This is a genomic window from Jezberella montanilacus, assembly GCF_003003055.1.
Lineage (GTDB): Bacteria > Pseudomonadota > Gammaproteobacteria > Burkholderiales > Burkholderiaceae_B > Zwartia > Zwartia montanilacus.
Genome location: NZ_PVTV01000011.1, coordinates 229,233 through 897,972 on the forward strand (window position 1 = coordinate 229,233; position 668,740 = coordinate 897,972).

Annotated in this window: 602 protein-coding genes, 8 tRNA genes, 2 other RNA genes, 5 pseudogenes and 1 riboswitch (1 of these 618 running past the window's edge); of the genes and pseudogenes, 287 read left to right on the forward strand and 330 right to left on the reverse strand. The window is 51.3% G+C overall.

What is annotated here, in order from left to right; genetic code table 11:
- Positions 1-112: the 5' portion of a response regulator transcription factor gene (locus tag BCM14_RS02720; protein ID WP_106226461.1), read on the reverse strand. Its footprint begins 569 nt before the window's first position; only the first 112 of its 681 coding nucleotides appear in the window; its start codon is at positions 110-112; its stop codon lies off the left edge, out of view.
- A 174-nt stretch (positions 113-286) separates the two neighbouring features.
- Between BCM14_RS02720 and BCM14_RS02725 the strand changes: the two genes are divergently transcribed.
- The 4 genes from BCM14_RS02725 to BCM14_RS02740 are packed head-to-tail and all read left to right on the forward strand — an operon-like array spanning position 287 to position 5,043.
- The gene (locus BCM14_RS02725; protein WP_106226462.1) at positions 287-718 is read left to right on the forward strand and encodes a hypothetical protein; all 432 of its coding nucleotides are present in this window, start codon (positions 287-289) and stop codon (positions 716-718) included.
- Positions 715-1,497, forward strand: a complete 783-nt coding sequence (locus BCM14_RS02730) for a hypothetical protein (RefSeq protein ID WP_106226463.1) — start codon at positions 715-717, stop codon at positions 1,495-1,497. Before BCM14_RS02725 ends, BCM14_RS02730 begins: the two co-directional genes overlap by 4 nt.
- Positions 1,498-1,535: 38 nt before the next feature.
- Positions 1,536-3,326 (forward strand): caspase family protein, encoded by a 1,791-nt coding sequence (locus BCM14_RS02735; protein WP_106226464.1) that lies wholly within the window; start codon positions 1,536-1,538, stop codon positions 3,324-3,326.
- A gap of 16 nt (positions 3,327-3,342) precedes the next feature.
- The gene (locus BCM14_RS02740; RefSeq protein WP_146129714.1) at positions 3,343-5,043 is read left to right on the forward strand and encodes a caspase family protein; all 1,701 of its coding nucleotides are present in this window, start codon (positions 3,343-3,345) and stop codon (positions 5,041-5,043) included.
- Between the two features lie 49 nt (positions 5,044-5,092).
- On the opposite strand, the gene BCM14_RS02745 is transcribed toward BCM14_RS02740, so the two are convergent.
- The 5 genes from BCM14_RS02745 to rnr all read right to left on the reverse strand — a co-directional run bounded on the left by BCM14_RS02745 (position 5,093) and on the right by rnr (position 10,326).
- Positions 5,093-5,168 (reverse strand) — tRNA-Val (locus BCM14_RS02745).
- A gap of 60 nt (positions 5,169-5,228) precedes the next feature.
- Positions 5,229-5,501, reverse strand: a complete 273-nt coding sequence (locus BCM14_RS02750; protein WP_028816768.1) for an HU family DNA-binding protein — start codon at positions 5,499-5,501, stop codon at positions 5,229-5,231.
- 298 nt (positions 5,502-5,799) lie between these two features.
- Entirely contained in the window at positions 5,800-7,035 is a 1,236-nt protein-coding gene (locus BCM14_RS02755; protein ID WP_106226466.1) for a cystathionine gamma-synthase family protein, read from the reverse strand.
- A 26-nt stretch (positions 7,036-7,061) separates the two neighbouring features.
- Positions 7,062-7,796 carry a 23S rRNA (guanosine(2251)-2'-O)-methyltransferase RlmB gene (rlmB, locus tag BCM14_RS02760; RefSeq protein ID WP_106226467.1) on the reverse strand — a complete coding sequence of 245 codons (735 nt, stop codon included), beginning with the start codon at positions 7,794-7,796 and terminating at the stop codon, positions 7,062-7,064.
- 40 nt (positions 7,797-7,836) lie between these two features.
- Positions 7,837-10,326 carry a ribonuclease R gene (rnr, locus tag BCM14_RS02765; protein ID WP_259673385.1) on the reverse strand — a complete coding sequence of 830 codons (2,490 nt, stop codon included), beginning with the start codon at positions 10,324-10,326 and terminating at the stop codon, positions 7,837-7,839.
- Between the two features lie 179 nt (positions 10,327-10,505).
- Between rnr and BCM14_RS02770 the strand changes: the two genes are divergently transcribed.
- Positions 10,506-10,590 (forward strand) — tRNA-Leu (locus BCM14_RS02770).
- A 33-nt stretch (positions 10,591-10,623) separates the two neighbouring features.
- Here BCM14_RS02770 and BCM14_RS02775 read toward each other — a convergent pair.
- A complete protein-coding gene (locus BCM14_RS02775; protein WP_311042720.1) occupies positions 10,624-11,067 on the reverse strand; it encodes a GNAT family N-acetyltransferase in 444 nt (147 codons plus the stop codon).
- Between the two features lie 94 nt (positions 11,068-11,161).
- On the opposite strand from BCM14_RS02775, the gene BCM14_RS02780 reads away from it, so the two are divergent.
- The 4 genes from BCM14_RS02780 to BCM14_RS02795 all read left to right on the forward strand — a co-directional run bounded on the left by BCM14_RS02780 (position 11,162) and on the right by BCM14_RS02795 (position 16,671).
- Complete coding sequence (locus BCM14_RS02780) at positions 11,162-12,823, forward strand: FMN-binding glutamate synthase family protein (protein WP_106226468.1); 1,662 nt, start codon at positions 11,162-11,164, stop codon at positions 12,821-12,823.
- Positions 12,824-13,065: 242 nt separating this feature from the next.
- Entirely contained in the window at positions 13,066-14,541 is a 1,476-nt protein-coding gene (locus BCM14_RS02785) for an ammonium transporter (RefSeq protein ID WP_106226469.1), read from the forward strand.
- A gap of 240 nt (positions 14,542-14,781) precedes the next feature.
- Positions 14,782-15,588 (forward strand): TorF family putative porin, encoded by an 807-nt coding sequence (locus BCM14_RS02790; protein ID WP_106226470.1) that lies wholly within the window; start codon positions 14,782-14,784, stop codon positions 15,586-15,588.
- Positions 15,589-15,702: 114 nt separating this feature from the next.
- On the forward strand, positions 15,703-16,671 hold the full coding sequence (locus tag BCM14_RS02795) for a Bug family tripartite tricarboxylate transporter substrate binding protein (RefSeq protein ID WP_106226471.1): 969 nt from the start codon (positions 15,703-15,705) through the stop codon (positions 16,669-16,671).
- Between the two features lie 47 nt (positions 16,672-16,718).
- Here BCM14_RS02795 and BCM14_RS02800 read toward each other — a convergent pair whose 3' ends face one another.
- Genes BCM14_RS02800 through BCM14_RS02840 form a run of 9 tightly spaced genes read right to left on the reverse strand, consistent with a single transcriptional unit; the run spans position 16,719 to position 24,992 of the window.
- Complete coding sequence (locus BCM14_RS02800; RefSeq protein ID WP_106226472.1) at positions 16,719-18,209, reverse strand: M81 family metallopeptidase; 1,491 nt, start codon at positions 18,207-18,209, stop codon at positions 16,719-16,721.
- Positions 18,210-18,254: 45 nt separating this feature from the next.
- Entirely contained in the window at positions 18,255-19,385 is a 1,131-nt protein-coding gene (locus BCM14_RS02805; protein WP_106226473.1) for a DSD1 family PLP-dependent enzyme, read from the reverse strand.
- 54 nt (positions 19,386-19,439) lie between these two features.
- Positions 19,440-20,384, reverse strand: coding sequence for a PaaI family thioesterase (locus BCM14_RS02810; RefSeq protein ID WP_106226474.1), 945 nt, complete (start codon positions 20,382-20,384; stop codon positions 19,440-19,442).
- Positions 20,385-20,404: 20 nt separating this feature from the next.
- The gene (locus BCM14_RS02815; protein ID WP_106226475.1) at positions 20,405-20,869 is read right to left on the reverse strand and encodes a MaoC family dehydratase; all 465 of its coding nucleotides are present in this window, start codon (positions 20,867-20,869) and stop codon (positions 20,405-20,407) included.
- 17 nt (positions 20,870-20,886) lie between these two features.
- Positions 20,887-21,870, reverse strand: a complete 984-nt coding sequence (locus BCM14_RS02820) for an NAD(P)H-dependent flavin oxidoreductase (RefSeq protein ID WP_259673386.1) — start codon at positions 21,868-21,870, stop codon at positions 20,887-20,889.
- Between the two features lie 3 nt (positions 21,871-21,873).
- Entirely contained in the window at positions 21,874-22,590 is a 717-nt protein-coding gene (locus tag BCM14_RS02825) for a 3-oxoacid CoA-transferase subunit B (RefSeq protein ID WP_106226477.1), read from the reverse strand.
- Complete coding sequence (locus BCM14_RS02830; RefSeq protein ID WP_106226478.1) at positions 22,587-23,255, reverse strand: 3-oxoacid CoA-transferase subunit A; 669 nt, start codon at positions 23,253-23,255, stop codon at positions 22,587-22,589. The genes BCM14_RS02825 and BCM14_RS02830 overlap by 4 nt, the downstream gene beginning before the upstream one ends.
- Before the next feature lie 5 nt (positions 23,256-23,260).
- Positions 23,261-24,160, reverse strand: coding sequence for an SDR family oxidoreductase (locus BCM14_RS02835; RefSeq protein WP_106227007.1), 900 nt, complete (start codon positions 24,158-24,160; stop codon positions 23,261-23,263).
- 13 nt (positions 24,161-24,173) lie between these two features.
- Positions 24,174-24,992, reverse strand: coding sequence for an enoyl-CoA hydratase (locus BCM14_RS02840; RefSeq protein ID WP_259673387.1), 819 nt, complete (start codon positions 24,990-24,992; stop codon positions 24,174-24,176).
- A gap of 290 nt (positions 24,993-25,282) precedes the next feature.
- Between BCM14_RS02840 and soxC the strand changes: the two genes are divergently transcribed.
- A complete protein-coding gene (gene soxC, locus BCM14_RS02845) occupies positions 25,283-26,566 on the forward strand; it encodes a sulfite dehydrogenase (RefSeq protein WP_106227009.1) in 1,284 nt (427 codons plus the stop codon).
- Positions 26,556-27,107 (forward strand): c-type cytochrome, encoded by a 552-nt coding sequence (locus BCM14_RS02850; protein WP_375318455.1) that lies wholly within the window; start codon positions 26,556-26,558, stop codon positions 27,105-27,107. The genes soxC and BCM14_RS02850 overlap by 11 nt, the downstream gene beginning before the upstream one ends.
- Before the next feature lie 52 nt (positions 27,108-27,159).
- Here the strand turns inward: BCM14_RS02850 and BCM14_RS02855 are convergent, their stop codons facing one another.
- On the reverse strand, positions 27,160-27,453 hold the full coding sequence (locus tag BCM14_RS02855) for a DUF1330 domain-containing protein (protein ID WP_106226479.1): 294 nt from the start codon (positions 27,451-27,453) through the stop codon (positions 27,160-27,162).
- A gap of 32 nt (positions 27,454-27,485) precedes the next feature.
- The gene (locus tag BCM14_RS02860; RefSeq protein WP_106226480.1) at positions 27,486-28,685 is read right to left on the reverse strand and encodes a tetratricopeptide repeat protein; all 1,200 of its coding nucleotides are present in this window, start codon (positions 28,683-28,685) and stop codon (positions 27,486-27,488) included.
- Positions 28,686-28,872: 187 nt separating this feature from the next.
- Here BCM14_RS02860 and BCM14_RS02865 point away from each other — a divergent pair, with 187 nt between their 5' ends.
- Positions 28,873-29,859, forward strand: a complete 987-nt coding sequence (locus BCM14_RS02865; RefSeq protein WP_106226481.1) for a Bug family tripartite tricarboxylate transporter substrate binding protein — start codon at positions 28,873-28,875, stop codon at positions 29,857-29,859.
- On the opposite strand, the gene BCM14_RS02870 is transcribed toward BCM14_RS02865, so the two are convergent.
- Positions 29,860-30,735, reverse strand: a complete 876-nt coding sequence (locus tag BCM14_RS02870) for a PCC domain-containing protein (protein ID WP_106226482.1) — start codon at positions 30,733-30,735, stop codon at positions 29,860-29,862. It lies immediately after the preceding gene.
- A 142-nt stretch (positions 30,736-30,877) separates the two neighbouring features.
- Here BCM14_RS02870 and BCM14_RS02875 point away from each other — a divergent pair, with 142 nt between their 5' ends.
- Genes BCM14_RS02875 through BCM14_RS02890 form a run of 4 tightly spaced genes read left to right on the forward strand, consistent with a single transcriptional unit; the run spans position 30,878 to position 35,025 of the window.
- Positions 30,878-32,047 carry an acyl-CoA dehydrogenase family protein gene (locus BCM14_RS02875; RefSeq protein ID WP_106227011.1) on the forward strand — a complete coding sequence of 390 codons (1,170 nt, stop codon included), beginning with the start codon at positions 30,878-30,880 and terminating at the stop codon, positions 32,045-32,047.
- Positions 32,044-32,832, forward strand: coding sequence for an SDR family NAD(P)-dependent oxidoreductase (locus tag BCM14_RS02880; RefSeq protein ID WP_106226483.1), 789 nt, complete (start codon positions 32,044-32,046; stop codon positions 32,830-32,832). The genes BCM14_RS02875 and BCM14_RS02880 overlap by 4 nt, the downstream gene beginning before the upstream one ends.
- A gap of 11 nt (positions 32,833-32,843) precedes the next feature.
- Positions 32,844-33,878 carry a phosphotransferase gene (locus BCM14_RS02885; protein WP_106227012.1) on the forward strand — a complete coding sequence of 345 codons (1,035 nt, stop codon included), beginning with the start codon at positions 32,844-32,846 and terminating at the stop codon, positions 33,876-33,878.
- Between the two features lie 13 nt (positions 33,879-33,891).
- A complete protein-coding gene (locus BCM14_RS02890) occupies positions 33,892-35,025 on the forward strand; it encodes a DSD1 family PLP-dependent enzyme (protein WP_106226484.1) in 1,134 nt (377 codons plus the stop codon).
- 45 nt (positions 35,026-35,070) lie between these two features.
- Here the strand turns inward: BCM14_RS02890 and BCM14_RS02895 are convergent, their stop codons facing one another.
- From BCM14_RS02895 to BCM14_RS02905, 3 genes are all read right to left on the reverse strand, one after another.
- Complete coding sequence (locus BCM14_RS02895) at positions 35,071-35,766, reverse strand: SDR family oxidoreductase (protein ID WP_106226485.1); 696 nt, start codon at positions 35,764-35,766, stop codon at positions 35,071-35,073.
- A 23-nt stretch (positions 35,767-35,789) separates the two neighbouring features.
- Positions 35,790-36,107: a c-type cytochrome gene (locus BCM14_RS02900; protein ID WP_106226486.1), complete on the reverse strand. Its 318-nt coding sequence runs from the start codon at positions 36,105-36,107 to the stop codon at positions 35,790-35,792.
- 92 nt (positions 36,108-36,199) lie between these two features.
- Positions 36,200-37,489 (reverse strand): PQQ-dependent sugar dehydrogenase, encoded by a 1,290-nt coding sequence (locus tag BCM14_RS02905; RefSeq protein WP_106226487.1) that lies wholly within the window; start codon positions 37,487-37,489, stop codon positions 36,200-36,202.
- Positions 37,490-37,695: 206 nt separating this feature from the next.
- Between BCM14_RS02905 and BCM14_RS02910 the strand changes: the two genes are divergently transcribed.
- The 8 genes and pseudogenes from BCM14_RS02910 to BCM14_RS02945 all read left to right on the forward strand — a co-directional run bounded on the left by BCM14_RS02910 (position 37,696) and on the right by BCM14_RS02945 (position 44,007).
- Complete coding sequence (locus BCM14_RS02910; protein ID WP_259673388.1) at positions 37,696-38,631, forward strand: CorA family divalent cation transporter; 936 nt, start codon at positions 37,696-37,698, stop codon at positions 38,629-38,631.
- 175 nt (positions 38,632-38,806) lie between these two features.
- Positions 38,807-39,715 (forward strand): glutamate/aspartate ABC transporter substrate-binding protein, encoded by a 909-nt coding sequence (locus BCM14_RS02915; RefSeq protein WP_106226489.1) that lies wholly within the window; start codon positions 38,807-38,809, stop codon positions 39,713-39,715.
- A 4-nt stretch (positions 39,716-39,719) separates the two neighbouring features.
- Positions 39,720-40,454 (forward strand): amino acid ABC transporter permease, encoded by a 735-nt coding sequence (locus BCM14_RS02920; RefSeq protein WP_106226490.1) that lies wholly within the window; start codon positions 39,720-39,722, stop codon positions 40,452-40,454.
- Positions 40,451-41,131: an ABC transporter permease subunit gene (locus BCM14_RS02925; protein WP_106226491.1), complete on the forward strand. Its 681-nt coding sequence runs from the start codon at positions 40,451-40,453 to the stop codon at positions 41,129-41,131. The genes BCM14_RS02920 and BCM14_RS02925 overlap by 4 nt, the downstream gene beginning before the upstream one ends.
- Positions 41,132-41,148: 17 nt before the next feature.
- A complete protein-coding gene (locus BCM14_RS02930; RefSeq protein WP_106227013.1) occupies positions 41,149-42,540 on the forward strand; it encodes an ethanolamine ammonia-lyase subunit EutB in 1,392 nt (463 codons plus the stop codon).
- Positions 42,537-43,379 carry an ethanolamine ammonia-lyase subunit EutC gene (eutC, locus tag BCM14_RS02935; RefSeq protein WP_106226492.1) on the forward strand — a complete coding sequence of 281 codons (843 nt, stop codon included), beginning with the start codon at positions 42,537-42,539 and terminating at the stop codon, positions 43,377-43,379. Before BCM14_RS02930 ends, eutC begins: the two co-directional genes overlap by 4 nt.
- Positions 43,380-43,595: 216 nt before the next feature.
- Positions 43,596-43,730 (forward strand): annotated as a pseudogene (locus BCM14_RS02940) (BrnT family toxin); the annotation flags it as partial.
- On the forward strand, positions 43,717-44,007 hold the full coding sequence (locus BCM14_RS02945; protein ID WP_106226494.1) for a BrnA antitoxin family protein: 291 nt from the start codon (positions 43,717-43,719) through the stop codon (positions 44,005-44,007). The pseudogene BCM14_RS02940 and the gene BCM14_RS02945, both read left to right, overlap by 14 nt.
- A gap of 26 nt (positions 44,008-44,033) precedes the next feature.
- Here the strand turns inward: BCM14_RS02945 and BCM14_RS02950 are convergent, their stop codons facing one another.
- Entirely contained in the window at positions 44,034-44,903 is an 870-nt protein-coding gene (locus tag BCM14_RS02950) for a D-hexose-6-phosphate mutarotase (RefSeq protein WP_106226495.1), read from the reverse strand.
- A gap of 136 nt (positions 44,904-45,039) precedes the next feature.
- On the opposite strand from BCM14_RS02950, the gene BCM14_RS02955 reads away from it, so the two are divergent.
- Complete coding sequence (locus BCM14_RS02955) at positions 45,040-45,387, forward strand: ArsC family reductase (RefSeq protein WP_106226496.1); 348 nt, start codon at positions 45,040-45,042, stop codon at positions 45,385-45,387.
- A 227-nt stretch (positions 45,388-45,614) separates the two neighbouring features.
- Here the strand turns inward: BCM14_RS02955 and BCM14_RS02960 are convergent, their stop codons facing one another.
- Together BCM14_RS02960 and BCM14_RS02965 are read right to left on the reverse strand one after the other, a co-directional pair.
- Entirely contained in the window at positions 45,615-46,610 is a 996-nt protein-coding gene (locus BCM14_RS02960) for a Bug family tripartite tricarboxylate transporter substrate binding protein (protein ID WP_106226497.1), read from the reverse strand.
- A gap of 17 nt (positions 46,611-46,627) precedes the next feature.
- Positions 46,628-47,974 (reverse strand): MmgE/PrpD family protein, encoded by a 1,347-nt coding sequence (locus BCM14_RS02965; RefSeq protein ID WP_106226498.1) that lies wholly within the window; start codon positions 47,972-47,974, stop codon positions 46,628-46,630.
- A gap of 30 nt (positions 47,975-48,004) precedes the next feature.
- Between BCM14_RS02965 and BCM14_RS02970 the strand changes: the two genes are divergently transcribed.
- Entirely contained in the window at positions 48,005-48,775 is a 771-nt protein-coding gene (locus tag BCM14_RS02970) for an SDR family NAD(P)-dependent oxidoreductase (RefSeq protein ID WP_106226499.1), read from the forward strand.
- Positions 48,776-49,193: 418 nt separating this feature from the next.
- Positions 49,194-50,405, forward strand: a complete 1,212-nt coding sequence (locus BCM14_RS02975; RefSeq protein WP_106226500.1) for an acyltransferase family protein — start codon at positions 49,194-49,196, stop codon at positions 50,403-50,405.
- Positions 50,406-50,819: 414 nt separating this feature from the next.
- Here BCM14_RS02975 and guaA read toward each other — a convergent pair whose 3' ends face one another.
- The 6 genes from guaA to aceE form a co-directional block, all read right to left on the reverse strand.
- Positions 50,820-52,415, reverse strand: coding sequence for a glutamine-hydrolyzing GMP synthase (gene guaA / locus BCM14_RS02985; RefSeq protein WP_106226501.1), 1,596 nt, complete (start codon positions 52,413-52,415; stop codon positions 50,820-50,822).
- A 10-nt stretch (positions 52,416-52,425) separates the two neighbouring features.
- Complete coding sequence (gene guaB / locus BCM14_RS02990) at positions 52,426-53,886, reverse strand: IMP dehydrogenase (RefSeq protein WP_106226502.1); 1,461 nt, start codon at positions 53,884-53,886, stop codon at positions 52,426-52,428.
- 99 nt (positions 53,887-53,985) lie between these two features.
- The gene (gene purL, locus BCM14_RS02995) at positions 53,986-58,020 is read right to left on the reverse strand and encodes a phosphoribosylformylglycinamidine synthase (protein WP_106226503.1); all 4,035 of its coding nucleotides are present in this window, start codon (positions 58,018-58,020) and stop codon (positions 53,986-53,988) included.
- 98 nt (positions 58,021-58,118) lie between these two features.
- Positions 58,119-59,948, reverse strand: a complete 1,830-nt coding sequence (lpdA, locus tag BCM14_RS03000) for a dihydrolipoyl dehydrogenase (RefSeq protein WP_106226504.1) — start codon at positions 59,946-59,948, stop codon at positions 58,119-58,121.
- A gap of 9 nt (positions 59,949-59,957) precedes the next feature.
- Complete coding sequence (aceF, locus tag BCM14_RS03005) at positions 59,958-61,313, reverse strand: dihydrolipoyllysine-residue acetyltransferase (RefSeq protein WP_106226505.1); 1,356 nt, start codon at positions 61,311-61,313, stop codon at positions 59,958-59,960.
- A 35-nt stretch (positions 61,314-61,348) separates the two neighbouring features.
- Positions 61,349-64,048 (reverse strand): pyruvate dehydrogenase (acetyl-transferring), homodimeric type, encoded by a 2,700-nt coding sequence (aceE, locus tag BCM14_RS03010; RefSeq protein ID WP_106226506.1) that lies wholly within the window; start codon positions 64,046-64,048, stop codon positions 61,349-61,351.
- Positions 64,049-64,293: 245 nt separating this feature from the next.
- On the opposite strand from aceE, the gene BCM14_RS03015 reads away from it, so the two are divergent.
- From BCM14_RS03015 to BCM14_RS03035, 5 genes are read left to right on the forward strand one after another with little or no spacing between them, the layout of a single operon-like run.
- On the forward strand, positions 64,294-66,048 hold the full coding sequence (locus tag BCM14_RS03015; RefSeq protein WP_106226507.1) for a PAS domain-containing sensor histidine kinase: 1,755 nt from the start codon (positions 64,294-64,296) through the stop codon (positions 66,046-66,048).
- On the forward strand, positions 66,045-66,671 hold the full coding sequence (locus tag BCM14_RS03020) for a response regulator transcription factor (RefSeq protein WP_106226508.1): 627 nt from the start codon (positions 66,045-66,047) through the stop codon (positions 66,669-66,671). The genes BCM14_RS03015 and BCM14_RS03020 overlap by 4 nt, the downstream gene beginning before the upstream one ends.
- A complete protein-coding gene (folD, locus tag BCM14_RS03025; RefSeq protein WP_106226509.1) occupies positions 66,668-67,522 on the forward strand; it encodes a bifunctional methylenetetrahydrofolate dehydrogenase/methenyltetrahydrofolate cyclohydrolase FolD in 855 nt (284 codons plus the stop codon). Before BCM14_RS03020 ends, folD begins: the two co-directional genes overlap by 4 nt.
- 23 nt (positions 67,523-67,545) lie before the next feature.
- Positions 67,546-69,624 (forward strand): M3 family metallopeptidase, encoded by a 2,079-nt coding sequence (locus BCM14_RS03030; RefSeq protein WP_106226510.1) that lies wholly within the window; start codon positions 67,546-67,548, stop codon positions 69,622-69,624.
- Between the two features lie 41 nt (positions 69,625-69,665).
- Positions 69,666-70,256 carry an SCO family protein gene (locus BCM14_RS03035; RefSeq protein WP_375318464.1) on the forward strand — a complete coding sequence of 197 codons (591 nt, stop codon included), beginning with the start codon at positions 69,666-69,668 and terminating at the stop codon, positions 70,254-70,256.
- Between the two features lie 14 nt (positions 70,257-70,270).
- Here BCM14_RS03035 and BCM14_RS03040 read toward each other — a convergent pair whose 3' ends face one another.
- A complete protein-coding gene (locus tag BCM14_RS03040) occupies positions 70,271-70,471 on the reverse strand; it encodes a heavy-metal-associated domain-containing protein (RefSeq protein ID WP_106226512.1) in 201 nt (66 codons plus the stop codon).
- A gap of 81 nt (positions 70,472-70,552) precedes the next feature.
- Here BCM14_RS03040 and BCM14_RS03045 point away from each other — a divergent pair, with 81 nt between their 5' ends.
- Positions 70,553-72,871, forward strand: coding sequence for a heavy metal translocating P-type ATPase (locus tag BCM14_RS03045; RefSeq protein ID WP_259673389.1), 2,319 nt, complete (start codon positions 70,553-70,555; stop codon positions 72,869-72,871).
- On the opposite strand, the gene BCM14_RS03050 is transcribed toward BCM14_RS03045, so the two are convergent.
- Both BCM14_RS03050 and BCM14_RS03055 read right to left on the reverse strand, forming a co-directional pair.
- Positions 72,868-73,455 carry a nitroreductase family protein gene (locus BCM14_RS03050; RefSeq protein ID WP_106226514.1) on the reverse strand — a complete coding sequence of 196 codons (588 nt, stop codon included), beginning with the start codon at positions 73,453-73,455 and terminating at the stop codon, positions 72,868-72,870. The genes BCM14_RS03045 and BCM14_RS03050 overlap by 4 nt on opposite strands.
- Before the next feature lie 120 nt (positions 73,456-73,575).
- Positions 73,576-73,779: a cold-shock protein gene (locus BCM14_RS03055; protein WP_028816786.1), complete on the reverse strand. Its 204-nt coding sequence runs from the start codon at positions 73,777-73,779 to the stop codon at positions 73,576-73,578.
- Between the two features lie 363 nt (positions 73,780-74,142).
- Between BCM14_RS03055 and BCM14_RS03060 the strand changes: the two genes are divergently transcribed.
- The 3 genes from BCM14_RS03060 (at position 74,143) to BCM14_RS03070 (ending at position 78,046) form a co-directional block, all read left to right on the forward strand.
- Positions 74,143-75,438, forward strand: a complete 1,296-nt coding sequence (locus tag BCM14_RS03060) for a D-amino acid dehydrogenase (protein ID WP_106226515.1) — start codon at positions 74,143-74,145, stop codon at positions 75,436-75,438.
- Complete coding sequence (gene alr / locus BCM14_RS03065; RefSeq protein WP_106226516.1) at positions 75,435-76,499, forward strand: alanine racemase; 1,065 nt, start codon at positions 75,435-75,437, stop codon at positions 76,497-76,499. Before BCM14_RS03060 ends, alr begins: the two co-directional genes overlap by 4 nt.
- Positions 76,500-76,753: 254 nt before the next feature.
- Positions 76,754-78,046 (forward strand): tyrosine-type recombinase/integrase, encoded by a 1,293-nt coding sequence (locus BCM14_RS03070; RefSeq protein WP_106226517.1) that lies wholly within the window; start codon positions 76,754-76,756, stop codon positions 78,044-78,046.
- Here the strand turns inward: BCM14_RS03070 and BCM14_RS03075 are convergent.
- Positions 78,043-78,999 carry a ComEC/Rec2 family competence protein gene (locus tag BCM14_RS03075; RefSeq protein WP_106226518.1) on the reverse strand — a complete coding sequence of 319 codons (957 nt, stop codon included), beginning with the start codon at positions 78,997-78,999 and terminating at the stop codon, positions 78,043-78,045. The two genes, BCM14_RS03070 and BCM14_RS03075, sit on opposite strands and share 4 nt — an antisense overlap.
- Positions 78,996-79,661 (reverse strand): hypothetical protein, encoded by a 666-nt coding sequence (locus BCM14_RS03080; protein ID WP_106226519.1) that lies wholly within the window; start codon positions 79,659-79,661, stop codon positions 78,996-78,998. The genes BCM14_RS03075 and BCM14_RS03080 overlap by 4 nt, the downstream gene beginning before the upstream one ends.
- Before the next feature lie 252 nt (positions 79,662-79,913).
- On the opposite strand from BCM14_RS03080, the gene BCM14_RS03085 reads away from it, so the two are divergent.
- The 7 genes and pseudogenes from BCM14_RS03085 to xth all read left to right on the forward strand — a co-directional run bounded on the left by BCM14_RS03085 (position 79,914) and on the right by xth (position 85,168).
- On the forward strand, positions 79,914-80,732 hold the full coding sequence (locus BCM14_RS03085) for a type IV toxin-antitoxin system AbiEi family antitoxin domain-containing protein (RefSeq protein ID WP_259673390.1): 819 nt from the start codon (positions 79,914-79,916) through the stop codon (positions 80,730-80,732).
- Positions 80,732-81,574: a nucleotidyl transferase AbiEii/AbiGii toxin family protein gene (locus BCM14_RS03090; protein WP_106226521.1), complete on the forward strand. Its 843-nt coding sequence runs from the start codon at positions 80,732-80,734 to the stop codon at positions 81,572-81,574. Before BCM14_RS03085 ends, BCM14_RS03090 begins: the two co-directional genes overlap by 1 nt.
- A gap of 66 nt (positions 81,575-81,640) precedes the next feature.
- Entirely contained in the window at positions 81,641-82,498 is an 858-nt protein-coding gene (locus BCM14_RS03095) for a ComEC/Rec2 family competence protein (RefSeq protein WP_106226522.1), read from the forward strand.
- Between the two features lie 39 nt (positions 82,499-82,537).
- Positions 82,538-83,428 (forward strand): annotated as a pseudogene (locus BCM14_RS03100) (TraB/TrbI/VirB10 family type IV secretion system protein); the annotation flags it as partial.
- A complete protein-coding gene (locus tag BCM14_RS03105) occupies positions 83,425-83,736 on the forward strand; it encodes a DUF2274 domain-containing protein (RefSeq protein ID WP_106226523.1) in 312 nt (103 codons plus the stop codon). The pseudogene BCM14_RS03100 and the gene BCM14_RS03105, both read left to right, overlap by 4 nt.
- A gap of 169 nt (positions 83,737-83,905) precedes the next feature.
- Positions 83,906-84,100: a helix-turn-helix transcriptional regulator gene (locus BCM14_RS03110; protein ID WP_259673391.1), complete on the forward strand. Its 195-nt coding sequence runs from the start codon at positions 83,906-83,908 to the stop codon at positions 84,098-84,100.
- 291 nt (positions 84,101-84,391) lie between these two features.
- A complete protein-coding gene (xth, locus tag BCM14_RS03115) occupies positions 84,392-85,168 on the forward strand; it encodes an exodeoxyribonuclease III (RefSeq protein WP_106226524.1) in 777 nt (258 codons plus the stop codon).
- Between the two features lie 13 nt (positions 85,169-85,181).
- On the opposite strand, the gene BCM14_RS03120 is transcribed toward xth, so the two are convergent.
- The 9 genes from BCM14_RS03120 to BCM14_RS03160 all read right to left on the reverse strand — a co-directional run bounded on the left by BCM14_RS03120 (position 85,182) and on the right by BCM14_RS03160 (position 95,453).
- Positions 85,182-85,523 (reverse strand): NIPSNAP family protein, encoded by a 342-nt coding sequence (locus BCM14_RS03120; RefSeq protein ID WP_259673392.1) that lies wholly within the window; start codon positions 85,521-85,523, stop codon positions 85,182-85,184.
- 41 nt (positions 85,524-85,564) lie between these two features.
- On the reverse strand, positions 85,565-86,824 hold the full coding sequence (locus tag BCM14_RS03125) for a DNA recombination protein RmuC (RefSeq protein WP_106226525.1): 1,260 nt from the start codon (positions 86,822-86,824) through the stop codon (positions 85,565-85,567).
- A gap of 100 nt (positions 86,825-86,924) precedes the next feature.
- Positions 86,925-87,542, reverse strand: a complete 618-nt coding sequence (locus BCM14_RS03130; protein ID WP_106226526.1) for a LysE family translocator — start codon at positions 87,540-87,542, stop codon at positions 86,925-86,927.
- Positions 87,539-89,386, reverse strand: coding sequence for a M14 family metallopeptidase (locus BCM14_RS03135; protein WP_106226527.1), 1,848 nt, complete (start codon positions 89,384-89,386; stop codon positions 87,539-87,541). The genes BCM14_RS03130 and BCM14_RS03135 overlap by 4 nt, the downstream gene beginning before the upstream one ends.
- Before the next feature lie 9 nt (positions 89,387-89,395).
- The gene (locus BCM14_RS03140) at positions 89,396-90,241 is read right to left on the reverse strand and encodes an ABC transporter permease (RefSeq protein ID WP_106226528.1); all 846 of its coding nucleotides are present in this window, start codon (positions 90,239-90,241) and stop codon (positions 89,396-89,398) included.
- The gene (locus tag BCM14_RS03145; protein WP_106226529.1) at positions 90,238-91,161 is read right to left on the reverse strand and encodes an ABC transporter permease; all 924 of its coding nucleotides are present in this window, start codon (positions 91,159-91,161) and stop codon (positions 90,238-90,240) included. Before BCM14_RS03145 ends, BCM14_RS03140 begins: the two co-directional genes overlap by 4 nt.
- A 22-nt stretch (positions 91,162-91,183) precedes the next feature.
- The gene (locus BCM14_RS03150) at positions 91,184-92,704 is read right to left on the reverse strand and encodes an ABC transporter substrate-binding protein (protein ID WP_106226530.1); all 1,521 of its coding nucleotides are present in this window, start codon (positions 92,702-92,704) and stop codon (positions 91,184-91,186) included.
- A gap of 25 nt (positions 92,705-92,729) precedes the next feature.
- The gene (locus BCM14_RS03155; protein WP_106226531.1) at positions 92,730-93,797 is read right to left on the reverse strand and encodes an aldo/keto reductase; all 1,068 of its coding nucleotides are present in this window, start codon (positions 93,795-93,797) and stop codon (positions 92,730-92,732) included.
- A 72-nt stretch (positions 93,798-93,869) separates the two neighbouring features.
- Entirely contained in the window at positions 93,870-95,453 is a 1,584-nt protein-coding gene (locus BCM14_RS03160; protein ID WP_106227016.1) for an ABC transporter substrate-binding protein, read from the reverse strand.
- Positions 95,454-95,618: 165 nt separating this feature from the next.
- Here BCM14_RS03160 and BCM14_RS03165 point away from each other — a divergent pair, with 165 nt between their 5' ends.
- The 7 genes from BCM14_RS03165 to BCM14_RS03195 all read left to right on the forward strand — a co-directional run bounded on the left by BCM14_RS03165 (position 95,619) and on the right by BCM14_RS03195 (position 104,033).
- Positions 95,619-96,449, forward strand: coding sequence for an alpha/beta hydrolase (locus BCM14_RS03165; protein WP_106226532.1), 831 nt, complete (start codon positions 95,619-95,621; stop codon positions 96,447-96,449).
- Between the two features lies 1 nt (position 96,450).
- Positions 96,451-97,461, forward strand: coding sequence for a Bug family tripartite tricarboxylate transporter substrate binding protein (locus BCM14_RS03170; RefSeq protein WP_259673393.1), 1,011 nt, complete (start codon positions 96,451-96,453; stop codon positions 97,459-97,461).
- A gap of 36 nt (positions 97,462-97,497) precedes the next feature.
- The gene (locus BCM14_RS03175; RefSeq protein WP_106226533.1) at positions 97,498-98,286 is read left to right on the forward strand and encodes an SDR family NAD(P)-dependent oxidoreductase; all 789 of its coding nucleotides are present in this window, start codon (positions 97,498-97,500) and stop codon (positions 98,284-98,286) included.
- Positions 98,283-99,449: an acetyl-CoA acetyltransferase gene (locus BCM14_RS03180; protein WP_106226534.1), complete on the forward strand. Its 1,167-nt coding sequence runs from the start codon at positions 98,283-98,285 to the stop codon at positions 99,447-99,449. Before BCM14_RS03175 ends, BCM14_RS03180 begins: the two co-directional genes overlap by 4 nt.
- Positions 99,446-101,035, forward strand: a complete 1,590-nt coding sequence (locus tag BCM14_RS03185) for an acyl-CoA synthetase (RefSeq protein ID WP_259673394.1) — start codon at positions 99,446-99,448, stop codon at positions 101,033-101,035. The genes BCM14_RS03180 and BCM14_RS03185 overlap by 4 nt, the downstream gene beginning before the upstream one ends.
- Before the next feature lie 116 nt (positions 101,036-101,151).
- Positions 101,152-102,162, forward strand: coding sequence for a TRAP transporter substrate-binding protein (locus tag BCM14_RS03190; RefSeq protein WP_106226536.1), 1,011 nt, complete (start codon positions 101,152-101,154; stop codon positions 102,160-102,162).
- A complete protein-coding gene (locus BCM14_RS03195; protein WP_106226537.1) occupies positions 102,159-104,033 on the forward strand; it encodes a TRAP transporter large permease in 1,875 nt (624 codons plus the stop codon). The genes BCM14_RS03190 and BCM14_RS03195 overlap by 4 nt, the downstream gene beginning before the upstream one ends.
- Positions 104,034-104,068: 35 nt before the next feature.
- Here the strand turns inward: BCM14_RS03195 and BCM14_RS03200 are convergent, their stop codons facing one another.
- The 3 genes from BCM14_RS03200 to BCM14_RS03210 form a co-directional block, all read right to left on the reverse strand.
- Positions 104,069-104,593: a carboxymuconolactone decarboxylase family protein gene (locus BCM14_RS03200; RefSeq protein WP_106226538.1), complete on the reverse strand. Its 525-nt coding sequence runs from the start codon at positions 104,591-104,593 to the stop codon at positions 104,069-104,071.
- Positions 104,594-104,705: 112 nt separating this feature from the next.
- On the reverse strand, positions 104,706-106,055 hold the full coding sequence (locus tag BCM14_RS03205) for a hypothetical protein (protein WP_106226539.1): 1,350 nt from the start codon (positions 106,053-106,055) through the stop codon (positions 104,706-104,708).
- Between the two features lie 71 nt (positions 106,056-106,126).
- Complete coding sequence (locus BCM14_RS03210; protein WP_259673395.1) at positions 106,127-107,020, reverse strand: NAD(P)-dependent oxidoreductase; 894 nt, start codon at positions 107,018-107,020, stop codon at positions 106,127-106,129.
- 100 nt (positions 107,021-107,120) lie between these two features.
- Here BCM14_RS03210 and BCM14_RS03215 point away from each other — a divergent pair, with 100 nt between their 5' ends.
- A complete protein-coding gene (locus BCM14_RS03215) occupies positions 107,121-108,299 on the forward strand; it encodes an acyl-CoA dehydrogenase family protein (protein WP_106226541.1) in 1,179 nt (392 codons plus the stop codon).
- A 55-nt stretch (positions 108,300-108,354) separates the two neighbouring features.
- On the opposite strand, the gene BCM14_RS03220 is transcribed toward BCM14_RS03215, so the two are convergent.
- The 5 genes from BCM14_RS03220 to BCM14_RS03240 all read right to left on the reverse strand — a co-directional run bounded on the left by BCM14_RS03220 (position 108,355) and on the right by BCM14_RS03240 (position 117,286).
- Positions 108,355-112,470: an efflux RND transporter permease subunit gene (locus BCM14_RS03220; RefSeq protein WP_106226542.1), complete on the reverse strand. Its 4,116-nt coding sequence runs from the start codon at positions 112,468-112,470 to the stop codon at positions 108,355-108,357.
- 18 nt (positions 112,471-112,488) lie between these two features.
- Positions 112,489-113,619, reverse strand: coding sequence for an efflux RND transporter periplasmic adaptor subunit (locus BCM14_RS03225; RefSeq protein ID WP_106226543.1), 1,131 nt, complete (start codon positions 113,617-113,619; stop codon positions 112,489-112,491).
- Positions 113,616-115,187 (reverse strand): efflux transporter outer membrane subunit, encoded by a 1,572-nt coding sequence (locus tag BCM14_RS03230; protein ID WP_259673396.1) that lies wholly within the window; start codon positions 115,185-115,187, stop codon positions 113,616-113,618. Before BCM14_RS03230 ends, BCM14_RS03225 begins: the two co-directional genes overlap by 4 nt.
- A 157-nt stretch (positions 115,188-115,344) precedes the next feature.
- Positions 115,345-116,367: a cation diffusion facilitator family transporter gene (locus BCM14_RS03235; protein ID WP_106226545.1), complete on the reverse strand. Its 1,023-nt coding sequence runs from the start codon at positions 116,365-116,367 to the stop codon at positions 115,345-115,347.
- A gap of 4 nt (positions 116,368-116,371) precedes the next feature.
- Positions 116,372-117,286 (reverse strand): NAD(P)-dependent oxidoreductase, encoded by a 915-nt coding sequence (locus BCM14_RS03240; RefSeq protein ID WP_106226546.1) that lies wholly within the window; start codon positions 117,284-117,286, stop codon positions 116,372-116,374.
- 108 nt (positions 117,287-117,394) lie between these two features.
- On the opposite strand from BCM14_RS03240, the gene BCM14_RS03245 reads away from it, so the two are divergent.
- Positions 117,395-118,345, forward strand: a complete 951-nt coding sequence (locus tag BCM14_RS03245; protein WP_106226547.1) for a cation diffusion facilitator family transporter — start codon at positions 117,395-117,397, stop codon at positions 118,343-118,345.
- On the forward strand, positions 118,330-119,520 hold the full coding sequence (locus BCM14_RS03250) for a CaiB/BaiF CoA transferase family protein (protein WP_106226548.1): 1,191 nt from the start codon (positions 118,330-118,332) through the stop codon (positions 119,518-119,520). Before BCM14_RS03245 ends, BCM14_RS03250 begins: the two co-directional genes overlap by 16 nt.
- Before the next feature lie 27 nt (positions 119,521-119,547).
- Here the strand turns inward: BCM14_RS03250 and BCM14_RS03255 are convergent, their stop codons facing one another.
- From BCM14_RS03255 to recA, 11 genes are all read right to left on the reverse strand, one after another.
- Positions 119,548-120,603 carry a DNA-binding protein gene (locus tag BCM14_RS03255; protein WP_106226549.1) on the reverse strand — a complete coding sequence of 352 codons (1,056 nt, stop codon included), beginning with the start codon at positions 120,601-120,603 and terminating at the stop codon, positions 119,548-119,550.
- Between the two features lie 152 nt (positions 120,604-120,755).
- A complete protein-coding gene (locus BCM14_RS03260; protein ID WP_106226550.1) occupies positions 120,756-121,454 on the reverse strand; it encodes a fumarylacetoacetate hydrolase family protein in 699 nt (232 codons plus the stop codon).
- Between the two features lie 35 nt (positions 121,455-121,489).
- Complete coding sequence (locus BCM14_RS03265) at positions 121,490-123,010, reverse strand: heme biosynthesis HemY N-terminal domain-containing protein (protein ID WP_106226551.1); 1,521 nt, start codon at positions 123,008-123,010, stop codon at positions 121,490-121,492.
- A 4-nt stretch (positions 123,011-123,014) separates the two neighbouring features.
- Positions 123,015-124,214, reverse strand: coding sequence for a uroporphyrinogen-III C-methyltransferase (locus BCM14_RS03270; RefSeq protein ID WP_106226552.1), 1,200 nt, complete (start codon positions 124,212-124,214; stop codon positions 123,015-123,017).
- Positions 124,211-125,038, reverse strand: a complete 828-nt coding sequence (locus BCM14_RS03275) for a uroporphyrinogen-III synthase (protein WP_106226553.1) — start codon at positions 125,036-125,038, stop codon at positions 124,211-124,213. Before BCM14_RS03275 ends, BCM14_RS03270 begins: the two co-directional genes overlap by 4 nt.
- Positions 125,039-125,069: 31 nt before the next feature.
- The gene (hemC, locus tag BCM14_RS03280; protein ID WP_106226554.1) at positions 125,070-126,002 is read right to left on the reverse strand and encodes a hydroxymethylbilane synthase; all 933 of its coding nucleotides are present in this window, start codon (positions 126,000-126,002) and stop codon (positions 125,070-125,072) included.
- 255 nt (positions 126,003-126,257) lie between these two features.
- On the reverse strand, positions 126,258-127,139 hold the full coding sequence (gene sucD, locus BCM14_RS03285; RefSeq protein ID WP_106226555.1) for a succinate--CoA ligase subunit alpha: 882 nt from the start codon (positions 127,137-127,139) through the stop codon (positions 126,258-126,260).
- Between the two features lie 18 nt (positions 127,140-127,157).
- Entirely contained in the window at positions 127,158-128,318 is a 1,161-nt protein-coding gene (gene sucC / locus BCM14_RS03290) for an ADP-forming succinate--CoA ligase subunit beta (protein ID WP_106226556.1), read from the reverse strand.
- 47 nt (positions 128,319-128,365) lie between these two features.
- Positions 128,366-128,959, reverse strand: a complete 594-nt coding sequence (locus BCM14_RS03295; protein ID WP_106226557.1) for a DUF2889 domain-containing protein — start codon at positions 128,957-128,959, stop codon at positions 128,366-128,368.
- 81 nt (positions 128,960-129,040) lie between these two features.
- Entirely contained in the window at positions 129,041-129,544 is a 504-nt protein-coding gene (recX, locus tag BCM14_RS03300; protein ID WP_106226558.1) for a recombination regulator RecX, read from the reverse strand.
- An 8-nt stretch (positions 129,545-129,552) separates the two neighbouring features.
- Entirely contained in the window at positions 129,553-130,680 is a 1,128-nt protein-coding gene (recA, locus tag BCM14_RS03305; RefSeq protein WP_106226559.1) for a recombinase RecA, read from the reverse strand.
- 310 nt (positions 130,681-130,990) lie between these two features.
- On the opposite strand from recA, the gene BCM14_RS03310 reads away from it, so the two are divergent.
- Together BCM14_RS03310 and BCM14_RS03315 are read left to right on the forward strand one after the other, a co-directional pair.
- Positions 130,991-131,299 (forward strand): DUF485 domain-containing protein, encoded by a 309-nt coding sequence (locus BCM14_RS03310; RefSeq protein ID WP_106227018.1) that lies wholly within the window; start codon positions 130,991-130,993, stop codon positions 131,297-131,299.
- Positions 131,300-131,304: 5 nt separating this feature from the next.
- The gene (locus BCM14_RS03315; RefSeq protein ID WP_375318465.1) at positions 131,305-133,020 is read left to right on the forward strand and encodes a cation acetate symporter; all 1,716 of its coding nucleotides are present in this window, start codon (positions 131,305-131,307) and stop codon (positions 133,018-133,020) included.
- A 117-nt stretch (positions 133,021-133,137) separates the two neighbouring features.
- Here the strand turns inward: BCM14_RS03315 and BCM14_RS03320 are convergent, their stop codons facing one another.
- The 8 genes from BCM14_RS03320 to BCM14_RS03355 are packed head-to-tail and all read right to left on the reverse strand — an operon-like array spanning position 133,138 to position 140,093.
- Positions 133,138-133,572 (reverse strand): nuclear transport factor 2 family protein, encoded by a 435-nt coding sequence (locus BCM14_RS03320; protein ID WP_106226561.1) that lies wholly within the window; start codon positions 133,570-133,572, stop codon positions 133,138-133,140.
- 7 nt (positions 133,573-133,579) lie between these two features.
- A complete protein-coding gene (locus BCM14_RS03325; RefSeq protein ID WP_106226562.1) occupies positions 133,580-134,380 on the reverse strand; it encodes an SDR family NAD(P)-dependent oxidoreductase in 801 nt (266 codons plus the stop codon).
- The gene (locus tag BCM14_RS03330) at positions 134,377-134,958 is read right to left on the reverse strand and encodes a DUF3833 domain-containing protein (RefSeq protein ID WP_106226563.1); all 582 of its coding nucleotides are present in this window, start codon (positions 134,956-134,958) and stop codon (positions 134,377-134,379) included. Before BCM14_RS03330 ends, BCM14_RS03325 begins: the two co-directional genes overlap by 4 nt.
- Positions 134,948-136,336 carry an MFS transporter gene (locus BCM14_RS03335; RefSeq protein ID WP_106226564.1) on the reverse strand — a complete coding sequence of 463 codons (1,389 nt, stop codon included), beginning with the start codon at positions 136,334-136,336 and terminating at the stop codon, positions 134,948-134,950. The genes BCM14_RS03330 and BCM14_RS03335 overlap by 11 nt, the downstream gene beginning before the upstream one ends.
- Positions 136,312-137,529 carry an SAM-dependent methyltransferase gene (locus tag BCM14_RS03340; protein ID WP_106226565.1) on the reverse strand — a complete coding sequence of 406 codons (1,218 nt, stop codon included), beginning with the start codon at positions 137,527-137,529 and terminating at the stop codon, positions 136,312-136,314. Before BCM14_RS03340 ends, BCM14_RS03335 begins: the two co-directional genes overlap by 25 nt.
- Positions 137,526-138,329 (reverse strand): DUF1365 domain-containing protein, encoded by an 804-nt coding sequence (locus BCM14_RS03345; RefSeq protein WP_106226566.1) that lies wholly within the window; start codon positions 138,327-138,329, stop codon positions 137,526-137,528. The genes BCM14_RS03340 and BCM14_RS03345 overlap by 4 nt, the downstream gene beginning before the upstream one ends.
- A complete protein-coding gene (locus BCM14_RS03350) occupies positions 138,322-139,641 on the reverse strand; it encodes an NAD(P)/FAD-dependent oxidoreductase (RefSeq protein WP_106226567.1) in 1,320 nt (439 codons plus the stop codon). Before BCM14_RS03350 ends, BCM14_RS03345 begins: the two co-directional genes overlap by 8 nt.
- Entirely contained in the window at positions 139,638-140,093 is a 456-nt protein-coding gene (locus tag BCM14_RS03355) for a chalcone isomerase family protein (RefSeq protein ID WP_259673397.1), read from the reverse strand. Before BCM14_RS03355 ends, BCM14_RS03350 begins: the two co-directional genes overlap by 4 nt.
- A gap of 144 nt (positions 140,094-140,237) precedes the next feature.
- Here BCM14_RS03355 and BCM14_RS03360 point away from each other — a divergent pair, with 144 nt between their 5' ends.
- The 3 genes from BCM14_RS03360 (at position 140,238) to BCM14_RS03370 (ending at position 142,180) form a co-directional block, all read left to right on the forward strand.
- A complete protein-coding gene (locus BCM14_RS03360; protein ID WP_106226569.1) occupies positions 140,238-140,864 on the forward strand; it encodes a TetR/AcrR family transcriptional regulator in 627 nt (208 codons plus the stop codon).
- Positions 140,865-140,930: 66 nt separating this feature from the next.
- Positions 140,931-141,845, forward strand: a complete 915-nt coding sequence (locus BCM14_RS03365) for a recombination-associated protein RdgC (RefSeq protein WP_106226570.1) — start codon at positions 140,931-140,933, stop codon at positions 141,843-141,845.
- Positions 141,846-141,853: 8 nt separating this feature from the next.
- Positions 141,854-142,180, forward strand: coding sequence for a hypothetical protein (locus tag BCM14_RS03370; protein WP_106226571.1), 327 nt, complete (start codon positions 141,854-141,856; stop codon positions 142,178-142,180).
- Here BCM14_RS03370 and BCM14_RS03375 read toward each other — a convergent pair.
- From BCM14_RS03375 to pyk, 3 genes are read right to left on the reverse strand one after another with little or no spacing between them, the layout of a single operon-like run.
- Entirely contained in the window at positions 142,139-143,506 is a 1,368-nt protein-coding gene (locus tag BCM14_RS03375) for an APC family permease (RefSeq protein ID WP_259673398.1), read from the reverse strand. The genes BCM14_RS03370 and BCM14_RS03375 overlap by 42 nt on opposite strands.
- Positions 143,507-143,534: 28 nt before the next feature.
- Positions 143,535-144,554 (reverse strand): Bug family tripartite tricarboxylate transporter substrate binding protein, encoded by a 1,020-nt coding sequence (locus BCM14_RS03380; protein ID WP_106226572.1) that lies wholly within the window; start codon positions 144,552-144,554, stop codon positions 143,535-143,537.
- Positions 144,555-144,581: 27 nt separating this feature from the next.
- Entirely contained in the window at positions 144,582-146,015 is a 1,434-nt protein-coding gene (gene pyk, locus BCM14_RS03385) for a pyruvate kinase (protein WP_106227020.1), read from the reverse strand.
- Positions 146,016-146,165: 150 nt separating this feature from the next.
- On the opposite strand from pyk, the gene BCM14_RS03390 reads away from it, so the two are divergent.
- Positions 146,166-147,425, forward strand: coding sequence for a Zn-dependent hydrolase (locus tag BCM14_RS03390; RefSeq protein WP_106226573.1), 1,260 nt, complete (start codon positions 146,166-146,168; stop codon positions 147,423-147,425).
- A 16-nt stretch (positions 147,426-147,441) separates the two neighbouring features.
- Here the strand turns inward: BCM14_RS03390 and BCM14_RS03395 are convergent, their stop codons facing one another.
- A complete protein-coding gene (locus tag BCM14_RS03395; protein ID WP_106226574.1) occupies positions 147,442-149,298 on the reverse strand; it encodes a phosphoenolpyruvate carboxykinase (GTP) in 1,857 nt (618 codons plus the stop codon).
- Positions 149,299-149,471: 173 nt separating this feature from the next.
- Here BCM14_RS03395 and BCM14_RS03400 point away from each other — a divergent pair, with 173 nt between their 5' ends.
- Positions 149,472-150,356: a TauD/TfdA dioxygenase family protein gene (locus BCM14_RS03400; protein WP_106226575.1), complete on the forward strand. Its 885-nt coding sequence runs from the start codon at positions 149,472-149,474 to the stop codon at positions 150,354-150,356.
- Positions 150,357-150,428: 72 nt separating this feature from the next.
- Here BCM14_RS03400 and BCM14_RS03405 read toward each other — a convergent pair whose 3' ends face one another.
- Entirely contained in the window at positions 150,429-152,534 is a 2,106-nt protein-coding gene (locus BCM14_RS03405) for a xanthine dehydrogenase family protein molybdopterin-binding subunit (RefSeq protein WP_106226576.1), read from the reverse strand.
- Between the two features lie 22 nt (positions 152,535-152,556).
- Positions 152,557-153,009: a (2Fe-2S)-binding protein gene (locus BCM14_RS03410; RefSeq protein WP_106226577.1), complete on the reverse strand. Its 453-nt coding sequence runs from the start codon at positions 153,007-153,009 to the stop codon at positions 152,557-152,559.
- Positions 153,010-153,228: 219 nt separating this feature from the next.
- Here BCM14_RS03410 and BCM14_RS03415 point away from each other — a divergent pair, with 219 nt between their 5' ends.
- On the forward strand, positions 153,229-153,489 hold the full coding sequence (locus BCM14_RS03415; RefSeq protein WP_106226578.1) for a hypothetical protein: 261 nt from the start codon (positions 153,229-153,231) through the stop codon (positions 153,487-153,489).
- Here BCM14_RS03415 and BCM14_RS03420 read toward each other — a convergent pair.
- The 5 genes from BCM14_RS03420 to BCM14_RS03440 are packed head-to-tail and all read right to left on the reverse strand — an operon-like array spanning position 153,478 to position 157,982.
- The gene (locus tag BCM14_RS03420; RefSeq protein WP_106226579.1) at positions 153,478-154,197 is read right to left on the reverse strand and encodes a class I SAM-dependent methyltransferase; all 720 of its coding nucleotides are present in this window, start codon (positions 154,195-154,197) and stop codon (positions 153,478-153,480) included. The two genes, BCM14_RS03415 and BCM14_RS03420, sit on opposite strands and share 12 nt — an antisense overlap.
- Positions 154,194-154,685: a hypothetical protein gene (locus tag BCM14_RS03425; RefSeq protein WP_106226580.1), complete on the reverse strand. Its 492-nt coding sequence runs from the start codon at positions 154,683-154,685 to the stop codon at positions 154,194-154,196. The genes BCM14_RS03420 and BCM14_RS03425 overlap by 4 nt, the downstream gene beginning before the upstream one ends.
- A gap of 25 nt (positions 154,686-154,710) precedes the next feature.
- On the reverse strand, positions 154,711-155,766 hold the full coding sequence (locus tag BCM14_RS03430) for a TauD/TfdA family dioxygenase (RefSeq protein WP_106226581.1): 1,056 nt from the start codon (positions 155,764-155,766) through the stop codon (positions 154,711-154,713).
- 29 nt (positions 155,767-155,795) lie between these two features.
- Positions 155,796-156,809 (reverse strand): acyl-CoA dehydrogenase family protein, encoded by a 1,014-nt coding sequence (locus tag BCM14_RS03435; protein ID WP_106226582.1) that lies wholly within the window; start codon positions 156,807-156,809, stop codon positions 155,796-155,798.
- Positions 156,810-156,830: 21 nt separating this feature from the next.
- Entirely contained in the window at positions 156,831-157,982 is a 1,152-nt protein-coding gene (locus BCM14_RS03440) for an acyl-CoA dehydrogenase family protein (RefSeq protein WP_106226583.1), read from the reverse strand.
- Positions 157,983-158,099: 117 nt separating this feature from the next.
- On the opposite strand from BCM14_RS03440, the gene BCM14_RS03445 reads away from it, so the two are divergent.
- From BCM14_RS03445 to queF, 3 genes are read left to right on the forward strand one after another with little or no spacing between them, the layout of a single operon-like run.
- Positions 158,100-159,332, forward strand: coding sequence for a CaiB/BaiF CoA transferase family protein (locus BCM14_RS03445; protein WP_106227021.1), 1,233 nt, complete (start codon positions 158,100-158,102; stop codon positions 159,330-159,332).
- Positions 159,329-159,793: a MaoC family dehydratase gene (locus BCM14_RS03450; protein ID WP_106226584.1), complete on the forward strand. Its 465-nt coding sequence runs from the start codon at positions 159,329-159,331 to the stop codon at positions 159,791-159,793. The genes BCM14_RS03445 and BCM14_RS03450 overlap by 4 nt, the downstream gene beginning before the upstream one ends.
- Before the next feature lie 21 nt (positions 159,794-159,814).
- Complete coding sequence (gene queF, locus BCM14_RS03455) at positions 159,815-160,705, forward strand: NADPH-dependent 7-cyano-7-deazaguanine reductase QueF (protein ID WP_259673399.1); 891 nt, start codon at positions 159,815-159,817, stop codon at positions 160,703-160,705.
- Positions 160,706-160,749: 44 nt separating this feature from the next.
- Here queF and pgsA read toward each other — a convergent pair whose 3' ends face one another.
- The 10 genes and pseudogenes from pgsA to BCM14_RS03505 all read right to left on the reverse strand — a co-directional run bounded on the left by pgsA (position 160,750) and on the right by BCM14_RS03505 (position 173,136).
- Entirely contained in the window at positions 160,750-161,322 is a 573-nt protein-coding gene (pgsA, locus tag BCM14_RS03460) for a CDP-diacylglycerol--glycerol-3-phosphate 3-phosphatidyltransferase (protein ID WP_106226585.1), read from the reverse strand.
- A gap of 55 nt (positions 161,323-161,377) precedes the next feature.
- The gene (gene uvrC / locus BCM14_RS03465) at positions 161,378-163,237 is read right to left on the reverse strand and encodes an excinuclease ABC subunit UvrC (RefSeq protein ID WP_106226586.1); all 1,860 of its coding nucleotides are present in this window, start codon (positions 163,235-163,237) and stop codon (positions 161,378-161,380) included.
- Entirely contained in the window at positions 163,224-164,285 is a 1,062-nt protein-coding gene (gene nagZ, locus BCM14_RS03470; RefSeq protein WP_106226587.1) for a beta-N-acetylhexosaminidase, read from the reverse strand. The genes uvrC and nagZ overlap by 14 nt, the downstream gene beginning before the upstream one ends.
- Positions 164,286-164,296: 11 nt before the next feature.
- On the reverse strand, positions 164,297-164,734 hold the full coding sequence (gene acpS / locus BCM14_RS03475; protein ID WP_106226588.1) for a holo-ACP synthase: 438 nt from the start codon (positions 164,732-164,734) through the stop codon (positions 164,297-164,299).
- A gap of 28 nt (positions 164,735-164,762) precedes the next feature.
- Positions 164,763-165,512 carry a pyridoxine 5'-phosphate synthase gene (locus BCM14_RS03480; RefSeq protein WP_106226589.1) on the reverse strand — a complete coding sequence of 250 codons (750 nt, stop codon included), beginning with the start codon at positions 165,510-165,512 and terminating at the stop codon, positions 164,763-164,765.
- Positions 165,509-166,981 carry an efflux transporter outer membrane subunit gene (locus BCM14_RS03485; protein ID WP_106226590.1) on the reverse strand — a complete coding sequence of 491 codons (1,473 nt, stop codon included), beginning with the start codon at positions 166,979-166,981 and terminating at the stop codon, positions 165,509-165,511. Before BCM14_RS03485 ends, BCM14_RS03480 begins: the two co-directional genes overlap by 4 nt.
- A 17-nt stretch (positions 166,982-166,998) precedes the next feature.
- Positions 166,999-170,109, reverse strand: a pseudogene (locus BCM14_RS03490) (efflux RND transporter permease subunit); the annotation flags it as partial.
- A 12-nt stretch (positions 170,110-170,121) separates the two neighbouring features.
- Complete coding sequence (locus BCM14_RS03495) at positions 170,122-171,270, reverse strand: efflux RND transporter periplasmic adaptor subunit (protein ID WP_106227023.1); 1,149 nt, start codon at positions 171,268-171,270, stop codon at positions 170,122-170,124.
- A 101-nt stretch (positions 171,271-171,371) separates the two neighbouring features.
- Positions 171,372-172,379, reverse strand: coding sequence for an ABC transporter substrate-binding protein (locus BCM14_RS03500; RefSeq protein WP_106226592.1), 1,008 nt, complete (start codon positions 172,377-172,379; stop codon positions 171,372-171,374).
- Positions 172,372-173,136, reverse strand: coding sequence for a class I SAM-dependent methyltransferase (locus BCM14_RS03505; protein WP_106226593.1), 765 nt, complete (start codon positions 173,134-173,136; stop codon positions 172,372-172,374). The genes BCM14_RS03500 and BCM14_RS03505 overlap by 8 nt, the downstream gene beginning before the upstream one ends.
- Before the next feature lie 234 nt (positions 173,137-173,370).
- Between BCM14_RS03505 and BCM14_RS03510 the strand changes: the two genes are divergently transcribed.
- The 3 genes from BCM14_RS03510 to BCM14_RS03520 all read left to right on the forward strand — a co-directional run bounded on the left by BCM14_RS03510 (position 173,371) and on the right by BCM14_RS03520 (position 176,875).
- A complete protein-coding gene (locus BCM14_RS03510; RefSeq protein ID WP_106226594.1) occupies positions 173,371-173,646 on the forward strand; it encodes a type B 50S ribosomal protein L31 in 276 nt (91 codons plus the stop codon).
- Between the two features lie 86 nt (positions 173,647-173,732).
- A complete protein-coding gene (locus BCM14_RS03515; RefSeq protein ID WP_106226595.1) occupies positions 173,733-175,469 on the forward strand; it encodes an ArnT family glycosyltransferase in 1,737 nt (578 codons plus the stop codon).
- Positions 175,466-176,875, forward strand: a complete 1,410-nt coding sequence (locus BCM14_RS03520; RefSeq protein ID WP_106226596.1) for an MATE family efflux transporter — start codon at positions 175,466-175,468, stop codon at positions 176,873-176,875. Before BCM14_RS03515 ends, BCM14_RS03520 begins: the two co-directional genes overlap by 4 nt.
- Before the next feature lie 11 nt (positions 176,876-176,886).
- On the opposite strand, the gene orn is transcribed toward BCM14_RS03520, so the two are convergent.
- Positions 176,887-177,486, reverse strand: a complete 600-nt coding sequence (gene orn, locus BCM14_RS03525) for an oligoribonuclease (RefSeq protein ID WP_106226597.1) — start codon at positions 177,484-177,486, stop codon at positions 176,887-176,889.
- Positions 177,487-177,549: 63 nt separating this feature from the next.
- Here orn and BCM14_RS03530 point away from each other — a divergent pair, with 63 nt between their 5' ends.
- Complete coding sequence (locus tag BCM14_RS03530) at positions 177,550-178,797, forward strand: M48 family metallopeptidase (protein WP_106226598.1); 1,248 nt, start codon at positions 177,550-177,552, stop codon at positions 178,795-178,797.
- Positions 178,794-179,696 (forward strand): ribosome small subunit-dependent GTPase A, encoded by a 903-nt coding sequence (gene rsgA / locus BCM14_RS03535; protein WP_106226599.1) that lies wholly within the window; start codon positions 178,794-178,796, stop codon positions 179,694-179,696. The genes BCM14_RS03530 and rsgA overlap by 4 nt, the downstream gene beginning before the upstream one ends.
- Before the next feature lie 46 nt (positions 179,697-179,742).
- Here rsgA and BCM14_RS03540 read toward each other — a convergent pair whose 3' ends face one another.
- The 16 genes from BCM14_RS03540 to BCM14_RS03610 form a co-directional block, all read right to left on the reverse strand.
- Positions 179,743-180,462 (reverse strand): CoA pyrophosphatase, encoded by a 720-nt coding sequence (locus BCM14_RS03540; protein ID WP_106226600.1) that lies wholly within the window; start codon positions 180,460-180,462, stop codon positions 179,743-179,745.
- A gap of 27 nt (positions 180,463-180,489) precedes the next feature.
- A complete protein-coding gene (gene rplS, locus BCM14_RS03545) occupies positions 180,490-180,876 on the reverse strand; it encodes a 50S ribosomal protein L19 (protein ID WP_106226601.1) in 387 nt (128 codons plus the stop codon).
- Positions 180,877-181,095: 219 nt separating this feature from the next.
- Positions 181,096-181,308 (reverse strand): hypothetical protein, encoded by a 213-nt coding sequence (locus BCM14_RS15135; RefSeq protein ID WP_146129715.1) that lies wholly within the window; start codon positions 181,306-181,308, stop codon positions 181,096-181,098.
- A gap of 109 nt (positions 181,309-181,417) precedes the next feature.
- Complete coding sequence (locus BCM14_RS03550) at positions 181,418-182,056, reverse strand: peroxiredoxin (protein WP_375318456.1); 639 nt, start codon at positions 182,054-182,056, stop codon at positions 181,418-181,420.
- A gap of 37 nt (positions 182,057-182,093) precedes the next feature.
- Complete coding sequence (locus tag BCM14_RS03555) at positions 182,094-183,917, reverse strand: acyl-CoA dehydrogenase family protein (RefSeq protein ID WP_106226603.1); 1,824 nt, start codon at positions 183,915-183,917, stop codon at positions 182,094-182,096.
- A 23-nt stretch (positions 183,918-183,940) separates the two neighbouring features.
- Positions 183,941-184,867: an electron transfer flavoprotein subunit alpha/FixB family protein gene (locus BCM14_RS03560; RefSeq protein WP_106226604.1), complete on the reverse strand. Its 927-nt coding sequence runs from the start codon at positions 184,865-184,867 to the stop codon at positions 183,941-183,943.
- Between the two features lie 2 nt (positions 184,868-184,869).
- Entirely contained in the window at positions 184,870-185,619 is a 750-nt protein-coding gene (locus tag BCM14_RS03565) for an electron transfer flavoprotein subunit beta/FixA family protein (protein WP_106226605.1), read from the reverse strand.
- Positions 185,620-185,685: 66 nt separating this feature from the next.
- Positions 185,686-186,612, reverse strand: a complete 927-nt coding sequence (locus tag BCM14_RS03570; protein ID WP_106226606.1) for a histone deacetylase family protein — start codon at positions 186,610-186,612, stop codon at positions 185,686-185,688.
- 95 nt (positions 186,613-186,707) lie between these two features.
- Positions 186,708-188,300, reverse strand: a complete 1,593-nt coding sequence (locus BCM14_RS03575; protein WP_259673400.1) for an acyl-CoA synthetase — start codon at positions 188,298-188,300, stop codon at positions 186,708-186,710.
- Complete coding sequence (locus BCM14_RS03580; RefSeq protein WP_106226607.1) at positions 188,269-189,288, reverse strand: zinc-dependent alcohol dehydrogenase family protein; 1,020 nt, start codon at positions 189,286-189,288, stop codon at positions 188,269-188,271. Before BCM14_RS03580 ends, BCM14_RS03575 begins: the two co-directional genes overlap by 32 nt.
- Before the next feature lie 49 nt (positions 189,289-189,337).
- Positions 189,338-190,504, reverse strand: coding sequence for an acyl-CoA dehydrogenase family protein (locus BCM14_RS03585; RefSeq protein WP_106226608.1), 1,167 nt, complete (start codon positions 190,502-190,504; stop codon positions 189,338-189,340).
- A 2-nt stretch (positions 190,505-190,506) separates the two neighbouring features.
- Positions 190,507-191,484: a branched-chain amino acid ABC transporter permease gene (locus BCM14_RS03590; RefSeq protein ID WP_106227025.1), complete on the reverse strand. Its 978-nt coding sequence runs from the start codon at positions 191,482-191,484 to the stop codon at positions 190,507-190,509.
- 56 nt (positions 191,485-191,540) lie between these two features.
- Positions 191,541-192,398 carry a branched-chain amino acid ABC transporter permease gene (locus tag BCM14_RS03595; RefSeq protein ID WP_106226609.1) on the reverse strand — a complete coding sequence of 286 codons (858 nt, stop codon included), beginning with the start codon at positions 192,396-192,398 and terminating at the stop codon, positions 191,541-191,543.
- A gap of 58 nt (positions 192,399-192,456) precedes the next feature.
- Complete coding sequence (locus BCM14_RS03600; RefSeq protein ID WP_106226610.1) at positions 192,457-193,680, reverse strand: ABC transporter substrate-binding protein; 1,224 nt, start codon at positions 193,678-193,680, stop codon at positions 192,457-192,459.
- A 44-nt stretch (positions 193,681-193,724) separates the two neighbouring features.
- Positions 193,725-194,426 carry an ABC transporter ATP-binding protein gene (locus BCM14_RS03605; RefSeq protein WP_106226611.1) on the reverse strand — a complete coding sequence of 234 codons (702 nt, stop codon included), beginning with the start codon at positions 194,424-194,426 and terminating at the stop codon, positions 193,725-193,727.
- A 2-nt stretch (positions 194,427-194,428) separates the two neighbouring features.
- Positions 194,429-195,166: an ABC transporter ATP-binding protein gene (locus tag BCM14_RS03610; protein ID WP_259673401.1), complete on the reverse strand. Its 738-nt coding sequence runs from the start codon at positions 195,164-195,166 to the stop codon at positions 194,429-194,431.
- A gap of 246 nt (positions 195,167-195,412) precedes the next feature.
- Here BCM14_RS03610 and mltB point away from each other — a divergent pair, with 246 nt between their 5' ends.
- Positions 195,413-196,543 (forward strand): lytic murein transglycosylase B, encoded by a 1,131-nt coding sequence (gene mltB / locus BCM14_RS03615; protein WP_106227026.1) that lies wholly within the window; start codon positions 195,413-195,415, stop codon positions 196,541-196,543.
- 11 nt (positions 196,544-196,554) lie between these two features.
- Here the strand turns inward: mltB and cysM are convergent, their stop codons facing one another.
- The 15 genes from cysM to gyrA form a co-directional block, all read right to left on the reverse strand.
- Positions 196,555-197,481 carry a cysteine synthase CysM gene (cysM, locus tag BCM14_RS03620; protein ID WP_106226613.1) on the reverse strand — a complete coding sequence of 309 codons (927 nt, stop codon included), beginning with the start codon at positions 197,479-197,481 and terminating at the stop codon, positions 196,555-196,557.
- Between the two features lie 87 nt (positions 197,482-197,568).
- Complete coding sequence (locus BCM14_RS03625; protein WP_259673403.1) at positions 197,569-198,036, reverse strand: ComEA family DNA-binding protein; 468 nt, start codon at positions 198,034-198,036, stop codon at positions 197,569-197,571.
- Positions 198,037-198,165: 129 nt separating this feature from the next.
- A complete protein-coding gene (rfaD, locus tag BCM14_RS03630) occupies positions 198,166-199,173 on the reverse strand; it encodes an ADP-glyceromanno-heptose 6-epimerase (protein WP_106226615.1) in 1,008 nt (335 codons plus the stop codon).
- Positions 199,164-200,099, reverse strand: a complete 936-nt coding sequence (gene rfaE1 / locus BCM14_RS03635; RefSeq protein WP_106226616.1) for a D-glycero-beta-D-manno-heptose-7-phosphate kinase — start codon at positions 200,097-200,099, stop codon at positions 199,164-199,166. Before rfaE1 ends, rfaD begins: the two co-directional genes overlap by 10 nt.
- Complete coding sequence (gene lapB / locus BCM14_RS03640) at positions 200,096-201,370, reverse strand: lipopolysaccharide assembly protein LapB (protein ID WP_106226617.1); 1,275 nt, start codon at positions 201,368-201,370, stop codon at positions 200,096-200,098. Before lapB ends, rfaE1 begins: the two co-directional genes overlap by 4 nt.
- A gap of 25 nt (positions 201,371-201,395) precedes the next feature.
- Positions 201,396-201,713 carry a LapA family protein gene (locus BCM14_RS03645; RefSeq protein ID WP_106226618.1) on the reverse strand — a complete coding sequence of 106 codons (318 nt, stop codon included), beginning with the start codon at positions 201,711-201,713 and terminating at the stop codon, positions 201,396-201,398.
- 140 nt (positions 201,714-201,853) lie between these two features.
- Positions 201,854-202,237 (reverse strand): integration host factor subunit beta, encoded by a 384-nt coding sequence (locus BCM14_RS03650; protein ID WP_311042721.1) that lies wholly within the window; start codon positions 202,235-202,237, stop codon positions 201,854-201,856.
- 5 nt (positions 202,238-202,242) lie between these two features.
- A complete protein-coding gene (gene rpsA, locus BCM14_RS03655) occupies positions 202,243-203,955 on the reverse strand; it encodes a 30S ribosomal protein S1 (protein ID WP_106226619.1) in 1,713 nt (570 codons plus the stop codon).
- Between the two features lie 89 nt (positions 203,956-204,044).
- Positions 204,045-204,710, reverse strand: a complete 666-nt coding sequence (cmk, locus tag BCM14_RS03660) for a (d)CMP kinase (protein WP_106226620.1) — start codon at positions 204,708-204,710, stop codon at positions 204,045-204,047.
- Positions 204,707-206,041 (reverse strand): 3-phosphoshikimate 1-carboxyvinyltransferase, encoded by a 1,335-nt coding sequence (gene aroA, locus BCM14_RS03665; protein ID WP_106226621.1) that lies wholly within the window; start codon positions 206,039-206,041, stop codon positions 204,707-204,709. The genes cmk and aroA overlap by 4 nt, the downstream gene beginning before the upstream one ends.
- Positions 206,038-206,940, reverse strand: coding sequence for a prephenate dehydrogenase (locus tag BCM14_RS03670; protein ID WP_106226622.1), 903 nt, complete (start codon positions 206,938-206,940; stop codon positions 206,038-206,040). The genes aroA and BCM14_RS03670 overlap by 4 nt, the downstream gene beginning before the upstream one ends.
- A 2-nt stretch (positions 206,941-206,942) precedes the next feature.
- Positions 206,943-208,067 (reverse strand): histidinol-phosphate transaminase, encoded by a 1,125-nt coding sequence (gene hisC / locus BCM14_RS03675; RefSeq protein WP_106226623.1) that lies wholly within the window; start codon positions 208,065-208,067, stop codon positions 206,943-206,945.
- Between the two features lie 77 nt (positions 208,068-208,144).
- Positions 208,145-209,230 (reverse strand): prephenate dehydratase, encoded by a 1,086-nt coding sequence (pheA, locus tag BCM14_RS03680; protein ID WP_106226624.1) that lies wholly within the window; start codon positions 209,228-209,230, stop codon positions 208,145-208,147.
- Positions 209,223-210,353: a 3-phosphoserine/phosphohydroxythreonine transaminase gene (gene serC, locus BCM14_RS03685; protein WP_106226625.1), complete on the reverse strand. Its 1,131-nt coding sequence runs from the start codon at positions 210,351-210,353 to the stop codon at positions 209,223-209,225. The genes pheA and serC overlap by 8 nt, the downstream gene beginning before the upstream one ends.
- Before the next feature lie 6 nt (positions 210,354-210,359).
- Positions 210,360-213,050 (reverse strand): DNA gyrase subunit A, encoded by a 2,691-nt coding sequence (gene gyrA, locus BCM14_RS03690; protein WP_106226626.1) that lies wholly within the window; start codon positions 213,048-213,050, stop codon positions 210,360-210,362.
- Between the two features lie 527 nt (positions 213,051-213,577).
- On the opposite strand from gyrA, the gene ompA reads away from it, so the two are divergent.
- The 6 genes from ompA (at position 213,578) to BCM14_RS03720 (ending at position 218,966) form a co-directional block, all read left to right on the forward strand.
- A complete protein-coding gene (ompA, locus tag BCM14_RS03695) occupies positions 213,578-214,162 on the forward strand; it encodes an outer membrane protein OmpA (protein WP_106226627.1) in 585 nt (194 codons plus the stop codon).
- 183 nt (positions 214,163-214,345) lie between these two features.
- The gene (gene ubiG / locus BCM14_RS03700) at positions 214,346-215,092 is read left to right on the forward strand and encodes a bifunctional 2-polyprenyl-6-hydroxyphenol methylase/3-demethylubiquinol 3-O-methyltransferase UbiG (protein ID WP_106227027.1); all 747 of its coding nucleotides are present in this window, start codon (positions 214,346-214,348) and stop codon (positions 215,090-215,092) included.
- Positions 215,089-215,751 carry an HAD family hydrolase gene (locus BCM14_RS03705; RefSeq protein ID WP_106226628.1) on the forward strand — a complete coding sequence of 221 codons (663 nt, stop codon included), beginning with the start codon at positions 215,089-215,091 and terminating at the stop codon, positions 215,749-215,751. The genes ubiG and BCM14_RS03705 overlap by 4 nt, the downstream gene beginning before the upstream one ends.
- 64 nt (positions 215,752-215,815) lie before the next feature.
- Positions 215,816-216,178, forward strand: a transfer-messenger RNA (tmRNA) gene (ssrA, locus tag BCM14_RS03710).
- A 409-nt stretch (positions 216,179-216,587) separates the two neighbouring features.
- Positions 216,588-217,100 carry a hypothetical protein gene (locus BCM14_RS03715; RefSeq protein ID WP_106226629.1) on the forward strand — a complete coding sequence of 171 codons (513 nt, stop codon included), beginning with the start codon at positions 216,588-216,590 and terminating at the stop codon, positions 217,098-217,100.
- A gap of 471 nt (positions 217,101-217,571) precedes the next feature.
- Complete coding sequence (locus tag BCM14_RS03720; RefSeq protein ID WP_106226630.1) at positions 217,572-218,966, forward strand: carbohydrate porin; 1,395 nt, start codon at positions 217,572-217,574, stop codon at positions 218,964-218,966.
- Between the two features lie 30 nt (positions 218,967-218,996).
- Here the strand turns inward: BCM14_RS03720 and BCM14_RS03725 are convergent, their stop codons facing one another.
- Genes BCM14_RS03725 through BCM14_RS03735 form a run of 3 tightly spaced genes read right to left on the reverse strand, consistent with a single transcriptional unit; the run spans position 218,997 to position 225,832 of the window.
- Positions 218,997-220,010 (reverse strand): Bug family tripartite tricarboxylate transporter substrate binding protein, encoded by a 1,014-nt coding sequence (locus BCM14_RS03725; RefSeq protein WP_259673405.1) that lies wholly within the window; start codon positions 220,008-220,010, stop codon positions 218,997-218,999.
- A gap of 33 nt (positions 220,011-220,043) precedes the next feature.
- Positions 220,044-222,500, reverse strand: a complete 2,457-nt coding sequence (locus tag BCM14_RS03730) for a CaiB/BaiF CoA transferase family protein (protein ID WP_106226631.1) — start codon at positions 222,498-222,500, stop codon at positions 220,044-220,046.
- An 11-nt stretch (positions 222,501-222,511) separates the two neighbouring features.
- The gene (locus BCM14_RS03735; RefSeq protein WP_106226632.1) at positions 222,512-225,832 is read right to left on the reverse strand and encodes a carboxyl transferase domain-containing protein; all 3,321 of its coding nucleotides are present in this window, start codon (positions 225,830-225,832) and stop codon (positions 222,512-222,514) included.
- A gap of 232 nt (positions 225,833-226,064) precedes the next feature.
- Here BCM14_RS03735 and BCM14_RS03740 point away from each other — a divergent pair, with 232 nt between their 5' ends.
- The 4 genes from BCM14_RS03740 (at position 226,065) to arfB (ending at position 228,956) form a co-directional block, all read left to right on the forward strand.
- Positions 226,065-226,319: a hypothetical protein gene (locus BCM14_RS03740; protein WP_106226633.1), complete on the forward strand. Its 255-nt coding sequence runs from the start codon at positions 226,065-226,067 to the stop codon at positions 226,317-226,319.
- 197 nt (positions 226,320-226,516) lie between these two features.
- Complete coding sequence (locus tag BCM14_RS03745; protein WP_511019228.1) at positions 226,517-227,236, forward strand: Crp/Fnr family transcriptional regulator; 720 nt, start codon at positions 226,517-226,519, stop codon at positions 227,234-227,236.
- Positions 227,237-227,645: 409 nt separating this feature from the next.
- Positions 227,646-228,485, forward strand: coding sequence for a class II aldolase/adducin family protein (locus BCM14_RS03755; RefSeq protein WP_106226634.1), 840 nt, complete (start codon positions 227,646-227,648; stop codon positions 228,483-228,485).
- A gap of 72 nt (positions 228,486-228,557) precedes the next feature.
- Positions 228,558-228,956, forward strand: coding sequence for an alternative ribosome rescue aminoacyl-tRNA hydrolase ArfB (gene arfB, locus BCM14_RS03760; protein ID WP_259673406.1), 399 nt, complete (start codon positions 228,558-228,560; stop codon positions 228,954-228,956).
- A gap of 39 nt (positions 228,957-228,995) precedes the next feature.
- On the opposite strand, the gene BCM14_RS03765 is transcribed toward arfB, so the two are convergent.
- Positions 228,996-230,006, reverse strand: coding sequence for a catalase family peroxidase (locus BCM14_RS03765; protein WP_106227030.1), 1,011 nt, complete (start codon positions 230,004-230,006; stop codon positions 228,996-228,998).
- Positions 230,007-230,139: 133 nt separating this feature from the next.
- Between BCM14_RS03765 and BCM14_RS03770 the strand changes: the two genes are divergently transcribed.
- Entirely contained in the window at positions 230,140-230,814 is a 675-nt protein-coding gene (locus tag BCM14_RS03770; protein ID WP_146129716.1) for a carboxymuconolactone decarboxylase family protein, read from the forward strand.
- 26 nt (positions 230,815-230,840) lie between these two features.
- Here the strand turns inward: BCM14_RS03770 and BCM14_RS03775 are convergent, their stop codons facing one another.
- Together BCM14_RS03775 and BCM14_RS03780 are read right to left on the reverse strand one after the other, a co-directional pair.
- Positions 230,841-231,461: a 3-keto-disaccharide hydrolase gene (locus tag BCM14_RS03775; protein ID WP_106226637.1), complete on the reverse strand. Its 621-nt coding sequence runs from the start codon at positions 231,459-231,461 to the stop codon at positions 230,841-230,843.
- Positions 231,462-231,536: 75 nt separating this feature from the next.
- On the reverse strand, positions 231,537-232,340 hold the full coding sequence (locus BCM14_RS03780; protein WP_106226638.1) for an N-acyl homoserine lactonase family protein: 804 nt from the start codon (positions 232,338-232,340) through the stop codon (positions 231,537-231,539).
- A gap of 195 nt (positions 232,341-232,535) precedes the next feature.
- Between BCM14_RS03780 and BCM14_RS03785 the strand changes: the two genes are divergently transcribed.
- The 7 genes from BCM14_RS03785 (at position 232,536) to BCM14_RS03815 (ending at position 240,058) form a co-directional block, all read left to right on the forward strand.
- A complete protein-coding gene (locus tag BCM14_RS03785; RefSeq protein WP_106227031.1) occupies positions 232,536-233,396 on the forward strand; it encodes an isocitrate lyase/PEP mutase family protein in 861 nt (286 codons plus the stop codon).
- A 33-nt stretch (positions 233,397-233,429) separates the two neighbouring features.
- Positions 233,430-233,816, forward strand: a complete 387-nt coding sequence (locus BCM14_RS03790) for a DUF2946 domain-containing protein (RefSeq protein WP_106226639.1) — start codon at positions 233,430-233,432, stop codon at positions 233,814-233,816.
- Positions 233,817-233,941: 125 nt separating this feature from the next.
- Complete coding sequence (locus tag BCM14_RS03795) at positions 233,942-236,137, forward strand: TonB-dependent receptor plug domain-containing protein (RefSeq protein WP_259673407.1); 2,196 nt, start codon at positions 233,942-233,944, stop codon at positions 236,135-236,137.
- A 12-nt stretch (positions 236,138-236,149) separates the two neighbouring features.
- Positions 236,150-237,439, forward strand: a complete 1,290-nt coding sequence (locus BCM14_RS03800; protein ID WP_106226641.1) for a sialidase family protein — start codon at positions 236,150-236,152, stop codon at positions 237,437-237,439.
- 2 nt (positions 237,440-237,441) lie between these two features.
- A complete protein-coding gene (locus BCM14_RS03805) occupies positions 237,442-237,930 on the forward strand; it encodes a TlpA family protein disulfide reductase (protein WP_106226642.1) in 489 nt (162 codons plus the stop codon).
- A gap of 56 nt (positions 237,931-237,986) precedes the next feature.
- Positions 237,987-239,054 carry a tartrate dehydrogenase gene (locus BCM14_RS03810; protein WP_106226643.1) on the forward strand — a complete coding sequence of 356 codons (1,068 nt, stop codon included), beginning with the start codon at positions 237,987-237,989 and terminating at the stop codon, positions 239,052-239,054.
- Positions 239,055-239,092: 38 nt separating this feature from the next.
- Positions 239,093-240,058: a tripartite tricarboxylate transporter substrate binding protein gene (locus tag BCM14_RS03815; protein ID WP_106226644.1), complete on the forward strand. Its 966-nt coding sequence runs from the start codon at positions 239,093-239,095 to the stop codon at positions 240,056-240,058.
- 53 nt (positions 240,059-240,111) lie between these two features.
- Here BCM14_RS03815 and BCM14_RS03820 read toward each other — a convergent pair whose 3' ends face one another.
- From BCM14_RS03820 to BCM14_RS03830, 3 genes are read right to left on the reverse strand one after another with little or no spacing between them, the layout of a single operon-like run.
- Positions 240,112-241,422, reverse strand: a complete 1,311-nt coding sequence (locus BCM14_RS03820) for a TRAP transporter large permease (protein WP_106226645.1) — start codon at positions 241,420-241,422, stop codon at positions 240,112-240,114.
- A 20-nt stretch (positions 241,423-241,442) separates the two neighbouring features.
- Positions 241,443-241,976: a TRAP transporter small permease gene (locus BCM14_RS03825; protein WP_106226646.1), complete on the reverse strand. Its 534-nt coding sequence runs from the start codon at positions 241,974-241,976 to the stop codon at positions 241,443-241,445.
- 8 nt (positions 241,977-241,984) lie between these two features.
- Positions 241,985-242,962 carry a TRAP transporter substrate-binding protein gene (locus BCM14_RS03830; RefSeq protein WP_375318457.1) on the reverse strand — a complete coding sequence of 326 codons (978 nt, stop codon included), beginning with the start codon at positions 242,960-242,962 and terminating at the stop codon, positions 241,985-241,987.
- A gap of 144 nt (positions 242,963-243,106) precedes the next feature.
- On the opposite strand from BCM14_RS03830, the gene BCM14_RS03835 reads away from it, so the two are divergent.
- The 12 genes from BCM14_RS03835 to BCM14_RS03890 all read left to right on the forward strand — a co-directional run bounded on the left by BCM14_RS03835 (position 243,107) and on the right by BCM14_RS03890 (position 257,593).
- Positions 243,107-244,285, forward strand: a complete 1,179-nt coding sequence (locus BCM14_RS03835) for a CaiB/BaiF CoA transferase family protein (protein ID WP_106226648.1) — start codon at positions 243,107-243,109, stop codon at positions 244,283-244,285.
- Positions 244,282-245,082 (forward strand): enoyl-CoA hydratase/isomerase family protein, encoded by an 801-nt coding sequence (locus BCM14_RS03840; protein WP_106226649.1) that lies wholly within the window; start codon positions 244,282-244,284, stop codon positions 245,080-245,082. Before BCM14_RS03835 ends, BCM14_RS03840 begins: the two co-directional genes overlap by 4 nt.
- Positions 245,083-245,112: 30 nt before the next feature.
- Complete coding sequence (locus BCM14_RS03845) at positions 245,113-246,057, forward strand: hydroxymethylglutaryl-CoA lyase (protein WP_106227032.1); 945 nt, start codon at positions 245,113-245,115, stop codon at positions 246,055-246,057.
- Positions 246,058-246,115: 58 nt separating this feature from the next.
- Positions 246,116-247,291: an acyl-CoA dehydrogenase family protein gene (locus BCM14_RS03850; RefSeq protein WP_106226650.1), complete on the forward strand. Its 1,176-nt coding sequence runs from the start codon at positions 246,116-246,118 to the stop codon at positions 247,289-247,291.
- Between the two features lie 79 nt (positions 247,292-247,370).
- A complete protein-coding gene (locus tag BCM14_RS03855) occupies positions 247,371-248,768 on the forward strand; it encodes an MmgE/PrpD family protein (RefSeq protein ID WP_106226651.1) in 1,398 nt (465 codons plus the stop codon).
- Complete coding sequence (locus BCM14_RS03860; RefSeq protein ID WP_106226652.1) at positions 248,765-249,709, forward strand: LysR family transcriptional regulator; 945 nt, start codon at positions 248,765-248,767, stop codon at positions 249,707-249,709. The genes BCM14_RS03855 and BCM14_RS03860 overlap by 4 nt, the downstream gene beginning before the upstream one ends.
- A gap of 157 nt (positions 249,710-249,866) precedes the next feature.
- Positions 249,867-251,525, forward strand: coding sequence for an OFA family MFS transporter (locus BCM14_RS03865; protein ID WP_106226653.1), 1,659 nt, complete (start codon positions 249,867-249,869; stop codon positions 251,523-251,525).
- 23 nt (positions 251,526-251,548) lie between these two features.
- Entirely contained in the window at positions 251,549-252,040 is a 492-nt protein-coding gene (locus tag BCM14_RS03870) for a formate dehydrogenase subunit gamma (RefSeq protein ID WP_106226654.1), read from the forward strand.
- Positions 252,037-253,590: a formate dehydrogenase beta subunit gene (locus tag BCM14_RS03875; protein ID WP_106226655.1), complete on the forward strand. Its 1,554-nt coding sequence runs from the start codon at positions 252,037-252,039 to the stop codon at positions 253,588-253,590. Before BCM14_RS03870 ends, BCM14_RS03875 begins: the two co-directional genes overlap by 4 nt.
- 29 nt (positions 253,591-253,619) lie before the next feature.
- Entirely contained in the window at positions 253,620-256,520 is a 2,901-nt protein-coding gene (gene fdhF, locus BCM14_RS03880; RefSeq protein WP_106226656.1) for a formate dehydrogenase subunit alpha, read from the forward strand.
- A gap of 9 nt (positions 256,521-256,529) precedes the next feature.
- Positions 256,530-257,372 (forward strand): formate dehydrogenase accessory sulfurtransferase FdhD, encoded by an 843-nt coding sequence (gene fdhD, locus BCM14_RS03885; protein WP_106226657.1) that lies wholly within the window; start codon positions 256,530-256,532, stop codon positions 257,370-257,372.
- The gene (locus BCM14_RS03890) at positions 257,369-257,593 is read left to right on the forward strand and encodes a formate dehydrogenase subunit delta (protein ID WP_106226658.1); all 225 of its coding nucleotides are present in this window, start codon (positions 257,369-257,371) and stop codon (positions 257,591-257,593) included. Before fdhD ends, BCM14_RS03890 begins: the two co-directional genes overlap by 4 nt.
- A 1-nt stretch (position 257,594) precedes the next feature.
- Here BCM14_RS03890 and BCM14_RS03895 read toward each other — a convergent pair whose 3' ends face one another.
- Together BCM14_RS03895 and modB are read right to left on the reverse strand one after the other, a co-directional pair.
- A complete protein-coding gene (locus tag BCM14_RS03895) occupies positions 257,595-258,263 on the reverse strand; it encodes a sulfate/molybdate ABC transporter ATP-binding protein (RefSeq protein WP_106226659.1) in 669 nt (222 codons plus the stop codon).
- Positions 258,260-258,946, reverse strand: coding sequence for a molybdate ABC transporter permease subunit (gene modB / locus BCM14_RS03900; RefSeq protein WP_106226660.1), 687 nt, complete (start codon positions 258,944-258,946; stop codon positions 258,260-258,262). Before modB ends, BCM14_RS03895 begins: the two co-directional genes overlap by 4 nt.
- Before the next feature lie 200 nt (positions 258,947-259,146).
- Here modB and BCM14_RS03905 point away from each other — a divergent pair, with 200 nt between their 5' ends.
- Positions 259,147-260,697 (forward strand): FAD-binding domain-containing protein, encoded by a 1,551-nt coding sequence (locus BCM14_RS03905; RefSeq protein ID WP_106226661.1) that lies wholly within the window; start codon positions 259,147-259,149, stop codon positions 260,695-260,697.
- Here the strand turns inward: BCM14_RS03905 and BCM14_RS03910 are convergent.
- The 4 genes from BCM14_RS03910 to folE all read right to left on the reverse strand — a co-directional run bounded on the left by BCM14_RS03910 (position 260,694) and on the right by folE (position 263,385).
- Positions 260,694-260,996: a 4a-hydroxytetrahydrobiopterin dehydratase gene (locus BCM14_RS03910; RefSeq protein ID WP_106226662.1), complete on the reverse strand. Its 303-nt coding sequence runs from the start codon at positions 260,994-260,996 to the stop codon at positions 260,694-260,696. The genes BCM14_RS03905 and BCM14_RS03910 overlap by 4 nt on opposite strands.
- Positions 260,997-261,006: 10 nt before the next feature.
- Positions 261,007-262,185, reverse strand: a complete 1,179-nt coding sequence (locus BCM14_RS03915; protein ID WP_106226663.1) for an MFS transporter — start codon at positions 262,183-262,185, stop codon at positions 261,007-261,009.
- Positions 262,186-262,255: 70 nt separating this feature from the next.
- On the reverse strand, positions 262,256-262,681 hold the full coding sequence (locus BCM14_RS03920; RefSeq protein ID WP_106226664.1) for a BLUF domain-containing protein: 426 nt from the start codon (positions 262,679-262,681) through the stop codon (positions 262,256-262,258).
- 2 nt (positions 262,682-262,683) lie between these two features.
- On the reverse strand, positions 262,684-263,385 hold the full coding sequence (gene folE / locus BCM14_RS03925) for a GTP cyclohydrolase I (protein ID WP_106227033.1): 702 nt from the start codon (positions 263,383-263,385) through the stop codon (positions 262,684-262,686).
- 156 nt (positions 263,386-263,541) lie between these two features.
- Between folE and BCM14_RS03930 the strand changes: the two genes are divergently transcribed.
- Entirely contained in the window at positions 263,542-265,155 is a 1,614-nt protein-coding gene (locus tag BCM14_RS03930; protein WP_106226665.1) for a gamma-glutamyltransferase family protein, read from the forward strand.
- A gap of 22 nt (positions 265,156-265,177) precedes the next feature.
- Here BCM14_RS03930 and BCM14_RS03935 read toward each other — a convergent pair whose 3' ends face one another.
- Positions 265,178-265,666 (reverse strand): GNAT family N-acetyltransferase, encoded by a 489-nt coding sequence (locus BCM14_RS03935; RefSeq protein WP_106226666.1) that lies wholly within the window; start codon positions 265,664-265,666, stop codon positions 265,178-265,180.
- Between the two features lie 145 nt (positions 265,667-265,811).
- Here BCM14_RS03935 and BCM14_RS03940 point away from each other — a divergent pair, with 145 nt between their 5' ends.
- Positions 265,812-267,047 carry a CaiB/BaiF CoA transferase family protein gene (locus BCM14_RS03940; RefSeq protein WP_106226667.1) on the forward strand — a complete coding sequence of 412 codons (1,236 nt, stop codon included), beginning with the start codon at positions 265,812-265,814 and terminating at the stop codon, positions 267,045-267,047.
- A gap of 1 nt (position 267,048) precedes the next feature.
- Positions 267,049-267,849, forward strand: a complete 801-nt coding sequence (locus BCM14_RS03945; RefSeq protein ID WP_106226668.1) for an SDR family oxidoreductase — start codon at positions 267,049-267,051, stop codon at positions 267,847-267,849.
- Between the two features lie 11 nt (positions 267,850-267,860).
- Here the strand turns inward: BCM14_RS03945 and denD are convergent, their stop codons facing one another.
- From denD to BCM14_RS03975, 6 genes are read right to left on the reverse strand one after another with little or no spacing between them, the layout of a single operon-like run.
- On the reverse strand, positions 267,861-268,841 hold the full coding sequence (gene denD / locus BCM14_RS03950) for a D-erythronate dehydrogenase (RefSeq protein ID WP_106226669.1): 981 nt from the start codon (positions 268,839-268,841) through the stop codon (positions 267,861-267,863).
- Positions 268,842-268,878: 37 nt separating this feature from the next.
- Positions 268,879-269,271 (reverse strand): RidA family protein, encoded by a 393-nt coding sequence (locus BCM14_RS03955; RefSeq protein WP_106226670.1) that lies wholly within the window; start codon positions 269,269-269,271, stop codon positions 268,879-268,881.
- A gap of 54 nt (positions 269,272-269,325) precedes the next feature.
- Complete coding sequence (locus BCM14_RS03960) at positions 269,326-270,588, reverse strand: amino acid deaminase (RefSeq protein WP_106226671.1); 1,263 nt, start codon at positions 270,586-270,588, stop codon at positions 269,326-269,328.
- A 48-nt stretch (positions 270,589-270,636) separates the two neighbouring features.
- On the reverse strand, positions 270,637-271,332 hold the full coding sequence (locus BCM14_RS03965) for a class II aldolase/adducin family protein (protein WP_106226672.1): 696 nt from the start codon (positions 271,330-271,332) through the stop codon (positions 270,637-270,639).
- Positions 271,332-272,600 carry a 3-oxo-tetronate kinase gene (otnK, locus tag BCM14_RS03970; RefSeq protein WP_106226673.1) on the reverse strand — a complete coding sequence of 423 codons (1,269 nt, stop codon included), beginning with the start codon at positions 272,598-272,600 and terminating at the stop codon, positions 271,332-271,334. The genes BCM14_RS03965 and otnK overlap by 1 nt, the downstream gene beginning before the upstream one ends.
- Before the next feature lie 35 nt (positions 272,601-272,635).
- Positions 272,636-273,337 (reverse strand): pirin family protein, encoded by a 702-nt coding sequence (locus tag BCM14_RS03975; protein WP_106226674.1) that lies wholly within the window; start codon positions 273,335-273,337, stop codon positions 272,636-272,638.
- Between the two features lie 147 nt (positions 273,338-273,484).
- Here BCM14_RS03975 and BCM14_RS03980 point away from each other — a divergent pair, with 147 nt between their 5' ends.
- On the forward strand, positions 273,485-274,594 hold the full coding sequence (locus BCM14_RS03980) for an NADH:flavin oxidoreductase/NADH oxidase (RefSeq protein WP_106226675.1): 1,110 nt from the start codon (positions 273,485-273,487) through the stop codon (positions 274,592-274,594).
- Positions 274,595-274,610: 16 nt separating this feature from the next.
- Here BCM14_RS03980 and BCM14_RS03985 read toward each other — a convergent pair whose 3' ends face one another.
- A complete protein-coding gene (locus tag BCM14_RS03985) occupies positions 274,611-275,093 on the reverse strand; it encodes a YajQ family cyclic di-GMP-binding protein (RefSeq protein WP_106227034.1) in 483 nt (160 codons plus the stop codon).
- Positions 275,094-275,170: 77 nt separating this feature from the next.
- Between BCM14_RS03985 and BCM14_RS03990 the strand changes: the two genes are divergently transcribed.
- Positions 275,171-276,031, forward strand: a complete 861-nt coding sequence (locus BCM14_RS03990) for an MOSC domain-containing protein (protein ID WP_106226676.1) — start codon at positions 275,171-275,173, stop codon at positions 276,029-276,031.
- 9 nt (positions 276,032-276,040) lie between these two features.
- Here the strand turns inward: BCM14_RS03990 and BCM14_RS03995 are convergent, their stop codons facing one another.
- Together BCM14_RS03995 and BCM14_RS04000 are read right to left on the reverse strand one after the other, a co-directional pair.
- Positions 276,041-276,505 carry a cyanophycin metabolism-associated DUF1854 family protein gene (locus BCM14_RS03995; protein WP_106226677.1) on the reverse strand — a complete coding sequence of 155 codons (465 nt, stop codon included), beginning with the start codon at positions 276,503-276,505 and terminating at the stop codon, positions 276,041-276,043.
- Positions 276,498-278,798, reverse strand: a complete 2,301-nt coding sequence (locus BCM14_RS04000) for a cyanophycin metabolism-associated ABC transporter (RefSeq protein WP_106227035.1) — start codon at positions 278,796-278,798, stop codon at positions 276,498-276,500. Before BCM14_RS04000 ends, BCM14_RS03995 begins: the two co-directional genes overlap by 8 nt.
- 209 nt (positions 278,799-279,007) lie before the next feature.
- Here BCM14_RS04000 and BCM14_RS04005 point away from each other — a divergent pair.
- Positions 279,008-281,164 (forward strand): annotated as a pseudogene (locus BCM14_RS04005) (cyanophycin synthetase); the annotation flags it as partial.
- Positions 281,165-281,212: 48 nt separating this feature from the next.
- Entirely contained in the window at positions 281,213-283,783 is a 2,571-nt protein-coding gene (gene cphA / locus BCM14_RS04010) for a cyanophycin synthetase (RefSeq protein WP_106226679.1), read from the forward strand.
- Between the two features lie 5 nt (positions 283,784-283,788).
- Here cphA and phaR read toward each other — a convergent pair whose 3' ends face one another.
- The 5 genes from phaR to BCM14_RS04035 form a co-directional block, all read right to left on the reverse strand.
- The gene (phaR, locus tag BCM14_RS04015; RefSeq protein WP_106226680.1) at positions 283,789-284,358 is read right to left on the reverse strand and encodes a polyhydroxyalkanoate synthesis repressor PhaR; all 570 of its coding nucleotides are present in this window, start codon (positions 284,356-284,358) and stop codon (positions 283,789-283,791) included.
- Between the two features lie 79 nt (positions 284,359-284,437).
- Positions 284,438-285,175 carry an acetoacetyl-CoA reductase gene (phbB, locus tag BCM14_RS04020; protein WP_106226681.1) on the reverse strand — a complete coding sequence of 246 codons (738 nt, stop codon included), beginning with the start codon at positions 285,173-285,175 and terminating at the stop codon, positions 284,438-284,440.
- 17 nt (positions 285,176-285,192) lie between these two features.
- Entirely contained in the window at positions 285,193-286,815 is a 1,623-nt protein-coding gene (gene phaC / locus BCM14_RS04025; RefSeq protein WP_375318458.1) for a class I poly(R)-hydroxyalkanoic acid synthase, read from the reverse strand.
- A 109-nt stretch (positions 286,816-286,924) separates the two neighbouring features.
- Positions 286,925-287,707: a peptidoglycan editing factor PgeF gene (gene pgeF / locus BCM14_RS04030; protein WP_106226683.1), complete on the reverse strand. Its 783-nt coding sequence runs from the start codon at positions 287,705-287,707 to the stop codon at positions 286,925-286,927.
- Positions 287,704-288,663 carry an RluA family pseudouridine synthase gene (locus BCM14_RS04035; protein ID WP_106226684.1) on the reverse strand — a complete coding sequence of 320 codons (960 nt, stop codon included), beginning with the start codon at positions 288,661-288,663 and terminating at the stop codon, positions 287,704-287,706. The genes pgeF and BCM14_RS04035 overlap by 4 nt, the downstream gene beginning before the upstream one ends.
- A 106-nt stretch (positions 288,664-288,769) precedes the next feature.
- On the opposite strand from BCM14_RS04035, the gene BCM14_RS04040 reads away from it, so the two are divergent.
- Positions 288,770-289,561: an outer membrane protein assembly factor BamD gene (locus BCM14_RS04040; protein WP_106227036.1), complete on the forward strand. Its 792-nt coding sequence runs from the start codon at positions 288,770-288,772 to the stop codon at positions 289,559-289,561.
- Here the strand turns inward: BCM14_RS04040 and yoaA are convergent.
- Positions 289,553-291,559: a DNA repair helicase YoaA gene (gene yoaA / locus BCM14_RS04045; RefSeq protein ID WP_106226685.1), complete on the reverse strand. Its 2,007-nt coding sequence runs from the start codon at positions 291,557-291,559 to the stop codon at positions 289,553-289,555. The genes BCM14_RS04040 and yoaA overlap by 9 nt on opposite strands.
- A gap of 101 nt (positions 291,560-291,660) precedes the next feature.
- Between yoaA and BCM14_RS04050 the strand changes: the two genes are divergently transcribed.
- The 3 genes from BCM14_RS04050 (at position 291,661) to BCM14_RS04060 (ending at position 294,922) form a co-directional block, all read left to right on the forward strand.
- Positions 291,661-294,033 carry a Tex family protein gene (locus BCM14_RS04050; protein ID WP_106226686.1) on the forward strand — a complete coding sequence of 791 codons (2,373 nt, stop codon included), beginning with the start codon at positions 291,661-291,663 and terminating at the stop codon, positions 294,031-294,033.
- Between the two features lie 130 nt (positions 294,034-294,163).
- The gene (locus tag BCM14_RS04055) at positions 294,164-294,544 is read left to right on the forward strand and encodes a RidA family protein (protein ID WP_106226687.1); all 381 of its coding nucleotides are present in this window, start codon (positions 294,164-294,166) and stop codon (positions 294,542-294,544) included.
- A gap of 24 nt (positions 294,545-294,568) precedes the next feature.
- The gene (locus BCM14_RS04060) at positions 294,569-294,922 is read left to right on the forward strand and encodes a cupin domain-containing protein (protein ID WP_106226688.1); all 354 of its coding nucleotides are present in this window, start codon (positions 294,569-294,571) and stop codon (positions 294,920-294,922) included.
- On the opposite strand, the gene BCM14_RS04065 is transcribed toward BCM14_RS04060, so the two are convergent.
- The 12 genes from BCM14_RS04065 to BCM14_RS04120 form a co-directional block, all read right to left on the reverse strand.
- A complete protein-coding gene (locus tag BCM14_RS04065) occupies positions 294,919-296,289 on the reverse strand; it encodes a tryptophan--tRNA ligase (protein ID WP_106227037.1) in 1,371 nt (456 codons plus the stop codon). The two genes, BCM14_RS04060 and BCM14_RS04065, sit on opposite strands and share 4 nt — an antisense overlap.
- 20 nt (positions 296,290-296,309) lie before the next feature.
- Complete coding sequence (zapE, locus tag BCM14_RS04070) at positions 296,310-297,401, reverse strand: cell division protein ZapE (RefSeq protein WP_106226689.1); 1,092 nt, start codon at positions 297,399-297,401, stop codon at positions 296,310-296,312.
- Between the two features lie 124 nt (positions 297,402-297,525).
- Positions 297,526-298,953 (reverse strand): dihydrolipoyl dehydrogenase, encoded by a 1,428-nt coding sequence (gene lpdA / locus BCM14_RS04075; protein WP_106226690.1) that lies wholly within the window; start codon positions 298,951-298,953, stop codon positions 297,526-297,528.
- A gap of 12 nt (positions 298,954-298,965) precedes the next feature.
- Positions 298,966-300,192, reverse strand: coding sequence for a 2-oxoglutarate dehydrogenase complex dihydrolipoyllysine-residue succinyltransferase (gene odhB / locus BCM14_RS04080; RefSeq protein ID WP_106226691.1), 1,227 nt, complete (start codon positions 300,190-300,192; stop codon positions 298,966-298,968).
- Between the two features lie 43 nt (positions 300,193-300,235).
- Positions 300,236-303,103 (reverse strand): 2-oxoglutarate dehydrogenase E1 component, encoded by a 2,868-nt coding sequence (locus BCM14_RS04085; protein ID WP_106226692.1) that lies wholly within the window; start codon positions 303,101-303,103, stop codon positions 300,236-300,238.
- Between the two features lie 323 nt (positions 303,104-303,426).
- On the reverse strand, positions 303,427-304,725 hold the full coding sequence (locus tag BCM14_RS04090) for a citrate synthase (protein WP_106226693.1): 1,299 nt from the start codon (positions 304,723-304,725) through the stop codon (positions 303,427-303,429).
- Between the two features lie 21 nt (positions 304,726-304,746).
- On the reverse strand, positions 304,747-305,007 hold the full coding sequence (locus BCM14_RS04095) for a succinate dehydrogenase assembly factor 2 (protein WP_106226694.1): 261 nt from the start codon (positions 305,005-305,007) through the stop codon (positions 304,747-304,749).
- A 13-nt stretch (positions 305,008-305,020) separates the two neighbouring features.
- Positions 305,021-305,737: a succinate dehydrogenase iron-sulfur subunit gene (locus BCM14_RS04100; protein ID WP_106226695.1), complete on the reverse strand. Its 717-nt coding sequence runs from the start codon at positions 305,735-305,737 to the stop codon at positions 305,021-305,023.
- Between the two features lie 21 nt (positions 305,738-305,758).
- Complete coding sequence (gene sdhA / locus BCM14_RS04105; protein ID WP_106226696.1) at positions 305,759-307,537, reverse strand: succinate dehydrogenase flavoprotein subunit; 1,779 nt, start codon at positions 307,535-307,537, stop codon at positions 305,759-305,761.
- 3 nt (positions 307,538-307,540) lie between these two features.
- Positions 307,541-307,924, reverse strand: coding sequence for a succinate dehydrogenase, hydrophobic membrane anchor protein (gene sdhD / locus BCM14_RS04110; protein WP_106226697.1), 384 nt, complete (start codon positions 307,922-307,924; stop codon positions 307,541-307,543).
- Between the two features lie 3 nt (positions 307,925-307,927).
- Positions 307,928-308,341, reverse strand: a complete 414-nt coding sequence (gene sdhC, locus BCM14_RS04115; protein ID WP_106226698.1) for a succinate dehydrogenase, cytochrome b556 subunit — start codon at positions 308,339-308,341, stop codon at positions 307,928-307,930.
- 172 nt (positions 308,342-308,513) lie between these two features.
- Positions 308,514-309,275 (reverse strand): GntR family transcriptional regulator, encoded by a 762-nt coding sequence (locus BCM14_RS04120; RefSeq protein WP_259673409.1) that lies wholly within the window; start codon positions 309,273-309,275, stop codon positions 308,514-308,516.
- A 228-nt stretch (positions 309,276-309,503) separates the two neighbouring features.
- Between BCM14_RS04120 and BCM14_RS04125 the strand changes: the two genes are divergently transcribed.
- From BCM14_RS04125 to efp, 11 genes are all read left to right on the forward strand, one after another.
- Complete coding sequence (locus BCM14_RS04125) at positions 309,504-310,493, forward strand: malate dehydrogenase (RefSeq protein WP_106226700.1); 990 nt, start codon at positions 309,504-309,506, stop codon at positions 310,491-310,493.
- Positions 310,494-310,552: 59 nt separating this feature from the next.
- Positions 310,553-311,446, forward strand: a complete 894-nt coding sequence (prpB, locus tag BCM14_RS04130; protein ID WP_106226701.1) for a methylisocitrate lyase — start codon at positions 310,553-310,555, stop codon at positions 311,444-311,446.
- 33 nt (positions 311,447-311,479) lie between these two features.
- Positions 311,480-312,709, forward strand: a complete 1,230-nt coding sequence (gene prpC, locus BCM14_RS04135) for a bifunctional 2-methylcitrate synthase/citrate synthase (protein WP_106226702.1) — start codon at positions 311,480-311,482, stop codon at positions 312,707-312,709.
- Positions 312,710-312,746: 37 nt separating this feature from the next.
- Positions 312,747-315,341 carry a Fe/S-dependent 2-methylisocitrate dehydratase AcnD gene (acnD, locus tag BCM14_RS04140; RefSeq protein ID WP_106226703.1) on the forward strand — a complete coding sequence of 865 codons (2,595 nt, stop codon included), beginning with the start codon at positions 312,747-312,749 and terminating at the stop codon, positions 315,339-315,341.
- 53 nt (positions 315,342-315,394) lie between these two features.
- Positions 315,395-316,585, forward strand: coding sequence for a 2-methylaconitate cis-trans isomerase PrpF (gene prpF / locus BCM14_RS04145; RefSeq protein ID WP_106226704.1), 1,191 nt, complete (start codon positions 315,395-315,397; stop codon positions 316,583-316,585).
- A gap of 85 nt (positions 316,586-316,670) precedes the next feature.
- On the forward strand, positions 316,671-317,066 hold the full coding sequence (locus tag BCM14_RS04150) for a hypothetical protein (protein WP_106226705.1): 396 nt from the start codon (positions 316,671-316,673) through the stop codon (positions 317,064-317,066).
- Positions 317,063-317,347 (forward strand): GNAT family N-acetyltransferase, encoded by a 285-nt coding sequence (locus BCM14_RS04155; RefSeq protein ID WP_106226706.1) that lies wholly within the window; start codon positions 317,063-317,065, stop codon positions 317,345-317,347. Before BCM14_RS04150 ends, BCM14_RS04155 begins: the two co-directional genes overlap by 4 nt.
- A gap of 191 nt (positions 317,348-317,538) precedes the next feature.
- Positions 317,539-320,124, forward strand: a complete 2,586-nt coding sequence (gene acnB, locus BCM14_RS04160) for a bifunctional aconitate hydratase 2/2-methylisocitrate dehydratase (RefSeq protein WP_106226707.1) — start codon at positions 317,539-317,541, stop codon at positions 320,122-320,124.
- A 180-nt stretch (positions 320,125-320,304) separates the two neighbouring features.
- Positions 320,305-321,516: a DUF2863 family protein gene (locus BCM14_RS04165; RefSeq protein ID WP_106226708.1), complete on the forward strand. Its 1,212-nt coding sequence runs from the start codon at positions 320,305-320,307 to the stop codon at positions 321,514-321,516.
- Positions 321,516-322,646, forward strand: coding sequence for an elongation factor P maturation arginine rhamnosyltransferase EarP (gene earP, locus BCM14_RS04170; RefSeq protein ID WP_106226709.1), 1,131 nt, complete (start codon positions 321,516-321,518; stop codon positions 322,644-322,646). The genes BCM14_RS04165 and earP overlap by 1 nt, the downstream gene beginning before the upstream one ends.
- A gap of 71 nt (positions 322,647-322,717) precedes the next feature.
- Positions 322,718-323,275 (forward strand): elongation factor P, encoded by a 558-nt coding sequence (gene efp / locus BCM14_RS04175; protein WP_106226710.1) that lies wholly within the window; start codon positions 322,718-322,720, stop codon positions 323,273-323,275.
- Positions 323,276-323,365: 90 nt separating this feature from the next.
- On the opposite strand, the gene BCM14_RS04180 is transcribed toward efp, so the two are convergent.
- Together BCM14_RS04180 and BCM14_RS04185 are read right to left on the reverse strand one after the other, a co-directional pair.
- Positions 323,366-323,797, reverse strand: a complete 432-nt coding sequence (locus BCM14_RS04180; RefSeq protein ID WP_106226711.1) for a YeeE/YedE family protein — start codon at positions 323,795-323,797, stop codon at positions 323,366-323,368.
- Between the two features lie 4 nt (positions 323,798-323,801).
- On the reverse strand, positions 323,802-324,242 hold the full coding sequence (locus BCM14_RS04185; RefSeq protein ID WP_106226712.1) for a YeeE/YedE family protein: 441 nt from the start codon (positions 324,240-324,242) through the stop codon (positions 323,802-323,804).
- 107 nt (positions 324,243-324,349) lie between these two features.
- On the opposite strand from BCM14_RS04185, the gene BCM14_RS04190 reads away from it, so the two are divergent.
- Positions 324,350-325,210 carry an MBL fold metallo-hydrolase gene (locus BCM14_RS04190; RefSeq protein WP_106226713.1) on the forward strand — a complete coding sequence of 287 codons (861 nt, stop codon included), beginning with the start codon at positions 324,350-324,352 and terminating at the stop codon, positions 325,208-325,210.
- Positions 325,211-325,215: 5 nt separating this feature from the next.
- Positions 325,216-325,530, forward strand: coding sequence for an ArsR/SmtB family transcription factor (locus BCM14_RS04195; protein WP_106226714.1), 315 nt, complete (start codon positions 325,216-325,218; stop codon positions 325,528-325,530).
- 5 nt (positions 325,531-325,535) lie between these two features.
- Here the strand turns inward: BCM14_RS04195 and BCM14_RS04200 are convergent, their stop codons facing one another.
- Together BCM14_RS04200 and BCM14_RS04205 are read right to left on the reverse strand one after the other, a co-directional pair.
- Positions 325,536-326,558, reverse strand: coding sequence for a calcium:cation antiporter (locus BCM14_RS04200; protein ID WP_106226715.1), 1,023 nt, complete (start codon positions 326,556-326,558; stop codon positions 325,536-325,538).
- Positions 326,559-326,573: 15 nt separating this feature from the next.
- A complete protein-coding gene (locus tag BCM14_RS04205) occupies positions 326,574-327,551 on the reverse strand; it encodes a tripartite tricarboxylate transporter substrate-binding protein (protein WP_106227038.1) in 978 nt (325 codons plus the stop codon).
- Positions 327,552-327,654: 103 nt separating this feature from the next.
- On the opposite strand from BCM14_RS04205, the gene BCM14_RS04210 reads away from it, so the two are divergent.
- Positions 327,655-329,886, forward strand: a complete 2,232-nt coding sequence (locus BCM14_RS04210; RefSeq protein WP_106226716.1) for a malate synthase G — start codon at positions 327,655-327,657, stop codon at positions 329,884-329,886.
- Positions 329,887-329,908: 22 nt separating this feature from the next.
- Here BCM14_RS04210 and BCM14_RS15225 read toward each other — a convergent pair whose 3' ends face one another.
- From BCM14_RS15225 to BCM14_RS04240, 6 genes are all read right to left on the reverse strand, one after another.
- A complete protein-coding gene (locus BCM14_RS15225) occupies positions 329,909-330,160 on the reverse strand; it encodes a YkgJ family cysteine cluster protein (RefSeq protein WP_259673410.1) in 252 nt (83 codons plus the stop codon).
- A complete protein-coding gene (locus BCM14_RS04220; protein WP_106226718.1) occupies positions 330,157-330,666 on the reverse strand; it encodes a DUF1178 family protein in 510 nt (169 codons plus the stop codon). Before BCM14_RS04220 ends, BCM14_RS15225 begins: the two co-directional genes overlap by 4 nt.
- A 69-nt stretch (positions 330,667-330,735) precedes the next feature.
- Positions 330,736-333,876, reverse strand: a complete 3,141-nt coding sequence (locus BCM14_RS15405) for a dipeptide ABC transporter ATP-binding protein (protein ID WP_375318459.1) — start codon at positions 333,874-333,876, stop codon at positions 330,736-330,738.
- Between the two features lie 2 nt (positions 333,877-333,878).
- The gene (locus BCM14_RS04230; RefSeq protein ID WP_106226719.1) at positions 333,879-334,856 is read right to left on the reverse strand and encodes an ABC transporter permease; all 978 of its coding nucleotides are present in this window, start codon (positions 334,854-334,856) and stop codon (positions 333,879-333,881) included.
- The gene (locus BCM14_RS04235) at positions 334,853-337,105 is read right to left on the reverse strand and encodes an ABC transporter substrate-binding protein (protein ID WP_375318460.1); all 2,253 of its coding nucleotides are present in this window, start codon (positions 337,103-337,105) and stop codon (positions 334,853-334,855) included. The genes BCM14_RS04230 and BCM14_RS04235 overlap by 4 nt, the downstream gene beginning before the upstream one ends.
- Positions 337,081-337,638, reverse strand: a complete 558-nt coding sequence (locus BCM14_RS04240; protein ID WP_259673411.1) for a thermonuclease family protein — start codon at positions 337,636-337,638, stop codon at positions 337,081-337,083. The genes BCM14_RS04235 and BCM14_RS04240 overlap by 25 nt, the downstream gene beginning before the upstream one ends.
- A gap of 194 nt (positions 337,639-337,832) precedes the next feature.
- Between BCM14_RS04240 and BCM14_RS04245 the strand changes: the two genes are divergently transcribed.
- The 13 genes from BCM14_RS04245 (at position 337,833) to BCM14_RS04305 (ending at position 350,729) form a co-directional block, all read left to right on the forward strand.
- Positions 337,833-338,783, forward strand: a complete 951-nt coding sequence (locus BCM14_RS04245; protein WP_106226721.1) for a D-2-hydroxyacid dehydrogenase — start codon at positions 337,833-337,835, stop codon at positions 338,781-338,783.
- Between the two features lie 3 nt (positions 338,784-338,786).
- Complete coding sequence (locus BCM14_RS04250) at positions 338,787-340,145, forward strand: acyclic terpene utilization AtuA family protein (protein ID WP_106226722.1); 1,359 nt, start codon at positions 338,787-338,789, stop codon at positions 340,143-340,145.
- Positions 340,142-340,507, forward strand: a complete 366-nt coding sequence (locus BCM14_RS04255; protein WP_259673412.1) for an AtuA-related protein — start codon at positions 340,142-340,144, stop codon at positions 340,505-340,507. Before BCM14_RS04250 ends, BCM14_RS04255 begins: the two co-directional genes overlap by 4 nt.
- Before the next feature lie 18 nt (positions 340,508-340,525).
- Positions 340,526-341,494: a Bug family tripartite tricarboxylate transporter substrate binding protein gene (locus tag BCM14_RS04260; protein ID WP_106226723.1), complete on the forward strand. Its 969-nt coding sequence runs from the start codon at positions 340,526-340,528 to the stop codon at positions 341,492-341,494.
- A 101-nt stretch (positions 341,495-341,595) separates the two neighbouring features.
- The gene (locus tag BCM14_RS04265; protein WP_106226724.1) at positions 341,596-342,375 is read left to right on the forward strand and encodes an enoyl-CoA hydratase-related protein; all 780 of its coding nucleotides are present in this window, start codon (positions 341,596-341,598) and stop codon (positions 342,373-342,375) included.
- Positions 342,376-342,391: 16 nt separating this feature from the next.
- Complete coding sequence (locus BCM14_RS04270) at positions 342,392-344,071, forward strand: class I adenylate-forming enzyme family protein (protein WP_106226725.1); 1,680 nt, start codon at positions 342,392-342,394, stop codon at positions 344,069-344,071.
- A complete protein-coding gene (locus tag BCM14_RS04275) occupies positions 344,061-344,843 on the forward strand; it encodes an enoyl-CoA hydratase/isomerase family protein (protein WP_106226726.1) in 783 nt (260 codons plus the stop codon). The genes BCM14_RS04270 and BCM14_RS04275 overlap by 11 nt, the downstream gene beginning before the upstream one ends.
- Before the next feature lie 2 nt (positions 344,844-344,845).
- Positions 344,846-345,592 (forward strand): SDR family NAD(P)-dependent oxidoreductase, encoded by a 747-nt coding sequence (locus tag BCM14_RS04280; RefSeq protein WP_106226727.1) that lies wholly within the window; start codon positions 344,846-344,848, stop codon positions 345,590-345,592.
- Positions 345,593-345,636: 44 nt separating this feature from the next.
- Positions 345,637-346,806, forward strand: coding sequence for an acyl-CoA dehydrogenase family protein (locus BCM14_RS04285; protein ID WP_106226728.1), 1,170 nt, complete (start codon positions 345,637-345,639; stop codon positions 346,804-346,806).
- 6 nt (positions 346,807-346,812) lie between these two features.
- Entirely contained in the window at positions 346,813-347,688 is an 876-nt protein-coding gene (locus BCM14_RS04290; protein WP_106226729.1) for a 3-hydroxyacyl-CoA dehydrogenase family protein, read from the forward strand.
- Positions 347,689-347,690: 2 nt separating this feature from the next.
- Positions 347,691-348,344: a 3-hydroxyacyl-CoA dehydrogenase family protein gene (locus BCM14_RS04295; RefSeq protein ID WP_106226730.1), complete on the forward strand. Its 654-nt coding sequence runs from the start codon at positions 347,691-347,693 to the stop codon at positions 348,342-348,344.
- A complete protein-coding gene (locus tag BCM14_RS04300; RefSeq protein WP_106226731.1) occupies positions 348,341-349,462 on the forward strand; it encodes a CaiB/BaiF CoA transferase family protein in 1,122 nt (373 codons plus the stop codon). The genes BCM14_RS04295 and BCM14_RS04300 overlap by 4 nt, the downstream gene beginning before the upstream one ends.
- 40 nt (positions 349,463-349,502) lie before the next feature.
- Complete coding sequence (locus BCM14_RS04305; RefSeq protein WP_106226732.1) at positions 349,503-350,729, forward strand: ABC transporter substrate-binding protein; 1,227 nt, start codon at positions 349,503-349,505, stop codon at positions 350,727-350,729.
- A 1-nt stretch (position 350,730) separates the two neighbouring features.
- Here the strand turns inward: BCM14_RS04305 and BCM14_RS04310 are convergent, their stop codons facing one another.
- From BCM14_RS04310 to BCM14_RS04345, 8 genes are all read right to left on the reverse strand, one after another.
- Positions 350,731-352,683, reverse strand: coding sequence for a B12-binding domain-containing radical SAM protein (locus BCM14_RS04310; protein WP_106226733.1), 1,953 nt, complete (start codon positions 352,681-352,683; stop codon positions 350,731-350,733).
- Positions 352,684-352,702: 19 nt separating this feature from the next.
- Positions 352,703-354,250 carry a class I adenylate-forming enzyme family protein gene (locus tag BCM14_RS04315; RefSeq protein WP_106226734.1) on the reverse strand — a complete coding sequence of 516 codons (1,548 nt, stop codon included), beginning with the start codon at positions 354,248-354,250 and terminating at the stop codon, positions 352,703-352,705.
- Positions 354,251-354,274: 24 nt separating this feature from the next.
- Complete coding sequence (locus BCM14_RS04320; protein ID WP_106226735.1) at positions 354,275-355,543, reverse strand: DUF945 family protein; 1,269 nt, start codon at positions 355,541-355,543, stop codon at positions 354,275-354,277.
- Between the two features lie 155 nt (positions 355,544-355,698).
- Positions 355,699-355,775 (reverse strand) — tRNA-Arg (locus tag BCM14_RS04325).
- 50 nt (positions 355,776-355,825) lie between these two features.
- Positions 355,826-356,752, reverse strand: a complete 927-nt coding sequence (locus BCM14_RS04330; protein WP_106226736.1) for a glycosyltransferase family 9 protein — start codon at positions 356,750-356,752, stop codon at positions 355,826-355,828.
- 28 nt (positions 356,753-356,780) lie between these two features.
- Positions 356,781-358,673: a ferrous iron transporter B gene (feoB, locus tag BCM14_RS04335; protein ID WP_106226737.1), complete on the reverse strand. Its 1,893-nt coding sequence runs from the start codon at positions 358,671-358,673 to the stop codon at positions 356,781-356,783.
- 2 nt (positions 358,674-358,675) lie between these two features.
- Positions 358,676-358,936, reverse strand: coding sequence for a FeoA family protein (locus tag BCM14_RS04340; RefSeq protein WP_106226738.1), 261 nt, complete (start codon positions 358,934-358,936; stop codon positions 358,676-358,678).
- Between the two features lie 133 nt (positions 358,937-359,069).
- Positions 359,070-359,690, reverse strand: coding sequence for a glutathione S-transferase family protein (locus BCM14_RS04345; RefSeq protein ID WP_106226739.1), 621 nt, complete (start codon positions 359,688-359,690; stop codon positions 359,070-359,072).
- A 243-nt stretch (positions 359,691-359,933) separates the two neighbouring features.
- On the opposite strand from BCM14_RS04345, the gene BCM14_RS04350 reads away from it, so the two are divergent.
- Positions 359,934-360,722 carry a hypothetical protein gene (locus BCM14_RS04350; protein ID WP_106226740.1) on the forward strand — a complete coding sequence of 263 codons (789 nt, stop codon included), beginning with the start codon at positions 359,934-359,936 and terminating at the stop codon, positions 360,720-360,722.
- An 18-nt stretch (positions 360,723-360,740) separates the two neighbouring features.
- On the opposite strand, the gene BCM14_RS04355 is transcribed toward BCM14_RS04350, so the two are convergent.
- Positions 360,741-361,118, reverse strand: coding sequence for a RidA family protein (locus BCM14_RS04355; protein WP_106226741.1), 378 nt, complete (start codon positions 361,116-361,118; stop codon positions 360,741-360,743).
- Between the two features lie 109 nt (positions 361,119-361,227).
- Here BCM14_RS04355 and BCM14_RS04360 point away from each other — a divergent pair, with 109 nt between their 5' ends.
- Positions 361,228-362,205 (forward strand): tripartite tricarboxylate transporter substrate binding protein, encoded by a 978-nt coding sequence (locus tag BCM14_RS04360; protein ID WP_106226742.1) that lies wholly within the window; start codon positions 361,228-361,230, stop codon positions 362,203-362,205.
- A gap of 70 nt (positions 362,206-362,275) precedes the next feature.
- Here the strand turns inward: BCM14_RS04360 and BCM14_RS04365 are convergent, their stop codons facing one another.
- Positions 362,276-363,166 carry a DMT family transporter gene (locus BCM14_RS04365; protein ID WP_106227042.1) on the reverse strand — a complete coding sequence of 297 codons (891 nt, stop codon included), beginning with the start codon at positions 363,164-363,166 and terminating at the stop codon, positions 362,276-362,278.
- Positions 363,167-363,213: 47 nt separating this feature from the next.
- A riboswitch (glycine riboswitch) is annotated at positions 363,214-363,313 on the forward strand.
- Between the two features lie 173 nt (positions 363,314-363,486).
- On the opposite strand from BCM14_RS04365, the gene BCM14_RS04370 reads away from it, so the two are divergent.
- From BCM14_RS04370 to BCM14_RS04385, 4 genes are all read left to right on the forward strand, one after another.
- Positions 363,487-364,716 carry a D-amino acid dehydrogenase gene (locus BCM14_RS04370; RefSeq protein WP_106226743.1) on the forward strand — a complete coding sequence of 410 codons (1,230 nt, stop codon included), beginning with the start codon at positions 363,487-363,489 and terminating at the stop codon, positions 364,714-364,716.
- Between the two features lie 139 nt (positions 364,717-364,855).
- Positions 364,856-365,878, forward strand: coding sequence for a M14 family metallopeptidase (locus BCM14_RS04375; RefSeq protein WP_106226744.1), 1,023 nt, complete (start codon positions 364,856-364,858; stop codon positions 365,876-365,878).
- A 110-nt stretch (positions 365,879-365,988) separates the two neighbouring features.
- Positions 365,989-368,328, forward strand: a complete 2,340-nt coding sequence (locus tag BCM14_RS04380) for a cyclic nucleotide-binding domain-containing protein (protein ID WP_106226745.1) — start codon at positions 365,989-365,991, stop codon at positions 368,326-368,328.
- A complete protein-coding gene (locus tag BCM14_RS04385; RefSeq protein WP_106226746.1) occupies positions 368,318-368,746 on the forward strand; it encodes a response regulator in 429 nt (142 codons plus the stop codon). Before BCM14_RS04380 ends, BCM14_RS04385 begins: the two co-directional genes overlap by 11 nt.
- A gap of 36 nt (positions 368,747-368,782) precedes the next feature.
- Here the strand turns inward: BCM14_RS04385 and BCM14_RS04390 are convergent, their stop codons facing one another.
- Positions 368,783-369,559 (reverse strand): 3',5'-cyclic-nucleotide phosphodiesterase, encoded by a 777-nt coding sequence (locus BCM14_RS04390; protein WP_106226747.1) that lies wholly within the window; start codon positions 369,557-369,559, stop codon positions 368,783-368,785.
- Between the two features lie 23 nt (positions 369,560-369,582).
- On the opposite strand from BCM14_RS04390, the gene BCM14_RS04395 reads away from it, so the two are divergent.
- Positions 369,583-369,990 carry a hypothetical protein gene (locus tag BCM14_RS04395; protein ID WP_146129719.1) on the forward strand — a complete coding sequence of 136 codons (408 nt, stop codon included), beginning with the start codon at positions 369,583-369,585 and terminating at the stop codon, positions 369,988-369,990.
- A 46-nt stretch (positions 369,991-370,036) separates the two neighbouring features.
- Here BCM14_RS04395 and BCM14_RS04400 read toward each other — a convergent pair whose 3' ends face one another.
- On the reverse strand, positions 370,037-370,570 hold the full coding sequence (locus BCM14_RS04400) for an arsenate reductase/protein-tyrosine-phosphatase family protein (protein WP_106226749.1): 534 nt from the start codon (positions 370,568-370,570) through the stop codon (positions 370,037-370,039).
- A complete protein-coding gene (locus BCM14_RS04405) occupies positions 370,571-372,361 on the reverse strand; it encodes a sensor histidine kinase (RefSeq protein ID WP_106226750.1) in 1,791 nt (596 codons plus the stop codon).
- 114 nt (positions 372,362-372,475) lie between these two features.
- On the opposite strand from BCM14_RS04405, the gene BCM14_RS04410 reads away from it, so the two are divergent.
- The gene (locus BCM14_RS04410) at positions 372,476-373,450 is read left to right on the forward strand and encodes an ABC transporter substrate-binding protein (RefSeq protein WP_106226751.1); all 975 of its coding nucleotides are present in this window, start codon (positions 372,476-372,478) and stop codon (positions 373,448-373,450) included.
- A 12-nt stretch (positions 373,451-373,462) separates the two neighbouring features.
- Positions 373,463-374,590, forward strand: coding sequence for a response regulator (locus BCM14_RS04415; protein ID WP_106226752.1), 1,128 nt, complete (start codon positions 373,463-373,465; stop codon positions 374,588-374,590).
- Between the two features lies 1 nt (position 374,591).
- On the opposite strand, the gene BCM14_RS04420 is transcribed toward BCM14_RS04415, so the two are convergent.
- The 9 genes from BCM14_RS04420 to BCM14_RS04460 form a co-directional block, all read right to left on the reverse strand.
- A complete protein-coding gene (locus BCM14_RS04420; RefSeq protein WP_106226753.1) occupies positions 374,592-375,623 on the reverse strand; it encodes a methionine synthase in 1,032 nt (343 codons plus the stop codon).
- A gap of 25 nt (positions 375,624-375,648) precedes the next feature.
- The gene (locus BCM14_RS04425) at positions 375,649-376,125 is read right to left on the reverse strand and encodes a ribonuclease H-like YkuK family protein (protein WP_259673413.1); all 477 of its coding nucleotides are present in this window, start codon (positions 376,123-376,125) and stop codon (positions 375,649-375,651) included.
- A 100-nt stretch (positions 376,126-376,225) separates the two neighbouring features.
- Positions 376,226-376,918, reverse strand: a complete 693-nt coding sequence (locus BCM14_RS04430; protein ID WP_106226755.1) for a response regulator — start codon at positions 376,916-376,918, stop codon at positions 376,226-376,228.
- A gap of 26 nt (positions 376,919-376,944) precedes the next feature.
- Positions 376,945-379,644 carry a DUF4118 domain-containing protein gene (locus tag BCM14_RS04435; protein ID WP_106226756.1) on the reverse strand — a complete coding sequence of 900 codons (2,700 nt, stop codon included), beginning with the start codon at positions 379,642-379,644 and terminating at the stop codon, positions 376,945-376,947.
- The gene (kdpC, locus tag BCM14_RS04440; RefSeq protein ID WP_106227043.1) at positions 379,641-380,219 is read right to left on the reverse strand and encodes a potassium-transporting ATPase subunit KdpC; all 579 of its coding nucleotides are present in this window, start codon (positions 380,217-380,219) and stop codon (positions 379,641-379,643) included. Before kdpC ends, BCM14_RS04435 begins: the two co-directional genes overlap by 4 nt.
- Positions 380,220-380,248: 29 nt before the next feature.
- Entirely contained in the window at positions 380,249-382,324 is a 2,076-nt protein-coding gene (gene kdpB / locus BCM14_RS04445) for a potassium-transporting ATPase subunit KdpB (protein WP_106227044.1), read from the reverse strand.
- Positions 382,325-382,342: 18 nt separating this feature from the next.
- Entirely contained in the window at positions 382,343-384,130 is a 1,788-nt protein-coding gene (kdpA, locus tag BCM14_RS04450; protein WP_106226757.1) for a potassium-transporting ATPase subunit KdpA, read from the reverse strand.
- A complete protein-coding gene (kdpF, locus tag BCM14_RS04455; protein WP_106226758.1) occupies positions 384,127-384,219 on the reverse strand; it encodes a K(+)-transporting ATPase subunit F in 93 nt (30 codons plus the stop codon). The genes kdpA and kdpF overlap by 4 nt, the downstream gene beginning before the upstream one ends.
- Positions 384,220-384,428: 209 nt before the next feature.
- Entirely contained in the window at positions 384,429-385,208 is a 780-nt protein-coding gene (locus BCM14_RS04460; protein WP_106226759.1) for an enoyl-CoA hydratase, read from the reverse strand.
- A 13-nt stretch (positions 385,209-385,221) separates the two neighbouring features.
- Between BCM14_RS04460 and BCM14_RS04465 the strand changes: the two genes are divergently transcribed.
- The 5 genes from BCM14_RS04465 to hydA are packed head-to-tail and all read left to right on the forward strand — an operon-like array spanning position 385,222 to position 390,287.
- A complete protein-coding gene (locus BCM14_RS04465) occupies positions 385,222-386,427 on the forward strand; it encodes an ABC transporter substrate-binding protein (protein ID WP_259673414.1) in 1,206 nt (401 codons plus the stop codon).
- A gap of 26 nt (positions 386,428-386,453) precedes the next feature.
- Positions 386,454-387,257 carry an ABC transporter permease gene (locus BCM14_RS04470; RefSeq protein ID WP_106226760.1) on the forward strand — a complete coding sequence of 268 codons (804 nt, stop codon included), beginning with the start codon at positions 386,454-386,456 and terminating at the stop codon, positions 387,255-387,257.
- Between the two features lie 40 nt (positions 387,258-387,297).
- Positions 387,298-388,095 (forward strand): ABC transporter ATP-binding protein, encoded by a 798-nt coding sequence (locus tag BCM14_RS04475; protein ID WP_106226761.1) that lies wholly within the window; start codon positions 387,298-387,300, stop codon positions 388,093-388,095.
- Between the two features lie 10 nt (positions 388,096-388,105).
- Positions 388,106-388,846, forward strand: a complete 741-nt coding sequence (locus BCM14_RS04480) for a maleate cis-trans isomerase family protein (protein ID WP_106226762.1) — start codon at positions 388,106-388,108, stop codon at positions 388,844-388,846.
- Position 388,847: 1 nt separating this feature from the next.
- The gene (hydA, locus tag BCM14_RS04485; RefSeq protein WP_106226763.1) at positions 388,848-390,287 is read left to right on the forward strand and encodes a dihydropyrimidinase; all 1,440 of its coding nucleotides are present in this window, start codon (positions 388,848-388,850) and stop codon (positions 390,285-390,287) included.
- Positions 390,288-390,352: 65 nt separating this feature from the next.
- Here hydA and BCM14_RS04490 read toward each other — a convergent pair whose 3' ends face one another.
- Positions 390,353-391,339: a Bug family tripartite tricarboxylate transporter substrate binding protein gene (locus BCM14_RS04490; RefSeq protein WP_106226764.1), complete on the reverse strand. Its 987-nt coding sequence runs from the start codon at positions 391,337-391,339 to the stop codon at positions 390,353-390,355.
- Between the two features lie 248 nt (positions 391,340-391,587).
- On the opposite strand from BCM14_RS04490, the gene BCM14_RS04495 reads away from it, so the two are divergent.
- Positions 391,588-392,577, forward strand: a complete 990-nt coding sequence (locus tag BCM14_RS04495) for an ABC transporter substrate-binding protein (RefSeq protein ID WP_259673416.1) — start codon at positions 391,588-391,590, stop codon at positions 392,575-392,577.
- A gap of 297 nt (positions 392,578-392,874) precedes the next feature.
- Here the strand turns inward: BCM14_RS04495 and BCM14_RS04505 are convergent, their stop codons facing one another.
- Entirely contained in the window at positions 392,875-393,063 is a 189-nt protein-coding gene (locus BCM14_RS04505) for a hypothetical protein (protein ID WP_106226767.1), read from the reverse strand.
- Between the two features lie 81 nt (positions 393,064-393,144).
- Between BCM14_RS04505 and BCM14_RS04510 the strand changes: the two genes are divergently transcribed.
- Positions 393,145-394,905, forward strand: coding sequence for an adenylate/guanylate cyclase domain-containing protein (locus tag BCM14_RS04510; protein ID WP_106226768.1), 1,761 nt, complete (start codon positions 393,145-393,147; stop codon positions 394,903-394,905).
- A 3-nt stretch (positions 394,906-394,908) separates the two neighbouring features.
- Here BCM14_RS04510 and BCM14_RS04515 read toward each other — a convergent pair whose 3' ends face one another.
- The 7 genes from BCM14_RS04515 to cysS form a co-directional block, all read right to left on the reverse strand.
- Positions 394,909-395,892 carry an ABC transporter substrate-binding protein gene (locus tag BCM14_RS04515; protein WP_259673417.1) on the reverse strand — a complete coding sequence of 328 codons (984 nt, stop codon included), beginning with the start codon at positions 395,890-395,892 and terminating at the stop codon, positions 394,909-394,911.
- Between the two features lie 87 nt (positions 395,893-395,979).
- A tRNA-Ser gene (locus BCM14_RS04520) sits at positions 395,980-396,073 on the reverse strand.
- A 70-nt stretch (positions 396,074-396,143) separates the two neighbouring features.
- Entirely contained in the window at positions 396,144-397,406 is a 1,263-nt protein-coding gene (locus BCM14_RS04525) for an aspartate kinase (protein ID WP_106226770.1), read from the reverse strand.
- Positions 397,407-397,547: 141 nt separating this feature from the next.
- Positions 397,548-398,585 (reverse strand): tRNA lysidine(34) synthetase TilS, encoded by a 1,038-nt coding sequence (tilS, locus tag BCM14_RS04530; RefSeq protein ID WP_259673418.1) that lies wholly within the window; start codon positions 398,583-398,585, stop codon positions 397,548-397,550.
- Between the two features lie 20 nt (positions 398,586-398,605).
- Positions 398,606-399,586: an acetyl-CoA carboxylase carboxyltransferase subunit alpha gene (locus BCM14_RS04535; protein WP_106226771.1), complete on the reverse strand. Its 981-nt coding sequence runs from the start codon at positions 399,584-399,586 to the stop codon at positions 398,606-398,608.
- Positions 399,587-399,602: 16 nt separating this feature from the next.
- Positions 399,603-400,247: a DNA-3-methyladenine glycosylase family protein gene (locus tag BCM14_RS04540; protein WP_106226772.1), complete on the reverse strand. Its 645-nt coding sequence runs from the start codon at positions 400,245-400,247 to the stop codon at positions 399,603-399,605.
- Positions 400,248-400,271: 24 nt separating this feature from the next.
- Positions 400,272-401,762: a cysteine--tRNA ligase gene (cysS, locus tag BCM14_RS04545; protein ID WP_106226773.1), complete on the reverse strand. Its 1,491-nt coding sequence runs from the start codon at positions 401,760-401,762 to the stop codon at positions 400,272-400,274.
- A gap of 81 nt (positions 401,763-401,843) precedes the next feature.
- On the opposite strand from cysS, the gene BCM14_RS04550 reads away from it, so the two are divergent.
- Positions 401,844-402,800 carry a tetratricopeptide repeat protein gene (locus tag BCM14_RS04550; RefSeq protein WP_146129720.1) on the forward strand — a complete coding sequence of 319 codons (957 nt, stop codon included), beginning with the start codon at positions 401,844-401,846 and terminating at the stop codon, positions 402,798-402,800.
- Positions 402,801-402,832: 32 nt separating this feature from the next.
- On the opposite strand, the gene BCM14_RS15235 is transcribed toward BCM14_RS04550, so the two are convergent.
- The gene (locus tag BCM14_RS15235; RefSeq protein ID WP_259673454.1) at positions 402,833-402,955 is read right to left on the reverse strand and encodes a hypothetical protein; all 123 of its coding nucleotides are present in this window, start codon (positions 402,953-402,955) and stop codon (positions 402,833-402,835) included.
- On the opposite strand from BCM14_RS15235, the gene BCM14_RS04555 reads away from it, so the two are divergent.
- Both BCM14_RS04555 and BCM14_RS04560 read left to right on the forward strand, forming a co-directional pair.
- Positions 402,954-403,463 carry a peptidylprolyl isomerase gene (locus BCM14_RS04555; protein WP_106227047.1) on the forward strand — a complete coding sequence of 170 codons (510 nt, stop codon included), beginning with the start codon at positions 402,954-402,956 and terminating at the stop codon, positions 403,461-403,463. The two genes, BCM14_RS15235 and BCM14_RS04555, sit on opposite strands and share 2 nt — an antisense overlap.
- A complete protein-coding gene (locus tag BCM14_RS04560) occupies positions 403,456-404,256 on the forward strand; it encodes a UDP-2,3-diacylglucosamine diphosphatase (RefSeq protein ID WP_106226775.1) in 801 nt (266 codons plus the stop codon). Before BCM14_RS04555 ends, BCM14_RS04560 begins: the two co-directional genes overlap by 8 nt.
- Before the next feature lie 27 nt (positions 404,257-404,283).
- Here BCM14_RS04560 and BCM14_RS04565 read toward each other — a convergent pair whose 3' ends face one another.
- The 3 genes from BCM14_RS04565 to BCM14_RS04575 form a co-directional block, all read right to left on the reverse strand.
- Positions 404,284-405,120, reverse strand: coding sequence for an undecaprenyl-diphosphate phosphatase (locus BCM14_RS04565; RefSeq protein WP_106226776.1), 837 nt, complete (start codon positions 405,118-405,120; stop codon positions 404,284-404,286).
- On the reverse strand, positions 405,117-406,700 hold the full coding sequence (locus BCM14_RS04570; RefSeq protein ID WP_106226777.1) for a TerC family protein: 1,584 nt from the start codon (positions 406,698-406,700) through the stop codon (positions 405,117-405,119). Before BCM14_RS04570 ends, BCM14_RS04565 begins: the two co-directional genes overlap by 4 nt.
- 77 nt (positions 406,701-406,777) lie before the next feature.
- Entirely contained in the window at positions 406,778-407,584 is an 807-nt protein-coding gene (locus BCM14_RS04575; protein WP_106226778.1) for an inositol monophosphatase family protein, read from the reverse strand.
- Positions 407,585-407,623: 39 nt separating this feature from the next.
- Here BCM14_RS04575 and BCM14_RS04580 point away from each other — a divergent pair, with 39 nt between their 5' ends.
- Positions 407,624-408,418 carry an RNA methyltransferase gene (locus BCM14_RS04580; RefSeq protein WP_106226779.1) on the forward strand — a complete coding sequence of 265 codons (795 nt, stop codon included), beginning with the start codon at positions 407,624-407,626 and terminating at the stop codon, positions 408,416-408,418.
- Positions 408,419-408,497: 79 nt separating this feature from the next.
- Entirely contained in the window at positions 408,498-409,238 is a 741-nt protein-coding gene (gene cysE, locus BCM14_RS04585) for a serine O-acetyltransferase (RefSeq protein ID WP_106226780.1), read from the forward strand.
- A 26-nt stretch (positions 409,239-409,264) separates the two neighbouring features.
- Here cysE and BCM14_RS04590 read toward each other — a convergent pair whose 3' ends face one another.
- From BCM14_RS04590 to BCM14_RS04600, 3 genes are all read right to left on the reverse strand, one after another.
- Positions 409,265-409,903 (reverse strand): 3-oxoacid CoA-transferase subunit B, encoded by a 639-nt coding sequence (locus BCM14_RS04590; RefSeq protein WP_106226781.1) that lies wholly within the window; start codon positions 409,901-409,903, stop codon positions 409,265-409,267.
- 2 nt (positions 409,904-409,905) lie between these two features.
- A complete protein-coding gene (locus BCM14_RS04595) occupies positions 409,906-410,577 on the reverse strand; it encodes a 3-oxoacid CoA-transferase subunit A (RefSeq protein ID WP_106226782.1) in 672 nt (223 codons plus the stop codon).
- A 118-nt stretch (positions 410,578-410,695) separates the two neighbouring features.
- Positions 410,696-411,412, reverse strand: coding sequence for an MgtC/SapB family protein (locus tag BCM14_RS04600; protein ID WP_106226783.1), 717 nt, complete (start codon positions 411,410-411,412; stop codon positions 410,696-410,698).
- Between the two features lie 190 nt (positions 411,413-411,602).
- Between BCM14_RS04600 and BCM14_RS04605 the strand changes: the two genes are divergently transcribed.
- The 4 genes from BCM14_RS04605 (at position 411,603) to BCM14_RS04620 (ending at position 416,186) form a co-directional block, all read left to right on the forward strand.
- Entirely contained in the window at positions 411,603-411,992 is a 390-nt protein-coding gene (locus BCM14_RS04605; protein ID WP_106226784.1) for a thioredoxin family protein, read from the forward strand.
- Between the two features lies 1 nt (position 411,993).
- On the forward strand, positions 411,994-412,155 hold the full coding sequence (locus BCM14_RS04610; RefSeq protein ID WP_259673419.1) for a hypothetical protein: 162 nt from the start codon (positions 411,994-411,996) through the stop codon (positions 412,153-412,155).
- Between the two features lie 121 nt (positions 412,156-412,276).
- Entirely contained in the window at positions 412,277-414,964 is a 2,688-nt protein-coding gene (gene mutS, locus BCM14_RS04615; protein ID WP_445972070.1) for a DNA mismatch repair protein MutS, read from the forward strand.
- A 43-nt stretch (positions 414,965-415,007) separates the two neighbouring features.
- Positions 415,008-416,186: a cupin domain-containing protein gene (locus BCM14_RS04620; protein WP_106226785.1), complete on the forward strand. Its 1,179-nt coding sequence runs from the start codon at positions 415,008-415,010 to the stop codon at positions 416,184-416,186.
- Between the two features lie 32 nt (positions 416,187-416,218).
- On the opposite strand, the gene ureG is transcribed toward BCM14_RS04620, so the two are convergent.
- Genes ureG through BCM14_RS04655 form a run of 7 tightly spaced genes read right to left on the reverse strand, consistent with a single transcriptional unit; the run spans position 416,219 to position 421,396 of the window.
- The gene (gene ureG, locus BCM14_RS04625) at positions 416,219-416,833 is read right to left on the reverse strand and encodes an urease accessory protein UreG (protein WP_106226786.1); all 615 of its coding nucleotides are present in this window, start codon (positions 416,831-416,833) and stop codon (positions 416,219-416,221) included.
- A gap of 5 nt (positions 416,834-416,838) precedes the next feature.
- Positions 416,839-417,627, reverse strand: coding sequence for an urease accessory protein UreF (locus tag BCM14_RS04630; protein ID WP_259673420.1), 789 nt, complete (start codon positions 417,625-417,627; stop codon positions 416,839-416,841).
- Entirely contained in the window at positions 417,512-418,123 is a 612-nt protein-coding gene (locus tag BCM14_RS04635; protein ID WP_259673421.1) for an urease accessory protein UreE, read from the reverse strand. Before BCM14_RS04635 ends, BCM14_RS04630 begins: the two co-directional genes overlap by 116 nt.
- Positions 418,124-418,152: 29 nt before the next feature.
- On the reverse strand, positions 418,153-419,865 hold the full coding sequence (gene ureC / locus BCM14_RS04640) for an urease subunit alpha (RefSeq protein WP_106226789.1): 1,713 nt from the start codon (positions 419,863-419,865) through the stop codon (positions 418,153-418,155).
- The gene (locus BCM14_RS04645; RefSeq protein ID WP_106226790.1) at positions 419,862-420,173 is read right to left on the reverse strand and encodes an urease subunit beta; all 312 of its coding nucleotides are present in this window, start codon (positions 420,171-420,173) and stop codon (positions 419,862-419,864) included. Before BCM14_RS04645 ends, ureC begins: the two co-directional genes overlap by 4 nt.
- A 13-nt stretch (positions 420,174-420,186) precedes the next feature.
- Positions 420,187-420,489, reverse strand: a complete 303-nt coding sequence (locus tag BCM14_RS04650) for an urease subunit gamma (RefSeq protein ID WP_106226791.1) — start codon at positions 420,487-420,489, stop codon at positions 420,187-420,189.
- Between the two features lie 19 nt (positions 420,490-420,508).
- Complete coding sequence (locus BCM14_RS04655; RefSeq protein WP_106226792.1) at positions 420,509-421,396, reverse strand: urease accessory protein UreD; 888 nt, start codon at positions 421,394-421,396, stop codon at positions 420,509-420,511.
- Between the two features lie 167 nt (positions 421,397-421,563).
- Between BCM14_RS04655 and chrA the strand changes: the two genes are divergently transcribed.
- Positions 421,564-422,892, forward strand: coding sequence for a chromate efflux transporter (chrA, locus tag BCM14_RS04660; protein WP_106226793.1), 1,329 nt, complete (start codon positions 421,564-421,566; stop codon positions 422,890-422,892).
- A 31-nt stretch (positions 422,893-422,923) separates the two neighbouring features.
- Here chrA and bamC read toward each other — a convergent pair whose 3' ends face one another.
- From bamC to BCM14_RS04680, 4 genes are all read right to left on the reverse strand, one after another.
- On the reverse strand, positions 422,924-424,078 hold the full coding sequence (gene bamC / locus BCM14_RS04665; protein ID WP_106226794.1) for an NlpB/DapX family lipoprotein: 1,155 nt from the start codon (positions 424,076-424,078) through the stop codon (positions 422,924-422,926).
- A 1-nt stretch (position 424,079) separates the two neighbouring features.
- A complete protein-coding gene (dapA, locus tag BCM14_RS04670; RefSeq protein WP_106226795.1) occupies positions 424,080-424,988 on the reverse strand; it encodes a 4-hydroxy-tetrahydrodipicolinate synthase in 909 nt (302 codons plus the stop codon).
- Between the two features lie 107 nt (positions 424,989-425,095).
- Complete coding sequence (locus tag BCM14_RS04675; RefSeq protein WP_106226796.1) at positions 425,096-425,743, reverse strand: site-2 protease family protein; 648 nt, start codon at positions 425,741-425,743, stop codon at positions 425,096-425,098.
- A gap of 12 nt (positions 425,744-425,755) precedes the next feature.
- On the reverse strand, positions 425,756-426,382 hold the full coding sequence (locus tag BCM14_RS04680) for an L-threonylcarbamoyladenylate synthase (RefSeq protein WP_106226797.1): 627 nt from the start codon (positions 426,380-426,382) through the stop codon (positions 425,756-425,758).
- Positions 426,383-426,450: 68 nt separating this feature from the next.
- Between BCM14_RS04680 and BCM14_RS04685 the strand changes: the two genes are divergently transcribed.
- Positions 426,451-426,527, forward strand: a tRNA-Arg gene (locus tag BCM14_RS04685).
- 35 nt (positions 426,528-426,562) lie between these two features.
- On the opposite strand, the gene BCM14_RS04690 is transcribed toward BCM14_RS04685, so the two are convergent.
- Positions 426,563-427,330 carry a YoaK family protein gene (locus BCM14_RS04690; protein ID WP_106226798.1) on the reverse strand — a complete coding sequence of 256 codons (768 nt, stop codon included), beginning with the start codon at positions 427,328-427,330 and terminating at the stop codon, positions 426,563-426,565.
- A 112-nt stretch (positions 427,331-427,442) separates the two neighbouring features.
- Here BCM14_RS04690 and BCM14_RS04695 point away from each other — a divergent pair, with 112 nt between their 5' ends.
- Entirely contained in the window at positions 427,443-428,198 is a 756-nt protein-coding gene (locus tag BCM14_RS04695) for an ABC transporter substrate-binding protein (protein WP_106226799.1), read from the forward strand.
- Positions 428,199-428,217: 19 nt separating this feature from the next.
- On the opposite strand, the gene BCM14_RS04700 is transcribed toward BCM14_RS04695, so the two are convergent.
- The gene (locus BCM14_RS04700) at positions 428,218-429,657 is read right to left on the reverse strand and encodes a phospholipase D-like domain-containing protein (RefSeq protein ID WP_106226800.1); all 1,440 of its coding nucleotides are present in this window, start codon (positions 429,655-429,657) and stop codon (positions 428,218-428,220) included.
- A 72-nt stretch (positions 429,658-429,729) separates the two neighbouring features.
- Here BCM14_RS04700 and BCM14_RS04705 point away from each other — a divergent pair.
- Positions 429,730-429,805, forward strand: a tRNA-His gene (locus BCM14_RS04705).
- A gap of 7 nt (positions 429,806-429,812) precedes the next feature.
- Here the strand turns inward: BCM14_RS04705 and araD are convergent.
- On the reverse strand, positions 429,813-431,552 hold the full coding sequence (gene araD / locus BCM14_RS04710; RefSeq protein ID WP_106226801.1) for an L-arabinonate dehydratase: 1,740 nt from the start codon (positions 431,550-431,552) through the stop codon (positions 429,813-429,815).
- Positions 431,553-431,612: 60 nt separating this feature from the next.
- Positions 431,613-433,187, reverse strand: a complete 1,575-nt coding sequence (locus tag BCM14_RS04715; RefSeq protein ID WP_106226802.1) for an ArnT family glycosyltransferase — start codon at positions 433,185-433,187, stop codon at positions 431,613-431,615.
- 133 nt (positions 433,188-433,320) lie between these two features.
- Here BCM14_RS04715 and BCM14_RS04720 point away from each other — a divergent pair, with 133 nt between their 5' ends.
- From BCM14_RS04720 to BCM14_RS04735, 4 genes are read left to right on the forward strand one after another with little or no spacing between them, the layout of a single operon-like run.
- Positions 433,321-434,571, forward strand: coding sequence for an MFS transporter (locus BCM14_RS04720; protein WP_106226803.1), 1,251 nt, complete (start codon positions 433,321-433,323; stop codon positions 434,569-434,571).
- 7 nt (positions 434,572-434,578) lie between these two features.
- The gene (locus BCM14_RS04725; protein WP_106226804.1) at positions 434,579-436,015 is read left to right on the forward strand and encodes an amidase; all 1,437 of its coding nucleotides are present in this window, start codon (positions 434,579-434,581) and stop codon (positions 436,013-436,015) included.
- On the forward strand, positions 436,012-436,794 hold the full coding sequence (locus tag BCM14_RS04730) for an SDR family oxidoreductase (protein ID WP_106226805.1): 783 nt from the start codon (positions 436,012-436,014) through the stop codon (positions 436,792-436,794). The genes BCM14_RS04725 and BCM14_RS04730 overlap by 4 nt, the downstream gene beginning before the upstream one ends.
- Before the next feature lie 15 nt (positions 436,795-436,809).
- The gene (locus tag BCM14_RS04735; protein WP_106226806.1) at positions 436,810-437,211 is read left to right on the forward strand and encodes a dihydroneopterin aldolase; all 402 of its coding nucleotides are present in this window, start codon (positions 436,810-436,812) and stop codon (positions 437,209-437,211) included.
- On the opposite strand, the gene BCM14_RS04740 is transcribed toward BCM14_RS04735, so the two are convergent.
- The 14 genes from BCM14_RS04740 to ppk1 all read right to left on the reverse strand — a co-directional run bounded on the left by BCM14_RS04740 (position 437,195) and on the right by ppk1 (position 451,655).
- Positions 437,195-437,635, reverse strand: coding sequence for a diacylglycerol kinase (locus tag BCM14_RS04740; RefSeq protein WP_106226807.1), 441 nt, complete (start codon positions 437,633-437,635; stop codon positions 437,195-437,197). The genes BCM14_RS04735 and BCM14_RS04740 overlap by 17 nt on opposite strands.
- A gap of 10 nt (positions 437,636-437,645) precedes the next feature.
- Positions 437,646-438,701: a glycosyltransferase family 4 protein gene (locus tag BCM14_RS04745; RefSeq protein WP_106226808.1), complete on the reverse strand. Its 1,056-nt coding sequence runs from the start codon at positions 438,699-438,701 to the stop codon at positions 437,646-437,648.
- A 17-nt stretch (positions 438,702-438,718) separates the two neighbouring features.
- On the reverse strand, positions 438,719-439,588 hold the full coding sequence (locus BCM14_RS04750) for a UDP-2,3-diacylglucosamine diphosphatase (RefSeq protein ID WP_106226809.1): 870 nt from the start codon (positions 439,586-439,588) through the stop codon (positions 438,719-438,721).
- 75 nt (positions 439,589-439,663) lie between these two features.
- Entirely contained in the window at positions 439,664-440,527 is an 864-nt protein-coding gene (locus tag BCM14_RS04755; protein WP_106226810.1) for a hypothetical protein, read from the reverse strand.
- 29 nt (positions 440,528-440,556) lie between these two features.
- Positions 440,557-441,561 carry a glycosyltransferase family 4 protein gene (locus tag BCM14_RS04760; RefSeq protein ID WP_106226811.1) on the reverse strand — a complete coding sequence of 335 codons (1,005 nt, stop codon included), beginning with the start codon at positions 441,559-441,561 and terminating at the stop codon, positions 440,557-440,559.
- Positions 441,562-441,564: 3 nt separating this feature from the next.
- Complete coding sequence (gene ppk2, locus BCM14_RS04765) at positions 441,565-442,410, reverse strand: polyphosphate kinase 2 (RefSeq protein WP_375318466.1); 846 nt, start codon at positions 442,408-442,410, stop codon at positions 441,565-441,567.
- Between the two features lie 172 nt (positions 442,411-442,582).
- The gene (locus BCM14_RS04770; RefSeq protein WP_106226813.1) at positions 442,583-442,939 is read right to left on the reverse strand and encodes a hypothetical protein; all 357 of its coding nucleotides are present in this window, start codon (positions 442,937-442,939) and stop codon (positions 442,583-442,585) included.
- 17 nt (positions 442,940-442,956) lie between these two features.
- The gene (locus tag BCM14_RS04775; RefSeq protein WP_106226814.1) at positions 442,957-445,263 is read right to left on the reverse strand and encodes an alkaline phosphatase; all 2,307 of its coding nucleotides are present in this window, start codon (positions 445,261-445,263) and stop codon (positions 442,957-442,959) included.
- Positions 445,264-445,442: 179 nt separating this feature from the next.
- Positions 445,443-445,519, reverse strand: a tRNA-Pro gene (locus tag BCM14_RS04780).
- 66 nt (positions 445,520-445,585) lie between these two features.
- A complete protein-coding gene (pstB, locus tag BCM14_RS04785) occupies positions 445,586-446,380 on the reverse strand; it encodes a phosphate ABC transporter ATP-binding protein PstB (protein WP_106226815.1) in 795 nt (264 codons plus the stop codon).
- Between the two features lie 38 nt (positions 446,381-446,418).
- Positions 446,419-447,210, reverse strand: coding sequence for a phosphate ABC transporter permease PstA (gene pstA, locus BCM14_RS04790; protein ID WP_106227049.1), 792 nt, complete (start codon positions 447,208-447,210; stop codon positions 446,419-446,421).
- Positions 447,211-447,308: 98 nt separating this feature from the next.
- Positions 447,309-448,247: a phosphate ABC transporter permease subunit PstC gene (pstC, locus tag BCM14_RS04795; protein ID WP_106226816.1), complete on the reverse strand. Its 939-nt coding sequence runs from the start codon at positions 448,245-448,247 to the stop codon at positions 447,309-447,311.
- A 124-nt stretch (positions 448,248-448,371) separates the two neighbouring features.
- Positions 448,372-449,412 (reverse strand): phosphate ABC transporter substrate-binding protein PstS, encoded by a 1,041-nt coding sequence (gene pstS / locus BCM14_RS04800; protein WP_106227050.1) that lies wholly within the window; start codon positions 449,410-449,412, stop codon positions 448,372-448,374.
- A gap of 107 nt (positions 449,413-449,519) precedes the next feature.
- On the reverse strand, positions 449,520-451,655 hold the full coding sequence (gene ppk1 / locus BCM14_RS04805) for a polyphosphate kinase 1 (protein WP_106226817.1): 2,136 nt from the start codon (positions 451,653-451,655) through the stop codon (positions 449,520-449,522).
- Between the two features lie 128 nt (positions 451,656-451,783).
- Between ppk1 and ppx the strand changes: the two genes are divergently transcribed.
- Positions 451,784-453,271 (forward strand): exopolyphosphatase, encoded by a 1,488-nt coding sequence (ppx, locus tag BCM14_RS04810; protein ID WP_106226818.1) that lies wholly within the window; start codon positions 451,784-451,786, stop codon positions 453,269-453,271.
- A 24-nt stretch (positions 453,272-453,295) separates the two neighbouring features.
- On the opposite strand, the gene BCM14_RS04815 is transcribed toward ppx, so the two are convergent.
- From BCM14_RS04815 to BCM14_RS04835, 5 genes are all read right to left on the reverse strand, one after another.
- Entirely contained in the window at positions 453,296-454,075 is a 780-nt protein-coding gene (locus BCM14_RS04815; RefSeq protein ID WP_106226819.1) for a GNAT family N-acetyltransferase, read from the reverse strand.
- A gap of 103 nt (positions 454,076-454,178) precedes the next feature.
- Entirely contained in the window at positions 454,179-455,534 is a 1,356-nt protein-coding gene (glmM, locus tag BCM14_RS04820; protein WP_106226820.1) for a phosphoglucosamine mutase, read from the reverse strand.
- Positions 455,527-456,378, reverse strand: coding sequence for a dihydropteroate synthase (gene folP, locus BCM14_RS04825; RefSeq protein ID WP_106226821.1), 852 nt, complete (start codon positions 456,376-456,378; stop codon positions 455,527-455,529). Before folP ends, glmM begins: the two co-directional genes overlap by 8 nt.
- Positions 456,379-456,404: 26 nt before the next feature.
- Positions 456,405-458,297: an ATP-dependent zinc metalloprotease FtsH gene (gene ftsH / locus BCM14_RS04830; RefSeq protein WP_106226822.1), complete on the reverse strand. Its 1,893-nt coding sequence runs from the start codon at positions 458,295-458,297 to the stop codon at positions 456,405-456,407.
- Between the two features lie 109 nt (positions 458,298-458,406).
- The gene (locus BCM14_RS04835) at positions 458,407-459,039 is read right to left on the reverse strand and encodes an RlmE family RNA methyltransferase (RefSeq protein WP_106226823.1); all 633 of its coding nucleotides are present in this window, start codon (positions 459,037-459,039) and stop codon (positions 458,407-458,409) included.
- 18 nt (positions 459,040-459,057) lie between these two features.
- Here BCM14_RS04835 and BCM14_RS04840 point away from each other — a divergent pair, with 18 nt between their 5' ends.
- Positions 459,058-459,681 carry a YhbY family RNA-binding protein gene (locus BCM14_RS04840; RefSeq protein ID WP_106226824.1) on the forward strand — a complete coding sequence of 208 codons (624 nt, stop codon included), beginning with the start codon at positions 459,058-459,060 and terminating at the stop codon, positions 459,679-459,681.
- 53 nt (positions 459,682-459,734) lie between these two features.
- On the opposite strand, the gene greA is transcribed toward BCM14_RS04840, so the two are convergent.
- Positions 459,735-460,211, reverse strand: a complete 477-nt coding sequence (gene greA, locus BCM14_RS04845; RefSeq protein ID WP_106226825.1) for a transcription elongation factor GreA — start codon at positions 460,209-460,211, stop codon at positions 459,735-459,737.
- 397 nt (positions 460,212-460,608) lie between these two features.
- Here greA and BCM14_RS04850 point away from each other — a divergent pair, with 397 nt between their 5' ends.
- Together BCM14_RS04850 and BCM14_RS04855 are read left to right on the forward strand one after the other, a co-directional pair.
- A complete protein-coding gene (locus tag BCM14_RS04850; protein WP_106226826.1) occupies positions 460,609-461,382 on the forward strand; it encodes a ferredoxin--NADP reductase in 774 nt (257 codons plus the stop codon).
- A 21-nt stretch (positions 461,383-461,403) separates the two neighbouring features.
- A complete protein-coding gene (locus tag BCM14_RS04855) occupies positions 461,404-462,051 on the forward strand; it encodes a histidine phosphatase family protein (RefSeq protein WP_106226827.1) in 648 nt (215 codons plus the stop codon).
- 16 nt (positions 462,052-462,067) lie between these two features.
- Here BCM14_RS04855 and BCM14_RS04860 read toward each other — a convergent pair whose 3' ends face one another.
- The 5 genes from BCM14_RS04860 to carA are packed head-to-tail and all read right to left on the reverse strand — an operon-like array spanning position 462,068 to position 469,544.
- Positions 462,068-462,850 carry an SDR family oxidoreductase gene (locus BCM14_RS04860; RefSeq protein ID WP_106226828.1) on the reverse strand — a complete coding sequence of 261 codons (783 nt, stop codon included), beginning with the start codon at positions 462,848-462,850 and terminating at the stop codon, positions 462,068-462,070.
- Entirely contained in the window at positions 462,850-463,875 is a 1,026-nt protein-coding gene (locus BCM14_RS04865) for a Bug family tripartite tricarboxylate transporter substrate binding protein (protein WP_375318461.1), read from the reverse strand. The genes BCM14_RS04860 and BCM14_RS04865 overlap by 1 nt, the downstream gene beginning before the upstream one ends.
- A gap of 10 nt (positions 463,876-463,885) precedes the next feature.
- Complete coding sequence (locus BCM14_RS04870) at positions 463,886-465,064, reverse strand: CaiB/BaiF CoA transferase family protein (RefSeq protein WP_106226829.1); 1,179 nt, start codon at positions 465,062-465,064, stop codon at positions 463,886-463,888.
- A gap of 30 nt (positions 465,065-465,094) precedes the next feature.
- Positions 465,095-468,334 (reverse strand): carbamoyl-phosphate synthase large subunit, encoded by a 3,240-nt coding sequence (gene carB / locus BCM14_RS04875; protein WP_106226830.1) that lies wholly within the window; start codon positions 468,332-468,334, stop codon positions 465,095-465,097.
- A gap of 10 nt (positions 468,335-468,344) precedes the next feature.
- Positions 468,345-469,544, reverse strand: coding sequence for a glutamine-hydrolyzing carbamoyl-phosphate synthase small subunit (carA, locus tag BCM14_RS04880; RefSeq protein ID WP_375318467.1), 1,200 nt, complete (start codon positions 469,542-469,544; stop codon positions 468,345-468,347).
- Between the two features lie 49 nt (positions 469,545-469,593).
- On the opposite strand from carA, the gene tal reads away from it, so the two are divergent.
- Positions 469,594-470,559: a transaldolase gene (gene tal, locus BCM14_RS04885; protein WP_106226831.1), complete on the forward strand. Its 966-nt coding sequence runs from the start codon at positions 469,594-469,596 to the stop codon at positions 470,557-470,559.
- On the opposite strand, the gene BCM14_RS04890 is transcribed toward tal, so the two are convergent.
- The gene (locus BCM14_RS04890; protein ID WP_106227053.1) at positions 470,531-471,328 is read right to left on the reverse strand and encodes an ABC transporter permease; all 798 of its coding nucleotides are present in this window, start codon (positions 471,326-471,328) and stop codon (positions 470,531-470,533) included. The two genes, tal and BCM14_RS04890, sit on opposite strands and share 29 nt — an antisense overlap.
- Before the next feature lie 181 nt (positions 471,329-471,509).
- Here BCM14_RS04890 and BCM14_RS04895 point away from each other — a divergent pair, with 181 nt between their 5' ends.
- Positions 471,510-472,415: a DMT family transporter gene (locus BCM14_RS04895; protein WP_106226832.1), complete on the forward strand. Its 906-nt coding sequence runs from the start codon at positions 471,510-471,512 to the stop codon at positions 472,413-472,415.
- On the opposite strand, the gene BCM14_RS04900 is transcribed toward BCM14_RS04895, so the two are convergent.
- From BCM14_RS04900 to BCM14_RS04940, 10 genes are all read right to left on the reverse strand, one after another.
- A complete protein-coding gene (locus BCM14_RS04900; RefSeq protein WP_106226833.1) occupies positions 472,384-473,202 on the reverse strand; it encodes an ABC transporter ATP-binding protein in 819 nt (272 codons plus the stop codon). The two genes, BCM14_RS04895 and BCM14_RS04900, sit on opposite strands and share 32 nt — an antisense overlap.
- A 44-nt stretch (positions 473,203-473,246) precedes the next feature.
- On the reverse strand, positions 473,247-474,293 hold the full coding sequence (locus BCM14_RS04905) for an ABC transporter substrate-binding protein (RefSeq protein ID WP_106226834.1): 1,047 nt from the start codon (positions 474,291-474,293) through the stop codon (positions 473,247-473,249).
- Positions 474,294-474,368: 75 nt separating this feature from the next.
- Positions 474,369-474,977: a recombination mediator RecR gene (gene recR, locus BCM14_RS04910; protein ID WP_106226835.1), complete on the reverse strand. Its 609-nt coding sequence runs from the start codon at positions 474,975-474,977 to the stop codon at positions 474,369-474,371.
- The gene (locus tag BCM14_RS04915) at positions 474,977-475,303 is read right to left on the reverse strand and encodes a YbaB/EbfC family nucleoid-associated protein (protein WP_106226836.1); all 327 of its coding nucleotides are present in this window, start codon (positions 475,301-475,303) and stop codon (positions 474,977-474,979) included. The genes recR and BCM14_RS04915 overlap by 1 nt, the downstream gene beginning before the upstream one ends.
- A 26-nt stretch (positions 475,304-475,329) precedes the next feature.
- Positions 475,330-477,024, reverse strand: a complete 1,695-nt coding sequence (dnaX, locus tag BCM14_RS04920) for a DNA polymerase III subunit gamma/tau (RefSeq protein WP_106226837.1) — start codon at positions 477,022-477,024, stop codon at positions 475,330-475,332.
- A 28-nt stretch (positions 477,025-477,052) separates the two neighbouring features.
- Positions 477,053-477,150, reverse strand: an RNA gene (ffs, locus tag BCM14_RS04925) — signal recognition particle sRNA small type.
- Positions 477,151-477,160: 10 nt separating this feature from the next.
- A complete protein-coding gene (locus tag BCM14_RS04930) occupies positions 477,161-480,571 on the reverse strand; it encodes a UvrD-helicase domain-containing protein (RefSeq protein WP_106226838.1) in 3,411 nt (1,136 codons plus the stop codon).
- The gene (locus tag BCM14_RS04935) at positions 480,564-483,272 is read right to left on the reverse strand and encodes a PD-(D/E)XK nuclease family protein (protein WP_106226839.1); all 2,709 of its coding nucleotides are present in this window, start codon (positions 483,270-483,272) and stop codon (positions 480,564-480,566) included. Before BCM14_RS04935 ends, BCM14_RS04930 begins: the two co-directional genes overlap by 8 nt.
- 1 nt (position 483,273) lies before the next feature.
- Positions 483,274-483,429 (reverse strand): hypothetical protein, encoded by a 156-nt coding sequence (locus BCM14_RS15240; RefSeq protein ID WP_259673422.1) that lies wholly within the window; start codon positions 483,427-483,429, stop codon positions 483,274-483,276.
- Positions 483,430-483,448: 19 nt separating this feature from the next.
- Complete coding sequence (locus BCM14_RS04940) at positions 483,449-484,663, reverse strand: MFS transporter (RefSeq protein ID WP_106226840.1); 1,215 nt, start codon at positions 484,661-484,663, stop codon at positions 483,449-483,451.
- A gap of 297 nt (positions 484,664-484,960) precedes the next feature.
- Between BCM14_RS04940 and BCM14_RS04945 the strand changes: the two genes are divergently transcribed.
- From BCM14_RS04945 to BCM14_RS04960, 4 genes are read left to right on the forward strand one after another with little or no spacing between them, the layout of a single operon-like run.
- Entirely contained in the window at positions 484,961-485,926 is a 966-nt protein-coding gene (locus BCM14_RS04945) for a Bug family tripartite tricarboxylate transporter substrate binding protein (RefSeq protein WP_259673450.1), read from the forward strand.
- Between the two features lie 56 nt (positions 485,927-485,982).
- The gene (locus BCM14_RS04950; RefSeq protein ID WP_106226842.1) at positions 485,983-486,780 is read left to right on the forward strand and encodes an enoyl-CoA hydratase/isomerase family protein; all 798 of its coding nucleotides are present in this window, start codon (positions 485,983-485,985) and stop codon (positions 486,778-486,780) included.
- A gap of 9 nt (positions 486,781-486,789) precedes the next feature.
- Entirely contained in the window at positions 486,790-488,886 is a 2,097-nt protein-coding gene (locus BCM14_RS04955) for an acetate--CoA ligase family protein (protein ID WP_106226843.1), read from the forward strand.
- 54 nt (positions 488,887-488,940) lie between these two features.
- Positions 488,941-489,741 (forward strand): SDR family NAD(P)-dependent oxidoreductase, encoded by an 801-nt coding sequence (locus BCM14_RS04960; RefSeq protein WP_106226844.1) that lies wholly within the window; start codon positions 488,941-488,943, stop codon positions 489,739-489,741.
- Between the two features lie 5 nt (positions 489,742-489,746).
- On the opposite strand, the gene garD is transcribed toward BCM14_RS04960, so the two are convergent.
- From garD to BCM14_RS15250, 14 genes are all read right to left on the reverse strand, one after another.
- Positions 489,747-491,336: a galactarate dehydratase gene (garD, locus tag BCM14_RS04965; RefSeq protein WP_106226845.1), complete on the reverse strand. Its 1,590-nt coding sequence runs from the start codon at positions 491,334-491,336 to the stop codon at positions 489,747-489,749.
- A gap of 35 nt (positions 491,337-491,371) precedes the next feature.
- The gene (locus BCM14_RS04970; protein ID WP_106226846.1) at positions 491,372-492,724 is read right to left on the reverse strand and encodes a TRAP transporter large permease; all 1,353 of its coding nucleotides are present in this window, start codon (positions 492,722-492,724) and stop codon (positions 491,372-491,374) included.
- Entirely contained in the window at positions 492,715-493,209 is a 495-nt protein-coding gene (locus BCM14_RS04975; protein ID WP_106227054.1) for a TRAP transporter small permease, read from the reverse strand. The genes BCM14_RS04970 and BCM14_RS04975 overlap by 10 nt, the downstream gene beginning before the upstream one ends.
- 85 nt (positions 493,210-493,294) lie before the next feature.
- On the reverse strand, positions 493,295-494,281 hold the full coding sequence (locus BCM14_RS04980; protein WP_106226847.1) for a TRAP transporter substrate-binding protein: 987 nt from the start codon (positions 494,279-494,281) through the stop codon (positions 493,295-493,297).
- Positions 494,282-494,321: 40 nt separating this feature from the next.
- Entirely contained in the window at positions 494,322-495,134 is an 813-nt protein-coding gene (locus BCM14_RS04985; protein ID WP_106226848.1) for an NAD-dependent epimerase/dehydratase family protein, read from the reverse strand.
- Positions 495,135-495,157: 23 nt separating this feature from the next.
- The gene (locus tag BCM14_RS04990) at positions 495,158-496,141 is read right to left on the reverse strand and encodes a Bug family tripartite tricarboxylate transporter substrate binding protein (RefSeq protein ID WP_106227055.1); all 984 of its coding nucleotides are present in this window, start codon (positions 496,139-496,141) and stop codon (positions 495,158-495,160) included.
- 44 nt (positions 496,142-496,185) lie between these two features.
- Positions 496,186-497,139, reverse strand: a complete 954-nt coding sequence (locus BCM14_RS04995; protein WP_106226849.1) for a 2-hydroxyacid dehydrogenase — start codon at positions 497,137-497,139, stop codon at positions 496,186-496,188.
- A 10-nt stretch (positions 497,140-497,149) separates the two neighbouring features.
- Positions 497,150-497,914, reverse strand: coding sequence for an SDR family oxidoreductase (locus tag BCM14_RS05000; RefSeq protein ID WP_106226850.1), 765 nt, complete (start codon positions 497,912-497,914; stop codon positions 497,150-497,152).
- 30 nt (positions 497,915-497,944) lie between these two features.
- A complete protein-coding gene (locus BCM14_RS05005) occupies positions 497,945-498,904 on the reverse strand; it encodes a Bug family tripartite tricarboxylate transporter substrate binding protein (RefSeq protein ID WP_106226851.1) in 960 nt (319 codons plus the stop codon).
- Positions 498,901-499,812 (reverse strand): 5-dehydro-4-deoxyglucarate dehydratase, encoded by a 912-nt coding sequence (gene kdgD, locus BCM14_RS05010; protein WP_106226852.1) that lies wholly within the window; start codon positions 499,810-499,812, stop codon positions 498,901-498,903. The genes BCM14_RS05005 and kdgD overlap by 4 nt, the downstream gene beginning before the upstream one ends.
- A 123-nt stretch (positions 499,813-499,935) precedes the next feature.
- On the reverse strand, positions 499,936-500,964 hold the full coding sequence (locus tag BCM14_RS05015) for a LacI family DNA-binding transcriptional regulator (RefSeq protein ID WP_106226853.1): 1,029 nt from the start codon (positions 500,962-500,964) through the stop codon (positions 499,936-499,938).
- 65 nt (positions 500,965-501,029) lie between these two features.
- Positions 501,030-501,105, reverse strand: a tRNA-Arg gene (locus tag BCM14_RS05020).
- Between the two features lie 20 nt (positions 501,106-501,125).
- Positions 501,126-502,025 carry a site-specific tyrosine recombinase XerD gene (gene xerD, locus BCM14_RS15245; RefSeq protein ID WP_106226854.1) on the reverse strand — a complete coding sequence of 300 codons (900 nt, stop codon included), beginning with the start codon at positions 502,023-502,025 and terminating at the stop codon, positions 501,126-501,128.
- Positions 502,026-503,021, reverse strand: coding sequence for a tripartite tricarboxylate transporter substrate binding protein BugE (locus tag BCM14_RS15250; protein ID WP_106226855.1), 996 nt, complete (start codon positions 503,019-503,021; stop codon positions 502,026-502,028).
- A gap of 94 nt (positions 503,022-503,115) precedes the next feature.
- On the opposite strand from BCM14_RS15250, the gene BCM14_RS05035 reads away from it, so the two are divergent.
- Positions 503,116-504,009 carry an AEC family transporter gene (locus BCM14_RS05035; RefSeq protein WP_106226856.1) on the forward strand — a complete coding sequence of 298 codons (894 nt, stop codon included), beginning with the start codon at positions 503,116-503,118 and terminating at the stop codon, positions 504,007-504,009.
- Positions 504,010-504,040: 31 nt separating this feature from the next.
- Here BCM14_RS05035 and BCM14_RS15255 read toward each other — a convergent pair whose 3' ends face one another.
- On the reverse strand, positions 504,041-504,271 hold the full coding sequence (locus BCM14_RS15255) for a hypothetical protein (protein ID WP_259673423.1): 231 nt from the start codon (positions 504,269-504,271) through the stop codon (positions 504,041-504,043).
- Between the two features lie 194 nt (positions 504,272-504,465).
- Here BCM14_RS15255 and tsaE point away from each other — a divergent pair, with 194 nt between their 5' ends.
- From tsaE to miaA, 4 genes are read left to right on the forward strand one after another with little or no spacing between them, the layout of a single operon-like run.
- Complete coding sequence (gene tsaE, locus BCM14_RS05040; RefSeq protein WP_106227056.1) at positions 504,466-505,014, forward strand: tRNA (adenosine(37)-N6)-threonylcarbamoyltransferase complex ATPase subunit type 1 TsaE; 549 nt, start codon at positions 504,466-504,468, stop codon at positions 505,012-505,014.
- Positions 504,966-506,318, forward strand: coding sequence for an N-acetylmuramoyl-L-alanine amidase (locus BCM14_RS05045; protein ID WP_106226857.1), 1,353 nt, complete (start codon positions 504,966-504,968; stop codon positions 506,316-506,318). The genes tsaE and BCM14_RS05045 overlap by 49 nt, the downstream gene beginning before the upstream one ends.
- 3 nt (positions 506,319-506,321) lie before the next feature.
- On the forward strand, positions 506,322-508,076 hold the full coding sequence (mutL, locus tag BCM14_RS05050) for a DNA mismatch repair endonuclease MutL (RefSeq protein WP_106226858.1): 1,755 nt from the start codon (positions 506,322-506,324) through the stop codon (positions 508,074-508,076).
- On the forward strand, positions 508,073-509,032 hold the full coding sequence (miaA, locus tag BCM14_RS05055; protein ID WP_106226859.1) for a tRNA (adenosine(37)-N6)-dimethylallyltransferase MiaA: 960 nt from the start codon (positions 508,073-508,075) through the stop codon (positions 509,030-509,032). Before mutL ends, miaA begins: the two co-directional genes overlap by 4 nt.
- On the opposite strand, the gene BCM14_RS05060 is transcribed toward miaA, so the two are convergent.
- The 7 genes from BCM14_RS05060 to purM all read right to left on the reverse strand — a co-directional run bounded on the left by BCM14_RS05060 (position 509,022) and on the right by purM (position 515,913).
- Positions 509,022-509,450 carry a CBS domain-containing protein gene (locus BCM14_RS05060; RefSeq protein ID WP_106226860.1) on the reverse strand — a complete coding sequence of 143 codons (429 nt, stop codon included), beginning with the start codon at positions 509,448-509,450 and terminating at the stop codon, positions 509,022-509,024. The genes miaA and BCM14_RS05060 overlap by 11 nt on opposite strands.
- A 60-nt stretch (positions 509,451-509,510) precedes the next feature.
- Complete coding sequence (locus BCM14_RS05065) at positions 509,511-509,960, reverse strand: universal stress protein (RefSeq protein ID WP_106226861.1); 450 nt, start codon at positions 509,958-509,960, stop codon at positions 509,511-509,513.
- A 138-nt stretch (positions 509,961-510,098) separates the two neighbouring features.
- Positions 510,099-511,085 (reverse strand): Bug family tripartite tricarboxylate transporter substrate binding protein, encoded by a 987-nt coding sequence (locus BCM14_RS05070; RefSeq protein ID WP_106227057.1) that lies wholly within the window; start codon positions 511,083-511,085, stop codon positions 510,099-510,101.
- Between the two features lie 50 nt (positions 511,086-511,135).
- On the reverse strand, positions 511,136-513,160 hold the full coding sequence (locus tag BCM14_RS05075) for an NADPH-dependent 2,4-dienoyl-CoA reductase (RefSeq protein WP_106227058.1): 2,025 nt from the start codon (positions 513,158-513,160) through the stop codon (positions 511,136-511,138).
- A gap of 41 nt (positions 513,161-513,201) precedes the next feature.
- Positions 513,202-514,026, reverse strand: a complete 825-nt coding sequence (locus BCM14_RS05080; protein WP_106226862.1) for a crotonase/enoyl-CoA hydratase family protein — start codon at positions 514,024-514,026, stop codon at positions 513,202-513,204.
- A 75-nt stretch (positions 514,027-514,101) separates the two neighbouring features.
- Positions 514,102-514,779, reverse strand: coding sequence for a nitroreductase (locus BCM14_RS05085; protein WP_106226863.1), 678 nt, complete (start codon positions 514,777-514,779; stop codon positions 514,102-514,104).
- 87 nt (positions 514,780-514,866) lie between these two features.
- Entirely contained in the window at positions 514,867-515,913 is a 1,047-nt protein-coding gene (purM, locus tag BCM14_RS05090; RefSeq protein ID WP_106226864.1) for a phosphoribosylformylglycinamidine cyclo-ligase, read from the reverse strand.
- 68 nt (positions 515,914-515,981) lie between these two features.
- Here purM and hda point away from each other — a divergent pair, with 68 nt between their 5' ends.
- The 5 genes from hda to BCM14_RS05115 all read left to right on the forward strand — a co-directional run bounded on the left by hda (position 515,982) and on the right by BCM14_RS05115 (position 520,127).
- Positions 515,982-516,686 (forward strand): DnaA regulatory inactivator Hda, encoded by a 705-nt coding sequence (gene hda, locus BCM14_RS05095; protein ID WP_106226865.1) that lies wholly within the window; start codon positions 515,982-515,984, stop codon positions 516,684-516,686.
- The gene (locus tag BCM14_RS05100) at positions 516,683-517,381 is read left to right on the forward strand and encodes an HAD family hydrolase (protein ID WP_106226866.1); all 699 of its coding nucleotides are present in this window, start codon (positions 516,683-516,685) and stop codon (positions 517,379-517,381) included. Before hda ends, BCM14_RS05100 begins: the two co-directional genes overlap by 4 nt.
- Positions 517,381-518,781 carry a polynucleotide adenylyltransferase PcnB gene (pcnB, locus tag BCM14_RS05105; RefSeq protein ID WP_106226867.1) on the forward strand — a complete coding sequence of 467 codons (1,401 nt, stop codon included), beginning with the start codon at positions 517,381-517,383 and terminating at the stop codon, positions 518,779-518,781. Before BCM14_RS05100 ends, pcnB begins: the two co-directional genes overlap by 1 nt.
- The gene (folK, locus tag BCM14_RS05110) at positions 518,778-519,254 is read left to right on the forward strand and encodes a 2-amino-4-hydroxy-6-hydroxymethyldihydropteridine diphosphokinase (RefSeq protein WP_106226868.1); all 477 of its coding nucleotides are present in this window, start codon (positions 518,778-518,780) and stop codon (positions 519,252-519,254) included. The genes pcnB and folK overlap by 4 nt, the downstream gene beginning before the upstream one ends.
- Before the next feature lie 243 nt (positions 519,255-519,497).
- Complete coding sequence (locus BCM14_RS05115; protein WP_106226869.1) at positions 519,498-520,127, forward strand: GntR family transcriptional regulator; 630 nt, start codon at positions 519,498-519,500, stop codon at positions 520,125-520,127.
- On the opposite strand, the gene BCM14_RS05120 is transcribed toward BCM14_RS05115, so the two are convergent.
- Positions 520,124-520,420 (reverse strand): 2Fe-2S iron-sulfur cluster-binding protein, encoded by a 297-nt coding sequence (locus BCM14_RS05120; RefSeq protein WP_106226870.1) that lies wholly within the window; start codon positions 520,418-520,420, stop codon positions 520,124-520,126. The genes BCM14_RS05115 and BCM14_RS05120 overlap by 4 nt on opposite strands.
- A 39-nt stretch (positions 520,421-520,459) precedes the next feature.
- On the reverse strand, positions 520,460-520,759 hold the full coding sequence (locus tag BCM14_RS05125) for a 2Fe-2S iron-sulfur cluster-binding protein (protein ID WP_106226871.1): 300 nt from the start codon (positions 520,757-520,759) through the stop codon (positions 520,460-520,462).
- Between the two features lie 194 nt (positions 520,760-520,953).
- On the opposite strand from BCM14_RS05125, the gene BCM14_RS05135 reads away from it, so the two are divergent.
- Genes BCM14_RS05135 through BCM14_RS05150 form a run of 4 tightly spaced genes read left to right on the forward strand, consistent with a single transcriptional unit; the run spans position 520,954 to position 525,159 of the window.
- Positions 520,954-521,685, forward strand: a complete 732-nt coding sequence (locus tag BCM14_RS05135; RefSeq protein ID WP_106226873.1) for an iron-containing redox enzyme family protein — start codon at positions 520,954-520,956, stop codon at positions 521,683-521,685.
- Positions 521,685-522,164 carry a GlcG/HbpS family heme-binding protein gene (locus BCM14_RS05140; protein ID WP_106226874.1) on the forward strand — a complete coding sequence of 160 codons (480 nt, stop codon included), beginning with the start codon at positions 521,685-521,687 and terminating at the stop codon, positions 522,162-522,164. Before BCM14_RS05135 ends, BCM14_RS05140 begins: the two co-directional genes overlap by 1 nt.
- A gap of 5 nt (positions 522,165-522,169) precedes the next feature.
- The gene (locus BCM14_RS05145) at positions 522,170-523,714 is read left to right on the forward strand and encodes a hypothetical protein (protein WP_106226875.1); all 1,545 of its coding nucleotides are present in this window, start codon (positions 522,170-522,172) and stop codon (positions 523,712-523,714) included.
- A 23-nt stretch (positions 523,715-523,737) separates the two neighbouring features.
- Positions 523,738-525,159 (forward strand): gamma-glutamyltransferase family protein, encoded by a 1,422-nt coding sequence (locus BCM14_RS05150; protein WP_106226876.1) that lies wholly within the window; start codon positions 523,738-523,740, stop codon positions 525,157-525,159.
- 17 nt (positions 525,160-525,176) lie between these two features.
- Here BCM14_RS05150 and BCM14_RS05155 read toward each other — a convergent pair whose 3' ends face one another.
- From BCM14_RS05155 to BCM14_RS05175, 5 genes are read right to left on the reverse strand one after another with little or no spacing between them, the layout of a single operon-like run.
- Complete coding sequence (locus tag BCM14_RS05155; RefSeq protein ID WP_106226877.1) at positions 525,177-525,629, reverse strand: DMT family transporter; 453 nt, start codon at positions 525,627-525,629, stop codon at positions 525,177-525,179.
- A gap of 6 nt (positions 525,630-525,635) precedes the next feature.
- Positions 525,636-526,847 carry a CaiB/BaiF CoA transferase family protein gene (locus BCM14_RS05160; protein ID WP_106226878.1) on the reverse strand — a complete coding sequence of 404 codons (1,212 nt, stop codon included), beginning with the start codon at positions 526,845-526,847 and terminating at the stop codon, positions 525,636-525,638.
- A 3-nt stretch (positions 526,848-526,850) separates the two neighbouring features.
- Positions 526,851-527,681, reverse strand: a complete 831-nt coding sequence (locus BCM14_RS05165; RefSeq protein WP_106226879.1) for an HTD2 family dehydratase — start codon at positions 527,679-527,681, stop codon at positions 526,851-526,853.
- A 5-nt stretch (positions 527,682-527,686) separates the two neighbouring features.
- Positions 527,687-528,802 (reverse strand): acyl-CoA dehydrogenase family protein, encoded by a 1,116-nt coding sequence (locus tag BCM14_RS05170; RefSeq protein ID WP_106226880.1) that lies wholly within the window; start codon positions 528,800-528,802, stop codon positions 527,687-527,689.
- A gap of 12 nt (positions 528,803-528,814) precedes the next feature.
- On the reverse strand, positions 528,815-530,008 hold the full coding sequence (locus BCM14_RS05175; RefSeq protein ID WP_106226881.1) for an acyl-CoA dehydrogenase family protein: 1,194 nt from the start codon (positions 530,006-530,008) through the stop codon (positions 528,815-528,817).
- A gap of 152 nt (positions 530,009-530,160) precedes the next feature.
- Between BCM14_RS05175 and BCM14_RS05180 the strand changes: the two genes are divergently transcribed.
- Genes BCM14_RS05180 through BCM14_RS05200 form a run of 5 tightly spaced genes read left to right on the forward strand, consistent with a single transcriptional unit; the run spans position 530,161 to position 534,523 of the window.
- Entirely contained in the window at positions 530,161-531,132 is a 972-nt protein-coding gene (locus BCM14_RS05180) for a Bug family tripartite tricarboxylate transporter substrate binding protein (RefSeq protein WP_106226882.1), read from the forward strand.
- Positions 531,133-531,135: 3 nt separating this feature from the next.
- Positions 531,136-531,807: a 3-oxoacid CoA-transferase subunit A gene (locus BCM14_RS05185; protein WP_106226883.1), complete on the forward strand. Its 672-nt coding sequence runs from the start codon at positions 531,136-531,138 to the stop codon at positions 531,805-531,807.
- Complete coding sequence (locus BCM14_RS05190; RefSeq protein WP_106226884.1) at positions 531,804-532,499, forward strand: 3-oxoacid CoA-transferase subunit B; 696 nt, start codon at positions 531,804-531,806, stop codon at positions 532,497-532,499. The genes BCM14_RS05185 and BCM14_RS05190 overlap by 4 nt, the downstream gene beginning before the upstream one ends.
- A gap of 54 nt (positions 532,500-532,553) precedes the next feature.
- Positions 532,554-533,543, forward strand: a complete 990-nt coding sequence (locus BCM14_RS05195; protein WP_106226885.1) for a Bug family tripartite tricarboxylate transporter substrate binding protein — start codon at positions 532,554-532,556, stop codon at positions 533,541-533,543.
- 8 nt (positions 533,544-533,551) lie between these two features.
- Positions 533,552-534,523: a Bug family tripartite tricarboxylate transporter substrate binding protein gene (locus BCM14_RS05200; protein WP_259673424.1), complete on the forward strand. Its 972-nt coding sequence runs from the start codon at positions 533,552-533,554 to the stop codon at positions 534,521-534,523.
- Positions 534,524-534,571: 48 nt separating this feature from the next.
- On the opposite strand, the gene BCM14_RS05205 is transcribed toward BCM14_RS05200, so the two are convergent.
- Positions 534,572-535,540 (reverse strand): Bug family tripartite tricarboxylate transporter substrate binding protein, encoded by a 969-nt coding sequence (locus BCM14_RS05205; protein WP_106226887.1) that lies wholly within the window; start codon positions 535,538-535,540, stop codon positions 534,572-534,574.
- Positions 535,541-535,709: 169 nt separating this feature from the next.
- Between BCM14_RS05205 and BCM14_RS05210 the strand changes: the two genes are divergently transcribed.
- The 9 genes from BCM14_RS05210 to BCM14_RS05250 are packed head-to-tail and all read left to right on the forward strand — an operon-like array spanning position 535,710 to position 543,921.
- Complete coding sequence (locus BCM14_RS05210) at positions 535,710-536,624, forward strand: SDR family NAD(P)-dependent oxidoreductase (RefSeq protein WP_106226888.1); 915 nt, start codon at positions 535,710-535,712, stop codon at positions 536,622-536,624.
- Positions 536,625-536,626: 2 nt separating this feature from the next.
- Positions 536,627-537,478 carry a MaoC/PaaZ C-terminal domain-containing protein gene (locus BCM14_RS05215; RefSeq protein ID WP_106226889.1) on the forward strand — a complete coding sequence of 284 codons (852 nt, stop codon included), beginning with the start codon at positions 536,627-536,629 and terminating at the stop codon, positions 537,476-537,478.
- The gene (locus tag BCM14_RS05220) at positions 537,479-538,681 is read left to right on the forward strand and encodes a CaiB/BaiF CoA transferase family protein (RefSeq protein WP_106226890.1); all 1,203 of its coding nucleotides are present in this window, start codon (positions 537,479-537,481) and stop codon (positions 538,679-538,681) included.
- 60 nt (positions 538,682-538,741) lie between these two features.
- Positions 538,742-539,875, forward strand: a complete 1,134-nt coding sequence (locus BCM14_RS05225; protein ID WP_106226891.1) for an ABC transporter substrate-binding protein — start codon at positions 538,742-538,744, stop codon at positions 539,873-539,875.
- Between the two features lie 40 nt (positions 539,876-539,915).
- A complete protein-coding gene (locus BCM14_RS05230; protein ID WP_106226892.1) occupies positions 539,916-540,788 on the forward strand; it encodes a branched-chain amino acid ABC transporter permease in 873 nt (290 codons plus the stop codon).
- 13 nt (positions 540,789-540,801) lie between these two features.
- Positions 540,802-541,686 (forward strand): branched-chain amino acid ABC transporter permease, encoded by an 885-nt coding sequence (locus BCM14_RS05235; protein ID WP_106226893.1) that lies wholly within the window; start codon positions 540,802-540,804, stop codon positions 541,684-541,686.
- Positions 541,683-542,423, forward strand: coding sequence for an ABC transporter ATP-binding protein (locus BCM14_RS05240; protein WP_259673425.1), 741 nt, complete (start codon positions 541,683-541,685; stop codon positions 542,421-542,423). Before BCM14_RS05235 ends, BCM14_RS05240 begins: the two co-directional genes overlap by 4 nt.
- The gene (locus BCM14_RS05245) at positions 542,420-543,172 is read left to right on the forward strand and encodes an ABC transporter ATP-binding protein (RefSeq protein ID WP_259673426.1); all 753 of its coding nucleotides are present in this window, start codon (positions 542,420-542,422) and stop codon (positions 543,170-543,172) included. The genes BCM14_RS05240 and BCM14_RS05245 overlap by 4 nt, the downstream gene beginning before the upstream one ends.
- The gene (locus tag BCM14_RS05250) at positions 543,169-543,921 is read left to right on the forward strand and encodes a sulfite exporter TauE/SafE family protein (protein ID WP_146129722.1); all 753 of its coding nucleotides are present in this window, start codon (positions 543,169-543,171) and stop codon (positions 543,919-543,921) included. Before BCM14_RS05245 ends, BCM14_RS05250 begins: the two co-directional genes overlap by 4 nt.
- Positions 543,922-543,942: 21 nt before the next feature.
- Here the strand turns inward: BCM14_RS05250 and BCM14_RS05255 are convergent, their stop codons facing one another.
- Both BCM14_RS05255 and BCM14_RS05260 read right to left on the reverse strand, forming a co-directional pair.
- Entirely contained in the window at positions 543,943-545,466 is a 1,524-nt protein-coding gene (locus BCM14_RS05255; protein WP_106227060.1) for a fumarate hydratase, read from the reverse strand.
- 49 nt (positions 545,467-545,515) lie between these two features.
- Positions 545,516-546,283 carry a crotonase/enoyl-CoA hydratase family protein gene (locus tag BCM14_RS05260; protein WP_106226896.1) on the reverse strand — a complete coding sequence of 256 codons (768 nt, stop codon included), beginning with the start codon at positions 546,281-546,283 and terminating at the stop codon, positions 545,516-545,518.
- Positions 546,284-546,419: 136 nt separating this feature from the next.
- Here BCM14_RS05260 and glyQ point away from each other — a divergent pair, with 136 nt between their 5' ends.
- The 7 genes from glyQ (at position 546,420) to BCM14_RS05295 (ending at position 553,179) form a co-directional block, all read left to right on the forward strand.
- Positions 546,420-547,322 carry a glycine--tRNA ligase subunit alpha gene (glyQ, locus tag BCM14_RS05265; protein WP_106226897.1) on the forward strand — a complete coding sequence of 301 codons (903 nt, stop codon included), beginning with the start codon at positions 546,420-546,422 and terminating at the stop codon, positions 547,320-547,322.
- On the forward strand, positions 547,319-549,502 hold the full coding sequence (gene glyS, locus BCM14_RS05270) for a glycine--tRNA ligase subunit beta (RefSeq protein ID WP_106226898.1): 2,184 nt from the start codon (positions 547,319-547,321) through the stop codon (positions 549,500-549,502). Before glyQ ends, glyS begins: the two co-directional genes overlap by 4 nt.
- The gene (gmhB, locus tag BCM14_RS05275) at positions 549,499-550,044 is read left to right on the forward strand and encodes a D-glycero-beta-D-manno-heptose 1,7-bisphosphate 7-phosphatase (RefSeq protein ID WP_106226899.1); all 546 of its coding nucleotides are present in this window, start codon (positions 549,499-549,501) and stop codon (positions 550,042-550,044) included. The genes glyS and gmhB overlap by 4 nt, the downstream gene beginning before the upstream one ends.
- Entirely contained in the window at positions 550,044-550,769 is a 726-nt protein-coding gene (locus tag BCM14_RS05280) for a lysophospholipid acyltransferase family protein (RefSeq protein WP_106227061.1), read from the forward strand. The genes gmhB and BCM14_RS05280 overlap by 1 nt, the downstream gene beginning before the upstream one ends.
- A 74-nt stretch (positions 550,770-550,843) precedes the next feature.
- Entirely contained in the window at positions 550,844-551,611 is a 768-nt protein-coding gene (locus BCM14_RS05285; RefSeq protein ID WP_259673451.1) for a M48 family metallopeptidase, read from the forward strand.
- Positions 551,612-551,624: 13 nt separating this feature from the next.
- A complete protein-coding gene (gene gloA, locus BCM14_RS05290) occupies positions 551,625-552,008 on the forward strand; it encodes a lactoylglutathione lyase (protein WP_106226901.1) in 384 nt (127 codons plus the stop codon).
- Positions 552,009-552,033: 25 nt separating this feature from the next.
- A complete protein-coding gene (locus BCM14_RS05295; RefSeq protein WP_106226902.1) occupies positions 552,034-553,179 on the forward strand; it encodes a glycerate kinase in 1,146 nt (381 codons plus the stop codon).
- Here the strand turns inward: BCM14_RS05295 and rsmA are convergent.
- The 3 genes from rsmA to BCM14_RS05310 are packed head-to-tail and all read right to left on the reverse strand — an operon-like array spanning position 553,170 to position 558,137.
- Complete coding sequence (gene rsmA / locus BCM14_RS05300; RefSeq protein ID WP_106226903.1) at positions 553,170-553,967, reverse strand: 16S rRNA (adenine(1518)-N(6)/adenine(1519)-N(6))-dimethyltransferase RsmA; 798 nt, start codon at positions 553,965-553,967, stop codon at positions 553,170-553,172. The genes BCM14_RS05295 and rsmA overlap by 10 nt on opposite strands.
- Positions 553,968-553,971: 4 nt before the next feature.
- On the reverse strand, positions 553,972-555,666 hold the full coding sequence (locus tag BCM14_RS05305) for a peptidylprolyl isomerase (RefSeq protein WP_106226904.1): 1,695 nt from the start codon (positions 555,664-555,666) through the stop codon (positions 553,972-553,974).
- Positions 555,666-558,137 carry an LPS-assembly protein LptD gene (locus BCM14_RS05310; RefSeq protein WP_259673427.1) on the reverse strand — a complete coding sequence of 824 codons (2,472 nt, stop codon included), beginning with the start codon at positions 558,135-558,137 and terminating at the stop codon, positions 555,666-555,668. Before BCM14_RS05310 ends, BCM14_RS05305 begins: the two co-directional genes overlap by 1 nt.
- A 164-nt stretch (positions 558,138-558,301) precedes the next feature.
- On the opposite strand from BCM14_RS05310, the gene BCM14_RS05315 reads away from it, so the two are divergent.
- The 7 genes from BCM14_RS05315 to BCM14_RS05345 all read left to right on the forward strand — a co-directional run bounded on the left by BCM14_RS05315 (position 558,302) and on the right by BCM14_RS05345 (position 565,173).
- Positions 558,302-559,345, forward strand: a complete 1,044-nt coding sequence (locus tag BCM14_RS05315; RefSeq protein ID WP_106226905.1) for an aminoglycoside phosphotransferase family protein — start codon at positions 558,302-558,304, stop codon at positions 559,343-559,345.
- Positions 559,345-560,064: an N-acetylmuramate alpha-1-phosphate uridylyltransferase MurU gene (gene murU / locus BCM14_RS05320; RefSeq protein ID WP_106226906.1), complete on the forward strand. Its 720-nt coding sequence runs from the start codon at positions 559,345-559,347 to the stop codon at positions 560,062-560,064. The genes BCM14_RS05315 and murU overlap by 1 nt, the downstream gene beginning before the upstream one ends.
- Before the next feature lie 76 nt (positions 560,065-560,140).
- A complete protein-coding gene (locus tag BCM14_RS05325; RefSeq protein ID WP_106226907.1) occupies positions 560,141-560,467 on the forward strand; it encodes a Z-ring associated ZapG family protein in 327 nt (108 codons plus the stop codon).
- A 38-nt stretch (positions 560,468-560,505) separates the two neighbouring features.
- Positions 560,506-562,074, forward strand: a complete 1,569-nt coding sequence (locus tag BCM14_RS05330) for a glycosyltransferase family 39 protein (RefSeq protein WP_106226908.1) — start codon at positions 560,506-560,508, stop codon at positions 562,072-562,074.
- Positions 562,071-563,066, forward strand: a complete 996-nt coding sequence (locus tag BCM14_RS05335) for a lysylphosphatidylglycerol synthase transmembrane domain-containing protein (RefSeq protein WP_259673428.1) — start codon at positions 562,071-562,073, stop codon at positions 563,064-563,066. The genes BCM14_RS05330 and BCM14_RS05335 overlap by 4 nt, the downstream gene beginning before the upstream one ends.
- The gene (locus BCM14_RS05340; RefSeq protein WP_106226910.1) at positions 563,063-564,343 is read left to right on the forward strand and encodes a glycosyltransferase family 9 protein; all 1,281 of its coding nucleotides are present in this window, start codon (positions 563,063-563,065) and stop codon (positions 564,341-564,343) included. The genes BCM14_RS05335 and BCM14_RS05340 overlap by 4 nt, the downstream gene beginning before the upstream one ends.
- A gap of 170 nt (positions 564,344-564,513) precedes the next feature.
- On the forward strand, positions 564,514-565,173 hold the full coding sequence (locus BCM14_RS05345; protein ID WP_259673429.1) for a phosphatase PAP2 family protein: 660 nt from the start codon (positions 564,514-564,516) through the stop codon (positions 565,171-565,173).
- Between the two features lie 14 nt (positions 565,174-565,187).
- Here the strand turns inward: BCM14_RS05345 and BCM14_RS05350 are convergent, their stop codons facing one another.
- Complete coding sequence (locus BCM14_RS05350) at positions 565,188-566,132, reverse strand: dihydrodipicolinate synthase family protein (RefSeq protein ID WP_106227063.1); 945 nt, start codon at positions 566,130-566,132, stop codon at positions 565,188-565,190.
- 69 nt (positions 566,133-566,201) lie between these two features.
- Between BCM14_RS05350 and BCM14_RS05355 the strand changes: the two genes are divergently transcribed.
- From BCM14_RS05355 to BCM14_RS05360, 3 genes and pseudogenes are all read left to right on the forward strand, one after another.
- Positions 566,202-567,188: a Bug family tripartite tricarboxylate transporter substrate binding protein gene (locus BCM14_RS05355; protein WP_146129723.1), complete on the forward strand. Its 987-nt coding sequence runs from the start codon at positions 566,202-566,204 to the stop codon at positions 567,186-567,188.
- Positions 567,189-567,457: 269 nt separating this feature from the next.
- A pseudogene (locus BCM14_RS15450) lies at positions 567,458-567,520 on the forward strand (transposase-like zinc-binding domain-containing protein); the annotation flags it as partial.
- Between the two features lie 42 nt (positions 567,521-567,562).
- On the forward strand, positions 567,563-568,222 hold the full coding sequence (locus BCM14_RS05360) for an IS1595 family transposase (protein ID WP_106226913.1): 660 nt from the start codon (positions 567,563-567,565) through the stop codon (positions 568,220-568,222).
- Between the two features lie 87 nt (positions 568,223-568,309).
- Here BCM14_RS05360 and BCM14_RS05365 read toward each other — a convergent pair whose 3' ends face one another.
- Both BCM14_RS05365 and BCM14_RS05370 read right to left on the reverse strand, forming a co-directional pair.
- Positions 568,310-568,855: a DUF924 family protein gene (locus BCM14_RS05365; RefSeq protein WP_106226914.1), complete on the reverse strand. Its 546-nt coding sequence runs from the start codon at positions 568,853-568,855 to the stop codon at positions 568,310-568,312.
- Between the two features lie 9 nt (positions 568,856-568,864).
- Positions 568,865-569,386 (reverse strand): hypothetical protein, encoded by a 522-nt coding sequence (locus tag BCM14_RS05370; RefSeq protein WP_106226915.1) that lies wholly within the window; start codon positions 569,384-569,386, stop codon positions 568,865-568,867.
- 124 nt (positions 569,387-569,510) lie between these two features.
- Here BCM14_RS05370 and BCM14_RS05375 point away from each other — a divergent pair, with 124 nt between their 5' ends.
- From BCM14_RS05375 to BCM14_RS05415, 9 genes are all read left to right on the forward strand, one after another.
- Positions 569,511-570,392, forward strand: coding sequence for a LysR family transcriptional regulator (locus BCM14_RS05375; protein WP_106226916.1), 882 nt, complete (start codon positions 569,511-569,513; stop codon positions 570,390-570,392).
- Between the two features lie 363 nt (positions 570,393-570,755).
- Entirely contained in the window at positions 570,756-572,030 is a 1,275-nt protein-coding gene (locus tag BCM14_RS05380) for a CmpA/NrtA family ABC transporter substrate-binding protein (RefSeq protein WP_106226917.1), read from the forward strand.
- A 115-nt stretch (positions 572,031-572,145) separates the two neighbouring features.
- The gene (gene ntrB / locus BCM14_RS05385) at positions 572,146-572,916 is read left to right on the forward strand and encodes a nitrate ABC transporter permease (protein WP_259673452.1); all 771 of its coding nucleotides are present in this window, start codon (positions 572,146-572,148) and stop codon (positions 572,914-572,916) included.
- Positions 572,917-572,934: 18 nt separating this feature from the next.
- A complete protein-coding gene (locus BCM14_RS05390; RefSeq protein ID WP_106226919.1) occupies positions 572,935-573,750 on the forward strand; it encodes an ABC transporter ATP-binding protein in 816 nt (271 codons plus the stop codon).
- A 10-nt stretch (positions 573,751-573,760) separates the two neighbouring features.
- The gene (nirB, locus tag BCM14_RS05395; protein ID WP_106226920.1) at positions 573,761-576,202 is read left to right on the forward strand and encodes a nitrite reductase large subunit NirB; all 2,442 of its coding nucleotides are present in this window, start codon (positions 573,761-573,763) and stop codon (positions 576,200-576,202) included.
- A 15-nt stretch (positions 576,203-576,217) separates the two neighbouring features.
- A complete protein-coding gene (locus BCM14_RS05400) occupies positions 576,218-576,559 on the forward strand; it encodes a nitrite reductase (NAD(P)H) small subunit (RefSeq protein ID WP_106226921.1) in 342 nt (113 codons plus the stop codon).
- Positions 576,559-579,408, forward strand: coding sequence for a nitrate reductase (locus tag BCM14_RS05405; RefSeq protein ID WP_106226922.1), 2,850 nt, complete (start codon positions 576,559-576,561; stop codon positions 579,406-579,408). The genes BCM14_RS05400 and BCM14_RS05405 overlap by 1 nt, the downstream gene beginning before the upstream one ends.
- On the forward strand, positions 579,386-580,300 hold the full coding sequence (gene ybiB, locus BCM14_RS05410; protein ID WP_106226923.1) for a DNA-binding protein YbiB: 915 nt from the start codon (positions 579,386-579,388) through the stop codon (positions 580,298-580,300). The genes BCM14_RS05405 and ybiB overlap by 23 nt, the downstream gene beginning before the upstream one ends.
- Before the next feature lie 9 nt (positions 580,301-580,309).
- Complete coding sequence (locus BCM14_RS05415) at positions 580,310-580,696, forward strand: sirohydrochlorin chelatase (protein ID WP_106226924.1); 387 nt, start codon at positions 580,310-580,312, stop codon at positions 580,694-580,696.
- Here the strand turns inward: BCM14_RS05415 and BCM14_RS05420 are convergent.
- A complete protein-coding gene (locus BCM14_RS05420; RefSeq protein WP_106226925.1) occupies positions 580,693-581,601 on the reverse strand; it encodes a helix-turn-helix domain-containing protein in 909 nt (302 codons plus the stop codon). The two genes, BCM14_RS05415 and BCM14_RS05420, sit on opposite strands and share 4 nt — an antisense overlap.
- 160 nt (positions 581,602-581,761) lie before the next feature.
- Positions 581,762-582,823 carry an isocitrate/isopropylmalate dehydrogenase family protein gene (locus tag BCM14_RS05425; protein ID WP_106226926.1) on the reverse strand — a complete coding sequence of 354 codons (1,062 nt, stop codon included), beginning with the start codon at positions 582,821-582,823 and terminating at the stop codon, positions 581,762-581,764.
- Positions 582,824-582,989: 166 nt separating this feature from the next.
- On the opposite strand from BCM14_RS05425, the gene oxlT reads away from it, so the two are divergent.
- The 5 genes from oxlT to BCM14_RS05450 all read left to right on the forward strand — a co-directional run bounded on the left by oxlT (position 582,990) and on the right by BCM14_RS05450 (position 589,849).
- Complete coding sequence (gene oxlT, locus BCM14_RS05430) at positions 582,990-584,267, forward strand: oxalate/formate MFS antiporter (protein WP_106226927.1); 1,278 nt, start codon at positions 582,990-582,992, stop codon at positions 584,265-584,267.
- Between the two features lie 107 nt (positions 584,268-584,374).
- Positions 584,375-584,812, forward strand: coding sequence for a PaaI family thioesterase (locus tag BCM14_RS05435; protein ID WP_106226928.1), 438 nt, complete (start codon positions 584,375-584,377; stop codon positions 584,810-584,812).
- Between the two features lie 55 nt (positions 584,813-584,867).
- Positions 584,868-586,541, forward strand: coding sequence for a formate--tetrahydrofolate ligase (locus BCM14_RS05440; protein ID WP_106226929.1), 1,674 nt, complete (start codon positions 584,868-584,870; stop codon positions 586,539-586,541).
- A gap of 54 nt (positions 586,542-586,595) precedes the next feature.
- On the forward strand, positions 586,596-587,660 hold the full coding sequence (locus BCM14_RS05445; protein WP_375318462.1) for an alpha/beta fold hydrolase: 1,065 nt from the start codon (positions 586,596-586,598) through the stop codon (positions 587,658-587,660).
- 23 nt (positions 587,661-587,683) lie between these two features.
- The gene (locus BCM14_RS05450) at positions 587,684-589,849 is read left to right on the forward strand and encodes an alpha/beta hydrolase domain-containing protein (RefSeq protein WP_259673430.1); all 2,166 of its coding nucleotides are present in this window, start codon (positions 587,684-587,686) and stop codon (positions 589,847-589,849) included.
- A gap of 26 nt (positions 589,850-589,875) precedes the next feature.
- On the opposite strand, the gene BCM14_RS05455 is transcribed toward BCM14_RS05450, so the two are convergent.
- Together BCM14_RS05455 and BCM14_RS05460 are read right to left on the reverse strand one after the other, a co-directional pair.
- Complete coding sequence (locus BCM14_RS05455; RefSeq protein WP_259673431.1) at positions 589,876-591,495, reverse strand: rhodanese-like domain-containing protein; 1,620 nt, start codon at positions 591,493-591,495, stop codon at positions 589,876-589,878.
- 6 nt (positions 591,496-591,501) lie between these two features.
- Positions 591,502-592,074, reverse strand: coding sequence for a cysteine dioxygenase family protein (locus tag BCM14_RS05460; protein WP_106226932.1), 573 nt, complete (start codon positions 592,072-592,074; stop codon positions 591,502-591,504).
- Between the two features lie 136 nt (positions 592,075-592,210).
- Here BCM14_RS05460 and BCM14_RS05465 point away from each other — a divergent pair, with 136 nt between their 5' ends.
- From BCM14_RS05465 to BCM14_RS05500, 8 genes are all read left to right on the forward strand, one after another.
- Positions 592,211-593,197, forward strand: a complete 987-nt coding sequence (locus BCM14_RS05465; protein WP_106226933.1) for a Bug family tripartite tricarboxylate transporter substrate binding protein — start codon at positions 592,211-592,213, stop codon at positions 593,195-593,197.
- A 3-nt stretch (positions 593,198-593,200) separates the two neighbouring features.
- On the forward strand, positions 593,201-594,064 hold the full coding sequence (locus tag BCM14_RS05470) for an amidohydrolase family protein (RefSeq protein WP_106226934.1): 864 nt from the start codon (positions 593,201-593,203) through the stop codon (positions 594,062-594,064).
- Positions 594,064-594,849 carry an SDR family oxidoreductase gene (locus BCM14_RS05475; protein WP_106227065.1) on the forward strand — a complete coding sequence of 262 codons (786 nt, stop codon included), beginning with the start codon at positions 594,064-594,066 and terminating at the stop codon, positions 594,847-594,849. Before BCM14_RS05470 ends, BCM14_RS05475 begins: the two co-directional genes overlap by 1 nt.
- Positions 594,849-596,282 (forward strand): phenylacetate--CoA ligase family protein, encoded by a 1,434-nt coding sequence (locus tag BCM14_RS05480; RefSeq protein WP_259673432.1) that lies wholly within the window; start codon positions 594,849-594,851, stop codon positions 596,280-596,282. The genes BCM14_RS05475 and BCM14_RS05480 overlap by 1 nt, the downstream gene beginning before the upstream one ends.
- Before the next feature lie 17 nt (positions 596,283-596,299).
- Positions 596,300-597,613: a GDSL-type esterase/lipase family protein gene (locus BCM14_RS05485; protein WP_106226936.1), complete on the forward strand. Its 1,314-nt coding sequence runs from the start codon at positions 596,300-596,302 to the stop codon at positions 597,611-597,613.
- Positions 597,614-597,852: 239 nt separating this feature from the next.
- Complete coding sequence (locus tag BCM14_RS05490) at positions 597,853-601,050, forward strand: efflux RND transporter permease subunit (protein ID WP_106226937.1); 3,198 nt, start codon at positions 597,853-597,855, stop codon at positions 601,048-601,050.
- A complete protein-coding gene (locus BCM14_RS05495; protein WP_106226938.1) occupies positions 601,047-602,246 on the forward strand; it encodes an efflux RND transporter periplasmic adaptor subunit in 1,200 nt (399 codons plus the stop codon). Before BCM14_RS05490 ends, BCM14_RS05495 begins: the two co-directional genes overlap by 4 nt.
- Positions 602,243-603,742 (forward strand): efflux transporter outer membrane subunit, encoded by a 1,500-nt coding sequence (locus BCM14_RS05500; RefSeq protein ID WP_106226939.1) that lies wholly within the window; start codon positions 602,243-602,245, stop codon positions 603,740-603,742. The genes BCM14_RS05495 and BCM14_RS05500 overlap by 4 nt, the downstream gene beginning before the upstream one ends.
- Positions 603,743-603,744: 2 nt before the next feature.
- Here BCM14_RS05500 and BCM14_RS05505 read toward each other — a convergent pair whose 3' ends face one another.
- The gene (locus tag BCM14_RS05505) at positions 603,745-604,977 is read right to left on the reverse strand and encodes an MFS transporter (protein ID WP_259673433.1); all 1,233 of its coding nucleotides are present in this window, start codon (positions 604,975-604,977) and stop codon (positions 603,745-603,747) included.
- A gap of 150 nt (positions 604,978-605,127) precedes the next feature.
- Between BCM14_RS05505 and BCM14_RS05510 the strand changes: the two genes are divergently transcribed.
- From BCM14_RS05510 to BCM14_RS05520, 3 genes are read left to right on the forward strand one after another with little or no spacing between them, the layout of a single operon-like run.
- Positions 605,128-606,336: a pyridoxal-phosphate-dependent aminotransferase family protein gene (locus BCM14_RS05510; RefSeq protein ID WP_106227066.1), complete on the forward strand. Its 1,209-nt coding sequence runs from the start codon at positions 605,128-605,130 to the stop codon at positions 606,334-606,336.
- Positions 606,337-606,354: 18 nt separating this feature from the next.
- Positions 606,355-607,113 carry a fumarylacetoacetate hydrolase family protein gene (locus BCM14_RS05515; RefSeq protein WP_106226941.1) on the forward strand — a complete coding sequence of 253 codons (759 nt, stop codon included), beginning with the start codon at positions 606,355-606,357 and terminating at the stop codon, positions 607,111-607,113.
- Positions 607,114-607,129: 16 nt separating this feature from the next.
- Complete coding sequence (locus BCM14_RS05520) at positions 607,130-610,156, forward strand: FAD-binding and (Fe-S)-binding domain-containing protein (RefSeq protein WP_106226942.1); 3,027 nt, start codon at positions 607,130-607,132, stop codon at positions 610,154-610,156.
- A 61-nt stretch (positions 610,157-610,217) separates the two neighbouring features.
- Here BCM14_RS05520 and BCM14_RS05525 read toward each other — a convergent pair whose 3' ends face one another.
- Positions 610,218-611,123, reverse strand: a complete 906-nt coding sequence (locus BCM14_RS05525) for an alpha/beta fold hydrolase (RefSeq protein WP_106226943.1) — start codon at positions 611,121-611,123, stop codon at positions 610,218-610,220.
- Positions 611,120-612,589, reverse strand: a complete 1,470-nt coding sequence (locus BCM14_RS05530; protein WP_106227067.1) for an MmgE/PrpD family protein — start codon at positions 612,587-612,589, stop codon at positions 611,120-611,122. The genes BCM14_RS05525 and BCM14_RS05530 overlap by 4 nt, the downstream gene beginning before the upstream one ends.
- Positions 612,590-612,674: 85 nt before the next feature.
- Between BCM14_RS05530 and BCM14_RS05535 the strand changes: the two genes are divergently transcribed.
- Complete coding sequence (locus BCM14_RS05535) at positions 612,675-613,334, forward strand: DsbA family oxidoreductase (protein WP_106226944.1); 660 nt, start codon at positions 612,675-612,677, stop codon at positions 613,332-613,334.
- 29 nt (positions 613,335-613,363) lie between these two features.
- Here the strand turns inward: BCM14_RS05535 and can are convergent, their stop codons facing one another.
- The gene (gene can / locus BCM14_RS05540; protein WP_106226945.1) at positions 613,364-614,017 is read right to left on the reverse strand and encodes a carbonate dehydratase; all 654 of its coding nucleotides are present in this window, start codon (positions 614,015-614,017) and stop codon (positions 613,364-613,366) included.
- Positions 614,014-615,192, reverse strand: a complete 1,179-nt coding sequence (argE, locus tag BCM14_RS05545; protein ID WP_106226946.1) for an acetylornithine deacetylase — start codon at positions 615,190-615,192, stop codon at positions 614,014-614,016. Before argE ends, can begins: the two co-directional genes overlap by 4 nt.
- A 174-nt stretch (positions 615,193-615,366) precedes the next feature.
- On the opposite strand from argE, the gene BCM14_RS05550 reads away from it, so the two are divergent.
- Complete coding sequence (locus BCM14_RS05550) at positions 615,367-616,140, forward strand: SDR family NAD(P)-dependent oxidoreductase (RefSeq protein WP_106226947.1); 774 nt, start codon at positions 615,367-615,369, stop codon at positions 616,138-616,140.
- A gap of 68 nt (positions 616,141-616,208) precedes the next feature.
- Positions 616,209-617,024, forward strand: a complete 816-nt coding sequence (locus BCM14_RS05555; protein WP_106226948.1) for a peptidylprolyl isomerase — start codon at positions 616,209-616,211, stop codon at positions 617,022-617,024.
- A 24-nt stretch (positions 617,025-617,048) separates the two neighbouring features.
- Here BCM14_RS05555 and BCM14_RS05560 read toward each other — a convergent pair whose 3' ends face one another.
- The 3 genes from BCM14_RS05560 to BCM14_RS05570 all read right to left on the reverse strand — a co-directional run bounded on the left by BCM14_RS05560 (position 617,049) and on the right by BCM14_RS05570 (position 619,921).
- The gene (locus tag BCM14_RS05560) at positions 617,049-617,594 is read right to left on the reverse strand and encodes a YaeQ family protein (protein ID WP_106227068.1); all 546 of its coding nucleotides are present in this window, start codon (positions 617,592-617,594) and stop codon (positions 617,049-617,051) included.
- Between the two features lie 49 nt (positions 617,595-617,643).
- Positions 617,644-618,825: a pyridoxal-phosphate-dependent aminotransferase family protein gene (locus BCM14_RS05565; protein ID WP_259673434.1), complete on the reverse strand. Its 1,182-nt coding sequence runs from the start codon at positions 618,823-618,825 to the stop codon at positions 617,644-617,646.
- 85 nt (positions 618,826-618,910) lie between these two features.
- Positions 618,911-619,921 (reverse strand): PIG-L family deacetylase, encoded by a 1,011-nt coding sequence (locus tag BCM14_RS05570; RefSeq protein WP_106226950.1) that lies wholly within the window; start codon positions 619,919-619,921, stop codon positions 618,911-618,913.
- Between the two features lie 109 nt (positions 619,922-620,030).
- On the opposite strand from BCM14_RS05570, the gene BCM14_RS05575 reads away from it, so the two are divergent.
- From BCM14_RS05575 to BCM14_RS05590, 4 genes are read left to right on the forward strand one after another with little or no spacing between them, the layout of a single operon-like run.
- Positions 620,031-620,750 carry a haloacid dehalogenase type II gene (locus BCM14_RS05575; protein ID WP_106226951.1) on the forward strand — a complete coding sequence of 240 codons (720 nt, stop codon included), beginning with the start codon at positions 620,031-620,033 and terminating at the stop codon, positions 620,748-620,750.
- Positions 620,728-622,239: an efflux transporter outer membrane subunit gene (locus BCM14_RS05580; protein ID WP_259673435.1), complete on the forward strand. Its 1,512-nt coding sequence runs from the start codon at positions 620,728-620,730 to the stop codon at positions 622,237-622,239. The genes BCM14_RS05575 and BCM14_RS05580 overlap by 23 nt, the downstream gene beginning before the upstream one ends.
- Positions 622,239-623,375 (forward strand): efflux RND transporter periplasmic adaptor subunit, encoded by a 1,137-nt coding sequence (locus BCM14_RS05585; RefSeq protein ID WP_106226953.1) that lies wholly within the window; start codon positions 622,239-622,241, stop codon positions 623,373-623,375. The genes BCM14_RS05580 and BCM14_RS05585 overlap by 1 nt, the downstream gene beginning before the upstream one ends.
- Complete coding sequence (locus BCM14_RS05590; RefSeq protein WP_106226954.1) at positions 623,375-626,455, forward strand: efflux RND transporter permease subunit; 3,081 nt, start codon at positions 623,375-623,377, stop codon at positions 626,453-626,455. The genes BCM14_RS05585 and BCM14_RS05590 overlap by 1 nt, the downstream gene beginning before the upstream one ends.
- Positions 626,456-626,471: 16 nt before the next feature.
- Here BCM14_RS05590 and BCM14_RS05595 read toward each other — a convergent pair whose 3' ends face one another.
- Entirely contained in the window at positions 626,472-627,701 is a 1,230-nt protein-coding gene (locus tag BCM14_RS05595; RefSeq protein WP_106226955.1) for an ABC transporter substrate-binding protein, read from the reverse strand.
- 282 nt (positions 627,702-627,983) lie between these two features.
- Between BCM14_RS05595 and BCM14_RS05600 the strand changes: the two genes are divergently transcribed.
- From BCM14_RS05600 to BCM14_RS05615, 4 genes are all read left to right on the forward strand, one after another.
- A complete protein-coding gene (locus BCM14_RS05600; protein ID WP_106226956.1) occupies positions 627,984-629,627 on the forward strand; it encodes a flavin-containing monooxygenase in 1,644 nt (547 codons plus the stop codon).
- Positions 629,628-629,733: 106 nt separating this feature from the next.
- The gene (locus tag BCM14_RS05605) at positions 629,734-631,191 is read left to right on the forward strand and encodes a DUF1800 family protein (protein ID WP_106226957.1); all 1,458 of its coding nucleotides are present in this window, start codon (positions 629,734-629,736) and stop codon (positions 631,189-631,191) included.
- Between the two features lie 18 nt (positions 631,192-631,209).
- The gene (locus BCM14_RS05610) at positions 631,210-632,442 is read left to right on the forward strand and encodes a DUF1501 domain-containing protein (RefSeq protein ID WP_106226958.1); all 1,233 of its coding nucleotides are present in this window, start codon (positions 631,210-631,212) and stop codon (positions 632,440-632,442) included.
- A gap of 20 nt (positions 632,443-632,462) precedes the next feature.
- Complete coding sequence (locus tag BCM14_RS05615; RefSeq protein WP_106226959.1) at positions 632,463-633,245, forward strand: transporter substrate-binding domain-containing protein; 783 nt, start codon at positions 632,463-632,465, stop codon at positions 633,243-633,245.
- Positions 633,246-633,332: 87 nt separating this feature from the next.
- Here the strand turns inward: BCM14_RS05615 and BCM14_RS05620 are convergent, their stop codons facing one another.
- Positions 633,333-634,598 carry a serine hydrolase domain-containing protein gene (locus tag BCM14_RS05620; protein WP_106227069.1) on the reverse strand — a complete coding sequence of 422 codons (1,266 nt, stop codon included), beginning with the start codon at positions 634,596-634,598 and terminating at the stop codon, positions 633,333-633,335.
- A 155-nt stretch (positions 634,599-634,753) separates the two neighbouring features.
- Between BCM14_RS05620 and BCM14_RS05625 the strand changes: the two genes are divergently transcribed.
- From BCM14_RS05625 to BCM14_RS05635, 3 genes are all read left to right on the forward strand, one after another.
- Positions 634,754-635,692, forward strand: coding sequence for a ketopantoate reductase family protein (locus tag BCM14_RS05625; protein WP_106227070.1), 939 nt, complete (start codon positions 634,754-634,756; stop codon positions 635,690-635,692).
- A 68-nt stretch (positions 635,693-635,760) separates the two neighbouring features.
- On the forward strand, positions 635,761-636,945 hold the full coding sequence (locus BCM14_RS05630; RefSeq protein ID WP_106226960.1) for a M20 aminoacylase family protein: 1,185 nt from the start codon (positions 635,761-635,763) through the stop codon (positions 636,943-636,945).
- Positions 636,946-636,999: 54 nt separating this feature from the next.
- Positions 637,000-637,662, forward strand: coding sequence for a nitroreductase (locus tag BCM14_RS05635; protein WP_106226961.1), 663 nt, complete (start codon positions 637,000-637,002; stop codon positions 637,660-637,662).
- Positions 637,663-637,783: 121 nt separating this feature from the next.
- Here BCM14_RS05635 and BCM14_RS05640 read toward each other — a convergent pair whose 3' ends face one another.
- On the reverse strand, positions 637,784-639,001 hold the full coding sequence (locus BCM14_RS05640; RefSeq protein ID WP_106226962.1) for an LLM class flavin-dependent oxidoreductase: 1,218 nt from the start codon (positions 638,999-639,001) through the stop codon (positions 637,784-637,786).
- Positions 639,002-639,164: 163 nt separating this feature from the next.
- On the opposite strand from BCM14_RS05640, the gene BCM14_RS05645 reads away from it, so the two are divergent.
- The 3 genes from BCM14_RS05645 to BCM14_RS05655 are packed head-to-tail and all read left to right on the forward strand — an operon-like array spanning position 639,165 to position 642,347.
- A complete protein-coding gene (locus BCM14_RS05645; protein WP_106226963.1) occupies positions 639,165-640,142 on the forward strand; it encodes a tripartite tricarboxylate transporter substrate binding protein in 978 nt (325 codons plus the stop codon).
- A 10-nt stretch (positions 640,143-640,152) separates the two neighbouring features.
- Positions 640,153-640,941 (forward strand): enoyl-CoA hydratase/isomerase family protein, encoded by a 789-nt coding sequence (locus BCM14_RS05650; protein WP_106226964.1) that lies wholly within the window; start codon positions 640,153-640,155, stop codon positions 640,939-640,941.
- Positions 640,942-640,970: 29 nt separating this feature from the next.
- Positions 640,971-642,347, forward strand: a complete 1,377-nt coding sequence (locus BCM14_RS05655; protein ID WP_106226965.1) for an MmgE/PrpD family protein — start codon at positions 640,971-640,973, stop codon at positions 642,345-642,347.
- Positions 642,348-642,358: 11 nt separating this feature from the next.
- Here BCM14_RS05655 and BCM14_RS05660 read toward each other — a convergent pair whose 3' ends face one another.
- Complete coding sequence (locus BCM14_RS05660) at positions 642,359-643,162, reverse strand: energy transducer TonB (protein WP_106226966.1); 804 nt, start codon at positions 643,160-643,162, stop codon at positions 642,359-642,361.
- 372 nt (positions 643,163-643,534) lie between these two features.
- Between BCM14_RS05660 and flhD the strand changes: the two genes are divergently transcribed.
- The 15 genes from flhD to BCM14_RS15260 all read left to right on the forward strand — a co-directional run bounded on the left by flhD (position 643,535) and on the right by BCM14_RS15260 (position 658,465).
- A complete protein-coding gene (gene flhD / locus BCM14_RS05665) occupies positions 643,535-643,867 on the forward strand; it encodes a flagellar transcriptional regulator FlhD (RefSeq protein WP_259673436.1) in 333 nt (110 codons plus the stop codon).
- 32 nt (positions 643,868-643,899) lie between these two features.
- Positions 643,900-644,499: a flagellar transcriptional regulator FlhC gene (gene flhC, locus BCM14_RS05670; RefSeq protein WP_106226967.1), complete on the forward strand. Its 600-nt coding sequence runs from the start codon at positions 643,900-643,902 to the stop codon at positions 644,497-644,499.
- Between the two features lie 139 nt (positions 644,500-644,638).
- Entirely contained in the window at positions 644,639-645,268 is a 630-nt protein-coding gene (locus BCM14_RS05675) for an SAM-dependent methyltransferase (RefSeq protein ID WP_259673437.1), read from the forward strand.
- A 170-nt stretch (positions 645,269-645,438) separates the two neighbouring features.
- Positions 645,439-646,299, forward strand: coding sequence for a flagellar motor stator protein MotA (gene motA / locus BCM14_RS05680; protein WP_106226969.1), 861 nt, complete (start codon positions 645,439-645,441; stop codon positions 646,297-646,299).
- Between the two features lie 30 nt (positions 646,300-646,329).
- Positions 646,330-647,304 (forward strand): flagellar motor protein MotB, encoded by a 975-nt coding sequence (gene motB / locus BCM14_RS05685; RefSeq protein WP_106226970.1) that lies wholly within the window; start codon positions 646,330-646,332, stop codon positions 647,302-647,304.
- Positions 647,305-647,311: 7 nt separating this feature from the next.
- Positions 647,312-648,538: a chemotaxis protein CheA gene (locus BCM14_RS05690; RefSeq protein ID WP_106226971.1), complete on the forward strand. Its 1,227-nt coding sequence runs from the start codon at positions 647,312-647,314 to the stop codon at positions 648,536-648,538.
- Positions 648,539-648,571: 33 nt separating this feature from the next.
- Entirely contained in the window at positions 648,572-650,233 is a 1,662-nt protein-coding gene (locus BCM14_RS05695; protein ID WP_106226972.1) for a methyl-accepting chemotaxis protein, read from the forward strand.
- Positions 650,234-650,366: 133 nt separating this feature from the next.
- Positions 650,367-650,819: a response regulator gene (locus BCM14_RS05700; protein ID WP_106226973.1), complete on the forward strand. Its 453-nt coding sequence runs from the start codon at positions 650,367-650,369 to the stop codon at positions 650,817-650,819.
- A gap of 119 nt (positions 650,820-650,938) precedes the next feature.
- A complete protein-coding gene (gene flhB / locus BCM14_RS05705; RefSeq protein WP_106226974.1) occupies positions 650,939-652,099 on the forward strand; it encodes a flagellar biosynthesis protein FlhB in 1,161 nt (386 codons plus the stop codon).
- Positions 652,096-654,171 (forward strand): flagellar biosynthesis protein FlhA, encoded by a 2,076-nt coding sequence (gene flhA, locus BCM14_RS05710; RefSeq protein ID WP_106226975.1) that lies wholly within the window; start codon positions 652,096-652,098, stop codon positions 654,169-654,171. The genes flhB and flhA overlap by 4 nt, the downstream gene beginning before the upstream one ends.
- Positions 654,168-655,346, forward strand: coding sequence for a flagellar biosynthesis GTPase FlhF (gene flhF, locus BCM14_RS05715; protein ID WP_106226976.1), 1,179 nt, complete (start codon positions 654,168-654,170; stop codon positions 655,344-655,346). Before flhA ends, flhF begins: the two co-directional genes overlap by 4 nt.
- Positions 655,339-655,854 carry a P-loop NTPase family protein gene (locus BCM14_RS05720; RefSeq protein WP_106226977.1) on the forward strand — a complete coding sequence of 172 codons (516 nt, stop codon included), beginning with the start codon at positions 655,339-655,341 and terminating at the stop codon, positions 655,852-655,854. The genes flhF and BCM14_RS05720 overlap by 8 nt, the downstream gene beginning before the upstream one ends.
- Positions 655,855-655,869: 15 nt before the next feature.
- On the forward strand, positions 655,870-656,604 hold the full coding sequence (locus tag BCM14_RS05725; protein ID WP_106226978.1) for an RNA polymerase sigma factor FliA: 735 nt from the start codon (positions 655,870-655,872) through the stop codon (positions 656,602-656,604).
- The gene (locus tag BCM14_RS05730; protein WP_106226979.1) at positions 656,586-657,323 is read left to right on the forward strand and encodes a flagellar motor protein; all 738 of its coding nucleotides are present in this window, start codon (positions 656,586-656,588) and stop codon (positions 657,321-657,323) included. Before BCM14_RS05725 ends, BCM14_RS05730 begins: the two co-directional genes overlap by 19 nt.
- Entirely contained in the window at positions 657,323-658,465 is a 1,143-nt protein-coding gene (locus BCM14_RS15260) for a flagellar motor protein MotB (protein WP_259673438.1), read from the forward strand. Before BCM14_RS05730 ends, BCM14_RS15260 begins: the two co-directional genes overlap by 1 nt.
- 26 nt (positions 658,466-658,491) lie before the next feature.
- Here the strand turns inward: BCM14_RS15260 and flgJ are convergent, their stop codons facing one another.
- The 9 genes from flgJ to flgB all read right to left on the reverse strand — a co-directional run bounded on the left by flgJ (position 658,492) and on the right by flgB (position 665,976).
- Positions 658,492-659,544 carry a flagellar assembly peptidoglycan hydrolase FlgJ gene (gene flgJ, locus BCM14_RS05740; RefSeq protein ID WP_106226980.1) on the reverse strand — a complete coding sequence of 351 codons (1,053 nt, stop codon included), beginning with the start codon at positions 659,542-659,544 and terminating at the stop codon, positions 658,492-658,494.
- A gap of 15 nt (positions 659,545-659,559) precedes the next feature.
- On the reverse strand, positions 659,560-660,672 hold the full coding sequence (locus BCM14_RS05745; RefSeq protein ID WP_375318468.1) for a flagellar basal body P-ring protein FlgI: 1,113 nt from the start codon (positions 660,670-660,672) through the stop codon (positions 659,560-659,562).
- On the reverse strand, positions 660,673-661,341 hold the full coding sequence (locus BCM14_RS15265) for a flagellar basal body L-ring protein FlgH (protein ID WP_259673439.1): 669 nt from the start codon (positions 661,339-661,341) through the stop codon (positions 660,673-660,675).
- 1 nt (position 661,342) lies between these two features.
- Entirely contained in the window at positions 661,343-662,131 is a 789-nt protein-coding gene (gene flgG / locus BCM14_RS05750) for a flagellar basal-body rod protein FlgG (RefSeq protein ID WP_106226981.1), read from the reverse strand.
- Between the two features lie 61 nt (positions 662,132-662,192).
- On the reverse strand, positions 662,193-662,927 hold the full coding sequence (locus tag BCM14_RS05755; RefSeq protein ID WP_106226982.1) for a flagellar basal-body rod protein FlgF: 735 nt from the start codon (positions 662,925-662,927) through the stop codon (positions 662,193-662,195).
- Positions 662,928-662,965: 38 nt separating this feature from the next.
- Positions 662,966-664,231, reverse strand: coding sequence for a flagellar hook protein FlgE (locus BCM14_RS05760; protein WP_106226983.1), 1,266 nt, complete (start codon positions 664,229-664,231; stop codon positions 662,966-662,968).
- A 31-nt stretch (positions 664,232-664,262) separates the two neighbouring features.
- Positions 664,263-664,979, reverse strand: coding sequence for a flagellar hook assembly protein FlgD (locus BCM14_RS05765; RefSeq protein WP_106226984.1), 717 nt, complete (start codon positions 664,977-664,979; stop codon positions 664,263-664,265).
- A gap of 21 nt (positions 664,980-665,000) precedes the next feature.
- Positions 665,001-665,408 (reverse strand): flagellar basal body rod protein FlgC, encoded by a 408-nt coding sequence (gene flgC / locus BCM14_RS05770; RefSeq protein WP_106226985.1) that lies wholly within the window; start codon positions 665,406-665,408, stop codon positions 665,001-665,003.
- Positions 665,409-665,463: 55 nt separating this feature from the next.
- Positions 665,464-665,976, reverse strand: a complete 513-nt coding sequence (flgB, locus tag BCM14_RS05775) for a flagellar basal body rod protein FlgB (RefSeq protein ID WP_106227072.1) — start codon at positions 665,974-665,976, stop codon at positions 665,464-665,466.
- Between the two features lie 218 nt (positions 665,977-666,194).
- On the opposite strand from flgB, the gene flgA reads away from it, so the two are divergent.
- From flgA to BCM14_RS05790, 3 genes are all read left to right on the forward strand, one after another.
- Positions 666,195-666,953 carry a flagellar basal body P-ring formation chaperone FlgA gene (gene flgA, locus BCM14_RS05780; protein ID WP_106226986.1) on the forward strand — a complete coding sequence of 253 codons (759 nt, stop codon included), beginning with the start codon at positions 666,195-666,197 and terminating at the stop codon, positions 666,951-666,953.
- 172 nt (positions 666,954-667,125) lie between these two features.
- Positions 667,126-667,452, forward strand: coding sequence for a flagellar biosynthesis anti-sigma factor FlgM (gene flgM, locus BCM14_RS05785; protein ID WP_106226987.1), 327 nt, complete (start codon positions 667,126-667,128; stop codon positions 667,450-667,452).
- A 223-nt stretch (positions 667,453-667,675) separates the two neighbouring features.
- On the forward strand, positions 667,676-668,503 hold the full coding sequence (locus tag BCM14_RS05790; RefSeq protein WP_106226988.1) for a flagellin: 828 nt from the start codon (positions 667,676-667,678) through the stop codon (positions 668,501-668,503).
- The last annotated feature ends 237 nt before the right edge of the window (positions 668,504-668,740 follow it).

Sequence of the window (668,740 nt, forward strand, 5' to 3'; positions counted from 1 at the left end):
CCATGCCACGTTGTCCGTCGTCTACCCAGTCAACCACGTAACCTTGATCGGTTAAATATTCTTGTAACGCGCGCCCGAGGGTGGCGTCATCTTCAATGACAAGGATACGCATAGTAGTAGTTTACATCCTGGATTGAAAGGGTTTGGTGAACACGCTATATCCGACGATTGGCGGGGGGTAAGTGATCCGCGGAGTAGCTTATTTTTTGAGAAAAATCACAAATTTCGGGTATATTAAAGCGCGTTTATCTGCAGTATCCGGGCATCCCATTCTGGAGTTTCTAAGATGAAAGTTAAGCTGTTGCAGCTCTTAGGCATCATGGCAGTCGCAATTTCAACGCAGGCTTTGGGCCAGGTTGTATTGATCACAGCCAACGAAGCAGCCCTGCCCGATGCCAAGCCAATCAGCACTCGCGGGATTTCCAGAGGGCCAAGTATTAGTGTTGTTTCTCCTTTAGAGGTCAATGCGAGTTCTTTTCCCATCAAAATCGCAGTCACCGCTCGGGATGGCACAAAGATCGATCCGAAAAGTGTTCAAATTGAATATCTAAAAAATCCCTTGATTGACCTAACGCCCCGGGTCTTGCCCGGTGTCAGCGACCACGGCATAGCCTTTGATAATGTCTCTGTTCCTCAGGGGCAGCATCACCTACGTGTCGTTGCGTCTGATAGCGAAGGCAGACAGGCTGTGTACCAGTTTCAACTGACTGCCCGATGACCCCCTCGCCGTTGCATTGTCCGTATTGCCGCAGCGAGTTTCCCGAACAAGCGACTGTCTGTGCCGCATGCACGCGTGATATCGCGCCGTTTGTCTCGTTGATCAAACAAGTTCAGGCGCTCACCGATCGCGTACAAGAGATTGAAGAAGCTGGCGTTAGCTTACAAGGTGCCGGACAGGTGAGCGCAAACTCGCTAGAAAATACCGTGGCCGACTCGCTCGAGCACATCGAACTGCGCACAGGCTGGATTGATTTGATCAGGCATGCAGTGCCTGTATGGATCACTTTACAGTTTTTGCATTGGTTTCTGTTCTTTGTTCACGATACCTCTGCGGTCTGGCTAAGAGCGATCAGCATCGCCCTGCCAATCAGTGTTGCGTTGTGGACAAACCGCCATGGTGATCTGCATTTCTTATCAAATGCGCTGGTCGCGCTGGTTTTAGCCTCACTCTCGGTATTTGGCATGCTCGGTGTCACGGCATTGATTGATCACACCCCCTGGCTGCCCAACACGTTAGTTGACTGGCGTGAAACCAGCGACTACTTAATTTCGATCGCACTGGGCTGGGTCACAGGTTATTTGATATCAAAGATTATTGTGCACACTCATAACAAACTGAAAACGAGACAGGGCCACGGTCGAAGCAATAGTGTTAAACCAGCGTCACCGGCTGCGGCTGTACCTGATCGCCTGGTTCAGATTGTGACGTATCTTGCACCCATCGTCTCGGGTCTCGTGTCGGTCTACAGCGGTCTGAAGACCTTCATTGATAAATAATTTCTGAGTCAATTTTTCAAGGACTTCCGTTCTCAGGTATGCTGAAAAACACCACTCGCAGAGAATTGCTTAAAGGTGCCGGTGCCCTCGCAGCCACGATTGCCGCCCCATCCGTGTTGCATGCTGCAACAAAGGAGACCAAAGGCATTGATGCCTCTCGGGTCGGCTTAGTAATCGGTAACAGCAAATACACCGACAGCCCGCTCAGCAACCCTGTGAACGACGCCAATGCCATTGCTCAACTGTCAGAAGTCATGGGCTTCAAGACACAGTGCCTGCTCAATGCTTCGCTCAAGGATATCTCGGCTGCCGTTGAGACCTATGTAGATGAATTGCAGCGTCAAAAGGCGGTCGGCTTCTTTTATTACGCTGGCCATGGGGTTCAACTCGGCTGGCGCAATTACATCGTACCCATCGGGGCCAACATCGATCGGCTCGATGATGTCCCCAAACAAGCCTACGAGCTCAACATCATGCTTGCTGCGCTGACCAAAGCCAAGAACCCGATGAACATCATCATTCTGGATGCTTGCCGGGATAACCCCTTTGGTAAGCGGGTGCTGCCAGAGCAAAAGGGGCTAAGCCAGTTTGATGCCCCAATCGGGTCGCTGCTTAGCTATGCCACCTCACCGGGTAATACTGCCAGCGATGGCTCGGGTGCCAACGGTTTGTTCACCGAGAATCTGCTGCGTGAGATGAAAGTGCCGCTGACCAAAATTGAAGATGTATTCAAACGGGTCAGGCTGAATGTGCGACTGCAATCGAAAGGCGGTCAAATCCCTTGGGAGAGCACTTCACTGGAAGATGACTTTTACTTCATTGCGGATGAGGCGCAGTTCAAGCAAGCCGAACATGAGCTAATCTTGGCAAAAGAGAAAGCGGAGGCTGATGCCCTAGCTAAGTTGCAGGCGAAAGTAAAAGCAGATAGCAATTCTCAAGCACTAGCCAAAGCGCTTGCAGAAGCAGAAGCACAAGCAAGAATGCAAGCAGAAGCCGACGCAAAAGAACGAGCTCGCATTGAAGCTGAATTTAAATCGCGGCTAAGCTTCGAAAATGAATCAACAGAAAAGAAATTCAAAGAAGAACTCGCCCTATGGGAAAAAGCTGTCGCTAGCCCTAGTGTTGAGGCGACTGAGGCTTACCTCAAGCAATATCCTTCGGGGTTGTATGCAGAGCTTGCCTCGGTCAGGCTAGATATTCTTCTGGCCAAGGCGGGTGAAAAAAAACTTATTGTGCAATCAACAGACAATAATCCTTTCACAGAGGGAACCGTGTCTGGTGTTTCAAGATTTACTCTGGGTGATCAGTTTACTTATGTAGAGAAAGATGCATTGACCGGGGTCGCTAATCGGACTTTCACTGAAGTGGTAACAAGCCTCAGCGAAACCCAGATCGAAATCAATTCTGGAATGAAAGTGTTGGATATTCTCGGCAATGAGCTACGGACACCCAGGTTCGACTGGCGAACGCCTGCTCAAATATTTCCCAGTTCATATTCTGTCGGACAGAGTTGGAAAACAACTTTTAAATGGGCTCATTCTGTTTACAGCAAGGGGCAGCCTGTTGAGCAAAGCCAATCCCTGAAAGTAGTGGGGCGAGAGAGAATAGTTACACCTGCAGGTTCCTTCAATGCCTTCAAAATTGTCGGAGCTGGTTACCAAGTTAATAATGGCGGCAACGAGCGGATAGACGTTACCCTTTTGATTGATCCAGAAAAATGCTCGCGCCCAATCATGTTTGAATTGCGAATTAAACAAGCAGCCTATTCAAGAATGTTTGTGGCAACTCGCACGGAATTGACTGCGTTTAAGCAACGCGCGATGAACTAACCCGGGGGTTAACAGATTGAGCCACATCACGCGACGGGAGTTACTGAAAGGGGCGGGAGCAGTAGTCGCTACTGCTGCGGTTCATCCCATGCTGCACGCAGCCAGCGGTGATAGCAAGGGTATCGATGCTTCGCGTGTTGGGTTAGTGATCGGTAACAGCAAATACACCGACAGCCCGCTCAGCAACCCTGTGAACGACGCCAATGCCATTGCTCAACTGTCAGAAGTCATGGGCTTCAAGACACAGTGCCTGCTCAATGCTTCGCTCAAGGATATCTCGGCTGCCGTTGAGGCTTATGTAGACGAGTTGCAGCGTCAAAAAGCGGTCGGCTTCTTTTATTACGCTGGTCATGGGGTTCAACTCGGCTGGCGCAATTACATCGTGCCCATTGGGGCCAACATCGATCGGCTCGATGATGTCCCCAAACAAGCCTACGAGCTCAACATCATGCTCGCGGCGCTGACCAAAGCCAAGAACCCGATGAACATCATCATTCTGGATGCCTGCCGGGATAACCCCTTTGGTAAGCGGGTGCTGCCAGAGCAAAAGGGGCTAAGCCAGTTTGATGCCCCAATCGGGTCACTGCTTAGCTACGCCACCTCACCGGGTAATACTGCCAGCGATGGCTCGGGTGCCAACGGGTTGTTCACCGAGAATCTGCTGCGGGAGATGAAAGTCCCGCTGACCAAAATTGAAGATGTCTTCAAACGCGTCAGACTGAATGTGCGCTTGCAATCGAAAGGCGGTCAAATCCCTTGGGAGAGCACGTCACTGGAAGATGACTTTTACTTCATTGCGGACGAGGCGCAGTTCAAGCAAGCTGAGCGAGCGCTCGCACAGGCAAATGCGAACAAGGCAGCTGAAGCTGTTCCACAAGAGACAGGGACTCTCTTGGCACGTGCAGAAGCTGAGTTCAGCCTGGCAAAACAATCGGTAGAGCAACGAATTCAGACCGAACTCTCTGCCTGGGAACAAACACTTGCTAACCCATCAGTGGCCGCACTTGAAGGCTACCTCAAGCGCTATCCTTCAGGTGCTTACTCAGAGATTGCAGCTGCGCGCTTGGATGCTCTACTGGCCAAGGCCGGTGAAAAAAAACTCGCTGTGCAATCCACAGACAACAATCCGTACACCAAAGGCACTGCTTCAGGTGTGACAAGATATACCGTCGGTGACCAGTTCACCTATACAGATAACGATGGTTACACGAATATCGTCGAAGGGACTTATACAGAGGTCGTAACGAGTGTTAGTGATACTCAAACAGTATTTGATGATGGCGCCAGAATCGTCGATATGTTGGGCAATGAAGAGAAATCAAAAAGTAACAACTTTGTCTCTATCGCTCAGTTTTATCCTAACTCCTACGAACTTGGGAAAACATGGCGGACAAACTTTCGTTACTGGTCGCCCGGGGGTTGGACTGGGAGAAGCGGTTTCCAACCAGCTAGGACGATCAAAGTCGCCGTGGATTTAAAAGTTGTCGCTCGCGAGTCGATTACAACAAAAGCTGGCACATTTAACGCTTTTAAGATCGTTGGGTATGGCTTTCGGGGCAATAGCGGCACCACCGTTGAGGTCCGTTATTGGATTGATCCGGAAAGGTGCTCGTATCCGCTGCGTTATGAATGGAACGACGGCGGCAGCAATGTACCAGGAGGCAAAAATCTGAAGCGAAAAGAGCTGGTGGCCTTTCGGCAGCGGGCAACCGGTTAGCGGGATTAACAGCGAGAAAGCCGTGCGTTAGGAACGAACCAAAATGGGATGGTGGGTCGTGACGGACTCGAACCGCCGACAGCCTCGGTGTAAGCGAGGAACTCTACCAACTGAGTTAACGACCCAAAAAAACAAATGCGGTTCGCATTATAGCGAACCGCATTTTTTTCGCAACTGACCGTGGTTTAGTTAACCGCGTCTTTCAATGCTTTACCTGGGCGAAACTTTGGCACTTTTGCTTTTTTGATCTTGATGGCTTCACCGGTGCGTGGATTACGACCAGTGCGAGCGGCGCGAGCTGTCACAGCAAACGTACCGAAACCAACCAACGTCACCGTACCGCCTTTTTTAAGGGTGGTTTTAACGGCGGCAATCATCGCATCTAGCGAACGGCCTGCGGCAGCCTTCGAGATATCTGCCTTAGTGGCAATGTGGTCAATCAGTTCGGTTTTATTCATTTGAGGTTTACCCCTATGTGGTGTTGATGATAAATCTGGCAGAACAAACTACCAACTAAAAACAATCAGTTTCTGATTACACGACAATCAAAAATTCGATTCGATCTTTCTGAAATGAGATTAGGCCTTTTGTAAAGGCGGCTGTCAAGAAAAAAACAGCGTAAAAGCCGCATTTTTAGGCGTCATACAAAAAAAAATTTCACAGCACATTGATACACCCACAAAAAATGAGGGATAACGCTTACTCAGACTTGTCACTCTGCCACGTACAAACCATCGACCACGTCGTTAACGCGTGTCAGCATTTTGCCAAAGCCTGTGCGAAATCATCGATCAAATCTTGTTCGTCTTCGATGCCAACAGATACGCGAATCAAACTATCTGCAATACCCATCTGTGCTCTTAAGGCTGGACCCATCTCATAGTAGATCGTGTGCGCTGCGGGCAATGCGAGTGTGCGCGTGTCACCGACGTGCGTCGCGAGAATAACAATTTGCAAATGATTCAAAAATTCAAAACAATCAATTCCTTCAACCAGCTCAAGTGCAAACAACATGCTGTAACGATTGCCAAATAGCTCTTTAGCACGCTCATGCTGGGGATGGTTAGGTAGCCCCGGATAAGAAACTTTGGCGACACGAGGATGCTCAGCTAAGTAGCGCGTCAACGCGTCAGCATTGCGACAAATTTTGTCCATCCTCAGCGCAAGCGTTTCAGCGCCAACCGCGATGCGATGAGCTGCATCTGAGGATAAAGTACCACCCATATCGCGCAGCCCTTTTTTCTTGATCTGCGTCAGTCCCCACCCCGTCGCAGGACCTTTTTTGTATACGTCAAGAATGTTGGAAAATGTCGACCAATCGAACAAGCCCGTATCGGTCAACGATCCGCCTAACGCGTTGGCATGGCCACCAATGTGTTTGGACAATGAATTCATGACAATCGATGCACCGACGGTCTTTGCCTGAAACAAACACGGAGACGTCACCGTGTTATCAACAATCAGGCAAATATTTTTCGATTGACAGAGCTCGCCAATACCTTTCAGATCAGCCACCTGTGTGCCGGGGTTGGCGATCGTTTCAGTGAAAACCATTTTGGTGTTGGGCCGGATGGCTGCCGCGACGGCGTCAACATTCGTGGCATCGACCAAGGTGATTTCAATACCGAGCAATTGCAGGGTACCAAACAGACTGCTGGTATTGCCGAATATATATTGACTCGCCACCAGATGATCGCCACTTCGCAGGAGCGTTGTGAATAATGCTGATAAAGCTGCCATGCCTGTCGCAAAGCTTAAGCTGCTGACGCCCGATTCCATGATGGATATTTTTTTGTCCAACGCATCGGTGGTCGGAGTACCCTGACGCGAATAGGTGAACCCCGCCTTACCTTGGAATACCGCTGCCAACTCTCGCGAGTCCGCGTATGCGTATTGCGTCGATGGATGTATAGGCTTATGCACTGCGCCATGTTCAACATCGTTGCGCCGATCTGCGTGCAGAATACTTGTCGTGAACCCGTGTTTTGCCATGATATTTTGATAACCAACAATAAAAATTATTTTCTTTGCCTGACTGTCTCAAACAAGCAAACGCCAGTCGCCACACTCACGTTCAAACTCTCAACGCTACCCATCATGGGAATATGTGCCAGGATATCGCAGGTCTCGCGCGTGAGTCGTCGCATGCCTTCTCCCTCGGCGCCCATTACCCAAGCAATATCACCTTTGACGTCGACTTCGTGAATACTTTGAGTAGCCTGGTCATCTGTACCAACCAACCAGATGTTGCGCTCTTTAATGTCGCGCATGGTGCGGGCTAAATTGGTAACCATAATATACGGTACCGATTCTGCTGCGCCACAAGCAACGCGTTGAACGGTTGTGTTCAAGCCGACGGCCCGATCTTTAGGTGCAATCACGGCATGCACGCCCGCTGCGTCAGCTGTGCGAAGACATGCACCTAAATTATGCGGGTCAGTGACACCATCCAAAATCAATAACAGTGCGGGTGCGGCCAAGGTATCAAGCACCTCATCCAGATCGGCTGCCAGTTTTCTTGGATCTGCGATCGCAACGACCCCTTGATGACGCGACCCACCGGTTAGACCATCAAGTCTGTCCATACTGACGGGATGCACAGCACAACCGGCGGCATTGGCCTGTTCGATGAGACTCTGCATGCGTTTGTCTCGACGTGCCGCCTCGACATACAACTCTTTTACTGAAGCAGGTGCTTGCCTGAGGCGAGCGATCACTGCGTGAAAACCCGCCAGCACTTGTGTTGCAGCCATGATGAACCCTATGCGATCACTATCCGTCCAACCTCGTCAACTAACGAGGTTTACGGGTAGATTTTTTCACACTTGCGCTTTTTCCGCTTCGAGCGCTTCGCGCTGGCGGTCGTGAGTCCATCTTTGCTGTCTTTTTAGCTTCAGCCCGTCGAACCTTAGCGGTTGTTCCCTTTAACTCGGCTGGCTTGGAAGAGGCTGCTTTTTTTACTCGTCTAAACGGGACCTCTTCAGTACGGTTGGCCTGTTTTCGCAATGACACAAAACTGGTACCCGCAACGAGCCGGAACTCGATTCGCCGGGCTTCGAGGTCAACTCGAGCTACTTGTACTTGCACTGAGTCGGTCAAGCGATAGCGCATGCCCGTGCGCTCTCCGCGAAGTTCATGGAGAGATTCGTTGAATTGAAAATACTCAGTACCAAGCTCTGAGACATGCACCATACCTTCAACATGTAGCGTGTCTAAAGTCACAAAGATGCCAAAACTAGCAACACCAGTGACTTTGCCGCTGAACGTTTCACCGACGCGCTCTTTGACGAACCAGCACTTAAGCCAGGCTTCAACGTCACGCGAGGCTTCATCTGCGCGACGCTCATTTGCTGATAACAACAAGCCTAGTTTTTCCCAGACATCGTGCTCATGTTCGCTTCGCGTTGCGCCCGGTGCCGATACGTGGCCCGCAAATTCGGGCTGATATCTTGTCCCTTTCAACAGCGCCTTGATCACCCGATGCGTTAAAAGATCCGGATAGCGACGGATGGGCGACGTAAAGTGCGTATAAGCTGGGTAAGACAAACCGAAGTGGCCCATGTTGTCTGGGCCGTAAATGGCTTGTTGCATAGAACGTAAACACATCGTTTGCAGAAGCGAGTAATCGGGTCTTCCACGCGCCTTATCAAGTAGCTCGCCATAGTCCTTTGCACTGGGATCGGAGCCACCACCTAAGCTTAAACCCAATGTGCGCAAGAACTCGCGCAAGGAAGTAAGTTTGTCTGGTGTGGGCCCTTCGTGGATACGGTAGAGTCCAATATGCTTACTTCGGAACATAAAGTCGGCAGCGCACGTGTTAGCTGCGAGCATGCATTCTTCGATCAGACGATGGGCGTCGTTTCGGACCAAGCCGACAATCTGCTCGATTCTGCCCAACTCATTACACAAAATCTTGGTTTCGACGGTATCAAAGTCGATCGCGCCTCTATCTTTGCGACCTTGGTATAACAGCTGGTAAAGCTGATAGAGATCGTTGATCTGCGGCATGACTTTGGACAGGCTTTTGGCCATCGGGCCGCTTTGCTGTTGCAAGGACTCCCAGACTTGGTTGTAAGTCGTCCGAGCATGAGAGTAGATAACCGCGTTATAAAACTGATAGGCGCTGACGGTACCCGCTTTCGCGCCAGTGGCGTTGATGACCATATCGCATACAAGCACTAGACGATCAACGTTAGGGTTTAATGAGCACAACCCATTTGAGAGTTTCTCGGGCAGCATGGGAATCACGCGTCGAGGAAAGTAAACGCTGGTGCCTCTCTCACGAGCCGCTATATCCAGGGCATCGTCGGGCGTGACGTAATGACTAACGTCCGCAATTGCAACAAGCAGTCGCCAGGCTGGGCGCTTTCGACCTGCGGTACCCAGATCGATCTGCTCTGCGTACACCGCATCGTCAAAGTCGCGAGCGTCTTCGCCATCGATCGTTATAAACGGCACGTCGCGCAAGTCGACGCGATCCTTCAAATCAGTTCGCCTAACCGTGTCTGGTAGTTTTTCAGTCTGACGAAGTGCTGCCTCACTAAAATCAACTGGCACATCAAATTTGCGAACGGCAATTTCGATCTCCATGCCAGGATCATCGATTTCACCGAGAATCTCAGCCACTCGCCCCAAAGGCTGTGAGTGTCGAGTCGGCTGTTCGATAATGTCAACCGAGACCACTTGACCGTGCTGCGCCCCACCCGTATCACCCGGAGGAATCAAAACGTCATGCTTGATACGCTGATCTTCCGGCACCACAATGGTCAATCCGCGTTCGTTCAAGAAACGCCCGACCAAGCGATTCGTTCTGCGCTCAATCACCTCGACAATGGTGCCTTCTGGTTTACCGCGATATTCGCCACTGGGCTTAACCAAAACGCGATCGCCGTGCAGCACCTTTAACATTTCGCGTGGCGACAAAAAGATGTCAGGCCCACCGCCGTCTCTGACTAAAAAGCCAAAACCGTCACGGTGACCTTGTACCCGTCCCGCAACGAAATCAAGCTTGTTTGCCAAGAGCAGCAAGCCCTTACGGTTGGGCAGCAGTTGGCCATCGCGCTCCATTGCGGCGAGTCTGCGGTCAAAGCCAATGCGGGTCTCGTCCCGATCAGCACCCATGTGGATGGCTAGCTCATCTGCAGACAAGGGCGCAGCTGATTTGCGCAAGGTCTCGAGAATTTGCTCGCGACTGGGCACATCGGGATCGAAATCTGCCGGAAGCTCAGGGGTGCCGTTGGTTGCTCGGATTTTCTTTGCTGGGTGAGGTGGGCGATTTGCCAAAGTGTGAATCTCGTCTATAATTGAGGGCTTGCTTGCGGTGCACCAACTGGGGCGCTCGATTGACAGTATGCCGATCGCAATATTGTCAGTAAGCTTGAGTATACGAGTTTAAGTATTAAAGTTAAGTGCAAGGTCAGTACAAGATAAGTAGGCGCAACTAAAAGAGCGAATACTGCAAGGCCCAGGTGGCGGAATTGGTAGACGCGCACGGTTCAGGTCCGTGTGCCGCAAGGTGTGGAGGTTCGAGTCCTCTCCTGGGCACCACTAAAGTTTAAAGCATAAGGCATGGCACGCTGCTCATGCGACGGGATCAAGCCGCATTGTCATTTTTACATGCGGGATGTCAGCTTCCAAAAACTCACCCCCTTCTGCGATAAAACCGTGTCTGACATAAAAGTTGGTTGCATGAACTTGCGCATGCAAGATCGCCAACGGGTGACCTCGTTTGCGCGCTTCGCTGACCAGCGCAGAGAGAACGGCGCTGCCCACGTGCTGTTTGCGTGCGTGCAAATGAACAGCCATTCGACCGATATGACCGTCGGGCAATAATCTACCAGTCGCGACTGCGTTATTTTGGCCATCGTATGCAACCGCGTGCAAGCACAGCTCGTCCATCTCATCGACCTCTTCATCCAATGGCACGCCCTGCTCAACCACGAATACCGCCTCCCTAATTGGCATGGCATCGGCCTTGAATGCCTGCCAGTCACCCACTCTTACCGACACTTCTATGTTGTTCACGCTCGACCTCTTCTTCACCTGGCTGGCTTCGAGACATCAAAACCAACAATCATCTGTTAAATTTGCCTCAAATATAACTGCATAAGAGGCACTTATGGCGATGCTTGCATTACGAAACTTTGCACTCTGGATTGCCATGGCAGGCGCAGTGCTTGGCTCTGCACTAACCATCGTGGGATCAGCGTCTTGGGTGATTGTGGCCACTGCTTTTGGACTGCTGACCTTAGTCGGTTTTAGAGATCTTAATCAGCAGCGCCACGCCATCTTGCGCAACTACCCAATCATTGGTCACATCAGATTCTTTCTTGAATTTATCAGACCTGAAATCCGACAGTATTTGCTCGAGAACGACACAGAAGAGGCGCCCTTCGCGCGGGTGAAACGATCACTGGTTTATCAGCGTGCAAAAAAGCAAAGTGACAAGCGACCATTCGGCACCCAGATTGATGTCTACGGTGATCGCTATGAATGGATCAATCATTCGATGGCACCCAGCAAGATAAGTGACATGGACTTTCGGATCAAAGTCGGTGGCCCAGCTTGCCTGCAGCCTGTGTCGTTATCTGTTCTTAATATCTCTGCGATGAGCTTCGGCGCGCTATCAGCAAATGCCGTACTAGCGTTAAACGAAGGCGCCAAGATAGGCAATTTTGCTCACGATACGGGTGAAGGTGGCATCAGTTCTCATCACAAAAAGCCCGGCGGAGATCTGATCTGGAACATCGGCTCTGGCTATTTTGGCTGCCGTGACGAGCATGGCAGATTTTCTGAAACGAACTTTGTCGCCAATGCGAGTTTGCCTCAAGTTCGCATGATAGAAATCAAACTATCCCAAGGGGCGAAGCCTGGTCATGGGGGGATACTCCCCGGCGCAAAAGTCACGGCTGAAATCGCACAAGCTCGTGGCGTAAAAATTGGTGAAGATTGCAACTCTCCAGCGGCGCACACCGAGTTCGACAGTCCAAAGGGCCTTCTGCAATTTGTTCAGCGCTTGCGGACACTGAGTGGTGGTAAACCGGTTGGATTCAAGCTTTGCATCGGACACACTTGGGAATGGTTTGGCATCGCAAAAGCCATGGTCGAAACAGGCATCACACCAGATTTTATCGTCGTCGACGGGGCCGAGGGCGGCACAGGTGCTGCGCCAATTGAGTTTGTCGATCATGTCGGCACGCCACTTCGAGAAGGTTTGCGCCTGGTTCACAACACACTAATTGGTCTTAATTTAAGACATCTAATCAAAATTGGCGCATCGGGCAAGATTGTCTCTGCCTTCGACATGGCTTGCATCATGGCACTGGGCGCTGATTGGTGCAATAGCGCTCGTGCCTTTATGTTCTCGATTGGTTGTATCCAAGCGCAGGCCTGTCACACAGACAAATGCCCGACGGGCGTCACAACTCAAGACCCGCAAAGACAAAAAGCCCTGGTTGTCGCCGACAAAGCGCCGCGGGTGGCAAGTTTCCATCAAAATACTTTGCACGCGCTAGGTGAGTTGTTGGCAGCGGCTGGACTGCAGCACCCCGATGATCTACATACGCACCACATCGCGCGCAGAATGTCGTCGACACAGGTCACCCTGCTCTCGTCAATTTTCCCCTCAATGACGCCCGGATCACTACTTCGGGGCGAACTGCCCACACGAGTGTTTCAAGTGGGTTGGCCCATGGCTAGCCCAGATCGATTTTCACCGAACGAAGACTTGGGTGCTTCTTGGGCTAAAGTTAAACTAGGTGCAGAACCGATCACTCTCTGATCTATAGCTTGATCATCTATTTTTGCACCAATCTGGTGAATGTCGCACCACGATATCCCATAAGTGCGGGGGGGGGGGGGGGTAGGACCACCCATGAAGCTGGATTGGCAAACTCTTATATATGACAGTTGTGTTGCAGCACACAAAATATAATCTGGCACGTGTTTTGCTTCGTCCTAGGGCAGTAAATCAATAATTAGTTTTCTAACTAATGTAACTCGTTTCTTTTAGAGAGGATCTTCATGTTAACTTGGATAAAACGATCTTTGGCACTGGTGACCGTTGCACTAATGTTAAGCGCAGCTAGCCTAACCTTAGCGCCATCGGCTCACGCAGAAGACGCAAAGCCCGCGGTGACCGCCGCGGCAGCCGAAGCACCAGCCGCTGCAGCAGCTGCCACAGCGCCTGTGCCCAACAAAGGGGATACCGCTTGGATGCTGATTTCAACAGCGCTCGTACTGTTGATGACTTTGCCCGGCCTGGCGCTGTTTTACGGTGGTCTGACCCGAGCGAAAAATATCCTCTCTATCTGCGCACAATGCATGGTGATATTTTCATTGATCACTGTGCTCTGGTCGATATATGGATATAGCCTAGCGTTCACCGAAGGATCAGCCTTCATCGGTAAATTCGACCGGCTCTTTTTGGCCGGTCTGACACCAGAGACGAATGCGGCAACGTTCAGCAAAGGGATTGTGATTCCTGAGTTTGTGTTCATGGCGTTTCAGGCTGTGTTCGCAACGATTACTTGCTGCTTGATCATCGGCGCTTTCGCCGAGCGCGCAAAATTCTCTGCAATTCTTTGCTTCATGGTGCTCTGGTTCACTTTCAGCTATCTGCCAATTGCTCACATGGTGTGGTTCTGGCCTGGTCCAGACGATGTGAAAGACGCTGCCTCGCTTGAAGCAATGACTGCGAAAGCTGGCTGGTTATTTCAGAAAGGCGTTCTTGATTTCGCTGGCGGCACAGTCGTACACATCAATGCAGCAATCGCTGGTTTGGTTGGATCATTTGTCATCGGCAAGCGTCTGGGTTACGGCCGCGAAATCATGAAGCCACACAACATGGTGCACGTCATGACGGGTGCTTCACTGCTTTGGTTTGGCTGGTTCGGCTTCAACGCAGGCTCTGCTCTCGAGGCGAACGGCACTGCGGCACTCGCATTTGTAAACACCTTCTTGGCTACAGCCGCTGCTGTACTCGGCTGGACCTTTGCTGAGTGGATTTCTAAAGGTAAGCCATCCGTGTTGGGCGGTGCTTCGGGTTGCGTTGCAGGCTTGGTTGCGATTACCCCGGCTGCTGGCTTCGTTGGCCCAATGGGCGCCTTGGTTATCGGCGCGCTAGCCGGCATCATTTGCTTGTGGGGCGTGAATGGTCTGAAGAAGATTTTTGGTTCAGATGACTCGCTCGACGTGTTCGGTGTGCATGGCGTAGGTGGCATTTTGGGTGCCTTGTTGACGGGTGTGTTCGCTGCCCCATCGCTCGGTGGCACTGGCATCTACGATTACGTGACTGATGCAGTCGGCAAAGACTACGACATGATGGGTCAACTCTGGATTCAATGCCAGGGTGTTCTGACCACATTGATCTGGTCAGGTGTCGTGTCCTTCATCGCCTTCAAACTAGTCGATATCCTGATTGGGTTGCGAGTACCTGAAGACGAAGAGCGCGAAGGCCTCGACATCACCTCGCACGGTGAGTCTGCCTACGAGCATTAAGTAACACCTGCGTTTGCTCTAAACATCGACCAAAAAATAACTGTGAGGATGCCTGTTAAAACAGGCATCCCAGGAAGGTTTTAACTCGTAAAAAACGATAGCGATCAATAATCTTGCAGCTGATCGGGTGAGGACAAACGAAATTTTTACACCATTTTTATAGTACGAGCACTAGACTTTCCACCAATAAACCAATCGATTGTTACTCAATAAACTGTTCATTCGCATCAAGGATTAATCATGTGTTCTTTCTCTAAATCTGTACTTTTTGTTGCACTGGCAACAACCCTAAGCGCCACCGCATTCACGCAAGTAGCCCGCGCTGAAGACGCGGCTGCGCCAGGCCCACTTACCGCCAATATGTCTGTTGCAAGCGAATACCGCTACCGCGGCCTGTCGCAATCGAATTTTCAGCCAGCAATCCAGGGCGGGATTGATTACGCTCACGAAAGCGGCTTCTACATTGGCAACTGGAACTCAAGCATCAGCTGGATTTCTGACGCAAACAAAGGCACCTCAGCCCCGATCGAGATGGACATCTATGCGGGCTACAAGCATGACTGGTCGGAAGGCTTCATCGCCGACGTAGGCGTCTTGCAGTACTACTATCCAACATCGGGCTACCCAAGCAGCAGCGTTAATCCAAATACTACTGAGATTTATGCGGCACAGAACTTCACCTTCGGGCCTGTGACCGGTTTTGCTAAATTTTCTTACGCTGCAACCACATTGTTTGGCACAGCAAACAGCACGGGATCAACCTATAGCGACTTGACGGTTAACTATGACACAGGCGTTTGGGGCTTGGCGTTGAATGGCCACGTGGGCTATCAATACTTGGCGGGTAGCAACCCTGCTGGTGGATCAAACAACAGCCTCTACTCTTACACAGACTGGAAGCTCGGTGTGACGAAGGACTTTGGAGAGGGTTTTTCTGCTAGCGTTAGCTACATTGGTACCAATGCTAACGTCACAGCTTATACCAGTCCAAATGGCTCTAACCTCGGTAAAGGTGCAGGCGTATTTGCAGTCACGAAGACTTTTTAATTCTGAGTGCCCTCTAGACCAGAGAAAACTCTGATTTACATAGGTAGGTTAATGAAGATATAGTCCAGATCAGTTCAAACGAGCCCCTCCAGGGGCTCGGATCTGGAGATAAAAATGAGACAAAAGTATTTGCACCAAATTCTTTTGGTGTTTAGTTTAGTGTTCACTTCTTTTGCTACTTTCGCTCAAGACTGGCCAAGCAAACCCATCAAAATCGTTTTGCAATTTCCGCCTGGCGGCTCAACCGACGTCGTTGCCAGGATTCTGGCTCAGCACATGTCCAAAGCACTGGGACAAGCGGTCTTAGTCGAAAACAAACCAGGTGCTGACGGCGCGATTGCTGGTGAGTATGTGGTGCGCTCCGAGCCTGACGGATACACATTTTTTCTGGCATCCAATACACCGATGATGCAGGTGCCATTGTTAAAACTCAATGCGCCGTATGACCCGATTAAGTCCTTTACCCCTGTGGCTTTAATGGGATATTACGTTTATGTGCTGGTCGCGAGTCCCGCGATTGAGCCCAAGACCGCCGCGCAGCTCTTAGCCTATGGAAAGAAAAATCCCGATAAGCTGAACTACGGAAGCTATAGCGGGGTCACGCAGCTGATGCAAAGTCGTTTCAAGACTGCGGCAGGGGTAGATCTTAATATGATTAACTACAAGGGTGAAGCGCCAACAGTTAGCGATATCCTTGGTCAGCATATTCAATTTACGTTTGCAACGCCGACCAGTACCCTCTCTCACATCAAAGCGGGCAAGTTGAACCCGATGGCTGTTTTACTTAAAAAGCGGTCACCGTTATTGCCTGATGTGCCAACAGCTGAAGAAGCCGGCTTACCGGCCCTGGGCGCGGTGACGTTTGCAGCCTTCTATGGCCCTGCTAATCTGCCACCCGTCATCACACAGCGCATGAGCGCTGCTATTAATGCTGCGATCAAAGACCCTGAAGTAGCCGAGCAAGTAGCGAAGCAAGGTTTCGACCTTTCTGGTTCGACTGCTGCTGAGCTGGGTGCCTTTACTGCAGAGCAATTGGTCTCCTGGAAGCAGGCGTTTGATAGTGCCGGCTTGAAGCCTGACTAGGTGAGTGTAGCCCTGCGCTCTTGTGATCTCACGTGAGCGCAGATCGATCAAATGGCGTCTGTATTAAAAGGATAGATAGGGCGACGGACGTGCTTGAATTCAAACCACGTGTAGTTTGAACTAGTAGGCCCGCCTTCGTCTGAATCACATTCGACCAGACCTTTGCTAATTGGTACAAAGACAGGTCTGCAGTAGATTCGTGATTTCAGCAAGATAAAAGATTTATCCTCCAAAGTGATGCCGCAGCTTGTCAGCGCGCCAAGGTCATAGGGTTCCATTCGCTCTGTTGTTATTACAATTTGTGCTGATGCCGTATCCAGAACCACAGTCGGGCCCATTTTTGCGAGTGCACCCGTGAATATCGGGCCTGTCACGGTAAAGCTTCCGTCAGTGATAGCTTTGACTGTGCCGGTTAAGTTCAAGGGCGGATGTGATTTACCCAGACTCAGCCACCCAGCTTTGTTGCCCAAGTCGACGGTCACTTTCGATCCGACACCAGCGCTGATCATTTGTTGAACAACAGCAGGATCAGCAATGGGGCCGACGGCGATGTTGGTTAAGCCAAAATTCAGAGCACCCGACAATACATCCATGGTGTCACAGGTACCACCAGACATCACATTATCGCTGTGATCAAGTAAGAGAACAGGACCCTTACCCTCGCCTGCCGCAAGCGCTGCGGCCTGCGCAAGTGAGACAGCAAGCGGGTCGCTTTTGTAGGTAAAGCCTTCACGGTGATTCAAGATCAGCGATTCGATTTCATCGGCAACTTCATCTGCCAAGGCTTGATTGCCATCGGTGACAACAACAACCGACATACCTGCACCATGAAAGTCAGCGAGGGCAAAGCCAGCTAGCACTGAGACCCCCAGCACCCCAGGGCGGTGTTCAGCTTTGTTTGCTGCTTCGACCGCTACCTGCATGGCTCCCTTTGTCGTGTTGCTGCACAAAGTGTGAGACAAAATTGGAAGTTGTCGATACGCCATAACGGGCTTGGTACGCCCTGAAAACATATCGACGAATATGCGACCGGCATGCTCGCCTGTTTCGAACATATCAATATGAGGATAGGTCTTGTAACTAACCAGCACATCGCAGTTGGCCGCCATCAGTGGTGTCACGTTTGCGTGCAAATCCAAAGCAACAACTAAGGGAGTGGTGGGTGCAATCTGTCGAATTTTCTCAAGTAAGGCCCCTTCGCCATCAGGTGCGCCTTCTGCAACCATGGCACCGTGCAAATCCAGCAAAATCGCATCGCAGCCAGGTCGAATGGCATTCAGAATTTTGTCGCACACCGTGTCATAGGCGTGCTTGGAAACTGTTTTGCTCGGGTTGGCCATCGCTGATACGGGGGTGATCACCTCGGCCCCTAGCTTGAGTGCTGTCTGGATCAGTGCACCGACTGCTGTCCGAGCATGTTGCTCTTGTTGCAGTACGTCGTCATCCCACAGGGGGCTAAAGGCCTCAAGTGGTGTCGGGATTGGTGAAAACGTGTTGGTCTCGTGCTGAAACCTTGCTACAACAATGCGTTTGCTCATTTCTTAAGCCTCGATAAGTTACTTTGCAGTTAATTTTACGTGCTGTCACCAACCGTAGAATCTCGTCCACGTTGTCGTATCCCCCGAAGCATCAACCGCCTGATACGCTGGGAATTGCGCCCCAGTCGCACAGGCGTGATTCGGCAGAATGCGTAATTGACTGCCGACTGGGAAGCGATCCACTATATTGCTGATAGGCGACGCTGGGTTAGCAATAATGCCGTGTTCCTGGTTGGCGCCGTTCATCACCACGCCATCTAACGGTTCTCCATCGATCGTGCAGACCTGGCCGTAGCCAAAGTCCCGATTTTGCTTTTGCGTGCCTCGATCCCGACTCATGGCCATCCAACCGGCATCGACAATTGCCCAACCTTTTTCAGCTTGATGTCCGATGACAGTTGTCACAACACTCAAGGCAATCTCCTCAAGCCGACAAACACCAACGTTATGCATAACCAAGTCAAAGAAAACATACACCCCTGCCCTGACCTCGGTCACGCCATCCAGATTTTGAGCCATCAGTGCGGTTGGGGTTGAACCCACACTCACAGCTGGGCAATCAAAGCCTGCCGCACGCAAACGGTCAGCGGCCCTGACGCAAAGGCTGCGCTCTTGCTCTGCCATCTCTATCAGCGCCTCGGCGGTATTCAGGTCGTAGCTCGACCCAGCGTGGGTCATGACGCCTGCAATCGAGGCACCTGGTTGTTGCAGGGCATGCGCCACGTCCAGCAGCAAAGCTGATTCGGCTTTAACACCTGAACGATGATCGTCGGTATCAATCTCAATGAACACCTTGAAGGTCACGCCTTTTTCAACCCCGACTGTAGCAATCGCTCGGGCAGATGCAACGCTGTCTGTTAACAACTTCAGGTCGCACCCCTTTGCAATCAATGCGTACGCTTGCGCCAGCTTGCTCGGAACCATGCCGACCGCATACAAAATATCTTTGATGCCTGCGGCAAAGAACTGTTCGGCTTCCTTCAGTGTTGATACCGTGATGCCCGAAGCACCTGCCTCTATCTGAAGATTCGTGACGTCAGCACACTTGGATGTCTTGACGTGGGGTCTGAACTTAACGCCAAAGGCATCTATTCTGTTCTGCATTCGCTTGATATTGCGCTGCATGGCGGCGATATCAATCACTGCGGCTGGCGTGCTGATTTCGGTAAGTTTCATGGTTATGTCAAAGCGAACAGTTAACGATTAAAAAGGAACAATCGAGCATGCAGATCACGCGCGTCTGACATGATTACTCACCACGTCAAGGACTTGACGACCGTTGCTACTCATCAGTTTCGTTCGCACGACTGCGGTCATTCGTCCATGATGAATAACTTTAGAATCTGCTGTAATGGTGTCTCCCTGACCCGGACTGATGTAGCTCGCATGAACCGCAGTCATCAGCCAGCCGTCCCCAAGCGCGGCATTGGCGGTCACCATTGCATGGGTGAGTGTGATGCCGCCTTGGACATGGCCGACCCGATTACCCACGTGTGGGCCATTGGTGACGACGCAATGAGCAGCACCTTTTATTGCCTCAGGATAGAGCCCAAGGAAATGAGTGAGAAAATCACCCCCTTCGTGCAGTGATTTATTCAGCGCACGCTCGGCAAGTGTGACAATGCCAACTTCGGACTCGCTCATACTGCCGGGGTCCAATTCTGAAACCACCGGCGGGACTTGCTTGACCCAAGGGATAGGGTGAAGCTCAACGCCCGGGGGTGGAGGCAAAATCATGAAACTGCCCGACCCAAAGCAGACGAGTTCGCCATTCGCATGCACTTTCGTCGCACTCATGCCTTCTCTACCGGCAGCCCCGTGCACAAAACCTTCAGACACACTGGCAACCGCCAATTCGCCCAGCATCGGGGCAGAGGTCATTTGCAGACTCAGTGAGACTGTCGCCAGGCGAGTTGAGGGTTCGAGACCCGATCTAATGCCAGTCGCTAAGCCCATATCGGTGACAATCGCAAACGCGGCGATGTGGGTATCGCCCTGTTTATCGAGCAGATGCGGCCCGGACGGCAATTTCAAAAGCGACTTGGTCAAGTGGACATTTTCGAAAACCTGTCCGACGAAATTACCAATAAAGTGATAGCCCGGATTGCGATTAAGCACGATGGCGTGCCGCACCTGGGTCATGATGGGGTGCTGGTACAACGCTTGGTCAAACATGTTGGGTGATGCTTTAAGTTTTAACCACCCGAAGCGTAGACCATAGATATCGTTTCGGCAACCATGGCGGGGCGCTGCTGGCCTTCGATTTCCATTTCGTTACTGAAGGTCAGACGCGCACCGCCTTCCACCTTTTCAAACTTCAGCAAGCTACGGTGCAAGCGAATCCGCGAATCGACTGGAACCGGCGCGGTAAAACGAACTTTGTTGTGCCCGTAATTGATGCCTTTTGATCTCTCGATGACTCGGACAATCTTACCACCCAATTCTGTTACCAATGATAAGGTCAACATACCGTGGGCAATGGTTTTACCGTCTGGCAATTCTTTTTTTGCACGCTCTACGTCGAGATGGATCCAGTTTCTATCACCTGATACCTCAGCAAACGCGTCGATCATTTTTTGATCAATGGTGACCCATTCGCTGACACCCAGTTTTTTGCCAACATAAGCTTCGAAATCATAAGGGGTTTGTAGTTCAAGCATTTTTTTCTCCAGTTAAATCAAGCCGCAGCGGCCGTCTTGCAGAGCCTTGAAAGTCTGCCTTCGATGAGCGATTCAGCATCAGCCACAATGCGATGAACCAGCTCTGCACAAGAAGGGATATCGCCAATCAAACCCTGAACCATTCCAACAGACCAGATCCCGCCTTCGGTATCACCCACCTCGTAGACGCCACGACCTTTTAAACCAGAAACATGCGGGCCGATTTGCTCAATCCCCATGCCTTGTTTTTCCATGTCGATGATGCTTTCTGACAAGGCGGTCCTAGCGACACGACTGCTGTTGCGTAAACTGCGCAAAATCAAGGTCGTGCCAGTCTCGTTGCCGTCTACGATTGCTTGTTTGATCTTGTCGTGGATGGGTGCTTCTTTCGTACACATAAACCGTGTCCCCATGTTGATGCCTTCAGCACCTAGGGCAAGCGCGGCAACGAGTCCTCGGCCATCACCAAAGCCGCCCGAGGCAATCACTGGAATACTCAATTGCGCAACCGTTGCAGGGATCAGAATCAGGCCTGGGATATCGTCCTCGCCGACGTGACCGGCGCATTCGAAACCGTCAATACTGACGATATCTACACCGATCTGTTGAGCCTTCAAGGCATGACGTGCAGTCGTGCATTTATGGATCACGGTAATACCAGCAGCCTTGAAGGCTGGCATGTGAGCTGATGGGTTATTGCCCGCTGTCTCAACAATTTTTACGCCAGACTCGATGATAGCTGCGCGATACTCGTCATAAGGGATTGGTTTCAAAGAGGGTAAGAGCGTGAGATTCACAGCAAAGGGTCGATCGGTCATGCTTTTTACACGTTCGATTTCGCTACGCAAGGCCTCGGGGGTCGGCTGTGTTAGACCGGTCAAGGTACCGAGTGCGCCTGCGTTGGACACAGCAGCAACAAGCTCTGCACGGCCGACCCATTGCATGCCGCCCTGAACAATGGGGTGCTCGATGCCAAGCATTTTTGTAATAACTGTTTGCATAATTTAGGCGTCCGCCAGTAAGAGATTGGGTTGATGATTGGCAAGCTCCGCTTCGGTGAGCGGGCGATATTCAGAGCACGTATTACTCAGTGTTAATTTGGCTGCTGTCACGGACTGCAAACTATCGAAGTCAAGCCCCGCGGCTATCCGCTGAACAATTAAGCCATTAGCGGTGACCAGAATCAACGCAAGGTTGGTATAGATGCGCTTAACGCACTGCGCCGCGGTCAGCGGGTAGGTACAGCGCTCAAGAATCCTGGGGGCACCGTCTTTCTGACAATGTTCCATCAAGGCCCAGACATTCGCTGAGCCGGCAGCGAGATCCATCGCACCGCCAACTGCCGGCGTATGCGTTGGATCTCCTGTCGACCAGTTCGCCAGATCCCCGTTAGCGCCAACCTGAAAGGCGCCAAGGCAAGAGATATCAATGTGTCCGCCTCGAATCATCAGAAATGAATCACTATGGCTAAAAATCGAGGCACCTTTGACTAAGGTTAAGGGAGTCTTACCTGCGCTGACGACGTCCTCATCCTCAAAGCCGGGCTCAGGCTTGGGGCCGAGGCCTAAAATTCCCTGCTCGCTATGCAGCATGATTTCACGGCCTGCTGGCACATAATCCGCCATCATGGTCGGCAGACCTATCCCTAAATTGACACAGCTGCCGTCTGGCATATCTTGTGCAGCGATGTGTGCCAGCGTCTCTCTGCTCACCCCTTTCATGGTCTCACCTCCACCAATCGATCAATAAAGACACCCGGCGTGACGATTACTTCTGGATCCAAAGTGCCAAGCTCAACAATTTCTCGGACTTGCGCGATGGCTAACTTAGCTGCACCTGCCATCACCGGATTGTTCACACGTGCACCGCGGTGATAAACCAAATTGCCCCAACGATCGCCCTGTTTTGCATTGATCAAGGCAACATCACCCGTGATGGGTTCTTCAAGCACATACTCTTGCCCACGTATCATGCGAACTTCTTTACCTTTTGCCAGTTCTGTTCGTGCGGCGGTTTTGGTATAAAAGCCGCCAATCCCCGCTGCGCCTGCGCGTATACGTTCAGCCAAAGTACCCTGGGGCACAAGCTCGAGCTCGATGCGGCCCGCCACATACTCAGTATCAAATGATGTTTTTCCAAAAATACTGCGCGGATAGGAACAAACCACCTTCCGAATCCTGCCCGCTTTAATCAGATCTTCAATAACGTCTGCACCACCAGTGGAGTTATTCGCTACGATGGTCAAATCCTTGACGCCGAGTTCTAGCAAGCCTTGGCACAGTTGATTCGGACGGCCCGAGGTACCGAAGCCACCCACGAGTACGACCGCACCATCTTTGATCCCCTGCATGGCTTGCGCAATTGAATCAACACGTTTATCAATCATGGCCGTCAGTCCAGGTCGTTGCCGGCCATATCGGCATTGCGACGCGCGCGACGTGACAACTCTTCAATGATCGGACCGATTAGCGTCGCATCATCGCAAGGCCCAGCCTCTGGTCCACGATGCCACCCTTCGAGTACCGCCAAGTGACCACCTCCGACTTCGAAGACGCGTCCAGTCACGTCCTGGCTGTGCGCGCTGGCCAGCCAAACAACCACTGAAGCAATCCAACGAGGGTGACGTTTTTCGATTTCTTCGGCTGTGCGCTCTCGCAAACCTTCGGTCATCCGCGTTTGCGCGTGGGGTGAAATCGAATTCGCTGTGATGCCATAGCGCTTAAGCTCACGTGCTGCAATCACAGTGAAAGCAGCAATACCAGCCTTAGCTGCGCCGTAGTTCGTTTGCCCGATGTTGCCGAATAAACCAGAGCTTGACGAGGTAGTGATGATTCGGGCGTTCACCGGTTCACCCGTTTGTTTTTGCAGATTACGCCAATAAACAGCGGCGTGATGCGCAGGTGCAAAAGTACCTTTCAAGTGAACATTGATGACGGCATCCCATTCGTTTTCTTCCATATTGACCAACATACGGTCACGCAGAATCCCTGCGTTACTGACCACTGCATGTAATCCACCGTAGTGCTCAACGGTGCTTGCGATCAAACGCTCTGCGCCTTTCCAGTCGGCAATATCGTCCCCATTGGCAATGGCGTCACCACCCGCTGCACGGATTTCGGCGACCACCGCGTGGGCTGCAGACAAATCACGACCATGGCCATCGCGACCTGTGCCCAAATCATTGACGACGACTTTGGCACCGTGCGAGGCGAGTTGCAAGGCGTATTCACGACCGATACCACCGGCAGCACCTGTGACGATGACTACTCGATCTTGGCATAGTAGGCTCATTTTCTTCTCCGTATTATTGTTTGTTTTGACCAAACCGCGGCGCGCGCTTTTCAACATAAGCTTGTGTGGCTTCTTTATGATCTGTCGTTTCAGTACATCTCACATGTCGCACCGCCTCGTGATCCAGCATGTCTGACAATGACGCACCAAGCGCGTAATTCAAATTGGCTTTCATATGTCCGATCGCTGTCCTTGGGCCTTCAGCGAATTTTTTTGCTAAAGCAGTCACTGTCGGATATAGCTCATCAGGTTCGACCAGCTGGTTAATCAAACCAATGTCTAACGCTTGCTGCCCGGTCAAAATCGGTGATGTCAGATACAGCTCGCGAGCCTTGGCGGCACCAACCAGTCGCGGTAAAAAATAATGCCCACCAAAATCACCGGGCAAGCCGACTTTGATGAAAGCAGTTGTAAATTTTGACTGAGTATCCGCGATTCGCATGTCACAGGCCATGGCAAGCGACAAGCCAGCGCCTGCTGCTGCGCCACTGATCATGGCGATCGTGGGTTTAGGCATTTCATGAAGTAGTTCAGTCACTCGGTTTCTGCTGCGCAGATTTGCCGCTTTCTGCTCAAAAGTAAGTGGGTCTTGTCCTGAGCCTGCCATACGTGCCACGTCACCACCGGCACAAAATGCCCCGCCCGATCCGGTCAAGATCACGACGCCGACGTCGCTATCGTCAGCCGCCTCAGTCAGCGCTCGGATAAACAAGTCATGCATGCTGGGACTGAGCGCGTTGCGCCGCTCTGGACGATTCAGCGTAATGGTAAGTACCCCCTCTGAAAAAGATGTCAGAAGGTGTGCAGACTGATCCGTGCTGCTATGCATCATTTTTTGTCTCGTCCTTGTTTTATTTTTTGATTCGTGACGCTTTGTTCACGTAGGTATTTATATAGCATGACCGCACTCGTAATCGGAGTGGTCGCGGCAATTTTCAACAAAATTAATTGAGACTATCGGCAAGCTTGTTTGTTGAGTATCCTAGATACGACGAGTATCCCTTGCAAATCGCCTGAGCTCATGCGCACGATCGATGCATTGCAGGTAGACTTTCCATGTATGGGATCAACAAGGATCCGAGATCATCTGACCAGAGTGATGACAAGCATAACGAGATAGCTATGATCAAAGACGATAAAACCGCGCTCACTCGCCGTAAAACTGCCCTCACTCGCCGGCGCTTTATACAGACTGGGTTTGCGTTATCTGCAGGTACTGCTGGTTCTCTTGCTTTCAATAATGCGCAAGCTCAATTTGATAGTCAAGGCAATTTGCTTGTCGCGCCTTGGACGAAAAAAACTGGATCTGATTTTTTAACTCCCCCCTATGGCGTACCTTCAAAGTATGAGAAAGGTGTGGTCCGCATCTTGCCCACGCCAGCGGCCGCTTTTCCGACTGCCTCTCGAACACCCTTACAAAACCTCTACGGCATTATTACGCCCAATGGTTTGATATTTGAACGCCACCATGCGGGTGTGCCGGACATCGACCCGGATGCGCATCGCCTCGTAATTCATGGCTTAGTTGATCGTCCCTTAATGCTTACGATGAACGATTTGGTGCGCTTTCCTTCGGTATCAATGATTTATTTTTTAGAGTGTTCTGGCAATGGTTCCGCTGAATTAAAGAAGCGTACTGGCACCACTGTTCAAGAGACACACGGCTTACTGTCCTGCTGTGAGTGGACAGGGGTTCGTTTATCTACCGTGCTGGCAGAGACGGGGGTCAAATCCTCTGCAAAATGGCTGCTAGCTGAAGGCTCAGATGGGGCTGCCATGACCCGCAGTATTCCCATGCAAAAAGCCATGGATGACGCACTACTGGTGTATGCCCAGAATGGTGAAATGCTCAGACCAGAACAAGGCTATCCTTTGCGACTGTTTCTGCCAGGCTACGAAGGAAATACAAATATTAAATGGTTAAGACGTCTGAAGCTTGGTACTGAACCTTGGCAAACTCGTGAAGAGACCTCCACTTACACCGATTTAGGAGCAGGCGGTAAAGCTTTGCAATTCACTTTTGAAATGGGCGTGAAATCAGTCATCACACAGCCATCCGGTGGAATGAGATTAAAGCAAGCGGGGTTCTATGAGATCACTGGTTTTGCGTGGACTGGTGCAGGCAAAATTCGCAGTGTTGATGTCTCGATCGATGGAGGTAAGTCGTGGGATCAAGCTGCTTTGCAAGAACCAGTGCTCAACAAAAGTCTGACACGTTTTCGTTACCCATGGATGTGGAAGGGTGAGCCGACCGTGCTTTTAAGTCGAGCGAGCGACTCAAGTGGCGCAATTCAGCCCACTGTAGACGAGGTACTGAAACTTCGCAGCGCTAATTCGGTTTATCACAATAACGCTATCCAGCCATGGCTAGTTACTGCAAATGGTGAGGTGTCGAATGGGCGCTAAACAACTCGTTAAGACCACATATCTTTGTTCAGTTTTTGCCTTTGCCGCGCTAACTTCATCTAGCAGTATGGCCGCAGATAGTGGTCACGAAAAGATCTTGGGTCTGGGTCAGCCAGTGACCGGACAACAGCTTAGCGCCTGGGATATTGACATCGCCGCAAATGGCGTAGGTTTACCTGCTGGGAGTGGTAGCGTAGGCCAAGGAAAACTGATCTTTCAGGCTAAATGCGCGAGTTGTCATGGGGCTGAAGGTCAAGGCGGCCCTGCCAATAAGCTAACCGGCGGGGGGAACTTGAACACCGCTGGCGCAGTCAAAACGATCGGAAGCTATTGGCCTTTTGCTACAACCATTTTTGACTACGTTCGTCGTGCAATGCCTTATGGCGCCCCTCAGTCGCTTTCGAATGACGAGGTCTATGCCTTGACGGCATACCTTCTGAATGCCAATCAAATTGTTGATGCGGACACAGTCATGGATGCGAAGGCTTTACCTTTAGTCCAAATGCCTAACCGTGCTGGTTTTGTTCGCGTTGAACGATAAAAGACACCGCGCGAGCATCAATACAGACAGATTGTCTTATCTGACCATGGCACTACACACCCTCGATCACGCGTAAGACACCTTCCGAATTATCGAGGCGCCCGGCAATAATGGTTTGATAGTCAGGACTGTGATACCACTCAAGCGCACGAGCTTTATCAGGGAACTCAAGCACAACTGTTCGAGAAAAAGGTAATTCACCCTCCAGCGCTGTCATCTCACCACCTCGCACCAGATATTTACCACCAAATTTTTCTATTGTGGCTGGCACAGCACCCGCGTAGCTCGCCTGATAGGAATCGAGATTCGTGACATTGATGTGGCCGACAACGTAGGCTTTAGGCATTTAAATGCTCCTGTATGGGTGAAGAACTCAGCTTACTGTAACCAAGTTTGGGTACGACTAATAATCGTGCGCTGAGCGTGACTGCCACCCAAGCGCGCAGACTCTTGCAAGCAGTGCGCTAATTCAACGCGCGCAGCCATCAGTTCTTGACTTAACAAAGACAATAAGGCTTGCACCCAATGCAGCGCAACTGGTGCGGCTTGATGCCCTGCATCTAAGTGTTTTTGCACCCGCGTTTGACAGGCGAGCAAGCTTTGGATGTCGCCGGTCCCTGCTGCCAGCATTGCCAGATGCACCTCAGCGAAGAGATTGCCGCCATTGGGGAGTTTTGTCCTAGCAAAATTCTGGGCATTTGCCCATGAAAGCCCGCTGATCCCGAGCAACTGCAGACGCCATAACAAGGCTGACGTATCGGTCAAACCAACCAGCGGTGGCGCGTACGCCAAATGAGGCTCTATTACCGTTAAGAGTCGTTGCAATGCCTGCTCAGGACGACCAAGATCCAGCTCACAAAGTGCCGCGTGCCAGTGCACATGCCCATAAAGCATGGCGTTGTCTGGATATTGACCAAGCCAGCTTTGTGCAAACGTCAACCCTGCCTCAGGCGCGTTCAATTCAAACTGTGCATGCATCATCACGTGCGCCGCGTTGCCATTGGCAGGGCGAAGCTCCAGGCTGCGTAAAACCATCGGCAGACCTGCCTCTGGCTGATTGCATTCGACTAACGTCCAGCCTTGGTGACTTAACATCCACGGGAAGTCTTGCGGATAGTGGGGTGCTAACTGCCGCACAAACTCATGTCTTTCTTGATCATGATCAAGCCGACCGCTAAACGCAATCAGCCCAAAGGCACCCAGCGCCGTTGAGATAACCAAAGCATCAGTGGGCCAGCGTTCAGCATGGGCACGAACGGCCTTAAGCGCTAAGGCAGCTTCGCCCGCAATCAAGAGTCCGACAACATGAATATGTGAACGCTCGCGCTCGGTTACAGAGTGGACGAGTTGCTGTGCCTTGGCTGAAGCCTCGCGCGCTTCGACCGCACGCCCATAGGATTGCAAGACTAGGGCACGCGTGCTGTGCGCCAATGCAAAATCAGGCTCATGCTGCAAGGCTAAATCTAATGCTGCAAGCGCCCCCGGCCAGGCGTGTAATTGATGATCAACCGCTTGTTCATACGCATCAAATGCGGGCGTTGAATGACAGCTGACGTGTTGATCAAAAAAATCTTTCATGAATTACCTGCACAAGTAATAAGAAAAAATTTACGCTGATCGTACAAGCAGCAAAGTTAAACGTCAATGCAGGTAAAGGACCAGACGGCCCTTGCATCAGAAAGGCTTGATCTCTCGTTGGAAACAATGGGACACTACTAACAAAATACAAAAAATTCGGTTCATTCGAAGCCAAAGGAGACAATTAATGCAGAACCAATACAGTCGGTTTATTCATCGGGGTTTAACGCTCTTTGTTTCAAGTCTAGTTCTGTTCACTTCGGTGGTGCGGGCTGAATATCCGGACAAGCCCATCTTGTTTGTTGCCCCTTTCGCTGCTGGTGGCGCAAATGACTATCTAACCAGGCTCATGGCGCAACATATGGGGATGGTTTTAAAAACAAGTATTGTGGCTGATAACAAAACGGGTGCAAACGGGATCGTCGGTGCTAGTTATGTAGCCAAGTCCGCGGCTGATGGATACGTTTTGCTCATGGGCAATAGCGCGACACACGGCACCAACAGCAGTTTGTATCCCAACATGCCTTACGACCCGATCGCAGACTTTGCGCCAGTCAGCATGGTCGGAGCTGTCCCTTTAGTGATTGCTGTGGATCCACGTTTGAACATCAATTCGATCGCTGAACTCATCGCCTACGGCAAAACACATCCAGGCAAATTATCGTTCGGCAGCAGTGGCGTAGGCGGCACCGGTCACCTTGCTGGCGAAGCCTTTAATGCTTCCGCTCGACTCGATCTGGTACACGCACCGTACAAAGGAGACGCACCAGCAGTGGCTGACGTGGCAGCCGGTCAAGTTCCGCTTGCGGTCATTGGCGTCGCTTCAGCGTCGCCCCTTTATAGCGCTGGCAAAATCAAGGTTTTGGCCGTTGCAAGCAAAGTCAGAAACAAAGCAATGCCGGATGTGCCCACGCTGACTGAAGCCGGATTCAGCGGTTTAGAGTTTTCGCAATGGTATGCCCTGGTCGCGCGGGCTGGCACGCCAAAAGACGTTATTCAGAAGTTAAACGTCGCAGCGAAACAGGTTCTTAAAAATCAGGATGTCATACAAGCAATGTTGACGCAAGGCGCTGAGGCTCAGTACACCACACCCGAACAACTCGAGAATTTTTATCAAATAGAAATCAAGCGTTTTGCGAACATCATTCAAAAACTGAACATCAAGGCAGATTAACTATTGTTTGACCAGCACCAACTCACAGGTCACGAGGACTGGATTACTTTGGCGAGCAATGCGTCCTCTGTTGACCTTACCTTCAAAATCCACCAAGGTGATATCGATAGCGGCTCGACATTCGCCTGAGGGGTGCGGCGTGATTCGGCCACGTTCAATTAATAATTCGGTTGCTAGCTGTTTAACGTGTCGTCCATCAGCAAAATCTGCACAAATTAAGCTACCAACGCCGCCTTGCACCTGTGCTTTTTGCCAACCTTGGTCAACACACAAATGCTCGAGTGTCTGACACAAATCCTGGTTCGGGATGACCCGAATAACTAAGGCGTCATGAGTCTCTTCAGCAGGCCATGTGGTCGACTGTGGGGCGGGCACAGCGAGCGGTTTGAATATTGAGAAGTTTGTCTCCGGATCAAACAGAGCGTCAAAGCGGACAGACTCAATTAAACAGACTTCAGCTTCGATAGGACTCGACACGACAATTTCATCAGGGACGAGATGACCAGAAAGCGTTTTACCACCGGGTTCTAACCAAACTGCGTGACAGTGCAACCAAGGCTGGCCATCCTTATTACCAAAGGTGACTGTCGCCATTTCAAGCATGACCTGATCAGTTCCAGTCATTTTCTCGCTAAAGAAAACTGCATGCTCTGGATGATCGGATAGCGCTGGCAAGTAATAACAGAAGTTGCTAAATGCCCCTCCTGATAGTCTAAGCACTGCACTGTCGCTGTCCAGGGCGGCAAGCAGACGTGTCACCGCAGTTAGCAGGGTGTCGCCAACCGGCAACTCCGCATGCGTAATTCTGACTTTACTTGGCAAAGCCATTGAGCTGCTATCCAGCACTGGCCCGGGGTGTTTGATTTGTCTCATCATCTTATGCGGCCGATCTTATTGAGTCGATCTCGTTTTCATCATTGATCACGGATTATTAATCACTAATCACTAAGCTCGATACTAGAATACTATTTAGGATTGGACTACCCCCTAAACCTTCCATGTGCAGAAGAGTGCGTTGATGAACTTTACCCTGACAGAAGAACAAAAAGACCTTCAAGCGCGAACCCGCGCGTTTATCACAGAAAAAATCATCCCTTACGAGAATGACCCGCGGGTAACTGCCCATGGACCAACCAACGATTTGCGTCACGAACTTGTCGGCCTCGCTCGACTGGCCGGTTTGCTGACGCCGCATGCGTCTCGTGAACTGGGGGGATTAGCGTTAAGTCATATCGACAAAGCCATCGTCTTTGAAGAAGCGGGTTACTCGACGCTCGGGCCCACCGCCATGAATATTCATGCCCCTGACGAAGGCAATATCCATTTAATGGAAATCGTTGCGACCGAAGCGCAAAAAGAACGTTGGCTGCGGCCTCAAGTCGAGGGTCTGACTCGATCTTGTTTTGCCATGACAGAACCATCGCCGGGCGCCGGTGCGGATCCATCCATGATGAACACGATGGCGGTTAAGGATGGCGATGATTACGTGATCAATGGCATGAAGTGGTTTATCACCGGCGGCGACGGGGCTAACTACGTCATCATCATGGCTAAGCTCGAAGACGGTTCAGCCACGATGTTCTTAAGCGACATGGATCGCCCAGGAATCAAGGTCGTTCGCAGCATGGACTCAATGGACTCCTGTTTTGTTGGTGGCCATGTGGTGATGGAGTTTAAAGACGTCAGGATCCCGGCGACGGACGTGCTTGGAGAATTGGGTAAAGGCTTTAAGTATGCGCAGATCCGATTGGCCCCTGCTCGCTTGACCCATTGCATGCGCTGGCTAGGTCAAGCTAGACGAGCTCACGACATTGCTGTGGATTATGCAAGTAAGCGTGAGGCTTTTGGTCGTATTCTGGGCAAACATGAAGGTGTTGGTTTTATGCTGGCCGACAACGACATGGACATCATGACTGCACGTCTTCACATTTGGCACACCGCATGGTTGTTGGATCAGGGGCAGTCTTGCAACTTCGAATCCAGCCGAGCCAAAGTAGTCTGCTCGGAAGCCGAGTGGCGCGTGATTGATCGTTGCGTTCAAGTTCTGGGTGGCCAGGGTGTCACGGGAGAGAAAATTCTGTCGAGAATTTTCATGGATATGCGTGGCTTTCGAATTTATGACGGCCCAAGCGAGGTGCATCGCTGGAGCATGGCTCGCAAGATTATTGAAGCAGGCGTGCGTTCATGAATCAACACTCTTCAAATCCGCAAGCGCTCTTTAACTTGACCGGCAAAGTTGCGCTCATGACTGGTGCCTCAAGTGGTATCGGCCGCCATCTCGCCAAAACACTCGCTGCGGCGGGTGCCACAGTTATCGCGGCTGCGCGGCGCGTCGACAAATTAGAAGAACTTGTCACAGAAATTGAAGCAATGGGCGGGCAAGCGTATGCCGTCGCACTTGATGTCTCGAATGCAGAGAGCGTTCGTCAATGTTTTGATCAAATTGAAACACTTGTCGGTGCAGCCGATATTGTCGTGAGCAATGCCGGCACAACAGTTGCAAAGCCTTTACTGGATCAGACTGAAGAAGACTGGGATCAGGTCATCGATACCAATCTTAAAGGGGTCTGGCTGGTCGACACAGAGGCCGCACGCAGGATGATCAAACACGGCAAAGGCGGCAGCATTATTAACGTCGCATCCATTTTGGGCGAACGGGTAGCGGGTGCAGTCATCGCTTACACGACTTCTAAAGCAGGTGTCGTGCAGGCAACTAAAGCCATGGCACTTGAACTGGCGCGTCACAAAATTCGTGTTAATGCGCTGCTGCCAGGCTATGTCGCGACTGATTTAAACAGCGATTTTCTTGAAAGCGAGGCAGGTAAAAAGCTCATGTCTCGAATCCCCGGCAGACGTTTCTGCCAGATGTCTGATCTTGAGGGGCCCTTGATGCTGTTGGCGTCTGATGCCAGTTTGGCGATGACAGGCACCAGTCTTGCGGTCGATTGGGGCCATTTGGTGAGCAGCCTGTAATGAGTCAAATCATGACTGCAGACCATGCGCTCGATTTCGGCAAGCTGGCCTCGTGGATGCATAGCCAGGGCCTGATTGACCGGCCAGAGCTTGCTGCGTCACAGCTTACCGGCGGACAATCGAACCCAACGTTTCGACTCAAGTCGGGAACTAAGCAGTATGTCTTGCGTAAGAAACCACCCGGGACCTTAATGCCTTCAGCGCACGCAGTTGACCGGGAATACCGAGTGATCAAAGCCTTGCAAGGCAGTGATGTCCCTGTGCCCAAGGTCTATGCCTTTAGCGACGACGATTCGCTTATTGGCACTGCTTTCTATCTCATGGAATTCCTCGAAGGAAGGGTCCTGCTAGATCAATCCTTGCCTGGCATGAATGCGAAAGAGCGTGGCGAGATTTATGCTGAGATGAACCGAGTGATCGCGGCCTTGCACCAAATTGATCCTGACGCGGTTGGGCTAGAGACATTTGGTAAAGCAGGGAATTATTTTTTAAGACAAATTACCCGCTGGGGCCGAGCGTACAAAGAGGCGCCTGCTGAAGACATCCCCACCATGTATGCCTTAATTGATTTGTTGCCACTGCTCATCCCTGAGGGCGACATGACCCGTATTGTGCATGGCGACTTCCGTATGGACAACCTGGTGTTTCATCCCACCGAACCGCGGGCGATTGGGTTGCTTGATTGGGAGTTATCAACGCTCGGGCATCCGATGGCTGACTTTTCTTATCATTGCATGAGCTGGCATGTCACACCAAACTTGTGGCGAGGCATAGGCGGACTGAATCTTGAATCGCTTGGTATCCCGCAAGAGGACGACTACATAAAACGTTACATCGACGCGACTGGTTTCACTGGCCAAGAGCATTGGGATTTCTATATGGCCTACAACCTGTTCAGAATGGGTGCGATTTTGCAGGGAATTCTGCGCAGGGCGATGGATGGCACAGCAGCTGCCGCAGATGCAATCGAAACCGGCAAGAAAGGTCGGGCCTTGGCCGAACTTGCATTGCAATACGCGCAACGCTATCAACAAAGCCGTGGCTGATTAAGGATTACTGATGAACACTGAGTTACCAGATTGGCGCAAAGCACCGGGTGAAGTTGGCTCATCAATTAGCTCCGTCGACACGCCCGCGCTGATTATTGATCTTGATGCCTTCGAATTCAACCTGACAAGCGTCCACGACCGAGTCCAGACGACGGGCGCACGCGTGAGATCGCACGCTAAAGCGCACAAGTCTGTCGACATCGCTAAACGTCAAATCGCAGCGGGTGCGATCGGTGTTTGTTGTCAGAAAGCTAGTGAAGCGCAAGTTTTTGTCGAAGCAGGCATTCACGATGTCATGATTTCGAACGAAATCTTCGGCAAAAGTAAGGCTGATCGAGTTGCAAAGCTTGCTCGCTATGCCAAGATCAGCATTTGTGTTGATGCTGTTGAACAGATTGATCAAATAGCTGCTGCGGCACAAAGTAACCAAACGAGCATTGCCGTTTTGGTCGAACTTGATGTCGGTCAAGGTCGTTGCGGCGTCAAAACACCCGAAGAAGCATTGCGTCTGGCAAGGTCTGTTGCATCCTACTCGCCACATCTGAGCTTGGCTGGTATTCAAGCTTACGGCGGCTCTGCGCAGCACTTCAGACTGGCCGAACAACGTCGTGCCGCGGTCACCGCTTCGATCGAAAAAGTCAAAACAACGATTGCCTTACTTCAAGGGGATGGTCTCAAGGTCAGCACCGTAGCTGGAGGTGGCACAGGCACCTACGAGCTTGAGGCATCGTCTGGCATCTACACCGAGATACAGACTGGGTCCTATGTGTTAATGGACGCGGACTATGCCCGCAATACGCTAGCGAACGACTCACCCACGTTGCGACACGCGCTATTTGGTTTGTGTACCGTGATCAGTGTTTCTGAGAAGCAAGCTGTGCTTGACGGCGGGTTGAAGGCCTTCGCGACTGACAGTGGCCACCCGACGATGGTGCTACCTGGCTGGTCAGTTAAGTCCATTTCAGACGAACATACCGTCATTGTGGCCGAGGCAGACGTCGAACCCCTGCAAATAGGCGATAAGGTCAGGCTGATCCCCGGTCACTGCGATCCCACAGTCAACCTGCACAATTGGTTGATTGCCGTCCGTGGTCAGATTATTGAAGAGACCTGGCCAGTGAGTGCTCGCGGCGCGCTATTCTGAAATTCTGAGCAAAAACAGGCACAAGGCAGACTCCTCGACCAGAAATTACAAGGGCAGTTGACTACCATCGTAGTTAAAGAACTGCCCTGTTTTAGCTAGGTTCAATTCTCCAAATCGTTCAATCAAACCTTTGGCACTCACTGCTGAAGTGATGTCTGCGGCGCTGCCGCCCATATCGGTTTGCACCCAGCCAGGATGATAAGAGGCAACTGCAATACCTTGCGTTTTCAGTTCATTAGCCAAGGTCACCATGATGTTATTGACGCCCGCTTTAGATGCTCTGTAAAAATATGCCCCGGCGCCACTGTGCTGCTGACTGCCCATGTAAGACGAGATGATGGCTATTCTGGGTTGTTTGCTCAGTTTCAGGTTTTTAAGAAACGCACGGGCAGTGAAAAATGGCCCAGCAATATTTGTCAGTAAAACTGTTGACACGGATTCTGCCGTGTTGTGGGGATCCGCGAGACTGCCGCGGGCGCTCATCACACCAGCGTTGCAAACAAGCACGTCGATAGTTGAGTCGATTTGCTGAGCCAATTCGTCAAGCATTGTTTCGTCACTGACATCTGCCGCATAAATCTGCGCTCTGCCGTCCGACTCCTCAGCTAGCTTTTGTAATGCGTTGGCTGCTTCAGGTCGCCGGCAGAGCGCGATCAAACTATCGCCCGCTGACAGTACATTTTTGGATAGCTCAAGCCCAATCCCCCGATTCGCACCGGTTATGAGATAAGTGGTGGACATAGATTCGCCTTAACTTAAAACACTCAGTTGGCCATCTTAACCTCAACCTGCATAGAGGAATACCACAAAGCAAGATCATCAATATCCTGCTCGCTTAGGGGTTTAGCAATGACGCTCATGATTTCGTTCGTACGACGACCTGTCTTATAGTTTTTAAGTTGTTGCGTCACATAGATAATCGGTTGCCCTGCAAGGTTTGGAGCTTCCGGGTGCGAAGCCAGTCCGTTTTGACCATGGCAGACAGCACAGGCGTTAGCTTTGGCCCTGCCCTGCTGAAGATCCGCAGCACTCGCCCCCAACGACACGAACAGCGTCGTGACCAATAGCAATATTTGCTTCATTATCATCTGTCCACACGCTTTGGAATAAAAAGAAAGGCCAACCCGAAAAAAGTTGGCCTCTCTCTGCGAAAAAATATTCGCTCAGGTCAAGATTAGCTACCCGAGCCCGTGTAAGAAACACGATAGATAGCACCAGCGTAATCGTCCGAAATCAATAAGGAGCCATCTTTAGCGACGGCAACGTCCATAGGACGACCTGTATAGATGCCGGTTGCCGGATCTAACCACCCTTCTGCGAAGACCTGTGAGGCATCAGCTTTGCCGTCAGACTTCAACGGTACAAAATTGATCAGTGCTCCGCTTGCGGGCGACCGATTCCACGAGCCATGTGCAGCAACGAACATACCGTTCTGATATTTGGCTGGGAACATCTTGCCTGTGTAGAAAGTCATCCCCAACTGAGCTTGATGAGCGGGGAACTCAACCTCTGGATAGACCACGTCTTTAGGCTCTTTCATATCTTTCAAATCAGGCGCTGCAGGGCCACCTGCAATCTTGACGTGACCATTCCAATAGGGGAACCCAAAGTGCTGGCCCATCTTGGTAATGTGGTTCAACTCACCTGGGGGGATGTCGTTGCCTAAACCGTCAACTTGATTATCGGTAAACCACAGCGTGCCGTCCTTGGGATTAAAATCCTGACCCACCGAATTACGAATACCGCGTGCGAACACTTCGCGACCGGTGCCGTCCAAATTCATACGAACAATGCCGCCAATCCCGAGCTTGGAAAACTCTTCAAGCTTATCGGCTGGTGGAACATTAAATGGCTGACCTAACGTGATGTAGAGTTTTTTGTCCGCACCATAACGGCAAGTTCTGGCGCCGTGATTAAACGACTCGTGTTCGGTTGGCACTAACCCGCCTCGAGGCAAGATTTCAGCGACCGCAACATCTGGGCCCTCATAAAAGAACTCTGCTGCAGGGAACATCAACACCCGGTTGTGCTCCGCCACAACAAGCATACCGTCAGGGGTGAAGCAAACGCCATTGGGGTTCTTAAAGTCCAGTGAAGGCGCAAAGGCTTTAACTTCTGTCGCCATATCCCCATTATTGCGATTCGTAACCGCCCAAACTTTAGTCTTACGAGTGCCAACAAACATCATGTTGGTCGATGGGGCAACGGCGATTGAGCGAGCATCAGGCACGATTGCATAAAGGTCGATCTTGAAACCTTCGGGCAACTTGATTTTCTTTAAGTTCGCACGAATCGCATCGGCGTTTTTGCCAGATTGTTCGATTGTTGGCATGTTCAGATCGCCATTAGCGACTTTAAACTGCTTCATGTTCTCCATCGTTTGCTCGGCAGCAAAAGAGCTACCTAGAATTGCCATAGAGCACAATGCACCAGCAAGGACTACACTGATTTTTGACGGCTTCATTGAGATGTCTCCGGATGTACGCTTTTGAAGCGTTTTCTTTATTAAGAGTGTATTAGCACTGAGACGGCAGAGGTGATCACTTGGTTGATACACCTGACCTTAATATAACAAAGAAGCCGCCTACACAGACCTAGTAAATACCCTTATCCATCAAGACGAGGGGATGGCGCTGTTCTTAGCCAGATCACTTTAACTGGGGCATGCTGATGGATGACACTTCGGTAACAAAAAAACTACTTCATCTTCCGATCACCGTTTCCAATTCAGACGGTGTTCGTCAAATACTTGATTTCGCGGAGCTGCAGAAAGTCATCCAGTCAAACAAGCTCTCGTGGATCGATATCGCTGATGTCGAGGATGGCGAAATGACTGCCGTCCTCACTGCACTGGGAACAGACACCACTGACAGCTCATGGATTCAGCACTTCGGACAACCGGGACGAATGTCTGTCGGTCGCGAGAAGATACGCGCAGTAACATGGATTGCGGATCGACATGCCCAAGCTTTTGGCCCGTTAATCGAGTTGCATTTTTTGGCTTCTAAGAACCTCATCATCACTGCATGGAAAGGCGATCGGAGCTGTTTAAGTGAAATTCGACACCTCTATTTTGAACGTTCAGAGGTGCTAGAAAAGAACGCCCACCACGCAGCAAGCGTCGTACTACAACTCTTGTTCAGTACGCTTGATATTGCCATGGCAGAGCTTGATCGTAGAATCCAGACACTTCAATATCAAGTCAATCACGAGGCCGCCTCGCTTGATCTTGCGTTGATTACGCTACGGATGCAGACAATCCAGAGTGTTTGGTCAGATATTGATCGCTATAGCAGTTCGGTACGCGGCGCGATCGTTGGCATCGAAGCATTACCTAATATGCTTGATGTTGCGGCAGAAGAGATGAACAATTATGCAACACAGGTCGAGGACATCGAGCATCGACTGCAAGACCGCAGCAGATGGCTATCAAGCATTATGCAAGACTATGGGACGAGTCTTGTTGCTAAACAAGGTGAACAAATTAACCGCCTGACGATCGTGTCAACGATCTTCTTACCGCTAACTTGGTTGACAGGCTTCTTTGGCATGAACTTCGACTGGCTGGATCAACATTTAGCGGCACTTCGGCCTTCTTTGTTTTAGGTTTGGGGCTGCCCATCGCTAGCGTCTGTGCGACGATATTCTGGTTCCGTCGGCGCAGACTGCTGTAGATGCGTTAAAGGCGTTGACGAGACGGTCACCTTACCTGTAATTTGACCGGACTCACGTCAACTTATTCACTTTCTCTTAATCCATTGAAAATCTAGGTAGCCTGCCGATGAAATCCTTTAAAACTCTCGCCCTGTTAACCTCACTAGCAGCGTCACTTAGCTTGTTTGCAGGCTCAATCGCAGCACAAGAACTTACCGGCACATTAAAGAAAATCAAAGAAGCCGGTACCATCACACTGGGTGCACGTGAGTCGTCCGCGCCATTTAGCTACAGCTTAGGCAATGACAAATTCGTTGGATTTTCTGTTGATCTCATGATGAAGATCGTTGATCGCCTAAAAGTTGAACTGAAAATGCCTGATTTGAAGTATTCAATCATTCCTTTTACCGCGCAGAATCGGATCCCTTTAGTACAAAACGGCACGCTTGACCTTGAATGCTCATCAACGACCAACACTGTCGAAAGGCAACAACAAGTCACATTCTCAACAAGCTTCTTCGTTATCGGCACCCGATTGCTAACAGCTAAGGATTCAGGCGTTAAAGACTTCACTGATTTAAAAGGTAAAAATCTTTCAACGACGGCTGGAACAACGTCTGAACGTTTAATCAACAAGTACAACGATGACAAGGCCATGGGTATGAATATCATGGCTGCGCGCGAGAACACTCAGTCTTTCTTAACAGTCGATTCAGGTCGCGCGGTCGCTTTCATGATGGACGATGCCATCCTCTACGGCGAGCGGGCTAAATCTAAAAACCCCGAGAAGTGGGATATTGTCGGCACCCCAATGTCGCGTGAAGCCTATGGCTGCATGATGAAAAAAGACGATGCCGCTTTCAAAAAGATCGTGGATGAAACCTTGATTAGCCTGATGAAATCCGGCGAAATCAACACGTTTTACAAGAAATGGTTTGAGTCTCCTATTCCACCTCGTGATACCTCGCTGGCCTTCCCGCAATCTGCAGATCTGAAAGCTTTGTACGCCAACCCCAGCGATCAGGCGATTCAGTAATCCGATGGGCTATCACTGGACATGGTCGGTTTTTTTACAACCGGCCAATGCCCGCGAAACCTATTTAGACTGGCTGTTTGCTGGGATGTGGACGACCATTCAAATGGGTTGTCTCGGCTGGGTCATTGCTTTTGTTTTGGGCTCATTACTAGGCGTGATGCGAACTGTGCCTCACCGTTTTATTGCAGGCGTTGCGACCGCGTACGTCGAGATTATTCGCAACATTCCGCTGATTGTTCAATTATTTATCTGGTATTACCTGGTCCCAAAAATGCTACCAGACGCCTGGCGCGAGTGGTTGTTTGCTCAAAAGCCCGCCACGTCAGCATTTGTCACAGCAACGGTTGGGTTAGGCGTTTTTACGGCTGCGCGCGTCTGTGAACAGGTACGGGCTGGCATTCAGTCACTGCCGACGGGACTTCGAAACGCAGCGCTTTCAATGGGTTTTACACTGCCTCAGGCTTATCGGTTTGTGTTGTTGCCGGTATCCTACCGTCTAATCATTCCACCGATGACGTCTGAAATGCTGAGCATATTTAAAAACTCATCCATCGCGTCGACTGTCGGTGTGCTTGAACTCTTTGCGCGCGCGCGTCAGCTCAACGACTATACCGCCAGGGGTTACGAATCGTTTATAGCGGTGATCTCGTGCTATCTGATCATTAACGCTATGGTGATGTTGATCATGGGCTTGATCGAACGCTACGCTCGCCTGCCTGGCATGATTGGATCCAAATGATGCTCGGTCTTGATTTTGATTTTCTGACTAGAACATCAGGCGAAGCGATGTTGCACGGCATGCTCGTATCGCTCCAGGTGGCCGGTACTGCACTAGCCGTGGGGCTGGTATGGGGCACCTTATTAGCCATAGCCCGACTATCGCCAATAAAAGTTTTATCGTGGACATCTGCTTTGTATGTCAATTTTTTCAGATCAATCCCGCTGGCGATGGTGTTGCTTGGCTTCTATCTGGTTGTGCCGCAGATACTAAAGGATTTGCTGCCCAAGGGGACTCAGCTCGACACGAGATTAATGTCGGCTTTGGTGGGATTTTCTTTATTCGAATCTGCCTATTATGCTGAAATCATGCGCGCGGGTATCCAGAGCGTATCCAAAGGCCAGGTTGCTGCTGCGAAAGCGCTGGGACTCAAACCGTATCAAGCTATGCAATCGGTTATCTTGCCACAAGCAGTTCGCAACATGCTGCCGTTGTTGCTGACTCAACTCATCGTTCTGTTTCAAGATACGTCACTGGTCTATGTGATAGCCCTAGCGGATTTTTTTACCAGCGCCGAGGGTATTGGTGAGCGTGACGGCCGAATCGAAGAGATGATGGTTTTAGCTGGACTGGTTTATCTGATCGTCTGCTTTGGCGCATCGAAACTTGTCGATCGTCTACCTAAGACGGTTCATTAAGATCTGGGAACAACTTGATACAAGCTTATCAGCACATTATCGGCGCGCGAACCTATCTTTTTAACGACCTAAAAGATCTGCTGGCGAAAGCTTCGCCAGCTAGGTCCGGGGACAGTTTGGCAGGCGTCATAGCAGATAACGCTCAACAGCGAGTCGCCGCTCAAATGGCACTTGCTGACTTGCCGCTCGCAACCTTTTTAAATGATTGCGTCATCCCCTACGAAAACGACGAAATCACCCGACTTATCATTGACGAGCACGATACTGAGGCATTTAGCATCATCTCGCACCTGACTGTCGGTGACTTTCGAAACTGGTTGTTGAGTGATGCAGCAGACACCGCTACGCTACAAAAAATCGCAGCTGGGATCACACCGGAAATGGCAGCCGCCGTATCCAAGATCATGCGGATTCAGGATTTAGTCGCCGTCAGCCAGAAATGTCGCGTCATCAGTCAATTCAGAAACACTATTGGCTTGCAAGGTCGACTAGCTACCCGACTGCAGCCGAACCATCCAACCGACGATATGACAGGCATCGCAGCAAGCATTGTCGACGGCCTGCTGTACGGCGCGGGTGATGCAGTGATCGGTATTAACCCGGCAACAGACAACGTGCCGCAGGTGATCAAAATCGTCAATATGCTCAATGACATCATTGTTCAATATCAAATCCCGACGCAGTCGTGTGTGTTGACGCATGTCACCAACACCATCATGGCAATCGAAGCAGGCGCACCGGTGGATCTGGTGTTTCAGTCGATCGCTGGCACTGAGGCCGCAAATCGAAGTTTTGGGATCAACCTACAGTTACTGCACGAAGCACGTGAGGCGGCCCTATCCTTGGGTCGAGGTACGGTAGGTCAAAACGTCATGTATTTCGAGACTGGTCAAGGTAGTGCGCTATCTGCTCGAGCCAATCACGGTGTTGATCAACAAACCTGCGAGGCACGAGCGTATGCCGTGGCGCGCAAATTCAAACCTTTATTGATCAATACAGTTGTCGGCTTCATCGGCCCAGAGTATCTATTTGATGGCAAGCAAATAATCAGAGCAGGCCTCGAGGATCACTTCTGCGGCAAGTTAATGGGGTTGCCCATGGGCTGCGATGTTTGTTATACCAATCACGCAGAGGCTGACCAGGATGACATGGATGTCTTGCTGACGTTGCTGGGAACTGCCGGATGCAATTTCATTATGGGTGTACCGGGCTCTGACGACATCATGCTGAATTATCAGACTACGTCTTTTCACGACGCACTTTATGCACGAAGAGCCCTCGGGTTGAAGCCTGCACCAGAATTTGAAGCTTGGCTCAAAAATATTGGGATATTCACCGCAGGCGAAACAGTCAACCTTGGCCGAGAGCTACCCAGTAATTTTGCTCAGGCACTGCGCAGGTTGATGTGACAGCAGAAGACAAATCAAAAGATTTAGTGACCGGCAATCCGTGGAGCGGCTTGCGTCAATTCACCTCCGCTCGCATTGCACTGGGGCGATCAGGGCTGAGCATGCCGACCAGCCCTCAATTGGCGTTTCAGTTAGCTCATGCGCAAGCGCGAGATGCAGTGCATCATGAACTCAATGCGGCATCGTTAAAAGACACACTTATCGATACGTTTGATTTGCCTCAGGAGGAATGTATCCTCTTGCAAAGTTCCGCAGTAGATCGAACCACCTATTTAAAACGACCTGACTTTGGCCGAACACTATCTGACTCTTCCAGAAAATTGCTAGCTGGTTACTGCCCAGAGTCGGTGACTGCAGATCAGCATAGACAGTTTGATCTGGCGTTTGTTCTGGTCGACGGTCTGTCGGCGCTGGCTATCGAGCACAACGCCCTCGCCTTTTTGCAATTAGCCTATCCGCGATTTAAACAAGACGGCTTGAACATCGCCCCCTTCACTGTCGTTCAACAAGGGCGGGTTGCGATTGGTGACGAAATTGGCGAACGGCTGAGGGTAAAACTGGTTGTCGTGATGATTGGTGAGCGCCCGGGCTTAAGCTCGCCCGACAGCATGGGGCTCTACATCACGTGGCAACCCAAGGTGGGACTGACTGACGAGAGCCGCAACTGTATTTCAAATATTCATACCGCGGGTCTGTCATACAGCGAAGCGGTTCATAAGTTGCATTATCTCGCAACAGAAGCGCGTACAAGGCAGTTGACGGGTGTTCAGCTAAAAGACGAAACGGCTTCCCTCACGCAGCAAATCACGGCAACGACTGATAATTTTTTGCTGACTTAGATTTTTTCAATCGTAAATATTCGGATATTACGAATATGAATGATTGGCCTACGTCGCTAGACTAAAAGATCCTTTTTCATCTACTGCTCTGAAAATACGATCGTATGTCTTCTAAAACAAAGCTTGACTGCCAGTACTTATTGTACATACAATAAAGCAATTCTCTATCAATTACGATCCGATAAAAAGCGTTAGCAATATCGCGAATACGGGGAAGATCGTACCGCCGGCTTGGGCTATGTCGGCAATCGCTTATGTTTCGTGGCGTTCGTTGATCGGACTCACGAGCGCAGGATTATCAGCCTCAGAAAGGCCAACTCGCGAGAGGTTAAACGCTATGCCCAAACTTAAACCTGAACACGTACACGTTACTGAAGCAGAGGATGCAGCAATAACCGCTGCAGCAATGTCTGATCCGGACGCTTTGCCGCTTAGTGATCAAGAGTGGGAAACAGTTAAACCTTTGATACGTATTGGACGCCCCAAAGCTACGATCACTAAAGAGCGGATCACCATTCGTTTATCACGCGACATTCTGTCGCAGTTTCGTGCATCTGGCGATGGCTGGCAAACGCGAATCGATTGCGCTTTACGCCAATATATTAATGAGCATCCAATCCAAGGATAGTTTCTTCTGTACGTTTTTTTATTGACTTAGATAGTCTCAACGATATAGGTTACAGAAATCTCGTGTTGCTGACCGGGACTCAGTTGAACCGCATTATCCAGCGCGTTTGCGCTTTCAACACAGACCATCTCTCGCCAATGCTCGGCGCCAAGATCCTTAATTTTGGTAGCAGTTTCTAACCAGGGGTTCCAGACAACTGTACTCAGGCTACCTGTTTTAGTGATCTTGATGCGCCGCTCTAACCCTGGGTCTCGCACGATGCATTCGCTTGAGGTGTTTAAGTAGACCCGATCCAACCTATCAGAAAAAGTAATTTCACCTGACTGCTTGGCACGGCGCCGTCCTGCGGCGGTGTCGGAATAGTCACAGCCACTGAGTCCGGTGATGGATATCTGCTCAATGTCACTGATCTTAAAGTAGGCGTGCAACGCCTCGGTAAACATGATGTCTTGGTCACCCGTATTGGTCGTGGTGAGATCAATCGCCATTGAATCGCCGATGGTTATCCTTTGCTGCAGCGTTGCACGAACGCCTTTGCCGCTTTGGCGCGACGTATCGTCGCTCATCGTCAGAACCAACTCTGTCGCACCGTTATCAGTAGCGCTAACCGAGGTCAGAGTCCATTGACAGAGACGTGCGTACCCGTGGCTGTTTGCAGTTGGATCGGTCGCATGAGGGCCAAACCACGGCCAACAAATTGGTACACCCGCACGGATAGGCGTGCCTGATTCGAACACAGCCTTGGGATTAAACCAAAGCACGGGCGTGGCTTGTGCTTTGGGGTGCCACTCGATGATCTGACCACCGTAGAGACTGATGATTGCTGTTGCCAAGGCGTTATCGACTTTGACAAGCGTTATCCCATTAGCAAGGTGTTCGAGTGTGATTGGATTCATGGCGTTGCGAAATCTGACTGTCAATTGCTTGCAGCAAGTGTATCCCACAGTCGTTTTACCCGAGACAGGATGATCGAAGCCCTAGCGCAAGCCTGTTAAATTGCTGAGACTGGAATTATTCAAACGAGGGGCTTCGATGAGCGTCACCATCTTCGGTATTAAAAACTGCGACACCATGAAAAAAGCATTCACGTGGCTCGATGAGCACCAAGTTGAATACACTTTTGTCGACTACAAAAAGACCGGAGTCGTCAGCGCGAACATCTTGGCGTGGTGTAACGCTGTGGGTTGGGAAACGTTGTTAAACAAAAAGGGCCTGACCTGGAAGAAGCTGTCAGAGGAAGAGCGCGCGGATTTGGATGAAGCTAGAGCGAAAAAATTGATGGCGCAATATCCAAGCTTAATTAAACGACCGGTGTTGGTCGCTGAGAAGCAAATAATGGTTGGCTTCTCGCCTGAGCAATACGCCAAGTGGATCAACTAATTGGTGACGAGCGAGCGCTTCACGGCATATTGTCTCGCTTCTCGCGATCGGCTATCTCAGTTTGAAGGCCGACAAAAACGAATAACCGGTGAAGGTCAACTTGCAGAGTCAGATCAAACCTCGGAGCCGTTCAATCCAGGATCGAAGCGGCTCATGCAGTTGAAATGGCCAAGACAGTCCAAGGTGTAAGAGAAATCCGAAACGGCTTAGAGCTACAAATGCAATAGTCAATCAGCCGTGGCACCGGATACTTTGACTGCCTCAGCCCATTTGTCAATTTCGCTCGCCAGGAAGATTGCGAAATCCTCTGGCTGGCTGCCAACCAGTGGGGTGCCGAGATCATTCATTTTTTGAATGACATCGGGCATCCTCATCACCTCAATGATGTCAGTGGCGATTTTATTGATAATGGGCTTGGGCGTACCCTTTGGTGCGAAGAACCCGGACCAAGGCTGAGCTGAAAATCCTGCGAAACCCTGTTCGGCAATCGTAGGCAGTTCAGGCGCCGCGGTTGACCTGTTACCTGACGTCAGTGCCAAGATTTTTACTTTACCGGCTTTATACGCAGGAAGCACACTGGTGATGCCTGTAATACCGACACTGACCTGATTGCCCAAGACATCCGACACAATTTGAGATGAACCTTTGTAAGGGATTGCTTGCATTTTGGCGCCTGCCTTGTAAAGCAATAGCTCCATTGTCAGATGCGAAGCTGTGCCAGTGCCATCATGCCCGAACGGCATGTTGCCCCCCTCCTTTCTTGCCAGAGCAAGCAATTCTTGCAAATTATTGGCGGGCAAAGATGGATTGGCAAAAATCACATTTGGATACATCGTTGCTTGCGTGATTGGCTCAAAATCTCGAATGGGATGGTAAGGTAGGTTCTTATATAAGCTGACGTTGATTCCATGAGAGCCTGTTACGCCCAAAACCAGTGTGTAACCGTCAGGTGCTGACTTGGCGACGTAATCTGCGCCGATATTGCTCCCCGCGCCAGGCTTGTTTTCAACCAGAACCGGCTGCCCCCACTTATTCTGCAATTTTTCGGCGATGATCCGCGCGGTAATATCAGTTGCGCCACCAGGCGTGAAAGGGACGACAATCTTTACCGCCTTAGTTGGATAGTTTGGAGGGGCGCTGGTGGATTGAGCATTAGCGTGCAGGCCGTAGGAGCAAAAAATTGAAAGAAAGAATGCTGGTATAAATTTCAAATAATTAGACATCTGCGTTGCACCCGAAATTAAAATAATAGATTCCACAGATCAGCAAATTTCAGACCAGCCTTGTTTGCTAACAGTTCATCAATGAATTTTTGCGCCGATATTCTGGCAACCCTGTGTTGACTGTACCGAAAGAACTTATCAGCAAGTTCTTGTTGACTCAGTGGCGAAGCGGGATCCCCTTTCAAGTATTCAATTTTCTCAACATATTTTGCGCTCTTCGTATCAACCGACAGTTCGGCCCTTCTGACAGAACTATTGGTAAGTTGATTATCCACCACTATTTCAACGAGTTGCTCGAGTTTTCTTAATTCGTGATCAAAGAATAGTGAAGGCGTATAAATCTCAGGATTCATATGCCCAAAGCGAAGCGCGCTAGCAACGCCCAATGTCAAACTGAATTGACCTGTGATCATCGCTTGTGGATCACGATTGCCAGCATAGGTTGCTGCCTCTGGATAGATTTTCAGGACAATTTTGTTAATGTCCCCAATCGATTCATTTAATTTTTGTCTGACCTTAAGTGCTGCTTCAACCCCATAATGCACGTGCCGAGCAGAAGCGAACGGTTTGAAATATGCGTCTTCTATAAACGAGTGATCATAGGCGGGCACTGGTAAGCCGCTGTCGCAGGAATGAATTTGTGCATATTCAATCAGCGCTCGCCTCGGGGCAGTCAGGCCAGCTTGGGCGGAGAACGCAGACATGAGGCCGAGCAGCGCACTATGCGGAAGATAAGTATTTCTTGCGTTCGTTCCGGTTTTAATCGGTAAATAAAGACTCTCCGGTAGCTGACAGGCTGCAATATTGAGAGCAATGATGGTTTGTTCTGCTGTCAGATGTAACAAACTTGATACTGCGACTGCAACCCCGAGGCCAGGCCAGTTGCCATCAACATGCATACCTGGTCTGATGCGTAGCCATCCCCCACAGCGCGCACCCACCTCGTAGCCTACCGTTAAGCTGCGCAAAACATCGTCAAGTGTCGATTGGCGTTCCACTGCCAACGCCAGTAAGGCGCTCACGATCGCCAGACCAGGACGTCCATGCGCGTAAGGCAACCCTTCGCAAGCCTCGCTCCAGGTGGATGCCATGGCTGACACACTTGCACCAGACCAAGAAGAAAGCAAAGGACCACCAGGAAATCGAAAAGAACCAGCTTCATTTGAACCTAAAGAACGCTCAAACGCGCTAACTTCAGCAGCCCCTCGCCCCTCAAAAATGCAAGCAAGGGTGTCGATCAGCATCTCGCGCGCACGATCTCTCACCTGTGCCGGCAGACTTTCAGCGTTAGCATAATGCTCAATCAAGGTTTCAATTGATCTTAAGTGCTCTTCGTGTACTGCCTGGTTTAAGGTTTCTGACATTGCAATTTAATCGCTCTATTAGGTGAACTTATGAAAACATATCCCAACTGCCATATGCCAGATGATAACTATGTGCACCCTTATCATGATTTAAACGGTGCAGAAGTTTTAATCACAGGTGGACGAGGTACGCTTGGCGCTGCAACCGCAGAGGCATTTGCCAAGCTCGGGGCCAAAGTTTGGTGCCTTGATGTATCGCCTGTGCCTGCGTCTGATAGCCCTAATATCGTTCACCGACAAGCCGACGTAACTGACAGAGCGTCGCTGGAAAAAATCCAGAAAGAAATAGCGCAAGGGCCTGGCCTCAACGTATTAATCAACGCGCATGGTATTCAAATCAGGACCGACTTTGCTGGGTGTGATGAAGAAACCTGGATGAAACTGACCGATGTGAACCTAAATGGCGTCTACCGAAGCTGTCAGGTGTTCGGTAGCCCCATGAGACAAAAGGGCGGGTCAATCGTCAATATCGGCAGCGTCAACGGAGTGGTAGTTTCTGGCAAAGGCACACCCTACGGCATACAGAAAGCTGCAGTCTCCTTCATGACCAAAGTGCTCGCTGTCGAGTGGGCACCGGCCGTCAGGGTCAATGCAATTGCACCAACCGCGATACCGTCAAACATGACGTCGGATTTATTCGTTAACTCGGTCTATTTAGAGAAAAAATTACCGACTATCCCGCTTCAGCGTATCGGCAGTACTGAGGACATTGCCCATGCAATCGTCTTCCTTTCATCGGCTGCGTCTGGACTCATTACTGGGCACACGTTAGTAATGGATGGTGGCATATCCTTGATCTAGAAAACAAGCACTTATTTTGGGTTGTGGAACTTTTTTGTAAGTTAAATATCGTTATAAATCAATAACTTACTATCTAAATCTTACTCCCACTCAATAGTTACACGACTAAAATAGTCAACTAAATCAATCACTTAGCACAACCTAAAAAGTAGCGTGTAACTTTTGTGTAACTTTGAATAGAAAGTACTCTGTTTAGCAATTAGTGCTTTTCCAATTTGATATCAACGCTTAAGTGGCGCTTAACTTACACAGGTTGCGTCAGCCAAGTGCTAACCCCACTAAAAAACAGTGTGTTCTCAATTATTTGTCATCATACACGTGACACGGCATAGCTCACAGCATAAAATATCTATAAAATTTATCACTGTAGCAATTGACGTGCCTTAGTTGAACATTAAAAGCGAGTTGACAATGACTTATGACACACACACAGCAAGAATTAGTCCAACCTACAAGGCTACACAAATACTCTTACATTGATATATTAAGAGGAATAGCCATATTAGGCGTTGTTGCCGTTCATAGCAGTCAGCACGTAAAAGATTTGAATACAATTGTTGCTTGGATATTTAATTATGGACAGACAGGAGTACAGCTTTTCTTTGTTGCTTCAGCAATTACACTATGCCTATCAAGCACACAAAGAAATGAAAAATCATCTATAAATTTTTATATAAGAAGATTTTTTAGAATTGCGCCATTATTTTATTTGGCAATACCATTTTACTTTTTATGGAGAGTTTGTGTTGAATATTACAAGTTCGGAGTAGTAGGTATTCCCAACAATTACAGCATACACGGAGTCATTGAAACGTTATTCTTTGTACACGGATTTGACCCAAAAAACTTTAATTTTGTAGTCCCAGGTGGCTGGAGTATTGCCGCTGAAATGTCATTTTACGCTATCTTCCCAATTTTATTTTTTATACAATCAAAATATAAAAGTAAAAAATTTATAATATTTTCTGTATCAGTTTTATTGTTGTGTTTACTAATTAAGAACTTCTTTATATACGACGTACAACCAATATTTATTGAAAAAGGATACATCAAAAAATTCGCAGTTGAATACGATTTTCTCAATGCTTTCATATTAAATCAAATAAGTGTATTTCTGATAGGCATTATCTGCTACCAATACATTTACTGTAACAATAAGTTTTCAGCTTATAAAAAAAGAATCACGCCTTTAGCAATACCGTTAATCATAGTAAGTTGTTTCTTACTAAATTCTCAGTCATACACGAGAACTCCATTTACAGGGTTAATTTATCCAGCTCTTCTGGCAATGGCATTTGCTCTAATAACAATAAAATTGTCTACGGTTAATGAATTTACAGGGAGCATATCGAAGATTCTGATTGAAGTAGGTAAGGTATCGTTTTCAATGTACCTAATACATTTTTTCATATTGGATGTTGTTCATTTTTTCTTTTATAAAACCATTAATAACTTTGTTCAAACACCTGAAATACAGCTGTTTCTTATGTATCCAACGGTATTGGTATTGACATTTTTCATTTCAAAATTTACATATAAACATATTGAGAAAAAAGGCATTGATGTAGGCAACAATCTTATTGCTAGACTTAACAACAAAGGAGAATTAAATGGTAATCGTCCCCTGTAATTCTCAACTCCTATCTTTGTTGTTTGAGAAAAGTACTTTTTACCTGCCAATTCGCCAGCCTTAAGCTCGTGATAATGAAGCTTGGCTTTGTCAATTGCTGTGCTTTTATTTCTTGTCTTTAGACTAAAGCGAGCATACTTATGCTCCTTAACAAGCCACATACGCATCTGCCAATATTCGCCCCGCCTGTAGATTACAGCTTCGTCGAATATGGGCTCTTCGTCGTCGTTAAATGAGTGTTTTTTGAGTGGCATATGGGGCTGTGAGTTACTACGATTTTGAGTAGCTACAACTTTGTGTAGCATTACGTGTAACTATAACTTCGCCCCTCTTAAAAATCAACGACTTATAATTTTTGTGAAACTTTTGTGTAAGTAGAAAACCTATATAAATCAACGACTTAGGTTCAAAAAGTCACTCCCACTCTATCGTGGCCGGTGGCTTCGACGACACGTCATATACGACCCGATTGATCCCTCGCACCTCGTTAATAATCCGCGAGCTAACCTTCGCCAACAACGGATAAGGCAATGGAGCCCAGTCGGCTGTCATGAAGTCAGAGGTCTGCACTGCGCGCAAGGCCACAACGTAATCGTAAGTGCGCCCATCACCCATCACCCCTACCGACTTGACAGGCAAAAAGACCGCAAACGCCTGTGAGGTCAAGTCATACCAGCTCTTCTGCGTGTCTGGGTCAATCATGTTGCGCAGTTCTTGGATAAAAACATCATCCGCACGACGCAATAGATCAGCAAACTCTTTATTAACAGCCCCCAAAATGCGCACACCAAGACCAGGGCCGGGGAAAGGATGGCGATACACCATACCCGGGGGCAAGCCCAAGGCGACACCTAATTTACGAACCTCGTCTTTGAATAATTCGCGCAACGGTTCAAGCAGTTTCAAGTTCAAGGTATCTGGCAAACCACCCACATTGTGATGAGATTTGATCGCCACGGCCTTGCCGGTCTTAGCGCCGGCAGACTCAATCACATCCGGATAAATCGTGCCTTGTGCGAGCCATTTAGCTTTACTGAGTTTGGCGGCTTCAACTTGAAACACTTCTACAAACTCTTTGCCTATGATCTTGCGCTTGGCTTCTGGGTCGGCCACCCCTGCTAACTTGCCCATGAACTGCTCAGTGGCATCGACATGAATGATCTTGACACCCATATTTTGAGCGAAGGTCTCCATCACTTGTGCGCCTTCGTTTAAGCGTAACAAACCATGATCGACAAACACACAGGTCAAACGATCGCCAATTGCACGATGGATCAAGGCTGCAGCAACGGATGAATCAACGCCCCCGGACAAGCCTAGGATCACTTCATCATCGCCGACTTGTTGACGGATTTTTTCGATAGCCTCGTCAACGTAACTAGGCATCGTCCAGTCACCGACGCATCCGCAGATGTCATGAACAAAACGATTCAAGATCGCTTGACCTTGAACCGTGTGCGTGACCTCGGGATGAAACTGCACTGCGTAGAAACCGCGATCTTCATCGGCCATCCCTGCAATGGGACATGACTCGGTCGACGCCATCAGTTTGAAACCGGGTGGCAACTGACTAACGCTGTCACCGTGACTCATCCATACCTTGAGGATGCCATGGCCTTCGGGCGTCGTGAAATCGAAAATATCCTTCAATAAGCGAGTATGACCGCGCGCCCTGACCTCTGCATAGCCAAACTCACGATGATCAGAGTAACTAACCTCGCCGCCGAGCTGCTGCGCCATCGACTGCATGCCATAGCAAATACCCAGTACAGGCACACCCAACTCAAACACCAGACCTGGAACTTTCAATGAATCAGCATCGTAAGCAGATGCATGACTACCTGAAAGGATGATACCTTTGAGGCCGAGTGACAGCTGTTGCTTGAGAAACTCGTCAGTGACGTCGCCTGGGTGAAGTTCGCAATAAACGCCAGCCTCGCGCACACGACGTGCGATCAACTGGGTAACTTGTGAACCATAATCAAGAATGAGGATGCGTTGATGAGACATTGGCGATGAATTAGTCAGCACGATAGTTAGGGGCTTCTTTAGTAATCTGCACATCATGGACATGCGATTCGCGGAAACCCGCCGAAGTGATCTGAACGAACTCTGGTTTCGTACGCATCTGCTCGATCGTCGCGCAGCCGCAGTAGCCCATCGATGAGCGAATACCGCCTACCAATTGATAAATGATGGCTAGCACGCTGCCTTTGTAAGGCACGCGACCTTCAATACCCTCAGGCACCATTTTGTCAGCATTATTGGCTGGGTCTTGAAAGTAACGATCAGCCGAGCCTTCTGCCATCGCAGCCAAGCTGCCCATGCCACGATATGATTTGTATGAGCGACCTTGATAAAGCTCGACTTCGCCTGGCGCCTCGTCAGTACCTGCGAACATTCCGCCCATCATGACTGTTGAAGCACCTGCAACCAGTGCCTTGGAAATATCACCGGAGAAGCGCACGCCACCATCAGCAATCAGCGGAATGCCTGTGCCTTCAAGGGCACGGGCCACATCAGAAATGGCAGTAATCTGCGGCACACCCACACCAGCGACCACACGCGTGGTGCAAATTGAGCCTGGGCCGATACCGACCTTGACCGCATCAGCGCCGACCTCAGCAAGGGCACGAGCTGCAGCGGCGGTAGCGATGTTGCCGCCAATCACCTCGATTTTGGGGAAGGTCTGCTTAACCCATTTGACCCGATCCAGGACACCTTGCGAGTGACCGTGAGCGGTATCAACGACAATGACATCAACGCCAGCCGCAACCAGTTTTTCGACACGATCTTCTGTACCCTCACCCACCCCGACCGCCGCGCCAACGCGCAACTGGCCGTGGCTATCTTTACACGCCATGGGGTGTTCAGTATTTTTAACAATATCCTTCACAGTTGCCAAACCGCACAACTGGAACGCATCATTCACAATCAACACTCGCTCAAGCCTGTGCTTGTGCATCAGTGTTTGAGCTTCGTTGAGCGTTGCACCTTCTTTCATGGTGATCAAACGCTCTTGCGGGGTCATAATGTTGCGCAGCGGCTCATCAAGTCTGTCTTCAAACCGCAAGTCGCGGTTGGTGACGATGCCAACCAGTTTGCCGCCTTCAACGACCGGCAAACCTGAAATCCCATGCTGCCGTTGCAAGGCAATGGCATCACGCACTTTCATAAAAGGAGTGACGGTAATTGGGTCAGTCACGATACCAAACTCATGGCGCTTGACTCGGGCGACCTCGCGGGCCTGCTCAACAGCGCTTAAGTTCTTGTGGATGATGCCAATACCGCCCTCCTGGGCCATCGCGATGGCAAGACGAGCTTCCGTCACGGTATCCATGGCGGCAGACACTAGGGGAATATTGAGGGAGATATTTCGAGTCAAACGCGTGACCAAAGATGTATCTCGGGGGAGTACAGAAGAGTGGGCGGGCACCAACAACACGTCGTCGAACGTGAGCGCGGTTTGGATAAGACGCATAGAAAGCTCCTGGCGCAAAGCAAGATTATACGATGGTCTAAAAGTGCCGTCCGGGGCAACCCGGACGACTTATTACGCTGTGCACCGACCCCTTGGGTTTTAGCCTAAGGATTTTCTGGCATTTTGAAAGAATCTCATCCAAGGCGTATAGGCACCGACTGAATCCTTATCACCCCATTTTGCTGGATGCCAAGACATCATCACGTTGCGGGTGACCCGCTCTGGATGTGGCATCAACGCAGTGAAACGTCCGTCTTCAGTGGTCACCGAGGTCAAACCGCCGGGACTGCCGTTGGGATTAAACGGATATCGTTCAGTGGCCACGCCTTGATTATCAACAAACCGTGCAGCCACCACTACTTTAGCTGCATCGCCTTGTTGACTGAAGTTAGCAAAACCTTCACCGTGAGCCACTGCAACCGGGATATGCGAGCCTTGCATCCCGTCAAAGAATAACGACGGCGATTGCAACACTTCAACCATGGAGAAACGCGCTTCGTACTTTTCGGACTGATTGCGGGTAAATCGTGGCCAATAATCGGCACCAGGAATCATTTTGGCCAGAGCCGCCAGCATCTGGCAGCCATTGCACACCCCTAAACCAAAAGTATCCGGTCTGGCAAAATAGTCGGCGAACTGATCTGACAATTGAGTATTGAACAAAATACTTCGCGCCCAGCCCTCGCCCGCCCCCAGAACATCGCCATAGCTGAAACCACCCACCGCGACCAGACCTTGAAACAGCGAAAGATCCGTATAGCCATTTTGCAAGTCAGTCATGTGAACGTCCCATGCTTCAAACCCGGCTTTATCAAACGCCCAAGCCATTTCAACCTGGCTATTGCACCCTTGCTCTCGCAAAATAGCGACGCGAGGCCTTGCACCCTGATTGATAAATGGTGCAGCAACATCTTGTTGGGGATCAAATGTCACCAGGGGTGTCATGCCTGGGTCTTGCATATCAGCCCAAATATCCCACTCTGCTTGCGCGCAATCCGGGTTTTCTCTTTGACGGGCAATCTGGTAACTGACCTCGCCCCAGATTTTTCCTAGTGCAGCGCGCGGACGGCCCCAGACTTTTTTTCCATCGCGATAAAACTCGATTTCGTCTTGCTGATTCAAACCACCAATAACGTGTGATGTAGCGGATAACCCGGCCGCTCGCAGCACCTGCAGCACGGCGTCGCGCTCGGCTACGGGCACTTGAATCAAGGCACCAGCCTCTTCAGTGAATAAAGCCTTAAGGGTTAGTTCATCACGCTGCACGGCGACCTGCTCGGGTCGAATTTTGTAATCACCCCAATCTGCTGCATAAGGGTCTATCGTCAACATATCCAGGTTGACCGACACCCCAACGTGGCCGGCAAAAGCCATTTCGCATACCGCAGCAAACAGGCCGCCGTCGGATCGATCGTGATAGGCCAAGACCACACCTGATTGTGCCAGCGCGCGGATCGTGACAAAAAACACTCTCAACAGCTCAGCATCGTCGATATCAGGAGTTTGTTCACCGACCTGATTGCAGACCTGAGCGAGGATAGAGCCGCCCATGCGATGCTTACCAAGGCCAAGATCGATAAGGATTAAGCTGGTTGGCCCCAAATCAGTTCTTAATTGCGGTGTCAACGTCTGGCGCACATCACTAACAGGTGCAAAGGCCGTCACAATCAAGGACACGGGCGCAATGACCCGTTTGGATTCATCGCCTTCAGTCCAGGCAGTCTGCATAGACAAAGAGTCTTTGCCAACTGGGATAGATAAGCCGACTTTTTGGCATAGCTCGCTGACAGCAGACACAGTGTCATACAAAGCCGCGTCCTGTCCTGGCGCACCGCAGGCGGCCATCCAGTTGGCGGACAGCTTAATGTCTTCGAGTTTTGCGACATCCGCAGCCGCCAGATTTGTTAAGGCCTCGGCAACAGCCATCCGACCTGAGGCAGGCGCATTGATCACGGCCAGCGGCGTGCGTTCACCCATCGCCATGGCTTCGCCGCGAGTGCCGTCGTGATCAGCCAGCGTCACCGCACAATCGGCCACCGGAATCTGCCAGGGGCCAACCATCTGGTCACGACTAGACAGCCCGCCTACGGTACGGTCACCAATGGTAATCAAAAACGCTTTGCTTGCAACGGTTGGGTGCTGAAGCACGCGCGTCGCCGCCTCGTCCAAGGTGATCAGCGTTAAATCTAATGCTTCAGATGCGCCAGGTAAGCGTTTGACATCACGTGTCATGCGGGGAGCTTTGCCGAGGATGACGTCAATTGGCACATCAACGGGTCGCACACTTTGTTGCGGCTGAAGCTGATCCAGACCTGTTACGCCTTCACCGTTGACCACTTGCAACTGCCGCTCTTCTGTGGCGACACCAATGATGGAGAACGGACAACGCTCGCGTGTCGCAATATCTCTAAAACGCTCAAGATCTTCTGGTGATATCGCAAGTACATATCGCTCTTGAGACTCGTTACTCCAGATTTCAGCAGGCGACATACCGGACTCTTCAAGCGGTACGCGGCGCAAATCGAACCGAGCGCCCCGGCCCGCATCATTCACGAGTTCGGGGAAAGCATTGGACAAGCCACCTGCCCCAACATCATGAATGGCAATAATCGGATTTTGATCACCTTGCTGCCAACAACGATCTATGACTTCTTGGGCACGACGTTCGATCTCTGGGTTGCCACGTTGTACCGAATCAAAATCCAACTTGGCGCTGTTGGTACCGACAGCCATACTTGATGCCGCACCGCCACCCATGCCAATCCGCAAACCGGGTCCACCCAATTGAATTAACAAAGCACCCGGCGGGATGATGTTTTTCTTGGTCAAACCGCCGTCGATACTACCGAGACCACCCGCGATCATGATGGGCTTGTGATAACCCCATTTCGTGTCGCCAGCTGTTTGCTCGTATGAGCGAAAGTAGCCCAGCAAGTTCGGACGACCAAACTCGTTATTGAAGGCTGCAGCACCCAGGGGGCCCTCAGTCATGATGGACAGGGGTGAGGCGATACGGTCAGGGCTACCGTGGTGATCAGACTCCCAGGGGCGTGGCGCGCCGGGCAATCTGAGATGCGAAACGGTAAACCCGGCTAAACCAGCTTTGGGCTTAGAACCTCTGCCAGTGGCACCCTCATCGCGGATCTCACCGCCTGAACCGGTTGCAGCGCCTTCAAACGGCGCAATGGCTGTGGGATGATTGTGGGTCTCAACTTTCATCAGCGTGTGAACGAGCTGCTGATGGGCAGCATAAATCGGTGCAGTCTGCTCTGTCGCAATGGCGGCTTGAAAGCGCAAGGCTGGGCCGCCTTCCATGACAGCAGCGTTGTCAGAGTAGGCAATCACGGTACCGTGAGGCTGAGCTGCGTGAGTCGCGCGAATCATGCCAAACAGGGTGTTTGGTTGTGGCTCACCGTCGATAACCCACTGAGCATTAAAAATCTTATGACGGCAATGCTCACTGTTTGCTTGTGCAAACATCATCAACTCGACATCGGTCGGATCACGATTTAGCTCAGTGAAAGCTGTTGCCAGATAATCGACTTCGTCGTCAGACAGCGCGAGTCCGAGATCGCTATTCGCTTTAATCAAGGCAGCTCGACCTTCAGCTACCACGGGCACAGTCAGCATAGGCTTGCCGGGAAGAGACACAAATAATTGACCAAAGTCAAAGCGTTCATCGACCACGGTTTCTGTCATCCGATCGTGCAAACACGATGCAGCCAGCGCGAGCATATCGGCACTCAGTGCCTTGGCTTTTAACCAGCTCCGCTCTGGGATCAAGGTGTATTTGACCCCTCGTTCAATGCGGCGAACGGTGAAAAAGCCACAATTATGAGCGATATCAGTCGCTTTACTGGCCCACGCAGAAATCGTGCCCAAACGCGGAATCACCGTTAGTGAGACACCTTGCTCTACTAGGTCGTCCTGAGCAGACGGAGCGCCATAATTGAGGAGAGCAACGAGACGCTCGTGGGTCGGTCGGGCGGGCGCTTCATCTAAAGAGACAAAATGTTGGAAACTTGCGTGGATTGCTGCAATCGGCAAACCAAGAGACTGAAGTTGTTTAACAAGTTTCTCTCGACGAAAAGTTGAGAGGACGCTGGAGCCGGAGAGTTGCAGAATATGGGACACAGGTCGTTTAGCCGCTAATTGGGTGAGAGTGGATTTTACCCTCACCCGCCAAACTACGCCTGCGATCTTGCGCCAGCCACTCGGTGGCCGGAATTAGACTATTTCTTTCGAACTGGAGGCAAATCGGTGCAGTGGCCTTCCGCCGCCTCAGCAGCAAGACCAACCGACTCGCCTAAGGTTGGATGAGGATGGATAGTCTTGCCAATATCGACAGCATCCGCGCCCATTTCGATGGCGAGTGCGACTTCACTGATGAGATCACCTGCGTGTGTACCGACGATGCCACCTCCGAGAATTTTGTGGGTGGCTGCATCAAACAACAATTTAGTGAATCCTTCGTCGCGGCCATTAGCTATGGCGCGGCCTGAGGCGGCCCAAGGGAACAGGCCTTTTGTCACAGCAATGCCCTGTTTTTTTGCGTCGTCTTCGGTTAAACCGACCCAAGCCACTTCGGGGTCCGTATACGCTACCGATGGGATTACCCGAGCATCAAAGAAGCTTTTCTGACCTGCTGCGACCTCTGCGGCTACGTGACCCTCGTGAACCGCTTTGTGTGCAAGCATCGGTTGGCCAATGATGTCCCCGATCGCAAAGATATGAGGGACGTTGGTGCGCATTTGGCGATCGACTTCGATAAAACCTCGATCGGTAACCGTTACCCCCGCCTTGTCAGCAGCAATTTTTTTGCCGTTAGGCGTGCGACCCACTGCTTGCAATACCAAGTCGTAACGCTGTGCCTCTTTCGGTGCACCTTCGCCCTCAAAGCTGACATAAATGCCATCCTTTTTAGCGACCGCGGCGACAGTTTTCGTCTTGAGCATCAAGTTATCGAATCTCGACCCATTCATTTTTTGCCAAACCTTGACCAGGTCACGGTCAGCACCCTGCATGAGACCGTCTTGCATTTCCACCACGTCAAGCCGAGCACCCAGGGCCGAGTAGACCGTACCCATTTCTAAACCAATGATGCCACCGCCCACGATCAGCATCTTCTTAGGGATGCTGCGCAACAACAACGCGCCGGTCGAATCAACGATGCGATCATCTTCTGGCATGAACGGTAATTTGACCGATTGGCTACCTGCCGCAATGACTGCCTGGCTAAATTCGATCGTCTGACTACCCGTTTCGTTTTTCACCGTCATGTGATGCGGGCTGACAAATTCACCTAAGCCATGCACAACCGTCACTTTGCGCGCCTTGGCCATACCAGCCAGACCACCAGTTAATTTGCCAATGACGCCATCTTTGAACGCCCGCAACTTATCAAGATCAATCTTGGGTTTACCAAAGGTAATACCGTGATCGGCTAAGGCCTGAGCCTCTTCCATCACCGCCGCTGTATGCAGAAGCGCTTTGGAGGGGATGCAACCAACATTCAGGCAAACACCACCAAGGGTCGAATAACGCTCAACCAAGACGACGTTCAGGCCAAGGTCGGCTGCACGGAAAGCGGCTGAATAACCACCTGGGCCAGCGCCCAAGACAATCAGGTCACACTTGCTGTCGACCTGACCTGTATAGCTGGATACAGCGGGGGCTGAGGCGACAACGATCGGGGGTGCAGCTACTGATGGCGCTGGCGCTGGCGATGCCGCCGCCGGTGCTGGCGCGTTTGCAGATGCGGGCACGGGTGCAGGTGCAGGTGCAGGTGCAGGTGCGGCAGAGGTTGCAGCGGACGAAGCTGCAGTCTCTTCAAGCTCCAACACCACCGTACCCTCTTTGATTTTGTCGCCGACTTTCACCAACAGGGTTTTGACCACCCCTGTATGGGAACTTGGAATCTCCATTGAGGCTTTGTCAGATTCAACCGTGATCAAACTCTGCTCGAGCTTAACGGTGTCACCGACAGCCACCAACACCTCAATCACTTCAACTGAATCGAAATCGCCGATATCAGGGACTTTGACTGCTATGAGATTGCTCATGGTGACCCCTTACAGCGCGATACGGCGAAAATCTGTCAGCAAGCTGCCCAGATAAGCATTGAAACGAGCCGCAGCCGCGCCATCGATGACGCGATGATCGTAGGACAAGGACATAGGCAGCGTTAACTGCGGTACGAAGGCCTTACCATCCCAGACTGGCTTCATATAGGATCTCGATACACCCAAAATTGCAAGCTCAGGCGCATTGATGATGGGGGTAAAGTTCGTGCCACCAATCCCGCCTAAGGACGAGATTGAGAAACACCCTCCCTGCATTTCTGCGGGACTCAACTTTCCGTCACGCGCTTTCTTGGCGAGCTCACCCGATTCGCGAGCCAAATCCAGGACGCCTTTTTTATCAGCATCTCGAATAACTGGCACCACCAAACCATTCGGTGTGTCGGCGGCAAAACCAATGTGGTAGTACTGCTTCAGAATGAGATTATCGCCATCGAGTGAGGCATTGAACTCGGGGAATTTTTTCAGGGCAGCGACAACCGCCTTAATCAAGAAAGCGAGCATGGTCAATTTAATGCCCGTTTTCTCATTCTCTTTGTTTAAGGTTACACGCAGGGCTTCGAGCTGGGTGATATCCGCTTCGTCGTTATTGGTCACGTGCGGGATCATGACCCAGTTACGGTGCAAGTTGGCGCCCGAGATCTTCTTGATTCGCGAAAGCGGCTGAGGGGTAATTGCACCAAATTTGGTGAAATCAACTTTAGGCCAGGGCAGCAGATCAAGCCCACCACCTAAGGAGGTACCTGCAGAAGCAGTAGCTGCGCCTGTTAAACCACCAGCCAGCGCTTGTTTAACAAAAGACTGCACATCCTCTTGCGTAATGCGTTGCTTGGGGCCGGAGCCCAACACGCGGGTCAAATCAACGCCAAGCTCCCGGGCAAACTTGCGAACCGACGGGGAAGCATGAGGCAAGCCTGCAGTCGATGCAGGCATCTCAAGCTTGCCGGCAGCCGGGGCTGAAGCCAGTGCAGCCGCCGGCGCTGGTGCAGCAACCGGTGCAGCCGCTGCAGCGACGGGTTCAGATGTGGTTGCAACCGCGGGGGCAACCGCGGGTGCAACTGCTGGCGCAGCAGGTGCGGCCGCGGCCGCAGGCGCAGCAGTCTGCGTCGATGCCTCGACATGCAACACAATACTGCCCTGTGTCACTTTATCTCCGACTTTAACCTCGATCGACTTGACCACTCCGCCTTGCGAGGCGGGGATCTCCATTGAGGCTTTATCGGACTCAACGGTAATCAGGCTTTGCTCGGCCTTGATGGTGTCACCCACCTTAACCAATAATTCAATCACTTCAACAGCGTCAAAGTCCCCAATATCCGGAACCGTAATAGCAGTCACGTTGCTCATGGTTTGTCTCTTCGTCTTTACGTAATCAGGCGCAATTAAGCGTATTGAGGGTTGGCTTTGTCAGGATTGATGCCGTATTTTTTGATCGCTTCAGCGACTTTTGCAACAGGTACTTTGCCCTCATCGGCCAGAGCACGCAAAGCGGCCAGCACGACAAAATGCCTATCCACTTCAAAATGCTCACGCAATTTTGCTCGGAAATCAGAACGACCAAACCCATCAGTGCCCAAGACCTTGTAATCACGCCCTCTAGGGATGAAGGGACGGATCTGGTCAGCGAACAGTTTCATGTAATCCGTTGATGCAATGATCGGTCCGGCAGTCTTTTCGAGCAATTGCGCGACATAGGGGATTTGAGGCGAGTCTTCTGGGTGCAACAGGTTATGCCGTTCACAATCCAAACCGTCTCGACGCAGTTCAGTGAAGCTCGTCACAGACCAAATGTCTGCAGCGATTGACCAATCTTTCTCCAGTAACTCAGCCGCCGCCATGACTTCCCGAAGAATGGTCCCCGAACCCATCAACTGCACGCGTAGCTTGGCTTTGCCGCCTGCTTTGAGTTTGTACATACCCTTGATGATGCCTGCTTCGTCGCCAGCCTTGAGGCCGGGTTGGGCGTAGTTCTCGTTCATCACGGTCAGATAGTAATAAACGTTTTCCTGATCTTCAACCATTCGCTTCAAGCCATGCTGGATGATTACCGCAAGCTCATGCGCAAAGGTTGGATCGTAGGATACGCAATTTGGAATTGTCGACGACATGATGTGGCTGTGACCATCTTCATGTTGCAGGCCTTCACCATTAAGTGTCGTGCGCCCTGCTGTGCCACCCAGCAAGAAACCACGCGCTTGCATATCACCTGCGGCCCAAGCCAGATCGCCAATACGCTGGAACCCGAACATCGAGTAATAAATGAAGAACGGGATCATGATGCGGTTATTAGTCGAGTAGGACGTTGCCGCAGCAATCCATGAACTGAATGCGCCCGCTTCGTTAATACCTTCCTGCAACAACTGGCCATCCGCGGCTTCGCGGTAGTACATCACTTGGTCTCGATCGACCGGCACGTACTTCTGACCTTCAGGGGCATAAATACCAATCTGTCTGAAAAGGCCTTCCATACCAAAAGTGCGTGATTCGTCAGCCAAAACAGGCACAACACGGGGGCCAAGATCTTTATCGCGCAGCACTTGGTTCAGAATGCGAACGAAAGCTTGCGTAGTCGAGATTTCACGCCCTTCTACGGTCGGATCCAGCACGGGTCGAAATACCTCAAGCGCTGGGGCTTTGAGTTGCTCGTCAGCTTTAGTTCTGCGCTTGGGCAAATAACCACCCAAGGCTTTGCGACGCTCGTGCATGTAGAGCATTTCAGGGGAATCTTCTGCCGGCTTGTAATACGGCAGATCATCTAGCTGATCGTCTGGAACGGGGATGTTGTAGCGATCGCGAAACTCTTTAACGCTGTCATGATCGAGTTTCTTTTGTTGATGGGCTGGATTTTTAGCCTGTGCGACGTTGCCCATGCCAAAGCCTTTGATTGTTTTGGCCAGAATCACGGTTGGCTGGGCAACAGTTTTAGTTGCCGCATCGAAAGCAGCAAAAACCTTGTAAGGATCGTGACCACCGCGATTCAAGCGCCAGATATCCTCGTCACTCAGACGCGAGACCATCTCGAGCAACTTAGGATGCTTACCAAAAAAGTGTTCACGGACAAACTTACCGTCATTGGCTTTGTAAGCTTGATACTCACCATCGACGGTGTCTTCCATGACCTTGCGCAAAATCCCTTCTTTGTCGCTGGCGAGCAGAGGATCCCAGTAGCCACCCCAAATCAATTTGATGACGTTCCAGCCACTGCCGCGAAATTCGCCCTCAAACTCTTGGATAATTTTGGCATTGCCGCGGACAGGCCCGTCAAGTCGTTGCAAATTGCAATTGATCACAAAGATCAAATTATCAAGCTTCTCGCGAGCGGCAAGGCTGATGGCGCCCAAGGATTCGGGTTCGTCCATTTCTCCGTCTCCGCAAAATACCCAAACTTTGCGTTGACTGGTATCGGCAATCCCACGGGCATGAAGGTATTTCAAAAATCGCGCCTGATAGATTGCCATGAGAGGGCCAAGACCCATTGACACGGTCGGAAACTGCCAGAACTCAGGCATCAGTTTAGGATGTGGATAAGACGACAGACCTTTGCCATCAACTTCTTGGCGGAAGTTATTCAACTGATCCTCAGTCAGACGCCCTTCAAGGTAGGCCCGACCATAAACACCAGGGGACGAGTGACCTTGAAAATAGACCAGATCACCACCACGCTCGGGCGTGTCAGCATGCCAAAAGTGATTTTGCCCGCAACCGATCATGGTCGCTACCGAAGCAAACGAAGCAATGTGACCGCCTAAATCGCCACCATCCGGCGGGTTGTGCTTGTTTGCCTTGACCACCATCGCCATCGCGTTCCAGCGGATATAGGCGCGAATGCGCTCTTCAATATCCGGGTTACCGGGCAGTGGCGGTTGTTGGCCAACTGGGATCGTGTTCAGATAAGCTGTATTTGCTGAATAGGGAATATCTGCGCCCGAGCGTCTTGCCAAATCCGTTAAGCGCTCTAACAGGTAATGAGCGCGCTCTGGGCCTTCTTTATCCAGAACGGCAGCCAACGCGTCAAGCCACTCTTGTGTCTCGAGCAGGTCTACATCATTGGCAGCGTTGTACGCGGCAGCTTGTGGTGCCATGGCGATCTCCTGTGGCGCAGAGGCCGATTTATCCGTTGTTGTGACCTTACCAATTTTTCGAATGGGCTTGTGGACACATTATCAAAAACATTTTTGCATCAAGGCAAAAAAGCACTTTTGCGCATTCTAGGTACAAGATTGATAATCAGCAAGTAAAATTTCATGTTACGGAATGTAATTTCATATTGTGAAATTTAAGAATTTTTACTAACCCGTCTAAAATGACGCAGTGACGGAAACTGAGTATGGCTCAAGAGCAGAAAACCATTATCGCAACTCCCTTTAATGACCCACCCCGGTTAAAGCCCCGTCGGTGGTACTGGATCACGCCCGTGCTGGTGCTGGGTCTATACGCCTGTGTCATGGCCGCCTTCTTTTGGTTGCAACGACTGCACGAAGGTAGTGTGATGTTTGTCACCATTGACCAAGAGGCGCGACAAAACCGTTTGCTACTGGTGGTTGTTGCATTGTCAGTGGTGATCGTGATTGCTTTACTGATGCTTTGGCGCTACACGCGCTACCGCTCGCAGGCCGAAGCCGCCTTGATTGCAGAGACAGGGTTTCGCCGTGCAATGGAGGACTCAATGTCGACCGGCATGCGAGTACTCGATATGCAAGGTCGCATCGCTTATGTGAATCCAGCGTTCTGCCGCATGGTGGGATGGAACGAATCCGACCTAATCGGGCGGCTACCGCCTTATCCTTATTGGGTGCCAGGAAAACATGAGTTACATCAACAGACTCTCAACAATATGTTGACCGGTCGCACGCCGAGCAGTGGCATCGAAGTTGAAACACAGCGGCGAGACGGATCAAGATTTACAGCAAGGATGTACGTATCACCGCTTCGTGATCCAAAAAATATCCAGATTGGCTGGATGACATCCATGACCGACATCACGGAACCGAAACGGATACGAGAAGCGCTAACCGCAGCGCATGAGCGCTTCATGACAGTGCTCGAAGGCCTCGACGATGCGATTTCAGTTTCTGCAGACACGACCGATGGGATGGAGCTGTTATTCGCTAATCGCACGTATCGGCGATTATTTGGTTCTCAAACCAGTGGTCATGAAGAGCTGCTCGCGGGTCGTAGAGGTCGCTACACAGACGAGTCAGTTGAGGTCTACTCGGCGTCAGTGCAGCGATGGTTTGAGGTTCAGCACCGGATGTTGGCATGGACTGACGGGCGGCGAGTGCGACTGCAAGTGTCTCGCGACATTACTGAGCGTCGTCGTCATGAGGAAGAGTCCCGCATACAACAAGAGAAGATACAGATCACCAGCCGCCTAACAACGATGGGCGAGATGGCGTCGTCGCTTGCGCACGAACTCAATCAGCCGTTAACCGCTATCAGCAACTACAGCATGGGTGCAGTTGCCATGATTAAGTCAGGAAACGCTGACATGACAAAGCTTTTGCCGGCGCTCGAAAAAGCTGCGGCCCAGGCAGAGCGCGCAGGCAAAATCATTAGCCGCATCCGGGACTTCGTCAAACGCAGCGAACCTCACAGGCAGTGCGTGCAAATTCAAGAAGTCGTCGATAACGCAATCAGCCTTGCCGAAATACATGCACGAAAACGCCATGTGCGAATTGAATGCCAAATTCCTACCGCGGTCCCTGATGTTTTGGCTGATCCAATTTTGATCGAACAAGTATTGCTGAACTTGATCAAGAATGGGCTTGAGGCGACCGACGAGTCGTCGCTTGAAACCTTGATCGTCAAATTGATCATAGCGGACGAGCATATCCGCATTTCAGTGATAGACCGCGGGCATGGTTTGGCAGATCCTGATCGCTTATTCGAACCGTTTTTCAGTACAAAAAGTGAAGGCTTGGGGATGGGGTTAAATATCTGCCGCACCATTATCGAATCACATCACGGCCGCCTGTGGGCAGAAAACAATCCCCAAGGCGGTACTATCTTCTGCTTTACACTGCCGTGTGCTGAACCTGACAGCGAAAACCAGCCCCACCCGTCCGAGGAGTTATCTGCATGAATATCGCCCAAGTTGCCAGCACGGTCTATATCGTTGACGACGATGAAGCTGTCCGCGACTCGCTTCGCTGGCTGTTGGAAGCCAACAATTATCGGGTGCGCGCTTATCCAAGCGCCGAATCGTTTCTAACTGAATATGACGAACAACAGGCAGGCGTGCTCATCGCTGATGTTCGTATGCCCGGCATGAGTGGTCTTGAATTGCAAGAGCAATTAATTGCTCGGAAATCAACCATGCCCATCGTCTTCATTACTGGTCACGGCGATGTCCCCATGGCCGTCTCGACCATGAAAAAAGGAGCAGTGGACTTTCTTGAGAAGCCATTTAGTGAAACTGATTTGCGCGAGATCGTTAGCCGCATGTTCGAGCAGGCCAATCAGAGATTATCGGTCGCCCATGCAAAACGAAGTCACGATGCCATGTTGGGTCGTTTGACGGCACGCGAACAGCAGGTGCTAGAGCGTATTGTCGCCGGCCGTCTGAATAAACAAATTGCTGATGACTTAGGCATCAGTATCAAAACCGTTGAAGCACATCGTGCCAACATCATGGAAAAACTTCAAGTTACAACCGTGGCAGATCTCATGAAGGTCGCCTTGGCAAAACCAGAAGGCGTTGCATGACGGCAAGAATCATTGATGGTGTAGCGCTTGCAGAAAAGATCAAAGAAGAAGTTTCCGTTCGCACTGCAAAGCTGATCCAGCAAGGCATCAAACCGGGCTTGGCGGTCATTCTGGTTGGTGCAGATCCAGCATCCCAGGTCTATGTTCGCAACAAGGCGGCGGCTTGCCAAAAGGCGGGCTTACACTCGATCGTTGAGCAATATGGTGAGGGCCTCAGCGAAGCCGATTTACTTGCCCGGATCGACGCGTTAAATAATGATCCTGCCATTCACGGCATATTGGTTCAAATGCCCTTACCCAAGCATATCAATGCTCATCGAGTGATCGAGGCGATCGCCGCTCGTAAAGATGTGGACGGGTTTCATGTCAGTAACGCAGGACTGCTGATGACAGGCGCGCCACTTTTTATTCCCTGCACACCATACGGCGTGATGAAAATGCTCGAGTCAGAGCAGGTCGTGATACGAGGCGCCGTGGCTGTCGTGGTCGGGGCAAGCAATACAGTCGGTAAACCGATGGCCCTGCTATTGCAAGCAGCAGGAGCCACCGTCACCATTTGTAACTCCAAGACTCGCGATCTTGGTTGGCATACTCGTCATGCGGATATCGTCGTGATCGCAACGGGTCGTCCCAGCATGATCACGGGTGACATGATCAAGTCTGGCGCTGTCGTCATCGACGTCGGTATCAATCGGGGTGCAGATGGCAAATTATGCGGCGATGCAGACTTTCAAAGCGTTCAACAAGTCGCAGGTGCTCTCAGCCCGGTGCCAGGTGGCGTTGGACCGATGACAATCGCCATGCTCTTAGTCAACACGATTGAAGCTGCAGAGCGAACCTTAGCAAAATAGTTTTGAATCAACAAAGGATCAACATGTCACTCAGACCCAATCCACTGGCATCGTTTGGACGGGATCTGATCGATTATGCGTCGATTACGCCTGAAGACATCAAAGAAGCAGTTGCTGCGTATTTAGTCCAAGCCCGCGAAGCTGTGACTGCAGCAGCTGACCCTAGCGTCGCAGCGACTTGGGCGACGATCGTTGAACCACTAGATAGAGCCTGCGGGCCTCTCTGGCGTGCTTGGTCGATCGCAGGCCACCTCAACGCGGTGGTCAACACCCCAGCGCTTCGCGATGCCTACAATGCAATGCTGGCACCGGTGACTGAGTATTCAACCTGGGTTGGATTGCATGAGGGTCTTTATCACCAGTACCAGCGCATGAAAACAAGCTCAGGCTTTGCGTCTCTGAGCGCTGCGCGCCAGCGGGTGATTGAGTTAGCGCTGAGAAACTTCAAACTAAGTGGCGTCGAGCTCAAAGGCGATGCTCGACAGCGCTATGCTGAAAACTCAGAGAAGCAATCACAGGTGTCGCAAAAATTCTCAGAAAATGTCCTGGATGCAAAGGACAAATGGTCACTGCTGTTAACCGAGGCGTCAAGACTTGAGGGTGTTCCGCAGGATGTGTTGGATTCACTCTACGACGAAGAAAAGCAAGCCTGGGTGGTCACGCTGAAAATGCCTTGTTATCTGCCGGTGATGCAATACGCCAAAGATCGTGATTTGCGACACACTTTGTACAAGGCCTATGCAACGGTTGCTTCGGAATTTGGTGAGGCAGCTTGGGATAATTCTGCCTTAATCGAAGAGTCTTTGCATTTGCGTGCAGCCGAAGCTGAGTTGTTGGGCTTCAAACACTTTGCCGAACTGCGTTTGCAAACGCGCATGGCAAAGAATGACGATGAAGTGATCAAATTCTTGCGTGAGCTCGCCGCACGAGCCAAGCCGTTTGCTGAGCGTGATCTTGCTGAGTTGCGCGCATATGCTGCCAAAGAACTCGCGCTGACAGATCTGCAACCATGGGATGTGCCCTTTGCCTCAGAGCATTTGCGCGAAACGCGCTACGCCTATTCAGAAGATGAGGTCAAACAGTATTTTACCGAGCCTCGCGTCTTATCCGGTCTGTTTGAAGTGGTCGAAAACCTGTTCGAAGTCAAACTGCATCCGATTGAATTCAGCCCCTGGCATGAGGATGCTCGTGCCGTTGAGGTGCTTAACAAACAAGGCGTGAAGGTTGGTTATTTGCTACTCGACTTGTACGCGCGCACCGGTAAACAAGGCGGGGCCTGGGTCGATAGCGAAAGGGCAAGGCACAAGCTGTCAGATCACATCGAATTGCCCATCATCAACCTCACTTGCAACTTTGCTAAGCCACAAGGGGATCGCCCTGCCCTCTGGACCCATGACGACGTGATCACGCTCTTTCACGAGAGTGGTCATGCACTGCATGCTTTGTTATCCGAAGTGGATGAGCCTGGGGCATCGGCTTTCGCGGCTGTTGAATGGGATGCGATCGAATTGCCATCCCAGTTTATGGAGAATTTCTGCTGGGAATGGTCGGTGCTTGAGCAATTGACCGCGCACATCGAAACAGGCGAGCCCTTGCCACGAGCGCTTTTCGACAAAATGACCGCTGCCCGTAATTTTCAGAGCGGGATGCAAGCAGTGCGTCAAATCGAATTTTCGCTCTTTGACATGCTGATGCACAACAAGCCAACCGGGCTTCCAATAAAGGCTGTGCTTGAGTTGCTCGAAGCGGTTCGCGCAGAAGTTGCCGTCCTGCGCCCACCGCCATGGCATCGATTTCCGCACAGTTTTTCGCATCTTTTTGCGGGTGGTTATGGTGCTGGGTACTACAGTTACAAGTGGGCAGAAGTTTTATCGGCTGATGCGTATGCTGCTTTTGAAGAAGCAGCCCTCGCTTCAAAGCATTCGGTGCCCACAACGACTTTGGATGCTGTCACTGGCGCAAGATTTAAAAAAGAAATTCTCGCCGTGGGTGGCCTCAGATCCGCGTCAGAATCGTTTAGAGCGTTCCGCGGCCGAGATGCCACGATCGACGCCCTCCTTCGTCACAGCGGGATGACCGAGGAAGTCGCAAGCCTGCCATGACAAGGTTGACCAAACTCGTCATGGGCATCAGGTTTTTGGTGATGATCTGGGTTTGCCTGACTCTGCTCGCTTGCTCAGAAAAACCCCCGGAATGGTCACTCTATGATGTGTCGGGTCACCTTCCAGATCTCTCTTTCAGTTTGCAAGCAGCAGGCAACCAAACACTGACACAAGAGGATCTAAATGGGAAAACAGTTTTGCTGTTTTTCGGATACGCCAGTTGTCCGGATATTTGCCCAACCACCATGGCGCAGTTGAGTCAGGTCGTTCAGGACTTGGGCGATGAGGCACGAGACGTGCGTATCCTTTTCATTAGCGTGGATCCTCATCGAGATAAACCTGACATGCTTCAGGCTTACGTTGACGCCTTTAATAAAAATGCAATTGGTCTGACGGGCGATGAGCAACAAGTTTCAGATTTGGCCAGACGCTATCGCGTGGCTTATCAAATTGAAAAACCAAAACCCGGTGACGATCCGAACAACTATGAGGTGACGCACAGTCGCGGTGTGTTTATATTTGATAATCTGGGCCATGCGAGACTGCTCGCATCTGACACTGAACAGACCGATGCCTTGACCAAGGATATTCGTCAGCTGCTTAAATTGACGCAATCCTCAAGCAAACACTAGACAGGCTCAAACACTCAAGACGCCTGACTGTGGAACCCCGCATCTTTGATCGCGTTTTCGATGTCTTGCGGGAGGTATTCACCGTCTACCTGAACCAGTTTCGTGGACAGATCGCATAAAACCAATGCGTCTGGTGCGACCGCATGGATCGCTTCAGTAATGCTCTTCACGCAATGCCCGCAAGTCATATCAGTTACGTTAAATTTCATCATCATGCCACCCCGTCTATTGCTTGTTTACAGGCGCCTGAAGAGAGCGCATCATAGGAGCTATTCAGACACTTATCGGACACCATCGTGACGTCACCACTTGCCCCACCCGTGGTCACTCAGGAGTTTGATTTAGCAATTAGCGGTATGACCTGCGCCTCGTGTGTCCTGCGTGTCGAGAAAGCACTAAGGGCCAACCCTGCTATTAAATCAGCCACAGTTAATCTGGCCACCGAGCGGGCACATATCGTACTAAACAGTGCTGATAACGCACGTCCTGAATCAGATGATAGCAGTAACGCTCAAGCTGTTATCTCGGCAATCGAAACAGTCACTCGTGCTGGTTATAGCGCCAAAAAGATTCTTCCAAATAGTCAAACCGCTAAAAATTTGAACGCGACCAGACTAGCCGAAGCGCAATCTTTGCAACGTTCATTTTTTCTGGCCGCCCTACTGACCTTACCTGTATTCGTTCTTGCCATGGGGGCTCACCTAGTCCCAGCAATGCACAGGTGGCTTCATCATAGCGTTGGCGATCAAATCAACTGGCTCATACAAGGCATCTTGACGACAGGGGTGCTAATCGGCCCTGGTCGAGTGTTTTTTATCAAAGGCATCCCTGCCTTGGTGCGCCTGGCGCCCGAAATGAACGCACTGGTCGCACTCGGCGCAGCGAGCGCTTGGGCGTATTCAGTCGTGGTGACGGTATTCCCGGCCTGGTTACCCGAAGAGGCTCGCTTTGTTTACTTCGAAGCGGCTGCAGTCATTGTGACGCTGATTCTTCTGGGGCGATTGCTTGAAATACGAGCCAAAGGTAAAACCGGGGCAGCAATCGAGCACCTCATTGGTCTGCAACCACGCAGCGCGATGGTTTTAAAAGAAGGCCAACCCACCAGCGTTTCAATTGAGCAGATTCAGGTCGGCGACACCATCATCATCAAACCAGGCGAAAAAATCCCGGTAGACGGAAAAATCAGCGAAGGCCAAGCCTATGTAAACGAATCGATGTTGACGGGCGAGCCACTACCCGTGTTCAAACAAGTGCATGACAAGGTGATTGGGGGATCGATCAATACCAACACAAGCTTCAATTTTATTGCCACGCACACGGGTAACGATACAGTGCTCGCTGGCATCGTCAATCTGGTCGAAAAAGCACAAGAAGCCAAATTGCCGATTCAAGCCCTGGTGGACCGCATCACCCTATGGTTTGTACCAGCGGTCATTGCTATTGCCCTGGCAACGCTAATCCTCTGGCTTACTTTTGATCCCCAACATCAGTTTGGTAACGCCCTCATACATGCCGTTGCCGTGCTCATCATTGCCTGCCCTTGCGCCATGGGTTTGGCAACGCCGACGTCCATCATGGTGGGGTCTGGCCGAGCCGCGGAGCTCGGCGTGTTGTTTCGACAGGGTGACGCACTACAAAGTCTCTGCAAAGCCGAGGTCGTTGCTTTCGATAAAACAGGCACGCTCACTATGGGCAAGCCAGTTTTGACGGACTTTGTTGTAGTTTCAGCGGATTACGACAGGCGAGCGCTACTCGCCTGGGCGGCCGCGATGCAGACTTACTCTGAGCATCCCATTGCCTTTGCCATCACGCAAGCTGCGAGCGTTGAGAAGTTGCTCTTACCTGCAGCGCAAGATGTTCAAGCAATTAGTGGGTCAGGGATACAAGCCAAAGTAGCTAAGCATGCCTTATTATGCGGTGCTGCTGCCTTGATGCAAGCCCGGGGAGTTGATATATCCCAGGTTTCGGTGCGAGCATCGGACTTCGCACAGGCCGGTAAAACACCCCTTTATCTTGCTGTAGATCAACAAATTGCTGCAGTGCTGGCTGTGGCTGATGAGATCAAGCCAGACGCGAAACGAGCAATTGATCAACTCATCTCAATGGGCCTGACCCCCGTCATGATCACAGGTGATAACGCACTGACGGCAAAAGCGGTGGCGGCGACCCTCGGTATCAAAGATAGTCGAGCTGAAATCCTACCAGAGGGTAAGGCAGCAGCGCTTAACGACCTGAGGCGCTCAGGTAGATCGCTCGCCTTTGTTGGTGATGGTATTAACGACGCACCTGCTCTTGCCACCGCAGACGTCGGCATTGCGATTGGCACGGGAACCGACGTTGCAATTGAATCAGCGGCTGTCGTCTTGATGTCAGGTCACCTGTCAGGTGTTGTGACTGCGATCGCTATATCAAGAGCGACCATGCGCAATATCAAACAAAACCTGTTTTGGGCCTTTGGCTACAACGTCGCCTTAATACCCATCGCAGCTGGCGTGCTCTACCCTCACTTTGGCATAGCGCTATCACCAATGTTTGCGGCGGCAGCCATGGCAAGCTCGAGCGTGTTTGTAATAACCAACGCCTTGAGACTCAAGCGATTTCGTATCGCTGACTAGACTTTGCCATCCCAGAAGTGGGTCATGGTCATCGGATCAGGACGCTGTGCCACCGGCAACTTCATCTTTGGTGTCCCCAGCGCTAAGAAACCGACAAAGCGATAGTCCAGGGCATCGAAGCCCAACGCTTCGGGGACCTCGTCCGTGTAAGTACCCAGACCAGTGCTCCAATAAGAAGCGAATCCAAGCATATGAGCCGCGTTCTGGATGTTCATCACTGCAGCGCCCATCGACAGGGTCTGCTCAATTTCTGGCACCTTGTCATTATCGTGAGAAACTTTATACGCTAAGCCAAGGAGCATGGGCACATCACCCAACCATTTCCGCATATTCTGTTCTTTCTCTGGCGTAATCTCGCGTCCTGAACGGCGGGTAGCATCAATCGCGAGGTTCGTCAGCGCGGCGATGTACTGTTGTGTGACGACAGCAAACCGCCAGACGCGCATCGCGGCATGATCTGGGGCACACATTGCTGTTTGCAGAATTTGTGCCAACTGCTCACCAGTCGGCGCTGGCGCGACAACCAGCTTTTGTGATCGGCGGCTAGTTAAATAGTCGATAGGTGCTATGGTTGATTCAGTCACGTGACGGATCCTATTTACGAGCGTTTAAAAAATCGGAACGTTAAAAAACCCAGCGACACCGAAGCGAGGCTGGGTTAATCATCACCGATCTGTCAGACAGACCGGCGATTCAAACCAAAATTACAAAACTTGAATGTTGGTCGCGCTGGGGCCTTTGGCGCCCTGACCGATTTCAAAGCTGACTTTTTGGTTTTCTTCAAGTGTTTTGTAACCACTTGAACGAATCTCTGAGTAGTGAGCGAACAGATCTTTGCCGCCGCCATCAGGCATGATGAAACCATAACCTTTTTCGGCGTTGAACCACTTAACGACACCAGTTGCCATTTGAACTTCCTTGATAAGTAAAAAAACGGGCAAAAAATACCCAACGTGCTAGATGGTCAAGGAAGGGATAGCCATTATGTATTACCACTAAGGGCGACAGATCTGGGACAAAAACCACGTCGCTTGAATATCTTGCCCATTGAGTGTATGGGTGAAGACAACAAGAGTCAATTGTTTCTGTGATTATTTTCTCAAAACACCCGAAATATTTAACTTTTAATCAGTTTGTTGCTTTTTTCTCTGCAAAAACCTGGTTCTGCCGAGCAAAAAACGGGAACCTCGGTTTTTACGACATGAATACAGAAAAATTCACTAGGTGACTATCCCTACACTTCTCATATCGACTCACAACAGGTGAACCATATGAAAGTCATCGTTTTAGGCGCTGGGGTTGTTGGCACAACCACTGCATATTATTTGGCCAAAGCGGGTGCGGATGTGACGGTCATCGATAGACAGACTGGGCCAGCAGAAGAGACAAGCTTCGCCAATGCTGGGCAGATATCGCCAGGCTATGCAACGCCTTGGGCTGCACCTGGGATCCCACTCAAGGCAATTAAGTGGATGTTTCAAAAGCATGCACCCCTTGCTATTCGACTGGACGGCAGCCTTTGGCAATTGCAGTGGATGCTCAGTATGCTGCAGAATTGCAATTCGGCTCACTACGAGACCAATAAAGAACGAATGATGCGCGTTGCTGAATACAGCCGCCATTGCCTGCAAGCGTTGCGAGCCACGACGGGGATTCAATACGAACAACGCACGGGCGGCACACTGCAAGTGTTTCGTACGGATGCTCAACTAGAGGCGGTTAAGCTAGACATGAAAGTCTTGAGCGAATTGGGTGTGCCTCATGAACTGTTGACAGGCCAGCAACTGGCACAAATCGAACCAGGCTTAGCGTATGCCAAAGTCCCCCTTGCTGGGGGACTGCATCTTCCCCACGACGAGACGGGCGATTGTCATCTGTTTACAACCCAGCTTGCTGAGATGGCCCGTGATCTGGGTGTTCAGTTTGCTTTTAATCAGAGCATTCAAAGCATTCAAACGGCCGGTACTCAGATCACCGGTGTGGTTGTTGATGGGATGGTCAAGACAGCGGATCAATATGTCTTGGCGATGGGCAGTTATTCACGTCAAGCTTTGCTGCCGCTGGGGATCAAGCTGCCCGTTTATCCCGTCAAAGGCTACTCGCTGACAGCACCCATTATGGATGAATCACAGGCACCCCAATCAACTGTGCTGGATGAAACGTATAAAGTGGCCGTTACTCGCTTTGATCAACGAGTCAGAGTGGGTGGCATGGCTGAATTAGGCGGCTTTGATCTGCGATTAAACCTCGATCGCCGTGAAACGCTAGAAAAAGTGGTCAACGAACTGTTCCCGGGTGCAGATAGCCGTCATGCAAGCTTTTGGACTGGCCTTCGTCCCATGACGCCCGATAGTACCCCTGTCATTGGCGCCACTCGTTATAACAATCTTTACCTCAATACTGGGCACGGCACGCTTGGCTGGACCATGGCCTGCGGTTCGGGCAAGCTAATTGCAGATTTAATGACACAGCAACGCCCAGAAATTAGTACGGATGGCTTAGCCATTGATCGTTACACCCAGCAGCAACGAGCTATCTCTCTCAAACCCCAACCGGTGAATGCATGACCCGACCGTCCTCCGCGCAGATTGATCTGACAGCTTTACGAAATAACTATCAAGTCGCGCGTCGACTACACGGTGGTCGAGCTTTGGCTGTGGTCAAAGCAAATGCCTATGGACATGGTGCGATTGCCTGCGTCCAGTCTCTGCAATCGGTCGCTGATGGCTTTGCTGTCGCTATTCCTGGCGAGGCCTTTGAACTCAGGGCGGCAGCGATTCATTCTCCTATTCTTGTCATGGAAGGTTTTTTTGACGCTGAAGATCTTAGGTGTATTGTTGAACAAAACATCTGGACGGTCATCCATCAGAACAGTCAAATCGACCTGCTTGAAGCTGCGGATTTGCCAGCTAATAGCCTGCATGTTTGGTTGAAGGTCGATTCGGGCATGCACAGAGCTGGTTTTTCGCTTGACGAGATTCAGGCCATCTATCACCGCATCAAGCGTTGCTCAGCCGTCGCATCCCTGACGTTGATGACGCACTTTGCCCGATCTGATGAGCCAGACAGTGATGCAACGGCAAGGCAGATTGCGTCCTTTGATCGCGCGACCGAGGGATTAGCTGGCGACCGAAGCCTGGCCAACTCAGGTGGGGTTTTAGCGTGGCCGGCTGCCCGACGTGATTGGGCGCGCGCGGGAATCATGATTTATGGCGCAGATCCCATACCAGAAGCGGGCAACGATTTAAAGCCTGTTATGACGCTTAAAAGCCAGATCTTCGCTGTACGCAATATCGCCGCTGGCGAGCCCGTTGGGTACGGTGCCAAGTTCATTGCCAGCCGACCCACTCGAGTAGGGTTGGTCGCGATTGGTTATGCAGACGGCTATCCCCGCGGCGCCCCCAACGGCACACCAGTATCGGTAGATGGCAGACTGACACAGCTGATCGGACGAGTATCGATGGACATGCTGACTGTGGATCTGACCGATCTGCCAGAGGCCAGAATTGGCAGTCGTGTCGAGTTGTGGGGTAATCAGATAGACATCAATCAAGTGGCTCAGCTAGCTGGGACGATCTCTTATGAACTGCTTTGTAATGTGAAGCGTGTCACTAAAATTTACATCTAGACAATGACCCGACTCAGCGTAATCGCCTCTACACTTCCAAGATATTTGCTCATAAAGAATCTCTCATGCAACTCGCCACCTGAAGTGTGCATTGATGTTTCAAGCGATCTCATAATTTCTCAAAAACACCTAAAACATCAATTACATCAATAACTTAGCGTATCATATCGTCTCATTCCGTTTATAGAAACTTCTTGGAATCTTGATCGATTGGGGGTATCGTTGGGGGTATCAATTCAAGGATACCCCCAGATATGCTGTCCACACTAAAGGTCAAATCCGCCAAACCGGAAGCGCGCGCGTACAAGCTCGCCGACAGCGGTGGGCTGTATCTTCTTGTACAGCCCAACGGCTCTAAGCTGTGGCGCTACAAGTTCCGCGTCTGCGGCACGGAGGGACTGAAGGCGCTGGGCGCCTTTCCCGAGATTGGTCTTGCAGAAGCACGCGGACTGCACACCGATGCCCGGAAGCTTGTGGTCCAGGGTATCAATCCCATACAAGCCCGGCGCGACGAGAAGATCGTCCAGGCGCAGGATCAATTGGAGCGCATCAATGGAGTATTCGCCACCGTCGTGGCGGATTGGAACGTAGCAACGGCGGCGGACCTAAAGCCGTCCACGGTAAGACAACGCAAGCGCGAAATCGACAACGATCTGCTGCCAACGCTCAAGAGTCGCCAAATCGGCAGCATCACACGCTTGGAACTCACCGCGCTGCTCAAAGGCGTCGAGAAACGTGCGCCCGAAGTGGCGCGCAATCTGCGCAATCACTTGTGGGGAGTGTTCGAGTACGCCATCGATTCTGGCCTGATCGAGAACAACCCGGTGCCACCCGTGCGCGTAATGAAGAAACGCAATCAGAAAAACCACCCTGCTCTGTCCGACAAGCAGATCGGCGATTTTCTGCGGACGCTGGATAACTCGGGCAGGATTAACGAGGAAACGCGCATCGCCATGGTGTTGGTGCTTCTGACTGCCTGCCGCAAGGCCGAAGTCATCGAAGGCCGATGGGATGAAGTGGATTTGGCAGGTGCCCAGTGGGAAATTCCGGCTTCACGGATGAAGGCGAAGCGTGCGCATTGGATTCCACTGCCTCCGCAGGCAGTAGCGTTGCTCACCCGCTTACGCGAGCTCGTGCCAGCCGACCGGGAGTACCTGTTCCCGAACCGAGTGGACCCGCGCCGGCCGATGGCCAACCGCAGCTTGAATGCCTTGATGGAGCGGCTGGGACTCAGCGGCATAGGTACGCCGCACGGCATGCGAGCATCGTTCAGTACCTATTTCAATAGCATCGGTGGGAACATCGACGTGATCGAGCACTGCCTGGCGCACGTGCCGGCAAACGCGGTACGCGCAGCCTACAACCGCCATGCGTACCAGGATGAGCGGCGCGCAATGCTCCAGCAGTGGGCGGACTATCTGGATCGGCTACGCCAGGAACGACCAAGTTCCGAGCACGAATCCGTCACGCCCGTCAAAAAAACCGAGAAAACGCCCAAGCTCGCCGCAAAACCGAAGGCTGGCCGCGTTCTTATCGATGCCATTTAAGGAAGCCCTTTGAAACCTGGTCGATAGAGGTTCCTAAGCGTATCGGCGTTCATTGATAGCCAGTGGCTCTTCCGCGTCACGAAGTCGCGTTCCGATGAAATCTTTGTTGAGTTCGCAATCAAATTCACGGCGCGGAATTTATGCGAGTGAGGCGCAAGTGATCGAATGATCACGTCACCTGTCTTGGTTGTCATGATAGGAATTCCAAGATCGAACAGCCTCTGACGAACCTCCGGCTTGGGATGGTCAAACTGGTTGCTATGTTGGCTGCTGCAAATCGCGATTTTTGGCTGAGTGGCTTCGAGAAACGTTTTCGAGTTAGTTGGGCAATCCGCACCATGATGTGCAAGTAGCAAAACGTCCACTTCACGCTTGAAAATCTTGCAGCGACGAAGGTATGCTCCAAGATTTACATCCTCGACATCACCCAAGCTGGCGACATTAAAACAGCCCCGTCGAAAAAGTTTGATGGTCGAATTGTTGTTTGATTCGCCATCGAACAAGTATCGAGGGTGATACAGAACATCACGATATGCCAACTCCTCCGTGCTCTTTAAACTTTTGACGTAATCCGGATTGATTGCAATGCATGTCACCGATCGGCCCTGATTTCGCGCCGCTGTCTGATAACTTTGGATAATTTTCAAGCACTGCTTGGCGGTATCCGAGTGCGGTGGATAGCCGGGATATTCAACAGTTGTCGGCTTGTAACCTGAAAGTATTTCTTCCAGGTCAGCCATCGCGCAGTGATCTTGATCCCATCCAGTAATGTGCAACACATCAATAACTGCTTTGCCACATTCCTTTAATTCTTGATCAACATTGGGACGGCTGATATCTGTCAAGCGCGCTTCGATGAGCGTAAAGCGCCCGTCGGCGAAAAGTGAAAAAGAAGAGCCTGCCTGCCCTAGTTGATAGGCGCGGAACCGGGTTATGACAGATCGGGCAGTCATTTCTTCTTCCGCCCGTCATCAGCCACTTCGACCGCCAAAACGTTTTGCACGAATCGGATACCTGTGTTTCGAGCAGACAATGCAAGCCATACAAACTGGACGACGAGCCCGCCTAAAAGCATGGCTTGAAGACTTAACGGGATACCCGCCAACGCACCGGCTACCCAAGTAACGATGGTGATCAGAACAGTCAAACTTGCCGAATCACGAAATAAGAGAAATCGCTTGTGAGCATCGCTGACGCTCACGTTCGACTGATGCTTCTGATACAAGCGGTACCAAGTGGCATTTTGATCCCTTGGACTTTGCGGAAACTCTCCGACCTTGGCCTTCAAGGCCGCTAGATCGATTCTTGCATCGACCTCCGCGTATTTGCTAAATGCACGGTGCCCCGGCAATACATCTTTGAGTCGCCAGAAGACAATCGAGGCCTTAGCGTCCGAAGAAAACAAGTCGTTTAGAAAAACAGCGATGAGCGGGCCAGTAGCGGCAAGCAAGATTCCTCTGATGAATGCCGAGTGGGCAAGTTCCGTGAGAGATGCTTGGGTAAATGCGAACCCGGTCAAAACCAGAGTCACTGTCACAACATCGGCGGCCACCAGCAACCAGATGGCTTTGCTGTTTTGCGTCTTTAGCGAGGGCGAACGCTCAGTCTTTGCCATTTACTCGAACTCCCGGCAATGATCTGCCGCAGACTGAGCCATGTACTGGTCTGGATTGTGGACACTGACGGTCATTGAGCACTCCTTTTTCGGTGCAGCCTATGGCGACTTTCGCCTTTGAATTTTCATTGTTACATTTTACGCTTAATTCGTCTCCTATGGGGAGACAAGCTTGCCAGCGGATATCGTTAGTGTTATATTTACTGTACATTACGTTTCTTTTAGGGGCGCAAACTGAGCGCAAAATATCACTTGCAAACTAAGACGCTAGGCCCACGGGCAGCACAGCTCCTCACTGAGCTGAATGAACTGCGCCGTTCCACATTCACTTTGGCAGATGTCGGCTCGATCACCGGCTTGTCGGCTGCGGCGGCCCGCAATCTCGTGCACAAGGCGCAGCAGCGAGGCTTGGTGACGCGACTGAAGCCCGGTTTATACAATCTCGTCCCCTTCGAACTCGGCCGGGCCACTGAGCACATCGACAGCCCGTACCTGATCGCGCGCGAACTCGCCGGTGCCGCGCCCTACTTCCTGTCGCACGGCACAGCGCTTGAACTGCACCGCATGGTGACGCAGCCGAACTTCACAGTGTACGTGTCATGTACGCGGCGCGTGCGTCCGCAGACGGTCGGCGGCTATGACTTTCGGTTTGTCCACATCACTGCGGAACAACAATTCGGGGTGATGAAGCACTGGATCGACAAGGAGCGCTTCGTGATGATCAGCGACATGGAGCGCACGATCATCGACGGACTCCGGCACCCGGCATTTGTCGGCGGCATTACTGAAGTTGCCAAGGGCTTGTGGATGAAGCGGGACGTACTGAAGGTCGAACGGCTGGTGGACTACGCACGACGCCTCGGCGTCGGCGCCGTCGTGCGACGCCTCGGCTACCTGCTGGAACACTATGGCCTGGCCGATGCGTCAGTGCTGGAACCATTGCACGGCATGCTGACGGCAACGTACCAGCGCCTTGATCCACTGCTCCCCCCCGAAGGGGCATTTCTCTCACGTTGGCGGCTCCAGCTCAACGTGACTCCTGAAGAACTCGATACCGTGAGGCTTGGCTAATGATTCCACAACGCAATATCTCCTTGATCTCGAACACGCTGATGAGCGCCGGCGGCCGACGCATCCCAGAGGCCGTCATCGAACGCGATTACGTACTGGCTTGGTTCCTGACCGGTCTGGCCGGACATCCGCTGCGCGAGGTGCTGGCATTCAAAGGTGGCACGGCCCTGCGACGTTGCTGGTTTGAGGACTATCGGTTTTCGGAAGACTTGGATTTCACATTGACCCGTCCGATCACCCTTGCAGATATCCTTGATGGGTTGGGCGAAATCTTTGCGGCGGTTGAGACCGCCTGCGGCTTGCGGATCGCTTTCGACCGCGAAGACCGCCATAGCCACCAGAACAGCCACACGTTTTATCTTCGCTACCAGGGGCCGCTGCCCGCTGCAAACGACGTGAAGGTTGATATCACGATCACCGAAGTCCTGTGCTTCCCTCTGCAAGATCGCCCGATTCATCGCACTTACCACAGCTTTGACGATTTACCCGAAGGGCCAACCGTGAAGGTCTACGCCATCAAGGAAATCGTGGTTGAAAAGCTGCTGGCCTTGAGCGACCGGGCGCGTAATGAGCCGCGCGACTTGTACGACCTCTGGTATCTGTTCGGCTCTACCGACTTGCGCGTTGCTGAAATGCGCGCCGAACTCGACACCAAGTTGGCGCTGCGGCAGCGCGTCGTTGCAGGCATGGAGCAAGCAATCGCCGCCAAGGAAGATCGTTTGCGGCGACTCTGGACTGCCCGCCTCGCGCACCAGATGAATCAACTGCCACCGTTCGATGATGTCTTTCGGGAAGTGCTGCGTGCTGTTCGCACCGCCGACTTACCGAAGGCGGGCGGCTGATCGGTTAGCTCTTCACACGCAACATCAAAATCTAGAGAAACAACCAAGTTTAAAGAAGGATGAGCTATGCCTGGTCAAATGGTTCTGCGAATCTGGGATGTCGCCCACGGCGCGTGCGCCATGCTGACCCACCACCATGACGGTCGCGATGGCCGCATCGCGATGATTGATTCGGGAAGCACGGTTGGCTGGAATCCCAGCACCTGCATTCGCAACGGTTTGGGGCGCTCAACGCTGGACTACTTGTTCATCACGAATGCTGACCAGGATCACATGGACGACTTGCAAGGGTTGTGGGACCAGAATATCGCGGTGACGACACTGCTCCGCAACCCCAGCTACACCGGCGAAGATATGAGACGACTCAAGCGGCAGAGCGGGCCGCTCACCAATGATGCGCAGCGGTACACGTCTGCCTGCGAGGTCTACAACCAGCCCGTGACCGAACCATTCAACGCCTACATGGGCGGCATCACGGCGACCACCTTTTGGAACAACTACCCTGCTTTCCAGAGCACGAACGATCTCAGCCTGGTGATCTTCATTCAGTACGCAGGTGTGAAGATACTATTTCCCGGCGACTTGGAGAAGCCCGGCTGGAGGGCATTGCTGCAGCGTCCAGATTTTTGCGCCGAGCTGCACAACCTTGACTTCCTCGTGGCATCTCATCACGGGCGCGAGAACGGTTTCTGTCCTGAACTATTCAACTATTGCCGCCCCGATGCTGTGATCATTTCAGATAAGCCCATTGAACATGAGACTCAACAGACGGTGCCCGACTACCGCGCGGTGATAGGGCGCGGGGTACCTGTCAGAACGACCAACAAGAGGAGACACGTGCTCACGACGCGGCGCGACGGCTGGATACAGATCACAGTTTTCGACAATGGTTGGTACGCGTTCGATACGGAAAAGCGAGGGTAGGTACCGAGGTCATATTTGCAGTAGCGTAATGCGGGAACACCCGCGCAGACCGGGCGCATTGCGCAGCCAGGCGATGTCGAAGAGGCGGCACGTTCGGGGGTTTTCTTTCGCAGCGGAGCGGTCAAGGCAGCGCCGTCGTCCACTGCGAGTACGGCCATGCCCGATCCAGTATCGGGCAACCAGCCATTCAATCCGATGACCCCTGCGGTCGCATCGGCGCAACCGACTGACCCGACGGCGGTGCAAAACCGGCAGGATCAGAAGCAGGCGTTTGTCGCCAATGGCGGCGACACCGCCACCCGCAATCCGGCCAGCTTGCAACTGCCAGCCTCTCCCTACCAGGTGATGGCGGGCACCATCATCCCGGCAGCACTGGTAACGGGCATCAATTCCGACCTGCCGGGACAGGTCATCGCCAACGTCACCGAGTCGGTCTACGACACGGCGACAGGTCGCTTCCTGCTGATTCCGCAGGGCTCACGCCTGATCGGCCGCTATGACAGTCAGGTGTCATTTGGTCAGCGGCGCGTGTTACTGGTGTGGACACGGTTGATCCTGCCCGATACCTCATCCATTTCGCTCGACCGCTTGCCCGGCATCGACCCGGCGGGTTATGCCGGACTGGAAGATGGCGTTGATTGGCATTGGGACCGCATCCTCGCCGGTGCTGCGTTGTCCACGCTGCTCGGAGTCGGTGCCGAACTGGCTGCGCCTGATCGAACCGGCAGCGATAGCAAAATCATCATCGCCACGCGCCAGAGTGGGCAGGACACAGTGAACCAGGTCGGTCAGGAGATCACCAAACGCAATGTGAGCATCCAGCCGACGCTTACTATCCGGCCCGGCTTCCCAATGCGGGTTATGGTGAACAAGGATCTGATCCTGCGGCCGTATCAGCCGCTGTTCTTCCAGAGGGGATCGTCGCAATGAGCATATCCACCAACAAGCTGCGGCTGGGGCCGCTGCCCAAGACCGCGACCATCAAGGTCACTTTCGCCTGCACGAGTGCGCTCAAGACGGAGTTGGACCGATATGCGGCGTTGCATGCGAAGACCTTCGGCGAGCCAATCGACACCGCCACGCTGATCCCGCACATGCTGGAAGCATTCATGGAGCGTGATCGAGTGTTCAAGCGATCCAGTCGGTCGGGCCAATCCAGCCCCCTGATCATCCATGCCAAGCCAACGCATCATGTGAGCGATTCGGATACACCTGAACCAGTTCATTCGAAGAAATGAAAAATACGCTGGCTGGCTTCGCCACAGTACGCCTACGTGAGTTTCCAGTCGAGACCTTCTGAGTCAATCTGAGGGCATGGTCACTTTCTCAGGATTCGCCATGTCTCTCGCACAACCTGCCGACCACTACGGCCGTAACATACCGATGGTGGCCCCGGCATTCTTCCGCATGGCCGACGTGATACGCATTACTGCGTTAAGCCGCGCCACCTTGTACCGACGCATTGCAGAAGGGAAATTCCCGCCACCCGTTCATCTCGGGGGACGGGCATGCGGCTGGACGCCGACAGCGCTCCAAGCCTGGGTCGATGATCCGGCAGGCTATTCGATCGCCATTGCCCCATCCCAACACCTGGCCGAGTGAAATTGGCTTACCGCCCAGGCGGCCAGACTCATACCGCAATTTGCACACGATTGCTATGTGATGATGGGATAATGCGACACATAGCGTTACAACCGCTGCCCCGAAGACTCATCGGGCATCGTTGCGCTGAGAAAATCGTGGTACGTATCTGTAGCAGCCGGCGTGCGTCACGCAAGCCGGAACCCACTCAATAAGCCGTGTTTCAGGTCAAATTCATTTGGGGGTATGCGTGGGGGTACTATCAAAGCAGAAGAAAATTAAATTCAATATAATCAATTACTTACTTGAATAATGAAACTCGCCACCTGGAACGTCAACTCCCTTAAAGTCCGTCTGCCTCAGGTCCTCGACTGGCTGGCAGCTAATCCCGTAGACGCGCTGTGCTTGCAGGAGTTAAAGCTCGATCAAGATAAGTTCCCGCTGCAAGCGTTCACAGATATCGGTTATCACGCCGACTGGGCAGGTCAAAAAACCTATAACGGGGTCGCCATCTTATCCAAAGTGGCTGGCACAGAAATCGTTAAAAACATCCCGGGCTTTGAGGATCATCAACAGCGAGTGATTGCGACCACCCTGCCCTACGGAGAATCGACCATCAGGGTGATCAGTGCTTATTGCCCAAACGGCCAATCGCTTGATAGCGACAAGTATCAATACAAGCTAGGCTGGTATGCCGCCTTTAAAGCCTGGCTGGCAGAAGAAATCAAGCAACATGAGCGCGTTGCGGTGCTAGGCGACTACAACGTCGCCCCGGCCGACGAAGACGTTCACGATCCGGCTAAATGGGTTGGACAAGTCTTGGTGTCTGAACCTGAACGTGAAGCATTCAGAGAACTCATCAATCTGGGCTTAACCGACTCATTCAGACTCTTTGAGCAAGCGCCTAAATCGTTTAGCTGGTGGGATTACCGCATGAACGGTTTCAAGCGCAACGCCGGGGTGCGAATTGATCACGTCCTGTTATCAAAGGTTCTCGTCCCACACTGCACCGCTTGTATCATTGATAAAGCACCACGGGCAAATGAACAGCCTTCTGATCATACGCCCGTTGTCGCCACCTTAGTTTGAGCAAGACAAGCAATTACGGATGCGGACCCCAAGGTGCTGCCAGCATTAATTTGTTTTCTTGATGCTTGAGCAAAGGCCGCAGTTGCTTTGCAAAAGCCATGAACTGATCATCACCGAAAACACCGTTCCAGAAACTGCGGCGATCTGCGTCGTCGTCGAATTTCCAGAGATGGATGATCTCGTTGATCGCGCCAATATCACCCGTGAAATAGCCAACCAGCTTTTGCGGATGCTTTGCCAGCGCTGGCCAGCCCAGCGATTTGTATAGCTCGGTCACTTCACCCATTTTGCCGACCACAACACTGTATGTGCGTAATTCATAAATAGCCATATTGATGTCCCCTTTTTTTGTCATGAATGATTTTGGCTAATTTAGATTACCCCAAGCATGGCTGATCACTCAAGAGGATTGTGATCAGTCTCGTGCAATAAGCCAGCAGGCATTGACTTCGTCGGTTTGACCCCTAATTGCTGGAGTTTCTGTGCCTGATAAACCAAAGAACCTCTGCCTGTCAGTTTCGTGTGCGCCGATTCGTAGCTTGCTTGAGTCTGTTTGATTCGATCACCGATTTTTTCCAGATCAGCAGCAAAAGCGGTGAATTTGTCGTAAAGCACGGCACCTTGTTTAGCGATATCCTGCGCATTAGCACTCTGCTCTTGCTGTCGCCACAGATGGGCAACCGTGCGAACCACAAACAGTAAAGTCGATGGGCTTACCAACAATACATTCTTTTCCCACGCGTCCATGAACAGTTCGCTGTCGTGGGTGACGGCCAGCATAAAGGCGGGTTCAATTGGGATAAACATCAAGACAAAATCAAGTGACTTCAATTGATACAAGTCTTGATAATTCTTGGGTGACAGGCCTTTGATGTGCGCACGAACAGAATCCAGATGCAGCTTGGCGGTGGCCTCGCGATCTCTATCGTCTGCCGCCAAGGCATACTTCTCGTAGGCAGTCAGAGACACCTTGGCATCCACCACCAGATGACGGTCTTCAGGCAAATGGATCACGACGTCGGGCTGCAGGCGACTCCCGTCTTCAAGCGTGTGGCTTTGCTGAACGTCATACTCATAACCCTTGCGCAGACCAGAGTTCTCAAGCACACGAGCAAGAATCATTTCACCCCAGTTACCTTGAGTTTTGTTGGATCCCTTCAGTGCGCTGGTCAGATTTTGAGCCTCGTCACTGAGCTGTTTGTTCATTGCCATTAGCTCGCGTACTTGAGCAGCCAAGGCGCCGCGTTGAACGTTCTCGTCAACGTATGACTTTTGCACCTGCTCCTGGAAATCTTTAAGTTTGGTTTGCAGTGGCTCAAGAATTTGCCCGATGTTCGTTTTATTCTGCTCGGTAAAGCGTTGCGACTTGTCTTCAAGAATCTCTTGCGCGAGTGTTTTGAAGCGGTTGGACATGTCATCTTTGGCCTCTTGCAAAAACGTCAGGTTTTTTGCGGCTTGGGTGCGCTCAAACTCGAACTGTTTACGTTCGGCATCGAGCTGACTGGCTAACCGAATGACTTCACCGCTCAGCTCTGCACGGATTGTTGCTTCTGCAAGTTTCACGTTAGCCGTGATACGGCCATTAACAAGTACCCAGGTGAACCCCGCACCGAAAATCAGGCCCACAGCAAGAAAGAGCAGATCAAGTAAGTTCATATAGTTTGGCAAATAAAAACAGTGTGATTTAGTTATAGTTTACTTAGTGGCTCGTAGCGTGATAGCGCTTTACTTCTTGGCTTTAATGCCTGGCTTTAGATTAGCCAAAATTCAAATCAACAAAAGCAGTGAACAGACCCAGGGCGACAAAAGCACCCCCTGTTAGGTATCGGCCAATGGTTCGGCCTCGCTGCGATGAGGCAAAATCAGGCTTGATCTTATTTGCCAGCAACACATAGCTCGCATCTGTTAGTGCTGCAGTGATCACAAAAATAAAACCCAGCAGGATAGTTTGCACTATCACATGGTCGTGATCCTGCAAAAACTGTGGCAAAAATGCGGTGTAAAAAACGGTGGTCTTAGGATTTAAAAGTGCGACTAGAAATCCGTCTTTGAAAATTTGTTGATCCGACTGTTGTTTGAAACTTGCGGTTGCCTCGGCTGGAGCATGATTAAGCCAGGCGACAAGACCCATGTAAACGAGATAGGCTGCGCCCACGTACTTGATCACGATGAAGGCCCAGGAAGACATTGCGAAAATGCCAGCTAATAAAAACGAAGCGAAAATGGCGTTGCCTAAATTACCCACTGCCACGCCCGCCACTGAGACGAGACCACCACGCCTGCCTTGAGACAGGGTTCTGGTGATGACATAAAAAACCCCGGGCCCCGGGGTGACGGCCAACACAATACTTGCAAGCAGAAACGTCAAAATCATTGTGTGGGATCCGACATCAATTGCCACCAAATCGTGCTGGCAAGTTTGACTGTCTCGGTATGCACTTCATGAGCAAAGGTGAACGCTTCGCCATAAATCGTTTCATCGGGGATTTCAGTCACGATGACGACACCTGGGGTTTGTTTGTCGTTTCGGGTAAACAGGCAGGGGATGCCGCGCTTGACCTCAAAGGGTACAGGGCCTGAATACGTTTCATAACGCTTAAGTTGTTCAGCGTTATAGGCGGATAAGCCCGGAACAGCGGCCAAGCCCTCAACTAATTTATCGAGCAATATGGCCGCCTTTTCCTGCCATCCGTCACGGTAACGCACGATCAGAAAAAAGCCTTTGGGCACGCTCCAGAGTTCGAAGCCGCGCGGCAGGTAGCCGCTGAAGGGTCTGGTCCATTCGTGTGCGGGGTAACCGTGCAGACTAAGATGCAATTGTGCATCCGTTACGCATAAAGCGTGCATACGACCTTGACGCTCGAACCAGGGAGCTCTTTCACGGTACTCTTGATCATCACCGAGAGCGGTGTAGCGTGCTGCATGATTGATGTGGCGTGGATGGATCGCGCAGTATTCGTGAAACAGTTGATAACCGTCGGGGTTTTCGAGCGGGACAACCGCAAAATTTGCCTCGGCGACGCTCTCCAACCACTGGGCACCGCGCAAGGCACCCACTACTCCAGTCGATTCGTTGGCGTGCTGACCACCTGTCACGACAATACCGGGAAGCGAGCCTGGCCGATGCTTGCCATGCAGTGTTCTGCCTTGCCAGGATTCAAACGCGAAGGCGTCACCGCTAATATGGTTGAGCGCATCATCTACTTGCCGATGCGTTAAAGCCTGATCAACTGCACCCAGCGCCCCCGAAGCACTAACGTCAGCCAACTTGGCCGGAAGAGCGATTAAGGGTTCGATCGACCCTTTCGTCTCGAAACAAGTGATCTGAATCGAGACTTCATTTATCCCAATGGCTGATCCATCACCTGCACCGGTCACCCTAATATCGGGCACGATTTGCCCTGGCTGCAAGCCTCGATCACCGGTCGGTCTGCCCGAATAATGCTGAAAGAATTCAAGAATCGAGAAGTACAAATCTTCATGCAAAGCTTCGTAGGTGCTCGCCAAAAAATCCTGCTTCGCGCTGAACACCTCGGATCCAGGCAAGTCCACTCTGATATGCAGACGCTCGAAATAAGGCTCGTGTGTGCCCCAAGCATGATCCTTGATCGCTTGCATAATCGAATGATAGGCAAGCTGGATTTCAGTGTGCAGGGCGAGTGACTGCAACACGTGCCCAGTCGTCTTATTCATCACCTTGAGATATCCGGTCGGTGCCAAGGTGTCGATGTTTAAATGATCTTTAAAACTCTCGTTAGGTGCAAAAACGGTAAACGAACGGGTCGCACCATCCTCATAGGTAAATCGCACCTGATACTGATGCTCAGCCGAAGGGGCCAGAGCAACCCAACTAAGGGGGACCTCAGGGCACAGCAAATCCAAAGGATACGCTTCAGACAAAAACCGTAACCGATCTGTGACAGGATCAACAGGATAGCTAATCTCGATAGAAGCAAGGTTTTGATCCAGACCGGTCGCGTGAACCTCTTCAATAAACCAATGCAAAAGCGGCTTATAAGCACTACGGATAAGGACTTGAACGCCCAAGGCATTGAACTGTTCGGTTAAGGCCTGCCGAGCAAATGCTCCCTCGTACAACCATAATTCGATTGCCTTATCCTGCCAGGAATGCGGATCCTGTTTGATTTGCTCGACCAATAAGGAGCCAGTGGTGGCAATGTCCTGCTGATAAATGATGGTCTTGGCCGATTCAATCATCCCAATGCCTCAATTTTGGCTGGTTGGATCAGTTTTATCTCGCAACCAATCACCGAGCAGGTTTAAGCCGAGCACACACGACATGATGGCAAGGCCTGGAAACACACTCACCCACCAAGCTGTCTGCAAATAATTACGCCCATCGGCAAGCATGCCGCCCCAACTTGGGGTGGCTGGATCAACCCCCAAACCCAAGAAAGTCAGGCTACTTTCAAGCAAAATATTGTGGGCGATATTCAAGGTCATCAAAACGATGATTGGGCCCAACAAGTGAGGTAACAAATGCCTCCAGATGATTAAGAAATCACCCACACCAATCGCCCGAGCCGCAACAATGAATTCGCGCTCACGTAAGGTTAAGACTAATCCTCGCACCAAGCGAGCATATTGCACCCACTGTGAAATAATCATAAAAAAGATAATGTTAAACAAGCCACCCCCCAGAATCGAGATAAAGGTGATGGCGATCAGAATAAACGGAAGCGCCAATTGGATATCGGCACAACGCATCAGGATGATTTCCCAAATGCCCCGGTAATAACCAGCGATCAGACCGATAAAAACCCCCAATACAGACGCTCCTGCCACCGATACTAAGCCCACAGTGAGCGAAACACGCCCCCCAACCGCCAAACGCGCCAATACGTCTCGACCCAGTGGATCTGTCCCCAGCATATGCAACCATGACTGAAACGGCTTCTGCAACCGTGCCGCCAGATCCATGCCCATGCCTTCATCCGGAAATATCCATCCCGACAAAACCACCAGCGCAAAAAGACCACCTGTTAACCAGGCACCGAGCGCTAACTCAAGTGAGACACGCGGCCTGATCCCTGCCGACACTTGCTCGCTCATTTGATACGCACCCTTGGGTCAACCAAGCCATAGACAATATCCGTGAGCAAGTTCACGGTCACAATCAACAACGCAAGAACCGTCACCGTTGATTGCAAAACAGGGTAATCGCGCCCAGAGATCGCCTCAAAAGCCAGGGTACCAAGTCCTGGCCAGTTAAAGACTTTTTCAACAACTACAATCCCGCCGATCAGGCTGCCGAACTGCAAGCCAATAAAAGTGATCAACGGGATTGCACAATTACGTAACGCGTGCTTGTATAAAACAACTTTTTCACGCAAGCCTTTGCTGCGGGCCACCGTGATGTACTGAGCTGACAAAGTCTCAAGCATCGCGGTTCTGACCAGACGTACGTTTGTCGCAGTCAAAATAATTCCCATTGTGATCGCAGGCAATACCAAGCTCGACAAACCATCCATCCCTGAGGGAGGAAAAATCGGGATCGCAATTGAAAAAATAAGCACCAGCATGATTGCCAGCCAGAAGTTAGGAAAAGACAATCCCACTAAGGAGACAATTCTAATAAGCTGATCCGACCAACCGCCTTTGTTCACCGCAGCTTGAATGCCGAGTGGAATCGACAACAACAAGGATAAAAACAAGGAGCAAAAGGTCAAAGCTAACGTGGCTGGAAGGGCATCGCCGATTAAAAGCGTGACCGACGTACCGCCGAGGAAGCTGCGCCCGAAGTCACCGTGCATCAGGGCGTAAATGAAGCTTAAATACTGTTGCGCGAAAGGCTGATTGAGCCCAAGACCTTGACGAATATTGATCAAGTCTTGCTCAGTCACGCTGCCAGCGCCCTGAATGAGCATGAGGGCAGGATCGCCCGTCATACGCACAGCCCAGGAAACCAACAACGTCACCACAAAAACAACAAATACCGTTTGCAATAACCGCTTAGCGATGAACCCGGTCAATTGACTTCACCCGAATACATCATTACTGAATGGATTCGTTGATAAAGCGAAACCGACCATCTGCGGGCAAGGTCAGGTTTTGAACTCGTTTGTTAATCCCATATATCGTGTTCAAGCTATACAAGGGCATTTCTAAAGCCTGATCGGAGACGTACTGAGCGATTTCTCGCAAGGTCTTTTGACGGGCCTGTTGATCGTAGGTGTCTCGCTGAGACTCAAGCAACTTATCAAGCGCTGCATCTTTGTCATATGGGTTCCAACGCTGACCACTGTGGTACATCGCGTAGGCAGTGTTGTCATAATCGAAGGTCCAACCGCCCCACTGGTTCTGCCACATTTCACCGGTTTTGCCGTTAGGGATGATGTCATTCAGTAGCACTGACGTCTCGTAACCCTTTAAGTTAGCTTTGATTCCAACCGCTTGCAGATAACCTGCAATAGCTTGTGCCACTTCACGGAAGTTGCTGTCAGGGCCACGGAAATCAATCTGGACGGCAGCGCCAGCCGGTACACCAGCAGCTTGTAACAACTTCTTAGCACCAGCCGGATCAAACGGTACAGATTTGAGTGCAGGATCAAAACCGAAAGATAGCTTGCCCTGAAAACTTGCGACTTGCTCGGCATTACCACCCAGAATCTGGCTGACAATAGTCGACCGATCAACCGCCATGACAAGCGCTTTACGCACGTTCACATCTTTGGTGATGCCTTCTTTCGTGTTAAAGCGAAGCGCCAGAGTGACGGGCCCGTTAATGCTCGCCACTTTTAGCTTGGCGTCTTTGGCGACCACATCAAGCATACTGGTTGGGATCGTTGTTGCGATGTCCAAACGGCCCGCTTGCAACTCGGCTACCTGAGTTGCTGGCTCGGTGATGAAGCGATAAACCAGACCATCAAGCTTCGGTGCACCATCCCAGTAATCAGCGTTACGAGCAAGTGTCAAACTGACTTTGGGTTTGTATTCAACAAACTTGAAAGGCCCGGTTCCAACAGGATTGGCGTTAAAAAACTCGTCGCCCTTCTCTGTCAAATATTTGGGCGGGACGATCATGCCACCATATCCAGCCAGTTTGGTGAGCAAGACTGGATCTGCTCTGGACAACAGGAAATCAACGGTAAAGGGGTCAATGACTTTGACTTCTTTAATCGCGTTGTAATTCGATTGCTGTGCGCCCTTTGCACCTTCAGGACCGAGCAAACGATCAAATGTGAATTTCACCGCCTCAGCGTTAAACGGCTCGCCGTTGTGAAACTTCACGTTCTGACGCAATTTGAAGCGGATTCTTGAATCTTTGTCCAACATCTCCCACGAGGTTGCAAGGCCAGGTACCAGCTTCATGTCAGCCGTGCGCATCGTCAGGCCATCATAAATCTGACTGCCAACGCCGCCCCAGGTAACTAAAAAGGTATCAATCGGATCCCAGCTACCCGGATCACCTGCGCTTGCAGCAATACTAAGCGTGCCTGCAGCGTGGCTAGCGGGCGCAACCGCAACACCCAGAGACAACAGGCCAGCAAAGACAGCGTATTTGAAAGGAATCATCAAGAAATCTCCTCAGTGAATGGGTTTAGTAGGCTGGATCGCGGATGTCGAAACGAATCTCGTCAATCGCTGCCAAAACCTCTGGACTGAGTGTGATATTAAACGCATCCAGATCCTCGTCAAGGTGAGCGACAGACGTCACCCCAATGATGGTGCTCGCCACGTGCCAATTGTGATAACAAAAAGCCAAAGCCATCTGCGTTGGCGTCAAACCGTGATCGCGCGCCAAATTGTTGTACCGCAGCGCTGCATCAAACGCGATTTGGCGACCCCAGCGTTGCTTGCGCACACTCTCATAACCAGACAGCCGGGTACCCGGCGGCGCGTCAGGGCCAAGAATGCCGCTCTTGTCATACTTGCCCGTCAGTAAACCGACGCCAAGGGGCGAATAGGCGAGTAAGCCGACACCGAGACGATACAAGGTCTCGTCCAAGGCATTTTCAACGGTTCGGTTAAGCAAACAATAGGTATTTTGCACGCTCGCCACCCGGGGCAAGCCATGCTTTTCACTCAGTTGAATAAATTCGTGAACACCATAAGGTGTCTCGTTGGATAGCCCGATATGCCTAACCTTGCCAGCCTTGACCAATCTACCCATGGCTTCGAGCTGCTCAAGAATCGGAGTCAGGTTTTCACCATCCTTAGCTGGATCGAAATACATCGTGCCGAACGCTGGTACATGTCTGACGGGCCAATGAATTTGGTAAAGGTCAATGTAATCAGTTTTCAATCTTTTTAAACTATCGTGGCACGCTTGTTCGATGTCAGCCGCGGTGAGATTTGGTTTACCCTCACGAATCCAGGCCATCCCTCTCGACGGCCCAGCAACCTTAGTGGCGATCACGATTTTTTCTCGGACACCCGGCCGCTGTTCGATCCAGTTGCCGAGTATCTTTTCAGTCAAAGTAAAGGTCTCAGCTTTCGTCGGCACCGAGTACATCTCTGCCGTATCCAGAAAATTGACTCCTCTTGCAAGTGAGTGATCCAGAATCGTGTGAGCCAGAGGCTCAGTGACTTGTTCGCCAAAGGTCATCGTTCCCAAACAAATCGGGGTAACTTGAAGATCGGATTGCCCTAACTGAAGCGTTTTCATTGGATATAACCTGAGTGTTTAAAGAGTGGGTGAAAGCTTAGCACTCTAACCATGTCAGGCTCACTCGTTAGGTCAATTCTTCTTCAGGTTCCAGAACACATTGACGGGTGCGTAGAGCAAGCCAGTGACCACCCCCTTGCGCAGGACCGAGTTGTAGTTGTAATCACCCACCTTGGCCAGAATGCCGGTTTCATAGTTCTGCAATTGCAGCGCAACAGCAACTTTCTTTCGCGCTTCCTGATCGGGAGCCATCATGAAATCAGTTTTAAGTTGTTGCAGCTTCGGATCGGTCGTCCAACCAAACCAGCCCTTCTCTCCGTTGCCAGTCAAGGGCGGGAAAAACAACGGGTTCATCATATCGGGATAGCCAAACCCAGTAATGAAGACATTCCATCCACCATTTTCAGGCAAGTCTTTTTTAGCGCGCCTTGTTTGCACGGAGGCCCAGTCCATGGCTTGCAAATCAACATTGAAACCCGCCTGTTTGAGCAACTGCGCCAAGACGGGTGGAAATTTATTGATCGTCGCAAGATCGGTGGGATAGAGCAACAAAACTGGCTTGCCATCGTAGCCCGCTTCTTTAAGCGCCTTCTTTGCCGCTTCAAACTGCGGTTTGCCTGTGAAATAACTCGTCTCCGAAGACATCAGCGGTGAACCGCAAGGGTAGATCGAGGTGCAGGTACGATAAAGATCCTTATTGACGAATTGGGCTCTCATCAAGGCTTCCTGGTTGAGGGCCATGATCGCCGCCTGGGCTATCTTCGGATTATCGAAAGGCGGAATCAAATGGTTCAGATGCATAAAAGCAGCACCCGAGGGCATAGGTTTGATGATCTCTAACTTAGGATTGGCTTTTAAGTTTGCGTACTGCTCGGGTGGCATGAGCTCAATCATGTCAACTTCCCCGTTCGCAATAGCGTTAGCCTGTGTTTGTGCGTCTTTCAGCACTACCCATTCCAGCCTGTCGACAAAGACACGCTTAGCTCCGGCCGTCCCCGAAGGCTTTTCTGAGCGGGGGATGTATTTCTCATTTTTTAGATAGACGATCTTTGAGCCAGGTTTGTATTCATCCATTTTGATGACATAAGGACCCGAACCAATGTAATCCTTAATCTGCTGATCCGCAGGGGTCAGCGCAACACGCTTAGGCATGATGAAAGACGGGCTTCCGGATTGTTTGGAGAACGCATCCAGCACCATCGGGAAAGGCGTCTTGAACGACATTTTGAAACGCGTATCGTCAATCGGCTCAAAAGTCGTGAGCTCTTGCATCATCACCTGACCAAAAACGTCGCGTTTGGCCCAACGATTAATGGAGGCAATGACGTCATCCGAGGTAACTGGTGCGCCATCGCTAAAAACGAGGCCCTTTCGCAAAGCGAACGTCCACTCTTTGAAATCAGGAGATTGAGTGAACGTATCGACCATCTGGGGCTGGATTTTCCCCTGTGCATCGATACCAAATAATTGGTCGTAAACCATGAAGCCGTGATTACGGGTAGTAAAACCGGTCGTCCAGATCGGATCGAGAATCTTCAGATCGCTTTGAGGCACCAGACGCAAGACCTTGACCGAGTCCTCACCAATGGCTGGGCCAGTGAGGCTAACCAAGGCGATGATCCCGCTAATTAGTCGATACTTAAGATGATGGAACATATTGATATCTCTATAAAGAAGCTGAATTTTTTTGCGTTGATAACCCACTGCAATTTTCGTGCCATCGTGTTTCTATCACGCTCAATTGCCTGAATGAGTTGTCCGGCTTAGTGGTTCTGAGATACGCTTGACGCTTCTCACCCCTCGTATAGAAAACCAGAAATCATGAACGAAGCAGTCGAACGTGAATTTAATCCTCGAGTTTCGGTACCTGATACTGAACCCTACATCAAACGAGGCGCCGAGCAGAGTGCTAAAGCATACGCGACCCATGAGCATCAGTCTGACCTCAGCTATGCGCCGGGCGACTTAACCACGCTGGATTATTTCCCCTGTGGTCAGCCTGGCAGGCCTCTTTTCGTGTTTATTCACGGTGGTTTTTGGCGCGGCAGGGATAAGAAAGACTTTGCCTATGTGGCGAATTCGATGCTACCGACTGGCTGCAATGTTGCGTTGATGAACTACGATCTTTGCCCCACAGTCACGGTCACACAGATTACTCAACAAATCAGAGATGGACTTGTCTGGTTATCGAGTCAGGCGACTAAGCTCGGATTCAAGTCTGGATTGCTGGTGGCAGGGCATTCAGCAGGCGCGCATTTGTTAGCCATGACCTTGGCAAAAACTGGACAGAGCTATCAACTACCCGATCAGGTAGTCAACAAGGCCTACCTCATCAGCGGCATCTACGACTGTTCTCCGGTGCTCGAAATTTCGGTTAACGAAGAAATTAGAATGACTGAGCAAGAAGTCCCCTTAATGAGTCCGATACGATTTGCCATGCCCGCTGGGGTTCAGTATGAAGTGCTTGCTGGCGGTGCAGAGCCAGCGGGATGGGTCAAACAATCGACCGACTTTGCCGAGCACTTACACCGACACGGTTGCAATGTGAACATGCAGCTTAGACCTGGCCTGAACCACTATTCCATCCTGCAAGAGTTTGAGACGAGTGACGGCTATTTACCCCAACTTATCCAACGCGACTTAAAGGCTTAACATGTTGCTGCTTAAAAAAGTCATGTGCCGTCAGCCTTCCCTCGTGGGCGCGCTGCTGGCGGCCCTGACAGTTTTATTAACCGTGCTTGTCCCGAGCCTCGCGTCCTCGCAGACCTATCCCAACAAACCGATCAGGCTGGTCGTGCCTTTTGCACCGGGCGGCGTGACTGACGTGAGTGGTCGAATCGTGGCAAGTGCGCTGGCAAAAAGACTAAATCAACAAGTCGTGGTTGAAAATAAACCTGGAGCTTCCGGCAACATTGGCGCTCAACTCGTTGCCAAGGCCGAGCCGGATGGCTATACCCTGCTCTTGGTACTCGACGGTACGTTGGTGATTAACCCTCATGTTTACGAACAAATTGGTTTCGATGCGCTGAAAGATTTTGCGCCTGTCGCAAAGATTGGCAATTCAATCATCATCATCGTCGCGAACCCAGGCGTCTCTGTTAAGACGCTGGCCGACGTGGTGGCTTTATCCAAATCCAACGGCAAAGGCCTCGAGTACGGCACCTCTGGCAACGGCAGCATCACCCACGTTGCGGGCGAACTGTTAAAACAACAATCTGGTGCCAACTTGGTTCACGTACCGTACAAAGGTGGTGGTCCAGCGGCTGCCGACGTGCTGGCCGGGCATATTCCGCTCGCTTTTGCCTCGGCTTCGTCGGTAACCCAGTACATCGACGCGGGGCGACTCATTCCGATTGCTGTACCGAGCGCCAAGCGGTCTGTCGTGTTTCCGAACGTGCCAACTTTTGTCGAGTCAGGAGTGAACGACGTCGAGCTTAATTCTTGGGTAGGCGTATTGGCCCCTGCTAAAACGTCACCTGCGATTGTTGAGTTTTTGAATAAAGAGATCAACAGCCTCTTGAATACAGATGAAGTCAAAGAGCAGTTGCAAATTTCGGGCATTATTGCAAGCCCCGGCACGCCCGAGGCATTCGCAGCTGAGATCACCAAGGACTTTAACGTCTATGGGCCAGTCACCAAGAAGGCGGGGATAAAAGCCAACTAAAAATAGACGATAATGACAAAAAATTAGAGACAACGTATGACTGATAAAAACAATTCACAACCCGTCGCTTTTGTAACTGGTGCGGCAAGGGGCATTGGTCTGGCGATCGCCAACTGGTTTCTGGCCCATGACTACCGGGTCGCCCTCATTGATATTGACTCGGCTACTTTAGCCAAAACAGCAAGCGAGCTCAATACCGAACGCGCCCTAACCTTGGTTTGCGACATTTCCAAACCAGAGCAGGTGCAGCAAGCGGTCGATCAAGTGGTAACCAAATTCGGGCGAATTGATGCGCTCATTAACAATGCTGGTGTCGCCGTGTTCAAACCGATTACTGAAACAACTTTCGAGGAGTTTCGGTACGTGCTGGGCACTAATCTTGACGGTGCATTCCTCTGTTCACAAGCTTGTATTCCGGTGATGCGCCAAGGTGGCAAAGGTGGTGCAATTGTCAACATTGCGTCGATTTCAGGTTTGCGCGCCAGCACCCTGCGAGTTGCTTACGGCACCAGCAAAGCAGCCCTCTTGCATCTGACCAAGCAGCAGGCAGTTGAATTGGGAACCGAAGGCATACGATCCAACGCAGTCTGCCCGGGCCCAGTCGATACGGAGATGGCAAAGCTAGTGCATAGCGTTGCGATTCGATCGGATTACTATGATGCTATCCCGATGAATCGTTACGCGACCACAGAAGAAATCGCGAACGCGGTAGGATTTTTATGCAGTGAAAATGCAGCTTTCATCAACGGTCAGTTTTTAGCCGTCGACGGCGGCTTCGACGCCTCTGGCGTAGGCATACCCACACTCAGGAGCAATCAATCATGAATCAGCCCTATATCGTTGGTTGGGGTCACACCCCCTTTGGCAAACTGGACAACATGACGCTCGAACAGTTGATTCGCGATGCGGTGTATCCAGCACTCGACAGCGCAGGGCTTGAGCCTGGCGATATCGATGCGATCTATATGGGCCACTTCAATAACGGCTTCGTACCGCAAGATTTCAGCGCGTCACTTGCTGCCGTTGCCATTCCGGAGTTTCGACACACGCCTGCCGTCCGCTTGGAAAATGCCTGCGCAACTGGATCGGCCGCGATCCACAATGCGTTGGATGCGCTCGCCAGTGGTCGTATCCGCCATGCCTTGGTGATCGGAATGGAAAAGATGAACACCCTGCCTAATCAGCAGATCGGTGACATCTTGCTAAAAGCTTCATACGTTCAAGAAGAAGGCCACACGCCGGGCGGGTTTGCCGGCGTGTTTGGTCAGATCGCTCAAGAGTATTTCAACCGCTTTGGTGATCAGTCTGACGCGTTGGCTGCGATCGCTGCAAAGAATCATGCGAACGGTGTGCATAACCCCTATGCCCATCTGCGCCGCGATCTTGGCTTTGATTTCTGCCGCAACCCGTCTGAGAAAAACCCGTTTGTTGCAGGGCCGCTGAAGCGCTCGGACTGTTCGCTGGTGTCGGATGGTGCTGCAGCGCTGGTGTTATCCAACCAACCACTAGTTGGTGCCAAAGTGCCGGCCATCAGATGGCGTTCGCGCACGCAAGTGAACGAATTTTTACCGTTATCACGTCGCGATCCGACCAAGTTCGAAGGCACCGCCATGGCGTGGGCCAAGGGTTTAAAAGACGCGGCGCTAACCCTTGATGACATCAACTTCGTCGAGACACACGATTGCTTCACCATCGCCGAGATGCTTGAATATGAAGCCATGGGTTTGGCTAAACACGGTGAAGGCGCGCACGTCATTCTTGATGGCATCACGCGCAAAGACGGCAAACTGCCCGTTAATCCATCGGGTGGTTTGAAGTCTAAAGGCCATCCCATCGGTGCCACGGGTGTTTCGCAACACGTGATGGCAGCCATGCAATTATCCAATACAGCTGGGGACATGCAGATCGAAAACGCCCGCGTCGGTGCTGTCTTTAACATGGGCGGGGCTGCTGTTGCCAACTACCTGAGCGTGCTGGAGGCGACTTGAACCCAGCGCAAGTCATGAACTTGGGTCGTCTGCTGACCCACACTGCAAAGCTCTATCCGCATCACACAGCCTTAAGACAAGGCGAGCAGGTTTGGACCTGGTCGCAGGTCAATGCTCGGGTCGATGCGATGGTCAATGCACTACGCGCCCTCGGCATCAACAAGGGCGATAAAATCTTGATGCAATCCAGAAACAACCTGCAGATGTTTGAATTCTGCTGGGTTGCATTCAAGATGGGTTGCGTTTGGGTGCCCACCAATTTTCGACTGACGCCCAATGAAGTGGCCTATCTGGGCGCCTCAAGTGATTCGATAGCAATCGTTGTCGAGGATATTTTTGCCGGACACGTGGACGCGCTGCTTGCTGAGTCCAAGCTTATCCGACATGTGATCACGATCGGCACCCCACGTGCAGGCGAACTCAGCTACGAAGATCTTATTGCCGCCCATCTTGGCGAAACTGCCATCGATGCGACGGTTGCCGCTGACGATCCTTTATGGTTTTTCTATACGTCAGGTACGACAGGCAAGCCCAAAGCAGGTGTCTTGACGCATGCGCAATTAGCGTTTGTCGTTACTAACCATTTGGCTGACCTGGCTCCAGGTACCACCGAGAAAGATGTATCGATAGTCGTCGCACCGCTTTCGCACGGCGCGGGTGTGCACGCCCTGCTGAACGTGGCGCGAGGTGCTGCTTCAATACTGATGCCAAGCGAGCGCTTTGACCCCGAGCAATTCTGGCAACTAGTCGAACAACACCGAGTCACTAATCTGTTTACCGTACCGACTATTGTCAAGATGCTGGTCGAGCATCCTGCCGTGGATCAGTACGATCACAGCTCTTTGCGCTATATGATTTACGCTGGCGCGCCGATGTACCGGGCCGATCAGAAACGTGCCTTACAAAAACTGGGCAAAGTATTGGTGCAATATTTTGGCCTAGGCGAGGTAACAGGCAACATCACTGTTCTGCCACCCGACATGCATTCGGCGGAGGACGACGATCCAAACGCTAATGTGGGCTCTTGCGGCAGACCCCGCACAGGTATGGAAGTTGCAATTCTCGACACCGACTGTCAACCCGTTGCAACAGGAGAGATTGGTGAAATCTGTTGCCGGGGTCCGGCTGTTTTTGTGGGCTATTACGGCAACGAAGACGCAACAAAAAAGGCGTTACGTGGTGGTTGGTTTCATACTGGTGATTTGGGCAAACTCGACGACCGAGGTTTGCTCTACATCACGGGCCGCGAATCAGATATGTATATCTCAGGTGGCTCAAACGTTTATCCAAAAGAAGTAGAAGAGGTTTTACTCACCCATCCCGCCGTCGCTGAAATCGCGATACTCGGGGTTCCCGATGAAAAATGGGGTGAGATCGGTGTCGCAGTCATCGTGTTGCGGGACAATGCAAAAGATGTGACTGATGCCGAACTACTTGCTCACCTTGAAGATCGTTGCGCCAAATATCGTTGGCCCCGTAAATTTTTTTTCTGGGACACAATGCCGAAATCAGGTTACGGCAAAATTGTGAAAAAAGACATCAAACGCTTGCTGCTTGAAAGAGGCGAAATCGTCGAACTGATGTGAACGACGTATTCATTTGCGTCAAAGTCACTAGGGACAACCCTAGAACGTCAATAAAGTAGGCCCTCAAGCGATATTGGTCATGTTAAAAACGTCTCATTATTCAGGAGACAAAAAAAATGACTATCAATCGTCGCACTCTTATTCTTGGCGCTGGCGCTGCAGCAGTTGTATCACCGTTTGCAGCAAGCTTTGCTCAGAAAGCAAAATTCAACTACAAGTACGCGCACAATTTGCCTGTCACTCATCCCCTGCACAAAGGTGCAGAATCAGTCGCTGCCGCAGTGAAAGCAGGCACAGCCGGCTTAGTTGAAATTCAAGTTTTCCCCAATAACCAATTGGGTAACGACACCGATATGTTGAGTCAGGTGCGTAATGGCGGCATTGAAATTTTCTCAATCGCCAGTCTGATTTTACAAACGCTCGTGCCTGCGGCAGGCATCTCTGGTTTAGGTTTCGCCTTCCCGGACTACCCTGCTGTCTGGAAGGCCATGGATGGCGATCTCGGCGCCTACATGCGTTCAGAAATTGGCAAAAAAGGCTTGTTCGCTCAAGAAAAAATCTGGGACAACGGATTTAGACAGGTCACAACTTCGACCAAACCAGTCAAAACGGCGGCAGACTTGGACGGGATGAAGCTGCGCGTGCCGCCCTCGCCTTTGTGGACCTCCATGTTTAAAGCGTTTGGCGCCGCACCGGCTTCGATCAACTTTGCAGAGGTGTATTCAGCGCTACAAACAAAGATCGTTGAAGGTCAAGAAAACCCACTTGCTGTCATCGAGACGGCAAAGCTCTACGAAGTTCAGAAGTATTTATCTTTGACCAATCATATGTGGGATGGCTACTGGCAATTAGTCAATCAAAAGGCCTGGGATCGTCTGCCCGACGACGCGCGCAAAGTCATGGCTAAAGCAATGGAAGAGGCAGCAATCTTAGAACGCGCTGAAGTTGCGGCTCTTAATGGATCGCTGCAAGCTGTCTTAGAAAAGAATGGCATGGTCGTCAATCAAGTGGATAAAGAGTCGTTGCGTCAGAAATTAATCTCAGCTGGTTTTTATTCCGAGTGGAAGACCAAGTTTGGTGATGCCGCTTGGGCGACCCTCGAGAAATACACAGGTAAGCTTGCATGACGGTGGCGCATCATGGCTCTCACGAGCCTCAAGACCAAGTTGACGCTCACCCTTTTTTGACTAAGCTAGATCGCACGCTGGGATGGATGGTAGAAATCCCAGCTGCGTTGCTGGTTTTGGCCGACATTGTTGTGCTGTTAGCTGGCGTGATCTTTCGATTCGCTCTGCACCACCCTTTAGTCTGGTCAGATGAGTTGGCATCTATTTTGTTCATCTGGATGGCGATGATGGGCTCTGTCGTTGCCTTTAGACGCGGCGAGCACATGCGGATGACCGCCTTAGTCAGCAGTCTGTCGGCACAACGACGCGCCTTACTAGAGGCCGTCGCCTTGGTCGCGTCGCTAGCCTTCTTAGTACTGATTGCCTGGCCAGCATTAATCAACTCGATAGAAGAAATTGATATCACCTTACCAGCACTGGATATTCCAAACAGCTGGCGCGCAGCCGCACTGCCGGTAGGCGTCTTGTTGATGGCTCTGTTCGCTCTCATCAGACTGGGGCGAACCTCAACACCCAAACAGATGATCCAAGCGGCTGCTATTGTCGGCGCGATCATCGGCGCGTTCTGGCTTGCCGAGCCGCTTTTTGAAGATCTGGGTCGTATCAATCTGCTGATCTTTTTTGTGGGAGTCGTTGGTGCCACGGTATTTTTAGGTATTCCGATCGCCTTTGCTTTCGGCTTAGGCACCTTGAGCTACCTGGCGTTAAGCACCAGCACTCCTTTGTCTGTGATGATTGGTCGAATGAACGATGGCATGTCTCATCTGATTTTGCTGGCGGTACCGCTCTTTGTGTTTCTCGGATTGTTAATTGAAATGACGGGTATGGCCAAAGCCATGGTCGAATTTCTTGCTAGCATCTTGGGGCGTGTCAAAGGCGGCTTATCTTACGTGCTAATCGGTGCGATGTATCTTGTATCAGGGATTTCTGGGTCTAAGGCCGCTGATATGGCAGCGGTTGCCCCTGCCCTGTTCCCTGAAATGAAAAAGCGTGGCGCCTCCGAAGGAGACTTAGTGGCACTCTTGTCTGCCACCGGTGCTCAAACTGAAACCGTGCCGCCAAGCCTCGTATTGATCACCATCGGATCGGTGACAGGTGTATCAATTGCCGCCTTGTTCACAGGCGGCTTGTTACCAGCCGGCGTGCTTGGCGCGATGTTGTGTTTGGTCGTCTGGTTTCGCAACCGCAATGAGGATATCCGTGGTGTCAAAGCGACTCCATTACTGAGAATTATCAAACTGTTTTTGATTGCCTTCCCAGCACTTGCCTTGCCCTTTGTAATTCGAGCGACCGTGATTGAGGGCGTCGCTACCGCCACCGAAGTCTCAACGATCGGCATCGTTTACGCTATCGTTGCTGGCATCGTTGTCTATCGACAATTTGATTACAAGCGACTGATTCCGATGTTGGTCAGTACGGCATCCTTATCTGGTGCCATCCTGTTAATTATCGGCACCGCCACTGCAATGGCTTGGGGCTTGACCCAATCAGGTTTCTCAAAATGGCTTGCTCAATTAATGGCAGCGCTACCTGGCGGTGCAGGCATGTTCATGGCCGTATCGCTTGTCATCTTTGTGGTGCTGGGTTCTGTGCTTGAAGGGATACCTGCCATCGTTCTGTTCGGGCCACTCTTGTTTCCAATTGCCAAGCAATTGGGCATACACGAGGTGCATTACGCGATGGTTGTCGTGCTTTCGATGGGTCTTGGTCTGTTTGCACCGCCCGTTGGTGTCGGCTATTACGCTGCTTGTGCGATCGGCAACGTGAGCCCTGATGCAGGCATTAAACCGATTCTGGCCTATTTACTAGCCCTTTTCATCGGTATCGTGATTGTGGCTTGTGTGCCCTGGATTTCTATCGGATTTTTATAGCCCGTAGAGGACCCAGGGCCTCACGATCAGCCAAATTACTGCTGATCGTGAGAATGGATTTGCAGGGCTTCAAGAAAGCGCGAAACCATGTTGTACGCACCAACCGTTGCGGTAAGTTCAACTAGCTGACGATCATTTACGGATTCTTTGACCTTCGCAAACACGTCAGCAGGCACTTGTACATTCTTGGTCATGGCATCGGTATAGGCCAACACAGCGCGTTGCACCGCATCAAATTTTTCTGATTCAGACCATTTATCCAAATCATCTAGTTGAGCCTGAGTGACGCCTTCTCTCAAGGCAATCGGCGCATGTTGCTCAGCCTCGTAGGGCGCACCGTTAATCACGGCAACACGCATGATGACCAATTCGCGCAAAGCCGGTGGGAGCGTACTTTTTTGACGGATTGCAGTTAGAAAGTTCAACCAGCCTTCAGCCACTGGCGGTGCGTTAAGCAGCATTTGATAAAGATGTAGTACTTTGCCTCGCTCGGCAATGATGCGATCAACTAGAGGTTTGGTTTCAGCGTGGTTTAGATCTGCGTAGTCAATGCGCGCCATGATTGTCTGCTCTCTGGAAACGGTAAATTAAAATTATCACTGAATCATCCCCTAAATGGCCTCTAAGATCAAGCTTGCGGGCTTGATTGCCAAGACGTTTCGAATAAGACGATTACTTTCTAGGTCGGCGTCCGATCAACATCAGCGGAGGCAGTAATAGCAACCATGACACTCTGGCCTGATACCGATCATGAGGTTTCGACAAGGCACCTGTCGCCAATGCGTTCGCTACAAAGCCCACACACAGCATCACCACCAAAGGGCCTGCAAACTTAGGCTGGGTAAGCAGCAGATACAACGACAGGGCAAGAGATAAACAAACAACACCTTGCATCACCAAGTTGTAGCGTTCAAATTGTCCGAACAAGCCCTTTGTGAGCAATTCGTTGTGGGCTTGAAGCGAGGATTGAAAACGTTGTACCTCAGCGTCCGGGAAGTATTCCCGCAGGACTTTTTCAACCGTCAAATCCAGATAATCTGAATGCAGCGTATCCCCCAGTTTGATCATGCTCATCTGGTTAACCGTATTCTTTACAGAAGATACAAGAACTTGTAACGGTCTCTCAGTGACAACCGCCCGAACGATTTCAGAGGCTTCGGGTGCCAATCCTATTGGCCCGTCGGGATGACTCCAGACAACGCCTGTTCCGTCCCACAGAAACCTATCGCTGTCCGTTGGCAAGCGCTCTGACCACTCACACAGATGCCACGTTCTGCTAGCACAATACTTATCCAGTATCGGTTGAGTATGACCATCTGCAGATAATCGAGCAAGCATAAAGACCGAACCGTGTGGCGACACCGAGAATTTGCCAAAGGCGAGATAGCTTGTCCCTACGAGGGCAACTAATGCGATCAGCAGCGGGACTAAGGCCAGTAAAAACCGCCTTGGCCGAAACAAAAGCACGACACAAAGACAGGTCGCAGCGATGATCAGATGAGACAGATGCACTGCAATGGCTAACGACGCAACAATCACCACCCACCGCTTTAACCAAGTAGAAATCGCTCTATCAAATCCCAACACAAACAAGGCAAGCACAGCAAGGCCAGCAAAAATATCTGGCATTAAAAACGACGCAAACCAAGGCGCTGTGCTCACGAGTCCGAGAGCGAAGCAGGTCAGCAAATGACGGTGCAGCGCTCGTCGAGCGACGCACGCAGCGGTCAGCCAGAGTAACTGTGAGAGCAATAAAGCTTGGGCAGCTGCCACCCACCATAAAGAACGCCAACTATGGAGCAACAGCATCCAGGGACCGTAAATAAAAGGCTTATCCCAATTAAAAAAACCAGGCGCAGGCTGAGCAATAAAAACGTGAGTATCACTGAAAACCAAGGGATAGCCGTTAAGCAACGCTGGCCAGATAAAGGCCAAAGCGCCGATACAAACGGCAACGAGGCTCATCACCGTGTTTGCAAACCGAGGATGATCTTGCTCAATCGCCACAGGCAGTATTTGCATAAAATTTAAATCCAGCGCAGCTATTGCAAAATCTCAGTCGGTTCGCAGCAGGTGTCGAAAAAATACGATGATTATTCGGTGTAATTACGAATAACTGCCGCATCATCGAGTTTGCCTAAGCCGTGTCCGCTGCTCTCGAGGAACTGCAGAAATGCAGTGTGTGCCATGGGTGCGGCGAAGCTCGCTTGCTTGGCGGAGTCCAGCACCAAACCAAGGTCCTTCACGAAGATATCAACCGCAGACTGCACATCATCAAAAGAATCGGCAATCATGCGCGGCCCGCGATCACCAAGCATCCAGGAAGACGCCGCACCGCTTTTCAAGATTTCGAGGGTGGTGTCGAGTGGTAGACCATGTTTTTTTGCCATCGCCAAAGCCTCGGCAGCAGCCGCGATATGCACACCGCACAATAACTGGTTGACGACTTTCATCTGAGCGCCCATCCCAGCTTCTGTCCCCAGAAAGAAAATTTTGCCTCCAATCGATTTCAAGATCGGTTGAATACGCTCGTAGATAGCAGTCGGCCCAGCGGCCATGATAGTCATCGTGGCATTCTTGGCGCCTATCTGACCACCGGTAACAGGCGCATCCATGAGATGAACGCCGATCTTGGCCAGACGCACTGAGAGTTCTCTCAAGAACTTGGGAGCCATCGTGCTGCACGCGATAAAAACCGTGTCAGGGCGCATTGTTTTCGCAAGCCCGTTTTCGCCAAAGAGCAAAGCCTCTGTTTGAACGTCGTTCACGACAAAGCTGATAACAACATCGCAAACAGACGTCACATCACTTGCCTCACGCGAAGCAACGCCACCGATTGATTCAAGCCATTTAAGTGCATCAGCGCTGACATCACGACCAATAACCTGATAGCCATTTTTAATCAGATTCTCAGCAACGCCCCTGCCCATAACCCCAAGGCCTACCAGGCCAATTGCTTGCTTCTTTTCAGGTAACATCAGTCGCATCCTTTTCATTTTGTTTGATCAGCCATCATAGAAGAAAATCGATCGGACTGACTCAATGACAATCGATGCACTTCAAATATAAATAATCCGGGGCTTAGCAATGCAAGATTTGTTTTACAGGGATCTCACCACCGAACAACAAGCGATTGTCGACGCAGTCAATCAGACTTGCTCGCCTTTTGGTGAGGACTATTGGCTTGCGCGCGATGAGGATGCTGTCTTCCCGCATGAATTTCATGCGGCAATGGCCAAAGCCGGTTGGTTAGGGATCGCCATGCCCGAGGCCTACGGCGGCTCAGGGCTGGGGATGACTGAAGCGACCCTGCTCACACAGACTGTTGCAGAGACAGGTGCCTGCTTGTCGGGTGCCTCAGCCATTCATATGAATATCTTTGGCCTGAACCCAATTGTTGTTTACGGTACCGAAGCGCAAAAACAAAAATATTTACCACCTGTGATTGATGGATCCGAAAAAGCTTGTTTCGGCGTAACCGAACCTAACACGGGGCTCAACACGACCGAGCTCAAAACTCGAGCTGTCTTGAAAGGTGATCGCTACGTAGTTCATGGTCAGAAAGTATGGATATCGACAGCTCAAGTCGCCGACAAGATACTTTTACTAGCCCGCACGACGCCTATCGAGGACTGCAAGAACAAGACTCACGGTTTGTCGCTGTTTTACACTGATCTCGATCGAAGCAAAGTTCAGGTACGTCTGATCCACAAAATGGGAAGACATTCAGTCGACTCAAACGAATTATTTATCGACGGCCTGGAAATCCCTGTTGAAGATCGTATTGGTGAGGAAGGCCAGGGCTTCAAATACATACTGCATGGCATGAATCCCGAACGGATGCTGATCGCTGCTGAGGCAATTGGCATTGGTCGCATCGCCTTACGCAAGGCAACCGCGTATGCCAATGAACGCGTCGTGTTTAACCGCAAGATCGGTCAAAATCAGGCGATTCAACATCCGTTAGCGAAGAACTGGATGGAGCTCGAGGCAGCGCGGTTAATGACCATGAAAGCAGCCGCGCTCTACGATCAGAACAAAGATTGTGCCGCTGAGGCTAACGCAGCCAAATATCTGGCCGGCGAAGCGGGTTTTCATGCATGTGAACAGGCTGTCATGACGCATGGTGGCTTTGGTTACGCTCGCGAGTACCACGTCGAGCGCTACTTCAGAGAAGTCATGATCGCGCGCATCGCCCCGGTCAGTCGCGAACTGATTTTATCTTACGTTGCAGAGCGTGTTTTAGGTCTGCCCAAGTCGTACTGATAAGGGGATTCACCCCTTATCATCCGATTAATGGCCTGAACAACACAGGTGGCCATTAATTGCCGTTGCCATTCACTTCATCAGCCGCGTTTTTAAACATCCGACGAAGCGCGTCATCATTCAACGCGGGCGAATTATTGATCTCGTCTAGCTGATCGACTGCGATGTTTGCAGCGAGTTCCTGAACTGATTCAGGCACTGGTTCCGGCACTGCCTCTGCAACCGGTTGTAACGCCGCTTGTGGCACAGGCTCAGCAGCGTTTCTGAACATCTGACGAAGTGCGTCATCATTGAATACAGTCGGATTGTTTGCCACTTCAAGCGGGCTGACTGCAACGTTTTCAATTACTGCCTGATCTGGTTCAGTCACCGCCTGTGGCACCGGAACTGGCTCCGCGACCAGCAGAGTTACTGGCTCAACAACAGGCGCTACGACAGGCTCAGCCACTGGCTCGGCGACTGGCAACGGCTCAACAACAGGCGCTGTAACAGGCTCCGCCAGACCCTCCGTCACCAACTGTGTTTCGCTTGCGAAAGCAGGCTGTTCTGAATCAGTGAGGAAATCCTCTGCAAACGACGGTAGCTCAGATGCGCCAGGCAGCTCCGCTGACTCAGCAGGTAGATCCTCAACCGGGTCGGGCGCGATGTCAATTGCAACGCTCTCGCTCGGTTCAACTATTGGACTCGGGTCAGGACTCGTCTCACCGGGCTCTATTTCAGCAATCTGCTCAGGGGAGGCAACCTCATCCAGGACGCTCGCAACGAGTTCACTGCTCGTCTCTGCCTCACTTCCGATCCCATCAGAATTTGTCAGTTCATGAGCAATTTCCGGGTCTGCTGACTGTTTGTCGGACATTTCATCCGTGATCGCAAGCTCATTCTCTGCAAGGTCAAGGCGTCTTAAAATGACTTCACCGAGACTGATGTCGGTGAGTTCATTCTCACTAGCATTTTTATTTTTTGATACGCCAGAGGTTTCCGTCGTGCCATCCTCCGATCTTGCATCGACTACCGCCCAGGCCAAGGCTCTCGCCTTTCTCTCTGCGGATTTTTTGGCTCTTGCCTCAAAAAAACCTTCGATCTGCACAAAGAATATCGGCACCAGCGCGACCGCAAAAACAGTTGAAGCGATCATGCCGCTGAACACTGTTAAGCCAATTGAGATTCTCGAGGCCGCGCCAGCACCCGAAGATGTCAATAGCGGCACCACACCTAGAATAAAGGCAATCGAGGTCATCACAATAGGCCTGAAGCGCTCATGCGAGGCTTTCAGGGCAGCGTCAATCAGACTCAGCCCGTGATGTCGTCTCTCTTCGAGTGCCACCTCGACAATTAAAATCGCGTTCTTTGAAGCCAGCGCAATCATCAGCACCAGCCCAATCTGAACGTAAATATTGTTCGGCAAACCCGTCAAGAATAGCGCAGCCACCACGCCGACTAAGGCCAGCGGTACAGCCAGAATCACCGCAAATGGTGCAACCCAAGACTCATATTGTGCGGCCAGTACTAAGTAGACCAATAAGATCGACAGCGCAAACACAAGCACTACTGTGTTACCGACGAGTTTTTCTTGGTAAGACATTGCTGTCCAGTAAAAACTGACACCAGGCGGCAACACCTCTTTGGCTACTTCTTCGACTGCAGCCATCGCCTGGCCTGAGCTATAGGCACCGTTTGCGGCACCAAGCAAAGCTGCTGTCGGGAACAAGTTGTACTGAGAAGCAATACCTGGGCCTGTCGTCTCAGTAATGTCGACGAAGGATCCTAACGGCACCATGGAGCCTGTCGAGCTCTTGACATATAGTTTGCCAATCTGATCCGTAGATACCCGATCTTTGCCATCAGCCTGAATATAGACCTGATACGTTTGACCAAAGGTAAAAAACTGATTCACATAGGTGGAGCCAATCGAATTCTGCAAGACATCGTAGGCGTCGCCCAGAGACACCCCTAAGGTCTCAGCTCGCGCAGCGTTGAACTTCAGTTCGTATTGAGGCACCGTTGCCCTAAATGGCGTAAAGGCAAGCATCACTTCAGGGCGCGCTGACACAGCGTGCGCAAGGGCATCCGTGGCACGAGCAAGCTTTTGGTAATCATTGCTCAAATCAGTAAGCACGACTTGCATTTGAAAGCCGCCCGACAGACCTAAGCCAGGAATTGCCGGGGGCAACAAGACATTCACTGTCGCCTCTTGTACTGACTGCATTTTGGCACTCAGTCCAGGGAAAATACTTCTTAGATCCTCACCTGGTGACTTAGCGCGTTCGTCCCATGGTTTCAGGATGACATACATGACACCAGCGTTAGCCTGAGAGGCGCTATTGTTCAGTGCGTTAATGCCGCCAACGGACACGACTTTTTGAACACCAGGTACGGTTTCAATGATTTTGGCAACATTTGCCATCGTCTCAGTTGTCCGCTGCAGCGAGGACGCGTTAGGTAACTGAACCGACACAACCAAGTAACCTTGATCTTCATTGGGAATAAACCCTGTTGGGACTTTGACTAAGCCATAGATAGCAAAGGCAATCAAGGCGAAACCCACTGTCATCGAAATCTTCCGATGACTCATCAGGATTTGCATCAATCCTGCATATGAATTCGAAATTTTCTCGAATCCTTGATCAAACTTTTTAAAGAACCAGTTCTTCTTCACCACGCCAAGTGGCTTAGGTTTGATAAACGTGGCCGCCTGCGTCGGCTTAAGCGTCACCGCATTGATGCCACTGATCAAGGCCGTTGCAGCAATCACCAGTGCAAACTGCCGATACATCTGCCCCGTGATGCCCGAGATGAAAGAAGCAGGCAAAAACACAGCCATCAATACCAGCGTGATACCAATAATGGGACCCATCAATTCGGTCATTGCGTTGACGGCTGCGTCGTGAGGCGTTTCACCATGTTCAACCTTCTTCGCCACGCCCTCTACTACCACGATCGCATCGTCAACGACAATACCAATACAAAGCACAATCGCAAACAGGGTCAACAGATTGATCGAAAAGCCTAAGGATGCCATGGCAGCAAATGCGCCAATAATGGTCACCGGCACCGTCGTGGCTGGGACCAATACTGCACGCCAATCCTGCAAAAAGATCATGATGACTGCAAGAACAAGGAAGCCTGCTTCGAACAGGGTGTGATAAACCTCGTCAATCGACGCCGTCACGAACATCGTCGTGTCAAACGGGATTTCCCAACTCATGTCTTTAGGGAAGGTTTGGGCGATCGCTTCCATCTCTGCTCTGACGGCTTTCGCGGTAGCAATTGCATTGGCACTAGGCAACTGATAAATCGCAATACCGCCGGCAGGCTTGTCACCCAATTTAAAAAACTGGCTGTAATTTTGACTACCTAATTCAACACGTCCAACATCCTGTAATCGGGTAATTGCGCCTTGATCGTCAACCTTGACCAAAATATTGCCAAACTCTTCGGGACTATTCATGGCGCTCAGCACATTGAGTGTGTACTGAAAATCCTGACCATTCGGAACTGGTGGGGCACCAATCTGACCACCCGCCAACATCACATTTTGACGGCTAATTGCATTCGAAATGTCCGAGGGCGTCAGTGATCGTGCGGCCAATTGAGCCGGATCCAGCCAAATCCGCATGCTGTAGTTACCAACACCAAACACATTGGCAGCCGCAACGCCTTTAATCCGCGCCAAACGATTCTGCATCTGCAGGTTGGCGAAATTACTCAAGAACAAGGCGTCGTGAGACGGATCGTCGGATGTCAGGGTGACAAACTGCAAAATTGCCGTCGACTGCATCTTGGTCGTGATACCTTGCTTTTGCACGGATTGCGGCAAACCGGGTACTGCAATCGCGACTCTGTTTTGAACATTAACCTGGGCAATATTTGGATCAGTACCGACCTCGAAAGTGACGGTCAATGTGTAGCGACCGTCGTTTGTCGAATCAGACTGCATATAAAGCATGTTCTCAACGCCGTTAACTTGCGTCTCAATACTGCTCGCCACCATTTGCTGCATCATCGCAGCGCTGGCGCCAGGCCAACTTGTCGACACCTGAATAGTTGGGGGCGTCATGGGCGGATACTGGGAAATAGGCAACCCGAAAATGGAAACCGCACCCAATATCATCATGATGATAGCGATGACGTTCCCGAGAACCGGGCGTTCGATAAAGTATTTAGAAAGCATGAGTTATCTCGTCGCCTATCAGTCGTGCAACTTGGGTAACGGATCGAGCGTGATCATCGACGGGTTGACTGTCTGGCCTTCTCTGACGTTGACAAAACCATTCACCAAGACATCCTGTGACGCGGTCAAGCCCGAGGCGACTTCTGCTAACTTGCCGAATTTTTGTCCCAACACAATATTTTGGCGATGCGCTTTTTTTGCATCATCGACGATATAAATATAATTACCTTGCTGATCGGTCTCGATTACCGAACTGGGGATCAGCACCGCCTTGTGTGGCGTACCATATTCAACCATCACTCTGGCGTAATAGCCCGGCAGCAAAGCCAGATCAGCATTCGGCAGCTCAGCCCGCAATTGCAACGTACCGGTGCTGGTGCTCAGCGTATTCGATGCAAAGTCGAGCGTACCGTGATGCAAAAATCCTTTCTCGTTCTGCAACGCTACGTGAACCTGCAATTTATTGACCATACTTTTCTTGACAGCATCGTCAGCATACTGCTTGCGGAACTCCAGCACTTCTCGCTCGTTCACTGAAAAATACACATAAACCGGGCTGATCTTATCGATCGACGCGAGCTTAACGCCACCAGCAGTGCCATTCAGGTAATTGCCAACATCCACCAGGTGCCGGCTCATCAAACCGTCAAAGGGTGCACGGATTTCTGTGTAGCTGAGATTCAGCTTCGCCAGTTTGAGGTTGGCATCTGCTTGCGAATAGGCTGATACCGCATTGTCCACTGAAGCCTGCGACGTGGCGTTTTGTTTAAGCAGATTTTGTTGTCTGTCGAGCTCGATCTTCGCTTGCGTGTAGACCGCTTGTGCCAAATTCACTTGTTGCTGATACTGATCTTGCTCGATCACAAACAGCGGCTGATCCTTTTTAACGTAAGCGCCGTCAGAAAACGTAATCTTTGACAAATAGCCAGAAACACGCGCGGTCAAATCAACGCTCAGCAATGCCTGCACATTACCATCGAACAGTTTGTAGCTCACAACATCTTGGTACAGCGGCTTGGCAACGGTCACGTCGGCGATAACCGGCGGCCGTTCCGTTTTTTTGTCACAACCGGCGATCAGTGCCAGCACCCCAAGACAACCGACTGTTAACAGCTTACGCGTCAGCGAAATACGTGTAATTGTGCTCATTGAATCATCTCACTTGACTTCATTAAACGAGGGTCTGCCTTACCATCCAGCGCATTACCCCAATCGGTTCGTTGTTTCATCTCACTCGAAAGCGTTGTCGTTAACTGCGGCAAGTTCAACTCACCTGACCAACCTCCACCTAAGGCTTTGAAGGCGGTGACATAACCTAACAAGTTGTTATTGCTCGTTTGCACAAAAGAACTCTCGACAGAGAGTAGTTGTTGTTGAGCCAGGATCACGGTGTTGTAATCAGCCTGGCCCGCTTTGTATCTTTCTTGAGCAAGCCGAGCTGCATTTTGCGCAGCCGTCACGGCTCGAGCAAGCGCGTCAGCCGAACTTCGAGTCGTCGAAATCGTCATTAATGCATCATCAACTTCTTTTTGCGCCTGCAACACCAAGTTTTGGTAGCTAAGCACGCTCTGCTGAAAAACTGCGTCTTGCACACGAATCTGCTCAACAATCGCGCCACGATAAAAGATCGGGAAGCTGAACGCACCACCACCACTGACCACTTTGTTATCCCACGAGAACAGCGGACTGCCGGTCACACCGCCGTAGTTAACCGACTGAAAACCGAAAACACCAGATAAAGAAAAACTAGGATACAGAGCGGCCGTGTTGACGCCGATCAATGCGGATTGTGCGGCAGCGGCAAACTCTGCCTGCCTCACATCAGGACGACGACGTAAGAGCTCTTTGGGAATAGCCACCTGGAGCAAGGGCGGTGCCGACAAGCTAGCGTGGCTCTGGCCGAATTGTTTGGTGTAGAAATCGGGTGCTTCGCCCAGCAGCACGCTGATAGCGGTCTCATTTTGTCTCAAACTGGCTATCAAAATCGGGATTTGCGACTTCGTCTGCTCATATTGGGATTGAGCTTGACTCAAATCCAGTAACGATGTCTCACCGTATTGATAACGAACCTTGGCAATCCGCAAGCTCTCAAACTGCAATGCTAAGTTTCGCTTTGATACATCAATAAGTTGGTTGTAGTTCTGGATGGTAATGTAAGTGCTGGCAACGCTGGAAGCCAGCGAGGTTTGTGCCGAATAATAGGCAGACGCTGAGGACATGTAGCCAGCGACAGAGGATTCAACCCCTCGTCGCAATTTACCCCAGAAGTCAAGCTCCCAGCTCGCCTGCAAGGCCAGTGCAGTCGCGGTGGACAGGTTTGAAGTGTTGAGCGATTGAGCCGCAAGGCTAGCCTGATTAGCCTGAGTTGCTGACCCCGTTGCATTCACTGTCGGTAGCAAAGTTGCATCGGTAATGCCGAGCTGTGCCCTCGCTTGATAGACCTGCACCGCCGCAGCCTGAAGGCTCAAGTTCTGCTGAGCCGACTTTTCTAATAACCTTAGCAGCACCGGATCTTTAAAACTGCCCCACCATGCCACTGGATCAATCGCGTGCTCGAGGTCAACCTTGGTGCCGTCCGTAAATTCGGATTCAGCAGGTGCGTCATAGCTGTTTTGAAGACGTGAGACAGGCGTACTAAAGTCAGGGCCAACCATGCAACCAGTCAAAAGCGCTGCAAGCATCGTGATTGCGAAAACTCGGGGATAATTTTTTGTCATTATTGGATGCCAAAACATCGCGCAAAATAAACTGAGGTGAACATTACTACAATCGTCTACAAGAAATATTACATTCTTTACAATTTTTTGCTCAAATGAGGCAGTTCTTCGCTAGTTTGAACTTAATTCATTGGTTTTTTCAGCATTTCATTGAAATTTAAATCAAACCAACTGCGCAATCGTGACAGTTTCCAGCATACGCTGGCGACTCAATTTGCAAGGTCGCATGTTTAATTCCAAAGCCGGTGTCGAGTGCTTCTTGAGCAAGACGCAAAACCTCGTCCTGACAAGTTGCTTCATCGCTAACCACCAAGTGTGCGGTCAGAGCGACCTTGGAAGTCGCCAGCGCCCAGACATGAACATCGTGCACGGCCGCAACCCCTGCAACGCGCTTTAACGCTAAGATGATTTGATCAATATCGATGTGGACAGGTACTCCGTCAAACAGCAGATGCAAGGATTGTTTAAACAGTGACCAAGTACCCCAGACGATGACCATTGCGATCAGCAGACTCACGAGCGGGTCAATCCAAGCCCAGCCTAACCAGAGATAAAGCGCAGCAGCAATGATCACCCCGACCGACACGACTGCGTCTGACAGCATATGCAAAAAGGCGCCGCGAATATTTAGATCGTGACGACTGCCCGCCATAAACATCCAAGCAGTCAATCCATTCACCATAACACCTGCAGCAGCGACGGCCATTACGGGGATCGCGTCAAATGGCTCTGGTTGTTGCAGGCGCAAGATGGCCTCCCAAGCAAGCGAGCCCATGGCGAACAGCAAGATAACCGCATTAACAAAACTGGCAATGATGGACCCTCGTTGCCAACCGTAGGTAAACCGAGGGGTTGGTAGGCGCTTAGCGACAATAATGGCAGCCCAGGCCAACACCAAACCCGCTACATCACTGAGATTGTGAGCAGCGTCTGCGAGCAATGCTAATGAACTAGCCCGCCAGCCTATCAGTGCCTCAATTACAACAAAAACCAAATTCAGCGAGATACCAATCGCGAATACTCGACCAAAATCCGTTGGCACATGGTGATGACCGTGATCAGCATGATGGTGACCGGCATGCGACTGGTCGTGATCATGATGATCATGGGCATGGTCATCAGGGTGGTCTCCGGGACCAACTTGAGCCGTCAGGTTGCGGTGGTCGTGTACCGTAGCCATTGCGCTAGCCTAACGCTGCAATGCGACGGCAATGCTCTAGCGAGGCCTCAATCAAATTATCGCTTGCCTCAGGGGTCCTGAAGGCTGAGTGAGCCGATAGTGTGACGTTGTCTAGTCTCGTCAAGGCGTGGTCAACCGGTAATGGTTCAATATCAAATACATCCAAACCTGCGTGTCCGATTCTGCCTCGCGCTAGACCGTCGATCAATGCATTTTCATCAATCACAGCCCCTCGAGCGGTATTGATCAAAATCACGCCATCCTGCATCTTGGCGATTCTGTCAGCTGATATAAAACCGCGAGTCTGATCGTTTAACAACAGATGCAAAGAAATAACGCGACTTTGGGCGAGCAATTCGTCCAACTCAACAAAAGTCACGCCCGGATGCGTCTTCGCGGATCGATTCCAGGCCAACACCCGCATCCCCACGCCGTTAGCAAGTCGCGCCATCTCGGCTGCAATACCACCAAAACCGATTAACCCAAGCGTTTTCCCGGTCAACTGCAGGCCTTCGGTGCGCAACCACTGCCCCCCCCTCACACCTCTATCCATTTTCGCAAAGCCTTTGGCCGCCTCCCACATCAAAGCAAAGGCACATTCCGCAACGGCAGTGTCACCGTAGCCTTTGATGATGTGAACTTGTATACCAATATCAGCGAGCGCTTCAGGATTCATGTAAGAGCGAGCACCAGTACCGAGAAACACCACATGCTTGAGCTTCGCACAGCGCTTCGCGACATCGGTCGGAAGGTTGGTGTGATCAACGATCAGGATATTGGCGTCGCCCATGACGTCAGGAATCTGATCTGGTGTGATGTCAACCTGCTGATTGACGGTTAACGGGATGTCGTCACTTCTGTGCAAACGATCAAATATCTCAGCAAGTGCGCTGGTTGCATCAATAAAGACAGCTCTCATCACGTCATTCTCATTGTTGGCCGATAACAAAATGTAAAGGATATTGCCACATCATAACTGTAGCCGAAGCCATTACAATCAAATGAGAACTGACAACAAGGAAGTCGCATGAATTTTACTGAACCCACCGCCGAGACCGACAACGCGCTCAGTGCTGGCGAAAGATCTGATGCCGCGCGCAAAAGCACCTTAGTCAGCGTCTTTGTCAATTTATTCATGTCGATATGTCAAATTGCAGTGGGCGTGTTCGCTCACTCACAAGCGCTGATTGCGGATGGTGTTCACTCGTTATCTGATCTGGTGTCGGACGGCATTGTTTTGTTTGCGAACCACCACAGTCAAAAGGGAGCTGACGAAGACCATCCCTATGGCCATCACCGTTTCGAGACCGCTGCCTCGGTTGCCTTGGGATTAATATTGCTTTCTGTCAGCGTCGGCATGCTCTGGTCAGCAATCGAAAAACTCAAACATCCCGAAGAGATTCCATCCGTGCACAGCATTGCACTCGGCATTGCGGTGGTTGCCTTGATTGCAAAAGAGTCTCTCTTTAGATACATGCTCAAAGTTGCCAAGCGTGTCCGCTCCAGCATGCTGATCGCCAATGCCTGGCATGCGCGGTCTGATGCAGCATCCTCCTTGGTCGTTGGTTTCGGTATCGTTGGCAATTTAATGGGTTATCCCATCCTGGATCCGATTGCGGCCCTCATTGTGGGTCTGATGATAGGCAAAATGGGTTGGGAGTTCGGCTACGAAGCGGTTAACGACCTGATGGACAGATCGGCAGACGAGCGCGATGTACAGGCGATATCCTCAACGATTCGGGCCACCCCTGGCGTGATGGGACTACATGATATGAAAACCCGCAAAATGGGCGATATGATCGTGGTCGATGCCCACATTGAAGTCAATGCCACCTTAACGGTTGAACAAGGTCACGATATTGCATTCTCGGTGCAACAAGTCGTCTTAAAAAACCATCGCGTCCTCAGTGTCATGACACACGTTGATCCCGTTCACCTCGACACTCACACATTAGTAGACCAATGCCACTCCCTTTAGAAGGTCTCAAGGTTATCGAACTTGGGCAACTGATAGCAGGCCCGTTTGCGGCAAAGATTTTGGCCGAATTCGGTGCTGATGTGATCAAAATTGAATCGCCCATTGACGGCGACCCTTTGCGAAAGTGGCGCATGTTGCACGAAGGCACTTCGGTTTGGTGGGCCGCCCACGCACGCAATAAACGTTCTGTCACGCTCGATTTGCGACAACCTGAAGGCCCAGAGGTCATACGCAAACTGGCGGTTGATGCCGACATATTGATAGAAAATTTTCGCCCAGGCACAATGGAGAAGTGGGGCTTAGGTTTTGCTGACTTGCACCGTATCAACCCCAGACTCATCATGCTCAGGGTTTCGGGCTACGGTCAGACAGGCCCCTATCGTGATCGCCCAGGCTTTGGTGTGATCGGGGAAGCGATGGGAGGCTTGAGGTATTTAAGTGGCGAACCGGGCCGTCCACCCGTTCGAGTAGGCGTATCGATTGGCGACACCTTGTCGGGGCTGCATGGTGTCATTGGTGTCATGATGGCCTTGCGTCATCGAGATCAACAAAGTGGATTAGGGCAAGAAGTAGATGTTGCCCTTTACGAATCCGTCTTCAATATGATGGAAAGTCTTCTTCCTGAATACTCAAAGTTTGGGGCAGTGCGGCAGCCTTCAGGATCGTCTCTTCCCGGAATCAGCCCATCCAACGCTTACTTATGCCGCGACGGCAGGTACGCGTTGATCGCTGGTAACGGCGACAGCATCTTTAAAAGACTAATGAAAACAATTGGGCGAGAAGATCTTGCAGCTGACGCACAATTTGCGAACAACGAAGGTCGAGCAGAACAGGCTGAGTTGCTGGATATAGCTATTTCGGCATGGACAATACAGAAGGATCTTGACGAGATACTCGATTTGATGGAAAAAAGTGGGGTACCTGCGGGACGCGTGTACGACGCGGCTGACATCGCCAATGACGCTCACTACAAGGCAAGAAATATGTTGCTTCAAGCAGAACTGCCAGACAAAACAAAAGTAACAGTGTCTGGCATTGTGCCAAAATTAAGTTTAACGCCCGGTGAGGTCAGAACGCCCGCACCTTCGTTGGGTCAACACACTGCAGAGGTACTGTCTGCGCTGGGAATTGACGAAGAAACCAGGTTGGACTGGCAACGTCGTCAAATCATCTAATAGCCGTGCGTTAGGTCGGTACTCTGCTTATTTTGCTGCCCGCAGCTTATCTAACTCTGCATTTTTTTGCTCGATTACAGCGCCCAAATCAGCACGCAGTTTATCTAGCTCAGCGTTTTTCTGCTCGATGATAGCCCCGACGTTCACTGCAGCCGCTTGCTGTTCAAGCTCGCTAACCGACTGTTGGCTGACGGCGGCACTATGTCGGAGTGTTTCAAGCTCGACTGCATTCTTAGACTCACTCGAACGCAAGCGGGTAAGCTCTTCGGCTTGTATTTCTGAATAAGCCAGCGAGTTGTCCAATTTCGATTTGAACACTGCCAGCTCTTCTTTGAGTGCCTGAATCGACTGCTGACTCTTTTCGAGAGCGCCGCGTGCTTCTTGACCTGCGTCGACTGCAGCCCTTAAACGATTCAGTTCAATGCTCTGTTGAGACAGCTGGGCTTCGCTTCCTACAAGTTTCGCGGCTGTGACCGCTGCTTCTTGCTCAGCTTTTCCTCTCGCCTGCTGAGCTGCGTTCACGACTGCGCGCACTCGGTCAATCTCAGCTTCAAGGTGAACAATACGATCTGTTTGAACTTCAACTTTAAGCCTGGCGGTGGCTGCCTCAATGCGCACGCTCTCAACGACAGCATGTTGCCGCTGGATCGTTTCAGCCTGGGCAGCTAACTCAGCCGCTTGCTGCTCACTTTTACCCACAAAAGTGTCTCGCTCACGGGTCACCGCAGCAATTTTTTCGATTAACTGGTCACGCTCGATTTCAAGCTGCTCACCAGACACCGCCAATTCAGCAGCCTCATTCATCGCCTCGGTCAGGCGCAGCTCTATCTGCGTTCGTACATCCGCCGTAGCGCGTTCAATCTCGTGGATGATGGCAAACTGTATCTGACGTGGCAATTCGAATACACCTACATTCGGAGCAGGCAAACTTGCCCGCCAGGTAGTCAGGTGCTTATGAATGGTGTTGGGGCTGCCTGTGCCCAACCGCTCACGAATAGCTCGGATCGTCGGCTGCTGGCCGGTTTTCAGCAAATCTTCGGCCGCAGCGGAAACTTGCTCAAATGTAATCCCTTCACGTGCCATGAAAATTCCTTAAGCTAATTTTCGAAACGATACAGTTGCTCGATACAGTTGCGCGATACAGATACAGATAGATACAGATAGATACAGATACAGATACAGATACAGATACAGATACAGTATACACGCTGATATTAACAACTTAACAAGAAATTTTAGCTAACGCAAACCTCAAAATCGCCTAAACCAGCAATGTGACCAACCATTTTGTCGCCTTTGACTACAGCACCTACCCCTTCAGGCGTGCCAGTAAAAATCAAATCCCCAGCCTTCAGTTCGAATAAACCTGATAAGTAAGTAATCGTCTCTGGCACGGCCCATATCATCTGGCTCAGATCGCTACTTTGGCGTTGTACTCCATTGACCTGAAGCGTAATGGCGCCTTTATCAAGCGTACCCACTACATCACGAGGATGGATAGGACCGATCGGCCCTGACTCATCGAACGCTTTGCCGATTTCCCAAGGTCTGCCTTGTTTTTTACATTCATTTTGTAAATCACGACGAGTCATATCCAAACCCAGCGCGTAGCCAAAGATACAATCATTGGCCTGCTCGACAGGAATATCGACACCGCCTTTTCCTAAAGCAACTACGAGCTCCATTTCATAATGAAGATTAGCTGTTTTCGATGGGTATTTAATATGACCGGGCTTACCTGAGGGTACGGCGACTAGCGCATCAGCTGGTTTGCAGAAGAAGAAGGGATCTTCGCGACCTGTAAAACCCATCTCTTTTGCGTGTTCTGCATAGTTGCGCCCCACGCAATAAACGCGTCGAACCGGGAATAAGTCGCTACTGCCAACAATGGGCAAGCCAACAACGGGGGATGCAGGGATGACATACGTGCTCATTGTTTTTACTCCTGAAGGGCCGAGATTATCGACAGTTAGTTTTGCTTATCGGGTAAGTTTTCATTATCTGGGTTCGTGGCACGCTTGATAGCGGTCACAGTAGCTGGTTGGCCTAAGCCTGCTACGGGCGCACTATCAAAGAACTCATCATCCGCATCATAACCATTGGCGAGCGTGACGGAAGGAGCTGAAGCGTTGGCAACTGAGGCATGAGCTGCTGAAGCGTTTAGTGGCGTCCCCGCGTCACCTGCCCCAAGGGGCACCGAATCGAAATCGTGCAATTCATCCCAGACCTCCCCTTTCAGAAAATCTGGGTCTTCTCGCGTGTCCGCTGCTGGTAAAACAGAGTCTTGAATAATGGGCGGCAAACTTGCAGCAACATTAGTGGCTCGTCTCCATTGGCTGGCAGCTTCTTCTTTACGGCCCAGACGATCGTAGAGGCTTCCAAGCAAGGCGTGCACTCGAGAGTCATCGCGCTGTTTTAAACTACGTTGCAGATAATGCTCTGCTTGCCCCCAGATTTGTCCCGCGAGGCAAAGCATACCCAGTGTCGCCAATAGCTCAGCGTCATGAGGTTTGCTTGTGAGCCAGGCTTCTGCCTTAAGAAGTCGACGAGCAGTTTGAGAAGGCTCGGCTCTCGCGTAAGCCGCCAAAATTCTGGTGTCAAAGGCGACAGCCAATGACTGCTCAAGCACTTTCGATGCTTCGTCCAACTCGCCAATTGACTCAAAGGCAACAGCTGCAGCTAAGGCGATTTCCGGCAAGGTCTTTTCAGAAATGCTCAGGTCTTTCCAAACTTCTCGCCACTGCCCGTTATCCATGGACTCTCGGATACGGGCAGCCGCAGAAAATTCAATCAATTGAGTCGCTTCAACATCACTCAAGGCAGATCGGCGATTCAAGCTTCGTGCCAGTGCAAATACTTGGTCGTGCCGATTCAGTTGTCGATATGCTCGCAATAACAATCGCATAGTATGCAAATGCCTCGCCCCTTTGGCTTGTAGCGGGGCTAACCGGTCCAACGCTTGCTGAGCATAACCTTGATCTAACAACAAATCTGCCGCAGCAGCCGCCACGGCGTCGCTCAAGGACACATCGTTCGCCGCCTTCGCTTCAGCTTGTTCGAGCAACTTATCCCGACGATCAAACTCGCTCATTGCATGAGCGGCCCGCGCGGCAGATAAGGCGGCAAGCACCTGCTGACTCGCGTTGCGACTACGCCCCACTACCTTGGTCAGATCTTTCTCAGCTTTTGCATAACGACCTTCGAGTAACTCGGTCCAACCCAATTCAAGCAACTCGTGGTCGCGACGGACCAAGCGCCGTAGATGCCAATCTCTAATGCGCAGTGGGATTTCAGTTAACCAAACAAGCAGTCGCAAACCCATGTAGAGCAGCACAAATGACAACAGGACCGCCAGCACGACGAAGGCAAGAGAGACTTGGATTCGTGTGTGCCCGACAAAGACAAGAACATTACCGCCAAGTTCTTGCAGCTTGACCGCGCACGCCACGGCCACCGTAGTGAGCAGGAGCGTCCAAAACCATGTCCGCATAAGATTAGTCCTTTGACGAACGAGCAAGGGTTCCGCGCGTGGCCTCTAGGGCGCCAAAACTGCCTGCAATGTCTGGCAATGCGGTCAGAACGGGAACGGCTTGCAATTCATGGACCAAATTAATCGCCGCCAGCGTGTCGTAAGATTTTGGATCAAATCGAGATTGCACGACTGACTCTACCAACAACAACTCATCTCGCCAGACATTGGGCTGACGCATGAGCAAAGATAATTGAGCTGTGAGTAAGCGGGCCCTCAAATTCTCTCGCAACTGAGCCCCCTGCTCTGGAGACAAAAGGAGTGCGTTAGGGTCATTTACCCGTTGAATGCTCACGACGCCCGCCAAGTCTTTCGCTACCACAGACGCAACCGTAGTACCCCATGAAGCAAGCTTGTCGTATACGACGTCCCACCAAGAGCTGTTGGCGTCAGTCGATGCTTGACCGACCTCAGCAGTTTTGTCGGACGTCTGCACATGATTTGATCTAGCCTCGTTTGATTTGGTCTCAATCACCGCCGGCTCACCGCCAGACCGTTGCAGTTTAACGAGGGGCGCTGCCCCATCAGGCACAAGCAGGGGTGCGCGACTGGTAAGCGTAATCAACAGTTCGAGTCGGGTTGATAGCAATGATAAATCAACGCTGGGGGCCGTTCGTAAGCGCTCAATGTCGAGGCTAATGGCCCGGTGCAAAGACACGAACTCTTGCCTGTTGGCTCTAATTAACTCAGCCTGCGCTGTCTCAAGCGCCAAGAGCGCACTATTAACATTGCCCGCCAAACGCAGTTGTTGGTTCGCAAGAGTCAGCAATCTGTCTGCATCGTTAAGCAATAGGCCATTGTCCATGCCATTGTTAAACGTTTGCCATGCCTGGTCGAGAGAATCGAACTGCTCTTGTGCAGCACGAAGTGAAGCCTCAAGCTGAGCGATGCGACCAGACTGCGATTCAGCGAGATCCGTTGCCTTCTTGGCATCCCGCTGCGTCATATCAAGCTGCGAACTTAGTGCTTGTATTTGCGTCGCAACAGCCTTACCGGAAGACTCAAACCGCTGTTCAGCGAACCATAGTGCCGCACCGAGTAAAACGCAAATGATACATAAGCTAATTAACAGGTTAGTCTTCAACGACGACTTTGATCGCTGGGACGAAGTAACGCCTGATTCGCCTTGATGGTGACCCGCACTTGACATTGAATTCTCGCTCATGGCGCTATTGTAATCTTAGGTGTGTGCAAACGCGTCAAAAAACACTGAACAATTGACGAATCGTCCGGTCTACAAATCGCCATATTCTGGCGATTCAATTTAACATTGAGCACGGAGAATCGTTGTTGTAGATGCGACTGAAATTTTTCGTGGGTCAGTACGAAAGTGCAATTGGATAACCACGACAATACATTTTGAGGTAATTCCTGCGCAAGTAAAACGTCAATCGACTGGGTACTGGTCAACAGCCAAACAACAGATTGCTCAGCACCAACCCACTCCCGAAGATAGCTCCTTGCTTGGACGTCGAGCTCGACAGGCAGTCGCTGATAGGACGCATGAACCGCGGTTTCAATACCAACAGCGGTCAGCTTGTCGATGAGCCAGTCTCTCCCGTCCTGCCCTCTAACAAGCAACACACGTTTTAGTGGCGTCTCGAGTCGATCCAATTCTGCCCACAGGGACTCGGAGTCTGCCTGGCCGCCACCAGGACAAATAATGGGCTGAGTGGTAACAAACACGTTCTTAACAGCGCTAGCTGTAGCGGATCCAACTGTTGCGATCATACAACCGTCTGGCCACTGAAAAGCTGGTCCGAGCTGACGGGAATACCCTTGAACGGCGGTGCGGCTCGCAAAGATGACCAAGTCGAAATCCTTTGGCTGAGCCAGAACCTGATCCACCTTTAGCATGGTGGGTTCAACGGTCAAAAGGGGGATCTCGAACACCTGCCAGCCATGCTCACTCAATTGCCTATTGACCATCTCGCTACGTCCCGATGGTCGAGTCAAAACCGCAATCCGAGAGGCATGTTCTTCTGACATCAGCAACTTCAATCAATTAAGCGGTGAAGCCCTAAGCTTGAGGTTCACTTAGTGCGGCAAGTATTTTGTCTGCACCTTGGCTAATAAGCTCACTGGCTACTTGCTCACCTAGCTCGACGGCGATCCCCAGACCACCACACGCTTCGGCTCGGTATATCGAGCGTCCCGTGGGCGTCGCCACTAATCCCCGTAGCCTGAGGACTCCGTCGTCGACTCGCGCATAGGCAGCCAACGGCACCTGACACGAACCACCCAGCATTTTAGAAACGGTTCTCTCAGCTATTGCACAGGCCGTCGTTACCTCGCATCCAATGGGCTGAAGCAGGCTCCTGAGAGCCATCCGTGACGCGAGGATTTCTATCCCTAGCGCGCCTTGCCCAGCCGCCGGCAAAGAATCTTCAACGTCGATATGATGTTTAATCCGATGGGCTAATCCCAAACGATCCAAGCCTGCAGCCGCGAGAATGATTGCTGCATATTGGTCGTTGTCTAACTTAGACAGACGAGTATCCAGATTGCCGCGAAGCGGTTCGATCTGCAGATGCGGAAAACGAGATCGCAGTTGCGCTTCTCTACGCAGACTAGATGTCCCTACAATAGCACCGGCCGGTAGCTCGGCTATCCGAGCATATCGATTCGAAACGAATGCGTCTCTGCAATCTGCTCTCGCCAAAATAGTTGAAAGTTCAAAGGGCTCTTGTAAATCAACGGGAACATCTTTTAACGAATGAACAGCTAAGTCCGCCCTGCCGTCTAGCAGCGCCAATTCAAGCTCTTTGACAAACAGGCCTTTGCCACCCACTTTGGACAAGCTGCGATCAAGGATTTCGTCACCTCGTGTCGACAACTTAAGCAAATCAACTTGTACATTGGGATAAAGCGCTTGCAATCTGACCTGAACGTGCTCTGCCTGCCACAGCGCTAAGCGACTTGCGCGTGTAGCAATCACCAACCGCTCAGACATTGAATTTCCCTTTGATCATTGACGACGATCGTCTATCAAAAACAATCATCTTATGTAGTGCGCGGCGATTGCAAGCAGCACACCAATGGCTGCAAGCAGAGACAACCGTTGCAAGAGCGTTCTGCCTTTGCGTTCAGGCATTTTTTTCGATTCTTCTGTTGTCATGACATCAACTTTTAAATAAAAACGCCTACCCTGTTAACCGGGTAGGCGCTGTCGATCGATCAAACCCTGATCAATCTGTCACCGGACAAATTACAGGACCGATTTCAACAACGTACCCATCTCGGATGGATTTTTCGTTGTGCGAATACCGCATGCTTCCATGATTTCGAGCTTGGCATCGGCTGTGTCAGCCCCACCAGAAATTAAAGCGCCGGCATGACCCATTCTTTTGCCTGCCGGTGCTGTGACCCCAGCAATAAAACCAACTAATGGTTTCTTCATGTTGTCTTTGGCCCACAGCGCAGCGTTGACTTCGTCAGGCCCACCAATTTCACCAATCATGATAACAGCATCGGTATCGGGATCATCATTAAACATCTTGAGCACATCAATGTGCTTCAAACCGTTGATTGGATCACCACCAATACCCACTGCGCTTGACTGCCCCAATCCAAGTTCGGTGACTTGGGCGACCGCTTCGTATGTCAGCGTGCCTGAACGGCTGACAATGCCAACACGACCTTTGCGATGGATGTGTCCTGGCATGATACCAATCTTGATTTCATCAGGGGTAATTAATCCTGGGCAATTGGGACCTAACAGAAGGGTTTTGCTACCGATGCTTTGCATGCGATATTTGATCTCGAGCATATCCCGGACCGGGATACCTTCAGTAATACAAATGACCAAGTCCAGCTCAGCTTCGACCGCTTCCCAAATGGCTGCTGCAGCACCAGCCGGTGGCACATAAATAACAGAGACATTAGCACCGGTTTCGTTCTTTGCATCTTTGACAGAAGCAAAAATCGGTATGCCTTCAAAATCCTCACCCGCTTTCTTAGGGTTGACGCCCGCCACGAAACAATTTTGGCCATTGGCATAGGCACGGCTGGTACGGGTATGGAATTGACCCGTTTTACCCGTAATGCCTTGTGTAACAACTTTCGTATCTTTGTTAATCAGAATCGACATTTCAGCATCCTTGGCGAATTATTTGGCAGCTGCAACAACACGAGTAGCCGCCTCGGCCATCGTGTCAGCACTGATAATAGGCAGACCAGAGTCTACGAGCAACTGCTTGCCTAACTCTTCGTTCGTACCTTTCATCCGGACGACGAGAGGAACGCTCAGGTTGACCGCTTTACATGCAGTAATCACGCCCTGCGCAATGACGTCGCACCGCATGATGCCGCCGAAAATATTGACCAAAATCGCTTTGGTCCCTTTGTTTGCGAGCATGATCTTAAAGGCTTCAGTAACGCGCTCTTCTGTTGCGCTACCACCCACATCCAGGAAGTTCGCAGGCTCACCGCCAAACAACTTAATGGTATCCATCGTGGCCATCGCCAAACCGGCACCGTTAACCAGACAACCAATATTGCCGTCTAGCTGGATGTAGGCGAGGTCATGCTTACTTGCTTCGACTTCAGCTGGATCTTCTTCATCAATGTCGCGATAAGCAACAATCTCTGGGTGGCGGAACAAGGCATTGGTATCAAAATTGAACTTTGCATCAAGGGCAATAATGTCACCGCTACCCGTCAGAATCAATGGATTGATCTCGGCCAAGGACGAGTCAGTATCCCAATAGCATTTGTAGAGTTTTTGAAACTCGGCCGCTGCCTTTTTCACCGATGTTTCGGGAACACCAATGCCGCGTGCCAGGTTTTCAGCTTCACCATCGGTCAGGCCTGTGCCTGGATCGACGAATACTTTGAGGATTTTTTCAGGATGGCTTTCAGCCACTTCTTCGATATCCATGCCCCCTTCGCTGGACGCCATGACGCAAACACGCTGCGTGCCGCGGTCAGTAACGATGCCGACGTAATACTCTTTCTTAATGTCAGCACCCTCTTCGATTAACAGACGGCGAACTTTTTGCCCTGCAGGACCGGTCTGATGCGTAATCAATTGCATCCCCAAAATCTCTGTCGACAGCTGACGCACCTCGTCGACCGAGCGGGCAAGCTTTACGCCCCCCCCTTTGCCGCGACCACCAGCGTGGATCTGGGCTTTAACGACCCAGACTGGTCCGCCAAGCTGCTCAGCTGCAGCAACGGCTTCTTCAACGCTAAACGCGGGGATGCCACGGGGTACTGTGACACCGAACTTTCTTAGCAATTCCTTGCCTTGATACTCATGGATCTTCATGGGAATCCTGTCAGTTTTATTGAAGGGTAAATATCTTTCGTTAAGGTTTACTCGTTGCCACTTTTGGCCTCAACCGTCTCTTGCACTTCAGACGTTGGTCCTTGGTACCACTGGGGGTAAAACTCTTTTGTGACGGGACCATCCAAGCGCCAAGCGTGACAACCGCCAAGCATGAAAGGTTTTTTCGCCGTTTTGTTTGGATCCTTGCGACGCCGACCAGACATGGATTGAATTGCGACGGTCGGCAAAACAGAAGTTAACTCGCTAACATGGGTACAACCCGAGGTCGTACCGAAACGTTCTTTGACTTGTTGGCGGAAACTTTTTAGTAAATTCATGCCCACCAAGTCTTGATAGACTGGGGCAATCTCGGTACATCTACCGTCAAAGGGGGCCGAGTCGTAGGCGGCCTCTGCCTCAAGGATTTGAAAGGTATCATCAATGGTGATACGAACGTGCATGTGATGAAAGGCGAACCCTGCGGGCCTAATCCCACCGTCATTTCGGTTGAAATCATAAGACTTCGTATCGATTAACTCTGCCTCAATATCCCACAAGCCGTCTTCTCGTTCAAAAGAATGAACCTGAATAGACCGATTGTGCATCGGTTTTCTGGCAACGGTAGGCTGAGAAAGAGGCATAGGCAAGAATATCGACAAAAAAATTCGCAGGCAAGCAAGACGCATACTGCAACGCAACAATTCGAAGAGTATAGCGCAAGGCTAAACCGTATCGTCCCCTTGCGAGCCTAACTTCAAAATCTTGCGAATTACTTCAGTAGAGAAGCCACGGGCGGCTAGAAACCGCCCTTGTCTGGCGTAGTCAGTGGCGTTAAGCGGTAGCCCATCGCGGCCGAAGCGCTTGACCCAAACACCTAAGCCTCGATCGTACTCGGTATTTTTTAGCTGTTCTTTGGCATCGGCGATCTGTTGATCCGAGATCCCTTGTGCTTTGAGCGCTTGCACAATGCGCAAGTTGCCATGGATACCTGCCTTGCGATGAACAAGACCCTGAGCATATCTCGTATCCGATTGCCATCCGGCCGCAGCCAGGTCGTCTAACAGTTTTTCAATTTGCGCTGGGTCATCACAATGAACACGCAACTTGTTGGTCAATTCGGCTCGGCTGTGTTCACGGCGTGACAAAAAGGACACGGCCCTAGCCTTGAGGGACAGGCCGGGCCGTTTTTTTGCACCAGATTCAGGCACAAACTCGTCCTCTGACATCGTGCAGCTTAGCCTTCGTCATCCATGGCTGGATTTTCAGCAACAGCTGCTTTACTCGCTTTGGATGCTTTGGTCGGAGCACCCGCTGCTGGGGCATCGGCCGTTGCCCCACCAACCCGAAGCGACACCCCAAGTTTCTCACGCACCTTGTTTTCAATATCGATCGCCATAGCCGGACGCTCTCGAAGGTACTCACGCACATTATCTTTACCTTGGCCGATGCGCTCGCCGCTATAACTGAACCACGCACCTGCCTTATCAACCACCCCGGCCACCACCCCCAAATCAATGATTTCGCCCTCGCGGGATATGCCCGAGCCATACATGATATCGAACTCAGCTTGCTTAAACGGTGGTGCAATCTTGTTTTTCACTACCTTGACGCGAGTCTCATTACCGACGACCTCGTCGCCCTTTTTGATCGAGCCGATACGTCTGATATCGAGGCGGACTGAAGCATAAAACTTAAGCGCATTACCACCAGTTGTGGTCTCGGGACTACCGAACATGACGCCGATTTTCATGCGAATCTGGTTAATAAAAATAACCATGCAGTTAGTGCGTTTGATACTGGCTGTCAATTTGCGAAGTGCTTGGCTCATCAGTCGTGCTTGAAGGCCGGGTAACGAATCCCCCATCTCACCTTCGATCTCGGCCTTGGGCACGAGGGCCGCAACGGAGTCAATCACGATCAAATCCACAGAACCTGAACGAACGAGCGCATCAGTGATCTCAAGCGCCTGTTCGCCCGTATCCGGCTGAGAAATCAGTAAGTCGGTCAGATTAACGCCTAACTTTGACGCGTACTGCACGTCAAGTGCATGCTCAGCGTCGATAAAAGCGCAGGTGCCCCCTACTTTTTGCATTTCAGCGATGACCTGTAAGGTAAGCGTTGTTTTGCCGGAGGACTCAGGGCCATAAATCTCGACCACTCGGCCGCGAGGCAAACCGCCGACGCCCAGTGCAATATCTAAACCGAGAGAACCGGTGGACACGACCTGGATGTCATGCTCGATTTCGTTATCGCCGTAACGCATGACGGAACCCTTGCCAAACTGCTTTTCAATCTGCGAGAGCGCAGCAGCCAATGCCTTGCCCTTCTCGGAGGAGCCGGCCTTCAGGGTTTTATCGTCCATTTATCTATCCTTAACTTTGATCAGTGCGCAGACACCGCTGTCTGTAGCATCAGGGGAATTATCACATCCAGATAATACTGTATATAACAACAGTATGCATAAAAATTCTTCGCAAAAATACGTTTGCACCGGTCATTCGATGGGTAAATACATCAATTTAGGGGTAATACCGATAGGACATACCCTGCAAAACACCAAGAACAACTTATTAAACAGGTGTGTATCAGTTTATTGTGACACTTAAATGTAATGATCCACAAAAAAATAAAGTGCTGTAAAAAAATATAAGCAGGACCAAAAGGAGATGGAAATGATCGACCCCACCATTGCCCGAATTCAGGCAAATCCCAAGTACTTGGAACTCAAGCGAAGACGCAACACCCTAGGATGGACTTTAGCTGCTGCCATGTTAGTGGCCTATTACGGCTTTATCTGTCTGATTGCCTGGAACAAAGCGTTCCTGTCAACGCCGATTGGCGCTGGGGTCACCACCATTGGGGTTCCGATTGGCTTAGGACTGATTGTCTTCACCATCCTCATTACCCTCTATTACGTCAACCATGCCAACAAAGAGTTTGATGGGTTGACTGCCGAAATCCTTGAGGAGGCAAAAAAATGAAATCAATGATTAAAGTACTGGGCGGCTCGGCACTGCTCGCGGCCACTAGTGCAAGTTTTGCTGCAGTTGATGTCGGTCAGTCTGACAAGCAAGCAACAAACTGGGTCGCCATTATTCTTTTTGCATCATTTGTGGCCTTGACACTCTGGATCACTAAATGGGCAGCAGCCAGAACAAAATCTGCTTCTGATTTTTATACGGCTGGTGGTGGCATCTCTGGTTTTCAGAATGGTTTGGCCATCGCGGGTGACTATATGTCCGCAGCGTCCTTTTTGGGTATTTCGGCAATGGTGATGGGTGTCGGCTACGACGGCATCATCTACTCGATCGGTTTTCTGGTTGGCTGGCCTGTCCTGACGTTCTTAATGGCTGAGCGCTTGCGTAATCTAGGCAAGTTCACTTTCGCAGACGTTGCAGGTTATCGCTTCAAGAATGGTCCGATTCGCACGTTTGCAGCTGCTGGTACGCTCGTGACGGTCGCGTTTTATCTGATTGCGCAAATGGTCGGCGCAGGTCAACTGATCAAACTACTTTTCGGTCTGGATTATTACGTCGCGGTGATCATCGTTGGCGCCCTCATGATGGTTTACGTGCTGTTTGGTGGGATGACGGCCACGACATGGGTGCAGATCATCAAGGCGGTGATGCTGCTCAGTGGCGTCACATTCATGGCGTTTATGGTGCTGCTCCATTACGGCTTTAGCCTCGAAGCGTTGTTCGCCGACGCAGTGAAAGTCAAAACCACGGTCGCGATGAACAGCGGTAAATCTGCGGCTGAGGCCGCCACCATTGGCGGATCAGTGATGCGCCCAGGTGGGTTCATCAGCGATCCAGTTTCAGCAATCTCTTTTGGTATGGCTCTGATGTTCGGCACTGCCGGTTTGCCACACATCTTGATGCGCTTTTTCACTGTGCCGACAGCGAAAGAGGCTCGCAAATCAGTCTTGTGGGCGACCACGTGGATTGGCTATTTTTACGTGCTCATCTTCATTATTGGCTTCGGTGCGATCACCATGGTTCTGACCAATCCAGACATGGCTGATGTCGCGAAAGGCGTCATTAAGGGCGGGGCCGGTACGGCTAATATGGCTGCGGTGTTGGTGGCCGAAGCGGTCGGTGGCAATGTGTTCTTCGGCTTCATTTCTGCTGTTGCGTTTGCGACGATTTTGGCGGTAGTGGCTGGCTTGACTTTGTCAGGTGCGTCTGCTGTCTCGCATGATCTTTACGCCACGGTCTTTAAGGGCGGCAAGGCTGACAGTGCAGCAGAACTGCGGGTGTCGAGAATCACAACGCTTTGCCTGGGTGTGGTCGCTGTGGTCTTGGGGATCGCCTTTGAAAAGCAAAATATCGCTTTCATGGTGGCCTTGGCTTTTGCGGTTGCAGCTTCAGCAAACTTCCCCGTACTCTTCATGTCGGTACTGTGGAAGAACTGCACCACACGGGGTGCTGTCATCGGTGGCTTCTTGGGTTTGATTTCTTCAGTTGGCCTCACCATCGTCTCCCCAGCCGTCTGGGAGGCTGTGATCGGGAATCCAAAAGGATCGGCTCTGTTCCCTTACGCATCACCTGCGCTATTTTCAATGACAATAGGCTTCGTCGGTGTCTGGTTCTTCTCGATCACGGACAACAGCGCACAAGCGGCGAAAGAGCGTGAGCTCTTCGCAGCACAGCAGGTTCGCTCAGAAACAGGTCTGGGTGCCTCTGGCGCATCGGGCCACTAAACCAACAACAATAACAACAACATCCACACCCGGGCAAACGAGTTTGCCTTGGTAAGGTTAAGCCCCTCAGGGGGCTTTTTTATTTGTAATTTTTTTGCTTGTTGTGATGCAGTCGCGCTAAGCCGACATCCGCTTGCGCAACCACCTCAAGACTGGTCCTAAAAGTGGCACTTTTTCGTAGACCTGTTTTGCCGCATCCCAGTAGTCACGATGCAAAGTAACCAGGCCGTGATCATCCAATTCGAAATGCGTCACGCCAGCAATCCGATGACTTTGCCCAGACAACTGAAATTCAAACGTCCAAAGCACAAAAGCGCTCATGTCTTCAGTCAGAATACGATCAAGCACAAAACGCGGGTTGTCCAGGGTAGCGAACATATGTGCGTAGACAGCTTTTACCCGATCAATACCAACCACATCATTAAAGGGATCTGAAAAGGCCGCCGAAGGGCTGTATATCGTGTCTATCGTATCCAGGGACTTAAGCGTCAACTGCTCGAACCAACGAGCAATCATTTTGTAGCGTTCTTGAGGGGAGACTGATTCGCTCATGCGTGACTCACATTCTGGTTGTCTTGTGCAAAATCGAAAAACGGATCCAGTAAGGCAAACGGCTGATGAAGCGAAGCAAGCCGCCGAAAATCCTGGGAAATCTAATCTCAAACTGGCCTTTTTCGAACCCAACCATCATGGCACGGGCGGCCTCTGCTGGTGTCATCAAACCAGGCATTTCAAAATCATTGCCTGAGGTCATGGGAGTTTTCACAAAACCGGGACTGACAAGATAGATAGCCAAACCTTTGGGTGCGAGTTCAAAATAAAGCGTTTCGGCCAAGTTATTCATGGCAGCTTTAGTCGCGCCATAAATCATCGCGCGGGGCAAACCGGTGTAACTGGAAATACTGCCAATCATCGCGATCCCGCCGCGTCGTTGTTCAAGAAAATAAGGGATGACGCAGGCCAAACCTCGATAGATACTGACCACGTTCAAGTCGAAACTTTTTGAAGCGCTAGCAATATCTGTAGATTTGAAATCCCAGCTGTGCACGGGGTCATAGCGAGCCGCCCCCATCACGATCAGATCAAGCCCTCCCATCAGGCTCAACGCCTCAGCCATCGCAACAGGCCAGGCATCAGCGTCACTCGCGTCAAGCGCGACCACGTGGGCGTTTGAATTGGCCCCAACCACTTTTGCCAGTTCGTCAGTGCGGCGAGCAGATACTGTTACCGTCGCCCCAGCGTGAAGCATGGCCTGAGCTAGCGCGGCTCCAATGCCACTCGACGCGCCGATTAGCCAGACTCGCTGTCGAGTCCAGTCCAAAATCGGCTCGTTAAGCGGCTTAAGCAAAGAGGCGATCATTTGCCATCCTTGTTTGTCGGGCCTGCTGATGGGGCCGCCGCGTTATCCGGGCGTTTGCGAAAGAACAGGGTGACCTCACCCAGATCAAAACCAAACTTGGACATGGTGGAACGATTCAGCATGGTTTGACCATCCATTTGCCACATCCAGTCATCAAAATTAACCTCATAAATCTTACCGTCAACCGGCAACTTCAACACGTACTTCCAATGCAGAGCATTACCCGACACATGCCCGATGGCAACACCGACGACATCGTCTGCAGTGCCCTGCCAGCTGCCGTCAGTTTGTCGTTTTAGCGTCCAAACTCGGCGCTGTTTTTCACCGTCAGCGTACAGAAAATGCTCATCAAGCGTCCCTTCGTCAGGTGATTTCCAACTGGCTTGAATATCAACAGTGAATCGTCGAGCGACTTCACCCGAGCGTTTTTGAAACACACCCCAAGCGTCGATGGAACCATTCAAAAACAGTGGCAAATCCAGTTTGGGGGTTTCATTGACATATTGAGTCACATCTACCCCGCTACAGGCTGTCAGCATTGCAGCAGATAGGGATGCAAAGATCGCTTTAAGTTTCATTGATCAACTCCTTTTGTTTTCGATGCTCCGGCAGAATGTCGGGATGCATGATCCAAATTGCCAGCACTTTAAATACTGCAGGTAAAAAGGCGTAAATAACGGCAACCCCGCGGGCTGTCGCTGGAAAACCCGGCACATACCCGGTTGCCTGAAGCAAAGGCAAGCTCATGCCCGCAGCAAATGCGAGGGCCAGTTTTCCAATTAGTGCCCACAGCCCCAGGTAAAAACCGGTGGTATGCCGATGCGTGGCCGGGATTGCATCGGCCAACATGGCTATCGGTAGAACAAGATCAGCGCCCAATGCTGCGCCGGCACATACGCAAACCAAGGCATAACCAAGCAAGGAACCCGAATCCAGAAAAAACACGGAGGACAGAGACAGGATCGAAACAAGCGACCCGAACAGCCACGTGCGAGGTTTGCCGAACCGCGCGGCTAACCAAACCCAGCCGGGCAAGCCTACTAAGCCGAAAAAGAAATACAAGCCTAAAAAAAGTGCAGTCCATTCTTGTAAAACCAGCACGTCGTCAATGTAAAACAGCACCAGCGTTGCAGGGATCGCGACCGAGATCGCATTGCAAAGGTAGAAGCACAATACCTGTCGAATGGCAGACGGCGCTAAAGCCAGCTTCCAGCCGTCAAACACTTGGGTTGCACCTTTGCTCGGTCGCTCAGCGCCTGTCAGCGTGAAGATAGACCCAACAACGAGTAATGCAACAAACACCCACGAAAAAACCTGATAACCCACTCTTGCATCCAGGCGGCTAACCCATATGCTCGGCAAGATCGAAGCAAGCAAGACACCCACTAATCCGGCTGTCTCACGCCATCCAGCGACACGAGTCCTGTCGTTCGTGTTGTCCGATAACCGAGTACCCCAAGTCAGATAGCAAATATTGATCAGGCTATGGGAGGTGTAAACAATGATCAGGGAAACCGATAGCCAGACCAGCAAACCCGTTTGAGCAAGGTCTGGCGGAGAGAAGAGCATGACAAACCCACACGACAAAGTAACCGTCGCGAAACAAACAAGCATCGACCAGCCGTGCCGCTTGCTTTGCAAGGCATCAACGAGTCTGCCTATCCAAGGGTCTTGCGCTGTATCCAGTATACGCGTGGCAAACAAGACGAAGCCAAGAGCCGATAAACTGACCCCGAGTGTATCGCCATAGAATTTCGGCGAAATCATGTAAATGGGTAACATCGCCATGGCGAGGGGCAAACCCAACATCGCATAGGCAAACAAGCGGGTCAGTCTCATTCGCTTTGCCCCAGGAAACACCGCACTCAAGTCCGGCACAGCCTCTGCCCGAGCCGTGCCGCCAAGCCAGCCCATCGTCAACCAGGCGATGACTAACCGGCGACGCGCAGGGTCCATTGTTTGACGTCCGTTCGTTTTTCGCGAAAACCTGCCTCACAGTAGGCAAGATACATCCTCCAAATGCGGATAAAGGCGTCGTCAAAACCTTGTTCACGAACCGTATCCAGCCGTCCTTCAAACTGTTGCGCCCAGCGTTTAAGGGTTTCAGCGTAATCAAGTCCCATCGATTTGACGTTTACCTCCTGCAAACCAACTCGTTCGCATTCATGCGAAAAGCGCGAAGGACTGGGGAGCATCCCACCAGGAAAAACAAACTGCTGAATAAAGTCCGTGCCCATCCGATAGGATTCAAAACTCTCATCCTGAATATCGATTGTTTGCACAACAATGCGCCCTCTTGGGCGACAGGCTTTCACCAACACTCTAAAGTAACTCGGCCAATGCAGCAGACCGACGGCCTCGAACATTTCAATTGAAACAATATGGTCAAACTGTTCGCTGACGTCTCGATAATCTTGCAGCCTGATTTCTACCAAATCAGACATCCCCAAGCGTTGCATGCGCGCGCGTGCAAACTCAAGCTGCGCGTCCGACAAGGTAAGACCAACGACTCTGACGCCCCGAATCGCGGCGCGCTCAGCAAACCCGCCCCAACCACAACCAATCTCAAGAATACGTTGACCTGGTGTCGCCTCAAGCTGATCCAAAATACGATCGTATTTGCGATCCTGAGCCGTTTTCAAGTCGAGCGACAAATCACCGTCGAAGAGTGCGGCTGAATAGGTCATTGAGTCATCGAGCCACAACTGATAAAACCGATTACCTAAATCGTAGTGACTCAAGATGTTTCGACGACTTCCGCGGCGGCTGTTATCGCGCAAAATCCAGTGCTTAAGTCGTTTAAAGATAAGCGCCCATTGATGGCCATTGACGGCACGAGTCAGTGCTTCGTTGCGCAAGGCCAGCGTGAACAAGGCAAGCAAGTCATGCGAATCTATCCAGCCGCGTCGCAGGCTTTCAGCAAAGCCAACATCGCCTTGTCGCATGATGAGACTGGCTGCACGCCAGTCATATATCTTAAGTTCTGCATGGGGTAACTGTCCTGAGTGGCCGAACAAAAGAGCAGAACCATCGGGTACAGTGAGCGTCAACGATCCAGTCGACAGCCGCGTCAACAGATGAGTAAACAGTCGCGCAGTCCAAGGCAGCGACTTCAGGCGGGGCGTAAGCCCATACTCATTGGCTCTCATTGCGATACACCTGCGTTATCTGTCATTTCTTTATCCGGTAGCGCTGGAACAGGATGATATTTTGCACCCTTTCTCCATAGCTTGAATGCCTGCCAGTGAATGCGGGCCATCACACCAAAGGTCATCATGGGCATGGTAATCAGCATTTTGAGCAAGCTCCGTTTTGTATAGGGAACCGGCTGTGTCACCAAGGCCGTTAGCAGCACGGCATGGGCATCGTCCGGTGGATCAAAATAATTGATAGCGATTCGGTTAGCTAATCCAATGGTTTGCATCTTGAACTGGTATCGACCCGAAACAGGGAAAAAGGGCGACACGTGAAAAACCTTGGCACATTCAAGGACCGAGTGCTCGTCGATCCCCCCGGTGTCCGCCGCCACCAAGAGGTATTGATGTCTTTGTCCAAAAGTATTATTGACTTCAGCCAGAAGTGCGCGCAATGCCCCCTCGCGATCGTGCACAAACCAAAAGCTAACCGGGTTAAATACATAACCGAACAAACGCGGAAAACATTGCAACCAGACTGCACCCACATCAATGGCAACACCGGCCTCAAGCAAACGAGCCCGCAACCATGACATCAAATCGCTTCCATCCCTCGCGCCATGGTCACGTGATTGAAAGCTGACTATGCTCGATTGATCAACGCCAAAGAGCCAGGAATTAAATTGCTTGAGTTCCTGCAAACGATCAACGCGATACCGCATGCAAAAAACGCGATAAGCGAACCGGTGCACAAATGGACGCAATCTTGCATGAATGACTTGTCCTTGAGCGATTTCCAGCAGCGTGTCAGGCATACACAGGCTCCCAAGGGGGTTGCACACCGAAGTGACGAACCACACGCAACGCCGATTTCAAACCATCTTCGTGAAAACCATAGCCTGTCCAAGCGCCGCAGAACCACACGCGATCCAAACCCTGAATTGCTGGCAATTGTTTCTGCGCGGCAACTACAGTCTGATCCAGAACCGGATGATCGTATTCAAAACGCGCGATGATCTTATCGGCAGCCGGTTGTTCAAAGGGATTGAGCGTCACCACAACAGGTTGTTTGAATGGCAGCGGTTGAAGCAAGTTGATCAAATAACTTACCGCCACGGGTCTATCGATGCCCACGCCTGGTTGGCTGAGGTAATTCCAGGCGGACCAGACTTTTTTTCGCCTCGGCAGCAAGGCTGCATCGGTATGCAAAACGGCATCATTAGGTTGATATTTGAAGCAACTCAATACTGCTCGTTCATCTGGGTGAGCGTCAAGAAGTGCAAGCGCTTGAGGGGCATGACACGCCATGACGACTGCGTCAAATACCTCTTCGCCCCGCTCCGAAAAAACTGAAACACCTGCTGCAGCGCGACTGACACGTTGGACGGCGACGCCAAGCCTGACATCAGTCATTTCCTTCAGCATTTCTTGCACATACACTCGTGAGCCACCGAGTACTGTGCGCCATTTTGGTCTGTTTTCAATTTGAAGCAAACGATGATTTAAGCAAAAAGCCAAAAACGATGAGGCCGAAAATTGCAGAATATCTTGAATGGATGATGACCAAATCGCGGCTGCCATGGGCAGAAGATACCAATCCCGCATGGGGGCTCCGTAGCCTTCGCGATCGAGCAACTCGCCCAGAGAGACTGGGCTTACCAAGGACTGATCCAGATACCGTTGCGCTTGGCTATTAAAACGCATGATGTCACGAAGCATTCCCCAAAACCTGGGCCGAAGCAAATTGGCTCGCTGTGCAAAGACCGTTGCCAGATTGGTGCCTGCCCATTCCAGATCGGGCTTGGCTATTGACACACCGAATGACATGTCACTTTCGTGCACTGGTATGTTGAAATGTCTGAACAGTTCGATCAAATTGGGATAAGTCAGATCGTTGTGAACTAAAAAGCCCGTATCAACCGGGGCAGTTACGCCATCGAGCGTCACATCAACCGTGTTGGAGTGCCCACCAAAATACCCTTGAGCCTCAAATAAACTAACCTGATATTTTTGCCCTAGCAACCAAGCAGCGCTCAGGCCTGAAATCCCGGCACCGACCACTGCGATCCGACTGCCTGGGGCAATGCGAGTTGGATTGTTCGCTGCCTGTGGCGTCAAGTTACTCATTCTTGTTCTAAACCTAACAAAGCAGCACGCAAGGTTTGACTGCGTGTCTGCGGATCTAACCAAATGGCGGCAAATGCCGAGGCAAACTCCGGACTCATCACGTCACCTAATGGCGCACGAGCGGAAAAAAACTTAACGCCTTGCAAAGGTAAGAACAAGCCAATCAAGCGATCACTCAACTTGACATCAGGCAGGATTTTCAGCAACTCAACAGACCAAGCTGACAACCAAAGAGAGTCGGACGGTCGCAATCGCTCTATCTCACTCATCGTGGTTTCGACAATCTGTGTTGCCTGAATGGTGCGCAGGTATAACAGGTCGAGCGCAAAGGGCTTGGCCGGATCAAAGTAATCAGGCGCATAGAGGCTCGCACGATAGAGCTTAAAGACGCTCCAGGTGAAAACGCCGCTGCCGCAGCGCCGCCAGTCGGCGTGCAAACAATCTGTTACCACGGCGGGCAACCCGATTGAATCAACAGTCAACTCAATACTTGCTGGATCTTTAGAGATAATTACCGCCGAGTATAAAAAATGACTGATTGGTAACAACTTAGCCTGATTAGAATATAATTGAGATCTCAAGTCAAGGTAAACCGCGTGCAGGACACCACTCAGAAAACCTCTTTTAAAGCTCAGCAACTCAAATTTCGTGAAGATGCGATCCTCGACGTCGTCAATCACCTCTTAGCGCGCAAAGGTTTTGACTTGATGACAATGGACGAAGTCGCTGCCGAGGTAGGCATCGCCAAGGCAAGCCTTTATAAACACTTCGCTTCCAAAGAAGTACTTGCCGCTGCATCAATGACCCGCTTGATTGATCGTGCGCTGGCTGTTGTCAACGACCTGTCTGTCGAGCTCGACCCGCTTGAAAAGTTAAAAGGCTTAGTCAGATGGGCTGTCACTGCTCATCTTGCAAACACCATGCCTTTGCTGCCGTCCACCCGATCGAGTATTCAACAAAGCCTGACCAATTATCCCCCTTACATGGAGAAAGTAGGCAGACTGATCGAAGCGGTCGGCACTTGGATCGAACAAGCACAAACCAGTGGATTACTCTCGGCGAGTTTGCCAGGTGAAGTTATCCTTTATACGGTTTTTGCACGATCTTGCGATCCTGTTGCTGACTTTCTTAAACTTGGTGGTGCTTTCAGCGACCCCGAGATCGTAGAAATGTTAGTTAAAACCTGTTTCGACGGTATGAGCCAAGACAAATCCACCCTGTGACGCATGAGGGTGCCTCTGCATCCGCTAGAATCGAGTACTTTTTTTGTTACATCGATTGGATTGTTCATGTGGTTTAAAAATCTAAAGCTGTACCGTCTGGCCTCCTCTTACACGTGGACTGCAGAGCAGATCAACGAATTACTTGCGAAAGAGGCCTTTGTATCCGCTGGTGCCGCTGCCGCACAATCCCAAGGATGGGTGGCACCCATCGAGCAGGATGGTCGTCTGGCTTATTCTGTGGGTAAACAACTTCTGTGCGCCTTCCGGGTCGAGAAAAAACTGTTACCTGCCACAGTGATCAATCAATTCACCAAAGTTCGCGCTCAAGAGCTTGAGGAGCAACAAGGTTTCAAACCTGGGCGCAAGCAAATGAAGGATCTCAAGCTTGAGGTCACCGAAGCACTCATTCCGCGTGCATTCAGTCTGCAGCGAGATGCGAGATTGTGGATTGATCCTGTCAATCGCTGGGTCGCACTCGACACCGCCTCAGCCTCCAAAGCCGAAGAAATCCTGTCGGCTCTGGGCAAGGCGTTATATCCCTTCCCTGTCGAACCTATCCATGTCGAAATCAGTCCAACAACTGCCATGACAGAGTGGATTCTGAGTGGTCATGCTCCAAGCAACTTTTCAATCGACCAGGACGCCGAGCTAAGAGCCGCCGGAGAAAAAGCTGCCGTCGTGCGTTACGTCAAACACGCGCTAGACAATGAGGATATCCAAAAGCATGTTCAATCAGGTAAACAATGTACGAGGCTTGCCCTGACTTGGAATGACCGCATTTCTTTTGTTTTGACCGAAAACCTCGATATCAAACGGATCGCCCCGCTAGATGTGCTGGATCAAGATGACACCAAAATGCCAGCAGACGAGTTAGAGAAATTCGATGCAGATTTCACTTTAATGTGCGCTGAACTCAATCTGATGCTTGGTGGATTGCTGGACGCGTTGAGAGAAAAATCCTTGATCAAGGCAGCAGCTTAGTGGACCTCATGATCAAAAGTACCATCGACAGCCTCGTTGAGCGCGGCGTCCTGCTTAACGTGGTCGCCGACGAGTTAATGGTCACGGCTTATGTTGTCATCGCGCCCACAGATCTCAGTTACGTTGAAACCCTGGTGCCGTCTCGCGTCTTTGAGAGTGGTGCTCAAGTGCACGTCGGCAATGTCACTGATGCTGGTGATCATAGCGATCAAGTTGTTCAGATACTGGAGAACATGGACCTCGGCGACGTCGCGGTTTACTTGTGCGAAAGCACTGTTGCCTACGGTCAGGCCCTAGCGGTTCTTGGCGTCAGTGAAAATCCGGTTCAACACTAGCGCGACGCACCCTGCCCCCATGACCCACAGAGATATATGGGCGGCATGTTGGCTGGCTGCATAGGTTACGCTTGAATAAGCGAGATAGCCGCAGGTGACACAAAAAAGGATGGGGGTGAAGGGGTAAAGCGGTACTTTAAAAGGCCGAACGGTGTGGGGTTCTCGCCAACGCATCACGAACAGAGATAAACCCACCAACAGCAAAAACACCCAGAAAACCGGCGCCGTAAACTCGACCATCACCTCAAATCCATCACGCTGCCAAAAACCGATACCAACCAAAGCCAAGCTCAGACTTGACTGGACAAGATAGGCGACAACCGGTGAACCGCGTCCTGCATTCCACTTGGCCATAAAGCGTAAGGCAGGCCAGTTAAGTCCCAAGGCGTAGTTTGACCTTGCGCCAACAATCATCGTGGCATTAATACTGGTAAAAGCAGACGCAGCCGCGAATAGTCCCAAAGCTTTGGCGCCCCAGACGCCAAACGCCCGACCAGTGATTTCAGAGGCGACCGCTTTGCTATCGGCCAGACCCGCCAGCCCTAGGCCGGACAGCAAGGCCATGTTGACAATCAAATACACAATAGTGATAAGTGAAATACTCAACACGATAATAGGCACGATGGCACGCCTGCCGCCTTTGACTTCAGCAGAAATGTAGGCGGCTTCATTCCAGCCGCCGTAGGTTAACAGGACGAAAACCATTGCCAAACCCATCAACCCGAGTGGCGGAGTCTGCGAAAACAAAGCCGGCGATGGAGGCGCTTCGTTGGAAACGACAAAACCCGCAATAGACACGAAAATCAGGCCCGTCACCTCGACCACGGTCAAAAGTGTTTGTACCCATGCTGCTGCGTGGATACCAACCAGATTCACTGCTGTCAACGCGACCACAATCAAGACGGCCCATATCGCGTTGGACTGAGGTCCCAGATAAACGACCTTGGACATATACTCGCCAAAAACAAAAGCCAACAAGGCAATCGAACCCGTGTTGATGACAGTCGCTTTAGCCCACGCGTACAGAAAGGACACTTGCTGACCGAAGGCCAAAGACAAAAAATGATAGTCCCCCCCTGCATGGGGATAAGTGGTCGCCAGTTCGGCATAACAAAGTGCGCCCGCGAGGGAAATCAATCCACCAAACGCCCAGACTGCTAGCATCCAGCCAGGGTCGCCTGTGATTTGGGCCACCATGGCTGGTGTCTTGAAAATACCCGCACCAATGACTATGCCGACGATGATTGCCACGGCACTCAGTGCGCTCAATCTTTTTTCCGGCTGACCAGCTGTGTGACCATCATTTTGGTCAGGGATGTTTGCCACGTCAGTCAAATCCTAAAGAGGTTTCTGTTTAATCCACAGCTTGAAAGTCGATTGATTTGGCAGCCTTGATATATCGCTCAATTTCGGCTTCTTGAAATTTGCGCATCTCTTTGGGCCCCAAAGGCATGGGTTCAGCACTTGTCTTAACGATAAAGTCAATACTATCTGGCTGCGCCAGGGCCTGCTGCATCGCATCTGCCAACACCTTGACAATATCATCTGGCGTTTTTGAGTTGACGAAAAATGCCGTCCAGCTGTAGTGGACTGCCTCAGGAAAACCACTTTCGACCAAGGTCGGCACATCAGGTAACTCGGGGTGCCGCTGAGTACCGGTGACCAATAACGCCCGGACCTTGCCAGAGACTGCTGTCGTGACCGAGCCAGTCGAATCCACCACCCCAATATCGACCTGGTTACCCATGACGTCGGTCATCACTTGCGATAATCCTTTGTACATGACTGACTGGCTATTGATATTTGCTTTAGCCGTTAATTGTGCCGCTGCAAGCTGATACCCGTAGGTGTAATACGCCATATTCAACGGGGGTTGCTGATGGCCGCGTTTCAGGAGGTCAGCCATCGTCTTCAGTGAAGAATCGTTACTCACCATGAAGACCGCCATGGATCTTGTCATGCCTGAAATTGGCCGAAAATCCCTGAGTGGGTCATAGGTCAGATTTTTTACCGTTGCGACATTGGCTGCCGCAGGGGAGTTGCTCCCCATAAATAACGTGTAACCATCCGCCGGGTTGGTCTTAATGGTTTGAATAGCAACGGTGCCCCCCCCGCCAGCTTTATTTTCAACAATGACGGGTACTTTTAGAATTTCAGACAGCTTTTTACCGAAAAACCGGCTGTACAAATCACCACCACTGCCGGCTCCATAGGGCACAAGAATATAGATAGGTTTGTTAGGGAAACCTGAGTTTTGAGAGGTGATTTGAGTTGGACTTGAGGTTTGTTTTGACGTTGGCGTTGTTTGTGCCATCACGCTCGCAGCAGTTAACCCTAAGCAAACCAATAAGGCGCTAACTTTGAATATCTTCATGATTTTGTCTCCGTCACGATTTTTATATTATCTGGCTTTATCGTCTTCCGTAATGTAGGCGATCCTTAACAAATTCGTTGACCCGGTCACACCAAACGGTTGACCCGCAACAATCAACAAGGCGTCTCCGGGTGAACCAAAACCGTGTTTAACCGCCGTTTGAGTTGCATTGTTAACGATCTCTTCCATGCTGGTTACATCTTGTGCCTGAATTGAATGAACGCCCCAGACGAGAGATAAGCGCCTGGCAATCGGTAAACTTGGCGTCATACTAAGTGTGGGTGCCGGAGGACGTTCGTGAGCGACTCGCAAAGTGGTTGACCCAGACGAGGTGTAAGCCACTGTCGCTGCCACCGGAAGGGTCTCAGCCACTGTGCGAATGGCTGCGGAGATCGCATCTCGTGCATCGCTGCGACGCCGAGAATGAACAGCGTTCATCGTGATGCGCTGTAATGGATCCTTTTCAATAGTCTGTAAGATCCGATCCATCATCTGAACCGCTTCCGCAGGATAAGCGCCAGCCGCAGATTCGCCCGATAACATGACCGCATCGGTCCCATCATAGACAGCCGTCGCGACATCGCTGACTTCAGCCCGGGTGGGCACGGGTGAAGCGATCATCGACTCGAGCATCTGGGTCGCAACGATTACTGGTTTACCGGCTTCGCGTGCAACACGGATGATCCGTTTTTGCAGAACGGGGACTTCTTCGGGTGGCAACTCGACGCCTAAATCACCACGAGCCACCATGACCCCGTCGGACGCAGCCACAATCGCTTCAAGCGAATCAATTGCAGAAGGCTTTTCGAGTTTAGCCATGATGGCTGCTCGATTGCCCACAATATTCTTGAGTTCAAGCATATCCTCAGGACGCTGTACAAAAGACAAAGCGATCCAGTCCATCCCGAGTGACAAGCCGAACTCAAGATCTTGACGATCTTTAGCAGTCAACGGAGAGAGTGGGAGGATGGCACCTGGAACATTAACGCCTTTGCGGTCTGAGATCACGCCGGCATTCAAGGCCTCGACCTCGGCACTTTCGCCATCACAGGACAAAATTCGCAGCCGCACTTTACCGTCGTCGATCAAAAGATCTTCACCTGCTTTCACCGCCGCAAAAATCTCCGGATGCAACAGGGGAACCCGCTCATGCGTGCCGATTGCGGGGTTCATATCCAACCGCAGCTTTTGACCAATCTCGAGATTCATTTTGCCCCCACTGATCTGCCCCAGCCTCAGCTTCGGGCCCTGCAGATCCATCAAAATCCCGATGGGTCGACCAATTTCACGCTCAAGGGCCCGGATCATGTCATAACGAATTTGATGATCGGCATGCGTGCCATGACTGAAATTCATTCGAAAAACATCTACCCCGGCAAGAAACAGCTGGCGTATCATGTCTGCATCTTTGCTACTGGGACCCAGTGTCGCAACGATTTTTGTACTGCGATGGCGATGCAAAATGGCGTCTAGTTTCATTTAATTTTCTCACTCAGTCGCGAAGTTAATTGAAGCAGTTCTTTCATGACGATACTGCATCGGTATGACCGTCTAGACGAACTAAAGTATGCCTAAATCAAAGTATGCCTGAATAATTTAACTGGTGACGATATGCCGAATACAAACAGTGAATCCGCCTTAGCGACGTTACGAATTAATAAACAGCGGTTATGGGACTCATTAATGGGTTTGGCCTCTATCGGCGCAACACCCAAGGGCGGCGTATGCCGGATTGCGCTGACGGATCTGGATCGGCAAGGGCGTGATTTTTTTGTCAAGCAGGCACGTCAAGCTGGTTGCAGCATCAGAGTCGATGCGGTCGGTAACATCTTTGCTCGCCGCTCAGGGCAAAACAATGACCTGCCGGTGGTGATGACCGGCAGTCATATCGACACGCAACCAACCGGCGGCAAGTTTGATGGTAACTACGGCGTACTCGCGGGACTGGAAGTCATGCAGACACTCAATGATGCGGGCATAGTCACCCAGGCACCTCTGGAAGTCGCGGTATGGACTAACGAGGAAGGTTCTCGATTCGTCCCCGTGATGATGGGGTCTGGTGCGTTTGTTCGCGAGTTCACGACCGATTATGTGCTTGGCCAAACTGACAAAGAAGGCGTGACGGTTGGACAAGCGCTCACTCAGATTGGCTATGCTGGTGCTGATCAAATCGACCCTAAACATATTGCCGCCTATTTTGAAGCCCACATTGAACAAGGCCCGGTATTAGAGGCAAACGAAACCACCATTGGTGTCGTATTGGGCGCGTTGGGTCAAAGGTGGTACGACATCGTCGTCACCGGTATGGAGGCGCACGCTGGCCCCACCCCCATGGCGTTGCGCAAAGACGCCCTGCTTGCGGCAGCGGCATTGGTACAAACCGTGAACGATTCTGCCATGCGATATGCACCTCACGCTCGCGGCACGGTTGGCATGATGGATGTGTATCCTAACTCGCGTAATGTGATCCCCGGACATGTCAGTATGTCTGTGGATTTCAGGGCAGATAACGACAAAACATTGCTCGACATGGATGCCGAACTACGTGCTGCGGCAAACGCTTTGAGCCAATCACACCGGGTCAGCATTGAAGTCAAACAGGTGGTGTATTTCCCGCCCCAAGCGTTCGCACCGAAATTAGTAGACGCAATCAGAAAGGGGGCCCGTGCCCTGGATCTATCCGAAATGGATATCGTGAGCGGCGCTGGGCATGACGCAGTCTATCTCGCACGCGTCGCCCCAACTGCGATGATTTTCATCCCGTGCAAAGACGGCATCAGCCACAATGAGATTGAAGATGCACTACCCGAGCACATCGAAGCAGGTTGCAATGTGCTTTTGCAGGCCATGTTAAACACGGCCTGCATCTAAAACACTGCCTGGGCACCTAGCCCAGGCGAGCTTCGAAGTCTGATTTGATGTTGAGCAAGCGCTCGGGCAGACCGTGCGCTAACAACTTGAACAGATCCGTGTGCAGCTCAAACTCTTTGCGCCAGGCCTGGATATCAATTGAGGTAATTTTCGTGAATTTATCAATCGAGAAATCCATGCCTCTCCAGTCGAGATCCTGGTAGCGAGGCGTGATGCCGAAAACATGCTCGACGCCTTCGGCTTGCTCTTCAATACGACCTAGCATCCATTTAAGAACACGGGTGTTTTCACTAAAGCCAGGCCAAACAAACTTGCCATTTTCGTCGGTGCGAAACCAATTCACGCAGAAGATTTTTGGCAATTTGGCACCTGAGGCGGTCAAGTGCTCACCCAATGACAACCAGTGCTGAAAATACTCAGCCATGTTGTAGCCGCAGAACGGAAGCATGGCGAACGGATCACGGCGCACAACACCTTGCTGACCGGTAGCCGCTGCAGTCGTCTCAGAGCCCATCGTTGCTGCCATATAGACACCTTCGGACCAGTTACGAGCCTCAGTCACCAAAGGTACCGTCGTGGATCGGCGACCACCAAAAATAAACGCATCGATCACAACGCCCGCGGGATTGTCCCACTCTGAATCCAGCACTGGATTGTTAATAGCAGCAACTGTGAACCGGGCATTAGGATGGGCCGCCTTGACGCCCTTCTCTCTGGCCAGCTCTGGAGTCCAGTCACGGCCCTGCCAGTCGATCAAATGAGCTGGCGCCTCTTTGGTCATACCTTCCCACCAGACATCACCGTCGTCGGTCAAGCCAACGTTGGTGAAGATCACGTCATGGGCAAGGGTCTCCATACAATTGAAATTGGATGATTTGTTCGTGCCTGGTGCAACGCCAAAATAACCGGCCTCTGGATTGATCGCACGCAAATTACCTTGCGCATCCGGTTTGATCCAGGCGATATCGTCACCGATCGTGGTGATCTTCCAGCCTTCTTGCGCGAGCCCTTGCGGCGGGATCAACATTGCAAAATTCGTTTTGCCACAGGCTGAAGGGAAAGCTGCAGCGACGTGATACTTCTCACCCTTGGGAGTCTGAACACCCAAGATCAGCATATGCTCAGCTAACCAGCCCGGGGACTGTCCGGCCGCAGCACTGCGTCCCATATTGGATGCGATACGCAAAGCAAAACATTTTTTGCCCAACAGCGCATTGCCACCGTAACCGGAGCCGTAAGACCAGATTTCACGCGTTTCAGGGAAATGAACGATATATTTCGTCTCATTGCAGGGCCAGACGACATCTGCCTGACCTTCAGCAAGTGGTGCGCCAACGGTGTGGACACAAGGAACGTAATCGCCATCAGTGCCCAGAACGTCGAATACTTTACGACCCATACGAGTCATCATCCGCATGTTGACAACAACGTAGGGCGAATCTGAGAGCTCAATCCCAATCTGGGCAATCGGCGAACCAAGCGGGCCCATGGAAAATGGCACGACATATAGTGTGCGGCCAGCCATGGCGCCATCAAACAACCTGTCCAGCGTCCCGCGCATCTCGGTAGGTTCGATCCAATTATTGGTTGGACCTGCATCGGCTTTATTTTGGCTGCAGATGAAAGTACGATCTTCAACCCGCGCGACGTCGTCAGGCGACGAGCGAGCCAAATAGGAATTCGGGCGTTTACTCGCACTGAGTTTATGCAGCATGCCAGACTGAACCATCTCGCCGCAAAGCCTGTCGTACTCTTCCTGAGAGCCGTCACACCATACTACTTTCGCAGGACGGGTTTTAGCCACAATATCGGCGACCCATTTTTTTAGGCCCTCGTGGCGAACATAATCAGGAGCATTTAAGGAAGCGGTCATAGTATTGTTTCAGTTATGCGATTGATCGCGAAAAAAATCTAGATTAGTCAAAAATTGTAGCACTCAGAACAACTCGTTTTGATTGCTGCGACGCAGCATAAATCGGCATAAAAGTAGCTTAACAATACCTCACGAGGTATAGTTAGCAGAGACAAAACGCGGGGATAAAAACAATGACAATCACGATCACGCAACGCCATGCCAGCTTTGTCGGCGAGGTGAGTGCTATCGACTTGAGTGCTGTACATGATGAGTCCACTCTTCAGGCAATCAGGGATGGCATGTCGAAATATGCTGTGCTGATTTTTCGGAACCAGCGATTCTCAAACGAAGGTCAACTTGAATTCGCTCAACGGTTAGATGGGGAACTGCACGCCAAGACCTCTTCGGCTGCCTTGACCAAAAATCGCTATGGCAATGAAGCCCTAACCGACATTTCGAATGTCGGTGCAGATGGGGATATATTGGTAGCCAATGATAGGCGTCGCATGAACGGGATCAGTAATCGAATCTGGCATACCGATGCTTCATTTGAAGATCCGTCAGGACGCTATTCGCTCTTGTTCGCTCGCAATCTGCCACCTGTTCGTGCCGATACCCAGTTCGCCGACACCCGCACTGCTTATGATGATTTGGATGAGGAAATCAAAGCCAGAATCGAGAATCTGCATGCTCATCATTCAATTGTCTACTCTCGTCACACCATGGGTTTTGATTTCTCTGAAGAAGAGAGTGCCAAGTTGCCTGGTGCAACGCACCGTCTGGTGAGACACTTTGCGGAGAATGACCGCAAGGCACTCTATGTTGCATCTCATGCGTCGCGTATCGTCGAATGGCCTATCCCGGAAGGTCGGTTGCTGCTGAAAGATCTGATCGAACATGCGACACGTGAGAAATATATTTTCTCTCACGAGTGGATGCCTGGTGATCTTGTCATCTGGGATAACCGCGCGAGCTTGCATCGAGCGCGTCCTTTTGATGACGTTAAATATAAACGCGAGCTCACTCGAGTGACGACGCTCGACTTGCCCCGTCGCACGATGCAAAAAGCCGCCTGACGGCGGCTTGACTGACGTAGATCTGAACACCTTACTCTGAATCAATACAGAGTAAGGTCTCAGCGTAACTGCTTAGGCTTTGATAAAGGGCAGAGCACGAGTTCTCTGACCACCCGCTGCCACGATCGCGTTTGCAATGGCTGGCGCAACCAGTGGCGTACCGACTTCACCCAACCCGGATGGCGCATCACCGCCCTGAATCACGGTGATGTCGATCACAGGCAAATCAGACATACGCATCATCGGATAGGTATCAAAGTTACGCTGCTGCGCTGCGCCGTCTTTGAAGGTAATTGCGTTCTTCATCGACGTTGAGAAACCGAGCAGCATTGCACTTTCGATTTGCGCAACGACCTGGTCGGGGCGAACGGCGACGCCAACGTCCACAGCGCAAGTCAATTTATGCACCTTCGGGATCCCATCTTTAAGAGACACTTCAGCGACAACAGCAATGTAAGCACCGTAGCACTCCATTTGCGCAACACCTAGGGCCGTACCCCGTTGACGCAGCATCCCCCAACCAGCTTTTTCAGACGCTGTCGCAAGCACTTTTTGCGCACGTGGTTGCTTGCCCAACAGTGCCATACGAAACTCAACCGGATCCTGACCCGCTTCAGCAGCGAGTTCGTCCATGAAGCTCTCGACAGCGAAAGCGTTCAAGTTGTTACTCACTGCACGCCAGTAGCCAACCCGAATACCGGTATCGTGAATGACGTTTTCGGCACGATAGTTTTTTACGCCGTACGTCAGATTAGCCGTGCCCTCAGTCATAAAGGGATCGTTACCTTTTACAACGAAACCAGGGAAGGCACGTGCAGTCACCGATGGCGATGTCAACTTAGATGACAGGCCGATCAAGTTGCCCTTGGCGTCAAATCCGCCAGCCAGTTGACTCAAGCTAATTGGGCGATAGAAGTCATGCGTCATGTCGTCTTCACGCGTCCAGGTCAGACGGATGGACTTGCCGCTGGCTTTAGCAATCGATACGGCCTGACCAACGAAGTCGTTTTCAAGTTTACGGCCATAACCACCACCTAAGAAGGTTGTATGAACAAAAACCTTTTCTGGTGGCATGCCTGACGCAGCTGCTGCGACGCCTTGTGTACCTTGCTGGAACTGCACAGGACCCCAGACGTGACACTCGCCGTTCGCGATCGTTACTGAGCAGTTCATGGGCTCAAGCGTGGCGTGCGCAGCAAAGGGTAGCTCGTATTCAGCTGTCAGCTGCTTGACCGCACCAGTCATTGGCGCCTCGACATTGCCTGCTTTACCAACGATTGCGCCTTTGGTCTTGCTGGCTGCTCGCAAGCCCTTTTTGATCGCTGCCATATCAGCGGTGGGTGCGGTATTACCGTTATCCCAGACCACATTGAGCAAATCGCGCGCTTTTTTAGCTGTGTAAAAGTCCTTAGCAACCACACCCACACCATCAGGTACCTGGACGATCGCTTCAACACCAGGCACCGCTTTAGCAGCTGTCGCGTCATAACTCACCACTTTGCCACCAATGACGGGGCTCATGGCAATCGCTGCGGACAACATACCTGGCTGACGAACGTCAATACCGTACTGAGCGGTACCCATTACTTTGGCTGGCGTATCCAGACGGCCAAATGCTTTACCAATGTATTTGAACTGTGCTGGTGTTTTGAGTGCTGGTTTGCCAGAAGGTTTGACCATTGCAGCGGCAGCAGCCAGCTCGCCGTAGCTTGCCTTGTTAGCGCCTGCCGTCACCATGCCGTCACTCGCAACACACTGTGATGCTGGGACGTTCCATTTTTGTGCGGCAGCTGCAACCAGCATTTCTCGTGCGGTGGCGCCAACCGTGCGCAACTTGATCCAGGCATCGCGCATGGAAGTCGAGCCACCCGTTATCTGGGCACCACCCAGCGCATCATTACCATATGCTTTGGGATCGACGGCGGCCATTTCAATCTTGACCTTGCCCAACGGATAATCCAACTCGTCAGCAATCAGCATACTCATGGACGTGTAAACGTCCTGTCCCATCTCAGAGCGAGCAACAGTGATCGTGACCGAATTATCGGTATCAATTCGAAGCCACGGATTGGCCAGAGCGGCTTCGCCAGCTATTGCCATGTTTTGCTTAAAGGAAAAACCAACCAACAGTCCCGAGCCGAGCACGGCACTTGATTTAATAAATGAGCGACGATCCATTTTTAGTCTCCTATTGCGTTCATTAAGCAATGTTGTTGCCAGCGCGAACGATGGCTTTCTTAATGCGTGAATAGGTGCCACAACGACAAATATTGCCGTCCATGGCTTCGACGATTTGAGTCTCGCTAGGCGTTTTGTTCTTGGATAGCAAGGCAGCGGCAGACATCATCTGCCCGCACTGGCAGTAGCCGCATTGGGGAACCGACTCAGCGATCCAGGCGTCTTGAATGGGTTTACTGAGTGCAGCAGGCAAGCCCTCGAGTGTTGTCACACGTTTACCCATGGCTGCTGACACGGGCAAAGAACAGGAGCGAATCGCCTCGCCTTCAAGGTGAACTGTACAGGCTCCACAGAGCCCTGCACCGCAACCAAATTTTGGCGTTGTGATGTTGAGATGGTCACGTAAGACCCACAACAAGGGCGTATTTGCATCGCCTTCAAAATCGACGCTTGCGCCGTTTACGTTTAGTTTCATTTTTGCTCCTGATAATTTTTATCAATTATTAATCAGCTTAGCTGCGTCCAATCCGACGATGCCAAAATCAATTGCCGGTCTTTGGTAGCCGCGTTAAATACAACGAGCACAAATCCTAGTTACCAATGATGACAATCACGCTACTTTACGACCAAAAAGATTAAAATGCGAGTCAACTAGGTTACAAAATTGTTGCAGTTGTAGATAAAAGGAAGTCTTATGTTGAAAAAATTACTCATCAGCGCGACGTTAGCGGCGTTTCTTTCAAGCGCAGCCCCAGTCGTAGCTGCCAAAACTGCGACAACAAAAAATACCTCGTCGACGCAAGCCAAGAAGTCCAACAACGTAAAAAAATCGTCCGGAACCAAGAAAACGGTAGCAAAAAGCTCGACCGGCACCAAGAAAACGACCAAGACAGCAAAAGCCAAATCTGCAAAAACCAACACTGCAAAAACGAAAACAGCGAAATCAGCTGGTTAATTTGACTGCCGAAAGGACCAGACGCCGGCCATAGACTAATTGGTCGGTCAAGGCTTGCGTCCACATTTTTTGTTCTTCTTCGGTACGAGACTTCCGCAAACGGCGACGAATATACGCCTTTGAAACAAGGCCGACCAGCTTTTCCCATGCGTGTTTGGGCTTCGGTTCGTCAACCTCGTGCACCGCTACGTCACCAAAGCCGTTCATGCCGAGCAAAAAGCGGATTTGATAAAAATTCAGCGGTAGCCAAGGCATATGCGAGTCGGCTACCGTATTCACAAAATAGTTATTTGCTCGCGGAAAGCCCTGAATGACGTGATCAACTCTGGATGCGGCGTAGATCGAATTTGGCACGGACAAGATAAATCTACCACCTGGCTTAAGGTGCCGATTGACACTTTGAAAGAAAACACCAAAGTTTTGTAAGTAGGGAATCGCCTCACAGCAGACGGCTACATCAAACAAACCACAGCTATCGGGTACGCCCTCATCCATCCAGAAGGAGGAGAACAAATCGTAGTCTTCGGGTGCTGATTCATAGAAATCAAGCCCGTGAACAAAGACAGGGGTTTTCATGCACTTTTTAATCCAACCTTCACCGCAGGCTATATCTAACACCGTCGCTGGTTGATGCTCGTTAAGTATCCGAGCAACGGTCAAGCGATAAGGTTTGAAATCCCAATGACCCGGATGATCTGAACCGCTCATCGCGCACCTGCTGCACCCAGCAAAGCCTGAATTTGTTGCACGGCGGTTTCATCACTGAGATTGTATTTTCTGGGGGTTTCACCTAAATCCAAGACCGTCGCATAGGCGTTTGCGATGACATCGACATCTGCGGCGTTAGCCTTGACCCCAAAGCTGATAAACGCTTTGGGTGCCATCGTGTACTCATTATCCAAGCCTTGTATCTGTGTACCAAGCCATTGCATCAGCTCGCGCTCGCGCTTTTCGCTCAATTTACTTTGCTCACAAACAATGGGATCCGCAGTCGACACGACTTTGTAGCCAAGTTGGGTACAGGCGGCATAGACAGCATTCTTGGCCGAGCTCAAGCTAGCGCCTTTAATAACCGCCGCGATGGTTTTAAGAACACCATCATCGCGCTTAGCCTCCGTCTTAGACTGGCAGCCTAACAGGCACACAGCCATCACCGCGAGTAAGGCCAACTTAAGGAAGTTTGATAATGAAGTCATGAATATCCCTTTTGAGACAAAACGATCAGGCAGCTGTCAAAGGCACATGCCATTGATCGGCAGGAACCATCACACCGCCTCGAATGCCGGGCACCACCGTGCCATAGCGTTGGGCAAACACGTCGGGGAGTGGGCGGGCATCAGGCGAGGAAATCCAAAGACGCAGAAGATGTCTACGACGAGCGGGATCAGACCAATCCTCAAAGGCGGTTCGATCGTGAAGCAAACTATGATTGTGGACAAACTGCATATCGCCGGGTTCCAGGCGCATGAGAAAATTCAACGCTGCATCATTGGCCAGGGAATCAAAACAATCCAATGCTTCGACATGCGTCGTTGTCAATCGCATGGCGTCTTCGAAACGCTGGGCAGAGTCGATATATTGACGCTGATAGATACTGGACATCAAGCCTGCATGCCAGTTAAAAACCGGGATCTCAAAAAAAGGCTTCTGTCCCGCTGTAAATTCGCCTCTGCGATCTGTCGCAATCGGGTCGAACAACGCGGCTGCCAGTTTCGGATGCTTAGCTTTCATTTCATTAAAGATGGTGTTGGATGAAACGAGTGCCGAGTCGCCCCCGGATTTAGCTTGCTGCAAACACAACAGACCAACGATATCGCTACTATCGGTATGGAAAGTTTGTCGCTCGTGAGTCTGATAAATCCGCACGTTGGGGTCGTTGGCATCCATACCCATATCAACCACGTGCCCAAGTAAATGGCCTTTGGCGTTCTGAGGTCTTGGCAGACCCAGATGCAATCCAATACCGAAAAAAGCAGTTGCGCTTAATTGAGTAGACCACTCTTTGACTGGCAAGGCCTGCAAAAGCGCGACGCCCGATCCGTTGAGCAGCTCGTCACGAATTGCACGTAAGCGACGACCAAGCGTTGGCAGTGAAAACTGCTCGATCGTCATCTTCCCGATATTGTCTGTGATCTCTAGAAAAGATCGTGCCGCAAGGGCGACTTCAGCGACCTCAGCATCAGTTAAGGTGTGTCGCCAAACGCCGCTTGCCGAAAATACAGGACCTTTCCATACTGACGGGCCGCTAATAAAATCAGGCAAATCTTGTTGCTTCATTGGCAGGACTTTTATCTCATCATCTCAATTCACACAGGCTCGCCGAACAAATCTAGTCTGACATAGTCCAGCACGGAGCGATCGCATTGTAATACGCTGGCTCCTAGCTTATGTGCCCAGTATCCATAACCACCACCCAAGCGAGCCCATTCGTTCAATCGCCGAGTGTATAACTGCAAGTCGTACTCGGCAGTCACGCCAATTGCACCGTGTACCGCGTGCGCGGTAGAGCTAACTCTAGCCACGGCCTGACTGGTTTGTGCTTTAGCCATTGCTGCCAAGGCAGGCAATGGTCGCCAGCTATTGCTTTGACAGGCCATTTGCACGGCCATTCGCGCCCCGAACACTTGTTCAGCCATCTCGCTAATTTGTTGCTGCAGTGCTTGAAACTTCCCAATGGGTTTACCAAACTGCACGCGTTGATTAGCGTAAGCCAACGTCATTTCGTAAACCCGATCAGAGACGCCAGCAATCAGGGCAGCCATTGATAGCGCAAGCAAAGGTTGAAACTGGTCAACTGACCAGCGGCCGATCAAACTTCGTTTTCCGACCTCGGTTGGCCAGCGCAGATCAGCGTCTACTGACCCATAGCCGCCAGAGGTGGCGACGCTTGCCTCCGCAACGGGCAACAACCACACGTCTTCATTTTTTTGGGCAAGCACCCAGTCAGTTGTTTTACCAAAACTGACGGCACGGGCGGTAACCCCATCGCCCGACTTGTCCACTTGAAAAGGCGCAAAAGTCACGGCACCTTTGGGTAGTGCTAGCCCAGCATCGTTTAACCAGGCGCGTGCCAAAAGAGTGTGGGCGAAGGGCAACGGGACCGCATGCCGACCGATTGAAAAAAGAACAGAGCCAATATCTGAGAGCGTCAAACCTGCTCCTCCGGCGCTTTCAGGTACCAACGCATCACCGAAACCAGATGCCTCAAGGCTCGACCACATGGCAGTTGTGTCACCGCCGTGTTCAATCTTGCGGATCAGTGCGGGAGAACTGACTTCAGAAAGCAGTTTTTCAGTGCTGTCAAAAAAAGAGTCTTGCATGATGTGATTCACTTTAAAAATTTAACGGAGGCCTAGACCGCGAGCAATAATCCCTCGAAGGATCTCACGAGTACCGCCTCGCAAGGAGAAGGTAACGCCCATTTGTTCCAGATAGCCAAGGGCTTTGAGCAAGTCGCCCGAGACGACGAAGTCAGGGTTGCTACCTAACCAGGCGCTCACCTGGCGAATCACTTTTTGCTCAAAATCCGTGCCGAAATCTTTGACAACCGAAGCCTCAATGGCGGGACTTTCACCATCAACAAGTTTTTTTGTCACCGCGAGCGACAAGCCTCTCAAGACTGCCATTTCTGCCACCAAGCCGCCAACCAAGGCCTGCGTCGCTGAATCCGAAACGTGCTGCTCGCGCAGCGCATTAACCCAACAATCAAGCAGTGCCATACTTGAGTAGATCCGCTCAGGGCCACTGCGCTCGAAGGCGAGTTCTGCAGTCACTTGATCCCAGCCCTGGCCTTCTACCCCAATCAGGGCGTCAGCGGCTAATTGCACATTATCAAAAAATACCTCTGAAAAATGCGCATCCCCTGCTAAGTCAACAATTGGTTTGCGTGTCACGCCTGGTAGCGTCAAATCGATCAGAACTTGCGATAAACCCTGTTGACGATCGGCTGCTTCACCCGAGGTTCTCACGAGCGCAATCATGTAGTCACATTGATGTGCATTGGTGGTCCAGATTTTGCTGCCGTTGAGCAACCAGCCTTGGTCGTTGAGCACCGCACGAGTTCTGATACTGGCTAGGTCTGAGCCTGAATTCGACTCACTCATTCCGATACAAAAAAAAGACTCGCCACGACAAATCTTCGGAATGTATTGTCGGCGCTGAGCGTCAGTACCGTAGCGTAATAACAGCGGCGCACTCTGACGGTCTGCAATCCAATGACTGGCTACTGGTGCACCAGATGCTAAAAGCTCTTCTGCCAAAATAAAGCGCGAGAAAAATCCCTTTCCAGCTCCCCCAAACTCTTTGGGGACCGTCAGCCCTAACCAACCCTGAGCGCCGAGCTTACGGCTGAACTCTGCGCTAGAACCCATCCAGGAGCGAGCTCGCTGGTGGTAGGGATAGTCTGCCAGGGCCTCTTGCAGAAATGATCTGATTTGTCCTCGAAAAGCGAGTTCCTCTTTGGGAACGGGGGTGAAATCAAGTGCGGTCAACATAGGCAGGGTCCGTCAATAGACATGTTAAGGTTTCATACGTTGAAGATTAACCCGCTTCTGGGTTCATGCTTTCTTCTTGGCAAAAGCCAGATTTCATTACAGCAAAACATTAAAAAAATGAGCAAACAAACACAGACTCAAGCTAAGTCGGCTTTGGGTGGCATCAAAATTATCGATATGACTTCGGTACTGTTCGGCCCCTATGCTAGCCAGACACTCGCTGATTACGGAGCAGAAGTCATTAAAGTCGAAGCGCCTGAGGGAGACTCAACTCGCTATACCGGCGCCCATCACGAGCAAGGCTTGTCAGCAATATTCTTGGGCGTTAACCGCAACAAAAAAAGCGTTTGCCTGGATCTGAAACAACCCGACGCATTAGCGGCACTGCTGACCTTGATTGATCAGGCAGACGTGTTTATGCATAGCGTGCGCCCTCAGAAAATGGCGGCACTTGGGCTCGATCACGAAACACTGTTGGCTCGAAATCCAAAACTTGTCTACGCTGGACTGCACGGATTTGGCAATGGTGGTGCCTACGCTGGGCAACCCGCCTACGACGATGTAATACAAGGCCTGAGCGGTGTCGCTGACCTCATGACTCGGCAGGGAGGAACACCACGCTACCTGCCAACAGTCGCTGCAGACAAAACGTGCGGGATGGTTGCAACGCATGCCATCCTGGCGGCACTGTTTCAGCGTGAGCGCTCGGGCGAAGGTCAGTTCATTGAAATTCCCATGTTTGAAACCATGACTGGTTTTGTCATGGTCGAACACTTTTATGGCCATCATTTGCCCGGGCTATGCGACGAGATTGGTTACCCCAGAGCCCTGACTCCCTGGCGAAAACCTTACCAAACCAGCGACGGTTATATTTGCATGATGCCCTACACCGATAAACACTGGGCTAATTTTTTTACCGGCACGGGCAGCCTGGAACTGGCTGCTGATGATAGATTCAAAACGATGTCTATGCGCACCCAGCATATCGCAGCACTCTATGAAACGGCCGGTCGAATTGTCGCTGACAAAAAAACCGCTTTCTGGCTTGCCTTTTGTGACCAATATGAGATTCCAGCAGCCCCTATCAATCGGCTAGAGGATCTGGAGTCAGACCCTCATTTGAAAAGCGTAGATTTTTTTCAAGATCTCCAGGACGAGCAAGGTCGTACCTACCGATTTACCCGTCATCCCGTTCGGATGCAAAAGTCGCAGGTCGAGCCAATCATGCCGCCAAGACTTGGTGCCGATACGCGCGAAACATTGTTAGCCGCTGGCGTCCCGCTTACAGCGGTGGAGTCACTGCTTCAGAGCGGCGCAGCCAAACAGCACGCCATGGGGTCGACAAAATGAGCAAGCTGCCCTTAATGGGTGCGGGATACATCTGGCAGGAATTGTCGGTGGGTCAGAAGTTACGCACATTCAAACGCACAATCACTGAAACTGACATCATCAACTTTGTCAGTGTGACTGGCATGCTTGAGACTATTTTTATTGACATCACCTTTGAGCACGGTGCGATGAAAGGCCGCCCTGCACCCGGTGCGCTAACTTATACCTTGATTGAGGGTTTTGTCATGCAAGGTATGGTTCAAGGCACTGGTTTGGCCTTGCTTGAAGTTCATAAAAAAGTGCTTGCCCCGGTCATGGCGGGAGACACGATATGGGCTGAAATCGAAGTCACCGGTATCAAGCCGACATCCAAAAATAATCGGGCTGTCGTAACCTCTCGCATTGATGTTAAAAATCAAAACGGTCTCGATGTGATGACCTACACTGCTGTACGTTTACTAGCCGGTGAACGTCATGGTTAGGCTAACCACCCTCACGCATCAATGACTCACTTTTCTGAAACTAGCTCGCCTAATATCCCGCTTGATGTGCCTTTAGGCAAGTCTGTATCCTATCCCAGCGGGTATAGTGCCTCCTTGCTTTTCCCTATCGCTCGTGCAGAGGCAAGACGCAGTCTTGGATTGGATCTGTCTTCACCCCTCCCCTTCACGGGCTGGGATTTGTGGAATGCCTACGAGCTCTCCTGGCTGAATGCCAAAGGTCTGCCTAAAGTAGCCTTGTTGCGGATAAAAGTCGCGATCACGAGCCCTAATATTATTGAGTCTAAGTCTTTCAAACTCTATCTGAACAGCTTCAATCAGACTCGATTCGAAACAGTCCACCAGGTGTTTGATCGCTTGCGGCTGGATTTGCAGGCAATACTCGGCGGAGACGTTGACATCGAGTTAATCGGCCCAGATCAATTTGCTGGTGAACAGATCAAAGAATTCGACGGGATTAACCTTGACAAGCTCGATGTTGAAATAGACACATACGAACCGAACGCGTCACTGTTAAAACTTGCGAGTGCCGCGGTCAATGCCGCGTCGGGATTGAATGACAGAACCGTTCAAAACGAAAAGGTTTTTTCAAGACTACTTAAATCCAACTGCCCCGTGACCGATCAACCTGATTGGGCTTGCATCGAGATCGAATACTCAGGCAAGGCGATTGATCATGCAAGCTTGTTGAAATATATCGTTTCTTATCGGCTTCACAATGGTTTTCACGAGCATTGCGTCGAAAAAATCTTCATGGACCTCATGTCGAGCTGTCGGCCTAAGTCCTTATCCGTCTATGCACGCTATACCAGGCGCGGAGGGCTTGATATTAATCCCTGGCGCGCAACACCAGATATGTCTGAGCCGAATATCTGCAGAAGCGCCAGGCAGTAATAATTAACGAGCCGCACTAGCAATCCGAGCGAGTAGTTGCCCCCTCAAATTGCCTTTTCGCGAATGACTGGCCAAGCCCGGCGCAGGTAATAGAACATTGACCAAACAGTCAGGATTGCGGCGATGATAATCAGAATCAATCCGGCTTTGGCCAGAGGAATTTCGAACAGGGTGTAGGGATAGAGCAGGCAGGGAATGGCAATCATTTGGGCAGCTGTTTTAAATTTACCTAACCAGTGAACAGCAACGTTGGCTCGCGCACCGAGTTGCGCCATCCACTCGCGTAACGCAGATATCGTAATTTCACGCCCGACAATGACAACAGCGATCAGCGAGTCGACTCGATCAAGGCTCAGTAACACGACCAGTGCCGCGCAAACCATCAACTTATCGGCAACCGGATCGAGAAACGCCCCGAAAGATGAGGTTTGGTTCCAGCGCCTGGCCAGCCAGCCATCCAACCAATCTGTCAGTGCAGCGAGAATAAACGCAGACGCCGCAATCGCATCCCGCAATTGTGTGTGGATAATGCTGTCAGGCACGTAAAAGAGCGCGACAACTAAAGGGATCATGCCGATCCGCAACCAGGTAAGAATAATCGGTAAATTAATAGGCATGTGCGTATGCTAACCGATAGCTTTGCATGATTTTTGAAAAGTCACTTCACTCAATTCATCTCAGTGCAAAATAGATACGTTCGGCTAAATCTGGCGAGATTCCCTCGACCGATGACAAATCTTCTATGCTTGCCGAGACAACGCCTGAGAAACCACCGAAGCGAGCCAACAGTTTTTGCCTGCGCTTGGCACCTACCCCATCGATGTCCTCAAGTCTGGAAACATTGCGCGCCTTCGCGCGTTTAGCTCGCATCCCGGTGATGGCAAACCGATGTGCTTCATCGCGAATCTGAGCGATCAACATCAATGCCGCAGACTCTTGACCAAGCAGCAGCGCCGGCCGGTCATCCGCAAAGATCAACGTCTCAAGACCGACTTTGCGATTTTCGCCCTTGGCCACACCGACGATGACTTGAACATCTAAGCCAAATTCTACGAAAACTTGCCGAGCGATCTCGACTTGGCCCTTGCCCCCGTCGATTAGCACCAGCCCTGGCATCTGCGCCTCGCCGTCCGCGACTTTCCCAAAGCGACGGGTCAGCACTTGCCTCATGGCTGCGTAATCATCTCCTGGGGTAATGCCAGCAATGTTGTAGCGTCTATACAGCGATGACTGCATGGCATGGTGGTGGTACACGACACAAGACGCTTGCGTCGCCTCACCGGCGGTATGGCTAATATCGAAGCATTCAATGTGAAGTTCTTCAAGTGCCAGCGGATCGGTATCAAGACCAAGCGTCTCGGCAAGCGCCAAGGTTCTCGCACTTCGCGCTCCAGTCTCTGACAGAGCGTTTGTCAAAGCCATTTCAGCGTTTCGGGCCGCCTGTTCAAGCCAGGCCTTGGCCAAACCTTGCGGACGCACCAAAAAGCGGACTTTCGTTTGCCCAGCGTTAGCTAATAAATCAATCAGGTCTGGATCAGGCAAGGGGTGGGATCCGACAATCATGGCTGGCAAAGGGTTGTCAATGTAATGCTGGGCCATAAAGACTTCAAGAACCTCTGCCGCTGCATCGTTATCAGTGTGTGTCGGGAAAAAGGCGCGATCACCGAGATGACGCCCTCCTCGCACCATCGCCAGATTGACGCAGACCTTACCACCAGAGGAGGCTACCGCGATGATATCGGTGTCCGAGCTATCGCTGTTTTCCATGGTTTGCTGATGCAAGACTCTGGCAAGTGCGCCCATCTGATTGCGCAACAAGGCAGCTTTCTCAAACTCAAGTTCAGTCGCCGCTTCATGCATACGCGCTTCAATATCGCCCATGATCTCGCGTGTTTCGCCATTTAAAAATCGGGCAGCACGATTAGCGTCTGCAGAGTAGTCTTCTTTGGATATCTCATCAACGCAAGGCGCCGAACAACGGCCAATCTGAAACTGCAGACAGGGCCGCGACCGGTTTGCGAACACAGTATCTTCACATGTGCGCAAACGAAAAACTTTCTGCAGAATCTGGATAGTCTCGCGCACCGCCCAAGCGCTTGGATAGGGCCCGAAGAACTGTCCTTTCTTCTGTGTCGCCCCCCGGTAGTAGGCGATACGTGGGGCAACGTGCCCAGACAACATTAAATAAGGATATGACTTGTCGTCGCGAAATAAAATGTTGTAACGTGGTCGAAGCGTTTTGATGAGATTGTTTTCAAGGATCAAAGCCTCGGCTTCGGATCTCGTGACTGTGACCTCAAGCCGCACGACCCTGTCGACCATGTGTCCAATTCTTGGGCTAGACGGTGTTTTTTGGAAGTACGACGAAACCCTTTTTTTAAGATCACGTGCTTTACCAACATACAAAACCACATCTTCGGCATCAATGTGTCGATAGACACCGGGCAAATGAGGCAATTGCGCAAGAAACGCCTTGATATCAAACGCGGGCGCTTCAGGTGGCAAACCCGATGGGGTCTCAGCGTCCTTCATTTAGAGAGCGAACCGACGTCAGCGCCTGCTGATATGCGGGTGTTCGTTGAAGTGTTTTCCAGTCGCTATGGACCCGCTTTGGCATCAACCTCGCCACGCGTGCCTGCGAAGCTTTGAGTTGCTCGACGCGATAGCGCTGAATTAAATCATCGGCCAAATCAGGACGGTTACATACCAGCGCCATATCACAGCCAGCTTCAAGCGCTGCTCGTGCACGATCAACGATATCACCTGCAACAGATGCCCCTTCCATCGTCAAATCATCAGAAAACACCACGCCGTCATAACCTAAACGAGTTCGAAGAACGTCTTGGATCCAGATACTGGAAAAGCCTGCGGGCTTAGCATCGATTTTGTTGTAAATCACGTGTGCAGGCATGACTGAGGCGATCGCCTGATCACCCAACCACTGATAAGGCGCGGCATCCTCTTGAAGGATTCTTGTCAGGCTACGATTGTCGTGGGGAATTTCATGATGCGAATCTGCTTCAACGGCGCCGTGCCCTGGGAAATGTTTACCGCAGGCAGACATTCCCGCAAAACCCAGGCCTTGAGCCAAGGCACGCGCAAGCATCGCGACAACGCGCGGATCGCGGTGAAACGAGCGATCACCAATGACAGCACTCACGCCGTAATCAAGATCGAGCACCGGTGTAAAACTGAGATCGACACCGCACGCCAGCAACTCAGCAGCCAGTACATAACCGACGTCGGCAGCGAGGCGCATGGCTGTGAGCGGATTTTGCATCCAGGCCTCACCCAGTTTGCGCATCGAAGGTAACACAGTGAAACCATCTTCTCGAAAACGCTGCACCCGACCGCCTTCATGATCGATAGCGATCAACAATCGCGGCTTACGCAACTTATGTATTTTGCGAGTCAGCTCGGTCAACTGCTTTCTACTTTCAAAGTTCCGGCTAAACAAAATGACTCCACCAACCATTGGATGGCTCAGTCGCTCTTTTTCAATGTCCGTCAGGGTAAAGCCTTCGACATCGACCATGAGTGGACCGCGAGGCAGAGAGGAATTTTTTTTCTTGCTAGACATAACAACGCCTTTTAAGCTTGCTTGGATTCGACTACCGCGTAAGCAGCACCATACTCCGACTCGTCGGTGAGCGATATATGCGCTGCACCAAACCTGTGCTCGAACCATTCTTTTAAAGGTGACGATAAGACCACGCATGGTCGGCCGCCGGCCATGTTTAGCGTTTGCATCCTTGTCCACCACATAGGAGACCGCATACCTAGGCCAATTGCCTTGGAGAATGCCTCTTTTGCGGCAAAGCGAGTAGCCAAGTAGCGCACACCGCGCAGCCGGTCTCTCGCAGCACGAGCCTGAAATACTTTTAACTCATCTGGCCCGAGAATTTTTGCAGGGAACTTGTCTGGATGCCGCTGCCATGCACGGTCGATTCGATCCATTTTAATTAAATCCAGCCCGATACCAGCGATGGCGCTAGTCGGTGGCATCAGTGATGGCAAGGGTGAAGGCATCAGGCGCTATCCATTGAACCTGATCGATTTACTGCTTGCCAGTGCGCTGCGCATTCAGGCGCGCCGAAATGATCGCCGCTTTCATATTGCGAATGGCCGTCTCCCAACCGTCAAAAATAGCCTGTGCAACGATTGCGTGGCCGATATTCAACTCGGCGATGCCGTCCAGGGCGGCAATAGGCGCAACGTTCTGTCCGTGCAACCCGTGTCCGGCATTTGTTCTTAACCCCGCAGAGATCGCGCATTGAATCGCTCGCTTTAACCGATCCAGTTCGACCAAGACCGCAGCCTCAGTCTTAGCCTCAGCATAGGCGCCTGTGTGCAATTCAATCACCGAAGCCCCAGTATCTGTTGCGGCTTTGATCTGCTGCGCGTCAGGATCAATAAACAAGGATACCCGAATACCCTCGGACTGCAGTCTTTCTACGGCAGCTTTGACAGACTGAAAACCGCTCACTACGTCCAAACCACCCTCAGTCGTTAACTCGCTACGTTTCTCTGGCACCAGACACACGTCTTGAGGCAAGACTTTGCAGGCGATAGCAAGCATTTCTTCTGTTACAGCACATTCGAGATTCATACGTGTGCGCAACAGCGGACGGATAGCAAAAACATCGGCATCCTGAATGTGGCGGCGATCTTCACGCAAATGCAAGGTGATCAGATCGGCGCCGGCCTCTTCAGCACGCAGCGCAGCCTGAATTGGATCCGGATAGGACGTATGTCGCTGTTGCCTGAGCGTTGCGACGTGATCAATGTTTACACCTAAATCGATCATGGCTTGAGGCCCCCTCCGAGGGCAGTGTAGAGCTGTACGCGATTCACCATTGCGTTGAACGTTGTCAGAAGCGCGGCCTGACGAGCCAGGTAGTAATTAATCTGTGCGATCTGAACCTGCAAATAGCTATCGACCCCACGACTGTAACGCAGATTAGATAGCTCTAGGCTGCGCTTAAGGCTCTGCTCTTGTGACTGCGTGGCGTTGAGCTCAGCTTGATAGGTCGCTTCACCAGCCAGTGCATCTGAAACCTCTCGGAAGGCTATCTGTACGGTTTTTTGATAGGCAGTGACCGCAGCTCGGCTGTTCGCATCAACCAGGTCAAGGCCTGCGATCAAAGCACCACCGTTAAAAATGGGCAAAGTCATGGCGGGACTGACTTGCCAGGCGTTGGACTGGCCCAGAAACACCCCACCCGGCGAGACAGCGCTGTAGCCAAAAAATCCTAACAAGTTTACCGAGGGGAAAAACGCAGCACGTGCTGCACCAATATTGGCGTTATTGGATTTCAATGTATGTTCAGCGGCCAAAATATCGGGCCTGTTGACGAGCAAATCCAGTGGCGCGCCAGCAGGCAATTGTTTGAGCATGGTTTCCGTGCCCAATGGCCCGGCTTGAGGTAGGTCGCCAGGAATGGCTTGTCCCAGCAATACTTCCAGCGCATTGGTTGCTTGCGCACGATCTCGGCTGTATTTGGCGACATCGGCAGCAGAGGCGTTAAGCAGGGATCTCGCCTGATTCAGATCCAGCTCAGACACGACGCCCGCCTCGAAGCGACGTTTCGCTAAGGCGTATGACTCTTCGCGGGACACCATGGTCTGCTTAGCTAACTCTGCCAGCATGTCAGCCAATCGAACGCGAAAATATTGCTGTGCCACGCTACCAATAATGGTAATTTGTACGTTACGAGACATCTCTTCGGTCGACAAATACGTCTGATAAGCAGCTTCAGATAGGTTGCGTAAACGTCCGAAAAAATCGATTTGAAAAGATGTTAGACCGGCTGTGACCGAATACGCATTGGAGACCGAACTCGAGGCATAGGGTGTAATGAAGTCATTAGCCGTACCGGTTCTCGTTGCGCTGGCATTGAGTTGAGCTGCAGGCCATAAGGCGCTTTGAGCAATCCCATATTGAGCACGAGTCTGCTCGACCCTCTGCACCGCCAAACGCAGATCAAGATTATTTTTTAAAGCAAGCTCAAACAGGGCCTGCAAACGAGGATCGTGAAAAAAAGTCTTCCAACCAAGCTCTGCAACAGGAGGCTGGCCTGCCGTTGCCAAGACAGGCGTATTCATCACTGTCGTCGCGTTGGTGGACACATCAAAACTTGCAACGGGTTGATCATGCCAAGCTGATTGAGCGCTTGAATCTGGCCGAACATAGTCGGGCGCCAGATTGCAACCCGTTAGCAAGGCCACTAGGGTGATCGCCATGATTGCATGGGGGATGAATCGAAAATGCGTCATTTTGCATTGCCTCCCATCCCTGGGAATTGCGGTTTAGTTTTAAAAAACCTCAACACGATGACGAAAAACAAGGGGACAAACAACACAGCAAAAGGTGTCGCGGCCAGCATGCCGCCCAAGACCCCAAAGCCCACTGCACGCTGGCTAGCTGAACCTGCGCCCGTTGCAAGCGTCAAGGGCAACACGCCCAAAATAAAAGCAAAGGATGTCATCAGAATAGGACGAAAGCGAAGTTTGGATGCCTCAATCGAAGCCTCTGTCAGTGTCCTTCCCTGAGCAAATAAGTCTTTTGCAAATTCAACAATCAGAATCGCGTTTTTAGCAGCGAGGCCGATCACTGTCACCATTCCGACCTGAAAATACACGTCGTTACTCATACCTACCGCTACGGCTAGACCTACTGCACCCAGCATACCTAACGGCACGACCAGCATCACGGAGAAAGGTATCGCCCAGCTCTCATACAAAGCACAGAGCACAAGAAACACAACCATCAGGGCCAGCGACAACAGATAAGGTGCTTGAGTGCCAGCTTGCTTTTCCTGATAGGACAAACCAGCCCATTCATAAGCGAACCCGGGCGGGAGTTGCTGCATCAGCTCTTGCATTTGCTGGATCGCCTCACCCGTCGAATGCCCTGGCGCAGAAGTACCTGCTATTCGAATGGCGGGGTAGCTGTTGTAGCGGACCACCTGGGTTGGTCCCTGCTTCCACTCGACATCGACGAACGACGACAACGGCACGACTGCTCCCGAAGTACTTCGAGCATTCAGTTTCAAAACATCCTCAACTTGCATGCGAAATTGCCTATCCGCTTGCAGCCAGACGTTCTGCATCCATCCCATGTTGGGAAACTTACCGATGTAAGCCGCACCCATGGCAGATGAGAGCAGGCTTGCCGCCTCTGAGAAATTAACGCCTTGCGCCGCGGCTTTTTCGCGATCAATCTTGAGCGAAAGCTGTGAGCCTGGTCCTAAACCACTTATCCTGACTTGAGCCAGGGAAGGGTTTTGCATGGCCAAGCCAAGCAATTGTGAGGTTGCCCCCATTAAAGCATCGTAGCCAAGGTTGCTGCGGTCCTGCAGTCTGAAGTCAAAACCGGTCGCGTTACCAAGCTCTCGAATCGCTGGCGGGACGACGGTAAAGACGATTGCGTCTGGTATACCACCCAATAAAGCACCTAAGGCCTTGCCAGCCGTGGCTTGTGCTGAGTTCTGCCTGCCCTTGCGCTCAGCAAAGTCTTTGAGGGTAATGAAGGCGAGACCCGTATTCATGCCGTTACCGTTAAAGCTGAACCCGGTGACCGTGATCAGATCTTTAACATTCGGATCCGACATATAGTAGTTTTCTGCCTTCTTGAGCACATCAAGGGTGCGATTGGAAGAAGCGCCAGCTGGTAACTCGATATTAGCTAGCATGTAGCCTTGATCTTCTTCAGGTAAGAAGCTCGATGGCATGCGCAAATACAAAAATGCCAGGACACCCAACATCAGAAGATAAATAAACATAACGGACTTGCCGCGGCGCAGTATCTTGCCCACACCCGTTTCATACGAATCCGTGGTGCGTTTGAAAGATCTGTTAAACCACCCGAAAAAGCCTTTCTTTTCGACATGATGGCCACGGACAATGGGCTTCAAAATAGTCGCGCACAGCGCCGGTGTGAAGCTCAACGCAAGAAAAGCCGAAAACATGATCGACACCGACATGCCAATAGCGAACTGCCGGTAAATCACTCCCACCGAGCCACTCATGAATCCCAGCGGTAAAAATACTGTGGTCAGTACAGCGGTAATACCAACAATGGCCCCGGTTATCTGCGGCATGGCTTTGGCGGTCGCTTCTTTCGGTGAAAGCCCCTCTTCAACCATGATTCGCTCTACGTTTTCAACCACCACAATCGCATCGTCAACCAAAATGCCAATGGCTAGCACCATGGCAAACAAGGTCAATACATTGATGGTCAATCCAAAAACCTGCATGACTGCAAAGGTGCCCAACATGGCTACTGGGACAACAATCGCCGGGATCAAGGTGTAACGGAAGTCCTGTAAAAACAGATACATGACCAGGAACACCAGAATCATGGCCTCGAACAGCGTATGAACAACCTGTTCAATTGAAGTCGATACGTAAGGCGCGGTGTTGTAGGGGATTTTGAATTCAACGTTAGCCGGAAAGTAAGGCTTCAGTTCTTTCATCTTGGCTTCAACAGCTGTCGCAACCTCTAGCGCGTTAGCAGTCGGCTTGAGAACAATCGCGAAGGCTGCGGTAGGTTTACCGTTTAAGCGAGCCGCAATCAGATAGTTTTCAGAGCCAATCTCAATCCGGGCTACGTTTTTTAGACGAACTGAAGACCCATCCGAATTAGCACGTACGACAATTTCACCAAACTGTTCGGGGGTCGTCAATTGACCGTTACCGAGAACAGTTGCCATCGTTCGCTGCTCGGGTCCGTTGGGGGGCGCGCCGATGCTGCCTGCTGAAATCAAGACGTTTTGTTGCTTAAGCGCAGTGACGACGTCAGATGTGCTCAAGCCCAACGCGGTGAGCTTATCCGTATCCACCCAGACTCTCATGGCCCGAGGTGCACCGAACAAGCGGAACTGGCCCACCCCATCGAGGCGAGAAAGCGGATTTTGAATATTGCGGGTGATGTAGTCTGCTAAGGCGGCCTGATCGAGTGCGTTGTCGGTGGATGACAAGGTACCAATCAACAAAAAGCCAGTGCCCGTCTGCTGAAACTGCAAGCCCTGCTGGTTGACCACATCTGGCAACTGCGCCGCTACGTTTGCGACACGGTTTTGTACGTCGACCTGCGCCAGATCTGGATTCGTACCAGGCGCAAAGGTTACGGTAATCTGGGCTTGCCCGTTTGAATCACTGACTGATTCGTAATACAACAATCCCTTCGCGCCGTTAAGCGGATTTTCAATAATACTGGTGACCGTCTCGGACACCTCTTTGGCCGAAGCACCTGGATATTGAGCTGTAATGGTAATAGCAGGAGGAGCCACAATCGGATATTGAGATATCGGCATGAACCGTATCGCCAAAATACCCAGAAAGCTGATAAAAATTGCAACGACCCAAGCGAAGATCGGACGATCAATAAAAAATTGAGGCATGAAACGTCCCTATTACTGTTTGCTAGCAGGAACAACCTTGACCGGCATACCCGGACGTACTTTCTGGAACCCTTCAGTGATGACCTCATCCCCAGCTTGGAGACCAGAGTTCACTATCACACGCCCTGCATAAGATGGGCCAATTTTGACGGGTACAAGCACCACTTTGCCTTCTTTAACGACCAACACATTCGTGCGACCATCGGGCGTCCGCTGTATCGACTGAGGAGGAACCAGAATGGCTGTTTGGTTTACGCCTTCTTCAACACGGACTCGAACAAACATTCCCGGCAGCAGAATTTCCTCAGGGTTGGGGATCTCCGTGCGCAGCGCAACCTGGCCAGTCGTCTCGTTAACCGAGACACCAGTGAACAGCAGTTTGCCTGCTTTGGCATAGACGGACCCATCTTCAAGCACAATTGAAACTTGGGCTTCATTCTCGGATACCCGTTGCAGCGTCCCCTCTTTAAAAAGTTTACGCAACCGGGCTAAATCGGCAGTCGTCTGGCTCACATCGACATACATCGGATCCAGCTGCTGAACCAAGGCCATTTGGGTGGCGGAAACCGAATCCACCAGCGCCCCCTCTGTCACCAAGGCTTTGCCAATACGCCCGGTGATGGGGGATCTAACGTTGGTGTAGTCGAGATTGATTTTGGCACTCTCGAGGCTTGCCCTGGCCGCCGCCACCAGGGCAGCAGTCTGATTGGCGGCAGCGCGGGCATTGTCAAAATCCTGTTTACTGACAGCATTCGCTTCAACCAGGGGCTCGTAGCGCTTGGCCAACATCTTCGCAGCGAACTCATCAGCCTGAGCTTTTTTAAGTTGGGCTGCTGCTTGGTCATAAACGGCTTGGTACTGCGCAGCGTCGATCTTGAACAACAAATCACCTTCTTTTACTAAGGCGCCTTGTTTAAAAACAATTTTTTGGACGATCCCCGTCACGCGCGCACGAATCTGCGCATCACGAACCGCAGCGACGCGCCCAGGTAAATCTGATTGGATCGAGGCTGTCTCTGGCGCAACAGTGATGGCAACCACTTGAGAAGGCCCAGGACTAAATGCTGGTTTTTCGCCACACGCGCTCAATCCTAAAACGGCAAGCAACAGAACTACTGGTAACGCACCCGGCCGAGTCGTTGATGGACTGGAAATTGGCATTTTCAAGATCTCTTCAATCAAAAGTCTGTGGTGAGCACAGCACCAGCAATGATACTAAGGGAAAACACTGTATCACGATAGGTATTCTTGACCTTTTCTGCTCATTTATCTACCACCTGAGCTGCCGATTTCAAAATAGTTTCAGCAAAAGTCCAACCCAACTTACGAGCGGTAATTTGATTCAACCATAAAGAAGGCTTGGTAATCGTCTCTTGCGGTATTGCGCTGACCGGTATCCCTTTCAACACTTTTGAAAGTAAGCGACCAAGCTGTTGACCTACTTCTTTTTGATTGAACTCTAAACCAGCCAAGGCGCCTTGATTAACACCCCCTGCTTGCGAAGCAATCAAGGGAAGTTTAGCTTCAATTGAAACCTTAACCAATACCGGATAAGCCTGGGAAACGGTGGCATCGTCAATGCTAAAAAAAACATCTATCTTACTGAGCATGCTTCTTGCCGCCGATCCTACGTCTTGGACTCGTGTTACCGGGTATTCGATTAAGACCAGGCCAAACTTGGATAGTGCCTCTGTCAGTTGCTTGACCACCGCAGAGGAAGTGGGAGAACCTGACCGATACAAAACACCTATGCGCTTCGCAGTCGGTGCCAATGTCCGAATCAATTCGACTTGGCGATTCAATGAGATGGATGAAATCACGCCTGACATCTGTATTGGTCCTGCCGATTGTTCGGTCGCGAGCTTGTTTATCTCCGGGTCGTAAACGTCACCGTAGATAATCGGGACTTTCGATTCTTGCGCCCTGGCGTGCATAAGCAAAGCACTTACTACCGGTGCAGTCAGGGCAACAATCACGTCAGGTTTGCCGGCTATGGCGGTCTGAGCAAGCAAATCCAGATCACCGCCCACTGTTACTGCGTTGTCAAACTTGAACTTGACGTGTTTGCCTTCAATTAAGCCCATTGTTTTGAGCGCATCTTTCAACCCGGCAATTAAACTGGTAGTTGATTCGGAGTCTCGCGCAGCGACAATCGTGACCTGCTTGAGCTGCGCACGAGCGGCACTCGAATAACCTCCGAGACAAACCAACAGAGACAAGAGGACCAAATGCCAAATAAACTGCGCCCGGGATAAGCTGAGCTCAGACACTTAAGATCCCCCCCCGAGATTGCGACACGAGTGATTTAGCCCACTTGCGCGCAGGCAATCCGTATCGGGATTCAACCAACTCTGCACGTGTCAATAAATCAGCGACAGAAACCTCTAGTCCGGGTCCCGTAAAGGCGATGACGATCTGGTTACCCGCGTCAATCTGCGGCAAGCTTAACAAGCGTCCCCCAAAAGCCTTACTCAAGTTCTTTATATTGCGTTCAAAACTCTCGTGAGCGCCGAAGAGATTGACCGTCAACACCCCAACATCAGCCAGCACGCGCCTGCAATGGCTGTAAAAATCAACTGAGTCCCGCACAGGACCTCGTGCTTGCGCATCATACAAATCAACCATCAATACTGATAGCTGGCCTGCTTGCTCGGTTTCAGCAACCCATTGCTCCGCGTCCATGTGATCAATTCTTAAGCGGCTAGGGCTGGGCAATTTGAAGTAGAGATGACAAGCCGCGGTGACTTGAGGATTCCATTCAACAACAGTCACGGGATTGTTGTAATGCTTTAAGCAAAAACGAGTCAGGGAGCCAGCCCCTAAACCCAGCAAACCAATGCTCTGAGACTTAGGGGGATCAATAAATAACTGCCACGCCATCATTTGCGCGGTGTATTCAAGCACCAGTTCATTGGGCTTGGCGACCAACATTGCACCCTGTACCCACTCAGTGCCAAAGTGCAGGTAGCGAACACCTTGCGCCTCAGAAATGGTCGGTGCGTCATCGATCGAGGGCTTGTTAGACAAAAATCAACTCCATATCTCGTTAGAATCGAACTATAACAACCTCAGTCGTCGCGCCTGCTGAAACAACGCAACGCGTTGATTTTTTGCCAAAAAATGTGAATGTAGGTAGAATGGCGGGCTAACTGATGGATACGTTGTTTTTGTCACAGGTTTTTGAGCAAGGGTTTATTCAGTACTGCCTCATCGACCCCATCCGAACAAAAGCTGGCGACCCGCCCACTATTAAGGAAAATCATGAAAGACAGCATTCACCCAGAATACCGCGATGTGGTGTTTGTTGACCTGCAAACAGGCAACAAATTCATCACTCGTTCGACCTTGAACAGTCGTGAAACGATTGAACTAGAAGGTAAAACCTACCCACTGTTCAAATGTGACGTGACGTCAGAGTCGCACCCTTTCTACACCGGCGCTCAGACCCGTATCGTTGAAACTGGCCGTGTCGAGAAATTCCGCGCCCGCTTCGCCCGTACATCAGGCACGAAAAAAGCAGCTGCAGCAGCTGAATAATGGCTCTACCCATAGCAATATGGGTATAGATTGCCGTGACTGAAGGCAGCCCTTGGCTGCCTTTTTTTATAAGGTTTTCACAGCGCGTGTCGTTTCAAACTCAGCACACTCCGGCTCGACTCACAGCCCCTGCAACCGTCAAGTTGCCCAGGGTGTTACTGTTTCTGTTAGCCGCCGCTTACATCGTGACAGGCTTGATTGGCCGTGACCCCTGGAAAACAGACGACGCGGTGGGATTTGCGACCATGCTGAGCGCACTCGACTTCGGCGGCAATGCTTGGTGGTTGCCACAGATAGGGACAGCTCTGTTACCTCAAGACGGTCCCTTGACCGTATGGTTGGGTGCTGGCTTTGTTCACTTATTGAGTCCGTTGCTTGGCGATGTGCTTGCGTCTCGCGGCACAAACGTCGTGTGGTTCGCACTCACAGCATCCTCCATCTGGTACGGCACTTACCTTCTCGGTCGCAGGCCAGAAGCTCAACCGCTAGCGCTGCCCTTCGGTGGGGAGCCTTCAGTCAAAGACTATGGCCGCTTGCTCGCCGATGCGTCCTTGCTTCTGGTTCTTGCAACCGTGGGGATTTTGCTTCGTGTACACGAAACGTCGATCGCGACTGCAGCGTTAGCCTGCCAGGCATTTGCCTACTATTCGCTTGCCCGTATGCTGGACAAGCCGAAACTCGGCGCAACGATGCTGGGGCTAGCGCTTGCCGCTGCGTTTCTTAATAAGGCTTTTCCTGGTGTGTTGCCGATACTGCTTGCCTTACCCTTCGCCTTCCAACCGAAAAGTGCGCTATGGCGCCGCACGCACTGGTTGTTGTGGGCCTTTGTGCTCGGCATTACCCTCTGTCTTGCCTGGTGGCTAACCGCCAAGCGCCTGGACCCGCATTGGCTGGGTGACTGGGCACGCTGGAACTACGACTACTTCGCCCTGCCAGTTTGGGACATCGCTTTAAGACCGCTGCGTGATCTGCCCTGGTTCCTCTGGCCTACCTGGCCACTGGCTGCTCTGGCCTTATGGCAGTGGCGCAGATGGCTTGCTGCACCGCATATCTGGATACCTTTATCAACGCTCGTTGGCACCGTCATTGTGTTGGGTTTCACTGCTGAACCGAGCGAACCCGATTACATGATGCTGGTTATTCCTTGTTCCGTTCTGGGGGCTTTTTCTCTTCCGACGATGCGACGCGGGGTTGTCAACACACTCGACTGGTTTGGGGTCATGTGTTTTTCGGTGACAGTTGTCTGTGTGTGGATCGGCTGGATGGCGCTGTATTTTGATATCCCCCATGGGATTTCGCTCAACATTGCACGTCAAACCGTTGGTTATGTCCCGCAAATCCGCTGGTGGACTGTCATTGTCGCAGCGCTTGTCACCGCTGGCTGGATCAGCCTCGTCATCTGGCGAGTACGGTTTCATCCAAGCGTACTGTGGCGCGGCGTCATCCTGTGCGCCGTCGGCATAACCTGCACTTGGGTTTTACTGTGCTTACTGTGGATGCCTGTGGTGGACTATGTTCGTAGCTACCGGCCCATGTCTGCTGAAATTAAAAATGAACTCGTCAAACTGAGTTTGTCCGGCCAAACGTTACAGTGCGTCCGATCGCAAGGTTTATCTGCAGGGCCTCGCGCCTCGCTTTATGCCTTCGACAAGATCACCTTCACTTACGACTCATCCTGCCCTATCGTCCTTCAACAAACCTCGTTACAACAACTAGAAGACGGTTCGGCGGGCTATGCCGAAGGCGCTCAGGTCCTTTGGCAAGGGTCGCGAGGTGCCGACCGGTTTGATCGATATCGCTTATTGCGGATCAAAGCTAAATGACGCAGGAAATTGTTTTACCCAAATCTTTATCAGCAACCGCCCGTGCGATTCTGAAACAATCGTGGCCCACGCTTATCAGTGCTTGGGCAGGCATCGCCTTCGGCGTACTCGATACGATCATGACGGGTCACGCCAGCGCTAACGATCTGGCAACGATGGCGCTTTCAGTGTCTATCTACATAACTGTTTTCGTGGGTTTGATGGGCGTGATGCATGCGCTGATTCCGATCCTCGCTCAATATTACGGCGCGGGGCAGCTGGATCGTATTGGGCACGCCTGGGGACAAGGAATTTGGGTTGCATTAGGTTTGTCAGTTGCGGGTGGGCTAGTGATGATGTTTCCGGATATCTGGTTGAGTTTCTCGGGAGAGATATCGCCCGACGTCCGCCAGAGCATGAATCACTACCTGTGGGCACTAACGGTTGCCTTGCCTGCGGCGTTGATCTTTAGAACAATCTACTCCTTAGCTAATGCGGTATCGCGCCCCAAACTGGTCATGATGATCAATCTGCTCGGGATCGCGCTGAAAGTAATTTTCAATTGGGTGCTCATTTTCGGTAATTGGGGACTGCCCGCCCTCGGCGCTGCTGGCGCTGGCGTATCAACCTGCATCGTTAATTGGATATCCCTTGGCGTCGGCCTCTGGATGGTCAGTCGAACCCCTTTCTACCAGCAATTCAACCTGCGGTTCGACCGTCCTGATTGGGCAGAAATCCGCAGCATCCTCAAGTTAGGCATCCCCATGGGCGGGTCCTATTTTGTTGAAGTATGTGCCTTTACGTTTATGTCTTTACTGATCGCCCAAGAAGGTACCGCTGTGATTGGCGGACACCAGATCATGTCTAATCTCGCGGCACTGGCTTACATGATGCCGATGTCAATTGGTATCACGACCGCTGCACTGGCAGCTCAAGCCCTGGGCGCTAAAGCGTTCGTGCACGCCCATCGCACTTGTATGGTTGGACTTGGCATCTCTTTGGCAGGCGCCATCTTTACCGCCCTGCTTCTCTACTTTGAGCGCGCAACCATCGTTAATATTTACACAGATAAACCTGAAGTTGCCACGGTCGCGTTGGGATTGCTGACAATATTGCCTTGGTTTCATGTGATTGATTCTATGCAATGTATCAACAGCTACATGTTGCGAGCACACAAAATTGCCATTATCCCCATGCTGTTGCAGACCTTCGCCTTGCTGGTGATCGGGTTGTTGGGCGGCTGGTGGGTAGGTTTTGGACCTGGCAAGGACTGGATGGAACCTGTCCTACGCACCTGGCTAGGCGGCGCACCTGCTGGAGCAACCAGTATGTGGTTAACGGCAGCCTTGGGCCTTGCAATATCCGCAGCCCTGCTGCAAGGTTTTTATCGCTTTATCGTCAAACGAGATGATGGTTTGACCCTCTAGCTGACAAATCCCTAGCCAACCAGTGTATCGGGCAAATTAATGAAGTGTTCACGGTAATACTTCAGCTCATCAATCGACTCATGGATATCAGCCAGCGCTTCATGTTTACTTCGTTTCTCAAAGCCTTTGAGTAGTTCTGGGCGCCAACGCCGTGCCAACTCTTTTAGTGTGCTGACATCAATCGTTCGATAATGAAAAAACTGTTCGAACTTAGGCATATATTTGTACATAAACCGTCTATCCTGACTGACGGTATTGCCGCATAACGGTGATTTACCAGCCGGTACATGTTGCTTTAAGAAGGCGATGAGCTCGTCTTCAGCCTGCGTTTCGGTCAGCGTTGAAGCCTTGACCTTATCGATCAGCCCACTCTTGCCGTGTGTACCTTTGTTCCATTTATCCATGGCATTCAAAATATCGTCAGATTGATGAATCACCAGGACGGGACCCTCCGCAACAATCGTTAGATCCGGTTCTGTCACGACGACGGCCACTTCGATAATGCGTTCGACCTCGGGATTGAGCCCCGTCATCTCCATATCCAGCCAAACAAGCCGAAATTCGTTAGGGATAGACGCTGGAGCTTGATTCTTTGCTGACTTGCTAGACATATAATAGGCCCACGATTCAAAGCGAGATTTTCTCACACCTTGCTGTCAGCTTAACCGGTCTTTATGCTCACCATTCTATTTGTTGCCTTTCTGCTCATCGAGGTCTGCGGTCGTTTCTGGTTATCAAGCCGTCAGATTCGTCATGTAATGCAACATAGAGAAACTGTACCTGCCGAGTTTCGTGAAAAAATATCACTCGCCAGCCACCAGCGTGCTGCCGACTACACCGTTGCTCGTGCCCGCTTGGGCATGTTTGAAAGGCTATTTGATGCCACCGTGCTTGTCTGCTTGACGCTTTTAGGCGGTCTACAACAAATCGATCTTTGGGTGTCAGCCTTGACCACTCATGATCTGCTGAGACAGATTCTTTTGTTGGTGGTGCTCACGGTCATCGTTAGTGCACTGGGTTTACCATTTAGCCTCTTTCGTCAATTTCGCCTAGAAGAGAAGTTTGGTTTTAATCGCATGACGCTTCGCTTATTTGTCATGGATATGATCAAGGGCACCATGGTGGGTGCCGCTCTCGGTTTGCCCCTGATCGCCGCAGTACTTTGGTTGATGGCTCAAGCGGGGTCTTTCTGGTGGATCTGGGCCTGGGCACTTTGGGCAGCTTTTAATCTTCTGGCTTTATTTATTTTTCCCACCTGGATCGCCCCTCTGTTTAATAAATTTACGCCACTCTCCGATGAGGCGCTTGCGATACGCATACGCGATCTCGCCCATCGGGCAGGGTTTGGCTTGAGTGGCCTATACGTGATGGATGGATCCAAGCGATCCGCGCACGGCAACGCTTACTTTACCGGGTTTGGCAAATCCCGCCGAATCGTGTTCTTTGATACCCTGCTAGGAAAACTCAGCGCATCTGAAATCATCGCCGTGTTAGCACATGAGCTTGGGCATTTCAAACACCATCACGTGACCAAACGCATGATCAAAGGGTTTGCAGGCGCTTTGGTTTTCTTTGCCTTACTCGGCTGGTTAGCTCAACAAACTTGGTTTTACACTGACTTAGGCGTACTGCCTCATTTGAATGGTCGTAACGACGGCATGGCATTGATTCTGTTTTTTTTAGTGCTGCCAGTATTCATGTTTGCTCTGACCCCAGTATTTAGCTGGTTTTCACGCAAGGATGAGTTTGAAGCTGATCGTTTTGCCACTCAACAAAGTGATGCGCAGGACTTAGTGTCAGCCCTCGTCAAGCTTTACGACGACAATGCTTCGACCTTGACCCCAGATCCAGTCCATTCAGCTTTTTACGATAGCCATCCGCCTGCGTCAGTTCGCATCCGCCACTTGCTGACTAGTCCATGACCGATCAAAGCCACGGTCGCGTCATTGCAGCTCACGGGCGGCATTACTCGGTGGAGTTACCGGATGGCAAACTGATCAAATGCTACCCACGTGGTAAGCGCAATGAAGCTGCGGTGGGTGACTATGTCAATCTGACTATGCAAGGCGCCGATGAGGCTGCCTTAGAATCGATTCAAGAACGCAAGAACTTGCTGTACCGCTCGGACGAATCACGCAGCAAACAATTTGCGGCGAACGTCGATCAATTACTGATTGTGGTGGCCGTCAGGCCCACCTTCTCAGATGATCTGCTAGGACGCGCGCTCGCGGGTGCTTGGTCAGCAGGCATCACGCCCATTATTTTGCTCAATAAAGTCGATTTGCTTGACGGCATGCCGCTTGCACTCGAAAAGTTGCAACCCTTTACCCAATTGGGGGTTCAGATTGTCGAGGTCTGCGCTCACCAGGCAGCCAGTGTAGATGAAAAAATTTTGCCTCTATTAAAAGGCAAGACGTCTATCTTGATCGGTCAAAGTGCCATGGGTAAGTCGACTTTGCTAAACAGCTTAGTGCCCGATGCACTTGCAGCAACACAGGCTCATTCAGTTGCTCTGGATGCCGGTAAACACACGACCACCAGCACACGGCTTTATCACTTGCCTGCTGCCGGCGGCGATCTGATCGATTCTCCAGGGTTTCAAGCGTTTGGCTTGTTGCATCTGGATAGGGAGGATATCGAACGAGGATTCCCTGAATTCGCGACTCATCGCCAAACTTGCCGCTTTTATAACTGCACCCACCAGCACGAGCCGGGCTGTGGTGTGTTAACAGCTTTAGCAAAGGGCGAGATTCATGCGACGCGCCACGCGCTATATGTCAGATTGCTTGACGCAAAATCGGCGAGTGATCATCGGTATTAAGTTTGCGCGTCAATCTGCTATACGACGCCTCTGATCTGCTGACGGGTCAAGCATGAGCCTCTGAGAGGATTTGCGTCAGACCCAACAACATGGCCGCCGTTGCACCCCAAATAAAGTAATCCTGCCAGGGGACGGAATAGTAACTTCTGGTTCCGCCATCGGGCAAAGCAACCGTATGCAGCCTGTAGTTGCTGGGATCAGTAATAAAGGACAAGGGGACTTCAAAAACCTCTGCGACTTCGTCTACCTGAGGTGACAAACTAAAGTCAGGTGTAACGAGCGCAGTCACTGGCGTAACAGAAAAGGCTGACGACGTGAGGTAACGAGGTAACGTACCCAAAACTTCAATATGAGTTCGACTTAAGCCTGTTTCTTCTTCCGTTTCACGCAAGGCGGTGGCAATGACATCCACATCAGCAGCTTCGACTCTCCCACCGGGAAAACTAATTTGTCCTGCATGGTCTTTTAAGTGCGCGGTTCGCTGAGTCAATAATATCGTTACACCTTGCTCACGCATCACCAACGGGACTAAGACCGCAGCATCAAGGGGCGGACCTTCGCGGCCAGGCAAGCGGCGTTGTGACTCGTCAGGGATATGCAGTACGCGCTCAATGCTGGCTGACAGCGCATTGCGTAAACCGCCAGGTGTTAAACCGTTGGAGGGTACTGAAGAGAAAGGAATTGAAGGCCTGACCCAAGGTTGGGTTTTGGCGTCAAAGCTGGCAAGAGCCGGCCCACGCCTGGTGGGTGAGCCGGTGACTGACATGGCTATATCGTTGTAGTTGTAGTCGGATTAGGACGCTTGAACGACATCGCTTTTGCGAGTCAACTTTTCTTTAATACGCGCTGACTTGCCTGAACGGCTGCGCAGGTAATAAAGCTTGGCGCGACGCACATCACCGCGGCGCTTGACTTCAATCGAAGCAATCTGTGGTGAATACAATTGAAAAGTACGCTCAACGGCTTCGCCAGAAGAAATTTTGCGAACGATGAACGATGAGTTCAAACCGCGGTTACGACGAGCGATGACAACACCCTCGAACGCCTGGGTACGCTTACGGGTACCTTCAACCACGTTAACGCCAACAATCAGGGTATCACCAGGTGCGAAAACTGGCATTGGCTTGCCGCCGGTCAGGCGAGCAATTTCTTCTTGCTCGATTTGGGCAATCAGGTTCATAACAACTCCAATAACATCGTGCTCTCGGCCGGGACGCATGGAGCGCCGCCGCATCGGTGAGACCAGTACCCATAGGGCCTAATCTCTAATTTCTTTTTGCCTGATTCGAACCATTCGAATCACGCCGCCGGGCAGAGGATGTGCAACAAAGCCTTTGATTTTACGATACTTTTAAAGAAAAAGACAAGTAGAAACCATTAACCCTTAGTGAAATACAACTCAAAAACCTGCAGCATTACCCAGCCAGAGACAGCCAGGTACCATTGCAGCAAAGATAGCGACCAGGCAAACATCAGAAAACATACGACCCAAACTAGGTTGCTTTGTATCTTGGTGCTTTTTTTGTTTTGCACCCGGATAGCTGATTTGAGCAGATATCTTGCTGTTTTTCATCACGCCCTGAGAAGCGAAAAGTGGTTGTGTAGTACGCATGGTGAGCCTCTTTTGTTATGCTGTAACAGTACTGTATATGATTACAGTACTGTTTGCAACAACAGTATGCGTTTTTACAACATTTTTCGCTCTGCCCTACCCTATCCCATTATTTGTTCGGCTGGGGGGTCATGCGCAAATAAGGACGCAACGCCTTGTAACCTTTCGGGAATTTCTTAGCAATTTCAGCTTCGTCTTTCAATGAAGGCACGATAATAACGTCATCACCATCTTCCCAATTTACGGGGGTTGCGACTGAGTGACTGTCGGTTAGTTGCAACGAATCGATCACCCGCAGCAATTCATCGAAGTTGCGACCGCAACTGGCTGGATACGTCAGTGTCAGGCGGACTTTCTTGGCTGGATCAATGATGAATACCGAGCGCACGGTCAACGTAGCGTTGGCGTTAGGGTGAATCATGTCATAGAGCGTTGAAACTTTGCGATCTTCATCAGCCAAAATGGGGAAACCCACCGTGACATCCTGCGTGTCGTTGATGTCCGGAATCCACTGATTATGCGAGGCCGCGCTATCAACTGACAGGGCTAGCACTTTGACATTGCGCTGAGCAAATTCGTTGGACAACTTTGCCGTATAACCGAGTTCGGTCGTACACACAGGCGTAAAGTCAGCAGGATGAGAAAACAAGACGCCCCAACTATCGCCCAACCATTTGTGAAAGCTGATCTTGCCCTGCGACGAGTCTTGTTCGAAATCCGGTGCTATATCGCCCAAACGTAGTGTCATGTTAATCCCCATTGTCTATCAAACTAGTTAACGTGCTTCAAACTAAATCAGAATGTGTCAGTGCCTCACTCACCACCTTACCATGCAGGATGGTGGTGTAAAGCATCGAGGCTCTGGGTAGTATGTATGCGCCGTAAAAAACAGCCGTAGCGAATTTATTCGCCAAAAAGCGATCATCGGTCGTAGTTGATTCACGCACGCAAACCAAGGCGGACCTCACCATCTGCCATCCACCCAGTACATAGCCCGCCAACATCAGATAGGGCACGCTACCCGTGTAGACTGAGCGTATATCTTCCTTTGTGTTGTTCAACACATAGTGAATCGATGACTCATAGGCATCGATCGCCAATTCAAACTGTTGATGCAAGACAGTCAACCCAGGCTTGTGAACATTCGTGGCGGTTGCGACCGCCTGAGCCAACTCATCAAGCGTCACCCGCATCGCCTTGCTCAAATCAAGGGCGACTTTACCCCCATCACGCAGTGTTTTGCGCCCAACCAGATCGTTAGCTTGAATGGCTGTGGTGCCTTCATAAATGGTCAGGATTCGCGCATCGCGATAATACTGAGCAGCACCGGTTTCTTCGATAAAACCCATTCCACCGTGGGTCTGTACCCCAAGTGAAGCGACTTCTAGCGAACACTCGGTTGAAAATCCCTTAACGATAGGAACAAGGTAGTCATAAATCGATTCATTAAATCGTCGAACCATCTCTTCAGGATGCTGTGTGCCCAAATCATGCGCTGCAGCGGCACAACAAGCAACCGCCCGCGTCGCTTCAGTCAGCGCACGCATGGTGCTCAACATCCGTTGCACGTCGGGATGCCTCACAATTGGTACGGCAGCCGCAGATCCTTCGACCGCTCTACTTTGCACGCGATCCCGCGCATAAGCAAGCGCCTGCTGCGTCGCCCTCTCGCTTATCCCAATGCCCTGCACACCCACGGCAAAGCGAGCAGCGTTCATCATGATGAACATATATTCAAGGCCGCGATTTTCTTCACCGACGAGGGTGGCTACCGCGCCTTTACCGACCTCGCCCTTGTCATCGCCATATAACAACACAGCAGTGGGGCTACCGTGAATGCCTAGTTTATGTTCGATCGAAGCACACCAGACATCGTTACGCTGACCAAGTGAACCGTCGTCGGCAACGAGATATTTCGGCACGATAAACAACGAAAGGCCTTTTACGCCGCTTGGAGCATCAACGGTTCTTGCCAAAACTAAGTGAATGATGTTTTCAGCAAGGTCGTGTTCACCATAGGTGATGTAGATCTTCTGACCAAACACTCGATAGGTTCCGTCCCCTTGCGGGACTGCTTTTGAACTGACCAGCGATAAATCCGAGCCAGCCTGCGGCTCGGTCAGATTCATCGTACCGGTCCAGCGACCTTCCATTAGCGCAGGTACGTAGGTTGTTTTTTGGCTGTCACTGCCAGCCAGCAACAAAGCTTCGATTACCCCATCAGTTAACAAGGGGCACAGCGAAAAAGCCATGTTGGCAGCAAACAGGTTCTCGTTAGTCGCCGTGGCCAGCAGATTCGGTAAGCCTTGGCCGCCCCATGCCTCTGGGTGTCGCAAGCCTTGCCAGCCGCCTTCACCAAAAGCTTTAAACGCCTTATGAAAGGACGCGGTGACAGTCACTACCCCGTTTTGGGCTGCAGGAGGCTTTTGATCGCCGTCCCAGTTGGTGGGCGCCACTACATCTTCCGTAAACCTGGCGTTTTCTGATAAGACGGCTTCGATAAGATCCGACTCAACAGCCGAGAATGCAGGCATCTGCAACAGATCCCCCATACCCGCCAGATGGTCAAAAACAAACTTGAAGTCTTGTAGCGGGGCACGGAAGGTCATGTCGACTCTTTTAAAAAGTAAATTTACAGTGCTGCAACGATCTCCGGCACGGCTGTGAACAGATCGGCCACTAAACCGTAGTCGGAAACACCAAAAATCGGTGCCTCAGCATCCTTGTTGACCGCAACAATCACTTTGGAATCTTTCATGCCGGCCAGATGTTGAATCGCCCCAGAAATACCTACTGCGACATACAACTGCGGTGCAACAATCTTGCCGGTCTGACCCACTTGCCAATCATTTGGCGCATAGCCTGCATCGACCGCAGCGCGCGACGCCCCTAACGCCGCACCAAACTTGTCGGCCAGGGGATCGAGGATTTTGAAGTTTTCTAAACTACCCATCCCGCGACCGCCGGACACCACGACGCGCGCGCCAGCCAGTTCTGGTCGATCGCTTTTAGCAACTTCACGACCGATAAAAGACGATAAGCCAACAGCTGCAACAGCCTCGATTGACTCGACGACAGCGCTGCCGTCCTGAGCCAAGGCATCAAACCCAGTTGTGCGAACCGTGATCACTTTAATCGCATCAGTCGACTGGACCGTAGCAATCGCATTACCGGCATAAATTGGACGTTGAAACGTATCAGCCGAATCAACAGCCTGAATTTCAGAGATCTGTGCAACATCGAGTCTTGCCGCCACTCGGGGTGACACATTCTTGCCGGAGGCGGTCGCCGCGAACAAGATATGGCTGTAACTTGATGCGAGCGCTAAAACTTGCTCGGCGACGTTCTCAGCCAGACCGTCAGCTAAAGCGGTCGAATCAGCGACCAGAACTTTTGAAACCCCAGAGATCTTGGCGGCTTCAGTGGCAACGCCCGCCGCGTTAAAGCCGGCAACCAGGACATGGATTTCGCCACCAATTTGGACCGCAGCTGCCGCGACGTTCAATGTAGCCGCCTTTAAGTGAACATTATCGTGTTCAGCAATCACCAATATAGTCATGATCAGATCACCTTTGCTTCGTTCTTGAGTTTGTCGACAAGTGCTGCGACGTCGGGCACTTTGATACCAGCCGAACGCGCTGGTGGTTCGCAAACTTTAACGGTTTTAAGACGTGGATTGACATCAACCCCTAAGTCTTCAGGGGTAAAGGTATCCAGTTGCTTTTTCTTGGCCTTCATGATGTTAGGCAAAGTCACATAACGAGGCTCGTTCAAGCGCAGATCGGTTGTGACGATAGCTGGCAGCTTGAGCTCGAGCGTTTCAAGCCCGCCATCAACTTCGCGTGTGACGCGAGCGATACCATCGCCCATTTCGATTTTGCTTGCAAAAGTTGCTTGGGACCAGCCCAGTAAAGCGGCCAACATCTGCCCTGTCTGATTCGCGTCATCATCGATGGCCTGCTTGCCAAGAATGATGAGTTGAGGTTGCTCTTTCTGGGCGATCTCTTTTAGCAGTTTCGCCACAGCCAGCGGTTGCAACTCAGCATCTGTTTGAACCAGAATGCCCCGATCGGCACCGATAGCCATCGCTGTCCGCAGGGTCTCCTGGCATTGCGCCACGCCGCACGACACAGCAATGACCTCAGAGGCAGCACCGCTTTCTTTCAGACGTGTGGCTTCTTCTACGGCAATTTCGTCGAACGGGTTCATCGACATTTTGACGTTGGCAATATCCACGCCTGATTGATCCGACTTGACGCGCACCTTGACGTTATAGTCAACAACACGCTTAACAGGCACAAGCACCTTCATCCAGCAGTCTCCAAAATATATGTCCGGCTTCTCAGCTCGGCATCGATTAATACTTAACGACTTATTCTACAACTTTGCCAGCGCCTTGATGTGCGCAACCACGCTGCGACCAAGAGCCGAGAGGTTATATCCCCCTTCAAGCGCACTGACGACACGACCTTGGGCATGTCGATCTGCAACAGCCAGGAGTTGTTCGGTGATCCAGGTATAGTCTGCTTCGACCAAGCCTAACTGCCCAAGATCATCCTCGCGGTGAGAGTCAAAACCAGCTGAGATAAAGATCATCTGAGGGCGATGCGCCTCTAACGCGGGCAACCAGTACGTCGTGACGATTTCACGTATCTCGTGTCCTTTGGTGTAGGCAGGCACAGGAATATTGACCATATTGGACGCTGTTCGCTCACTCCCCGTGTTCGGAAACAACGGGTGCTGAAAAAAACTGCACATCAACACTCTTTCATCGCCGGCAAAAATAGCTTCAGTGCCGTTGCCGTGGTGTACATCAAAATCGATCACGGCGACACGCTCAAGGCCGTAATGTGCCAGGGCGTGGGCGGCACCAATCGCGACGTTATTGAGAAAGCAAAATCCCATCGCCTGAGCTGGCATCGCGTGATGTCCGGGTGGACGAACGGAGCAGAACGCCGTCTCTGCACGGCCTTGTACCACTTCATCAACGGCATAGACCACGGCGCCAGCCGCATGGGTGGCTGCCCCAAGCGTAGACGGATTCATTGCCGTATCGGGATCGATACTGAAGTGACCTGCAGCAGGCGAATGCTTATGCAACCAATCGAGATATTCAGCCTTATGTACGCGTTCGAGCTGAGCCCGAGTAGCTGGTTGAATGTCATCATGTTCAACCAAGAATTTACCTAAACCGCTTGACAACAACTGGTCGGATATTGCGTCTAGCCGCTGCGGAGATTCAGGGTGCCATTCGCCCATTTCGTGTAGGCGACACGACGGATGAGTGATGAATAATGTCTCCATGACAGCTTGATAGGTTCTTATTTATTGATGATAGGTTTCGTGCGATGTTATCTCATATCAGTGTGCCGCTGAAATGCCCCGACTGCCTCTATGGTTTAACGTGAGGCAGTATGCACCGGTGGTGGAGCAGGCCAATACCGATCGCGCAGAAGCTTCTTGTAAAGTTTACCTGTCGGGTGTCGGGGCAGCGCCTCCTCAAAATCCACGCTTCTTGGGCATTTGTAATCAGCCATTCTGGCTCGACAATACGAAATTAGCTCTTGCGCGAGTGACTCAGCTGCCTTTTGATGATCGAGCAGTTGAACAACTGCTTTGACCTCTTCACCAAAATCCGCGTTGGGGATACCAAAGACCGCCACATCAGCCACTTTCGGATGCCCGATCAAGACTGCCTCGACCTCTTGAGGATAAATATTCACCCCGCCCGAGATAATCATGAAGGCTTTGCGATCCACCAGATACAAATAGCCTTCTTCATCTACGCGACCAATATCACCCAGCGTTGACCATCCCAGGGCATTGCGAGTTTCAGCGGTTTTCTTAGGGTCGTTGTGGTACAAAAAATCAGGGCCATCAGAAAAATAGACGAGGCCAGTTTCGCCAACGGGCAGTTCTTTACCTTCGTCATCGCAGATATGAATCACCCCCAGCGCTGATTGTCCGACTGACCCTTGGTGCGTTAGCCACTCTTGGCAGGTGATTGAACAAAAACCATTGTTCTCCGTCCCTGCATAGTATTCATAGATAACCGGGCCCCACCAATCAATCATTTGCAGTTTGACTTCGATTGGGCACGGCGCGGCAGCATGCACGACCATGCGCAAAGAACTTAAGTCATAGCGCTGGCGTATGTCAGGCGCCAGCTTGAGCATGCGCACAAACATGGTCGGTACCCATTGACTATGAGTAATGCGATAGCGTTCGATCAAAGCTAAGGATTGTTCTGCATCGAATTGCTCCATGATGGTGACTTCACCACCGAGCTTGATGGTTGTCATGCTGTGCCTGAGGGGTGCAGCGTGGTAGAGCGGCGCAGGGGACAGATAACGACAGTGATCACCATAACCGTATAAACCGTCGAGCAACTCAACCAGAAACGTTCGTTGCCCTGAGGGTCCCGCAGGCCTGGGCCACTTAACGCCCTTTGGTTTGCCCGTGGTGCCTGATGAATAGAGCATATCCAAGCCTTGAGCCTCGTCTTCAATGCGACTCTCAAGCTGATTAGACAAACCCTGTGCCCAATCAGCCCACCCAGCGACGGGGTTACCTACCGCGAAGCAATGAATGGACCCCATTGCCTGCGATTGCGCGAGCGCGGCAGCATCAATCAGGTCAGACCCACAAATGAGTGCTTTGGCACCACAATCCGCGACGATCTGGGCAATTTCGGCGGGGGTTAACCGAGTACTGATCGTCGTGTAGTAAACGCCGGCACGTTCCGCGCCGAAACAGATCTCTAGAAACTCTTTCTGGTTCTTCAAGAGGATCGCAATATGATCGCCAATCTGCACATCGCAAGCCCGCAACAAATGTGCAACTTGATTAGAGGTCTTTTCTAGTTGACCAAAAGTCACATGCTCAAGTGATCCTGCCATGCGATAAGCAATGGCCTCAGGGTCTTGCTTGACCGTACCCATGGGATAAAGCATGCGTTTCTCAACGATCATGGCTAATGCAGATTTTGCCAAACTGAGCACCCGTCTTGAGGTAATTGAACGATGCCTTGAGTTCTGCAAAGTCAAATACCTTGTCGACGACAGGACGGATTTGATGCTGCGCCATCGCGTTCATCATGGCCTCGAGTCCGTCTCGATGACCGACTGTGATCCCTTGCAACTTAACCTGGCGCGTGATGATCAAGCCAAGCGAAGTAGACATAGCGCCACCAGACAAAATACCAATCATCGATAGGGTGCCTCCTGGTCGTATGCAACGAAGTGATTGCGGCAGGGTTTTTTCGCCGCCAACTTCAAGAATATGGTCGAAGCCACGACCATCGGTCAACGCACGCGCAGCTTTCCCCCACTCTGGCGTCTCGCGATAGTTGATCGTTGCGTCTGCACCCATGTGTTTCAAGCGCTCAATTTTTTCATCGCTGGACGAGATCACCGTGGCGCGAGCGCCCAGCATCTTCGCAAATTGCAAGGCAAATAGAGCCACCCCACCAGAACCTTGAATCAGCAATTGCTCGCCCGGTTTGATACGACCGCATTCGACCAAAGCGCTCCAGGCAGTCAAGGCCGCGCAAGGCAACGTGGATGCCTCAAGGTTCGTGAGGTAGTCGGGTACCTTGACCACACCTTCTTCTGATAAACACATGAACTCAGACATGGTGCCATCCAGCGGACCACCCAAGGACTGCGTCAACCGATTGGCGTTTGGCTCACCAGAAATCCAAGTCTGAAAATACGCTGGACAAGCGCGATCACCTACTTTGACACGCGTGACCCCTGCGCCGACATCAATTACATCCCCCACACCATCTGAAACCGGAATTAACGGCAAATTTCCGGATTGAGAGCCATACGCACGCTCAGGCACAATCGGATCGCGAAAATTGATTGATGATGCGCTCATCCTCAACAGCACTTGTCCTGGACCTGGTTTAGGGTCGGGTCGGGTGCTGATTTTGAGATTGTCTATTCCCCATTCCCCTTCTATTTGAAAAACTCGCATCGCTATCCTTTTTATCAATCAGGCAATCGCGCCAGTGGCTTCATGCCATTTAGCGCTTGGCTGGTAACTCGCTTTTGCAAATTCTCTCAAGCATCATCTCAGTTGACCCGTCAGTAAAACCGGCGATCTGAGCGCCAACCATATGACGAACGAAAGGATATTCATCCTTTAGGCCGTTTGCTCCCATGCTATGAAGCAACGCGGCAGTGTGCTTCTCCGCCATCCTGACGGCGAAGACTTTCGCTTTCGCGGCCAGTTCGACCACAGGCTGATTTTCATCGATCGCTTTCGATGCGGCTTGAACCAACTGCCTGGCCGCCTCAAGATCAACAGCAGCTTCGGCGATACGCCAGCGCCAACCCTGATGCTCTGCCAGCATGACACCAAACGCAGTGCGTTTCGATCCGTAGTCAACAGCGACTCTCAGACAGTCTGCCACCATACCGCAACACATCGCAGCGACATAAGTTCTCGCGGCGTTAATCGATTCAAGGGCTCGCTTAAACGCTAAGCCTGCGGGGTGAATCATCTCTTCTTTGGTTGCTATATAGCCGTTTAATTTAAAACCACTCGTGCCAAGCGATGCGGATGCCTCGCTACCAAAATTAAGGTCGCGCTCGAAGCCTGCTCGATGGGCGTCGATTAAAAACGCAGCAATTCCGGCAGCGCCAGAGCCGGGCTGCGTTTGGGCATACATCACCACAAAGTCCGTGAACTGAGCATTGATAATCCAAGCCTTTTCACCACTGATCGTCCAGCCGTCCCCCTGGCCGACCGCGAGCGTATTAATTGCTGCAAAGTCAGATCCTGCGTGAGGTTCTGTCAGCGCTGTACAACCGGTTTTATCAGCGTTTAACAGCGACGGGATGATTCTCGCCGCAAGCAACGCTTGCGCCTCGCTGCCAGTCGGCTGTGTCATCCACTGCGACAAGACAACCGCGATATTTTGGGTATTGATCAAGGACATCGAAAAGCCAAAATCAGCGCCAGCCAGTATCTCAGCTATTGCGGCCTTGCACTGAAAGCTTGCCTGTGAGCCGCCCCAAGTGATGGGCACTTGTATCCCCATCAAGCCTTTGTTAGCGGCTAATTTCAGGTAATGCCGAGTAGAGGCATTTGTTGAGTTCCAGCGAGGTGCGTCGGCATGACGGACTGCTTCGGCAATTTCCGTCGCACCGTCAATCAGTTGCTGCTCTCTTGCTGTCCAGTTCGCCATGTCTAAACCTTATTGTTGAACCACGTACCGATTTTATTGAAAGTGCCACTGATTAGAGGCACCACACCTCTCGGCATGTAGATCGTGGTCAGAATTAGCAGGCCGCCGTAAACCACTAAGCGCAGCGTGTCGGCAATACGCAAATACTCAGGCAAGGCAATCACCAGAAATGCCCCGACAACCGGGCCAGCTAAGGTCCCGCTCCCCCCCAAAATGACGGCTAAGATTGCATTGAGTGATTGGTCAACACCAAAGGGTTCAGGATTAAGAAAGCCGATGAAGTGCGCATAGAGAGCCCCAGCTAAGCCTGCCAGCGCACCGCTCATCACAAAAGCGAATAATTTATAGCGCCACGTCTCAATACCCACTGCCTGCGCCAGCACTTCATTTTGCCTAATTGACAGCAATATCTGGCCCACTCTTGAACGCAGAATCAAGGCGCACAATCCTGTTGCAAAAATAGCCGCTATCAGAACAAGGTAGTAATAAGCCTCACGGGTATCGAACGCGATTTCGCGCCCCAGAAAATTAAAACCCTCTGGTCTCGGCACATGGGTAAGCCCACCTTCGCCACCTGTCAGAGACGTGAAGTTGTTCAGCACAATCACGATCACCAAGTTATAAGCCAAGGTCACAATAGCGAAGTAGTGACCCTTGACTCGTAAACTGGGATAACCCACAAAAACGGCGATCAGCCCAGCAATGAAAGGCGCGCATAATAAGCTGACCCACACAGACACGTCCAAGCGCAATGCCAATAAGGTCGATGCATAGGCCCCAACACCCATAAAGCCGGCCGATGCAATCGACACATAGCCGGTAAACCCCTGAATCAGATTCTGTCCTTGTGCAATCACGACCCAGATTAAGCCGAGAATCATCAGGTGCAAGAAATACGGCACCGTCAAAAATGCAGGCATGGCAAAAAGCACCACAAGCAACGCGATGAACGCGATATTTTTGATGAGAGAATTGCTCATTGGATTGTTTATGGCCTTGTTCGACTGACTATTCGTTGCATGGCTCGTCTCACTGCTCATCGTTTACCAAGTAAGCCTTCGGGCCTGAACAACAGCACGATAATCATGACTGCAAAAGCAATCACGTCCTTATATGAGGACGAGATATATCCGGCTGCCAACGATTCGCTGATGCCAAGAATCAATCCACCCACTACCGCACCCGGAATGGAGCCTAAGCCACCAAGAATCAGGACGGCAAAACCTTTGATCACCAAGCTTTCACCTAGCCCGGGCGCCAACGCAAGCATTGCGCCCACCAATGCACCACCAGCAACCCCCAAGGCGGACGACACCCCAAACACCACGTAAGACACTGCATTGGCATTAACACCCATTAAAGTTGCAGCACCCCGGTTTTGCGCAACCGCCCGGATGGCACGACCGGTTTTTGTTCGAGTAACAAAAAACCACATGGCAACCAGCAAAAGGCTGGTGCAAGCCATGACAACCAGTCGTAACTCAGTCAACACCAGACCAAGAAAGTGATAAACATGCGTATAGGGCGTTCTCACCACAATTTGATCAGGGCCAAACGTCACCAGATTCAAACCATCTAGCATCATGGTCAGACCCAAGGCAATAATGAAGGCATTGATGGGGGGCGCTTTTTGCACGGGACGATAGGCGATCCTCTCTATCATGACCCCAAACACAGCGCCCGCGAGCATGGCAAGTGCAACGGCCGCAAAGAAGGGTAAACCGAGTTTTTCGATCAAAACAAATGCAACGTAGCCGCCAGACATAGCCACCACGCCGTGAGCAAAGTGCGCGATACCGAGAATTCCAAACACGATTGTCAGGCCAATGCCAATCAGTGTGTAAACCGCCCCGATTGCAAGACCGTTAAAAACTTGCTGAAAAAATTCTGTCACGTACTTCTCACAACGAGATGGTTAGCTACTGAATGACGCGGCATGCTTAGTAACGTGATTATTTACGCAAGGTTTTTAAGAACGCTGAATAAACCAGCGCATCCGAAGGCAAGTCAGAGACATAGACCCACTTGCCCTTCTGCCATTGAAATGCACCATTGGCCGTGTAGGCCTGGCCACTCTCGTCAAACATTTTCCCCGCCACAGGCAAATACTTCATCACCGATTCAGCTGGGATGACGATGTTATGAGCCGCTGCGGCGACTTTGGCGGCATCAGTTGTGCCCGCGGTCTCGATGGCATGTTTAAGCACATACACCTGATCATAGGCGTAAGGGGAGCTTGGCGCTGCTGCCATCCCAAACTTCTTGTTGTAGTTGTCAGCATAGGCTTGTGCAACCGGGCCCAGCGCGGTGAGTGTCAACTCAATCGGACGCAAATCCCAGACGCCTTCCATTTGCTCTGCTGTCGCCACTTTGAGAAACTGCTCTTCGCTACCACTTGTGAAACCAAAACGTGGGACGTTCAGGCCCATTTCAAGCGCTTGACGATACACAAACGCAGCGGGCTCTACATAGCCGATTACCAAAATGGCGTCTGGATTCAAGGCACGAATTTTGGTAAGTTGTGGCGTCATGTCGCGATCTTTCAAACCAAAAGATTCCTTCGCGATGACTTTTCCACCGCCTTTAGTGAACTCTTTTTCAAACGCCTCAAGGTACTGCGTGTAAAAAAAAATATCCAGATTGCCGATCACGGCGATATTCTTAGCACCCTTTTGCGCGACAAAAGTGCCTGCGGCTGCACCCGTAAAGTCTGCGGGTGGTCGAGTGCGCAACAGGTTACTAGCGCCCTGTGTTGTCACGCTACGCTCAGCTGCGTTACCGACCAACATCACAACCGGTTCTTTGCCGATGAACGAAGCAACCGCACTGGTTGGGCCTGAGCAACAGAATCCAACAATGTATTTCACACCATCGCGATCGATGAGCTTACGAACGACATTCGTCCCCTCGGTTGGATTGGCCTTGTCGTCATAAGAGATGACATTCAGTTTGTAGGTATCTGCGCCGGCCTTGATACCCCCTTTGGCATTAATTTCGTCCACGGCCATCTTGACCGCATTCGACTGTGGCAACCCATAAACGGCACCAGGACCTGTCAACGAATCGCTCAGGCCAATATCAAGTGTTTTATCGGCTGCGGATGCAGCACTGCCTGTCACAGCAATGGCCGTTGCCACCAGAGTACGCGTAATAAACTGACGAGTAGTATGAGTCATAACAGTCCCCTTTTTATGTCTTTATAAGTTTTGATCTTGATTGCTCAGTGCCCGAGATAGGCATTACTCACTTCTGGATTAGACATTAATTCTTTGCCAGTCCCTTGTAAAACAATTTCACCCGCCTCGATTAAATAGGCTTGATCTGCGAGACCGAGGGCCATGTTTGCATTCTGTTCGACCAACAAAATCGTCATCCCATCTGCTTTGATACGCGCGATGGTCTCACCGACCTCTTGGACGATCTTGGGTGCCAGGCCCAAGGATGGCTCATCGAAAATGCAAAGTTTTGGTCGCGACATCAGGGCACGAGCGATAGCAAGCATCTCTTGCTCACCGCCCGAGAGCGTGCCGGCCATTTGTCTGGCTCGCTTACGCAGGACTGGAAACAGATCCATCATCCGATCAATATCCGCGCCTTGCTCTTTATCGCGCCGCGTGTGAGCGCCCATTTTGAGATTTTCAGTGACTGACATCTCTGCAAAAACTTGACGACCCTCAGGGCACATCGTAATCCCAGTCCGAACGATACGATGCCCCGAGTACTGAGTAATTTCTTGGCTTTCGAAAAAAATCTGTCCTTCGCGCACGGGCAAAAGGCCTGTAATGCAGCGCAACGCGCTCGACTTGCCTGCGCCGTTAGCACCAATTAAGGTGACACATTGCCCTGCTTTGACTTCGAAGCTTATACCGTGCAAAACGTCTGTCTTGCCATAGCCGGCGTGTAGATTTTTTACAGTCAACATACTCAGACGCTCGCCCCAAGATACGCTTCAATCACCGCAGGATCAGCTCGAATCAGCTCGGGCAAATCATCTGCAATTTTTTGCCCGAAATTCAAGACGGCGATGCGCTCACACACTTCCATGATCAAAGCCATGTGATGTTCAATAACCATGACGGCAATGCCTTGCCCGCAAATACCACGAATGATGCCACTTAATTCGGCTCGCTCTTTTGCGACCATGCCTGCCGCGGGTTCATCCAACAGCAAGAGTTTAGGTTCGGTTGCCAAAGCAGTCGCGATCATCAATAAACGCTGTTGCGCAGAAGAAACCTCGGATCCTGTTAACTGAGCTGATTCAGCAAGACCTACTCTATCGAGAATGGATTCAGCCTTGGCCATTTGTTTGGCAAACTCCGCTTTTGCAGCGGGACGTCTCAGTGCGTCTGCCCAGCTCGTCTGCGCATAGCGGCTGTGACAGGCCAAGGCGACATGATCCAACAACGAAAACTCGCCAAATAAAGTGGTCGTTTGAAAAGTTCGCGCTAGGCCCGCAGCGACCCGCCCTACAATCGAGGTCGCCGTGATGTCATGATCATTGAAAATCAACGAGCCGCTAGTCGGTGACGTGGCACCGGATATCAAGTTCACGGTCGTAGACTTACCGGATCCGTTAGGGCCAATCAAACCAACCACTTCACCCGGATAAATGTCGAGAGACAAGGCTTTGACCGCGTGAACACCGCCGAATCGTTTGTCCAAACTTCGCAATGCTAGTAACGGTTTGACCATTTGCTTGAATTGTTATTTGAGATCTCAACGCGAAGCAGCGCGTCAAGGTGATCATGTGGTTGTCGGTTGTATCATTTCATGCATCGGGATATTTGTCGACCAATTCGTCTTGCTTCTGATCCACTTCAGCGTTTTGTGCGTGAAGGCAAAGACGTTATGATCCATTATCAATACCTATTTTGGTCGCTTAGGATAGTCATGGCAAATCTGGTTCGCATGTTTCGTCTCGTTATCTTGGCGGGCTGCACCGCAGTGATTGGCGGGTGCGCTGCCACTGCAGATCAGTCGACTGGCGGCCGTTCACAGAACCCCTCAGCAAACCCAGTACGGATTGGCTCAACCGAGCCGACTCCCGAAACCGAGCAACCGAACGCACCACAAGATGAGTTCGCGTCTTCAACCAGAAGAGACGAGGTTAAGCAGTTTGCTCACAAGCTAGCGACCACGCGCAGCTTATCCGAGCCCGCCATCTTAAATTTGCTGAACGAGGCACGTTACAGCGCAACGGTGGCCAAGTTGATCGCACCAGTTGCTAGTGGCCAACCTCGTCCACCTAAAAGTTGGAAGGTGTATCGCGGTCGAAGACTTGACTCGTTAACGGTAAGCCAAGGCAAAGCCTTTATGCAACAGAACGCATCTGCTTTAGATCGTGCGAGTGAAAGATATGGCGTGCCTGGCCACGTCATTGCAGCTCTGATCGGTGTTGAAACACTTTATGGCAAAAATCAAGGTAGCTTCAGAGCCCTTGATGCCCTCGCGACCTTGGCCTTTGACTATCCAGACATGAGCCGCCCTGAGCGAGCGGCCATGTTTCGCGACAACCTAGCCGATCTGATTGAGCTCGATCTCACAGGTAAGGTCAATGCAAGAACACTCAAAGGCTCATACGCTGGGGCGGTGGGGATACCTCAATTCATGCCAAGCAGTATTAAACGCTTCGCAGTGAGTGCTGATGGCCAAACCAAAATCGATCTCAACTTGAACCCCGCAGATGCAATTATGTCGATTGCCAATTATCTTGTAGAACATGGTTGGCAAAGAGGTCTACCTGTTTTTGTCCCGGTTCAGTTACCTGCCGAAGCTGATAAGCTTGTCGACGGCGGGCTTAAACCGACAACCGACTGGGCGCAACTTCAAGCAGCTGGGGCCAAGCTCAACGCTGGCCAAACGCTCAGTCAAGCTTGGATGAAAGCTGCTCTCGGGGTGATTGACTTACCAGAAGAAGCCGCTGGCACAACAGAGTACAGAACAGCCACGCCTAACTTCTTTGCCTTGACACAATATAACCACAGCTATTTCTACGCTGCGGCGATTGCCGATTTATCCGAGGCACTGATCGGACACTAACCGGCAGATTGTCACTGACCCGACTGCTCGTCAAACAAGCCCGTTGATAAGTAACGGTCTCCGCGATCGCACACAATGAAGGCAATGGTCGCATGGCTGACCGTCTCCGCCACACTTAACGCCGCAACCAAAGCACCCGCGGCGGACACGCCAGCGCAAATACCTTCTTCAGCGGCTAATCGTCTCGCCATTGCCTCAGCGTCTTTTTGCTCGATAGAAACAAACTGATCCACCAAACTAGGATCGTAGATGGAGGGAAGATACGCCTCGGGCCATTTACGAATACCTGGGATTTGAGAACCCTCTGCAGGTTGAGCCCCCACGATTCGAACCGTTGGGCTTTGCGACTTCAAATAGCGAGAGACACCCATGATGGTGCCAGTCGTACCCATTGCACTGACAAAATGCGTAATGCGTCCCCTCGTCTGCGACCAGAGCTCAGGCCCTGTCGTCTTGAAATGCGCCAGAGGATTGTCTGGATTTGCAAACTGATCCAACACCTTGCCCTCGCCATTTGCTTGCATCTTGCTGGCTAGGTCACGGGCATATTCCATACCACCTTGATTGGCTGGTGTCAGAATTAACTTGGCACCGTACGCAGCCATCGACGCCCGACGTTCTGTCGACAAGTTATCGGGCATGATCAAAATCATTTTGTACCCGCGCATGGCTGCAGTCATCGCCAGCGCAATACCGGTGTTACCGCTGGTCGCTTCGATGAGCGTATCGCCCGGCTTGATATCACCGCGCGCTTCCGCACACATGATCATCGACAAGGCAGGTCTATCCTTGACCGACCCGGCGGGATTGTTACCTTCGAGCTTACCCAGAATCACGTTGCCGCGTGCTTCGTTGCCCGGGCCGGGTATGCGTTGCAGTCTAACCAGTGGCGTGTTGCCGACGGTCTCTTCAATGGTGGGGTAGTTTTGGCTGTTCATGCCATGATCATACTCAAAACACTGCTGATCGTCTTGAGCATGATTTTGTCACGGCATCGTCAGCGCAGCGTGGTTAGTGCGGCGTGGTCAAGGCAGAGCTTCCATTAAGGGTATGGCGCTGGCCTGTTGAAGCCCTAAGGTCGATTTGTTTGATTGCCCACCTTTTCTGGCTGACTTCAGCGTCGCCTGATCGACTGAACCAACAGCAGAGCTCACACCTGAACCCACCATCAGTCCAGCCGCCTGCAATGATTGCAAGCGCTTTTGCCCCAGGCCTTTTACGCGATCCGACAGATCTTGCAGCGACTCAAATTTGCCCGCTCGGTCGCGCTCTTGCACAATGATTTGAGCCGTGCGCGGCCCTAATCCCCTCAAGGTCTGCAATTCGGTGATCGATGCGGTATTCACATCCATGGCCTGCGCGGAAAAAACCATGCTTAAGCCAGCGGCAGCGGCGGCCGCCCGATAGCGTCGATTGGGAAAAACTCGTCGCCAGCCATTGGTGGGACGAGCGGCCAAGGGCGTAGCAACGGGATCGTATAAAAACGGATTCATAGGGTCTCCAATAAAAAAACCACGCATGGTCAAGTGACCGCTGCGTGGTGTTATCTTGAAGGATCGATCGAACTGAGCATAGACTCAATACGTTTTTAATCCATGCGAGACTTTACGATCTTGCTAAGCTCACCGGCGCTTTAAAGATTTCGCATCCGGATACAGGGATCGTACATATTGCGCCACACCTGCTTGCACATCTAACATCGGTTCGACAAAACCGGCTTCCCGCAGCGCTGACGTATCCGCCTGTGTATAGCTTTGATAACGTCCCTTGAGATCCTCGGGGAAATCCATGTACTGGATCAAGCCCTGCTCAATCATCTGGCTCAAAATCAAGGGCTCTTTACCTTCGATCTCGCGCATCGTGTTGATGACAGAAAAAGCCACATCGTTAAACGGCTGCGCCCGACCGGTGCCGCAATTGAAAATCCCTGAGACTTCGTGGTTGTCAAAGAAATACATATTGACGGCAACCACATCATCCACATGGATAAAATCACGCATTTGGCCACCGTTGGCATAAGTATCCCAACCACCGAACAAGCGAACTGAACCTTCAGCCAGATATTGCTTCATGTTGTGTAGCGCAACAGAGGCCATACGACCTTTATGTTGCTCGTTCGGGCCATAAACATTGAAATAACGCAGGCCAACAACTTGCGAGGTGAGATCGTCAAACCGTTTGCGCAGTACTTCATCGAACAGCAGCTTCGAGTAACCGTAAATATTCAAGGGATGTTCGTAGGCCGCATCCTCAATGTATTCAGGACCAGCACCGTATACCGCAGCGGAGGAAGCATAAATCAACTGAGTGCCATGCGTTTGGCAGTACTCAAACAACTCGAGCGTGTAGCGATAGTTGTTATCCATCATGAACTGCCCGTCACGCTCGGTCGTATCCGAGCAGGCTCCCTGGTGAAAGATCGCCTGCACCTTATTTAAACCGCCGGTCGCGACCATCCGCCTGAAACCAGACTTATCCATGTAATCAGCAATGGTGTATTTGGCAAGATTGACAAACTTGTCACCATCCTTGAGATCGTCCACTGCGAGAATATCCGTGATGCCGCGCGCATTCAGTGCCGCGACAATATTCGAGCCGATAAAACCTGCCGCACCAGTGACTACAAACATAACAACTCCTCCGCTGTGACGATTGACGTCCCTAATTTACCCACCACGATACCACCAGCCCTATTTGCCCAACGCATCGCTTCTGACCACTCTACCCCCGCCGCTCGCATCACCGCTAAGGTTGCCAAGACAGTATCGCCAGCACCTGACACATCAAATACCTCATGAGCCTGGGCATCGACGTGATCGCTTCCCTGGTCATTAAACAAGGTCATCCCCTGTTCAGAGCGGGTTACCAAAAGTGCTTCTAGTTGCAAATGCGCTCTGAGCTTTTGGGCACGATCAGTCAAATCTGCTTCAGAGGACCAGAGGCCTACTGCTTGTTGCATTTCACTTCGGTTGGGCGTGACGAGCGTGGCACCGCGATACCGATTGTAGTCACTACCCTTGGGGTCCACCAAAATTGGGAGCCCTTTTGCACGGGCAATTTCAATCAAGGCGTCTACCTCGGTCAAGACACCCTTAGCGTAATCCGACAGAACCACGACGTCATGCGAAGCAAGCAAGGGTTCAAAACGGGCTCTTAGCGCATCTAGGGCAGTGGCACTTGGTTTCTCTTCGAAGTCAACCCTTAGCATTTGCTGCTGTTGCCCCAAGACCCGCATCTTCATGGTCGTGTGAATACTGGGGTCAAGTACCAATTGCCCTTGGACGCCATCGGCTTCGAGCAACTTACTGAGCTGCTCGCCTGCTTCGTCTTTACCTACGATACCCAAGAGGGTCGCCTGCGCACCTAAGGAGGCAATATTGCGTGCCACATTTGAAGCGCCACCGAGCCTATCTTCACGCTTAACAACATGCACGACAGGGACAGGGGCTTCCGGTGAAATCCGCTCGACCTTGCCAAACCAATAGCGATCGAGCATCACGTCGCCGACCACGAGAATGCGCGTAGCTGCCACGGCAGCTGCGGGAAATGCGCTCACTGTACTTCCTCCAAACGAAGGGGACGATAGGTCTCCCACGAGTTACATCCGGGACATTGCCAATAATATTGACGCGCCTGAAAACCACACATATTGCATGCGTAGCGATCCAGTCTTTGAGTATGACGCTTGATGAGTTTACGCAATAGTGCAAAGTCTGGCCCAGGTAGCTTCTGGAAGCCCCCTGCCTCGCGGTCAGCGGCAGAACTAGCCGCCGTGCTATCGGCAGCTTGGATCAATTCGATCTCAAGCATTCGATCCAAACCCAACAAAGACGGATTAGACTCGAGGGCGTCGCGTGCGAACTCCCAGGCAGCCTCAGCCCCATCTTGAGCCCTGAGCCCACCAAAAACGACGTTAAATAAATCAAGCGATGGGTAGATCTGATAGTGCTGGCGCAGAATCTCAAGACCTTGGGACGATTGCCCTAGGCTAACAAAACTTGCTTGAAGAGATTTTGCGATCAAACCGGCGAATTCAGGGGCTTGCTTCAGAACAGATAATAAAGCCTCGTGCTCGACTTTCTGATCATTGCGCGCCGCGGCGATGTCAGCTTTGAGCATCGCAATACGTACCTTGGGCGCCGCGATACCTGCGCTATAAGGGCTGGCGGGTCGACTGATTTGATCGGCTGAATCCGAGGCTTGTTGTGCGGCATTTAGCGCCAACTGCGCTTCATCTGGATTAGCAGGTGTCTGTTGCAGCGCAGCCTGCGCAATTTCACAGTGATAGTGGACTAATTGTGGAATTGGCTCATCGACGATTTTGCGTAATTTCTTCGCAGCATCGATGGCTCGCGGCCAATCATGCTCGGATTCATAGATACGAATCAATGCACGTAATGCAGGCAGCGAATACGTAGAGCCATCAAGCCCCAAAAAACCTTCTTCCGCCCGATCGAGCATGCCAGCTTTCAGATAGTCTTGAGCCAGTTCATGCTTGGCATGTTCCCGCTGGCTATCGGGCAAATCAGCACGGGCCAAGAGGCTTTGATGAACTCGGATGGCTCTTTCCATTTCACCACGGCGACGAAACAAGCTGCCTAGGGCGAAGTGAAGCTCGGTCGTCTCGGGGTCGAGCTTAGCGACTTCAATAAAGGCGTCGATGGCTTGATCTGGCTCTTCGTTTAGAAGAAAGTTCAAACCTTTGAAATATGAATCCGGCAGATTGCGGGTTTCTGACAAAATTTGACTGATATCAAGACGAGCAGCCATCCAACCCAGGCCAAAAAGCAAGGGGATGAAAATCAACCACCAGGATTCAAAATCCACGTATCAGGTCCAGATTAGTAATAGATCAAAATGGCGATAGCGGCAGCAGAACATCCGGTGACACGCTGTCGTTAGTCGACGGATTGACTGCTTTTTGAATTCGTTCGATATCTTTACGCAATCTCATGATTTCGCGGCGACGTCTCAAGGAGCCCGGCACGGTCAACAGCAAACCAAACAAGGTACCCACCACGAAAGCGGCAAGCATCACGACAATGAGATGGACATGGTCAAATTGCAAATCGCCATAAATTTTAACCGTCACCTCATCGGTGTTGTTTAAGGCGAACAACAGCACTGCAGAAAAAACCACAAACCGTAAAGCCCACACTAGATATCGCATGGTTCTTCTCCGAATCGCAAAAATAGATTGTAAGTCACCCCACGTCAACTCATTGCATTTTGCCCCTATTTTCCTGGCAAAAAAAACCGCCCCAAGAGGACGGTTTATCTTAACAAGCAAAACAGGACAGCAAATCAACGCTAGGCAGACGCTCGCTTTGACGATACAAACCGCTCTGTATCGATTGAACTGGTGCTGTCTAAATCCACATCGAACGCAGCATCGTCAGCTGAGTCGTCGTCTGCCGTTGCATCTACCCTCTCGCGCAACTCTTTTCCGGCTTTAAAGTGAGGCACCTGTTTACCAGGGACCATCACCTGCTCACCGGACTTCGGATTGCGACCGACACGAGGTGCCCGCTCGGATAACGAGAAACTGCCGAAACCTCGTATCTCAATGCGCTGGCCTTCGGCTAATGCCTGAACCATCGCATCAAGTACGGTTTTCACAGCTAAATCGGTATCTCGAACGGCCAACTGTGGGTAGCGGGCCGCCAAGATGGCGATCAATTCAGACTTGGTCACCGGTGTTATTCGGTATCACGAGCCTGATCGAGCTTGGCCTTGAGCAGTGCGCCCAAGTTCGTGGTGCCCGACGATGCACTAGCTTCTGTCATGCGTTGCATGGTTTCGGCAGTATCCTGGCTATCACGTGCCTTGATCGACAACTGGATCGCGCGAGTTTTGCGATCGACGTTGATAATCATGGTTTCGACGTTGTCGCCAACTTTCATCACTGTGGTTGCATCTTCAACACGACCAGAAGCCATCTCTGAGGCACGCAAGTAACCTTCAACTTCGTGTGAAAGGGTAATCGTTGCGCCCTTGGGCTCAACTGCCTTAACCACGCCAGGCACAACAGCACCTTTGTCGTTGGTTGCCACGAAGTTGTTGAAGGGATCACCTTCAAGTTGCTTCACGCCAAGCGAAATACGCTCTTTGTCAGTGTCGATACCCAAAACCACTGCGTCGAGTTCGTCGCCTTTCTTGAGGTTGCGAACGGCTTCTTCACCCGTTTCAGTCCACGAGAGATCTGACAAATGCACCAAACCATCGATGCCGCCTGGCAAACCAACGAACACGCCAAAGTCAGTAATTGACTTGATCGCGCCGCGAACTTTATCGCCGCGCTTAGAGTTCGCTGCGAATTCTTCCCAAGGATTCTGACGGCATTGTTTCATGCCCAACGAAATGCGACGACGATCTTCGTCGATTTCGAGAACCATGACTTCAACTTCGTCACCCAAGGTAACCACTTTACGTGGGTCAACGTTTTTGTTGGTCCAATCCATTTCTGAGACGTGAACCAGACCTTCGATGCCAGCTTCAACTTCAACAAATGAACCGTAGTCGGTGAGGTTCGTGACCTTACCGAACAAACGAGTGCCTTGCGGATAGCGACGAGCCAGACCAACCCAGGGATCTTCGCCCAATTGTTTGACGCCCAGCGAGACACGGCTCTTTTCTTGGTCAAACTTCAGTACTTTAGCTTCGACTTCTTGACCCACTGTCAGGACTTCCGATGGGTGACGTACACGACGCCATGCCATGTCGGTAATATGCAACAGGCCATCGATACCACCCAGATCCACGAATGCGCCGTAGTCGGTGATGTTCTTGACCACGCCTTTGACGATGGAACCTTCTTGCAGGTTTTCGAGCAGCTTCTGACGCTCTTCGCCCATGCTGGCTTCAAGCACCGCACGACGCGAGACAACGACGTTGTTACGCTTACGATCAAGCTTGATCACTTTGAATTCCATGGTCTTGCCTTCGAAAGGCGTCGTATCTTTCACAGGACGCAAATCGACCAAGGACCCAGGCAAGAAAGCACGGATACCAGCTGTCATGACAGTCAGACCGCCTTTGACCTTGCCGGTGATCGTGCCGGTCACCAATTCGTTTTTCTCGAGCGATTGCTCGAGTGAGAGCCAAGCCGACAAACGCTTGGCGCGATCACGCGACAGCACGGTATCACCGTAGCCGTTTTCGAGCGAGTCAATGGCAACAGAGATAAAGTCACCTGGATTAACTTCGAGCTCGCCTTGATCGTTGAGGAATTCTTCAAGAGGAATCAGTGCTTCTGATTTCAGGCCAGCATTGACGACGACAAAGTTATGGTCAATACGGATCACTTCTGCCGAGATCACTTCGCCGGACTTTAAATCCTGCTTTTCGATACTTTCGGCAAACATCGCGGCAAAACTTTCGCCGGATTCAATAGAGGTTTGTTGAGTTGACATGTTTGGGGAAATCCAAATGACCCAGTGGGGTCGGGTAGCACACCAATTTGCGACGGCTGTCGAAACCGATGAGGTTAGAGTTAAAAAACCTAAGTCCGATATAGACTCAGGATGGTTTGCACCGTCTGATCGATAGTCAATTTCGACGAATCAATCGTATGGGCGCCTTGTGCAGCGACTAGCGGAGCAACCGAGCGATCAATATCGCGCCGATCACGTTCTCGCATATCTGCAAGCAAGTCCTCTAGATTAGCAGAAATACCCTTATCGATCAACTGCTTATAGCGACGTTCGGCACGTGCGAGTACATCAGCCACCAAGAATATCTTTAAATCAGCATCGGGAAACACGATCGTCCCCATATCCCGACCGTCAGCGACCAAGCCCGGCAGTCGTCTGAATGCCCGTTGCCGGGCCAACAGTGCGGCACGCAGCGCCGGATTAGGCGCCAACCTGGATGCGAGATTGCCCACGTGCTCCTGCCGGATAAGGGAACTGACCTCCTGGCCTTCAAGCGTGACGCCATTGACGTGAAAGGACACATCGAGATGCTCGGCAATCTGAGCGACCGCCAAGGCATCGTCTGGTGGGACCTGATGATTGAGCACAGCCAGCGCGGTCAGGCGGTAAATCGCGCCACTATCCAGCGTAGACCAACCAAGCGCTTGTGCAATCAGGCTTGCCACCGTACCTTTACCTGAGGCCGTCGGCCCATCAATCGTGATAACCGGTGCAATCTGAGCAACGTCATTCATCGAACTAATCCCCGATAGACCTCAAAATACGTCGGGAAAGTCTTGCTGACACAAGCGGGATCCAAGATAGTCACTTTGGCAGGCCCAAAGGCAGCAAGCGACAAGCACATCGCCATCCTATGATCATCGTAGGTGTGAATCGTTGCGTCTTTCCAGCAACCCGTCGAGATTGGTTCAACCTTCAACCAATCTGGCCCGCTATCAACCTTTGCACCGAGTTTGGTCAACTCTGTTTGCATCGCATAGATGCGGTCGGTTTCTTTAACTCGCCAGCTGCCGATGTTGTTTAAGGTGCAAGGGCCATCGGCGAACAAGGCGAGCGTTGCGGCCGTCATTGCAGCATCTGGGATTAAATTGAAATCTGCATCAAATGCTTTCAGTTTGGCGCCCGTCGCGACACGCACGCCACGCACTTCGATAGAAGAGACGCTACGGGTAACTTGGGCGCCCATCATTTCAAGCGTATCGGCGAAGGCGATGTCGCCTTGTATGCTGCCGAGCCCCACCCCGTTTACCTGTAACGGGCCACCGCCTATCGCGCCCAGCGCCAAAAAATAAGAGGCCGAGGACGCATCACCTTCGACCAGCAACTGACCAGGCGAGCGGTACTGCATACCCGGTTGAACAGCAAATCGCTGTGTGCCAAGCCGCTCAACTTGCACACCGAAACGGGCCATCAAATTCAAGGTTAGTTCGATATAAGGTCTTGAAATCAGGTCGCCCACAACCTCAATGGTCAAGCCGCGACCGGTGCGAGCAACAGCTAAAGGGGCCGCCATTAAAACGGCTGTCAGAAACTGACTGGATACGGAACCTTGCACCCGAACCACATCCGACAGCATGCCGGCCGGACTGATTGCCAAGGGAGGAAAACCGGCTTGACCTAAATAGGCGATGCGAGTGCCCCACTCGTTCAATCCATCGACCAGGTCACCGATTGGTCGCTCATGCATGCGCGGGACACCCGACAACTCATAGTCGCCCCCCATCATCGCGAGTGCCGCAGTGATTGGTCGAAAGGCAGTACCCGCATTACCGAGAAACAGCTTTGCTGCTTTAACTGGAAATCTGCTCACACCCGACACAATCACCGATTGATCTGATAGTTGTTCAATGTGCACACCCAGTTGTCTAAGTGCGGTAAGCATGACATCAGTATCGTCGGACTTCAATAAGCCATCAATCTTTGTGTCGCCTAGCGCCAGGGCCGACAGCAACAGCACGCGATTGGAAATACTTTTCGACCCAGGCAGGGTCATTTGACCGTGCGCTTCGGAGGCGTGGCTTAATTCAAGCGAGGCAGGAGAATCTGGTGTCTGGCCCGGACTCATTGACCAAACCCCTTCCAGCTGCGACGCGCGGCTGAGGATTCTTCGAGCAGGTTTTCGATAAAGCTTGAGTCTTTATCTATCAAAGCGGCCTCCGCCCTATCCATCATGAGCCGAAAGGCTGCGATATCTTGCAGTAACGCGTCACGATTAGCGAGGAAGATATCCCGCCACATCTCAGGCGACCCTTGAGCAATGCGACTGAAGTCCTTAAAGCCTGATCCAGCCAGTGCCAGTCGTAAGTCAGGGTTATCGCTCTGCATAATATGAGCCATGTAGAGCGCTGCAATCCAGTGTGGCAGATGGCTAACCGATGCAAGCGCCTCGTCGTGTGCGAGCGGATCAAGCGTTACCACTTGAGCCCCGCAGGCTTGCCAGAGCGCGACGACAACATCGACGTCAGCGCTTTTGTTTGAAGGCAACGGCGTCAGCATGACACGTTGATTCACATACAAATTGGCGCGCGCGGCAGCGGGCCCTGTCTCGTGAGAACCTGCCATGGGATGGCCTGGCACAAATTGACTGGCGCGCGACTTCAGCACTTGATTAACGGTTTCAATCACGTCTTGTTTAGTACTGCCGCCGTCGGTCAGGATTGCATCAGGCTTTAAATGCGGTAGCAAGCGAGTCAGCACATCAGCCATTGCACCGACAGGTGTGCCAAGAAAAATGACGTCCGCCTGAGCTGCAAGGGTCTCATAAGAAACAATCTCGTCAATCAAGCCCAAGTCAAGCGCCTGCTCAAGCGTTTCTGATCGTCGTCCCGCAGCGACAATACGTTTGACGGCGCCCGCTTGACGCAACGCAGCTGCAAACGACCCACCAATCAAGCCAACCCCGACGACGGCAAGCGTGTCGATCGTATTGATTGATTGCGCTTGCTGGACGATTTGCTCAGACATGTTCAAGCTTTAGTCAAAATATCAGTCAACGCATTGATGAATACTTGATTCTCTTCTGGTAAACCGATGGACACGCGCAGCCACTCAGGCAAGCCATCGCCCGCCACGGGGCGAACAATGACGCCACGCTTGAGTAGTTCAAGGTTCATGCCTGCCGCGTCGCCAACTTTTACCAAAACAAAATTGGCAAAGCTGGGCACATAGGTCAAACCTAACTGCTCAAAAGCGGTTTGTAATTGAGCTTTGCCTTTGCGATTGACTTCGAAACTTTCCGCCAGGAACTCAGCGTCTTTCAAGGCAGCAATCGCAGCAGCCTGAGCCAAAGAATTGACATTAAACGGCTGCCGAACGCGGTTGAGCAAGTCAGTCAGTTGCGGCTGTGCCATCGAGAAGCCCACCCGCAAGCCTGCTAAGCCATAGGCTTTCGAGAAACTTCGTGAGACGATTAAATTCGCATACCGTTTAACGAGCGCCACACTGTCTACACGCTGTTGCGGCTCCAGAAATTCGTTATAGGCCTCATCCAGCACCACAGTGACGCGAGTGCCGTATTTAGCCGAAACCTGGGCGAGAAAATCCTCAATCGCCTGATTAGATAAATAAGTACCCGTCGGGTTGTTGGGATTCGCAATAAACACCAAGCGTGTTGCCTCATCGATCGCAGCCAACATGGCTGGCAGATCGTGTCCTAAGTTGACTGCAGGCACCACGACATGTTTTGCCCCGCGAGCCTGTGTTGCCAGACGATACACAGCAAAAGAGTGCCTGGCATACACCACACCGCTACCTGGCTCAAGTAAAGCCAATCCAACCAGCTCAAGAATGTCGTTTGAACCATTGCCCAGTGTTAGCCAAGCTTGGTCGATGTCATAGCGCTCGGATAAGGCGCGCTTCAGATCGAAGCCAGCGGGATCCGGATAGCGCCCCAGTTGATCAATCGCTGCGACGATAGCCCGCTTGGCTGATTCGGGCATACCTAGCGGATTTTCGTTGGAGGCGAGCTTGACGATTTTGTCTGGATTTAATCCAAACTCACGGGCAAGTTCGTCAATCGGTTTGCCGGGTTGATAAGGAGAAATCGCCGCAATATGAGCGGGTGCAATGAAAACCGATTTTTCAGACGACATGTGGGTTAGCCGAGTAAGTTAGCTGAGTAAGTTAGCCAAGGATGTGAATAAATCGAACGCGATGATTATTTAGCCCTTTACTGACAGGGATAAGAGCCAAGAATTTTGAAAAAAGCGCATTGCGCTTTGAGCTCAGCTAGCGCTCGTTTGACTGAAGGATCGAGCTGATGACCTTCAACGTCTACGTAAAAATAGTATTCCCAATCACCCGTTCTGGCTGGACGTGACTCAAAACGAGTCATTGACACACCATTGGTTGAGAACGGGGCGAGCATTTTGTATACCGCGCCGGCTTCATTGGATACTGCGAGAATCAAACTGGTCTTGTCGCGACCACTTGGCAAGGTTTTCAACTGCCCAATTGCTAAAAATCGTGTTCGATTATGGGGATCATCTTGGATACCCTGAGACACAACTTGCAAACCCCATGTCTGCGCCGCAGCGTCACTCGCAATCCCTGCAATGGTTGGGTCAATAGCGGCCAAGCGCGCTGCCTCTGCATTGCTTGAAACAGGCTCTCGAGCAATCGAGGGATGGTGAGCGTTCAGCCAGCCTTGACATTGCGCCAACGCCTGGGGGTGCGCCATGACCTTAGTCACGCCATCCATATTGCCACTGCGCGTCATCAAACAATGACGAATCAGAATTGAATGCTCACCAATAATGTCTACATTGGACTCGCGCAGTAAATCCAAGGTTCGGTTGACTGCACCTTCGGTTGAGTTTTCCACCGGCACCATCCCCACCTGCGCACTGCCAGACTGGACTGCCCGAAACACTTCGTCAAACGAGGGACAAGGTAGGCTCGATACGGAATGACCAAAATGTTCAAAGGCTGCCTGCTCTGAAAAGGAGCCGGCAGGGCCAAGATAAGAAACGACTAATGCTTGCTCAAGCCCGCGGCAGGCTGACATGATTTCTGTCCAGATAGACGAAATCGCGCCCGAGGGCATAGGGCCCGAATTTTTTTCTTGTAGGGCTCGGATCACCTGGGACTCGCGCTCTGGCCTCAAGACGGGGCTATGCTCGTGATGGGCATGTTTTGCATCACCAACCTGTTGGGCAGTCAGCGCCCGGTGGTTTAACAAATCCAGTATCTGCGCATCGATCTGATCGATCCGCTCTCGCAACGGAATTAACTTGGCTAGCAGCGACTCATCCATTGGCCTGCTCAAACTCATCAAGGTAATCAATCAAGGCCTGAACCCCTTCCATCGGCATCGCGTTATAGATTGACGCGCGCATACCACCCACAGTCTTGTGGCCTTGCAAAGCCATCAAACCACGCTGCTCTGCACCCTTGATGAACGCATCATCAAGCGAGCCATCTTTTAAAAAGAAAGGAGCATTCATCCTTGACCGAGCAAAAGGATGCACAGGCGCTCGATAAAAATCCGAACGATCTAAGCGGTTGTAGAGCGCCGTTGCTTTAGCGATATTCGCCTGTTCAAGCGCGGCAACACCACCTTGCCGTTTAAGCCATTTAAAAACCAAGCCGGCGATATATATTGCATAGGTTGGTGGCGTGTTGTACATCGAGCGCTCACGCGCCACATTGGTGTAATCGAAGGCTGTCGGACAGATAGGCAGAGCGTGGCCGATCAAGTCACGTCTGACGATAACAATCGTGACGCCCGCTGGCCCTGCATTTTTCTGCGCACCAGCAAAAACCATTCCTGTGCGGGATACGTCCATTGGACGTGACAGAAAGTGAGAAGAGGCATCAACCACTAAAGCTACCTCGGGGGCACCAAGATCCGCCATCAAAGGCCAATCGGCAAACTCAATGCCGGCAATGGTTTCGTTACTGCATAAGTGCAAATAAGATGCTTCGGGATTGACTTGCCACGAATTGGGTAAAGGCATCCAGGTACCGGGTGCACAGGTTTTACCGTCAATCACGGTCTCAGCGCGATTGCTTGCCGCGACGTTTGACTTGCCGTAGCGCTGACACTCTTGCTGTGACTTGGTTGACCAAATCCCAGTCACAACAAAATCCGCCGACTGGCCTGGCCGTGTCGCGAGCAGATTCAGCGGCACAATTGCGTTCTCAGCCGTTGCGCCGCCTTGCATGAACAACACAGCATACTCGTCTGAAATATTAAGCAACTCGCGCAAATCGGCCTCTGCCTCATTGCAGATTTGTGTGAAATGTTTGCCTCTATGGCTCATCTCCATTACCGACATACCCGAGCCGCCCCAGTCGAGCATCTCGTCGGCTGCTTGTTTTAAAACGGCTTCGGGTAAAGCAGAAGGACCGGCAGAGAAATTCCAGTAACGCGCCATAACAATCTATACCTCTGTCCCAGTGTCGTTGTCATCCTTGCCCTCAGTCGTATCGCTATCTGGCAAGGCAGCACTGTCAGCGTCACTGGCAACAGTTCCGGCCGTTGTGGCCTCGTCTTCGTCAACGTCTGCATCGCTTTCAGCAACGCGTCGCACACCTGACAACATACTGCCATCGTCCACATTGATCAAGGTGACGCCTTGAGTAGCGCGGCCCATTTCACGAATCTCTGACACGCGAGTGCGGACCAACACACCGCCCGTAGTAATAAGCATGATTTCATCAGTCGAATTGACCAACACTGCACCGACGACTTTGCCATTGCGCGCCGTCGTCTGAATGGCGATCATTCCTTTGGTACCCCGCCCATGCCGCGTGTACTCGCCAATGGGTGTGCGCTTGCCGTAGCCGTTTTGACAGGCAGTCAGCACGGTTTGGCTTTCGTCACCCGCGACCAGCATGGCAATCACGTTTTGCCCGTCTTCGAGCATCATGCCTCGCACACCGCGAGCGTTGCGGCCCATTGGTCGGACGTCGTTTTCGTCGAAGCGTACTGCTTTGCCCGAGTCTGCGAACAGCATCACGTCGTGTGTCCCGTCGGTGAGGTCAGCCCCAATCAGGAAGTCACCTTCATCCAGATCCACTGCAATAATGCCGGCTTTGCGTGGATTGGAAAAGTCGGACAGCGGTGTCTTCTTGACGGTGCCACGCGATGTTGCCATGAATACCGTCTGGTCATCACTGAAGGCTTTGATCGGGAGCACAACAGTAATTTTTTCGTTATCGACTAACGGGAACATATTGACGATAGGTCTGCCGCGCGACAGACGAGTGCCTTGCGGGACCTCCCAAACTTTGAGCCAATACACGCGACCGCGATCTGAGAAGCACAGCAAATAATCATGAGTATTAGCAATAAACAACTGATCGACCCAGTCATTTTCTTTGGTTGCAGTAGCTTGCTTACCGCGCCCCCCGCGTTTTTGAGCGCGATACTCTGACAGCGGTTGACTCTTGATGTAACCCGCATGCGACAAGGTCACGACCATGTCGGCGGGCGTAATCAAGTCTTCTGTGTCTAGCTCAGTCGCGTTCATCTCGACATAGGAGCGACGTGCATCTTTAGCGTTAACCGAAAACTCGGTCTTAATCGCTTGCAATTCATCGCTGATAATCGCGGTAATTCGCTCTGGGCGTGACAAGATGTCAAGCAAATCAGAGATGGTGTCCATCACTTCTTTGTATTCGTTGTATATCTTGTCTTGCTCAAGACCAGTCAAGCGCTGCAGGCGCATGTTCAGAATTTCTTGCGCTTGTGTTTCACTTAAGCGATAGAGCCCATCAGCCTGCAAACCATAACTGTCGGGCAAATTATCCGGGCGATAGGCTGCCCGACCACCGACTGCCTCATCATCAGCACGCGACAGCATCTCTCGCACCAACGATGAATCCCATGACCGGCTCATCAAGTCCTGCCGAGCAACCGGTGGCGTAGGCGCTGCTTTGATGATTGCAATGAACTCATCGATGTTAGCCAGCGCAACAGCTAAGCCCTCGAGCACGTGACCACGCTCTCTTGCTTTACGTAACTGAAACACTGTACGACGCGTGACCACCTCGCGCCGATGTTGAAGGAAGTACTCAACCATCTGTTTGAGGTTTAGCAAGCGAGGCTGGCCATCAACCAAAGCAACCAAGTTCATGCCGAACGTATCTTGCAACTGCGTGTTTTTGTACAGATTGTTGAGCACGACCTCAGGCACCTCGCCGCGCTTGAGTTCAATCACCAGACGCATTCCGTCTTTATCCGACTCATCGCGAATGTCTGAGATGCCCTCGATTTTTTTCTCGTTGACCAGTTCTGCGATACGCTCTTGTAGTGTCTTCTTGTTGACTTGATAGGGCAACTCGTCGACGACGATTTGTTGTCGCCCAGCCTTATCCATATCTTCGAAGTGCGTTTTGGCGCGCATGATGACGCGACCACGACCGGTGCGATAACCTTCGCTAACACCCGCAATACCATAAATGGTCGCGCCAGTCGGGAAGTCAGGCGCCGGGATCAGTTCGATCAGTTCATCCACGGTGCACTCTGGCTTGCGCAGGCAATAGAGGCAGCCATCAACCACTTCAGCCAAATTATGCGGCGGAATATTGGTTGCCATACCCACAGCAATACCCGAGCTACCGTTAACCAGCAGATTCGGCAAGCGCGATGGTAACAACAAGGGTTCGTGTTCGCTGCCATCGTAGTTTGGCCCGAAATCGACGGTTTCTTGGTCAATATCAGCTAAGAGTTCGTGCGCAATCTTTGCCAGACGGATTTCGGTGTAACGCATTGCGGCCGCGTTATCACCATCGATAGAGCCAAAGTTACCCTGCCCATCCACCAACATGTAACGCAGCGAAAAATCCTGTGCCATCCTTACTATCGTGTCGTAGACCGCTTGATCGCCATGAGGGTGATACTTACCGATCACGTCACCAACGATACGAGCAGACTTCTTATAAGCACGGTTCCAGTCATTATTGAGCTCGTGCATGGCGAACAAAACGCGGCGATGCACTGGCTTTAAACCATCCCGGACATCCGGCAGGGCGCGCCCAACGATCACGCTCATTGCGTAATCCAGGTAACTGCGGCGCATTTCTTCTTCCAGAGAGATTGGAAGCGTTTCCTTGGCGAAGGAATCCATATATATCAACAATACAAAAAGCTGCGGTTAAGGCCCTAACCTTTTTATACCCACTAAAATCTCGAGGGGGGTACACAAAAGTTAACGCTCGAAGGTAAACCTAGAATTCTACACTTGTGAGCGATCAAGTCCTCAGGCGGTTGCCTGTTTACGGAACCTTATTCAGAACGGATGCTCTAACGTGAGGCAAAAAGCACTGCTCACGTGAGGCAAAAAGCACTGCGCAACCGAGCAAATGTGTCACGTTTATTTCCATTCATCAGGCTAAACCCGACATATTGTTGTCAAAAACCAACAATAAATGGCGTTCAGAGCTAGAAATACGTGTAACAAGTGGAAACTCAGGACTTAGGGAAAGCAAAAGATAAATAAATACCGTAAGATTCGAGTCAGCACGCAGGAAAACCAGTGTGTAATTCTTTGAAACCTGCTCTTAGCGTTGCTATACTGGCCCCGTTTCCTGAATTATTGCGGCGGGGGTTCGCTGCTAGTCACACTTTTAAGCTTTATGCTCAACGAGGAGAAACATGAACAAGCCCTCCAAATTCGCTCTGGCACTCGCCTTCGCTGCTTTCACAGCAACTGGCGTAGCTTCCGCGCAAACGGTAGACAACTGGAAAAACGGCGACGGTACGCTCGTCTGGAAAAACGGCGACAGCACATTGTGCTGGCGTGATGCAAACTGGACACCAGCGACAGCTGCTCCAGGTTGCGACGGTGCAGTTGCCGAAAACAAAATGCCTGGTAAAGGCCTCGAGAACAACAAAGTTGTTTTCAACGCTGATGCATTCTTTGATTTCGACAAAGCAATCCTAAAGCCTGAGGGCAAGAAATTGCTGGATCAAGTCGCTGCCCAAGCTGGCACGATCAATCTTGAGACCATCATTGCTGTTGGTTACACCGATTCGATCGGTACAGATGCTTATAACGTCAAACTGTCACAGCGTCGCGCTGCTGCAGTGAAAGCATATCTGGTCACCAAAGGTATCGATGCTAACCGTGTTTACACGGAAGGCAAAGGCAAGACCAACCCAGTTGCTGACAACAAGACAGCAGCCGGTCGTGCCAAGAACCGTCGCGTAGAGATCGAAATCGTCGGCAGCCGCAAGTAATTGATGCTGCGTCGTTAGGCAAGGGTTAAATCCCTTGTCTTCGATCTAAAAAAGGTCTCGCTTGCGAGGCCTTTTTTTATTGTTACGCTTGGCTTTCGTGCTTTGATTTTCACGGCCCGGCCGCTCGCTGCTTCCTTTGTTGTAATCTGTTCGTCTTATCCTGTTTTGCCTGATTGGTTAAATATGCAAACTGAAACACCTTCTTCTGCCGATAGGGCTCATTCAGCCCCTCAGACAGCTAACGTCGATCAAGCTGAGCTCGATAAATTCAGCGCGTTAGCAGCCAAGTGGTGGGATCCCAATAGTGAGTTCAAGCCCTTACATGCGATTAATCCACTTCGTCTCGACTGGATTAAAGCGATAGTGGGCAATCTGTCAGGTAAACAAATACTTGATGTGGGGTGTGGTGGCGGCATTCTTGCAGAAGCGATGGCAAAGGCTGGTGCGAAGGTAACGGGGATTGATCTAGCTGAAAAATCACTGAAAATTGCCAAGCTGCATGGCCTTGAGTCTGGCGTACAGGTTGATTATCGAAATATCAGTGCAGAAGACATCGCGACCGAGCAAGCTGGTTGTTTCGACATTGTGACGTGCATGGAGATGATCGAGCACGTGCCCGATCCATCATCTATCGTTCGCGCTTGCTCGCAATTGGTAAAACCCGGTGGCTGGGTATTTTTTTCAACGCTTAACCGTAACCCTAAGTCGTTTTTGTTTGCAATTGTTGGTGCGGAATACATTCTTGGTCTGTTACCTAAAGGCACGCACCGCTGGCAAAGTTTTGTGAAACCGAGTGAGCTTGCGCAAGCCGCGCGCGGGGCTGGATTAAATCTCGTGCACGTCAAAGGCATGAGTTACAACTTGTTCACACAGGTTTATTCGCTCGGCAGTGATACCAGTGTCAATTATCTGATGGCAACACAAAAATGACCGGCCTCGTTTTATTCGATTTTGATGGCACTTTGGCCGATACGGCACCTGACCTAGCTGCTGCTGCCAATCGGCAACGCACGCGCAAAGGTTTAGAGCCCCTGCCCTACGAGTCACTGAGACCTTTTGCCTCTGCGGGTGCAAGAGGTTTGCTTCGGGCTGCGCTGGATATGACAACGGATCATCCTGAGTACGACGATCACCGTAAGCAATTTTTGCACGACTATGAAGCAGCAATGACCATACACACTCGATTATTTGAAGGTGTGCCTGAACTTCTGTCTCAAATTACTGCCGCCGGGTTGGCCTGGGGAATTGTCACAAACAAGGCAACTTATCTGGCAGCGCCTATTGTGTCTGCCCTTGGCCTAAGTGCAGACTGTGCAGTACTAGTCTGTGGCGATACGACAGCTCATGCAAAACCTCATCCTCTGCCTCTTCAGCATGCGGCACAAGAAGCTGGTTTCTCTGTGGATCGTTGCATCTATGTAGGCGATGATTTGCGGGATATTCAGGCAGCCCAAGCGGCCAACATGATTTCAGTTGCTGCAGAATACGGTTATTGTGGCGGTGAGCATCCGGTTGCCAGCTGGAAGGCTGATCATTATGCTGCAACCCCTTTAGCCATCTGGCCGCTTGTGCAACAAATACTCACATAAGCCTAAGTTCGTTTACATATTGCCCGTCTTATTTGTGGCATAGTTGGACTACAATAGCACTACTGGGGCCGATCCGGATTCGACGTGGGTCACGACTCAGTGCAGGGCATGTCGAGCACCAGTAAGCTCGTAAATCCACTGGAAACAATACAAACGCAAACGACTCGCGTTTCGCTCTGGCCGCTTAAGCGGTGAGCCGCTGCACTGATTTGTCTTTGGGTCAGGTGGGTAAAACCGCAGCAGCGTCATCAACAAAGAATCGGGGTTTGTCGGGTCATTCGTCAAACGCTTAAAACCAAGTGAATCGCCAAGGAAAGGCCTGTCTGTTGGCATAGTCCGAGGTTAAACAAAAAGTGAACAGACTACACATGTAGAACTGCCTGCCTAGGGCTTGCGGACGGGGGTTCAATTCCCCCCGGCTCCACCATTACCGCACATACCAACCCTTCGGGGTTGGTATTTTTTTGGCCGTAGGTTTGGGTTCATGCGGGTCTGTGGGGAGTGTTGTGGACTGCGGAGACGGGGGTTCGAGACGGTAAAAGTGAAGGTTTTGTCTCTGGGGGCGGATAGTCTCTGTGAGTCTGCGCTGTGGATATGGGTCGAAGTCCGCGAGTAGTTTTTGATAAATTATTTAAAATCAATGAGTTACTGTTAATGGCCAATTAAAATGACCCATTAGTGGCCATTAGTTTTGACCCACCTTAGTTGGCTGTAAAGCCATGAAACGTGTAGCGTTCTTGCCATATAAAAGGCACCGGGAGCGCGACATTGAAGGAGTGGGTTGTGATTCACAAAATCAAAGGGTTGTATGACAACGGTATCAACCGGCCACCGGCGTGATTGAGAGCGTGGTGAAGGGTGGTGCCAAGAACCACGCGGCCGTTCTTGAGTTGTTTGGCAAACATTTGGTTGGCCAGGAAATCAAGCCAGAGGAAATTGAGAAAAAAAGATACAAACTTAATGAATTGCGTGATGGCATGCTGGAGCCTTTTGAAGACTGGTCTAGCCATGGCATTGAAAAGATTCGTTTAAGACGTGCGCGTTTCTCACCCAAAAGTACCACTGGCGTCGCCTTTCAAATTGAGGCCTCACCTGATAAAGATCAGGATGATGCGATCAAGCTTGGCCTCGACACCTTGAAAATTCACCACTCCTTTGAAACCGAATACAACCTGGATGGTGGATCGGTCGTAGTTATTATGGAAACTGAACAGGGTCAAAAAAGCAAATCCTTCAGCTTTAGAGGTTGGAGGCGACCCGGCTTTGCCAGGACAACGTGCTTCGATGATTTACGGCGTCTCAATCGCGAACGATTCGAGAGCTGCAGAACTTCTTGCATCGATTTTTAGGGCGGGCAAACAGGATACTGGATGATTTGTCTTGCGCGGATAGAATGTGCGTATTCCGGAGCATCGTAATCGATCATTTCACGCTACCGTGACCGCCATTTCATCAAAGCGTGACCGGTGATTTCATCAATTAGAGACGTACTTCGATATCGCCATAGCGCCGAGTCGGATCACGCGCATACCTTCGCTAGCCACCCAACTTAGCATCAACAATTGACAATATAAATAAGAATCGTTACCATTTGTAATGATTTGTAAATACGAATCAATACTATTTATTGCTCAACACGAAATAACAAAATATCACCCTCTGCTCTGTCGCGCCCTCTCGGAGTTGTTTTATTTTGTTATTTATTTGTCATATTGTGGCCATACAATGATCTCTAAATATAAATTAGTGGCAGCGCTTTCAAGCCGAAAACTAAACTTTGTCAAGGCGGCACAGTCTGTCGCAACTACTCTGGACTACTCATGAAGTACGCACGACAACTTGCCCTGACAGTGCTACTTAGCCTGACGATTTTTGATTCAAGCGCAGCTGAAGCGCCAACAACATCAGTTGAAAATCGCGCTGGTGCCGCAGCCCAAGAGACGACTGACAGTACCACGGACAAAACAACGCCGCTAGCAGATCAGCGCTTTAGTATCCATGGGCAGATGACGTCGTTTACTCAATCGAAGGCTGCTTTCAGCGCACCCTATTCTGGCGCTAATAGCCTACCGGCCTACACCGACAGTGCCGGGACGTTCGACGCGGGTTTATTCATCGGGATGAAGCTCTGGACAGGTGCCGAAGCCTATTTCAACCCCGAAATTGATCAGGGCTTTGGACTTGCAGGCACTTTGGGCGCTGCTGGATTTCCCAGTGGCTTGGCTTACAAAGTAGGTAGCGCCGAGCCGTATTACCGAACAACTCGCGCCTTTATTCGTCAATCGTTCAATCTGGGTGGTGAGTCCATCACACTCGAAGACCAGCCCAATCAGTTAGCCAAGACGATGACGTCCAACAACATCATCATTACGGCGGGTAAGTTTGCCGTCGTCGATATCTTTGACACCAATAGTTACGCTCACGATCCACGATTGGATTTTGCCAACTGGGCAGGTGTCGAAGCCGGTGCGTTTGACTATGCCGCCGATGCTTGGGGCTATACCTACGGTGCTGCGATTGAGTGGAATCAGGATTGGTGGTCCCTAAGAGGTGGCTTCTTCAACTTGTCAGTTGTACCGAACAGCACACAAATCGATATCGGTTTTAAGCAATATCAGTTGGTGACCGAGTTTGAAGAACGTCACGAACTTTGGGGCAAAAAGGGTAAGTTCAAGATTCTTGGCTTCGTCAATCGGGCCAATATGGGGCGCTATAGCGACGCAGTCGCACTCTCTCAGCAAACGGGTGGTTCACCTGACACAGGGCTTGTCAGACAAATGGCCTGGCGGCCTGGTGTAGCCCTTAATTTTGAACAAGAGATCACCCCCACGCTAGGGATGTTTCTCAGAGCCAGTCAAAATAGCGGTGCGCAAGAAGCTTACGAATTCACCGACATCAATCAATCAGTTAGCGGTGGCGTATCCATCAAAGGAAACAGTTGGGGACGTCCAAATGATACGCTTGGCCTCGCAGGGATAGTAAACGCCCTCTCAACTGACGCTCAGCAATATTTTGCAGCAGGCGGTCTGGGTATATTGGTTGGTGATGGGGCGTTGAACTATGGGCCCGAACGAATCCTAGAGGTTTATTACAACTTCGCAGTCACAGACTTTCTCTCATTAGCAATTGATTATCAACACATCGGCAACCCTGGGTACAACAGAGACCGTGGTCCAGTAAATATTTTTGGATTCAGGGCCCACGCTTATTTTTAATCTTGCCAGTCCAGTGTAATGGCTTCAATCTTAATCAAGCACCAGTCTCTCGCGACGGATTACCTCACCCCACTGCGGCACTTCTTTATTAATTCGTTTCTTGAAGTCGACCGGATCTAAGATTAAGGCCTCGCCATTCAGCGTCAAGGCTGACATTGCTCTGCTGTTACTGGTTATCTGCTTCGCCGACTCATAAATCTTTTGTACGATTGGTTCAGGGGTACCCGCTGGTGCTAGTAGTCCCATCCAAAACAATATTTCAAAATTATCGAAGCCTGCCTCAGCCATTGTCGGCAGATCAGGTAATTCTTTGAGCCTTTTGTTTGCTGTGACCGCCAAGGCTTTGACTTTGCCAGATTGTGCGACAGGGATTGCGCTCAGTGTGTCGAAGTTGGCATCTAATTCACCGCTAATCAAGGCCAATTGAGATTGTGAAGCGCTTTTATATGGCACGTGGGTGGTCTTAATACCCGTTGCATTGCTCAGCGACACAAACATGAGGTGCGAAATATTACCCTGACCTGCCGAACCAAAACTCAGCTTTTCAGGATGACGCCGAGAATATTCGACAAGGTCTTTAGCCGTGTTGACATCATTTAATTTTGCCCAGTCGGGATTCACCGTCAAGATGAAGGGTGCTTCAAGAATCGTGAAGACCGGCGCAAAATCGGATGCCGTGTAACTTATTTGTTTATAAAGCTGAGGATTGATCGTGATACTACTCGAGTTCGTCACCAGCAGCGTATAACCATCAGGCGTTGCACGAGCGACTTCTCCCACACCAATTGCACCGTTTGCGCCGGGCTTGTTTTCTACGACTACCGCTTGGCCGAGCGAGGTAGCTAATTGTTCTGCGATTAGGCGTGCGATCGTATCGGTGAGCGATCCCGCAGGGAAACCAACAACGATCCGAATACGCTTATCGGGCCATTTTTTTTCGCCATCTTGACTTGGCGTTTGACTATGAGCTTGTCCTTGCGAGATTGCTACAAATAGCGCGCTGATCAACATCAACAACTTCAACATTCGACTTAAAGCTTTCATTTTTTATGGCTCCTCACATATATTTTTTAACACTTATTGTTTTGGATAGGCTTCGGTCCCAATCACGCGCTCAGCTTCGAGTCTTGCGCACTCATCTGGCGATAAGCCAAGCAAGCGCTGCAACACCTCATTCGTATGTTCGCCTAAGGTTGGCGCAGGCTTATTAATTGGCATCGGTTCACCATTCAAACGAAAATAGGTAGTGCTGGAGATGTAATGACCAATGTGCTCGCGCGCAAGTTTTCGCCAAAACCCACGCGCGTTGAGATGCGGATCTTCAAGCACCTGAGTTAATGTTTGTACGGGGCCAGCAGAGATGCCAGCTTGCTGAAGCATCGTCACCACATCCTCGACAGAATGTTGCCGGCACCATGCCGCAATAGTCGTATCAAGCATGTTCTGTCTGGCTAGGCGCCCAGCACTGCTGAGCAATGCCGAGTCATGCAACCAGTCTTTTTTACCCATCAGACGGCAAAGCGAACGCCATTCGTTCTCACTGGCGATGCTGAGGACCAGCCACGTGTCTTTCGCTGAGCATGGGTAGATACCGTGAGGGGCCCGCACAGGATGGCGATTGCCCTGACGCTTGGATACTTGACCAGTCAAGGATTGCTCAAGCATGAAGGGCGCAGTCAAAGTCAGCATACCCTCTACCTGAGACATGTTGATGTGACGCCCTTTACCGGTCTCCCGTTTAACCAGCGTGCCTAACAGCATGGCGGCCGTCGCATTCAAACCACCATTGGGGTCACCATAGGCGTAGGAGGTCATAGCAGGCGGGCCGTCAGGGTGGCCGGTATACAAGGGCAAACCGCTGGCTTGTTCAAGCGTGCCACCGTAAGCACGAGTGTTACTCCAAGCGTTGCCGAGCCCAAAAGCAGGCATTGAAAGCATCAATAAATCTGGATTTGCTCGACTTAACACTCCATAATCCAGACCAAGCTTAGGTAGCACTTCGGCTGAATAGTTTTCTATTAACGCATCCGACTGTTTGATTAAATCAATGAAAAGTTGCTTGCCTTCTGACTTCGTCAGATCGATTGCCAGACCCGATTTGTTTCGATTCATCAGATTGAAGTTATTGTTTTTTTCATAGACTTTGTCGCGATAAAACTCTTGTGTATAGTTCGTACCTCGCCACCAATCTGGGTAGCTGGGACTCTCGATTTTGATGACCTCTGCTCCAAGATCTGCCAGTTTTCGCGACGCAAACGGACCTGCCCAACCCATCGACAAATCAATAACCCGCAGCCCTTCGAGTGGCAATTTTTTAGTTGCTGCCGGAAACCGATTTCGTAACAAGCTGCCTTCTGTGGTCGCCGCATTTTTGTAGTAATCAGTATCCAGTCCCAGCGTCGGGACTGAACCGCCCAGCAGTGGTCCTGGTGCCCCCAAGCGTTGTGGCAACACAGGCCCTTCTACCCTGACGTCACCGAATTTGATTGGGACAAACGCATTTCGCTCTCGATGAACGGCTTGCGCTAGTAGCTGCTCCATGGTTGGCACAATCACTGCGGGGAATTTTTCAGCTGTCAGCGATGCAACCAATTCCTGAGTCGAGCGGTTAATAAAGGCGTCTGTCAGTAGCTCATCAATTAGATCCGCATGCTGCATCCGCTCAGCTCCGGTGGCAAACCGTGGGTCATTAGCAAGATCAAGACGATCAATCGCTGTGCACAGGCCTGTCCATTGAGCCAGGGTATTAGTGAAGGTTCCGATCCAGCCATCACTGGTTTGATAAATACCAGCCGGATGCGTGATACCAAACCGGTTGACTCCGCGCCTTGGGCTATGCCGCTTATCTTGCACCATGGCGGCTTCCATCTCGACCATGCTAAAAACAGTTTCAAGTACGCTCAGCACATAGCGCCGACTGCCATCTTCACGGCCTATCCATGCCGCTAGCGCGACAGAGAAGGTTGCAAGACCCACTGCAATACCGGCCTGCAGATCGTGCGGCATATGGGGCGGCCCGTCGACCGGCCCGCTACCATGGACCGCACCCGCCATGGCACGGCAGACTGCGTCGCTACCGACATAATCACGATAAGGACCACTATCCCCAAACCAAGTGATGTCAACCTCAATTGGGCATTGAGCCAATGGACTGCTCGTGTTGTAAGACCAGATTGGTTGCTTCAGTACATCGACGCCTTGCGTCAAGGCCCGAGCGTCGATAACAATATCGCAAGTTCTGGCCAATTTCGCTAGCCATGTGTGCTCACGAGCATCTAAGACATCTGCTGCAACACTTCGCTTGTTGGTGTTCATCCACGCGAACAGAACACTTTCAGGTCCGGTCACGTCTGCATGCGTTTTCGCTAAAGGTGGCATGTGACGCCAGGGATCACCGGCGCCAGACTCGACTTTGATGACCTCAGCACCGAAATCTGCAAAAACCTTACCCGCATAAGCAAGGCCTGCGCCCTGTCCGATTTCAAGGACCCGCACCCCTTTGAGGGCTAATTGTTCAATATCAGGTTGCTCCATCAGCGACAGTCTCACCAAGCATCAACAAAAGATCGGCGCGGCAGGTTTGCTCGATAAGCGCTGGCGGCCATACCAGTTGAGACCCATCGTCGCGTGTCAGCCGGGTCAATGACCGCGTCGATTTCGACGTGACTCGCCACGTTCAATGCATGACCCCGTTCATACATCTGGGCGACTAGCTTGTCATAGAGTGCTTGACGCTCGGCGCCATCGGCAACCGCATCTAGCTCCTTCTTGAAACCGAGTCTGACAGCGCCTTCTAGACCCATGGGGCCAAATTCACCCGTAGGCCAGGAGATTTTGAAGTCAGCACTGCGAAACCCGCCACCAGCCATGGCCATAGCACCGAGCCCATAAGCTTTGCGCAAGGTCACGGCCAACAAGGGGACGCGCAACTTTGCTGCAGTGAGAAACATCCGCGAAACGTGGCGAACCTGCGCCTTAGCTTCAACTTCAGGCCCGACCATGAAGCCAGGGGTATCGATCAATGAGACGATGGGTAAGCCATGTGCGTCACAAAGCTGCATGAATCGTGCTGCCTTATCCCCCGCATCTGCATCAATAGCGCCACCCAAATGCTTGGGATTATTTGCGAGAATACCAACGGGTTTTCCTTCAATCCTAGCTAGCGCGGTATGAATGCCTATCCCGAATCCTCCTCTTAGTTCGAGAACGGTACCAACATCTGCAATACCTTCGATTGCCCGGCGAGCGTCGTAGGCGTGCAGGCGATTTTCCGGTACGACATTCCTGAGTATCCGAGCATCTGGCGCTTGCCATTGCTCAATCGATCCTTGAAACATCGACAAGTAGTGTTTTGCCGCAAGCACCGCTTGGGCCTCGTTATCGACAAGCAGATCGATCACGCCATTTGCGAACTGCACGCTGGCTGGACCAACTTCTTCAGGACGAAAAACACCGAGACCACCGCCCTCGATCATCGCAGGTCCTGCCATACCGATGTTGGCAGACTGATCCGCGATGATCACATCACAACAACCCAAGAAGGCTGCGTTACCCGCAAAACATCTACCCGATACGATACCGACGACAGGAACCTCACCGCTCAGCTCGGCAAACGCGGCAAATGACGGTTGATGCAGTCCAGAGATAGAGGGTATATCGACCTCACCAGGTCGTCCACCCCCGCCTTCTGCAAATAAAACAAACGGATATTTGTTGCGCATGGCGACTTCGACCAGTCGGTCAGTCTTAACGTGATTGCGTTTGCCTTGAGTGCCAGCTAACACCGTAGCATCGTATGCCATCACAGCGGCGGTGGCATGCCCTTTACCGACCAAGTTGCCATTGATCTCGCCTACGCCCGTCAACAATCCATCGGCAGGTGTATTCGCGATGAGATCTTCTCTGGTCCTTCTTGTCGCTTGCGCAGCAAACGCAAGACCACCGTACTCGCTAAATGTGCCCTCATCGCATAGATCAGCAACATTTTCTCGAGCAGTTCGTTGCCCCCTTGAGCGCCGACGAGCCACTGCATCTGGACGATTTTCATCCAGCAAAAAGGCATGGCGATCAATCACCCGCTGCAGATCACCGCGTATGTGGTTTAAATCCAGAGTCGTCATCACCGCGCGAGACTGTGCCGTCTGACCAACACCTGTGGTCTCGAGAAGGATCAAGATTCGACCCTGTTGGACGATCTCACCTGTCTGAACTCGGACGTCGCTCACTATGCCAGCCGATTCGGCGACAATGAGGTGCTGCATTTTCATCGACTCAATCACCGCCACAGTTTGTCCCGCCGAAATCACGGTACCCGGTGTCACAACAAGCTCAACCAATAGGCCAGGTGTGATCGCACGAATCGCTAAAAGCGACGGGTCTTCTAATTCTTCTTGTTCAGTTTGAGGGTTGGCAACCAGGCGTACAGGTGACCGCTGTCGGATTGAGTGTGATTTTTTACTTGATTGTTCTTCGATAAAGGTCTTTCTGGCTACCAACTGCCCTAGCTGTTCATCCCAATAACGGGTGTGAATCTGCTGACTCGTAAAGTCATCGCTGTCAACCACCGCTCTTAGCAAAGAAAGATTGGTCTGCAACCCATCAATCTCAAATTCTGCCATGGCGCGACTCAAGCGCCTTGCGGCATCAGAAAAACGAGGACTTGCGCTCGTCACAACCAGTTTGGCCAACAGGGTATCGTAATGGGGCGACGGTGTATAGCCAGTGTAGCCATGTGTATCGACACGCACACCGATACCACTTGGGGGTTGAAACGCCAACAGACGGCCGTGTGAGGGATAAGCAAGCCCATTGGCGTCCGTGCTCTCGTTATTGATGCGGACTTGAATCGCAAAACCTTTTGCAACGGGAGGCTCAGCTGGATTCAGCCCCAACTGCAATAGTGTCTTGCCTCGTGCAACTTCCAACTGTATTGCGACAAGGTCTAAACCCGTCACCTGTTCGGTCACAGTGTGTTCGACTTGCAAGCGAGGATTAGTTTCGATAAAAAAGAAGCCAGATTGCTTACCTGCGGAGTCTTCTTCCACCAAAAATTCAAAGGTAGCCAGGCTGCGATAGTTGACTGCCCTTGCCATGATGAGAGCCGCCTCAATCATTCCGTCTCTTAAAGATGACGAGAGAGTTGGGCTAGGGGCTATTTCAATAAGTTTTTGAAAGCGGCGCTGCACGGTGCAATCACGCTCGCCCAGCGCAATAACAGAGCTGCCATCACCCACGACTTGAACTTCAATATGACGAGCACGCACGAGCAGTCGCTCTGCATAAACGGCAGCCAATCCGAACGCAGATAGCGCCTCAGCCTTGCACCGTTCGTAAGCTTGTTCGATCTCTTCGCGTTTTGTCACCACGCGCATACCTCTGCCACCACCACCGCCTAAGGCTTTGATCACAATACCGGCTGAGCCTTGTTGATCGAAAAATTCGGTCACTTCTTTAAATGACGCGTCCCCCCGTGTTGATGGTAACGTCGGCACGCCAGAGGCCTTAGCCAGCTCGATTGCTTGGGCTTTGCCGCCAAACCGTTTGAGCTGTGCTGGCGTCGGACCAATAAATACAATACCTGCACGGGCGCAAGCAGTGGCGAAATCATCCCTCTCACTCAGAAACCCGTAGCCAGGATGGATGGCATCCGCACCAGTTTGTTGAGCTAGGTTCACCATGGCATCAATATCCAGGTAGGCTGATGCGCCTTTGCCCTTCAAAGCAATCGCTTGATCGGCCATGTCAACGTGCAAGCTTTGATCGTCGTCTTCCGCGTAAACAGCAACTGTTTGCATCCCTAAGTCTGCGACAGCGCGAATGACGCGCACGGCAATCTCGCCCCGATTGGCAATTAAAACTTTTCTCAAGATTTGTCCCTTGGCTTTATTTTTATTTATGTATGCCGACTACTATAGCTTTTTTGAAGAGTAGTTCAAGCAGCTTTAACATCGCATGCGCTTGATCCTGTCTTGGTGCCTTATTTTTTGCTCTGTACGCTAGCAGACTTACAAAGATGTTCTGCCACTCTATAGTGACTTGTAGGCCATTCTTGGCTCACGTGAACAGGGATCTCTCTGTTCATACTCTCAGGAGAAACACATGACTGTCGACCAAAAATCAACCACTACGGGCACTGCAACTGCACAACAGAATCATCTTAAAGCGGCTGAATGTTGCAATTCTGCTGCTGTGGCACATACCGAAGCAGCAAAACACAGCGCCTCAGGTGATGTAAAATCTGCAGGCTATCACGCAGCTGTTGCACAAGGTCATACCCTGAATGCAGCAGAGCACAGTGAAGCCGCTTGCAAAAAAGTTGCAACCGCAGCCACACCAGCGCCGGCAATGAAATAACTTAATTTCATAGGCCATTCGCATGATGCATCTTTGTATAAAGATGCCACCATTCGACGCGTTAATCTTTAACCCATCTGCAGATGGGTTTTTTAATGACTTTCTCGGGCTTATGTGCGCTGGCGCACATAATTGATGAGACTCTGCAAATATATTAGGTCTGTGCAAACCGGATCAACAACAAGAAAGGAACTTGCATGGAAACCAAAACACTTAAAAAACGCAACCATATTTTTGAAGCGATGCCCACTAATGAATGGGAGCGACTTCTTCCCTTTATCGAAACTATTGAGTTGCCCTTGGGTAAAGTGCTGTACGAGCCTGGTACAAAAATGAGCCATGTCATTTTCCCAACTTCGGCGATCGTATCTCTGCTTTACGCGCTAGAAAATGGCTCATCAGCAGAAATAGCTGTAGTCGGAAACGAGGGGGTTGTTGGGATATCTATCTTTATGGGGGGCGAGTCAACATCAAGCAGAGCAGTGGTGCAAAGCGCGGGGGTGGGTTACAAAATTAAATCCAGTATGTTAATGGACGAGTTCAATAGAGGAGGGCCAATCATGCATCTACTATTGCGTTACACCCAAGCCTTGATCACTCAGATGTCGCAAACGGCCGTCTGTAATCGACATCACTCACTCGATCAACAATTATGTCGCTGGCTACTGCTAAGTGCCGATCGGCTTACCGGCAATGAACTAATCATGACTCAAGAGCTGATCGCGAACATGCTGGGTGTACGCCGAGAAGGCGTCACAGAAGCTGCCTTAAAAATTCAGAAAGCTGGTCTGATTCAATACGCCCGAGGCCACATCACTATTCTCGATCGACATGGCCTTGAGCGTCGTACTTGCGAGTGTTATCAGGTGGTTAAAACGGAATACGACCGATTACTTCCTGACAAAATAGCCGTTTGATTTGCCGGGTCAAGGCGACACCATCGCTTCGAGAGGACTGAGTACCGCCTTTGCCTTCGCTATATCTGCTGCGTCGCCGTGGATCAGCAGCACGTACTCCAGGTATGAAAAACATGGCTGGTGCGATCAATAAGCCCCAGATTCCTCCCCAAAACGCACCCACTTTGCCCCAAGTTTTGATTTTGTCTCCCGAAGTGTGTATTGAATATATACGTGGGGGATCTTTCGCCTGCCATGATGAATCCTTTGGATGTAACTGGTCTTGGTGTGAGGGATTTAGTATCAATCGGAGCGATAGACTCGTCTGTACGAAAGCACACATTCACGTTAAATGATTGTGCTGGGATCGAATTATCTTTAACATTTCGTCAATCATTGCCTAACTAGAACCTTTTAAGGGAGACAAACCATGAATGCCGTGACAGATAAAGCACCAGAGTTAAATCTGGGCTCAAGAGAGTCAATCTATCAACCTGAGCAGGCGGGATTGATTTTCCCCGTCAAACCTAAGTTCGCATCCTATGCAGAAGAGCGTCAGTACCTGAAAGAGAGACTAGTCGGTGCCTGTCGAGCGTTTTATCTTGAGGGATTTGATTACGGTTTTGCCGGTCATTTAACTGTGCGAGATCCAGAGCATCCCCATCTTTACTGGACGAACCCGATGGCAGTGCACTTCTCCAAGGTGAAAGTCTCGAACTTGATTTTGGCCGACCATGATGGTCGCGTTGTGGAAGGCAAATATGCCATCAATCGTGCTGGCTTCGTTTTGCATGCCGCTGTGCATGAAATGCATCCTGACATCGTAGCGATGTGTCACGCTCATACTGTCTACGGGACCGCATTTGCCTCCTTGGGTAAAAAGCTTGATCCAATCAGTCAGGATGCTGCTGCATTTTACGAAGACCACGCGGTCATCGGCGCGGAGGCTGGGCAGGTCGCTGTTGAAGTCAAAGCGGGTGGAAGCGTCGCAGCCCAGTTCAAAGGGGTCAAGGCAGCCATCCACCGCAATCATGGTTTGTTGACAGCGAGCCGCCACAGTATTGAGGCAGCAGCTTTTTGGTTTATCGCACTTGAACGATGCTGCAAGCAACAGTTAATGATCGAGGCGACAGGACAAAAACCGATGCTGGTGCCCCATGATAAAGCGGTCTACAGCAGGGAACACGTCGGTAGCGAGTACATTGGCTGGCTGCACTTTCAAACGATCTGGACACAGCTCGTTGAGGATCAACCGGATATGTTTGATTAAGGCTCTACAATTTGCGCAGTAGCAGCAAGCGTGAAGTAATAGCTGCGAGGCGACACCTATATACTCACGAGCATGCTGCTTATCATTGCCGATTCAGAAATAGAGCTAACCGCTATGCGCGCTCAGGGCGCAGGCGGGCAAAACGTCAATAAAGTATCGAGCGCGATTCATCTGAGGTTTTATATACCTACTTCGTCTCTGCCAGCAGATGTAAAAGTTCGCTTGCTCGCAGTCAAAGATCATCGCATCACGCGCGACGGCGCAATTGTGATTAAAGCTCAGAATCATCGCAGTCAAGAACTTAACCGAAGCGAAGCGATTGACCGGCTGCACGAATTGGTCAATCGCGTTGCTCAGCCACCCAAGCATCGCTTCGCAACCAAACCGACTTACAGTTCCAAACAAAAACGGCTGGCGGGCAAACGCAAACAGTCAGAGATCAAAGCGCTGAGGGGCCGATCGATTGACTGATCTGCAAACGATCAGTTTGAAATTGACTCCCCTCTTAACCTATTGATTGGTCAGTCTTCTCGCAAAAGAAGACGCGTACGCTGCGGAGCGAAAGTTCAAGACTGGATCTGCCGTTGGGGCTACGCCATCGCTCATGACAAGCGGGTCAAAATTGATCTTCTCGCAATCAGCACCCTTCTGCGCGTAGGCTTTGGTAATTGTTAAGACACCTGCCTTCATGATTTTGCGATCTTTGGGCCAGTAAACAGTTGGATTGAGTTCTTCGTCACCTGCCAGCCCAATCGTCAGCATCATGTCCCATTTGACCGGCCCGGTTGCCGTGCGCGCCATCAAATCCTCATCCAGGAACCGTGGTGGCTTCGAGGTCATCTCTGCGTCTGTCAGCAAAGCCACACCGGCTTGAGGGACGAATTGCCATTTCACTAAGGTGATCTGATTTTTTTGATTGGTAAATTTAAACGTATGGATGCCGAAATAATCGCTGGTCGCGTAGCTGGCAGGGGGATTGTGCGCCGCCATATATTCACCGAGTGGTGCCACATCAGGATGGCCTGCCCTAAACGCTTTGATCTTCTCAGGATCCGGCTTACCAGTCGCCGCGTCAGGGGTCGCTGCAAGGACTGCTTCATAAAAAGTAGCGGGTGTCGCCGCACCGAATACTGGAACGTTTAACATCGTAAAGTGGTGAATTTTGTTCTCAGGCAATCTGAATTCAAGCGCCATGCCCCGAGGGCTTTTTGCCGTATCGGGAGCTTTTGGATTGCCACCAGCCAAGGACATACGCCCCACGGTCGGGATGGAATCGCCTGAGAATAAAGGCGATTTCGAATAGGCTTGCGCATCTTTATTGCCGACGAAGCTTCCTGAAACACAGACGCCAACGATGTGATTGCGACGTTCGCCCACTGTCACACCGTTTTGCTTTTCAAGGGCATTGACAACTTGCTCGCCAGAAGGCGCTTGTTGAGCCCATGCATTAAAACAGGCGCAAAGGCCAAGGCCCAGTGCTGTCAATTGCAAGGTGCGTAGAGAGCGGTTCGCTGTGATCATTTTAGGTCTCATTCTTAAAATAGACCTAAACAATACTCCTTTTACGCGAGCGCAGCAGTCATTTCTATCTGTATTCAGATGCCCGTATTGATGCGACAATCAGTACAAATAAAACTATTTGGAGACAGTCATCATGAAACTTCGTACGACCACCACAATCGCTGGCTTGCTAACTGCCGTGGCACTGGGCTCACCTCTTCACGCAGAAGAACGCTTCGCCCGCATCCCCGTCGATAAAATGACGCCAGATCAAAAGAAATATTTTGATAACGTGATGGCAGGCCCCACTGCGGCGACTGGCAGTGCTGCCGTGCAAGCAGGCGCAACCAGCATGGGGGCGCCCTTCAATGTTTATTTACGTAGCCCTAAGCTTGCAGAGGCCTTGCGCCAAACGAGCGAGTACTTGCGGTTTAATACCTCTTTACCTGCTCGCCTAAACGAATTTGCCATTATTATCGTCGGCCAGCATTGGCAAGCGCAATATGAATGGTATGCCCACACCCGTTTAGCCATCAAAGCTGGTTTGGATCCAAAGATTCCAGAACAACTTGCCAAAGGCCAGCGCCCCACAGGAATGCGCAAAGAGGAAACGGCTATCTACAATTTCAGCCGTGAACTACTTGATACCCACCAAGTCAGTGATGAAAACTACGCTGCCGTCAAAGATCTTTTTGGCGAACAAGGCGTCGTCGATTTAATCGCAGTCAGTGGCTATTACGTGATGGTTTCGATGACTTTGAACGTTAACCGCACGCCGCTACCCGCTGGTGCGGAGCCGGCTTTCCCGAACCCCGCAGCCAAAAAATAACGAGCGCTCAGTCAGAGATCTCTGACTTACTTAAGCGGTCTGATCCAAACGTTCTTAAAGCGGACGTAACCGTCGAATTGCAGAGCCAAGGGGCCGCCTGCGAGCAACTTGCTGTTCTGCACATCGGCGGTCTTGAGCCCATTGACTGTGAATACTAAATGAGAGCCGTCAGCCAGAATATTAAGCGTGTTCCACTTGCCTGCTGATTTGGGAAAGTCAGTTACTTTTGAGACGTTGACAATCGCACCTGTTGCATAGGTAGGATCTGGTCGGACATCCCAAACATTGAACTCGTAACAAGCATCTGCCCCCACTTTGGCCGGGTCAGTACAACGAATCATGATGCCCGAGTTAGCGACACTGTCGACGTAAACCTCAGCTGAGAGCTCAAAGTTCTGAAAAGGCTTTTTAGTCAACAGATAGCCAGTACCAACTTCAGCTTTGGCCATGCCATTTTCCAGGCGGATAGGAGCAGTACCGATAGGCACAAATGCATTGAGATTGGTGCCATCGATCAAGGGAAGCCAACCCGATCCCGCTGGGGGAGCAACTGCCACAGGCGTTTGTTCAAACCCCGCACAACCTGACAGCATAACGATTGCTGCGCTCGACGCGCAGGCGAGTGCAAACTTTAACGACTTGCTCATTTTTGTCTCCCTGGTGATCAAAATCAGTGATTGATCTGTTTTTTTGATTAACGAATTGCTAATACTAGCGCTAGACTACTCTGAGATGGGTTGAACATCAAGAGTCACCACAATGTCCTGCAACGCTGGGGTCACTGCCGGATAACGTTTTAGTACCAGCGGATCATGTCCAGGAATAATATGCTTGGGTGAATCTGCAAGTTCGTACAGTTTTGAATAGCCTTCAACCGCCTGACCAACATTAAACATCGTCGTGTAGGCACGCTTTTTCTCAAAATGCTCGTAATAGTGGCTTGTATCAGAGGCCAGCACCACCCAACCTCGTTTGGTATGCACACGAACGCACTGAATGCCGTGGGTGTGGCCACCAATATGATGCACCGTGACCCCGGGTGCGAGCTCGGCTTCGCCTTGGTAGAAAGTGACCCTGTCCTTATAAACTAGTTTGACCATACCAACGACCTCTTCAACTTCGTAGCCGTGATTGAATTGCTTGTGCCTCATGTGACGGCCCGTGGCATAGCTCATCTCATCATCTTGTAAATGAAACTGTGCAATGGGAAAACTGTCGAAGGTTCCGACGTGGTCATAGTGAAGATGGGTGATGATCACGTCTTTCACCAGCTTAACGTCAACCCCCATCAAAGCAAGACCCTCGGCTGGTGTGCGCAGAAGAGTTCGACCACGTTTGACAGCCATCTCAGCCCCGAAGCCTGTATCGACGACAAAGAGGCGATGCGCGTCCCTGATTAGCCAGACAAAGTAATCCATGGGCTGAGGGGTATCGTGCGAGTCACCGCCAATAAAGTGATTGGGGCGGCGTGCCTCCCTGGTTGCATAGCGGATTGCGTAGACCTCATATTCAGGTAGCGTATTCATGGCGCCTTCTTACCTTAAGTTTCGTTGCTTGGTTTCGTTGCTTTAATCGCATATGGCTTAGCTGCGTTTTGTCTTCAGGCCCAAACCATCGCATAATATTGTGATGTCATGCTAGCCATGCAACAACCAGCGGTCAATTCACCACACACCGCCTTCAGTCAAAGGGATACTAAATTGAATTTGCTCAAAACCGCCATGAAAGACCGCTTAAAGCAAGAACAGATCTTGTTAGCACCCGGCATTTATGATGCGCTCTCAGGTCTGATTGCCGAGCAAAGCGGTTTTGAAGCGGTCTATTTATCTGGCGCGTCAATCGCTTACACGCTTCTGGGAAGGTCTGACGTCGGGCTCACGACGTTTACCGAAGTCAATGAAAGGCTCGCTCAAATCAGCGACCGTATCAATATCCCTATCATCATTGACGCTGACACCGGATTTGGCAATGCACTGAACACCGAGCGCACCGTGCGCGGCTTCGAGCGCAGTGGTGCAACGATCATTCAACTGGAGGATCAGAGCTTCCCCAAACGTTGCGGGCATCTCGACGGAAAGACCGTCGTCGCGACGACTGAAATGGTCGGCAAAATCAAAGCAGCGGTGGACTCGCGCAAAAATGAGACGACACTCATTATGGCCAGAACCGACGCCGTGGCAGTAGAGGGCTTCGAGCCCGCGCTTGAGCGGGCCGAAGCCTATTTAGCTTCTGGCGCCGATGTGTTGTTTATCGAAGCCGTTCGCTCAGATGAGCAGATGCGTTTAGTCAATGAAAGATTCAAAGGCCGCGCGCCTTTGTTAGCGAATATGGTTGAAGGCGGAAAAACCCCCGTCAAACCCGTCGCTGAATTGCAAGCGTTGGGCTATTCGATCGCTATCTTTCCCGGTGGCGCAGCCCGCACCGTTGCCCACACACTTCAAGGCTATTTTGCCAGCTTAAAAGCAACGGGCAGCACCGCAGCTTATCAGGACAAGATGCAAACGTTTGACGGGCTCAATGCGCTGATTGGGACACCCGAACTTCTCGCTCGCGGCAAACATTATGAGGGCGGCAGCAAATAAATCTTAGTCAGATCAAATGCTAAGATCCTCCCCATGCTGAGAAAAAGTAAATCCTCTTCGATCTGTGTCTGGCTCACCACGCTTGCCGTGATGTGGTCGGCACTGGTGCCTGCCTTGGCGCAAGCCAATCGCCAAGCTGACAGTTTTTTAGGGTCGGTTTGCACATCAGCTGGACTGAAATGGGTAGACACGACTAAAACTGGCGACGATAACGATGCCGGGCAACTCTCATCATCCACCCATTCTGAACGATGCATCTGGTGTAGCGCGCAACCTGCAGAGATGGATCCAAGCCCGTCGGTTGCGCCGGTCTTAGCGGCATCGTTCGTTACGGTTCAAACCCACCCAACTGCACTGCCTAAAGCCCACCTAATCCCCTGGGCCATTGCTCCGCCGAGAGCCCCGCCCAGCGTCGTGTAAAGCGACCTGCAGCGAATCGATCCTCACTTTTCCCTGCAAGTCTGATCCCCATCACGATTGCGCCCGAGCTCTGCCTTGCGGTGATCGTGCTAGCAAATGGTCAATCAACTTATATGGGTTTTCTCATGAAATTTCAAATTTTATTGCGCCTGAGCGCATTCACTGTTGCGCTCAGCTACTGTTTTTCTGTGTGTGCACAGCAAGCTAGTACGGAACCAACGACCATCGAGATGATCACTGTGACCGCGGGCCGTGGCACTGATCTGGCCGATATGCCTGCCAGCACCACTGTGCTGGATCGCCCAGAAGTACAAAACATGCCGCAAGCGACCGTCGATCAAATCGTCAACAAAATCCCCGGCATATACATCAATCCCAGCCTCTCGACTGCACTTCACCCGACAGGCAGCACTTTCAACATCAGGGGGTTTGGCACAAGCACCAACGTCAACACGCTGGTGATGCTTGACGGTATCCCTTTAAACGATCCGTTTTTCAGAACCATCAACTGGGCGCAAATCCCCAAAAATTCGATCAATAGTATCGAGGTCATTCGCGGGGGGGGTGCCACCAGCCTATGGGGAAATCTCGCCATGGGCGGCGTGGTGAACGTCGTCACGCGCGCGCCTCAAGAAGACAAGCTTAGCGTGTATGCAGACTACGGCAGTTACAACACGGTCAACACCGGAATCTCGGGTCAGTTATTCAAAACTGACAAAATGTCGATGGGTTTGAGTTTTGACTATGCTCGCAGCGACGGCTATAACGCCACCCCTGCTGATTACCGAAACCCGAATATGACCGCAACGGGCGCTCAGGTATACAACGGCTTGTTATCCACTCACTTCACCCCAGACGCTGACTCCACCTATTATTTGAAATTCAAATTTAATCAAACGCAAGAAACGACAGCCACCTGGAACGTCGCGGGCAACAACTGGAACACTTACATGCTTTCAGCAGGTGGCTCAACCCGGTTTACAGACAACAGTAGCGTCAATATCAACTCATGGGCAAGCTGGAGCCAAATGCAGACCACCAATGCTGGGCAAACCCCGACCTTCAGCATTTTGAACCCTACCATTAGCACACCTTATGTCAGTCAGAATGAACTGGATAGTTATCAAAGCTTTGGTGGCTCAGTGTTTTATCAAAGGGATTTTGGTCAATTCAAGGATGTAAAGTTTGGGATGGATGCCCGACTCATTACTTCTAACGACAATATTGGCCAGTTTGGCTCGACTGGTGCGATGAGCGCTAATCTGATCAATAACGGAGAAAACACCTTTCAAGGTTTGTTCGTATCGGGTACTTACAAGTTTGAGCACATACCACTTGATGTGACGTTTGGTTTGCGTGAGGATTTCTATCAAATCGCCAATGCCAGTTTATCGGGAAATGTTTACTCCGCAACGGGTGTTGCTAGTCCAATCAGCTCTAACTTGAATAACAACAGCTACAACAGCTTCGACCCTAGCCTGGGCCTGAAGTTATATGCCAACGACAACCTGGATCTGCGTGCGGGGATTTATCGCAACTTTGCCGCGCCTGGCATGAACCAACTCTATCGCACTTATTTGAGTGGTTCATCCATCACGATCGCCAACCCAGCGTTGACACCGCAAACAAACTTTGGGCAAGAAATCGGCTTTGATTTGCACACCAAACAACAGGACGCGAAGCTAGCGTTCACTGTATTTAATAATAATTTGAGTAATTTTCTTGATCTGGCCACGAACTGTTCGTCAATCGCAACGTGCAACCCTGTGATCTCGGGAACAGGGCTTGCGTCCGGCAGTATTTCAAGTGTTAAGCAGTATGTAAATGCCGGTAGCGCCACCCTTCGAGGATACGAGATCATCGGTGAAGCTGAGGTCGCAAGAAACCTGAAAATCAGCTTGGGCTTTACGCAGACTTGGGCTTTTTTAACAAACTCGGATTACGGCAGTGGTACTGCGCCATCAGACCCCACCAATGCGCAGCTAGGGCAAGTACCGCCTTGGACGCTGAACGCAGGTGCACAATGGCAGGCAACACACGACTTGATGCTTAATGCGCACCTGCAGTCCTTTCCTTCCTATTGGCAAAACACGGGTCACACGCAACTGAATGACGGTGCAACACTGGTTGATATTGGCTTCAGATACCAGTGGGATAAAACTGTTCAGGTTTATGGTGGTGTCCAAAACGTTTTTAACGTTCAGTATCTGGCACAGGGTCTGGGCGTGACGACATTTGAGGGCAACACACTTAATACAGGCACGGTGCCAACTGTCGGGATGCCTCGTTGGTTTACCTTGGGCATGCGGGCGACATTCTAGGAAGCCAATCTTATGAAACTATCGGTTCGTTTTCAATCTTCGTTAATCACCTTCGCAATAGCTTCTTTGCTGCTGCTTGCATGGCAGGAAAGCAGTCTCGCGCAAAGTGAACGAACCGGTCAACATGATTCGCATCACGCTCACGGTGCAGCGTCACCGCAGATGACACCCCTGACAACGCCCAAAGGGCCTTGCCAAGATCAAACCCTTAACTGTGCAAGAGCAGCCACGCCTGCGTTCGCACCCGATGGGTCTTTATGGTTGGTGTGGTCTGGTGGTGGGGTGGTTTCAGCGAGCAAATCGACTGACTTTGGCAAATCATTTGCACCGGCAATTGAAATCGCAAAACACGAGACGTTTCTTGATACGGGCCCCGATGCCAGACCCAGTCTCGTGATTGATAAGGATTACAACATTGCAATTGCCTATGCATTCTTTAAAGATAAACAATGGAATGCTCAGGCCAATATCACCACATCCACCGATCAGGGCAAGACTTTTGCCCCAGCGCACGCGATCGTGAACGATCCTGCCAGCCAGCGTTTCCCTAGCCTCACACTAACGCCTGAAGGCAAATTGTTTGCGACCTGGATTGATAAACGGCTGGTGACGGCAGCAAAAAAACAGGGTAAACCAGCTGAAGGGGGATCCATTGCTTATGCCTGGTCCAACAATATGGGCGGAACCTTTGATCCTGAACAAATATCGGAGCCTTCAAGTTGCGAATGTTGTCGCATTGCTGTGGGATTAAACAAAACCAACCTGCCGGTGCTGGTGTACCGGGCGAACTTCAACGGGACGACACGTGATCATGCATCTCAGCTATTTGACGCCCCGAATAAGCCTGGCACATCCAGACACATCGCGGATGACAACTGGGTAACGAATAGTTGTCCCCATCACGGCCCTGCAGTGGCGGTCTCAGGTCAGGGGACGCTGCATACGGCCTGGTTCACGCAAGGGTCAACGCGCTCGGGCACCTTCTACGCCCGCTCGACTGACGATGGACGACATTACTCTAACCCAATACAACTTGGCAGTAACGATAGCTTGAGCGGCAGACCTTACCTGTTAGCAGCCGGTCGGTCGGTCTGGCTGGTGTGGAAAAACTTCGATGGCAAACAAGCATCCATTTGGCTACAAACATCAGCGGATGACGGTATTAGCTGGACAGCACCCAGACAGATCGCTCAGTCGGCAGGCTACACAGATCACCCCTTACTGGTCACGCATGACCAGCACGTCTATTTATCCTGGTTGACTGCAGCCAAGGGCTATCAATTACAACAGATCGAGAATTAACTATGTCAATTTTTAGAACGCTTGTCAGTGTGTGCTGTCTGCTCATATTGCTGGGTGGCAACTCCTCAGCCAAAACGCTTGCTCCCTATCGCTCAGGCGATTGGGCAAAATTAATTAATCAAGCAGATGGGCATCCCGCAGTTATCCACATCTGGGGGTTTAGCTGCGGCCCTTGCGTCGCTGAGCTACCCGCCTGGGGTAACTTTGCGCAGGCTCATCCAAAATTAAAACTCATGCTGCTGGAAGTCGATCAAGTCCCCGAAGAGATGACGCTTAAGACCTTGGTAGGCGCCAAGCTCAGCGAAGCTGACAATCACGTTTCGGTAGATTATTTCGATGAATATATGCGCTACGAGATTGATCCCAAGTGGCAAGGCGAGTTACCGATCACCTTGCTGATCGACGCCCAAGGCAATATTAGAAAGCTGCGTGGCAGTGTTGATTTCAAGATCGTCAATGACTGGGTATTTAAAACCAAAAAAGACGACTAACGCGCGTCGGTATAGAATCAGGTGATGCTTAAAAAACTACCACTCGAGACGCAAAAATGAAGACATATAAAATCGCAACCATCCCAGGCGACGGGATCGGTAAAGAGGTCATACCAGAAGGCAGGAAGGTACTCGAAGCACTTGCTGCACAAAATTCTTCATTGAATTTCGAATTCCAAGACTTCGACTGGGGCGGCGATTACTACCGCAAGCACGGCATCATGATGCCCGCTGACGGCCTTGAAGCTCTGCGAGACAAAGATGCCATTCTTTTCGGCTCAGCAGGTGACCCTGACATCCCTGATCACATTACCTTGTGGGGTCTGCGACTTAAGATTTGTCAGGGTTTTGATCAGTATGCCAACGTACGTCCAACACGGATCTTGCCAGGTATTGATGCGCCACTCAAGCGTTGCACGCCTGAGCAGTTAGATTGGGTGATCGTACGCGAAAACTCAGAAGGCGAATACGCGGGTGTGGGTGGCCGAGCTCATCAAGGTCATCCAATTGAGGTCGCAACCGATGTCAGCATGATGACTCGCGTCGGTGTCGAGCGCATCATGCGCTATGCCTTCAAGCTAGCGCAGACTCGTCCACGCAAGCACTTGACGGTCATCACCAAATCCAACGCGCAGCGCCATGCAATGGTCATGTGGGATGAGATTGCTGTTCAGATTTCTAAAGAATTCCCGGCTGTGACCTGGGATAAAGAACTCGTCGATGCGGCGACAGCGCGCATGGTGAACAAACCTGCCACGCTTGATACGATTGTGGCAACCAACCTTCATGCGGATATTCTCAGTGATTTAGCCGCGGCGTTGGCCGGTAGCCTGGGTATTGCACCGACTGGCAATATCGACCCCGAGCGCCGTTACCCCTCCATGTTCGAGCCCATTCACGGGTCTGCGTTTGACATCATGGGCAAAGGCTTAGCAAATCCTATCGGGACGTTCTGGTCCGTTGTGATGTTGCTCGAGCATCTGGGCGAAATGCCGGCGTCACAGCGCTTGATGCAAGCTATTGAAGCCGTGACTGCGAACAAAAAACTGCATACACGCGACTTAGGCGGTTTAGCGACAACAGCCCAGGTGACCGCGGCCCTACTTGAGGAAATCCAAAAATAGTAGTCAAGTGAACGATTAATCACGAGGGGAGACAAAAAATGAAAATATCAATCATCACCCGCGCAGCAACAGCGGCTTTGTTAACACTATCTGGTAGTTTTTTTGCAGCGCCCGCGCAGGTTATTTCAGATAAACCAATCCAGTACGTCATCGCTTTTCCGCCGGGTGGCGAGTCTGACGTCGTAGCGCGCTTGCAAGCGGACCTTTCGTTTCGGCTTTACAAGCAGCAAATGGTTGTCGTGAACAAGGCTGGTGCCGGAGGTGGCTTAGCGTGGAGTCAGATGAATAACTACGCGAGCGACGGCACGAGCATTGTTGGTATCAATCTGCCACACATTGTCTTGCAACCGCTTCAAGAAGGGTCGCAATTTAAAACCGAAGATATCAGTGGTGTTTACTACTACCACTTTACGCCCGACGCGCTGATGGTCTCGGCTAATAGCCCTTACAAAACCTACCAAGAGTTCGTCGATGCTGCGAAAAAGAATCCTGGCAAATTAACGCTTGCTGGTTCAGGGCAATACTCAGGTAATCAAATGGCTGCAGAGCGACTGAATCGGTTGGCTAGAATCAAGATTGAATATGTTCCGTTCAAAGGCACTGGTGATCTGATTTCCTCCTTGATTGGTATGCATGTTGATGGGACCATGGGTTACTTGCCACTGGCGATTCAACAAAAAGAAAAGGTGCGCACCCTGGCGATCGCTACTGAAAAGAGACACCCCGCCCTGCCCGACGTCCCCACGTTTAAAGAGCTCGGCTTAGATTGGGTTGACGGTGGCTATCGCGGTATCGGTATGCCCAAGAGCACGCCAGAAGACATCAAGAAAAAGATGTCTGATTTCATGGCCAAACTCAACAGCGACCCGAAAGCCAAAGCCCAGCTTGAGGACGGGGGCTTTGTCCTGGTTGACGTCCCCTATGAAAAAATTCAAGCTTTCATGGCAGAGAAAACACCGTTGATTATGAATGACGCTAAGAGCTCTGGTTTATTGAACCGCTAAGCGGCGACCAATAAGGATAGAGAAAAATGGCTCGGCTTAAACCGAGCCTCTTTTTATTTCTCTTTACCCATTACATAATCAGGCAACCAAGTCACGATCTCAGGGAAGATCGTGATGATTGCGATACACACAACAAGACACGCGAAGAACGGCAAGGACGCTTTGGCAATCGTATTGCTGTCTTTCCCAGTCATGTTTTGCAATACGAACAGATTGAAGCCAACGGGTGGTGTGACCTCGGCGATCTCAACCAGGAGCACGATAAAAATGCCAAACCAGATCAGATCAAAACCTGCTTTCTGGATCATGGGCAAGACAACGGCTGAGGTTAAAACGATCATACTGATGCCATCAAGCGCGGTCCCCAGCACAAGGTAGACACCCACCAGACAAGCGATGAGCGCAAGCGGTGATAGATGCATTGATTCAACCCATTCAGCGAGGTGGCGAGGCACACCCGTGAAAGCCATTGTCTTGGTCAAGAAGGCAGCACCAGCCAGAATCACCATGATCATGCAACTGGTGCGTGTCGCCCCCATAAGACCTTCGACAAAATTCGACCAGGTCAAAGAACGGCCCCAGGCGGCAATTGCCAAAGAGCCGGCGACCCCATAGGCAGCGCATTCAGTCGCCGTTGCGTAACCTGCAACCAAGACCCAAACGATAAAGACGATCAAAGCTGAGCACGGGATCAGGTTTCCGCTTTTACGGATTTTCTCCCACAAAGTTGACGGCGGGTCAGCTGCCGGGACTTTGGAGGGATTGCGAATGGACCACCACGCGATGTAACCCATGAACAAAGCCATCAGTACGGCAGAAGGTAAAAATCCAGCAAGAAAGATTCGGATGATGGACGCGTCAGCAGCCACGGCGTATACCACCATGGTGATGGACGGTGGTATCAAGATACCTAAAGTGCCCGCTGTTGCCAGTGCACCTAAAGCCAAATTTTCGTCGTAACCGCGTCGTTTAAGCTCTGGCAAGGCCACCTTGGATATCGTTGCACAAGTCGCTGCAGACGAACCACTAACCGAACCAAAGATGCCACAACCTAAAATCGTGGTGTGCATCAAACGACCGGGTATACGGTTAAGCCAGGGCCGTAAGCCTTCAAACATCTCTTCGCTCAGTTTGGTTCTGAAGAGGATTTCACCCATCCAGATGAACAAAGGCAGTGCCGCAAGCTCCCAAGAGGCATTGCTCTCCCAAAAGGCAGAAAACATATTCTTGCCAGCTTGTGTATTCACAAAAAATGCTTGACCTACCCAGCCACAAAAGGCCAGTGTCATGGCGATCCAGACACCACCGGTTAAGAAGATCAGCATGATGATCAACAGAAAAAGACCAATTTCCAGTACTTCCATTATGTTTGTTCCCTAGATCTTTAAACGTCAGACGAAAAGTCGCCCGCCGCGTGGCGCTCTTCTACTGCAACGACGAACGTGGGTCTGTTGCCTTGGAACACAAGAAACCATTCGTCCACAATTGCGATCAGGAAAACCCAGGATCCAATCACAAAAGATAGTTGTGGAATCCACTTAGGCATCGGTATCAAACCGTCTGAAACATCATGAAAAACATAGCTCTCGTATGTGAAAGCTGTCGCCCAGTAGGTCATATAACCAACTGCTACGATGCCGACAGTCAGACAGCCAAGCTCATACCAATGACGTGTTTTAGGAGACAGTTTCTCAAGCAGCAAGGTCACTCGCACGAAGTCGCCATGCTTGAAGGCATGTGCCATCGACAAAAATGCTGCACCGGCACACATCCAGGCAACCACGTCGTTAACGGCGCCCGTTCTAACCCCCATTTCGCGCAAAACACTTTGCGCGATCATGAGTACACAAATCATCAGCACGCAAAAAGCTGACAACCATCCGGTTGTCAGGTACAACCCATTTAAAAATTTACGCATGGGATGTTTTACTTTTTATAGGCTGAGATCAGTGCAGCGCCGTCGGCACCCATTTTCTTTTCCCAGTCACCAAGCATCACACCACCCACTTTATTGAGGTCAGCAGCGAAGGTTGCCGAAGGTGCCTCAACAGTCATCCCACGATCGCGCAGGGTTTGTTTGAAGATCGCTTCTTTGTCTTCGCTGATTTTCCAGCCCCGGACTTGTGCCTCAGCTGCAGCTTTCAGAACGGCGTCCTGAGTCGCTTTATCCAAAGCATTAAAAGCCTTCAAGCTCACCAGAACTGCGTTCTTGGGGATCCAGGCTTGGGTCTCATAGAAGTACTTCAAGCTCTCATAGGTTTTGCTGTCGATACCAGTCGCGCTCGATGAGATGTAGGACTCAACAATGCCGGTTGCTAAAGCCTGGCTTAACTCAGCGGCTTGGACTGTGACCGGTTGCAACTGCATCAACTCAGCCATTTTGGCGGTCGATGGTGAGTAAGACCGCCATTTCATGCCCTTCATGTCAGCAACTGATGTCAGAGGCTTTTTGCTGTAGATCCCTTGTGGTTGCCAAGGCACGGTGTAGAGAACTTTGATGCCTTGCTCAGCAAGATATTTATCAAGAGCAGGCAGCTGCACGCTTTGCAATTTCTTGGCATCGGCGTAGCTGGTCGCCAGAAACGGCACACCGTCCATCCCAAACAACGCGTTCTCGTTTTCGTAGGCGGCTAGCAGAATCTCGCCAGCTTGCGCCTGACCCCCTTGCACTGCTCTTTTAATCTCTGGCAACTTGAACAGCGACGCGTTAGAGTGCAAAGTAATTTTCAATTTACCTTGGGTGGCTGCATCGACGTCTTTAGTGAATTGCTCCAGATTTTCTGTATGGAAATTGCCTGGTGGGTAGCCAGAGGCCAAATCCCACTTAGTCTGACCAAAGGTAAGACCTGAAACAGCCATACAGGCTACTGATATTGACAGACGAGCTAACTGAGATAAACGCATGGACCCACTCCTGTACAAGAAAACACTAGATTAGAGAGACAGCATAGTGAACAATTGGTGACTTAGCATCAAACTTAAGTTAGGGGTTTCCCCTTAGTCTTACCGCGTGACATAATTTCTGAGACAAAAGTAACTTCATAAAAAATGACGCAATCTATTAGCGAGACACAAACCACTCTTCCCTTACCTTTTAAGGACCTGGTCGTTGTAGAAGTCGGCCACAGCGTCGCTGCGCCTTTCGCTGGTCAAATTTTCAGCGAGCTCGGCGCGCGCGTTGTGAAGATTGAAAAAGCGGATGGCGACGATGCCCGCAAATGGGGTCCTCCATTTTGGGAGGGGGCGTCATCTTTCTTTCAATCTTTAAACCGCAACAAACAATCCGTGGTTTGCGAACTTAGAGATCCTGAACAGGTTGAGTCACTCAAGCAATATATATGCCAGCATGCAGATATCGTCATCCAGAATTTGCGGCCTGGGCAGGTTGAAAAGCTTGGCCTGGACGGGCCAAGCCTCCTTAAACTCAATGACACACTGATTTACTGCAATCTGGGCGCTTTTGGTAACCGGGGGCCACTCAAAGACCGACCGGGCTACGACCCACTGATGCAAGCTTTCGGCGGCATCATGAGCACCACGGGTGAGCCTGGCCGCCCCGCTGTCCGGGTTGGTGCTTCAATTGTGGACATGGGCACTGGGATGTGGGCAGTCATTGGTGCACTAACCGCCCTGTACGAGCGCCAAGCCACCGGCAAAGGCAAAGTCATCGACGTATCACTGTTTGAAACCGCCACCAGCTGGGTATCGCTACTCGCGTCGCAATATCTCGCTTCGGGCAAAGTGGCAGATAAGCAAGGCTCAGGCGCGCCGGGTATCGTGCCGTATAAAGGCTATCTGACCAGCGATGGCGAGATTGTTGTCGCAGCAGGCAGTGACTCTTTGTTTAAATCGTTAGCCAGCGCACTGGGCCATCCAGAGTGGATCGACGATCCGAAATACCTTGGCAACCCCGCCCGCGTGGAGAATCAGGTCGAACTGTACGGCATGATAGAAACGGTCATGTCCTCGCAAACCACCGATCACTGGATAAGCATCCTTGAAGCCGTTGGTGTGCCTTGCTCGCCAGTCAATAATCTTGCTCAAATGGTTGCACATCCTCAAACTGAAGCGATGGGTGTGGTGCAAGCCGTGCCAGGCACGGGCATGCAGTTCATTGGTTTGCCTCTCAGCTTTGACGGGATCAGACCAGCACCGTATGGCGCGCCACCAAAACTTGGTGAGCACACTGACTTGATCATTAAAAAATCTGAGGACAACAGCCGATGAGCACCCTGCCCCAATACGAAACCATCGCATGCGAAATGGTGGATACGCATGTCCTGAAGGTCACCTTAAATCGTCCTGCCTTAGGCAACTCAATCAACACCCAGATGGGGCATGATCTGCTTGATCTGTGGAATCGGCTTACCGCAGAGCCTGAAGACGTGCGCTGTATCGTCCTGACGGGTGCAGGCGAAAAGATTTTCTGTGCTGGTGGCGATCTGAAAGAGCGCAACGGTATGACTAAGTTGCAATGGACCAGACAACACGAATTATTTGAACGGATGTTCTGGACCTTGGTTGACTTGCCTCTGCCAGTGATCGCTGCTGTCAATGGGCACGCCTATGCAGGTGGTCTTGAGATGTCGCTTTGCTGCGACTTTATTTATTCGAGCAACGCCGCCCGCTTTGCCTTGACCGAAGTCACCCTGGGCATCATGCCCGGTGCGGGTGGGACACAAAATTTGCCGCGCGCGGTGGGTGATCGTCGAGCTAAAGAAATCATCATGACTGGCAAAGCTTTCAATGCTGAACAAGCACTGCAATGGGGCTTAGTCAACGCCGTGTACGAACCTCAAGATTTGTTAGCCAGAGCGATTGAGACTGCTCAGACTATCGCAGGCAACGCGCCACTGTCCGTCAGGCAGGTCAAGAAATCGGTCAGGTATGGCGGCCAAATGGAGTTGCGGACTGCCTACCGTTTTGAAGTTGAAGCCTACAACCACCTGGTCGATACTGAAGATCGTATGGAAGGTGTGGCTGCTTTTAATGAAAAACGCAAAGCGAATTTCAAAGGTCGTTAATTTAAAAAATAGAATGAAGGCAACATGATCATGAAGCAAAAAATCACCCTACGAGAAGTCGGTTTGCGGGATGGATTACAGATTCATTCAACTTTTATGCCCACTGTTGACAAAATGGCATGGATTAAAGCTGAAGCTGCTGCAGGGATGAGCGAGATCGAAGTCACGTCCTACGTGCCGCCCAAACTGATCCCTCAATTCGCGGATGCCGCTGAAGTCACCGAGCAGTCCATTCAAATACCTGGCCTTCTAGTGGCTGCATTGATCCCCAATATGCGTGGGGCGCAACGCGGCGTCGAACTCGGGGTTCATAAACTGAACTTCGTCATGTCAGTCAGTGAAACGCACAACATGAAAAATGTTCGCCGTCCTCGTGAAGATTCAGTCGCTGATTTTCGTGAAATCGTCGCCATGATCAGACAACAACCCGAGGGACAACGTCCCATCATCGTCGGTGGCTTGTCTACCGCACTGGGCTGCTCCTACGAGGGTCGCGTGTCGGTCAAAGACGTTGTTAAATATGCGGTTGCGCTCGTTGAAGCCGGTGCGGATGAGCTGGTTGTGGCTGATACGGTTGGGTATGCAGACCCCAATCAGGTCCGTGAGGTCTTTAAAGCAGTACTAGCCGAAGTCAAACACTTGCCCATTGCTGCTCACTTTCACGACACCCGCGGTACGGGCCTGGCCAATGTGACCGCCGCGCTTGATTGCGGCATTGTTCATTTCGATGCGTCTTTAGCTGGTCTTGGTGGCTGTCCGTTCGCCCCCGGTGCGAGCGGCAATATCGTGATGGAAGACTTGTGCTTCATGCTCGATTCAATGGGACTCGACACCGGTGTCGATTTGAATAAATTGGTTGAGATCCGCAAGGCGATTGCCGCATCCCTGCCTGATATCGCCATGCACGGTGCCCTGGCTAAAGCGGGGTTGCCACGCAATTATCTGCCTGCGTCAGAGCGCCTGGCTGCTGCGTAACTGACGTCATCCACAACAAACATCTCTCTTACTAATTTTTGATTAGACCGGATCCGAAATGACTCAAGCTTTAAGTATTGCAATTGGTGAGGACTACGCAGACATCCGTGAGGGGGTACGCCAAGTCTGTGCAGATTTCCCCGGATCTTATTGGCGCGATCTCGAAGAAAACGAAGCCTACCCCACTGCCTTCGTTCAGGCGCTCACCAAGTCCGGGTACCTGGGCGCGCTGATTCCCGAAGAATATGGTGGTAGCGGGATGCCATTGCGGGCCGCAGCTGTGATCCTCGAAGAAATCCACGCCTCGGGATGCAATGCAGGGGCTTGCCATGCACAGATGTACACCATGGGCACGGTGCTGCGTCATGGCAGTGAAGAACAGAAAAAACAATACCTGCCCGCGATTGCGAGCGGTGAATTGAGGTTGCAAGCCTTTGGGGTGACTGAACCCACCTCGGGCACAGATACGACCAAACTCAAAACTCGGGCGGTGCGTGATGGCGACAGCTACGTGATCAATGGTCAGAAAGTCTGGACATCACGTGCGCTGCACTCTGACTTGATGTTGCTACTGGCACGGACCACCCCTCTTGAAGACTGCAAAAAGAAAAGCGAAGGCCTGTCGGTTTTTTTGCTCGACATTCGCCACCTGCGCGACAAGGGTTTGGATATCCGCCCGCTGAAGGCCATGATCAATCACAACACCACAGAAGTGTTTTTTGACAACGTCCGGATACCGGCGAGTAGTTTGATTGGCGAAGAAGGAAAAGGCTTTAAGTACATTCTGGATGGCATGAACGCCGAGCGAATTTTAGTGTCGGCAGAGGCAATCGGTGACGGGAGATGGTTTACCAAAACCGCGATCAACTATGTGAAAGAGCGCCGGGTGTTTGATCGGCCAATTGGTCAGAATCAGTCGGTGCAGTTTCCGATTGCGCGTGCTCACGCTGAAATCGAGGCCGCCGATCTGGTGCTGCGTCGTGCCGCAGCGATGTTTGATGCAGGCCTACCGTGTGGCGACGATGCCAACATGGGCAAATTGCTGGCGGCGGATGCAACCTGGCATGCGGCAGAAGCCTGCCTGCAATGCCACGGTGGATTCGGTTATGCGCGCGAATATGATGTCGAGCGCAAGTGGCGCGAGACCAGGCTTTTTCAGATCGCACCGATCTCGACTAATCTCGTTTTGTCATACATAGGCGAGCACATGCTGGGCATGCCTCGTTCGTTCTAAACTTGCCTTGCTCAGCGATACAACCAATACAAACAAACAATAGAAACAATAGAATCAACAATACTCACGGAGACATTGCATGACAGGCCTTACTCAAGCACTGGGCAATTATGTTGCCAACCCGAGCTTTGCAGGTAAAGAGCCCGAGGCTTGCGAGGTTGCCAAAACAGGGTTCATCGATACCATTGCGACCATGATTGCCGGAAGCAGTGAACCGGTGGTGCAGATTGTTCAGCAGTTTTTTGATCAAGGCCAGTCAGTCGGACAAACAGATGGGCAACGCGCTGGTCAAGCCCCTATCCCTTTTGCCGGCAACTATCGACCGGCTCAACAAGCTGCTTTTATTAATGCTGTAGCTGGTCATGCACTTGATTACGATGACGTAGCCTTATCGGGTCACCCTAGTACCGTTCTGGTGCCGGCCATCCTGGCAGAAGGTTACGTACTCCAGTCAAGCGGTCGCGATGCCTTGAGTGCCTATGTCATCGGCTACGAAGTCTGGGCTGAGCTATTTAAGCGTGAAGCAGATCAGTACCATCTGAAAGGCTGGCACCCGACTGGTGTGTTGGGCGCGGTCGCTTGTGCCGCAGCTGTAGCGTATCTGCACCGTCTTGATGCCGACTTGTCCGCCCGGGCGCTGGCCATTGCGGCAAGTATGGCCAGCGGTCTGGTAGCCAATTTCGGCACAATGACTAAACCCTTTCATGCGGGCCGAGCAGCGTCTCACGGGATAGATGCCGTGCGTCTGGCGAAACTAGGGATGACGTCCTCGCCCGACGCTTTTGAACATCACGCGGGTTATTTAGCAGCCCTATCACCTGCAGGTCGGGTTGATCGAGCCAGCGACGCGTCAAGTCTGGGGCAAGCTCCACGGATCTTGGAAAGTGGTCTTTCGATTAAACGCTATCCGGTTTGCTATTCATGCCATCGCACCATTGACGGCGTGCTGGAAATCGCCAATCGCGAAAACCTCAAAGCAACTGACATCAAGTCAATGCACCTGACGACCGGTGCTGCACAGGCCTCCATGTTACGCAATCACCATCCAAAAACTGGGCTTGAAGCCAAATTCAGTGCTGAGTTTGCGATCGCGTCAGCCATCGTCGCCCGTGAAGTCGGCTTATCGCAGTTAACAGATGAGTTCGTCACTCGCGAAGACGTCAGCAGCCTGTACGATAAACTGACAGTATCGATTACGGATAAATCATGTCCTATTGATCCCTCGTTTGCCTTGACGGACCGTATCGTGATCGAAACAGTCGCGGGTAAGACGTTTGATTCTGGAGAGATTCGTTTCCCGCTTGGCAACGCGATGAACCCAATCGACGCAGTGGGTTTAAAGCAAAAATTCGATGATTGCGTGCTAACTGGGCAAACAAACAATCCAAGCTTAAAAGGAATTGACAGCGACTTGTATCAGCGAATTGCAGCACTTGAGTCCTTGCCAAACATACGCCAACTGTTTCAAGCGACATGAATCACTTAGTCTGGTTCCGTTACCTGATTGCGCTGGATGAATATAAGCATTTCAGTCGAGCGGCTGATGCCTGCAACATCACTCAGCCGGCCCTGTCCAATGCGTTAAAGGCATTGGAGGAGAGCTACGGCATTAGCATTATTAATCGTGGACGAAGCTTTATCGGGTTTACAGACGAAGGCCAGACAGTGCTGGAGAGCGCAAGAAGAATCATGCGAGAGCATGAGACCTTGCAACAAGAGATTAAAAGCACTGACGCTGAGCCCACCGGGCATCTTTCGATTGGCGCAATCCCGACTGCCATCCCGATTGCCGGCCGTTTTGCTGCCTTCCTTCAAGCAAAACACCCATCGATCAGAATAGAACTGAAAAGTGTGAGTTCACAGGGCTTGGAGACCGGCGTCGAAAACGGTTCTCTCGAGATGGGACTGGGCTATGCAACAAGAATAACGAACCGGGCGCATCAGCTAACAGCTGTGCATCAATACAACGAGCACTATTACCTAGTCCGCAAGCGCAAGAACGCCGAACCCAAGCAAGTGCTTAAAGGCTCGCCCATTACGTGGCTAGATGCCTCTAAATACCAGCTTTGCTTGTTGTCGAAGGCCATGTATAACCGGCACATCATTGATCAAACGTTCAATGATATTGGGGTAACGCTCAAGCCGGTCATGGAAACCAATTCAATTTTCACACTTGGCATCGCAGTAACGGCGGGCGCCATCGCCAGCATCATGCCTGGTGCGCTGGTTGATCAAGTGCTCCATGATCACAGCATCGACGCTCATCCGCTTGTCGCACCACACATCGCCACGGATATTTCCTGGATTTTGCTTAAAACTGACAGACGATCCCGTGTTTTGCGTGCTGCACTTGCCTTTGCTCAGTCAACTGAGTGGGCAAAAATGCTTCACCAGCACTCAGGTGCTCTCGAGGCCTGAGCGTCAACCCCAGCTTACAACGGAGAAAAATTACTGGTACTTACCCTCTATTCACAGTGTGAATAGTCACATTTTTGAAATAAATTAGCGTTCCGTCCTATAGTCATGCAATGGTTCCTTAGGTAGGGGAGTCAAGAAAAACAACAAGGATGGAACTATGTCAGCAGACACCACAGCAACAACTTCGGCCAGTGGCTGGCTGGACAAAGAAAAAACGATCGCAGGGCCTGGATTTAATCGCTGGTTGGTACCACCAGCCGCACTTGCCATTCATTTGTGTATTGGCATGGCGTATGGATTTTCAGTTTTCTGGATACCCTTATCCAAAGCAGTGGGCGTCACGGCGGCAAGAACTTGTCCCGCCACCATGGGAATCATGACCGAGCTATTCGCAACAGATTGCGATTGGCGAATTTCCAGCTTAGGCTGGATGTACACCTTATTTTTCGTTATTTTGGGCTTGTCAGCTGCGGTCTGGGGCGGCTGGCTAGAGCGCGCCGGCCCTCGTAAAGCGGGCGTCGTTGCCGCTTTGTGCTGGTGCGGTGGCCTGATGATCTCTGCTCTCGGGGTTCACCTGCATCAATTGTGGATGCTTTGGATTGGCTCAGGCGTAATCGGCGGCGTCGGACTCGGCTTGGGCTACATCTCACCCGTTTCTACTTTGATCAAATGGTTTCCAGATCGTCGAGGCATGGCAACCGGAATGGCGATTATGGGTTTTGGCGGTGGGGCCTTAGTCGGTTCGCCCTTGGCAGCCATGCTGATGACCTATTTTGCGACGCCGACCAATGTGGGCGTGATGCAAACCTTCATCGCGATGGGCGTTATCTATTTTGGTTTCATGATGGCGGGCGCCTTGGCCTATCGTGTTCCTCCCACGGGCTGGAAGCCCGAAGGTTGGACGCCACCTCCAGCCCAAGCGAATAACGCCATGATTACCCAGAAGCATGTCCACGTCAGCAAAGTCTGGGGAATACCTCAATTTTGGCTGATCTGGATTGTTTTGTGCATGAACGTGAGTGCAGGTATTGGTGTGATTGGCATGGCCAGTCCAATGCTGCAAGAGGTATTTGGTGGGCAACTGATCGGCGTAGCCAAGAAATTCGGCGAACTGAGCGCTGCTGAGAAGTCCTCGATCGCCTTGGTTGCAGCGGGCTTTGCAGCATTAATTAGCTTGTTCAACATCGGCGGCCGGTTTGTATGGGCCAGCTTCTCGGACAAAATTGGTCGCAAAACAACGTATTTCGTTTTCTTCGTCCTCGGCGCAATCCTTTACGCCAGTATCCCGGTCAGCGCCATGAAGGGCAGCGAGTTCTTCTTTATCGCAGCGGTATGCGTGATCCTCAGTATGTACGGCGGTGGATTTGCCACCGTCCCCGCCTATCTGGCTGATATTTTCGGCACTCAGATGGTCGGTGCGATCCATGGACGGCTGCTTACTGCCTGGTCAACAGCAGGCATTTTGGGTCCGGTCGTCGTCAACTACATGCGCGACTACCAGATCAACGCCGGCATACCACTTAATCAGGTTTACAACCAGACTATGTACATCCTGGTCGGGTTTCTGACGGTTGGCTTCATTGCCAATCTCATGATCAAGCCATTGGCAGAAAAATGGTTTATGACCCCTGAGGAACTTGCAATCGAGAAAAAACTTGCGCATGAACGCGCGGCTGCAAACGAGGTCGGTTCTGGTGGCGGCTCAAGCACAAAAACGCCGGGTGCCCTGGTAGTTGTCGCCTGGTTATTTGTCGCTATCCCGCTCGCTTGGGCAATTTACAGAACGTCGTTAAGCATTGCCAAAATGTTTAGCTGAATCAACTACTGAAAGAGAAAAGCATGGCTGTCGATGCAATACCGGTTACCGAACAATCGAGACTCTCTGTTCATCAGGTCTTGCATCGTCGTAAAGACGAACCAGGCGCACTGCTGCCGATTCTTCACGACATTCAAGATGAGCTTGGTTTTATCCCAAGCGATCTTGTAGCTGACATTGCGGCTGCGCTTAATCTCTCTCGCGCAGAAGTGCATGGCGTCATCACCTATTACCATCATTTCCGTTCGACTGCCCCAGGCCGTCACGTCGTGCAAATTTGTCGGGCTGAAGCGTGCCAAGCGATGGGGGCTGAGGCTTTATTTGCACACGCGCAAGAGCATCTCGCTTGCAAAGCTCATCACACGACACCTGATGGTAGCGTGACCCTGGAAGCAGCTTATTGTCTGGGTCTCTGCGCATCGTCACCGTCGATAGCCATTAACGGAGAGGTGCACGCACGGGTTACTCCCATCAAATTCGAACGCTTGATGGCCGAAGCCAGGGGGCAAGCATGAGTATCTCTGTCTTTGTACCCCGTGATTCTGCAGCCTTAGCGGTCGGCGCTGAGCGCGTCGCGAAAGCTGTGGCGACTCAAGCGCACAATCGCAATATCGACGTTCGTCTGGTTCGTAACAGTTCGCGAGGGATGTTCTGGTTAGAGCCTTTGCTTGAAATCAGCACGCCCGAAGGTCGTGTAGCGTTCGGGCCAGTCGAGCCAGAAGACGTTGTCGATATTTTTGAACAAGGCCTGGCAGAGGCAACTCAGCATCCTCTTTATCTCGGTCTAACAGCAGAGATCCCTTATCTTAAGAAACAAGAGCGCTTAACCTTTGCTCGGATGGGTATTACCGACCCGCTGTCTTTGACCGACTATGAAGATCACGAGGGCTTTACAGGCTTGCAACACGCCCTGGCCATGTCGGGTCAAGACATCATCCAACAAGTGCTGGACTCAGGTTTGCGCGGCCGTGGGGGCGCGGCCTTCCCTGCCGGCATCAAATGGCGGACTGTTGCTGCAACCCCTGCCAAACAGCGCTATATCGTCTGTAACGCAGACGAGGGTGACTCTGGTACGTTTTCTGATCGGATGACCATGGAGGGCGACCCTTTCATGTTGATCGAAGGCATGACCATCGCAGGGATTGCTACCGATGCGACGGTGGGTTACATCTATGTGCGCTCTGAATACCCGCATGCCATCGCGGTCTTAAACGAGGCAATTCAGATTGCCGAGGCGGCTGGCTATCTCGGAGCCAACATCCTGAACAGCGGCAAATCATTCTCACTCATCGTCCGCAAAGCAGCCGGTTCATATGTGTGTGGTGAAGAAACCGCTTTACTCGAAAGCCTTGAGGGCAAAAGAGGCATCGTGCGTGCGAAACCGCCCTTGCCTGCAATTGAGGGCCTGTTTGGATTGCCCACCGTTGTCAACAATGTGATTACCTTAGCCAGCGTGCCTATCATTCTGGCGCGCGGTGCTGCTTTTTACAAAAACTTCGGCGTGGGTCGTTCAACCGGCACGCTGCCGTTTCAATTGGCCGGCAACATCAAGTTTGGTGGCCTGGTCGAGAAAGCCTTTGGTTTGACTCTCCGTGAACTGGTATTTGATTTTGGAGGTGGCTCGGCCTCTGGTCGCCCCATCAAAGCGATTCAGTCTGGCGGTCCCTTAGGTACTTATATCCCTGAGTCACAATGGGATTTACCACTAGACTACGAAACCTTCATCGCTATTGGTGGCACGATAGGGCATGGCGGCATGGTGGTGCATGATGACACCGCGGATATGTCCAAGCTTGCCCGCTACGCCATGGAATTCTGCGCGCTCGAATCCTGTGGCAAATGTACGCCGTGTCGCATTGGGTCGACGCGCGGGACAGAAGTAATCGACAAGATTACCTCAGGCAAAGATCGCGAGCACCAAGTGGTGCTGCTCAAGGATCTTTGCAACACCATGACCTACGGCTCATTGTGTGCCATGGGTGGGATGACTCCCAACCCAGTGTTATCCGCGCTAAATCATTTTCCCGAAGATTTTGGACTAACCCACGCGCCAACCGCTGCGTAAAACGCAACACTCGCGCAAAAGGACTAGACATGCTTGAGCAAGTCATACAACGTGATTTCGGCACACCGGAAGTGGTATCCGACAAAACCGTGACCCTAACCATTGACGGCACCGACGTAACAGTCGCGGCAGGCACCTCGTTAATGCGTGCAGCGATGCTGGCTGGCACTAAAATCCCGAAACTATGCGCTACTGACAGCCTTGAGCCCTTCGGATCCTGTCGTTTGTGTCTGGTTGAGATCGAAGGTCGCAAAGGTTTTCCGGCCTCATGCACCACACCTGCCGAGCAAGGGATGCGTGTCTGGACACAGACCTCAAAGCTGCAGGACTTGCGCAAGGGAGTGATGGAGCTCTATATCTCTGACCACCCCCTTGACTGCCTTACCTGCCCCGCCAACGGCAACTGTGAGTTACAGGATATGGCTGGGGTGACTGGTTTGCGCAACGTTCGCTATGGCATGGATGGGCATAACCACCTCCATCTGGCCAAAGACGAATCCAATCCTTACTTCACCTACGATGCATCCAAATGTATTGTCTGCAATCGTTGCGTGCGCGCCTGCGAAGAAACACAAGGCACTTTTGCCTTGACCATCAGTGGTCGTGGTTTTGAGTCGCGTGTTTCGCCCGGTCAGGACGAGCCTTTTATGGAATCGGAGTGTGTCAGTTGCGGTGCCTGCGTCGAGGCCTGCCCGACTGCTACCTTGCAAGAAAAATCAATCATCTGGCTCGGTCAGCCCGAGCATAGCGTCACGACCACCTGTGCTTATTGCGGCGTCGGTTGCGGTTTCAAGGCCGAGATGAAGGGCAATCAGGTGGTTCGCATGGTGCCCTGGAAAGACGGTAAAGCCAATGAAGGCCACTCGTGCGTCAAAGGTCGTTTCGCGTGGGGATACGCGACGCACAAGGATCGCATGACCAAACCCATGATCCGTAACAAGATCACCGATCCCTGGCAAGAAGTCAGCTGGCAAGAGGCCATCAGTCACGCAGCGTCTGAATTTAAACGTATTCAAGCCAAATATGGCAAAGATTCAATCGGCGGGATCACTTCTTCGCGGTGCACCAACGAAGAAGTCTATCTGGTTCAAAAGCTCGTTCGTGCTGGTTTTGGCAACAACAACGTCGATACCTGCGCTCGAGTTTGTCATTCACCAACGGGTTATGGCTTGGGTCAGACTCTCGGTACGTCCGCAGGAACACAGACATTCAAATCAGTCGAACAAGCTGACGTCATTCTCGTCATGGGTGCTAATCCAACTGATGGGCACCCTGTTTTTGCTTCACGGATGAAGCGCCGCCTTCGGGCAGGCGCTCGCTTGATCGTAATCGACCCGCGTCGAATTGACTTGGTCCAATCCCCTCACATCAAAGCGGATTATCACCTTGCGCTCAAGCCAGGTACCAACGTCGCGATGATCAGTTCTCTGGCACATGTCATCGTCACCGAAGGTTTATTGGACGAGGCCTTTGTGCAAGCACGTTGCGATGACAAGTCCTTTACTGACTGGAAGTCCTTTATTAGTCGGCCCGAGAATTCACCCGAGGCAATGGCTGAAGTAACAGGTGTCTCTGCTGAGTTAGTTCGTGGCGCAGCAAGGCTGTTTGCTCAAGGTGCCAAAGGGCAAACGCTGAGCGGCCCAAATGGTCGCGTCAACAGCGCGATTTATTATGGCTTAGGCGTGACCGAACATGCCCAAGGCTCAACCACGGTCATGGGCATTGCTAACCTTGCGATGGTGACAGGAAACATCGGTCGCGAGGGCGTGGGCGTCAACCCCTTACGCGGTCAGAACAATGTGCAAGGTAGTTGCGACATGGGCAGCTTCCCGCACGAGCTGCCTGGCTATCGCCATATCTCTGACACGACGACTCGCACTCAGTTCGAGGCGGCGTGGGGGGTGACCCTTGACGCAGAACCGGGCTTACGCATCCCGAATATGTTTGATGCTGCGATCGATGGCAGCTTCAAAGGTTTGTTCTGTCAGGGCGAAGACATCGCCCAATCTGACCCGGATACCCAACACGTCGCAGCCGCCTTGCAGGCAATGGAGTGTATTGTGGTTCAGGATATCTTCTTGAACGAAACAGCCAAGTACGCCCACGTGTTCTTGCCAGGTGCTTCGTTTCTTGAAAAAGATGGCACTTTCACCAATGCAGAGCGTCGTATTAGTCGCGTCCGTCAAGTAATGCCGCCAATGGCTGGCTACGGTGACTGGGAAGCCACACAGATGCTGGCAAACGCGCTCGGCTATCCCATGGATTACAAACATCCCAGCGAGATCATGGATGAAATTGCTGCGCTCACACCTAGTTTCAGCGGTGTAAGCTTCGATCGCATCGACCACCACGGCAGTTTGCAATGGCCGTGCAACGATCACACTGAAAGAGCCGGTACCTCAACCATGCACGTGGATCATTTTGTTCGCGGCAAAGGCCGTTTCATCATTACACAGTATGTGGCCAGTACCGAGAAAGTCACCCGTAAGTTCCCGTTGATTTTAACGACGGGACGTATTTTGTCGCAATATAACGTGGGTGCGCAGACCCGTCGCACAGAAAATAACCTGTGGCACAGTGAGGATACCCTTGAGATCCACCCGCACGACGCAGAAGAACGTGGCATCAAGTCAGGCGATTGGGTTGGTATACAAAGTCGAGCAGGCGAGACGGTCTTGCGTGCAGCGATTACCGAACGCGTGCAACCAGGCGTGGTGTACACGACCTTCCACTTCCCCGAATCCGGAGCGAACGTGATCACGACTGATAACTCTGATTGGGCGACCAATTGCCCAGAGTACAAAGTGACCGCAGTTCAGGTCATGCCAGTCACACAACACTCAGCCTGGCAAACGGACTACGCTCGCTTCAATGATCAACAGATGGACCTGTTGCATCAGAAGGATGAAGCACAATCGGTCGTCGGCTAGTTAATCCACATGAAGCCTGAAAATCCCACACAATGGTCGACACTTGGCGCAAGTCAAGTTAACGTCGTGGTAGTGGGTCAAGATCATTCAACAGCGGCGGCCTCGGATTGGGTAGCCGATGAAAAGCCGATCGCCCTAGCCTTCAACGGCATCTCGCATGCGGTGATGCTGGCGACACCAGCTGATCTCGAAGACTTTGCGCTTGGGTTTGCCATGACGGAGGGTATCGTTGAGCACTCGAGTCATTTTTATGGTTCAGAGATTATTGAGGGTTGCGACGGAATCACGGTACAAATAGATATTGCTGCGCGTTGCTTTGCCCAACTCAAAGAAAAGCGACGCAACATGACTGGTAGAACCGGTTGTGGACTATGCGGGACTGAGAGCTTGAGCCAGGTTGTCCGTGCCTTGCCTGAGTTGGGGTCTAAGGAATCCAGCATTCCAGCCGCGTCCATCACTCAAGCACTATCGCAACTTCGCGGCCATCAAACACTACAGCAGGTCACTGGCGCCACGCACGCTGCTGCCTGGTTCGACACGCAGGGCGTCATACAACTGATCCGTGAAGATGTCGGTCGCCATAACGCCTTAGACAAATTGATTGGCGCTGGATTACGTAGCAAGCGATCGGACTGGCAGCAAGGCATGCTGGTCGTCACCAGTCGCGCGAGTATGGAGATGGTTCAGAAAACCGTGATGGCTGGATTTGGTACCCTCATCGCCATCTCGGCTCCCACTCAAATGGCGATTGATCTCGCGCGAACCCACAATTTGTGTTTGATCGGCTTTGCTAAGCCAGATCGTTGGACCATATACAGCCATGCAGAACGCATTGAAGGATTATCCAAATGAACAGCAACAACCTCGTATCGATGGCCAATCAGATCGGCGATTTCTTCAAGGCCATGCCCGATCATGACGAGGCGCTAGATGGTATCGCCGATCACATTAAAAAATTCTGGGATCCGCGCATGCGTAAGGCACTGAGTCAGCATATTGAGCAGGAGAATGGTCAGGGCCTGCAGGCTATTGTTCTCGAAGCTTTACGGACACGAGCGACGCTGTGGGCGTGACCTAAGTCTGAACTCGTCCGCTTGCCAACCTGATCACATGGTCACCCAAGACTTGCGCGTCTTGCTCATCGTGAGTGATTGTGATCATCGGAATATTGAGTTTCTTTTGTAGCAAACTCACCTCTTCTCGCATACGCCCTCTGAGATCTTGATCCAAGGCAGCAAACGGCTCATCGAGCAATAAGATGTGCGGATTAGCCACCAATGCGCGTGCTAAGGCTACCCTTTGCTTTTGTCCGCCCGAAATCTGATGCGGATAGTTTAGTGCTACTGCCTCAAGCTCAAAAGTTTTGATCCAGTCGACCACTTCAGGTGCCGACTCTTGCTTGCCGGGATTCATCCACCCCTGGTGCAAACCAAAAGCAATGTTTTGTCTAACCGTGAGATGAGGAAACAAGGCGTAATCTTGAAAAAGAAATCCCGTCTTTCGCTTACGCGCAGGGAGCTGAACTTGATATTTTTTATCAAAATACACCCTGCCGTTGACAGCAATCCGCCCATCGTCAGGTCTGATCAAACCAGCAATGATTCTCAAAGTCAAACTCTTACCAGCCCCCGAAGGACCCAACAATACGATGCGTCGACTATCTGACTGAAACGTCACATTGAGCTCAAATTCGCCGCTATCACTGGCTAGCGTTTTACGCACAGATACGTCGATCAAACTCATTGACGCACCCTTTGTCTCGCGTAACGAGGTGCCAAGCGGCCTGCAATCATCAAAATGAGCACGCAAGTTAGCGAGGTCACTAGAACCAGCAACAAAGCAGCCTCATCGTCGCCTGCCTGCACGGCTTCGTATATTGCAACGGATAAAGTCTGCGTGCGCCCCGGTAAATTACCAGCAATCATCAGGGTTGCGCCAAACTCACCCAGCGCTCGAGCGAAAGCCAGCAATATCCCCGCAATGATGCCTCGCGAAGCCAAAGGCAAAGACACCCTAAAAAATACCGCGATCTCTGAAAGCCCCAGAACCCGACCGGCATTCTCGAGCAAAGGATTAACCCCTTCAAGTGCGGCTCGTGCAGACCGTAAAACGAGCGGGAAAGACACCACACTTGCTGCAATGACCGCCCCTTGCCAAGTGAAGACAAGGTTAATCCCTAGCTGATCTAGCCAGGCTCCGAACACCCCCCGCCTCCCTAGCAAGACCAATAAGTAATAGCCCATGACAGTCGGCGGCAGAACTAAAGGTAAGGTCAAGATCGAGTCTACGACGTTGGCAAAAGGCGAGCGCCACCTTGACAACAAGTAAGCGGCAGCCACACCCAATACGGCGTTGATGACAGTCGCCCAAAGCGACACCTTCAACGAGAGCAATAGGGGAACCCAGATCGACGAATGATGACTCACTTAAACCTTAGAAGGACCAAATCGAAGCACAAAACTAAAATATCTAATATTTTCAATACGATAAAGCGGGCGTCTGCAAAAATCGCCCCCGAACTAATCAACATTCTAATCCGACAATACTTATACGCTCATATACAAAGCCCCACGACAGAACTCGTCGATCAGGTTACGATTACCTGTCGACCCACGTTGCATACGATATGTCTTACCAACTCGTCTGGTTCAAGCGCGATTTACGCCTGCATGACCACGCGCCGCTGCATGCAGCAGCAGCCAAAGGACCCGTCGCCTGCCTGTACATCATCGAACCAGAGCTCTGGGCACAACCCGATTATTCAGCCATGCAATACGGCTTTTTGATCGAGAGCTTACGAGAACTGCACGCGAGTCTTAGGGCACTTGGCAGCACGCTCTATATCCTGACGGGCGATACCTGCGAAATACTGGATCAGATATACAAGCAAGCACCGTTCGAAGGTCTGTATTCGCATGAAGAAACGGGCAATGCGTATACCTTTCAGCGAGATAAAAAGGTTGCTGCCTGGTGTAAAGCACAAAAGCTTAAGTGGCACGAGTTCAGGCAATTCGGTGTTGTGCGTAAACTCAAAAATCGTAACGACTGGAAAGATGCCTGGGATTTACATACCTCGCAACCCTGCCTACCGGCACCAAGCCTCATCAACGTCAAACTAAACGTGTCACCGCCACAGGTGCCGCTCGTCGATACTATGGTCATCGACCAGCACCAGGCTCCCAGACGCCAACAAGGCGGTCGCAGCGAGGGTCTCGCGGTGCTCAACAGCTTTATCAACGCGCGGAGCCAGAAATACCGCGGCGGCATTTCATCCCCTTTGTCTGCCCCCACTGCTTGTTCCAGGATCTCGGCTTACTTGGCCTTTGGGTGTATCAGTCTACGCGAAGTTGTCAAGGCAACTCAACTCAAATTGTTGCAATTGCCGCTTCATGAGACAAGACAGCGACTGGGTTTGAATGCCTTCGTGAGCAGGCTTTACTGGCATTGCCACTTCATCCAGAAACTCGAAAGCGAACCTGCAATCGAGCATCAGAATATGCATCGTGGCTATAACGGTTTTCGTGAAAAAGATTTCAATCAAGCGCACTTCGATGCGCTGATTAATGCCCGAACCGGTTGGCCCTTGGTCGATGCTTGTGTGACCATGCTGAACCAGACGGGTTGGCTGAATTTCAGGATGCGAGCCATGCTGGTTTCAACTGCCGCGTATCCTTTGTTCTTGCACTGGCGCCCTGTGGGTGAGTGGCTGGCAAGGCAATTTCTGGATTACGAACCCGGTATTCACTGGAGCCAAATGCAAATGCAGTCTGGGACAACTGGCATCAACACGCCGCGCGTCTACAACCCAGTCAAGCAGGCCAGAGACCACGATCCTGACGGGCAATTTGTCAGGCAATGGCTACCCTATATGCGCGACGTGCCCGGCAGTTGGCTGTTTGAACCCTGGCGCATGCCGGCGGTTGTTCAAAAAAACTGTGGGGTGTTTGTCGGCCAAGACATCCCTGTCCCCATTGTCGATCTGGACAATGCAACTCGTGAGGCCAAGGCCAAGCTGTTTGCTTTACGGGCAAAAAAATCTGTCAAAGCAGGCAAGGCAGATATTGTCGAAAGACATGGTTCACGCAAAATACCGACTTCTAGCCCAGGCCAAACAGTCGGTAAAAGAACTCGTCAGAAAGTCGTAAAAAACTCGAATCAGCTTGGCTTCGACTTCTAACCTGGCACTAATTCATCGATGGCGTGCGCCATCTCAATATCTCGCGCCGAAATGCCACCCGCTTCGTGAGTCGTCAAGGTAATGTCAACCCGATTGAACAAGTTAAACCACTCCGGGTGATGGTTGCGTCGTTCTGCCAGCAGGGCGACACGAGTCATGAAGGCAAACGCATCTGAGAAATCAGCAAACATGACTGTGCGACGAAGCACACCGCCCCGCTCGGCTACGCACTCCCAGAGACTGCTTTTACCCAGTAATTCGATAGCCTCAAAGGGCTGTAGCCTGACTGCTTTGTTCATGATAGACACCTCATGCGTTTTGAGCCTTCGGTTCACTAGGCAACATCAATACCACTAATGCAGTTAACACAGCCACAACGGTCATGATCGTGAACAACGCACTGAAACCCATTTGTTTAACAACTGGGCCAAGCAGCCAAACTGCAGCCGAGCTAATGCCCAATGAAACAGCCAGTCTGATTCCCGCCACGCGCGAACGAACACGGTCATCAACATACCGAACAATCAACACATCAGTGAAGGGTACAGCCCCAAAGGTAAATACCATCACCCCGAGCATTGCGACGAACATCCACCAGCCCTGAGCTTGTGCGGCAAACGCGACAAAAGGGATTTGGCACAAGACGATGCCTAAGAAGATGGGTTTCACCGGAAACCGATCAACTAAACGCCCCACCACGACCTGAGTCAAAGAAGCGATGACATAGATCGCAGCCAGCAGAACACCCAGCGTTGCAGGATCATCGATCACCCCTTTGAAGCGTTCAATCATCAACTGACTATTGCCGTTAGTGGTGAAGTTAAACAAGATGCTGCCTGCGACTGCTGCGGTCGTGACAACAAGCAAGACACGGGCGAGCATATTCGCCGGTAATTTGACACTCACAGCACTTTTGCGCTTGGCGGGTGAAGCGATTTCGTGTGGACAAAACCGAAGAAACAAAACGCCGCATATCAATGACAAGCATGCGGGGACAGCGAAGGCCGCACGCCAACCCAACCATTTCACAAGAAAGCCGGTCAACATGGCAGCAAGGGCCACGCCGAGATTACCCGCCAGACCATTGATGCCAATCACGGCACCCGGTTTAGCCGCCGACTGGACCAGCATTGGCACACCAACCGGGTGATAAATCGATGCAAACGCCCCCATCAAGGCAAGAGCAGCACCCATAGCCCATGCGTTGGGCACAGCCGCAACGATTAGGGCAGACACACCCATTCCGATGAAAAACACCACCATCATTTGGCGACGGCCCCAGAGATCGCCAAGGCGACCAGCTGGAATAGAGCCGATGCCAAACAGGAGAAACGCCCCTGCCCCGTAAGGCATGAGGTCTTCCCAGTTAGCAATGCCGAAGTCCTGGGCAATCACACCAACTGAGGCAGCAAAAATCAGTAAAAACATGTGATCGATAGCGTGACCGATGTTTAACAATAAGCGGACAGCAAGTGAATGATCTTTCATGGCCTTTAAACTTTATGTCAGTATTTAAAATTTACCCAACAACAAGAAAACTGGTATTGAATCTGACTGGTTAGGCACGACCAATAATAAAGGCGGTCCGCATCAGTTCTTCAAGCAGAGCAATCGCCATCCCGCCGGACACTGAGTAGGGATCGAGCTCTGGTTTTTCAGAATACTTCAAGATCACTGAGGTATTCAGCTTGCTCAAGTTAACCTGCCCCATCGTCCAGCTACCAAAACGCCGCTCAGTGATTTCTTCATAATGAAGCAGAACCACCTCAGTATGGCGCTTATCTTTGACGATGTGACTATAGAGTTCATTGACTTGTCGGCGCCCCCCCTCAAGTGCTTGCAGGTAAATGCCGCCACCATAACAAAGAATGCCCGTGATCCCGTTCGACACGTTGTGCTCTCGTGCAGAATCCATAATGGTTTGCACGTCGATTAACGAATCTGGATCGAGTGCTCGACTGACATATAAAAGACGTACCAGCATGATTAATCCTCTCGGTGAATCAGAGCAAGAAACTCACGACGCAAATTTGCATCTTTCAAGAACGCACCTCGCATAACCGAGTTGATCATACGGGTGCCCATATCCTTTACGCCTCGCCAGGACATGCAATAGTGGGTCGCGTTCATGACAACCGCCAAGCCGTCCGGTTGAGTTTTCTCCTGGATCAGGTTGGCGAGTTGAACGACGGCTTCTTCCTGAATTTGCGGCCGGCTCATAATCCATTCGGTCAAGCGTGCATATTTAGACAGGCCAATGACATTGGTGTGCTCATTAGGTAGCACGCCAATCCAGACCTTGCCGATCACCGGGCAAAAGTGATGGCTACAGGCGCTACGCACCGTGATGGGGCCAACAATCATCAGCTCGTTCAAATGCTCTGCATTGGGGAATTCAGTGATTGCCGGCTGAGGCACATAACGGCCGCCAAACACTTCTTGCAGATACATCTTCGCCACGCGGCGAGCGGTATCATTGGTGTTGTGATCGTGGTCAGTATCGATCACAAGGCTTTCAAGCACGCCTTGCATTTTTGCCTCAACTTCGTCAAGCAAGAGACCAAGCTCCCCAGGCTCGATGAACTCGGCAATATTGTCATTAGCGTGAAAACGCCTGCGTGCCTGCTCGAGTCGATCCCGAATCACAATTGAGATGGGACGCCCGGTATCTTGATCCTTAGTATTCATGTTGTTGCTCATTTTTGTGGTCAACACCGCACAAATTAGCGCTGACGGATCAACCATCATACCGTTTTAGTCAGTTCTCACAAAATGAGTGAGAAAATAGAGACCAGAAACTCATTAAACCCTTAAAAATCTCATTGAAACAGACAGGAGCTCACTGTGGCGCAATCAGTATATGGACTTCGCGGGATTGCAGTCGCCCCCCATTCACTCGCAGCAGAATCGGCTGTTGCTGTGCTGCGGGAAGGCGGTAATGCGCTGGAGGCCATGATCGCTGCGGCAGCAACGATTGCGGTGGTCTATCCGCATATGAACTCAATCGGCGGCGACGGGTTTTGGGTCATTAACGGACCCAACAATCGACCAGCCGGCATAGACGCAAGCGGGCGCAGTGCTAAAACAGCCACGCGGGACTGGTATGCGAAACAGGGGATAACCGGAACGATTCCTTTCAGAGGAGGCGTTGCAGCGAACACCGTCGCCGGCACCCTATCAGGCTGGGGTGCAGCCTACGAGCTATCCAAGAACAGTATGGATGGCAAACTCCCACTCAGTCGTTTGTTAGCCGATGCCATCTTTCTTGCCAACCATGGCATCCCAGTCACAGCGAGCCAACACCTCTGCACCCAAGCCAAGCGCGCTGAACTTGAGCCTCAGCAAGGCTTCACTGAAAGTTTCTTACCCGGTGGTGAAGTCCCGCTACAGGGTTCGCTATTCAAGCAATATCGTCTCGCTGACACACTATCTAAAATCGCAGCGCAGGGCACTGAAACTTTCTACCGGGGGCCGCTAGCGACCATGCTGGCAGACGAGCTTGGTCAGGCGGGTAGCCCAATTACCTTGGCAGATTTGCATAGCCATCAGGCTCAGATGGTGGCGCCGCTGAGTTTGCAACTGGCTAATCAAGCCGGCAATACCAAAGCATTCAACATGACACCACCATCGCAGGGCTTAGTCTCTTTGATGATTCTTGGTCTCATGGATCGCGTCAAGGGATGGGATCTTGACCCAGAAGGTGCTGCGTTTGTTCATGCGCAAGTCGAAGCAACCAAACTCGCTTTCGGCGTCCGGGATAAGCATCTCACTGATCCAGCGTTCATGACGCTTGATCCCTCGTCGTTGCTCAGCGACGACTTCCTTGACGAACTGGCCACACGTTTAGACATGTCTCGCGCAGCGTCCTGGGGCAAAAAGAGCTCACCTGGCGACACTATCTGGATGGGCGTTATCGATAAAAACGGTATCGCAGCCTCGTTCATCCAGAGCATTTATCATGAATTCGGGTCTGGGATTGTCTTGCCCGGAAGTGGGGTCAACTGGCAAAACCGTGGATGTAGTTTCTCACTGAATCCGACTCATATCAACACGCTCGAGCCTAGCAAAAAGCCATTTCACACTTTGAATCCTGCCATGGCCTGGCGCGCCGACGGGGGTTTGATGGTTTACGGCACCATGGGTGGAGACGGGCAGCCACAAACTCAGGCAACTATTTTTCAGCGCAACGTCACTTTCGGCGATCATCCGCAACAGGCGATCGAAAGGCCTCGTTGGCTATTAGGACGGACCTGGGGTAATTCGAGCGACTCACTCAAACTTGAAAGCCGCTTTGCCCCTGAGACGATCAACGCTTTGCGTGCGCTGGGGCACGACGTTGAAACCATCGGCGCCTGGGACGAGGCCGTCGGACACGCTGGCATGCTGATCCGTCATCCTAATGGGGTGATGGAAGGTGGCTACGATCCACGATCAAATGGTGCGGCGGTTGCGTTCTAGTCGTTGCTGCTTAACGATTCGCTCACAACCATTTCTGCATAAAAAGCGCCTGCCCGTTTTCGGGCAGCAGCGCGTATTGCTGAAAACCAAAGCGCTCGTAGGATCGCATCGCCGTGTGATTACCGCTGAGAACCTCAAGCGTCAATTTGCAGCAACCTTTGTGCAAAGCATGCGCTGCGGCGGCGGCCAGCAAAGCTTGACCGATACCCTGGGCACGGAAAGCCGGCATCACGGCAATATCATGCACATTCATCAAGGGTTTAGCTTTGAACGTCGAGTAACCCATCATGGCGTTGAGCAAGCCCACTGGCTGGCCATCCACGTAAGCCATGAAACTGACTGCACTAGGGGTCCCTGCCAAGTCAGAACACAAGCGCTGCTTCACACCCTCAGCTAAGGCCTCGCCACCGCCCATGGGGTCTCTTGCATACATATCCAGCAAATCGATCAGCGCGTGTTGCTGCACTGAATCATGAAAATCAACGACGTGGACTGAAATACTGCTGGGCATGCGTGGCTCCCGATTGAAGGTTTGCGACCAAACATCGCAGACGGCGAGCCTCTTGAGAGCTAAGCCGCGGTGTTATAACCATTATGCAGAACATCATACATTCTGTTGATCGATCCAAAGAGAACAAGACTTAGACAATATCGCGATGACGCAACAAGCTCCCCTACCCCTTGACGGCATTCGAGTGGTTGAATTCACCCACATGGTCATGGGCCCCACGTGCGGCATGATTTTGGCGGATCTGGGTGCTGAGGTCATCAAGGTCGAGCCACTGACCGGAGACAATACGCGCAAGCTGCTAGGTTCAGGTGCAGGTTTTTTTCCAATGTTCAATCGCAATAAAAAGAGCATTGCGGTGGACGTTAAAACCCCTCAGGGTAAAGAGATCGTGTTAAAGCTGATCGCAGATGCCGACGTCTTTAGCGAGAACTTCAAGAGCGGCACCATGGATAAGCTCGGATTTAGCTATGACTCTCTATCGAAACTGAATGAACAGCTCATTTATGTATCGCACAAAGGCTTTTTGCCTGGCCCTTACGATCACCGAACTGCACTCGACGAAGTCGTACAAATGATGGGCGGACTCGCCTACATGACAGGTCCTGCAGGCCGTCCGCTGCGTGCAGGCAGCAGCGTCAATGACATCATGGGTGGCATGTTCGGGGCGATCGGCGTACTCGCCTCTTTGCAGCAGCGGGCACGCACGGGTAAAGGGCAAGAAGTGGCCAGCGCTTTGTTCGAAAACAACGTTTTTCTCGTTGCACAACACATGATGCAGTTTGCAGTAACCGGTAAAGCCGCGAACCCCATGCCCGATCGCATTAGCGCTTGGGGCGTGTATGACGTTTTCACGGTGAAAAATGGTGAGCAGATTTTCTTATCGGCTGTCAGTGATACGCAATGGGCAATCCTGTGCAAAGAGTTTGGCTTTGACGACTTGCGCGATGATGCTCGCTTGCTCAGTAACAACGATCGGGTACGGGCACGCGAATGGCTTATTCCAATTTTGCGCGAACGCTTTGCTGGGCTTAGCGCAGCTGAGTTGAGCCAGCGATTCGAGCAAGCCGGCTTACCGTATGCGCCGATTACCCGACCTCACGACCTGTTTGAGGATCCGCATCTTTTGGCCACGGGAGGCTTAGCTCCTGTGACTATTGCAGCTGACAACACGGGGGCAGGTAAAGCAATCGAAACCCGTGTGGCGCTGCTGCCTCTAGCACTGAACGGAGAACGTCTGGGGGTGCGCTGTCCTCCGCCTAGCCTGGGTGCAGACACGCGAGATCTTTTGAAAGGAATCGGCTACAGCGAGGCCGACATTAACACTCTGCTCGCCAATGGCGTGATAGGGGCATTGACTAACCACGACGAAGGAGAGAACTGACATGGATTTACACCTTAACGACAAGCATGTTTTGATTACCGGCGGTAGCAAAGGAATAGGCCTTGCTTGCGCACGCGTCTTTTTGCAAGAAGGCGCAAAGGTAAGTCTGGTATCAAGAGATCAAGCCAACCTGGATCTGGCCAAACAGACACTCAGCAACGAAATGCCGTCTTGGGCAAACCGGATCGCTGTATTTTCTGCCGACCTTGTGAACGCGGACTCTGCCTTGACGGCCATTGATGCCGCTGAAGCCGCGATGGGCTCAATTGATGTGCTGGTCAACTCTGCTGGGGCCGCAAAACGTGTCATCGCACCCGAACTAAGCCCTGCCCGCTGGCGCGATGCCATGGACGCAAAATTCTTCACCTACATTAATGTCATGGATCCCGTCATCAAACGAATGGGCGAGCGTCGCTCGGGGGTTGTTGTCAATGTGATCGGTGCCGGCGGCAAAGTCGCTTCAACGGTTCATATCTCTGGTGGCAGTGCCAACGCGGCCCTGATGCTCGCTACTGCTGGACTCGCAGCGGCCTATGCCCCAATGGGTATCCGTGTTAATGCTGTCAACCCCGCATCGACCTTGACCGAGCGTTTGAAAGAAGGGATCAAAGTCGCGGCAGCCAACGACAATGTCTCTGAAGAGCAGGCCTTAAAAGACGCAACCAAAAAAGTACCTTTAGGTCGGTTGGCAACACCCGAAGAAGTCGCTGACACGGTGGTCTATCTGGCCTCGGATCGCGCCAGTTACGTCACGGGTACCATCATCACGATGGACGGCTCACAAACCCCGCTGGTGGTTTAAGCGTCGTCTGGCTATGAACTAAGTTGCATATGCTGGCGGATGATATCCTCGTAAGAGGCATCACCCGTCAGACCAAAATCCCGAGTGCGCTGGCATTCGAACCGAGCTGGCCAGCCACCGACGATTTTTGCAATCGCCGGATTGGATTCCATCGTGACCAGCGCGCGCACCTCTTTGCCAGCAACCGTTTCAAGTGCATCCAGCATTTGCCCAACCGTCACAGTCAACGCAGGTAAATTAATCGCCGTGCGACCCGCAAATTGATCGCGAGAAGCATTCATGACTGCCAAAATGCCTTTCACCGTATTTTGTGGTGACGCCAACGCAACCGCTGTACTTAAGTCGACCGGGCAAACCGTCTCGACGCCCGCTAAGGGTTCACGCACAATCCCTGACAAGAAGCTCGACGCCGCACCATTAGGCCGACCGGGTCGTACTGACACGGTCATCAACCGTGCTACACGGCCATCAACATAACCCTTACGGGTGTAATCCGCGACCAACTGCTCGCAAATAAACTTCTGAATCCCGTAACTCGACTGAGGGGTAGGTAAGGTGGTGTCAGTGACGACTTCGGGCAACGGCAGGAGCGGATCTGAACCAAAGACCGCGACTGAACTTGAAAAGAAAAACAACGGTGCAACGCCGGTTCTAGACTGTTGCGCGCGCAGACCGTCGAGCAATTGACGAGTCGAATCGAGATTGGATCGCAAACCCAGCTCGAAATCGGCCTCACACTCGCCCGATACTGCTGAAGCGAAATGAAAGACTGCATCGAAATCAGTTTTGAGCACAGACGGGATCCTCTCGAGCAACGACCCCACATCGCTCGTCACAATGGGCGACTTCACTAAGTCGGGATGTGAAGGGGCAATCAAATCAGCCAGCATAATCAATTCAATGGCTTGCCCTTGCAAGCTACCCGTCTTCAATAACTCACGAGCAAGCAAACTACCCAAAAAACCTGCACCGCCAGTAATCAGTACTTTCATCTGAAAATCCTTTTCTAAACTGCTTTTTAATGGTTTTTTAAACCGGCTTTTTATAGGCGATGCAATCGATCTCAACTCGGCAATCAACAACCATGCTAGACACCACACACGCTCTGGCTGGTGGATGTTCGCCGAAATACGTTTTGAAGATACGATTAAACGACATGAAGTCACGCGGATCATCCAACCAGACCCCACAGCGCACAACGTGCTCGGTGCCGTAGCCTGCTTCTTGCAGAATAGCGATGAGGTTTTTAATCGCCTGATGTGCCTGGGCAACGATGCCGCCCTCGATCACCTCGCCGTTGACCATTGGCACTTGCCCTGAAACATGCAACCACCCATCCGCCTCAACCGCGCGGGCAAAGGGCAAGTTCTGCCCACCACTACCTGAGCCGCCTTCAATCCCGTAACGTTTAATGTCATTCATTTTGATTATCTTATTCTCATCAAATCTAATTCACCATTAGTCAATTTAAGCGATTTAAAAGAGCGTTTCGATCGCCCCCACCACCTGATACTGATCATCGATAAGCAGCAGTTGCCGCCATTTATCAAACGTTAGACAAGGATGGGACACGTCGAAGGCAATCATGTCACCCACCTTCAAATCGCTATCCGCTGGGACCTGCATAAACGCATGCTGATCCATCATCGCGGTAATTTTCACGTCATTTGCGAGGATACAAGGCTTGGCTGAGCCGCCTGGCCGGAAGTGAAGCGCGGGCACGGGATACCCCGCGTCAAAAGCAGCATCGCGCTTACCTAACGCCATGATGGCAAGATCAGGCTCGGGACGCGACTGCACGTAGGCCCACAATTGCAAGGCAGGCAACAAGCTTTGCCCCATCTCTCGTGCTATTACGTTAGTGGCGTGAATGCGTTGCTCTGCCTCGCGGTAAATCCCGACATCGTGAGTCAAGTAGCATCCTGGCCTCAAAATGACTTGCAGAGGCTGGCCGACCTCTTGATTCGAGAACTCTTCGGCCACCACGTCGTACCAAGCAGATCCGGCACCCGACAAGATCACTTCAGGCTCGACGAACACAGATTGCTTCACCAGGACGCGAGTGCGATTGAGTACGTGACGCAAGAAGCTGCGAACGTCAGCATCTTGTTTTAAAACACCTTCGTATAGTTCAATCCCAATCAGCTTGACCGATTGTGGCCAACGTTTTACTGCCTCGAGTATCGCGTCTTCTTGCTCTTGATGACGGATACCCGTGCGACCACCCGCAACACCATACTCAAGCAACACGCGAATCGCCTGACCTCGACTCAGGAAATAACGCCCTAGCGCATCGACATTCTCAGCAGAGTCAACAATGCAACAAAAACTGAATTCATCATCCTTGATATCAGCAATGAGGGCCATATTGCCCTGACCAACCAGTTGATTGGCCATCAGAATTCGTTTAATTCCATTGCGCCACGCTGCCTGCACTTGCGATGCGGTTGCTAGCGTGATGCCCCAGGCTCCGTGATCAAGCTGCAAGTGAAACAAGGACGGGCTCATAGTCGTCTTGCCATGCGGGGCAAGCTGCACACCGTAACGCCCGATGAAGGTTTGCATCCAGCGCAAATTGTGCTGGAGGCGACTTTGACTCAAGACAGCAACGGGCAGACTGACATCCTCGTTGAGCAGATTCCAGCCCAAGCCAGCCACGTCTGCGTACCGGCAGCCTGCAGGCGCCGATCCCAAGCCTTTGCCCTCAAGACTTATCAAACGCTGCTCAAGTTGCTTCATGGTGTGGTTTGCTCTTTTTGCCAAAACGTTAGCTGATCAGGTTGACTTTCACCAGTTGAGATTGAATTGACGGCATAAGACGTCAATCTCCACCGACGTCAAGGGCTTGGCGCGACATTCACCTCTGAGCCAAAGTTTTGCTGTCTCTTCTAGCTCTTCCAGCGTTGCCATGGCTGTTGCGGGTGTCTCACCCCATACCTGCGGACCGAGCCGCTCACACATGACAGCCCTCAAAATCAGGCCTCGTTGCTGGTGATTCTCAATCAACTGTTGCACACGATCCGCAACGACGGGATCACCCGGGCGGCAGTAAGGAATCAACGGCGCGTGCCCCACTTTCATGACGTAGTAAGGCGTGATCGGGGGAACAATGTCGTCAGATGACCAAACCCCACGCAACGTTAGATCCACTAGCCAGGATGAGTGGGTGTGGATCACGCAATGAGCCCAAGAGGCCGAGGTATAGATTCGCTGATGCAAAACTAGGGTTTTACTCGCACGCTCGCCTGCGACTTGTTGTCCTGATTGAGCAACTTGAGCCAAACGCTCTGGCTCTAAAAAACCAAGACAGGCGTCAGTCGGTGTAATCAGAAAACCGCCACCGGCTGACTCAGGCAAGCGCACACTAATATTGCCTGTCGTTCCGTGTACATAGCCTCGGTCGAACAAACTACGTCCGACCCGGCATAATTCGTGAGCATGGTCCTTGAGAGTAATCAGGCCTTGACCGCTGGTATTTGACATTACGCAAGGCGCTCAAAAGATTGAGTGAAAAAATCAACAGAGCCAAAGTTGCCTGATTTAAGCGTGATATGCATCACAGCATCAATGGCTCGCGAGTAAGCTCCACACCACGGCACCCCCGGATCTATTTGCGAACCAATCTGCAGTTGATCGATTTGTAGCGCTTGCACGACCGCACCTGAAGTCTCGCCCCCCGCGACGACTAATTGTTTAACACCCAGACGGCATAGTCCAACCGCAATGCTTGCAAGCGTTTGCTCAACCAAGGCACCAGCTTGCTCGACCCCTAATTTCTGCTGAACAGTTTTCAAGTCATCAGGTTGCGCAGTCGAATAAATCAGAATCGGTTGCTCGCCAAGCCGTTGTTCAGCCCAGGCCAACGCCTCGTTGATCACGGTTTCCGCCGCATCAAGTGCTAGCGGATTCACCATAAAGCACTGCCCCCCTTTCGTAATGAATTCTGCCACTTGTGCGTTAGTGGCACGAGAGCAACTACCCGAGACGACGGCCTTGAATCCTGTCGCCTTTGGTAATGTGCCAGCCTGATCGTTAGGCGCAATATCAAAGTTTGTACCGAGGGCGATCGCGACGCCTGAACCAGCTGTTAAGAGCGGCATTTGCGCCAAAGCAGGCCCCAGTCGATACAAGTCGTCGTTGCTCACTGCGTCAACCACCGCAATTTTTACGCCTTGATCGGTGAGTTGAGCAATGCGAGCTTGAATCGCCGCTTTGCCTTGAGCGACACATTTGTAATCAATCAACCCAACCTGACACGAGACCTGTGCTTGCAGGACGCGAACAAGATTAGGATCAGTCATGGGAGTCAAGGGATGATCTTGCATGCCACTTTCGTTAAGTAACACGTCGCCCACGAACAGATGTCCCTTAAACACTGTCCGTCCCGCATCGGGAAACGCAGGCGTGGCAATTGTGAAATCTGTTTGCAACGCCCCCATCAGGGCTTCTGCCACTGGCCCGATATTGCCCTGGGGTGTCGAATCAAACGTTGAGCAATACTTGAAATAAAACTGTTCCGCACCTTGTGTTTGTAACCAGGCCAGTGCTGCGAGCGACTGAGCGACGGCATCCTGAGGAGCAATCGTGCGTGATTTGAGAGAGACCACCACAGCATCGGCATCAAGCTGCAAATCCTCGGTTGGCACGCCTATTGTCTGAACAACCCGCATACCTGAACGCACTAAATTATTTGCTAAATCAGTGGCGCCAGTGAAATCATCAGCAATACAGCCCAGTCGTATTTTTTTCATAGATCGTCATCTTATCGATTGTTTTGTTTGCAATATTATTGAGCCAGATCAAACACCAGCACCTCGGCGTCGCGGCCCGAATCGAGGCTTAAATCGCTTTCGTGTTCAATCAAGGTAGCGTCACCGCCTGTCAAGGCAATCCCGTTCACCGACAAGTCGCCCTTAATCAGATGAACATAGGCAAGACGTCCAGCCGCAATTGGCAGTGTGGCTTGTTCTTGCCCATCGAACAAGCCGGCGTAAATTGACGCATCGGCGTGGATAGTGACTGAATTTTTCGATCCCTCAGGTGAAGCGATCAGACAGAGTTTGCCGCGCTTGTCTGCCGCTGCAACCGTTTTTTGCTCGTAGCCGGGCTCAATACTTCTGACATTCGGTTCGATCCATATTTGCAAAAAATGGGTCGATAGCCCCTCTGCGTGGTTGAACTCGCTGTGTTGCACCCCGCGTCCAGCACTCATGCGCTGCACATCGCCCGGCGGGATGCCCTTGACGTTGCCCATACTGTCCTGGTGCGCCAGATTGCCTTCAAGCACATAGCTGATGATTTCCATGTCGCGATGACCATGCGTACCAAAACCAGTGCCAGGCGCGATGCGATCTTCATTAATGACGCGAAGATTGCCCCAGCCCATAAACGCTGGATCGTGATAGCCGGCGAAAGAGAAGCTGTGAAACGATTTCAACCAGCCATGGTCGGCATAGCCCCTGTCTTGCGAACGCCTGATTTTGATCATGGAAAACCCTAATAAAAATATAAGACTGTCATAGTCGCTAGTTTACCCGGGTCAAGTCAGACTGCCGCCTCAACATTCCACCTTGCGAATCAGAGGTTCAGCCATTAGCATGGCGAGCACTACTTTCTTAGCCTCGAGGATATCCAGATGAGTAAATTATTTTCGCCCATCAAGCTTGGTCAAGTGACATTGGACAATCGTATTGTCATCGCACCGATGTGCCAGTACTCGGCTAACAACGGCAATGCAACCGATTGGCACATGATTCATCTGGGTCAAATGGCACTGTCAGGGGCTGGTCTGTTAATTATTGAAGCGACTGCCGTTGAACCCATCGGCCGGATTACCCATGGCTGTCTGGGGCTCTGGTCAGACGAAAACGAGGCAGCGCTCAAACCCGTCATGGCCGCGATTCGCAAATACTCCTCGATGCCAGTCATGATCCAATTAGCACACGCTGGCCGTAAAGCCTCGAGCGCCCGCCCATGGGAGGGCGGGCAGCTGATTGCAATCAAGGACGGCGGCTGGCAGGTCGAAGGCCCGTCAGCGGTCGCACACGGCTCAAGCGAGTCAGACCCGTTGGCCATGGACGCAGCCGCATTGGCCCGTGTCAAACAAGCGTTTGTGGACGCTGCGCTACGCTCAGTGAGATTGGGTTTCGACGGAATTGAACTGCACGGCGCGCACGGCTACTTGTTGCATCAGTTTTTATCGCCAGTCTCAAACAAGCGAACCGACGAATATGGCGGCTCAGCCGAAAACCGCATGCGTTATCCTCTGGAAGTGTTTGAGGCCGTGAGAAAGGCAGTACCCCAAACCACACTCGGCATTCGCATTTCGGGGACAGACTGGGTAGACGATGGTCAACCGATGCAAGCCAACATTGATTTCGGCAACAAATTAAAAGCGCTGGGATGCGACTTTATACACGTCTCGACTGGCGGGGTCGCCGCTGCACAACAAATCCCCGTCGGACCAAAGTTTCAAGTCCCGTTTGCAACACAGATCAAGCAAGGCACCGGTCTGCCAACCATTGCAGTTGGTTTGATCACTGACCCGAAAGAGGCCGAGCAAATCATTGCAGATGGCGAGGCTGACATGGTGGGTCTGGCTCGCGGCATGCTTTATGACCCTCGTTGGCCCTGGCATGCTGCGGCTGAACTGGGTGCCAGCGTTGACGCAGCACCACAGTACTGGCGCTCGCAACCCCGTGGTTTGTCAACTCTTTTTCGCGACACAAAGTTTGGCGGTCGTTAGCAACCGATGAATTGCCTTAGTCCCTGAAGTTATTGAACTGCAGGGGCAAAGGCACATCTACTTTTTTCAGGAGCGCGATGGCATCTTGCAAGTCATCGCGTTTTTTACCAGTTACGCGTAATTTTTCGCCAGTAATCTGATGTTCGACCTTGAGTTTGGCTTCTTTCATGGCAGCAATCAGCTTCTTTGACACCGGTTGCTCAATCCCCTGTTTGACGGTCACTTTTTGACGCGCGCCACCTAAGTTCTCGAGCGGATCTGCGACATCCAGACAGCGAACATCGATACCTCGCGCGCTCAAGCGGCTGCGCAAAATATCCAGCATCTGCTTTAACTGAAATGCGCTGCCAGCAACTTGAGTGACCACAAATTCATCGAGCTCGAATTTTGCATCGCTGCCTTTGAAATCAAACCGTGTCGATAGCTCGCGATTAGCTTGATCAACTGCATTGGTCAATTCGTGTTTGTCTACTTCTGAGACAACATCAAAAGATGGCATGGCAAAACCCCTGATAAGATCACAACCAACTAGTTTAAGCGTTAGTTCCATTTTAAATTCTTTTAGAGACCCGAGTGATGAGCGATTGCCACGGATTCGTCAGCCAGCTTTTTATTTACCCGATCAAATCTTGCGCGGGTATCGAAATCCAAACGACTTTGATTAAACCGACGGGGCTGGCATTCGACCGCGAATGGGTCATTGTTGACCAGAATGGGATGTTTCTTACCCAGCGACAGTGCCCTCACATGGTCTGGATCACGCCTGGCCTTACGGCGGAGCAATTGACCCTGTCGGCGCCCGATCAAGAGACAATCAGTGTTGATTTAGCTTATCGCGGTAAACCCATCATGGTGACGGTCTGGCGTGACACGCTACTGGCTGACGACATGGGTGATGAGGTCGCCGGGTGGCTCGATCGTTTTTTACAAGTTCCAGGTAAAAATTTTCGCTTGATGAGGTTCGGCAACCATTCGACACGCCTGTCAAACAAAGACTGGACTCAAGGTCTGGACAGACCCAATATGTTTAGCGATGGTTTTGCTGCCCTCGTCATCACACAAGCGGCCTTGGATGAGCTCAATAGCCAGCTCGCCCAGCGAGGCCATGAGACGGTCGCAATGGATAGGTTTCGCCCAAACATTGTACTGACCGGCCTCGACGGACACACAGAAGACCACCTGGATATCATCCGTTTTGATCCAATCGCCTGTGGTCCAGAACTGCAGCTGGTCAAACCGTGTTCTCGGTGCGCCATTATTGACATTGACCCCTACACAGCGCAATCATCACCGACAGTCAGTGACCTGCTCAGCCCTTATCGGCGGCTCGCTATCGTGGACAACGCCATCTGCTTTGGTATGAACGCTGTCATCACCGCCGGCGGGTCACAACAAATCAAGGTGGGAGACAACTTCGACGCAGATTACAAACTCTAGAAGCTTGTGTCACAGAAATCGATCGAGAATTTTGCGACTATTTTTATCCAGCGTTTGCATGTCTTTCAAATAAAAACGCAGACCGTGACTATCGGTGATGAGCAGCGTCCGAGTCGATAGCCGACGGATGTCCTCTTCGCCTTTGAGCGTAAATTTTGTGCGTCCCTTATCAGTTGTCACCTCCCAGTCACTGGGTGTTGAGAAGGTCGACACCGAAACAATACTGAGAATCTCGGGGATCAGCTCACGAGAAGCAATCTCATCTTGAATGTATTGCCTCGTATCTTCTGGCAGCTTTTGGAGGTCATCTATCCAGGCAATCTCCTTACCTTCGAGACTCATGATGGCAACAAAGAAGTCAGGTGCAGCGACCGGGAAAGCTCTTACCGGCACGACGCCCTCGTGAACCATCCCGTCTGCTGTCGTCAAAACCAGTTTTCCTGCCAGGTTACGGGACAATTTGAACTCAAACATTTGTCGCAGCCTGTTTCGCATCGGTATCAATGATCACGGCATGACCATCTGTTTCAGTCTGACGCGCTTGAGCGAGATACAAGGCGTGATAGGCGCCTTGACGCGCGATCAGTTCGTCATGGGGGCCTATTTCGACCACCTTACCGCGGTCCAGCACGACCAAACGATCTGCCTTCCGAAGTGTGCTCAGACGATGCGCAATAGCAATGGTCGTGCGGCCTTGAATCAAGTTATCCAAAGCCTCTTGAATCTCCATTTCGGTCGTGGTGTCGACTGACGAGGTGGCTTCATCAAGAATAAGAATTTTGGGATCAATCAACAGCGCACGGGCAATGGATATCCGTTGACGCTCGCCGCCTGAAAGTGCCTGGCCTCTTTCGCCCACAAGTGAGTCATACCCCTGTGGCAGTCTTAAGATAAATTCGTGCGCCCTCGCAGCCCTCGCAGCCGAGACTATTTCTTCGCGTGTGGCTTCTGGCTTACCATAGGCGATGTTTTCAGCAATGCTGCCAAAAAACAAGAAGGGCTCTTGTAGAACGAGCCCGATATGGCGCCGATAAGAGGCCAGCGAGTACGATCTGATGTCGACACCATCTACACGAATCCCACCTTCCGTTACATCGTAAAACCGACAAATCAGATTCACGAGCGAGCTTTTACCTGAGCCACTGTGACCCACCAAGCCGATCATTTCCCCGGCGCGTATATTGAGGTCAATTCCACGCAAGATCGTACGACTTCCATACCGAAAGCCCACGTTTTTGAGTTCGATCCGACCCTCAACTTTATCCAAAGGAACCGGCCTTGTCGCGTCCGGCACACTCGACACATGATCGAGGATGTCGAAGATTCGCTTCGCACCCGCCGCCGCTTGCTGGGTATGCGAAACAATACGGCTCATCGAATCCAGTCGTGTATAGAAACGACCGATATACGCTAAAAAGGCCGCCAGAACACCCACTGTAATACTGTGTGCCGCAACCTGAGAAATACCAAATATCCAGACCACCAACAAACCAATCTCGGTCAGAAACGTGACCGTTGGGGCAAACAAAGCCCAGACTTTATTGATTCGGTCATTCACGCCAAGATAGCGGTTATTAGCTTCACGAAAACGTGCGACCTCGCGGTGCTCTTGTGCAAAGGCCTTAACCACGCGAATGCCCGGTATCGTATCCGCGAGCACATTGGTCACTTCGCTCCAGGCTCGATCAACTTTTTCAAATCCGTGCCGCAGACGACCTCTGACAGAATTAATCATCCAAACGATTATGGGCAACGGGATCAAGGTTGTCAGCGCCAACTTAGGGTCGATCGAAATCAGGATGCCAGCCGTCATCAAAATCATCAGCACGTCATTTGCAAAGTCGAGCAAATGCAACGACAGAAACAGATTAATGCGGTCGGTCTCGCTACCGATTCGAGCCATCAAATCACCGGTTCGCTTGCCACCGAAGTACTGCAGAGACAGCGTTTGCAGGTGCGTAAACGTAGCGGTTCGCAGATCAGCACCTATCCTCTCGCTGATCCAAGCTAATAAATATGTTCGTGCCCAACTGAGCAACCACGCCAGAAATCCAGAAACCACCAGACCAGTCAAAAGCAGAGCAACCAGATCGTAATCAATTGGTTTGCCGTTCTGGAAAGGGATAAGGATCTTATCCATCAGTGGCATCGTCAAATAGGGCGGCACCAATGTTGCCCCGGTCGAGAGCAGCGTCAAGACCAATCCCAGAATCAACAGACCTCGGTAGGGCTTAGCAAAACGGATGAGTCTAAGCAACGCCCAACCGTTATTAGGGCCTTGAGCCTCGCCACTGCATACTGCGCACTCTTCTTGATCGGGCGCAAACGGCGTCCCGCAAGTTGGGCAGGTGGCAGGCGCGACATCAATTTGAGCGGACGCATCACCATGCAGCGTCTGACAAACCAGAAATGTTTCGCAAAGACGGCTGACGGCGGCGGCGAGACCTAAGGTATGGTGCCAGAGTGCTAAGCGCTTGCCCTCATCAAACAGCTCGACCACCCCAAGCCCTGCATGATCTCGGTGCTCAAGTGATTGTTTCGACGTCACGTCCCAGCAAACCCAGTCGGTCGAGCCGGCATAACGCGTCAGCAGACGCTTGTTAGTCAACACTAAAATACTTGCATTAAAGCGAAGATCGTTGTCTAAATCGGGCTCTATCCACGCCTTGACTGCTTCACCGGGGACAAGAATGCCGTGCAGAGCGCTAGCCCACGCAGGCGGCAGCGTCAGTTTATGGTTAGATTGAACGTTCGAAGACAAACTCATGACTTGACTAGTATAACGAGGCGGCAAGAGGAATTCGGAGGTAAAGATCGCCTCGGCACTCGCTAAGTGAGTTTTTGCTACGATAATGAAGCAATTCGCAACATTATTGCGCTGCGTCATGAACTTTTGCCTGTCAAATCAATCCATGTCAGTACTACCGCGATGTGTGCGCCCAAGAATCGATTTAAGAGGCAGGTCCCGATAAAAATATGAATAAACGCGACATCATCATTGAGCGCATCGCGCACTTGCGTGGCCCAAACATCTGGACCGTTCTTTACGTGCCCGTGATCGAAGCCATCGTTGATATCGGCGACTTGGAGGACTGCCCCTCTGACACGGTACCCAGTGTTTACAAGCGTTTGACGGCCTGGATGCCTAGCTTGATTGAGCATCGGTGCAGCCCTGGCGTCCGTGGTGGGTTTTTAACTCGGTTAGAGCGCGGGACTTGGCCAGGCCACATCCTCGAGCACGTCGCGCTTGAGCTGCAAAATCTGGCTGGGATGAAAGGCGGCTTCGGTCGCACGCGCGAAACCTCAAGAAGGGGTGTCTATAAAGTCGTGATCACTGCCTGGAACGAGCAAGTCGCCAAAGCGGCGTTGCAAGCGGGTCGGGACCTCGTCATGGCAGCATATGAAGACAGGGACTTTGATGTGAACACTCAAGTCGAAGAACTCAAAGACTTGATGGAAACGTATTTTTTGGGACCGAGCACCGCCACGATAGTCGAGGCCGCAAAAGACCGCCGTATCCCAACCATCCGTTTGAGCAGCGGAAATCTGCTGCAATTGGGCTATGGATCCCGACAGCGCCGTATCTGGACGGCCGAGACAGAACAAACGGGGGCAATAGCTGAGACCACCTCGCGCGATAAAGATCTGACTAAATCTCTGCTCGAAGCGTGTGGTGTGCCTGTCCCCAGCGGGCGGGCTGTCGAGAGTGCTGAGGACGCGTGGGATGCTGCACAAGACCTCGGCATGCCTGTTGTAGTCAAGCCGGTTGATGGCAATCACGGACGTGGTGTCTTCACTAATTTAGTGTCACAAAGAGAAGTCGAAGCTGCCTACGCTGTCGCTCTACAAGAAGGGTCAGGTGTCCTCGTCGAGAAGTTCATTTTCGGCGACGAGCATCGCTTGTTGATTGTTGGCGGCAAAATGGTCGCTGCAGCAAAAGGTTCAACTGCCTTCATCACAGGCGACGGCAAATCAAGTGTGGCTGACTTGATCGAAAGCCAAATTAACGCGGATCCGAGACGCGGCCGTAACGAAGATCATCCGCTGAACTTTATCAAGCTGGACTCAGCTAATCGTCTGGAAATCGAAAAACAAGGCCTCACACCAGAGTCGATACCTGACGAGGGTCGCATCGTGATTATTCAGCGCAGTGGCAACGTGGCGATCGATTGCACTGATGACGTCCATCCAGACGTTGCTGATACCGCAGCCATGGCCGCCCGAATTGTCGGCCTGAACGTCGCAGGCATCGATCTCGTGGCACAGGATATTTCTAAACCCTTAAAACAGCAGTCTGGCGCGATTGTCGAGGTCAATGCGGGTCCCGGTTTGCTCATGCATATCAGACCAGCCGAAGGACAACCCCGGCCTGTGGGTCGTGCCATCGTTGACCACATGTTTGCTGCCGAAGAAAGTGGACTCATCCCCATCGTTGGCGTGTGCGGGACCGAAGGCGTTGATCAGGTCACGAGCCTGCTCTTTCATTTGATGAGTTTGAACGGCTGGGAAACTGGCATGGCAACCCGTTCGGGTCTACAGGTAGGTCGTCGTCGAATTAGTTCAGAGGACAGCACAAATTTCGATCAAGCTCGTAAACTTTTACTTAATCGTGAAGTGCAAGCTGCTGTCATTGAAACGACGGGGCATGAGATTCTTGCGAATGGTCTTCCCTATGAAGTGTGTGAAGTGGGCGTCGTGACTCGCGTGGAATGGTCAGAAGCGTTTCAAGTCTACGACCTTCACAACCTTGAAGATAACGATGATTTGATCAAGGTTTATCGAACCCAAGTAGACGTTGTGTTGCCGACGGGTACCGCGGTACTCAATGCAGATGACTCGATCGTTGCCTCATTAGCCGCTTACTGCGAAGGATCGGTTACGTTTTACAGCTTGGATCCAACACACACCGTCGTCGTCGATCACCTTAAGCAAGGACACCGAGCCGTGATCGTCGAACAAGGCCGCGTGGTGCTGGCACACGGTGCGTCTCGCACTGCTCTGATGTCTATCGACGCCTGCCCGACCGTCTCGCAAGCGTCCACTGACTCGACCCGCTCTGCCGTTCTGGCAGCAGCGGCAGCGGCTTGGGCGCTTGGCATGCCAACGGAACTCATTGAAGCTGGCCTGATCAGCCCACTGGTTTAACCTATAACGACTCGCTCGATACACTGAGGAAACAACATGGAAGTCTCACGTATTCGCGCCTTACGCGGCCCCAACCTGTGGAGCCGTCACACCGCGATAGAAGCGGTGGTCACGTGCGAAGGCATTGAGTGCGATCTGGATCAAATCTCGGATTTCACTGTGCGTCTGCGCGCGCGTTTTCCTGATATCAGGCCCCTACGACCACTCGGTCACAAAGAGCCACTGTCGATGGCTCACGCCATTGAAGCTGTTGCGCTGGGTCTGCAGGCGGCAGCCGGATGCCCCGTTGCGTTTGGTCAAACGGTCGCAACGCCAGAGGCGGGCGTTTTTCAAGTAATTGTGGAGTACTCAGAGGAGAGTGTGGGTCGCTTGGCGATACAACTGGCCGAATCGCTCTGCCTTGCTGCACTCAATAATGAAGCGTTTGACATCAAATTATCACTGGACAAACTGAGAGAGCTGGACGAAGACATTCGCTTAGGGCCGAGCACAGGTTCAATCGTCCATGCCGCTGTCGCCAGAGATATTCCCTATCGTCGTCTGACGGAGGGCAGTCTGGTTCAATTTGGCTGGGGTAGTAAGCAACGCCGCATACAAGCTGCGGAAACAGACAACACAAGTGCCATAGCAGAAGCGATCGCGCAAGACAAGGATTTAACCAAAATGCTCTTGGACGTGGCAGGTGTGCCAGTCCCGAACGGTTACGTCGTCTCTGATGAAGAACACGCGTGGGAAATCGCCAACAAAATAGGCTTGCCTGTCGTGGTCAAACCGCGAGACGGCAATCAAGGCAAAGGGGTTGCCGTCAACATCGAAACACGCGAGCAACTGGTCGCAGCGTTTGCGACGGCTTCGGACATCAGCCGCGACGTCATTGTCGAGCGGTATATCCCTGGCCATGACTTCCGTATGCTCGTGGTAGGTGACAGACTGATTGCTGCTGCGCGTCGCGACCCACCTCATGTGGTGGGTGACGGGATACACACGATTAGACAATTGGTTGACCAGGTCAATCTCGACCCGTTACGCGGCGACGGACACGCTACGCCACTCACCAAAATACGCTTTGACGACATCGCCCAAGCTACCTTGGTCAAACAAGAGTTGACAGTCGATTCAATCCCGACCAAGGGTCGGCGAGTGCTATTACGTAACAATGCGAATTTAAGCACTGGTGGCAGTGCCACCGATGTAACAGACGAAGTTCATCCCGAGTTGGCGGCCCGAATTGTCACCGCTGCCAAAATGGTTGGTCTTGACATCGCTGGTGTTGACCTTGTCGCTGAAACCATGCATAAGCCTATGGAGGAACAGCACGCCGGCATCGTTGAAATCAATGCGGCACCAGGCTTACGCATGCATATCAACCCATCGTTTGGGCATGGTCGTCCAGTGGGCGAGGCCATCATTTCGACCATGTTTAACGAACAGGAAAATGGTCGAATTCCTGTCATTGCCGTTGCCGGGACTAACGGCAAGACAACGACAGTGCGCTTATCAGCTCACCTGATGGCTGCGGCTGGCAACCGTGTTGGCATGACTAATTCTGATGGTGTTTACATTGAGCATCGCTGTATTGACACGGGTGATTGCAGCGGGCCACGCAGCGCTCGCAATGTGTTGATGCACCCTTATGTAGACGCCGCTGTGTTTGAAACTGCTCGTGGCGGCATCCTGCGCGAAGGCTTGGCCTTTGATCGTTGTGACGTGGCTATCGTCACCAACATCGGTGCAGGCGACCATCTTGGCATGAACTTCATCAACACGGTCGAAGGTCTGGCCTTAGTCAAACAGGTCATCGTTCAATATGTAGCGCCCAACGGTACTGCCGTGCTCAATGCAACAGATCCGATGGTCTCTAAGATGGCAGCGAACTGCCCAGGTTCAGTCACCTTCTTCTCGAACGACAACCATCATCCGGTTCTGCTAACACATCGAGCTCAAGGGAAACGAGTCGTCTTTAAAGACGATGCGCATATCGTCTGCGCGGAAGGCAGTTTCGAGCATCGCATTGCGCTGGCAGGCATACCATTGACACGTCATGGCACGATTGGTTTTCAAGTCGATAACGCCATGTGCGCGATTGCTGCAACGTGGGCCTTAGGACTTGATTTCAAAATTATCGAGGCTGGTCTGTCGACCTTCATCAATGACGCTCAAACAGCGCCGGGCCGGTTCAACGTATTCGACTATCGCGGGGCAACAGTCATTGCCGATTATGGTCACAATCCAGATGCAATTGAAGCGCTGGTGCCAGCGATTGAGAGCATGACAGCCAAACGTCGAACAGTCGTCATTAGCGGCGCAGGCGATCGTCGCGACGAGGATATTGTTCGTCAGACAGAAATCCTTGGCGAAGTATTCGACGCAGCGATTCTCTACCAAGATCAGTGCCAGCGAGGAAGAGAGGACGGTGAGGTCCTAAACTTGTTGCGCAAAGGCTTGGAAAACGTCTCGAGGACCAAAGAGGTTCAAGAAATCAGAGGTGAGTTTCTGGCGATCGATACCGCCCTGCAAGCATTACAGCCAGGCGATCTTTGTTTGATCTTGATCGATCAAGTGCAGGAGGCGTTGGATCATATCGCCGCCCGCATCAAAGAGAGTTAAGCGTTTTACTTTGAAGTGTCTTCTTTTCCCTTTGCACCAGGTGCGAAGGGAAAAGTACTGAAGATATTAAGGCTTTGGTCCTGCATTTTGTCCTGCATTTGCGAGAACAAAGTCTTGCTCTGTTCAACATAGCCGTTCATCAAATTTTGCATCACTGGATTTTGAGCACTCATGAATTGAGCCCAAGTGTCAGGACCAAACTGATTACCGTAAACACCTTTGGAATGTTCGGCGATACGATCCTGGACATCCATGAAGGCCTGAATATTTTTCTCAAGATAGGACCCCATGACGCTCTGCATAGCATGACCGTAAAAGCGAATCACATGGGCTAGCATCGTAGACGAGAACATGGGCACCCCACCGCTCTCTTCTTCAAGAATAATTTGCAACAAGATGCTGCGCGTCAAATCCTCGCTCGTCTTAGCATCAACCACTTTAAACACGGCCTGATCCAGCACCAGCTGCTTGACGTCGGTCAAGGTGATGTAGGTGCTGGTCTGTGTGTCGTACAGACGGCGGTTCGGATACTTTTTGATTAACCGCACTGCGCTCGTGGTTGATGCTTCCGTCATCTGATTCTCAATTTACTGTTTCAATAAGGTTTAAAACTCGACCCGCCAAGTGCCTCGGCTCTTGGTCGGAAACCGAGCTTTAACCCATGTGTAGACCACCATTCAATGAAAAGTCTGCGCCAGTAGAGAACCCCGCATCTTCCGAGGCAATCCAAGCACAAATCGATGCGATCTCTTCCGGCCGTCCCAGGCGCTTGACAGGAATCGTGGCAACGATTTTCTCGAGCACATCCGGCCTGATCGCCTTGACCATGTCCGTGCCAATGTAACCAGGGGAAACTGTGTTGACTGTGACCCCTTTGCTCGCTACTTCAAGCGCCAGTGACATGGTAAAGCCATGAATCGCGGCTTTCGCAGTCGCGTAGTTCGTTTGACCAAACTGACCTTTTTGACCATTCACCGAGCTGATATTGATGATACGCCCAAAGCCGCGTTCGACCATCGGATCAATCACTTGCTTAGTCACATTGAACAAACTAGTGACATTCGTATCCATCACTGCCTGCCAGTCCTGCACACTCATTTTGCGAAAAACACCGTCTCGCGTAATCCCGGCATTATTGATCAGCACATCAATCGGACCGTGCTCTGCAACCGCCTTTTTAAACGCCGCTTCAGTTGAATCCCAATCCGATACGTTACCAACAGAAACGTGAAAGGTGTATCCAAGCGCGGCTTGTTCATCGATCCACTGCTCAAAGTTACGCGTCGGACCGCACCCTGCAATCACCGTCATCCCTTCTTTAGCCAACCGCTGACAAATCGCAGTGCCGATACCACCCATCCCACCCGTAACATATGCAACTTTTTTACTCATGTTTGCTCCTGTTTTTTTTAAACTGCTCTGACTTGCACGTACGAACCTGGTGCCGCTTCAATATCCGGATAATATTTATTTCCCGCCTGTGCAGAAACTTTGACCTTTCGACCAGACTGTTTGGCCAACCAGGTTGTCCAGTCGTTCCACCAGCTGCCGGGATTTTCGATGGCCTGATCAAACCATTGATTGGCTGTCGTGTGCTCTTGATCGTTTTGCGCCGTCCAGAAACTACGTTTGTTTTTAGCGGGTGGATTGATCACACCTGCGATGTGGCCTGACGCCCCCAGCACAAATCGTTTGGCACCACCCAACACTTGTGTCGACAAGTAAGAAGTCTTCCAGGGAACAATGTGATCTTCACGCGAGGCATACAAATACGCCGGTATTTTGATTTTGCTCAAATCGACCGGGACGCCGGCGCAGTCTAATTTGCCGGGTACGCGTAAATTATTCTCAAGATAGGTATTGCGAAAATACCAAGTAAAAAACGGACCGGGCAGATTAGTGCTGTCGCTGTTCCAGAACAGCAGATCAAAGGCAGGCGGGGTCTCGCCTTTCAGATAGTTAGAAACGACGTAATTCCAGACGAGTTCATTTGGACGCAGGAACGAAAACGTCGTTGCCAGTTCGCGCGCAGTCATGAGACCACCGTGCCCCATTTGTTGCTCGCGCATCGCAACCTGTTGGGGATCCACAAAAACACCTAATACTCCCGTATCACTGAAGTCCAACATGGAGGTCAGCAAAGTCACTGAGGCAGCCGGCTCTTCTCCACGGGCAGCTGCGACAGCCAGCGCGGTAGCAAGCATCGTGCCGCCTACACAAAAACCGAGGGTATTTATTTTGCTCTGCCCGGAAATTGCTTGAACCACCGAAATAGCCTTCAGCACGCCGTCTTCTAGATATTCATCCCAGGTTGCATGCTCAATGCCATCAGTATCCTCGGGGACTGGATTTCGCCAGGAAACTAAAAATACATTGAAACCTTGTGCTAGCGTGTGTCGAACGACAGAGTTCTCAGGCTGCAAATCGAGAACATAAAATTTGTTGATGCAAGGTGGTACTAATAGAATCGGTCGAGCGTAAGCCGTCGAGGCAGCAGGTTTATATTGAATCAGTTGGAAATATTTATTCTGAAACACAACACTGCCGGGAGTCGTCGCCACGTTTTCACCGACTTTGAATTTTGACTCGTCCGTTTGAGTGATACGACCTTTTTGCACGTCGGCAAAAAAATTATTCATCCCAGCAACGATCGATTCACCACCCGTCTTCAATAAAGTCTCTTGTGCATCAGGATTGGTGATCAAAAAATTTGCTGGCGACATGGCGTCAAGCCACTGCATGATTGAAAACCGCAGACGCTCTTTCATGTCTTGATCGGCATCCGAAGCATCGACCATGCGCTGCATCGATTTGGCCGACAGCAAATAAAAATGAGCCATCATCAAGTAAGAAGGATTGGCTGACCACGCCGGACTGGCGAATCGACGATCGGTGATAGCAGGCAGTTGCCGAGAGACTGCCGACTCGGTCAAATCCCGCCATTGTTTGATAAATTCGGAGCGGATTGAATCCAGGGCACCCTCAGGGATACCCGGTGGAGTCGCCCAACCAGTTGGCATTGATGCGTTCAAATTCAAACCCCTAAAAGACAACTGCGTGGCACAAGCGACCTCATTACATCCTGCGCCAGCAAATCACGCCTGTCAATCAGGGTAAACAGTCTATCTAAATATTACTTTATTATTGTTGCAACCATGCAATTGTTGCCATTCTTCCAGTGCTTTTATCGCGTCGATATGAAAAGAATCTTTGCCGAGAATCCGTCACCGTGCACAGGCCAGATTTTTCGACACTTGCAACACCATTTTGATTTAAACGATGTTCTGCTAAACCTGCCAAATCAGCATGCCATTTTTCAGGCTGGCCAGGATCAATCTTAAAAAACGTTTCGGTTTCAGGCTTACTCAACACGAAAGCATCAAAGACATCGCTTCCAACTTGAAACGAATGCTGTCCGATTGCGGGTCCTATCCAGGCTCGGAAATGTTTTGCTTCAGGCCGCAGCGCTTTCATGCGTTCTACCGTTCGCTCTAATACACCAGCGGCTAACCCTCGCCACCCAGCATGCGCCACCCCTAAAACAGATGCTTGTTCATCAGCAACGACAACAGGCAGGCAATCAGCGGTCAAGACGGCGAGCACGCGACCAGGGCTTGTCGTGACGCTTGCATCCCCCTCTGGCATCGACCAGGTTGAGACCTCAGTCGTCATGTCGATCTGGTGAACCACATCCCCATGCACCTGCTTCAGCCAATAGGGGTGATTCGGTATAAGCGCCCCGAGGCGGTCTCGATTTGCCTTGACCTTGTCGATATCGTCACCAGATCGAAAACCGAGATTGAGACTATCAAAAGGGGGATGGCTGACCCCACCAAAACGAGTGGTACTAAAAAGCGAGACCCCCGACCACTGTTGCGTCGGAGTGACCACCTCTATCTGACGATCAAAATTCAGCGTGCTCATGGGCGCCACTTCACCGCATCCAGCACAACACTCATGTCTGCCGGGATCGGCGCCGTAATCTGAACGAGATGCCCAGCTATCGGGTCATCAAAAGCTAACTCATAAGCATGCAACATCTGGCGTTGCGCTTCACCCAGAATACGTCCACCATAAAGCGTGTCGCCCAGCAAAGGATGCCCCAGACTCGACAGATGCACGCGAATTTGGTGAGTTCGACCCGTTTCGAGACGACAAATAATTTGAGATACGTTCGACTCGTAATACTCGCCGGTGCGAGCCAGTTCGTAATGAGTCACCGCAGCCTTGGGCGCACTGGGCTTGTCTACATTCATCCGCACTGGCACTTTGGGATCACGGCCAATCGGTTTATCGACGGTGCCGGCTGAAAGCATGCGACCGTGCGCGAGCGCCAAATAGCGACGACCCATGGTGCGCGCCTGTAGTTGTCTGACAAGATGTGTTTGCGCAATCTCGCTTCGGGCCACCACTAGCAAGCCAGAGGTATCCTTATCAAGCCGATGCACAATACCGGCTCGGGCGACATGCGAGAGTTCAGGGTACCGAAAAAGCAGTCCATTGAGTAACGTGCCACTCCAGTTGCCGGCGCCGGGGTGGGTAACCAGACCGACAGGTTTATTGACCACGATCCAATCGCTACTCTCTGCCAGCACTTCAAATTCAACCGGTTCGGGTAAAAACGCCAAATCTTCAGGTGCCGGTTGCTCAAAAACGGTAATGAGATCATCTTCACGCAAGGATTGCCGGATTTTCGCTACTTTACCGTTAACTTGGACATGCCCAGCCTCAATCCAGGCCTGCAATCTGCTGCGTGAATGCTCAGGAATCAACTGCGCAAGCAGTTTATCTAATCGATCTAGTGGCATGCCATCGGTCACCGTAAATAACAACGGCTCATCGTCTGGCAAAGTATCAACAATTTCTACAGGTTGGATCATGAGACTAGTCATATAATGGAAAGCGAATGCTAACACCAAGGATCGTGACGTGATCGGACAGACCCCTAATAACTTCTCTTACTCTCGCCTAAGCGTAGCTGCGCTGCTGAGATTGTTCGTTCTAGTATGCGCACTTGCTTTAGCAGGTTGCTCCAGCAAAGGGACAGAATACGACCCTACCGCCAATTGGGCAGCTGAAAAACTGTTGGCAGATGGCAAAACTGAAATGTCTTCTGGTAACTGGAAGCTCGCCAAAGAGCGGTTTAGTGCGATTGAGGCCCGCTACCCTTTTGGTATATTCGCTCAGCAAGCGATGATCGATCTTGCTTATTGCGAATGGAAAGATAAAGAAAGCGAAAAAGCGCTGGCCACTATCGGTCGCTTTCAGCAGCAATATCCTGCCCACGCCAGCATGGATTACATGCTTTACCTGAAAGGCCTCATCACTTTCACACCACCAAGCGCTCTCTTTGCCAATCTCACCGGGCAAAATCCGGGCGAACGCGATCAGCGGTCGATGCGACAGTCGTTTGCTGCCTTTAACGATCTGATTACTCGCTTCCCCGACAGTAAATACGCCCCTGACGCTCGTAAACGACTCGTTTGGCTGGTTGATACGATGTCACAAAACGAGCTCTTTATTGCGCGCTACTACTACGAGCGTTATGCCTATGTGGCTGCTGTCAATCGCGCCCAAATTGTTTTGACCGATTTTGAAGGCGTACCGTCAGCTGAACCAGCGCTCTACATCATGATGATGTCCTACGAAAAACTGGGCATGACAGAGTTGCGTGATGATACTCAGCGTATTTTGTTAAAAAACTTCCCCAATACGCGTTTGATTGAAGAGGGATTCACTGACAAGCCTGCCTGGTATAACCCGCTGAGCCTATTCTGAGGATTCAGGTAGTGGCTTAGGCTCGCTACCTGAACCCGTTCGCTCAACCAGAAAATCGATTGCTGTTTGATGCTCTCGGGTCCTGGTAAACGGGGGTAGGCCTCGCCACAATTGCTTTCCGTAGGGCTTATCCACGAGTCGCGTATCCCCAACCATCAGTACGCCCCAATCGGTTTCAGTCCTGATCAAACGTCCTGCACCCTGCTTGAGCGCAATAGCCGCCTCGGGCAATTGATATTCCATGAAGGGGTTGCCGCCCTGTTCACGACAGTGCCTTAAACGAGCCTCTAAGACGGGATCATCAGGTGGTGCAAAGGGTAATTTATCAATAGCAACCAAGGTTAGCCGCTCGCCCGCAATATCAATGCCTTCCCAGAAACTAGCGCTTCCGACTAACACGGCATGATCCAGTGTCCGAAACTTTTCAAGCAGATCACGTCTAGTCCCAAACCCCTGACGCATGATCGGCCACTCAATCCCGTGTTTTTCGTACAGGTCGCCTAGTAGCTGGGCAACACGTTCAACCGCACGCAAGGTTGTGCATAGCACTAACGCCCCCCCCTGACTCGCCTGAATTAAAGGAAACAATAAATCCACAAACGCCGGTAAGAAATCGCTTGCCTGAGGCGATGGCAAATTCGTCGGCACATAAAGCAAGGCCTGCTTGGCGTAATCGAACGGAGATTCCATCCTCAGACTCGTCGCGCCCTCTAGCCCCAAGCGAGCAGTAAAGTGACCAAAATCGCCGTGAACCGACAAGGTTGCCGAGGTGAACACCCAGGCTTGCGACGTTTCGCGATACTTTGCGAAGGCTTCCGCCACTGACAAAGGCGCTGCGTGCAGGCGGACATGATGTAAACCAAGCTCAACCCACCGCACGATTTGCTGATCGACATCACTGACACGATCACCTGCGGCATCCCAGTCATGCATGACTTGCTCTAACTCGTGACAAGTGCGGGCAGCTATTGCCAGGTCTGGATGCTTTTGCTCAAGCACTTTCAGCATATCGCCGATTTCAGCAATCGCTTGTTTCAGTTTTGCGCGCGCCTCATCAAATTCATGACGATCAATAAAGGCGTCGTAGGTCACTTTACGAGATGGTATTTTTTCAAGCGATGCACACGAAAGCCTCAAATCCTTAGCTGCCTGATCAATGCGGCGAGCCTGTTCAGACCAGTTAGTCGACTCACGCGCATGCGCCAAACCCGAGGTTTCAACGAGTTTGGCCAGATCCAGAAATTGATGTGTCGAAATACTGGTGCCGAGAAACCGCGTTGCTGTATCGGGAAGCTGATGCGCCTCATCAAAGATCACCGTATCAGCAGCTGGCAGCAGGTCAGTTACGCCTTCTTCACGAAGCACCACATCTGCCATAAAGAGAGCATGATTAATCACGACGACCTCTGCCTCTTGAGCCTGTCGACGTGCTTTTAAAACAAAACAATCTTTGACGTAAGGACAATCTTGGCCAAGACAGTTTTCTCGAGTAGAGGTGACACGCTGCCAGATATCAGCTTCTTCAGGGACGACAGCTAGGTCAGCTCTATCACCCGTTGTCGACTGCTTCATGAAGGTCTGAATTTGTCTCAACTGATGAACCTCGGACCGAGATCTCAGTCCCCTATCCTCATTTTGCAGCTGCGCAAGATGATAGTGGCAGACATAGTTACCCCGCCCTTTTAGCAAGGCAATGGAAACTGGCATAGATAACGCGTCTCTCACCCGCGGAAGGTCTCGGGTAAACAACTGATCTTGAAGGGTGCGGGTACCTGTGGAAATCAACACCTTACCGCCACTGAGCAAAGCTGGGACGAGATAGGCCCAGGTTTTGCCTGTGCCTGTTCCCGCTTCGGCGATCAAAGTACTGCGCGACGCAATGGTGAGTTCTACCGCTTCGGCCAACTCAATCTGGGCGGGGCGAAGCCGGTAACCGGGAGAGTGACGCGCAAGTGGGCCTTGCTCAGAAAATACTTCTTTAATCGACGAATTTTGCATTCAGAAACCTATCAGGTGCCTGATCATAACGCTTCAGGTCGGATCCAATCCCGGGATGTGGCAAAATCATCAGCTTCGCTTCAACCTTTTAAGTCCAATCAATGAGCATTGCTGAAAACCTGTCTGCCACCGCCCTGACTCGCATCATTAACCAATTAGCAAGCGAACTATCGATCCGCCCCAACCAGATTCAGGCCGTCATCGAACTATTGGATGATGGCTCCACTATCCCGTTTATCGCTCGCTACCGTAAAGAGGCTACAGGTGGCCTCGATGACACCGTTTTACGCAATCTTGATGTTCGTCTGATTTACCTGCGCGACCTTGAAGAACGGCGTGCAACCATCCTCGCGTCAATAACCGAACAAGACAAGCTGACGCCAGAACTTGGCGTGTTGATCGATCAGGCAGATACCAAACAACGCCTTGAAGATTTATATGCGCCGTTCAAGCCCAAGCGTCGCACGCGCGCTCAGATAGCCCGTGAAGCCGGTTTAGAGCCATTAGCAGATGCCATCCTCGCTGATCTGGCGTGCGATCCTGTAGCGATCGCTGCGAGTTATTTGAACGCTGAGGCCAATATCATTGATGCCAAAACCGCACTAGACGGTGCTCGTGACATCTTGGCAGAACGCTACGCAGAAAACGCTGACCTGCTCGAAGACATGCGCATGCATCTTTGGTCTACAGGTTATCTCTATTCGAAAGTCGCTGAAGGTAAAGAAGTCGAGGGAGAGAACTTTCGGGACTGGTTTGATTTTAATGAACCGTTGAGCACACTCCCATCTCACCGAATTCTGGCTCTCTTGCGTGGGCGCCAGCAAGGCATGCTTGAGCTTCGCATTGGCTTAGAGGCCTCTCTCGACGCACTCGTGCCTCACCCTTGTGTGGTCCGAATTGGTCAATTTTTAAAATTGGGCAAGGATCTATTTGAGCTATCTCCTTCACCTCGCGCAAAATGGTTAGCCGATGTCTGCCGCTGGACGTGGCGTGTCAAACTTCTGACTAGTCTCGAAAGCGAGATGGTGACGCGACTGCGAGAGACTGCTGAAGCAGAGGCTGTCAGAGTCTTTGCGGCAAATCTAAAAGATCTTTTATTGGCCGCACCAGCTGGACCGAAGGCCGTTTTAGGTTTAGACCCAGGCATTCGCACTGGAGTCAAAGTGGCTGCCATCGACAAGACCGGTAAAGTCGTCGAGACCCACACCGTCTATCCCTTTGAGCCTCGGCGAGATCGCGAAGGGTCGATTGCCATCCTGGCTGGTATCGCACGTAAACATCAGATTGAACTCGTCGCGATTGGCAATGGCACGGCCTCTCGGGAAACCGAGAAGCTGGTCGGCGACCTGATGGCGGCACATCCAGATTTGAAGCTCACGCGTGTCGTGGTGTCTGAAGCAGGTGCCTCGGTTTATTCCGCCTCTGAATTAGCAGCCCTTGAATTCCCCGAGTTGGATGTGAGCTTGCGTGGCGCCGTATCGATTGCCCGTCGCTTGCAAGATCCACTTGCCGAGTTGGTCAAGATCGATCCTAAAGCCATCGGTGTCGGCCAGTATCAACACGACTTGAATCAGCGCGAACTGGCTAAATCACTCGACGCGGTAGTCGAGGATTGCGTTAACGGCGTGGGGGTTGATGTCAACACGGCATCTGTTGCTTTGTTGGCCCGTGTTTCGGGTCTTAACAGCACCTTGGCTAAAAACATTGTGACTCGCCGAGATGAAAAAGGTGCTTTTCAAAACCGTCGTCAATTGCTTGAAGTTTCACGATTCGGTGAAAAAGCCTTCGAACAGGCGGCTGGCTTTTTGCGAATTGCCAACGGTGACAATCCCTTAGATGCGTCGTCCGTTCATCCCGAGGCTTATCCTGTTGTCGAACGAATACTCAAAAAAATCGCAGCCGATGTCAAGGAAGTGCTTGGGCATCGGGAGAAACTACAAGGCTTGTCACCGTCAGAGTTCACCGATGAGAAGTTTGGTGTGCCGACGGTGCGGGACATTCTGAACGAACTTGAAAAACCAGGCCGTGACCCACGCCCAGAGTTCAAGACCGCAACCTTTAAAGAAGGCGTCGAGACGTTGAAAGATCTGATGCCTGGGATGATTCTCGAGGGGGTTGTCACCAACGTTGCCAACTTTGGTGCCTTCGTGGATATTGGTGTGCATCAGGATGGCCTCGTGCATATCTCGGCCCTGGCGGATAAGTTTGTTTCTGATCCACGTGATGTGGTGCGTGTTGGTCAGATGGTGAAGGTTCGCGTGCAAGAAGTTGATGTGGCGCGCAAGCGGGTTGCGTTGACGATGCGACTGAGTGATGACACGCCGCCTGCGAGGTTGGGTGGGTCTGTCGTGAGTGCAGGTGGCAAAGGTGCTTCGGGCGCACGACCTGGTGCGGGCAAACCAAGATCAATGAATCAGGCTGAGCCTGCGGCAGGTGGGGCGATGGCGGCGGCTTTTGCTAAGCTCAAGCGTTAAGAGGTCAGACACGACGGGCGGCCGTGGCTTTAATTGCACTCGAACGTCAACAAACAATCGGCTCGACATAAAATGCATCAATCCATAGATCAGCTTCACATCAAATCAACTCTTTTCACAAAATAAAGCCATGTCTCGTCAAGTTATCAGCAGTGGTTCGCCCTTTGAAGAAAAGATAGCTTACTCAAGAGCAGTCGTCGCAGGCGACTGGATCTTTGTCTCGGGTACAACAGGGTTCGACTATCTATCAATGACGATTTCAGAATCGGTCATTGAGCAGGCAGATCAGTGCTTTAAGAATATTGAGCACGCACTGAAACAAGCGAACACATCGCTCGCCGATGTCGTTCGGGTGCATTACATCTTGCCCGCAGCTGAAGACTTTGAGGCCTGCTGGCCGGTGCTTCAACGTTATTTTGGTGAGGTGCGACCAGCAGCGACCATGTTTGTCGCCGGGCTAGCTGATCCAAGGATGAAAATCGAAATTGAAGTGACTGCGCTCCGCTCGTAAAACCGTTAACCAGGCAGGTGAATCATGCGTGAAAGGATATTCAAAAGTAGCAATTTTCATCAACCGAACGTGGGCGAACCCATTCGATCAGTTGTGAGCGAGTCTGAAGATTCAGCGGTGATTGCCTGGTACGTGCAACCAGGGCAGCGCATTAGCGCTCACCTTCATCCGGTTGGGCAAGACACGTGGCTCATTCAATCAGGGATGGGAGACTATCAATTCGATGCGTCTGGTTCGACTAAACCGATTCAAGCGGGAGACGTGGTGATAGCCCATCGAGGCGAAGTGCATGGCGTCCTAAATACCGGCAACGAGCCATTGATTTTTGTTTCAGTCGTATCGCCTGCCGCCGCTGGCTACGAACTGAAGACAGCTTAATCAGTTGCGGCAGGCACCATCGCAGACTGCAAGGCGTGCAGCAAAGCGTCTCGTTCAGTCGCGGATGCTGTCACCGTGCCTGTCGCCACAGTTTGCCCATCGAGCGACAAAATAAAACCGGTCTCACCTTGCAGGCTGATGAAGTCACCTGCATGACCTTGCTCAAGCTGTTTACGCACGGCACCTGCTTGTTTAGGATCAGCGTAAGCGATTGAACAGAACAACTCTTGCCCATCGGCTGCTAGAAATCTAAACCTGAACTGACCCGCCTCATCACGAAAGCTCACGTAGCGGGCAGTCTTACCGCCCTTGTTTGCCGAGCCACCTTGAACGGGCGCTTTATTCGCACTGCCTGCTAGTTTCCGAATCCCAACGGATTGTCGGAGGGTCTGCATAAAAGGGGTTGCTATCTGCCGCGCTTTCTGTGCGCCGACCGCGAGAGTCTCTTCAATCTGCTCAGGGTTTTGCATCAAGGCTTCATATTTTTCTCGCATGGGTGCGAGTTCGGCTTCAATCCGATCGCACAAACGCTGTTTGGCATCCCCCCAGCCAATACCTGCTGTCAAGTCTGCATGAAAGGCCTTGGATTCTTCTGAACGCGCAAACGCCTTGTAGATCAAATAAAGATGTGACGCGTCTGCATCTTTAGGTTCACCAGGACCCAGCGAATCCGTAACGATGCGCGCAACGGCCGCTTTCAAAGCCTTGGGTCCACCTTCGAACAGCGGGATCGTATTGTTGTAACTTTTGGACATCTTACGACCATCAAGGCCAGGCAAGGTTGCGACCTCTTCCGCAATGACGGCTTCAGGCAAGACAAAAAACTCCTTGCCCGCGCCGAACAAATGATTAAACCGCTGAGCAATATCCCGTGTCATTTCGATATGCTGAATCTGATCACGGCCCACAGGCACATGATGTGCATTAAACATAAGAATGTCAGCGGCCATCAACACGGGATAGGAGAACAAACCCATCGTCACGCCGTCGTCCTCATCCACACCCTTGGCATGATTCTGATCCACTGAGGCCTTGTAAGCGTGCGCACGATTCATCATGCCCTTGGCCGTCACGCAGGTCAGCATCCAACTGAGTTCGGGGATTTCGGGGATATCTGACTGGCAGTAGAAGGTCACGCGCGATGGATCGAGACCACAAGCCAGCCAAGTCGCGGCAATCTCAAGTCGTGAGCGAGCAATGCGCTCTGGATCTTCACATTTGATCAGTGCGTGGTAATCCGCCAAAAAGAAGAACGCATCAACTGTTGGGCTTTGACTGGCCGTGATGGCAGGACGAATCGCACCGACATAATTACCCAGATGGGGAGTGCCAGAAGTGGTGATGCCGGTCAGGACGCGCGAATTCATCATTTATTTGTCTTGAAGTATTAAAGATCGACAGTATCACGTCGCTCGGACTCGAGATACTCTTTGGACTGCATCTCAAGAATCCGCGATACCGTACGGTGAAATTCGTTAGACATAGCACCCGTGGTGTAAAGCTCTTCAGGCTCGCCCTCTGCCGACATAATAAGTTTGACTTTATGATCGTAAAACACATCGATCAGCCAAGTAAAACGACGTGCCTCCGATGCATTTCTGGGGCCCATGATCGGCACAGCAGATAAGATGACAGCGTGAAACCGGCTGGCTAATTCAAGGTAATCATTTTGCGATCTTGGCCCTCCACAGAGCGTGGCAAAGTCAAACCACACGACTGAACCAGCCAATTGCTTGGCGCGGATTTCGCGATGTTCAATCAGTAAGACAGGTTCAAGCGATGCCGTGTCTGCAAGCTGGTTAAACGTGTTTTGCAAAGCAAGCTCAGCCTCGGGCGTTAAAGGCGTGTGATAGCACTTAACCTGCTCTAAGGTGCGACGACGATAGTCGATACCTGCGTCGACGTTCAGCACATCCATCTTAAGTTTGATTAACTCAATGGCTGGCAAAATCCGGTCTCGATGCAGACCGTCTGGATACAGTGTCGAGGGTTCGTAATTGGACGTCATGATGAACGACACGCCGTTTTCGAATAGCTTCAATAACAGACGGTGCAAGATCATCGCATCTGCGACGTCAGAGACGTGAAACTCATCAAAGCAGATCAGGCGATAACTCTTTGCAAGACGCTTGGCCACTTCATCCAGGGGATCTTGCGTGCCTTTGACCTCGTCCAGCTGTCTGTGCACACTGCGCATGAACTCATGAAAATGCAACCGTGTCTTGCGTTTGACTGGCACATTTGCGTAAAACGCATCCATCAGAAAACTCTTGCCACGACCAACACCACCCCAAAGGTAAACCCCTTTAGGCACCTCTGGTCTAGATACGAGCTTTTTAAACGCGTTGGATCGCTTGGACATAAAAGCGACCCAGTCTTCGTAATAGCGCTGTAGCCGCTCGACGGCAGCCAATTGCGCCGCATCGGACTGATAGCCGCGTTCTTTCAGGACATTTTCGTAATATTCAACGACATTCATACACAGCTCGAACAACCATCAGACAAAATCAGACAAATCAAAGGGCGAACAACAAGTGCGCAGATAAACAAAAGTCTGGATAGGCGCAGGCACCTAACCAGACCGTTGATCAAACCAACACCAATCAGAAATTAAGCGTGCGCTTGTCGACGGCTAAAGCCGCTTCTTTCATGGATTCGGATAAGGTGGGATGAGCATGACAAATGCGAGCGATGTCTTCAGCGGCACCACGGAACTCCATGATGGTGACAGCTTCAGCAATCAACTCAGAGGCCATGGGGCCAATAATGTGAACGCCCAGGACTTCATCAGTCTTTGCATCTGCAAGAATTTTGACAAACCCTGTCGTATCTCCCAAGGCACGCGCACGACCGTTTGCCAGGAACGGGAAGCTTCCTGACTTGTACTCGTGACCTGCTGCTTTAAGTTGCTGCTCGGTTTGACCGACCCAAGCAATCTCAGGTGAAGTATAGATTACCCATGGGATGGTATTGAAGTTGACATGTCCGTGTTGACCAGCAATACGCTCTGCTACCGCAACGCCTTCTTCTTCAGCTTTATGCGCCAACATTGGACCGCGCACAACATCACCTACTGCCCAGACATTGGACAAGTTGGTTTTGCAATCGCCGTCTACTTCAACAAAACCCCGTTGATCCAGCTTTAGACCTACTGACTCAGCGTTTAGACCACCGGTGTAAGGTACCCGACCAATCGATACGATCAACTTGTCGACTACCAGCTTTTGTTCGGTGCCCGCAGCATCCACATATGGCACAGTGATTTGCTTGGCAGTCTTCTTGATCTCACCGATCTTGACGCCCATACTGATCTTCAAGCCTTGCTTGCTGAACAATTTATGAGCTTCTTTTGCAACCTGTGAATCGACAGCTGCCAGAAACTCAGGCATGGCTTCAAGAATCGTCACGTCAGCACCTAAGCGACGCCAGACGCTGCCCATTTCAAGACCGATCACCCCTGCACCAATCACGCCCAGTGTCTTGGGCACCGATCCAATGTTCAGTGCGCCGTCGTTAGACAGGATCTGTTGCTCGTCAAAAGGCAAACCGGGTAATTCACGCGCTGAAGAACCTGTCGCAATCACGACGTGGGTTGCAGTCAAGTCTGCTTCAGTCGTTCCGCTTACCTTGATCGCCCATTTGCCATCAACCTGACCAGCAAAAGAGCCTTTGCCGTGAAAGAAAGCGATCTTGTTCTTTTTAAACAGATACAAGATTCCATCATTATTTTGCTTCACGACGTTATTTTTACGACCAATCATCGTCTCAAGCTTGAGTGATACGCCCTTAACCTCAATGCCATGCTCGGAAAAGTGATGGTTTGCCTGATCAAAGTGTTCGGACGATTGCAACAAAGCTTTCGACGGAATACAGCCCACATTGGTACAAGTGCCGCCAGGTGCTGGACCGCCCTGACCGTTTTGCCAGGCGTCGATACAAGCGACCGATTTACCAAGTTGCGCAGCGCGAATGGCAGCAATATAGCCACCTGGGCCCGCACCGATCACTACAACATCAAAATGATTCGACATAAATATCTCGTATTAGATTTCGAGCAACATACGCTGCGGGTCTTCGAGCGCATCTTTCATCGCGACCAAGGCCAGAACTGCTTCGCGACCATCGATAATGCGATGATCATAAGACAGCGCCAGATAGTTGATGGGGCGAATCACAATTTGCCCATTCTCAACGACTGGACGATCTTTGGTAGCGTGGACGCCTAAGATTGCGGATTGAGGTGGGTTGATAATTGGCGTAGACAACATCGAGCCAAACACACCGCCATTAGAGATCGAGAAGGTACCACCGGTCATTTCTTCAATGCCCAGTTTCCCTTCGGAAGCGCGTTTGCCAAAGTCGGCAATCGTTTTTTCAATATCTGCGATGGTCATTTGATCGGCATTTCGCAGAATTGGCACAACCAATCCGCGTGGGCTACCCACCGCAATACCAATGTCAAAGTAGCCGTGATAGATGATGTCTTTGCCATCAACCGAAGCATTGACAACAGGATAACGCTTAAGCGCCGCTACCGCAGCCTTCACAAAGAAAGACATGAAACCGAGCTTCACGCCGTGTTCTTTTTCAAACTTATCTTTGTACTGATTACGCAGATCGATTACGCCTTTCATGTTGACTTCATTGAAGGTCGTCAAAATCGCGTTGTCTTGCTGCGATTGAAGCAAGCGCTCAGCAACACGAGCACGCAGACGGCTCATGGGGACACGTTGCTCAGGGCGACCATCCAAAGACTGACCCAACGGCATAGCTGGATTGGCCAAGGGTGCAGCTTTGGCAGGTGCAGCGGCAGACACCGAACCCGCAGCGAGCGCATCGCCTTTGGTAACGCGGCCATCGCGGCCACTGCCTTCGATACCAGCAGCGGTCAGACCCTTGTCAGCCAAAATCTTTGAAGCTGCAGGTGAGGCGATCCCAGAGGTAGCCGGTGCAGCCACAGGTGCGGCAGCTGGAGCAGCCGCTGCGGCGGCAGGGGCAGCTGCGACAGGAGCTGACGCCGAGGCCTTGCCTTCTGTGTCGATCTTTGCAAGCACTTCGCCAGAAGTAACCATGCTGCCGTCTGGTTTGACGATTTCAGCCAATACGCCCGAAGCAGGCGCAGGGACCTCCATCACTACTTTATCAGTTTCAATTTCAATCAGGATTTCGTCAGCAGTGATTGCATCGCCTGGCTTTTTTTTCCAGGTCATCAAAGTTGCTTCTGCGACTGATTCGGACAATTGCGGGACGACAACGTCGGTGATAGCCATTATGTGGATTCCGTAGTTTTTAAACGATAGTTTGTAATTAATATTATTTAGTCAACGCGAAGCTCTTGAACTTGCCAAAAGCCTGCTCTACCAGGGCTTTTTGCTGTTCTTGATGCTTGGCGAGATAACCGACAGCTGGTGACGCCGATGCAGGCCGGCCAGAGTATCCAAGCTTTTGTCCTTCGCTCATGTTTTCATACAAATGATGCTGAACGTAGTACCAAGGGCCTTGGTTCTGGGGCTCATCTTGCACCCAGACAACCTCGGTGGCTTTGGGGTATTTTTTGAGTTCAGTCTCAAAAGTCTTATGAGCAAACGGATACAACTGCTCCACTCGAACAATTGCCGTGGTTTTGTCCTCGCGTTCACGACGGCCATTAACCAAGTCGTAGTAAACCTTACCCGAACACACCAGCACGCGTTTGACGTTAGCCGCGTTCACGCCCTCATCGACTTCGCCGATGATAGGTTGGAAACGACCTTTGGCTAAATCTGATAATGGCGAGCTTGCATCTTTATTACGCAGCAGCGACTTCGGTGTAAAAATCACCAGAGGCTTCCGGAACTTGCGAATCATCTGACGACGTAGCAAGTGGAAGATTTGTGAGGCGCTAGTCGGCTGAACGGCTTGAATATTGTTATCAGCACACAATTGCAGGAATCGCTCGATACGAGCAGATGAATGCTCAGGGCCTTGACCCTCGTAACCGTGCGGCAGCATCAGTGTCAAGCCGCTTTGACGGCCCCACTTCGCTTCACCAGAGACGATAAACTGATCAATCACCACTTGCGCACCGTTGACGAAGTCACCGAACTGCGCTTCCCAGATAGTAAGGGTATTGGGATCAGCACACGAATAGCCATATTCAAAGCCCAACACGGCCTCTTCAGACAAAACCGAGTCAATCACGACAAATGGTGCTTGGCCAGGGGATACGTTCTGCAGGGGAATATAGCTACCATCATCCCAACGCTCACGATTTTGATCGTGCAAAACAGCATGTCTGTGGGTGAAAGTGCCACGGCCAGAATCCTGACCAGTGATGCGAACCGAGAAGCCAGAGCTAACCAAGGTTGCAAAGGCGAGGTGCTCGCCCATACCCCAATCCAGATTAAGTTCACCTCTCGCCATATTGCGACGGTCGTTGAGCAATTTGGATACTAACTGATGCGGTGTAAAACCGTCAGGTACTTGAGTAAGTTTTTCGCCGAGTCGCTTAAGCTCTGCAAGTGGCACGCCCGTATCCGCTTGGTCTGTCCATTTCGCCTCAAGGAAAGGCGACCAATCAATCGCGAACTTACTCTTGTAGTTAGTCAGGACAGGCTCAATGGTTCTCTTGCCGTCTTCCATGTACTGGCGGTAGTCTTTAACAAGCTGATCGCCCTCGCCTTCTTTCAGCACACCCTGAGCGGTCAGTTTGTCTGAATAGAATTTACGAGTACCAGGGTGGACGCCGATACGCTTGTACATCAATGGCTGAGTTAACGCAGGCGTGTCTTGCTCGTTGTGACCGAGCTTGCGGAAACAAACAATATCAACCACGACGTCGCGGCCAAACTGCATCCGGAAATCAAGCGCCACACGCGTCACAAAGGCAACAGCTTCTGGATCGTCGCCGTTGACGTGAAAGACTGGCGCTTCAATCATCTTTGAAACATCAGTACAGTAGATCGTCGAACGCGTATCCCGTGGATCTGAGGTTGTGAAACCAATCTGGTTGTTGACGACTAAGTGAACGGTGCCGCCGGTACCGTAGCCACGCGTCTCAGCCAGGTTAAGCGTCTCCATGACCACACCCTGACCGGCAAATGCAGCATCGCCGTGCACCAGCACTGGCAGCACTTGACGATGACCATCAGCACCACGTCGCTCTTGCCGTGCTCGCACACTGCCTTCAACCACAGGGTTGACGATCTCGAGATGCGAAGGATTAAAGGCCAATGACAAGTGAACTGGACCGCCCGGGGTGGACAGATCACTCGAGAAACCATTGTGATATTTGACGTCACCATCGGTTAAACCATCCGCGTGTTTGCCTTCAAACTCGGCAAACAAATCACCAGGCATTTTGCCCATGATGTTGACCAGCACGTTCAAGCGACCACGGTGAGCCATCCCTACAATGATCTCCTGGACACCGGAATCACCACCGTGATTGACCAGTTCATCCATAGACACAATCAGGCTTTCACCCCCTTCGAGTGAAAAGCGCTTTTGCCCCACATACTTTGTGTGCAAGAAACGCTCGAGACCTTCGGCCTCGGTTAACTGCTGCAATAAGTGACGCTTACGTTCAGCGGTGACCTCTGGGGCGCTGCGGGTTGGTTCGAGGCGCTCGACAATCCAGCGTTTAATCGCGGGATCAGAGATGTGCATAAACTCAGCACCCACTGAACGGCAATACGTATCGCGCAGGCATTTGAGAATCTCGCGCAAACTCATCGTCGTTGACGACGTGAAATTTGTGTTGGTCGCGGAGAACGTTTGATCGAGATCGGCTTCGGTCAACCCATAAAACGCAGGGTCGAGCTCAGGTATTGGCGGACGATCTTGACGCTTTAGCGGATCAAGATCGGCCCAACGCGACCCCAGTGAGCGATACGCTGCAATCAAAGTCTGGACGTGAACTTGTTTCATTGCCACAGCGAGGTCTGGTTCGCCACCGCGCTGTACAAAAGCATTCGCTTTCGCACGCTGGGCAAAGGACTCGACGATCGGGGCATGGGCTTGATCGCGGGTGGCTTCTCGGCCATCCGTTGCAGGCATATGCTGCAACTGATCAAAGTAGTTGCGCCAGTTATCTGGCACTGAACCTGGATTATCCAGGTAAGCCTCGTAGAGCTCTTCTACGTAGGGAGCATTGCCCCCAAAGAGATAGGAGTTTTGCAGGAAATCTAATTGCGATGACATATGGCGCTTCACCTTGTCGAGTGCTTCACTCGTTACGATGCAGGGGTACCTTCCGCTTACTTGGCCAGACCAATTTGCGGATAGCGAGGCAGAAGGCGGTTTATAGGAGCCTTTAAAGCCGGCACCGAAGTATAACCTTTTAAGTAGAAATCACATCAGGCTTTCTGCAATACCGGCAATTATTTCGCGTCATTTTGTTTCAATAACCGTAATGTTTCATGGTGCGCTGCGGCATAAAAACTTCAAAAAGATCAGATTGATGGACGAAGTGGTCAAAAAAAATGCCGCTCAAAGCGGCATTTTTTGCTTTCACACAAATCCAATCAACGCTTCACATCACGAGCTGTTGACCCGACAAACAACTGCCGCGGACGGCCAATCTTGTACTCGGGATCAGAAATCATTTCGTTCCATTGTGCAATCCAGCCAACAGTACGCGCTAAAGCAAAAATTGCTGTGAACAGAGCGGTTGGCACGCCAATAGCGCGTTGCACAATGCCCGAGTAAAAATCGACGTTAGGATACAGCTTGCGATCAACGAAGTACTGGTCTTCGAGTGCAATGCGCTCGACTTCCATTGCCAGCTTGAACAACGGATCATTCTCAAGACCAAGCGATGCAAGCACTTCTTTGCACGTCTGTTGCATCAGCTTTGCACGGGGATCGTAGTTCTTGTAAACCCGGTGACCAAAGCCCATGAGGCGCACGCCCGAGTTTTTATCTTTAACTTGCTCCATGAACTGACCGACATAAGACATGCCGCCTTTGGCCTGGATCTCTTCAAGCATGTTCAAGCAAGCTTCGTTAGCACCGCCGTGTGCGGGACCCCACAAGCAAGCAACACCAGCAGCAATCGCAGCAAAAGGATTCGTACCAGAAGATCCGCACAAACGAACAGTAGAAGTCGAGGCGTTCTGCTCGTGATCTGCGTGAAGGATAAAAATACGATCCAGCGCACGCTCAACCACTGGGTTGACGACGTAGTCTTCGCAGGGTGTCGCAAACATCATGCGCAGGAAATTGCCGGTGTAAGACAAGTTGTTTTGTGGATAGATGAAAGGCTGGCCTTGTGAATACTTATAGGCCATGGCAACGAGTGTTGGCATCTTCGCAATCATACGAATTGCTGAAACGTGGCGACTATGCTCATCAGTGATGTCAGTAGAGTCGTGGTAGAAAGCTGACATTGCACCAACCAAGCCAGTCAACACCGCCATCGGGTGGGCATCACGACGGAAGCCTCGCATAAAGAAGTGCATCTGCTCATTAACCATCGTGTGATGGGTGATCAGATCATCAAAAGCGAGCTTTTCTTTTGAATCGGGTAAATCACCGTTCAAAATCAAGTAACAGATATCCATGAAATCGCAGTTAACGGCTAACTGTTCGATTGGATAGCCACGATAAAGCAACTCACCTTTGTCGCCGTCAATATAAGTGATGCTCGACGAACATGAAGCTGTCGACAAAAAGCCTGGGTCGTAGGTGAACTTACCGGTTTGGCCATACAACTTACGGATGTCGATCACCTGAGGACCAACTGAACCGTCATACATCGGAAAATCCACAGAAGGAGATCCGTCTGAAAACGACAGCGTGGCTTTATTGTCTGCTAGTTTCATTTTTGTCTATCCTGTTATTAATCAAAGCCTGCGAATTTGCCCTAGGACATCATGCACGGCCTTTCGGTCAAGTGCACCTGTTGGTTCGAGTCTGCCCAACAGTAAATCAAGTAATTCGTTATCACCGAGATCGAATAACTGAGTCAATGCGCTGACGTCCTCATCACTCAGTTTGTCCTGATAAGCATCGAGATACTCGGTGAATATCAGATCGTTTTCAAGAAGCCCACGCCGGGCACGCCAGCGAAGCCTCGTTCTATCAAGATCTGTCAAACTGGTCAAGGCTTATGTCCTGTTATACCGTGCGACGGACGAGCATCTCTTTAATCTTGCCAATTGCCTTCGAGGGGTTCAAGCCTTTAGGGCACACGTCGACGCAATTCATGATGGTGTGGCAACGGAACAAACGGTAGGGATCTTCAAGATTATCTAAGCGCTCGCCAGTAGCCTGATCGCGACTGTCAGCGATGAAGCGATAGGCTTGAAGCAAACCAGCGGGACCAACAAATTTGTCTGGATTCCACCAAAACGACGGGCACGAGGTCGAGCAACAGGCGCACAAAATGCACTCGTACAGACCATCAAGCTCTTCGCGCGCCTCTGGCGATTGCAGACGCTCTTTCTCTGGTGGTGGTGTGTCGTTAATCAGATAAGGATGAACCGAATGATACTGATTGAAGAAGTGTGTCATGTCGACCACCAGATCACGGATCACCGGGAGACCTGGCAATGGACGTAAGACCACTGGCTCTTTCAATTCGAGCATGTTGGTCGTGCACGCCAAACCATTTTTTCCGTTGATATTCATCGCGTCAGATCCACAGACGCCTTCGCGACAAGACCGACGCAAAGTCAATGAATCATCCACGTCCAGTTTGATCCGCTGCAAAGCATCAAGCAACATCTTATCAGTAGGCTGCAGTTCAACTTCGAGTTTTTGCATGTAAGGACGCTCATCCTTGTCAGGATCGTAGCGATAGATTTCAAACTTAACAATACGCTTTGTGCTCATGATAGGTATCCTGATGCTGTCTTAGAATGTGCGGACTTTAGGCGGGAAACTCTCAACCGTCAGGGGTTTCAAGTTCACTGGCTTGTAATCCAAGCGGTTGCCTTCCGAGTACCACAAGGTGTGCTTAATCCAGTTCTCGTCGTCACGCTCGGGGTGGTCATCGAGTGCATGAGCACCTCGGCTTTCCGTACGAGCTGCTGCTGAGTGAATCGTGGAACGAGCCACTTCAATCATATTAGACAACTCGAGCGCTTCAATACGAGCCGTGTTGAAGACTTTCGATTTGTCTTTGAACGCAATGTTATCCACTTTGTCGGCCAAAGCATCGATCTTGGTCACGCCTTCTTTGAGCGATGCAATGGTGCGGAACACACCGCAATGTTTTTGCATCGCATTGCGGATTTCGTTGCCAACCGCTTGAGTTTTCTCGCCATCGGTTCTGGTCTCCAGGGCATCAACCCGAGCCAGCGAGAAGTCTACTGACTCTTGCGGCAATGGTTGGTGATGATGCTGTTTCTCTGGATGAGCGTTGACAATATGATTGCCAGCTGCCCGACCAAATACGATTAGATCAAGCAGTGAGTTTGTACCCAGACGATTTGCGCCATGAACCGAAGTCGCCGAGCACTCGCCGATTGCGTAAAGTCCGTTTACAACGTTGAGTTCACCGTTTGCCCAATTGGTAACCTGACCGTTAATGTTGGTCGGGATACCGCCCATTTGATAGTGAATCGTTGGGACAACAGGTATCGGCTCTTTAGTCGCATCGACGTTCGCAAATTTATGACCGATTTCAAGAATCGAAGGCAACCGTTTGTTGATGACATCTGAACCAAGATGATCCAGTTTGAGATGGACGTAGGCGCCATCAGGGCCGCAACCACGGCCTTCTTTAATTTCTTGATCCATACACCGCGAGATAAAGTCGCGAGGAGCAAGATCTTTCATCGTTGGCGCATAGCGCTCCATGAAGCGCTCACCATCTTTGTTAAGCAGGATACCGCCTTCACCCCGAACACCCTCAGTGATCAACACACCTGCACCAGCCACACCGGTTGGGTGAAACTGCCAGAACTCCATGTCCATCATGGGGATACCGGCGCGTGCAGCCATGCCCATACCGTCGCCGGTATTGATGAAGGCATTGGTTGATGCGGCCCAAATACGACCAGCACCGCCCGTGGCGATCACGGTTGTCTTGGCTTCAAAAATAAAGATTTCGCCGGTTTCCATTTCGAGAGCCGTGACACCCAGAACATCACCGGCTTCGTTGCGAAGCAAATCCAGCGCCATCCACTCGACAAAGAATTGTGTACGTGATGCAACGTTGCGTTGATACAGGGTATGCAGCAAGGCATGGCCTGTCCGGTCGGCGGCAGCACAGGCTCGCTGAACGGGCTTCTCGCCAAAGTTGGCGCTGTGGCCACCAAAAGGACGCTGATAAATTGTGCCATCCGGATTACGATCAAACGGCATACCGAAGTGTTCAAGCTCATATACGGCATTAGGCGCTTCGCGACACATGAATTCGATCGCGTCCTGATCACCCAACCAGTCTGAACCTTTGACCGTGTCATACATATGCCACAACCATTTGTCCTCGCTCATATTGCCCAGCGATGCGCCAATGCCACCTTGTGCGGCAACCGTGTGCGAACGGGTTGGGAATACTTTTGACAGTACTGCGACTGATAAACCTGCGTTGGCAAGCTGGAGAGAGCAGCGCATGCCAGCACCGCCGGCACCCACAACCACCACATCAAACTGGCGGCGCGGAATAGAAGATTTGATAGCAACCACGGCTTAGTTTCTCCAGAGGATATTGATAAAGTACACGACTGATCCGACAAGCCACAGCAAAGTCATGACCATCAAAAACAGACGCACACCCACGTGACCGACATAATCCATCCAGATGTCGCGAACGCCAATCCAGGCGTGCCAGGCAAGCGAGATCATCGTGAGCGACCCCAAGATCTGCCCGATAGGCATCATCACAACGGTGAAAGTAAACAGGTTGTGCCAGCCCTGGTAAGTGAAGCCAGACATCGTGAGGATGCCAACCAACAAAACCAGTGTGTACACAGCCATAATGATCGCGGTCACACGTTGAGCCAAATACTCAAAGGTGCCGTAATGCGCGCCTACAACAAGGCGCTTGGTGCCGATTTTTTCATTTAACGCCATGATTTACCAAGCTCCGAATAATTTGAGCGCAAACACAAGCGTCAAGCCAAGGCTGACACCCATCACGATCCCAGCGCTTTTTTGAGCTGAATGCTTATCCATACCGATGTGCAGATCGAGCACGAGGTAACGAATGCCCGCACAGAAATGGTGCAAATAGCCCCAGATGAATGCCAGCAGTATCAGTTTGACAATCACGTAGCTCGTTGCTGCTGAGATCAGGTTGTATCCAGCCTCAGAAGTAAAGCTCATCGCGAACAACCCAATCAGCACCGGCAAAGCCAGAAACAGCAAGGCGCCACTGGCACGATGCAGAATCGACACTTTGCCTGCTAACGGCAGGCGATAGGCAAAGAGAATCTGAGGAACACTGATATTTTTGAACTGCGGGCGCGGTTTTTGCGCTGTATCTGACATAACAACCTCAATGTGAGTGTTTTTACACTAGGTGGAAACCACTATATTTTCGCCTATATACAACCCCTGTACAAGACGAACCTGCTGAATCCTACTTTCTATCTTAGATAGACTGCCTTCTCTCTCGCTTAAGCATCAGTGCATATGTACCACCAACTTTGGCGCATAGGTGTCAAATCAAACTATTCCTGTAGTAATAATGATCGGTCAGGTAGTGACCAGTTCGCAGTTCTACTGGCCGGTCGGCGTAAGTATACGAAATTCGATCCACCTTCAATAACGGCTTGTCTGGCTCGATTCCCAACAAAGTTGAAAACTCGGTTGTGGCAGCAACAGCAGTCAGTTTTTCGTCGGCACGAACCATGTTCACCCCGAATTTTGACTCAAGAAGCCCGTACAAAGGCCCTACATAAGATGTGAGTATGTCTGCAGACAGGCCATTGAAGAGCGCGGCCGGCAGGAAAATATCGTCAACGACTGCCGCTTTACCAGCAAAAGACAACACTCGTCTGATCGCAATCACCGAATCGCCTGCCTTTAAGCCTAGAGACCGAGCCATTTCAGCACTCGCTCGTTGGCGTTTGCAACTCAACACTTTACTTTGAGGTGGCTGCTGTTCGCCACTATTTGGGGCCAACCGCAAAAACCTGAACCGAATCTTAGGTTCGTGGTGGGTCGCAACGAAGGTACCTTTTCCTTGTCGTCTGACAAGAAGATGTTCAGCCGCGAGCTCATCGACCGCTTTGCGAACCGTACCTTGGCTGACTTGAAAACGAGTAGCCAGCTCTATCTCACTGGGAATAGCTTCGCCAGGCTTCCACTCGCCCTCATCCAACGCGCGAACCAGCATGCCTTTAATCTGCTGATAAAGCGGGCTGAATGCTGCGGTAGGCTTAGCGATACTTCCGAGGAGACGACTAGCGGTATCGGACATAAACTTGGTCATAAGCAACTGTGTGCGTATTGTGGCATACAAGCACTCACTCGTCCAACGCTCTTGTGTCTTATATAAGATATAAGATTAATTGACGTTCATAGAAAATTATCCTAAGATCATGCTCGATTTCAATGAAGGTCGATACAGCTGATTGAGCCGAATAAAAAAGCTAAACTCGGTTTCCAAACTATTGAATTCCCCTAAACAGCCCTCTCGGAGATTGTTATGTCCAAACCCGCCATCCGCGTCGCGGTAACCGGTGCCGCCGGCCAGATCGGTTACGCCCTGCTGTTCCGTATTGCATCCGGCGAGATGCTCGGTAAAGATCAACCCGTTATTTTGCAACTGCTTGAAATCCCCGATGAAAAGGCGCAAAAAGCGCTGAAAGGCGTGATGATGGAGCTCGATGATTGCGCATTCCCTTTGCTGCAATCGATGTCAGCTCACAGCGATCCGCTCGAAGCATTCAAAGATGTTGAAGTCGCTCTGCTGGTTGGTTCGCGTCCTCGTGGCCCCGGCATGGAGCGCAAAGATCTGCTGACGATCAACGCACAAATTTTCACCGCTCAAGGCAAAGCGCTCAATCAGGTTGCGAATCGTCAGGTAAAAGTTTTGGTGGTTGGCAATCCTGCCAACACGAATGCTTACATCGCCATGAAATCAGCGCCAGATCTGCCAGCAAAGAACTTCACAGCCATGTTGCGGCTGGATCACAACCGCGCCTTGTCGCAACTAGCGACCAAGATGGCCAAACCTGTTGCAGAAATTCAAAAACTGGCCGTTTGGGGTAATCACTCGCCAACGATGTACCCTGACTATCGCTTCGCGACAATTGGGGGTCAAAGCGTGCCAGCGATTATCAACGACGAAACCTGGAATCGCGAGACCTTCTTACCGACCGTCGGTAAGCGAGGTGCTGCAATCATCGAAGCGCGTGGTTTGTCCTCAGCAGCGTCGGCTGCCAATGCCGCCATTGACCACATCCACGATTGGGTGCTTGGTACGAATGGTAAGTGGGTCACCATGGGCATCCCTTCTGACGGTACCTACGGCATCCCCGAAGGCATCATGTATGGCGTGCCAGTGACCTGCGAAGGTGGCGAATACCATCGCGTCACTGGTCTCGAAATCGATGCTTACTCACGTGAACGCATGGACTTGACACTGAAAGAGCTCCTCGAAGAACGCGACGGTGTCGCAGACTTACTGAAGTAAATTTTTAACCTAATGGGCCTGTGATCAGGTCCATTTTTTTATTCAAAAAGGGTATGTACATGTCAACCATCGTCACAGCGGGACAGCGCTTCCGTCAAGCACTCGCCGAAGAGCAGCCTTTACAAATCATTGGTACCTTGAACGCTCATCATGCTTTACTTGCCAAACGCGCCGGCTTCAAAGCCATTTATTTGTCAGGTGGCGGGGTGGCAGCGGGCTCGCTCGGGTTGCCTGATCTTGGCATCAATACGCTAGATGATGTGTTGACAGACGTTCGTCGTATTACCGACGTCTGTGAGGTGCCGCTGATTGTTGACGTTGACACTGGGTTCGGGCCATCAGCGTTTAACATCGCGCGAACCACCAAGAGTCTGATCAAGTTTGGCGCAGCAGGCTTTCATATCGAGGATCAAGTCGGCGCCAAGCGCTGCGGGCATCGCCCCGGCAAGGAGGTCGTATCACTAGAAGAAATGGCTGATCGCGTCAAGGCGGCCGCCGATGCTCGCACCGACGACAGCTTCTACATCATTGCGCGCACCGACTCGATTGCATCGCATGGTGTTGACCACGCCATCGACGTTGCCATTGCCTGCGTTGCAGCCGGCGCTGATGCCATTTTCCCCGAAGCTGCGTACGACTTAGCAACCTTCGAAAAATTCCGTAAAGCAGTCAACGCACCAATTTTGGCCAACATTACTGAATTTGGTAAAACACCACTATTTAGCGTGGCCGATCTCAAACCAACAGGGGTCGAAATGCTGCTCAATCCTTTGTCGGCTTTCCGGGCTTGCAACAAGGCTGCAGAAACCGTATACGAAGCCGTCCGTCGGGATGGCCATCAAAGAAACGTTATCGATCTGATGCAGACTCGTGACGAACTATATGACCGGATTGGCTACCACGAGTTCGAAAGCAAGATCGACAAATTGTTTGCTGCTGGTAAAACAAAATAACTGACCCAATACATTGACCGAGGAGTTCTCATCATGGCTACGACAAAAAAAAGTCCCGCTAAAAAAGCCTCTGTGCCTAAAGCTGCAGCGCCTAAAGTTGTTGAGCAAGCAACTGAACAAACTGCGCCTGCTTTCAAACCAAAGAAATCGGTTGCGTTGTCTGGTGTGACGGCTGGCAATACAGCTCTGTGTACCGTTGGCCGAAGCGGCAACGACCTGCACTACCGTGGTTACGATATTCTCGACTTTGCAGATAGCTGCGAATTCGAAGAGATTGCTCATTTGTTGATTCATGGCAAACTACCTAATAAAGCAGAACTCGCTGCCTACAAAAAGAAGTTGAAAGCGCTGCGCGGTTTGCCAGCTAATCTGCAGGCAGTACTCGAATCCTTGCCAGCAGCCAGCCACCCCATGGACGTCATGCGGACAGCTGCGTCGGTGCTAGGTTGCACGATTCCTGAGAAGGAAGATCACAATATCCCAGGCGCACGTGATATCGCTGACCGCCTGATGGCAAGTCTGGGCTCTGCCCTGCTCTACTGGTATCACTACAGCCACAATGGTCGCATCATCAATGTCGAGACCGATGATGACAGTATTGGCGGTCATTTCCTGACGCTGTTGCATGGGCAGAAGCCAAGCGATGAGTGGGTGCGTGCCATGCATACATCGCTGATTCTTTATGCTGAGCACGAGTTCAACGCATCGACCTTTACCTGCCGCGTCATCGCTGGCACTGGCTCTGATATGTATTCGGCAATTACCGGTGGTATCGGCGCCTTGCGCGGACCCAAACATGGCGGCGCCAACGAAGTTGCTTTCGAAGTTCAAAAGCGCTACGAAACACCGGATGAAGCTGAAGCAGATATTCGCGCCCGTGTTGAAGCGAAAGAAGTCGTGATCGGTTTTGGTCATCCGGTGTACACGATCTCTGATCCTCGCAATCATGTCATCAAGGCCGTCGCGCATCGTCTGTCGAAAACTGCCGGCTCGACAAAAATGTACGACATCGCAGATCGTCTTGAGGCAGTGATGTGGGATGCGAAAAAAATGTTCGCCAACCTCGACTGGTTCTCGGCCGTGTCGTACCACGTCATGGGTGTGCCTACCGCGATGTTCACGCCGTTATTCGTGATTGCGCGCACCGCAGGCTGGTCAGCTCACATCATTGAGCAACGGATCGATAATAAGATTATTCGTCCCGCTGCGAATTACACAGGGCCTGAAAATCAAACTTTCGTGCCGCTTGCCAAGCGTAAATAAGTCAATACGTCAACACAAGCACACCAATAAAGAAGACATGAACACAGCAAACCGCAAACCCTTGCCAGGGACCAAACTGGATTATTTCGACACGCGTACAGCAGTCGATGCCATCAAGCCTGGCGCATATGACAAACTGCCCTACACATCCCGTGTATTAGCAGAGAATCTCGTGCGCCGCTGCGATCCTGCATCGTTGACGGCATCATTGACTCAGATTATTGAGCGCAAGCGTGATCTGGATTTTCCGTGGTTTCCGGCTCGGGTGGTTTGTCATGACATTCTGGGCCAGACTGCTCTAGTCGATTTGGCTGGTCTGCGAGACGCTATTGCCCTGCAAGGCGGTGATCCTGCCTTAGTCAATCCCGTGGTACCGACTCAGCTTATCGTCGATCATTCCTTAGCGGTCGAATGTGGTGGTTTTGATCCTGACGCCTTTGAAAAAAATCGGGCGATTGAAGACAGACGAAACGAAGATCGTTTTCATTTCATCAACTGGACTAAAAAAACATTCAAGAATGTCGATGTTATCCCGCCAGGGAACGGCATCATGCACCAGATCAATCTAGAGCGCATGTCGCCTGTGGTGCATGCACTCAATGGCGTCGCTTTCCCCGATACTTTGGTCGGAACAGATAGCCACACGCCTCACGTCGATGCGCTTGGTGTCATCGCTATTGGTGTGGGTGGGCTTGAGGCGGAATCCGTCATGCTGGGCCGCGCGTCCTGGATGCGTTTACCCGACATCATTGGCGTTGAGCTGACCGGCAAGGTCCAGCCTGGAATTACTGCCACGGATCTCGTGCTTGCCTTGACAGAGTTTCTTCGCAATCAGAAAGTCGTGTCGTCTTATCTGGAGTTTTATGGTGAAGGTGTCGCTCAGTTGACCTTGGGTGATCGCGCAACCATTTCAAACATGACACCCGAATATGGTGCGACTGCTGCGATGTTCTACATCGATCAGCAAACCATCGACTATCTCACCCTGACCGGCCGTGAGGATGAGCAGGTCAAACTGGTTGAGACTTATGCCAAGCAGACAGGTCTCTGGGCGGATAGCCTCAAGACTGCCGAGTACGAACGTGTGCTGCACTTTGATCTGTCTTCGGTCGTCCGTAATATTGCCGGCCCTTCCAATCCACATCGTCGTGTTTCAACGTCAGAGCTGGCCGCTCAGGGCATCTCTGGAGTGGTTGAAAACGAGGCAGGGAAAATGCCTGATGGCGCAGTGATCATTGCGGCCATCACTAGCTGCACTAACACCAGCAATCCACGCAACGTGATTGCTGCTGGTTTACTGGCTCGCAATGCGAATGCTAAGGGCCTTACCCGTAAACCATGGGTCAAGAGTTCTCTTGCGCCCGGATCCAAGACTGTTGAGCTTTATCTTGAAGAAGCCAAGCTGATGTCGGAGTTGCAGAAACTTGGCTTTGGCATTGTTGCTTTTGCGTGTACGACCTGCAATGGAATGAGTGGTGCGCTAGATCCGGTTATCCAACAGGAAATCATCGATCGCGATCTCTATGCGACAGCTGTTTTGTCGGGCAATCGTAACTTCGACGGTCGTATCCATCCGTACGCGAAGCAAGCCTTTCTGGCTTCGCCGCCGCTTGTGGTTGCATACGCCATTGCTGGCACGATCCGCTTTGACATCGAGAAAGATATCCTCGGGCACGACCCCTCCGGCAAGCCAGTGACGCTCAAAGATATTTGGCCAACCGATGAAGAAATCGACGCCATCGTCGCCTCAAGCGTCAAACCAGCACAGTTCAGAAAAGTCTACGAACCCATGTTTGCCGCGACCGTTGAGTCTGCAGAGAAATTAAGCCCTCTATATGACTGGCGCGCAGAAAGTACTTACATCAGACGCCCTCCTTATTGGGAAGGTGCGTTGGCCGGTGCACGCGCGCTGAAAGGCATGCGTCCGCTTGCGGTACTCGGTGACAACATAACCACCGATCATCTCTCCCCGTCAAACGCCATCATGCTCGATAGCGCAGCCGGTGAGTACCTCGCCAAGATGGGTTTGCCCGAAGAGGATTTCAACTCTTACGCTACTCATCGCGGCGATCATCTCACCGCACAACGAGCGACCTTTGCTAATCCTAAGCTCATCAACGAGATGGCAGTGGTTGATGGCAAGGTTAAACAAGGTTCTTTGACTCGCATCGAACCGGACGGTCAAGTGACGCGCATGTGGGAAGCAATCGAAACCTATATGGATCGCAAACAACCCCTGATCATTATCGCGGGGGAAGACTACGGTCAGGGCTCTTCGCGTGACTGGGCGGCAAAAGGTGTCAGGCTTGCGGGTGTTGAGGCAATCGTTGCTGAAGGTTTCGAGCGTATTCACCGCACCAATCTTGTTGGGATGGGTGTCCTGCCACTCGAATTCCAAGCGGGTGTGAACCGCAAAACGCTGAACATTGACGGGACCGAAATCTATGACGTGATCGGTGAGCGCACACCACTTGCTACCTTGACGTTACAAATCACTCGCAAGAACGGTGAGCGTGTCGACGTGCCAGTAACCTGTCGCCTTGATACCGCTGAAGAAGTATCTATTTATGAAGCTGGTGGCGTTTTGCAGCGTTTTGCGCAGGATTTTCTTGAATCAACGACTGTGGCTTGAGTTGTTTCGATTTAAATTCGACAGACAGACACCGTGAAAAAGGACACAATACGATGACTTTCGCTCCTCAAATCAAAGTGCCGGCGACCTACATCCGAGGCGGTACAAGTAAAGGGGTTTTCTTCAAGCTTCAGGACTTGCCACTTGCCGCGCAAGTCCCGGGCCCGGCCCGCGACGCGTTGTTGATGAGAGTGATTGGCAGTCCAGATCCCTACGGTAAACAAACCGATGGCATGGGCGCAGCAACCTCAAGCACCAGCAAAACCGTCATCCTGTCTAAGAGCACGCAACCAGATCACGATATCGATTATTTGTTTGGTCAGGTTTCCATTGATAAGCCTTTTGTCGATTGGAGTGGGAACTGCGGCAATCTGACCGCTGCGGTCGGTCCTTTTGGTATCAGCAACGGCTTGGTTGATCCAAGCCGTATTCCGCAAAACGGGCACGCTGTCATTCGGATCTGGCAGGCCAATATTGGGAAAACGATCGTTGCGCACGTTCCCATGACTAACGGCGCTGTGCAAGAAACTGGTGATTTCGAGCTTGACGGCGTGACATTCCCCGCAGCAGAGGTTCAACTTGAGTTTATGGATCCCGCGGCAGATGAAGAAGGCACTGGTGGGTCTATGTTCCCCACTGGCAACGTCGTTGACGAACTCAATGTGCCAGGTGTGGGATCATTCAAAGTAACGATGATCAACGCCGGCATCCCGACCATTTTTGTGAACGCTGAAGACATTGGCTATCGCGGGACTGAATTGCAAGACGACATCAACAGCGACCCTAAAGCGCTGACTATGTTTGAAACAATTCGTGCCTACGGTGCCGTACGGATGGGATTGATCTCTGACATCGCAGAAGCGGCAACAAGACAGCACACCCCAAAAGTTGCTTTCGTTGCCAAACCAGCGGACTACGTGTCCTCAAGTGGTAAGAACGTATCAACAAGCGATGTAAACGTATTGGTGCGTGCGATGTCAATGGGTAAACTCCATCACGCCATGATGGGCACCGCCGCCGTTGCCATCGGCACTGCCGCTGCAATCCCCGGCACCCTTGTTAATCTGGCTGCGGGCGGAGGAAATCTTGAATCGATCCGTTTTGGACATCCCTCTGGTACGTTGCGCGTGGGCGCACAAGCCAGTCAAGTGGATGGCGAGTGGCAAGTCACTAAAGCAATCATGAGCCGTAGCGCCAGAGTTTTAATGGAGGGCTGGGTCCGGGTTCCCGGTGATATCCTCTAAAGTCTGTCAGCTTGTGAGCGTTTACCGGCACAGCAGCATTTTTTACACACGTCAGCGTGTCAGTCCACCCACTACCAGAGCCCTCATGCCAGACACCCTACCTGCCGCCTTGGTCACTTCTTTTAGTCTATTCATTGCCTGCGTTTTTGCGTTTTTTATTGCAGGAGGCTATTTACTGCTCTTCAAAATTAAGAAAGCGAACCACCTGTTCAAGCATCCTTACCTTGAGGGCCGAGCATACAGCCAGTACCCTCTCAATCTCCGAATGGAGATATTGCTGGATTACTTTATCCGACTTGTATTCCCGAAGTCGACCGTCTGGCTTGCCGCCAACTCAAATCGTTTGCTGGCACACGTCAACCCTAAAGCCATTCCGATGGACGTTAAGTGGCCAATCGTCGGCTTGTGGGGCAGTTGCTTGATCGGCACGCCTGTTATGGTGATCCTTTGGATACTCTTAATGAGTAGCGGCTCAAAATGAACCAAGACATCTCACACGACCGACTCAACAGCCGGTTCACCACCCTGGTGGATGGACATGCTTGTGTACTGACTTACACATTAAACGGTAGGACTGCCTCGTTTGATCACACGGGCGTGCCAGACGCAGTCGGCGGTCGAGGCATCGCAGCCGCCTTGACAAAATTTAGTCTTGATACTGCACGCGACGAAGGCTGGCAGGTCATTCCCAGGTGTTCCTATGTAGAAATTTACATACGAAGACATCCTGAGTACGCAGATCTGGTATTGGGACAAAACTGATCTGTTTTTTGTAGAAAACGTTAAAACCAGCATCTTTTGAGTCGTATGTCATCGAGTGAAAGCATGCAAGTCTTATATAAGACATAAGACTGTTGTTGTATGACAAGCAAAGCACTACAATCGAATTATTATTTTTGCAGTCGCAGCCCTAATTTTCCTGTTCATCACATCCTTTTTTAAAAGGCGTCATCATGCTCCAAGCTTATCGTCAACACGTCGCTGACCGTGCCGCACTTGGTATCCCTCCCCTGCCGCTATCCGCGCAGCAAACTGCTGACCTGATAGAACTGCTCAAGTCGCCACCTGCAGGCGAGGGTGAGGCGCTGGTTGAACTGATTACTCATCGCGTTCCCGCTGGCGTTGATGACGCGGCCAAGGTGAAGGCATCCTACTTGGCGGCTGTCGCACTTGGCAGCGAAAAGTGTCCACTGATATCACGTGCTAAGGCCACTGAGCTACTTGGCACCATGCTTGGCGGCTATAACATTGGCCCCATGGTGCAATTGCTAGACGACGCAGAAGTCGGTCAAGTCGCCGCTGAGGGCCTCAAAAAGACTTTGTTAATGTTTGATGCTTTCCATGACGTCAAAGAGAAAGCAGACAAGGGTAATGCCAACGCGAAGTCAGTCATGCAAAGCTGGGCTGATGCCGAATGGTTCACCAGTCGCCCTGAAGTTCCCCAGAGCCTCACTATCACGATCTTCAAAGTCACTGGTGAAACCAACACCGACGATCTGTCACCGGCGCCAGATGCCTGGAGCCGTCCTGACATCCCTCTGCACGCCTTGGCGATGTTGAAAAATCCACGCCCCGGCATTGAGCCCCAGGAAGCCGGCAAAATTGGCCCGATTAAATTCATTGAAGATCTGCGCAAGAAAGGCAATCTGGTTGCTTATGTTGGCGATGTGGTTGGTACCGGTTCATCACGCAAATCAGCAACCAACTCAGTTCTCTGGTTCACTGGCGAGGATATTCCTTTTGTTCCAAACAAGCGCTTCGGTGGCGTGTGTCTGGGTAGCAAAATTGCCCCGATCTTCTACAACACCATGGAAGACGCAGGTGCCTTGCCAATCGAGCTGGATGTGTCGCAAATGAATATGGGCGATACCGTTGAGCTGCGTCCGTATGAAGGCAGAGCACTAAAAGACGGCAAAGTGATTGCTGAGTTTTCAGTGAAGTCAGAAGTATTGTTTGACGAAGTGCGTGCGGGTGGCCGTATCCCGCTGATCGTCGGCCGCGGTTTGACAGGCAAGGCTCGCGAGGCGCTCGGCTTGGCACCTTCAACACTGTTCCGCCTGCCACATGTGCCTGCCGCATCAAGCAAAGGCTTCACCCTTGCTCAAAAAATGGTTGGTCGAGCTTGTGGCCTGCCTGAAGGTCAAGGCGTTCGCCCTGATACCTATTGCGAACCCAAAATGACCTCAGTGGGCAGTCAAGATACAACAGGTCCCATGACACGCGACGAGCTCAAAGATTTGGCTTGTTTGGGCTTCTCAGCAGATCTGGTCATGCAGTCTTTCTGCCATACGGCCGCCTACCCTAAACCAGTCGACGTCAAAACCCACCACACCTTGCCTGATTTCATGAGCAATCGCGGTGGCATTTCGTTACGCCCTGGCGATGGCATCATCCACTCATGGCTCAATCGCATGCTGTTGCCTGACACGGTCGGCACCGGTGGCGATTCGCACACCCGCTTCCCAATCGGGATTAGCTTCCCAGCAGGCTCCGGCTTAGTCGCTTTCGCTGCTGCCACAGGCGTGATGCCCTTGGACATGCCCGAGTCAGTCTTGGTCCGCTTCAAAGGCAAAATGCAACCGGGTGTAACCTTGCGCGACCTGGTTCACGCTATCCCTCTGTACGCAATCAAAGCTGGCTTGCTTACCGTTGATAAGCAAAACAAAAAGAATATTTTCTCTGGCCGTATCCTTGAAATCGAAGGTTTGCCCGACCTTAAAGCTGAACAAGCGTTTGAGCTGTCTGATGCATCTGCTGAGCGCTCCGCAGCTGGTTGCACCATCAAACTCAATAAAGAGCCCATCATCGAGTACATCACCAGCAATATTGTGATGTTGAAGTGGATGATTGCCAGTGGTTATGAGGACGAGCGTAGCATCCGTCGTCGTATCGCTGCCATGGAAGCCTGGCTGGCCAATCCACAGTTACTGGAAGCTGATGCTGATGCAGAATATGCAGCGGTCATCGAAATCGATCTGGCTGAGATCCACGAGCCTATCGTTTGCTGCCCGAACGATCCTGACGACGTCAAAACCTTGTCAGAAGTTGCCGGCTCGAAAATCGATGAAGTGTTTATCGGTAGCTGCATGACCAATATCGGTCACTTCCGCGCCGCATCGAAACTGCTCGAAGGCAAACGCGACATCCCAGTTAAGCTGTGGATCGCACCACCGACCAAAATGGATGCTGCAAAACTGACCGAAGAAGGTCACTACGGCGTGTTCGGCTCGTCGGGTGCACGCACAGAGATGCCCGGTTGTTCATTATGTATGGGTAATCAGGCTCAAGTGCGCGAAGGTGCAACGGTCATGTCAACCAGCACACGTAATTTCCCGAATCGTCTCGGCAAGAATACCAACGTCTACCTCGGTTCAGCAGAGTTAGCCGCGATTTGTTCGAAGCTTGGTCGCATTCCAACCAAAGTCGAGTACATGGGTGATATGGGTGTCATTGCCGAAAGCGGGGACAAGATTTATCAGTACCTCAATTTCGACAAGATCGACGACTACAACGACGTGGCTAACGCCATCGACGCTTAGGTCCTTCCCTCTTGCCGCGATCATCGCGGCTTGAACGGTTGACTGGGCTGCCCTTCAGGGTGGCCTTTTTTCATTGCATGTTTTATATCGCGAAATAAATACCAGTCTGACAGAGCCAATAGAAGCCCATTCAACAGATTCTGTACACTGTTCACTTGATTCCATCGATTGGCTGAGTTTATGCCCCGTTCTCGTGCTTCGTTACCGTCCCGTCTAAGTCGTGAGTCTTCACGTCTTGTTGCACTATCGCTGGCGTTGCACAGTTCGGGTAGCCGTGTCGAAGACTGCTTCTGGGAAGCCGAACTGGCAAAGCAGATCGGCAAAATGCTGGCAAACGGCAAAGATCAGACCATAGACGACGCGCTCGACCATCTCTCGCAGCATCACATTGGTGGCTATGAAGTATTGATGGAGCAATCCGAAACGCTATCCGAGTCCTGCGTCATGGAAAAAGACGGCGTCCGTTATGACGTGCTGCTTATCCTCGCCCCCTTAGTTGCCTGGACACGCTACAGCATCCCGACTCAAGTCATTTCAACCAATATCCTGAGTGGGCTAACTGCTCAAATGCAACAGCACATTTTGGCCGCACATACAAAAATAGCGATGATGCACAGAATGGTCAGTCTAGATCAAATGCCGCGGGGGTTCTCAGAAACATGGCAATGGCTGCACAGCCTCGGCGCTAAGGCTCTTGACCTGCCAGCAGCTGAGCCAGTATTAAACGAAGTCCCTGACAGTTTCAACATGCTGGCGGATACACGTTATCTGGTAGGTGCAATCGCTGTCGAGCAAGGCAAAGCCTTATTTCGCTGGCAGGAAGAACCTGGCGAACTAGGAGAAGCGCGCGTCGGATGCCTTGAACGCTGGGCGGCAGACAGCAGTAAATACTTTGCAGATTTAGTTCCTGGTTGTGGTTTTGAAATTCTAGTACCAGACGCTTTTTATGTGAGCAACCGAGAAGCAGATCGCAGAGTGAGGCCGCTATCGGTAAAGGCGGCGATTGCCTGGCTGTGTGCTGCCCTGACGATTGAACCCGGGAACTTGCGGGCAATCGTTGCTGGGTGTGGCGAACTAAGGGTTGAAGAATACCGGATCGGTTTTACTCAAAAAAATCAAAACGAAGTGGTCTACGGGTGCCTTTGGCCCATGTACGGCAGAGAGGATGATGCCCAGACGCCTGAGCCAGAAGCCTTGCCGCGGGATACTGCGGCAGATATCGTTGAATTAATCAAATCGTGCGGCGTGCAGGACATCAGACAGTTGCCCAACCTGTTGTCGCTTGATTTTTGCGACGACTGTGGTGCACCTTATTTCCCGAATCCAATCGGTGAAATGGTGCATGCCGAACTACCTGAGGATGCGCAAACCGCGCCCGCCAAGTTTCATTGATGCTGAGAGCAGATGTTTTTTGCCGTGTCATTGATAACTATGGCGACATAGGTGTAACTTACAGGCTAATCAGACAACTGTGCCGTGAACATGACTGGTCAATCAGACTTTGGGTGGATCAACTCGCAAGCTTCAAAAAGCTCGAGCCGCTCGTCGACTACCGAGTCGCTCGCCAGTCAATCAATGGGATTGACGTAATCCGGTGGGATGACAGGGCACCAGACCTTGATCCGGCAGATGTAACAATAGCTAGCTTCTCGTGTGATTTGCCCGCCTCTTATTTAGCTAAGCTTCATGCGAGCAAATCATTGTGGATCAATCTGGACTACCTCAGCGCAGAGGATTGGGTCGAAGGTTGCCACGGACTCCCCTCGTTGCGAAGCGACGGATTATCTTCGTATTTTTTCTTTCCTGGTTTTACAGAAAAGACAGGCGGACTGATACGAGAGGAAAACCTCATCTCGCAACGCGACCACTGGTGGACTGATCGCAACGAGCAATTCAATTTGCTCTGCGCGCTTGGGATTGATCAAAACACTTCTCTGGCTTGGCGAGATCAAACAGCAAACCAACCCTTCATTGTCTCGCTATTCTGTTACCCCCAGGCGAACGTGACTGGCCTGATCAATGCCCTGGCAACCCGCACTCAGCCTTCGCTCCTGCTCGTACCAGATGGCGTGGCCACCTACCTTCAATCAGGCAGGCAAGGGCAATGCCAAATACATCGCATCCCATTTGTCACGCAACCAGATTACGACAAAATCCTCTGGACAGCAGATCTGAATTTCGTCCGTGGGGAGGATTCGTTAGTGAGGGCGATCTGGGCTGGTAAGCCGATGATCTGGCAAATTTATCCTCAGGACGAAGGCACGCATTTCATTAAATTAGACGCCTGGATCAAGAAAGTGACGCCCGGCGATCGAGTGACCGAGCTTTTACGCGCCTGGAACGGGCATGGCGATGCCGCCGAGTTAGAAGAATCAGTCAACCTCGCTTTATCACCCGAATCGTTCGCTCGTTGGCGCAAAGCCATGTTTGAATTTTGCACTCAACAAACGCGAACACCCGATTTGGCGAGTGCCTTGATCAAATTTTGTGAACTTTCAGCGTCAACGAGTCAGAAAGGCTAGAATAGAGGGCTAATTTCTATCAACTTGGCGCGTCGAGTGCGCCAGATCTTCAGTTACCGGAGTTTTTACCAATGAAAACCGCACAAGAACTGCGCGTCGGCAACGTGGTGATGGTCGGCAAAGACCCCCTCGTCGTGCAGCGCGCAGAGTACAGCAAGTCAGGCCGTAATGCCTCGGTCGTCAAACTCAAGTTCAAAAATTTGTTGACTGGCTCGGGCAGCGAGACTGTCTCAAAAGCCGACGAAAAATATGAAATCGTCGTACTGGATAAAAAAGAAGTCAACTATTCGTACTTCGCTGATCCCATGTACGTATTTATGGATGCTGATTTCAACCAGTTTGAAATCGAAGCCGAAAGTATGGGCGATGCCTTGAACTACCTTGAAGAAGGTATGCCAGTAGAAGCCGTCTTTTACGACGGCCGTGCAATCTCGGTTGAACTGCCGACCATTGTGGTCCGCGAAATCATTTATACCGAGCCAGCTGTCCGCGGCGACACCTCAGGTAAAGTCATGAAGCCTGCCAAAATCAATACGGGTTTCGAGATGCCTGTGCCGCTCTTCTGCGAAATCGGTAACAAGATCGAAATCGATACCCGCACAGGTGAGTACCGTAGCCGAGTCATGTAATGAGGCGGTGTGTCAATTCGCACACTGATCAGTAAGGCGCGTGAATCAAAAGCCCTCGGATGTCAGTTTGGGGGCTTTTTTATGCGTGATTTAAGTCGACTTTGGGTTAAAAATCGGTTTATACAAGTGATCGTGAAAGGCCATGCCTGCGCTCATTGCGACAACAAAAATCAGTGCACTGGTATTGCCCGACCCAAGTGAGACCAGCGCAGGTCCGGGACAGAAGCCAGCCAACGCCCAGCCCGCACCAAAGATAAGACTGCCAACAACTAACGCTTTATTGAGATGCGTTTTACCGGATAGATGAAGTGGCTCGTTAAAAATAGTCGTGCGCTTTTTTTCAATAAAATTAAACCCAAAAAACGCCACGGGTATTGCACCAAGCATGACAAACATCAGACTTGGATCCCAGCGACCAAACAAATCCAAAAATCCAATCACTTTGTAAGGATTAGTCATGCCCGAAACGATCAAGCCCAGCCCAAACAATAAGCCAGCGATAAATGTGAGAAGGTTTTTCATGGCGTTACCTGAAAAGATGTAGGAAAACAAAGCAAGTCAAAAAGCCAGCCACCATAAAAGTGACCGTTGCAACCAGCGATCGCAACGAGAGGCGTCCTAGACCACAGATGCCATGACCGCTCGTACACCCTGACCCCATCCTTGTCCCGAAGCCTACCAACAACCCGGCCGCAATTAATAAGTGAGGTCTTATATCTATCTGTACTTCTGGTAAGGTCCAAAACAAGGAGTAGACAAAACTTGCGCTGAGCAAACCGAGAACAAACAGAATTCGCCAGAGGTAATGACCTTTGGGCGTGTTGTTAAATTGCATAAGTGACGCAACGATGCCGCTTATCCCTGCAATACGACCTTGAAAGGCGATCAAGATAACGGTTGCACACCCAATGACCACGCCACCAAGCAAAGACGAAAAAGGACTGAAATCCTGCCAATTAATATTCATGTTGCACCTACCCTCATCACTGAATGCCGCAAAAGCAGCAACAAGCTTCAGTATACATTATATATTTTTATAATATATAATTTATATAATTTAACAGAGCAAACTTCATGAGCGCATTTATTAAGAGCTTCTTTGATCAAGCGACTTGGACCTTTACCCACGTGGTTAGTAATCCTTCGACACAGCACTGCATCGTGATTGATCCTGTTCTCAATTACGATTCAAAAGCGGGTCGAACATCTACTGCATCGGCTGATGAACTCATTACATACATCACAAACGAAAAATTTAACCTTGACTGGATACTTGAAACGCATGCCCACGCAGATCATTTAACAGCAGCCCGCTATTTGAAAGATAAGCTTGGCGGGAAGATCGCCATTGGCGAACATATTTCAACGGTACAAGGTGTCTTTAAAAACATTTTTAATCTGGGGTTGGATTTTTGCGCTGACGGCTCTCAATTCGATTACTTGCTAAAGGATCAAGAAAGAATCAGCTTTGGAGAAAAAAGCGTCACGTGTCTATTTGTACCAGGTCATACCCCCGCTTGTATGGCCTTTGAAATTGACGACGCGATCTTCGTGGGCGATACCCTCTTTCTGCCAGATGTCGGAACAGCGAGGTGCGACTTCCCCGGAGGCGATGCCGGTCAGTTGTATCACTCAGTTCAAAAGATCCTGAGCTATCCCAGTAACACCAAGCTATACATGTGCCATGACTATCCGCCCGTCGGTCGGTCGGCCCAGTGTCAAACCACTGTCGGGCAGCAGAGAAGCAGCAATATCCATATCCATGATGGGGTTTCAGAAGATGATTTTGTATCGATGCGAACCACTAGAGATAAAACGCTGGATATGCCTGCGTTGATACTACCCTCTATCCAAATCAATATCAGAGCTGGCGATTTGCCGGCCCCTGAAGACAATGGCACGTCTTATTTGAAGATTCCTTTGAACGCGATTTAAAGAAGATGAGTGAATTTAATCTTAAAGCGATGCTTTCCTCTGCGGACAAGGCTTGTCGTCTGATGAAAGTCTTATCGAACCGCGATCGCATGATGATCTTGTGCCAAATCAGTCAAGAAGAATGTTGCGTCAGCGAGTTAGAAAGTCGCCTCGAAATATTTCAACCAACACTCTCGCAGCAATTGACTGTCTTGAGAAAAGAAAAATTGGTCCAAACGCGAAGAGAAGGTAAACAGATCTACTACTCTCTTGCCAGCAAAGAAGCGCAAGCGGTTATGGGAATTCTTTACGAACAGTTTTGCCAGACACAGTCTGAGTAACCGAGCTAAGGCACCAAACTCATAAAAAGATAAGCGGCAAAGACCACAAGATGCACAACACCTTGTAAAACCGTGGTCCGACCGATTGCTATCGTCAAACTTGCAAGCAAAAAAGTGAGCGCTAAGAATGTCATACCCAGCGCATCTAGGCCTAAGCTCAATGGCAAATGGAAAAACACTGACACGATGGCAACGGCAGGGATGGTGAGCCCGATACTCGCCAATGCAGAGCCCAGGGCCAGATTTAAACTGGTTTGCAAGCGTTTAGCCATGGCAGCTCTTACTGCTGATACCCCTTCAGGCAACAGTACAAGCGCTGCAATAACAATCCCTACAACAGATCTTGGTGCACCGGCATGACTAATGGCATGCTCAATCGCAGGGCTTAAGGCTTTAGCCAGCGCTACCACGGCAACCAAAGACACTAACAGCAAGACTGCGCTCACGGCGGTTTTAAAATTCGACGGCGGTTCTGCGTGCACGTGGGGGTCATCACGATCATCCTCATCAAGAGGTAGAAAATACCCGCGATGGCGCACTGTCTGAATAAATACATAAGTGAAATACAGCACTAGCGAAGATACACCTGCAAAAATAAGTTGCCCTTCCGTGAACGTCGGGCCAGGCGAGCTGGTCGTCACAACGGGCAACACCAGCGTCAGTGTCGCCAGGGCAATGAGAACTGCCAGACCAGAGTTAGTGCCTTCAACGCGAAAACGCAACTCATTGTGCTTTAAACCACCAAAGAAAATCGAAGCACCGATCACACCGTTCGTGACAATCATGATTGCTGCAAAGACCGAGTCGCGAGCAATTAACTCGCTACCCTCACCTGCTGCCAGCATGATGGATACGATCAAAGCCACTTCAATGATCGTCACTGCAACGGCTAAAACCAAGGTACCGAAAGGCTCGCCCGTTTTGTGAGCGATTACCTCAGCCTGATGAACAGAATTAAGAACTGCCACGATGAGCAAGACGGCCATGACCAGAATGACCCAAACACTATCAAAATCAATCATGCCCATCGTTTGTTCCTAAGCTTAAGACTTTTCGGCCATACCCAAACGCTCGATCGTTGCCTTTTCAGCAAAAAAGGTATCGCGAGCAAACTTTGTGTACTCTTCGGTCCCCATGTAAATCACAGGCTGATCGAGTTTATCGAAAGTGGCCAACACGCGGGGGTCATCAAGTGTCTTTTTAAACGCATCGTGCAGGATTTTTACTATTTCAGGATCCATACCCTTGGGGCCGCAGACGCCATACGGTGAATCTGAAACCGTGTCATAGCCCAGTTCAGTTAACGTGGGCACGGTCGGCCAGCGCTTGGTTCGCTTGCTGCCATAGGTTGCGAGCAGAATCATCTTGCCGGTGTCGACGTACTCTCCCCACAGCCCGGAATCGCTCATGGCCATCACGTGACCACCTAAAGTACCTTGCAGGTTCTGCGCGCTGCCTTTAAACGGGATATGGCTTAAGGTAATGCCTGCTCTTTGAGCGAACTCCTCGATTGCCAGATGCGGGCTCGTGCCAGTGCCCGGCGAACCGTAGGTAAATACACCAGGATTCTTTTTAGCGAACGCAACCAGATCAGCAATGCTCTTGACCGGTGAATCAGCCGATACGGCCAGTCCAAAGATATAACCAGTCAGACAGATGATCCACGTAAAATCATGCAAGGTATCGTAATTGACCTTCTGCATATGGGGGATACGAAAGACACCCTGAGGCACCTGGGCAATCGTGTAGCCATCGGGTCTGTCGTTGACCAATTCAGTTGCCCCCAGGGTTCCCCCCGCACCGGGTTTGTTCTCGATCACCACGTTCTGGCCCAGAATTTTGCTCGCGCTTTCAGCAAGCGAACGCATAATAAGATCAGTCGCACCGCCTGCTGGCCAGGGGCAAATATATTTGATCGGACGGGTGGGAAACTTAGCGGTCGCAGCACCCGCCAGCCCAGGGAGCATGGCCGTCGCCAGCACAGCCCCCGTAGATTGAATGAAATCTCTTCTATTTGTCATATTTTTGTCTCTCGAAGCACCCTGATGCGGATTCGCACGGCTCTTCATTATAAGCAGTAGAATCAAGGGCTTGTCATTCACAATCTTTGCAAGGTAATCAAGCATGACTGCACGCACCACCGTTCATGGCCTCCAGGTCGATACCGTTCTCTACCGCTTTATCGAAGATCAAGTCCTACCAGGTACCGACATACATAGCGCTGCCTTCTGGCGTGGTTTTGATGCGATTGTGCGCGATCTGGCGCCAAAAAATAAAGCGCTGCTAGCTGAACGCGACCGCATTCAGACTGAAATGGACACTTGGCACGCAGCACACCCCGGACCAATTCAAGATATGCCGGCTTATCGTGCATTTCTCGAGCGAATTGGCTACTTGGTTCCCGTACCCGGGAAAGTCCAGGCAACCACGACCAACGTCGACGCAGAACTTGCTGTGCAAGCTGGTCCGCAATTGGTTGTACCTATTTTGAACGCTCGCTACGCCCTCAATGCAGCGAACGCCCGCTGGGGTTCACTGTACGACGCGCTTTACGGTTCTGATGCGATTGCTGAGACCGATGGTGCGACTAAGTCTGGTCCCAATGGTGAAGGCTACAACCCCGTTCGCGGCGCCAAGGTAATCGGCTTCGCGCGCGACTTGTTAGATCAGGCTGCACCCCTTGCTAACGGCTCGCATCACACCGCTACACAGTATTCGGTGCAGGACGGCAAACTTGTCGTTAAGCTGCAAGACGGCAGTATCACTGGCCCAGCGGATACGAACAAATTTGCTGGCTATCAGGGCGAGGTTGCAGCACCATCCAGTATTTTGCTCTGCAACAATGGCTTGCATATTGACATTCGCATCGATGCGAGCAAAGGGATAGGCAAAGACGACTTAGCTGGTGTGAATGACGTCGTGCTTGAATCCGCCCTGTCGACCATTCTTGATCTCGAGGACTCTGTCGCGGTAGTGGACGGTGCTGACAAAGTCATGGCCTACAGCAATTGGCTTGGGATTCTTAAGGGCACGCTGACTGAGAGCGTAAGCAAAGGCGGCAAAACCTTTACCAGGGCGCTTAACGCAGATCGCGAATACACCGCAGCAGCAGGGGCCGTCGGCGCCAAGGATGGCAAGATCAAGCTTCACGGTCGCTCAATGCTGTTCTTGCGCAACGTCGGTCACTTGATGACCAATCCCGCCATCATTGACGAGCAAGGTAACGAAATCTACGAAGGCATGCTGGATGCGATTGTCACGACCACCATCGCCCTGCACGATATCAAACGCCCGGCCAATCAGACCATCTGCAACTCGCGCACTGGGTCTGTCTATATCGTCAAACCGAAAATGCACGGCCCTGCCGAAGTTGCGTTCGCTAACGAGTTGTTTGGCCGCGTTGAACAATTACTTGGTCTGCCTGCCAATACAGTCAAACTGGGCATCATGGACGAAGAGCGTCGCACCAGCGTCAACTTGAAGGCGTGTATAAATGAAGCAACGGCTCGGGTCGCGTTCATTAATACTGGCTTTCTGGATCGCACAGGCGATGAGATGCACACCGCCATGAAGGCCGGCCCCATGATTCGCAAAGGCGACATGAAGAGCAGCGAGTGGTTAGCTGCCTATGAGCGCAGCAACGTGCTGGTCGGCTTGTCGAGCGGCCTGCGTGGTCGAGCACAAATTGGTAAAGGGATGTGGGCGATGCCCGATTTGATGGCTGCGATGTTGCAACAAAAAATTGCTCATCCCAAGGCTGGTGCGAATACCGCTTGGGTACCATCGCCCACTGCTGCAACGCTGCATGCTCTGCATTACCATCAGATCAATGTTGCAGCGATTCAGCAAGAACTCGAAAAACTTGATGCCACGACAGAGATCGAAAAGCTCTTAAATGGGATCTTGCAAGTGCCTGTTGCAACTAAAGCCGCACAGGCTGCTTGGACTGCGGCCGACATCGCTCAAGAGCTCGATAACAATGCCCAGGGTATTCTTGGCTATGTCGTTCGCTGGATTGATCAGGGAGTCGGTTGTTCAAAGGTCCCAGATATCCATAACGTGGGCTTGATGGAAGATCGCGCAACCTTACGCATCTCAAGCCAGCACATTGCTAATTGGTTGTTGCACGGCATTGTGACTGAAGCACAGGTCAAAGAGACGTTCGAGCGCATGGCTAAAGTCGTTGATGACCAGAACTCGGATGATCCTCATTACACGCCGATGGCACCAAACTTTACGAGCTCGTATGCGTATCAAGCTGCGCTGGATCTCGTGCTAAAGGGGCTCGTCCAACCGAGCGGTTATACCGAACCTCTGCTACACGCGTGGCGTCTAAAGGTGAAAGCCCGGGGTTAGGCAAAGGACTTGGAGCAGTCTGTTACCGGGTGGCTTGTTCAAGGTCACCCAACCATTTGAGCGCGTACTCGCGACTGTGACCGCACATGTCAGGCGACGGTTTGAGGCCCGCACAAAAGGCGGGTCGCCTTGGATCGTTAAAGATCGCGCAGCTCATATCATCAAGCAACTGCACGCATGCCGTGCCGGCGGGTTTGCCTTTTGGCATACCGGGAATAGCGGAAGTAATGGATGGGGCGATGCAACAGGCCCCGCAACCAGTCCGACAGTTCACTGCAGTCTGTCGGCATCCAGAAACTCAGGTAACGCAACGATAGCGATACCCTCTTCGATCAGCTCACGCTGCTCGTCAGGGCTGGCAACACCCCTGATGGGACGTTCAACCGCGTCACCTTCGTGAATGGCGCGAGCCTCTTCGGCAAAACGAGTACCAACATTTTCGGTTTTTCGAACATACTCACGCATCTGTTGCATCACGGCAGCTTGCAATTGCATGATCTCATTCGAAATCGGCATAGGCGCCATCACTTGCCGAATATCTTGCCCGCCAGCATGCGTGACCTCAGCCTCGCGCCGGTTACCACCTTGCTTGGCATCTTCGTGAAAATGCCCAACATTGAGACGAGGAGCAGAGAGCTTTTTGGTGATTTGATCATTCTGGCACATGGGACACGTCACCAGGCCACGGCTCTGTTGCGTGTCGTATTCTTCGTGCGAACCAAACCAACCCTCAAAGACGTGAAGATTGCCGCACTGTAAATCGAAAACTTTTAGTCCCATGGTTCAGGTATTGGGGCGAAGGCGAAAAAGACAAGAGGGCTAGTATACCCCTCAAGAGGCCTAGTCCCATCAAGCAAAGCTCAGACGAGGGACGGCCGCGAGCAAGGTCCGGGTCAGCTCGTGCTTGGCGTGATGCAGCACTTCGTCTGCCGAGCCGACCTCTACCAGTCGACCAGCATCCATCACAGCGACTCGATCGGCCATGTATTCAACCACACCAAAGTTGTGAGTAATCAAGATGTAAGCCATCCCGGTCTCACGCTGCAAATCTTTCAAGAGATCAAGTATCTGAGCTTGTACTGAAACGTCTAGCGCTGAGGTTGGCTCGTCCAGTACCAGTACTTCCGGCTCGACAGCCAGCGCTCTTGCAATAGCGATACGTTGCCTTTGACCACCTGAAAACTCATGTGAGAAACGCATCCCGGCATCTTCGGGCAGCCCCACGCGCGCCAGTAAATAATCAACACGGAGTTGTCTCTGACTGACGGACCATTCTGGTCGCAGGGCTTCAATGCCTTCCATGAGGATTTCTGTTACCCGCATGCGCGGATCGAGTGAGGCATAGGGATCTTGGAATACGATCTGGATTTTCTGTCGCAAAGCCGCTAATTGCGAGCGATTCGCCAACGTGATCGACTGATCATGAAGCTTGACGTCTCCGCCGACATAAGCACTCGGGTCGATTAGGCGTAACAAAGCTTTAGCAACGGTCGTCTTGCCGCAACCCGAGCCACCCACCACTGCGAGGGTCTCGGCCTTGCGCAAATCGAAACTCACCTCTTGAACGACTTTTGTCCAGCCAACGGTGCGCTGTAAAAAGCCTGCACGCAAGCGATAGTGAACTTGTAAGTCTTGCACTGACAACACGATGTCTTGAACGGGCTGGCGATCAAGTTCAGATCCGCTCAGAGTCTGATTACTTGAGTTTCCGGACAAACGCGACAACGGCTTACCTCGCTTGGAATAGGTCGGGATTGCATCAAACAGCTCTCGTGCATAGGGATGTTTCGGGGAAGCGAAGAACTCGTCAGCGGGCGCCGTCTCGACAATTTCACCATGCCGCATCAACGCGACAGTATCGGCCACACCTTTAACCACCGCCAGATCATGCGTGATCAACAGCACGGCCATACCCAGCTCGCGTTGAATTTCTGCGATCAGCGCTAGCACCTGAGCCTGCACCGTCACATCGAGTGCTGTCGTCGGTTCATCGGCGACGAGCAGAGTCGGCTCTGCAGCGAGCGCAATCGCAATCATGATGCGTTGCTTCTGCCCACCTGAAAACTGAAAAGGATAATCATCGATTCGCTTCGCCGCATCGGGGATACCGACTCGATCCAGCCATTGCAAGGCTCGAGCTCTGGCCTTTTTGCCGCGTAAAGAGGTGTGGTGCTCAATTGGCTCGATAATTTGATCGCCAATCCGCATGACAGGATTCAGGCTGGTCGCAGGCTCTTGGAAGATCATGCCAATGCGTCCACCACGAACGGAGCGCATCTGCGCCTCGGATAGTTGATTCAAATCCTGACCGTCCAGCACAATCTGGCCAGCTGTGACTTTCAAGGCATCGGGCAGCAAACGCATCAGGGCAAAGGCAGTCATGCTCTTGCCGGATCCCGATTCGCCCACCAACGCAAACGTCTCCCCTCGTTTGACAGTCAGGGCGAGTGCTTTGACGGCGTAACGCAATTCATCATCAGCATCAATACCGATTTCAAGGGCCTTTAATTCAAGTAACGAGGTTGCGTCAGGGTTAGGCCAAATGCTCTTGGCGCTGCTTGTCGCAAGCGTTGCCTCACTCACGCCAGCCAACACAGGTTTGATGAACCGTCGTGGTCTGAACAAACGCGATTTGGGATCAAAGGCATCCCGCACCCCGTCTGAAAACAAATTGGCTGACAAGACTAAGGCCAACATAAACGTAAAAGCAGAAAAAAGGCTCCACCAGATCATCGGATCACGTGACATTTCGAGCCGAGACTTTTCGATCATCGAGCCAAAGGAGTTCATGGTCGGATCGACACCGATACCAAGATAAGACAACACCGCCTCGTAAAGCACCAAGCTTGAAAACTCTAAAACCACCGTAATCAAAACAATGTGCATGACATTAGGCAACAGATGTCTGAGCATGATGCGCCAGTGCGAGATGCCAAAGGCCTTAGCTGCCTGAACATATTCAAGCTCTCTGAGCTTGAGAGACTCTGCCCGCAACAATCTGCATAGGCCTGACCAGCCAGTCAAACCTAAAATCATGCAAAGGGTGAATAAGCGGATGTCAGCGCGCTGGGCAGCCGTGGGAAATGAAGTGGCGTGGGTATCGATAAATACTTGCATCATCAAGACGCACGCGGCAATCAGCAGCACACCTGGGATTGAAGTCAGGGTGCTATAGATGTACTGAATGACATCGTCAATCCAGCCTTTGAAATAACCTGAGGAAATCCCAAGCAACAAGGCCAGAGGCAGCATCGCAACGGTGGTCAGACTACCAATCACCCAAGCGGTCCTGACGCTCTTTAAAGCTTGCCAGAGCACATCGTTGCCAGTGCCATCTGTACCGAGGACATGATAGCCCGACGACAGTCCAATAATCGCTCCCAGCACTAAAGACATTAAGACCATTGTTGTCAACATGGCACGCCAAGGCAAGACGCTATCCTTTGCTTTACGCCAGAGCAAACCAGCCAAGACCCCCGCGACTATCGCACCAGCGGCAAGCCCACCCAAAGCACGTTTCCAGACGTCAGCCAACCACTGAGTCTCTGGTTCGCTAAGATGACTACCGCCAAACTTAAGGCGCGGAAACTCGCGAACCGCCTCTCCTTTGGCGTTAAACAATGACTCTTTAGTGAACTGTTGAAAAGCGAGCGGACGGGAATAGGTTTTCTCAGGTTGGACAAAAGCAGTATCTACCAGGAAACCATCCAGCAGCGAGACAAGCTTGGGTGCATAAACGATGGGGGCATCTGGGGCAGCACCCTTCAATGGCGGCAGACGAGGCTGGTAATGAAGTGAGTCAACCAGCCCGATCACGACAAAGAAACTGAGGACCACACCTGAGCACATTGCTGGTGCACTGCGCGCAACCCGCATCCAAGTCGATTTCAAAGTCCGAGATCGCGAGACACGCCATGCATAGAAGCCAACCAGCAATACCAACGCGAATAAAGCAAGGTCAGTCCACAAGAGCACAATTTTCGGCATCATGGCTAATCGAACCTTACCCGTGGATCAGCAAGCGTGTAGGACACATCAGCCAGAATCAATCCCACAACGTATAGAGCAGATCCTAAAAACACCATCGCTCGGACGATAGCAAAATCCTGCGCATTAATAGCGTCTAGCGTAAAGCTGCCGAGGCCGGGGATCCCGAAAAAGGATTCAGCAATCAGACTTCCCATAAACAATAACGGGAGAGCGGATACTGTGCCAGTCAGAATGGGCAGCATGGCATTACGCAGCACGTGACGAAACAGGATGACGTGTTCACCCAAACCTTTTGCGCGCGCCGTGCGAACGTAGTCCTTACCAATCTCTTCTAAGAAAAGGCTTCGATAGAATCGCGCCTCTGGCCCCAACCTTGCACATACTGCCACGATCACAGGCAGCGCAAGAAACTTCACCACATCCACCCCACCTGAAAACCCCGAATAAGGAACCAATCTAAGCATTTTTGAAAACAACCATTGCCCTGCAATGATGTAAAACAAGCTTGAGATGGAAAGCATCACTACACAAATCACGACCCCCCAGAAGTCAAGTCGGGTGGTTCTGAAAAAAATCAAAGTTAGTGCAAAGACAATGCTTGCGATTAAACCCAGAAAAAAAGTGGGCACAGCAAGCGCCAGACTAGGCCCCATCCGCTCGCTGATTTCTCGGTTGATATCCCGACCGCCATCAGAATCACCAAAATCAAATATCAGCAGGCTGACTGAACGTTGATAGAAGATCGTGTCTGTGTATCGCTCCGTTCCACCCTTTGAAGCGTTCACAAACAAGGGCTTGTCGTAACCGTGTTGGACTTTCCATTTCTCAATTGCATCGGCGCTGACCCGCTGGCCCCCGATTGACAAACGCGCCATATCGTCAGGCGTGTTGACTGCAAAAAACAAAATGAACGAGATTAAATTGACCCCGAGCAGGATCAAGACACCGTAAAGCAAACGTCTCACCACATACGCAATCATGGCGAAGCCTCACCGAATGCGGTCTGCTTGTCCTGCTGCCGCAGCGCGCGCCAAGCAGACCAAATCATCAGCAAAATAAAAAATATTATTATGCCAACAGGCCACCAACGAGGCGGGTTCCATTCGTCAATTTTTTGTTGCCGAACGTCCGTATTAAGTTTGATGTATTGCAGGGTGTTTCTGACCATTTGCGTGGGCTTTGCATTACCAACCCACAGTTGAAAGGCGCCCGCCGATTTGGGGAAGGCACCAAACATCCACGGCGCGTCTTGCCTGAGGATGTCGGTCATCTTCCAAATGACGGCTTCTTTTGCAGCGCCGTCGGGGAGATCGCGCATTTTCTCAAACAACACATCGTACTCAGGATTACTGTAATTACTGGCGTTTTCGCCGCCTTGTTCAGCCTTGACGTTGGGACCGTAAAAAAGAAACAAAAAGTTCTCGGCATCGGGATAGTCGGCATCCCAACCCCACATATACATTTGAGCCACGCCGCGTGCCATCTTGTCCTGAAAGCGGTTGTAATCCGTCACGCGGATATCGAGCTGGATCCCGAGCAAGGCAAACTGCCTTCTCATCCAGTCAAGTTGTGGGTTGGCTCCACCGCTGGACGCAGAATCAAAATGCAGCACGAGCGGTTCGCCAGTTTTGGCGTCCCGACCATCTGGGTAGCCCGCCTCTATCAGCAATTTTTTTGCCCCTTCAACGGATTTTCTGCTGGGTTTACCATCCACTAAGTCGTATACCAGCGGGTTATAGCCCGCGGGGAGGGCTTGATATCCCAAAATGCCGGGCGGAATCGGGCCATGCGCCACTTGAGCCTGATTATCCTTAAAGATCGTGACGTATTCTTCCCAATTAAAAACGATACTCAAGGCCTGACGAAGCTTTCGATTACGCACTTGTTGCTCAGGGCTATCGCCACGTCCAACAACAGGATCTCGCCAGTTAAAACCAAAATACTGGATTTGTGCTTCAACGGTCGTTGGCAATTTAATGCCATGCTCGGCGTACAGGCTGGCTTTATCGACAGAATCACTCGCAGCCACCAGCATGGCCACCCCGTAATCACCCCGGTCTACTTGAGGGATGTCGTAATAGCCCTGCATAAACTTGCCTTGCAAGGGTATCGCCTCTTTCTCCATGTTGAAAACAATCTGGTCAATAAATGGAGTCAGTTTCCCGCAATCCTCTAGCAAGCCACTGGGGGCATCGCTCGGTTCACCTTCGCAAGGATAAGGTTCGCCACGAAAATTAGGATTCCGGCTCAAGACATGTCGTCGATTCTGAGTGGACTCGGATAAAAAATAAGGACCAGTACCCACTGGCCAGTTGTTAAGCGATAAATTGTGCTTGGCCATCCCTGGCTGACTGTAGAAGCGCTCGGCCTCCCAGGGGACGGGCGCCGCGAACGTCATTGCCAGCCAATATTTGAACTGTGGATACACGCCTTTCACGCGAATGCGCAAGGTGTAAGGATCAACGGCCTCAATCCCTGCAAACCCGATTGATCGTAGATCTAACCACGGGAGATCACTCGCTCCAGGCGTAACGTCTTTGCGCAACTCGGTATCGATTTCGCGAAGTCTTTTGCCATACTCCCTGAAGCCAACGATATGCTCTGCTAGGGTTGAAAAAATAGGGGATGCAATCCTCGGGCTGGCGAGCCTGCGCAGCCCATACAAATAGTCGTTTGCCGTTAGCTCACGAGTACCAGTCTGCTCAAAATCAGTGACCGAAAATTTGTCTTTTAAACCCGCTTGGCTAATCGGGTAATAAACAAATTTTGCCTCAGCATCTCTTGCAAATGCCGGGTGCGGTTGAAACAGAATTCCCTGACGGATCTTGATATCGTAAACACTCTCGGCAACCTCAGCCAATGCAGCATCATCCTTGAGCACTCGTCCCTGCTTATCCAAAAAAACGGGTTGCGCGACGGACTCAGCCACTCTGGGGATCAACTCGTAAGGACGTTTTAAATAATGGTATGCATAAAGCGGTTCGTAAATATTGTAGGTGTAGGGGGTTTCATCTGAGGAATAAGACCGTGCCGGATCCAGCGTCTTGGGCGAGCGCTGCGAAAAGGCTGTATAAAGCGTGTTGCGTTGCTCCGCAGCTTGGGCATAAGGACTGTTAATCGGCGAAGCCGCTGCCCTGCCTTTTGGCTCACCAACCTCAGGACGACATCCCACCAACAGGATGCACAGCAGCACGAGTCTGACTATCAACACTGTTGATGCTTCCAGCAACGATAGCGCCAGACCCAGGGCGGGATGGCATTGGGCTCTGTCCAAAGACCTTTTTTATCGGTCTGGGCTTGTTTTTGCAACGCCGGAAGTGCCTTGTCGCGCAAATACTTACCCCCGGCTTGCTGATTGGCCCACGCGTAGCCGCTTTGGACCAGCATACGATTAGCGGTCGTGGCATCAACTGGAACGTCACACACTTCACGGCCGTACTGGTCATGCTCAAAACAAGTCAAGGTCAATACCTTGCCGGCAACGAGGCTGGATAAATACTTGCCCGCTGCCTCACCGAACGGCTGGCCTGGCTTGTCGCTACCGTGGGATGTCTCAGGGGCATCAATGCTCGCCAGGCGAATTCGGTGTTGTTGCCGATTAACAAGAACCGTGAGGGTATCGCCATCGGCCACCTTCACGACTTTTCCGGACAAGCTATAAGTCGATGCGGTCGCGACGCCACAGGTCAAGAGGGCGATCGTTGCCACACAAAAGATCGCAAGTAGTCGTTTGGGGATGCTGGCTAGCCTGTCATCGCTCATGCTGATCATCTCACTTATATCAGAGACCCAACTTTAACAAATAACCGCAGTCCTGCCGCCGGGCTCGAATTATTTTGGATTGGCGGGCAAGTTGAAGGTTCCCGCTACGATTGTGAAACGTGCTACCTTGGATAGTTACTGGGTGTACTTAACACACAAATTTACCCTGAACCCGGCTTTTAAAATCGACCACCATGACGAAGATTGTATTTTTAGATAGCGACACGATGCCCGAGCACTTACCTGTCCCCTCTTGGGCTGATGAATGGATTAATTGCCCGGCTACCCCGTCTGACACAGCATCGGCAGTCAAGGCTTTGGCGGACGCGACCCTATGCATTACCAATAAAGTCAAAATCACTGCGGCCATTTTGCAGAAATCACCCAAGCTGCGATTCGTCTGCGTGGCTGCAACTGGTTACGACTGTATCGATTTACAAGCTTGCAGAGAACATGGTGTAACGGTCTCGAACGTACCCGGCTATTCAAAGCAAAGCGTGGCTGAAGGGGTCATCGGTTTGATTTTCGCCTTGCGACGTTCTATGACTCATTATCAGACTCGCGCGCGACAGGCCTGGTCAAATTCGAAGATCTTCTGTGTGCACGGCGCGCCTATTCTCAATATCAGTGGCGCGACCTTGGGGATTTTTGGTCATGGTGCAATTGGCGGCGAAGTCGCTCGGCTAGCGAAAGCCTTGGGCATGAATGTGCTCTTCGGTGAGCATCGAGGCCGCCACGATATTCGTGAGGGCTACGTTCGTTTTGAAACCCTGCTGGCTCAAAGTGATGTGATCAGCTTGCATTGTCCACTGACAGAAGCAACCCGGGGCATGATCGGTCACGCGGAAATCGCTCACATGAAGCCGGGCGCCTTGCTCATTAACACGGCTCGTGGGCCGCTCATCAATGAAGAGGCGGTCCTCGACGGTTTGAAAAGCAAACATCTCGGAGGCGTCGCCTTAGACGTACTCGCTCATGAACCACCCGCTGCAAAACATCCGCTCATGGACTACGATCAAGACAACTTAATCATTACTCCTCACGTGACCTGGGCCAGTGAAAGTGGGGTCAATAATCTCAAACAAGGTATTTTGGCTAACTTGGAGGCCTTCAAACGGGGGCATCCTATTCATGTGGTGAGTTGAGCGATGACCTCAAAAAATCTCTTTGTTGGTTGTGCAACTGGATTTTCAGGCGATCGAACCGACGGCACAAAACCAGTGGTTGAAACCTTGATTGCGCTGGGCGGTGGCGTCCTGACTTTCGAAACATTAGCCGAACGAACGCTGGCGCTTGCGCAAATTGAAAAACGTAAAAATCCACTCTCTGGTTACGAACCATTGCTAGATGATCTGGTCGGCCCTGTCTTGCGTCGTTGCCTGGATCACTCTATCAAAATCGTCAGCAATTTTGGCGCGGCCAACCCGCAAGCTGCAGCACAGAGAATTTATGCGCTCGCTCGAGCACAAGGGCTAAGAGCACCGCGAATTGCTGTTGTGCACGGCGACGATCTAACCCAGCCAGAGCAATTGCAATATCTGCTTAAGCGCCTGAGCTCAAACATCGACCCGGCGCGCATCGTCAGTGCCAACGCTTACCTGGGTGCTCAACAAATCAGTGAAGCACTGCAAGAGGGTGCAGACATCGTTGTCACTGGTCGAGTGTCTGACCCCTCCCTGACGCTGGGGCCCGCCTTGGCTCACTTCGGTTGGTCTCTGGACGATTGGCACAGACTGGGTTGCGGTACGATGGCCGGACACATGCTTGAATGTGGCACACAAGTGTCGGGCGGTTACTTTTGCGTACCGGGCCAGAAGCCTGTTGAAGGGATGGATCGCCTTGGTTTCCCGATCGCAGAGATTGACAGTCAGGGTAACTTCTCTGTCTTTAAGGCCGCCAATACTGGTGGTCGAGTTGATTTGCGAACCGCAAAAGAACAATTACTTTACGAAGTGCATGACCCTGCCAAGTATCTAACGCCAGATGTGACGGCCGATATCACCAACGCGACCATTACTGAAACGGCGAAAGATCGCGTGCGCCTTGACGGGATCACCGGCCACGCCCGACCACCAGAACTTAAAGTCAACGTTTGCTATGACAATGGCTGGATCGGCGAGGCCGAGATCTCTTACGCAGGCTTCAAAGCCAAAGAGCGCGCAATGCTGGCGGGTGACACCATCCGCAAACGTATTGGTCATCTGATTGATTTGCGTGTCGACATTATCGGGGCCTTGAGTATCTTTGGGGATGACGCCGGTGAATTAGCCGCACGGGGTTTGAACACCTCGGCGAATGATGTCAGATTACGTGTCGCGGGTGTCCATATGCAAAAGGAAATCGCGGAGAAGGTTTCACGAGAAGTCTTAGCGCTCTATTGTTGCGGCCCTGCCGGCGGTGGCGGCGTGCGTACATCGCTTAAGCCACGGCTCGATACCTTATCCTGCACCATACCCCGTGAGTCGGTGGATGCAGGATGGACCATTGCAGGGGAGGAGCGCTCATGATTCGCGCCATGACAGAAGTACCTCTGCACCAGTTAGCACACGGACGCGCCGGTGATAAAGGCAATACCTCTAATATCAGTCTCATTGCTTGGGATACGGAATGCTTTCAGGTATTACTTGAGCAAGTCACCGAGGTAAGCGTCGCGGCCTGGTTCGGGCATCGACATCCGACTAAAGTGACCCGATATGTTTTACCTAAAATCGCATCCATGAACTTTGTGCTTGAAGGCATTCTTGATGGTGGCGTCAATGACGCACTAAATCTTGATACCCACGGCAAAGGCCTGTCCTTCTGGCTACTCGATATGCCGATAAAAGTATCGCCTGCGCTAGCAGATCGTCTCAGCAATCAAACCTATTAATTTTTAGCATCACCGCACATGAAACTTCTTAAAGCACTGGCAATCAGCCTCATCACCCTGCTTAGCTTCAACGCCACAGCAGCTGAAACCTATCCTAGCAAGCCGATCAAACTGATTGTGCCTTTTCCTCCTGGTGGGGCCACTGACATCATCGCCAGAGTGGTTGCACAACGCCTCAGCATCGACATTGGGCAGACCGTCGTTGCAGAAAATCGTGCAGGGGCCGCTGGTGTAATTGGTTCGGATCTGGCGGCGCATTCGGCGCCTGACGGTTACACCATCGTCATGACGACTTCGAGCACACACTCTATTGGTCCTCTGCTAAATCCTGGTATCCCCTACTCACCCACTAAGGATTTCACGCCCATCATCTATTTGGCCTCGTCACCACAAGTGCTGATCGTGCCGCTCTCGGCTCCATACAAAACCGTGCAAGAGTTGATCGATTTTGCCAAGAAAAATCCGGGTAAATTGAATTACAGCTCTGCTGGGAATGGTGGGATTCCGCACCTGTCAGCCGCTCGTTTCGCAGCTGCTGCAGGTATTCAATTGACCCACGTCCCATACAAAGGGACTGCGCTTGCAATCCCGGATTTGATGGCTGGGCGAATCGATTTGATGTTTGACAGCATGTCCTCAGGGTCACCGCACGTCATGGACGGCAAAGTCAGGGCATTAGCGGTAACTTCACCAATCCCGTCACCTGTGTTGCCTGCAGTGCCTCCAATTATCCAGACAGTGCCGGGTTACGAATCGCTGACATGGTTTGGTGTGTTCGGGCCTGCAGGGATGCCAAAACCTATTGTTGAAAAATTAAACAAGGCCTTGAATCAAACCCTGAAAGATCCAGCCGTGCTTGCACAACTACAAAAGCTTGGCTTTGACGCCGGCGGTGGCACACCTGAGGACTGCGCAGAAAAAATGGCAAAAGATACAGCGGCATGGAAGAAGGTTATCGAGGATGCTCACATCACGATTGATCAGTAATTTCACAGCATACTTTGATAAACTGCGTGCCTTGAATCCAGTGTACTTGGTGCGTACACTTAGGTCACATTAAGGTTAAAAATAATTCAAAGAGAGACAAGATGCAATTTGAGACAATCCTCTATCAGGAAGACGGCCCGGTCGGCACACTCACGCTTAACCGTCCTGAGAACGGCAATATGTTTAATCACACTATGTGTCACGAAATTCGCGATTGCATCAACGCAATTCGTCGTGAAACCAGGACGAGAGTCATTATCCTGACTGGTGCGGGAGATCGTTTTTTTTGTCTCGGCGGCCGAAAAGATGACATGGAAGATACGCAACTTTATGCGGGAGTATTGCCCACACTTGAAATGTATGAAAGCATCGATCGCCTGCAAAAACCTGTGATTGCTGCGGTCAATGGGTTTGCTGTCGGTGGTGGTAATGTTTTGCAAATGATGTGCGACCTCACGATTGCGGGGGATAACGCCATGTTCAGACAAGTAGGCCCCATGGTGGGAAGTTTTGACGCAGGCTACGGCACCTGGTATTTAGAAGACCTTGTCGGTAAAAAGCGGGCTAAAGAGATGTGGTACTCGAATCCCAAAATTTCACCTCAAACGGCGCTCGACTGGGGCTTGATCAATCGAGTTGTGCCCGCGGCCGAACTGCGCCAAGCTGCTCACGCGTGGGCACTGGAAATTGCCGATCGCGGCGCGTTCGCACTAGCCTCCGTCAAGGCCGCCTTCAATGTGCGTCACGGTGGAGTCAGTGGTTTATCCCGAATGGCACATGACTTGTTATTGCGTGGCTATCTTGATACGGCCGAGCATGACGAACTGGCCGCATCGTTTGCCGAAAAACGCAAACCAGACGGGTCGACGTTCGGCCATTAGCAGCAGATTCCTTCACATGCTGACCTTACATGACCCCCTCCACACGCAGGAGCAATACGCTGTGGGCGCTTGGCAGGGCGACACGTTTTTTTCACTGCTTGCAAAACATGCCCTGGAGCGCCCCAACGACATCGCATTGCGGGATGTATCAGCTACGCTAACTTGGGTTGAGACGCTTACTCAAGTCGAGAATATCGCCAGTGCTTTATCGGCACTAGGCCTGAGCCAGGGCGACCGGGTCGCGATTTGGTTGCCAAGCCGTGTAGAGAGCGTGATTATTTTTCTGGCCTGTTCTCGCAATGGCTATGTTTGCTGCCCATCTCTGCATCAAAGCTATACGGCTGACGAAGTGATCACCTTACTGCAGCGCATTCGCTGCAAAGCTTTTTTTACGCAACCAGGTTACGGTTCAGATAGTAAAACCAACTCGGTGTTCGATCGGCTGGACAAGGTCAAGACCTTGCTGGGTGCTTATGTCCTTGGCCCGCATTTCGGGGCATCCGTCCCAGAAATGCCAGCCGCATTGACGTATCCAACCCAACGCGACCACGCTCAGCATCTTGAGGCTTTCGTCAACAACCCAGACAAGATCGTTTATCTCGCTTTTACGTCAGGCACCACCGGTTTGCCCAAAGGCGTGATGCACAGTGACAACACGCTGCTGGCCAACGGCAGAGCCATGGTGCGCGACTGGCACCACAACAGCAACACAATCTTGTTAACACTGAGCCCGTTGAGCCATCATATTGGCACCGTTGCGATCGAGCAATGGCTTGCCGCAGGTCTACAACTTGTGATCCACAACTTTGCCGCGGGCAAACCTGCACTGGATTGGATCGTCGAGAGTCAGGCAACCTATGTCATGGGGGTCCCCACCCACGCGATGGATATTCTGGATGATTTCAAGCGATGCAACTTAACTGCTCTGGGCAAGGTCAAGTCTTTTTATATGGCGGGCTCACCGATCCCGCAAGAGGTTGCCGAACAATTTTTGAAGATAGGCATCACTCCTCAAAATGTTTACGGCATGACTGAGAACGGCTCTCACCAATACACCCTACCCACCGATTCAACGCAAGTCATCGTCTCGACCTGCGGACGCGCGGCGTTGGGTTATGCCGTCAAAATATTTCATCCAGAGCGAACCAATGAAGAGTTGCTACGTGGCGAGATCGGCGAACTCGGCGGTCGCGGTGGTCTCTTGATGCTTGGATACTACGATGACCAACAAGCAACCGAAGACTCGTTCAATCGAGATGGATGGTTCATGAGCGGTGACCTCGGTGTGATGGACGAAGCCGGCTGCGTCCAGATAGTCGGACGAAAGAAGGATCTGATCATCCGAGGTGGCCATAACATCCATCCTGCTCACATCGAAGACCTGGCGCATCGACACCCTAATATTGCCAAAGCCGCTGCCTTCCCAATCGCGGATGACCGACTGGGTGAAAAGGTATGCCTGGCCATTATTCTGAGAGACGGCGGCAATATCGAGGCCCTGGAGGTATTGAGGCACTTGCATCGAGTAGGACTATCAAAGTTCGATATGCCAGAGTTTTTTATTGTTCTTGATCGATTTCCGCTGACCGCGAGCGGCAAAGTCCTGAAGCGCGAACTGGTTCTTTGGGTGAAGGACAAAAAAATCACACCAGAACCTGTCCGCTGGAAAGCATCGGAGCAATCCCATGAGCATTGAATTAAGTATCCGCGACCAGCTAGGATTTGTTCGACTCGACCGGCCCGAAGCGCTCAATGCGCTTAGCTTTGCTATCCTCGATCAACTCGGCGCGATCATCGACCAAATTGAAGCTGGCATCGAAGCTGGCCAGGTCCGTGGCGTAATCTTTACTGGTGCTGGCAATAAGGCGTTCTGCGCGGGTGCGGACATCACCGAACTCATCGGTCGCAGCACGCTACAAGAACACGCTGGGGCTGGCATCGGCCAAGCCGTGTTTTCAAGAATAGCGGCCCTGCCCGTGCCAACGGTATCGGTGATTCACGGTTATGCATTCGGTGGAGGACTCGAACTTGCGTTAGCGTGTAACTTTCGTATTGGCACAGCCAAAGCAAAGATGGGTTTACCGGAGGTGAAACTTGGCCTCATCCCTGGCTATGGGGGCACGCAACGCTTGCCGAGGTTAGTGGGTGAAGGTCGAGCGCTTGAGATCATCATGTCGGGACGCACCATCGATGCTAGCGAGGCAGAAAGAATCGGCTTACTCAACAGTCTCGTGGACGACGGCGATCCGACTGCACTAGGCGTGCAGTTTTTAGGCCCTATGCTAAAACAAGGCCTCCCTGCACTTGAGTTTGCCAAGCAAGCCGTGATACGTGGGATGCAAACCACACTTGAAGAAGGTCTTCGCATCGAGCGTGATCTCTCAACGCTTGCTTACCAGACTGCAGACGCGAAAGAAGGGATGCAAGCTTTTTTAGGTAAACGTCCCGCTCAATTCAAGGATCAATAGTCATGAGCAAAGGCTGCATTATTGTCACCGGCGCAAGCAAAGGTATTGGCGCAGCGATCTCGTCTCGTCTCGCTGCCAGTGGCTATCAAGTGGGCTGTCTTTCGCGGTCAGGAAGTATGCCAGCCGCTGAGACAGCAAGTGCCAACATTCAGGCAAACTGCTTTGCCATCAGTTGCGATGTCAGTGACGAAAATCAACTTCAGACAGCCTTCGCTGCGACGGCTGAGCACTTCAAACAACCCCTCATCGGCCTTGTCAACAACGCTGGGGTTCACTCGCAAGGCAAAACTGAAACGCTCCACGCGGATGAGTTCAGACGAGTGATGGACATCAATGCGGTCGCTGTTTTAGCGGCAAGCCAGACGATCTATCCTTACTTCATGAGACAGGCTGGTGGCCTGATCGTTAACATCGGCTCATTTTTTGATAAGCTTGGCATCAAACAACACGTGGCCTATTGCGCCGCCAAGGCAGCTGTGGGTGCCATGACACGGTGCATGGCCGTTGAGTGGGCCAATAGAGGCATCAGGGTTCTTAACGTGGCCCCTGGCTACATCATGACAGACATGAACCGCGAAGCCATGCAAACAGGTCCGCTGGCGGACTACCTTGCCAAGCGAATCCCTGGTGGCAAGCCTGGTCAGGCCGATGACGTTGCCAAGCTGGTTGAGTCACTGTTTTTAATGGACAACGCTTTCATGACTGGTGAGACCATTTATATTGACGGTGCCCATGGCATGTTAGGTTGAGCGAAAGCACAGCAACAATTAGCCTTAATTATCCGGACACCACTATGCATGTACTTGAAAGACTCGACGCCGATCAGAAATGGAACAACGAAGAGAGCATGTTGCTCGAGTCCGTGAAAATCCTGGCACGAGAAAAAATCGCACCCCGCGCTGCCCACTACGATAAAACGGGTGATTTCCCCTGGGACAATGTGCAGGACATCAATCACCTTGGCTTGAATGCCATGTTTATCCCTGAGGAGTATGGTGGCGCGCCGATGTCTTACGCCAGCTACTTGGCCTGTGTGCGTGAAATCAGTCAAGCCTGCGCATCGACGGGGATTATCTGGGCAACCAATTTCCACGCCATCAAGCCTCTGATCGATTTTGGAAATGAAGAGCAAAAACAGCGATTGCTGCCGCGGATAGCCGAAGGCGGCCTCGCAGCCCTGGTGATCACTGAACCATCGGCTGGCTCCGATGCAACAGGAATGAAAACCAGTTTCACCGAAGATGGCGATGACATCATCATCAACGGAAGCAAAATCTTTATCTCGAATGGCGATGTCGCGGATATCTATTTAGTGTTCGGCAAGTGGGCTGGCATCGCAGGCGCGAAAGAGGCGATCACTGCGGTCATCCTCGAAAAAGGCACAGTCGGCCTCAGCGTAACGGGAATTGAAGACAAAATGGGTACTCGCGCCTCTGGCACAGCATCCCTGTCTTTCGAGCACTGCCGCATCCCTCGGGCTAACCTTTTACAAAACCCTGGCGACGGACTAAAAATCCTGCTGGGTTCGTTAAATAAATCTCGCCCGAGTGTGGCGGCACATGCCTTAGGCATTGCACGTGCTGCGTTTGAAGACGCTGTCGCCTACATGAACGAGCGTCAACAATCAGGCAAAAAGCTGCTTGAGTTTCAAGGTTTGCAATTCAATCTGGCCGACCTTGCTGCAGAACTGGTGATGTGTGAGTCTTGGCTCTGGCGTGTCGCAGAAATGATCGAAGGGGGCGCCAGCAACATCGGAATTGAAGCCTCGATTTTGAAACTCAAGGCAACAGATCTCGCCATGAGAATGGCAACCGATGCCGTACAGTTTCTCGGAGGCTATGGTTACTGCAAGGATTATCGGGCCGAGCGCTTGATGCGCGACGCAAAGATCACGCAAATCTGGGAAGGCACCAACCAGATTCACCGTCAGTTGATTGGACGCAGTTTTCTGAAAAAAGGTTGATAAGTGATGAATGAAAACACGACGGTAGGAATTGTTGGTTGCGGCACGATGGGCACAGGGATTGCCATTGTCTGCGCACGAGCGGGTTTCGTCACACGTGTTTACGACCAGCGCGAAGAGGCGCTGAACAATGCCAAAGCGCAGGCGGTCGCCTTTCTAAAAAAATCAGTCGAGCGCGGCAAACTCGCCGCTGGCGATGATTCACGCATCATGGCTCAGTTCAGTACGACCACAACCATGGCAGATCTGAGCGACTGCGATTTCATTATTGAAGCCGTATTTGAGGATTTAAAAGTAAAACACACCCTCTTTAGCGAGCTCAACAAGATTTGCCCGGCCCACACCATTTTTGCCTCAAACACGTCAACCATTTCGATCACTGAAATCGCGGGAGGCAGCGGCCGCGACGATCGAGTCGTGGGTATGCATTTCTGTCTGCCCGCGCAATTGATGAAACTGGTCGAGATGTCTCCCGGCATATCCACCTCAGACGAAACGTTCGCAAAAGCGTGGCAATTTTGTGAAAAACTAAACCAAAAGCCTGTCAGAACACGAGATACCCCTGGCTTTGTTTTGAATTACTTTCTCATCCCCTTTAACAACGACGTCATCAATATGGTGGATCAAGGGGTTGCCTCGGCCGCTGACATTGACCTTGCCATCAAAACCGCGCTCGGCTACCCGCTTGGACCACTTGAGTTGTTAGACATGGTGGGCATGGATACTCAACTACTTCTGTGCGATGCCATGCACGGGCTAACCAATGAGCCCAGGGCCGCCTGCCCACCGCTCGTCAAGCGGATGATCGGCGCCAAGCATCTGGGCCGCAAGACTGGACGTGGTTTTTATCAGTACGACGACAACAAAATCTTCGGAGCCTGACTATGACCTATCAAATCATCTCTGCAGGTGTCAGTCGATCGTTTCCAGATACGCATCCTTTCATCGAAGCCGCGCAGCAATCAGCCGAAAACGCTGTCATCACTGGCCCTCAGGCTGGTACGGCCTTCCAAGAGCTGGCACCGCAGTTTCGCTCAGCACGTTTCGTCGCACTGGAGCTGGGTACTGAATGCCTGGGCGTTCACCTTGGTGACGACGACGGACCAGACAACGTGGTGGGATTCGCCCGTTTTCGACTGGGTGATGCTGCCCCGACTAACTTGATCGAACTCGTCTACAAGACCTACACTGCCCCCGCTGCGATCGAGTGTGCGCAGGCTGCGTTCGAAGCTGGCGGTTTTAAAGTAGCAGTCTGCGGCGATTTCCCTGGCCGAATTGTGGATAGACTTGTGCGCCCTTATTACAACGCAGCGCTCAGGCGACTTGATGAAGGGCTCGCGAGTGCCAATGATATGGACATGACACTCAGACTGGGTCTCGGCTACCCGGAAGGCCCCATCGCATTGTTGAACCAGACTGGGCTACATCACCACTTCGAAGTCACGCGCGACTTATACGAGCAGTTGGGCCAAGAGGCCTATGCCCCTGCACGCCGTGCGCGCACCGCCTGGATTCGCCAAAAGAAGCAAAGCGCATGAGTCACCAGCCATTACACAACGTCAAGGTACTGGATTTCAGCACGCTCCTGCCAGGGCCGATGTGTACGCTTCTTCTTGCTGAGGCTGGGGCTGAGGTCATTAAAATTGAACGACCAACAGGTGACGAGATGCGGGGCTACGAGCCGCGGCTCGGGACTGACAGCGTCAACTTCGCATTGCTCAATCGAGGAAAAAAATCCCTCGTCGTTGATCTGAAAGACCCAAAGGTACGCGAACAGATTGAAAAGCTCATTACCGAGGCTGACGTCCTGGTTGAGCAGTTCAGGCCTGGTGTCATGGATCGATTAGGTCTCGGTTATCCTGACGCAAGCCAAATTAACCCCAGACTGATTTACTGCTCGATCACTGGTTATGGCCAAACAGGACCGGATGCAAGCATCGCGGCTCATGACCTTAATTATCAAGCCAAGAGCGGCATGCTCAGTCTCACCGCAGACAGGCACGGCAAACCTCTCGTCCCTAACAGCCTGACGGCAGATCTTGCTGGAGGCGCCTATCCCGCCGTGATGAATATTTTGCTCGCCTTGCGACAACGGGATCAGACAGGACAAGGTTGTCAGCTCGATATTTCGATGGCCGACAATCTCTTCCCTCTGATGTACTGGGGTTTGGGTAATGGCTGGTCAAACGACGCTTGGCCAGAACCAACGATGGATCTGGTAACAGGCGGAAGTCCTCGCTATCAAATTTATGAAACCTCAGATAAACAGTTTCTTGCCTGCGCACCACTTGAAGAAAAATTCTGGCTCAATTTCTTAGCACTGATCGGCGCACCTGAGCTCGAATCCGCGATTTTAGGCCGAGAAGCAATCGATCAAGTCGCACAGATCATTGTCGGTCAACCAATTGCTCATTGGCTCAAAGTCTTTGACGGTAGTGACGTCTGTGTCAATCGAGTCGTCAGCTTGCAAGAAGCCGCGCAAGATCCGCATTTTAAAGCCAGAGGATTATTTGATCGCACGACCACAAGCTTCGGGAGTCAATCGATTACTGCCTTACCGACCCCTATTTGTTCGGGTTTTCTCTCATCTGCACAAGATGCAATAAGCCCGGCCTTAGGGCAACATACGTCAGAAATGCTCAGCAAGTCTAAATAAAAACACAAAATTTCAATCAGCAGTCGTGAGGAGATATCACATGAAATACCGTAACACAGCGCTCACCAAGGTTGCAAAAGCCTGCCTGTTGGTGGCAGGTTTTTGGGCAGGAATAAGCAGTGCAGAGGATGCCAAGCCTTTTCGAATCGGCGCACTGGTAGACATGTCAGGTGTTTACTCGGCACTCGGGGGACAAGGATTAGTCAATGCCGTGAAGATGGCTGCAGAGGATTTTGGCGGAAAAGTATTAGGTCGTCCGATCGAAATTCTCTCAGCCAACTATCAGAACAAAGTAGATATCACCTCAGCCCGTGCACGCGAATGGTTTGATCGCGACGACGTCAATATGATCATTGAATCAACTGATTCCGGATCCGCCCTGGCCTTGCAAAAAATTGGACTCGAAAAGAAACGCATCACCATTTACTCAGGTTCAGCAAGTTCGGCCCTGACTAACACTGAGTGCACACCCTATGGCATTCATTACACTTACGATACCTATGCGTTAGCCCATGGCACTGGGGCTGCCGTGACCAAGGCTGGTGGTGACACCTGGTTTTTCATCACGGCAGATTACGCTTTTGGGGCGGCGCTAGAAAAAGACACCAGTGAAGTGGTGGTCGCCAACGGAGGCAAGATACTCGGCGGCGTTCGGGCTCCGCTCACGACCCCCGATTTCTCGTCTTTCTTATTGCAAGCACAGGCTTCTAAAGCAAAAGTCATTGGCCTAGCGAATGCAGGCACCGATACGCAAAACTCAGTGCGTCAAGCAGCTGAGTTCGGTATTACCCAGAGCGGTCAGCAACTCGCAACCCTTCTCATGTTTATTACAGACATTAAGGGAATGGGTCTACAGATTGCTCAAGGCCTCACATTTACAAACGGTTTTTATTGGGATAGAACTGACGCCACCCGTGAATTTTCGAAGCGCTATGGTGAGCGCAACGGCGGCAACATGCCTTCTATGGTGCAAGCAGGTGCCTACTCGGCCACCATGCACTACTTGAAAGCGGTCGCCGCAGCAGGGACGGCAGAGGCGGACGCCGTGTCAGCAAAAATGAAAGAAACAGAAATCAATGATTTCTTTGCAACCAAAGGCAAAATTCGCGCTGACGGCAGGATGGTTCACGACATGTATCTGGCTCAGGTCAAAAAACCATCGGAGTCCAAAGGTCCTTGGGATCTGCTCACCATCAAAGCGATCATTCCCGGGGATCAGGCTTTTAGACCCGTATCCGAAAGCGTTTGCCCACTATTCAAAAAATAGGCTAGCTTACTTGCAGCGCTCTCTCAATTCGCTGTGATGAAACGGTCGTGCGCGGCACTTTAAAATCGAACCAGCTGCGCACGTCCTCTTCTAACCCGATGCCGTGCATGAAGTTATAGATCGCTTTCTTTAACCCAACGCCGAGGGCCGCGTGATCCACACCGGTCGGGTCGATAAAGCCAATGTCATTTTTGGCAAACGTGGTTGGCGGTAACGGGATCAAGTCCACACCATAATCCTGCGGTGCAAGTCCCACTGGTGAATGCACCGTACAGGTAAACCGGTGAAAAAATCCGCTTTGAATACAACCGTTAGCGAATAATTGTCTAACGTATTCGAGCGCATCGACCGTATCCTGCACAGTTTGAGTAGGAAACCCGTACATCAAATACGCATGCACCATGATCCCAGCATCGGTAAAAGCGCGAGTGACTCTCGCGACTTGATCAACCGAAACACCTTTTTTCATCAGCTTAAGCAAACGATCTGAAGCGACCTCTAAGCCGCCGGATACGGCAATGCAGCCGCTCTCTGCAAGCAAATCGCACAGATCTGGTGTAAAGGTTTTTTCAAAACGAATATTGCCCCACCACGATATATTGGTCTCACGGGCAATCAACTCGGTCGCAAGGGCTTTTAGCGATTTTGGAGGTGCGGCTTCATCGACAAAATGGAAACCTGTCTGACCTGTTTCTTTCACGATCGCGTCAATCCGATCAACTAATACTGTCGCAGAAGCTGCTTCGTACCGCCCGATATAGTCAAGACTGACATCACAAAAGCTACATTTCTTCCAATAACATCCATGCGCAACAGTGAGCTTATTCCATCGACCGTCGCTCCAGAGGCGATTCATCGGGTTCAGCATATCAAGCAATGACAGATACTGATCCAGAGGCAAGCCATCCCATGTGGGCGTACCGACAGCTTCAAAAGGCACATCAGGTTCGACAAAGTTGATGTATCTAACGACAGCGTGGTTATCCGTCGAAGGGCGTTCTGATGACGAGTTGTCTGATGCATGATCCTCGCGCAAAAATGTTCTGACTAGTCGTTGCTTTGAACGGTTGCCGACCAGGTATTCAAACAAAGCCAATAAAGGTCGCTCGCCCGAATCAAGCGTCACATAATCAAAGTAATCAAAAACGCGAGGATCTTTAAGTTCACGCAACTCGGTGTTAACGAAACCGCCTCCTAATAACGTGACCATAGCCGGATACTTTGCTTTGATCGCTTGCGCGATTCGAAACGCGCCGTAGACCGAGCCGGGGAATGGCACCGACAGCAACACAACAGTGGGCTCATGTCGCGCCACCGCTGCGAGTGCAAGCTCAGACAGAATCTCATCAACCAAATTGAAGTCTGCAGACAAAGCCTGCGCAAGCGGATCGAAGGTGGCTTGGCTGGCAGAGATCGACTCCGCATAACGAACAAACTCAAAGCGACTATCCACTGAATCGCGAATCACATCGGCTAGGTCATTCAAATAAAGTGTCGCCAGATGCTTAGCTCTATCGTGTAAGCCCAAAGCACCAAATGCCCAACCAAGCGGATCACCGCCCTCTTCGTCGACGTAAACATCAAGCGTGGCAAAACGCGGCCCTTCTGGCAGATAATGTCGGCTCATGATTCGATGTGCCAGAGTCGGATCCCTGCCTTGCAAGAAAGCGATAACGCCATCGACCGTTACTGCGTATTTTTTTCGATGCTCAGCAAAGAAGCTGACAGAGTCGGATTGTTGTGACAAGGGCAATGCGTCAACGCAAGCTTCAATACGCTGTAAACCATCAACAGACAGCAACCTCAACACCAGGGCAAGCGCCAAGTCTTCTTGCACCGCGTGGATTTTTCGCGAGCGCAAAAAACCCGTCAGGTAAGCGGTTGACGGATAGGGGGTATTTAGCTGGGTCATCGGTGGGATGACCGATAAGACTCGAAGATTTAGATTCGACATGTATGGAGCAGTTTAAGCGCTAGTCGAGCTTCTTGAGTTCGGGATATGCCCCGTCAATGAGCTGATACTGGCTGAGCACTGCTGCCCTGACGGCACGACGGCTCACTTTACCCTGGGGATTGCGTGGTAATTCAGCAAACGACACGTAAAGTCTGGGTCGCTTATGTTTGGATAACGCCGTGACCCGCCCTTGACTTGCCTCGACCCAGCCGGCTTGTGTTTGCTCACCAACGGCGATGATGATCTCACCCCAGTAGTCGGATGCCAGAGCCGTGACACAAATGTGCCCCGTTAAGGGCAGTCCGGCTAAGGTGGCTTCTATCTCATCTGGGTTGACTCGATAGCCGCCTGTTTTAATCACGTCTGCGATACGTCCGGTCAAAACCAGTCGCCCCTGATGATCAACATAACCAAGATCACCCGTGGCATGCCAACCGTCGTTGTCATGCGGGATCAAACCCTCAGGCGACAGTAACGTGGCGGACATCTGAGGCGCACGCAACAGAACTTCACCGTCAGGGATTTCATCCTCACCAGTCGCCAGAGCAGGATCTGCAATACGGATTTCAACGCCTGGAGCAGGCCAACCAACACAGGCACCCGGCCGCGCTTGATCCTCAGAAGTAAAAAAAGCCTGCGTGCTAGCCGCATCAAGTACGGTAATGGGGTTCACGCACTCTGATTTGCCGAAGGTCACACGCACCACAGGCCCAAACATCGCCTCGGCTTTTTGATAAAGACTCAAGGTGAGCGGTTGAGTGCCTGTAAAAATGCATCGCACCCCTTCAAACCGCTTACCGGCGAAGGCTGTCGTGATTTTTGCCAATACCGTGGGCGGTGCAAAAATGGCAGCTAGCTTGCTTTCATTTAACAAGGGCGTCAGACGCTCGAGGTCTACACCATTTAGCAGCACGACTTCACCGCCAAAATCGCACCAGGCGTAAGTCAATAACGAAGCGCCATGTATGAAGGGCGTCATCAGTGCGATGCGCTCACCTGGCCGCGGCATAAAAGGAAAAGTCGCTTTTTGTAATTGCTCGCCAGCCACTCTCGCGCCGTGGGTATATAAAACCCCTTTAGGTTTGCCTGTGGTACCTGAAGTAAACATCAGGCGCCCCCAGGCACCTGCCTCAACCGGAGCGATTACCCGTCCCTCTTCTTGCTTCGACTGCTGGAGGATGTTTTGAGGCAGTAACACCTTAAAGCCCATTGATACGAGTAGTTCATGCTTTTCTGGTGAAGCAATGATCCACTTGAACCGAGCAACTTGAGCAAACCAATCCAGCTCTTGCGCAGTGCTGTTAAAAGCCAGGGGGGTTTCGCAAGCGCCATGCAAACGGAGGCCATAAGAGACCCAAACTGCCTCGCAGCTGTTCTTCAACAGCACAGCGACAGGTTCGCCTGCGGTCAAACCCAATGTATTGAGGTAGTTGGCTAGCCGATGCGCGCAGGCATCGAGTTGCCGATAGGTCAGACTCTGATCTGACCCTTCAGTGACAGCACTGCTGTCACCAAACCTTTGTCCCAACGTACGTAAATTAGCCGACCAGGGGACAGGATTTGACAAAGCGACCCCGCCCCCTGCTGAACGTTAATCGAACAGGTTTTGAGTCAGGATGTGACTCATGACTTCTTGAGCAGCCGCGAGCTCTTCGTCGATATCAATCGTCTGGCCATTGAAAGACAATTTGCCATTAGCAAGCTCGTATCCTGCTTTGACACCGTCTGGTGTCTCTGACAGCATGCCCGACATCAAGGCTAAGCCTTTGTACTGTGGATCCAGATTTTTAACGGCAAGCTGGCCAGACGAATGCACCAACTTAATTAAATTGAAGTCTGCCGGATTAGTGGTCGTGCTTTTTGCAAGCTCAACCGAAAAGTTACCGTCAATAGCACCTTGTTTTGATGTCGCGACCAGCTTAGGCATCCCTATCGTAAAGCCTTGATAGATCAAATCTCGTGCCGCTGTTTGCAAATCTTGCTTTTCTTTAGCAGTCAGGTTTGTGATTGTCGAGTTATTAAGGATTGCAGAAATAGTCTTAATGCTCTTAGCATCAAGATCTTTATAAACAAAATCCATGGATGCATCGGTAACCGTTATGCCTTCATATGACAAACTTTTAATCGAAGGAGAGATGGCCAGATCAACCCGATCATTTTGCATTGTCGACCCTACCTTGACCGCCACACCCGCGACGGTCGCCTCTTTCGTGTTGATTTCGTCAACCGACAGCTGACCGTTGTACATGCCAGACGCAAGATCTTTGGCATCGACCTGGTAATTTAATTTTTTTACATCAACGACAGCATCTTCGTCCTTGAACAAAATCCGACCGATCGTCATATCAGCTGACAACGTATTGTTGCCACCACTAATCAAGCCACTGATCGGACCAAACTCAAATGACTCAGCACCCTCTTTGGTAGCAAGCGTTGGCATGGCAATCGTTGAGCTGATTTTTTTATCGAATCCCATCTTTGCTACACCCTCTAGGCGGGCGTTATCACCAAACATATTGGCTATATCTTTTGCATGCTCACCGGCTGGTTTGATCTTCCAGGTAACTTTGCTCAGTGAGTCGGGCTGAATGAAATGCGATGCTTGATAATCTGCAGCCATGACAAGACTGGTAGCCGTGCTTGGATCATTGACCACTATCGTGAACTGACCCGTGGTAGACAAAAACCCACTGTCCTGTTTGAGATCTTTTACCGCGACAACGGGATTGGCAGACAGCTTGTCGGTCGCCTCTTTAACCTGGGCTTGAAACGTTTTTTGTGCATACATACCAGCACCCACCCAAGCAGCGCCAGCGCCAAGGATGATGACGGCCAAAGAAATGCCAATTTTTGCTTTCATGCCTATGCCTTTATTATCTGATCGCTGAAAAGAGTATATAAACTTCAACAAACCTTATCTTCGTGGCGTGCATTCTATACGATGAAGTGTGCATTAAAGGTACATCTAAAAACGACAAAAGGCTACAGATCGGAATCTGTAGCCTTCTGGTTTATTGGTGCGCCCGGCAGGATTCGAACCCACGACCCCTTGGTTCGTAGCCAAGTACTCTATCCAACTGAGCTACGGGCGCTGCAAAGCACAAGACTATAGCATATTTTTCTAGCTACCGACAAACGCTTGTCATCTCATGACTTTGATCGCTGCTTCAAAAACATCTGACGCTTCAATCGATTTGATATCTTTATTGGCGAACATTGGCACAACAGAGGCAGTGTCGCTTCGTCGCCAGAACCATTCAAGATTGGTCTCGTGAAATACCCCAACGTAGGGCACACCAGCAAACTGCCCATAATGACAAGGCCCACAATCATTCGCAACAATCAATTTCGCTTGTAGCGTCAACCAGGCGAGTTCAGATAAGGGGCGATTGGCAAATAAGACGAAATCATCTCGATTGAGTGATTGCAACCATTGATACTCGCGTTGCTCGTCGGGGCCAAGCACGAAGCAAAACTTTATGTCTGCTCCCATCCGCGGGCCTAACAGATCCGCAAGCTCCACATAGCGCTCGACTGGCCACCGCTTGTAATCCCCTGCACCGCCGCCAGGCATGAACACGACATCGGCTAGGTCCGGATTCGAGGTCCGCTGCGCGGCGATCGCTGTCACACAGGCTCTTGCAGCGGTCGCGATATCAAACGATCGGTAGGCCGCCAAAAGCTTAAGATTGGCGACACCCATGTACTCGGAATAATCTTTTTTGTAGCGATGCGTCCAGAAGACATCGGTGACGCGACCGTTACGGAAGCCGATCCTCGTTTTAACGCCTTTGAGCAGACTCACCAGTGAGAACTGCTCACTGGCAAAGTGCAGCGCAATCACGAGATCTGGCTTATTCAGCGCCAGAAAATTTTGCTTCAGGCGATTGGCCCTGACGTAGTCATCGACCCAAGGCAAAGACTCATAATACTGTGCGAGGTCATCCTGTCCGACAACTCGCAAATGGCAATCCGGCCAGAATTGTTTGATCTGATAAAGCAGGGGGAAAGCGACGATCTGCGTACCCAGAAACACCATGCTGCGGATGTAGACGACGACTTCTTTCATGCCTGATCGCTTGTCGGTAAAGAGCGCGCTAGAGCAGCGCCGTTGCAACGCGAAAAGTAATAAACGACGCGAGATAGGCCAAAGCAAAGAGATAGACCAACACGAGCAACGGCAATTGCCAGCTGCCACTTTCACGGCGAATCGTTGCAATAGTTGATAAACACTGCGGGGCAAACACATACCAGGCCAGCAATGACAAGGCGGTGGGCAGGCTCCATTGTTGAGCAATCAATGGCCCTAAAGACTGGGCGACCTCAGTGGTCGTCGACAAAGCATAGACCGTGCCTAGTGAACTGATCGCTACTTCGCGAGCGGCTAGGCCTGGCACCAAGGCGATTGCAATCTGCCAGTTAAAACCAATCGGTGCGAGCACCACAGCCAAAGCGTGGCCAATCATGCCCGCTATGCTGTATTCAATTGGCGAACCAGCAGCGCCTGCTGGGGCACTGGGGAAACTCGCCAAAAACCAAAGTGCCAGCGTCAGCACCATGATCACCCCGCCTACCCTACTCATAAACAGTTGCGTCCGCTGCCACAGACCGATCAGAATATTACGGACCACCGGCAGGCGATAAGGGGGTAACTCCATCATCAGGGGACGAATCTGTCGACCAGAGGCGGTGAAACGCTTCAGCACCCAAGCCACACCCATGGCACCCAGAATGCCTGCAAAATACAAAATGAAGATGATGAGGCCTTGCAACTCGAACAACCCCCATATCTTGGTTTGAGGAATGAAGGCACTAATCAATAAAGCGTAAACCGGCAGCCGCGCAGAGCACGTCATCAGCGGCGCGATCAGCATTGTCACCCATCTGTCCCGCTGATTCGGTATGGTTCTCGTTGCAATGATGCCGGGTATCGCGCAGGCAAAGCTAGACAACAAGGGGATAAATGATCGGCCTGATAAGCCCACTGATCCCATCAGGCGATCCAGCAAATAGGCCGCCCGGGGTAGATACCCGGATTCTTCAAGTATCAAAATAAAAGCGAACAGAATCAAAATCTGAGGCAAAAACACCACGACGGAACCGGCCCCTTTGATCACGCCATCCACAATGAGACTTCTCATCCAGTTATCAGGCAGAAGATCCGCGACCAGGACTGCAAGATGATCCGACATATCTTTGATGAAATCCATGGGCACCTGAGCCCAGCTGAACATCGCCTGGAAAATCATGAAAAGTAAGACAACCAGAGCAACTGGCCCAAAAACCGGATGCAACAAGAACCGGTCAAGCCTTTCGGTTTTCAAATCAGGAACAAGGTGATCGAGTTTGAGTTTGCGCAAAATTGCTTGAACACGCTCGTGATCAGTGTGGGTCTGTTGCCCCCCCGGGTCGGCCGTATCGTTCACAGCTGCGGGCCCGGCCTTCAATTGCAGAATAGCAGGATCATCAAGCATTTTACGGAGCGCGCTCTCCCCACCTACCGCAGTGGCTACTGTCGAGACAACCGGTATACCCAGTTCGACGGATAGAGCTTGCTCATCGATATGGATACCTCTCAGACGAGCCTCATCCGACATATTCAAGGCAACAATGCATGGCAAGCCTTGCCGCTGCACGGCCAGTACCAAGCGCAAGCTGCGCCGCAGATTGGTCGCATCGACTACACATACTGCCAAGTCAGGCCTTCTTTCGCCTTGAGCTCGACCAGCGAGGACATCGCAGGTTACTCGCTCATCGAGAGATCGGGGGTAAAGACTGTAAGTACCAGGCAGATCAAGAATCCGCAGCGCAATATGAAGAGAGGTAATTAGCCGACCTTCTTTGCGTTCAACTGTGACCCCAGCGTAGTTAGCGACTTTCTGGAAGCTACCGGTCAGGCGATTGAACAGCGCCGTCTTGCCACAATTGGGATTACCCACTAAGGCAATCAGCGGACCAGACGGATGGAAATGGATTTTTTCGTCACGCATTGTTACAGAGCACTGTCACAGAGTGTGACTTGAACGCATGCCGCCTCAGCTAGACGCAAAGCAAAAGTCGATACGCCTATCCGAACCACGAGTGGGTCAGACCCTGGCATCGTCCGTCGCAACAGGACAATGTGCTCATCAGGCAGAAACCCCAGCTCGCTAAGCTGACGCGCACAATCTGGCATCTGAGCGCATTGATTAACTGAAACGATACGAGCAAGCTGGCCGATCGGGATTTGACTCAAAGACTGCGTAGGGTGCATAGGGGCACTTAGTTGTAAGACCTTATCAGTCTTAGTTTCAAAAATTTATTTAAAACTTAATGATAACTATTCTTATTATAGTTACATTTTTCAAGTGTCGGCAAATACGCGAGGATTAACCCGCGTCTGGGCATCAGGTTAAAGGATCCATGCACCACTTTTGAAAAGCAGGTCGCTCACAGATTGAGGCATACCAACGATCCAGATTAGGTAAAGGTGGGCGGGCGATAGCCAGGTTGTACCAGCGAAAAGCCCCTACTGCGACTGGGATATCACCCATCGTGAAGGTGTTACCTGCCACAAAGTGATGTTTAGCCAGCTGCGCGTCAAGCAACTCAAAATTAGCCGTCAGTGCCTTAACGGATAGCTCGATTGCCTGCATATCCCGTTTTTCGGGTGGTGTTCTGACCAAGCCCCAGAAAACAGGACGCAAATTGATCCACATCGTTGTTGCAAACCAATCCATCCAGCGTTCGGCATCGGCAGCCACTTGCAGGTTATCGGGGCACAATTTACCCAAGCCGCTTTTACGCGCAAGATAGCGTACGATGACGTGAGACTCCCACAACACGAAATCCCCGTCTTTCAAGACCGGCACCAGGCCATTTGGGTTCATGGCTTTGTATTCTGGCGTATTGTTCACACCGAAGGCCAAACCCGCATCAATGCGATCAAAGTCTAAACCCAGCTCGTCGCACGCCCAGAGGACTTTCTGAACGTTGATCGAATTTTTACGGCCCCAGATAGTTAACATCCTTTGTCCCCTTGTATGCGAAAGTCGAATGATCTTCTGTACGCGCAATTACTGCGTGCTCAGACCCAAGATAAGTTAATCCCTGAACATTACCTCAATTCGCTAAAGCTTACATTTGAGAAAGACGATACGTCTTGACGAGCCGTGCCGAATCTCACCAAAATAGAGCGAAAGCAGTTCACGCAGAGGCATTTACCCATAGAATCGGCTGTATACAGAAGAACAGAACAGGAGACTCCATCTATGCCCATCAGCATCAATAAGGCTCAGACCACCGAAAACCGCCATTACTATCAGTTGCCAAACGGCACAGATACTTGGATCACGTCGTTTATCGGAATGAACTCAGTCGAGCGGCGCGCTAAAAACGTGGGGCCCCGTGAACCAGTTGGATTCCCGCCGCCACTTGAGCCCATTGCCTACCTGGTCGAGCAGGGGTCCAACATGACCAACCCAGGTCATTACCACCAAGCTGACCAGTTTCAAGTGTTTTTGTCGCAGGGCGGCAAGTTTGGCGTAAAACCGATCGATATGCTGACGGTCCATTACGCTACGGCTTTTTCGCCCTATGCCCCGATCCAGGCTGCAGAGGAAAAAGTCGTCTACCTAACTTTGCGTAACGGCTGGGATCCAGGCGCGCGATGGATGCCTCAGTTTAAGGAAGAGCTCAAAGCCAGCAAACTGCCCCACCGCTCTGGTGTGGGTAAAAAACCAGCCGTATTTGGTGAAACGGGAGGGATAGCGGAACTCACCACGCTTGACCAGCAAGAGATCATCCCCTCGAGCGAAGATGGCATGGCCTCAACACTATATCAATGCCCTGCCGGGACTCAGATCACAGGCCCTGAGCCCAGCTCAGGCGCTGGCCAATACTGGCTGGTCGTCAAAGGCGAATGCGACTTTGGTGGCCGCAAACTTGAGCATTATGGCTTGAGTTTTGTCGCGCCGAGCGAGCAAGCAGTGGTGATTCGCGCAACAGATCAGCCAGTTGCTATTTTGATGATGCAATTTGCAAAACGGCTGAGCGCTTAGTTTGTATGGCTTGGATGCTTAACGCACAGGTTTCTCTGCCACCAGCTGAATTTCAACCAAAAAACCGTGATGTAGCTCAGGGACGGGCACGACTGCCCGCGCTGGGCGGTGTTCACCGAGTATCTCTTTATAGATCCTGTTGAACTCAGGCCAATTGGCGACGCCAACGATGTACGCAGTTGTTTGTACGACATGATCAAACGAGCAGCCAGCTTCTGTCAAAATTGCTAAACAATGTTTTAGCGTCGCGCGGACTTGCCGCTCAAAATGGTCAACCTCGCCTTCAGCAGGTTTACCAGGCAACACACCTGACACAAAGACTAAGCCGTTAGACTCAACAGCATGAGAGTAATGACCACCAGGTGGTGGAGCGGCGGTAGCGTTAATAATTTTCACGAATATCCTTTTAGACTTATGATGATGATTCTTTTTAGAACCTAAGCTAAACACTGCCGATCTGCCAACCGGCAAGATCCCCCAGTCATGCTGACAAATTGAATCATATATGAACTTTTATTTTGTAAAACAAGTGTCAACGATGGCCGCCGGTCTGTTGATCGGCCTGGCGTCAATTTCTGCCACAGCTCAAACACCCTGGCCAAATAAACCGATCAAGTTCGTTGTCCCTTTCGCGGCCGGTGGCGCAAATGACCTCTTGGCCCGTGCCGCGGCAGAAGGGGCTTCAAAAGAGCTCGGGCAACCCATCATTGTCGAGAACAAGCCTGGGGGTGGCACAACCATCGGGGCGGATTCGGTCGCGCGCAGTGCGCCGGATGGTTACACGTTTTTGATCAGCGCCGCCGGTGTCATTTCAAACAGCATGATCAAAAAAACCATGCCGTATAAAGATGAGGCGCTGGTGCCAGTCGTGATGATTGGTTTGGCGCCTTCTGTGATCTTAGTCAATGCATCCTCGCCTTACAACACACTAAAGGAATTCATTGAAGCCTCTAAAAAAGGCAACGGCTTTAACTGGGCAACCGCCGGTACGGGCAGCACACCCCATTTTGTAGCAGGCGTCTTGCAGACAAACTACGGCGCCAAGCTTGACATCATCCCCTACAAGAGTGGCTCTGAGTCCGTCACGGCTGTGCTGAGCAAACAAGTCGATGCCACCTCAGAGGCAAGTATTGTTGCCATCCCCCACCTTAAGAGCGGTCGCCTGAAAGCACTGGCAGATACCTGGACGAGCCGGATCTCAGCCTATCCGGACCTCTCAACGGCTAAAGAACAAGGCTATCCCGAACTGCGTATCGCCCATTGGGCTGGTTTACATGCACCAAAAGGCACCCCGGACGCAATCATGGATAAGCTTGCTGCGGCAGTTGATAAAGCCATGAAAAACCCCGCGATTTCGGAACGTCTAACAAGCGTGGGGATAGAACCAATCGGCGGCACGAGAGCTGGGTTCAATAAATTTGTAGCAGAAGAAAGAGCTCAACAAGCCGTGATTGTAAAAGCCACACACATGCAGGAAGACTGAGCACGGCAAATCATCCTAGCGCAGCTAGGCAGTTCAAAAATTGGAACAACGGCCTGCAATATTTAGATTTTCATGATGCAGGTCGTTTTGCTCCGATTAATCCCCTGGCACTAAAGCCAGTCACCAAGGCAGTGCCAACGAGAATAATCAGCATCCCCACAATGGTCCTCAGCGTGACAATCTCGTGCAAAAAAATCACCCCAAAAAGCATACTGAAGACCGGGATCAGAAAGCTGACTGTCAAAGCCGATGAGGCACCGACATTCTTAATTAATTTGAAATAAATCAAGAAGGCGATGCCACTGCAGACAATGCCAATAGCCAATGTCGCCAAGACGACCGTTGTTGTTACCACCCCCCTGATTGGCACAAAAAACAGAGTCGGCAGCAAAATAAAAGAGGCCATCCACAGACTGCCCAAGGCATTGTGAAAGGGTTCTAAACCTTTTACGGCTTTGGTGTAGCTGGTGGCGATACCGTAAGCAAATGACGCGCCCGTTGCCATCAACACAGAGGCAATATCCGCAGCGCCACCGGTCGAATCCAAGTTACCAAACAGCACTGCAACACCCAGGATGCCCAATAACAAGCCGATGGCCCGCTTCGACTCGAGCTTGTCAGTGCGCATTACCAAGCCAATCACAAAGGCAAATAAGGGAGCCAAGGCGTTGATAATCGATAATTGCGCGGTGGTGAGCTTGAGTGCAGCCTGACCAAACAAATACCACGGCAAGGCGCAATTGAATAAACCCATGATAAAAAAATGTTTCCAATGCTTAAAGATCTCGTGACGTTTTTTCAGCACAAGTGCAAGCACCAGTAAAAAACTTGCTGCAAAAAACACCCGGCCTTCCATCAAAAATGCGGGCCCCAGGACGGGAGCGGCAACTCGCATAAACAGAAATGATCCACCCCAAATTGCAGCCAAGGACAGTAGTCGAACGGTGTCAGCAAAAGACAAAAGAAACCCCAAAAATTTAATCGCCTGTGCGATAATTCTGCGTAAGTTAACCCAGATCGGGAGAGACCGTAGAAGACCCAAGTCTTGTGCGGCGCCGAAGGAGCAACCGCCCCGGAAACTCTCAGGCAAAAGGACCGATGGGCGCAGTGAACTCTGAAGAGCTGCCGAGTTTCGTCACTCGGCACACCGCAGGAGCAAACGATTGTCGAACCACCAGCTGGTGCGACGGGTCGTGAATCTCTCAGGTACCAAACAGAGGGGGCGTGTTGAAGCCGTGATGTGCTTCACACCAAACCCCTTTGACGTTTGGAGCCCAACTCATGAAATCAATCGCTGTTATTGGCGGTGGCATCACAGGTGTCACGACAGCCTACGCCTTAGCTAAACGGGGTTATGCCGCGACCTTGTTTGAGAAACACCGTTATTCAGCCATGGAGACATCCTTCGCTAACGGTGGCCAACTATCAGCCTCTAATGCCGAGGTCTGGAACCATCATTCAACCATCATCAAAGGCCTGAAATGGATGTTAAAGAGCGACGCCCCGCTACTTGTCAATCCTAAACCAAGCTGGCATAAATTATCCTGGTTTGCCGAATTTATCGGCAATATCCCGAATTACCGCACAAACACGATTGAGACGACTCGTCTGGCGATTGCTGCCCGGCAGCATTTGTTTGCCTGGGCTGAGGCCGAAGGCGTCGAATTTGATCTAAAGAAGCAAGGCATTCTGCATATCTATCGCGATAAAAAAGGCTTCGACCATGCTGGCGAGGTATCTAAATTGCTGGCCGAAGGTGGTCTGCCCCGTCGCGCAGTGACCCCCGACGAAATGAAAGCCATCGAGCCCACCTTGGCTGGTACCTATTACGGCGGTTACTTTACTGAGAGCGATTCAACTGGCGACATCCATAAATTTACGGTTGGGATGGCCGCTGCTGCCGAACGGTTAGGCGTTAAAACCCTCTATGGGCGCGAGGTGACTGCACTGGCCAGTGACGGCACACAGGCGAGCGTTGCACTTAAAGCAGGCGACTACGACGACACAATAGAAACCTTACAGTTCGACGGCATGGTTGTGTGTGCTGGCGTTGCAAGCCGCCAATTTGCCGCCCAGCTTGGCGATCGCGTCAACATCTACCCTGTCAAAGGCTATTCAATCACCGTCAATTTATTGGATGCGCAAAGCCAAACTTCAGCGCCCAACGTCAGCCTGCTGGATGACGAAACAAAATTAGTCACGAGCCGCTTAGGTATCGATCGCTTCCGGGTGGCGGGGACCGCAGAATTCAACGGCTACAACAAAGATATTCGCGCGGATCGGATTCGTCCTTTGATTGACTGGGTTGAACGATGCTTCCCTGGTGTGAACACGCGCCAGGTTATCCCCTGGGCCGGTCTTCGCCCCATGATGCCCAATCTGATGCCTCGTGTCGGTAGGGGTCAGCAGGCTAATGTGTTTTACAACACCGGGCACGGCCATCTTGGCTGGACTCTATCCGCCGTGACGGCTGATATGGTGAGTGGGGTGATTGATCAGGCAAGTCAGTGAAGGCTTCGGGCGAAGCAATGACGGGATACATTTTCTAGAATGAGATAAAGACAATAAACGCTAGCAAGGCAAGCCATTGCCTGGTTCGCCGCCAGTTAAACTAGGTTTATTCCTTTAACTTGCGCGAATATCATTAAACATGTCGCTTCCCTCTCACGCGTTAACAGCACTGCCAGAAAACATCCCGCTCGCCGACGAAAGACCCTTTCAAACAATCCAGTTTGCGAGCCCTCTGCCAGGTCCTCGCATCCTGATCACTGCCGCAGTTCACGGCAACGAAACCCACGGGACGTTTGCGATCAATCGCCTGAAAGATCAAATAGAAGCAGGCGAAATCAAACTGGAAAGGGGTGTTTTAACCATGGTGCCGGTTACAAACCCTAAAGCCTATCGCCTGAAAAGACGGATGGGCGATAGAAACCTCAATCGTCGCCTGGCACCGACGGATCACCCCAAGCAATTCGAAGATCACATTGCCAACTGGCTTTGCCCAATCCTCGCTCAACACGATGGTTTGCTTGATTTGCACTCATTCCAGACGGGCGATGCCCCATTTGCGCTGTTTGGTCCTGAAAACAATCAGGGCAGCCTAGAACCGTTCAGCCAGGCAAGTGTAGAAGAAGCGCTGGTGCAGCGATTAGGGTGCTCACGTTATGTCTATGGCTGGCTATATACCTACGCCAAAGGAATCGCCCGACGACAAAAAGAAGTTGAAGCCGGCCGTTTCTGCTCGCAAAACGTAGACACTGATCCCTCGTATGGCGTGGGGACAACCGAATACATGCGCTCAAAAGGCGGTTGGGCAATCACGCTTGAATGTGGGCAACACGACGATCCCAAGGGACGAGAGGTGGCCTATCAAGCCATGATCAACACACTCATTTATGTGGGGTTAATCAAGGGCAATGCTCCCGAGGTTGCAAAAAATCCTCAGGTCTTGGGTTTGTACGATGTGTTTGATCGTCATCATGCAGACGATCAATTTGACAAACAATGGAAGAGCTTTGATGTTATACGTGAAAACGAGCTAATTGGTACACGTGCGAATGGTACAAAAATTTTTGCCGAGCGAGATTGTTTTATTGTTTTCCCTAATGTAAAGTCCCAAGCAGGACAAGAGTGGTTTTATTTAGCTAGTGTTGGCAGAAGAATGAGTGACTGAAATGGCATCCGAAACTAAAGATCATTGATGAACGATGCAAACCTCTTTTTATCTCAAAGGCCATTGCGTTCGCGCAATTTCAGAATCGCATGATGGATGAAACCTGACCGATGTCGCCAAATCAATATTCGAGCTATCAAATGCTTAGAGACAGCAATTTATTTGAGTTGCTCACTGACGACGAATTACAGCTCCTCGTCTCGCGTGCGACTGAAATGCAAGTCCCTGCTGGTACAAACTTGCTCACCGAGGGTGAAACCTGCAGCCATATCTTCTGGCTGATTGCGGGCACGGTCAATGTTCTAGCTCAGGGCGAAACAATAGCGCAAGTTGATAGTGTGCAATGTTTTGGTGAACTTCCTTGCTTGTCCCCAGGTACAGCGTGTTCGACCACCGTTAGCGCAATCACTCCTTGCAGGGTACTTCGCATTGATCGCGCATCCTTTCTTGAAGTTCTGAATACTGTTCCTAAGCTATGGCAAATCCTTTTTAGTCAAACAAGTGAGCGGCTCAGTTCATCAAACAAGCCGCTAAGCGAAGAAAGTAAACGCCTTCGCGATTTGCTCAAAAGCACCGGACTACTTAAAGACCTCACCGACAAGGAGTTGGGATTTTTAGCTACTCGCACGACCGAGAGTCGCACAGCAAGTGGCACCAATCTGTTGGTGCAGGGCCAGCCAGCCAGCAATGCATTTTGGCTGATATCTGGATCAGTTCATGTCATCGTGAACGGCGAGATCATTTCGCAAGTCAATACGCCCCAATGCTTCGGCGAGATGTCGTGTCTAGTGCGTGGCAGCACCTGCTCCGCCACCATTATGACCATTGACGAATGTGTCATTCTGACGATCGATCAGGCCAGGTTTGTCGAAGTACTGAATGCGGTCCCCCGGATGTGGGAGACATTTTTTGTGCAATCCAGTAAAAGATTAATGGCATCCAATCAGCGTATGAGCGAAGTACTTGCTCACGTGCCTCAGGGATTCATGAAGCTGGACAGATCAGCGCGGATTACTCAAGAGTACTCAGCAAAATGCTTACGATATTTTCATGAAATGAACTTGTCTGGCAAGGAGTTCACCCAACTCCTTAAAATGGATGATCTCCACGAGCTCGAGTCCTGGATGGAAATCTACGAAATGCTGTTTACGGATAGTTTGGTGCCCTTCAATGACTTAACTGCCTTGCTCACCAGCCAGCACAGAGTGGAAGAAGATGGTAAAGCAACTGACTTTTCGTTCACGTACCATCCCTCAGTGGATGCTCGAGGCCAGATTATCGCGATCGACATCGGTATCGAGGATGTCACTGAGCTGCGCAAACTTGAGCTTGCAAATGCCGCCATGCAATATGAGCAAAATGTGCTTGGTCGTATTTATGGCGACCCTGAGACCTTCTTAAGTATGCTTGAACTGATGGGTATGGCAATAACAGACTGTCAAGATCTTTGCGACTCAAGTAATGCTTACGAAGTCGCCAGCTTTGGACGACAGATAGAAATCACCATGAGATCTGTGCACAGCTTAAAAGGCTTAGCGGGGGTATTCGGATTAGATTCAACTTCTCGCTGTTGTGACGAAATGGCTCACCAAATCCGGGAGCTTGAAGAGCAAGTAACGAAATACAGCGCCAATGAGGTGCAGCCTTTGCTCGCCGGGTTTGTAGAAGATTTCAACCGATCGATCGAGCAACTGAAACACGAAGCGGCGAAAGCCAATGCATTAGAGAAGAAAATTGGTGCGACATTACTGAAGCGGCTAAAAGGGGTCGTGTTCTCTCAGACAGACTTCGCAGCCCTGAAAGATCATGTCAAATCAGGCCGCTCGCCTCAGGCTATTGCGTTGATTGCCGCTGCTGAAGCGAGAGATCCATTGCAACTTTTCAATAATTGGGCTGTGCAAGTCGATTTAGCTGCCAGGACACTCGGTAAAAAAGCTCGGTTTGAATTGACTGGCACAGGTGGTGCAATCGACAAAGATCTATTCATTGAGCTGAGCAGTCTGCTTGTGCATGTCATGAACAATGCAGTTGATCATGGGATCGAACCGCCTGACGAGCGAGAGGACAAAGGTAAACCCCGCGAAGGCGTACTCAAAGCACATGTCTTAGTCGAGAATGGCCTGCTTTCGGTTGAGATCACCGATGATGGTCGAGGGATCGACTGGGTTCGCTTGCCTGAACTGGCACGGAATAAACCCAACGTCGATCAGCAAGCGGTCAGCAATTATGAACAGAGCGGCGAGCTCTGGAGGATTTTGTTACTGCCCGGTTTCACGACCTCATCACTGGTCACGCGTTATTCGGGCTACGGGGTGGGGCTGGACTCAATCAATCAAATGGTGCTCGACAAAGGCGGGATTCTCAATATATATAGTGTGCCAGATAACGGGACGACCATTTCAATCAAGATCCCATCATCGGCCAACTCTGAGGTCGCTCATGTTTCCTAAAAACACCCGTGTTCTGGTTGTTGATGACATGCCTAAAATGCGAGAAATTGTCAGCAGTCAAGTTGCAAGTCTTGGCTATACGGACATCCTAAAAGCAAGTAACGGTCGTGAAGCGTTAGACCGGCTTAACCGAGAGTTCGACTTTGACAATCCGATCGGTTTGGTATTTTCAGATTGGAACATGCCCATCATGCCAGGCATTGAACTACTGAGCGAAGTCAGGAAATCTGCCAAATTGCAGAATTTACCTTTCATCATGGTCACTGCCGAGGGGCAACGCGAGCAAGTGATGGAGGCCATCAAGATCGGCGTGTCGAACTACATTGTGAAGCCGTTTCCCGCTGTGCAACTTGAGCTCAAAATCAAAGCTGTGTGGGATAAACTCTCTGCAAAAGCAAATGCTATGACAAGCAGTTAGCTGGTTCAGATTAGAGAGCCTGCTTGACGAATAGCATCAAAAGCTAAGAATCTGACCCGCCACCAAGGCTCTTGGCTCAACTCGGCCAATACGGTCGAGATGGTTTAACTCAGCCATGATTTGCTCGCCTTGTCCGGGTTTTAAGTGAGAAATCCAGATCTGAGTACTGGGACTCACGGGTTTCATCGAGTTAGCGAGTGACACGGGGCAGTAATGTTGGGACAAGTCAGCCAAAAACTCATCGTTATCAGTGAAGGACGTCTCAATCAACAGATGTTTCAGCTTATCGATCTTTTGAACTTCATCCCAGAAGTCTTGACAAGGCCCACTATCACCGCTGAACGCGATGGTCGAACCGTTTGAACTAATGGCATAACCTACGCCGTCTACTGTATGCAAAGCAGGAAGAGCACGAATGGAACGGTTGCCCAAGCAGACAACATCGCCTGTTTTCAGAGTAGACATCGTCATAAAAGGCTTTTCAGCACTCGGGATGACCGAAAAATCAGGCCAAATTTCCCCGTTAAAGATGTGCTTTTTTAGCGTAGCAATGGTTGCTGGCAAACCATATACATGCACCGGCTTACAGCGCTTAGCACCAACGGAATCAAGTAAAAGCGGTAAACTCAGAATATGATCGAGGTGGCTATGAGTCAGAAACACAAAATCAATTTTTGTCATGGCGTCAAGCGACAAGTCGCATACGCCAGTCCCAGCGTCGATCAAAATATCATCATCAAGCAGCAATGATGTTGTGCGCAGGTCTCCGCCTATTCCCCCGCTACAGCCCAAAATCTGTAGTTGTGCTGCCATTCGAATCGTCAATCCTTAAACCAATGAAAAACGCCATTATTTGCGCAATTGTATCCCTTATGTGGGTAAATTTGGCAATAGCAAAAGCCAATCCAGAAGACTTTGCAGCTGCCGCAAAGCTAGGTAAACCGCTCGTCATCTGCAAAACCAAAGATGAGGCGCAGCAGTGCAGCGCAACTTGTAAACCGTTGGCGCCACTTGCGTTAAGCGTCGACGTCGATCTTAAAGAAGCAACGGTGGCTAAACGTATTTTTAAGGGAGAAAACCAGATTCAAGATACTAACTTGCGCCGCTGTAAAGTGACTGACCAAGACAATTGGTCTTGTAGTAACTTAGATGAGGATGCGAACTACCTGGAATCCATGAGCGACGGTAAGTATTTTTACATGATGGAAATTGATCAAAGTTCTTTCTACATGTGTAGCAAATGACGACTGACTTTGCTCATACTCCAGCATACGGTGACACTTTCTAAATTTATTTTTTTGGTAGTTTTTCGAGCACCAGAGGGATCAATTCACTAATCTGCTTAAAGACCTTGTCATAAAAAGCAGAGTTCTGGCCATAGGCATCGAGCACTTCAGTGGGCGTACCGGTTGCAAACTCAGCCAACAAATGCACTTTGCTTGCGGCATCAGGATAGTCAGTCAAAATACGCTGACGGTGGCTCGGGCTCATCACAAAAATATAATCTGAAAAGCTAATCACGCTTTTGTCAATCTGCGCGGCACGATGATTTGACACGTTAATACCAAGCGGCTTCAAAAGTCGCACAAAATCAGGCTCTGGCGTCACATTGTAGGGATTCATGTTGACCGCCCTCGAGATGATGGCAATGTTTGCGTGATGCTTCACGACCCATTGCTGAGCCAGTGCAGCAGAGGTCATACTGCGACCAGTATTGCCCGTATCCACAAACGCGATCCTCAGGGGATCTGCAGCCAAAGCATTCGTCATCAAAGTCATCGCAATCAAACCAGTTTGTACTGCTCTTAAAACAAGTTTCAACATCTACGTTACCTCTGCAGCAAGAGTTGGAATATAAAAGTAAAAAGTCGAGCCGCGATCTTCTTCTGAATGCACACCGATTTCACCACCGTGCAGTTGCACAAGATTTTTTGTGATGGCAAGCCCCAAACCGGTGCCTTCACCCTTGTTCGTATATTCGTTACCCAACTGTTTGAACTGCTCAAATATCTGAGCCTGGTTTTCAGGTGCAATACCGATGCCAAAATCTTTGATCTCAAAGTTCGTTCGATCTGCCTGTTGAAAATACGATATCAATACCTTCCCTTCAGGAAAGCTGAATTTCACAGCATTGGTTAGTAGATTAACAATGATTTGTTTCAGCCTTCTTTCATCTGCGCTGATTGATAACGATGTTGAATTATCATTAAAAACAATTTCGATACCTTGAGCATCTGCGCGTGCTTTAACTAGCATAATGGCTTGCTCAACAAGTTGATGAATATTAAATTGAGTGATATTTAATTCAAGCTCGCCCGCTTCAATTTTAGAGACGTCTAATACATCGTTGATCAACGCCAGCAGATGTTTACCAGAGCGATGGATATCTGAAACATATTCTTGCTGTTTGTCATTCAGCTCGCCGAAGTATTTACCGAGTAGGATTTCTGAAAATCCGATCACCGCATTTAACGGCGTTCTTAATTCATGCGACATATTCGCTAAAAAGTCTGACTTGTGCTTGTTGGCGACTTCAAGTTGAAACGATTTTTCAAGCAGCTCTTTGGTTCGGTTTTGAACGCTTCGTTCCAGTACTAAGCGAGACGTACGAAGCTGGTCAGACATCAAATTAAAATCAATCGCTAGCTCATGAAGCTCCGTGATCGTGCCAAAATAAACTTCTTCAGGAAAGTCTTCGCTCGCGATTCGGTGCGCAGCTTCTTGAATGGCGTGTATCGGCTGTGACATTTTTCTTGAAAAATATAGTCCCGCCAAAATCGAACAGAGAAAACCCACGCTAATCAGGATTGCCGTTCTGATGATTGCTGGATTTAGCGCTGCATAAATTTCGCTATCAGGCAGCTCAACTAACACCTTCCAACCGAGCGGTACGACAGTCGCGAAGGTGGTGAGCGTACGGGTGCTATTCTGATTATTAAGCATAACGCTTTCCATCTCGTTATCTCGAGAAGCGAGCGCTAGCGTGACAGCGGCAGTCTGCGACAAGTTCGTCTGTTTGAGCACGGCACTGGTATCTGGGCTTGCGATCAAATCTCCGAGCGTATCAACGACATACGCATACCCGGTTTCACCAATTTTTAATCGTCCGATGACCTCATAGATGAACTTGAGATTGATATCCGCGACGACAAAGGATGGATTTCTGCCCGCTGACAAAAGTGAGATTTTGATGTACGGCTCGGTTTCTTTGAGATAAAAAACCGGGCTGTACCAAACCTTACCTGTTCTCGTCTCAGTAAAAAAAAGTTCGCCTGACCGATCTGTATTCTTATCAAGATGATCAAGCGCTAGGCGTGACACAGAGACCTTTTCAATGCCATGACGATCAATCACCTGTATGTCCGTCACCGCTGGAGCAACGCGCAGAACCTTTAACAAAGCCAGCTTTTGTTGCTGAGCATCGTCGCCGCTGGTTGCAGAGAGACTTGCGACAAAAAGATATTTTTCGATCTGAGAGAAAAAGTCATGAAGCTGGGTTGCAGCCAATTTTGCTTTTTCAACTTGTATTTTTTTTTGCGCTTCAAGGTTTTCTTGGTAAGAAAAATACAAACCCAAGCCGCTACTGACGCCGACCACTCCGCACACCAAAAGCATGATGGGTATGCAGTAAGACCAGAATAGTGCTTTTCTCTTCACTATGGTGCGCGCTTCAAAAGTCCTATAGTATGGTATCCATCATACCTAATTACCTTCAATTGGCGGTAAAAAATGCAACGTCGCGAATGGTTCAAGCTCATTACGGGTGGATTCACGCTCGCCGCGTGGCGTTCAGCAGGATCGGCTGAAATAGTCAGAAAAATTGGGCTGCTGATCATCAATGCTGGTTATGAAAATGAATGGGATGCGCTGCTAAAACGTCTAGCTGGTTTAGGCTGGGAAGACGGCAAAAACATAAAGATCATTTACAAGTACGCACAGAATGATATGTCAAGAATCCCACAGCTGGCACAGGAACTGGTAGCTGAGAAAGTTGAATTAATTGCAGCTCAGTCGACGATTGGGGCACTCATTGCAAGCAAAGTTGTCGGTGGCCTACCCATCGTCGGGGTGGGTATGTTTGACCCGATTGCCAGCGGTGCAGTCACGAATCTTGCCAAACCCGGCGGGTACATCACGGGCACCTCTTACCTGGCAAACGACATCACGTTAAAAACGCTTGAACTCGTCAGGCTGGTCCTGCCAGAGGCAAAAAATATTGCCATATTGATCAATCCTAATGGCACCATGCGTAACTATTTAGTTGATCTTTTCGACCAGCAATCCCCAAGTTTGGGCTTCCAAAACACGAATTTTTTTGCAGGCACCGAAAGTGAAATTACTGACGCGTTCGGTAAGATGGCAGTTGGTCAGTTCGATGCAACCGTTATCTGTCAGAACCCTTTTTACGCACAGCAAAGATTACAACTGGCCGATCTCGGTATCCGACACAAATTGCCGACCTTTGCACAATGGGGTCGCTATGTTGAAGACGGCGTGTTGGCGAGTTATGGCAACGACATCACATCCACCTATCCTGAAACGGCTAAGTTTATCGATCAAATTTTGCGAGGTGGCTCAATCGCTAACATGCCTATCGAGCAATCCTCGACATTTGAAATGGCCATTAATTTAAAGACTGCAGATAAACTAGGGGTCACCATCAGCAGTGAGCTAAAGTTGCGAGCGAACAAGTTGATTCAATAGAGCGGATAATCCATGCAGACCACACGTATTCTGGTTATCGATGACACGGTTGTCAATCTGAAGTTAATGGCCGCTTTGCTTGAAAGCAAAGGATATGAAGTAGCGCTTGCGGCTAGCGGACTAGAAGGCCTTGAAAAAATAAAGGCCCAACAACCAGATCTGATTCTTCTAGATGTCATGATGCCTGAAATATCGGGCTACGAGGTATGCCGCAGGCTTAGGGCGCAGTCGGAGACGAGCCTGTTACCCATCATTATGGTGACCTCGCTTGACGAGACCGAGCGTATCAAAGGGCTCGAAGTTGGAGCAGATGATTTTCTAACCAAGCCAATTAATCAGGCTGAATTATTCGCTCGCGTCAAATCGTTGCTGCGCATCAAACATCTTCAGCAACAGATCGTCGAACAAAACCAGCAATTAAGCGAGCTCAACGCCTCACTCTCACAGCAAGTTGAAACGCAAGTGCAAGAGATTGAGAAAATGGCCAGTCTGCAGAGGTTTTTACCTGAGCAAGTTGCGGACAGGGTCATGCAAGATGGTGACGAGTCGATCTTCAGGCCACACCGCAGAGAAATAACTGTTGTCTTTATCGATATCAGAGGCTTCACGACCATGGTTGACTCGACAGAGCCCGAAGAAGTCATGGAGGTGCTTAGCGCCTATCACGACAGAATGGGACGCTTGATCATGAAGCACAATGGCACCCTTGAACGCTTTGCGGGAGACGGGATCATGATCTTTTTTAACGATCCGATCAATCTGCCAGAGCATAGTACGGTTGCGGTCGCTCTGGCCATCGAAATGCAACAAGCCTTCGCCGAGCTTCAGAATCAATGGCGAAAAATGGGTTTGCAACTCGGTTTTGGGGTGGGCATTGCCAGAGGTTATGCCACGCTCGGTATGATTGGTTTTGAGGGCCGTCGCGACTACGCCGCGATTGGTAGTGTGACGAACGCATCCGCCAGGCTGTGTGAGCAAGCCAAAGATGGCGAAATCCTGATGGATTTGAAAACCTTCGCCAGAATGTCGCAGCAAGACAAAAGTGAAAAGGTCGGCGATATAACACTCAAAGGGTTTATCCGACCCTTCGAAGTGTATAAAATTGATCGCACAACCTTATTGCGCGACCCCGACGTCTAAGTTAACTCAGCCCCATTTCTTTGCTGAGCAAATCGGCCCCTGCCGCTAAAGCCTGAAGTTTAGCTGTCGCAATCGCTCGGCCTAAGGGGACGAGACCACAGTTGGTGCACCCATAGATATGTTTGATATCGGCGTATTTCGTCGCTTCGCGCAGCACGTTAGCGACCTGCTCTGGAGTTTCGATCTGATTGTTTGCCACATCAATGGCTCCAACCAAAACATCTTTACCGCGCAACAATTCGATTAATTCCATCGGAACGCGCGAGTTGATGCACTCTAAGCTCACTTGATCAATCTTGCTCGCGGCAAGCAAAGGGAATACATGCTCGTATTGACGCCACTCTTCACCCAGCGCATTTTTCCACTTTATATTTGCTTCGATACCATAACCATAACAAATGTGTACTGCCGTTTTACAAGGCAAACCGGCCGCTGCAACCTCGAGGGTTTTAACGCCCCAGTCCTTCACTTCATCAAAAAACACATTAAAGGCGGGCTCATCGAACTGAATAATATCGACACCAACTGCAGCCAATTCCCTGGCCTCTTGATTTAAGAGTTCAGCAAATGCCAAGGCTAATTTTTCCCGGCTTTTATAATAGTCATCGTAAAGGGTGTCGACCATGGTCATCGGACCTGGCAGCGTGAACTTGATCGGGCCTTTAGTCAACGCACGCAAACGCTTCGCGTCTTCGACAAAAACTGACTTTGGCCGCGTGACACGATCAACCACCACTGGCACGTCCGCGTCGTAACGATTGCGAATCCTGACGGTTTTTCGATTAACAAAATCGACGCCCGACAGGCTTTCGATAAAAGTCGTGACAAAGTGCTGCCGGGTCTGCTCCCCGTCACCGATCACGGTGATACCTGCTCGCAACTGGTCGTCGACCGCAAGCCGCATGGCATCAAACTTGGCTTGTTCTAAGGTTTCACCTGACAGGTGCCAAGGTGCCCAAAGTTTTTCAGGCTCTGCCAACCACGCAGGTTTAGGTAAGCTGCCAGCGATGGCTGTTTTGATTTTCTGACTCATTTTTTTATCCCATGACCACTAAGAACTAAATTACCTCAGCCAGCACGAACTTCATGCGATCAGCCGCGTTAGACGCAGCAAAAGCGTTCGGCTTGACGACGGGCACCACATTGCACATCCCACGAATATACCCGATGGCCTCGTTCACGACACAAGAGCTGCCATGTGCTTCATCAGGATTGATATCGAGATGTACCGATACCTCTCGGCCTGCCAATACGTCTTTGAGCTTTTGATAAAGTTCGGCGATTTTATAAGCTTCGTTCATTAAGCGCATGCGAGGCTTATCTTGCTTGGCATCAAAGTCACGCTCTCGCTGAACTTCGCCAAATAATTTGCAACCATTGTTGCCGTTGATATGGACAACCACTGCCAACGTGTAGTCGGCAAACCACTCTTTGCCGATCGCAAAGCGCTCTGAGTCACATCCTATGTAAATCTTTGTCGCTGGCCCTTGAGCATCAATAAATGCTCTCACTTCATTGACATCAATTTTTCGCACGCTTAATCCCAGTTGAAAATTAACTGCAGACAGATAACGCTACGTGACTATATTAAGCCATCTTTTGACGTTTCGTCTGAGTACCATCAGTGGAGTCACACTAAGGAACGAAGCGGTAACCGACTCCTGTTTCAGTGAGCACGTGTGAGGGTTGAGCCGGGTCAATTTCTATCTTTTTGCGCAGGGCGCCCATAAAAATTCGTACATAATGAGTACTTTCTATGTCGTTCGGGCCCCAGACCCCCAATAGAATCTGTCGGTGAGTGAGCACCGTATTGGAATGAGTGATGAGAAATGTAAGCAATCGGTACTCGGTTGGTGTCAGGTGCAAAAGTTCACCGTCTCGCTCAACCAGTCTTCTGGTTAAATCGACACTCATACGACCAAATTTAAAAGTCGTCTCGCCTTTCTCCGATACCATTGACCGTCTGCGCAACTGGGCTCGTACTCTTGCCAGTAATTCGCCAGGACTGAAGGGTTTGGTCAAGTAGTCATCTGCCCCTATGTCGAGTGCTGCAATTTTGTCAGTTTCTTGGCTACGCGCGGACACAACAATAATAGGTACATCAGACCAAGCTCGAATTTTGTCGATGACCTCTGCCCCTGATCCGTCAGGTAAACCCAAGTCGAGCAGAACAACATCTGGTTGCCGAGTGCGTGATTCGATCAGGCCTCGTGCGACAGTGGCGGCCTCAAAGACCACGAAGTCAGCTGACTCAAGCGACTTTTTAATCATCAGACGAATATTTGGCTCGTCTTCGATGATTAAGGCGACAGGATATAGCTGAGACAAGTTATGCCTTTAAGATCGAACTTGGCTTAATGATCATGATCCATCAAATCCACTTTGGGAGGACGACCTATCGGCAATATGAAGCTGAATCTTGCCCCCCCCTGTTTGGTTGTCTCACCACGGATTTTCCCATTGTGAGCTTCGATAATCGCCCTGCAAATTGTCAAACCTAAGCCAACTCCCACGATCGCACTCTCCTTTTGTCCACGTTCAAACTTCCTGAAGATGGCTTCCTCTTTACCCGCCGGCAGACCAGGACCGTCATCTTGCACCCAGACTTCGACCTGATTGGGTGAGATTACAGCGCCACCAATCGACACTTTGCTAGTCTTGCCTGTGTATTTGTATGCATTTTCAAGCAGATTGACAAATACTCGTTCCATTAGGACCGGATCTAATTTGAGTAGCGGGAAGTCAGCGGGCAAGTCCACCGAAACGCGCCTGCCCTCACTCATTGGCTCGGCTGCTTTGATAGATGTACCGATGACTTCTTCAATCGGCAACCACTGTTGATTCAGTCTCACTGCGCCGGACTGGAGGCGGGCCATATCCAACAAGTTGCCCACCTGCGAGCTCATTTTTAACGCTTTTTCGCGTAAGATCGCCGTGATCTGGCGTTGCTCATCGCTCAGTGGTGCATCGAGCATTTCCAGCGCGTCGGCCAACCCTACTAATGCTGTTAAGGGTGTTCTCAAATCGTGTGAAATCGCGGACAACAACGAGTTTCTTAATCTCTCAGATTCAACTTGTATTGAGGATTGTTGAGCAACCGTCACATAATGAATGCGTTCAATCGATATCGCGAGCAAGCGCGCGAACGTATCTAATAGACGCCTTTGTTCAGGGGATCTCAACCTGGTCGTACTGGGAGAGTCAATCACCAACACGCCCCGCGTTCTCATTGGTGCTCTGAGAGGGATATAGAGAAGGGGCACACCAGGCAAAGAATCTGTACCGTTGCCGGCCTCCTTGTCGTGATCAAATGCCCATTGGGCAATCGACATGTCCAGTCCAATGTCATCAGGCATCACACTTGAGACATGCTCCAGTTGATTATCATCATCTGCCAGCAGTAATTTAGACCTCGCCTTAAACTCAACAGCCGCAAAGTGTTGGCTTATCTCTGCAACTTTTTCTCGAACCAGCGCACCGGATAAGTCACGCGACATTTCGTATAAAGATTTGACGCGTTGCTCACGTCGATTGGCTATCTTTGCCTGATATGTCAAACCAGTTGTCAGTTTGGCAGTAATCAGGCCAACAACAAACATGACAATAAACGTGAACACGTACTGAACATCAGATACCGCAAATGAGAACCGCGGGGGTACAAAGAAATAGTCAAATACCAGAACGTTCACCAGTGACGCCATGAGTGAAGGTCCCAAGCCGTACTTCACTGATACAAGCACGACAGCCAACAAAAAAAACATGGCGATATTCGGCAATTCAATCAGTGAATTTAATGGTGCTGCTATCAAACCAGTCAGTCCACAAATGAGCAAGCTCAGCGCAAACGAATGCCAGGGCGCTCGCAATTGCGTCAGCCACGTCTCATTGTCATAGACCTCCTCAGTCGTCTTGCGACTAGCCGAACCTCTAGCAATTTTCATTAGGTCCAGATCGGGCGCATGACGAGCAACCGCATCCAAGAATGTGGTCTGCCAAAAATACCAATTATTTTTAACGCTTGATCCTACAACTAATCGAGACAGATTTTGCTCTCTGGCATAGGTCGCGACAGTCTCAGCGGCATCGTGACCACCAATCGTGACTGCGCGTGCACCCATCTCTTCGGCCAACGCAATAACTTTCAGCACCCTTTCACGATTCTTCTTTGGCAAACGCTGCAGAGCCGGGGTCTCCACATAGACCGCGTGCCACGGTACTTGAAGTTGCCCAGCGATTCGGGCTGCGCTGCGGACCACTTTTTCAGATTCATCACCAGGACCGATACAAGCAAGGATTGATTCGCGCGTTTGCCAAACGTTAGATACCGCGTTGTCTTTGCGATATTTCAGCACCTCGTGATCCAACCGATCGGCAGAGCGGCGCAGCGCAAGCTCTCTCAACGCGATCAGATTACCTTTACGAAAGAAGTTTTGAGAGGCTCTCTCCGCCTGCTGGGGCAAGTAGACCTTTCCATCCTTTAGCCGCTGAAGCAATTCATCAGGCGGCAGATCAACCAACACCACTTCGTCAGCAGAATCGAACACATGATCGGGCACGGTTTCCCAAACACGCACCCCTGTGATCCCACCCACGACATCGTTGAGTGTCTCTAGATGTTGAACATTGATCGTTGAGTAAACATCAATGCCTGCCGAGAGCAAGTCATCGACATCTTGCCAGCGCTTCGGGTGTCTCGACCCTGGGACATTGGAATGTGCCAATTCATCCATCAGGATCAGATCGGGCTTTTCAAGCAAAGCCTGATCCAGGTCAAATTCTTTTAGTTGCCGACCTTTATATTCGACTTCTTTCAAAGGAAGGATTTTTAACCCTTCAACGAGCGCAAGGGTTTCTTTACGGCCGTGAGTCTCAACAATACCGATCAGAACATTTTTGTCTTTTTCTTGTTGGTGTGCTGCCGACAGCATCGCGTAGGTTTTACCAACACCCGCCGTCGCGCCGAAAAATATTTTAAGCCGACCACGACCTGACCCGATCTGTTCACGCTTGATTTGAGCGAGGAGCTGGTCAGGATTAGGTCGAGAATCGATCATGAGTGCTCTTTAGCATCCAATGCAAGATTAAGCATTAAGACGTTAACACGCGGTTCACCGAAAATCCCCAGTTGCCTGGCGTGTGTGTGTTGAGCGATCAGGGCCATGACCTGATCTTCATTGATTTTTCGCAGTTTTGCAATGCGCGCAGCTTGGTACTTGGCAGCTGCGGGACTGATTTCAGGATCCAAACCACTTGCGGAGCTCATCACGAGATCTGCTGGAATAGTTTGCTTATTGTCGGGATCCACCGCGTGCAACGCCTCCACGCGCCCCTTGACCGCGTCAACCAGTGCAGGATTCAACGGCCCCTGATTTGATCCTCCTGACGCCACACCATTATTTGGCTGTGGCGCAGTGGCTGATGGGCGTCCCCAAAAATATTTTGGATCAGTAAAATTTTGCCCAATCAGTTCGGATCCAATGACCTGATCATTCTTGTAGATCAGACTGCCAACTGCCTGCTTGGGGTAAGCAAGTTTGGCCAAACCAGTCACCGCAACAGGGTAACCGATCCCGGTGATGACAGTCAGCAACATAAACAAACACAAACAACTTCTAAGCATAGTTTTCATATCAATATCCTCGGCATGGGTTGGAGCAATCAAATCATCGCAATAAGCATGTCAATCAACTTGATGCCAATAAACGGGGCGATCAGACCGCCCAGACCATAGATCGTCATATTTCTTCGCAAGAGCGCCGCTGCACCCAATGGCTTGTAGGCGACACCTTTCAAAGCTAGCGGAATCAAAAACATGATGATGAGCGCGTTAAAAATGACTGCGGACAAAATCGCCGACGAAGGGCTCGTCAACCGCATAATATTCAAGGCTTCAAGCTGTGGATAGGTTGCAACGAAAGCAGCGGGGATGATTGCAAAGTATTTTGCAACATCATTGGCAATGCTGAATGTAGTGAGGGATCCGCGAGTCATCAACATTTGCTTGCCCGTCTCGACAACCTCAATGAGCTTAGTCGGATTCGAGTCAAGATCGACCATATTGCCTGCCTCTTTAGCCGCTTGAGTGCCAGAATTCATTGCAACGGCGACATCAGCTTGTGCCAAGGCAGGTGCGTCGTTTGTGCCATCCCCAGTCATGGCAACCAAGTGTCCCTCTGCCTGATGTTTGCGGATCAACGCCAATTTATCTTCAGGGGTTGCCTCCGCCAGAAAATCGTCGACGCCTGCTTCCGCTGCAATGGCTGCGGCGGTCAGGCGGTTATCGCCTGTGATCATGATGGTACGAATACCCATCTGACGCAACTCGTTGAATCTTGCTTTGATCCCCCCTTTGACAATGTCTTTTAGCTCAACGACACCCAAGACACGTTGACCCTGCGACACCACCAACGGAGTGCTTCCACGACGTGACACGTCATCTACAATTTTCAGAACCTCTTTGGGGAAGTCGCCGCCAATCGCTTCAATGTGCTTCTGAATCGCAAGCGCCGCGCCCTTGCGCACTGGTATACCGTTTAAATCAACACCGCTCATTCGCGTTTGCGCTGTGAACGGCACAAAGCTAGCTCCCATCTCGCCAAGATCGCGCTCACGCATGCCAAACTTCTGTTTAGCCAGGATGACAATACTTCTGCCTTCCGGGGTTTCATCTGCCAGCGATGCTAATTGCGCGACATCCGCCAATTCTGCTTCAGTCACCCCAGTAGCCGGGAAAAAATCGGATACCTGACGATTACCGAGCGTGATGGTTCCCGTTTTATCCAGTAGCAAGACGTCAACATCCCCTGCTGCCTCGACCGCACGACCCGAGGTCGCGATCACGTTCGCCGCCATCATCCGGCTCATCCCTGCAACACCGATTGCAGATAATAAGCCTGCGATCGTGGTTGGTATCAAACACACCAGCAAGGCAATCAGCACGGTGATCTGGATAGGTGCACCACTCTCATTCGCCGCAACACTGAACAGGGAGAATGGGAGCAAGGTGGTCACCACCACCAGGAAGACGATCGTCAGTGCGACCAGCAGAATCGTCAGCGCGATTTCATTTGGTGTTTTTTGACGTTTCGCGTTTTCAACCATCGAAATCATGCGATCGATAAAGGTCTCACCGGGGTTAACTGAGACGCGCACGATGATCCAATCCGATAGCACGCGGGTGCCACCCGTGACTGAGGAGAAATCTCCTCCCGACTCACGAATCACCGGGGCAGACTCGCCCGTAATCGCAGACTCATCTACCGAGGCGACCCCTGCGATCACTTCGCCGTCAGCGGCAATCACGTCATTGGCTTCCGCAATAAAGAGATCGCCTTTACGCAATAGTGTTGCTGACATTAATTCGGCCTGAGGCTTAGTCTCCCAATTATCTAAGGTGTTGCTGCTCTTGATTTTTTTGGCCCAGGTTTCTTTCTTGAGACCTCTGAGTGAGGCGGCTTGGGCTTTACTTCGACCTTCTGCCAGCGCTTCGGCAAAATTGGCGAACAACACAGTAAACCAGAGCCATAACATGACACCGAGTATGAATCCGGATGATGCCTCGCCCTGACCCAGTAGTGACTGTATCCAGAGCATCGTGGTCAAAATACTACCCACATACACCACAAACATCACAGGATTACGCCATTGAATCGCAGGATTGAGTTTTCTGAAACTATCGATAATCGCTGGTTTAATTAGCTCGATAGCGAACATCCCTAATTTTCTTTTGCTCATGATTTTCTCCAATCGCGCTTAGTTAGCCAGGCCAAGCATCAAATGCTCAACGACTGGGCCCAACGCTAATGCTGGGACATAATTCAGCGCACCAACCAAGATGACCGTTCCAGCGAGCAATACGATAAATAGAACGCCATGGGTAGGCATCGTGCCAGCATTGACCGCTATTTTTTTCTTGGCAGCAAAGGCGCCAGCAAGTGCCAACACGGGGACAATCACACCGAAGCGCCCAAACCACATGGCGATGGCAAGCAAGGTGTTGTAAAAAGGCGTGTTGGCCGACAAGCCAGCAAAGGCGCTGCCGTTATTGTTTGCCGCTGACGTGAAGGCATACAGAATTTCTGAAAAGCCGTGCGCCCCCGGATTTGCTACGCCGACCGTACCATCTGCACTCAGGACGGCGATTGCCGTGCCTGCAAGGGCAAGAACCGGTGTGACCAGAATCGCGATAGCCACCATTTTCATTTCATAGGATTCGATTTTTTTACCCAGATACTCCGGGGTTCGACCGATCATTAATCCTGCAATGAAAACGGCAAGAATGGCAAATACGAGCATCCCGTATAAACCAGTACCAACACCACCGAAGACCACTTCACCAAGCATCATGTTCCACATGGGAATAAAGCCACCCATGGGACTGAATGAATCGTGCATGGCGTTGACAGCACCGCATGATGCAAGTGTCGTGATACTGGCGAAGATGCTGGAGTCATCGATCCCGAAACGGGTTTCCTTACCCTCCATATTGCCAGCTGCACCGTCTACGCCGAGCGTCGTTAAGAGCGGATTAGCTTGATGCTCAAAATAAACCGCAGCAAAGGTAACCACTAAAAAAATCAGCAACATGGTTACTAAAACAACCCAACCTTGTCGCTTGTCCCCCACCATACGACCAAAGACAAAACACAAGGCTGCAGGAATCAGAAAGATCGAGATGATCTGAACAAAGTTGGACAAAGGCGTGGGATTCTCAAAAGGATGGGCAGAGTTCGCATTGAAGAATCCTCCTCCGTTGGTGCCCAGCATTTTGATCGCCTCTTGCGAGGCGACAGGCCCCATGGGCAGAGTCTGTTGATCAGTCGTGGCGGGCTCTGTGATAACCACACCTTTATCGTCTTTTAGGGGCTGTCCATCTGTACCCAACTTGGGGTTATCAAATTGTGTAATCTCAAGGGTTTGAGCTGCCTGATAGGAATCGAAATTCTGAATAGAACCTTGACTCACCAAGAAGATGGAATAAGCCATACAAAGCGGGATCAGTGCATACAGAGTAATTCGTGTCAGATCAACCCAGACGTTACCGATGCTCTTCACGCTATGACGGGCGAAGCCACGAATCAAAGCAAAAACAACAACTATTCCGGTTGCTGCAGACAGGAAATTCTGTGTGGTGAGACCAAGCATTTGCGTCAGGTAACTCATGGTGCCTTCACCCGCATAACCCTGCCAATTGGTATTGGTCGCAAAACTAATCGCCGTGTTAAAGGATGAGTCGGCCGAGATGTTTGCCAGTCCTTGCGGATTCAGAGGCAACCAGCCTTGAAAGATCTGCAGTGCGTATACAAATAAGACGCCAACGGCATTGAACAATATGAGTCCGAAGGCGTAACTCAGCCAGGTCATCTCCACTTGCACGTCAATCCCACAAATTTTATAAACAATTTTTTCTGCAAACAAAAAGGGGTTAACGATGACTGATTTACCGTTCATCACTTGGTCAAGAAAAATGCCGAGTGGATAGGACAGCAGCAACAAAACGCCGATAAATACAGCGATGGTCAACAGGGCATGAGTGCTCATGAAAAGTCCTCCGGGTTGAATAACGCAGCGATGAGGTATACGAGCAGGCCGATAGCAACAAAACCGCTGACGATCTGTATGAGTGTCATTTTTTGTCCTTCAAACGCGCGCAACCATTGGCCATCCCCACCGTCAAGGCAAAGAACAGCGCGATACATAACAGGAAAATTAAATTCATAAGAACCTCGAATTAGCTGAGACGAGGTAATCTTAAGAAAAAAGGTGTAAAAACCTTATAAAGATTTTGAGCGTTCGACTGGTGACAAACTTTTTTGCTTACAGGAGAAGCAAGATAAGATTAAGTACGCTTTGTTTTGTGCTCGAGAAACTTGCCCATGTATTGCTGCGGCTCACCGGTGTTGAAGGCGCTGCCAAACTCTGTGATGCTATTGAAAATTGAGGTCTCCAGTGGTTCGTCCTCCCACTCGCGCAGCAGCCGTTTTTGCTGAGCCAAGACCTGAGGGCCGAGCGCGACCAAGCCGTTGGCAACGCGGGCCACTTCCTGATCCAAATCGGTCGCTTCCACGACCTTATCCAGCATGCCCCAGGCAAGACCTTGCTCGGCATCAATGACTTCGCCTGTCAGCAACAACCAAGCCGTGCGCGACTTACCAATCAACCGAGGCATGAGCGATGCATGAATCACAGAAGGAATCCCGACGAGCACTTCAGGCATACCTAGGCGCGCGGCCTTTGAGGCAATTTTTATGTCACAACACAAGGCGAACTCAAGGCCCCCACCTAAAGTCCAACCCGGGAGCCTTGCAATCACAGGAATGGTTAGCTGCCTGACCGCCTCGCAGAGCTGGCGTAACTTATCGATAAACACCATTGCAGTTTGTTGATTGAGCTTGGCCATTTCTTTTATGTCAGCGCCGCCTATGAAAGCTTTTTCGCCTTCGCCTCGAACGATCAAGACCCGAGCTGCAGAAGTTTCGGCAATCCACTCGAGGGCTTCAAGTAACGCATCGATGACCGGGGTGCCCAGAATATTCATGCTACCCGCGTTGCATATCATGAGCGTTGCAATGTTGTCTGCTGCAACGGTCGCCACAGCATATTTGTTTTCAAAAATCATCGTGGAGCCTCAGGTGTCTCTTGGTTTTTGTGGTGTGGTCGTGATGGGCTTTGTGCTGTTAAAAGCCAAACAGAGCGAAGCCGAGACTCATGGCACAAAATTTGCTTTGAGTCTAGGGACGAGAGCCACTCACCTCTATCCGACCAATAATCTCTTGTTCTGTCCGGAGCTCATTATGCATCAGTCTAGTGCAGTTTTTGTTAAAGACTTAAATTTTTTCGCTCGTACCGTCGCGCTAATGATGGTGATGTTATTGAACGTCTTTCCCAACGTCGTTCAAGCCGAAACTAACCCCAAGGTCAAGCTGGCTTATGCCAAATGCGCTCATTGTCTATCTATGGCAATGGTGCCGGGGCTAGCCCAAGGCGTGGATATCGAAGCGATTAATTTCACGTCGGGCAACGATGCGCTGACTGCACTCGTGTCCAAAAGCGTAGACATCGCTCAAGTCACTTATCTTCACTACGTCACCGGCTTAGATAAAGGCATGGATTTGGTCGCCATCTCAGGGCAAGTCAATGGTGGCTCTGAGCTTGTGGTTGCTGCTGATTCCCCGTTGAAAGCCGATGACTGGGCAGGATTGAAAAAAATGATTGAAGACTACAAGGCGCAAGGCAAACCATTTCGGATTGCTGCGTCTCGTGGTAACGCGCAAGATCTGCATATGCGCGGTGAGTTCCTAAAATATGGGATCAACCCGGCCAAAGATGTTCAGTTCGTCAATATTCCTAACCCCGCTGATCACCAGGCCGCTTTGCAGCGCGGCGAAGTCGAGTTGATCGGCACGGTCGAACCTTTTGCCACACAAATCCGGGTGAATGGTGTCGGTAAGCATTTTAATTTCCCTTACGATCAGGCTGCCGGGAACTTGACTAATCTGATCGTGACACGGTCCGACGTGATAGCTAGTCAACCGGTCGCTGTGCAACAAACCGTCACCGCGGTTGTCAGTCTTGTGGGCTCTCTCAAAAAAGATAAACAGGCCTGGATTGCCAGTATTGTCAAAGGCACCGGACTCGATCCAAAAATTGCTGCAGGCGCCTTGGACAATGCTTTTCCGGATTACGACATGCACCGTGCGTCGACACTAGCCATCGCAGACATGATGAAAGAGTTGAAGTACATTTCACGTGATGTGTCAGCAGATATCACCAAAAATATGAATTACAGTTTTCTTGAAAAAGCGACTGCTAAGACAGCGAAAGACTTGGGTTACTAGGATTCATTTTGATCAAGTTGCTAGCCATGCAAAGCCGGACTGCTGCGTCGCGATTTTATTTCCCAGCGCTGCTGCTGCTTTTATGGGAGTCCTTTTCGCGTCTGGGATATTTGCCCCCGGCACTCCTACCAGCCCCGTCACGAGTATTGTTAACGTGGGGAGACTGGATTTTTGGGTATGACGAATCGGCTCAAGATATTTCTGGCCGCTGGCTTGGCGACGCGCTGGCAAGTTGCTTGCGGGTGTTTACTGGTTATTCGATTGCAGCGCTCATTGCCGTTACATTGGGCGTGGCAATTGGCTGGTGGCGCTGGGTAGAAAAAACCATTGAACCAACCATTCAAATGTTGCGTCCTGTGCCTCCCGTATCCTGGATACCGTTGGCCATTATCTGGTTTGGTATTGCCAACAAACCAGCTATTTTTCTGGTTTTTCTAGGTGCTTTCTTCCCTATCCTGATGAACACGATACATGGGGTCAAAACCGTCAATCGTGACCTATTGCGGGCAGCAGCCATGTCAGGCGCAAGACAATCTCAACTCTTACGCTTCGTGGTACTGCCAGCGGCCATGCCAAGTATTTTCGCTGGTTTGCGCATCGGGGTCGGTAGCGCATGGATGTTGACTGTGACGGCTGAAATGGTGGCTGTCAAAAGCGGGCTAGGCTATTCGCTTTGGGATTCGTATTATTTTTTACGTTATGACTTAGTCATCGCAAGCATGATTAGTATCGGCCTACTTGGGTTTCTAACCGACCTTTTGGTTAAAACATTGATGGGTCGCTTACTCCGCTGGCAGCATACATTAACTGTGCAAGGGGCACGATCATGATACGTTTGAGAATCGTTATGAAGCGGTCAAGGCTCAGCTGATGTCATTCATCCAACTGAACAATATTGTCAAAACTTTCAACGATAGCCAGCGGCAAACCGAAACGCTGGCGATCGACGATATTTCACTGTCATTAGAAAAAAAAGAATTTGCTTGCTTGCTTGGGCCATCGGGTTGCGGCAAATCGACTTTGCTCAACATGGTGGCTGGGTTTGAATATCCCACTCTCGGCAGTGTAAAAATAGAAAACAAAGTCATTACAGGGCCTGGCGCCGATCGAGGCATGGTATTTCAACAACCTAATCTGATGCCCTGGTTGCCAGTCTGGGACAACGTTGCTTTTTCTCTTAAGCTACAAGGCGTTGGTAGAAAACAGCGTCAGGATGCAGCCCAACAATACATCGACGCGGTTAACTTGACTGGGTTTGAACAACATTTTCCTGGCGCTTTGTCAGGCGGTATGGCTCAACGGGTCGGGATTGCACGAGCCTTACTACAAAACCCCGCCGTCATATTGATGGACGAGCCCTTCGCCGCTTTGGACGCACAGACCAAACTGGAGATGCAAGAAGAACTCGTGACCATCTGGCAAAAGTACAATAGCACCATTCTGTTCGTCACCCACAGTGTCGATGAAGCGCTGATCCTGGGTTCACGAGTGGTGATCATGACGCATCGTCCTGGGAAGATCAGGGATGACATCAAAATCGACCTGGAGCGGCCGCGTGATGTGACCTCCAATCAATTCAACGAGCTTAAGCGCTACGTTCTCGACGTTATTCGGGAAGAAGCCAAACTGGCGCACGAAGCTCAACAAACACCGACTATTTCGCACTGAGACCATCCTTATGCAAACTTCATCCACACCACGAGTTCTTCTGGGTATGCTCACGCCCTCGTCCAACACGGTTCTGGAGCCAGTCACGACTAAACTGATTACTGAAATCCCCGAGGCGAGTGCACATTTTGGCCGCTTTAAGGTGACGGAAATCGCCCTGTCCGACAGAGCGCTATCGCAATTCGATACGACTGAATTACTCGTTGCTGCAGATCTTTTGTCGCACGCAAAAGTTCAGAGCATCGGTTGGAGCGGAACGTCTGCGGGCTGGCGTGGCTTTGAATCCGACGAAGTCCTGTGCGAACAAATTACGTCACGCACTGGCATCCCTGCTTGCACGTCAACGCTTGCACTGAATGAAATCCTTGCCATGACTGGGGTGACAAAAATCGGTTTCGTGACACCGTATGCAATAAGCGTTCAAACAAAAATCATCGAGAACTACGCCAAGATCGGGATCAGCACAGTTGCTGAAGCGCACTTGGATCTGACCGACAATTTCAGTTTCTCTGAGGTAAGCGCAGAGCAACTCAGGCACATGGCGCGTCAGGTTGCAGCAAGCAAACCAGAGGCGATCTCTATCTATTGCACTAACCTGGCAGGGGCGCCGCTCGCAGCAGAGCTTGAGGCCGAACTGGGCATTCCTGTCTACGACACCATAGCAACCGTCACCTGGAAAGCCCTCAGACAAGCCAAGGTCGATACCCGCCGTATCAAAGGCTGGGGCAGACTATTTACCGAGGTCTATTGATATGTCAACGCACGCTTTTGAGCTGGTGATACGGAACGCCTTGGTAGCCACGGCCTCCGACACGTTTATGTCAGATATCGGCATCAACAACGGCGTGATTGAACAGATGGGTAGGCGACTCGGACCTGGCCGCAGAGAGATTGACGCTGCAGGCAGAACCGTTACCCCCGGAGGCATCGATAGCCACTGTCATTTAGATCAGCCTATGGCACCGCCAACAAAGATGGCGGATGACTTCGACACGGGCACACGTGCCGCAGCTTGCGGCGGCACAACCATGGTGATCCCGTTTGCTTGTCAATTCAAAGGACAATCTCTTAAGGCAGCAGTCGCAGACTATCACCAGCGGGCAAATGGTAAAGCTCACGTTGATTATGCTTTTCACCTGATCGTGAGCGACCCGACTCCCGAGGTTTTAAACAATGAGTTGCCTGAACTCATTGCACAAGGGTACTCGTCGTTCAAAATCTACATGACCTACGACGATCTCAAGCTTAACGATGGTGAGATCCTGTCTATCCTTGACTGCGCGAAACAACACAATGCGCTGGTGATGGTTCATGCCGAGAATTCAGACTGTATTGAATGGTTGACCCGCAAGCTAGAGGCTGCTGGCAAGACTGCACCACGTTTTCATGCGCAGTCGAGACCGATGCTGGTTGAGCGTGAAGCCACCCATCGAGCGATTGCTTTATCCGAGCTCATCGACGTACCCATTTTGCTGGTCCACATCTCTGGTCGTGAGGCGGTTGAGCAAATTCGCTGGGCGCGCGGACACGGCTTAAATATCTTTGCCGAGACCTGCCCTCAATACCTCTTTCTGACTGCTGACGATCTCGGCATCGACGATAGCTACCTCGGCGCAAAATGTGTTTGTAGCCCTCCGCCTCGTGACAAAGGCAATCAAAGCGTGATCTGGGATGCTCTGGCCGAAGGCTTATTTACCGTGTTTTCATCAGACCACGCGCCGTTTAAATACGACAGCCCACAGGGTAAGAAACCAGACGGCAAGGAAGTCGATTTCAAGTACATTCCCAACGGTATCCCCGGCATCGAAACGCGTATGCCGCTTTTGTATTCAGAGGGCGTACTGAAAGGCCGTATTACTTTAAACAAATTCGTGGAACTGACGTCAACCAACGCCGCCAAAGCCTATGGTGTCCATCCCCGCAAGGGAACAATCGCGATTGGCGCTGATGCCGATCTGGTCATTTGGGATCACAAACCGGTTGAAATTAAAAATAGCATGCTGCACCACGAGCCCGACTACACGCCCTATGAAGGGATGGAGCTCTTAGCCTGGCCGGGCATCACGATTTCAGCGGGCGAAGTTGTCTGGGACGGAACCAACTTCTATCCCCGCAAAGGACAAGGTCGCTTTATTCAGTGTGATGCACCGACACTACTGCCTCGTCGAGTTACCGCATCACAAAGGGATTAGCTGTTGCCCTCTGAGCAAAGGGGTGCTTTCATTTTTTTCAGTCGTCTGCGTTTCATATGTCTCACCTAATTGACCGAAATATTCGCCTCTTTAATGATTCGACCGTACGTGGCGCCATCACGTTTAATCAGCTCACCAAATTCAGCTGGTGAACTGGGATCAGCAATAAAGCCCGCGTTCAAATATTTTTGCTGAACATCAGGGTCGTTTAACACTGCGCGAATTTCAGTCGCCATCTTATCAACGATGGCAGGTGGTGTCCCTTTGGGAGCCATGACGCCAGTCCAAGAGCCCATATCAAAACCGGGGAAGCCTGATTCAGCCATCGTGGGGATTTGTTGTTCAGTTGGCCATCGCTTGGCCGACGTCACCGCAAGCACACGTAGCTTGTTTTCTTTAACCTGTGGCATGAAGACAACCATCGTGTCGAAGCAAAATCCCAGCTCACCGCTCAACAAGTCAGCCAAAATCGGCACGCTGCCCTTATAGGGAACATGTTGAGTCTGTATGCCACCGAGCAGGCTGAAATTAACCCCAGTCATGTGTGCGCTAGAGCCTGTGCCGCTCGAAGCGTAATTCAGCTTGCCCGGGTTGGTTTTGCCGTAGGCGATCAGCTCCTGCACACTGTTGACTGGCAAGGATTTGTTGATGAATAAGAATAGTGGCAAGGCTGCAAGCTTGGTGACAGGGACGAGATCTTCGGGCGCAAAAGGCATCTTGTACAAATGCGGGTTAACCGAATAGGCCGCTAGAACACTCACAAAGGTGTAACCGTCTGGATCTGAGCGTGCGGCAAGCGTTGCCCCTACGTTGCCATTGGCGCCAGGCCGGTTCTCAACGATGATGCTTTGTTTGAGTCTTTGCGAAAGCTTATCCATGACGACGCGAGCCGCCACATCGGTTGAACCGCCGGGTGTGTAAGGAACGATCACTTTGATCGGTTTGGATGGCCAATCAGCGATGGTTTCTGCTGTGGCCAGCGTGTTTGTCGCCATCGCGATGGCGCACAGCACGACTTTCAAGTCCGTTAAAAATATCTTAATTTTTATCATTTTGTCTCACTCCTGAGTAGTTATCACCTTGACAATCAGCACTCTGAGCTTCAGGTGCCACCGAAGTAGCAATCGCGAATATTGTCTGAGAGCTTTATACCACCAAGGCAAAATCACTCATCTGGCGCTTGGTCAGCCCTAAAATATATTGACACAGTCTGTAAAAAAGCTTTTAAGATGCGACTATCAAGAAAAGCCAGCACCGTTAGCCGCCGCGACAACTCGGTCCTTGTATGGATATTTTTAAAATGAGCAGACGCGTATTTTTGCAAAATCTAACTGTGATTGCAGCTTCGGCTTCAATACAGGTAGGATCTGCGCTCGCAGCTAATCCAGACAAGATCAGGAAAATCGGTTTTTTAGTACCAGGCGAAGGCTACGAAAGTGCTTGGGATCAACTCATTTTCAGTTTGCATAGCCTCGGTTGGTCACAAGGCAGGAACCTACAGATCCTGACGCGCAAAACTTACAGTCGCACCGAAGACACTGCGGGACTCTTTAAAGAGCTCATTGCGGCAGGCATCGAGCTGGTTGTCACGACTGGAGCCTCCGCTGCCAGAGAGGCGTTGAAGGTTCAAACAAGTATTCCTATTATTTCAGCTGGAATGGTCGATCCTTTGGCTGCTGGTCTTGTCACGAGCCTAGCGCAACCTAACGTCAATCTTACGGGCGTTTCAATTCTGTTTGACGACATTGCGCTCAAGTTACTGGAATTGGTAAAAGTGCTAGACCCCACCGTAACGAAAATCGCAACCTTAAGTAACCCAACGAGTACGACAGCTTCTAGAGTGCCCGCGAAATTAACCACAGCTGCCGCTGAAATGGGCATCAGCAATCAGGTATTCCAGGCCCGTGATTTACCGGCGATTTCCGCCGTTTTCGATCAAATGATCGCGAATGAACAGAAGTGTCTGCTTGTGCTTCAGTCTCCCTACTTTGTATCTGTTTGCAAGGAGATTGCCCAGATCGCCATTGAACACAAGATTATGTGCGTTGGACAAGTTGAGACTTGCGTACAAGGTGGTTTCATTGCCAGCTATGGGGTCAACTACACAAAGATATTTGCTCAATCAGCAAACTACGTCGATAAAATCCTCAAGGGCAAAGCCGTCAATCAGCTACCAATAGAACAAGCGGGTGAAATGGCAATCGCGTTGAATCGAAGTACATTCAAGGCACTCGATCTGGACATACCCCCGAATCTTGAAGCGATTGCAGGCAAGGTGATCGAAGGTTGATGGCATTCAAATCAGATAATTTGTGGGCTGCAATCACATATTTTTTTAGGCTGAAGACGCTGTTACCGTTTTACTGTCGCGTTGGTCAATTGTTCTCGCGTTCTAATCAGAACGCCTCAAGTATTTTTTCCTGCATCGTGAACCTTGCGGTTAGCCGGCCCCACTGGCGTATTTTATCTGGCGAGATAGGTAACGCCGGTTTGTGTACAGGCTAACAGGCTAACAGGCTTAGGTTCTGACTTGACCTTGGCTGACCCTAGGCAGGCGTATTTTTCAGCGAAATACTAAAAAGAAGATTTAGCGCTGTCGTTTCGGTGAGCGTCCACCGATTGGAGTGGGTAATGTCAAGACTGCCGCAACGCACAGCACTACGCCAAAGGCCAACAGCCCCAAGCAAAGCCACTCGTCATTCACTGCAAGCAGCACCGCGACTGGTAATAAAAGCACGAAGCCAGCGCTTATCAATACTTTTTTGTTCAGAATCATCGTAGACTCCAAGACCAAGACCCACTGCGTCGGACTAAGATAACATAATTTAGAGATAAACCCCTGACGTGTTGGCGCCGGATGAAAATTAACCAGTTCAAGTTCTTAACCACACCTCCCTGGCGCCTTTTCCCCAAATACGCGACGCTCATTACCTTGCTGGTAACGGCTCTGCTTGCAATGAGCAGCGCAATCAGTATTTATTTTTCTTACAACGAAACATACAACCATCTGGCAAGCTTGCAAGTTGAAAAGTCCAAGGATGCCGCACACCGCATTGAGCAATTTGCGCTCGAGATCGAACACCAGATTGTCTGGACAACGCTACCCATATCAAGCCGTGATGGCGATCAGATTGATCAAATGAGGATTGAATTTCTCAAATTGTTAAGAATGGTCCCTGCGATAAGTGAAGTTGCCTGGATTGATTCCACCGGGCGCGAGCAAGTGAAAATATCCCGTGTTGCCATGGATCGCTTGCGCAGTAAAACTGATTTGTCGCAAAGTGAAAGTTTCCGCTCAGCGAAACTGGGCAAACCCTACTATGGACCAGTCTATTTTCTAAAAGATACTGAGCCCTATATGACAATCGCCAAGCCTGCTCGCGGTGGAGTCATCGTCACAGAGGTCAATCTCAAGTTTGTCTGGGATGTGGTGTCCCAGATCAGGATGGGCTTGGCCGGGCTGGCTTATGTTATTGATCCGACTGGCACTCTGGTTGCTCATCCAGACATCAGCCTGGTGCTGAAGCATTCAAACTTGACTGAATTACCACAAGTTAAAGCGATGAGTTCAGCTCAGAACGTCATTGTTGGACATAATCTGCAAAATATTAGGGTGTTATCTGCACATGCGCCGATCGATCTGCTGAAGTGGACCGTCTTTGTCGAAATCCCTGAGCGCGAGGTACGACAGGCGGTGAATGCACCCGTTATGCGGTCCGTGCTGGTACTACTGGTAGGTTTATCGATCTCAATCCTTGCCAGTTTCTTTCTGGCACGGACACTGACTCGCCCCCTTGGAATTTTGCAAGAAGGTGCCGCTCGCATCGGCGCGGGCGACCTTGATCGCCATATTGAGATTAAAACAGGCGATGAACTCGAAGTCCTTGCAAATCAGTTCAATAAAATGAGCGAGGATCTCAAGGCATCGTATTCGGATCTGGAAAACAAAGTTGACGAACGAACTCACGAACTTAAGCTGGCGCAAGATCGAAGCAAACACCTTCTGAATAACATGTTGCCAAGCGACATCGCTGATGAATTGACAGCCACTGGCACAGCGAAACCTGCACGGCACGAGTCGGTCAGCATCCTGTTTACAGACTTGAGCGGATTTACCCAAACAGCGGCGACCATGCCCGCAGACCGTATGGTCTTTGAATTAAATGAAATGTTCTGCGCCTTTGATGATATCTGCGACGAGCTGGGTGTTGAAAAAATCAAAACTATAGGCGATGCCTATATGGCTGCTGCGGGTTTACCCAAGCCCTGCGCAGATCACGCGCACAGATGTGTGATCGCTGGGATGCGGATGATTGAGTTCATTGAGCAACGCAATCACAAATCGCCATTCAAGTGGTCGCTGCGTGTAGGGATTCACTCAGGACCTGTCGTGACGGGAGTTGTAGGTAAGCGAAAATACGCCTTCGACATATGGGGCGACACCGTTAATCTCGCCTCACGCATGGAAAGCTCAGGTCAGGCAGGGCGAGTGAATGTATCTGCCTATACCTACGATCTAATACAACAAGAATTCGAGTGCGAATACCGTGGCAAGGTTTCGGCCAAAGGCAAAGGCGACGTCGACATGTATTTTGTCATGAGTAAGCGTCAAGTCTGATGCCTAGTGCTCGACCAACTCATCTGCAGCAATCCGAATCGAATCCGGGATTTGTATGCCAAGCAATCCAGCATTTTTTAGATTCACTGTCAATTTGATTTCAGAGGGTTGCTCAATGGGCAAATCAGCGGGCTTTGCGCCTTTGAGAATCCGATCAACATAAACTCCAGCTCGAGCGTATTCGTGGGTCGGGTCCATTCCATAACTGAAGAGGCAACCATCGAGAGTCTCCTCGCTCATGCAGGACGTTGGCAATTTGTATTGTGTAGCTAATTCACGGATCAAGTCTTTGTTCGTCAGATTTGTGTTCACGGGAGCCTCAATCAACCCATCTAGTTGCTGATCGTGCGCCAACAGAAAACTCTTCTTGAAATCATCACGCTGCCTTACCTCGAGGAGCAGGACCTCGAGTCGCAGCGACTGACTCGCTAATTGCACTGCCTCCACGGAATTTTTACCGCTGGGTACCCTCGTATCGACTAACAGTCCGATGCGTTTCATTTTGGGCAGGATTTCGTGGAATATCTGTACGCGCTTGCTATCTATTTCGGTTTGAAAATCCGAGACACCCGTCACATTTCCTTCAGGCTTGGCAAGACTGCTAGCCATGCCGGCAGCAACTGGGTCGAACAGCGCAACCACAATCGGGATCGAATTGGTTACACTTTTAACAGCCTTTGCGGGCAGTCCATTTGCAGCAAAAATGACGTCTGGTTTTAACTGCACAATCTCGGCGGCCAACTGGGGCAACCGATCAGCGTCCCCTTCGGCACTGCGTTTGATAAAGGTAATATCTCGCCCCTCCACGTAACCAAGCTTCTTTAGACTTTGATAGAAACTGTCAAGCCTCGGCTGAATGCGAGCATCGCCAGCGAGTTCGAGGATGGCTACTTTCTTTAGCCTATCAGTGGTCTGTCCATGAACGCTCAGAGGTAGGGCCACCACAAACATTAATACTGCAATGAGCCGTGTTAATTGAAGTTTCATTTTCGTCTCAAGCATTCGTTAACAAGTGAATGGACTGAAAAATAAGAAAGCAAAAAACCCTGACGAATCAGGGTTTTAGGCGAGGTTTGGCGGAGGCGCAGGGATTCGAACCCTGGATGCAAGTTTTTGCTCACATACTCCCTTAGCAGGGGAGCCCCTTCAGCCTCTCGGGCACGCCTCCAAACCAAGACAAGATTTTAGCACGGCTGGCTCTTATTAGCGGTCTTGTTGGATGAGCGACGCAAGGCGGCTCAGACCTTGACAGCTGCGATCTCTAATCCAAACGCCTTGTGCAAAGCCCTCACTGCGAGCTCCATATATTTGTCGCTAATGACAACTGACGTCTTGATTTCACTCGTCGTGATCATCTGAATATTGATGCCCTCTTCAGCCAAAGTCTTAAACATTAAACTAGCAACCCCAGCATGCGAGCGCATGCCGATACCCACAATCGACACTTTCGCAACCTTGTCATCAGACAAAACATCACGCGGATTCACGCTGGCGGAGATCTTATCGTTGATCACGGCCAAGGTGCGAGCAAATTCGTTGCGGTGCACCGTGAAAGAGAAATCCGTGGTGCCATCAACTGACTGATTTTGCAGAATCATATCCACATCAATATTGGCTTCAGCAACCTGACCAAGAATCGAGTAGGCGATACCAGGCTTATCTGGGACACCCAATAGCGTAATTTTGGCTTCGTCGCGGCTGAAGGCGATGCCAGAGACAACGGCTGCTTCCATTTTTTCGTCTTCCTCAAAAGTAATCAGGGTGCCGGATTTCATTTCTTCGGCAAGCGGCATATCAGGGTCAGTTAGTGAGGATAAAACGCGTGTTGGAACGCGATACTTACCCGCAAACTCAACTGAACGAATTTGCAGAACTTTGGATCCCATCGACGCCATCTCAAGCATCTCTTCAAAAGAGATAACACTTAAGCGGCGCGCGTCGGGCTCAACGCGTGGATCTGTCGTGTAGACACCATCCACGTCGGTATAAATGAGACATTCGTCAGCTTTCAGCGCTGCAGCGATAGCCACGGCAGACGTATCAGAACCGCCACGACCTAAAGTCGTGATGTGGCCCTCATCATCAACCCCTTGAAAACCAGTGACAACGACCACCATGCCCGCGTCCAGATCGGCGCGGATCCGCTGATCGTCGATTGAGGTGATGCGAGCTTTCGTAAAAGCCGAATCGGTGCGTACAGGCACTTGCCAACCCGCATAGCTGCGTGCCTTTAAGCCTTGAGCTTGCAAGGCGATGGCCAGTAAACCACTTGAGGCCTGCTCGCCCGTTGCTGCGATCATATCTAGCTCGCGGCCATCGGCATCAGGCGAGAGATCTTTAGCCAAGCCCAGCAAGCGATTAGTTTCACCCGACATTGCAGAAGGAACAACCACCACCCGGTGGCCAGCGGCGTGCCATTTGGCCACACGCTTGGCGACGTTTCGGATGCGTTCGACAGACCCCATCGAGGTACCGCCATATTTATGAACAATCAGTGACATGATCTAAGACTTGAAACAAGACATGGGCAGATCGCCCAGACTTTTGGTTAGCGCGAAAATAATAGCAAAGTCAAGGATTTTACCTTAGACCGTTCAAACCTGAGGCGGACACGCGGACGGGTCGTTACCAGAGTGCTGTGATCAGCTGCTGACCAAAATCACCCTACCGCGAACGCAACTCACCTTAATCGGGCCGTGTTGCCATTGCAAGCTGCGGTCATGCCCGAGCGCGTGCAACTGCCTTAATTGTTTAATGAGCTCGCCCAGCCTGCGTTCGCTGGGCATTTGAACGGCCTGCTTCTGCAACCAGAATCGCATCACCAGCTTTTGGCGCGTGGGGCTTAAATCTCGCCAGCTGCTCAAACTAAAACTTTTATCAGCTGAGTCGATATCCAGTTTAGACAGGTCATCTTCGGCGACCTCGTTAAGAATCTGCGTGGCCTCTGCGGCTTGGCGCGCATGGCGTGTCACTGCATCCACCCAGCTCGGCCAGCGTGACAATAACGCTGGGATCACTTTCTCACGCAGCGCGCCACGCGCATATCGCTCATCGCGATTACTTGGATCTTGAACGGCTTGCCAGCCAACTTCAGCTGCTAAGGCTTGAGCCAACCGCAAAACAACGGCTCGATCAATATCCAGCCAGGGGCGCAACAACCGCAAACCGTTGCGGATATGATCCGGTTTCATTGCGGCTAAACCTTGCACCCCGGTGCCTCTGAGCAAACGTAACAAAACAGTCTCTGCCTGATCTTGCTGATGGTGGCCGAGCAAGATAGCGTCGACGCCGTGTTCTTTCGCCATTTCAGCAAAGGCTGTGTAGCGAGCATCACGCGCAGCACCTTCAATACCAAGACCTAGATTTTGATCGACTTGTACATGCTGAATGACTAAAAAAACGCCAAGGTCGTCAGCGATCTTTTTGACTGCTTGCACCCAGTTATCAGCTTCTGCGTAAAGCCCGTGATGAATATGAAAAATTTTGACAGTCACATCACATGTGTTAGCCACAGCAGTTGCCACGGCGGCCAACGCCAGAGAATCCGCACCACCGCTTAACGCGACGGCGACAGAGCTAGCTGGCGGTAGAACAGAGAACGCTTGCCGCACGGCGACTGCCAGTTCATCTGCCTGGGCGGTTGCAATCGCGCGATGAACGAATTCAGGACTCGCGGACAAGCCCGCCCCCTATGACAAAATTATTTTTTTACTTTGGCTGTTTTGATTTCATCGAAACGACCGAAAGACAACAAACGTTCAATCCGATGATCGACTAGTTGCTGAGCGGTCATCCCAGACAATTGTCTGAGTGAATCACCCAAGGATCGACGAAGCAAGCGAGCCATCACACGGGGGTCACGATGGGCACCCCCAATTGGCTCGTTAATCACTCTGTCGATCAAACCGAGTTCTTTCAACTGAGGGGCGGTGATATTTAACGCAGCGGCTGCCTCAGCTACTTTTTCCGGACTACGCCACAGAATCGACGCACACCCCTCGGGTGATATCACCGAATAAATCGAATACTGCAACATCATCACTGCATTACCGACAGCGATCGCTAACGCACCGCCTGAACCACCCTCGCCAATAATGGTTGAGATGATGGGTACCTTGAGTTCGGCCATGGCGTAAATGTTGTGCCCGATGGCCTCTGACTGGCCACGCTCTTCGGCACCCACGCCGGGATAAGCGCCGGGCGTATCGACAAAAGTGAACACAGGGAGGTTGAATTTCTCGGCGACACGCATCAGACGTAGCGCTTTACGATAACCCTCGGGGCGTGGCATCCCAAAATTACGCGCAGCACGTTCTTTTGTATCCCGCCCTTTTTGATGACCAATGACCATGCAAGGTGTGCCAGTGAAGCGCGCCAAACCGCCGACGATTGACTGGTCGTCGGCAAACATCCTGTCACCATGCAATTCGTGAAAATCGGTAAAAATCTCCCGAACATAATCCATGGTGTAAGGGCGCTGAGGATGCCTGGCCACCAGTGTCGTTTGCCAGGGCGTCAACTTGTCATATATGTCACGCGCCAACTGCTGACTTTTTTGGCTCAGCCGGCTGATTTCATCGGAGATATCAACGGCAGAGTCAGCTTGAACGTACCTCAGTTGCTCGATCTTGCTTTCGAGCTCACTGATAGGGTGTTCAAATTCTAGAAAAGTCGTCGCCATAAATTAAATATTGCCCTTAGTATTCAACGGGAACAGGATCAAGGCTGCGCCATAGGTACCACGTCGCTACCGTGCGCCAGGGCTGCCAAGCTTGCGAGACTTCTCTCGCCTCGAAGCGTGAAACTGGCTCACCGCTGAAGTAGTGTAACGAAATTGCTTTTAGCAAACCTACATCGTCAAGCGGTAAGACGTCGGGCCGTTGCAAATTAAAAATAAGAAACATTTCTGCCGTCCAGCGACCGATTCCCCGAATGGCGGTTAACTCGCCTATGACATCTTCGTCATCCATAGACGACCATTTCTGAGGATGCACAAGCTTATCGGAGAAGTGGACCGATAGATCGAGAATGTATTCTGCTTTGCGTTGCGACAAGCCGCAGCCACGCAAACTCACTAGACCTGCCTTCTGCACGCTGGCAGGACTCGGTCGCTTGCCGCACTGCAACTGAAATTTCGCCCAAACAGAGTCCGCTGCTTTAACGGATATCTGTTGCCCGACAATCGATCGGGCAAGGGTTACAAATGGATTGCCGCGATTACGCAACCAGATATCAGGATGTTTCGGAATAATTTTGCGCAAGATGCGATCTCGCTTCATCAGATGCGCGATCGATTCATCCCAATAGTCGGGCTTGAGGTCAGAGCTTGTGGTGATAGCCATTGAGATTTTGCTTGTTCTTTCTTCTTATGCTCGGCGCCACTGTGTCATACCACCAGGCTTGTCGTCCAGTTCTACCCCGGCAGATTTCAGTGTCGCACGAATCTGGTCGGCTTGGGCGAAATTTTTGGCTAACTTGGCTTCGGCGCGAGCTTTGATCAACGCCTCTATTTCACGCTCTGTCAGGGCCTGATTCGGCTCAACGCGACTTTGCTCGCCCTGCTCTGCAAACTCTTCCATCGCACGGCGACTATAGCGGGTTGCGCTCTGAAAGTACGTCGCTGGGGCTCGTTGCAACAGGCCCAGAAGACTAGCCAAGGCTTTCATTTGCGAGGTAATGGCACCATCCTGATCCCGATTAGCCTGTGTAGCGAGTTCAAATAAGGCAGCCACTGCACCCGCTGTATTGAAATCGTCGTTCATGGCGTCACGAAAGGCGTGTGCGCTTGGCGAGGACCAATCTATCGTGACTGCGGTGTCAGCAGGCGGCACATTTTGCAAAGTTTGGTAGAGCCGATCCAAGGCACTTTGCGCGTCAACCAGATTATCAGGCGCATAGTTTTGCTGGCTTCGATAATGATTACGGACGATAAAAAATCGCAACATCTCGGCTTCGCGCGGATTCACTTCGTACGCAGCAGTGTTACCAGTCTGATCCGGCATCGAAATCGTTTGTCGTATGGTCTTGAAATTGCCCAAAGATTTGGACATTTTTTCGGCATCCACCATCAACGGGCCGCAGTGCATCCAGGTATTTGCCAAGATCCCACCGAAAGCACCTTCGGTCTGAGCGATTTCGTTCTCGTGGTGCGGGAACTTTAAATCTGGCCCACCACCATGTATATCCAGAGGGATACCGAGTAGGGCTTTGCTCATGGCTGAACATTCAATATGCCAGCCAGGACGCCCCCAACCATAGGCTGAATCCCACCGAGTGTCTTCCGGCTCAGTGGGTTTGGCTGCTTTCCATAAAACAAAATCCATGGGATCGCGTTTGTTGACTGACACGGCAATGCGCTCGCCTGCACGCAGATCATCCAGGGATTTACCCGATAATTTACCGTAGCCCTCAAATTCTCTCACCGCAAAATTAACGTCACCATCTTCGCTTTGATAGGCCAGACCATTCTGTTCAAGGCGCTCGATGATGGATAACATATCGCCCACGTATTGCGTGGCTCGGGGCTCATGGTCAGGGGCGTGAACCCCAAGTGCGCGCTCATCGGCATGCATGGCGTCAATATAAAACGATGTGACCTGGCTGATTCGCTGGTCGGTTTCAACCGCTTTTTTGATGATTTTGTCATCAATGTCGGTTATGTTGCGTACATAATTGACATTTAAGCCACTAACACGCAGCCAGCGCTGAATCACATCAAAGCTAACCATCATGCGAGCGTGGCCCAGATGGCAGTAGTCATAAACAGTCATGCCGCACACGTACAAGCCGGCCTGACCGGGGATCACAGGAACGAAAGGACGTTTAGTTCGCGACAATGAGTCGTATATTTGCAGCATGTCAGATCATCTAAAAAGCCCTAGCTTAAAAGCAGGGCTAAAATGCGGATCGGAGAGTATAGCAACTGAGGATGTGTCGAATTGAATCTGCACCTTAAAACTGGTTTTTATCTGGGCCTGATGGTTGCGTTAAGTTGCGGGTGGACCAGCAGCCACTCGCAGAGCTCAACAACAAGCACCTACCAAAGTAGCGAATCCACTAGCCAGCAGCAGAGCTATGGCACCAATCAAAGCAATGATCCCGCCTACGGAAACAACCCAGCTGCGGCGGGCGGTCTTATTAAAGATTTAAATCCAATCAATTCGCTCAATGGTATGTCAGGTAGCGATGGATCGAAAATACCATACATCCCTCGCAAGCAATATTCTGAAATCTACGGTGAAATACCGCCTGAAAAAGGCTGGAAAGCCATGGCGACTGTGCTCGACTCGATCGCTCCGGCAACTGACACCCGCCTACCCCCCACCGCGACAGACCTGACTACCCGCTTCCAGTATCTTCTCGATAATCAGCGTTACGCCGAGGCATTGAAAGAAATCGAAGATCGCTTAGCTGCTGAAAAACTTCGTAAATCTCCCGGGACGGATGTCCAGTTGATGTTCTTGTACGCCCGTGCGCTGGCGCTTGTCGGCAAGATGCCTGAAGCAGAGGATGTTTATCAAAAGATGACCGTTCAGTTTCCTGAACTGCCTGAACCCTGGAACAACCTGGCTACTCTTTACGTCAAGCGCGGGCAGCTGGATCAAGCGCGGCGTGCACTTGAAATGTCTCTGATGATCAATCCGACTTACGGGATGGCACAAGCCAATCTAGGGGACATTAATTTGCTGTTGGCAATCCGTGCCTACGAAGTCGCTGCAGCCAGCAAAGTTGAGGGTGTTGGGGCAAAAATACAAATCGCCGAACTGATTGCCAACCCACGACTATCTGGTGCCCGTGAATTAAGGTCGGCTCGATCAGTTTCACAAAAAAACATCAGCATCTTGACCGCTGTTGATGGCTTTCTCAGACAAAATTACATCAGCCAAAGATTTTAATTCCCTATGATCCAGCAAGCTATCAGATGTAATCATCTGCGCAACATTTTTCTGGCTATCGCAGCAGCAGCCGTGATAGTGGTCACCGGCTCGGCAAGCGCGGCAGACAGCTTTCCAATTTCAACCTCGAACTCATCAAAAGGTAAAAGTCCCATGAGCAACCATCCACGTGTCCTGATATCGACCAATTACGGTGACATGATCATCACCGTTGACACAGACAAAGCGCCAAAAACAGCGGCTAATTTCTTGGCGTATGTAAAAGATGGCTTTTATGACGGCACCATTTTTCACCGTGTCATTGATGGTTTCATGATCCAGGGCGGCGGATTTGATGCCACCATGAAACAAAAGCCGACCCAGCCACCCGTAGAAAACGAAGCGAATAACGGCTTAAAAAATAACAAATACACCTTGGCGATGGCGCGTACGAGTGACCCGCACTCAGCAACAGCTCAGTTTTTTATCAATGTAGCCAATAACGATTTCCTGAACTTCAGTGCGCCGACGACTCAAGGTTGGGGCTATACCGTCTTTGGTGAAGTGACGGAAGGTCAAGATGTTGTCGAAAAGATCAAAGCAGTCAAGACCGCTAACAAAGGCCCTCACCAGAACGTTCCCGTCGAAAACGTGACGATCACCAGGGCAGCGCCTCTTGAATAAAATCGTCCTCACCGGCTCTGTCTGGCTGGCGTCTGATGTTCATCTGGGGGCAAACACGCCTGCTACCTCTGAGGCCTTTAGAGAGTTTCTCAAACTGGCCGCTGCAGAGGCCGATGCGTTATTGCTACCGGGCGACATTTTCGATGCCTGGATCGGCGACGATGTGGCGCAAATGGCGCCTGCTTGGCTCGTGCAAGATTTAATGGCTTTAAAGCTACTCGCCAGCAAAATACCAGTCTGGCTGGGTCGCGGTAACCGTGATTTTTTAATGGGTGAGGCGCTGGCGAGCGGCTTGGGTGCAAAATTGTTGCCAGATCAAGCGCTGATTGAAACCAGTGCGGGGACTATTCTGCTCAGCCATGGCGACGAGTACTGTGTCGACGATACTGCGTACCAGCAGTTTCGGGCAATGGTGAGAAACCCACTATGGCAAGCTGGCTTTTTAGCTAAACCAATACCCGAGCGACTCGCCATCGCTGCGCAAGCGCGTGGTGAAAGCATGGCTGCCAACCAGCAAAAGACCAGCGAGATCATGGATGTCAACGAGCAGGCGGTGAGCCAAGCCATGCAAACTACCGGGGTGAGCTTGATGATTCACGGCCACACTCATCGTCCGGGACGCAACATTCTCTCGATCGACGGCAAACGTTGCGAACGTTGGGTTTTGCCGGACTGGGAGTGCGATCACGTGGCTGACGGTCAAACCCCGCGCGGTGGCTGGCTGGTTATTGATGAGGACGGGTTAGCGCTTTATGACTTGGCAATGAACGATGAGGGCAATGGCGATCACTAGTCGCCACTTCGTCTCGTTGGGTTTCAACTAAGCGCGCGCGTAAAGTAACAGCCCAACGATCACCCCCAGCACGATCCGATACCAAGCGAATAATCGATACGTATGGCGCGATACAAAAGCTAGCACGGCTCTGACAATAATCAGTGCACTGAAAAACGCTGCTATAAACCCAACCACAATCGCAAGTAAATCGTGCTGCGACAACGCGCTCGCATGCTTGTAACTGTCATAAGCTGCAGCTGCCAACATGGTTGGCATCGCCAGAAAAAACGAAAACTCAGTTGCTGTTTTGCGCTGAATCCCCATCATCATGCCTCCGATGATGGTTGCCCCCGCTCTTGACGTGCCGGGAACCATTGCCAGGCACTGGGCAAAGCCAACCATCAAGGCCTGCCTCCAGGACACTTCTTCGAGTCGGTTAGCAATGACAGGCATACCGGGTGCCTTGCCCGCGCCACGATCACGTTCGACCCAGAGCATAATCACGCCACCGACGACAAGCGTCACCACCACGACCGCGGGGTTGAAAAAGAGCTCTTTGATCTTTTTAATAAAGATAAAACCAATAATCGCCGACGGTAAAAAAGCAATAATCAAATTGCGGGTAAACGCAAGTTCTACCGGATCGCGCTTGAAGGTACCGCCGATCAACTGAAACAGTCGCTGCCTGAAAATCCACATGACGGCCAGAATCGACCCCAACTGAATAACCACTTCAAAAACCTTGTCAGCAGACGAGGCGAACTCAATGAAGTCACCAACAATAATCAAATGACCAGTGCTTGATACGGGCAAAAACTCAGTTAGCCCTTCGACAATACCGAGTAAAAAAGCTTTGATTAGTTGTACATTCAGTTCGGTCAAGATTGTTCTCCAGCTAACGCAGTTGAGTCTTCAGATATTTTCTCGATGAGCACTTGGGCGATTCGACGGCCATCAATCTGTTTCACTGAAAACCTGAAGACCCCATGCGGTTGTCCCTTAAATTCGCACGCATCCCCAGGAGACGGTAATTGGCCGAATCGTGATAGCAGGTAGCCGGCGAGTGTCGTGTAATCCTCATCGTCATCGACCAGCCCTTCTGTTTCGAGAACCTGCTCAAGATGATGCAGATCAGCGGCTCCGTCCACTCGCCAACGACCCGCCCCATCAGCAACAATATCGGGGAGTTCGTCCTCGTCAGGAAACTCACCTGCAATCGCCTCGAATACGTCGATCGGTGTCACCAGACCTTGTATGGTGCCGAATTCATCTGACACCAACACTAGTTGGCCTCGTGAACGTTTGAGCGTATCCATCAGGCGGATAATACCAATCGTGTCATGCACGACAATCGGTTCGCGTAGATGATCGCGTTTAATGACACCCTCAGTGATGAGATCGGCCACCATATCTTTGGCTCGACCGATGCCAACGACTTCATCGAGCGACCCTCGGCACACAGGAAAAAAACTGTGAGGGGTCCGAGTAATTTGGTCTCGCAGTAATGAAGGATCTTCATCCAGATTGATCCAGGACACTTCAGTTCTGGGAGTCATGACTGAATGTACGCTTCGTTCAGCTAGCGTCAATACGCCGCTGACCATGTTGCGCTCCTCTACCCCGAAGGTCAGGCCTGGCAATTGAGTCGAATCGACCGGTACATCTTCGGGCACCTCATCCGGCAATCGTTTGCCCAACAACTTCAAAACTGTCTCAGCCGTTCGTTCTCTCATCGGACGACGGGCTTCAAGCTTGATACCGTTTCTGCGGGCAACCTGATTGAGGAATTCGACCACCACTGAAAAACCAATGGCTGCATACAAATAGTCTTTGGGCAGCTTGATACCAAAACTTTCGGCGAGCAAGGCAAACCCGATCATCAACAAAAAACCCAGGCACAGAACCACGACCGTCGGGTGCTCATTGATGAAACGCGTCAGTGGCTTTGCAGCAAGGATCATGACCACCGTCGCGGCAATCATGGCGGTGATCATAATCAACACATGATCGACCATTCCCACGGCCGTAATGACTGAGTCGATCGAGAACACCGCATCCAGCACCACAATCTGAGTCACAATCACCCAGAAGCTTGCATAGACGCGCGAACGAGTCGGCCCCTGCTGTGCACCTTCAAGGCGCTCATGAAGCTCCATGGTACCTTTAAACAGCAGAAACAAGCCTCCCACCATCAGGATTAAGTCGCGACCTGAGAAATCAAACGCCCCCACGGAAAGCAACGGCTCTTTGAGTTGTACCAACCAAGCGATTCCGAACAACATCAGCAGGCGCAATAGGAGCGCAAAAGACAAGCCGATAAACGTAGCCCGATCGCGTTCCGCGGGCGGCAGTTTATCGGCCAGTATGGCGATGAAAATCAGGTTGTCGATACCGAGAACAATCTCGAGAACGATTAGGGTAATGAGGCCGACCCACTGCGTGGCGTCAAGCAGCCACTCCATTGAGGGCTCCAGTAGTGACTAAGAAGGTAAATGTAAACGAAAAAAGCTGCAATTTAAAAAACGACAGCTCAATCGGGTCAAACGACTTTAGGTGCGTCAAGCGAAACCAAGCTTAACATCTGGATAAAAATCTTTGGTGAGGCTGCCAGCACGTTACCCTCTTGTAGCCAGGTTTGTTCTCCTTGCAGATCCCCGACGAGGCCACCCGCTTCGAGCACAAGCAAACTTGCTGCAGCCATATCCCATTGCTGCAAGCCCAGGCCACAGAAACCGTCAAGGCGGCCTGCGGCAACATAGGCCATATCGAGAACTGATGAACCGGTGCGACGAACACCCGCGCAGGATTTGCTCATTTCGGCAAACCGTCCCGTTAAGGCAGCTTCAGGCCCAGCAGAGCCGGGCCAATAACCGCCTAACAATGCATCGTGGAACTTTAGTTGCGAACTGACACGGATCCGGCGGTCATTTAGAAACGCACCGCCGCCGCGGCTCGCAGTAAACAATTCGTTGCGCGCGGGGTCATAAATGACCGCTTGTGATATCTGGCCTCGTTGCCGCAGCGCAATAGATATCGCGTACGTCGGAAAGCCATGAATAAAGTTGGTCGTGCCATCAAGCGGATCGATGATCCATTCGTTATCAGCAACCGAGCCTTCCGTCTGCGCACCGCTCTGACCAGACTCTTCAGCCAGAAAGGCATGGTCAGGATAGGCGTCACTGAGAACTTCGATAATGGCAGCTTCAGCGGTTCGATCGACTTCCGTGACATAATCTCGGGGACCTTTGCGTGCGACTTGAAGTCTGTCGAGATCAAGGCTGGCGCGGTTAATAATCGTGCCGGCGCGCCGGGCCGCCTTGATGGCGGTATTAAGCATCGGATTCATGTGCGTCTTTCATTTTGTCAGGCTAAAACAGGATTTTAGTTGGTTTCTGATTTTCAACGCGTTCGCTTCGTCATGACCGAGCCCAGCCACCCTGGTAACGTCGGGTCAGCTGCTCGCGCAATCAAGACAATGGGCTTCCAGGAGTTGGTGCTCGTCAACCCCAAGATTGGACAAATATCGATCCAACCTGAGGCTGTAGCGCTTGCGAGTGGCGCCTCGGATGTACTTGAAAACGCAGGTATTTATAAACAACTGGGAGATGCATTAGCTCCCGTAACCCTCTCTTTTGCGCTCACCGCCAGATCACGCGACCTCGGCCCGCCAGCTTGCGATATCAGACAAGCGGCAATACTCGCAAAAAAACATCTCGTAGAGCATCCAGAGGGGATCGTCGCAATGGTTTTTGGGACCGAAAGGTCCGGCTTGACGAACGAACATATCGATCTATGTCATCGGGTTTGCCATATCCCCGCGAATCCTGAGTACAGCTCGCTCAACGTCTCACAAGCAATGCAACTGGCGGCATGGGAAATCCGCTACGCGCTCACGAATGAGACCACACATAGCGCTCTGCCAGTGAAACCTGACGTAAGTGAGCACAAGGATCCAGGGCGTAAGCCAGCAACGAGTGATGCCATCCAAGCATTGTTGGCTCACTTAGAGCAAGCCTTGATTGAAGTGCAATTTCTGGATCCCGAACATCCTAAAAAGCTCATGCCTCGCATGCGTCATTTGTTCAATCGGCTAGCCCTGACTCAGGATGAAGTCGATATGTGGCGGGGGGTCTGCACTGCTATGATTAAAACTGCAAGTCATAACGCTAGTCAAAAATAGAACTCAGAGACAACAATACCTGCTTAGCGAGCGGGTTAATCGTTTAGCCTGTCATGCAGTGCGCTACGATCGGAACACTATGTTTAAAACACTTCGCGAAAACATTGATTGCATTCTTGAGCGGGATCCCGCGGCGCGCAGCAAGCTCGAGATTCTGACCTGTTACCCAGGACTGCACGCGGTGGTCGCCCACAGACTGGCCCACCACTTATGGGGCGCTGGCTTTTTCTGGCTGGGGCGAGTGGTCTCCCATTTATCAAGAATCCTGACTGGGATTGAGATCCATCCGGGTGCCAAGATTGGACGTCGTGTGTTTATCGATCATGGCTTCGGGGTTGTGATCGGTGAAACTGCAGAGATCGGTGACGATTGCACGATTTATCAGGGTGTCACGCTGGGCGGTACGAAACTCTACAAAGGTGCAAAACGTCATCCAACTTTGGGAAAGGGCGTTGTCGTCGGCGCCGGGGCGCAAGTGCTCGGGGGATTCGAGGTGGGTGATGGCGCTCGTATTGGATCGAACGCTGTGGTCGTTAAACCAGTCCCGGCTGGCGCAACGGCTGTCGGCAATCCAGCACGGGTTATTGAGGCGGATGAGTCCGAACATGGTTTGAAACCAAGCACGGATACACCCGCCTACGCGGTTGATCCGAGAGGCCCGGATCCAATTTCACAGGCTATGCAAGCACTCATCGCTCACGTGGCAGAACAAGACGCACGTATCGCCCAGCTCTGCCATGCGGTAGAAGCGATGGGTTCTCAGAAACAGACACCGCCCGACCCGATTGACACAGAAAAACTAAATAAAATGGTCGATTAATTTGCCTTTAATCGACCATTACTGTTTTAGAAAACCAGCTCGAGTCCTGTCAAGCGTTTGAGCTCTTCCGGGCCTGCGCCCGAGACATCGTCCACCACACGAACCACCCCGCCCGGTTCAATTTGAAATACAGCAACGTCTGTATAAACGCGTGAGACGCACTTCAAACCGGTGAGTGGGTAGGTGCATTGCTCGACCAATTTGCTTTCACCTGACTTGGTCTGCAGCTCCATCATGATGTAGACATCCTTTGCGCCGGCCGCAAGATCCATCGCGCCGCCCACGGCAGGTATTGCACCAGGCTCACCGGTAGACCAGTTAGCCAGATCACCCCAGCGAGACACCTGGAAAGCACCCAGGACGCAGATATCGAGATGGCCGCCACGCATCATGTTGAATGAATCAGCATGATGAAAAAAGCTGCCACCCTTGAGTATGGTGACAGGTTGCTTGCCAGCATTAACGAGGTCGTAATCTTCTTCACCAGGCGCGGGCGCAGGGCCCATACCCAGCACACCGTTTTCACTTTGCAAGAAAATCTCTTTGTCAGCAGGCAAGTAATTTGCAACCTGCGTAGGTAAGCCGATACCCAGATTAACGGTCGCACCTTCAGGGATGTCTCGTGCCAGTCTCTGGGCAATTTGCTCTCGCGATATTCTTTTCATGATCAGGCCTTTTTGGTGACGCGAACCACACGGTGCACATACAAGCTCGGGGTGACGATTGCTTCAGGATCGAGCTCACCAAGCTCAACAATCTCGTCAACCTGGACGACAGTCATCTTGGCAGCTGTGGCCATAATGGGACCGAAGTTACGCGCAGTTTTGTTGTAAATAAGATTACCCCACCGATCGGCTTTATGCGCCTTGATCAGTGCAACGTCCGCTTTGATCGGACTTTCGAATACGTAATCCTCGCCGTCGATGTTACGAATCTCTTTGCCTGCCGCCAGTTCGGTACCCACCGCCGTTCTGGTGAAAAAGCCCCCAATGCCAGCGCCCCCGGCGCGAATACGCTCGGCAAGCGTGCCTTGAGGAACAAGCTCAAGCTCGACTTTGCCCGAGCGATAGAGCCCATCAAAAACGTGCGAGTCAGCCTGACGAGGAAAAGAGCAAATAATCTTTCGCACTTTGCCTGCTGCCAAAAGCGCGGCAATGCCTGTGGTGCCGGAGCCCGCATTATTGCTTACGATGGTTAGATCGGTTGCACCTTGTTCAATCAAGGCATCAAGCAATTCGTGTGCTTGTCCCGCCCCCCCAAAACCACCCAAGAGCACAGTAGAGCCATCCTTCACGCCCGCCAATGCCGCTTGAAGGTCGTTTACGATTTTTGAGATCATAGTTGTCCGCTTAGTGATTTTTTATCATTGCCTGCGGTTTTTTACCAATACGCAGATTGTCGAGAAGCATACCGTATCGGCGTACTTTCACCAACAGCGCTGTCACCAATGCTGCGACTTATTCGGCAGCCTGGTGAGTCCAGAAAGCTTGGCTGACCGACGGTAACTCTGCCAATTCGGCGACGAGTTGATCCAGCACTTGTTCGCTAACAGCGGTGGCAGACAATAATGCCTTGAGTTCGACCTCGTCATCGCCAAACGATTCAATCATGAGCTCTTGTATAGGCAAACCCAAGGATTCAATCGATCTCTCAAGACGCTTCAGTGCATCTTTGCGTAGTGCCCGAGGTGCCACCACGGAGATCAGGTGATTGGTGTCGCCGCCTGAAGTATTAATCGGTTGCCGGTTGATGAGACTGATCACAGGGCGCATCACCGTATTGGATGCCAAGATAAAAAACGTTCCAATGACCGCTTCACCAATCATATCGGCACCCGCGCAAGCTCCCACTGCGCCAGAGCACCAAAGCGTTGCGGCAGTATTGAGTCCTTTTACCCCACCATCTTCGCGCATGATGGCACCAGCGCCAAGAAAACCAATACCAGAGACAACATAGGCGATGATGCGGGTAGCACCCTCTGCGCCGAGCAAGCGATTGCCCAAATCTACAAATACCGCGGCGCCAACAGCAACCAGTATGTTGGTTCGTAATCCAGCCGTTCTTTGCCGGTATTGCCGCTCAGCTCCTATGAGACCGCCCAGGACAAAGGCCGTGAGCAGACTAACGAAGGTATCTGCCAAAGATACGGCGTCGAAATTTTGTATGGATTGCATGGCCTTGCCTTTATCCCAGTTAAGCCCGCATTCTAAATCGGTCTTACTAAATCTTAGTTACTGTTCGCGAATCCGATAAAAATATGTAACCAAAACCGTATGCCGCACGAATAAAAGGTATGTTGAGGACAATACCCCGACAAATTCCCTGAATACCCTTAGTCCAACACTGTTTATTAGGATATCTGTCATGAAAATGCTCGCAAAAACTGCCCTGATCGTCGCCCTGTCGGCTATCGCGTCGCTGGCATTAGCTGGCGAAGTAAAACCGTTCAGTCAGCAAGAATTCGACACCCTGACGCAGGCTGGTAAACCGGTCGTTCTGGACATTACTGCGCCTTGGTGCCCGACTTGTAAAGCTCAAGCACCTATCGTCGATGCGCTCACGAAAAATCCAGCGTACAAAGATGTCACCCTACTGACGATTGACTTCGACACGTCCAAACCGACCCTGAAGTTGCTTAAAGTCAATCAGCAAAGCACTTTGATCGCTTTCAAGGGCACGCAGGAAGTTGCTCGTTCAACCGGCGACACAACGCAAGCTGGTCTTGAAAATATTTTCAAAAAATCCGTGAACTAAGATGGATTTTGGTCTGGGATCCTACGGATTAGGCTTGCTGGCGGGCGTGTTGTCGACCCTGTCGCCCTGTGTTTTGCCCATCGTGCCGATTCTGTTGGGATCTGCGACCCATGCTCACCCGCGAGCGCCAGTGGCCTTGGCCGGGGGTCTGGCCTTATCTTAATTGGCTGACACAACTGACGACGCGCTTCTGATGCTCTGCTTTGACTTCAACCAAGCACACTTGACTTCGTTCCGTCAGTCTGGATGATTGGAAACTTTGGTCGGCAGGTAAAATCGTTGAAATGAACACCGCACCAGAGCTAACAGGCAATCGTCCATCTCCCTCACCTCATCCAGAAGCAGGGGATTCGAAACACACCCCCATGATGCAGCAATACCTGCGCCTCAAAGCTGAGGCGGGGCCGTTGCTTTTGCTCTATCGCATGGGTGACTTCTATGAAATGTTCTACGAAGATGCCGAGCGCGGGGCGAAGTTACTTGGCCTGACCCTCACTCGTCGTGGTACCTCTAACGGCTCACCTATCCCCATGGCTGGCCTGCCCTATCACGCAGCCGAGGGCTATCTAGCCAAACTGGTCGCGCAAGGTGAATCGGTTGCGATCTGTGAGCAGATTGGTGATCCGGCAACCAGCAAAGGGCCTGTCGAGCGCAAGATCGTCCGAATCGTCACGCCCGGCACTTTGACCGATGACGCGCTCTTACCCGCTAAATCTGATCGTATTCTTGCGTCTGTGTTTGTGCCACGCAAAGGGTATAAAACGCCTCGGGCTGGCATCGCTTGGCTCAATCTGGCAAGTGGTGAGTTCAGATTATCCGAGTGCGCGCTAGATGCGCTGGATTCGGAGTTACATCGTATCGATCCAGCTGAAGTTGTGATCGCTGACGATGCCGAGCAAAAATTAACGCTTACCTGTTCAATTGCTAAAACCCCGCCCTGGCACTTTGAGGCTGAGCAGGCTCAGGCTACTTTGCTGAGTCACTTTAATACTCAGTCCTTATCAGGGTTTGATATCGATGACTTGCCCGTTGCACAATGCGCAGCCGGCGCGCTCTTGCGCTACGCAAGCCGCACCCAAACCCAAGCGCTCTCGCATATTCAATCTTTACAGGCAGATCGTGCCAGCCAGTATGTGCTGATGGATCCACAAACGCGTCGCAACCTTGAACTAACGCAAACCTTGGCGGGCGAAGACTCTCCCACTTTATTTTCGATTCTTGATACCTGCTGTACCCCGATGGGTAGTCGCTTGTTGCGTCGTTGGCTGCATCATCCCCTGAGAGATAATCCAGTCGTGCTACGACGCCAGCAATCGATTGCTTGTTTGCTATCGGTCAACATCACGCCAGCTGATTATCTTCATGCCCTGCCGCTCTTGCAATCGCTGCGTGAGTCTTTAAATAAATTACCTGATCTTGAACGCATAGCAACTCGGATAGCGCTCCTTTCAGTTCGCCCCAGAGAGCTCGCCAGCCTGCGGGATGCGTTGACCGCGCTACCTGTCATCCAGCAACAATTACTTAAGGCTGGTCAGCAAGACGAAGCGGGACAATACCTGAGCGCTCTGGCGTCGACACTTTTACCGCCTGAAGGACTGCATAGCTTATTGTCAGCTGCGGTCGCCCAAGAACCGGCTGCAATGGTGAGAGATGGCGGGGTCATCGCCCCCGGCTACGATGCGGATCTCGACGAGCTTAGAACCATCTCAACGGATAACGGTAGTTACTTGCTGCAGATCGAAGCGCGCGAACGAGAGCGCACAGGGATCTCTACCCTGAGGGTTGAGTTCAACCGCGTGCATGGGTTTTTTATCGAAGTCAGTCGCGCACAATCAGAGAAGGTACCCGATGACTACCGTCGGCGACAGACGCTTAAAAACGCTGAACGCTACATCACGCCTGAACTCAAAGCTTGGGAAGACAAAGTCTTATCGGCTCAAGATCGTGCGCTGGCTCGCGAGAAAATGTTGTTCGAGGCCCTGCTCGAGCAGCTCACCCCAATGGTTTCTGCCCTGGCGGCCAGCGCCGCAGCGTGCGCTGAGCTGGATACCCTCGTTGCCTTGGCTCATCATGCACAGCACCATAATTGGGTATCCCCTGAACTCGACGATAGACCTGGTATCGAAATCGAACTGGGCAGACATCCGGTCGTTGAACGAGCAATCGAAAGGTTTACTCCCAATAGCTGCTCGCTTAGTGAGCAGCGCGCCATGCTGATCATCACCGGTCCAAACATGGGCGGTAAATCGACCTACATGCGTCAAGTCGCCTTAATCGCATTGTTAGCTCGGGTTGGTAGTTTTGTGCCAGCAAAGCGCGTACGCATTGGCCCTGTGGACAGGATATTTACCCGCATCGGGGCGGCCGACGATCTGGCGGGTGGGCGCTCTACTTTCATGATGGAGATGACCGAGGCGGCAGCGATCTTGGCTTCGAGTACAGCAAAGAGCCTAGTCTTGATGGATGAGATCGGTCGCGGCACCTCCACTTATGATGGTTTATCGCTCGCTTGGGCGATTGCTCAACGATTGCTCACACACAATCGGGCCTTGACCTTATTTGCCACCCATTATTTTGAGTTGACTCGTTTGCCAAACGAAAATGCGACGTCGGCTAATGTGCACCTGGCTGCGGCCGAATCCCCCTCTGGCATTGTGTTTTTGCACGAAGTCAGAGATGGTCCGGCAAGTCGCAGTTATGGAATACAGGTTGCGCAACGCGCGGGCATCCCCGCGGCGGTGATCCGGCAAGCGAGTCGCGAGCTAGAAAGGCTAGAGTCTCAGGGTGCGCCGACCCCGCAGCTCGGCTTATTTGCGGTTAACGCCCGCGACGAAACGACACAACTCGCAGCGCAAGAAGAAGCCGCCACACTGGCCGCCTTGCAAACCGCTGTCGCCGCTTTAGACCCCGACACGCTGAGCCCGCGTGAAGCGCTCGATGCCCTCTATCAGTTAAAACACCTACTCAATTGACAACCTGTTTACCCTCACGTTGTAACGATTTACGGAGCACCACATGAACCCGAATAAACCGCTAGCCCTGCTGGGCGGCCTCACCCCTGCCGAGTTCATGAAAACCTATTGGCAGAAAAAGCCTCTGCTCGTGCGTCAAGCCTTCCCTGCGTTCAAGCCTCCGATCTCAGTGTCTGCGTTAAAGAAGATGGCAAAAGCTGATGACGTCCAATCAAGACTGATCTGGCGTAATCACGGGCAATGGCAGATGGAGAACGGCCCGTTTGGTCGTCTCCCTAAAATGGCTGAGCCTGATTGGACTTTGCTCGTGCAAAGTGTTGATATTCATGACGACGCTGCTGCGTCGCTGATGCATCAATTTCGGTTTGTACCCGATGCAAGGCTTGATGATCTGATGATTAGTCTAGCCACAGCCGGTGGCGGGGTTGGGCCACATTTTGATAGCTACGATGTGTTTCTGTTGCAAGCAAAGGGCCACAGGCGTTGGCAGTTTGGGCAGCAAAAAGATCTGACACTCGTGCCTCATTTGCCCTTGAAGATATTGCAAGCCTTTAAACCTGACCAAGAATTTATTCTCGAACCCGGAGATATGTTGTATCTGCCTCCCCAGGCCGCGCACGATGGCGTGGCCCTGGACGAATGCATGACCATCTCGGTTGGTTTTCGGGCGCCTGACGAAGCGGCGCTGGCCAGTGGGATGCTTGAGGCAGCAGCTGATCAAATTCTTGCCCGACTTGGATTAAGTGCTAGTGCCTATTCAGACCCCGCACTGCCTGGGCCCTCCCTAGCCAATTTGTATAAAGATCCTAAACAAGCCGCGACAGCGAAGCCCGCAGAATTGCCCGAACAGCTCATACAAGCTGCTGTGCATGCAGTGAGCAAGATCAAGTTTGATGAGGTCCTGGCAACACGGTTTTTAGGTTGCTGGCTAACCGAACCCAATCAAGCTGCCGTGTTCGAACCTCAGGATGACATTGACGAGGATTTCGGTACGCACTGGTTGCTCGATCGCCGCACCAGAATGCTCTATCGTGGCAATCAACTGTTCATCAATGGCGAAGTTGCGCCCTGCAAACCAGAACCAGGGCTGAAGCTTCTGGCGGATCAACGAGTGTTATCAATGGACACAGGCGTCGCTGCACGCTTATCCGATCAAGCACTCGACGCACTGGAGGATTGGGTCAATGCGGGTTGGGTTCAGCTGGCTGAACAACTCACCTAAAAGGGGTCAAGACCGGTTGACACTTGGCCGCCTTAAGTCTTCAGGCAGCCCGCTCGCTCGATAAACGCGATCACCTCATCCACCCCATCACCTGATTTAAGGTTAGTCATGACCCAGGGTCGCTCAACACGCATACGCTCAGTGTCGTGGCGCATGACGTCAAGGTTGGCACCTACGTAAGGCGCCAGATCAGTTTTGTTGATGACGAGTAAATCGCTACGTGTGATGCCGGGACCACCTTTGCGGGGGATCTTCTCGCCACCCGCAACATCGATCACATAGATCGTCAAGTCAGATAAATCCGGACTGAAGGTTGCCGCCAGGTTATCGCCCCCCGACTCGATAAAAATCAGATCCAGATCAGGGAAACGCTTTTGCATACGGTCGATCGCTTCGAGGTTGATCGACGCATCTTCACGAATGGCAGTATGCGGGCAACCACCGGTTTCAACACCCATGATGCGCTCTGCGGGTAAAGCCCCCGCAGCCACCAGCAGGCGTTCGTCTTCTTTAGTGTAAATGTCGTTGGTCACTACCGCCAACTTGTATTGATCGCGCATGCGTTTGCAGAGCACTTCAACCAAGGTAGTTTTACCTGAACCCACTGGCCCACCGACGCCGACCCGCAAAGGATTTGAAGGCTGCATATTTTTTAACTCCTGAATAGTCTGCTGTACTGGGTTTCGTGACGAGCGCTGGTGACTGCCAAGCCAATCGCGGCAGAGCCCCTATCGTCAGTAGAGAATTTTTTTGCGACGGTCATCGCCTCGGCCACAACGGGTTTAAGTTGATGTAATAAGCGTTGGCCGTCGATTTGCCCGAGAGGTACGGTTTTGACAGCAGCAAGTACTTGGTTCTCAAGCCAGCTCCACAAATAGGCGGTCAAGGCCATGTCCTCATCAACGCCTGATATGGCGGATAAGGCTGCGTGTGCTGCTGAGTATGCCCATTCGATATCACCGACCTGCTCAAGCAAGTCTGTGCCCTGCGGCCACTGTTTGAAGAGCTTGGCCATCGAATGCCCCATTTGCACTGCTTCGAGTTTCAACTCTGAGGTTTCACGCAACGCCATGAGCTGCTGGTTTAATTCAATCACTTGCTGCACATGAATTTCAATGGCGCAAGCTTGATAGACACCACGCCAAAGCGGTAGCTCTTGTCTAGCCAAGCTCAACAGCATCACATCACTGATCCAGGTAAAAGCTTGTGCCGCACTGGTCACCCAACGATCTTCGACTGCCTGCTCGAGGCCTTGCGAATACGCAAATCCACCGACCGGCAGTGCCGGACTGGCCAAATGCAGTGCCGCCAGCAATGAATCGAGCTTACTTGCGGGCATGAGCGGCGATGGACAATTGCTCACCCAGGTTGCCGCGGGCTTGATCTTCAGCAGACAAGGCGTGGTCTTCGCCGTGGTGATGATGACTATGACCGCGCCCATGATCCGCACCATGCTCACCATGATTGCAATCTGGGCCGTGCACGTGACCGGTTGCGTAGGCTCCACCCTCTGGCAAGAACGCCTGTTGCACGACCTCAACCTGAGCACCTAGACCCCGCACCATGTCGGCCAGCACCGAATCAGGTTCGATATACACCGCATCAGCTGCCAACATCGCTTTCACATGCCGGTTAGCCAGGTGATAAACCACACGCATTAACTCAAAGGCATTGTGAGCCGTGATCTGATAAACCTCTTCTTCGGCAGCCTTGATCCATAGGCGCTCGCCCGCATCACCGCACAAGACATCCCCATGTTGCATCTGTTCGCCGCGAGGCAAAATCACCGCAACCGCCCTGCCGTTAGGCAACATCGCCGCAAGTCTTGAACGCTGCCTATCCGCCCAACTGAGTGACAACACCGGCCAGGGCGCCGAGGCTTTATCCATCTCGGCTTGTATCTGAGGATCAGAAGCCGCGCGGCGGGTATTAAACATCAGTGCCATTTCTTTGGAGTCTCGCTGAGCTAAAACAAAAAGTAACGCTGAGCCATCGGCAAAACTTCAGCAGGTGGGCAATCCAGCAACACGCCATCGGCATAGACCTTGTAGTTCTCAGGACTAACCGTGATCTTAGGCGTCGCATCGTTGAGCTTCATATCGGCCTTACTGATTTTGCGGATGCCATGCACCGAAGCGATTTGACGTTGCAAGCCTAAGCGATCAGGCAAACCTTTTTCAATCGCAGCTTGCGACAGGAAGGTAATGCAGCTAGAGCCAATGGCGCTAGGTGCAGCACCGAACTGTGGTCGATAGTGAACCGGCTGCGGAGTGGGGATCGAGGCATTTGGGTCGCCCATTGCTGCCATTGCAATCATGCCACCCTTCACCACTGTCGAAGGCTTCACACCAAAGAACGCCGGCCGCCAAAAGACAAGATCCGCGAACTTGCCGACCTCAATCGAACCGATCTCGTGCGCCATGCCGTGAGTGATTGCGGGATTGATGGTGTATTTGGCAACATAGCGTTTGATGCGAGCGTTGTCGCTGGTCGAGGGATCAGAGAACCCGGGTTCACTCATTGACCCACGTTGCTCACGCATTTTGTGCGCAGTTTGCCAGGTGCGCATGATAACCTCGCCGACACGTCCCATCGCTTGACTGTCAGAGGAAATCATCGAGAAGGCGCCAATGTCATGCAAGATATCTTCTGCTGCAATGGTTTCACGACGAATACGGCTTTCAGCAAAAGCGATATCTTCTGCAATTGATGCATCGAGATGATGGCAAACCATCAACATATCAAGATGCTCGTCAAGCGTGTTGATGGTGAAAGGTCGTGTCGGATTGGTCGATGAAGGCAATACGTTGGCCTCACCACAGACGCGGATGATGTCAGGGGCATGACCACCACCTGCACCCTCAGTGTGATACGTGTGAATGACGCGGCCTTTGATCGCATCAAGGGTCGCTTCGACAAAACCTGATTCGTTCAAAGTGTCGGTATGAATGGCCACCTGCGTGTCGGTTTGATCTGCCACCGTCAAACAATTATCAATCGTAGCGGGCGTACTGCCCCAATCCTCATGCAGCTTCAAACCCACAGCACCGGCTTCGATCTGCTCTGTCAACGGCCCCGGCAGTGAGACGTTGCCTTTACCGAGCAAACCAACGTTGATGGGATAGGACTCCATGGCCTGCAACATGCGCGCCAAATGCCAGGGACCCGGCGTGACGGTGGTTGCAAAGGTGCCGGTTGCGGGGCCTGTACCACCCCCGATCAGTGTGGTGACGCCAGAGCTCAAGGCCTCTTCGATTTGTTGCGGGCAAATGAAGTGGATATGACTATCAATACCACCTGCAGTGACGATCATGCCTTCGGCGGCAATGACTTCGGTGCCTGGCCCGACAACAATTGTGACCCCTGGCTGGATATCCGGATTGCCGGCTTTCCCTATCCCGCTAATACGACCGTTCTTGATACCGATGTCGGCCTTGACGATCCCCCACCAGTCAATGATGACGGCATTGGTGACGACGGTATCCACACAATCAGCGCTCATGCGCTGGGATTGACCCATCCCATCACGAATTACTTTGCCACCCCCGAACTTGACCTCTTCGCCATAGATGGTGAAGTCTTTTTCAATCATGGCAACCAAAGACGTGTCGGCCAACCGCAAGCGATCACCGGTCGTAGGGCCGAACATTTCTGCATAAGCTTGTCTTGAAATCTTCATTTGTCCAACGCCCCCATCACCGCGCCCGTGAAACCGTAAACAATCCGGTCGCCCGCCAGAGCGACTAACTCAACTTCTCGCTCTTGCCCTGGCTCAAACCGCACTGCCGTTCCCGCCGGGATATTCAACCTGAAGCCTCGTGCTGCCTGCCGATCAAATACCAAGGCCGCGTTGGTCTCTGCAAAGTGATAATGCGAGCCGATCTGAACAGGCCGATCGCCCGTATTCGCAACTTTCACTTGAGTCACAGGGCGGCCAACATTGATCTCTATCTCGCCTGCTTGCACCATCATCTCGCCGGGAATCATCTGAAGTCCTCGCTTATTGAATCGGTTGGTGAACGGTCACCAGTTTGGTGCCATCGGGGAAAGTAGCTTCTATCTGAATATCGGGGATCATCTCGGGGACGCCTTCCATCACATCTTCGCGGCCCAGTACATTGCGTCCCTCACTCATTAAGGCGGCAACGGTTTTGCCGTCTCGCGCGCCTTCCATAATGGCTGCTGAGATCAAAGCGATGGACTCGGGCACGTTCAGCTTCAAACCACGGGCGCGACGACGCTCAGCCAGCAGGGCTGCAGTGAAAATCAACAACTTGTCTTTCTCTCTCGGGGTCAGATCCATGGGGTCTCCGTCATTGAAATCACGTCGCCCACAATCTAGGGGGCACCGCGGGTAAATTAAATACGAGGGCACGCAAATTCGCCCAAGTGTCCTGCAAAATAGCCTTAATCGCCAAGGGTGCCGTCAACAGTCGTCCAACAAGCAAGCGCGGGTGCAAAACCGTCCAGACAATTGTATCGTTGCTATCACGCAAGTTTTGTACCAACTCGTCGGTCCAGCTACGGTCACCGGGCAACACCGCCCATACCGTAGCAAACGCATGATAACCACGCAAGCCTATGATTGACTCGAACAACGGATCTGCCCCGTTAAGCAGCAAACGATCATGCCAGATCAGTTCACCGTCCATCAGCAGCTTCACAGATTGCGCAAAGCGACCATGGCAGAACGACTCACCTGACGCCTTGCGACCAAAAATCAAATGATCCCAACCCACCATCGCGGCCTGCGCACCGAGGTCGAACTGGATGTTCGAATCAACGCGGGCTCTATCAAAAACGATGGTTTCTTGAGGCAACCATTCGAAGGACCCTTGGATTTGCATGTCAACCAGTTGAGTCGCGCGCCGCGCTGAATCAGAGCCATACCATTTAGCGGCAGAGGGTGTGGTCACTAAACCATGACAGACTCGATCTACCCCGCCCTGCACTTCTAAATGATCCCCGGCTGCAATCCCGCCGGGAGGATGCACGATAATGGCATGGCAAATACTAGGCCCTTCGGGATACAGCGCCTTTTGGATCCGCAGCGGGCCCAAATGCTGATGATTTAAGCGTGTGGCACCCGCTTTGGTCAGATCAAAATGCAAATCCAGTCTGGCGGTCCAAGGTGTATTCGTCAATACCGAGTTTGTCGAAGGCAAAGCCGCCTCTGACTGAAGGGCTAAAGGATCATCAGTCAAACGCATGAACAACACCGGCAGCTACACCCATAAAATTTGTCAAAATATTAAATCGTCATCAGAAATCATTACTAGTAAATTACTATCAATATGTAATCATGCTCATTATTTGATCAATACGCAAAAAGTTTTTTTGTTTACTTAGCAATGCACCAACTTGGATCACTGTAGCGATGAGCCCCACCCCCACGGCAATCCCCTTCAAAGATGCGTTGATTTTCTGGTTGAAGCTGGGCTTCATCAGTTTTGGCGGGCCAGCTGGCCAAATCGCGCTGATGCACCAAGAACTGGTAGAAAAGCGACGCTGGATCTCTGAGAAGCGGTTTTTGCATGCCCTCAATTACTGCATGGTGCTGCCTGGGCCCGAGGCGCAACAACTGGCGACTTACATGGGTTGGCTGATGCATAAAACATGGGGTGGCATTGTGGCTGGCACCTTATTTGTCTTGCCATCTCTGCTGATTTTGATCGGCCTTTCATGGATCTATATCGGCTTTGGTCACACGGCTATCGTGGCAGGCCTGTTTTACGGGATCAAGCCTGCCGTGACCGCTATTGTGTTGCAAGCGGTTTACAGGATCGGCTCAAGAACGCTCAGACATCCAATTTTATGGGTGGTTGCCGCATGCTCTTTTGTCGCAATTTTTGCGGCTAATACGCCGTTTCCCTTGATTATTCTTGCCGCGGCCATCCTTGGCTACTTCGGTCAACGCATCGCACCTTCAGCTTTCAGCGGCAGTGGCGGCCATGGTCAAGCCAAAGTGTCTTTTGGGCCAGCCATGATTGACGATGACACGCCTACACCAGAACATGCCAGATTCACCTGGGGTCGTGTCCTCACCGTGCTCCTCTGGGGCTTGAGCCTATGGGCAATCCCCATGGCCTTTTTCACTTTGAGCTTAGGCTGGGATCACACGCTCACTCAAATGGGGTGGTTCTTTACCAAAGCTGCATTACTCACCTTCGGTGGCGCATATGCTGTCCTGCCTTACGTTTATCAGGGCGCAGTTGAATTTTTCGGCTGGCTAAGCCCTGCTCAGATGATAGACGGCCTTGCGTTGGGCGAGACAACGCCGGGACCACTCATCATTGTCGTCGCTTATGTCGGATTTGTCGGCGGCTACCTAAAACAATTATTTGGGCCTGAGGCGTTGTTTTTAGCAGGGACGGCTGGCGCGCTGGTCGTCACCTGGTTTACTTTTTTACCGTCGTTCTTGTTTATCTTGGGTGGGGGACCTTTCATTGAAAGTACACATAACAACCTGAAACTCAGTGCACCGTTGACCGCCATCACTGCTGCCGTTGTTGGCGTGATCCTTAACCTTGCGTTATTTTTTGCTTATCACGTCTGGTGGCCCAACGGTTTAAGTTCCTCGCTTGACTGGGCTTCGGCTGTGCTGACAATCGGAGCTTGCGTGGCACTCATTGCGTTTAAACGCAATGTGGTGCCTGTCATCCTCACTAATGGATTACTAGGCTTGGTCCTTAAAACAGCAATGTAAACCTTGCAGCAGACCGGACGCTAACCGACGGTTAAATTTTGTCCGCCAGCACGGCCAACATGCGTTGAACGGTCGCGCTTTTATCGCGTTGACCATTTGCGTCAAACACGGTGATTTCCGTCTTCGAACCGGTTTGTGACAGATGCAATTTGTAGCTAGGTGCTTGACCAAGAGCTTTAGCGCCAAATAAACGCTCAAAAAAGCCTGGGTCTTCGCGCTTGACGCCAGTGTCGGAATCAACATAACGAACAAAGAAGTCACCTGCAGCGCGATCACGATCGTCAACGGTGAACCCACCAGAATCGAGTGCAACACCCACGCGGCGCCAAGCTCGTTCAAACGAATCAGCCACAACCAGGCTGGTTTTATCACCTGCAGGCATGGTCACCGCTGGTGACTGCGGATTCACGCTTGCCTGAGCCATTTTCTTGCTCGCAACATCAACATCCTCGCCCAGGAAAACCATCAGGCGTGCGATCATCGCTGCGTTCAGACCGGGATCTTCACGCCCGTTTTTCCAGACAATCGTGCTGTCAACGGATGCAGCAACGTGCTCCTCGACCATATGTTGGTGAGAAATATAAACCTCAGACCGATTGCCTGCGCGTTCAATGCGCGCGCTGAATTTGTCACGCGTACCGCTGTCATAAAGACTATCCAGCACGTTGCCAAGCAACTGGCGCAGCGCATCCTGCGGGATCTTTGCTCGGTTCTCAGCCCAATTGGTGGTCATGAGACCCGCCTTAGGATCAGCCTTCTCAAGATTGAAGCCGTTTTCAGTGAAAAAATCAGCCACTCTCGAATACAACTGATCTGGCGGGATCGAAGTCGACAACCACCGCAGATCGCCATCGCGCTCAACGCGCACATCTTTGTATTGTGGCAAGACAGCTGCCTGGGCAGACGAGGTTACGGCGGCACCGTCGGCTTTGGTCTGTTGCGCATACTGAGAGTAAGTTGTGGTGCCAGCCGGTGCTTTAAAACGCGGGTCGCCCGTCGCTTGCGTCAAATCGGGCGGAACACTCAACGGATCAGTCCGCACGACGCTTTTGTAGTTGATTGAATTGTTGCCGTCCAGCGTGCTTTTGAGATCATCAAAGCTAGTGCTGCTGCAGCCAGACAATGCAAGCGCTACCGAAGTCAATGCAAACACCGGCAAACGGCCAAACTGATATTTAAAAGTCATATTAAAGCAACCCCGCCTGAACCATCGCCGCTCGCAAAGGAGCATGAAACTGAGAACCTAACTCGACTAAAGGCAAGCGCAATCCAGCTGGGATACGACCCATCTGCGCCAGCGCCCACTTGACGGGAACCGGATTACCTTCAACGAATAATAATTTATTCAGCAAAGCTAACTTGCCGTTGATTTCTCTGACTTTAACAACATCACCAGCCAACGCGGCCGCGCATAATTGGTGCATGGCTCGCGGCGCAATATTTGCCGTGACCGAAATATTGCCGCAACCGCCGAGAAGGATCAATCCGGCTGCTGTCGCATCGTCACCACTCATGATCTGAAAGTCCGCTGGCAAATCGCGAATCAACAATGCACCGCGACCGATGTCTCCGGTAGCGTCTTTAATACCGATAATCCCGGGGATTTGCGCCAGGCGTAACACGGTTTCGTGAGCGAGATCAGCGACGGTTCTGCCCGGTACGTTATAAAGTACCGTGGGCATATCCACTGACTCTTGAATCTTTTTAAAGTGCTGATACATGCCTTCCTGGGAGGGCTTGTTGTAGTAAGGCACCACAGACAGGCCAGCATCCGCACCGACCTGGCGAGCGTGTTCTGCCAAATGGATGGCCTCGCTCGTCGAGTTTGCGCCAACACCCGCAATCACGGGTAAGCGACCGGCAGCGTGTTGAACCGCTATCTTAATGAGTTCTGCATGCTCTTCCACATTGACGGTCGGCGATTCACCCGATGTGCCAACGACAACAAGCGCGTCAGTACCCTCTTGTGCATGCCAATCGATGAGGCCGCGATAGCTGTCAAGATCCAGACTGCCGTCGGGATGCATAGGGGTGACCAAGGCCACCATACTGCCTTTGAAGCGAGGCCCTTGAGGGGATGTGCTTGACGAAACCATGTTAGGGTCCAGAATAATATTTAGTGAGACTTGAAAGCGCTCACGTTATTTAATTTGACGGAGAGTTTAACGGATTGCGCCATGACACGAGAAAATATACACCTTTGTCACAGAAATAATCTAACGACGGCTTCGCCAAGCCTCAGCACCGGATCCAAGACCACCCAAAGGCTACCGGTCGCCAACAATACAATGACAATCAACATGCCATAAGGTTCAATCCGACTCAACTGCCAGGCGAGTCGATCAGGTAGCAAACTAAAAAGAATCCTACCACCGTCGAGCGGAGGGAGTGGAAACAAATTCAGAGCCATGAGCACCAGGTTGATTTTGATACCCGCCAGAGCCATCGCAAACCAGAATTCATCGCGATTACCCAGTTCAAAGAGCACTCGCTGACCAATCGCCCAAGCAATCGCCATCAGCAGATTTGCCATCGGGCCTGCCAGGGCGACCCACAACATGTCTTTTTTAGGATGCCGCAACCGCCCGAAGTCGACTGGAACGGGCTTCGCCCAGCCAAACAAGATTGGCGCGCCACCCGCTACGCCAGCCAAAATCAGCGTACCGATTGGCACGAGTAAAGTACCCACCGGATCGATGTGTTTCATCGGATTCAGGCTAACTCTTCCGGCTAGCGCCGCTGTCGGGTCGCCGAACAGGCGCGCGACATAACCATGTGCCGCTTCATGCAAAGTGATAGCAAAAATAACCGGCAAGGCGCAGATCGTAATGGTTTGGATGATTTCGTTCATGAGATCTTTCGATTATTCGAGTCCTAGCGCGGCGGGATCACCTTTTCCGCGCCGCACAATTTGAGGGGGTGACACAGTCAAGTCGATGACAGTCGTGGCCTCGCGAGGGCAAACGCCGGCATCAAGAACAGCGGCGAGTTCATGCTGATAGCGTTGCCTGATGTCTTCGGGATCAGTCAGCGGCTCATCGTCACCGTCAGGGATCAGCGTGGTGGATATCAGGGCAAACTGCGATTGTTCGAGCAGTGCATGGGCAATTGGATGATCTGGCACGCGAATACCAATGGTTTTCCGTGAAGGGTGGGACACGCGCTTGGGCACTTCTTTTGAGGCATCAAGAATGAATGTCCAAGGCCCCGGTGTTGCCTGTTTAATCATTCTGAATTGCGCATTGTCCAGCTTGGCGAATTGACTGATCTCGGTCAAATCACGGCATAACAAGGTCAAGTGATGCCTATCGTCCAATCCACGTAATTTGCGTAGTTTATCGGCCGCGTTTTTATCGTCAAGCCGAGCGACGATGGCATAGCTCGAATCAGTAGGCACTGCAACGAGCCCACCATCGTCAATCAACTGAGCCGCCTGCTTTAACAGTCTGATCTGGGGATTTTGTGGGTGTAAGGTAAATAATTGAGCCATGACCGTCACGATACAACGAATTTCCGTTTTTCAAGCGGAAGCAGTAACGGTTAGAATATGGTTTGTGTGTCTCCGTAGCTCAATTGGATAGAGCACCCGCCTTCTAAGCGGGCGGTTGTGAGTTCGATTCTCGCCGGAGGCACCAACCCCACCACCGACACTGCGGGCTCAACATTTGGATCAAACTCGTTTGGCCTTTCGATTTTTAATGAAAATGCCAAGATCGTCAGTGACCGGCACCATCGCGAGCGCCATCAATATCATCGCCACGGGCACCGTTGCCGCATAGCCGAGATACCTAAAGCCCAAGGCGCCCAGTAATCCGCCCATAAAAAAACAACCAACCAACAGCATTAACACACGTAAACGAAAACGGTTTGCTCTGACGGCAACGATCCCCGGCGCGTTTAATTGATTCCGGTAGAACAATTTCCCCAGCTCAATACCAATATCTGTGACCATCCCGGTGATGTGCGTTGTTCGAATTTCAGCATGACTCAACTTGGTGATGACAGCATTTTGTAATCCCATGATGAAACATAACAACATCACGGTGGCCGAAACAAATAAGCCGTTGACTTGTGTCAGACGACCTCCGATGAGGCCAAAACAAAGCAATAAACCAGCTTCAACAAGCAAGGGCAGCGCATATTCGCTGTGCATCTGGTGCCGACGAGAATAATTAACTAAAACAGCAGAGAAGGCCGCCCCGCAAAGAAACGACGCGAGCGCGCCCACACCGCCAAGCGCCAGGTCATACACCCCAAGAGCAAAATGATCGGCCATCGCTGAAACGACGCCGGTCATATGCGATGTGTATTGCTGCACGGCTAAAAAACCACCCGCATTAATCGCCCCCGCGGCGAAAGCCAGAATAAAACCAAGTTGATTATCTGCCTCTTTAGTGCGTGTACGTCCAGTCAATCTTCTAGAATAATTTAACGGCATCGTCAGCTTCTTGCGTAGAGTCCAATAGATACACACCCATATCGTAAACCGTTGCAGTATCATCATGACACTTAATTTTGCATTTTTCTAAACCTGTCAAACCGGATTCCCGATGGTCATCACGGCTGAACTCACTAAAGCATTCGCACCCACTGGCGTCTTGCGGGCTTCGCTCAACATGGGCAATCCCGTACTAGCCAATACGGATTCAACCGGTCAACCGTACGGCATGTCGATTGATTTGGCTCGCGCGCTCGGTGCCGAGCTGAACATTCCGGTTGAGCTCGTCGTGAATAAAACCGCTGGCAAATCAGTTGAAACCATGGAGTCTGGTCGCGCCGATATTGGTTTTTTTGCGATTGACCCCGCTCGTGGCAGAGAGATCGCTTTCACTTGGCCCTATGTCTTGATTGAGGGTTTCTATCTGGTTCGCGACGCTGACCCAATCACCAGCAATGATCAAGTTGACGTCGCCGGTAAAAGAGTCGTGGTGGGTAAAGGGAGCGCCTACGATCTTTTTCTGAGTCGCCATCTGAAACAAGCTGAGATCGTTCACGCAGCCTCTTCACAAGCGGTTGTACCGACCTTCATCGAGCAACATATCGATGTGGCTGCTGGCGTTAAGCAGCAACTGCAAATGGACACCAAAGGCATGAAAGGGGTTCGGCTTTTACCTGAACGTTTTATGGTGATTCGGCAAGCAATGGGGATTGCTAAGGACAGGGGCCCTCAGGCAGCCCTCTTCTTACGGCACTTTGTCGAGAAAATGAAAGCCCAAGGCTTCGTCAAACATTCGATGACGCGGCATAATATCGATGGGGCAAATGTCGCGCCCCTTGGCGATGCTGACAAAGACCCACTGGCTTGACCTGGCTCGCATCAAATTTTCAAAGATAAGGCGAAAACAGCCAAGCTATTTTGTTGCGCAATCTGGTCAAGAACGCTTGACCTTCAATCAACTCAAGTGTAATGGGTTCTGCGCTGGCGATCACTGAATCAATTCTCTCTTCAATTTTCTTGGCCAGACCTTGATCGAAGATCTCAAGGTCGAGCTCAAAATTAAGTCGCAAACTTCTCGGGTCTATATTGGACGAACCAATGTAGGACCAGGCGCTGTCGATCGCACAGAGTTTAGAGTGATCGAAGGTCCCGCTGGCGCGCCAAACGCGGCAACCGGGCTCAAGCACTTGATCGAGTTGAGCCATCATTGCAGCACCCACCATTTTCAGGTTGTTTGCCCCGGGTACGACGATATCCACCACGACGCCCCGACGCGCTGCAGTCGACAAAGCCGCGAGCATCTGAGTATCCGGCAAAAAATAGGGCGATTGAATGCGCACATGATGACGAGCCGCTGACAGCGCACCAAGCAAAATGCTGTGGTTGCTCGACAAACTCATATCGTCGGGTGCAGAGGGGACGCACCGGACGGGCACGCCTTGATCCGGGATCAAGGCTTCGTTAGAAAAAAACCAAGGCTCGCCCGTCAGAGATTCACCTGTCGTAAACGACCAATCTTGGGCAAAACTCAACATCAGTTGATGCACAACCGGCCCACGTACATCGAAGTGCGTATCCTGCATCGCCTCGACACCCATTACAGTTGCCGAGAATTCCTGCCGAATATTCATCCCGCCTGTTAGGGCGTGAACCCCATCAATAATCATCAGTTTTCGATGGCAACGCAGGTTGGCATAAGCAAGGCGTAAGCCAAAAAATGTTGTCATGAACAGCGCTACTTTTACCCCCCCCTGTTCGAGCATTTTCGTGATGGTGGGACGAGAATATTTTGATCCAACCGAGTCGATCAAGACGCGAACCTCGACGCCTCGGCCCTTAGCATCAATCAGCGCTTGCGCAATACGAATACCAACCTTATCGTGGTCGAAGATATAGCTTTGGACTGCGATCGACCGTTGAGCACCTTCTATTACACTGATCATCCGTGAGTAGGCTTCGTCACCGCTCAAGATCATTGAAATCTGGTTGTATCCCAGCAGTTGAAACCGGTTAACGGTATCGCCCAGTTTTTTTTGCGCTGCAAATTGGGGGGCTGAAAACGGCGCGACTGCTGTGACGAGCAGCCGATCGCGTATCTCTTCAAAGCGAAGCATATTGTCAAGCTGCGCAAGCACTTTTTGTTTTCGGATACGGTTAATACCGACGACAAAATAGATGACCGCCCCAAACAAGGGCGAAAACAGGATCACACCCACCCAGGCGATCGCTGCCCGCACATCGCGCTTGGTCATCGCAGCGTGCACAACAGCGATGGCACTCACCACTGTCGTAAAAGCAAACAGCATATGCGGCCAGAAGCTGCTCATGACGGTCCCAAATGTAGTCGCAAGCAACTTAAAGCCCTCTCAAGACAAACATGCTAAAATTTTACTTCTTCGGTGGCCGTAGCTCAGTTGGTAGAGTCCCAGATTGTGATTCTGGTTGTCGTGGGTTCGAGCCCCATCGGTCACCCCACCGTCTTTTAGTAAATATCCGGTTCGGATACCGCTGCACCGAAATCGGTGCGCAAGAAATCGAAATCACAGCCCTCATGGGCCTGTTGTATGTGTTTCGAAAACATCCAGCCATAGCCACGCTCATAACGAGCCACAGGTGCTTTCCATTCCGCTTTCCTTCTGGCCAGCTCCTCGTCAGATATCTCGAGTCTAATTGCGCGCGCCGGCACATCAACGGTAATCAGGTCACCGTTTTGCACGAGCGCCAGCGGGCCGCCCACGTAGGATTCGGGTGAGATGTGCAAAACACAAGCGCCATAACTTGTTCCGCTCATCCGTGCATCGGATAAACGCAACATATCCCTGACACCCTGTTTCAATAGCTTTTTAGGCATGGGCAACATACCCCACTCTGGCATGCCAGGGCCACCGAGTGGTCCGGCGTTACGCAATATCAGTACATGATCTGCCGTGACGTCGAGATCATCACTATCAATCACGGCTTTCATTGAAGGATAATCGTCGAAGACCAGGGCGGGACCTGTATGTTGATGCAAATGAGCCGGGCAAGCACTCGGCTTGATCACACAGCCATCCGGGGCGAGATTACCTTTCAGAACAGCCAACGCACCTTCTGCGTAAATCGGGTGGTCGACAGGCCGGATCACGTCGTCGTTATAAACCTCAGCGCCTTCAATATTTTCACCCAAGGTATTGCCGGTCACCGTCAAGGTATCGAGATGCAAGTGTTGTTTGATCCGGTTCATCAAGCCAGGCAAACCGCCCGCATAGAAAAAGTCTTCCATCAAATACTGATCGCCACTAGGGCGAACGTTAGCAATAACAGGAACAAACCGACTGAAGCGATCAAAATCATCCAGGCTGATCTCACAACCAGCCCGACGCGCTTGCGCGATCACATGAATAATGGCGTTGGTTGAACAGCCCATGGCCATGGCTACTGCAATGGCGTTCTCGAACGCAGCATGAGTCTGTATTTTTGCGGGGGTGAGATCTTCCCAGACCATGTCGACGATACGCCGTCCGGTATCTGCCGACATGCGGATATGATTCGAGTCAGCCGCGGGAATCGATGAAGCACCCGGCAATGTCATACCCAACGCTTCAGCAATCGCCGTCATCGTGCTGGCAGTACCCATGGTCATGCACGTACCGTGGCTGCGGGCAATACCACCTTCAATCTCAAGCCATTGCTTTTGATTGATCAATCCAGCGCGGCGATCGTCCCAGTACTTCCAGGCGTCTGAGCCGGAACCCAACACTTTCCCGTGCCAGTTACCCCTAAGCATGGGACCTGCCGGCAAATATATTGCTGGGTAGCCCGCGCTCGTCGCCCCCATCAATAAACCCGGGGTCGTCTTATCGCAACCGCCCATCAAAACAACACCATCCACCGGATGGCAGCGCAACAATTCTTCGACATCCATCGCTAACAGGTTGCGATAGAGCATCGTCGTCGGTTTCACAAAATTTTCGGCAAGAGATTGCGCAGGCAGTTCAAGTGGAAAACCACCAGCCTGTAGTACACCTCTTTTCACGTCATCAACCCGTTGCTTGAAATGGGTATGACAAGGATTGATGTCTGACCAGGTGTTCACGACGGCAATCACTGGCTTGCCGGCCCAATCTTCTGGGCCCAGCCCCATTTGCATGACTCGCGACCGATGCCCGAACGATCGTAAGTCGTCTGGCGCGAACCATCTTGCGCTGCGCAGATCTTCAGGGGCTTTGATACGTTTCGTCATTTTTATGTCTCCGGGCAAACACATTGAGTATTTAATGTCACTCGATCAAGCTGAACAAAATTACTGCTGGCAAAACTTGGTTTTAAACGCTTGGTCTGTTGTGATTTTCCATACCATCGCTTCGTTGTCTTCACGTACAAAAGGCTGCACATCCTTGATAAAGCCCCACGCTGGCCATTCATCTGCATCAGCACGTACCCAGAATACCCTATCGGACGTTTGACACATGCGCGGTAGCACCGCCTCTGAATTGACCAACAGCTCACGCCCCAGATCAGGGTTGAACTGGGCAGCATCAGCCAGCTCGTTGCGCCAATTGTCACGCTGCACTAAAGCGGGCCAGTTTTCAACAACCCAAGCTGGTTTGCGCATGCCCGCATACAGAGGCAGATCAAAAGGATAGCTCTTCAAAAATACGAAGGTATCATCCGCCTGTAACTCACTCGCGATGCGTGCACCCATGTTGGCGCCACTATCCTTCTGGTTAAACCGAAAAATGATCAGCGTCGTGACACAAACAAACACTGCGATCACGAAACAGGTCATGACGCTGCGGCGAAGATGCTGACGGATCGCTGTCGTCGCTGAGTCAAGATAAGTGGTGACTACCTCAGCCAACAAGACAGCCAGCGGAAAAAGCACGGGCAGGATGTAGCCAATCAGTTTGGATGCTGGGATCGAAAAAAATATCGCCATCACCGCCAACCAGCACCACATGAGACTATTCAGCTGAGAGTTTGACTGTCGCCAGAAAGATGGCGTAAAAAAACCGAACGCTGCAAGCGACCAAGGCAAGGTCATGGATAAAACCAAGGGAACGTAAAACCAGAAAGGTTGGGTGTTGTTGAAGCTCTCGCTCACAAAACGCTCAAAATGCTGATAAACGAAAAAATAATCGAAAAACCCAGCATACAAGTGTTGCATTAACGCAAACCAAGGCAGCATGACCAGCAAAAAGGCCAGTAAAGCCGGCGGCCAAAGCAATACGCCAAGCTTGCGCCAACGTCCTGAGAGGATGAGCCAGAAAAAAAGTACTCCACCGGGCAAGACGATACCAATAAGCCCTTTTGCCAAGATCGACAGGGCCGCGAAGACACCAGCCCAGATCGACATTTTGCGCCAGGCTTGTCCTGATTCGTTGCGAAAAACAGCTTCAGCACCGGCCAGCACCGTCATGGTCATCATCCCGGCAACCAGCATGTCCAAGTTAGCGTATTGCGCTCCCCCGTAAAACAGCGGCATCGTCACCAGTACACCCAATGTCAGGACGGCCACCCGAACCCCGCGATATTTACGCACAAAGAAAAATAGCGCCATCGCCGCTATCCACGCGGCAAGCACAGGTGCCAGTCGAGCAGACCACTCGTGCGCACCAAAGAGGCCGAACGAGAGCTGCGTAAGCCAGTAGAACAACGGAGGTTTATGAAAATAGGGGAGACCATTGATGAGCGGGACCCAAGGACTATTCGCCCGCAACATATCCCAGGCCACACCAACATAACGCCCCTCATCGGGCAGGTGTAAAAAACGCATCCAGGCCAGGCAAGCCAGCCACAACGCAACTGCCGGTGCGAACCAACGCTCAGCATGCGGGCGAAGCGCTAGCGCCCATAGTTGTTCTAAAAGCTTCTTCATTGAGTTATTTTGCCAAACAATGAGCGATTGTAGGTCAGGGTGTGCCTAGCGAGAAAAACAAGTACGATCCTACCTAATGACAAGAAAGTGCGGCGTTTCAATCCAACGCCTCGGCTAAACGAAAACATTCACCATGAGACGACCAACCCGTGAGATTCCAGCCCGTTGGCTCGCCAATATTCTCGGCGCTGGCCAGGTTTGCGCCTGGGGCTCGCTTTATTACAGTTTTCCCCTGCTCGCCGCGGCAATGGGTGCTGATCTGGGTTGGTCTAAACCTACCATTTTTACCGGCGCTACGGTCAGCATGCTCGTCACGGCGGTGTTTACCTACCCGGCGGGTGTGGCAATTGATAGAGGTCACGGTCGGTGGTTAATGGCTGTTGCATCCGCCCTTGCTGCAGTCATGCTGATCTGGTGGTCCCAAGTCGACGCGATTCTCAGTTTTTATATACTTTGCGCGGGGCTGGGGGCATTGCAAGCTTGCATACTTTATGAGCCAGCGTTTGCTGTCATGGCAAAAAGGTCAGGCGCTGCCACTGCAAGACCGCTCATCACGATTATCACTTTGTGGGGTGGCTTTGCAAGCACGGTTTTTATTCCACTCGAACAATTTTTGCTCAATCAATTAGGCTGGCGTGAATCACTCGTGGTTTTAGCGGGAATCAATCTCTTGTGGGCGCTGATCTACTCGCGTTGTATTCAGCCTCAGTTTGATCATGAACATGCAACTCACAACGAGGCGCGCGAAGCGAACAAAGCACGGGATCGGGCGGTGGTCAAAGCAGCCCTCAAAAACAGCGTGTTCTGGTTACTGTTGGTCGCCATGACTCTTTATTCGGTCATGTTTACCGTATTTATTTTTCATGCTTACCCGATCTTGCAAGAAAAAGGTCTCAGCACGGACGATGTCGTGCTTGCACTGACAGTGTTAGGCCCAGCACAGGTTTTAGGCCGCGTATTGATCGCCTATCTGGCTAAAAACGCGTCAATGCGCTTGCTCGGCTCGCTGATTGCTTGCGTATTTCCTTTTATTTTTGGGACACTCGCGGGCATTGAACGACCGGCCTTTTGGTTGGTCGCGTTACTGATCACTTGCTACGGCTTAGCCAACGGGATTTTTACGATTGTCCGGAGTCTACTGGTACCCGAACTGCTCAGCCGCCACGCCTATGGGGCCCTGAATGGCTTGTTGACCGTTCCGACGATGATCGCCCGTGCAGTCGGTCCACTAGCAGCAGCGAGTCTCTGGATGATCAACAAGTCCTATCAAGTCGTCCTCGTGAGCGTTTGCTTGACCGCCATCCTATTTGCCTGCGCCTTCTGGTCGGCTAGTTGGGTAAGCCGCAATAAAGAATCTATTAACCGCCCTCTTACTGAAAGTTAAAAAAGCCATGTCATCGATTATCGAGCTCACCGCAACTGAACTATCTCAAGCCATCCACACGCGTGAAGTGTCCTGCGTGGACGTCATGGATGCTTATTTGACTCAGATAGACAGGCTCAATCCGACCGTCAACGCACTGGTCGGCTTTGCAGACAGAGAGGAGGTAAAAAAACTTGCTCAGGCGAGAGATAAGCAACTCGATCAGCACGAGAGCATGGGTCCCTTACATGGCTTTCCTCAGGCTCCCAAGGATCTTGCCCCCGTGGCTGGCATGGTTACCACCAATGGTTCGCCCATCTTCAAAGATCAAATCACTCAGGTCGATTCTGCTGCCAACGCAAGAGTTCGCGGGGCAGGTGCTATCTTTGTCGCCCGAAGCAACTCGCCCGAATTCGGTTTAGGGGGCCACACCTACAACAATGTCTATGGCACAACCCTCAACGCGTTTAACCAAAGCGTGTCAGCAGGCGGCAGCAGCGGTGGCGCTGCGGTGGCCGTCGCCTTAAACATGCTGCCCGTGGCTGATGGATCGGACATGATGGGGTCCTTGCGCACCCCTGCGGGTTTTAACAATATTTTCGGATTCAGGACATCAGTAGGATGCGTGCCGGCAGGCCCAGGCGACGAAGTTTTCTTTCAGCAATTCGGTGTCGTGGGTCCGATGGCCCGAAATGTGCCTGACTTGGCATTATTGCTTTCAGTTCAGGCCGGCTTTCACGCGAGCGTGCCACTGACCAGACGACAAGATAATCCCGAGCAATTCTTGCAACCGCTTGAGCAAGACATGACGGGAAAACGAATTGGCTGGCTGGGTAACTTAGGCGGGCATTTGCAGACTGAAGCGGGTCTGCTGGAGACCTGCCAAAGCGCCTTACAGCACTTCGACAGCATCGGTTGCAAAGTGGAGGCCATCACGCCACGTTTTGATTTCGAACAACTTTGGCGTGCTTGGATCACACTACGCGGTTTTACTTTCTCTGGGGCACAAGCGAGTCTCTATCAGTCGCCTGAAAAACGTCTGTTACTTAAGCCCGAAGCGATCTGGGAGATCGAAAGCGGGTTGAAACTGACTGCGAATGAAGTTTACGAGGCGGCTAAAGTGCGCACGGCTTGGTATCAAACCTTAAGTCGTTTATTTGAAACTTACGATTTTCTGGTGATGCCCACTGCGCAGGTATTCCCTTTTCCAGCTGAGCAGCATTGGCCTGCCGAAATAGCCGGTACGAAGATGGACACCTATCACCGGTGGATGCAAGGGGTCATTATGGCAACTGCAGCAGGTTTACCTGCTTTATCAGCGCCTGCAGGCTTTGGGCCAAAGGGACTACCAGCCGGCATTCAAATCATTGGCCCGGCTCAGTCGGATTTTGAAGTGCTTAAAATGGCTCACGCTTACGACTTAGCAAGCGGTTATTCGAAAACACGTAGCCCACTGCTCACATGACACACACTAGACCCAAAATTGCTCTCGTCACTGGTGCTGGCAAGCGTCTCGGACAAACCATTGCAGTCGAGTTAGCTCGATCAGGTTGGGATGTTGCAATCCATTACGGCTCTTCTGCGCTAGACGCTGAGCAAACGGCCAACACCATCCGGCAACTCGGGCGACAAGCCATCACGTTACAGGCGGATCTTGAAAACGAATTTGCAGTGGCTCAGCTCGTGGCGCGTTGTCAGGCAGAACTAGGTTTGCCTGACTGTATCGTCAATAACGCTTCGCTGTTCGATTACGACGACATCCAGCAATTCAGTTACGCCAACCTCGACAAGCACATGCGCATTAATGTCGCGGCGCCTCTGACACTTGCCCGATCGTTATTCTCTCTGCGAAAGGGGCTTGGACATCAATTGACTCATCCCGGCGTCATCATCAACTTGCTGGATCAGAAACTTGAGAATCTGAATCCTGACTATTTGTCGTATACCTTGTCCAAAGTAGCTTTGGATAAGGCGACGATTTTGCTGGCCAAAGCACTTGCACCCACGTTGCGAGTCGTTGGAGTAGCACCTGGCGTGACCATGATGTCGAAAGATCAAACTGAAATCGGTTTCGAGGCATCCACGAAACTCACACCATTGGGCTACTCTTCAACCCCCGAAGATATTGCTCAAGCAGTTCTCTACTTGGCGACCGCTCATGCGGTTACCGGAACCACCCTCTTTGTAGACGGTGGCCAGCACTTGCAACCCATGGAACGCGATGTCGTGTTTCTGACCCAGTAGCATCATCCATCGCTCATGAACTCAACACTTTTGACCCATCCTCACCTGGCAGACTGCCGAAGACTTTTTCTGCGCAATTTCGAGATCATGATGAATATCGGGGTGTACGAATCCGAAAAAAACGGACCACAACGCGTGTTAGTTAACGTAGACCTTTATGTGCCGCTCAGCGACAACACGCCCACAGAAGACAAACTTCTCGAAGTGGTCGACTACAACCTGATGCGAAACACAATTCAAGCAATCGCTGCGACTGGCCACATTCATTTGCTCGAGACCTTATGCGATCGGGTTGCCGATAAGATCATGCAACACAGACTAATCCGAGCGATTGGCGTGTCAGCTGAAAAACCAGATGTGTATGCCGACAGTGAAGGGGTCGGGGTAGAGATTTTTCGTGTCAGATCAACAGCGTAGTGACCACTGGGGTCAGGATGGTGGCCCAGATGACCAAAGCGAGCAACAACGCCAAGAAGACAGCCGCTGAGCCAAAATCCTTCGCACGCTTAGACAGATCGTGCTGCTCAAATGAGATGCGATCGATAGCAGCCTCAACGCTTGAATTCAACAGCTCAACAACCAGTACCAGTAACAAGGTCGCAAACATCAAGGCCCGGTCAAGCCCGGTCACGGGAGCCCAAATTGCGATCGGCGACAGCACCAGAGCCAAGGTCAATTCTTGCCTGAACGCACTCTCTTCATTAAACGCAAACACTAGACCGCGCCAGGAATTTTTAGCAGCATGCCAGGCACGCGCCAAGCCACGATTACCTTTGTGTGGATTCTGATTGATGTTATACGGTGGCGGCGAGGGTGGTAATGAAGGCGGTATGGATGGCATCAAGTCACCATCAGTCTGTCGCCAGCATTGGATTGGATTCAACAGGCGCGGGACGCAGGTAGTATTCGAATTGCTCAGTCGCAGCCCGCCATGAGAAGGTCTCAGCGTGCGCACGTGCGATCGCCCGGTCAATATGCAAAGCTTGCAAACAGGCTTCACGCAAATCGTCATGCATCACACCCGCACCAGAGTCGCCCAACACGTCGATGGGGCCAGTGACAGGGTAAGCGGCAACTGGCAAGCCACAGGCCATGGCCTCAAGCAAGACCAAACCGAACGTATCTGTCTTACTTGGAAACACAAAAACATCTGCGGCGGCGTAGATCTTAGCCAGTTCGTATTTGTTCAGTTCACCAAAATACATGGCATCAGGATATTTCTTTTTCATATCCGACAGGCCAGGACCACCACCAACCACCCATTTGGTCCCTGGTAAATCCAACCTCAGAAATGCATCAATATTTTTTTCAACCGCTACCCGGCCGACATAAAGAAAGACAGGATATGGCGAACTATCGGGGATCAGTGAGGGTGCTTCAGATTCGTCTTCATTGGTCGGGAGCTTGAACACATCAAGGTCAACACCGCGTGACCACAAAACCGTATTGTCGATACCGTATTTCTCAAGATCTTGCTTAACGACCGAGGTTGGTGCCATGACCGCCATCGCAGGGCCGTGAAACCAGCGCAGAAACCGGTAAGTCCAGTGCAACGGGATATTGATTCGAGCTTTGACGTACTCAGGAAATCGTGTGTGGTAGGCGGTCGAGAAAGGTAATTTGTTTCTCACGGCATAATTACGCGCTGCAATCCCTAAAGGACCTTCAGTCGCGATGTGCATGGCATCGGGTGCAAACGCTTTGAGCCGTTTGGCCAACTTAAGCCGAGGATAGACAGCCAGCGAAATCGTTGGGTAGGTCGGACAGGGGACAGTAAAGAATTCGTTCGGCGTGATCATGTCGACTTCGTGACCCATCGCGATGAGCTCGGTCAAAGTCTGCTTTAAGGTTCTGACCACACCGTTGACTTGAGGCTCCCAGGCGTCCGTGATGATTGATATTCGCATGCTCTCGTTCTCTCGCCTCAAGATACTGAACTGGTCTGCTGACTGAACGAATCGAGCAGCGCGGGTTCAAGCTCTGGCACGACCTCAACAGGGCGCGCGGGCGCGCGCTTACCTGTTACCCCTTCAGGTACTTCATCGTGAACCGGGTCGCCGTGTATATGCGTCCAATGGACTATTTTTAGCTCACCCTCATGGGTTTCGACAAGTGCGGTCAAGCTCTCAACCCAATCGCCATCATTGCAATAAAGCAAACCATCGATTTCTCTGATCTCTGCGTTATGAATATGCCCGCAAACCACGCCATCGCAATGACGCATCCGTGCTTCACGTGCCATGATGTGCTCAAAATCAGTGATGAAACTGACAGCATTTTTAACTTGATGTTTTAGGTATTGTGAGAGCGACCAGTACTGAAACCCCAGGCGCACTCGAATCCGGTTGAAGTAGCGGTTCAAGAACAGGATAAACGTATAAAGGCTGTCGCCAACATACGCAAGCCATTTAGCGTATTGCATGACACTGTCAAACAAATCGCCGTGAGTCACCCAGAGTTTTCTGCCATCAACGGTGGTGTGTATCCACTCTTCGACAACCTTCACCTCGCCAAAGGACATGCCGAAGAATTGACGAACACTCTCGTCATGGTTGCCAGGAATATAAATGACCTCTGTACCTTTGCGTGCCTTACGCAAAAGCTTTTGCACCACATCATTATGGCTTTGAGGCCAGTAGAAGTTTTTCTGTAGCCGCCATCCATCAATGATGTCGCCTACAAGATAAAAAGTATCGGCCTCATTGTGCTTCAAGAAATCGAGGAGGTAGTTGGCCTGACAACCTGGTGTGCCCAAGTGTATGTCTGAAATCCAGATGGCGCGATAGTGATTCATGAGTCGATATTACACCAGCTTATCGTGACAGCTAGATGGCAAAATCATTTCATTTTAATGACATGTGCGCATTATTCAATCAAAGCGATACGTCACGCCGGCTTGAAACCGACTGGTATTAGCTTCATTCGCTGAGAACATCGTACCGAAGTTTGTGGCATTTCGCTGATAGGCGATCCCAAGATCCACCTCTTTTGTTGGCGAATAAATCAAGGCGAGCATGGCATACGTTGTCAGAGAGGGGTCGGGCTCATTGGGATTGGTGTTGACACCAACATCCAAGGCCAATTTAAACCTCGGGGCAAACTGCCAAACAGGCGCAACAGATACTGCATACAAATTCGTACGCTTGGCATCAGCGCTGAAACCAACCTGATAATTGGGATCATACGGCGCCCTGAAATAACTGACATTGGCATGCACCTCAAGCGACTGCAGATAATAAGAAAAAATTGAAGTCAAGCCCGCGTTGATCGCGGAGTTTCCCAGACCATATATTTGCTGATCAACTGCCGCTGGCAATATCAGCATGGGTTTCAACGCAGCACTAACGCCGTGCTCGCCATCGCCCGCATAACGCCATTTCATTGCAAAGGTGTAGTTCCCGATAGGCGAGAAGCCACCTGAGGGCGTAGCGTAAAAAGTTGGGCTAAACGACGCGTCGAACGTATCGGTCAAACCCCGCGCATACGCCAAGGGAAATCCCCGTGCGAGACCTGTTCCTTCGTAGTTTTCGCCAGTGCTGAAGCCATCCTCGGGGGTTACGGCTGGGCTGTATTCGCTGATTAAAAAGAAATACTGTTCAAGCTGATTACTGCCTTTAGCCACCGTGGCGGCATCATCAGTATTTAGAGGGGCATACGCGAATGCGCTGAAATTGATTAAAAAAAAGACAAAAATGACAACAAACCGACAACCGAGCATCCAAACATCCTTCATCACTAACTTTAAAGGATTTATTTTAATAATCAGTGCGCGTGAATTGGCTTGATTGCAGATAAAAACTGCTGAGTTGCAGCTGCCCAGGTGTATTTTTTCCCGAACTCTGCGACAGACTCACGATTGACTTTCAAGGCCTCCAGACAAGCTGTACGCAAATCATGATTCATGACTCCGCCTTGTGAATCGCCAAGCACGTCAATCGGCCCGGTGACCGGCAGGGCAGCAACAGGCGTCCCGCAAGCCATGGACTCGATCATCACCAGACCAAACGTATCTGTTTTGCTGGGAAACACCATCACATCAGCGCTGCGATAGAGTGTTGCTAAATCCGCACCCGATAAAACGCCAAACCAACGAGCATCGGGGAACTTCTTTCTCAATACCTCAGCGCTCGGCCCCTCACCAGCGACCCATTTTTCGCCCGGTAAATCCAGCGATAAAAAATCCTCGACGCTTTTCTCAACTGCGAGTCTACCCACGTAGAGAAACACGGGTTTGTCAGTGCGCGGCAGCTTCTCGCCAGTCGGCTCAAAGATCTCGCTGTCCACGCCCCTGCTCCAGATAACTGGTTTGGTGAAGCCTCTTGTCTTTAGGGTCGACAGCATTGCAGGGGTAGGGACAAGCGTTGCCACACCCGCATTATGAAAGCGCTTGAGTAATGAATAACTCAGACCGACAGGCAAACCAATTCGCATCTGTACATACTCTGGAAACCGGCTGTGATAGCCGGTGCTAAAGCTCCAACCACGATCGATTGCGACACCGCGGATGGCCCAACCGAGAGGGCCTTCCGTTGCAATATGGACCACGTCGGGCGCAAATGCATCAATCACTTTTTTAACTGATCCACTTGTGACCAAGGGCAAGCGAATTTCAGGATACGTCGGGCACGGAATACTGCGAAACATAGAAGGATTAACAACGAGGACTTCGTGCCCCAGCCGTGTCAACTCTCTGGAAGTCATCTTCAAGGTACGAACAACACCGTTAACCTGAGGATCCCAGGCTTCTGTTGCAATCAATATTTTCATGGATCAATACACCGAAGGGACGTACATGTCTTGCGGAACTGGATGTCTTGTGTAGTCCGGGCTATGGACGCGCTCTGGCAAAACAACGGGGGCGTGCTCAACCTCTTCGTAGGGCACTTGTTGCAGCAAGTGATGGATACAATTCAACCGAGCCCGCTTTTTGTCATCCCCATCGACAATCCACCATTTGGCTTCAGGGATATGTGTTCTCGCCAGCATGACCTCTTTGGCCTGGGTGTAGTCCTCCCAGCGACGGCGAGACTCCAAGTCCATGGGACTGAGCTTCCACTGTTTTAATCTGTCGCGTATGCGCATACTAAAACGCATATGTTGCTCGTCGTCACTGATCGAGAACCAGTATTTAATCAGAACAATGCCAGAGCTCACCAGCATCTTTTCGAAGTCAGGCACGGTCCTGAAAAATTCTTCATATTCTTCGTCGTTACAAAAACCCATCACGCGCTCAACACCTGCCCGGTTGTACCAGCTTCTGTCAAACAAGACGATCTCACCGCCTGCTGGCAAATGCGGGACATAGCGCTGAAAATACCACTGAGTCTTTTCACGCTCGTTGGGCGCAGGCAAGGCGACAACCCGACAGACGCGCGGGTTCAAGCGCTGCGTGATCCGTTTGATTGAGCCGCCCTTGCCTGCTGCGTCACGACCTTCGAAGAGCACAACTACTTTCAGCTTTTTTGCAACAACCCAATCTTGCAACTTGACCAACTCGCCTTGCAGGCGAAGCAACTCACGGAAGTAAATGCGTCGTTCCACACTTCGACTGTCTACCTCCCCATCTTGGGGAGAATCCATTAACAACTCATCGAGCATGTCGTCATCGATTTCCATTTCAAGCTCTTCATCGTAACTGTCGATAAGATCAGCACGGGCGCGCTCGGCGAATGTCTTAGCTGAGGCAGAGGGATCGTTCTGTGTATTCGATTTGCTTTTTGTCGTCATGGCGAAAGTGGTTGCAGTGATGTTGATCGTTAATGAGAATGGGCTTTAATCAAAAACCGATTCAGTAGTCGTCCTCATCATCAGGCGACACGGAGCGGCTGTAGTCAATTTCAATAAACTGTGTTTTGGACAAACCGCTGACCAATACACGACTAGCGAAGCTACGTCCGTCGGGCAATTGAATATCCAGCACGTATGCCCCTTTGCTGAGACCTGATACTTTAAAGAAGCCGGCTGAATCCGTCGCGACGCGTGGACCGTTGACAGAGCCGACTCGAAAATTAACCAAGGCACCTGAGAACACCTGAGTATCCGAGACATCGACTACTCGGCCCACGACATCCGTCGCACCGGCCGAACTCACGGCGACGACCATCAGGACGCCTGCAAGGATCCGAGCAAACCGCGACCCAAGCATCGCAACACCCCTCCTGGTTACCATCCTTTCAAATTACCCGCTGGGGACATGTCACTCTGAGCCTTTCCACCCAGCGCGCGAGCAAGACGAACCACGATAGACGTGTTGTCGTAATAACCTGCAAAATGGTGCGCTCCAGCGCCCTCAGCTGAGACCAGCACATCGTCACCTGCGTGTGGGGCGATATCGACGACGCCACCAGTCTTATTAGCCCCACCCTTCACATTCTGAGTGGGCATATTGCCTGTCATCAACAGCCCTTCCGGCTGTCGGGCTGAATCTGGCAGAGCCGCCTGATCGATCTTTTTACCATCAGCTGTTTTTCTCGAACTATTCGGTTTGAGCGGTTGATAATTAGTCAAGAAAGTCGTGCTGTAGGTTGGACGTCCACCGTCTTCAATAATCAGTTTGATTGCTGGATCTGGATCGTCAGGAAAACCATCGCGATTAAGGTCTGCATAAGTCGGAAACGTCGCATCATTGAAGGTACCGATGGCATCTTGCAAGGCACAGGGCCGGTCAGGATCGGCGGCAGAACCAAGGGTCACCGGATAGTTGCCATTGGTCGTCTGGAAGCATTTGCCAGCAGCTTCAATCAGCGAGCCCGTCATCGCCACACCGATAATCGTTTGTGGTTGTGCGTGATCGGAAGTTGCCACGGTCAAAGCATGCTTGTCGTCAGAGAACCTGGCCACGGTGTTTTGCACACTGCGATCGAGCTCAATCACTTCATAAATTGCACGGTCATACTCAAGAATATGTCCCATTTTGTCAGACTGTGACTGCTCAACAAGTAGCATCCAGCCGCCGTCGCCACGTGGATTTTGTTGCTTGGCAAGCCCTTCAAGCACACTAATCGCTTTGTCGATCATGTCTTGCTTCATTGGCACTTTGCTAAAACAAGACGCGATCGTTGCACCACACGCGGTGCCGTAAGGCGGTGCAACATTCATCCCGATCTCTGGGTCACCCGAGTGCTTACCGCGAATCGTTGCTTTATTTCTCGCAACCAGACGATCCAGGACACCTGGGATATTGTCTGGCCCCAAGCCCGTCGACGTTTTACGGAATTCCCCGGTGAATACGCCAATAAGCTTTTTGTTGTTGGGGGCGTTACGGAGTTCGTCGACATTATGCACAACGCTATAGCCCATTGCAGGCGCAACATTAGCGAGTAAGTCAACGTCTTTACGGCCAGCACCTTCGGGGTATTGATAAAAGCCCTGCAACAAGGGATTGTTTTGCTTCATCCAGTGAACAGCACCTCCGCCCATCAAAACATCAAGGGGCTGAGATAATTCGGCCAAGGCAACGTTGCCCGTTTTCTTTAACTCACTCGCATCGTCGTAGTAGCCAATCATCTGCTGCGCAATGTTCAGATAGTTTCTGCGCGCACGATTATGAGCCTGAGCAGAGGCAGGGGTTGCATCCACCAGAAAAGCATCGGTCACGACGCCGATCTTCCAGCCATGAACGCGCTTCATGTACTCAAAAATTGTTTCAATCCGCGGATTATCAAGCGCATCTTCTGGCGTGTTATCGATTGACACCTGAATGGCATTGTTAGATTGTTTGACCCCACTGATGATGCTGGCCATGCCTGGCGCAGAGTCAGTAATAATGCTGTCAAACGACGTCGTACGACTCATCCCCTGCACTGTCATCTGCTCAAGCGCCAAAGGCTCTGCGCGGCCTTCAACAATCGGCTTGCTAATCAGGCGAGCTGCTGTTCTCATCGGGACGCCCATGCCGTCGCCAAGAAAAAAGACCAGCTTATTCGTTGCACCGGCTGCGCGAGGATTGGGGGCTGCCGCAACTTCGTAAACGTTGCGCACAGACCTGGCTGTCCCATCGACGTTCACAACAGCCTCGACCAAGTAATGCCCGGGAGCGTCGAAGCTCATATTTCTGGCAGTCTCACCAAATAACAACTCAGACTTCGGCGTGCCTGATTCAGAGCCTTTGCCTTGCTTCTGTATTTTCTGCGTAAACTGCGCGGAGACCTCTTTGCCGTTAATTTTTAGGCTGACTAATTTAGGAGCCACCTGAGCGGGGATCTGTGTCTCAACACGCAAGTCAAAACGTTGGCCAGCGAACAAATCACTGCGCGTGGGGGGCATCATACGCAAGCCAGATTCGGACTCTGCGTTCATCGGGAAATCAGCTAATTTCTGATTAAAGTAGATTGGATCGGCCGCGTTTCTGGTTTTACCGTCGCCTGCAAACGGGGAATCATCGTCTTGACCTGCGATTGAAACCGTTGTCGTCAATGCGACGAGCAAGCATGCGAGAGCACGACCACCAAATCTGCTGTCTATCATCATCTTTCACTTATACAAAAACGTCACTCAGGGATATTTGATTTTAATGACCAAATATGACAAGCGAATGAAAGTGATGACAGTTTGTAATAAAAAATTTAACGAACAACCAACAGAAATGTCGCGAGCGCAACAAATAGAAAACGGATCTTAGATATGAAATCTAAGACCCGTTTTGATTTTGGTCGGGGCGGTGGGATTCGAACTCACGACCCTCTGCTCCCAAAGCAGATGCGCTACCAGGCTGCGCTACGCCCCGAAGCCTTGAACTATAACAGATTGGCAAAATTCTTGCCGACTGCTAAACCTGTTTATCGTTAAAAACTTAGCCAAACCGCCCAGTAATATAGTCTTCAGTCTCTTTGCGAGAAGGTTTGACGAAAATCTGATCTGTTTCACCGAACTCCATCAACTCGCCCAAATACATGTAAGCGGTAAAGTCAGAGCAACGCGCAGCTTGCTGCATGTTGTGCGTCACGATGACAACCGTATAGTCATTTTTGAGTTCAGTGATCAACTCTTCCACTTTTGCAGTAGAGATTGGATCAAGCGCAGAACATGGCTCATCAAGCAATAAGACTTCAGGTTTGATCGCAACACCACGAGCAATACACAAGCGTTGTTGTTGACCGCCTGACAAACTGTGGCCGCTCTGGTTCAACTTGTCTTTAACTTCAGTCCAAAGTGCCGCTTTCGACAGCGCCCAGTGAACACGCTCGTCCATCTCCGCTTTAGGCAATTGCTCAAACAAACGCACACCGAAAGCGATGTTGTCATAAATGCTCATGGGAAAAGGTGTTGGCTTCTGAAACACCATCCCTACTTTGGCGCGAATTAGCGAAATATCCGTCTTTGTTGTGAGCAGATTCTCGCCGTCCAACAAAATCTCGCCTTCAGCACGCTGACCCGGATAGAGTTCAAACATACGATTAAAGGTGCGCAGCAAAGTCGACTTACCGCATCCTGACGGGCCAATAAAAGCAGTCACTTTATTTTCTGCAATGGCCATATTCACATTGCGTAAGGCGTGAAACCCACCGTAGTAAAAGTTCAAGTTGTTAACCTGAAGCTTTGGCTTCAAATCGGTCATCGGAGTGCTCGCCGGTGTTGTGTTTTCCATCATGTATCCTAAAGATCGCAGCTTTAGCAGCCAGTCAATTATTTTTTACCAAGAAAATTTCTTGCAATGATGTTTAACGCTAAGACCGCTAGCGTAATCAACGTTGCACCAGCCCAGGCGAGATCATTCCAATCCTTAAAGGGACTGGAGGCAAACTGATAGATCACGACCGGTAAGTTAGATAGTGGCTTGTTCATGTCCCATGACATGAATTGATTGTTCAAAGCAGTAAAGAGCAAAGGAGCCGTCTCGCCGGCGATGCGTGCTACTGCCAGCAAAATTCCGGTCATGATGCCGCTTTTCGCCGATTTGTAGGACACCATGACAATCATCTTCCACTTAGGGCAACCAATCGCGAAGCAAGCTTCGCGCAAACCATTGGGTACCAGCATCAGCATATTGTCAGTCGTGCGCACGACGACGGGCACAACCAAGATTGATAGCGCAAGCGCGCCTGCCCAACCAGAGTAATGACCCGCGGGTGCCACGTAGGCGGCGTAAATAAACAAACCAATCACGATCGACGGTGCAGACAGCAAGACATCGTTCAGAAAGCGTGTCGCTGGCGCCAACCAGCCACGCTGACCGTACTCTGCCAGATAAGTACCCGCCAAAACGCCGACGGGTGTACCAATCAGGGTACCCACCCCAACCATAGCCAAACTACCGGCGATCGCATTGAGCAAACCACCTTGCGATCCAGGTGGAGGAGTCATTTCTGTGAACAACGCCAGACTTAACGATCCACCGCCCCGTACGATCAAGGTTTCAAGAATCCACACCAGCCAAATCAAACCAAAAATCAAAGCACTGACCGATAGCGCCAACATGATTTTGTTGGTGATGTACCGGCGCCTGTACACATTGTTGTGGGCGTGTATCGCACTTTCAACGGTTTTAATGCTGACATCGTTCTGTTGATGAGCAATCACGATTTCGCTCCTTCGGACTTCGCCATCCGCTGCAACATCAGCTTGGACGCAATGAGAACAACGGTCGTAATGAAGAAAAGGATCAGTCCAAGCTCAAGCAAGGCAGACTTCTGTAAGCCAGCCGCTTCATTAAACTGATTTGCCAAAGCTGACGCGATGGAAGTACTCGCAGAGAAAACCGACGTTGGCATACGGAAAGCATTACCGATGACAAAGGTAACAGCCATGGTCTCACCAAGCGCTCGTCCCAGCCCCAACATCACTCCTCCAATCACACCAGCTCTCGTGAAAGGCAGGACAACTTTGGACATAACTTCCCAGGTCGTGCCACCCAAGCCGTAAGCAGACTCTTTAAGCATTGGGGGTACTAATTCGAACACATCACGCATGACAGATGCGATAAAAGGAATGATCATGATGGACAGGATCAAACCAGCAGTAAAGATGCCACTGCCGAAAGGTGGGCCCGCAAACAGAAAACCGATACCTGGTATGGGGCTTAGCCAATCGATCAAACTGGGTTGAACATAGCGTTGAAAAAAGGGCACAAAAACAAACAAGCCCCACATACCGTAAATAATCGACGGGATTGCAGCCAGCATCTCGACCGCCGTGCCAATCGGCCGACGTAACCAAGACGGGGCAAGCTCAGTCAAGAACACGGCGATCCCGAAAGAAACTGGGATAGCAATTAAAAGGGCAATGATTGAGGTTAACAAGGTACCAACAACCGGCACCAGCGCACCATAGATATCCTTGTTTGGGTTCCAGTCACTACGCCAGAAAAAGGGGATACCGTCGCGCAGCAAGGTCTCCTGACTGCCGATAACCAGCGAAACGAGGATTGCCGCTAGTAGGCTGAAGACGACAAAGGCAAAGAGTCGAGTCGTTTGCAAAAACAGGACATCATGCAAGGTACTTTGATTTTTTTTCATTGGGTAAACACAATCCGCAACTACAACGACGACGAATGCTGCATTCCAGACTTCATGTCTAAGTCGCTCTCAAGCCACGATTAACTTTGTCAACCGCGGCTTGATGATCGACTATTAGGCGTTATTACAGCAATGGCTTGCCGTCAGCAGCTTTGAGAGTTGCCTTCCAGTCAGCTTTGATCTTGTCTGTCACTTCTTTTGGCAGGGGAACATACTCAAGGTCAGCAGCCAGCTTGCTGCCGCTATCAAAGGCCCAAGTGAAGAAATCGATCACAGCTTTGCCGTTCGCTGGCTTTTCTTGGGTCTTATAAACCAAGATAAACGTAGCACTGGTAACAGGCCATGAAGCATCGCCAGGCTGGTTGGTCAGCACAACACCCATACCAGGTGCGCTATCCCACTTTGCATTGGCAGCTGCGGCAGCGAAAGTTTTCTGATCAGGCTGGACAGCTTTACCAGCGCTGTTGATCAGTTGAGTCCAGGCCAGGGCGTTGCCCTTAGCATAGGCATATTCAACGTAGCCGATCGAATTTTGCAGCTGACGGACATAGTTGGCGACGCCATCATTACCCTTGCCACCCTGACCAACTGGCCACTGAACCGATTTACCTTCGCCCACTGCAGACTTCCACTCTGGCGACACTTTGCTCAGGTAGTTGGTCCAACCAGCTGTGGTGCCCGAACCGTCTGAGCGATAAACCACAACGATGTCAGCCGCTGGCAACTTGACGTCAGCATTCAAAGCTTGAATTGCTGGGTCGTTCCATTTTTTGATTGTGCCCTGGAACACATCTGCCAGAACTTTGCCTGACAACTTCAATTGACCAGGCTTAACACCATCAATATTCACCACAGGTACAGTACCGCCAATCACGGCTGGGAACTGCATCAGAGCCAGTTTGTCCAGTTGCTCACCTGGCATTGGATCATCGGTCGCACCGAAATCAACTGTCTTAGCAGTGATCTGCTGAATCCCGCCACCTGAACCAATGGCTTGGTAGTTGACTTGGTTGCTTGTCTTAGCTTTGTACTCAGCAGCCCATTTCGCGTAAACAGGTGCGGGGAAAGTGGCACCGGCGCCGGTGATATCAACAGCAAAAGCCGTGAAAGCGGCAGAACTCAGGGCTACCGTAGCAGCGAGACGCACAAAGGCGGTCTTGATCATTTCTCTTACCTCGTCGTGGTTAAAATTGGGGTGCGGATACTCAACACGCACTCGCATATTAGTCAGCCTGTATGACAAGTTTGTTACAGTAACAATCTAATCCGCAGTTAGTTGGCCGTTTGATTTGCCAAAATCAGCGCCTCATGAAGGCTGAACGGGGGCTTACGATTTTTTAATTTAATGTAATCCCCATTTTTTTGCTGCAACCAGGCAAGTTGATTGTCATTGAGCGCAAAAGTGAATGCCTCTTGGATTACCCGTTTTTTTAGTTTTTCGTCCAGAATCGGAAACGCCACTTCAACACGTCTGAAAAAGTTTCTGTCCATCCAGTCCGCAGAAGAAGCGTAAACACGCTCTTTCCCGTCTGCGTAAAAATAAAAAACCCTTGCGTGCTCGAGAAAACGTCCAATGATGGATCTGACCGAAATATTTTCAGATAAACCAGGCACACCAGCTCTCAAAGCACAGACGCCACGAACAATCAGATCTATTTGGACGCCAGCTGCACTCGCCTTGTACAACTCATCGATCACAATAGGCTCAAGAAGCGAGTTCATTTTCGCCATGATGCGAGCCTTTTTGCCTGCCCTGGCTGCCCTTGCCTCGGCGCGAATCATGCGCACCATCGATTCATGCATGGTGAAAGGCGACTGCAACAGCAACTTCAGCGTGCGCCGCTCGCCCAAGCCAGTCAGTTGCGAAAATACTTTATCCATATCTTCGCAGAGACGAGTGTCCGCTGTCAGCAAACCGAAGTCGGAGTACAGCGCAGCTGTCCGGGGGTGGTAATTACCGGTGCCTAAATGCCCATAGCGGCGAATGCGGCCTTTTTCGCGCCTCAGCACCAACGCCATCTTAGCGTGCGTCTTGTGACCGACCACTCCGTAAACCACATGCGCACCAACCTCTTCAAGCCTTGCTGCCCAGTTGATGTTGGTTTGTTCATCAAAGCGCGCCATAAGTTCAACGACAACGGTTACTTCTTTGCCTGCCTTCGCAGCAGCCAGTAGCAATCTCATCAGCTCTGAGTCTTCGCCGGTGCGATAGATAGTTTGTTTAATTGCAACAACCTCTGGATCGAGCGCCGCTGCCGTCAAAAAATCAATGACTGGCTGAAAGGACTGATAAGGATGATGAAGCAACTGATCGCCGGCAGCGATCGCTTCGAACAAAGCACCAGGGCGGGTCAAAGGTCGATCAAAGGGCGCAGGAATCGGCGCAACGTATTCAGGAAACAATAAATCGGGCCGATGAACCGCCGAACAAATCTGCATCAGTCTTGAGAGATTGACAGGACCATTGACACGATAGGTGTCAGCATCAGACAGAGAAAACTCGTTTTGCAGATACTCCTCAATATGCCGAGGCATCGTCTGATCGACCTCAAGCCGCACTGCAGACCCGAAATTACGTTGCGACAGCTCACCTTGCAACGCGTGCCGCAGATTGGTGACCTCCTCTTCATCCACAAACAGATCGCTGTTGCGTGTCACCCGCCACTGATAGCACCCTTGCATCTCCATGCCCGGAAACAATTCGCCTACAAAGGCACGCAGCAAGGAAGTCAGCAAAATATAGCCGTTCGGCTGGCCCGACACGGAAGGAGGCATTTTAATCAGGCGAGGTAAAGCGCGTGGTGCCTGCACAACGGCAATGGTCGACTTACGGCCAAAGGCGTCATGGCCCGACAAGGGCAAAATAAAATTCAGGCTTTTGTTGTAAACCCTGGGGAAAGGATGAGCAGGATCCAACCCGATAGGCGTTAACAGCGGCATCACGTCGCGGGTAAACACCTCGTGCGCCCATTTGGTCTGAGCAGCATTCCAGTCAAACGCATGGTGAACCAAAATGCCTTCGGCTTTGAGTGCGGGCCAGACGGCATCTTCAAGCAAATCGTATTGTCGCTGCACCAACTGATGAACAGCCTGCTGCACGCGTTCAAAAGCCTGTTCAGCGCTGAAGCCGTCAGCGCCCGCTGCATTCGGGTATTGACGCAATTGTTCTTTAAGGCTAGATACCCGGATCTCGAAAAACTCGTCAAGGTTGGAACTAACGATGCAGATGTAGCGTAATCGCTCAAGGGCAGGCGTGTCAGCTCGCTCAGCCATCGCAAGCACACGTTCATTAAACTTGATGAGAGACAACTCTCGGTTCAGCAATCTCGACTGGTTATCGGGGTCGCGTTTTGGGTCAGATTTGTTTCTGGAAGTCGTCGCACTTGTCTTATTTGTTCTGGTAACCATATCAACTATTCTGGTGATTGTGCTTCGACTCTTTTTATACACCACTTTTAAGCGCGGCTTAATGATGTTGTCACATTTTGGTGGTTTAGTGAATCTATAATCAGTGACTTTTATTTTTATGGGTTGCAATGGAACATCTTCTGGCGGCTGTCGACCTGGGATCGAATAGTTTCAGACTATCCATCGGTCGCGTATCGATGCAAAACGGCATCAAGCATATTTATCAAATCGATAGACTAAAAGAAACGGTCAGACTGGCAGCAGGGCTAAATGCCGCCAAAATTCTCGACGACGTATCGATCGAAAAAGCGATTGAGGTTTTACATCGGTTTGGCGAACGCTTGAGAAGCTTCCACCCCGATCGGGTCAGAGCAGTCGCAACCAACACGTTCAGGGTAGCCAGAAATGTCCCCGATTTTCTTCCTCGTGCCGAGGCCGCGCTTGGTTTTCCCATAGAAGTCATTGCGGGCCGCGAAGAAGCTCGACTGATCTACACCGGTGTGAGCCACACCCTGCCGGCGTCGATCGATAAAAGACTGGTGATCGACATCGGTGGCGGCTCGACTGAGGTCATTATCGGTAAGGGTGACGAACCGCTGTTGATCTCTTCGCTTTATATGGGCTGTGTGAGCTACAGCCGGCAGTTTTTCCCTGACGGGGTGGTCGACGCCCACTCGATGAAAATGGCTGAAGTTGCCGCCAGGCGTGAACTCGAAGTCATCACCAAGCCTTACAGAAAAATGGGCTGGTCTGCTGCCTTCGGTTCGTCTGGCACGGCTAAGGCGCTGTTTGCCATCCTCAAAGAAGGAAACTTATCAGACACCGGCATTACCCTTGAGGGTTTAACCCGGCTACGGGACAAAATCATCAAGGCTGGGCGTGCTGTCCCGGAGGATTTGCCCGGGATGAAGATAGAAAGAGCCGACGTATTACCTGGTGGCTTGGCCATCATGCGCGCTTTTTTTGATGAACTCCAGGTTGATCGAATGCAAACGGGCGACGGTGCCTTGCGTCTGGGCGTTTTAGTGGATCTGGCTGGTCGTGAAGAGGCGCACGACCGAAGGGATGAATCGGTCAAGGCGTTCATGCGACGCTATCAAATCGATGCGAAGCAAGCCTTACGCGTGAAAACCATCGCGCTAAATTTATTTACGGCACTTTTGCCAGAACGTACTGAGCAAGACGAGGTCCGTCACGCCTTGAGTTGGGCAGCTGACCTGCATGAGATCGGCTTATCGATTGCACAGGCGGGCTATCACAAACACAGTGCTTATATCCTGAATAATGCAGATATGCCGGGATTTTCACGTGTTGATCAATCGGCGATGGCGCTGCTAGCACTGGCTCATACCGGCAAGTTGTCTAAAGTACAAAGTTGGGTCAAACAACGTGAACAGTGGCTGGCTATTCTGTGCTTACGACTAGCTGTTCTTTTGTGCCGGCGCCGAATGGATATGCCTACCGTGCCCTTAAGTGTGAGTGTCAAAAACACGTCGATCGTTGTCAAGGTAGACAAGAAATGGCTTGGCAACCATCCATTAACCGACTTTTCGCTGCATGGCGAAGAAGAAGAATGGTCCAAAGTTAATTTTAATTTCGAGCTGATCCCGGTATAGGCAAGAGGGCGTAGCCCTCATACCTTAAACGGAAAAGCCAAAATGCTTGCGGTATCTCGACCCCATCTCACTGACTGACAACAGCATCGGGAAATCCGCCGTGTTGAAATCCGGATCCCAAGCTGGTTCGCCACAAACTTTGGCGCCGAGTTTAAGGTAGCCCTTCAACAATGCGGGGACTTCTGCAGGAAGTTCACTGTCGAGTTGTTCGACCGGATAGCGATGCAAAGGCTGGACGCGAGGCGTGCCAGCAGCTGTGACATCCTGTCGGACGTGGCGCCATACTTTAGCTGCCGTGTTGCCATCGTCACGCAGGCTCACGCTCGCGCATCCAAAAACATGCTCGTACTGGCCTTGCTTGAGAATCTCAGCCAAACCCGACCAGAGCATCATCAAGACACCGCCGTGACGAAAGTCTTCATGGATACAGGCACGACCAAATTCAACCAATGTGTTTTTTATTGAACCCAGACCAGTCAGATCAAACTCAGACTCTGAGTAGTACCCACCGGCGCGCTTGGCTTGATGAGGTGTCAATACCCTGTAGGTGCCAACGACACGATCTGAATTAAGTTCACGCACCATCAGATGCTCGCAATACGGATCAAAATCATCACGATCGATCCCATCGCTATTGTCACCGAGGACCGCACCGTACTCACCACTGAAGACGTCGTAGCGCAGCCGCTGAATCAGTTCTATCTCTTCATCATTCTGCGCCAAACCGACGACGAGGCCCGTTTGCTCATTGGACGATGAGGGAAGGGTAAACAGACTAGCAGCGCTTCGGACCAATTCGAGCATGTTGCGTAACTCCTGTGTAATGGGAGTAGTGTGAAGCTGTCATATTTCAACAACGTTACCGTAACATGAAAGTTTTGTGATCGCTAAGTTTATTTTTAACTTATCAGGCAGTTAAGTCCACTGCGGCAAGCAGTTGCACGCACGACTCGGCCAGCGCGTCATCATCAGCTTCGACCATTAACCTAAGTTTAGGCTCGGTACCTGACGCGCGGATCAACACCCGACCCCGCTCTCCCAGCAGGTGCTCCGCGCTTTCGCGCGCCAGTTGTAAGCCAACATGCTTAGCCCAATCGGATCCTGGTTTGAGTGGCACATTAACCATTTTCTGCGGATAAAGCTGCAAATCGGATATCCAGTCTGCCAGCGATCGGCCACTGCGCTGGAGCGCTGCTAACACTTGTAGTCCGGCGATAATCCCATCTCCTGTCGTATGGCAATCAAGGCATAGCAAATGTCCCGAACCCTCTCCGCCCAATATCCAGCCGTGCTCTTTTAACTGCTCAAGCACGTAGCGATCGCCCACCTGAGCCCGCACAAACGGAATATTGAGTCGTTTCATCTCACGCTCGAAGCCATAATTCGTCATGAGCGTGCCCACAACGCCTGCGACAGGTCCTCTTGTCAGTCGCTCTCGTACAAGCGCAAACAACAGCTCATCGCCATTAAAGACTCGACCGCTCGCATCGACCATCTGGATCCGGTCGGCATCGCCGTCCAGCGCAATGCCAAGGTCTGCTCCTCGATTCTTGACCTCAACGGCTAGCGCCTCTGGGTGCATGGCACCGACGTCTTTGTTGATATTGAAGCCGTCGGGCTGACAGCCAATCGCGATGACTTCAGCACCAAGTTCTCTGAAAACGTGCGGGGCGATTTGATAAGCAGCACCATTTGCCGCATCGACAACTAACTTCAAGCCAGCCAAGTCCAGATCTGACGGAAACGTGCTTTTGCAAAACTCAATGTAACGACCTGCTGCATCATCGATGCGACGCGCACGTCCTAATTTATCGGATGTGACACAAACCATAGGCTGATCAAGCTCGGCCTCGATAGCCGCCTCGATCTCATCCTCAAGCTTCATCCCTTGCGAAGAGAAGAACTTAATGCCGTTGTCATCATAGGGATTGTGCGAAGCACTGATGACGATCCCTGCTCGTAAGCGCCAGGCTCTCGTTAAATACGCGACCGCAGGCGTAGGTAAAGGCCCCGCGAGCAACACATCAACCCCTGCCGAAGAAAGGCCCGCTTCAAGCGCGGATTCAAGCATGTAACCACTGACGCGAGTATCTTTGCCAATGAGCACGGTTGGCCTGCCCGATCTGCCAGGCTTGCTGGAGGCAGCTCGACTAAAAACTTTACCAACTGCATAGCCAAGACGCAGCGCAAACTCTGCATTAATGACCGCACCGCCAACTTTCCCTCTGACGCCGTCTGTACCAAAATACTTTCTTTTACTCACTGATTACCCCGTGTTGTACCGCTTGCCAGATACTTACGGCATCAAGGGTGGGGCCAACATCGTGGACCCGTAGTATCGAAGCACCGCGCTCGAGCCCACAAACTGCAGCAGCCACGCTGCCGAATACCCGTTCTTTTACCGACTTTTGTGTCGTCATCCCAATCATTGACTTGCGCGAAACGCCAACCAACACGGCATATTCTGTCTCAGTTAGGTTCTTCAACTGAGCAAGCAATTGGAAGTTTTGTTCAAGGCTTTTGCCGAAACCGAAACCTGGATCAATACAAATGCGCTGTTTTGCAATACCGAGAGCCTCGAGCGTTTGCGCTTGTCTCACAAGATAATGTTTCACTTCGGACACAATATCGGTGTACTCAGGCTGAATCTGCATCGTGCTCGGATCACCCTGCATATGCATGATGCAGACACCGCAATTAGGATGAGCCGCAACCAGGTTTTGCGCCTGCGGGTCGCGAAAGCCAGAAATGTCGTTAATAATATCCGCACCAGCATCCAGTGCCGCTTTCATCACGGCAGCATGACGGGTATCGACAGACAAGGCAACGTCAACATCACGAAACACTTCAAGCACGGGCATGATGCGTGCGATTTCTTCATCAGCGGCAACTGGCTGTGCACCGGGACGTGTCGACTCACCACCAATGTCCAGGATACGAGCGCCGTCGGCTATTAACGCCAAGCCCTTCGCAATCGCGGCATCTGCCTGAGCATACATGCCATCGCCGGAAAAAGAATCCGGCGTGACATTGATAATGCCCATCAACAAGGGACCAGTCTTGTTCAAATCAAAATCAAAGCGGCCGCAGACCCATTTAAGTGCCATACTAATATCGTCGCTCTAGAACTTGGTCAGACGACAGTCGCCGGATCAGCTTTCGGGCCAGGTGCTGCGCCCGTTGGTGGCGTATCGGATGAATCAGGTGCGGGCAATATCACCTTAGGTGCCCGCGGCGGGCGACCTTCGATGATGTCATTGATCTGGTCAGAATCAATCGTCTCCCACTCAAGTAAGGCGTGAGTCATTGCCTCGACTTTGTCACGATTCCCCTCGAGAATCGCGTGTGCAACTCTGTACTGGTCGTCAATGATTTGGCGGATTTCTTTGTCAACCATTTGCATGGTCGCCTCAGACATGTGGGTGGTTTTCGTGACACTACGTCCTAGAAACACCTCGCCTTCATTTTCTGCATAAACCATCGGGCCGAGCACTTCGCTCATGCCATAACGCGTCACGATATCACGGGCAATGGCTGTCGCACGTTCGAAATCGTTTGAAGCGCCAGTCGTCATTTGATTCATGAAGAGCTCTTCAGCTATCCGCCCACCAAAAAGCACGGCGATAGTGCAGAGTAAACGCTCTTTGTCCATGCTGTAACGATCACCTTCAGGCAACTGCATGGTGACACCCAAGGCACGGCCCCGAGGGATGATGGTGACTTTGTGCACGGGATCGGTTTTAGGCAACATGCGAGCAACGATTGCATGGCCCGACTCATGGTAAGCCGTATTGCGACGCTCTTCTTCTGGCATCACCATTGAGCGACGTTCTGCACCCATGATGATTTTGTCTTTGGCTTTCTCAAAATCTGACATATCAACCGTACGGCCATTACGTCGTGCCGCAAACAGTGCCGCTTCATTGACCAAATTAGCCAAATCTGCACCAGAAAATCCGGGGCAACCACGAGCCAAAACGTGGGCATCCACATTTTGTGCGATGGGCACTTTGCGCATGTGAACCTTAAGAATTTGCTCACGGCCACGAATATCAGGCAAAGGGACGACAACTTGACGATCAAAACGACCAGGGCGTAGCAAAGCGGGATCCAGCACATCAGGGCGATTGGTCGCTGCAATCACGATCACGCCCTGCCCTGACTCAAAACCATCCATCTCAACCAGCATCTGGTTTAGCGTCTGTTCGCGCTCGTCATTACCACCGCCCAACCCTGCACCACGCTGTCGACCAACAGCATCAATCTCATCAATAAAGATGATGCAAGGAGCATGTTTCTTTGCGTTTTCGAACATGTCGCGAACGCGGGCCGCACCCACACCCACAAACATTTCAACAAAATCAGAGCCAGAAATACTAAAGAACGGAACCTTGGCTTCGCCAGCGATCGCTTTAGCCAACAGTGTTTTGCCTGTACCGGGCGAACCCACCATCAAGACACCGCGCGGGATGCGGCCACCGAGCTTTTGAAACTTAGTTGGATCGCGCAGAAAGTCGACCAGTTCTTGAACGTCTTCTTTTGCTTCATCGCAACCTGCAACATCTGCAAACGTGATGGCATTCGTGCTTTCATCGAGCATCTTGGCTCGTGACTTGCCGAAACTGAAGGCCCCGCCCTTGCCGCCACCCTGCATCTGGCGCATAAAGAAAACCCAAACCCCTATCAATAACAGCATAGGGAACCATGAAACAAAGATGCTCATCAGCAAGGAGGGTTCTTCGCGTGCTTTACCCGCAACTTGAACACCCGCTTTAACAAGATCCGAAACCATCCAGAGGTCACCAGGTGTTGTGAGCGAGTAGGGTCGACCGGTATCAGGCGTAACATGCAAGGTATCACCCTGAACGTCAACGCGCTTGACCTTGCCAGCTTTGGCTTCTTCCATGAAGGTCGTGTAGCTGACAGTATCCTGCGCAGGCGCACGACTGTCGAACTGTTTGAATACAGTAAACAACACCAGTGCGATCACTAACCAGACCGCAACTTTCGAAAAATTGTTATTCAAGGCCGATCTCCTGCGTGTGGTTCCGACCTGCGACCGGAACGGACACTGGTTCGTTACCAAATCGCAAATTTATAAACAGATTATTAATACCTAATTCTACCCCTGATGGCTACTTGAGGCCTTTTGCCACCAAAAAAGTCTCAGAAGACTGCTTTCTCGAGGCTTTAGGTTTTATTTCGACCACTCGCTTGAAGTGTCGCTTAAAACTTTCAACGACCTGCGAAAACCCGCTGCCATGAAAGGCTTTTACGATCAGCGCTCCCTCAGGTTTGAGGTGTAAAAGCGAAAATTCAAGAGCTAATTCAATAATTTGCTGAACCCGGGCTGCATCCGCGCTGCCCACACCGGACAAATTAGGCGACATGTCAGACATAACCAGGTCAACGCGCTGGCCATCCAGGGCAGCAGTGAGCTCCTCTAACGGCTCATCCAAACTAAAATCTCCTTGGATAAAGGTCACTCCAGCGACCGGATCCATAGGCAAGATGTCAATGGCAACAACTTTTCCGTCAAGGACGCCCCCAGCCCCGACCAACCGCTCGCGAGCGACTTGACTCCAGCTGCCTGGGGCTGAGCCCAAATCGACGATGACATTACCTCGACGCATCAGTTTTTCAGTATCCAGGATCTCAGTCAGCTTGAAGGCAGCTCTTGCCCGATAACCCTTTTGTGTCGCTAATTTTACGAAGGGGTCGTTAATGTGTTGCATTACCCATTCTTTTGAAAATTTATTTTTGGCCATTCCCGTACAATCTACCTTATGACTATTATGGATATCACCCCACGCGAACGCAGCACCCTGCGCGCCGCCGCCCATCCCCTGAAACCTGTTGTCCTGATTGGCGACAATGGTTTAACTGATGCAGTGCTAAAAGAAATCGATCGGGCACTGACTGCCCACGAGCTGATTAAAGTTAAGGCATCCGGCGCCGAGCGAGCTGATCGCGAGATTCTGCTCGCCGCTATATGTGACACATTATCCTGTGCTTCGGTTCACCATTTAGGTAAAACGCTGATTTTATTTCGGCCAGGCGATCAAAGTACTTATCTGGCCCCACCAAAACCTGTCAGCACAAAACGTAAGGCGAACGAGCCGCACACCCCTAAAAAGTTAGCCGCTAGTGGCAAAAAGTTGACTAAACCCAGTCGCCGGGCGAAGCGACCCGAGTCCGAGGTCGAAGAAAAACCAAAGTTTTCTTATTCAGCGGTGTTCTCAGGCGATCGGGTTGGGCGACCTTCAAATCGACCGGCGAAAGCGGCCACTGCGCATGACATCCCCCGTCGCAGCGCGATGTCTTTAAGGTCGGGCGCACGCCGTGGGCTCTCTAGTGGTGGTCCTGCTCGTGGCCTAGCGGCTAAGCGGGCAGGCCTTAAGCGTACTTGATCGTCTGCCTCAGTCGTCGCTATTGGTAGGCGATTGATGCCTCACAAGCGTCGCTAGATATACTTGACACTAACGATTTCGTATTCACGAACGCCCGAAGGGGCGTTTACTGATACAACGTCACCCTCAGACTTACCGATCATCGCTCGGGCAACCGGGCTAGAGACAGAAATCAGGTTTGCTTTGATATCAGCCTCGACATCACCGACGATCTGATAGGTCACTTTATCACCCGAATCAAGATCCTCAATTTCGACTGTCGAGCCAAACACGACTCTGCCTTCAGCGTCATGAGCCGCAGGATCAATCAGTTGAGCGTTGGACAAGGTACCGTCCAGTTCAGCAATACGACCTTCAATAAAGCCTTGACGCTCGCGCGCTGCGTCGTATTCGGCGTTTTCTGACAAATCCCCATGGGATCGCGCCTCGGCAATTGCGCTGATGACAGCAGGACGCTCAATCGTCTTGAGGCGATGCAACTCAGCCTGTAAACGCTGGGCGCCGCGCACGGTAAGTGGAATAGTAGCCATAGTAAATAAATCCAAAAAAGCAAAACCCCGGCTCTGGTCGGAACCGGGGCAATCGTCACAGGCTCTATTTTGGGCAATCTTTAGCTTAAATGCAAGCCGACTAAAGCATTGCTAGTGGAAACCCGCTGGCTTAAGGAACAAACTGAGTTGTGTAAAACCGTCAACTGCGCAGAAAATCATACAGCGAGCCAGTCAATCTGCGGCTACCTTTATTGAGTTAGAAGCATATAACTAAATATGCGTTGCTCTGTCAGCGTATTAAACATAGCATCTGCTACTTTTATCTGTTGAGGCCATCACAGGTTCCGAAGCCATTACAATCATCTGAAGTGGCAGAGACTGGGCGTCAGCATGGCATCCCGCCTTTATCGATGATCATCAATACTTAGCGATCCCTATGAGTGCATTTAACGAAGAGCGCGTCCTGACAGTTCACCATTGGACTGATCGGTTGTTTTCCTTTACGACGACGAGAGATAAATCGCTTAGATTCAGCAATGGTCACTTCACAATGATAGGGCTGCGTGTCAACGACAAGCCCCTGCTACGAGCCTACAGTATCGTCAGCCCAAATTACGAAGAACAACTAGAGTTTCTAAGCATCAAGGTTGAGGATGGTCCGCTCACCTCACGCTTGCAGCACATACAGGTGGGCGACACCATCATCGTCGGTCGCAAACCGACTGGTACGCTCCTGATCGATTATCTGTTACCGGGCAAGCGCCTTTATCTGCTATCCAGCGGTACTGGCCTCGCCCCCTTCATGAGCATCATTCGCGACCCAGAGACCTACGAGAAATTTGAAGAGGTGGTGCTGGTTCACAGCGTGCGCGAAGTAAAAGAGCTGGCTTATCACGATCTGCTCGTCAATCAATTACCTCAACATGAGTTACTCGGTGAGCAGGTAAGTAAACAACTGCGATACTACCCAACTGTCACAAGAGAAGCCTTTCAAAATATGGGACGGATTACCGACTTGATCGACAGTGGCAAGCTTTTCTCGGATCTTGGCGTGCCTGCGCTGAATCCAGTCGACGATCGCATTATGATTTGCGGGAGTCCCGGCATGCTCAAAGATTTAAAGGCCATGCTTGAGGCAAAAGGTTTCCAAGAAGGCAACACCACTAAGCCTGGTGATTTTGTGATTGAGCGAGCTTTCGCAGAACAATAGACTGTTAGTGTGAGGTTTTCGATGACCGAAATCTGGCTGGTACGGCACGGAGAAACCCCTTGGAACGTTGAAAAACGCATCCAGGGCTGGGAAGACATCCCACTCAACGAAAATGGCGAGAAACAAGCCTATGCCCTGGGTGAGTATTTAGCGCGCACGCACTCGACTGATCAAAAAATAGACGCGGTCTATGCTAGTGACCTGCAACGTGCGCACCGCACCGCCAAGATTGCGTCCGAGCCCATCGGTTTAGAACCCATTTTGCACAAAGGCCTACGCGAGCGTCATTTTGGCGTGTTGCAGAACCTGCTATACGACGAGATGGATCAACACCAACCAGTTGCTGCGATGGCGTGGCGCAGTCGCAATCCAACTGCGATTGTCGAGGGTGGTGAGACGCTTGAGTTTTTTCATCATCGAGTCATCACGGCGATCAACGAAATCGCAGCGAACCATCCTAACCAAGTCGTCTTGGTTGTCAGTCATGGCGGCGCGTTGGACATTGTCTGGCGATATGCCAATCAAGTTGGCTTAAGCGAACCAAGGCAAGCGTCTTTGCTGAATGCAAGTATCAACAGAGTTCACGTCGCAAACGACGGATGGAAAATGCTTGAATGGGGTCGTGTTGATCATCTCAACAAACCAGCTGGCGAAGACCTCAGCGCTTGAAACTTACCGACCAGGCCTATTGACCTCGGCGAGGCTTGCGAGGGGCATCCGACAAGATGATGTCATATAGCCAGTTGGGTAAGACTCTCATAGTTCGAGCAATCCACGCCATCTGCCAGGGAATGACCGCAAAAGATTTTTTGCGCTTGATCGCTTCAACCGCTTGTCTGGCAAAGCGATCAGTCTCCATTAAAAAGGGCATGTGGTACGGATTTTGTGCGGTCATTTCGCTCTTGATGTAGCCCGGCGCAATGGTGACGACGTCTACCCCTTTTGTCTTGAGCTCCAGGCGCAAGCTCTCGCAGTATGTGGTCACCGCAGCTTTTGAGGCGCTGTAGGCACCAGCACCCGGTAATCCTCTGATCCCGGCGACACTCGAAATCCCGACTAAACACCCCTTTTTCGCTTGAATCATGGTCGGCAAGAAGGGCTCAAAGGTTGCGACTAAGGCCAGTAGATTAGTGTCGAAGATTTCTTTGAACACATCAAAATCGTCGAATTCGTGGGTCAGCGTGCCGGCACTGATGCCGGCATTAGCAATCACAACATCAATCGTCTGGCCTTGTAACTCAGCTTGTTTAATAAAGTCTTGGGCGGCCTCATGCAGCGCATCCCGCTCACGCACATCCAGAACATAGCAATGATGACGGGATGGCACTTGATCATCAACCGCGCTTAGCAGCGCATCTAGCCTATCGCTGCGTCTGGCAATCAACCCAAGCGTGGCCCCCTGAGAGGCATATTGTTTGGCTAAGGCTTGGCCCAAACCGCTACTGGCACCCGTAATGAAAACAAACATTAATCAGCCTTGGCGCCAGATTGGCGCACAATGACTTCCCATTTCTTGGTTTCAGAGGCGTTGTAAAGTGCGAACTCTGCTGGCGTCGATCCAACAGGCTCAGCACCCATATTGGCATAAGCTTCGATTACCGCAGGCTGGCGAAGTGCCTGCTGAGCCGATTGAGCAAGCTTATCAACAATCGCAGTTGGCGTGCCCTTGGGTGCCCAATAGCCATACCAAGTAGCAATGTCAAAATCAGGGTAGCCTGACTCTGCGATCGTTGGCAAATCAGGCAGCGCTTTGGCGCGCTTAGCAGTAGTCACCGCAATCGCTCGCAGTTTGCCAGATTTAATGAAAGGCATTGCTGAGGGCATTGAATCGAACATCAATTGAATCTGCCCACCGACCAAATCTGCCAGCGCAGGAGCACTGCCTTTGTAGGGCACATGTTGCATCTGCACCCCAGCAGCAATCTTGAATGACTCACCAGCTAACTGCTGAGCAGAGGCGCTGCCAGAAGAACCAAAATTCAGTTTGTTGGGGTTCTTTTTTGCATATTCAGCAAGATCTTTTACGGTTTTGATTGGCGAATCGACGGGAACCACCAATACAAGCGGGACCGCGGCTAGCTGCGTGATGGGTACAAAATCCTTGAGTGCATCGAAATGCATATCGGGATAGATGAAAGGATTAATCACGTGCAACGATGCGTTGGCCAAGAACACATACCCATCCGGATCTGATTTCGCGACTTGCTCAGCGCCAATCATGCCGCTTGCACCTGGACGGTTATCGACCACAATTGACTGTCCGAGAGACTTATTCATCTCAGCGGCGACAACCCGAGCCGTCAAGTCTGTCGGGCCGCCGGGGGGATAAGGCACGATCATTCTGATCGGTTTGGTGGGGTAGCCTTTAGTGTCTTGTGCACAGGAGTCTGTTGGCCCAGTGAGACCAATAAATCCCGCCATCAGCAACAGAGCGGTCGAAAGCGGTTTAGCTAGTTTTATTGGATTTTTTTTTATAAAGAAAATAGCTGTCATACAAGTCTCCTTATTTGTTCAACTGGACAACAACACCATCTTTAACCAATTGATGAATATGAGCGGGGTCAATGCCCGCTTCACTTAGTATTTGGAGAGAGTGCTCACCGATTCCCGGTGCAGCCTCAGCGGGACGTCGATATGGCTTGGTCGGCAAACCAATGTAGGGCAAATGACCAATCCCCTCTTGTTCGATTGAACCCACGGTGCCTAGGTGCATGGCCTGTGGATGTTGAATCACATCGTCATAACTGCGAACGGGAGCGTGCAAGACCTCGTGGCTCGCTAATACCTTCAGCCAGTGCTCAGTCGTGTTGGCCAGCAATATGGCACGTATATCGGCATGCAGCACTTCGCGATGTTGCATGCGATCACCATTTTCTTTAAAACGCGGATCTGTTATCCACTCAGGATGATTCAACGCTCGTGCGACACGCGCGAAATGCTCATTGCCGACAGCGACAACCGTTAAAACACCATCGCTTGTTTTGAAGATTCCGTTGGGTGCTGTCACGGCACCCGTGGGGCGATGCCCACCCGTCAAGGCGTGTTCAAGAAACACCATCCCTTGAAACGCGGCACAGGCCTCGAATAGATTCACTTTGACGTGCGTCCCGACCCCTTTTGCTAAGCGTTGATAAAGCGCTGCTGAAAGCGCTTGTGAAGCGTAAAGTCCTGTTGAGACATCGGCCGTTAACAAACCTATTCTTCTGGGGATACCGTTCTCATCCTGATTGCTGACCATCAGACCTGTATCGGCCTGCATGACAGAATCTGTTGCGGGCGCATCGGCGTAAGGACCATCATCACCATACCCGCTAATCGAGACATAGACGAGGTCAGGCTTAAGGGCGCTTAAGGTCTCGTAAGCAATGCCTAGACGATTGACCACGCCAGGACGAAAGTTTTGTACCACCACGTCAGCTTGGAGGGCGAGTTCGACCAAGACTTTTTGACCAGCTTCTGTTCTCGCGTCGAGTGCCAGGCCACGTTTGCCCGCGTTGAACTGAATCGACACTGCACTTTGGGTGCCCCGCATCGTGCTCACATAGCGGCCCCAATCACCAGCAGGAGGTTCCACTTTAATTACCTCAGCGCCCTGCTGCCAGAGAATATGCGCGCAATACGGGCCGGCTATGCCTTGGCTGATATCAAGAATCCGGATATGACTGTACGGTAGTTGACTCATGACATCATCCAAGACAAGTGGCTGAGTTGATCAGGATTTCAAGGACTGATGCAGGTCTTGCAACGAATACACTTTCAATCCGTGACTCTCACGCAAATACTGCATGCCTTCAACCGCTGCCCAGGCCCCTGCAATCGTCGTGTAGTACGTTACCCGCGCGGCTAAGGATTGAGTGCGAATCGCCCGCGAGTCGCTGATGGCGTTGCGGCGTTCTTCTACAGTGTTGATCACCAGCGAAACCTCACCGTTTTTCAGCATATCAACGATGTGTGGTCGACCCTCTGCCACTTTATTCACCGTCGTCACGGGAATGCCGGCTTCAGCGATTGCCGCTGCGGTACCACGAGTCGCCGTTAATTTGAAACCCAGTTTATGCAGACCTTGAGCCACTTCAATTGCTCTTGGCTTATCCTGGTTCTTGACACTGATAAAGGCAACGCCCGCTTCGGGCAGTTTCACACTGGCGGCCAGCTGGGATTTCACGAAGGCTTCGCCAAAACTGGTGCCGACACCCATGACTTCGCCGGTGGACTTCATTTCGGGTCCGAGAATCGTATCCACACCAGGGAATTTAACGAAGGGGAAAACCGCCTCTTTGACTGAATAGTAATGAGGCACAACCTCTTTGGTAATCCCCTGGGACGCCAAGCTTTGACCGGCCATCGCACGAGCTGCAATCTTGGCTAATTGCAAACCAGTGGCTTTGGAAACGAAGGGCACCGTTCGAGAGGCGCGAGGATTGACCTCAAGCACGTACACATCACCCTCTTGAACTGCAAACTGTACGTTCATCAGACCGTTTACATTCAGCGCGCGAGCCATGAGCGCCGTTTGTCGTTTGATCTCGTCGATAACTTCTTGCGATAGCGAGTATGGTGGCAGAGAGCAGGCTGAATCACCTGAGTGAACGCCCGCTTGCTCGATGTGCTCCATGACGCCACCAATAAAGACCTGTTGTCCGTCAGATAAGCAGTCGACATCCACCTCAGTCGCGTTATTCAGAAAGCGGTCGAGCAACACCGGTGAATCATTGCTGACTTTTACCGCCTCTCGCATATAGCGCTCGAGATCAGCTTGTTCGTGCACGATCTCCATGGCTCGACCACCCAAGACATAGCTTGGACGAACCACCAGTGGATAACCAATTTCTTGAGCGTGGGCAAGCGCTTCGCCTTCAGTACGAGCCGTGCGGTTTGGTGGTTGACGCAGGTTAAGTTTGTGTAGCAATTTCTGAAAGCGTTCACGATCTTCTGCTACGTCGATTGACTCAGGGCTCGTACCAATAATTGGTACCCCATTGGCTTCAAGTGCACGAGCAAGCTTCAACGGGGTTTGCCCGCCGTACTGAACGATCATGCCAACCGGTTTTTCGACGTGCACGATTTCAAGCACGTCTTCAAGCGTGACGGGTTCGAAATACAGGCGATCCGACGTATCGTAATCAGTAGAAACAGTTTCTGGATTGCAATTAACCATGATGGTTTCAAAGCCATCTTCGCGCAAGGCCAAGGAAGCGTGCACGCAGCAGTAATCGAATTCGATCCCTTGCCCAATTCTGTTAGGGCCACCACCGAGTACGATAATTTTCTTTTTATCTGTCGGCTTGGCTTCGCATTCTTCTTCATACGTTGAGTACAGGTAAGCGGTATTCGTCGCAAATTCAGCCGCGCACGTGTCTACCCGTTTAAAGACAGGACGAACATTGAATTGATGACGCAACTTGCGCAGCTCAGTTTCTGAGGTATCGAGTAAAAAAGCCAACCGGCGATCGGAGAAGCCGCGACGCTTCAGTTGCCGCATAATATCGGCATCAATATCAGCGACCGTTTTTTGCTCAAGCGCTAATTCAAGATCAACGATTTCTTTAATTTGTGACAAAAACCAGGGATCAATCTTGGTCAGTTGATAGACTTCATCCATAGTAAAGCCTTGGGCAAAGGCATCACCCACGTACCATATCCGCTCAGGACCTGGCTCACCCAATTCGATCTGAATTTTTTCTCGATCGATTGTTTTTTGATTTAAGCCGTCAACACCCACTTCAAGGCCGCGCAACGCCTTTTGGAACGACTCCTGGAAAGTCCGACCAATCGCCATGACCTCGCCAACGGATTTCATTTGCGTAGTCAGGCGAGCATCTGCAGTTGGGAATTTTTCAAACGCGAAACGTGGGACCTTGGTCACAACGTAGTCGATCGTTGGCTCAAACGAAGCGGGTGTGGCACCACCAGTGATCTCGTTTTTGAGTTCATCGAGTGTGTAGCCCACAGCCAGGCGTGCAGCCACTTTAGCGATCGGGAAACCAGTTGCTTTGGAAGCCAGCGCGGACGAACGTGAGACGCGCGGATTCATCTCGATCACGATCATGCGACCGTTCTCTGGGTTGAGCGCAAACTGCACGTTAGAGCCGCCAGTGTCTACACCGATCTCGCGCAACACGGCGATCGATGCGTTACGCATAATTTGATATTCTTTGTCGGTCAAAGTTTGCGCTGGCGCGACGGTAATTGAATCACCGGTATGAACACCCATCGGATCGAGGTTCTCGATCGAGCAAACGATGATGCAATTATCAGCACTGTCGCGCACGACTTCCATTTCGAATTCTTTCCAGCCGAGCAAAGACTCTTCAATCAGGAGTTCTTTGGTCGGCGAAGCCTCTAGGCCACGACGGCAAATCGTTTCAAATTCTTCGGCGTTATAAGCGATACCACCACCGCTGCCACCAAGCGTAAAACTGGGTCGGATCACAGCAGGAAAACCGCTTGACTCGGTTTTAATAGCAATCTTCTTTTGAATCTCCCAGGCTTCTTCGAGACTATGCGCCACCCCTGAGTAGGCCGACTCGAGGCCGATTGCGTTCATCGCTGTCTTGAATTTCTGACGGTCTTCAGCCTTCTCGATCGCGTGAGCGTTGGCACCGATGAGCTCAACGTTGTATTTTTTTAAGACGCCAAACTTATCAAGATCAAGCGCACAATTCAAAGCCGTTTGACCGCCCATTGTGGGCAAAACAGCATCTGGGCGCTCTTTTTCAATGATTTTTTCAACGACCTGCCACGTGATCGGCTCAATGTAAGTTACATCGGCTGTTTCAGGATCAGTCATGATGGTGGCTGGATTGCTGTTGACCAGCACGGTTCGATAGCCTTCGGCCTTGAGGGCTTTACACGCTTGGGCCCCAGAATAATCAAACTCACACGCCTGACCAATAATGATCGGGCCTGCGCCAATGATGAGGATAGTTTTTAGGTCGGTACGCTTGGGCATAATGAAATCTTTACTTGTTGCTGGCCATCAGGCCCATGAATTTGTCAAACAGGACGACGATGTCGTGCGGGCCCGGACTTGCTTCGGGATGCCCTTGAAAACAGAATGCCGGACGATCAATGAGTTCGAAGCCCTGCAAGGTACCGTCAAAGAGCGATACATGTGTGACACGCGCATTAGCAGGCAATGTCTTTGCGTCCACTGCAAAGCCATGATTTTGTGCGGTAATAAAGACGCGACCGCTTGCCAGGTCTTGCACAGGATGGTTAGATCCGTGATGCCCGGTTTTCATTTTGACGGTCTTAGCGCCCAGCGCCAGGCCCATAATCTGATGCCCCAGGCAAATACCGAACACGGGTAGTTTTCGCTCTAAAAATACCTTGGTTGCAGCAATCGCATAATCGCAGGGATCCGGATCCCCTGGGCCATTAGATAAAAAGACCCCATCTGGATTCATCGCCAGTACTTGCTCAGCCGATGTTTGCGCAGGAACCAGGGTGATGCGGCAGCCACGCTCTGTCAATAATCGCAAAATGTTCGATTTGACGCCAAAGTCGTAAGCCACGACATGAGGCAAGTGCTCGCCGCGCTTCTCTGCTGCAACAGCGGCGAAATTACCGTAGCCGGTTGTCAATTGCCAGGTTGATTCAGTCCAAGTGGATGTCTGAGTTGAGCTCACGACCTTAGCCAGATCCTGACCAGCCATTCCAGCAAAGCCACGAGCCAACGCCAGGGCTTTTTCGGAATCTTCGCCGACCAGAATACAACCGCCCTGTGCACCCCCTTCACGAAGGATACGCGTTAATTTGCGCGTATCGATCTCGGCGATTGCGACGACCCCTTGATCCTTAAGGTAGTCTGGCAACGATTGCGTCGCGCGGAAATTCGACATCCGTGCCGGGCAGTCCCTGACGATCAGGCCGGCTGCGTGAACTTTATTTGATTCGATATCTTCGTGATTGACCCCCGTGTTGCCAATATGGGGATAGGTAAGCGTCACAGCTTGCCCACTGTAGCTGGGGTCGGTCAAAATCTCTTGATAGCCAGTCATCGCCGTATTAAATACAATCTCGGCAACCGTATGGCCCGGGGCACCGATCGACACCCCCCTGAAAACGGTGCCATCCGCCAAGGCTAGAATTGCAGGTGGAAACCGATCGAATCCACCGGCGGCCACACCAGCCACCTCTGAAAATAGTCTTGACAGCACAATCACCCCGGTCTCAAAAATCTGTAAGCAAACCTTGGAATTATAGCCGATGCCTAGTCTTCTCGATTCTCTTCGCTCACACACCACCGTTGTGGCGGACTCCGGCGATTTTGAAAATATAAAGCACTATCAGCCAACTGACGCCACAACAAATCCGTCCCTTATTCTCAAAGCGGTGCAGCAAGACGTATACAAACCACTTTTAGCGCGTTGCGTGACACAACACGCCAACGCACCAGTCGAGGAGTTAGTTGATCACTTACTGGTGGCTTTTGGCAGCGAGATCTTGAGCGTCGTTCCTGGCAGAGTATCCACCGAAGTAGATGCCAGGCTGTCCTTCGACACCCGTGCTACGGTCGAGCGAGCCCGTCGCATTATCCGTTTATACGAGCAGGCTGGTTTCTCACGAGAGCGCGTGCTGATCAAAATCGCGGCGACCTGGGAAGGCATCGAAGCCGCCAGCATTCTCCAGACCGAGGGCATTCGTTGCAATTTGACGCTTTTATTCTCCTTGATCCAAGCAGTGGCTTGTGCCGAGGCGAAGGTTCAGCTGATTTCGCCTTTTGTCGGTCGTATTTACGATTGGCATAAAAAGTCTCAGGGTTCAACCTGGGATGAAGCGGGTTCTGCTGGCGTTAACGATCCAGGTGTCATATCAGTCGCAACAATCTATGCCTATTACAAGCGTTTTGGTCTCAGCACTGAAATCATGGGCGCCAGTTTTAGAAATACGGGTCAGATTTTGGCATTAGCCGGTTGCGACCTGCTCACCATCAGCCCTGAACTGCTGGGGCAATTGAAAAGCATTGAGGGTGACGTAGCCGCGCGACTCAACCCCGATTTCGCGCTATCGCAACAGTCGATCAAAATCAAAGCTGATGAAAAGAGTTTCAGGTTTGCACTGAATGAAGATGCAATGGCGAGCGAAAAACTATCCGAAGGCATTCGAGCCTTTGTTGCCGATTCACGCAAACTGGACGAGCTGATTAAAGCTTCTCAGTCTCGCCAGATTTAGGCTGCCACTTCATCAAGCGTTTTTCGATGATGCCGACAAGGGTATCGAGGACGACCGCGCAGGCGGTCAGAACAAAGATACCTGCAAAAACGGTGTCCACGTCAAGGCTACCCTCGGCCTGCAGAATAAGGTAACCCACCCCTGAAGCAGAGCCCAGGTATTCGCCCACCACTGCGCCCACAAAAGCCAATCCAACAGAAGTGTGAAGGCTGGAAAACACCCAGCTCGTCGCTGAGGGCAAATAAACTTGTCTGAGTAATTGACGCCTGTCAGCACCAAGCATCCGGGCGTTATCCAATAGGGTAGGACTAACTTCGCGGACACCCTGATATACGTTGAAGAACACGATAAAGAAAACAAGCGTGACGGCCAATGCCACCTTAGACCAGATCCCCAAGCCAAACCACATCGCAAAAATTGGCGCCAGAATCACGCGGGGCATGGAATTGGCAGCCTTGATGTAAGGATCAAGAATCTTACTCGCCATGGGGGAGAGGCCAAGCCAGAGTCCAACAGCTAAACCCGACCCAGTCCCGATAAAGAAAGCCAGAATCGTCTCTGTTAAGGTGATAGCCAGATGACTGTATATATCACCGTTAACCACGAACCAATCCCATATTCGGTGCCATACACCAAGGGGTTTACCAAAAAAGAAGGCAACTTTTTTGTCCTGAGAGGCAATTTGCCAGGTGCCGACGAGTACGACGAGTATCGTCACTTGCCAAATGCGTAGCGATAGCTTGGAATTAGGCTTGAATAAGGTCCGCATGGGTTGACGCATCATCCGAAGTGAAAGTGGCAGGCCCAATCTTATCCAATTCTCAGACAATTCGCGCGACAAATTAAAAATGACGACAACTACTTGAAAAAACACCGTGATCCAGCATTTCGATTGAAATGCAGCGCTTAAAATCAGCCATTCAAAAAATTATATAAACAAGATCTTATTCATGCGAATACAACTCGAAACCTTTATTGCCCCTATATTTGTCTTGATCTGGAGCACTGGTTTCGTGATTGCTCGTCTATCGATGCCATATGTTGAGCCCGCTACCTTTCTGTTTTGGCGTTTTGCGGGGGTTCTGGTGGTGATGGCAGCGCTCAGCCTCGTCTGGGATATCAAGTGGCCGAGCCGATCTCAAATGCGGCACATTGCGATCGCTGGCGTCCTGCTGCATTTTGGCTATTTGATGGGCGTCTGGTTCGCCGTCCGTTTAGGAATGACGGCTGGTTTAGTTGCCATCATTGTCGGGTTACAACCCATCGTGACGGCATGGTTTGCCGCCTGGATCTCCGAGAAGATTTCGCCACGACAATGGTTGGGCTTAGGTTTTGGTTTTGCCGGAGTCGCTTTAGTCGTGTGGGAGAAAATTAGCTTCGCCCATATCCCGCTGGCTAGTTACTTGCTCGCCTTCAGCGGACTGCTGTCCATGACCTTCGGAACGATGTATCAAAAGAAGTACTGTCCCACCTTTGATTTACGAGCCGGCTCAACCATTCAATTCAGCGTATCAGCCATGCTTTGCTTGATCTGCATGTACTGCTTTGAGTCTGGTGTCATGGTTTGGAACGCACCGGTAATCGGCGCTCTACTCTGGTCGATTTTTCCTTTATCCATCGGCTCAATCAGTCTGCTGTTTATGATGATCCGCAAAGGGGCTGCCACCAAAGTGTCAAGCCTGCTGTATCTCACACCACCCACCACCGCGCTGATGGCATGGCTGTTATTTGATGAACCATTTAACTGGATGATGGCTGCGGGGCTGGGACTAACGATGACTGGCGTGGTCTTCGTGAATGCCAAAACCTCAAACCCGTTGATCGCTAAGCGCGTTTCTGCTGGGCATAACCCTTAAGAACCTCTTCACGAAGAACGGCCCAGATCGCTGCGTGCAACTCAACAAATCGCGGTTGCATGCGTACTTCTGCCACATCCCGTGGTCGCGGCAAGTCGATAGTGAATTCGCCAATCGGGTGTGTACCCGGCCCTGCAGATAACACCACCACTCGGTCGCTCATGGCAATTGCTTCGTCAAGATCATGGGTAATGAACAGAACCGCCTTACGCTTGGCCATCCATAAGTCGAGCACCTCGTTTTCCATTAGTTGCCGAGTCTGAATATCCAGTGCCGAGAATGGCTCATCCATCAAGATGATATCCGGGTCGCGAATTAACGTCTGCGCAAGCATGGCGCGCTTACGCATGCCCCCCGACATCTGATGCGGATAACGGTCTTCGAAGCCGCCGAGACCGACGCGCTTCATCCATAACCGCCCCGCTTCTTGCGCCTGAGCGTTCGGCATACCAGCAAACTCACAGCCTGCCGTGACATTGTCCAAAGCTGAACGCCAAGGCAGTAGCGCCTCGCCTTGAAACATATAGCCAGCGCGTTTGTTAATCCCGCTCAGTAGTTCACCAAATGTTTCGACCGCGCCCGTTGAAGGGCTGAGCAAGCCTGCGCCGACATTCAATAACGTCGATTTACCACACCCCGTTGGCCCCACCACTGAGACGAACTCGCCGGCTGCAACTGTCAGGGTGGTGTTTGCAACAGCGGTGTACCTTGCCTTCGGATCGTCGCGCGAGACAAATGTGCAAGTGATGTCTTTTAATGACAAGGCGGGGGCGACTGGCTGGATCATAGTCAAAATGCTTAGTTCAAGCGCTGGTGATGAGGACTCGTCCCTTAAACTTTTACGTCAGGATATTTTTCGTTGGCACGCTTGGCAAAATCGTTGGTCCAGGTTTTATCAAGATCAATTTTGGCATCCCGGATGTCGTTGCTATAGGCAGCCAGGGCTTTCAAGGCTGTGGCCGGGCCGTCCGAGGGGATCATGCCATCTGGGGACATCGCCTCCATACATTTTTCAACAGCTTTGGTATAAAGATCAGGATTGCCTTGAAAATAACTTGCAGGCAGTGCTTTGGTGACTGCCGCTGGGCCTGCTTTCACGATCCATTTGTCGGCTCGCACCATCGCATTGACCAATGCCTGAATCGTCTTGGGGTTAGCGTCGATATAGCTTTGCGGCAGGTATAGACTACCGGCAGGCATGTTGCCACCAAAAATCTCGATGGTGTCTTTAATTCGACGCGTATCAGCAATCACTTGGATATCGTTTGATTCTTCAAGTGCAGTAATGACCGGATCAATATTTGAAATGGCGTCAATATTGCCCTCTCGGATGGCTGTAATCGCACCGGCACCAGTGCCAACACCGACGTAAGATGCATCGGTGACTTTCAGGCCGTGCTTGGCTAGATAAAAGCTAGCCAACATATTGGTCGAAGAGCCAGGGGCGGTCACACCGATTTTTTTACCTTTTAAATCAGCGCCGGTCTTGAAGTTGGCCATATTCTTTTTCGAGACACCCATGGTCATCATCGGGCAACGGCCTTGCAAGACGACACAACGAAAGAACTGACCTTTAGCCTGTAAATTGATGGTGTGTTCGAATGCGCCCGACACCACGTCTGCACTGCCGCCTACAACCGCTTGCAGCGATTTTGCGCCACCCGCAAAGTCAGAAATCTTGACATCAAGACCCTCGTCTTTGAAGTAGCCCAATTGCTCGGCAATCGACAGAGCCTGGTAGTAGGTACCCACTTTGCCACCTACGGCGATGTGAACACTGGTTTTTTCGAGCTTTTGCGCGAGTAGCAAACCGGGAGTCATTGAAAACAGGCCGGCTGAACCTGCGAATTTGATCAATTGCCTGCGTGAAATGGACATGTCGGTCTCCCTTGATTTTTTCTATCGTTATTTGAGCATAACGCTTACTTAGTAAGTTTGCCTCGCAGTTTAGCCTTAGGTGGGCTTGCGCTCCATTAGTGCCCACGCAACCGTACCCGCATCGACATACTCAAGCTCACTGCCTGCTGGCACGCCTCTCGCCAAACGAGTCACTTTAAGACCCTTGGATCGCAGCGCTTCTGACAAATAGTGAGCAGTCGTTTCGCCTTCTGCCGTAAAACTGGTAGCGAGGATCACCTCTTTGACAAACCCGTTCGTCGCCCGCGCGAGGGCACGGTCAAAATCCAGTTCAGCAGGGCCCATGCCTTCAAGTGGGGCGAGCCGTCCCATCAGCACGTAATACAGACCCGAATAACCGTGTGTCGCTTCGATAGAGTTCTGATCCGCTGGGGTCTCAACGATGCAAAGCAAGCTGGAATCCCGCTCGGGATGCTGGCAGGTGCCGCATAAGGTCGCTTCGGTAAAACTATTGCATTGGTCGCAGTGACGCAGTCGTGACACGGCCTCACTCAAGGCACGCCCCAGGTGTTGTGCGCCCTGCAAATCGTGTTGAAGCAAGTGGTAAGCCATACGGCTTGCAGTCCGTTCTCCCACGCCTGGCAGGCGGCGAAGTGCCTCGACCAAGGCCAGAAGCGGTTGCGGCTCTGACAGGCGCGCTGCCATCAGAAGGGTAACTTCATCCCGGGTGGCAAGGGCATGCCGGCAGTGACAGAAGACATTTTTTCAGAGCTCGTTGCCTCGGCTTTGCGCAAAGCATCATTGAAGGCTGCCGCGACCAAATCTTCGAGCATGTCTTTGTCGTCAGCCAAGAGGGTTGGATCGATGGTCACACGTTTTACGTCATGGCGGCAGGTCATGGATACTTTAACCAAGCCACCGCCCGAGGCGCCCTCGACGATGATGTCTGCCAGCGCATCTTGCGCTTTTTTCATGTTCTCTTGCATCTGCTGAGCTTGTTTCATCAAGCCAGCGATCTGTCCTTTCATCATGATTATTTTCCCTGATTCAGTTGAAACTATTGGAGTGTTGGACCTGGATGGACGGATCCGGGGATCACTTGTGCACCAAACTCTTTGACTAATACCTGCACGAACGCATCCTGTTGGACAATTTCCTCGGCGGCCTTTTGACGGGCGCTTTGCGCCGCCACGTCAATTGCGTGAGCTGACTGACCCGAATCAGCGCCAATTTCAAAGCGTAATTGAACTTTGACCCCAAAGTGCTCAGACAACACCGCTTTGAGTCGATCAACCGCAACACCTTCAGATAAGGCCTTATTGGCGATCTTGAGAGTTAATGTATTGGCTGAAATGCCCACTAGTTCGGATTGACGAGCTAATTGCGCGGCCAGGCCTGAGAGCTTTAACGAAGCAGAAAATATTGCCCAAGACTGTTCAATCCGGATAACGCGACTCGGAGCCTCGACCGGGGTGCTTTCAACTGTTGCTGCAGATACTGAAAACTCAGTAGCCGATTCAGTCACCCAAGCTGGCGGTTCATCCTGCTTGGTTACCTGCAGAGGTGGCGCAGGCGGCTCAGATGGGACTGAAGCCATCTGCTGAACAGCCGGCTCCTTGACGGATGGCGCGGCACTTGCCTGTAAAGCTGGACGATTCCCTGCAGCTGGATCCGAATAAAGTGACAACATGCGCAAGCATGACATCACAAATCCTGCATATTCATCAGGTGCAATGGACAACTCAGAGCGGCTATGAACGGCGACCGTGTAGAACAGCTGCACAGCGTCGTGCGGCAAGGTCTCTGCCAGACGACCGATGTCACCCGCCAGAGGGTCTGCTTGATCAACGACTTTGCCAATCCTTTGAGCAATAGCAATGCGGGATAACAAAATAGCCAAATCTGCCAGTGCAGCGCGATAGGACAAGCCTCTGGTGGCAAGTTCATCAGCGACCTCAAGCACCGCAGTTGCTTGACCTGCCTGCAACGCATCCAGCAAACGAATCAGATGCTTTTGATCGATTGTCCCTAGCATCCCCCGAACAGACTCTTCGGTGAGATTGCCGGCGCTGTAGGCGATGGCTTGATCGGTGAGCGATAAGGCGTCACGCATGGATCCTGAAGCTGCTTGGCCAAGCATACGCAAGGCAGCAAGCTCAAAGGGAATATGTTCTTCGCCCAGCACGTTTTGCAAATGCCCGACGATGGACTCCCCCGGCATCTGCTTTAAATTGAACTGCAGGCAACGCGACAGCACCGTTACAGGAATTTTTTGTGGATCGGTTGTCGCCAAAATGAACTTAACGTGCGCTGGTGGTTCTTCAAGCGTTTTGAGCATTGCGTTGAATGCATGCCCAGTCAGCATGTGAACCTCGTCGATCATATAGACTTTAAAGCGTCCGGTGCTCGGCGAATAAACCGCCTGCTCGAGAAGTTGAGTCATCTCGTCAACGCCGCGGTTAGAGGCGGCATCGAGCTCAAGATAATCGACAAAGCGGCCAGAATCTATCTCAGTGCAAGCCTGACAGACACCACAAGGCGTGGCAGTAATGCCAGCCTCGCAATTCAAAGCCTTCGCAAGGATTCGGGACAGAGTCGTCTTACCAACGCCACGAGTGCCCGTAAATAACCAGGCGTGGTGAAGCCGTTGTGTGTTTAAGGCATGAGTCAGCGCACGCACGACGTGATCCTGGCCAACCAGGGTATCAAAACTGCGGGGGCGCCACTTACGGGCCAATACAAGATATGACATGGGCGTTGCTTAACACCGACAATAAAAGGGAGGCGAGCCTGACTTCGGCACTAACTCTGCACGACTATGGCTGCTTCGTTCCCGACCTGACCAGATTTGCCGCCGAGCCATGCGAAGGGGCCCGCCAATCAGCATTCTAACAGGGGCGATCCATCTCTACCCAAAGATCATCTCTTGGGAAATACAAAGCCGCTTTAGCTGGGCGTCCATCCAATGCAAAAAGCTGTTGGCAATATCGTTGCAACTGAGGTTTGTAACGAGCTAGCATTCTTTTTTCAAATACTGAAAGTGGCTCAGAGGCTGCGGGTCGACTCGTTTTATAGTCCACTACCAACCAGTGATCGCCTTCGTCTAGAACCAAATCCATAATTGACATCTGACCATTTTCGTCAAGCAAGGCCCATTCGCGCTTTGCCTTTATCTGTCCGAGCAATCTTCTTCCGTGTTCTTGCGTCAACATCGCCCTTAAGACCTCGACAGCTTCTTGCGCCCCAAGACTGGCCTGTTCTGCGCTTAAGCCAGTCGCGCCTAACTGTCGCTCAATCACGCTCCCCTTGCTCGTGATGCGCTCGGTCGTCCAACGTTCCAGACCACTTTCTCCAATGTGGGCCAGCCATTCGTGAACAATTGTGCCCACCAGCCTTTCACGACCTGCTTCTGCGCCCCAAACATAGGCTTGATTAAACATAGGAATAATATTGCCTGGCAATTCAAGGGGTTCTATCGTGGTCCTTGAAGGTGACCCCATCGCTGGGACAGTCGCCCGCCGCTGTAGCAAGGGTCCTTTATAAAACGGCATATGTGACTCGACGCGTCGCTCATCTTGTTCAGGCAAAGGGGTTGGTTGTTGAATAAACGGCCACAAGCGTGCGAGCAAGCTCGATGACTCAGGTGCCGCGACAACCGTCGAATCCTTTTTGTCGATTTTTAACCGAGCGACTAAATGAAGGGTTTTTTTTGCTCGGGTTGCCGCCACGTACAAAAGCCTATCCACCTCATGGCTTGCGCGACGCTTCTCTCGTTGCCCCAAGAAATTAGAGTACGGATCAGCGGTGTCGCTCGCTCTCGATTTGATCGGACCCATCAGTAGTCGACCGTGAGCCTGTTCAATTCTAACCAAAGGGGTATCGTCACCTTTCGCTTTTTCATGCAAACCAAAAAGAATCACCGTGTCAAACTGCAATCCTTTGGATTTATGCATGGTCATCACCTCAACCACACCCTTGGATTTTTCTTCGACCGAAGCGGTAGCTTCGTCCTCAACTGACGAAGCGTACAACTTGGTCAGTCGCGATTCAAACATATCCAGATCCAAGCCGCCGTAGGGGGCGAGTCTTTCAATCAATCGAAAAACGCTTTCTGCGTCACTCACATCGCCAGTATGGCGCGCGAGTGCTGGCCCGTCGAGCTGTTGCCAGACGCGTTGCACCTTACGAGCAAACACTTCCCCCGTTTCTTCACGAACAGCTGCAGAAAATACGCGCGCAACAAATACCAGTCTTGCGTACTGATCGGGTTCGAGCACTTGCTCAGCAGGGTTTGGGCTTGCTTGAGCAACTTGCGCCAACGTTGCTTCTAAAATATCAATCACGGCTCGTTTGTCGCCTGCGAACAGCCGATGAAGGCTGAACAAAGTCAATCCGCAGTAAGGTGAGCGCAGCACAGCCAACCAAGCCGCCCTATCACCCAAATGACACAGTGCGCGGACAATTTGCACCAGATCAACAACGTAGGCCCGTTGATTCAAAGCGACTAATTCGACAGCTCGATACGGCAAGTTCTCTTTTGCCAGCAACTCGGTTGCGCCACGCAGGTTAGATCTCGTTCTCACCAAAATAGCGACCGGATGTTCACTATCAGGTGCTGCAGCCAGCGCTTCTTTTACGAGCACAATAAGCTGTCTGGCGGGCTCATCCTTATCATCTGAAATGATGAGGTGTTGATGAACAGCCTGCTCGGGACTGCCTTCATTGAACGCAACAGATGGCGCGTAGGTGATGGCTCCACCGATCGCATCGTCTTGTTTCGGAAAAATATGGGTGAACATGTTGTTCACCCAGTCCACGATACCTGCTCCAGAGCGGAAATTATCAGTCAACCGCAAAGGCGTAAGGTGCAGATCACCTAGACCCTGATCACGGACTTTCAAAAATAAACCAACCTCGGCTTTACGAAAGCGATAAATCGATTGCATGGGATCGCCGACCAAAAACACAGTTCGACCGTCGTCCGCTTGCCAACCGGAGGTGAGCCTCTCTAGCAAATCAAGCTGGGTCTGACTGGTGTCTTGAAACTCATCGATCAGTAAATGTCTGATACTCGAATCGAGTTTCAGCAGTAGCTCGGTGGGATCGTCTGCACGACCAAGCCCGTAGAACGCTCGTTGTGCAATCTCTGCAAAATCTACTTCGCCAAAGGTCGCAAACCGCATTTGAAGCTGAGCCACTGCGAGCCAGAGACATTCGATTTGTGCTTTGAGGATGTCCCACTGCGCATCAGAAAACCTTTCATCAACGAGATGTTCCAATGCTTGAAGGGCTTTAGCCCAACTTGGCTCGTCGCCTCCTCCATTGTTGGCAAGCCAAGCATTAAAGACTTTGCAATAGTCAGTCTTTGATTCAAAACCATGTTTTACATTGATGGTTTTCCTTACTGTTCCTGCTCCTGTGATCAGAAGCTCTGCCAATGCCCGCCAACGGGGTAAATCTGAAACGTTTGTATCGAATGCCTGGCCGTCCCAGTCCTGCAAGCATTTCAACTGATCATAAGTGGCCTGGTATTTTTCGGCCGTCGCCAGAAAGGACACTGCTTGGCGAATCAGCGGTGCCAGCTCTTGTGCATACCCAAGAGGCATCAAGGGCGGGATACCAGAGAGCTCTTCACTTACCGCTTGGGCAAAATGGTCTTCTAACGCGTTTCGGTCACGCTCATTGGTCACGGTCGGTAACAAGGTCATCCATTGGTCTCGTTGCCCGAGCATTTTCGCAAGGGCTGTGCTGGCGGCCTGAACATCTAAGTCCATGTGCTCGAGCAACTTGGCGACTGAAGGATTCGTCCCTACCGAGGCAAAGACTTCTCTTGCCGCGGCGAGATAGTGCTCGTTAGGCTCTTCTGCTACTGTCGGCATACCACCCAGTCCGGATAGCCAGGGCATACTGCGCACCAGGCTCGCGCAAAATGAGTCGATTGTTTTGATCGATAACCGCGCTGGATGGGCCAGCAGGTGCCAAGATCTTTCTTCGCTGCGCGCCAAAACGGCTTGCGCGAGCGCAAGGCTCCTTACCTCATAGCTTGTTTTAGGAGCAACATTATCCCGCGCAAGTTCCAATTTTTTCAACACGCGCGCGTGCATCTCGGCCGCAGCTTTGCGAGTAAAAGTAATCGCGACGATTTCCTCAGGTCGAGAAACCGTCGCCAGCAGCGCCAGGATCCGATCTGTCAACAGTTCGGTTTTACCGGAACCAGCAGGCGCTTGTACGATAAACGAATGCCTCGGATCGATTGCCCGCTCACGTGCCCGTGCGTCTTGGGGTTGACGCTCAGTCATCTGTATCCTCTTCGGTATCGAAAAAACGCAGCAAGGGTTTAATGTCGCAATAGGTCAAATCATTTTTACCCAACGATTCGTTACTTGCACAACCCGAGACAAACTCTTCAGTCAGGGCGCGAACATCGCCCTGCATCTTAGTCATTGCACCCAACCAGTCTCGGCCAGAAAACTCCTTCACATGCGGCAAAACAATGACGCCTGCAACACCAATATCGGCCTTGGCTAAGCCAACAACACTTTTCGTCTTATCGCGACTGGTTTCATGCGTTTGCTTGGCATGTATCTGAACCAGCATCAAGGCGGACACGCCGCACTCACCCTTTGCTTGTTCAAGCAAAATACTCGCATAAATTGGCAACTGGACATTAACAGGGCGAGCGCTATCCCAATCGTTGAGCACTGAGGTCAAGGCTGCGCTTGATTTGTAATCAATCACGACTTGTGTGCCATCCTCCAGCAAATCAATACGATCGATCACCAGATCCAGTTGGCTAGAACCAAGGTTCAAATGCTGAGTCACCTCAACCCCCTTGACTACAAAGGGTGCACGCTGGGACTCGACTTCAAGCCATTGATGAATCAACGGCAGATCTCGATCGACCTCCATTTGTCGCAAGACCTCTGGCAACTGGGCTAGCTCTAAGGCGGCGACCTCGGTCGCAATATTGCTTAACAGGGTATTAAGAGAATCGTTGGCTAGCTTGTTTTGTAAGGTTTCTTGGTCTTTTAATTCTGACCATACTCGCTCAAGCATTTTATGAATAAAACGGCCGCGTATTGTTTTAGATGGGATATCGGCGTAAGGCCTGAGTCCTTTTACGCCGAGACGATATTGAAAAAACGCCCATAAAGGATTGCGAGCTTGCGTCACCAGTATATTGGCGCCACCTTTAATCACCTCGTCTTCGAGTACTGCTGGACCTCGCTGATCTTCAAAGGTTTCTAGCCGAATCGACGATATTTGAACCTTGGGCCGAGCCCAACTATTTTTTACGAGACTTGCGACTTTGAGAACTGGCGACGGTCGAAGCTCTCGCTCTCCGTCCCGGCTGGCGAAGCTGGTCATCACCTCAGGTGCCACAGAACAGAGATGTTCGAAGATGCGCTGAGCCCAATGGAGTTCACGCTCGGCAGTTGACCTGGGGGCTGAACTGCGCGATAAAGCAGATACTGGGATAAAGGGGTTGGGATTCGGTGCAGCAGGAAAGGCTTCGTCCGACAATCCCAGTAGCCACACACCATCCCAATGACCTCCTTCTGCCTCAAGCAGGCCAAGTACATCAAGCCGCGAAGCCGCATCCCGCTGAGGTTGAAAAATACTGGCTCGTGCCAAACGACCAAGCCAGGCGAGTGCTTCATGAGCGTCAATTAACCCAAGAATTGGACTCAGGCTTGCGAAACGATCAATTAGCTTTTCAAGCGCTTCGGTCACTTGGTAATGAACCGAGCTTTGCGATCTTTCACCGGGGAAACCAAGCTGTCCGAGCGTCAGGCTGAAGCGTTGCGCCCAGCTCCGGCAATCCAAACTCGCTGAGCCCTTTTGCCAGTGCTGAAATGCCATATTCCAGTTAGCCGCAAGCTGTTCGGTCACGGCAATATCCCTTTGCCAGGCAGCCAGCGTCACTGCAATCGTTTCATGGCTGCGCCAGCGGGCGTCAATGCTCGCGCGAGCGCCTGCTTCAGCGACATGTCCTGCGCAATGACCAGCAAGTAATGCAGCACCCAAATCCTTCGGGGTCGCAGTTTGAGAAGCCGAGAACTGCACAAACGTCTTTAACCAGAGCAACGCAGCCCGACCAGGATTCCAATCGCTTAGCGGTCGACCCACTGCAACGTTGTAAGGCAGACTAACCTCACCCGTTTTGAGGACATCGTCGAGCGTGCGTCTGGCATGCGCGGCATCCGAATCGAGACTGACCGCAATGATTGCAAATTTACCTTGCGGGTCTGACAGCAATTTTTCTTTTGCCCAGCAGGCGGCTGTCATCCACTCGTCCTGGTGGGTTTCCAGCGTAACGCAGCGAGGTGTTTGGGCGACGGGAGTGCGTTCAGCGAACTTCTTCACTTCGATTCCCTGATCTCGCAAGACGCTCAAGACCTGCCGCATCCTGGGAGAAAACTCTGAGAAACCAGACAAAACCAGCGTTTTAGGCAAATTCAACGATCGCGCCTGGAGCAAAGACAAGACCCGCGCCACGAGTGTATTGCTATCAAGGGCGCTTATCGCATGAAGCCTCTGCCGGTAGGCATCTTGCCAGCGACTAAAGCTTTCAAACTCTTCGGTGGTCTCATTGGCGTCTACTTTGATCGCCCAGTCATCGATCAAGGCATCTGCTTGTTGGGCAGACCTTGCTGCTAGATTCACGTCCAACAATGGGTGCGAGTCTTCTGCAGCTTCAATTGTTCTAACCCATAGTGCAAGGGAGCCGAAGTGATCAAGTACGATCGCTTGAGAAGACAAGTCAGACTCGAAACTTGCTTGCTTAAGCAGGTGAGGCAGCCAATTTGACCAAGGCATGACGGTCGGAATCTCAAGAACCTGGCCAGGCTCTCGGATGTTTTCAACCAGAGACGCCATCACGCTGCGGCTCAAGCGATTATTGATAGTGAGGACGACCGTTGATCGGGCGCAATCTCCGGTTAAGTCATGAAGAGCAACGTTATCTAAGGCGGCGATATCCAAAGGGAGATCGCTCATCTTAAAAACCGCACATCGAGGCAATGCTATCCCAATGCAGGCTCATCTCAGGTGTCGTGTAGGCCCAAAATCCTGCTGCCAGAACCATTGACAGAAAAACAAAACCTAGCAGCTGAACCCACCGTTTCGCTGGGTGCTTATGGTTTATGTTTTTCATCAGGTGCACGCTCGTCGGGCTAGGCCAGGACAGCGGAGGGTTTAACGCTGAGTGGCTTTTCTCGGACTGGCAGGCAAAGGACAGCCGCTATCAGTGCCAGCGCTATGCCCATCCACCAGACCAAATCATAGCTGCCCGTTATCGCCTGGATACGACCACCTAACCACACACCTGTAAAGCTACCAAGTTGATGACCAAGAAAAATAATGCCTGATAAGGTCGCGGCAAATTGCATCCCATAGATTTGTCCGATCAACCCTTGCGTGAGCGGAACGGTACCTAACCAGAATAACCCCATCCAGCCAGCAAAGACGTAGACCACCCAAACACTCATGGGCATACACAATATCCACAAAATCCCCAAGGCTCTCATCGCGTAAATAATAGCCAGCAGATTTTTCTTACTGTACATCCCACCCAGCTTGCCCGCGGTAAACGATCCGACCACGTTGAACAAGCCAATCAATCCAATCGCCACCGCGCCGGTGCCAGCATTCAGACCTGCGTCGACGACGAAGGAAGGGAGATGCAGCGTAATAAACGCAGTGTGAAAACCGCAGACAAAGTAACCCCAAAATATCAAATGGAAAGTCGGATGTCTGAAGGCCTGCTTGATTGCCGACAACATGGATTGCTGCGGTCCAGATCCGTCTGTCTGCACTGGTTTACCTCGCAAAAACCAGGACAGAGGCAGAGATACCGAAACAAAGAGAGCCAAGACCCAGTAGGCACCGGTCCATTCGAGGTTAGTAATCAAGAACTGTCCCGTCGGCACAACTAGAAATTGTCCTAAGGATCCACCGGCACTTGCTATACCCATTGCTGTGCTTCTCGATGAAGGTGCGACCGTTCGGGCGATAACCGGAAGGATCACCGCAAACGTTGTGCCGGCCTGACCCAAGCCGACCAGAAATCCAGCGCTCAGGTACAACTGGGTGGGTGTCATCGCAAACCGGCTAGCAAGCAAACCAGCGGCGTAAAGCATGCCGCAGAGCGCGATGGTACGACCTGAACCCAACCGATCAGCCATCATGCCCGCGCCAATAGCGCCAAAACCCCAGGTCAGGTTTTGCAAGGCGAAGGCCATCGAAAAAATCTCGCGTCCCCAACCATGCTCAAGTCCCATTGGTTGAATAAACAGACCGAAGGTGGCCCGCGTTCCCATGGCCATCAATACAACAACGGTACCAAGCAATATAGTCCTGAGGGGTAAAGCTGTTTTAGATGAAGTCATGGAGATGATGGTCGGTGGCTATGGATAGGCCTGTCAACATAGGTCAACCAATTGATACAAGTTGAGCCACGCTGATTCAGGTTTCTTGCATCATACTGAAAACAGCAGATCCATGGCCTGAAGCCTTACTAACGGGTCAGGTTTTCGAAAAAGTATGCTTTGCCCAGTTTTCATCCCAAGAAAATAGTCAAAGTTTGTAACTGATCCCTCAGTTATCACTCGTTCAGCCGTGAGTTAGACTCGAACATCAAAAAAATACGCACGCTGGGGATCAATTTGCCTTTGTCAACGTCATACCTGAATCTTTGCCGAGTTTTCCTTTGGGGATTAGCGCTCTCAACGTCTGGACAGACCTTTGCGACCTATCCAGAGCGTGCAATTAAATTGATTGTGCCATTCGCTGCCGGCGGTGGCACGGATCTGGTGGCACGCGTTATTGGCGGTGCCATGACGAACGAATTGCATCAAACTGTCATCATCGAAAACAAACCAGGTGGCAGCACCATTATCGGTACAGACGCTCTAGCTAAAAGTGCACCTGATGGCTACACCTTGGTCATGGCAACGTTTGCGCATGCAGTTAACCCAAGCCTCAAAACAAAATTACCGTACAACCAAGACAAAGATTTCGCACCGGTATGTTTGATCGGTATATCGCCTAACGTGTTGGTGGTGTCAGCTGCAAGCCCGTATCAATCTGTTAAAGAATTATTAGAGGCTGTAAAAGCCAACCCAGGAAAATTTTCTTATGCCTCTCAGGGCAGTGGCACGTCGGCACATCTGGCGGGTGAGCTATTTGCGTCGTTAACTGGCGCAAAGTTGTTGCATGTCCCCTATAAAGGCGCGGCGCCCGCTCTGACCGACTTAATGGGGCGTCAGGTCGACATCATGTTCGCGACAGCGTCAGCGGTGGGCAACTTAATTGAAGCCGGCAAACTGCGTGCGCTGGCTGTCACGACGACCGACCGCTCGACCAGCCCTGTCTTAGCCAAGGTGCCAACCATTGCTGAGAGCGGCGTGCCAGGCTATTCAGCGGGAAGTTGGTACGGCGTGTTTGCTCCTGCTGGAACGCCGAAAGAGATCATTGCTCAACTTAACGCAGCAATCACTAAAGGGGCGCTGTCGAGCAGCTTCAAGAATCAAGTGGAGAGCGAAGGCTTAGTCATTAAGACGGGCACACCAGAGGATTTCGCTCAATTTGAAAAGACTGAAGAGCTGCGCTGGCGAACCGTCATTAAAGACGGTCACATTACTGAGGATTGACGCTTACGTCTCTGAAACCGAAATTTTAAGTGCAACGTATCACCGAAGGAACTGAAATGAGCTTCTCACTGATTGATTTGAAGGTGCAAGATGGAATCGCCACGCTTTTTCTAAATCGGCCTGAAAAACGCAACGCCATGAATGACGATATGCGCAGCGAATTTATTGACGCGCTCGAGATGATCACCGCTAACAAAGATATCCGCGCCTTGGTACTCACCGGACACGGCAAGGGTTTTTGTGCGGGGGGTGATATTTCCGGCATGGAAAAACGTATGAAAGCCCCCACTGGGGAGATCGGCTTCAATGGCTGGCACCGGCAACAACGTGTGCACCACGCGGTCTCTCTCTTGCATACGATGCCTAAGCCAGTCATCGCTGCAGTCAATGGCTCAGCATCGGGTCTCGGCGCTGACACCGCGTTAGCGTGTGATTTTATTATCGCCAGTGAGGCAGCAAATTTCACTTGGTCCTATATCAATCGGGGAATTATTCCCGACGGAGGTGGCATGTATTTTCTGCCCCGCCGGGTGGGCCTTGTGAAGGCAAAAGAGCTTATTTTTTCAGGCAGAAAGGTGGCCTTTGATGAGGCATGCCGGCTCGGACTAGTTGACCGAGTAACGAGCGCTGAGACACTGGTGGCAGATGCTCAAGCCTGGGCAGCTGAACTAAGTAAAGGTTCGTCCACTGCTTTGGCACTGGGCAAAACAATTCTTAATCAAACCTTTGAAACAACCTCGGCGCAGGTTTTTGCTCAAGGCAGCCAGGCGCAAGGGATCTGTTACACAAGCGCCGAGCATCGCGCAGCTGTCATGGCATTTTTAGACAAAGCGGCAGCCGCCAATCAAGCTTAAGGTATTGACATGACCGACGCAGTTAGCAAATTAATGACGCCAAAAAGTATTGCAATCATTGGCGCATCGACAGATCCCAAGAAAACGGCGGGGCGTCCGATCGCCTATCTGCAGAAGCATCACTTTAAGGGAAAGATTTACCCAGTCAACCCAAGAGTTCAAGAAATCGCGGGCTTAGTTTGCTACCCTGACATCGGTTCACTGCCAGAGACACCCGATGTGGCAATTATCCTGGTTGGCACCGACAAGACACTTAGCGCTGTGAGTGAATTAGCCGCGCGCGGCACACCTGCAGCAATCGTGCTGACCAGTGGTTTTGCCGAGCACGGCCCCGAGGGCCTGAAACGTCAAGAGGCGCTCGTTGCCGCAGCAGGCAACATGCGGATTCTCGGTCCCAATACGATTGGGATGGTCAATGTAACTGACGACATCCCCCTATCCCCGAGCAGTGCACTTGAGATGAGCGAGTTCCCCAAGGGTTCAGTAAGTGTGATCTCGCAGAGCGGAGGGATTCTGGGATCTTTGCTCTCTCGTGCTGCTGCAGCCGGTATCGGTCTGGCTAAATTGGTATCAACAAGCAACGAAGCTGACTTAGGTTTAGCTGATTTCATTGATTATCTAGCCGACGATCCAAGTACCAAAGTGATTTTGCTTTACGTTGAGAGCATTAGACATCCGCAACAGTTTCGCGCTGCGGCATTAAAAGCCAGACACGCAGGAAAACCAATTGTTGTATACAAAGTAGGCAAATCAGAAGCTGGCATGAAAGCCGCCATTTCACATACTGGTGCTTTAGCCGGTGCCGACAAGATGTATGACGCACTCTTTAAAGAGGTCGGCATTATTCGCGCAGATAACTTCTCGGACTTCTTGGATATCCCTGCTGCCTTGACGACTGGTCGAGTGCTAAAGGGAAATCGTGTTGCCATTCTTACTTCTACAGGCGGTGCCGGCACACTTGTCGCTGACGGCTTGGGTGTCAGCGGCTTTGAAACACCCGCACCAGATGAAGTGACTGCAGAACGGCTTCGTGCGTTGCAACCAGGGGATCAGGCAGTATTAGATCGAAACCCAATCGATGTCACGCTGGCTGGTTTGCAGCCTGATCTGCTAAGGGGTGCGATCCGTGCTTTGCTCGATAGTCCGAGCTATGACGCTTTGATTTTGATTCTCGGTTCGTCGAGCCTAGCCATGCCAGATCTGATGGCGAGCGCTGTGCGGGATTGCATGGATGCAAGTGACAAACCCGTGATCGCCTATGCTAGCCCGCATTCACCGGTGGCAGCTGCTTTGATGACCAAGCAAGGCATCCCCACTTTTACTCAACCTGAAAGCTGCAGCGTTGCGTTAAGAAGCATGTTGCACACCAGCCAAATGTTGCAAGGCGTGCCAGTGAGGGGGCGTTTGGCTCAATCCCCTGCAACACTTGACAGCTCAGCGCTTCATGGCTCACTGGATGAACACGAGGCCAAAGTTCTCTTTTCCTTATTCGGCATTCCCAAGGTCAAAGAAGTCGTGCTTAACGCACTGAACCCAAACCTTCAGTTAATTGAAGGGTTTGGTGACAAGATCGTTTTGAAAATAGTATCCAAGACAATTCTGCATAAGACTGATGTGGGTGGTGTGGCCTTGAATGTCGGGATTAACGATATCCCCAACAGAATCACCGCGCTGATGTCAGACGTTAGGGCGCGCGCTGGCGTGGAAGTCGAGCAAGTCCTGGTTCAAGAAATGGTGAGCGGCGGCCTTGAATTCATGATCGGCATGCACCGTGATCCCCTGGGAACAGGGATTTTAGTAGGCATGGGTGGTGTGACTGCCGAACTATTCAACGATACGAGCATTAGATTGCTCACACCAGGTACTGTGCTGCACGAAACAGAGGCACTCGAGATGCTGAAAGCGCTCAAAACCTGGCCTTTACTGGATGGTTATCGCGGCAAGCCAAAGTGCGATGTGGCGAGCTTGGTTCAAGCCATCGTTCAGTTTTCTGAGCTAGTGGCCTGCCTAGGTAACAATCTGATCGAATGCGAAATCAACCCTCTCTTTGTTTTTGTTGAGGGGCAGGGTGTCAAGGCTGCTGATGGCATTGCGATCTTCAACTAATTACATCTCAAGCAGCGGGCATATCACTCAGCTGTCTCACAATAAGGAAAACGCATGAGCCGTCGTCTAGAAGGAAAAATAGCTCTCGTGATGGGAGCTGGATCAGTCGGACCCGGTTGGGGTAATGGCCGGGCAATCTCAGTCAGATTTGCAGAGGAAGGCGCGAGCATTTTTGGCATCGACAGAGAACTGGACCGGATGACTGAGACTGTCAATCGTGTCAATGAAGCAGGCGGCCAAATGGTGACAGCTGTGTGCGATGTGACGAAAAGCGCAAATATCAAAACAATCGTTGAGCAGTGTCTGGCTCAGTTCGGTCGCATTGATATTCTGGTCAACAACGTGGGGGGCTCTGCCGCAGGTGGCCCGGTTGAAATGACTGAAGAGGTCTTCGACAGTCAGATCAATCACAACCTTAAAAGTGTCTTTCTTTCTTGCAAACACGTTTTGCCTGTAATGGAAGCGCAAGGTGCCGGATCCATCATCAACATTGCCTCAACCTCAGGCACAAGGTGGACTGGCTCTGCGCAAGTCGCTTACGCAGCAACCAAAGCGGGCGTTATCCAGTTATCTAAAGTCGTTGCTATTCAGTACGCCAAGCAGGGCATTCGGGTCAATACGATTATCCCGGGCCAGCTTCACACCCCAATGGTCGAGGTGAGATTGGCCGGCCAAAGAACCGGTGGTGACGTTGAGGCGTTATTGGCGCAACGCCAGGCACGCATTCCGCTGCCATTCATGGGTGATGGTCGCGACACCGCAAATGCTGCGTTGTACCTAGCCTCAGACGAATCCCGCTTTGTAACCGGTACGGAGATTGTTGTCGATGGCGGGATGTCGGTGAGATGTGGCTAGGCAGATCAAGTCACGGGCGCAGGGTTGAACAAGACCAATGAATTATGAATTTTCCAGTGTTCGGCCCACGTTTTTTTGCCACTCGCCACCGCCAGGATCATTTCGAATAATTCTTGGCCGACGTCAGCAATGCTCGCTTCGCCACTTGCGATTCTGCCGGCGTTGACGTCCATCAAATCGTGCCACCGTCTTGCGAGATCATTGCGAGTCGCGACTTTGATCACGGGACACTGAGCTAAGCCGTAAGGTGTGCCCCGCCCTGTCGTAAAGATATGAACATTCATGCCCGCGGCTAATTGCAGCGTGCCACAAATAAAATCACTGGCCGGTGTCGCCGCAAAAACCAAACCCTTCTGGTCAGGCTTGAGTTTCTCACCGGGTGCTAAAACACTATTAATCGGGCTTGATCCGCTTTTGACAATTGAGCCCATCGCCTTTTCAACAATGTTAGATAGCCCACCCGCTTTATTACCAGGTGTCGTATTCGCGCTGCGGTCGACCTTGCTACGGCCTAAATAATTATCGTACCAAGATAGCTCTTGAATAATGTCACGGGCGACATCTTCAGTGGCAGCCCGCATAGTCAATTGATCAACGCCATCCCGAACTTCGGTGTTTTCACTAAACATCACAGTGGCCCCAGCTCTCACCAAAAGATCCGTCGCAAACCCAACGGCGGGATTTGCTGTGACGCCACTAAAGGCATCGCTACCACCGCATTGAACGCCCACCACTAAATCTGAGGCAGGACAAGTTTCTCTGCGCCTCGCGTTCAAGCGTTCAAGATGGGGTTTGGCGGTTTGAACAATGTCATCGATCATCGACATAAAACCCACGTGATGATCAGCTTGTAAGCAAACCGTTTCGGGACCCGTCGCTTCAAGACTCTCAACTCGCACAGGAAAGCTGCCGGGGGGAAACATCCGCTCAGGTTGCAGTTTCTCGCAACCCAAACTAACCACAAGCAATTCGCCTCCGAAGTTAGGATTCAAACTGATATTGCGAAGCGTGCGGATTGGGATAATCGCGTCTTTGGCCTCGATCGCGACGCCACAACCGTACGTGTGCTCGATCCCGACCACGTCATCCACATTAGGATATCTTGGCAATAACTCATTTTTAATTCGATCGACGGCGTAAGCAACGACGCCTGATACACACTGAACGGTGGTCGTAATAGCAAGGATATTTCTGGTGCCCACCGACCCATCCTTGTTTCGATAACCCTCAAAGGTATATCCGTCCAGTGCAGGCAAAACTTGCGCAGGCGAAGTAGCGATTGGCAATCCCTCAAACCCAAGGGCTGGTGGCATCTCAATCAAGCGCTCGTGAACCCAGGAACCCTTTGGGATAGGTTTAAGCGCGCGACCAATGACGACGTTATACCTGCGTATCACTTCGCCCTGTTCAATATCCACCAACGATACTTTGTGACCTTGAGGCACTCGGTCTTTCAGAACTAGCTCCGTATCCAATACGGTACCCGCAGCAAGCCCCTTGTCATTGACAACGATAGCGACGTTATCAAGGTCGTGCATCTTGACATAACGCGGTATCTCGTGGGGCGTCACGTGCTCGGTTGTTTTAAAGATCATGTTCAAAAAGTCGCTTTTGTTGCTATCAACTGAGGTTACAGAACGGTGTGACCGGTGATGAGTGTTGGCAACCAGGTAGAAAACGAAGGCACGTAAGTGACTAAGGTAATTGCCACAAAGATCGCCAGATAATATGGCCATGCGGACTTGGTCGCTTCACCGATGGATATTTTCCCGATCGCACAGCCGATAAATTGAACTGAACCGACTGGCGGATGCACGAGGCCGAGTGCACAATTCAAGAGTAGCATCATGCCGAACTGAACAGGTCCAACGCCCATTTGAATGGCCAACGGCAAAAACAAAGGCGTTGTAATGAGAATATGGGCAGCCATATCCAAAAAGATACCTAAAAATATCTGGATGATATTGATATACAGCAGCATCAGCCATGGTTCATGTGTCGCACTTAATAGTGCCTGTTCGATGACGTCGGGGATTTCTAGATATGCCATCTGATACCGCAACATGTTAGAGACACCGATCAATAACAAAATCACGCCCGTGGTCTTTGAAGCCTTCGTTAGCGATTTCAGCAGCTTGTCGACCGTCATGGTGCGATAGATAAGAACAGTCAGAAATAGCGCGTAAGTGACTGCAATGGCGGCAGCTTCTGTTGCCGTCGCAACCCCTTCCAATATACAAACAAGAATGATAACCACAACACCCAGCCCAGGCATGGACGCAATAAAGAACCGAAGGACATTATCCCAACCCGGGAATTTCTCGACTCTGGTCGAACCATCAGCTAACTTGGGGTAACCGTTTTTGACGGCTTGCCAATAGGCAGCCACCAGCATACAGACCATGATCCAAAAGACGGGGATTAGTCCGGCGAACATCAGATCACCAATTGAAACCCCTTTAATGAAATGTCCAGCAATCGTGCCTGTTGCGGCCTGCGCTGCAAAAGCGTAGATGATCATATTGTGCGATGTCGGCATCAGTGCGCCGGACAACGACGCATGTGTGGTCACATTGACCGCGTAGGCGGCGCTATAGCCTTCGCGTTTCATAATGGGGATCATGACCCCGCCCATCGCCGATGTATCCGCGACTGGTGACCCAGACACCCCGCCAAACAGGGTACAGGCGAAGACGTTTGCCAGGCCAAGGCCACCGCGCCAGTGGCCCACCAAGCTTCTGGCGAAGTTGACAATCTTGTCCGCGATACCGCCGTGCAACATCAGTTCGCCCGAGAAGATAAAAAATGGTATTGCCAAAAAGCTAAATACATTCATCCCAGACGTCATCATCTGAATAGCTGTTTCGAAGGGCAAACCCTCAACGTAGAAAGTTGCCAAACAGCTCAGGCCAATCGCGAAAGCGACAGGTACGCCAAGAACGAGAAAAACCAGAAAGCTAATACACAAAACTGTCAGTGCCATGATGGGACTACCTTTTGAAAGCGCAACAGGGCAACAATGTGCTCAACACTAAACAAGTTGATCAGAATGCCGGCGAGTATGACAGGCACGTATCGCCATGCCTCTGAAACACCGATAGTCGGTATCGTTGTTGCGAAAGTCGATACGGCCATTTCATAGCCTCCCGCCAGTAGCAGTAGGGCAAAACAAATAGTCAGGACATACACCAAGACAGAACACCAGCGCTGGATTTTTGCTGGTAGCAAAGCGACCACTGAATCTAAACCAATGTGCCCGGCATCACGAACACCGGAAGCTGCCCCAAACATCGCGACGGAGATCACCAATAAAAGAGCGACTTGTTCGACATAGGGTGGCGCATTGTTAAAGACATAGCGCATAACCACTCCATACACCACCACTAACAGCAAGCCGGTCAAGCAAGCACAAGCTACATAGAGCGAGTAACGCGAGAGCTTTGCGTTAAGCCTGTTTAGATTATTCATGTTCAGCATCCATCCTGGTTGCTATCAAACAAGACCAGCCTGAGGACTGATCTTGTTTTTGATCAAATGATTTGTTTGAATCGTCTTATTTGGCGTTGACGATTTCCTGGACAAGCGCTTTCAACTCAGGGGTAGTCGCAAACTTCTCCCAAACGGGTTTTTCTACTTCGACAAACCCCTGGCGATCAATTTCTGCTGCTGGGACGATTGTGGCGCCGCCTTTGATCGCAGCTGCTTTTGCATCTTTTTCCTTTGCTTCCCAGAGTTTCACGTAGTATGGAACCGAAGCTTTAGCTGCTTTACGCAACGCATCTTGTTCCTCTGGCTTCAAGGTATCCCAGACTTTCTTCGAGAACACCAAAACCTCTGGCGTCATAACGTGCATCGTCTCTGAATAAACAGGCGCTGATTCAAAATGTTTGGCTTCATCATACGATGGGTAATTGTTTTCGGCAGCGTCAAGCAAACCGGTTTTCAAACCTGTGTAAACTTCTGCGTAGGGCATGGGAGTTGGTGATGCGCCCATTGCGCTAACCAAACCGACCATCAAATCAGATGGAATGACACGGATCTTCATGCCTTTTGTGTCGGCAACAGATTTGATTGGTTTTTTAGCGTAAATCGAGCGAGCCCCGCTTTCGTAGAAAGCCAATCCAACAAAGCCTGCTTTTTCGAATGCCGCCAAAATCTTTTCGCCTTGAGCACCATACATGGTGGCACGAAGGTGATTAATATCTCTAAACAGAAACGGCAATGAGGGTATGTAGGATTCTTGAACGATTCCGTTGAAGGCGGCTGAACTGACACGAACCATATCCAAGGCACCAATCTTGACTTGTTCGATAGTGTCCTTTTCAGACCCAAGCGCGCTGTCTCCAAACACTTTAATGCTGTCCTTACCGCCCGTTGCGGCAGAAAGCTCTTCGCCCATATGAGCGACCGCTTGATTGGTTGGAAAATCCTTGGCGTGAACGTCCGCGGATCTGAACACACGTGCCATGGATGCCGTTGCACTTAAAGCCAAGACTGCCGTCAACACGATTTGCACTGTTTTTGAATAGTTAAATTGCATAGTGAATCCCCTCTTGTTGTTGTGTAATGAAAAATGAACTTTAGATAAATCCCTGAGGCCCCAGTACTACATATCCTCCCCCCTGGAACTGGGCAGTTGGATCATTAATATCTGGGGATACAGTCTCAGCGAAGGTTGCTTCTTTAAATACATCGGCTGAGTCTTGCGGTACAAAACCTAGGTGTTTGACTGCGCTGTTATCCCACCAGGACACTGAGTTATTGGAGGCACCATAAACGATAGAATGTCCCACAACGGGCGCACTCAAACACGCGCTGATTAGTCGATGCAAGTCATTGAAACTGAGCCAGGTCGCAAGCATTCTTCTGTCTTTAGGTTTAGCAAAGGAGGAACCGATCCGAATACACACGGTTTCGATGCCATAACGATCAAAATAGAAACGCGACAGGTCTTCACCAAAGGCTTTACTCACGCCATATAGGCTATCTGGCCTCGGCGCATGCGCTGGCGTAATCGTTTCACTTTGTTTGTAGAAACCCGTCACATGGTTCGAGCTGGCAAAGATCACGCGCTTGACACCTTCGATACGGCACGCTTCATAAAGGTTGTACAAACCGAGGATATTGGCCTGAAGAATAGGACCGAATGAGCCCTCTACGGAGATCCCGCCAAGGTGGATGACTGCATCGACATCTTTCACCAAGGCGCTTACAAAGGCTGCATTGGCTAAGTCGCCTGTTGTGATTTCTTCCGACGATTCGGCTGTCTCAAGGGCGACGATATCTGACAGCCTCAAAACACTGCAGTTAGCTTTCAGACGTGTACGTAGCTCGCGGCCCAAGCCGCCCGCTGCGCCGGTGAGTAAAAGACGATGATGTGTTTTCACGATTATTACTCGCTGTGTTCCAGAACTTTTTATTCAGGCTCAATGCCTGCTTGTTTAATAATCCGTCCCCAACTTTCGAGTTCATCAAGCTGAAACTTGGCTAACTCAATAGGTGACGTCATAGCAACTTCCATCCCGTTTTGCTGTGCGAAATTATTCAATGACTCACTTGCCATCGCTTTGCGAACTAGCTTGCTCAATTTGTCGATAAGGTCTTGAGGGGTTCCCGCCGGCGCATATAGCGCGTTCCAGTGATGGGCTTCATAACCAGCTAAGCCAGCTTCTGAAATTGTTGGGACGTCAGGCAATAGCGTCGAGCGAGTGGGGCTACTCACACCCAATGCACGCAGCTTCCCCGACTTAACTTGCGGCAAACTAGTCGTAAGATCAACAATCATCATGTCAGTCTGTCCGCCAACCAGGCCCATCACAGCTGCAGGATTTGCTTTGTAGGGCACGTAGTTAAGTGTTGTACCGCTCATGTGCTGAAACAACTCAGCCGCCACTCGCGCAGATGAGCTGCCAGAGCCATAGTTAAACTTACCCGGTGCTTGTTTGGCCATGGCAATGAAGTCATTCACGCTTTGTACTTTCAACTCAGGATTTACCACCATCAGCATGTATCCTTGCACTAAGCGGCCCACTGGTTCAAAATCTTTGATGGGATCATAGGGCAGTTGTCTCAGCAAATGGGGATTTGCTGCCTGTGTCGTGTTGGTCGTAATGAAAAGCGTATAACCGTCTGGTGCGGCTCGAGCAGCTGCTTGCGCAGCAATACCGCCAAACGCCCCAGCACGATTATCGACAATTACGGTTTGCGCTGTTGCCTTAGTGATTTCGACCCCCAAGGCACGAGCCAAACCGTCGGTCGTACTACCAGGCGTAGAGCCGACAATAATCGTTATGGGCCGATTCGGAAACGCGTCCGCGGCGCTGCTCGCTTGTGCCTGTGTCACGATCGATACAGCGGTGACCAACAGTAATATCAACGTCTTTACAATCAAAGTTCTCATATTCATCATCGCCTCCTCGTTATCGTTTTGAGTCTCTGAGTCGTTCATGTCGTCAAGCTAGCTTCGGGCCTCAAACCACTCAAAGCCTGCTCCAAACTAGCTAAGACCATCTCACCCATGCTAGTGCGTGTCTCAATAGTTGCGCTGGCTCGATGAGCCTGCAACGACACATTATCCATCTTGAGCAAAGCGGATGGTACGTTTGGTTCATCCACAAAGACGTCCAAACCAGCACCGGCAATCCTCTTTTCAACCAAGGCGTTCACGAGGTCTGCTTCATTAATTAGCTTGCCTCTAGCGATGTTGACAATAAATCCGTTGCAACCCAAAGCGTTCAATATTTCCGCATTGACGATCCCTTCGGCCTGATCTGCGGCAGCCGCCAACACCAGCGCATCGCTGCTAAGCGCCAAATTTTTTAACGTACTCATGTACTCGTAAGGCACGTCTGGCATTGACCGCAAGTCGTTATAACGAATAACGCAGCCAAAGGCAGCGGCTCTGGTTGCGACCGCTCTGCCTACGCGCCCCATGCCAACGATACCCAGGTTCATGCCACTGAAGCGACGGGCTAAGGGGATGGCACTTGGTTGTGGGTTGGCAGGCCATTTGCCCTCTCGCACGAACCTATCACCAGAGAACATACCTCGGCAAGTACCAATTAGCAGACCGATTGCCAAATCGGCCACATCCTCTGTCAACGCGCCTAGTGTGGCGGTTACGGCAATTCCGCGTGCCCGCGCATAATTCAAATCAACCGCGTCTGTGCCGACTCCATTAATAGCAACCACTTGTAAAGCGGGAAGCTGATCCATTAGTGCATTCGATATTCCGGTATGTCCACCCGTTATGACGGCGCGCACACCGGAACCATGCCTGGCCAGATAGGCCTCTTTGTCAACCTGTTTAAAGAGCTGATGAACTCGGTATTTTGCTTCGAGCTGATCATTGATTGAGGCAATTAGGATTGGACTGAGCTGGAGGATTTCAGCCTTCATTGAAGATCTCCTAGCCACGGCCGACGAATGGCATGTTGCTGGCCATTACGGTCATACTTAATACATTCGCACTCAGCGGTAACCCCGCAATGTGACAAACTGCATCTGCAATGTGCTTAACGTCGATCATGGGTTCGATTGCAATCGCTCCGTTTGCTTGCAAAACCCCTTTACTCATTCGGACAGACAGTTCTGTGAGCGCGTTGCCAATATCGATCTGACTAGCAACAATATTGAACTGACGTCCATCCAAAGCGATACTTTTAGTTAGTCCAAGGACAGCGTGCTTGCTAGCCGTGTAAGGACCACTCAATGGCCTGGGCGTGTACGCCGAGACCGAGCCATTGTTGATAATGCGACCTCCTTGAGGCGTTTGTCGTCTCATTAAGCCAAAGGCCGCTCGCGCGCACAAGTACACGCCGGTAATATTTGTATCGACGACATTTTTCCATTTTTCTAGCGGCAGCTCGTCGATTGTTAATGCGGGCGCATTGACACCTGCGTTGTTGAACAACACATCTAGGCGGCCGAACTTATTTTCCACTGTCGCAAAGAGCTGTTCAACACTATTTACATCTCGTACGTCCGAAGGGATTGCGATCGCTTGTTGTCCATGACCGAGTGCTTCTTCGACAATCGCCTGTAACGGCTCAGGGCGGCGACCCGTCAGTACGACGGTGTATCCCAACTGCAGGAACGCAAGAGCCGTTGCGCGCCCTACACCACTGCCAGCGCCTGTTACTAAAACGACTTTATTGTCGGTAAGCTTAGTCATTTTGTCTTCTTTTTTTATGTTGTGAAATGGTCAATTGGCAGAAATCTTTCTATCTCGAATAATTTTTTCGTAACGAACACGATCTGTTTCGATCAAAGTTGAAAATTGCATTGATCCTAAGCCTGTCGGCACGGCGCCAAGATCGACGAATCTTGCTTTTACGTCGTCGAGGCTCATCAGTGCTTGAACATCATTGGCTACTTTCTGTACAACCTCTGATGGTGTACCTGCTGGAGCTAGCAAGCCAAGCCAGCTGATGGAATTGAATCCTGGTAAATAAGCCTCACTCATCGTTGGGACATCAGGCAAGGCCTGCACGCGTTGATCGCTTGTCACAGCCAAGGCTCTTAGTTTGCCTGCCTTGATGTGACTACTGGCCTCAAACACGGTCATAAACGACAATTGAACGTGGCCAGCCAAGAGATCCGCTACCGCTGGCCCGCCTCCCCGATAAGGCACGTGCAGAATACTGATACCGGTAGCTGCGGCAAACATCTCAGCGGCAAGATGCGGTGCGCTGCCTGAGCCTGAACTGCTGTAACTCATGCTCGAGTCTTTCTTTGCTAAAGCAACAAACTCTTTGACTGTTTGAGCCTTAACTGAAGGGTTGATCATCATCACCAGCGGTAGCTCCGCCACCATCGCGACAGGTGCAAACGCTTTATCCGCGTCATATGGTAAGTTCTGGTAGAGCGAGGGATTGATAGACTGTGTACCGATATTGCCCATCAATAGGGTGTAACCGTCAGGGGTGGACTTGGCAACTGTGTCGGCACCAATCTGACCCGCAGCTCCCCCTTTGTTTTCCACGATCACTTGTTGCCCCCATCTTTGGGTCAACTGATTTGCGATAATTCGCGCCCCGATGTCAGTCCCACCCCCTGGTGGAAACGGCACGATCAAGGTCACGGATCGCGTTGGATAATCGGCTTGGGCCCACCCAAGAGTGAACCAAATCCCCAACACGAATGCGCAAATGAACCGACTCATTGCGGCCCAAGCTGTTCGATCAGTTCTGACAACGCCCGCATCTCGTCGGGTTTTAAATCAGTCAACGGAGCCCTCACTGGACCCGCATCATGCCCGACTAACTTAGCACCGGCTTTGACAATACTGACTGCATAACCCGGCATTTTGTTTCGGATAGCAAGGTAGGGCATAAAAAAATCGCGCAACAACTGATGCTGGGTCGCCATGTCATCGTTTGCCACGGCATGATAGAAGGTCATAGCCGTTTTCGGTATGAAGTTAAATACTGCTGACGAGTAAACAGGCGTCCCCAGAGCCTTATAAGCGGCTGCGTAGACCTCTGCCGTAGGCAAACCACCAAGATATGAGAAGCGATCTCCCATACGCATATAGATGGACGACATGGTTTCGATGTCACCTACTCCATCTTTAAAGCCAATCAGATTCGGACAGCGATCTGCCAAGATAGCCAAGGACTCTGGTGTCAGCTTGCAAACGTTGCGGTTGTAGACAATGACACCAAACTGCACGCTTTTACACACGGCTTCAACGTGAGCAATCAAACCTTCTTGCCCTGCTTCGGTCAGATAATGAGGTAGCAGCAAGATGCCGTGCGCCCCTAATCGCTCTGCTTCTTGGGCACACTGGATCGCAAAACGCGTTGAACCACCCACACCCGCAATGATCGGCACCTTACCCTGACAAGTTTGCACGGCAGTCTTGATGATCTCTGGGTATTCTTCACCTGTTAAGGAGAAGAACTCACCAGTGCCCCCGGCGGCAAACAATGCCGTTGCACCATACGGGGCCAACCACTCCAGGCGGGATGCATACCCTTTCGCATTGAAATGACCATCAACGTCGAAATCAGTCACGGGAAATGACAGCAAACCGCTTGAAACAATAGATTTGAGGTGTTGTGGATTCATCGTATTTTTTTAAAAGTGAGTTGAAATGGTACCGGTACCAAACATTATGGTAGCGGTACCAAATATCAATTGTCAATTTCAAAATAATAAGGAATTACCCTTATTTAGCTGATTAACCGCTGCTTAGGTACTATCACGCTCGTGAATAGAGAACCCTACGTCAACGGTGGGCATCTGAACGACCCTACCCTCTGCTCTTGCAATCAAATATTCAGCAGCTAGCGCACCAATTTTGCCTGAATTGATCTGGACGGTCGATAACGCTGGGATCATGTTTTCAATAATAGGCACTCCGCCAAAACCCATTACAGCAAGCCCGTCGGGGATACGGATATTTCTCGCTCGCGCTTCGGTCAGCACACCCAACGCCAACAAGTCAGAACTGCAAAAAACAGCATCTACCCTGGTTGTGTTTTCGAGTATTTCGGCTAATGCTTGGCGCCCTCTCGTCAACGTTCTCTCTGATCCAACGTTAATCACCTGAACGGGCGGTAAGCCTTGCTGCGCAGCACGCTCGACGAAAGCAGACATTCTTCGATCGGCGCGTTCGTCCGACGCGCGCACGGACGCGAAGCGTTGATAACCTTTGCTGATAAAGTAATCCGCTACAGCAAGACCGATCTTATGGTGCGAGAAGCCGATCAGCATATCGATTGGCGTGGGCGTCAAATCCCAGGTTTCAACCACGGGGATACCCGACGCGAGCAAGCGCTTACGTGCATTGCTGGGCGGCATAATGCCTGTCAGAAAAATACCATCTGGTCTGCGACCAATAACAGCGCCGAGAAGCGCTTCTTCTCGACTAGCAAGATATTGAGATTGCCCCAGCATCAACTGATACCCAGCGTCGAAGAGCGCATTGTTAAGACTCTCGATGGTCTCGGTAAAAACCGAAAATACCGTGCTGGGTATGACGGCGGCGATCAGTTTACTTTTCGAAGAGGACAAACTACCGGCCATTAAATTAGGTACATAGCCTGTTCTGGCGACGGCGTCGTGTACTCGTCGCAAAAGCTCAGCAGACACGGTTTCAGGGTGATTGATGGCTCTTGAAACCGTAATCGGTGCTACGCCAGCAATTTTGGCGACGTCACGCACTGTGACCGCACCAGAGTTTCGGCGTGACCGCTTGATTGGATCGTTCGGTTGCATGTAATTTTTTACTTAGATGATAACGGCATCATCTTATAGACCAGCATCGCCTGCTGGGCAAGTTGTGGTACCGCCGACACGAATCGAACGTGCGACTCCCTTCTTAGGAGGAAGGTACTCTATCCACTGAGTTACGGCGGCAAACCAGGCGATAGTTTAATCTAGCCGCGAGGATGATGCGCAGCATGCAAGCTTTTCAGCCTCTCGCGTGCAACGTGCGTGTATATCTGGGTGGTAGAGATATCAGAATGCCCCAACAACATCTGAACAACCCGCAAGTCTGCACCGTGATTGAGTAAATGGGTAGCAAAGGCATGTCGCAAAACATGGGGTGACAGCGGTGAGTGGATACCGGCCATTACCGCATATTTTTTAATTAACAGCCAAAAGGACTGCCTGGTCATCGCGGCAGCCCTTGCTGTCACAAATAATGCGGGGCAAAGCCTCTGGCCCAGTAGTTGAGGGCGTGCCTCTGCTAAATACGTCGACACCCAGTGAGCAGCTTCTGCCCCAAGGGGCACAAGGCGATCCTTACCCCCTTTGCCTTGCACGACCCTCACGACCCCATCAGACAGGCTGATATCAAGGACGGCAATGCCAACAAGCTCGGATACGCGCAGCCCGGTTGCGTAGAGCACCTCGAGCATCGCACGATCACGCAATCCTCTGGGCAGGTGAACCGCGGGTTGTGCAAGCAATGCTTCTACTTGAGTCTCGGATAAGGTTTTAGGCACACGCAATGGTTGCCGAGCTGCTACAAGCTGCAAACAGGGATCAGCGGTAACACGATGCTGCCGAAGAGCCCACAGGTAATATCGCCTGAGTGTCGCCAATCTGCGATTGGCGGTACTGGCTTTAGTGACTGCGTGCTTGGCGGCGAACCAAGCCTCGATGTCTGCACCTGCAGCTTGATCAAGATCGATTTTTTTCTCGAGTCGCAACCACTCATCAAAGCCAGTTAAGTCCTGTCTATAGGCCGCTAAAGTATTAGCGGATAGACCGTCTTCCAGCCACACCGCATCAATAAATGCAGTAATGGCCTCGGACTCGAGCTTAGCCAATCACTGCAGCTCTATCTTCTGTTTTACGACGACATCTTTGGCCCAGTCATTTTGGGCTTTGATCTCTTTGGCGAAATCCTCTGGGCTATTGCCAGAGGGTGATGAGCCCTGCTCTTCGAGTACTTTCACGACAATCGGGTCTTTCAAAGCAGCAGCCGCCGCAGCATTCAATTTGGCGATGATGGCTTTAGGTGTACCAGCCGGCGCAACGAGCCCGTACCAAACTGCCTGATTCAACTGCGGGTATCCGACTTCAGCCAAGGTTGGAACATCCTTAAGATTATCGAGGCGCTTATCCCAGGCAACCGCGATCGGACGCAATTTGCCGCCTTGAATTTGCGCAATCGAAGAGGGCAAATTATCAAACATGATCTGTACTTGACCACCGACCGCATCAGCTACCGCAGGACCCGCGCCTTTGTAAGGGACATGAACAATGTCGGTACCAGTTGCGAGTTTGAACGACTCACCAAACAAGTGCAGGATGCTGCAAATACCTGAACTGCCATAGGAATATTTGCCTGGATTTTTCTTTAGTTCTTCAACGAGCCCATTAAAATCTTTGGCAGGGAATTTATTCGTGACCTCAATCACATTTGCGGTGTTCGCAAAATTGGTGACTGGTGCATAGTCTTTTACCGGGTTGTACGGCAAGTCTTTGGGCCGGCAAGCCGGTAACACCGCCATCGTCGACACGGTGGCAACTGTCAAAGTATAGCCATCAGGCTTGGCATGTGCACCCTCGGCTGCACCAATTGCACCCCCAGCACCAGCTTTGTTCTCAGCAACGACCGGTTGACCCAGTTCTTGCGACATCCGTTGTGTGACCAGACGACCGATAATGTCAGCCGAGCCACCTGGCGCGAACGGTATGATTACTCGAATCGGTTTATTTGGGTAGTTTTGAGCGTTAGTTTGCGCACCGACAACTGACGACAAAGTGGCAAGGCTAACCGTTGCCGACAAGGCGACACCAATCCTGATAACGTTCTTCATTCGGACTCCTGACAATATAGTCATCAATAGTAGCATTGGTCCCCTGATGATCACACCAAAATAACAACTTGAAACCTTGACCTAAGCTCATCCTATGTCCATCGCTTTACTCGTATTACCGGACTTTTTAATCATCGCCTTTGGGTGCCTACTCAACCGTCAACTCGGCTTCACTCGCGAGTTTTTTTCGAGCCTGGAGAAACTAGTTTATTTTGTATTGTTTCCGGCTTTGTTATTTCAATCTGTCTTGAAGGCCCCCATTCGAAGTAGTGGCGCCTCAGATTTATTTTTAGCAGCAGTATTACTTTGCGTCATTGGTGTTGTCCTGTCTTGGTTAGTTGCTCCATTTTTTCGAGGACAAGCCTTGGCACAAGCCTCCGCTGCGCAATGCGGCTATCGTTTCAACACCTATATTGCGCTTGCTCTGGCACTGACTCTGGCCGGTACAAAAGGGCAAGAGCTGATGGCCTTGATCGTCGGTTTCTCAGTTCCGGTCGTCAATCTCGCCGCCGTCTATCCGCTAGCGCGCCACCATGGCTCAAATATCTGGAGCGCCCTCATACGTAACCCACTGCTGATCTCGACAGTCCTGGGCCTAATCGGCAACTTAGCCCAATTGCATCTGCCGACGCCCATTGAAGTATCTATGGGTCGACTTGGCGCAGCAGCTATCCCTTTGGGTACGCTCTGCGTCGGCGCGAGCCTGAGGTGGCAGAGCGAAGGCAAAAACTACCACTTGGTAGGATGGCTGTTAACCGTTAAGCTTCTTTTGTTGCCGATCGCCGCTTGGCTCATCGGCTCGGCTTTCGGACTAGATCCCCTTAAACGACAAATGCTGATTGTGTTCGCAGCCATGCCCCCCGCCACAGCTGCCTATGTGCTGGCAGCTCGGATGGGAGGAGACGCAAATTTGGCGGGTTTAGTGATATCAATCGGTACCGCACTATCTGCGATTACCATCCCACTTTGGTTGATCTTTAGCAGCTAGTGTGTGAAGTCAACAGCGTCCGTTAAATCTTTCAGCAGGGACTGGCAGTACTTGCCATTTGCCCGTGCGCTTGGTTGCCGGATCCCCGCTTGTGGTCAAGGTAGTGATCAAGGAAATGGGAAAGCACCGTATATTCATGTTGGCGCAAGAAAGACGAGATGATGACGTTCAACTCATCGCTACTGTATGACTTTAAACGATGAGACACACTGAGCCCCAATGTCTCTTGCTCATTTGATTGATCGAGAAAATGATTTCGCATGGCGCAGGCCCTCAACTTAAGCATCAGCAAGCCTTATTGTGGCCGCATGTCGCTTAAAGCTAAATCCCTTATTCTTGGGGTGTTTTGACTAATTTGTAGAGAGACTCTCTATACTTTTACGTTGGGGCCGAAGCGCTGCATCAGCGGTCTTTCAAGTAACGAAATTAACGTGTCTCATTTTTTAGAAACTAACTATGTCTGATGAAATAAACACGCATCGGCTCAAGATGGACCTGCCAAATGAGCAAGCTACGGTAGCGTTGGGCCAAGCCTTGGCGCACGTGGCAGCAGATCTGACGAGCAGTGTGACGGGGCATTTTGAGCCAGGCAGCCAGGCAGGGGGACGGATTTATCTAAAAGGTGAGTTGGGTTCGGGCAAGACCGCGTTGACGCGAGCTTTATTACGCGAGTGCGGGGTGACTGGTCGCATCAAAAGCCCAAGTTATGCTTTAGTTGAATCTTATCAAGTTTCTAGCTTATACTTGTATCATCTTGATTTTTATAGATTTAGCGACTCAAAAGAATGGCTAGACGCTGGATTTAAAGAAATCTTCACGAACAATGCTTTAGTGCTGATCGAATGGCCTGAACGTGCTGATGAATTACTAGGCGCACCAGACTTGTTCATTGAGCTTAGCTATGCGGGGGATGGTCGTAGTGCCAGTCTCACCGCGCAGACACAAAAGGGGGTCTCATGGCTCACCACGCTGACGTCCCACCTGGATACTCACCCGAGCGAGTGAAGAGTCTTGGGCGACGCCGCCTGCTGAGCACAACGACCGTATTACTGTTACCGGTTCTTCCAAGACTTGCCCTGGCGTCAAAGCTATTGGCGGTAAGAACTTGGCCTGCGAGCGAGTACACACGCGTGACACTCGAACTCGACAGTGAACTCAAAGCAGAACATTTTGTTTTAGAGAGCCCAAACCGGATCGTAGTCGACATTCAGGGTTTGGATATGAGCTCTGGTCTGAACGATCTCGTTCGCAAAGTTAAGTCTGACGATCCCAACATCAGCACCATTCGGGTTGCGCAAAATCGACCTGGCGTTGTGCGATTGGTCTTTGACTTAAAGCAGGCCATTGCACCGCAGGTGTTCACTCTGAAGCCAGTAGGTGATTATCAATATCGCCTGGTGCTCGATTTTTATCCCAAAGCAGCGCAGGATCCTTTGGCTGCGTTGCTAAAAAACAGACCGACTAAAACAGAAGATGATCCCTTAGCCAAAATCCTGGAGGATATCGGCAAGCAAGCGGCTAGTGCGCCGCCCTCATCCACAGCGATGAATCAGACGAATGAGGTGCTTGGTCCGAGTCAAGAGATGGGTGGTAAGTTAGGTCGCCGAAAAACACTCACAGTTGCTTTAGATCCGGGCCACGGTGGCGAAGACCCGGGGGCAATTGGGGGCGGAGGTACTCGTGAAAAAGACGTGGTACTGGCCATCGCCCTTAAACTTAAAGCTCGGATTGACGCAACACCTGGCATGCGTGCCTACCTGACTCGCGATGGGGATTACTTTGTGCCGCTAAACGTGAGAGTAGAAAAAGCCCGTCGCATCAAAGCTGACTTATTCGTCTCGATCCATGCGGACGCCTGGGTGAAGCCTACGCTTGGCGGTAGTTCGGTTTACGCCTTGTCTTCAGGTGGGGCGTCGAGCTCAGCGGCTCGTTGGCTAGCCGACAAAGAGAACGCCGCCGACCTGATTGGTGGCGTGAACTTAGGAACACAAAATCCACAAATTGCTCAGGTTCTGCTCGATCTGTCCACCACTGCTCAAATCAACGATTCGCTAAAAGTCGGTGATAGCGTGCTGAATGAATTAAAAAATGTTTACCGTTTACACAAAAGTTCAGTAGAACGCGCTGGCTTTGCCGTCCTCAAAGCACCTGATATCCCCTCTATTCTGGTTGAAACTGCCTTCATCAGTAATCCTGAAGAAGAACGCATGTTGCGCAACGCCGCAGATCAGGACAAGTTTGCGGTCGCCTTGGTCGGAGGCATTCAACGATTTTTCGTCGCCAATCCACATTTGGCGATGGTCGGTTAACTGATGCGCCGACCGATCGCTCACTTACCCGATTTACTGATCAGCCAGATTGCTGCGGGTGAAGTGATTGAACGGCCAGCATCGGTACTCAAAGAGTTGGTCGAAAATTCAATTGACGCTGGCTCGCAAACGGTTGAAGTCAGACTTGAGGCGGGAGGCATTCGCCGCATAGCAGTCATCGATGATGGCAGCGGCATTCCCGCAGACGAACTACCTCTCGCGCTAACGCGCCATGCGACTAGCAAAATCGGGTCACTGTTAGAACTTGAATCAGTCCAGTCGATGGGATTTAGAGGTGAGGCGTTGGCTTCGATCGCTGCCGTATCCCAGATGACTATCACGTCGCGAACGGCCGAGGCTGAGCACGCTTGGTCACTGCAGCCCGGCGATTCGATAGCCTCACCCGCAGCAGGCTCTCAAGGCACGAGCATAGACGTACGCTACCTCTTCGATCAAGTACCTGCTCGACGCAAGTTCCTACGTGCTGAAGCGACCGAGTTTGGGCATTGTATTGATGCCATTGAGCGCATTGCTTTGGCTTTCCCCGAGGTAGGCTTCAGAGTATTTCATCAAGATCGGGCTGTCAGGCAATGGCTGCCCACCTCGGCTCTGGCGCGGGTAAGCGATGTGCTCGGTGACGAGTTCAACGAACACGGTATCGAGATCAACCTGCACGGGGGTTTGGTGTCGCTACTAGGAGTGATCACCCGACCAACGGCTTCGCGTGCACGGGCTGATCGACAGTTTCTTTATGTTAATGGGCGTCACGTCAAGGACAGGACGGTTTCGCATGCTATTCGCAGCGCCTATGCTGACGTCTTGCACGGCGATCGCCAACCAGCCTACGTGCTTTTCTTACAGATTGATCCGATGGCTGTAGACGTAAACGTACATCCAGCCAAACACGAAGTTCGATTCAGAGACAGCGGTGCTGTCTATCGCTTTGTTAATCACGGACTGACTCAAGCACTCTCTGGCACTGCGGTAACTGCAAATCCAGTTAATGCTGGTGCGAGTTCTGTTGTCGCGTTTCAGGAACCAGATCAGCAAGAAGTCTGGCGTCCTGTTGCACAACAGCCTTTGCAGTGGCGTGAAAGCACGCCAGCCAGACCAAATCAAATTGATCCTAGTGCCTGGAAACCTTTTTATCAACCGCTCAACGAAGAGCCGGCCGCTTGGCCATTGGGAAGAGCCCTGGCTCAGGTGCACGGCATCTATATTTTGTCGCAAACCGCTCGAGGTCTTGCGCTGATTGATATGCACGCGGCACATGAACGCGTTGTCTATGAACAACTGAAGACCGCTATCGATGCACAATCCTTACCTCAACAGGTGTTGTTAGTACCCCTTGTATTTCGAGTGACAGAAAGAGAGCTGGCGCTTGCCGACGAGCATCGAGACGCCCTGCTTGCCTTGGGCTTCGATATGGCGGCGGGTGGGCCGCAAGCCATGACCTTGCGCGCTGTACCCGCTATGCTTGCCCGTGGCGATCTGGAAGCGCTGGCACGTGGCGTATTGCGGGATATGGAGCAAATCGGCGCCAGTCAACTGATGACCGAACAGCGCAATACCTTGTTGGCAACGATGGCTTGTCATGGTGCCGTCCGTGCCAATCGCCAGCTCACCGTAGAGGAGATGAACGCTTTGCTCAGACAAATGGAGCAAACCGAAAGGGCAGATCAATGCAATCATGGTCGCCCTACTTGGGTGCACTGGTCAATAGCCGATCTGGATAAGCTGTTCTTGCGCGGACAATGAAAGACCTCGCCTGGTCTGCTCCCTTGATTTGTTTAGTGGGGCCTACCGCATCTGGAAAAAGCGCCCTGGCTCGTGCAATCGCTGATCGATGGCCCACTGAAATCATCAACGTTGACTCAGCCACTATTTATCGCGGCATGGATATCGGCACTGCTAAGCCAGATGCTGCTGAGCGCAGGGCCTACTCCCATCATTTATTGGATATTCGTGATCCGTCAGAATCCTACTCTGCTGCCGCATTTCGTCGCGACGCACTGGCTTGTGCTGCCGACATTCGATCTCGAGGCAGTCTGCCGCTCTTGGTTGGTGGCACCATGCTTTACTTCAAAGCGTTACGGGAAGGACTTAACGATTTACCAGAGGCCAGCCCTGAAATCAGGCAACAACTCGAGCTCGATGCGCGAGCGATAGGATGGCCTGGCATGCATCGGCGATTGGCTGCGATCGACTTGGTGACCGCAAACCGGCTGGCGCCGAACGATAGCCAACGGATTGGCCGAGCACTGGAAATTTACTTAATCTCGGGGAAGCCCATGTCCGAGCTCCTAGGCAAGAATTGTCCAGCAGATACAGGCACACCCACAATCACCATCAGCCTGGAACCGGATGACCGAAGCACGCTGCATCGCAATATCGAAAAGCGTTTTGATCAAATGCTTGAGAGGGGTTTATTGAATGAAGTAAGAAATTTATTTGAGCGCAACGATTTGAATCCCGCCCTGCCAGCCATCCGCTGCGTCGGTTACAGACAGCTGTGGGCCATGCTGGAGGGCCAACTTAGCCTGTCGGACGCGAGAGAGGCTGCGGTCGCGGCAACCCGACAGCTGGCTAAACGTCAATTGACCTGGTTGCGTAGCCTGCCAAATCGAAAGATCGTTAATTGCTTTTCAAGCAGCGCAACAGCAGAGGTCGTCGCACTGGTCAACGCCCAGCGCGAGTTGGTGCTCAAGTCGTGATGTATTGCTGCAGCTGCTCGATCATGAGCTTCTGCGTCGCTATCATCGCTTTGACAACATCCCCAATCGAAATCATGCCAACTACTTTATCGTCTTTCAAAATCGGTAAGTGACGGATTTTGTGATCGGACATGATCTGCATGCACTGTTCGACCGTGTGACCGGGTGTGATGGATATTGTTTTACTCGTCATGATGTCCCGAACCAAAACCGAGCTACTACTTTTACCCATCAAGACGACTTTTCTAGCGTAATCACGCTCTGAAAATATACCGACCAGACGATCGTCAGCTATCACGACTAGTGCGCCAATATTTTTGTCTGCCATGACTCTCAAGGCATCGATCACTGTATCGTCTGGTTTAACAGACCAAACTGGATCTGAACGTTCTGCAAGAAACTGTGTAATCGTCTTCATGATTCATCCTTTGAGTAATTCTTGTTAATCGACTTGGCCAGCTCAACACTAAACGAATGATTAAGCAGCCTCGTCCAGAATGACAATCAAGACACTGCAATGTGAAAGCTCGATGAGGGCTTTTGATCTTGCACCGCCCCACCAGCGAGCAGCCCAATTAGTACGATGCTTGTGGCCAACAATAATGAGATCGGCATTGTTTTTCTTGGCAAATTGGGCGATCTCGAACGCTGGGTCTCCGCGCAGACATACGCCAGTCACGTTGTAGCCGCCGGATCGCAAAGATTGCACGCCTGTGTCGAGAATTTCCCGCTGGGCTTCTTCGTCGATTTCCATTTCATCCTGGGTGACAAAACCTCCCACGATTTCCATTGAGACGTGATAATTATTGGTCGATACAGATAACAAAGTGATGTTGGCCGAGCTCCAGTTAGCGAGCTCTTTACAAGCTAACAGCGCTTTTTGATCAGCTTCAGAACCATCGTAAGCAAGCAATATGTTCTTGTACATATTCATCTCCTAGGCTTTCAGTTGAAGCAAGGGATTGCGCACGAGTCGCAATCACCACGACGTGGTGACTACCTTTCTAACATGAGCAAAATTTAAAAGCTAGATGGGTTAACGAGCGCCCTGCTCTCATCGCTTGGCCTATATATGAATATTTCTTGCTCTAATGAGCTCACCCCAGCGCTTGTATTCGCTCTGGATCAGCTCATCGAAGTGAGCGCCATCGAGCCCTAGAATTTCACACTCCATCGCGTCAAGCTTTTCGCGCACAGCAGGCAGTTTCATATTCCGTTGAAATTGTTCATCCAGAAACTGACGCACCGGCATCGGCGTTGCTGCCGGAACAGCCACCCCATACCAACTTCTAACCAGTATGTCGGGGAACCCTGCTTGGGCAACGGTGGGGACCTCAGGCAATGCCCGAGTTCGAGCAACCATATTCATTGCGAGCGGCCTGACCTTACCCGTTTGAATAAGGGTCAGCGCGAGATCTTGAGAGAGCAACCCGAAATGCACACTACCTTGACCCAAATCGGGTAGCGATTGTGGTTGCCCTTTGTAATTCACGTTGGTCAGGGTAATCCCGGCGTGTTCAAAAAACAGCTCCTGCGCCAGATGCATGGTGCTGCCCGTGCTGGGGTTAGCGGCGTTATAAAAACCGGGCTTTTTCCGAGCAAGTTCGATAAATTCTTTCAAGGTTGTCGCAGGCACGTCGCTATTAACCACAAATACAGATGGTGGTGCCGCGAAGGCGCACACGCCAGCGAATTCGCTAGAACGTCCCTTCATTTCGGCCATCAAGTGCTCACCGACAGCGAGTATGGGGGTTGCGGCAATCAGTGTGTAGCCATCCGCAGGCGCTTTCGCAACCGCGTCAATGCCAATACGACCATCTGCACCTGGTCGATTTTCGACCACGATACGTTGTGCTAGATCATAGGATAGCGGTTCTGTGACGGCTCTCATCACAATATCGACCACCCCTCCTGCAGGGTACGGGACGACCAATTTAATGGGTCGGTCAGGGAAACCCGACGCGCTTTTGATATTTTGCTGAGCCTGCGAACGATTGAACGCTGACAGCAAGAGTGCCCCCAAGCTTACTTGGGTGAATATTCTTCGATTCATGATTGCTCCTTTCATGCAGCCGATCGAGCCAACTCAGGATTCACCACCAGTTAAAGTGCCACAGCAAACTGAGTCGCCTGTGCGATGGCTCGTTTCGCATCAAGCTCAGCCGCGACATCGGCCCCACCGATCAAGGTGTAAGGTATCCCGCACTGTTGTAGCTCAGGGACCAAATCCGTCTTAGACTCCTGGCCTGCACAGATTACGATCGTTGCAACAGGTAACAACTTGTCCGTATCGTCGACGCGGATATGCAAGCCCCCATCGTCGATCTTCACGTACTCGACGCCCCCGAGCATATGCACACCGCGTTTTTGTAGCAGTAACCGTCGCGCCCAGCCCGTGGTTTTTGCAAGGTTCTCGCCCAGCTTAGTCGCCTTTCGTTGCAACAGGAACACTTCGCGAGGGGATGCCGACATCTGCTCAACGACCAGGCCGCCACGACCGTCTGTGTAATGAACATCGATACCCCATTGAGTACGGTACTGATCCAGCTCTGCTTGATAACCATGACCTCCGGAGTGAGTCAACAATTCAGCCACGTCAAACCCTATCCCGCCGGCACCAATGATTGCAACGGTTTTACCGACTCGCTCAGGATGCTCAATCGCGTCTGGGTAAGTCATCACTTTAGGATGGTTGATACCTGGGATGTTCAGGCTCCTTGGCACCACACCAGTACTCACCACGACATGGTCAAACGACGATAGCTCTGAACCTTTTACATAATGGCCAAGTTTCAAGGTGACGCTGAGCTCAGTCAGTCTGGTTTGGTAATAGCGCAGGGTATCGTTGAAGTCCTCTTTTCCAGGAATAGCTTTCGCATAATTGAACTGCCCACCAATCTGTTGTTGCGCTTCAAACAGAGTGACTTGATGACCACGCTCAGCCAGCGTGACAGCTGTTGCAAGCCCTGCCACACCTGCCCCAACTACCGCCACACGTTGGATATCATGTGTTTTGATGATTTTGATCTCGGTTTCGTGGCAAGCCAGCGGGTTAACCAAACAGGTCGCGACTTGTCCGCTGAAAATTTGATCCAGACACGCTTGATTACAACCAATACAAGTGTTGATGGCGTCGGCACGGCCAGCAGCTGCCTTATTCACAAAGTCAGCGTCAGCCAGAAACGGTCTCGCCATTGAGATCATGTTGGCTTTCCCGCTGGCAATAATGTCTTCAGCCATTTGCGGATCGTTGATCCTATTCGAACTGATTACCGGTATCTTGACGTGTCCCATCAATCGTTGTGTGACGTCGCTGAATGCACCGCGAGGTACTGCGGTATAGATGGTTGGCACTCGTGCTTCATGCCAACCAATCCCTGTGTTGATAATGGTGGCTCCCGCCTTTTCAACCTCTTGGGCGAACTGAACCACTTCAGCCCACGTGCTGCCATCTTCAACCAGATCAATCATTGAGAGCCGAAAAACAATAATGAAATCGCTACCCACCCGCTCGCGGACTGCACGGATCACTGTCAAGCCGAATTTCATCCGGTTATCGTAGTGACCGCCCCAACCATCCGTGCGTTTATTCGTTCTTTTGACGAGAAACTGATTGATCAGATAGCCTTCAGATCCCATAATCTCAACACCGTCATAACCAGCAAACTGAGCCATCGCCGCACAGTGCGCAAAGTCTTCCACTGTGCGGTGAATATCTTCCTCAGTCATTTCTCTGGGCATATTGCGACTAATCGGTGCCTGAATAGCTGACGGCGCAACTAAGGATTGACCGCGGGCATAGCGCCCTGTGTGCAGAATCTGCAAACAGATTTTGGCACCATGTTCATGTACGGCTTGTGTAATCACTTTATGCTTGGCTGCTTCGATTTCGTTATTCATCAAACCCGTGTCTGCCCTGACAGAGCCGTCTGCGTTCGGGCCGTAGCCACCAGTAACGATCAGACCAACACCGCCCTTGGCGCGCTCGGCGTAGAAAGCGGCGATGCGATCATGTGCATCGGCGATATCTTCCAGGCCGGTGTGCATAGAACCCATCAATACGCGATTGCGAAGCGTTGTAAAGCCCAGATCTAGCGGTGCAAACAAATGCGGGTATAACGTTGTCATATTTAACCCCTCGGCTTCCATTTCATTTCGGTTCAATTGCCCTAGTCTTCGAAGACTGGCGGGCGTTTTTCTTTGATCGCCAGCATGCTTTCGACACGATCAACGGACGGCAGCATCGCCGCATTCCAGGTGGCGATGTAGTTCAGGCCATCTGCGACTGAATGATCACGTGCGTAATTGAGCATTTCTTTCGTGCCACGAATCGCCAAGGGTGATTTCGCTGCAATGCTTTGGGCAATTTCCATTACCCCTGCACGTAACGCGTCTGTTGATGCGAAAACTCGATTCACTAAACCAATTAATTGTGCTTCTGCTGCGTCGACATTTCTACCAGTAAAAACGAGCTCTCGAGCGATACCGTCAGCGATTAAGCGTGGCAAGCGTTGTAAGGTTCCTACATCAGCGGTCATTCCGATATCGATTTCACGAACGGAGAAAAATGTGTCAGTCGTGGCGTAACGCATGTCGCACCACGTGATTAAATCAACACCAGCGCCAATGCAAGCGCCGTTTATGGCGGCGAGGACAGGCTTTCTGCACTGTTCAATACTAGCTAAACAATCCTGCAGATAGAGAATCCTGCGCCGATGCAACTCTCTTACTCGCGCCGCGTCAACACTCCCTTGATGTCCTTCAACCCGTTGCAGCATTGAGAGATCGATTCCCGAGCAGAAATGCCGCCCTGCCCCCGTGATGACAACAACTCGCACTTCGGGTGTTGTGTCCGCCCATTGCATGGACTCACGCAATTCGCGCCACATATCTTCATTCAGTGCATTGGCTACGTCAGGACGGTTCAAACGAACCTCTGCAACCGCCTGACTAAATGTTATTGATAACGTGCTCGGCTGTGGGATTGCATTCATGTCGCGCTGTCTCCTTGCTTATGGTTCTCAAGCCGCTTAAGTGGCAATATTCAAGCACAGGCTTGCTTCGCAGCTTCAAGAATCGAAACCAACATATCTCACAAAGGTTTGGTTATCCTCACGAACAGATTTCACGTGATTTGCAACAAATTCTTCGTCTGGATAACCCATGGCAATGCAGGTCATGATGCTTTGATCATCTGGTATCCCTGCGTGCTCATGGACGACGCTCGATTGCATGATGCCTTGACCGTTGATAACCGTGCCTAAACCTCTCTCCCAGGCAGCCAAGACAATCGCGTGCGAGAGTGCACCCAAATCGAACTGACTGATCGCGGCAGGCTCAAGATGTTTGTCATAGGTCAATACCAGTGACACAGGGGCGTCGAATTGCCTGAACCCGCGCATCACCCAGTCGGTACGTCGTTCTTTGTCGTCACGAGCAATACCCATGGCTTCAAACAGTTGCACCGCAATCCCAATTTGGCGCTGGCGATGCACGCCCTCGTAAGCCTCTTTCATGGGAAAGTCGCGCTTAGGCGGAACCCCTGTGACCATGTTGTGAGTGTTCCCTTGTCGGATACGATCAAGCGGATCTCCAGTGATCACGTGAACATACCAGGGCTGAGTATTCATTGATGAAGGCGACCACTTGGCCACTTCAATGATTTCGTCGATCACTTCTCGAGGCACTGGTTTATTTAAGTAGCCACGAATACTCTTGCGTGACCTGATGAGTTGCGAAAACTCCATGTCATCTCCGTCTCGGTTTTATTTTTCATTTTTATAACAGAGACGATGATATCGCAGACTAAGCAATAATGGGGTACAGAGCCTAGGTCACACCACTAGCGTCTGTGCATCGTTTGATGCGCACTCACGGATCTCACCCAAGTTGTAGACCGTTTCGCCATGCTTCTTGAGGGAAGCGGTGATTTGACCGGCTTGATCTGCTGGGACAACAACGACCATACCGATGCCGCAATTGAAAACACGGTGCATTTCGGTATCGGCCACGCCCCCTTGCTGCTGCAACCAAGCGAACAACTCGGGCAATTGCCAGGCGTCGCGATGCAGATAAGCTTGCAACCCCGATTGCAGAATACGAGGCACGTTATCTAACAAACCGCCGCCAGTAATATGAGCCATACCCTTGATTGAGCCACCAAACTCAGCCAGCACCGCCAACATGGGCTTTACATAAAGGCGAGTCGGCGCCATCACCACATCTTTTAGCGGCTGGCCATAGAAATCCTGCTCTGGTTTAGCACCAGCACGCTGCAATACCTTGCGTAACAGTGAGTAGCCATTTGAATGAGCGCCACTCGAGGCTAAGCCCAGCACGACATCACCAGGAGCAATGGTTTTACCCGTGATGATCTTGGATTTCTCGACCGCGCCCACTGCAAAACCAGCTAAATCATATTCACCATCGGGGTACATGCCCGGCATCTCGGCCGTTTCGCCGCCGATCAAGGCACAGCCAGAGAGCTCGCAGCCTTTGGCAATGCCGCCCACGACTTGAGCAGCGACGTCCACCGACAACTTGCCGCAGGCAAAATAATCAAGAAAAAACAGTGGTTCAGCACCTTGAACCAAAATATCGTTGACGCTCATGGCAACCAGATCAATCCCGACTGTGTCGTGGCACTGCCAGTCAAAAGCCAATTTAAGCTTAGTGCCAACCCCATCAGTCCCCGAAACCAGCACGGGTTCTTTGTAGCGTTTGGGGACCTCAAACAAGGCACCAAAGCCGCCGATGCCCGCCAGAACCCCTTCCCGCATGGTTTTTGCTGCGAGAGGTTTGATCCGGTCGACCAGTTCGTCGCCTGCATCAATGTCAACGCCTGCATCGCGGTAAGTCAAAGGGGTTTGCTGTTGTGTCATGGGATAGCCGTGGTTGTGTGACAATTGCCAAGTTTCTGTAAGGATTTACCCGGATTTTAGACGAAGCCATGCAACAGCAGTTATTGCTAGAGATTATCCCTTCTGCGCCGCCCACCTTGGAAAACACCGTTACCGGTGATAACGCCGAGGCCATTGCGGCCGCTCGCAACTTACTCCCCGGCCGCACCTTGTACCTGTGGGGAGCGTCTGGCTGTGGTCGAAGTCATCTTCTAAAAGCGCTTGCTGCGACCCAGACAGCTCGTTTGTTTGACGCAAACAGCGACGACAAGGATATATGGGCAGCAGCCACAAGCGGTGTTGATTCGGTCAAAGCCAAAACGCTGATCCTGGTGGACGATATTCATGAAATGAATGAGTTGCAACAGTCGGCTGTATTTGCCTTGTACAATCGCTGGCGCGAGCTTGCATCAGCGACGGCTGCTTTTGCCCTGGTGGTGTCGGGTGATCGGGCGCCTTTAATGATGGATTTGCGTGAAGACCTGCGCACTCGACTGGGCTGGGATCTTGTTTATCGACTTGATCCGCTATCTGATCAGGATAAGTTATCTGCGCTTGAGAACCACGCCCAACTGATCGGATTGCCCTTGTCTCATGAGGTGCTGCAGTGGATGTTTACCCATTACGCGCGCGACATCAGACAACTATTTGCACTGGTGGATGCCTTAGACCGCTACTCCTTGTCTAAACATCGCAATATTACCGTGCCTTTGCTGCGCGCCATGCTGTCTGACCGAGATTTTTTGCAATCATGATGTCCAACCGACTTGCTCTCTTTGATTTAGATCACACCCTGCTGCCTCTGGATAGCGATTACCAATGGGCAGACTATCTGGCAAAAAGTGGCAAAGTGGGGGATCCAGCAGTCGCCATCGCACGTAACAACGAACTGATGGATCGATACAATTCAGGTCAATTAAGTGCTGAAGAGGGTGCCGCGTTTATGTTGGGCCTATTGGCCAACCAGGCGCCTCAGCACCTGGCACACTGGCATGAGGATTACATGCAACACGTGATCCGTCCAGCCATGACTGCTCAGGCGCTCGACCTCGTTGAAGGGCATTTGGTGGCGGGAGATCTCTGCGCGCTGGTAACCGCGACAAATAGTTTCGTGACAGCACCAATTGCACGCGCGTTTGGCATACCTCACTTGATTGCCACTGACCCTGAGTTTGTTCGAGGCCGGTACACCGGCAAAATCCAGGGGACTCCAAGCTTCAAAGAAGGCAAAGTGTTGCGGGTGAATTCATGGCTCAACGGTATGGGTAAGAGAATGAATGATTTTAGTGAGTCATATTTTTACAGTGACTCAATCAACGATGTGCCACTGCTTGAAGCAGTCACGCATCCCATCGTGACCAATCCTAGTGCAAGCCTGCTCACGCTTGCACAACAACGTAATTGGCCTGTGCTCAATTTGTTCGAGCATTTGCAAGATAACAAATCCTAATGATCCAAACCACAATCAAAAGTTTTGTCGGACGTCTTTTAGGCCGACGTCAGTCCGGTCCGCAACGAATTGATAAATCTCGACATGGCATCGACAGGCGAAACGTATCTCGCCATGCGATTAAGGTATGTGAGGTGTTGCAGCAACAAGGTTTCGAAGCCTATATCGTAGGCGGTGCCGTGCGCGATTTGATTGTGGGGCTTGAGCCTAAAGACTTCGATGTCGCAACCAATGCCACACCTGAGCAGATCCCCCCGCTGTTTCGGCGTGCCCGAATCATCGGCCGTCGGTTTCAGCTCGTGCATGTCGTCTTCGGTCAAGAAATCATCGAGACGTCGACATTTCGTGCGCCAGCGTCAGAACATCAACAAACAGATGATCATGGACGCATTCTTCGTGATAATGAATTCGGCAACCATGAGCAGGATGCCGTTAGACGTGATTTCACGATCAACGCGCTGTATTACGATCCATCAACTGAACAGGTGATTGATTTTCATCACGGCGTTGAAGATCTCAAAAAACGAGTGGTGCGCATGATTGGCGACCCGCAGACCCGTTATCGGGAAGATCCGGTTCGCATGCTTCGAGCAGTCAGATTTGCAGTCAAACTCAGTGCCACGATTGATCCTGATACCCGTGCACCGATCTCAGCCATGGCGGACCTACTTGAAAACGTGCCAGCCTCGCGTCTTTTTGACGAGATGCTCAAATTATTGACCTGTGGTCACGCAATGGACTGCATCCGGCAATTGCGCCAAGATGGCTTGCACCAAGGCCTGCTGCCATTGCTAGATGTCGTGTTCGAGCAGCCAGGGGGCGAGGACTTTATTGAACTGGCGCTGGATCGAACTGATCATCGAGTGCGCGCGGGCAAACCAGTTAGCCCGAGCTTTTTGTTTGCCGCTCTGCTGTGGCAACAAGTTGAAGCGCGTTGCAAAGTGATGGTGCAAAAAGGCGAGCCTTATGTGCAATCCCTGATGTCCGCGGCTGACTCAGTTTTGGACGAACAAACAGTCAAGCTCGCTATTCAAAAGCGATTTGCCTCTGACATGCGTGAAATCTGGTTCATGCAGCCGCGCTTCGAGCGTCGCTTGCCCAAGTCTATCTGGCGGATGTTTGAGCAGCCCAGGTTCAGGGCAGCGGTGGATTTCCTGCAATTAAGGGCGGCTGCCCATCAGTTTGATAGCGTGCTGGCTCAATGGTGGATGGATTTGGCTAATTCGGACGATGCTGGTCGTGCTCAGATTCTCGAAGATCTGGCGAAGCAACCTCGTGACACAGGTACTGCGCCCGCATCACGCACTCGGACCAGACGTCGCCGGGGGCCGAACCGCTCAAATGCCAAAACATCGGGTGAAAGTAGTGAGGGCGGCGGTAACACTTACGATCCAACATGATTGCTACAGCCTTCGTCGGGCTGGGTGCCAATCTCGGCGAAGCCCGTCAGACAGTCACTGACGCCCTCGTGACGTTAGGGCAGACAACTGGCATACTGTCCTGTGACTCTGCCCAGCTCTATGGTAGCGACCCAGTCGATGCGACTGGGCCAACTTTCGTCAATACCGTGGCTAAGTTAAGGACAACGCTGTCACCAATTGAACTTCTAGATACTTTGCAGCGCGTTGAACAAAGGTATGGCAGACAGCGGCATTACCTCAACGCACCCAGAACCCTGGATCTTGATCTGCTGTGGTACGAAGGGGTCGCGATGACTACGCCTCGACTGACTTTGCCACATCCTCGGATGCACTTGAGGGCATTTGTCTTGAAGCCGCTGAGTGAACTTGCGCCAGATCTGACGTTGCCGCAGGGGTCAATTCAAACCTTGCTTTTAACAGTCGAAGAACAAGCGATTTGGGTTCTGACTTAGACTGTCAGCAATCATTTAGCCGGTCAATTGCAATAAAAATTCGCCTGTGCTGGCTTTGATGCAGTCAGTTGGGATGTTACCGTAAGTCCTGCAAGACTCCCAAGCTCATCACTTAGCATTAAACTCGATCGCTAATCGAATCTATCATCATGAAACTTCAAGTTATCACGTCTGCCGATGCTCAGCTTCTAGAATACCAAGGGGTTCTTTCAAGCGCTGGTATGACGACCAGGTCTTGCTTCTATGGTTGGTAATCAATCACTGACCGATGGGGTGGTCAAGACGCTTCGGGATCAAATCCTGCAAGGGGAGTTGCGTCCTGGCGCTCGTCTGGTTGAAGGCAAAATATCAGAACAACTCGGTGTCTCACGCGTACCAGTGCGGGAAGCCTTGCATTTACTTGCAGCGGAGGGCGTTGTCACCATTGAAGCTCGCAAGGGTGCGGTCGTGACAGTATTTTCTGTTCAGCAAGTCAGAGAACTTGTAGAAGTGAGAGCGACGCTTGAGGCCCTTAATGCCAAACTGGCAGCGCGGCGCAATGATCCAGAGCAGTTAGCCATACTTGAACAGATCTTGAAACAAGGAAACGATCTGACCGGTAAAGATGATCTCGTGCGCATCGCTGAACTCAACATGGCGTTTCATGATGCGCTGGGCAAGGTTGCCGCAAATTCGATTTTGCAAGACATGATGAGATCGTTGCGTGAGCGCACCGCCTTGATCTTTACCTCGCGAGACGATGGTTTTATTACCAAAACCTGGCAAGAACATGAAGCCATTTTGCGTGCGGTGATCTCTGGTGATGGTGAGATGGCAGCCTTACTGGCGCTGCGCCATGTCTACAGTGCAGCACAAATCGATCGGCCAGTTTAATTAACTTTTTTTGGTGTCCAAGATACGCTCACATCACCAGTGATAAACGTCTGGCAGGCCATCCGGTAGTTATTTGCAAAGTCTTCTTCAGTAAGGTGCTTTCTTTCTTTTGCTTTAATCGCATCTGTGTTGGCAATGCCTTGCTCAATCCTGCACTTACAGGTGCCGCAGATACCACCGCCACAACGGTAAGGTATCCCACCTTTTTCTCTGAGTGATATGCGCAAAAGGCTGCCGCCTTCTTCGAGAGTAACCGTTTTATTGTCGTTCGTAATAAAGGTGACAGTAATCATGTTTTAACACGATGGCAGCGGCCACAGTCGAAGCGTGTTTCAGACAAGATCATTTTGTTCAATTTCCAAATCGTGGCTTACCCAAAGCTGGCACATCAGCCGAAACCCCAAATCGATTCTGTCCCCGAGTAACTTTAGCTCCTTCCAGTTTGGCTCAGGCAGATGCTCCTGACCTGCAATCACCCGACACGCGCACTTGCAACATTTGCCCATACCGCAACCATATTTAAGATGTGGATAGGGAAATTTTTTAATGCCCGCACACACGACCAGATTGGCATTATTCTTGACCTCGCCAGTCTGGATTTGACCGTTTTTGTGTATGGTGATGATAGGCATTGAGGTGCTTGTTTGACAGATTCAATCTATATATCGTGAGCAGTTGAAATTAAAGAGCCCAATCAAATTTAGTATACCAAACCAGCATAAAGTGATATAAATGTCAGCAAATATGATCAATTTGGTATACCAATTTTGATTGTGATCCTTGGTTTTGTTGCTTAAGCCCGCAGTCAACTTCTCAGGAGTTTGCCATGTCACTGTTAATGAGCCACGATGAGTTTCGCACCGCCCTTGAGGAATCCATTCAGGGCAAGACTGCAACAAAAGCCCTTTTTAGTATGGCTTGGGCCAATGGCGACTTGAGCCGCGAGCATTTTTGTCGCTGGGCAGAGAATCACTATCACTATGTGGGCCCCTTTGCTGATTACTTGGCTTACGTCTATGCACGCACCCCGGACAGCTGGACTGAGGCAAAAGATTTTCTTCTGTCCAATATGTACGAGGAGGAAATTGGCGGCGATCGTCACACCGATTTGTTAATCCGGTTTGCAGAGGCTTGTGGCACGACCCGTGAGCGCGTGACGAATCCGGACAATATGTCACCGACTACGCGAGGCCTGCAATCCTGGTGCTATGCCGTCGCCATGCGAGAGGATCCTGTCGTTGCGGTGGCGGGTCTCGTCGTTGGTCTTGAGTCACAAGTCCCGTCTATTTATCGTAAGCAAACGCCTGTTTTGCGCGAAAAATATGGATTTACTGATGAGCAGGTTGAGTTCTTCGATCTGCATATCGTTTCTGACGAAATTCATGGCGAGCGTGGTTATCAAATTGTTTTGGATCACGCCACCACGCCTGAGCTACAGCAAAAATGCTTAAAGATTTGTGAAATCGGTGCCCAGATGAGATTTCTCTATACCACCGCGCTCTATAACGACTACGTGGCGGGACACGATGGGCAAACACCTCACTTGAAGGTAGCCTGATGAAGCCTATCCTTCGCCTTGAGTTGCAAGAAGCGCGTGTCATGATCAACGCTGCAATTGCCAAGTCAGAAGAGATTGGCGTTTACGAAACGGTCTGTATCGTGGACGAAGGCGGTTTTCCCATCGCAATGGAGCGGATGAACGGGGCTCGTATCACCGGCCCGCAAATCGCCTGGAATAAAGCCTTCACTGCTGCGGGCCATAAGCGCTCTACCCACCTCTTTAATTCTCCTCCCAACGGGCCTGCGTTGCCAAACAACGAGGCTTTCGGGATTCAATGGAGTTTTGATGGCAAGTTTGCGACCTTTGTGGGCGGCTTCCCCATCGTGGTCGATGGCGAAGTAGTCGGTGGTGTGGGGCTAAGCGGGGGCAACGGCGAGCAAGATACCAAAGCTGGTATAGCCGCGCTTGAAGCTTTAAGCACGTTGCTTGCACCCAAAGGCCATCACGTCGTCACTGACGCAAATATTAAGAGATAGCGCAAATGAACACGGTTGCCATCGGAAGTGCGCATTGGGTGTATGCGTTCGGTGTAGGTGCGATCGTCGTCACGATGCTGTTGCGAGCGAACGTCGTGGTACCAGCCGTGCTGGCCACCGCATTGGTGGTTTTTGCGGCTACAGGTAGCGCCATTTCAGCGGTAAGTGGTGTGTTTATGGCGAGCTTTATCGCCGCAAAAGAACTCTTCAATATCTTTCTGGTAATTGCACTGATGACGGCGTTGTTGAACGCCTTAAAGATTTTGAAGTCGGATATTCGAATGGTGGAGCCTTTTCGAGCCGTTATGAAGAATGGCCACAGTGCCTTCGTCATACTCGCTTTCGTGACCTATTTGATTTCCCTGTTTTTCTGGCCAACACCAGCAGTACCCTTAGTTGCCGCTGTCTTGTTGCCTGCGGCTATTGCGGCTGGCTTGCCACCACTGGTCAGTGCCGCCGTCATTGCGATTGCGGGACAGGGTATGGCCCTATCCTCCGACTACATCATTGGTGTTGCCCCCGGGATTAGCGCCAAAGCAGCGGGATCGGGCGTCAGCGCCGCTCTAGTCGGTGATCGCGCACTGGTGTTGTCTTTTGTTGTAGGTGGCATTGCTTTATTGCTGTTGTATGCGAAACAACGACAAGTTTTTCTAAAGCCAAGTAGCACGTTGTTGCAAGCTTGGCAGGCGGTAGCAGAGAGTTCGGTTGATCAGCCCCCGGAAAAAAAAGGCACCTTTGACAAGGCTGAAATGGCCAGAGCGGTATCTTACGAGCAGCCGTTCGCAACGGACGCTGACATCAAAAACATCTTAAAGATCAGGGATCAACGCTTAGTTTTTTGGTCGAAAAGCTTTGCTGTCCTCACTCCCTTTTGTTTCCTGATTGTGATTGCCGTCATGATTTTGCCGAAATACGTTAAGGGGATGCCTGATTTAAAAGGTGGGGATGCTGCCTCATTGATTGGCGGTGCTGCTGCGTTATTGATGATATTTGCTACGTGGGCTGCCTCGGGCTCTCGTCACTTCTTTGAAGATAGCGCCAACCATATTACTGATGGTTTTGTGTTCGCCTTTAAGGCCATGGGCTCGGTCTTGCCGATTGCTGGTTTTTTCTTTGTTGGAGCAGGAGACACCGCAGGCCCCATTCTGGGGCTGGCCTCCAGCGTGAAGGCACCACATTTACTGTTTGAATTAATCCAGAGCGCCCAGCATCTGATTCCTCAAAACGACATGCTGGTTTCATTGGGGATTTTGCTCGTCGGCATGATTACTGGTATTGATGGATCAGGTTTTGCTGGTTTACCACTGACTGGTTCCCTATCCGGCGCTCTAGCACCTGTGGCGCACATGAATCCCGCTACCCTTGCGGCAGTGGGGCAAATGGGTGCCGTGTGGACGGGAGGTGGCACCTTGGTCGCTTGGTCTTCGCTTATAGCCGTGGCCGGCTTTGCGCGTGTGCACGTCATGGAGCTCGTGCGTGTATTGGTCGTGCCGGTTATAACAGGCTTAGTCGTTGCAGCCCTCGTGGCCCCCCTGATTTGGACGCAGTGAAGTATTTAACGGCGTCATCGTGCATGGTGGCTTCGGGTAATCCGCTTGCGATTGACGCTGCCCGCGCCATACTAAAACAGGGCGGCAGTGCGATCGATGCAGCCATCGCCGCAGACGTCATGATGGGTGTGGTCGAACCCATGGCGACTAGCATCGGTGGCGATTTGTTAGCGATGGTTGTGGAGCCAACGGGCAAAGCTCTGGCATATAACGGTACCGGACGAGCGCCTATTGCGTTTACCGATACCTTGCTCAATCAGTTTAAAAATCACCAAATTCCTGAGCGACATGGTTTGTCCATCACAACGCCCGGCGTGGTGATGGGGTGGTGGGATTTGCATCAGCGGTATGGAAAAATGCCCTGGTCCAATTTATTTACGTCCGGCATTGATATCGCACGTGATGGCTTTCGAATCGCAGCGATCGCAGCCAGAGAATGGAAAATCTTTGACTCAGTCTTGCATTACGATCCGACCAGTTCGGCCCTGTTTCGCGCGGGTGATCCGCCCAAAGCAGGTGAACTGTTTCGTAATCCCGATTTAGCTCGCGTACTGGAGAACATTCAGCAACGTGGGCCTCAGGGGTTTTATCAAGATTTTCCAGCAAGAGCCTGCGCGCAAGCGAGTCAGCGGCATGGTGGGGTGCTGCACGAAGATGATTTTGACAATCATCAAGGTAATTTCTGTGAGCCTATCAGTCAAAAGTTTAAAGATGTCACCGTTTACGAATGTCCACCCAACACACACGGCGTTGCGGTGTTGCAAGCGCTCGGTGACATGGCAGACTTGAGTTTTGACGAAATGGATGAGCCCATCGTGGTGCTTCGCTCTGTTCAAGCGATGGGTCGTGGCATGGAACACGCCAAAAAAATCGTCGCTGATCCTGCCGGGAACACAGTCTGTACTGTCGTCGTCGACGCCCATGGCTTGGCTGTCACGTTGATGAGTAGTGTGTTTAAGCGTTTTGGTTCTGGCATTTCGGCAGAAGGCTGCGGTTTCGTTTTGCAAAATCGCGGGTTTGGTTTTGCAGGGCCTGGCCATATCAATAGCCCAGCACCTGGTAAACGCCCGTTCCACACCGTGGTGCCCGCTGCAGCAACGAGAGACGGGCAATTCTTCGCCTCGTTCGGTGTCGTAGGGGGTGCCATGCAACCCCAAGGGCAACTGCAATTATTGCTCAAGGTTGTTGGAGCGGGTCACACAATCGAGACCGCCATAAAAGCTCCTCGGTGGCGTCTTGAATCTGCTGATACACTCGCCATCGAAGACGGCATGCCTGGTGACGTCGTTGCTGCCTTAAGATCTGCAGGCTATAAAGCCCCTACCTTCGGAGAACTGGGCGGTCGCAGTGATTTCGGTGGAGCCCAGTGGATTATGCGTCTGCCCGATGGAAGTTATGCCGGCGCATCTGATCCGCGCAAGGATGGCGCGGTTTGGGGTGAATGACCAAGTTGATTGGCGACTTAGTTCTTCGCCAACTGAGACGTAATCAAACCTGTGATCACCAAGGCAAGCCCACCAAGCCTTGCCAAGGACACTTCTCTAACAGCTGCACCAAATAATCCAAAATGATCAATTGCTGCAGACACCACAATCTGTGTACAAACGGCAAACAAAATAAAGTTGCCTACCCCAATGCGCGGCGACAAAAGCGTCGCGCTAACAACATAAAAGCAAACGAAAAATCCGCCTAACAGATACATTGGATTGACCGATCCTAGTGCACGAACATTTGGTAATTTCGAGGTCAGGATCAGACTAATGCTGATGGCTACGAGCAGGCCTACCAGCATCAGAATCACAGGAGCATGCAACGGATTACCGAGTGTTGCTCCAAGTTTGGCGTTCAAGACCGCCATCACTGGGATTAAACCACCAGCTAATGCTGCCCACAGAGCATATTTGATAAACAGCATAAAGTCCTAAATCGCTTTCGCGGCAACAAGATCAGCAATCATCTGCTCACTGACATTCAAGTCTTTCAAGATCTTAGCCGTGTGCTCACCAATAGCCGGTATTGGATCCATACGAGCATCAAATTGATTATTGCTGGCCGGTGGTAACAACGCTGGCAATGGTCCGACTGGGCTCTGTATCTCAACCCAACGTTCGCGGGCTTGAAGCTGAGGATGCGCCCAGACGTCTTTCATCTCGTTGACCCGCGCGTTGGCAATTTGCGCCGCTTCAAGACGCTGAACCACTTGGTCAATGGTCATTTTGCTAAAGGCCTCAACGATCAGCGCTCGAAGCGGCTCACGATTCGCTGATCGCCTGGAGTTGTTTTCATAATCGGCACTGGTTGCTACCGTTGGGTCCTGCAAGACCTTGTCACAAAAAGCGACCCACTCTCTTTCGTTTTGCAAACCAAGCATCACCTGGCTACCATCCCCTACCGGAAAGGGTCCATAAGGATAAATGGTTGCATGAGCCGCGCCAGCTCTCACAGGGGGTGCGGCACCGTCATATGCGTAATAAAGCGGAAAGCTCATCCACTCAACTGTGCTCTCTAACATCGACACGTCTAACCGACTACCGAGTCCTGTTTTATGGCGCAGCAACAAAGCATTGAGAATACTTGAATACGCGTACGAGCCGGCAGCAATATCCGACAAAGAACAACCTGCTTTAGCAGGAGCATCGGGTGAACCAGTGGTTGACACAAAACCGCTTTCGCTCTGTATTAAGAGGTCATAGGCCTTTTTGGTTTCGTAAGGGCCACCTTCGCCGTAACCTGAAATATCACAGACAATCAGCTTGGGGAATTGAGGATGCAAGGCGTTAAACGACAAGCCCATTCGGGCTGCAGCGCCTGGCGCGAGATTCTGTACCAACACATCTGCCTTCTCTAACAGTTGCATCAAAATGGCGTGTGCATCCGGATGCTTGAGGTCAAGCGTCAAACTTTCTTTCGATCGGTTAGTCCAGACAAAATGGGATGCCAGACCTTTTGTTCGCGTATCGTAGTTGCGAGCGAAATCCCCAACACCAGGTCGCTCAACTTTGATGACGCGAGCCCCCATATCGGCAAGTTGCCTTGTACAGAAAGGCGCAGCGATAGCATGTTCGAGACTCACCACGGTAATTCCGTCAAGCGGACGGGGGCGAGCGGTTGTTGGTGGTGCAGTTGTATTCATTGCTTAGATATCAAATTGAATTTCAGCTTGATGGGCAAGCGTGCCGTCTTGCTGCGCCCAGACGAGAGCCTGGCCGTTGTCTTGTATTATGCCCGCCACATCGAAAGGTGCTGGCGAGATCAAAGGACGCAAGCCTCGATAAGCCAGGTGTTTCATACGCGCCTGCGGATTAGCTTGCGTAAAACCCTGACACATCATGGTTGCAATCAGCGGGCCGTGTACCACTAAGCCCGGATAACCCTCCGTTTGTGTCACATAAGGGTAGTCGTAATGGATCCGGTGACTATTGAAGGTCACAGCAGAATAACGAAACAACATGACCTCTGTCGGATTAACTGGATAGATCCATTGCGACACGGGGGCGGGTTCACTACCAATGAGTTTCGGTGGACTGGGCTCCCGGTAAACGATGTCCTGCTCCTCGCTAATGAGCAGTTTCCCATTTTGCACAATGTCGTGTTTGACCGTGACGAACAGCAGAGAACCTGTCCTGCCTTGCTTCTCTTTAATAGCTGTCACAGTTGAGGTCTTTTCTGCTTCCACCCCTACTTTCAGGGCTCCAAGAAAATTGACGCGTCCACCTGCCCACATACGATTGCGATTATCCGCAGGTGGCAGAAAACTGCCACGCGCAGGATGACCATCTCTGCCCGTTTCAGACAAAGGGACCGTTTCAAGAAAGTAAGCCCAGTGCCAAAGCGGGGCCAGATCACTACCCACGCCTGGCTTAGCTTGCCCCAAGGTGACCGCGATCGAAGCAGCATGATTGGGATCAAGTCGATCCGAGACAGTCTTAGAACGCCCAACCCATGCGCTTAGATCGCTTGTTGTCATGGTGCTTAACTCTCCATATCCTGCATACGCTGCAGGTGATGAAGCGTATCGCCAAGCAAAAGGTCTGTGTAGGTCAGCCGTTTGAAGTAGTCGCCAACTTCCAGTTCGTCTGTCATCCCCATCCCGCCATGCAACTGAACCGCTGCCTCTCCAACTAAACGCGCGGCGGCGGCCACTTCAACTTTAGTCATAGACACCAATCGGCTTCTCTCAGCAGCGTTACTCTGGCCCAAGGCCTGAGCAGCGACATAGGTCATCGACAAAGCCATTTCCTGCTGGATCAGCATATCGCCCATCCGATGCTGCAGGACTTGGAAATTAGCAAGGTATTGACCGAACTGCTGTCGTGTTTTCAGGTACTGAATCGTCACTTCCGTCAGGTATTCCATCGCACCACTCGCATGCGCACACAAGGCGGTAATACCAAAATCTAATGCCAGATTAATCAAAGCCTCAGCTTCGGCACCTTTCGCAATGAGGGCCTCTGCGCCCACCGATACTTTATCTAGACCGACCGTGGCCGTCCGCATTCCATCGAAGGTAGGGTAGTCAGCCATTGATAAACCATTTGCTGAACGCTCAATTAAGAACAGCGCAATTTCACCTTCGAGCAAAGCCGACACGATAAGCGCGCTCGCAGCGGCGCCGTGCCAAACCAAGGTCTTGCGACCACTGACGACGAAGCCGGAACCAGAGCGTTCGGCATGGGTGCATAAAGGCCTGATCGAGTACCGCTCACCCTCTTCTTGCCACGCGATGGAGAGTACAGCCTCGCCTTCTGCGTGTGCGCTCAGCCATCTTTCCTTCAATGACTCATTGCTGCTATTCGAAAGCAAAGTGACTGCCATGACTGCGCTCGGAATAACCGGTTCGCTGACCAGTCCACGCCCAAGCTCCTGGTGCACGGTCAACATCGTTGCTGGAGATTCACCAAATCCGCCGTATGCCTCTGGGACCATTAAGCCTGCTACACCAAGATCAGCAAGCGATTGCCACGCTTGCTTGTCCATCTGACCTGTTGCCTGGCGGGCGCGACGGTGTTTAAAGGTCCAGTTTTCGCTCATGACACGGCGCAAACTGTCTGTCAACATGCGTTGTTCTTCTGAGTATGCAAAATCCATTTTGAGGTCCTTTTATACGCCGATAATGTGCTTGGCAATGATGCCTTTCTGCACTTCAGTACTGCCGCCGTAGATCGTAGTCTTGCGCGTATCGAAATACGCCGCCGCTGCAGCGGGCGAGAAATCAGGACTTGGGCCATGAAAGCTTGACTCTGCAAACATCCAATCGGGGTCATACGGCCACGCATCAGCCCCTGCAATTTGCATTTGCAAACGAGCAAGATCTTGTTGGATTTCGGATCCTCTGATTTTGAGAATGGATGCTTTAGGACCCGGTTCAGCCGAGCTGCTATCTGCGGCAACACGCAACAACAGCATTTCGAGCGCCCGGACAGATGCCTCGACGCGATTAATGTTGTCCCGCACTCTTGGGTCCATACCCAGCGACTCACCCCTTGAAGTCGTTCGCTCTGCTAATGATTTGAGAATCGCCAACTCACGATAGCAGTACCCCAAACCCGCAATGCCGGTTCTCTCGTGGCCAAGCAGGTATTTGGCGTAGGTCCAACCACCATTCAATTCACCCACAAGATTTTCGAGGGGGGCTTTGACATTTTCAAGCCAGACTTCGTTTACCTCTGCGCCAGAATCCAGGGTCTTGATCGGACGGACGTTCACGCCTGGCTGGCGCAAGTCGATCAACACCATCGAAATCCCCCGCTGTGCTTTGGCACCAGGATCGGTTCTGACTAAACAGAACATCCAATCGGCATGATGAGCGAGGGTCGTCCAGGTTTTCTGGCCGTTGATCACAAACTCATTACCGACAATTTCAGCCTTGGTTTTCAGGGACGCGAGATCGGAGCCTGAGCCGGGTTCTGAATAACCCTGACACCACCAGTCATCCATATTGATGATACGGGGCAGGTAATAATCTTTCTGTGCCTGATTACCAAACTTCATCAAAACGGGGCCGATCATGCTCAGCCCAAAAGGCAGCATTCTTGGGGCGCCGCCTTTAAACGTTTCAACTTCAAAAATCATTTTCTGTAGACTGGTCCAACCGGTCCCGCCGTATTCTTTGGGCCAGTTAGGTGCCCCCCAGCCTCGATTTGCCAGGATCTTGTGCCAGCGAATGTAATCCTCGCGGCTTGCCCTTTGGTGCGCAAAGGTTTTGGCGCGCATGTCTTCAGGGATCTGAGTTTTCACGAATTCGCGGACTTCGTCGCGAAAGGCTAACTCTTCTGCGGTCCAGGTTAAGTCCATGTTGGTTCTCCTTGTGGCAAATATAGTAACGCTCGTGGCAAACAGGGGATTCTCTGTTTTTGAAAGTCTGAGTTCTTATTCTTAAAATCCCGTATAACTATAAAGCACACGTACAATGCCACAAAACGAGCAAAAAAGCTTGGGGAGACACTATGAAAACGACATCAAAAATATTGGTGTGCTGCGTATTCACGTTCGGACTAGGAGCCAATGCAATCGCTGCGTGGCCTGAAAAACCGATCACCATCATCGTCCCGGCGGCACCTGGCGGGACCGCGGATATCTCTACGCGAGTCATCAGCGACAAGCTCGCTGCTGCGCTTGGCACCACTGTAGTAGTAGAGAACAAAGCGGGTGCTGCAGGCATTATTGGTTCGCAGTCACTCGTCCGCTCTGCTCCCGATGGCTACACCCTCGACATGGGCAACATCGGCCCCAACGCGATTAACTACTCGATGTACAAGAAACTACCCTACAAGCCTGAAGATTTCAGCGCGGTCACGATGGTGGTTGCCGTGCCGAATATTCTGGTTGTCAATAATGAGTCCCCCTACAAAACCGCTCGCGAACTGATTGAGGCAATAAAGAAAAATCCTTCCGGACAGTATTCATTCGGCTCCTCTGGCACAGGTCAATCGCCGCACCTTTCTGGCGAGATGTTCCTTCAACGCGCGGGGATTCAAGCTGCGCATGTCCCCTACAAGGGCGCAGGTCCCGCCGTATCAGCCCTGTTGGGTAATCAATTTACCTTCATGATCGATAATCTACCTAGCTCAATGCCTTACATCAAAGGCGGGCAATTCAGGGCCCTGGCCATCACCAGTAAGACACGATCACCCGAGTTGCCAGACGTCCCGACTATGGCTGAGGCAGGTATCGATAACATGGTTGTGACGGCCTGGTTTGGCTTGGTCGCGCCAGCGGGCACGCCGCTTGAAATTCGTCGGAAAATCCAGCAGGCAACGAAAGCCGTACTGGAAGCGCCAGAGATGCAAGCTCGATTTCAAGCAATGGGCGGCACAACCGGCGGCAATACCCCTGAAGCCTTTCAAACCTACATCGATGAGCAACGTGCGACGTGGAAACCTATCGTCGAAGGCGCTCATCTATCCATGGAGCAATGAAGTATGTTGAACAAAATAAAAGCGTCACTTGAAGATGCAATTGCCCCCATCCAAGACGGTGCATCCATCATCGTCAGCGGTTTTGGGGAGGCTGGCGTACCCTACGAATTGATGAACGCGATCATCGATAAAGATCTTAAAGAACTGGTCATCATCGCCAACAACGCCGGGACCTTTGATCGCGGTATTGCGGCAATGATCCGCCAAGGCCGAGTCCGCAAAGTGATTTGTTCGCATCCACGTCCGCCCAATTCAGAGGCGTTTGCCGAGGCGTACAAAGCTGGCAAAATTGAACTCGAATGCATGCCTCAAGGCACCCTGGCAGAGCGACTGCGCGCTGCGGGAGCAGGCTTGGGCCCATTTTTTACGCCAACGGGCTACGGCACCTTGATTGCTGAGGGGAAAGAGCAACGAGTGATAGATGGAAAAGGCTACATCCTTGAGCAACCCTTGTCAGGGGATTTCGCGCTAATCAAGGCAGACAAAGGCGACCGCTGGGGCAACCTGACCTATCGTTTCGCTCAGCGACAGTTTGGTCCGGTGATGTCCATGGCGGGCAAATACACGATTGTTCAAGTCAGAGAAATAGTTGAACTCGGCGAACTTGACCCTCAATACATCATGACACCTGGCATTTTTGTCAATGCGGTCGTCCAAACAGGAGCCAGTAAATGAGCAACTATCAATCGTTGAACCGCCTAGAAATCGCATATCTTGTTGCTCAGCACTTCGAAGATGGCGCTATCGTTAATCTTGGGATAGGCATGCCAACACAGGTCAGCAACTATCTGCCCAAAGACAAAGAAATCCTATTGCACAGCGAGAATGGCATCCTTGGCATGGGTCGTAATGCTGAAGGTGACGAAGTGGACTGGGATTTGATCAATGCGAGCCGCACGCCAATCACGCTCGTTTCAGGCGCGTCAATTTGCGAGCATACGACTGCTTTTGCGATGATGCGGGGTGGTCACCTTGACTACTCAGTCCTCGGAGGGTTTCAAGTCGCGGCCAATGGCGATTTAGCCAACTGGATGACTATCGAACCCAACGCAATTGCTGCCATTGGTGGCGCGATGGATTTAGCGATTGGTGCAAAAAGTGTGATCGTCACCATGGATCACGTCGCTAAAGACGGGTCACCAAAACTACTGGAAAAATGCACCTACCCCCTGACAGGGATTGGTGTGGTCAAGCACGTTTATACGGACCTTGCCATTGTTGACGTCAAGGCGGGTGAGTTTAGCGTTCGAGCCTTGCTGGATGGTCTTAGCTTTGATGAACTTCAGTCCAAAACCGGGGCGCCGCTCAAACGGGCTCCGAATATGTCGGTCATCAAACGCAGTGCCAATGGACAACTGAGTTTTTAACTCACGCAATTGGCATCGTTTTAATTACACGCAGGCTCATCAAGGGAAAGGAATATGATTCGAAAACCGACTGTTCTGAACTTGGCTCAATTGGTTTTACGATCTTGGCTGTTCGGATTGTTTTTATTCGCGACCAGCGCTGGCGCGCAGGAGTTTCCCACTCAGCCAATCACCTTATTGCTGCCTTACCCTCCGGGAGGCAGTGCTGATTTTCTGGCACGCCCCATGATGGCAGAGTTACAAAAGAAATTCGGGCAGCCGGTTGTCATTGAATATAAAGCCGGGGCGGGTGGCACGATCGCCACTAACGCGCTGGCTCACGCCAAACCAGACGGATACACAGTCCTGATGGTTTTGTCAGCACATGCTATCAATCCAGCGCTCTACCCCTCGTTGCCTTACGACACAATGAAGGACTTCGCGCCTGTTTCGTTAGTGGCGCGACTGCCTTTGTTGTTAGTGGTGAAACCGAGTTTGCCCGTCCATACCGTGAGCGAACTCGTCGCCTATGCCAAAGCCAATCCAGGTAAGCTTTCTTATGGATCAGCAGGTAACGGCAACACCAGCCATCTTTCATCCGAAATGTTTCAAAAAGCAACAGACACAAAGATGGTGCACGTCCCCTACAAGGGTAGCGGCCCAGTCGTTGTGGCGTTATTGGGTGGCGATATTGACCTGATGTTTGATAGCTTTTCTACCTCGTACCCTCAGGTACAAAATGGCAAGTTCAGACCGATAGCAGTCGCCAGTGCAAAACGCTCTGCTTTACTTCCCGATACCCCAACCATAGCAGAGACGGTGCCAGACTTTGTCATTGATGGTTGGTACGGAATTATCGCGCCCGCTGGCACACCCAAGCCAATTATCGACAAACTGAATCAAACTTTCAACGAAGTCGCAAACATCCCTTCAGTCAAAGCACAACTCAATGCAAGCGGGTATGACATCGTTGCATCGACCCCGGAAGCGTTCGCAAAAACGATAGAAAAAGACCTGATCACCTGGCGCAAGGCCGTCAAAGAATCTGGCGCCAAAATAGAATGAAGAAAACGATGAGGCACTTAAGTAATCTACTCATATCAATCGGGATAACAATTGGCTGTGCGACAGCCATAGCAGAGAGTAAATGGCCTGAACGCCCAATCAAACTCTTGGTCGGCTATTCGGCCGGAGGCCCGGTCGATACGACGGCGCGGCTGTTTGCCAAGTATCTCGGCGATGAGCTAAAGAGCTCGGTTGTCGTTGAAAATAAAGCCGGTGCAAGCGGCATGATTGCTGCTGATCAAACTGCGAAAGCAACTCCAGATGGCTATATCCTGAACTTCGTTGCCAGTCCGAGCATGACCATTACACCGGTGGTTCAACGAAGCAAAATGTTCAATCCGCGCACCGACTTCACTTTGATTGGCTCAGTCGTCAACTACACCAATATGCTCGTGATTGGCCCTCAGATACCGGCCAACTCCATTCAAGAACTGATTGATTACGCTAAGTTGAATCCCGACAAAGTCTCGTTTGGCTCAGCGGGGATCGGCGCCTCCAACCACATGTCCGCTGAGTTATTGCGCCAATCGACTGGTACTGAAATGTTGCATGTACCATACAAGGGCAATTCGCCAGCCATGATGGACGTCGTCAGCGGCAAAATCACTTTCATGTTTGACATCATCAGCACTGCCAAAGTGTTCGTCGATTCGGGACAAGGCAGAGCGCTCGCCGTCACGTCACGCAGCCGCAACCCGGGCATGCCCAATGTGCCAACCATGATTGAATCGGGCATCAAAGACTACGAGGTAGTCGGTTGGATAGGCCTAATCGGCCCATTGAATATGCCTGACGCAGTCGTCGCTCAACTCAGAGAAGCGACCAACAAAGTTAGAAGCAACCCTGACTTTATCGCGGCGGTAGAAAAGGGAGGGTACGCTGTTGACACGATCAACGAGATTCAATTTGGCGAACGCATCGCACATGAACTTGATCTTTGGCAGGAAGTCGTGACTAAAGGGAACATCAGACCCGAGTGAGAGCCCCGATCTCAGCGTCACTAAAGCAAACCGTGATTATCGTCAGCGCTACTCGTCAACGGTAATGTGAGCGGACCTGATCACATCACCCCATTTTTTAATTTCAGCTGACAAGAAGATCTGAAATTGCGAAGGACTGTCTGGTGCTGGTTCGGCACCCGCTACTTTTAGTGCCTCAGCTGTCTTGGGGTCGGCCAATACCTTAACCAAGTCGGCATTCACGCGATCGATGACCGCTTGCGAGGTACCAACAGGGGCGAGCAAGCCTGTCCATGAATAAGCTTCGTAACCGGCCAGCCCTGATTGCGCGATAGTTGGCAAATCCGGGAAGAACGTCGATGGCTCGGGGTTACCAACAGCCAGGGCTCTGATTTTTCCGGCCTTAATGAAAGGGATTGCTGAAGGCGCATCAGCGAACATCACCTGCACTTGACCTGCGACAAGATCTTGCATGGCCGGAGCACTGCCCTTGTAGGGAATATGCTGCATCTTGGTCCCAGCCAGGCTATCGAAAATCTCACCAGCCAAATGCGTGCCGCCTCCAGTACCCGATGAGCTGTAGGACAACTTATTGGGATTAGCTTTCGCATAAGCAATCAAATCTGAAACCGATTTAACTGGAAGAGATGGATTAACCACCAGCACAATCGGAAATCTGGCAACCAGACCAACTGGGACTAAGTCTTTTTGGACGTCGTAACTTAAATTCGGCTTCAACGCGGGCAAAATTGAATGATGGATAGCACCGAAGAAAAAGTGATAGCCGTCCGGTGCAGACTTAACCGCAGCCTGTGCTCCGAGGATTCCGCCCGCGCCGGCTTTGTTCTCGATCACAGTCGGTACTTTCCAGAGCTGTGCTAGCGCTTGGGTGGTAATCCGCGCCGTTGTGTCGACTGGCCCACCCGGAGCAAAAGGCACAATAAAATCCACAGCCTTATCTGGCCAGGGCTGCGCTGAGGCTGAAGAAGAAAAGCAAACCAGCAGCGCACATACCCAACCAAGCGAAACTCTTCTCATATCACGTCCATTGCTTTGTTATTTGTTCGACGAAACACGCACGGCTTGTATTTCGATCAGGCTAAGGCTGCCATCCCGAAAACTGAATAGCGAAGCGACCCGTTTGGCCCTACTATATTGCAACAACTGCGTTGTAACACTGAAAATTCAAAATAAACGGAGAATCGGGATGAGTGGAATGTTGGCAGGCAAAGTAGCAGTCGTGACTGGATCGGGCGGCGGTGTGGGACGTGGTATTGCCTTGGCGATGGCGGCGGCAGGAGCCAAAGTGGTCGTAAACGACATTGGTGCAAGTTTGCATGGCGAAGGTTTAAGTGCTGGTCCAGCCCAGCAAGTCGTTGACGAAATTATTAAAGCTGGCGGCCAGGCAGTGCCTTGCACAGACAGCGTTGCAACACGTGCAAGTGCCAATAACATCATTGAAACGGCAGTCCAGCATTTCGGCAAAATCGATATCGTCGTTAATAACGCCGGCAATTTGCGTGACCGTGTGTTCCATAAAATGAGCGACGAAGAATGGAGTCAAGTCATCGACGTTCATTTGAACGGCACCTACTACGTCAGCCGAGCCGCAGCGAATTATTTCCGCGAACAAGAATCAGGCTCGTTTGTGCACATGACATCGACCTCCGGACTCATTGGGAACTTTGGTCAGGCCAATTACTCCGCGGCTAAGCTCGGTATCGCTGCGTTGTCAAAATCTATTGCACTGGATATGTCGCGCTACAACGTGCGCTCGAACTGCATCGCCCCATTCGCCTGGAGCCGCATGACAAGCTCAATCCCTGCGAATACGCCTGAAGAAAAAGCGCGCGTCGAAAAACTACAGAAGATGGATGCCGGCAAAATCGCTCCGATGGCTGTGTACCTATCAAGCGATGCGGCCAGTCACGTGACCGCTCAAATCTTCGGTGTGCGCGCCAATGAAATCATGATTTTCAGCCAGCCGCGCCCAGTACGTTCGGTACACATGAGCGAAGGCTGGACACCCGAGTCCATTGCTGCGGTTGGCGCACCGGCGCTCAAGAGCCATTTCTATCCGCTTGAGCGCTCGGGTGATGTAATCGGCTGGGACCCCATCTAATCATGGACTATCAAACCATCAAAAACTGGAAGTTTCCAGTCGTTCATCAAACCTACACGGCAAAGGATTCAATCCTTTATGCCCTCGGGATTGGGTTGGGTCAAGAAGCCACGGATGCCAGCCATCTGCAATTCACCTACGAGAAAAACCTGCAAGCCTTTCCCACCATCGCTGTGGTGTTGGGCTATCCAGGTTTCTGGATGAAAGATCCAGCTACCGGGGTGAACTGGGTCAAACTCGTACACGGTGAGCAAAGACTAAATATTCACCAACCCATCCCCGCCGAGGGAAAAGTAGTGAGTACGCTCAAAATCACGCATGTGATTGATAAAGGGGCAGACAAAGGCGCACTTGTCATCAGCGAAAGAAGTCTGAGCGATGACAGGGGTAGCTTGCTCGCCACCATCACCTCGACGACTTTCTGTCGGGGTGATGGGGGGCTGAGTCAAACAGACGAAAGCCCGGAGCAACTCAAGGCTACCCCCGATACGGCACCTGATGTGACCTGTACCATCACTACCTTGCCTCAAGCTGCATTGATCTATCGCTTGAGCGGGGATGACAATCCTTTGCATGCAGACCCTGCCGTGGCGACCGCTGCAGGCTATCCCAAACCAATTCTTCATGGTTTGTGCACCTACGGTGTTGCCGCCAGAGCAGTGGTTCAGATGCTGTGCGGTAATGATGCAAGCAAGCTGACTGCTTTGCACAATCGTTTTTCCTCACCGGTTTACCCTGGTGAAACCCTGGTAGTAGACATGTGGCGTACCGGCTCAAATAGCGCAAGCTATCGTGCCAAAGTAGCTGAGAGAGATGTGGTGGTGTTGAGCCACGGTTACGCGGAATTTAAATAAATGACTCAAGCAAGACAGGCACCACTGACCGGCATACGGGTGCTGGATTTATCACGTGTGTTAGCAGGGCCCTGGTGCACCCAGAATCTGGCAGATCTGGGTGCTGATGTAATTAAAGTAGAAAGGCCCAAGCTCGGGGATGACACACGCGCCTGGGGACCACCCTACTTAAAGGATGCAGATGGTCACGACACAAGTGAAGCAGCCTATTACCTCAGCACGAACCGCAATAAACGTTCGATAGAAATTGATTTGGCTAGCTCAGAGGGCGCGGACCTTGTGCGTGAACTGGCCAAGCATTGTGACATTCTGGTTGAAAACTTCAAAGTCGGTGGTTTGAAACAGTACGGACTTGATTACGAAAGTATGAAGGCAGAATTCCCTCATCTGATTTACTGTTCGATCACCGGGTTTGGTCAGACAGGGCCCTTCGCCGAGCGCCCCGGCTATGACTTCATGATCCAAGGCATGGGTGGTCTGATGAGCATCACGGGTGAACGTGATGGATTACCGGGTGCTGGCCCTCAAAAGGCTGGCGTAGCGGTCACTGACATCATCACCGGCATGTACGCCTCCCTGGCTATCGTCGCAGCCATACGCGAACGCGATCGCAGTGGACTCGGTCAACATCTGGACATTGCGCTACTGGACTGCCACGTGGCAATGCTAGCCAATCAGAATCTCAACTACATGACGTCTGGTGTGACGCCACAACGTGCAGGCAATGCCCATCAAAACGTCGTGCCATATCAAGTATTCAAGACTTCAGACGGATTTATGATTGTGGCTGTCGGTAATGACTCGCAGTTCAGATCCTACTGCCAGGCAATAGAACGGGCAGATCTGGCAAGCGATCCGAAATACCTCACGAATCGCCAGCGTATCATCAACCGAGACGAGTTGATCCCTCTGCTAGAAGTCACCATGGCAAGCGGCAAGCGCGATGAATGGATAGCCAAACTGGAAGCTGGGGGTGTACCTTGCGGTCCGATTCAGTCAATTGATCAAGTGTTCGATCATCCACAAGTCGTCGCGAGACAGATATGGAAGAGCATGCCTCATCCCATTGCTGGGTCCACGCCCACGACGGCCAGCCCGATGATTTTTTCGGACACGCCGGTAGAATACCGACGCGCCCCCCCGACGCTAGGCCAGCATACAGATGAAATTTTGCAAGAATTACTGGGAAAGAGAGCAATCTAACGGTAGAGTAGTGCAAATTACGTCGCGATAAGACGACTAAACATTAATGGAGACAAACAAATGAAAAAGCTTTTTGCTGTGCCATCTTTCCTGTCTGTTTTGGCGATTACTGTGTTGACTATGCAGCCCGCGCTTGCTGCAGACATCACGATCGGGGGAGCATTCCCCATGAGTGGCGATAATGCTGAATACGGTCAGATTTTTAGCAGCGGGGCCAACATGGCGGTTGAGCATATCAACGCCGACAAAATGCTCTCGGGTAAGCTGAGTATCGTTTACGAAGACAGCCAAGCCACCCCTGCGCAGGGCGTCGTCGCAGCAAACAAGCTCATTAACGTCAACAAAGTACCGTTCATGCTGTCGGCGTTTACTGGCGTATCCAAAGCGGTCGCACCGGTAGGGGCTCGCACCAAGACCGTTGTGGTCAACGGTGGCGGCGTCGGACCTGATCTGGCCACACTCGGCGACTATTTCTGGAACACCATCCCTCTGGCCAACTTCGAGGTCAAAATCATTGTGCCCTATCTGGTCAAAGAGAAAGGCTTGAAGCGCGTTGCGCTGATTTATGTTGATGACCCGCTTGGCCAGGCAATTGTGAAAGAGCTCGGTACCGAGCTACCGAAAGTGGGCGGCGAATTGGTCGGATCATTTTCTATCCCAACCACCGCACAGCAATTCTCGGGCGTTGCCGCACGGGTTCGCGATGTCAAACCAGATGTCGTTTACTTCGCTACTTATGGCAATCAGGAAAGCCAGTTAGTGAAACAACTACGTGACAATGGCGTTAGCCAGCCACTGGCCAGTTACTCTGCCGTTGACATCCCCTCAGTCCAGAAACTGCCTGAGGCGAAAGGCATTATCTACACCAGTCAGCAAATTGATTGGGATAAACAAGATGCTCGTACCAAACGGCTGATAACCGATTACACAGCCAAATACGGCAAGAAGCCGACCACCTATGTGGTCAACTACTACAACTCAGTCCTGACCTTCGGCCTGCTCGCAGCAGCACTCGAAAAAGCGGGTAAACCCGTCACGGGCGAAAACCTTCTTGCTCAGCGCAAAGCAACTGACAAGTTTGAATTTGCCGGATCAACCGTCTCATTTGAAGCCGACGGCACCGTCAAAGCACCCATTCAAATTATGGAAATCGTGGGTGATGGCACAGGCAAACTACTGGTACCAGGCAAATAATAAATAGATATCCACCTAAGCTGCCCCAGGTAGAAGCTTCATGCTGATTGTTCAACTGATATTCAACGGCCTGCAAACCGGTGCGCTGTATGCACTGATTGCGGCCGGCTTCTCGCTGATTTTCGGCATGACGCGGATTTTTCATGCGGCACACGGCGCCACCTTCACGATTGCTGGCTACGCGTTCTTTGAAATGTACTCAGTCGCCCACTTCGGATGGCCGATTGCTGCGCTCACAGCTATTGCAGCAGCCGCTGTCTTCGGGATGCTGCTCGACCGCTGGGTCTACGCCATTATCCAGCGACATGAAGGTTCTTTCTTCACAGTGTTCGCCGCGTCATTCGGTGTCGCTATCGTGGTTCAAAACGTAATCGCGATGGCCTTTGGTCGTGGGTTAGTTACCATCAGTACGCCCTTGAGCAAAAGTGTCGAGCTTGCGCCTGGCTTATTTGTAGCACCCATGTTGGCAATCGTTCTGGTCTGCGCAGTCATCTGTTTTGCCCTGTTGCAGTATTTATTGACCAAGACAAATCTGGGCATCGCCCTACGGGCTTTAGGTGAAAATCCAGTGCTAATCGAGGTCTACGGCCTAACTCAGAGAAAAATCTCCCAATTTGCGTTTTTGATCGGTTCCATTCTGGTTGTACCGGCTGCGATTTTGACGGCGACGACATCGGGCTTAAACCCCTCCATGTCGCATCATGTCATGCTGATCAGTCTGGCAGCAACGATCGTAGGCGGTGTGGGCAGCCTGAGAGGCGCGGCACTGGCCGGTATGTTGCTGGGCATGGCAGAAAACCTCTGCCTGGCCATCATTGATCCTCAATGGAGCGAAGCGGTGACTTTTGTCATTCTCTTCCTCTTTATCCTGTTCCGGCCCGGCGGCGTATACGGCCGAGCCATTACCACTTGAGTCAGGCAACACGATGATCGCCTATCTCCAAAATATCGCTGTTCTCTTTTGTGTCAACGGCATCCTTGCGCTGACTCTGAATTTCATCATGGGATACGCTGGTATTTACTCGCTTGCTCACACCATTTTCTTTGGGATTGGGGCGTATACCGCGGCCTATCTCGCCTTGAACGTCACTGACTCACTATTGATTTCAATGCTGGTAGCTTTCAGTCTGTCTGCGCTGGTTTCAATGGCTTTAGCATTACCCGCTTTACGTGTCAGGGGAGAATATTTCGTTGCTGCGTCGCTGGGCTTACAAGTGATCGGTGTGACGATCTTTGCAGAATGGAAGTCTGTGACGGGTGGTTTAGGCGGAATGATCGGGATCCCGAGACCTAGGCTATTTAGCTATGTCTTTATTGATGACACCGCATTTTTAATTCTGTCAGTCATCGTGTTACTCGCCGTGCTGGGCATTCTCAGTTTACTCGTACGAGGCAGTTTTGGTCGCAGCCTCATGGCGATCAGGGATAGCGAATCTGCTGCGCAAGCCTATGGCAAACACGTTAACGCCGTCAAAACTTTATCGGTCGCGATCTCATCTGGTTTGGCTGCGATTGCGGGCGTGCTCTACACCTTTTACATGAGCTTCATTAATGTCGAAGGCTTCACACTCGAAACATCGATTCTTCTCATGGCCATGGTCATCATCGGTGGCACCGGTACATTGCTTGGTCCTGTCGCAGGTGCTGCTTTACTGATGACGCTACCCGCTGCACTGACTTACCTACCGTTTCTTCCCCCTGGAGAGCTAGGTGCTATTCAGCAAATTGTTTATGGTGCTGCAATGGTGGTGTTAATGATCTTCAGGCCCGGTGGCTTAGTGGGTGGTCGTAGCAAGGAGAAATCCGCGTGAGCACCGCAGAGATACTTTTGCAAATCAAAGGTCTGAACAAAAATTTTGGTGGACTGCAAGCGATATCCGATGTCACGTTGGATTTGCCTGCGGGGGTGATCACCACGCTTGTCGGCCCAAACGGAGCGGGAAAGACCACCCTTTTCAATCTGATCACGGGACACCTGATACCCACAACAGGCACCGTTCATTGGTTGGGTGCACAGATTAATGGCATCGAACCCTGGAAGATCGCACGCATGGGCATTGCGCGCACGTTTCAGGATCTGCGTTTGTTCAATCAGATGACCGTCGAAGAAAATATCATGACAGTCATGGAGCGCGGCAGCTGGATCTGGCAATCTGGTCAAGAAAAAAATGCCGAGCGAATCGAACGGGTTTTAAACGAAACAGGTTTGATCGACAAACGCAAAGAGCGCGCCGTCGATCTCGCCTATGCAGAGAGAAAGTTTCTGAGTCTCGCCCGCATCATGGCAAGTGAGGCAAAACTCTGGTTGCTAGATGAGCCCGCCTCTGGGCTTGATCCGCGCTCGTTCGAGAAATTCGTGACGTTGTTGCGTCAGTATGCTGCAAGTGGAGTCACCATTTGCATCATTGAACATAATCTCGATATCGTCATTCAATTATCAGATCGTGTGGCCTTTCTTGATCAAGGAAAACTGCTGGCTCAAGGCAGTTCACAGGATATTCTCAAAGATCCTCATCTTGCCGCAATCTATTTCGGAGATCACGCGTGAGTAACGTGCCCCACCTGAATCATGCGCGCAAAAGCGGTGACGAACCGTTTCTCGAGGCAAAGAACCTGCGAGTTGGCTATGGCGGTCGGCCAGTGCTTAACGACTTCAGCGTCAGGCTCGAACATAACGAAGTGCTTTGCTTGATTGGTCATAACGGTGCCGGCAAATCAACCTTGCTTAAGGCCCTATTTGGGTTGATCCCTGTTGAGCAAGGCACGCTTGCATTAGAAGGTCGACTGGTTGCGAAGCCAACGCCTAAATCTATGAACAGTGCTGGTATTGCCTTGGTCCCTGAGGGTAGAGGTGTGTTCCCAGGACTGACTGTCGCAGAAATCATGCGGCTAGGCTTCTGGGCAAACGGCACACCCAAAGGGGAACAGGCAGCCCGTCTCGATTGGGTCATGGACGTGCTGCCCATGATAAAAAAGTTTTATCAACAACGGGCCGGCACCTTATCCGGCGGACAGCAACAAATGGTTTCGCTCGGACGTGCACTATTGAGTCAGCCTCGCTGTCTCTTGCTGGACGAGCCTTCGATTGGCTTAGCTCCTAAGCTTTTTCAAGATTTGCTGGGGCCCATACGTGCGCTGCAGAAAGAACGTAAGATGTCGATCCTGATCGTCGAGCAGAACGTCAAAGAAGCCTTGAAGATTTCTGATCGAGTGATGGTGATGAAATCAGGCGAGCTTATTAAAGAAGGCACGCCCGACGAATTTGCAGACAACACGCAGTTAATGGAGTTGTATTGAGTCATTCGTATTTGGTCATTGCTCTTGGATCCATGATTTTTGTCATGGCTGGCGTCATCAAAGGCGTGCTGGGTATGGGCCTACCGACTTTTGCCATCGGTGTCCTCAGCCTCATCATCCCTCCTGCGGAAGCAGCCGGGATGCTGGTGATCCCCTCGTTACTCACCAACGTATGGCAACTCTTCAACGGCCCACATTTCGGCAATCTCACTAAGCGTTTTAGTCTCTTGCTGATTGCTGTCTGCGTGGGAACGCCGCTCGGGGTCATGTTCATGACCAGCGGTGCAACTCATTTGGCAAACATCGTACTGGGCTGCGTGTTGGCTTTTTATGGCGTATTCGGTTTGAGCAATGTGAAATTTGTAGTGCGTCCAACGTCTGAGAGACTGGCCTCACCTGTGGTTGGCCTGACTACTGGCGTCATCATGGGGGCTACGGGCATCTCGGTCATGCCCGTTGGGCCCTACTTTGCTGCACTCGGTCTAGAAAAAGATGATCTCATCCAAGCCTTAGGCTTGACCTTCACGGTTTCATCACTTGCGCTGGCGGTTGGTCTGATATTTGCCGGACAATTTCAGCTGAATGTCGCGACCAATTCCATGATCGCACTGATCCCTGCCTTTGCGGGGATGTACCTTGGGCAATCCATCCGCGGGATGATTTCTCAGCAAGTTTTCAAGAAATGCTTTCTAAGCGGACTTGTTGTGCTGGGATCGTATATGGCAATCAATACGATCCTTCAGCACTAACTTAAAACGCTCGCGTTTATCTCAGGCCACAACAACCGGTATCCCAGCAATCTTCGCCGACCACTCTTTAGGCCCTGTCGTGTGAACCGAGACGCCCTCTGAATCGACGGCAACCGTCACCGGCATATCCTCAACGTCAAATTCATAGATTGCCTCCATACCCAAGTCTTCAAAAGCCAGGACCTTGGAAGACTTGATCGCTTTGGACACGAGATAAGCCGCTCCGCCCACCGCCATCAAGTAGACCACCTTGTGTTTGCGGATTGATTCAATCGTTGCTGGACCGCGCTCGGACTTGCCAATCATGACCGTCAGGCCTGTCTGATCAAGCATCATGTCGGTGAACTTATCCATACGCGTTGAAGTAGTCGGACCTGCGGGGCCAACAATCTCATCGCGAACGGGATCCACCGGACCGACGTAATAAATCGCCCGGTCTTTAAACGACACAGGCAATGGTTCGCCTTTAGCCAACATATCCTGAATACGCTTGTGTGCAGCGTCTCGGCCAGTCAGCATTTTTCCGTTCAACAACAACGTGTCGCCACGCTTCCAGGTAGCGATCTCGGCTTTCGTCAGCGTATTCAAGTCCACCCGCTTGGACGCCTTGTAATCCGGTGCCCACGTGACCTTTGGCCAATCATCTAATGAAGGCGTATGCAAATGTGCTGGTCCCGATCCATCCAGCTCAAAATGTGCGTGGCGTGTCGCAGCACAGTTAGGGATCATGGCAACGGGAAATGAAGCTGCGTGCGTGGCGAAGGTCTTGATCTTTACATCCAGCACAGTCGTCAAGCCACCTAAACCTTGAGCGCCGATCCCCAAAGCGTTGACCTTGCGATAGAGCTCGATCCGCAGTTCTTCGAGTTTGTTTGCAGGACCACGCTCAAGCAGTTCATACATATTGAGATCTTCCATCAAAGACTGCTTGGCCATCAAAACAGCTTTTTCAGCGGTTCCGCCAACGCCAATCCCCAACATGCCAGGTGGACACCAGCCAGCACCCATCGTCGGGACGGTTTTGACAACCCAGTCTACGATGGAATCGTTAGGATTAAGCATGGCCAACTTGGATTTGTTCTCTGAACCACCGCCTTTGGATGCCAGCTGAACATCAACTTTATCGCCGGGCACGAGCTCAACATTGACGACACAGGGTGTGTTGTCTTTTGTATTCTTGCGCGCAAAAATGGGGTCATCGAGAATCGATGCACGCAAAGGATTGTCGGGATTCATGTAGCCACGACGCACGCCTTCATCACAGATCTCTTGCAGGCTCTTGGTGCTGTTAAAGCGAACATTCATGCCGACTTTAAGAAACACATTGACGATACCCGTGTCTTGGCACAAAGGACGATGCCCTTCTGCGCTCATGCGTGAATTAGTCAAAATTTGAGCCATGGCATCTTTTGCCGCCGGGCTCTCTTCACGCTCGTAAGCGCGTGCCAGATGTTTGATGTAGTCGGCGGGATGGTAATAACTGATGAACTGAATCGCATCAGCGATCGATTGAACCAGATCTTCTTCTTGAATCGTGACAGACATGTGATTGCCCATTAATGAGATGGTTGGAGTAGAAGTGAAAAAATGAAACTTATTTACCTTGCCAGACTGGTTTACGTTTTTCAGCAAACGCGGTGGAGCCCTCGCGCGCATCTAGCGACGAAAAAATGTGCGCCATGCGAGGCCGTTGCAAGTCAAACATCTGATCCGATGACCAATCAAGCCCTTCGTTAATCAGACGTTTAGCGGTTTGAATCGCCAAGGGGCCATTCTCGCTAATCCGCTGTGCCAACTTGATGGCCCCGGCCAAAGCTAACCCAGGCTCAGTCAATACATTAATCAAGCCAAACTGGTGGGCACGTTCAGCAGAGAACATATCACCTGTCAAAACGACTTCCATGGCGATATGGTACGGGATTCGTCTTGGCAAACGCATCATGCCACCCGAGCCAGGCACCAGGCCACGTTTCAGTTCAGGCAAACCAAAACTAGCGTTGTTGGCCGCTACGACCAAATCACAAGCCAAGACCATCTCGCAACCTCCGGCTAGCGCATAGCCTTCGACCGCGGCGATCAAGGGTTTTTTTGGTGGCGCTTCGACAAAACCGGCGAATCCCTTACCTTCTACAACAGAACGTTTGCCGGTGCGGGCAAAGTCCTTTAAATCCATGCCCGAGCTGAACGTAGCAGCAGCACCAGTCAAAATCCCGATTCTGACGTCGTCTCGCGCATCCATCTCTTCGAAGGCGGCGGCCATTTCAACCGCGGTGTCGATGGTGATCGCATTTTTCGCCTGAGGTCGATTGATGGTGATGATCTGAATGCCATCGCTCACTTCGACGTTGATGTATTGGGGCATTGAGTGACTCCGATTGCAGCAATGAATAGGGATTTTGTTAAATGATAGGCGATTAAGGGGGGAACCGCTGTTTAGTCCGTCTGGCGCTGTAAAATGCTGGTCTCGCTCGTCAGAAACGACTTTTTACCAAAGATACATGCTTACTTTTCAGCAAATTATCCTGCGCTTGCAAGAATACTGGGATCAGCAGGGCTGCGCGCTACTGCAGCCCTATGATATGGAGGTCGGCGCCGGCACCTCTCACACGGCAACATTCCTCCGGGCCATTGGCCCCGAGCCTTGGCGCGCGGCTTATGTACAACCATCAAGACGCCCTAAAGATGGTCGCTACGGCGAAAACCCCAATCGTCTGCAGCACTATTATCAGTACCAAGTTGTCCTTAAACCCGCACCACCTGATATCCTCGATTTGTACATCGGCTCGCTCAAAGCGCTGGGCATTGATCCGCTTAAGCATGACATTCGCTTTGTTGAAGACGATTGGGAGAACCCCACCTTGGGTGCCTGGGGTCTTGGCTGGGAAGTCTGGCTTAACGGCATGGAAGTCACACAATTCACTTACTTCCAGCAAGTCGGGGGTTTGGACTGTACGCCTGCAACCGGTGAGATCACCTATGGGCTTGAGCGTCTGGCCATGTATTTGCAGGGCGTTGAAAGCGTGTACGACCTGGTCTGGACAGAAAATACAAGTGGGAAGGTCTTGTATCGCGATGTGTTTCATCAAAATGAAGTCGAGCAATCAACCTACAACTTCGAATACGCCAACGCTGACATGCTGTTCAGGCACTTCAATGATTACGAAGCGTCGGCTCAAGCGCTCATTGCTGTGCCGCTGGCGCTACCCGCCTATGAAGCTACTTTAAAAGCTGCTCACACTTTCAATATGCTGGACGCTCGGGGTGCAATCAGCGTGACTGAACGTGCTGCCTACATCGGCCGTATACGCAATCTGTCGCGAGCGGTAGCACAAGCTTATTACGACTCTCGTGAGCATCTCGGGTTCCCCATGCTGAAACAGGGACAAGAGGTCAGCGCATGAGCTCGACCATCAGGGATCACAACGTGCCGGACCACATCGCTACGCTTATCAGCAAACCGCTGTTAGTGGAACTTTTCACAGAAGAACTGCCCCCTAAGGCCTTGAACAAATTAGGCCAAGCTTTTGCACAAGGGATGCGAGATGGGCTCGCCGCACACGGCCTGCTGGATGCCAATTGTGAGCTCAGCACCTTTGCCACGCCACGCAGATTGGCTGTCCGATTGACTGCCGTCCTTTCACAGGCACCGCAGCAGTCTTTTTCTGAAAAGCTCATGCCGGTAAAAATCGGTCTGGATGACTCAGGCGCGGGAACCCCTGCACTTCTCAAGAAGCTGGCATCCAAGGGCTGGGAAAAAATCGACTTGAACACCCTGGCTCGCGAATCAGACGGTAAACAGGACTATCTCGTGCTTCGGGGTGAAGCGGCGGGTGCAAAACTTGGGGAAGTACTCCAAGCGGTTATTGAATCAGCATTGGCCGGATTACCTATCCCTAAAGTCATGAAGTATCAACTGGCTGACGGACTGACCTCGGTCAAGTTCGTGCGTCCGGCGCACGCACTGGTTACTCTGTTTGGTCAGGACATCGTCCCGGCAACCATCTTAGGCTTGCAAGCGGGTCGCACCACGTACGGGCACCGCTTTTTGCACCCAGGTTCAATCGACATCAAAGATGCCAATACTTACGAGGATCAGCTAGCCAGGCAAGGTCATGTCCTTGCCTCGTTTGAAGCGCGCCGCAATGATATTGCCAAGCAACTTCAAACTGAATCAGAGCGTCTGGGCACTACCTTGTCAGACGACCCAGCCGTCGCGGCCTTGCTTGACGAGGTCACCGCGCTGGTCGAGTCGCCAAAAGTTTATGTCGGCGCTTTTGAAGAACGTTTTCTGACCGTGCCACAAGAGTGCTTGATCCTGACCATGCGTCTGAATCAAAAATATTTCCCCTTATTCGACCCGGTCAGCGGCAAGCTGACAAATCAATTTCTGATCGTGAGCAATATGCCAACAGCTCAACCAGAAGCGATTATTCAAGGTAATGAGCGAGTGGTGCGACCGAGATTGGCCGATGCTGAATTCTTCTACCAAACCGATCGCAAAACGCCACTCGCCGAGCGCGTCGCAACACTTGGCAATATTGTTTATCACAACAAACTCGGGTCACAACTGCAACGGGTGGATCGAGTTCGTCAGATCTCAGCTTGGATCGCACACGCATTGAATATAGACCCGACCGCTGCCGATCGTGCCGCCTTGTTGGCCAAAGCTGATTTGACGACCAATATGGTGGGGGAGTTTCCTGAACTTCAGGGGATCATGGGAGCCTACTATGCCCGAGGCGACGGTGAAGCCACCGAGGTGGTTGACGCGCTGCACACACAGTACCGGATTCGCTTCGATACGCCTATTCACCAAGAGCAACTGGCTTCTGCGATTTTGTTCATGGCCGACCGTGCCGAGACCTTGACAGGCATATGGGGCATTGGTCTCGCCCCCACGGGAGAGCGTGATCCGTTTGGTTTACGACGAGCGGCACTCGGTTTGATCAGCGCCTTCGAGCAATTGACTGCAGGCGGATTCCTGCGTATCAATGAGCATGGCTCCATGACCCTTGACGGGCTTTTACAAGCCGCCGCCAAGTCTTTCGCTGTTGGCACCTTAACTGATTCGACCGTCGCTGAGGTCAATGCGTTTGTAATTGAACGTTTACGCAACTCACTCATCCAGCAATTTGACCGCGATGCAGTTGAGGCGGTGCTCGCACTGTCACCCGCGCTGCACCAAATACCCGCTCGCGTCAAAGCTGTGACGGCGTTTATGCAACTTCCTGCTGCAACGAGCCTCGCTGCAGCGAATAAACGCATAAGCAACTTATTGAAAAAAGCCGATCAGACAACGACTAGTGTAGACCCTTCTTTATTGACGGATCCGGCTGAAATTAATCTCGCTGGCATCGTGGACAAGCTTCGGCCGGTTGCTACCGAACAAGTCACTGCTGGCGATTACGAAGCAGCCATGCAAACACTTGCCCAAGCTCGTGAACCAGTTGATGCCTTTTTCACAGAGGTCATGGTTATGGCTGATGAGCTTGCTGTTCGAAACAATCGTTTAGCCTTACTAGCAAATCTGCACGGCCTCATGAATCAGGTAGCAGATCTATCAAAACTGGTGACTACATGAAGCTGATCATCCTTGACCGTGACGGTGTCATCAATCAAGACAGCGAAGAATATATAAAAAGCCCGGATGAATGGCAGGCTCTGCCAGGTAGCTTAGCTGCCATTGCGAAACTCAATCAAGCGGGCTGGACGGTTACGGTTGCGTCTAACCAATCCGGGCTTGCCCGAGGCTATTTCGATACCAAGACCTTGACAGCAATCCACCAAAAATTGCGCAAAGAACTAGCCCAACACGGTGGTACGATCGACTCGTTCTTTGTTTGCCCACATGGTCCTGATGATGGCTGCGACTGCCGTAAGCCTTTGCCAGGGATGTTTCACGACATCGCCAGGCGCTACGATATTTCGATAGAAGGTGTGCCGGCAATCGGAGACTCCCTGCGTGATCTTCAAGCATCACATCAGGCGGGTTGTGCACCCTGGTTAGTGCAGACTGGAAACGGCCGCAAGACGCTCAGTAAAGGTGGGTTACCTGAAGGTACCAAGCTGGCACAAGATTTAGCAGACGCAGTTGAACAAATTCTGGAAGCCTCATCAAATTGATCATTTTTTTGCGTAGCGCGCTATTTGCAATTTTTGAACTTGTCACGGTCATTCCCTATGCCTTTGGTTGCATACTTTGGGCACCGCTAACTTTGCCCTGGCGCTACAGGCTCACGATGGGCTGGACTGCACTGACGATCTGGGGCGCAAAGTCAATCTGTGGCGTGAACTGGCGCGTCATCGGTCAAGACAATTTACCTGATGCACCAGCTGTGGTGCTATCCAAACATCAGTCCGCTTGGGAAACCCTCTTTCTTCCTTCACACCTGCCACGTGAATTGTGCTTTGTCTACAAGCGCGAGCTGCACAGAGTCCCATTTTTCGGATGGGGAATCGCCTTATTAGACATGATTGCAATCGATCGCAGCAATGGGCGCGACGCCATCGAGCAAGTGGTGAAGATTGGTCAAGAGAAGCTCAATCAAGGGCGCTGGCCCATTCTGTTCCCTGAAGGGACGCGAATCAGACCAGGCAAAATGGGCAAGTTCAAGTTAGGTGGCGCGATCTTAGCTTGCCGCACTGGCGTGCCAGTTATTCCGATTGCTCATAATGCTGGAGACTGCTGGCCGCGAAATGCATTTTTCAAAAAACCCGGTCTGATCACAGTGTCTATCGGCCCCCCAATCCCCTCGGCTGGCCTAACACCCGCAGAACTTAATGCCAAAGTGTTTGCCTGGATTGAATCCGAAATGCAAAGACTAAACCCAGAATATTACGCGGGCTGATCATGAGTCAGCTTGAGTTACTCCTGGCAGAACCGCAAGGTTCACAGCCAAACTGGGTTCAACCACCACAAAGCATGCCGGACGGAGGTCGTTGGCGCATCGTTCGATCGGGGCACAACGTCGTGGGCTTTGTATTACTTAGATCGAAGCGACGCAGCATTGGCTTTGTCATCGGCGACGACGGTTTGCGGGTCACTGCGCCAAACTGGGTCACGCTGGTGCAGATCGACAATGCAGTCATCGAAAAAATGTCCTGGATTTTGACAAAACTGCAGGACTGGCAACGCCGCAAAGATAGTATGGCGATGTCGCACACGCGCTGGCAGTCTGGGGGTGAACTTCCCTACCTTGGGTGTCCTATCGTACTAAGGGTGGGCGTACCCGGAGCTCATATCCCACACGGTAGCCCGCATTTTGAGGGAGATCACAACGCTCCTCAAGCAGGTCAATGCTTATGGTTGCCGTTGCCGTTAGACGCAGATAACTCACGAATCAGAGAGATGGCACAAGCTTGGCTGCAGGGACGAGCGCGAAACTGGTTTCAGGACAGGTTGAACCACTTTCTTCGCAAAACGGGCCTCAGCATCACAAAATGGCGACTATCATCTGCCGGCACTCGCTGGGGATCATGCAGCAGTGATGGAAACATCATGCTTAACTGGCGACTGATACACTTTTCCCCCATGGTTATCGATTACGTAATTGCGCACGAACTTGCTCACTTACGCGAAATGAACCATAGTCGAGACTTCTGGAACGAAGTTGAACAACTTTACCCGGATTATCTATCGGCCAAACAGATTCTTAAACAGTTTTCGCCAGACGGCGTACCAGAACTTTAATCAAAGGACTAAGATGCGAATTCTTCACACCATGTTGCGCGTTGGCAATCTCGAGCGCTCGATAGATTTCTACACCACCGTCCTGGGCATGCAGGTCATTCGCAGTACCGAATACCCGACAGGCCGATTCACCAACACTTTTGTCGGTTATGGGGACGAAAGTCAGGGCGCAGTGCTCGAACTTACCTATAACTGGGATACCGATCATTATGAAATCGGTACTGGCTACGGTCATATTGCTTTAGCAGTCGAAAATGCCTATGAAGCCTGTGACAAGATCCGCGAACGAGGTGGCAAAGTCACTCGTGAAGCGGGGCCGATGAAGCATGGCACGACAGTCATTGCTTTTGTTGAAGATCCCGATGGTTACAAAATTGAATTGATTCAACGTAAATAATGTTAATGGCTAGCACTCACTCTCAATGAAAATTGTTGTCGCGCCCGACTCTTTCAAAGAAAGCCTCTCTGCCAAAGAAGTAGCGCTTGCGATTGCCAGAGGCATTCAACGAGTCTTGCCAGATGCTACTGTGCTTTGCATTCCAATGGCAGACGGTGGCGAAGGCACTGTAAATGCCGTCTTAGCTGCGACCAAGGGAGAGCAACGAATCTCCATTGCGCAGGATGCTCTCGGGCAACCACGAAATGCCGCCTGGGCCTGGCTGCCTGCTAAGACTGCAGTGATAGAAATGGCAACCGCAGCTGGCCTTGAATTGATTCGCCCAGAAGACCGCGATCCGATGCGCGCCAGCAGCTTTGGTGTCGGCGAGATGATCCTTGACGCCCTCGACCAAGGTGCGGAGCACATCGTTTTAGGTCTGGGCGGTTCGGCAACCAATGATGCCGGCGCAGGCATGTTGCAGGCATTAGGCCTCAAGCTAACAGATTCGGAAGGCCACACCCTAGCGCCAGGAGGAGCCGCCCTGATTCGACTGGCGGCCCTTGACGCGACCAATCTGGATCCGCGACTAAAAACCGTTCGAGTGACCATTGCATCCGACGTTGATAATCCTTTGTGCGGCACTCAGGGTGCCTCAGCGATTTTTGGTCCACAAAAGGGCGCCACGCCTGCGCAAGTGCGACAACTTGATGAAGCGCTAGGTCATTTTGCTGATTCGGTCACCCGAACAATGGGTCACGATTTTCGCAATAGCAAAGGCTCAGGCGCCGCGGGTGGCTTGGGTTTCGCAGCACACAGTTTCATGAAGGCTCGCTTTAGGCCTGGGGTAGAGGTGATAGCCGAACTCAGTGACTTGGTAAAAGCTGTTGACGGCGCAAGTCTGGTCGTGACTGGTGAAGGACGGATGGACGCTCAAACCTTGCACGGCAAGACGCCCATGGGTGTTGCGCAAATCGCAAAAAGACTGAGCGTACCAGTCATCGCAATTGCAGGTTCACTGGGCATTGGGTATAAGGAACTCTATGGCGTCGGTATTCAAGCAGCATTCAGCTTGACCAACGGTCCAATGACCCTTGCCCAGGCTTGTCAAGATTGCGCCCAGTTACTCGAAGACCGCGCAGAGGACATCATCCGTGTCTGGCTGGCTGGGCAACTTAGCGTTCACGCTTGAGCAAGGCTGTTAACACCTTGCGCATGCAGAGCGTCTGCCATGCCGATATAGGCTTGCACGGATACTGCTTCAGCCCGCAAGCTTGGCTCGATACCCAAGTCAGACCAAGGTATCATCGGCACCCAGGCCGACAAAACACCTCTTAACATTTTTCGCCGCTGGGAAAACGCGCGAGCAACAACCTCTGCAAAGAGTTTTTCGTTCGCTGCACGTCGACGGTTCTGATCTAGCGGAATCATTCGCACAATCGATGAGACCACTCGCGGCGGCGGATCAAAAGCGCTGGGATCCACATCAAAAAGCTTGGTCATCTTATAGCGATACTGCAACATCACTGACAAACGGCTGAAGTCACCACTTCCAGGTGTCGCCACCATTCGATCAACAACCTCACGTTGCAACATGAAATGCTGGTCAATAATGCTGTCGGCATATTGACTTAAGGCAAACAGGAGGGGGGTCGATATGTTGTAAGGCAAATTACCCACAATTCGCAAACTCGATCCGAACGCCGAAAAATCTACTTGAAGCGCGTCGGCTTCAATCACGTCAAGCTTGTCTGTGGAAAACCGATTGCGCAAACGACTGGCTAAATCACGGTCAATTTCAATGGCTACCAGTTTAGACAAGCGCGCTGACAACGGCTCTGTCAGCGCAGAGAGACCTGGCCCAATCTCAATCATTCGATCGCCGACTGAGGGGTCAATAGCGCGAACAATGGACTCGATAACCCCCTGATCGACCAAAAAGTTTTGACCGAATCTTTTCCGAGCCTGATGCGTCGCCACCCGCCTACTCAGTTGCTTGTTGCTTCAAGCGCTTTTCGAGACGATTATCGATATAGCTCTGATTTCTGAGTTGCAATACCCAATCTTCAAAGGCAGTTTCAGTACGCTTTTGATAGAGGTACTGCCTGACTTGATTGCGTCTAAATTGATCAGCCATATCTTCGGTGCGGCGATCATCAACGGTAATGAGGTGCCAACCAAATTGTGATTGCACAGGTTGGCTAACTTCACCGAGTTGCAGTTGGTTCATTGCCCGCTCGAACGGTGGTACGGTATCGCCCGGATTGAGCCAACCAAGATCACCACCCTGCGGAGCAGACGCATCGTTAGAGAAGCGTTTTGCCAAATCAGAGAAAGACTCTTTACCGACAATCAGACGGTCGCGTATATCTTTCAAGCGCTGCAAGGCTAACTCATCAGTCATGACAGGACTTACCTTGATCAGAATATGCCGTGCCTTAGTTTGCTGCACAAGCATTGGCCCTTTACTTTCACCAATTACAACCGGGCCCTGTGGGCCACGACCGGGTTGCGCATTTTGCCCAGAAGCTTGCTTTTGCGACGCTGTTGGCGACCCGGCCGCCTCTTTTGCATTTTTGCCTGGCTTGGCTACTTTGGATGACGCCTGTTGTTGAGGAGGGGCTGCATCCGATCGAGCCAATACCTTCAGAATGTGAAAGCCATTTCCACTTTGAATAATGCCGCTAATCTGTCCATTCCCCAATTTAATGACTGCGTTAGCAAACAGATCGGGCCAACCTTCAATAGGACGGGCGCCAAGTTGCCCCCCGCGCATGGCCTCAGGACCCTCTGACATCCCAGCTGCCACAGTTTCAAAGCTTTGTCCCGATTTCAACAGTGCAAGGATATCTTCGATTTTTTTTCGCTTGGCTGCAATCTCTTCTTTTGAGGCACCATCAGGTACCCGCACCAAAATCTGCGATAACGCCATTGCGAGTGGCTGATTGGGTGGCATGGTTGCCTGCTGTTGTCCATCAGCGGATTCCACCTCACTCGGCGCTGCTGGACGACCAAGCGGCGCTAAGCCACCTGCCTGTCGAGCACTCTGTTCACGCAAAAATGCATCCACTTCCGCATCCGATACAACTGTGTTCGATTCAACAACTCGCTGTCGCAGCCGATCCAGCAGGATTTCTTTTTTCAAGTTGTTCTGATACTCGGACCAAGTCAACCCAGTTGCCTCTACTTGTTTACGTAACTGGGCAACGGTCAGTTTGTTACGTTCTGCAATCGACTCTGTCGCCAGCTGCAAATTTTGGTCAGTGACTGTCAATTTCAAGCGCCCGGCTTCTTGTCCAATCAGCTTATCAGTCACCAAGCGCTGCAACACCTGCGCGCCTAAAAGATCATCGGGAGGCAACTGAATTTTTTGTGCAGTCAACTCTTGTTTGGCTTTTTTTAGCTCAACGTTCAGCTCACTTTGGGTAATGACGTCTTTGTTAACGACGGCAACAATCTGATCGGCTTCGATTTCGGCTGGAGCAGTGCTACTTTTATTTGCAGAGTCAGTTGCCTTGACTGGCACAGCAGACGTTTTGCTGGGCGAGGTCGAAACACTGTTGGCATCGGTTTTCTTTTTTACCGAGCTAGTTGACTGAGCCATCGCAGCGCACGGCACAACCAAAACCATACAACACAGTAGCTTGACGATTCTGGATGTCACACTCGATTGAGTCATTATTCGTACCTTTCAAATTTCGAAACATTAGGCACCATGGGCACTGGATTCTCATAACCAACAACACTCTTGGCGATGAGACCCATTGGATTACTGCCTAAAGCACCTAATCCGGACAACTCAAGCTGCAAGAACACCGCTGTGTTGTAGGTATTGGCAGTTGCAAGCGTCGTCGCGACAGTCGTGTTCAGCAACGGATTAAGGGCATAACGCTGCAATACAACCCTTGCCGCCCAACAGCAATCAGACTTGTACTCCAGCCCACCAAGCATCTGCGTAAAGCCTGGCAATTGATAAGTATTTGGACTGTTTACAAACGAGTAATCGATTCGACCGACCGTGTACCAGTTTTTTCCCAAGGGCCACTGACCAGAGACACTGATCTGGTTTTGACCTTGAGTCCTGTAAACGGAAGTATCGGTTGGTGTCACCTGATAGCGCCAGGACGCTGCAATCAACGCTTGACGTTGTGGCTTCCAGCGCGCAGACAGCTGGCTGCGATCAAACTGACCAGAATATGGGTTGTATTGCAAGGTGGCCGCGGTGCCAAGCTTATCCGTCCATGCGGCCGTGTTTTCAAACAACACCGAGGATGTGCTGTTGGTCCGCGCAACGGCATACGGCAAGGTCACCAACTGATCAGTCATGTAGTACTGTTGAGCCACAGCGAATGTCAAGCGCTCAAAGCCAGTGTCCGCATCAAGAAAGCGCGTCGAGACACCGGTCGTAATTTGATTGGCGTTGGCTACCCTGTCCCAACCACCAGAATAAATATTTTCTTGAAAGAGTTGCGAATAGCTGAGATCCGCCAACGTGGTGTCATAAACAGGAACCTGAGCTTGGTTCTGATAGGGCACGTAAAGATAATTTACTCTGGGCTCAATTGTTTGGATGGCTGCGTTATTAAATAATTTGGTGTCCCGCTCAAAGCGCATACCCGCATCAATCGAGGCTAACGGCAACATGAGCGTGTTGGATGACTGCCCGTAAGAACCCGTCAGTGCCTTCCAGTCGGTGTTGTACTGACTACCGAATAAACTCAACTTCGGCGTGACATACCAGCCTGGCTGCACGACGGGATAAGAGATTTGCGTATAAGACCTAAACCGCTGGCCTACCGGCAAGCTACTGTAGTTTGTCACGCCGACGCTATTGGTCAAGTCAAACTGCGTGGCCGTATTCTCGGTTTGAAGATCCAGGCCGTGCCAATTAAACAAATTACCGGCGAGCGCAACTTCTGGGACTTTATTGTAGGGAGCCACGACTGGATTCGATACGGACGACAGCGTTTGATAAGTCAAGTACTGAACAGAAGAAGACCAGAATCCGTCGGCCCAACCGGCCATCGCCATTCGCGGCAAGATTGTGGTCGGAATCTGATTCGCGCCAATCACCGCAAAATCCTGGAAATAGTTAGGATCCGAAACACCGGTCGCAGACCAAGCGGCATAAAAGCCGCGATCGAGGCTTTTGAAGCCATTCGTTGAATACAACCAGCGATTAGTCTGAGTTGTCAGATCGTTATTTAGATAAGTGCCTGAAAAGTCAAAACGATCATATAACGTCGCATCAAACTCGGTGCGGCGTTGGCCTCTGACATACGTACCCGGTGCGTAGATAGATGTGCCTTCGAACGCATTCATCCAGCGAAATTCGCCACCGATCTGCTCGCCGCGCTTACTCATCGTGCGGCTGACAAGGGTCGCATCGTAATTAGGCTGGAGATTGAAATAATACGGTTGCGTGTAATCAAAGCCCGTCGTCGAAGTGGACGCAAAAGTCGGAATCAAAAACCCCGACTTACGCTCTTTCTTGATAGGAAAAGTTAAATAAGGGGAGGCTAGGATCGGCACATCCTTAAAATAAAGTACGCCATTGCGAGCCACACCCTCGTTGTTATCAAAGTCCAGATCAAGTTTGTCCATCTGCATGTACCACGCAGGATTTGGACAGGGACAGCCAGAATAAGTCACATCGGTCACTGACATCTGACTACGACTAAAAATATCGGCCCAAGAACCAATGCCAGAACCACCGCTCTCTAACCAGAAGTTCGGTTGGTTGACAGTGCCCGTCCCGTTTTCGGTGTCGTAGTGGATTTCAGGACCCGTGATGGTACTCCCGTCGCGGATCAGTCGACCGTGGCCGCGTCCATCCATGACAGACGACACTTTGTTGTAGTCAATAACGTCGGCTTTCAAGATTGCATCCTGACGACGGGTGGACGCATTACCCGTGAGCAATACGTTTTCGTCAGCGTCCGACCTGAGCTCATCACTCTCGATAAAGGACGCCATCGGCTTGTCACCCGCGGGAGGGCGGTTCAATGCGGGCGTCAACCGCAAGCCCGGCCCAACCCAAGCTTTATCAACTGGTTTAGCGGCGAGAGGGTCGACCATCTGTTGACCATGCGCTTGCATGGCAGACAAACTCAAACCAAACAGCAAAAAAATACAGCGAAAAAAATACACGTGCAGGGTTTAACCTTGTGACAAGCGTTAGGCATCAATCGCACCTTACCGCTTTTATAAGCGCAAAATAGGTGCAGCCGAACGGTATTATAGAGAAGCAAACTATTACGTGTTGATAACTCGGCAATCTGCCCCGAATCGTACCCTTTTCTACGCATTGACTCATGACTTTATACGCTCAGGACGCTCGTTTCACCCTCCTCATTGATTGGCTGTCCAAATTGGGCACCGAATTGTCTATCGATCCGACAAGCGTGGTAGCCGCCTCGAGTGACGCCAGTTTTCGCCGTTATTTCAGGGTCTCGGCCACTACCAGAACCTTGGTGGTGATGGATGCGCCACCGCCCAACGAAGACTGTCGTCCCTTTATCGATGTGACGCAACGACTGATAGATGCCGGACTCAATGTCCCGCACGTTATTAGGGAAAACCTTAGTCTGGGATTTCTGCTTTTGACTGACCTTGGTCCTACCACTTACTACGATCGAATCGAAAATGGCATTGATGACCCAAGTCTTCAAAACATGTATCGGCAGGCCGTGAGCGCCCTTGTCCAAGTACAGCAAGCTCGAAAAGACGGTCTAGCCGTTTACGATGCGCCTCGGCTCAAAGCCGAACTTAGTTTATTTAATGACTGGTATCTGTCAGTGCATTACAAAATGACTCTCGATGGGACTCAGGCTCAAGCGATCGATCAGGTATTCGACCTGTTGGTACAACACAACTCGGCTCAACCGAGCGTGTTCGTCCATCGTGATTTTCACTCTCCGAATCTGATGTATTGCGCTGAGGCTCAGTACGGGCCAAATCCCGGCATTTTGGATTACCAAGACGCTGTTTCCGGGCCAATCACCTACGACCTTGCATCACTAGTCATGGATGCCCGCACCACGTGGGAAGAACCGCAACAACTAGATTGGGCGATCCGTTATTGGGAGCAAGCCCGTAAGGCAGGGCTGCCGGTGCCGACAGACTTTGCAGACTTTCACCGAGATTACGAGTGGATGGGTCTACAAAGAAACCTAAGGATTCTCGGGGTCTTTGCTCGCTTAAATTACCGCGACCATAAAGCCCATTATCTGGCTCACCTCCCACGGGTCAACCAATACGTCAGACAGGTCGCCGGGCGTTATCTGGCGTTTCGGCCCCTGATCAAACTGCTCGATCAACTGGACAACATCCAGCCATCTGTCGGATATACCTTTTAATGAGAGCCATGATTCTGGCGGCAGGTCGGGGCGAAAGAATGCGCCCGCTCACCGATCATCTGCCCAAGCCCTTGCTAAGCGTGGGCGGAAAGCCTCTGATTGTCTGGCATCTGCTTAAGCTGGCTCAGGCAGGCATTACTGATATCGTCATTAACCACGCGTGGCTGGGTGAAAAGATCGAGGCTACTTTAGGGGATGGAGGCGAGTTTGGGGTTCAACTTCAGTACTCGTCTGAAATCAGCGCACTCGAAACTGCCGGTGGTATTGCCACGGCACTTCACAAACTTGGGACGGACCCGTTTTTAGTGATCAACGGGGATATCTGGTGTGACTGGAACCCGTCGCACGCGGCTGAAATCGCCAACCGCTTGACTCGAACTGGTTTGCTCGCCTGGTTACTCATGGTACCGAATCCTCTTCACAATCCATCGGGGGACTTCACCTTAAACCCGGCCGGGCAGCTCACTCAGCACAAATCGCAATTAACCGCCCTAACTTTTTCAGGCATCGGTGTTTATCAACCTGCTCTCTTTGCCAACACGCCGAAAGGATTGCCCGCTAAATTGGCTCCGTTACTCAGAACAGCAATGGATCATCAGCTCGTTTTGGGCGCTCGCTTTGACGGCACTTGGATGGATGTCGGGACGCCCGAAAGGTTAAGTGAGTTGGATGAGTACCTCAGGAAGTCATTGCAGCAAGCCCCGAACCAGCTATCCTGACTGATCGCAACGCAAGATCACGCTAAAACGGTTATTCTTGCGCGCTTATCAAGTGCAGCAGAAATAGGACGTATGAATGGTAATCCGTGTGCAACCGCAACGACCAAGCTTTAAACCCATCCCCTACCAGAGAACCAGTCACCGGCGCGGCATCCCAGCCTGGCTCATCATTTTGACCATTGGTATTGCGATTGGCGCACTGGGTGTGCTTTTTTTACAAACAAGTTACGGGCCAAAACGACTATCGGCAACCGAGGCGCAAAAGTTGACAGACGAGTTAAGTAGCAGCAATATCGACCGTCAAAGATTACGCACTGAACTGGAAGAATTAAAAGCTGCGCTTGACGCGGTTCGTATCAATACCCCACCGTCCTCTGGCAGTCCCGCACCAGTTAGCCAATAACGCGGGCCCGGCACATGGGACGCTAATACTTAACCCCTATGCCCACGAACCCTGCAAAAATCGTGCCCCCACCACTCAGCGCCTCTCTCATGGGTCTGTTGGTATTGGGGGGGCTGATCCACGTCGGCTTTGGCTTTTTACTTGGCTTTTCTGTCGACGAGGCGCACTATGCGCTGTATGCCACAAAACTGGACTTTAGCTATTTTGATCACCCGCCTCTTGTAGGCTGGATTCAATGGCCGCTTGTTGCGCTTCAAGCACCAATCGGTGTGCTTCGCCTCATACCCGAGGCGCTTTGGCTGCTTTCGAGCCTCTTGGCTTGGCAACTTGCACGCGATCCTGCTCTGCCAGTTCTCTTAAGAATGCCGAAAGGTGTTTCAAGCAACGCTGGGGTGGGTCCTGCGACAGGGGATCAAGTCGAGCCAGCCCAACAACGAGAGCTAGCTGGCCTGTGGGCGGTCGGTTTAATCTTGATTTCACCGGTCTTACACGTTTTAGCGGTGGGTTTATTGCCCGATACTTTGCTGATGGCGCTGACGCTTGGCTTGATGAAACTCACGCTGCATGTCTGTCAAAACAATACGATCAAGCAGATTCGTTTACAACATTGGCTACTGCTTGGCTTGCTTCTCGGCCTGGCTGGCTTATCCAAATACACCGCGATTTTTAGCGCTCTAGCTGTGACGTTAGTCTTGCTTTGGCATTTTGGTCTGGCCGCCTTGAAGTGTCTAGGGCTTTGGCTGGCGATGGCTGTTGCCATGGTTATCGTTACCCCGGTTGTTTACTGGAATTTCACACACAACTGGATTTCATTCGTTTATCAAATCCACCATGGGTCGGGCGGCGACTGGCAATTTAAGCGATTCCTCCTGTTCTTTTTAATCCAGCTTGGCGCCTATGGGCCCTTACTGGTCGGCGCGAGCGCCATGGCCTTATGGTTGGGCGTCAGACAAAGACAGGCAAAGGGTTTGGCTATGATGCTTTTTTTCTTCATCCCATTTGTAGTGACCGCCTATCTCGCAGGTGGCGGCGGGCTGCCGCACTGGACAGCACCTGCATGGTTAGCGGCAAGCCCTTTTGCAGCGCGACTGATTGCGCAAGACTGGGCAAATGGTCGACGACGATTCATCAAGCTACTCGTCGTCGTGCAGGCTTTGGTGTGCTCACTCGCTTTCACCCTGCTATTTTTCGGGGGCCTACCGGGCGTCACTGCACAGGACAAGTGGGGCAAACAAAATCCCTTCGCAGACCTGTGGGGTTGGGATCAAGCAGGATCAGTGGCGAGAGATCTAGCGGTTAAACTAGACGTGGCTGGCATATCAATCAGCAACTGGACGTTAGCAAGTCGTATGGCTTGGTACGCGCAACCGCTGGCCATTTACGTGCTTGATGATCGCTTTGACCAGTTTGACATCTGGTTTGGGCAAATCCCCCGTAACAGCGACACGATATTTGTCAATTGGTCTCAAATGAAATTCGATCTGCCACTCAAATCCGGACAATTCAAATCCTGCGACTTCATCGAGACGCTACCCATCGCGCGGGCTGGCAGGGAAATCTCCACTTTTGATTTTTATCACTGCAAAAGCTGGGGCGGTCGGCCTTGAAAACTCGTCTCAAATTCATCGGCCCCTATTTGCGGATTGGGTTCTCGATACTGCTTCTATGGCTTGCGTTTCGCGGCGTTGACTGGAAGACGCTGCGTTCTGCGGACATTGAGGTTTCGCCCAAGTGGTTGATCTTTGCAATGCTAATCATGTTGCTGGGTACCGTGCTGGCATCTTTTCGCTGGGCATGGATTGCGCGTTCTGCAGGGATCAATTTACCAATAGCACGCTTCATCAAAATCTACTTTGCCGGGCTGCTGATCAATCAAGGCTTACCGACCATGATTGGTGGGGATAGCTACCGAGCCATTGAGGCTCACCGCCTAAGCGTGACGATCAATCCAGCAGTTGAGCCAACCAAATTGAGGATCGGTTTTTTTGTCGTGCTTTTAGATCGGGGCCTGGGCTTCGTTGGTAACAATATCGTCGGGGCGAGCGGATTGATTTTTGCAGGCTCACTGATCACCGCTTGGGCCACTACTCTAGGTGTTGCTGTATTGGCTGCAATGCTCGGTGGGATGGCTCTCTGCGCTCTCTTGCTTGCTTGGCCGACATCGCATTCACTGGTCAATATTGTGCTGAAAAAATTACATCTGTCTGCCGGCTTGCCAGCACTGACTATCGCGCTGGGGTCACCCACCTTTATTGTTCAGTTAATGCTTTCTGTTGCCGTTCACCTTTGCGGAATCTGTGGTTTCGGATTTTGTTTACGGGCCTATGGCGCAGCGGTGCCAATTGAAGCCTTGATGGTTGCATTGCCCGCACTAGGTCTACTGACGCTACTACCGATCAGTATTTCTGGCTGGGGCTTACGCGAAAGTACCTTTGCGACGGTGCTGGTCTTGTGGAACGTCGATCCAACTATTACGCTAATTAGCTCAGTGAGCTTCGGACTAGTCAACTTGCTCACGAGTTTGCCTGGTGCCTGGGCGCTCCTTCAACGTGCCAGACATCACCATCCAACCCAACAAAGCGAGCTTAGCAAATCATGAGTATCAGCGTTGACACCATGCGAGCGATTGACAGACGGGTCGGGGTACCGCTGTGTGCATTGATGAGTCCTTTCGTTCGAATCGCAGACTGGATAAAAAATTTAATCAAGTCGGCTCCTGCCTCTCCAGAAAAACTGCTTTTTATTGAATTATCAGAGATGGGCAGCGCAATCATTGTTGACCCAGCCATGCGGGATGCTCAAGCGCGAGGGGCTGAAATCTTTTTTCTGATTTTCAAAAGTAATCGAGCCAGTCTGACGCTGCTAAATACTGTCAAACCAGAGAACATTTTCACGATCGACGCCTCCGGACTGATCAGTCTTGTTCGTGACACTTTAAAATTTTTGCTCGATGCCAGGCGACGAAACATCGACACGGTGATCGATCTCGAACTGTTCTCTCGTTTCACTGCCTTGCTAACGGGCTTGTGCGGTGCGCGCAGGCGAGTGGGTTACGATATTTTTCACGGTGAGGGACTCTGGCGCGGCTCGATGTTGACCCATAAAGTTCACTACAACCCCCATCAGCACATTGCAAAAAATTTTCTTGCCTTGGTCTATGCCGCTTTCAGTCATCACAAAGAACTCCCGTATAGCAAAGTCCATTTTCCAGATTCTGCGATACAAATTGCTCAGGCTCACATCGAACCCTCAATGCATCAAAATGTGATGAATCGAATTGAAGCGCTGGCCAAAGCCAATGGTCTGGAATACCGCCACGGCACACACCCCCTGTTTCTGATCAATCCGAATGCAAGTGAATTACTGGTTCAAAGAAGATGGGCGCCCGAAAGCTTCTCAGCCTTGATCATCGCCATTGAACGTCAATGGCCCGACAGTCTGATTCTGATCACCGGGTCACCCGAAGAGAATGCCTATGCAGAGAAAGTAAGGCTTGGGGCCAACGTTGCAAACGCCTTGAACTTTGCTGGTCAAGTGAAATTCAGCGAGCTGCCAACCCTTTACACCATCGCAGATGTCATGGTCACGAACGATTCGGGTCCTGGGCATTTCTCGTCGGTTACCGACTTGCACACCGTTGTACTGTTTGGCCCCGAAACCCCTGCTTTATATGGCTCATTGGGTAAATCCATCCCCATCACGGCTGAGCTGGCCTGTTCACCGTGTGTCAGCGCAGCCAATCACCGTAAAACGCCCTGTCACGATAACGTATGCATGAAAGCGATTACCGTCCAGCAAGTGATGAACAAGGTTCTGGTTCAATATGAAGCTGCCGTGTCACATCAAGCGTTTCATCGCTCGGTCCTGCTGAATTGATGACTGTTGATCACACAGTGAGCAGTCTCAAAGCGCCAAACGATATAAATCGGTCGTTTAGTCCATGGTATTGGCTGTTACCGATACTGCCTTTACTCGTTTGGGCTATTGCTCACTTCACGGCTCCAGAACCGGCTTTGTTTTATTTTATTAATCAGCGGACTCAGCGTTTGTCTGACAGTTTTTGGGGATTTTTTGTTTTTCTTGGAAATGGTTGGGGCCTTTACTCGCTGGTATTTCCCTTGGTGCTCATTGCCCCTCGTTTGCTAGCGGCGGGCGCACTAAGTGGTTTGATTGCCGGACTCGCCTCTCGAACGCTCAAGCTCGCGTTAGATTTCCCAAGACCTGCGAGCGTGCTGGACCTCAGCACTTTTCATATTGTCGGCAACCCCTTGCTTCACTTGTCCTTACCGTCTGGGCACACGCTGACCGCCTTTGCAGTGGCGACTGCGTTTTATTTTTCGATCAATGCAGCAAAAAGAAAATACGCCTGGATCTTTTTCTTGATCGCTACAGGCACGGGGTTTGCAAGGATTGCAGTTGGCGCTCACTGGCCAGCCGATGTGCTTGCGGGTGCTTCGGTCGGCATCCTCAGTGGTCTGCTCGGTGCCAGTCTCTGTAACCGGATGCACACCGCCTCATTCACTACAAAATCCCGACTCACTTGGATTTTCATGATTGGTGCGCTCTTGGATGCTTATATGCTTTCGTCCACCGTACTCGATTTCGACAGCAATCATCCCTATCAAGTTCTAGGGATGATTGTGCTTGCCCTGACCCTGTTCAGCCTGGCAATCAAGGTCGTGGCCGACAGCCGTCATCGGGCTTGATCACCTCAGCCTCGTCAACGCGATAGCTTTAATTGCGCCAAGCGCTTCTCTTGTCGTGCAATCAAGCGATTCAAATCAGCCAGATCCATCGCCGATAAACTCGGACCAGGCTTACGCACCGTTGCACTAGCGATGGCACCGCGTGCTGCCAGAATGTGCTTTCTAACCGCCAGGCCAATATTCTGTTGCTGCTCGTAGCGCGCCAAGGGCAGATAAGCGTCAAAGATATCGAAAGCAGCATCCACGTCACCCCGTGCGTAAGCCGCGCATACATCCACCATCATCTCCGGATAAGCAAAACCTGTCATGGCACCGTCAGCACCTCTGACAAGTTCTTCTGGCAAAAATAAACCACCCCCGTTGCCAGTGAGGATGGACACACGTCTGAGTTCGCCCTTATCACTTGCGGCACGGATAGCCGATAGTTTGGCGAGTCCTGGTGAATCTTCATGTTTAAACATCACACAACGAGGCGAGTTTTTCAAAATACTAAGCACTACCCTGGTCGACATCTGCACGCCCGTGGCCACGGGATGATCTTGCAATACCCACGGCACATCGGATCCAAGTGTGTGATTAACCATGTCGAAATAAGCAAGGATCTGATCATCTGTTCTCACAGTGGCAGCAGGCGCAACCATGACACCGGCGGCACCCATATCCATCACGCTTTTGGTCAACTCGCCCATCGATGCGAACCCAGCCGCCGACGCCCCCACCACCACAGGCACCCTACCCGCTACTCTAGCCAGCACACGCTTTACAAACAGTTTTGACTCTTCAGCCGTCAATTTGGGCGCCTCGCCCATGATCCCCAGAATCGTCAGTCCAGTCACCCCGCTTTCAAGCGAAAAGTCGACCATCCGATCAGTACTATCCAGATCAAGTGCCCCATCGTCTTTGAAGGGAGTGACCGTGATCAGGTACACCCCTTTTGCAGATTCGTTCAGCGTGTTCATGAAATGTGAATTGCCCATTTTGATCTAAACAAATAGTCTAAGCGATTCACTCACGTTTTGGAGTCGACTTTGAGATTTCTTTCTGCCAATTACCGCTCACTTTTTGTGTCAATCATCGCGTCGATTGGGTTCTGTGGCGCGACGATGGCGCAGGATTTCCCGAAACAGCCAATCAAACTGGTTGTTCCCTGGGCACCCGGCGGTAATGTCGACATCACAGCACGGGCAGTTGCCCCCGCGTTGAGCGATATTTTGGGACAACAAGTTGTCGTCGAGAACAAACCCGGTGCTGGCGGTTTCATTGGCACAACAGGGGTGGTTAGGTCTGCCGCTGATGGCTACACCTTGATGCTTGGTTCGAGTGGCTCAATTTCTGTAGGGCCTGCGCTGACCAGAAACCCGCCTTATGATCCGACAAAAGACCTGGTAGCCGTTGGCCCGATTCATTCGGTGCCCATGGTGTTAACCGTTGCAGCCAAGGGCAGCATTAAAAACTTTGCTGAGTATGTTGCCCGTGCCAAGCAAGCAGACAACCGGGTTTCAATTGGTTCTGCGGGCAATGGCTCCAGCCAACATCTCGTGCTCGAATTATTGGCTTATCGATTAGGTATCAAACTTAATCACATCCCTTATAAAGGCAGCGGCCCAGCCAACAATGATCTCTTGGGTAATCAAATTGATTCAATGATGGATCAATTGACAGCCTCAATCGGGCATATCCGCAGCGGCAGCTTGATCGCCATTGCTCAGAGCGGCAAGCGACGATCAGCCCTGATACCAGATGTTCCCACTTTCGAAGAACTCGGTGTGAAAGACTTTGACATGGTGACTTACACAGGCATCTTCGGGCCTGTAGGTATGCCACCAGCCGTGCTGGATAGGCTGACAGACGCACTCAAACAGGCCTTAGCAACGACCTTAGTGAAAGAGCGCTTCGATAATCTGGGTGTGGATATCATCACCCTTGATCGCAAGGCCTTCCAGGAATATGTCAATAAGGATTTTCGTAATTCACAAGAAATCGGCAAGGCGGCAAATATCGTTATTAATGAATAAGGCGGTATTAGCGTTTAGGTCAGTTTTGTCAACCGGGTTGACGGGAAGCGCGTTATTTGAATAGCATAGGCTGTGATTTATCCGGCTGAGTGCTCCCCATCAAACCCACCGCATTCAAGAAGCTCATCGAGGACGTCGGCACCCTGTCCGCGTCCGAGTGCATCGAAGCCAAAAAGGCCCTGCGTGGGCGCGAACAGGAGGTGCAAGGCTCCTTGGTTCTACGCGAAGCGGAAGAGGCGATCAAGACCTGCCCCTAATGCGATTGCGAGCACTTCACCAAGTCAGGAGTCCGCGACGGACGGCAACGCTTCAAGTGCAAGGCATGCTCCAAAACCTTCAACGCATTGAGTGGCACTCCATTGGCAAGACTTCGCATGGCCGAAAAGCATATCGAGAATGCGGAGTGCATGGTGGATGGGCTGAGCGTGGCCGCAACTGCTGAACGATTGGGCGTCGCAGTCACCACGGCATTCCGTTGGAGGCATCGCTTCCTGCGCTCGCCGCAAAAAATACAACCTCTGCAATTGACCGGAGTGGTGGAAGCGGACGAGACGTTTTTCATCGAGTCCTTCAAGGGTCAACGCAAGGGCCTGCCTCGCCCGGCGAAAGTGCGTGGCACCAAGGCCGTGAAGCCTGGACTGTCCAAGGAGCAAATCCCCGTGCTGGTGGCCCGCGACCGTTCGAGCGGAGCCACGCTGTCAGCCGTCATCGCCTCACGCAAGGCCAAGGACATTGGAGAGAAGTTGTCGCCTGTCCTGTCTGACGATTGCCTGCTTTGCTCGGATGGCTACAAGGCTTATGGAGTCATTGCCAAAGCTAAGGGCATCCAATCCAAGAGCGTGCCAGCAAAGAAGGTGGCTGGCAGCTACCATATTCAAAATATAAATTCCTACCACTCGCGTCTCAAAGGATGGATGCATCGCGTCTACGGAGTGGCCACCAAGAACCTCGACAACTATCTTGGCTGGCACCGCATGCTCGATAAGGACAACTGCATGGACGGCAAAACCTTCTTGAATACCTCGTTTCGCTAGGACTCCAACCTTCTTCAAGCACCTCTATGCAATAGATGTGGCCGCCATTGTGGATATGGCACATTTATCAGCAAAATTGAGAAACCGTTAGAAAGACGAGTCTGGCATTGCCAGGAATTCAATTTCGTTTGGCGTGGAGACGCGCCCCAACAATGCGTTGCGATGCGGAAACCGGCCAAAACGTTCGATGATGTCCTTATGCTTTCGTTCGAATTCCAAACTACTCTCCATGCCAGGAGCATCGAAAAGTGCCATTGCCACTAAGTGCATCATTGATGACTCGCTGTGCATGTAAGGAAGGAATAAAAATGAACGTTCTTTCACTTCAAGTTCACTGTCAGCTTGGACTGCAACGGCGGTTTGCGCCAGCGCAAGCGCCAAAGGGTCGCATGCAAAGGCTGACGCTTGGTCCCGGTAAATGTTGCGCGAAAACTGATCAAGCACCAAAATTTCGGCTAGTCGGCCAAGTGCAGTCTCACGCCACGCAAATAGTTCGCAAGCTGCCGCCGCCTTGTGCAAAGCCCCAAACCGCCGGAAAATCAACTGGTCAAAATCCGCTGATTTCTCCCACCACTGTTTAGGCGCGATCTCCTCAAACCAGAATGAAATGACTGAGTCGGGGCTCTGGTGCATGGTGCTCGCCTATCGGTTTGAATTATTGCGCAGTGAAGGCATGCCATACGGGGTCATGATTATCGCCAAAAACCAAATGACAGGACCGCCAACCGTCCCTGCGTTTAGTTCAATGACACCTGAGGTGACCATGGCAAAGAGAAAGGTAAGGTCGGCAATGCCTATGATGAATACGCCTATGAAATAGGCAGGCCAAGAAGCACGATTCAAAATGAGCCATGCCACGGCGAGGCCCAGAACTCCATATCCACCAACGTCGATGCAGAAGTTCAAAAGCAATTGGCCCTGCGCGAAGAGAGTGGTCGCATCGGTTGCTTGCAAAAAGGTCGAGCGAAGAGCCTTGCTGCCGCCAATCACCATGTTCCACTGTCCTGGCGTCCCGTTGCTGAGGTATTGGTGAATGCCTTCATAGCCCACCCAGACGTGCAATACGCCCCATAAGACGAACAGCCAAGCTCCCACCTTTGCGGCTGCTCCTAAGTTGGGTTGAGATGCAGATGTGCCATTAGGACCGGATGCGAGAAGTGTCATTGCAGATTCCTTATTAAATGTTTGTGCCGTTGTAGAAGAGGTTGTATCAGTGGTTAATATATGATATTCACAATCGAAACGAAATACCATAAAATAAGACTATACGTCTCATATATGGAACGAAATGAATCTTGATGACTTGTCCGACTTTGTCTTGGTGGCATCCAACGGTGGGTTTTCTCAAGCGAGCCGGATGAGTGGACGCCCGAAAGCTAGCCTGTCTCGCAAAGTCATGGATTTGGAGAGGAGCATAGGGGTGCGCCTGTTTGAGCGAAGCGCCAGGTCCGTCCAACTGACAGAGGAAGGAGAGATGCTCTTCAAGAGCACTTCGGGACCCCTCAATGACATTGCCCAAGCAGTGGACATGCTGCGAGACGGAAGTGCACAACCAAAGGGTCGATTGCGCGTTAACGTTCCATTTCTATTTGGGCTCATGTTTATGGGCCGCCTAACTGGCCAATTCAAGTCTGCCTATCCAGAGATTGAGTTGAAAGTAACGATGGAAGATCGCGAAGTGGACCTCGTAAGCGAAGGCTACGACGTAGTGATCCGGGTTAACCCGAAAGCGGATTCGGAGCTTGTGGGGACATGCTTCCTCAGGGACCAACTTTTAGTTGTTGCGGCGCCGTCCTTGTTGGATCCGTCAACGTCGGCTACTTCCCCTCGCCAGCAGTCGCTACCCGTGGTGGTTAGGAATGCTGCTAGGAACCCCGCCACTTGGAAGATCGGGGGGAACCCCTGTCGTGAAATCGAAACGAAGCCAGTTCTTGAACTGCCGACGTTCACGATGATCCGTGATGCTGTGCTCACAGGCATCGGCGCCGCCAAACTGTCGAGCGCACTTGTCGAAGAAGATTTAGCTGCGGGCAGGCTTGTCTGTTGGGGGCCTTCATCCGCTGCTCCTGCTGAAATTTGGGCATTGCACACTTCTAGACGCTTTGCGAGCGCGAAGGTTAAAGCGTTCATGCAGTATCTGAAAACAGCTTTTCCTGCGCGACGTGGATAGCAACAAACTTTATCTAGACTGACACAGAATCGGTATGGGTATTGCTATTGCTATTCTAGGATCATGAATTTTCCGGTAATGAAAGCTCTGACTGCACATCAATATTATTTCGTGGAGTTTGCGCAGTCGAGTGGTCGTTTAGTTCGAAATGGTTTTTCGATTAGCTGACCTTATCGCTAATACCGCCATGAATAACTAGCCATCAGCACTTATGCACCAACTTAGTGAATGGGGAGGCAATACAGGTAAAACGAAGGTATTGCCTGCTTTCCCTGCCTCAGCATAGGCATAGATCACGTCTTAAGCACTGACTTGGCACGATAGTTGCTTTGTTACCGGTACACCACAGACCGGAGCTCAGCAATGCGCAACAAGCAACCACCCGCCCAACCCGTTGATTCTGCTCGCCGCAACATCGTTACCACTGCAGTCAAATCGCTCGGCGCAGCCAGCATCATGTCACTGGTCGATCCACTGGTTAGAGCGGGCGCTTGGGCAGCGGGCAGCGATGCACCTGAAAAAACCGAAATCAAAATTGGTTTTATTCCTCTGACAGACTGTGCCTCGGTGGTGATGGCTTCTGTCATGGAGTTTGATAAAAAATACGGCATCAAAATCGTGCCGTCGAAAGAGGCGTCTTGGCCAGGCATTCGGGACAAGTTGGTCAATGGAGAGCTCGATGCGGCTCACGTTTTGTACGGACTGATCTATGGCGTGCAGTTAGGCATTGGCGGCCCCAAAAAAGATATGTCGGTGTTGATGACGTTGAGCAACAACGGGCAAGCGATCACGCTTTCGCAAAAACTAGCGGAGAAAGGCGTCAAGGATGGTCCGTCACTTCGCGCCTTAATGACTAAAGAGTCGCGTGAATATACCTTTGCGCAAACTTTCCCGACGGGCACGCATGCCATGTGGCTTTACTACTGGCTGGCCGCGAACGGTATTAATCCGATTAAAGATGCCAAAGTCATCACCGTTCCCCCTCCACAAATGGTTGCCAATATGCGAGTCGGCAATATGGATGGCTACTGCGTCGGGGAACCCTGGAACGCACGTGCCGTCGCAGACAAGATCGGCTTTACTGCGACAACGACACAAGCTATCTGGAAAGATCATCCAGAAAAAGTGTTGGGCTGTACCGCTGACTTTACCGTCAAATACCCAAACACCGCCCGTGCCATGACTGCTGCCATTTTGGACGCGTCTAAATTCATCGATGCTTCGGTCGTTAATCGCCGCAAAACAGCAGAGGTCATCGCGGCTAAATCCTATGTAAATACGGACATGGACGTCATTGTCGACCGCATGCTCGGCAGATACACAGATGGTATGGGCAAAACCTGGGATGATCCAGACGCCATGAAGTTCTACAACGACGGCCACGTCAACTTCCCCTACCTGTCAGACGGCATGTGGTTTTTGACACAGCAAAAACGTTGGGGCCTGCTGAAAGAGCATCCAGATTATCTTGCAGTCGCGACGAAAATCAATCGCATTGATATTTACAAACAAGCTGCGACGGCATCGGGTGTTGCCCTGCCTGCTACTGAGATGCGCACGTCGACGCTGATGGACGGCAAAACTTGGTCTGGCAAGGATCCTGCCGCGTACGCTGACAGCTTTGCTATTAAAGGTTGACCGAGAAATGCTGGTCGACCCAAAGCACGCAGAGGAGTCGTCGCTTGAACAAGACGCTGAGATGGCCGCGTTACGCGATCGTGAAACAAAGCGACTGGCGGCCCGAGACAAGGTGATGGCGGTGCTTGAGCCAGTCACCCCGGCTCTGCTGGGCAGTTTAGGTTTTCTGCTGTTTATTGCTATCTGGCAGGCGATACATAGTGCGATTACTGAAATCCCTTCGCCCGGCTTTACTTTTAACGCAGCAGTGGATCTGTTCTCCCATCCTTTTTATTCGAATGGGCCAAATGATCAAGGGATTGGCTGGAACATCTTATCTTCCTTGCGTCGCGTCGCTCTTGGCTTCGGCTTCGCAGCCATCGTCGGCATCCCAACTGGTTTTGCGATCGGTCGATTCAAAGTCTTCGGGGCGATGACGTCACCCATCATCAGCTTATTGCGACCGGTGTCACCCCTGGCCTGGTTGCCAATTGGCCTTCTACTTTTTAAAGCAGCCAATCCAGCGGCGATCTGGTGCATTTTCATCTGCTCCATCTGGCCCATGATCATCAATACCGCCATCGGAGTGCAAAGAATCCCAGTCGATTACATGAACATTGCTCGGGTGCTGAATTTGTCAGAGTGGAAAGTATTCACCAAGATCCTACTCCCGGCCACACTTCCTTACATGTTAACTGGCGTGCGCTTATCAATCGGTACGGCCTGGTTGGTTATCGTCGCTGCTGAAATGCTGACCGGCGGTGTGGGCGTGGGCTTTTGGCTATGGGACGAATGGAACAATCTGAAAGTCGAAAACATCATCATTGCTATTTTTGTTATCGGTATTGTTGGGTTGCTGCTTGAATACTGCCTGATCTCGATCGCCAAACGATTCTCTTACGAATAACTTCAGGATATCGCCAATATGTCGACCCTTCATCTCGATCGCTATTTGCTCATCCAAGGCGTCCAGCAAACCTTTAAGACCAAGAAAGGTCCTTTTGTTGCGCTCAAAGACATTGAATTGACGGTTAAGAAAGGCGAGTTCATTACCCTGATAGGTCATTCAGGCTGCGGGAAATCCACCTTATTAAATCTGATCGCTGGCCTCACGATGCCGACCGAAGGACGTTTGATCTGTGCAGGTCGAGAGATCGCAGGACCAGGCCCCAGCCGCGCAGTCGTCTTCCAAAATCATTCGCTGTTGCCGTGGCTGACTTGCTTCGATAACGTTTATCTGGGTGTCGAACGGGTCTTTGCAGAATCTGAATCCAAGAAGCAATTGCAAGAGCGGACAGCAGAGGTAATGGCTTTGGTCGGACTGTCACACGCGCAACACAAGTTGCCACACGAAGTATCGGGTGGCATGAAGCAACGTGTCGGTATTGCACGTGCCTTGGCAATGGAGCCTCAGGTGCTTTTGCTTGATGAGCCCTTCGGTGCGCTTGACGCACTCACGCGCGCGAATCTGCAGGACGAGTTAATGCGCATCATGGCCGCGAAACAAAGTACCGCTGTCATGGTGACACACGATGTAGACGAAGCTGTCCTGCTGTCAGACCGTATCGTCATGATGACAAATGGCCCGGCCGCAAAGATTGGTGAAATCGTGAGTGTTGCACTGGATCGCCCACGCGACCGCGTAGCATTGGCCAACAGCGTCCAGTATCAAGAGTACCGAACTGAAGTGATTGACTTTTTGTATCGAAAGCAGGGCAACCCCGCTCTCAAGGCGGCCTAAGGAGATTGCCATGAAAAAAATGAAACTGGTTCTGATCGGAAACGGCATGGCGGGTGTTCGCACCCTTGAAGAGCTGTTAAAAATTGCCCCTGATCTATACGACATTACTGTTTTTGGTGCCGAGCCACATCCCAACTACAACCGCATTTTGCTCTCACCCGTGTTAGCGGGTGAACAAAATCTTGAACAAATCATTCTCAATGATCTGGATTGGTATGAGAGCAATCAGATCCGTCTTCACTTAAACAAAACAGTTGTCAAGATTGATCGTAAGGCGCGTGAAGTCATAGCCGAAGATGGCACGGTTGAACCTTACGACAGACTACTGCTAGCGACTGGATCGCTCCCCTTCATCTTGCCTGTCCCAGGCAAGGATTTGCCCGGTGTAATCGCCTACCGCGATATTAAAGACACCAATGAGATGATCGCTGCTGCCAAGGACTATCAACATGCGGTCGTCATTGGCGGCGGTCTCCTGGGCCTCGAAGCGGCGAATGGCTTGCGAACTCGTGGAATGAAAGTAACGGTCATTCATCTAGCCGATTGGCTCATGGAAAGACAGCTCGATTCGGTTGCTGCCAATCTGCTACAGACCAGTCTGGAGAGTCGCGGTATTGACTTCCGACTGAAGGCACACACCGAAGCCTTATTACCCAATAAAGAGGGTACGCGTGTTGCTGCGGTCAGACTTAAAGATGGGACAGAAATCAGTGCTGACTTAGTCGTCATGGCAGCAGGCATTAAACCCAATACAGCGCTTGCGGAATCGGCTCGCATACATTGCTCGCGTGGCGTGATTGTGAACGACACGATGCAGACCTTCGACCCTTTGGTCTATGCAGTCGGCGAATGTGCCAACCACCGTGGTGCCGTGTACGGTCTTGTGGCTCCACTCTTCGAGCAAGCCAAAGTCTGCGCCAATCACCTAGCCGAATACGGTATTGCTCGCTATCTTGGCTCATTCACTTCGACCAAACTCAAGGTCACCGGCATTGATCTTTTTTCAGCAGGAAATTTCATGGGTGGTGAAGGCTGTGATGAAATCACGCTCGCCGACCCAGGTTCAAACGTTTATAAAAAACTTGTACTTAAAGATGACAAACTGATTGGCGCCTGTGTCTATGGTGACACCGCTGACAGTACTTGGTATTTCAAGCTCTTACGAGAAGAGAAAAATATCGCGAGTATTCGGGACTCGCTTATCTTTGGCGAAACGAACATTGGCGATGTTGGTCACGAAGGGCATAACAAAGCCGCGGCGATGGCCGATGGCGATGAAGTTTGCGGCTGTAACGGGGTCAGCAAAGGTCGTATTGTCAAAGCGATCAAAGAAGAGGGGCTATTTACTCTGGACGACGTCCGCAAGTGCACCAAGGCAAGCGCGTCGTGCGGGTCCTGTACTGGCTTGGTCGAACAAATTCTCATGAATTGTCTGGGCACGAATTACTCTGAGACCCCTGCAAAGAAAGCTATGTGCGCTTGCACGGACAGCTCACATGAAGATGTGCGCGTTGCTATACGCGAACATAAATACTTAACACAGCAGCAAATCAGGGAGAATCTTGGCTGGAGAACCCCGTCTGGTTGCGCAAGCTGCAGACCAGCATTGAACTATTACCTGATCTCGACGTGGCCGCATGAAGCGATCGATGATCCGCAGTCACGCTTTATCAATGAGCGTGCGCATGCCAATATTCAGAAGGACGGCACGTATTCTGTCGTTCCGCGTATGTGGGGCGGTCTCACCAACTCAAGCGAGCTGCGTCGTATTGCCGATGTTGCCGACAAATACAACGTGCCGACCGTCAAAGTAACGGGCGGACAGCGCATCGATTTGCTGGGGATCAAGAAAGAAGATCTGCCGGCGGTCTGGAAAGACTTAGGCATGCCCTCTGGGCATGCGTACGGCAAATCCATCCGTACTGTCAAAACTTGTGTGGGGTCAGAGCATTGCCGCTTTGGTACTCAGCTATCGATGAACATGGGTGTGGCACTCGAACGCATGCTGTTCGGTATGTATTCACCGCACAAGGTCAAACTCGCGGTCTCCGGTTGCCCACGCAACTGTGCCGAAGCAGGGATCAAAGACGTCGGCGTCATCGGGGTCGACTCAGGTTGGGAGATCTATGTTGCAGGCAATGGAGGCATCAAAACCGAAGTGGCTGAATTTCTTTGCAAAGTAAAAACCGATGAGGAAGTGCGCGAATACTCTGGCGCCTTCATTCAACTATATCGTGAAGAGGGCTGGTATCTCGAGCGAACGGTTCACTATGTGCAGCGCGTTGGCCTGGATTACGTCAAGAAACGAATTCTTGAGGATGCGCAAGGGCGCAGCGATCTCTATGACCGCTTACTGTTTGCGCTCAAAGATGCCCCTGATCCCTGGAAAGATTTTGAAAAAGCGGGCGTTGACACCAGACAGTTTCAACCAATCACCGTTCAAACCACTTAGCCAATTAAAAAAAAAATGGAAACGACTAAATCTGATTGGGTATTCGTGGTTAAACAGGCTGACATCCCTGTCGCCGGAGCGCGCGTCATTGAAGGTGCGGCGGCTGGCCCAATCGCCATCTTTCGCTCGCTCGACGACGTGGTGTTCGCAGTCCTTGACAAATGCCCTCACAAAGGTGGGCCGCTGTCACAAGGAATCGTTCACGGCCATGCGGTCACGTGTCCATTACACGCCTGGAACATCAATTTAGCTGATGGTTGTGCGTTAGCGCCCGATACGGGTTGCGCGCGTCCTTACACAACACGCTGCGAATCTGGGGATGTGTTTCTATCTGCGACTGAACTGGCGAGAGATTAATGCACGCAGCGACGGCGATCAACTCGCAGGTCAAAACTACCTGCTGCTATTGCGGGGTTGGTTGTGGCATGCTGGTCGAGACAGAGCAAGTTTCGGGCAAGTTACGCATCAAGAGCGTCACTGGAGACCCTGCTCATCCCGCCAATTTAGGTCGACTCTGTAGCAAAGGGGCCACGCTACACCTGACGGCGCAAACACATGTTTACGAGCAGACTCGCGCCAAGCACCCTGAATGGCGACACAGTAAAGACGCAGCGCGAACCCGCGCAAACTGGGATCAGGCAAACGAGTTGGTCGCCAGTCGGTTTGCAGACATTATCAACGAGCATGGTCCGAATTCAGTGGCCTTTTATGTCTCGGGACAAATCCTGACTGAAGACTATTATGTCTTCAACAAATTGGCCAAGGGCCTGCTCGGTACTAATAATATCGACACCAATTCGCGTCTATGTATGTCAAGCGCAGTTGCTGGCTATAAGCGCAGCCTTGGCGCAGACGCCCCACCCTGCAACTACGAAGATATTGATCGCGCCAGCGTGATTTTTATTACGGGTTCAAATGCTGCCTATGCTCACCCCGTTCTCTTCAGGCGAATCGAAGCAGCCAAAGAGAAAAACCCGGCACTCAAAATTATCGTCGTCGATCCTCGACGAACAGACACGGCTCAAGCAGCCGATTTATTTTTACAAATCCTGCCAGGTACTGATATCGCTCTCTACCATGGCATGTTGCATCTCATGCTCTGGGAAGGGTGGCTCGATCAAACCTATATCGATGCCCACACTGAAGGCTTTAGTGACTTAAAAGCACTGGTTAAAAACTACCCCCCTAAAACGGTTGCGCAGCTCTGTGGGATTTCTGAATCTGAGCTGTTTGAAGCAGCCAGACTATTTGCCACTTCTACAGCAACGTTATCTCTGTATTGTCAGGGTTTAAATCAATCGACTTCAGGCACAGCAAAAAATAGTGCTCTTATTAACTTGCATCTCGCCACTCGACAAATTGGCAAGGCTGGTGCGGGACCCTTCTCATTAACAGGACAACCCAACGCAATGGGTGGCAGAGAAGTTGGCGGTCTTGCCAATCAACTGGCCGCGCATCGCGACTTAGGCAATCCAGCGCATCGTCGGGAGGTTGCTGACTTTTGGGGAGTGACTGATGTCGCTGAAGCCCCCGGACTGACCGCCATCCCCATGTTTGAGGCGCTTCGCTCAGGTCGCTTGAAAGCCATCTGGATTGTTTGTACCAATCCGGCACAATCCTTACCCGACCAGACACTTGTCCATCAGGCTTTAGAAGCAGCAGAATTTGTCGTACTGCAAGAAGCCTATACCAATACTGCGACGGCACCCTACGCCGATGTGTTGTTACCCGCAACAACATGGGCTGAGAAAGAAGGGACGGTAACCAATTCCGAGAGGCGGATCTCGCGTGTGAATCCAGTGATTGCGCCACTTGGCGAATCTAAAAATGATTGGCAGATCTGCCTTGATATCGCCCGACTCATTGAGAAAAAACTTGAACGTCCACGTCGACTCAAGGACTCGTCGTTGTTTAATTTCACAACGGCTGAAGAGATCTGGCTAGAGCATCGCGCCTTGACCAAGGGCCGAGATCTGGACATCAGTGGCTTGAGTTATGAGATCCTCGACACCCAAGGTCCTGCTCAATGGCCCTATCCCGAAGGTGCAACCGAGGGGCAGGCACGCCTATACGAAGACGGCATTTTCCCAACCGCAACCGGCAGAGCAAAGTTCCTGACCGAGGACTATCGGTCAACGGCTGAAGCCACCAGTGCGCGGTATCCGATTGCATTAACCACCGGGCGTTTGCGCGATCAATGGCACGGAATGAGTCGAACCGGCACGATTGCCAGACTATTCGCGCATGCGCCTAAACCAGCGATCGACCTGTCTGCCGCTGATGCACAACGACTGGATTTGCACAATGATGAGCTTGTCTACGTGACCTCTGCGCGGGGCGTTCAAGTTCTGCCTGTCTCAATAACGACCAGTGTGCGTCCGTCACAGGCCTTCGTTGCCATGCACTGGGGCAGTGAATATGTAGCGGGGCATGCGGGCAAATCAATGAGCCTTGGTGTGAACGGTTTGACCAGTTCAGCTCGCGATCCGATTTCAGAGCAACCCGAACTCAAATTTTCGGCGGTCAAAGTTACCAAGGCTAATTTACCGTGGCATCTGCACGCCTTTGGTTGGTTTGCTGAAGACGTTGCCCTGAAGATACAGATCAAGCTTCGTGCTTTGTTTGATGAAGTGACGTATGCGAGCTGCGTTTTGTTCGGACGCGATGATGACAGTCATCGAACTGGTGTTCATCTAATGATGGCTGCGACGATTACTTTCGAAAATGATCTCATCGAGAAGATCATGACCATTCTTGACTTGAATGACTGCTCGAAGCAAGAATCTGCCCTAAGCTATAAAGATCAACGTCGCGGTGTTCGAAGGCATCTCCATATCCGACACAGCCAAAGCGGTCGACAAATCCATAAAGCGCTTGTTTGCGGCGGCTTGAAAGACATCGTGTCGTCAAATTGGCTGCTGGGATTTCTAGAGCAATCAACTGAAGTATCGTCTCTGGGACGTTTACTGCTTGTACCCAGTGAGCAGCCTCCGCTCGCCGTCACCCCTCGAGGACGAGTCATTTGCAACTGCGTGAACGTATCTGAAGCCAGCATCGTAGAATGTCTGCGGCAGATCCAAGAAACAGATCCCAAGCAAATGCTCGACACGTTACAAAAAACACTTGCTTGTGGCACTCAATGCGGATCATGCGTCCCTGAAATCAAGCAAATGATGACAACCCATGAGCATTCGTTCGTATCTTAAGCAAATCGGTCGTGGCAGCAAAGGCGCCAGCGACTTGAGCCGAGAGCACGCCAAAGACCTTTTCACACACATACTGAACCAAGACGTGACAGATCTGGAAATCGGTGCGTTTTGTCTGGCCATGCGTATCAAAGGGGAGACTGCCGACGAACTTGCTGGGTTTTATGACGCGGCGCTCGATCATTTGCCAAAACTATCGTGCGAAAGACCCACGATTTTATTGCCCTCTTATAACGGTGCTCGCAAAACGATGCTGATGACGCCTTTGTTGGCTAAATTATTAGCCGACATGGGTTTTTCAGTGCTGGTTCATGGATTGCATGAGGAAATAACACGCACCAGTTCTGAGACTGTTTTTAAAGCTCAGCACTGGCCGATCGCAGCAAACGCAGTTGACATCGTCGCTCATCTGCAGACTTCGAGGCTCGTTTACTGCCCTTTGCCAGTGTTATGCCCCGCGCTGGCCAGGTTGCTGACTGTCAGACAAACGATTGGGCTTCGTAATAGTGGTCATATTCTGGCAAAGTTACTCAACCCCTTCGAGAGCCAGAGCCTGCAAATCTGTAACTATACCCATCCGGCTTATCCGACGATTCTCGATGCGTTTTTTACTCTACATCCAGCTAACGTTATTTTGATGCGCGGTCATGAGGGTGAACCTGTTGCCAGTCCACGCCGTTTGCCAAGCCTGCACATCAAGCTGAATCAGTCGGCAGTCTGTCTGGATACTGAGGTCATCATGATCGAAGAGGACACTGCAAGGCTAGACACGATTGAGCTGACCGACACCATAGATTTGTATGACGCGTGTCTTCGCCAAAGAGCATCGCCCCCCGCAACGTTAATCAAGCAGACTCAAGTGATCCAGCAAACGATGAATGCCTTGAGCTAACATGACCAAATGACGACTCAAGACACCTCATCGGCAATTGTTTTATTTGCACACGGATCCAGAGATCCAAACTGGAGACTACCTTTTGAATCCATATTAATGGACCTGAAGGCTCATTATGCGGGCCCCTGTGCTCTGGCTTTTCTTGAGAATATGCAACCAAGCCTGGATGAAGCGATTGGTGAAGTCGCCCAACTGGGTGCAACACATGTTCAGGTGATCCCACTGTTTCTCGCGGTGGGCGGGCATCTGCGAAAGGATTTACCTGTTTTGCTTGAGCAGGCAAAAAGCCTTTATCAGAGCCTGACGATTAATGTGTGCGAAGCAGCAGGAGAAAACAACACGGTGCAAAAAGCACTCGTTAACTTTGCACTGGATCAAGTGAACCGGACTTAGTTAGTCCGATCGATGTGGGTCAGAAGATCTGTCGCCAAAATTCTGGCAACGACGCCGCCATGAACAGTAAAATCACCCAAAGGAACAGCTACTGGCCCAGCAGCCATTGAAGTGGCTGTCGCATTACCAAGGACCAGCGACTTTAGTGAGCCAAGACTGAGCTGTAAGGTCTCACCCTGTTTATAAATCTTCTCGATCCGAGTGCCATCAGCTGAAATCGCTTGCACCCAACAGTCACCGGTAAAAGTCAGGGTCAATTCTGAAACCACTGGTGCAGGCAGAATAGGATTCTCTGTCGCTCTAGCCAATGCTTCAGTTACTAGGTTCTGAGATTCTGGCATCTCAGTATTGAGCGCGACGGTTGCTTCTGGCGGGGTTTCAACCAAGTCACTGGCTTTAGCGAGCACTTCGACGCTTTCAATCGACTCAGTCTGAGCGACAACGTCATTGTTACTTTTAAATTCATTAAAGGCGACAAAACCAACCAGCACACCAACCACAACCAGGCTCGCTGCAATGGTTGCGCTGAGGTGACTGTTCTTAGCAGGGTTGATGTCAAACTTACCCAAACCTGGCTGATATTCAGGATGTTGTGCAAGTCCAAGACGACCGGTGTATGCTTTATTGGTCAATGCAGCCTGATCCAGGCTTTGCACGATAGCGGCTGGGAGTGGCAAGTTTAAAAAATTGGCGTATTTTTTGGTTGCCTGAACATAAAACCAGTCGTTGTAAAAAGCTTGATGATTGTCGGCCTCTAGACCACGGACCTGATTAGTCGACAAGAGCAACTGGCTGGACACATCTTGCAGGCTAAGACCCAGAAGCGTTCGCTGACGCTCGAGCAACACACCGAATGACTCGGTGGATACGTCTTTCACAGGCGACGGGTTCATTTTCAGGGTCATGGCAAGCCGCAAATTTTGAATAGGATTCAAAGTGACTCAGTGACGAGATTTTAACGCTTCTTTACGCTCCTAACACAAGCATTCCAATTTTTTTTACGAAGTCAAGCCCGTAAATGACCGATAAACTGGCAATAAGTGTTGTTTTTTGCTGTTTTCAGGCTTAAATGGTCGCCAATCGCTTAATAAAAGCCGCGCCTGTTTCTCTCGTCCCTAACAGCCCACCCATATCCCGAGTTGACTCTCGCGCAGCGATTGCTGAAGCCATATGGTGATCCATCGCGCGGCTCGCCTGAACAAATTCTGACCTCCCCTGGCGCTGTCCGTACCAGGCGAGCAACATACTTGCAGACCACACCTGAGAAAAAGGGTTGGCTATATTCTGACCAGCAATGTCTGGCGCGGATCCGTGAGCAGCTTGCGCCATAGCATATTGAGCGCCCGCATTGACCGACGCCGCCATCCCGAGGCTACCCGACAATTCGGCCGTCAAGTCCGACAAAATATCGCCAAACATATTGGTTGTCACAATCACATCAAACCGCTCAGGGGCTCGAACGACGTGCGCCATCATCGCGTCCACGATGATTTCTTCAACCGTCACCTCGGGAAACTCCCTGCCCACCTCGCGACACATATCGATGAACATCCCATCTCCTATGCGCAGTACGTTAGCCTTGTGAACCACAGTCAAATGCTTGCGCCGGATCATGGCAAGCTCGAATGCCGAGCGAGCAATCCGCAAACAGCAGTCTCGCGTAATCCGGCGTAAAGACACCACTACGTCAGGGGTGATGAGCATCTCGCTGCTGCCAGACTCGACATTACGATCGGCATAAAAACCCTCGGTATTTTCACGTACGACCACTAAATCCAGCTTGCCGTAGCGCGTTTGCGCGCCATCGAAAGTCTTAGCTGGACGGATATTGGCAAATAAATCGAGGCTCTTGCGAAAGTATTTGGAGGGATTGATCTCACCCTTGGACTCGTCTTTGAAGTCGTAGGTTGACATCGGACCTAACAACAGGCCATCTGCATTTTTGACAGCGTCAAGCAGATGCGGACGAAGGGTCGTACCGTGCAGCTTAAGACTGTCGTGGCCGGCGATATCGTGTTCGAGTTTTAAGCCGAGGCGGAACTTCTGCGAAATAACAGCCAAGGCATCAACTGCAACCGAGACGGTTTCAGGACCTATACCATCGCCGGGAAGCACAATAATTTTCATAGTGACTCGTGAAGTCGTTGAATAAAACGGGCAAATGCCTCAAAGAGGTGCATCAGACCACTGAAACTTCTGTTTTACCCGTTTGCGGCAGTCGCGACAAGAAACAAATAGATGGCATATTTTTTGCTTCAGCATCAACACAAAGTTTTGTTCCAAAGGAAAGCTCATGACCGCCAGCACCACAACCCTCCCTCCCTCAGAGACAAAGCAAAGTCTCCTGCATTCAAAATGGGTGCAGTTGCTACTTGGATTGCTCTGCATGATGGCAATATCCAGTCCGCAATACGTTTGGGCACTGTTCACCAAACCTTTCTTAGCTGAATTGAAGGTTGAGTTAGCTGCTTTGCAGGTCACGTTTTCTATTTTGATTGTGTTGCAAACATTTTTTTCGCCATTTCAAGGCTATCTTGTTGATCGTTTCGGACCCCGTTTGTTGCTGACACTGGGCGCCTTGCTGACAGGCCTGAGTTGGATTTTGTCGGCACAGATAACATCCGTTTGGGGTCTCTACATGACCTATGGCTTACTTGGCGGATTAGGCACTGGGATTGTTTACGTTGGCGTCGTTGGTTTGATGGTTCGCTGGTTTCCAACATCACGTGGATTTGCCGTCGGTATGGTTGCAGCGGGTTATGGCATGGGCGCAATCGTCACAACATTTCCGATTTCATCGAGTTTGACACAAAACGGATTCCAGCAGACTTTGACGATGTTCGGCGGCTTGATGGCAATCGTGGGGATGATCGCCGCTCAAGGGCTTCGCATCCCTGCGTCACTGACGCAAGCCATTGCCGACGGCGTTGGTTCAAGTACAAAAGTTCAGTCAGTTAAGCCACTGACGATGCTAAAAACACCGATTTTCTGGCTCATGTTTGCAATGATGACCATGATGTCGACCTCCGGGTTGATGGTGATCTCTCAAATGGGTGCCTTCGCGAAGAATTTTGGGGTGGCAGATGCGATGGTGTGGGGCATGGCTGCCCTGCCATTGGCGTTGACGATTGACCGGTTTACTAACGGCTTGACCCGTCCGCTGTTTGGCTTTATCTCTGATCGTCTGGGTCGGGAAAACACGATGTTCATCGCTTTCGGCCTCGAGGCGATTGCAATGTTCGCCTGGCTTAATTTCCGCCAAGACCCAGTCTTGTTTGTGCTGCTGTCTGGCGTGGTCTTTTTTGGTTGGGGCGAAATCTTTTCGCTTTTCCCTTCAACGCTCACAGACACTTTTGGTGAAAAACATGCGACGACCAACTACGGCTTTCTTTACATGGCACAGGGCATCGGTTCGATTCTCGGCGGTCCCATTGCTGCGATGATTTACGGTGCAAGCGGCAGTTGGGTTCCTGTCTTCATGGTGATGATTGTGTTGGACGCAACGGCTGCCGTGCTCGCCTTATTCGTTCTAAAGCCCATGCGCGCAAAGTATCTAGCCAGGCAAAATTAATTGTTTGGATCAAGCTTTGTTTGAATCCAGTCAGCCACTGTCGCTTGCTTTTGGTATTACTATTTCTGCCAATCTGAAAAATGACAAGTGACTGACTAGGATCGTCAATGAGCAAACTGAGAGCTGATCAAACACTCGAAAAATTCAAACAACGAGCCACTGGCAATTTGCCCGGCATGATGGGCATAGAAATCATCGATCTGGCGCAGGGTGAGGTCAAAGGCAGAATGCCGATACAACCCTTACACATGGCACCCAACGGATATTTACATGCTGCCAGTGTCGTGGCTCTTGCAGATACTACCTGTGGCTTTGCGACGATGGCTCATCTGCCAGAAGGCTCGCAATCCTTCACAACAATCGAGCTCAAAAGCAATCACCTCGGCACGCTGCGCGAGGGGGTTGCAGCATGCACCGCAACGGCGCAGCACTTAGGCAACAATACACACGTCTGGGACGCCGTAGTCAGCGATGAACAAACTGGCAAGAAAATCGCACTATTCCGTTGTACTCAAATGATTCTCTGGCCCAAGAAAACCGCTTGAGCGCTAGGGGGTATGATTCGGTCAACAATAACTTATTTGTCAGTCGAGACATCAGATGCTCAGCGATATCGAAATTGCCCAAAAGGCCGTTAAAAAACCCATTATTCAATTAGCTCAGCAAAGCGCAGGCATCCCTGAAGACCAGCTTGAACCCTACGGGCGCTTCAAAGCAAAAATTTCCCTTGATTACATCAATACTCTCGCCGATCGGCCAAATGGCAAACTGATCCTTGTGACGGCGATTTCACCCACGCCTGCAGGTGAGGGCAAAACAACGACGACCGTTGGTTTAGGGGACGGGCTCAACCACATCGGCAAGCGCAGCATTATCTGCTTGCGCGAACCCTCTCTCGGACCCGTATTTGGCATGAAAGGCGGCGCCGCTGGCGGAGGCATGGCGCAAGTCGTGCCGATGGAAGATATCAATCTTCACTTTACCGGCGATTTCAACGCCATCGCGTTAGCCAACAACCTGCTGGCCGCGTTGATCGACAACCATATTCATCACGGTAATTCGCTTGGATTTGATCTTCGTCGCATCACCTGGCGACGTGTCATGGATATTAATGATCGCGCGCTGCGGGATATGGTGGTCGGTTTGGGCGGCCCGGCCAACGGCTATCCGCGACAAGATCACTTTGATATCGTGGTTGCATCCGAAGTCATGGCGATCTTCTGTTTAGCCACTAGTATTGCCGACCTTAAACACCGTCTGAGCAAGATTGTTGTAGGCTACACAGTCGATAAAACGCCCATCCTTGCAAGTGATCTAAAAGCGCAGGGCGCGATGACAGCGTTGCTGAAAGACGCCCTGGCGCCCAATGTTGTGCAAACGCTCGAAAACAATCTTGCGTTTGTGCACGGGGGGCCTTTTGCCAACATCGCACACGGTTGCAATAGCGTCCTCGCCACCACAACAGCCTTAAAGCTGGCAGATTACGTTGTGACAGAGGCGGGCTTTGGGGCAGATCTTGGTGCTGAAAAGTTTTTCGATATCAAGTGTCGCAAATCGGGGCTCAGACCATCGGCTGTTGTCATTGTCGCAACCCTGCGGGCGTTGAAGTATCACGGCGGGGTTGAAGTCAAAGACACCCCGAAAGAAAACCTCGTGGCACTTGAGGCAGGCTTAGTTAATTTGAAGCGGCACGTCAACAACATCAAAAACAATTTCGGTTTGCCCTGCGTGGTCGCTATCAATCATCGCACTGAAGATACTGACGCAGAAGTCGAACAACTAAAAGCCAGTTTGGCTGCAGAAGGCGTAAACGTAGTCCTTGCCCGTCATTGGGCTGAGGGTGGTGCTGGGGCTGCCGAACTTGCGAGGGTGGTCGTCGATTTGTGCGAACAACCTAGCGAGTTTAAATTTTTGTACCAGGATAACGATTCGTTGTGGGATAAGGTTCACGCAATCGCCACCAAAACCTATGGGGCAGCGGATATTTCAGCCGATAAAAAAGTGCGCGCGCAAATTGAGCAACTAGAACAAAACGGTTACGGCCAGCTACCCGTATGCATTGCCAAAACTCAATACTCGTTTTCGACGGATGCCACCCTGCGGGGCGCACCGAGCGGGCACACCGTCAACATCCGCGAGGTGCGCTTGTCTGCTGGCGCGGAATTTGTTGTCATGGTCTGTGGCGACATCATGACGATGCCAGGTCTGCCTGTTACCCCCGCAGCCAACGCAATAGACGTCGACGACAGCGGTCGAATTATCGGTTTGTTCTGACGTTTACCGCGAAGCAACTCATACACTCCTCAACCAGAAACCAATCCCATGTTCATGATCAAGAAAATACGGGCAAGCTTGGCAATCCTGTCCTTGTCCATCGTGGGAGCTCAGGCGGCCGATCTTGTGACTCATTACCCTACACCCAAAGAAGCCGTTTGGACTGCAAAAACATTCAAGTTCCATACCGGTGAAACCATCGAGAATCTCAAGCTTGGCTACACGACGGTTGGTGATGCCAAAGGTATACCTGTGCTGTTTTTACATGGTACGGGCGGCTCGGGATCCGGTCTGATCAAACCCGGGTTTGCAGACGAACTATTCGGTCCGGGGCAGGCACTGGATGCCAGCAAATATTTTGTCATCATGCCCGATGCGATTGGCACCGGTCAATCATCTAAACCGTCTGATGGATTAAAAGCAAAGTTTCCGCTATACAACTACGATGACATGGTTCTTGGTCAGTACCGCTTGATTACTGAAGGGCTCGGCCTTAAACACTTGCGCCTCGTCATGGGTAACTCGATGGGGGGCATGCAAACCTGGCTCTGGGGGATCAAATACCCAGACTTCATGGATGCGCTCGCCCCCATGGCCTCCCTCCCAATCGAGATGTCTGGGCGCAACTGGATCATGCGTCGCATGTTGACAGACTCGATCAGACAAGATCCACTCTGGAAAAACGGTGACTACACCCAACAGCCGCCTAGCGCGCAGTTTGCCATCACTTACTTTCAATTCGCGATGAGCGGCGGTAATCAAGGGCTTTATGCACTGGCACCTACTCGGGCTGCTGCGGATAAGTTGATCGCTGCTCGGATGAACGTCCCGTTTACTGGCGATGCCAATGATTTGCTATACCAATGGGACTCGTCACGAGACTACAATCCATCCGCCGATCTTGAAAAAATCGTCGCACCTGTACTGATGATTAATTCAGCAGACGATGAGCGGAATCCACCAGAGCTGGGCCTCGACGAGCAACTCAAGCGGATAAAAAATGCAAAGCTGCACTTGATTCCTGCCAGTGCAAAAACCTCAGGTCACGGCACAACCGGCCAGGCAAGGTGGTGGAAAAACGAACTCTCAGACTTTCTAAAATCCATACCCAAAACATAAACATAACGAGGTAGGAGACAAGCATGAAAAAAGTAAATACCAGCGTCAGCATGGTTAAAACGAAGAAAGTCTTTGCAGGAAAATTCGCCGCTGTCGCGCTGGGCGCTGTCTTGGTGGCGTCGATTGCACAGGCACACGTCACCAAAATCGTCATCGATGAAACCGTGCCATTACCCACAACCGCCTTAAACAAAGATGTAAAGATCCCCTATCAAATGGTGGCTGGTCGAGCCTTTGGCGAGCTCGACCCTAGTCTGCCGCAAAACGCCCTGATTCAAGATATCCAGTTAGCCAAGGATACTGATGGCAAAGTGCGTTACGAAGCGTCATTCGTGATCTATAAACCTGTGGATGGCAAGCAGGCAAGTGGACTGTTGTGGCACGAAGTACCCAATCGTGGTCGAGTGTTCCCTTTTGCACCCGAAGAGCAGTTGGCTGGCGACATCTATCTCGCTAGTGGCTGGCAGGGCGATAACGCCGGTGCCACCAGGGTACGCCCGACTGCAACAGCGTTAGGCATGCAGTTTCTGAAGGTGCCTGTTGCTAAAAACGCTGACGGATCCTCCGTTACCGGCCTGGTGATGGGCCGAATCGTGAATCGCTCTGGTCTGGATTCACAACCGCTGATCGTGCAAACGAATCCTGTGCCTTACAAGCCAGTGTCACTGGATACAAGCAAAGCGCAATTGACCGCTCGGAGCGGTGAGACAACCACGGGTGAAGTCATTGGCGAGCAGGTCGTCCTATCCAAAGATTGGGCCTGGGCAAAATGCGATGCTACGCACCCTTTTCCTGGCCAACCCGATCCGACACACATTTGTTTGAGAGCGGGTTTTGATAAAGACAAACTCTATCAAGTTGTGTTTACTTCTGCAGATGCCTATGTGCTGGGGATTGGATTCGCAGCCTTTCGCGATGTCGGTCAGTTTTTCAAAACTGCGCAGCAGGACGATGTCGGCACAGCCAACCCCATTGCCAAGATGGTGACACACAGCATCGCCAGAGGGGTATCACAGTCAGGAAACTTCGTACGGGGCTGGTTGCACCTTGGCTTCAATCAAGATGAGCAAGGCAAAATCGTTCATGACGGCGCTTGGCCAATCATAGCTGGCCGACGCATCTCATTGAATTCTCGCTGGGCGCAACCTGATGGCGTGCTTGAGCTGTATCAAGCGGGTAGTGAAGGCCCGCAGTGGTGGCTACCCAAAGAGGATCCTTTACGTCACCTGCCCGCGGCGGGTATTCTGGATCGCTGCACCTCAACCAACACGTGCCCGAAAATCGTTGAACATTTTGGCTCCGCTGAGGTCTGGGCCTTAAAACTTACCCCAGAGTGGATTGGCACCGATGCGAAAGCTGATTTGCCATTACCACCCAACGTGAGACGCTATTACATTGCCAGCAGCAATCATGGCGGCGGAGCTGGTGGGTTCAATTCGAGTATCGCAGGTGCAGGACTTCCAGTTGCAGGGGCCGAGTGCCCCGGCAATAATTTCGGTATCGGTGTTTTACCGGCCAATCCAGTGCCGCACAGAGAAACGGTAAATGCCATTCGCTTGCACTTCCGCAACTGGGTAATGAAAGGCACTGAGCCACCAGCCAGTCGCTATCCAACCTTGGCAGCCGCACCGGGCGCAGGGTCAGGCACCTTGGCCTTAGCTGAGAAATCAGCGATTGGGTTCCCAACTTTACCGGGCCTGAGATCGACCGTCCCAGAAAAAGACTTCATCCTGCCAGTCATCGATTACGTCTTCGGCCCAGAGTTCGAAGTGATTGATGCCAAGGGCGTGCCGACAAACGTTCCGCCTCATATCAAACAAATTTTGCCCATGTACGCACCAAAAGTCGATGCGGATGGTAATGAATTGGGCGGTGTCCCTGTAGTGTTACTGGATGCACCGCTCGGAACCTATCTTGGCTGGAACATCACTGCCGACGGTGCCAAACCTTTTCACAAAGGGCAAATTTGCAATTATGTCGGTGGCATGATCCCGTTTGCGAAGACTGAGCAAGAGCGTCTGACCAACAAAGACCCACGCCAATCTTTGCAAGCCCGCTATGCCGATCACCAAGGCTATGTCACCGCAGTGACTCGTGCAACTGAGCGAGCAATGAAAGAGGGGTTCTTGCTGCCTGAGGATGCTAAAACTTTAATTCAGGCAGCAGAGGAAAGTGCTGTCCTGAAGTAAGCCTAGTGCAAGACAGTGCCGAGCGTTCAGGCGCTCGGCTCTAGTACCCAGAAATGATGGGTGCCGTCCCGTCTTAATTGTTCGATCAGGCCAAACTCCCAGTCCAAATAAGCCTGCATGGCTTCTTTGCGATTGTCCATGCCTTCATAAGGGCGCTTATACCGATCAAGTGTCGGCGAAAGGCAATTGGCATCTCCTGAATCGAGCGGAAAGCCTGCAGCTACCCAAGCAGCTAAGCCGCCCTCCAGCACTTCAACATCCGTGTGAACTTGACGTTGGAATTCGTTCGCGGCGAAAGCCGACAGCTTACCGTCCGCGCAGACCAATACATAGCGTTTATCAGATGGTAAGCGAGCAGCATCTTCGACAATGCGAGAACGTAACAAATGCCAGGCGCCGGGGATATGACCTTTGATGTAGGCCGCTTGTTTACCCAGATCAACTACAACGATATCGCTGGAGTCGTTCATTTGATCCGCTAAATCACCAACTTCTATCATCTTGACGTCCGGCAGATCTGGCGTTGAGCCAACCCACACGCCTGTCTCTTGCATGTCATCCATACTTTCTCCATCAAGTACATAGACATCCCAAGCCATCTGAGCCAGCCACGAGGCAGTCATATTCGCACGCACCCCATCTGTATCGCTCAAGACCAGCCTTGCGCCTCGAACCGCCGCGACCATCTCGGTCTCCTGAACCAGCTGCCCGCCTGGTGTCGATCTAAAGCCCTCAAGATGCCCCGCTGCAAACTCCTCTGGTGTTCTGGTGTCAAAAAAATAAGTGGTTCGTGCTGTTTGCTGCCGCCACGCTTCCAAATCCTGGATGCTGGCTCTTTTAACCCCAGCCCGATCTGCCACTTGCCTAGCCTTTGTCGCCGATTGCTCTCTCGTTGTGGTCGATACCTCAGTAAAGCGTTTTGCGGCACCCTTGTCTAACTTCTGATCAGCCAACACCCAGCCAATGGTGCCATTGCGCAGCGCACTGACTTGATTAGGGATACCTGCGTTAATCAAGGACTGGGTTCCAATAATGCTGCGTGTCCTGCCTGCGCAATTGACGATGACCCGGGTATTAGGATTAGGTGCTAGCTCCGGGACACGCAAAACAAGCTCTGCCCCCGGACAACTGATGGCGCTCGGGATACTCATAGTCTGATACTCGTCAAAGCGACGAGCATCAACGATCAGGACGTCAGCCCCCTCATCAATCAGCGCCTTGACCTCTTGTGCCGACAACGAGGGCGTATGCACTTTGGATTCGACAAGCTCGCCAAAGGATTTACTCGGTACATTGACATCAATAAAGACTTCCCCGCCAGCCTGCTTCCAACCAGTTAGGCCTTGCGTAAAAACATGTACCTGTGAATAGCCGAAACCCATCAAACGCTCAGCGGCCATCATTGCAGTGGTGTCCTCACCGCCTTCATCAAAGGTAACGATGACAACATCTTTACGAGGCAATTTAGAGAATGCATCAACCTCGATGCGCGCCAGGGGCAAGTTCGCGGCGAACAGGGGATGCCCGAGCGCGTGGGGATGCTCTTCTCTCACATCAAGGAAAGCAATTTCTTCGCGCGCGAGTAAACGTGAGCGAACAAACTCGAACTCAACCATTGATGGGGCATTCAATTTCTGGGATGACATATTCAACTATCTCCAAAGATTAGGTACGACGTCGTTGCCATAACCCGATATAAATGTTTTGGGTGTGCCCGTCGAAGGATCGAATACATGGCGACTGATGCGGCCGATGTTGCCGCCGTAGACGTGAATACTGATTGAGGTTTGATCAGAATAGTAATTGGCGACTTGATGCACATCGTGCGTTGCGGGTGAAACATAAGCAACCTGACCGGGCGCCAATATTCTTGTTTCACCTGGTTTGAGACTACCGTCAGCTTGCAAATGAAAGCGTGTGTCCAGTTCTTGACCTCGCAACATCCCGATTAAGCCCCACGTCATGTGGTCATGCACTGGCGTTTTCTGGCCAGGTCCCCAAACGAAACTGACCATAGAGAATCGCTCTAAAGGATCTGCATACAGCAAATATTGCTGGTAAAAGGTGGGATCGGGGCGAGCGAACTCCTCTTGTAGCCAGTCATCCTGCTCCACAAGGCTTGCAAGCAAACGGGCGCCCTCGACCAGAATTGCAGGCTCGGATCGGTCTACTGCAAGAAACGAGCTAAAACTGCGAACAAACCCTAAAAGTCGTTCATTCTTCATCGTGCCTCGCTTATCATTTTCTTGTTCGCATGAAGTTTAATTCAATGCTAACCACACTTTAACTTGCATCAAGAACAACATATCAGTAACCTAAATTCAAAGGTGAGCCAACGTAGCTACCGGAAGGGGGGACGAAATGAATACGACTGGATTCAGCATCGCTTGCAGGACGCTAAGATGGATAGTCGTGCTTTTTGTAAGCGGCATTAGCTTTGCCGCGGCACAATCTTGGCCTACCCAGCCAATTCACATGATTGCTCCGGTGCCGGCTGGCGGTGGCGTTGACATGCTCGCCAGAGCAATTGCACAAAAGCTTCAGATTGCTTACGGCGTTCCTGTTATCGTCGAAAACAAGTCAGGCGCAAGTGCACTGGTCGGCACTGACTTTGTTGCTAAATCTCCGGCTGACGGCACTACCCTGTTAATGGGTTATTCGGTGCTGGCAACCAATAAGTTTCTGCTTAAAAGTCTACCTTACGATCTGGATAGCGATCTTGTACCGGTCGCCTATGTCGGCTATATCCCGCTGATTTTAGTCAGTGCGCCTTCGCTCGAGGCCAATTCGGTGCAGGACTTGATCGCGTTGTTTAAAACCAATCCAGACAAATACACATACGCATCGGGCGGAGCAGGAGCCGGAGCGCATCTGTCAGCTGAAATGTTCAAACACATGACGGGTGTATCTTTGCTGCATGTGCCATACAAGGGCAACGCGCCCGCCTTAGCTGATTTGTTGGGGGGACATACCTCCGTTATGTTCGACACCATCACGACATCAATTCCATTGGTGCGAACTGGCAAGTTGAAGGCGTTTGCAACCACTGGCCCAAAACGATCACCGCTCGCGCCCGACATTCCAACCATGGACGAGGCGGGTGTGAAAGGCTTTGAAATGAGCGCTTGGTACATGATATTCGCGCCCAAAAAAACACCACCAGAGGTACTGCAAAAGCTCAATCAGTCAATCAACGAAGTGATCCGCGATCCTGACATGATCAAACAGCTAGGCGAACAAGGCGTGGTGTTTACGGGCGGATCATTGGCTCAAACACAGACTTTTCTGGACGATGAAGTGCACCGCTGGGAAACCATCATCAATGCTGCAAATATCAAGGCAGAATAAGCAATGAAAATTTTTGATCTCCACTCCCACTGGGGTACCGAGCGAGGTTACGTATTGAGAACTACGGATGCCTTAGCTCAGCAAAAGAGCACCTGGAACTCAACGCCTCAATACGATACTGACGAACAGATGGCCGCTTATTTGCGAGCGAACGACGTGCGGACCATTCTGGATTTTGGCTTTACCAAGAACTTGGCGATAGAGGAGGTGATACCCTTACACGATTATGCGATTGCGACGCAGGCCAAATACAGCGACTGCATATTCGGTAACTGGATTCAGCTGGATCCGCGACACGGCGAAAAGGGTGCACAGGAATTCGAGCGTTGCATTCAGGCGAGCAGCGGTTTTGTCAGTTTTTGTGTGTCGTCCTCAGGTACTGGTTTTGCAGCCAGCGATCCCATCTACCGCCCCATTTATGAAGTCGCACTTGCCTACAAACGACCTGTGCTTGTTCTCGTGGGTCACACAGGTGCCGGTGCAGGCTTGAGAGGTGGCGCTGGCATCAAACTGGACTTATGCCATCCTCGTTACGTCGACGAACTCGCGATCGATTTTCCTGACCTTGAAATTATCACAGGCCGTCCGGCTTGGCCGTGGCAAGACGAAATGATATCGATCATGATTCACAAGCCTAATGTCTGGAGCGAATTGCACGGCTGGTCGCCGAAGTATCTGACCGATCCATTCAAAAAAGAGATTCGCAGCCGCCTTAAAGATCGTGTGATGTTCGGGGCTGACTACCCCCTTTTCCGCTACGAACGACTTGTCAATGACTGGAAGGACCTCGGTTACACCGACGATATTCTTGAACGAGTCTTTTATAAAAATGCCGAACGTCTGTTCGGTTTAAACGGGGTCAAGTAATGGATCTCGCGTTGCACGGAAAGTTCGCTCTGGTGGGCGGTGCAAGTCAAGGAATCGGATACGCAATTGCCCACTTGCTAGCAAGCGAAGGAGCAAGCGTGGCGATGGTGGCGCGCAAAGAAGAGCCACTAGTTGAAGCCTGCGAGCGAATTCAAAAAGAGACAGGTGCAACTACGCTGCCAATCGTTGCGGACATCCGCAAAGCTGACGACTGCTCGCGCATCACAAATAGCGCGCTGGATAAGTTTGGTCAGATCGATATACTTGTCAACAACGACGGGGCACCTCCCCTGGGTGACATACTATCGTTTGATGATGTTGCATGGGCACGCGCTGTCGAGCAAAACCTGATGAGTGTCATCCGGCTCACTCGAGCTGCTCTACCATCGATGCAAAAAAACGGTTGGGGTCGCGTGGTTAATATCACAGCGCTGTCCGCAATACAGCCTATCGCGAAGTTTGGATTATCGGTCGCCACCTGGGCGGGTGTCATTGGGTATGCAAAAACCCTATCGCTTGAAATTGCGGCGCAGAACATCACTGTAAACACGATATGTCCTGGCCGGATCGCGACAGGCCGTCTGGGCACAGTATTTGGGTCGGGCACTCCTCATCAAATTGACCAAGATCAACTTGCGCAAATGGCCAAACAGATTCCTATGGGGCGCATCGGTCAGCCGGACGAAATTGCTGGTCTGGTGGCGTTTCTATGTTCACCCTGGGCTGGTTACATAACCGGCTCCGTTCAACATGTCGACGGCGGTCGGCACGGAGGCCTTATTTGATGAGTGATATGACTAACGTGACTAACGATCCAAGTTCGTCCAATCACGTACCGTGGTACTTCAGGTCTCTGGATTTTGAAAAGCTCTGGCGCGACTACCCACCGCCGCCCACCTATTTCGAAACGACTGCAAAGCTATCCAAAGACGAACTTCATCAATTGCAAGAAGAACGTTTTTTACAAACTGTAAAGCGTGGTTGGGAAATACCTTTTTTCAAATTGCATTGGGAAGCCCACGGCATGGCACCTGGGGATATCAAAGGGCTTGACGATCTAACGAAGATACCTGTGTACGACGTGAACGATATTCGCAAGAGTATTGAGCGCAATCCTCCTTTTGGCGATTTCATGGGTATTAGTCCAGAAGACGGAAAACGTATGCCACTCGTCTTGCAGACAAGTGGAGGTACAACCGGTCTGCCACGACCGATGCTTTATTCGCCACAGGATCGCGAAACCATGGCCATTCTGGGCGGACGGCGTATGGCCATGCACGGTATCGTACCGGGAGACCTCGTCCTGGTGGCCTACTCGCTTGGGCTGGGTAACGGTGGAATGGCCCCGCGCGAAGCAATCTGGCGCTACACAGGTGCGGTTCCTGTCATGACAGGAAGCGGCGCCAACACCCCTACAAGACGACAGCTTGAGATCATCAAAGCCTGGGGCGTCAAGGTAATACTGGCATTTCCATCTTACTTGCGACACATGGCGATTGTTGCGCGAGACGAAATGGGGATCGATCCTAAATCTCTTGGCATCAGATTATTGGGTACGCATCTTGGGATGGAAAACCGTGAGTTGCTCGAGGATCTCTGGGGCGCGAAGGCCTTTGATATGTATGGCACACATGAGAGCGGTATGCTGGCTGCCGAATGTCAGCACCAAACGGGCATGCACGTCATGGAAGACGCCTTCATCCTTGAAATGGCAGATCCTGAAACCGGTGCAATTCTGCCAGATGGTCAAAAAGGGACGACCTACATCACGACGCTCTACAAATATGGAGCCCCCCAAATTCGCTTTAACGTCAATGACATTTCGGCTTTCCACACAACGCCATGTCCTTGCGGCAACACCTCTCGCCGTTTAAAACGTATTTTTGGTCGCAACGACAACATGATCAAGCTACGCGGGGTAAATGTATTCCCTGAAGCAGTAGGCGCAGCTGTCTTGGAGGATAAAAGGACTAATGGCGAATTTTTCTGTTTTGTCGATCGCGTTGGTGAGGCAGGCGTGGATCAGATGGATGTCTGGATCGAAGTAATCGACGAGTCAGCAGATGTGTCCGATATCAAACAGGACATGGAGCGACGGATGAAAGAGGTACTGGGCGTTAAAGTCATCGTCACGCCCGTCCCGAAAGGCGGATTAGATAAATTCACGCTGACGTCACAGAGCTCAAAAGTAAAACGCTTGATGGATCGTCGCCAATAAAATAACCCGGAGAATATATGAAAAGCTTTTTATCGCTTTTAATGGTGTTGGCTATGAGTACCTCGATCGCCATGGCCGACACTCAGAAATGGATCACCACTTGGGTGGGCTCGGTTCAAGGCCCTTACCCGGTGGGCAACCCGTCAGCGCAGCCTAATCAGAGCGTTGTGTTTCCCGATGCAAAAATCGGTGCGAACAATCAATCCTTCAGACTGATTATCAAGCCAGACGTGTGGGGCCGCAAAACAAGAATCCGGCTGTCAAATGCCTTAGGAACACAACCGATTACCTTCGATGATGTGTATGTGGGTTTGCAACTCGCCAGTGCGGCCGTCGTTGCCGGTACCAATCAGCACCTGACCTTTGCTGGCAAAAACAGCATCACGATCAAGCCAGGCGAATCTGTCTGGAGCGACGGGGTCGCCCTGCCATTTGTTTCCCAGTCTGCAGCACTGGATGGTCGTAAGCTCGCGGTAAGTTTTCACGTGGTCGGCACAAGCGGCCCTATGACCTGGCACGCCAAGGCACTGCAAACCTCTTACCTGACACCCCCCGCTGCCGGCTCAGTGACGCAGGATGTTGCCGAACACGCCTTTCCTTACAGCACTGCATCATGGTTTTTTCTAGACGCGGTTGATATGCAGTTGCCAGCGGACACGCGGGTGGTGATGTGTTTTGGTGACTCTATTACCGACGGCACCGCATCCACCATGAATGGGGACGACCGCTGGCCGGATGTGCTGTCGCGTCGCCTGCACGCAAGGTACGGTTACAAATTGGTCGTACTGAACGCTGGGATCGGTGGCAATCAAGTTGCGGGACCAGCCGAATACAGCGCCAATAAGCCTTTTGCAGGAGGCCCTTCCTCGGGCATGCGACTGGATCGTGATGTGATTTCCTTGTCTGGCGTCAACGCCCTGATCTGGCTCGAGGGCATAAATGACTTCAGCAAAAACGGTAATGCGAGCAGCGCAGCCGTCATCGAAGCGATGACCGCCGGCATTAATAAACTGAAAACCGCAAAGATCAAGGTAATCGGTGCCACAGTTGGCTCGGCGCTCAACAGCACAAGCGCAGCCCATGGCTCTGCTGAGCAGGAGGCTAAAAGACAAGAATTAAACGCCTTCATCCGCCATTCACCCCTTTTTGTTGGGGTGATTGAGTTTGATCCGCTCACCTTGGACATGAAAACCGGTGAAATGAAAGCCGAGTTCGTGCCTGAAAGTACGACCGGTGGCCCTGGTGAAAAACTCCATCCAAATCGAGCTGGTTATCAGGCGATGGGGCACGGAATTGAGTTAAAAAAGATTATGTCCGCCACGACTCAGTAGACGAGAGGACTTAGCGGTTCAGACCAGAACGCCGTTGCAAACTAAATATTCATGAGTTTGTTTGCAGCTTCCTGCAAATATGTGACAGAAAACACAATTTTGTAACTTAAATCGCTAAAGACCCGTCTGACAAATGTCACGACGGTTCGCCCAACATTTATACTCGGTATGCTTTTTGCTTGCTGAAAAACGTCTCAGTAAGTGGACGCTCATTTGGATTAAGGTCAGGTTGCCCAAGTATGTGGATTGTCAGGACTGCACTAGATAGACCGTATACGTTCATCGTGATGGCGATTCTCATCCTGATCGCGACGCCCCTGTCTCTCATGCGCACCCCGGTGGACGCGTTGCCCGACATCGACATCCCCGTGATCAGTGTCATCTGGACTTACAACGGGCTGTCAGCCGAGCAGATGGGTAATCGCATTACCCAAAACCATGAAAGAACCATGACCACGACGGTCAACGACATTGAGCATCTCGAATCTCAGTCGCTGTCAGGCATCTCTATCATCAAGATCTTTTTTCAACCTCGTGTGAACATCGCAACGGCGATCGCTCAGGTTGTTTCGGTTTCTCAAGCAGTGTTGCGCGGACTCCCACCTGGCACCGTGCCCCCACTGATCATTAAGTACACCGCATCGAGTATCCCGGTGGTGCAGCTCGGGATGTCAAGTACGACGATTTCTGAAAAAGAGCTCTTTGATGCGGCCCTGAATATCGTTCGCCCGCAACTCATCACCATACCCGGCGTTGCCTTGCCCTTCCCTTACGGTGGCAAACCCCGTGTGGTATCGGTGGACTTAGATCCGCAAGCCTTGCTGGCGAAAGGCATGACCTCATCGGATGTCATCAACGCGATCAACACGCAAAATCTGATTCTTCCCTCTGGTGCAGCCAAGATCGGTGACATTGAGTACAACGTCGCGATCAACTCCTCGCCCAACAGTCTTGATGGCTTGAATTCAATACCCGTGCGCACGGTTAATGGGGCGACGACATATTTACGCGAAGTCGCTCACGTGCGCGATGGTTACTCGCCTCAAACCAATATCGTTCGGCAAAATGGCGAGCGCGCGCTCTTGCTGTCAGCACTCAAAAATGGCGGTGCCTCTACCCTTGATGTCGTGGCCCAAATCAAGGCGAAGCTGCCTCTTCTGGCGACACTCTTGCCAGAGGGTGTTGAACTCAAGCTTCTGTTTGATCAATCCATCTTCGTTAACGCCGCCATCATGAGCGTCATTCATGAGGCGTTGATCGCTGCGGGTTTGACCGCCTTAATGCTGTTGCTATTTTTAGGTAACTGGCGAACAACAGCAATTATTGCTGTATCGATTCCGTTATCAATTTTTACCTCTCTGATTGTGTTGCACATGCTCGGCGAGACGATCAATGTGATGACATTGGGCGGACTATCCTTGGCAGTAGGCATTCTGGTTGACGATGCGACCGTGACGATCGAGAATATCGAGCGACATATTCATATGGGCAAACGCCTCTATCCGGCGATTCTGGATGGCGCTGGCGAAATCGCCGTACCCGCCTTTGTATCCACGATGTGTATCTGTATCGTTTTTGTGCCAATGTTCTTTTTAGGTGGGGTCGCCAAATATCTGTTTGTACCGCTAGCTGAAGCGGTGATTTTCGCGATGATCGCGTCGTATATCTTGTCAAGAACCTTAGTGCCCACGCTTGCCTTGATGATGCTCGGCCCACTAGAAACACCTGGCCTCGTGTCGCGCTGGATTGAGGCTGTTCATCACGGTTTTAATCATCGCTTCGAGAACATGCGACGCGCGTACGTGCTATTGCTCAGCGCCATTCTGGTCAAGCGCAAAACTTTCATGTTCGGTTTTTTGACGTTTTGCGTTTTATCTTTGGGTATTTATGGCTTGCTTGGGCGAGATTTGTTCCCCGCCGTTGACACTGGGCAAATCAAGCTGCATATGCGGGCCCCTACTGGCACTCGCATCGAAAAAACCGCAGAAATCGCCGATGCAGTTGAAAAAGTTATCCGGACTGTCATACCAGAACATGAACTGGATACGATTCTGGATAACCTGGGTGTACCAAACAGCGGCATCAATTTATCGTACAGCAACTCGGGGACTATCGGCTCGCTTGATGGCGATATCCTGATTTCCTTAAGAAGTGAGCACAAACCGACCGAAGAATACATTGAAGCCTTATTGCCAGAACTAAGAAAAAACTTTCCAGGCATTGAATTCTTTTTTCAACCGGCTGATATCGTTACTCAGATTTTGAATTTTGGTTTACCAGCCGCGATCGATGTACAAATTCTTGGGCCGAATTATGCGGCCAATCAAATCTTGGCGGGTAAATTAAACGTCAAGATTGCCGCCATCCAAGGGGCTGCTGATGTCCACGTTCATCAAAGGCTCGATGCACCCACGATCAAACTCACAATGGATAGGGCAAGACTTCAAGGCATAGGACTCAATCCTGCCGATGTCGCACAAAACTTGCTGTTGCCGCTATCAGGCAGTGCGCAAACCTCGCCTAACTTCTGGTTGAATCCGTTCAACAATATCAGTTACAGCGTCCAGACACGGGCGCCAGAGGTCAAACTTGAATCACTCGACGATTTACTGAGATTGCCAGTGGGCACTTCAAACGCCGCCAGCGCCGCTGCTGCAGCGACGGGTTCAGCAGCCACTGCGCGTCCCAATCAGATTTTAGGTAACTTAGTCAAAGCCGAACCAGGGACTGAGTTCGGCATTCTGACGCGCTTCAATATATCTCCCTCAATTGATATTTACGCGAATGTACGCGGCCGCGACTTGGCGGCTGTCGCGACTGAGATTCAACAAATCATCGATGACGCCAAGCCAGAGCTTCCGCGCGGCAGCAGAATTAATTTACGTGGCCAAGTTGATACGATGCTGAGCTCATACATCGGTCTGGGCATTGGTCTGGTTGGCGCGATTGTTCTGGTCTATTTGCTGATCGTAGTGAACTTTCAGTCCTGGCTTGACCCGTTCATTATCATCGCTGGGCTGTTCGCTGCCCTGGCTGGTATTGCCTGGATGCTGATCCTGACTAAAACCAATCTGAGCGTCCCCGCACTAACTGGGGCCATCATGACCATGGGTGTTGCAACCGCCAACAGTATTCTCGTTATCTCTTTCGCACGACAACGGATCGAAGAAGGCGCCACAGCCATGACGGCTGCGCTGGATGCTGGTGCTACCCGTTTGCGCCCTGTTTTAATGACAGCGCTGGCGATGATTCTCGGGATGATACCCATGGCCTTGGGGCTTGGCGAAGGCTCTGAACAAAATGCACCGCTCGGTCGGGCCGTGATTGGTGGTCTTTTATTCGCAACAGTTTCAACTCTGTTTTTTGTACCAGTATTGTTTGGATCCCTGCATCGCTGGACTGAGCAACGAGCTGCAAAGAGGAATGCTCTGACATGACCGATACGCAACAAGCGCCAAAAAGTTCAGCTCGTCCGCCCAAACGTGGTCGTGCACAGAGCCGAAAGAAAAAAGGTGTGATAGCCAAGGCTAATTTCGCACTATTCATCATTCTTTTGCTCATGTGCCTCGCACTGGGCAAAACATTACTTGATCGAGTAGCTTTCAAAGAGGTGCTCGCAGCGCGTTCACAAGCAAACAGCATCCTGCATGTGCGAATCACGCGACCCGAATCCGCGGCAAAGCTTGGGCCTGAGTTTCTAAAGCTCAAATTACCCGGAACGCTTCAGGGCATCTCTGAAGCCCAGATCTATGCACGTGCAAACGGTTATGTCAGTAAATGGTTTAAGGATATCGGCGAACCCGTTAAGCAAGGCGAGTCCCTTGCTGTACTGGATATCCCTGAAGTCGAAAAGCAGGTCGAGGAAGCCCAGGCCAACTACAACCTGGCCCGGACCGCCTACACTCGCTGGACCAAGCTGCGCGAACAAGATGCCGTCTCGCAACAAGAGTTGGATGAAAAAACAGGCGTCTACCGCCAGACCGAAGCTGTCCTGAAACGCTTAAAAGAACAAGTTGGCTTCGCTCAGGTTGTCGCGCCTTTTGACGGCATCGTGACCAGGCGTAACGTCAATCAAGGCGATCTGGTCAATGCAGGTAACGGTGGGAATGCCTCACTGCCGCTCTTCTCAATGGCTCGTATAGACAAACTGCATATGTATGTATTTTTGCCACAAGACAGAGCTGGTGACATTAAAGTTGGGGATTCAATCGACCTGTTTAAGTCGAATGCGCCTGATACACCGATTAAAGGACGCGTAGCGCGCACAGCTGGCGCCATCGATACCAGCACCCGAACGCTGCAAGTTGAGATAGAAGTAGCCAACGATAGCAGGCAGCTCATGCCAGGCACTTATGTCGAAGTGGTTATGAATCTGACCCCTGGTAATGTTCTAGTCCTGCCGACTAACGCCCTGCTATTCACGCCTACAGGGCCTCAGGTCGCAATCGTTCAAGATAACAAAGTCATCCGCAAAGACGTTAAGCTCGGTGTTGATTACGGCGCGTTAGTTCAAGTGAGGACAGGGGTCAGCAAAGACGATCAAGTGATCATCAATCCGCCTGACTCCATCGCGCTTGGTCAACAAGTGGTTATTGAAACCCCGCCACCTTCTAAGGCGAAGCCTAGCAAATGAAACGTAAGTTAGCGCTGAGTCTGATTGCTTTAGCCTTGACTGGTTGCACGGCCATCGGTCCTGATTATGAACGTCCACTGACCCAGCTACCTGATAACTGGAAGACGCTGCCAGGCGTTCGCGCTGATTTGTGGAAACCAGCGACACCCAATGACGCGATGCCCAAAGGGGATTGGTGGAAAGCCTTCAATGATCCTTTGTTGAACGACCTTGAAGAGAAAGCACTGGCTCAGAATCAAACCCTGAAAGTAGCGCTTGCTCGACTGGATCAGTCAATGGCTCAGGTCGATGCAAAAACCGCCGCGCTATATCCTAGTCTGGCCTTAGGAGCCCAAGCAGCGAGGATCGCCTACTCGGCGGACAGATCAACATCGAGTTACGATTCAGTGCAGTACAGCACGATACAAAATAATTTTCAGCCTGCGCTGACATTGTCCTATCAAATTGACTGGCTCGGCCAGATCCGTCGTAACGTTGAAGCCGCAAAATATACCTCAGAGCAGGCGATAGCAGATACCGCAAACGTTAAACTATTGGTGACCGCGCAGCTTGCATCGGCTTATTTGCTGATGCGCCAAAATGATGAAGAATTGCGAGTCATGGGCATTCTGCTTGATCTGCAGAAAAAACTCGCTGCGCTCTATCAAAAGCGCTATGAAGCAGGCGCTCTCAACCGCTCGGACTTGGCCATACAAGAGGCGTTAGTCGAGTCCAGCGGTGCCCAGATCGACATTCTGCGGGGTACCCGCAATATTCAGGTTGATTTAATTGCGACCCTGATCGGCGTGCCAGCGAGTAGCCTGACGATACCCCAAGGGCACTTGCCCGACACGATGCCCAAGTTCCCGGCAGGTATACCTTCGAAGTTGCTTGAGCGCCGACCCGACATCGCTTCAGCCGAACGAGCGATGGCGGCAGCCAATGCCCAGATCGGCGTTGCGCAGGCCGCTTTCTATCCGTCACTGACGCTTTCACCAACCAACTACGGCTATCAATCAACAGCGCTTAGCAATCTTCTGTCTGTGCCTTCACTCATTTGGTCGATTGGCTTATCAGCTACTCAAACCATTTTCGATGGCGGAGCCATTCTCGCCAACTACAACTTTAGCAAAGCCGGTTATCAGGCGACGCTGGGCACCTATCGGCAAACCATCCTGACTGGCATCCAAGAGACTCAGGATGCCATGGGCACCTTACAACAACTCGACGCTGCTCGCGTCAAACAAGATGCCGCTGTGGATAATCTGAACAAAGCTTATAAGATCAGCAGCATCCGGTATCAAGAAGGCCTGGATAATGCATTTCAGCTGGCGTTGATCCAGCAGAATCAGTTAGCTGCGCTAAGAACAAAGTGGCAGATTCACGGCGGACAGTTCGTCGCAAATGTCAACTTGGTCAAGGCGCTCGGTGGTGGCTGGGAAGGGTTTAAAACACCAGCGCCACCCAAGCCCTTCACAGAAGAACAGACCTTTGGCAAACCGGAGGCAGGGCAGTAGATTTACCGCGCTGCGTCACTCTGTAAATCCCGCATATTCAGGTAGCGCAGTTTAGGTGCCAAAAACCAACTCGCCATCACGACCAGCAGTGTCACGACACCGCCAAAAACAATCGACGTGCTTAAGCCGAGCCAACTCGCTGCGATGCCCGATTCAAGGGCGCCAATCTCATTTGACGAGCCGATGAAAATACCGTTAATGGCAGAGACTCGGCCTCGCATATTATCCGGGGTGAGCAACTGCATAATGGTGCTTCGGATAATTACCGAAATCCCGTCAAACACGCCCATGAAGAGCAAACTCAACGCTGCCATGACGAAGGTCGTTGACACACCAAAACCAATTGCGCTGAGCCCGAACCCAGCAACTGCCGCGAGTAGCCATCGACCGGCATACTGATCGAGTGGTCGCCGCGCCAGCCATAAACCGACCAAGGTTGACCCGACAGCAGGTGCGGCGCGCAGCAGACCCAACGCTTCAGGATGCCCAGACAGAATCTCTGAAACATAGGCCGGCAACATCGATACCGCACCACCAAACAAAACCGCAAACATGTCGAGTGCCATGGCCGCCAGCATGACTTGTCGACCAAAGACAAACTTTAAGCCCTCAACAATGCTGACCCAAATGGAATCCGCGCTGGGTTTGGAGACTTCCTCTTGATAGCGAAAGGCTAACAATGCCATGACACCGATCAAAGCAAACACGACAACCGACAGATAAGCGCTGACGAGACCAGACCAGGCAATCAACACACCGCCAAAGGCTGGTCCGCCGATTTGTGCCATTTGAAAGACTGAAGTCCCGACAGCAGTCCCACGCGAATATTGAGACCGCTCAAGCGCCTGTGCAAACAAGACTTGATAGATTGGCCTGACAACAGCCCGGGCAATCCCAGCTAGACCAATTGAAAAATACATTAACCAAGCGGGCTTGAGCCAGTTCTGTTGAAAATCGCCCGTTGCCACCCACAACATCACTGCACCCATCAGCGCGTAGACAGCACAACCGAACAGTGCAATCTTCTTTTTAGGCAAAACATCAACCGCGTGACCGGCAAATAAAGCGCAACAAAAATAGGGGATGACTTCAGCGAGGCCTATCAGACCGAGCGCCATGACATCCTGAGTCAGCTCAAAGATGTGCCAGCCAACCGCCACGGTGAATATCTGGTAGCTGACCGTAATAGCGACCCGATAAATCATCAGGATGGTGAATGCCCTGGAAATCAGCAAAAGAGCCTCTCAACGCTTCGATAAGTTACAGACTCTAACGATAGCAGAAGTACTAAGCCAAGCAGACGATTATTGATATTGGTTGGGGCAAAAGGCGCAGTCTGGTACATTGGCTTTCAATCAGAACAACATCACATCGGGAGATACCCTTTGATCAAATTAGACCAGCATCCCGCAGGCCGGCATTTTTTGCAGATTCCAGGCCCTAGTCCCTCACCGGATCGCGTTTTACGTGCGATGAGCTACCCCACGATCGATCATCGCGGTCCCGAGTTCGCGAAGCTGGGATTCAAGGTGCTTAGCGATATCAAAAAAATCTTCAAAACTGAGCAACCCGTCATCATCTATCCTGCGTCAGGCACCGGTGCTTGGGAAGCCGCCTTGGTCAACACGCTCAGCGCTGGGGACCATGTGATCATGTTCGAAACCGGCCACTTTGCGACGCTTTGGAAAAAACTCGCAGACAATCTCGGCCTGAAATCAGAGTTCCTTGCCATGCCAGACGGGCAAGGTTGGCGCAACGGCGTGCAACCTGGCATGATTGAAGCGCGCTTGCGAGAAGATACTGAGCACAAAATCAAAGCCGTTTGTGTGGTGCACAACGAGACCTCGACTGGGGTGACCTCGGATATCCTTGCCGTTCGCAAAGCGATTGATGCTGCCAAACACCCCGCTTTATTGATGGTGGACACCATATCAGGGCTTGCCTGCGCTGACTACCGTCACGATGAGTGGGGCGTGGATGTATCCATCTCAGGCTCTCAGAAGGGCTTGATGTTGCCTCCCGGTATCAGTTTCAACGCGGTGTCGCCTAAAGCAGTAGCGGCGAGTGAGCATGCCAGACTTCCAAAAAGTTACTGGGGTTGGAAGGAAATCATTGACGTCAATAAAACTGGTTACTGGCCAAGCACCCCTAATACAAACCTTCTTTATGCGTTGGCCGAATGCCTCGACATGTTGCTAGAAGAAGGGATGGATAAGGTCTTCGCCAGACATAATCGTTTAGCAGAAGCCTGTCGCAGAGCCGTTCGCGCATGGGGTCTTGAAATTCAATGTGCGGATACTGCGGTCTATAGCCCAGTGCTCACTGGCATCGTGATGCCTGAGGGGATTGATGCAGACGTCGTCAGAAAAATCATCTATGAACGTTTTGATTTGTCGTTGGGCACTGGCTTAGGTAAAGTAAAAGGAAAGATGTTCCGGATTGGGCATCTCGGAGATTGCAATGACCTCACGTTGATGGCGACGCTTGCTGGATGCGAAATGGGCATGCAATTGGCCGGGATAAAACTAGCAGGCAGCGGCTTGCCTGCAGCCATGAATTATCTTTGCGAATATCCTGGCGGTTTGTTAGCTTAAAAATATAAGAGGAACAACATGCACACCAATCTGCACACATTAAGCGCACGTCTTCACTACGCCCGCGAACATCACATGAGACTGGATTCGATTCCGGCAGAAATGGTGCCCACCCATCCTGAGGCTGCATTTGAAGTGCAGCATGAGACGATGCGATTAATGCATGCGCAGATCGGCGGCTGGAAGGCTGGTGGCAAAACACCCACGGCGCCCATCACCGGCGCGCCCCTGCCCCTGAGTGGTATTTATAAAACCGGTGCAGAACTTTCTCGAAAAGGTTTTACCCCGCTCGCGCTTGAACTTGAAATCGCCTTTCGATTCAATCGCAGCTTCGATCCCTCTTCCACACCTTACGACGATGCAACCGTTTTACAAAGTATCGGCACGATGTGCCCGACTATTGAAATCGTTTCGAGTCGCCTGGCTAAATGGCCAAATGAAGACCCCATGAGTCAATTGGCTGACCTGCAAAGCCATGGCGCGCTAATCGTTGGTGAGTCGATTCCCTATCAAGCAGACTACAACTTTATCGCGCCTGCTTTAAGCTTTGAATTCAACGGTGAAAGCGTCCTTAAAGCGCCGGTTGTCAATCCCTCGGGAGATCCCCGTCGTACGCTGCCCTGGGTGGTTAATCATTGCACAAGTCGTGGCCTGACTTTGACGCCAGACACCATCATCACCACTGGATCTTATACCGGCGTCTATCTTGTCGAGCATCTTGGTTTAGCGATCGGGAAAATCCCCGGTTTTGCTCCCGTTACTGTAAAACTACTTTAATACCTGACTTCGAAGCATGCCTCACGCCACCTTGCCCCTGATTGCTAAGCCGTTAACGTTCAGTCCGAAATCAAGCGGGACTCAGTCCGATACCCCGCTGGCCAAACGCTTGCGGGAAGCAGTCCGGGGTGAGGTGAAATTTGACCTCGCCAGCCGCGGCCGATACTCAACCGATGCGTCCATCTATCAAATACAGCCTATCGGGGTGGTGATCCCCAGAGATCAGGATGATTTACGCGCTGTGCTCGATATCGCGCGGGTCGAAAAAACCCCTTTACTCGCGCGCGGTGCGGGCACGAGCCAGTGCGGTCAAACAGTGGGACAAGCCTTGGTGATCGACACCAGCAAGTACCTCAATCAGATCGTTGACTTTGACGCCGCTGCGAAAACTGTCACAGTCGAACCAGGTGTTGTGCTTGATCACTTGAATGCGTGGTTAAAACCTCATGGTTTGTGGTTTCCCGTTGATGTATCAACCGCTGCGCAATGCACGATAGGCGGGATGACGGGCAACAATTCCTGCGGCTCGCGCTCGATCGAATATGGCAACATGGTTCACAACGTCTTGGGTATTGACGCGATTTTGGCTGATGGCAATGAGGCCTACTTTGGTTCGTTGAAGCACGACATCACCGATCCACGTTTGATGAGTTTGCTCAAAAGCATACAGTCGATCGCTGAGCGTGAAGCGCAAGAGATCCGCGAGCGGATGCCAAAAGTTTTGCGACGTGTCGCAGGCTACAACATCGATCTGTTCGATTGTCAGAACCCACTGAACTACACAGACGATGGCTACGCCAACCTCTCGCACTTATTGGTTGGCTCTGAGGGCACCTTGGCGTTCAGCCGGCAGATCAAGTTAAAGCTTGCCCCGCTGCCCAAACATAAAGCGCTTGGCGTCGTGAATTTTCCGACCTTTTATCAAGCCATGGCAATGACGCAACACATCGTCAAGCTAAAGCCCTGTGCAGTTGAACTCGTCGATCGCACCATGATCGATCTCGCGCGTAGCAATCCCGCTTTCAGGCCGGTGATTGACAAGGCCTTAACAGGCGCACCTGAGGCCATCCTGCTTGTCGAATTCGCTGGCGAGAGCAAGGATGAGCAGATTGCTTTGCTGGACAAACTGATCGAGTTGATGGGTGATCTGGGATTGCCAGACTCTGTCGTAGCCATCCCCGAAGCTGCCGCCCAAAAAGCGCTCTGGGACGTCAGAAAAGCGGGACTCAACATCATGATGAGTATGAAGGGTGATGGCAAGCCTGTCTCTTTCATCGAAGATTGCGCGGTGCCGCTTGAGCATCTTGCGGATTACACCAGCCGCTTGACTGAAGTGTTTCATCGTAACGGTACTGAGGGGACGTGGTATGCCCATGCGAGCGTGGGCACGCTGCATGTGCGGCCCATCCTCGATATGCGACGGGATGGAGCAATAAAAATGCGGGCGATTGCAGAAGAAGCCTCCGCACTCGTCAGAGAATACAAAGGCGCTTATTCAGGCGAGCACGGTGACGGCTTATGCCGCGGTGAATGGGTGTCGTGGCAATATGGTCCAAAGATCAATCAAGCCTTTACTGACATCAAAGCGCTCTTCGATCCCAACAATCGCTTCAATCCAGATAAGATCGTTCGTCCACCCAAAATGGACGATGCAAGCAACTTCAGATTTCCGCCTGGCTATCAAGAATTAGCACTAAAACCCAAACTCGACTGGTCTCACTGGGATGTCAAACGCAATGCCTTGACAGGGCTTGAAACAGCGCCTGGCACAGGAGGCGATCTCAGCCACGGTTTGGCCAAAGCCATTGAGATGTGCAATAACAATGGTCATTGCAGGAAATTTGATGCTGGCACCATGTGCCCAAGCTATCGAATCACCCATGACGAACAACACGTCACGCGCGGCCGCGCGAACACCTTGAGGTTAGCCTTATCAGGGCAACTGGGTAGCGAAGGGCTTGCTGATCCAATCGTCAAAGATACCCTTGATTTATGCGTCTCATGCAAGGGCTGTAAACGCGACTGCCCCACAGGGGTCGACATGGCCAAGATGAAAATCGAGGCCCGCGCTGCCTGGGCAGATAAACACGGCATTAGTCTGCGAGACAGAATGGTCGCCTATTTGCCCCATTACGCAAATTTGGCATCGCGCTTCTCGGGGCTACTTAACTTCGCCGAGAAATTACCAGTTGTTTCTCCTCTGATTAAACGCTGGTTGGGTTTGTCCACTGAGCGCTCGCTACCTGTGTTCAAACCGTCATTTCTTTCTTCTGTCATTCAGCCCTCAACGCCTTCCGTTGGTCAGCGCGAAGTGGTTCTTTTCGTTGATACCTTCAACAATCATTTTGAGCCTGAAAACGCCCAAGCCGCGCTGCGCGTGTTGCAAGCGGCTGGCTATCATGTCCACCTGCCCATGCCCCAAGACGAAAGACCTATCTGTTGCGGTAGAACCTTTTTAGCCGCTGGCTTAGTGGATGACGCAAAAAAAGAAGCTCGCCGCCTGCTCGACACCTTCAAGCCTTTTGTGGATAGAGGTATTGCGATCGTCGGTCTGGAGCCCTCTTGCTTGTTATCACTACGCGACGAGTTTTTGCAATATGGCTATGGCGATGAAGCGAATAATTTAGCAAACATGGCGTTCTTGTTTGAAGAGTTTCTTGTGCGAGAAGACAAGGCAGGTCACCTCAACTTGAAGTTCAAGCCGATCGCAGCCCACAGCCAAGGTCTTCTGCACGGTCATTGCCATCAGAAAGCTTTCGATGCGCTAACACCGGTACAAAAAGTCCTTACGTGGATACCCGAATTAACCGTCGACACGATTGAATCATCGTGCTGCGGGATGGCGGGTAGTTTTGGGTATGAGGCTGAACACTACCAAGCGTCGAGAGCGATGGCCGAACTGTCTTTACTGCCTGCAGTGCGTAAACGAAGCGCCAACGCGCTGGTCATCGCGGATGGCACCAGTTGCCGTCATCAAATCCATGATGGTGCAAGTGTGGACGCCTTGCACGTCGCTCGGGTCCTTGAAATGGCACTTGAGTAGATAACTGTGATCCGCGTTTTATGCTCCAGCGGACGCTGGTCCACTGCATAGTTCGCGATCGTCACTCAGCGCAGAACTTCACCATCTCAAGCCCCACACGCTCCCCCGCTTCACGCTGGGGGAAATGCCCTACCCCGTCAATCAAGACCCGCTGATATCCTTGTTTGAAGAATTTCTCCTTACCTAGAGACCCGTCAGGGTGATTGCAATAATCAGCAGCGCCGTGAATGGCCAGCATCGGTACGTCCAGCACCGGTGCGGGATTTAACTTGGCATCAAACCCAGCGTAATCTGGATAAGCGGAGGCATGCCCCCAGCGTTGTCTATATGAATGTAAGACAATATCAGCCCAATCCGGATTATCAAACGCCTTCACTGTTTCATCAAACTCTTCTTCAGTAAACCAGCCAGGTGGAGACCAGGTATCCCACATTTGTCGAGTGAAGTTTTTCCTATCCTCTCTGACGGCTCGTTCGCCACGCGGGGTAGCCATAAACCAGTGATACCAATAATTACGAATTTGCAGATACGACAAGGATTGATCCGCTGAGTTCGTGCCATAGCCCACCGACATCATCACCAAATGCGACGCCACACCAGGTCGCAAGCCACAGGCGTTCGCGACCGAGCGTGCACCCCAATCATGCCCTGCCAGCACAGGTTTGATCAAGCCCAAGGCATCGATCAATCCTAACAAATCGATACCCAGAACAGAGAGCTGTCCACTGCGCGGCGTCTCAGCCGATAAAAACCGTGTGCCGCCAAAGCCTCGCAGTGATGGCGCTAAAACTCTATAGCCCGCAGCGATCAAACTCGGGACAACGGTATCCCAGCAACGCACTGAGTCTGGCCAGCCATGAACAAGCACAACGGTTCTGTTACCGCTTGGGTTCCATTCACGATATTCGACGCTTAATAAATCAGTATTCACGAACTTGGTTTCAAATAAGGTCGTCACTTCGTTCATCTTGATGCTCCTGTCCTCAGCATGGATCCCAAACTGCGAAGGTCTGAGACCTGTTCGATTGAAAAAATCGTATCTATCAACTGGTGAGTTTTCTGTTTACCTAATACGTGCTGCATCAGATCTGCACACTTGTCGATGACTTCGGCTTTTGTCATGGGATTGCGAGGTGTTCCGCGCACAGCATCGACCCGTTCTACCCACCTTTGTCCATCAGACAACTCAACCTCAACAATAGCAACTCGTACCGGTAAGAACGACGTCAGTGCATCGTCCTTGATTAAGTTAATTTTCCGCCGCGCTTCCAATATTTTGGGGTCTTTCATCCGCGCGACATCATGGGCCGCTTTGAACGAGACGGTCTTATCAAGCAACATCACCGCTGCCAGGTACTGCAAACAGATATCGGGAATCTCTCGATTATCAACGACAGCCGCGGCGTCCGGGCCTAAACGAACCACCACAGATTTAACTTGATCAGCCGAAAAGGCCTGTTTGCTCATAATATTTTGCATGGCGTCGAGTGGGCCTTGTACGGGTGAGCCCACTGTCCACTTCTTGATATCAGTCTGCGTGATCTCGAAGCGTTGTCCTAATTGCTCAACAAGCTTAGTTTTATCTGCAGCAGGTGCATAAGCATCAAAGAAATTATCAACGCCACTGAACACGTCGTCGACACCGGTCCAACCGTTTTGAACCAGAAGTGCTGAGCGAACCCCATTGCTGGCGGGCATACCCGCGAAGGTGAAGGCTTTTTCGATGTGATCGGTGTCGCGACGCCAGACCGCGATCCCAGACGATTGCTGACAGGTGTAATCCAGTACCCAGCGCATCTGCTGTGCAGATAACTGAGCCGTTGAGGCAGCAGCTGCCGCAGCACCAAATACGCCACCGATTGCATGAGAACTCTTATGGCTTTCGTAACTAAACTTGGGACCACCCATCGCCATCACAACTCGTGTGCCAATGTCGTAGCCCAGCGTCACTGCTCGCAAAAATTGAGTGCCATCAATCGCGAACTCCTGGCCTGCAGCAAGCGCAGCAGGCACGACTGCGCAACCTGGGTGTGTACGCGAGCGATTGTGTGAATCGTCGGTTTCATCAGAATGTGCCATGACCCCATTGACGAGGGCCGCTTCTATTGCGCTTGCTTGCATAGACGAGCCGATCACCGTCCTTAAGCCGAGCGACCCCTGACCGGCTCTGGTTTTGACATAGCTCAGCGCGGCGACACCAGGTGCCAACTGAGACCCCGAAACCATGGCCGCGAGCGTATCAATAATATGAAATTTGGCCTGTTCAATCACCTCGCGAGGCAATAATTGTGATGAGGCTTCAGTCATGTACTGACTCAGGGACTTCATCTCTGGACTGATCACTGCCGAATGCCCAGCGGACAACGAAGGGCCACCGCGCGATGCTGCCCCTGCTAGGGCGACTGCTTGAATAAATTGTCTCCGACTTGGCATTTGAATCCTCCACCCATCATATTGTTTCGGGTATGCTAACGCAGAGACAACCCTAATCGCCAGTTCCATTAAAACAGAGGCCAGCATGAGCCAAACCGTCAAAATTGATTTTGTTTCAGATGTTGCCTGCCCTTGGTGTGCCGTTGGCTTGGCAAGTCTCGAAAAGGCCATCGCAAATATTGGCAGCGATGTGAAGGTTGATCTTCATTTTCATCCGTTTGAGCTAAATCCCCATATGCCAGTCGGTGGTCAGGATGTTGCTGAGCATCTACATGGCAAGTATGGCTATTCGCCTGAACAATTAGAAAAAAACCAAGTACGAATCTTCGCAAGTGGCGCGGCAGTTGGCTTTGCCTTTCATCCTAAAGGTAGAAAGCGGGTTTACAACACCTTCAATGCTCACCGACTCTTGCAATGGGCTGGAACCATCAGTGACGACGCTGATGCGCAGCATCGTTTGAAGAAAGAGTTATTGGCAACATACTTCACTCTCGCGGTGAGCCTTGATGAACACAAAAACTTGCTTGACGCGGTCGAACGAGCCAGGCTTGACCCTGAGCGAGCAAAGCAGATTCTCGCAACAGATGAGTTTGCTGAGCAAGTAAGAACGGCCGAGAATTTTTATGCAACAGCGGGTATCAGCGCAGTACCTGCCGTGATCTTCAACGATAAATATCTCGTTGAAGGCGCTCAATCGGTTGAGCGCTTCGAAGGTGCGTTAAAGCATTATGCGAAGGGCGAGTAGCTGTAGGCGGGCCTGATTGATCCAAGCGTTTAGCTCTCAGCTAATACCTTTTGCCGCTCCCGCATTTCTTCAAGATTTGAAATGTTCATGTCCAGATCGGTCAGCAAGCCATCCTTCAATCCGTAAACACAGCCGTGCACGGTTAAAGATTGGTTGCGAGCCCAGGCATCTTGAACGCTGGTCGTCTGACAGACGTTAAAGACCTGCTCCATCACATTGAGTTCGCATAAACGATCGAATTTCTCCTGCTCGTTATTCAAACAATCCAGACTGTGCTGGTGCTTCTCATGCACATCCTTGATATGACGGATCCAGTTATCTGCCAAACCAACCCGCAGGTTGCGCAGGGCTGCATTGACACCCGAACAACCATAATGCCCGACCACCATAATGTGCTTCACGTGCAACTGGTCGATGGCGAACTGCAGGACTGACAAGACGTTGAAATCAGTGTGAACCACCATATTGGCAATATTGCGATGAACGAATACTTCACCTGGCGCCAAACCAACAATCTGATTCGCAGGCACTCGAGAATCAGAGCACCCGATCCAGAGGTATTCTGGATTCTGTTGGTTCACCAACCGCTGAAAATACTCTGGATCATTTTCTGTCACGGCACGTGCCCAGCGCTCATTCTGCTCGAACAGTTTCGCCAGAGGAGCAGATTGAGTCCTTGTCATAACAAAATCTCTTCAGTCATACGCACGCGCAAGCGGTCTAGAAAGCCCAGGCATTGTTCAAGCTGACTGATTTCAATGTACTCGTTTGGCTTGTGCGCAACCGCAATATCTCCCGGCCCGACCACCACACAGGGGATCCCTGCATTTTGCAGCCAGCCTCCGTCAGTCGCGAACGACACACGGCCGAGCAAATTATTGCGGGCAAGCGCAGTCCCCAAGTATGAGATCTTCGCATCCGCTGGCGTGTCGAGCGGAGCCGCATTAGCAATGGTTTCAAAGGTAATGTCAGATTGCTCATAGATCTTGCGCATCTCAGTTTTTAATTTTTCAGCGTGCGCCTGAATTTTGCCAATCAACTCATCCGAATTAGCACCTGGCAAAGCACGGCAGTCAAAAACAAACTCGCAATCTTTCGCGACAATGTTGGGTGCAGCCCCCCCGTGAATCAAACCTGTCTGAAGGGTCGTGTGCGGGGTTTTAAAGTCGTGATCGAATGGGCCTTCAGCACGCAGTTGTTCTGATAAGCTGTGAATCTCACCGATCAATTTTGCGGCGTACTCGATTGCATTCACCGCTTCAGGTGCCATTGACGAGTGTGCCTCCAGACCACGCACTTTGCAGCGTGTGACGCGCATCCCTTTATGACCTGTCATCACCTGCATCATGGTGGGTTCACCCACGAAACAGCCTGCAGGTTGAATATTGGCGGATTTCAAATCCTTGATCAGGGTCTGCACCCCGATGCATCCTACTTCTTCGTCGTAGGTTAGTCCGATGTGCATCGGTTGCTTCAGCGTTGACGCCAAATAGGCAGGCGTCATCGCGAGTGTAGCGGCGATAAAGCCCTTCATATCCACTGCACCACGACCAAAGATCTTGCCATCAGCAATATGCGCTTTAAACGGATCGGTATCCCAGGCCTGACCATCGACTGGCACCACGTCAGTGTGACCACAAAGCACAATCCCGGCGACATCAGGACGCCCAATGGTGGCAAACAGATTGGCCTTACGTCGCTCAGCGTCATAGGATAAGCGGGCGTCGACGCCCAGGTGCTTCAAATGGTCTCGCACAAACTCAATCAAGCCGAGATTGGACTCACGACTGGTCGTGTCAAACGCGACCAGGGTCTCAATCAAATTAATGGACTTCTGTAAAACTAAGGAATCCGACATATATCACTCGTTCATTCAAATATTAAGATGACACAAGATTTGTGCATGCATCTCGTTGCGACAGTATTTTTTAATCTACATTAGGGTTTTACCCTGTTTTAGATGAGTTCGCTCAGACAGTGCGATCATCCATCAGGATCAGACTAACTAAAACAACGATACTGGGAGAAAACGATGAATCTGCATATTGAAGGCCGAGTTGCCTTAGTCACCGGCGGTACACAGGGAATTGGCAAGGCCTGTGCGATCAAACTTGCCGCTGAGGGCGCTCAGGTCGTGATTGCCGCGCGCGGTAAGGACTTGCTGGACCAGGTGGCCACTGAAATACGCTCAACGGGCGGAACAGTCACAGCCATTCAAGCCGATGTCAGCAAAGAAGCTGACTGCGAGCGTCTGATCAGTGAAACAATCGCCACCTATGGACGAATTGATATTCTGGTCAACAACGCCGGAACCTCCGCAACGGGCGAATTCGAATCCATTACAGACGAAGGATGGCAGGCGGATTTTGATCTGAAACTGTTTGCGGCCATCCGCCTTTCACGTCTCGCTATCCCCCATATGAAGCAACACCACTGGGGTCGTATCATTAATGTAACCAATATCGGTGCCAAGCAGCCAGCTGCTAAATCCATGCCAACAACGGTCACACGTGCCGCTGGTCTGGCAATGACCAAGGCCCTGTCAAGAGAGTTCGCACCCAACAATATCCTTGTAAATTCAGTATGCATCGGCTTAATCGAGGCGGGACAACACGAGCGCAAGGCCGCAAAGTTGGGGATCGCGGTCGAGCAGTTATACGATAAATTGACAGCCGATATTCCTCTGGGTCGTGTGGGTCGAGCCGACGAAGTCGCGAATGTCGTTGCTTTTTTGGCTTCGGAAGCCGCCAGCTATGTCTCTGGCAGCAGCATTAATCTTGACGGCGGTAAGTCTGCTGTCATGTAAGAAACTGGATTTGACTCTAAAATAGCAAGGCACTAAAAAAGCTAACATTCTGTTTTATATAGGTTTTTATGACTCGTATCTATCAAACTCTGAGTATTTTATTGATCTTCGCGGCCACGTTTGCCAGCGGCATGGTGAAAGCTGACAATGACCTGCCCAGCGGTGTAATTGCCACAGTCAATGGCACTGCAATACCCCAGTCATTACTTGATCAGAGCGTACAAGCGAGCGTCAGACAAGGGCAGAAAGACTCACCAGAGTTGCGTCAGGCGATAAAGAACGAACTAATCGGTCGTGAAGTGGTTGCTCAAGAGGCTACCAGACTCAACCTGGACAAAACACCTACTGCGCAACAGCAGTTTGCCCAGTTAAAGCAAAATTTTCTCATCGATCTTGCCGTCATCGATTATCTGAATAAACACCCAGCAACCGAGTCCGATTTGCGCAGCTTCTACGATCGACAAGTGAAAGAACTGACAGATGCGCAGCAGTACAAGCTGAGATTAATTACGGTTGCAACCGAAGCGGAGGCAAAAAGTTTGTTGAGTCAAATCAACAAGTCTAAGAGTGATGTGTTTCCTGCTCTCGCGAAAGAAAAATCAATCGACGCCAGCAAACAGACGAGTGGCGCTCTGGATTGGGTCGTATCGACTCAAATCATCCCGGCGATTGGAAATGTCATTGTCAACCTGCCTAAAGGCGGGGTGGCCGCGAGCCCCATACAAACCCCAGCTGGCTGGAATATCGTTCGAGTTGAAGACAAACGCCCTTTCAAAGCACCCGCTTTTGAGGACAGCAAAAATCAACTCGCCAATGAGTGGGCTCAGAAGATGCGTATGGAATACGCGCAACAATTGCGCAATGCCGCAAAAATCGTCGATTAAAGCGAGATAGCGGTTTAAGCTTGCTTAAGATTCAGGGCGCAAAAATACGGGATCGATCGTCACATCCCCTTTATTGCTTGACACCAGTATCTGTCCGTCCTGCACATTGACGTTGATGTCCATGCTCGAAGCGACCAAGGCATCCAGGGCCTTGGTTTGTTCTGAAGGTAAAGCAATAATCGTCAAGTTTCTTGCCCGCCCAAGCTTGTTGGCTATTGGTTCCCACCATAATTTTGCGACCTGCCTGGCATAGCAATACACCTTGACCTGGTTGGCTCGCCCACACGCCTTCAAGATACGCCTCTCGTCGGGTTGCCCCACGTCAATCCAGAGCTGAATAGAACCGGTGAGATCTTTTAGCCAAAGATCCGGCTCATCGACTTCGCTCAATCCTTTAGTAAAAACCAGATCCTCAGACGCATTCAAGGCAAAAGCGACCAAGCGCACCATCATGCGCTCGGTGGTCTCTGAGGGATGTTTCGCCAACACAACCGCATGGCTGGCGTAGTGATGCAGATCTTGATTAGCAACGTGCAAATTCGCTTTGTAGATGGTTGCTCTCAGCGCCACGTCAATGCGCCTCGCCACTGCGTAGGATAAAACAAAGAGGCACCAGGTATCAAGACAACGCCTCAATTGCCGCGTTGACGCCACCAGCGGTGAACTTGATTCCCATGCGGTGAAAGGTGGCTTCAACTCCAGCCAGACAGCCCAGAATCATGGGCTCATTCAGGCTGCCTAAATGACCTATGCGAAAAACCTTGCCTGCGAATGGACCCAAACCGCCAGCCAATGCCACATTAAACTCGCTACGCGCTATTTTCCGGATTGCTTCGGGGTCAATATCCGGCGACACCTGAATTGCAGTCACTGCCGCCGACCTTGCCTCGGGCACTTTACAGACAAAATCCATCGTGCCGGCCTGCGACCAACACGATACGGCAGCCTGCACAGCTTTTGAAAGACGACGATGCCTGACAAATACGTTGTCAGGGCCTTCTTGATCGATGAGACTCAGAGACGCTTCTAGACCAAGAATTAAATTCTGAGGAGGCGTCCCGCAAAACTTTCCGTAACCCTGCGTGCTTTTGCGCTTAACCCAGTCCCAGTAGAACCTTGGCATAGGATTGGCCTGTGATACCTTCAGGGCCCGCTCATCGACCGCACAGAACGCCAGGCCAGGTGCCGTCATCAAACCCTTCTGTGTTGCGCCGACGACGACATTAGCACCAACCGCATCCATTGAAAAAGGTGTCGTCATGAAAGAAGCGACAACATCCACAACCAGTAAAGCCGGGTGTTTGGTCGCATCCAGCACCTGCCGAACCAGCGCAATATCATTTGTCGTTGAACTCGCCGTATCGGTGTGCACAGCAAAAACGGCGACAATTTCATGGTTCGTATCCGCCTTCAGGGCGTGTTCGATCGCGTCAATATCCATGGTGTAGCCCACCCTGTAGGGTGTGCGAACGACGTTGATCCCGACGCCCTCTGCCATCACAGCCCAGGACTCTGAAAAATGGCCAGTACCAATCACTAGCACTGACTGGCCAGGCCCAGCGATATTGACGTTTGCGGCTTCCCACGCACCATGGCCGTTGGCACCATATAAGAAGACATCTGCGCTTTTAGCGTTCAACAATGCCCTGATACCCTGCTCACAGACCTGAATAGCTTCTTCTCCACGAGGGTCCGATGTATCCATGGGTTGGTTTGACATCGCATCAAGAACCGCCTTGGGAACAAACGTTGGGCCAGGGGAGTGTAAAAAACGAACGCCGGGATATTGAAAAGTTGCCACTGAAGTCGCCTTAGACAGGGTGTTGTGTTGGAGTGAAAAACTATAAAAGAGTGAGTTTAAATCATGGTGAGTGCGAGCAGGCCAATCAGGGTACGCAAGCTGTTCCGCTACTGGTCGTTGCCGTTGGGTATATCTTACCCAACCAAGCATTGTGCGCCGCTCCCCAGGTTGTGCGTTGATGCCCCTCTGCACGACCAATATTGATCGCTCCCCACGTGGCTGCGTGAACCATCAACTCGTCATTGGTGACATTTTGCTCTTTGGTGGTGTTGGCGTAAGTCGCAAAACGAATTTGCTGAAAGCACACCGGCTCGGCCGGATGGGCCACTTGTTGTAACAGGAGTGAAGTTGAGATGTGATCTGGATGATCTCCAGGGTTCCAAAAATCTCTGTCTTCGCTAAGATTGAGCCTAACCCAGCTAGCGCCTTTGGACTCAATGGATACGATATCACCGAGCGTAGCTTGAAGTTCTTCAAGCGTGTACCGGTTACTGCGATCAATGGCTTCGATGAATGCGGCGGAGCCATTCATGAGGTTAGTCAGGCTTTGGTGGCCAGTCAGCGCAAATCCGGTTCCCTGCTTGCCGCCATCCGGCAAATTCAGATCGTACATGACAATGTTTGGACCAAAGGTCCGTCTCTCGAGCTGTCGTTTACCGACTAGTTGCGTATCTATTTTGAGAGAAGGAGCATTGATACCAGTCATGCTCACCATGAACAGAACCGCACGCTCATGCCCCAGCCGTCGCGAAATCCAGTAAGGGCGGTCCGAATCACCATTACCAACCCCCAGACCCGCATCACCGGCCGTCGTCACAATAAAGACTTTCTTGGCGTTGGGCTGTTGCACAAAATCCTGCAAAACCTGAATCCCCATGAACAACTCAATATCATCAGGGTGTGCGCCAACATAAAAAATCGTAGCGGGCAATTCATGTTGAGGCCTGGTTGTCGACTGGGCAAAACTGTGCAACTTACCCGCAATGACTGAATCAGTCACATTGGTGGCGTGCAAATCTGCCGGGTTGACATGACAACCGGACAAACCGATGAGAGATACGGTCACGAGACAGGCCAATCTCAAGTTATTTTTCATGAGTCCGAATAAATCGAAGGGATTACGTAACAAACGTGGAGTTTTACTCTGAAACACACAAATATGCTAACTTGCCTCGCTACTGCAACGAGATCTGAGGGCTATCAACATGGCGTTTCATCCCACACAAATCAAAGCAATGGTGTTCGATACGTTTGGCAGTGTGGTCGACTGGCGTGGCGGCATCACACGCGACCTCACCGAATGGGGCAATGCCAACAACGTCCACATCGACTGGCATGCCTTCGCCGTTGCATGGAGAGGTCGTTATCAACCTCAGATGGAAGTCGTTCGCAGTGGCAACAGGCCTTACACCAAACTCGACATTCTGCACCGCGAATCACTCGAGTTTTTAATCCCGCAATTCGGCCTTGAACATTTAACCGAAGCACAACGGATTCACGTCAATAAAGTCTGGCATCGTCTGACTCCCTGGCCCGATTCGGCCCCAGGGCTCGCCAGGCTCAAAAAGAAATTTATCATTGGGCCCTTATCCAACGGTAATGTGGCGCTACTAACGAATCTTGCAAAGTTTAGTGGCACTGACTGGGACGTCATCTTGTCCACCGAGCTGTTCAAGGGCTATAAACCGCAGCCGCAAACCTATTTGGGCGTGTGCGAAATTCTCGACCTAGCACCCGATGAAGTCATGATGTGCGCGGCGCATAATTACGATCTTGCTGCCGCTCAGGCAGTGGGACTGAGGACCGCCTTTTTTGCCCGCCCGACCGAACACGCCGAGAATCAAACGACCGATCTCAAAGCAGACAGGGCTTGGGATGTCGTCGCTCAAGATATTCTTGATCTTGCCGACAAAATGGGGGCCTGATTTGACCGATTTGCCGGATTTTCGTGTCAGAAAAATAGCGCATTTAATTGTTACTTTCGCGTCGCTGTTGGCGTTGACTGGGTGCATGACCGTTGGACCAGACTTTGATTCAGAGCAAGCGACAAGTGTACCCAACCAAGCGGAGCGCTGGATAGCCGCACAACCGCATGGAGCGAGCCTGACTGGGTTAAATGCCTGGTGGGGTCAATTTAACGATCCGCTGCTGCTAGAACTCATTGATGCAGCGCAAAGGCAGAGCACTAGCATGGCGGAGGCGGCACTTCGCATCGCGCAGGCTAGAGCCCTTCTCGTTTCTCGTTATGCCGCGGCCTTACCCGATGTCTCGGCACAAGGATCAGTTAGCAGGGGCACAACCATCCTTAATGCCATCACGCTGGGCACAACCAGCCAAGCGCAAGTCCAAGCAAGCTGGGAACTTGACCTCTTCGGCGGCTTACAACGAAATAGTCAAGCTGCACAAGCTCGTCTCACGTCGGAAGTCGCCAATTGGCACAGTGCCCGGATTTCAGTGGCTGCCGACACTGCAAATCACTACAACAATTACCGCGCTTGCGAACAGCTACAAGCCTTGGCAGAGGGCGATGCCGCGTCCCGCGAGGCGACGGCAAGACTGACAAACCAACTAGCCGCCACAGGCTTTCAGGCTCCTGCGAATGCATCGCTCGCCCGCGCCAGTGCCGCTGAAGGAGCCGGACGTGCAGTGGCTCAGAAAGCCGAATGCGATTTAACAGTCAAGGCAATAGTAGCCATGACCGGCATGGCCGAAGGGGATCTGCGTGCGAGGCTCACAGGCAAGTCGGGACAATTGCCAGCGCCAATCGACTTTGCTGTCACACAAATACCCGCCCAGGTGCTATCGCAACGACCCGATGTCGCTTCAGCTGAACAGCAACTGGTCGCAGCCAACGCAGACATTGGGGTGCGGATAGCGGAGAGATTGCCGCGCCTGGCTTTGACCGGGAATATCGGCCCGTTTAATTTCAGTTCAAGTGATGCGTCACTCAATGGCGGGACATGGTCACTGGGGCCATCCCTCACCCTGCCACTATTCGATGCCGGGCGGCGCGCTGCCAACGAAGACACGGCTTGGGTCGCCTACCAAACCGCTGAAACGAAATATCGAAGCCAAGTCCGCCTGGCAGTGAAAGAAGTCGAAGACGCCCTGATCACGTTGGATAGCCTTCGTATCAGGGACGAGGACGCACTCCTTGCCTCACAGGGCTATCACGTCGCTTTGCGTGCTACGCAGGAGAAATACAATTTCGGCTTGGCGAGCGTGTTGGATCTCGAAGAAACCAGACGATTATCATTTAACGCAGACAACATCTTAATGGGCATACGACGTGATCATGTCAACGCATGGATCGCACTCTATCGTGCGGTCGGTGGCGGATGGCAAGCAGGTGATCTGGTTCAACCGCCTAGTGCGTTTCCGAAGACAACAAACGATCAAAAAGGCATGAAGTAATGAAACGCATTGTTTTAATGTCCATAATTGCCACCAGCGTGTTGTTGCCATTACCGTTACCTGGATCCGCAGCAGTCGCCACAGCCAAACCGGGATTGACTGTCACGGTTACCCATCCAGTCGCCGCTAAGATCGACTCTAGCTTGTCAGCTAACGGCAGCATCACGGCCTGGCAAGAAGCTTCAATCGGCACCGAAGTAGGCGGCTTACGTATGGCAGAGGTCTTGGTCAATGTCGGGGATCGAGTCAAACGCGGGCAAATCCTGGCGTCGTTCTCCACAGATACGGTCAACGCCGATTTAGCAGTCACGAAAGCTCAGGCCGCAGAAGCCGCCGCAGCCTTGTCTGACGCTCAGGCCAACGCCGCAGGTGCTCGCAATCTGAAAGACTCCGGGGCGCTGTCGGCGCAGCAAATTAGTCAATATCTCACAGCAGAGCAAACAGCTAACGCAAGACTTGAAGCGGCCAAAGCTCAAGTCAACGTCCAAGCGTTGCGTTTGCGTAATACACAAGTGCGCGCGCCAGATGACGGCATTATTTCTGCACGGCAGGCTACTGTGGGCGCAGTGGTGCCCGCGGGAACCGAGCTATTCAAAATGGTTCGTCAAGGCAGACTTGAATGGCGTGCCGAGGTGACTGCTGAAGAGCTCGGGCGCATCACACCGGCGGCAAAAGTACAGATATACCCTGCCAGTCTGACCAGGGGACAAAATCCGGTCATCGGCACCGTCCGTATGATTGCACCGACGGTCGATACACAAACTCGTACCGCCATTGTGTATGTCGATTTGCCCAGCCTCAGCAATGAGGATGTGTCACTCCGTGCCGGCATGTTTGCTTCCGGAAAATTCGATTTAGGTCAAACAACCGGGCTGACTCTGCCACAAGAGTCCGTGGTAGTCAGGGATGGTTTTACCTATGTCTTTAAAGTCGGTGCCGACAATCGTGTTGTGCAACTCAAAGTGAAATTAGGATCGCGTTTTGATAAACGCGTAGAGATTATCGAAGGCGTCACAACCGATGATCTGGTTGCTGAGTCCGGCGCGGGATTCCTGTCTAACGGGGATCTTGTTGCTATCGATCAAGGCGAGTCGAAGCAACCGCAGCCCGTGCCCAGCAAACAGCAGGATCGTTAATGAATTTTTCCGCCTTTTCAATCAAGCACCCTATCCCAGCAATCCTGCTGTTCATCCTGCTGTCGATCGCTGGGTTACTGGCGTTTAAGGCGGAAGGCGTGCAGGATTTTCCCGACATCGAACTCCCCACCGTCACCGTCGAGGCAAATCTGCCGGGGGCCGCTCCTGCCACCCTCGAAACGGAAGTTGCTCGAAAGCTTGAAAACTCGATCGCAACGTTGCAAGGGATTAAAAATCTGCGCACCAAAATTCTTGAGGGCACAGTCAGTATCACTGTCGAATTCGTGCTCGAAAAAGACACCATGGAAGCCGTCAACGACGTGCGCGACGCCGTTAGCAGGGTACGCGCTGAGCTACCAGGGGATGTGAGAGACCCAACGGTCTTGCGCACCACGACGGCAGGTAAGCCACTGCTCACTTATTCAGTTAGCTCTGACCAGATAGATGAAGAGGCGCTATCCTGGTATGTCGACAATACAATCAGCAAGCAACTGTTGTCCACGAATGGGGTCGGTCGGGTAAAAAGACTCGGGGGGCTCACCAGAGAAATCAAAGTAGAACTCGACCCTCAAAAAATGTCAGCGCTCGATGTGACTGCCGCCGATGTTTCGCATCGGCTGCGTCAGATCCAGCAAGAAGCGCCCGGTGGTCGCGGAGATGTTGGCGGCGCAGAGCAAGCCGTACGAACCATTGCTACAGCGACTGTGGCGGCTGATTTGAACAAGCTCGATCTGTCTTTAATTGACGGTCGTCGAATCAGGCTAGATCAGATTGCGACGATTACGGACTCCACCGCAGAGCGACGGTCTATCGCACTCATTAACGGGCGGCCTGTGGTTGCCTTTGAAATCATGCGCAGTAAAGGTGCTAACGAAGTCGCACTGGCGAAAAATGCAAGAGAGGTCATTGGTCGCTTGCAGCAGGCACGACCAGAAATAACAATCAAAGAAGAAATCGACAACGTCGCACAGACCGAAGAGAATTTCAGAGGCTCCATGCACTTGCTCTATGAGGGCGCGATTCTTGCAGTGTTGGTGGTCTGGTGGTTTTTACGTGATTGGCGAGCAACCGTCGTGTCAGCGGCCGCGTTGCCGCTTTCTGTCGTGCCGGCTTTTTTAGGGATGTATCTATTTGGCTTTACGTTGAATACAGTCACCTTGCTGTCGCTGGCTCTTGTTGTGGGCATTTTAGTGGACGACGCCATCGTCGAAGTTGAAAACATCGAACGACATTTACGCATGGGTAAAAAGCCCTTTCAAGCGGCAATGGAGGCTGCCGACGAAATCGGGATGGCTGTCATCGCAACCACCTTTGCTCTCATCGCGGTATTTTTGCCGACAGCTTTTATGGCGGGCATCCCGGGCAAGTTTTTCAAACAATTCGGTTGGACGGCTGTCGTTGCTATCTTTGCTTCGTTGGTCGTCGCACGTCTGTTGACACCGATGATGTCAGCCTACCTGTTGAAGCCCACCAAGTCAGGCAACGCTGAAGTTCAAGTTGATAGTAAAGTGATGGTGGTCTACCTAAAACTCGTCAACTGGTGTTTGACGCATCGGTTAGTCACGATGCTTTCGGCAACCTTGTTCTTTATCGGGTCAATCTCTCTCGTGCCCCTGCTGCCAACCGGCTTTGTGCCAGCTGCTGATCGTGCGCAGACCATGGTCAACGTCGAACGCGCACCGGGCAGCAACTTGAAGGACACCTTGCAAGCCGCCGAGCGGGTGCGGACAAAGCTAGAGCAACTGCCGGACGTTAAAAGTGTATTTAGCTCCGTCGGTGCAGGGGTATCAGGCGATGCCTTCGCGGTTGGCACAGCCCCAGAAGTGCGCAAAGCAGCGTTGACACTTATCCTGACTCACCGCGATGATCGTCGCGACAACCAGCAGCAAGTTGAGGGCAAAATCCGTGAATTGCTGGCCCATGAGCCGGGCGTGCGAGTCACCGTCGGCGCGCAGGATATCGGTGTCAAGATGCAAATTGTTTTGCAAAGCGAAGACCCCGTCGCGCTGGGGGCTGCCGCCCAGTCGCTCGAACGGGAATTACGCACGCTAAAGGGTATAGGTAACGTGCTGTCATCGGCCAGTCTGGTTAGACCAGAAATCATCATCAGACCGGATTTCGCCCGTGCCGCAGACCTCGGGGTGACGGCCCAAAGCATTGCTGAAACAGTCCGCATTGCCACAAGTGGTGACTATGACGTCAGTTTGCCCAAGCTGAACCTGTCTGAAAGGCAAATCCCGATTCGGGTCAAACTACCCGACTCGGCAAGGACAGATATCGAAGCGCTTAAGCGGCTTACCGTGCCGGGGCGCTTCGGCCCAGTGATGCTCGGCAACGTGGTCAGTATGACGATGGATAGTGGCCCTGCTCAAATTGATCGACTTAACCGCAGTCGCAACGTGTCTCTCGATGTCGAGCTTGGCAGCAGAACGCTGGGTGAAGCTTACGCCGATGCGATGGCGCTGCCCACCCTGCGCAACTTGCCACCGGGCGTCAGACAAGCACAGCTCGGTGACGCGCAAGAGATGACGGCATTGTTCGCCAGCTTCGGGTTAGCCATGCTAATTGCACTGTTGTGTATCTACATGATTCTCGTGTTGCTGTTTCACGATTTCATGCAACCGATTACGATTCTTGGCGCGCTGCCGCTTTCAATGGGAGGTGCTTTCATTGCCTTATTGATCACCGGCAAAAGCTTTTCGATGCCGTCTTTGATCGGCTTGCTCATGTTGATGGGAATTGTGACGAAGAATTCAATCCTGCTTGTCGAATACGCCATTACCGCCAGACACCAGGGGATGCAGAGATTCGACGCGCTGGTGGATGCCTGCCATAAACGAGCTCGACCCATCGTCATGACGACCATCGCGATGACAGCGGGAATGTTGCCCATTGCATTGGGCTTAGGATCTGATCCAAGCTTTCGATCACCGATGGCGATAGCGGTAATTGGCGGCCTGATGACCTCAACGATGCTAAGTCTTCTGGTCATCCCAGTTGTCTTTACCTACATCGACGATCTTGAACACTGGATCAAAAAGAAAACAGGCAGAAAACCGGTCACCCAGTCTTCTGCCTGATCAGGGATTGCGCTCTTTATTTTTTTACTAGCGGGCAGGCACTTTCTGCAAGTGTCCCGAAAATATCTTCACCTTTCAAATCTGCCACAACATTATAGAAATCCCAAGGGCCTTTCGATTCGGATGGCTTCTTGACTTGCATCAGCTTCATATCGTGAATCATGCGACCGTCTTCTGGTCGGATATAGCCATTGGTCGCAAAAATATCGTTGATCTTGTTGGATTTCATCCATTTCATCACGACATCGGTATCGACCGAATGTGTTTCTTTGACCGCTTTCAGATACGTACTTACTGCAGAATAATCCCCCATCTGATTCATATTCGGTACATTTTTGGGAAATTTCTCTTGAAACCGCTTAGTGAACGCACGGTTCTGATCATTTGAGTTCCAGTACCAGAAGTCCGTCAAGTACATGCCCTGTGTTGCCTCTAAACCCAGCGCATGGATATCATTCACGTAGACCAATAGGCCAGCCATGCCCATCGTTTTCGCGACGCCAAACTCATTTGCAGCCTTGATAGAGTTAATGGTGTCGCCGCCCGCATTCGCTAGGCCAAGGATTTTTGCGCCTGAGCCCTGAGCTTGCAGCAAATAAGACGAGAAGTCAGCCGATGACAGAGGCACCCTCACTGCGCCCTTGACCGATCCGCCTCCTGCTTTAACGACATTGGCAGCATCGCGTTCAAGTGCATGACCAAAGGCGTAATCGGCAGTGATGAAAAACCAATCTTTGCCACCGCTCTTGAGCACCGCCGCAGCCGTGCCACGTGCTAGGGCAGTGGTGTCGTAAGCGTAGTGAATCATGTAAGGGGTACAGTATTTACCGCTAATGTCTGAGGATCCAGCGCCTACGGCAAGAAAGGGTTTCTGTTTCTCTGTCGCAACCGGACTCATGGCGAGGGTCACAGCCGAGTTCGATCCACCGATCAGCACATCAATTTTTTGCTGATCAAACCACTCACGCACTTTGGAGGCAGCGATATCAGGCTTGTTCTGATGATCGAGAACCAATAGCTCGATTTTTTTACCGTCGATCGCGCCACCTGCATCGGCAATTGCCATGCGGATGGCCTCTGCGCCCATGGGGCCATCTGTGTCGGCATAAAGACCCGACATGTCGGTCGCAAAACCGATACGAATCACATCGCTGGTAATTGCTGCGTGCGAGAGTTGAGTTGTCAAACCCAAGCCTGCGATCGCGAAAGCACTCGCCAACGCAGTCGTCAGTGAACGAAGTTTCATTAATGTCTCCAGATTATCTAAGCAGTCAGACGGTCCAAGTGCCGCTCACCGATCTTTTCGTGCTTTTGACTGCACTTCAGCCTAGTATATCTTTCACGACGTCCTTGTTACTCATATCAGCCATTAGGGTTTGCACTGAATAGCAGAAGCCTATCGCTCGGCTGCAACTCGCTTTTCGTGCCTTCGGATTGACCGCTACACTGGAGAGATTTGCTTTAACATAGCTCAATAAATAAATAAAAACACGGAATAAACCCCTTTTTTCGAGACACGAGTTAAACCATGGCAATCGCTGCAACCCCAGAAAGTAAAATCGTCTCTACTTCAGGCGCGATCGAAGTCGACGCCTTGATTATTGGTGCTGGATTTTCCGGCCTTTATCAACTGTTGTCCTTACGCGATAAATTAAACCTGTCGGTGCAAGTGATTGAAGTCGCAGACGAGGTCGGTGGTACCTGGTACTGGAACCGCTACCCCGGGGCACGTTGCGACTCTGAGAGCCACTCTTATCAGTACTACTTTTCTGACGAACTGGTCAAAGAGTGGGAATGGACACAGCGCTATCCAGACCACGCCGAGATTCGCCAGTATTTAGGTCATGTCGCAAAGAAATTCGATCTCAAAGCCAACATCAAATTCAAGACTCGCGTAACCGCAGCCAAATACCACGAAGCAAGCAATCGTTGGCACATTACGACTGATGCAGGTGATACCTATGTTGCCAAATACTTCATCACTGCTGTGGGTTGTCTTTCATCCGCCAATATTCCAAAAATTGCCGGTTTGGAGTCATTTGGTGGCGAGTGGTATCACACGGGTCAGTGGCCACACGAAGGCGTCGATTTCACTGGCAAGCGCGTAGGCATTATCGGAACCGGTTCAACTGGCATTCAGGCCATCCCTGTGATCGCCGAACAAGCTGGTCACTTAACGGTGTTTCAGCGTACCGCCAACTACAGCATCCCGTCACGAAACGCCCCCCTGACGGATCAGTTCAAACAGTTTGCGAAAGAAAAAATCAGCGATATTCGTCATGTCATGCACACCAACACCAATGGCCATGCCTTCAGGATGGTGCCACGGTCTGCGATTGCTACACCAGAGGCAGAGCGTCGTGCCATCATGGAAAAAGCCTGGGAAAAAGGTGGTCTTGAGTTTCGCGCCTGCTTTGACGATATCCTGATCAACAAAGACTCAAACGACACCATGGCCGAATTCGTTTGCGAGAAGATCCGCGCCATCGTAAGGGACCCTGCCAAAGCAGAGGTTTTGGCTGATATCGATCATCCCTTTGCAACTAAACGGCCACCAGTCGACACGCACTACTTTGAAACCTACAACCGCGACAATGTTTCGATCGTCAATTTGCGCAAAACGCCGATTGATTCGATCACGCCCAAAGGCATCAAAATCGGCGATCAAGAATACGAACTCGACATCATCGTTTTCGCAACGGGTTTTGATGCAATGACTGGGCCTTTGCTCAACATCAATATCACAGGCAAGAACAATACAGCACTCAAGGACGTTTGGTCGACCGGCCCGAGTAACTATCTCGGCTTGCAAGTGCCGGGATTCCCGAATATGTTCACCATCACGGGGCCAGGCAGTCCGTCGGTTCTTTGCAACATGCCAGTCGCGATTGAGCAACACGTCGATTGGATTACCCACTGTATTGCTGACATGCAGGCCAATGGCTTACAGAAGATCGAAGCAACAGCGAAAGCCGCAAATGATTGGGTGCAAGAGGTAAACGTAGCTGCCAATGCAACGTTGCTGCCGCAAGCAAAACACTCGTGGTATCTGGGTGCGAATGTGCCCGGCAAGCCTCGTGTCTTTATGCCTTACGCCGGTGGTATGGCCAATTACCGAAAAATTTGCGATGACGTCGCGAAGAATTCATACACTGGCTTTCAACGGACATAATTGATTGCGGCACGCCTGAAGCGGCCTCTGGGGTCAATGAAAAAATCTGAACTTTAGGTTTGTTAAGCTATCTGAATCTCTCTTGAGGTGAGGCAAGCGACGCAAAATGAGTAAAGAATTATCCCAGACCGCTCTACGAATTCGCTACCCTGCTGGTCAATATAACGATGGTCGCGCGTGGCCAGCGCTGGATGAACTCAGACCCATGAGTTTGTTACACGCAGACCTGCCAGCCTTGTTTCCCTACGTTGCGCGCGAAGAGGCGGTACCTCATCCAGAGCGCCGTAGACCCAGACAAGAAACTCAAGCTGCCGCACTACTCAATGCTGTCCGCAGCCAGAACCCCTGGAAAGATCAATGGGTTGGTTTCTGGCGGGATCATTTTTCAGTCAATGGCTACGAGGGCGGGGTTGAGGCGTTCATCCCTCACTTTGAGCGTGAAGTGATTCAGCGTCACGCTTTGGGTAATTTTCGTCAATTTCTTGAAGCCACGACTACCCATCCGTGCATGCTGTTTTACTTGAACAACCGAAGCTCGAAAGCCGGTAACGCCAACGAAAACTACGCACGTGAATTATTTGAACTTCACACCTTGGGTCGTGATGCCTATCTCAATGACCTGTACGCCGAGTGGCGCAGTGTCCCCGGGGCCGCGCAAGCCAAACCACAAGGCTATATTGACCAAGACGTCTATGAAGCGGCGCGGGCCTTTACTGGCTGGACCGTCGAAGATGGGTCAGGTATCGGTGGCGGTCAGCGCCTCGAAAAAACGGGGCGCTTCAAGTACGTCGAAGCGTGGCATGACAACTACCAGAAACGAGTGCTCGCGACTGAATTCAACCCTTACAGTGGTGCGATGAAAGACGGTCAGCGGGTGTTGGATCTGTGTGCCAGCCATCCTGCCACGGCCCATCATGTGATGACTAAACTAGTCAGACGCATGATCAGCGACAATCCACCGAAGGCCTTGATCGACAGTACGACCAAGCTTTTTATCCAGCACCTGCGGGCACCCAACCAGTTGGCGCTTGTCTATCAACATCTGGCAAAAGAAGCCTTACGGATGCCTGAGTCCCAACGACAAAAGGTACGCAACCCAATGCGCCTCGTTGCCGTATTTGCACAAGCGGTGCAGCTACCTTTCGATCTGACCCAAGCAAACATTCTCGGTCCCATCGAAGCCGCTGGGCCAGCAATCTACAGCTGGGTCTCGCCAGAAGGGCCGCCGGATGGTGTGTCCAGTCTCCTCTCAGCTGGCTATTTGCGGCAACGCATCAGCTTGATACAAGGTTTAGCAGAGAACTGGTGGGACACTGGCGAATGGGATCCTTACCGTGGCCTGTCAAGATCGGCCTCCTACGCGCAACTGATGTCGCACTGGGATGTCGCTTTGCTTGGCGAACCAAGACCAGAACTCTGGCAAGCAATCCTAACCGCACAACAAATTAATCCCGCTGACACAGTACTCAGTGTCAAGGAAGCTCGCAAAATGATTGGATATCTCGCCTGGTCGCCGTCTTTTCAGACCGAAGCTATCAAACCAGACACTGACTTACCTGTGTAGGGCAAAGGGAAGATCCACATGATCAATACCAATAAGCGGGATTTTTTAAAAACGACCGTCGCAGGTCTAGCACTAAGCGCAAGCGACGTCTTGATCGGGCCAATTGCTGGTATCAATCAGCTGGCAATCGCACGAACATCGTCAGGCTTATCGCAAAGTCTCGCTGATGGACCACTGATCATTGTTTTTCAAAGAGGCGCAGCAGATGGTCTCGCTATCTTGTCGCCGCTCGACGATGAAAACTTCAAAGCAGCCCGTCCACCAGAAATGCGTTTTAATACAAGCGAAGCAAGTGGACTCGTCACCATGGGGCAAACTACGCTTTACTGGCATCCAAGCGCACAGGCCCTTGCCAAGCTTTACCTCTCCGGTCACCTGGCCGTGTGGCCTGCAGTTGGCCTCCTGAACGAAACTCGGTCACATTTTGAAGCACAAGAAATGATCGAAAGAGGCGTGAACTCACTCAACAATCTGTCTGACAATCTCGGTTGGTTAACTCGTCAGGTGAATAATCCAACATCGAGCCGTCGAAACTCGGTAGGCGTACCGCTATTTGCTGGCAGTAATAACGTACCGCGTTCAATGCAAGGATCCCCGGGTGCGATGGCGATCCGGGATCTGCAAAATGGCGTGAACATACCCAGTGGGCAGACAGGCCAGAATATTCTGATGGCCTTGTGTAACGCAGAGCGCAAACAGCCTGCCGCAGACCTCATGCGTGTACACACTGAAGGCATGGCGCAGCTAAACCGGGCGCTGCCCAAAACATCCGACAATAAAATCGCCCCCTACCAGACTGCTGGACAAACGCCCTATCCCAACAACGATCCGGGTGTCGGGTTACGGTCGGTCGCCAGAATGATCGAAGCCGGTGTCGGGATGCAGTACGCTTGGGTCGATCAAACTGGCTGGGATACGCACGAAGGTCAGCCGGGACGTCTCAAAGGCGTCATTAACAATTTGTCGGTAGCCCTCGAGGCCTTCGCGCAAGATATGCGGGCCAGACACCAGCCCTATACGTTAATCGTCATGACCGAATTTGGCAGACGCCTGAGAAGCAACCGGAGCAATGGCACCGATCACGGTCACGGCAGTTTGGCTTTGATCCTGGGTGATCGAGTCCCTGGCGGAAAAACATACGGGACTTGGCCAGGCTTAGACGAGAAAGTTCTTGATAGAGCGGTTGATTTAGCTGTCACCACCGACTATCAAAAAATGATCGAACAAGCAGTGGCATGGCATACTACCTGAACTTTTTTAGGGACCGAGACATGAACATGAAAACAATCAAGAAATTGCTTGCAGGCGCTGGGCTGGCCCTCTTAAGCCTAGGTGCCATCGCGCAAACGAATCCATCCCGCCTCGATGAGATCATCAAAACCAATAAGTTAAGAGTTTGTACGCCGGGCGACTACAAACCGTTTTCACTAGCAAAACCAGACGGAAGCTTTGAGGGTTTAGATATTGATCTGATCCAGGCAGCAGCGAAAAGTTTGGGCGTTGAAGTAGAGTTAATCAAATCAAGCTGGCCAAAGTTGCTCGATGATTTCGTCGAGAAATGCGATGTTGCGGTCGGCGGTATCTCTGTATCCACAGACCGAGCCAAGCGAACAGGTTTCATGACCGCTTACATGGTCAATGGCAAAGCACCGATCGCCCGCTGCGAAGACAAGGCAAAATATCAGACCGTGCTGGATATCAACAAACCAACCGTCACCGTGATCACCAATCCAGGCGGCAGCAACGAGAAATTCGTCCGTGCCAACCTGCCTAATGCAAAGGTGATTGTGTACAACGACAACGTAACCATCTTTGATCAGATCCTGCAGGGCAAGGCAGATGTCATGATTTCAGAGTCAGTCGAGACCATCGTGCAGCAGAAAAGCAAACCAGGGCTCTGCGCCATCAATCCTGACAAACCACTGCAATATGGTGAGATGAGTTTCTTACTACCCCGAGGCGATGTAGCAATGAAAGCCTTCTTCGACACGTGGCTGCATCTGAGCAAAGAGTCCGGCGAGTACAAACGGATCCTTGCCAAGTGGGTTAACTAATCTGGATCATATACCCACCCAAAGTCATCAGACTTGGGGTGGGACAGTGCCCAGCGGTCTCGTTGTTGGTACAAAGTTAGTGTGCGCTTACTTTGTCATTGCTCCATAGACGAGATCCTGCACTTGCTCGCGATAGTATTTGCGCAAATCACCTGGTGCAGCCGTGCCAAGCACGACAACTAACCGCTCTTTTGGATCCGCAAAAAACGCGGTTCCGTAGGCACCATTCCAGGTGTATTCACCGACATTACCAGGGATGGCAGCGATACCGGGTTGCATTCTGACAGCCACGCCAAGGCCAAAACCGTAGCCCTCGCGATGAGGTTCTATCACCGCAACGCGATTCTTGATTTCTGGGCCAAGATGGTTAGCGGTCATCCAAGCCACCACTTGTGGGCTCAGGATACGCTTGCCATCGAGGACGCCGCCGTTGGCAAGCATCTGCCCAAAGCGTAAATAATCACCGACTGTCGCAAATGAGCAAGCTCCCCCGCAATCGAATTTGGTATCTTGCTTCAAGAAACGAATCTGCTGCGGCTTACCGTCAAGGGGATTATTTGGAAACGGCTGAGCTAACAGCGCCCTCTTGTTTGCAGCGACATGAAACGTTGCATCTTTCATCCCCAGGGGCTGCCAAACGGTTTTGTACAAGTATTCACCCAAACGTTGCTGAGTCACCTTTTCAACAACCGCACCCAGTACATCGGCTGAAAAGCTGTACTCAAAAACCGTACCCGGTTGGTGCGCGAGCGGCAATTTAGTGATGTTCTCGATAAACTGATCAATCGTACCCTCAAGCGGTGGTGCATCACCGGCTGGATAAAGCTTGGAAATCGGGTCGTCACCACGACCACCATAAGTCAAACCCGACGTATGACGCATTAAGTCATGAATCAGGATGGGACGCGCCTGTGGCTCATACTTCAAGCTGCCGTCCGCTTGCGGCAATCCAACTTTCATCTCAGCAAAGGCTGGAAAATAATCAGTCAGCTTTGCTTGAATCGGCAAACGCCCTTGTTCAGTCAACGTCAAAGCTGCGACCGAAGCCATGATTTTGGTCATCGACGCCAACGGAAAAATCGTATCGGTCGTCATCGCGATATTCTGTGCTTTGTCACGAAACCCGAATGCTTTGTAGTAAACGAGTTTGCCCTCACGCGCGATTGCCAGCACGGCTCCAGGTACTCGATCAGCCTTGATTTCACGATCAAAAAAACGGTCAATCCGGCTTAACGCATCTGCTGAAAATCCAGCAGATTCGGGTGCAACGGCTGGTAATGGCATCGTTGCTTGCTGTGCCGACGCTGCGCCGGCAATCGTCATGGCACTTAGCATGGATAGAATCCTTTTCATTTTGTCTCCGCTTGTGGGTATGTCGTCTGTGACGATCGTATCGGGCAGGCTCGCGCTGAATCCACCCCCAAACAACATCGTATGATAGAAGCCTTCTAAATCCAACTGTTTCAAGAGAATTTGGTCTGTTGTCTCATTTCATGGAAATCTACAAAATGAAAGATCCGAAGGTTATTGTGATGGGCGCTGGTGCCGTCGGTTGTTTTTTCGGTGGCATGCTCGCGCGAGCTGGGCACGATGTGACCATGATCGCGAGACCCGACCACGTTGAGGCGATCAAGCGCGATGGTCTGTATATGGACTGCTTGTCGTTTAAAGAGTATGTTTCGGTCAAAGCCACCGAGCAGCTTAACGTCATAGATCAGGCAGACCTGATTCTCTTTTGCGTGAAATCGCCAGATAGTGGTAAGACAATCGAGTTAATCAAACCCTATTTAAAGCCCGACGCGATCATTCTCAGCCTGCAAAATGGAGTCGATAATTGCCATAGGATTCGCCAACTGATCGACAACCCGGTTTACCCGGCAGTTGTCTACGTCGCGACCGCCATGGCGGGCCCTGGCCACCTCAAACATCACGGCCGGGGCGAACTCGCGATCGGTGGCTGGGAGCCCGAGCGTGCGCACGATAGCGAAATCCAAACACAGCTGAAATCAGTTTCGCATCTGTTCGAAGCAGCTGGGGTTCCCTGCAAGGTATCAGCGGATGTGCGCCAAGATCTCTGGTACAAATTTCTGGTTAACTGTTGCTACAACGGGATCTCGGCCATCGGACAAATTCAATACGGCGATATGGTCGCCGTGGAGTCAGTTCGTGATCTGATCGACGAACTGGGTCGCGAAGTCGTCGCCATCGCCCGGCACGAAGGGATAGCGATGAGCGACAAGGATGCCAAATACGTCATCGATCAAATCCCTAAAACGATGCCGACGCAAAAGTCATCTACCGGTCAAGATATTGCCCGACGCAAACCCACTGAAATCGACTATCTGAACGGGTTAATTGTCAGAAAAGGTAAACAATATGGGATTCCTGCGCCGGCGAATCAAGCAATCTATGCCTTAGTCAAAATGATCGAACACTACAACACTTGAGTATTATTCTTATACTAGACGCCTGTATTAGCCATTTGTACTAAGCCAAATCAAAGAGAAGGATTGCCATGCTTTCGCGCCCTGATATCACCCCCTACTTGGGTAGTCTGCTTAAATTTCGACGAGACATACACGCAAACCCTGAACTTAAATTCGAAGAGGTGCGGACCTCGGATCAGATTGCCGCTTACCTCGAATCCTTAGGCTTAACAGTTCATCGCGGCATGGGTCAAACTGGGGTCGTAGCTAGCCTTAAGGGGACTGGACCGAACGCTGGTGAAGCGCATCGCACCTTAGCACTCAGGGCCGATATGGATGCTTTGCCAATTGTTGAAAAAAACGGCTTTGAGCATGTCAGCAAAAATATAGGTCGTATGCACGCTTGCGGGCACGATGGCCACACCGCCATGTTGCTCGGTGGTGCGACCCTACTGAGTAAGAATCCAGACTTTAATGGCACTGTTCATTTCATTTTCCAACCAGGCGAAGAAGGCGGTGCTGGTGCGCAAAAAATGATCGAAGATGGCCTTTTCGATCAATTCCCAGCCAAGGCGGTTTTCGCGCTGCATAACTGGCCACCCTTGCCCAGCGGACAGATGGCGGTGCGTGTTGGTCCGATCATGGCAGCAACAGATAAAATAGAGATCACCATCTGTGGCAAAGGCGGCCATGCAGCACAACCACACTCAACAATCGATCCTATCCCGGTCGCCTGTGCTTTAGTCATGCAGTTACAGACGTTGGTCTCCCGCACCGTAAATCCGCTCGATAGCGCGGTGTTGACCATCGCTCAGATTGAAGCTGGCACAGCTGTCAACATCATCCCCTTCGAAGCCAAAATTTCTGGCACGCTTCGCACCTTAGGTACTGAAACACAAGCTCACTTATTGCAAGCCATCGAGCGCATGAGCAATCACGTGGCAGCCGCACACGGCACGACCGCAAAGGTCGTGCTGACCAAAGGCTATCCGTGCACTGACAATCACCGGGATGAAGCCCACTTCATGGCTGAGATCATGGCAGAGTGCGTGGGCAAAGAAAATGCCTTCCCTGATGTCTTGCCAGCCATGACCGGGGAAGACTTCAGCTTCATGTTGTTGAAAGTGCCCGGTGCTTACGGCTTTATCGGTAACGGATTGAACGGCCTGCCTGGCATCAATTTACATACGGCTGAATACGATTTCAACGATGACAACCTGACCATCGGATCACAGTTCTGGGATCGTCTGGTCAGGCGCTGGTTTGAGAAATAAATTTTTTATAAAGACTTGATTTACCAATTGATATCTACAATCAAAAGGACATGAATGGAACTCATAGAAGGACTCGAAACCCGTCGCAGTGTCAGGGGTTTTAAATCAACACCCGTCTCACCCGAGCTAATTAAGAAAATGCTTCATGCTGCCAATCGCAGCCCTTCTTACACCAACAGTCAGCCGTGGGAAGTCGCCGTCATAACGGGCCAGAAGCGTGACCTGTTGAGCAAAACCCTGTACGACCTTGCGGCGGCAAATACCCCGGCAACACCTGACGAACCGTCACCAAAAGGCTGGCCCGAGGCAATTGCACAGCGAACCAAAACCCACGGAGCCAATCGCTTTGCAGCGCTTGGGGTCGGTCGTGATGACACTGCCAAACGGGAAGAATTACGGCTAATTAATTTCAAATTTTTTAACGCGCCGGTTGCGATGCTTATTTTTATGGACGCGTCACTAGGCCCCTGGTCAACACTGGATATGGGTATCTTCATACAAAGTTTGACGCTGGCTGCGCATGGCCTCGGCTTGGGTGCGTGCCTGCAAGCATCCTTATCTTACTATCCTGACGCAGCCCGCGAACTCCTTGAAATTCCCAATACCAAGAAGCTGATCTGCGGCGTTTCAATAGGCTATCCGGATATGGATGCACCTCTTAATATCTATCGCAGCGCCAGAAAAGAAGTGGATGACTTTACTCTTTGGTACGACTAAATTTGCCAAGAGTAAAACACGCCGAACAACGTACAAAAAAGGATAAAACAGCAGCGATCATAGCTATGACGGCCCACGCACCCCAAAGCGCCTCTTGCTGGCTACGCCAGCTCACGACCAATCAAGGCTTGCTGGGTGACTCTTCAAGCGGTGCACTGCCCGTATGCAGGTTCAAGCGCATGTGATTCGGCACTTCTTGTCCGACATCAGTAAATGCTTTGCGCAAAGCTCCCATGCTCGGGCCCAGAATGCCGCTTCGGTTCGCGCTTAGCCACTCGCGCGAATCTCTCAAGGTGTTTAAGCTCCCCTGAAACCTTGGCATCACCCAGCGAGCAAACAGCTCATAGCTGCGCAGGGTCTGTTCACGGTTAGCCCATTCGTGAGATCTGAAGAGCACCGCACCTGCTCCGCCTCCGGTGAAGGTGAGCAATCGCTCGATACCCGCAGCTACCGTATCGGGCGAACCGACCAAGGTGGTCCCTGCCGCGAGTCCGTCGCCCAACGGATTTTCACTTCGCATTGGTGGACGTCCGAGTGTTTCGCTAAAGTAACTCAAGGTCTCAAGGCGTTCACCGTGTTTGACCTCTCTGATGGCTTGCTCATCATCTTCCGCCACATGCAGGTTGATCACCAGACGCCAAGTATCACGATTCATGGTTTTGCCATGTTTGGCCGCCTCAGCCTCGCCCAGCTGCCACTGCTCGGCAAGCTTTTGCGGACCACCGGGCAAGGCGGCGCCGAGCGACAACAAGCCCACCCCGTATTTGCCTGCCGTCAGCACACCTGAGGGTGTTGTAGCGCTCGCGACCGCAATCGGGAACCCACCTTTTGTGTAAGGCGCAAGGTGAAGCCGTGCATCTCGCAACTCGAACCAGTCGGTTTTGATGGTTAACGGCTCTTTGCACTCGAGCAGATGCATGATGGCGCCAAGAGATTCGTCCATGCGCCGACGCTGTTGATCTGCATCAATCCCCATCATGTAAGCATCAGAGACCAGAGCACCTGGCCCGCAACCAAGCATGGCACGGCCTCGGGTCATGTGATCCAGTTGCACAAAACGCTGCGCGACAAGAAAAGGATGGTGGTACGGCAAACTGGTGACACCAGATCCCAACATGATGTGGCGAGTGCGCTCCGCCGCAGCCGCGATAAAAATCTCTGGCGATGCAATGGTCTCCCAGCCACCAGAATGATGCTCGCCAATCCACGCTTCATCAAACCCCAACTGATCGAGCCACTGAATCAGTTCAAGATCGCGCTGCAATCCTAGTGTGGGATTGTCACCAAGCCTGTGAAAAGGAGCCAAAAAAATGCCGAATCTTAGTCCTGCATGTGCCATGCTTGTCTCTCAATTTTTAATTTTTAATTTTTAATTCTTACAGGTTTAACACAACTCACATCGCTGATAAAGCGATTCTTTAGCCTTGCTCTGACAACTCGCGCCAAGCCTCGAGCATGGTTAAATATGTGAAAAACATAGCTAAAACATATGGTGAGACAAGATGGGCAAAGTGCAGTTCGGTTTGATACTGAAAGTCTTCTTCATGGTGAGTACCCTGTCGATTGGGTTCACCGCTGCTGGTCAAAACGACGCATTGCCCAATGCGATTCGAATCATTGTTCCCTTCACGCCAGGTGGCAGTAATGATGTGTTCGGGCGAGCGCTTGCCGAACAACTGTCCCGCAAACTGGGCATCACCGTATTAGTTGAGAATAAACCCGGTGCCGGCGGCATGATTGGCTCGGCCGAGGTGGCGAGAGCTAAGCCTGACGGCACAACCTTGCTACTGAGCTCAAACTCTTTTGTGACACGAGCCGCAACGGACGATAAGCTACCATTTGACTCGAAAACAGCTTTCACACCAGTCGCCATGGTTGCTCAAGGCGGGATGCTGCTCGTCGTCAGCAACGACACCCCATACCAAACCGTTGCTGATTTAATTAACGACAGCAAGAAAAGACCAATCAACTTTGGTTCAGCCGGGATCGGGTCTATTGGTCATTTAAGCGGCGAGCTCTTCACCAAAATGGCCCACGTCGACATCACTCACGTCCCTTACAAAGGGATTTCCCCCGCCATGACCGACATGATTGGCGGGCGTCTCTTTAGCATGATCACAACGTCCGCGTCGCTTGGCGGTGCGATCAAAGGCGCGCAAGTGCGTCCGCTCGCAGTGACTTCACTGACTGCTTCCAAGTTTTTTCCGAATTTACCAACCGTGGCCCAAACAGTTCCCGGGTACTCGGTTAACGTATGGTGGGGCGTCTATGCCCCGGCCAATACGCCACCACCGCTGGTCGCTCGTCTGAATCGCGCAATCCGGGATGTATCAGCCCAACCCAAGTTGATGGATCTTTTCGCGGCCGAAGCCGCCGAACCGTCTGACATGTCCGCGACGGAATTCAGTACTTACGTCAACGAAGAGCTCGAAAAATGGCAACAACTTGCCCGCGAACGTGGCATCAAACAAATCGACTAGAGGCATCAAGATGACAGATCAACTGGTATTCGAAGTAAAAGACAACATTGCGACCATCAGACTCAATCGTCCTGAGCGCTACAACGCATTTACACAAGAGATGTTAATTGCCTGGGCACAAGCGCTCGAAGAATCGGCCTCGCGCGAGGATGTTCACGTGATTGTTCTGACTGGCACGGGCAAGGGCTTTTGTTCGGGTGGTGACGTTGGCAATATGAATAATCGCAGTGAAGACAGTGCTTATCAGCGCCGCCGATTTTTATCAGACTATGTGCATCGCATCCCGCTGTTGCTTGAATCAATAGACAAGCCTGTCATCGTTGCAGTCAACGGTGTGGCCACTGGTGCAGGCATGGACATGGCCTTGATGGGGGATATTCGAATCGCAGCTCGAAGCGCCCGTTTCGCCGAAACGTATGTGAAAGTGGGTCTTTTCGCCGGTGACGGCGGTACATGGTTATTACCAAGACTGGTTGGTTTACCCAAAGCGCTAGAGCTATTTTGGACGGCTCGCTTTGTTGATGCCGATGAAGCAGAGAAACTCGGTATCGTGAATAAAGTCGTTGACGATGACCAACTAATGGTCGCCACTTACGAAATGGCTGCACAAATCGCCGCTCAACCCCAGATAGCTGTGCGCATGATGAAGCGGGCGGCTCGTCAGGGTGAAAGAGTGGATCTGCGAACCCACCTGGACATGGCCGCCTCTCACATGGCCGCCATGTATTCAACTGAAGACCATAAAGAAGCTGCGAAAGCCTTTGTTGAAAAGCGCCCACCTGTGCTCAAAGGCCAATAATTTCTATAAATTTTTTATGAGACTGAATCATGCGTCAGACACAAGACACCATCCTTGAGCAATTTGCTGCTTTTTTTTGTCAGATGAAGTTTGAGGATCTACCTCAGCCAGTCGTGCAGAAGACCAAGATGCTGACGCTTGATCTGCTTGGCGTGACCATTGCGGGTTTGAAGATGGAGTTTCCCCGTATTACCAAAGATTATCTGACTAGCCTTAAGGGTATCGAAGAGGCTACCCTCTTTGGTCACGAGGGCAAAGTGCCAGCAATCCACGCAGCGCTCGCCAACGGCATCAGCGCACACGCTCTCGATATGGACGACGGGTATCGCTACGGTGGCGTGCATGCCGGGGTGGCCGTGATCCCTGCCGCGCTGGCTTACGCCGAGTCAAAGCAACTCAGTGGCAAAGAGCTGATCTTGGCCATTGCAATGGGCTACGAAATTATTAATCGTATCGCCAAGGCGATGAATCCATCGCATTTGAATCGAGGCTTCCACACCACTGGCACCCTGGGCGTATTGGGTGCCGCGGCAGCATGCGGTGTTTTAGCTGGGTTGAACAAAGAGCAGATGACCAGCGCACTGGGTATCTCTGCGCTACAAGGCGCGGGCTTGCTTGAGATTTTGCACGATGGTTCAATGGTCAAACCTTTACATCCGGGCAAAGCTGCCATGGCAGGCATCCTCTCGGTCGAAATGGCTAAGCGCGGTGCCAAAGGCCCTGTCACCGCACTCGAAGGGCCAAAAGGTCTGTTCAATGCCATGGCCGATGAAGTCAAACTTGACGGGCTGTTCGACAATCTAGGCGTTGAGTTTTACATCATGGATCAATACATCAAACTTCATGCAGCCTGTCGGCATATTCACGCATCGATCGATGGTCTGCTGTCAATCATGACTGACAACGAGCTTCAGTTCTCGGACATTGCTGACGTATCCGTCACCACGTATCCGGTTGCCACGAGCTTTTGCGGGTCTACCGTTCTGCCGGACACTGCTGAAGGCGCGAAATTCAGTATCGCCTACTCGACTGCCATGGCAGCTTTTTACGGCGATGTCAGCGAAGATCGTTATGCTCCCTCCATTGTTGATCATCCCGAGATACAAGCATTGGCGTTGAATATTCGTGCCACCACCAATGATCGGTGGACAGCAAGCTACCCACGTGAACGTGGCGCGACAATATTGGTTAACAGCAAAGTAGGACAGTCCTTCAGCGTCGACGTGCCCTTAGCTAAAGGTGAACCAGAAAATCCCGCAAGCGATGCTGACTTCATTGCGAAATTCAAACAGAACAGCACTCAATACAGCGACGCAATCACCACCAAAGTACTGGACGTCACCCTGGCGCTTGATCAACATAGCGTTGAGGACCTGACTAAGGCCCTGAGCAAGCTTGCCCCTTAAGGGTAGCGGTCTTACAAGCTTTTTAGATCAAATCTGACACCGATCCGTACACGCTCAGCTACCGGTCTGCCGTCTCGCACAGCAGGACTAAACGTCCACTTTAAGGCGGTAGCCAAAGCAGATTGATCGAGGGAATCAACGCCACTGCTACTTGCCAACTCGGCACGACTGACAACTCCGTCGACACCGACGTCGAGATTTAGAAAAACAACCCCCTCTTGTTTGGCACGGACGGCTGCGTGTGGATAAGGTGGCTTGGCATTATTAAGCGGTTTCGGGCCTTTATCGCTACCAGTGGCTGAGGCAAACGCGCCAGCCTGAGTCGTTGCGCCGGCTGCGCTGACCGCAGTGACTGAAGCATCAGCCTGGGTTGCTTGTGACGGGTTCGCTTTATTGCTGGGCGCAGCCGTAGCAGGCCTGACGGGTTTTGCTTGCGCGACTGGCTTGCCGCTCAGCGGTGTTTCCATCCCGAGCGATCGTGACACTTCAGGCGCCTTCTGAACCGCCACATCCACCATTTTTACAGGGACTGGCGCAGGCTCAGCCCGCTGAACCGCTTGCTGTGACAACACATCCTCTTTGCTTACTTCGGCCTCCTGGTCAGTTTCGGCCCCCCAAGACACAAGCTCTACAAAGGCAGTTTGGTCCAAGGGGTTGGAGAAACTCGCACCGCTCAGGCCGTAAATAACGACGACCAAGCCATGCATGGCACACACAAGCAACAGAAAGGGAAAAAAATAGCTTGGCGTGCTATTTTTTCGGCAAAGATAACTAGGGGTCTGCGCAATGACCTCGTCACTTTCATAGACGACCATTCAACGACTCGAAAAAACGAAATAAGGCCACTTATACATTTTATTTAGTCGCAACGACCCCTCGCCGTTTTGACGATTTTTGTTGTTTTTTTTTACAACTTTTACGTCAACTGTTACGGCAGCTTGTCGAAAAACTTTAGGCTCTTTTAATGAAAAAATTTATTAATCCTTTTTAGTTAAAGTAGTTTATTAAGTAAAAATACTATATATTTCAATTAGTTATCTTATGCTGTAAGCATAACACCTACATATTTAATGATAAAAAAATCACATTACAAATGGTGTTTACCTCATTTTTTAATATTAGCACGCAGTCAATAATGGCTCCGTAGAACAAATTTTGTTCAACATTCCTTAATAGTGAGTATCGTTATGAGTCAACTCGACCAAATGCAAGAACAGATGATGGCTGAAATTCGGGATGCAAATCTCAACTACCTGATTTTGGCTCAGCAAATGATTCGGACAGATAAAGCATCAGCCATCTATCGACTGGGTGTCAGCAAAGACATCGCCGATATGCTGGACACACTCAGCAATTCTCAGCTAATCAAGCTGTCAAGCTCGAGCGTGATGTTGACTCGGTTCAGATTCGATGACGCAACTATCCTTGAGATGCTCACGCATCACAACAAAGGGTATGCCCAAGCGATGGCTCACAGCGCGATTCTGATGGCTGGGCAAGCCGTTGAATCAGTTGCTTAATTACAACACAAGCCAAGGTCTGATTTAAAACCATGACAAGCACAGCGACCGCAGCCAAGAGCAAAACCGTTGTCGGCGAAGCTGAACAGTTGCAACTGGCGATCAGATTAATCAATCTTGGCGCACGGTTGCAGCTGCTTGAGTCTCAGACCTCACTCTCTCGTGAACGTTTAACCAAGCTTTACAAAGAACTAAAAGGGATGTCGCCGCCCAAAGGAATGTTACCGTTCTCGACCGATTGGTTCTTGACTTGGCTACCTAACATTCATTCTTCCTTGTTTTTAAATATCTATAACTTTCTCATCACCAACGCGGGCATTGACGGGATCGAGGCACTGGCAAAAGCTTATGAGCTGTACCTTGAGCAGGCTCGTGAACTCGAAAATGCACCTGAGTTTCAAAGTAGTGAAGAACCAGTTTTGAGCTTGATTCGGGCATGGACCCTGGTTCGATTTGTCGAAAACAAACTGCTAAAGATGGAAAACTGCTCTCGTTGCAGCGGGCATTTCATTGTCAATCCGTACGATCTGCATAATAATTTCCTCTGCAACTTGTGCCACGTCCCCTCTCGTGCAGGCAAATATCAAAAAAATAAAAAAACAAAATTGGCAGACGACGGATTCGACGCCTGACCTGACTCGGTGGTGGGATAAGCCCGCCCTCAAAGCACTCTTCATTCAATTAACAAGCGCGCTGCTAACCTGGGTTTTACTCAACCTATCGTTAGCGTTGCTCGGCACTGACGAGACTGTTCCAGCCCTGCTCTGGATCATGACGCAAAGCATCATAGCGCCAGTGTTTGCAAGAATCCTCAAACAAGAAGTATGGTGGTTGTGCATTCATTTCGCGTTTCCAATCGCCGTTTTTTTAACGCTGCGACTTGAGCTATCCAACAACGTTTACCTCATCGCTTTTTTGGTGAGTCTGGGATTTTTCTGGAGTAGCTTTAGCGGTCGAGTGCCCTACTATCCTTCACACAAGCCAGTCTGGGATCAGGTCTTGAATTTACTGCCCCCAGGCAAGCCACTCAAAATGATAGACATCGGCAGTGGGCTCGGCGGGCTTGTGCTGTATGCTGCACGACAAAATCCAACGCTCGACGTGGTTGGCATTGAGACTGCACCGCTCATTTGGGCGTATAGCCGATTGCGTGCGGCATTGACCAGATCAAAAGCTCATTTCATTTTGGGTAACTATGACAAACTTGACCTTGGCGACTACGACGTTGTGTTTGCCTACCTATCACCCGCTGCGATGCCAGGCTTAATGAAAAAAAGCCACGCGCAAATGAGAAACGGGACAATGTTCATTAGCCACGAGTTCCCTTTTCCTGATTTGCCAGCGACTTTGGTGATCGAATACGGCGACGATACAAGACCAAGTTATGTCTACCATATGTAGTGGGAAGCGCACTCATCCAGCAACAAACCATTGAAAAGACTCAAAAATATGTGTTGCTGAGGGACAATACAACGATAAAATCCCACCAATATGCATTTATTTTTGAATTCGACGCGGGGACGAACCTGTACCCTTAACTCCATCAATCCTAATTAAATAGAGGGTACGCGGTGTTTGTCATCATAGGTTACGTCGCCGTCTGTGCGAGTGTTTTTGGCGGGTTTGTTCTCGCTGGCGGCCATATTGCCGCTCTGTTTCAACCCCTTGAGTTATTGATGATTGGTGGCGCTGCGCTCGGCGCCTTCATTGTCGGTAATGACATGAAGGCAATCAAAGCAACCATTGCCGCTCTCCCGACCTTGTTCAAAGGATCAAAGTACACCAAGGCTCTATACATTGATTTGCTATCCATGATGTTCGAATTGCTCACCAAAGTGCGCAAAGACGGCATGATGTCACTTGAAAAAGATGTTGACGCGCCACATGACAGTCCTTTATTCAACCGCTACCCCAGTATTGTCAAAGACCATCACTTAATGGAATTTATTTGTGATTATTTGCGACTCATGCTGACAGGCAATCTGGATCCGTTTCAGATTGAAAATTTGATGGACGTCGAAATCGATACCCATCATCAAGAAGGCCACGTACCAATTCACTGCATCGCCAAGATTGGCGATGGTCTGCCTGCCTTCGGTATTGTTGCGGCCGTGATGGGGGTTGTACACACCATGGAGTCGGTCGGTGTCCCACCATCGGAGTTGGGAGAAATGATTGCCCATGCGCTCGTTGGTACCTTTCTGGGTATTTTGCTTGCTTATGGTTTTGTCGGTCCTCTATCTTCACTGTTAGAACAAAAGCTTGCCGAGTCAAGCAAGATCTATCAAGCGACCAAGGTGGTTTTGCTGGCTCATATGCAAGGTTATGCGCCGACGATCGCGGTCGAATTTGGTCGCAAAGTCTTGAACTCTACCGAGCGTCCGACTTTCACAGAGCTTGAAGAACACATTCGCCTGAGCAAAGTTAAATAATGACCACCGACTGCTTCATCGTACTCAATCATGGCTGATAGCGAAGCAAAACGTCCGATTATCGTCAAGCGCATCAAGAAGGGCGATGGCGGCCATCACGGCGGCGCCTGGAAGATCGCTTACGCTGACTTCGTCACAGCGATGATGGCGTTTTTTCTGCTGATGTGGTTACTTGGTTCCACTACCTCTGGCGATCTAAACGGTATTGCCGAGTACTTTAAAACACCTTTGCGCGTCGCGATGTCTGGCGGTTCTGGCGCGGGTGCCAGTGACAGCATAATTACTGGAGGTGGTAGAGATCTGACCATGAAGTCAGCACAAACACGCAAAACTACTGAAAAGGTCACAAAAAAAGAACGCCGTAACCCTAGGATTGTAGACCTGGATGCTGCAACCAAAAAAAACCTGGCCAAAGAGATTGAAGATCTCAAGAAACTGATGGCAAATATCCAAGCCGAAATCGAAGCTAATCCGCATCTCGCGCAATATAAAAACCAACTGACTTTAAATATCACACCAGACGGTCTCAGGATTCAGATCGTTGACGAAAAAAACCGTCCCATGTTTGCGGTGTCCAGATCTGAGCTTGAGCCCTATGCAAAGCTCATTCTGAAAGATCTGGGTACGATGCTGACGGGTATCCCCAACAAAATCATGATCTCGGGCCATACTGATGCATTGCCATTCCCCAATGGCAACAAGTCCTACAGCAACTGGGAGCTCTCTGCCGAAAGAGCCAACGCAGCAAGACGTGAACTCGTCGCGGCGGGGTTACCTGAATCGAGTTTGCTTCAGGTAATTGGCCTGTCATCTGCTGTGCCTTACGATAAAAAAGACCCTCTCAATCCAATTAATCGCAGAATCGCCATCACCGTTTTTAATAAAGCAGCTGAAGAGCGCGTGACACGCGAAATGGAGTCCAACCCGGTTTCGCAATCAAAAGAAGCGGCCTCCTTGCTTAATGACTTGAAAGAGGACGACGCTCAGCCACCACCCCTTAAGTGAGGAAGGGATGAGAGAGATTGAAGCCATTTTTTTTAATGAGACTTTCACTCTTTTGGCTCAAGTTGAAACATTATTTGCGTCGCTTCAGTCTGACGGACCGGCGCAAACCAGCTTAGAAGCAATTTTCAGAGCTATCCATTCGATAAAAAGCAGTGCTGCTGCACTCGGCTTCAAGAAGGCAAGTCAGCTTGCCCATGCCCTTGAAGATTTGCTCGTGCAACTGCGAGGTAAGCCAGTCGTCGAAATAGAGAACAACGTGGAACTCATTGAACAGGCGACCGGCCGCCTGAGGGATCAACTGCACCACGATCAAGCCGGCTCCTCGTTTGATGAGACTAGGCCTCCCCCTATCATCGACTCGCTCAATTCACGCGCAAAGGGGCTGAGTGCAAAACCTGATAGCGTTGAAACCTTGCTTGAATATGAAATCACGCTGATCAATCAACAACCAGCCGAACGCCTCTGTAACTTGTACGCCCACTTATCCTCGCTGGGATTAGCTCATATCTCAATCACCAGTCAAACAGAACAAACAATAGTGCTGCAAACCACACTGGCTCAAACCGCGGTGCTGGCGGTGTGTAGTTTTAGCGTTGAGCCTGAAGATGTCTCGATTAACGTTCGGGCATTGCAACGGCCAAATGATGGGGGAGGAAACCGGCGCGTCATGATACGCATGGGTGACGTGCTGCGGCCCATGTCCAGAATGCTTGCAGAGCTTTGCCTCGACACCGGCAAAAAAGCACAACTGATCACACAAGGCGATGGAATTGAATTAGTCCCAGCCCTCGCGCAGCAACTGATCGCCCCTGTCGCGCACTTATTGCGCAATTGTGTCGCCCATGGCATTGAATCACCCCAGGCTCGCCAATTGGCAGGCAAATGCGAACTGGGCCAGTTGAGCGTCACAAGCACGACGAATGGTAGTAACCTGAGCATCAGCGTGGCCGATGATGGCGCGGGGATGAATCGCGAGCAAATTCTACAAGGCGCTCAAAAGCAAGGCTTGCCGGTGGAGAACTGCCTAACGGATGACGAAGTATGGGAGCTTGCTTTAACCCCTGGCCTTTCCACTGCGGCGGAGCAATCGGTTCTATCTGGCCGAGGCGTCGGTTTGGATAGTGTAAAAACGACAGTGGCTAAGTTAAACGGCGATTTTCGAATACAGTCTGAAGTTGGTCTAGGAACAACCATGACGATCATCGTGCCAATCGACGTAAAAATGAGCGGTTAGGCGCAGAACACATAGAGAGAGTGATTGCAATCCATGTCCTTCAAATTGAATTACCAAGCGCGACTGAACCTCATCGCAACCCTGTGTTTAGTCGCCATTATCGGTGTAGGTGGCTATGCTGCGTATCTGACTCGGCTAAATGCAGACTTACTCAAGTTCAACCATCAGGTCGATATAGCCCCCGCAGTGCTGATCAGCGACCTGATTAGTCGCTCGGCCGAATCTGCCTCTCTTCTACAAACGGCATCTGAAAACGCAAATTTATCCGCTACTGACGGGTCTGCGAGCATACAAGCTAGCCACCTCAAGCAGGCAGGGAATTTAATAGCGCGTCTGCAAAAAAATATTGAAACGACCAAGGGTTTGTTGGCACAACTTGAGCAAGCCCTTCGTGACCCGGATCTGAAGGCGAAGGCAGAACGACTCAATAAACAGTATGCGGACATTACCAGTGCTCAGACGCTACCTGTAGCAGCTGAACTCGTTTCGGATAGCAATACTGGCGCCGTAAACCAACTCAACCGAGCGCTTAAGCAACAAGATCAACACCTCCAGCAAGCCAAAGAACTTCAGCGTCAAATCATCGACTCGTTAAAAATTTCTCAGCTAGAGATCGACCAAGATAGCCAAAGAAATATCGCTTTAGCTATCTGCCTAGCATCGATTATCACCATCGTGATTGCCGTTTTTCTGTTGATGAGCCGCCTGCTGACCGTCTATCGGGGCAAACTTGAGTCAGCGGCTAGAACCAAAAACCTCGATCCAAACCCTGCTCGAGCAAGACCAGTGCCACAAGAGCCCCCAACTGCAGAGCCAAGCGTGATTGTGTCGCACCCAGAAATCGTGCAACAGCTCTACAGCAAAATGAACGGCTCCATCAAATTGGTTTCAACCGTCAATATCGAACTGATGGAGCTAAACCAAGAGCAGAAGTCACTCACTAAAAAAGTGCTGGAAGGCTTACCTCAGCTAAAGCGCGCGCTGACCGATGCGACTAGCCAAGTCACCCTGACGCACGAATTTGGTGCGACCGTATCAGGTGTCGCCGGGTCAAGTGATGCATCCCTGACTGATATTCAAAGCCTACTAGCTCAAATTACAGATGACGCCCGCAAAATGGACGCTCTGACTAGTACGATAGATGCCATATCGTTGCAATCCGACATGCTTGCTTTTAACGCGACACTTGAGGCAGCGAAAGCAGGTGAGTTTGGTCTCGCTTTTTCAGTGATCGCCAGCGAGGTGCGTCTGTTAGCTCAAAAATGTATCGTCGCTACACAAGACCTGAGGGCCTTGATCCACGACATCAGTCACCGCTCGAATGCTCACGTCGAGAATCTCAATGAAACACAAACATCGCTTAGCCGTCTCAACGAGCTATCCACACAGTTTGTCACACAAGTATCCTCACAATTGGATTCAAAACAGGATGAGTTGGCCACGCTTGAATTTGCAGAACAGGCATACAAGAGAATTGAGCATTCGATCGATAAACAGCTGCAACTTTTTAAAGATATTAATGGTGCGCTAGGGCTAGGGGATGCAACCCCAGTTGAAACCTTAACGAAATCTGCCTCCGTTGCTGAACTCCCGGTGCGAGAAAACAGCCAGCCGCCAACGGCCCTTGCAGCTAATCACGAAAAGCCGGCCGCCAGCCCCTCTGGTAAAACAGACTCTGACTGGGCGCTTTTTTGAAATATTTCGAAACAAGGTCAATTATTTCACAAACACCCCCTGCGATTGGGGGGGTTCAAATTATTCAATAATCGCCTAAACTTAGGGGCCCAGGCTTTCGTGCCTGAACGCCAAAAAAAAATCAAACCATCAAATGTCTGAACGAAATCGTTACGCTAAGGCCAAATTTTTGATAGTGGACGATTTTCTGACGATGCGCCGCATCATCCGGACTCTACTCAAAGATAACGGCTACAACAATGTCGAGGATGCTGAAGACGGCGCTGCCGCCTTACAAAAAATGAAGCAGACAAATTACGATTTTGTTATTGCCGATTTAAATATGCCCAATATGGACGGGCTAGGACTCTTAGCAGCCGTCAGGGCAGACGCTCGCACCGCAAATACGCCAATGCTTATCATTGCCGCAGAAGCAAACAAAGACCACATCCTTGCTGCGGCGCAAGGCCGCGCGAATGGCTACATTGTCAAGCCCTTCACCGGGCCCATTTTGACCGACAAAATCGTCCAGATTTTGGATCGCACCACCAGGAAAAGTGCCGGATCAGGCAGATTGATCGACCATAAGCAGAATAATAGCGGTTAGTCAGTCAAAATCTTTAGCGAAAAAGGGGGACTTAGTACCCCTTATTCTTGAGATTCAAAACGACTATTAGGGCTCAAACTGACTTCATATAGATAACCACCTCGTTCTTGGGAACAGCCGTGGCTGAAGACAGTGATTTAGAACGTTCCGAACAGGCGAGTCAAACCCGCCTAGATAAAGCACGCGAAGAGGGCGATGTCCCCCGGTCGCGCGATTTATCCACGTTCGTCACGCTCATTTGCGCTGCAACCGGTATGGCCGTTTTCGGCAGCCAAATGGGTAATGCCATTCAAACGACCCTTACTGGCAGCCTGACTTTCGATAGAACCGCTTTGTACGACACAACTATCCCGCTCAATCAAATGGCAAAACAAGTTGCCGACTTGCTCTTGGCGTTCGCACCTTTTGCACTACTCATGCTGATCGCTGCACTCGGTTGCCCTTTACTCATCGGTGGTTGGAACGTCAGCTTCACCCATCTCACCCCCAACTTTGGCAAACTCAACCCCATGGAAGGGTTGAAAAACATGGTGTCGCAGCGGTCCTTGGTCGAACTCATTAAGTCCATTTTGAAAACACTGGTCATTGGCGTGATCGCCTACCTGGTGATAGCCAAAGACTTCCCTGTCATGCTGACGTTATCGAGCCTGGCGGTCGACGAAGGGATCACAAAAACTAAAGATCTCCTGCTCAATGGCTTTTTCTACACGGTCTCGGGTATTGCCCTGATTGCCTTGATCGACGCGCCTTATCAGATGTTTGCGTACGCTGAGAAGCTCAAGATGTCTAAAGAAGAGCTCACGCGCGAATCCAAAGAGCAAAACGGTAACCCACAGATTAAGGCTCGCATTAGACGTCAACAGCGCGAGATGGCACGCCGTCGGATGATGTCCGAAATACCGAACGCTGATGTGATCATTACCAATCCGACCCACTACGCGGTTGCCATCCGCTATGACGAACAGACCATGCAAGCGCCGCGAGTCGTTGCAATGGGTGTAGACGAAATGGCATTGAGAATACGTGCAATCGGCCGAGAGCACGAAGTCCTCATTATGGAGTCACCAAAACTTGCTCGTGCGCTATTTACGCATAGCGAATTAGGCGATGAGATACCTCAGGCACTCTATATTGCTGTTGCAGAAATCCTGGCCTATGTGTTCCAGTTGCGTAACTTCCGTCCTGGCATGGGTTCATACCCAATTGCGCCAAGTTATGTGGACGTGCCCGATGAGCTTGATCCCCTTTTGGCTAGCATAGAGCAAGGGCGCGCATCATGAATTTCACCCTACCCGCCTGGCTTGCCGGTATAAATTCTAAGTCCGTCGCAGCGCCACTCATCATTGTCCTGCTGTTGGCAATGATGGTTTTGCCATTACCGGCTTTTGGGCTGGATATTCTCTTCACCTTCAATATTGCTTTGTCGATTCTGGTGCTGCTGATCGGTCTGCAAACGTCGAAACCACTGGACTTTCTGGCTTTTCCAACCGTGTTGCTCGTCACCACCATGCTGCGACTGTCACTCAATGTGGCTTCGACTCGTGTCGTGTTAACCAACGGACATAGTGGTGCAGCCTCGGCAGGTAAAGTAATCGAATCGTTTGGCCATTTTTTGATTGGCGGCAACTATGCAGTAGGTATTGTGGTGTTTGTGATCCTGACGATCATCAACTTTACCGTGGTCACCAAGGGTGCCGGTCGTATTGCTGAGGTTGGCGCCCGCTTCACCTTGGACGCCATGCCAGGTAAGCAGATGGCGATCGACGCTGACCTGAATGCCGGCATCATTAACCAGGATCAAGCAAGAACCCGTCGCGCTGAAGTCGGCCAAGAGGCTGAATTCTACGGTGCGATGGATGGTGCGAGTAAATATGTACGTGGTGATGCGGTCGCTGGCATTTTGATCATCATTATCAATATCGTTGGCGGACTCATTGTCGGTATCGTTCAGCACGATATGGCGTTCATGGATGCGGTGAAAACTTTCACCCTGCTGGCCATCGGTGACGGCCTGGTCGCGCAGATCCCGTCGCTAGTCATTTCCATCGCTGCCGGTGTGGTCGTTTCACGAGTCGCCAACGACCAGGATCTGGGCAGTCAACTTGGCACGCAATTGTTTGCCAACCCCAAGGTGTTGAACGTCACCGCCTGCATTGTTGGTGGCATGGGGTTAATCCCTGGGATGCCACATGTGGCCTTCCTGGGGCTTGCCGGCCTTTTTGGTGGCATGGCTTATTTGTTGAAACGCAACACCAAGAAGAAGTCCGAAGAGGTAGCCCCAGCAAGCACGGAACCGCCGAAAGACTCCCTGGAAGCATCGTGGGACGACATTGCGGCGGTGGATATCTTGAGCCTTGAGGTCGGCTTCCGGCTGGTGCCTTTGGTAGACGTTCGTCAAAATGGTGAATTAATTAATAAAATCAAAGGCCTACGAAAAAAATTCGCGCAAACGGTTGGATTTCTTACACCGTCTGTGCATATCAGTGACAATCTGGAATTAAAACCTGCTGGCTATGCCATCAAGATTCGCGGTGTAACGATGGGCGTGGGTGAGTCGCATTACGGCATGATGCTGGCGATCAATCCCGGCATGGTAACCGGTGACTTACAAGGCACTTATACAAAAGACCCTGCATTTGGTCTGCCGGCAATCTGGATTGGTCACGACCAAACCGACGATGCGCAAAAAATGGGTTACACCGTTGTTGACCCAAGCACTGTGGTTGCCACGCATCTTAATCACATCATTGGTATGAACGCAGCCGAGCTACTCGGTCGCCAAGAGGTGCAGCAACTGCTCGATCTGCTCGCCAAAGACTCGCCAAAACTGGTTGAAGACTTCATCCCTAAAGTCGTCCCGCTCGGGATGTTTGTACAAGTCCTGCAAAATCTGTTGACTGAAGGCGTACCAATCCGCGATTTGAGAACGATCGTCGAGACTATTTGTGAAATTGCGCCACAAGTACAAGATCCAGACATCCTTACGGCAAGAGTTCGTCTGCGCTTGGGTCGTGCCATCGTGCAGCAATTGTTCCCCGATGGCGATGAATTGTCTGTCATTTCTCTTGAGCCCAACCTGGAAAAACTGCTGATGCAATCGGTACAGATGGGCAATCAATCAAGCGGGATAGAGCCAGGTTTGGCGCAGAGCATATCCCGGCAAGCGCTTGAGGCGACCCAGCGACAAGAGCAGATGGGTCATAGCCCTGTTCTGATCGTGCCTGCGGCAATCAGACACACCCTAGCCCGCTACTTACGCAGAACCAGTCCGAATTTACGGGTGCTGGCGCACGAAGAACTTCCCGAAACCAGAACGATACGAGTGAACAACTTGATAGGTAGAACCGCATGAGCGTCAAAAAATTCTATGCCCCGCGAGCTCGCGAAGCCCTGAACATGGTGCGCGGTGAATTTGGTGATGAAGCCGAGATCATTTCTAATCAGATCGTCAATGGCTGGGTTGAAATCACCGCAAAGGGACCTGAGTCTGCAAGCGAATCTGCCAGTTTAGCTGTGGAGCCCACCCATCCCCCTGTCGTCGATCGGGGCAAAGATCCAGAAGCCGGTCTGATGCGCGTTCTCGATGAAATTAGAGAGCTTAGGTCCACCTTCGACTCGCGCTTGAGGGAATTGACGTGGACACAATCCAAGCCCTCTGTCGCGAGGCATGCTGAGTGCTTAAAGAAAACCTTAGCAGCGGGGTTTTCAGAGGATCTCGCCAATCGTCTCATCGCAAAGCTACCGGATGACTTCACTGATGCTCAAGCTGTCGCGCACGCACGCAATATCCTCGTCAAAAATTTAAATGTGGCTCACGACGAAGACGAATTATTAAGGCCAGGCAGTGCGGTGGCCTTGCTCGGCCCCACAGGGGTAGGAAAAACCACCAGCATCGCAAAGATTGCCGCCAGATTTGCCATGAAATACGGCGTAGAAAAACTCGCCTTAATTACCACCGACTACTACCGGGTCGGTGCAGTTGATCAACTTCGAGTTTATGCGAAGATTTTCGGCATTGATGTCCACCCAGTTAAGGATCTCGCAGAGTTACAGCAAACGCTAAGACGGCTAGGGCCAAACAAAACTGTGCTGATTGACACCCCGGGCCTCAATCAAAGAGATCCTCGCGTTAACGTACAACTGGCCATGTTGGGCGGCACAGATCGTCACATTCAGAAATTGTTGTGCCTGAACGCCGCAACACACTTCGACACCACACACGATGTCGTCAACATATATAAGACCAAACTGATCGACGGTTGTATCATCACTAAAGTAGATGAAGCAGTAACCCTTGGATCGCCGCTCAATGTGGTCATGCAACACAAATTGAAGGTCTACTACTTAACGACGGGTCAGCGAGTGCCTGAAGACATTGAGCTAGTCAACAGCGACGCCCTGTTCAAAAAGGTGCTTAAAGAGGACTATACAAGCTTCACTTCCGTTGAAGAACCAACCAGACCATCACCGGTGACCGCAGCAACGATGCCAGTCAGCAGACCACAGAGAGTAAGCGTCCATGCTTAACACCACTTCAGAGTTTGATCAAGCCGAAGGGCTTAGACTTTTTATGCTGAATCGCTCGAAACGTCATGTTTCGGTCTACATCCCTGGGTCGGATTTTGATCGGCACAAGATTTATCAGCTGGTTCGTCAAGCCATGAATCTCAGGGCGATTGATGAGGTGTCAGAGGCCTTACTGGCAAATATCCCGGACTTGGATGTCACAGCGACCGAGGTGATCATTTGTGTCAATCACACCTCCAGGTCGATCACTGAAGCATACGGTATCATTAAAACCTTGCGTGCTAACGCAGATTACCTCTCAATAGGGGTATTTGTGCTGGCGCAAAACATGCTTCAGTCAGGCAAAATTTTTGAAAACATACGACAATTGGCTGCCGCGAATCTGGATGTAAATATCAATATGATTGGCAATGCGACGATCCAGGCAGTGATGGATCAAAAAATGATTTCGGCGCATGCCAGCTATACGAACCGACGTCTGAGCGATCATGACGCTTTGATCAATTAATGCTGGGAATAGGTTATGTACAACGCCACTGGCAAGACGGATGACAAAGAGAAACTGGTGCTTGCGCACGCAGATATGGTCCGCAAGATCGCCTACCAGATCAAGGCTAAATTGCCAGCCAACATCGAGATCGATGATCTCATGCAGGCAGGGATGATCGGGCTACTCGACGCCAGTGATAAGTTTCAAGATAACCAAGGCGCTCAGTTCGCCACGTATGCGGCCCAACGAATTCACGGCGCCATCATGGACGAATTGCGCGGCTCTGATTGGGTACCGAGAAGTGTACGCAAGCAGATGCGTGAAATCGAAACCGCAATTCACTATCTTGAGCAAAAGCTTGGTCGGGGCCCGACAGAAGCTGAAGTTGCAAAGAGAATGAACATCACGCTGGATCAGTATCACGCCTATTTGCATGATTCCAGCGGTCATCGACTGATTTACTTCGAAGATTTTCATCAAGAACAAGACACTGAGCACTATCTTGATGCTCACGTAGTCGACAAAAAAGCAGATGCTCTTCGCTTGCTGATGTCGACCGAATTCAAAGACAATTTGACACGAGCCATCGAGGCCTTGCCTGACCGGGAAAAAACATTGATGAGCTTGTATTACGAACAAGATCTCAACTTAAAAGAGATCGGGGCTGTGATGAACATTACCGAATCCAGGGTATCTCAGTTACACAGCCAAGCGGTCGCGAGACTTCGTGTCTCACTACAGGATGATATATGGACTGGTCGAGTGTAATCGGCCTGCTGGTCGCGCTGATCGGCATCCTCATCGGCCAAACGATTGACGGTGGGAGTGTTTTTGCATTATTTCAACCAGCCCCTTTTTTTATTGTTCTCTTTGGCACGATGGGTGCCGTTATCCTGCAAAGCAAACCCGCCAATCTCATCGAGGGCGCTCGTAAGCTGAAGCAAGTGTTTGTCATGCAAATCGACGACCGAAGCGAGTTGGCTGCCCGAATCAGCCAGTGGGCAGTGATCGCGCGTCGCGAGGGCACACTACCGCTCCAAGGTTTTAGAGATATCGAAACAGACCCGATTGCAAAAAAGGGTCTAAGACTCTTAATTGACAATATACCGGCCGAGACAATTCGTGAAATCTGCCACAACGATCTACATCATTACGAGATGCAGCAACTGAGCATCATCAAAGTATGGGATTCCGCTGGTGGCTACGCGCCCACCATTGGCATTTTGGCTGCAGTCATGGGTCTGATGCACGTCATGGAAAAACTAACCGATCCGACCATGATCGGGGGTGGTATTGCGGTCGCCTTCGTTGCAACCCTTTATGGGGTTGGTCTGGCCAATCTGGTCTTCATCCCTGTCGCAAATAAATTGAAAGGCATCTTGGAGTCTGAGATCAATCGATCAGAGATGCTGATCGAATCATTGACTTCAATTGCCGCTGGCGAACATACCGTCATCGTAAATGAGCGACTACTGGCTTATCTCTAATGAGAGCAGCACGACTACGCAGGCGCGCACAGGACGACAGCAAGCATCATGATCGCTGGATGGTGTCTTACGCCGATTTAATTACCTTGTTGTTTGCGTTCTTTGTCGTCCTTTATGCCAGCTCGTCGGTTAACTCGACCAAATACGAGCAACTTAAAGTGTCGATGGGCGCTGCATTCAATGCACAGTCCGATCCAAAGAAAGCAGTTTCGAAAGCCAACGAGCTGATCGCAAAAGGTGCACTGCCCTCTGTCGACGAGCCGACGACTGCTCGGACCGCCGCTGCATTGGATCTCGCCCCAGACACCGAACTGGACCCACATCAGACCATCCTTTTGTTGACCGACAAGGTCGACAAATTGAGCCAAGAACAAAAGGCTTTAAAAATATCCCTGGATCATACTCAAGGGGATAAGGCCAACTTGCAGCAAGTGCTTTCAGAGCTCGAGACTGAAAAACAGAATCTGCACATCACGATCGACAAGCTTAAAAATCGCCTGAACCATTCAGCCAACCTGAACAAAATTTTGTCAGGTGGCAACAACGACAGAGGGCGACTGCTTCAAGATATGCGCCAATCGATGGACTCTAAGGGAATTCAGGTCGAAATAGACTTGCGCAATGGCATTTTGAGATTGCCTGAAGCATTGCTGTTCGATTCTGGCCGAGCAGAGTTCACGCCCCAAGGGACTCAAGCACTGAAAATACTATCAACAAATTTGATGGCATTTCTGCCCTGCTACGCAAACACAGATGAGACGAAAACGACTGAAGTCAGCACCTGCGACAATCTTAGCAATGGTAAACAAAACCACCTCGAATCGGTCATGATTGAAGGCCATACCGATAACGTGAAAATAGCTAACGCCAACTTTCGCGACAACTGGGATCTATCCGTAGCTCGTGCACGCAATACTTATACTGAATTAGTCAAGTTGCAGCCGAAACTTGAAAGTCTGGAAAACAACCGAGGGCAGCCACTCGTCAGCTTCAGTGCCTACGCGGGCAGACGACCGATCGCCGATAACAATGTCGAGGCCGAACGACGTAAAAACAGACGGATCGATTTGCGGTTCATCATGTCATCGCCCGAAATAGCCACGGACGAAAAGTCTTTAGAAGACGCAATAAACAACGAATAACTGTCGGCCTGAGTCAGAAGCTTGGATCAACGATCTATTTTGCTCATAAAGCCGAGGATGGTGGACTGCAACTTCTTGCCATACTGCGGATCGGTTGCATAACCTGATTTTTGCATCGCGTTTGAATAACTGATCGGATCATGCACGCTTTGCAATACCTGCTTGTAGCGGGGATTGGATTTCAGCAGATTGACAAAATCCTTAAACGACTCAGCATAAGAATCATAAGCTCTGAATTTTTCGACGCGGGCAACTTTCACCCCATCAATAAACTCAGACGTATTAGCGTAAGCGGTACGCCCCGTCCATTGATCATTCGCTTTAATACCAAAAAGATTATGCGCGCTTTTGCCGTCAGCGAATTTAATTTCATGTTTGCCCCAACCCGACTCCAAGGCAGCCTGCGCCAGCATAAAGATAGCTGGGACTCCAGTGGCCTTGCTAACGCGATCGGCCGCAGGGCCCATGCGCAGAGAGAACTCAGCGATAAGTTCGTGCAGGTTTTTGTGATCACCTGGCTCACCACTGCCTGGCTGTTTGTCGTCCCCAGATTTACTCTCTTGATAATAGGCCAGCTTGGCTAACGACTGAGAAGTTAGCGATCCGTGAGGGGCGATGGCGGCAAAGGGATTGCCGTGAGTACCGAATTGCGAGGCAATCCTCGTTTGCAAGTCATCTCCTGAGACGCCGTTCAGAGATTCTCCATCAGCCGCAGGATTATCTGTCGTCGGGATTGGAACACCTCGATTGGGACTCAGTTGTTTGATCAAGACTTCTGCCAAGCCCATGCCCTTATTGGCAAGTGTCTGGCTGAGCTGCTGATCCAGCATACTGGTAAAGGTTTTGCTTTGCTCGCTATCGAGAGGTCCGTCATGCGGGGTCGCATCCCGCATGCTCTTAAGCATCATGTTCAAAAATATAGCTTCGAACTGCTTTGCCGCACCACGGATTGCTTCGGGCGAGTTGGCGTGGGCTGCGTTTTTAAGTCCGTTTAACGCATTAGCATCAATCGCCAGGTTACTCGCTGCGGCGGTTGTATCGTACGATCCACCAAATCCTGTTGACGAAGGGATCGGCATTTTGCTGTCGCCTCGTTAAATCACTTCGATGTCGGCGTTGAGTGCGCCCGACGCTTTCATTGCTTGCAAGATCGCCAGCAAATCCTGCGGCGTCGCACCCACGGCGTTCAAGGCACGCACCACTTCAGCGAGAACTACCCCTTTATTGAGCTCGATCACTTTGCCTTTCGCGGCATTAATATCAATCTGTGACTGTCTTGTCGTGACTGTCCGCCCGCCACCGAAGGCATTGGGCTGGCTAACCTGTGGTGTTGTCGAAATAATGACACTCAGGTTGCCGTGCGCGACGGCGCAAGCATCAAGCGTTACTGATTCGTTTAAAACGATGGAGCCAGTGCGCGCGTTGAGGATAACTTTTGCGCTGGCTCGCGGCACAACCAGATCAACACTCTCAAGCTCCGCTAAAAAAGACACACGATAACCAGCCAGGTTATTAGGATGGATAGAAATCACTCGGGCGTTCTGCGCCTGCGCGACGGGACGGCCAAAGTGACGATTCACCGCGTCCGCCACTGCGTTAGCCGTGCCAAAATCAGATGTTTTTAATTCGATATTGAACGTGTCTTGTTGAGCGATATTATTGGGGACAGCGCGTTCTATCGTGGCGCCTGCAGAGATCCGGCCTACGCTCAGCTGATTAATCACCGTTTCACTACCGTTTGCAGCAGCACCTGCACCCGCCACAACGAGGTTACCCTGTGCCATCGCGTAAACCTCGCCATCCGCACCCTTGAGGGGTGTCATTAACAGCGTTCCGCCCTTCAGACTCTTGGCATTGGCCATGGATGAAACCGTTATATCCATGGGCTGGCCAGGCTGCGCATAGGGCTCCATCGTCCCGGTCACCATGACAGCAGCAATATTTTTCAACTGTATTTGCGTCGTGCCACCTGGTGGTAACACGATGCCCATCTGTTGCAACATGCTTAAGGTCGTTTGCAACGTAAAAGGTGTTTGAGTCGTCTGATCGCCTGTGCCATCCAAACCAACCACCAGACCGTAACCAATTAATTGGTTGGGACGTACGCCTTGTATTGTCGCAAGATCTTTCACGCGCTCGGCCCCAGCGCTGAGACTAAGCAGGCCAAAGATTACAAGAGCGAGAGATCGAAACAATAGACTCACAATTTAACCCGGCACCAGGCTCTGGAACATACGATTGAACTTCTTGACAATATTTGCCAAATCAAAGGTGCTGTTAGTTCTATATTCAATCCGAGCATCAGCAATCGTATTTGATGCGACAGCGTTGTCGTTGGTAATCATGTAAGGGTTGACGATGCCAGAGAATCGAACGAATTCGACCCCAGCATCGAGCGCGACCTGTTTCTCGCCGCTGACCACTAAATTGCCGTTTTGACGGACTTCGATCACAGACGCCGTCATCGAGCCAGTAAAGCTATTGCTATTGCTACCCGAGTTGGTAATTTCGTTTTTTGCTTCGTTAGACATGTTGTAGGTGGGCTCAACCGTGTTGCCTGCGGCATTCGTAAAGGTGCTGACACCTGTACCTTTTTTGTCCAGATTGCCCGTGCCCGCGGTGGTGGCCGAGACGTTTTCGACAAAATTAATGGTCAAAATATCGCCGACCCGGCTCGCGCGCCGCCCTTCAAAGATCGGCCGGTAGGCCGCCACGCTATAAATTGCCCCTGCTGTCGGACCAGGCATGGGCAGGTTTGCCGTGGGGCTCGTTGCCTCAGTCTTGGTCACAGTCGTTGGTGTCACCGAACAACCCTGCAACAACAGCACTGTTGCTGCGAAGCATGCAAAAAACAATGTTCTAATTTGTGCTTTCATCTTAGCCACCCATCTGTCCCAGCTTCTGTAACATTTGATCTGAGGCGGTGATCGCTTTACTGTTGATCTCATACGCTCGCTGCGACTGGATCATGTTGACGAGCTCTTCAACCACATTGACGTTCGACGTTTCAACATAACCCTGCTGCAAAGTGCCCACACCGTTAGCGCCGGGAGCCCCCGTAATCGGCGTACCCGAGGACGCTGTCGCTGCATATAAATTCTGACCTAGCGCGGTCAAGCCAGCCGGATTAATAAAGCTTGCAAGCTGTATCGTGCCCAGATTACTGACCGCAGTGGTCTTGGGCAAGGTGATAGATACGGTCCCATCCTGAGCAACCGTCACGCTTTGAGCATTGGCTGGTATGGTGATGGCTGGCTGCACCACATAACCACTTGAGGTTACCAACTGCCCAGTACTGTTGACTTGAAAACTGCCATCACGCGTGTATGACGTTGTGCCGTCTGGCATCGTGATCTGAAAAAAACCACTGCCGTTGATCGCAATATCTGTGTTGTTGCTGGTCTGTGTCAGATTACCTTGCGCGAATATCCGCTCGGTCGCGACAGGCTTAACACCCGTACCAAGTTGCATGCCCGAGGGCAGCTGCGTTTGCTGCGATGACTGGGCGCCAGGCTGCCTGATGTTCTGGTACAGCAAATCCTCAAAAACCGCACGCGAACGTTTGAAACCGTTTGTACTCACGTTAGCGAGGTTATTGGATATCACATCCATCTGGGTTTGCTGAGCATCCAGACCTGTCTTGGAAATCCATAATGAACGAATCATGACTAACCTCTTTTTTTACCAATTTTAAAGAGACCACCAAGTTGTGGTCCCCCTTAACTTATCAATTCAATTGCAGGAGCTCGCTGGCTTTTGCATCATCGCTTTCAGTTGTTTTCAGCATATTCATTTGCAGATCGAATTGCCGGGCCAAAGAAATCATGTTGACCATAGACTGAACGACATTGACATTGCTACCTTCCAACGACCCGTTCACTACTTTGACTGTTTCGTCGACAGGTGCCGGACCGCTCGAAACAAATAGACCATCTGTGCCACGAGTTAAGCCAGCTTCGGGGGGATTAACCAACTTTAAACGTCCGATCGGATTGGATGGGCCGGGATTCGAGCCATCGTTGACCGCAGAGATCGTGCCATCACCCGCAACTGAAAGAATCACGCCTGGTGGCACCGTAATCGGACCACCGTCGCCAACAACTGGCAAACCATCAGGTGACGTCAAGATACTGTTTGAGTTGATTTTGAACGAGCCATTTCGCGTTAACCCCTCGGTTCCATCAGGCCGTTGCACTGCAAACCAGCCCTTACCCTCAATCGCAACATCCAGATTGCGCCCCGTCGGCTGGATTGGCCCTGGCGTAAAGTCAGTACCCGAGGTCGCGTTCACAACAAATGCGCGCGTATTCAGCGCAGCGCCAACAATAGGCACAGCCCGAAAGGTGTCAATTTGGGCTCGAAAGCCATTGGATGACACATTCGCTAAATTATTCGAATTTGTCGTCTGTTGGTCGAGAATATGCTGCGCGCCCGACATGGCCGTATAGATAAGACGATCCACGCTTAGTCCTTTTTCCTGAACATGATGTTCAACATCCCTTAGCCCATCTGGATAGCGCTACCCAAAGCTTGATTCATGACCGTGATGGTCTGTGCGTTTGCCTGATAGGCGCGCTGCGCAGCCAGCAAATTAACGAGCTGAGTGGTCTGATCGACGTTTGAGGATTCAAGCGACGAGCCCACGAGCTCGCCGTAATTTCCACTAGCTGGCGTCCCAACGGTCGCAACACCCGATTGAGCGGTCGCGGCCCATGAATCATTACCCAAATCTCGCAGACCGTTAGGTGCCTGAAACATCGCAGTGGTGATTTGGCCCAACGCGTAATTGGTTTGACCACTGGTCAGGGTCGCATTGATCGTCCCGTCAACTGCGATATTAATACCAGTGATGTAACCAGTGCTGTTGCCGTTAGCTGTTGCGCTTTGCGTCGAGCTTTGGGATCCCTGAACAGTGGAGTTCAGATGGGTCGATCCGGTGTAATCGATCGTGCCAGTGTCACCAGAGGTATCCATCGCCACGCCCGTGATAGTGCTTGCTGCGGTGTCCAAAGTGCCGTCTGTATTAAAGGTCAGCGATCCGATCTGAGAAGCCGTGGGGCTCGTCACGTAGTCGTTTGAGCCACTGTTTGCCGCGTTAATCGTGGAATAGACGTTCCAGGTCGTGCCTGTGCCCGAATAGACATAGTAAGTCGCCAACGTCTGCTCTTCGCCCTTTGTGTTGTAGGTGTTAACCGACGTAGCATAGTTGTAAGAAGAGGGATCAGTCGGACTGAAGGTAGACGTAGGCGGCGCCTTGGATGCCGAGTTTAAATTGATGTTGAGCGCAACGCTGGTCGTGACAGTTGGGGGGACATAACCTGAACTCATCACAATAGGTGCAACGACACCGGCGTTGACCAAACCATTGGTCGCGTTATAGCCGCATACTTGTTGTCCAAGTGAATTAACCAGATTACCTGCCGAGTTGACTTGAAAGGTACCGTTGCGTGAGTAGGTGGTTTGGCCAGTGGTCGGATCCTGCAGCTGAAAGAAACCCAAGCCTTTAATCGCGACGTCTGATGAAACTTGGGTCGCTGCGACGGTTCCCTGCTGAAACTCTTGCCGGATATTCGATGTGCTGGGACCGTTACCTTGGGATGCTTGCGTACCAGAACTGCTCGAATTGAGAGAACTGGACATCACGTTCATGAAATCCATATTGGATTGCTTGAAACCTGTGGTGTTGGCATTGGACAGATTATTGCCGATGACATTCAAATCAGCCGCTGCAGCGTTAACGCCCGCTAAACCTATATCGAAAAACATAATGACCTCCGGACTTTCGTCAAAGCACTGCTTACAGGACTGTCTGCACGCTTGAAGGGCTGACAGTTGTGTTGTTATTCAAGTTAAGCATGACACCTGAGGCGCTATTGGAGACGCCCACGACACCGGCCGCCTGCATCGTCGTCACACCCACCGCTTGACCGGCAGACGTTGCGCTGACGCTAAAGGTATAGGGTGTTCCGGTAGGGACTGGATTGCCATTCGCATCAGTCCCGTTCCAGCTGATTGGTACATTGCCTGCTGATTGCGCACCCAGATTCATGACATCGACGACGGTACCAGCCTGATTTTTAATTGTGACGGTCACGTTATCCGCATTAGCAGCAAGTTGCGCGCCAAATTGAGATTGACCGTTCACCAGCGTGGCGTTGTTGCTAATACTTGGCACCAAGACAGACTGACCGATCATTGAAGTCGCTTGACTCATCTGGGAGCCCTGCAGACTGCTGGCCAGATTGCTCATGGTGGTGTTCAACTGATTGATCCCGTTGACAGTATTAATTTGAGCCAATGAATTGGTCATATCCTGACTGGTCATCGGCTGAGTCGGATCCTGATTTTTCATCTGCGCAATCAGCATGGTCATGAAGTCCGCACTCATCTTAGCCGCGCTCGTCTGTGACGCTGCGTCAGTTGAACCGGCGGTGCTCGTTGAAGCTGTGCTAGTTTTGCTATTGATGGTATTCATCAAGCTGGGCGAAAATGTGTTGGATGAAACGGTTGTCATGGTGGTTATCCTGTTTCTAAATTAGTTTTGATCTAAGGTCAGTGTCTTGAGCAACATGGACTTTGCTGCATTCATCGTGTCAACATTATTCTGATAGGCCCGTGAGGTCGAAATCATATTCACCATTTCTTGTGTCACGTTTACGTTAGGCATCGACACATAACCGTCTGCATCGGCAAGTGGATTGGCCGGTTCGTGAACCAATCTTGCTGGCGACTGGTCATCCACGACCTGGGTGACTTTCACGCCACCCGCTGCATCGCCATTAGCGATGGTCGCAAAAACGACTTGCTTAGCCTTATAGGGCTGTCCAGTTGAACTGGTTGCACTATCAGCATTCGCCAAGTTACTTGCAACCGTATTCAATCTCTGGGATTGCGCGCTCATGGCAGATCCAGCAATATTGAATACATTGAATAGTGAAGTCATGTTTTTGCTCCTTGCTTTAATTCATGCTCGCTGCGGGATTGAGTCGCTTTGGCGATCAAGGCTGCAGCGCCGTGTTCATATCTTTAATATTTGCACGTAGAAGGGCCAAACTCGCCTCATAATGCAAGGCGTTATCGGTAAATTGATTTCTCTCGACATCACCATCGACCGTATTACCATCAACACTACCTTGCGTACCGGTCCGGTAGAGCGCGTCTGAATTTGCATTAGTCAGGTCAGACCCTGCCCCAGAACCCGTTGCAGACAGATGGAACGGCGACGTCTTCAACAACGTAGTCGCTAGACCACCAGCAGCCCCAGTCATTAGGGAGAGCGGGCCACCAGCGGACGCCACCGCAACGCCCGCAGCACTTGTGACGCCGGACGCCAAGGCGGTGCCCGCCTCACCCATCGCATTTTTCATCGTGTCTGCGAAGCTTATATCTCGTGCTTTATAGTTAGGCGTATCGGCATTGGCGATATTAGCGGCCAGCAGTTCTTGCCGCTGCCCCCTGACGCGAAGGGCAGTCTGCTGAAAGTTAAATAAGCTATCTAGCTGATTCATGATTTTTCCGAGATTTCGTGTAAATGCCCTAAAGTTTTGGACTCGCTTGCCGTTATCCACACTACCACTGGGAGTTACCCATGCTTGGTAATGTAAGGCCGAGAGGACTGGCGCAATCAAACAATCAACGGCATAAAAAGCCTGTTTTTTGTCGGATTGCCCGTTTGCGCATGAGGCTAAGATGCAATCCTCGATAGGTGTAATGCGGGGTTTATTCCATCATGCAGCTCGGCAAATCTTTTCTCAATGCTCGCTTTCGCAGCTTTCTGTTGAACGCGCGAGCATGGGGCATGTTGATGGTTCTGAGTCTCACGACTGCCGCGACAGCCGCGGGCAGATCGCCTGAGCCGGCAACGCAGGATTTAGAGGTATTACATCAGAAGGTGGTTGAATTCTTGGTTGACCAAAGTCGTGGTTTGCCTGGTCAATCAAGCGTCAGCGTGCTGCCAATAGACAGCCGTTTGAAGTTGGCGCCGTGCAACTCGGTAGAAGCTTTTTTTACCGGTGGCAACCGAGCATGGGGAAGAACCACTGTTGGCCTTCGTTGCAATGAAATGCCCCGCTGGAGCGTGTACGTGCAGGCAAATGTAAGCGTGTTTGGTCAGTATCTAGTCGCAGCGTCTGCGATGTCGCAAGGGCAGATCATCAGTCGCGCCAACTTGGCCTACCAAACCGGGGATCTGACCACCCTGCCACCAGGTGTTTACAGCGATCCATCCCAGGTGGTTGGCCGGGCAACCCGAATTGCGCTGAACGCAGGCGCAGTATTAAGGCAAGACTTATCTGAATTGCCGCTTCTGGTTCGACAGGGGCAGACAGTGAGGATTATCAGTGCCGGTAACGGATTTACGATTTCTACCGACGGGCTGGCTCAAAACAGCGCCACCCAGGGGCAACTTGTTCAAGCGAAAGTCACCAGCGGTCAACTGGTTAGTGGCATCACCAATGCAAATGGCCAAATCGAGGTTCTGGCGCAATAAGATGCTATTAAGTTATTGGCGTGGGTGCCGTTAATGATATTAAGTGGCAATTGAAACGGTAATTAAGGTAGATTTAAGACAAAAAGTTATAATCTGCTATAAAGTTTAGGTGAACGTTGCCGTTATAGCTAGTAACGTTGCTGGTCAACAAACATGGTTAGGGGAGGTTATTATGTCCACAATTAACGGCGTGAACCTTTTAAACGTAACATCCGGCTCAAATACTCAGGCTGCAACCGCCGCAACCACGCCAGCGGCAGGCGCAACCACGGCAGGCATCGGTACGAATGTTGCTAGCCCTACTATCGCCGGCTCGGCTATTACGACGCAATCAACACAGCTTCAGGCAATTAAAGCGTCACTTGATATTGGTGCGCCAATTGATTTGCTCAAAGTAAGCTCATTGAAAAGTGCGATTGACGCGGGCACCTACGTACCTGACGCTAGTCAAATTGCCAACGGGCTGATCGCTTCGGCAACTGGATTTTTATCGCCGTAAATGATGGTTTAGGACTTTAGTTTTTAAAAGTACGGCCGTTATTTATAATATACGTGTTGTGTTTTATTTAACAGATACAAACAAGGCAGTGCTAGACACTTTATTTTATAGGGCAGGGTTGCAGTGGTCTTCGTATCACGCACTGGTGCTTCTTCGAAGGTTTGCTTGATGCGGTAAGTGCCGCATCGCAAAATGAATAAATCAAATCTTAAGGAATGTAATCATGTCCGCAATCACAGGCTTAACCTCAACGCTTGTCCAAGGCGTTAACAGTGTCCAGGCAGAGATCGCCAAAGTTCAAAATGAACTGGCGACCGGTGTCAAAACGATGAATCCTGCTCAAAAGGGCATCGTCACCCGTTTGTCGTCTCAGGTCGCTATCTATTCAGCTGATGCGGCGAATATTACGCAAGCATCAAGCGTTATTAATGTTGGGCAAACTAGTCTCAACAATTTGTCGACAATCATTTCCCAAATGCAACAGCTTGCTACCCAGGCAGCGAGTGGCGGTTTGTCGACAACAGACCTGGCAAGCTTAAACACGACATTCACCGCGCTGGCGAGCCAGATTTCAGCGGCTATCCAGAATGCGACAGTCAATGGTAATAACTTTCTGTACAACTCGCCGACCGGTACTTACGGCTCGACAACCAACGGAACAATCACCATTCAGATCGGCTTGGACACTACAGGTACAGCGACGATCGTCGGTCAGGGATTGGACACAACGCTTGCCATGCTCGTGACTGGTCTGTCGATTTCTTCACAAACAGGTGCAAATTCAGCGATCACTGCGCTGGCCAGTGGTCTAACGTCAGTCTCAACTGCACAGTCCAACCTCAATGCATTTTCAACTGCGATGGCCTCTGATTTAGCATCGGTGACTTCACTCGGGGCGAATTTGACTACGACGATCAACTCGCTTCAGGCAGTGGATCAAACAGCGGCTCAAGCCGAACTACAGCAGCTGAACAACCAGCAATCTGTTGACTACTACCTGGTCAGTCAGATGAACACAGAAGCGGCTGCGATCTTGACCTTGTTCCGTTAAGTTTCTCAGCACTTACTGGTTGGGTTAGCTTAGATAACCAGCATTTAATCGAAGTTAAATGCTGGTTATTTTTACCTGTAATTGCTAATATTATCTTAGTATTTTCCGTTGTATTTAATTAATTTTATTATTTTCTCCCGCGCCCTTAAGTTCCTGGATTTAGCGTCGTTATATGAGTATGAGCTTGCAGTTTGAGCAAATGAATCTGACTAACTGATTGAATTCATTCAGTTATTC

Coding starts and splice junctions, on each gene's coding strand:
- BCM14_RS03550 (WP_375318456.1), bottom strand. CDS start 182,056: ATGACACTACGTTTGGGCGATATAGCACCGGATTTCGAACAAGACTCG.
- BCM14_RS05185 (WP_106226883.1), top strand. CDS start 531,136: ATGTTGAACAAAATAAAAGCGTCACTTGAAGATGCAATTGCCCCCATC.
- BCM14_RS04850 (WP_106226826.1), top strand. CDS start 460,609: ATGAGTGCATTTAACGAAGAGCGCGTCCTGACAGTTCACCATTGGACT.
- nirB (WP_106226920.1), top strand. CDS start 573,761: ATGAAAAAAATGAAACTGGTTCTGATCGGAAACGGCATGGCGGGTGTT.
- BCM14_RS05450 (WP_259673430.1), top strand. CDS start 587,684: ATGAAAAAAGTAAATACCAGCGTCAGCATGGTTAAAACGAAGAAAGTC.
- BCM14_RS03420 (WP_106226579.1), bottom strand. CDS start 154,197: ATGAGCGGTTCAGATCATCCGGGTCATTGGGATTTCAAACCTTATCGC.
- BCM14_RS03380 (WP_106226572.1), bottom strand. CDS start 144,554: ATGAAGATATTCAAAGTTAGCGCCTTATTGGTTTGCTTAGGGTTAACT.
- BCM14_RS05120 (WP_106226870.1), bottom strand. CDS start 520,420: ATGATTACTGTCACCTTTATTACGAACGACAATAAAACGGTTACTCTC.
- BCM14_RS03775 (WP_106226637.1), bottom strand. CDS start 231,461: ATGAGCAAGTCGTTAAAGTTTGCACTCGCCTGCGCGTCGAGCGCAGCA.
- BCM14_RS02800 (WP_106226472.1), bottom strand. CDS start 18,209: ATGAGCAAACGCATTGTTGTAGCAAGGTTTCAGCACGAGACCAACACG.
- BCM14_RS05790 (WP_106226988.1), top strand. CDS start 667,676: ATGTCCGCAATCACAGGCTTAACCTCAACGCTTGTCCAAGGCGTTAAC.
- rfaD (WP_106226615.1), bottom strand. CDS start 199,173: ATGTTTGTAGTCACTGGTGCGGCAGGTTTTATCGGCTCGAATATTGTC.
- argE (WP_106226946.1), bottom strand. CDS start 615,192: ATGTCGGATTCCTTAGTTTTACAGAAGTCCATTAATTTGATTGAGACC.
- pcnB (WP_106226867.1), top strand. CDS start 517,381: ATGATCCAAACCACAATCAAAAGTTTTGTCGGACGTCTTTTAGGCCGA.
- BCM14_RS04525 (WP_106226770.1), bottom strand. CDS start 397,406: ATGTCACTGATTGTTCATAAATATGGCGGTACCTCGATGGGGTCTGTC.
- BCM14_RS05000 (WP_106226850.1), bottom strand. CDS start 497,914: ATGACTAAGCTTACCGACAATAAAGTCGTTTTAGTAACAGGCGCTGGC.
- earP (WP_106226709.1), top strand. CDS start 321,516: ATGCTGAGAGCAGATGTTTTTTGCCGTGTCATTGATAACTATGGCGAC.
- BCM14_RS03310 (WP_106227018.1), top strand. CDS start 130,991: ATGATCGACCCCACCATTGCCCGAATTCAGGCAAATCCCAAGTACTTG.
- BCM14_RS05235 (WP_106226893.1), top strand. CDS start 540,802: ATGATCGCCTATCTCCAAAATATCGCTGTTCTCTTTTGTGTCAACGGC.
- aroA (WP_106226621.1), bottom strand. CDS start 206,041: ATGAGTCCGGGCCAGACACCAGATTCTCCTGCCTCGCTTGAATTAAGC.
- BCM14_RS05415 (WP_106226924.1), top strand. CDS start 580,310: ATGACGACTCAAGACACCTCATCGGCAATTGTTTTATTTGCACACGGA.
- BCM14_RS03315 (WP_375318465.1), top strand. CDS start 131,305: ATGATTAAAGTACTGGGCGGCTCGGCACTGCTCGCGGCCACTAGTGCA.
- BCM14_RS04125 (WP_106226700.1), top strand. CDS start 309,504: ATGTCCAAACCCGCCATCCGCGTCGCGGTAACCGGTGCCGCCGGCCAG.
- BCM14_RS03200 (WP_106226538.1), bottom strand. CDS start 104,593: ATGGCGCGCATTGACTACGCAGATCTAAACCACGCTGAAACCAAACCT.
- BCM14_RS03425 (WP_106226580.1), bottom strand. CDS start 154,685: ATGACTTCATTATCAAACTTCCTTAAGTTGGCCTTACTCGCGGTGATG.
- BCM14_RS05325 (WP_106226907.1), top strand. CDS start 560,141: ATGGTAATCCGTGTGCAACCGCAACGACCAAGCTTTAAACCCATCCCC.
- BCM14_RS05125 (WP_106226871.1), bottom strand. CDS start 520,759: ATGCCTATCATCACCATACACAAAAACGGTCAAATCCAGACTGGCGAG.
- BCM14_RS03935 (WP_106226666.1), bottom strand. CDS start 265,666: ATGCCCAGCAGTATTTCAGTCCACGTCGTTGATTTTCATGATTCAGTG.
- BCM14_RS03170 (WP_259673393.1), top strand. CDS start 96,451: ATGTTGCTGCTTAAAAAAGTCATGTGCCGTCAGCCTTCCCTCGTGGGC.
- BCM14_RS05690 (WP_106226971.1), top strand. CDS start 647,312: ATGAGAGAGATTGAAGCCATTTTTTTTAATGAGACTTTCACTCTTTTG.
- BCM14_RS04000 (WP_106227035.1), bottom strand. CDS start 278,798: ATGAGTTTGTCTTCGAACGTTCAATCTAACCATAAACTGACGCTGCCG.
- BCM14_RS05645 (WP_106226963.1), top strand. CDS start 639,165: ATGGGCAAAGTGCAGTTCGGTTTGATACTGAAAGTCTTCTTCATGGTG.
- BCM14_RS02790 (WP_106226470.1), top strand. CDS start 14,782: ATGTGTTCTTTCTCTAAATCTGTACTTTTTGTTGCACTGGCAACAACC.
- folE (WP_106227033.1), bottom strand. CDS start 263,385: ATGAATACTAAGGATCAAGATACCGGGCGTCCCATCTCAATTGTGATT.
- BCM14_RS05625 (WP_106227070.1), top strand. CDS start 634,754: ATGAAAGATCCGAAGGTTATTGTGATGGGCGCTGGTGCCGTCGGTTGT.
- BCM14_RS02905 (WP_106226487.1), bottom strand. CDS start 37,489: ATGAAGCCGTCAAAAATCAGTGTAGTCCTTGCTGGTGCATTGTGCTCT.
- BCM14_RS03780 (WP_106226638.1), bottom strand. CDS start 232,340: ATGAATACGCTACCTGAATATGAGGTCTACGCAATCCGCTATGCAACC.
- BCM14_RS05520 (WP_106226942.1), top strand. CDS start 607,130: ATGCCTCACGCCACCTTGCCCCTGATTGCTAAGCCGTTAACGTTCAGT.
- BCM14_RS04895 (WP_106226832.1), top strand. CDS start 471,510: ATGCGAATACAACTCGAAACCTTTATTGCCCCTATATTTGTCTTGATC.
- BCM14_RS15260 (WP_259673438.1), top strand. CDS start 657,323: ATGAGAGCAGCACGACTACGCAGGCGCGCACAGGACGACAGCAAGCAT.
- BCM14_RS03135 (WP_106226527.1), bottom strand. CDS start 89,386: ATGATTGAATCGGCCAAGACCATCATTTATCAGCAGGACATTGCCACC.
- BCM14_RS04400 (WP_106226749.1), bottom strand. CDS start 370,570: ATGTTGAAACTTGTTTTAAGAGCAGTACAAACTGGTTTGATTGCGATG.
- BCM14_RS04275 (WP_106226726.1), top strand. CDS start 344,061: ATGAGCATTGAATTAAGTATCCGCGACCAGCTAGGATTTGTTCGACTC.
- BCM14_RS04860 (WP_106226828.1), bottom strand. CDS start 462,850: ATGTTTGTTTTCATTACGGGTGCCAGTAGCGGTTTGGGCCAAGCCTTA.
- BCM14_RS02970 (WP_106226499.1), top strand. CDS start 48,005: ATGAAAACATATCCCAACTGCCATATGCCAGATGATAACTATGTGCAC.
- BCM14_RS03480 (WP_106226589.1), bottom strand. CDS start 165,512: ATGATCGATTTAGGTGTAAACATTGATCACGTCGCAACGCTCAGGCAA.
- BCM14_RS05155 (WP_106226877.1), bottom strand. CDS start 525,629: ATGCTGTTTATCAAATATGCTCTGTGGGCAGCATTAGCTGGTGGTTTA.
- BCM14_RS03875 (WP_106226655.1), top strand. CDS start 252,037: ATGAGTATCTCTGTCTTTGTACCCCGTGATTCTGCAGCCTTAGCGGTC.
- pstS (WP_106227050.1), bottom strand. CDS start 449,412: ATGATCAAGACCGCCTTTGTGCGTCTCGCTGCTACGGTAGCCCTGAGT.
- BCM14_RS04060 (WP_106226688.1), top strand. CDS start 294,569: ATGCGTGAAAGGATATTCAAAAGTAGCAATTTTCATCAACCGAACGTG.
- BCM14_RS03090 (WP_106226521.1), top strand. CDS start 80,732: ATGATTCCACAACGCAATATCTCCTTGATCTCGAACACGCTGATGAGC.
- BCM14_RS04150 (WP_106226705.1), top strand. CDS start 316,671: ATGCCAGACACCCTACCTGCCGCCTTGGTCACTTCTTTTAGTCTATTC.
- BCM14_RS02725 (WP_106226462.1), top strand. CDS start 287: ATGAAAGTTAAGCTGTTGCAGCTCTTAGGCATCATGGCAGTCGCAATT.
- BCM14_RS05380 (WP_106226917.1), top strand. CDS start 570,756: ATGCGCAACAAGCAACCACCCGCCCAACCCGTTGATTCTGCTCGCCGC.
- BCM14_RS03945 (WP_106226668.1), top strand. CDS start 267,049: ATGGATTTACACCTTAACGACAAGCATGTTTTGATTACCGGCGGTAGC.
- BCM14_RS03795 (WP_259673407.1), top strand. CDS start 233,942: ATGAAATTTCAAATTTTATTGCGCCTGAGCGCATTCACTGTTGCGCTC.
- BCM14_RS03240 (WP_106226546.1), bottom strand. CDS start 117,286: ATGAGAGCTGTCTTTATTGATGCAACCAGCGCACTTGCTGAGATATTT.
- BCM14_RS04330 (WP_106226736.1), bottom strand. CDS start 356,752: ATGAAAGAAGTCGTCGTCTACATCCGCAGCATGGTGTTTCTGGGTACG.
- BCM14_RS04940 (WP_106226840.1), bottom strand. CDS start 484,663: ATGACTTCATCTAAAACAGCTTTACCCCTCAGGACTATATTGCTTGGT.
- BCM14_RS03075 (WP_106226518.1), bottom strand. CDS start 78,999: ATGACTGCCCGATCTGTCATAACCCGGTTCCGCGCCTATCAACTAGGG.
- garD (WP_106226845.1), bottom strand. CDS start 491,336: ATGATCTTTAAAACAACCGAGCACGTGACGCCCCACGAGATACCGCGT.
- feoB (WP_106226737.1), bottom strand. CDS start 358,673: ATGCGTGACGAAAAAATCCATTTCCATCCGTCTGGTCCGCTGATTGCC.
- flgC (WP_106226985.1), bottom strand. CDS start 665,408: ATGACTTCACTATTCAATGTATTCAATATTGCTGGATCTGCCATGAGC.
- sucD (WP_106226555.1), bottom strand. CDS start 127,139: ATGTCGATTCTGATTAACAAAGATACGAAAGTTGTTACACAAGGCATT.
- BCM14_RS05460 (WP_106226932.1), bottom strand. CDS start 592,074: ATGAAGAATGAACGACTTTTAGGGTTTGTTCGCAGTTTTAGCTCGTTT.
- BCM14_RS04575 (WP_106226778.1), bottom strand. CDS start 407,584: ATGAATCCGATGCTTAATACCGCCATCAAGGCGGCCCGGCGCGCCGGC.
- BCM14_RS04255 (WP_259673412.1), top strand. CDS start 340,142: ATGATTCGCGCCATGACAGAAGTACCTCTGCACCAGTTAGCACACGGA.
- BCM14_RS03020 (WP_106226508.1), top strand. CDS start 66,045: ATGAATATCGCCCAAGTTGCCAGCACGGTCTATATCGTTGACGACGAT.
- BCM14_RS03485 (WP_106226590.1), bottom strand. CDS start 166,981: ATGACGCATTTTCGATTCATCCCCCATGCAATCATGGCGATCACCCTA.
- pstA (WP_106227049.1), bottom strand. CDS start 447,210: ATGTTGGCGCTATCGGTCAGTGCTTTGATTTTTGGTTTGATTTGGCTG.
- BCM14_RS03555 (WP_106226603.1), bottom strand. CDS start 183,917: ATGACCTTCCGTGCCCCGCTACAAGACTTCAAGTTTGTTTTTGACCAT.
- BCM14_RS04655 (WP_106226792.1), bottom strand. CDS start 421,396: ATGCGTTTGACTGATGATCCTTTAGCCCTTCAGTCAGAGGCGGCTTTG.
- fdhD (WP_106226657.1), top strand. CDS start 256,530: ATGAAGCCTGAAAATCCCACACAATGGTCGACACTTGGCGCAAGTCAA.
- BCM14_RS04535 (WP_106226771.1), bottom strand. CDS start 399,586: ATGGCGACGACTTTTCTAGAATTTGAACACCCTATCAGTGAGCTCGAA.
- BCM14_RS03725 (WP_259673405.1), bottom strand. CDS start 220,010: ATGAAAGCTTTAAGTCGAATGTTGAAGTTGTTGATGTTGATCAGCGCG.
- BCM14_RS03565 (WP_106226605.1), bottom strand. CDS start 185,619: ATGAAGGTGCTTGTGCCTGTTAAGCGTGTTGTTGACTATAACGTCAAG.
- BCM14_RS04975 (WP_106227054.1), bottom strand. CDS start 493,209: ATGAATAATCTAAACAGGCTTAACGCAAAGCTCTCGCGTTACTCGCTC.
- BCM14_RS03255 (WP_106226549.1), bottom strand. CDS start 120,603: ATGGCACGTGAAGGGATTACATTTGAGCAAGTTTCCGCTGCGGCCGAA.
- BCM14_RS04970 (WP_106226846.1), bottom strand. CDS start 492,724: ATGGCACTGACAGTTTTGTGTATTAGCTTTCTGGTTTTTCTCGTTCTT.
- BCM14_RS05215 (WP_106226889.1), top strand. CDS start 536,627: ATGGACTATCAAACCATCAAAAACTGGAAGTTTCCAGTCGTTCATCAA.
- BCM14_RS04605 (WP_106226784.1), top strand. CDS start 411,603: ATGAAAATGCTCGCAAAAACTGCCCTGATCGTCGCCCTGTCGGCTATC.
- BCM14_RS05255 (WP_106227060.1), bottom strand. CDS start 545,466: ATGTCTGTCACGATTCAAGAAGAAGATCTGGTTCAATCGATCGCTGAT.
- BCM14_RS04205 (WP_106227038.1), bottom strand. CDS start 327,551: ATGACAAATAGAAGAGATTTCATTCAATCTACGGGGGCTGTGCTGGCG.
- BCM14_RS04510 (WP_106226768.1), top strand. CDS start 393,145: ATGAAAATTAACCAGTTCAAGTTCTTAACCACACCTCCCTGGCGCCTT.
- BCM14_RS04350 (WP_106226740.1), top strand. CDS start 359,934: ATGCCCATCAGCATCAATAAGGCTCAGACCACCGAAAACCGCCATTAC.
- BCM14_RS05595 (WP_106226955.1), bottom strand. CDS start 627,701: ATGAAACTTCGTTCACTGACGACTGCGTTGGCGAGTGCTTTCGCGATC.
- BCM14_RS05375 (WP_106226916.1), top strand. CDS start 569,511: ATGAATCTTGATGACTTGTCCGACTTTGTCTTGGTGGCATCCAACGGT.
- BCM14_RS02865 (WP_106226481.1), top strand. CDS start 28,873: ATGCAGAACCAATACAGTCGGTTTATTCATCGGGGTTTAACGCTCTTT.
- BCM14_RS03990 (WP_106226676.1), top strand. CDS start 275,171: ATGAGCGATTGCCACGGATTCGTCAGCCAGCTTTTTATTTACCCGATC.
- BCM14_RS04690 (WP_106226798.1), bottom strand. CDS start 427,330: ATGCCGTTAAATTATTCTAGAAGATTGACTGGACGTACACGCACTAAA.
- BCM14_RS03985 (WP_106227034.1), bottom strand. CDS start 275,093: ATGCCATCTTTTGATGTTGTCTCAGAAGTAGACAAACACGAATTGACC.
- BCM14_RS05575 (WP_106226951.1), top strand. CDS start 620,031: ATGGCGTTTCATCCCACACAAATCAAAGCAATGGTGTTCGATACGTTT.
- BCM14_RS04290 (WP_106226729.1), top strand. CDS start 346,813: ATGAATGAAAACACGACGGTAGGAATTGTTGGTTGCGGCACGATGGGC.
- BCM14_RS03335 (WP_106226564.1), bottom strand. CDS start 136,336: ATGGACCCTGCGCGTCGCCGGTTAGTCATCGCCTGGTTGACGATGGGC.
- rlmB (WP_106226467.1), bottom strand. CDS start 7,796: ATGGCTGCAACACAAGTGCTGGCGGGTTTTCACGCAGTGATCGCTCGC.
- chrA (WP_106226793.1), top strand. CDS start 421,564: ATGAGCCCCACCCCCACGGCAATCCCCTTCAAAGATGCGTTGATTTTC.
- BCM14_RS03835 (WP_106226648.1), top strand. CDS start 243,107: ATGACGCAATCTATTAGCGAGACACAAACCACTCTTCCCTTACCTTTT.
- BCM14_RS05535 (WP_106226944.1), top strand. CDS start 612,675: ATGAGCCAAACCGTCAAAATTGATTTTGTTTCAGATGTTGCCTGCCCT.
- BCM14_RS05145 (WP_106226875.1), top strand. CDS start 522,170: ATGAACACGGTTGCCATCGGAAGTGCGCATTGGGTGTATGCGTTCGGT.
- BCM14_RS02730 (WP_106226463.1), top strand. CDS start 715: ATGACCCCCTCGCCGTTGCATTGTCCGTATTGCCGCAGCGAGTTTCCC.
- BCM14_RS04375 (WP_106226744.1), top strand. CDS start 364,856: ATGTCGCTTCCCTCTCACGCGTTAACAGCACTGCCAGAAAACATCCCG.
- efp (WP_106226710.1), top strand. CDS start 322,718: ATGAAAACCGCACAAGAACTGCGCGTCGGCAACGTGGTGATGGTCGGC.
- guaA (WP_106226501.1), bottom strand. CDS start 52,415: ATGTCTCATCAACGCATCCTCATTCTTGATTATGGTTCACAAGTTACC.
- BCM14_RS03805 (WP_106226642.1), top strand. CDS start 237,442: ATGTCAATTTTTAGAACGCTTGTCAGTGTGTGCTGTCTGCTCATATTG.
- glyQ (WP_106226897.1), top strand. CDS start 546,420: ATGCTTACTTTTCAGCAAATTATCCTGCGCTTGCAAGAATACTGGGAT.
- BCM14_RS05700 (WP_106226973.1), top strand. CDS start 650,367: ATGTCTGAACGAAATCGTTACGCTAAGGCCAAATTTTTGATAGTGGAC.
- BCM14_RS04745 (WP_106226808.1), bottom strand. CDS start 438,701: ATGCGAATATCAATCATCACGGACGCCTGGGAGCCTCAAGTCAACGGT.
- greA (WP_106226825.1), bottom strand. CDS start 460,211: ATGGCTACTATTCCACTTACCGTGCGCGGCGCCCAGCGTTTACAGGCT.
- BCM14_RS05170 (WP_106226880.1), bottom strand. CDS start 528,802: ATGGATTTTGCATACTCAGAAGAACAACGCATGTTGACAGACAGTTTG.
- BCM14_RS03920 (WP_106226664.1), bottom strand. CDS start 262,681: ATGCTGGTACGTCTTTTATATGTCAGTCGAGCACTCGATCCAGATTCG.
- BCM14_RS04935 (WP_106226839.1), bottom strand. CDS start 483,272: ATGAGCGATCTCCCTTTGGATATCGCCGCCTTAGATAACGTTGCTCTT.
- gloA (WP_106226901.1), top strand. CDS start 551,625: ATGCGAATTCTTCACACCATGTTGCGCGTTGGCAATCTCGAGCGCTCG.
- BCM14_RS02855 (WP_106226479.1), bottom strand. CDS start 27,453: ATGCCTAAAGCCTACGTTGTCGGCCACATCAATGTCACGAATCTCGAT.
- BCM14_RS03785 (WP_106227031.1), top strand. CDS start 232,536: ATGAAAGACCGCTTAAAGCAAGAACAGATCTTGTTAGCACCCGGCATT.
- BCM14_RS04610 (WP_259673419.1), top strand. CDS start 411,994: ATGGATTTTGGTCTGGGATCCTACGGATTAGGCTTGCTGGCGGGCGTG.
- dapA (WP_106226795.1), bottom strand. CDS start 424,988: ATGGTTTCGTCAAGCACATCCCCTCAAGGGCCTCGCTTCAAAGGCAGT.
- BCM14_RS03235 (WP_106226545.1), bottom strand. CDS start 116,367: ATGGCTACGGTACACGACCACCGCAACCTGACGGCTCAAGTTGGTCCC.
- BCM14_RS05315 (WP_106226905.1), top strand. CDS start 558,302: ATGACTTTATACGCTCAGGACGCTCGTTTCACCCTCCTCATTGATTGG.
- BCM14_RS04385 (WP_106226746.1), top strand. CDS start 368,318: ATGTTTCCTAAAAACACCCGTGTTCTGGTTGTTGATGACATGCCTAAA.
- BCM14_RS05445 (WP_375318462.1), top strand. CDS start 586,596: ATGATCAAGAAAATACGGGCAAGCTTGGCAATCCTGTCCTTGTCCATC.
- cysS (WP_106226773.1), bottom strand. CDS start 401,762: ATGCTGCAAATATACGACTCATTGTCGCGAACTAAACGTCCTTTCGTT.
- murU (WP_106226906.1), top strand. CDS start 559,345: ATGAGAGCCATGATTCTGGCGGCAGGTCGGGGCGAAAGAATGCGCCCG.
- denD (WP_106226669.1), bottom strand. CDS start 268,841: ATGAAAGTACTGATTACTGGCGGTGCAGGTTTTTTGGGTAGTTTGCTT.
- BCM14_RS05165 (WP_106226879.1), bottom strand. CDS start 527,681: ATGACAACAAGCGATCTAAGCGCATGGGTTGGGCGTTCTAAGACTGTC.
- flgM (WP_106226987.1), top strand. CDS start 667,126: ATGTCCACAATTAACGGCGTGAACCTTTTAAACGTAACATCCGGCTCA.
- araD (WP_106226801.1), bottom strand. CDS start 431,552: ATGACGAAACGTATCAAAGCCCCTGAAGATCTGCGCAGCGCAAGATGG.
- BCM14_RS05060 (WP_106226860.1), bottom strand. CDS start 509,450: ATGAAGACGATTACACAGTTTCTTGCAGAACGTTCAGATCCAGTTTGG.
- BCM14_RS02820 (WP_259673386.1), bottom strand. CDS start 21,870: ATGCAAACAGTTATTACAAAAATGCTTGGCATCGAGCACCCCATTGTT.
- BCM14_RS04995 (WP_106226849.1), bottom strand. CDS start 497,139: ATGAAGGCTGAAATCCTCCAGCTCAGTCCAATCCTAATTGCCTCAATC.
- BCM14_RS04155 (WP_106226706.1), top strand. CDS start 317,063: ATGAACCAAGACATCTCACACGACCGACTCAACAGCCGGTTCACCACC.
- acpS (WP_106226588.1), bottom strand. CDS start 164,734: ATGCCTTCACCCTTGCCATCACTGATGCCACCGACTAGCGCCATCGCT.
- BCM14_RS04775 (WP_106226814.1), bottom strand. CDS start 445,263: ATGATGATAGACAGCAGATTTGGTGGTCGTGCTCTCGCATGCTTGCTC.
- BCM14_RS04720 (WP_106226803.1), top strand. CDS start 433,321: ATGAGACGACCAACCCGTGAGATTCCAGCCCGTTGGCTCGCCAATATT.
- BCM14_RS03040 (WP_106226512.1), bottom strand. CDS start 70,471: ATGATGATGAAATTTAACGTAACTGATATGACTTGCGGGCATTGCGTG.
- can (WP_106226945.1), bottom strand. CDS start 614,017: ATGACAAGGACTCAATCTGCTCCTCTGGCGAAACTGTTCGAGCAGAAT.
- BCM14_RS04435 (WP_106226756.1), bottom strand. CDS start 379,644: ATGATCGATTCTCGACCTAATCCTGACCAGCTCCTCGCTCAAATCAAG.
- BCM14_RS05400 (WP_106226921.1), top strand. CDS start 576,218: ATGGAAACGACTAAATCTGATTGGGTATTCGTGGTTAAACAGGCTGAC.
- BCM14_RS04505 (WP_106226767.1), bottom strand. CDS start 393,063: ATGATTCTGAACAAAAAAGTATTGATAAGCGCTGGCTTCGTGCTTTTA.
- BCM14_RS04980 (WP_106226847.1), bottom strand. CDS start 494,281: ATGCAATTTAACTATTCAAAAACAGTGCAAATCGTGTTGACGGCAGTC.
- BCM14_RS05730 (WP_106226979.1), top strand. CDS start 656,586: ATGGACTGGTCGAGTGTAATCGGCCTGCTGGTCGCGCTGATCGGCATC.
- BCM14_RS04415 (WP_106226752.1), top strand. CDS start 373,463: ATGCAGACCACACGTATTCTGGTTATCGATGACACGGTTGTCAATCTG.
- BCM14_RS05480 (WP_259673432.1), top strand. CDS start 594,849: ATGAGTGATATGACTAACGTGACTAACGATCCAAGTTCGTCCAATCAC.
- BCM14_RS04900 (WP_106226833.1), bottom strand. CDS start 473,202: ATGATCCAGCCAGTCGCCCCCGCCTTGTCATTAAAAGACATCACTTGC.
- BCM14_RS05475 (WP_106227065.1), top strand. CDS start 594,064: ATGGATCTCGCGTTGCACGGAAAGTTCGCTCTGGTGGGCGGTGCAAGT.
- BCM14_RS03960 (WP_106226671.1), bottom strand. CDS start 270,588: ATGAAGCAACTTGAGCAGCGTTTGATAAGTCTTGAGGGCAAAGGCTTG.
- BCM14_RS05455 (WP_259673431.1), bottom strand. CDS start 591,495: ATGTCATCCCAGAAATTGAATGCCCCATCAATGGTTGAGTTCGAGTTT.
- BCM14_RS02805 (WP_106226473.1), bottom strand. CDS start 19,385: ATGAAACTTACCGAAATCAGCACGCCAGCCGCAGTGATTGATATCGCC.
- BCM14_RS05210 (WP_106226888.1), top strand. CDS start 535,710: ATGAGTGGAATGTTGGCAGGCAAAGTAGCAGTCGTGACTGGATCGGGC.
- BCM14_RS03855 (WP_106226651.1), top strand. CDS start 247,371: ATGACAGGCCTTACTCAAGCACTGGGCAATTATGTTGCCAACCCGAGC.
- rpsA (WP_106226619.1), bottom strand. CDS start 203,955: ATGTCAACTCAACAAACCTCTATTGAATCCGGCGAAAGTTTTGCCGCG.
- BCM14_RS04300 (WP_106226731.1), top strand. CDS start 348,341: ATGAGTCACCAGCCATTACACAACGTCAAGGTACTGGATTTCAGCACG.
- BCM14_RS05200 (WP_259673424.1), top strand. CDS start 533,552: ATGAGGCACTTAAGTAATCTACTCATATCAATCGGGATAACAATTGGC.
- BCM14_RS04595 (WP_106226782.1), bottom strand. CDS start 410,577: ATGATCTCAAAAATCGTAAACGACCTTCAAGCGGCATTGGCGGGCGTG.
- BCM14_RS05390 (WP_106226919.1), top strand. CDS start 572,935: ATGTCGACCCTTCATCTCGATCGCTATTTGCTCATCCAAGGCGTCCAG.
- BCM14_RS03180 (WP_106226534.1), top strand. CDS start 98,283: ATGAATCAGCCCTATATCGTTGGTTGGGGTCACACCCCCTTTGGCAAA.
- BCM14_RS05425 (WP_106226926.1), bottom strand. CDS start 582,823: ATGAAAATTATTGTGCTTCCCGGCGATGGTATAGGTCCTGAAACCGTC.
- serC (WP_106226625.1), bottom strand. CDS start 210,353: ATGGCGCGTTACTGGAATTTCTCTGCCGGTCCTTCTGCTTTACCCGAA.
- soxC (WP_106227009.1), top strand. CDS start 25,283: ATGATCAAAGACGATAAAACCGCGCTCACTCGCCGTAAAACTGCCCTC.
- BCM14_RS04100 (WP_106226695.1), bottom strand. CDS start 305,737: ATGAGCACAAAGCGTATTGTTAAGTTTGAAATCTATCGCTACGATCCT.
- BCM14_RS04650 (WP_106226791.1), bottom strand. CDS start 420,489: ATGGATCTGACCCCGAGAGAGAAAGACAAGTTGTTGATTTTCACTGCA.
- hydA (WP_106226763.1), top strand. CDS start 388,848: ATGTCAACGCACGCTTTTGAGCTGGTGATACGGAACGCCTTGGTAGCC.
- BCM14_RS02870 (WP_106226482.1), bottom strand. CDS start 30,735: ATGATGAGACAAATCAAACACCCCGGGCCAGTGCTGGATAGCAGCTCA.
- folP (WP_106226821.1), bottom strand. CDS start 456,378: ATGGCACTTAAATGGGTCTGCGGCCGCTTTGATTTTGATTTGAACAAG.
- sucC (WP_106226556.1), bottom strand. CDS start 128,318: ATGAAGATCCATGAGTATCAAGGCAAGGAATTGCTAAGAAAGTTCGGT.
- orn (WP_106226597.1), bottom strand. CDS start 177,486: ATGTCTAGCAAGTCAGCAAAGAATCAAGCTCCAGCGTCTATCCCTAAC.
- BCM14_RS03870 (WP_106226654.1), top strand. CDS start 251,549: ATGGCTGTCGATGCAATACCGGTTACCGAACAATCGAGACTCTCTGTT.
- BCM14_RS05525 (WP_106226943.1), bottom strand. CDS start 611,123: ATGAACGAAGTGACGACCTTATTTGAAACCAAGTTCGTGAATACTGAT.
- BCM14_RS03365 (WP_106226570.1), top strand. CDS start 140,931: ATGTGGTTTAAAAATCTAAAGCTGTACCGTCTGGCCTCCTCTTACACG.
- BCM14_RS02735 (WP_106226464.1), top strand. CDS start 1,536: ATGCTGAAAAACACCACTCGCAGAGAATTGCTTAAAGGTGCCGGTGCC.
- BCM14_RS04245 (WP_106226721.1), top strand. CDS start 337,833: ATGACGAAGATTGTATTTTTAGATAGCGACACGATGCCCGAGCACTTA.
- BCM14_RS04680 (WP_106226797.1), bottom strand. CDS start 426,382: ATGGCTCAATTATTTACCTTACACCCACAAAATCCCCAGATCAGACTG.
- BCM14_RS05655 (WP_106226965.1), top strand. CDS start 640,971: ATGCGTCAGACACAAGACACCATCCTTGAGCAATTTGCTGCTTTTTTT.
- hda (WP_106226865.1), top strand. CDS start 515,982: ATGCAACAGCAGTTATTGCTAGAGATTATCCCTTCTGCGCCGCCCACC.
- pstC (WP_106226816.1), bottom strand. CDS start 448,247: ATGAAAAAAAATCAAAGTACCTTGCATGATGTCCTGTTTTTGCAAACG.
- BCM14_RS04835 (WP_106226823.1), bottom strand. CDS start 459,039: ATGGCCAAAAATAAATTTTCAAAAGAATGGGTAATGCAACACATTAAC.
- BCM14_RS03215 (WP_106226541.1), top strand. CDS start 107,121: ATGCAAGATTTGTTTTACAGGGATCTCACCACCGAACAACAAGCGATT.
- BCM14_RS04480 (WP_106226762.1), top strand. CDS start 388,106: ATGCAAACTTCATCCACACCACGAGTTCTTCTGGGTATGCTCACGCCC.
- BCM14_RS02955 (WP_106226496.1), top strand. CDS start 45,040: ATGAGCGTCACCATCTTCGGTATTAAAAACTGCGACACCATGAAAAAA.
- ppx (WP_106226818.1), top strand. CDS start 451,784: ATGGAACATCTTCTGGCGGCTGTCGACCTGGGATCGAATAGTTTCAGA.
- gyrA (WP_106226626.1), bottom strand. CDS start 213,050: ATGGATTCCTTCGCCAAGGAAACGCTTCCAATCTCTCTGGAAGAAGAA.
- BCM14_RS05695 (WP_106226972.1), top strand. CDS start 648,572: ATGTCCTTCAAATTGAATTACCAAGCGCGACTGAACCTCATCGCAACC.
- BCM14_RS05610 (WP_106226958.1), top strand. CDS start 631,210: ATGATCAATACCAATAAGCGGGATTTTTTAAAAACGACCGTCGCAGGT.
- cysM (WP_106226613.1), bottom strand. CDS start 197,481: ATGAACAGCCAAAACTACCCCACCATTGAAGAGACCGTCGGCAACACG.
- BCM14_RS04390 (WP_106226747.1), bottom strand. CDS start 369,559: ATGGCAGCACAACTACAGATTTTGGGCTGTAGCGGGGGAATAGGCGGA.
- BCM14_RS03730 (WP_106226631.1), bottom strand. CDS start 222,500: ATGGAGCAACCTGATATTGAACAATTAGCCCTCAAAGGGGTGCGGGTC.
- BCM14_RS04410 (WP_106226751.1), top strand. CDS start 372,476: ATGCAACGTCGCGAATGGTTCAAGCTCATTACGGGTGGATTCACGCTC.
- BCM14_RS05160 (WP_106226878.1), bottom strand. CDS start 526,847: ATGAATACAACTGCACCACCAACAACCGCTCGCCCCCGTCCGCTTGAC.
- BCM14_RS04890 (WP_106227053.1), bottom strand. CDS start 471,328: ATGCGGACCTTATTCAAGCCTAATTCCAAGCTATCGCTACGCATTTGG.
- BCM14_RS04310 (WP_106226733.1), bottom strand. CDS start 352,683: ATGTCGAATCTAAATCTTCGAGTCTTATCGGTCATCCCACCGATGACC.
- nagZ (WP_106226587.1), bottom strand. CDS start 164,285: ATGTCTAGCAAGAAAAAAAATTCCTCTCTGCCTCGCGGTCCACTCATG.
- BCM14_RS03070 (WP_106226517.1), top strand. CDS start 76,754: ATGCTGTCCACACTAAAGGTCAAATCCGCCAAACCGGAAGCGCGCGCG.
- BCM14_RS03370 (WP_106226571.1), top strand. CDS start 141,854: ATGATCAAAAGTACCATCGACAGCCTCGTTGAGCGCGGCGTCCTGCTT.
- BCM14_RS05555 (WP_106226948.1), top strand. CDS start 616,209: ATGACTCGTATCTATCAAACTCTGAGTATTTTATTGATCTTCGCGGCC.
- BCM14_RS04770 (WP_106226813.1), bottom strand. CDS start 442,939: ATGCTTGGGTCGCGGTTTGCTCGGATCCTTGCAGGCGTCCTGATGGTC.
- BCM14_RS02975 (WP_106226500.1), top strand. CDS start 49,194: ATGACACACACACAGCAAGAATTAGTCCAACCTACAAGGCTACACAAA.
- BCM14_RS03080 (WP_106226519.1), bottom strand. CDS start 79,661: ATGGCAAAGACTGAGCGTTCGCCCTCGCTAAAGACGCAAAACAGCAAA.
- BCM14_RS05295 (WP_106226902.1), top strand. CDS start 552,034: ATGAAAATTGTTGTCGCGCCCGACTCTTTCAAAGAAAGCCTCTCTGCC.
- kdpB (WP_106227044.1), bottom strand. CDS start 382,324: ATGAGCAAAAGAAAATTAGGGATGTTCGCTATCGAGCTAATTAAACCA.
- BCM14_RS03350 (WP_106226567.1), bottom strand. CDS start 139,641: ATGAGTAACTTGACGCCACAGGCAGCGAACAATCCAACTCGCATTGCC.
- BCM14_RS05420 (WP_106226925.1), bottom strand. CDS start 581,601: ATGACCCTGAAAATGAACCCGTCGCCTGTGAAAGACGTATCCACCGAG.
- motB (WP_106226970.1), top strand. CDS start 646,330: ATGGCTGATAGCGAAGCAAAACGTCCGATTATCGTCAAGCGCATCAAG.
- BCM14_RS03865 (WP_106226653.1), top strand. CDS start 249,867: ATGTCAGCAGACACCACAGCAACAACTTCGGCCAGTGGCTGGCTGGAC.
- BCM14_RS03830 (WP_375318457.1), bottom strand. CDS start 242,962: ATGCGTTTATCTCAGTTAGCTCGTCTGTCAATATCAGTAGCCTGTATG.
- sdhC (WP_106226698.1), bottom strand. CDS start 308,341: ATGTCAGATACAGCGCAAAAACCGCGCCCGCAGTTCAAAAATATCAGT.
- yoaA (WP_106226685.1), bottom strand. CDS start 291,559: ATGCAAAATTCGTCGATTAAAGAAGTATTTTCTGAGCAAGGCCCACTT.
- BCM14_RS04370 (WP_106226743.1), top strand. CDS start 363,487: ATGAAATCAATCGCTGTTATTGGCGGTGGCATCACAGGTGTCACGACA.
- BCM14_RS05135 (WP_106226873.1), top strand. CDS start 520,954: ATGTCACTGTTAATGAGCCACGATGAGTTTCGCACCGCCCTTGAGGAA.
- ppk1 (WP_106226817.1), bottom strand. CDS start 451,655: ATGGTTACCAGAACAAATAAGACAAGTGCGACGACTTCCAGAAACAAA.
- BCM14_RS05435 (WP_106226928.1), top strand. CDS start 584,375: ATGAGCAAACTGAGAGCTGATCAAACACTCGAAAAATTCAAACAACGA.
- BCM14_RS04305 (WP_106226732.1), top strand. CDS start 349,503: ATGAAATACCGTAACACAGCGCTCACCAAGGTTGCAAAAGCCTGCCTG.
- BCM14_RS03940 (WP_106226667.1), top strand. CDS start 265,812: ATGACGCAACAAGCTCCCCTACCCCTTGACGGCATTCGAGTGGTTGAA.
- BCM14_RS03820 (WP_106226645.1), bottom strand. CDS start 241,422: ATGGAAGTACTGGAAATTGGTCTTTTTCTGTTGATCATCATGCTGATC.
- BCM14_RS04230 (WP_106226719.1), bottom strand. CDS start 334,856: ATGATTGCGTATGTGGTGAGACGTTTGCTTTACGGTGTCTTGATCCTG.
- BCM14_RS05605 (WP_106226957.1), top strand. CDS start 629,734: ATGAGTAAAGAATTATCCCAGACCGCTCTACGAATTCGCTACCCTGCT.
- BCM14_RS05490 (WP_106226937.1), top strand. CDS start 597,853: ATGTGGATTGTCAGGACTGCACTAGATAGACCGTATACGTTCATCGTG.
- BCM14_RS04220 (WP_106226718.1), bottom strand. CDS start 330,666: ATGGGACTAAAAGTTTTCGATTTACAGTGCGGCAATCTTCACGTCTTT.
- BCM14_RS02810 (WP_106226474.1), bottom strand. CDS start 20,384: ATGTTTGACCAAGCGTTGTACCAGCACCCCATCATGACCCAGGTGCGG.
- BCM14_RS03395 (WP_106226574.1), bottom strand. CDS start 149,298: ATGACCGCTTCCTTAAATGCTCCTGATTATGTTCGCCACGAGGGCCTA.
- hemC (WP_106226554.1), bottom strand. CDS start 126,002: ATGTCTGAGCGGTTGGTGATTGCTACACGCGCAAGTCGCTTAGCGCTG.
- BCM14_RS05365 (WP_106226914.1), bottom strand. CDS start 568,855: ATGCACCAGAGCCCCGACTCAGTCATTTCATTCTGGTTTGAGGAGATC.
- BCM14_RS03980 (WP_106226675.1), top strand. CDS start 273,485: ATGAGTAAATTATTTTCGCCCATCAAGCTTGGTCAAGTGACATTGGAC.
- BCM14_RS02825 (WP_106226477.1), bottom strand. CDS start 22,590: ATGAAAGGGGTGAGCAGAGAGACGCTGGCACACATCGCTGCACAAGAT.
- BCM14_RS02945 (WP_106226494.1), top strand. CDS start 43,717: ATGCCCAAACTTAAACCTGAACACGTACACGTTACTGAAGCAGAGGAT.
- phaR (WP_106226680.1), bottom strand. CDS start 284,358: ATGACGGAAGCATCAACCACGAGCGCAGTGCGGTTAATCAAAAAGTAT.
- BCM14_RS04955 (WP_106226843.1), top strand. CDS start 486,790: ATGACCGACGCAGTTAGCAAATTAATGACGCCAAAAAGTATTGCAATC.
- BCM14_RS03190 (WP_106226536.1), top strand. CDS start 101,152: ATGACTATCAATCGTCGCACTCTTATTCTTGGCGCTGGCGCTGCAGCA.
- BCM14_RS05615 (WP_106226959.1), top strand. CDS start 632,463: ATGAACATGAAAACAATCAAGAAATTGCTTGCAGGCGCTGGGCTGGCC.
- BCM14_RS03330 (WP_106226563.1), bottom strand. CDS start 134,958: ATGAAACTTAAAGCGATCTTTGCATCCCTATCTGCTGCAATGCTGACA.
- BCM14_RS05075 (WP_106227058.1), bottom strand. CDS start 513,160: ATGACAACGTTATACCCGCATTTGTTTGCACCGCTAGATCTGGGCTTT.
- arfB (WP_259673406.1), top strand. CDS start 228,558: ATGCTGCTTATCATTGCCGATTCAGAAATAGAGCTAACCGCTATGCGC.
- BCM14_RS04035 (WP_106226684.1), bottom strand. CDS start 288,663: ATGATCCAACCTGTAGAAATTGTTGATACTTTGCCAGACGATGAGCCG.
- otnK (WP_106226673.1), bottom strand. CDS start 272,600: ATGAAAAAAATACGACTGGGCTGTATTGCTGATGATTTCACTGGCGCC.
- BCM14_RS02890 (WP_106226484.1), top strand. CDS start 33,892: ATGAACACTGAGTTACCAGATTGGCGCAAAGCACCGGGTGAAGTTGGC.
- BCM14_RS03560 (WP_106226604.1), bottom strand. CDS start 184,867: ATGACTATATTGGTGATTGCTGAACACGATAATGTTCACTTAAAGGCG.
- BCM14_RS03410 (WP_106226577.1), bottom strand. CDS start 153,009: ATGAAACTAAACGTAAACGGCGCAAGCGTCGATTTTGAAGGCGATGCA.
- cphA (WP_106226679.1), top strand. CDS start 281,213: ATGGAAGTCTCACGTATTCGCGCCTTACGCGGCCCCAACCTGTGGAGC.
- kdpF (WP_106226758.1), bottom strand. CDS start 384,219: ATGACACTCATACAGATCGTCAGCGGTTTTGTTGCTATCGGCCTGCTC.
- purM (WP_106226864.1), bottom strand. CDS start 515,913: ATGACACAACAGCAAACCCCTTTGACTTACCGCGATGCAGGCGTTGAC.
- ompA (WP_106226627.1), top strand. CDS start 213,578: ATGAACAAGCCCTCCAAATTCGCTCTGGCACTCGCCTTCGCTGCTTTC.
- BCM14_RS03390 (WP_106226573.1), top strand. CDS start 146,166: ATGCCGAATACAAACAGTGAATCCGCCTTAGCGACGTTACGAATTAAT.
- BCM14_RS03995 (WP_106226677.1), bottom strand. CDS start 276,505: ATGTTTGAGTTCAAATTGTCCCGTAACCTGGCAGGAAAACTGGTTTTG.
- BCM14_RS03165 (WP_106226532.1), top strand. CDS start 95,619: ATGAACGAAGCAGTCGAACGTGAATTTAATCCTCGAGTTTCGGTACCT.
- BCM14_RS05150 (WP_106226876.1), top strand. CDS start 523,738: ATGGTGGCTTCGGGTAATCCGCTTGCGATTGACGCTGCCCGCGCCATA.
- BCM14_RS05285 (WP_259673451.1), top strand. CDS start 550,844: ATGCCGGACGGAGGTCGTTGGCGCATCGTTCGATCGGGGCACAACGTC.
- BCM14_RS05100 (WP_106226866.1), top strand. CDS start 516,683: ATGATGTCCAACCGACTTGCTCTCTTTGATTTAGATCACACCCTGCTG.
- BCM14_RS04700 (WP_106226800.1), bottom strand. CDS start 429,657: ATGAGCAGCTTCTGGCCGCATATGCTGTTTGCTTTTACGACAGTGGTG.
- BCM14_RS05080 (WP_106226862.1), bottom strand. CDS start 514,026: ATGAATGCAATCCCACAGCCGAGCACGTTATCAATAACATTTAGTCAG.
- BCM14_RS05640 (WP_106226962.1), bottom strand. CDS start 639,001: ATGGCACATGCAGGACTAAGATTCGGCATTTTTTTGGCTCCTTTTCAC.
- BCM14_RS04865 (WP_375318461.1), bottom strand. CDS start 463,875: ATGACAGCTATTTTCTTTATAAAAAAAAATCCAATAAAACTAGCTAAA.
- BCM14_RS02915 (WP_106226489.1), top strand. CDS start 38,807: ATGAAATCCTTTAAAACTCTCGCCCTGTTAACCTCACTAGCAGCGTCA.
- BCM14_RS04725 (WP_106226804.1), top strand. CDS start 434,579: ATGTCATCGATTATCGAGCTCACCGCAACTGAACTATCTCAAGCCATC.
- rsgA (WP_106226599.1), top strand. CDS start 178,794: ATGACCGATCAAAGCCACGGTCGCGTCATTGCAGCTCACGGGCGGCAT.
- miaA (WP_106226859.1), top strand. CDS start 508,073: ATGAAAGACCTCGCCTGGTCTGCTCCCTTGATTTGTTTAGTGGGGCCT.
- BCM14_RS02895 (WP_106226485.1), bottom strand. CDS start 35,766: ATGTCCACCACTTATCTCATAACCGGTGCGAATCGGGGGATTGGGCTT.
- BCM14_RS05085 (WP_106226863.1), bottom strand. CDS start 514,779: ATGGAGTTTTCGCAACTCATCAGGTCACGCAAGAGTATTCGTGGCTAC.
- BCM14_RS02860 (WP_106226480.1), bottom strand. CDS start 28,685: ATGAAAGATTTTTTTGATCAACACGTCAGCTGTCATTCAACGCCCGCA.
- BCM14_RS03110 (WP_259673391.1), top strand. CDS start 83,906: ATGGCCGACGTGATACGCATTACTGCGTTAAGCCGCGCCACCTTGTAC.
- BCM14_RS03445 (WP_106227021.1), top strand. CDS start 158,100: ATGAGCAAACAAACACAGACTCAAGCTAAGTCGGCTTTGGGTGGCATC.
- pstB (WP_106226815.1), bottom strand. CDS start 446,380: ATGGAAAACACAACACCGGCGAGCACTCCGATGACCGATTTGAAGCCA.
- BCM14_RS05230 (WP_106226892.1), top strand. CDS start 539,916: ATGCTGATTGTTCAACTGATATTCAACGGCCTGCAAACCGGTGCGCTG.
- BCM14_RS03320 (WP_106226561.1), bottom strand. CDS start 133,572: ATGAGCGAATCAGTCTCCCCTCAAGAACGCTACAAAATGATTGCTCGT.
- BCM14_RS03745 (WP_511019228.1), top strand. CDS start 226,517: ATGGAAACCAAAACACTTAAAAAACGCAACCATATTTTTGAAGCGATG.
- BCM14_RS03155 (WP_106226531.1), bottom strand. CDS start 93,797: ATGAAAACGCTTCAGTTAGGGCAATCCGATCTTCAAGTTACCCCGATT.
- BCM14_RS03540 (WP_106226600.1), bottom strand. CDS start 180,462: ATGTCAGTCACCGGCTCACCCACCAGGCGTGGGCCGGCTCTTGCCAGC.
- xth (WP_106226524.1), top strand. CDS start 84,392: ATGAAACTCGCCACCTGGAACGTCAACTCCCTTAAAGTCCGTCTGCCT.
- BCM14_RS03345 (WP_106226566.1), bottom strand. CDS start 138,329: ATGCCTGACACGCTGCTGGAAATCGCTCAAGGACAAGTCATTCATGCA.
- BCM14_RS04165 (WP_106226708.1), top strand. CDS start 320,305: ATGCCCCGTTCTCGTGCTTCGTTACCGTCCCGTCTAAGTCGTGAGTCT.
- BCM14_RS04915 (WP_106226836.1), bottom strand. CDS start 475,303: ATGATGAAAGGACAGATCGCTGGCTTGATGAAACAAGCTCAGCAGATG.
- prpC (WP_106226702.1), top strand. CDS start 311,480: ATGGCTACGACAAAAAAAAGTCCCGCTAAAAAAGCCTCTGTGCCTAAA.
- BCM14_RS03150 (WP_106226530.1), bottom strand. CDS start 92,704: ATGATTCCTTTCAAATACGCTGTCTTTGCTGGCCTGTTGTCTCTGGGT.
- BCM14_RS03030 (WP_106226510.1), top strand. CDS start 67,546: ATGTCACTCAGACCCAATCCACTGGCATCGTTTGGACGGGATCTGATC.
- folD (WP_106226509.1), top strand. CDS start 66,668: ATGACGGCAAGAATCATTGATGGTGTAGCGCTTGCAGAAAAGATCAAA.
- BCM14_RS02925 (WP_106226491.1), top strand. CDS start 40,451: ATGATGCTCGGTCTTGATTTTGATTTTCTGACTAGAACATCAGGCGAA.
- BCM14_RS03265 (WP_106226551.1), bottom strand. CDS start 123,010: ATGCGGACATGGTTTTGGACGCTCCTGCTCACTACGGTGGCCGTGGCG.
- BCM14_RS02780 (WP_106226468.1), top strand. CDS start 11,162: ATGGCGATGCTTGCATTACGAAACTTTGCACTCTGGATTGCCATGGCA.
- BCM14_RS04260 (WP_106226723.1), top strand. CDS start 340,526: ATGAAACTTCTTAAAGCACTGGCAATCAGCCTCATCACCCTGCTTAGC.
- BCM14_RS04555 (WP_106227047.1), top strand. CDS start 402,954: ATGAGCAACCATCCACGTGTCCTGATATCGACCAATTACGGTGACATG.
- alr (WP_106226516.1), top strand. CDS start 75,435: ATGACCCGACCGTCCTCCGCGCAGATTGATCTGACAGCTTTACGAAAT.
- BCM14_RS02840 (WP_259673387.1), bottom strand. CDS start 24,992: ATGATGCATAGCAGCACGGATCAGTCTGCACACCTTCTGACATCTTTT.
- BCM14_RS05500 (WP_106226939.1), top strand. CDS start 602,243: ATGAAACGTAAGTTAGCGCTGAGTCTGATTGCTTTAGCCTTGACTGGT.
- BCM14_RS02755 (WP_106226466.1), bottom strand. CDS start 7,035: ATGGCAAAACACGGGTTCACGACAAGTATTCTGCACGCAGATCGGCGC.
- BCM14_RS05550 (WP_106226947.1), top strand. CDS start 615,367: ATGAATCTGCATATTGAAGGCCGAGTTGCCTTAGTCACCGGCGGTACA.
- BCM14_RS02795 (WP_106226471.1), top strand. CDS start 15,703: ATGAGACAAAAGTATTTGCACCAAATTCTTTTGGTGTTTAGTTTAGTG.
- BCM14_RS04240 (WP_259673411.1), bottom strand. CDS start 337,638: ATGAGCGATGACAGGCTAGCCAGCATCCCCAAACGACTACTTGCGATC.
- BCM14_RS05650 (WP_106226964.1), top strand. CDS start 640,153: ATGACAGATCAACTGGTATTCGAAGTAAAAGACAACATTGCGACCATC.
- odhB (WP_106226691.1), bottom strand. CDS start 300,192: ATGGCTATCACCGACGTTGTCGTCCCGCAATTGTCCGAATCAGTCGCA.
- BCM14_RS03510 (WP_106226594.1), top strand. CDS start 173,371: ATGAAAGACAGCATTCACCCAGAATACCGCGATGTGGTGTTTGTTGAC.
- BCM14_RS03245 (WP_106226547.1), top strand. CDS start 117,395: ATGAATTTTACTGAACCCACCGCCGAGACCGACAACGCGCTCAGTGCT.
- BCM14_RS05045 (WP_106226857.1), top strand. CDS start 504,966: ATGGCTCACCACGCTGACGTCCCACCTGGATACTCACCCGAGCGAGTG.
- BCM14_RS03810 (WP_106226643.1), top strand. CDS start 237,987: ATGAAGACATATAAAATCGCAACCATCCCAGGCGACGGGATCGGTAAA.
- tsaE (WP_106227056.1), top strand. CDS start 504,466: ATGTCTGATGAAATAAACACGCATCGGCTCAAGATGGACCTGCCAAAT.
- flgA (WP_106226986.1), top strand. CDS start 666,195: ATGCAGCTCGGCAAATCTTTTCTCAATGCTCGCTTTCGCAGCTTTCTG.
- BCM14_RS03270 (WP_106226552.1), bottom strand. CDS start 124,214: ATGAGCGAGAATTCAATGTCAAGTGCGGGTCACCATCAAGGCGAATCA.
- aceE (WP_106226506.1), bottom strand. CDS start 64,048: ATGGCACCACAAGCTGCCGCGTACAACGCTGCCAATGATGTAGACCTG.
- BCM14_RS05140 (WP_106226874.1), top strand. CDS start 521,685: ATGAAGCCTATCCTTCGCCTTGAGTTGCAAGAAGCGCGTGTCATGATC.
- flhF (WP_106226976.1), top strand. CDS start 654,168: ATGAGCGTCAAAAAATTCTATGCCCCGCGAGCTCGCGAAGCCCTGAAC.
- BCM14_RS04185 (WP_106226712.1), bottom strand. CDS start 324,242: ATGAATATTAATTGGCAGGATTTCAGTCCTTTTTCGTCTTTGCTTGGT.
- BCM14_RS03520 (WP_106226596.1), top strand. CDS start 175,466: ATGACGCAGGAAATTGTTTTACCCAAATCTTTATCAGCAACCGCCCGT.
- BCM14_RS03580 (WP_106226607.1), bottom strand. CDS start 189,288: ATGCGAGTTTTTCAAATAGAAGGGGAATGGGGAATAGACAATCTCAAA.
- BCM14_RS04695 (WP_106226799.1), top strand. CDS start 427,443: ATGGTCATCACGGCTGAACTCACTAAAGCATTCGCACCCACTGGCGTC.
- BCM14_RS03495 (WP_106227023.1), bottom strand. CDS start 171,270: ATGCCAATTTCCAGTCCATCAACGACTCGGCCGGGTGCGTTACCAGTA.
- BCM14_RS04855 (WP_106226827.1), top strand. CDS start 461,404: ATGACCGAAATCTGGCTGGTACGGCACGGAGAAACCCCTTGGAACGTT.
- BCM14_RS03570 (WP_106226606.1), bottom strand. CDS start 186,612: ATGGAGACATTATTCATCACTCATCCGTCGTGTCGCCTACACGAAATG.
- BCM14_RS05195 (WP_106226885.1), top strand. CDS start 532,554: ATGATTCGAAAACCGACTGTTCTGAACTTGGCTCAATTGGTTTTACGA.
- BCM14_RS03800 (WP_106226641.1), top strand. CDS start 236,150: ATGAAACTATCGGTTCGTTTTCAATCTTCGTTAATCACCTTCGCAATA.
- BCM14_RS04120 (WP_259673409.1), bottom strand. CDS start 309,275: ATGTCCGATACCGCTAGTCGTCTCCTCGGAAGTATCGCTAAGCCTACC.
- mutS (WP_445972070.1), top strand. CDS start 412,277: ATGAACACCGCACCAGAGCTAACAGGCAATCGTCCATCTCCCTCACCT.
- BCM14_RS03825 (WP_106226646.1), bottom strand. CDS start 241,976: ATGCGTAAATTTTTAAATGGGTTGTACCTGACAACCGGATGGTTGTCA.
- BCM14_RS02785 (WP_106226469.1), top strand. CDS start 13,066: ATGTTAACTTGGATAAAACGATCTTTGGCACTGGTGACCGTTGCACTA.
- BCM14_RS15265 (WP_259673439.1), bottom strand. CDS start 661,341: ATGAAAGCACAAATTAGAACATTGTTTTTTGCATGCTTCGCAGCAACA.
- BCM14_RS04270 (WP_106226725.1), top strand. CDS start 342,392: ATGCTGACCTTACATGACCCCCTCCACACGCAGGAGCAATACGCTGTG.
- BCM14_RS03140 (WP_106226528.1), bottom strand. CDS start 90,241: ATGAGCGAGCAAGTGTCGGCAGGGATCAGGCCGCGTGTCTCACTTGAG.
- BCM14_RS05340 (WP_106226910.1), top strand. CDS start 563,063: ATGAGTATCAGCGTTGACACCATGCGAGCGATTGACAGACGGGTCGGG.
- BCM14_RS02920 (WP_106226490.1), top strand. CDS start 39,720: ATGGGCTATCACTGGACATGGTCGGTTTTTTTACAACCGGCCAATGCC.
- BCM14_RS04635 (WP_259673421.1), bottom strand. CDS start 418,123: ATGTTTAATACCCGCCGCGCGGCTTCTGATCCTCAGATACAAGCCGAG.
- BCM14_RS03845 (WP_106227032.1), top strand. CDS start 245,113: ATGAAGCAAAAAATCACCCTACGAGAAGTCGGTTTGCGGGATGGATTA.
- ubiG (WP_106227027.1), top strand. CDS start 214,346: ATGCAAACTGAAACACCTTCTTCTGCCGATAGGGCTCATTCAGCCCCT.
- BCM14_RS04195 (WP_106226714.1), top strand. CDS start 325,216: ATGAGTGAATTTAATCTTAAAGCGATGCTTTCCTCTGCGGACAAGGCT.
- BCM14_RS03095 (WP_106226522.1), top strand. CDS start 81,641: ATGCCTGGTCAAATGGTTCTGCGAATCTGGGATGTCGCCCACGGCGCG.
- BCM14_RS04285 (WP_106226728.1), top strand. CDS start 345,637: ATGCATGTACTTGAAAGACTCGACGCCGATCAGAAATGGAACAACGAA.
- gmhB (WP_106226899.1), top strand. CDS start 549,499: ATGAAGCTGATCATCCTTGACCGTGACGGTGTCATCAATCAAGACAGC.
- uvrC (WP_106226586.1), bottom strand. CDS start 163,237: ATGAAGGACGCTGAGACCCCATCGGGTTTGCCACCTGAAGCGCCCGCG.
- BCM14_RS02750 (WP_028816768.1), bottom strand. CDS start 5,501: ATGAATAAAACCGAACTGATTGACCACATTGCCACTAAGGCAGATATC.
- BCM14_RS04470 (WP_106226760.1), top strand. CDS start 386,454: ATGCAAAGCCGGACTGCTGCGTCGCGATTTTATTTCCCAGCGCTGCTG.
- BCM14_RS04840 (WP_106226824.1), top strand. CDS start 459,058: ATGACTATTATGGATATCACCCCACGCGAACGCAGCACCCTGCGCGCC.
- BCM14_RS03130 (WP_106226526.1), bottom strand. CDS start 87,542: ATGATTTTGACGTTTCTGCTTGCAAGTATTGTGTTGGCCGTCACCCCG.
- sdhD (WP_106226697.1), bottom strand. CDS start 307,924: ATGGCGTTAAATGAAAAAATCGGCACCAAGCGCCTTGTTGTAGGCGCG.
- BCM14_RS04750 (WP_106226809.1), bottom strand. CDS start 439,588: ATGAATCACTATCGCGCCATCTGGATTTCAGACATACACTTGGGCACA.
- BCM14_RS03670 (WP_106226622.1), bottom strand. CDS start 206,940: ATGTCTGAGCAAATCGTCCAGCAAGCGCAATCAATCAATACGATCGAC.
- BCM14_RS05405 (WP_106226922.1), top strand. CDS start 576,559: ATGCACGCAGCGACGGCGATCAACTCGCAGGTCAAAACTACCTGCTGC.
- BCM14_RS05630 (WP_106226960.1), top strand. CDS start 635,761: ATGCTTTCGCGCCCTGATATCACCCCCTACTTGGGTAGTCTGCTTAAA.
- folK (WP_106226868.1), top strand. CDS start 518,778: ATGATTGCTACAGCCTTCGTCGGGCTGGGTGCCAATCTCGGCGAAGCC.
- BCM14_RS05180 (WP_106226882.1), top strand. CDS start 530,161: ATGAAAACGACATCAAAAATATTGGTGTGCTGCGTATTCACGTTCGGA.
- oxlT (WP_106226927.1), top strand. CDS start 582,990: ATGACCGCCAGCACCACAACCCTCCCTCCCTCAGAGACAAAGCAAAGT.
- BCM14_RS05225 (WP_106226891.1), top strand. CDS start 538,742: ATGAAAAAGCTTTTTGCTGTGCCATCTTTCCTGTCTGTTTTGGCGATT.
- BCM14_RS04250 (WP_106226722.1), top strand. CDS start 338,787: ATGACCTCAAAAAATCTCTTTGTTGGTTGTGCAACTGGATTTTCAGGC.
- BCM14_RS05260 (WP_106226896.1), bottom strand. CDS start 546,283: ATGCCCCAATACATCAACGTCGAAGTGAGCGATGGCATTCAGATCATC.
- BCM14_RS04420 (WP_106226753.1), bottom strand. CDS start 375,623: ATGAGTCAGAAAATCAAAACAGCCATCGCTGGCAGCTTACCTAAACCT.
- BCM14_RS02960 (WP_106226497.1), bottom strand. CDS start 46,610: ATGTCTAATTATTTGAAATTTATACCAGCATTCTTTCTTTCAATTTTT.
- ppk2 (WP_375318466.1), bottom strand. CDS start 442,410: ATGGAAATCGATGACGACATGCTCGATGAGTTGTTAATGGATTCTCCC.
- BCM14_RS05305 (WP_106226904.1), bottom strand. CDS start 555,666: ATGACTCAATCGAGTGTGACATCCAGAATCGTCAAGCTACTGTGTTGT.
- BCM14_RS03905 (WP_106226661.1), top strand. CDS start 259,147: ATGTCTTACCAACTCGTCTGGTTCAAGCGCGATTTACGCCTGCATGAC.
- BCM14_RS05005 (WP_106226851.1), bottom strand. CDS start 498,904: ATGAGTCGGTTCATTTGCGCATTCGTGTTGGGGATTTGGTTCACTCTT.
- BCM14_RS04730 (WP_106226805.1), top strand. CDS start 436,012: ATGACACACACTAGACCCAAAATTGCTCTCGTCACTGGTGCTGGCAAG.
- BCM14_RS05720 (WP_106226977.1), top strand. CDS start 655,339: ATGCTTAACACCACTTCAGAGTTTGATCAAGCCGAAGGGCTTAGACTT.
- mutL (WP_106226858.1), top strand. CDS start 506,322: ATGCGCCGACCGATCGCTCACTTACCCGATTTACTGATCAGCCAGATT.
- BCM14_RS05585 (WP_106226953.1), top strand. CDS start 622,239: ATGAAACGCATTGTTTTAATGTCCATAATTGCCACCAGCGTGTTGTTG.
- BCM14_RS04460 (WP_106226759.1), bottom strand. CDS start 385,208: ATGATTTTTGAAAACAAATATGCTGTGGCGACCGTTGCAGCAGACAAC.
- BCM14_RS04960 (WP_106226844.1), top strand. CDS start 488,941: ATGAGCCGTCGTCTAGAAGGAAAAATAGCTCTCGTGATGGGAGCTGGA.
- BCM14_RS04090 (WP_106226693.1), bottom strand. CDS start 304,725: ATGAAACTAGCAGACAATAAAGCCACGCTGTCGTTTTCAGACGGATCT.
- BCM14_RS03895 (WP_106226659.1), bottom strand. CDS start 258,263: ATGAGTTTGATCGACGTATCTGTGCGTAAAACGCTAGCCAGTGATAGC.
- BCM14_RS03755 (WP_106226634.1), top strand. CDS start 227,646: ATGAATGCCGTGACAGATAAAGCACCAGAGTTAAATCTGGGCTCAAGA.
- guaB (WP_106226502.1), bottom strand. CDS start 53,886: ATGCGTCTTATCCAAACCGCGCTCACGTTCGACGACGTGTTGTTGGTG.
- BCM14_RS03405 (WP_106226576.1), bottom strand. CDS start 152,534: ATGGATCGTCGCTCATTTATTAAATCAAGTGCCGTGCTCGGCTCGGGA.
- BCM14_RS05035 (WP_106226856.1), top strand. CDS start 503,116: ATGTCCATCGCTTTACTCGTATTACCGGACTTTTTAATCATCGCCTTT.
- prpF (WP_106226704.1), top strand. CDS start 315,395: ATGACTTTCGCTCCTCAAATCAAAGTGCCGGCGACCTACATCCGAGGC.
- BCM14_RS03415 (WP_106226578.1), top strand. CDS start 153,229: ATGTTGAAAAAATTACTCATCAGCGCGACGTTAGCGGCGTTTCTTTCA.
- BCM14_RS04395 (WP_146129719.1), top strand. CDS start 369,583: ATGAAAAACGCCATTATTTGCGCAATTGTATCCCTTATGTGGGTAAAT.
- BCM14_RS04475 (WP_106226761.1), top strand. CDS start 387,298: ATGTCATTCATCCAACTGAACAATATTGTCAAAACTTTCAACGATAGC.
- BCM14_RS04815 (WP_106226819.1), bottom strand. CDS start 454,075: ATGCTCGAATTGGTCCGAAGCGCTGCTAGTCTGTTTACCCTTCCCTCA.
- BCM14_RS03175 (WP_106226533.1), top strand. CDS start 97,498: ATGACTGATAAAAACAATTCACAACCCGTCGCTTTTGTAACTGGTGCG.
- kdpC (WP_106227043.1), bottom strand. CDS start 380,219: ATGAAAACTATGCTTAGAAGTTGTTTGTGTTTGTTTATGTTGCTGACT.
- BCM14_RS03705 (WP_106226628.1), top strand. CDS start 215,089: ATGACCGGCCTCGTTTTATTCGATTTTGATGGCACTTTGGCCGATACG.
- BCM14_RS05205 (WP_106226887.1), bottom strand. CDS start 535,540: ATGAGAAGAGTTTCGCTTGGTTGGGTATGTGCGCTGCTGGTTTGCTTT.
- BCM14_RS04950 (WP_106226842.1), top strand. CDS start 485,983: ATGAGCTTCTCACTGATTGATTTGAAGGTGCAAGATGGAATCGCCACG.
- BCM14_RS03435 (WP_106226582.1), bottom strand. CDS start 156,809: ATGCAAGACTCTTTTTTTGACAGCACTGAAAAACTGCTTTCTGAAGTC.
- BCM14_RS03035 (WP_375318464.1), top strand. CDS start 69,666: ATGATCTGGGTTTGCCTGACTCTGCTCGCTTGCTCAGAAAAACCCCCG.
- BCM14_RS05530 (WP_106227067.1), bottom strand. CDS start 612,589: ATGCCAAGTCGGAGACAATTTATTCAAGCAGTCGCCCTAGCAGGGGCA.
- BCM14_RS04990 (WP_106227055.1), bottom strand. CDS start 496,141: ATGAGAACTTTGATTGTAAAGACGTTGATATTACTGTTGGTCACCGCT.
- BCM14_RS04320 (WP_106226735.1), bottom strand. CDS start 355,543: ATGAAAGCAAAAATTGGCATTTCTTTGGCCGTCATCATCCTTGGCGCT.
- BCM14_RS03600 (WP_106226610.1), bottom strand. CDS start 193,680: ATGACTCATACTACTCGTCAGTTTATTACGCGTACTCTGGTGGCAACG.
- rplS (WP_106226601.1), bottom strand. CDS start 180,876: ATGAACCTGATTGCCCAAATCGAGCAAGAAGAAATTGCTCGCCTGACC.
- pgeF (WP_106226683.1), bottom strand. CDS start 287,707: ATGAGCACGCTGAATTTTGATCGTCAGATAGAGGTGGTCACTCCGACG.
- BCM14_RS03720 (WP_106226630.1), top strand. CDS start 217,572: ATGAAGTACGCACGACAACTTGCCCTGACAGTGCTACTTAGCCTGACG.
- kdpA (WP_106226757.1), bottom strand. CDS start 384,130: ATGAGCACTCATGCCCTGTTGACCATCGCTGTATTTATCGGCGTTTTG.
- BCM14_RS04675 (WP_106226796.1), bottom strand. CDS start 425,743: ATGAACGAAATCATCCAAACCATTACGATCTGCGCCTTGCCGGTTATT.
- BCM14_RS04295 (WP_106226730.1), top strand. CDS start 347,691: ATGACCTATCAAATCATCTCTGCAGGTGTCAGTCGATCGTTTCCAGAT.
- BCM14_RS04345 (WP_106226739.1), bottom strand. CDS start 359,690: ATGTTAACTATCTGGGGCCGTAAAAATTCGATCAACGTTCAGAAAGTC.
- BCM14_RS04055 (WP_106226687.1), top strand. CDS start 294,164: ATGTCTCGTCAAGTTATCAGCAGTGGTTCGCCCTTTGAAGAAAAGATA.
- BCM14_RS03840 (WP_106226649.1), top strand. CDS start 244,282: ATGAGCACCCTGCCCCAATACGAAACCATCGCATGCGAAATGGTGGAT.
- BCM14_RS05675 (WP_259673437.1), top strand. CDS start 644,639: ATGACGCAAAGCATCATAGCGCCAGTGTTTGCAAGAATCCTCAAACAA.
- BCM14_RS04760 (WP_106226811.1), bottom strand. CDS start 441,561: ATGAAAATATTGATTGCAACAGAAGCCTGGGATCCTCAGGTTAACGGT.
- BCM14_RS02830 (WP_106226478.1), bottom strand. CDS start 23,255: ATGATTGATAAACGTGTTGATTCAATTGCGCAAGCCATGCAGGGGATC.
- BCM14_RS04630 (WP_259673420.1), bottom strand. CDS start 417,627: ATGGGCGCGGTCATAGTCATCATCACCACGGCGAAGACCACGCCTTGT.
- BCM14_RS05495 (WP_106226938.1), top strand. CDS start 601,047: ATGACCGATACGCAACAAGCGCCAAAAAGTTCAGCTCGTCCGCCCAAA.
- dnaX (WP_106226837.1), bottom strand. CDS start 477,024: ATGTCATATCTTGTATTGGCCCGTAAGTGGCGCCCCCGCAGTTTTGAT.
- BCM14_RS03955 (WP_106226670.1), bottom strand. CDS start 269,271: ATGAATGACATTAAACGTTACGGGATTGAAGGCGGCTCAGGTAGTGGT.
- BCM14_RS03790 (WP_106226639.1), top strand. CDS start 233,430: ATGCTGAGAAAAAGTAAATCCTCTTCGATCTGTGTCTGGCTCACCACG.
- BCM14_RS03325 (WP_106226562.1), bottom strand. CDS start 134,380: ATGATCGCCTCTTTGCTTAAGCCGCTTAACGAGCCGATTTTGGACTGG.
- ureC (WP_106226789.1), bottom strand. CDS start 419,865: ATGAAGATTTCAAGACAAGCTTATGCAGAAATGTTCGGCCCTACGACC.
- BCM14_RS03230 (WP_259673396.1), bottom strand. CDS start 115,187: ATGACAAAAAATTATCCCCGAGTTTTCGCAATCACGATGCTTGCAGCG.
- BCM14_RS02835 (WP_106227007.1), bottom strand. CDS start 24,160: ATGAGCCTACTATGCCAAGATCGAGTAGTCATCGTCACAGGTGCTGCC.
- BCM14_RS04050 (WP_106226686.1), top strand. CDS start 291,661: ATGAGCATTGCTGAAAACCTGTCTGCCACCGCCCTGACTCGCATCATT.
- BCM14_RS04600 (WP_106226783.1), bottom strand. CDS start 411,412: ATGCAATCCATACAAAATTTCGACGCCGTATCTTTGGCAGATACCTTC.
- phbB (WP_106226681.1), bottom strand. CDS start 285,175: ATGAGTAAAAAAGTTGCATATGTTACGGGTGGGATGGGTGGTATCGGC.
- BCM14_RS05660 (WP_106226966.1), bottom strand. CDS start 643,162: ATGGTCGTCTATGAAAGTGACGAGGTCATTGCGCAGACCCCTAGTTAT.
- cmk (WP_106226620.1), bottom strand. CDS start 204,710: ATGAATGACGTTGCTCAGATTGCACCGGTTATCACGATTGATGGGCCG.
- BCM14_RS02815 (WP_106226475.1), bottom strand. CDS start 20,869: ATGCTTGAACTACAAACCCCTTATGATTTCGAAGCTTATGTTGGCAAA.
- BCM14_RS03210 (WP_259673395.1), bottom strand. CDS start 107,020: ATGCGACTGATGTTACCTGAAAAGAAGCAAGCAATTGGCCTGGTAGGC.
- flhA (WP_106226975.1), top strand. CDS start 652,096: ATGAATTTCACCCTACCCGCCTGGCTTGCCGGTATAAATTCTAAGTCC.
- kdgD (WP_106226852.1), bottom strand. CDS start 499,812: ATGAATCCACAACACCTCAAATCTATTGTTTCAAGCGGTTTGCTGTCA.
- BCM14_RS04190 (WP_106226713.1), top strand. CDS start 324,350: ATGAGCGCATTTATTAAGAGCTTCTTTGATCAAGCGACTTGGACCTTT.
- BCM14_RS05360 (WP_106226913.1), top strand. CDS start 567,563: ATGGCCGAAAAGCATATCGAGAATGCGGAGTGCATGGTGGATGGGCTG.
- BCM14_RS03915 (WP_106226663.1), bottom strand. CDS start 262,185: ATGAAAGATCATTCACTTGCTGTCCGCTTATTGTTAAACATCGGTCAC.
- BCM14_RS05725 (WP_106226978.1), top strand. CDS start 655,870: ATGTACAACGCCACTGGCAAGACGGATGACAAAGAGAAACTGGTGCTT.
- BCM14_RS05600 (WP_106226956.1), top strand. CDS start 627,984: ATGGCAATCGCTGCAACCCCAGAAAGTAAAATCGTCTCTACTTCAGGC.
- BCM14_RS04340 (WP_106226738.1), bottom strand. CDS start 358,936: ATGCACCCTACGCAGTCTTTGAGTCAAATCCCGATCGGCCAGCTTGCT.
- ureG (WP_106226786.1), bottom strand. CDS start 416,833: ATGCAGCCTTCAAATCCTTTGCGGGTCGGCGTCGGTGGGCCAGTGGGT.
- BCM14_RS03890 (WP_106226658.1), top strand. CDS start 257,369: ATGAACAGCAACAACCTCGTATCGATGGCCAATCAGATCGGCGATTTC.
- BCM14_RS03440 (WP_106226583.1), bottom strand. CDS start 157,982: ATGTTGACCGCACTTGATTTCACCCCCGTTCCCAAAGAGGAACTCGCT.
- BCM14_RS04200 (WP_106226715.1), bottom strand. CDS start 326,558: ATGGGCATGATTGATTTTGATAGTGTTTGGGTCATTCTGGTCATGGCC.
- BCM14_RS03765 (WP_106227030.1), bottom strand. CDS start 230,006: ATGATCACAGCGAACCGCTCTCTACGCACCTTGCAATTGACAGCACTG.
- BCM14_RS04570 (WP_106226777.1), bottom strand. CDS start 406,700: ATGGAGTGGCTGCTTGACGCCACGCAGTGGGTCGGCCTCATTACCCTA.
- BCM14_RS04735 (WP_106226806.1), top strand. CDS start 436,810: ATGAACTCAACACTTTTGACCCATCCTCACCTGGCAGACTGCCGAAGA.
- glyS (WP_106226898.1), top strand. CDS start 547,319: ATGAGCTCGACCATCAGGGATCACAACGTGCCGGACCACATCGCTACG.
- BCM14_RS05635 (WP_106226961.1), top strand. CDS start 637,000: ATGGAACTCATAGAAGGACTCGAAACCCGTCGCAGTGTCAGGGGTTTT.
- BCM14_RS05440 (WP_106226929.1), top strand. CDS start 584,868: ATGCTCAGCGATATCGAAATTGCCCAAAAGGCCGTTAAAAAACCCATT.
- hisC (WP_106226623.1), bottom strand. CDS start 208,067: ATGTCGTCTGAAAAATCGGTTTTCATTGCACCCGCTCATATTGCGGCG.
- mltB (WP_106227026.1), top strand. CDS start 195,413: ATGTTTCGTCTCGTTATCTTGGCGGGCTGCACCGCAGTGATTGGCGGG.
- BCM14_RS02880 (WP_106226483.1), top strand. CDS start 32,044: ATGAATCAACACTCTTCAAATCCGCAAGCGCTCTTTAACTTGACCGGC.
- BCM14_RS03160 (WP_106227016.1), bottom strand. CDS start 95,453: ATGTTCCATCATCTTAAGTATCGACTAATTAGCGGGATCATCGCCTTG.
- carB (WP_106226830.1), bottom strand. CDS start 468,334: ATGCCCAAGCGTACCGACCTAAAAACTATCCTCATCATTGGCGCAGGC.
- BCM14_RS02900 (WP_106226486.1), bottom strand. CDS start 36,107: ATGAAGCAAATATTGCTATTGGTCACGACGCTGTTCGTGTCGTTGGGG.
- BCM14_RS05570 (WP_106226950.1), bottom strand. CDS start 619,921: ATGAAAAATAACTTGAGATTGGCCTGTCTCGTGACCGTATCTCTCATC.
- BCM14_RS05470 (WP_106226934.1), top strand. CDS start 593,201: ATGAAAATTTTTGATCTCCACTCCCACTGGGGTACCGAGCGAGGTTAC.
- BCM14_RS03910 (WP_106226662.1), bottom strand. CDS start 260,996: ATGAACAAAGCAGTCAGGCTACAGCCCTTTGAGGCTATCGAATTACTG.
- BCM14_RS03965 (WP_106226672.1), bottom strand. CDS start 271,332: ATGTCAAATACCAGCGGTCAAGGCCTGATTACTCTCAAGGACCATGCT.
- BCM14_RS04740 (WP_106226807.1), bottom strand. CDS start 437,635: ATGCCATCCATACCGCCTTCATTACCACCCTCGCCGCCACCGTATAAC.
- BCM14_RS15135 (WP_146129715.1), bottom strand. CDS start 181,308: ATGCGTACTACACAACCACTTTTCGCTTCTCAGGGCGTGATGAAAAAC.
- BCM14_RS03860 (WP_106226652.1), top strand. CDS start 248,765: ATGAATCACTTAGTCTGGTTCCGTTACCTGATTGCGCTGGATGAATAT.
- flgG (WP_106226981.1), bottom strand. CDS start 662,131: ATGATTCGTTCATTATGGATTTCCAAGACAGGTCTGGATGCTCAGCAA.
- flhD (WP_259673436.1), top strand. CDS start 643,535: ATGAGTCAACTCGACCAAATGCAAGAACAGATGATGGCTGAAATTCGG.
- BCM14_RS03340 (WP_106226565.1), bottom strand. CDS start 137,529: ATGAGAGCCAATGAGTATGGGCTTACGCCCCGCCTGAAGTCGCTGCCT.
- BCM14_RS04495 (WP_259673416.1), top strand. CDS start 391,588: ATGAGCAGACGCGTATTTTTGCAAAATCTAACTGTGATTGCAGCTTCG.
- recR (WP_106226835.1), bottom strand. CDS start 474,977: ATGGCAGCGCGCCTGTCAGAGCCGCAACCGCTTCTGGCCTTGGTCGAG.
- BCM14_RS04540 (WP_106226772.1), bottom strand. CDS start 400,247: ATGGCTATCACCACAAGCTCTGACCTCAAGCCCGACTATTGGGATGAA.
- BCM14_RS04180 (WP_106226711.1), bottom strand. CDS start 323,797: ATGAAAAACCTTCTCACATTTATCGCTGGCTTATTGTTTGGGCTGGGC.
- zapE (WP_106226689.1), bottom strand. CDS start 297,401: ATGAATGTCGTTGAATATTACGAAAATGTCCTGAAAGAACGCGGCTAT.
- fdhF (WP_106226656.1), top strand. CDS start 253,620: ATGCTTGAGCAAGTCATACAACGTGATTTCGGCACACCGGAAGTGGTA.
- BCM14_RS03295 (WP_106226557.1), bottom strand. CDS start 128,959: ATGCCTCTTTCTCAGCCTACCGTTGCCAGAAAACCGATGCACAATCGG.
- BCM14_RS03430 (WP_106226581.1), bottom strand. CDS start 155,766: ATGAAGCAACAAGATTTGCCTGATTTTATTAGCGGCCCGTCAGTATGG.
- BCM14_RS04210 (WP_106226716.1), top strand. CDS start 327,655: ATGACTGCACGCACCACCGTTCATGGCCTCCAGGTCGATACCGTTCTC.
- BCM14_RS03605 (WP_106226611.1), bottom strand. CDS start 194,426: ATGTTGACTGTAAAAAATCTACACGCCGGCTATGGCAAGACAGACGTT.
- BCM14_RS03250 (WP_106226548.1), top strand. CDS start 118,330: ATGCCACTCCCTTTAGAAGGTCTCAAGGTTATCGAACTTGGGCAACTG.
- BCM14_RS05765 (WP_106226984.1), bottom strand. CDS start 664,979: ATGACAACCGTTTCATCCAACACATTTTCGCCCAGCTTGATGAATACC.
- BCM14_RS05015 (WP_106226853.1), bottom strand. CDS start 500,964: ATGCAACCGAACGATCCAATCAAGCGGTCACGCCGAAACTCTGGTGCG.
- BCM14_RS15250 (WP_106226855.1), bottom strand. CDS start 503,021: ATGAAGAACGTTATCAGGATTGGTGTCGCCTTGTCGGCAACGGTTAGC.
- BCM14_RS05620 (WP_106227069.1), bottom strand. CDS start 634,598: ATGAAAAGGATTCTATCCATGCTAAGTGCCATGACGATTGCCGGCGCA.
- BCM14_RS03400 (WP_106226575.1), top strand. CDS start 149,472: ATGACAATCACGATCACGCAACGCCATGCCAGCTTTGTCGGCGAGGTG.
- BCM14_RS15240 (WP_259673422.1), bottom strand. CDS start 483,429: ATGAAAAACATAAACCATAAGCACCCAGCGAAACGGTGGGTTCAGCTG.
- BCM14_RS03450 (WP_106226584.1), top strand. CDS start 159,329: ATGAGCAAGCTGCCCTTAATGGGTGCGGGATACATCTGGCAGGAATTG.
- BCM14_RS05350 (WP_106227063.1), bottom strand. CDS start 566,132: ATGAACACGCTGAACGAATCTGCAAAAGGGGTGTACCTGATCACGGTC.
- BCM14_RS02885 (WP_106227012.1), top strand. CDS start 32,844: ATGACTGCAGACCATGCGCTCGATTTCGGCAAGCTGGCCTCGTGGATG.
- prpB (WP_106226701.1), top strand. CDS start 310,553: ATGTCAACCATCGTCACAGCGGGACAGCGCTTCCGTCAAGCACTCGCC.
- BCM14_RS04755 (WP_106226810.1), bottom strand. CDS start 440,527: ATGAAGGATGTTTGGATGCTCGGTTGTCGGTTTGTTGTCATTTTTGTC.
- BCM14_RS05370 (WP_106226915.1), bottom strand. CDS start 569,386: ATGACACTTCTCGCATCCGGTCCTAATGGCACATCTGCATCTCAACCC.
- BCM14_RS04515 (WP_259673417.1), bottom strand. CDS start 395,892: ATGAAACTTCAATTAACACGGCTCATTGCAGTATTAATGTTTGTGGTG.
- BCM14_RS04870 (WP_106226829.1), bottom strand. CDS start 465,064: ATGAGTCAACTACCGTACAGTCATATCCGGATTCTTGATATCAGCCAA.
- cysE (WP_106226780.1), top strand. CDS start 408,498: ATGTTTAAAACACTTCGCGAAAACATTGATTGCATTCTTGAGCGGGAT.
- lpdA (WP_106226690.1), bottom strand. CDS start 298,953: ATGTCGAATCATTTTGATGTTGTAGTGATCGGTGCGGGCCCAGGTGGC.
- BCM14_RS03120 (WP_259673392.1), bottom strand. CDS start 85,523: ATGACAAAAAAAGGGGACATCAATATGGCTATTTATGAATTACGCACA.
- BCM14_RS05070 (WP_106227057.1), bottom strand. CDS start 511,085: ATGAATCGAAGAATATTCACCCAAGTAAGCTTGGGGGCACTCTTGCTG.
- BCM14_RS04905 (WP_106226834.1), bottom strand. CDS start 474,293: ATGTCCATTTCACGCAGGCAATTGATCAAATTCGCAGGTTCAGCCGGC.
- BCM14_RS03105 (WP_106226523.1), top strand. CDS start 83,425: ATGAGCATATCCACCAACAAGCTGCGGCTGGGGCCGCTGCCCAAGACC.
- BCM14_RS05485 (WP_106226936.1), top strand. CDS start 596,300: ATGAAAAGCTTTTTATCGCTTTTAATGGTGTTGGCTATGAGTACCTCG.
- BCM14_RS03850 (WP_106226650.1), top strand. CDS start 246,116: ATGACTCAAGCTTTAAGTATTGCAATTGGTGAGGACTACGCAGACATC.
- BCM14_RS04265 (WP_106226724.1), top strand. CDS start 341,596: ATGCAATTTGAGACAATCCTCTATCAGGAAGACGGCCCGGTCGGCACA.
- BCM14_RS04405 (WP_106226750.1), bottom strand. CDS start 372,361: ATGCTTTTGGTGTGCGGAGTGGTCGGCGTCAGTAGCGGCTTGGGTTTG.
- BCM14_RS02910 (WP_259673388.1), top strand. CDS start 37,696: ATGGATGACACTTCGGTAACAAAAAAACTACTTCATCTTCCGATCACC.
- BCM14_RS03195 (WP_106226537.1), top strand. CDS start 102,159: ATGACGGTGGCGCATCATGGCTCTCACGAGCCTCAAGACCAAGTTGAC.
- BCM14_RS04715 (WP_106226802.1), bottom strand. CDS start 433,187: ATGAAGAAGCTTTTAGAACAACTATGGGCGCTAGCGCTTCGCCCGCAT.
- flgJ (WP_106226980.1), bottom strand. CDS start 659,544: ATGCCGATCCCTTCGTCAACAGGATTTGGTGGATCGTACGATACAACC.
- BCM14_RS05065 (WP_106226861.1), bottom strand. CDS start 509,960: ATGTACAAGAACATATTGCTTGCTTACGATGGTTCTGAAGCTGATCAA.
- BCM14_RS05115 (WP_106226869.1), top strand. CDS start 519,498: ATGGTTGGTAATCAATCACTGACCGATGGGGTGGTCAAGACGCTTCGG.
- BCM14_RS02950 (WP_106226495.1), bottom strand. CDS start 44,903: ATGAATCCAATCACACTCGAACACCTTGCTAATGGGATAACGCTTGTC.
- BCM14_RS04360 (WP_106226742.1), top strand. CDS start 361,228: ATGAACTTTTATTTTGTAAAACAAGTGTCAACGATGGCCGCCGGTCTG.
- BCM14_RS03220 (WP_106226542.1), bottom strand. CDS start 112,470: ATGCTTTCTAAATACTTTATCGAACGCCCGGTTCTCGGGAACGTCATC.
- BCM14_RS05190 (WP_106226884.1), top strand. CDS start 531,804: ATGAGCAACTATCAATCGTTGAACCGCCTAGAAATCGCATATCTTGTT.
- BCM14_RS03590 (WP_106227025.1), bottom strand. CDS start 191,484: ATGAGCAATTCTCTCATCAAAAATATCGCGTTCATCGCGTTGCTTGTG.
- queF (WP_259673399.1), top strand. CDS start 159,815: ATGACTCACTTTTCTGAAACTAGCTCGCCTAATATCCCGCTTGATGTG.
- acnD (WP_106226703.1), top strand. CDS start 312,747: ATGAACACAGCAAACCGCAAACCCTTGCCAGGGACCAAACTGGATTAT.
- bamC (WP_106226794.1), bottom strand. CDS start 424,078: ATGACTTTTAAATATCAGTTTGGCCGTTTGCCGGTGTTTGCATTGACT.
- BCM14_RS04380 (WP_106226745.1), top strand. CDS start 365,989: ATGTCGCCAAATCAATATTCGAGCTATCAAATGCTTAGAGACAGCAAT.
- BCM14_RS05330 (WP_106226908.1), top strand. CDS start 560,506: ATGCCCACGAACCCTGCAAAAATCGTGCCCCCACCACTCAGCGCCTCT.
- BCM14_RS03770 (WP_146129716.1), top strand. CDS start 230,140: ATGAAACTTCGTACGACCACCACAATCGCTGGCTTGCTAACTGCCGTG.
- BCM14_RS03645 (WP_106226618.1), bottom strand. CDS start 201,713: ATGCGATATCTAGTGTGGGCTTTACGGTTTGTGGTTTTTTCTGCAGTG.
- BCM14_RS04930 (WP_106226838.1), bottom strand. CDS start 480,571: ATGACTGAGCGTCAACCCCAAGACGCACGGGCACGTGAGCGGGCAATC.
- BCM14_RS04590 (WP_106226781.1), bottom strand. CDS start 409,903: ATGAAAAGAATATCGCGAGAGCAAATTGCCCAGAGACTGGCACGAGAC.
- BCM14_RS03585 (WP_106226608.1), bottom strand. CDS start 190,504: ATGGCGAACTGGACAGCAAGAGAGCAGCAACTGATTGACGGTGCGACG.
- recA (WP_106226559.1), bottom strand. CDS start 130,680: ATGGACGATAAAACCCTGAAGGCCGGCTCCTCCGAGAAGGGCAAGGCA.
- BCM14_RS03815 (WP_106226644.1), top strand. CDS start 239,093: ATGAAAATATCAATCATCACCCGCGCAGCAACAGCGGCTTTGTTAACA.
- ybiB (WP_106226923.1), top strand. CDS start 579,386: ATGAGCATTCGTTCGTATCTTAAGCAAATCGGTCGTGGCAGCAAAGGC.
- BCM14_RS03975 (WP_106226674.1), bottom strand. CDS start 273,337: ATGATCAAAATCAGGCGTTCGCAAGACAGGGGCTATGCCGACCATGGC.
- BCM14_RS03205 (WP_106226539.1), bottom strand. CDS start 106,055: ATGCAAATACTGCCTGTGGCGATTGAGCAAGATCATCCTCGGTTTGCA.
- recX (WP_106226558.1), bottom strand. CDS start 129,544: ATGTCAGAGGACGAGTTTGTGCCTGAATCTGGTGCAAAAAAACGGCCC.
- BCM14_RS15235 (WP_259673454.1), bottom strand. CDS start 402,955: ATGGGACTTTTACCTTTTGATGAGTTCGAGGTTGAAATTGGAAAGCTG.
- BCM14_RS05465 (WP_106226933.1), top strand. CDS start 592,211: ATGAATACGACTGGATTCAGCATCGCTTGCAGGACGCTAAGATGGATA.
- pheA (WP_106226624.1), bottom strand. CDS start 209,230: ATGGATGAGTCGCTGCTAGCCAAGTTAATTCCGTTGCGAGAGCGGATC.
- ntrB (WP_259673452.1), top strand. CDS start 572,146: ATGGCGGTGCTTGAGCCAGTCACCCCGGCTCTGCTGGGCAGTTTAGGT.
- BCM14_RS05515 (WP_106226941.1), top strand. CDS start 606,355: ATGCACACCAATCTGCACACATTAAGCGCACGTCTTCACTACGCCCGC.
- BCM14_RS03125 (WP_106226525.1), bottom strand. CDS start 86,824: ATGAACTTACTTGATCTGCTCTTTCTTGCTGTGGGCCTGATTTTCGGT.
- flhC (WP_106226967.1), top strand. CDS start 643,900: ATGACAAGCACAGCGACCGCAGCCAAGAGCAAAACCGTTGTCGGCGAA.
- BCM14_RS03275 (WP_106226553.1), bottom strand. CDS start 125,038: ATGTCAGAAGAACATGCCTCTCGGATTGCGGTTTTGACTCGACCATCG.
- BCM14_RS04280 (WP_106226727.1), top strand. CDS start 344,846: ATGAGCAAAGGCTGCATTATTGTCACCGGCGCAAGCAAAGGTATTGGC.
- BCM14_RS05760 (WP_106226983.1), bottom strand. CDS start 664,231: ATGTTTTTCGATATAGGTTTAGCGGGCGTTAACGCTGCAGCGGCTGAT.
- BCM14_RS15255 (WP_259673423.1), bottom strand. CDS start 504,271: ATGCGAAATCATTTTCTCGATCAATCAAATGAGCAAGAGACATTGGGG.
- BCM14_RS03055 (WP_028816786.1), bottom strand. CDS start 73,779: ATGGCAACTGGTGTCGTTAAGTGGTTCAACGCCGAAAAAGGTTATGGT.
- aceF (WP_106226505.1), bottom strand. CDS start 61,313: ATGAGCAACGTGACTGCTATTACGGTTCCGGATATTGGGGACTTTGAC.
- BCM14_RS02965 (WP_106226498.1), bottom strand. CDS start 47,974: ATGTCAGAAACCTTAAACCAGGCAGTACACGAAGAGCACTTAAGATCA.
- pgsA (WP_106226585.1), bottom strand. CDS start 161,322: ATGCCTATTAATTTACCGATTATTCTTACCTGGTTGCGGATCGGCATG.
- BCM14_RS03015 (WP_106226507.1), top strand. CDS start 64,294: ATGGCTCAAGAGCAGAAAACCATTATCGCAACTCCCTTTAATGACCCA.
- acnB (WP_106226707.1), top strand. CDS start 317,539: ATGCTCCAAGCTTATCGTCAACACGTCGCTGACCGTGCCGCACTTGGT.
- BCM14_RS03060 (WP_106226515.1), top strand. CDS start 74,143: ATGAAAGTCATCGTTTTAGGCGCTGGGGTTGTTGGCACAACCACTGCA.
- tal (WP_106226831.1), top strand. CDS start 469,594: ATGCCTAGTCTTCTCGATTCTCTTCGCTCACACACCACCGTTGTGGCG.
- BCM14_RS05590 (WP_106226954.1), top strand. CDS start 623,375: ATGAATTTTTCCGCCTTTTCAATCAAGCACCCTATCCCAGCAATCCTG.
- lpdA (WP_106226504.1), bottom strand. CDS start 59,948: ATGAGCAATCTCATAGCAGTCAAAGTCCCTGATATCGGCGATTTCGAT.
- BCM14_RS04620 (WP_106226785.1), top strand. CDS start 415,008: ATGAACCCGAATAAACCGCTAGCCCTGCTGGGCGGCCTCACCCCTGCC.
- BCM14_RS04085 (WP_106226692.1), bottom strand. CDS start 303,103: ATGTCATCGCAATTAGATTTCCTGCAAAACTCCTATCTCTTTGGGGGC.
- BCM14_RS03260 (WP_106226550.1), bottom strand. CDS start 121,454: ATGAGCACGTATGTCATCCCTGCATCCCCCGTTGTTGGCTTGCCCATT.
- BCM14_RS15405 (WP_375318459.1), bottom strand. CDS start 333,876: ATGATGCCGAAAATTGTGCTCTTGTGGACTGACCTTGCTTTATTCGCG.
- BCM14_RS03225 (WP_106226543.1), bottom strand. CDS start 113,619: ATGAGCACAATTACACGTATTTCGCTGACGCGTAAGCTGTTAACAGTC.
- BCM14_RS03625 (WP_259673403.1), bottom strand. CDS start 198,036: ATGAATCCGTTTTTATACGATCCCGTTGCTACGCCCTTGGCCGCTCGT.
- BCM14_RS03530 (WP_106226598.1), top strand. CDS start 177,550: ATGCTCACCATTCTATTTGTTGCCTTTCTGCTCATCGAGGTCTGCGGT.
- BCM14_RS05220 (WP_106226890.1), top strand. CDS start 537,479: ATGACTCAAGCAAGACAGGCACCACTGACCGGCATACGGGTGCTGGAT.
- BCM14_RS04065 (WP_106227037.1), bottom strand. CDS start 296,289: ATGAATTCGCGCGTCCTGACCGGCATCACCACTTCTGGCACTCCCCAT.
- BCM14_RS04645 (WP_106226790.1), bottom strand. CDS start 420,173: ATGATTCCCGGCGAGATGATGGTGCAAGCAGGCGAGATAGAGATCAAT.
- BCM14_RS02850 (WP_375318455.1), top strand. CDS start 26,556: ATGGGCGCTAAACAACTCGTTAAGACCACATATCTTTGTTCAGTTTTT.
- BCM14_RS03740 (WP_106226633.1), top strand. CDS start 226,065: ATGACTGTCGACCAAAAATCAACCACTACGGGCACTGCAACTGCACAA.
- BCM14_RS05175 (WP_106226881.1), bottom strand. CDS start 530,008: ATGGACTTAACCTGGACCGCAGAAGAGTTAGCCTTTCGCGACGAAGTC.
- BCM14_RS02875 (WP_106227011.1), top strand. CDS start 30,878: ATGAACTTTACCCTGACAGAAGAACAAAAAGACCTTCAAGCGCGAACC.
- BCM14_RS04490 (WP_106226764.1), bottom strand. CDS start 391,339: ATGATAAAAATTAAGATATTTTTAACGGACTTGAAAGTCGTGCTGTGC.